This window comes from Citrobacter sp. RHBSTW-00881, from assembly GCF_013728515.1.
GTDB classification, from domain to species: domain Bacteria; phylum Pseudomonadota; class Gammaproteobacteria; order Enterobacterales; family Enterobacteriaceae; genus Citrobacter; species Citrobacter braakii.
Map to the genome: position 1 here is coordinate 1,959,724 of NZ_CP056269.1, position 922,746 is coordinate 2,882,469.

Sequence of the window (922,746 nt, forward strand, 5' to 3'; positions counted from 1 at the left end):
CTCAGACGGTGAGGCGGAGAGTCAGATTCAGGCAATTGCCCCACATTATGAGCCGTGGTTCCAGCCGTTGTATGAACCGGCAAGCGGTGAGATTGAAAGCCTGCTGTTTACGCTCCAGGGATCGCTGGGCGCAGCCGTGATTTTCTACATTCTGGGTTACACCAAGGGCAGGCAACGTCGTGATGACCGGGCTTGACAGGCTTAGCTATCAAAGCCGCTGGTTTCATGTCTCACCCGTGCGGAAATTTCTGCTCTGGCTGATGATGATGATTCTGGCGTTTACTCTGCCCCCGTTGGGGCAGGGTATTGAGCTGTTACTGATTGCCGCGCTGAGCTGCTGGCTGCTGCGCATTTCCTTCTGGCGCTGGTGTCGCTGGATGGCATTACCGTTTGGTTTTCTGACGGTCGGCGTCGTGACCATTCTGTTTAGTTTTAGCCGCGATCCGCAGACGCTGCTGGCCAGCATCCCCGTTGGAAGCTATTGGTTAGGCGTTAGCGCGCCAGGGCTTGTCACAGCCAATGAAACCTTCTGGCGCAGCCTGGCTGCGCTGGCGGCGACGTTCTGGCTGGTCCTGAATCTGCCGTTTCCGCAATTAATTATCTTACTCAAACGCGCGCACGTTCCTCGCCTGCTCACTGAGCAGATCCTGCTAACCTGGCGCTTTATTTTTATCCTGTTAGACGAGGCGCTGGCTATTCATCGCGCACAAACGCTACGTTTTGGTTATCGTAGCTTGCCGTTGGGCTATCGCTCGCTGGCGATGCTGGTGGGATTGCTGTTTACCCGCGTGTTGATCCGCTACCAGCAAATGACCACCACACTGGATATCAAACTGTATCAGGGTGATTTTCACCTGTAAGGAAAAGTATGCTTGCCACTTCAGCGCTTTGGTTTCGCTATCAGGATGACCCGATCCTCAAAGGGCTAACGCTGGACTTTTCAACGCATGCCGTCACCGGGCTGGTCGGTGCTAATGGCTGCGGGAAATCCACGCTGTTTATGAACCTGAGTGGTTTACTGCGCCCGCAGGAAGGCGCGGTGATGTGGCAAGGCAAACCGCTGGATTACAGCAAGCGCGGCCTGCTGGCGCTGCGACAGCAGGTGGCAACCGTATTTCAGGATCCCGATCAGCAAATTTTTTATACCGATATCGACAGCGATATTGCCTTCAGCCTGCGCAACCTTGGGGTGGATGAGACTGAAATCTCCCGCCGGGTGGATGATGCGCTCACGCTGGTCGATGCCCAGCATTTTCGCCATCAGCCTATTCAGTGTTTAAGCCACGGGCAAAAAAAACGTGTGGCGATTGCCGGGGCGTTGGTGTTGCAGGCGCAGTATTTGCTACTGGATGAACCTACTGCGGGCCTTGACCCATCAGGCCGCACGCAGATGATTGAGATAATCAAACGCATCGTAGCACAAGGAAACCACGTGGTTATCTCCAGCCATGATATCGATCTTATCTATGAAGTCAGCGATGCAGTGTACGTTTTACGCCGGGGGGAAGTGCTAACGCACGGCTCGCCGGGTGATGTGTTTGCCCGGACGGATCTTATTGAACAAGCGGGATTAACTCAGCCCTGGCTGGTGAAGCTGCATACCGAGCTGGGCTTCCCGCTGTGTAAAACAGAGGCTGAATTTTTTAGCTGTATGCGAGAGAACGCACTGAAGGAGGCGTCATGACGCAGGCAATAATGTTGCAGGGAACGGCATCTGATGTAGGTAAAAGCGTGTTGGTCGCCGGTCTGTGTCGAATTTTTTATCAGGATGGACTGCGTACCGCACCGTTCAAATCGCAGAACATGGCGCTGAACTCTGGCATTACGCCAGAGGGCAAAGAGATGGGCCGCGCGCAAATTTTTCAGGCTGAGGCCGCCGGTATTACGCCAGATGTGCGTATGAATCCGGTGCTGCTTAAGCCGACCAGCGATCGTAAAGCGCAGGTTGTACTGATGGGCAAAGTGGCAACCGATATGGATGCGGTGAGCTACCACGAGTACAAACCTAAACTACGGGATCAAATCCTGTCTGTTTATAACAGTCTGGCGCAGGAGTTCGATGTGCTGGTACTGGAAGGGGCGGGAAGCCCGGCTGAGATTAACCTGCGCGATCGCGATATCGTCAATATGGGTATGGCTGAAATGGCGCAGTGCCCTGTCGTTCTGGTGGCGGATATCGACCGCGGCGGGGTGTTTGCCTCCATTTACGGCACGCTGGCGCTACTGCACGACCATGAACGCGCCAGGGTAAAAGGGGTGATCATCAATAAGTTTCGCGGTGATGTGGCGTTGCTGTATTCCGGGATTGAGCAAATTGAAGCGCTGACCGGCGTTCCGGTCCTGGGCGTCATGCCATGGCTGGACGTTGACCTGGAAGATGAAGATGGCGTTGCGCTGCAAAAGGGCAAATATTTGCGCACAGACAAACGCGACATCGATATCGCCGTTGTTCAGATACCACACATTTCTAACTTTACTGATTTCAATGCGCTTGCCGCACAGCCGGATGTGCGCGTGCGCTATGTTCGCCAGCCTGAAGAGTTGGCGGGGGCCGATCTGGTGATTCTGCCCGGCAGCAAAAACACCCTGGGCGATCTGGTGTGGCTGCGTGAAAGCGGGATGGCGCATGGCGTGGTGCAATTACATCGTAATAACGTACCCGTGGTGGGGATTTGCGGTGGCTATCAAATGCTCGGCGAAACCATCATTGATGAAGTTGAGTCAGGACTCGGTACGTTGCCGGGTCTGGGCTTGCTCAATACCGTAACGCATTTTGCCCAGCATAAAACCACGACCCTGGTTGAGGGACAAATGTCCTCCTCGCTGCCGGACTGGCTGGCGGGTACCGCGGGATTATCCGTTCGCGGTTATGAAATCCATATGGGCGAAACGGCATTAACCGAGGAATGCCGGTCGGTGATGACGCTGCGTAAAGACGGCGGTAACGTGGCTGATGGCGCGGTCACTGCCGATGGCCTGGCGTTCGGCACCTATCTTCACGGTCTGTTCGACAGCGATGAATTTACCCGTGCGCTGGTTAATGGCCTGCGAGAACGTAAAGGGTTAGCGCCGCTGGATTCCACCTTCCATTACGCGCAATATAAATCGCAGCAGTTTGATCTGCTGGCGGATGCGATGCGGCAACACATCGATATTGAGAAAATTTATACCATCATGCAGCAACACCGGGAGCCAGTATGATGATTCTGGTGACTGGCGGCGCGCGAAGCGGCAAGAGTCGGCATGCGGAAGCGCTGATCGCAGACTCTCCAAACGTTTTGTATATCGCGACTTCGCAGATTTTTGATGAGGAGATGGCTGCGCGAATTCAGCATCATCGTGACGGACGTCCTGCGCACTGGCGTACAGCCGAACGCTGGCAACATCTCGATGAACTGATTACGGCAGCAAACGATCCACAAGAAGCCATTCTGCTGGAGTGCATCACCACGATGGTGACTAACCTGCTGTTTGCGCTGGGCGGTGACAGCGACCCGGATAGCTGGGATTACGCGGCGATGGAGCAATCTATTGAGGATGAAATTCGTTCGCTGATTGCGGCCTGTCAGCGCTGTCCGGCCAGGGTTGTGCTGGTCACTAACGAAGTCGGAATGGGGATTGTTCCGGAGAACCGTCTGGCACGGCATTTTCGCGATATTGCAGGACGTGTGAACCAGCGACTGGCGGCGGCGGCTGATGAGGTCTGGCTGGTGGTATCAGGAATTGGAGTCAAAATTAAATGAGTAAGTTGTTCTGGGCAATGCTCTCTTTTATTAGTCGCTTGCCCGTTCCTGCTCGCTGGTCGCAAGGACTGGATTTCGAGCACTATTCGCGTGGCATTGTGATGTTCCCGCTAATTGGCGTGGTGCTGGGAGGGTTGACGGGGCTGGTCTTTATGGCGCTGCAGCCCTGGTGTGGGGTGCCGTTGGCGGCCCTGTTTGCAGTCCTCACGCTGGCGTTATTGACCGGGGGATTTCATCTCGACGGTCTGGCGGATACCTGTGACGGTATTTTTTCGGCCCGTCGACGCGAGCGGATGCTGGAAATCATGCGTGACAGCCGCCTGGGGACTCACGGTGGACTGGCGTTAATTTTCGTGTTGCTGGCAAAAGTGCTGGTGGTGAGCGAACTGGCTTTGCGGGGCACGCCGATGCTGGCGGCGCTTGCTGCCGCTTGTGTCGCCGGGCGGGGTACCGCTGTTTTGCTGATGTATCGACATCGCTACGCCCGCGAAGAAGGGCTGGGCAACGTCTTTATCGGTAAAGTCACCGGGCGTCAAACCTGCGTCACGTTGGGATTCGCGGCGATCCTGGCTGCCGTGCTTCTTCCTGGCATGCGCGGCGTGGCGGCGCTGGTTGTTACGATGGTGGCGATTTTTATTCTTGGGCAGTTATTAAAACGCACGTTGGGTGGGCAAACCGGCGATACGCTGGGCGCTGCCATTGAACTTGGCGAGTTGATTTTCCTGCTGGCTCTGCTCTGAGTCAGCCAACATACTGGAACCCTTATGCAGACTTTAACCTCTTTACTCCACGCAATCCCTTCACCTGATAGTGCTGCGATGCTGCGTGCACAGCAGCATGTCGATGGCTTGCTTAAACCGCCAGGAAGTCTTGGTCGGCTCGAGTCGCTCGCCGTGCAACTGGCCGGAATGCCGGGTCTGAAGGGCGTACCGCATGTGAATGGCAAAGCGATGCTGGTGATGTGCGCCGATCACGGTGTATGGGATGAAGGGGTTGCCGTTTCGCCTAAAATCGTCACGGCTATTCAGGCTGCTAATATGACGCGTGGGACGACAGGCGTTTGTGTGCTGGCCGCTCAGGCGGGGGCAAAGGTACATGTGATTGATGTCGGCATCGATGCTGAGCTTATCCCTGGCGTGGTGAATATGCGTGTGGCGCGCGGCTGCGGCAATATTGCACAAGGCCCGGCAATGAGTCGTTCGCAGGCCGAGGAGCTGCTGCTGGAGGTTATCCGCTATACCCATGAGCTGGCCAAAGATGGCGTAACGCTGTTTGGCGTCGGTGAACTTGGTATGGCAAATACGACACCAGCGGCGGCAATCGTCAGCGTGCTGACCGGCAGCGATGCCGAGGATGTGGTGGGTATCGGCGCTAACCTGCCGCTTTCAAGAGTAGGCAATAAAGTCGATGTTGTGCGGCGAGCAATTGCCGTCAATCAACCGGATCGTAATGACGGTATCGATGTGCTGGCTAAGGTAGGCGGGTTTGATCTGGTCGGCATGGCGGGTGTGATGTTGGGGGCGGCCTCCTGCGGCCTGCCGGTCGTGCTGGACGGTTTTCTCTCTTATTCCGCTGCGCTGGCGGCCTGCCAGATTGCGCCGCAGATTAAACCTTACCTGATCCCGTCACATTTCTCCGCCGAGAAGGGGGCTCGCACCGCGCTGGCGCATCTTGAACTGGAGCCGTATCTCAATATGGGGATGCGTTTGGGCGAAGGCAGCGGGGCCGCGCTGGCAATGCCGATTGTTGAAGCCGCCTGTGCAATGTACAACAACATGGGGCAGCTTGCCGCCAGTAACATTGTGCTTCCGGATGGTAAGGAAGCATAGTTACGTGAGTTCCTGACCCCGCCTTATGGCGGGTTTTTTTATGCAGATTTTAGTCGTAACCCACTAAAACAGATAATAAAAGCTATAATTAACGGATATCTGCTGCGGCGAAGGAAAGGAAAAAGATGCGTCGTGTAAAACTGCTTTGTTCACTCATTATGCTGCTCGTGAGTCAGAGCGCGCAGGCGGTGAGTTATCCGCTCCCGCCTGAAGGCAGTCGCCTGGTGGGTAGCCCTTTGACCATTACGGTACCTTCAGGAAACACTCAGCCGTTGGAAGCTTTTGCCGCGCAGTACGGACAGGGGTTGAGCAATATGCTGGAGGCCAATCCCGGCGTGGATGTTTTTCTGCCTAAGTCTGGCTCGACGCTGGTTGTGCCACAGCAACTGATATTACCGGATACTGTACGCGAGGGGATCGTAATCAACGTCGCAGAAATGCGCCTTTACTATTATCCCGCTGGCAGCAATACGGTTGAGGTTTTACCCATTGGCATTGGCCAGGCGGGCAGAGAAACGCCGCGTAACTGGGTGACGGCGGTAGAACGTAAGCAGGAAGCACCAAGCTGGACGCCTACGCCGAATACCCGGCGCGAATACGCAGCGCGTGGGGAAAGCCTGCCGGCGTTTGTTCCTGCCGGGCCAGATAACCCGATGGGACTGTATGCGATTTATATCGGCAGGCTTTATGCCATTCATGGCACAAATGCGAATTTCGGTATTGGTTTGCGGGTAAGTCAGGGGTGTATCCGTTTACGTAATGACGACATTAAATATCTGTTTGATACCGTACCGGTAGGGACGCGTGTGCAACTGATAGACCGACCGGTGAAATACAGCGTAGAGCCGGACGGTAGTCGCTGGGTGGAAGTGCATGAACCACTGTCACGAAACCGGTCGGAATACGAGTCTGACAGAAAAGTTCCCTTGCCAGTCACCCCCGCGCTGCGCACCTTCATCAGCGGGAATGACGTGGATATGAGTCGCGGAAATCAGGCACTGGAAAGACGCTCCGGCATGCCGGTGAATATCAGTCTGATTCAGACCCATTACTAATATTCAAGGCGACCCTGTGACCTTTAGTCTGGGTGGGTCGCTTTTTTAATTTGATATTGTCCCTTTTTTACCACGCCAATATGGTCCGCCATTAGCTGCGCCTCGTGTTCGCTGTGTGTAACCAGCAGTGCCGTTTGCCCGGCGGCACGCAAAATATCCCGCACCTCGTTGCCAAGACGCTCACGCGTGCGCTTATCAAGGCTGGAGAAAGGCTCATCGAGCAGCAGGATTTCCGGATGCGGCGCCAGCGCGCGCGCAAGAGCGATACGCTGCTGTTGACCGCCGGACAGTTCATGCGGATAACGGTCGGCATGACTGTGCAACTCCACCATTTTTAACAGCTCCGCCACCCGGACCTGCTGCTGCTCACGCGGCATACGTCGTAACCCAAAGGCCACGTTTTGTTGCGCCGTCAGGTGAGGGAATAACGCATATTCCTGAAAGACCATGCCGACATGCCGTTTTTCCGGCGGCAGATGAACACCGGAACCGGCAACGCGGCGCTGCGACACATAGATCTCTCCGCTTCGCAGCCGTTCAAATCCGGCAACTGCGCGTAACACTGTGGTTTTTCCGCAACCTGAAGCGCCCAGTAAACAAGCGATCTCTCCTTTACGTACCGACATTGAAAACCCGCTCAGCACCGATTGCTGGCTGTTGCCGTAGGCAACGTGCACATCTTGGAGTCGTAATGCAATTTCTGACATTGTTACTCTCTTAACCACGGCGAGTCATCTGGTGACGCACCAACAAAATAACCGGTAGCGTGCCAGCTAAAACAATCATTAGCGCGGCGATAGCACCTTCTTCATAGGTTCCACGGGCGGCTTCTGCATACAGCAACGTTGCCAGCGTTTCGAAGTTTACCGGGCGCAACAGCAACGTTGTTGGCAGTTCTTTCATGGCATCGGCAAAAACCAGCAGGGCGCTACTCACTAACGCCGGGCGCAGCAATGGGAAATGAACCCGTGCAAATGTGCTCGCACCATTCTCACCCAACAGACGAGAAGCCTGCTCCAGCGAAGGCGGAATGCGGCCCAGGCCGGAATCCAGTGCGCCGATAGCAATCGCCTGGAAACGCATGGCACAACAAATTACCAGCAGGATCCCCGCAGACATCAGCGGCAGGCCGCGAACATCCAGTAAATCTGCCAGCCAGCGGTCGACTGCCATGGCGGGGGTTAAAAAACCAATCGCCAGAATTGTACCGGGAACCGCGTAGCCTAAAGAAGCCAGACGCATTACACCACGGCGAAATCCTGGCATCGCGTTGTCTGCGGCGCTATGCCGCGCGCTCCAGGCCACCAACATACTGACGCAAACCACCACCAACGTGGTTCCCGCGGCCAGTGATAGCGTATTTTGTAATGCAGACAGTAACGAGGAGGATATAGGGCTCTCGTCACCTATACGTTTGGCGCTTTCCCAGATTAAAAACAGCACCGGGGCCAGAAAGCCCAGCACAACTGGCAGCGAAATAACGACACCGAGTAGCCAGCCACGCCAGCCTTGCACGCGGGTGGGTTGAATTTCCCGCAGGCTACGGCTGCTGAATCCCTGTTTTCTGCGGCCATAAAATTCCAGCGTCAGAATAAAGAATATAAACATCAGCATCATGCAGGCGATTTGCGCTGCGGCAGATAAATCAGAGCGAGAGATCCATGTGGTGTATACGGTAACGGTTAACGTTTGTACCCCGAGAAATTCCGACGCGCCAATATCGTTAAGCGTCTCCAGCAGCGCCAGACTGATCCCGACGGCCAGTGCCGGGCGTGCCATGGGGAGTGCAACACGAAAAAAGGTCCCGGTTGCGCTGCATCCCAGCGTACGTGCAGCTTCCAACAGATGGGCCGGCTGGCTGATAAACATGGCGCGGGTTGTCAGGTACACGTAAGGATAAAGTACTAATCCGAGCAAGATTATTGCGCCGGAAAGGGAACGTAAATCGGGCAGGCGGAACTGTCGCGGGCTGTCAAAGCCCAGTATGAAACGGATAAAGGTTTGCAGGGGGCCGATCGGATGCAGCAGATCGAGCCATGCGAAGGCAACGATGTAGGTCGGCATTGCCAGCGGCAACAGCAGCGCCCAACTGAGAATTTTTCGCCCAGGGAAATCCCATGCCGTTACCGCCCATGCGCTGCCTACGCCAATAACGCCAACCATTATCGCGACACCCGCTAGCAACAGCACGGTGTTTTTTAGCGCTGAAGGCAGTACAAATGTCATAAGATTATCCCAGTGGGATAAATCAGCCTGGGTGGCCTGCCAGATCAGCGCAACGATGGGGGTCAGGACGCCAAGCGCGACGCACAACGCGCCAAGATGCAACGGCGTTAATAATGACTGCGGCCCGGAAACCAGGCCGCGTAACGTCGGAAACTGCAGCGGTTTATTGATCGAATCCAACTTTATCTACCAGCAAACTAGCTTGTTTACGATACTTCACGATCTCGGTGAGCGGTGTTTTATCGACGTCGATTTCACCGATTGTGGCGCTAATGACCGGGTCAAGCGTTACGCCTTTCAGTACCGGATATTCGAAGTTCGCTTTCGCATACTGCTGCTGGGCAGGCGCGGAAACCAGATATTCCATCAGCTTAACGGCATCGGCTTTATTTGGCGCATAGCGGGCAACGGCAGCGCCGCTGATGTTGACGTGCGTACCGCCATTTTCAAAGGTTGGTTTAACGACTTTAATGGCATCGCCCCACTGACGAGCATCGCTGCCTTCTTTGGCGTTTTTCATATGGCCGACATAATAGGAGTTTGCCAGGCCGATATCACAAATTCCACCGAGGATATCGCGGGCAACATCGCGATCGCCGCCGGTGGCTTTACGCGCCAGGTTAGCCTTCACGCCGCGCAGCCATTCTTCGGTTTTGGCTTCACCATGATGGGCAATCATCGCGGCGATCAGCGCCGTGTTGTAGGGGTGCTGACCGGAACGAATACAAACTTTACCTTTGTATTCTGGGCTGGCGAGCTGTTCGTAATGCCAGTTATCGATTGGCAGCGACTTCTCGGCATACAGTACGCGGGCGCGCATTGAAAGCGCAAACCACTGATTATCCGCACCGCGCAGATTCGCCGGAATGGCGGCTTTCAGCGCTTCTGACTCTACCGGCTGGGTGACGCCGGCTTCAACCAAATCGATGAGATTTCCGGCATCGACGGTCATCAGCAGGTCGGCAGGGGAGTTTTTGCCTTCAGCCTTAACACGCTCAAGCATACCGTCTTTGATATAGACCGTACTTACTTTGATACCGCTGGTTTTAGTCCAGCTATCAAGTAAAGGCTGGATCAGGCCCGGTTCACGGGTGGTGTAAAGCGTTAACGTTTCCTGAGCGAAAGCCGGCAGGCTGACAGAGAAGAGGAGGGCAGAGGCAAGCGTGATACGGCGCAATCCGGTGCGAGTCAGAGCATTCATCGTTTTTATCCCAGAGTAATTGGAACATACAGTGAACCGAGTCGGGGCTCGTTCTTTTGGCTCGCGTACAATAAATGATAATCACTAGCACTTACAATAATTGCAAAGTTTAAACGATTTACATTTACACAACTTTAATCAACGATGTGATGCGGCATGGAATGGGGAGTTATGGCAGACTGAGCGCTTATAGAGGCAGCTTTTACACAGACGTGAAAAGCAAAAAGCCCGCTTAAGTTTCCTTAAGCGGGCTTCTTAAATTTGGCTCCTCTGACTGGGATCGCCTTTGCCAACAAGTGGCTAATAAGTAAGCTAAACCTGAATCCCCTTTCTGTCAAGACCACCAGAATGACCACCAAAAGTTGTTGGTTACATAAATCTGGTTTGAGCGAACCTCGATATGTTTAAGATCATGTCTATAAGGGCATTGTTGATCCTGTCCCGATAGTGGAACTATACCAAGGAAATACTTGGCAGTCTGGTCTGTGCCAGACACGGACATTCCACACCTGGATTTATGTGACTAAATTCGGTATGGCACTACAGGGCGGTAGTAATTTAGCCAGGGCGGCTGATTTACGTTCTGGTGAAATATGCTTCACTGTTTGTTCCCATCTTGTCATTCGTGTTTTCGATAGGGGTGACAACTACCGTAACAGAGGGGGGCTCGCCAAACCATGAGTGCTGTAATTATATCCAGTTTTTATCTGGAAGCCTCTATTGTTGGTTAGATGGATTAACCTGTATTTGTCGCTTAAGCAAATTTAAGCTGTACCTATAAGTTATTGTAAGTTGTGTAAAAATAATGTAATGTTCCATACATTAAACTTACAAAGGTGGAATAGCCAGTATTTAAGTATAGCTCTTCCGCCGAATAAGCGTTGACTGGTGCAGGTTAGACGGAAATTAGTTTTAGGTTGAGCTCTAGAATCTAAGTGAAATTTATATTAATGACAGAAGGGGAATTTGGTGAAGAGCAATTATTCAGCTATTTATTACCCTAATAGCTATATTCAAGATCAAAGGTCATTAATGACATATCTTTTTATTTATGATGAGATACATTTTGTTACTTTTGCTCCGGACTCAAGAAACCCTACGGATTATTTTAAAAATTTACCTGACTGTACGGAAATATCATCAATTACCAAGAATGGTGAGAGAAAATTTTTAGTCACACGTGATGAAGTGAAATCTAATTTAAGTGGGAGTCTGGATGATAAAACAATTCAAGTAATTGAATTTTATCAGTTTATACAGCGATACAAAGGCTTTATTGGAGACTCAATTCATTTTCACCCAAATATGCTAGCAAGTCTTTTCTCCACGCTTACAGATAAAATAACTGGTGAAGGTCTTCCTATTTCTGATTTGATGAAATTATTTCTTAGGCAGGATCCTGCAATTGTAGCATTTGATAAGTTTCAAAAGGAATTTCCTGAGGTAAAAACTGAAACATTGTGGGCTACTGTTCCCACAGCAATGAACCTTGCAAAAGAAAAAGAATTAATACTAGTAAGTGATAACTCAGAGATATCTGTCCCACTATTATCTAACAAGGTAAGAAGTGTCAAGTTCTTAACAAGTATTTTGGCTGAAGAATGCGTGAAGATTGCTATACCTGATTGTAGCTCAGCTAACCCTGAAGAAATTTTTGAGATTAGAGAAAAGTTAAAAGATACGTTAGTTCCATTTAGAATGTCATTGCAAAAGCTATCAGGTGATTTACGAAAGTCCTTAGAAGAAGATATGGCAATAGAGGACATTAAAGGGGAAGCTAAGTTTATTGTCGAAAGTCAAATACAACCGGCAGTGTTTGAGTTACAACGAAGTATAGAAAAAAGTAACTCAAAATTACTAAATAATGTTTTTGGTAGGATTTTAAGTTGGCTCCCTTACGTTGCGAAGGCTTATACTATGCCTACCCCTGACAATTTATTAGCAGTTGCAAAAAAAATGGGTGCTGATTCGAAGTCAGTTTTTGATGCTATAGATGATCTTTCGTATACTAAAGCCCAAGGTCTATCCTTTTTATTACAAGTAGAGAAAGCGACAACGAAAAAGTAAGCGAGCTAACTGCTTAGTTAACAAGCGTTTGATGCTGTGTAAGTATCTCGCTGAAACGGCCTATTCACTTTTGGAGATCTTCTAACATACTGGCTATATCCCTGTGAGGAGATCGCCATGCACACAGCCTCATTTACTGAACACCAGATCATTTGACCTGCTCCCCGTTGATTATCACACGCCAATGTTAGTCCTGCATCACGGTGGTCATGACAAATGCGAACTTCCGCTCCTCGGTCATTTCGACCCTTGAGGGCCGTTAGCAACTCCGCTCCGTACCAGAAATGGACCTATCGTGGTTTCAAAAGCCCCCTCATGAAGTGGCCAACTTTTATTGACCACTTCATATAGCTATACCTCTGCAGAACAACATCACACGAGGGATTTAGTATTAATCTTAACCCACGGCCTGATCGAGCGCCTCGATTGCACCTATCATGGCTTCTACAGTTGCCCTGTCAAATTCTGCCCTGTCGTTTTCATCATGCGTACCTTTATTAAGGTATCGCCATTCACGTGATTCTCCGCTAAAGCCGGTCAAAACATCGATGGGAGAAAACACGGTATTTTTATTTGGGTCATTAAAATCGACTCGACCAATTTGTTTTTTCAATTGATCTGAGAGATTACGTAACTCAATAGGTGCAGTTGCTGACCTAAGTTTAAGACTGAGGTTACCGTCACCGTACTTGTTTACATAACGCCAGACCTTCCCCTTCATCAAAGATTCAAGTGACTGCCTGCATTTAGTCAACGCTTCCCTGATTTCATTACGTCCATAATGGCTGCGCGCCGAAAGAATATAGTTCCTAGGAGCACAGTTAAAATCCACGCGGATATGCAATTCGTCCAGACGCGGTAAGAAGCTGAAAGTTCTGGACTGTGCAGCCACTGGCGCTGGCAATAAATTCTGTATGTCTTTGAAGAACTCTTCTCCGTGGCAGGCTAGGATGATTTGCTTATCTGCAAAGAAGGCGTCTTCAAACAGCGTTCTTCGAATAGATTCTCTGTGATCGTCATCGATAGCATTGACCGGATCATCAAATATCAACAGTGGGCATTGCTCACTGATGTTTTTTGCCAACAAAATAGCCAACCCTAGGCAGCGTACATGTCCCTCACTGAGCACATGCAGGGCATCAAAATATTGCGCTGGATTGTTCTGGAATGCCACCTCCATTCGCTGATTCTGCATCAGAGGGAGTTTGATACCAGCGAGCTTTTCTCCTGGTGGGTCATTACGGTTGAATGCGTTGTACAGAGTAACAATGCCGTCTCCGAGATTCGCAACCAATTGCTGAGGCAAACCCTCTTTATAGGCGTTCAATTGCAATACGAACCGGGAATAGGCTACTGATATTTCACTGTTTTTTCTCACGACGGATTCTTCAAGTGCAACCTCCTCAATAAGCTGCCTGTTTTCCTTATCAAAGTTACCAATCAACAACTGAGCTGCCGCGATGGCCTTTTCTGTCGCACTTCTTCTTGTCTGTAATATTGTTATCTGACGTTCTGACTCACGCAGTCTCACAAGATCACGCTGCCGGGATTCTCGCAATTTAGTAGTTACTTCTGTTTTTTTATCTTCTTCTTCCAACTGCATCACCTGTTTCTCCAGAAGAGACCAGGGAGTAATACCATCGTCTGCTGGTTGATGCAGATCACGCCACAAAGCGATGCCATTGTCTTCCCGGAATCTTTCGAGAACATTTTCATGAGGAAGAAACTGGCAACAGATGCCGACAACTTGCGAGACGTGGTACATCTGCTGGCCGATTGATTGTTCCAACTGAGCTATTTCACCCTGTAAAGCTGACAAAAACTCAAGCTTCAGCAATTCCTCACTAGCATGTCTGTAGGGGTTTTTTGTGACTTGCTGGAGTGGGGTATGGCATGCAGGACACTGTTCTGGGCTGGTGCTCTGTAACTGGACGACTGCTTCGAATAAACTTTTAAACGAAACCTGCAGACTCGCTTCTGCCAGTTGCTTCTGTTTGCCATACAGATCCGCCAATACAGTTTCAACAGAGCCACTTAAGTCCTTCAACATCGCACAGGTCAGGTGACTCTTGTTCGGAAGAGGTGTCTGTAACTCTGTCTCAAGCTGCTGGATGGCTCCGATATTTTGCTCATCCCCTTTTAATTCAATCATCATCTGATGAAAAGAAAGGCCCTCGCGGTAACCAGAAGCCAGCGTCTGTTCCTCAGAAGTCAGTTCTTCAAGATCCGCCTTACCCGCTTCCAGTTGTTGGATGGCCCCATCGAGTGTGCGGCGTTTTTCTGCCAGTTGAGCGGCTTTCACGCCTGTAAGATCGATGTATCTGGCATCAATCTCCGCAGTAAAATTTCGGACAAAATCATTGAATGCATCCAGCCCGAATAACGTTGAGATTAGTTCGGTCTGCCTTGCCGGGGCCAGCGCCGCAATTCTTGAAAAATTGTCTATACGGTTTTTTTCAACAAAGCAAAAGCGGTGCTGTACTTCGTTATCCTCAATCTCCACATCCTGCCCTTGAGCTCCAACACCAGTAATCACAGGCGGAGAAAACTGATTGGCGTATGCGTTCCTAAAATAGTCGGTTTGATTACGAAAGCGTTTACTTTCAGCCTCAGCAACGCTGCCCAGTAATGTATATTCAAGTGCTTCGCAGAAACTGGACTTCCCAGTACCATTGGGCCCATAAATCAGTACCAGACGCGAATCCAGATCAAATTCCTCCTGTCTAGCAAATCCTCTGAACGGTCCAACGGACAGCCTTCTTAGCCGACTGAACGTGGAGGCGCGTTCGGAGTTCTGTTCAGGCAGTGGCTGGACTTCCAAACTGAGGGTATCCCAACCGGTCTGCGCCAGCTCAACGATACGCCTAATCCGCTGACCCTGGGCGGTACCTAAAGGGATAATACTATCCATATTATCCCACACTAGGTTCGCCATTTTTCTGACATCGCCGGGTACATCTGCTGTGTTTAAAGTTTGGAAAAAGCGCAAAAACTCGTTGCTGAGCATCATGAATCCTTTTTGACTTGTCGTTTTCTCTCGTTGTAAGGCAATGATAGAAAATACACTTTCAGATTATGTATTCACGTGATCTGCAAATCAAATATCTTCAGTTCCGCTCTCGTGTTGAACTGATCCCGGATGAATACGGTATGAATCGCCACGATGTCGATAGTCATGCCAACGTCCGCTGCTCGCTGTGAGTTTAGCGGGTCGATGCAACGCTATCTTAATCAAGGGGGACGTTGCCATGAACCGAAGAACTCGGATTAACTACACGCCAGAACAGAAAGCGATTATCTGGGACAGATATAAGCAAGGTGATTCCTTGCATGATATCGCCAGAATGTTCGACAGATACCATTCTTCCATCTCGGCCAGATCCCACACAATGCATCTTAGCGTCAGATTAAAGCGAGGCGGAAACTCACTTCCGCACCCATCTCGTAGATAGTCGTTTTGGCTACAATGCCAATCTCAATCTGCCTCAGCTCTTGGCGACGGATTGTGTTAAGAAATAGCAGAACGCCGTTTTTGATTAATTGAGACAGGTCGTTAAGGACACTCGATCCGGAGATTTGTTTTGTGCGCGAGCTACAGTGCTGCTGTCGCGTCCAGTTTACTAATAAGTTATTCTGCATTTCAAACTCCGTGGGCATTTGGCGAAGCAAGGTTTGCCACTAATATTTGGTGCTTTTCATTGGGTAACGGCGGAAATTCACAGGGACGTAGTAAGGTTTACCGAAGACTAATAGCAGCAGAAAAGGAGCGAGTATGGCGACGATAACCGTTTCTCCGGTTCATTTTGAGGACTACAGTGGTATCCAGTTCGAGCGCCTTGTTTTTGCATATCACCTGCGTGCGGGTTGGCATGATCTGATTTGGCACGGCCAATCAGGAGGTGATCAAGGGCGGGATATCTCGGGTATTGAACCATTTGATGACCAGCCAGCACGTAAGACCATCATCCAATGCGCGAACCGAGACACGTTGACACTGGCAAAAGCCAAGAGCGATATGAGTAAGTCGATTAAAGCAACTGGCAGTGTCCCAGACGTCTTTAAGTTCGTCTCTCGTGGTGCGGTCTCGGATGCTGGCAGAACGCGCATCGAGCAAGCAGCAGCTTCCCTGGGCGTCAGGCATGTAACGATATGGTCGGGCGTAGAGTTCGAAGAAAACTTGCGTCTTCGTGCTGAATATCTGCTGCACCGTTTTGTCCAGGGCGTCGAGTTTCCTGATGTTGAAGCTGATATTCAAAAATTCACGGATGATTTTCCCGAGCTTTCCGACGCCGATGTTCTGCAACTGATGGCTGCCGTATTTGACCGGCCAGCATTTCGCACACCGTTTCAACAAGAAAGTTCTCTCCCTGCTTTTCAGAAGGCAATCGAAGATACCATTGGCGCACTAAATACAGGTTTGTGGAGAACGCGTGAGGGCGTCGAGATCAGGCGCATTCCTTCGATCCACCATCTCAAAAATCAACGCATCCAGACAGTGATGGGAAAAGTGGTTCGTCAGGTCGACCAACTGCGGCGCATCTTCGTAACTCGGCTTAAGGAAGGGGAAATCAGACCTTGTGGATGTGGTCAGCCCGATTGCCCCACGTATATGCTCACGCAACGCGTGGCTGACGAACTAGACGACGTGAGACGGAGAATCCTCACGACGTTTCAATCTGTGTATACTACTTTCGGTGTAAGCCTCAGTTAGGCAATGAAAAAAAGAACCTAAAGTGCACTCACTGTTACCAGAAGAACAATATAATTTCTTAAGTATACGGATGTGATTATGGCACTGACCCCCGATCAAATTCACTACCTCAACCAATTTGCACCAGGCGAAGCTGTGTCACGTGCATTGTCTGAGCTACTGTTCAATGATCATGATCTACTCGGTATCGATGCTAACGAACGGTCCATTACCTTTCGCTTTGCGATGTACCTCCAGCTATGTTTCCCTGGTTGGACTATAGATTGCGAATACAATCGGGATGGCATAGAACCTAAACGGCTAAGACATTTGGAGCTTTATCCAGACATCGAAGACGTTGAGGCAAAGACAGTATTTCCAGATGTGATAGTGCATCGGCGAAGTACACAACAAAATCATCTGGTCTTGGAGTTCAAAAAATCAACGAGTCGCGTCGATAGACAGATCGATCTACTAAAACTTCGAGGTTATAAGCAGCAGCTTGGCTATGAGTACGCTCTGTTTGTGGAGGTCGGCACCGAAGGGCAATCGATTATTACGGCGCTCGAGTGGGTTTGAGAGGCGATAGAAAGATAATTCATGACACGTATTCAATCATTCAACTCTCAGCACCTTGAGGCTGCGTGCCGCGTCCTTGCTGATACCGAACGTGGCTTAAGTGGGGCGCAGATCGAGCGACTGCTACAAGAAATCAAAGTTGCTGACATATCGCCGGGCATGACAAAGTGGAAACGGCTGTTTAATGCGCTCGTGGGTGCGCAGAATCAGTATCAGGTCGGCAACCATCTCATCATGTTCATTAACCGTGCTATGAACCCGGTGAATTACGCCCGTGATACAGCAGTGTTTGCCTGGCGGCGTGATGAACTCAATGTTGTACTGGCTTTTTCCGGCTTTTATGTCCGTGAGGATGGTAAGGTCGCGAGCGCCACTAAAGTAACGACACTGGATTCTGCCCGAGCCCGCGCCGGGCGACTTAAGGCTGCACTCGAAAGCCGTGCTGTGCATACGGAAGTTTTGAACTATTGCCGTGCTGAACTTCTGGACGAAAACTATTTTCATGCCGTATTCGAGGCGACGAAAGGGGTTGCGGAACGTATTCGTCAGTTATCAGGGCTGAGCGGTGATGGTGCTGACTTGGTGAATAAGGCATTTACCGGACAACAACCTGTTCTGACATTGGGGCCTCTTACCACCGACTCAGAAAAGAGCGAACAGAAAGGTTTTGCGAATCTACTGATTGGTCTATTCGGCGCTGTACGCAATCCCCTCGCCCATGCGCCTAAGAAGAATTGGCCCATGTCTGAACTGGATGCGCTGGACATCCTTACGTTGGTTTCGCTTATTCATCGCAAGCTGGATGGCACACAGAAACAACTATAGTCGCACCATAGGGGGGTTGCATGAGCTACGCGGACTGGCGAGTTTATCAGGAGGCCACTGCAGACGTATTTCGACGTCTTGGATGTAATACTCTGGTTGACTATCGAGCCAAAGGTGTTCGAGCGGCTCATGATATCGACGTCTACGCGACCTTTCTTCGATCGGGTATCCTCTGTACTTGGGTGATCGAATGCAAATTGTGGAAAACTCGCGTTCCTAAGGAAAAGGTGCTTGCTCTCAAGAGCCTCATTGATGACCTTGGTGCCGATCGAGGAATCATAGTCAGTGAGGCTGGTTTCCAGCCTGGAGCACAGGATGCGGCACGAGGGTCGAACATTACTCTGGTCACATCCTTGGATAATTTTGCCAGGACTGCACTGGCAGCAACATCAGAAGCCCCTCTTACTCTAGACAGTGGTGGTGATGGAGCCCCGATTTATCAATTTCCAAGCCGATCTGAACCACATGACATTCTCCTGCATAACAATTTCCTGGTTACTGCAAATTGGGCTGGATGCAGCATTTCAATCGTTAATCCAACATCCAAATCAATCATACGCACCATCGACCTGGATAAATATGAGGCGATCTCCCCGCAAAACGGTGAAAGAGAGATTTTGAGCCATCCTCCTGGTAGCTTAGTTATTGCAGATGGCCGTTTGTTTGTCGGCCAGGTTTTTTCGGACTTTGTGCTCGTTATTGATTTGGCTACGCATGCTATCGTTAAAAGAATAGTGTTACCAGGAGGCGGTGACGGACAATTAGCAGTGTCACAAAACGAAAAAGAAATCTATTTCGCAAGCAATCGAGTCAACCAGTTCTACATCATTGACAGTGCCACATACGCTGTAAAGACAGTAGCATATCCCGAAGGTGGCCGAGGCTGCATGTCGCTGCTACGACATCCGACGCTGCCACTAATTTACATTGGCATTCAACGCGGCGGACGCATCCACGGACTGAGTTATCCACATGCTAACTGCTATTTAGCTATCTACAATCTAAGTCATCAGACATATACTGCAGACGTCCAGCTCGCCGAGATAAGCAATGGTCGCGCAGATGATGCAACCCCTGCATGTCTTACATATGACGATCTCTACAATCGCATCTATGTCGGCATGTTCCAGTCCAAGCGTGGCATCTGTGTTATAGAGCCGGAATCAGGGGAGCTAATTCAAGAAATTCGCTTTGCCTCAAATGATGAGAATAGTGTGTTCGCATGGGCAGACCCGCTATCGCAAGCGGTGAGTGGAGACTTGCTGTTATCGGTCAATCGAAACAATCATGAGCTTGTTGCTCTGGATCGTGCTTCGCTTCAATTTAAAAAAAGTATACTCCTTGGTGAAGTGCCTAATGGACCGAGGGCTGTTTTAACGTGGGGAGATTACGCTGTGGTCAGCTACCCAAGTAGAAATGGATTGCTATTTGTTCCACTTGAAACACTGAGATAAAAAAGGTCCTATTCCCAATGATTTAATTTGAACAGGTTTAACAGATGCTCCAGGGTTATTTATGATAATTACTATCAAAGGATAGGGGTTCGATGGCTAGAAATATAATTGTTTGTTGTGATGGCACCGGTAATGAGGTCAACACAGAATTATCTAATGTGCTAAAGTTATATCGGGTATTAAAATGGTCTGATGAGCAAGTGGTATATTACAACCCAGGTATCGGTACATACAGTAAGAACAATACTTGGCAGAAGTATAGACAAAAAATTAAAGGTTTATGTCAATTAGCAACAGGGTATGGACTTGATGGAGATGTCATTGATGCATACAATTTCCTTTGCCGGAATTATGAGCGAGGTGATAAAATTTGGCTCTTTGGTTTTAGCCGTGGAGCTTATACGGTACGTGTTTTGGCTGGGTTTTTAAATGTAATTGGTTTGCTTAGTGCAAACCAAAATAATCTTGCTGACTATGCATTTTCTGCTTACAAAAAATCGATTAATGATGTTAAAAATAAAAGATTAGATGCAAAGGCTGAAAAAGAAGAAATTGTTTCTGCACTTGCAGAAGCATGGCATTTTTCACGCGTATCTAGGACAAAAAAAGTTCAAATAGAATTCATTGGTGTTTGGGATACCGTCTCGTCTGTTATTGCCCCTAGGGTAAAAGGAATATCATTAGATTTGGAAATTCTACGATATACTGATCATAATCTGATTGTCAAAACCTTTCGTCAAGCAATTGCAATTGATGAACGTCGTAGAATGTTTAGATTAAAACATTGGAATGAGCCTCAGAAATTTCGAGTTAAACCGTTTAAACCAGCATCTGATGTCGCACAAGATATAAAGCAAGTTTGGTTTGCTGGAGTGCATTCAGATATAGGAGGAGGATATCCAGAAAGTGAAAGCAGCCTTTCAAAATATCCATTAGATTGGATGCTTGAAGAAGCACGCGCTCATGGGTTGCTAATTAATCAAAGCATGGCAAATCAACTTGTGAAAGGTATTAATCGATTGAATAGTCGTTATAAATACGTTGCACCAGATGAAGCAGGATGTATTCATGATTCTCTGATTTCATATTGGAAATTAATTGAATGGTTACCCAAAAGGCTTAAATGGAAAGAATGGCCCGAAAGGAGAGGGTTTCTGGGCTGGTATCTTCCCTGTGGAGAACCTAGAGTTATACCCGAAAACGCAAAAATACATAGATCGGTTCAATGGCGGATGGAAAATATTGAAACCTATAGGCCTGTTAATTTACCTGAATCATACGAGTTTGTTGACACATTAAGGCGAAAAAAAATGTGAGTTTCTTATAGGAGGGTAGTAAATTCTTGTTCAAGTGGATTAATTTAAACTTTTTCAGGTGCATACGATAAAAAGGTGATATTTTTCGATTCTGATATAGGAATAAAAAGGAGCTACAAAATAATAGAGAACTCTCATCCCGTATATGAGAAGTTACGAGAAAATGTTTACTTGATCTGGTTGGAGAACTCAGCAACATGTAGAAGCCTATAAAATCATGAGAATTATGTGATAAATATTACCGTTAGCGAGGATTTGCGGCAAGTGTCAAGATAATAGGTGCTCAAAATTTAATTCAAAGAGTTTTTCCTATTCTAGACTCAAGCTAACTGTAGCTTAATATTTGCCATTTTATAGTCCAAAGTGGAAAATTTTCATTATAAGCTATACGTGTCTTTTGATTTGAATCTGATTGATTTTACCTCGTCATAATATATTCTAATATAATTTGAATATAAAACAATAATATTAAGAAATAGAAGAATATTAAACATTGTAAACTTATGACTCCTTTTTATAAAAACCCTCGTTATAATTTTCGTTTTTATAAGCCCATGCTCTTATCCCATTTTGGCATGATGACGTTCCGACTATAATAAAAATAGGAGCACTTATAATATGTTTGTTTTTGGCATAAAAACGTTGAATACTGATTTTATCTTGATTCGATAGTGTAGGCACAATTTGAGGGTGGGTGTGCCAATAACCTGCAAAAACCAGCCCATTATCCTCTGCCTGGTTTAGCTCAAATTTACATCTATCAGAATTTAATTCCACCCAGTGTTTTGAAGATTTATCAGATGGATGTGGTAATGTTACATAAGATAGCCAAAGTCCATTGTTATAAGACACATCTATAAATAGCTGTCCACCACATTCACTTTTAGTACCATGCTGTCTAAACATATCAAATAATTCAGAAACATTTTTGCTGACATTTAATTCAAATCCACAATCATCCCATACCCAAGTCCATGCAAGCACAGGGCTATTATTCTTCGAACCATTCATTATTGATTACCATACTTTCAATATTATCATTAATGCACGGACCCACATATTGGCCGCCAGCGACTGTGATTTTTTTAATATCGGTTACATAAGAGTTCCATACTTTATGATTTGAATTGCCTTTTTTTTCAAAAATATTTATGACGGATTTTGATACCATGCTAGCAATCTGTTGAATATTTAGTGCGGATCCTGGTATGAAACCAGCACCGCAAGCAGGTAGTTTATGAAAACCATTATCCTTCCAATAGGTAAATTTGTTTTTAAAATTACCTGATTTATCAAATAAGTGCCGGGCATCAGCAGTGTTTTTATTATCGCTACATATTACATGTCCTACAAACGCATGCGGCTCTGCCCAAGCCTGAATAAAGGCTATATCTTTAGTTTTTGATTTCATTTCCCAAAGATAATATTCAGTTGACCAATCAGCCGCTGTTGAGATAATGCAATCATAATGATAAATATCAATATCATGATCATAATGTGCTTGATATAAGGTTTTTGCAATTGCAGTTAATTTGGCTGTAGGAATGCAGGACATTAAATATTCTTTTAAAGATAGTGCTTTACTTTTACCTAAATCATTGATGGTTAATATATGTCTACCGAGATTTGAATCATCTAGATAATCTGGATCGATAATGGTCAAATCAGTTATACCTGAATGAACTAATTGCGATGCGACGTGACTGCCTAGAGATCCTGCTCCGATGAGAAGAACTTTTCGTTGTGTTTTCTCATCAATTTCATAATCTTTTAATCGAGAGAAAATTACTTCATTATCAATCATGAAAGTTTCAGTTATAAATAACTTGTCTCTTTCGGATATAGGGTTTTTTAAAGCCTTCTTCTTCGCTTTCCTCAATCCAAAATTAAAGTTTTGGTTATCTTTAACACCTTTTCTAGTAACTAAGAACGCTATGGTACTGACAGGTGATGAGTCATGAATTTCAATTATTATCCATCTCAATGGGTAATTGGATTCAATTTCTATCCACGTTTTAAGGCGCTCGATATCACTAATTTCAGTATGACCATTAAGCCAATTAATTAATCCGAAGGCATCTGGTAATTTCACATCAGGGGTAGAGGTTAACTTGATGTAAAAAGTGGCTGTTGCTGCATCAATTTTTTTCTTGGAGGGAGAGACTTGCCACTGATAATGTTCAAGGATTTTGCTTTCATCATCAGAAACCCATATTACATCTTTTCCTGTCGTGTTGTTAGATGATAATGTGTATAATGGTGTAGATTTTGCAGGTTTATTTAATATTATCAATTTATGATTGCTTATTTTTGCCTGCATAGACCAGTAACTAATTACTTCATTATCAAACTCAGCTTTAATAATGTTTATAGACATATTATCACAAACAAGTGATATTAGTTTTCCTAATCTGAAAAATGTACTGTTAACGACCTCTACTGGGTCACCATACACTGCTTTGTTCCCACTTCCAAAAAGGCATACAAAATCATCTAGAATATGTGGCCATTCTAACCAAGGACTAGGTTTTATAGATAAGTTTAAAGCAGTGCTGGGAAAGCTTTTGGTAAATCCTATCCGCAAGTCTCTTTCTACTCCGAGGTAATCAACAGGCAACTTTAATTCAAAACTTATAATTTCATCTTTAGTTGTTTTAACTTCAAGTAAACTACATTCAGAGAATATCTCACGAAACCTATCTACACCTGCCTGAATGGCAGGTGTTAGAATATTAGAATTATCCAAGGCGTTCAACCGTCCCTGCGTTACTTTGACTAATGCCTGATAACATACCAAATGCACCTAATACTGCTTTATTATAAGTCTCACCTGATTTTCTTCCCGGAAGTGTCCATGATGTACCAAATTTTTTTGAAATCTCTTTTAGCATGGATTGAGGAACTCCAAATTTGTCACTTACTTCTTGCTCAAATTGCTGTTGAGTCCCCCAATCACTTAACCCAAGTGCAATATCCGTAATGGCATCAGCATGCCATTGGTAAAATGCCGTTTTATACTTATCGCCTTCACCACTCACTCTATTCCATTTTTCTGCAAAGTTTTCACCTTCATCACATGGATTGAGGACTTGATATTCATTATTGTTATAGTCAACATGACTCGCCATTTCAGATACAATTGAGAACATGACATCAATAGGTCTCATTGGTTTTTCAACAGATCTCAAAGCTATTTGGTAGTAAGCTTTTGTTGCTAGAGTTGTAAGAACTGCAGAAATAGGGCGATATTCCTCGGAAGATGATCTTATGGCCCAACGGTCGCGGTGTCTTTTTAAGAGTTTAATCGTTGCTCCAAGAGGGTGAGAATCTGAGTACTCTTGATATTCAGGGATCGGATCCATCGTAGACTTGGCAAAACGCTCATTGCCTGTAAGGCTATCCATTGTTATTACAGATTCTGAAATCATTACAATCTTCTCATTGCTCACATTTTCAAGCCATCGAGAATATGAGCGGGGAGCACTGGCTTTCCAACCATCCTCTCTGTCAGGCACAAGAAGCTTTCCATAGCCACTTTCTTCCTGGTTTCCATTAACTTTAATAGCTGGAGTTATATCAATATGAAAACCTGGGTTTTCATCTGCATAAATTATTCTTATTCCTCTTCTCAGCTCCACTGGTTCGGCTTTTACCGCTGATTCATCCTTGAATAATTTTTTAATCGCGTTGAGCACATAAATTGCACTGCAATTGCTAGCATTAGGAAGGAGAACTACTGCATCGGCATCAATTGTTGCCATGCTGCCACGAGCCTCAGGTGCTGGTTTTACTGTTGTCTTGAGCCCAATCGACCCTTGAATAAATATATGAGCCCCGGATAAACAGTAGTCTTGTGCGCTATCCAATACTTTTTGAAGTTGACTGTATCTACTCTCAATTAAATCATATTGAGCTTGGCTGAGTGATATTTTTTTTGATGCTTCCAACAACATTTTTTCCCAGCTATTAACTTGACTGGAATCTTGAGCTGTAAATTCTAAAACTGAGGACGTCATCAATAATCTCCCTTGAGATATTATTATCTATCGCTTGATATAATTCTAAAAATCTCTGCTTGGTAAATTGCATCCTGGAGGGCATCATGCTTTGCAGTGTTATAGGTTTTTAACTTGATGTCAATAATGCTGGATTTTGTTTCTTGCCAAAGAGTCCCGAATTTACCCATGTAATAAGACTTAATGTCTAGGGCTGTAAATCCAAACGGGTTGTTACCACAATATTTTATAAAGGCATAATTAATAAATGACCAATCAAAAGCAGCATTAAAGCCAACGAAGACTATCTTTTTATCATCGCTACTTATTCGCGCAAGCCATTCTTTGAAGTCCATGAGTGCTCTGGTTATTTCATGGCCGCCCGTAGTTAGGTCCTCTAATTTTAAGCCTGTTACTGCCAAAGCTTCATTATCTACCTTTCCGCCTTGAGGCTTAATTAGGCGGCTAAAATTTTCACTAGTATTTCCTACTATACAAGCTCCGATGCTAATAAGATCGTAAATACTAGGAATAGGTCCAGTCGTTTCAATGTCAACTGAGATATACAATTCAGATAATGGCATTATCGATTCATTCCAAATGACATGCTAACAAGTAATTATAGCAAAGAATGAAAAAAAGTCAATTGGCTATTTGCAGTGTGGGGTCTATTCATAACTAATTGATAAATAGCATTTTTTAAGTGAATGCGGATGATTGTTTTGTTTAGTTACTCTAAAAAATTTTAATAGACATTCGTACGTAATAGTATGCTCATTCTTGTACACTAGTTATTGAATCCCTAAACTTTAGTTCGGGAATGTAAACGAGAGGGTTAGCAATAATGAAAAGTGAAATCCTTAACCAAGCTGCATATCCTCCTTTTGAGGAACAATCAGCTTTAGATGAATACATAGCATTTATTTCAAAAGAAATCTCGTGGGATAGCATTTCGATAATTAGTGATGAAGGAAGTTCGAATATTTTAATAGTAACTGTAAATGATGACGTTGTTGTTTCTAGTCTAAGGATTAACCTTCCGCCAGCTGATTTTATCAATACCGTAAAGAAATTATCAAAAGATAAGAAAGTTAAGTTGGTCTATTTACAGGGCGATAATATCTCAGAAAGTGATTTATCCAGCCTGGATGCAATTCAAAAAATAGCTTTTCGCGCTAAAGAACAAAGCGCAATTGTTGAGTTGCCAATCATTGAGGAATTTATAACTAGAATAGATGAAGGTAGTAAAAAAAAAGGGCGTGGCGAAAGTTTTGGAAGTGAGACACGTCAAGCTGTAAACTTAGCCAGTCATGGTCGATGTATGTTTACAGGATGTGGAGAAAATTTAAGGATTGATGATTTAACTGGGGATGGAGGTAATTATTCATATCTAGCTCATAATGTGGCTTCTTCAGAAAATGGTGAGCGAGGCATTCCTGTTTTATCTGGTATTCTCTCTAACGATCCAAAAAACATTTTATTATTGTGTGATAAACATCATAGATTAATTGACAGAGTTGCAGCGTGTAATTACCCAGCGGAAAAACTTTCTGTTATTAGAGAGCAATTTATCTCTGATGCAGAGGAACTACTTGATGGGCTAAAATTTCAACCCATTCCAGTTTATTCAGTATTATGGCCTGTAAATACTCACGTTGTATCACCACCTAATAAAAAAGAGATTGCGAATTGCCTTTCAACACTAGAGTTGAGGATGCAAGGTAGCCTTAATAAAGTTTTGAATAGTGATGGAGCAACAAGGAGTGTGCCAGAACTTCAAAAAATAATCATGCCTTCTAGCATAAAAATTGCGGCAGAGAAAATAATTCAGCAAACAAATGATTCAGGCCATAGTGCTGCCTTGTTTGCATTTGGTCCTATGCCTTCACTGGTAGGTCTAGGAGCTATTTTAGGAAATAAAAGTCAGTATATTCCAATGTTAAGATATCGTGATGGAGCAACTTGGATGTGGCCAAAACAACTCCCTGGAGGAGAGTTTTATATAGTCGAAGGGTTAGACTCTATAAAACCCAGTGAAGATATTATCATATGTATTGCTTTAACAGCATTTCCTGAGGTAATGAAAAAAAAAGCATCGGAGCTAAGCGATGAACTTGATTCATCAATTATAATTTATAGCCCTAAATATAATGCATTTGGTAATGGTGCAATTCCACACCCCATTGATGGTATGAAATTTTCGGCAAGGCTACAATATGATTTTCATACTTTTAAGTCACAGTATGGCGTCAAGAGGATGCATGTTCTGATTTGTGCATCAAATGCTGCAGCAGTATTTATAGGACAAGCTTTTGATTTGCATCACCCAGAAATGATAGTGTATGATTTCAGAGGGGAAAGTATGGAAGCAGTAATTTCGATTGCAAATGACTCCTCTGAAACTTCAATAAATTCTATTATTTAGTAAAGTAATTCTCCTAATGGGTCATTACTTTTATTGCTAATCTTAAACCACCTCCTATGGAGGTGGTGCTCATTAAATAGTGGATTCGTGACTAATTGAGTCAATTTTAGGGGATAAGGTCATACCGCCAAAGAAGGTCTGAGTTAATACCGTCATTTAAACCCCAAACCCTTTTCACTGCTGCAGCCTAAGGGGCGCTACGCCTGCCTATGCAGGGTCAGTTTTTTTATCCTGGGTGATTTCCTTTCTCGAATCAGCTTCCGGTTAATCGTTTCCCAACACAACCCGTTCCGCAAGGATAAATGGCACGCATTCTGCGTCCTTGCGTGCCGGAACGATGTCGGGAAAACGAACCGTCAGGCGATACGAAGACGAAAATCACACACTGACGGAGAAAAAACCATGACGATTTCCCTGCATAACCAGACTACCGCCCCTAACACCGCAGTGGCGACCAGCGTATCCCCGCTGGACCCGTCAGGCTCCTCAAAAACGAAATTTTCTAAAACCGGAACGGATATTTATCAGATCGTTACCGACAACATCATTGCAGCGCTCGAAGCCGGTGTAAAACCGTGGTCCTGCCCGTGGCAGCGTGTATCGGGCATGCCTGGTCTGCCATCCAATTACGCCACCGGCGTAGCCTACAGTGGCATGAATATCATGTTGCTGTGGTGCAGTGCGTCAAAACAGGGGTTCAGCGATTCACGCTGGTTGACCTATAAACAGGCACAGGCAGCCGGTGGACAGGTTCGCACGCGTGAACATGGCACAACAGCCATTTTCTACATCACGCTGGAGAAGGAAAACGACGCCGGAGAAATCGACCATATCCCGATGCTGAAAACTTTCACCGTGTTTAACGTTCAGCAAATCGACGGTTTGCCCCTGACAAAGGAAACGGTCAGCCCGGAAGCAACCTTTGACCCGTTACCGCAGGCTGAAAATCTGTTCAGGAAGAGCGGCGCAAACATCATCGAGAAAGGACAAAATGCTTTTTTCCGACCCTCAACTGATGAAGTCTGGCTACCGGAGCGCTATCTGTTTTCAGATGCAGCTAATTTCTACGCTACAGGCCTGCATGAGCTGGTTCACTGGAGTGGTGGCAAAAAACGCCTGAACCGTGAAATGAAAGGGAAGTTTGGCAGTGCAGATTATGCAGAGGAAGAACTGGTGGCGGAGCTGGGAAGTGCTTTTCTGATGGCGGACCTGGGGATTGATGGAGAGGTACAGCATGAAAGCTATATTGCTTCCTGGCTGAAAGCGCTGAAAAACGACAAGCGTTATATTTTCAAAGCGGCCAGCGCCGCCTCTAAAGCACATCGTTACCTGATGGATAAACTCTGAGACCGGAATCAGACAACCGCAAGGGAATGCGGTTACATGGTTTTTAACCGGCAACGCTGCAAGGCGCAAACTGAGGCGGAACGCAGCACAGCGAGTACCGAACAGTCTGCGCCTCGCAGTGGAATAAAAAATTCCGGCCTAGCGATATCGCCGCCAGGCCGGTGAGGCCATCACGATGGCCTGAGTAAAAGCTTACGTATAGCTGCCTAATGACAGGTGTTTCAGTTCATCAAAGGTATAAATGCGAAACACCCGACGGTGGCGTTCTTCCAGCGGGACGTGCTGATGGTTGATGATGACATGCCTGATGCTGTCAAACAGCAGTTCAAGCGCACGCTTCTTCTGCGGATCGGGCACAACATAAAAAACGTAAATCCACTGCTTGCGGGTACGTGCCAGCAAGTGGCTTGCCATGATCGACTGATAACGGGCTCGGGTTTTCAGGCGGCGCTCGGTTTCAATGGCAATAACGTTACCGTCAGGCAGGGTCAGTAACCCGTCCGGGCGATGTTTCACCTGATACTGGCTGATAAAAGTGGTCCGGTCGCCGTTAATCCATCCCGACGCGCCTTTTTTCTCCAGAATAAGCCTGGCGGCCTGATTATCAAGATGGTGCTCCAGCGTCCAGCCGGTGATTTTTGATGGTTCAAACCGCGCAGGAAAGATTTTATCATTCGGGGTTAATACCACCGCCAGCCCGTCGCTGGTGATCCCCCATAATGAAATCCTGATTGTCCGTGATTCAAGCACATGCTTCTGGATTAACCCCATTCGCTCCGTTTTTGCCAGCAACGAATAAAGCGACTTATGATCCCGGAAACCAAATAACTGCATCAGCGTTTTAAAATCACTGTAGGTTTCTTCTTTCAGGAAGTTCAGCAGTTGTTTTATTTTTTTGTTGTTACGCGTCTGGCGCTCGTGAAAGGACGAAATCAGCATAACCGCTCCTTAAAAATCCAGCGGGGACAGGTGTTCTTCATCATCAGGTTTCGGTTTTACCGGTTTTACTTCGCTTTCGTCGAAGAAAAGAGCCGGGTGCGTTGTCATCACATCCGGCATGGCTGGTTTATCATCCTCGCCAAAATCCAGCATTATCTTCACCGTGGCTGCCGCTGCGGCAATATCAGGGGAAACCGAAAAGATTTTTAGCTGACGCTTTCTGACCTTTATCGGTGAAATCAGTGAGGCAGAAGGTAGTGTTTTTGTCGTAAAGATAAAGCTGACAAAATCGGGCAGGTTCAGGATCATATTGCTGTCAATAAAGAAACGTTCGGCCTGGCGGATTGTGCGCTCACTGTCGATGGTTTCCGTCAGCATATTATCCGTCTTAGCCTTACGGAGTTCGTCATCCACCAGAATCGTGCCTGACATTCTCGCCACCCATTCCGCTGTATCCGGGTCCATAACCCGGTAAACCAGTTTGAATTTGGCATTTTCAACGACCGCACCGACAACGGCGTCACCTTTCAAATCTGCCGGGCAGTCTTTTAAATCGGCAATTGACTGGTGATCCATAATAATATGTACGCCTTTATCCCGCGCCGCGCCTAATCCCTCCAGTGCTGACCTGGATAAATGGTATTTCAGTTCCGAAAGATAAACAGCAATGGGGCGCGGTACGTCTGTTACACGGTCGCGCCTTTCTGCTAACTGGTACAGGCGAACCAGTAACATGCGCTGGGCTGTAATAATTTTGCTGTTTCGCATGGAGCCGATAACATAACAACAGCCGCCTTCATCAAACATTTGTTTAAGTGAAAAGCCTTCCGGTGAATTAATGGCATTTAATAATGCCAGCTCTTCAATCTTACCGAAAAACGCTTTGATTTTTTCGGCAATGCTCTGAACGTAGTCACCGTTATAAACATCACGGAGAGTTGCCGATGGGTTATCACTGACAAATTGCGCGGCCATACGTGCGGCTTTTCGGTCATCAATGCGATAAAAATCCGATTCTTGTCCTTTTTCCGCCAGGCTGAACCCTGCAACAAACAGTTCTTCCAGTTCATCTGGCGTGATATCTTCAATCAGGTTTAACTGGTATTGCTGTTTCCGCAGGTCAATCAAAGCAAAAGGCTTGTCTGCATCCTCGCAGGCTTTGCGGTAAAGGTGGGGTGCCCATTCATCATCCTTGGGGTCCATAACAAAGACACCTTCACCGGCCAGAATACTTTGATAAAGTAATATGCCGGTGGCAACCCCTTTACCGGCTCCGGTGGTGCCGATAATATCCGCATGTTGTTTCTGCCAGTCTTTTAACGGGAGATACATCGGTTCGTTCTCCCTGTCCATGCCAGTAAAAATACCTTTATTCAGGTCGATATAATCCTGCGGATCATAATGCAGTGTTTCCGGCAACAAGGACTTTACGGTGCGGACATCGGTGCGCAATTCCCGTTCAAGGGTGGTCTTTTTAACAAGGCGTTTCTTTATTTTGTCCAGTTCCGGCGTGAATATCCGGCGAAGCATAATATGAAAAATAATCCCGGTTACCGTGAAAGCAATCCGTACTGACCACGCCAGTACCGTATTATCACTGGTGAGTCTGGTCTTATACAGCCACTGAAAAAAGCCGATAACGACCGGGGCCAGTGTGCCGGAGAGAAAACACAGCAGGGAAAAAGCAATAATCAGCTTTTTCCAGAGCGGCGCTTTCTGCCGTTCATCACTTTTCATTGATGCAAAAAACGGCATCGTCAGCCCCGCTAATAATGCCAGCATCAGTTGTTGCTGTTGCATAAAAGCGAGCAGCGCCAGCATCCCGTTCACTATCGGCGACAGTGAAGCGGCAAGCTTATTTAAAATCATCGTGTCTCCTTCGTCAGCTATTCGCCCCATGACATCGCCCCATCGATTCGCCCCACGGTGTCGGGCGAAAAGATTGGGCGAGCGTATGGGGTAAAGAGGGTGGCAGCTGTGCGGCCATGTGCCGGAAAGCATGCTTCCCGGTACGAAACGGCGTGCGCCAGTACATGCGGGCTGGACGCCCTTATTGCCCACCGCATGGGGGTAATGTCGTGGCTGAACGCCGCGCCAAAACCCCCAGGGTCAAAGGCGGCACACCGTCGCCCGCTACGCGCGACCACCCCCTTTAAGACGGTCGCTTTCGCCTTTTTCTTCCCTTTGCTCGTTCCTCGCAGCGGGAATAAAAGGGAAGCTGACCTTTAAAGAGGGTGGTCGCGCCACGCTACCGGCTTTGGGCCGGAGACTTAGCGGCGACGGTGTGCGGGGCTGTGCCCCCCGGCCTGCAAAATCCGCGTGGGCGCGGCTGTTTGCAGGTGAGGCGCGGTGCCTGAATTATTTTCGCTCCTTAACCCGCGAAAATAATTCTGTCCGCTGCCTCATTTTTACGGCCCCTGTTTCTTCGCTCCTTAATCCGCGAAAAACAGAAGCCGTAAAAACCTGAAAACCGTCATGCTCTGTGCCCGTCTCGCCAGTGTTAACCACGAACGCGGCCATATTTACTGATGATCTGACTGATAGCCGCAGGGGCTGCCGAATCACATTCAAGTAAAAACGATTTTCTGGCATCAGCCGTATGGTCAGGCAGAAAACCATGCCTGTTCTTCTTTACGATATTAAAGAATGCCCGTTCAGCCGAATGGCATTCACTGCCGCCGCCATTTCCGGTTGCTTTACCGTACATACATAACACCACTTCGCAGGTATCAGCAGCCATTACAGTTGTTGAACATGGCGCCATAACGCAGAACAATAATACAGACAGTATGACTTTCTTCATTTCAGCCACCGTTATGATTAATGAAAGGTTACATATCTTTGGTTATGTTGTTTGCCAGAGTTATTTTCTGAATACCTCTTTCATGCTATTTAAATGAACTGGTTTAAAGTAAACATTATGCATCCGGCGAACATCGCCGTGTATATCAATACTGACGATGACATCAATGCTTTTAAGCACCTTACGTAACAGCACATCATAAGGAATATTCCGGCAGTCGGGGTTTTCATAGCAGCGGTCAATAATCCCGTCAATACATTCCGCCGGGCTGCCCGCATGCAGGGAGGTGATTAAACCCTCATGCCCGGAACCGACAATTTTCAGCGCATCCCACGCTTCCCGTCCGCGAATTTCCGCCAGTAATATCCGGTCAGGGTTCATCCGGTAGCTGGCGCGTATCAGTCTGCCAGGTGTGACAATGGCGTTATCCCCGGCATCCGCAGGGTAAAAAAGATGAACATAATTGCCGTGGTGATAAAAGCGGATTTCGGGGTTATCCTCAATCGTTATTAACCGGAGATGCAGCGGAATATAATGCAGCAGCGTTTTCATATAGGTGGTTTTGCCGGAGCCGGTTTCCCCCACAATAAAAATCGTTTTTCCGTATTCCACCGCCTTTTCCATAAAGCGGGGAATGTCCCCGCTGTGGTATAACCGTATCAGTGCCTCATCATGACTTTCCGTTTTCTCCTGACCGCTCACCCGCTGGTAAAATCCCGCATCAATCCATGACTGATGCGTTTTCTGCTCAAACGATGGTTTGCGCAGCGTAACGGACACCGTATGACGTTCGCTGGCCGGGGGAATAATCACCTGAATACGCTCGCCGGCTCCTGATGTTGCAGAAAGGATCGGCGACGTGTCGTCAATATTATCCTCATGCCAGGAAGCCAGGGCTCTGGCAAAGGCATGGCACTGACGCAGCGTGACCGGGGAGTCATGTTTTTGCCATTTCCCCCGGATTTTCGTATGCAGTTCACCCGGCCGGTTAATGGCAATTTCCGTCAGGCCCTCCTGCGCGAGGAAATCACCAAACAACCGGTTTTTCATAAACTCCAGTGACAGGTTTTCAGTGTTCATACCATTTCTTTTTCAGTCGCAGTTGATAAACAGAGGAAAAATCAATATCCGTGCCGGTCATGATGCCGATCACATCACCCTGGTTCAGGTACATCGTGGGCGGGATACTGATGCTGTTTTCCAGCGTCGTTTTCGCCATTTCCGCCGTGGCGGCGCGGGTGTTTTCGGTGTAGTCGGTATTGCGGTCTTTCCCCGGTGCGGCCTCTGACGCCGCTGCCGCCACGTCCTGCACGGTACTCAGCATCAGGGCGTTGCCGAAACGCTCCCAGAAATGGCTGTCGATCCAGCCCGCAATCCCCGCCTCGCCTAGCGGGCCGGTGGCCTGCGTATCGGTGAGCGGAATTTGCAGGCTGCCGGGCTCCGGCGTGCGCAGCTCCGTCCACAGCACAAACATCCGGCTGCGCCCGTGTTGCAGTGCCCCGGTGCGGTAGACGCCACGGGCGACCGTTCCCGCCGCGATCAGCTTCACATGGTTGCTGGCGCTCCAGACATCCTCCCCAATCAGGCAGGAGATATGGCCGCCGACATCGGACACAAAGCGCCGCATCATCGAACAGGGAATATAACGATCCACCGGGATATAGAGATCAGGATCGAGGCCCAGCCGTCTGACGCCGGTGACACGGGCGACGCCCGGATTGTCGCTGTCAACCGTATCCTGCGCGGTTTCCGGTGCGGCGGGATCCGGGCAGCGCAGGCGGCCATCCGCCCCTCTGACCAGTACCGACCGACAGGACGTGTACGCCGTGGAGACTGGCGGGCTCTCCGACATTCCCGCGCGGTTGCGCGGTTCGCTACGGGACGCGCGGGCATTGCCGCCAGCCGTTGTACTGCCGCTGTTCAGCCCGTCTGCCAGTGCTGCCGCTTTGTTCAGGGCGGGCGGCTCTGCTGGCAGGGCGGGTGCGCTGGTGACGGTCTGACTGGCCGGGTCTGTGCCTTGCTGTTTGCGCTGTCCGAACAGGCCAAACAGGTTACTGTCCATGCCCAGATTTTTACGCTCATGCTGCGTCGCCCCGGTGGAGGGCGGCGGTGCGGTGTCGGCTTCCTTCTCATCGCCCCTTTTCAGGGCGCTGAGAAGACGATCGCCGCCGGATGCGAGGGCGATCACCAGCGCCAGACTCAGCAGGCTGACGATCAGCGTGCGGTGACCGGACGCCTTACGGAAACGGGTCACTTCCGGCTGGCCGGGCGGTGTTTTTTGCTCCGGCGTCTGCGTCGCCATTGCCGAACGGGCGCGTTCACGGGCTTCCGCTTCCCGCTCTGCGGTGGTTTTTTCCGGTTCGTCCGGGAAAGGTCTGTCAGTCATTTTGCCTCCAGCGTAACGGACGGTGAAACGGTGTCACTGCGGGTTACCGGGATACGCCCGGATCCGGCGTTTTCCACGCCCACCACCGAGGTGCCGTAACGCAGTACCAGTTGCGGCGATGCCGGAACCACCATCACGGTGTAGTTGCCCTGTTGAACTGTCTGCGGCGTGACCGCCTGCTCCTGACCATTAACCACCCGGAAAACGGAAGGCAGGGTTTTCGTGGGGGAAAAACCGATATACGCAAAACGACCGTCATCCCAGGTAAAGTCCGGGGCGATGGCGGCGGAACCGGCGGCCACTCGTTTGCTGTAACGCCAGTTCCGCGGCGAGGCCGGTTGCCGGAATGCTGCCGCTATCCGCTGCCGGTCCAGTGCTTCCTGCTGTCGTTGCTGGCGGGTGGCGCTGGCGGCAGCGGATTTATTCCGCTGCTCATCAGGATAGTGGTAGCGGATAACAAAGGCCTGAGCGGGTGAGTCGCGGTCCAGCACGTTCAGTTCCAGGCTGTAATCGCGCTTCGAAGTCACCACGAACAGGTTGGTTTTCCAGTCTTTCTCTGTCGGCAGAAACACCTGACTGATGTTGTTGCCGCTGGCGTCCGTGACCGGCTGGGTAATCGGGTTCGGGCTGACGCCCACCCGGTTGTCGCTTTTCGTCACGGTCCAGCCTCTGGGAAAACCCGCCTGCGCATCGATAACGGTTTCACCATCGTCAAACACCAGCATGGTGACGTAGCCGGGGCGGGTACGGACGACCGTGGCATTCTGGCTGTTGTACGTGACGTTCTGCATCCGGCTGTCATACGTGCTGCCGCGTGGTGTCGCCGCGCTCCATGCCACGCATGACGCCAGTAACCCCGTGAGGAGCAGAATGTGTTTCAGCATCATTCCCCCCTCAGCTCTTTATCGCGCTGGTAGCTGGTGACGATGAAGCCCAGCGGATTCACTTCACGCTGGCTGTCGGTCAGTTGCTGGTGTGGCACATAGCGGTAAGTGAGACGGATATTCCAGACATCCGTTTTCACGGAATTATCGGCAATGCGGCGGATCGTGCGTTTAATTCTCAGGGTCGCCAGATTATCCGGCCCGGTGGCGGGCGCATGCACATTGGAAATAATATCGATATAAACGACATATTCCGCCTTGTTAAAAATTACGTCCGGTGCCTGGTCGCCGTTAAACCAGTCCAGATAGTCCCGGTTCACGCTGTCGCTGTTAAATAACTGTACGTCGTCATAATCACGCTGAAGGAAGAAATAATTGTATCCCTCGCGGAGTCTGACATAGTGTGCTGCCAGTGAGTGCGCCAGTGCCTTTTCAGAAGAAATATCCCGCTCCTTCACGCGGGTCATATATTCATAACGCCCGGTCTGTTTATCCACCGACCATAACTCAATGTCGGTGGTTTTCAGCGGCAGCAGAATAATAATGGCCGCAATCGCCATTGCGGCCAGCATCAGCCCGGCAGCAGCCATCCGCCAGGCGGTTTTTCGGGAACGCTCCTCCTTTTCCAGCAGGATGGATTCAAAAGAGCGGGAAACATTAACAATGTTCTGCATATCAGACATGGTGAGTCAGCTCCTGAATGATTGCGGGGGAATTTACCGGCTCGGGTTCGCCGGATACCGGCGGAAGGTCGCCCTGATGCCGTGCGCAGCCCGTGAGCACGCACAGCATCAGAAGGAAGATTCTGAATTTCATGGAAACTCCTTATTACAGGGATGCAGGAATGCCGCACCGGTGGCGCAGGCCACGGCGTGACGGGGAAAGGAAATTAACGGTCGGAAGGATTAACGGTGACGCTGCCGGTTCAGGCGTTTCATGCTTTCGATGGCGGCGGCGCGTTTCTGCCAGGCGTTCACGGTTTTACCCGCGCCTGCGCCGGTGAGCCTGCCAGCCACCGTGGCGGCGGCCATGCCACCTCTGGCGGCCATCCGGGCACCGCCTTTTATACCGGGTCCGGCGAGATCGGCGGATTTGTTCGCCAGTCCGCCCAGGCCACTCATGGCTGCGCCCTGCAGTACCGCTTGTACGGCGGCTCCGCTGAGTGCGCTGGCGAGTTTTGCGGAGAACCAGACCACCACACCCACCGCTGTCCCGGCCAGCAGGCACTGCGCCGCCAGCGTCACCATATTGGTTTCTGCGGATGTTTTTGCTGCGGTATCCAGTATTTTATTCAGGTAATTAATGGCGATACGGATGGATAAGGCGGAAAACATGATCGTCAGTATTGCCGCGAAAATCGTTTTCAGCCAGTTATCAAACATCGGTTTAAGAAAACCGTACAGCAGGCAGAAAATAAAGAGCGGCGCGGTGGTCGTCATTAACAGGATGGTGATTTCGGCGAGCAGGTTGGCAAAAGTGGCGGCCATCAGCAGGACAATCGCGCCGCCCCATACCAGCACCTCGGCAAGGCCGCCATTCAGTTTGACGTAAGTTGAGGTGTCCATATTAAATAACTTTTGCCCCAGCGCCTGTGCCTTTTCCCAGACGGTATCGAGCAGCGCCCAGATGTTATCATCGCCGCTGATACCGTCTTTGAGTCCCTGGATTGCCGCTACCGCCATATCCAGCCAGCCATCAAGGTTTAACACAAAGGTGGTGATAAGCAGCATTCGCCCCACATCCCAGACGACATCTTCAACCGGGGTCCGGAGTTTGCCAGCCAGCGTCTGATAACCGCGATAGAGTATAAATAAGGTAAAAGAGCTGACAATGATGACGCTGATCATTGTGCCGTAAGTGGAAGACTGGCCTTCCAGTACGGCATTCAGTCCATCCATGATGTTTTTGTCCATACCAACAAAAATACCACCGGACATGGTGCCTCACCTGATATATAAAGAAAGGAAATAAAAAACAGGGAGAATTCCCTGTTTTGCTGGAGGAAAAATTACTGTGTCACAGCATTTCGTTTTTCAGCTTCCTGCTGAAATATCGCCTCAAATTTCTCCTTAACCCCGGGCTGGCCTTCCTGTGCAAACATAAGTGCTGCCCGGTGGGCAAATTCGCAGTTATCGCTTGCCTCGCCATCCTTCAGGCATTGCGTATAAACCGCATAAGTTTCGTCAGGATGCTGTTTATACCAGGCTTCGGATTTGGTTTCCTTGCAGCCGGAGAGCACGATAACGCCTGAGAGTGTGCATAAGGTGAATAAGGATCTGAGCACGGATAACCTCCTTATAAATTATTAAGGTCAGCAACAGGTGCCGTCAGCTGCTGCTGTTCAAAGGCTTTCTGTCTTTGCTGTTCCAGCAATGTCGTTCGCTGTTCAGCCTGTCTGACAGACATCTCCCACTGATTCGTCAGCGCATTTAACTGTACGCTTTTCGCCGCGATGGCGTTAGCCAGATCCTGAGACTCTTTCGAGTCCTGCGCATTCGATATACGGTCAGATAAGTCTGATATATCGCTGAGTGTGCTGTTGATCCTGTTTTCAATGTCAGTGGTATTCTCAATCGCCATTGCCTGATTGAGGATCATCTGTTTGCAACTGTCGGCCAGAGACTGAGATTTTATTCCTTCCTGTTCCGGGCTGCATACGCTGAACGATTTGTATTTACTGTAAAGGTTTTGCAGTTCAGAAGAATATGAACTGTTCTGCGTGGTCAGCAGATCATCCAGTGAAATACCGCTCTTACGGAGATTATCAATATCGGTTTTCAGGCTTCGGGCATCACTGAGAAAACCCTGAATATCCCGTACGCCGGTTGCGGTAGCCAGTTGTTTCTTATATGCATCAAGTTCACTTTTATAATGGGTAACCGTATCTTCCCATTGCTGTAGTTCCTGCATCCACTGGTTAATGGATTCGGTATTCTGCACGGCGTCGAAAACCGGTATTCCGGCGCTGAACGCCTGTGCTGAGAAAAATAACGATAATGCCAGAAGGTGATCCCGGTAACGCATTGATATTACCTCCGGTTGGCTTTCAGATTGCCCGGTCAAGAAACGTATCTTTCCATTCATCAGGTCGCATACCGTCCTGATAAATGGCATCGAATATTTTCAGGTTGTCCTCACTGCCGCTGAGAAGCCGGGTGAATTTACCCAGCCCGGACGGATCCATTTTCGCCATCGCCACAAACGGGCGGGTTTCCCCGGCCCGCAACGGGGTTTTCAGGATGACCATATAATGCTCGCCCGGATCCAGGTTCCTGACCGTGTCATAAACGCTGTCCGGCACTTTCATTTTCTCTACGTAATCCGCATGGCTGGCTTTCGGATTAGCGAGGAAAATCTGGGTACCGCACTGCTCAATAATCGCCGGGGCGATGGGGTGTTTGACGATTTCATCCGGTGACTGTGTTGCCGGAACGAAGATACCGTTCAGCTTGCGGATGACTTTCAGCATATTGAGCGAGAAGCGGGAAAATTCGACATCGGCCAGCCAGCGCCAGAACTCATCCATAAACATCACCAGGCGGCGACCGTCCAGAAGACTGGTCACACGGTACAGCAGGTAAAAGGTGATGGGGCCGCGAATATCGTCATCATCCAGAAATTCGGTGCCGTCGATACCAAAGTTATCGACATCGCTGATGGTGAATGTATCGGCCTCGTTATCAAACACCCAGCCGAACTCGCCCCCCTGCGCCCACTGTTTCAGGCGAATACGCAGCCCGTTGGTGCGGGCGTCTGTGGTCGGCGGCTCCGGCAGCACTTCCAGTAGCCGGGTGATCCCGAACCGGCGGTACTCCGGCGGATAGTCCAGCATGATGGTGTCAATGGCGGCACTGATCCGCTCCTCATCGCGCGGATCGAGCGGCTTACCGTTGCGGCGGCACAGCATCCGTACAAGCCGTTTGATAAAACTGATGTTCCGGCGGGTTGGCTCCAGCGCAAACGGGTTGAAGCCGGTGGGCTCGCCGGTACGGATACGGAAATAACGCCCGCCCGCCTGGCGGATCGCCATCTCCGCCGCCCGGTCCTTATCGAAATACACCGTGGTCAGCCGTTTGAGGGTGGCAGAAGGCGCAAACGTCGCCGGGTTACGGTACTTCTGCATCAGTTGCTGCATGACGGTCATCAGCAGGGTTTTACCGGAGCCGGTTTTCCCGATAATCGCCGTATTCCCCGGCGTTTTCTCTCCGGTGTCATCCCGCCCGGCCTGGCTGTCATGCAGGTTGAGGTAATATCCGCCACCGCCGGGAGATGTAAGGAGGGCGATGGCTTCCCCCCACGGATTACCGCTGCATTTGTGAGGATGGAAGTTATGCAGGCAGGCCATATCGGCAAAATTCTGGCTGCTGACGGCCACCAGTCGGGGACGCAGCGTATAGATGCCCGGCAGTTGTGCCAGATATGCGGCGGGCAGTGACAGGGTGGAGAGCGTCGTCATAATACCCAGATCGGCGAAGGGCTGGGCCAGAACGTTGGTGTCCTTCACCACCTGTCCGGCACTGTCTGAGGAGATCAGCAGGGAAAAGTGGAATTTACCGCACGACACATGTCCGGACTGGAGCAGGTCGCGCAGGACAATCAGCTCTTCGCGCTGGGAAGTCGCGTCGTCGTCCGTGGAGTTAAGCCGTTTTTCCGCCAGCCGGATATGATTCTGCGCCTCATCCCGTGCCATACAGGTAAAGGACTGCGTCAGAACATACTCGCTTTCGGCGTACAACAGTGCGTCCAGCATACCGGTATGGGTTTCCGGGGGATAATCCTTAATCTCCATGCTGCGGAAGAAGCGGGAACCGCTGACCGTCTGGCATTCACCGGTGTCGGTGGTGAAAAACACGTCCGGCGTGCTTAATGTTTCATAAAACGGCGAGCGCGTTACGGCCACTTTCTGCCACTGTCCGGTGATCAGGCGGTGGAAGAACGCCAGTTGCGAGGAATACACCCGCCCGTTTTCTTCATATATCCCCAGCGGCGTTGCCGTATAACGGGATAATGAGGATTCCAGTGCTTCACGGTATTCCAGCATGATTTTGAGTGCGTCATCCAGTGCTGCCTGGTGTTTACCGTGCGACTGCGCTTTCATGGTTTTCTTCTCAATCTGAGAGAACGGCGCGTAGCAGACGGTGAAAAACAGCCGGTGCCGCCAGAACGGTTTTTCTTTTACCGACTCGTAATACCGACGTGTTACCTCATCGGAAAAGGGAATACCCGAACAGGCTTCAAAAGCATCATGGTATTTTTCACGGAGCCGGTGAATATAGAATGTTACCGGCAGACCCTCATACGAACGAATAACGTTATTCAGGTGCGTAGCCATCAGGGTCAGGTGATGTTCGTCTTCACATTCAAAGACGGTACCGCCCAGCTCCCAGGTGGCAACAAAATCACGGTGACGGTTTCTGATGACGTAAGGGTGCATATGGGAGGAATACGGAATATATTTATCCAGCGTAATACGCTCGTTTAATTTCATTTTCTGAATAAACTCCGAGACATCAATATTATCGTACTGATTCGCCAGAAGGGCATTCGCGCCAAAATGGATATTGGTGAAAATTCGTCCACGGGTTTTAAACGCCAGCCAGAGCAGACTGAAATAATGAATGTCCTTTCGGGTTTTATTTTTCATTTCCGCCCAGGCCGGGATCAGCAGAAGCGCCAGGTAATAGCTGACATAGACCGCCAGCAGGACGATGGCCCCGCTGACGAGAACGAACGGCACCAGAGGAATACCCATAATGGCGGCAGGCCGCGTAAGTGCTTTATTCAGCGTAGCCATCGTTGCCTCTCTTATGACGCCCAGTAGGCACCGAAGCCGGATGCGCCGACAATCAGGATCGCGCCGATGATGACGTTACGCATGTCGTGCAGGCTTTTGCCGTCGAACAGCACCTTGTAGCCCACCCACATGGTCGCCAGCGTGATGGTGACGGCGGCCAGTCCCAGCAGGCCGGTCGAAGTATTGCTCAGTGTCTCACTGGCCTTGTTAAAACCACTGTCGGCCGCCAGCGCTGGGGCAGACAGCAGGACGGAAGCAACAGCGGAGTAACGGCGTTTACGCATGATCATTTCTCCTCATCAGGGATAACGGGAACCGCGCCGCGAATGACGGCGTCGGGATAGTGCAGACCAGTCAGAACTGGTGCAGCGGCAGGCTCGCCGCGCAGCACAATGGCGGGATAATGAACCGGCGTCGGCTCGTTCCGGTCAGGGACGCTCTGCCGGTCTTCCCGCGTGGACGGCACGGCATAGCCGATGCGCTGCACGTAGCTGGTCTGGTTAAAGGCGGATTCCGGTCGCTGGCCGGTTTCAAAGTTGCCGGAGTAGTAACAACTGAGTGCGCGTTTCAGGGTGCCACCGCGCCGGTAACAGTCGGCGAGAATGCGCTCAAATACCGACAGATTGATGCAAGGGTTAAGCAGGTCGCTGGCCGTGACGCCGTAATGGCGGAAATTGGTGCTGGTGATTTGCATCAGGCCGACCGAATAGCGTCGCTCCTGTGTCGCCAGCTGTCTGGTGAGGCGGATCGCCTCCGGCAGGCTCGTGGGGAAATGTGAAATCACGCCCCGGCTGTCTGGCAGGATTTCAGCAATGGCGTAAGGATGAAAACCAGATTCGACCCGTGCGACATCAAGCGATGTGGACGAGGGAATACTGGCGGCGCACTGCACCGCCAGTGCCAGAAAGGCAGTGGTGGAAAGCATGCTGGCCTCGTAACAGAGAGACAGGCGGCTTATAGAAAAGTACGCCGCCGGTGGAGAAGAAGAGAAAATGGATTAAGCGGCAGCGGCATCCTGTGAAATGTCACTTTCTTCTCTCGGTTCGAGCAGCACCAGCCTGCCGGAAACCGCAATACCGGGTATCAGCACGATATTCAGACCGGGCTTGCCGTTATGCGCGAAGGCCACGCCAACCTTTGTCCAGTACGTGTTTTTTTCACCCTGTGCATCGGGCTGACTTTCCTGGGTGACAAATACGTGATAAACGGGTTTTCTCATGGAATTTCCTTTGTTCAAAAAACAGTTAATGAAATAAACCAATCACATCCCGGTTCTGCATTCCGGTTTTAACGGGTCAGCGAGAACATTCAGCGGCACCCTGAATTCTGGTTACGTGACAGCCCGAACCATTCTGTTAAAGAGCAATACCCGGCCCGGGCGAATTAACGTCCATCAGGGCAACCATGCGGTAATGGCGCTTTCAGATTCGGATATCTGGCGCGGGATATGAATGAGAAACTCAAAACAAAAAGAAGAGAGAAAAATAAACGGAGCATTTAAGATGCAGCGAGAAAAATGGGGAAGGAAAAACACGCCAGAGCTGTATTAATATTCACCGGGAATAATAAAGACGTGCAGGGATATAATATCTCCACACGTCTTTGTTACCCTGTCAGCGGTTGAGGCGTTCAAGTTTTTCCTGACATTCCGTACAGGTGGTTACACCCGGCAGTGCTTGCCGTCGCTTTTCTGGAATGGGTTTACCACATAAACGACAGTGGAATAATGATGGCGCTGGCCCTGGTTTGAAACGACTCTGTTCAATCATCTCATCCAGTCGCTGTTCATTAAATTCCTGATCGCGGTCGATCTCATCCGGCATGTGACGTCCTCCTGTCAGCGGCAACTCCCTTTTGACAAAGCGTGATACGCCTCCATACCATGGTGAGTGACAGCCCCTGAAATCTTGGTAGTAGGACTTCAGTTACCTGCATCATGGCTATCAGCGCGTTGGGGGATTCAAGGTTTTCCACCCGGCACTTCTGCCATTGCAGCCAGATAGCCGCATCCGTCTCTTCATCCGGTTCAGGCGTTCGGCCATACGGCACGCTTACACCCAGCAACCGTCGGCGAAGGCAGACTTCATTTGATGTCAGGCCAAAATAGTGGTTGAGCAACGAGATAGAGCCACCCAGGCGGATAGCACGGTTAATCTCCTGTTGATGGTGGTATTCCTGGCGGGCCTGCGCCAGTAAATGATGCAAAACATCATGGCGGACACTGACCGAAACAAAGGGAGCTGCCGCCCGGCTGACCGTAAACAGTTCATCGAGTGATAACTGATTAAGAGCATTCATTTCGTCGAAAGTAAATCCGAGGGATTCACAGTGACGAATATTGCCTTCTTTCAGAGCGTGCAATGCATCAGTTAAGATGGTGTAATTAATTAATGGAATCATTCTGTTATCTCCTCAATCTATATGGAAAAGTTGAGCAAATAAACGGACATTTTTAACTGATCTAACGTCCGGCTAACTTAAGGTTGATCCATTCATCAATTTCCGATTCGAGCCAGGCCACACTGGCCGGGCCAATTTTTATTGAACGTGGGAACGAACCATTTTTCATATACAAGTAAATTTGAGAGCGTTTCAAACCGGTTTTTTCTTCGACCTGTTTTAAACGTAATAACTGATGTGATGTCATTGTATTCTCCTATTGTGGAATGACTGGTGCATGTCCAGAGAAAATAAAAGAACACAGCAGTAAGCTTAGGAAAAGCCGATAGCACCTTATTACTGATGGGAAGATCCTTAGTACGGTTTTTTAGTGAATAAATAATACGTTATTAGTTGTATAAGGATGTGGAGAAGGATAGTTGTGCTGCTGTGTAGTTTTCAGCGTTTCGCTGCTGCAATGGTGTCATGGCTTAGCGTGATAATGAGGACAATAAAAAGATGCGGTTAAATACATTCATTGTGAATTTCAGTCAGGGGGGCGTTACCACTCTGGCGGTAATGCGCTATGAAGCATCGCCATAGAAGTATTCTGTGTGGTCGAAACATATATGCTCAACTACTTCCTTAACACAATGCTGAATTGATTGTGCTTCCCGATCATGTATAGACCGATCCAACAGATATAATACCGTCCTTTGATTCTTGTTATCGTTAAGGCGGCTGAGGCAATATAGTCCTGGCTGGAGGTTCCATGCGATAAAGATTCTGTAGTGTGATCCCCCGCACAGGGAGACGGATGTGGCAGCTCTATGACTCACCTCTGGTTTCTTGGAAAACCTGATGTCGCTAAATATCGGTTAAGTGTGCGCTTGTTTTCCGTTCGGCAAAATAGTGTGCGGGTGTACTGCCCATGGTTTTTTTGAACATGGTGATAAACGCATTAACCGATTCATACCCCAGATTAGCTGCAACATTCTGAACCGAAACGCCGCTAGCCAGTTCCCGGAGAGCAATTATCAGTTGCAGTTGCTGACGCCAGCGTCCGAACGTCAACCCGGTTTCGCGCAGCATTAAACGCGCGAGAGAACGCTCGCTAAGCGCCAGTCTTTTTGCCCATGCTTTGAATGTGCTTCGGTCATCAGGTTGACTGACCAGAGCATCGGCCATGGCGCGGATTTTAGGATGCGACGACACAGGGAGGCTCAGTTTCTGCTGAGGCATGGTGGCTAATTCATCGAGTGTTACTCTGGTCAGTCTGGCGGGATGGCTTTCCGGTGGATATTCGACGCCCTCGCGGGTTAAACGGGCAACAAGTTCTTTAATCAGACTGGAAATTGCCAGAGTACAGCATCGCTCCGGCAGCGCGACAGCTCCAGGCTCGATAAAAAGATAGTTGAGATGCGCATTCCAGGTAGCTTTGGCGCTGTGCGGCACTCCCCCAGGGATCCAGACGGCACAATCAGGCGGCACGATCCAGATATCATTTTCGGCGCGACAAATGACCGCCCCATAGAGGGCAATAATCAATTGCCCTTTGCGGTGCGTATGCACAGGCACTTCGGCTGCGTAATCGACAAAATCCAAATGACGCGCGACTGCGGGGCAGGGGGTGGCATCCGGATCAAATAGCGTATTGGCGAGTGGGGGTAACATAGATTGGCAACATTTAGGTATTTTTTGACAGAATAGAGTATTTAAGTGGATATGCAAGCCGGTAATAATTTCCGGCATGAAAAAAATTAACGCGAGTTACTTTCATTTTTTACACACGATATGCCAACGTCTTCGCGGTATGGCTTCTCCTTCACTACTGAATGATGCGAACGCTCTGCTCTATTCCGCGAAGAGTTTTGCCGCAGCGATGCTCGCATACTACATTGCACTGTCAATTGGCCTGGAGCGGCCTTCCTGGGCAATTATCACCGTGTATATTGTTTCCCAAACCTCCGTCGGAGCGTCGCTGAGCAGAAGTCTGTATCGTCTGGTGGGAACGGTAGTCGGAGCGGGCATAACGGTATTAATTGTACCTGCTTTTGTGAATATGCCTTTATTTTTCAGTGTGATACTGACGGGGTGGATCACCTTCTGCCTCTATTTATCCTTGCTGGAACGCACGCCCCGCGCCTATGGTTTTGTCCTGGCTGGTTACACTGCGAGTCTGATTGGCTTCCCTGCGGTATCCGATCCTGGTGCGATTTTTAACATCGCTATTGTTCGGGTACAGGAAATCATGATCGGTATCTTCTGCGCGGCACTTATTCATCGCTATGTATTGCCCGCGCGCATAACGGGCCAGTTCAACAGTAAATTGTCGCAGACGCTGCTCTCGGCGCGACAGCGTGTCGCAGATACTTTAGCAGGCAAACCCGACGCTGTTTCCGGGCCGCTGCATATGGCACTGGCATTACAGTTCCTGCAGGGTATCAGCCATCATATCCCTTATGATTTTGCGTACTCTGTACCGGTCCGGCAAGCGAGAAAAAGGCTTCATGATCGGCTTGCGCGATTAGTCATTGTTAACTGTGAGTTACGCGACCGTTTAGCTCTGATAGCGACGATACCTGTAGATGTGCAAATTCTGCTGGGTGATGTTGAGGTCTGGCTGGCCTGCAAAGATGAAGGAAAATTCAAAAGCGAGGGTGAAGCGCTCAAAAAAAGGAGTGAAAAATTACTACAGCGCTATTCAGTGTATGAGCTGACGTTTGAAGAAGCGCTGCGTGTAAGTTTTATGCGCTACCTGTTAGAGGCCATTGTCCTTGTGCAGCAGTGCTATCGTCTTTCGGATGCCATTCATCACGCGAAACAGACGCCTGCGCACTCGGAAAAGAATACCGTGAAAGGATATGTATTCCACCGCGATCCTCTTACTGCTGCCCGCACCGCACTGGGCGCTTTCGCCATCATTATGAGCGGCTGTCTGGTGTGGATTTTCTCGGCATGGCCTGATGGTGGTACGGCGGTTTCTATCCTTGGCGTTTGTTGCACATTGTTTGGCAGCTTCGATACGCCTGCCCCGCATATTGTTAAGTACATTATCGGCTCCTTCTGGGGCGTTGTGATAAGCCTGATCTACAGCTTCGTTCTACTACCACAAGTCAGTGATTTTATCGTGCTGGTAACGGTTTTAGCTCCGGTATATCTGCTGGCCGGATCGCTCCAGGCCAGACCGCCTACCACGTTTATGGCTATGGGGATCACACTGACGCTGCCTATTTTGTGCGAGCTGGGTGCCCACTACAGCGGGGATTTTGCCGTGGCGGTGAATACCTCTATCGCACTATTTTCTGCTACTGGTTTTGCAGTGCTCGGCATGAGCCTACTGCAAACTGTGCAGGCTGATTCGGCGATAAAACGGCTGCTTCAATTATGCCAGCGAGATATTAACCGCAGCGTGGAAGGTAAGCTGAATACAGACGAAACCCTCTGGACCAACCTTATGATCGATCGGGCAGCGTTGATACTGCCGCGATTGCAGCGCAGTGGACAGTCACCGGAACGGGCACATCATTTGTTGTACGCCATGCGTATAGGGCTGTGTGTTATGCGATTACGCCGATGTGATGCGCATGCGAACAAAGAAATAAAAGAAGTGCTCACTCTTCTTACACACTCGACAGATATTGACACCTTACTTCAACGGATCGCCAGTCTGACTGAGCGCAGCTTGAGCGTAACAGATGAACTATCGCGGCATTATGTTGATCAACTGGTTGATCTTTACTGCGCATTAAGCGTTCAGAAAATGGAGCCTGCTAATGATCAATGATTTCAATATTGAGGGCGTTTTTGTACCCGGTCTGCTGGTAATTGCCCTCGTTGCACTGACCTGTACACTATTTCTCGTACATCTTTTCTCTTTCAGCAAGGGTTACCGCCGCTTGCCCTTTAGACCGATGATCGATTTTTCCGTCTTCATTATTACTTTTTACCTGCTGTTGCAGGGGCTGACCGAACTGGGATTTTTTAAATGAAATCGTTACTTTCTCTACTGGGCCGCTACGTGCTGACATTCAGCGCTGTGGCGGTGGCTACGCTTTTGGCTTTTATTCTCTGGAAACATTATGCGCAAACCCCTTGGACCCGCGATGGTCGGGTTCGTGCGGATGTGGTACAGATTGCGCCGAATGTCTCCGGACCGTTGCTGAATGTGTCCGTCCGCGATAATCAGTGGGTTAATCGGGGCGATGTGCTCTATTCCATCGACCCGCACTGGTTGAGGTTGGCAGTGGACAGCGCACAGGCAGATGTTGAGGCGAAACGTCATGAAATGCTGATGCGCCAGGATGCGGCGAGGCGACGCTCTCAGATTAAAGGGGTGATTTCCAGCGAGGATTTACAACAAACAGCCAGCGCAGCCAGCGTCGCTGCGGCTAATTACCACGGTGCACTGGCTGCGCTGGACCTTGCAGAGCTTAACTTATCGCATGCTATTGTTCGGTCTCCGGTTACGGGCTATGTCACACATTTGCGGCTTCGCCCTGGTGACTATGCCACAGCGGGAGAAACTAAAGTTTCCATCATTGATGCCAATAGTTTTTGGGTGGTTGGCTATTTTGAAGAGACTAAGTTGCAACATATCCGCACGGGAAATACTGCACACATTACGCTGATGGGATTTAAGCCAGTGATCACGGGTCATGTTGAGAGTATCGGACGCGGAATAGATGATAACAATGACGAGACCGGGGGGCTTGGCCTGCCTAATGTCGAGCCAACCTTTAGCTGGGTGCGGCTCGCGCAGCGTATCCCGGTTCGGATTCATATTGACAGATTGCCGGAGGGAGTTGAATTGGTGGCTGGATTGTCTGCGAGTATATCCATCACACCATAATAAAAAGTATGGTTTCTATTGAGGATTTATGCAGAACTTAGGGATTGTCAGCTCTTGATCTATATGCCTGATGAAAATTTATTTCTGGTAGAGTAATTCTAAGGTTTCGGTTATGAAAAACAGAAAAGATTTTGTAAATGACTTAATTATCTGGATATACAAAAATATAGAGATGCCACTAAAAATTGATGATGTGGCTATCAGGTCCGGATATTCAAAATGGCATTTGCAGAGACTGTTTTTTTCTGAAACAGGGCAGAGCCTGGGAGGTTTTATCAGAGAGAAAAAATTATGTCTTATTTTAGAGGCTGTTATCACAACAAATGAACCTTTGATAAACATCGCGATGCGATTTGGCTTTGACTCTCAGCAATCATTAACCAGGGCATTTCGGAAAAGGTATAATGTCCCACCGCACCGGTGTAGAAAAAATGCCGTAAATATTAAAAGTAAGTCTTCTAGGGAGCAAGGTAATTACTCGTATCATAAGGATGAGTTTTTAAATCTTTAGTAATTATCTGGGTTATGGACGGGTTCATCTAATAATCATGGCCTTAGTACCTCAGTTATAGATTTGTTGAACGAAATGAAATCACTCATTTATTTCATTGTAAATGAATCTAAGTCTTTCTGTGCAATGTATGTTTTCGTGTTTTTGCATGTGTAATGTATTGGTGAGTAAATTTTGGATGCATTAATTGGAATATAATTACAAACCCATGTGTGTATTTAATGGCTGGATAAATTAAGGTTAATATATTTTGCGCATTTTGGATTCGATCGAACCTATGCAGGTCGGCTAAATCCTCCTTGAATAAGGAGTGGCTTTTATGTATGTGTGGGGTTGTGAGCATTTAAGTACTGTTTTGTTTTTACATTTCTAATGCTTGGTAATTGATGATATGTATTTATACCCGTAATGCAGAAATATAATATCCCTTGAGGTGACAAGGAAAAAAGAGTCAAAAAAACTAATTATGTCCGTATTACTGATTTTAGAGTCCTTAATACGGACATTTGGGTTTGGTAAAATTCACTTGCGTCAATCCGACATTGATGTGGGGGAACCGCGTACGAGTGCAGTTTTTAACGTATCACCACTGAGTCTGTCGGTAATGCCTTCGTCAGATGCCCATTGTTCGAAAATAGATAGTAGTTTGTACGGTTTACTAATTAATGGACGGATGACTTCATTGTTTTTACAGGCCAGCCAGAAAAAACGAGATAGTGGTGTTGATATTCGCGTTGCAGATAATGGGGGCACTCTGCTATTGGTTATGATGTCAATGACTTTATCAAGTTCAGCATGTCGAATAACAAACCAGGCATCCCGAGGTAAAATATGAGCCGGGAAATACTCTTTCCTCAGGTAGTTATTTATCTTCTTTGAGAATATCTCTTCATGTACATCTGGTGAGATGTTTTTAGGGAGTTGCATAATTTTTTGTATTATTCTTTCTTCCCATGTCATTTTATCGAATAGTTGAAATGGTTCTCCTTGTAAGCTAACTGTTATGCCATGATTAAAATCAATACCTCCTGTTACAGGTAATGGTATTTTAAGAGATTGGGCAAGTAATTTTTGTACTAGAACATATTCATATCCAATCAATAGAGTGTCAATAACTCTCTCTGTGGGAATGATATATTTGCCAGTAGTGCTAACAATAAAATTATGTCCTTCAATAAACGCTTTTTTGTCAAGAAGGCATAAACGATTTATTGATGACATATCAGATGGTCTGAACCTTACTTTGTAGCCCGACCTCTGTATTTTTCGTAATGTAATTGGAGACTGAAAGTAAATAGAGAGATGAATGCTGCCATGTAATGCATGCCTGTAAATGTCACTTTTTTTTTATTTTCAGTCCTTTTTTATTTATCACTTCGACTGCTTCACGGATAGTCAGCCAGTCAGGCGAACTATAGTTTGTATTTGATAGTGTTTGTTTTTTTGACATAGTGGTTTGCCTCTATTTCTATTTTTTAAAAAAAACACCATGAATTTTCCGGTGAAATAAATTTCATGGTGCGGGATCTATTGCGTTATAATATTTGGATTATATTAACGCGGGGGCTTCTTAGCGTTTCAGTCCCCCATGTCCGGCCTCATATTTCGCAGTGATTGAAAAGAAGAACAAATATCAGGTTAAACTAATTCAATCCTCAAACATTATTTAAGTTGAATGGAAGACATTACATAAATCTGTCTGCTCCGCCTGATGCTTCAATTGTCTGTCCAGTAACAAACTGATTCCTCCCAGAAAGTAGGAACGCAGCAATTGCAGCAATATCTTCAGGAAGTCCAAAGCGGCCCACAGGCGTTTTCTCTTTACCCAGTAATGTCATTACCTCTTCGTCTGTTCTGTCAACCAGTTCAGGACGACAATTGCGAACATTCGGTAGCATGTTCTGCGCCCAGTTATCCGTCGCGACAGCACCCACTCCGATCGCATTGACCAGAATGCCATCCGGAGCCACGCTAAGTGCTAAACTACGGGTCAGGTTGTTGATAGCGGCGCTCAGTGCGTGTGAGACGGTAAGTTGCGGATTAGGGTAGATACCGCCAATGGATGAGATATTGACAATACGCCCCCAGTTTCGTCTCTGCATCCCGGGGATGATTACCTTACAAAAACGTCGCATGGCGGATAATTTGGTCTCAGTCATTATCTGCCAGTCTTCTTCCGAAGTGGTTAACAGCGTGCCCGCATGGGCTCTTCCGGCATTGTTAACCAGTAAATCAATACGCTGAAAAACCTTTTCCGCTTGTTCAACCACTAAAGAAGGTAGTTTGGGATCAGTCACATCCCCGGCAACAGGCAGCACCGAAACACCGTATTTCTCTGAAATTTTTTTCGCAGCCAGAATCAGCTCAGGTTCTCGTCTGGCCACCATGACTAAATGCACACCATTCATGGCCAGTTCTTCACAAATGCTGAAACCAATTCCGGTTCGGGCTCCGGTTACCAGAGCCACTTTTCCAGTCAGTTTTAAATCCATTTGCTGCTCCTCAAGTTAAGCACAGTTAATAACATGAGCAGTATTAGTAACAAATCTCTTTTTCAGGAGCTTGTGCATCAGAATTCAGACGTCTGAAAAAAGCGGTCAAAGAGTTGGGATTTCCGTCTGCTTATACTCCAGACGATATTGAGTTTAGAGCCAGGAGTGGTCAATGCGAACGGACAATCATGAGCTTTCTTCTGCCAGGATTCTTATGCTGGCGATTAATTGCTGTATTGTTGTAGCTAATATTTATTTTAATCAATCTGTCCTGAATTTAATTGCCGGATCCTTTCCCAATGAATGGGGGGCTGTTTCTTTGATCCCCATGGGCACCCAGTTAGGCTATGCGGTGGGCTTATTCTTTCTGATCCCACTGGGCGATTATATTGAACGTCAGCGGCGGTAATGACTCCAACTTACTGATAGTGTTTTATGTTCAGATAATGCCCGATGACCTTGTCATGCAGCTCCACCGATTTTGAGAACGACAGTGACTTCCGTCCCAGCCTTGCCAGATGTTGTCTCAGATTCAGGTTATGTCGCTCAATGCGCTGAGTGTAACGCTTGCTGATAACGTGCAGCTTTCCCTTCAGGCGGGATTCATACAGCGGCCAGCCATCCGTCAGCCATCCGTCATCCATACCACGACCTCAAAGGCCGACAGCAGGCTCAGAAGACGCTCCAGTGTGGCCAGAGTGCGTTCACCGAAGACGTGCGCCACAACCGTCCTCCGTATCCTGTCATACGCGTAAAACAGCCAGCGCTGACGTGATTTAGCACCGACGTAGCCCCACTGTTCGTCCATTTCAGCGCAGACAATCACATCACTGCCCGGTTGTATGCGCGAGGTTACCGACTGCGGCCTGAGTTTTTTAAGTGACGTAAAACCGTGTTGAGGCCAACGCCCATAATGCGTGCACTGGCGCGACATCCGACGCCATTCATGGCCATATCAATGATTTTCTGGTGCGTACCGGGCTGAGAGGCGGTGTAAGTGATCTGTAGTTGCCATGTTTTACGGCAATGAGAGCAGAGATAGCGCTGATGTCCGGCAGTGCTTTTGCCGTTACGCACCACGCCTTCAGTAGCGGAGCAGGAAGGACATCTGATGGAAATGGAAGCCACGCAAGCACCTTAAAATCACCATCATACACTAAATCAGTAAGTTGGCAGCATTACCGTTTTTTGTTCAGTTTTTTTGTTATTTCTCATGTATTACCTCATCCGTTCGCTGGCCAGATTGTACACGTCACTACGTTCACGCTTTCCGACAGCCACAACAGCAATAATCAGTTGATCATCTATTACCTGATAGACCAGACGAAAGCCTGACGCGCGAAGTTTAATTTTATAGCAGTCCTTTATCCCTCTCAGCTTTGCTGAGGGGATATGTGGTTCGTCACAGCACTTCTTCAGCTTCTTCGCAAACTGTTGCTGAATGGCCTTATCCAGCTTTTGCCATTCCTTCAGCGCATCTTCCCTGAATTTGACCGTATAAGTCATAGATATGTGTCCAGATCCACGTCAAGCAGTCGCTGGTTACTGCGTTCTGAAACCAGCTTTGCCAGTTCCTGATCATCCAGGGCATCGAGCATCTTCTCGTAAAGCTCTGCCGGGATGCAGTAAAAAGCGGGCTGATTACGGTTCAGAATAGCGACCGGGAAGCCGTCGCCGGCACTGACCGTCGCCATCGGGTTTTTTTTAAGTTCGCTGATGCTCGCGCTTGTGTCACTCAGAATAATGTTGGGCATAGTGCACCTTTAAGACTTGTTAACAGGTCTCAAATATAGCCCTCACATGACCAGTTAACAAGTCTTTTAAACGGTAGGTGTGCAAAATATCCGGAGGGCGAGGGTACTGGTGCTCGTACCCATCCTGGTAGCCATGCAAGCCAGACCCGGGCTGAGCCACTCCGGGTTAAAACCTGGCGACCGGTAACTCTTTCCAGCGGGTTGTATATGCCGGTGACAACATATCCCGCTTCATCTGCCACTCAGGAGCAATACCTCTGCCGGCAAACCAGATCTTCCCAAGTCCTGAGTGATTAATGCCATCGAGGACTTTCATCAGAGCATCACTGTGCGGCCGCGGCTGTATCTCATCGAACAGGTTCAGCTGAGAGACCCCGTTGGGACAGAAATCGTTCAGCATGACTCCCGCTTTTGCGTAGCGGTGACCAGGTACCCAGATCCTGTCCAGTGCGTTAACTGCAGCGGCGATAATATCCCGGGAGTCTCGCGTTGGCGTACTCAGTTTTTCCGTCGAGATATTCCCGTAGTACGGCTCTTTGACGGCGAATGGCGAAGTTTTGATGAAGGCTGAGATATGCCGGCAGTACTGTCGTTCACCACGCAGCTTTTCTGCTGCCCGCTCAGCATACTGACATATGGCCTGGCGGAGCTCATCATAGGTGGTGATCCGCTGCCCGAAGCTGCGACTGCAGACGATCTGCTGTTTGGGCGGCGGTGCTTCCTCCAGCGAAATACAGCTCTCTCCGTTCAGCTCCCGGACAGTTCGCTCGAGCACAACGTTAAAGTTCTTCCGGATAAACGTCGGGTTAGTCAGCGACAGCTGCAGGGCTGTTGTGATCCCCATCGCCTTCAGTTTCTTCGCTATCCGGTTTCCCACCCCCCAGATCTCCTCCACCGGCTGCAGGCTGAGTAATTTTGCTGTCCTGCCAGGATTATCTGGCGACAGCGCCAGCACTCCCCGGAACTGTGGCCATTCTTTCGATGCCCACTGTGCCGATTTCGCCAGTGTCTTTGTGGCGCCGAAACCGACACCGATTGTGAGCCCCGTACCATTCAGGACGTGCCCGCGCAGCTGCCTGCCAAATTCTTCCAGATCCATACAGTGGCCAATGCCCCGGGCATCGAGGAAACACTCATCAATAGAATACTGCTCAACACGGGGAGATAACTCTTCAAGCAGGGCAACCACGCGGTTACTTAGACTCGCATAAAGCTCATAATTACTTGAAAATACGAACAGTTTTTCCGGGAATTGTACGTCTTTCAGCTGGAACCACGGCGTACCCATTTTTATGCCCAATCGCCGTTTGGCCTCTGGGCTTCTGGCGATCACGCAGCCGTCGTTATTACTCAGGCAAATGACGGGTTTTCCTCTTAAATCCGGGCGAAATACTTTCTCGCAGCTGGCATAGAATGAGTTGACATCGGCCAGAGCGAACATCAGTCCGTGCCCCGTGTTTTGTGAATAAACGCGGTGACCACGCCAAAAATCTGGAGCGTCTCCGGGTCCGGATACAGGACAGGGTAAGCCGGATTCATCGCCTGCAGGGCAGGGCGGGGGGTCAGCAGAAGGCGTTTAACCGTGAACTCCCCCTCAATCTCGGCAATGACGATATCGCCATGCCGGGGTTTTTCCGCTTTATCAACGACCATCAGGTCACCGGAGTAAAGACCGATATCCGTCATGGAGTTTCCGATGGCCCGGACAAAATAGGTCGAATGGCGCCGGCGAATGCAGTATTCGTTGAGGTCCAGCTCCGATTCGGTGTAGTCCGCGGCCGGAGAGGGGAAACCGGCCGCACACCGTTCAGTGAAAAGCGGCAGGGTGAGTGTTCCGGGGTTGAGTGCTGCAGGTGTGAATTCCACCGTTTCGCTCCTTATTACTGTATTTATATACAGTAATTATTTTATCTGCAGCGCTTTTTTGCAAGCCTCTTTCACATCGAAATCGCTAAGGCTCTGCTGCCAGAGCGAAAACAGGCCGTGGTTGTAGAAAGAGAGTCCCGGGCCCCTTTGACCCGGATATGCTGTAATATACTGATATCATCTGGTTTTCATCCCTTCAGGAGATACTCATGTCACCAGGCTTCAGAAATGTGCTCCGGTTCGCCGGCGTGCCCGTGGACAGCGCTGAACCTGTCCGCAGAAAATATGGCAGTCGCATGATTGGGATTGTGACGCTCTGCCTGCTCCCGCTCCTGGTGTTCGACGTCCCGCAGTGGGTTTTCATTTTATCGCAGATTATCTGGGGGGCGGGCGTATATATCGGCCTGTCCGTGGCCGGGGATAACTCCCGGAATCGCTGATGCTTTGTTTTTGATTGTACAAAAAAAGAACAGGTTTGGTGGCGCCTGTCTTCCCGTGCCTCTCAGGCTTCTGCCTTCAGGTTATCAAATTACGCGTAAAACCTCGCCCAATGCGGACGGGGATATAAGCGCGGTAATTGCGTAACACTCACTGGCCTTCTTACAAAATTAGCAGTAAAATGTAAGGCATGAAACGCGCATATAAATACAGATTCTATCCAACCCCCGATCAGGTTGAGCTTTTAGCTCAAACGTTCGGGTGTGTGCGTTTTGTCTATAACAGCATCTTGCGCTGGCGCACTGACGCGTACTATGAACGACAAAAGAAGGTCGGCTATACGCAAGCCAATGCAAAACTAACCGCACTGAAAAAAGAGTCGGAATTTACCTGGCTCAATGACGTTTCAAGCGTCCCACTAGGGGGCCGCTTGGAAAACGGAATCTATGGTCACTCCCGTTTTTGCAACACCGATTTTGACGACAAGTTGGCTTGCTTGAATCTATCCGGCGTCTGAATGGGATTTTATTCCCGCGCCTTGATGAGTTCCGCGCCTGATGAACCTCCAGAAAATATACGGCTTCAATGAGCCTTTCCGTTTTACAGGTTCCTCAACAGGCCGGTGGGCCGTTAGTATCATCAATATCAGTATTCGCAAAACCAGATCAGTAATTCTTTAAACCGGTGTATTTCTGCCGTTATGCTACATAAGTTTGCTGTCGTGCCGTTAGGGCCCAGGCTATTCTGGCCAGCTTGTTTGCCAGAGCACAAGTGACGACAAAGTTGCTTTTCCGGCACAGTAAATCCCTGACCCAATCGGCCAATTTGCCAGACTGGTGTTCCAGTTTTTGTATGAATACCCTGGCACATTGAACCAACAAAGTTCGGATCTTTTTATTACCTCGCTTACTAATTCCCAGCAATGTCGTCCTACCTCCCGTGCTGTACTGCCGAGGTACAAGCCCTGTTGCCGCCGCAAAGTCACGGCTGCTGGCGTACTGCTTCCCGTCGCCAATCTCAGTTGAAATAGTACTCGCTGTCAGTGTTCCGACGCAGGGAATGCTCAGCAAGCGCTGTCCAACCTCATCTTCGTCCAACTTTCGTTTCAACTGGGATTCCAAATCTTTAATCTGCTCAACAAGATAGTGATAATGCTGTTGTAATTTCAGCAATAACTGGCTGAGGTAAAGAGGCAAACTATTGTCCTCAAGAAGGGTACTCAGTCGGCTAATAACGGCAGCTCCTCGGGGAACGCTAATGCCAAATTCCAGCAGAAAAGCATGCATTTGATTGGTTGTTTTTACCTTATCCTGAACCAGGGATTCACGGACACGATGCAGAGCCCGCATTGCCTGCTGAGATTCCGTTCTGGGCTGCACAAAACGCATAGACGGACGCGATGCAGCTTCACAAATAGCTTCGGCGTCGACAAAGTCGTTTTTATTGCTTTTAACGAACGGGCGGACAAATTGTGGTGATATCAGCTTTGGGGAATGCCCCAACTCTTCCAACTTGCGTGCCATAAAGTGAGAACCGCCACAGGCTTCCATTGCGATGGTTGTAGCGGGGCATGTCGCCAAAAATTCGATCAACTTTGGCCGGGTAAATTTTTTACGGTAAACAGCCTTCCCGCGACGATCCTGGCAATGAATATGGAAAGAGTTTTTACCCAGATCGATACCAATGAGCGCAATGTTTTCCATGATAGTTCTCCGAATGAAAGCCTGTCCTCAGCATAATACCGGGAAGGAGGGAGTGACCATCTCATTAAATATCCTACTATAAGGGCTTCCCCGAACAGTCAACGCCGGTTTTTAATTTCTGTCTGTTCATCAATGAAAGGCAAGGGATAAGACTGCGCTACTATAAACGGTCATGCTGAATCGCTAGTGATTCGGACCCTGATGAAAGACGCTCGTGAGATCCTCCTTCGTTAATCGGATAGTGATATCCAGTAGGATATGCAGATACTTCTCACGGGGGTCTAACCCTTTACCATCAACAATTTACAGTTCAGTTACTACTCAGTTAAATTTTTCATGTTGTTGAATACAGTCTGAAGTCATCGCCGTAATGTAATGATGCCCAGCACAACCTCGCATTCTTGGCGGCGATTGCAACGACAGCACGCCAGTATCCCCGCCTACCAATCAACGAGCAGACCCAACGGCTAAACGGGTCCGTTCTATTCTCTGCCCCTACCATTACAGAACGGGCTCCCTGGACCAGTAGGGTTCGCAGATAGGCATCACCCGCTTTTGTTATCCTGCCAAGCTTTGATTTTCCGCCACTACTGTATTGTGATGGCGTTAGCCCCAACCAGGCTGCCAGTTGGCGCCCGTTCTTAAAATCATGGGCATTGCCAATACTGGCGACCAGCGCACTCGCTGTGGTGGGCCCAACACCTTTCAGTTCCATTAACTGCTGGCTGCGATGATCTGTTTTGGCCACACGAGATAATACCCTGTCATATTCGGCGATTTTCTCTTCAATATTAGTGACATGTGTCAATAGATCATCAATGCACAGCCTAACCTGTACTGGCAGAGTTTCCTTCTGGTCAGAAACAACATGACGCAGAGCATCAGTGCTTTGTGGGGCAATAACCCCGAATTCAGATATCAGGCCCCGAAGACGGTTATACGTTGCTGTTCTTTCCTGGATAAATCCCTGTCTTGTCCGATGTAAGCATTGCATTGCCTGCTGGCTTTCGTCTTTGACTGGTACAAAGCGCATATGCGGCCGCTGCACTGCCTCACAAATAGCTATTGCATCAGCTGCATCATTTTTCCCGGTCTTACCCGCCATGCGATAGGGTGAGACAAATTTCGGAGCCATCAACCGGACATCATGGCCATACTGCCTGAATAATCTTGCCCAATAGTGGGCACCCGAGCAGGCTTCCATTCCAATGACACAGGGAGGTAAACCTGCGATGAGTTCAGAAAGTGCTGCACGCGACACCTTGGGTTTAACCAGAACAGCTTTACCATTTTGGTCAATGCAGTGAACAGCAAACACATTTTTAGCAAGATCGATACCGACAGTGGTGATGGTCATAACGAATCCCTCTGGGTCAATGTTTATCCTATGATTGCACGAAAGTTAATCAGGCGCATATCTAGGGGAAGTCCCTTCCATTCGTTAAGCCTATTTTTTGAGCTGGCATGACGGGCAGCTATGAGCGAAGTATAGTCATTCGCCCTATCTCTTTTGTCGCACTTTCAACAAGGGGGTCGCTTGGAAAGCGGAACGAGGTCAGTCTCCGCCCGGACTGCTCAGCTCTTTAAACAGCAAAAGAGAGGCATCTTATGAGAAGGGATTGTTCAGTATGTCAGGGCAGACTGCTTTTTCATCCGCAGGTACTGAGGGTAAATGCTCAATTCCGGTACGATTCTTACTCTATAGCCAGACAGAATTCAGCATTGTGCTGAACCCGAATCTTTTTTTACTCTGACAGGCCTGTTCATCAGAACCCTGAAAAAACAATTTTCCCGTTCACATTTTTATTTTCCATGTCCTCATGGGTAATGCTGTCAACCTGTTGATGACTATTTTAATCTGTAGTCATTCAATCCTTGTAACATCAGGATGATCCTGGTGTCAGTGAAAATACGAAATCAACACGTTGGTATCATTACCCACCTGTGAACTGACGTCGGCATTTTGAATCTCACTTCGGCGTGCCCCCTCCGAATGGCGCAAAACATTTCGTGGTATGGCATGATAGCACCCGAAGAGAGTCAATTCAGGGTGGTAAATGTGAAACCAGTAACGCTATACGATGTCGCAGAGTATGCCGGTGTCTCTTATCAGACCGTTTCCCGCGTGGTGAACCAGGCCAGCCACGTCTCTGCGAAAACGCGGGAAAAGGTGGAAGCGGCGATGGCGCAGCTGAACTACATTCCCAACCGCGTGGCACAACAACTGGCGGGCAAACAGTCGTTGCTGATTGGCGTTGCTACCTCCAGTCTGGCCCTGCACGCGCCGTCGCAAATTGTCGCGGCGATTAAATCTCGCGCCGATCAACTGGGTGCCAGCGTGGTGGTGTCGATGGTAGAACGAAGCAGCGTCGAAGCCTGTAAAGCGGCGGTACATAACCTTCTCGCGCAACGCGTCAGTGGTCTGATCATTAACTATCCGCTGGATGACGAGGATGCCATTGCTATGGAAGCTGCCTGCGCTAATGTTCCGGCCCTATTTCTTGATGTCTCTGACCAGACTCCCATCAACAGTATTATTTTTTCCCATGAAGACGGTACGCGACTGGGCGTGGAGCATCTGATCGCATTGGGTCACCAGCAAATCGCGTTGTTAGCCGGTCCATTAAGTTCTGTCTCGGCGCGTCTGCGTCTGGCGGACTGGCATAAATATCTCACACGCAATCAAATTCATCCGATAGCGGAACGGGAAGGCGACTGGAGTGCCATGTCCGGTTTTCAACAAACTATGCAAATGCTGAATGAGGGCATCGTTCCCACTGCGATGCTGGTTGCCAACGATCAGATGGCGCTGGGCGCAATGCGCGCTATTACCGAGTCCGGGCTGCGCGTTGGTGCGGATATCTCGGTAGTGGGATACGACGATACCGAAGACAGCTCGTGTTATATCCCGCCGTTAACCACCATCAAACAGGATTTTCGCCTGCTGGGGAAAACTAGCGTGGACCGCTTGCTGAAACTCTCTCAGGGCCAGGCGGTGAAGAGCAATCAGCTGTTGCCCGTCTCACTGGTGAAAAGAAAAACCACCCTACCGCCCAATACGCAAACCACCTCTCCCCGCACGTTGGCAGATTCCTTAATGCAGCTGGCACGACAAGTTTCCCGACTTGAAAGCGGGCAGTGAGCGCAACGCAATTAATGTGAGTCAGCTCACTCATTAGGCACCCCAGGCTTTACACTCTATGTGTCCGGCTCGTATGTTATGCGAAAATGTGAGCGGATAACAATTCACACAGGATACAACTATGACAATGATTACGGATTCACTGGCCGTCGTATTACAACGTCGTGACTGGGAAAACCCTGGCGTTACCCAACTTAATCGCCTTGCGGCACATCCCCCTTTCGCCAGCTGGCGTAATAGCGAAGAGGCTCGCACCGATCGCCCTTCCCAAGAGTCGCGCAGCCTGAATGGTGAATGGCGCTTTGCCTGGTTTCCGGCACCAGAAGCGGTACCAGAAAGCTGGCTGGAGCGCGATCTTCCTGACGCCGATACTGTCATCGTCCCCTCAAACTGGCAGATGCACGGTTACGATGCGCCTATCTACACCAACGTGACCTATCCCATTGCGGTCAATCCGCCGTATGTTCCCACGGAGAATCCGACGGGTTGTTACTCGCTCACATTTAATATTGATGAAAGCTGGCTACAGGAAGGCCAGACGCGAATTATTTTTGATGGTGTTAACTCGGCGTTTCATTTGTGGTGCAACGGGCGCTGGGTCGGTTACGGACAGGACAGTCGTTTGCCGTCTGAATTTGACCTGAGCGCATTTTTACACGCCGGAGAAAACCGCCTCGCGGTGATGGTGCTGCGCTGGAGTGACGGCAGTTATCTGGAAGATCAGGATATGTGGCGGATGAGCGGCATTTTCCGTGACGTCTCGTTGCTGCATAAACCGAGCACGCAAATCAGCGATTTCCATGTAGCCACTCACTTTAATGATGATTTCAGCCGCGCTGTACTGGAGGCAGACGTTCAGATGTACGGCGAGCTGCGCGATGAGCTGCGGGTGACGGTTTCTTTGTGGCAGGGTGAAACGCAGGTCGCCAGCGGCACCGCGCCTTTCGGCGGTGAAATTATCGATGAGCGTGGTGGTTATGCCGATCACGTCACCCTACGTCTGAACGTCGAAAACCCGAAACTGTGGAGCGCCGAAATCCCGAATCTCTACCGTGCGGTGGTTGAACTGCACACCGCCGACGGCACGCTGATTGAAGCAGAAGCCTGCGATGTCGGTTTCCGCGAGGTGCGGATTGAAAATGGCCTGCTGCTGCTGAACGGCAAGCCGTTGCTGATTCGCGGCGTTAACCGTCACGAGCATCATCCTCTGCATGGTCAGGTCATGGATGAGCAGACGATGGTGCAGGATATCCTGCTGATGAAGCAGAACAACTTTAACGCCGTGCGCTGTTCGCATTATCCGAACCATCCGCTGTGGTACACGCTGTGCGACCACTACGGCCTGTATGTGGTGGATGAAGCCAACATTGAAACCCACGGCATGGTGCCAATGAATCGTCTGACCGATGATCCGCGCTGGCTACCCGCGATGAGCGAACGCGTAACGCGAATGGTGCAGCGCGATCGTAATCACCCGAGTGTGATCATCTGGTCGCTGGGGAATGAATCAGGCCACGGCGCTAATCACGACGCACTCTATCGCTGGATCAAATCTGTCGATCCTTCCCGCCCGGTACAGTATGAAGGCGGCGGAGCCGACACCTTCGCAACCGATATTATTTGCCCGATGTACGCGCGCGTGGATGAAGACCAGCCCTTCCCGGCTGTGCCGAAATGGTCCATCAAAAAATGGCTTTCGTTGCCTGGAGAGACGCGCCCGCTGATCCTTTGCGAATACGCCCACGCGATGGGTAACAGTCTTGGCGGCTTCGCTAAATACTGGCAGGCGTTTCGTCAGTACCCCCGTTTACAGGGCGGCTTCGTCTGGGACTGGGTGGATCAGTCGCTGATTAAATATGATGAAAATGGCAATCCGTGGTCGGCTTACGGCGGTGATTTTGGCGATACGCCGAATGATCGCCAGTTCTGCATGAACGGTCTGGTCTTTGCCGACCGCACGCCGCATCCGGCGCTGACGGAAGCAAAACACCAGCAGCAGTTTTTCCAGTTCAGTTTATCCGGGCAAACCATCGAAGTGACCAGCGAATACCTGTTCCGTCATAGCGATAACGAGCTCCTGCACTGGATGGTGGCGCTGGATGGCAAGCCGCTGGCAAGCGGTGAAGTGCCTCTGGATGTCGCTCCACAAGGTAAACAGTTGATTGAACTGCCTGGACTACCGCAGCCGAAGAGCGCCGGACAACTCTGGCTAACGGTTCACGTAGTGCAACCGAACGCGACCACATGGTCAGCAGCCGGACACATCAGCGCCTGGCAGCAGTGGCGTCTGGCGGAAAACCTCAGCGTGACACTCCCCTCCGCGCCCCACGCCATCCCGCAACTGACCACCAGCGAAACGGATTTTTGCATCGAGCTGGATAATAAGCGTTGGCAATTTAACCGCCAGTCAGGCTTTCTTTCACAGATGTGGATTGGCGATAAAAAACAACTGCTGACGCCGCTGCGCGATCAGTTCACCCGCGCACCGCTGGATAACGACGGCGTAAGTGAAGCGACCCGCATTGACCCTAACGCCTGGGTCGAACGCTGGAAGGCGGCGGGCCATTACCAGGCCGAAGCAGCGTTGTTGCAGTGCACGGCAGATACGCTTGCCGACGCGGTGCTGATTACCACGGTCCACGCGTGGCAGCATCAGGGGAAAACCTTATTTATCAGCCGGAAAACCTACCGGATTGATGGAAGTGGTCAAATGGCGATTACCGTTGATGCTGAAGTGGCGAGCAATACGCCACATCCGGCGCGGATTGGCCTGACCTGCCAGCTGGCGCAGGTAGCAGAGCGGGTAAACTGGCTCGGATTAGGGCCGCAAGAAAACTATCCCGACCGCCTTACTGCGGCCTGTTTTGACCGCTGGGATCTGCCATTGTCAGACATGTATACCCCGTACGTCTTCCCGAGCGAAAACGGTCTGCGCTGCGGGACGCGCGAATTGAATTATGGCCCACACCAGTGGCGCGGCGACTTCCAGTTCAACATCAGCCGCTACAGCCAACAACAACTGATGGAAACCAGCCATCGCCATCTGCTGCACGCGGAAGAAGGCACATGGCTGAATATCGACGGTTTCCATATGGGGATTGGTGGCGACGACTCCTGGAGCCCGTCAGTGTCGGCGGAATTCCAGCTTAGCGCCGGTAGCTACCATTACCAGTTGCTCTGGTGTCAAAAATAATAATAACCGGGCAGGCCATGTCTGCCCGTATTTCGCGTAAGGAAATCCATTATGTACTATTTAAAAAACACAAACTTTTGGATGTTCGGTTTATTCTTTTTCTTTTACTTTTTTATCATGGGAGCCTACTTCCCGTTTTTCCCGATTTGGCTACATGACATCAACCATATCAGCAAAAGTGATACGGGTATTATTTTTGCCTCTATTTCTCTGTTCTCGCTATTATTCCAACCGCTGTTTGGTCTGCTTTCTGACAAACTCGGGCTGCGCAAATACCTGCTGTGGATTATTACCGGCATGTTAGTGATGTTTGCGCCGTTCTTTATTTTTATCTTCGGGCCACTGTTACAATACAACATTTTAGTAGGATCGATTGTTGGTGGTATTTATCTAGGCTTTTGTTTTAACGCCGGTGCGCCAGCAGTAGAGGCATTTATCGAGAAAGTCAGCCGTCGCAGTAATTTCGAATTTGGTCGCGCGCGGATGTTTGGCTGTGTTGGCTGGGCGCTGTGTGCCTCGATTGTCGGCATCATGTTCACCATCAATAATCAGTTTGTTTTCTGGCTGGGTTCTGGCTGTGCACTCATCCTCGCCGTTTTGCTCTTTTTCGCCAAAACGGATGCGCCCTCTTCTGCCACGGTTGCCAATGCGGTAGGTGCCAACCATTCGGCATTTAGCCTTAAGCTGGCGCTGGAACTGTTCAGACAGCCAAAACTGTGGTTTTTGTCACTGTATGTTATTGGCGTTTCCTGCACCTACGATGTTTTTGACCAACAGTTTGCTAATTTCTTTACTTCGTTCTTTGCTACCGGTGAACAGGGTACGCGGGTATTTGGCTACGTAACGACAATGGGCGAATTACTTAACGCCTCGATTATGTTTTTTGCGCCACTGATCATTAATCGCATCGGTGGGAAAAACGCCCTGCTGCTGGCTGGCACTATTATGTCAGTACGTATTATTGGCTCATCGTTCGCTACCTCAGCACTGGAAGTGGTTATTCTGAAAACGCTGCATATGTTTGAAGTACCGTTCCTGCTGGTGGGCAGCTTTAAATATATTACCAGCCAGTTTGAAGTGCGTTTTTCAGCGACGATTTATCTGGTCTGTTTCTGCTTCTTTAAGCAACTGGCGATGATTTTTATGTCTATTCTGGCGGGCAATATGTATGAAAGCATCGGTTTCCAGGGCGCTTACCTGGTGCTGGGTCTGGTGGCGCTGGGCTTCACCTTAATTTCCGTGTTCACGCTTAGCGGCCCCGGCCCACTTTCCCTGCTGCGTCGCCAGGTGAATGAAGACGCTTAAGAAATTAATGTCGGATACGGCGCGAGCGCCTTATCCGACCAACTTATCAGGACGGAATGTTAAAAATGAACATGTCGATGACAGAAAAAATAAAAGCAGGCAAGCTATTTACCGATATGTGCGAAGGCTTACCTGAAAAAAGACTTCGTGGGAAAACATTAATGTATGAGTTCAATCACTCGCATCCATCAGAAGTTGAAAAAAGGGTAATGACTCCAACTTATTGATAGTGTTTTATGTTCAGATAATGCCCGATGACTTTGTCATGCAGCTCCACCGATTTTGAGAGCGACAGCGACTTCCGTCCCAGCCGTGCCAGGTGCTGCCTCAGATTCAGGTTATGACGCTCAATTCGCTGCGTATATCGCTTGCTGATTACGTGCAGCTTTCCCTTCAGGCGGGATTCATACAGCGGCCAGCCATCCGTCATCCATATCACCACGTCAAAGGGTGACAGCAGGCTCATAAGACGCCCCAGCGTCGCCATAGTGCGTTCACCGAATACGTGCGCAACAACCGTCTTCCGGAGCCTGTCATACGCGTAAAACAGCCAGCGCTGGCGCGATTTAGCCCCGACATAGCCCCACTGTTCGTCCATTTCCGCGCAGACGATGACGTCACTGCCCGGCTGTATGCGCGAGGTTACCGACTGCGGCCGGAGTTTTTTAAGTGACGTAAAATCGTGTTGAGGCCAACGCCCATAATGCGGGCAGTTGCCCGGCATCCAACACCATTCATGGCCATATCAATGATTTTCTGGTGCGTACCGGGTTGAGAAGCGGTGTAAGTGAACTGCAGTTGCCATGTTTTACGGCAGTGAGAGCAGAGATAGCGCTGATGTCCGGCAGTGCTTTTGCCGTTACGCACCACCCCGTCAGTAGCTGAACAGGAGGGACAGCTGATAGAAACAGAAGCCACTGGAGCACCTCAAAAACACCATCATACACTAAATCAGTAAGTTGGCAGCATCACCGTCAGCGGCTTATCCTGCGTCAAGCGCAGGTGCTTTTCCTGGCACTGATCGGCATGATGTTATCGCCAACGGCGACAGTGTTGGTGTTCTTCTCCTTCCTTACCGGGATGGCTGCAACAGTAGCCCAACAGATAGTGCCGCTTGCCGCCTCGCTCTCCAGAACTTCTGCACGAGGTAAAACCGTGGGTACGGTGATGAGCGGTGTCCTGGCAGGTATCCTTGCTGGCCGGGCTATCGGAGGCCTTATTGTTCAGTATTTCGGCTGGCGCGGTGTCTTTTTGTCCGGCGCGATCATGACATTGCTGGCTATATTTTTCATCTTGCGCATTTTGCCTGCTCAGTCGTTGCCAACGCCAAAGTTTAACTATCTGGCGGTATTACGTTCATTAGGACAGCTGTGGAAAAGCGAGCCGCAGGTGCGTGGTGCAACTCTTACACAAGCAATGCTGTTTGCCTCCTTCAGCGTGCTGTGGACCGTGCTCCCTTTCTGGTTAGCTCATCGCTACGATTACGGTGCAGGGATAACCGGCACCCTGGCTGCTTTGGGGTTAATCGGTATTCTGTGTGCGCCTCTGGCGGGAAGTTTCAGCGATCGTCAGGGACCATTCCGAATGGTTGTTTTTGGTGTGATACTCATGCTGCTAGCCTGGACTGTTTTTTGGAGATGGAACAGTATTGTGGGTATGGTGGTGGGCATTCTACTACTGGATGCGGGTGAGCAATGTGTACTGATAGCTAATCAGCACACGATTTATTCTTTGCGTCCGGATGCCAGAAACCGTCTTAATACATTATTTATGTGCGTTATGTTTATTGGCGGAGCATGTGGCTCACTGACTGCCACCTGGTTATGGGAGACAACTCATAGCTGGGCGCTGATTTCTTCAGCAGGGGGCGGACTCGTGATCATGGGGATGTTGATAGCCGTAAGACGTAAATATTCAGGCCCCTATTCGGGCACATAACGCAATAGCACTTCTTACATCCGTCGCATTGTCTGAGTCATCAACATCATTTAAAGCGTCCTGTATCAATTGTTTAGCAGCCCATTTTTCCCCGGCTTCAGCCTGCAATGTCGCCAATGAATAAGCAATACGGAGGGCCCAGCCATAAGCCTGTTGCTGGCGCGCTTTGTCCAGGGCCTGCTCCAACAGCAGGCGTTGCTTCTGAGGAGGTAATTTAGTGGCAGAAAGACGCATCAGCTCAGGCGTGCACCAGTTTTCATGATCCTGGCGGGTGGCTCTCAGTGATACCCCGGTATCAATTTCTGACAACAAGGGGGAATATTGCCAGTCTAATCCCATCGCCCGCAACGAGCTAAATAGTGTGGTTTGACTAACATCGGTATGACTGAACTGTTTAGCCCAAACAAGAAACAGCTCGCCGTATGTCTTCCAGAAATATAAATCATGCCTTTTTGCCAGATGAATAAGCCAGTTTGCGGCCTTTATAACCCAACGCGGATTACGATCCAGTGCTGCTGTCATACAAGCGCCTTCAGCCAGTGCACAGCAAAGAGAACAGACATGCTGCAAACGAGCGGCTTTTTTAACACCGCGCCATGCCATCTGTTTCGCGGCCTTATACTCACCCTGTAACCAGAGTAAACGAGACAGAAAGGCCTGACCGGCGCTCTCTTGATCAAGACCAAAACGGAAAGAGTGGCTTAATTCACCATGTTCATACCAATCAAGAGATTGTTGGAGATAATCACGCCCGACATCATGACGGCCCAAAAAATGCAGGGATACACCGAGAATACGCAGCCCGGTTGCCATCGCCTCCTCGTCGGTAATGGACCGTGCTAGCTCGCACATAGATTGCGCATGCTCAAGCGCTTTATCCAACTCGCCAGTACGCAGATAATACAACCATAATCCGTAATGTGCCTGTAAACGTATTTCTTTGTCGTCGAGCTTTTCTGCAATTGTCAGCGCGGTTTTCCAGGCTGAATGTGTTTCAGGCGTAGGGCCTTTTGCCCAGGTTGACGCCTTACCTGCTACAGCGCTGAGATTCATTCTCTGGCGTAGCGTTAATACTACCTGCGAAGTATTTTCATAAAGCAGAGGATAAATATGGCGCTGACATTCATCGTATAGTGAATATTCAATCCAAAAAGGGGTCATAGCTTGTAAGATCTCAAGCCCTTTAGAGGGATCAGCTCTCTCAATCAACGTTTGCTGTAATACACTCCGCAAATCATTAAGTATATGGCTATAACGTTCACGCCATTGTCCTGTTGGCAGCATAAACCAATCATCTTGTGCCTCTTTTACCAGAACTTTATAATAGTTGGCAAAACGGGCCTCAAGAACAGTATATTCACCCTGTTGCCTGAGTTTATCGCATGCGAACTGGCGCAAGGTTTCCAGCAGGCGGAAACGGGTCTCTGGTACCTGAGTACTGACCTGAATCAGGGATAAAGACAGCAATCTTTGCAGATCGTCAACAACCTGCCAGCGATGCTTGTCTTTAATCAGCAGAAGGTCGCTTACTGATTTCACACTGAACATATCGGTATAGATCCCCAGAGAGCAAAATAATCGTTGTTCACGTGTGTTGAGCAACTGATAAGTCCACTCCAGCGCGGTCAGTATTTTCTGATGTCTGGGCTCCAGAGATCTGTGCGTATTGCTCAATAGCTGGAAACGGTCTTCCAGTCGGCTATAGATCTCTTTGACACTCATGACTGGCAGACGGGAGGCCGCAAGTTCAATCGCCAGCGGCAGACCGTCAAGATGACGGCATAACTCGCCAATCAAAGACAGTTCGCTGGCTGATGGATGGTAATTATGTCGATTGGCCTGCCCGCGTTCGATAAAGAGGCGGACACTGGAAAAAGTTAGTAACTCGTGGGTATCAGCCTCTTCGCTCTCAGGAACTTGTAATGGTGGTAGTAGATATTGTTGCTCGCCGGCAACCTGCAACGCTACCTGGCTGGTCAACAACAGTTTGATATGGGGAGCCAGGTGCAGGAGCAACGTAATCACTGGTTCAAGTTCATTAATTACATGTTCACAGTTATCAATCAGCAGTAAACATCGACGCTGTGCAAGCTGTTGCCGTAAATCGGCATCATTATGAATGGCAGCTAATGGAAGATGGAGCGCTTGTGAAATAACGGATAGCAAGCTGGATGCTTCGGTGATATGAGCCAGTTCAGCCACACATATTCCATCAGGAAAATGCGTGTGTGTAAGACTGACGACTTCCCATGCCAGACGAGTCTTACCCACGCCCCCTGAGCCTGTAATCGTCACCAGACGGTATTGATCCAATAAGGCGCATAATTCCTGCACAGCTTTATCACGCCCCAGAATCGACGCTAGAAAAGGGGTAATAGCGGGCTCAGGTATTTTTGATTTAGAGAGCGGTTCAGTTGGCGAATTGTTGATATTAAAGCGATAACCACAACCAAATTCAGTAACCAGTAGATGGCGGTCATGTCCCAGTATGCGGCGTATAGCTGAAATTTGTGCCTGAAGATTATTTTCTTCGACGATTTCATTTCCCCACACTTGCGTAAGTAAAGATTCTTTATTTACCGCTTTACCTCTGGCACTCACCAGAACAACCAGAACATCAAAAGCTCTGGCAGAAATTCTTACTGGCTTACCCCGATGTAACAGAATCCTTAGCTGTGGCCAGATTTGCCAGTCAGCAAAGTGAATCTCATCAATTGATATCATAGTGTTGAGATCTTCTGTTTTGAGCATCACGAACTCTCGCTATGGAGTAAGCCATTTCTAACGAAAGCGGTTATCAGAATCAGGCTACATGTTGAATGTGTTGCACCGGAGTATCACTATTCAATACCACTTTTACCGTTAATGATTATAAAGCCAATAGTGCTATGTGGCATAGCTTTGCGATCAAACTGGTGATGAAAACTGAACTATCTATGCCAGCCATATCCCATCAGGCATGGCTGGAAAAGCACTCACATGGATAATCATTCGACTAGGGATTAACCTTCAAATAACAGCGTGTGTCCGAACATTTAAATAATGGTGGTACGGGATGCCAATACCAGAACTGATGGCGGTTTATACAGTCTTATCTCAATGGCGCTAACAGCCACAGACAGAGGAAGCGGACTTGATACCTGTAACATAAACAGAGTATATCGACGAACGATCCACGCTGACAATGAGACGACGATTGGCATCCAACGAAGCGATCAAAGGCTAATTATTGCGATGCCGGTCAGCACCACCACTGCACCGGCAATCCGGCGTGCCAGATGATTTTCACGAAACAGCCAGTACGAAAGAAGAGAGCCGACAATAATGGATGTTTCCCTGAGAGGAGCGACGAGTGCCAGTGGCATGCTCTGCATGGCTGTCAGTACAAGGATGTAGGCAAGGGGAGAGCATACAGCAATGATAAGGATTGGGATGATATCCACACGTACAGCAGTTGGAATGCGATTTCGTCGCCGCATCGCACCAGGGGTAAGAATCAGACTCTGTAGCAGGAGTGTGCTGGCGTAGTAGCTCACTGGATCCAGGTGCAGAGAGATTACCGAATAACCGTCCCAGAGTGTATAGCCAGCGATGGCGGTGCCTGTCGCTGCCCCCCAAAGCATTCCCTGTAGCGGCCGGCTTCCGCTCCTGAACGGATTGCCGGTGACAACGAAAATACCAGCGATAACGATAAAGGCGCCGAGTAAAGCGCCTGGTGAAAGCCGTTCTCCCATGAGAAGGGTTGCAAACAGTATCGTCAGAACTGGTCCACTTCCTCGGGCAATCGGATAAACAACACCCAGTTCGGCGCGCTCGTAGCCAGCCTGCAAGATTAGAGAATAAGCGATATGAAGTGCAGACGAGATAACTGCGCCGACAGCGAGTCTCCAGTCGAGCTCCTGTTGTCCCTCAACTATCAGAATGAGGCTGAACGGGACCCACAGCAATGCTGAGGCACAGCTGTACGCCCAGACGAACACAAGAGTGTCTTCCCTCTTGTATTTTGAGGCTATATTCCATACTGCATGGGCTACCGCAGCAGTAAGAATCATTGCTACCGTGCTGAACTGCATCAGGACATATCGGGCAAATCAATACCCGCCCGTTCAGCCCGGCGACTTTGTTCTTTATCCCGCAGAGTGAGAGCAGCGACCAGCGTATCAATAACGACGAGCTGGGCCAGTCGACTCCCGGCAGCGGCCATCTGTGCCGGGAGTGGCATTCCGCCAACAACGAGCGAAACGTTGGCGAGTGTCGCCAGTGGGGTATCGTACTGGTTAGTTATTGCAATAAGCGATGCTCCTGCCGAGGATGCTGCATCAGCGATGGAGAGTGTGGATGATGTGCGCCCTGTTGAACTGACGACGATGATGACGTCGCCTGGACCGAGTAGACGAGCAGCAATCATCGCTGATAAATAATCCTGGATACTGACGGTTATCACACCCGCCGTCCGCAAACGAAAGACCGCATCAGCGGCAACCGTCGCAGAGGGACCAGCACCAAATGCAAATACCTGGCGTGCGCTCTGGATTAAATCGACCGCCTCATCAAGGGCGGAGATTTCGATAGCACCGCTGAGCGCAGTCAGTGCGTCTACACCAGCACGAATTGATGTTTCCAGCACTGATGCCAGCGTCGCATCCGCTGTAAGAACTTCAGGCGGGGCAAAGAATTGGGCAGTGCCACGAGCCCGGGCAATCTCTATCTTAAGTTCAGTGAACCCGGTGAACCCGATCGCTCGTGCAGCGCGTATTACTGTCGGCGGTGATACACCAGCACGGGTGGCAACCTGTGCTGCCGTGCTTGTACCGACAAATAAAGGATCGACAAGCAGGAGGTCGACAACTTTAGCCTCACTTGCAGCGAGGTCGCCGCTTCGGGCGTGAATGCTGCCAAGCCATTGCTGTAACCGCTGCTCACCTTCTGAAATTATATTACCAATTTCTTTATTCATATGTAATATATTACATGTCCTTTGGGAAGGGCACAACCACCACGTAATTAGATTCTGTTGCAAGGAGTCCGCATTCATGAACACTGAAATCAATACAGTTGTTGCTGTTTTAGGTCCAGGTGCCATCGGCACAACAGTCGCGGCGGCGTTACACGAAGTCGACCGCACACCATTGCTGTGTGGACGTACTCCCCGCGATCACCTGACCTTGCAAGATGGCGACCGCTTTATCACCGTACCCGGTCCGGTACAGACGAATCCGGCACAAATCACTCGCACGGTTGATCTTATCTTTCTGGCAGTCAAGTCCACACAAATCGACGCGGCAGCAGAATGGCTCAGGGCGTTGACTGGCCCGGAGACGGTTGTATGCGTGCTCCAGAACGGGGTCGAACAGTTGGACAGGCTCGCTACGTACTCTCTGCCCGGACAGAGCGTTCCCGCTGTCGTGTGGTTCCCTGCGCAAGCGCAGTCCGATGGCTCGGTACGCTTGCGTGGTGAGGCGCGCCTCAGCGTGCCAGACGCACCAGCTTCCCGTGTAGTGGCCGCAGCGCTGCAAGGCACGTGGTGCTCCGTAGATCTGGCCGCGAATTTCAGCTCCCTGGCCTGGCGCAAGCTGATGCAGAATGCGGTGGCTGGACTCATGGCACTCACGCACCGCCGCTCAGGCATGTTTGGCCGTGCTGATATCGCCAGGCTTACGCTGGCTTATCTGCAGGAATGCCTGGTCGTGGCACGTGCAGAGGGCGCTGAACTCGGAGACGAAGTGCCGCAGGAGATCCTCGATAAGTTCCGGGCGGCTCCTGCAGACATGAGCACCTCCATCCTCACGGATCGAGAAGCTGGCCGACCGCTTGAATGGGATATCCGCAACGGCGTCATTGCGCGTCGCGGCCGGGTTCACAGCATTCCAACGCCGATCAGCGACATCCTGGTGCCGCTTCTTGCGGCTGCGAGCGATGGCCCTGGTTGATCCTAAAGCCGATGATTGCACTCTTACTTCTCTTCTTCGTCGCTCTCGGTGCCGGAGTACTCAGCGGTGTCGTCGGCACTGGCTCGTCGTTAATCATGCTGCCCGTCCTCGTCGCCACGTACGGGCCACGGATTGCTGTGCCTGTTATGGCGATCGCCTCCCTTTTCGGCAACATCGGACGGGTGATTGTCTGGTGGCATGAGATTCGTTGGCGACCGGTGTTTGCCTATTCGTTGGCGGGAGTTCCTGCGGCTGTTCTCGGGGCGCACACGTTACTTACGATTTCTCCTGGCACAGTGGAGGTATTCCTGGCAGCTTTCTTCCTTGCGATGATCCCGCTGCGCCGTCTCATCAGACGATCGAACCTCCACTTGAATCTCTGGCACATGAGTTTTGCCGGGGCGATTGTCGGGTTTCTGACAGGATTCGTGCTGTCCACCGGGCCGCTCAGCGTGCCGGTATTTACCGGGTACGGAATGAGTGGAGGCGTATTTTTGGGATCAGAGGCGGCAAGCGCAATCCTGCTCTACGCTGGCAAGCTAGCTACGTTCGGTATATCGGGCGCACTCGCGCAGCCTGTCCTCACATATGGACTTGCCATCGGCATCGCATTGTTCGTCGGTTCGATGATTGCGAAACGTCTCGTCCAGAAACTCCAGACGCATACGTTCGAGCTTCTCATTGATGCCGTTCTCGTCGCTGGGGCAGTAGGGATGATCCTTGCTCTCAAATGAAATGGCACGCCAGGGCTGACGGCGCAAGCGTGTTGTTATTGTGTAACAGCTTTCTACAGGCAGCGACGGGTCGGGGTGGAGGGGTTGGCAAGCCATCAGAAATGAATAAAGCCGTACCAGGGTATGCTGGTACAGCTTTTTGTTATTGTTCATGCAGCTTCGTTGTTTTTATTCCGCCCTGTGTTAAAAGGTGGTACGTATGCGACCCGGCATGTATCGATATAATCTGACCACCACTGCATCATCGCCTTGCGGGCTTCCAGATGCTCAGCCTTATGAATGTAAGCCAGACGCACGGTGTTGCGCTCCTGGTGACTCATCTGGCGTTCCACTGCATCCTGCGACCATAAGCCAGACTCCATCAGGGCACTGCATGCCATTGCCCGAAAGCCATGTCCGCAGATGTCCTGTTTCGTGTCGAATCCCATAAGGCGCAGTGCTTTATTAACCGCGTTTTCGCACATCGGCCTGTACGGGTTATGGTCGCCGGGGAAGACCAGTTCGTAAGCCCCGGATATTTCCTTAATCCGTTTCAGAATAGCTATAGCCTGCTGTGAGAGGGGCACGATATGAGCAGTGCGCATTTTGGCACCGCGCCCTGAATAACGCACACCCACAATGGCTTCGCGTGTGGCGGGTATCGTCCAAATTCTGTTTATGAAATCAATTTCTGACCAGCGTGCAAAGCGCAGCTCACTGGAGCGAATGAACAGATGCAGCGTCAGCAGGACAGCAAGCCGGGTCAGTTCACGGCCCTGATGATATGCTTCAATGTGTTCAATCAGTTCAGGCAGCCGCTCCAGCGGCAGGGCGGGATAGTGGTGTCTCATGGGGGGAGCCGTCACGCCATCAAGATTTGCTGCCGGGTTGGTGTCGATAAATCCCTGATGGACCGCATGGCGCATGATGTTACTGAGGTGCTGCCGCGTGCGGGACGCGACTTCCAGCAGGCCCTTTTCCTCAATGCCTTTCAGCAGGTCAATGAAATGATGGGGTTTAAGCTCCGTGACGGACAGATGACCAATTACAGGAAAGATATGGTTGTTCATACTGGCAAGTAGACGGCCAGCGGTGTTCTGCGACCACTTTTTATTGTTTTTATGCCATGCCAGCGCCACTGTTTTAAACACCTTCTCTGGTGTGCAGGCTCTGCGTTCAGCAGCCCTCTGCTGTGCCGGGTTGATGTTCAGCGCCAGCATCTTACGGATACCTTCGCGCTGCTGGCGGGCATCAGACAGGGAGACGGCAGGATAGGCACCCAGTGCAATGCGGGATTCTTTGCCGTTTATACGATATTTTAGATACCAGTGACGTGAGCCGCCTGGTTTGATAAGAAGGTACAGACCGTGAGAATCAGAAACTTTGAAGGGTTTTGCGGATGGTTTTAAGGTGCGGATTTTTGAGTCGTTAAGGGGCATTTGGGGGTCACTCCGTCATCGAACTAACCTGACCCCAGATTTGACCACCAATTTTTCCCGATGCGGAGGGTAAAATCAAAATGCACCGGGAAGAGTTTTCACGCTAACCTCTTGAATCAATATCAGATAAGGATTCGCAAAGATGCATGCAAACAGGAAATTGGCTCCTCTGACTGGACTCGAACCAGTGACATACGGATTAACAGTCCGCCGTTCTACCGACTGAACTACAGAGGAATCGTGTGAACGAGGCGCATATTACTGACCTCATCATGAGGTGTCAACAGTAAAATTAGCGCGTCATTTCAATTGGTTAATTAATCTTCAAATTCAGTGTTAATGCGTGTTTGGTGAGCGATAATCGTCGTCTCCCCGGGTATCGCGTAACCTCTCCATGGGGTTCTGGCGATAAAACTGGATGAAACGCTGCCATAAGGCAGGAAAACGCGGAGCAAATAATTCAGGAGCACTGAAAAAATACTCGGATAGCACGGCAAAGCATTCAGCAGGATCGGTCGCTGCGTAGGCATCTATACTGCACGCAGTTTCTCCAACCAGATCGATCTCATCCTGAATATTGTTCATTGCAGCATGCAGGTCGTGTTCCCAACCGGCGATATCGCGCAGGGGAATCGCCGGAATACCGCTGGCACGATCGCCATTACGCATATCAAGCTTGTGCGCCACTTCATGGATGATCAGATTAAAGCCGGAGGCATCAAAGGAATCCTGAATATCAAGCCAGTTGAGGATTATCGGGCCTTGTTGCCAACTCTGCCCGGACTGTACCACGCGTTGATTATGCACCAGCCCAATATCGTCTTCCCATTCATCGTCTACGACAAATGGGGCAGGGTAGATGAGAACTTCATGAAACCCGTCGAGCCACTCAATCCCCATTTCCAGAACAGGTAAACAGAATAGCAGAGCAATGCGCGCACTTTTTAGCGGGTCCAGCTCAAACCCCTGAAGAGCGACTAATCTTTTTTGTTGTAAAAAGCGCTCGGCCAGGGCAATAAGTCTGGCTTGTTCTTGCTCGGTGAGATTCACCAAAAGGGGAATAGCCAGGGCGTCGTCCCACGGCCAATCGTCACTCCGGGTTGCTTCTTGTTCTTTCCAGGGCCACTTAATCATCGTTTTGCTCGCAAACTCGTCACTTGAACGAAATTGACGGAACTGGGTCTGTTAAAATGCCAAATTACCTGGCATCATGGCAACCGCCAAAACGGAGAGATGCCAGAGCGGCTGAATGGACCGGTCTCGAAAACCGGAGTAGGGGTAACTCTACCGGGGGTTCAAATCCCCCTCTCTCCGCCACTATTCAAGCACTTAGCTCATTCCCTTTCAACGACTCATGTCACACTTGGTATAGTGTTGGTATATTCACTTGGTATAAAACTCGCCATCATCATCTTCTGATTTGCCCAAGACTGGAAGATCCAGTGTGGGAGAAATTTTCACTTTCTGTCATAAACCACAACCTGGCTTTCAGTTTTGTGACCTGAGAATAGTTGCTTGTCCTTACTCGAGCCTTCGTAATCAGATATTCCCTTGGCTTTGAGATCATGAAAAGTACACGGCAGTTTTCTATCTGGTTTTTTTCCTGCTTACATCTGAACGTTTGTTTAAACAAATATTAATACCCCCTCTATGAGGAGGGGGAAACTATAATTCGTGATTTTTTTTCTGTGACGTAGGTGCAGTTAGATGGAATATTAGATTTAATAAATGACATTGCACCAATTTTGACATTGTCACCAATTTTCACAGAAAGACCAATGATGCATGTATTTGCACCTATGTCAACATTATTACCAATTGTTAACCTTAAAGATTTGCAATCCTTGTCTATTTGTCCTATTACGCAGTTTTGTCTGATAATAAAATTATCCCCAATGTCAACAGAGCCGTGAATAACGATGCCTGAATGGTGCGGGATCAATAAGCCTTTGCCTATATTTGCACCCAATCCTATTTCACAGCCAAATCTCTCAATTATCTTGTTATTCAGCTTTATTGCTGCTCTTTTTTGGTATTTTCCACCATTTTTGTACATTTCATTGGCTAGGCGCCACCAAAAAAGGAAGTTTCTGTGTCTTAATTTCTTCTCGCGTAGTAATCTTATGATTGAAAAATACGGTCTCCTTATAATCTCACTCTTCCAATAATAGAATAGTTCTTGTGAACGCCCGAATATTACGAATTTTAAGGCGATAATGTATTTAATCATAAATTTCCTTTAAGTAACATTATGTTTTGTTGAATTATTTTTGTAACTTTAACTTACGCTTAGCTACGATATTTTGATCTGTGTCTATGCCTTAATAAAGGAGTTTAGTTTTTCTTGTGGACCTTCTCTTTCATGACGAAATTCAGATTGTGTTATACCTACCACTTTGTGATGTTTGTTGTACTATTGTTACAAATAATGTATTTGATAAGGGAAGGTTTTGCAACATGCCTGACAGTAAAAATACCGACAAGTCAAAGGCAGGCTTTTTCTTTCATGTCAAGGGGGAGCGAGAAGCTGATGGAGGTTTTGGATCATATGAATGCAAAGGAAGTAAGGGAGCACTTTATTTCGCCGGTCAGGGTATCCAGCAACAGTGGGCAATGAAAAGAGAGAGATGCAGTCACCCCAATATACCACCCGCGATGAAGACCTGCTCCGGGTTAAGTAACAGGCTTAATTAAATCTGCACCCTGATTTTTCACATTTCCGACGGCACGCGTTACGGCGTGCCATATAAATTTATCAGCCGGCACGACACAGTCAGCTGCAATTTCAGCTGCTTCTTTCCCTCCAAGATCCTGCTTCATCCATTCGCGCGCGGCTTCCGGTAGCACTGGTAGCACTACCAACGGTTGTCTGTCGTAAATATCTACCAGTCCTTTGTCGGCCATTGTTTCAGACCGTGCGTTAATTAGCAGCGGTTTATCCCACCACCTCGGGCGTATCCCCAAAGTACAGGGTCAAGGTGCAGTTGTTCATCACGTTCACTCAGCAGCAGAACTTTGATGGCAGGTGCCACGTTGAAACGTCCGATGGGTCTGGATCGTATGGAATGTCGCGTTCAGCTTCTTCAGAGAGCAGGGCGAGATAGTCTTCACGCGTCATTTCAAGCACTTGCACGCCTTGCTTTCAACGACAGTTCTCATGGATGTCTTTTTCTTTGAGTATCCTCACAAGTTTATCGTTGTAATGCCCGTGTGGTAAAAAATACGCTTCGTTGAACAAAAAAAAGCCCGCAGCGCGGGCTTTTGAGTTTGTGGAGATTAGAACTGGTACACAATGCCCATGGCAAACTGATCGTCAACTGCGTTGCCAGTAATTGCGCCGTCTTCTTTATCCAGCAGGTTAAATTTATACGCTGTGTAGACGTTCATATTTTTATTGAAGTAGTACCAGGTGCCAAGCTCGACGTAATTCACGCGGTCAGCGTTAACACCGCCGGCCAGGTCCTTACCCTGCGAGTAAACGTAACCCAGGGATGGACGCAGACCAAAGTCGAACTGATATTGAACGACTGCTTCAACGTTTTGCGTTTTGTTTGCAAAACCCTGATCGGTTCCGGTTCGGGTCATATTACGCGTTTCGCCATACATCGCTGCCGCATAAATGCTGTTGGCGTCATATTTTGCTGCCAGGGACCAGACTTCAGCGTTGCTGCCATAGCCATCGATGGATTGTTTGTCCGCACGGTCGGATTTACCATACACCGCGACGACACCAAAGCCATCCACGTTATAGTCCACCGACATGCTGTAGCCGTCGCCATTTGCTTTAGTGACAGCGTGATCGTCATTTTTGCCCTGGTACTGCAGCGCGAAATTAAGACCCTCAACCATGCCGAAGAAGTCTGTGTTGCGGTAGGTCGCCACGCCGTTGGTACGACCGGTCATGAAATTATCCGTCGCAGACCAGGAATCGCCACCCCATTCAACCAGCATATCGGTGTAGGCTGCCGCATCGTAGGCTACGCCATAGTTACGACCATAATCAAATGAGCCGTAATCTGCATATTTCAGGCCCGCGAAGGCCAGACGGGTTTTTTGCTCCTGAACTCCTTCCGCATTGCTGGCGTCGAGGTTGTGTTCAAACTGACCAAAACCTGTCAACTCGTTGCTGATCTGGGTTTCACCTTTCACCCCAAAACGGGCGTAAGAGGTGTCAGCATTTTCACTGTTACTGCTATCCGTATTCGACCAGATGCGTTCGCCTACCATCTTGCCGTAAAAATCAATTTTATTGCCGTTCTTATTATAAATTTCAGCCGCATTTGCTGCGCTTGCAGCTAATAAGGCAGGGAGAAGCAGTGCCAGTACTTTTCTTTTCATTATGTATTCCCTTTATATAATAATTAAAATGAATATGTGGCGCTATCTGAAAGACTACATTTGAATACTATCTATGAAGTTCATTTAATTTTAAATATAACATGTAACAAATGTATTTAAGGTATTTCAAGATGTTTCATTGTTGCTTTTATATAATTAAAACTGCATGGCATTTGAATTAATATTATCCATGTAAATGTATTTTTATCATATAGTTATGATTTTTGTTATTCCATCTTGTTAAATGTATATTATTGATATTTGTTATTTGTTTTGCATGCGGAATTATAATTGATCTGCTTGTTTTGAATAATGGGTTTATATATCTGTTAAGTTGATAATTATTAAGTGAATAATATGTATTAATGATAAAAAGTGTCGACGGTAGTCTGACATGAGAATTGTTGCTAAGGTGGTTTTCTTTCTGCGAAGAGCGAGAGTATGGAACTACAGTACTGGCAGTCGAAATTTGAAGCCTGGTTACGTGACAATCATTCCGGGCACGACGCTGCCCATGACATCTTTCATTTTCGTCGCGTCTGGATGACATCACAAAAGTTGAGCATGGATGTGACCGTAGACTGGCTGGTGGTGCTGGCGGCGTGCTACTTCCACGATCTCGTCAGTTTGCCGAAGAATCATCCCGATCGTCATCGTTCGTCGGTACTGGCAGCCCAGGAAACGCGTCGCGTTTTGATGCGCGATTTTCCTGATTTCCCACAACAACGATTACCTGCCGTGTGCCATGCTATTGAGGCGCACAGTTTCAGCGCCAAAATCGTACCAGAAACCCTTGAAGCCAAAATCGTGCAGGATGCTGACCGGCTTGAGGCGTTGGGCGCAATTGGTTTAGCACGGGTATTTGCCGTGTCCGGCACGTTAGGCGTGGCGCTGTTTGATGCGGAAGATCCGTTTGCCCGACAGCGTAGCCTTGATGATAAACAGTACGCACTCGATCACTTCCAGACCAAATTGTTGACGCTGCCGCTGACGATGCAAACTGAACACGGTCGGCATTTGGCGCAACATAATGCTGACTTCTTACTGACGTACATGGCGAAGCTGAGTGCGGAGTTAAAAGGAGAATATGAAATGCTGGATCTTGACGCGATTCAACCCTTTAAGTTGCGTTAGTCGCCAGTACAGCCGCAACGTCAACCGCGCTAAATTATGTTAACCTGTCAGCTATCCATTTCGGCCGGTTAAATGTATGCAGGATAATTTTTCAGTAGCAGGTTCCATGAACCCGATGACAGATGATAACGAGGCCGCCGCAGAGGTGATTTTGGCTAAGTTGCTTGAAATATATGACGTGAAAACGCTGGTTGCTCATCTGAATGGTGTTGGCGAGAACCGCTGGAGTCCGGCCATCTTCAAGCGAGTGGTTGCCAATGAAACGTGGCATCGCCTCAGCGACGGTGAGTTGGCTCATCTGAACGACTTGCTGCCGAGGCCGCCTGCGCATCATCCACATTATGCTTTTCGCTTTATCGATCTTTTTGCCGGTATTGGCGGCATTCGTCGCGGCTTTGAGGCGATTGGCGGGCAGTGCGTGTTTACCAGTGAGTGGAACAAGCATGCGGTGCGCACCTACAAAGCGAATCACTACTGCGATCCTCACCAGCACCATTTTAATGAAGATATTCGCGATATCACCCTCAGTCATCATGATGGGGTGAGCGACCAGCAGGCGGCGGAACATATCCGCCAGCATGTTCCGCAGCATGACGTGCTGCTGGCGGGATTTCCTTGTCAGCCATTCTCTCTGGCCGGTGTATCAAAGAAAAACGCGTTAGGGCGGGCTCATGGCTTCGCCTGCGATACGCAAGGCACACTTTTTTTTGACGTGGTGCGCATCATCGATGCGCGTCGGCCGGCAATATTTGTGCTCGAAAACGTCAAAAACCTGAAGAGTCACGATCAGGGGAAAACGTTCCGCATCATTATGCAAACGCTGGATGAGCTGGGTTATGACGTGGCTGATGCACACGATAACGGGCCGGACGATCCGAAAATTATCGATGGGCAACATTTTTTGCCCCAGCATCGCGAACGTATTGTGCTCGTCGGCTTTCGCCGCGATCTGGATCTGAAATCAGACTTCACGCTGCGCGATATTGTCTCCCGCTATCCTCAGCGGCGTACGACGCTGGCGGAGCTACTTGAGCCGACCGTCGACGCAAAATATGTGCTCACGCCGGTGCTGTGGAAATATCTGTATCGTTATGCGAAAAAGCATCAGGCACGGGGCAATGGATTTGGCTATGGCATGGTGTATCCCGGCAATCCCGATTGCGTAACGCGCACATTATCGGCGCGTTACTATAAAGATGGGGCGGAGATCTTGATCGACCGCGGTTGGGATATGGCGCTGGGTGAAAAGGATTTTGATGATCCGCACAATCAGCGATACCGTCCGCGCAGGCTGACGCCCAGAGAGTGCGCGCGCCTGATGGGATTTGAATCACCTCAGGGCTATCAGTTCAGGATCCCGGTGTCAGACACACAGGCTTATCGTCAGTTTGGTAATTCGGTGGTCGTCCCGGCATTTGCGGCGGTAGCCAGACTGCTGGAGCCAAAAATCAAACAGGCGGTTGCTATTCGCGAGAAAGAGAAACTGCATGGCAGACGTTCACGATAAAGCGACGCGCAGTAAAAATATGCGGGCGATAGCAACCCGCGATACCGCAATTGAAAAACGCCTTGCCAGCGTACTGGCAGAGCAGGGGGTAACGTTTCGCGTGCAGGATGCGACGTTACCCGGTCGTCCCGATTTCGTGGTGGATGATTATCGTTGTGTGATTTTTACCCACGGCTGTTTCTGGCATCATCACAACTGCTATCTATTCAAAGTCCCCGCAACACGAACAGCGTTCTGGCTGGAAAAAATAGGCAAAAATGTTCAGCGTGACGCGCGGGATTGTGAAAAATTGCAGGCTCTGGGCTGGCGCGTACTGATTGTCTGGGAGTGCGCCCTGCGTGGGCGCGAAAAGCTGGGGGATGACGCGTTGTCCGAACGCGTCATCGAGTGGATCTGCGGCGGTGGCGATAGCGCGCAGATCGACACCCTCGGTATCCATTTACTGTAACGTCTTTTCCGACGGGGTCACAACGGCGTCCGCTTTAACGGGAAATAGGTATTTACCGAGTGTGACCAGTACCACCGCAAATACAATCACGCCAAGCGCCAGCCATTCGATGGGCGCCAGACTTTCTCCTCCCAGGCCGGTACCTAACAGTACGGCGACAACCGGATTAACGTAGGCATAGCTGGTGGCTAATGCCGGGCTGACGTTGCGGATCAAGTACATGTACGCGTTGATGGCAATAATAGAACCAAACACGGCCAGATAGGCGACCGCCATAAAGCCTGAAAACGTCGGCATAGTGGTCAACTTTTCCCCGGAAATCAGCGAGGCGCACATCAGCACAATACCGGCGGCTAACATTTCAATGGCTCCGGCCATCATGCCAACGGGTAACGTTATGCGCGAGCCGTACACTGAGCCAAAAGCCCAGCTTATCGAACCTATCAGGATTAAAATTGCTCCCCATGGATTACCACTCAAATTACCACCGCTGTTCAGCATGATGATCCCCGCGAGTCCAATTGCAATCCCCATCCATTCAAGTTTGCGCGTTTTGATGCCAAAAAAGTGGCTAAAACACAGCGTAAACAGCGGGACGGTGGCGACCACCACGGCGGCAATACCGGAAGGCACGTTTTGATGTTCTGCGACGGTGACCAGTCCGTTACCGACAGCCAGCAGCAGGATACCAATTAACGCGGCGTTCAGGAGCACGCGCAGAGGCGGCAGCTTATGTCCGCGGATAAGTAAGAATGCTGTTAATAAAATCCCCGCAGAGAGAAAACGAACGCCAGCCATCATCAACGGCGGCCAGCTTTCAACGCCAATGCGAATAACGAAGTACGTGGAACCCCAAATGATGTACAGCGCGAAAAGCGCACTGAAAAGCGGTAGCAATTGCCTGAAACGCATAATCCCTCACGGTGGAAATAAAAAGGTGCAACATAGTAAACGTCAAAACTATCTTGCTGGCGAGATTTATAATTACGTGCTGATGTTAAAAATTTGTTGACCAGAAAGGTCAGTTTCAGCATTGCGTGTTTTACTTCATACTTATGACTGCAAAAAAATAATATTGAGGGTAAAAATTTTGGCAGGAAGTAGCTTATTGACCTTACTCGATGATATCGCCACTTTGCTGGATGATATCTCTGTCATGGGAAAACTGGCCGCGAAAAAAACCGCGGGTGTGCTGGGAGATGATCTGTCGCTTAACGCGCAGCAGGTGTCGGGTGTGCGGGCGAATCGCGAACTCCCGGTGGTCTGGAGCGTCGCGAAAGGATCGTTTGTTAACAAAGTTATCCTTGTGCCGTTGGCGCTATTGATAAGCGCCTTCATTCCCTGGGCGATCACCCCCTTATTAATGGTAGGCGGGGCGTTCCTCTGTTTTGAAGGTGTAGAAAAAGTTCTCCATACCCTGGAAGCGCGTAAGCACAAAGAAACCCCGGAAGAGCGTCAGCAGCGTCTGACATCATTGGCAGCACAGGATCCGCTCACCTTTGAGAAAGATAAAATCAAAGGGGCGATACGTACCGACTTTATTTTATCTGCTGAGATTGTCGCGATTACGCTGGGGATCGTAGCGGATGCGCCATTGTTGAATCAGGTGTTGGTGTTATCTGGCATCGCGTTAGTGGTGACAGTGGGGGTCTACGGCCTGGTCGGGATTATCGTTAAGCTCGATGATATCGGATACTGGTTGGCAGAAAAGCGCAGTACGCTGGCCCAGTCGCTGGGTAAAGGGTTGCTGGTCGTTGCTCCCTGGCTTATGAAAACACTTTCCGTGGTCGGCACGCTGGCGATGTTTTTGGTTGGCGGCGGAATTGTGGTGCACGGAATAACACCGCTGCATCATGCGATTGAACATTTTGCCCAACAGCAAAGTGCATTGATTGCGCTGATGCTTCCGACCCTGCTGAATCTGGTGCTCGGATTTATCATTGGCGCAATAGTGGTGCTGCTGGTGAAAACCGTCGCCAGAGTGCGCGGAGTTTCGCACTAATTGTCGCAGGGTTGATTACGCAAAAGCCTTCTTTGTCGTCTAAGGTGTAAAGGTTTCTCTTGATACAGGAGGCAGGTATGGTCTTTTCTGTCAGTGAGGAAGTCACCTCCAAAGAGGGTGGCCCACGCATGATCGTTACCGGGTATGCCAGCGGAATGGTGGAGTGTCGCTGGTACGACGGCTTTGGCGTCAAACGGGAAGCATTCCGTGAAGATGAACTGGTGCCGGGCGAGCGAAGAACGCTCTGCCAGGACGCCTGAACACCTGGGGTGCGCGTAACCGGGTGATCTTTCAATCATTAGTTATATTTATCATTTTAGTGAGAATTATTTACTTGTCAGGCAAAAAAATTGCAGATAAGGTTTGTTTCACATCAGATTTCCTGGTGTAACGAATTTTCAAGTGCTTCTTGCATAAGCAAGCTTGATCCCGACCCGATAAGGGCCGGGATTTTTTTCGCCCTCAGTCAGCGATTGATCTCCGACACGCTAAAATCATGGATATCAAGCTCGAACGCGTCGGCCAGTTCATGCCACGTGTGGTAATCACGTCCGTCGACGCTGACGCGTTCCGGGTCATCCTGACTGCGATGAATTTCACTCTCGCAGATTTCGTTGATTGCCTTCAGTAGCGCGTCCACATCGACGCTGACTTCACGTTTGGCCGTATCGCTGTACTCTTTCGCGGTTTTCATCCTCATACCTCTCAACCGTTAAGGATACCGGGGGAGCGCATCCAAACATCAGATACGCACAACTTAAGTATAGACCGTCGATAAAACCCGCAATCGCGCGAGGCGGGCGCTGCCAGAAAAAGGAAATTGTTCTACACTGGCACAAAGCCACAGGAGGAAAACTATGAAGGTGAATGATCGGGTCACAGTCAAAACGGACGGCGGTCCTCGTCGACCGGGCGTGGTACTGGCTATCGAAGAGTTTAGTGAAGGCACCATGTACCTGGTTTCGCTGGAAGACTACCCGCTCGGTATCTGGTTCTTTAATGAAACAGGTCATCAGGATGGTATCTTCGTGGAAAAAGTAGAATAAGGTGAGTTTTGCTGCATAATCCTGACTGGTGGATTCGCCACCAGTCAGAACGTGTTAGCGCGTATTCACAAAGATACCATTGGTAACGTTATCGGTGAGTCTCACAACGTGATAGATAACTTGCTTATTATGCGTTTTTATCTTTCGTTTTATATTCCCCTTATGGGATGACACGGTCTTGGCCTTGATATTCATTTGGTCGGATATCTGTATTGTGCCCTGACCCTCCATCCACATGCGTAGCATGCTGGACTCGGTACGGCTCAATGATAATGTCGGTAGATTCACATCAATGACAAAATCTACTTCTTTTTTCAGAATATCGCCAAGGAGTTCATCCAGTGAATCGGGTTTAATCGACTTAGAACTAATCAATAAATTTTTTCTGACTAATAGATACTCATCAAAATGCACGTTGGCAATTGCCATAAACACAATAAATAATGTGCCGGGATGCTGATTAATGATTTGCTTTATTTGCTGGCTATTAGCAGGATCGTGGATAAAGCAGTCCTCATTAATAAACACCACAGCGGGCTGTTGAGAGACACAGGCGAGACTGAGCTCCTCAACGTTAGAAATGTTGTTGATTTCCCTTTTCTTCACCCCCCGACTTACCAGATATCCGGTCAACCCTAGCCGGGTGTAACTGCACAAATCCATAATAATCGTTGACATGGCATACCCTCACTCAATGCGTAACGATAATTCCCCTTACCTGATTATTTTCATCACAACTAAACGGAATAATAACGACCCAAGATGACGCTTTCGCTGTTTTTCAGGCGAAATTACTATCCCGTAAAGTTGCGTATAATTTGCCAGGAAACATCTTAAAGTAAAGTAAATGTTGCGTTATGTGAGTGAGTCAATAATAAATAAACCGCGACAGAGATATCCTGGTGGATGTTGTCGCTTTTTAAATTTAGGACAATCCTTAGTAAAACAGGATAAAAATTAAGGGTTATTATTTTTCGGGCATTTCGCTGACAATATCAGCCAATAAATTAAAAATTTCGCTGAATAATCGCTCGCAGAACGGCGCAATTAATGGCATCAGGGCCGCCATTAAAGAAATACCCACGGCGAGGGTGAGTGGAAAACCGATAACGAAAATCGACAGCTGAGGAGCCATGCGATTCAACAGACCGAGTGCGAGGTTTAGGGTGAGTAGCAGCGTCATTATCGGCAGGGCCAACATTAGCCCGTTGAGGAAAATCAGGCTACCCGCCCGCGCCAGCGCGAGAAACGCATTGCTGTTCACCGGATTGCCGCCGATTGGCAAGGTATGAAATGTATCCACCAACAGCGAAATAAGCCACAAATGGCCGTTAAAAGTCAGGAATAACAGCATGGCGAGCATGTCGATCAGTCTCGCCAGTACCGGCATATTCAGACGGCTGCCGGGATCAAAGAAGGTTGCGAAGGAGAGACCCATTTGCAGACCAATCAATTCCCCGGCGGTACGTACTGCCGCGAAGGCAAACTGCATAGTGAAGCCCAGAGCGATGCCGATCAGGATTTGTTGCATTGCCTGCCATAGCGCCACGATAGAAAAGATAGGGACGTCTACCGGGGGAATCGACGGAGCGATAACGACGGTTATCATTAACCCCAGCCCCAGTTTTACTCGTTTGGGGATCGCGCGCTCGCTGAGAATCGGCGCCGTTGAGATGAGCGCCAGGATGCGCAGCAAAGGCCAGAAGTAAAGATTCAGCCAGTGGAGCCACTCAACGCTGGTCACCTGCAGCATAATGTTATCTACCCGATGATGTAGGGGATATTGCTGAACAGCGTACGCACGTAGTCGAGCAGCAGGTTAAGCATCCACGGGCCGGCAACAATGATGGCAATAAAAACCGCGACAATTTTGGGAATGAAGGACAGCGTCATTTCGTTTATCTGGGTCGCCGCCTGCAAAATACTGATGATAAGACCTGTGACAAGGGCGACCAACAGCAAAGGCGCGGCAAGGGCCAGGGCGACTTTCATCGCCTCTGTGCCCATCATCATGACCGATTCAGGTGTCATTTCGCGCCTCTAACTGTAAAAGCTTTGAGCTAGCGAGCCGACAAGCAACTGCCAACCGTCTACCAACACAAACAGCATCAGCTTGAACGGTAGCGCGATCGTGGCCGGGGGGACCATCATCATCCCGAGCGCCATCAGCACGCTGGCGATGACCAGGTCGATAATCAGAAACGGAATAAAAATGGTAAAGCCTATCTGGAATGCCGTCTTCAGCTCGCTGGTGACATAGGCTGGAAGCAAAATCCGCATCGGTACGGCTTCTGGTCCCTGTAGGGGACCGCTGTTTGCTAAGCGCGCGAAGAGTGCCAGATCGGCTTCACGGGTCTGGCGCAACATAAACTCACGCAGCGGCTGTGCGCCTTTCTCCATGGCTTCCTGCATAGAGATTTTCTCTTCGCTGAACGGCTGATATGCGTCGACGTAGATTTTGTCGATTACCGGCGACATGATGAAAAAGGTCAAAAATAGCGCCAGGCCCAGTAGCACCTGGTTCGGGGGGGCCGAAGGGGTTCCCAGCGCATTTCGTAACAGACCGAAAACGATGATGATGCGGGTGAAGCTGGTCATCATCAATAAAATGGCGGGCAGGAACGTCAGCGAGGTGATAAACACCAGCGTTTGCACGGGTAAAGACCAGCTTTGTCCGCCGCCAGGCAGCGGCTGGCTAACCAGACCCGGGAGCTGAGCGAGGGCTACTGGGCTGAAAAGCCATAAGCCTGCCAGCGTGATGGATAACAAACGGCGCATCAGGATCTCCCGGGACGCTTAAGCAAACTCTTCATCATGGCCTGGAAATCCGCGGGGGAGGCCGGTTTTTCTTCTGCATCAGCAGGCGCCGGGGGCAGGGTGTGCAGCACGTTAATTTGCGAGGCCGTGACGCCCAGTACCAGGCGCGCATCTTCAACCTCAACAATCACCACGCGCTCACGTGGACCCAGTGAGGTACTTGCCGCAACTTTCAGTCCGCGCGTACCGGCGCTTTTGGGGGCAAACCCCATACGCTTAATCACCCAGGCTGCAGCCAGGATCATTACGATGATCCCAAGCAGCGCGCCGCTTACCTGAACCAGCGGTGAGCCGGGTACGGCGGCTGGCTGAGAAACTGTAGCCTGGGTATTCATGATTAACGGCTCAGACGGCGCATGCGTTCAGATGGGGTAATAATGTCGGTGATACGTACGCCGTATTTGTCTGCGACAACCACCACTTCACCCTGGGCAATCAGGTAACCGTTGATCAGGATATCCAGCGGCTCGCCCGCCAGCCCATCCAACGCGACGACCGAACCCTGCGTCAGACGCAGCAGCTCTTTGATGGTCATGCGGGTTCGGCCCAATTCGACGGTCAGTTTGACCGGAATGTCCATGATCAGGTCGATGTCCTGCAAGGCACCGCTGACGTCGCCGCCACCTAACTGCTGGAATACCGCATCGGCCGCACTTTTGGTGGGCGTGGTTTTTTGCTCGTTTAACGCGTCAGCCCACAGATCGTCCAATGCACCAGTGTTCTCATCGGACGGATTATTCATATCACTCATTTGGGCTGTTCCTCATTCAGCGAATTCAAAATCGGGTTTATCAGATGTTCTACGCGTAACGCATACTGACCGTTCATCGTGCCATACTGGCTGGTCAGTACAGGCACGCCGTCCACATGAGCAATAATGCGGTCGGGTTTTTCAATCGGCAGTACATCGCCGGGTTTCAGTTTTAAAATCTGGGATAGCCGCAGCGGAATGTCAGCAAAGTTTGCCACCAACTCCAGCTCAGAATGCTGAACCTGACGCACCAGATTATTGCGCCAGTTCTGATCTTCATTACGCGAGTTTTCCAGCGGCGGGTTCACCAGCAGCTCACGCAACGGTTCAATCATGCTGAATGGCAGACAGATGTTAAATTCACCGGTCAGGTTGCCAATTTCAACGTGGAATGGGGTATTGACCACGATGTCGTTAGGAGACGTGGTGATATTGGTAAATTTCACCTGCATCTCGGAACGAACGTATTCCACTTCCAGCGGATTGATGGCCTTCCACGCGTCGCTGTAGCTTTCCAGCGCCAGCTTCAGCATGCGGTTGATAACGCGCTGTTCGGTATGGGTAAATTCGCGGCCTTCCACTTTCGTCGGGAAGCGGCCATCACCGCCGAACAGGTTATCGACGGCGATAAATACCAGACTCGGTGAGAACACCACCAGACCCGTACCGCGCAGCGGCTTCAGGTGGATTAAGTTCAGGTTGGTCGGAACCGGTAAGTTGCGCGCAAACTCGTGGTATGGCTGGATACGGATCGCACCCACGGTAATATCCGGGCTACGGCGCAACAGGTTAAATAACCCCATACGGAACTGGCGCGCGAAGCGTTCGTTAATGATCTCCAGCGCCTGTAAACGCTCACGTACTACGCGGCGCTGGGTGTTGGGATCGTAAGGACGAATATCGCTTTCTTTTGCGATACCGGAAATGGGTTCGTCTTTAGTTTCGCTATCGCCATTAAGCAATGCGTCGATTTCAGCCTGAGAAAGAATACTGTCGCCCATGTCTTTACCGCAGAATAAAAGCTGTATAAAGAACGTCGGTGACAACCTGTTTGGGTTGCCCAACAACGAGCGGAGTCGCAAGCGTCTCTTTGATGGCGGCAATGAGCTGTTGCTTACCTTCTTCGGTGGCGAGCGTAGCCGCGTTCTGACGAGAGAACAGCAGCAGCAAGCGGCTGCGCACTTCCGGCAGATATTCGTTAAGACGTGAACGCGTTGCCTCGTCTTTCATGCGCAGCGTGATACCGATATACAGTACACGGTCCGCATCACCCAGATTGACGGTAAAGGTATCCAGCGCAAAGAATACCGGGGCTGGCGGTGGAGCCGGTTCCGCTTTGACGCTGGCGGACGGCTGCTGCTGCATGCGCCAGTAGCTATAACCCGCAGTTGCGCAGGCGGCGAGGGTAATCAATACCAGCAGAGGGATCCAAATAGCGCGTTTACTTTTTTTGTTAATCGCGGAGTCAGTCATCAGATACGGGCTTCCTGTTTCGGTACAGCTTATGGGCTGATTATCCCGTGTCCTGTCCACGACAAAGCGTGGAAAAGACGCGGATAATCATGCTACCTCTGGCGTTAGGCGAAGATGTCTACTGCTCCATCACCGCGTGCTGCGGCTTGCAGTGAGGCTGGCGCTGCCAGTACGGCGTCATCTTCAGCGGCAAAAATGTCTTGTCCCTGAGCGCGACCCGCCTGCTGTTGCTGCCCGGAAGACTGCTGATTACCGGCAAAGCTTTCACTACTGATACTGCTTTGCCCAAGCTGGATCCCGCTTTCAGCCAACTGCGTACGCAGCATCGGTAACGCAGCTTCCAGCGCAGCGCGCACGTGACTGTGTGGCGATACCATTTGCAACTGCGCGAGGTTGTCATCCAGCTTGAGGGAAATGTGCACCTGGCCCAGATCCTGTGGATGCAGACGCAGTTCCGCGCTTTGCTGGCCCTGGCGAGTAAACAGAGTGACGTGCTGGCTCAGTGATTGCTGCCATTCCTGGCTACCCAATGGTGCGCTTAGCACAGGTGCGGCGGTCGGTAACGGCTGAGCGTGGGACTGCGGGCCACTTAACGGCGCCGTCGTCATGCCAATGCTGGTCGGCGAAGGGGAGCTTTCAATTTCTGCTCTGGTCGTCGCCGCTGCCGTCAACGGGGTTAATGTCGGATTGTTTGTCTGATCTACGCTGCTGGCAGGCGTTGCAATATCCGCTTTGCCTTTTTTGGCATCACCTGGCAGCAATTCGCCAGCATTATCGGCGATAGCGCTGTGTACCGAACCTCGTGACAACGCCGAAAGCGTCGCATCAACGGGGGCTGGCGCGCTGTCGACGGCAGGCGTGGTCTGCGGTTGTCCTGGCAGCATGGCGAACAACGCGCTCAGGTTGGCGAGATCCTCATCGCTCAGTGCGGTGTTTTTTTCATCCTGCTGAGCGACTTTGCCCAGAGTCGTCAGGGCATTAACTTTCAGTGAGGGCGTGAGGGCAGACAACAGTTGCTGAGCGTCTGTCATGTCGACAAGAGAAGCATCAGTGTGCATCTCTTTTTGCGCCAGTAGTTCGGTCAACTTGAGCGACGGTGCTGAATCGCCATTTTTTTGCAGTAACCCTTTTTGCAGTTTGCTACCGGCCGCCTGTAAGTCGGCAAACGACAGCGGGGCGTCTTTACCCTGCGCGTTGTCCGCACCTAATGCACCCGCCAGCAGCGCTAAAAAATCCTCGGGTGAATCAACCGCTTTGCCTGACTGAAGACCTGCGGCTACGTCGGTGTCGGTGGTAATCAGTTGGGGTAAAGTAATCATTCGGGTTTCCTCATAGCTGCACGCTGAGCAAATTCATCCATTTTTTTCTGATCCAGGCGGTTTTCGGCCAGTAACGCCGCCGAGGTTTGTCTGTCCTGCAGAGTCTGCCACGCCTGTAAACGTTGTTTTTTGTCGCGCCAACTGTTCAATGCCTGGTCTACTTTCTGCGTCCACTGATTGAGCTGTTGGCGGTGTTGCTCAATCGCTTTTTCCAGCGTCTGAATAAATTGTTGGTAATTGATCCAGCGATTACTGGTAATACCCTGACCCATGTCACTGTTCAGATTGTTGCGGTACTCATGCTGATAATCGATCAGCATTTTCAACTGCTCTTCCGCCTGCTGACAGCCACGACGCATCTCTCCCAATAAGACAGCGGCGTCATCTACCTCTTTTTCAGCCAGGTCTTTCAGTGTGGCTAATGCACCATGTTGTGCCATGACCTATGCTCTCCTGCTTACTCACACACCAGGGAAAATCAGTTCTAACGCGTGCAGAGAATCTTCCCAGTCCGCCCGTTCAAAAATGCCTTGCTGTAAGAATGCTTCCAGTTGTGGCCATAGGGCGATGGCTTTATCCAGCATGGGATCGCTGCCTTTGGCATACGCCCCCACGCTGACCAGATCGCGGTTGCGCTGGAAGCTGGATAGCAGCTGTTTAAAGTTACGTACCCGCGCATAGTGTTGTTCACTAATAAGCGCGGTCATGGCGCGGCTGATCGAGGCTTCAATATCGATGGCCGGATAGTGACCCGCTTCGGCCAGATGACGGGACAGCACAATGTGGCCGTCCAGAATCGCGCGCGCGGAATCCGCAATGGGGTCCTGCTGGTCGTCACCTTCGGTCAGTACCGTGTAAAACGCGGTAACGGAACCGCCGCCGTGAATGCCGTTCCCGGCGCGTTCGACCAGCGCCGGTAATTTGGCGAATACTGAGGGGGGATAACCTTTCGTTGCCGGCGGCTCTCCGATCGCCAGGGCGATCTCACGTTGCGCCATCGCGTAGCGGGTGAGGGAATCCATAATCAGCAATACGTGCTGTCCACGATCGCGAAAATCTTCGGCGATACGCGTGGCATAGGCCGCACCTTGCATACGTAACAGCGGCGAGACATCTGCGGGAGCAGCAATCACCACCGAGCGCGCACGACCGTCGGTACCGAGAATATTTTCAATAAAATCTTTAACTTCGCGACCACGTTCGCCAATCAGACCCACGACGATAACATCGGCCTGGGTATAGCGCGCCATCATGCCGAGCAGAACGCTTTTACCGACACCGGAACCCGCGAAAAGTCCCATACGCTGACCGCGACCAACGGTTAACAACGCGTTGATGGGACGTACGCCGGTATCCAGGACGTGTTCAATCGCGGTGCGTTGTAGCGGGTTAAACGGCGGCGTAATCAGCGCCCCGGTTTCGGTGGTATCCGGGGCGGGCAGACCGTCGAGCGGTTTGCCGCTACCGTCCAGCACCCGACCCAGCAATGCAGGACCAAGCGGTAATTGCTTCCCGCTTTGCAGACCTTCTCCGGCAATGTTTTTTGCGTACACGCGTGCGCCGGGCAGAACGCCTTCAACCTCTTCGAGGGGCATCAGAAACAGACGCTGACCGTTAAAGCCCACAACTTCACTTTCGACCTCCTGGGTTTCGTTGCCGTCCTGGCGTTCAATAACGCAGGTGGCGCCCAGCGGCAACTGTAATCCCGTGGCCTCCAGCACCAGCCCAGTGGCGCGGGTCAGGCGACCGTAACGGCGCACCGCAGGCAGCAGCGACATTTTCTCTTCGAAGCTGTCCAGCGTGTTGAGCCAGCGAGTCAGGCGAGTGGTCATTACACGACTCCCGGCGCTGCCAGACGGCAGAGTTCTTGCCAGCGCGTGGCGACGCTGGCATCCAGATCGCCTTCATCGGCAGAGACTTTACAGCCGCCGTGATGCAGCGTCGGATCACCGCGCAGCCGCCAGCCGTGCAGACTGAGGGTCGCACCGAGCATCTCTTCCACACGCTGGAGATCGTCCGGATGTACGCGTAGCTGCGGTTTACCGCTAAACAGCGGTTCTTGCTGTAACAGCTGTTGGATTTGTTTAATCAGCGCAGCGTTATCCACAATAGGCGTCTGGCCAATAACCTGACGCGCAGCTTCCAGCGCCATTTGCATCAGACGCGAGGCAATTACGCTGTCCAGTGCGTCCAGCGTATTCTGAAACTCGCTCACTAGTTGCTGCATGCGGGCATGGATCGGCGCATGCTGAGCGCGCGCCTGGTTCTGGCCTTGCTCCAGCCCCTGACTCAGGCCTTCCTGATAACCTTGTTCGTGACCTTTTTGTCGACCTTCCGCCAGACCCGCGTTATAACCTTGCTCATGGGCCTGCAGTTGCAGCTGTGCGAGCTGCTGTTCAAGCTGTTGCTCTGCGGAAAGCTCTGGTTCTGCTGTTTCTTCTGACAGCGGGTTTTCGCTGTGCTCAGCCAGTACGAACTCCGCCATCGGTGGGGCGAGGTCGTCCGGGGTCCAGACTTTCCACGGCAGTTCGTTAGACATAGGTATCCTCGCCGCTGCCTATCACCATCTCGCCGGTTTCCGCCAGACGACGCACAATAAGCAGAATGGCTTTCTGTTCGTTTTCCACCTGCGACAAACGCACCGGACCGCGGTTGGCGAGGTCGTCGCGCAGAATATCGGCAGCACGTTGCGACATGTTGCGCAGGAACTTCTCGCGCAGTGGCTGTTCGGCACCTTTCAGGGCAATCAGCAACGATTCGGAATCCACTTCCTGCAGCAGGCGCTGGATACTGCGATCGTCGACATCCACCAGGTTCTCGAACAGGAACATCTCGTCGATAATTTTCTGCGCCAGCTCGCCGTCGAATTCGCGTACGGCGGTAATAACCGCTTCTTCCTGCTGGGTTTTCATCAGGTTGATAATTTCTGCCGCCGTTCTCACGCCGCCCATTTTGCTGCGCTTGAGGTTCTGGCCATCGAGCAGGCCGTTGAGTACCTCGGTCAGTTCTGCCAGCGCGGCAGGCTGTACGCCGCCAAAGGTGGCGATACGCAGCATCACGTCGTGACGTAAACGCTCGTCGAAAAGCGCCAGTATATCGGCAGCCTGGCCCCGCTTGAGGTGCACCAGAATGGTGGCGATAATCTGCGGATGCTCGTCGCGGATAAGGTCGGCGGCGCTTTGCGGCTCCATAAAGTTAAGCGTTTCAATGCCGCTGGTGGTATCGCGGGTTTCCAGAATGTCTTCCAGCAGACTGGAGGCACGTTCTTCGCCCAGCGCTTTCACCAGCACGGAACGCAGATATTCGTTGGCGTTGATATTCAGCGCGGCAAACTGTTCGGCTTCTTGTTCAAATTCGGCCAGCACTTCCGTCAACTGCTTGTTGGAAATCTGGCGAACGTTGGCCATCGCCGTACTGAGCGCCTGAACTTCGCGCGTGGAAAGGTGCTTAAACACCTCCGCCGCGCGATCTTCGCCAATGGTCATCAGCAGGATGACGCTTTTATCGGTACCGGTAAGATTACTCATGATCGTTACTCATCCACTGGCGAATGACCAGCGCCACGACGCGCGGATCGTTATCTGACATTTCACGAATACGCTGACTCATGACTTCTGCTCCCAGACGCTGATTAGTACGACGCTGCTGAGTTTGTTCGTCTTTGCTGAGGCGAACTTCTACCGCTTCTTCGGTTTCCTGACGGACACGCGTTTGTTCTTGTACGGCTTTCGCTTCTTCACTGCGACGGACCAACTGCGGACGAACGGCTTTCCGCCACAGGATCCACGCCACCAGCAGAACCAGCAACCAACGACCTGCGGACATTAACTGATCAATAAAGAACGGCTGTTTCCAGAACGGTAGCTCGCCAATGGAATCGTCGGTCGCCGTGAAGGGAGAGTTCACCACGTTCAGGGTATCGCCACGCTTGTCGGAGAATCCCATCGCTTCGCGGGTTAGATCCTCAATCTGTTTCATCTGCTCGGCGGTTAACGGCAACGGTTTGCCGTCTGGTAACGTTTTGTAGTTGACCACGACAGCCACTGAGAGACGCTGCACATCGCCAACGTTCATTTTGGTATGGCGAATGGTGCGGTCAACTTCATAGTTGCTGGTTTCATTGCGCTGAGTATTGCGCGGGCCGGCATTATTACTGTTATTCGCCGTCTGTGCGTTTTGCGTATTTTGCGCGTTTTGCTGATTAGCGGGTGGGTTGGCGATTGGCGCAGTATTTGCCGGAGCGGGCTGATTTGACAACGCGCCCGGTACGCCGCCTGGTGCTCCGCTACCGACCTGCTCACTGACGTTCAACTGACGAGAACGCAGCACGGCCTGGGACTCATCACCGTTTGGACGGTACTGTTCTTCGGTTTGCTCTTTGTTGGCAAAATCCAGCTGCGCGGTAACCTGCGCATGTACGTTACCGTTGCCGACAATCGGCGACAGAATTGATTCGATACGACGCTGAACGCGGCCTTCGACGTCGCTGGCGTATTTCAGCTGCGCATCGTTAAGATCGCGGCTACTGGTATTTGACTGGGTTAAAAGATGACCCGCCTGGTCGACCAGCGTAACGTTGCCCGGCGGCAAGCCTGCAACAGCGCTGGAAACCAGATGCGTGACCGCACTGATCTGACCTTCATCCAGCGCGCGACCCGGTTCGAGATTGACGGTGACGGAGGCTGAAGGCGCTTTTTGCTCACGCACAAACAGCGACGGTTTCGGCATAGCCAGATGCACGCGGGCGCGTTTTACCGGTCCCAACGTTTCAATCGTACGGGCTAATTCACCTTCCAGCGCGCGCTGGTAGTTGACCTGCTCGCTAAACTGGCTGATACCAAACTTTTCCTGATCCAGCAGTTCAAAACCCACCGCGCCGCCTTTGGGCAGACCTTGCTGCGCCAGACGTAAACGCAGTTCGTGGACTTTATCGGCAGGAACTTCAATGGCGCCGCTTCCCTCAGTAAAACGATAGGGAACGTTCATCTGCGTCAGTTGGGTGACGATCGCGCCACCATCCTGATCGGAAAGATTGCTGAACAGCGTGCGGTAGTCAGGTGCTTTGGCCCACAGGACCATCGCCACGATGATCGCGACGGCAGCGGCTCCCGCCACAATCAGAGGAATTCTGGGATTCGCGCGCAGGCGGTTTAACCACTCGAGAGGTTTAAGCTGGGTTGCAGTCGATGCTGTCGCACTCATCTCGCACCTCGTGGCTTATCGTGGACGGCGTTTTTTGCAAAGTGGAACAAGACTCACTCCCGGGTCAGCAAACTCGAAAAATTGACGGTCTCATTATTTGCGGTTTCGAATTTTTCTATGCGTTAAAAACCGTGGTTTTTTATCGTTATTTAACGCCTTTATCTTATTGACTAACTGGTAATCTCAACTACGTAAAAAATTATCCAGGGGATCAGAATGTCGGCAATACAGGGGATTGAAGGGGTCATCAGCCAGCTACAGACCACGGCGATGTCAGCAAAAATGCAGGATATGCAGCCACAACCGACCGTGAGCTTTGCCGGTCAACTGCATGCGGCGTTAGACAGGATCAGCGATGTACAAACCGCGTCCCGTGTGCAGGCTGAGAAATTTACCCTCGGTGAACCGGGTATTGCGCTGAACGATGTGATGACCGATATGCAAAAAGCGTCGGTATCGATGCAGATGGGGATCCAGGTGCGCAACAAACTGGTGTCGGCGTATCAGGAAGTGATGTCGATGCAGGTGTAGCAAGCCGAACATTCTCCCGCTGCGTCGGGCAACGGGAGAATTGCATTACTTCTGAATCAAATAACGAATCGTTGGACCATCCTGCTGAATATCCAGCACCGTATAGCCGTGATTACGCGCATCCAGTGGAATATTGTTGATTGACTGCGGGCAATCGCTCACCACTTCCAGAATCTCACCTTTCTTCAATTGCGGCATCGCTTCCAGTGTGGCGACAGCCGGGTACGGACACGGCTCGCCGACCATATCGAGGCGATAATCAGGCACGATATTTTTCATACAGACTCCTTGGCAGGCGTCAGCCCAGCGCGACGGAAGAAGCGTTTTTCCCAGCCGATGATGAGCATCAGCGCGGTAAATAACAGCAGATAGGTTACCAGCAGGCCCCCGAGCGGGCCGAAGGTGTTGAGCAGATTCACTTTGTCCCAACTGGTGGCAAGCGCAGGAGCAAAATCATCCCAGTAGTAGGCCAGAATGGTCGAGCCAATAACGTTGCCCAGACCCACCCACCAGTAATGCACCTGGCCTTCAACGGCGCGGTACATCCAGCCCGTTTCACACCCGCCCGCCAGAACAATGCCGAAGCCGAACAGCAAGCCGCCGATCACCGCATTCGGACCTGCCCACATGATTTTAGGCTCGACGCCCAGTTGCACGTAGCTAAAGATACCAATGGCGCTGACCGCCATCCCGAAGATGATCGCTTTCGCCATATGGGTGCGACCGGAAATCCACAGGTCGCGGAAGGCGGAGGTGAAGCAGATTTGCGCCCGTTCAATCAGCAGCCCGAACCCGACGCCGAACAGCATGGCCAAACCAAGTTTGGGCTTATCCATTGCAGTGAGTAGCGCCCAGCCGATCATGGCGATAAACACCAGCATGCCGAGGCGGAAACGGCGACGGGCCTGATCTGGCTTTTGCGTTAACGGAGAAGCGGCGGAGACTTTCTGCATTTTGACCGGAATACGAAACATCGGCAGCAGGGTAAAGCGTGCGCCAAACCATGAGCCAATAGCCGTTGCCAGCGCGAAAAACCAGGCGTGTAGCGAGAACTGCGGAATACCGGTGAAGAATGCGGCCAGGTTACAGCCCATTGCCAGCCGGGCGCCGAATCCGGCAATCATTCCGCCGACTATCGCCTGCATAATGCGCACCCGACTGCGCGGCATGCGTAATTTGACGTTGTTTGCCCACAATGCGGCAGCAAAACAGCCCCCGAACATACCGAGGATCATCATGCCGTCAATGCGGGTCAGGGGTGAGCCTTCGAGATGGATCAGCTTGTAGTATCCCCATTCTTCGGCGTGAACGCCGAACAGTTGCAGGATTTGACCACCCCAGCGAGTGAATTCGCCGGTAACGGCCCAGAAGGTTCCCGTAATGCCGAAATAGTAGGTAGAGAGAATACCCGCTGCGATGACCGCAGGGGCGGGGGCCCAAAATTTAATTAACCAGGCCTGTTTGAAGTGTTGCCATGACATGCGTTGTGCCTCTGAACTCAGAAGGTATGTAACAAGAAGTGTGGATACTACACCGATCAGAATTTTTGACTATGAGTAATAAGAGGTAACATCGTCTGGATCAATCTTTCTCGACGCTGCCGAAAGGCTGGCGACATCAGGCCTTTAATGCCACAATCCCATTTTCTTCGCATGCAGGATGAATGATGAAAAAATTAGCAATCGTTGCTGTATTTCTGGCGCTTACCGGATGCGCCGAAGTAGAAAATTATAACGACGTGGTGAAAACGCCAGCGCCAGCCGGTCTGGAAGGATACTGGCAGTCAAAAGGTCCGCAACGCAGTCTGGTGAGCCCGGAAGCGATTGCCAGCCTGGTGGTAACAAAAGAGGGCGACACGCTGGATTGTCGCCAGTGGCAGCGAGTGATCGCGCTGCCGGGGAAACTGACGATGATCTCTGGCGATCTCACCAACGTGACGGTGAAACGCGAGCTGTATGAGATTGAGCGTGAAGGCAATACGCTGGAATATGACGGTATGACGCTGCAGCGGGTCGACCGCCCGACGCAGGAATGTGCTGATGCGCTAAAGAAAACGCCGCTGGCCACGCCACTGCCATAAGCTATACGCCCCGGTAGCCCACGGCCACCGGGGTTGAGTTTTATAACACGTCTTCAATCACCCACACACTGACGCTACCGCCGTTACAATAAAACGTCGCTTCACCGTTTTCATCGGTGACTACGCTTTCTTCGCGATTTCCCAGATAGTCGCGCCAGGTTTTATTCCCGTAATTCGCACCGAGATTGATGGTCTTTTCCCCGTCATCGCCGTTAGACAGAACAACCACACAGCCGGGATCCTCGTCTGTTCCGCTGCGGCTAAAAGCGATACAGTTAGGATGATCGAAAAAGAGCGTCTGTACCCCGTGCGCGAAGCGCTGGCGCGCGAGGATCAGTTCATCAAGCTGCTCGATGATCGGCATGTCGATAGGATAGGTTTCGCCATCGCCGCCGGTGTCTTCGTAATGCGCCCCGTAGAGGTCAGGATAAAACACTGACGGTACGCCGTTTTCGCGCAACAGGATCAGCGCATAGGCCAGCGGCTTAAACCACGGTTCGACAGGGGCTTCCAGCGCCTGCAAGGGCTGAGTGTCGTGATTGGCCACCAGGGTGACGGCATGAAACGGATCGGCTTCCACCAGGGTGTCGGTGAAAATCTGACTCATGTCGTAATCGCGTCCCTGACGAGAGGCTTCGTGGAATTTCATCTGTAAAGGGGCGTCGAATAACATGGTTTTCCCCTCCACCTGATTAATGTAGGTTTGCAGCTTGTCGACTTCATGCGACCAGTATTCCGCGACGATAAACAGCGGCTTGGGGGCGACTTCCTGCACATGCTCAATCCACTCTTTATAAAACCATGCCGGAATATGTTTCACGGCATCTAACCGAAAGCCGTCACACTGGGTTTGCTCCATCACCCAACGCGCCCAGTATTTGATCTCTTCGGTGACCGCGTGATTGCGAAAATCGATGTTTTCGCCCATCAGATAATCAAAATTACCCAACTCATCATCAACCTGATCGTTCCAGCCTTCGCCGGTGTAGTCGTTCACGATTTTAAAAATGCCGTCTTCGGTTGGGTTTTCGATATGGTCAATACCGCTGAAGCATTTAAAGTCCCAAATGAATTGCGAGTACTGGCCTGCGCGGGCAGGGAAGGTGTAGCGCGTCCAGCCTTCGCATTCGACGATCTCATCGTCTATTTGCGTGCGATCCTCGGCGTTAACCCGCTGGACACGAATATGCTCTTTTTCATCTGCACCCATCTTGTGGTTAACCACCACGTCGAGCAGTACGGCAATATCATTGTGTTTTAGCGCGTCTATCGCCGCCAGCAGCTGGTTTTTATCGCCATATTTGGTAGCGATGGTTCCCTTTTGGTCGAATTCGCCCAGATCAAACAGATCGTAGGAGTCGTAGCCAACGGAATAGCCGCCGGATGCGCCTTTATAAGCGGGAGGTAACCACACCATATTGATGCCGATGTCATTGAGTCCACCTGCGCGTTCGGCAAGTTCGGGCCAGAGTTGACCGCCCTCGGGGTAATACCAGTGAAAATACTGCAATAACGTGGGATTTTTCATCTTCCGTGCTCCAGAAGTCGTTTGGCCGACCTCTGGAGTATGGAAGATTATTCAGACGAGACGGGAAATTATTGTGGGGCAGTGGGGGCGTCGGGAACTAACAGCATGCCGGAAAGACGGCCATAAGCGTTATTTAGCGTCTTTTGGCGCGTCGACTGACCGATGAGATTGCTGAGTTCATCCAGACGCTGCTGTAACAATGTTTTGAGCAGTTGTTCGTTATCCAGCGTCTGTTTAATGTACCCGGCCACTAAATCCTGAATACTTCGCGTAATGCCTGGTGGAGTTTGCTCTTCCATGACCACTTCAATACTTTGCAGATAGGTAACTTCCTGTTCCAGTAAAAGGTCCCATTCACCGCGCTGCGCCAGTTCCAGCAGTGAGTGACTGAGCAGCGCGATGCGCTGCCAACGGTTGATAAACTCCACGGCTGAGGTCATTAACGAGACTCCTGGGAAGATGCTTTCGGTGAGATCTGTTTCCAGGCATCTGCAATGTTGCCGAGTAACCCTTCGACTTCTTCAATGGCCTGACAATCATTACGCAAGTTAGCTTGCAGTAAACGGCGAATCATATAGTCATACAGAGAAGACAGATTGGTGGCGATTTCGCCGCCATTCTCTTGATCAAGTCCTGCCTTCAGGCCATTGTCGATAATATTAATGGCTTTACTTAACGCTTCACCTTTGGCGACGATATCACCCTGTTGCATAAACAGGCGAGCGCGCACCAGGGCGCTGTTCGCGCCATCAAACAACATTTCAATCAGTTGATGTGGGCTGGCGCTCATCACGGCGCTTTCCACGCTGACCTGTGCATAGGCTTTGGTACCGCTCGCGGTATACATGCTTACCTCGTGTTATCAGGATTTATTCATCGCTGTAAATTGTTGGCCCAGATAGGTACTGGTGTTATTCAGTTTGCTCATCATGCTATCAAGCTGGGTAAACTGCGCCGTATAACGCGCAACCATGTCGTCAATGCTGGCGCTAACTGACAGATATTGTTTGGTCAGTTTTTTCAGCGTGGCGTTAATGCTGTCTTGCGCATTATCGATAATGCCGTCATCGGCGAGATAGCTTTTTACTTCAGCGGCAATTTTGGTGGTGATGCCGGTTTCTTTACCGTCGCCAGCCAGCAGTTCGCGAACAGAGGCGGTGTTTTCATCCAGCGCTTTTTTCAGCTTGGTATCATCGATGGACATCTTGCCGGTTTTGCCATCTTGTTTGATGCCGATTTCATTCAGTGTCTTAAAGGCACCTTCAGCACCGGAGTTAGCAAACTGTGCACGAATGCCTGTCTGAATCGTACGTACTACGCTGTCACCGACCAGCGCGCCGTTGTCTTTGTCCTGACCTTCCGCACCTGCATCTACGGCTTTATATTTGGTCAGCGTATTAAAGGTATCGATCAGTGAGTTATAGGCATCCACCCAACCTTTAATCGCTTCCGTGGCTTTCTCATTGCTTTTCGTCACCGTCACGCGCGCGTCGGTAACTTTTTTGGTAAGTTCCAGCGTAACACCCTGCGGGGCATCGGTGACTTTGTTGCTTTGACGTTCAATATCGATACCGTTCATCGTGAGCTTGGAGTTCTGGGCCTGAACCAGCTCAGTCATTTTTCCTGTACCGGTCGTGCTGTCGTAAGCCAGCATATCGTTAAGCTTGCTGTCGCCCTCAACAGAGATGGTCATCTTGCTGTCCATACCTTCTGCTGCGGTCAGCACCAGTTTGAACTCGCCGTCTTTCACCTTCACGATACTGGCGGAGATACCGCTATCGGTGTCGTTAATTGCCTTGCTGATATCATCCAGCGTGGTCTTATCTTGGGAGAGTTTAATCTCCAGCGGCTCTTTACGGCCCGGCTGCTCAATTTTAATGGTACGCGTGGCGGAGCCATCACCCAGAGCCTCTTTGTTTGAGGCCACCGATGTGGTGCTCAGCGATTGTGCCTGTGCCAGTTGCGTGACGCTGATGGTATAAATACCCGGTGCCGCGCCTGCTTCGGTGGTGACTTTCAGGTCTTCAGTACTGCTCGTCACATTACTGCTTCTGAACAACTCCGGTTTATTTAACGCGGTATTGGCCGTCTGGAACTTTTCCAGCGCACTCTTCAGCGTACCGTAAGCCGTCAGACGGGCAGTATTGTCGGTCTGTTGCTGAGTAATTGGATTTAGACGTTTTTTCTCAGCAATAGTCAGGTTGTTTAGCAACGTGTCCAGTGGTAAGCCTGAGCCTACGCCTAATGATGTAAATGAAGCCATGCCCGATTCCTTGTGATTGCAAACAATTGTTATGCGGGTTATCGGCAATCTGCGCGCAAAGTTTAATGATAGTTTTGTCAAAATAATGCGCGGAATAGTGGTGCATATAGAGGGTATTTCGCGGGCTAAGAAAAAAAACGACAGAAAGTAAAAATTTTCTAAAGTTCGAAATTAAGGTGCCGATACATGGGTTACGGTGAGAAACCGTGGGCAACAGCCCAATAACATCAAGTTGTAATTGATAAGGAAAAGATCATGGCACAAGTCATCAATACAAACAGCCTGTCGCTGTTGACCCAAAACAACCTGAACAAATCTCAGTCCGCTCTGGGCTCCGCTATCGAGCGTCTGTCCTCTGGTCTGCGTATCAACAGCGCGAAAGACGATGCTGCTGGTCAGGCGATTGCAAACCGTTTCACCGCTAACATCAAAGGTCTGACTCAGGCGTCCCGTAACGCCAACGACGGTATCTCCGTTGCACAGACCACTGAAGGCGCCCTGTCTGAAATCAACAACAACCTGCAGCGTGTTCGTGAACTGTCTGTACAGGCAGCGAACGGCTCCAACTCCGAGTCTGACCTGAGTTCTATCCAGGACGAAATTAATCAGCGCCTGGCAGAAATCAACCGTGTTTCCGAGCAGACCGACTTCAACGGTAAAAAAGTTCTGAACCAGGACGGCCAGTTGACTATTCAGGTTGGTGCAAAAGATAATGAAACTATTACTATCGATCTGAAAAAAATCGATAGCACTACCCTTGGGCTGTCTGATCTTAATATCTCTAAAACGGGTAAAACTGTTAATAATGGTGACACCATTAACATCCGTTCTACTCTGGCAAAAGCTGATTTCAGTGACGTAAATACAGGCGCTGGTAAGGTAGATTTTGCAGCTGCAACTGCTGGTGATGTTAAGTTAGCTCAAGACAAATCAGGCAAATACTACGCAACAGCGGATAATGGTACAACGTATTACGCGGCGACTGTTGACAATAAAACAGGTAAAGTATCCATTGATAGCCGTAACCCAGCTTCCAGCACCACAGGGTTAACATTGACCACTGTTACTGAAGTGGGCAAAGACGTTACTGCGGATACTGCGGCATTAACTGCTGCTAATAAATCCTTGGTTACATACAAAGATCAGTCTGGTAATGCAGCATATGCTGTTAAGACCGTAGATGGCAATGGTGTTGAATCGTATAAAAATGCCACTTTTGCTGGTGGTGTGGCAAGCGAAGGTACCACTGTACTGTCCTTAGGCACAACGGATCCGCTGAAGAAAATTGATAAGGCGCTCTCTGACGTTGATCAGTTCCGCAGCTCCCTGGGTGCTATTCAGAACCGTTTTGAATCTGCAATTACCAACCTGGGTAACACGGTTAACAACCTGTCTTCTGCTCGTAGCCGTATCGAAGACTCCGACTACGCGACCGAAGTGTCTAACATGTCTCGTGCGCAGATCCTGCAGCAGGCGGGTACTTCCGTCCTGGCACAGGCTAACCAGACCACGCAAAACGTACTCTCTTTACTGCGTTAATCCACCGATTGGGTTACTCAGTCGTTAGAGACAATAAAGGCAGCGAAAGCTGCCTTTTTTCTATACTGGAGTCTGAAGAATGCAAGAAATTACCGTTACTGAACCCAATTTTGTGACTACGTTTCAGTGCACCGGCACACAATGTCGCGATCATTGCTGTAAAGGCTGGAATATACATCTGGATAAGGCAACGGTGAATAAATATGTCTCCAGTAAAAATGAGATCATTAAGAACATTGCCAAAGAGAATATTATTCTGCTTAAAAAAGATATTGCGCAATGGGGGGTAATTAAACTTGCCGATGGCACTGGAAACTGTCCTTATCTGACCGAAGAGAGTCTGTGTCAGGTACAAAAAACATTGGGAGCCCAGGCGCTAAGTACGACCTGTCAAACATTCCCGCGTGTTGAGCGTGTTTATAAAAATGATGTGAGAAAATCGCTAAATTTATCGTGCCCTGAGGTTGTTGGTATTGTATTAACAGATCCTAATGCGATGATATTGAATGAAAAAAGTACCGTGAAACCGCAGGCTAATGTTAAACCCGCCCTTACACCACAGCAAAAGCTGTTGAATCTTTTTTGTTTAAGCCTTGTGGATCAGGCTGGACGTGATATCAACGTCGGATTTTATTCTCTGATTAAGTTAACACTGTTTATCGAGAAATTTCAGTCGGTTGATAACGCCGCGTTGTCAGAGATTGAACCCGTTTATCATGCACTGTTAGCTCAGCTTCAATCGGGAGAGTTAAGAAAGGAGCTGTCAGATTTTTCAGCGGATGGAAATATCAAATTATCCTTAGTGCTTTTGCTGCAGGACTATTTTCGCAGTAATTCAGGGAGCAGAGGGAGTGGCGTACTGAATTATTATATTCAGTGCTTGCTGAGGACGCTAACTCAGGACGATACTTATTCCGTAGATGAGGGCATTGCCAGACTTGAGGCGACCTGGGAGAAGGTTTATGAACAGCAGGGTGAGTCTGGGTTCGATCTTAAAAATTTCATTTTATATAAAATTTGGGAAAACAACTTTCCTAATCAAAAGAACGTAGACCCGCTACGTTCTTTATACATGATAAGTGTTGAATACTACTTCATCAAAATGTTGATCGCCGCGAGTGCCTACGAAAGAACGTACCTGGAGAAGGAGGATGCGATCAATATCGTCTATAGCTTTCATTCGCGAAGCCAGCATAATCCTACCGTGCATGAGAACTTCCACAAGCACATCGAGACCGTCAGAACAGGTGATGACCTGTCGATGATTCATCTCTTGACATAATTTTAACGGGATGCGTGAAAACGCATCCCTCGCAGGCTAACTATTTGATTTATTCTTGATTATTTCTTATTCGAAATAACGCCATCAGCTACATAAGTGAAATAACCCTTCTTTTATAGCCTTATTCCTCCGATAGAACCCCCTGCAGAAACGGATAATCATGCCGATAACTCATTTAACGCAGGGCTGTTTATCGTGAATTCACTGTATACCGCTGAAGGTGTAATGGATAAACACTCGCTGTGGCAGCGTTATGTACCGTTGGTGCGTCACGAAGCATTGCGCCTTCAGGTGCGTTTGCCGGCGAGCGTAGAACTGGATGACCTGCTACAAGCGGGCGGCATCGGGTTATTGAATGCAGTCGACCGATATGACGCTTTGCAAGGAACGGCATTTACCACTTACGCAGTGCAGCGTATTCGTGGAGCGATGCTGGACGAACTACGTAGCCGGGATTGGGTGCCGCGTAGCGTTCGGCGCAATGCTCGCGAAGTGGCACAGGCGATGGGGCAACTGGAGCAGGAATTAGGGCGTAACGCGACGGAAACCGAAGTGGCGGAGCGTCTGGCTATTCCTGTGCAAGAGTATCGTCAGATGTTGCTTGATACCAATAATAGCCAACTCTTCTCCTACGACGAGTGGCGGGAAGAGCATGGCGATAGTATTGAGCTGGTGACGGAAGAACATCAGCAGGAAAACCCGTTACAGCAGCTACTTGAGGGTAACCTCCGCCAGCGCGTGATGGACGCGATCGAAGCGTTGCCGGAACGCGAAAAGCTGGTGTTAACGCTGTACTACCAGGAAGAGCTGAATCTGAAAGAGATTGGCGCGGTACTGGAAGTGGGGGAGTCACGGGTTAGCCAGTTGCACAGTCAGGCCATCAAACGTCTACGCACCAAGCTGGGTAAGCTATAGGGGTACATCATTACCCCTGAACAATGCCGCATTACGAATTGACTACCAGGAGTTCTCATGACGGTGCAGCAATCAAAAAGACGGCCTCTAAGCCGCTACCTCAAAGATTTCAAACACAGCCAGACGCATTGCGCCCATTGCTTTAAGTTGCTCGACAGGATCACGCTGGTTCGCCGCGGGCAAATTGTGAATAAAATCGCCATCGCCCGACTGGACACGTTGCTGAATGAAGCAGAGTGGGAACAGGAGAAAAAAGAGTGGGTGGCACTGTGTCGTTTTTGCGGTGATTTGCACTGCAAAGAGCAGAGCGACTTTTTTGACATTATCGGCTTCAAGCAATTTTTATTCGAGCAGACCGAAATGAGTCACGGCACGGTACGCGAATACGTTGTGCGCCTGCGTCGCCTCGGGAATCATCTGACCGAACAAAATATCTCTCACGATCTGCTGCAGGAAGGGTTTCTCGACGAAAACCTTGCCCCGTGGCTACCGGAAACCAGCACCAACAATTACCGCATCGCCTTGCGTAAGTATGAGCAGTTTAAAGCTCATACGCATATGGGACATATGCAGAAATCCTCCTGGACAGCCAGTTCTGATATATATTAAAAACGAATAAGGTGTAACAGAGTCGTGTTTGTGGATCACGGCAAACGCTTTACACTGTAGTCATAAATGATAGTCACTAATGACAATATTCGGGGTAACTATGAAATTAGCACTTCTGGGACGTCAGGCTCTGATGGGTGTAATGGCTGTTGCACTTGTCGCCGGAATGAGCGTGAAGACTTATGCAGATGAAGGTCTGTTAAATAAAGTTAAAGAGCGCGGCACGCTGCTGGTGGGCCTGGAAGGGACCTATCCCCCGTTTAGTTTTCAGGGCGATGACGGCAAGCTGACCGGTTTCGAAGTGGAGTTTGCCGAGGAACTGGCCAAGCATCTCGGAGTGAAAGCCACGCTGAAGCCGACCAAATGGGACGGTATGCTGGCTTCTCTTGATTCCAAACGCATTGACGTGGTCATCAACCAGGTGACTATCTCTGATGATCGTAAGAAAAAATACGATTTCTCTACCCCGTATACGGTCTCTGGTATCCAGGCGCTGGTGAAGAAAGGCAATGAAGGCGTTATTAAGACTGCTGCCGATCTGAAAGGTAAAAAAGTCGGCGTGGGTCTGGGAACCAACTATGAAGAGTGGCTGCGCCAGAACGTGCAGGGCGTGGATATTCGTACCTATGATGATGACCCGACCAAATATCAGGATCTGCGTGTAGGTCGTATCGACGCCATCCTGGTTGACCGTCTGGCCGCGCTGGATCTGGTGAAAAAAACCAAGGATACGCTGGCCGTTACCGGTGAAGCATTCTCCCGCCAGGAGTCCGGCGTGGCGCTGCGTAAAGGCAATGAAGATCTGCTGAAAGCGGTGGATGCAGCCATTGCTGAAATGCAGAAAGACGGTTCACTGAAAGCTCTGTCTGAAAAATGGTTTGGAGCAGATGTGACGAAATAATCGTCATCTGATGAAAAAAGGCGCCTTTAACAGCGCCTTTTTTTATTTCATTGCGCCTGAACGTGCATAATAAAAGAACATCACAACAACGAATACCGGAGGCTGTATGCCGCTGCATAATTTAACGCGCTTTCCACGTCTGGAATTTATTGGCGCGCCAACGCCACTCGAATATCTTCCGCGCCTCTCAGATTATCTCGGGCGTGATATTTTCATTAAACGCGATGACGTCACGCCGATGGCTATGGGCGGCAATAAGCTGCGTAAGCTGGAGTTTCTGGCCGCAGACGCGCTGCGTGAAGGCGTGGATACGCTGATAACCGCTGGTGCGATTCAGTCTAACCATGTTCGCCAGACGGCGGCGGTCGCCGCTAAGCTTGGCCTGCACTGCGTGGCGCTGTTGGAAAATCCGATAGGCACCACTGCCGAAAACTATCTCACCAATGGCAACCGTCTGCTGCTGGACCTGTTTAATACGCAGATTGAAATGTGCGATGCGCTGACCGATCCGAATGCACAGCTGCAGGAGCTGGCGACGCGGATTGAAGCGCAAGGGTTCCGCCCGTATGTGATCCCGGTTGGGGGTTCCAATGCACTGGGTGCGCTGGGCTATGTGGAAAGTGCGCTGGAAATTGCCCAACAGTGTGAAGGGGCCGTTTCGCTCTCTTCCGTAGTGGTGGCCTCGGGCAGTGCGGGAACGCATGCCGGACTGGCCGTGGGTCTGGAGCAATTGATGCCAGACGTCGAACTCATCGGCGTGACCGTCTCACGCAGCGTGGCGGATCAAAAGCCCAAAGTTGTTGCACTGCAGCAGGATATTGCCCGGGAGCTGGAACTGACGGCCTCAGCGAAAATCCTGTTATGGGACGATTATTATGCGCCGGGCTACGGTACGCCAAACGAAGAGGGCATGGAGGCGGTAAAACTGCTGGCGCGTCTGGAAGGCATTTTGTTGGATCCGGTGTATACCGGCAAGGCGATGGCGGGTCTGATTGATGGCATTAGCCAGAAGCGCTTCAAGGATGAAGGGCCAATTCTCTTTATTCATACTGGTGGGGCGCCTGCGCTGTTTGCCTACCATCCTCACGTGTAACGACCAGGTAGAAAAACGCTCATGCATGAAAGTATCCAACTGGTGATTGATTCTCTGCCGTATCTGCTCAAGGGCGCAGTTTTTACGCTGCAACTGAGTATCGGTGGGATGTTCTTTGGCCTCATGCTGGGGTTTATCCTGGCGCTGATGCGTCTGTCGCCGCTGCTGCCTGTGCGCTGGCTGGCGCGCTTTTATATCTCTATCTTTCGCGGAACGCCGTTGATTGCCCAGCTGTTCATGATCTATTACGGTCTGCCGCAGTTTGGTATTGAGCTTGATCCTATTCCGGCTGCGATGATTGGCTTATCGCTTAATACGGCGGCCTACGCTGCGGAAACGCTGCGTGCGGCAATCTCCTCCATCGACAAAGGGCAGTGGGAAGCGGGTGCCAGTATTGGTATGACGCGGTGGCAAACCATGCGCCGGGCAATCCTGCCGCAGGCTGCGCGGGTTGCGCTCCCGCCGCTGAGTAACAGCTTTATCAGCCTGGTGAAGGACACCTCTCTGGCCGCGACTATTCAGGTACCGGAACTGTTCCGTCAGGCGCAGTTGATTACCTCGCGTACGCTGGAGGTATTCACGATGTATCTGGCAGCCTCGTTGATTTATTGGGTGATGGCGACGGTGCTTTCTGCACTGCAAAACTATTTTGAAGAGCAACTGAACCGCCAGGAGAGAGAGCCGAAATGAGTGCTATCGAAGTCAGAAACCTGGTCAAAAAATTCCATGGGCAAACGGTGCTGCATGGGATCGATCTTGACGTCAAACCCGGTGAAGTTGTGGCGATTATCGGGCCGAGCGGCTCGGGCAAAACTACGCTGCTGCGCAGTATTAATTTGCTGGAGCAACCGGAGGCGGGCACCATTAAGGTGGGTGAGATTACCATTGATACCGCGCGTTCGTTAACTCAGCAGAAAGGTCTGATTCGTCAGTTGCGCCAGCACGTGGGCTTTGTGTTCCAGAACTTTAATTTGTTCCCGCATCGCACGGTGCTGGAAAACATTATTGAAGGTCCGGTGATTGTTAAAGGCGAACCGAAAGCCGAAGCGACAGCCCGAGCGCGCGAACTGCTGGCGAAAGTCGGGTTAGCTGGTAAAGAAACCAGCTATCCGCGGCGTTTGTCCGGCGGGCAGCAGCAGCGCGTGGCTATTGCCCGGGCGTTGGCGATGCGACCTGAGGTTATTCTTTTTGATGAACCGACCTCCGCGCTTGATCCTGAACTGGTTGGTGAGGTACTTAATACCATCCGCCAGCTGGCGCAGGAAAAACGCACCATGGTGATTGTGACGCATGAAATGAGCTTTGCACGCGACGTTGCCGATCGGGCGATATTTATGGATCAAGGACGGATAGTGGAGCAGGGGCCAGCTAAATCCTTATTCACGCATCCGCAGCAGCCGCGAACCCGTCAGTTTCTTGAAAAGTTTCTGATGCAATAAATAGTGCATGCAGCACTCGTCGAAATTGTTTTTTGGCGAGTGCTGTTCGCATAACTATTTATAATTATTGCTTTATTATTAACTCCCAATACTGTTACTTCCTGCCGCCGTTGAGTAATGCTCAAGTAATTGTTCATTTGTCCGATAATTTGCATATATAAAATACATTTATGTGTTAGCTTGTTTCATATGTTTGGATGATTATCAATCTCAGGGGTATTACCACTTAGTATGCAGGGTCATGATTTCTTCACCTGGCGACGGAGTATGCTGTTACGCTTTCAGGAAATGGCGACGGCAGAGGATGTCTATAATGAATTACAACAACAGACGCAGCATTTAGAGTTCGATTTTTACGCGCTCTGTGTTCGTCATCCCGTACCTTTTACCCGACCTAAAACGTCGCTTCACACGACCTATCCCAAAGCATGGGTGGCGCATTATCAGTCCGAGAATTATTTCGCTATTGATCCGGTGCTGAAGCCTGAAAACTTCAGTCAGGGGCATTTACCCTGGAACGATACCTTATTTCGCGATGCACAGCCCCTGTGGGATGCCGCGCGCAATCACGGTTTACGTAAAGGGATGACGCAATGCTTAATGTTGCCTAATCGGGCGTTGGGTTTTTTATCGGTATCGCGTGCGAGTGTCCGTAATAGTCGCTTTGCAAACGATGAGGTAGAGCTCAGGATGCAACTGCTGGTGCGGGAAAGCTTGTCGGTACTGACGCGGCTGCAAGATGACATGGTCATGGCGCCAGAGATGCGCTTTAGCAAGCGGGAAAAAGAGATATTGAAATGGACGGCAGAGGGGAAAACCTCTTCAGAGATAGCGATAATTCTGTCGATTTCTGAAAATACCGTTAACTTTCACCAGAAAAATATGCAAAAGAAATTTAATGCACCCAACAAAACGCAGATCGCCTGTTATGCCGCGGCAACCGGGCTGATCTGAGTAAATTATCGTTCTGAGTGTCAGACGCAAACCCGGCTGAGAGCATCGCTGTCAGCCGGGTTCTTATTACTGGCGGTAGGCCTGTTTAATTTGCTTAACAGTGCTGGAAAATACCGCAGCCTGTGATTGATCTTCAATCAGCGCGATCTGTTTTTCCATTTTAAGAATCACGCGCCCTGCATCGGCTTGGCCCATTGCCTGCAGCATCAGCGTTAACATGGCTTTCAGGCAGGTGACTTCATTGGCCAGTTCCTGGTTATTCTCAGCAGTGGAAAAGTCAGGCGTACTCATTTATTTTCCTCGTTATGTTTCAATGAAAAAGTGCGATGTCAAATCTTAAGGCGCCGGAGTATACCATAAGCGAGGCTAAAAATATCAGCGGTTGTTTTCTGCGCAAACATAAGCCGCGGACATTAAAATAAACAACATGTTGCACTGCATATATTTTCTCCATCTGTTGTTTATTTCGAGTATTTTACTCGTTAATTATTGTTACAACTTTAGCTGCCTATTTTGCATTCAACGGACGAATATGAATTTTTTGTCACTATTCTGAAACAGCTATGCAGATATAACCGTGGCAAAAGGTTGCCATAACAGAAAGTTTCCACTCGTCGTACCTTCTAATTTCCAAAAACGAGAGCAAAATCGAAAGACGGCGATTTTTACATTTCAAAGTTGAGATAAAACCCGTTAACATAGGACCGATTAACTATCGGTAGCGTTATCCCTATTCTGGAGATATTCCTTTGATCAACGTTTTTCTTGTTGATGACCACGAACTGGTGCGCGCAGGGATACGACGCATTCTTGAAGATATAAAAGGCATTAAAGTTGTCGGCGAGGCGTGCTGCGGTGAAGATGCGGTAAAATGGTGCCGCTCAAATTCCGTTGACGTTGTGCTGATGGACATGAATATGCCCGGTATTGGTGGCCTTGAGGCAACGCGTAAAATTGCGCGTTCAACGGCTGACATTAAAGTGATCATGCTGACTGTTCATACCGAAAACCCGTTACCTGCAAAAGTCATGCAGGCGGGAGCCGCGGGCTATCTCAGTAAGGGGGCTGCGCCCCAGGAGGTCGTGAGTGCGATTCGTTCGGTTTATTCTGGCCAACGTTATATTGCCTCCGATATCGCTCAGCAGATGGCGCTCAGCCAGATTGAGCCTGAGAAAACGGAAACCCCGTTTGCCAGTTTGTCTGAACGTGAGTTGCAGATTATGCTGATGATCACCAAAGGTCAGAAGGTCAATGAGATCTCAGAGCAACTGAATCTTAGTCCTAAAACGGTGAACAGCTATCGCTATCGAATGTTCAGTAAATTAAACATTCACGGCGATGTTGAGCTGACTCACCTGGCAATTCGCCATGGCCTGTGTAATGCGGAGACATTAACAAGCCAGTGACCGATCAGTTTGATGCCAAAGCGTTCCTGAAAACCGTGACCAGTCAGCCCGGCGTTTATCGTATGTATGATGACGCCGGGACGGTCATCTACGTCGGGAAAGCGAAAGACCTGAAAAAAAGGCTTTCCAGCTACTTCCGTAGCAACCTCGCATCGCGTAAGACCGAAGCACTGGTCGCGCAAATACAGCAGATTGATGTCACGGTTACGCACACCGAAACCGAGGCGTTATTGCTTGAGCACAACTACATCAAGCTGTATCAGCCGCGTTATAATGTTTTGCTGCGCGACGATAAATCCTATCCTTTTATTTTCCTCAGCGGCGATACCCATCCTCGCCTGGCAATGCATCGCGGGGCCAGGCATGCCAAAGGCGAGTACTTTGGACCGTTTCCTAACGGCTACGCCGTACGCGAAACGTTGGCGTTGCTACAGAAAATCTTCCCTATTCGTCAGTGCGAAAATAGTGTTTATCGCAATCGCTCGCGGCCCTGTCTGCAATATCAGATTGGCCGCTGCCTCGGTCCGTGTGTGGTGGGCCTGGTGAGTGAGGAAGAGTATGCGCAGCAGGTTGATTACGTTCGTCTGTTCCTGTCCGGGAAAGACGATCAGGTATTAACGCAGCTGATCGCCCGGATGGAAAAGGCCAGCCAAAATCTCGAGTTTGAAGAGGCTGCCCGCATTCGTGACCAAATTCAGGCCGTACGCCGCGTGACCGAAAAACAGTTTGTCTCTAATACCGGAGACGATCTGGACGTCATCGGCGTGGCGTTTGATGCCGGCATGGCCTGTGTGCACGTGCTGTTTATTCGCCAGGGTAAAGTGTTAGGCAGTCGTAGCTATTTCCCGAAAGTACCTGGTGGAACAGAACTCGGCGAGGTCGTTGAAACCTTTGTCGGACAGTTTTATCTGCAGGGAAGTCAGATGCGCACCTTACCCGGTGAGATCCTGCTCGATTTTAATCTTAGCGATAAAACCCTGCTGGCGGACTCTTTGTCTGAGCTGGCCGGGCGGAAGATCAACGTTCAGACGAAACCGCGAGGCGATCGCGCACGATATCTGAAGCTGGCGCGTACCAACGCGGCGGTGGCGTTAACCACAAAACTTTCCCAGCAGTCGACCATTACCCAACGCCTGACGGCGCTGGCATCAGTACTCAAGTTACCCGCAGTGAAACGCATGGAGTGCTTTGATATCAGCCACACGATGGGCGAGCAGACGGTAGCCTCCTGCGTGGTATTCGATGCCAATGGACCACTGCGCGCCGAGTATCGCCGCTATAACATCACGGGTATTACGCCGGGTGATGATTATGCGGCAATGAATCAGGTTCTCCGCCGGCGCTACGGTAAGGCAATTGAAGAAAGTAAGATTCCGGACGTCATATTGATCGACGGCGGGAAAGGTCAACTGGGGCAGGCGAAAGCCGTGTTTGCTGAACTGGACGTGCCCTGGGACAAACAGCACCCGCTTTTGTTGGGTGTGGCAAAAGGGGCCGATCGTAAAGCTGGTCTGGAAACGCTGTTCTTTGAGCCGGAAGGTGAGGGCTTTAGCCTACCGCCGGATTCGCCTGCATTGCACGTTATCCAGCATATCCGCGATGAATCTCACGATCATGCGATTAGCGGGCACCGTAAAAAACGGGCGAAGGTGAAAAATACCAGCACGCTGGAGACTATTGAAGGTGTCGGGCCGAAGCGTCGGCAGATGTTGTTGAAATATATGGGCGGTTTGCAAGGGCTTCGTAACGCGAGTATTGAAGAAATTGCAAAAGTGCCGGGTATTTCGCAAGCTCTGGCAGAAAAGATCTTCTACTCGTTGAAACATTAGGCCCTCTGTAGCAACATAGGGGTAATTTTACTGACAACAGATAGTTATCCGTCATATGCAATTTAATATCCCTACGTTGCTCACGCTGTTTCGCGTCATCCTGATCCCATTCTTTGTATTGGCTTTTTATCTGCCATTCACTTGGGCTCCCTTCGTTTGTGCGCTGATCTTCTGTATTGCGGCGGTCACCGACTGGTTTGACGGCTATCTGGCGCGTCGCTGGAACCAAAGCACGCGTTTTGGCGCCTTCCTCGATCCGGTCGCTGATAAGGTACTGGTGGCTATCGCGATGGTGCTGGTGACCGAGCACTATCACAGCTGGTGGGTAACGCTTCCTGCCGCCACGATGATCGCGCGTGAAATTATTATCTCTGCGCTGCGTGAGTGGATGGCTGAACTGGGTAAACGTAGCAGTGTGGCGGTGTCCTGGATCGGCAAAGTGAAAACCACTTCGCAAATGGCCGCGCTCGCATGGCTGCTGTGGCGTCCAAATATTTGGGTAGAGTACGCCGGGATCGCACTTTTCTTCGTTGCCGCGATACTGACGTTGTGGTCAATGTTCCAGTATTTGAGCGCTGCGTGGGGAGATTTGCTTGAACAGTGATCGTTTCGGCGCAAATTTCAGCAAACGATCGTCAGTGGTGAAAAATATCGTTGACTCATTGCGTCAGGTAAGTAGAATGCAACGCATCGAACGGCAGCACTGATTGCCAGACGATAACAAAATCAAGTGATTAACAAAGTTACTTGGTGATGCGGGAATAGCTCAGTTGGTAGAGCACGACCTTGCCAAGGTCGGGGTCGCGAGTTCGAGTCTCGTTTCCCGCTCCAAATTAAAGACATCGGCAGTAGCGGATGTCGGCTTAAAAGCCAGAAGATTTCGGCGCGTTAGCAAAGCGGTTATGTAGCGGATTGCAAATCCGTCTAGTCCGGTTCGACTCCGGAACGCGCCTCCAATTTCTTCCCGAGCCCGGATGGTGGAATCGGTAGACACAAGGGATTTAAAATCCCTCGGCGTTCGCGCTGTGTGGGTTCAAGTCCCACTCCGGGTACCATGGGAAAGAAAAGAATAATCAAAGCAATAAGCAGTGTCGTGAAACCACCTACGGGTGGTTTTTTTGTGCCTGAAATTTCTCGCTTCTCGCTCAGCGAACCTTCAAGCTCAGAAATCCCCTGGCTTTCATCCTATGTACATCACAGGCATTTGGGGTGTAACGCAAGCATATCACCCTGACGGGCTCAACATAGATACGCCAACGCTATTGCAACTCTTACCGGTCTTGAACTAACAGGTTAGATGAAAACAAGCAGAGTTACTATCAGCGTGCAGCATGAGCTCTTAAGGCCTGTCAGCCAGTCGTTGAGATAGATTTTCTGATACATATGAAACTCTCCCTGTTTTGAAATTCTCTTTTATGATTCCAGAAGTCAGGAGGGGCGGCTACAGGTCATGAGAGATAAACGTTCGCAGCCGAGGGGCCTCGAAGACCATTTATTCGACAAAACTCAACGCGTAATCCGGGGATGAGTACTTCTGAGTCACGGAGGCTTAAGGCTGAAATGTGAAGCTGTACATCTTTGCGACCATCGGAGGGGGAGATAAGGCCTTTACCGCTCTTGCAGTCAAAGGCTTTGACAATTCCTGTCATTTTACGAGACAAAAAAATTCCTTAAAGCTAATAACGTGTTGCACTATACACATACCCCGGGATAATGCCAGAAATATTTTTCAGCTATCGTGAGATCTGGATAGCTAAAATAAACATTGATTATTATATACGCCCGTGCGTTAATGGTCGCGTCGGTTTGAAGAACAGACAAAATACAAAGTAGTTTACTAAAGCAGTTCTCATTTCAGGTGTTTTATATTTATCCCTTCTTTGAGTCTCCCCACTAAGCACTAAGTAGTTTCTGTAATAAAACCATGTTCGCCGGAAGGCCAAATTAAGGAATACAAAATGTCAAAAAAGATGAATGGTTTAGTAAAATGGTTTAATGCCGATAAGGGATTCGGTTTTATTTCTCCTGTTGACGGTAGTAAAGATTTATTTGTACATTTTTCTGCTATCCAGAGCGATAATTTCCGCACCTTGTTTGAAGGGCAAAAAGTCTCTTACTCCATTGAGAATGGTACTAAAGGTCCGGTTGCTGGCAATGTAGTTATTACAGAGTAAATCCTTTTTTTGTCTGTATGCGATAACGAAGAAGGCTAAAGCCTGAGTAGACATACTGACAGAAGCAATGGATGTATTGTTGGGTCAGTAGAGATGAAATGTTACTGATCCGGCATTCAGGGCAACGGTCAGCATATTTCATCTCTCTTTTGCATGAGAAAGTATGCTGACCATTGTGAGTACGTGTAGGTTCGCTGCACGAAAAGTCTAACCACTTGCTTTGCACGACAACATACGCAAGAAGATAGCTTTTCCCAGATATCACCATCTTTTTTATTTTTAAATATGAAAATACTAAACCCGCAGCCAGCGGGTTTTCTATTATCTGTAGCTTGATAAATCTTAAAATACAGATGTGGTGATTCTGTTCCAGAAATAGAGTCTAAAACGGATTCAGGCTGCTTCTTTTTGGTTTGTCTGGAATACTTTATTGCAATGAGGGCAGATTAAAAGAGAACCTTTTTGTACTCTTGAAAAACTGTGTTCAGATTGTTGGGTACAGTTTGGGCAGGTGCATTTGACAAGATAGTTGCGGCGTGATTTAGAGTCTTTACGTTCTGACATAGGCTTTTCCTTGAGTGGATGAACTTCAACCATACCCTAATTTGTCCAAAAAATCTTAACTTTATGATGTTTTGGATATGTAAATATAAAGAAAAGGTATCGCAAAGAGCCTGATGATAAGGGCGGCTTCCCAAATTTATTTCTGTAATCCTCAATCTCCCTGGCTGCGTGGTTCTAATGAAAATACGAACAGATTGCTCAGACAGTATTTTCCAAAAGGAGCTGGCTTATCGGTTCGCAGCCAGCAAAGAATTAACATTGTTGCATCCAGCGGCTGAACGCCCAGCAAAAAGCGGACGTTTTTGAGCTCAGTAAAAAAGGACGTTATATTTTCGCCTGATTGACGCGGGATGAAAGCTCCTGATGGCTCTCTTTTCGTTCGCTGTAGCGATCGGCAAGGTAATCGGTTTGCCCCTTGAGCAGCAGCGTGATTTTAAACAACTCCTCGGCGACATCGACGATACGATCATACCAGGACGAAGGTTTCATTCGCCCGTTCTCATCGAATTCTTGCCAGGCTTTGGCTACTGAGGACTGGTTAGGGATCGTGAACATCCTCATCCAGCGCCCAAGGATACGCATCTGGTTCACGGCGTTAAAAGACTGCGACCCGCCGCAGACCTGCATCACCGCCAGTGTTTTTCCCTGTGAAGGGCGAACGGCCCCTTCGCTTAAGGGTATCCAGTCGATCTGTGCCTTCATCACCGCACTCATTGCCCCATGCCGCTCCGGGGAACTCCACACCATCCCATCACACCATCTGACCAGCTCGCGCAGCTCGGTGACTTTTGGGTGCGTATCTGGGGCATCATCCGGCAGGGGTAAACCTGAGGGGTTAAACAGTCTTACTTCCGCTCCCATCGCCGTCAGCAGGCGTCCTGCTTCTTCTGCGGCAAAACGACTGTAAGAACGCTCTCTTACCGAGCCATACAGAATCAGTATGCGTGGCGGCTCCTGGAGCTGCAGGCGTTCAGCAATCTGTTGATCGAAGCAATCAGCATTCAGTGCAGGAAAGTGTTCCATTTTTTACTCCTCCGGGAGGTTCTGTGATTTCAAATTCAACACATATGATTTATCATATATGTATTCTAAAGGGAACGGAGTAAAAAATGCTACAGCCAGTTCAGCTTTTTAAAATCCTGTCGGATGAAACCCGTCTCGCCATTGTTATGCTTCTCCGGGAATCCGGCGAACTGTGCGTATGCGATATATGCGCGGCGACCTCTGTATCACAGCCTAAAATCTCTCGCCATATGGCTATTCTGCGAGAAGCGGAGCTGGTGCTTGACCGCCGGGAAGGCAAATGGATTCACTACCGTCTGTCTCCCCACATGCCAGCGTGGGCCGCTGAGACGATCACGACGTCCTGGCAGTGTCTGAGGAAAGATGTGGGTGAATGGCTGAAAAAATCAGCCTGCACATCCTGTTGAGAGAATTTTTTACATACACATAATCATATATAAAGGAATCTAAAATGCTTTTGGCAGGGAGTATTTTTATACTGACGCTGGTCCTGGTCATCTGGCAGCCCAGAGGTCTCAGCATTGGCTGGAGCGCAAGTATCGGAGCCTTACTGGCACTGGGGACGGGGGTCATCCACATTGATGATATTCCCGTAGTCTGGAATATCGTCTGGAACGCAACAGCGGCATTCATCGCGGTGATTATCATCAGCCTGCTGCTCGATGAGTCCGGTTTCTTTGAATGGGCCGCGCTGCATGTCTCCCGCTGGGGTAACGGGCGTGGTCGCCTGCTGTTTACCTGGATAATACTGCTTGGCGCTGCTGTTGCTGCGCTGTTTGCTAACGACGGTGCAGCACTGATACTGACGCCGATTGTGATTGCGATGCTACTCGCCCTGGGGTTCAGCCAGGCGACGACGCTGGCCTTTGTCATGGCTGCAGGATTTATCGCAGATACTGCCAGCCTGCCGCTGATTGTCTCTAACCTGGTCAATATTGTCTCGGCGGATTTCTTCGGCCTGGGCTTTACACAGTATGCCTCCGTAATGGTCCCTGTGAACCTGGCGGCCATTGCTGCCACGCTGGTCATGCTCCATCTCTTCTTCCGCCTCGACATCCCGGCCAGATATGACGTTTCACTGCTCAAGATGCCCGCCAGTGCGATTAAAGATCCGGCGACGTTCAGGGCGGGCTGGATTGTTCTGCTGTTCCTGCTGGTCGGTTTCTTTGTTCTGGAGCCGCTGGGGATCCCAGTAAGCGCGATAGCAGCAGTTGGGGCTGCGGTGCTGTTCGTGGTAGCCAAGCGTGGCCACGCCATTAATACCGGGAAAGTGCTGCGCGGGGCGCCCTGGCAGATCGTGATTTTCTCGCTGGGTATGTATATGGTCGTCTACGGCCTGCGTAATGCAGGACTCACCGAGTATCTTTCTGCTGTACTCAATATGCTGGCAGACAAAGGTTTATGGGCTGCCACGTTCGGTACCGGCTTCCTGACTGCCTTCCTGTCGTCTGTGATGAACAATATGCCGACCGTGCTGATTGGTGCATTGTCCATTGACGGGAGTGCTGCGACCGGCGTCGTCAAAGAGGCGATGATTTATGCCAATGTGATTGGCTGCGATTTAGGTCCTAAAATCACCCCGATAGGCAGTCTGGCAACTCTGCTGTGGCTTCATGTGTTGGCACAGAAAAATATGACCATCACCTGGGGATATTACTTCCGCACCGGCATTATCATGACTCTGCCCGTGCTGTTCGTCACTCTGGCCGCGCTGGCGTGGCGGCTCTCTGTCACTTTTTAATGAGATACTGATATGAGCAACATTACCATCTATCACAACCCGGCCTGTGGCACCTCACGTAACACGCTGGAAATGATCCGTAACAGCGGTAACGAACCAACTATTATTTATTATCTCGATACGCCCCCGACTCGTGATGAACTGACCAAACTGATTTCAGATATGGGCATTTCAGTACGCGCATTGCTGCGTAAGAACGTTGAACCTTATGAGCAACTGGGTCTTGATGAAGATAAGTTTTCTGATGAGCAGTTGATCGATTTTATGATTCAGCATCCGATCCTGATTAATCGGCCGATTGTAGTGACGCCGCTTGGCACGCGTCTTTGTCGTCCCTCAGAAATTGTGCTGGATATTTTACCTGAAGCTCAGAAAGGCTCTTTTACCAAAGAGGATGGCGAAAAGGTCATTGACGAAACAGGGAAACGGGTTAAGTAATCTTTCCGCTTAATATTATCGGGTGCCTGTTGACTTCATACCGGGGCCTGCTCTTCGCTGATAACCCTCGTTCACGACTGGAGAAGCGTATTTGCGGGGGTATCAAAACAGGTTCATTAGCCTGCCCACTTGCCAGAAGAGACATTTGTCTCACTCCGAATGCATTTCGTTTATCAATTATTGAAATAAATATATACATAATAGTTTTTGATTAGCAGAACTTACCGATGCAGGTCAGTTGAAGCAATTTCATTTCCCTTAGGGTAAGAGTCAAAAACTATCATGAAACAAGAGCTTATATTGACAGATGAAGACTTACTTGCACGAGGTAACGATCGTTACGTCTTTCAGCATCCACAGGATAGTAACCTGCTGATCAAAATCGTTATTTCAGATATTGCGAACTATAAAAGCAAGTTACGGGAAGTCTTCCGGGACCTTAAAGAATGCAAGCCAGGCCATCAAACAGACTCTCTTTATATGCAAAAGATCGAAGGTCTTGTTGAAACAAATAAAGGTCTAGGGCAGATCACTGTGAAGGAGTGCGATGAGCATGGCAACATTGCTCAAACTCTTTATCAGCTTGCTCTCAAAAAAGAACTCGATGACAGCAAATTGCAGAAGCTGAATGCTTTTTTAGCATGGTTTGTCAGCACCAAAGTCATTATTAACTCCCTGCATTGTAAAAACATTGTTTATGCCTGGGATAGCGAGCGTCAGGATTATCGCTTCAAAGTCATTGACGGTTTTGGTGACAAAACGTTTTTTCAACTCAGTAAGCTTTCGCAATCAGTTCGCGATAAGAATAAAATCAAATGTCTCAAGCGGATGCTTAACGATTTGAACGGTCTGCAACAAGCTTAACCACGCAGGTTAAAAATAATCGAATCACCAGTTTTCTGTTGCCGGACTTCCGATCCCGCATATCTGAATAACAAAGGTGTTTACGCAGAAGTAAGTTACATATTAACTTCTTGAAAAATATCCTGAACTGTTCGGCGTTCGTGCTGTGTGGGGGCAAATCCCACACCGGGTACCATGGGAAAGAATAGAACAATCAAAGCAATAAGCAGTGTCGCGAAACCACCTACGGGTGGTTTTTTTGTGCCGGCTTTTGACGAACCATAGGTATTTTGCGTCAAGTAAGCCTGCCAGATACGTTAAGCCGCCCGCTACACACTCCCCATTGCCAATCAATCTATCGACGAATCGGTGCATTAAACATAAACCTTCCCCGGGCTGGGTTGTTGATAAAGCCATCCCGGGCGGGATTATAGTTGTGGTCCTGAAAACCATTCATCATGATGGGATCGCCTATGCCATCCTGAATCGCCAAATGTCTGTGGATTCGGTTACGTGTCCTGAATGTGAAAGCGAAATCATCCGTCCCGCCAATGATGATGACGCCATTTCCTGCAAGAAGTGCCGCGCTTAACTCTTGCTCTCTTGCGGCCTGGTTTTGTAACGCGCTGGCTGCGGCAGACGATGACGCCAGCAGCAATACGAGGACGGCGCATGAAAATACCGATGGCAGTTTCATGATTAATACCCATTAAAAGTATGGCTATTAAAGTATAGTCTTATACCTTCATCTCATCTGAATAGAAAATAAACAATTTAAGCCTGTTGCCTGTACGGAGTCTGAGGGGCTGGGAGAAGAGTGGCGCACAATTAAGAACTATAATAAAAACAGTCGACAGCTGATGACTCCAGTTTACAGATAGTACCGATACAGGGGGCGGTTATGCGCGTCTCATTTTCTCCGCGAGTTGCGTTCACCGCTACGACATCTGGCTGGATAATTATCACGGACTCCCTGCCAAAGTGATCAGCTATGCGCCAGATGGGCAGCGATTAGAAACTGTTCTTCTGGATGCTATGGTTATCAACACCCGTTTCCCCGTCAATTTTTTCACGCCTTGAGGGAGCCTGCACTATGGCTGACTATCAGTTTTCCACAGTCTGGCGGGTTGAGTCTTCAATTCAGGAGGTATGGGATGTTTTTTCCCATCCGGATAGGTGGCCTGAATGGTGGGGAAGTCTGGAACGCATCGTTGAGATAAGGAAAGGGGATTTACGGGGTATTGGGGCGTTGCATCGTTATACCTGGAAAGGGGCGCTTCCTTATCGCTTAACCTTTGATATCAATGTGTTGAAAATACGGCCTTGCACATTGCTCGAAGGACAAGCCAGCGGCGCGGTGGAAGGGCGAGGGGTATGGTCTTTTACTGCCAATGGTACAGCGACTATTGTCAGATATGACTGGAATGTGCGTACCACGATCCGCTGGATGAATTATCTTGCCCCGCTGGCAGCACCTGTATTTCGCTGGAATCACAATACGGTCATGCGCGAGGGGGCAAGAGGGTTAGCCTGCAAACTGGCAACGACTGTGTATATAGTCTGAACGTATCTCCGCTGCTGTACTTTTTTGGCTGTAAATGGCTTAATAGCGACCTTGCAGTTTCTCACTTCATTCACAGTTAACAGGTCTGTTATTGATGAATAATCTCCATCGACTCGCCTTTTTATGCCAGCCTCTGTCTGCTGTGATGATCGCGTACGGTTTCCCCTTTAGCCGTAGCTCAACTCTTACAACCTGGACAGACAACAATGCAACGTCGTCAGTTTCTCAAAAATAGCGTTCTCCTTTCCGCCGCCGGATTAGTCGGCCCTGCAGTCATTAGCCAGACGGTACGTGCCGCGGAGCCATCCGTTGCGCCAATAGCTCGTCGACGCTTTGTCTTATCTCAAACGTATAAACTTAATCCTCCTGAGGGATCGAGCGGCGTGGTGAAACTGTGGATCCCGCTACCGGTGGATACCGCGTTTCAACAAATGACGGCGCTTGCCTTTAGCGGAAACTATAAGCAGGCGTACGTCACCACCAATAATACCTACGGCGCGAAAACGCTGTTTGCCACCTGGGCTGACTCGCAGGGTGAATTGTTGGTTAACGTTGATATCGACATTGAAACCGCCGACTGGGAACCGCTGAAGCAGGACGCGCTGAAAAACTGGCAGGCACCTGAGCAGATTATTTATCCGCTGGATGTAAAACCGTATCTGTTGCCGACGGCACATACCCCAGTTGATGGATTGGTCCTGGAAACCGCGCGTAAAATCACCGGTAATGAGCAGGATCCGCTGAAAAAAGCGCGCCTGATTTACGAATGGGTCAGCAGCCATATGGAGCGTGACAACGACGTTATTGGCTGCGGCACGGGGGATGTGGCGGAGATATTAAAAAGCGGTAAGCTCAAAGGAAAATGCACCGACATGAGCTCCGTTTTTGTTGCTCTGGCGCGGGCCAGCGGTATTCCGGCGCGCGAACTGTTTGGCATCCGTCTGGGCAAGGCCAATAAGCTCGAACGTTACTCGAAAAGTGCTTTTGGCACAGCCGACAGTGCAGGCGTTGCCAATGTGAGCGGCGGACAACACTGCCGCGCTGAGTTCTATCTGGCAGGTTACGGTTGGTTACCGTGCGATCCTGCTGACGTGACCAAAATGCGTCTGGCAGAGAAAAAAACGCATCAGGATGCCGATGTCCAGGCGGTTAACGCTTACCTGTTTGGTAACTGGGAAATGAACTGGGTTGGATTCAACTACGGACGTGATTTCGAGTTGTATCCGGCAACGGAGCAGGGGGCCATGAATAACTTTGGTTATCCTTACGCTGAAGTCGATGGCGACCCGATCAATTTCTATGATCCTAAAGCGTTTTCCTACAGCTATGTCGCCACAGAACAACGCTAAAGGTGCGGGGCTTACCCTGTTGACGGCTGCTGCGGCCGCCGTCACCGCTGGCTTATGCTGTGTTGGACCGCTACTTTACCTGCTGTTTGGTATTTCGGCGGCGAGCTTCGCCGTTTTCACCCGGTTTGAGTTTTTGCGAACTCCTCTGATACTGCTGTCCCTGGGATTATTACTGCGTGTCTTCTGGCGGCTCTATTTTTCCAAACGGTTGTGGTGCTCCGGGTGGTTAACTCTGAAGCAAGCGCGCGTTCTCTACTGGTGCGCGCTGGCATTGATTTTGCCGGTGCTATTTTACCCAACGCTTGTTGCCTGGTTTTATGAGGTATTTGAATGAAGATCTTCGCGTTAGTTGCATGCTTGCTGTTGCCGCTGTGGGCTCAGGCGGCCAATCAAAAAGTGGTGCTGGATATACAAAATATGACCTGCTCGTTATGCGTTATTTCGGTCAATCAGGCGCTACGTGAAACCGACGGCGTGATTAAAGCAAAATCCTCTCTCAAAACCCGGCAGGCAGAAGCCATCGTGCCAGAAGGTTTCCCAACCGATATTCTACTTAACGCAGTAGCGAAAACGGGCTATACCGCAACGCTCAACCGTATTGAACAACAGTAAACCACCTGCGGGTGGTTTTATTGTGTTTTCCCGGTATGATGCCCGGCGGCTTAGTGTTCTCTTTTGTGCGTTAACTACCGGAATTCCCCTCTTTTCCTGTTAACCTGAACAGGCGGCTGCTGTAAGCCGCAAATGCCCATTTATATCTGTTATCCCTCCAGCCATGTAGGATGATCACAGGCAAGATTTTTTGACTAAGGAAAAGCGTTATGAAAACGGGACCATTAAACGAGAGCGAACTGGAATGGCTGGATGATGTACTGACTAAGTACAATACAGATAAGGCTATTCTGGATGTGTCAGAACTGGATGGTTTACTGACGGCGGTACTGAGTTCACCGTATGAAATTGAACCGGAGCAGTGGCTGGTCGCTATTTGGGGCGGTGCGCAGTATGTTCCTCGCTGGTCCTCCGAAAAAGAAATGACGCGTTTCATGAACCTGGCGTTTCAACATATGGCGGATACTGCCGATCGCCTGGATGAATATCCTGAGCAGTTTGAGCCGCTGTTTGGTTTGCGTGAAATTGACGAGCATGAACTGACCATCGTTGAAGAGTGGTGTTTTGGTTATATGCGCGGCGTCGCACTGTCGGACTGGTCCGCGTTACCAGACTCGTTAAAACCGGCGCTCGAGGCTATTGCGCTGCACGGTACGGAAGAAAACTTTGCGGTCGTTGAGAAAATGACGCCAGAAGTGTTCGAAGAGAGCGTGGATGCCATCCGCCTGGCGGCGCTGGATCTGCATGCTTACTGGATGGCGCATCCCCAGGAAACGCCGATTAAAGTACCGGTCAAAGTGGATGCCAAGGTAGGGCGCAATGACCCTTGTCCGTGCGGTAGCGGTAAAAAATATAAGCAGTGCTGTTTGCATTAAGAAAAAGGGGCGTTAAGCCCCTTTTGTTTTAACCCACTTCCGGTAGTAATCCTGCTGCAATAGAAAACTGTACGGCTATCACCACAATGCCGCACAAAAATACCAGCGCCAGCGCCGGAGCACCCCCTGCCACGCGATATTTAGCCTGTGGATTCTGTTTTCTGCTCTGCCATGCCAGCATCGAGGGAATGAGCAGCGCCAGCACCGCCAGGGCAACGCCCGCATACCCCAGGGCCATGACGAAACCACGCGGATAGAACAGCGCGAATGCCAGCGGCGGCAGGAAGGTCACCACGCCGGTTTGCATTCTTCCTGCTACGGTATTGCGGCGCTGGAAGAGGTCGGCCAGGTAGTCAAATAATCCCAATGCGACGCCGAGGAAAGAGGTTGCCAGCGCAAGGTCGGCAAACAGATGCACCGCCAGTTCGACGTGCGGCGAAGCCACGACTTCACGTAATGCTTGTAATAAACCGTTTAAACCAGCGTGGTTGGCTAACAGCCCCATGAACGTTGAGGAGTTAATACTGCCAAGCGTGGCCAGTTGCCAGAAGATATAGGCGACTAGCGGAATGGCGCTCCCGGTGATAAACACCCAACGCAGTTTACGGATGTTACCGTTCATATAGCTGACGATACTGGGGACGCTGCCGTGAAAACCGAACGAAGTGAAGATAACCGGGATTGCAGACAGTGCCAGCCCCTGCTGAAGCGGTAACGTAAGCAGGTTTACTTTATGGATATGCGGCATTAACAGGGCCAGCATCACCACCAGGAAGATTATCTTGGCACTGAACAACAGACGGTTGAACAGATCGACCAAAGATGTGCCAACGCAAACCACGCCACCGGCAACAAAGGTGAACAGCAGTACGCCTGTTGTCGGGGAGAGCGTTGTCCCGGTCCAGTCGCTGATGCTGGAAGCCAGCAACTCACCAGCGCCACTGATATACGCCGCCGTCAGCGCGTACATTAAAAACATCATGCTAAAGCCCGTTACCCATTGTCCGTAACGACCAAGATAACGTTTTGCCAGCGTACCCAACCCGGTGTCTGCCGGTACGTGTTGATACACTTCAAGCAGCAACAGCGCGGTGTAGCACATTAGCGCCCAAAGACTCACTAACAATACCAGCGTGACGCTAAACCCCACGCCTGCCGCGGCCAGCGGCATTGCCAACATACCGGCACCAATCGTGGTTCCCGCCACGATAAAAATACTACCCAGGGTTCTGTTTTTCACGCTTTCCTCTGTCCCAGAGATAATCAACGGTTATATCTGCGGCGCAGGGTAAGGCAAAACGCTATTTTCGTCAAATCACCGTTACAATGAATGTACATTAATCTTTACGATGTTTGGCGCGTTAAGATGTATCACAAATGATATTTATCTGCGGGTAAACCTGCGTTAGCGCAAAGCAAGGCCGTGCCGTTCACATTAGGCTACGGACTTTATTGAGGAGGTAGTATGGAATCTATTCACGGTCACGAAGTGCTCAACATGATGATTGAATCTGGCGAGCAGTATTCAAATGCCAGCCTTGAAGCGGCGATTACGGCACGGTTTGGCGAGCAGGCTCGTTTTCACACCTGTTCTGCGGCGGATATGTCGGCAGCCGAGCTGGTGGCGTTTTTAGCGGCGAAGGGAAAATTTATTGCAAAAGAAGACGGCTTCTCTACGCACGAAAGCAAGATCTGCCGTCACTGATTTTAGCGGGTAATGATGGCGGGTTGCCTTCATTACCCCACAACATTAATTCTGTGTATCAAGCGTAGCCAGTTCTTTATCGATGAAATAAAGACCTTCGCCACTTTTCCCTGCCAGCGATAACTTATCAATGACAGATTTAAATAATTTCTCTTCTTCATGCTGCTCGGCAACATACCATTGCAGGAAATTAAACGTCGGATAATCCTGGTGGGTCATTGCCGCGTGTGCCAGCTCATTAATTTTCTGGGTGATCAACTGCTCGTGTTCGTAAGTAACACGGAACAGTTCGTCCAGAGACGCATATTCAGCAAAGGGGGAAGGGACGGTGTTAATACACGGCAAGCTGCCAGTATCGGTCAGGTAGTCAAACAGACGCTGCATATGCGTCATCTCTTCCTGGGCGTGACGGCGTAAAAACGCGGCGGCGCCTTCAAAGCTGTGATAGCTGCACCACGCGCTCATCTGTTGGTAGAGCAGAGATGAATATAATTCAAGGTTCATTTGCTCATTCAGTTGGTCGATCATTTCTGTTTTCAGCATGGTTATGCTCCACAAACGTTATTATATATTAGCGTGGCGTCACTATAATTTGTTATTTAATTATTTGCAAAAGGTAAAATAATAAATTTATTTATTAAAAATGCGAATGGGAATAAAACGCATTAACGCTATTAAGCGGAGAATATAAAAAATGAAAAGGCAGAAGACCAGCAATAATGTGCTGGTCGAAAATATTAATAATTGAAGGCAGGCGACTGGGATACCGCAACGCCGTGACACTGCCAGGCGAGCGTGATTTTGGTATTTAAGCACAGAGAACCGGCATATACGCTACAGGTTGACACCGGCTGACCAAACGCCATGGCGTTGGCATAACCCAGGCGCTGACACTCTTTGGTGGCTGTACCTTGGGTAACGTAGTCATCAGTACGCGCCGTTTGTAGCATGGTCTGGTTGTAGGTCAGGCGAACGACGCCGGTGATGGCACTGGCTTCGCTGACCTGCGCCTGTTTAGTAATAGTGCATCCTGTCAGCACGAGCGGCAAAAGGGCAAGGATAAAGGTCTTCATGTGATCGCTCTGAAAGTTCGGAGATAGGCTATCATGGCATATGTGGTGGCGCATCAATGGCTTGAATAGCCTGAAGATCACCTGCGATTAATCGCAACGACGTCATTTTATTGAGGCTATTCTGAGCTGTCTCAGAAAAAATGTGAGCACCTCATTATTTTATAAAACAAAATTTCATTAAATTTGAAAGTGAGTTTGCAAAATAGTAATGTGGCCTGAATGTTATGACTTTCAGCGGGCCTCCGCAGCGCATTCAGGAGATTACAGAATGAAAATTGCATTGATGATGGAAAACAGCCAGGCAAGCAAAAATGCCATCATTCATAACGAGCTTAAAGCCGTTGCGGATGAGAAAGGTTTTCCAGTGTATAACGTCGGGATGAGCGACGAAAATGACCATCATCTGACCTACATCCATTTAGGGATTATGGCCAGCATCCTGCTCAATTCCAAAGCCGTGGATTTTGTGGTTACGGGTTGCGGTACGGGTCAGGGGGCAATGATGTCACTGAATATTCATCCGGGCGTGGTGTGCGGTTACTGTCTCGATCCGGCAGACGCATTCTTGTTCTCTCAGATCAACAACGGGAATGCGCTTTCTCTGGCATTCGCCAAAGGTTTTGGCTGGGGTGCTGAGCTGAATGTGCGCTATATGTTTGAAAAAGCATTCACTGGTCGTAACGGCGAAGGGTATCCACCAGAGCGTAAAGAGCCGCAGGTGCGTAACGCGGGTATTCTGAACCAGGTGAAAGCAGCGGTGGTAAAAGAAAACTATCTGGACACTCTGCGCGCTATCGATCCTGAACTGGTAAAAACCGCCGTATCTGGTCCGCGCTTCCAGCAGTGCTTCTTTGAAAACTGCCAGGACAAAGCGATCGAAGCGTTTGTACGCGAGATAGTTGGCTAAATCCTGTTGGCCCGGCGGTGTTCGCCTGCCGGGCTATTTGTTCTTGCTAGATACCGCGCTTCCAGCATCATGGGCAAGCCGCAGCGTATCAACCATACCTACCAGACAAATAATCGCAATAGCGACAAAGGCCAGCCGGAAACTGATCCCCGGAATATTGCCTAACGCCAGCCATTCACTCACCTCATCACCGATACGGATCCCGATAGCGGCCAACGAAATGCCCAAGCCTACCGCTAATTGTGTTGCCGTACTGAACAGCGTATTGGCGTAGCTCATTTGTGGTCCGGGGACGTCCGCAAAGGCAAGCGTGCTGATGCCGGTAAACTGAATTGAGCGGAACACGCCGCCCAGATACAACACCAACAAAATAACCCACACCGGGGTCTGCGGCGTAATTAATGCACAGGCCAACAGCGCCAGGACGTTTAGCGCACCGTTGATTAACAGCAGTTTCTTAAAGCCCAGCCAGCGTATCAACGGTGTGGTGGCAGGTTTTATCGTCAGATTGCCCACAAACACCGCCAGAACCAGCGAACCCGCGTGAAAAGCGTTCATGCCAAAACCGACCTGGAACATTAACGGCAGCAGAAATGGTACAGCGCTAATAGATGCACGAAATAGTGACCCGCCGTACAGGGTGACGCGAAAAGTAGGGACGCTCATGGCATCAAGACGAATCATCGGCCAGGTAGTGCGACGAAAATGATGCAGGGCAAACAGAAAGGTCACGGTTCCTAGCGCCAGCAGCCCGGCGGTTAGCCAGCTCTGCGGCTGCTGGGTTCCCAGTAACTCCATGGCATACACCAGGCTAACCATCGCAACTGAGGTCGCGATAAAACCCGCTATATCAAATGGACGGCGCTCGTCGTCATGAATATCCGGGATAAAACGTAGCGCCAGCGCGATCGCCAAAATTCCCAGCGGTACGTTAATAAAGAAGATCCAACGCCAGTTAGCATAGCTGGTAATGAAACCTCCTAGCGGTGGCCCGATGATAGGCGCGACTAATGCGGGCCAGGTCAGGGTCGCAATAGCGGTGATCAACTGATGTTTAGGCGTGGTGCGCAGTACCGCGAGACGGCCAACAGGAACCATTAGCGCGCCACCTACACCCTGTAAAATTCGCATTGCTACAAAGCTCTCAAGGCTTTCGGACAAACCGCATAAAACCGAAGCGAGAGTAAAAATCGCCAGCGCCAGGGTAAACACTTTTCGGGCGCCGAAGCGATCCGCAATCCAGCCGCTGGCGGGGATAAGCACCGCGAGGGTGATCAAGTAGGCGCTGATACCAATGTTCAGGTCTACCGCCTGTACGCCAAAGCTTTTGGCCATGTCGGGTAGGGCTGTGGCAATCACCGTGCCGTCAATAAATTCCATAAAGAAAGCCCCGGCAACAAGTTTTGCTGCCGGGGAAAGACCGCGTTGGTTCTCAACCGCTAACTGTTCACTCATGTTGTGCTTGCCATCTCAAAAGAAACTGACTGGACCTTTTTTATTTTCAGGGCATTTGTAATGTGCGCGCGGCTATCGTTTCGATCGCTGAATAGGTACTATGACGACCTTTCTATAAGGAGCTCACTATGTCCCAAACATTGAATGCCGATCAGGAACTGCTCTCGGACGTTGTTGCCTGTCAGCTGGTTATCAAGCAAATTCTTGATGTTCTTGATGTTATTGCCCCGGTAGAAGTTCGGGAAAAAATGTCCAGCCAACTGAAAAACATCGATTTTTCCAGCCATCCTGCAGGGGCCGATCCGGTCACTATGCGCGCAATACAAAAAGCGGTTGCCTTGATCGAGTTGAAATTCACGCCGCAGAACGAATCCCACTAAAATAAACCGTTGTTTCAGGTTTTAGAAAGGTTTTTTTGCGCCTCGCAGAATGGGAGGCGCGTGCCAGGGAAAATCAGAGGTTGACCGGATAAGGTGCGCAGCATCGTTATCCGGCATAAACGCGATGAAAACTGAAGATTAGTGATGCTGGTAGTTAACGACGTTGAGCAAGTGCTTATCGGTTTGCGCCATGCACAACCCCGCGCGTTTGGCGCTGCGGACTTCATCAAGAATCGTCTGTAACAGCACGCCATCCTGCTGCTGCTCTTTTTCCAGATCGTGAAGAAAATCAATGGTTGGCGCATCGTTTAATGCTTCAGCTTCATTGGTTAAACGCGAGAGTTTACTCGAGCGCTGTTGATATTCATCCAACGTTTTCTGAAACAATTCTTCAAGGGAACTCAGTTCATCACCCGGCACATCCATGGCCTTGACGATGGGATTAGCCCCGGCACTTTTCATAAAATTGAACATACGCATCATTTGAGTCACGTTACCTTGCGCCTGCGTGCGTAGAAACGTGGCTGTACCTGTCAGGCTATGCTCGTAGCACCATTCGCTGAGATGCAGGTAAAGATTCGAGGCGTAGAACTCGAGGTTCATTTGTGTATTGAGTTTATGAACAATTCCAACTGCAGCCATATCAATATCCTTATTTCCAGAAAGGGGGATGTACGTTACTCACGCCAGCACAGCGGGCTGCCGCTGCACTTCACCTCTACGTACAATTAAAACTGTTAGCAGAATAAATCCGTTCCGCCGGTCCTTTAGTGATTACGAATTATATTCGCTCCGATCGAGATTCAGCATAACGCTTGCCCTGGTATAAGAAAATCCTTAAATCTGCGTATTTATGTTTTTTTACATATTGTCATAACAGTATTCATGCTTCTGCTGTTTTGGTATATAGATGACATGAATGTAAGGGATTGAAATTTATGTCATTAAATGATTTTTATGATAATGAAATGGTGTTTCATATCACAAAATTAAATTCCACAATAAGGTATTGTCTGGCATCTGATGATTATCTGCCCAAGTTGAAAGGCAATTTCACGATCGGGATGGATTAGTACAAATTATCTGATGGCTAATTTTTTGCGCCAGATCAGTTTTAATCAAATTGAGAAATTTAACAGTCTGCACTGGTCGTCATTAATTGTTTCGTTTATGTGGATTAAGCAAGGAGTTACATATGAAGAAGGTTGCGGTGCTGCTGGCACCCGGTTTTGAAGAGGCGGAGGCGATTGTTACCCTGGATATTCTGCGTCGCCTGAATATCGAAGTCGAAACCCTGGCCTGCGCAGAGTCACGTGCGGTGGTGAGTTATCATGACGTACCGATGGTGATGGATAGCACGCTGGCCGCGCGCCAGACATATCTCTACGATGCCGTCGTATTGCCTGGCGGGCCGCAGGGCAGCGTTAATCTTGCCGCCAGTGAGGCGGTCATCCAGTTTGTATCTCGTCATGATCAGGCAGGAAAGCTCATTTGCCCGGTATGTTCTGCGGCCGCGCGCGTGTTGGGCGGCAACGGTCTGCTGAAGGGGCGTCGCTATGTTTGCTCAGGAGATCTGTGGCAAAACGTCACGGATGGAGAATATATCGATGCGCCGGTTGTTGAAGATGGCAATCTGATTAGCGGCAAAGGATTAGGGCATATTTTCGATTTTGCGTTGACGCTTGCGGCGCGCCTGCTGGGAGATGACATTCCGGTTCGCGATCACGCTGACCACATTTATTACCGATGGTAATCATGTTCCCGAATGCTTCGGTATTCGGGAACAAGGATTCGTTGGCTGATGTTATGGATTAATCTGCTATCCCTCTTTTTTCCCGTCGACAAAACCGCGTTTTTTTATGTCATTTCCCGCTGAATTTATGTACGCAATTACTGTAATTCTGTGGTGTGATGCCGCTCTCTTATGGAGAATCAATTTCCCGCTAAAACTACTCTCAGCACTGGCATTGATCTTATCACTAAAAGGTAATGCCTTGTTTTACGTCCGAATTACAAAAAATCGTCTGATTTTACCCTACATAAAAGAACGTTAAAGCTGGAGTTAACCATGCACAAATTCACTAAAGCGCTGGCTGCCATCGGTCTGGCTGCCATTATGTCACAATCCGCTATCGCTGAATCCATGAAGCTCGGTTTCCTGGTCAAACAACCGGAAGAACCGTGGTTCCAGACTGAATGGAAATTTGCCGATAAAGCCGGTAAAGACCTTGGCTTTGAGGTGATTAAAATTGCCGTCCCGGATGGTGAGAAGACCCTTAACGCCATCGACAGCCTGGCTGCAAGTGGCGCAAAAGGGTTTGTGATTTGTACGCCGGACCCCAAACTCGGACCTGCCATTATGGCCAAGGCGCGGGGCTACGATATGAAAGTCATTGCCGTCGATGACCAGTTTGCTAACGCCAAAGGTAAGCCGATGGATACCGTGCCGCTGGTGATGATGGCTGCAACCAAAATTGGTGAGCGCCAGGGCCAGGAGCTGTATAAGGAGATGCAAAAGCGTGGTTGGGATGTGAAATCCACAGCCGTAATGGCCATTACCGCGAATGAACTCGATACCGCGCGTCGCCGTACATCGGGTTCAATGGACGCGCTTAAAGCCGCAGGCTTCCCGGAAAAACAGATCTACCAGGTCCCCACAAAATCGAATGACATCCCCGGGGCATTCGATGCCGCTAACTCCATGCTGGTTCAGCACCCTGAAGTCAAACACTGGCTGATTGTTGGCATGAACGACAACACCGTGCTGGGCGGCGTACGTGCGACCGAAGGGCAGGGCTTCAAAGCGCCGAATGTGATTGGTATCGGCATCAACGGCGTTGATGCCGTGAGCGAACTCTCCAAAGGCGAAGCGACCGGGTTCTACGGTTCACTCCTGCCAAGCCCGGACGTTCACGGCTACAAATCAAGTGAGATGCTCTACAACTGGGTAACGAAAGGGGCAGAGCCACCGGCGTTTACTGAAGTGACGGATGTGGTGCTGATTACCCGCGATAACTTTAAAGAAGAACTGGCGAAGAAAGGCTTAGGCGGTAAATAACACAAATGCCGGATGCGACGCCAACGCGTCTTATCCGGCCTACGAATTGCGTACTCAGTAGGCCGGATAAGGCAAAACCGCTATCCGGCATAAAGATCTGACTCACGGAGACGTTATGCAACAGTCTACCTCGTATCTCTCATTTCGCGGCATTGGCAAAACGTTCCCCGGCGTTAAAGCGCTCACGGATATCAGTTTCGACTGCTATGCCGGTCAGGTGCATGCGCTGATGGGCGAAAATGGCGCCGGGAAATCAACACTATTAAAAATTCTCAGCGGCAACTATGCGCCAACGACGGGATCTTTGGCGATCCGTGGACAAGAGGTTTCGTTTGCGGACACCAATGCCGCGCTGAACGCCGGTGTTGCCATTATTTATCAGGAGCTGCATCTCGTCCCGGAAATGACCGTTGCCGAGAATATTTATTTAGGGCAGATGCCGCACAAAGGCGGAATTGTGAACCGCTCGCTGCTGAACTATGAAGCGGGTCTCCAGCTCAAGCATCTGGGCATGGATATCGATCCCGATACGCCGTTGAAATACCTCTCCATTGGTCAATGGCAGATGGTGGAGATCGCGAAAGCGCTGGCGCGCAACGCCAAAATTATCGCGTTTGATGAACCGACCAGCTCCCTTTCAGCGCGCGAGATTGAGAATCTGTTTCGCGTCATCCGTGAGCTACGCAACGAAGGGCGCATCATCCTGTACGTTTCGCACCGTATGGAGGAGATCTTTGCCCTTAGCGATGCCATCACCGTGTTTAAAGATGGTCATTACGTCAAAACGTTCACGGATATGCAGCAGGTCGATCACGACGCGCTGGTGCAGGCGATGGTCGGACGCGACCTCGGTGATATTTATGGCTGGAAATCCAGACCTTATGGTGCAGAGCGCCTGCGTTTGCATGACGTCAAAGCCCCTGGCGTGCGTACCCCGATCAGTTTATCGGTGCACAGTGGTGAAATTGTTGGATTGTTTGGACTGGTGGGCGCCGGACGTAGCGAATTAATGAAAGGTCTGTTTGGCGGCACGCGTATCACGGCAGGCCAGGTGTTTATCGATGAACAGCCTATTGATATCCGTAAACCGAGCCACGCCATTGAAGCGGGGATGATGCTGTGCCCAGAAGATCGCAAGGCTGAAGGGATCATTCCGGTCCATTCGGTGCGTAACAACATCAACATCAGTGCCCGTCGTAAACATGTTCTGGGCGGATGCGTGATCAACAACGGCTGGGAAGAGACCAATGCCGATCACCATATTCGCTCACTCAATATTAAAACGCCGGGCGCGGAGCAACTGATTATGAACCTCTCCGGCGGTAATCAACAGAAGGCTATTCTCGGCCGTTGGTTATCGGAAGAGATGAAAGTGATTTTGCTGGACGAACCTACACGCGGTATTGATGTGGGCGCCAAGCATGAAATTTATAACGTGATTTATGCCCTCGCGGCGCGCGGCGTGGCCGTGCTGTTTGCTTCCAGCGATCTGCCAGAAGTGCTCGGTGTCGCCGACCGTATTGTGGTGATGAGAGAAGGCGAAATTGCCGGTGAGTTACTTCATGAACAGGCGGATGAGCGCCAGGCGTTAAGCCTTGCTATGCCAAAAGTTAGCCAGGCTGTAGCCTGAATAAGGAGAGAATGATGTCTTCCGTTTCAACATCGGGTTCAGGTGCTGCAAAGTCGGCGCTAAATCTTGGTCGCATTTGGGATCAATACGGGATGCTGGTCGTGTTCGCCGCGCTGTTCCTGGTTTGTTCCCTCTTTGTGCCTAACTTTGCCACTTTCATCAACATGAAGGGGCTGGGGCTGGCGGTATCGATGTCGGGTATGGTCGCGTGTGGGATGCTGTTTTGCCTGGCATCCGGTGACTTCGACCTGTCCGTTGCCTCCGTGATTGCCTGCGCCGGGGTCACTACAGCCGTGGTCATTAATATGACCGAAAGCCTGTGGATTGCCTGCGCCGGGGTCACTACAGCCGTGGTCATTAATATGACCGAAAGCCTGTGGATTGGCGTGGCTGCCGGGCTACTGCTCGGTATTCTATGTGGTCTGGTGAATGGGTTCGTGATTGCACGGCTGAAAATTAACGCCCTGATCACGACCCTTGCGACGATGCAGATTGTGCGTGGTCTGGCCTACATTATTTCCGACGGTAAGGCGGTAGGGATTGAAGACGAGCGCTTCTTCACTCTCGGCTACGCCAACTGGTTTGGTCTGCCGGCACCTATCTGGATCACGGTCGTCTGTTTCATCGTTTTTGGCTTACTGCTCAATAAAACCACGTTTGGCCGTAACACGCTGGCCATTGGGGGGAATGAAGAGGCGGCACGTCTGGCTGGGGTTCCGGTCGTTCGTACCAAAATTATTATCTTTATTCTGTCCGGGCTGGTATCCGCCATCGCCGGGATTATCCTCGCATCTCGTATGACCAGCGGCCAGCCAATGACCTCAATCGGCTATGAGCTGATCGTGATTTCCGCGTGCGTGTTAGGGGGCGTTTCGCTTAAAGGCGGCATCGGAAAAATCTCATATGTGGTGGCCGGGGTGTTGATTCTGGGAACGGTTGAGAATGCAATGAACCTGCTGAACATCTCTCCGTTCGCACAGTATGTCGTACGTGGTCTGATCCTGCTGGCGGCGGTGATCTTCGACCGTTACAAGCAAAAAGCGAAGCGTACTGTTTGATGATTTTAACCCCAACTTTTTAGTCTAGCTTTAGCTCATCGCCAGCCGCTACCCGGCTGGCGATTGTTTTTCCAAATGGCGAGCATGGTCACACTGTCTATACTTATATCCGTCATACATCATATATACGGCGCGATCCGCGCGGCGTACAGACCATGATGAGGAGGATAACCGGGTGACAGCATCACTGATCTTACCCCCTGAAAAATCTGCAAGCTGTGCTTATTTTTTTGATCTCGATGGGACACTGGCTGAGATCAAACCTTATCCAGACCAGGTCGTTGTCCCTCAGACAATCCTGCAGTTATTACATCAGTTGGCGACGCATAATGCGGGTGCGCTGGCATTGATTTCAGGGCGCTCGATGGCTGAGCTTGACGCGCTTACCACTCCCTTTCGTTTTCCGCTCGCCGGAGTGCATGGGGCAGAGCGCCGTGACATCAATGGTCAAACTCATATAGTGCGCCTGGATGCGGCAATAGAGCGCGAAGCAGGAGAGCTATTGAGTACCGCCTTGGCGACGATGCCGGGTACAACGCTTGAAGCAAAAGGGATGGCGTTCGCACTGCACTATCGCCAGGCCCCGGAACATGAAGCGGCGCTAATTAATCTGGCTGAGCGCATCACGCACAGATGGCCGCAGTTGGCTTTACAGCACGGAAAATGCGTTGTGGAGATAAAACCAAAGGGTACGAACAAAGGCGACGCAATTGCCGCATTTATGCAGGAAGCACCTTTTGCCGGACGGATCCCCGTTTTTTTTGGTGACGATCTGACGGACGAAACAGGATTTGGCGTGGTTAATCGCGCAGGGGGCATTTCCGTGAAGGTGGGGAATGGAGCGACGCAGGCGACATGGCGTCTGGATGGCGTGAGTGATGTCTGGCACTGGCTGGAACAAATTAACTCTTCGCAGCAAGAATCGAAAGCAACGAATAACAGAAGAGGTGGCTATGAGTCGTTTAGTCGTAGTATCTAATCGTATCGCCTCACCCGATGACAAAGGGAGCGCAGGTGGGCTTGCCGTCGGTGTGCTGGGCGCGTTGAAGGCTGCTGGTGGCCTGTGGTTTGGCTGGAGTGGCGACACGGGTAATGAGGACAAACCATTAAAAAAAGTCACGCGTGGCAATATTACCTGGGCTTCGTTTAATTTGAGTGAACAGGATTACGAAGAGTATTACTGCCAGTTTTCTAATGCGGTTTTATGGCCTGCATTTCATTATCGCCTCGATTTGGTGCAGTTTCAGCGTCCTGCATGGGAGGGCTATCAGCGGGTGAATGCCTTGCTGGTAGATAAACTGCTGCCGCTGCTCAACGATGACGACATAATCTGGGTTCATGATTACCATCTGTTGCCGTTTGCCAGCGAGCTGCGTAAACGCGGCGTGAATAACCGTATCGGTTTTTTCCTGCATATCCCTTTTCCGACGCCGGAAATCTTTAATGCCTTACCCCCACATCAGACGCTACTTGAGCAGATGTGTGATTTTGATTTACTCGGTTTCCAGACCGAAAACGATCGTCAGGCTTTTCTGGATTGTCTGGCAGCCCAGACTCAGGTAACCACTCAGAGCGAGCAGCACCACCGTGCATGGGGAAAAGCGTTTCGTACCCAGGTCTATCCCATCGGTATTGAGCCGGATGAGATCGCCCGCCAGGCTTCCGGACCTTTGCCGCCGAAGCTGGCGCAACTGAAAGCAGAACTCAAAAATGTGCAGAATATCTTCTCCGTTGAGCGTCTGGATTATTCTAAAGGTTTGCCGGAGCGCTTTCAGGCCTATGAGGCTCTGCTGGAACACTATCCGCAGCACCACGGTAAAATTCGCTACACCCAGATAGCGCCAACTTCGCGTGAAGAGGTGCAGGCCTACCAGGATATTCGGCACCAACTGGAGACTGAAGCGGGGAGGATTAACGGTAAATATGGGCAGTTGGGCTGGACGCCGCTCTATTATTTGAACCAGTACTTTGATCGTAAATTGCTGATGAAAATCTTCCGCTACTCTGATGTAGGGCTGGTGACGCCGCTGCGAGATGGTATGAACCTGGTTGCGAAAGAATTCGTGGCCGCGCAGGATCCTGCCAACCCCGGCGTGCTGGTGTTATCGCAATTTGCCGGGGCCGCGAATGAGCTAACTGCCGCGCTTATTGTTAATCCTTATGACCGCGACGAAGTGGCTGGCGCATTAAACCAGGCTCTGACGATGCCGCTTGCTGAGCGTATCTCCCGCCACGCTGAGATGCTCGAAACTATCATTAAAAACGATATCGACAACTGGCAGGCGAGGTTCATTTGCGATCTGGAAAAAGTTATCCAACGTCAGAGTAAACAGCCATTGCCAGACAACGTTTCTCCCTGCACTAAACTGGCGTAACGCTCAGAAAACGCAGGTCAATCTCCAGCCAGTGGAACCAGCAGAACATCCACGTGGCTGGCACCGATTACGCTTTTTGCTGAGCAGGATGCGCGCGAAAAGAAGCTGTGGTTATGGTTGCCATAAATGACCAGATCGACCGCGTGTTTACGGCATACATCCAGAATATGTTCATTCAGTGCCCCATAGGTAATAAAGGTATGCTCAATGGGGTACTGTGCTTCTTTGCTGAGCTTGTCGATAAAATCCTGAGTCTCCTCTTGCATCACTTCACGCAGGTCCTCCAGCATAGGTGCTGCAAACTGATTATACAGTTCAGGATCTGAGACCAGGGTTATCAGGCTAATACGAGCGTTGACAGGGCGAGCGATTGAAACCGCCTTGGCTAACAACTGCTGGCTTTCAGGGGTGGCGGCAACGGCCACAAGAATGTGTGTATAGCTCATAACTCGCTCCTTTTTTCAAGAATTATGAGAGGGTTTCTCAGCATTGCTCGGCTTACTCCATACTGCAACGTTTCCTTCCTGGATAGTGTGAATGTCATCATGGTTATTCATTAATTATTCTTATAAATAGAATAATTGCGTCATATAACTTGTAAATACGTTCAGCTTACTTAAGTAAAACTCACCGCTAATGAAAACAATGTGTTAATTAAAAATTAACATAAGTTAACATTTAACGGGTTATCACTACCCGGTATTAATTAATCACCCTTAATATTTAAGTTATTGTTTATAAAGGATTTAATTAAAATAGTCTTTTGCATTAAATATGTGATCAAGCTCGCTATTTCACAAGGTGATATTAACGTTTGTGAACAAAATACTATTCGCTTTTATTGCAAGAATATTCGTATGTCAGGAATTGAAATGGCGAACTTGAGATTAAAAAATAAGCAAAGTAAAAGCTGTGCTGATGGATTTATGTTAAGTGTTTAGCTGGTTTATGTGATCTATGTCACATATTCTTCAAATTCGCAGCATAGCTACGTTGTATGTGTAACGGGCGGCGGGTAGAGTTGCGTCGAATTAGGAAAAATCTTAGACATTTGTAAGAATTGATGTGAGCTTGTAAGGGGCGCGGCTTTCTGAAAAGGGAATGTTTAGACAACGCGTAAGTGCCGTCACGCTGCTATGTATTTGACCTTTTGCTTTTTTTTACCGGGCCTTCCCGGCGACATCACGGGGTGCGGTTTCACCGCATGAAAACAATGTTGGTTATTATGGATGCAAATAATGCATACATCCGAGTTGCTGAAACACATCTATGACATCAATTTGTCATATTTATTGCTTGCACAGCGTTTGATCGTTCAGGACAAAGCATCTGCGATGTTTCGCCTTGGTATCAGCGAAGAAATGGCGGACACGTTGGCAACATTAACACTTCCACAAATGGTCAAACTGGCTGAAACAAACCAACTGGTCTGTCATTTCCGTTTCGACGATCACCAGACCGTCACTCGCCTGACGCAAGACTCCCGCGTTGACGATCTTCAGCAAATTCATACCGGTATCATGCTTTCAACGCGACTGTTAAGTGACATCGATGAAGCAGCGCGCAAGAAAAGGGCTTGATGATGAGCGAAAAAAGCATTGTTCAGGAAGCGCGTGATATCCAGCTAGCGATGGAATTAATCACATTGGGCGCCCGTTTGCAAATGCTGGAAAGCGAAACGCAATTAAGCCGTGGCCGACTTATCAAGCTGTATAAAGAATTACGCGGCAGCCCTCCGCCAAAAGGGATGCTGCCTTTCTCCACCGACTGGTTTATGACGTGGGAACAAAACATTCATGCTTCGATGTTTTGCAACGCATGGCAATTCCTGCTCAAAACTGGTTTGTGCAGCGGCGTGGATGCCGTGATCAAAGCGTATCGTTTATATCTTGAGCAGTGCCCGCAGCCAGAAGAAGGGCCACTGCTGGCGTTAACTCGCGCATGGACGTTGGTGCGTTTTGTCGACAGCGGATTGCTGGAGTTGTCCCGATGCAATTGCTGCGGTGGGAATTTTATTACCCACGCTCACCAACCCGCAGGCAGCTTTGCCTGCAGTTTATGCCAACCGCCATCACGCGCCGTAAAAAGACGTAAACTTTCCCAGAATGCTGCCGATATTATTCCACAACTGCTGGATGAACAGATCGAACAGGCTGTTTAACTGATACGGTGTGGACAAACACTCCAGCAGCGGTAAGCGATTACCGCTGCTTTTTTTTGTCCTGACCTCGAGTTAACTGCCCGACTGCGCATCCTGTCATAGTCAATTGCGAAAGGATGATGTCGTGCTTATCTTATTAGGTTACCTGGTTGTTATTGGTACAGTTTTCGGCGGTTACATGATGACCGGCGGACACCTTGGGGCACTCTATCAACCGGCTGAGCTGGTGATTATCGGTGGCGCGGGTATTGGGGCATTCATCGTCGGCAATAACGGGAAAGCCATTAAGGGGACGATGAAAGCCATCCCGATGCTTTTTCGTCGATCAAAATACACCAAAGCGATGTATATGGATCTGCTGGCGCTGTTGTATCGCCTGATGGCCAAGTCACGCCAGCAGGGCATGTTCTCGCTCGAACGCGATATCGAAAACCCCAAAGAGAGTGAAATTTTCGCCAGCTATCCGCGCATTCTTGCTGATGCCGTGATGCTTGATTTCATTGTCGATTATCTGCGACTGATCATCAGCGGCAACATGAACACGTTTGAAATTGAAGCGCTGATGGATGAAGAGATTGAGACTCACGAAAGTGAGGCCGAAGTCCCGGCCAACAGTCTGGCGATGGTGGGGGATTCATTACCGGCGTTCGGGATCGTGGCGGCGGTCATGGGGGTTGTCCATGCGCTGGCTTCTGCCGATCGTCCGGCGGCTGAACTGGGTTCGCTGATTGCACATGCCATGGTAGGGACATTCCTCGGTATTTTACTGGCCTATGGATTTATTTCTCCGCTTGCCAGCGTTCTGCGCCAGAAAAGCGCTGAAACCACCAAAATGATGCAGTGTGTGAAGATAACTCTGCTCTCCAATCTGAATGGTTACGCGCCGCCAATTGCCGTCGAATTTGGTCGTAAGACTCTGTATTCCAGCGAACGTCCATCGTTTATCGAACTGGAAGAGCATGTTCGTGCGGTGAGAAATCCAACTGCGCAGCAGACGACCGAGGACGCATGAAAAATCAGGCCCATCCCATTATCGTTGTAAAGCGGCGCAAGCATAAAGGTCACGGTGGTGGGGCGCATGGTTCGTGGAAAATCGCCTACGCCGATTTTATGACCGCGATGATGGCCTTCTTTCTGGTGATGTGGCTCATTTCCATCTCTAGCCCTAAAGAATTGATCCAGATTGCCGAATATTTCCGTACGCCGCTGGCTACTGCGGTAACCGGGGGAAATCGTATTTCGAATAGCCAAAGTCCAATTCCAGGCGGCGGGGATGATTACACCCAGCAGCAGGGAGAGGTGAACAAGCAGCCGAATATCGATGATCTGAGAAAACGCATGGAAAAAAGCCGCTTGAGCAAACTTCGCGGCGATCTCGATCAGTTGATTGAATCTGACCCCAAACTGCGTGCGCTGCGCCCGCATTTGAAAATTGATTTAGTTCAGGAAGGGCTGCGGATACAGATTATCGACAGTCAGAATCGCCCGATGTTTAAAACCGGTAGCGCTGAGGTGGAACCGTATATGCGCGATATCCTGCGAGCCATAGCGCCAGTGCTTAACGGCATTCCTAATCGAATCAGCCTTTCCGGCCATACGGATGATTATCCTTACGCCAATGGTGAAAAAGGGTATAGCAACTGGGAGTTGTCCGCCGATCGCGCTAACGCGTCGCGTCGCGAACTGGTTAGCGGCGGTCTGGATGATGGAAAAGTATTACGTGTGGTAGGTATGGCCGCCACGATGCGTCTGAGCGATCGCGGTCCTGAAGACGCTATCAACCGCCGTATTAGCCTGCTGGTTCTCAATAAGCAGGCGGAAGAGGCCATTTTGCATGAAAACGCTGAAAGCCAGAATGAGCCGGTAAGTGTCTTACAACAGCCAGCGGAACTCCCGCCGGCAAGCGTTCCCACATCGCCACCAGCCAATCCGAGGTGATAGCGTGAGCATGGATATAAGCGATTTTTATCAAACATTTTTTGATGAAGCTGACGAACTGTTGGCTGACATGGAGCAACACCTGCTTGATTTGGTTCCTGAAGCCCCGGATTCCGAACAGCTGAATGCAATTTTTCGTGCTGCGCACTCGATAAAAGGCGGGGCGGGCACCTTCGGCTTTACCATTTTGCAGGAAACGACCCATCTGATGGAAAACCTGCTGGATGAAGCGCGGCGTGGCGAGATGCAGCTCAATGCCGACATTATCAACCTGTTTTTGGAAACGAAAGATATTATGCAGGAACAGCTCGACGCCTATAAAAACTCAGAGGAGCCGGATGCCGCCAGCTTTGAGTACATTTGTAATGCGTTACGACAGTTAGCGCTCGAAGCGAAAGGTGAAACCGCACCGGCAGTCGTCAACACCGCAAAACTGAGCGTTGTTGACAGCGCTGCAATGCAGGAAGAGGCGGTTGCACAGCCTGAGTCTGCAAGTGAAGAGAGCAAGAAACGCATTATTCTCACGCGCCTGAAAGCCAATGAAGTGGATTTACTGGAAGAGGAGCTGGGGAACCTGGCGACCTTAACCGATGTGGTGAAAGGGAGCGACACGTTGTCAGCAACGCTTGATGGCAACCTCGCAGAAGATGACATCATCGCGGTGCTGTGCTTTGTGATTGAAGCTGATCAGATTGAATTCGAAACCGTCAGCGCAGCGCCCGTAGCCGTTGAAACTGAAGCTGAAGCAGAAACGGTAGCCGTTGTCGCGAAGCCGCAGCCGGTTGCCGTTGCGCCAGCGGCGAAAGCCGCCGCCAGCGAAGCGCCGAACGGACGCGCGGAACGCGACAAACCCGCCCGTGCCAGCGAGTCAACCAGCATCCGCGTAGCGGTTGAGAAGGTCGATCAGCTCATTAACCTGGTCGGTGAGTTGGTCATCACCCAGTCTATGTTGGCACAACGTTCTAACGAACTGGATCCCGTCAATCATGGCGATCTCATCACCAGTATGGGTCAGTTACAACGTAACGCCCGCGACTTGCAAGAGTCGGTGATGTCGATTCGTATGATGCCCATGGAGTATGTGTTCAGTCGTTTTCCGCGTCTGGTGCGTGACCTGGCCGGTAAGCTGGGTAAACAGGTCGAACTGACACAGGTGGGAAGCTCAACCGAACTCGACAAGAGCCTGATTGAACGCATCATCGATCCGTTGACGCACCTGGTGCGTAACAGCCTCGATCACGGTATTGAACTGCCAGAAAAACGCCTTGAAGCCGGGAAAAGCCCAATCGGTAATCTGACGCTTTCCGCGGAGCACCAGGGCGGGAATATCTGTATTGAAGTCACCGATGATGGCGCCGGTCTGAACCGTGAACGAATCCTCGCCAAAGCTATCTCCCAGGGGATGCCGATCCACGAAAACATGAGCGATGACGAAGTCGGTATGCTGATCTTCGCCCCGGGCTTCTCGACCGCTGAACAGGTGACGGATGTCTCTGGCCGCGGCGTGGGTATGGATGTGGTGAAGCGAAATATCCAGGAGATGGGGGGCCATGTTGAGATCCAGTCCAAACAGGGGCAGGGGACGACTATCCGAATTCTGCTGCCGCTGACGCTGGCGATCCTCGACGGCATGTCCGTGCGCGTGGCCGACGAAGTCTTTATTCTGCCGCTGAATGCCGTTATGGAATCACTGCAACCGCGCGAAGAAGATCTCCATCCGCTGGCCGGAGGAGAGCGCGTGCTGGAAGTGCGTGGCGAATATTTACCGCTGGTTGAGCTGTGGAAAGTCTTTGAGGTTGAAGGCGCAAAAACCGAAGCGACTCAAGGTATTGTGGTGATTTTGCAAAGTGCAGGGCGTCGCTACGCGCTGCTGGTCGATCAGTTAATTGGTCAACACCAGGTGGTCGTCAAAAACCTGGAAAGCAACTACCGCAAAGTGCCAGGTATTTCTGCAGCAACGATCCTCGGCGACGGCAGCGTCGCGCTGATTGTCGATGTCTCTGCATTGCAGGGATTAAACCGCGAACAACGTGTGGCGATCACAGCCGCCTGATTGAGTGAGAAGGGAATAATATGACCGGTATGAGTAATGTAACTAAACTGGCCGGCGAACCGTCAGGTCAGGAATTCCTCGTGTTTACGCTGGGGGATGAAGAGTACGGTATCGATATACTGAAAGTGCAGGAAATCCGTGGGTACGATCAGGTGACGCGTATTGCTAACACGCCTGCGTTTATCAAAGGTGTCACCAATCTGCGCGGTGTGATTGTGCCGATTGTTGACCTGCGCGTGAAGTTTAGCCAGAGCGATGTGGATTACAACGAAAACACCGTGGTGATTGTGCTGAATCTGGGCCAGCGGGTGGTCGGGATTGTGGTCGATGGCGTCTCGGATGTGCTGTCGCTGACAACGGATCAAATCCGTCCGGCACCGGAATTTGCCGTAACGCTGTCGACGGAATACCTGACGGGACTGGGGGCGCTGGGTGACCGGATGCTGATTCTGGTTAACATTGAGAAGCTGCTCAATAGCGAAGAAATGGCGCTGCTGGATATTGCCGCCAGCCACGTCGCGTAACCGCTATACCATATCCGGCCTACAATCATTGCTGTTGTAGGCCGGATACGCGTAGCGCATCCGGCAGATTTCCCTTTACGCTTCCCGCTCAACCAGCTCCGGTTCTTCTTCCAGTAAACCCTCATCTTGTGCCAGCATCGCCGTTGCAATCCCGTTACCTAATACGTTGATTGCTGAACGTCCCATATCCAAGAAGTGGTCAATACCCATCAGTAACAGAATCCCGGCAACCGGAATATTAAAGCTCGGAATGGTTGCTGCCAGCACCACCAGCGCAGAACGCGGCACGCCGGCAATCCCTTTTGACGCCAGCATCAGCGTCAGCATCAGGACGGTGATTTCTGCAAAGGAGAGGTGAATGTTATAGGCCTGCGCGATAAACATCGAGGCAAATGAACAGTAAACCATCGAGCCGACCAGGTTAAATGAATAACCGATAGGCAATACAAATGACACGATGTTGGGCGAGCAACCAAATTTGGTTAATTGCTCCAGCGTTTTCGGATAGGCGGCTTCCGAGCTGCTGGTAGTAAATGCGACCAGAACCGGATCTTTCAGCATGCTTACCAGACGAAAAACCTCTTTTTTCAGCATGACATAACCGACCGCCAGCAGAACCAGGCTGGTCAGCAAAATAGCCACATAGTAGCCGCCGATGAACGACGCATAGTTAAGCAGGATCCCCAAACCCTGGGTGGAGATAACGGAGGAAATGGCGGCGAAAATGGCCAGCGGCGCAACGTACATCACGTAGCCAGTCACCTTAAGCATAATGTGGGAGACCACATCCAGCGCGGCAACCAGCGGGGCATTGAACTTCTCACCAAGGGATGCGCCACCAATACCGAAGAACATCGAGAACACCACAATTTGCAGGATCTCATTGTTGGCCATCGCCTCGGCTATGCTGGTTGGGATGGTGTGAGTCAGGAAACCTTTCAGGCTCATGCCGCTCACGGCCAGGCCGGTATCAGTGGCTTCCAGCGGGATCGCCAGGTTCAGCCCGCTGCCGGGTTGCTCAAGAGAAACCACAAACAGACCGACCAGAATAGACAGTATGGAAGAGCTGATAAACCAGATCATCGCTTTGCCGCCTACGCGCCCGATGGTGGACGTTTCTCCCAGGCGCATAATACCGACGGTCAGGGTGCTGAATACTAAAGGTGCGATCACCATTTTAATCAGGCGCAAAAAGATGTCGGTGAGAAGCGTAATATTATCGGCCCAGGCGGTCACTACGCCGGGGGCGGCATAAGAGTGGATCACCGCCCCTGACAGGATCCCCGCCAACATGAAGATCACGATAAACAACGTGAGTTTGTTTGCATTTGCCACTAAAAAGCCCTCAGTAAGGATTTAACATTTATTGTTCGGTTACTCATTTTTTATATTTATTAATTGGTAACTAAGTATTCATCATATAAATTGAATTAAAGCGCCAGCTGATACAACTTTTTTTAATTTTTTATCCATTTTGTTGTGGTGCAGAGGATATGTATTTGTGATCCTGGTCACGAAATAATGACTGTTTCATCCAATATGACCGCGCCCACAGATAAATTTGAATGTTATTCACATGATAATTGTGACGTTTTTATGTGAATGATTTGTGGTTGCCGTACACCCGTCTTCCCCTCCTTCCGCGAGGCTTCACGTCCCTTCAGGATTTCCTTTTCGCAAACGTAAAGTTATCTCAGCGACTGCCGATAACGTTGATAACTCGTTTTCAGGAAGGTGCCTTATGTTTAACCGTATCCGCGTTGTCACAATGCTGATGATGGTGCTGGGGGTTTTCGCACTGCTACAGCTTGTTTCCGGTGGTCTGTTGTTTTCTTCATTGCAGCAGAATCAGCAAAGTTTTGTTATTTCTAACGATCTTCGACAGCAGCAAAGTGAACTCACCTCAACATGGGATCTGATGCTGCAAACACGTATCAATTTAAGCCGTTCTTCTGCACGCATGATGATGGACGCGTCCAACCAGCAAAGCAGCGCGAAAAACGATCTGCTGAAGAATGCGAAAGCATCGTTGGCGCAGGCCGAAACACATTACGCAAAATTTAAGAACATCACACCGTTACCCGAGATGGCAGAAGCCAGCGGCAACGTTGAGGAGAAATATCAGCAGTACCATGCGGCCTTAACAGAACTGGTTCAGTTTCTGGAGAACGGCAATATGGATGCCTATTTCGCGCAACCGACTCAGGGAATGCAAAACGCGCTCGGTGAGGCGCTGGGCAAGTACGCCAGCGTTAGCGAAAAGCTTTACGCTCAGGCATTCGATAAAAGTGCGCGGGATTACCATTTCGCCCAATGGCAGCTTGGCGTGCTGGCCGTAGTGCTGGTGCTGATTCTGGTGGTGGTGTGGTACGGCATCCGCCATACCCTGCTTAATCCTCTGTCTCGCGTCATTGCCCATATTCGGGAAATCGCCAGCGGTAACCTGACCGCGACCCTGGCCGTCAGCGGTCGTAATGAAATCGGCGAGCTGGCCAGTACGGTTGATCATATGCAGCGCTCGCTGACGGAAACCGTCACCCTGGTGCGTGAAGGTTCTGATGCGATTTATTCCGGGACCAGCGAAATTGCCAGCGGGAACACCGACCTTTCATCTCGTACTGAACAGCAGGCCTCTGCGCTGGAAGAGACCGCAGCCAGCATGGAACAGTTGACCGCAACGGTGAAGCAAAATGCGGACAACGCGCGTCAGGCTTCGCAACTGGCGAAAAGCGCCTCCGATACCGCACAGCATGGCGGCAAAGTGGTTGATAGCGTGGTGAACACCATGCACGAAATCGCCGATAGCTCGAAGAAAATCGCCGACATCATCAGCGTTATTGATGGTATTGCTTTTCAGACCAACATTCTCGCACTGAACGCGGCGGTTGAAGCGGCGCGTGCCGGTGAACAAGGCCGTGGCTTTGCCGTGGTTGCGGGCGAAGTGCGTAATCTGGCAAGTCGCAGTGCGCAGGCGGCGAAAGAGATCAAAGCGTTGATTGAGGATTCGGTTTCCCGAGTGGATACCGGGTCCGTATTGGTAGAAAGCGCAGGCGAAACGATGAACGACATCGTAAATGCCGTAACGCGGGTGACCGACATTATGGGCGAGATTGCCTCGGCCTCCGACGAGCAAAGCCGGGGGATTGATCAGGTGGCGCTCGCGGTATCCGAGATGGATCGCGTTACACAGCAGAACGCCTCGTTGGTACAGGAATCGGCTGCCGCTGCCGCTGCTCTTGAAGAACAGGCCAGCCGCCTGACGCAGTCGGTGTCGACTTTCCGCCTTGCGTCACGTCCGGCGTCGGCTAAGCCACGCGATACACGATTACCTGCAACGGCGGCCGCATCCTATCCGCGCCAGAACAATGAACAAGATACGAATTGGGAAACATTTTGACTGATAGTTAAACCGCGGCCAGTGCCGCCCAATGGGAGCGTTGATGTTTAATCGTATTCGAATTTCGACCACGCTGTTTTTGATTTTAATCCTCTGCGGTGTTTTGCAGATTGGCAGTAATGGCTTGTCCTTCTGGGCATTTCGGGACGGTTTTCAGAACCTGAATCAGGTCGAACGAAGTAATCAGCAACGCGCTGCGCTGGCCCAAACCCGCGCTGTGTTATTACAGGCCAGTACGGCCCTTAATAAGGCAGGGACGCTGACCGCCCTGAGCTATCCGCCAGAGGATATCAACACGCTGATGACCCTCGCACGTGATAGCCTGGCGCAGTCTGAATTGATGTTTAAACGCTTTATGGCGACATCGGATACGACGGCACAAGGGAAGGCGCTGTTTGGCGCAACGGAGAAAAGTTTCAGCCAGTGGCACAGCGCTCTCGCGCATCAGGCCACCTGGCTTGAAAACAATCAGTTGTCAGATTTTCTGACCGCGCCGGTGCAGGCTGCTCAGGATGCTTTTGATGCAAATGTGAATGCGTGGCAGAGCAACATCGATCGCGTGTTGCAAACGGCAGGAGAGCAGAGCCAGCGAAATTACCATATGTCGGGGGTGATTTTCGCCACCATGGTGGTACTGGCGGCACTGCTCACCAGCGGTGCGCTGTACTGGTCGCGCAAGATGATTGTCCAGCCGCTGGCTATCGTGGGCAGTCATTTCGACAGCATTGCCGCGGGTAATCTGGCCCGGCCGGTAGCGGTTTATGGGCGCAATGAGATCTCAGCCATTTTTGCCAGTCTGAAGAAGATGCAGCAGGCACTGCGTGAAACGGTAAGCGAAGTACGCCAGGGCAGCTCAGCCATGCATAGCGGTATTTCAGAAATCGCGATGGGCAATAACGATTTGTCTTCGCGCACTGAACAGCAGGCGGCCGCGCTGGCGCAAACGGCAGCCAGCATGGAACAACTGACCGCAACCGTAGGACAGAATGCGGATAACGCGCGCCAGGCGTCAGGAATTGCCAAAAGTGCGGCAGATACAGCGCATAAAGGCGGCGAACAGACGTCCCGGGTCGCCAGCACCATGCATGAGATTTCCGCGAGCTCGCAGAAAATTGGCGACATCATCGGCGTGATTGACAGCATTGCCTTTCAGACCAACATCCTTGCGCTGAATGCCGCGGTTGAGGCCGCTCGCGCGGGTGAGCAGGGGCGTGGTTTTGCCGTGGTTGCAGGTGAAGTGCGCAATCTGGCAAGCCGTAGCGCACAGGCGGCGAAAGAAATTAAGGGTCTCATTGAGGAGTCTGTCACCCGAGTGCATCAGGGCTCGCAGTTGGTTGATATGGCAGCGCGCACCATGACGGAAATTGTCAGCTCGGTTACCCGGGTTAACGACATCATGGGCGAGATTGCCTCTGCTTCTGATGAACAGCGCAGAGGCATCGAGCAGGTGGCGCAGGCCGTCAGCCAGATGGACTCCGTGACGCAGCAAAACGCCGGGCTGGTGGAAGAAGCCGCATCCGCCACCGGACAACTTGCCATGCAGGCCGATAATCTTTCTGCCTGTGTCGCATTTTTTAAGCTTGAAGAGCAAACCGTAGCAAAACAAGAATTGGCGCAGCCACAGGTTGTGCCCGTTGTATCCTGAATGTGATTGAGAAGGCGCTATGACATCATCTCTGCCCCCTGGGCAAACGTCATTATTGTTACAGATGACACAGCGCCTCGCGCTGTCTGACGCGCATTTTCGTCGGATATGTCAATTAATCTACCAGCGTGCGGGGATCGTACTGGCCGACCATAAGCGGGACATGGTTTATAACCGCCTGGTCCGCCGTCTGCGAACCCTGGGGCTGGATGACTTTGGTCGCTATCTCAGCATGCTGGAAGCTAACCAGAACAGTGCTGAGTGGCAGGCTTTTATTAACTCCCTGACTACCAATCTGACCGCGTTTTTTCGCGAAGGGCATCATTTTCCAGTGTTGTCAGATCATGCTCGTCGGCGCAGCGGTGAATACCGTGTCTGGAGCGCGGCGGCGTCAACCGGAGAAGAGCCGTACAGCATTGCGATTACGCTCGCCGATACCTTAGGTATGGCTCCGGGCCGCTGGCGTGTTTTTGCCAGCGACATTGATACCGAAGTGCTGGAAAAAGCCAGAAGCGGCATCTACCGCCTTGATGAGCTAAAGACGCTGTCACCGCAGCAGCTGCAGCGTTATTTCATGCGCGGCACCGGACCGCATGAAGGACTGGTACGCGTTCGGCAGGAACTGGCGGGGCATGTTGAATTTTCCAGCGTGAATTTACTGGATAAGCAGTACAACGTGCCAGGCCCCTTCGATGCCATATTTTGCCGTAACGTGATGATCTATTTTGATAAAACGACGCAGCAGGACATTTTGCACCGTTTTGTTCCACTTCTTAAACCAGATGGGCTGCTGTTTGCAGGTCATTCAGAAAACTTTAGCAACCTCGTGCGCGAGTTTAGCTTGCGTGGACAGACGGTGTATGCGCATGCGCCAGGTAAGGATAAAGCATGAGTAAAATCAGGGTCTTATCGGTTGATGATTCTGCACTGATGCGTCAAATCATGACCGAAATTATTAACAGCCACAGTGATATGGAAATGGTGGCGACGGCGCCGGATCCGTTGGTTGCCCGGGATTTAATCAAAAAATTCAATCCCGACGTCCTGACGCTGGATGTGGAAATGCCGCGCATGGACGGCCTCGACTTTCTTGAGAAACTGATGCGTCTGCGTCCGATGCCAGTGGTTATGGTCTCTTCGCTGACCGGTAAAGGTTCTGAGGTCACGCTGCGGGCGCTGGAGTTGGGGGCGATTGATTTTGTCACCAAACCACAGTTGGGGATCCGTGAAGGGATGTTGGCCTACAGCGAAATGATCGCTGAGAAGATCCGCACCGCGTCGCGGGCAAAACTGGCGGCCCACAAACCCATGACGGCACAGGTGACCTTGAAAGCGGGGCCGTTACTCAGTTCTGAAAAACTGCTGGCGATTGGCGCCTCAACCGGAGGAACAGAGGCAATTCGCCATGTACTCCAGCCATTGCCGCTTTCAAGTCCCGGTATTCTTATTACCCAGCATATGCCGCCAGGATTTACCCGCTCATTCGCCGAGCGTCTGAACAAACTGTGTCAGATCACCGTGAAAGAGGCTGAAGACGGGGAGCGCGTGCTCCCAGGGCATGCGTATATCGCCCCTGGTGACAAGCATATGGAACTGGCGCGCAGCGGGGCGAACTACCAGATCAAAATTCATGATGGTCCACCGGTTAACCGGCATCGACCTTCAGTGGATGTGCTGTTCCATTCGGTGGCAAAACATGCGGGGCGTAATGCTGTGGGAGTGATCCTGACGGGTATGGGCAACGATGGCGCCGCCGGAATGTTAGCGATGAACCAGGCGGGTGCCTGGACCATTGCGCAAAACGAAGCAAGTTGTGTGGTGTTCGGCATGCCGCGCGAGGCCATCAATATGGGTGGCGTAAGCGAAGTGGTCGATCTTAGCCAGGTAAGCCAGCAAATGCTGGCGAAAATCAGTGCCGGACAGGCAATACGTATTTGAATCAGGAGTTTATTTTTTATGGCGGATAAAGAGCTTAAGTTTTTGGTTGTGGATGACTTTTCCACCATGCGTCGCATCGTGCGTAACCTGCTCAAAGAACTGGGTTTCAACAATGTTGAAGAGGCCGAAGACGGCGTGGACGCGCTGAATAAGCTGCAGGCTGGGGGATTTGGTTTTGTCATTTCCGACTGGAATATGCCGAACATGGATGGCCTGGAACTGCTGAAAACCATTCGCGCTGATGGCGGAATGTCCGCCCTGCCGGTGCTGATGGTTACGGCGGAAGCGAAGAAAGAGAATATCATTGCGGCGGCACAGGCTGGCGCCAGTGGCTATGTCGTGAAACCGTTCACGGCGGCGACGCTAGAAGAGAAACTCAATAAAATCTTTGAGAAACTGGGCATGTGAGGGTGTGATAATGATGATGCAACCACAAATTAAACCTGCTGACGAACATTCAGCCGGGGACATCATCGCGCGCATCGGCAGTTTGACCCGAATGCTGCGCGACAGCCTGCGTGAACTGGGGCTGGATCAGGCTATTGCCGAAGCGGCAGAAGCGATTCCCGATGCCCGCGATCGTCTCGATTACGTTGTGCAGATGACCGCACAGGCGGCAGAGCGCGCGCTGAACAGTGTGGAAGCTTCGCAGCCGCACCAGGACGCGATGGAAAAAGGGGCCAAAGACCTGACCAAACGCTGGGATGAATGGTTCGAAAATCCGATCGAGCTGTCTGACGCCCGTGAACTGGTCACCGATACCCGCCAGTTCCTGGGTGATGTGCCAGGGCATACCAGCTTTACTAACGCTCAACTGCTGGACATCATGATGGCGCAGGATTTCCAGGACCTCACCGGTCAGGTCATCAAGCGCATGATGGATGTTATCCAGGAGATTGAACGTCAGCTGCTGATGGTTCTGCTGGAAAACATTCCAGAGCAGGGCGCTCGTCCAAAACGTGAAAACGAAAGCTTGCTTAACGGCCCGCAGGTTGACACCTCAAAAGCCGGCGTGGTGGCAAGTCAGGATCAGGTTGACGACCTGCTGGATAGCCTCGGGTTCTGATGACATAAGCCCCCCAGATTTGGGGGCTTATTGTTTGACTGGATTACTGATTAAGCTTCGTGTCTCGTCCATACCTGGCATCAAAGAGAGACTCTTTAAGGCGCTGCAGTTCGCCTTCGCTGAACGAGTGCTTCTGGTAGCTGTGATATTCGTACCGTCTTAGGGAATCACTGCTGTACGTCTGCAAGGCTTGTCGGAGGTATTCGCAAATCTGTGGTCCAAGAATCTCGACGTGCTTGTTATAGATTGTGCGCAGGATCCTGATGACAGAACCTAACTCATTTGGCGTATCTTTCAACACCAGTTCCAGCCGACGGTGTTGTAAATCCTGTAAATAACGCTTAGTACTGATGACCTTTTTTCGCTTTACGTCATAGAGGACGGAGTCCCAGGACATTAGCGTCGTTTTCAGCAGACTGTCAGTATTTTCGTACTTCACTTTTTGGGTCTTGAATGCCCAGGTATCTTGGATGCACCAGATATCAAAATCTAGCCCATTGTAATGAAAGCGTATCCCGCCCATTTTGTTGACGGTGAATTGATGAATCTGCAAAGTATATAACGCGTTCATCAGGTCCTGACGAGACCAGTCAATGACCAAATCTATATCGGACGTGAAGCCATCAGGTCCATAGAGCCCAATATCGCGAACCATACCACCGAAAATCCACGCCTGCGTTTGAACGACCAGAGCATCGATTAATGCTCTGGCTTTTTTGCGCTCGTCACTGGAGTCGAAAAAATCTTCAACTCTAGTCGTTAAGCGTTGGTGAGTGTGTGCGACTTTCGTATTCATAAAGCGATTTTAGCTCATCGTGCAGGCGTATCAAATAGCTGTCTGTCATGCCGGAGATGGCATCTGCAAGAAGTTGGGCTTCTTTATACAGAATGGGAAGACCGTTTTGCTCGTCTTCAAATATTCTGCGGTAGTTTTCTGATATGCGCCCGTAAGCATATCGGCCGAATGGTGAGTTTGAACGGTACTCTTTGCGAGATGTGAAAGCTTCATCTGCTTTTTTCAGATCTTTTTCCTGATCTCGTTCTTTCTGAGTTTTATGACCGTGGATACCTATCCACAACATGTCCATGAGTTTTTGTATGTAGTTTGAACCTTTTAGCTCAAGTTCCAATACGGAGCGGTGACGATAACCATGTTTCTTATCGAATGCTTTTAGAGCTTTACAAAACGCTTTTGAGCGGCTTTGGTCAATTAAATCTTTGTACTCACAGCAATCGCTGAGTAGAGTAGGGAGGTGGGTAACAAAAGCGTCCACAACATCATTTACCAGGGCAATCGTCGCTTTTACTCTGAACATTTGCATGTGCATGTCATTGATTTCAGAAGGCGTCAATTCATGCTGTAGGTGTTTATATTCAGCATTTTTCTCTTCAGTCTGTTTCACAACACCGTTGATAACGGGATCTTTACCCTCTTCCCAACACATCAAGTGGTCAATGAGATCTTTGTATGAAGCCAAACCTTTTTTTACCGTATCCTCTGCATCAAGCACTGAATATGCAATATCATCACAGGCTTCCATTATCCATGTAAAAGGATGGCGAATCTTTTCCTGAAGGCCCGTTGTATTCCAGATCTCGTTGACTATCTCTGATTCAGAATGGAAGAAACCATGTTTTTTCCATTGCCCTGCAGAGGTTGTGTATGAAGAACGCGGGTATTTTAAAAGAGCAGCCAATGTGGCGTAGGTAAGGTTAAGACCATATTGATCATTTAATATTTGTAACTTGGTAACAAGGCGTAGTGTTTGAGAATTACCGTCAAACTGAAAGAAGTCCTCAAAAATTTCAGGTTGATAGATATCATTGTATTCACTAAACAATTTTTTTAAATTTGCATTAAACCAATTGCGCATTGCAGCTTCCCCCTGGTGCCCGAAAGGGGGATTCCCTAAATCGTGTGCGAGGCCAATTGCTGCCAATAATGCAGGGACATCACGTTCAACACAAACGCTCTCAGATAACCCATTAAATACTTTATTTTTCATGTCAAAAGCCAACCGCATACCAATACCGCGGGCAAAGTTAGCGACTTCATGAGAATGGGTTAAGCGTGTCCGTACGCTATCGTTCATATCAAGTGGGAATACCTGAGTTTTATCAGCCAGGCGACGTGTAGGTGCAGCAAAAAGAATTCTGTCAAAATCTCTTTCAATTTCCTGGCGCCATTCCGCTTTTGATGCGTCTGAGGGCGTTGTTGAGGAATCCGAATGCAAATCTTCTTTTTCTTTTTCTTTATCTTTGCGACGCCCGTTATGTAAAAGCTTGTCCCATTGCATAATTAATCCTTTATGTAATTGATTGACTGAGGCTAGCAAAAGTTAAAACGGCAGGGAACAAGCACAGAATACTATTTGTTAGTTTCAGGGGCGTGTACGCAAAAGTGATGCAAACTATGCAAAAGCGTTGTGCGTAAGAATCAAAAGCTGAAAACACTCCTTTTCCCCTCGTTTATCCACGCATTGATGAAAATTATTTCTGAGAAAATGATGTGATTAAGACTCTCAGGAAGGCACTGTGGCAGAAGAAAGCGACGACGACAAAACAGAAGCCCCCACACCCCACCGACTTGAAAAAGCACGGGAAGAAGGGCAGGTCCCCCGATCCAAAGAACTGACCTCACTGCTTATTTTGCTGGTGGGCGTGTGCATTATCTGGATTGGCGGGGAGTCGCTTGCCCGCAGACTGGCCGGTATGCTGTCGGCCGGATTACGTTTTGACCACAGTATGGTCAATGACCCTAACCTGATCCTCAGCCAAATCATCCTGCTGATTAAAGACGCGATGATTGCGCTGTTACCGTTGATTACCGGCGTCGTTCTGGTGGCATTAATCTCCCCGGTGATGCTTGGCGGCTTGATTTTCAGCGGTAAATCTCTGCAGCCCAAGTTCTCTAAGCTGAATCCGTTGCCGGGCATTAAACGCATGTTTTCAGCGCAAACCGGAGCGGAACTGCTCAAAGCGATACTGAAGTCCACGCTGGTGGGGAGCGTGGCCGGATTTTATCTCTGGCATAACTGGCCGGCGATGATGCGTCTGATGGCGGAATCGCCGATTACGGCGATGGGCAACGCCCTGGATTTAGTTGGTATGTGCGCGCTGTTGGTGGTGCTTGGCGTTATTCCAATGGTGGGGTTCGACGTTTTTTTCCAGATTTACAGCCATCTGAAAAAGCTGCGCATGTCGCGTCAGGATATCCGTGACGAATTTAAGCAAAGCGAAGGCGACCCGCACGTTAAGGGCAAAATACGCCAAATGCAGCGCGCGGCCGCGCAGCGTCGCATGATGGCGGATGTGCCGAAAGCGGACGTGATTGTTACCAACCCCACGCACTATTCGGTGGCGTTGAAGTATGACGAGAACAAAATGAGCGCGCCGAAAGTTGTTGCCAAAGGCGCGGGGCTGGTGGCGCTGCGCATTCGTGAGATTGGCGCTGAACATCGAGTCCCTACGTTAGAAGCGCCGCCGCTGGCGCGTGCGCTATACCGTCATGCTGAGATTGGTCAACAAATACCGGGTCAATTATATGCCGCCGTTGCCGAAGTGCTGGCATGGGTATGGCAGCTAAAACGCTGGCGTCTCGCCGGCGGCAAGCGTCCACCACAACCTGAAAACCTTCCGGTGCCTGAAGCACTGGATTTCATGAACGAGAAGAATACTGATGGCTAATCTGGTCGCGATGTTGCGTTTGCCCAGCAACCTGAAATCCACGCAACTGCAAATCCTTGCCGGACCGATCCTTATCCTGCTGATCCTGTCGATGATGGTATTGCCGTTGCCGGCTTTCGTCCTCGATTTGCTGTTCACGTTTAACATTGCGCTGTCGATCATGGTGCTGCTGGTGGCGATGTTCACCCAGCGTACGCTGGAGTTTGCCGCATTCCCGACGATTTTGCTGTTTACCACATTATTACGCCTCGCCCTGAACGTTGCGTCGACGCGTATCATTTTAATGGAAGGGCATACCGGCGCGGCGGCGGCGGGAAAGGTGGTTGAAGCTTTTGGTCACTTCCTGGTGGGCGGTAACTTTGCGATCGGTATCGTGGTCTTCGTTATTCTCGTCATTATCAACTTTATGGTTATCACCAAAGGTGCCGGGCGTATCGCCGAGGTTGGCGCGCGCTTCGTGCTGGATGGTATGCCCGGCAAGCAGATGGCGATTGATGCGGATTTGAATGCGGGTCTGATTGGCGAAGATGAAGCCAAAAAACGACGCTCGGAGGTGACGCAGGAAGCGGATTTCTACGGCTCTATGGACGGTGCGAGTAAATTCGTACGTGGAGATGCCATCGCCGGTATTTTGATCATGGTGATCAACGTGGTCGGCGGTCTGTTAGTCGGGGTGTTGCAGCATGGTATGAGCATGGGTAGCGCAGCGGAAAGTTATACCCTGCTGACCATCGGTGACGGGCTGGTGGCGCAAATTCCTGCGCTGGTAATCTCCACCGCGGCGGGGGTTATCGTGACCCGCGTGAGTACCGACCAGGATGTAGGCGAACAGATGGTGACCCAACTGTTCAGTAATCCTAGTGTCATGCTGCTTAGTGCGGCGGTGCTTGGTCTTTTGGGTCTGGTTCCGGGCATGCCGAACCTGGTGTTTTTGATGTTTACCGCCGCGTTACTGGGTCTGGCCTGGTGGATGCGTGGTCGTGAGCAAAAAGCTCCCGATGAGCCGCTGCCGGTGAAAATGCCGGAAAACAACTCCGTGGTGGAAGCAACATGGAATGACGTACAGCTGGAGGATTCCCTGGGGATGGAGGTAGGCTACCGCCTGATCCCAATGGTGGACTTTCAGCAAGATGGCGAGTTGCTGGGGCGAATTCGCAGTATTCGTAAGAAATTTGCCCAGGATATGGGCTTTCTGCCGCCGGTGGTACATATCCGCGACAATATGGATCTGCAGCCGGCCCGCTATCGTATTTTGATGAAAGGGGTGGAAATTGGCAGCGGTGACGCCTATCCGGGACGCTGGCTGGCCATTAACCCTGGTACCGCCGCCGGGTCGCTGCCGGGCGAGAAAACGGTCGATCCGGCTTTCGGTCTGGACGCTATCTGGATTGAAAGCGCATTGAAGGAACAGGCGCAGATTCAGGGCTTTACGGTTGTTGAAGCCAGTACCGTTGTCGCCACGCACCTTAATCACCTGATTGGGCAGTTCGCTGCGGAGCTGTTTGGCCGTCAGGAGGCGCAACAGCTACTGGACCGCGTCTCGCAGGAGATGCCAAAACTGACAGAAGACCTGGTCCCGGGCGTCGTGACGCTCACTACGCTGCATAAAGTGCTGCAGAACTTACTGGATGAGAAAGTACCGATTCGCGATATGCGCACCATTCTCGAAACGCTGGCTGAACATGCACCGCTGCAAAACGATCCGCATGAGCTTACCGCGGTGGTACGTGTTGCGTTGGGACGCGCCATCACTCAGCAGTGGTTCCCGGGTAATGAAGAGGTTCAGGTTATCGGCCTTGATACTCCGCTCGAACGTTTGCTTCTGCAGGCGCTGCAGGGCGGTGGCGGTCTGGAGCCAGGTCTTGCAGACCGACTGCTGGCCCAGACTCAGGAAGCGCTGTCCCGTCAGGAAATGTTGGGTGCGCCGCCGGTCTTGCTGGTTAACCACGCGTTGCGTCCGTTACTGGCTCGCTTTTTACGTCGCAGCATTCCGCAACTGGTGGTGTTATCGAACATGGAGCTGTCTGACAACCGCCATATCCGTATGACGGCGACTATTGGAGGTAAGTAATGCGTAAATTACTGTGGTTGTTGTTTTTTCCTCTGGTAGCGCAGGCTGCCGGAGAAGGCGCCTGGCAGGCCAGCGGCATGGGGATTACTTTAAATCACCGCGGCCAGTCAGCCTCGTCTTCACCTCTGACGCCCAGCCAGCCGGTCTCGGGGTTGATGACGCTGGTGGCCTGGCGCTATGAGCTCAATGGCCCAACGCCCGCGGGTTTACGGGTGCGTTTATGTTCTCAGTCCCGCTGTGTTGAGCTGGACGGGCAAAGCGGGACCACCAACGGATTCAATAATGTTCCCGCCATCGAACCGATGCATTTTGTCTGGGAAGTACCCGGTGGCGGTCGCCTGATCCCCGCCTTGCAAGTTCAGAGCAATCAGGTGATTGTGAACTATCGTTAACGCCTCCCTTCATTCCGGCCAGCAGCAGAAACTGCTGGCTGCTTCGCAATTCTAGTCCGCCTCTTTGATTAAATAGAAACGCTGTTTTATAAAATAGGTGACATACGTTGCCGGACTCTTTGTGCTGTTGCCATTTCACGAATACCCCTGGCAAAAATAGAAAGGTTTCACTTGCTGTTAGCTTTTACTGTGGCCCTGTAAGGAGGCCCAATGTCAAAGCGAGGATTGCGGGGCCTCCCAATAATGTGCAGGGGTAACGGCAATGAATACACGTAAAATTGGGTTGGTTAACTATTTTGCCTACGGTTCGGGGGATTTTTTAGGCGCAGGCACCACGGCGTTAACCGCGGCCTGGCTACTCTATTTTTACACGACGTTCTGTGGCCTGACGCCAATCGAAGCAACCTTTATCTTCGCTACCGCCAGGGTGTTGGATGCCGTTGTTAGCCCATTAATGGGTTTTTTAACCGATAACTTTGGCTCCACCTGGCTCGGCAAACGCTTTGGGCGACGCAAGTTTTTTATTCTGTTGGGGATACCCTGTGTCTTTAGCTACTCACTAATGTGGGTGGGTGATATGGGGTTCTGGTACTACCTGCTCACCTATCTGATTTTTGACGTGGTCTACACCATGATTCTGGTGCCATACGAAACGCTGGTACCCGAAATGACCGATGACTTTAAACAGAAAACCAAATTCTCCGGCGCGCGCATTTCGATGGCGCAAATGTCTGCCATTCTGGCCTCATTCTTACCCGGCGTTCTGCTGACGTTGTTTGGCAAGGACAACCCCGTCTCTTTTTTCTACGCCAGCCTGGTGTTTTCTGTGCTGTGTGCACTGATGCTGACCTTCGTCTGGTTCTTTACCTGGGAACGCCCACGGGAAGAGTGGACTGAGGCGGCGCTGCGAGCTGAGGAAGAGAAGAAAAGCCTGACCTTTAGTCAGAGTATGAACCGTTTATTTGTGGAACTGAGTTCAACACTGCGCATCCGTATCTTTCGCCAGCATTTAGGAATGTATCTTGGCGGCTATATTGCCCAGGACGTCTTTAACGCCGTCTTTACTTACTATGTGGTGTTTGTGCTGATGCAGGAAGCATCGATGACGTCAAACCTGCTGGGTACGATGGCTATCTTCCAGTTTATTGCCGTTATCGCCATGATCCCATTGTGCATCCGTTTCGGACCTGCGCCGTCTTATCGCATGGTGGTCGTCCTGTTTGGCCTCAGTTCACTCTCCTATGCGGGGCTGTATTACGCCGGATTAAGCGATGTTTATTCTCTGTTGCTATTGGTTTCCGCCGTTGCGGGGTTGGGACTCGGTGGTATCAACTACGTTCCCTGGAATATCTACACCTATATTGCCGACGTTGATGAAGTGATCACCGGTCAGCGTCGGGAAGGGATCTTCGCCGGCATTATGACGTTAACGCGTAAAGCGTCGCAGGCGGGAGCGGTGATGCTGGTGGGGATTGTGATGCAGTTGTCTGGTTTTGTCTCCGGTCAGAGCGCACAACCCGCGGCAGTCAGCCATACCATCCTGTTAATTCTGAGCTGCGGAACGCTGATTGTTCTGGCGCTGGGTTTCCTGGTTTCCTTGCGCTTCAAACTGAACCTGCAAACGCACAGCACCCTGCGCGAAGAGACAGCAAAAATGCGTGAGTCCGGGCAACCCGTGCTGGAAGGACTTTCCGCTAAAGGACGCGCGACCGTAGAGATGCTATCGGGCATGCCTTATGAATCACTTTGGGGTAACAACAATATTGGTTACCTGAATCGTAATAAACCAGCGGCACCAAAACTGGAAAAGGGTGCTGTATTGAATTCGACATTGACAGAGGTTAAGTAAATGATTGTTTATCCGGTTAAACACAGTCCATTGTTGCGCCAGCCAGAACATTTTATTGCCAGGGATGAATTAAAAGCGTTGATCAAAAAGGTGACGCATAACCTGGTCAATATTCATGATGAGACCGGCGAGTTCTTGCTACGTCTGGATGACGGACGCGTTATTGATACCAAAGGCTGGGCGGGATGGGAGTGGACGCACGGCATAGGCTTGTACGGGATGTATCAGTATTATCAGCAAACCGGCGATGCCACGATGCGCGATATTATCGACAACTGGTTTGCCGATCGCTTTGCGGAAGGTGCAACGACCAAAAACGTCAACACCATGGCGCCGTTTTTAACGCTGGCATATCGCTATGAAGAGACGCGTAATCCCGCGTATCTGCCGTGGCTCGACAGCTGGGCTGAGTGGGCAATGCATGATATGCCGCGTACCCAATTTGGCGGTATGCAGCACATTACGCTGGCGGAAGAAAATCACCAGCAGATGTGGGATGACACGTTGATGATGACGGTCTTACCGCTGGCGAAGATTGGCAAGTTGCTCAACCGCCCCGAGTATATTGAAGAGGCAACCTATCAGTTCCTGCTGCACGTGCAAAACCTGATGGATAAAGAAACGGGGCTGTGGTTCCACGGCTGGAGCTATGAAGGACAGCATAACTTCGCCAACGCTCGCTGGGCGCGTGGCAACAGCTGGTTAACTATAGTCATCCCGGATTTCCTCGAATTACTTGATTTGCCGGAAAGCAATGCAGTGCACCGCTATCTGGTGCAAGTTTTGAACGCGCAAATCGCGGCGCTGGCGAAGTGCCAGGATGAAAGCGGACTGTGGCACACCTTGCTGGACGACCCGCAGTCGTATCTTGAAGCCTCGGCAACCGCCGGATTTGCCTATGGGATCCTCAAAGCGGTACGTAAACGCTATGTCGGACAAGACTATGCGGCTGTAGCCGAAAAAGCGATCAGAGGCATTGTGCAACATATTTCGCCGGAAGGTGAATTGCTGCACACCTCGTTTGGTACCGGGATGGGCCACAATCTCGATTTCTACCGCAACATCCCCCGGACCTCCATGCCTTACGGTCAGGCGATGGCGATGCTGTGCCTTACCGAATACTTGCGTAAGTATTTTTGATATCGGTGTCCGATGGCGTTGCGGCTATCGGACCCGCTTGTGCGTCGTCGTCCTGCGCAGCAAACAGATGATCCATGATTTGACGCATGACTGGTGCGGCGGTGACGCCATCGCTGCCGCCGTTTTCCAGAATTAACGCTATGGCGACTTTGGGGTTCTTATATGGCGCAAATGCGGTATAGAACACGTGGTCGCGCAGACGCACGGGGATCATTTTCGCATCGTAGGTCTGATTTTCTTTCAGGCTAAAGACCTGTGATGTGCCACTTTTCGCTGCAATGCCGTAAGGCGCGGTGTGAAAGAACTTATAACCGGTACCGTTTGGCTCATTCGCCATGCCGAACATCGCTTGACGCACCAGTCCCCAGTAGGGGGACGAAGCAGAGGCAATTTGTGACGGTGCTTCGGGAGCCTGATACGGCGTGATGACTTTTCCGCTCTCTTCATCACGTAGCAGGTGAGGGGCGATAACCTTGCCGTTGTTAATCAGCGCGACCATGGCTTTTACCATCTGGATCGGCGTGGCAATCCAGTATCCCTGGCCGATGCCAACCGAAATGGTATCTCCCTGATACCAGGCTTTTTTATGTACTTTCTGCTTCCATTCGCGGCTCGGGAGCAGGCCGTTATACTCCTCACCAAGATCGATGCCGGTCGGCTTGCCATAGCCAAACTGGCTGAGCATGCTGTTAATACGGTCAATCCCCATCATATATGCCACCTGATAAAAGAATGTGTCGGCAGATTCTTCAATTGCTTTGGTGACATCCAGCATACCGTGGCCCGTTTTTTTCCAGTCACGGTAATGTCGCTCAGTGCCGGGGAGCGTCCAGGTGGGGGCGCCGAAGAAACGGGTCTGCGGCGTGATCACGCCGTCTAGTAATGCTGACATCGCCATATACGGTTTGACCGTGGAGGCGGGAGGATACAACCCTTGAGTGACGCGGTTGATTAACGGCAGGTCCTTATCCTGAAGCAGCTTGTTATAGTCCTGATAGCTGATACCTTTGACAAACGGGTTGGGGTCATAGCTGGGGTTCGAAACCATTGCCAGCACGGAACCGTCATGCGGATCCTCAACCAAAACGGCGGCCCGCTGGCCCACCAACAGACTCTCAATATATTGCTGTAAATGGAGGTCCAGCGTCAGGTGGATATCTTTTCCGGCAACGGGCGGCACATCTTTGATCAGGCGTACGAGGCGTCCGTGGTTATCAACTTCGACCTCCTGATAACCGGTTTTCCCATGCAGTTCATTTTCATAGTAGTGCTCGATACCCTGCTTACCGATGTTGTGATCGGCGGCGTAGTTCTCTGTCAGGCCTTTTTGATCCAGCGCTTTCAGATCGTTGTCATTGATTTTTGACACATAGCCAAGGACATGTGCCAGCGCTGCGCCATAAGGGTACTGGCGGTCTTCATAGCTATTGATATTGACGCCGCTGAAATGAAACTGGTTAACCGAGAAGCGGGCGATTTCCACATCGGTCAGCGCATTTTTTAGCACGACCGGGCGATAGCGGCTGCTGGCTTTCAGCGCATGGCGAAACTGGTCAATGTCATCAGGAGTGAGGTCAATGATAGGCGTGAGCTGCCTGATCAGGGCATTCATATCACTGATTTTATAAGGCGTAACGGAAATGTCGTACCAGGTTACGTTGCGCACCAGCGGGATGCCGTTGCGATCGTAAATCATGCCACGCGTCGGGGCCACGGGCAGCATTTTGATGTCGTTTGCATTCGAGCGGGTGGTGTAATACTGGTGCTGACAGATTTGTAAGTTGTAGAGATTGTAAATCAGGCTGCCAAAGCAGATGACCACCAGGCCAAAGGCCACCAATACACGCCGCTGGAAGAGTTTTTCTTCCGCCTCAAAATCTCTGAATGTCATTGACCCGTACCCGATTAATTCGCCGCCTCATGATACGGAGGCTTAAACGGGATGACAGGCAAAAAATGTTCCATATCTCTACGGAAATGTGTCATTCCTTGTGAGTTGTTACAGATGGCCTATTACAGAAATAAAAAAGGCCTGAGTCCGAATTTCGGAGTCAGGCCTGATAGGTGAGCTGATTTACATACGTTCTACGGTTTCGATACCCAGCGTATCCAGACCCAGCTTCAGGGTTTTCGCCGTCAACTGTGCCAGTTTCAGGCGGCTGTTACGAATCTCTTCGTTTTCAGCGCTAAGGATTGGGCAGTGCTCGTAGAAGCCGGAGAACAGACCGGCAACGTCGTACAGGTAAGCACACATCACGTGCGGCGTACCTTCACGTGCAACAACGGTCAGCGTTTCTTCAAACTGTAACAGACGGGCCGCCAGCTGGACTTCGCGATCTTCGCTAAGGATAACCGGGGCGGCAGCCAGGGCGCTCTCTTCAATATCGGCTTTACGGAACACGGACAGTACGCGGGTATAGGCATACTGCATATAGGGTGCCGTGTTACCTTCAAACGCCAGCATGTTGTCCCAGTCGAAGATGTAGTCAGTGGTACGGTTTTTAGACAGATCCGCATATTTCACTGCGCCGATACCTACGGCATTGGCCAGTTTTTCCAGCTCATCCGCCGGCATATCCGGGTTCTTTTCCGCCACCAGACGACGCGCGCGCTCCAGCGCTTCGTCCAGCAGGTCGGCCAGTTTCACCGTACCGCCCGCACGGGTTTTAAACGGCTTGCCGTCTTTACCCAGCATCATGCCAAACATGTGGTGCTCCAGCGGTACGGAATCCGGGACGTAACCGGCTTTACGTACGATGGTCCAGGCCTGCATCAGGTGCTGGTGCTGGCGGGAATCAATGTAATAAAGCACGCGGTCCGCATTCAGCGTCTCATAGCGGTATTTCGCACAGGCGATGTCAGTGGTGGTATAGAGATAGCCGCCATCTTTTTTCTGAATGATGACGCCCATCGGTTCGCCTTCCTTGTTTTTATATTCATCAAGGAACACCACGGTTGCGCCTTCGCTCTCAACGGCGAGGCCTTTTGCTTTCAGGTCGGCAACAATGCCCGGCAGCATCGGATTGTACAGGCTTTCACCCATCACATCATCGCGGGTTAGCGTGACGTTCAGACGATCGTAAGTGATCTGGTTTTGCGTCATGGTGATGTCGACCAGCTTACGCCACATATCGAGGAAGTACGGGTCGCCGCCCTGCAGTTTCACCACGTAGTTACGCGCCCGCTCGGCGAACGCTTCGTCGGCGTCGTAATGCTTTTTGGCATCACGGTAGAAGCCTTCGAGGTCAGCCAGCGCCATTTCACCGGCGTTTTCCTGCTGTTGTTTTTCCAGCCACGCAATCAGCATACCGAACTGGGTGCCCCAGTCGCCGACGTGGTTAGCGCGGATCACGTGGTGACCAAGAAACTCCAGCGTACGCACCGCAGCGTCGCCGATGATGGTCGAGCGCAGGTGGCCGACGTGCATCTCTTTTGCCACGTTAGGGGCAGAGTAGTCGATGACCACGGTCTGTTTCGCCGGTTTTGCCACGCCCAGACGGTCAGAGGCCAGCGCCTGCTCAACGTGCTGGGCCAGAAATGCCGGTTCCAGGAAAATATTGATAAAGCCAGGCCCGGCGATTTCCACTTTACTGGCAATGCCGTTGAGATCCAGATGAGTCAGCACCTGCTCTGCAAGTTGTCGGGGGGCCATACCCAGTTTTTTGGCAACTGCCATCATGCCGTTGGCCTGATAGTTGCCGAACTGTACTTTTGCTGACTGGCGAACCTGTGGTTCGCAATCTGCAGGCGCGCCTGCAGCAATCATGGCCTGACTGACTTTTTCTGAGAGAAGAGCCTGAATATTCACCGGAATACCTTACGTTTATGAAGCGGGTCGTCGTTCACCGCACCAGTTTAAGAATTTAGGGCGGGAGTATACTGCAAATGCCCGTTGCCGTCAGCATTGCGAGTATCGCCAGCAGCCTGAAATATAAACATTGTCATTACGTATAATTATTCATATTGCGCTTAAGAAAATCAGCAGTTGGTTGGGGCTGCGCAACAGGGTAAATTAGCGGCTTTGAATATGGATATGAGCTTTCATTATGGCGAACTGGCAAACAGTTGCAGAACTGCATGATATTTCCGCAGATTTACCACATTTCATTCAGGCGTTAACGGATCTTTCCACTCGCCTTGGGCTGGATATCTCATCGCTTGAAGCCGATCACATTTCTCTGCGTTGTCATCAAAATACCACCGCAGAGCGCTGGCGTCGTGGGTTTGAACAGTGCGGCGAATTGTTGTCAGAAAATATCATCAATGGCCGACCGATTTGCTTGTTCAAGCTCGATGAGCCAGTTTGTGTGCAACACTGGCAATTTACTATCGTAGAACTGCCGTGGCCGGGCGAAAAGCGTTATCCGCATGAAGGCTGGGAGCATGTTGAAATTGTTCTGCCGGGTGAGGTGGAGACGCTGAATGCACGAGCGCTGGCGCTGCTTTCAGATCACGGGCTGAGCCAGCCGGGTATATTTGTAAAAACCAGTTCGCCAAAAGGCGAGCGCGAGCGTTTACCGAATCCAACGCTGGCGGTCAGCGATGGCAGCGTGACGATAAAATTCCATCCGTGGTCGATTGAAGCCATTGTGGCAAGCGAACGTCAGGAGTGAGTATGGCATTACTGGAAATCTGCTGTTACAGCATGGAGTGCGCGCGCACGGCGCAGCAAAACGGCGCGGATCGCATTGAGCTTTGCTCGGCGCCCAAAGAGGGGGGCTTAACGCCGTCCCTGGGCGTCTTGCGTTCGGTTCGCCAGCATATCTCGATTCCGGTCAATCCCATTATTCGCCCGCGCGGGGGCGACTTTTGTTACACCGACGGTGAATTCGCTGCAATGCTGGATGATATTGCGATGGTAAGAGATCTGGGGTTCTCTGGGGTGGTAACCGGCATTTTAGATGCAGATGGTAATGTCGATATGCCGCGCATGGAGAAAATAATGATCGCGGCGGGACCGCTGCACGTCACTTTTCATCGGGCCTTTGACATGTGCGCTAACCCACTCAATGCGCTAAAAAAATTAGCTGATTTGGGCGTCGCCAGAGTACTGACTTCCGGGCAAAAATCAGATGCGGCGCAAGGTTTAACAAAAATTATGGAACTTATTGCGCAGGTGGATGCTCCAATCATTATGGCCGGAGCGGGGGTTCGCGCCTCGAATTTGTCCCTGTTCCTTGATGCTGGAGTGCAGGAAGTCCACAGTTCTGCCGGAGTATGGTTGGCTTCCCCCATGCGTTATCGCAATTCGGGGTTGTCGATGTCTTCGGATGCACAGGCGGATGAGTATTCACGCTATGCGGTAGACGGGGCGGCGGTTGCGGAAATGAAAGCAATCATTGCACACCACCAGGCCAGCTGATTTTTACCGTTGCATCATGTCGCCCAATATGATGCTTGCTCGTACCAGGCCCCTGCAATTTCAACAGGGGCCTTTTTTTATCCTGCATATTTCAAGCCGCAGCGGAGTTGTCTGCCTTGCTGCAAGTTGAACTATTTTGCAGAAAGAGTGCTATCTGGCAAAATAACTACGGCTTACGTGCAATCAATACCGCGCGTAATGGGGCCGGGTAGCCTTCCACCGTTTTGCTGTGATCGTTCGGGTCGAGGAAGTCGGCCAGTGATTCGGTTATCATCCACTCGGTGCGGCGCTGCTCTTCGGTGGTGGTGACGCAGACATCAGCAATGCGCACATCAACAAACCCACATTTTTCCAGCCAGTTTTTTAACGCCAGCGCAGAAGGAATAAAGTAAACGTTACGCATCTGCGCGTAGCGATCGCCCGGCACCAGTACGGTATTTTCATCACCTTCGACGACCAGCGTTTCCAGTACCAGTTCGCCATCTTTCACCAACTGATCCTTCAACTGCCACAGGTGTTCCAGCGGTGAACGGCGGTGATAAAGCACTCCCATGGAGAATACGGTATCAAAGGCGTTGAGCGCCGGAAGCTGCTCAATACCCAGCGGCAGCAGGTGAGCGCGCTGGTCATTGCCCAGCAGTTTACGCACTGCCTCAAACTGGCACAGAAACAGCTGGGTAGGATCGATGCCAACCGCCAGATGCGCCCCCGCGCCAATCATGCGCCACATGTGATATCCACTCCCGCAGCCGACATCAAGAATGGTGCGCCCGGTGAGGTCAGACAAGTGCGGCAGAACGCGATCCCATTTCCAGTCCGAGCGCCACTCGGTATCTATATTGACGCCGTACAACGAGTACGGCCCTTTACGCCATGGCATCAGGTTACGCATCAGGGTGTCAATACGTTTGAGCTGGCCGTCGCTGAGCGGCTCATCGCTTTCGGCGGTAACGCTATGCAGTAAGTCCAGGCGATGCGGCGTCAGCTCGGGCAGAAACTCGACCGCATTTGACCACTGCTTAAACAAGCCGTGCTGATCGCGCTGCCAGGTCGCGATTTGCGCCGGGAGCGTTTCCAGCCAATGGGAAAGGTGATTTTTGGCAATCAGTTGATAAAAGTTACCAAAGTCGATCATGCGCTAACCTCAGCTTTCAGTGCCACCAGAGAACCAAAGTTAAAGCACTGGAACCACAATTCGCTGTGTTCAAAGCCCGCCTGATGCAGTCTCGCTTTGTGCGTTTCGACCGAGTCGGTCAGCATCACGTTCTCCAGCATGCTGCGCTTTTGGCTGATTTCCAGCTCGCTATAGCCATTTGCTCGTTTGAAATCGTGGTGCATGTTGAACAGCAGCTCGCCAACGTTAGCGTCTTCGAAACTGAATTTTTCAGACAGTACCAGCGCGCCGCCGGGGTTCAGCCCGTGATAAATCTTATCCAACAATGCCTGGCGCTCAGGTGGCTCAAGGAATTGCAGGGTAAAATTCAGCACCACCATCGAGGCGTTTTCGATAGTAATGTTGCGAATATCGCCTTCGACAACGTCAACCGGTGTCGGCGCTTTATAGGCGTCAATATGACGGCGGCAGCGCTCAACCATGGCCGGGGAGTTATCAACGGCAATAATTTTGCAATTCTCGTGATGAATATTGCGACGCACCGAGAGCGTCGCCGCGCCCAGAGAACAGCCCAGATCGTAGACCTGTGTGTTGGGCTGTACGAAACGTTCGGCCAACATCCCAATCATAGAAATGATATTGGAATAGCCAGGAACGGATCGCTGGATCATATCCGGGAAGACTTCAGCTACCCGTTCATCAAAGGTCCAGTCACCCAGACTGGCGATAGGCGCAGAAAAAAGCGTGTCGCGGTGAGACATAACGTAAAAATCCGGGAAAAATAAAGTGGCGTATTGTGCGCTAATGCAGGGAGAAAACCAACTCCCAGGGCATATACCAAAGATTCGCCAGCACCATTAGCAACAGCGAACACCAGGTCGCGCTCATGCCTGAACGTCGCCAGCGGAAAAGCCGGTGGTGGAATCCGTAATAATGCATCAGTCGTCCGGCAATCAAAATCAGCCCGCAAATATGCACCATCCACGTTTCAGCGCCGTTCATTTCCATAAATAACAGCAGCACCAATGCGACGGGAATATATTCCACCGCATTACCGTGAATGCGGATAGCGCTTTGTAGTTCGCTAAAACCTCCGTCACCATATGCAACGCGGTATTGCATGCGCAGGCGAACGACGTCAAAGGAGAACTTAATTAACAATAACGCACCCAATACGGCATAAAGCGCGCTTACCATACAAACTCCCTTTTAAAATGGCTGATGGCATTGACTATGATAGGTGGCATTTTCAGAAAAGAGAAGATTGCTGTGGAATAGACGGCGCTGATCCGATCTCTGGCAGGGCGCTGCGTAAATTTGCCCATAGGGTATCGACAAGCTCCGGGGCCTGCGCGATATCCGGGGTATGTAAAAACAGATACGGCGTTGTGGTTTGTTGCCATTGCGACAGCTTGGTCAGCCAGACGGCAAAAAGCGTGCTGTTTTGTGCCATATTATCGCTGCCGATAAAGCGTACCATCGGATGGTTTGCCGTCACCACTGCATGCACCGGAACCTTTGGCTTCTTGCGCTGGGCGTCACGTATCGCTTCAGTATGTGGTATTGCGGCATGTACCGGTCGACTGTCCAGAATCACCCGATTTACCCTGCGCTCATGTAGGCCTCGATTGAATCGTTGCTCTGTTTCGCCTTTGGCAAAGAAGTCCGGATGGCGAACTTCCACACCGTAGGTAAAGGATTTGGGGAGCGCATCGAGAAACTGCCACAAGGCTGGCAGGTCGTGCGGGCCAAAAGTTGCGGGTAATTGCAGCCAGTATTGCCCAATGCGTGATTCAAGTGGCGACATGCGCGTGAAAAACTCTTGTACCAGGTCATCGCAATTACGCAGCGCGGCCTGATGCGAAATGGTGGCCGGAAACTTAAAACAAAATCGAAACGCATCGGTAGTCTGCGCATGCCAGCGGGCCACAATGTCGGCTTTTGGCAGCGCGTACAGCGTGGTATTGCCCTCCACACAGTTAAAATGGCGGGCATACTCTTCAAGGCTGGTGATCCCCAGACGCACCCATTTGGGATGCGCCCACTGGGGTAAACCGATATAAATCATAGCGCTTGCAGGATCTCGTCCACGCTGCGTACGCGTGCGATACGCGGGAAAATATGCGTCATGCTGCCCTGATGTTGCTCAGCGCTGGCGGCACTACAGGCGTTTTCTGCAACAATCAGATTAAAACCCAGCTCCCACGCATTTCGCGCCGTTGACTCCACGCCAATATTTGTGGAGATGCCGCACAGGACGATGGTCTCGATGCCCCGACGACGCAGTTGTAATTCCAGATCGGTGCCGTAGAAAGCTCCCCACTGGCGTTTGGTCACTTCAAGGTCGCTGGCGCATTTACCCAGAGCGCTCGGGTAATTCCACCAGTTTTCGGGTAACGCTTTGGCCGGAGCGTGAGCATCAACTGGCTGTTTCAGCGCTTCGGCATAATCGTCAGACCAGCCGACGCGCACCATTACCACCGGGGAACCGTGGGCACGGAATTTTTCCGCCAACTGCGCGGCGCGGGCAACCACGTCGTTTGCCGAGTATGGGCCGCCAGCGAAAGGCAGGATACCTTCCTGTAGATCAATAACAACAAGAGCGGTTGTTTTTGCGTTCAGTTCCAGCATGATCACTCCAGTAAAAAAAGAATTCCGTTACACCTTAATCGCGAATCAGTGTGAAAGGGACGACAATTTTTGTTATTTTTTGTGAGATTACGCAATGCCCGTCCAGGAAACAGGCGTACAGTCAGTACCGGACTTATCGTGCGGCAGAATTTCCAGTATAATAGCCGCCTTTTTTCATTCAGTTGTGACATTCAGCTAAAGCTGCGACTTCGTCACCTGCGAGACAGGTGACAATCCGCCTGCGGCAAAGTTAAGGGATATCTCATGCGTACAGAATATTGCGGACAGCTACGTCTGTCCCACGAGGGGCAGCAGGTGACTCTGTGTGGTTGGGTCAACCGTCGTCGTGATCTTGGTAGCCTGATCTTTATCGATATGCGCGACCGCGAAGGTATCGTGCAGGTATTTTTCGATCCGGACCGTGCGGATGCGTTAAAGCTGGCCTCCGAACTGCGTAATGAGTTCTGTATCCAGGTTACGGGCACCGTGCGTGCGCGTGACGCGAAAAACGTCAACGCCGATATGGCGACTGGCGAAATTGAAGTGCTGGCCTCCGATCTGACCATCATCAACCGTTCAGACTCGCTGCCGCTGGACTCTAACCACGTAAACACCGAAGAAGCGCGACTGAAGTATCGCTACCTGGATCTGCGTCGCCCTGAAATGGCGCAGCGCCTGAAAACGCGTGCCAAAATTACCAGCCTGGTGCGTCGTTTTATGGACGATCACGGCTTCCTCGACATCGAAACTCCGATGCTGACCAAAGCTACGCCGGAAGGCGCGCGCGATTACCTGGTTCCTTCTCGTGTTCATAAAGGTAAGTTCTACGCGCTGCCGCAGTCTCCTCAGCTGTTTAAACAGCTGCTGATGATGTCCGGTTTTGACCGCTACTATCAGATCGTAAAATGCTTCCGTGATGAAGACTTACGTGCTGACCGTCAGCCTGAATTTACTCAGATCGACGTTGAGACTTCCTTCATGACCGCGCCGCAGGTGCGTGAAGTGATGGAAGCGCTGGTGCGTAACCTGTGGCTGGAAGTTAAAGGTGTGGATCTGGGTGATTTCCCGATCATGACCTTTGCCGAAGCCGAGCGTCGTTACGGTTCTGATAAACCAGACCTGCGTAACCCGATGGAACTGGTTGACGTTGCCGATCTGGTGAAAGGCGTTGAGTTTGCTGTGTTCTCTGGTCCGGCGAACGACGCGAAAGGCCGTGTGGCTGCCCTGCGTGTACCGGGCGGTGCGAGCTTAAGCCGTAAGCAGATCGACGATTACGGTAACTTTATTAAGATTTACGGCGCGAAAGGTCTGGCTTACATCAAAGTCACCGAGCGTGCGAAAGGCCTGGAAGGCATCACCAGCCCGGTTGCTAAGTTCCTGAATGCAGAAATCGTAGACGCGATTCTGGAGCGTACTGGTGCGCAAGACGGCGACATGATTTTCTTCGGTGCCGACAACAAGAAAGTGGTTGCCGACGCGATGGGCGCGCTGCGTCTGAAACTGGGCAAAGACCTGAACATTACCGACGAAGCCAAATGGGCGCCGCTGTGGGTTATCGACTTCCCGATGTTTGAAGACGATGGTGAAGGCGGTCTGACCGCGATGCACCACCCGTTCACCGCGCCAAAAGACATGACTGCCGCTGAGCTGAAAGCTGCGCCGGAAGACGCTGTTGCCAACGCTTACGATATGGTCATCAACGGCTATGAAGTGGGCGGTGGTTCCGTGCGTATTCACAACGGTGATATGCAGCAGACTGTATTCGGCATTCTGGGCATTAACGAGCAAGAACAGCGCGAGAAGTTCGGCTTCCTGCTGGATGCGCTAAAATACGGTACACCGCCGCATGCGGGCCTGGCGTTTGGTCTGGATCGTTTGACGATGCTGCTGACCGGTACTGACAACATTCGTGACGTTATTGCCTTCCCGAAAACCACGGCTGCAGCGTGTCTGATGACTGAAGCGCCAAGCTTTGCCAACGAAGCTGCGCTGGCGGAACTGAGCATTCAGGTTGTTAAGAAGGCCGAGAATAACTGATATGAGATACAAACAGCCTGTCTCGGTGTTAGTCGTGATTTATGCAAAGGACACCGGGAGAGTGCTGATGTTACAGCGACGCGACGATCCTGATTTCTGGCAGTCGGTCACCGGCAGCCTTGAAGAGGGTGAAACCGCGTCGCAAGCCGCGATGCGCGAAGTAAAGGAAGAGGTCGCCATTGATGTTGCGACTGAGCAACTGACCTTAATTGACTGTCAGCGCACGGTGGAATTTGAGATTTTTAGCCATTTACGTCATCGCTATGCGCCGGGAATTGAGCGTAATACTGAATCCTGGTTTTGCCTGGCACTTCCCTCTGAACGAGAGATCGTGTTCACCGAACATCTGACCTACCGTTGGGTTAATGCGCACGAAGCCGCGCAGTTAACCAAGTCGTGGAGTAACCGGCAGGCGATTGAAGAGTTTGTAATTAACGTCGCCTGAGAAGGCGCGCTTTTTGGAGAGATTATTTATGGCAGGTCATAGTAAATGGGCCAACACCAGACATCGTAAAGCAGCGCAGGATGCTAAACGCGGTAAAATTTTCACCAAAATCATTCGTGAGCTGGTGACGGCAGCCAAACTGGGCGGCGGCGATCCGGATGCTAACCCACGTCTGCGCGCCGCAGTTGATAAAGCGCTGGCAAATAACATGACCCGTGACACCCTGAACCGTGCAATCGCGCGTGGTGTTGGTGGCGACGATGATGCGAACATGGAAACCATCATCTATGAAGGTTACGGTCCTGGCGGAACAGCCGTTATGATTGAGTGTCTGTCTGACAACCGTAACCGTACCGTTGCGGAAGTGCGTCACGCATTCACTAAAACGGGCGGCAACCTCGGTACCGACGGTTCCGTAGCTTACCTGTTCAGTAAAAAAGGCGTGATCTCTTTTGAACAAGGCGACGAAGACGCCATTATGGAAGCGGCACTGGAAGCGGGCGCTGAAGACGTTGTGACCTTCGACGACGGCGCGATTGACGTTTACACCGCGTGGGAAGAGATGGGCAAAGTGCGTGATGCGCTGGAAGCGGCTGGTCTGAAAGCGGACGCGGCTGAAGTGTCTATGATCCCCTCCACCAAAGCGGATATGGATGCAGAAACAGCGCCGAAGCTGATGCGCCTGATCGATATGCTGGAAGACTGCGACGACGTGCAGGAAGTTTACCACAACGGCGAAATCTCCGATGAGGTTGCTGCAACGCTCGAATGATGTGGTTAAGCCATAAACTAACAGGAGATGCGTGATGTCTATCATTCTCGGCATTGACCCGGGGTCGCGCATCACCGGTTATGGCGTAATCCGTCAGGTCGGCAGACAGCTGACCTACCTCGGTAGCGGCTGCATTCGCACCAAAGTCGACGATCTTCCATCACGTCTGAAGTTGATTTATGCGGGCGTGACGGAAATCATCACCCAGTTCCAGCCCGACTATTTTGCCATTGAGCAGGTCTTTATGGCGAAGAATGCCGACTCGGCGCTAAAGCTGGGGCAGGCGCGCGGCGTGGCAATCGTTGCGGCTACCAATCAGGATCTTCCGGTCTTTGAATACGCGGCCCGCCAGGTAAAACAGACCGTGGTGGGTATCGGCAGCGCGGAAAAAAGCCAGGTTCAGCATATGGTACGCACGCTGCTAAAACTCCCGGCAAATCCGCAGGCGGATGCCGCGGATGCGCTGGCGATTGCTATTACCCATTGCCACGTCAGCCAGAACGCCATGCAAATGAGCGAGTCTCGGCTGAATCTGGCGCGAGGTCGGTTACGTTAGTGACAAATGAGGCTGGATATCTATCCAGCCTTTTTTTATGATAGCGCATTACCTTTTAGCCCTTAACGCAGGAGCGTCACGTGATAGGCAGACTCAGAGGCATCATTCTTGAAAAACAACCCCCGCTGGTCCTTCTGGAAACCGGCGGAGTAGGCTATGAAGTCCATATGCCGATGACCTGTTTCTACGAGTTGCCGGAAGCCGGGCAGGAAGCGATTATCTTCACCCATTTTGTGGTGCGTGAAGACGCTCAACTGCTATATGGTTTTAACAACAAACAAGAACGCACGCTGTTTAAAGAGTTAATTAAAACCAATGGCGTCGGGCCGAAGCTGGCGCTGGCGATCCTCTCCGGTATGTCTGCACAGCAGTTCGTTAATGCCGTTGAGCGCGAAGAGCTTGGCGCGCTGGTGAAATTACCGGGCATAGGTAAGAAAACCGCAGAGCGTTTGATTGTGGAAATGAAAGACCGCTTTAAAGGCCTGCATGGCGATCTCTTCACGCCGGCGGCGGATCTGGTCCTGACCTCTCCGGCCAGTCCTGCAACGGATGACGCCGAGCAGGAAGCGGTTGCTGCGCTGGTGGCGTTAGGCTATAAACCACAGGAAGCCAGCCGCATGGTGAGCAAAATTGCTCGCCCTGATGCCAGCAGTGAAACCCTGATTCGTGAAGCGCTTCGCGCGGCATTGTGAGGTAAAGGATGATTGAAGCAGATCGCCTGATTTCGGCTGTTAGCACGACCCCTGAAGATCTGGTGGATCGCGCGATCCGCCCCAAATTGCTGGAGGAGTATATTGGCCAGCCTCAGGTGCGTTCGCAAATGGAGATTTTTATCCAGGCGGCGAAGCTACGCGGTGAAGCCCTCGATCACCTGCTGATTTTCGGTCCTCCAGGTCTCGGTAAAACCACGCTTGCCAATATTGTTGCCAATGAAATGGGCGTTAATTTGCGCACCACTTCCGGTCCGGTACTGGAAAAAGCGGGCGATCTGGCGGCAATGCTCACCAACCTTGAACCGCACGATGTGCTGTTTATCGATGAAATCCATCGCCTGTCACCGGTGGTGGAAGAGGTGCTGTATCCGGCGATGGAAGATTATCAGCTGGATATCATGATTGGCGAAGGACCAGCCGCACGTTCGATTAAGATCGATCTGCCGCCGTTTACCCTGATCGGGGCGACGACGCGCGCCGGTTCGTTAACGTCTCCGCTGCGTGACCGCTTCGGTATTGTACAGCGCCTGGAATTCTATCAGGTGGCAGACCTGCAGCACATTGTTGGACGCAGCGCCCGCTTTATGGGACTGGAAATGAGCGATGAAGGCGCATTGGAAGTGGCACGCCGCGCCCGTGGTACGCCGCGTATCGCCAACCGTTTATTACGCCGGGTACGCGACTTCTCCGAAGTGAAGCATGACGGCACAATTTCAGCAGATATCGCCGCTCAGGCACTGGATATGCTCAATGTGGATGCGGAAGGATTCGATTATATGGACCGTAAGCTGCTGCTGGCGGTTATCGATAAGTTCTTCGGTGGACCGGTAGGACTGGATAACCTGGCGGCGGCGATTGGGGAAGAGCGTGAAACCATTGAGGACGTGCTGGAGCCGTATCTGATTCAGCAAGGTTTTCTGCAGCGAACTCCGCGCGGACGTATGGCAACGGTGCGGGCGTGGAACCACTTTGGCATTACACCGCCGGAAATGCCATAAGATCCAATAATCCCTGATGGCGCTACGCCTGGCAGGCCTACGATATGATGCAGGCCTGACAGGCGTAAAACAGATTACTTCAGTTCATCAACCATGGTGACGGCGCGACCAATGTAATTGGCCGGCGTCATTGCTTTCAGGCGCGTTTTCTCGTCTTCAGGCAGCGCCAGACCGTCGATAAACTGCTTCATACCTTCGGCGTCAACGCGTTTGCCGCGGGTCAGCTCCTTCAGCTTCTCGTATGGTTTTTCAATGCCATAGCGACGCATCACGGTCTGGATCGGCTCTGCCAGCACTTCCCAGTTATGATCCAGTTCATCCAGCAGATGATCGCGGTTCACTTCCAGTTTGCTCACACCTTTCAGCGTGGACTGATAAGCGATCAGCGCATAGCCAATCCCCACGCCCAGGTTACGCAGAACGGTAGAGTCCGTCAGATCGCGCTGCCAGCGGGAGACCGGCAGTTTGCTCGCCAGATGCTGCAGAACCGCGTTAGACATGCCCAGGTTACCCTCGGAGTTTTCGAAATCGATTGGGTTCACCTTGTGCGGCATGGTGGAGGAACCAATTTCACCCGCGATGGTTTTCTGTTTGAAATGGTTCAGCGCCACGTAACCCCAGACATCGCGGTCGAAGTCGATCAGGATAGTGTTGAAACGGGCGATGCAATCAAACAGTTCGGCAATGTAGTCGTGCGGCTCAATCTGCGTGGTGTACGGGTTCCACTGGATGCCCAGCGAGGTGACAAATTCTTCGCTGAACTGATGCCAGTCCACTTCCGGATAAGCGGCGATGTGGGCGTTATAGTTACCGACTGCACCGTTGATTTTGCCGAGAATTTCGACCTGATTGAGCTGGCGGTACTGACGCTCCATACGGTAAGCCACGTTAGCCATTTCTTTGCCCAGCGTAGACGGGGTGGCTGGCTGACCGTGGGTACGGGAGAGCAGAGGAATATCGCGATACTGTACGGACAAATCTTTCACCGCGTCGATAAGCTTGCGCCAGTACGGCAGAACCACTTCGTCACGGGCGGTTTTCAGCATCAGCGCGTGAGACAGGTTGTTGATGTCTTCTGAGGTACACGCGAAGTGGATGAACTCGGAAACAGCGTGCAGTTCCGGGATATCCGCCACTTTCTCTTTCAGGAAATACTCAACTGCCTTCACGTCATGGTTGGTCGTACGCTCAATGGTTTTGATACGCGCAGCATCTTCTTCATTGAAGTTAGCGACAATCGCATCAAGGAAACCGATTGCGTCGGCAGCAAAAGCAGGAACTTCCTTGATCGCTGCGTGCGCGGCCAGTTTTTGCAGCCAGCGTACTTCAACTTGTACACGGAATTTCAGCAAACCGTATTCGCTGAAAATCCCGCGCAGCGCGCTGACTTTATCGCCGTAGCGTCCATCGACAGGGGAAACGGCGGTCAGTGAGGATAATTCCATAGATCACAACTCCGGGGTTAAATGAGCAAGAATTTGTTTAGCCTGAGTCGTCAGGCGATTACGAGAAAACATGAGTTGCAGACGGCCTCCACCAACCTGATGCCAGAGCACGGCAGCGCGAATGCCAGCCAGCAGGGAAGCGCGTACTTTAGCCTGAACCTGTGGGCTCTGAAGGATGGCCGGGGAGCCCGTAACCTGAATACGTGGGCCGAGTGGGCTGATGACGTCAACATAAATGCCTGCCATCGCACTCATCAACGTTTCTGACTGCAAATCAAAATGGTCCAGTTGGCGCTGCAAGCCGTTGATGCGGTCTCCCAGCGTGTCCATAGCGCCTTTAGCGGCTGACAGCTTACGCTCCAGCACCATCAGACTTAACGTGTAGCGGGTGAGTTCCGCGTTCAGCCCCTGACGACTGCTGGCGTTGAGCACGCCGAGCATCGTTTCCAGACCTAAACGCAGGTTGGCCTCGCTGCCGCCAAACACGCCCAGCGTAGAGCTGGGATTCATGTCGATGACACTGTTCAGTGAAACGTGCAATGCATCGGCATCACAATGCCCCTGGTGCGCCAGTTCCTGCACCAGGCGTGCCGACTGACAAATGCCTGCCAGAGCGAGGGTGATGTCATAATAATTCTTTGCCACGTTCACTGCTTCCTTGTATTAGATGTGTAAGTAATTATACCGGCAGAGGCAATCGTTGTTCGATAATGCCGCCGCCGAGGCACACTTCGCCATTGTAAAAGACAGCCGACTGACCCGGCGTTACCGCCGCGACTGGCTCGTCGAAAATGACTTCAATACGTTCAGCATCCAGCGCCTTAACGGTGCACGGAATGTCGGTCTGACGATAGCGGGTTTTCACCGTGCAGCGCATTGTGCCGGTGAACGGTTCGCGATCGACCCAGTGCAGCTGTTGCGCCACCAGGCCAACGGACATCAGACGCGGGTGTTCATGACCCTGAGCAACAACCAGAATGTTGTTCTCGACATCTTTATCCACCACGTACCACGGATCTTCCGTGCCTTCTTTCGTCCCGCCAATGCCCAGACCTTTACGCTGACCCAGCGTGTGGTACATCAGCCCCTGATGCTGGCCAATCTCTTCGCCATCAACGGTGATGATTTTGCCAGGCTGAGCGGGCAGGTAACGACCGAGAAACTCGCGGAACTTACGTTCGCCGATGAAGCAGATACCGGTTGAATCTTTTTTCTTGGCCGTAATCAGACCGAGATCTTCGGCAATTTTACGCACCTGCGGTTTTTCCAGTTCGCCGACCGGGAACAGGCTTTGCGCGATTTGTTCGTGACCGAGCGTGTAGAGGAAATAGCTCTGGTCTTTATTGCCATCAAGTCCACGCAGCAGGCGGCTTTTGCCGTCGACGTCGGCGCGGCGCACGTAGTGACCGGTGGCGATATAATCGGCACCTAAATCTTCGGCGGCAAACTCGAGGAAGGCTTTAAACTTGATTTCTTTATTGCACAGAATATCGGGGTTTGGCGTACGGCCCGCTTTGTACTCTTCAAGGAACAGTTCAAAGACGTTGTCCCAGTATTCTGCAGCAAAGTTGACGGTATGCAGTTCAATGCCGAGTTTGTCACAGACAGCCTGCGCATCTGCAAGATCGGCGGCCGCTGTGCAATATTCCTCGCCATCGTCCTCTTCCCAGTTCTTCATGAACAGGCCTTCTACCTGATAACCCTGTTGTTGCAACAGCCAGGCAGAAACGGAGGAATCGACACCGCCGGACATGCCGACGATCACTTTTTTTGGGCTTTCAGACATAGGAATACTCACGACATTGAACTTCAAGGCGGCATATTCTAGCACGCAGCCCCTTACTTGACACCCTCTGTAAACGGCCAGTTAAATTCGCCGATCATCGCCAGCGGGTAGCGCTGTCCGCTCTGATAGCAACGAATACTCTCCGCAACCAACGGTGAACGCAGATTTGGCGCTGAGAGAACCTCTTCTGCGCTGACCCAGCGACAGCAATCTATATCGCTGTCATGAGGTTCAGTAGCGCACATATTGGCAAGCTCGATAGAAAACAGAAAACGTAAAAAGGCCGTTTTGTCCGGCGCAATCCATTGATGCATCCGGATGAAGTGTTGCGGCTGCGCTTTGATGCCCGTCTCTTCCCACAGTTCGCGAGCGGCGGCTTGCACCAGGGTTTCATCCGCTTCCAGATGTCCTGCAGGTTGATTCCACAGGGCTTTGCCATTGATTGTTTCCTCAACGACTAAGAACTTATCTTCTGCATGCACAATGCAGGCGACCGTGACGTGCGGTTTGAACATACCTGTTCCTTATTCAGTTAGTTGCATCCCGCCATTGACCGTTGGCGAGATTTTCCAGCGTGTAATCTCCCATGGCATAGCGGATGAGGCGCAGCGTCGGGAATCCTACATGCGCTGTCATACGACGAACCTGGCGGTTACGGCCTTCATATAAAGTAACTTTCAGCCAACTGGTGGGGATATTTTTCCGTTCCCGAATAGGCGGGTTTCTCGGCCACAGCCAGGTGGGTTCCTCTACTATTTCAATACCTGCGGGCAGCGTGGGACCATCATTGAGCGTCACCCCGGTACGCAGCGCATCCAGCGCTTCTGCTGTCGGCTCGCCTTCGATCTGGACGTAATAGATTTTCCCCGTGCGCTTGCCAGGTTGCGTTAACCGCGCCTGCAGCGCGCCGTCATTGGTCAGCACCAAAAGTCCTTCGCTGTCCCGGTCGAGTCGGCCCGCAGCATAGATTCCCGGCACGGGAATAAAATCTTTTAACGTGCTTCTGCCCGCCTCGTCAGTAAATTGTGGCAAAACATCGTAGGGTTTATTGAACAAAACCACGCGTTTTGGCTGGTTTTCTTTACGCTGTTTGGTGACTTGTCGTGAGCTGAATCGCTCAACCCGGTGATTTCTAAAAGAAGTTTTTTGCATGGTATTTTCAGATTATATCAATTGCCGCATTATAGCCTAAGAACGAGTGTCTTTCATGGCGACGAACATTAGGGTAGTATTGACATGCTCATTACAAAACATTAACAAAAAATTGCTCTAACGCATTCGTGCAGCAGGACGCAAACGCACATGCAGCGCGATGACAGACGAGCAGAACCAGAAGCGCTCGAAGGAGAGGTGAATGGAAAGCAAAGTAGTTGTTCCGGCGGAAGGTAAGAAGATCACCCTGCAAAACGGCAAACTCAACGTTCCTGAAAATCCGATTATCCCGTTCATTGAAGGCGACGGTATCGGCGTTGATGTAACCCCACCGATGATCAAAGTTGTCGATGCTGCTGTCGAGAAAGCCTATAAAGGCGAGCGTAAAATCTCCTGGATGGAAATCTACACCGGCGAGAAATCCACTCAGGTTTATGGCCAGGACGTCTGGCTGCCTGCTGAAACCCTTGATCTGATTCGTGAATATCGTGTTGCCATCAAAGGCCCACTGACCACCCCAGTTGGCGGCGGTATTCGCTCTCTGAACGTTGCCCTGCGTCAGGAACTTGACCTGTATGTCTGCCTGCGCCCGGTGCGTTATTACCAGGGCACGCCTAGCCCGGTTAAGCACCCTGAACTGACCGACATGGTCATCTTCCGTGAAAACTCCGAAGATATCTACGCAGGTATCGAATGGAAAGCGGACTCTGCAGATGCCGAGAAAGTGATTAAATTCCTGCGCGAAGAGATGGGTGTGAAGAAAATCCGCTTCCCGGAGCATTGCGGTATTGGTATCAAACCGTGTTCTGAAGAAGGGACTAAACGTCTGGTTCGTGCGGCGATCGAATACGCCATCGCTAACGATCGTGATTCTGTTACCCTGGTACACAAAGGTAACATCATGAAATTCACCGAAGGCGCGTTCAAAGACTGGGGTTACCAGTTAGCGCGTGAAGAATTCGGTGGTGAACTGATCGACGGCGGTCCATGGGTGAAAATCAAGAACCCGAAAACCGGTAAAGAGATCGTGGTTAAGGATGTTATCGCCGATGCGTTCCTGCAACAGATCCTGCTGCGTCCGGCTGAATATGATGTGATTGCCTGTATGAACCTTAACGGCGACTACATCTCCGATGCGCTGGCCGCACAGGTTGGTGGTATTGGTATCGCGCCGGGCGCGAACATCGGTGACGAATGTGCGCTGTTCGAAGCAACCCACGGTACTGCACCGAAGTATGCAGGTCAGGATAAAGTGAACCCAGGTTCCATTATTCTGTCCGCTGAAATGATGCTGCGCCACATGGGGTGGGTTGAAGCGGCTGACCTGATTGTTAAAGGTATGGAAGGCGCAATTAACGCCAAGACCGTAACCTATGACTTCGAACGTCTGATGGAAGGCGCTAAGCTGCTGAAATGTTCAGAGTTTGGCGACGCAATCATCGAAAACATGTAATCCAGATACTGGGTTGTGTGAAAACGGGAACCGAGAGGTTCCCGTTTTTTTTATGCCTGAACTCGTGGTTGCGTAATGCGTAAACCACTCACAATTGCTGCCAGCGAGGCCAGAATGCCTGCGGCTATCAGCGAGACGTGCGTTCCACTGTCGCCAAACTGGTTTAGCATCAGCGCGACCAGTGCGGCCCCGGTACTCTGACCCAGCAAGCGCGCCGTCCCCAGCATACCGCTCGCCCCACCGCTGCGTTCACGCGGTGCGGAGGTGATGATGGTGTGATTATTTGGGGACTGGAACAAGCCAAAGCCTGCGCCGCACAGAATCATCGGCCAGATGATATTAAAATCGGAGGGGGAAACGGGCAGCAGCACCAGCGAAAACAACCCGCTGGCCATCAACGCCATGCCCAGTGCGCCCAACAGCCCGGCGTGAACGCGTTCAATCAGATATCCCGCCAGCGGCGCCATCACCATGGTTGCCAGCGGCCATGGCGTCAACAGCAGGCCTGTTTCGACCTCGCTGCGTCCGAGCACCGTTTGCATAAAGAAGGGCAGGGAAACCAATGCCAGCATTTGTGCGCAGAATGAACATATCGAGGTACAAATCGAGAGTGAAAACAGTGGAATGCGTAACAGGTCAACCGGCAGTAACGGCACCTCCAGCGCGAGCTGGCGTCGGATAAAGAAAAAACCCACCACCATAAGCGCCACAAGCTCGGCACCAATCAGTTTTAGCGACTGTCCTTGTGCAAAGCCGCTGAGCGCCGTAATTAACAAGCCAAACGTTAAGGCATTCATTACCGCACTGGGCAGGTCAAAGCGTGGTTTAGTGCCGCGGGACGCATTGGGTGGCAGAAAACGCATCGCCAGCAACAGGGCGACTATTCCCAGCGGGACGTTAATCAGAAACAGCCATTTCCAGGAGGCAATAGAAAGAATTGCTGCGGCAATGGTCGGACCCGCAGCCGAGGAAACTGCGACGATAAAAGAGTTAATCCCCATCCCCCGCCCAAGCTGACGCTGGGGATAAATAAGTCGGATCAATGCCGTATTCACGCTCATTAGCGCCGCACCGCCAAAACCCTGGGCGACGCGAGCCAGCGTCAGCATGTGCAACGAATCTGACAAGGCACAAAATAGCGATGCAAGCAGGAACACGACCAGGCCACACTTATAAATGCGCCGGTAACCGAACATATCGCCTAAAAAAGAGAGGGACAGGAGCGAAACGACGATCGCGATTTGATAGGCGTTCACAATCCAGATTGAGCTGGCAGGTGAGGCCTGAAGATCGGCGGCGATAGTTGGCAGGGCCACGTTCGCTATTGCACCGTCGAGTACTGCCATAGAAATGCCAATAACAATGGTTAAAATTGCGCCATATCGCTGGGGCAATGGCAGACCATCGGCCTGAATTTTTTCCATAGAAAGTCGATATTTGTGGAATTTATGATGAGAGTATTAATTTTAGCATTGATATTCAGGTGTTAGGTCGCAGATTTGTAACTAAGTGAGCAAAGAGCGATTGCGAGGGTTGGTACGTGAAATTATAATAAAAACCGGTTCTGATTTTTATAAAACACTCGAAAGGGGTGATAAATGGCAATCGCAGATCTGGATAAGCAACCCGATTCTGTATCTTCCGTGCTGAAAGTTTTTGGCATTCTGCAGGCGCTGGGTGAAGAGCGCGAAATTGGTATTACCGAGTTGTCGCAACGCGTCATGATGTCGAAAAGCACCGTTTATCGCTTTTTGCAGACCATGAAAACGCTGGGTTATGTGGCACAGGAAGGGGAGTCTGAGAAATACTCACTGACCCTGAAATTATTCGAGCTGGGCGCGCGCGCGTTGCAAAACGTCGATCTTATCCGTAGCGCTGACATTCAGATGCGCGAACTTTCGCGCCTGACCAAAGAGACTGTACACCTCGGTGCGTTGGATGAAGACAGCATTGTCTACATTCACAAAATCGACTCTATGTACAATCTGCGCATGTATTCCCGCGTTGGTCGTCGTAATCCGCTGTACAGTACAGCTATCGGTAAAGTTCTACTGGCATGGCGTGACCGCGATGAAGTGAAGCAGATTCTGGATGGCATTGAGTACAAACGCAGCACCGATCGTACCATTACGAATACTGATGAATTACTGCTACTGCTGGATAAAGTACGTGAGCAGGGTTACGGCGAAGATAACGAAGAACAGGAAGAAGGCCTGCGCTGCATCGGCGTACCGGTGTTTGACCGTTTCGGCGTGGTTATTGCGGGGTTGAGTATTTCATTCCCAACGCTGCGTTTCTCAGAAGAGCGTTTACACGAGTATGTGGCAATGCTGCATACGGCAGCGCGCAAGATTTCAGAACAAATGGGCTATAACGACTATCCGTTCTAATCTGACGTAATCGCGAATGTAAAAAACCCCAGGTATTTTGTACCTGGGGTTTTTTATGAACAGTCATAACGTTACCTGGCGTAAATAACGTATCGAATGTAATGTTGCATTATTAGCCGTTATCGATAATGACCGTGCTTTTCCTTAACAGGGGACAATCCGACAGGCCAATGATACCGCTACTGGTGTGGACGTACTGTGCCGTGCTGGTTCCACGGGCAGTCAGATATTGGCATTGCAGACCCAGACCGGCAGCATTCTCCTTACTTCCAATCAAAATTCCATAGCCGCTCAATAATAAACCGATCCAAACCAGAGCTAACAACACAATAGCGCGGATAATCAGACGCATTACAACTTCTTATCTTTTCTCATTGTTATTAGATTAGCCTGTACACGGTATGAAACAAGTCAATCATTCCTAAAAAGATTGAATGCCTATACAGTTAACGCTGGGTTTAGGTAACGCATGATAATTTATAGACATAAGATGTGGAGTTGAAGAGTGGAGCTGGAGTGAAAAAAATTCGCTGGGTAGTGCTGATTGTTGTTGTACTGGTATGCATACTGATGTGGGCGCAGGTGTTCAACATCATGTGCGATCAGGACGTACAATTTTTCAGCGGTATTTGTGCCTTCAATAAATTTATTCCCTGGTAAGCGCATTTTCGCAACAGTTGATTACCTTCTTGTGCGGCAGTGGTAAACTACACTGTCTACATTGAGGTGGTAAAATGAACGAAGTTTTGAATTCTGGCGCGTTGAGTTTTGCGTCTTTAGCGGTATCGGTGGTGGTTCTGATTGTTGGGCTTGTTCTTTGGTTTTTTATCAATCGGGCAAGTTCGCGTACTAACGAGCAGATTGAGTTGCTTGAAGCATTGTTAGATCAGCAAAAAAGACAGAACGCTTTGTTACGTCGCCTTTGCGAAGCTAACGAACCCGAGAAAGCGGCAGAGCCTACTGCACTGCCCATTAAGGATGAAGACGATGACATCATCCGCCTGGTAGCTGAGCGGTAAAAAAGGTATGGCAGGATGAGGAACGGTTGTTGTTGTTCTCAGTTGCTTCATCCTGTCGTCAGCGCGTCAGATTATTTTCTTCTGTCCCCGTCGTGTAATTGGCGGCCGGGCAGTCATCTATTCTCAGTGTTTTCAGATGCTCCGACTAATTAATATCTTATCCCCAGTCTGATATAAATATAATCTTCCATACGTAAAAAATATGATTATGTCATTTTTGTGATAACGATCGTTTTATTAACAGCGAAACGTTTCTCTTACTTTTTTTGTGCCTTGTCATCATTCTTTCATTATTTTGGTGCAAAACCAGAAGGCGGATCTCATTTTTACGCTTGTGACATTTTATGCATTACTAAGCATAAAAAATGATATCTGGCAGAACCCGTAACAGATAACCTGGAACAACTGAAGCTATTGAGCTATGGTAGAAATATCCCGGCTATGGCGCAAGTCAGGCGGGATAGGGGAGAGAGGCGAGAATATAATTCTACTCGACCTGGCGCATAACTGTGCAGTTGCTGTTTGATGGACGACGGGATTTGTGCGACCGATCGAGACACGTTTAAAAATGGCTTGCCATTATTAACGTTGTATGTGATAACACGTTTTGGGTTAAACGAGGTACAGTTCTGTTTATGTGTGGCATTTTCAGTAAAGAAGTCCTGAGTAAACACGTTGACGTTGAATACCGCTTCTCTGCCGAACCTTATATTAGTGCCTCAAGCAGTAATGTCTCAGTTTTATCTATGTTATGCCCGCGGGCGAAGAAAATACTCTAAGGAATTTTGCAAATGGCAAAGATTAAAGGTCAAGTTAAGTGGTTCAACGAGTCTAAAGGTTTTGGTTTCATTACTCCGGCTGATGGCAGCAAAGACGTGTTCGTACACTTCTCCGCTATCCAGGGTAACGGCTTCAAAACTCTGGCTGAAGGCCAGAACGTTGAGTTCGAAATTCAGGACGGCCAGAAAGGTCCGGCTGCTGTTAACGTAACAGCTATCTGATCGACACCACTGATTTGAAGCGCTTTTGCGCATCCATCTCAGATATAAAGCCTCGCTTATGCGGGGCTTTTTAATTCTAATTACGTCAAAATATTACTGAATGCCCATCCATTAGCGCTTTGTTGCAAAGGCGTGATGTTCGTAGCATAGTTTTCCCCGCTTTCTTGCGGCATTTCCCGTTAAATCAGACACCTGAAAAACTATCTTGTTGGAGTTCGGGTGAAAAAGAAAAACGACGGCGATGCGCGCAATTTTACTCCCGTACGTTTTGCCCTGCTTTGTGTGGCAATATTATTGAGCCTTGGATTGCTGCTGGGACGGGTTGCGTGGTTGCAAATTGTCACGCCGACGAATCTGGTAAAACAGGAAGACATGCGTTCCTTACGCGAGGTGTCCATCGCTTCGCCACGCGGAATGATAACCGACAGAGAAGGGCGACCGCTGGCGGTAAGCGTTCCGGTTAACGCCGTCTGGGCCGATCCGAAGACGATTATCAGCAAGGGTGGCGTTGGCTATAACGAACGTTGGCAGGCGTTAGCGAAGACGCTGCATATTTCTCTCAGCACGCTGGCTGAACGCGTTAACAGCAATCCAGCCGGGCGGTTTATCTATCTGGCGCGCCAGATCTCTCCTCAGCAGGCAGAATGGGTCGATAAACTGGATCTGCCGGGAATCAACCTGCGTGAAGAGTCCCGCCGCTTTTATCCCGCCGGACATGTTGCGGCCAATCTGATTGGTTTCACCAACATTGACGGTCAGGGGATTGAAGGGCTGGAGAAAAGCTTCAATAGCCAGTTGATGGGCAAACCTGGCTCCCGCCTGGTACGTAAAGACAAATTTGGCCATGTCATCGAAAATATCACGGAAGTGATGCCGGTGCCTGCGCATGAATTACAGCTCAGCATTGATGAGCGCTTGCAGACGGTTACTGAAGACGCGCTGGACAATGCCGTGACATGGAATAAAGCGGAATCAGGGGCCGCAGTGCTGGTCAACATTGCCACCGGCGAAATACTCTCCATGGCAAGCTTTCCCGATTTCAATCCCAATAACCGTGATGGCGCGGTACTGGATGATTTTCGTAATCGTGCAATTAGCGATACCTTTGAACCCGGTTCAACCGTAAAACCACTGGTGATTATGACCGCTCTGCAGCAGGGGATAGTACAGCCTGACAGTGTGATTGATACTCATCCTTTTATTGTTGATGGGCATCGCATCCGCGACGTCGGATTTTACCCGGAGCTATCGCTGACCGGGATTTTGCAGAAATCGAGCGATACCGGCGTGTCACACCTTTCTCTGGCGATGCCGGTACAGAAATTACTGAATACCTATAAAAGCTTTGGCTTTGGCGATCCAACCGGACTGGGTTTAACCGGGGAAAGTCGCGGATTAATGCCTCAACGCCGCTACTGGAGCGATCTGGACCGGGCAACCTTCGCATTTGGTTATGGATTAATGGTGACGCCGCTCCAGCTGGCGCATGTCTATGCCACCATCGGCAGTTTTGGTATCTATCGACCCCTTTCTATTACACGTATCGATCCGCCGGTAATCGGTACGCGAGTGATGCCGGAGGCGTTGGTTCACCAGGTTGAACATATGATGGAAAGCGTCGCGCTACCCGGCGGCGGGGGAACCAAGGCCGCGGTCAGAGATTATCGCGTCGCGGTTAAGACCGGAACGGCAAAGAAAATTGGCGATGACGGCAAATATGTCGATAAATATGTGGCCTATACGGCGGGCGTTGCGCCAGCAAGCGACCCAAAGTTCGCGCTGGTTGTGGTTATAAATAACCCGCAAAACGGTGCTTATTATGGGGGGGCAGTCTCCGCGCCGGTATTCAGCCAGATAATGGGCGATGTCCTGCGTCTGGAAAACGTAAAGCCGGACGGAATGCCTCCCGGCTCCGATCATCTGCTGGTAATGCACGGCAGCAACGTATCCTCGCCGTCGCTGTAAGTTATTTTCCCAGGGCGCAATTCGCGTTACACTTGCGCCCTTAAGTCACCTGCCGGAGTTGTCATGTCGTTTTCCTGTCCTCTTTGCCACCAGGCTCTTACTCAAGCGAATAACAGTTTTGTCTGCCCTGGGCGGCACCAGTTTGACGTGGCGAAAGAAGGGTATGTCAACTTACTGCCGGTTCAGCACAAACGGTCGCGCGATCCGGGTGATAGCGCGGAGATGATGCAGGCGCGCCGGGCATTTCTCGATGCCGGACACTATCAGCCGCTGCGCGATGCAATTGTGGATGCGCTCACCCAGAGGTTGAGTTCAGAAGATGCGGCGATCCTGGATATTGGCTGTGGGGAAGGGTATTACACCCATGCGTTTGCCGATGCGCTGACGGGCTGTACAACCTTTGGTCTTGACGTTTCTAAAGTGGCGATTAAGGCCGCAGCCCGTCGTTATTCGCAGGTGACCTTTTGCGTTGCCTCCAGCCATCGCCTGCCGTTTGCCGACGAGTCAATGGATGCCATCATCCGGATCTACGCGCCCTGTAAAGCGCCGGAGCTGGCTCGCGTGGTCAAACCGGGTGGCTGGGTTATTACCGCCACGCCGGGTCCGCGTCATTTAATGGAGCTGAAAGGGCTGATTTATGATGAGGTGCGTTTGCATGCGCCACACACTGAGCAACTGGACGGTTTTGTTCTGCAAGAGAGTCTTGCGCTGGGGTATCAGATGCAGCTCAAAGGCAGCGAGGCCGTTGCGTTACTGCAAATGACGCCGTTCGCCTGGCGGGCAAAGCCGGAAGTGTGGGAAACGTTAGCCGGAAAAACGACGTTTGACTGCCAGACAGACTTTAGTATTCATATCTGGCAGCGCCTGAATTAACCGTGGAAGTGTGCCCAGAGGATCTGGGCGCCAATACCTATCAGTACCAGCCCGCCCAAAATTTCAGCTCGCTTGCCCAGCATCGGGCCAATGAAACGACCGATCATCATGCCGAGCGTAGACATAATCAACGTGGCGCAGCCGATGGCCAGCGCTGTGGCAATAATGTTGACCTGCAGGAAAGCCAGACCCACCCCGACGGCCATTGCGTCGAGACTGGTTGCAATGGCGGTGGTGACCAGCAGCCAGAAGCCATGGCGGCGCTGTGGCTCTTCATCTTCATCCCCGTCGTCACGAAAGCCTTCTATTATCATTCGTCCGCCTAAAAAGATCAGCAGAATGAAGGCGATCCAATGGTTCCACTCCAGTACAAATTTGCTGGCGAGCATACCCATGCCCCAGCCAATGAGCGGCGTAAGCGTTTCAACGGCGCCGAAAATAAGGCCGGTGCGCAGTGCTTCAGAAAATTTGGGCTTATGCAGGGTGGCGCCTTTGCCAATTGATGCAGCGAAAGCATCCATCGACATGCCGAAAGCAAGAAGAACAGTAGCGGTGAGATTCATAACAGCGTCCTGACCGGGGTATCCATAACACACATCACTGCCCCCAGTAACCATGCATACAGGCTGGAATCACTGTAAATACAGCGCCATTCAGGTATGCATTGCAGTTGATGTGCCTATGGTCTCGCCTGACTGAACCTGTAAGATCAGTCCGTACGCGCCACGTTTTTCAACGAGTATGTTGACACGTACATTTCCGGAGTCTGGAAATCGGCTACTCCCCAACGACGGGCGCAACCTTAACATATTTTGAGAATATAAAACAAGAAACGCAGAAATAATATTTGGCCTCTAATTGAAAACGATTTTCATTTAGGTTTATTTATAAATAAAACGTTAAAATAAATAACATTATGAGCAGTGGGATATAGCCTTAGCTATGTTTATTCTTGAATGGATATATAAAAAACATAGTTCAGGCTATATTTGTAACTTACTGATTTGAAATTAAAAGTTTATATATGTTTTCGAGATCGTCTATATTACGTACGCGAATCAGTAATCTTCGATGTTCTAATTGCATCACCAGGACACCGTCTTCAGATAAATTCATCTCTTTAATCCGGTTATATTCAATCCAGACATTGGCGAAAAAAAAGCCTTTCTGTTTGAAGATGATTTTTGGCGTACGGCTCCAAAACAGATACAGTCCCATCAATACCAGTGCACATAATAACCATGTAGTAAATTGCGCGCCGTGGCTGGTGATGTTGTTGTAGATAAGAATAGCAATCAAGCCAAGGAAGATAACGCTGTCGACTCTGCTACGAGGAAGCAGGGCGACAGACAACAGAGTAGGGCCATTACGGCGGGGCATGATGAACTGATCGTAAATGGCATACGCCAGCAGCGAAAAGATAAAAAGAACCAGCACCAGGTCCGTGATAGTCATGAATCCTCAACCCTCTAAATAGAAAAACCGGGGGCAAGCCCCCGGCGGTGTACAACAGTCTTACAGGCCGAGCAGTCCGACAGCGTAGCCCGCGATACCGATGACGAAGAAGCCAACGATGATCCACAGCGGGTTCACTTTTTTACGCAGCAGCCACATACAGGCGAAAGTCAACAGCAGAGGAACCAGACCCGGCATCAGCTGGTCAAGGATAGTCTGCACAGTGGTGACACGAGTCTGACCATCCTGACCGGTGATAGTGGAAACCACCAGCGGGATGTTTACGTGCGTCCACTTGTTAACCAATGCCCCCATGACAAACAGGCCGAGGATTGACGCCCCCTCAGTCAGTTTCTGCAGGAAGCCGCCCCCCATATCTTTAACGATATCGATACCTTTACGGTAGCCGTATGCAACACCGTAGTAACGGGTTGCCAGACGAACCAGGTTAAACAGGATGAAGAACAGCAGTGGTCCAAGCAGACTGCCGCTCATCGCGATACCTGCGCCAAGTGCGGCGAATACCGGACGTACGGTACCCCAGAAGATCGGGTCACCCACGCCTGCGAGCGGTCCCATCAGACCAACTTTGATACCGTTGATGGCACCATCGTCAATCTCTGCGCCGTTTGCACGCTGCTCTTCCATCGCCAGCGTAACGCCCAATACGGGGGCCGCTACGTACGGATGGGTATTAAAGAATTCCAGGTGACGCTTAATAGCCTGCTTACGAGCGTCGTTGTTTTCCGGGTACAAGCGGCGGATAGCCGGCACCATGGAGAAACAGAAACCCAGCGCCTGCATACGTTCGAAGTTCCAGGAACCCTGAAACAGGTTAGAACGAAGGAACACGCCACGAATGTCACTCGGAGTGAGTTTTTTCTCGGTGGTAGTTTTAGTCATATCAACCATTTCGCTCACCTGCTAGTCCAGTTCGTTATCGAGATCGTTATTGCCAGCCGCAGCAGCAGGTGCGCCGGCTACGCGGTTATATTTCGGGCTCAGCTGAATGTAGAGGATAGCCATTACTGCGCCAATCACACCCAGAGCAACCAGGTTGAAGTTAGTAAATGCCGCGGTGACGAAGCCGAGGTAGAAGAATGGCATCAGGTAGCCTGCGCGCATCATGTTGATGACCATCGCATAACCAACCACTACGATCATACCCCCTGCGATGTTCAGACCACCGGTCACAACTTCCGGAATGGCATTAAGCATGCTCTGAACTTCACTGGTACCAACAGAAATCGCCACGATTACCGCCGGGATAGCGATACGCATAGCCTGCAGGAACAGGGAGGATACGTGCAGCCAGGAGATCGCCGTCAGGTTACCGTTTTCTGCCGCCTTATCCGCTGCGTGCTGGAATGCTACGGTGATAGTACGAACGATGATGGTCAGTACCTGGCCTGCTGCTGCCAGTGGGATAGCCAGCGCGATACCTGCACCAATGCTTTGGTGACCCGCGATAACCAGAACGGTAGAGATAATTGAGGCCAGTGCGGCATCAGGTGCAACCGCAGCACCGATGTTCATCCAGCCCAGGGCGATCATTTCCAGGGTACCACCGATGATGATACCGGTTTTCATATCACCGAGAACGGCACCAATCAGCGTACAGGCCACCAACGGACGGTGGAACTGAAATTCATCGAGTACCGACTCCATACCCGCGATACATGCGACGATGAACACCAGCACAATCTGAAGAGTGGTAATCTCCATTGTACTTCTCCTATTGCTATACAGACTTAAGTGTGAAAACTAAGTAAATGCCAGGGCGTTATTTCACCTTGGCAATCAAATCCATCATTTTCAGTTTCTGATCGGTAGAAACCTTACGAGCCTCGAGCTCAATACCGCGTTCGTTGAGTTTCTTGAAGGCTTCGATGTCTTTTTCATCGACAGAAATTGCGTTGTTTACCTGCGTTTTACCCTGACGGAAAGCCATACCACCAATGTTTACAGAGGTAATTTTCACACCACCTTCAACGATACGTTCTACGTCGGTCGGGTTGGTAAACAACAGCATCACACGCTCACCTGCATATTTAGGGTTGTTGTAGACGCGGATCATTTTCGCGACATCAACCACATGCGCCGTCACACCCGGAGGTGCAACCTGGGTCAGCAGCGTTTTACGCACGGTATCGGCGGCGACTTCATCACTGACGACGATAATGCGTGTTACGTTGGTTTCTTTGGTCCAGCGAGTTGCCACCTGACCATGGATTAAGCGGTCATCAATACGCGCCAGGCCGATCTGCATATAATCGTTCGGCCCCATCGGTTTGGCGGGAGCTGCTGCTTTTGGCGCCGCGACTGGGGCTGGAGCGGCTTTCTCCACCGGTTTTGCTTTCAGCGCTTTCACGCCTTCGCTACCGGTTTCAACGGCCAGTGCTACTAATTCATCGAAGCTGGGGTTGTCATCACGCGCCATGAAGGTTTCAACCAGCATGGGAATGTTCACACCGGCGATGACTTCGTAATGCTCTTTATCGACGACAATGCGGCTCGCAGCGTTAAACGGGCTGCCTCCCCATGTGTCAACGAGAAACAGCACGCCTTTACTGGTATCGAGTTTTGCCAACTGAGCGTTGTACTTTTCAATCAGCGTTTCGGCATTTTCGCCTGGAACGAAATCGATCCAGCCGACGTTTTCCTGCTCGCCTAACAGCATTTCTGCTGTCTTAAGTAACTGCTCTGCAGCCCAACCATGTGTGCCTATTACAATAGCAATGGTCACTTGCTACCTCCTTTATTATCGTTAACACATCAACGTGAAGATGTATTTGAATCGTCGTCCGCAATCGAATCGATTCAGATAAGGGTTACAAAGAAAAACCTATGATTTTCGTGAATTATTTTAGATATCGAAAAAAATATTTTATGTGATGAAGATCCGTAATTTAACTTCCGATAAAAAGAAATTTCGAAGGGTAAAATATCTCCGAAACAACTTATTGCAAAGGAAGGTAAATCTTTGCTAAAAAACGGTTGTCTCTGTTATGTTTAGCATCGGTTTAATTACTCAGGAGTATAGGGCAGTAGCTCACCATATGGATCGTCACCGACGTCATTTCACTATCAGGCCGTATCAAGCCTGTCAGATTGGCACTTTTTGCCACAAATTTTCTCTGCATATCGCTTCAACGCCTGAGATCCTCAGCGCGCAGTTTGGTCATTCCTTAAGCAGGAGCTTGTCATGGAATTATTAATGGACCCGCAGATTTGGGTGGGTTTGCTCACGCTTGTCGTTCTCGAAATTGTTCTGGGTATTGATAACCTAGTCTTCATTGCGATCCTGGCTGATAAGCTGCCGCCAAAACAGCGAGATAAAGCGCGTTTAATCGGTTTGTCACTGGCACTGGTTATGCGCCTGGGCTTGTTGTCCGTGATTTCGTGGATGGTGACGCTAACTAAGCCGCTATTTACGGTAATGGACTACTCGTTCTCGGGGCGCGATCTGATCATGCTGCTGGGGGGGATTTTCCTCTTGTTCAAGGCCACGACAGAGCTGCATGAGCGGCTGGAAAACCGTGAACATGATACCGGCCAGGCAAAAGGGTATGCGAGTTTTTGGGTTGTTGTGACGCAGATTGTCATCCTCGATGCGGTGTTCTCGCTGGATGCCGTTATTACGGCGGTCGGTATGGTCAACCATCTGCCGGTGATGATGGCGGCGGTCGTGATTGCTATGGCCGTGATGCTGCTGGCTTCTAAGCCGCTGACACGATTTGTGAACCAACATCCGACGGTGGTGGTGCTGTGTCTGAGCTTCCTGTTAATGATCGGTCTGAGCCTGGTTGCCGAAGGGTTTGGCTTCCATATTCCGAAAGGCTATCTGTATGCGGCGATTGGCTTCTCAATCATCATTGAGTTGTTTAACCAGATTGCCCGTCGGAACTTTATTCGCCACCAGTCGACGCTGCCGCTGCGTGCGCGCACTGCCGATGCAATCCTGCGTCTGATGGGGGGTAAAAGTCAGGCCAGCGCGCAGATGGAATCCGACAACCCGGTGCCGGTTCCCGTCCCGGAAGGCGCATTTGTGGAAGAAGAACGCTATATGATCAACGGCGTCCTTTCTCTGGCGTCGCGTTCATTACGTGGCATTATGACGCCTCGTGGCGAAATTAGCTGGGTTGATGCAGACCTGAGCGTGGAGGAAATTCGCGAGCAATTGCTCTCGTCACCACACAGCCTGTTCCCGGTGTGTCGTGGCGAACTGGATGAAATCATCGGTATTGTGCGTGCTAAAGAGCTGCTGGTCGCGCTGGAAGACGGTGTGGATGTGGCTGCCATTGCCTCCGCGTCTCCGGCTATTATTGTCCCGGAAACGCTGGATCCTATCAATCTGTTAGGTGTTCTGCGACGCGCCCGCGGCAGCTTTGTTATCGTCACTAACGAGTTTGGTGTAGTCCAGGGTCTGGTCACGCCGTTGGACGTATTAGAAGCTATTGCCGGTGAATTCCCGGATGCCGATGAAACGCCTGAAATTATTGCTGATGCAGGCGGTTGGTTGGTGAAAGGTGGTACCGATCTGCATGCGTTGCAACAGGCGCTGGACGTGGATACGTTAGTGAATGAAGATGAAGACATCGCCACGGTGGCAGGTTTAGTCATTGCCGCTAACGGCCATATTCCACGCGTAGGTGATGTTATCGATGTTGCACCGTTGAGCATTACGATTGTCGAAGCCAATGACTATCGTGTGGATTTAGTTCGCATTGTTAAAGAACAACCCGCTCACGACGAAGACGAGTAAGCGGGGTTAGCGAAACGGCATAACGTGCATACTGTGTCGCCCGTTATGCCGGGCGGGCGGCGGCGTGCTGCCCGCCAGCCATTTGGGAAAATCGCGCAGCGGCATCGGCTTTGCATACAAAAAGCCTTGCAATAAATGTACGCCGTGTCGGCGCAAATGCTGTGCCTGCGCCTGTGTTTCAACGCCTTCCGCCACCAGTTCGATATTCAGTTTTTTCCCCAGAGCGATAATGATGTCTGTGACGGTTGAGTTCACGGCGTCTGTCCCGATTGCCGAGGTAAATGATTTATCAATCTTCAGCACATCCGGGCGAAGCTTTTCCAGCCAGGAGAGCGAGCTGTTGCCGGTGCCGAAATCGTCAATTGCCAGCTTTACGCCAAGCCTATTTAACTCGCGCACGACCCGATAATCCACATCCAGCAACGCATCGCGCTCGGTGAGTTCGATAACCAACTGCTGAATAGGGTGCTGGCTGAACCAGTACTGGTTGAGATCTTTTAGCAGCGTACCGTTACGAAAATGGCTGGCGGCAACATTAATCCCAATATGAAACTGGCTGCTCATCGGGAATACGTGCCGTTGCTGAATGGTTTCTGCGATGACATGACGGGTAAGCGGCACAATCAGGTTGTGCTCCTCTGCGATGGGAATAAACACTTCGGGAGAGATCCAACCCTGGCGCGGGTTATTCCAGCGTAAAAGGATTTCCACTCCCATACATTGCTGGGTTTGCGCATTAAGTAGCGGCTGGCAAAACAGCTCGAATTCCCGTGCAGCAAGGGCCAGATTTATCTCCCAGGAGAAGCTCATTCTGCTGGCGGTCGCCAGCCATGCCAGGTAGCCCACTAAAAAACTTAGGATCACCGCCAGCGGCAGTTGTGTTGGTAGATGTTTTATAGCCAGTTCGCTGGCACCCGGACCGGTGACGCTGATAGTAAAGGGGAAATGTTGCGATGAGAGCTGGTAGCGTTTTTCATTATCCAGTTCAGGTAGCGTATCGACAACACCTTGTCCATATAGCAAATGGCGATTACCGACGGTTAAGCTGGCATGGGTAATTTGCGGTGGCTGGGGTTCAAGCAACATGGACGATAATAAATCAATGTTAACTATTTCCAGCACGCCATCTGAGCCATCGGCAGATGCTGGATACCATTGCGTCAGAATCGGACTGCCCTTAATCAACGAATGGTCGGTAGACAGCAGCAATTGCGGCTCCCGACTGGGTAATTCAGGCTCCAGTTGGCGAATAGGCACATTGCGATAGCCAAAAATGCTGGAACAATAAAGGATCCCGCTCTGAATCAGGCTGATAGAACGTACCGTTTGCAGTCTGGCTGCATGCTTACTCAGAGGTAAACGCGCGACTGAGCAGGGAAGCCCAATCAGCGGTAGCAGTACATCGCGTCCGGTCTGTAGGGGCAAAAGCACGTCATCCAACTCTTCAACGGCGTGGTTGGCAAAGGTAACGGTATTGCGATGATTTAAATTACGCTCCGAAATAAATCGGACAGTTAATGTGAGAATGAGCGTCAGTAGTGCACATAATGTGCAGACGATTAAGCGATTCCGGCGATAGTTCTTGATGATCCTTTGCGCTGTTTGCATGCGGGCCGCCCGATAAGCCGTTGGTCACAGTAGCCAACAGCAACAGAGCAAGTGTAGTGGGGAAAATTACGCCAGACGAGGGAGAGGGGGCAAATTCGCCCATCCGTCGCAGATGGGCGAAAAATAAGTATTAGTCACATTGAACTTTGATTGCCAGACCACCGCGTGACGTTTCACGGTATTTGGCGTTCATGTCTTTACCTGTTTCGTACATGGTCTCAATGACTTTATCCAGCGAGACGCGCGGAGCGCTGGTACGGCGCATTGCCATACGCGCGGCGTTGATCGCCTTCACTGACGCAATGGCATTACGTTCGATGCACGGAACCTGTACCTGTCCCGCCACCGGATCGCAGGTTAAGCCGAGGTTATGTTCCATGCCGATTTCAGCAGCAACACACACCTGCTCAGGGCTCGCGCCTAACAGTTCAGCCAGACCCGCGGCAGCCATGGAACAGGCTACGCCCACTTCACCCTGACAACCCACTTCCGCACCAGAGATAGACGCGTTCATTTTATACAACGCGCCAATCGCGCCGGCCGCCAGGAAATAACGGGTATAGATATCTGGGCTGACGGACTCGATGAAATGATCGTAATAGGCCAGTACCGCAGGCACGATACCGCAGGCACCGTTGGTTGGCGCAGTAACTACGCGACCACCCGCGGCGTTTTCTTCGTTAACGGCCAGCGCGAACATGTTCACCCAGTCGATCACGTTCATCGGATCGTTGGACAGCTTGTCGCTGGAAACCAGCATACGACGCAGGGCTGAAGCACGACGAGGAACGCGCAGCGGACCCGGCAGCACGCCTTCGGTGTTCATACCACGATCGATACAAGCCTGCATGGTTTGCCAGACGTTACCAAAGTACTCTTCAATCTCTTTTTTACTGTGCAGAGCAAGTTCGTTCTGCATCGCCATGCCAGAGAGAGACAGGCCGGTGCTGTTGCAGTATTCCAGCATTTCGGTGGCGGATTTGAACGGATAAGGCACACTGACCTCGCCCGCGGCATCCTGACCAAAATGTTCTTCATCAACGATGAATCCACCGCCGATAGAGTAGTAGGTTTTGCTGTAAATGACGGTTTCGCCACTGTACGCGTGGATCTGCATTCCGTTTTCATGCAGCGGCAGGTTGCCGTTGTGAAAACGCATTCCGTCATTATGCGGGAAATCCACTTCGTGCTGACCCTGCGCAAGCAGCAGGCGTCCACGCGTTTCTACGTCGCGGATAAATCCGGGGATGCTGTCAATATCTACGGTAGCAGGCTCATTGCCCGCCAGACCCATAATAATGGCGATATCGGTATGGTGACCTTTACCCGTGAGCGACAGTGAACCATACACGTCGACGGCGACACGAGTAACGCTGTCCAGTAATCCTTTTTCGACCAGGTCATCGACGAACTGTTTACCCGCCTTCATAGGCCCTACGGTATGGGAAGATGAGGGACCAATCCCCACCTTAAACATGTCGAATAGACTAATCACGATAATACTCCTACAGGGCGACTGGGGTTTCCAGTAACGATGTTATAACTGCGCATAGTGTAAGAGGGAACGCGGCGATCGGCTTAACTATTCACATGAATTAAACTAATAGATAACCGCGGTTTTACTAATGTTGTGACCTGAGTTTCAAGTTGTCTATGGTGTGCGTAAAGATAAGTATAGTCAGGGCTTGACGCCAATTTGCAGCGCCAGCTCACGAATTATTCCGGCGGTCATTCCCCAGACGAAATATTGCTCATACCAGGAAAGCCATACACGATGTGAATCGCCGCGACGGTAGATATCCAGCGGATGATAACGACCTAAATGCAGGGCTTGTGCCAGCGGCATTTCGAACACGGCGGAAACTTCATCAACACTTGCGCGATACGGCAAATTTGGCGGGATAATGCCTACCACCGGCGTGACCTGGAAACCGGTCACACTGTCGACCGGCGGCAGAACGCCAATCACCTCCACGCAGGATGGTGGGATCGCCACTTCTTCCTGCGCTTCGCGAAGGGCGGCGGCAATTAACGAGGCATCGCTGCTATCCACCGCGCCGCCGGGAAAGGCGACTTGTCCGGCGTGCTTGCGCAGATGAACGGATCGCTGAGTTAACAGTAACCCCGGCTGTGCACGACGCACGACGGGGATCAGTACGGCGGCCTGACGCTGGTTTAACGCAGTATGATTAACCTGCGGGCGCAGGAGTTGAAAGCGCGATAAAAAATCATCAAGCGTCAGGCTGCTGTATTCCACGTGTCAGTTCTCCAGTTGGTGCAAAATACGATTCACTTTATCAAACGTTTCCTGATACTCCGCATCTTCCTGGCTGTCCGCCACAATGCCACCGCCAGCGGAACAATAAATGCGTCCGTTGGTGGCTGTCAGCGTGCGAATGGTGATGCTGGTATCCATATTGCCGCAAAAGCTCAGATAGCCAATGCTACCGCACCAGGCGTTGCGTCTTTGCGGTTCCAGTTCGTCAATAATTTCCATTGCCCGCACTTTTGGCGCACCGGTAATAGAGCCGCCGGGGAAGGCGGCGCGCAGCAGGTCAGTGGCGTGCAATGACTCTGGCAGACGCGCGGTAATGGTGCTGACCAAATGATGAACGGCAGGGAACGGTTCGACAACGAACAGTTCCGGAACCTGTACCGAACCGGGTTCGGCAACGCGGCCGATATCATTACGCATTAAATCGACGATCATCAGGTTTTCCGCCTGATCCTTTGGGGAGTTCGCCAGTGATTGAGCCTGCAGACGATCGGCATCGGCATCTTCAAGTCTGGGCAGCGTGCCTTTAATCGGACGCGTCTGGATGTGCTGGTTTTCCAGCAGAATAAAACGCTCAGGTGAAAGGCTGAGAATCGCCCCCTCCTCAAGACGTATAAACGCACTGAACGGGGCGCGGTTCGCATGGTTGAGACGTACAAACGCCAACCACTCATCTCCTTGATAATGCGCCTGAAAACGCTGGGCAAGATTGACCTGATAGCAATCGCCGCTGTGCAGATAACGCTGCACCTGACGGAACTTTTCACCATACTGCGCGCGGGTCATGTTGGACTGCCACGAGGATGTTAACGAAAACGGTTCGCGCACGGGAATCTGTTGACTTTCCAGCCAACGGCGTCGTGCCTGTACATCGGAGTGGCTAAGTAGCGACACCCTTTGCAACTGATGATCGACAATCAGCGCCCAATCGTAAATGCCAACCGCCATGTCCGGTAGCGTGATATCCTGTTCGGCTTCCGTTGGCAGAGATTCAAAACGACGGCCTAAGTCATAACCGAACAGACCCAATGCGCCTCCCTGGAAGGGAAAATCGGGATTATAATCGGGCTGAATAGTCAGCGATGTCAGCGCCGAACGTAAAACTGTCATCGGATCATCAACCGTTTGCATAGTGCCGTGATGGTCATGCACAACGGTCTCTTCTGCATGTGTGACCAGCGTGGTAATGGGGTCGGCGACCAGAATATCAAAGCGATTATGCGGATGGTCGGCATGGCCTGAATGCAAAAGCATTGCCCAGGGCTGGTGGCTTAATGTGGCAAAATAGTGCTCAGCGGCGTCCAGACGCCAGGGGAGTGTGATTACAGCGGGAGATAACGTCTTCATCAGTCCTGACTCGTTGCTACTTCACTGGCTATGTGCCGGGTAGCATGAAATAATTAGCGCTAATAATTTAGCAGGAGTTCACCATGATTGCAGGTTTACCTTCACTCACGCACGATCAGCAGCAACAGGCGGTTGAACGCATTCATGAACTGATATCCCAGGGGATGAGCAGTGGCGAGGCGATTACGAAAGTGGCTGCTGAATTACGCGCCAGCCATACCGGCGAGCGGATCGTGGCGCGTTTTGAAGATGAAGACGAATAACGCCGCTTATACCGCAGCGATAATCTTAATTTCAACTTTGTATTTCGGGTTCATTAACCCGGCCTGAACGGTACAACGTACCGGCGCGTGACCAGCAACAACCCATGCGTCCCAGGCTTTGTTCATGGCGGCAAAATCATTTTTGTCCGCCAGGAACAGGGTGGCATCAAGAATACGTGACTTGCTGCTGCCCTGTTTTTCCAGCACCGCATCAATTTGCGCCAGCGTATTTGCCGTTTGCTCAAAGGCGTCGGCATCCAGATTTTCCGGTACGCCGGTGTAATACAACGTGTTGTTGTGGATAACCACGTCGGACCAACGCGCTTCGGCATCAATGCGCACAATCGTCATAAATCATTCCTCATTTACGTTTTTTCATAATGGCTTCGGGTTGCGCCAAGACTGCCATAATGTTGTGTCCACGTCACCTCTTCAACTGGCGAAAGAGCCGCTGGCCTGACATAATCCCTGTTCAAATGAACAGGGGGCAGTGTGACGGACGATTTTGCAGCAGACGGTCAGTTGGCTAAAGCGATACCCGGTTTTAAACCGCGTGAACCACAGCGGCAGATGGCCTTCGCCGTCAGTCATGCTATCGAAAAATCACAGCCGCTTGTTGTCGAAGCCGGAACAGGAACAGGTAAAACCTACGCTTATCTTGCCCCTGCGCTGCGTGCCGGAAAGAAAGTAATTGTCTCCACGGGCTCGAAGGCGTTGCAGGATCAGCTATACAGCCGCGATTTACCCACAGTAGCGAAGGCTCTGGAATTCACGGGTAAACTGGCGCTGCTGAAAGGGCGTTCAAACTATCTGTGTCTTGAGCGTCTCGAACAACAGGCGCTGGCGGGCGGTGACCTGCCGGTACAGACTTTAAGTGACGTCATTCTGCTACGCTCCTGGTCAAATCAAACCCTTGATGGTGACATCAGCACCTGCGTCAGCGTGGCGGAAGACTCTCAGGCCTGGCCGCTGGTGACGAGCACAAACGATAATTGCCTTGGGAGCGACTGCCCGCTGTACAAAGAGTGCTTTGTCGTTAAAGCGCGCAAAAAGGCGATGGATGCAGATGTCGTCGTGGTAAACCACCATCTGTTTCTCGCTGATATGGTGGTGAAAGAGAGTGGGTTTGGCGAGCTGATCCCGGAAGCTGAAGTGATGATCTTCGATGAAGCGCATCAGTTACCGGATATCGCCAGCCAGTATTTTGGTCAATCGCTCTCCAGTCGCCAACTGCTGGATCTGGCGAAAGACATCACCATTGCCTATCGCACCGAGCTGAAAGACACTCAGCAGCTTCAAAAATGCGCCGACCGGCTGGCGCAAAGCGCGCAGGACTTCCGCCTGCAGTTGGGTGAGCCGGGCTATCGAGGAAACTTGCGGGAACTGCTGGCCGACCCGCGCGTACAGCGCGCGTTTTTGTTGCTCGATGACACGCTGGAGCTGTGTTACGACGTGGCAAAACTGTCTCTCGGACGTTCCGCTTTGCTGGATGCCGCGTTTGAACGTGCCACGCTTTACCGTACTCGTCTGAAGCGCCTGAAAGAGATCAACCAGCCAGGTTTCAGCTACTGGTATGAATGCACCTCGCGCCATTTCACCCTTGCGCTGACGCCGCTCACGGTGGCGGATAAATTCAAAGAAGTGATGGAACAGAAGCCGGGCTGCTGGATTTTTACCTCCGCGACGCTGTCGGTAAACGATGACCTTCATCATTTCACCGCGCGGCTGGGTATTGAAGATGCCGAGTCGATGCTGCTGCCAAGTCCATTTGATTACACCCGCCAGGCGCTGCTGTGCGTGCCGCGTAATCTCCCGCAAACCAACCAACCGGGAGCGGCGCGTCAGCTGGCATCCATGCTGCGTCCTATTATCGAAGCGAACAACGGTCGCTGCTTTATGCTGTGTACCTCGCACGCGATGATGCGCGATCTGGCGGAACAATTCCGCGCCACCATGACCCTTCCCGTGCTGCTGCAGGGCGAAACCAGTAAAGGGCAACTGTTACAGCAGTTTGTCAGCGCAGGTAATGCGTTACTGGTTGCCACCAGCAGCTTCTGGGAAGGGGTGGACGTGCGTGGCGATACGTTGTCGCTGGTGATTATTGATAAACTGCCGTTCACCTCGCCGGACGATCCGCTGTTAAAAGCGAGGATGGAGGACTGCCGTTTGCGCGGCGGCGATCCGTTTGAAGACGTTCAGTTGCCGGATGCGGTAATCACCCTGAAACAGGGCGTGGGGCGTCTGATTCGTGACGCTGACGACCGCGGGGTGCTGGTGATTTGCGACAACCGTCTGGTGATGCGACCTTACGGTGCCACTTTCCTGGCAAGCCTTCCGCCTGCGCCGCGGACACGTGATATTGCTCGCGCTGTTCGTTTTCTTGCCATACCAACGACTGAGTAATTTGTTACGGAGTGTGGTAAGATGCGCGCCAAATTTATTGACCTGATCACAAACACCCATGCGAATTCTGGCTATCGATACCGCCACAGAGGCGTGCTCTGTTGCCCTGTGGAATGACGGTACTACCAAGGCTCATTTCGAGCTTTGCCCACGAGAACACACCCAACGAATTTTACCAATGGTTGAGGAAATCCTGGCCGCTGGCGATCTCACGTTAACCGATATCGACGCTCTGGCGTTTGGTCGCGGTCCTGGCAGTTTCACCGGTGTACGTATTGGTATTGGCATTGCTCAGGGGCTGGCGTTAGGCGCGAATTTACCGATGATCGGCGTCTCCACCCTGGCAACAATGGCGCAGGGAGCCTGGCGTAAGTCGGGCGCGACCCGCGTACTGGCCGCGATCGACGCGCGAATGGGCGAAGTCTATTGGGCCGAATACCTGCGTGATGAGAACGGCAACTGGCACGGTGAAGAAACCGAAGCGGTGCTAACCCCCGAGCAGGTGCATGCGCGTTTACTGCAACTGTCTGGCGAGTGGGTAACGGTCGGAACGGGCTGGCCTGCCTGGCCTGAGCTCGGTAAAGACAGCGGTCTGACGCTGAGCGATGGCGACGTTTTGCTTCCGGCGGCTGAAGATATGCTGCTTGTTGCCACGCAAATGCTAGCTGCCGGTAAGACCGTGGCGGTTGAACATGCGGAACCGGTTTATTTACGTAACACCGTGGCATGGAAGAAACTTCCCGGTAAAGAATGAATCTTAGTAGTACATCCCTGGTTAATTCGCATAGCCGTCAGTGCGCAGCATGGTGAATTGGTCGGGGCAGAAGCTAAGAAAAGGGAGTCGCAATATGGCGGTGCAAAAGCAGTTATTGAAAGGTGTGTTGGCGGGCGCATTCGCGTTAATGCTTAGCGGTTGTGTCACCATCCCGGACGCGATTAAAGGTTCGAGCCCTACGCCGCAGCAGGATCTGGTGCGGGTGATGAATGCGCCACAGCTGTATGTCGGACAGGAAGCGCGTTTCGGCGGTAAAGTGGTGGATATTCAGAACCAGCAGGGGAAATCCCGTCTGGAAATTGCCACTGTTCCTCTTGATAGCGGGGCGAGACCGGTGCTGGGCGAAGCCTCCCGCGGGCGAATTTATGCTGATGTAAATGGCTTCCTCGACCCGGTGGACTTCCGCGGTCAACTGGTTACCGTCGTCGGTCCGATTAGCGGTACTGTGGATGGAAAAATCGGTAATACGCCGTATAAATTCATGCTGATGCAGGTAACTGGCTATAAACGCTGGCATATTACTCAGCAAATTGTTATGCCGCCTCAGCCGATCGACCCCTGGTTCTACGGTGCGCGTGGCTGGCCTTACGGTGGCTACGGTGGATGGGGATGGTACAATCCCGGCCCGGCACAGGTTCAGACCATAGTAACTGAGTAACTCTTTGTTTTATGAGTAAAAGAAACAGCGGCTCGTCCGCTGTTTCTGCATTAACGTGGATATAAGAAAAATAAATAGTGACGTGCTTCGCAACCTTGTCGTTGTGTAATAAACAAACTGGTACGCTGAGTTAATATTATGTTAACAGTTTGTTTATTGCCTGGGGTTGTGATGACGACGAATACGCATTTTAGAGGTGATGTATTGAAAAAGGTTTGGCTTAACCGTTATCCCGCTGGTGTTCCTGCGGAGATCAATCCTGACCGTTATCAATCCCTGGTGGAACTCTTTGAACACTCAGTAAGACGGTATGCCGATCAGCCCGCGTTTGTAAACATGGGGGAGGTGATGACCTTCCGCAAGCTTGAAGAGCGTAGCCGGGCATTTGCGGCCTATTTGCAACAGGGACTCGGGCTGAAGAAGGGCGATCGCGTCGCGCTGATGATGCCGAACCTGCTGCAATATCCGGTCGCACTGTTTGGGATTTTACGTGCCGGCATGATCGTCGTGAACGTGAACCCGCTGTACACGCCTCGCGAGCTGGAACATCAGCTCAACGACAGCGGCGCGTCGGCGATTGTCATCGTGTCTAACTTTGCACACACGCTGGAAAAAGTCGTCGACAAAACGTCGGTGCAACACGTGATCCTGACGCGTATGGGCGATCAGCTGTCGACCGCCAAAGGGACGTTGGTTAACTTTGTCGTCAAGTATATCAAGCGTCTGGTGCCGAAATATCACCTGCCGGATGCCATCTCATTTCGTAGTGCGCTGCAAAACGGTTATCGCATGCAGTATGTGAAACCCGAAGTGGTGTCGGAAGATCTGGCGTTCCTGCAATATACCGGGGGGACTACCGGTGTCGCGAAGGGCGCGATGCTTACGCACCGTAACATGCTGGCTAACCTTGAGCAGGTTAACGCCACGTATGGTCCGTTGCTGCATCCGGGTAAAGAACTGGTGGTGACGGCCCTACCGCTGTATCACATTTTTGCGCTGACGATGAACTGCCTGCTGTTTATTGAGCTGGGCGGTCAAAACCTGCTGATTACCAACCCGCGTGATATTCCGGGACTGGTAAAAGAGCTGGCGAAGTATCCGTTCACCGCTATGACCGGCGTCAACACGCTGTTTAACGCGCTGCTGAATAACAAAGAGTTCCAACAACTGGACTTCTCGTCACTGCACCTTTCGGCAGGCGGCGGGATGCCGGTTCAACAGGCGGTAGCTGAACGATGGGTGAAGCTGACGGGTCAGTATCTGCTGGAAGGCTATGGCCTGACGGAGTGTGCCCCTCTGGTGAGCGTCAACCCTCATGATATCGACTACCACAGCGGCAGTATCGGGTTACCGGTTCCTTCCACCGAGGTCAAACTGGTGGATGACGACGATAACGAAGTGCCGCCGGGAGAACCGGGCGAACTGTGCGTGAAAGGTCCGCAAGTGATGCTGGGCTACTGGCAGCGACCAGACGCCACCGACGAAATCGTCAAAGACGGCTGGCTGCACACCGGCGATATTGCGGTGATGGATAATGAAGGCTTCCTACGTATTGTCGATCGTAAGAAAGATATGATCCTGGTGTCCGGCTTTAACGTCTATCCAAATGAAATTGAAGACGTGGTTATGCAACATCCTGGCGTACAGGAAGTGGCTGCGGTCGGCGTTCCGTCGGGCAGCAGCGGTGAAGCGGTGAAAATTTTCGTGGTGAAGAAAGATGCCTCGTTAACTGATGAGGCGCTTATCACTTTCTGCCGTCGTCACCTGACGGGCTATAAAGTACCGAAGCTAGTGGAGTTTCGCGACGAGTTGCCGAAATCTAACGTCGGTAAAATTTTGCGACGAGAATTACGTGACGAAGCGCGCGCCAAAGTGGACAATAAAGGCTGAGCGTTAAGTCAGCCAGTAGAAAACGCCGGGTAATCCGGCGTTTTTTTTGGCGCAAACCTAAGAGAGCACGATTTGAATTATCAAATGATCACCACGGACGACGCGTTAGCCACGCTGTGCGAAGCCGTCCGTGAATTTCCGGCGATAGCCCTGGATACCGAATTTGTTCGCACACGTACCTATTATCCGCAGTTGGGGCTGATCCAGCTGTTTGATGGCAAACACGTTGCTCTGATTGATCCGCTAGGGATCACCGACTGGTCGCCCCTGCGCGATATTCTGCGTGATACCACCATCACCAAATTCCTGCATGCGGGAAGTGAAGACCTGGAAGTGTTTCTCAACGCTTTTGGCGAACTTCCGCAGCCGTTAATTGACACACAAATCCTGGCCGCATTTTGCGGTCGTCCGCTGTCGTGGGGCTTCGCCTCGATGGTGGAAGAGTTTACGGGTGTGGCGCTCGACAAAAGCGAATCGCGTACCGACTGGCTGGCCAGACCGCTGACCGAGCGTCAGTGCGAATACGCGGCGGCTGACGTCTGGTATCTGTTACCGATCACCACAAAACTGATGGCTGAAACCGAAACCAGCGGCTGGCTGCCAGCTGCGCTGGACGAATGCCGCTTAATGCAGCAGCGTCGCCAGGAGATTCTGGCGCCAGAAGACGCCTGGCGTGACATCACCAACGCATGGCAACTGCGCACCCGTCAGCTAGCCTGCCTGCAACTGCTTGCCGACTGGCGACTGCGTAAAGCACGCGAGCGCGATCTGGCGGTAAACTTCGTGGTGCGTGAAGAGCACCTGTGGGCGGTGGCGCGTTATATGCCGGGCAGCCTGGGTGAACTGGATAGCCTGGGTCTTTCCGGGAGTGAAATTCGTTTCCACGGTAAAACGCTGATCGCCCTGGTAGAAAAGGCCCAGGCTTTACCGGAAGAGTCGCTACCGCAGCCGCTGCTGAATTTGATGGATATGCCAGGGTATCGCAAGGCGTTCAAAGCCATCAAAGCGCTGGTTGCCGAGGTGAGTGCGGAACATAATCTCAGCGTCGAACTTCTTGCTTCGCGTCGCCAGATCAACCAGTTGCTCAACTGGCACTGGAAATTAAAGCCGCAGCAATCCCTGCCAGAGCTGGTTTCCGGCTGGCGTGGCGAATTGATGTCCGATCGCCTCAACGCGCTGCTGCAGGAATACCCGCAGTAAGTCACCAGGCTCGCCGGGTCGCGCGTTTGCTGACCCGGCCTGCGCAACGCTACAGATCGAGCACCAGGCGCTTACCTTTGGCGCGCGAGCAGCAGATGAGCATGCTTTGCTGGCTGGCTTTTTCGTCGTCGCTGAAATACTGATCGCGGTGATCCGCTTCCCCTTCGAGAATCGTCATTTCGCAGGTGCCGCAAACACCTTCCCGGCACAGGCACTCAACCCGAGCGGCTTTGTTATTTTCGATAACCTGCAAAATGGTCATATCTTCCGGGACCACAAACTCGCGCCCGGAACGCGCCAGCACCAGGGTGAAGGCGTCGCCGCCTTTCTCTTCCACGGCAAATTGTTCGAAATGTAGCGTATTGCTGTCCAGTCCAAGGCGGGAAGCCGCTTCTCTGACAGCATCGTTGAGCACCGCAGGGCCACAGGTGTAGATATGCGTGCCGGGTTCAACATCTGCCAGCAGACGGGCTAAATCGAGGCGGGTGCCTGCGTTCGACAGGTGCAGATGAATGCGATCGGCGCTGGGGTGTTGCATGAGTTCGTCATGAAACGCGCAGGTCTCCTGGCTGGGAGAGCAATAGTGCAGTTGCCATTGCGTCTGAGATTGTTCCAGCTCCGGGAGTTGCGATAAAAACGGTGTGATGCCGATGCCTCCGGCAATCAACAGATGTTTTTGTGCCTGAGGGGCGAGGGCGAAGAGATTGTTTGGTGTGGAGATCGTGAGCGTGTCGCCGGGCTTCACGTTTTGATGCAGGTATCGTGAGCCGCCTTTGGACTCTTCCTCCAGGCGTACGGCGATTTTATAGGCGCGCGTATCGCGTGGTGAACTCATCAGCGAGTACGCATTGCTGTACAGGGTCTCGCCATCGCGCATCTGCACGATAATATGGCTGCCACCCTGAAACGCAGGTAACGGCTGGCCTGAGGTCGCCGTTAAAGTGAAGCATTTTACCTGCGCGGTAATCGTCTCAATCCGGCTGACCCGGACTTCTTGCATTTGATAATCAGACATTGCGGCCTCCCTAAAAAATCTGTCCGACGCGCCTCAGCGACGCGCCGGAACCTGTCGTAACAGCCCCGGGTTATTCCTGAAAAACCTGGGCGACCAGATTATGAAAATGGGCAATGCCATGCTCGGAGATGCCACTGCCGCTGGTGTCTGCCATAATGCGTCCCTGGCCGCGATACCCGCGCGATTTCAGCCCTTTTTGTACGCTTTCAACCAGACGTAAATCTTCAGGACGAAAGACGTTGCGATACCATTCGATCAGTTGTTTCTGCTCTTCGGTCAGCTCTTCGTTGGTGAAGTAGATGTCATAGTTTTGCAGCGTGGTTTCCGCATCTACCGGGAATTCGTAGATAACGGTCATCATGCCTTTGATTGGCGTCACGTTGAGCATGGTGCACGGCCACAGCCAGAAACCGTGGAAGGCGGCATCAACCCCTTCTTCGAACTTAAATGACTGCTCTGAAGGTTTGGCGAAACCGTATTGCAGCGTCCAGTTGCCGTGCATGGTATGCCAGTAACGGTCAACCTGGACCGAGTCGGAAAAACCTGGATGGGCCGGACCGCAGTGGTAGCACTCCAGATAGTTATCGACAATATTCTTCCAGTTGGCTGGGGTACGGGTCGTAAAGCGCGCAGCAAGTTTCAGGTCATGCACGTCTGGGCAGGCTTCGATAACTTTGTCTGCAAGACCTGGGAGTTGTTCTTCCACGTTGCCCGCGTTCGGATCCATGTTTATAAACACGAATCCGGCATATTCTTCCAGGCGCACCGGTGTAAGGTGCGCTTTTTCGCTGTCGAAGTTGGCGACGTTTTCGCAGTTACGCGCATGCGCCAGATTGCCGTCAAGTTTGAACGCCCATGCGTGGTAAGGGCAGGTAATCACATTTTTCGCTTTCCCCTCGCCGCTCAACAACTGATGACCGCGATGCGGGCAGACGTTGTAGAAGGCCCGCAGCACGTTATCGCGACCACGTACCAGCACGATATTCTCGCCAATCACTTCTCGGGTAACATAATCATTGGGTTTCGCCAGTTCGCTACTGTGAGCGACGCAAATCCAGCTTTTAGCGAACACCTTTTCTTGTTCGTGTTCGAAAGCCTGATGGTCGGTATAAAACCGGGCCGGGATAGTCCAGGCATCCTGCGGGTTGGCACAGAAATTTTGCGGCAGAATAAACTCAGGGCTCAGATTGCTCATTGGAATACCTTTAATTTGTGAGTAAGAGGATTTTTGTACTGGCGCTTAATTGTCGCCTTTGAGTAGTGTCCCGGCCGGTGGCGCGACCGGGACGTCAACTGGCGCTTCGGGAATATGACTTTCAATTTGATGCGCAGGAACGTGGGCATAGTCCTGCCGTACCCAGCGCAGAAAACCGCCAACCTTCACCAACAGGATGGCGAGGAATGGAAGAGCGGTCAGAACCACTGTGGTCTTCATGGTTTCCAGTGACGCGCCGGTGAACAAAATCGATAATGGGATCAGGGTGATAACCACGCACCAGAACAGACGAAGACTGCGCTGCGGATCTTCCCCTTCCTGCAGGTTGCGCGTGCTGGTGGCCGCCATGGTGTAGGCCACAGCATCCATGTGTGAGGCGAGGAATATAATCATGATCGCCAGATACGCCACCAGAAACAGTTTCCCGGCAGGCAACGACATCAACACTTGCTGTACGGCCGTCTCACCACCCAGCGTCGCCATAACCTGCGGTACGTCGATCACGCCGTTCACAAACTGGTGAATGGAGTAGCTTTCCATCACGCCAAAGAAGAACCAGCAGCCAACAGTGCTACCGAGGATTAATGCCCAGATAACCTCTTTGATTTTGCGACCACGGGATACGCGAGTGACAAACATTGCCACGCCCGGCGTGTAGGAGATCCACCACAGCCAGTAGAACACTGTCCAGTTACGGGTGAACTCACCGTTGCCAAGCGGGTCGGTGAAGAGGCTCATTTGCAAAAAGTTTTGTGTCGTCAGGCCGATGGCGTTGATGATGTTATTGGTGATGAACTCGGTCGGGCCGACGATCAGCACCAGCAGCGGCAGTAAAAACGCCCCCCAGCCGACCATTTTGCTCAGACGTTGCAAACCGTTATTGATGCCAATCCAGGAACTCAGGCAGAAAATGCCGCCAGAGAACAGGATCACAAACGCCTGCACCGTGAAGTTATCCGGTAACCCCGTCAGGGCAGACAAACCGCGGGTAAAGGTGGCGGCGGTGACGACCAGAGAGATAGTTAACGCGCCAACTGTCGCGATCAGGAACATCAGGTCAACCAGGCGACCCCAGACACCCTGCGGATGCACGCCGGTAATGGCGGCGATAATCCCGGACAGGCTCAGTCCTTTGTTTTTACGCACATGGAAGTGGTAGGCCATGGTTAATGAGGCCAACGTGTAGGTCGCCCATGCGCTGATCCCCCAATGGAAAAAGGAGTAAGGCAGGCTGTATTCCAGCGCTTTTTGCGAGTGCGGCGTGATATTCAGACCCGGGGTCTGGTAATAATAGGCCCACTCAGCAACGCCCCAGTAGAGCGTGGAGGAGCCTAATCCGGCGCATATAAACATAAACAGCCAGGAGAGCGTGCTGTATTCCGCTTTACCTTCTCCCAGACGGATGTTGCCGTATTTACTGGTAGCCAGCCAGACGACCAGACCCATAGCCATCAGAACGAGGATCTGCACGGCGGAACCCAGCATCCGGGTAACGCCGTTAAAAAGGGTATTTGCGACTTGTGCAGACTGCTGAGGGAAGAGACTAAGTGTGGCGGCGATGAAAAGAATAGCCACCAGGCTGATGGCTATCAGCGGCATGTCTTTTTTCTTGACGTTGCTCAACATGGGATCTCCTGGGCACAGTTGCCCGCGTATGGCATTAGCCTGTCGTTGTTATCATGCTGTAGGGGTAGAATGAGTTACTTTGTATTTAACAATTTTATTATTTGTTCTTTACATGAATTAAACAATTGCCCGATGCGTGAAGCAATAAAACACGGAACGGAAATAATAAAAGGTGAATTAGCGCAGGTTATTGGCTCCACAAAACGCATAAAAAAGCCGCGTCAGTGACGCGGCTCATATTTCGTGGTTTGACCTCTAACGTAGTGCCTGACAGATGGCTTCTCCCACCTGTTGCGTGGTGGCGCTGCCTTTCATATCCGGCGTTTTCGGGCCGCTGGCAATAACGTGCTCAATTGCCGCCAGAATACCGTCGTGGGCAGCCTTATAGTTGGCATCACCCTTGCCAAGGAAGTCCAGCATCATGGCGCCAGCCCAGATAGTGGCAATCGGGTTGGCGATGTTTTTTCCGTAAATATCGGGGGCCGAACCATGCACCGGCTCGAACAGGGACGGGAAGGTGCGTTCCGGGTTTAAGTTGGCAGAAGGCGCGATGCCAATCGTCCCGGTACAGGCCGGACCCAGATCGGAGAGGATGTCGCCGAACAGGTTGGAAGCAACCACAACGTCAAAGCGCTCCGGCTGCATCACAAAGCGGGCGCACAATATATCGATATGCTGTTTATCCCAACGGATCTCAGGATAGTTAGCCGCCATTGCTTCAACACGCTCGTCCCAGTAAGGCATGCTGATGGCCAGACCATTGGATTTGGTCGCCGAGGTCAGGGTTTTGCGCGGGCGGTTTTGCGCCAGCTCGAAAGCGTAACGCAATATACGATCCACGCCGCGACGGGTGAAGACCGACTCCTGGATAACCACCTCGTGTTCCGTCCCTTCACTCACGCGTCCGCCGAGAGAAGAGTATTCTCCCTCGGTGTTCTCGCGTACGACGTAGAAATCAATGTCGCCTGGCTGCTTGCCCGCCAGTGGGCAAGGGACTCCCGGGAACAGGCGTACCGGACGCAGGTTGACGTACTGGTCGAATTCGCGGCGAAACTTAAGCAGCGAGCCCCATAAAGAGATGTGGTCCGGTACGGTGTCCGGCCAGCCAACGGCGCCAAAATAGATAGCATCAAAGGATTGCAACTGCTCATGCCAGTCATCCGGCATCATTTTGCCGTGATGGGTGTAGTACTCGCAGCTGGCCCATTCCATTTGCTCAAAGCTGAGCGACAACCCCCAACGCTCGGCGGCTGCCTGTAACACATGAATGCCTTCAGGCAGCACTTCTTTACCAATGCCATCTCCGGGGATAGCGGCAATACGACAGGTTTTCTTCATAGCAGCTCTCACTTGTACGCCATCAAAATTGACTTTCCCCTTATCCTATAATTGACTGATTAAGAGTTAATCCCCCTAACTGGTGAAACATAAAACACAGATCATGAATAATCTGCCGCTGCTAAATGATTTACGCGTCTTTATGCTGGTTGCCCGTCGGGCAGGATTTGCCGCCGTTGCCGAGGAACTGGGTGTATCACCGGCTTTTATCAGTAAGCGAGTAGCCCTGCTGGAGCAGACACTGAACGTGGTGCTGCTGCACCGGACAACGCGGCGTGTAACCATCACGGAAGAGGGGGAGCGGATCTACGAATGGGCGCAGCGGATCCTGCAGGATGTCGATCAGATGATGGACGAGTTGTCTGATGCCAGGCAGATCCCGCAGGGGATGCTACGCATTATTAGTAGCTTTGGTTTTGGCCGTCGGGTGGTGGCTCCGGCGCTGTCTGCGCTGGCAAAAGCGTACCCGCAGTTAGAACTGAGGTTCGATGTTGAAGACCGCCTGGTGGATATGGTGAATGAGGGCGTCGATCTTGATATTCGTATCGGGGATGATATCGCGCCGAACCTGATTGCCCGTAAGCTGGCGACTAACTACCGTATTCTGTGCGCCTCGCCGGAATTTGTGGCGCAGCACGGGACGCCGAAGCAACTCAACGATCTCTCCACTTTTCCTTGTCTGGTTATCAAAGAGCGCGACCATCCGTTTGGCATCTGGCAAATGCGTAATAAAGAGGGCGCTCACTCAATTAAAGTTACGGGGCCTCTGTCGTCTAATCATGGTGAAGTGGTACATCAGTGGTGTCTTGATGGGCAGGGAATTGCCCTGCGTTCGTGGTGGGACGTTTGCGACAACATTGCCGGTGGACATCTGGTACACGTATTACCCGAGTATTATCAACCAGCAAATATATGGGCGGTTTATGTTTCTCGGCTGGCGACGTCGGCAAAAATCCGTATTACGGTTGAGTATTTGCGCCGCTATTTTGCCGAAAACTATCCAAAGTTTACTTTGGAATAAATCCGCAACAGCTGGCAAGAAACTGAAAATAAAAAAGGCAGAATAATCTGCCTTTTTTGCAACTATAACTCACTGAGCAAAGCCGTTATTTAGACTCTTCAGCTTCAGGTAATGTCACGTTAAGTTCGAGGATAGAAATATCGCCGTCTTTTTGTTCAAGCTGTACGGTGACCATTTCGGGATCAATTTGTACATACTTGCAGATAACCTCGAGAATATCTTTCCTCAGTTGCGGTAAATAATGTGGCTCGGCGTCACTACGACGACGTTCCGCAACAATAATCTGCAGTCGCTCTTTAGCGATGTTCGCTGTGCTCTTTTTCCGCGAGAGAAAAAAATCCAGTAATGCCATAACTTATCCTCCGAACAGGCGTTTGAGGAAACCTTTCTTCTCTTCTTCAATGAAGCGGAAAGGACGTTCTTCTCCCAACAGACGGTCTACGGTATCAGCATAGGCTTTACCGGCATCAGCATTGATGTCGAGAATAACCGGCTCACCCTGGTTAGACGCGCGCAGGACTGACTGATCTTCAGGAATCACGCCAACCAGCTTGATTCGCAGAATTTCCAGTACGTCTTCCATGCTCAGCATGTCACCTTTATTTACGCGGCCAGGGTTGTAGCGCGTCAGCAACAAATGCTCTTTAATCGGATCTTCACCGTTTTCCGCACGACGAGATTTCGACGCCAGAATACCCAGAATACGGTCAGAGTCACGTACAGAGGAGACTTCCGGGTTAGTGGTGATAATCGCTTCATCGGCAAAATACAGGGCCATCAGCGCGCCGGTTTCAATACCCGCTGGGGAGTCGCAGACGATGAAATCGAATTCCATCGTTTTCAGGTCGTCCAGAACTTTCGCGACGCCTTCACGCGTCAGCGCGTCTTTATCGCGAGTCTGTGAGGCCGGAAGAATAAAGAGATTTTCGGTACGCTTATCTTTGATTAACGCCTGATTTAACGACGCATCGCCCTGAATAACGTTGACGAAGTCGTAAACGACGCGGCGTTCACAACCCATAATCAGATCGAGGTTACGCAGGCCGATATCAAAATCAATAACGACAGTTTTCTTTCCCTTCTGGGCCAAACCTGTAGCGATGGCCGCGCTGGAGGTGGTTTTGCCAACGCCCCCTTTACCCGAAGTAACAACAATAATGCGTGCCATAGAAATTCCTTGTTAAAAAGGGATCAATTCAACGGTTGAACTGTCAAAGCGTTCTCTGCTAATTGCAGACGGGCCGCTTTGCCATAAAATTCTGCTGGGATTTTATCACTCAGCCAATAAACACCTGCGATAGACACCAGTTCTGCCGTCAGATGGGTACAAAAAATTTGCGCTTCACGATCGCCGCTTGCACCTGCCAGCGCACGGCCTCTCATCATTCCATAAACATGAATATTGCCATCAGCGATAAGCTCTGCGCCCGCACTGACGTGGCTTGTAACAATCAGATCACATTGTGGAGCATAAATGCGCTGACCGGAACGAACCGGCACATTTATTAATCGTGTTTTTGTGATGGGAGTAACGTTTTGCGGCGGAGCGACGGGAGCCGGGACCTCGACAGGCGCAGGACGAATAGCTTTTTCTTTACCTTCAGTCAGTAAAGGAAGACCCATTTCGTCGATTTCTGCCTTTAGTCTGGCGTCTTTGCATCCGCTAACGCCAATAATGCGCAATCCGGTAGACGCGACAACTTTCTGCAGCGCTAACCAGTTTACCGGGCTTTCAAGACCACTCACGTTAACCACCACGGGAGCATGTTTTAAAAAAGCTGGTGCCTGCGCGATTTTGTCTTCCAACGCCTGACGAATAACCTCGGGTTCTGCTTCATGTAAATGAACCACTGATAAGGTGAAGCTACTGCCTTTAAGCTCGATTGGCGTGTTTGACATCCTGGCCTTACTCAATTTGCTATTTATCATCCCCAGCGCGGGGTGATATTCCGAAGACTATAAGGCATGTTATAGTCAGTATTATATTGAGGCAAGCCACCATTCCGTGAATTCAGAGTAAAAGATATGTTTTGTGTGATCTACCGAAGCAGCAAACGTGACCAGACCTATTTATATGTCGAAAAAAAAGACGATTTCTCGCGCGTTCCTGAAGAACTGATGAGAGGATTTGGTCAGCCGACGCTGGCAATGATGTTACCGCTTGATGGGCGAAAAAAATTAGTTAATGCCGATCTTGAAAAAGTAAAACAGGCCCTGACCGAGCAGGGCTATTATTTACAAATACCCCCGCCGCCAGAAGATTTACTTAAACAGCATCTGGCAGCGGCAAAACAAAATACACCAGACGCTAAACGTTAAACTGCATCCGGCAGCAGCACGTTCCATCGATGCAGTACCTGAAATCTATGACTACGTTAGGGGAAAGTAATGTATCAACATCACAACTGGCATGGTGCTCTGCTGGATTATCCGGTGAGTAAGGTGGTTTGCGTAGGGAGTAACTATGCCAACCATATTAAAGAGATGGGCGGAACCACCCCGGAAGAACCGGTTCTGTTTATTAAACCGGAAACCGCGCTGTGCGATTTGCGCCAGCCGCTGGTGATCCCATCTGATATGGGGTCTGTCCACCATGAAGTTGAGCTGGCTGTGCTGATTGGCGCGACTCTGCGGCAAGCGACAGAAGATCATGTGCGCAAAGCCATTGCCGGTTATGGTGTCGCGCTGGATCTGACTCTGCGCGATATTCAGGGCAAAATGAAGAAGGCGGGGCAGCCATGGGAAAAAGCGAAGGGTTTTGATAACTCTTGCCCGCTGTCTGGATTTATTCCGGTGGCGGAGTTTAACGGCGACCCGCAGGATACGATGCTTGGATTAACGGTCAACGGTGAAACTCGCCAGCACGGCTCCACGGCGGACATGATCCATCACATCGTTCCCTTGATTGCTTATATGAGCCGTTTCTTTACCCTCAAAGCGGGCGATGTGGTGCTAACGGGAACGCCAGCAGGCGTGGGACCTTTAAGCAGCGGCGACGAACTGGCCATCAGTTTTCACGGTCAAACGCTAACAACCCGCGTGCTGTAATCTCTGCTTGCCGCCTTTTCGGGCGGCAAAACTTGCATCAGCGTGCCAGACTGGTTATAAGGTGCAGCTTTATTGCAATAGCGGAAACCCTGATGAGCGACATACCTTTCTGGCAAAGTAAAACCCTTGATGAAATGACCGATGCCGAGTGGGAGTCATTATGTGACGGGTGCGGTCAATGCTGCCTGCATAAGCTGATGGATGAAGACACTGACGAAATCTACTTTACCAACGTCGCCTGTCGTCAGCTCAACATTAAAACCTGCCAGTGTCGTAATTACGAACGTCGATTCGAGTACGAGCCTGACTGCATCAAACTGACGCGTGATAATCTGCCGACTTTTGAATGGTTGCCGATGACCTGCGCCTATCGTCTGCTCGCAGAAGGAAAAGGGCTGCCGGAGTGGCACCCGTTGCTGACAGGATCAAAAGCGGCGATGCACGGTGAACGTATCTCAGTTCGTCATATTGCGGTGAAAGAATCGGAAGTGCGTGACTGGCAGGATCATATCCTGAACAAACCTTCATGGGCTGATTAACGTCATGAGGTTAAAGGGTTTTGTTTCTACTCATTTTGAGCATGGGGCATCTGTGGGGCACTGACTCCAAAATTAGCGTTCAATATTGCCAGTTGGTTGTCATTGTTGTCGGACATCCATTTACCGTAAACGCTGTAAACCATCTGTGCGGACGTATGCCCCCATTTGAGCCGCAATGAAGTTGGGGTTGGCTCCGGCGCTTAATGCCCAGCAAGCATATGTGTGTCGAGATTCATATGACTTGCGGTGCGGAATACCGCTCCTTCTTAATATGTTGTTCCACGTTCCTGAGAATGACCCGGGCGAGTACCATTCACCTCCTTTACCATTCCTTGCCGTTACCCAGCGGCGCAATTTTCTGGTGATGCTTCTTAATGATCGGCGGCACTACTGCATTCCATTTCGGCTTAGGCCTGCATTTCATCGTCTGCTGAATCTCTGCCACACATTTACGTCCCTGTGCGCGTACTGCGTTGTCTTACTCTGGTGTCATGCGGCCTCCGTTTTCATCACGTCAATCGCGCAGCCTGGTAGTAGTTCGACAGCGGGCCCGTCACACTGATTTCCCCACACATCGAAGCCATGCGACGACTGGCGCGCGAATATCTCAATGCGTGGAACTTCTCCTAGCAGTTGCACCAGTTTCTCGCGAACGATATCCGGCTTACGGGAGTTCTCCAGCCGCGGTGCGGTGACGTGCTGGCAGATGGAAGCGTCCATGCGTTTTGGCAATTTGCCACGTACCGCAAACAGGCAATCTTCACTATTAGCCCGGGTCATGTGCCCCATGCCGATCGCGCTGTTGCCTTGTGCTTATTCGTCTTGTGCCAGGTGAATCCCTTCATGGTCATCAGGCGGAATCCCCACGCCTCGACAACTTTAAGCGCTTCAATCGGCTGCGTCGGCACCCACCACATCGCTAGAAGGCAGCTATCGGCAGCCAGATCCCATACCGGAAGACGGCAGATATCATGAACATTTATCACCGGATATTTGAATCCTGCCCCGCGGTCGCCATCTGCTGCTTTGTCGCGATAGCTCCACGGCGGATCTGCATAAATCAGAGTGTATTTTCCGGCTATCAGTCGCTCCTTATCTCCCCATAACGACCGCGATACTTACGCATACGGTCATCAACGTAATCAGGCTCAACGGGACCAACTACCATCCACCCCGGTCTGAATGAAGCTTCTAAGTTGGCGCACCAGACTTCCTTTTCGTGCAACTCCTGAAGCCTGTCTTCCATGGTTGGCTTCTGGAAATCGTTATTAGCGATAGCTGCAAAGCAACGAGCCAGCACCTCTTCTTTAGTGCCGGATCGCTTTGGTGGGCGCAGATACCCAGCCCCGTGAAGAGGTGATGACATTTGATGCTCCTGATTATTAGTAGATGTCGTCCAAGTGTCCGATCAGGTCTGATTTCCAATCATCTAGTTCGGTAACTTGCTTATCGCTGAAGAGAGGGTTTCCAGTAGGTGAGCGAAAAATTGATTTCTCGCCTTTCTTTACGGCGTATCCATCTTCCAACCATGAATCGAAAGTTGCCCACTTTTCTATTTTCCGCTCTTTCATCTGTAGTCCTTAAAATGGGATCTCATCGTCGAAGTTCATCGGGGGCTCATTGTTCTTATTTGCCGGTTGTTGTTGCACTCGTTGCTGATTTTGGCTATTTCCTGCCGGTTTTCCTTCTGCCTGTTTCCCGCCAAGCATCTGCATGGTTCCGCCGACGTTAACCAGAACTTCCGTGGTGTACTTTTCAACGCCGGACTGATCAGTCCATTTACGTGTACGTAGCTGGCCTTCGATGTAAACCTGCGAACCTTTCCGAAGATACTCGCTTGCTACTTCAGCCAACTTGCCAAACAGAACCACCCGGTGCCATTCGGTCTGCTCTTTCATCTCGCCGGTTGCTTTGTCCCGCCATGATTCCGAAGTTGCCAGTGTGATATTGGCTACCGCGCCACCATTTGGTAGATAGCGAACCTCAGGATCTTGCCCAAGGTTGCCAACGAGGATTACTTTGTTTACTCCGCGAGAACTCATTTAGCCCACCTTTTACCTGTTTTTATGTTGCTAATTAATGTCTTTGAAACTCCCATGCTTGCAGCGATCGACAACTGGCTCTCTGAGCGCTTCAGGCGTTGCCTTATTTCCTCAACCTGCCATTCAGTCAGCCTGGCCCGATGATGAGCTTCGCCTTTTCTTGCGCCGACATGTCGTCCCTTCAAAACTTTGTCATCCATGTTGTCTTGCGCTGTTCCAAGGAAAAGGTGCTGAGGATTAACACAACATGGATTATCACAACGATGGCAGACCATAAGCCCGGTAGGGATTGGTCCATTGAAAAGCTCGAAAGAGACGCGGTGGGAAAGTAGCGTTATCCCGAATGCTACGAATTTCGTGTACCCACCTTTGTTTTTCGCATAAGTGGATTCCCAGCAGCCGCTTTCAGCGTCAATCTGATAACTGCTGTTGAATCGCTCTATGATCCCGCTAAGGTGAGACATTTACGCCGCCTGTTTGAGTTCTCTGATTCGAATTCCGGTTACGTCTTTGCATTTAGCCTGGTGATCAGGCCATCCGTTAAGGCGTTGCCATGTTGATGCGTACTGTTCCTGAAGTTTCTTGCTGTCGTTCTCTGCTCCGGCGTACTGCGTAAACTCTGCAAGAATCTGGTCTGCATCAGCCGGTTTGATGTGATGTACCTCAGCATCGGCATCGATAGCAGTTTGCTCTGTTGGTATGCAGAAGGTCTGGAATGCCGCGTATTTGTAGGCGATCGACATAGCCTTGTTGGTGGCCTTGTCTCCGCTATCCATTGCTTCGCCAAAGAAGATGCGTTCATGCAGATCGTACCGGCTCCGGTAGCGACTGACATCATGCGCCTATTCCCTGAGAAATCCGCCGCGATCATGTACCACCTGGGAGCCAACCCAGAGAAAGCTCGCCAATTGCTGGCGATGGACGGACAGCTTGCGCTGATTGAATTGGCCCGACTATCAGACCGTTTAACTCTCAAGCCTCGTGGGCAACAGGTTTCTTCCGCACCACCTGCAGATCAGTCAATCGCTGGCGATGTAACATCCGCTAACCGTGACGCATTGCAGCGTCAGATGGATGCAGCATCAGCTAAAGGTGATGTAGATACCTATCGAAAGCTCAAGGCACAATTGAATAAAGGATCTCGTAAATGAGCTTAAAAGAAGGCCAACTGGTCACCTACGCTATCGATGAAATCATCGAAACCGTTCAAAACCTGACGCCTATGGCGTCTAAAACCACCAAGAACACCCCGGCAGCGGCATCTATGCAGCGTTCAAGTAACACTGTCTGGATGCCAGTAGAGCAGGAAGCGCCAACGCAAACCGGTTGGGATCTGACTGGTAAGCAGACCAACGTTCTCGAATTGTCAGTAAAATGCAACATGGGCGATCCGGATAACGATTTCTTCCAGTTGCGTGCTGATGATCTGCGTGATGAACGTTCTTATCGTCGTCGTATTCAGGCGTCTGCTAAGAAGTTGGCGAACAACATTGAAACCGCGATTGCTAAACAAGCAACTGACATGGGCTCTCTGGTTGTTCATGACTCTCGCACCATTGGTCCTGCTACCGGTTTGAGTGGTTGGGATTTCCTGTCATCTGCAGAAGAACTGATGTTTGCTCGCGAACTCAATCGCGACATGGGGATCAGCTATTTCCTGAACCCATCTGACTATCGAAAAGCAGGTCGCGATCTGACCGCCGGCGACATCTTCGGTCGCGTTCCTGAAGAGGCATATCACAACGGCACTATCCAGCGTCAGGTTGCTGGTTTTGACGATGTGATGCGTTCTCCGAAGTTGCCGACCGTGGTTGGTTCTACTGTTACCGGAGTGACCGTTACTGGTGCTCAGAAGTTCAAGCCTCAGGCGTTCACCACTGATACCGACGGTAACAACGAGAACGTTGATATCGACAGCGCCATAGGGCAGAATCTTGGCAATGACACTCTTCGTCGTTATAAACAAGCTAACGCCATTTACGCTGATGAAGCCAACAAGCTCCAAAACACCCGACTCAAGAACGTTATCATGAAAGGTGACTTAACTCCTGAAGTGGTTAACAACATGCTTTTCAGCAAGAACAAATCAGAGGTGCAGAACCTATACCGGTCAGTCGGACAGGTAGGTCGTGCTCAGATGCGTAACGGAATCATCGGAAAGGCCATGGAGAAATCTGGCGGATCTCCTGATCAGTTTCTGAGACAGGTTAACTTGATGTCTAACCAGACGGGAATTGCGTTTAAAGGACGTGATGCTGCCTATCTAAAAGGATTGAAGAGCTACCTTGAGGCAACCAAGCGTGCAGGACAGGCCGGGGTTACGACTCCAACTGGTCAGCAGGCTGTTCCTTTCGTTGCTGCAGCAGCGGCAATAGCTAGCCCTAAGTTTGCAGCAATTGGAGGTGGCTATGGAGTATTGGCTAGACTTTATGAAAGCGAGATAGGAAGAAACGCCGTATTAAGATTAGCGAATACGCCAAGAGGATCTACTACATTTGAAAAAGCACTATCTGATGTTGAACGCGTCCTAAATTCTGTGGCTCAGGGTGCAAAATCTGAATCATTAAGAGAATAATTTCTTAATCAATAAGGCGAATGCCAGCCCTAAGAATACGAAAGCTATGTTCATCAAGTTCTTGCTATGAATGCCAAAATTTGCATGATCATTTTCGTGTTTTCTAAACTCCTCTTCATGAATTCTGGATGTTAAATTATTCAACTCTGATTCTGCGCTAATCAGTTCATCTTTGATCATATCTCTTTCTTTGCATGCTGCGTCGTAATGTGAGACGTCCGCTTTACCAGAAGCGAGATATGATTCGTGGGCCGAAAAAGCCTTCTCTTTAGCCGCTTCAAGATTTTCTTTCAGATCAAAGACTTCGTTATGAAGTTCCTTTAGTTTGAGATTATATCGTTCATTGCCGTTCATAAATCCTCCTCAAATTTTAAGCAATTATAACCGACCTTAACGCAAGGCTGCGCAAGTTTTAGCTTGTGCGGTTTTGCTGCGCCTGGAGCACTGTAAATGTCAGACATCACTGCAAATCTTGTTATAGGAATGCCTTCTCAGTTGTTCACTATGCCAAGGTCATTTAAGGCTGTGGCGAATGGTAAAATTTATATCGGACAACCTGATACTGATCCTACTAGTCCTGCTAATCAGATTCAGGTTTATGTAGAAAATGAAAGCGGTGATCTTGTTCCAGTATCTCAGCCAATAATTATCAATATGGGCGGCTTCCCGGTTCTGAATGGACAGATAAAGAAGTTCGTCACAGTTCAGAATTATAGTATGGCGATTTACGATTCCTACAATGCACAGCAATTCTATTTTGAAGATGTAGCCAAGTATGATCCTGACCAGCTCCAGCAGCGCCTTGCAAGCACCGATGCTGGATTGGGCGATTCATTAATTGGTGTTAAATATCCTGAAATTGGAGGATATCCAAGGACGCAGCATGAGAAAAATCAGGACTATATAACTCCTGAAGATTTTGGGGCTATCGGAGATGGCACAAATCATCCGCTTAGTGAGCGATTTTTAACCTTAAGTTCTGCGCAAACTGTTTATCCTTTTGTTTCCTCACTCACACAGACAATCGATTATGCCGCCCTACAATCGGCATTAAATACTGGAATGCCAATCAATATCATCTCACAATTGATAGTTTCAGATAAGATAACCAGCACAAATAAAAATGTTGTGTTGACAGCTGCAGGAGTTGGTCACGCCAGCGTTAAATTTACAACGGTTAATGGTGGTTTTGACTTCACACTTAAACCTCAGGACTCTACGCCGCCACAAGTTCTAACGATGGCTGGGTTTGATATCTACTCGGATATTGCGGTTTCCGCGCCCGCAATAAAAGCCTCATGGGGGTATCGTCAGCCAAGCGCTAGCGGTCAGTGCAATATTGAGAACTTACGAATACACAGCGGGAACGCAACCACAGGCAGCTTTGAGGCCGGGATAGACTTAATCTATTGCTTCCGTCGATTTATCAATAAAGCCCAGATCTTGGGTGATAATAATCGCAGTGGAAATGATGCTTATCGCCTGCAAGGATGCGTGGAAATCAACCTTACAGACTACATGGCTAATCGTTATAAGTGTCCGGCGAGGATCAAGAAATTCACACCTTCTGACCCTCAAACTGAAGGTATCTGGTTTAATGGATGCTGGTTGTATGACTGCAATATGGGTATTTATTCCCATGACCAGGCAATTCATATCAGTATCATGAGCACATTCATCAACCCAAATGGAACTTCCTCATCACCTATAAGCAACATTGCTGCTATCGATGTTGCTAACTGCTCACAATACAATATTGTTGGCAATGTTCTTTATATTGGTGGTCTTAGTACTGATGGGGATAATCAAGACTGTATCCGCATAGATGGCGGAGGAGGAGGAGTAATTGATAGCAATCAACTTATTTCAGTAATGAAAGCTAACACGCGATACGGAATTTTAATTAGTGGCGAAGCTATCTATGGTAAATTTACAAACAATAAAATTTCTTCGTTCACAAGTGAGGGGATAAGGATTTCGTCAGGATCTGCAAAAGGAAATCAGATTTCGGATAACTACCTGTATGACTGCGGGCTGCAAATTGGAGACGCGGGAGTTGGGAATATCAAGTTTGGCAACATTCAGTGTGCTGCTCTTGACTCCCCTAAGCCATTAAATCCTCTATTAATCAATACCACGGGCCAGGCTGGCGTAGGAAAAATTTCTGGTGATGCTAACTGGGGGACTCTTATCTGGCCGAACTCTGGAAGCATGGCTGATCTTGGCTTTTGCGGAGTTGATGGCGTTGTTGTATCCAGCGTTGCTGTTGGCCGGGCTGGTTTTAAGATATACACAAAAACAGCACTCCCATCTCCTTCGCTATGGGCTGCAGGCACGATGGGAGGGTTTATTTTTGTTACAGATGATGTCGGAGGATTCACCCCTGCATTTAGCGACGGCACCAACTGGAGGCGTGTAACAGATAGAAATGTTATATCGTAGTAAAATGGAGGGGAGAGCCCCCCTGAGGGATCCCCCTCCATTTTACGCTACAAAAGTATGTATGCTAGAACACCAAACGGAAGGATAAATATCACTGGGACAGCAAAATATTTTGATAATTGAGAAACCACAGAACCATGCTCACCGGTAAGCTCTTCATGTCTGAATTTGTCAATTTTCTTTTCCATAGTCATATATAATGCCAACCCCAGCAGGCAGCTACATATAGAAACAACAGTACCAATGGATATGTGATTGAATAATCCATTTAAATACTCTTTATGCTTTTCGAAAAAGGCTAAAATTGGAAAGTGTAAGATATATGCAGGGAACGACATTTCACCTATCATTCTGTCAATTTTGTTTTTTCTGGTCATCGAAAAAAGCACAGGAATAGCGAGACCAATTGCTGCCATTTGCCACAATGGCATTATTGTTACTGTATATGATGCTGCCGCGAATGAAATTATAGCCAATATATAGTAATTATTTACCATCCCCTTACTGAACTGATAGCCAAAAGCTCCCATAGCAAAAAATACAAATGAAGATGGGTACCAGTAATAAAAGAATGAAGCACTTTGTGCGATACTGAAATGGCTTGCTGACGTGATTGGGTAAGTGAGCTTATTAAGAATTAATAAGTAAATAACGCCAACAGCGAAGTATATGAATGTTCTTTTTGGTGATTTAACTATAAATGGAGCTACGATGTAAAAAATTAGTTCAACACTCAAGGACCATGCAGGAGGGTTTATTGTCATTGACACGGGATTTTGGCACGCCCCAGATACCATTGGCGCACAAATAAGATAAGCTGCATCTTGACCAAAGATAAATAAGTTTTGAAGCAAGAAATATATCTTTGATTTATCCGTCAGAGACATAAAAACATCATAATAAAAGCCGCCTGAAATAATAAGAGATAACAATATCCCAACAAAATATGTCGGGTATAGTCTTAACGCACGGCTTTTGTAGAATGTTACTACTGGAGTATCTTTGTATTTCTCATTCAGTACCATTGCCATGTAAAAACCTGAGATGATAAAAAACAGGTTTACTGCGTACCATGCACCTATCCCCATAAATCCAAAAACAGTAGATTTTGCATGCCCTGAAATTACTGACAATGCTAGGGAAGGTGCGAACAAGTCCCTGATATGAGATCATGTTTGTCATCTGGAGCCATGGAACAGGGTTCATCATGAGTCATCAACTTACCTTCGCCGACAGTGAATTCAGCAGTAAGCGCCGTCAGACCAGAAAAGAGATTTTCTTGTCCCGTATGGAGCAGATTCTGCCATGGCAAAACATGGTGGAAGTCATCGAGCCGTTTTACCCCAAGGCTGGTAATGGCCGGCGACCTTATCCGCTGGAAACCATGCTACGCATTCACTGCATGCAGCATTGGTACAACCTGAGCGATGGCGCGATGGAAGATGCTCTGTACGAAATCGCCTCCATGCGTCGGTTTGCCCGGTTATCCCTGGATAGCGCCTTGCCTGACCGCACCACCATCATGAATTTCCGCCACCTGCTGGAGCAGCATCAACTGGCCCGCCAATTGTTCAAGACCATCAATCGCTGGCTGGCCGAAGCAGGCGTCATGATGACTCAAGGCACCTTGGTCGATGCCACCATCATTGAGGCACCCAGCTCGACCAAGAACAAAGAGCAGCAACGCGATCCGGAGATGCATCAGACCAAGAAAGGCAATCAGTGGCACTTTGGCATGAAGGCCCACATTGGTGTCGATGCCAAGAGTGGCCTGACCCACAGCCTAGTCACCACCGCGGCCAACGAGCATGACCTCAATCAGCTGGGTAATCTGCTGCATGGAGAGGAGCAATTTGTCTCAGCCGATGCCGGCTACCAAGGGGCGCCACAGCGCGAGGAGCTGGCCGAGGTGGATGTGGACTGGCTGATCGCCGAGCGCCCCGGCAAGGTAAGAACCTTGAAACAGCATCCACGCAAGAACAAAACGGCCATCAACATCGAATACATGAAAGCCAGCATCCGTGCCAGGGTGGAGCACCCATTTCGCATCATCAAGCGACAGTTCGGCTTCGTGAAAGCCAGATACAAGGGGTTGCTGAAAAACGATAACCAACTGGCGATGTTATTCACGCTGGCCAACCTGTTTCGGGCGGACCAAATGATACGTCAGTGGGAGAGATCTCACTAAAAACTGGGGATAACGCCTTAAATGGCGAAGAAACGGTCTAAATAGGCTGATTCAAGGCATTTACGGGAGAAAAAATCGGCTCAAACATGAAGAAATGAAATGACTGAGTCAGCCGAGAAGAATTTCCCCGCTTATTCGCACCTTCCCTAGAAATAACCTCAAAAATCCCATTACTTATCATTCCGTTAATTGTGTAAAAAATGCTCAAATTTGTGATGATTGCAAACCATTGTGAGAAATCAATATTAGCACTGTGGATGGGGTTGATTAAGAAAATGAAGTTTAGATTATCATAAATTATGATCTTGATCAGAGTAATGTGATATGTATCACCAACCATAAGCGATCTGGTGAGTGCGACGGATGATCTGTGATGTGAGACAAAAGTGGGACACACAAAACTTTGCATCGGTTTGCAAGGCTTTGCATGTTTTCGAAAATGGGGCATGGGTGGGGCAAAAAATTAGCGCAAAACAACTCAAAACCTCTGAAGGTGGTGATTCGTCTTGCGCTAACACTCTGCTTTATGACTGCTTTCGGTTCACTTCGACGCACAATAATTTAATAGTGCCGCCTATCCTGAACAAACCTTCATGGGCGGACTGAGCCGCCCATCGATTAGCAGGCGTTAAGGGTTAAGACTTTTTCGCCTGATACATCTCATCGGAGTGGTTGTCATCTTCCACCCAGAAGTTAATGTTGAATTGCGCATCGTCGCTTAATTCAACGCGATGCCAGTACTGCGGTGGGCTGGTCGCGAACTGACCGGCATTAATAACCACTTTCACTTCAGGTTCTTTTGCGTCTTCATTGGCAAAGCCATAATACGTTACCGTACCTTCCATCACGCAGAGCTGTCCAAACACGCCTGCTGCGGTGTTATGGTGAGAAAGAAGTGCTGCCGGGACGTTGTCTTTGGTAAAGAAGGGAGTAGAGCGTTTTACTTTCCAGTTTGCCGGGATGCGTAAATGGGACATCAGACATCTCCTTGGTGTGGCATCTATAAGATGCATTTAATATACATCTTATAGATGCCAGCAGGCAATGAATTTAAGGCAAAAAAAACGCTCCCGAAGGAGCGTCTCTGTTAGCGACCGAAGAGGTCACGTTTTTTCGGTTTAAACGGCTGTGCTATGACTACCAGCACGGCGACCACCAGGTAAGCGGCGAAGATCCCCAACAGCCACTGTGGCATTTCCAGGGTTAAAAAAGACCACTGGCGTTCAGCACAGTCACCGGATGCTAAAAACACCTGCGGCAGCCATTTGTCCAGCGGCAGCCAGCTCGGGAAGCGTGCGGCAAAATCACAGGTCATAAACGGTGATGGGTGCAACTGAATCATGGTGTGCTCATACGCTAACTGCAGCCCGCGCCAGGCACTGTAAATCCAGATAATCATCGCCACATAGCGCAGCGGCGTTTTTGGTGCGATAGCCCCCACCAGCCCCGCGCCCATCACGCCAAATAATGCGCTACGTTCGTAAATACACAACACGCAAGGTTTTAGCAGCATGACGTGCTGGAACCACAGCGCGACAAGCTCCAGCGCAAAGGCGGTTAACGCCAACAATAACCATGCACCACGACCTCGGGAGCACTGGTTTAAAAATCGCAACATAATAATTTCCCTGCAACATGCGTAGAGAGCGCAGTTTAAACCAATTCAATTTATGCGCCACTAGCAGGAATTGAAAATTTGAGTAATCGGATAATTATCATGCAAAAAGTCAAACCGGGCAGTGATTTGCCCGGTAAATTGTTATGAAAGTGTAGCTAACCAGCCCGCTTGGGTCATCCACTCAGTCACCGGAACAAGCGTGAACTCGACGCATATCAGACCAACCAGCGTCAGGACGAGAGTATAAGGCAGAGCCATCCACACCATGCGGCCATAAGAGAGTCGAATCAAGGGTGCCAGCGCTGAGGTCAGCAGGAACAGGAATGCCGCCTGGCCGTTTGGCGTAGCAACGGAAGGCAGGTTAGTCCCGGTATTGATCGCCACCGCTAACAGCTCAAATTGGTTAAGGCTGATGGTCCCATGTTCCAACGCGGCTTTGGCTTCGTTAATGTAAATGGTGCCGACAAACACATTATCAGAGATAGAAGACAGCAGACCGTTAAAGAGATAGAACAGCGTCAGTTGAGCATGTTCAGAGGACTGCAAAACAAACTGAATAATCGGTGAAAAGAGCTGTTGATCGATAATCACCGCAACGATAGAGAAGAACACGGTCAGCAGGGCGGTGAAAGGCAGCGACTCGGTAAACGCTTTACCAATCGCGTGTTCGTCAGTAACGCCGGTCAACGACGTGGCCAGGATAATGACGGACAGACCTATTAATCCGACTTCCGCCAGATGCAGGGCCAGGGCAACCACCAGCCAGATACCGATAATCGCCTGGACAATCAGTTTGATTTTTTCCTGACGAGTACGCTGCTGACGGCTTTGATCGTCAAACTGTTGCAGGACATCGCGGACGGTCTCCGGCAGCGTTTCGCCATAGCCAAACCAGCGCAATTTCTCAACCAGCATGCAGGTTAACAGGCCGCAAATCAGCACCGGGACGGTGACCGGCGACATGCGCAGGAAAAAGTCACCAAAATGCCAACCAGCCGCTTTGGCGATAATCAGGTTTTGTGGTTCGCCGACCATAGTCATTACGCCGCCTAACGCCGTACCGACACCCGCATGCATCATCAGGCTGCGCAGAAAACCACGGAACTGCTCCAGTACGACCTTATTGTGCTGATCGATATGGCTATCATCGAGCATATTGTTGTCTTCCGTGCGGGAAGAGGCGAAACGATGGTAGATACCATAAAAACCAACCGCTACGCTGATTACCACGGCAACGACGGTCAGCGCATCCAGGAATGCGGAAAGGAAGGCGGCGGCAACGCAAAATGCCAGCGACAGCAGCATCTTGGAGCGAATCGTAAGCAGTAGGCGGGTGAAAATAAACAGCAGCAACTGCTTCATAAAGTAGATGCCAGCCACCATAAACATCAGCAGCAATAGCACCTCAAGGTTAGCGGCAACCTCTTCACGCACATGTGTGGCACTGGTCATGCCGATGATGACCGCCTCGATGGCTAGCAGCCCGCCTGGTAGCAGCGGGTAACATTTTAACGCCATCGCCAGCGTAAAAATGAACTCGGCCACCAACAACCAGCCCGCAATAAAGGGATTGATGAAAAATATAACCGGGTTAACGACTAAGAAAACGAGTAGTGCAAGTTTGTACCAGTCAGGTGATTGACCTAAAAAATTGCGCCACATAGCGCGGCCCCATGATAGCTCCATGGTGATTTCCCTACCTTTAAAAATGAAATCATGTTTTTATGTTTGACCGCAAAGCTTAGCGGGAGGAGGGAGTACAGGCAAGCTATTCACGCGACGGACAAGGCTGGCTGTGCTTCAGCGTAATCTGGAAAATGAAGCCTTGATCCACTTTTTCTTCATTGCGTCAGCTATCAGCCATGTAGCCCGTCTGGTATGATAACTGTAACTATGTTTTGCTGTGTAATGGAATTATCACTATGGTCATTAAGGCGCAAAGCCCGGCTGGGTTCGCGGAAGAGTACATCATTGAAAGTATCTGGAATAACCGCTTCCCACCTGGCACTATTTTGCCTGCTGAACGTGAACTCTCTGAACTGATTGGAGTGACACGTACCACGTTACGCGAGGTATTACAGCGTCTGGCGCGGGACGGCTGGTTGACCATTCAACACGGCAAGCCGACGAAGGTGAATAACTTCTGGGAAACCTCCGGGCTAAATATCCTTGAAACGCTGGCGCGTCTCGATCACGAGAGCGTGCCGCAGCTTATTGATAATCTGCTGTCCGTGCGTACCAACATCTCGACGATCTTTGTTCGTACCGCGTTTCGCCAGCATCCTGATAAAGCGCAGGAGGTTCTGGCAACGGCAAATCAGGTGGCCGACCATGCTGATGCGTTCGCCGATCTGGACTATAACATTTTCCGCGGTCTGGCATTTGCCTCTGGCAATCCGATTTACGGTTTGATCCTCAATGGAATGAAGGGATTATATACCCGCATTGGCCGCCATTATTTCGCCAATCCGGAAGCCCGCGCGCTGGCGCTGAGCTTTTACCGTAAGCTGTCAGAACTTTGTGATCAGGGTGCTCATGAGCAGGTATATGAAACGGTGCGTCGCTATGGTCACGACAGCGGCGAGATTTGGCATCGTATGCAGAAAAACCTGCCGGGCGATTTAGCTATTCAGGGGCGCTAATCGCAGCTTATCCGGCCTACGAAATGCATTGTAGGCCGGATAAGACGTTTTCGCGTCGCCATCCGGCAATAAGATTTACAGACCGTTCATCCTCGGCGGACAACGCTCCAGCAGTTCCACACTGCCGTCTTCATTCTGCTGCTCCAGCATCACGTCAAAACCCCAGAGCCGGTGCACATGCTTGAGCACCTCTTTGCGTCCTTTATCCAGCGGAGCGCGGTTATGCGGAATATAGCGCAAGGTGAGCGAGCGGTCGCCGCGCAGATCGACATTCCAGATTTGAATATTCGGCTCAAGGTTGCTCAGGTTATATTGCGACGACAGCCTGTTGCGGATCTCACGATATCCTTCCTCGTTGTGAATCGCGGAAATCTCCAGATAATTATGACGATCGTCATCCAGCACGGTGAACAGACGGAAATCACGCATAACCTTCGGTGACAGGAACTGGCTGATAAAGCTCTCATCTTTGAAATCGCGCATCGCGAAATGCAGGGTTTCCAGCCAGTCAGAACCCGCTATATCCGGGAACCAGTATTTGTCCTCTTCGGTAGGCGACTGACAAATTCGTTTAATATCCTGGAACATGGCAAAACCCAGGGCATAGGGGTTTATGCCGCTATACCACGGGCTGTTGTACGGCGGCTGGAATACCACGTTGGTATGGCTATGTAAAAACTCCAGCATAAACCGTTCGGTGACTTTACCTTCGTCATAAAGGTGATTAAGGATGGTGTAATGCCAGAAAGTGGCCCACCCTTCGTTCATCACCTGGGTCTGCTTCTGCGGATAAAAATACTGGCTGACCTTGCGCACAATGCGCAGCACTTCACGTTGCCAGGATTCCAGCAGCGGGGCGTTCTTCTCCATGAAATACAGCAGATTCTCCTGCGGTTCAGAAGGATAACGTCGGGCTTCCGCAACGGTTTTCTCTTCCTCTTTCTTCGGCAGCGTACGCCACAACATATTTACCTGGCTTTGCAGATACTCTTCACGGCTTTTCTGTCGGGCTTTCTCTTCCTGTAGGGAGATTTTTTGCGGGCGTTTGTAACGATCCACGCCGTAGTTCATCAGCGCGTGACAGGAGTCGAGGAGTTTTTCGACTTCATCCACGCCGTAACGCTCTTCACATTGGGTAATATAGTTTCGCGCGAAGATCAGGTAATCGACGATGGAGCTGGTATCCGTCCAGCTACGGAACAGATAGTTGTTTTTAAAGAAGGAGTTATGTCCGTAGCAGGCATGCGCCATCACCAACGCCTGCATGGTGATGGTGTTCTCCTCCATCAAATACGCGATACACGGATTGGAGTTGATAACAATCTCATAGGCCAGCCCCTGCTGACCATGCTTATACAAACGCTCGGTTTCAATAAATTTTTTACCAAACGACCAGTGCGGATAGTTGATTGGCATCCCGACGCTGGAGTAAGCGTCCATCATTTGTTCGGAGGTGATCACCTCGATTTGGTGCGGGTAGGTATCCAGTCTGTAGAGTTTCGCCACGCGGTCTATTTCCGCCAGATAGATATCCAGCAGATCAAACGTCCAGTCGGGTCCATCGCTTAACCGTGTGCTGTCCTTGTTCATGGAATCAATCGTAGCCATTCGCGCACCCTCATTGTTGGCGGCACTCTCTGTCTGGAGTACCTCATTTCAAGCATAGATCATGGTGTTAAAAAACGTGCTGCGGCTGAAATTTTTTCTTTGCGATTTCTTGTTAGCGAGGCGTCGAAAAACGGTATGGCCACAAAATTTTATGCTGGATAAAAATAACGCACAGCAGGAGATACCAAAGCAGGGAGTTCCCCGCCATCACCGCCATATGTGAGATAAGTCACCATAAAAAAGCCATATGTTGAATAATATTTTCAACTGAGTTATCAAGATGTAATTAGATGATTGTTCTTTTACTGTTAACGGAGTGGCTATGCGAGTTGTCATACTGGGAAGTGGTGTCGTTGGCGTGACCAGCGCCTGGTACTTAAGTCAGGCTGGACACGATGTCACCGTCATTGATCGTGAGCCCGGTCCGGCACTGGAAACCAGTGCGGCGAACGCGGGGCAAATCTCTCCAGGTTATGCAGCACCCTGGGCGGCGCCAGGCGTCCCGCTTAAAGCAATTAAATGGATGTTTCAGCGCCATGCGCCGCTGGCCGTTCGCCTCGACGGGACGCAGTTCCAGTTGAAATGGATGTGGCAGATGCTACGCAACTGCGACACCAGCCATTACATGGAAAACAAGGGCCGGATGGTGCGACTGGCGGAATACAGCCGTGATTGCCTGAAAGCGCTACGCGCCTCTACCGGTATCGAGTACGAAGGACGCCAGGGCGGAACGTTGCAACTGTTCCGTACCGCTCAACAGTATGAGAACGCGACCCGCGACATCGCCGTCCTCGAAGACGCCGGCGTGCCGTATCAGCTCCTGGAAGCAAGCCGTCTGGCGGAAGTTGAACCGGCGCTGGCGGAAGTGGCACACAAGCTGACCGGCGGTCTGCGTTTACCGAATGACGAAACGGGTGACTGCCAGCTGTTTACCCAGCGTCTGGCGCTGATGGCGGAGCAGGCGGGTGTGAAATTTCGCTTTAATACTCCGGTCGATAAGCTGCTGAGCGATGGTGAGCAGATTTATGGCGTTCAGTGTGGCGAGGAGATAGTCAAAGCCGATGCCTATGTGATGGCATTCGGCTCGTACTCTACGGCGATGCTGAAGGGGATCGTTGATATTCCGGTCTATCCGCTCAAAGGCTATTCATTGACCATTCCGGTGGCGCAAGATGACGGCGCGCCGGTTTCAACGATCCTTGATGAAACCTACAAAATCGCCATTACCCGCTTTGATAACCGTATTCGCGTTGGCGGCATGGCGGAGATTGTCGGCTTCAATACGGAATTGCTGCAACCCCGTCGTGAGACGCTGGAGATGGTCGTCCGCGATCTCTTCCCACGCGGTGGGCATGTGGAGCAGGCAACCTTCTGGACCGGGCTGCGTCCGATGACGCCGGACGGTACGCCAGTGATCGGGCGAACGCGCTTTAAGAATCTACTGCTTAATACCGGCCACGGCACGCTGGGCTGGACCATGGCCTGCGGTTCGGGTCAGTTGCTGAGCGACATTCTGTCTGGCCGCACACCAGCCATTCCTTACGATGATCTGAGCGTGGCGCGTTACAGCCCGGGGTTTACCCCATCTCGTCCACGGCATTTACATGGCGCACATAACTGATAAGGACGTGAGATGACTCGCCCGATACTGGCCAGCATTGACCTGCAGGCGTTGAAACAAAACCTGACTATTACCCGCCAGGCCGCGCCGGACGCCCGCGTCTGGTCGGTGGTGAAAGCCAATGCCTACGGACACGGCATTGAACGTGTCTGGAATGCGCTGGGCACAACCGACGGTTTTGCCATGCTCAATCTTGAAGAAGCGATAACCCTGCGTGAGCGCGGGTGGAAAGGCCCGATACTCATGCTGGAGGGATTTTTCCACGCCGAAGACCTGATGGTGTATGACAAATATCGTCTAACCACCTGTGTACACAGTAACTGGCAATTAAAAGCGCTGCAGAATGCACGCCTCAACGCGCCGCTGGATGTTTACCTGAAGGTGAACAGCGGCATGAACCGACTGGGTTTCTTACCGGAAAGAGTATCAACGGTCTGGCAACAGCTGCGGGCAATGCCCAACGTCGGTGAAATGACGCTGATGTCCCATTTTGCAGATGCGGAGCACCCGAAAGGTATTCAGGAAGCTATGGCGCGGATTGCACAGGCGACAGAAGGGCTGGAGTGCAGACGGTCGCTGTCCAATTCGGCCGCCACACTGTGGCACCCTGAAGCACATTATGACTGGGTGCGCCCGGGCATTATTTTGTATGGCGCATCACCTTCGGGACAGTGGCGGGATATCGCCAATACCGGCCTGAAACCGGTCATGACCCTGAGCAGCGAGATAATCGGCATACAGACGCTGAAAGCTGGAGATCGGGTGGGCTACGGGGGTCGCTATACCGCCAGCGGCGAGCAGCGTATTGGCATTGTGGCGACCGGGTATGCAGACGGTTATCCGCGCCATGCGCCAAGCGGAACGCCGGTGCTGGTGGACGGCGTACGCACTACAACGGTGGGGACGGTCTCAATGGATATGCTGGCGGTAGATCTGACACCGTGTCCGCAGGCGGGGATCGGGACGCCGGTAGAGCTGTGGGGCAAAGAGATTAAAATTGACGATGTGGCCAGCGCAGCGGGTACGGTGGGCTACGAGTTGATGTGTTCTCTGGCGCTGCGCGTGCCGGTTGTGACGGTGTAACGTATCTAAAGCCGGATGTCGACGCTGATGCGTTTCATCCGGCTACACCGTTTCTGCGACGCAGAACGCAGACCGGGCAAGGCGCTGCCGCCGCCCGGCAAAAAGCATCAACGCGCCTCATCCTCATCTTCAGCAACGCGAACACCGACCTTCAGCACCGCATTATCTTCTTTCTCAGCAACCGTCCAGATCATGCCAGCAAATTCGACCTGGTCACCGACGACCGGCGCGGCGCCAAGCAGATGCTGGACAATTTCACCCAGCGTTTGCTGTTTATCACGATACTCTGTGCCATCTTCCAGGCCATAAATCAGTGCCACATCGGCGTATTTTGCGCTGGCCTCGAGAATAAAATCACCGAAGAAGCGCTGGTCTAACGACACCGGCGGCGACTGGCTGAACAGCTTGCCGAGAGCCGGGAGATCGCGCTCGCGGCCAATGACGCACAGAACATCGCCTTCACGCAGCCGCGTACTGCCGGATGGGTGAAACAGCACGTTGTCACGAAACAGGGCGGCAATTCGCGTCTCTTCCGGCATATGCAGGTCGCGCAGTGCGGCTCCTACACACCACTTATCCGCGCTGAGCTGATAAACAAACTGCTCCCAGGGGTTTTCCGGATGAATATCCAGACCAATGCGCGAAACGGGCCAGCCGACGGGAGGAACCACCACTTTGGCTTTTTTGGCGGCCCAGGAAAGCGACGTTCCCTGAAACAGCAGCGAGATCAGAACCACGAAGAACGCGACGTTAAAGAACAGACGCGCATTCTCCAGACCCGCCATCATTGGGAACACGGCGAGGATGATGGGGACTGCACCGCGCAGGCCCACCCAACTGATGAAAATGCGCTCGCGCAGATTGAAGCCACGAAACGGCAGCAGTCCGGCGAAGACCGACAGCGGACGGGCAATGAATATCATCCATGCAGACAAAATCAGCGCAGGGATCGCGATAGGCAGCAGGTCGGACGGCGTAACCAGCAGTCCCAGCACCAGGAACATGGCGATTTGCGCCAGCCATGCCAGACCGTCGAAGTTTTGCAGAATGCCAAATCGGTTGCGGATGGGGCGATTACCCAGCAGGAAACCACACAGATAGACCGCCAGAATACCGCTGCCTTCCAGTGCAGTGGTCAGGGCAAAAATCAGGATCCCACCGCTTAAGGCCAGTAGCGGATAAAGCCCGGCAGGCAGTGAAATGCGGTTAATCATTTGCTGAAGCAGGTAGCCACCACCGAGCCCCAGAATGATCCCTAAGCCGAATTGCTGGATAATATGCACTGCAAACATCCAGCTTAAACCGGTCTCGTGATTTTGAATCATGGCGATAAGCGTGATGGTCAAAAACACCGCCATCGGGTCATTACTTCCGGATTCAATTTCCAGCGTTGAGCCAACACGCTCGTTAAGCCCCTTGCCGCCGAGCAGGGAAAAAACCGCCGCGGCATCGGTTGAACCGACAATCGCGCCAATCAGGAGTCCTTCGATAAGATCCAGATGAAACAGCCACGCGGCCATCATGCCGGTGAGTCCGGAGGTTATCAGCACCCCGACGGTCGCCAGCGACAGCGCCGGGCCTAACGCGACACGAAATGAGCTGGCCTGGGTGCGCATCCCGCCGTCGAGCAGGATAACCGCCAGCGCCAGGTTACTCACCATATAGGCGAAAGGGTAGTTATCGAAAGGAATACCGCCCACGCCGTCGACTCCCGCTAACATACCGATAGCGAGAAATATCACCAGAATAGGGATACCAAGACGTGATGAGAATGAACTGAGTAAGATACTGCAGGTGACGAGTACGGAACCCAAAATAAAAAGGCTAATTATTGCTGCGGCATCCAACGTTCGGTTACTCCTGAATTACGCTGTTTCGTATTTATAAACCCTAACATAATAACGACAGAAACAGCGTTTTACTTAGCCCTGTTAACCGCTTTTTTTACGATTTAAGTACCGGATGCCCACTTAAGGTGAGCTGAGCGCCGTTTTTATCATTTTTCAGTACCGCTCTTGCCCCCAACGGCAAGGTGACGGTGCGTTGTTCATGACCAAAATCGAGGCCGTCGATCACCGGAACCGATAACCTGGCGCGTAGAAAATCACAAACTGAGCCAAGACTGTAACCCGCGTCGTAATCATTAGGTGCGCTGCCGCTAAAACTGCCGAGGATAATGGCGTTTTGTCGGGCCAGTATTCCTGCGTGATACAGTTGCAGCAGCATGCGTTCAATGCGAAAAGGATGCTCGTTAATGTCTTCCAGCACCAAAATGCCGTTTTCGATAGCGGGCATCCACGGCGTGCCCATCAGAGAAATGAGCATCGCCAGATTTCCGCCCCATAGCGTACCTTCGGTCGCACATGCCGGACCGTTACCTTGCCACTCGAGGGTAAATTGGGCATTGCGAACAGCCTGCCAGAAATGGTGCTCGGTAAATGCGTTCATCTCCTCGGCGCCAAAGTTAGCCGCCAGCATCGGGCCGCTGAAGCTAATCACATTCCCCTGCGCCAGCAGACCACACTGGATTGCGGTAAAATCGCTGTGTCCGCACAGCAGCAGCGGGTTGTGTTGCTGACGGACCGCCAGCGCCTGCCAGTCAATATCTGCCAGTAAACGGCTCGCGCCATAGCCGCCGCGTACTGCCATCACAATGGTATCGGGCGTGTTCAGATTTACGAGCGAGTTCACATCAGCAAGCCGTTCTGCTTCTGTACCCGCAAAACGCTGGCAGCGGCGTGCAATGACCGCTGAATTGTCGACCTGATGACCGGCCTCAGTAAGACGCGCCAGCCCGCGTAAGGCAGCCTGCTGGTTGATACAGTAGCCCGACGGGGCAATTAAGTGAAACCGGGACATGGCATTTCCTTGCTACAACTAAAACCAAATGTATATCATGCCGCGTAGGTATGTCGTTGTCACCTCAGCGACAGGTTCCGGCTATAAGGATAGATGACGTGAAATTGAGATGGTTTGCTTTTTTGGTTGTATTACTTGCGGGCTGTAGTTCAAAACAGGATTACAAAAATCCGCCGTGGAATGCTGAAGTTCCGGTTAAACGCGCAATGCAATGGATGCCGATCAGCGAAAAAGCCGGTGCGGCCTGGGGTGTCAGTCCACAATTGATTACCGCTATCATCGCTATTGAATCAGGTGGAAACCCGAATGCGGTCAGTAAGTCTAATGCGATTGGCCTGATGCAGTTAAAAGCCTCTACGTCAGGGCGTGATGTTTATCGTCGCATGGGGTGGAGTGGCGAGCCGTCAACCAGCGAGCTGAAAAATCCTGAGCGCAATATCTCGATGGGGGCCGCATACCTGAGCATTCTTGAGACCGGGCCGCTGGCCGGGATCGAAGATCCGCAGGTGATGCAATATGCGCTGGTGGTATCGTACGCCAACGGTGCGGGCGCGCTGCTGCGAACGTTCTCCTCCGACAGGAAAAAAGCCATTAATAAGATAAACGATCTCAGCCCGGATGAATTTATTGAACATGTTGCGGATAATCATCCGGCGCCGCAGGCTCCGCGCTATATCTGGAAGCTTCAACAAGCGCTGGATGTGATGTAATTCAGGTGATGCTAATCGCGCACCTTATTCGACTTTTCCCGGGCCTCGCGCTCGAGGGAAAAAATAATCCGCTGTAGGTTACGCTCCACCGCCGGGCCGACGTTGAGAAAACGAAAGCTCAGGCGGGGAGTGGTAATTGTTTCGTTTTTCCCGTCGATAACTTTGCGTTCGCTAATGGAAATTAGCTGGGCGTCCACCTGATACACTCCCCATTGCTCCATGTTCAGTTCAACCTGTGAAAAGCGCATGCCTTCTACCAGTCCCTCTGGTTTTGCCGTTTCTAACAGCCCGCCCATACCGCCAAGAGACAAATCGAATAAGCGAAAACACAGCGTGCTGTTATCCGGCATTTTTACCGTGCAGCGATAGGGGGGATGCAGTGGAGCACCGATACGGAAATATTCCCGACGCTGGACGAACCACAGAGATGGCGGCAATGATGAGATAAATGCGGGTAACCGCTGGTATTCGCCTTTTTTCAGCTGTGGCAGGGTGAACTCCACTTTGGCTCCCTGCGTTTCGGCGATAATCGTTATCTGACTGGCCCGCTGCACGGCCTGGTTTTCATATTCCTGACTACCAAAATCCATGATCAGTTCGTCCGGGCTGACCGCCAGTATTTTGCTGATGAACTGGCCACCTGACCAGGAGATACGCAGCGGAACCTGCTGCGAATTTAAGTCCCGGAGTACGCCTAACACCGCTAACGGATTTTGCTTCAGGAACTGCTCATTGTAGTTACTCACACCTAATGACTCCTGGATGCCTGGTTTATCGTTGGATTATCGGCATCAATCAACGGAACTTAATACAAATGGATGAAATTTTTTACCAAACCCAATGAATTAAGTCTGAGGGAAAAAGCACGTAGCGATGGCTTGCCTATACTTAACGTGCTGGCGCAAGAATGTCTTGCGCGTGCGTTCACTGGAAAGAGGGCCTGGAAATGGGAATTATTACCTGGATTATTTTTGGTCTGATTGCGGGGGTTATCGCCAAACTGATTATGCCGGGGCGCGATGGCGGTGGATTTATCCTGACCTGCATTCTCGGTATTATCGGTGCTGTGGTCGGTGGATGGCTGGCTACGATGTTCGGTATCGGCGGCGATATCAGCGGGTTTAATCTCCACAGCTTCCTGGTGGCCGTGGTCGGCGCGATTGTTGTGCTGGGTGTGTTTCGGCTTGTACGACGAGATTAATCGAACGGCCCCTGACGGGGCCGTTTTTCTGCATTGTTAAGTCAGAACTGATACTCAATGCCCGCCCAGTAATTACGCCCCTCTTCAAAAAATCCTTCACTGTAAACGTACTGCGTATCGAACAGGTTATTGACCGAAGCGTTAACGCTAAACCCGTGACCAATGGCGTAATCAGCGCGCAAATGGGTAATGGCGAAACCAGCGGCTTTCTGCGAGCCGTCGGTATTGCTATAGCTCGACGAACGGGCCTCTTCGGACAGCGTAATGCTGAGTGGCTCCCACGGTTTCAGCGTCATCCAGGCGGTCAGGGTTTGCGTCGGCAGATCGGTAATCTTACCGATATCGCTGCGTTTGGCGTCCGCATGAATAAGGCCGTAGCTCAGCCCGACGTCCAGCATATCAAAAATTTTACCTTTAACGCCTGCATCCAGGCCGGTGTAATCCACCCGACCACTGTTTTGGTTCTGGATGGTGTCGGCATCAATATTGTGCGAAAGAATCGCATCGCTGATGCGGTTGTAATACACGCTGGCTTCGAATCCCCAGTTCTGGCTAAGTGAACCATTCCATGTCAGGTCGACGCTGCGGGCGCGCTCCGGTTTAAGCTGTGGATTGACCAGGGCCACCTGGTTATAGGCCGGTTTCGAGGTCGTGTAGCGTTCTTTTAACGTTGGGAAACGCGTTCTGTCAGAGTAAGACAGCGCTAATGTGTCTGAATTTTCAAAGTGGTATTTGGTCATCACCTGCCAGTTAAAGGCCGACTGATTGTTGTCATCGTAGTGCGTGACGCTGCCGTTTTTCTCGTGCTTCATACCTTCCAGACTGTCTCGCCAGTCATAGCTTATTCCCGCCACCACATCGACATTATCCGCCGCAGCCCACTGGTATTCACTGGCTACGGACCAGGTGCGGTCTTCGTAGCGGTCGTAAGCCGCATTCGGTGCGCCTTTCTCGCGATGAACATCGTCCTTCCAGTTCACGGCGAAAGAGAGCAGATCGTTTTCTCGCATATCCGCAGCGAGCTGCAGGCCAGCCCCATCGCTATAGTCCGAATAATGGCTGTAGCTGCCTTTCTTATTTTTCAGAACGGCCAGCGAGTTGTACATCATCAACGTATTTTCAAAGGTGTCGCGATACAGACGGCTTTTCAGGGTAAAACGGTCGCCCAGATGCGTGGTTCCCTGATAGTAATAGCTCTCTTTATCGTATTGTGGCCATTGCCAATAGCGTGATTTCTGGCTGCTGGTTCCGGCGTACGGTGGATTATCTTTTTCACCGTCCTGATTTATATAGGTCAGCACATATTCATCATCTCCACGAGGGGTAAAGCCCAGCTTCACGATGCCACGCTTGTCATCAGCGGAAGAGTTGATCATCTTGCCGTGACTGCCCGCAACCGGGTTGTCCACGCCATGCGGTAACCCAAGAAAATCCTGCTTCAGCTGACTGCCGCTGAGCTGGATATAGCCGAGATCGTTACTGGCGCCAAATGAAGCGTGCATATCGTGGGCGTTGTCTTTGCTGCGGCTCCAGCCCTGGCGATAGCCAATGCTGCCTTCAAGCGGTTTGGTCGGTTTTTTTGTAGTGATATTGATGGCGCCGCCCATCTGGTTTGGCCCCTGCAACAGAGACGAGTAGCCTTTGGAGACTTCAACCGAAGCGATATCGGATGTCAGAAAACGGCCTAAATCGAGGTTGCCGTCATAGGGGATGTACACCGGCACGCCGTCAAAAAAGACGGGAACCTGACGGCTGTCAAACCCGCGCACTTTTACCTGTTGCTCGTTGCGGTTGCCTGACTTTTGCAGCACGACGCCGGGGACGACGCTCAGCGCCTGCGCCACGTTCTGTTTATCCAGCTGTTGTATCGTTTCCTGGCCGAGAACCGTGGTGGTGGCCGCGGAGACCGGACTAGACCAGACGGTCATGGTTTCGCTTTCCTGCCCAGCAAAAGCACTGTGCGCGAAAGCAAACGACAGGGCTGTGTAAAGACAACTTTTGTTGAAATTCATTATTTTTAGTCCATTTTTGATGTTATAGGCCACGTGCGTCCGGGCTCAGGCTCACTTTGATATCCGCAGGTGGAGCGTAGTAAGGCGCGGAAGTGATAAAGAGTCTGATACCGCAGTCGAGATAACCCGCCAGCGAGGCGAGGGTAATGCCGCCGGTCAGCGCCAGCGTGCAATGGGGGGCCAGAGCAGGGGCCTGACGGGCAATTTCTGCCGCCTGCTCGGGGGTAAATTTGTCGAGTTGTAGGACATCAGGGGCGGCGCGTAGGGCGGCCAATGCCTCATCTGGCGTATCCGCTTCGACCACGATCTTTTTTTCTGGCGCATGGCTGCGTAAGCGCGTAATCGCGCCTGTCCAGTCGTTTGGGTTGGTAAGAAAACGGCGGTGATTAGCAAACAGTAGTACCGTTTCGGCGCATCCTCCCCGATGGATAATGCCCCCGGCGGCAAGTATTGCCTGAGTCGCCAGTAAACGCGTACCGGGAATGGCTTTGCGGGTGCAGGCAATCTGCCCATCGGGATAGCGTTGATGCAGCATGCTCAGCATCTCGACGAGATAGCCTGACACGCCGCAGCTCCACTCCAGTACATTTTGTACCGCTTTCCAGCCCTGGTGCAGCGCCGCCGCTGGTCCGTGTGCGCGAATCAGTCGCTGTCCGGCGTTCGCCCGTTCGCCATCAGACATAATATCGGTGACGGTTAATCCCAATGAAGTCAGCATTTGTCTGGCAACAGCGGTACCGCTAACGCATCCGCCCTGGCGATGGTTAAACTCGATGACGCCTGGTTGGGCGCCGATATCCAGCGCACGGGTGGTCAGATCGCCGCCCTGAATATCTTCCAGCAGCAGCGCGTCAGTTTGCGCCTGCGAAAAGTAGATCATCGCAGCGCCTCCCGCGGGATGCTATCCCACCAGATAAGCGCCCAGTCACGGCTTGCGGGGGCAATAGCGCGTGGATCCTGCTGTTGATACCAGTTTTCCAGACGTTGGACCTCGTCGGCGCTCAGTTCACCCATACTCCAGCGCACGTTTTCCAGAAAACGCGTCCAGGTGCTGTTGTCCTGCTGACAGTTGGGACCGCGGATAAAATCAACGTGCGCGTGGATCCCCATCTGATACAGAACATTAAGCGCATAGATATAGTTGGGCAGTTCAATCACTTCGCGGCCCAGTGCGCGCTGAATGGTGGGAGAAACGAAAGATGAACTGACGAGGTGGGTGGTATAAACCCGTAGCCGGGCCTGATTATTCAGCTTGCTCATTGCCTGGCGCATATCGGCAACAAGCGTGGAACGCGAGGCGACGGCGATATCGCACTGGGGTAAATCATCCCAGTGCTCTTCCCAGGCTCGTTGCACCCATTGAACGTGACGGGCGTTCATTTGTGCGGCGCGGCGGGCAGCTACGCTCAGCATTCCCTGGCTGTAATCTACGCCGTAAATTATTGGCATTTTTTTAGCCAGCGCCAGCGAGACTGTACCGGGGCCGCAACCCATATCAAACAGCGACTCTGCACCTTGCAGGTCGATTTTCCCCAGCAGTTGCAGCAGATAGCTGTCGGTTAATGAGGCGCAATTCTCCGCCATTTTTTCCGCACGTTTGTCCCAGTGCTCCGGCTTTTTCTCGGTTCTGTTCGCCAGCTGTAATTGCTTACGGTAAAGATCGGCAAAATCAATGTCGTCAATGAGCATAAATATTCCTTAATTGAGTGAACCATAAAGATGGTGGGTAATTTGTGACGGTGTAACGCGATACAGCGCGGCCAGGCGGTCGGCGGCGAGCTGATGTTCAGGCAGACCCTGCGACACCTCGCCGTTTGGTTCAACCCGTACCACGCTGTCGGCGATTGCCCGGGCGTGCAACGGGTGATGGGTCGACATCAGCAGGGCCATACCGGAATTTTTCAGCGTCACCAGCGTGTCGAGCAGACGGATTTGATGCCCAAAATCAAGGCTGGATGCGGGTTCATCCAGCAATAAAAGACGCGGACGTTGCGCCAGCGCGCGAGCGATCAACACCAGTTGCCGTTCGCCGCCGCTCAGGGTGTTCCAGCGTCGAAGTGCCAGGTGAGAAATCTCCAGCATCGCCAGTTGCTGATGCGCAATTTCACGCTCTTTAGCGCCGGGAACCGCAAATGCCGCCAGTTGCGGGGCCAGTCCCATCATCACCATGTCCAGCGCAGTGAAGGCAAACGCGCCGTCGTGCGCCTGAGGAACCCAGGCGATGGCTGCGGCGCGTTCCCGATCGCAGAGATGATTCACTGCGACGCCATCAAGCAGAATGTCACCGCGAAGCGGCGGAAGAACGCCGAGAATGGTGCGCATCAGGGTGGTTTTACCGCAGCCGTTAGCACCAATCAGACAACAGACAGAACCGGGCGAAACCTGAAAGGAGATATCGCGTAACACGGGTTGTTTACTGTGGTATCCCAGCGACGCGTGGCGCACGAGTAATAGCGTCATGGGCGGTTTCCCCGCAGCAAAAGCAGCAAAAAGAATGGTGCGCCAATAAATGCAGTCAGGATCCCCAGCGGGATTTCCGTGCGGCTCAGCGTGCGGGCGAGGGTGTCGGTGAGCAGGAGTAAAATGGCGCCGATCCCCATGGACACCGGCAGTAACTGCTGGTGGTTATTCCCGCTGAGGAGTCTGCCGATGTGCGGCACCACCAGTCCAATCCAGCCGATAATGCCGGCAATGGCGACGGTACAGGCGGTGACTAACGTTGCGCAGACGATCAGTCCCAGCCGCAGTCGGGAGACGTTGATCCCAAGCGATCGGGCTTCATCATCCGACAGAGTGAGCAGGTTCATGCGCCAGCGCAGCAGCAATAACGGGACCAGTCCAGCAAGGATCAGCGGTGCTGAGAACCACAGATCGTGCAGAGTAATTGTCGATAAACCGCCGAGCAGCCAGAAGGTGATCGACGGGAGTTGGGTATACGGGTCGGCCAGCGTTTTGATGAGCGAAATTCCCGCGCCGCAGACCGTACCCAGCGCAATCCCGACCAGCACCAGTGTTAACACCGGATCGTGACGCTTGACTCGCCGGGTAATCAGCCAGACACCGGCGACCACTAACAAACCGCCAGTGAACGCATACAGCTGAATAAACAGGATTGGTAGCCCCAGCAGGATTGCCGTACAGGCGCCCAAACCGGCACCGGCCGCCACGCCGAGGATATCCGGCGAAACCAGTGGGTTACGGAACATTCCCTGATAGGTGGTTCCTGCACCAGCCAGCGCTGCGCCGAGTAACAATGCAGCCAGAATGCGTGGCAGTCGGATTTGCCAGAAGACGATTTTGTCCTGCATCGGGACGCTATCCCTGCCTGCAATAAGATCCACGACCTGTTGTGCATCGAGGCGATAAGCACCCGACACCGCGGCGATGCTCGCGCAAAGCACCACCGTCGTAATCATCAGAAAACCGAGGGTAGACGTTTTCATCAGACGCTCACCAGTTGTTGATACTGTGCGTCGCTTAACGTGGTGTGCCAGAACAGTTCACTGTAGCGCTGCATATCGGTTTTAAAGCCCGCTTCAACCTGTGGATCAAGCCAGGCATGCAGACGGCGTAACCCCAGCAAACGATTGATGCCGGGAGGCGCGTCCAGCCAGCCAAACGGCAGGCCGCTGAGAAACAGAATGCGCCGGGCGGCAACCGCTTTGACTCCTTGCCAGACGGGATCTTCCCGCAGGTACTGTGCCGTAATGGCATCCTGTACCAGAATAATATCGGGCTGCCAGCTCAACAGGTTTTCCATTGAAACCTGCGCCAGCCCGTGCCGCCCTGGAATTTGCGCCACATTGTGTAATCCCAGTAGTTCTGCCGCTTCGGTATGCAATGAACCTTGTAATCCTGTTTCAAGTCCGCGGGCGCCGCGCGCGGCATAAAAACGCAGCTTTGCTGCGGGAGAGTGTGAAAATGCGAGGGCTTCATCAATAAAACGCTGGGCCAGTTTGGCCTGAGTCCTGGCCCGTGTTGCGACTCCCAGCGCTTCACCTGCCGCGAGTAGCTGTTGTGGGCTGAGCCGGAGTTCGCCATTAATCAGCAGCCAGGGAATTTGCGTTTGCGCATACACTTGTCTGGCCTGAGAAAGCCAGGTTTCATCGGCATTGCCGCAGTCAATCACCAGATCGGGTTTAAGCGCCAGTAGCGCTTCAAGCGAGAGTGTGCTGGCGCGTCCCGCCAGCTTGCCCAGTTTCGGTAAAGCCCGAATGTCTTCATGAAACGGGATGGCGGTCTGACGAGAAAAATCAAAGGATGAAAAACCAACCAGTTTTTCCGGCGCGACGGCCAGCAGCAGCATGTCGGCGGGTGCGCCTGCGCTGACCACGCGTTGGGTCGCCTCTGGCGCTGGGTGGCCTCCAACGGCAACGGTTAGCGGCGTTTGAGCCAAGGCGGGAAGATGGCGTAGCAGCAGTGCAGATGCCACAAGCTGGGCAAACATCCGTCTTGTCAGTGGCATAATTGTTATCCTGAAGGTGATAAAATCGCTATATATTTACATATATAGCGAATAAAAACATGTTCAGAATCAATTTCTCACGGATGAAAACCCGGAATACCCCATAAGGGCTAGATGGCGTAGAGACAACAGGAATGGCGGAATAGAAGCCAGAAAAAAATCCGCGACGCAGCGCGGATTCGGGGAGTAAAACGCTTCAGGTAACGGAATTAAGACGTCGGCTGAGCCTGTTTTTTAGGCTCGGCTGGCGTGGTACTTGCCGGGGCCGGGCGTGATGCGGGCACGCTGTCACAGGGCTTTTCTTTGGCGCAGATCAGGTCGAGCATTTTTAGCGTTACGCCGTTGGTCCAGCCAAAACCATCCTGCAACGGATATTCGCCGCCGCCTCCGCCAGTGCCTGTGCTGCTCACGTCATACTTTTCAACCAGCTTTTTCTCACGATCGTAGGTGTGCTGCACGTTGGTGAGGAATCGCCAGGTCACGTCCATGGCGACGTTATCCTGACCGTAATTCTGTAATCCCGATGCGGCGACCCACTGGAGCGGTGCCCAGCCGTTGGGAGCATCCCACTGCTGGCCGCTTTTCACCGACGTGGTGGCCAGGCCGCCGGGTTGCAGCAAATGCGCCTGGGTTGCCGCGGCCACTTTACTGGCGCGATCTTTTGCCGCTGCATTGACATACAACGGGAACAGGGCAGCGGCCGTGAGTTGGTTACGTACTTTGTGGCTCTTCAGATCGTAATCGGCATACCAGCCTTCTTTGTCGTTCCACAGGTGCTTTTCGATCCCTTTTTGTCGGGCATTAGCGAAGCCTTCATATTGTGCAGCTTTGGCATTATCCCCGGCGGCCTTGCTGGCGAGGGCGATCATCTTTTCCATTTTGTACATCAACGCATTGAGATCGACTGGAACAATGCTGGTGGTGCGTAGGGTGCCTAGTTGATTGGGGTTATCCATCCAGCGGGAACTAAAGTCCCAACCCGACGCGGCGGCAGAACGCAGGTCGCGGTAGATTTCTGTGGCCGGTCGGTTCGGATTGCTTTTCGCTGTGGCGATATCCTCCACCCAGGACTCTGGCCGCGGCGTATCGCGGTCATCCCAGTAGCGATTCAAAATGGTGCCGTCATCCAGTTTAACCACGCGCTTATTCTGCTGACCGGGCTGGAGCGTTTCGACGCCTTCCATCCAGTAGGTGTATTCTTTGAGCATCTGCGGGAGGTATTTTTTCAGCGCGTTATCCCCGTCATGCTGCGCCAGCAGTTCCACCATAAAGGCAAAGAATGGCGGTTGAGAACGGCTCAGATAGTAGGTGCGGTTGCCGTTAGGAATGTGTCCCCAGGAATCAATCTCGTAAGCGAAGTTTGCCACCATGTCGGAGACCTTATCCCAGTGATTGCTCTCGGCAAGCCCCAGCATGGTGAAATAGCTGTCCCAATAATATATTTCGCGAAAACGCCCGCCAGGCACGACATACGGCTCCGGGAGCGGCAGCAGAGAGTCCCATTTTTCAGCGTCGGTTGTCGAACGGGTGAGTACCGGCCACAGTCCGTCAATATGCTCGCGCAGCGATTGCCCGGCTGGGGGGACGTATTTCTCGCCAGCTTTCGGCAAGGTGAAATTCACTTCCACAAAATGACGTAAGTCGAATCCGGACTGATTTTTCTGCATCCGGTAATCGGCAAGGATCATTAATGGATCGCTGTTAGGAACGGCGTCAGCAAAGGTTTTCTGGTCAGGAAACAGTTTGGCCGTTTGTACATCATTAAACAGAGGGCCAAGCAAAATATCAGGCGGCTGAGGCGTAGCGGTTGGTGCGTCCTCGGCGTTGACGGCAAAAGAGGAAAGGGCAAAAAAGGTGCTTGCGAGCGTCAGTTTTATTGCAACAGAGAGCAGGCCTGGATGGCGAGTTGCAGGCGTTATCATCGGTTAATCTCCTTAGGGTGTGCCGAAGCAGCGGCATTTACCATGAGAAAACCTTAGTTCAGGATCGACCGTTGCGCGTGATCGACGCCCCATTTTGCGAATAAACAGACATTTCCCGACGCGAATCGAAAAGATGCACACCCTTTGTCGGGAAAGGGCGTGCAACCGACATCAGCCCGCGCGGGTTATCCGCTGGGCCACGCAGTCAAGGGTCAGGGTATCACCCATCGTGATACTCTCGATGGCCTCGCCTTGCTGACATAACCAACATAACCCCATTGCACGGGCGATAATCGCCGGGTGGGACGCTTCGCTCCCGTCCCGCAGGCAGATGCCTTTGATGGTCTTCGGATCGAGTTGCAGCACCGTAGATGGATAGATGACCTCCGCGACCAAAATAGTGGGGCGGATGAACGCGGGAATTTGTGCAGTCTCTCCCGTTAAATACTGCAGTGAACGAGACAACAAATCTTCAATATCGATGTATCGCGCCTGCAGGTAAGGATCTTCGAGCTGTAAATACTGCTGGCTGAGATCGCTCAGCACCTGATGCCAGGCCCAGGCCGCGCTGCACTGCGTTTCACGCATTAGATCACAGGCCATATCGAACAGATCCGGATCGTCCAACAGCGTGTGGTGACCGGAGAAAATAGCGGCGATATCTGCGGAATATCTCTCTTCTGCAAGCGCGGTTAGCTCGCTTAAGTCGTTCAGTGTGCTTTGGATAGCGACCCGTAACCGTTGCTGCTCAATCTGGAGTGAGGCTACAGGCTGTTGGCTTACCTGTGGGGAGAACGGTGTGTAACAGAATGCCGTCCCCGTGACCTGTGAGGGAACCTTCGTCACTACGGTATCAGCATGCGCGGGCTCGAGTGATTCACCAAAATTCTCAGCCGCCAGCTGTTTGAATACGGCCAGCGCATCCTCTGCCTGTTCGCCCTTGGCAATCAGGCGCAGCGTGTCGTTACAGCGTACCTGCAGCAGGGCAATCTGATTCAGGCTATCAGGGACGACGCACTTGCCATTTTTCTCCAGCCACATATCGGCGTTAAAGCCAGACAGCGCGGAAACCAGCCGTGAAGCCGGACGCACATGAATGCCGTTTGGGTTTTTCACCACAATGGCCACTGAATGAGCATCTGCATCGGGCGCGAATTCGGCGGATGTCGGCTTTGCTGCAGATGGCGAAGGTAAACCCAGTTGCTCACATTTGGCGTCGAGGGCGTTCATGGCATCACAGATGACCCGCTCAATGTCAGCACCTGCGGCAGCGCTAACCGTTGCGGCGAGCGTGCCTTCGACCAGCGGCGCGGCGCACAAACGTACTTTGGCGGCAATGGCCGGATCGAGCAGTTCCAGCGCGGTTTCCGCACTCAGTAGCGCACTACCGATATCCATCATCACCAGCACGTGATCCGTATCGGCCACGGACTCAATGGCTTCCATCACCTTGATAGGATCGGTGCCAATCGGATTCTCAGGATCGTCAATGCCTGCGGCAATAGCGATTTTGCAACCATCACCCATTAACATCTGCCGGGCTAGCGCGCCGACGCCTTCGCCCAACTGGGCGCTGTGAGAAACAATAACCAGGTTTACCATCGCTTTATCCTTACTCTCTGGACGCCTGAGCCAGCATTTGCATCATAAACATTACGGACGTTGCGCCGGGATCCTGATGCCCAATGCTGCGCTCACCGAGATAGCTGGCGCGGCCTTTGCGGGCTTGCATGGTGATGGTGCTTTGCGCTGCTGCTTCCGCTTGTTGGCTTGCCGCTTCCAGCGCCGCCTGTACGCTCAGCTTTTGCTCGCAGGATTGGCGTAAAGATTCCACTACCGGCAGCCAGACATCGCACATGGTTTTGTCGCCAGGTTCAGCTTTACCGCGGCTAATCACACCTTCTGCGCCATCACGAATCATTTGATACAACTCCTCAAGCGTCAGGCTTTGATGAGCCTGGGTCACCTGGGCGGCGCGGATAAAAAAGGTACCAAACAGTGGACCGCTGGCCCCCCCGACGCTTGAGAGCAGCACCATGCCGGTGTTTTTCAAAATAAAACCAATGTCTTTATCGGCGATGGACGGCAGCTTTTCGACGACTTTGCTAAAGCCGCGGTGCATGTTCAGACCGTGGTCGGCATCACCAATTTCCCGATCAAGACCGGTGAGAAAATCACTTTCGGTGGTGAAGATCTCACCGCAGCGATAGAGCCAGTTAACAATTTGTGTTCTGTTGAGGGACATCATGTATCTCCTTATTTACCCCAGTTGAGAGCAGGGGTGTGAACCGGTGCATCCCATAAGTTCAGCGTGTCGTCATCCACCTGTAACAGGGTGATTGAGAAGCCGGTCATATCCAGAGAGGTACAGTAAGAACCGATCAGGTTGCGCTCAATGACGATGCCGGCGTTCTGGCAACGGCTTTCGAGGCGGTTATACACGCCGAAGAGTTCTGACAGCGGCGTCGCACCGAGATTATTGACCAGCGCAATGATGCGATCGCCGCTTTGCAACGCGCGTTTGCTTTCTTTGCCTTCCTGCCAGGCGCCCTGAACGTTGTCCCAGTGGCGGAGCGTACGGCTGTAGTTGCCGTTTTCCAGCAGGGTATCGAACATTTCATCAACGGTCTGATCGAGGGAAGTGAAGGTGCGGCGGTCAATGCCGGGTTCCCCGTGGATACCCACGCCAAACTCCATTTCGTTATCCTGCAACGTGAACGACGGTTGTCCGGCGGCCGGAACGGTACAGGCGCCAATGGCTATCCCAATGGAGTGGCCCTGATTATTCAGTTTACGACCCAGCGCCGCACAAACTTCCAGTGAGTCACCGCGTTCGGCGGCCGCGCCGACCAGTTTTTCGATCAATACGGTATTCGCCACACCACGACGACCGGCGGTATACAGACTGTCTTTCACCGCCACGTCGTCATCCACTACCATGGTGGTGACTTTGACGCCGCTTTCATGCAACAGCTCGGTGGCGGTTTCGAAATTAAGAATATCGCCGGTGTAATTTTTGATGATCAGCAGTACGCCTTCGCCGCCATCAATTTGCATGGCGCATTCGAACATTTTATCCGGCGTGGGTGAGGTAAAAATTTCACCCGGGCAGGCACCAGAGAGCATGCCCTGACCAATATAGCCGCAGTGCATAGGCTCGTGTCCGCTGCCGCCGCCGGAAAGCAGCGCCACTTTGCCCATTACCGGCGCATCTGCGCGGGTGACATATACCGGATCCTGATGCAGTGCCAGGGAAGGATACGCTTTCGCCAGTCCGGTGAGTTGTTCAGTCAGTACGTCTTCAACACGGTTAATCAATTTTTTCATTATTTATGCTCCGCAGACAGTCTTGGATGGCTGCCAGATTCGGGCAGGCATCTGATGTAGGGTATCGGGTTATACAACGCCACGGCGACTGCTCGCTGCCGATAAGGTAATTTTGCACACGGGTTGGCAAAAGAAAATTGCTGTAATGGGCGTTTCAATACGAAACGTAGCAACATAATAATGTTCCGTATTGGAACGTCATGGTGCATAAAACAGCGAAAATGAGAGGTTGGGCCGTATTTGGCCGGGAAGCTGATTCACGGGTGTTTATGGAAAACAAACCACCTGCAGAGCAGGTGGTTTGTAGGCATGGTCGATTTCGGCGTTAGCCCGGATAAATTCCGCGATCTTTACGTGCCAGCAGAATGCGTTCGCAGGCAACAATGTAGGCTGCCGTACGCAGTGAGCAGGATTTCTCTGCCGCTTTTTCCCACACGTGTACCATCGCATCGGTCATGATTTTGTCCATGCGATTGTTAATCTCTTCTTCGCTCCAGAAGAAGCTAGCCATGTCCTGAACCCATTCGAAGTAGCTGACGGTTACGCCGCCGGCGTTACAAACAACGTCTGGGACAACCACGATACCGCGGCTTGCCAGAACGTCGTCGGCGTCCGGATAGGTTGGGCCGTTAGCGCCTTCGAGTACCAGTTTACAGGTCAGCGTTTCCGCGCGGTGACGGGTGATCTGGCCTTCGAGCGCGGCCGGGATCAGAATATCCATCTCCAGGCTCCAGAAGGCTTCGCTGGCAATGGTTTCAGCGCCCGGGAAACCGGCAATCTGTTTGTGCTCCAGTTGCCAGGCAGACAACGCGGCCATGTCGATACCCGTTGAGTTAAACAGCGTTGCGGTGTGATCCTGAATCGCAACCACGCGTGCTCCTGCTGCCGCGAACAGGCGGGCGGCTTCGCTGCCGACGTTACCAAAACCTTGCACCGCTACGCGAGCGCCTTCAACGTCGATGTTGGCACGACGCGCCACTTCCAGACCGCTGACGAAAACACCACGACCGGTGGCTTTATCACGGCCTAACGAGCCGCCGAGGTGAATAGGTTTACCGGTGACCACGCTGGTCACGGTGGTGCCGTGGTTCATGGAGTAGGTATCCATCATCCAGGCCATTACCTTTCCGTTAGTCCCTACATCCGGCGCAGGAATGTCTTTCTGCGGCCCGATGATAATGCCGATTTCGCTGGTATAACGGCGGGTTAAACGCTCCAGTTCACCTTCGGAAAGCGAGAACGGATCGACGCGCACGCCACCTTTCGCACCGCCGTACGGCAGGTTCAACGCTGCGCATTTGATGGTCATCCATGCGGACAGGGCCATCACTTCATTAAGATCAACATCAGGATGATAACGCACACCGCCTTTGCCCGGCCCGCGGGAGAGGTTATGTTGCACGCGATACCCTTCAAAATGACGGATAGTACCGTCATCCATCTGCACCGGGATATCGACAATCAGCGCGCGTTTTGGGTGGCGCAGGGTATCCACCCAATGGGAAAGTTCGCCCAGGTAAGGGGCCACACGCTCGATTTGTTGCAGGTAGGTATTCCAGGCAGATGTGCTGCTATCTGAAGCGTAAGATAACTTATCCATGATAAACCTTAGTTATAAAAGTAATATGTTCTTAATTTGGCCGTGGTATACAGTGAATCACACCATATGAACCTAAATTTAACATTTATTTCATAGAATGGCCTGTCCGGCTAACACGGTTTATCGGCATGAAGTGTGTGGGCTTTAGCTGAGAAGTGAATAGTTATTCTTTGATTGTGCTGATATTTCGGTTATTTTGCTGGCTGGGTAATTTAATATGCATGATTTATAAAAATCGCAATTTGTCAGATTTATGACGCACCTCTAAAAGTAAATAATATGATAATAAAATGTATTTGCTTTATTGCGATTAAGCTGGGGTCAGTAGGTCACGGCGATGGTAACGGTATCAGCATAGTTGTCAGGCGTGTAGTTCGCGCTGGGAACGGTGGCGTAAACCGGGTAGGTGGTGGTGGTTCCCGTACCGTTGCCCGCGACGGTATTGAGCGATGAATTGCCCCAAACCGTTCCGGACGGCCCCGGCGTCGAGCTAAGCTGGTAGGGGACCTTGTCCGTATTTGACCCCGTGCCGGCCATCACGCCGCTGCCTGCCGTATTGCCGTTAGAGGGCTGAAGTCCGATGGTGTAAGGCGTGTTATTGGAACATGCTACGCCCACGGTATTTGAAGCCGTTAGGTTACGCCCGGTCGCCCCGGCGGGCGCAAAGCTAATATTGGTTGCAGAGGTGATATTGCACTGTTTGCTGACCGTCGCCGATACGGTGAAGGGAAGCCTGGCGGCAACGGTATCGCCACAGGTGGTCGGCGGGAAAAGTAATCCAGGATTGAGGGTGACAAGGGCTGTCGCCGCCGTATAACTATCCTGATAGCTTCCGGGGACCGCTGAGGTTTGTGGCGTGACAATCTGCGCTGATACCGTGAGTGAGCCCGTCACTGGCGTCAGATTCAGCAGGTTAAGCTGTACCATTGGAAAAGTTGTTCCCGACTGATACTGACTCCCCCAGACTTTGGTGTGTCCGGCATCCTGGTAAAGCTGGTATGCCAGCGTTCTGGCAGGTGTTCCGTTTAATGACATATTTCGGGGTGTCACCTGGCCACTGACGGCTGAGGCGCCAATATTAAAACAGAGGTTGATCCCTGCCAGCACGTCGCCAAGCTCTTTGGTGCAGGTGTAGTTGAACGTCATTGATGACGTTGCGCCTGTCGCAGACAGCGGATTGACTGAGCCCAAATTTATGGGTTGTACATTGCTCACCGAACAGGTTACGGCATGGCTAATCGCCGGACAAAAGAGTACGGCTGCGATGAGTAACAGATGCCTTAACCTCATGAGCGCACTCCTGTTAGTGTGGCCGGCAAACCAGTGGACCTATTTGCACAATCCCCTTTGCGGAAGCGGGATAGTCAAATTGCACGCGACAACTGCCGGTGTCTGTCTCAACGCGTAGCGCGTTGTGCTGTTCCAGCGTGTCGAACCAGGTCATCCCATCAAAACCAACGACAGACGATTGTCCTGCTCCGCTGATGGCGTATGCCATGCTGCCTTCGGGAATGGGTTTACCCTGATTGTCGACGAGGATGACCTGCGCAGCGCGTACCGGGGTAATGCCAAAGCTAACCAATGTACCGGAACGATCGGCAGGCGTTGCATTCGTCTCAACGCGCGCGATCCGCATATTGGCGGGGAGATCCATTGGGTCAATACTGATCAGGTTTTTTTGATAACTGTTCAGCGGCGTGACCAGCAATAGCCCCTGGTCGTCGCTGCGACCAATCAGGTTATTTTGTAATTTAATCGGGACGTCAGGAATGCCGTCAGTTGATACGACGGCAAAGCCATTGTTGATTTCACGTGCTGCAAACAGGCCGCCGCCCATGGTAACAAGCGATCCGGTGGCGCCTGCGTAGCCGTAATGGTTATCCGGTAAACGGCTGAATCCCGCGTACGCTTTACCATAACGACCCAGATATCCCACTTCTCCCTGACCGCTTTGCCGGGAAGCCTGCTGACTGGCGGCCAGATTCCAGCCCCAACCGCCGTCGGCAGGAGGCGTCAGGCTGGCGTTGAGCTGGTAGCCGGTCTCATCATTGGTGCGTTGTAGGGTGCTGCTGGCACTGAGATTGTTATCAGTGGTCATTGTCACCATCAGATAGAGACTGCGATCGCGGTTATCGTCGATGTTTTGGTTGAATCCGGCATTCAGTGAAATGTTGTCGGTAATCGATTTGAACCAGCTGGCGTTGGCGTAGCGCACCGCATTTTCGTGCGGATAACGAAACTGCAGGTAACTCAGGCTGACATTACCGGCAGCTTCCAGCGAATAGCCAATGACCGTATTGCTGTTAAGCGTCGGTGGCGGCTCGCCATAATGGGTGGCGACATCACGATAATCGCCGGAAGTGGCCGTCGTACTGGTACTGAAATTAAACCGTTCGCCGGACCAACGGTAACCAAAACTGTACAGAAAACCGTTCTTTCCTGCGTCGGTACTTGCGGCAACTGAGGTCGAAAAGGTGCCGCTGCGGGTGCCTGGGATCCAGTCGTTACTAAAGCCCGCGTTAATCAGTCCATCGCTGGTTTCAGCGTGAGTCCCGGCAGTGAACGTATTGCTAAACCCACGACGCCATGTACCGCTCAGTACCGGTGCGCTGGCATAATCAAAAGAGGAGTAACCATAGTTTTCGCGTACCGTACCCAGTTCTGCAGACCAGGCAGTTAATCCTTCCCGCAGGAGTTGCTGATCGTTGTAGAACGAGAAATTTTGTACGCTCGTTCTGCCCAGCGCATCCGTCATCATCACCTGACCCGTTCCCGCGCCGCTGATGTTCGGCATTGTGTTGATCTGAAAGCTACCCGCGGGGACTTCTCCGTTGTAGTACCTGACGCCGTCGACGTACAGCTCAACGTTTGACGGCAACGTCGCGGAGCCAAGATATGCAGGGAGCGGGGTGGTTGGCATATAGGGCCGCAAACCAAAATCGGTTCCTATCTGAATGCCGCCGATACGCGTCGGCCGGGACCAGATAAGTGAACTGGTCAGGGTATCGCCAACGGTTACCGCCAGCATCGTTTCGGGAAATGACGTACGCCAGCTGGTATCGAGTCGCTCAACGCTGTTATCCGCATTTTCCTCGGTGGAATACTGCGTCAACTGGGTGGTGCTGAGCACGCCTGCAGCATTGAAAGCGCGGAGTTCGCTGAAGGTATTTATTGCGCTTTCATCCCCCTGTTGGGTATAGATATCGTAATTGAGCAGCGCGCCGCGTGATGTTGTCGCCGTCGGCGCGGTCTCTACGGGGGAGTTAAGCTGCGTGGTCGCAAGATCGAGTGAACTGAGTGGCGCAGTAAGCGAAAGCGTTTGCAACTGAACGTTATAGTCAATGGTTAGCTCGGGGATATCGTTCAGGCAGGCGGCGTGAGTGGCGTCAGGCGCAAAGCGAAAGCCCATTTTTCGCAGGGTATCTGCCCCTGCATAGAGCTTTCCATTATCGTAACCCAAATGCACCAGCCCAACTGGATTCCCATTTAAGGTGACGTCGAGATACAAATTGACCCCCACGAGCTGCGCTGCGCCATTAATAACACCATCTTCGTTCAGGTTATTATTCAGCGTTTGTGCGCAAACCATTCCCGATATTAATACTCCATTGAGAAAGCAATATTTCACCAGAAGCCAGGATCTGTTACAGATCTTGTACTGTTTTTTGGCCATTGATTGTGACTTCAACTTTCCCGCCATCATGAGTATTACTGGCCGACGGGGAGACTATCCAGCGCATTGTTGAGCCGGGTAAAACGTAGCCTAACAGTCCGGGCGTAATAACTTTTTTAGCACCGTCAGGGCTTATAAATGTTGCAGCAGATAATTGTGCATGCCCATTTCCCTGGTTACTCACTTCAATAAATTTTTTGCCATCAAGCTGTTGTAATTTCCATTGCAATTTAGCCTGCGTTTGCGCCGCTGATGTTGGTTGAATGAAAACGGGGACGGAATAATGCAGCACAAACTGAAGCTTATTTTTTTCTACTTTTGCAGGCGGTAACTCATCTATCGATAACCGATAAGCGTCTTCAGCATGTGCCGAAGGTGGGCCGGTCCGAATAACGCGAATCAACTGACGTTCTCCGGGGGCTAATGCCAGCATCGGCGGGCTAATGACCAGCCCCTGAGAGGGGGAAAGTTTGTCGCCGTAAGCGCTCTGGCTCCAGCGAAAAACCCGAACCTGGGCATTGAGCACATTTTCACCCGCATTACTAAGCCAGATACCATCGGCATTTTGCGTCGCGAGCAAAGTTAATGTGACCGGGGCGATTTGCAGCCCGCTGGCGGCGGCAGGGTTGAGGCTCGCAACCATCCCTAACAGGCATGCGCAGGCACACTGCTGAACAGGCAGTTTTACTCTCATGTGGCTTCCTGAAGTTAGTAGTTAACGTTAACCGTTACCGTGTCGGCATAGTCGTCAGGAGTGAAGTTGGCGCTCGGTGCGGTGGCATAAACAGTAAACGTTTGCACCAGCCCGGTCCCCGTCGCCGCTACGCCGTTTCCAGGCGCGGTGTCGGTGGCGGTGTTCCCCCACACCGGGCCTGTTGCTGATGTTCGATTTAGCTGGTAGGGCACTTTATCGGTATTGGTGGCTGCGTTAGCCACGGAGGACATGGCGCCTGAGCCCGTCGTCGTCCCCCCATTGGCGGCCGACGGCGCCAGACCGATAAAATAGGGCGTGGTTTTAGAACAATTAATCGAAATCGTGTTGCTTGCATTGGTATTTGTTGCCGTGGTATTCACCGGCCCAAGCGTGATATTTGAAGCCGAACCGGCAGTCACGGTACAGGCCTTTTGAATCGTCATCAGTACCTGAAATGTTCCGTTAACGGTTGCTGCATTTGCCACGGGAATAATGGAAAAGGCGCAGCAACAAAGAATTAAGCGTTTGTCTAAGACTAGAGCCATATCCTTTACCTTTTTCAAATAACCACATTTATTACTTTAGAAAAACAATAATGTGGTACAAGAAGACATGGTTTAACCCTAGAATAAGTATTAGGCGTGCGCCAGTTGATCTAATAAATTTTACTTAGGAAAAAGGTGATGTCGTTTGCAAAAAAATAATACCCACGGGTGAGTATATTGTTTTGTTTTATGCTACTGCGGGTATTAAGTCAGGCGGGTAGGGAACACAGATTCATTGGATGGCATTCAAAATAACCACCCAAAAAATGAGAATTAGTAAGATTTATCTTACTCAGCTCATTACTGCGATACATGTTGGTTACGGGCTGTGAAAAATGACTTTATAACCTTGTTCGTTCCAGTGTTGTAGAAGTTCATTTTGTCTGCGGGTTGGCGTAATACCAGTCCAGACAAAAAGCGTTTGCCCGGGGAAAAGTTCAGGTCTTGGCGATTCAATAGGTTCAGCAAGCACGGCAATATGCCAGCCCGATTGCGATAAACGCCAGGCTTCGAGCCATAAACGGGTTCGGTCTTCAACATCCCAGGCCATCAGGATGGCATCTTTCCCTGATTTGCGCCGCGTTTCAGACAGCAGGGTGGCTACATATTCAATCAATGCGCCATCAAGCATACTGTTCATGATACGGGATGTATTATGGTCAAGTATCAACCGCTGACGCACAGGAAGATAAACGCGATCAATCAACGCATCTACGGGGTAGGCGCGACCGAGTGCGATAATTTTGGCTCGCAGCTTCGGGGGATACGCCATACGAAGAATGCCCATCATCTCTTCTTGCAATTGATTCCAGTCGTCGTCAGTTTCACGGGTACTGGTTTCCAGCAATGCTTTAACTTTGCCAACGGGTGTGCCACTGCTAATCCAACGTTTTATTTCTTCAATACGTTGAATATCCTCTTCATCAAAGAGTCGGTGGCCACCTTCGCTGCGTTGAGGTTTGAGTAAACCGTAACGTCGTTGCCATGCCCGAAGGGTGACAGGATTTATCCCGCAACGTTCTGCGACATCCCCAATGCTGTAATAAGCCATAATTCCCCCAGACACTCCTGATTCTCCGTCACCGATATGCGGTTCCTGCTACTTTGTACAACATGCATCAAATTGTACAAAACATACATAGGATTCTAGCAAAATTAAGATTTACTTTACTATCACGTAGGGAGTAAATGCTGAATTTTTATGTTCAGCATAAAAGAGGTGGCGGGATTATTGTGTAATAACAATACGTTAATTATTATAACGCTGAGAAATCATTTTTTCTCTGGCCACGCGACAGACGGAGTACCATTCAGGCAGGCTCTTGCAAACAGGTTACCCTGGAAGATCTCAATACCCGCGGATTCAAGCCACATCCACTCTTCAGGTTTTTCGACGCCGACCGCAGAAATCATAATCTCCAGTGAAGCGCAGCATTTGATTATGGCCTGAATGATGGCCTGCCGTGGTCCACTTTTATGCACATCAGTGATGAGTTCGCGGCTTATCTTAATTCGGTCCGGTTGAAAGCGAGACAAAAGCTGAAGCCCGGCAAAACCTGCCCCGAAATGATCTATCGCCACACATATTCCCGCTGCCTTGAGTGACTTCACGGCCTGCGCGAACGTATCAAAACGCGAAATAACTTCACTTTCGGTAAACTCAACAATGATTTGTTCAGGCACCAGTCCATGCGCCGCGATTTCGTTTATAAGAAAGCTGACTGCATCGGGTCTGTTTACCAGGGTCATGGGTAACAGATTAACCGACAGCATTTTGTGATTAAGTCCCAGTGCGCTTGCCATTGCAAATGCAGTCTTTTTGCTCTGCAGATCAGCGGTATACACATCTTCAGGTTTGAATTTGTCAAAATACGTTGCGGGCGTTTCACCGTCTTTACCGCGAATAAGGGCTTCCAGCGCAATGACGCGCTGTGACATAGGATCGATAATTGGTTGAAAAGCAAAGCTGAAATCTGTATCTGACGGGAGTGTGCTTTCATCCAGGATGGTACAGGTATTGTCGGTTATAAAACTCCAGTAATCAGGCGCAGGTATTTCAAAATAGCTCGATTTTTCCGTGGCGAGGACAAATGTGCGGAAAAACTGTAATGCTCTGTCATCATACGTGAGCTGAAATTTGGACGTACCCTTATTGAGTACAGCTTGCAGGACGTCATTCCGTTCATGTTTTTGTAAATCAAATAACTCCATCCCTACATTCCCGAATCTTCTCGCAGGCGCGTAATCACACATCAGTTCAACGATATTGTGGTGCCGAGGGTCGTTACAAATACAACGATAGATCTCTTTTACCTGCTCCTCTGGGCCTTCAAGCAGTTGGAAAAAGTGATGGCCGTTAAAGAGTAAGATCCCCGTAACATCTGATCGCCTGTTTTTGATATTTGCGGCTGTCACCATATCCTCAAGCGCTTTGAGAGGGGCGTCTTCACGTAGATGGCTACGGTAAATAATGGTCGTGAGCATGGACAGTCCGGGATCAAGGAAGGAGAAGAGGTCTGGTCAGTATCAGACAAACCAGGTTACGCCCTGATTTTAATACATAATTCTAACTTTGTCTTTACAAGTAAGCGGGCTAATACAGATCAATTTCATTGATAACACAAAGTGATTTGTACAAAGAAATTGGATTTCATATAGATCTGAACTATCGTAACTACATGATTTAATTAATTTAGCATTTTTTGCTAAAAATTAGCGTGCTATGTTGTACACATTTTCGGTACAGCTTTGCTACTGTTATAAAACTTAATATTCACCAGCATTTTGTTACAGGAGCACTCCATGCAGCAGCATACCGTTCGCACTGATTCTGCAAGCGCGATTTCTCGTTACTTTGCTAAAGCGCATCTGCCAACCCAACAGGAAACGTTGGGCGAAATCGTGACTGAGATACTAAAAGATGGGCGCAATCTCAGTCGCAAATCACTGTGTACCAAACTTCTGCACCGTCTTGAAAATGCATCAGGTGAGAATGAACAGAAACATTACAATGCGTTAATCGGCCTGCTTTTCGAATAAAATAAAGCCCTACTATGATAATGGGTAAGTAGTGAAGGAGTTATGAAGAAACCTGACAGTGAACGCTTGAAACATGAAATTACAGGTTTGGCTGTGCTAGAAATTTTGCGAATGCATAAAGACGTTTCGTTAGCTGCACTGATTAAGCAATTGCGGCTTATGCATGCCAGTGAAATGGATGGTACACGTAAACAATTAATTGACAGCGTTATCAATGATTTCACAAATGTTAATCCGGGGAAGATAAGCAGAAAACCGGAAAAAACGAGAGATGAGAGTGCTTTCAGTGCCAGCAAAAACCCTAAATTACATTAAAGATAATTCTCCAGACTATACAAGCGAGGTTACCATGCTTCATGAAATTAATGTCCACAGTGTAATGACGGATAAAGCTTTATCAAGTTACTTCCATAATGCAGGTGAACTATTAGCAGATGAGTCAGTGGTATTGGGGCAGGCGGTAACAAATGTAATTCTGGCAGGTGATAATGTTAATAATAAAAACATCATTTTAAGCCTGATTAGTTCGCTGGAGTCAACAACTGATGTTGTCAAGGCAGACATTATCAGAAAAACCCTGGAAATAGTGTTACGTTATACGGCTGATGACGTCTAATGAGATAGCACATTAATATAAATACACAGCACAATTATTGTATGATGTAAGTTCTGTCGCTTCGCTGTTTGGATTAAGACTATACATAGCATCCTCTTATTTTTATGACTGCATATTATGGAGTTGATATGGCTAATTCAATTCCGGAAGATTTTATTTTCCGCTGCGCTTTGTATAAGGATATAGAGCGTAATGTCATGTTAAAACAGGGTTGTATCAGTAATGATGTTCTTATTCAGGCATTCAGCACGCAGTTGAAGAATGAGAAGAATGTGATACTGACCGATCTCTATTCACAGATTCTGGCACATCTTCAACTCGATAAAACTTCGCAGCCCGGTGAGGTCAATGGTGATTTTTCGTTGAGGTCATAATGATGAACATCGTGCAGGAACATGCTGGAAACGCAGTTTTATGGATTGATGATATCTATATCAGGCAAGGGTTAAAGAATATCCTTGCAGATATCGTTTTTGAAGATGACAAGGCGCGATTTGTTTTCTTCACCGCTAATCACTTTGACGCGGTAAAAAAGCAAAATTACGATCTGAATACATATCGTCTGGTGCTGCTGATTGATGGTCATCTGTATCAGTATCTCAATGATATCTCACTTTACAGACTGCCAGTAGATAGCGATGTTGCCTCAATCAAGCAATTTATTATTGATATTACTTGTGCTGGTGGTAAGCACGAGCATCAATCGGAACTCAATATCTCCTTGACTGCGCGAGATAAATATATTTTAACGCAGCTAGGGGAGGGGCGAACTGTTTTTGAGATATCTGCCATGTTAAATCTACACTTAAAAACCATTTACCAGGCCAGGCAGAATCTGATCAAGAAACTTGGTTGCTCAGGGCTGATTGATTTTCAGGGAATACTGCAAGCGCAAATATTCCGGAACTGGCTGAAGCATGCCTGATCATCGATACGCTGAACTTACCTTCAGCGATTTGTGTAAGTTTAAATCAATCGCTCGGGTTATCTCATCGATGATGTCTTCTGTTGTGAACATAAATTAACGCTCATTATAAGAGGACTATGATATAGCCTTGTCGAGATGCTTATGATTTATTTATAGATTTCAGCAACCCCGTGCGGTTCAGCTCGTTAATAATGCACTCAGGTTCTTCACACAGAGGCATATTGTCTATATCTAAAACGCCATCATTTTTTTGTGGATCATCAGCCTGCAGGTCTGCAAACAGTGGAGTAAGATCCGGCGGTGCTTCGCCTCGTTCGGCCACCAGCTCAAACGTTTTATTTTTTGCCGCCTCGTTGGTCAGGGCACTGACCAGAACCTGGGCGATTTGCTGCCTTGATATCACACCATCTTCTGGTGTTCCTGCATGGCGACGATCCCCCTGGAGCAAAACGATTCTGTGTTCATCATCATTGTTGTAATCAAACCAGCCGGGTCTGACTATGGTATAGGGGTGACCACTCGCTCTGACCAGACGTTCGGCACGTCTTTTCCAGTCATGAACCTCAGTGCGTTGATTCCAGGTACTGAGCCGTTCAGTCACGCCAATCGTGGTCATTAAACCGATGCGTACAGGTGTATCCCTGAAGAGTCGTAAAATGTTACGCACACCGCCGTAATCTATCGCTCTGGCGCCAATACGCCCCTGGCCATCGGAACCGAGAGTGAAGATGATGGCATCAATATCTTTCGGCAAATTGGTAAGTGTTTCAGGCATTGAAACATCGCCGTAAAAAACATCCGTTCCACGCGGAAGTAATTTTACTTTCCGTTTATTTCTGACCAGCGCCACGGGCTGATGGCCCATTTCGATAGCGGTATTCACGACATGAAGACCAATACTTCCGGTCGCGCCTGCAATGAGTATTTTCATGATAAACCTTCTGATAATTCAGACTTATTTTCTCTACAGCCAGAATATCAATTATCATTATTGTCAGTAATAGGGCTAAAATGATTGTGTCTATGAACACCCTTCATGAGTGCGCGATGAAGGGAATGCCACCATAAGGAAATCGCCGATGCTCAAAGAAAACTTCAACGAACTGCAAATCTTTCTGGTGGTGGCAAGGGAGCGAAGTTTTACCAAAGCAGCGGGCAAACTGGGTGTTTCTCAGTCTGCACTCAGCCATGCGATGAAGGCGCTGGAGGAAAGGCTCAATATCCGCCTTCTGACCCGTACGACCCGAAGCGTTGCCCCTACGGAAGCCGGTGAGCGAATTATTGCCTGCCTTGAACCGCGTATTGCCGATCTTGAACAGGAGCTGGAATCGCTGGTTCAACTGAACGGCACTGCCTCCGGCAATATCCGCTTATCTGCTGGGGAGCATGCCGCGCGAAGTCTGGTATGGCCAAAGTTAAAACCTTTCCTCAGGGAATATCCGGAAATTAATCTCGAACTGGTGGTTGATAACGGCTTTGTAGATATTGTTGAGGGCCGTTTTGATGCCGGGATCCGCCTGGGCGAAAGCGTGGATAAGGATATGGTTGCTGTAAGAATTGGCCCGGACATGCGCATGGCCGTGGTGGGAGCACCGTCTTACTTCGCGGCAAACCCTGCACCTGAAACGCCGCACGAGCTACAAAATCATCGGTGCATCAATATGCGCCTGCCGACTGCCGGTGGGCTTTATCACTGGGAGTTTGAGAAGGAAGGGAAACCGTTACGGGTCAGAGTGGAAGGGCAGGTAACGTTTAACCAGCAGGCAGAAAGGATTGATGCTGCTTTATCCGGTTTTGGCATTGCCTGTATGCCTGAAGACAGGGTGCAGGATTATATAAAGTCAGGAGAGCTTATTCAGGTTCTGCAGGACTGGTGTCCGTCTTTCCCTGGATATTATCTTTACTACCCGAGCCGTAAGCAGCACCCGCCCGCATTTGCGCTGATGATCGATGCACTTCGCTACGCCCAATAACGGGTCCGTAGACCCGTTCGGGTATTAACGGCCTACGCGGGCCAGGTGCTCAGGAGAGTAACGTTCACCGACGATGTTAATCGTTTCCAGCGCCTGGGTTATCTGCTGCGTATCCTTCTGCGAAAGAATGATGTCGGCAGCCCCCAGGTTTTCCTCCAGCCGGTGTAGTTTGGTGGTACCAGGGATAGGAACAATCCACGGCTTTTGTGCCAGCAGCCATGCCAGCGCGATTTGCGCAGACGTCACGCCTTTCTCTGCCGCCAGTTCACCCAGCAAGGTGACCAGCTTTTCATTGGCTTCAATCGCCTGCTCGGCGAAACGCGGCACTTGGCTTCTGTAATCATCCTTGCCAAAAGTGGTTCCTGGCTTAATCGATCCCGTCAGGAAGCCTTTGCCTAATGGGCTGAAGGGAACGAAACCAATACCCAGTTCCTCCAGTAACGGCAGGATTTCCTGCTCAGGCTCGCGCCACCACAGAGAGTATTCGCTTTGCAGCGCAGTAACCGGTTGAACAGCATGTGCACGACGAATGGTTTGTGCGCCCGCTTCGGACAGACCGAAATGTTTGACTTTGCCTTCCGCTATCAGGTCTTTCACAGTTCCCGCGACATCTTCAATGGGGACATCCGGGTCGACACGGTGTTGATACAGCAGATCAATGACATCAGTCTTAAGGCGGCGTAATGATCCTTCCACAGCTTCACGGATATGCTCCGGACGGCTGTTTAAAATCTGCTGCTTGTTGTCCGCACCGAAGGTAAAACCAAACTTGGTGGCAATAACCAAACGGTCACGAAACGGTTTTAAGGCTTCGCCTACAACCTCTTCATTAAGAAAGGGGCCATACACTTCAGCGGTATCGAAGAAGGTGACGCCACGTTCAACCGCAGCGCGAATGAGCTCGATAGCCTGACGGGTATCGGTCGCCGGACCGTAGCCATGGCTTAAGCCCATGCAGCCGAGCCCAAGCGCGGATACTTCGAGTCGGGATTTACCCAGATAACGTTTTTGCATTGAATGAATACCTCTTTTATCGCGACTTAAACATCAAGTTTGCGGCCGGTCAGCCATTCCACCATCGCCGGATCGCGGTGAGAGAAGAAGGCGCTGGTTGCAGTGTCGAGGGCAGCAATCTGCAGCATATCTTCAGAACTGAGTTCAAAATCGAGAATGTTAATGTTCTCTGCCATGCGTTCTTTGCGCACCGATTTCGCCAGTGAAATGATGCCTCGCTGGAAGATCCAACGCAGAACAACCTGGCCCACGCTTTTGCCGTACTTCTGACCAATTGCCGTTAACACGGGATGCTGGAACAGACCATTTTTCCCTTCAGCAAACGGAGCCCAGGCTTCCGGCTGAATGCCACGGCTTTGATTCCAGGGAACGGCATGCAGCTGCTGGTTGAAGGGGTTAACTTCAATCTGGTTTACCGCAGGGGCAACGTTGTTGAAGGCGATAAGGTCGGCCAGTCTGTCAGGATGGAAGTTGCTGACGCCAATGGCGCGAATTTTTCCTGCCTGTTGTAATTCTTCCATGGCACGCCATGCCCCATGAACATCACCGTAAGGCTGGTGAATCAGATACAGGTCAACATAATCAAGTTGCAGACGATTCAGGGAGCGTTCGAACTGGGCTTTAGCGCCTTCGTAATGAGTATCCTGCAGCCACAGCTTGGTCGTTACAAAGAGTTCGTTACGGTCGATACCGCTTTGTTTCAGAGCGTTCCCGACCTGGGTTTCATTCTGGTAAGACGCGGCGGTATCGATCAGGCGGTATCCCGTATCGATGGCATCAATCACGGCTCTTTCGCATTCAGCGGCATCAGACATTTGAAACACACCAAAGCCCAGCAGGGGCATTTCAATACCGTTGTTCAGTTTTACAGTTTGCATGACGTTATCCTTTGGCTGTTGTCGAGGAAAAGCATAACGCAAAGTTATTTATTCGATTAGATGGGGTAATTAGCTAGGGTTTATTAGATGTGTTCATTAATTTGTGGCGTGCTGACGGCCGGCGTTGTGCAAGAAGCGGAAGTTGGATGTTCATTAAAATACGGCAGATTCAGGTATGATGATTAACCATCACGCGTAAAAACTAAAGCTGTGGTGCGTGGCAATTCATAAGAAAATCTGTCTGCGCATCACCGCTGTTTTTTTTCATGAAAATTATTTGACTGATCGTTCCATAATCAATACTATGCCGCCTCAACTCATTTCAAGTCCCACATCCCTATGAGTGCTGAAAAACCAACCTTTCCAGGTCGTCCACGAAAGTTCGAAGATCAGGATGTCATTGATGCTGCCGTCGCTGTTTTCAGCGCCAATGGTTATGCAGGCACCTCTGCGCAAGATTTATGCAATGGTACGGGATTAGGGCGGGGGAGCTTATACAATGCCTTTGGAAGCAAGCAAGCCCTGTACGAGCAAGCTTTGTTGCGCAGCCATGAACAAACTATGTCAGCACAGTTGACAATACTCACGCAACCAGGTCTGGTAAAAGAGCGATTGCATACCCTTCTGCTTTGGGGTATCGCCGAAGATCTTTCTCAGCCAGAGCAGCATGATGCGATGGTCTTATTTTCAGCCCTGGAGATGGGCAGTAAAGATGAAGCCGTTGCTAGCCTGAATAATGAATATCGTCAGCATTTAGAACAAACACTGGTGACGGTATTTATCGAAGGTCAACGAAGTGGTGAATTAAGCAATAAGGCATCAGCCGTCGAAATGGCGAGAGGCTTTATGGCTGGCTATTACGGCTTACGTGTACTAAATAAAAACATTTCAGATAGAAAAATCCTCGAAGATGTCGTCGCTGGTCTGTTAATCAATTTATAAATTTAAGCGAAAAACTTCATTAATTTCTTGCATTCATTTTTGTAATGATCGTTCCAATACAAGGGAGAAAATAAAAAACCATGCCATTAGTCATATATATTTTAGGGTTGGCCATTTTTTCATTAGGTACAGCAGAGTTAATGGTGGCGGGTATGATGACCACGCTATCTGAAGCATTTGGTGTTACAGTCGGTGAAGTGGGGCATTTGATTTCATATTATGCATTCGGTGTAATGCTAGGGAAGGTGCGAATAAGCAGGTCATTTCTTCCCAAGCTGACTCGCTGATTAAAATTTCGCGGATCTGGGCCGATTTTTTTCCCGCAAACACATCGAATCAGCCTATTTAGGCTATTTTTTCCACCATTTCTGGCGTTATTTCCGGTTTTTACTGAGATCTCTCCCACTGACGTATCATTTGGTCCACCCGAAACAGGTTGGCCAGGGTGAATAACATCGCCAGTTGGTTATCGTTTTTCAGCAGCCCCTTGTATCTGGCTTTCACGAAGCCGAACTGCCGCTTGATGATGCGAAACGGGTGCTCCACCCTGGCACGGATGCTGGCTTTCATGTATTCGATGTTGATGGCCGTTTTGTTCTTGCGCGGATGCTGCTTCAAGGTTTTTACCCTGCCGGGACGCTCGGCGATCAGCCAGTCCACATCCACCTCGGCCAGCTCCTCGCGCTGTGGCGCTCCTTGGTAGCCGGCATCGGCTGAGACAAATTGCTCCTCTCCATGAAGCAGATTACCCAGCTGATTGAGGTCATGCTCGTTGGCCGCGGTGGTGACTAGGCTGTGGGTCAGGCCACTCTTGGCATCGACACCAATGTGGGCCTTCATGCCAAAGTGCCACTGATTGCCTTTCTTGGTCTGATGCATCTCCGGATCGCGTTGCTGCTCTTTGTTCTTGGTAGAGCTGGGTGCCTCAATGATGGTGGCATCCACCAAAGTGCCTTGGGTCATCATGACGCCTGCTTCGGCCAGCCAGCGATTGATGGTCTTGAACAATTGACGGGCCAGTTGATGCTGCTCCAGCAGGTGGCGGAAATTCATGATGGTGGTGCGATCCGGCAGGGCGCTATCCAGGGATAATCGGGCAAACAGGCGCATGGAGGCGATTTCGTACAGGGCATCTTCCATGGCACCGTCGCTCAGGTTGTACCAATGCTGCATGCAGTGAATACGCAGCATGGTCTCCAGCGGATAGGGCCGTCGGCCATTGCCCGCCTTGGGATAAAACGGCTCGATGACAGCGGTCATATTCTGCCATGGCGGAATCTGCTCCATGCGGGAGAGGAAAATCTCTTTTCGGGTCTGACGGCGCTTAGTGCTGAATTCACTATCGGCGAAGGTGAGTTGATGGCTCATGATGTCCCTCTGGGATGCGCTCCGGATGAATATGATGATCTCATATCAGGAACTTGTTCGCACCTTCCCTAGGTGGCCCGGTATTAACCTACGCTTTTCTTAAGTTTAAAGCACCCTATCGCTCAACGTTATTATGGTTGTTAGGGTTATATGTTATCGTACAAGGATTAAGCGTCTTTGTCTCTGATTACAATGTGTTAGTTGCAATTCGAATCGTGACCGGTATTTTGTGTGCAGGGTGTTTAAGTCTTTCACTTGCTACAAGTATGGCTCTTGTATCTGTAGAAAATCGCCCTCGTGCCGCATCAATAGTAATAGCCGGTTTTATGGTATCTAATGTCTTTGGTGTACCTATCGCAACAATTATTGACCAGCACTGGGGCTGGAAAATGAGTTTTGGGCTGGTCGCGGTCCTGGTTTTCATGTGTCTGTTAGCATTAGTTCGCTTATTGCCACATATGAGCGGCGGCTGTGCTATCAAAATGGCTGAAGAGATTAAGGCATTTAAAAACAAAGCCTATTGGAAAGCCTGTGCAACCAGCTGTTTGATTTTGGGCGCAAGTTTTGCGGCATTCAGTTATTTTGTTCCCGTGCTGACTGATGTCAGTGAATTTACAATGCAGACCGTCCCCTTCATTCTGATGCTTTATGGACTAGCTAATATCATCGGAAATATGATAACGGGACGTCTTGCATATCGCCATAGTTTAGCTGTTATGGTTGTCGGCTTAACAATATTGAGTATTTCTTTGCTCGGCATGGCACTATTTGTTCAATATCAGGTTATTGCTATTCTGGCTGTTATACTCATCGGTTTATCTGGCGTGCCAATGAATCCGGCAATGATGGCAAGAATTGTCAGCGTGGCACATCCAGGCCCAATGGTCAATGCCGTTCATACTTCAGTTATCAATATTGGATTAGGTGGCGGTTCTTATTTAGGTGGAATGGCAATTTCATCAGGTTTCGGTTTGCGTTCAGCTTTATGGATTGGAATGGTATTAGCGGTTCTGGCTTTATTATCCGTATTACCTTATATTCGTCGTAGTCAACAAGGCTGGAGTTAATAGGTTCTGAAGATAAAAACGCCCCGATTATAAAAAATCACAGGGTGTCGATTTAGCCATTAAATTTTATTTAAAATTAACAGGCCTTTATCGTCGAGTTGGATCTGCGAGCCGGGGTCTTTATCCATCCGGATTTTGCCCTGCTGATCGCCGTTTTTGATGCTTACAATGCTGGGGTTTGGTCGAATCCTGCCTGGGAAGATCATCGCAAAATATTTTATACGCTTCGCTCGATGGACGCTGAGAAAGTGGCAAAATTACTTGCAGCTCATCTCATTGAAAGCCGCCTTCGCCTACTGAAATCCATCATTTCAGGCAAACATAGCCTGAGGGCAAGAGGTATTCTAATATCCTGACTTTGAGGAAAATTTCATCACCTCGTAACAAAGGTCCACCTTTCGCTGTGAGTTCAACCGATGGACGCAACCCATTTTTTGATAAAGCTGATGATTGTATTGAGCCCTCAATAATGAAGGCTCAATATTATCTCTTTCTATTGCAGGTCTTTCTCCTTCAGGAACTGACTCACCATATCAGCAATCTGCACGTTATTCAGATCCGAGAACGGGAAGTGGGTATTACCTTTGATTCCTTCCTCAGGCAGATGCGTCACAGTGACATCCCCGCCATGCTTGTTCACCACGTCACGCCACTCGCGAGCCATTGCCAGACGTACGCGCCAGCTGTCCTGCGCGGGCATGGCGACAGGTTTATCAGGGATGTTATCGCCGTAAATAATCAGAATCGGAATTTTAGTCAGTGCCATAAACTGCTCCATCGGCACCGGTTCACCCTTCAGCGTGTCGAACGCGCTTGGCATTGGGGCAGGGAGCTCTTTCTCCGGGAAGACAAAGCTGCTACCAGGCTCGAAGGCGACAATGGCTTTGACCTTGTCATTTTTCATCGCCGTGTACCAGCCTGGTCCGCCACCCTGGGAGTGGGTGAAAAGGATAGCCGGGCCAGATTTATCCACGACGGCGGACATTGCATCAGAGATAACATTGATATCAAACGGCCCGGTATTCGGGGTCATCTGACGGAAATACTGATTCAGGGCTTCTTTGTCGTGAGAAAACTGAACGCCCTTAAAATACTCCGGCCACACGCCAACGCGGAACTGGTTAAACCACATCTGTTCATCCGGTTTAGGCGTAACAGTACCTTCTACCGTAGTGCGCCCGGCGCTGCCCCGACGCGGCTGATCGACCAGATAAGTTGAGAATCCACGACGCAGGAATATGTTCTGGAACCCTTCGCGACCATCCGGCGTGGTTTCCCAGGTGCGGGAGAACTGACCTGCGCCGTGCAGCATGACGATAGGGTATTTATGCGGATTTTCCGGAATTTGGTAGAACACAGATGCATGATCGCCATGCCAGGTTTGACCCGCAGAGTCCAGCGGTGTTTTCGCGTCAAATTTCCCTGGTGCGGTGATGATAGTGCCACCAGCAGAAAAGCTTCCCTGTTCCTGAATGACCAGCGGCTCGGCGTATACCGACTGAGCCACCATGCCACCCGCCATCGCGCAGATGGCCAGCGTTTTTAAGACAGTTTTCAAGATTACATCCTCTGTTATGTTTGCCGTTCAATCATATCTGAGTTGTCAGCGTGAATTATTTAGCACCTTTGATTGCCCTTATTTGGCAGACTCATGAATGCGGAGGATTAGCACCGTATCGTCTCAAACCAACGCCTAACTGTTTGCTAACGCCCGTTGCAGCGCCTGTTCCGCCCGCGTAGCTGCATCTTCTTCGCCATGTTCACGCAGAACCTGTGCCAGTTGGCGCAGTTGCGCTGCCGTCAGGCCGACTCGCATGCTGGCTCGCGTATGCGATAACAGCTGAGCTTCAACGCCCGGCGTGGCGGCTAATGCGCCAACCGTTGCCAACTCGCGGCTTTGCCAGTCGAGGTTATCGCGGGCGAAAATGTCACCGAACAGATGCGTTTGTAGGAATTGATTAATGACCGGGGCAAAATCAAACAGAGGTCCCTGGACGGGGGCGCCGGAGATTTTAGTCTGGTTTGCGGTACCGACGCGGCGAAGCTCATCTCCGACAGGGATGGCGGCGACCGGCTCTTTACCTTCAACGTCTTCAACGCCACGTTGTTTACGTGCTTCGACGACTTTCATCAGTTCATTCAGCGCGTTCAGGCTACGGGGAAATCCCGTATAGGCATAGAGCTGGACGAGAATCTCTTTGGTCTCGTTTATCGTGAGTCCTGCATCAAGCCCCTGATTCAGTGCGGCATTCAGCTTATCCATCTGACTGCTGGCCATTGATGCCGCAATCAACGGGATGGCTTGCTGGCGAGCTGACAGCGTATCTGAAACCGTTTGTTCGTGGTTCATTTCTGAGGCTCCTTTATTGACGGGCGCAGCATGTGCCGTGAGACCTAAACCAAAGGTCAGCAGTACCGCTGCCGTTAATGCCTTAATGGGCGTGGTATTGTTCATCTGTCACTTTCTCCATCCAGTTAACGCTTTTGCCATCCACAATCCCGGTTATCGCCAGGTGCGTCATTGCGCTGCCGGGGGCCGCCCCGTGCCAGTGTTTGACGCCCGCAGGGCAAGAGACAACGTCGCCAGCGCGGATGACCTGCAACGGCTGGCCTTCTTGTTGGGTAAGCCCAACTCCCGAGGTCACAATCAGCCGCTGGCCTGCCGGATGCGTATGCCAGGCGGAACGAGCACTTGGCTCAAAGGTGACATAAGCCCCGGAAACGCTAATTTCGTTATCTGGTTTGAAGAGAGGATCAACCCGGACGCGACCGGTAAAGTTCTCTGCTGGCCCGTACACCGCATTCTCGCTTCCGGCGGTGGCGATATGGACAGCGGGATTTTGCTCCGCCGCCCAGGATGAAAACGTAAAGAGGGGCAGTAACAGCCCGAGGTAACGTAAATGTCTGATCATGCAAAGCGTCCTTATCTACAATGATGGAGAGGGTCTGCAATGATTCTAATCAGGGGGAGATGTCGTCAGACTGACGCCAGCCTGACAATTTTGTCAGTTAACCCTTATTATGGTGACGCTGCTTTGTCTTTTCTAAAAATAAGGCACCAAAGCGAAAACCGTGTCATTAATGAAAATAAAACAATGATGGCCAGGTAGCGTAGATAAAAAAGAAGGGCAGATTGATCGTAATCGAAAAAGGAGAAATCGACCTTTATCAACAAATAATCGAGATAGTCCTGGTTCAGTAATTCGTACAATCCCAGTAGTGCGATTAGCGAAAAAACTCCTGGCATCATGACATTTGCAAAGAATGAATTGCTGGAGATGTTCAGGACCCGGCAGAAAAAGGTTGCCAGCATTTTCCAGTGCAACCCGATATGCAGCGCCAGAATGAGCATTCCCCAGTGGACCGACGTCATGTGTACTTTCCTGACCCAGCTCGCCGGGTTGTGGAACGCCTGGTCCAGAAGGATATGTCGGGACAGCATCATGCCAGAGACAATCGCGGTCAGAATGACAACGAATGTCACTGCATTAATGATTCTGTTAACTACCAGCATGGTTAACGGAATATTGGGCGACAGTGACCACAAGCGATGCCGGTTAAGATATAAATGCAGCATGATGAGCAGCGTAAAAATAATACCCGCCCATTCATGCACGATTTCACCGTGAAGGTGAAATCCCATCAATACCAACAGAAGTAACGTCATCAGCGCATCCTGCATGACCTGGAAAATATAAATTTTCTTCATGTCGATGGATTAACGCTGTGGCTGGACTTGTTTTACCCATTGCTCAACCTGCGCGGGTACGTCAGGAGCTGAAATATCGTTGCGCGAGATCGCGAGCGCACGAGTGACTAATTTGGCCTGTGGCTGCATGCGAGCAATTTCTCGCAGGGAGTCGGCTAACCTGCTGCCACCATGGGTGGTAAAGGGAACGACCGTTTTGCCTGCAAAGTCATTTTGCTCAAAGAGGCTGTATATCACCATTGGCATGGTATACCACCAGATGGGGTAGCCGACGTAAATGGTGTCGTAACTGCTCAGGTCAGGGAGCGGCGTTTTTAGCGAGGGTCTGGCTTTCGTTTGCTGTTCCTTTTCGGCAACGCGCAAAAGTGCATCATGCTGGCGAGGGTAGGGAGTGGCGGTTTCAATGCGAAACAGGTCGCCGTGAGTCTGCTTCTGAATCAGTTGCGCAATAAACTGCGTGCTGCCAGTCTCTGGCGTATTTTTTTGTAATACGCTGGCCCCGGAAAAACCATCCACGGCACCAGGTTTCATCTCCTCTGGTTGTGAAAAGTAGATAATCAGCGTACGGGCGTGTGCGGATGAATCCTCTGATGCGAACGCGGGCTGCCCCAGAAGCCCCATGACCATCATCGCCAGAAACCCGCTAAATACCTTTTTCATTCTCACTGTTTCATTCCTTCAATCAGCCGTGGTGAGTATCAGCAGTGATTCTGGCGCAGATAGCCTGACATCAGACTGACGACTCTCTGACAATTTTGTCAGAAGTCTTTGCGCGCGGAGATCCCGATTTTGTCTCTGAAATCAGTCTCCCGATTCGGATAGCGTCAGGCTGTTTAGCAAACGTCAGGCCAAAGGTATTGATACCGTTCTCGCTACGGGCAAAGACATCTCCCCGGTGCATAATGGCGACGGCACGGACAATCGACAGGCCCAGCCCATGATGGGTATCACTCCTGGCTCGGGAGGTGTCAACACGATAGAACCGTTCGAAAAGCCGGTGTAAGTGCTCTGGCGCTATCGGATCGCCAGGGTTAGAAACGTCTACACAAACTTGATTGCCTTTTTCGCTTAAGCGCACCGTAACCGTGCTATTGGAGGGGGAATGCCTGGCGCTATTTTCCAGCAAATTAGCCAGTGAACGGTGAAACAGCCGCCTGTCGATATGCGCCGTGACGTCGCCCTCAACCTCCAGCGAAAGCTGTTTTTCAGCAAAAGAGGGTTCAACATATTCCGCTGTTTTCAGGGTTTCTTCTCGCAGGGAGACTTGCGTAAGCTGGGAAGCATGTTCACCCGCGTGCGCATGAGACAGGAACAGCATGTCGTTAACTATCGACGTCATGCGTTCAAGCTCCTCCAGGTTTGAACCCAATAACTCTTCCAGTTCATCTTGTGAACGTCGGCGTGATAGCCCGAGTTGCGTCTGGCCGATCAGGTTAGTCAGCGGGGTACGAAGTTCATGCGCAACATCGGCATTAAAGCTCTCGAGCTGTCGCCAGGCGATTTCCTGACGCTCTAACACGCCGTTAAATGATGATGCCAGTTGCTGCAGTTCTTCGGGCAACGCGCAGGTATTCAGGCGCTGGCCATGGTCACCTGGTGCAAGGTGTTGTGCCTGCTGACTGAGCATGCCCACCGGACGCAGGCCAATCCGTGAAACAACGTATCCCAGTAAGGCGACAATCAATACGCCCAGCGCGACAATAATCAGCAGCGTTCGTGTGAACGCATCGAGTGTGCCCATATACGGCGTAGAGTCGATGGCAACCACATAGCGCAGCTCAGGCCTTTCACCGTTGGCGGGGATGGTTTTCACTAACAGGAACAGTGAGCATGCACCTTCCGATGCGCCGGGCACTTTATTAAATCCCTCCTGCAAAGAAGACCACTGAACGCCCACCGGTGGTATTCCCCCCATGCTAAAGCGCGGGTTATCGCTCACTATCCAGTAACGAACGCGCTCACCTTCAGAATTGGTTAGCAGAGTAAATTTATTAGCCAACGTCGACCAGCCGTCAGCCGAGGTTCGTGCGGTGATCCACGGGCTCATTAATGATTCCCGGAACAGCAGCTCGTTGTGCATCTGCTTTTGCAAAGAGTCATGTAAGGAGCTTCTGAGCAAGATACCGATAATGGACACAATCAGCAGCGCGGATAAGGCAAACATCAGCGCCAGGTGAACGGAGATGGAACGTTTAGGCATGCTGAGCCTCTTCATTTATTCCGACCGGACTTCGAGGACATACCCCATGCCACGAACGGTATGTAACAGTTTGACGTCGAATGGGGCATCCACTTTGGCTCGCAGACGTTTAATGGCGACTTCAACCACATTGGCATCGCTGTCAAAATTCATGTCCCATATCTGCTCAGCAATCATCATTTTTGACAGAATCTCCCCCTGATGCCGGGCGAGAAGACTCAACAGGGAAAACTCTTTTGCGGTCAACTCCAGTCGCGTTCCGGCGCGAAATACGCGGCGTGCCAGCAGGTCGAGATGCAGATCGTGAATTTGCAGCTGGGTGATGTCTGCGCCATCCGTGGAGCGGCGACGCACCAGAGCCTGAATGCGCGCCACCAGTTCAATCAGCGAAAAGGGCTTAGGGAGATAATCATCCGCGCCAAGTCGAAGCCCTTTGACGCGCTCGTCGACCGAACCGCGGGCCGAGAGCATCAGTACCGGCGTTTGTTTGACGGCTCGCAGCCCCTCGAGTACCCGGTAGCCATCCATCCCCGGCAGCATCACATCAAGGATTATCGCGTCGTAGTCAAGCTCCAGCGCGTAATGAAGACCTTCTGCGCCATCTGCAGAGACATCTACCGTAAATCCGGATTCACTCAACGCACGGTTGAGATAGGTTGACGTTTTTTCTTCATCTTCGACTAGCAACAGGCGCATAACGGGATTTCCTCTTAACTTTTCAATCGGGCTTATTCTGCCTCTTGATTGCCAACATAAAGCTGACGCTTACCTGACAGCATTGTCAGAAACATGAAGCCATCTCAGTCTGCTTGCTGACAAAAATGTTATTTACCTGTCACGATGCTGACAGGCCTCTCTCTCTAACCTGAGTCTGCACATTTAAATCCGCAAGCCTGAAACTCATCGGGAGAGACCATGAAATTCAATCTGTTAACTGCAATACTGCTCACGGCAATAACCGGGGCCACCTCAGTCAATGCGGCTGATTACAAAAAAAATCCATTCACCCTGGCCTATGACGGTGCCATTACTGAGAACGTCAAAGGCAAGGTCAACATTCATCCGGTGAAGTACGATCTGCATGGCATTCAGATAGCTGCGAATGTCTATACCCCTGCTAACTACGATCCCGCCAAAAAATACCCTGCCGTGGTGGTTGCACATCCGAATGGCGGCGTAAAAGAGCAGGTCGCAGGCTTGTATGCCCAGCGTCTCGCCGAACAGGGCTACATCACGATTACTGCCGACGCGGCTTATCAGGGCGCGAGCGGTGGGATGCCTCGCAGCGTGGATAAACCCGCTAATCGCATCGAGGATATCCACGGCATGGCTGACTACATCAGCCAGTATCCGGGAGTGGATACTTCCCGCCTCGGTCTGCTGGGTATTTGCGGAGGTGGCGGTTATTCACTTGTTGCGGCCGAAACGGATCAACGGTTTAAATCGATCGCAACCATCAGCATGTTTAATTCAGGCCTGGTGCGCCGCAACGGTTTTCAGGACTCACAGCTGGATACTATTCAGCAGCGTCTTCAGCAGGCTTCTGACGCACGTGCTCAGGAAGCTTCCGGAGGCGAAGTCCTGTACTCCGGTGATGCCAATCTGACTGATGAACAGATCGCTAAGTTACCCTTTGCCTTATATCGACAGGGCTATGAGTACTACTGGAAAACTCACGCGCACCCGAACTCTACGTTTAAATACACGACAAGCAGCCTGTTAGATTTGATGAGTTTTGACGTTACGGACCATATCAATCTCATCAATAAACCGCTGCTGATGATTGCTGGTACAAAAGCCGACACGCTCTATATGACGGAAGATGCGTTTGCGAAAGCCACCGGAACAAAAGACAAAGAACTCTTCCTGATCGATGGCGCTACCCATATCGAGACGTATTGGGTTCCTGAGTACGTCGACAAGGCTTTGCAAAAGCTGGACGTCTTCTTCGATAAGAGTATTTAGCCCCTATCAGACGATACCTTTGGCCAGTCGCTCAGGCTGGTCATATCAGGACATAATGAGTGTGTCCGCATGTGACCAAGACTAACGAAGTCGGGAGGAAAGATAATTACGCACATTAAATAGCCGCTATGAATGAAATTCATAAAACGGCAGCGACATCTGAGGATTATTTTTTGCCTGTAAGGTTTTACTTCGTGGTACAGGCCAATTTTAGGTTTAGCATTACGGCATTGAGTGCCTCCTTATCCAGCATGGCTTCGGCATGCAGCTTCTTGAGGCGGGCGTTCTCCTCTTCAAGCGACTTGTTCGTCGGAAAAAACTTTAAAATAATACTTAAGGCGTTAAGTGCTAATACCCGACGCCTTTCAGGTTACTTGCAGGACGGTCACAGCGGGAAAATGCAAACACGGTTGTGCTATTAGTCAGATACACACCTTTTAACTTGCTAAGAAAAGCTATAATCTGATGTCGTCAACGCAAACAATAAGCTCAATGAGAGAATATACAGGAACAGAACTGGAATAATCGCACTTTCAGGAATACAAAGGAGCACCAGGATGATATATCTGAATTTTGACAGAGCTTATCTCTGATAAGCCAAATTAATAGTCACGCTCAGATGCTCAAACTTGCATTTTGTGGTTTATGTAATATATAAGGGAAAATATATGAAATTCAACAATGTAAGACTGTTAGTCAAAGATTACCGCAAATGTTTCAATTTCTACACCCAGAAGCTTGGTTTGGAAGCTGTCTGGGATATTGAAGATTGCTATGCCAGCTTCAAAGTCGCTGAAGGTATAGAAGGCCTTGCTATCTTTACTTCTGATCTGATGGCCCCAATTATTGGAAATGCTGACAGAGGAAAATCGATAATATATCGCGAAAAATCAATGGTTTGTTTCGAGGTTGATAATGTAGATGAAAGCTTTGAGGCCTATTCGTTAAAAGGGATTAAATTCATTAACGAGCCAATGGATATGCCAGAATGGGGTGTGAGAGTGGTTCATCTGTACGATCCGGAGGAAAACTTGATTGAGTTATTTACGCCGCTTGGAGGCTAACAGGGGTGTTATTACTTGAGGCATAACACCCGACTGTTGATACACGGTTATCCGGACTAACACTAAACTCGTTGGGGACTGGAGACGTTTTGGCTATCGCCATATATGACACCTCTGTATAGCTGAGGTCAGCATGTCTGCAACTGTTCCGTCATGCGCCCCCTAATTTCTCGTTCGTGCTTCCTATTTCAAGCAGATTCCCCTCTGGATCGGAAATATAAAAATTTCGGATGCCAAAAGAAAGCGTCATTGGTCTACCTGCAGAAAATTGCAATTTCGACTTTAACTCTTTACTTGCAAATAATGGTTATTATCACCTGGTAATATAACTGAGCTAATTCACTTATTACTTAACCACCTTTAGTTAAATTCGCAAAATCCCTTTTATTTCTACTGTAGTGGTTTATTGAATTTGGCCACCTGAGCAGAGGTGATATGCTCATCTCAGAACAATACAGGTGTCCCAATGAAAAAAAGAAATTTCAGCGCAGAGTTTAAACGCGAATCCGCTCAACTGGTCCTTGGCCAGAACTACACCGTTGCAGCTGCGGGATGAACGACAGTGTAAAATGCCAAAAGCCTCCCCTATAACCCCGGAACAGGTACGTATAACAATGGTAACGCCCTGTTTGCGTGGATGCGCTTCGGCTTTTAGAGACAGCGAGGCATTATCACCTTTTCTCATGCGGTTTCCGGAATACGTCATCCAGGAAAACGAACGGATGCTCCCCTGCTTTTTCTGTGCTAATTCGGTATATTCATATACAGAATCGTTAAACGCACCTCTAACCGCTGGTACCTAAATATGGATATTGACCATTTTAAGACGTTCAACCAGGTTGTTATCAGCGGCAGTTTTACTAAGGCCGCACAGGCACTCTTTTTATCTCAGCCCGCCATCAGCATGCAGATCCAGGCACTGGAAAGCTATCTGAAGGTGTCATTATTCGATCGTTCCCGTCGGCAAATTAGTTTAACCAAAGAAGGCGAAGTCCTGTTTGAATACACACAGCGTATTTTTCATCTTTTTGATGAAGTACAGAGCGTGTTTCAGGACATCAGTAAACTACAGGTAGGCCGTCTGACCATCGGGGCGACGGGCGTGATGGGCACTTACTATCTCACGCGTTTTATTCAGCGTTTCCACGAACGCTTTCCGGGAATTGAACTGGAAATTCTGACCGGTAACTCGCACCACATTGCGGAACTGGTCGCCAGCGGCGAGGTTGAGATCGGTTTTGCCGGACGTTCCGTAATTCGCTCTCCGTTACAACAGGTATTTCTGCATCGGGAAAACTACAAAGTAGTGGTGGGCAAGCACTCCCCCCTGGCGACATGTGCCGGGCAGGATATGAGTCCGGATGAATTACTACAATCACCTTTCATTATGCGTGAGAAAGGAACACGGATAAGAGCCAAAATAAATTCGTGGTTTAAACGTCACTCAGCGAACACCGCTCCGCAAAACCGTGTGACGCTCTCTAATCTGGAGGCGACTAAACGGCTTATCGGCAGCGGTTATGGCGTAACCGTGATTCCTCATCTGGCGATATCCGATGAGCTGAACAGCGGTGAGCTGGTCGAACTTCATGTCAAAGGTTTTAATCTCGCGGTAGATTACTACCTTGTTTACCAGGGGGAGCACTCACTGTCCCGCGCCGCCCTCGGCTTTATTTCACTGCTTTATGATGACACTCCAGATAATGAGTGGGGGAGTTTTCCTGAGCTGCTGGAAAATATATTCCATAATCATCGCTAAGTGACATTGTTCATTATCCTTGATAAAACAAGGACTCATACGCTTATGTTTGAAAAAAAAACAGCCTATAAGCCGAACACATTGCTTACGCCTCTATCAAATTTAACTCTCTAAAATTAATGAGAAAATAATAAATGTGATCGACATCAATCTATAAACTGAGCTTATAGGTCTGATACTGATTTACAATTTTTAATCCTGCCAGAAGCCTGCCTAATATGGAGTCAATTAAGAGAGATAGTGAATAACTATCGACAGATGTTCCGACAATGAGAGGCTTAAGATGGCTAAAGAAATTGAAAGGAAATTCCTGGTGTGCTCAGAGCAGTGGCGCGCACTTGCAGAGGGAACCGTTTATCGTCAGGGATATCTCAGCAGTATAAAAGAGAGAACCGTTCGTATCCGGACGATAAACGATAAGGCGTTCCTGACCATCAAGGGAGTTACCGTTTCTGCAACGCGAACTGAATATGAATACGAAATTCCGTATGCCGATTGCTGTGCCATGCTGGATGAGCTGGCAGAGCGCCCCATTATCGAAAAGAAACGCTACAAAATCCCGGTGGGTGATGTGGTGTGGGAAATCGACGAATTCATGGGGGTTAACGCCGGACTGATCGTCGCAGAAGTGGAATTGAAAAGTGAAGAGCAGCAGTTCGATAAACCCGAGTGGATTGGTGAAGAGGTGAGCGGCGATCCGCGCTACTTCAACTCCAATCTGGTCGCCCATCCTTTTACCGAATGGGATAAATAGCGGCATTCACCATTCTTAATGGAACAGGAGAATCACAATGGCTACGCATATGGATAAGAATACCGCCACGTCGTCGAGCGACGCTGAAAAAATCATTCCCCGCGCGGAGTTCCGCGTATTCGGCCACGGCATTATCGAACGGGTAAAAGAAAAAATGTGGGATGCCAAAGCCACATTATTTAAGGCTCGTAAGATGCCGGAAGAGACCTACTTTCTGTCGCTACATACCGATACGGTTAACGTTAAAGTCCGCGACGGTCTGCTGGATATCAAAACGAAAACCGGCGAAACCCCGGAAGGCTATGAGATCTTCCAGCCGCGCGGCAAGTTTCAATTCCCGGTGCAGCGTGAGGAGTTAGCCACCATTTTGCAGCACCTCCAGGTCAACATGGCGCTGGATAAAGAGAGCTATACCCTGGAAGAATTTACCAATATGGCGCGGGCCAGTAGCGATTTAGTACCGGTTAAGGTAGAGAAAATGCGCTACGGTTTTTCCGTTAACGGCATCATCAGCGAATACGCGCAGGTATGGTTTAACGGTGCGATGGTCGAAACCGCCTGTTGCGAAAGTGAAGATTATGCCGGAATTAAGGCAGCGGTTGCGGCGCTGGGGCTCGACGAACTGCCTAACACGAATTATCTGAAAGCCGCCAGACAGGTTGTTGGCATGTGAAATTCACGCCTCCATGGGTAGCTTGCTGCCCATGGAGGCGCATAAGGAGACATGGCCATGTCAGACAAAGGCGCTAAGAAAGTTTTCGATCCGCTGGATATGAGCAATTACTCTCTGGAGAAATTCAAGGAGATTAAAGCCGGTATCTGGATGGAACGGATCAAATTCATCGGTATGCCGCTGGCTATCCTGCTGTTCCTGTTCTTTCATTTACAGTGGGTCGGGCCTATCGAAATGTTCGATACCCAAACCAAAGTTCCTCCGGCCAACTGTTACAGCGCAACGGGAATTTTTCTTGCCTCGCTGGTGCTGTGGTTGACGGAGGCGATTCCGAACTATCTCACCTCGCTTATCGTGGTCGTCACGGTGATCCTGACCGGCACAATGAAGATGCGTCCTGCGTTTGCCATGCTGGGTGAACCAGTAATGATCCTGAACATTGCCAGCTTCATCATGGCCAGTGCCCTGGTGGTGACAGGGTTGGCGAAGCGTATGTCGCTCTGGCTGTTGGTACGTATGGGGAATAATATCTCGCTGTTGTTCTGGTGCTTTATATTACTCAACCTGATTCTCGGGGCGTTCATCAGTGCGACCTCTGCGAAAACGGCGCTGCTGTTACCGCTGTTTATGGTTATCGCCGCCATCTACGGTGCGACCGGCGGGGAAAAACGCAATAACGTCGGGCGCAACATGGTGCTGCTGAACCTGCTGGCGAATAACGTGTCGGCCAGCGCCTTTATTACCGGTTCCGCAGCTAACCTGCTGGCGGTCGCGATGATGGAGCAGGCGGGATTCAAAGTCTATTACGGCGACTGGTTCATTGCCCTGTGTCCACTGGCGCTGATTCAGTGTGCCATTGCCTGGTACACCGGAACTCGCTGGATTTTCCCCATTAAGAAAGAAGATGCTAAGCCGAAAATTGAAGGCGGCATGGATCGCCTGAAAGGGGAATTGGCGCAGCTAGGTAAGATTAGCGCGGGTGAAGTTCGCGCGGCGCTGACCTTTATTATCGTCTTGTTGCTGTGGGCGACCGACCGGGTGCACGGTATGCGTGCCGAAGTTATCGCCGTGGCGGGTGCCTGCGTTGTTCTGATGCCTTCGGTGTGCAAACTTCCGGCGCTGGGCGTGATGAAGTGGAACGACGCGGACATTCCCTGGCATATGCTGATGTTCAGCTTTGGTGCTTACGTCCTTGGCGGAATGGTCGATCAGACGGATATCGTCGGCCTCTATATTCACAGCCTGTTTGATAAATGGCAGATCGACCCTTCAGGTGGCGGCAAACTGTTGGTCTTTGCCGTACTGAGCGGCGTGTTCGCCATCACCACGCTGGTGAGCGAAAGTAAAACGGCACGTACCATCATTATGTTCCCGATCATTATCAGTATCGCTAAAAAGTTCGGCTGGGACGTGGTGGGATTCTGTCTGCCGATGGCATTCCTGATTAACCAGGTTTACGTGCTCTACTTTAACTCTAAACCCGCAAACATCAGTTACCTGCTCGATCACTACTCGACCGGCGAGTCTTTCAAATATGGTATTATCCAGATGGCTATTATTTGGGTGTTACTGATTTTATGGACTCAATATGTCATGCCGCTGATGGGGTTCAATAGCGCCCTCTGGTAGCATTGATGTGAAGGCGGTAATTCAAATTACCGCCTGATTTGCAGGAGGCAAAGATGCCAGGCGATACGATAAAAGCATCAGGAAAACGCTGTATCGAAATTAAGCAGCGGATTTTTTTCCCGCAGAAAGTCGGCACCAAACCTCTACGAAGCGAAAACTACCATATTGAAACCTGGCTATTCTTTCCTTCCAGTTTGCAGATCAATCGTTGGACATTTCCGCCGCAGGCCTTTCAGCAAAACCTGAAGAACTATATTCGCCTGCGTCCTCCCACCCTGTCGCTGCGTAAATTGTCCGTCAGCGTGCCGAAGACGCTGGGGACAATTGAACGGTTAATTACCGAACAGAGCAAAGATACCTCTGCTCAGGGTTTTGAATACCGACTCAAAATGTTTTGCCTGACCTTCAAACGGGCGCTTCACGTAGAGGTACGTTATATCGGCAAGTTGAGCGAAGACAAACAGGAGCAGGCGCTGCTGAGCTTCGCCGCCACCGCAGAGGATATTCTCAATAACTATCGTCGGATGCGGATAAAAATGTCAAAGGTGGCTGAGGTCAATGCGTTACGCATCATTGACTATGGTGACGAATTCCTCTCACTGATGCTGACGCACTATGGTCGTAAATTGCTCAATGATCTTTCGCCTTCACCGGGATACGATACTCTGCGTATTTTCTGGCGCGAGCAGATGCTGTATCGCAAAGCCAATCATCCGGGGACTTTCCCGTCACCTAATTCGGATAACGAACTGGTGATTTATCACGTTAATACCCTGAAAAAATATATCAGCAGTCCAATGTATCTGGATATCCGGCGTAAAAAAGGCGAGACCTTTCTGGCGCATACCATTGCCGGAATCGCCGCGGCAATTGCGATGATTTTCGCGACGGCGGTGGCGTTTATTTGGCAGGGGAAATATGGAGCGCTGAGCTTTCAACTATTTCTCGCAATGGTGATTGGCTATATCTTTAAAGACAGAATGAAAGAGGGATTTCGGGCGCGATTGTTTTCGACATTTCGCCGTTGGCTACCTGACCGACAGCAGATAATTTATAAGAACCTGCGCTCTCCGGTCGGTAAGTGCAACGAATCTTTCGTCTTTGTGGGGGAGCGTCAGCTACCCGATGACGTCAGGACGATGCGCCGTAAGGTGCACATTCTGGATATTCAAAACTATTATCTGAGCGAAGACATTTTGCACTACTCCAAACACGTTCATCTGCGCGGCGGGGACCAGATGTTTTCCGCCGTGAATCGTTCTGTGATGGATATTACGCGCCTGGATATCACCCCTTTTTTGAAATACACCGATGAGTTGCTGAATGAATTACCGACTCTGGATGATGAGCAGGTGCTGTACGGGGAAAAGGTCTATCACATCAACCTTATTCATCGGGTGACGGATGGCAAAGAGAGTTTTCTGGAGCGGGCACGCATCATTATTAACAGCGCGGGTATCAAGCGCATTGAACCAGTTTTTACTGCCGGGGAATCAGAAAGCGAAGAGGGCTGACGACAGAGATAAAATGCCTGATGGCGCAGCGCTATCAGGCCTGCGGGTTCCACATCTGTAGGCCTGATAAGGTGTTTACGCCGACATCCGGCAATAAAAGCTGAGCAACCGTTCAGCCTGTTTTACGCACAAGGCGATAGTGGGTGGATTCGTCAAGAAAACGGCGGATGTGGATTTCTTTTTCCAGCCGCTGTTGAAGCTGACGTTCGAGCGCTTCAGGAGAGTGCAGATCGGCCAGCCGCTCGTTGATTCTGTTCACGGCTTCGCTGCGCAGCTGTATATGTTCCTGGATATTCTTCTGTGCCCGTGCTGTCCGGGTATCGCCGAAGAGCATAAAGGTCATTAATTCACGCTGCTGCTCAGAGTTAAGGGCGTTCAGATATTTGGTGCACAATGTTTGATAGGTGATGATGCGACGATCGAGTTCGTCAACCCAGGCGGTCAGCTCGTCACGCTGCGCGGGTGAAAGCTCAGCCATTTCCTGCTGACCGAAAAGTGTTGTTCTCAGCGCCTGAAGCCCGGCGAGATACTGCTGCTCCAGAGGAATCACACGCTGAGCAAAGCATTCATCCAGGGAGGTTTTCGTTTCCAGCGCGATATTCTGATAAACAGGTTGACTCATTTTTTCCTCCCGCACGCGTGGTGCTATCAGATAAGACCAGAATTGCAGCCAGGATGAGTGCGATCCCGCGTCTTAATTTAAGCTAACATAATAAATTATAAACAAAAAATCTATTCTGCTTATCTGAATGATAACCTGCTCTTATAGTTCACCTTAGTTTCTTTGCGTCAAAAATAGATTGACCGCCAGGCCTTGCAGGCTGCTACACACACCGTTTTCCACGTCCGACGATAAAGCATTTGCTTGTTCATAATCGATTCTGTCGATCGTGCCGATCGGTATTATTCATTATTCCTGTCCGCTATTGGCGTTTACCCCGATGTTTCTCTGGCTGAAGCCAGAAGTCAGCGTCAGGAGGCTAAAAGGACATTCGCGGCTGGCAACGATCCTTCTCCTGCACGAAAAAGAGTGTGTTTTCGAACCTGCATGTTGGAGAACCCGGCAGTGGAGCACTCTACTCGCGGGACAGCAACAGACGACATAGCTGCAATCGATATGTCGCCCGTTAACACTCAAGGATGTTGACATTAAGCGGTGGGATTACGGGGTAAAAGAAGGGGCGCGCCAGCCCAGTTCCAGCGAGATTTTTTTAGCGCACTCTTTGACGTGAGGGACGAGTTCTTGCATGCGTGCGTCCGGCATATAGATGACCGTGCTGGCGATGGAGATGGCCGCGACCACATGGTTTCCGGCATCGTAAACCGGAGCCGCCACGCAGCGAATCGTCGGCTCATTTTCTTCAAGATCGAACGCGAAGCCTGCGTCGGCGTAGCCGCGCATCCGGGCGAGGAAGTCCGGGAGATGACATAATTCGCCATGGGCTAAAAAAAGCTGACGCCATTCGGATTCATCCGCGTCGAGTAACAGTGCTTTGCCAATGCCGGTCAGCACCAGCGGCATGCGATGCCCAATACGCGAGCGCATTTCCAGTCCCTGTTGGCCAGGAATTTTATCGATATACAGGACTTCCGCGCCTTCCCGTTGCCCCAGATGAACCGTGTCGCGGGTAAAATCCGCCAGCTGTTGCAGGAAGGGGCGCGCCAGAGGATAAAGCGGCGTATTTTCCAGTGAACGGGTGCCGAGCTCAATTAAGCGTGGGCCGAGCGCATAGCCATCGTGGTGAGTGAAGCGAAGAAAACGCTGTTGTACCAGCGCGCTGAGCAGCCGATGGGTTGTGCTTTTACTGGTTCCGGTAAACTCGCCGACGCTGCGTAAATCCCGACATCCTGACGCGACGGCATCAATAACAGCAAGACCGCGCAGTAGGGTTTGTACTCCCGTAATTTCGGTAGGTTGAGCATCCATAATTCACCCTGATACAGTGGTCATATTCATGTTTAAGATCAGTACGATAACAATAACCGATTCTGTGCGATAAAAATGTAACCGCGCCGTGATTTCGCCACCGCGGGCAGAAATTCCGTGTAACAGTGACGGATTTTCTGCCCGTTTCTGCTCATTCAGGAGAGCAACTGATTTTTACGTGCGCGTCTTGCGGCTATGGCCTTGCGTACCATTGGGCCAAACAGAGTCAGCATCGCCAATAGCAGGAGCGTGGCGGTGATGGGACGGGTATAAATGAAATCAAAACTCCCGTTGGACAGCGACATCGCGCGACGGAAGTTACTTTCCGCCATCGGCCCCATGATGAGTGCCAGCACGACAGGAGAAGCCGGGAAACCGCCTTTTTGCATGAAATAGCCGATCACGCCCGCGACCAGCATAATGCCGACGTCAAACATGCTGTTGTTCAGAGCATAGGTGCCGACGATACACAGTGCGAGGATCAGCGGAGTCAGGACGCTCTTGGGAATGTTGATCATTTTGGCGATGAAACGAACGGAAACCAGGCCAAGAATAAGCAGCATCAGATAGCAAAACAGCATTCCGACAAACAGCATATAGACCGTGTCGCTGTGTTCGGTAAATAGTCGAGGCCCAGGCTGCATTCCCTGTAGCGTCAGCGCGCCCAGCATTACCGCCGTCGTGGCGTCACCAGGAATCCCCAGCGTCAGCATAGGCAACAGCGCGCCGCCCGTGCAGCCATTAGCGCCTGCTTCACAGGCCGAAACCGCTTTGAGTTCACCCTTGCCAAACTGATCTTCCGGCCTGGCAAAGCGCTTCGCTTCATTGTAAGAAACGAAAGCGGCAATATCCGCCCCCGCGCCGGGAATCATGCCAATAAACACCCCCAGACCGGAGGAGCGCAGCAGCGTGACAATCAGACGTTTGAACGTAGACCACGGCGGAATGATTCGACCAATAGCGTACTGCACCGTCTTGCTCACTACCTCGTCTTTTTCCAGCGACTTAAGCACTTCTGCAGTGGCGAACAGGCCAATCATCACCGGGATAAAAGGCACGTTCATCAGCTCGACAAAACCGCCGGTGAAACGCGGAAATCCGCCCATCGGATCGAGGCCAATGGTCGCGACCAGTAAACCACCAACGCCAGCGATCAGCCCCTTAATCAGCGATTCACCGGAAATACTGGCAATAATACTTAAGCCGAAAACGGCCAGCGCAAACGTCTCTGCGGCGCTGAATTTTAGCGCTACCTCGGCCAGAATCGGCGAGAGGAACATCAGCACGATTATGCTGAGGGTGCCGCCGAAAAAAGAGGAGAAAGTCGCCGTACCCAGCGCCACACCGGCCTGACCTTTTTTCGTCAGTTCATAGCCGTCAATCGCCGTTGCCGCGGCGGCTGGCGTGCCGGGGATCCGGAGCAGAATGGCAATAATCGAACCACCATAAACGCCACCAAAAAAGACGCCGGAGATAATCAGTAAGCCAGAAATCGGATCCATGCCGTAGGTAAAAGGCAGCATTACGGCAACGCTCATGGTGACAGTCAGGCCCGGTAACGCGCCCACCAGGATGCCAAGCCAGACGCCAATCATTGAAAATAAAATGGCTTCCGGGTGGGCCAGCAAGCTATTTACGCCGCCGAGAATAAGATCAAATTGGGACATAATTACTCCAGAGTCAGCGATTCCAGGAGGCTGCTTTCCGGCAGCGGAACGTTCAGCGCCAGCGAAAAGAGGATATACAGCGTAATGGAGAGCACGATGGCCAGCAGCCCATTAACCCACCAGCGTTGGATACCGGAGATTTTCATAATCAGCATCATAAAAAGTACCGTTGCGACCAGGTAGCCAAAAAGCTCCATGGCGTAGAGGTATGCCACGCAGGTGACGACGGTACAAAACGGCCCCGTCCAGCGTCCAAACCCCTGAGTGGGGCGAGTGGGTAGAACCATCATCTGGCGTAGCGTGGTACCAGAGAACTGACCAGCAATTAAGATCAACGAGAGAATAATCAGCAACCAGCTATAAACCGAAGGAAATGCGCCCGCCCCGATATCCGTAGAAATGGACGTTGCAGGAAAGCTTTTGGCAATCACCAGCACCACTACGGCGATCAGACAGAGCAGCAGAGCGACCAAAATGTAGCATTGTCGTTCTGCCGTAGACGCTGGTGGCGGCGTTGTCGGAGTTAACGGATTTTCAACCATAAACGACTCCCATAAGGACTATCCGGCCAGAGGGGGCTGGCCGGACGTCACCGTTATTTTTGACCGAGGCCCAGTTTTTCGATGGTGACGGAGAAATCGCGCTGCTGCTCTTCAAGCAATGCCTGGAATTCAGCACGATCGAGCCAGACATAGTTGAGGCGCATTTTGGCTAACGCTTCCTTGAAAGAGGGTTCATCGGCAGTGGCGGCGATAGCGGTGGTCAGAAAATCGATCACGTTTTGCGGGGTTTTGCTGGAGATAACCAGCCCACGCCATGCGCCGATCGACAGATCGATGTTTTTTTCCTGAAGCGTGGGGACGTCAGGCATGTTGGCGTCACGTTGAGTGCTCATTACGGCCAGTGTTTTCAGCTTGCCATCCTCAACCTGATTGAGGACTTCCGCAGTGCTCACCGTGACGGCTTCAATGTGCCCGCCTAAAAGCGCGGTGACGGCTGGCGTCGCGCCATCGAAAGGAACGTGGTTGAAGGTCACACCGGTTTTATCTTCCAGCGACGCGGCTGCCAGATGCCAGATTGCGCCCGTTCCTGAGTTGCCTACCCTGACCTGGCCCGGATTCTCTTTCGCCCAGGCGAGGAACTCTTCCAGCGTATTCCATGGTGCGTCGATTTTAACGGTCACGGCGCTGGGTTCCATATTGAACAGGCCCAGTGGAGTAAAGTCCTCCGTTTTAAACTTCACCATTCCCAGAGAGGGCAGGATAGTCAGTTCGGCGGTGCCCATCGCCAGCTTGTAGCCGTTAGGGCGCGACGCAGCAAGCTCGCTAAAACCAATTGCGCCGCCTCCGCCAGGCTTATTAATGACGCCAACGCCGACCGGAAAGTGCGGTTTAGAGGCTTCAGCAAATGCGCGCGCCACCAGATCGGTGCCGCCGCCAGCGGCGAAGGGGACGATCAGCTCTATCTGGCGCGTAGGATAATCCGCCGCCTGAGTCGGGCTTGCCAGCAGTAATGAACTGGCGGCTAACAGCGAGGTTAATAATCCAGAGGTAAATTTTTGAATTTTCATAGTCAACTCCGTTTGGTTCTTTTTATGTATTAAGGGGCGAGGACGTTCTCCAGGCGGTCACGAAGTCAGCGGCGCGACTGGCCACTTGCTCTGCTGTCATACCTGGTTGGTAAAGCGCGCCGCCAAGGCCGAATCCACTGGCTCCGGCGGCGCGATAGTCGGATATTGCCTGCGGCGTGATTCCACCAACGGGCAGCAGCGGGATCGTCGCGGGGATCACGGCGCGCCACGCTTTCACCACGACGGGAGGGATCGCTTCAGCGGGAAACTGTTTCACCGCATCCGCTCCCTTCGCCAGCGCGCTGAAAGCCTCGCCTGGCGTCGCCGCCCCGGGGAGGCTTATCAATCCCGCGCGCTTTGTCTCTTCAATTAATACCGGATCGGTATGGGGAGAGATAATCAGCTGGCCGCCACTTTGCGCCACGTCATGCAGCTGAGTCACGGTCATCACCGTTCCAGCGCCCACCCAACAGTCCGAAGGTAAAATACGACGCAGACGTGAAATACTCAGCAAGGGTTCAGGCGAATTAAGCGGGACTTCGATGATGCGGAATCCCTGTTCATACAGGGCGGCTCCGACGGCTTCAACCTGTTCGGGCGGTATACCGCGCAGAATGGCAATCAGACCGGTTTGACGTAGCGTGGTGATAAAATCCATAGTCAGTTCCTGGTGTTGGTCGAGAAAAAGGTCAACGGGAAATCAGGCCACAAGACTGGCGTAACGCGCTACCTGCCACATTCCCTGTTCCGCCGCACCGGGAGCGATATACACCGGATTGCGGCATTCAAAAATCGCCATGGCGCGCTGGTAGCGCTGACACAACGGCTGCGAACCAATTAAGGTGATGTCGGTATCGGCGGAGATCCCATCCAGCGCGATGGCAAGCTCATTGCCCAGCAGGAGACCCGAGAGATAGTCCGGCTGTTGTTGCGGCGATAGCTGCTGACAAAGGAGCCGGGTACGCACCGAAAAGAGAGAGCCGAGCAAATTGCCTGGCTGCTGACGGGCGACGCGGATGCCTTCAGCAAAAGCCTGCCAGTCAGGAGCTTCAGGGGTCCGCATCGTCAGCCCCAGTATCGAATGGTGGCGCAGCACATCGTAAAGTTCCCCCGACATAAACGTACGCAGGCGGTCAATTTTCTCCTGCGTGACGCTCACCCATTTTGAATGTGTACCGGGCAGGGCAATCAGCGATTCTCTGCCGCTGGCCTGAACATCACGCAGGCGTTCATCACCCGCGATTGCGCCGAACACCTGGGTTTCTTCTCCACGCATCACTTCCGGCAAAAGGTTCGTTTGCTGAACGCCTGGAATGATATAGAAGCAGCGCTGGTCATCGACATCGACGCGGGTTAACTGCTCCGCCAACTGACGAGCATCGCAGGGCGCAGGCAAATAGGGCGCGGGCTGCCAGCCCTGGGCGCTGCCAATCATGCCGCTGGCAATAACCGGACAGGCGGGATCGGTTGCCAGCCAGTCTGCGCAGGCCAGGTCGAAGGCCAGACGAAAGCTCATCAGCCGATTGGGCGCGTCGGGTAATTTCATGATGCCGTGGGGAAGTTCCCGCCGTGCAGTCACGGTACCGTTTGCGGCTAAGCGGTAGGCGCGTAGCGCGCTGGTTCCCCAATCCAGGGCGATCAATGCAGTCATATCAGGATCCTTTTGCATGCGTAGAGACGAAGGGATAAATCAGAGAGGTTCGATGTGCCACCCAGCCCAGCTCTGCGGAAATGTCCTCAGCGTAACGTTTTACGATGCCGCTGAGCTCCTGCATGCGTTCATCCGGCATGTAGGGGGCGATGCTGGCGACGGAAATAGCGGCGACAACATGATTTCCGGCATCCCGAATCGGTGCCGCCACGCAGCGGATGGCGAGCTCGTTCTCTTCCAGATCCAGGGTGTAACCGCGCTCAGCGTAATGGTGCATGCTGCGAATAAAGGAACCGGCGTCCGCGCCGGGATTATGCAGTCGATAAAAGTGCTGCCATTCCGCCATCGTCGCGCCGAGCATCAGCGCTTTGCCAATGCCAGTCGAAAACAGCGGCATACGGTGCCCAACGCGCGAGCGCATCTCCAGCCCGCGGGTACCGGGAATTTTATCGATATACAACACGTCGCCTTGCTCGCGAATACCGAGATGGACGGTGTCCTGAGTGAGCTGAGCCAGCGCTTCGAGCAGCGGGCGGGCAGCGATGCGTAGCGGATAACCAGCAAGCGATGCGCCGCCCAGCTCAATCAGTCTTGGCCCGAGAAAATAGCCCCGGCTGGAAATTTGTCGCAAATATCGTTGAGCGACCAGGGCGCTGATCAGACGATGCGTTGTACTGCGCGGTGCGGAAATGTGCTGACTGATTGCGCGTAAATCATGATGTCCTGCGGCAACCGCTTCGATGGCAGCCAGTCCGCGCAGTAACGTTTGTACACCGTTCACAGTCGAAGGAGAGGAGATCATGATAATTTCCGCCAGGTCGCTTATTTGATGGCGGTATATTTCCATAGTCAATTAACTGGAAATATGAATTCGCTCACACAATACCACATTATAAACTCGTGTTTCATATATAGGGATTATTAGGGTGAATAAAGCGATAGTAATCACAATTGAGGTTCAGGGTGAAATATATATTTTGGACTGTCGGTGATGCGTATTGAGTAGCTTCTCGTTCAGGCGAATGGCTGATTATTAATGGGCATCGCGCGCCGCATTAACTTCATCGTGAATTCACACCATAAGGGAAAAATTATGTCAGGATTTAATTTCGTTAATCCGGTTAATTTCTATTTTGGCCAGGGGAAACTGGCACAGGCGGGAACAATTACCGCGCAATACGGCAAAAAGGCGCTGATCATTGCTTCAGATAGTGCGAAGCCTACGGGGCAGCTGGCGGCGTTGGTTGATGTATTGACGCAGGCGGGCGTGACGTCCGTCTGTTTTGACCGTTTCATGCAGAACCCGCTTTCTACTCTTGTCGATGAAGGGGCTGCGTTCGCCCGTGAACAGCAATGCGATGTGATTGTCGGCATTGGCGGGGGAAGCGCGATGGATATGGCAAAAGGCATTGCCTTTATGGCCTGTAATAGCGGAGGAATTTGGGACTATGTATTTGGACAAACTCCGGCTGATTCGGCGCTACCGGTAGTGTTAATTCCGACTACCGCAGGCACGGGCAGTGAAGCGAATAAAACGGCGGTATTTACGAATCCACAAACCAATGACAAAAAAGGGCTGGTGAACCCGCTGATTTATCCGAAGGCGGCAATTATTGATCCTTTATTAATGCTGACGTTACCCCGGCGCGTTATTGCCGGTCCGGGAGCAGATGTCCTGTTTCATTCGTTGGAGTCATTTATTTCGAAAAATGCCCATCCGATGAGTGAAATGCTTTCATTACAGGCGCTTGAGCTGATTGGCAAATATTTACCGCAGGTTTATGACGATGCCACCAATATTGAGGCGTGGGAAAAAGTCACTTTTGCCAGTTCGCTGGCGGGTATGGCGATTGATTGTGCCGGGACGACATTGCCCCATGCGTTGCAGCACCCGATGGGCGGGTTGCTTGATGTCGTACATGCTGAAGGCATTGCCGCCATTTACATGGCCTTTATGGAATTCACCTGGCAAAGCGCGCCGCAAAAATTCGCCGCTATCGCCAAAGCGCTTGGCGTGAATACCCTCAATATGACCGAAGAAGAAGCGGCGAGAAGCAGTATTGATGCGGTGCGTTCGCTGCTGGGCTACGTCAATATGCTGCCGTCGCTCAGCTCTCTGGGCGTTAAAGAGGAACATTTCGACTGGTTTATTGGCAATGCCACTACCACGATGCGCGTCGTGCTTGCGAATAATCCCCGCGTGCCTGATGCCGATGAGATTCGCGCCATTTATCAGCAAAGCCTCTAAACCCACGCCACCGCCTCAGGAGCAAGCTTATGATTATTATCATCGACAGCGGTTCAACCCAGACCCGGCTCTATTTGTTACGCGATGAGGAGATCGTTGCTGAACATCTCCTCGCTGTTGGCGTTAACTCCGGGAAGGCCCGTTCTCAGGGGAATTTCAGAGACGCCATTGCCGCAGGGATAAGTGAACTGCTGCACGCTAACCAATTGACGACTGGTGATGTGCGTTTTGCGATTGCCTCGGGAATGATCACCTCTAACCTCGGGCTGCTGGAGATACCGCATATCACCGCTCCGGTGAGCCTTGAGCAGCTTGTCTCCCGGGTGGTGAAGGTAAAAGATCCCGCAATACTGCCTCTGGATTTGGAGATCCGTTTTGTCCCTGGTATCAAAAATTCGCAGGCGGATCGTAGCTGGTCCAGCCTGCGGGATATCGACCTGATGCGCGGGGAAGAGACTCAGGCCGTGGGGCTGATGACGTCGCTTTACAGGAACCTGCCGCTGACGATGATCGAACTGGGTTCAACAACCAAGCTTATCCACATTGACGCGCAGGGAAGAATCGCCGGCAGTATTACCAGTCTGAGCGGGCAGGTTTATGCGGCGGTGAAAAAAGAGACGTTTATTGGCGCCAGTATGATGGAAGAAGAGGATGACGATTTTTTCTCGGCGGACATCCTGCAATATGCCTGTGATAGCGTGCATCATGCGGGCCTTCTGCGCACGCTGCTGTTTACGCGTTTTATCGAGTTCTCGTTGCCGTGCACCGCAGTCGAAAGAACATTTTTTTGTCAGGCGGCGCTGGCGGCGGATGACATGAAACTTTTTGATGAGGCCGAGCGTTTAGGCTTTTCTCTGCAAGGCGACATTGTGCTGACAGGCAAGCGGCAGCGCTGCGAAATGTATCGTTCTTTATGGCGCAGCCGATATGGACTTGAGAACCCGGTCCATTTTATCTGTGATAAAGACGAGATCGCCCAACTGGCGATCAAAGGGGCAGGGTATATTGCCCGTCAGATGACGTAACGCACCAGATAACAAAGCCTCGCAGGCTACGCGGGGCTTTGTGGTTTTTCACTGTTTCGCATACAGCACATAAGGACCGGATGTGTAAGAGATAACAATGATTTTATTGGGCAATTTCCTCAAGCCTGCAGGCACATCCAGGTCATCCTCAGGCCGCAGGCCATTCAGGCGCTTCGCGAAGTATGTCGCGGCCTTCTGGAGGATGGTCAGTTCATCAGCCTGCTCAGCGAGTTGAAGTCATTGAGACAATGGAGTTTTTCTTTCGGCTTGGCAGTGCGGCATTGCGTATCGGTGAGCATAACGGGGCCTTGTTTATTTATTATACCGTTATTGTACTCACTTAAAATGAAGATGGAAGAATGTTGTACTCATCCATGTACTCATTTTTGACAGCGTTGTTACGAGATGGGGCGAGACATTATGAAATGAAAAATCCACGCAATTGCGTGGATTTTATAGGGTTTTGCGATTCTTATGAGATTCAGTGAAACCTCACGAGACAACAAATTTTATTTAGACGTTGAAGAGGAAGTTCATCACATCGCCATCTTTAACGATGTAATCTTTACCTTCTGCACGCATCTTACCGGCTTCTTTCGCGCCTTGTTCACCTTTATAGGTGATGAAATCTTCAAACGCGATGGTTTGTGCGCGGATAAAGCCTTTCTCGAAGTCAGTATGAATTTTACCCGCCGCCTGCGGAGCCGTTGCGCCAACAGGAATGGTCCATGCACGAACTTCTTTCACGCCAGCGGTGAAGTAGGTCTGCAGGTTCAGCAGTTCGTAACCAGCGCGGATTACGCGGTTCAGACCTGGCTCTTCCAGACCCATTTCAGCCATGAATTCTTCACGGTCAGCATCATCGAGTTCTGCGATGTCAGCTTCAACGGCAGCGCAAACTGCAACAACCACGGAGCCTTCAGCTGCGGCGATTTCACGCACTTTATCGAGGTATGGGTTGTTTTCAAAACCGTCTTCGTTGACGTTGGCGATATACATCGTTGGCTTCAACGTCAGGAAGCTCAGGTATTTGATAGCCGCTTTGTCTTCATCGGTCAGCGTTTTCAACGCACGCAGCATGCCAGCGTTTTCCAGCTGTGGCAGGCATTTTTCCAGTGCAGCCAGTTCCGCTTTAGCGTCTTTATCGCCGCCTTTGGCCTTCTTCTGTACGCGATGGATAGCGCGCTCACAGGTATCCAGGTCAGACAGCGCCAGTTCGGTATTGATAACCTCAATGTCGTCAGCCGGATCCACTTTGTTATTAACGTGGATGATGTTGTCGTTTTCAAAGCAGCGAACCACGTGGCCGATAGCTTCGGTTTCACGGATGTTCGTCAGGAACTGGTTACCCAGACCTTCGCCTTTGGACGCGCCTTTTACCAGACCGGCAATGTCGACGAATTCCATCGTTGTTGGCAGGATACGCTGCGGTTTGACGATTTCGGCCAACTGATCCAGACGCGGATCGGGCATCGGGACAACACCTGTGTTCGGCTCGATAGTACAGAACGGGAAGTTTGCCGCTTCAATACCCGCTTTTGTGAGCGCGTTGAACAGGGTGGATTTGCCTACGTTTGGCAAACCGACGATACCGCATTTGAATCCCATGTTTAAATCACCTTAATCTTTTGATATTCAACCTGTTATGGAAAACAGATTGTAGAAAAGTAAATAACTCTGCCTATTATACACAGCACGCGAGAAAAATGCCGCACATCGCTGCTTATTGCGCTTTAAAGGTGTGTAACCGGCTCGTTGCCTTGGTCAGGCCATCTTTGAATAAAATCTCGGTACAACGTGTCGCTTCGTCAATTGCTTCATCAATTAACTTCTGTTCTGAAACAGGCGGTTTGCCTAAAACAAATCCGACAACTTTGTTTTTATCACCCGGATGACCAATTCCCACGCGTAAACGATGAAAGTTGGGGTTATTGCCCAACTTGCTGATGATGTCTTTCAGGCCATTATGTCCGCCATGACCGCCACCGAGCTTAAATTTTGCCACGCCAGGCGGCAGGTCTAATTCGTCGTGCGCGACCAAAATTTCATCGGGGTTGATACGATAAAAACTGGCCATCGCACCCACGGCCTTGCCGCTGAGATTCATAAATGTGGTCGGTACCAGCAAACGGACATCTTCCCCTTCGAGCGTTACTCTGGAGGTGTAGCCGAAGAATTTCGGCTCATCACGCAGGGGCGCGCGTAATCTCTCTGCCAGTAAATCGACATACCATGCGCCTGCGTTGTGTCGCGTTGCCGCATACTCTGCGCCGGGGTTCGCCAGGCCGACAATCAATTTAATCGTCACGTGTTTTGTCCTGAGTGTTTCCATAAACGACGTGTAGTTTACTGTCTGACGCTGCTCTTGACAAAAAACTGCGTACTAATCGCCAAAAGCTGAATAATTGCACAAATGGACTATTAGAAATTGAGTATGTTCAGTAGCTTATTTGTAAAGTTTTGTTGCGCGAGTGTTTGTAATTGTGATCGCTCCCGCACTTGCGAACGGCAGTGTTGTCTATACTTTACACATAAGGATTAGGGGTATTCCCTGTAGCAACCCAAAGTTCCGGAGGTGACACATGAAACGCAAAAACGCTTCGTTACTCGGTAACGTGCTCATGGCTTTAGGGTTGGTGGTGATGGTGGGGGGTGTTGGTTACTCTATTTTAAACCAATTGCCGCAATTTAATCTGCCACAGTTTTTCGCACATGGTGCCGTGCTCAGTATTTTTGTAGGTGGTGTTCTGTGGTTGGCGGGAGCCAGAGTGGGCGGGCACGAGCAAATCAGTGACCGTTACTGGTGGGTACGCCATTATGACAAACGCTGTCGTCGCGGTGATACCACTCATCGTCATAACTAAATCGTTTCCCGGTAGAGAGGGCTGCGGTTTGAATACAAAGTCCTGGTTGTAAAACCAGGACTCTGCTTGTTCATTATCCTTGCATAGAAAGCACTTTTATATTCGCTACGGAATATAAGAAACGTTATTCGAATAACCGATAATGTAACGTTTTAACCGCGCTATCCGCGTCTTCAGCGGGCAACAGGAAACACAGGTTGTCATTTGACGCGCCGTGGCAAATCATTCGCACCGTATGCCCTTCAAGCCAGGCAAAAACGTCTTTGCAAACACCCGCCGCCTGAGTCAGTCGATTCCCCACCAAAGTGACCAATGCCAGTCCGGTTTCCACTTCCACACGACAGTGGGAGGATAATGCGGTAAACAATGCGCTGGTCAGTATATGATCTTCACCTGAGGTTGCGTGAGTCGCGTCCAGCGCCAGCGCAATACTGTTCTCTGAGGTTGTAACCAAATCCACCGTGACCGCGTGGCGAGCTAAAATGGCGAAGGACTGCGCCAGGAAAGAACCGGACGGTTGTGTCTCCAGACTATGTAATCGCAACAGCGTCTGTTTACGGCGCACGGCAAGCGCACGATAGCGAGGTGGGTTGTCGGTGGTGTTATGCACCAGCGTACCACCGGCAGCCGTATCCTTACTTGAGCCAACAAAAACCGGAATGCTTTTACGCATTGCCGGAAGCAGCGTAGCCGGGTGGAGGACCTTCGCACCGAAGGCGGCCATATCGCTGGCCTCGGAAAATGAGATGTGGTCAATCCGTTTGGCCCGCGGCGCAATGCGCGGATCGGTGGTGTAGATCCCTGCGACATCGGTCCAGATGTCCACGCGTGCGGCGTGAAGCGCCTCACCGAGAAGCGTCGCCGTGTAATCACTACCACCGCGTCCCAGCGTAGTGGTATGCCCTGCGGCATCCCGGCCGATAAACCCCTGGGTCACCATAATCGCTTGCTCAAGACGAGGGCGCAGGTGAGTCTCCACCAGGTGGTGCAGGGTACTGAGTTCGGGTTCGGCGCAGCCGAAACTCGAGTTGGTACGCATCACGCTGCGGGCGTCAAACCACCCGGCCTCGGCATGCCGTTCACGTAAGACTTCAGTAAACAGTAAAGAGGACATCAGCTCGCCGTGACTGACCAATTCATCGCTTAGCGCATCAGACGGTGAAACGGTCGCCGTTTGTGCAAGATGGCGGATGTTGTTGAGAAGATTATCGATTTCCGTGCTGATAACGGACGGCTGCTTCAGGCGGGAAATAATGTTGTATTGGATGGCGCGTAAGGTCTCAAGCTTATCTAATTGTTGATGCGTTTCCAGACCTTCAGAAAGCTCGACCAGTAAGTTTGTAACGCCTGCTGAAGCAGACAGTACGACTAAACGGACATCTTGATCAGCAAGGACAATGCTGGCGCTTCGGTTCATCGCATCAAAATCAGCGACGCTGGTGCCGCCAAATTTGGCAACGACGGATGGTGGATAAATGCGAGTCATAACAATCTCATATCAGGGCGCCATAAAAGTATGGCTAGAAAATTTTCATTCTCGGCATAAGGGGAAACGGTGTTCGCCTTACGAAATGTCCGCCCGCGAACATTTCTGCTGACAACCCAGGGAATTCCTGTTGTCGAAAACGCGTGTCGCCTGTACGCGTTACCGGGTGCTGCGCATTAATTTTATTTACATAGCCTGCAAATAAGCGCGCCATACTAAGTGATTTATATTTAGGGATCGACTTTTTTATTCGATTTATCGACAAATAAGTGAAAAATCATGTCGTAACAAGAAAACGCGTACATTATTAATGGTAAAAACGTGTAAAAAAATAATAAAAACATGAAAATTACATGGTTTTTATAACATCGTATGCGTTGCAATTGGCTACGGTAATTGTTAATTAAATAGATATATTTCTTTAGGATTTCGTAATGAAGGGTGGCTGTTACACTTTGAATTATAAAGAAAAAACACCCGCTAAATGTGTTGAAAAATAAATGATTGAGTCCAGGGCTAAAACAACATATATTAGCCGCGCTTTTTTACAGGTAACCCTTATAACCATTTATTCAATCAGGCGTTAATCTACACCTGGTTGTAGGAGTGATATGATGACGGATAAAGTCCGTATTGATACTTTAAGTGCTAATTCATTACCACAGAGCAATGATACCTTTTTAGCAAGACAGGCTGAGTTTGAATCTAATGTCCGCAGCTATCCACGTAAACTGCCATTAGCGATTGCTAAAGCGCAGGGCGTCTGGATTACTGACGTAGAAAATAATCAATATCTTGATTGCCTGGCAGGTGCCGGAACCCTGGCGCTTGGTCATAATCATCCTGAAGTGCTGCAGAGCATTCAAAGTGTCATCACAAGCGGCTTACCGTTACATACGCTTGACCTTACCACACCGTTAAAAGATGAATTCTCATCGTATTTACTTTCTTTATTACCGGGCCAGGGCAAAGAGTATTGCCTGCAGTTCACCGGGCCGTCCGGTGCCGATGCCGTTGAAGCGGCGCTGAAGCTGGCGAAGAAAGTTACCGGCCGTTCCAGCATCATCAGCTTCTCCGGTGGCTACCACGGGATGACCCACGGCGCGCTGTCCGTGACCGGCAACTTGTCGCCGAAAGAAGCCGTCAGCAACATGATGGCGGAAGTGCAGTTTATGCCGTATCCGCATCAGTACCGTTGCCCGCTGGGTATCGGCGGCGACGCTGGCGTCAAAGCATTGACCTACTACTTCGAAAACCTGATCAACGACGTTGAGAGCGGCGTGCGTAAACCGGCTGCCGTGATCCTCGAAGCGGTGCAGGGCGAAGGCGGGGTAAACCCGGCTCCGATCGAGTGGCTGCAGCGTATTCGTAAAGTGACCCAGGAACATGGCATTCTGCTGATTATCGATGAAGTTCAGGCTGGCTTCGCGCGCACGGGTAAACTGTTCGCCTTCGAACACGCCGGTATTGAGCCGGATATCATCGTGATGTCCAAAGCGGTTGGCGGCGGTCTGCCACTGGCGGTACTGGGCATTAAAAAGCAGTTCGATGCGTGGGCTCCGGGCCATCACACTGGCACCTTCCGCGGCAACCAACTGGCGATGGCGACCGGTCTGACAACGCTGAAAATCCTCAAAGACGACAAGATTGCCGATAAAGTTGCTGCCCAGGGCGAGTGGCTGAAAGGCAAACTGACTGACCTGCAGAAACGTTACCCGGTTATCGGCCAGGTACGTGGTCTGGGCCTGATGATTGGTCTGGAAATCGTTAAGCCGAACGAAGCGCAGGATCACATGGGCTGCTACCCGGCCGATGGCGAGCTTTCCGCGCTGCTGCAGAAAAAATGTTTCGAAAACGGCCTGATTCTTGAGCGTGGCGGCCGTAACGGTTGCGTACTGCGTCTGCTGCCGTCTCTGTTGATCACCAACGCAGAACTGGAGATTTTCCTCGATAAATTCGAAAATGCCCTGCTGGGCGCTGGCGTGAAGCCGGTTTAAACGGAGTTGGATCGAATGTCAGACGTAAATCCGATTCTGTCCGGCTCGGCACAAAGCATCGCTGCCTACCAGGACGCTATCGAGCAGAGTACGCAAGCGGTCGTTGAATGGTTGAAGCAACCTGAGATGTATCAGGGCAAAACCGTTGAACAACTGCGCGAACGTATCAACCTGAATTTTACGTCTCAGGGCCTGGGCAACCAGGCCGCTATTGAGCGTGCGGTTGAATACTTTCTGAAAGACAGCTTGTTGGTTCACCATGCGCAGTGCGTGGCGCACCTGCACTGCCCGAGCCTGGTGATTAGCCAGGCGGCAGAAGTGCTGATCAACGCCACCAACCAGAGTATGGACTCCTGGGATCAGAGCCCGTCGGCGACCATCATTGAGATCAAACTGATCGAATGGTTGCGTGAGCAGGTGGGCTATGCGGCAGGCGACGCGGGGGTGTTCACCAGCGGCGGCACCCAGAGCAACCTGATGGGCCTGATGCTGGCTCGCGACGCCTTTTTTGCCCTCCAGGGGCATTCCATTCAGCAGAATGGTCTGACCGGCGACCTGAGCAAAATCAAAGTATTTTGCTCTGAAAGCGCGCACTTCTCTGTGCAGAAGAACATGGCGCTGATGGGGTTGGGTTACCGTTCCGTCACCCAGGTGAAGACCGATGCGTTCTCACGCATGGATCTGGCTGACCTGAAAGACAAGCTGGCCCAGGCGAAAGCCAACGGCGAACAGGTGATGGCGATTGTCGCCACTGCTGGTACTACCGATGCGGGTGCAATCGACCCGTTAGCGGACATTGCGGCGCTGGCGGCAGAACACCAGATCTGGATGCATGTGGATGCGGCATGGGGCGGGGCGTTACTGCTTTCTGAGCAGTATCGTCACTTCCTGAACGGCCTTGAACTGGCGGATTCCGTGACGCTGGACTTCCACAAACAGTTCTTCCAGACCATCAGCTGCGGCGCGTTCCTGCTGAAAGACGCGCGTCATTACGAGCTGATGCGTTACCAGGCGGCGTACCTGAACTCTGATTTTGATGAAGAGGCGGGCGTACCGAATCTGGTGTCGAAATCGCTGCAGACCACGCGCCGTTTTGACGCGCTGAAGCTCTGGATGGGGCTCGAAGCGCTGGGCAAAAAGCAGTATGCCGAAATCATTGATAACGGCGTAACGCTGGCGCGTGATGTGGCTGCGTTTGTGAAAACTCAGCCGCATCTGGAACTGGTGATGGAGCCGCAGCTGGCAAGCGTGCTGTTCCGTTTCCGTCCGCACAGTGAGGACATGGCGTTCGTTGCGCTGTTGAACCAGCGTATTGGCGACGTTCTGCTGGCTTCTGGTAGCGCCAATGTGGGCGTGACCGAAGCAGATGGCGTAACCTGCCTGAAGCTGACGCTGCTGAACCCAACGGTGTGTCTGGAGGATGTCAAAGTCCTGCTGGCAAGCGTGAAAGCGACAGCTGAGCAACTGCTAAACGCGTAAGCAATAAGCTGATTATAAAAATGGCTCCCACACACGGGAGCCATTTTTTTGCCTGTCATTTGTAGTCCGGCAGCGCTTCGCCTGGCTGGGCTACACGTCAGCTGATATCTGCCAGCGCGGCGTCTTTATTCGGGAAGAACGTCAGGCGTCCGGCAATCGGCTGAATGCCCGCGCGCGCCATGGTACGTAACGGCTGGAATTCCAGATTACTGATCCGCAGTTCGCACCCTTCCGGGAGGCGTTTTACAAAACGCTGGAAAGCGTCCAGACCACCGGCATCCAGTACCGGGACCGCGTCCCACTTCAAGACTACAATACGTTTACCTGCAATACGCGATTCGAGATCGGTAAATAATCCCTCCGCAGCGGCAAAGAAAAGTGGGCCAATAACGCGCAGCACCAGCACATCGTCAGGTACGTCTACGTTGACCGGCGCCAGACGCGTCATGCGCGCGATACGACGCATAAACAGCAGGGAGGCGAGAACGATACCGACGCTGATGGCGATCACCATGTCGAATAGCACCGTCAGCGACATACACATAAGCATGACAATGATGTCGTCTTTTGGCGCATGACGCAGCAGATCCACCACTTTATGCGCTTCACTCATGTTCCATGCCACCATCAGCAGCAGGGCGGCCATGGCGGAAAGCGGTAACCAGGAAAGCAGCGGCGCAAGCACCAGCAGGGCAAGGATCACCAGAATCGCGTGGATGACCGCTGAAATTGGTGAGGTCGCCCCGGCGCGGACGTTTGCCGCAGAACGGGCAATTGCCGCCGTGGCGGTGATACCACCGAAGAACGGTGCCACGATGTTACCCAGGCCCTGGCCAATCAGCTCACTGTTGGCTTTATGCTTGGTGCCGGTCATCCCATCGAGCACGACGGCGCACAGTAGAGATTCAATCGCCCCGAGCATCGCCATGGAGAAGGCGGCCGGTAACAGCGCCTGTAACGAACTCCAGCTCAGGGTAAAGTTTGACTCCGGCATGTCCCACGGTAATACCAGTTGCGGCAGCAACTGCGGGATACCGTTACCCTGCGAGCCATCAGCCAGAATGTAGTGGAACTGAGAACCGATGGTGGCGACATGGCCGCCGGTCAGGTTCACAATCCCCATTACCGCACAGCCTGCCAGCAGCGCAGGAAGGTGGCCCGGCAGTCGGATCCCCAGACGCGGCCAGAAAATCAGGATCCCCAGCGTCACCACGCCAATTGCGGCATCGCCAACGTTGAGGGTTGGCAGGGCCATAAACAGCGCGCCGACCTTTTGCAGGTAGTGCTCCGGGACATGGGCCATTTGCAGACCGAGAAAATCTTTAATCTGCATGGTACCGATGGTGATACCAATACCCGATGTAAAACCTAACGTAACGGATACCGGGATATATTCGATCAGGCGACCAAAACGGGCGAGGCCGAAAAGGATCAGGAATATCCCGGACATTAGCGTTGCGACCAGCAGGCCTGCCAGCCCAAACTGTTGCGACACCGGATACAGAATCACCACGAAGGCGGCAGTTGGTCCAGATACGCTAAAACGTGAACCCCCGGTAAGGGCGATAACAATCCCAGCCACGGCTGAGGTATACAAGCCGTACTGCGGCGCCACGCCACTGCCTATTGCCAGGGCCATCGCCAGCGGAATGGCAATGATCCCAACGGTTATCCCGGCGATCAGGTCGCGGGTAAAGCGAGAAGCGGTATATTTTTCTTTCCAACAAGCGTCGATGAGGGCGCGGAAAGGCATCACATGTGAGGAAAATAATCTGTTCACAATAATGTTTCATCCATGAGCGCATCATCTGTCAACTAAATGGCAGGTGAAGGAGGCATAAGTCATACAAATAGATGTTGCAGATAAAAAAACCCGCCGCAGCGGGTTTTTGAGCCGGGCTCGATTAATGCTCGAACATAGCAGAGATGGATTCTTCGTTGCTGATACGACGAATCGCTTCGGCCAGCATACCCGACAGGGTCAATGTACGCACGTTTGGCAGTGCTTTGATTTCGTCAGTCAGTGGAATAGTGTCACAGACAACGACTTCATCAATCACTGAATTGCGCAGGTTGTTTGTCGCATTACCTGAGAAGATCGGGTGGGTAGCGTAAGCAAATACGCGTTTTGCACCACGTTCTTTCAGTGCTTCTGCTGCTTTACACAGCGTACCGCCGGTATCGATCATATCATCAACCAGCACGCAGTCACGACCTGCAACGTCACCAATAATGTGCATCACCTGAGAAACGTTCGCGCGCGGGCGTCGTTTGTCGATGATAGCCATGTCGGTATCGTTCAGCAGTTTAGCGATAGCGCGGGCACGCACGACGCCACCGATGTCCGGAGAAACCACAATCGGGTTGTCCAGATTCAGCTGCAGCATGTCTTCTAACAGGATCGGGCTACCGAATACGTTATCAACCGGTACGTCAAAGAAGCCCTGGATCTGTTCAGCATGCAGGTCAACGGTGAGGACGCGGTCAACGCCAACGCTGGACAGGAAATCAGCGACGACTTTAGCAGTAATCGGTACACGAGCGGAACGTACGCGACGATCCTGACGTGCATAGCCGAAGTAAGGAATAACGGCGGTGATACGGCCTGCGGAAGCACGGCGCAGCGCATCAACCATAACGACCAATTCCATCAGGTTGTCGTTAGTAGGGGCACAAGTGGACTGGATGATGAAAATATCACCACCGCGTACATTTTCATTAATTTGTACGCTGACTTCGCCGTCGCTAAAGCGACCTACAGCGGCGTCGCCGAGTGAAGTGTACAGGCGGTTGGCAATACGTTGTGCTAGTTCCGGGGTGGCGTTACCAGCAAAAAGCTTCATATCAGGCACGAGAAGAACCTCAGGCATGCGTCCATTGGTGGAAAGAATCTGCCGAAAACTGTGCGGGCCAGGCAGTATCCTCTCCATGCGGTGTATTAAAGAGCGCGATGCAACGTCTGGAACAGGGTGACGTTGTCACCGCAACTCAGCTTGCCCGGCTTACTCGTCATCTTTCACGTTTCATGTGTGCTGGCATATTTCGCCATCTTCCTGAAACCCGAATGATTTAGAGTAACGCTCTGTGCAATGGGGAGAGGTTGACACCTTTCGCCACAAAGCCTTTGAGCCATTCCGGGGCTTGCTCAAGCACCTGGCGAGCACGAGACTCAGTGTCAAATTCAGCAAAGACACAAGCCCCTGTACCAGTCAGGCGCGACGGCGCGTATTCTAACAGCCAGGAAAGCGCCGCATCAACCTCGCGAAAACGTTTTCTTGCGATAACCTCGCAATCATTGCTGAATTCACATTTTAGTAACGTTTTTATTGACCTTTTTGGCGTGTTGCGCGGGAGGTCGGGATCTTTAAAAATCACCGGCGTCGGAATACTGACTCCCGGGTGGGCGACCAGATACCATTTTTCCGCTGGCTCGACCGGGGTCAGAATTTCACCTACGCCTTCAGCAAAGGCCGCATGGCCGCGCACGAATACGGGAACGTCCGCCCCCAGCGTTAAGCCGAGTCCTGCCAGTTCATCAACCGAAAGTCCGCACTGCCAAAGGTGATTCAGCGCCACCAGGACGGTAGCTGCATTAGACGAACCTCCGCCAAGACCGCCGCCCATCGGCAGGCGTTTTTCGATACTGATGTCGGCGCCGCTCCCTTTGGGAAGGCGATCGCTTTCAGACGCCGCCTTCATCAGCAAGCGCGCCGCACGGACAATGAGATTGTCTTCATGTGCAACGCCTTCCACCGGCGTTAACAGGCGGATTTCGCCGTCGCCACGCAGCGCAATACCTATCGTGTCGCCATAATCAAGAAACTGGAATAGCGTCTGCAAGGTGTGATAACCGTCCGCACGCTGCCCGGTGATGTATAAAAACAGATTCAGTTTTGCCGGAGAGGGCCAGTGGGTCATCATTTCACAATCCAGTTATCCATTTTCAGCTTAATACGCTGATCGCCGTCGGACAGTTCCATGTTTGCCGGCATCGCAGGCTTAATTTTGCTGTCGTAGGCGCTATAGACCACTTTCCAGTTTTTACCGTCTTTGCTGTAGTTCACTTCACTCAGACGATACTGGTCGTCGAGTTTGTAATCGCTGGCGTCTCCCGGCAGGCCAAGGATCCACTGGCGCAGGCTGTTCAATGGAATAGGCATGCCGGTCAGCTTACCAATCATCTCTTCGGCGTCGTCAGCGGTGTAGTGCTTGCCTTTGTTATCGACAAGTTCGACGTTGCCCGGCTTGGCATTGAGTTCCAGTTCAGTGCTGCCCAGGGGATTGGTCAGCAGGAGACGATAGCGATCCTGTCCGGTTTGTTGCCAGAAAAAGCGGGCATAGACTTTCTGTTGATCGGAAATATACGCAAACGCACCGCGCGTCTGATATTGGTTCAGGGCGCGTACTTCCTGCTGGTGCTGGCGCCACTGTGGAGAGTCAGGGCTTTTGCCGGGACCTTTCGGCGCGTTGAGCGTACAGGCGGTAAGAGCCAGGGCCGCGAGCGGCAGCAGGCGAATCAGGCGAAAATCAGGCAGGGTCATAATGATGACAAATCCTTGAGATACGTTGCAGTTATAACTCTTAATGCTAGCGCCGCCATCATACATCGTCTACGTTCAAGTTATCTTAAATCGCTCAAATTTGTGCACTAAGCTATTACTCCAAAAGGGGGCAGTCTCTTTTATTGACCGCACGCATCCTGTATGATGCACCCAGTCTAACCTTATCAACGCTGGTACTATTCCCGCACACATGACCCTTTTAGCGCTTGGTATTAACCATAAAACGGCACCTGTATCGCTGCGAGAACGCGTAACGTTTTCGCCGGATACGCTCGATCAGGCGCTGGACAGCCTGCTTGCGCAGCCAATGGTGCAGGGCGGGGTGGTGCTGTCGACGTGTAACCGTACGGAACTGTATCTCAGCGTTGAAGAGCAGGATAACCTGCAAGAAGCGCTGGTTCGCTGGCTGTGCGATTACCATAATCTTAATGAAGAAGACTTGCGCAATAGCCTGTACTGGCACCAGGACAACGACGCCGTCAGTCATTTGATGCGTGTTGCCAGCGGTCTGGATTCGCTGGTGCTTGGTGAACCGCAGATTCTGGGGCAGGTGAAAAAAGCTTTTGCGGATTCGCAAAAAGGTCACCTGAACGCCAGTGCGCTGGAACGCATGTTCCAGAAATCATTCTCTGTCGCTAAACGTGTACGTACAGAAACAGACATCGGTGCCAGCGCCGTGTCCGTGGCTTTTGCCGCCTGTACGCTGGCGCGGCAGATATTTGAATCGCTCTCCACGGTGACCGTGCTGTTAGTGGGCGCAGGCGAAACCATTGAGCTGGTGGCGCGACACCTGCGTGAGCATCAAGTGAAGAAGATGATCATTGCCAACCGTACCCGCGAGCGGGCGCAAGTGCTGGCGGATGAAGTCGGCGCCGAAGTGATTTCGCTGAGTGATATCGACGCGCGTTTACAGGATGCCGATATTATTATCAGTTCTACCGCTAGCCCGCTGCCAATTATCGGCAAAGGAATGGTGGAGCGCGCGCTTAAAAATCGCCGTAATCAACCTATGCTGCTGGTGGATATCGCCGTACCGCGCGATGTCGAGCCGGAAGTGGGTAAGTTGTCCAACGCCTATCTGTACAGCGTTGACGACCTGCAAAGCATCATTTCGCATAACCTGGCCCAGCGCAAAGCGGCGGCCGTGGAAGCCGAAACCATTGTGGCGCAGGAAACCAGCGAATTTATGGCCTGGCTACGCGCTCAGGGCGCAAGTGAAACTATCCGCGAGTATCGCAGTCAGTCAGAACAGATCCGTGATGAACTGACTGCCAAAGCGTTGGCCGCTCTTCAACAGGGTGGTGATGCGCAAGCCATTATGCAGGATCTGGCCTGGAAACTGACCAACCGCTTGATCCATGCACCAACCAAATCACTTCAACAGGCCGCCCGTGACGGGGATAGTGAACGCCTGAATATTCTGCGCGACAGCCTCGGGCTGGAGTAGCAGCACACCAATCTTATTTTTTACAGGGTGCATTTACGCCTATGAAGCCTTCTATCGTTGCCAAACTGGAAGCCCTGCATGAACGCCATGAAGAAGTTCAGGCGCTGCTCGGGGATGCGGGTACTATCGCAGACCAGGAACGCTTTCGTGCACTGTCGCGCGAATATGCGCAATTAAGCGATGTATCTCGCTGTTTTACGGACTGGCAACAGGTTCAGGAAGATATCGAGACGGCTCAGATGATGCTCGACGATCCTGAAATGCGTGAAATGGCGCAGGATGAACTGCGTGAAGCAAAAGATAAATGCGAACAGCTGGAGCAACATCTGCAGGTTCTGCTGTTGCCTAAAGATCCTGATGACGAACGTAACGCCTTCCTCGAAGTGCGTGCGGGAACCGGTGGTGATGAGGCCGCGCTGTTTGCCGGCGATCTGTTCCGCATGTACAGCCGTTACGCTGAATCGCGTCGCTGGCGGGTAGAGATCATGAGCGCCAGCGAAGGCGAACATGGTGGGTTTAAAGAAGTCATTGCCAAAATTAGCGGCGAAGGCGTGTACGGTCGACTGAAATTTGAGTCCGGTGGGCATCGCGTGCAGCGCGTACCTGCGACGGAGTCACAGGGCCGTATTCACACCTCGGCCTGTACGGTCGCGGTCATGCCGGAACTGCCGGATGCCGAACTGCCGGACATCAACCCGGCCGATCTGCGTATTGATACCTTCCGCTCATCAGGCGCAGGGGGGCAGCACGTTAACACCACCGACTCCGCAATCCGTATTACCCACTTGCCGACCGGTATCGTAGTGGAATGCCAGGACGAACGTTCGCAGCATAAAAACAAAGCGAAAGCGATGTCGGTGCTGGGGGCGCGAATTCGTGCCGCCGAAGTGGCAAGACGTCAACAGGCAGAAGCCTCTGAGCGTCGCAATCTGTTGGGCAGTGGCGATCGCAGCGATCGCAACCGTACCTATAACTTCCCGCAGGGTCGCGTGACCGATCACCGCATTAACCTGACGCTCTACCGTCTGGATGAAGCGATGGAAGGCAAACTGGATATGCTCATTGAGCCAATTGTCCAGGAATACCAGGCCGACCAACTGGCGGCGTTGTCCGAGCAGGATTAATGGATTATCAGCACTGGCTGCGTGAAGCGATAAGCCAATTACAGGCAAGTGAAAGCCCGCGCCGTGACGCCGAGATTTTGCTCGAGTTTGTTACCAGTAAGGGGCGCACCTTTATTTTGGCTTTCGGTGAAACGGTATTAACCGAGGCGCAGCGTCAACAGCTCGACACATTACTGGAGCGCCGTCAGCGGGGTGAGCCGGTGGCGCATTTAACCGGCGTGCGGGAGTTCTGGTCGCTGCCGCTGTTTGTGTCTCCGGCTACGCTTATCCCTCGTCCGGATACTGAATGTCTGGTGGAACAGGCGCTGGCTCGCTTGCCGGCCTCAGCGTGCCGCATTCTCGATTTGGGAACCGGCACGGGCGCCATTGCGCTGGCACTGGCAACCGAGCGTCCGGATTGCGCGGTAACGGCGGTTGACCGCATGCCGGATGCCGTTGCGCTGGCCACTCGCAACAAACAGCATTTGGGCATCGACAATGTTTGCGTGCTGCAAAGCAACTGGTTCAGCGCTTTGCAGGGACAGCAGTTTGACATGATTGTCAGTAATCCGCCGTATATCGACGAACAGGATCCGCACCTGGCACAAGGCGATGTACGCTTTGAACCTCTGTCGGCACTGGTGGCGGGCGATCGGGGACTGGCGGATATCGTGCATATCATTGACCAGTCTCAGCGCGTCTTAACGCCCGGCGGCTATCTGTTGCTGGAACATGGCTGGCAGCAGGGGCAGGCCGTCCGGGACGTCTTTACTCGTGCGGGTTACCAGGCGGTTGAAACCTGCCGTGATTATGGCGGCAATGAGCGAATTACGCTTGGACGCATCCCATCATGAGTACCTTCAGTGTGTTACTCAACATTCATCTCATCAGTATTGCGCTTTCCGTTGGCTTGCTGACGCTGCGTTTTTGGTGGCGTTACACCGACTCGCGTCTTGCCTGCGCACGCTGGACGCGCATTGTGCCACCGGTTGTGGATACCGTTTTATTACTCAGCGGCGTGGCGCTAATGGTTAAAGCGCACATCCTGCCATTCACTGAGCACGGGACATGGCTGACTGAAAAGCTGTTTGGGGTTATCATTTACATCGTTTTGGGTTTTATTGCGCTCGATTATCGTCGGGCGCGCAGTCAGCAGGCGCGATTAGTCGCATTTCCGCTGGCGCTGGTGGTGCTGTACATCATCATTAAACTCGCCACCACAAAAATACCGTTACTGGGGTAAGCATGAGGTCGTTAGCTGATTTCGAATTTAATAAAGCGCCATTGTGTGATGGGATGATCCTGGCGTCGGAGTCTATCCGTCTGGATTTTCCAACACAATCTGTCTACGACGAACTGGAACGTCTGGTCAGTCTGGCGCAAGAAGAAATTAGCCAGCTCCTGTCTCAGGATGAGCAACTGGAAAAACTGCTGGCACTTTTTTACGGCGAATGGGGATTTACGGATACCCACGGCGTCTATCGTCTTTCTGATGCACTCTGGCTTGACCAGGTACTGAAAAATCGGCAGGGCAGCGCCGTGTCTCTGGGGGCGATCTTATTGTGGATTGCCAACAGACTGGAGCTGCCGCTGGTACCGGTGATTTTCCCGACGCAACTGATCCTTCGTATTGAGTCTCTCGATGGTGAAATGTGGCTAATCAATCCATTCAATGGCGAAACGTTAAATGAGCACACGCTGGAAGTGTGGTTGAAGGGGAATATCAGCCCGGTTGCGGAGCTGTTTAACGAAGACCTGGATGAAGCGGATAACGCGGAAGTGATCCGCAAACTGCTCGACACGCTGAAATCATCACTGATGGAAGAGCGGCAAATGGAGCTGGCGCTGCGTGCCAGTGAAGCACTATTGCAGTTTAATCCTGAAGATCCGTATGAAATTCGCGATCGTGGTTTAATATACGCGCAACTCGAGTGCGAACATGTTGCGCTGACAGATTTAAGTTATTTCGTAGAACAGTGTCCGGAAGACCCGATCAGCGAAATGATTCGTGCGCAAATTAATACTATTTCGCACAAACAAATTGTATTGCATTGATTAATCACACTTTACCTACCGTTTAAGGCGATCCTATGAAACAAAAAGTGGTTAGCATTGGCGACATCAACGTGGCAAATGACCTGCCGTTCGTGCTGTTTGGCGGAATGAACGTGCTGGAATCCCGCGATCTGGCGATGCGCATTTGTGAGCACTACGTAACCGTTACTCAAAAGCTGGGTATCCCTTACGTGTTTAAAGCCTCCTTTGATAAAGCCAACCGTTCTTCCATCCACTCTTACCGTGGACCGGGCCTTGAAGAAGGGATGAAAATCTTCCAGGAACTGAAACAGACTTTTGGCGTAAAAGTGATCACCGACGTTCACGAAGCCAGCCAGGCACAGCCTGTTGCTGATGTGGTGGATGTGATTCAGCTTCCGGCATTCCTTGCTCGTCAGACCGATCTGGTGGAAGCGATGGCGAAAACCGGTGCCGTAATCAACGTGAAGAAACCGCAGTTCATCAGCCCGGCTCAGATGGGCAACATCGTGGATAAATTCCATGAAGGCGGCAACGATAAGGTTATTCTGTGCGACCGTGGTGCGAACTTTGGTTATGACAACCTGGTTGTGGACATGCTGGGCTTCAGCGTGATGAAGAAAGTCTCCGGCAACTCACCGGTGATTTTTGACGTTACCCATGCGCTGCAGTGCCGCGATCCATTTGGCGCAGCAAGCGGCGGTCGTCGTGCGCAGGTTACCGAACTGGCGCGTGCCGGTATGGCGGTTGGTCTGGCAGGTCTGTTTATTGAAGCGCATCCGGATCCAGCCAATGCGAAATGCGATGGCCCATCCGCGCTGCCGCTGGCGAAGCTGGAACAGTTCCTGACGCAGATTAAAGCGATTGATGACCTGGTGAAAAGCTTCGACGAGCTGGATACCGAGAACTAAGTGAGTGTGACAGGCCGGAGTTTCCCTCCGGCCTGCTGTTTGAAAAGGGTGTAAAGGTCGCCGTCAGGCACCAGACGCGCCATCAATTGTGTTATATCGGCAGAAAAGAAAACGGCCCTGAAGAGGACCGTGGGGTACGTCTAAAATAATACTCAGGCAAATATTGTCATCAGATAGGCGATAAACAGTGCCAGATGCGCTGCACCGTTAAGCACATTGGTGCGTCCGGTGGAGAAAGAGATCTGACACAGAACCAGTGATGAAACCATCACAATCATCTCTGGCGCACCCAGTGCAAACATCAAATCATTCCCGGTTGCCCATGCAATCAGCGTCACCACCGGTACGGTCAGCGAAATTGTGGCTAATACCGAACCGAAGAATAAATTCATTGCCCGCTGTACCTGATTGCTCAGAACCGCTTTCAGTGCGCCCAGTCCTTCAGGCGAGAGGATCAGTAACGCGACCAGGAAACCCGTAAATGCGACTGGCGCATTCAGTTCAGTCAGCAAGGTCTCAAGCGGGCTGGCGTTCATCTTGGTCACGGCGATAACAGCGATCAGATGAATGATAAGCCAGGCGGCGTGCCACAGATTGCTGTGCGCTGACGGCTTACCGTGATGCGGGTCATCGTCGTCACCCTCGTCTTCATGCTCGTAAATGAACAGACTTTGGTGCGTTTTAGTTTGAATCAGCAAAAATACGCCGTACATCGCCGCAGAAATTAACGCCACCAACAGCGCCTGCGCGGTAGTGAAATTTGCCCCCGGCAACGCCATCGGGAATACCAGTACAATAATGGCCAGTGGGAACAGGGCGATTAAATACTGCTTAATACCAAATAGGTTCATATACTGAGTGGCAAATTTACGGCCACCTAACAGTAATGAAAAACCGACCAGACCCCCGGTTACGATCATAATGATTGAATACAGCGTATCGCGCATGAGCGTAGGTGCGGCATCGCCGGTTGCCATTAATGCGGAGATTAAGCTGACTTCAAGAATAACAACGGACAAACTGAGGATCAGCGACCCGTAGGGTTCGCCAAGTCGATGCGCTAATACGTCCGCATGACGGACAACGCTGAATGCGCTGCTTAATATACCAATAAGGGCCAGCGCATTAATACCGATGACCACTGGTAGTGACTGACTGCTCCCCCAGAAGAACAGTACTACCAGCGCCAAAATCGGGAAGACGAGAGAGGTCTCCTTGTGGCGGGTTTTTACCGCCTCATGTGCTTGTGTCATTGCATTAATTCTCCATCTCTGCAGGTATTTATAATTATAAAAAGTATTAAAGAATGTAAAAAATAACAGAAAACGTGGTTTTGTAGGTGACATTTTACGAAATTTTACTACATCACCTGTTTTCCCTCTCAAAGCGGCCAAAAACCAATTTCTTGTTTATAGACTGTTTAATTAACAGAAGGTTAGGTAAAGAAAATTTCTAAAAATGTCCATTATTGGCGTCTCGCCGCATTGTTAACCACACTTAAGGTTTAGCCTAAAAAGAGGAGTTCACAATGCCCTATAAATCTAAAAGCGATCTGCCTGACAGCGTGCAGCACGTTCTGCCAGCCCATGCTCAGGACATTTATAAAGAAGCTTTCAACAGCGCCTGGGAACAGTATAAAGACAAATCTGACCGACGTGACGATGCCACCCGAGAAGAGACTGCACATAAGGTGGCGTGGGCCGCGGTTAAAAATGATTACCAAAAAGGTGATGATGGTAAATGGCATAAAAAGACGTAACAGTATCAATTATAATGCCTTTATAAACTCGCTTGCATCAGGCGTTAGCGAATCGTGCTACGCCGCGCGGTTACTGGCTTGCAAGCGAGCGGTGAATTGCCTATTGTCCAGCTATTGGTTTCAAAATGAGCAGTAAAAAAGCCCGGAAGGCGTCAAAAAAGTTGTCGCAGGGAAGCAGCAGTGGCGGAGGTGTAAGGTGTTAACGCGTGATTTTTTATTGAATGCCGACTGTAAGACGGCATTTGGTGCTATTGAAGAATCACTACTCTGGTCAGCGGAACAACGTGCAGCCTCACTGGCCGCCACGCTCGCTTGTCGACCAGATGATGGACCGGTGTGGATCTTCGGTTATGGATCGTTGATGTGGAACCCGGCCTTAGAGTTTGAAGAGTCCTGTACCGGGACATTAGTCGGCTGGCACCGTGCATTTTGTCTGCGCCTGACGGCGGGGCGAGGAACGGCGTGTCAGCCAGGCCGCATGCTGGCCCTGAAAGAGGGCGGACGTACCACCGGTGTGGCCTACCGCTTGCCGGACGCGTCGCTGGAACAAGAGCTTTCTCTGTTGTGGAAGCGAGAAATGATCACCGGATGCTATCTGCCGACCTGGTGCCAGCTGGCGCTTGATGACGGCCGTACGGTGAACGCGCTGGTGTTTATTATGGATCCGCGCCATCCGCTGTTTGAGTCAGACACGCGCGCGCAGGTGATCGCGCCGCTTATCGCCGCGGCCAGCGGACCTTTAGGCACCAATGCCCAGTATCTGTTCTCGCTGGAACAAGAGCTGGTCAAGCTGGGGATGCAGGATGATTGTCTTAATGATCTGGTGATCACGGTCAAACGATTGTTGGGAGAGAACCTGCCAGAAGGCGTTATACGGCCAGGGTTTGCCTGAACCCGGCGTGGAATTGTATGCCCGAAAGCCAGGCGCTTTTCGGGCATGTCACGCTTAGGCTGCAATATAACTTATCGAATGCTCAAGCGACTGACTGTGGCTGTCGATCAGCACGTTCCAGACGCCGGTATAGGGCACGGTCAACCATGCGTTATCACGATCCTGCACGCTTAAGATGTCGGACTGCGTGTCTTTGACGTGATTTTTTTCGCTCATCAGATGGATGTGACAGCGCTCGGAACAGCGCACTACCACCGTATCGCCACCAAATAACTTTAAACTTGTCTTCACTAATGCCATTTTTCACCCCGTTCTTGAAAACAACGTACTTTCTGTCGAAAGTGCTGCGTGATGTTGTTCACATTTCACTCATTGCATAACACCAAAGGGGGAGCAACAGGATGCTGATTTTGATCAAAAAATGGCATAACGATTAAACAAAAGTGACAAAACACCTCAAAAGGGTTGAACGGGCGTGCTAACGTTCAACGAAACCGCGCCCATCAAATATTAAATCCGGAAATTATCGACACTTTCAGTGCGCTTGCCTGAAAACGGTATATCAGAAGGTCAACACTTTATCTGCAGCCAGCGTCCATTGAGCCAGTTCTACCAGCGTGCCGACGGCCACTCCGTCAATTAACGGCAGCGCCGTGATCCCACGACCATCGGTGCAGGTTTTGCATAGTTTTACCGGAACATTTTGCGCTGTCAGGATCTCCAGCATTTGCTGAATATTGTAGCCCTCCGCGGGTTTCTGACCACGTAATCCTGCAGTTACGGCATCAGACATTAAAAACAGACGCAGGTCGAGAGCGGCTTCCTGTTCGCGCAGGGCGATAGCCAGACGCAGGCTGTTAAATAACGATTCGCTTCCATAAGCCGCTCCGTTCGCGACGATCACTAGCTTTTGCATTTTTACTCCTGTTACTGCATGTGAGCGTTAATAACCGACACGTATGTTACACCTATTTCTCAATGCCAGGATAATGCCGAAAAAAGGGGGAGGGGCTGAAAATCAACGCTGAAAACGTTATGGTTTAAGATAAGTATGCCACTGTGGCTAATTGATGTAAGAAACCACTAACGATTTGAGCCGTATTATCTGTTCTTCTCTTGCTGTATTCGCACTCTTGCCGCTGGCAGGCGGTACTGCTAACGCGCAGTCGTCCTTTTTGCACCAGGCTGAAAACCCTTTCGATAACAATAGTGATGGCTTGCCCGATCTTGGTATGGCCCCGGAGTCGCGGGCAGGCGAAAAGCATTTTGCCGAAATGGTCAAAGCGTTTGGTGAAGCCAGCATGACTGATAACGGGCTTGATACCGGTGAACAGGCGAAGCAGTTCGCGTTTGGCCAGGTGCGTGATACGGTCAGCGAACAGGTGAATCAGCAACTGGAATCCTGGCTTTCTCCCTGGGGAAACGCCAGCATCGGGTTGCAAGTTGATAACGAAGGCAGTTTTACCGGGAGTCGGGGAAGCTGGTTTGTGCCGTGGCAGGACAACCAACGTTATCTTACCTGGAGCCAGCTAGGAGTGACGCAACAGGACGACGGCTTAGTCAGTAATGCGGGGATTGGGCAACGTTGGGTACGCGACGGTTGGTTACTGGGTTACAACACCTTTTATGACAACTTACTGGATGAAAATCTGCCCCGGGGAGGCCTCGGCGCGGAGGCATGGGGCGAATATTTGCGCTTATCCGCTAACTATTATCAACCGTTGTCTTCCTGGCAGGATCGTTTTGCAACCCAGCAACAACGGATGGCCCGCGGCTACGATCTGACCGCGCAAATGCGGATGCCGTTCTATCAACACCTCAATACCAGCGTCAGCGTGGAACAGTATTTTGGCGACCGGGTGGATCTATTTCATTCGGGAACCGGGTATCACAATCCGGTGGCGGTGAACCTCGGGCTGAGCTATACACCGGTGCCGCTGATCACGGTGACAGCGCAGCATAAGCAGGGTGAAAGCGGCATTAGCCAGAATAACCTCGGCTTAACGCTTAGTTACCGTTTTGGCGTGCCGTTAAAAAAACAGTTGATGGTCAGTGAGGTGGCGAACAGCCGTTCACTGCGCGGCAGTCGTTATGACGATCCGCAGCGTAACAATTTGCCGACGCTGGAGTATCGCCAGCGTAAAACGCTGTCGGTATTTTTGGCCACGCCGCCCTGGGATCTCAAACCGGGAGAGACGGTGGCGCTGAAGCTGCAGGTGCGTAGTTTGCATGGGATCCGCCACCTGACGTGGCAGGGCGATACTCAGGCGTTGAGCTTAACGGCTGGCAGCAATAACCGAAGCGCGCAGGGCTGGACGATTATTATGCCGAAGTGGGGCAGCAGAGAAGGTGCGACGAACCGCTGGCGGTTGTCTGTGGTGGTAGAAGATGAGCAGGGCCAGCGTGTCTCTTCCAATGAGATCACGCTATCACTGACCGAACCGTTTACTACCGTTTCGGAAAATGATCCTCGTTAACAATGACGCATGCGCGCGTTATCAGAAAATACGTTCCTGGTGCACCCATACCGCGGCTTCAACACGTGATTTGAGCTTCATTTTCTTCAGCATATGCTTCACGTGAACTTTTACCGTGCTTTCGGTGATGTCCAGGCGGCGGGCGATCATCTTGTTAGGCAGGCCCTGGGCGATGAGCTTAAGAATATCGCGTTCGCGCGGCGTCAGTTGGGTAACATCACGGTCGGACGTTGCACGATTGGCGCGTAGGCTGGCGGCCAGAACCGGCGTTAAGGCTTCGCTCAGCACCATTTCACCGGCAGCCGCTTGCTGCAATGCTTTCAGCAAATCTTCCGGCTCCATATCTTTCAGCAGATAACCGTCGGCACCGCGCTTCAGTGCAGTAACCACGTCTTCTTCATGATTGGATACGCTAAACACGACGATACGGCCTGACAGTGATTTCTCACGCAGCTTGTCGAGTGTTTCCAGACCGTTCATGCCGGGCATATTGAGATCAAGAAGGATCAGATCGGGATCAAGGGATTCTGCCAGCTCGATACCCTGCTCACCATTGCTGGCTTCGCCGACAACGGTGATATCGGGCGCCATGCTGACAAGCTGTTTTACACCGGTTCGCAGCATCGGATGATCGTCGATCAACAGGATGGTTGCCGGTTCCAGATTACTCATGGGTATCTCCTTGGACTTCTGTGAAGTTTGTTTCGGGAATAAAAGTGACAGCAACTTCAGTACCGCCTGTCTCGCGACGGCGTACACGGCAATCGCCGCGCAAGCTCTGCGCACGGTCGCGCATGATTATCATGCCGTAGTGGTTACTGCGTTCGGCGTTTTCCGGTACGCCGCAGCCGTTATCTTGCACTGTTAGTTTGACCTGCTTACCATTTTGCACCACCGTCACGACTACTTCATCGGCCTGAGAGTGTTTGAGGGCGTTGCTCAGGGCTTCGCGCGCAATTTGTAGCAGGTGAATCGCCTGATGCGAAGGGACCAGACGCGGTGGCAGCTGATAATCCAGCTTAACCGTAAAGCCAAAACGCGCGCTGTATTCCTGGCAGCTGGCTTCCAGCGCCGGTCTCAATCCAGGTTCCGTCAGCTGTAAACGGAAGGTCGTTAACAGCTCGCGCAGTTGCGCCCAGGAGGCGTTTAGCTCGTTACGAATCTGACTGAGCAGCTCGCGGCAGTTATCTGAAAGCGCATCGCCCTGCATCTGCAAACAGCTCACCTGCATCTTCATACAGGAGAGCGATTGTGCAATAGAATCATGAAGTTCGCGCGCAATGGTGGCACGCTCTTCCATCACGATCAACTGCTGCTGACGCTCCTGATGCCTGTCGAGTGCAAGCGTTGCGGTCAGTTGCTCAACCAGGGTATCAACCAGTTGCTGCTGATCGTGGCTGAGATGGCGTCCGTACGGCAAAGTCGCGAGCAGGATACCATACTGGGTATGGGCATCGGTTAGCCGCCATTTCAGCGTGATACCGCCGTCAATGGCGGGTAGCGTACCGCGCGGACACAAATGGCAGCCTTTCTCATCACAGCTGACATTGGACTGGCAGGTAAATTCCTGATGATTATCTTCATCTTCCAGGTCATAGACCCGCAGTTCAATATCATGCAGCAGGGTCAAATTTTGCAGACCGTTCAGTACCGGAGAGAGGCGTTCGCACAACGGCACCTGAGAGTGCAGACGGCGGTTGGCTTGCCACAGGAAAGAGAGGATCTGATTTTTGTGCTCCAGACCCGCCGTTTTCTCCTGTACCCGCTGTTCCAGCACCGCGTAACTTTCGGCCAGTTCTTCCGACATATTATTCAGCGCCGAGCCCAGCGCTGCCATCTCATTACGCCCACTGATATGTGCGCGTTGGGTAAAATCACGTTGACTGACGGCTCGCGCCATCGCCAGCAGTTGTTTCCACGGCTGTAACAGGCGCACGCGCAGCCAGATAATGGTGAAGACCAGCAGCAACGCCATAAATACGGCCATCAGGCGATGCAGCAGAACGACGCGTTCAATGCGTAACTCGGTGGTATGGTCAAAGGCGGTGACCAGCTTATCCAGTCCGCCCACAAAGCGCCTGACATCCTGCGCTACCGCATCAGGCGTTTGCGCATGCGCAAGCCCCGGTGCCAGTTTGGTGTGCCAGTAATCCTGTAAGGCTTTTAACTGCGCCTGTTGTCCGTCACGCTGCGCGGCACGCGTCAATTCCGGGCTAAACGCCGTTTGCTCCATTTCATCCAGCAGTGGTTGATCGTTGGCGTCCAGCGGTATGGCTGCCAGCAGGCGATAGCTTTGCATGCGTAGCGATCCCGCTTTGTTGATTGCATGCGCGCTACCCTGAACGCCCTGAACCAGCCAGCCAGAGACTGCCATACCCGCCACGCCGATGGCAGTAGACAATAAAACAATCAGCGCCACCTGGTTGACCAGCGTAAGCGGGGAAAGACAACGTTTAAACATGGTGACTTGTTCCTTCGGGTTTTCGTAAAACCGAAAACCTTATTGAATGACGATTCTGCTGCAGGCAGTGGCGTTATTCTCGGCGATACACTGGAGTATACCCATACCTCAAACGGGCTACCCCTTAATTGCCGCCAGAGGGAGAGATCCTAAACGAGGGGGAGTAGGGGACGACAGAAGCGTGAAAAACCACATCTTTTTTACCGAAGTTATGTACTCATTTAGGATGATGATAAATTTCAGGCATCAATAATGACACCTTTTCCTTTGATTTATATCAACTTACCTCCAGCTGTAAACCCTAATGTGGCAGGCATCGAAACAAGTATCAGAGGTGTCTATGAGTCACTCATCTGCCCCGGAAAGGGCATCTGGAGCTGTAATTACTGAATGGCGGCCGGAAGATCCCGCCTTCTGGCAGCAGCGTGGTCATCGAATCGCCAGCCGTAACCTGTGGATTTCCGTCCCTTGCTTGCTGCTGGCGTTTTGCGTGTGGATGTTATTTAGCGCCGTGGCGGTGAACTTACCGAAAGTCGGATTTGATTTCACCACTGAACAACTGTTCATGCTGACGGCATTACCTTCGGTGTCCGGTGCGCTGTTGCGTGTACCGTACTCCTTTATGGTCCCCCTGTTTGGTGGACGTCGCTGGACGGCGTTCAGCACCGGTATCCTGATCATTCCTTGCGTATGGTTAGGTTTTGCGGTGCAGGATACCTCCACGCCATTTAGTACGTTTATCATTATCTCGCTGTTGTGCGGTTTTGCCGGCGCGAACTTTGCCTCCAGCATGGCAAACATTAGCTTCTTCTTTCCAAAACAGAAACAGGGCGGCGCGCTGGGTCTGAACGGTGGTCTGGGTAACATGGGCGTCAGCGTGATGCAGTTGGTCGCTCCGCTGGTGGTTTCACTGTCAATCTTTGCCGCATTTGGCAGCCAGGGTGTTGAACAACCGGATGGTACGCAGCTGTATCTGGCAAACGCCGCATGGATTTGGGTCCCGTTCCTGGCTGTATTAACGCTGGCCGCATGGTTTGGTATGAATGAACTGGCAACCTCAAAAGCTTCGCTGAAAGAGCAACTGCCGGTGCTGAAACGCGGGCACCTGTGGATTATGAGCCTGCTGTATCTGGCAACCTTCGGTTCATTTATCGGTTTCTCTGCCGGTTTCGCGATGCTGTCAAAAACGCAGTTTCCTGAGGTACAGATCCTGCATTACGCCTTCTTTGGACCGTTGATTGGCGCTCTGGCTCGTTCAGCAGGCGGCGCAATCTCTGACCGACTGGGGGGGACCCGCGTAACGCTGGTGAACTTCGTGCTGATGGCTATTTTCAGTGCCTTACTGTTCCTGACGCTGCCATCAAACGGTGTCGGTGGCAACTTTATCGCCTTCTTTGCGGTGTTCCTGGCGCTGTTCCTGACGGCTGGTCTGGGGAGTGGTTCAACCTTCCAGATGATCTCTGTTATCTTTCGCAAGCTGACGATGGACAGAGTGAAAGCTGAAGGCGGTTCAGAAGAGAAAGCGATGCGCGAGGCGGCGACCGACACCGCGGCGGCGCTGGGCTTTATCTCAGCTATTGGTGCGATCGGCGGCTTCTTTATCCCGAAAGCATTCGGTACGTCCCTGGCATTAACTGGCTCTCCGGTCGATGCGATGAAAGTATTCCTGATCTTCTATGTCGCCTGTGTGGTTATCACCTGGGCGGTGTACGGACGTCATTCTAAAAAATAAAAAAGTAGTAACTGTTGATTATCCATTGCGCGGTGTTAGACCGCGCTTTTTTTTGCCTGCAATTAGTTACAACATACTTTTATATTATGACGCGACAACAGCCTGTTAGAACGGCGCTCGCAATATGCTAAACAGGGGGAATACCCCTTAATACCCACTTATAAAGAATTTAACATTTGTATGATAAGTGAGTTTAAAAAACTCAATAAAATTCAATATGTTGATTGATTTATCGATATCCCACTAAGGGGGTATGTGAAAATCGACCCTTAATTTTCATCCCTGCCTGCCTTGATCGTTATCAATTCTCACGCCCTTTCAGAGCGTTACCTTCGCTCTCAATCAAGCAATGTCGATTTATCAGAGAGCCGTCAGGCTCCTACAGGAGAAAACCGATGAGTAAATTCCTGGACCGGTTTCGCTACTTCAAGCAGAAGGGCGAAACCTTTGCCGATGGGCACGGCCAGCTTCTCAATACCAACAGGGACTGGGAGGATGGATACCGCCAGCGTTGGCAGCATGACAAAATCGTGCGTTCAACCCACGGTGTAAACTGCACCGGCTCATGCAGCTGGAAAATCTATGTGAAAAATGGTCTGGTGACCTGGGAAACCCAGCAAACTGACTACCCACGCACTCGTCCAGATATGCCCAACCACGAGCCTCGCGGCTGCCCGCGTGGTGCAAGCTATTCATGGTATCTCTACAGCGCTAACCGTCTGAAATACCCGCTGATGCGCAAACGTCTGATGAAGATGTGGCGTGAAGCAAAAAGACTGCACAGCGATCCGGTAGATGCATGGGCATCCATTATCGAAGACGCCGATAAAGCAAAAAGCTTCAAACAAGCGCGTGGTCGTGGTGGATTCGTTCGTTCTTCCTGGCAGGAAGTGAATGAGCTGATTGCCGCATCTAACGTTTACACCATCAAAACCTATGGTCCTGACCGCGTCGCAGGCTTCTCGCCGATCCCGGCGATGTCGATGGTTTCTTATGCGTCCGGCGCACGTTATATGTCGCTGATTGGCGGGACCTGCCTGAGCTTCTATGACTGGTACTGTGACCTGCCGCCAGCTTCCCCGCAGACCTGGGGCGAGCAGACCGACGTACCGGAATCTGCCGACTGGTATAACTCCAGCTACATTCTGGCATGGGGCTCTAACGTACCGCAGACCCGTACCCCGGATGCGCACTTCTTTACTGAAGTTCGTTACAAAGGCACCAAAACAGTAGCAATTACCCCGGACTACGCAGAAATCGCCAAACTGTGCGACCTGTGGCTGGCTCCGAAGCAGGGAACCGATGCGGCGATGGCAATGGCGATGGGTCATGTCATGCTGCGCGAGTTCCACCTCGATAACCCGAGCCAATATTTCACCGACTACGTTCGTCGTTATACCGACATGCCAATGCTGGTGATGCTCGAAGAGCGCGACGGCTACTATGCTGCTGGTCGTATGCTGCGTGCTGCGGATCTGGTTGACTCTCTGGGCCAGGAAAATAACCCGGAATGGAAAACTGTCGCTATCAACAGCAACGGCGAAATGGTTGCGCCGAACGGTTCAATTGGTTTCCGTTGGGGCGAAAAAGGCAAATGGAACCTTGAGCAGCGCGACGGCACGTCCGGTGATGAAACTGAACTGCAGCTCAGCCTGCTGGGTAGCCAGGATGATATCGCTGAAGTTGGCTTCCCGTACTTTGGTGGCGAAGGCACCGAGCACTTCAGTAAAGTCGAGCTGGAAAACATTCTGCTGCATAAATTGCCCGTTAAACGCCTGCAACTGGCCGATGGCTCTACGGCGCTGGTGACCACCGTTTACGATCTGACTCTGGCTAACTACGGCCTGGAACGTGGTCTGAACGATGAAAACTGCGCGACCAGCTACGATGACGTGAAAGCGTACACGCCAGCGTGGGCAGAAAAAATTACAGGCGTATCACGTTCTCAGATTGTGCGCATCGCCCGTGAATTTGCGGATAACGCAGATAAAACGCACGGTCGTTCGATGATTATCGTCGGCGCCGGTTTGAACCACTGGTACCACCTCGATATGAACTATCGTGGCCTGATCAATATGCTGGTGTTCTGTGGCTGTATCGGCCAGAGCGGCGGCGGCTGGGCCCACTACGTAGGGCAGGAAAAACTGCGTCCGCAAACTGGCTGGCAACCGCTGGCGTTTGCTCTTGACTGGCAGCGTCCGCCTCGTCATATGAACAGTACCTCCTACTTCTATAACCACTCCAGCCAATGGCGCTATGAGACGGTGACTGCGCAGGAACTGCTGTCTCCGATGGCAGACAAATCCCGCTATAGCGGTCATTTGATTGACTTTAACGTTCGCGCTGAACGTATGGGCTGGTTACCGTCTGCGCCGCAGTTAGGGACTAACCCGCTGTATATCGCGAAAGAAGCGCAGAAAGCAGGTATGACGCCGGTGGACTACACCGTTAAATCCCTGAAAGAAGGTTCTATTCGCTTTGCGGCAGAGCAGCCGGAAAACGGTAAAAACCATCCGCGTAACCTGTTTATCTGGCGTTCAAACCTGCTCGGTTCTTCCGGTAAAGGCCACGAGTACATGCTCAAGTATCTGCTGGGTACTGAACATGGTATTCAGGGCAAAGATCTCGGCCAGCAGAGCGGCGTGAAGCCAGAAGAAGTGGAATGGCAGGATAACGGACTGGACGGCAAACTGGATCTGGTCGTTACGCTGGACTTCCGCCTGTCGAGTACCTGTCTGTATTCCGATATCGTGCTGCCGACCGCTACCTGGTATGAAAAAGACGACATGAATACCTCGGATATGCATCCGTTTATTCATCCTCTGTCTGCGGCCGTTGACCCGGCCTGGGAATCGAAGAGCGACTGGGAAATCTATAAAGCCATCGCCAAGAAATTCTCTGAAGTTTGTGTGGGGCACCTCGGTAAAGAAACCGACGTCGTTACGCTGCCGATACAGCACGACTCCGCCGCTGAACTGGCGCAGCCGCTGGACGTGAAGGACTGGAAAAAAGGGGAATGCGACCTGATTCCAGGTGTTACGGCACCGCACATCATGACCGTTGAGCGTGATTATCCGGCAACGTACGAGCGTTTCACTTCCATCGGTCCGCTGATGGAAAAAATTGGTAACGGCGGTAAAGGGATTGCCTGGAACACCCAAAGCGAAATGGATCTGCTGCGTAAGCTCAACTACACCAAGGCTGACGGTCCGGCGAAAGGCCAACCGATGCTGGATACCGCAATTGATGCTGCTGAGATGATCCTGACGCTGGCTCCGGAAACTAACGGTCAGGTTGCCGTTAAAGCCTGGGCGGCGCTGAGTGAATTTACCGGTCGTGACCATACGCATCTGGCGCTGAATAAAGAAGACGAAAAAATTCGTTTCCGCGACATCCAGGCGCAGCCGCGCAAAATTATCTCCAGTCCGACCTGGTCAGGTCTGGAAGATGAACATGTGTCTTATAACGCCGGTTATACCAACGTTCATGAGCTGATCCCATGGCGTACGCTGTCTGGTCGCCAGCAGTTGTATCAGGATCACCAGTGGATGCGTGACTTCGGTGAGAGCCTGCTGGTGTATCGTCCGCCAATCGACACCCGTTCGGTGAAAGCGGTGATCGGCGAGAAGTCTAACGGTAACCCGGAAAAAGCGCTCAACTTCCTGACGCCGCACCAGAAATGGGGGATCCACTCCACCTACAGCGACAACCTGCTGATGCTGACGCTGTCTCGCGGTGGTCCGATTGTGTGGATGAGTGAAGTTGATGCGAAGGATCTGGGTATCGAAGATAACGACTGGATCGAAGTCTTCAACAGCAACGGTGCGCTGACGGCGCGTGCAGTTGTCAGCCAGCGTGTGCCGGCCGGGATGACCATGATGTACCACGCGCAGGAACGTATTGTTAACCTGCCGGGTTCTGAAATCACCCAGCAACGCGGCGGGATCCACAACTCGGTAACCCGTATTACGCCGAAACCAACTCACATGATCGGTGGTTATGCGCAACTGGCATACGGCTTTAACTACTACGGTACCGTCGGTTCAAACCGCGATGAGTTCGTAGTTGTACGTAAGATGAAGAACATTAACTGGTTGGATGGCGAAGGCAATGACCAGGTACAGGAGAGCGTAAAATGAAAATTCGTTCACAAGTCGGCATGGTGCTGAATCTCGATAAGTGCATCGGCTGCCACACCTGTTCAGTGACCTGCAAAAACGTCTGGACCAGCCGTGAAGGTATGGAGTACGCCTGGTTCAACAACGTCGAAAGTAAGCCTGGCGTTGGCTTCCCGAACGACTGGGAAAACCAGGAAAAATGGAAGGGCGGTTGGATCCGTAAAATCAATGGCAAGCTGCAGCCGCGCATGGGTAACAAAGCACTGCTGCTGGGTAAAATCTTTGCTAACCCGCATCTGCCGGGCATGGATGATTACTATGAGCCGTTTGATTTTGACTACCAAACGTTGCACAACGCCCCAGCAGATAGTAAGGCGCAGCCGATTGCCCGTCCGCGTTCGCTGATCACCGGTCAGCGGATGGATAAAATCACCAGCGGTCCGAACTGGGAAGAAATTCTGGGGGGCGAGTTCGAAAAACGCGCCAAAGACCAGAACTTCGAAAACATGCAGAAGGCGATGTACGGTCAGTTCGAAAATACCTTCATGATGTATCTGCCGCGTTTGTGTGAGCATTGCCTTAACCCGGCGTGCGTGGCGACCTGCCCAAGCGGCGCTATCTACAAGCGTGAAGAAGATGGCATCGTGCTGATCGACCAGGACAAATGCCGCGGCTGGCGTATGTGTATCACTGGCTGCCCGTATAAGAAGATCTACTTCAACTGGAAGAGCGGGAAATCTGAGAAGTGCATTTTCTGCTACCCGCGTATCGAAGCCGGTCAGCCGACCGTTTGTTCCGAAACCTGCGTAGGCCGTATTCGTTACCTCGGCGTACTGCTGTATGACGCAGATGCGATTGAAAGTGCGGCAAGCACGGAGCACGAGAAAGATCTGTATCAGCGTCAACTGGACGTGTTCCTCGATCCGAACGATCCGGCTGTTATTGAACAAGCGCTGAAAGATGGTATTCCGCTGAGCGTCATTGATGCCGCACAGCAGTCGCCGGTTTACAAAATGGCGATGGACTGGAAGCTGGCGCTGCCGCTGCATCCGGAATACCGCACGCTACCGATGGTCTGGTACGTGCCGCCTTTGTCACCGATCCAGTCTGCCGCCGATGCGGGCGAGCTGGGCAGCAACGGTATTCTGCCGGACGTTGACAGTCTGCGTATCCCGGTTCAGTACCTGGCGAACCTGCTGACCGCAGGCGACACTCAGCCGGTACTGTTGGCGCTGAAACGTATGCTGGCGATGCGTCACTACAAACGTGCGGAAACCGTTGACGGTAAAGTTGATACCCGTGCGCTGGAAGAGGTGGGCTTAAGCGAAGCGCAGGCACAGGAAATGTATCGTTATCTGGCGATTGCTAACTACGAAGATCGTTTCGTGGTACCGAGCAGCCATCGTGAACTGGCACGTGACGCGTTCCCGGAGAAAAGCGGTTGTGGCTTTACCTTCGGTGACGGTTGCCACGGTTCTGATACTAAATTCAATCTGTTCAACAGCCGCCGCATCGACGCTGTCGATGTGACCAGCAAAACGGAGCCGCACCAATGATTGAACTTGTCATTGTTTCGCGTCTGCTCGAGTACCCGGATGCTGCCTTGTGGCAGCATCAGCAGGAACTTTTCGATGCACTCGCGTCATCTGAGAACCTGGATAAAGAGGATGCCCAGACTCTGGGCATTTTCCTGCGCGATCTCACCGCGCAGGACATGCTGGATGTGCAGGCAAGCTATAGCGAACTGTTTGACCGTGGCCGCGCCACCTCGTTGTTGCTGTTTGAACATGTACACGGCGAGTCCCGCGATCGTGGTCAGGCTATGGTTGACCTGATGGCGCAGTATGAACAGCACGGTCTGCAGCTCGACAGCCGCGAACTTCCCGATCATCTGCCGCTGTATCTGGAATACCTTGCGCAGTTGCCGAAAAGCGAAGCATTAGGGGGGTTACAGGATATCGCGCCGATTCTGGCGCTGCTCAGCGCTCGCTTGCAACAGCGTGAAAGCCGTTATGCGGTGCTGTTCGATCTGCTGTTAAAACTGGCGAATACCGTTATCGACAGCGATAAAGTGGCTGAAAAAATTGCAGATGAAGCGCGTGACGATACCCCACAAGCGCTGGATGCGGTCTGGGAAGAAGAGCAGGTGAAATTCTTCGCCGATCAGGGGTGTGGTGAGTCGGAAATTTCCGCTCACCAGCGTCGTTTTGCCGGGGCCGTTGCGCCGCAGTATCTGAATATCACCACCGGAGGACAGCAATAATGCACTTCCTGAATACGTTCTTATTTGACATCTATCCGTACATCGCGGGTTCTGTCTTTCTGATTGGCAGTTGGCTGCGTTATGACTATGGGCAGTATACCTGGCGCGCGGCTTCCAGTCAGATGCTGGATCGCAAAGGGATGAACCTGGCGTCAAACCTGTTCCACATCGGGATCCTGGGGATTTTTGCCGGGCACTTCCTTGGCATGCTGACACCACACTGGATGTATGAAGCGTGGCTGCCGCTTGAAGTGAAACAAAAGATGGCGATGTTCGCGGGTGGTGCCAGTGGTGTGATGTGTTTGATTGGCGGCGTCTTGCTGCTGAAACGCCGCCTGTTCAGCCCACGTGTGCGGGCGACCACTACCGGAGCGGACATTCTGATCCTCTCCCTGCTGGTGATCCAGTGCGCGCTGGGCCTGCTGACCATTCCGTTCTCCGCCCAGCATATGGACGGCAGCGAGATGATGAAGCTGGTGAACTGGGCGCAGACAGTGGTGACCTTCCAGGGTGGTGCGTCTCAATATCTGGATGGCGTCGCGTTCATTTTCCGTATGCACCTGGTGCTGGGTATGACGCTGTTCCTGTTGTTCCCGTTCTCGCGTCTGGTGCACATCTGGAGCGTTCCGGTCGAATATCTGACGCGCAAATACCAGATTGTTCGTGCGCGTCATTAATCGGTTATCTGTGTAAGACAAAACCCTGCTCCGGCGGGGTTTTTTTACGACTAATTGCCGGATAAGCATAGCGCATCAGGCAAATTGCCGACCCGAATTGAGGCTTGATCGAGGGTAGGGTATAGGGCATTACAGATGGATGGGATGCTGGTGCTTTATGGGGTGATGGTGGTGGGGGAAGGATTACTCAGCGCGGTGCGCTTCGCCCTTCGGGTCGTTGCCTGCGGCAACGCTTTCTCGCTAACGCTCGAATCGAACCTTAGTCGAAGCTTCTCATCCTTCCCGTCTGGGCAGAAAATGAGGCATAACAGATGGATTTGATACAGGTGCTTTATGAAGTGATGGTGGTGGGGGAAGGATTACTCAGCGCGGAGCGCTTCGCCCTTCGGGTCGTTGCCTGCGGCAACGCTTTTTCGCTAACGCTCGAATCGAACCTTAGTCGAAGCTTCTCATCCTTCCCGTCTGGGCAGAATATGAGGCATAACAGATGGATTGGATGCTGGTGCTTTATGAGGTGATGGTGGTGGGGGAAGGATTCGAACCTTCGAAGTCGATGACGGCAGATTTACAGTCTGCTCCCTTTGGCCGCTCGGGAACCCCACCAGGGGTATACTAATTTTATGAATCTATCGGAATGAATGGTGGTGGGGGAAGGATTCGAACCTTCGAAGTCGATGACGGCAGATTTACAGTCTGCTCCCTTTGGCCGCTCGGGAACCCCACCACGGGGTAATGCTAGTTACTGGCCTGCTTCCGTTGGAAGCGGGGCGCATCATATCAAATGATGCGCCCCTGTAAAGTATTCCGTTGATAAAAAAGAACTGGTTGCCTGATTTTTACGCGTAAAGATGTAAAGGTAACCAATTCAATTATCAATCGATTACAGAATAATCGTTCGGTTACCGTAAACAAAGACGCGTTGAGCCAGAACCTGATACAGCGCGCGGCTTAATACATTTTTCTCAACGTCGCGGCCCGCACGCATCATGTCTTCCGCGGTGTAGGTGTGATCCACATGAATTACGTCCTGCATAATGATTGGGCCTTCATCGAGGTTATCATTCACGTAGTGGGCTGTTGCACCGATGATCTTCACGCCGCGCTCATAAGCCTGATGGTAAGGGCGAGCGCCAATAAACGCTGGCAGGAATGAATGGTGAATATTGATAATCTTATTCGGGAAGCGTGAAACAAATGTTGGCGTCAGAACGCGCATGTATTTTGCCAGCACGACATAGTCAGGTTGGTGCGCGTCGATAGCGTCGGCCATTTTCAGATCATGTTCGTCACGCGTTAAACCTTCGTGGCTGACCAGCTCAAACGGGATATCAAACCGCTCAACCAAAGGTCGCAGCGTCTCGTGGTTGCCGATCACAGCGGCGATTTCAACATCCAGCCCGCCATAATTGGCCTTCATTAACAGGTCACCCAGACAATGTGCTTCTTTGGTGACCAAAATGACGATACGGCGGCGTCCTGCTGGCGTTAATTCACGAATGGAGCCATCTGGAAGGGCACTATCCAGATCGGCAAGCAGCGTGACGTCGTTAAAAATACCCTCCAGTTCGGTACGCATAAAAAAGCGCCCGGTACGGTGGTCCACGAACTCATTGTTCTGCACGATGTTCAGTTCATGCTTGTAACAGATATTCGTAATGCGCGCGATCAGACCTTTTTGGTCCGGGCAAATAGTACGCAGCACTTTTCGTTGTAATGAATGCATTTGCAGCGGTGATCCTGTTGAGAATGTTTGCAAAATTGATACTGTCGGGCGTTGATTAGCCGCAGCACTTTTTAAATTTTTTACCGGAGCCACAAGGGCAGGTATCGTTTCGTCCAATTTGAGGGCGTGTACCGTCTATATAGTACCACTGACCGTTTTCTTTTAAAAAACGAGAGCGCTCGATAAGTGCACCTGTTTTACCTTGTTCAGAAAATCGCGCAACAAAGCTGACATAGCCGATATTTTCTGTGTCTGCCGTTTGTTGTTCAAAAACGGTCAGCCCGAGCCATTCGGTGTGGCTAAATCCTGCGATAATGTCGTCGCGAAACTCGGCTGCATGACAGTCCGGATGCCAGGTCTTGATAAGGTAATCTGCGTCTTTCATCACAAAAGCACAGTAACGAGAACGCATGAGATGTGACGGCGTAGGTGCTACTTGCGCGCCGGACACATAACGGTAGCAACATAGGCTATACTCGACAGCGCTACCACAGGGACAAAGCTGAGACACAAAGTACTCCCTGGAATAAAAAAACGGCGTAAAAACGCCAGGGTAGCACTATGTTAACTGAGCGGTAGCGATGTTGCTACGTCTGCAAGCCAGGGGAAGTTTGTACGTACAATGAGAAAAATAAAAATTGGGCTGGCGCTAGGTTCCGGCGCGGCGCGAGGTTGGTCGCATATTGGCGTTATTAAAGCCCTAAAGCATATGGGCATTGATGTTGATATTGTGGCAGGGTGCTCCATTGGTTCGCTGGTTGGTGCAGCCTACGCATGCAATAAGTTACCTGCTCTCGAACAATGGGTTTGTTCTTTCAGCTATTGGGATGTCTTACGTCTGATGGATCTCTCGTGGCGCAGGGGCGGTTTACTGCGTGGTGAACGGGTATTCAATCAGTACCGTAATGTCATGCCGGTAGAAGCAATTGAGCAATGCACTCGCCGTTTCGCAACTGTGGCTACTAATCTGAGTACGGGTCGGGAGCTCTGGTTCACGGAAGGTGATTTGCACCTGGCTGTTCGGGCCTCCTGCAGTATTCCTGGTCTGATGTCCCCTGTAGCGCATAATGGTTACTGGCTGGTCGATGGCGCGGTGGTGAATCCCGTTCCTGTATCCTTAACTCGCGCGCTGGGCGCTGACATCGTTATTGCCGTCGATCTGCAACACGATGCGCATCTTATGCAGCAAGATTTACTCTCCTTTAACGTCAGCAGTGATGCCGAAACGGGTGATGATGTCGACGCGCTTTCATGGCGTGCCCGACTGAAAGAGCGCTTGAGCAACATAACGGCCAGGCGTGCGGTAACCGCGCCGACGGCGATGGAGATCATGACGACTTCTATTCAGGTTCTGGAAAATCGTCTGAAACGTAACCGCATGGCCGGTGACCCGCCAGATATCCTGATTCAGCCGTTTTGTCCGCAAATATCCACGCTGGATTTTCACCGCGCCAGCGCAGCAATTGCTGCTGGACAACTGGCGGTCGAGAAGAAAATGGATGAGCTTCTACCCCTGGTGAAAACCAACATCTAACGCATTTTTTATCAACACTTAAGCAAATTCTGACAGGCGTGAGTAGCAATAGCATGCCACTATTTACTAAAGCCAGTCAGGGGGGAGAATATGACGCAGCCATTGGTCGGAAAACAGATTCTTATCGTTGAGGATGAGCCGGTATTTCGCTCACTCATGGACTCATGGTTTTCCTCTTTGGGAGCGACAACGGCGGTAGCTGGCGATGGACTTGAAGCACTTGAATTACTCGGGCACTTTAACCCCGACCTGATTATCTGCGACCTGGCTATGCCACGAATGAACGGCCTTAAGCTAGTAGAGTATCTGCGTAATCGTGGCGATCAGACCCCCATCCTGGTGATATCAGCGACGGAAAACATGTCTGATATAGCCAAAGCACTGCGATTGGGTGTGGATGATGTGCTGCTAAAGCCGGTAAAGGACCTGAACCGCCTGCGCGAAACCGTCTTTGCGTGTCTGTATCCGAATATGTTTAATTCACGCGTGGAAGAAGAAGAGCGGCTGTTTCGTGACTGGGATGCGATGGTTGGTGATCCCGCCGCTGCAGCAAAGCTGTTGCAAGAATTACAGCCTCCTGTGTCGCAAGTTATTTCACGATGTCGGATCAACTATCGTCAATTGGTAGCCGCCGATCAGCCGGGGCTGGTACTGGATATTGCACCGCTATCGGACCATGACCTTGCGTTTTATTGTCTGGATGTGACGCGGGCAGGGGATAATGGTGTTCTGGCTGCATTGTTACTGCGGGCGCTATTTAACGGTTTGCTGCAGGAACAGCTCGCGCATCAAAATCAACGATTGCCGGAGCTCGGTGCGTTATTGAAACAGGTTAACCATTTATTGCGCCAGGCTAATTTGCCCGGACAATTCCCTTTGCTGGTGGGTTATTACCACAGCGGATTAAAAAACCTGATTCTGGTATCAGCAGGGCTGAATGCGACATTAAATACAGGTTCCCACAATGTACAAATCAGCAATGGCGTTCCGTTGGGAACCTTAGGGAATGCGTATCTTAATCAACTGAGCCAACGTTGCGAATCCTGGCAATGCCAAATTTGGGGGGCCGGTGGTCGGCTGCGCCTGATGTTGTCTGCAGAATGAACAACCGAGTGGAGTGAGAATGAAATTGGCTCACTCCCCTCATGCTGTGAGTGCTACTATCAGCGCCAGATTTATTCGTATTTATCTTAATTATACCGACGCGCGTCCTTTTCAGACCAGAAGCTTGTCGCGGTACTGATATACTTGGATGCGATACAGATTGATGAACACGTTCAATACATGAACAGTCCAGGAGAGTTTTAAATGGCTGCCCTTAATTCAAAAGTCAAAAAGGCCGTTATCCCGGTTGCGGGATTAGGAACCAGGATGTTACCGGCTACGAAAGCAATCCCGAAAGAGATGCTACCGTTGGTTGATAAGCCATTAATTCAGTACGTCGTAAACGAATGTATTGCTGCGGGCATCACTGAAATTGTACTTGTAACTCACTCGTCTAAAAATTCGATTGAAAACCACTTCGATACCAGCTTTGAACTTGAAGCTATGCTGGAAAAACGTGTAAAACGCCAGCTTCTGGAAGAAGTGCAATCTATTTGTCCGCCACATGTCACTATTATGCAGGTGCGTCAGGGACTGGCCAAAGGTCTGGGCCACGCGGTATTGTGCGCGCACCCGGTGGTTGGCGATGAGCCCGTTGCGGTTATCTTGCCGGACGTCATTCTTGACGAATACGAATCTGATTTATCACGCGACAACCTTGCCGAAATGATTCATCGTTTCGATGAAACAGGCAGCAGCCAGATTATGGTTGAGCCGGTAGAAGATGTTACCGCTTATGGTGTTGTTGATTGTAAAGGCGTTGAATTAGCGCCGGGCGAAAGCGTACCGATGGTTGGCGTTGTTGAAAAGCCGAAAGCGAATGTGGCGCCATCTAATCTGGCCGTCGTGGGGCGTTACGTCCTTAGCGCGGATATCTGGCCTCTGCTGGCAAAAACGCCTCCGGGAGCCGGTGACGAAATTCAGCTGACTGATGCTATCGATATGCTGATTGAAAAAGAAACGGTTGAAGCTTATCACATGAAGGGCAAAAGCCATGACTGTGGTAATAAGCTGGGCTATATGCAGGCGTTCGTTGAATATGGTATTCGCCATAATACTCTCGGCGCTGAATTTAAAGCCTGGCTGGAAGATGAGATGGGTATTAAGAAGTAACCTCCTGGTATTATCAGGTCTGAACGGTGCTGTTAATCCAGCACCGTTTTTTTATACCTGAACTGGGTAGGGACTGTGCGAAGTACAGGTAAAAAAAATCCCGCCACTGGCGGGATTTTAAGCAAACTATTTCTGAATTATTCCTTGATTAAGAAATCGTCCAGTTGTTTACCTTGTTCTTCCATCGCTTTTTTGATCACTGCCGGTGTACGACCCTGACCAGTCCAGGTTTTAGTTTCACCGTTTTCGTCAACATAGCTATATTTAGCCGGACGTGCAGCGCGTTTAGCTTTGGTGCCAGATTTAACAGCAGCCATGCTATTCAGCAGTTCGTTCGGGTCAATGCCATCAGCGATCAGCATTTCACGATATTGTTGCAGTTTACGAGTACGTTCTTCAACTTCAGCAGCTGCAGCGCTTTCTTCTTCACGGCGCTCGCTAACAACAACTTCTAATTTTTCCAGCATTTCTTCAAGCGTTTCCAGAGTACATTCTCTTGCCTGCGCACGAAGAGTACGGATGTTGTTCAGAATTTTAAGTGCTTCGCTCATTGTAGTAATCTCAAACTTATATTGGGGGTGGTTTGTTGAGCTAATAATAGAGCGATAAATTCAGTTGTGCAATAGCCAGGAATGTAAGGAATTCAAAATTGCGCTTTATTTAGTATCAGAATTAATTCATCTGTCTTAAATTCTCCGCGACGTTGGGCATAAAAAAGGCTTATTGGTGAGGGGGCTTCTCAGCGGCTGAGAGTAAAAATTCAAGATTCAGGTCACATTTTATGGTGTACAAATAGTATCTCTTTGCAGTGATTTCAACCTTTTGTATTAGTTTTGCTTACATGAATTCGCTAATACATGGCGACAGTGGGTAGATTCAATAACAATAAGGGAAGGGTTTCTTTATTGCCGTAAGAAGATAAGAGGTATGGATAAATTTCATGAGCACTATTTGTGAAAGAGTGTGTATATACCCATCGAGTTTCAGGCTACCTGGGCCATGGCTGGAGTGTACTCACGCTCCCGTGTCACTTAAAGGATCGGTTATTTAGGCGACACTGAGCGAGTCTGTACGCCTATTTATACGCCTATGCAGGCAACGCTACACCGACACGTTCGTGAAATATGGTACAATCCTGCCCATATTTATTTCCCCGGGTGAGGGCCTACGGTCAATGGCACAGCTATATTTTTACTATTCTGCAATGAATGCCGGTAAGTCGACTGCATTGCTGCAATCTTCGTACAATTATCAGGAACGTGGGATGCGTGCCGTGGTATATACAGCGGAAATTGATGACCGCTTTGGTGCTGGAAAAGTAAGTTCACGTATAGGTCTGTCGTCACCTGCAAAATTGTTTAACCAAAATTCATCATTGTTCGAAGAGATTCGGGCTGAGAATGAGCAGCAAAGAATTCACTGTGTACTGGTTGATGAGTCGTAGTTTCTGACTCGACAGCAGGTTTATGAATTATCTGAAGTTGTCGATCAGCTGGATATTCCCGTGTTGTGCTACGGCTTGCGTACCGATTTTCGTGGTGAGTTATTTGGCGGCAGCGAATACCTGTTGGCATGGTCAGATAAACTGGTTGAATTAAAAACCATTTGTTTCTGTGGGCGTAAGGCCAGCATGGTGTTACGTCTTGATCAGGCAGGACGACCTTATAACGAGGGCGAACAGGTGGTGATTGGCGGGAACGAACGCTATGTATCGGTGTGCCGTAAGCATTATAAGCAAGCACAGTCTGAGGGCTCTCTGACGGCGATACAAGAACGACACAACCACGATTAACTCTACGCGCTTCTGGGCGCTTATTAGCACAGGGTAGGCTGCGACATTCGCTAATGTTCGCTACCCTGTCAGACACTCTCCTGACGCTATTCTCGCATCCTCCTAAGCATCCTTTTGCAGGGCCATCCTTTATACGTCGCTGAATTGGTCATGTATCGATTCTGATAACGTAAGATGTAAAAAAAAACGGCCCCAATTCGGGACCGTTTATGGTGAGACTAAAACTTATCTGGTTGAATTAAGCGGATTTCTTCGCTTTCTTCTCAGCTTTCGGAGCTGCTACGGCTTCAGTCTTAACGGCGGTTTGATCTTCACTGTATTCACGACCGTAGTAGGTATCCATCAGGATCTGTTTCAGTTCAGAAATCAGCGGGTAACGCGGGTTAGCACCAGTACACTGGTCATCAAACGCATCTTCAGACAGTTTGTCCACGTGTGCCAGGAAGTCAGCTTCCTGAACGCCAGCTTCACGGATAGACTTAGGAATACCCAGTTCAGCTTTGATTTCGTCCAACCAGCCCAGCAGTTTCTGGATTTTTGCAGCAGTACGGTCGCCCGGTGCGCTCAGACCCAGATGGTCTGCGATTTCAGCGTAGCGACGACGAGCCTGCGGACGGTCGTACTGGCTGAATGCAGTCTGTTTAGTCGGGTTGTCGTTCGCGTTATAACGAATAACGTTGCTGATCAGCAGGGCGTTCGCCAGACCGTGAGGAATGTGGAACTGAGAACCCAGCTTGTGCGCCATTGAGTGACATACACCCAGGAAGGCGTTAGCAAACGCAATACCGGCGATGGTTGCTGCACTGTGTACACGCTCACGCGCTACCGGGTTCTTAGAACCTTCGTGGTAGGACGCTGGCAGGTTTTCTTTCAGCAGTTTCAGCGCTTGCAGAGCCTGACCGTCGGAGAACTCAGAAGCCAGCACGGATACGTAAGCTTCCAGGGCGTGAGTGACGGCATCCAGACCACCGAACGCACACAGGGACTTAGGCATATCCATCACCAAGTTGGCGTCAACAATCGCCATATCCGGAGTCAGCGCATAGTCTGCCAGCGGGTATTTCTGACCAGTTGCATCGTCAGTAACAACCGCAAACGGAGTAACTTCAGAACCAGTACCGGAAGTGGTGGTGACGGCAACCATCTTCGCTTTTACGCCCATTTTCGGGAACTTGTAGATACGTTTACGGATGTCCATAAAGCGCAGTGCCAGTTCTTCGAAGTGGGTTTCTGGGTGTTCGTACATAACCCACATGATTTTCGCGGCGTCCATCGGGGAACCGCCACCCAGCGCGATGATCACGTCTGGTTTAAAGGAGTTAGCCAGCTCAGCACCTTTGCGTACAACGGTCAGAGTTGGGTCAGCTTCAACTTCAAAGAACACTTCGGTTTCAACGCCAGCAGCTTTCAGCACGGAGGTGATCTGGTCAGCATAGCCATTGTTAAACAGGAAGCGGTCGGTCACGATCAGCGCACGTTTGTGACCATCGGTAATCACTTCATCCAGTGCGATTGGCAGAGAGCCACGACGGAAGTAGATAGATTTCGGAAGTTTGTGCCACAACATGTTTTCAGCTCGCTTAGCAACGGTTTTCTTGTTGATCAGGTGCTTAGGACCAACGTTTTCAGAGATGGAGTTACCACCCCAGGAACCACAACCCAGAGTCAGGGAAGGCGCGAGTTTAAAGTTGTACAGGTCACCGATACCACCCTGAGAAGCTGGGGTGTTAATCAGGATACGTGCGGTTTTCATCATCTGACCGAAGTAAGCAACACGTTCTGGCTGGTTGTCCTGGTCGGTGTACAGGCAAGAGGTATGACCGATACCGCCCATCGCAACCAGTTTTTCAGCTTTAATAACGGCGTCTTCGAAGTCTTTCGCACGGTACATTGCCAGCGTCGGAGACAATTTTTCGTGAGCGAATGGTTCGCTTTCGTCAACAACTGTCACTTCACCGATCAGAATCTTAGTGGTTTCTGGTACGGAGAAGCCTGCCAGTTCTGCAATTTTGTATGCCGGTTGACCAACGATAGCCGCGTTCAGCGCGCCATTTTTCAGGATGACGTCCTGAACGGCTTTCAGCTCTTTGCCTTGCAGCATGTAGCCGCCGTGAGTCGCGAAACGCTCACGTACTGCGTCGTATACAGAGTCAACGACAACAACGGACTGTTCAGAAGCACAAATTACGCCGTTATCGAAGGTTTTAGACATCAGAACAGATGCAACAGCACGCTTGATATCAGCGGTTTCATCGATAACCACAGGGGTGTTACCTGCGCCTACACCGATTGCCGGTTTACCGGAGCTGTATGCTGCTTTAACCATGCCTGGACCACCGGTCGCAAGGATCAGGTTGATGTCCGGGTGGTGCATCAGTGCGTTTGACAGTTCTACGGAAGGTTGATCGATCCAGCCGATCAGATCTTTCGGTGCGCCAGCAGCAATTGCTGCCTGCAGAACGATATCAGCCGCTTTGTTAGTGGCATCTTTAGCACGCGGATGCGGAGAGAAGATGATGGCGTTACGCGTCTTCAGGCTGATCAGTGATTTGAAGATTGCAGTAGAAGTCGGGTTAGTGGTTGGAACGATACCGCAGATGATACCAATCGGTTCAGCGATGGTAATGGTACCGAAGGTGTGGTCTTCAGCCAGCACACCACAGGTTTTTTCGTCTTTATATGCGTTATAAATGTATTCGGAAGCAAAGTGGTTTTTAATCACTTTATCTTCGACGATGCCCATGCCAGATTCGGCAACGGCCATTTTCGCGAGAGGGATTCGAGCGTCTGCGGCAGCCAGAGCGGCGGCACGGAAGATTTTGTCAACCTGTTCTTGAGTGAAACTGGCATATTCACGCTGGGCTTTTTTTACGCGCTCTACAAGTGCGTTAAGTTCAGCGACATTAGTAACAGCCATAATGCTCTCCTGATAATGTTAAACTTTTTTAGTAAATCATCTGCTCGATACGAGAGTATAGACAGATCGACGAAAATTTGTGTAACGTTTTGAAAATCAAACGGTTAATTAACGTCCACTTTACCTTGATTTACTAAAAGAGCTTATACGCTAGCGCCACTTAATTCTAACGCGCTACCTCCAGGTGGCGTAAGCAAGATTACTCACTTCTGAGTAGTAATTGCGTGATCTGGATCAAAATTTCGCAAAGCTGACACCTTTCAGCAGGCCCTTTTAGCGTTTATCGGTAAGTGTTAATAAATTGATGGGGTGAATGCCATTAACATTAGCATATTTAATACATATTAATAACACTAAGTATTGGAAGTGTATTTACGTAGATATACACAGATAGAAGGTGAAGTATGCTGACAAAAGGCGTATCTTCAGCGCGGATTTTATCAATTTTTATGACTCATTTTATCCGGCTAACGCTTCGGAGCTAACCGTGATCCAAACGCTATTTGATTTTCCTGTCTATTTTAAGTTTTTCATTGGGTTATTCGCATTGGTTAACCCGGTCGGGATCATCCCAGTCTTTATCAGTATGACCAGCTATCAAACGGCTGCTGCGCGAAATAAAACCAACCTTACGGCAAACCTGTCGGTTGCCATCATCCTGTGGACTTCGCTGTTCCTTGGTGACGGTATTCTGCAGCTCTTCGGTATCTCGATAGATTCGTTCAGGATTGCCGGCGGCATTCTGGTGGTGACTATCGCAATGTCCATGATTAGCGGAAAACTGGGCGAAGATAAGCAAAACAAACAGGAAAAATCAGAAACAGCAATCCGCGAAAGTATCGGCGTAGTGCCGCTGGCATTGCCGTTAATGGCGGGGCCGGGGGCGATAAGCTCAACTATTGTTTGGGGTACGCGCTATCACAGTGCGATTAACCTGTTTGGTTTTTTTGTGGCGATTGCGTTGTTTGCCCTGTGCTGTTGGGGACTGTTCCGCATGGCACCGTGGCTGGTACGGCTGCTGGGCCAAACCGGTATCAACGTCATTACGCGTATTATGGGGTTGTTGTTAATGGCCTTAGGGATCGAATTCATTGTGACTGGAATCAAGTCCATTTTCCCCGGTTTGCTTGCCTGATATTCCTCCTAGTATCAACGGAGCCTCTTTCGGCTCCGTTTCCTTTCATTATTAGTAAAACTTCTCACTAAAGTTGAAAATCAGCATAGAAATATAAAAATATCTGATGGTGATTCATTAATTTATTCATTGATTTTATGGATATAACACTCAATGGTCCACCAGAGGGATCCCGATGTCACTGTTATTTTATTAACATCATACTCTGGGGCTTGCTGAAGGATTATCGAAATGTTATTAGTTATTTCAGCGTTTTTTTTAGATGAATGTGCTAATTAATAACCAATTGTTAAATTTATGTGCATTTTGGCGTGGTGTTGACAAAGGTCCGGGGGTTTAACACTGCGCTGGATGCAACATAATGATTTTTATCGTTTTATTGTCACAATCTTTCATTCGTAAGACTTTTTTAGTGAGATTTATTTCCAATAAAAGAGAATTGGTTAACAAATTTGTAAAATGTATTGGCGGTTAAGAAACGCATTTGATACTTTCCGGCCAGGTATTATGCAGAAGAATTCACGTTGATGAGAATCATTTTCAATTAGTTTCTCTCAACAGGGTAATAACGTGTTTCCGGCAGGGGAGGCACGTAGGCAATCGACGCAAGGCGGTCATACGAATCGCCAGAAATAAATAAAGTCGGTGATAGCAAGCAGTAAAACAAGAAACTACCTGACGGCAGAAAATCTCCGGTGCCGTACAGGGATCCTGACAGGATTAACAGTCTGGTTAAAAAACCAGCCATAATAATGAGGGAGTACAAACACAATGACTAACATCACTAAAAAAAGTTTAGTAGCTGCGGGGATCCTAACTGCGCTAATCGCTGGGAATGTTGCTACGGCGGCAGTTGTACCAGCCGGTGTGCAGCTTGCTGAAAAGCAGACTCTGGTGCGTAATAACGGTTCGGAAGTTCAGTCACTCGATCCACATAAAATCGAAGGTGTACCTGAATCCAATATCAACCGTGACCTGTTTGAAGGTTTATTAATCAGCGATGTCGATGGCAAACCATCGCCTGGCGTGGCTGAAAAGTGGGAAAATAAAGACTTTAAGGTGTGGACATTCCATCTGCGTAAAGACGCTAAATGGTCTGACGGCACGCCTGTTACCGCGCAAGATTTCGTGTATAGCTGGCAACGCCTGGCTAATCCAAATACCGCGTCACCGTACGCCAGTTATTTACAGTACGGTCACATTGTCAATATTGACGATATTATCGCCGGCAAAAAGCCGATCACCGATCTCGGTGTCAAAGCTCTCGACGATCATACATTTGAAGTCACCCTGAGCGAGCCTGTTCCTTATTTCTACAAATTGCTTGTGCACTCATCCGTTTCTCCGGTTCCTAAAGCAGCGGTTGAAAAATACGGTGAGAAATGGACCCAGCCCGCTAACATCGTTACCAACGGCGCCTATAAGCTGAAAGACTGGGTGGTCAACGAGCGCATTGTACTTGAGCGTAACACCAACTACTGGGACAACGCCAAAACGGTTATTAACCAGGTTACCTACCTGCCAATTTCTTCTGAAGTGACTGACGTTAACCGCTATCGCAGCGGCGAAATCGACATGACCTATAACAACATGCCGATCGAGTTATTCCAGAAACTGAAAAAAGAGATCCCGAACGAAGTTCACGTTGACCCGTATCTGTGCACCTATTATTACGAAATCAACAACCAGAAAGCACCGTTCAACGATGTTCGTGTTCGTACCGCCCTGAAACTGGCGTTGGATCGTGACATTATCGTCAACAAAGTTAAAAACCAGGGGGACCTGCCGGCGTATAGCTTTACCCCTCCTTACACCGATGGCGCGAAACTGGTTGAACCAGAGTGGTTCAAATGGTCTCAGGAAAAACGTAATGAAGAAGCGAAAAAACTGCTGGCTGAAGCCGGGTATACCGCTGAAAAACCGTTGACCTTTGACCTGCTGTATAACACCTCAGATCTACATAAAAAGCTGGCCATCGCTGCGGCATCTATCTGGAAGAAAAATCTGGGCGCCAACGTGAAGCTGGAAAACCAGGAATGGAAAACGTTCCTCGATACGCGCCATCAGGGTAACTATGATGTTTCGCGTGCGGGCTGGTGTGCGGATTACAACGAACCAACATCCTTCCTGAATATGGTGCTGTCTGACAGCTCCAACAACACCGTCCACTATAAGAGCCCGGCGTTTGATAAGCTGATTGCGGATACGCTGAAAGTGACTGATGAAGCGCAGCGCAGCGAACTGTATTCGAAAGCGGAACAGCAGCTGGATAAAGATTCTGCGATTGTACCGGTTTATTACTATGTTAACGCCCGCCTGGTGAAACCATGGGTTGGCGGATACTCCGGTAAAGACCCGATGGATAATATCCACGTTAAAGACTTGTATATTATCAAGCATTAATGGCAAGACGTGGGGCAATCATTTTGCCCCACAGTGTCTTTTTTCTTCGAACTATTAACACCGCTTTACCTGAACGTCGGGGTAGAAGAGGTGTAAAGGCACACGCCAGAAGGTACGGGCAATGTTAAAATTTATATTACGTCGCTGTCTGGAAGCGATTCCGACGCTGTTTATACTTATTACGATTTCATTCTTTATGATGCGCCTTGCGCCGGGAAGTCCATTCACCGGGGAACGCGCGTTACCGCCAGAGGTACTGGCTAATATCGAAGCGAAATATCATCTTAACGATCCTATCTCGACGCAGTACTTCAGCTACCTCAAGCAGCTGGCGCATGGCGATTTTGGGCCATCTTTTAAATATAAAGACTATACGGTAAACGACCTTGTGGCATCGAGCTTTCCGGTTTCTGCGAAGCTGGGAGCTGCGGCCTTTATTCTGGCGGTCCTCGTTGGCGTTAGCGCTGGGGTGATAGCCGCGCTGAAACAAAATACGCGTTGGGACTACACGGTGATGGGGGTGGCAATGACCGGGGTGGTTATCCCCAGTTTCGTGGTCGCTCCCTTATTAGTCATGATATTTGCCATAACCTTGAAATGGCTGCCCGGAGGCGGCTGGAATGGCGGGGCGTTGAAATTTATGATCCTGCCGATGGTGGCCTTGTCACTGGCTTATATCGCCAGTATCGCCCGTATTACCCGCGGTTCGATGATTGAAGTGCTGCACTCTAACTTTATTCGTACCGCACGCGCTAAAGGGTTGCCGATGCGGCGGATTATTTTCCGCCATGCGTTAAAACCTGCGCTGTTGCCTGTGCTGTCCTATATGGGACCAGCATTTGTCGGCATTATTACCGGTTCGATGGTTATTGAAACCATCTATGGTTTGCCGGGCATTGGCCAGCTGTTCGTCAATGGCGCGTTAAACCGCGACTATTCGCTGGTCCTGAGCCTCACCATACTGGTAGGGACGCTGACCATCGTGTTTAACGCGATTGTTGACGTGCTGTATGCCGTTATCGACCCGAAAATTCGTTACTGATACTGGAGCTCGCTATGATGTTAAGTAAGAAAAACAGCGAAGCGCTGGAGAATTTCAGTGAAAAGCTGGAGGTCGAGGGCCGCAGTCTGTGGCAGGACGCACGTCGACGCTTTATGCATAACCGCGCGGCGGTAGCAAGCCTGGTCGTGCTGGTGATTATTGCGCTGTTTGTGACGCTGGCGCCGATGCTGTCGCAGTTTACCTACTTCGATACCGACTGGGGCATGATGTCCAGCGCGCCGGATACAGAATCTGGACACTATTTCGGCACCGACTCGTCAGGTCGAGACCTGCTGGTTCGTGTGGCGATTGGCGGTCGCATCTCGTTGATGGTCGGCATTGCCGCGGCGTTGGTCGCGGTAGTTGTCGGCACGCTATACGGTTCTCTGTCGGGCTACCTCGGCGGTAAAATCGACTCCGTGATGATGCGTCTGCTGGAAATCCTCAACTCCTTCCCGTTCATGTTCTTCGTGATTCTGCTGGTCACCTTCTTTGGGCAAAATATCCTGCTGATTTTTGTCGCTATCGGGATGGTATCCTGGCTGGATATGGCGCGTATCGTGCGTGGACAAACGCTGAGTCTCAAGCGCAAAGAGTTTATTGAAGCAGCGCAAGTGGGTGGGGTATCTACCGTGCGCATCGTTATCCGTCATATTGTGCCGAACGTGCTGGGCGTGGTGGTGGTGTACGCTTCGTTGCTGGTGCCCAGCATGATCCTGTTTGAATCCTTCCTGAGCTTTTTGGGATTAGGGACGCAGGAGCCATTAAGTAGCTGGGGGGCGTTGCTGAGTGATGGTGCCAACTCGATGGAAGTCTCACCATGGCTGCTGCTGTTCCCGGCAGGATTCCTGGTGGTCACTTTGTTCTGTTTTAACTTTATTGGCGATGGCCTGCGTGATGCCCTCGACCCGAAAGACCGTTAAGGAGTGCAGCCATGAGCGTAATTGAAACCTCAACCGCGCCGCTCGCGCAACAACAGGCTAACGCACTGCTGAACGTTAAAGATCTGCGCGTGACGTTTGCCACCCCCGACGGCGATGTGACTGCGGTAAACGATTTAAACTTTTCTCTGCGAGCTGGAGAAACGCTGGGTATTGTTGGGGAATCCGGTTCAGGGAAATCGCAAACGGCCTTTGCCCTGATGGGCCTGCTGGCGGCAAATGGCCGTATCGGAGGTTCTGCAACTTTCAACGGACGTGAAATTCTGAATTTACCGGAACGTGAGTTGAACAAACTGCGCGCCGAGCAAATCTCGATGATTTTCCAGGACCCGATGACCTCTCTCAATCCGTACATGCGAGTCGGCGAGCAGTTGATGGAAGTTCTCATGCTGCATAAAGGCATGAGCAAAGCGGAAGCCTTTGAAGAATCGGTCAGAATGCTGGATGCGGTGAAAATGCCGGAAGCGCGTAAGCGTATGAAAATGTATCCGCATGAATTCTCCGGCGGGATGCGTCAGCGCGTGATGATCGCCATGGCGCTGTTGTGCAGGCCTAAATTACTGATAGCCGATGAGCCGACTACTGCGCTTGATGTTACGGTACAGGCACAAATCATGACCCTGCTGAATGAACTGAAAAGCGAATTCAACACTGCGATTATCATGATCACCCACGATCTGGGAGTAGTGGCCGGTATTTGCGATAAAGTTTTGGTGATGTACGCCGGACGCACCATGGAATATGGCAGCGCGCGGGATGTCTTTTATAAGCCCGTTCATCCGTATTCGATTGGTTTGCTGAATGCCGTACCTCGTCTGGATGCCGAAGGGGAAGAGATGCTGACTATTCCGGGCAACCCGCCGAACCTGTTGCGTTTACCAAAAGGTTGCCCATTCCAACCGCGTTGCCCGCATGCGATGGAAATCTGTAGCAGTGCTCCGCCACTGGAAGAGTTTAGTCCGGGCCGCCTGCGCGCCTGCTTTAAACCGGTGGAGGAACTGGTATGAATGCGGTCACCGAACAACGAAAAGTGCTCCTTGAAATTGCCGATCTTAAAGTCCATTTCGACATTAAAGACGGCAAGCAGTGGTTCTGGCAGCCGTCTAAAACCCTGAAAGCGGTTGATGGCGTGACTCTGCGACTGTATGAAGGTGAAACCCTGGGCGTGGTCGGCGAATCAGGCTGTGGAAAATCGACTTTTGCCCGTGCGATTATTGGCCTGGTGAAAGCCACCGATGGAAAAGTCGCCTGGCTGGGTAAAGATTTGCTGGGCATGAAACCCGATGAGTGGCGGGAAGTGCGTAGCGATATTCAGATGATTTTCCAGGATCCGCTGGCATCATTGAATCCGCGCATGACCATCGGTGAAATCATTGCCGAACCGCTGCGGACTTATCATCCGAACCTGTCTGGTCAGGAAGTCCGCGACCGTGTGAAGGCGATGATGATGAAGGTGGGGTTGCTGCCAAATCTGATTAACCGCTACCCGCATGAGTTTTCCGGCGGTCAGTGTCAGCGTATTGGTATTGCCCGTGCGCTGATCCTCGAGCCGAAGCTGATTATTTGCGATGAACCGGTTTCGGCGCTGGACGTATCCATTCAGGCCCAGGTGGTGAACCTGTTACAACAGCTCCAGCGTGAAATGGGATTATCGTTAATCTTCATTGCTCACGACCTGGCGGTGGTGAAACATATCTCCGATCGCGTGCTGGTCATGTATCTCGGACACGCGGTGGAATTAGGGACTTATGATGAGGTGTACCATAATCCGCTGCACCCTTATACCAAAGCGTTGATGTCTGCAGTGCCAATTCCCGACCCGGATCAGGAAAGGAACAAGGTTATCCAGTTGCTGGAAGGCGAATTGCCGTCGCCGATTAATCCTCCTTCCGGCTGCGTGTTCCGTACGCGCTGCCCGATTGCCGGACCGGAATGCGCAAAAACCCGCCCGGTTCTCGAAGGAAGTTTCCGTCACGCAGTTTCCTGCCTGAAAGTAGACCCGCTATAATCCAGAGGGCTGACAAAGGTCAGCCCTTCTTTTGGTGAGGTATATGTGTCAGGTTTAGTCTCTTCTGTCCGCCGCGCGCTCTATCGCAAATTATTCGATTTAAACACCCGTTCAGGGCGTCGCTTTGAAGGTATGTGCGCGCTGTTCGCCTTGCTCAGCGTTATTGTTATCTTCATTGAGTCCGGCGTCGGGACGCAATACCATTTAACCTTCGAGGAATGGCGCATTTTTGTCTGGCTGGAGGTCTTTATTACTCTGGTCTTTACCCTCGAATATTTTCTTCGCTTATGCAGCTGGGCCAATCCCGCAAAATATGTGTTTAGCTTCTGGGGGATTATCGATCTGGCCACCATTCTACCGCTGTACGTGATGTGGCTATGGCCTGAAATCAGTCTGAGCTATGTCTTCGCCTGGCGAGCGATGCGTGTCCTGCGCGTCTTGCGTATTCTCAAGCTGCTGCGTTTTATGCCTTCTCTGCGAGTGTTCTGGAATGCGTTAAAAAGCGCCCGTCATCAACTGATGTTGTTCTATTCCTTTATTGCCATTCTGATGGTTGTTTTCGGCGCGATGATGTATCTGATAGAAGGGCCCAAATATGGCTTTACTACGCTGAATGCGTCTGTGTATTGGGCAATTGTTACGGTCACCACCGTCGGCTACGGTGACATTACACCGCACACGCCGTTGGGACGCATGGTGGCGTCAGTGCTTATCCTGATTGGATACTCTGTGATTGCGATACCGACCGGATTGATAACCACACACATGAGCAGTGCGTTCCAACAGCGAGGATATCAGCGTAGATGTCCACAGTGTCAGCAGGCGCAGCATGAACATAGTGCGCAGTTTTGTAACCGCTGCGGAAGTAAACTGCCGGGATAAAAATGAAAAAAGCTGCGAGAGCAGCTTTTTTGTTTGTTACTCGCGCCAGAGAATATGGCAGAGTTTGTGATCTTTTTCGCGACATAATAAAACGCGCGCAAAAATATCGTTAATCTCGCCGTCTTCTGTATCTGCCAGACCAATCACCACTTCGGCAAAGAAGTCAGGGTTCAGGTCAAAATCAACATGCTCCTGCCAGTCTTCTGCCGGGTCGAATAACTCGGCACCACCGCGCTCTTCAAACTGTAAATTGAACAGAATGATGTCGGCTGGATCCAGGTTGTCCGCAGCCAGTTCGAGAAAAATATCGTAAGCCTGCTCAAGCGTTTCGTCTTCAGTCAGGCGATTGTTCAAATCCATATCCATAATGACTACCTGTTTACTGTCTGATGGGCACGTTTTACAGCAACGGACTAAAGAAGTAAAACAGTCGCTCAGCGATCCGCTGCCAGAGTGGTCGTTTTACCCACAAACGGGCATCAAGCAGACGGGAACGCGAAATATAATCATCCTGTACTGCCGCGAGATCGCCACCGAATCCGGCATCATCAATGACCAGCGTGATTTCAAAATTGAGCCACAGACTGCGCATATCCAGGTTAACGGTACCGACCAGGCTCAGCTCGCCATCGACCAGTACGCTCTTGGTGTGCAGTAAGCCACCTTCGAACTGATAGATTTTAACGCCAGCCGCCAGCAGCTCAGTGAAAAAGGCCCGGCTTGCCCAGCCAACCAGCAGGGAATCATTCTTGCGTGGAAGAATAATACTGACGTCGACCCCGCGCTGCGCCGCTGTACAGATCGCGTGCAGCAGATCGTCGCTGGGAACGAAGTAGGGCGTGGTCATAATTAAATATTCACGCGCCGAATAAGCCGCGGTTAACAGCGCCTGATGAATCAAATCTTCAGGGAAACCAGGTCCCGAAGCGATTGTGTGAATGGTGTGGCCGCTGGCCTGCTCAAACGGCATGATATTGACGTCTGGCGGCGGGGGCAGAATGCGCTTGCCGGTCTCAATTTCCCAGTCGCAGGAATAGACAATGCCCATAGCGGTGGCTACCGGGCCTTCCATTCTCGCCATCAAATCCACCCATTGCCCGACGCCGGCATCTTGTTTAAAGAAACGGGGATCGACCATGTTCATGCTGCCGGTATAAGCAATATAGTTATCGATCATGATCATTTTGCGGTGCTGACGCAGGTCCATACGGCGTAAAAATACACGCATCAGGTTTACTTTCAGCGCTTCAACAACCTCGATACCCGCGTTACGCATCATCGCCGCCCATGGGCTGCGAAAGAACGCCACGCTACCCGCGGAGTCCAGCATCAGGCGGCAGTGAATTCCACGCCTTGCGGCAGCCATTAATGACTCGGCGACCTGATCGGCCATACCGCCCGGTTGCCAGATGTAGAACACCATCTCGATGTTGTGACGCGCCAGTTGAATATCACGAATCAATGCCTGCATCACGTCCTCTGAACTGGTGAGCAACTGCAGTTGATTCCCTTTAACGCCAGCGATTCCCTGACGACGCTCGCACAGCTTAAATAAGGATGACGCGACGCTGCTGTTTTCCTGCGCAAAAATATGCTTACAGGCTTTTAGATCGTTCAGCCACTTGGCCGTTGACGGCCACATTGCCCGGGCGCGTTCGGCGCGACGTTTACCAAGGTGGAGCTCACCGAAGGACAGATAAGCAATGATCCCTACCAATGGCAGAATATAGATGATCAAAAGCCAGGCCATTGCGGAGGGCACTGCGCGTCGTTTCATTAGAATGCGTAATGTTACGCCAGCAATGAGTACCCAGTAACCCAGAATGACCAGCCAACTCACCACGGTGTAGAAGGTTGTCATAAATTTAAAAATCCTTTTGAAAGCGTATTGTTAAGAGTTTACGCATCAGGATTAATCTGGCAAATAAAAACACGGGAAAACCACTGGTCTGCATTCGGTGTGGCGTTATAATGGCCGCTCAGTGACTGAAAGAGTAGTAAACATGAAGCGTAGTAGAACGGAAGTGGGACGCTGGCGGATGCTGCGTCAGGCTAGCCGCCGTAAAGCACGTTGGCTTGAAGGACAATCGCGCCGTAATATGCGTATCCATACCATCAGAAAGTGTATTCTCAACCATCAACGTAACTCGTTGCTGTTTGCGATCCACAACATCTGATCTCAAAAGGGCACCGCTGGCGGTGCCCAATGTCTGCTTTTCGTTTTGTTTTTAAAATACTTTTTTGTACGGTTTTACTGAAACCTGCGCGTAAACACCTGCCGCCACGTAGGGATCGGCTTCCGCCCACGCCTGCGCGGCTTCTAAAGATTCAAATTCTGCAATCACCGTTGAGCCGGTAAAGCCTGCGGCGCCCGGATCGTTACTGTCAACCGCTGGCATAGGACCCGCCGTGAGCAAACGGCCTTCGTCATGAAGGAGTTGCAGACGAGCCAGATGAGCAGGGCGTACGGAAAGACGTTTTTCGAGAGAGTCTGCGATATCTTGAGCGTAAATAACGTACAGCACGGGTAGAGCTCCTTGAACGGTAAAAGGTCATATTTACGTTATTGGAAAGGCCTGGTAACTGCAACGGAAAGATAACTAATATGTTAAGGCCATACTTTGAAAATGGTTTTTTATCATAAAATCGCGTTTTAAATGCCAGTTAGCTTCACGGTCTTATTGAATATGATTGCTATTTGCATTTAAAATCAGGGCCTGGTTTTTTTACTGAAACGATTATGACTTCAATGACCCTTGATTTACCTCGTCGCTTTCCCTGGCCTACGTTACTTTCTGTCGGCATTCATGGTGCTGTAGTGGCAGGTTTGCTGTATACCTCGGTACATCAGGTTATTGAACTGCCTGCGCCAGCGCAGCCGATCTCCGTTACGATGGTTGCGCCTGCCGATCTTGAACCGCCTCAGGCCGTTCAGCCGCCGCCGGAACCCGTCGTCGAGCCTGAACCGGAGCCAGAACCGATCCCCGAACCGCCAAAAGAAGCGCCGGTAGTGATTGAGAAACCGAAGCCCAAGCCTAAACCGAAGCCAAAACCGGTGAAAAAGGTGGAAGAGCAGCCGAAGCGTGATGTTAAACCAGCAGAGCCGCGTCCGACGTCCCCGTTTGAAAATACGGCGCCTGCGCGTCCAACAACCAGTACCGCTCCGGCAACCACTAAACCGGCGGTGAGTGCTCCATCGGGTCCGCGAGCCTTAAGTCGTAATCAGCCTCAATATCCGGCACGTGCACAGGCGTTGCGCATTGAAGGCCGTGTGAAGGTCAAATTTGACGTGACCTCGGATGGCCGGGTTGAAAATGTGGAAGTTCTGTCCGCACAGCCTGCGAATATGTTTGAGCGTGAAGTGAAAAATGCGATGCGCAGATGGCGTTATGAAGCCGGTAAGCCAGGTTCCGGGCTGGTGGTGAATATTGTTTTCCGCCTGAACGGCACAACACAGATCGAGTAAGCATCAGGCCGGATTTGGCGTTACGCCGCCAAATCCGGCAGAATGATTGCCGGATGGCGATGCTTGCGCGTGCTATCAGGCCAGGGAGGGAATCGGCCGCGGTTTACCGTCTTTATCAACGGCAACGTAGATAAACAGGGCTTCGGTAGCTTTATAGCGCTGGCCGATAGGTTCTGAAGCGACTTTCTTCACCCAGACTTCAATATTAATGCTGATCGAGGTCGTCCCGCGTTTCACGCAGCGTGCATAGCAACAAACCACATCGCCCACGGCAACCGGGCGCAAAAAGCTCATTCCTTCAACCCGCACCGTTACCACGCGACCATGTGCGATCTCTTTGGCCTGAATAGCGCCACCTATATCCATTTGTGACATCAGCCAGCCGCCAAAAATATCACCGTTTGCGTTGGTATCGGCAGGCATAGCCAGAGTGCGTAAAACCAGTTCGCCCTGGGGAGTGTTATTCGTTGTTGTCATTGTAGAACCGACTATAGAGAAAGATTACAGGCGCGATGCTACTAGAATTTACGCGCTGAGAACAGAGGGGATGCGGCCTGCGCGGCGGAAGTAAGCCAGGTTGATGGCAACAAGGAACGCGAAGGGATAAAAATTCGCCAGATCCGGAGATCTGGCGAGCATTTATTACGATTTATCTTCCTGCGGAAGGTGGCGGTAAATATAGACTCCGCTCAGTAACGTAAATAGTAAAGTCAGGGCGGTCAGGCCGAATACTTTAAAGTTCACCCAAATATTCTGCGGTAGCCAAAACGCGATATAGATATTCGCCAGACCGCACAGGATAAAGAAGACGGCCCAGGCGAAGTTAAGTTTTGTCCAAACCGGCTGTGGCAAGCTCAGCTCTTTACCTAACATGCGCTGAATCAGCGGCTTTTTCATCACCCATTGGCTAACCAGCAGCGCACCGGCAAACAGCCCGTAAATCACCGTTACTTTCCACTTAATGAATTCATCATTGTGGAAGAAAATGGTCAGGCCACCGAACACGGCTACCAGAACAAAAGTGATTAATGCCATCTTCTCGACCTTGCGATAGCGGACCCAGCTGTAAATCAAAACCACAGCCGTCGCAACAATCAGCGCCGAGGTCGCCGCGTAGATGTCATAGAGCTTATAAAAAGCAAAAAAGACAACCAGCGGTAAAAAATCAAGAAACTGCTTCATTCTTCGATTCCGTCATCAAAAGCACCGGGTACAAGCCCGGAATGCGTTCAGGGTTTATTGGCGAATTAGCATGTACAGGCGGAACAAATAGATCAGCAATACGGCGGAGATCATATTGCTCAGCGTATTCGCCAATACCGCGCCTACATTTGGCGTAAGTACCGCAAAACTTGGCGCAAAAAGCAACAACAACGTTTTTGCCAACAGCCAACCGATCACTGCTGGTGCAACCAGGCGCATATTCGACCACGCCAGACGCATACTGTTGCGCATCGCGGCAAAGACACCCATTTTGTCCTGTACTAACATCACCGGCGCAAGTGCCAGCAGGATAGCCAGCAGAATACCGGGTACCACAACCAGCATAATACCGATTTGCACCAGCAGAGTAGTCAGAAAAATCAGAATAAACAGCTTCGGCAAAACCGGCGCGCTGGCACCGATGGCGCGTAACGCGCTGACCCGATGACCGGCTGAAATCAGCTGAATCATCAGGATAATACCCCCGGCGAGGATGGCATTACCAATCAGACCGGAAAACGTCGACGCCGCGGAAGCGCGTAGCAAAATTTGCTGTTGCTCCGGGGTCATGTTTTGCACCAGATCGAACAATCCCACGCTGCTGGTTAACTGATCGCCTTCACTGAGTTGCGCAATTTGTGCGTCGGTGGGAGAAAAGGCATGCCCTAACACCACTGTGATAAACGCGCACAACAACGATACCAGCAAGATGGTAATGAATTGATTACGGAAAAAGTTTCCCGTGTCACGGTAAACGGATTTCGCCGTGATAGACATGCACTCTCCTTGAGTTTTGCAGGTGTTCATTTGTGGGCAATTGTACCCTGGATAACTCTACAGTGGCAGCATCGCGCGGTGTATGGAAAAGCATATCTTTGTAAAGCCCCGGTAATTTTTGACTATGACTTCAGCGTCATGCAAGAACGTTGGTTGTTCTCTGCGCATCACGAACAAATAACCATCGCTATTCTGCAACGGAGGCCAGGTACTTGCGTGGCGAAAATATATCAAAATTGATCTGAATTAGGTTAACCAGGATTTTGAATGCAAGTTCTAACTTAATCTGGATCAATAAATGTTAAATTATCAAAGTCAATGTGATCCAGGTTAGATCACTTATTACTCCAATGTGGGTATATTCGTTCCGCTTTTATAACCATAACGATGGAGCGGACATGAAAAAATTAACAGTTGCAGCAGTGGCTTTAACAACTCTTCTCTCTGGTAACGTATTTGCGCATGAGGCCGGAGAATTCTTTATTCGTGCAGGTTCTGCCACCGTCAGACCGACGGAAGGCGCGGGTGGTACGCTGGGAAGCCTGGGTGGCTTTGATGTCAGCAATAACACGCAGTTGGGTCTGACATTTACCTACATGGCAACCGACAATATCGGTGTTGAATTACTGGCAGCCACGCCGTTCCGCCATAAAATTGGCACTGCCACAACAGGTGATATTGCGACCGTTCACCATTTACCACCAACCTTAATGGCACAGTGGTATTTCGGCGATTCCAGCAGCAAACTGCGTCCGTACGTTGGTGTCGGTGTGAACTACACCACTTTCTTTGACGAAGGCTTTAACAATAACGGCAAAGAAACCGGTTTATCTGACCTGAGCCTGAAAGACTCCTGGGGTGCAGCAGGGCAAGTGGGTATGGACTATCTGATTAACCGCGACTGGCTGATTAACATGTCGGTCTGGTACATGGATATCGACACCACCGCGAGCTACAAACTGGCTGGCGCGCAGCAGCATGACAGCGTACGCCTCGATCCGTGGGTGTTTATGTTCTCCGCGGGTTATCGCTTCTAAGTCCATGATTAAAATACTGAAAAGCTGATCGTTCCACGGTCAGCTTTTTTATTACCAGTTTATTTCTTCCTGCCTTTCTCCCCGTCGATGTAATGCTACTCTTTAAGCAAACTGGCTTTGAGGGCATTGACGATGATGTTGACTCGCCACCTGCTACAACAAAAAATCACACTTTTGGAACCTTTCACCGGAGATGAAACGGCAGAGTTCGCCGTGAGTGCCGCGCGTGATTTATTGAATTTTATGGATAAAATTGAAGTGCTGGAGAAACGCATTGCGACTCCGGTTAAACTACCTTATTGCAGCGCCAGTCCTGTTTGTGAGATTGAAGCGGGCTATGCCGCAGGCGTGAGCGATTGTCGTGAGGCCATTCGTCGGGCAGGGTATCCGATTGAGGGTGATGATTAGTTTGCATTTATGTTAACAAAAATGTGCTTTTATTGTATAAGTCTGTAACTTTAGCGCACACAATGGCGGGCTTCTAAGGCATCAGCTTAGGGACGGTTAACATTCTCAATCAACATACAGCGCAGTTATGCAACGACAGAAACGGGTAACCGGTTTGGCAATATGTTAACTATCAGGGTGAACTCGTGAAGATTGTGCAGGACAAGCTCAGAAACAGGCAGGCACTGCTGGTATCAGGGCTCATTACGTTGATATTTACGTCGTTGTTTCTGTTTATAATTTATGAGCAGCGGATGGCTGCAGTCAGTGACGGTGTTAACCGCATGCAAGCGCGCATGATGGACATTTTTAACGATAATGAGCTGATCGCCGATGCGATTGGTGAGCGCTATCACCATATTAAATCGGGTGAGCAATGTGGCGATATTTCACAATTTGTTCCCCGCAATGAGATTGAATGGGGAATTAACGCCGACCCAAAGCGTCTGCATTCGGTAACAGGGACAATTATTGCCCAGCAAGCCAGCCACAACGCGCTGTGTATGTATACGGCGGCGGAGTTTATTCGCGGTATGGTTAATGAGCTAAATCCGGGCAGCTTCGATGCACATCGTTATATTATCGCCAAAAATTCAGATTATTTTTACTGGTTTATGGCTTCCGATTCGCGCAACTTCAGTTTCTCAAATTCTGAAATGGCGCGGGATCTCACCAACTTTTTCTATCCGCCGGTCGATTTCTATACCCGACTGTTGCAAAAAAACGTCAAAAACAAAGCCCTTAGTTCAACGAACTTCTATACCGATAAAATTACCGGTGAAAAAGCTTACAGCGTGGTGAGCTATATCTACGATCTGTCTGGCAAAGAGATATCAGACCAAATCGTGGCCTATCTGGTTTATGACCATTCAAAGCCCGAATTGCAGGAAGCGTTGGCTCAAGCATTTGACTACCAGCTCCCACCAGAGCTGAATGTGGAATTGGTAAATTTGACCAACAATGAAAGTCTCTGTTTATCCGGTAAATGTACAGGTCAATCCCGTTTTTTAGTGCGCAATTTTTCGGAGAAATATGCGCTGCACTATTCGCTTTCATTAGGCCGTTTTATGACGCGCGATACCCATGCCGGGATCGTGATCCTGCTGGCGCCGTTCTTTTTCATCATGATTAGTTTTTCGCTAAAATCATGGCTAAACGAAAGCGACCTGAAGGTTTATATAGACACCCTGACCGGTTGCTTTAATCGCCGAATACTCGACATCATCAAGCGCCGTGATTTATCCCACTGTTCGGTGGTGCTACTGGACTGCAATAAGTTCAAGGCCGTCAATGATACCTGGGGTCACGCGGCAGGCGATCGTGCGTTGCAAATTATCGCCAACAGGATGTTATCAAACACCCGCACCAGTCACGATATTGTGATTCGTACCGGCGGGGATGAATTTATGATCCTGCTGTTTCGCTCGCAGGCAACTGATGCCATCGCAATCGCTCAACGTATCAGCGGGCAGGTGACCAGCCATGTGTTTGTAGTGGACGGTCATACCGTGCCATTGTCAGTATCGTGGGGGATTGCAGAGGTGAACGGTGAACTGGATGTGGCTATTCAGAATGCAGATAGCGCCATGTATAAAATGAAGCACACGAAAGAAGCGTAAAACCGCCAGAAGTCTCTGGCGGTTGATTTAGCTTACTGCCGGGTGGCGGCTTTCATCGCGCTGACAAAAGCTTTCAGCTCAGCCAGCATCTGTTCCGGTATCGCAACATTTTTCTCAATGATTTTCACTATTGCCGAGCCGGAAATAGCGCCAGCAGCGCCAGCGTCAATCGCGCCGGTTACCTGTTCAGGCGCAGAGATACCAAATCCCTGTAAAGAAGGCGGAGCATCATATGCTTTCAACTTTTCGACCAGGTGATGCAGCGGTAGTGCCGCTCGATTTTCTGCACCGGTCACGCCCGCACGCGAAAGCAAATAGGTATAGCCGCGGCCATGAGAGGCTATCTGGCGCAGCAGTTCTTCGTCAGCGTTCGGTGGGCAGATAAAAATTGGCGCAATGTTGTGGCGGAGCGCCGCAGCTCTGAATGGCGCGGACTCTTCAATGGGAACATCGGCTACTAACACGGAATCCACGCCAACTTTTTCACACTGGGCGTAAAACTCGTCAATGCCCTTGCTAAACACCAGGTTGGCATACATCAGCAAGCCAATGGGAATCGTAGGGTGCTTCTGACGAATCAGCGCCAGCATTTCAAAGCATTGCGACGGCGTGACGCCGGCGGCAAACGCACGCAAGGTGGCTTCCTGAATGGTTGGACCGTCAGCCAGCGGATCGGAGAACGGAATACCGAGCTCAAGGGCATCGGCACCGGCTTCAATCAGCGTATCAATGATTTTCAGTGACTGCTCAACAGACGGATCGCCCAGGGTTACGAAGGGGACAAAAGCACCTTCTTTGCGGTCCTTCAGCTGTGCAAACAGGTTTTCGTAACGTTCCATCAGATTTCCCCTCGCGCTTTCAGAATATCGTGTACGGTGAAAATGTCTTTGTCGCCGCGACCGGAGAGATTAACCACCAGTAACTGCTCTTTTTCCGGGTTTTCACGCATCATTTTCAATGCGTGTGCCAGGGCATGGGAGGACTCCAGCGCCGGAATAATCCCCTCGTGCAGACACAGCGTTTTGAAGGCCTCGAGCGCTTCGTCGTCGGTGATCGAAACATAATCGGCGCGACCAATGCTGTTCAGATACGCATGCTGCGGCCCGACAGACGGGAAATCCAGCCCCGCGGAAATAGAGTAAGACTCTTCAATCTGTCCTTCTTCGGTCTGCATCATCGGGGACTTCATGCCGAAGTAAATCCCGACACGACCATGCTTCAACGGTGCGCCATGTTCCCCTGATTCAATCCCATGGCCGCCAGGCTCGACGCCAATCAGACCGACGCTGGTTTCATTAATAAAGTCCGCGAACATACCGATGGCGTTAGAACCGCCGCCCACGCAGGCGATAACCGCGTCCGGCAGGCGACCTTCTTTTTCAAGGATCTGCGCTTTAGTTTCCTCGCCGATCATGCGCTGAAATTCACGAACAATGGTCGGGAAGGGATGTGGACCCGCCGCCGTACCGAGCATATAGTGCGCGGTATCGTAGCTGCCAGACCAGTCGCGCAGCGCTTCGTTACAGGCATCTTTCAGCGTTGCAGAACCGCTGTGAACCGGGATAACTTCAGCCCCCATCAGACGCATACGGAAAACGTTTGGCGACTGGCGTTCAACGTCTTTTGCACCCATATAAATACGGCATTTCAGCCCCAGCAGTGCGCTGGCGAGAGCTGATGCAACACCGTGCTGGCCCGCGCCGGTTTCGGCGATGATCTCCGTTTTCCCCATACGCTTCGCCAACAACGCCTGGCCCAGCACCTGGTTGGTTTTGTGCGCGCCGCCGTGCAGCAAATCTTCACGTTTGAGATACAGCGTAGTGTTGGTGCCTTGAGTAATGTTCTGGCATTTGGTCAGTGCAGTTGGGCGACCAGCATAGTTTTTTAGCAGGTCTGTAAACTGCGCCTGAAATTCAGGATCCTTTTGCGCGCTGACAAAAGCTTCCTCCAACTGGCGCAGGGCAGGCATCAGAATCTGTGGCACATACATACCGCCAAATTCACCAAAATACGGATTGAGTAATGTTGTCATGTCCTTTTCCTTAATATGCGCGCAGCGTCTGAAAGACCGAAGCCAAAAGACGTGCATCCTTGATGCCCGGCTGTGACTCTACGCCAGAATTGAAATCGAGACCGGCACAGCCGGTTTTTGCCGCGTCAACGCAGTTATCAGCGCCGAGTCCGCCAGCCAGTAAAACGTTATCCAGCGATTGTCCGCCTAAAAGTGACCAGTCGAAGCGTTGACCGCTGCCGCCCTGACCATTGTCGAATACGTATTTATCGACGTGCTGATAATCACGAGCTGGCAACGTTTCACTGACGCTTAACGCCTTCCAGATTTGCACCTGTTCGGGGAGCGCGTCGCGCAGGGCGTCAACATAGGCCTGGTCTTCGCTACCATGCAATTGCACGGCTGTTAGCCCCAGAGCCGCCGCTGTTTCGCGCACGTCGGTGATCTCTGCGTTGCGAAACACCCCGACATATTGCAGCGGTGCGCCGGTCATGACCTCGCGCGCGCGTTCAACGCTGACCGTGCGTGGCGATGTGGACACAAAAATCAACCCGCCGTATATGGCACCCGCTTCGTATGCCGCGTTTGCATCCTGAGCCCGGGTTAAACCGCAGACTTTATTTTCGCCGAGCAGAACGCGACGCACGGCAGCATGCAGATCATCATGCGACATCAACGCAGAGCCAATCAGAAAACCGTTGGCGAAGTGGCTGAGTTCTCGCACTTGACCATAGGTATTGATACCGGACTCGCTGATGACGGTTACGCCATGACCCAGTCGCGGCGCAAGTTGGCGGGTGCGATTCAGATCAATCGACAGGTCGCGTAAATCACGGTTGTTGATACCGACGACTTTGGCGCCCAGTGCGATAGCACGCTCCAGCTCTTCATCGTTACTGACTTCGGTCAGTACGCCCATTTTCAAACTGTGGGCGACGGCGGCGAGTTGACGATATTGCTCATCATCAAGCACCGACAGCATCAGCAGACAGGCGTCCGCCTGATAGAAGCGCGCCAGGTAAATCTGGTAAGGATCGATAATAAAGTCCTTACACAGAATCGGTTGCGGTGCGATGCGGCTGACGATGGGCAGGAAATCAAAGCTCCCCTGGAAATATTTCTCATCGGTCAGTACGGAAATCGCGGAAGCATATTGTTTATATACGCCCGCAATCTGTGCCGGGTCGAAGTCATCACGGATCACGCCTTTTGACGGAGACGCTTTTTTGCACTCCAGAATAAAGGCGGCGCGTGCACCTTGCAGCGCATCGTAGAAATCACGAGAGCTGGGTTGAACATCATTCTGAAAGCTGGCCAGCGGTTGTTGCTGTTTGCGGGCTTCTACCCAAATCGCCTTGTCTGCGACAATTTTCGCTAAAACGGTTTGCATCATTTACCCTCTTGCTGCCAGTGCAGTGACACGGTCATAGGCCGCGCCGCTGCGCAGTACATTAATCACGGTTTGCGCATTGGCTTTTAAATCTTCTTCACCGTGCAGGCGCATTAACATGGCGACATTCGCGGCAACAGCAGCTTCATGAGCGGCTTCACCTTTACCTTGTAACAAGCGACTAAGAATGTCACGGTTTTCTTCCGGCGTGCCGCCAGCCAGCTGTTCCTGGTGGTAGGGCGTCAGGCCAAAGTCTTCTGCCGTCAGTTGATAGCTCTTGATTTCGCCATCATGTAGCTCTGCCACAATGGTCGGTGCATGCAGGGAAACTTCATCCATGCCGCCGCTGTGCACCACGGCTGCCCGCTGATACCCCAACACGCGCAGCGTTTCGGCAATCGGCAGCACCAGTTCCGGACTGTAAACGCCGATCAGCGCCAGCGGCGGATGTGCCGGGTTAATCAACGGGCCGAGGACGTTAAACAGCGTACGGGTTTTCAACTGTTGGCGTACCGGCATAGCATGGCGAAAACCGGTGTGGTATTTCGGCGCAAACAAGAAACACACTCCGAGGTCGTCAAGTGCCTGACGGGATTTATCGGCGTTCATATCCAGATTGATGCCAAAAGCCGCTAACAGATCCGAAGAGCCCGACTTGCTGGAGACGCTGCGGTTGCCGTGTTTGGCGACTTTCAGTCCGCAAGCGGCCGCCACAAAGGCGCTGGCGGTGGAAATATTGATACTGTTGCTGCCGTCACCACCGGTACCAACAATATCGGCAAACAGATAATCAGGTCGCGGGAACGGGGCGGCGTTTTCCAGCAGCGCGGTTGCCGCACCGGCGATTTCATTCGGGTGCTCGCCGCGAATTTTCATGCTCACCAGCGCCGCAGCCAGTTGTTCCGGCTTCAGTTCACCGCGTACCACGGCGGAGAACAGCTGGTGGCTTTCCTGCTGAGACAGCGTCTGGGCCTGATACAGTTTCTCCAGAATAGGTTGCAGGGTATTGGTCTGTTCGAGTTTCTGTTGCGCCCAGGCCAGCGTTTGCTCCAGCAGACGTGCGCCCTGGGTGGTCAGAATGGATTCTGGATGGAACTGGAAGCCACATACGCGATCGGTATCGTGACGTACCGCCATCACCATGCCGTTAAAGTGGGCGTTGATGGTCAATCCGGCCGGAACGTTGCTGCCAACCAGCGAGTGATAACGCGCCACCGGCAGCGGATTTGCCAGACCGGCGAACATTGCCTGACCGTCGTGTTCAATGCTGGACGCTTTGCCGTGCAGGATTTCCCCCGCCTGTCCCACGTATCCACCATAGGCCTCGACAATGGCCTGATGCCCCAGACAAATGCCGATGATCGGCAGCTTGCCGCGCAGGCGGGTTAACAGCTCCGGCATGCAGCCCGCTTCGCTTGGCGCACCTGGACCTGGAGAGAGCATCAGCACCGGATTTTTCATGGTCGCTAAGCGGTCTATTAATGTCTGGGCCGGAATATGGTTGCGGTAAATCACCACGTTATGACCGTTAGTACGCAGCTGATCTGCCAGGTTATAGGTAAAAGAGTCGATATTATCGAGCAGCAGAATGTCAGCCATTAGAAGGTCTCCTGTGCGTGGTGTGCGGTGGCGATAGCACGCAGAACCGCACGCGCTTTATTACGGGTTTCATCGGCTTCTGACTGCCCAACGGAATCCAGAACAATTCCGGCGCCAGCCTGTACGGTGGCAATACCGTCTTCCACGAGGGCGGAACGAATCACAATACAGGTATCCAGATCGCCATGGGCCGTGAAGTAACCTACTGCGCCGCCATAGCTGCCGCGACGACGGCCCTCGGCCTCGGCGATAAGCTGCATGGCGCGAACTTTCGGCGCTCCGCTTAGCGTACCCATGTTCATACAGGCTCGGTAAGCATGCAGCACATCCAGATCGCTACGCAGCTCGCCGACTACGCGGGAAACCAGGTGCATAACGAAGGAATAACGATCCACTTTAGTGAGGTCAGCAACGTAGCGGCTGCCGGGTGTACAGATGCGTGCCAGGTCGTTACGCGCCAGGTCTACCAGCATCAGGTGCTCGGAAAGCTCTTTATGATCGGTACGCATCTCCAGCTCAATACGGCTGTCGAGATCTCGGTCCAGCGAACCGTCCGCACGACGACCGCGTGGGCGGGTCCCGGCAATCGGATAGATTTCAATCTGCCGGCTGGTGGCATCGTATTTCAGCGAGCTTTCCGGAGAGGCGCCGAACAGTGTGAAATCGTTGTCCTGCATAAAAAACATGTACGGGCTGGGGTTACTTTTCTTCAGCACATAGTAGGCCGCCAGCGGTGACGGGCAGGGCAGCGAGAAACGACGGGATGGAACCACCTGGAAAATTTCGCCAGCGCGAATGGCTTTTTGCATACCACGAACTACGGCGGCAAACTCTTCATCGCTCTGATTGCATTCGCAGCGCATGTGCGGAACTTCAGTAACGGGCAGCGGCGGCGCAGGTTCGGTAAGCTGCTGGCTCAGTTGCGCCAGACGGGCATTAAGACGCTGTTTTTCTGCATCGCTGGGGGTAAATATGCTGGCCTGAATGCGGGTGCTTTTCTTCTGATGGTCGATGACCATGAGCGTTTCTGCCAGATAGAAGCAGTAGTCAGGGCAACGGTTGCCCGCTTCAAGCTGAGGTAAATCTTCAAAACCGGCAACCAGGTCGTAGGAAAACAGACCGCCGAAGAACATTGCTTCACGTTCTTGCGCAGGAACATTAACCAGCTCCTGCAATAAACGGAAGGCATCAAATACGGACAGGGAACATAAGCGGGCGTCTTCATCCAGCAGCGGGCTAACGGCAGGGAATCGCAGATGGCGACCATTCGGTTGTTGTTTGTTCTCAACACCCGCAGGCAGGGCAGCATCCAGCAGCGGCAGCAGCGATGCGCCGTTAGCGGATAATGCCTGAATGGTGACAGTGTCACCGATGGCGGTAATGCGTAATGCACTGTCGACCAGCAGCAAGCTCTTCAGATCGTCTTTGCTGTCGATATCGGCAGATTCCAGCAGCAGCGTTGCCGGACGTGCGCCACACACCTGATGAAACAGCGCCGTCGGATTTTCACGGTAGGCGGCATCGCAAGCAAGCAGTTCGAGTGTCGGTTTTTGTGTTTGCATCGTTATTCTCATTAATTTTGTTCAAAAAAAAGCCCGCTCATTTGGCGGGCCGGGTATCTGGTTGCATATTGCAGACGTAAGACACTGCCCGAAATCAGGAAGTGCGCCACCAACCGTGCAGAACAAATGTTGCTTTCATCTCAGATACCTTCTTCATGTGAACTTGTGTACTAGTTAACTAGTTCAATGGAATAAAGTCAACACCTGATTTCAGTATATTTGTCTAAACCGCTATGATGGGCGGGTTAAGACATTTAGTGAAACGGGAGCCGCATTGAGCGACACGAATTACGCAGTGATTTATGACCTGCACAGTCATACTACAGCCTCCGATGGGCGATTAACGCCAGAAGCCTTAGTACACCGTGCGGTAGAGATGCGAGTCGGTACACTGGCGATCACCGATCATGACACCACGGCGGGTATTGCGGCGGCAAGAGAAGAAATTTCACGTGCGGGTTTAGCGTTAAATTTGATCCCTGGCGTCGAGATATCAACAGTCTGGGAAAACCATGAGATCCATATCGTGGGTCTGAACATTGATATCGCCCATCCAATGATGTGCGAATTTCTGGCGCAGCAAACGGAACGTCGTCAGCAGCGCGCGCGCCTGATTGCTGAACGACTCGACAAAGCGCATATTCCCGGCGCGTGGGAAGGGGCATTACGCCTGGCTGATGGCGGGGCGATCACTCGGGGGCATTTTGCGCGTTTCCTGGTGGAATGCGGAAAAGCCACAACCATGGCGGATGTCTTTAAAAAATATCTTGCCCGTGGGAAAACCGGTTACGTTCCGCCACAGTGGTGTACAATAGAACAAGCTATTGATGTCATTCATCATTCTGGCGGTAAGGCAGTTCTGGCTCATCCTGGGCGGTACGATCTTAGCGCTAAGTGGCTGAAAAGACTGGTTGCGCATTTTGCTGAACATCACGGCGACGCGATGGAAGTGGCACAGTGCCAGCAGTCTCCCAATGAACGCACCCATCTGGCGACGCTTGCGCGTCAGCATCAACTGTGGGCATCGCAAGGGTCTGATTTTCATCTACCCTGCCCATGGATTGAGCTGGGTCGTAAACTCTGGTTGCCCGCAGGCGTAGAAGGCGTCTGGCAACTTTGGGAACAGCCCGAGACCACAGAGAGGAAAGTATGAGCCAGTTTTTTTATATTCATCCCGAAAACCCACAGCAGCGACTGATCAATCAGGCCGTTGAAATCGTGCGTAAAGGAGGGGTGATCGTCTATCCAACTGATTCCGGCTATGCGTTGGGTTGCAAAATTGAAGATAAAGGCGCAATGGAGCGCATTTGTCGCATCCGTCACCTGCCGGACGGGCACAACTTTACGCTGATGTGTCGTGACCTGTCCGAACTGTCGACCTATTCGTTTGTCGACAACGTGGCCTTCCGTTTAATTAAAAACAACACGCCGGGCAACTACACGTTCATCCTGAAGGGGACGAAAGAAGTACCACGTCGACTGTTGCAGGAAAAACGTAAGACCATCGGCTTGCGTGTACCCTCGAATCCGATTGCGCTGGCGCTGCTGGAAGCGCTGGGCGAGCCTATGCTCTCTACATCACTGATGCTGCCGGGCAGCGAATTTACCGAGTCAGATCCGGAAGAAATCAAAGATCGTCTGGAGAAAGTGGTGGATTTGATTATCCACGGTGGATATCTCGGCCAGCAGCCAACCACGGTCATTGATTTAACCGATGATTCCCCGGTGGTATTGCGCGAAGGCGTTGGCGACGTTAAACCTTTCTTATAAGGGCGCGAACCGCTATACTACGCGGCCTTAAAATGGCGCTGACTGGCGCCGTTGATTCTCCTGTTCGACGCCTGTGAAGGCGACATCTAAAGGAAGCTCTATGAGCGAAAAGTTACAAAAAGTGCTGGCGCGCGCTGGCCACGGTTCTCGCCGTGAAATTGAATCCATAATTGCCGCGGGTCGCGTGAGCGTTGATGGCAAAATTGCCACGCTCGGCGATCGCGTTGAAGTTACGCCGGGTCTGAAAATCCGTATCGACGGTCATCTGATTTCGGTGAAAGAATCTGCGGAGCAAATCTGCCGTGTTCTGGCTTATTACAAGCCAGAAGGTGAACTGTGTACCCGTAACGACCCGGAAGGTCGTCCGACCGTGTTTGATCGTCTGCCAAAACTGCGCGATGCGCGCTGGATTGCCGTGGGACGTCTGGACGTGAATACCTGTGGTTTACTGCTGTTTACCACCGATGGCGAACTGGCGAACCGTCTGATGCACCCAAGCCGCGAAGTTGAACGTGAATATGCGGTGCGTGTGTTTGGTCAGGTTGATGACGCGAAACTGCGCGATCTGAGTCGTGGCGTGCAGCTGGAAGATGGTCCGGCCGCATTTAAAACGATCAAGTTCAGCGGCGGTGAAGGGATCAACCAGTGGTATAACGTCACGTTGACCGAAGGGCGTAACCGTGAAGTCCGTCGCCTGTGGGAAGCCGTGGGCGTGCAGGTAAGTCGTCTTATCCGTGTACGTTACGGTGATATCCCACTGCCGAAGGGCCTGCCGCGTGGCGGCTGGACGGAACTTGACCTCGCGCAGACCAACTATTTGCGTGAACTGGTGGAACTGAAGCCGGAAACCACCTCTAAAGTTGCCGTCGAGAAAGATCGTCGCCGTATGAAGGCAAACCAGATCCGGCGTGCGGTGAAGCGCCACTCTCAGGTCGGCAGCAGCCGTCGACCGGGCGGTCGCAGCAACAACGGTTAATCATGAGTAGGCCTGATAAGCAACGCGCCATCAGGCGCGAGCGTGGAGCCGGATGCGGCGTAAGCGCCTTATCCGGCCTACTATCAGTAATCGATCCCCATCTGGGCTTTCACACCCGCTTCAAAGGCGTGCTTAACCGGCCGCAGTTCGCTGACCGTATCCGCTAACTCCAGAATATCGCGATGACATCCACGACCGGTGATAATGACCGTTTGATGGGCAGGGCGCGCGTTTAGGGCATTAATGACCTCGTCGAGCGGCAGATAGTCGTATGCAACCATGTAGGTCAGCTCGTCCAGTATCACCATATCCAGCTCAGCGTCAGCCAGCATCCGCTTGCCGTGTTCCCATACGGCCATGCAGGCTGCGGTGTCCGACTCTCGGTTCTGCGTTTCCCAGGTAAATCCTGTCGCCATGACCTGAAACTCAACGCCGTGGGGTTCGAGTAAGTTACGTTCACCGTTTGGCCACGTCCCCTTAATAAATTGCACTACGCCGACTTTTTTACCGTGGCCTACTGCGCGCGTGGCGGTACCGAACGCGGCGGTGGTTTTACCCTTACCATTTCCGGTGAACACAATAATAATCCCGCGCTCGTCTCTGGCGGCGGCAACACGGGCGTCAACCCGGTCTTTTACGCGCTGCTGGCGCTGCTGATAGCGTTCTTCACTCATTGGGCGATTCCTGGTTTACGGCCCGGCTGGGCATCGAAAGTCATACCGGTTTTACGGCGGCTGTCATCGCCCATCAGCCACAGGTAGAGCGGCATAATATCGGCGGGAGTTTTCAATTTTTGCGGATCTTCCGTCGGGAACGCGTTGGCTCGCATGCCGGTACGCGTTCCACCAGGATTGATACAGTTTACGCGCAGGTGGCGGTTCTGATATTCATCAGCCAGAACCTGCATCATTCCTTCGGTAGCAAATTTGGAGGTGGCGTATGCCCCCCAGTTGGCGCGCCCCTGGCGACCGACGCTGGAGGAGGTAAAGACCAGCGATCCGGCATCGGATTTGAGCAACAACGGCAGCAATGCCTGAGTCAGCATAAAGGTGGCGTTCACGTTTACCTGCATCACGTCCTGCCATACCTGCGGGTTTTGCTCGCTCATCGGGCAAATGTCACCGAGCAATCCGGCATTATGCAATACGCCATCCAGACGCGGGAAATGCGCGGCAATGCGCTGTGCGAGCTGGTTGCATTCGTCAGACGTACAGGTGAGCAGATCCAGCGTGAACCAGTGTGGTTGCGTACCTTTTTCTTCGGCGATGGAGCGGGCAACCTGACGCAACTTTTCTTCGTTACGCCCTAACAGAATCACGGTCGCGCCGTAACGCGCGTAGGTCTGTGCGGCTTCACGCCCGATACCATCGCTGGCACCGGTGACCAGAATAATGCGGTCCTGTAGAAGATCTTGTTTCGGTTGATAATGCACGGCTACTCCTCGGCGACGTCCTGGCCATCTCGTTCGCGATAACTTTTGGGCTTTATGCCTTAAACCCTGTTCTTTTTCAATCAGCCAAAGGCAATAACACCGCAAAATGAACGCGTTGTCATGCTTTTTACTGAATGGATGAAGCAAGACGGGTTAACAAGGCTGTTGTACACTGAGCGAAAGTAGCGTTGTTTAACCAAGGTGGGTCACGTGGAATTGTTGTCTGAATATGGGTTGTTTTTGGCAAAAATTGTCACTGTCGTGGTGGCTATTGCGGTGGTAGTTATGCTGATCGTAAACGCGACACAACGCAAACGTCAGCGTGGGGAATTGCGGGTTATTAATCTCAGCGATCAATATAAAGAGATGAAAGAAGACCTGTCGCTGGCCTTATTGGATGGGCATCAGCAAAAATTCTGGCATAAGGCGCAGAAAAAGAAACACAAGCTTGAGGCGAAGGCCGCTAAGGCAAAAGCGAAACTGGGAGACAGTACGTCATCTGATAAACCACGGGTATGGGTACTTGATTTTAAAGGCAGTATGGATGCCCATGAGGTCAGCGCATTACGCGAAGAGGTGACGGCAGTGCTGGCGGTCGTTAAACCCCAGGATCAGGTCGTGGTTCGTCTGGAAAGTCCGGGCGGCGTAGTACACGGCTATGGCCTGGCCGCGTCCCAGTTACAACGTCTGCGCGATAAGCAGATCCCGCTGACCGTTACGGTAGATAAAGTCGCTGCGAGCGGCGGATATATGATGGCTTGCGTGGCGGATAAAATTGTCTCGGCGCCGTTTGCTATTGTCGGCTCTATTGGCGTTGTGGCACAGATCCCGAACTTTCACCGCTTCCTGAAAGGGAAAGATATTGATATCGAACTGCACACCGCCGGACAGTACAAGCGTACGCTGACCTTACTTGGTGAAAACACGGAAGAAGGGCGGCAGAAATTCCGCGAAGACCTGAACGAAACCCATCATCTGTTTAAAGATTTTGTACAGCGCATGCGTCCGGCTCTGGACATTGAACAGGTTGCCACGGGTGAACACTGGTTTGGTCAACAGGCGCTGGCCAACGGGCTGGTGGATGAGATCAATACCAGCGATGAGGTGATCCTCGGGCTGATGGACGGTCGTGACGTATTAAACGTACGTTATCTGCAGCGTAAAAAACTGATGGACCGTTTAACCGGCAGTGCCGCCGAGAGCGCCGATCGTTTACTGATGCGCTGGTGGCAGCGGGGGCAAAAACCGTTGATGTAAAATTGTAATTGCCGGATGAGGCGCAGCCGTCATCCGGCAAATCATTTCTCGTGTTAATCGATCAAGTGATACTTTTCAGAAAGTACGTGCGCCAGATGTTTAAACATATTAAACACCGCCGTACTTTTGGGCGTCGGTAGCCCTTGTTCGTCTAAAAAGTAATCTCCGCTGAAAACCAGCACGCCATTTCGCTGCGTTACGCCGGTGGCGACAATCCCCGCCAGCGTGTCCTCATGCTCACGAATGATTTTGTTGGCTTCAATCAGCAGTGTTTCGCGATCGATGGGTTGAGTGTCTTTATGCATTATTTACTCCTTAAACAAGGACATTAGTCTACGCCGAGCCCGGCTTATGGGCAAATATTCCCTGACTTAAATGAAGGTCTTACGACAGTGTTGCAAGTGGCGAGATTTGTTTTTGCATGCTAATAAAGTTGCGTAACGCATTTTATCAGGTACAGTGTGACGCTTTCGTCAATCTGGCAACAGATTTGCTTGACATTCGACCAATACTCCGTCGTGCTATAGCGTTTGTGAGCGAAAAAGCCTGTTAACTCAGTTACATGAGAGTTACATTACAAGCGCGAATCAGTTTAAGGGTTGATATCCGCCGACGCAGAGACCATATCGATGTCTCGTCGCCAGTGGAAGGTGAATCAACGTGCGACGCATTCTGGAAGAATCAAATTAGGTAAAGGTGAATATGGGTAAAGCTCTTGTCATCGTTGAGTCCCCGGCAAAAGCCAAAACGATCAACAAGTATCTGGGTAATGACTACGTGGTGAAATCCAGCGTCGGTCATATCCGTGATTTGCCGACCAGTGGCTCAGCAACTAAAAAGAGCGCCGACTCAACCTCCACCAAAACGGCTAAAAAGCCCAAAAAGGATGAACGTGGCGCTCTCGTCAATCGTATGGGTGTTGACCCGTGGCACAACTGGGATGCGCGCTATGAAGTGCTGCCCGGGAAAGAAAAAGTTGTTTCTGAACTGAAGCAACTGGCTGAAAAAGCCGACCACATCTATCTCGCAACCGACCTTGACCGCGAAGGGGAAGCCATTGCGTGGCACCTGCGGGAAGTGATCGGTGGCGACGACACCCGCTACAGTCGCGTGGTGTTTAACGAAATTACCAAAAACGCTATTCGTCAGGCGTTTGAAAAACCGGGCGAACTGAACATCGACCGTGTTAATGCGCAACAGGCGCGCCGCTTTATGGACCGTGTTGTGGGCTATATGGTGTCGCCGCTGCTGTGGAAAAAAATTGCGCGAGGCCTGTCAGCAGGCCGCGTACAGTCGGTTGCCGTGCGTCTGGTGGTTGAGCGTGAACGCGAAATCAAAGCATTCGTTCCTGAAGAGTTCTGGGAAATTGATGCTAACACGACCACGCCAGGTGGTGACGCGTTACCGCTTGAGGTGACGCATCAGAATGATAAACCGTTCCGTCCGGTCAACCGGGAACAAACGCTTGCCGCCGTTAGCCTGTTGGAAAAAGCGCGCTACAGCGTTCTGGAACGCGAAGATAAGCCGACCAGCAGCAAGCCGGGTGCGCCGTTCATCACCTCCACGCTACAGCAGGCCGCCAGCACGCGTCTGGGCTTCGGCGTGAAGAAAACCATGATGATGGCGCAGCGCTTGTATGAAGCGGGCTACATCACTTATATGCGTACTGACTCAACCAACCTGAGCCAGGATGCGGTGAACATGGTTCGCGATTACATCAGCGATAATTTCGGCAAAAAGTATCTGCCGGAGAGCGCGAACCAGTACGCCAGCAAAGAGAACTCGCAGGAAGCGCACGAAGCTATCCGTCCTTCCGATGTCGCCGTTCAGGCGGAATCGCTGAAAGATATGGAAGCCGATGCGCAAAAACTGTATCAGCTGATCTGGCGCCAGTTTGTTGCCTGCCAGATGACGCCTGCTAAATATGATTCCACCACGCTGACGGTGGGCGCGGGTGATTTCCGTCTGAAGGCGCGTGGTCGTATTCTGCGCTTCGATGGCTGGACGAAAGTGATGCCTGCGCTGCGTAAGGGCGATGAAGACCGCATTTTACCTGCGGTGGATAAAGGCGATACGTTGACGCTCATCGAACTGACACCTGCGCAACACTTTACCAAACCGCCTGCGCGCTTCAGTGAAGCTTCGCTGGTTAAAGAGCTTGAAAAACGTGGGATTGGTCGCCCATCCACGTATGCGTCGATCATTTCTACGATTCAGGATCGCGGTTATGTTCGCGTTGAGAACCGTCGCTTCTACGCTGAAAAAATGGGTGAAATCGTCACCGATCGTCTGGAAGAAAACTTCCGCGAACTGATGAACTACGACTTTACCGCGCAGATGGAAGACAGTCTCGACCAGGTGGCAAATCACGAAGCCGAATGGAAGGGCGTACTCGACAACTTCTTCACTGATTTTACTCAGCAACTGGATAAAGCCGAGAAAGATCCTGAAGAGGGCGGTATGCGTCCGAACCAGATGGTGCTGACCAGCATTGATTGCCCAACCTGCGGTCGCAAGATGGGTATTCGTACCGCCAGCACCGGCGTTTTCCTGGGGTGTTCTGGCTATGCGCTTTCCCCGAAAGAGCGTTGCAAAACCACCATTAACCTGGTGCCGGAAAACGAAGTGCTGAACGTGCTGGAAGGCGACGATGCGGAAACCAACGCTTTGCGCGCCAAACGTCGCTGCCAGAAGTGCGGCACGGCGATGGACAGCTACCTTATCGATCCTAAGCGCAAGCTGCATGTATGTGGTAATAACCCTACCTGCGACGGCTATGAGATCGAAGAAGGCGAATTCCGCATCAAGGGTTATGACGGTCCTATTGTTGAGTGCGAGAAATGTGGCTCTGAAATGCACCTGAAAATGGGACGTTTCGGCAAGTACATGGCGTGTACCAACGACGAGTGCAAAAATACCCGTAAGATCCTGCGTAACGGTGAAGTTGCTCCACCGAAAGAGGATCCGGTTCCGTTGCCGGAACTGCCGTGTGAAAAATCTGATGCGTATTTCGTGTTACGTGATGGCGCTGCAGGGATCTTCCTGGCGGCAAATACGTTCCCGAAATCACGTGAGACACGTGCGCCGCTGGTTGAGGAGTTGTACCGCTTCCGCGATCGTCTGCCGGAAAAACTGCGCTATCTGGCAGATGCGCCGCAGACTGACCCAGACGGCAACAAGTCGATGGTTCGTTTCAGCCGTAAAACCAAGCAGCAATACGTTGCTGCGGAGAAAGACGGTAAGGCGACCGGCTGGTCCGCGTTCTTCGTTGACGGTAAATGGGTCGAAGGGAAGAAATAACAGCATTCCGGCTGAATTTCTCCTCAAAGGGTCGCGTAAGCGGCCCTTTTTGTTTCTGGCGTATTATTTTTTGTCATCCCTATACAGCTCACATAGAAATGATATAGTGGTTATAGTTAACACACTTTTTATTATTAAATCGTATTAGCAGCGCCAACGAGCCTGCTCTGAAACGATGATTTGATGGCGCAAATCGGGATGGCTTAACATGAAATTACAGCAGCTTCGCTACATTGTTGAGGTGGTGAACCACAACCTTAATGTCTCCTCAACGGCGGAAGGGCTTTATACCTCGCAGCCAGGTATCAGTAAGCAAGTTCGTATGCTGGAAGATGAACTTGGCATCCAGATTTTTGCCCGTAGCGGTAAGCACCTGACCCAGGTTACGCCAGCGGGGCAGGAAGTCATTCGAATCGCGCGAGAAGTTTTGTCGAAGGTGGACGCCATTAAGTCCGTTGCTGGCGAACATACCTGGCCGGACAAAGGCTCACTGTATATCGCCACCACGCACACTCAGGCGCGTTACGCTTTGCCGAACGTCATTAAAGGCTTTATTGAGCGTTATCCTCGCGTCTCATTGCATATGCACCAGGGGTCGCCGACGCAAATCGCCGAAGCCGTCTCGAAAGGGAATGCAGATTTTGCTATCGCGACGGAAGCCCTGCACCTGTATGACGATCTGGTGATGCTGCCTTGCTACCACTGGAACCGTTCGATTGTCGTTACGCCGGACCATCCGTTGGCGGGCAAATCCGCCGTATCCATTGAAGAACTGGCGCAGTACCCGCTGGTGACCTACACGTTTGGATTTACCGGACGTTCGGAACTGGACACCGCGTTCAACCGTGCGGGGCTTGAGCCGCGTATAGTTTTTACCGCGACCGATGCCGATGTCATTAAGACCTATGTACGCCTGGGCCTTGGCGTGGGGGTAATTGCCAGTATGGCGGTTGATCCTGTCTCCGACCCTGACCTGGTGCGCGTTGATGCCCATGATATCTTCAGCCATAGCACCACCAAGATTGGTTTTCGTCGCAGCACTTTTTTACGCAGTTACATGTATGATTTTATTCAACGTTTCGCGCCGCATCTGACGCGTGATGTGGTGGATACGGCGGTGGCGCTACGTTCCAACGACGATATTGAAGCCATGTTTAAAGATATTAAATTGCCTGAGAAATAATAACGGCTGTTACCTCGTCGGTATCCTCAAACATAAAGCGATACCGACGGCAGAGTCTGAATCTATTCAATATTTTTCCTCTATGTATTAACCATATATTGTTTATGGTAAACACTTGCTAAAGTAGTTTCAAATTAGTAAGGTCGCCAAAAACCCCTCTCAAATATTTATAACCGATCAAATAATTAATTTATTTATCAGGTCGAGTATGAAAATTAACTGGCTTTTTTTGACCTTTTTTATTAGGATTCCTCCTATCTGATGATTAATTGTACCGATTGTTTGGTGCTTAAATGATAAGTGATTTCGATAGTATGAGGTTAGCGATGCCTTCAGGAAACCAGCCAGCACGCCGGGATCCCGTCATGAAACGTAAAGCCTGGTTCGCTGTGTTTCTTGGCTCTGCCGTGTTCTGGATTATTGTCGCGCTCGTGGCCTGGAATGTGTGGGGGTAGGTCATGTCCACACTGGAACAACGCTCCACCGTGATGCCATCTCCGGATGATCATGAACAAGAGAGTCAACGCAGCGCAGAGAATAAGCCGAATATTCCAGCGACCTGGAAACTCTCTCCTGAACAACGGGCGTTTATCGATCTGTTTGCGGATGATGATGAACAGAAACAATAATTGATACGAATTTTATAATTATTATTAGTCTGTTGTCTTGTACTGCAAATATTTTATTCCGGGCAATCGTGATGAGCCATGCTTATCACCGTATTAACCTTGACCGCTTAAACCTTTCTCCTCGCCAGATACTTCAGTTGTCCCTTTTGTAGCCCTCCACTTTTATCAATTTGAGTTGTTATCAAAGCGTTACATTTTGTTTGTGTTATCTTTAATACTAACCCTGAGGAAAATCAGGGGATCCAACCCTGTCATTAAGGAGGAGCTATGTCGTCGACCCTACGAGAAGCCAGTAAGGACACATTGCAGGTTAAAGATAAAACCTACCGTTACTACAGTCTGCCGCTGGCCGCTAAATCACTGGGTGATATCACCCGTTTACCGAAATCGCTAAAAGTTTTGCTGGAAAACCTGCTTCGCTGGCAGGACGGTAATTCCGTTACCGAAGATGATATTCATGTGCTTGCGCATTGGCTGAAGACCGCCCATGCCGATCGAGAAATTGCCTATCGACCTGCTCGTGTTCTGATGCAGGATTTTACCGGCGTGCCGGCGGTGGTCGATCTCGCCGCCATGCGCGAAGCGGTGAAACGTCTGGGTGGGGATACGGCAAAAGTGAATCCGCTTTCGCCAGTGGATCTTGTCATTGACCACTCGGTAACGGTGGATCGTTTCGGTGATGATGATGCTTTCGAAGAAAACGTGCGCCTGGAAATGGAACGTAACCATGAACGTTATGTGTTCCTGAAATGGGGACAGCAGGCATTTAGTCGCTTCAGCGTTGTACCGCCGGGTACGGGGATTTGCCACCAGGTTAACCTTGAATATCTTGGCAAAGCTGTCTGGAGCGAGTTACAGGACGGTGAGTGGGTGGCTTATCCCGATACACTGGTCGGTACCGATTCCCATACCACGATGATTAATGGTCTCGGTGTGCTGGGCTGGGGCGTTGGAGGCATTGAAGCTGAAGCGGCAATGCTAGGTCAACCGGTCTCAATGCTGATCCCGGATGTTGTGGGCTTTAAACTGGTGGGTAAACTGCGGGAAGGCATCACTGCCACCGACCTGGTTCTGACCGTCACCCAGATGCTGCGTAAGCACGGTGTAGTCGGTAAATTCGTTGAATTCTACGGTGATGGGCTGGACACCTTACCTCTGGCCGATCGAGCAACCATTGCGAACATGGCACCGGAATACGGCGCAACCTGCGGTTTCTTCCCGATCGATGACATTACCCTTGAGTATATGCGTCTGAGCGGGCGCAGTGAGGAACAGGTTGAGTTGGTCAATGCCTATGCCAAAGCGCAGGGAATGTGGCGTAACCCAGGGGATGAACCTGTGTTTACCAGTTCGTTGGAGCTGGATATGGGCAGTGTAGAGGCAAGCCTTGCTGGACCGAAGCGTCCGCAGGATCGGGTGGCGCTGGCTGATGTGCCGAAAGCCTTTTCGGCGAGTAATGAACTCGAGGTGAATAGCTCGCTTAAAGACCGCCAGCCAGTGGACTATACCATGAGCGGTCAGCAGTATAAGTTGCCGGACGGCGCGGTGGTGATAGCCGCTATCACCTCTTGTACCAACACCTCAAACCCAAGTGTATTGATGGCGGCTGGGCTGCTGGCGAAAAAAGCCGTAACGCTTGGTTTGAAACGTCAGCCATGGGTGAAAGCCTCGTTGGCGCCAGGATCGAAGGTGGTTTCCGATTATCTGGCAAAGGCTGGGTTTACTCCGTACCTTGATGAGCTGGGATTTAATCTTGTGGGTTATGGCTGTACCACCTGTATTGGCAACTCTGGACCCTTACCCGATCCTATCGAAACAGCCATCAAAAAAGGCGATCTTACGGTTGGGGCAGTGCTTTCTGGAAACCGTAACTTTGAAGGTCGTATCCATCCGCTCGTGAAGACCAACTGGCTGGCGTCTCCGCCGCTGGTGGTAGCCTACGCGCTGGCGGGGAATATGAATATCAACCTGACGAAAGATCCGTTAGGCCATGACAGAAAAGGCGATCCCGTTTATCTGAAAGATATTTGGCCGACAGCCAAGGAAATTGCCCGCGCCGTTGAGCAGGTCTCTACCGCCATGTTCCACAAAGAGTATGCTGAAGTCTTTGAAGGCACGCCAGAATGGAAAGCAATCCAGGTTGATCGCGCTGATACCTATGGCTGGCAGTCTGACTCGACCTATATCCGTTTGTCACCGTTCTTCGATGGTATGCAGGCTACGCCGGATCCGGTTCAGGACATTCACGGTGCGCGTATTCTGGCGATGCTCGGAGATTCTGTTACCACCGACCATATTTCTCCTGCCGGCAGTATTAAACCAGACAGCCCGGCGGGGCGCTATCTGCAAAGCCATGGCGTTGAGCGTAAAGATTTTAACTCTTACGGTTCACGACGCGGGAATCATGAAGTGATGATGCGTGGTACCTTTGCCAATATTCGTATTCGCAATGAGATGGTACCCGGCGTGGAAGGTGGTATGACGCGTCATTTGCCGGGAACCGAAGTGGTAGCTATTTATGATGCGGCCATGCAATACCAGCAGGAGAACGTGCCTCTGGCGGTGATTGCCGGGAAAGAGTATGGATCCGGCTCCAGCCGCGACTGGGCGGCGAAAGGCCCACGTTTGCTGGGAGTTCGCGTGGTTATCGCAGAGTCTTTTGAGCGAATTCACCGTTCTAACCTGATTGGCATGGGCATTTTACCGCTGGAATTCCCGCAGGGCGTCACGCGTAAAACGCTGGGATTAACCGGTGAGGAGGCGATCGATATTACGGACCTACAAAACATTAAACCGGGGGCGACAGTTCCGGTGAGTATGGTACGCGCAGATGGGCGTAAAGAGGTGATTCTATGCCGCTGTCGCATTGATACCGCGACGGAGCTAACGTATTACCAAAACGACGGCATTCTGCACTACGTGATTCGTAATATGTTGAATTAAAATGCAAAAAAGCCTGCGAGAGCAGGCTTTTTGATAGGCGGTGACAACGATTATTTGCCCAGCAAATGTCCCATCTTGGCGGCTTTGGTGTCCAGATAATGTTCATTTTTTGGATTACGGCCCACGATCAGCGGTACGCGTTCAACAATATTGATTCCCGCTTCGGTCAGGATTTCTACTTTCTTCGGGTTATTGGTCAGCAAACGTACCGCATCCACGCCCAGCAGCTTGAACATATCGGCACACAGCGTGAAATCGCGCTCGTCTGCCGCAAATCCCAACTGATGATTCGCTTCAACGGTATCATAACCCTGGTCCTGCAACGCGTAAGCGCGGATTTTGTTGAGCAGGCCAATGTTGCGTCCTTCCTGACGGTGATAAAGCAGAATACCACGCCCTTCTTCTGCAATGTGGGTGAGGGCCGCTTCGAGCTGGAAACCGCAATCGCAACGCAGGCTAAACAGCGCATCACCAGTCAAACATTCGGAGTGGACGCGCGCCAGGACAGGTGTTTGGCCTGTTATATCACCAAAAACCAGTGCGACATGATCGTGTCCGGTTGCCAGTTCTTCAAATCCCACCATCAGGAAATCACCCCAGGGGGTTGGCAGTTTGGCTTCTGCCACACGTTTAAGCTGCATGTAATTCTCCAGATTATGCTGGCACTCGTCGTGCCTTCGCCTGTCGGCTTCTGTTCTGTATTACACTATTTTGCCATAAGGCAACGACGTTCACCTAATCGCGACCACGGATTCGCTTTTGGAATGGCACAAAATTGTCAATTTTCCCGACGTGTGAATTTTTCAGTTATGATTGTGATACTTATCGACGAAAGGAGAGGCAATGCTGTCTATTGCAAAGCGCACCGCAGTGGGGACCGGACTGCTACTTATCATGCCGGTTGCCGTATGGGTATCAGGCTGGAGCTGGCAGCCGGGGCACAATGTCTGGTGGTTAAAATCCTTGTACTGGGTAACGGAAACGGTGACGCAGCCGTGGGGAATTATCACTCACGTTGCGCTTTGTGCATGGTTTCTGTGGTGCCTGCGTTTTCGTCTTAAAGCCGCGATAATGTTGTTTGCTATTCTGGCAGCGGCGATTTTAGTGGGACAGGGCGTGAAGTCCTGGGTAAAAGACAGGGTGCAAGAACCGCGACCTTTTGTCGTGTGGCTGGAAAAAACGCACCATATTCCGGTTGATGAGTTCTACACTTTAAAACGTAAAGATCGTGGGCATTTAGTCAAAGAACAATTGGCCGAACAGCAGGATATTCCAACGTTTTTACGCAAGCACTGGCAAAAAGAAACGGGGTTTGCCTTTCCGTCCGGACATACGATGTTTGCCGCCAGTTGGGCTTTACTGGGCGTAGGGCTGTTATGGCCGCGCAGACGTACGCTGACGATTGTGTTTTTGCTGATCTGGGCGACCGGCGTGATGGGCAGCCGCTTGCTGTTAGGCATGCACTGGCCCCGTGATTTGGTGGTGGCAACGCTGATTTCGTGGCTGCTGGTGACGCTGGCAACCTGGTTTGCACAGCGGGTATGCGGACCATTAACCCCACCAGTGCAGGAGAAAAAAGAAATCGCGCAGCGAGAACAAGAAAGCTAGCGATGATTGATTTTTCAAATTTTGCCCTTAAATCATAAAGTGGAAAGCGCTTTTCCGTTTCGCACTCGTTGTGAAAATGGTAATTTAAAGGGCTCAACGCGGTAAGTTGGACACGATTTATTCGCTCAAACCACATAACGGGAAGTAATGTGAAATATTTACTCATTTTCTTACTGGTGTTGGCGATTTTTGTTATTTCGGTGACATTGGGTGCGCAAAACGATCAACAGGTTACGTTTAATTACCTGCTGGCTCAGGGTGAGTATCGTATCTCTACGCTGCTTGCTGTATTGTTTGCCGCAGGGTTTGCGATTGGTTGGCTAATTTGCGGCCTTTTCTGGCTGAAGGTTCGTGTGTCTCTTGCGCGCGCCGAACGTAAAATCAAACGACTGGAAAACCAGCTTGCGCCTGCGACCGACGTTGCGGTATCTGCCGATTCGTCGGTTGTGAAGGAATAATTATTTATGTTGGAGTTGTTGTTTCTGCTTTTACCTGTAGCCGCTGCCTATGGGTGGTATATGGGTCGCAGAAGTGCGCAACAAACCAAGCAGGATGAAGCTAACCGTCTTTCTCGTGACTATGTCGCCGGGGTTAACTTCCTCCTGAGCAATCAACAAGATAAAGCGGTGGATCTGTTCCTTGATATGCTAAAAGAGGACACAGGCACCGTTGAGGCTCATCTCACCCTCGGAAACCTGTTCCGCTCTCGCGGTGAAGTCGATCGCGCAATCCGCATCCATCAAACGTTAATGGAAAGTGCCTCGCTGACCTACGAGCAACGTTTGCTGGCCGTGCAACAGCTGGGGCGCGACTACATGGCCGCGGGACTGTACGACCGCGCGGAAGACATGTTCAATCAGCTTACCGATGAAACTGATTTTCGGGTTGGCGCATTACAGCAACTGTTGCAAATTTATCAGGCCACCAGCGAATGGCAAAAAGCCATTGATGTAGCAGAGCGTCTGGTAAAACTCGGCAAAGACAAACAGCGTAATGAGATAGCCCACTTCTACTGCGAACTGGCCTTACAGCAAATGGGTAGCGACGATATGGATCGCGCCATGACGCTGTTGAAAAAAGGCGCGGCGGCAGACAAAAACAGTGCACGGGTATCCATCATGATGGGTCGCGTGTACATGGAAAAAGGTGATTACGCGAAGGCGGTTGAAAGCCTGCAACGGGTCATTTCCCAGGATAAAGAGCTGGTCAGCGAAACGTTGGAAATGCTGCAAAGCTGCTACCAGCATCTGGGGAAAAACGATGAGTGGGCGGAGTTTTTACGTCGGGCCGTTGAGGAAAATACTGGTGCCGCCGCCGAACTGATGCTGGCTGATATTCTTGAGGCGCGTGAGGGGGCTGATACCGCTCAGGTCTATATCACTCGTCAGCTGCAACGTCATCCTACGATGCGCGTGTTCCACAAGCTGATGGATTATCATCTCCACGAAGCCGAAGAAGGGCGTGCCAAAGAGAGCCTGATGGTTCTGCGCGATATGGTCGGAGAGCAGGTACGTAGTAAACCGCGTTACAGCTGCCAGAAGTGCGGTTTTACGGCGTATACGCTGTACTGGCACTGTCCATCCTGCCGTTCATGGTCAACCATTAAGCCCATTCGCGGACTTGATGGGCTGTAATTTTTTAAAAAATCTCATTTTAGTTACAACATACTGTTGGGGTGTAATAGATCCATCCTCAACCTCCGTTGCCGGTTCGCCTGGCAGAAATGTAATCGCGCCTGTTAATTTTCTATTACCGCAGGTAGAATGCACGCCGTTTACCCATTTCGCGCCGCCGTGGGCGCCCATCCTCAAGAAGGTCTGGTCATGACGTTTACTGCTTCATCTTCTTCTCGTGCTGTTACCGATTCTCCTGTCGTTGTCGCTCTCGATTATTCTAATCGTGATAAAGCATTAGCTTTTGTCGACAGAATTGATCCTCGTGATTGCCGTTTGAAAGTGGGCAAAGAGATGTTCACGCTTTTTGGGCCTCAGTTGGTTCGCGATCTACAACAGCGTGGTTTTGACATCTTTCTTGATTTGAAATTTCATGATATTCCCAATACCACCGCGCATGCAGTTGCCGCTGCTGCCGAACTTGGCGTCTGGATGGTTAACGTTCACGCTTCTGGCGGGGTGCGTATGATGACTGCAGCCCGTGAAGCCTTAGTGCCTTTTGGCCAGGACGCGCCGCTGCTGATTGCCGTGACGGTTCTGACCAGTATGGAAGCCAGCGACCTCGCCGATCTCGGCGTGACGTTGTCACCTGCAGATTATGCTGAAAGACTGGCGCGCTTAACCCAGAATTGTGGTCTGGACGGTGTCGTATGCTCAGCTCAGGAAGCGGTGCGATTCAAGCAGGCGTTGGGCCAGGCATTTAAGCTGGTGACGCCGGGGATTCGTCCAGAAGGCAGCGAGGCGGGCGATCAGCGTCGTATTATGACACCGGAACAGGCGCAGTTAGCAGGTGTGGATTACATGGTGATTGGTCGTCCGGTCACCCAGTCGGCCGATCCCGCGCAGACGCTGAAGATGATCAATGCTTCCCTGAAACGAGGTGCGTAAATGAACGACTCAAACTCTCGTCTGGTCTACTCTACCGACTCCGGGCGTATTGATGAACCGAAAACAGCGCCTGAGCGCCCAAAAGGCGATGGCATTGTTCGTATCCAGCGCCAGACCAGTGGTCGCAAAGGGAAGGGCGTGTGCCTGATTACCGGTATTGATCAAGACGATGCCGAACTGACCAAATTAGCCGCAAAACTGAAGAAAAAGTGTGGTTGCGGTGGAGCAGTGAAAGATGGCGTGATTGAAATTCAGGGGGATAAGCGCGACCTGATTAAATCGCTGCTGGAAGCTAAAGGAATGAAAGTTAAACTGGCTGGCGGTTAATAAAAAAGCCACGGAAACTTTCCGTGGCTTTTTAATAATACAGACCTGAAAAAGTAAACGTATTATTATATCGAGCCGTTTAACCGTAGATTATTTACCCACCTGGTGGCCAATAATACCACCTACTGCAGCACCACCCAGCGTACCCAGCGTGCTGCCGTCAGTCAGGACTGCACCACCTATTGCACCTGCACCAGCACCGATTGCGGTGTTACGATCTCGTTTGGACCAGTTAGAGCAGGCACTCAGCGACATTGCCAGAGTAATCGCCAGAATGGCAGCGGTCATTTTTTTGCTCGTTACTAACATAATACTTTCTCCTGAATTATTGATTCACGGAATCCAGTGTTCTTTAAGGATAGCGTCAAATTAAGACTATCGAAGATATTTCCGTGAAACCGTTTAGCGAAGGCATTACAAACACTATCCTGAAGTTGGAGGTTCGTTCCTGTTATATCGCTAACATTAATTTTACGACTTTATCCTGTTAACGACAGGTAAAAAGTCTTAATTGGATTGTCAGATAACTCTCAGAGAGCAGATGATTTGTCTGCTGACAAACCATCTACTGAAGATTTTATGCGTGGGCATCAATGATATTGACGATTAATCCTGAATGTTCGAGCTGCATTTGTACGCTGGCGCTGAGTCTGGAGTCCGTTACTACGCGGCTGAATCGCTCTAATGGACCCAGCGTGTAAGGGTGAATGGCGTCGAATTTTGAGCTGTCGGTCAACACAATAACTTCTGCGCCTTTTTCCAGCACCGCGTTAACCACGTCAGAACGCATCATATCGCGTCCGGTAAAACCGGTATCAGCTTGCCAGCCGTCAATGCCGATAAAGGCCTTACTGAAGTGTACCTGCTGGATAAACTGGCGAGTTAAGGGGCCGACCATGCTCTCACTTTTTTTCTGGTAAATTCCACCGAGAAGTATCACTTCACAGGGCGTTTCTTTGAGCAGATGAGCAATGTAGCTGCTCACGGTGATGATGGTGACATCTTTTTGCTCTGCCAGCGTTCTGGCCAGAAGTGCATTGCTGCTGCCATTCTCAATGAATACGGATTCGCCTGGACTGACCAGAGATGCAGCGAATTCAGCCAGTTCACGTTTCAGAGTGAAATTGGTCATCATGCGCGTTTCAACATCATCGCTGTTCAATGAAACAGCAAAACCGTGGGCTCGGCGTAAGTAACTCTGTTTTTCCAGCGTGTTCAGATCCTGTCGAATCGTCACTTCGGAGACACCGGTGACTTTTGCCAGATCGGCGACGCTCATCTGACCTTTATCGGTCACCATCTGCAAAATAGATTGTTGTCGGGAATTCATAGTATTAATTTTATTGCGATATCGTATCGGAAATTAAACGGAAACTGCATTCTCTGCAGTTTGCTGATAGCAGCGACATCAAAAGATCACTGTCATCAGATCTCCCATGGTGCCTTCTGCTTTTTCGCCAAAGATTCGGCATCTTCTTTGACCGTGTTTAACAGTTCAGCTTTCAAAATTTCAAGATTGTGGATGGCTGAGTGGTAATCACCTGCAACGAGGATATCCAGCACGGTATCAATACGTTCGGCCAGACGCTGAGCGTCGATATCAGACATGGTCGTCATCCTAATGGCAATAGAGTTTGAATTTCATGATGCAGAATTTCATGGCAAAAGAGAAGGGAAAAATAGTATTAACCTGAACGATTGAAGAATATTATATATTCTGTGATTACATGCGGATAGCGTCGTCATGTAATGTCCATTTATGGCTATTTATCGCCTTCATTCTCTCTGCATTAGCGCAGTTTTTTACTCAGGTGGCGGCGATACCAACGTTCAAATGCGGCGGCTGGCATTGGTTTGGCGAATAAAAACCCCTGACGCTCATTGACGCCATTTTTGGTCAGAAACGCATCCTCTTTCGCGCTTTCCACGCCTTCGGCGATGACCTGCAGGTTGAGCGCCTGTGCTACCGCAACTATGGCCCGTACCAGCGATTGTGAAATAGGTTGTTTGTGGATCTCTCTGACAAAGGTCTGATCCAGTTTAATGGCATCTAGCGGGAAGCGGGCCAGTTGAGACAGCGACGAATAACCGGTACCAAAATCATCCAAATGGATTTGCGCTCCTAACTGGCTAAACTGCTGAATGACTGACAACGCCAGTTGCTCATTTTCTATCAAACTGCTTTCCGTTAATTCAACATCGATGGGGCAATACTCAAAGTTGAGCTCGTGAAGCACCTGCTTAAGTGCGGTAAACAGCGTCTGGTCGGCGAGCTGGCGGGCAGAAACGTTTACCGCCACGCGCAGGTTTATTCCCTTGTCGCGCCATTTCGCGACCTGGCGCACAACGTCGAGAATAACCCAACGCCCCAGCGGGACGATGAGCCCCGATTCTTCGGCGTAGGAGATAAACTCCAGCGGTGGAATGAGGCCGCGTTCCGGAGATTGCCAGCGAACCAGCGCCTCCAGGCTGCGCACTTCACCGCGCCAAGTTATCTTTGGCTGATAATGGATAACCAGTTGATCGTTATCCAGCGCCTTACGCAGATTAGTATCCAGCCACAGATATTCAAATACTCGCTGATTCATTTCCGGAGAAAAAACACAAAACTGCCCACGGCCACCTTCTTTCGCGGTGTACATGGCTGTATCCGCGTTACGAATGACGCTCTCGCAGTCCTGACCATGCTGAGGCGCGAGGGATATACCAATAGAGCATCCGGTATAGACTTCAATCAGACCGATGCGGAAGGGCTGGCGCAGGCGCGTCAGAATGCGTGATGCGGTGGCTTCCAGTGTGCCCTGGGATGTTTCGGTGGCAAGAACAATGAATTCATCGCCGCCAAATCGCGCCAGGATCTGGTTGTCTTCGAGGCAACTGAGGATTGCCAGCGACACGCTTTGTAGTAGCTGATCGCCAAACATATGCCCGTAGGCATCGTTTACCTTTTTGAAGTTATCCAGATCGAGGTACGCAATACCGACCTGCGTATCGCCCGCGTTCTCAATCGCATTGCTGATCAGTTCATGAATTGCGTTGCGGTTTGGTAATCCTGTGATGGAGTCGGTATTCGCCAACACCCGCAGTCGTTCCTGCGCGCGGCGTTCTTCAGTGATATCGGTCCCGGAACAGATCAGAAAAATTTCGTTTTTGCCGCTACCGTTATGCACAAATTTATTGCGAAACAGAAACAGACGCTGGCCTTTGCAGGTCTTGACCCAGCGTTCAACCTCATACGAGTTACCTTCGCGAAAAAAGACCTCAATATTGCGCCGTGAAGCCGCTGCTTCACGACGGCTCATAAATAATGTGAATACACTTTGACCAATGACTTCACGTTCTTTGAGGCCGGTGTACTCTTCGCACAGGCGATTAAACCGCTGAATGTTGCCCATGCGGTCAAGAATGACAATAACGGAATTGGCTTCGGAAACGACTTGTTCGGCAAAAGAGAGGCCGTGGGCCAGATCGCGGGCGACGGAGGGGGTGTCATCCCAGGCGGATGCGCTACCAGCCCATTCGCGCTTATTGATTTTTCGACCGACCAGATGCACGGGAATGTCGTCATCTTCAATGGGCAACGTCATTAACAGACTTGACGTGATCACCGTCATCTCGCGAATGCGATCGGCTTGTTCAGGTAATAATTCGATGGTCTGATCAGCTTCTGACGCTTCGTCGATAGAGAAATGCAGGATGTTGCAATCCTCTGACAAACGCCAGTAGGGGTTATGAGTGCCCACATAGCTATACAACGTAACCAGCTCCCGGACGTCTTTCATCATGTGTACTATCCCGTTTAAAGCGCATAGAGCCTCAAAAGTATGGGTAGCCATGATTCATTCGTGGTGATTATGGCTGAACGTATTGTTTTTTTTATATATTTATGTTTAATCCAGAATCCGTAAAAAGCAAAGCCAGCGGAACTGAAAAAAGTAAAAAAATAAAATTGACCGAATGAAAGAAGTGTAGTGCGGTGGTGGGAATTTGGGCGGGAAAAAGAAACGACCTTTCACAAAATGAGAAAGGTCGCTGGATTGATACGTGTTACGCGGCTGGACGCGCGATAACGCTGCGGGTTTCCATGCGAACTTCGGCGATGGTTACGTCAATCACATCCGTGACTTTGTAAACCACTTCACCTTTGATTTGCACCGTGCCGCTTTCCTGGCTGCATACCAGCTCGTCCCGAACGGCGTGCAGGAATGGGGCAGGAATAAATGCGACTGCGCCATTATCAACTAAACGTACGCGCATACCGCCGCGGCTGACGTCAATTATCTCGGCCGCAAAGCGGGTATCGGTCCCGGCTTTGTCACTCAGGAAACGGGCGTATAACCAGTCGCCCACATCACGCTCAGCCATCCGGTTCAGGCGACGACGTTCCGCCATTTGCACCGTGGTATCATCCCCAGGGCGGGTAATGGTTTCACCTTTGATGACGGCCTTAAGCAGGCGGTGGTTAATCATATCGCCATATTTACGAATAGGAGAGGTCCAGGTGGCATAAGCCTCCAGACCCAGCCCAAAGTGCGGCCCTGGCTCGATACTGATTTCAGCGTAAGACTGGAAGCGGCGAATTCGGCTGTCGAGGAAACCAGAAGGCTGCGCATCCAGCTCGCGGCGCAGTTTGCAGAAACCTTCCAGCGTCAGGACTTCCTCGGCATCAACGTGCATACCATGGGTTTTTAGCAGCGCGGCCAGAGCGTCGGCGTTGGCCGGGTCGAATCCCATATGGACGTTATAAATACCGAAGCCGAGCTTGTCGCGAAGCACGCGGGCGGCGCAAATGTTTGCCGCAATCATGGATTCTTCCACGATTCGGTTTGCGATGCGGCGTGGCTCAGCGACGATGTCCAGGACTTCACCTTTTTCACCAAGAACAAAACGGTAATCCGGGCGATCTTTAAATACCAGAGCATGGTTATGACGCCATTCACCGCGGCTCAGGCAAATACGGTGTAGCAGACGGATTTGTTCAGCAATCGCGTCATTTGCAGGCTGCCAGTCACCGGCACCTTCCAGCCAGTCGGAGACGTTGTCGTAGACCAGCTTCGCTTTCGACTCAATCGTCGCTGCGAAGAAGGTGATGTTGTCTTCAATCGCGCCATCCGCGGCGATGGTCATACGACAAGCCAGAACCGGACGCACTTCGTTCGCGCGTAAAGAGCACAGATCGTCAGACAGTTCGCGTGGTAGCATCGGGATATTGAACCCCGGCAGATAGTTAGTAAACGCGCGAATTTTTGCCGTTTTATCCAGCTTGCTGCCTTCTGCAATCCAGGCCGTAGGGTCAGCAATGGCGACAGTTAATTGCAGTTTGCCGTCGGCCAGCTCTTCAGCATACAGCGCATCGTCCATATCTTCGGTGCTGGCGCTGTCGATGGTGACAAAGTTGAGGGCGGTTAAGTCCTGACGAACCAGACCTTCATCCAGCATCTCAGTTGCCACACCGTCCGGCGCTTCTTTTTCGAGATTATGGCGTGCCAGCGTGACCCACCACGGGACAAAGTGGTCATCAGCAAAAGTGATAAATTGGGTTAACTCGGCATAGAAGGTGCGATCGCCTTTCAGCGGGTGGCGGCGCATTTCAGCGACGGCCCAGTCACCTTCTTTAAAGTCGTGCTCAACGCCGCGGGCGGCACGGCAAGGGATCGCTTCTTTCAGTAACGGATGATCCGGCACAATGGACAGACGATCATTTTTGCCCTGAACTTTACCCACGAAGCGCGTCAGGAAGGGTTCGATCAGTTCTTCCGGCTCGGCAGATTCACGATCTTTTTCTGTATGGATAACCGCAACAATGCGGTCGCCATGCATCACTTTTTTCATCTGCGGCGGTGGAATGAAATAGCTTTTTTGTGCATCGACTTCCAGGAAGCCAAAGCCTTTTTCCGTGGCTTTTACCACCCCTTCAGCACGTGGCGTCTGGGAATGCAGTTGCTGTTTAAGCTGCGCTAGCAGCGGGTTGTCCTGAAGCATAATTGTCTATTTTCGTGGCTAAAAGAGCGGCTGACAGTTTTACGCGATTCTCTCAGTTGCGGCAAGCGCTCTTTCAGTAAGTGGATCGGTTAATAAGTCTCGCCCAGCGCGATTTTCAAGCGATTCAACCATCCGCACAATCCGCTCCAGGCCAGCAGGTTAATCGCTTGTTCAGAAGAGATGCCCTGATCGAACAAAGGGGTTAACAGCGCGGCGCTAAAACGGTCGGGCGCTCGGGTTAACCATTGTACCGCCTGCAGGGTGACGCGCTCAACCGGATGTCGCTGTTCCCAACGCTGTAATTCACGTTCCTCCTGGCGAAGCAGGGCGATAACGTTGGCTAATTCATTGGCTGTATGTGCCTGTTCATTAAAGCAGGCCACGCTGCCGTTAATCCGTGACGTCATTAGCGCCGCCAGTGAAAATGCCCGCACCGGCACAGCGCTGCGCCGGGTACTGGAAATCAGTGTCGTGAATAAATCCAAAATGACTGGTGAATGAATCAGTAATGGCACCAACGCTTGCAGTTCATCGGGAAAATGTCTGGCCGTCGTCTCGTCCTGATCAGGATATTTTTCGATTGGGAATGGCGCAGCGTGCCAGGTAGCGTTTGTTGCACTAAATGACGAAGCGTGAGCGAATTGCTGTATATCCAGCACCGGTATTCGGCGTACCGGATGTCCAAACCAGGCCTGAAACAGGGCCACGGTCCGGGCCTGAAAACCGACGAAGCCGATAATTTGATTCATCAAAATACTATCGCTGGTGGTCAGCCCGACCGCATCCAGATGCTGGCGATCGCGTGCGCCTATCACGTCAGGAGAGCTGGCAAGTTGGCGAGCATATTGGGTAATTTGCGCCAGCCGATGGTTACTTTCCCGTGACGAGTCAGGACCAGGAAGCGGTGTTAACCGCGCGGCATAGTGATTGCACAATCGCTGGACGCCATACACCTGAGCGACGGTAAGCGCCGTACTCATCCGTTCATAGGCGCTGAATGTGTGCATCTGATTCAGGTTTACGTGAACCGGGAAGAGAACCTGGGCAAGTTTACGGGCAGGGATTAACCAGGATTGAAAAGGCAAAAGGGCGTCATCAGGTATCGCCAGATCCAGTAAAAAGCAGTCGTCGACATGAGCGGCTTCCGGCACCAGCGGCAGAATATCTTGCGGATGCTTGCTGGATTGCGTCTCATGATACCAGTGGCTTTTGCCTTCAATTCGGCGTTGTTCCATGGGCGGTCCTTGGTCTAAAAAGTGGCGACCCGGACACGTCGTCTACTACTACGCCGGATCGTTTGCGCTGCAATATCCTGACGTAAGCAGAAGAGGGGATGAAAGATTGTTCCGTGATAATAAATATCAGAAAAGCATATATGGCGACGGGCAGAGGAGAGTCATGGGCGGGGCAAGACCGCCCATAGAAGACTTACGATTATTTCAGTTCCAGCTCGTTCATTGCCGCGATACTGAAGCCACCATCGACGTGAACGACTTCACCCGAGATGCCGGCAGCGAGATCGGAACACAAAAATGCTGCGGAGTTACCCACATCTTCAATGGTTACAGTGCGGCGAATCGGCGTAACCGCTTCACAATGCGCCAGCATTTTACGGAAATCTTTAATGCCGGAAGCGGCGAGTGTACGGATAGGACCGGCGGAAATAGCGTTCACACGCACGCCTTCAGGACCCATCGCATTAGCCATATAGCGGACGTTCGCTTCCAGTGAGGCTTTTGCCAGGCCCATCACGTTGTAGTTAGGGATGGCGCGCTCTGCGCCCAGATAGGATAGCGTCAGCAGCGCTGAGCCTGGGTTCAGCATGGAACGGCAGGCTTTTGCCATCGCCACAAAGCTGTAAGCACTGATGTCATGAGCAATTTTGAAGCCTTCGCGGGTGACTGCATTCACATAGTCGCCATCCAGTTGGTCTGCGGGCGCAAAACCAATGGAGTGCACGAAACCGTCGAATTTCGGCCAGGCTTTGCCCAGTTCGGTAAACAGTGCATCAATGCTGGCGTCTTCCGCCACATCACACTGCAGTACGATGCTGGAACCCAGTTGAGCTGCAAATTCTTCGACGCGGCCTTTTAGTTTGTCATTCTGGTAGGTGAACGCCAGTTCAGCCCCTTCGCGATGCATGGCCTGAGCGATACCCCAGGCGATGGACAGTTTGCTGGCAAGACCCGTTACCAGAATGCGCTTACCGGAAAGAAAACCCATAGCTTTAATCCTTATGGTCATTGCTTATTTTTAGCAATCAATGAGTTATGATCACAATTTGAAGGTGGTTCGAAATGGGGCAGCAATTATATCCCACTCTTTGTGCCTTGTAGAATAGTTATCATCCCTTACTGATAATCACTTTTCATTACACATGAGGGTTATAACACTTCGCTGGTTAAGTCTCATTCATTCTGCGAAGCGCGGGGGGATGGAGAAAATACAAGGCTTTAAAGGCATCTCAATGGTATTATTAACTGCTAGCTTATGTTTTAAAACATAGCAATGTAGGAACTTTCTTAAAACAAAAAATATGACCGTATTCAGTTCGTTATGATATATTGTTTTTATCGATCGATATTGATTCATTGATCGATATTATTGATTGATTGTGATTAAAAGTGCATTATCAGGAAGTTATGATCAATTGGAGTGGTCTTATGCACTATCATTTCATCGCGGAACCGATGAGAGACACAACTGATACGTTACTGGGTGTTGAGATGAGCGTCCGGTTTGCTTCAGATACGGTTTCGCCGATACATCCAGAGTTCATCATTTCAGCGTGGAATAGCGAACAAAAACGTAATTTCATGCTCGAGCAAATTCGATTAATTGCCGAAAAGCGTAATTGGTTTGAGAGCCACAACCTTTTCTGTACTCTGAACCTCATTGATGAAATGGCGCTGCTGGCAATTGGCGACCCGAGCGTCAAATCGGCGCTACATGCCATGCCTTTTGTCGCACTAGAACTTTCAGAGCGTTTTCTGACGAATACCGTATGTCTGAATAATCTGCTGATTAATTCACTTTGCGACGGTCCAAACGCATTATGGCTGGGCGATCTGGGCTCCGGCAGCATTGGGGCCAGTCCGCTGGTTTGCGGTCGTTTTGATGTTGTGAAGTTGGATCGTGGTTTTTTCCTGGATCAGGCTGAAAAACCGATGTTCCCGGTGCTAATTAAAAACATCCGCGAATATTGCGACCGCATTGCGGTGGAGGGCGTGGAAACCAAACAGCTTATCGACGAAGTAGGCGCGGCTGGTGTTTGGGTGATGCAGGGATCCCTTTTCCCTTCGGTCGCGTTTAGCGAGGTTGATACACTGCTCTTACCAAATGTTTGTCACTGATTGCAAAATTGCCCTCCGGTTGAGGAGGGCTGCATCTGCTAGCGATCTTTACGCCACGCGTCAGCGGTTAGCGCTTCGCCGAAATGGCCGGCAATCAGGCGACGGGTCAGCTCATGCAACGGCGAGGCCAGAACATCTGCTGTACTGCCGCGTTCAACCACTTCACCCTGGTGCATGACTAATACCTGATCGCTGATGTGCTTCATCATGCCGATGTGCTGAGTCACATAGATATATGAAATCCCCTGTTTTTCCTGTAATTCCAGCATCAGATTGATGAGCTGCGAACGCATCGACATGTCCAGAGAGGCCAGGGCTTCGTCGGCGATAATGACTTTGGGTCGCAAAATGAGCGCTCGGGCAAGGCCCAGACGCTGTTTTTGTCCCGGAGCCAGCATATGCGGGTAATAACTCACATGGTCAGGCAACAGACCGACCATGCGCATGGTCTCGATGATCTGTTTGCGGCGCTGTTCAGGCTCGAGGTCGGTGTTCAGACGTAGCGGAAAATCGAGGATCTGCGAAATACGTTGCCGTGGGTTAAGCGACGTTGACGGATCCTGGAAAATCATACGGATACGCTGACTACGGAATGAATAATCACCATATTTTAACGGGTGATCGTCAATCAGCAGCTCACCGCTGGTAGGCTCAATCATACCGGCCAGCATCTTCGCCAGCGTAGATTTACCGGAACCATTTTCACCTATAACGGCGAGCGTCTGACGCTCGCGCAGGGTAAAGCTCAGGGGTTTAACGGCCTCAACGGTCTGACGGCGGAATAAGCCCGTCCGGTAGCGAAAGGTTTTGCTCAGATTACGAACTTCGAGCAGGGTTTCTACCATCTCACTCTCTCTCCATGTTCAGCGGGAAATGACAGGCGTAGAGATGATTCTTTGCTCCGGTCAGTCTTGGGGTTTCGATACATTCGCGCTGAGCATAAGGGCAGCGCGGCCCCAGACGACAGCCGATAGGTAATTGTTCCAGCAATGGAATGGCTCCTGGCATGGTATTCAGGCGGCTTTTGTGCGGCATTGCGCTACCAAAATCAGGAATGGCGCGAATCAACGCTTGGGTATAAGGATGATGCGGAATAGTCACCAGCTCTTTACTAGGCGCAGTTTCCACCGTTTGCCCACAGTACATCACGTTAATTTTGTCAGCCCACTGGCTGAGCATTTGCAGGTCATGGCTGATCAACAAAATGGTGGTATTGCTGTTTTGGTTCAGCCGGGTCAGCAGGCGGAAAATTTGCGCCTGAGTGGTTGGCTCCATCGCGTTCGTTGGTTCGTCGGCAATCAGTAAACGCGGCTGATTAGCCAGGGCGATTGCGATCATCACCTTCTGGCATTCGCCGTCGGTCAGCTCATACGGGAAGCTGCGCATCGCATCTTTATGATCTTTTATCCCGACGCGGTGCAGGAGTTCAATCGCGCGGCGTTTACGCCAGCCGATACGCTGCCACCAGCGGCCTTTATAAGTCCATGCCGGAATATTTTGCATCAGTTGTCGTCCAATGCGCTCAGACGGATCGAGACACGATTGCGGTTCCTGAAAGATCATGGAAACGTTATGGCCGACCAGCTTGCGTCGTTCACGCGCGGAAAGGCGCAACAGATCGATATCATCAAAGCGCATGCGGTCTGCGGTTACGCGCCAGTTATCTTTAGCGACGCCGCAAATGGCCTTGGCGATCAGGCTCTTGCCCGATCCAGACTCGCCAACCAGTCCGCGGATTTCACCTTCATTGAGGGTCATGCTGACGCGGTCAACCGCCTTCACCCAGTCGTCGCCGGTTCTGAATTCAATGGTCAGGTTGCGGATATCCAGTAATGGCATTATTCCACCCCCGCAATAATTGCCCGGCGCACGCCATCACCCAGCAGGTTAACCAGCAGCACGCTTATCATAATCGCCGCACCTGGCAGCATAACCGTCCACGGTGCGACATAAATCAGCTCCAGCGCGTCGCCAAGCATGGCTCCCCATTCTGGTGACGGCAACTGTGCGCCAAGGTCGAGAAAACCCAGCGCGGCGATGTCCAGAATCGCCATCGACAGCGCACGGGTGATTTCAGTGATAAGTCCGGCGGTAATATTGGGCAGAACGGCAAACCACAGGATATTGAGCGTGGTTGCGCCGTCCAGGCGAGCGGCGATAACGTACTCTTTTTCCAGCTCGTCATGCACCATGCTGTAGACGGAGCGTACCATGCGCGGCAGCAGCGCCAGCCAGACGGCAAACATCGCGTGTGTCAGATGCGGTCCGGCAAAGGCCACCACAATAATCGCCAACAGCAGCGAAGGGATCGAGAGCAGGGTGTCCAGAATGTGGTTCAGCACCGCGGAGCGTAAACCGTGCGTCGCGCCGGCAACCACGCCCAGGAACAGGCCACATAGTGTGGCGGCGAGGGTGACGACAAACGCGCCGCCAACGGTTGGGGCCGCGCCGCTGAGCAGGCGACTTAGCACGTCACGCCCGAGATCGTCAGTTCCGAGGAAAAATGAGACTTCGCCATAGCGCGACCATGACGGCGGTAAAAGCTGATAGCCGAGAAATTGCTGGTCGATGCCATAAGGGGCAAACCAACCACCAAAAATACACAGAATCGCCAATCCTGCGCAGCCATACAGGCCGATCATCGCAGTCGCATCGCCGTAAAAATTGCGCCATGCGGTGCGCAGCGTACCCGGCGGACGCTTTTCGCTGTAGACGCTATCGTAAGGCATACCATTCCTTATGTTTCAGAGGGTTAGCCATAGCACCCAAAATATCAGAGATGACGTTAACGATGATAACCAGTGAGCCAATCACCATGACGCCCGCCGAAATTGCCGCGTAATCCTGTTGGCGAATTGCGTTAATCAACCAACGGCCAAGACCTGGCCAGCTAAAGACCATCTCGGTGATCATCGCCAGCGTCAGCATGGTGGAAAACTGTAAACCCAGACGCGGGATCACCGGCGGAAGGGCGTTGTGCAGAACGTGACGGCGCAGAATGGTTAAGCGTGACAGACCGCGCGTGGCGGCCGCTTTAACATAGTTTTGATCAAAGACCTCAATGGTGCTGATTCGCATCAGGCGAATAACTTCCGTGGTAGGGGCGACGGAAAGCGTCAACACCGGAAGCACCATGTGACGGATTGCGCTGACCAGCATTTCATCGCGCCAGGGCGAGTCGGAGATCCACGCATCAATAATGGCAAATCCGGTAACGGGCTTCACTTCATAGAGAAGATCAAAGCGTCCCGAAACGGGAAGCCAGCCGAGAGTCAGTGAGAAGAGCAACGTCAGCAACAGCGCCAGCCAAAAAACCGGAATGGAAAAGCCCATCAACGCTAAGGCGCTGATGCAGCAGTCCTGCCATTTGTTCCGCGTGATCCCTGCCAGCATACCAACGGGGATCCCAACCATCAGCGCAAAACCAAAGGCCAGAATGCACAGTTCCATCGTCGCCGGGAACACCTCCTTCAACTGTTCTGAAATCAACTGGCCGTTAATACTGGATACACCAAAATCCCAGTGAATGAGGCCATTGAACCAGAATACCCAGGCGTTCCACAGCGATGCACCCTGTAACGGCGCATGAGGCGTGAAGTAGCTCAGGCTGAATCCAATAAAGGTCAGGAAGAAGAGGGTGACCAGCAGCAATAAAAAACGACGCAGGGTGAAGATAATCATGGCTTTTTCACCTCATCTTTCTTTTCCCTGAAAACCCCGGCAAAAGATGCATTGCCGAACGGACTCAGCACCAGTCCTTTGATATCGTAACGATAAGCCTGCAGACGCAGTGAAGAGGCCAGCGGCAGGATCGGTAACTCTTTCGCGAGAATATTTTGCGCTTCGTCATAGGCATCAATTCGCGATGAGAGTTGCTGCGAAGAGAGGGCCTTGCGCAGAACGCTGTCAAATTCCGGATTACACCAGTGGGCGAAGTTAGTCTGCGAGTTGATGGCGGCGCAGCTTAGCAACGGTCGGAAAAAACTGTCAGGATCGTTACTGTCCGTCGCCCAACCGGATAACGTTAGATCATGGTTCATATCCATTAATCGCGCCTCCTGAAAACGACCTTCTACCGGAATGATTTTAACTTTCACACCCACCTGAGCCATGTCAGCCTGAATCAGCTCGGCGGTTTTCAGTGGACTGGGGTTCCAGGCCTGAGAACTGGTGGGTACCCAAAGCTGTAATGTCAGGTTCTCCAGCCCCAGTGCTTTTAACTGCTCGCGCGATTTTGCCGGATTGTACTCTGTAATTTTAGCTTCGTTGTCATAAGCCCACGAGGCGCGAGGCAAAATAGATGCTGCGGTTTCCGCCGTCCCGTAGTAGATGGACTGCATCAGCCGTTGGTTATTAATGGCCAGCGCCAGCGCATGCCGCACGGCGGGATTATCCATCGGTGGTTTATTGGTGTTGAATGCCAGATAGGCGATGTTCATCCCCGGGCGCAGGGTCAGACGCAGGCGCGGGTCATCACGCAAAATGCTGAGCTGACTGGCGGCAGGCCAGGCCAGAACATCACACTCACCGGTCAGGAGTTTCGATAGACGTCCGGTGCCGCCAGAGCCGAGGTCCACAACCACCTGCGGCATCAGAGGAGTACCACGCCAGAATTTTTCATGGCGCTGCAGTCGAACATATTGCCCTGCGCGATTCTCCGAAAGCTGGTACGGTCCGGTGCCGACGGGTTGTCTGTCGAGCAGTTCCTGGCGATCCTGTTTTGCCAATTTAGCCGCATATTCTGCTGACATCACGGAGGCATAATGCGTGGCGAGGTGCCACATGAAGGAGGCGTCGGGCTGAGTTAAGCGGAACTCAACGGTGTTGTTGTCCAGCTTGCGTACGCTTTGGACGTTATCGGCGAACTGTAGGCTGTCGAAGTAGGGGAAACTGCTACCGTTTACATTGTGCCACGGATGCTGGCGATCAAAGATGCGCTCGAAGGTAAACACCACGTCGTCCGCATTCAGTTTGCGGGTGGGGGTGAACCAGGCCGTCTTCTGAAACTGGACGTCACGACGCAGATGGAAGCGGTAGGTTGCGCCGTTATCCAGCACCTCCCAGCTTTCAGCCAGCTCAGGCACCAGTCGATAGGTGTACGGATCGACATCGAGCAGTCGGTCATACAGCTGGGCTGCCAGGGTGTCGACGATAAGACCGCTGCTCGCTTTTTGCGGGTTGAACGTATTGACCTGCCCGCTAACGCAATAGACAAAGCCGCTGTCACGAATATCAGCATGCGAAGCCTGTTCAGGCGCGGCAGCAGCCTGACCACTCAGAAATCCAGCCATCACGATCAGAGATGATAAAACCAGGCGCATAATTTTAAAGGATTATAAATAAAGAGGCTATCTTACTAATATTTAATGACATTTGCCATTACCGTTTGTGTTTGGGGGCCGCACAGGTGATAACCGCGAATTCAACATCGCGACAGGGTCACCCTTCATACCCGCTATCCACTTTGAATTTACTCTGTTAACTATCTTAGCATTTTCATGACCCATCTGACTCGTTATAAACGCGGTGCAGGATGTGGACAGTTGGCGTAATTTGTTACGGTTTCCTCGCTGTGACAAAATGCATAAGCGATTACAATGCGTTAGTGTACGAATCAAAGGGAATATTTAATAAATGAGCAACTTAGCGGATTACGTCAATGCTATAAAAATAGGCAAAAATGTTATTTGTATTGAGGATGTCAGTAAACGGGATGACATGGCTGAAGTTGAGATTATAAATAAGACATGGCTTCATGATTCGGGAGTGGTTATTCGTTGTTCTCGCGAAAATGAATTGGTTATATATCCATCAAATTCCTGTCCAGAATGCAGCATTAGATGGCATGTCGTTGATGCGGCAGGTCAGGATATTCGTCCACTGGAGAAAACATTTCACAATGCTTGCCAGGAGTCGTACTGGTTAAAAGTAAATCGTCAAACGCATCTCCCGGTGTAAACGCTGAGCTAACCAATCACAGCGATGCCAAGCCGCTCCATGAGCAACGATGCCTGGTAGTTGTCTAACTTAACGCCTTGTAAATCAACACCCCGAATATCTAAGTCACCTAACTCCGAATTGGTCAGATCGCAATGTGTGAAGTTTGCTGCTCGCCAGTCGAAAGTCGAAAACTCGCCACCGGAGAGATCTGAACCACTAAACGTCGCACCCAGTACCTGAGTCCCCATCCAGCGGTTTTCCCATAGCTCACACTTTTCCAACACGACTTTCGAAAAATTGGCGTAGCTTAGATTGGTATTAGTGATATATGCGCTGCAAAACCAGGTGCGCATGGTGATCATATTCATAAAGCTTGCACCGCGGAAATCTGCGCCTTGTGCGCGGCAGTGGCGAATTTCAATGCCCAATGCGCTGACGTTGCGGAAATCTGCCATTGATAAATCACAGCTTTTGAAAATGGCATCTCTCAGCATTGCGCGACTAAAATTGCATCCTTTCTGACTTTCGCGATCATAAAACTGGCAGCCGATAAATTCAGTGCCGCTCAGGTCGGCACCTGAAAAATCGCAGTTAAAAAATGTACTATTTTCAACTTTCTCACCAGTGAAGCGATTTCTGTCAATTTTTTCGCCAACTAATCCCAGAGTCATATCTATGCCTGTGTTTTTATACAGTAGTGACGCCATGGTAAACCTTATGACGTTATGCGTCAAACCCGCCAGTATGACACCTGCAAATGCGTATTAGATCTGGTGTTTCTTAAGCAACGCGCGTAGCTGATGGTAAGTCAGACCCAGTAATTCAGCGGCTTTTTTCTGATTAAATTTTGCCTGCTGCAAACTGGTTTGTAGAAAGTCTTTCTCTTGTTGCTGCTGGAATTCACGCAGATCCAGCGGTAATGCTACAGATGTCTGCTTTGGTGGTGCTGCCTGTAGCTGCGCAACATGGCGGCGGAAGGGGTCAATGATGATCTCATCCAGCGGGTAATCGCTGGTACCGTGCCGGTAAACGGAGCGCTCCACGACGTTTTTCAGTTCACGAATATTACCCGGCCAACGGTAATGGAGGAGGGTTTCTCTGGCCTCGGCGCTAAATCCCGGAAAAAGCGGTAACCCGATCTCGCGGCACATCTGAATGGCAAAGTGTTCGGCCATTAACATGATGTCGCTTTGCCGCTCGCGTAGTGGGGGAAGTTGCACCACGTCAAAGGCCAGACGATCCAGCAGGTCTGCGCGGAAAGTGCCTTCGCTGACCATACGTGGCAGGTCGGCATTGGTCGCGCAGACCAGTCGCACGTTAACCTGCAATGGCTGGCTGCCGCCGACGCGTTCCAGCTCGCCATACTCAATTACGCGCAGCAGTTTTTCCTGTACCAACATTGGCGCGGTCGCCAGTTCATCAAGAAACAGCGTGCCGCCGTCGGCGCGTTCGAAACGTCCTGGATGGCGTTTTTGTGCACCGGTAAATGCACCGGCTTCGTGACCAAACAGTTCGGAATCAAGTAAGTTCTCGTTGAGGGCCGCGCAGTTAAGCGAAATAAATGGGCCCTGCCAACGGCTGGAGAGGTAGTGCAGGCGGTTGGCAATAAGCTCTTTCCCCGTACCTCGCTCACCGATAACCAGTACAGGTTTATCCAGCGGCGCCAGATGAGAAACCTGTTCCAGCACTTCAATAAAGCTGTTCGCTTCGCCCAGAATATTGTCTTTGTATCCTGCCATGATGAAATTCACCACTTGTTAGTGTTATTCACCAATTTACCCTAATTCTCCCGTCAGGTAAAATTAGACATTTACATTAAAATCAATTGGTTAAAAAATTGGCACGCCAAGTGCATTACGAAAACAGCAGGGCATAGCCCGATATCAGAACAGTAAGTGAGGATTACATTATGGGTATTTTTTCTCGTTTTGCCGACATCGTGAACGCCAACATTAATGCGTTGCTGGAAAAGGCTGAAGATCCGCAAAAACTGGTGCGGTTAATGATCCAGGAAATGGAAGACACGCTGGTTGAGGTGCGCTCAAACTCCGCACGCGCTCTGGCAGAAAAGAAACAATTATCTCGCCGTATCGAACTGGCCAGCGCACAACAGGCAGAGTGGCAAGAAAAAGCCGAGCTGGCGCTGCGTAAAGAGAAAGAAGATTTGGCGCGTTCTGCTTTAATCGAAAAACAGAAACTGACTGATCTGATTGCTTCTCTGGAGCATGAGGTGACGCTGGTTGACGATACGCTGGCGCGAATGAAAAAAGAGATCGGTGAGCTGGAAAATAAACTCAGTGAAACCCGTGCTCGTCAGCAGGCATTGATGCTGCGCCATCAGGCTGCGAGCTCTTCGCGTGATGTTCGTCGTCAACTGGACAGCGGTAAGCTGGATGAAGCGATGGCACGCTTTGAATCTTTCGAGCGTCGTATCGATCAGATGGAAGCTGAGGCTGAAAGCCATAACTTCGGTAAACAGCAGTCTCTGGATCAGCAATTTGCTGACCTGAAAGCAGATGATGAAATCAGCGAGCAGCTGGCGCAACTTAAAGCCAAAATGCAGCAAGATAAGCAATAATAACATCTGGCGGCGCCCGAACGCGCCGCCGCTCATCACCTGTAAGGAGTACTCATGAGCGCGCTATTTCTGGCTATCCCATTAACCATCTTTGTGCTGTTCGTTTTACCGATTTGGCTCTGGCTGCATTACAGCAACCGTTCCAGTCGTGGCGAACTGGCGCAAAGTGAACAGCAACGTCTGGTAGAACTCAACGATGACGCACAGCGGATGCGCGAGCGCATTCAGGCGCTGGAAGACATCCTTGATGCTGAACATCCAAACTGGAGGGACCGCTAATGGGAGGCGTTAATCTGAACAAAAAACTGTGGCGTATTCCGCAACAGGGCATGGTGAAGGGGGTTTGCGCAGGTATTGCGCATTACCTCGATGTGCCTGTGAAGCTGGTACGGATCCTGGTGGTGTTGTCCGTCTTTTTTGGTCTGGCCTTTTTCACCTTCGTCGCTTACATCGTGCTGACGTTTGTGTTGGACCCGATGCCGGACAATGTGGTTTCCGGTGAGCAGCAGCCATCAAGCGGCGAGCTGTTGGATGCCGTCGATCACGAGCTGGCGGCAAGTGAAAAGCGTTTGCGTGAAATGGAGCGTTATGTCACCTCTGATACCTTTTCATTGCGCAGCCGTTTCCGCCAATTGTGAGGATAGAAATGAACAATCGCTGGCAACGTGCCGGGCAAAGGGTTAAGCCGGGCTTTAAAATAGTAGGTAAGCTGGTGCTTTTAACTGCGCTTCGTTACGGCCCGGCGGGGGTAGCAGGGTGGGCGGTGAAGTCCGTCGCCCGACGCCCGCTTAAAATGCTGCTGGCGTTGGTCCTGGAGCCGGTTTTGAGTCGGGCAGCGGCAAAATTATCGAAACGCTATTCAGGTAATCAACGCTGATATCCGAATCAGCAAAAGCAAGCAACAATTAATCAACATTCCCTCTGTTAATTTGCGGCAGCTCACAAATACGATTTTTTGGCTGCCAAAATTCTTTTATTATCCCCCTCCTGGCCACCTCAGCCGATTGACAGCTTATTTCCCGCAGAGTAGTCTCTTGATTCATGGGACCGCTACCACGAGAATTGAAGGTGAACCAAAAAATCCAAAAATGCCTGGCAGAAGTTTATGGTGATACGTTTACTTCATGCCACTATGAAGCGCTGATTGCACGTTTAGAGAAATCACAGGGATTAATTAAAAAAATCCGTAAAGCGCATTGGGACGAGGGCGATGTAGTTCTTATTACCTACGCCGATCAATTCCACGGGGCAGGCAAAAAAACACTGCCGATGTTTAATCAATTTTATAATGAATGGCTTAAGTCGACATTTTCTCATGTGCATCTGTTGCCGTTTTATCCGTGGTCATCGGATGATGGTTTTTCCGTAATTAATTACCATCAGGTTGCTGAAGAAACCGGTGACTGGAATGATATTAAGCAATTGGGTAAATCCAGTCGACTGATGTTTGATTTTGTTTGTAACCATATGTCAGCGAAAAGCGAATGGTTTAATAACTATTTGCAACAGCTTGACGGTTATGAAGATTTCTTTATTGCGATGGATCCTGATACGGACCTGAGCAACGTAACGCGTCCACGCGCATTACCGTTACTGACGCCTTTTACGCTGAAAGATAACACCGTACGCTATTTATGGACGACGTTCAGCGACGACCAGATCGATCTCAACTATGCCAACCCGATAGTGTTACTTGCGATGGTCGATGTGCTATTGAGTTATCTTGAGCAGGGCGCCGATTATGTCCGCCTGGATGCGGTTGGCTTTATGTGGAAAGAGCCAGGAACGACCTGTATTCACCTGGAAAAAACGCATCAGCTTATCAAACTATTTCGCGCTATTGCTGACTGCGCGGCGCCTGGTACGGCGATTATTACTGAAACAAACGTTCCGCATAAGGATAATGTGTCCTACTACGGAAATGGCCGTGATGAAGCGCATATGGTGTACCAGTTCTCGTTACCGCCGCTGGTGCTGCATGCGGTACAACGCCAGGATACCTCAACCTTGTGCCAGTGGGCGCAATCACTGGAACTGCCGTCCAGTGAGACCACCTGGTTTAATTTCCTCGCATCGCATGACGGTATTGGTCTCAACCCATTACGTGGTTTGTTACCTGAAGACGAGATTGTGCGCCTGGTGACGGAATTACAACAGGAAGGCGCGCTGGTTAACTGGAAAAATAATCCTGATGGTAGTCGCAGTCCGTATGAAATTAACGTCACATATATGGACGCACTAACGCCAGGCAATTGTAGTGATGCCGAACGTTTTTCCCGTTTTATTCTCGCACATGCCATTTTGCTGAGTTTTCCGGGTGTACCTGCGGTTTACATTCAAAGCATTCTTGGGTCACGCAATGATTATAAAGGTGTCGAGGCGCTAGGTTATAACCGTGCGATCAACCGCAAAAAATATCAAATAAGCCAAATCGAAACGGAGCTGGCAGATGAAACCAGTTTGCGCCACGCTATTTATCATGAATTATCCCGATTAATTGTAATACGTCGTAGTAATAAAGCATTTCACCCTGATAGTGATTTTCAGATTAGCAGTGTTACACCGGCTGTAATGCAAATTAAACGTACGGCGGAAACAGGCGAAAAAATTACCGGATTATTTAATGTCAGCGGTCATACGCAAACCATTAGTATTGATGTTGAAAATGGATTTGATTTGATTAGCGGTAAAACTATTTCAGGTAAAGAATTAACGTTGAACGCCTGGCAGGTCATGTGGGTTAAGTAATAAAAAGGAACATTTCATGCTTAAAACTAAAATTGTGCTGATTTCAGCACTGGTTTCCTGCGCCCTGGTTTCCGGGTGTAAGGATGATAAAACGTCCTCTGTTGCGATTGAATTTATGCACTCTTCTGTTGAACAGGAGCGGCAGGCGGTTATTGCAAAACTGATTGAGCGTTTTGAAAAAGAGAACCCGGGGATCAGTGTCAAACAGGTTCCTGTAGAAGAAGATGCGTACAACACCAAGGTCATTACCCTGGCGCGGAGCGGTTCACTGCCTGAAGTCATTGAAACCAGCCATGACTACGCGAAAGTTATGGATAAAGAATCACTTATCGATCGTAAAGCCGTTGCGCAGGTCATCAACGCTGTAGGTGAAGGTACTTTTTATGATGGCGTGCTGCGTATTGTGCGCACTGAAGACGGTACCGCCTGGACCGGGGTTCCGGTTAGCGCCTGGATTGGCGGGATCTGGTATCGCAAAGATGTGCTGGCAAAAGCTGGGCTGGAAGAGCCAAAAGACTGGCAACAACTGCTGAGCGTGGCGCAGAAGCTAAACAATCCTGGTAGTAAGAAATATGGTATTGCGCTGCCCACGGCGGAAAGCGTTTTGACCGAACAGTCATTTTCCCAGTTCGCGCTCTCAAACCAGGCCAACGTTTTTGATGCGCAAGGAAAGATAACGCTCAACACACCTGAAATGGCGCAGGCGCTGCAGTATTACCGCCAATTGGCAATGAACACCATGCCGGGCTCAAACGACATCATGGAAGTCAAAGACGCGTTCATGAACGGCACGGCGCCGATGGCGATTTATTCCACCTATATCCTCCCGGCGGTGATTAAAGAGGGCGATCCTAAAAATGTGGGCTTTATGGTGCCGACGGAAAAAAACTCTGCTGTTTACGGCATGCTGACGTCGTTAACCATTACCGCGGGTCAAAAGTCTGAAGAGACAGAAGCGGCAGAGAAATTTGTCACCTTTATGGAGCAGGCTGACAACATCGCGGACTGGGTCATGATGTCGCCAGGGGCGGCGCTGCCGGTCAACAAAGCGGTGGTGAATACCCCGACGTGGAAAGATAACACGGTCATCAAAGCGCTGGGTGAATTACCCGATCAACTGATTGCCGAACTGCCGAATATCCAGGTGTTTGGCGCCGTCGGCGATAAGAACTTCACCCGCATGGGCGACGTCACAGGCTCCGGTGTTGTGAGCTCAATGGTGCACAACGTGACGGTAGGCAAAGCCGACCTCGTCACCACGATTGAAGCGAGCCAGAAAAAACTGGATGACCTCGTTGAACAGCGCTAATGGGGAAATGGAAAGCCGTGATGAATAAGTTCTTTTCAGGTCGATCTGATATGCCATTCGCCATGCTGCTGCTGGCGCCCAGCTTGCTGTTGCTGGGCGGTTTAGTGGCGTGGCCGATGATATCTAACATCGAAATCAGCTTTATGCGACTGCCGCTGAATCCGCAAATTGAGTCTACGTTTGTCGGGCTGAGCAACTATATCCGTATCTTATCCGATCCCGGATTCTGGCATTCGCTGTGGATGACGGTCTGGTATACCGCGCTGGTTGTGGCAGGAAGCACGGTACTGGGGCTGGGCGTAGCGATGTTTTTTAACCGTGAGTTTCGTCTGCGGAAAACGGCGCGCTCACTGGTCATCCTCTCTTACGTGACGCCATCAATTTCGCTGGTGTTTGCCTGGAAATACATGTTCAACAACGGCTACGGCATTGTGAACTACCTCGGCGTGGATCTGTTGCATCTCTACGATCAGGCGCCGCTGTGGTTCGACAATCCCGGCAGTAGCTTCGCGCTGGTCGTGCTGTTCGCCATCTGGCGCTACTTCCCGTATGCCTTTATCTCGTTTCTGGCGATTTTACAGACGATTGATAAATCGTTGTATGAGGCGGCAGAAATGGACGGCGCGAATGCCTGGCAACGGTTTCGTATCGTCACGCTGCCAGCGATTATGCCGGTGCTGGCAACCGTGGTCACGCTGCGCACGATCTGGATGTTTTACATGTTCGCCGATGTTTATCTGCTGACCACTAAAGTCGATATTCTCGGGGTCTATCTCTATAAAACAGCGTTTGCATTTAACGACTTAGGCAAAGCGGCCGCTATTTCTGTCGTCCTCTTCGTCATTATTTTCGCTGTTATCCTGCTGACCAGAAAACGGGTGAACCTCAATGGCAACAAATAAGCGCACACTTGGCCGCATCGGCTTTTACTGTGGATTAATTGTCTTCCTGGGCATCACGCTATTCCCATTTTTTGTGATGCTGATGACCTCATTTAAAAGCGCCAAAGAGGCGATCTCGCTACATCCGACGCTGTTACCGCAGCAATGGACGCTGGAACATTACATCGACATCTTCAACCCGATGATTTTCCCGTTTGTTGACTACTTCCGTAATAGCCTGGTGGTATCGGTCACTTCTTCGGTGGTGGCGGTGTTTCTCGGCGTGCTCGGAGCGTATGCGCTTTCCCGCCTGCGTTTTAAGGGGCGAATGACCATCAATGCCAGCTTTTACACGGTGTACATGTTTTCGGGGATCCTGCTGGTGGTGCCGCTATTCAAAATCATTACGGCACTTGGCATCTATGACACCGAAATGGCGTTGATTATCACCATGGTCACCCAGACGCTGCCGACCGCGGTGTTCATGTTGAAAAGCTACTTCGACACCATTCCGGATGAAATAGAAGAAGCCGCGATGATGGATGGATTGAACCGTCTGCAGATCATCTTTCGCATTACCGTGCCGTTGGCGATGTCCGGTCTGGTTTCGGTCTTTGTGTACTGCTTTATGGTGGCGTGGAATGACTATCTGTTTGCCTCGATTTTCCTCTCCAGCGCCAGCAATTTTACCTTACCGGTCGGTCTGAACGCGCTGTTCAGTACGCCTGACTATATCTGGGGACGCATGATGGCGGCATCGTTAGTCACCGCATTGCCGGTTGTCATTATGTATGCGCTTTCCGAACGTTTTATTAAAAGTGGTTTGACCGCAGGCGGCGTGAAAGGCTAAGCGGCCAGTTTAATTAAGGAGTTGTAAATGAAGAAGTTAGTTGCCACAGAACCGCGTGTTGCGGCGCTGGTGGAATATGAAGACAGAGCTGTATCCGCCAATGAAGTGAAAGTTCGCGTTCGCTTTGGTGCGCCAAAACATGGCACGGAAGTGGTCGATTTTCGCGCTGCCAGTCCGTTTATTGACGAAGATTTCAACGGCGAATGGCAAATGTTCATGCCGCGTCCGGAAGGGGCGCCGCGCGGGATTGAATTCGGCAAGTTCCAGCTTGGCAACATGGTGGTGGGCGATGTTATTGAGTGTGGCAGCGATGTGACCGAATACGCCGTTGGCGATTCAGTTTGCGGCTACGGCCCACTGGCAGAAACGGTTTTCTTTAATGCGGTAAACAACTACAAACTGCGCAAAATGCCGGAAGGTAGTTCGTGGAAAAATGCCGTGTGTTATGACCCGGCACAGTTCGCCATGAGTGGCGTGCGCGACGCCAATGTGCGTGTCGGCGACTTTGTTGTCATCGTCGGTTTAGGGGCGATTGGCCAGATTGCCGTCCAACTGGCTAAGAAAGCGGGAGCCTCGGTGGTCATTGGCGTGGATCCGATTGCTCATCGTTGCGATATCGCGCGTCGTCATGGCGCGGATTTCTGTCTGAATCCTATTGGCACCGATGTCGGCATGGAAATTAAGAAGCTGACCGGCAAGCAGGGCGCGGATGTGATTATCGAAACCAGCGGCTATGCGGATGCGTTGCAATCGGCGTTACGCGGTCTGGCCTATGGTGGAACCATCTCCTATGTCGCTTTCGCGAAACCTTTTGCTGAAGGCTTCAACCTGGGGCGTGAAGCGCACTTCAACAACGCCAAAATTGTCTTCTCGCGTGCCTGCAGTGAGCCAAATCCGGATTATCCGCGCTGGAGCCGCAAGCGTATTGAGGAGACCTGTTGGGAACTGTTGATGAACGGTTACCTGAACTGTGAAGAACTTATTGACCCGGTAGTGACATTTGCCAGCAGCCCGGAAAGCTATATGCAGTATGTCGATCGCCATCCGGAAAAGAGCATCAAAATGGGCGTGACGTTTTAATTAAGGAATGCAGAAGATGAAAATTGGAACACAGAACCAGGCTTTTTTTCCGGAAAATATTCTCGAGAAATTCCGTTACATCAAAGAGATGGGGTTTGACGGTTTTGAAATTGACGGCAAGCTGCTGGTTAACAACCTGGCAGAAGTGAAAGCAGCAATCAAAGAAACAGGCCTGCCCGTCACCACCGCCTGTGGAGGATATGACGGTTGGATCGGTGATTTTATCGAAGAGCGTCGTTTGAATGGCTTACAGCAGATTACCCGCATTCTCGAAGCGCTGGTCGAAGTCGGTGGGCAGGGCATTATTGTACCCGCTGCATGGGGCATGTTTACCTTCCGCTTACCGCCGATGACCTCTCCGCGCAGCCTGGCGGGCGATCGTAAAGCAGTAAGTGATTCATTGATTTATCTCGATAAAGTTGCCGAGCGTACGGGGACGGTAGTGTATCTGGAGCCGCTCAATCGCTATCAGGATCATATGATCAACACCCTGGCGGATGCCCGTCGCTATATCGTGGAAAACAACCTGAAGCATGTGCAAATCATTGGTGATTTTTACCATATGAATATCGAAGAAGACGATATGGCTCAGGCGCTGCATGACAATCGCGATCTGCTGGGACACGTCCATATTGCGGATAACCACCGTTATCAGCCGGGGAGCGGTACGCTGGATTTCACTGCGCTGTTTGACCAGTTGCGTGAAGATAATTATCAGGGTTACGTCGTGTACGAAGGGCGTGTACGGGCAGAGAACCTGCCGGAAGCGTACCGTCAGTCACTGGCCTGGCTGCGTACCTGCTAAGAGGATTTCTGTGAAAAGTGCACTGACAAGCTCTCCGCTACGCATCGCCATTATCGGCGCCGGGCAGGTGGCGGATAAAGTTCATGCTTCGTACTACTGCACCCGCAACGATCTGGAACTGGTGGCTGTCTGTGACAGCCGCCTGTCACAGGCGCAGGCGTTGGCAGAGAAATACGGCAATCCGCAGGTTTGGGACGATCCTCAGACGATGCTACGCGAGGCTAAGCCAGATATCGTCAGCATCTGTTCACCCAATCGTTTTCATTATGAACACACTATGTTGGCGCTGAACGCCGGATGCCATGTGATGTGTGAGAAACCTCCGGCGATGACGCCAGCCGAGGCGCTGGAAATGTGTAACACGGCGCGTCGAAGGGGGAAAGTTCTGGCTTATGATTTTCATCATCGTTTCGCACTGGATACGCAGCTGCTTCGTGAGCAGGTGATGGCCGGCGTGCTGGGTGAAATCTATGTCACCAATGTCCGCGCTTTGCGCCGCTGCGGCGTGCCCGGCTGGGGGGTATTTACCAACAAAGAACTGCAGGGCGGCGGGCCGCTGATTGATCTCGGCATCCATATGCTTGATGCCGCCATGTATGTGCTGGGGTTTCCGGCAGTAAAGCGCGTTAACGCACACAGTTATCAACGCATTGGCACGCGTAAAAACAGCGGCCAGTTTGGGAAATGGGATCCCGAGACGTATACCGTGGAGGATTCTCTGTTCGGGACGATTGAATTTCATAACGGCGGTATCCTGCGACTGGAAACCTCTTTCGCGCTGAATATCCCGGAACAATCGATTATGAACGTTAATTTCTGCGGCGATCTGGCAGGGGCGACGTTATTCCCGGCCCAGGTTTATACCGATCGTGAGGGTACGCTTGACGTACTGCTTCAGCGTGAAATGGCCGATGACAATCGACATTATCGCAGCATGGAAGCTTTTGTGAATCATGTCCAGGGCGAGCCTGTCACTATTGCTGACGCAGAGCAAGGCGTCGTTATTCAACAACTGGTTGCCGCACTGTATCAATCGGCTGAAACAGGGACCTACGTAGACTTATGACGAGGCCAGTAATGCTAACTGAACCGGCTTTTTGCCCACACAACCTGAATAAATATGCGTCACTCATGACGACCGGTAACGGTTATATGGGGATTCGCGCCAGCCACGAGGAAGCCTACACCTTACAAACTCGCGGCATGTACATTGCTGGACTGTATCACCGGGCAGGGAAAGGCGAGATTAATGAACTGGTTAATCTGCCTGATGTGGTGGGGGTGGAGATTTCACTCAATGGTGAGATTTTCTCGCTCACCAGCGGCGTTATCGAAAGCTGGCAACGTGAACTGGATTTTGCCAGTGGGGAATTACGCCGTGCGCTTACCTGGCGTGCGTCTGGCGGAGCGCGTTTTGCCATTGAGAGCCGGCGATTTGTCTCGGCACAAAAACTGCCGCTGTTTGCGATGGAAGTTGTCGTCACGCCACTGGATGGCGATGCCAGCATTGGTATCTCGACCGGAATTGACGCCACGATGACCAATCATGGTCGTCAGCATTTGGATGAAACGCAGGTCCGGGTCTTTGGCCAGCATCTTATGCAAGGGATTTACACCACCCAGGACAACCGCAATGATATCGCTATCACCACGTATTGCGATGTAGACGGTGCAGCGCAGCGCTGCTTCACCGCGAAAGAACGTCGGCTGTTACAACACAACAGCGTGCAGGCGAAAGCCGGACAGCGCGTCACGCTGACAAAAATTAGCTGGGTAGACTGGGCGAGTGAACGCAGCCTGTCGCTTGAGACCTGGGGACGCCAGTCGCTGCGCAACCTGGAAGTATGCGCGCAGCAAGGCTATGACGTTCTGCTTGCTGAGTCGGCTGCTAACTGGCATGCCTGGTGGCAAAATCGTCGCGTTCAGGTCACCAGCACTGATGCCAGCGATCAGCGAGCGCTGGACTATGCGCTCTATCATCTGCGTGTGATGACTCCTGACCACGATGAGCGCAGCAGTATTGCGGCCAAAGGTCTGACGGGGGAAGGGTATAAAGGCCACATATTCTGGGATACCGAGGTCTTTCTGTTACCGTTTCATCTCTTTACCGAGCCGAAAACCGCGAGAAGTTTGTTGCGTTACCGCTGGCATAATCTGTCGGGGGCGCGTGAGAAAGCCCGCCGTAACGGTTGGCAGGGAGCGCTTTTCCCTTGGGAAAGCGCTCGCAGCGGTGATGAGGAAACGCCTGAATTTGCGGCGATCAACATCCGTACCGGACTGCGTCAGAAAGTGGCCTCCGCGCAGGCTGAACATCACCTCGTGGCGGATATTGCCTGGGCGGTAATCAATTACTGGCATGCTTCAGGGGATCTAAACTTCATGTCCCGTGAGGGAATGACGTTGCTGCTGGAAACGGCGAAGTTCTGGATCAGCAGGGCGGTCATGGTTAATGATCGTTTAGAGATCCACGATGTGATTGGCCCGGATGAATACACTGAGCATGTGAACAACAACGCGTTCACCAACTACATGGCCTGGTACAACGTGGAACAGGCGCTGGGTTTTGCCCGTCGGTTGGGCTGCGGTGATGAGACGTTTATTCACCGCGCAGAGTATTTTTTACAGCATCTCTGGCGACCGGAAGTTCAGCCCGATGGCGTGCTACCTCAGGACGATACCTTCCTGAGCAAACCGGCTATCGATCTGTCACAGTACAAAGCCAAAGCGGGCAAGCAGACGATTTTGCTCGATTACTCCCGTGCAGAAGTCAATGAGATGCAAATTCTCAAACAGGCCGATGTGGTGATGCTGACCTACATGCTACCGGAGCAATTTTGCCCGCAAACCTGTCTGGCAAACCTGCGCTTTTACGAGCCGCGCACAATTCATGACTCCTCGTTGAGTAAAGCGATCCACGGGATTGTGGCAGCGCGTTGCGGTGATCCGGCACAGGGCTATCGGTTCTGGCGTGAAGGATCGCTTATCGATCTCGGGGAGGACCCACATAGCTGCGATGACGGCATTCATGCTGCGGCAACGGGCGCCATCTGGCTGGGTGCAATCCAGGGTTTTGCCGGCGTGAATATTCGCCACGGGGAGTTACACCTTGCTCCTGCCTTACCGACTCATTGGCAAACGCTGTCTTTCCCGCTGCGCTGGCAGGGCATCGATATGCAGGTAATCATTAATGCGGCTGAAATCCGTATTAACAGCACTGAGCAGATTGTCCTTTGGGTCAATGGTGAAAAGGTCTCCGTGCAGGGGGAAACCGTAATCCGCAATGACGCCATTATTTCGCCCACTTATGGGACCGCTACCACAGAAAGGGGCGATGAATGATACTCAAACCACAGGCCATCATTTTTGATTTGGATGGCGTGATTACCGATACCGCGCATCTGCATTTTCTGGCCTGGCGGCAGGTAGCCGATGAAATAGGGATTGTGATCGACGAAGTATTTAATGACAGCCTGAAAGGGATTAGTCGCGGCGAATCACTACAGCGTATTTTGCACCATGGTGGGAAGGCGGGGGCGTTTTCTCCCGAGGCCTGCGCACAATTGGCCGAGAGAAAAAACAGACTGTATGTCCATTCTTTGCGCCAGCTGACGGTTAACTCGGTATTACCGGGAATACGTGAGCTGTTGATGACGTTGCGGGAAGAACGGATTCCGGTGGGGTTGGCCTCTGTGTCCCGCAATGCCCCGGCTATTTTACAAGCGCTTAATCTTAGCTCTTGCTTTGATTTTTGTGCGGATGCGGCATTGCTCACCCGCTCGAAACCGGATCCGGAAATTTTCCTGGCAGCCTGCGCGGGTCTTGGCGTTGACCCGCAACAATGTATTGGCATAGAAGATGCACAAGCGGGAATTGATGCAATCAACGCCTGCGGCATGCTTTCTGTCGGCATCGGTAAAGGGCTGAATGGGGCAGACTTGCTGCTTCCGGCAACCGAATTTCTGACGTGGCCGTGCTTATCGGCTTTCTGGCAACACGACAAGTAAAGGATTCAACATGGCACAGCTTTCGTTGCAACACATTCAAAAAATTTACGACAACCAGGTACACGTCGTTAAAGACTTCAATCTGGAAATTGAAGATAAAGAGTTTATTGTTTTTGTTGGACCTTCCGGCTGCGGGAAGTCAACTACGTTACGCATGATCGCCGGTCTGGAGGAGATCAGCGGCGGCGATCTGCTGATTGACGGTAAACGGATGAACGATGTGCCGGCGAAATCACGCAACATTGCGATGGTTTTTCAGAACTACGCGTTGTACCCACACATGACAGTCTATGACAACATGGCGTTTGGTCTGAAAATGCAGAAAATAGCGCCTGCTGTGATTGAGGAGCGCGTCAACTGGGCGGCGCAGATCCTTGGCCTGCGCGATTATCTGCAGCGTAAACCCGGCGCGTTATCCGGTGGTCAGCGTCAGCGTGTGGCGCTGGGGCGTGCGATTGTACGTGAAGCGGGGGTCTTCCTGATGGATGAACCCTTATCGAATCTTGATGCCAAACTTCGCGTTCAGATGCGGGCTGAAATTAGCAAACTGCATCAGAAACTCAATACCACCATGATCTATGTTACCCACGACCAAACCGAAGCCATGACTATGGCGACGCGTATTGTGATTATGAAGGATGGCATTGTTCAGCAGGTTGGTGCGCCGAAAACGGTTTATAACCACCCGGCTAATATGTTTGTCGCCGGATTTATTGGCTCACCGGCCATGAACTTTATTCGTGGCGCGATTGATGGTGATAAGTTTGTTACTGAAACACTGAAATTAACGATTCCACAAAATAAATTAGCACAATTAAAAGCGCAGGGTTATGAACATCAGGCGGTCACTCTGGGAATTCGTCCTGAAGATATACACCCGCAGCTTAATAATGAAAATAGTATATCGGCAAAAATTAGCGTTGCAGAATTAACCGGCGCTGAATTTATGCTTTATACCATTGTTGGGGGGCATGAGTTGGTGGTCCGTGCTGGGGCAGTGAATGATTATCATGCAGGAGAAAATATCACTATTCATTTTGATATGGCGAAATGCCATTTCTTTGATGCTGAAACTGAAGTGGCTATTCAATAAAATTCCGGGGGGATAAATCCCCCCCAAGCCTTGGGGCATTTTTGCGAGTATTTTAACAAGGAATAATAATGAAAACCCTACTGTCCGCTACTGCGCTGATTATGAGCGCAGGAATGGCCTGCGCGCAGGCTGCTGAAAATAATGACTGGCACTTTAATATTGGTGCTATGTACGAAATAGAAAACGTTGAAGGTCAGGGCGAAGATATGGATGGACTGGCTGAGCCGTCCGTCTATTTCAACGCCTCTAATGGGCCGTGGAAAATATCGCTGGCTTATTATCAGGAAGGACCGGTTGATTACAGCGAAGGTAAGCGTGGTACCTGGTTTGATCGTCCGGAACTGGAAATTCGCTATCAATTTCTGGAAAGTGAGGATGTTAATTTCGGTTTGACCGGTGGCTTCCGTAATTACGGTTATCACTATGTCAATGAACCAGGAAACGACACCGCTAATATGCAGCGTTGGAAAGTTCAGCCGGACTGGGATGTTAAACTGACCGACGACCTGCGCTTTAGCGGTTGGCTGTCGATGTATCAATTCGTTAATGATTTGAATACTACTGGCTACTCCGATAGTCGTGTCGAAAGCGAGACCGGTCTGAATTACAGGTTTAACGAAACGGTGGGCTTAACGGTCAACTATTACCTTGAGCGCGGCTTTAATCTGGCTGATTCGCGCAATAATGGTGAGTTCTCAACCCAGGAAATTCGTGCATATTTACCGTTGTCTTTAGGCAATACCACCCTGACGCCGTATACCCGTCTGGGGCTTGATCGCTGGTCAAACTGGGACTGGCGAGATGATCCGGAACGTGAAGGCCATAATTTCAATCGTCTCGGTTTACTGTATGCATATGATTTCCAGAATGGTTTATCAATGTCACTGGAGTATGCCTATGAGTGGGAAGATCACGACGAAGGCGAAAGCGACAGATTCCATTATGCTGGTATAGGCGTGAACTACGCCTTCTAAAATATACTGGGGCATTTATGCCCCAGTTTTTACACCAGTGAGTCGGCCAGCGATATTTGTGTGCTCACCGTGATATTTTGTAATCCTTTCTCGCCCGCAATCAGGTTAAATAATAAATTACAGCTTTGTTCACCCAACTGCTGGGTAGGCACATCAATTCCCCCAGGAACGGGCGTGAGCATAAAAGACAACAGCTCATTACTGTAGCCCACAACGGCAAGTTGTTGTGGGATGATTATATTTTTCTCAGCCGCCACGCGATATAAGCTCATTAATTTCAAGCTGTCGGTGGCAAATACGGCGTCGGGTAACGGCTGCTGACTCAGTAATTTTCGTGAAGCAAGCAGGGCTGTTTCATGAGTATAGCCCCCGTCAACAATCCATTCATCGCGCATTTTAATATTATGCGCCTGAAGGCTGGCTTTATATCCGTTAACGCGATCGATAGAAACATGAACATCAAGCGGCGCGTGCAAACAGGCTATATTACGGTGTCCACTCTCAATCAGCGCATCAGTTAGCGTAATGCTGTCGCGATAATTATCGGTGTCTACAGAATAGACATTGGCGTAGTCGCCTTCAACCTTTCCAATAACCACGACCGGTACGTTGTATTTATCCAGCCTTGCAAAAAAAGATTCATCGGCGGGAGAGCTCAGCATAATGATACCTTTGATCAATTTCTGCTTAATTTTGCTCTCACATTTTTGTAAATCATCTTCAGTGCTTCGCGAAGTCTGTAATATGACATCAAAACCGACCTCTTCAGCCTTGGCAGTAATAGCATGCAGCACTTCAGAGAAAAACGGATTACCGGCGGTTGTTTTTGCTGAACGGGTAGATATCACCATTATTGCATCAAACCCGGAAGAGGTGAGTGCGCGAGCAAGTTTATTGGGCTGATACTGTAACTCATCAATAGCACGCAGCACTTTTTCAAGCGCTTCCGGCGAGATATTGGTTTGCTTATTAAGCACGCGCGACACCGTGGATTTTGATACGCCAGCGGCTCGTGCAATATCATAAATGGTAGGAGACATAGATCCCAAGCTCCGTCCGAGAGTCAATGGCGAACATATTATGGAGTTAATTGGCGAATGACAACAATATCGGAATGCGGGCAGAAAAATCAAAAAACTAACCGCAGTATGCGCAACCAGAGGAAGTCTCGTCCACGGGTGCAGAGGGTGATAATGCGATCGCAATATTTTCTTAAGAACTGGCGTATAGTGTGTTGGTTAAATCCAACTATCAGTCAGGAAGATATTATGTTGAAAAAAGGCGTATTAGCGTTGGCACTGGTCATCGGCATGCCGGTTTTTGCAGCCGAGCACTGGATTGATGTTCGCGTTCCTGAACAGTATCAACAGCAGCATATTCAGGGAGCGGTCAACATTCCATTAAAAGAGATGAAGGCGCGGATCGCTGCTGAAGTTCCTGATAAGACCGACACTGTGAAGCTGTACTGCAACTCCGGGCGTCAATCGGGGCAGGCGAAGGATATGTTGACGGAAATGGGCTACACGCAGGTGACCAACGAAGGTGGCATCAATCAGATAGCGCTTCCTAAAGTAGAGAATCAATAAACCGCCCGCATTCCTTCTGCTCCAGGCGGTAAGAATAATGCCGCCTGTTACAGCTCAGGTAGTTGATAAGTAAGAATTGACCCCTATCTTTACTTCCTGTTTGTTATAATTTCTTCGGTTCCTTCAGCAAAACGGGATGGCGATGAAGCGACTTAAAAATGAACTCAATTCGCTGGTTAATCGCGGCGTAGACCGGCATTTGCGCCTGGCTGTCACCGGACTTAGCCGTAGCGGTAAGACGGCGTTTATCACCGCGATGGTAAACCAGTTACTCAATATTCATGGCGGTGCGCGTCTGCCGTTGCTCAGTTGCGTGCGCGAAGAGCGTCTGCTCGGCGTTAAACGGGTTCCACAACGCGATTTTGGTATTCCGCGCTTTACCTATGATGAGGGACTGGCGCAGCTGTATGGCTCACCGCCGACCTGGCCGACACCTACGCGCGGTGTGAGTGAAATACGCCTCGCGCTGCGCTACAAATCCAATGATTCTTTACTGCGCCACTTTAAAGACACCTCCACGCTGTACCTGGAAATCGTCGATTATCCGGGGGAGTGGCTGCTCGATTTACCGATGCTGGCCCAGGATTATCTCAGCTGGTCGCGGCAAATGACCGGATTATTACAGGGACAGCGGGGCGAATGGTCGGCAAGATGGCGGCAGTTATGCCAGGGGTTGGATCCGCTGGCGCCTGCTGATGAAAACCGTCTGGCGGAAATCGCTGCCGCCTGGACGGAGTATCTGCACCAGTGCAAGCAGCAGGGACTGCATTTTATTCAGCCGGGCCGTTTTGTTCTGCCTGGAGATATGGCGGGCGCGCCTGCGCTGCAGTTCTTCCCGTGGCCGGACGTTGATGCCTGGGGGGAATCGAAGCTGGCGCAGGCAGACAAACACACCAATGCGGGCATGCTACGCGACAGGTTTAATTATTACTGTGAAAAAGTCGTGAAGGGATTTTATAAGAATCACTTCCTGCGCTTTGACCGTCAGATTGTGCTGGTCGATTGTCTGCAACCGCTCAACAGCGGGCCACAGGCGTTTAACGACATGCGTCTGGCACTCACCCAACTGATGCAAAGCTTCCATTACGGACAGCGCACGCTGTTTCGTCGGCTGTTTTCCCCGGTGATCGACAAACTGCTGTTTGCCGCCACCAAAGCCGACCACGTCACGGTCGATCAGCACGCCAATATGGTGTCGTTATTGCAGCAGTTGATCCAGGACGCCTGGCAAAACGCTGCGTTCGAAGGTATCAGCATGGATTGTCTGGGACTGGCATCAGTACAGGCAACCACCAGCGGCCTGATCGATGTGAAAGGCGAAAAGATCCCGGCGCTGCGTGGTCATCGTCTGAGCGATGGTGAACCGCTAACCGTTTATCCGGGGGAAGTGCCCGCGCGTTTACCTGGACAAGCATTCTGGGACAGTCAGGGCTTTCAGTTTGAGGCGTTTCGCCCGCAGGTTATGGATGTCGATAAACCCTTACCGCATATTCGTCTTGATGCCGCGATGGAGTTTTTAATAGGAGATAAATTGCGATGAGCGAGCCGTTAAAACCGCGTATCGATTTCTCAGGTCCGCTGGACGTGGAACAAAACGCGGCGTTTAAAGCGCAGCAGATGTTCAACGAAACAGAGGCGCAGACTTTTTCTCCGGCGACAGTGGATGAACCTCTGCAAGACGAGGGTCAGGCAGAAGCCGTCATTGATGCGGCCCTACGCCCCAAACGCAGTTTGTGGCGCAAAATGGTAATGGGTGGGTTGGCGCTGTTTGGCGCGAGCGTTGTCGCTCAGGGCGTACAATGGACCATGAACGCCTGGCAGACTCAGGACTGGGTTGCGCTGGGAGGATGTGCCGCTGGCGCATTGATTATCGGCGCAGGTGTCGGATCGGTTGCGACCGAGTGGCGTCGGCTATGGCGTTTGCGCCAGCGTGCGCACGAGCGCGATGAAGCGCGTGATCTGCTCCACAGCCATGGAACCGGAAAAGGTCGTGCATTTTGTGAAAAGCTGGCGCAGCAGGCGGGTATCGATCAGTCCCATCCGGCGCTACAGCGCTGGTATGCCTCAATTCATGAAACGCAGAACGATCGCGAAGTCGTCAGCCTGTATGCCCATCTTGTGCAGCCGGTGCTGGACGCGCAGGCCCGACGTGAGATTAGCCGTTCAGCGGCGGAGTCCACGCTGATGATTGCCGTCAGTCCGCTGGCATTGGTGGATATGGCGTTTATTGCCTGGCGAAACCTGCGGCTGATTAATCGCATCGCATCGCTGTATGGCATTGAACTCGGTTATTACAGCCGCCTGCGTTTGTTCCGCCTGGTGCTGCTAAATATCGCTTTTGCCGGGGCCAGTGAGCTGGTGCGGGAAGTGGGAATGGACTGGATGTCGCAGGATTTAGCCGCTCGCTTATCGACGCGTGCCGCGCAGGGTATTGGCGCGGGATTATTAACGGCGCGTCTGGGTATTAAAGCCATGGAACTTTGCCGACCGCTGCCGTGGATCGATGATGATAAGCCACGACTGGGCGATTTTCGCCGTCAACTGATTGGTCAGGTGAAAGAAACCTTACAAAAGAACAAATCTCCGCGCGAAAGTTAGCTAAAAATTGGGCGCCAGTCGTTTAACTTTACGTCCCGGCGCCTGATTTTCCAGCGAGCTGTCAATATTTGTTGACAGAGTTCTTCCTGCAAACCCAATACTGTCTTATCATTTAATACATAATCCCTTGTCCAGGTGAAGGTTCTTATGCGTTTGGAAGTCTTTTGTGAAGACCGACTTGGTCTGACCCGCGAATTGCTCGATTTACTGGTGCTGAGAAGCATTGATTTACGCGGTATCGAGATTGACCCCATCGGGCGGATTTACCTCAATTTTGCGGAACTGGAGTTCACCAACTTCAGTAGTCTGATGGCTGAAATCCGCCGTATTTCAGGGGTTACGGATGTGCGTACCGTGCCCTGGATGCCTTCCGAACGAGAACATCTTGCGTTGAGTGCGCTGCTTGAGGCGTTACCAGAACCGGTCCTTTCTCTGGATATGAAAAGCAAAATCGAGATGGCGAACCCTGCGAGCTGTCAGCTTTTCGCGCACACTCAGGATCGGATGCGCAATCATACCGCCGCCCAGTTAATCAATGGGTTTAACTTCCAGCGCTGGCTCGAAAGCAATCCGCAGGATTCTCATAGCGAGCATGTCGTAATTAACGGACAGAACTTCCTGATGGAGATTACGCCTGTCCATTTGCAGGGTGAAAATCAGGAGCAGATGCTGACCGGTGCTGTTGTCATGCTGCGCTCCACCATCCGGATGGGGCGTCAGCTGCAAAATATGACTACGCAGGATCTGAGCGCGTTTAGCCAGATTATTGCCGTCAGCGCCAAAATGAAACACGTAGTGGAACAGGCGCGTAAGTTGGCGACACTGAGTGCGCCGCTGCTGATTACCGGTAATACCGGCACCGGCAAAGATCTCTTTGCCCATGCCTGCCACCTGGCAAGCCCGCGTGCGTCGAAGCCGTATCTGGCGCTGAACTGCGCGTCAATTCCTGAAGATGCGGTCGAAAGCGAGTTGTTTGGCCATGCCCCCGAAGGCAAAAAAGGCTTCTTTGAGCAGGCGAATGGCGGCTCGGTTCTGTTAGATGAAATTGGTGAAATGTCGCCGCGTATGCAGACCAAATTGCTGCGTTTTCTCAATGACGGCACGTTCCGCCGCGTGGGAGAAGATCACGAAGTTCATGTTGATGTCCGCGTGATTTGCGCGACGCAAAAGAACCTTGTGGAAATGGTGCAGAAAGGGCTTTTCCGTGAAGATCTCTATTATCGTCTGAATGTACTGACGCTAAATCTGCCGCCGCTACGCGATTGCCCGCAGGATATTATGCCGCTTACCGAACTGTTTGTGGCGCGCTTCGCCGACGAGCAGGGCGTGCCGCGTCCGAAGTTGTCTGCCGATCTCAGCACGGTGTTAACCCGCTATGGTTGGCCGGGCAACGTGCGTCAGCTTAAAAATGCCATCTACCGGGCGCTGACCCAGCTTGAAGGCTATGAGCTGCGGCCGCAGGATATTTTACTGCCGGATTACGATGCGGCAACGGTTGCGGTCGGAGAAGAGGTGATGGAAGGATCGCTGGATGAAATTACCAGCCGCTTTGAACGCTCTGTGCTGACGCAGCTTTATATGAATTATCCCAGCACGCGCAAACTGGCCAAACGCCTTGGCGTTTCGCACACCGCGATTGCCAACAAATTGCGTGAATACGGCCTGAGCCAGCAGAAAAAAAGCGAAGAGTAACACGGTAAATGAAAATGCCTCCCTGCGGAGGCATTTTTGTATGCAGACGTGGCTTAAGCTTTCAGTACGTCCAGCGCAGCAGTGTAGTCTGGCTCGTTGGTGATTTCATTGACCAGTTGGCTGAAAACGACGTTGTCATTTTCATCAATAACGACCACGGCACGTGCGGCCAGACCTTTCAGTGGGCCTTCAGCGATTTCTACGCCGTAGTTTTTCAGAAATTCTGCGTTGCGCAGGGTGGACAGCGTGATAACGTTGCTCAGACCTTCCGCGCCGCAAAAACGTGAATGGGCGAATGGCAGGTCGGCCGAAATGCACAGTACGACGGTATTGTCGATTTCTGTCGCCAGTTGGTTAAACTTACGTACCGATGCCGCACAAACGCCGGTATCGATGCTTGGGAAAATATTCAGCACTTTGCGCTTGCCTGCGAACTGGCCCAGCGTAACGTCAGACAGATCTTTAGCCACAAGGGTAAAAGCCTGAGCTTTGCTTCCAGCCTGAGGAATTGAGCCGGCAACTGTAACCGGGTTGCCCTGGAAATGAACGGTTTGTGACATGGTTATCTTCCTGTTTACATATAGTTAACGTCGAGGCTAGTTTATGCCATCAGCAGTTAACACGGCAAACGCTATTTGCGGATATCCGCTTCAGGGACTGCATTAAGGAAAGCAAATGAGAACAGTTAAGGTATATGAGGAAGCCTGGCCGCTGCACACTCCCTTTGTTATTGCCCGTGGGAGCAGAACCGAAGCTCATGTGGTGGTGGTTGAAGTGGCAGAAAACGGCGTCACGGGTATCGGCGAGTGCACACCGTATCCGCGCTATGGTGAAAGCGATGCCTCAGTGCTGGCGCAAATTATGAGCATTGCCCCACAACTGGAAAATGGACTGACGCGTGAAGAGCTGCAAAAGCTGCTGCCAGCGGGAGCCGCACGTAATGCTGTGGACTGCGCGTTGTGGGATCTGAGTGCGCGTCAACAGCAACTGTCACTGGCAGAGTTGGTGGGAAGTGAACTGGCGGAAGTGGTGACGACGGCGCAAACAGTGGTAATTGGCACGCCGGAACAAATGGCGGTGAGTGCGGCTGCACTGTGGGAAAATGGCGCGAAACTGCTAAAAGTTAAACTGGATGCGCGCTTGATTAGCGAGCGGATGGTTGCTATTCGTGCAGCAGTCCCTGATGCCACGATTATTGTCGACGCCAATGAATCCTGGCGGGCAGAAGGTCTGGCGGCACGCTGCCAGCTTCTGGCTGATTTAGGGGTGGCGATGCTGGAGCAGCCGCTGCCAGCGCAGGACGATGCCGCGTTGGAAAATTTTGTGCATCCGCTGCCGATCTGCGCAGATGAAAGCTGCCACACCCGCAGCAGCCTGAAAGCGCTGCACGGGCGCTATGAAATGGTCAATATCAAACTGGATAAAACAGGCGGCCTGACGGAGGCGCTGGCGCTGGCAACCGAAGCCCGCGAGCAGGGATTTGCGCTAATGCTGGGCTGCATGTTGTGTACTTCCCGGGCGATTGGCGCGGCGTTACCCCTTACGCCGCAGGTTAACTTTGCCGATCTTGATGGCCCTACCTGGCTTGCCAGCGACGCGGAGCCGGCCCTGCATTTTACGACCGGACAACTTCATCTCTAGGGTGCCAGCGCAGGAGATTGGACATGGCCAGCAGGTATTTCTCGCTCGCTTCATCTGAAGAGATGGGCGGAAATTCGGCGGTTATACAGTGTAAGTTCAGGTCTGCGCACCAGCTTCCAAATGAGCCGGGCGTTTCATAACCTACGCTGGTGACGAGAGGTAATTCAAACGACTGCGCCAGCCACGCGCCTAATTCGCTGCGCCTGGGATCTTCAATACAGGCCAGCGGATCGTGAAAAGAGACCACCCACGCAGGATGAATTCGGTGAATAAGCTGGCACAGCGCCTGGGTTTCTGGTTCTGAGCCCGGATTTTCGCCGGTCAACAACACCACATCGCGTTCTTCTGCGCTGCTGTTCCAGCGATACACCGTTTCACCCGCTTTCCAGTTGGCAGCGGGAAAGTTACGGTTTAGATCCACTCCGTTCGCATTTGCGCGCAGCCCGAGCTGGCAACCGTCAGGGTTAACCGCCAGCACCACATGGTGACGACGTAGGGAAGGATTAAGCGTACGCAATGCGCAGGAAAGGGTGACAACCGATGCGTTTTCGTCGCCGTGCGTTCCTGCCAGTATCAGACCGCTTTCACGATCGGCCGCCATTGCGGGAAACCAGATTAGCGGCGCGCCTAATAATGAACGTCCGTAATGTTCGGTTCCAGGTGGGAATGCGCCGCGCTCGGCACGGGGTCGGGTAACGGTCATAGTCATCTCTGAATGCGTGGATTGTTACTCGCAGTGTTGTGCAAAATGTATGGATAATCAAATCGTTTTCACACACTTATCTTTTCAGATGTAATATTATTTCCTTGTCGAAAGTTAATTGCATTTCCTGCTGGCGATACAAATAATTACACATTCACTTAGTAGCCGGAATTGAGGGTATTTTATGCAGCATTCTGTTTCAGTAACCTGTTGTGCGCTATTGGTAAGCAGCATTTCATTATCCTGGGCTGCTGATGTTCCCAGCGGAACGGTACTGGCAGAAAAACAAGAACTGGTGCGTCATATCAAAGACGAACCGGCGTCATTGGATCCGGCAAAGGCCGTCGGGCTTCCTGAAATTCAGGTTATTCGTGATTTATTTGAAGGGCTGGTCAACCAGAATGAGAAGGGCGAGATTGTGCCCGGTGTTGCCACTCAGTGGAAAAGCAACGATAACCGTATCTGGACGTTTACGCTGCGCGACAATGCGCAATGGGCAGATGGTACGCCGGTAACGGCGCAGGATTTTGTCTATAGCTGGCAGCGTCTGGTTGACCCGAAAACGCTGTCGCCGTTTGCCTGGTTTGCTGCGCTGGCGGGTATTAACAACGCACAGGCGATCATCGATGGAAAAGCCTCGCCAGATAAGCTCGGCGTTAGCGCGATCGATGCGCGTACATTGAAGGTCCAACTTGATAAACCGCTGCCATGGTTTGCCAATCTGACGGCGAGTTTTGCTTTCTATCCGGTACAAAAAGCTAATGTTGAGAGCGGTAAAGATTGGACCAAACCGGGTAATCTAATTGGTAACGGCGCTTATGTGCTCAAAGATCGCGTGGTGAACGAAAAACTGGACGTTGTGCCGAACACGCATTATTGGGACAACGCCAAAACGGTGCTGCAAAAAGTCACCTTCCTGCCTATTAACCAGGAATCAGCAGCGACCAAGCGCTATCTTGCTGGTGATATCGATATTACCGAGTCGTTCCCGAAAAACATGTATCAGAAACTGTTGAAGGACATCCCGGGCCAGGTTTATACCCCGCCGCAGCTTGGCACTTACTACTATGCCTTTAATACCCAGAAGGGACCGACTGCCGACTCACGCGTGCGCCTGGCGCTCAGCATGACTATCGATCGTCGCCTGATGGCGGAGAAAGTTCTGGGTACCGGCGAAAAGCCCGCATGGCATTTTACGCCGGATGTAACGGCAGGGTTTGTGCCGGAACCTTCACCGTTTGAGCAAATGAGTCAGGAAGAGCTGAACGCGCAGGCGAAAACGCTGCTGCGTGCGGCGGGCTATGGTCCACAGAAACCACTTAAACTGACGCTGCTGTATAACACCTCTGAAAATCATCAGAAGATTGCTATTGCTGTCGCGTCTATGTGGAAGAAAAATCTCGGCGTTGACGTGAAACTGCAAAACCAGGAGTGGAAAACTTATATCGATAGCCGCAATACCGGTAATTTTGATGTGATCCGCGCCTCGTGGGTGGGCGATTACAATGAGCCATCTACGTTCCTGTCGCTATTAACATCAACCCATACGGGCAATATCTCCCGCTTTAATAATCCGGCGTACGATAAAGTGTTGACCCAGGCAACCCTGGAGAATACGCAGAAAGCACGCAATGCTGATTATAACGCTGCGGAGAACATTCTGATGGAACAGGCTCCCATTGCGCCGATTTATCAGTACACCAACGGGCGTTTAATTAAACCGTGGCTGAAAGGGTATCCGATTACTAACCCTGAAGATGTGGCTTATAGCCGCACAATGTATATTGTGAAGCACTGATATCGCTGGCCTGTTCGGGACGTTGCATTGGCGATTTCCCGAACAGACAAGGCTGTAGGGGAGGTGGGTCATGAAAGCAATGGAAAAGTATCACCCAATAGAATGGGTTACACTGTATAAATACGAATGTCGTGCGCCTGAAACGCCGTGGCATACTCTTTGCTGATATTTTCCTCGACGACAATTACATTGATATTGCTGCTTTCGGTAACGACATAACGGGCGACGGCCGGGATCTTTTCAGCCGTCAGCGCGACAATAGTTTCATTACACTGTTTGATCACCGCTTTTTTGAACTCACAATCCGCGTAATCAAATCCGGTTAAGCCGGATTCTGGCGACATCGCGCAGCCGCCAATAAATCCCTGATCGAATAAAATGCCCTGCACCTGCGAGATAGCGGTGGCACCCACGCACCCTCCAGAAGATCGTTGCACCGCGCCGCCCAGCATAATGACGTCAAACAGTGGTTTTTTTAGTAAAACGGCGGCAATCTCCGGGGAATTTGTTACCACGGTTAACGCCAGCTCGGCGGGTAGGGCTTCAGCCATCGCCAGATTAGTGCTGCCTGTGTCGATAAAAATGCAGCTTCCGGATTTGACCATCCGGGCGCATCTCTGCGCGATATTGCTCTTTTTCGCCACATTAATACTCTTGCGCACGGTGATGTCTTCGGATTCAGGGAGTGCAATGACCGCGCCGCCATAGACTTTTTTACACACGCCATCTTTACTCAGTTCATGCAGGTCGCGGCGGATTGTATGTTCCGAAACGCCTAACCTGCTGGCGAGTTCGGAACAGATGACTCTGCCGTTTTCCTGCAGGATCTGATAGATAAGCGCCTGGCGCTGTTCAGGGAATGCTGCGTAATCGAGCATCAATACTCCAGTGAAATAAACATCGAGCAATAACAAGCATAATTGTGCATTATGGTTCTCGATGTCAACATCCCTTTAGGGAACCTATTGTTTGGATACAACAAGAAGAGGTTAGCTATGAAGTTAGCTATGAAGGTTGCGCATGTGGCGTTATGGACACGGGATCTTGAGCAACAAGCTCAATTCTGGGGCACGTTTTTTGACGCAAAGATCAACGAAAAATACTGCAGTAAAACCAATCCTGGATTTGAATCCTATTTTGTCAAAATTGGTGAGGATATCGCGATTGAGTTAATGACTAAGCCTGGACTGACAAAACATGCTCCCGACAATAACACCTCAGGCTGGGTGCATCTCGCCATTTCAGTTGGCGGCAGTGAAAACGTTGATGCCATGGCGATGCATGCAAAAGAACAGGGGATATTAGTTTCTGACCCGCGCACCACCGGTGATGGCTATTACGAAGCGGTGATACGCGATCCTGACGGCAATTTGATTGAAATTGTGGCCTAAGGCTTCACGCCATCTCCAGTAAAAATGTTGTACCTGTTACCGACTATTGATGAGCATGATTCATAAGGTTGTCCTTCTTTTCACCTCTAATCACCCGCCTGTCGAGTCTCTATAATTTTTATAGTTTTCAGCATCGGTGGCGCGTGCTGCCACCGTTTTGGAGAGTCTAAATGCAAAATCAACGGAATACCGTCTCCAGCGCCGGCGCGGAGATTATGAATCAACAATTTGATGGTAACAGCGTCTTTCCTCGCGGAGAGAAAAATGAAGCGTATGCGAAATATTTCACTGGCGACAGCTATCTGACCATGCTCTCCATGGAAGGCGTGGTCATTGGTAACGTAGCATTTGAGCCGGGCTGTCGTAACTTCTGGCATATCCATCATCAAGGGGGACAAATCTTGCTGGTGACCGGCGGCAGAGGCTGGTATCAGGCGTGGAATCAACCGGCGCGCGAACTGAAAACTGGTGATGTCGTACACATCCCGGCGGGAATGAAACACTGGCACGGTGCTGCGCGTGATAGCTGGTTTGCCCATATCGCTGTGGAAATCCCGGCAGCTGGCGCATCGAACGAGTGGCTTGAACCGGTAAGCGACACTGAGTACAACCTGCTCCCCTGAGCTGTGCGGGGCACGCGTTCTGCAGGTAAAGAATCCGATGCCCGAAGTGAATCAGTTTGAGCTGATTATTGATACAGTCCTGTATCTACATGACCTGAATCCGTATATTCCAACGCTGGCGCTGGTACTGCTTTGTCATTGATATTGCCTCATTGAAATAAGTGCAGAAAAAAGACGCGGATTTCCGCGCCTTTTCTTTTGTTAGTGTGTCGATGGCGATACTTCAGGATTATCCATATACAGCGTCTGGCTGGGGAACGCAAAGTCGGCGTCGTGTGCCTTGACTATCGAAATAATCTTTAAATAAACGTCCTGCTGTACCGCAAGCCATTCCTGCCACACGGTGGTTTTCGTGAAGCAATACACCATGATATTCAGCGATGAGTCGGCGAATTCATTAAAATAAACCAACAGGGTTTGTTTCTGGTCTATTCCCGGATGGTTTTGCAGCATTTCTCTGACCGACTCGACAACGGCACTGACTTTATCAGCATCTTCATATCGTAACCCGATCACCGTTTTGATGCGGCGATTCGTCATCCTTCCTGGGTTTTCTACGCTGATAGAGGAGAAAATCGAGTTCGGGACATATAACGGACGATGATCGAAGGTGTTTATTTTGGTCATTCGCCAGCCGATTTCCGTAACTGTACCTTCAATATTGCGGTCCGGGGAGCGGATCCAGTCGCCGATGCTAAAGGGTCTGTCGAAGTAGAGCATAATCCCTGAGAAAAAGTTGCTCAGAATGTCTTTGCCTGCCATACCTACAGCGATACCGCCGATGCCGCCGAAGGTTAACAGGCCGGATAAGCTCATACCGAAATGTTCGCCATACAGCAAAATGATGGCAACCACGATGGTAATTTTGATGATGCGCGACAGGATCCTCGCGCTGGTGATATCTCTGCCTTTATTAATCTGCGTCTTTTCAAACTGATTAATTACCAGAAAAAGTTTGATGGTAAGGATCAGCGCAATCAACGAGGTGCAGATAAAGTCGACCACGCTGGAGGAGATAAATTTCAGGCTGTAATTTTCGATAACGTTATTAGCAATACTGCCTAACGTCCCGATGATAATGGCATAGACAAAAAATTGCGCGGCATGAAATATGAATCCTTTGCAGCGACGCTCTCCACGATGATACCAGACGCTCATCAGAACCAGCGCGGCACAGCAGCTGAGAATTACGGTCAAATTAAACGCATTATTTATAAACAGTTCAGCGATCATGATTCTTCCAACAGCTCCGTGGTAGTGAAATATCTTCTGATATCCTAATCCTCGAATATTTTACTCAGTTCTGGCGGTCAGATCATTAATCCATAGGGGAGATATATAATGCAATTAGCGCTATTTTTGGCGAAATAGCGCTGGTATCCACCCTGAAAGCGGTTTATGTAGCAGACAGTCAGTTGATGTCATGGTATTGTTAGCGCAAAGTAACAAGGTTTTCATCTGCAAAAGGACAGTACTATGATCATGGCTAAGCTGAAGACAGCGAAGGGACGGAAGTTTCTGTTGTGCCTGCTTGGGGTGTTTATTATCGCAGCGTCGGTCGTGACGCGAGCGACGATCGGTGGTGTGATTGAACAGTATGACATTCCGCTATCCGACTGGACCGCTTCAATGTACGCCATTCAATCGGCAATGATTTGTGTCTACAGCATGGTGTTTACGATTCTGTTGGCTATCCCGCTGGGAATCTATTTCCTCGGCGGCGAAGAGCAACACTAAGCGTTTGTTATGCCGGATGAGATCGCCATCCGGCATTGAGTTGTGTGGTTAATCGTCTTCTTCATCATCCAGTTCAACTGGCGTCTGATATTCATCCGGCTTGATGACCAGCAGGTCGCAGCGTAGGTGATCGATAACCTGTTCAGCGGTGTTACCAAGGAACGCGGCAGAAATACCGGTACGGCCGACGGTACCCAGTACTACAATACCCGCCTGCAAGTGCTCGGCTAAATCAGGAATGACCTCTTCAGGCAATCCTTTTTCAACGTGCGTCACTTTCTCATCGATACTGAATTTCTGGCGCAACGCCTTCATGGCCAGCAGATGCTGTCCACGGATCGCGTCGTTATAAACGCTGGGGTCAAACTCAGGTAGTTCAATTGCTATATTGATTGGCGTAACAGGGTAGGCGCCAACCAGATGCACTTCAGTATGGTTAACCTGTTCTGCTAGTTGCAGCGTCTCTTTGACCAGTTTTTCATTGAGCGCGTTGTGATAAGGCTCTTCACTGGCGAGGTTCACCGCAACCAGAGCTTTACCCTCTTCAGGCCATGGCTGGTCTTTAACCATCCATACCGGGCTTGGACATTTGCGCAATAAATGCCAGTCGGTAGGCGTGAAAATTACGGCTTCGAGGCGGTCGTGTTGGTGTGCCATTTTGAGGACCAGGTCATGCTGAGCGCTAATGACTTCCTGGATGATGGCTTCAAAGGGACGGTTGTGCCATACCACTTTAATTTCAAGAGGGATCCCTGCTTCGATGTAGTATTTTGCTTGTTCACGGATCCATGCTGTTCGCTGGCTGATGACCCCCTGACGCATTGCCGTACGCTCATCGGGCGACAGCAGGGTAGTCATCTCGTAGGAAAAGTCATAGATTGGCAAAAAGGCTTTAATTTTGCCACCAATCCGTTGATGCAAATAAACAGCTCGCCGTAATGCTGGTTGATCGTCCTGGTTTGGATCGATGACGACCAGCATATTTTTATACATAGCCATACAGGGTCTCCTTACAACTGTCATCGCAGTTTGTAATTAAAAGAGTAACCCAATAATGTGGATTGAAACAGGGGAGAACCTCCTGCCAGATCAATAAATCGGGAAAATTTAGCGATTTGACAGAAGGATAACAGAAATGCTTGCGGAAAGATTACGCTACGTTACGCGTGTGGCCAGCAAGAACTGCCAGCGCGTCGCTATTCTCAATAGTTATGTATTTGCCTTTCACTGCCAGCATACCGCTTTTCTGGAAACGACCCAACAGGCGGCTGATGGTTTCAACCGTCAGACCCAGGTAGTTACCGATGTCGCCGCGGGTCATGGTCAGGCGGAACTCACGAGGCGAGAACCCGCGCTGGGCAAAGCGGCGAGACAAGTTGTAGATAAAGGCCGCCAGGCGCTCTTCTGCATTTTTCTTCGACAACAGCAGGATCATATCCTGGTCGCCTTTGATTTCGCCACTCATCAGACGCATCATCTGCTGACGCAGATTCGGCATTTTTCCGGACAGGTCATCAAGGGTTTCGAAAGGAATTTCGCAAACCATTGAGGTTTCCAGCGCCTGGGCAAAGCTCGGGTGATGTCCGCTGCCAATCGCGTCAAAACCGACCAGATCACCCGCCAGATGGAAGCCGGTAATTTGCTCATCGCCTTGTTCGGTAATGGTATAGCTTTTAATCGTTCCGGAGCGGATAGCGTAGAGTGATTTAAGTTCATCACCTGCTTTAAAGAGCGTTTGCCCCTTTTGGATAGGCTTTTTGCGCTCGATGATGTTATCGAGCTGGTCAAGCTCATGCTCGTTAAGTGTGAACGGGATGCAAAGCTGGCTGATGCTGCAATCCTGGCAATGGATAGCACAACCGCCAGACTGAATGCGCCGTATAATTCGCTTTTCCGGGATCATAGGTCTGCTCAAGCCGTAATTGATATTTGTCAATTTTAACATCTTTTTGGTGAGCACGTAAGCCTGAGCTACTCCCAATAGAGAATAATTCAGGTATAACCGGAATGAATGTTTGTATCTCCTTGATTAACCGCATTTAATTTGTGGTCACATTATGCGAAAGTGTGACGAATAAGGCATTAATTGCCTGGAATCTAGAGTAGCAAATAGCCTTCGTGACGCAATAACCACTCTTTTCGCTGTACACCGCCAGCATATCCAGTCATGGTGCCGTTACGCCCAATGACGCGATGGCAGGGGACCACAATGCTTACCGGGTTGGCGCCATTGGCCGCACCGACGGCTCTTGCAGCACCGGCGCGCCCTAACTGTTCGGCCAGTTGACCATAGTGCATGACCTGCCCACACGGGATAGTGCGTAATGCTTGCCAGACCTCACGCTGGAAAGGCGTGCCAGCCGTTGCCGTTTCCAGCGTGTCAATAATGCTGAGATTCCCGGCAAAATACTCCGACAGTTTATCGCTTAATCCGCCAGGGTTTTTGGCTGTAATACGCTGATAACCTTCTGTGCGGTAATGAATATCCAGCAATTGTTCCATGCGATCGCGGTGCTGATCCCATTCCACCGCGCGCAGGCGAAATTGCTCATCACAAATAACCCACAGCGGGCCCAGCGGCGTGTCGATGGTATCTTCCAGTAAGTTCAGCATCCGTTTCTCTCATTACAGCGTTCAGGCGAGGTTACACATTATCACGCCAGCGACAGTCACAGCTATACCCCTAAAAACGGATATCTGTATGTCGTGAGTAGATCTTTTCAGCGGAGCGAGCCGGGTGAATTATTGGAAATAATCGTAAACCGTTGTCGGTATAATAGTGCGCGGTTATGATAATGCTCGTCGTAATTCGCTGGAGGAAGAAACATGAATCTTGATGATGCTTCGCTGTTTCTGGATGCTATGGGGGATGTCCAACCGCTGAAGGGCTGCGCCGATGTACACTGGCAGCCAACGCGTAATATCCGCACTCCGGCGCGTATCGATACGCTTCAACTGGATAACTTTCTCACGACGGGGTTTCTCGATATTATCCCGTTGAACGAGCCGCTGGAGTTTCGTCGCGAAGGTTTACAGCACGGCGTGACTGACAAACTGCGAACCGGAAAATATCCGCAGCAGGCGAGCCTTAATCTCATCCGCCAGCCCGTAGAAACATGCCGCCAGATGCTATTCAGTTTTATTCTACAGGCACAGCAAGATGGATTACGTAACGTGCTGATGATACACGGTAAGGGGCGTGACGATAATGCTCATGCCAATATTGTTCGCAGCTATGTGGCGCGCTGGCTGACAGAATTTGATGACGTCCAGGCCTACTGCGCCGCTTTGCCGCATCACGGCGGCAGCGGGGCATGCTATGTGGCATTACGTAAAACCGCGCAGGCAAAACAGGAAAACTGGGAGCGTCACGCTAAGCGCAGCCGCTGATCAACGTATTCATCAGGCGGCCAGTACTCTGTTCCTGCCTTCGTGCTTGGCTTTGTACAACGCGTCGTCCACGCGTTTGAATAATTCATCAATACTTTCGTTCGTTTCGTGCCGCGCAACGCCAATGCTGACGGTAAAGCGGGGAAGACCAGGAAGAGTAACCTTGGCTACCGTCGCGCGGATCACTTCTGCAAGATTGAGGGCGGCATCCAGCGAGGTTCGCGGCAGCAGCAGCACAAATTCTTCACCACCCCAGCGAAAAATAAGATCGTCTTTTCGTGCACAGGATTCCAGTGTGCGGGCCAGAGCACAAAGCACTTCATCGCCTTTTAAATGACCGAAGAGATCGTTAATGCTTTTAAAACGATCGGTGTCGATCAACAACAGACTGTAGTCCTGCGTCAATGATACCGCATGCGTCTGCTCCGGCTCGGTTACCTGATAAAAATGTCGGCGATTAAGTAATCCCGTTAAGGGGTCACGCAGAGCGGCATGCTCAAGCTCCTTTTCCAGCCGTTTTTGTTCGGTAATATCATGAATAATGCACAACATGAGTTTATTACCGTAAATTTCAATCGGTCCGGCGTAGGTTTGCACATGACGTGAGGTGCCGTCTGCCAGTTTATGGACAAAGTGCAAAGGCTTATGGCCGCCGGGCAGATGGGCGATTTCATGCATCACCGGCAATATATGGCGGCCCAGCATGTTGATCTCCCAGGTATGTTTCTGGCACATCACATCAAGGTTGTAACCATAAAAATTCAGGGCACTGAGGTTTGCATCAACGATCAGGCCATCGCGGGACGGATCAATCAGTAACATTGGCGCGGAGTTTGTCTGGAAAAAACGCGCATAAAAGCCCTGTTTTTTTCGTTGATAAGTTGCTGAACGGCTGGCTTTCAGACCTTGCGCAGTAGGCGTTTCAATGCCTTCGAAAAGGATAACATCCCCCACGCCCGGCAGAGATTTAATGGACAGGCGGCTGGCCAACGCGATTTCCTCACCATCGCGGTAAACCGTGAGGATCTCAACAACGTGATGATGATTGCTCAAGTCACTGAGATACATGGTTAAATCATTTTGAGAATGCGTTGAGAATATGCCCTTGCGCAGTGGGGAAAAACAGAGATCCCGCATTAACTCACGTGCAACGATATTAGCGAACACCAGTTCTTCGGTTTGTGGCGAAACAATCCACACCGGAAAGGTTAACAAATCCAGTGAATGCAGCTCGGTTGTGCTCATCGATAATCCCGTTATCTTTATCTGCTGTGTTGCCCGTTTAATGGCGAATATTTTAGATATTACAGTCTCACAAAGTTATTGATTGTCGGTGAGACAAGGGTTGTACGACTGGCTTTTGTTTGATGCTGTTTTCTGATTGGATCAGTTCATGAATCTTATGCGCTGGCAGCGGTTTTGCAAACAGGAAACCTTGCAGCATGCTACACCCCATCTGGGTAAGAAGTATTTCCTGCTCCTGAGTTTCTATTCCTTCAGCCACCACGCGCATATTCATGGAGTGAGCTATGTCAATAATGGTAGACACAATTTTTGTATTTTTACTGTTCTCGCTAATATCTTTGACAAATATCCTGTCGATTTTTAATTCCCGTGCCGGCAGTGACTTCAACATCAATATATTTGAATAACCAGTGCCGAAATCATCAATAGAAACGGTGATCCCCAAAGCAGAGAAAGCATTCAGGATTTCAATACTGCGTTTTAAATTTTTAAGTGCGGTGCTCTCCGTGAGCTCCAGCGTGAGACAGGCAGGTGAAAGTTGGTATTGCGCCAGGGCGTTGCAAACAACATCAATAATATCATGCTGTTCAAACTGGGCGGGAGAGAGGTTAACGGCGAGTGTCCATTCTGTATTCCCTTGTAATGTCCACTGATGCAACTGCAAACATGCCTGTTGGATAACCCATTTGCCGACGGGAATAATCAGGCCCGTTTCTTCCAGCGCAGGCAGAAATTCAGCCGGTAGCAGCATGCCGCGCTCCGGATGATGCCAGCGTAATAACGCTTCAAAACCAGTCAGGGAATGATCTCCGGCGGTATATTTAGGCTGATACCATAGCTCAAACTGGTTGCGTTCAAGCGCTTGTGAAAGTTCCTGTAGAAATGTCGGTGGCGTATCAGCGATAGCTTCCATCTGGGGACTATAAATAGCCCAGCCGTTTCTGCCCGCCTGTTTGACATGATACATCGCCATATCAGCCTTCACTTTTAGCTCATGCAGAGTCGAGCCATGTTCGGGATAAATACTGCTTCCCGCACTTAACGAAACCCGAATGGTATGACCGAATAAAGTAAAGGGGTCACCGATCGCATCTGAAATTCGCGCAAGCAAGGCGGAGATAGCCTGCTGGTTGCAGTCTGGAACCAGCAAGATAAATTCATCTCCCCCCAGTCTTGCCAGCGTCATTGAATCATCAAGGCAACTGTAGATACGCTGTGTACTGGCAATCAGCAGTTGATCGCCGATGTGATGCCCCCAGGTATCGTTAACGACTTTAAAACGATCGAGGTCGATAAATACCAACGCGAAATGCTGTTGATGCAATTTGGAATGCCGCAGGCAGGCCTGTAAGCGGGTATCTATTTGCGTTCGATTAGCTAGTCCGGTCAGTGCGTCGAAGTGGACCTGATGTTCAAGCTGGCAGTTCAACTGATGCAGGTTGTCAGCCAGCCGGGAAGTGCGCAGTTGTGAATCCACCATCGAGACGACCAGCATGATACCCAAAATAATCAGCGTGACGGCACAGACCCAGACAGAGAGTTCCAGCGTACTGAGCCCATCGTGCGCAGTGTGTCCAAAATGGGTGAACGTTGCCGCTCCCATACCGGTGTAATGCATAGAAGCAATTGCCAGCGCCATAATGAGGGCAGCAATAAGTCGGTTAATCAGCACGCGACGGGTGTTTTGGCGTAAATGGAAGGCGAGCCATAAACCTACGCCGGATGCAACGACGGCAATAATTACAGAGAGCAAAATCAGCGAGCGATCCCATGAGATGGCCACATGTTCGATAATGGCATACATGCCAACGTAGTGCATCGTGACAACGCCGGCACTCAATATGCTGGTGGCAATGACCAGTCGTTTTGTTGATAGCGTATTACCGGAAATAGCGATATTGATGGCGAGGGTTGCAGAAATGAGCGCAATAAAGAACGAAAACGCGGTGAGTGATAGGTGATAATTGATCGGCATAGTCATTTTCATGGCCAGCATACCGATAAAATGCATCGACCAGATCCCCATACCCAGCGTAGCGCCGCCAGATAGCCGCCAGAAGGTAGATTCACGTTTGCTGGAGATTGCTACCTTACCCGCACTGTCGAGGGCAATAAAGGAGGCAATAAACGCGACAACAAAGGAAATCCCAATCAATACAGGGTCCCACGACACGTGCAACATCTTACTACCTATCGAAAAAAAGCCGTGATGATAAATCTAGCAGGTTTTGTCCAGTTAACCTGATAAAACCAGGAATGTTCTTGTGTTTTTACAATGAGTATTAGAGCGAAGGGCAAGATATTGAAAATGACAAGCCTTTACTTATATAAACATTCATAAAAACTATGTTTCTGTGTGTTTTATGCTCGTCACGTGCTCGCCATCACAATAATCTGATGGTGGGGAACATTACCGCCATTGGCGGGATAAAGTGCTGAACTATTATGAATGGCCAGTGTAATTTATTGACTTAAGTAAAAGGTCTGTTGGCTATCATTGAAAGTTCAGCTTTCGTCACAGAGCAATGGAAATCTGTATTGCAGATGCTATAAAAATAACATCCACGTTATTTCTTGGTGCACAGGGTTAAAATGTTAAATGATATTAGCGTCAGAACCTTTATTATTTTATTTCTGCTCATTACGGCGGTTGCGCTCAATGTTGTTGAAATGATTTTTTCGGCTACCCCAGAAATTATTATTGGCACTAATGCGGTAAGCATTATTTCTATATTATGTTTGTGGTGGTACATGACGAAATATCTGGTCATGCCGATTAATACGGTTAAAAGAAGCATTGAAGAAGTAACATCCGGGAATCTGGCAATCAGTATTCCCGAATTTGGTAATAACTGTGCGGGTAGACTAATTCCTGGCATCAATAGTTTATCAAGTAATATTTCAGCACTCGTTAATGAGATCAGAACATCCTCGCAAACGGCGATGGCGCTTTCTGAACAGCTGGCGGAACGCAGCGCCGAGCTTTCAGTGAAAACAGAACAGCAATCCGGAGCATTAATGCAGACGGCTGCCAACATGGATGAAATAGCGGTTAATACGCGAAATAATGCTGATAACACGCAAATAGCCAGCGCCCAAGCAACAATTGCCACGCAATGCGCCCGTCAGGGTGGCGAATTAATGGTGCAGGTTGCGACAAATATGCGTTCAATCACCGAATGCGCACAGCAAATGACAGAAATTATTACGCTGATAGATGGTATTGCATTCCAGACCAATATTCTGGCATTGAATGCTGCTGTGGAAGCTGCAAGAGCCGGTGAACATGGCAAAGGGTTTTCCGTGGTGGCCGGTGAGGTAAGAATGCTTGCACACCGCAGTGCAGATGCAGCTAAGAATATTAAGCAACTGATTGCCCAAACCCATCAAAATGTTCAGCAAGGCGCTGCTATTGTGCGTGAAGCTGAGAAAAACATGCATGATATTGTCGGGGGAGCCGGGCAATTAAACCAACTGATGGGCGAGATATTAACCACTACGCAGGAGCAGGAGAAAGGAATTATCAGAATTACCCATGCTCTGGCCGAACTGGAGAACGTCACCCAAAGTAATGCCATTATGGTTGATGAGCTTTCTGACTCCTCAGGTATCCTGAAAAACCAGGTGATTGACCTTCAATCGCGAACGCATAAATTTCGTTTAAGTCATGCGCTTGAATCAGAGAGACGCCAGCGGGCCTGAGACGGTCATCTCGTAACCAGCGCCGCATTCGTCGGCGCTTTTCTTATTATCAGATACTTTTTATGAATCATTTCAGCACAATGGGACAATGAGATATTGCTTAACATATTCTGACAGCTAGACTAACGAAAAAAGCTGAATGTTTGTGGAGGCGCTGTGGAAGCCATTAAGGGAACGGATGTTAATGTGCCGGATGCCGTGTTTGCCTGGCTGTTGGATGGCCGTGGTGGGGTGAAACCACTGGAAGATAACGATGTTATCGACAGTCAACATCCCTGCTGGCTGCATCTTAATTATACCCATCCTGAAAGCGCGCAATGGCTGGCGACAACGCCTTTACTTCCCAATAACGTGCGTGATGCGCTGGCGGGTGAAAGCACGCGCCCACGCGTAAGCCGGGTAGGGGAAGGTACGTTGATTACGCTGCGCTGTATTAACGGCAGCACCGACGAGCGACCTGACCAACTGGTTGCGATGCGCTTATATATGGATGAACGTCTGATTGTCTCAACGCGTCAGCGTAAAGTCTTGGCGCTGGATGATGTGGTCAGCGATCTCCAGGAAGGCACGGGAGCGGCTGATTGTGGTAGTTGGCTGGTGGATGTTTGCGATGCACTAACCGATCATGCCAGTGAGTTTATCGAACAATTGCACGATAAGATTATCGATCTGGAAGATAACCTGCTCGATCAGCAGATTCCGCCGCGTGGTTTCCTGGCATTGCTGCGTAAGCAGCTAATTGTGATGCGCCGCTATATGGCGCCTCAACGCGATGTCTATTCCCGGCTGGCTAGCGAACGTTTTTCCTGGATGACCGACGACCATCGGCGGCGGATGCAGGATATCGCTGACAGGCTAGGGAGAGGGCTGGATGAAATAGATGCCTGTATTGCCAGGACCGGTATTATGGCGGATGAAATTGCGCAGGTTATGCAGGAGTCTCTGGCTCGCCGAACGTATACAATGTCATTGATGGCAATGGTTTTTCTTCCCAGCACATTTTTAACCGGGCTGTTTGGCGTTAACCTCGGCGGTATCCCTGGCGGTGGCTGGCAGTTTGGCTTCTCACTTTTTTGTATTCTGTTAGTGGTCCTGATTGGTGGTGTTACTTTATGGTTGCATCGTAGTAAATGGTTGTAACAACAACGTTTTTTAGTGACTTTTGCGCATGAAAACGTCCTGGTTTTTGAGCGAAGTCAATAAACCATCTACCTATTCGGGGCAATATCTCTCTCGCAGGTGAATGCAACGTCAAGCGATGGGCGTTGCGCTCCATATTGTCTTACTTCCTTTTTTGAATTACTGCATAGCACAATTGATTCGTACGACGCCGACTTAGATTAGTCGGCTTTTTTTTGCCTGCAGGAAATCAGCGTCTACCCTAAAAGAGCCAACCTGAATAACTGGAGGGGTATATGAACTGTCTGATTGCAACGCCGCACACTGATTCGCTACCGACCGACCCGGTTCCCATTCCCGATCCCATACCTCGTCCGCAGCCAATGCCGGATCCGCCACCGGATGAAGAGCCGATTAAATTGTCGCATCGCGGGCGCAGATCTGCGAGGATACGCGCCTGCTGATTGTGAGTTTTTACCGCGAGATTAAATTGTGACCGCTTTTTCAACCCTGAATGTTTTACCTGCTGCCCAACTCGAGAATCTTAACGAGCTGGGTTATCTTGAAATGACGCCTGTTCAGGCTGCTGCGTTACCGGCGATTCTGGCGGGGAAAGATGTTCGCGTGCAGGCTAAAACCGGCAGTGGCAAAACGGCGGCTTTTGGTCTTGGATTATTACAGCATGTTGATGTCGCGCTGTTTCAGACGCAGTCCCTGGTGCTGTGCCCAACGCGCGAGCTTGCTGACCAGGTGGCGGGTGAGCTGCGTCGCTTAGCGCGCTTTCTGCCTAACACCAAGATCTTAACGTTGTGCGGTGGGCAGCCCTTTGGCGCACAACGTGACTCCCTGCAGCATGCGCCACATATTATTGTCGCCACGCCGGGGCGTTTACTCGACCATCTGCAAAAAGGCACTGTTTCTCTGGATGCCCTGAATACGCTGGTGATGGATGAAGCCGATCGCATGCTGGATATGGGCTTTAGCGATGCGATTGATGATGTCATTCGCTTTGCGCCAGCTTCGCGTCAGACCTTACTGTTTTCTGCGACCTGGCCGGAAGCCATTGCCGCCATTAGTGGTCGGGTGCAGCAAAATCCATTAACGATCGAAATTGATACCGTTGACGCGCTGCCGGCGATTGAGCAGCAGTTTTTCGAAACTTCCAGCCACGGCAAAATTCCGCTGCTGCAAAAATTGCTCAGTCAGCATCAACCTGCATCATGCGTAGTTTTTTGTAATACCAAAAAAGATTGTCAGGCCGTGTGTGACGCACTGAATGCGGCGGGGCAAAGCGCGCTCTCATTGCATGGCGATCTTGAGCAGCGCGATCGCGATCAGACGCTGGTACGTTTTGCCAACGGCAGCGCGCGCATTCTGGTTGCTACCGATGTGGCCGCACGTGGTCTGGATATTAAATCACTTGAGCTGGTGGTTAACTTCGAACTGGCGTGGGATCCGGAAGTCCACGTCCATCGTATCGGGCGTACCGCACGTGCCGGCAACAGTGGTCTGGCGATTAGCTTCTGTGCACCGGAAGAAGCGCAGCGGGCCAATATTCTTTCTGAAATGCTGCAACTGAAGCTGAACTGGCTGCCAGCCCCAGCGAACAGCCCAATCCTGCCGCTGGAAGCTGAGATGGCGACGTTATGCATTGATGGCGGTAAAAAGGCTAAAATGCGTCCCGGCGATGTTCTTGGCGCGCTGACCGGTGATATTGGTCTGGAAGGCGCCGATATCGGCAAAATTGCCGTTCATCCGGCGCATGTCTATGTCGCTGTTCGCCAGACTGTAGCGCATAAGGCATGGAAGCAGTTGCAAAACGGTAAGATAAAAGGCAAGACTTGCCGGGTTCGGTTATTGAAATAACCACTCGCCGGAGCGCCTGATGGCGCTCCGCTTATCCGGTACAATCGACTTACTTCACTTCCACGACGTTCAGGCGCAGCTCATCCAGTTGAGCATCGTCTTCTTCTGGCTGCCAGCCCGCAGGCTGCAGCGGGATCTCTTCACGATCGAACGCTAAATCACCGCCGTCCACAACCTCTGAACCGTGCCTGATACCTTTAAAATCGAACAGATTGATATCGCTAAGATGTGAAGGTACAACGTTCTGCATTGCGCTGAACATGGTTTCAATACGCCCTGGATAGCGTTTGTCCCAGTCGCGCAGCATATCGGCAATGACCTGACGCTGCAGGTTAGGCTGTGAGCCGCACAGATTACATGGAATAATCGGGAAACCTTTCGCTTCGGAGAAACGCTCAATATCTTTCTCACGGCAGTAAGCCAGCGGACGGATAACGATATGTTTACCGTCATCGCTCATCAGTTTTGGCGGCATACCTTTCATCTTCCCGCCGTAGAACATGTTTAAAAACAGTGTTTGCAGGATGTCGTCGCGATGGTGGCCGAGCGCAATCTTGGTGGCGCCTAACTCAGTTGCCGTGCGGTACAGAATGCCGCGACGCAGGCGAGAACAGAGCGAGCAGGTCGTTTTGCCTTCAGGGATTTTATCTTTGACGATCCCGTAGGTGTTTTCTTCGACAATCTTATACTCAACGCCCAGTTGTTCCAGATATTCCGGCAGAATATGCTCCGGGAAGCCAGGTTGTTTCTGATCGAGGTTAACCGCAACTAAGGAAAAACTGATCGGGGCGCTTTGCTGCAAATTACGCAGGATCTCCAGCATGGTATAGCTGTCTTTCCCCCCGGAAAGGCACACCATAATGCGATCGCCGTCTTCGATCATATTGAAGTCGGCAATGGCTTCGCCCACGTTACGGCGCAGACGTTTTTGCAATTTGTTCAGGTTGTATTGTTCTTTCTTTTTAAATTGTTGATTTTCTTGCATTATTTACTGTCTCTGACTCCAAAAGGGGCATGTAAGGGGCAAGATTTTTACAGGGCAAGTTTGGCATTGAGCATTTTCACCTGTTCGCCGTTCAGTTCTTCAACCCATGCACTGTAAATTTCGTATACCATCTGCGCGTTTTCATGCCCCATCTGATTAGCTATAAATGATGGGTTCGCTCCAGCCGATAACAGCCAGCAAGCAAAAGTATGCCGCGTATGGTACGGATTACGGCGACGAATACCAGCACGTTTTACAGCAGCGTTCCATCTGGCACCTATGCTACTCATAGAGTAGTAGGGTTTTTGTTCTCCCTTGCGCATCCTGGGCATGAAAACAAAGTGCACTTTCTGGATCCCGGTAGCGCCATATTTACGATGGTGAAAGATTATTTTTGTCTTAGGGTGCGCAAAAGCGCTAGTTAGTATTCTCAACGAGGCGTTAGCGGACGATGATGCAGATTTTATGGAGCAGTGCGTGCTGGAGGCGTTCGAACAGAATGATCCGGTTTATATTATTGGTGCGAGCTACTACACGACGAGAAAAAAAATTTCGGACCTGACCCGGAATATTCAGCAGATTGCGCCCTGGCTGACAGCAGACGAGGCCCGCAAGCGCGTGCGCTGGTGCGTTGAGATATTCGGAGCGCGGGTGTATCTGGAGGCCCGTCGTCAGTTGCGTACTGATAAACGCTAACCAGGAGCCGGGTAAACGTAATCCTAAAACACCGAGTAGCAGTATGTTTCCCTAAACTCATGGCTCATCATGAAAAAACCTAAAATGAATAGGGTTTATCATGAAAAAAATATCATTGTGTTGTTTGTGTGTTTTAGCGCTATCCGGCTGTACCGTTCAAAAACAGATGACGCCTGTCGGTGGGAGCAAAGCCGACGGGACAATTAGAATGGGCTATCACGTTGGTGATAGCTACGGAGCATTTGAAAAGGCGAATGTTGATATGACGCAGGGGCAATCCCTGGCGGCACAAAAGTGCAGGATTTGGGGGTACGAGGGGGCCGAGGCATTCGGTGGCCAAACGTCACAATGCACAGATCCTGGCCCTATGGGGTGCAGGCAGGCGGATGTCTATATTGAGTATCAGTGCACGGGAGGCAAGGCATCGCAGAACTAAAAAATTAGTAATAAGTGTTTATTCTAGAAAAAACGTTGAAAACGGGCCAGTAAAGTGGATGATTTATATATGCTTGGCAGAGCTGCGCCACGATGGCAGCGACGCTAAGCGAACAATTTAAACACAACGAGAACCCCGCCAGCGCGGGGTTTTTGCTTTCCGGCGATACGACAGGGGTATTCGCGAGGTGCATTGCACCAGTACCCCTGTCACATCGTCGGTTTACAGGGGGCGCAAAAAACTCCTGGCTTCAGTTTTTTTCAGAGAGTTATTCTTCATGTATACCATGTTAAATATAATGTGGCTTGACTTGATATAGTTATTCACAATATTAATTGAATCTATTGTTATATTTTTGAAATCAATAAATGTGGTTGTTTTATGTTCCAAATTTACAGGTTGCTTTTTGTCAATATATGTATAAATTGCTGGTAGATATTTTTGGTTAAGTCTGGAATTGAGTGATTTGTCACAAATTTAACACCATCTAAATGGTACTAATTATTCGTCGATACAGTCGAGTAACGATAAATTATTTTATATTCCAATGAAAATTAAGGATGAATTATGGCTTACGCTCAATGGGCAGAAATTAAAATAGTTGTCGCTGAAGGACAATCCGTATCCATTAGAAACGCATCACACGATAGTGGAAAATTTTATAAACTAGGAAATAAAGATCAGGAGTTATCACCAGATAGAATAAATGCAATGGTGATTACCAGCTCTTCGACTGCCGATGAGGCCACGATCTGCGCATGTGGGCGTTCAGATGCTGCTGTTGGCACTGAGGGCAGTTTCGTTATGTATAATGGCCCTGAAAAAATTGGCCGCTTTTATTGGGATTGCCCTTGGGGGAAAAAGACCAATAAGAAAGAATATACAAGTGCCTCTAATAAATATGTTGTACAAGTTGAAGGCGGTAACGTTGACTCTGGTGCGTTAGGTAATATAACGCTTACTGTTGTGAAAATCAGATAATACTATCTTTAACTTGATTAAATTAATATAGGCCCTGGTATTCGCCGGGGCTTTTTCATATCTGCTTTCCGTAAACCCCATAGTTAACCATCAACTTTCTAGTCTGGTCGTTAAATCCAATCTGTGGGATTTGCAGAAAAACAAAGTAGCAATCCACTCCCCGCGCTGACGGGGTTTTTATTCAAATACGCGTCTGCCTGTAAGTCTCCCGCATAATCGTGCCATTCACATTTAGAGATCCTCCGGCATAATCAATCTGCCAACAAAGGAGATCGCTATGCGTAAAGCCCGTTTTACTGAGCATCTGATCATCGCCGTGATTAAGTCGGTTGAAGCCGGACGAACTGTTAAGGATGTCTGCCGGGAGACCGGTATCTCTGAAGCCACCTACTACAACTGAAAGTCCAGATACGGCGGTATGGAGGCTTCTGATATTAAAAAATCAAGGATCTTGAGGATGAGAACCGGGCGCTGAAAGACGTTATCGAAAAAAAGCTTTAAAACCAGCCTTTAAGCGTGAGCTGGTCACTCATCTGATAACGACGTTTGGACTCAGTATCCGTCAGGCCTGCCGGAGTCTGAACCTGAGCAGAACGGTTTACCATTACCGCCCAGATACCACGCGTGACGAACCCGTTATTGTCGCGTTGCAGGAAGTGGCAGAGCGATACCCACGATACGGTTTTCCGAAACTTTTCCAGGTTCTGCGGCGGCAGGGATACCCGTGGAATCACATATTTACTTTCTGCTGGAGCTGAATTTTCGCCGTAAGAGCAAACAACGGTTGCCGGTGCGTAATCCCTCGCCACTGGCCACGCCTGAAGCGCTGAACCAGAGCTGGTCTGTCGATTCTATGCATGATGCTCTGGTCTGTGGCCATCGTTTTCGCACATTCAATGTTGTTGATGACTTTAACCGTGAGGCATTGTCGATTGAAATCGATCTGAATCTGCCAGCTCTGCAAGTGGTCCGCGAGCTCGACTGGATAGCCGCAAATCGCGGCTATCCGGTCATGCTGCGCATGGATAATGGTCTGGAATTTATCTCTCTGGCACTGGCTGAATGAGCAGAGAAACATGCCGTAAAACTGGAGTTTATTCAGCCGGGTAAGCCGACGCAGAACGCTTTTATTGAGCGCTTTAACCGGACATACCGTACAGAAATACTCGATTTTTATCTGTTCAGAACGCTGAATGAAGTGCGGGAAATCACGGAGAAATGGTAATCAGAATATAACTGTGAACGCCCGCATGAATCACTGAACAATATGACACCGGAGGAATATCGACAACACCATTATTTGGCCGGGATCTCAAAAAAAGCATGGAACTAAAACGGGTCTATTTACACGCTTATCTTTTTGATTATTCGATAAAAAATAGTCTTATCAATTAGCTACGTTTTTTAATCCTTCATGTTCAGGTTGTATTGCTCTTTCTTGCTAATATCTTGATTTTGCGACATTTAATAGAGGCTCAATTCATAGTGTGGCATCAGAAGAGTATGCATCACGCCGGATAGTCCGGCAAAAGAAGTCTGATATAAAAACTGTGGCGTGTATGGTACGGATAAGCGGGAAAAATGTCAGCACATTTAGGACAGGAATCGTGGGGTGGGGTATAAGAGGTAGAAACAAAAAGCCCGCAGCGATGTGCGGGCCAGACAGCTTAGCGGACTACCAGTACCGAACACTCCGCATGACGCACCACGGCTGCGGCGTTAGACCCCAGCAGGTAGGTGGTGATGTCAGGTCGATGTGAGGCAATAATGACCATATCAGCCGGTAATTTTTTGGCCATCTCCAGAATCTTATCTTTTGGCGCACCTTCTGTGACATGAATGTGCACTCTGTCCGTTGGGATATTGAACTTCTTGATAATCTCTTCCAGTTGAGATTTTGCTTCGGCTTTCAGATCTTCCATGGCCGGTAACTCTGCCGAGTAGGCCAATCCCAGGGAAGCATAATAGGGCAGTGACGGAATTACGGTCAAAAAATGAACCTGTGCATCGTCAATTTTTGCCTCTGCTTCAACATGGGCAATAACACGTTGAGTTAATTCTGAGTCTGAAATATCGATGGGTACAAGAATCGTTCTGTTCATAAAACCTCCTGTTTAAGTATCCACCCAAAGCTTACCGCGTAATGGCACTTTATGTACAATGACAAAGATCACATTTTGGCATCACTTTATTTTTATTTCGGGAAACTTTCCTTTTATTACTCCATCGTAAAATCGACCTTTAGAAACGACGCTCAGGAAATCACGAAAAATACGAGCAGGGACATGCTGATATTGCAGAGTAGCCAACTGGTGAAAGCGAATTTCTAGCGTGCGGGAGGATTCGTCATAGCCGACGGATGCAATACGGGATGATTTTACAGGATGATGATTCATTGCAGGTATCCTCTACTACAGGTCTTAATGCAAGATATCTGTATTTGACCCTATATTTCCAGACACCTGTTATCACTTAACCCATTACTGGTACGCCGCCGCAGATATTCCCGTGGCGAGCGATAACCCAGCGCACTATGCGGATGCCATTCGTTATAATGCTCGAACGCTTCCGCAAGGTTCTTTACTGCCGTTAACCCGTCGGGTTTAGGCATGATACTGATGTAGTCACGCTTTATCGTTTTTACGAAGCTCTCTGCTATTCCGTTACTCTCCGGGCTCCGCACAGCCGTGTTTTTCGGTTCAAGACCCACGATCCGGGCGAACTGCCGTGTTTCATACGCCCGGTAGCAGGAACCGTTATCCGTCAGCCACTCCACCGGCGACGCCGGAAGGCCGCTGCCGAAGCGACGCTCCACCGCTCCCAGCATGACGTCCTGTACAGTTTCACTGTCGAAGCCGCCCGTGCTGGCCGCCCAGTGCAGTGCTTCACGATCGCAGCAGTCCAGCGCGAACGTGACACGCAGTTTTTCACCGTTATCACAGCGGAACTCGAACCCGTCAGAGCACCACCGCTGGTTGCTTTCCTTCACGGCCACTCTGCCGGTATGTGCCCGTTTCGATGGGGGGACGGCGGGTTTACGCTCAAGCAGCAGTGCATTCAGGCGCATGATCCGGTAAACACGTTTGGCGTTGATCACTGCCGCACCATCAAGTTCGGTCTGTCTGCGGAGCAGAGCCCACACCCGGCGATAACCATACGTGGGCAGCTCTCCGATAACATGGTGTATACGGGCAAGCGCATCCGTATCATCAGTGCCACGGCTGCGGCGCCCATCCTTCCAGTCATCGGTTCGTCTGAGAATGACGTGTAACTGCGCACGCGACACCCGGAGGCAACGGCTGACAAGGCTTATTCGCCATCCTCCGGCAACAAGGGCACGTGCGCTATCCACTTTTTTTGTCGACCATATTCAACGGCTTCTTTCAGCAGCTCGTTTTCCATGGTTTTCTTGCCCAGCAGGCGCTGCAGCTCTTTGATTTGCTTCATCGCAGATGCCAGTTCCGACGCGGGCACAACCTGTTCTCCTGCGGCAACGGCTATGAGGCTGCCTTCTTGGTACTGCTTGCGCCACAGGAACAACTGACTGGCAGCGACACCATGCTGACGGGCGACCAGCGACACCGTCATGCCGGGTTCAAAGCTCTTCTGAACAATGGCAATTTTTTCCTGAATGCTGCGACGTCTGCGCTTCTCTGGACCTAAAACATCAATCATCCGGACTCCAACGACTAGTCTAAAAACTAGTATTAAGACTATCACTAACTTAAGTGATACCAACTGTCTGGAGATTCAGGGGGCCAGTCTAATATCATCTATCAGAGATGTGTTTTAGCGCAACAGATATAATGTTTTGATCTGGATAAAACAGAATTGTTAGAACATAAAGAGAGCCCGCTGTTGCCAGCGGGCTGACGGATTAGAACTGGTAAACCATACCCAGTGCTACTACGTCATCGGTAGAGATGTCGTTTTGGCTGTAGAAGTTTTTATCTTCATCCAGCAGGTTGATTTTGTAATCAACATAGGTGGAGAAGTTTTTGTTGAAGTAGTAAGTAGCGCCTACGGATGCATATTTCACCAGATCCTGGTCGCCATCAGATCCGTTTACACCCAGATCCTTACCTTTAGACATCAGGAAAGAAACTTCCGGACGCAGACCGAAGTCGAACTGGTATTGTGCAGTCACTTCAAAGTTCTGAGTTTTGTTGGCAATCGTATTATCACTACCGTTTGAGCCACCATAAGGGGTCATGTTGCGGGTTTCGGAGTACATGGTTGCCAGATAGATGTTGTTCGCGTCGTATTTCAGACCGACTGTCCACGCGTCAGCTTTATCACCGCCCGCGGTAGAATCGTTAACCTGCTCGTTAGTACGGTCAGAAGAGGTATATGCTGCACCGAAGCTTACACCCATACCCAAATCGTAGGTCGAGGAGATACCGAAGCCGTCACCGTTGGAGTTCTTCATGTTACGATCGTCGCCACCGTTATTGGTACCTTCCTGCTCTGGTGACTGATTTTCGTTCGCGCCCTGATACTGCAACGCCACATTCAGACCGTCAACCAGACCAAAGAAGTCGGTATTACGGTAGGTCGCCACGCCGTTCGCACGACCGGTCATGAAGTTGTCTGCTTTGGTGTAAGAGTCGCCACCGAATTCCGGCAGCATATCGGTCCAGCCTTCAACGTCGTACATTACGCCGTAGTTACGGCCGTAGTCGAATGAGCCGTAGTCGCCGACTTTAATACCTGCGAATGCCAGACGAGTCCAGGAGTCGCCTTTATCACCTTCGGTGCCGTTAGCCTGAACCTGATATTCCCACTGGCCGTAACCGGTGATCATATCGTTAACCTGAGTTTCGCCTTTGAAGCCCATACGCATATAAGTCTGATCGCCATCACTGTTAGCGTCATCAGAGAAATAATGCAGGCCGTCTACTTTGCCATAGAGATCTAATTTGTTGCCGTCTTTATTATAAACTTCAGCAGCGTGAGCAGCGCCTGCAGCCAGCAGGGCAGGAATTACGAGAGCCAGTACTTTTCTGTTCATTGAAATAATCCTTTAGTTTTTTTATTAACCTGTGACTACCCATGTAGGGAGTAAAAGCATGCTAAAGGAGAAGTTCCGTAAAGGGATAAATATGAATTGTTACGCCTTAAGTAAAACCTTAAAGAAATAATTCTACGGAAATGATGATAATTGTGGTGAATGTATTGTTGGTAAATATATAAAATAAAAATTATACAATTTAAGTGTGTTGGGCTATTCTGCGCGTGTTATATGCCTTTATTGTCACGTTTTATTTTTCGTTGACGTATTGATAGCTATTATTAATTAGCCAGCGAATAAATTGACAAGCCCGAACAACTGTTCGGGCTTTTTTTTTGGGGTTCCAGGTTAATACTGAGATAAACGCATTACTCGGTACCGCTCTTTTCCGCTTTTCCTGCCAACTGCGCAAGGAAGTCGTAGCGTTTTTGCAGATCGGCTGCGGCGTCTTTCCAGAGCTGTTCTGCGACTTCTGGCTGTTGGGCATTCAGGCGACGGAAGCGCTGCTCGTTAAGCAATGTTTCGGCCAGGGCGTCTGACGGTGGGCGAGAGTCCAGCGCCAGCGGCAGCTTACCTTCATCTGCTCGACGTGGATCAAAGCGGTACAGCGGCCAGAACCCGGTTGCCGTGAGCTGACGCATCTGATCATGGCTTAGTGCGAGATCGTAACCATGCTCTTCACATGGGCTATAGGCGATAATCAGCGACGGACCTGGATAGGCCTCCGCTTCCTGGATAGCTTTCACCGTCTGGTTCAACTGCGCGCCCAGAGAGATTTGTGCAACATACACGTGCCCGTACATCATCATACTGACGCCAAGATCTTTGCGAGCTTTGCGCTTGCCATGCTCACCAAATTTAGTGACGGCCCCGAGCGGCGTAGCTTTCGACGCTTGTCCACCTGTATTGGAGTAACACTGAGTATCCAGTACCAGAATATTGACGTTCTCGGTCAGGCTCAGGACGTGATCCAGTCCCCCAAAACCAATATCGTAAGCCCAGCCATCACCGCCAATCAGCCAGATAGATTTCTCGACCAGCGCATCGGCATCGGTTAACAACTGCTGTGCGCCGTCGACATCTTTCAGGTGCTGGCGCAGTGCTGCAACTTGCTCACGGCGCACCTCTGGCGTTGCTTCAGCGTGCAGGGCGTCATTCAGTTCAGCCGGAATGTTATCAGCAAACTGTTCCACTAAACGCATGACGCGTACACGGTGCTGATCCACCGTCAGGCGGAAGCCCAGCCCAAACTCGGCGTTATCCTCAAACAGGGAGTTTGCCCACGCAGGCCCGCGACCATTGGCGTCGGTGGTATAAGGCGTTGAGGGCAGGTTACCGCCATAAATTGATGAACAGCCGGTCGCATTGGCGATCAGCATGCGGTCGCCGTACAACTGCGTAAGCAATTTAATATACGGCGTTTCACCACAGCCAGAACAGGCACCAGAGTACTCAAACAGCGGCGTTATCAACTGCGAGGTACGAATATCAATGCGTTCCAGTTTAGTGCGATCGATTTCCGGCAGATTGAGGAAGTAGTCATAGTTAACTTTTTCTTCTTCCACGTGCTCAAGGCGCGACATCATATTGATGGCCTTGATCTCCGGGTTCTGGCGATCTTTCGCCGGGCATACTTCGACGCACAGATTACACCCGGTGCAATCCTCTGGCGCAACCTGCAGGACATATTTCTGACCGCGCATATCGCGTGATTTCACGTCCAGAGAATGCAGGCTGGCAGGGGCATTTTCCATCGCTTCTGGTGAAACCACTTTGGCGCGGATAGCCGAGTGCGGGCAAGCGGCTACGCAGTGGTTACACTGGGTACACAGCTCTTCTTTCCAGATGGGGATCTCTTCGGCGATATTGCGTTTTTCCCAACGCGTGGTGCCCATCGGCCAGGTGCCGTCTGGCGGCAGCGCTGAAACGGGGAGGGCATCGCCCAGACCGGCGAGCATCGCCGCGGTGACGGTTTTCACGAAATCAGGTGCAGCATCAGAAACCACCGGTGGGCGATTAGCGCTATGTAAGTCAACCGGCTGAAGTGCCACTTCGGCGACGGATTCACGCGCCAGGGCCAGCGCCTGCCAGTTACGTTCAACCAGATCCTGCCCTTTACTGCTATAGCTTTTCGCAATCGCACCCTGCAATTCAGCCAGAGCGCTGTCGCCTGGTAAGATTTGCGTCAGATGGAAGAACGCCATCTGCATAACGGTGTTAATACGTGCAGCCAGACCGCACTCGCGGGCGATTTTGGCCGCATTAATCACGTAGAAACGCGCTTTCTTCTGATTCAGAACAGCCTGAACTTCCTGCGGCAGACGTGTCCAGACTTCATCCACACTGTACGGGGTATTAAGCAGGAATATACCGCCAGGTTTCAGGCGCTCAGCCATCTGATACTTATCGATAAATTGCAACTGGTGACAACCAACAAAATCGGCTTGCGACACCAGATACGCTGAGCGAATAGGTTGTTCACTAACGCGCAGGTGAGAAACCGTCAGACCGCCTGCTTTTTTCGAGTCATAGACGAAATAACCCTGCGCATACCACGGCGTAGAGTTACCGATAATCTTGATGTTGTTTTTGGTGGCCGACACGCTACCGTCACTGCCCAGCCCGTAAAACAGTGCCTCGAGCTTCGCGGTACCGGGAAGGGTGTTTTCCGGTAACGGTAGCGACAGGTTGGTGACATCATCATAGATACCGACCGTAAAGCGAGATTTCGGCTTCGCGCTACTCAGTTCATTAAAGACCGCCATGACGCAGTCCGGGCCAAACTCTTTAGAAGAAAGTCCATAACGCCCGCCAATCACGCGCGGCAGCGTTTCTCGTTCGCCGCAGTTAAAGGCTTCCGCCAGCGCGGTCATTACATCCAGATACAACGGTTCAGCTTGCGCGCCGGGCTCTTTGGTGCGATCCAGGACGGCGATGCTCCGTACCGTTTCCGGCAGAGCGCGCAGTAAATGTCTGGCAGAGAATGGGCGGAACAGACGCACTTTCAGAACGCCAACTTTCTCGCCGCGTGCCAGCAGCTCTTCGACGACTTCTTCACTGGTTCCAATCGCCGAGCCCATCAAAATAATGACGCGTTCTGCCTGCGGATGACCGTAGTATTCAAATGGCTGGTACTGACGGCCTGTCGCAGCAGCGAAATCGTTCATCGCCTGTTCTACGTGATCGTAAACCGCGTTGTACCACGGGTTTGTTGCTTCGCGTGACTGGAAGTAGGTGTCCGGGTTCGCAGACGTACCGCGAATAACCGGATGCTCCGGGTTGAGCGCGCGCGCGCGATGAGCATCGATTTCTGCCTGCGGCATCAGCCCGAGGATTGTGTCATCGGCCAGCGGCACTATTTTATTAATTTCATGCGATGTGCGAAAACCATCAAAGAAATGAATAAACGGGACCCGGCTTTTCAGGGTGGCCATTTGCGAAATTAGCGCAAAGTCTTGTGCTTCCTGAACGCTGCTGGCGCACAGCATTGCGCATCCCGTCTGGCGCACCGCCATCACGTCGGAATGATCGCCAAAGATGGATAATGCGTGAGTGGCAATCGTACGCGCCGCAACGTGCAGCACAAACGGAGTCAACTGACCAGCCAGTTTGTACAGCGTCGGGATCATCAGCAACAGGCCCTGCGATGAAGTAAACGACGTAGAGAGCGCACCGGTCTGCAACGCGCCGTGAACGGTCGCTATCGCACCGCCTTCCGACTGCATTTCTACGACACGAGGGGTATCCCCCCACACGTTTTTAAGCCCGTTCCCGGCCCAGGCATCCGCCTGTTCAGCCATCGTCGAACTGGGCGTAATCGGGTAGATGGCGATAACCTCGCTGGTACGAAATGCGACCGAAGCAACCGCACCATTACCGTCAATTGTGATCATACTGACACCCTTACATTGCGCAAAAAAAGGGACACGCGTAACAGCGGCGAATCCTGTAGTTATCCTTTTAGTTTAGCAAAAGCGCTAAAGACAGATTTTCGCTTTTGTGTCCCCCGAATAAACAGAATGAATGGTTTGATCAAAGGAGCAGCCAAAAAATTGCCAGAAAATGTAAACAGTGCGCATAAATGCGCATATTGCCTCTCGACGGCGGTGTTTCCGCTGCCTATTATTTATGGCTGTGTCGTTTGGTTAATATTCAGAGGGGAGTAAGATGCGCGCAGCGTTTTGGGTAGGGTGTGCCGCGTTATTATTATCGGCTTGTAGTAGTGAACCTGTTCAGCAGGCAACCGCCGCGCATGTCGCACCGGGGATGAAGGCCGCAATGTCCAGTTCTGGAGAAGCTAATTGCTCCATGATTGGTGGTTCGCTCTCCGTTGCCCGTCAGCTTGATGGTTCAGCTATCGGAATGTGTGCGTTACCCAACGGCAAACGCTGTAGTGAGCAGTCGCTTGCCGCCGGAAGCTGTGGCAACTATTAAGCCACCGCGTTTCCTACATTAAATCCGCGAGTTTATACGTCAGCGTTTGTTCTGCTGTTGCCAGTGTTAACTGGTCAGCAGTCAGATCGACCTGTGCGCCTTGCTTAAACATGTCGCTGACGATCCCGTCGAGCGCGTTAAGCTGCGGATCGGCGCACATCATGCGGGTCATCGCCATATCTTTAACCTTCAACTCGCCGTCGGACAGTTTGCCCTGACCGTGGAATTGATTACACATCTTTCCCGATACCGTCATGTTTTCGCCAAAACTCAATTCGGGTTGGTTATTAGCGACGGTGACGGCTTTACCATTCACGCTCTGCAAAACGAAGCGGTGATGCTGCAACTGTTCGCGATTGACGGAAACTTTTCCATTGCTCACACAGCCAGCCATCAGCATGCTGAGCGCAATCAACGTGACAACTTTTTTCATTCAATTTCTCTACGTTTGTGACGGGAATACATTCAATATAATAATGATACTGAAGATTTTAGCATCGGTGATTATCTGAAAATGCCCCCCTGAATCCAGGGGAGCACAGGGATTAGAAGAGGGCGTTTGGACAGGTTTCGCCTTTGGAGATCTGTGCCAGATTTTGCAGCGTGGTCTCAGAAATGCTGGTCAATGCTTCGGCAGTCAGGAACGCCTGGTGACCGGTGAACAGCACGTTATGACAGGCCGACAGGCGGCGGAACACATCATCCTGAATCACGTCATTGGATTTATCTTCAAAGAACAGGTCGCGTTCGTTTTCATACACGTCCATACCCAGAGAACCAATTTTCTGGTTTTTCAGCGCATCGATAGCGGCTTGTGAATCGATCAATGCCCCGCGGCTGGTGTTAATAACCATCACGCCATTTTTCATTTGCTCAAAGGCTTCGTGATTGAGCAGGTGATAATTCTCCGGCGTTAACGGACAGTGCAGGGAGATGACATCGGACTCCGCGAACAGCGTTTTAAGATCGACATATTCAACGCCTAACTCCAGTGCGGCAGCGCTTGGGTAGGGATCAAACGCCAGCAGGCGCATCCCAAAACCTTTCAGGATCCGCAGTGCCGCAATTCCAATCTTACCGGTACCGATCACCCCAGCCGTTTTGCCATACATGGTAAAGCCGGTCAGCCCCTCAAGGGAGAAGTTGGCATCACGAGTACGCTGATAGGCGCGGTGAATACGGCGATTCAACGTCATCATCATGCCAATCGCATGTTCAGCGACGGCTTCCGGTGAATAGGCTGGCACACGGACGACCTGCAGGCCGAGCTCTTTTGCCGCGTCGAGATCGACGTTATTGAAGCCGGCGCAACGCAGCGCAATATATTTCACGCCATGCTTTTTCAGCTCTTCCAGAACCGGGCGGCTGCCATCGTCGTTGACGAAGATACAGACGGCTTCACAGCCATGGGCTGTTTTGGCTGTTTTCTCCGTCAGCAGAAAGTCAAAGAATTCAAGTTCAAAACCAAAAGCCTCGTTAACCTGCTGCAGATACTTCTTGTCGTACTGTTTTGTACTATAGATGGCGAGTTTCATAAGACTTTCTCCAGTGATTTTGACGTCACATTAATCCAATTCAAATTATTTTACAAAATCTAAAAAGTTATTGATAGTCATAGGCGTAATGAATAATTTCAGCGCATCTGTTGTTAGTGTGGGCAGGTTACTCAATTTCAACAACTGGATATTTTTCCGTCCAACTTAATACCCGTAATCGATGCAGGTAAAAAGCCAGCCGAATCACATCCAGACAGCTACGCTTATACAGGTAGCAAATATCGGGAGGGGTCATGTTAACTCACTCTGAAGCAAAGCGATGGGCCACCTTAATGCTTAAGGCGGCATTATGTGATGGTATGAAACCTGAGGAGATTTCCCGGCAGGTACATCTGGTCTGCGATCATCATGGTAGGGAGTGCCTCGAAGAGCTCATTGAGGAAATTCTGATAGAAGCTGGTCGTTTAGGACCTAAACATAGCGATGGAGAACTGAGGCCTCATTGAGTCTGAGTTCTTTATATTCCCGACGGCACGTGTAACAGCGTGCCATATAAAATAATGCACTATCTTATTGAATTGATTATTATTTTATTGATTCTCGTTGATTGATAAATAGTGCATATACTTCATGGGAATTTATTCTTAATGTGGGCATATCCTGTTAAACATGCCACAATACTGGCCTAAATCGGCTTAAATTTTCGCTAAATCAGGATATTAACTACCCATGAAGGGTAAATATAAAGCCGCTCTGGCACTTCTCTTGTTATTGATTCTCGTGCCGCTGACGTTGGTCATGACGCTTGGCCTGTGGGTTCCTACGCTGGTGGGCGTCTGGTTACCTGTTGGCACGCGCATCGCGCTGGATGAGAGCCCACGGCTGACACGGCATGGGCTGCATATCCCGGAACTCCGCTATCTGGTCGATGATTGCCCGCTAGCGCGCATTACTCAGGCCGATCTTTCCCATCCCAGCCGCTGGTTGCTCAATGTCGGGACTATTGAGCTGGATTCCGCTTGCCTGGCTAAATTACCGCAGACAGAAGCGTCTCCGGCAGCGCCCAAAACGCTGGCTGAATGGCAATCGATGCTGCCCAATACCTGGATTAACATCGACAAAGTTATTCTCTCCCCCTGGCAGGAGTGGCAGGGAAAACTGTCTCTCTCGCTAACGCCATCGACCCAGCAACTGCGCTACCAGGGTGAAAAAGTGAAATTCCAGGGGCGTCTGCACGGGCAAAATCTCACGGTAAATGAGCTGGATATAGCCGCGTTTGAAGGGCAACCGCCGGTAAAACTGGTCGGTGAATTTACCATGCCGCTGGTTCCTGATGGACTACCGGTGAGCGGTCATGCGGTTGCTACTCTGAGCTTGCCGCAGGAGCCCTCACTGGTGGACGCCGAACTGGAGTGGCAAGAAAACAGCGGACAACTGATCGTCGTGGCGCGGGACAATGCCGATCCGTTGCTCGATCTTCCGTGGGAAATAACCCGCCAGCAATTAACCATCAGCGACGGTCGCTGGAACTGGCCTTATCAGGGATTCCCGCTCAGCGGGCGGTTGGGCATGAAAGTTGAAAACTGGCAGGCCGGGCTGGAAAATGCGGTGGTGAGCGGGCGTCTGAACATACTGACCCAAGGCGATGCAGGTAAAGGAAACGCCGTATTAACGCTGGGGCCGGGTAAGCTGGGTGTGGATAGTAGCGATATGCCGTTACAGTTGATAGGCGAGGCGAAACAGGGTGACCTGATCTTCTACGCCAAATTACCCGCCAGACTCACCGGAAGCCTGAACGACCCGCAGCTGGCTTTCGAGCCAGGAGCGCTGCTGCGTTCGCGTGGACGGGTGATTGACTCGCTGGATATTGACGAAATTCGCTGGCCGCTGGCGGGCGTAAAAGTAACGCAGCGCGGCGTAGATGGCCGTCTGCAGGCTATATTGCGCGCGCATGAAAACCAGATGGGCGGTTTTGAATTGCATCTGGATGGTCTGGCAAATGATTTTCTCCCTGACGCGGGTCGCTGGCAGTGGCGGTACTGGGGCAAAGGCAGCTTTACGCCAATGCATGCGCGTTGGGACGTGGCGGGTAAGGGCGAATGGCATGACAACACCCTGAAGCTTTTTGATCTTTCCACCGGATTTGACCACCTGCAATACGGCACTATGAAGGTGGAAACCCCACGCCTGGTGATGGACGAGCCGATCGTCTGGGTACGGGATGCCAACAAACCGACTTTTAGCGGCGCGCTGTCGCTGGACGCAGGGAACACCACTTTTACCGGGGGGAGCGTGTTACCGCCGTCAACCCTGAAGTTTAGCGTGGAAGGCACCGACCCGACGATTTTCCAGTTTAAAGGACAGCTTCACGCGGGCGCGATAGGTTCAGTACAGGTAAATGGTCGTTGGGACGGGATCCGCCTGCGCGGACAGGCCTGGTGGCCAAAACAATCGCTCACCGTATTCCAACCTCTCATCCCACCAGACTGGAAAATGAAGCTACGTGAAGGTGAACTGTATGCGCAGGTTGCGTTTTCGGCTGCCCCGGAACAGGGCTTTGAAGCGGGCGGCCATGGGGTATTAAAAGGCGGTAGCGCCTGGATGCCCGATAACCAAATTAATGGCGTCGATTTTGTGTTGCCTTTCCGGTTTAGTGAAGGCGCATGGCAACTGGGTACGCGTGGACCTATTTCACTGCGTATTGCGGAAGTGGTGAATCAGGTGACGGTGAAAAATATCGCCGCCGATCTACAGGGGGCGTATCCCTGGAGTGAAGACAATCCGTTACTGTTAAGCGATGTCAGCGCCGAACTGCTGGGGGGCAAAGTCATCATGCAACAACTGCGGATGCCGCAGCACGATCCGGCATTATTACGGGTGCAGAATATCTCTTCCAGCGAGCTTATCAGCGCGGTTAATCCCAAGCAATTCGCCATGTCTGGCCCGGTCAGCGGTGCGTTGCCGTTGTGGCTGGATAACGAAAAGTGGATCATTAAAGACGGCTGGCTGACCAACCCGGGACCTATGACGCTGCGTATTGATAAAGACACGGCGGATGCCGTCGTCAAAGATAATATGGCAGCCGGTGCGGCCATTAACTGGCTGCGTTATATGGAAATAAGCCATTCCTGGACGAAAATAAATTTGGATAATCTCGGTGTCTTAACCATGCAGGCAACCGTAACTGGCAATAGCCGGGTGGATGGCAAAGTGGGGACGGTTAATTTGAATTACACCCATGAGGAAAACGTCTTTACGCTATGGCGTAGTTTGCGTTTTGGCGACAATTTACAGGCATGGCTTGAACAAAATGCAGCGCTGCCGGAATCCCATTGCCCGGAAGGCAAGGAATGTGAGGAACAACAATGAAAACGATAGCTGCCATGCTGGGTCTGCTGGCTTCATCTCTGCTGATCGGGTGCACACCCAGAATCGAAGTGGCTGCGCCTAAAGAGCCGATCACTATTAATATGAACGTCAAAATCGAGCATGAGATCCATATCAAAGTCGATAAAGACGTTGAGAGCTTATTAAAATCGCGCAGCGATTTGTTCTGAGGTCACGATGAAAAAACAGCTTGCAGTGATCCTGGTGGCATTGAGTTTATTCAGTGGCAATGTGTGGGCATTGACCTTGAATGAAGCCAGATCCCAGGGGCGGGTGGGCGAAACGCTTAATGGTTATCTGGTGGCATTGCAAACCGACGCCGAAACGCAGGCGCTGGTGAGTGAGATTAATAAAGCACGCAGCGCCAGCTATCAGCAACTGGCTGAGAGCAATAACATTCCTCCAGATGAAGTGGCGAAAATGGCCGGACAAAAGCTGGTCGCTCGGGCTAAACCAGGGGAGTACGTCCAGGGCATCAATGGTAAGTGGTTGAGAAAATAATAAATCTTCTCTGCACACAACCGGAGAGGCACGACGCTGACTTATTCATCGACATCGCAATAGTTGCCACACGGCATCAAACTGAGGCTGATATAGTTCAACACCGGTCGCGTTGCGGAGTGAAATCATGTGGCTTTTCAAGTGGTATGTCTGGAATCGTTGGATATTCAAGCTGTTAAGCCGGGATGTTGCCGAGCCAGAACAATTTTTGCTGCATTGCTGGGAAGAGAATCTGGCGAAGTGCAGAGATTATGCAACCATCTGGCGTGATATTAACCGCATTCACGGCAAACAGGTGCAGGTAAAGAAGTAAATGCTGGAGAAACCCTCCCACCGGATGGTGAGAGGGTGAATTATCAGGCAGCGACGACGCTGTCGATAGCGGCTTTCGCATCGGACTGCGCTTTGGACGCCACTTCCGGGCCGTACGCAATGCCTTCAGCAAAGACGACGTTCACGTCGGTGATGCCAATAAAGCCCAGGAATACGTTCAGATACGGCGTGATCAGGTCGGTCGGCGTATCTTTATGGATACCACCACGGCTGGTCAATACGACTGCGCGTTTACCCGTCACCAGACCTTCCGGACCTTTCTCGGTATAACGGAAAGTCACACCTGCGCGGGCAATCAGATCGAAATAGTTTTTCAGCTGGGTTGGGATGTTGAAGTTATACATCGGCGCGGCGATAACAATCACATCATGCGCTTTCAGCTCAGCAATCAGCTCATCGGACAACGCCAGCGCTTCCTGCTGACGCGGTGTCAGCGGTGCATCGCTCGGGCGCAGCGCACCCACCAGTTCGCCATCCAGTACCGGAACAGGATTTGCAGCCAGGTCACGGACGGTGATTTCATCAGCGGAGTGCTTTTCACGCCACTGTTCAACAAAATAATCAGACAACTGACCAGACTGAGAGTACCCTGCCAGAATACTGGATTTAAGAACTAATACCTTGCTCATGGGTGTTTCCTTTTATGTGTTTGAAGGGGGAGTGCCCCGTTGCTTGTTGACACTTTATTCACAATCCTGTCGCAGTGATAGCGCAATATATCGAATCCTATGTTCGAAATTATTGAACAACACATGAAAAGCGCTGATGTGGTACTCTATACCTATCATCTAAAAGAGATTTAACCCGGCAGAGCACTGCCTTTTAACGCTATGACAGAACAACAAAAATTAACCTTCAACATGTTGCAGCAACAGCTGGATTCACTGATGCTGCGTGACAGACAGCGTTTTGCCCGCCGCCTGCAGGGCGTGAAGAAGGTTAAAAATCCTGATGCACAACAGGCCATTTACCAGGAGATGGCAAAAGAGATTGATCATGCTGCAGGTAAAGTTGTGCTGCGTGAAGCCGCGCGTCCGGTCATCAGCTACCCGGAAAACCTGCCCGTCAGTCAGAAAAAACAGGATATTCTGGAAGCGATCCGCGATAACCAGGTGGTGATTGTCGCCGGGGAAACGGGGTCAGGGAAAACCACTCAGTTACCCAAAATCTGTATGGAGCTCGGGCGCGGGGTAAAAGGGCTGATCGGCCATACCCAGCCGCGTCGTCTGGCGGCGCGTACCGTGGCGAACCGTATTGCAGAAGAGCTGCAAACCGAGCCGGGCGGTTGTATCGGTTATAAAGTCCGTTTTAGCGATCATGTCAGCGACAACACCATGGTTAAGCTGATGACGGACGGTATCCTGCTGGCGGAAATCCAGCAGGATCGGCTGCTGATGCAGTACGACACCATCATCATCGATGAAGCGCATGAGCGCAGCCTGAATATCGATTTTCTGCTCGGCTATCTGAAAGAGCTTCTGCCGCGCCGTCCGGATCTAAAAATTATCATCACTTCGGCGACCATCGATCCGGAGCGTTTTTCAAAGCATTTCAATAATGCACCGATTATCGAAGTCTCTGGTCGAACCTATCCGGTGGAAGTTCGCTATCGTCCAATTGTTGAAGACGCAGATGACACCGAGCGTGACCAATTGCAGGCAATTTTTGATGCCGTAGATGAGTTAGGCCGTGAAAGTCAGGGAGACATTTTGATCTTCATGAGCGGCGAGCGCGAAATCCGCGATACCGCCGATGCGCTGAATAAGCTGGATTTGCGCCATACCGAAGTGCTACCGCTATATGCGCGTCTTTCCAACAGCGAGCAGAACCGTGTGTTCCAGTCGCACAGCGGTCGCCGTATCGTGCTGGCGACCAACGTGGCGGAAACCTCGCTGACCGTTCCGGGGATCAAGTATGTGATTGATCCGGGTACTGCGCGTATCAGCCGTTACAGTTACCGCACCAAAGTTCAGCGCTTGCCGATTGAACCGGTGTCGCAGGCCTCTGCCAACCAGCGTAAAGGCCGTTGCGGTCGTGTTTCGGAGGGGATCTGTATTCGTCTGTATTCCGAAGACGATTTCCTGTCGCGCCCGGAGTTTACCGACCCGGAGATCCTGCGTACCAACCTGGCGTCCGTTATTTTGCAGATGACCGCCTTGGGGCTGGGCGATATCGCGGCGTTTCCGTTTGTTGAAGCACCGGATAAACGTAACATTCAGGACGGTGTACGCCTGCTCGAAGAACTGGGGGCGATAACCACCGACGAACAGGCAACCGCTTACAAACTGACGCCATTGGGCCGTCAGCTCTCGCAACTGCCGGTGGATCCACGCCTGGCGCGCATGGTGCTGGAAGCGCAAAAACATGGCTGCGTACGTGAGGCGATGATTATCACCTCGGCGCTGTCTATTCAGGATCCGCGCGAGCGCCCGATGGATAAGCAGCAGGCCTCCGACGAGAAGCATCGCCGTTTCCACGACAAAGAGTCTGATTTCCTCGCATTTGTGAATCTGTGGAACTATCTCGGCGAGCAGCAGAAAGCGCTGTCGTCAAACCAGTTCCGTCGTCAGTGCAAACTTGATTTTCTGAACTACCTGCGCGTGCGTGAATGGCAGGATATCTACACGCAACTGCGCCAGGTGGTGAAAGAGTTGGGGATTCCTGTTAACAGCGAACCCGCTGAATACAGAGAGATCCACGTCGCGTTGCTGACCGGTTTACTGTCACATATCGGGATGAAAGATGCCGATAAACAGGAATTTACCGGGGCGCGTAACGCTCGCTTCTCGATCTTCCCGGGCTCTGGTCTATTTAAAAAACCGCCGAAGTGGACGATGGTAGCGGAGCTGGTGGAAACCAGCCGCCTGTGGGGACGTATTGCTGCACGTATCGATCCTGAATGGGTCGAACCGGTTGCCCAGCATCTGATCAAACGTTCATACAGTGAACCGCACTGGGAACGTGCGCAGGGCGCAGTGATGGCAACAGAAAAGGTTACCGTCTACGGTTTACCGATTGTTGCAGCCCGTAAGGTGAACTACAGCCAGATCGATCCCGCGTTGTCGCGTGAACTGTTCATCCGCCATGCTCTGGTGGAAGGCGACTGGCAAACGCGCCATGCGTTTTTCCGTGACAATTTGAAGTTACGCGCTGAGGTGGAAGAGTTAGAGCACAAATCGCGCCGTCGCGACATTCTGGTTGATGATGAGACGCTATTTGAGTTTTACGACCAACGCATCAGCCATGATGTAGTCTCCGCGCGTCACTTTGACAGCTGGTGGAAAAAGATCAGCCGTGAAACGCCGGATCTGCTCAACTTTGAAAAGAGCATGCTCATCAAAGAGGGCGCGGAAAAAATCAGTAAGCTGGATTACCCGAACTTCTGGCATCAGGGCAATCTCAAACTACGGTTAAGTTACCAGTTCGAACCCGGAGCCGATGCGGACGGTGTGACCGTACATATTCCGCTCCCGCTGCTCAATCAGATCGAAGAGAGCGGTTTCGAATGGCAAATTCCGGGGCTGCGCCGTGAACTGGTGATCGCCCTGATTAAGTCTCTGCCGAAACCGGTACGACGCAACTTTGTGCCCGCGCCGAACTATGCGGAAGCGTTTTTAGGCCGCGTCACGCCGCTGGAACTGCCGCTGCTCGACTCGCTGGAGCGTGAACTGCGCCGCATGACCGGCGTGACCGTTGACCGTGAAGACTGGCATTGGGATCAGGTGCCCGATCACCTAAAAATCACCTTCCGGGTAGTGGATGATAAGAACAAAAAGCTGCAGGAAGGACGTTCGCTGCAGGATCTGAAAGACGCACTGAAGGGTAAAGTTCAGGAAACATTGTCTGCGGTGGCGGATGACGGTATCGAACAGAGCGGGTTGCACATCTGGAGCTTCGGTCAGCTTCCGGAGAGTTACGAGCAAAAACGCGGTAACTATAAGGTAAAAGCCTGGCCAGCGCTGGTGGATGAGCGTGACAGCGTTGCCATCAAACTGTTTGATAACCCGCTGGAGCAACAGCAGGCGATGTGGTGCGGTTTACGCCGTCTGTTGTTGCTGAATATTCCTTCACCAATCAAATATTTGCATGAGAAACTGCCCAACAAAGCCAAGCTGGGGCTGTATTTTAACCCGTACGGTAAAGTGCTGGATTTGATTGACGACTGTATATCCTGTGGTGTGGATCAATTGATCGACGCCAACGGTGGTCCGGTGTGGACCGAAGAAGGCTTTGCGGCGCTGCATGAGAAAGTGCGGGCTGAACTGAACGATACGGTGGTGGATATTGCTAAGCAGGTCGAACAGATCCTGACCGCGGTGTTTAATATCAACAAACGTCTGAAAGGGCGCGTGGATATGACCATGGCGCTGGGGCTTGCGGATATCAAATCGCAGATGGGCGGGCTGGTGTACCGTGGATTTGTTACCGGCAATGGTTTCAAGCGTCTGGGCGATACGCTGCGTTATTTGCAGGCTATCGAAAAGCGTCTGGAAAAACTGGCTATCGATCCGCATCGTGACCGTGCGCAGATGCTGAAAGTGGATAGCGTGCAGCAGGCCTGGCAGCAGTGGTTCAATAAACTGCCTCCCGCGCGCCGTGAAGATGACGATGTCAAAGAGATCCGCTGGATGATAGAAGAGCTGCGCGTCAGCTATTTTGCCCAGCAGCTTGGTACGCCGTATCCGATTTCCGATAAACGTATTTTGCAGGCGATGGAGCAGATTTCGGGATAAATCGGTACCAGACAGCATACCGGGTAAGGTGACGTCACCGCCCGGTATGCAACCCGATAAAGTATTAAGATCAGGAGTCATGAGTATGAGCCAGTTTCCGACACTTTCCGCAACCACGCTTGCGGCGATCAATACCGTAGGGCGATGGTTGGCGCAGAATGATTTTACGGGGAATATCACCGTTCAGTCAGATTGCGTGATTCTGGCAGGGAACGCGGTTATTCCGACCATCGACGCCGCCTGCCGGATCGCGAAAGAGCAACAGGTTCCCTTGTTGATTAGCGGTGGCATCGGTCACTCCACACGATTTCTGTATGACGCGATTGCAGAGCATCCTCGTTACAACATCATTCGTACCACCGGGCGCGCGGAAGCGGCGATCCTTGCCGATATCGCACATCAGTTCTGGCAAATCCCGGGGGAGAAGATTTGGGTGGAAGACCAGTCAACAAACTGCGGTGAGAATGCCCGTTTTAGCTGTGCATTATTGAATCAGGCGACGGAAAGTATTCATACCGTCATTGTGGTACAGGATCCCACTATGCAACGTCGCACGATGGCAACCTTTCAGCGCGTAACCCGCGATGAGCCGCATGCGCCGCGCTGGTTGAGTTTCCCTGGATTCATCCCTGAGCTGGCCCAACAGCAAGACGGCGTGGATTTTGTGCCAGCAGCAGAAGGTTTGTGGTCAGTGGATCGCTATCTGTCTCTCATAACCGGTGAACTTCCTCGCCTGCGTGATGATGCCACCGGTTATGGGCCGTGCGGCCGCGATTTTATCGCCCATGTTGATATTCCTCAGAACGTTGAGCAAGCCTGGCAGCAGTTGCAAAATGACATCGTGCTGACTGACTTACTGGAGAGCCGCTCTCTGTAATTCCTGTTGCCCGTTTGTCGGCGTTTTGCGGCAAACGGGCAAAAATCACACCTGTTTTTTCCCTTCATCATCACTTTGCCAGACGCTTTTATGAAGCCGCTCACAGAACAGCCACTCCAGCCATAATACGACCTGCATGATTGATATTAATTAACAATAGTTTTACTTGTTAAAAACAAATCAATCACAGGAGAGCCGCATGTCAGTACCCGTACAACATCCTATGTATATCGATGGGCAGTTTGTGACCTGGCACGATGATGCCTGGATTGATGTCGTCAATCCTGCCACGGAAGAGGTGATCTCACGTATTCCCGATGGACGTGCCGAGGATGCGTGTAAAGCGATCGATGCTGCACAGCGCGCTCAGCCGCAATGGGAAGCGCTGCCTGCCATTGAACGGGCGAACTGGTTACGCAAAATTTCTGCGGGTATCCGTCAGCGAGCCAGTGAAATCAGCGCCCTGATTGTGGCGGAGGGGGGGAAAATACAGCAACTGGCTGAGGTCGAAGTCTCGTTTACCGCCGACTATATCGATTATATGGCGGAGTGGGCGCGTCGCTATGAAGGCGAGATCCTGCAAAGCGATCGTCCGGGCGAGAATATTCTGCTGTTTAAGCGCGCTTTGGGCGTGACTACGGGCATTCTGCCGTGGAACTTTCCATTTTTCCTGATTGCCCGCAAACTGGCTCCCGCACTGTTGACGGGTAATACCATTGTCATTAAGCCGAGTGAATTTACACCGAATAACGCCATCGCCTTTGCCAAAATTGTTGATGATATTGGCTTGCCGCGCGGCGTATTTAATCTGGTGCTGGGACGTGGTGAAACGGTCGGTCAGGCGCTGGCCGCAAACCCGAAGGTGGCCATGGTGAGCATGACCGGTAGCGTCGGGGCGGGTGAGAAAATTATGGCTGCGGCGGCTAAAAATATCACCAAAGTTTGTCTGGAGTTGGGCGGCAAGGCCCCGGCTATCGTGATGGATGATGCCGATCTTGAACTGGCCGTAAAGGCAATTGTTGACTCGCGGGTGATCAACACCGGACAGGTATGCAACTGTGCCGAGCGCGTGTACGTTCAGAAAGGTATTTATGACCAATTCGTCAATCGTCTGGGTGAGGCGATGAAAGCCGTGCAGTTTGGCAATCCGGCTGAGCGCAATGATATTGCAATGGGGCCGCTGATTAACGCCGCTGCGCTGGAGCGTGTAGAACAGAAAGTTGCACGAGCGGTGCAGGAAGGCGCCAGAGTGGTGCTGGGCGGTAAGGCTGTTTCCGGCAAAGGGTATTACTATCCACCGACGTTACTGTTAGACGTGCGCCAGGAGATGGCGATTATGCACGAGGAGACGTTTGGTCCGGTGCTACCGGTGGTAGCGTTTGATACGCTGGAACAGGCGCTGACGATGGCCAATGACAGCGATTACGGTCTGACCTCATCGATCTATACGCAGAATCTGAATACGGCGATGAAGGCGATCAAAGGGCTGAAGTTTGGCGAAACCTATATTAATCGTGAAAACTTCGAGGCGATGCAGGGCTTTCATGCTGGCTGGCGCAAGTCCGGGATTGGCGGAGCTGACGGTAAACACGGTCTGAACGAATATCTGCAAACGCAGGTGGTGTATCTGCAGTCCTAAGTTTTCGCCGGGTGAGCCTGTACGCCACCCGGCGCAATTCTCACACTTTGCTGGCGATCCATAAGAATAAGCCGGGTGAGCAAAAGTTAATGAATTTTTAACAAAAGCCCGTTATGGTGACGCATTATTGTTTTTATTCAGGAAGTGTTATGGGGAATAAGTATTCTGGCCTGCAAATTGGCATTCACTGGCTGGTCTTTTTGTTGGTCATTGTGGCCTACAGCGCTATGGAGTTTCGCGGATTTTTCCCGCGCAGCTATCGTCCCTTATTTAACATGGTGCACGTATCCTGTGGCATCACTATTTTAACGCTGATGGTGGCGCGTCTGCTGGTCAGGCTAAAATATCCGGCACCGCCGATTGTGCCAAAACCGAAGCCGATGATGACCGGAATGGCGCATCTGGGGCATCTGGTTATCTATCTGCTGTTTATTGTTCTGCCGATTATTGGACTGGTGATGATGTACAACCGGGGTAACCCGTGGATTGCATTCGGCATCGTTATGCCGCATGCGGCAGAGGCCAATTTTGATGTAGTGGATATGCTGAAGTCCTGGCACGTGACGCTGGCAAATCTGGGCTATTTTGTTATTGCTCTGCATGCCGCTGCGGCCCTGATGCACCACTATTTCTGGAAGGACAATACGCTGCTGCGCATGATGCCGCGAAAACGCTCCTGATGTAATGCCCCGCAAATGCGGGGCATTTTTTTAGCCGATTATTTTTCCAGACATCATAAAAACTTACCGGCAAGATGGTTAAACAACGTCCAGTTCATCACACTCGCTACTTGATTGCTGCTCTTATTAAAACTACTGTATATAAATACAGTAAATGAGAGGCAGATTATTATGTTGTTTTTCCAGCCTGCGGAACGCCGCGAAATTAAACACTTTCCGTTATTTAGCGATCTTGTGCCCTGCGGTTTTCCATCTCCTGCGCAGGACTACGTTGAGAAACGTATCGACCTCAATGACCTGCTGGTACGGCATCCCAGCGCAACCTATTTTGTTAAATCATCTGGCGACTCTATGAGGGGAGCAGGGATCGGCGAGGGTGATTTACTGATTGTCGACAGCGCCAGAAAACCTGCCCATGGAGACATCGTTATTGCCGCCGTTGAGGGCGAATTCACCGTTAAACGCCTGCAATTACATCCGGTTGTGATGCTGAAGCCAGAGAACAGCGCCTACGCGCCGATCATGATTAGCAGCGAGGACACGCTGGATATATTTGGCGTGGTGACATTTATCATTAAAGCTGCGGGCTGATGATGTTTGCACTGGTGGATGTTAACGCGTTTTATGCCAGTTGTGAGTCGGCATTCCGGCCTGATCTGAAAGGGAAGCCCGTTGTCGTTCTTTCAAATAACGATGGTTGCGTTATTGCCAGTAGCGTAGAGGCAAAGGCGCTTGGCGTTAATATGGGCGCTCCGTACTTCAAACAGAAAGATCTGTTCAGGCGCTATGGCGTGTTCTGTTTTAGTTCGAACTACGAACTGTATGCGGATATGAGCAGCAGGGTGATGTCGATTCTGGAGGAGTTGTCGCCACGCGTGGAGATATACAGTATTGATGAAGCCTTTTGTGATTTAACGGGCGTGCGAAACTGCAGGGATCTTACGGATTTTGGTCAGGAAATCAGAGCAACCATTTTGCAGAAAACACGTCTCACGGTTGGGGTCGGCATTGCTCAGACCAAAACCCTGGCCAAACTGGCGAACCATGCGGCCAAAAAGTGGCAGGAACAGACGGGCGGAGTCGTGGATCTCTCAAATATTGAACGCCAGCGTAAGCTGATGGCAGCACTCCCGGTTGATGAAGTCTGGGGCATCGGACGCCGTATCGGCAAAAAACTGGACGTCATGGGCATTAAAACGGTTCTCGACCTGGCGGATACCGATATTCGCTTCATTCGTAAACATTTCAGCGTCGTGCTTGAGCGAACCGTCCGGGAATTGCGTGGTGAACCTTGTCTGGCGCTGGAAGAGTTTGCGCCGGATAAGCAGGAAATTATCTGCTCAAGATCGTTTGGTGAAAAACTCACGGATTACAACGCCATGAGAGAGGCCATTTGCACCTATGCTTCACGTGCTGCGGAAAAGCTGCGCAGAGAACACCAGTACTGCCGGTTTATCTCTACGTTTATCAAAACCAGTCCGTTTGCCCTGAATGAACCTTATTACGGTAACAGCGCATCGATAAAACTGCTGACGCCAACTCAGGATAGCCGGGACATTATTACAGCAGCCACGCGCAGCCTGGACGCCGTTTGGCGAGAGGGGCTACGTTATCAAAAAGCGGGCGTTATGCTGGGGGATTTTTTTAGCTCTGGCGTTGCACAGCTGAATCTTTTTGATAATAACGCCCCGCGGCGTAACAGCGATAAATTGATGGACCTACTGGATACTCTTAATGCTGAAAAGGGGAAAGGAACGCTCTACTTTGCCGGGCAAGGGATACAGCAGCCGTGGGCGATGAAGCGAGACATGCTTTCACCACGTTATACAACAAGATACAGTGATTTGCTGCGGGTAAATTGATAGCCAAACAAGGCTTCCGCCCACCTTATTTATACCGGATCAATTATCCTTTCAATGACAGGTCGTTGTAAATTGCCAACGATTCCATAACCTTGGATACCTTTCCAGCGCGGCTAAATTAGCGCTCCTTTAATACTTCGATAAGATACAAAGTTGATATTCAAAAAGTTGGATTGTTGTGAACTCAGGAGTAGGATTATTTCTATCTGATAGAACCAGGTATCGAACTGGCTTATACGAGTTGATTGTTTTTCACTTACGAAAAGGTGGTGCTGGTAATGAGTACATTCATCATTCGTTTATTATTTTTTTCTCTCTTATGCGGTTCTTTCTCAATACATGCTGAAGAGCAGAACGGTATGAAACTTGAGCGGGTTGTGATAGTGAGCCGTCATGGAGTAAGAGCACCTACGAAGTTCACTCCAATAATGAAAGATGTCACACCCGATCAATGGCCACAATGGGATGTACCGTTAGGATGGCTAACGCCTCGTGGGGGAGAACTTGTTTCTGAATTAGGTCAGTATCAACGTTTATGGCTCACGAGCAAAGGTCTGTTGAATAATCAAACGTGCCCATCTCCAGGGCAGGTTGCTGTTATTGCAGACACGGATCAACGCACCCGTAAAACGGGTGAGGCGTTTCTGACTGGGTTAGCACCAAAATGTCAAATTCAAGTGCATTATCAGAAGGATGAAGAAAAAACTGATCCTCTTTTTAATCCGGTAAAAATGGGGAAATGTTCGTTTAACACATTGAAGGTTAAAAACGCTATTCTGGAACGGGCCGGAGGAAATATTGAACTGTATACCCAACGCTATCAATCTTCATTTCGGACCCTGGAAAATGTTTTAAATTTCTCACAATCGGAGACATGTAAGACTACAGAAAAGTCTACGAAATGCACATTACCAGAGGCTTTACCGTCTGAACTTAAGGTAACTCCTGACAATGTATCATTACCTGGTGCCTGGAGTCTTTCTTCCACGCTGACTGAGATATTTCTGTTGCAAGAGGCCCAGGGAATGCCACAGGTAGCCTGGGGGCGTATTACGGGAGAAAAAGAATGGAGAGATTTGTTAAGTCTGCATAACGCTCAGTTTGATCTTTTGCAAAGAACTCCAGAAGTTGCCCGTAGTAGAGCCACACCATTACTCGATATGATAGACACTGCATTATTGACAAATGGTACAACAGAAAACAGGTATGGCATAAAATTACCCGTATCTCTGTTGTTTATTGCTGGTCATGATACCAATCTTGCAAATTTAAGCGGGGCTTTAGATCTTAACTGGTCGCTACCCGGTCAACCCGATAATACCCCTCCTGGTGGGGAGCTTGTATTCGAAAAGTGGAAAAGAACCAGTGATAATACGGATTGGGTTCAGGTTTCATTTGTTTATCAGACGCTGAGAGATATGAGGGATATACAACCGTTGTCGTTAGAAAAACCTGCCGGCAAAGTTGATTTAAAATTAATTGCATGTGAAGAGAAAAATAGTCAGGGAATGTGTTCGTTAAAAAGTTTTTCCAGGCTCATTAAGGAAATTCGCGTGCCAGAGTGTGCAGTTACGGAATAAGTAGCTAATTATTATATATATAGCGTATTAAAAAATAGAAACCCCCGGTTTGTAGTCGGGGGTATTCGTATTGTTCATAATTACATGAGTCTTTCAATTGCCTGTTCTTTGCGAGTGACAATCCAGTTACGCTGCTCCAGAAAAAATCCGAACTGTTCAGCGATGCAGAATACATCGACAAAGCGCTCGGTGTTGCGGCTCTAAAACCGCTTTACACGGTGATTCGTTAGTTAGAAGTCTGGGACACCAATCCTGGTGCCCGATTTTGTGGCCACATGGGAACTATCAAAAAATAAATACTGGATACCAACAGGCGGGGCAATTACGCCGCAGGAACAAAAAATGGTCTCAGGTTTTGTCGATTTTCTTTGCGAGTTAGTCGGGCGCGAGCATACGCCCGCACTGAGCGATGCAGCAGAACAATATCTGCACGAAATCGCCACCACGAGAACCGGGGACATTGCGCAGCTCAATTCTTTCGATGCTTTCCGTGAATGGGTAACCATTCAGCTGTTTTTTTTACCCGGATGGCTGCTGCGGGCGCCGGGCTAAATCCATCGCCTTTTCGAATAGCAACACTTAACCCGCCATCATCCGGTTTTTTTTCTGAATATGAACTAAATAAACCGTTAGAAATTAACCATGCAGATGATATCTATGTTTTTTGAATTTTAAAAACATGTGAAATTGTTAAATAAAAACACAATAATAACTTTACAAAAGCTGACATTGCTTGTTGTTGAAAATAGTGATTTTATCCGTATTATTTACGGCGGTTCTGAGGGGATGACTTTTATTGCTCGGTCATGTTGGCTCCCGAAGAACCAATTAATGCCGACTTAGCTCAGTAGGTAGAGCAACTGACTTGTAATCAGTAGGTCACCAGTTCGATTCCGGTAGTCGGCACCATATGCGGGCATCGTATAATGGCTATTACCTCAGCCTTCCAAGCTGATGATGCGGGTTCGATTCCCGCTGCCCGCTCCAGTTTTCTTTCATATTATGTAGCGTCTATGAAAGAGAATGAGAGCCACCTCTGCATCCATCCTTGTGCAGTTGACGACGCCAGAGATGGCTCTCGAATTTAAGCTGACAAATTTGGTTTGCGAACCGACCTTTTTATGGCACAGATTAACGTAAGTTAGTCGAAGCGGGTCAGGAAATTGTGGGTGAATTTTGCTTCTCAGCTCCATAGGGGGCCGTGTGCCATGTTTTTTTGCATTCAAATATCGTCTTGTCGTTTACCAGTATGCGCGGTACTTTGGGTTAAAAAATTGATAAGACGTCATCTGAATGCAGTGATATCCATGTACAGTGGGGCAAAACAGCCCCCTTGTCTGCGTTTGATCAAATCGTTGCGAGTCCCAGTGGCTGACTGAGAACTCTCCGGGTAAAACCGGCACTGCATTAATGATTGAGGTGTTCCCAAGTGCGGGAATGGCCTGGAGAGCTTCAGTCGAAGGCTGTTGGCATATTATTTATTAAGACTGGTGATATGTCTCGGGAGGCACCCGACACCTCAACCATGTAACGCTTATCACATGTAGTAGGCGATACGACCAATAATAAAATTATATTTCATGCGTTGACCTCCACCTCCTGTGAGGTGGTTTTTTCAAATGTATATTGTGCTGTATGTTTGACGCGAACGATTTCCCGAGCCCTCAGCAACGGTATAAAGACGACCGTGGTACATTGGTAACAATAGTCAGTGTTGAGGAGAGGTGTGTTATTTTTATGCGGGAGGGATATCCCCATCCCTGCATGAGACCAATGTATAACTTCCTGGCAAAATTCAAAAAAATTGCAGAGGAAGAAGAGCAACCTGGCAAGGTAGATGATGTATGTTTGTAGTTCATGGATTACCACACGACCCTACAGATCATGATAGAGTAATTGGTTGGGCCGTTTTTCGTCCTGCCCCATGGCATCTGGTGGGGGTTTTTGCGACTGAGTATATGGCAAGAAAAGAACTACAAACACGAGGTGATGATTATCACGTGCAGTTAGGCTCCTATAAGCTTGGTTCCCAGGATTTTAAGGCATTTACTTTTGAACTGTAAAAATAGACAGAAAATCTCGGGTAAATAAAACATTGTTCGAGTATTGTAATGATTGCTAACTACTGGCCGATCAGGAATCGTCTGTATATAAAGAGGATATCAATGGGGGTATGGTTTGTGTTAAGCGGGATGCTTTGCTTCTTTATTGCACATCTGGCAGATAAGTACTCTAAAAAAATGGTAGCAAACATAACAATTTTTGGAGGGATATTCATGATAGCCCTCGCAGCCTTATTCTAATTAAGGTTCACCTCAATTTTAGGGGATGGTTCATCCAAATTTGTCATTAAATAGTAATTAGGTATCTGTTTGTTGAAACCCGCCATTGAGCGGGTTTTGTCGTTTCTGAGACTCGTTACGGCGGGCCATTTTCATATCCGCGCCATCGCACCAACAAACCAAAAGTCATCTGCGGGTGGCTTTGATCGGGCTTTGTTTTTATGGGGCGCTGGTGGTCTTTTTTATTTACAGGAGAAGTTATGGTTACCCGAACCAGACATTGATGCAATTACCTGGGGAATGTTAAATGCTTTTGCAGTCATTTCTCGATCCCGTCGTTATGTAGGAATGACTGAGCAACCGTTACAATTATCTATAAGGGATATTAATGACCATTTTTCAATCTATACTTTGCTAATTGAGCGTAAGGAGTTTGATACAGCAATATTCGCTCTTGATGAAGAATGGTTAATGATAAATAGTAACTAGTGAAAACATTACAAATGCATAATTGTGTATGTCAAAAATTTCTTCTGTTATTAATTGTTGGCTAAAAATATTTATTTTCATAAACTAAGGTTGCGCCATTGAGAATCTGGCGCATTAATAAATTTTGTTAAACTAAAAAGGATTTGTTATGAAAAGAGCAGTTTTGGCAACATTTATTATTGGTGCTTTTTTTGCATCTAGGACAGCAAGTGCAGAACAATTGAAGCATACTGTTTTAGGTGGTTATGCACAAAGCAATGTTAAAGCTGGTGGTGAGAGCTTAAAAGATGACCCAACTGGTTTTAACGTAAAATACCGCTATGAGTTAAATGAAAATTTAGGGGTTGTATCTTCATTTACGTATACAGGGGAAAGCTATAATTACTATTTCGGCGGATACAAGTTTGGTAATGTAGACTTAGATTATTATTCTATTTCCGCTGGCCCATCTTATCGCTTTAACGACTATGTTAGTGCATATGGTTTATTAGGAATTGCCCATGGACGAGTAGAATCTAATGTACTGGGTTTCTCTGATTCTGAAAGCAAAACCTCTGCAACCTATGGTGTTGGTTTACAATTTAACCCTGTACCCAACTGGGCGATCGATACGTCTTATGAATATTCCAAACTGGGGGATGTGAAAGTCGGTACTTGGATGGTTGGCATCGGTTACCGCTTCTAAGAATCCACACTTCTCTGGTGTCTGGCCCTGCGCATTGCGCGGGGCTTTCTATTTTTCCGGAGTCATTAAATGACAGAGCAAACCTCGCGCCTTGCAATAATTATCGATAGCACTAGAGCTAAAAATAATGCTGACAGTTTGACCTCTGCATTGGTCAAGATGACGCGGGCAGGTGAGAATGCAGCGGCAGGGGCTAAAAAGCTAACTAAAGCAACAGATGAAGAAAAATCTGCACTTTCGGAACTTTTGGATCAAATCGATCCGCTAAATGCGGCATTAAATAAGTTGGATAAACAGCAACAGCAACAGCAACTGGCAAAATTCAAATCTAAAGGAATGCTGGATGATGAAACGTTTGCTAACTATTCCCTGAAAATTGACGAAGCTCGTACCAAACAGGAGGCTCAGCCGCACACGTTTGAATGGAACCGGTGGGGCCGATTCCATGGCCCGGCTCGCACCGGTAGCGATGGCGGCGAAAGTGTCTGGTGCGAGGGCAATGCTGGGCTGGAGTGACGTGTCGAATAACTCAGTTTCGCTGACAATGAAACAGCTAAAGGAACTGGCCGGGGCAATGGCGCAGGCGATGGTGACGGAGGGGGGACGGATCCACGAACGCCAGCGCCAGATGAAGGACGAGGTTGCTGCGCTGCAGACGCTGGAGGATATTCGTGCATAACGGGTGGGATGGCCGGAGGTGGGAAGTGAGTAAATTTACGCCCCCAGCCGCGCTGGAAATGTTCGATGATTATCGCTGGCGTCTGGTTGAGCCGTTTGAATTCTGGCTGACGGATAACTCGGATGCTGTGATACATGTCCCCGCAGAGTACGTTACCGACCTGGCCAGTATACCGCGCCTTCTCTGGTCAGTATTCCCGCCACATGGTCGTTACGCGAAAGCCGCCATCATTCATGACTGGATGTATGAGAACGGACTCCGGACGAAAAGGGCGGCTGACAGGATTTTCCTGGATGGAATGGTCGTACTGGGTGTACCGCGCTGGCGGCGTCTGATGATGTACTGCGCTGTACGTTTCTTCGGACGGGGTAACTACGAACTGGCACATCAAAAGACAATGTGATTTCAGGAACCCACAAATCCGGGATATATGTGTGCCAGTAAATATCGGCCAGCGTTTTATGGAAGGGGCCACTCAACTTTAAAAGTGAACGACCGTTCATTGCACCATGCTTCATTCTTCTGGAAAAAAGAGCGGCACCTGACCGGCACCGCTCATTGCGTGAATGTTCAGCTGAAAGGGAGACAGCCACAGATGTGGCTGCCGTTTCTATCCCTGGTTAGAAGTTGATGCGAAAACCGACGCTACCGGTCACCGGAGACTCGATATTCACTCCTTTCTGGTAGTTTGCCTCAGCCCACACCTCTGCATTTGGTGTCAACTGGGCACTGACCCCGGCACCGTATTTACCTGTCGTCCCTGAGATATCGTTGGTAAAGTCATAGCGGTCGTTAATCCGGACTTTGTTGTTGTCCGAAAACTCATGGCTGATCGCCGCCTTAAGGTACGGTTTGACTGTCTTACCGGCAATGTCAAGGTTCATGCCCAAATTAACACCGGCCTCGGCCTGCAGAGATTTGGTCGTCCCGATGCTGGCTTTCATGCCGTTATTCAGGCTGATATCCTTCGCATCTGTGCGGAACGCCGTTGTCCGCACATATGGCTGAGCCCATGTATTGTCATTCAAACTGAAGGTCTTGCCCGCTTCGAGACTGCCGCCGAAACCGTTCTGGCTGTAATCGCCTTTAACTGCCGTACCGTCACTCATCCGGGTGCGCAGCTCATTGCTGAAGCGATTGTATTTCAACACACCGTCCACGTAGTAGCCGTCATTATCAAACCATGTTGCATACAGGCCGCCGCCGGTACTGCCGATCGTGCTGTCTCCGCCCCGATTATGGCTAATGCTGTTGTCGGTGTAAGAGACGAATGCTCCCACAGCTAAATGGCTTTCACCCAGGTCAAAGACTTTGTCACCGCCGGTTTCGAAACCGTTCTGGGTCAGGGAGTAACCCGAGCTTGCTCCGCCACTGATGCGATTATCAGACCCGGTATAACGGCCCCATACCCCTCCTGGCGAACGGGTGTTCTGCATGAAATCGCCGTGACGGAAGCGTAGATTCTGCAGCTCGCTGTTAAAGACGTATGCCGGTGCGGTTGCCATGCCCAGTACCGCGTCGGCTGATTTTGTTGTGCGATACACTGGAGACGGCACACCTACATCCGGGTTACCTGCGTCCGGGTTAGTCGGCGGAGTAACCGGAGGCGGCGTGTCAGCCTTCAGATACCAGTTGGTATTTTCCTTGCTCAGGCCGTATTCCCAGGTACCGGCATCGACTTTCCCGCCGTTCAGTGTAAACGTGGCATCACCGCCACCGGTCTGTACCACCTGAAGCGGCGCGCCAGCAGATACTGGCTCCCGGCCGGTGTTTTTGATATCCAGCACAAAGTTACCGCTGGCATTACCGGCAACTTTCAGCATATCTCCGGTATGCGATGCGATATCGGTGTTCATCCGGAACATACCGCTACCCGACAGACTCCCGAGCGTCAGCGACACTGCCTGGAAGGCTGGCGTCAGACGCGTGGTTGTTGACGGACGGAAATCAACGGTCCCGTTATCCAGCGTTAATGCGCCGACAGTGGAGTCACCATCGAGATGCCAGACAGACGCACCTTTAATCGCCATGTCACCTGCGCCGGTACTGTCTCCCGCCACGTTCCCCGTCAGGATGGTCCCGTTATCCAGAGTCAGGGTGGTGCCTGACTGTGTCGTCACATTAGCCTTAGCCTGAAGGGCATCCATCGTCATGGCACCGCCACTCTGAAGGGCAATCCCGCCGTCCTGAGACAACAGGCCGCTGAAGCGGGTGCTTCCGCCTTCCTGTGTCAGGATACCGCTACCCGTCAGGGTGCCTGTGAAGGTCGCAGCACTGTTGTTGAGGAAATACAAGTTCCCTTCGTTTTTGACCACGTCACCGACGAGCGTCCCTTTATCAGTCAGGGTGGTGGTACCGTAGAGCACACCGCCGCTGTGGACTTCAAGCGTCCCGTTGCTGCCAACAGTTGTATCGCTGGCCTGGTGACCGCTAAATACTGTCAGATAGCCTTCGTTCTCCAGCAGCATATTGGCTGCACTGCCGCCCGCGATACTGAAATTGCCATTATGGTTGGTACCACTCAGGACTGCACTGGTATTGGTGACGACAGCACCGCCACTGTTCTGGGTAACCTTAGAGGCTGAACCACCGGCCTCTACCTGCAGCATGCCGCCGCTGGTAATGGTCGTTTCTGTGACATTTCCATCGATGTAAACATGCTGACGTCCACCGCTGTAAACGGTTGTGTTAGTGGCGCTGCCACCACTGGAGACATACTGGCGTCCGCCGTTGTAAATAGAGGTGCCCGTGGCACTTCCGCCGTAGAGATACACCCCCCCACCGGAATTAATTGTAGTGTTAGTGGCACTGCCGCCGCTGGAGACAAACTGGCGCCCAGTATTGTTAAGCACGGTGTCCGTGGCACTGCCGCCGTCACGGACATACTGGCGACCACCGCTATTAACAGAAGTCGCCTTGACGATGCCGCCACTGGAGACAAACTGTCGCGCTCCGCCGTTAACTGATGCGCTTGTGGCACTGCCACCACTGATTACATACTGGTCTCCTCCGCTGTTAATTATGGTGCCCATGGCACTGCCGCCGCTGAATACCGTCTGTCTCCCACCATTGTTAACAGTTGCATTCGTGGCACTACCACCACTGGAGACATGCTGGTGCCCTCCGCTGTTGATGGTGGAACTAGTGGCACTACCGCCGCTAGAAACATGCTGAACCCCGCCGTTGTTAATGGTGGTACTCGTGGCACTGCCACCACTGGAGACATACTGCTTCCCACCGCTGTTAATGGTCGTGTTTGTTGCCGTGTCGCCTGCAGACAGGTGCATGGACTTGCTTGTTTCACCACTTCCAATTGTCTGATTGTCATAGGCTGCCGCCAGAGCGGGCATCGACGGCATAAGCAAACCAGCAATCAGCCCTGCCAGCACGGTACGTTTGATTTGTCGGGGGCTTCGGCCCCCTTTACGGGTCAGTTCTGAAGTTACGACCCACGTTCCTGTGGATTCATTCCAGACAGTGTTATAGACCTTATTCATTGCTTACTCCTTTTTTCAGGGTGGCCTCAACACCCTGTACAGTTAAAGAACGGTGAAGTTTATTGATGACGCCATTGACCTGGGCGCCGGTTATCAGTCGGGTGCATTCAAATTGTCGGTCGGTGTTTTTATGTCTCGGGCACCACAGAAAATCGTGGTGGTCAAAATTCAGCGAGGTATCGTCCCAGCATCCATAGCAGCCATGGGGGTTAAATACCCTCCACGGGGTATAAAACTCGCTGTTGGGCAGGCTGAAGCCACTTATCAGCACCACCGGAATACCGGTAGCCCAGGCCAGCCATGACAGGCCGCTTGCCAGTCCAATAAAGAAACTGGCATGGCGTAGCAGGTTCACCCGCTCCTGCAACGGGAGTTTTCCGGTGAAGTCTTCGGCTCCCCAGGGGATGTGGTTCCAGACAAAGCCCTGGCCATAATGGGCATCCCGGTCAATGCACAGCACCCGGTAGCCCAGCGATTTCAGGTGTGCCACGACCTCACTCCAGCCGGTGCCGTTGTTCCAGTATTTCGCCTGACAGGTGGACTGGGTGGCGATACATACATAAGGCTCCTGGATAACCCGGGGCGCAGAAAGGTCAAGCCGGACGGGGGCTTCGCGCGGGTCAACGCCCAGGATGTAGCCTGCAGAACGGTGAAAACCGACCTTGCGAAAATCCACCGGCTGGTTGTCGGTATCGCCGCCAAAATAGAGCCCCACACGATAGGTGGCATAAGGCGCCTCCGTGCGCGGCTTATCCGGCGTGGAAAACTGTATCTGCGGATACTGAGGTGCCAGCAGGTCGATAATGTCCTGTGCCATCGTGCATTCCAGCTGGCACTTGTGCAGAGACTGGAATCGTTCGGCATAAGGGAACCAGCCGAGCAAATCGCCCAGCGTACCGGTCGGGAATGAAATCAGCACCGGCCGGTCTTTTAATTTCAGGGTTTCATCCAGCAGGGGCGTATCTTCCCCCTGACGGAATACCTGAATGCGGAAACGCACGAAATATTTCTTACTGCTGGTCACCCAGCCTTTTTCCACATCGCAGCAGAAAAGAATATTGTCTGAATCCGCATCCAGCAGACGCACGTGCCATTTCCCTTCAGGAAGCAAGACACGGGCGCCATCATTAAAGTCATAAAAGATGTTTTCAGGTCCGGCCTGCGTTGGCGTTTCAGGCGGAGGGATAAAAAATGTATTCTTCAGCGTTGACATATTCTCACCTTCAAAAATATATAAGCGTTGAAAAGCACATGAACTATTAAATATTAGTTACAAAGAACTGACAAAAGCATCCGAATATCTTCTGCTCCCAAGAGGTATAATTGTTTTTTTATTGCGTCAGTTGGTTACAAATTCGAGATGCTGTTAAAATTCACTATATTATATTGAAATATCGAGCAATTTTTCTGGAGATCTATTTACTGTCTGACATCTTGTAATAATTAAGAAGCGTATTAACAACCTGGATGACATGTTCAAACCTGCTGATGCATGCCCCAAAGTAGCCATTACTAACACCATGTTTATCGCAACAATGAGTTCTGGAGCGATTCAATACGAAATAATCGTGTAATGCCCTGATGATTTTATCGCTGCGGATGGGTGTCAGCTCGATCAGGCACCAGAACTCATCGTCAGACATGCTTCCTGATGGAAGGATATGATTCTTTTTTTCCAGGAAAGAGCTTTGCTGAGGTTGCTGGTCATGTTCTTTTATGCATTCCATCTTCGTCTCCATTAAGCATTATCTAATTCATAACAAGGACTGTCATCATTAAAAACAATACCATCCGGGAGCGAGTTTAAGTATATCAAAGTGAAATTCAGGAAAAAAGAAAATCATTTAGCGTATAGTCTTGTGTAAATCTTTAAATTTATTTTAATAAGCCAAAAAATAATCAATGTTTAGAGTTTTATCTTGTAATGATTTGTTTTTATAGGATATAACTCTTTTTTTTAACATTGTTGTATTTGTTGGCTTTTTGAGATTGGCAGTATTTCAAATATAGCTTGCTTATAAATGTGGTAAGCAATGTGATTATTTATTGGGGTATTATCAAATGCTTAATTTTCTCAAAGACCAATGTTGCGCCAAATGATGTAACGTTGAGTTAGCATTTTTCACAATCCGACAAAGAAATTTTCATAGGTTTTCTTAGAAACAGTGCTGGGTGATTGTAAGCATCCCGGCAAAACGGCCCATTCACTTTTAGAGATCTTCCGACATACTGACTATGTCCCCCTGAGGAGATCGCTATGCGCAAGATCCGATTCACTGAGCACCAGATTATCGCCGTTCTGAAGTCTGTCGAAGCCGGACGAACCGTTAAGGATGTCTGCCGTGAGGCCGCTATATCTGAAGCCAGTTATTACAACTGGAAAGCAAAATATGGCGGGATGGAAGCGGCTGATATTAAAAAGCTCAAAGATCTGGAAGATGAGAACCGACGGCTCAAACAGATGTTTGCCGATCTCAGCCTTGAATGTCGGGCACTAAAAGACGTTATCGAAAAAAAGCTTTAAAACCAGCGATAAAGCGGGAGCTCGTCAGCTATCTGACGGCACAATTTGCCATGAGCATCCGCCAGGCATGCAGGACATTATCGCTGAGCAGGACGGTGTATTTTTATCAGCCGGATACCCGGCGTGATGAACCGGTGATCCATGCGCTGACTGAGCTGGCAGAGCGCTATCCGCGCTACGGTTTTAAGAAGCTGTTTCATTTGCTGCGCAGACAGGGCAATACCTGGAACCATAAACGTGTTCACCGGATTTACTGCCTGCTGAAACTGAATTTTCGTCGCAAGGGAAAACAGCGCCTGCCAGTGCGTAATCCAGCACCACTGGCGACGCCGCAAGGGCTAAACCAGAGCTGGTCCATCGATTTTATGCACGACGCGCTGGTCTGCGGCAGGCGCTTCCGGACCTTCAATGTGGTGGATGATTTTAACCGTGAAGCGCTGGCGATAGAAATCGACCTGAATATCCCGGCCCAGCGAGTTATCCGGGTGCTGGACAGGATCGTGGCAAACCGCGGCTACCCGCTGAAAATGCGGATGGACAACGGGCCAGAACTGGTCTCGCTGGCACTGGCACAATGGGCCGAAGAACATAGCTTACAGCTCGAATTTATCAAGCCGGGTAAGCCTACACAAAATGCTTTTATCGAACGATTCAACCGGACATACCGGACAGAAATCCTGGATTTTTACCTGTTCAGAACACTGAATGAAGCACGGGAAATTACCGGGCGCTGGCTGATGGAATATAACAACGAGCGGCCTCATGAATCCCTGAATAACCTGACGCCGGAAGAGTACCGGCTGATGGCTGAAAAACCGGAAATCTCAAAAAGTGCGTGGAACTAAAACGGGTCTGCTTACATGATAAGTACTCCAATTCCAACCACGTGACTGTTTTGACTAAGAGTGTCCAATTGCTGATATGAATATATGCTGGCCTTCAGCGATGAAGATAGCTCGCGGGTCCTGCCAGAGTGACGTTATCATCCTGCTGGCATCTGCGGTTCGACACAGGCATTAATAAGTGGAGGCTTATCCACCAACCGTGAGCATAATTCCAGAACACGTGATCAAGCTGCAACAACTCATCCCGTTCGCTCAGCAGCAGAGTTTTGGTGCCTGGCTCCACGTTAAAACGTCCGATAGCTAAAGGAGGTAAAATTTGGGGGCATATTGGGGGCGAAATTGCTTTGGGGGTAGATTTGGGGGACATGAAAAAGGCTGTATATGTCCACATATGTCTAAATGTGCTGTTTGTGCAACTCATTAAAAAATAACAAGTTATTTATTTTACAATTAGTTAAAAAGATTGATAGTATACCCCCCTATAGTATTTGGAGGGCGTATGCCGCATTCACCCGAAGATAAAAAACGCATTCTCACCCGTGTACGCCGTATTCGCGGTCAGGTTGATGCGCTTGAGCGCGCGCTGGAGTCCGGCGAGCCGTGTTTGGCTATCCTGCAACAAATTGCCGCCGTGCGCGGCGCATCCAATGGCCTGATGGGCGAAATGGTTGAGATCCACCTGAAAGACGAACTGGTCAGCGGGGAAACAACCCCAGACCAGCGGGCCGTGCGCATGGCTGAAATCGGCCATCTTCTGCGTGCTTATCTAAAATAACACCATCACCTCGCAATAATGGGAAGAGACAAATGAAATCACGTGCAGCAGTTGCATTCGGCCCCGGCCAACCGTTAAAAATTGTCGAAATCGATGTCGCACCGCCAAAGAAAGGTGAAGTGCTGGTTAAAATTACCCACACAGGCGTGTGCCATACTGATGCTTTTACGCTCTCAGGTGACGATCCGGAAGGGGTTTTCCCGGCGGTGCTCGGCCATGAAGGTGGCGGCATTGTGGTTGAAGTGGGTGAAGGCGTTACCAGCCTGAAACCGGGCGATCATGTGATTCCGCTATACACCGCAGAATGTGGCGAGTGTAAGTTCTGTAAATCGGGTAAAACTAACCTGTGTCAGGCCGTACGTGCGACCCAGGGCAAAGGTCTGATGCCGGATGGCACAACCCGTTTCTCGTATAACGGCGAGCCGATTTATCACTATATGGGCACAAGCACCTTCAGCGAATACACCGTATGTGCGGAGATCTCTCTGGCGAAGGTTAACCCGCAGGCTCCGCTGGACAAAGTGTGTCTGCTGGGCTGTGGCGTGACCACCGGTATCGGAGCGGTCCATAACACCGCAAAAGTGAAAGAAGGCGATACCGTCGCCGTATTTGGTCTGGGCGGTATTGGCCTGGCGGTGATTCAGGGCGCGGCGCAGGCGAAAGCCGGGCGTATTCTGGCCGTTGATACCAATCCGGAAAAATTTACGCTGGCAGGTGAAATGGGCGCGACCGATTTCATCAATCCGAAGGATTACGACAAACCGATTCAGGATGTGATTGTCGAGCTTACCGATGGCGGCGTGGACTTTAGTTTCGAATGTATCGGTAACGTTAACGTGATGCGCGCGGCGCTGGAATGCTGCCATAAAGGATGGGGCGAAAGCATCATTATTGGCGTGGCAGGAGCCGGACAAGAGATCAAAACACGTCCGTTCCAGTTAGTTACCGGGCGTGTCTGGCGCGGTTCCGCGTTTGGCGGCGTGAAGGGGCGTACTCAGCTTCCTGGTATGGTTGAAGATGCGATGAGCGGGAAAATTCAGTTGGATCCGTTTATTACCCACCGTTTACCGCTGGAGCAGATTAACGACGCGTTCGATTTAATGCATCAGGGTAAATCCATCCGTACCGTTATCCACTTTGGCGATAACTGATTCATTGGCCAGCGGATTTCACCGCTGGCACTTTCCTGAATTTTTTAGAATTATGTTGTGAAAGTGTGACGAATCCGGCGCTTTTCACGGTAAGTAAACTTCCCGGATTGCCGATGACTATCTAACGGGCGTGTTTTCACGCATAAACCCTACAAGAGAGTCGACGGTCATGGACAACACTACATCGATGCAAGCCCAGCATAAACTGGGCTTTCTGCATCAAATCCGGCTGGTTCCGCTGTTTTCCTCCATTCTCGGTGGCATCCTTCTGCTGTTCGCCTTAAGTTCCGGGCTGGCAAGCTATTTTCTTATGCAGGCCGATCGCGATCAGCGCGACGTGACCGATGAGATTCAGGTCAGGATGGGGTTATCTAACAGCTCTAACCACTTGCGTACCGCGCGTATCAACATGATCCACGCCGGCGCGGCGAGCCGTATTGCCGAAATGGATGACATGAAGGCCAATATCGCCGAGGCAGAAAAACGGATTAAGCAATCGCAGGACGGTTTCAATGCTTATATGTCACGCGCGGTAAAAACGCCTGCCGATGAAGCGTTAGACGCTGAACTGAGCGCCAGCTTCAAAGCCTATACCGATGGCTTACAGCCGATGCTGAAGTACGCTAAAAACGGCATGTTTGAAGCGATCATCAACCATGAAAATGAACAGGCCAGACCGCTGGACTCTGCTTACAACAAGGTGCTGTTAAAGGCGATCGACATTCGTACCACCAGGGCGAATCAGTTAAGCGAGCAGGCGCATCAGCGTACACAGCTTGGTATGGCTTTTATGCTGGGCGCATTTGTTCTTGCGCTGGCGCTGACCGTGATGACGTTCATTGTTCTGCGCCGTACCGTCATTCATCCTCTGTTGCGTGCCGCCCAGCGTATTGAGCAAATTTCAGCGGGGGATCTCACCATGCCGGAGGAACCGACCGGGCGCAGCGAAATTGGTCGCCTGAGCCGCCATCTGCAAACAATGCAACGTTCGCTGGGGACAACGGTAGGCACGGTGCGTCAGGGCGCGGAAGAGATTTATCGCGGTACCAGTGAGATTTCGGCGGGGAACACCGATCTGTCTTCACGTACCGAACAACAGGCTGCGGCGATTGAACAAACGGCGGCCAGCATGGAAGAGTTGACTGCGACGGTGAAGCAAAACGCCGACAACGCGCATCATGCGAGCAAGCTGGCAGAAGATGCCTCCGGTAAGGCCAGTCGGGGCGGTCAGATGGTTTCTGGCGTGGTCAAAACTATGGGCAATATCTCAACGAGTTCGAAGAAAATCTCCGAAATCACAGCCGTTATTAACAGCATTGCTTTCCAGACCAATATTCTGGCGCTGAACGCAGCGGTTGAAGCGGCGCGGGCTGGAGAGCAGGGCCGTGGATTTGCCGTGGTTGCCAGTGAGGTGCGCACGCTGGCAAGCCGCAGCGCTCAGGCGGCAAAAGAGATTGAAGGATTGATCAGCGAATCAGTCCGACTGATTGACCAGGGCTCCGGAGAAGTGGTCGCTGCGGGCAATACGATGACGGATATTGTCGATGCGGTAAAACGCGTCACCGACATTATGCTGGAAATTGCAGCGGCCTCTGATGAGCAGAGCCGGGGTATCGTCCAGGTGAGTCAGGCAATTTCAGAAATGGATAAGGTAACGCAGCAAAATGCCTCGCTGGTTGAAGAAGCCTCTGCCGCAGCGGCATCGCTGGAAGAGCAGGCGGCGCGCTTAACGGAAGCTGTTGGCACATTCCGTTTAACAGGGACAAGTGCTATTAAACGCGCGCCTGTGACGACAAAGCCTGACCATTCACGCCCGCAGGCGGCAACTGCCAGTGGCGATAACTGGGAAACGTTTTAACAATAAAATCAATTAAGGGACCTGATGGTCCCTTAATTTTTGGCATCAAAACGGTACGGTTTTGCGTATTGCGGCGATCAGGATCTGCGCGGCCTGAGAGAGCTGCACATCGACACGGGTAAGAATGCCGATGGGTTCACCCGCACCGTGGGTGGGTATCGGCAACGACACCAGCGTCGCCTGGCGTAAATCTTCTCTAACCGCGCCTGAAGGGACAAACCACACATAGTCGTAATCGACCGTCAGTTGGCGGGAGAGCGATGCTGACAGCGTTTCAATACAGCCCGGCGGCATTTTGCAGCCCTGACTTTGCAACAACGCCTCTGCGTGCTGGCGAGGGGCGGTTCCTTTTGGTGAAACCACCACCGGCCACTCCATCACCCGACTCAGCGTGATGGTTTCCTGCAACAACGGATGGTTAGGGCGCACGACCAGTTTGAGCGATTCCAGAAATAACAGCTCGTAGTTCAGACCAACCATCAATTCCGGATCGGCCATACGGCCAATGCCGAGATCAATTTCCCCTGACTTTAAACCCGCCAGGATCATGGGATTACTCATGGTGGCAACCTGCAGCGTGGTCTCCATTTGCTGCTTATGGAACGGGCCAATGACCGCCGGCAGAATGCCCAGGGCCGCGGTGGGTAAGGCGCCAATCCGTACAACATCCGTCTGTGACTCTTCGCGCTGGTTTAAGGCTTGTCCGGCGGTGTTGAGCGCATCCAGCACTCTGACTGCGTGGGTAAGAAACTGTTCTCCGGGCAGCGTTAATTGTGCGCCAAGGCGACCACGCTCAAAGAGCCGGGTACCGGTCAGTTGCTCCAGTTCATTCAGCGTTTTGGAGAGGGCTGGTTGGCTCAGGTTAAGGGTCTCAGCCGCGCGGCCCAACGTTCCCTGCTGTGCAACGGCGACAAAAGTATGAAGGTGGCGCAAGCGAATGCGCTGATTGAACAGAACATTTTTTTCCATAAGCGATGTTAAAAACAGAGTCGTATCGGTGACAAGTGAAGTTGTTCGATTTTGATAACTTGATAGCAAAATATTATTAACATTTATCCCATTTTACTTACAACTGATTTATTTTGCTTATGTTTTGTACAGCGCCACCGGGTGGTGGGATCATGGAAGAGAATCCGTCCAGTCGATATACTTTCGTTATTGTTTGCTTTTGAACCATTCTCTTCACAAGGTACTGATTAATGATAGATGTAATAGGGCACCTTAACCCCGATAGCGATGCCATTTGTACCGCCGCCATGACGGCGCGTTGGCTTACTTTACGTGGCCAGCAGGCGACGGCATGGCGTCTGGGCGAACCTAACCGCGAAACGCAATTTATCTTTGAGCATGCGGGACTGACGATGCCCGAACGGCTGACGTTTGAACTGACCGATCGTGATGTGTGGCTGGTCGATTTCACCGAGCCTGCCCAGGGGCCGGCATCGCTGGCAGAAAGTAACGTCGTGGGAATTATCGATCATCACCGACTCGGTGGATTAGTCACTCGTCTGCCACCAGAAGTGTGGGTGAAGCCAGTCGGCAGCAGCGCGACGCTGTTATGGCAACTGATGACGGAAGAGGAGCGCAACCAGTTGTCTGCCGCTGAGGCCGTTTTATTGCTGGGTGCCGCATTGAGTGACACTGTCACGCTTCGCTCACCAACGACCACCTCTGACGATCGCCTGGCGGTAGAGGCCCTGGCCCAAAAAACCGGTGTGGATCTCGAGGCGTTTAGTCGCGACCTGCTGTCTGCTAAAACAAGCGTGGAAGGCATGAGCGCTCGCGAGCTTCTGCAGAAAGACATTAAAACCTTCACCATTCATGGACATTCGGTCTGTGTGGCGCAGCTTGAACTGTATGCGCTGCAACAGGTGGATGCGGTGCTGGACGATCTCCGTCTGGAAATGGCGCGCTATGCTGAGGAAAAGAATGCCGCGCTGGTTGTACTGATGCTCACCGATATTAATCTGGGCGACACCAGCCTGTGGTTTGCCGGCCCAGAGCTGTCAGACATCCCGCAACCCTGTAAGGTGGAGGGGATGCTCAGCCGTAAAAAACAGATGTTGCCCTGGCTGGAAAGTCATTTAAAACCACGCCAGTAGGTTCTGTTCAGCGTCTGTAGGGGTGGGAAATTTACGCGGGGTCACACTTTGTAAATTCTTCCCACCGGAGTCAGCGGCGTTTTCTACACTCCAGGTAATATTCACTGGAGGCATGACATTATGGCGAACACCATCACGGCAGATGAGATTCGGGAACAATTTTCGCAGGCAATGTCAGCAATGTACCAGCAGGAAGTCCCGCAATATGGCACGTTGCTGGAACTTGTCGCTGATGTGAATCTGGCGGTACTGGAAAATAATCCTACGCTGCATGAAAAACTGGCGAATGCAGATGAGCTGGCCCGGCTAAACGTTGAGCGCCACGGCGCCATTCGGGTGGGCACTGCGCAGGAGCTTTCTACGCTACGCCGGATGTTTGCCATTATGGGCATGTATCCGGTGAGTTATTACGATCTCTCCCAGGCCGGTGTTCCCGTGCATTCCACCGCGTTTCGTCCCATTGACGATGCGTCGCTTTCGCGCAACCCGTTTCGGGTATTCACCTCGTTATTGCGGCTCGAATTAATCGAAAATGCCGCGCTACGGCAAAAAGCCGCGGAGATCCTCGCGAAACGCGATATTTTCACCCGTCGTTGTCACGAACTGCTGGATGAGTTTGATGTGCAGGGCAGTTTTACGCCTGAGCAGGCGCAGGAGTTTGTGCAAGAAGCGCTGGAAACTTTCCGCTGGCATCAGCATGCCACGGTCGATGAGGCGACCTATCACGCATTGCACAATGAGCACCGGCTGATTGCTGATGTGGTGTGTTTCCCTGGGTGTCATATCAACCATCTGACGCCGCGTACGCTGGATATCGACCGGGTTCAGTCGATGATGCCGGAGTGTGGTATTGAACCCAAAATACTGATTGAAGGGCCACCGCGCCGCGAGGTGCCCATTTTATTGCGTCAGACCAGTTTTAAAGCGCTGGAAGAGCCGGTGTTATTTGCCGGTGAAATGCGTGGCACTCACACGGCGCGTTTTGGTGAAATCGAACAGCGCGGCGTGGCCCTGACGCCGAAAGGCAGAGCATTGTACGACGAATTGCTGAATAAAGCGGGAACGGGAAAAGACAACCTGACGCATCAGCTGCATTTGCAGGAGGTGTTCAAAGCATTCCCGGACAGCGAATTTCTGCTGCGCCAGCAGGGGCTTGCCTGGTTCCGCTACCGGCTGACGCCGTCGGGCGAGGCGCATCGACAGGCGATTCGCCCGGATGACGACCCGCAACCGCTCATTGAGCGGGGTTGGCTGGTTGCTCAACCCATTACCTACGAAGATTTTTTACCGGTGAGCGCCGCAGGGATTTTCCAGTCTAATTTGGGGAATGAAACTCAGGCCCGTAGCCACGGTAATTCCAGCCGCGACGCGTTTGAACAGGCGCTGGGGTGTGCGGTTTATGATGAGTTTGCGCTGTATCAGGAGGCGCAAGATCGAAGTAAACGGCGGTGTGGTTTACTTTAATTGAATTTACATGGGATTCGGTCTGTTCCCATCGACATAAAATATTTTCGATTTTGTACAGATAATCGGCGACCAACAATTGGATTATTAATGAATTTTGTCTAGAGTGAGCGGTCAGAAATGTGCACTCTCTTGCCGCTGATTATGGCCGGCGCGGGACCATTTACACGACCAGAAGGACTTACTTTCAGGCATGAATCGCAGACGATTTATTAAAGGTTCAATGGCAATGGCCGCCGTGTGCGGAACCAGTGGTATTGCATCACTCTTTTCCAGCGCCGCCTTTGCGGCAGAGTCTGACATTGCAGACGGAAAAACCGTACGTTTTGATTTTTCCGTTCTGCAATCGATGGCCCATGACTTAGCACAGAAGCCCTGGGGCGGCGCACCGCGCGCGTTACCTGACACGCTGGCGAAACTGACGCCGCAGGCCTACAACAGCATTCAATATGACGCAGAGCAGTCTCTGTGGAACAATGTTGAAAATCGTCAGCTTGATGCGCAGTTCTTCCACGTGGGAATGGGCTTCCGTCGCCGCGTACGCATGTTCTCGGTTGATGGCAGCACGCATATGGCGCGCGAAATCCACTTCCGTCCGGAACTGTTTAAATACAATGATGCGGGTGTGGATACCAAACAGCTGGAAGGGCAGACTGACCTCGGGTTCGCCGGGTTCCGCGTGTTTAAAGCGCCAGAATTAGCCCGTCGCGATATCGTTTCTTTCCTGGGCGCAAGCTATTTCCGCGCCGTGGATGACACCTATCAGTACGGTTTATCGGCCCGCGGTCTGGCGGTAGATACCTACACCGACAGCAAAGAAGAGTTTCCTGATTTCACCTCTTTCTGGTTCGAAACGGTCAAACCGGGCGCAACCTCCTTTACCGTGTATGCGCTTCTCGACAGCCCCAGCGTAACCGGTGCATTTAAGTTCGTGATCCACTGCGAGAAAACGCAGGTGATCATGGATGTACAAAACCACATCTATGCGCGCAAAGACATCAAGCAGCTCGGTATTGCACCGATGACCAGCATGTTTAGCTGCGGCAACAACGAACGTCGGATGTGTGACACCATTCACCCGCAAATTCATGATTCCGACCGTCTGGCGATGTGGCGGGGCAATGGCGAGTGGATCTGCCGCCCGCTGAATAACCCGCAAAAACTGCAGTTCAACGCCTATACCGATAACAACCCGAAAGGGTTTGGCTTGCTGCAGCTCGATCGCGACTTCTCCCATTACCAGGATATCATGGGCTGGTACAACAAGCGTCCGAGCCTGTGGGTCGAACCGCGTAACCAGTGGGGCAAGGGGACTATCGGCCTGATGGAGATCCCGACGACCGGCGAAACGCTGGATAACGTCGTCTGCTTCTGGCAGCCTGAAAGGTCGATCAAAGCGGGCGATGATCTGGAATTCAAATATCGCCTGTACTGGAGTGCTCAGCCACCGGTGCGTTCACCGCTGGCTCGCGTGATGGCGACCCGAACAGGCATGGGCGGCTTCCCGGAAGGATGGGCGCCGGGCGAGCACTACCCGGAAAAATGGGCGCGACGTTTTGCTGTTGATTTCGTTGGTGGCGATCTAAAAGCCGCAGCGCCGAAGGGTATTGAACCGGTGATTACGCTCTCCAGCGGTGAAGCGAAACAGATTGAGATCCTTTACGTGGAACCTATCGACGGTTATCGCATTCAGTTTGACTGGTATCCGACCTCTGACTCAACCGATCCGGTAGATATGCGTATGTTCCTGCGTTGTCAGGGCGACGCCATCAGTGAAACCTGGCTGTATCAGTACTTCCCGCCAGCGCCGGATAAACGTCAGTACGTTGACGACCGCGAGATGCGTTAATCACTCCCTTTACGGCTCTCCGAATGGGGAGCCGTATCTGTAATCCTCTTCACAACCATTCTGTACACTATTTACTCGATCCCGTTCGCATTTTTCTGTAAGTCAAGTGGGTACTCTGGAGATGTGTATTTCTTATACACGTCCTTTTCCACTAACAGGGAGAAAGTATGTTTCCAGAATACAGAGACCTTATTTCCCGACTGAAATCCGAGAACCCTCGCTTTCTGTCCTTATTCGAAAAACACAACAGCCTTGATCATGAGATCTCCAGACTGGAAGGTTCGGATGGTCGGGGGTATAGTTTGGACATTGTTCGCCTTAAGAAACAGAAACTCCACCTGAAGGAAGATCTGCTCAAAATATTGCAAAAAGAGAGTGTCAGTGAGAGCTAAGTAAAACGGCGCTTGCTGTGTAAAAGGGCTTCCAAAAGGGAGCCCTTCCTGTTTTTATTTGATTGAGCAGGGTGGCCTGCTTAACCATCATAACGGAATGAAAATGTCAGAAGTGATTACCATCAATGACACGCTGGAACTGCGTGCCGTAGAAGAGCAACACGTCACGCCTCTGCATCAGTTGGTGCTTAAAAATAAAAGCTGGCTCCAGCAGTCGCTGAACTGGCCGCAGTTTGTTGCCTCTGAGGAGGACACCCGCAAGAATGTGCAGGGCAATATGATGTTGCACCAGCGCGGTTACGCCAAAATGTTCCTGATTTTTGCGCAAGAAAATGTGGTCGGGGTTATCTCGTTTAACCAGATAGAACCGCTGAACAAAGCGGCTTATATCGGCTACTGGCTGGATGAGGAGCATCAGGGTAAAGGCATCATGTCCCAGGCGCTACAGGCCTTAATTCATCATTATGCGCAGCGTCAGGAGATTCGCCGCTTCGTGATTAAATGTCGCGTAGAAAACGTTGAGAGCAATCAGGTGGCGCTGCGTAATGGCTTCCAACTGGAAGGATGTATGCAACAGGCGGAATTCCTTAATGGTGATTACTATGATGTGAATCTCTACGCCCGCATCATTGATGGCTCTTCAGAATAAACCTGCGATAGGCGTGCGCGTAATGCGCTGTTCACCGTTAATCACTTTCGGTCCGCGTAGGTGAATGGTATCGCCATCAAACGCCTGGATATGCGCCTGACCGGCTATCTCAATGTGATGCTCGATCAGCACTTCGCCCAGCACGCAGACGTGGCCTTCAATCAGGATGTGGTCGTCTAACTGGAGCGGTCCACCGCGTAATTGCGCATGACCGCCGACCAACACGTGGTGTTTCAGCACGCAGTTACCTTCAACTACCGCGTGCTCCGCCACCTGCGAGCTGTAGCGTAGGGTAGGTATGGCATCTTCTTCGGTCCCGGCGATGACGCGCGCATATCCATAGACTTTGGCGCAATCGCAAATCCAGACATTGTTCTCTTCATTACCTTCCACCTGTGCGAAATCAAAAACTTCCGCCCGATGTTCAATAAAGGCATAGTTGATTTTCGCATCGCCATAGATCTGCGCCTGATGCACCACTCGTGAGTGGCTGACAAAAGCCCGATCATAAATTTGCAAGAACTGGTCGCTTTCACGGGTTAGCCCCCTGGCGGCGATGATTTCAGAGTCACGCACCACGCGCGCATCACCAAAGAGAAGGCACTCGCCGCGAACCACAGAATCCTGAATAGTGACGTTGTCACGTATTTGCGCGTTATGACTGATTTCAGCCCGGTCAATCCGCACGTCATCGCTAATTTGCGCGCCATCTCTGACCACGCTTGCCTGAGTAATGCGGGCGTTTCCTGTAATCGTCGCGCCGGAAAATGCGAGCGCGTTTTCATCGTAAATCCAGCAATCACCGCTTTGTGACAGCACGCTTTCATTATCGATCCAGCCTCCGGGCGTACCGGCCTGGACATCATTAAAATCAGTGAGCGCAATGATTTGGCGTAGTAATACGCTTTTTTTATTGCCATTATCCTGGTAACTAAAGGATCGAGACTCATCGCTGAGACGATATTTGGTCATAGCTCATTTCCATGTTGCGCACCTTAGTTAAACGTAGCAAAGTTTTCCGCACTGGCTAAATCAGCGGAAATTCCATAAAATGCATTTCAAATATACTTTAAAAAATAAACAAAATGAGTAAGAACAAACAGAGTGAGCGGGTCCTCAATCTTCCGGCCGGTTATTTTGGCATGGTACTGGGCATCATTGGGATGGGGTTTGCGTGGCGCTATGCCAGTCAGGTGTGGCCTGTGAGTCACTTGATTGGCGACGGTTTAGTGATCCTCGCAATGGTCATTTGGGGGCTGCTGACGCTGGCTTTTCTGAGCCGTTTACTGCGTTTTCCGCATAGCGTATTGGCGGAAATTCGTCACCCGGTGATGAGCAGCTTTGTCAGTCTGTTTCCGGCCACAACGATGCTGGTCGCAATTGGTTTTGTCCCGTGGTATCGAGCGCTGGCGATTGGGTTGTTCAGCATTGGCGTGGTGATACAGCTGGCCTACGCCGCCTGGCAAACGGCAGGGTTGTGGCGTGGATCGCATCCAGAGGAAGCCACCACGCCGGGTCTGTATCTGCCGACCGTCGCAAATAACTTTATCAGTGCAATGGCCTGTGGCGCACTGGGTTTCAACGACGCAGGATTGGTGTTTTTGGGCGCCGGGGTTTTTTCCTGGCTCAGTCTGGAGCCGGTGATTCTGCAACGTTTACGTAGCTGCGGCGAGTTACCTGCGGTGTTACGTACTTCACTTGGCATTCAACTGGCGCCTGCGCTGGTCGCCTGCAGCGCCTGGCTTAGCGTCAACGGCGGCGAGGGCGATACGTTAGCCAAAATGTTGTTCGGCTATGGTCTGTTGCAACTGCTGTTCATGCTACGGCTCATGCCGTGGTATTTGTCACAGCCATTTAATGCGTCTTTCTGGAGCTTCTCGTTTGGCGTGTCGGCTCTGGCAACAACAGGGCTGCATCTGGGCCACGGTAGCGAGTCAGGATTTTTTCATACGCTGGCGATCCCACTGTTTATTTTTACCAATTTTATCATTGCATTATTACTGGTACGTACGTTTGCATTGCTGATGCAGGGGAAACTGCTCATCCGCACGGAGCGTGCTGCATTACTGAAATCTGAGGATAAATAATGACCCTTTGCGACGAAAACTACTTTACTGAGAAATACGATTTAACTCGTACGCATTCCGATGTTGTTGAAGCGGCAAAAATTGTTAAGCCAGGTAAAACGTTAGACTTGGGCTGCGGTAACGGTCGTAACAGCCTGTACCTTGCGGCAAACGGTTATGACGTGACAGCATTGGATAAAAATCCCATGAGCATCGCTAACCTTGAGCGTATCAAAGCGGCGGAAGGGCTGACCAATCTGCACGCTAACGTCGCGGATCTCAACGCATTACGCTTTGATGGTGAATATGATTTTATTCTTTCTACCGTTGTGCTGATGTTCCTTGAAGCCAAAACTATCCCTGGCCTTATTGAAAATATGCAGCGTTGCACTAAACCGGGCGGATATAACTTAATCGTCGCGGCGATGGATACCGATGATTTTCCGTGTACCGTGGGTTTCCCGTTCGCGTTTAAAACCGGAGAATTGCGCAACTATTACAGCGGATGGGATCTGCTGAAATATAACGAAGACGTGGGTGAACTTCATCGTACGGATGAAAACGGTAATCGAATTAAACTGCGCTTTGCCACAATGCTGGCACGCAAAACTGCCTGAACCTCCCGCCTGGGTTAACTCTTTCTGCGCTCAGCATTTTTTGTGCCGGGTGCAGAGAGAAAATTGTGCGGTGTTTACCATTTTTAGTACATCCAAAATGAAACGGTTTTGCTATCCTTTTTAAGCATCATTGCGAAAACTAAAGGGATCGTTTCATGCGTACTCAAACTTTATTTAAAGTTGCAGTGCTTACTGGCTTGTTGGCATTATCCGGCTGTGCGTCAAAAGTGACCGCGCCGGATAAATATTCTGGGTTTTTAAAAAATTACTCTGATTTGAAGGAAACACAATCAGCATCGGGACAAACCGTACTCCGTTGGGTTGATCCAAGCTACAACGAATCCAAATATGACAACATTGTATATAACCCGGTAACGTATTATCCGGTTCCTAAACCTACCACGCAGGTAGGGCAGCAGGTTCTTGATCAACTGCTGACCTACACCAATACCCAGTTGAAATCCGCCATCAGCAAGCGTAAGCCCCTGGTTACTACCCCTGGGCCACGTAGCCTGATTTTCCGCGGAGCGATTACCGGTGTTGCAACGAGCAAAGAAGGACTGCAGTTCTATGAAGTGATCCCGGTTGCGCTACTCGTTGCGGGAACACAAATGGCAACGGGTCACCGTACCATGGATACCAACCTCTATTTCGAGGGTGAGTTGATTGATGCGGCGACCAATAAACCGGTAGTTAAAGTTGTACGTAAGGGTGAAGGTAAAGATCTGAGCAACGAAAATACGCCGATGACATTCGAAACGTTGAAGAAAGTTGTTGATGACATGGCGACGGATGCCACCATGTTTGACGTGAACAAAAAACCACAATAATAATCAACGCACCATCTCAGGATGGTGCGTTTTTTTATGCCACCCGGCGTCGATAGAATAGTTTACCCATCAGCACTTCTGGTCGGGCAAACATCACCATATTCCCCAGTAAAATCAACACCAATCCGGCAATAGCGTTAACCTGCCAGACGTATCCTTCATACAATGTTGACAGCGTTAGCGCAACCAGCGGGAAAAGCAGGGTACTGTATGCCGCCCTACTGGGACCAATGCGACCTACCAGTGTGAAATAAGCGCCGAAAGCAATCACTGAGCCAAAAATAGCCAGATATAACAGCGCGCTGAGATAGCTGAATGTCCACTGTGGCGTAAAATTGTCCCCGCGCATCAGCGCAATGGCAGCGATCAACAGCGTGCCGTACAGCATGGCCCAACTGTTGGTCGTTAACACTTCCAGCCCTTTTTTCTGGTGACGCATGCTGATCATATTACCCAATGAGAAACCGAAGGTTCCAAGGGCGCTTAAGCCGATACCCAGCAGCAAGGAATGATTGAATCCGCTGTTGAGCAAATCCTGCCAGAACAGAGTCACAATGCCCGTCAGTCCAAGACCGGCTGCTATATAGAAACGCAGCGGTGGTTTTTGCCCAAAAAAGATGAAGCTATTGACCGCATTGAACAGGACGGCCATTGAGAAAATCACCGACTCCAGGCCGGTATTAATCCAGGCCGCAGCCGTATAAAAACACCAGAAGTTGAAGCAAAAAACGCATCCACCCTGTAACAGACAAAACAGATGATCGCGACCAGACAGTTTGCGTAATTTACCGCTAACCAGCAGGATCACTATCATCAGCGAACTGGCAACGGCGAAGCGCCAAAAGATAGAAACCGGCGCAGAAACCGGGCCCTGCTGCAAATAAATCGCAATCCATGTCGTTCCCCAAATTACCACCACCAGGCAGTACAACAGTGCGTTCATACAACTCTCTCTTTTTTGGATTCAGGTTCACACTGTGTCATGTCTGGCGGCAGGAGGCTTTCATCGGTTTGCGGCGGACTTGCAAAATCTTGCGCTTTTTTAGCGTAAAAGCGAAAAGGAAGCTGTTAACAATATGTGGCTGTTATAGACTGAAAGCCTGCTAACTTATTTTGAATGTGATGGTATGCCTCAGCCCTACGATGCCTTTGAAAACTTACGCAAACATAATGCCGTGCTGCATGAATCGGTTGCGTTACATTCAGGGATCCAACTGGCGGCCTGGTCAAACAAGCGCGATACCATCACCCAGTATTGCGATCACCATACGCTCAGTTTATATATCGCGGATGGCTACGAGAGTTACCACAAAACGGCGGGGGGCTGGAAGAATGGCGGCGGACCGGACCGTTTTTGCCTGATGCCGAAAGAGAGCGAATCAAGTTGGGATATCCGCGACGATCTCTCCTTTGTTCATCTCTATTGTACCGACGAACATCTGCGCGAAGTGGGTGAAAAAGTCTGGGATAAAAGCCCCTATAGCTTCACGCTGGACGAGCACACGTTTGGCAGTGACCCGGGGATCACGGCGGTTTACCGTCAGTTTCTGCTTGATAACGACTGGCAGCAACCGGCCAATCACCTCACGCTCAGCGCGGCATCTTCGCTACTGTTAACGCATCTGATCCAGCATTACAGCAACGTTCAATGGCGACTGCCCACCGTCACCGGGGGACTCGCGCCAGTCACCTTGCGTAACGTGCTGGCCTATATTGACGCGCATCTGGCGTACCCAATCACCCTGAACGATCTGGCTAGTGAGGCGGCGCTCAGCGAATTCCATTTTGCCAGAATGTTTCGCCAGTCGATGAATATGGCACCGCATCAGTACGTGATGCAACGTCGTATGGCGCTGGCACAGCATCTGGTCTGTTACACTTCACGCAGTTTGTCAGATATTGCGATGACCTGCGGATTCAGTTCGGCAAGCCATTTTAGTAACCGGTTTAAACAGGTAACCGGTAAAACGCCAACGCAGCTACGTGCGGCGAAATAACGTCAACACGGCGTAGCAGATACCGCCTACGACCAGCCCCCAGAATGCAGATCCAACCCCCAATAACGTCAGGCCGCTGGCCGTGACCAAAAACGTAACGATGGCTGCATCGCGTTCCGCTTCATTATGCAACGCCTGATACAAACTACCGCTAATTGTCCCGAGCAAGGCCAGACCGGCCAGCATCTGGATCCAGCTTACGGGCAGTGCCGCCATTAGTCCTGTGACTGAACCGCCAAACACCCCAGCCAGAAGATAGAAGACGCCAGCCGCGGCGGCGGCGAGCCAGCGTCGTTTGGCATCAGGATGCGCTTCGGGACTTTGGCAAATTGCGGCTGTTATGGCGGCAATGCAGATGGAGTAGACGCCAAACGGCGAAAAAATCAGCGCCAGCAGGCCGGTAAAGATAATGAGCGGTGAAACGGGTAATGAATAGCCCGACGCATTCATAGTGGCAATACCAGGGGCATTTTGTGAAGCCATGGTAACCAGAAACAGCGGTAGCGCAATGCTGATACTGTAGGCAAATGAAAAGTGTGGGGCTATAAACGCAGGCATGACCGGCGATAAATTCACTCCGCTTGTGACAATGTCACCTTTTATTAGCGCGATAGCGATACCCGCCAGCATCGCGGCGATCGTCGCGTACCGTGGGGCTGTGACTTTAAATACCAGCCATGCCACCAGCATACTACCGCACAAAATAAGCTCACTGTTGAGGCTATTAAAGGCCTGCAGACCAAAGCGCAGCAGGATCCCGGCCAGCATGGCTGATGCCAGTGAGTGGGGGATTATTTTCATCAGACGGGCAAACAATCCGGTTATGCCGCACAGCACAATCAACGCGTTAGCTACGATAAAAACGCCGATAGCATCCTGAATCGATACCCCGTGCAGACCCGTAACCAGCAGCGCGGCGCCAGGTGTTGACCAGGCCGTGAGCACAGGAGCGCGATACCATAACGTCAGCGCCAGCGTACTGACGCCCATTGCAATCCCCAGCGCGGTCATCCAGCCCGCGATTTGATCTGTGGTCGCACCTGCGGCCAGGGCCGCTTGCCAGATAATGGCAGCCGAGCTGGCGTAACCGACCAGGACAGCCACAAAACCCGATAATACGGTGGGCAGTGGGATGGAAAATGCGCGCATAGTCACTCCGTGTGCGTTATAACGGTCAATCAATGTAGCACTGTGCGTTATAGCGTACAAGTGCTAAGCTGTAGCCTTGAGAAAGGAGAGTCAGGAAGGCGAAAAATGGAAAACTTAACCCACTATCTGGCCACAACGCTTCGCACGCTACGTCACCAGCGGGAATGGAGCCTGTCACGTTTGGCGGAGGAAACCGGCGTGTCAAAAGCCATGTTGGGGCAGATTGAGCGCAATGAATCCAGCCCAACGGTGGCGACATTGTGGAAAATTGCCACCGGACTGAACGTGCCATTCTCGACGTTTATTTCACCGCCAGAGTCAGACGGCGCGCCAACATTCGATCCCCAGCAGCAGGCGATGGTCGTCACGCCATTGTTTCCGTGGGACCCACAGCTGTGCTTCGATCATTTTTCGATACAGCTGGCACCTGGCGCACTCAGTGAATCGACTCCGCATGAAACCGGCGTTATAGAGCACGTGGTGGTGATAAATGGGCTGCTGGATATGTGTATTGAGGGGCAGTGGCGCACCATGAAATCCGGCGAGGGGGTGCGTTTTGCGGGAGACAGGGCGCATAGCTACCGTAACAGTAGCGAACAAACGGTTCACTTTCATTCCCTGATCCATTACCCGCGCGGTTAATCGGGAAAACTATTCCGAAAAGCCGCGCTTGTGACTACAATAGCCGCCATTTTTACCACTTGTGGATGGTAACAACTGTATGCGCCAGCAGCCTCATCACCTTGAATTGTTAAGCCCGGCCCGGGATACCGCCATTGCACGTGAAGCCATTTTGCACGGCGCTGACGCCGTTTACATTGGCGGACCGGGTTTTGGCGCGCGTCATAACGCCAGTAACAGCCTGAAAGATATCGCCGAACTGGTGCCGTTTGCGCATCGTTACGGGGCGAAAATCTTTGTGACGCTAAATACAATCTTGCATGATGATGAGCTGGAGCCCGCACAGCGATTAATTACCGATCTGTATCAGACCGGCGTTGATGCCCTGATTGTGCAGGATATGGGGATTCTGGAGCTGGATATTCCTCCCATTGAGCTGCACGCCAGCACCCAATGTGATATTCGCAGCGTCGAGAAGGCGAAGTTTCTTTCTGACGTCGGATTCACCCAAATTGTCCTCGCGCGCGAACTAAGCCTTGAGCAGATAAACGCCATCCATCAGGCTACGGATGCGACTATTGAATTTTTCATTCACGGTGCGCTGTGCGTCGCCTATTCAGGCCAGTGTTATATTTCACATGCGCAAACCGGACGTAGCGCTAACCGCGGTGACTGTTCTCAGGCTTGTCGCCTGCCGTATACCCTGAAAGACGATCAGGGGCGCGTGGTGTCCTATGAAAAACATCTGCTGTCGATGAAAGATAACGATCAGACCGCCAACCTCGGCGCGTTGATTGACGCAGGCGTGCGCTCATTCAAAATTGAAGGGCGCTATAAAGACATGAGCTATGTGAAGAATATTACCGCGCATTATCGTCAGATGCTGGACGCCATTATTGAAGAGCGCGGCGATCTTGCCCGTTCTTCAGCCGGGCGTACCGAACATTTCTTTACTCCATCCACGGAAAAGACCTTCCATCGCGGCAGCACCGATTATTTTGTGAATGCCCGTAAGGGGGATATCGGCGCATTCGACTCACCAAAGTTCATCGGTCTGCCGGTTGGCGAAGTCCTGAAGGTGGCAAAAGATCATCTCGATGTTGAGGTAACAGAACCGCTGGCCAACGGGGATGGTCTGAACGTGTTAATCAAGCGTGAGGTCGTCGGATTTCGCGCCAACACCGTTGAAAAAACGGGGCACAATCGTTATCGGGTGTGGCCGAATGAAATGCCCGCCGACCTGCACAAAGTGCGCGCCAACCATCCGCTGAACCGCAATCTCGATCATAACTGGCAGCAAGCGTTGACCAAAACCTCCAGCGAACGCCGCGTCGCGGTCGATATTGAGCTGGGCGGCTGGCAGGAACAGTTGATCCTGACGCTCACCAGTGAGGAGGGGGTGAGTATCACCCATACGCTGGACGGCCAGTTTGAGGAAGCGAACAATGCAGAAAAAGCGTTGAGCAACCTGCAGGATGGCCTGGCAAAACTGGGACAAACGCTGTATTACGCCCGTAATATTCAGGTGAATCTGCCGGGAGCATTGTTCGTGCCGAACGGTCAACTGAATCAGCTGCGACGTGAAGCGGTCGACATGCTGGATGCAACTCGTTTGCAAAACTATCAGCGCGGTCGCCGTAAACCGGTTGCCCAGCCGGCACCGGTTTACCCGCAAACGCATCTGAGCTTTCTGGCTAACGTCTACAACCATAAAGCGCGAGAGTTTTATCACCGTTATGGCGTGCAGTTGATTGATGCCGCCTATGAGGCGCATGAAGAGAAGGGCGATGTGCCGGTGATGATCACCAAACATTGCCTGCGTTTTGCGTTTAACCTGTGTCCGAAACAGGCGAAAGGAAATATCAAAAGCTGGAAAGCCACGCCGATGCAGCTGGTTAACGGCGATGAGGTCCTGACGCTGAAATTTGATTGCCGACCGTGCGAAATGCACGTGATCGGCAAGATGAAACATCACATTCTGAAGATGCCGTTGCCGGGCAGCGTGGTGGCTTCCGTCAGTCCTGAAGAACTGCTGAAAACGTTGCCAAAGCGTAAAAGCTAACGGTTAGCTCTGATGTGTATCGGGTTTGCGTGATTTTTGCCAATAATGGTGTTCGCGAAGATCGGCGGCGGATTCTTCCGCCGTCATTCGTAGTTCATCGCTGTCGGCCGTGTGTCGTAATAAGTGATCGGCATCCTGCACCTGAATATATTCATGTCCCTGATTAGTAGCGAGAAGCTGACCGGAAAAAAGCGCGCTGGCCAGCAATAACACCGTTAACCCTTTCTTAAACATCATGCACCCTCTGGTACGTTAGCTGCGGAATTGACGATAATTTCGCCAGGTGACTATTCAATATTTTAATCGGGTTAATGACAATCTCTGTTTTGTCATTTCGATGTTTTTTACATTTTTGTTTAGATAACGTTGGGATTTGTCACAACCGGGCAGTGCAGCGCTGCCCGGTTGTTATCAGAGAGAGAATCAGGATTTAAATCCGGCGGCCGTCATCAGGAGACGAAAGAACATACCAACGGCGGCCAGGGCCAGCACGCTGCCGCCCCAGAGGATCACCAGCCACATCAGGCGTTTCCAGATTGTTTGTTGCATCAATGATACCCCTCACCATGTTGAACTTTGCCGCGGAAAACGTAGTAGCTCCAGAAGGTGTACACCAGGATTATCGGGATAATCAGCAGCGCGCCAACCAACATAAAGCCCTGACTCTGCGCCGGAGCTGCCGCCTGCCACAGCGTAATGGAAGGTGGAATGATGTGGGGCCAGATACTGATCCCCAGCCCGCTGAACCCGAGAAAAATTAGCCCCAGCGTCAATACAAAAGGCAGCGTATGGCTGTTTTGCTGACCCAGCGAGCGCCACAGCCAGAGGCTAATCAGCGCAACCAGGAGCGGAACCGGCATCAGGAACCACAGATTGGGCAGGCTAAACCAACGCTCGGCAATGGCGCTGTGCGCCAGCGGCGTCCACAGACTGATAATGGCAATGACAACCAGCATCGCCAGCAGCAGTTTTCTTGCCACGCAGCGCATTTTATCCTGCAACGGATTTTCGCTTTTCATCACCAGCCATGTTGCCCCCAACAGGGCGTAGGCTACAACCAGGCCCATGCCGCAGAACAGGGTAAAGGGGGTCAGCCAGTCGAAAGGACCACCGCTGTAGCTGCGTCCGGTGACGGAAAATCCATTGAGTACGGCACCGACCACAATACCCTGAGTGAATGTCGCGAGGATTGAACCGCCGAGAAAAGCTTTATCCCAGAATGGTCGATGCGCCGGCGTGGCTTTGAAGCGAAACTCAAACGCGACGCCGCGAAATATCAGGCCGATGAGCATCAGGGTCAACGGGATCGTTAGCGCATCGACAATCACCGCATAGGCCAGGGGAAAAGCGCCGAATAATCCGGCGCCACCCAACACCAGCCAGGTTTCATTACCGTCCCATACCGGGGCGACGCTGTTGACCATCACATCGCGGTCATCCGCATCCGAAATCGCAGGGAATAAAATACCGATCCCGAGATCAAAACCGTCCATCACGATATACATCAGCGTGGCGAACACGATAATTACAAACCAGATAACTGATAAATCGATACCCATTAGCGGTGTGCCTCCGGTTGAGAATCGAGAACGACAGCAGAAAGCGGCCGTGCCGGCGTGCCTGTTGGTGGAATGGTCGGCTCATCTTCCTGTGGTCCTTTACGGATCAGGCGGATCATGTAGCTGTAACCCACGCCAAACACCGAGCTATACACCACAAAGAAAGACAGTAGGCTGATGCTCATATGTAAATCACCATGTGCGGAAACCGCATCCGCCGTACGTTGCAAACCGTAAACCACCCACGGCTGACGGCCAACTTCGGTGGTCACCCAGCCGGCAAGGATGGCAATCAGACCGGAGGGCCCCATCCACAATGCAAAGCGCAGGAAAGGACGTGAGGTGTATAGCCGCTGCTTATAACGCAGCCACAGGGCAAACGCGCCCAGCAGGATCATCAGCATGCCTAACCCTGCCATAATGCGAAACGACCAGAACACGATGGTGGAATTGGGCCTGTCCTCCTTCGGAAATTCTTTTAACGCCGGGACCTGTTTATCCAGACTATGAGTCAGGATCAGGCTGCCCAGCGCCGGGATTTCCAGCCCATAGCGGGTGCGCTCCTGCTCCATATCCGGCCAGCCGAACAACAGCAGCGGGGTCGGTTCACCGGGCGGATTTTCCCAGTGTCCTTCAATCGCCGCAATTTTTGCAGGCTGGTGCTTCAGCGTATTCAACCCGCGCATATCGCCAATTAAGGCCTGCAGCGGGGCGACGATTAACGTCATCCACAGCGCCATTGAAAACATCGCGCGAATTGCTGGCGTGCTATTACCGCGCAATAAATGCCATGCGGCTGATGCCGCGACAAACAGCGCGCTGCTCAGGAAGGCGGCAACGGACATATGCAGCAAACGATAAGGGAAGGAAGGATTGAAAATCACGGCGAACCAGTCGACGGGAACGACTTGCCCGTTAACAATTTCATAGCCCTGTGGCGTTTGCATCCAGCTGTTGGAGGCGAGGATCCAGAAGGTAGAAATAATAGTACCCAGCGCAACCATACAGGTCGCGAAGAAGTGAAGCCCTGGGCCAACCCGATTCCAGCCAAACAGCATTACCCCAAGGAAGCCCGCTTCGAGGAAGAAGGCGGTTAATACTTCATAGGTCAGCAGCGGCCCGGTGATGCTACCGGCGAACTCGGAAAAACCACTCCAGTTCGTGCCGAACTGATAAGCCATCACCAGCCCGGAAACCACGCCCATACCAAAGTTTACGGCGAATATTTTCGACCAGAAATGGTATAGCGAGCGCCAGGTCGGATTTTTCGTTTTTAACCATAACCCTTCGAGCACCGCCAGATAACTGGCGAGGCCAATGGTAATCGCCGGAAAGATGATGTGAAAGGATACCGTAAACGCGAACTGGATCCTCGCCAGGTGAAACGCGTCAAGACCGAACATGCTTAGCTCCGCAGGCAAAATTGATTTGGCGCAATTCTAAGGCTGCGAAGCAATGGAAGGCAGAAACAGAACAGTTCTTTTTAACCATAACAGTTGTCGTGCTGTTATAGGTTGGCCTGGCTGATATGAAATCTGGAACCTGGATTCCTGTTATTGAATCGCGTCCTCCCCACGCGAGTGATTTTACGCTATCACTAGCGAGGTAATGAAAAGGTAATCATAAATGTTTACTTTGTGCGTATAATAGACGACAGGGAGGCGCAGTGAAGCAAAGTGAGTTCAGACGCTGGCTTGAATCTCAGGGAGTGGCTGTTACAAACGGCTCAAATCATCTGAAGTTGAGGTATCAGGGAAGGCGTAGCGTTATGCCCAGGCATCCTGGTGATGAAATAAAAGAAGCCTTGCGAAAATCGATCCTGAAGCAGCTTGGCTTACAGTCATCATCAATATGAGGTTAATTATATGAGAGATTTTGAAAAAATCATGCGTTATCCCGTTAATCTAATCCCCGCCGTGGAAGGTGGATTCGTGGTTTCTTTCCCGGATATTCCTGAAGCATTAACTCAGGGCGAAACCCGTCATGGGGCTTTGCAGGCTGCGCAGTCTGCATTGGTGACCGCTTTTGAATTCTATTTCGACGATAACGAACCGATTCCTTTACCTTCGGCGGTTGGCGCTGAAGGTGACTATGTGGAAATCCCCCTGAGCATTGCGTCGAAGGTTCTTTTGTTAAATGCCTTTCTTGAATCAAAAATCACCCAGCAGGAGCTGGCAAACAGAATCGGCAGGCCTAAGCAGGAAATTACCCGTTTGTTCGATTTAAAGCACGCAACAAAAATTGATGCTGTGCAAATAGCTGCACGCGCCTTAGGCAAGGAGCTGTCAGTAACGATGTTGTAAAACTGTTAACTATAACAGTTATAAAAAATGCCCTGATTATGTAAACTGATATACACAGTGCTTGTCACCGACACCGATTATCAGGACGAAAAATGAAAAAATACCAGCGACTGGCTGAGCAAATTCGCGATCAAATCGCGTCTGGCGTATGGCAGCCCGGCGATCGCTTGCCATCCTTGCGCGAGCAGGTGGTCAGCAGCGGCATGAGTTTTATGACCGTCGGACATGCATATCAGTTGCTGGAAAGTCAGGGCCGGATTATCGCCCGGCCGCAGTCGGGTTACTATGTTGCCGCGCGCCCTGAACGTGAGCTGGCAGCGCCGCAGGCGCAGGTGATGCGCGATGAAGCGGTGGATATCAACACCTATATTTTTGATATGCTGCAGGCCAGCCGGGATGCGTCAGTGATGCCATTTGCCTCTGCATTCCCCGATCCGCGTCTGTTTCCCCTCCAGCAGTTGAACCGCTCGCTGGCGCAGGTCAGTAAAACCGCGACCGCCATGAGCGTGATAGAAAACCTGCCGCCGGGAAATGATGAGCTGCGCCATGCCATTGCCCGCCGCTATGCTCAACAGGGGATGACCATTTCACCTGATGAGATTGTCATCACTACCGGTGCGCTGGATGCCCTCAACCTGAGCCTGCAGGCGGTTACCGAACCGGGAGACTGGGTGATTGTCGAAAACCCCTGTTTCTACGGGGCGTTGCAGGCCCTGGAGCGATTACGGCTGAAGGCGCTTTCGATTGCCACCGACGTGAAAGAGGGGATCGATCTTACCGCGCTGGAGCAAGCGTTACAGGAGTATCCGGTAAAAGCCTGCTGGCTGATGACCAACAGCCAAAATCCGCTGGGTTTTACGCTCAGCCCAGAGAAAAAGGCGCACCTGGTCGCATTGCTGGAAAAATATCATGTAATGCTGATAGAAGATGATGTCTACAGCGAGCTGTACTTTGGTCGCGAAAAACCACTGCCTGCCAAAGCCTGGGATCGCGCCGACAGCGTTTTGCATTGTTCATCCTTCTCGAAGTGCCTGGTGCCCGGATTTCGCGTGGGCTGGGTGGCGGCCGGGAAGCATGCTCGACGTATTCAGCGACTCCAGCTCATGAGCACGTTATCCACCAGTTCCCCCATGCAGCTTGCGCTCGTGGATTATCTGTCAACCCGGCGCTATGACGCGCATCTGCGCCGCTTACGCCGTCAACTGGCGGAACGCAAACAGCAGGCCTGGCAAACGTTGCTGCGTCATCTTCCGGCGGAAGTCAAAATTCACCATAACGACAGCGGCTATTTTCTGTGGCTGGAACTGCCTGAACCGCTTGATGCAGGCGTGCTCAGCACCCAGGCACTGGCGCACCATATCAGCATTGCACCGGGAAAAATGTTTTCGACCTCGGGGAGCTGGACTCGTTTTTTTCGCTTTAATACCGCATGGCACTGGGGAGAGCGTGAGGAACAGGCTGTGAAACAGCTGGGAAAATTAATTCGCGAGATGATGAAATAAAACGTAACGCGCTATTCAATATAAAAGAATAGCGCGTTCTTATTTTCGAAATAGAGAATACCTAACCCCGATGTTATTTATATCGGGTGCTACCATACAAAAAATCAATAGTTCTTACTATTGCCACCGTTGCACCTAACTCCTTGTCTATACTCCAGAAGATTAAAGCTCCCGATCAGCGTCAGTAGCGTAATGAGCGTTAGCTCACAACCTGATTAAATTTCCTTGCGCCAGCAGGAACGCTTACAACACCCCGACTATTTTTAGGAAAGGACATATATTTACGGCAAGGCTGCCGCTCAATATTTTTTAGACAGGAGTAAGACGTTATGAGCAAGCAGTTTGCCCTCAGTAGCCTGTGCGCACTCAGTATGACGCTGATGACTGCACAGGCAGCCGAACCCCCGACATCCTTAGATAAACCGGAAGGCCGTCTGGATATTATTGCCTGGCCGGGCTACATCGAACGTGGACAGACCGATAAACAATATGATTGGGTCTCGCAGTTTGAGAAAGAGACCGGCTGCGCGGTCAATGTTAAAACAGCGGCCACTTCTGATGAAATGGTCAGCCTGATGGCAAAAGGCGGCTACGACCTGGTTACCGCTTCCGGTGATGCCTCATTGCGTCTGATTATGGGAAAACGCGTTCAGCCGATTAATACCGCGCTGATCCCTAACTGGAAAAGCATCGATCCGCGCGTGGTAAAAGGCGAGTGGTTCAACGTTGGCGGAAAAGTTTACGGCACACCGTACCAGTGGGGGCCAAACCTGCTGATGTACAACACCAAAATTTTCCCAACACCGCCGGATAGCTGGAACGTGGTATTTGTTGAGCAAAAACTTGGGGACGGAAAAAGCAATAAAGGGCGCGTTCAAGCCTACGATGGCCCGATCTATATTGCTGATGCTGCATTATTCGTTAAGGCGACTCAGCCGCAACTGGGCATTACCGATCCCTATCAGCTCACCGAACAACAGTATCAGGCGGTGATCAAAGTCCTGAGCGATCAACACGCGCTGATCCATCGCTATTGGCACGATACTACCGTGCAAATGAGCGACTTCAAAAACGAAGGTGTGGTGGCGTCCAGCGCCTGGCCTTATCAGGCGAACGCCCTGAAAGGAGAAGGTCAGCCTATTGCCACGGTCTTCCCAAAAGAAGGGGTTACCGGATGGGCTGATACCACCATGCTGCACAGCGAAGCCAAACACCCGGTGTGCGCTTACAAATGGATGAACTGGTCATTAACCCCGAAAGTTCAGGGCGACGTCGCAGCCTGGTTTGGTTCTCTGCCAGTCGTGCCTGAAGGTTGTAAAGCCAGCCCGCTGCTGGGTGAAAAGGGCTGTGAAACCAACGGCTATAGCTACTTTGACAAAATTGCCTTCTGGAAAACGCCGATCGCAGAAGGTGGCAAATTCGTTCCTTACAGTCGCTGGACGCAGGATTACATCGCCATTATGGGCGGTCGTTAATTCCGCTGGGGGTTTTATGACGTACGCAGTGGAGTTTCATAACGTCTCGCGTCTGTACGGGGATGTTCGTGCAGTTGATGGGGTGAGTATTGCGATTAACGACGGTGAGTTTTTCTCTATGCTGGGGCCATCCGGCTCCGGCAAGACCACTTGTCTGCGCCTTATTGCAGGGTTTGAGCAACTGTCAGGCGGCGCAATCACCATTTTTGGTAAGCAGGCCAGCGAATTGCCGCCCTGGGAACGGGACGTCAATACGGTATTTCAGGATTATGCGCTATTCCCGCATATGTCGATTCTCGACAATGTCGCCTACGGGCTGATGGTCAAAGGTATTGATAAAAAACAGCGTCACGCTAAAGCACGTGAAGCACTGGATAAGGTTGCGCTCGGTTTTGTTTATGAACGCAAACCATCGCAACTTTCCGGTGGCCAGCGGCAACGCGTGGCGATTGCCCGCGCGCTGGTCAATGAACCGCGCGTCCTGCTGTTGGATGAACCGCTCGGGGCATTGGATCTTAAGCTGCGTGAGCAGATGCAGCTGGAACTGAAAAAGTTACAGCAATCCCTGGGTATCACCTTCATTTTTGTCACCCACGATCAGGGTGAAGCCCTGTCGATGTCCGATCGTGTGGCGGTGTTTAATAATGGTCGCATCGAACAGGTGGATTCTCCGCGTGAACTGTACATGCGTCCGCGCACACCGTTTGTGGCAAGTTTCGTCGGGACGTCAAATGTTTTTGATGAAACGATGTCAGCGAACGTTTGCGGGCTACAGGGTATGTTTTCCCTGCGTCCGGAACACATTCGCTTGAATGATAGCAGTGGCGAAGTCCAGGCCCGGGGGGTTATCCAGGCTGTGCAGTACCAGGGTGCGGCGACACGTTTTGAGCTGAAACTTGTCGGCGGTGAAAAATTGCTGGTTAGCCAGGCGAACCTGACGGGAGAAATGCTGCCGACAACGCTGTCGCCGGGTCAACAGGTGATGGCATCGTGGTCACGCGACGTGATGGTACCGCTGGTTGAGGAGAGGTGAATGGCTATGAATGTCTTACATTCGCCTCCACAGTCGACAAGTCTGAACCGGATCTCAGGGTTCTTCTGGCGTAATCCAGGTCTGGGGCTGTTTTTGCTGCTCCTCGGACCGCTGATGTGGTTTGGGATCGTCTACTTCGGCTCATTACTGACGCTGTTGTGGCAAGGTTTTTATACCTTCGATGATTTCACCATGTCGGTCACGCCCGACCTGACGCTGGCGAATTTGCAGGCGCTGTTTAATCCCGCCAACTACGACATCATTTTGCGTACCCTGACGATGGCGGTGGCAGTCACCATTGCCAGCGCGATTCTGGCGTTTCCGATGGCGTGGTATATGGCGCGATATACCAGTGGCAAAATGAAAGCCTTTTTTTACATTGCTGTGATGTTGCCGATGTGGGCCAGCTACATTGTTAAAGCCTACGCATGGACGTTACTGTTGGCTAAAGACGGGGTGGCGCAGTGGTTTTTAACTCATCTGGGACTGGAGCCTCTGCTGCTTTCGTTCCTGACGCTGCCTGCGGTCGGCGGCAATACGTTGTCGACTTCAGGGTTAGGGCGTTTTCTGGTGTTCGTCTACATCTGGCTGCCGTTTATGATCCTGCCGGTACAGGCCGCGCTGGAGAGACTTCCGCCTTCGCTCTTACAGGCCTCCGCTGATTTGGGCGCTCGTCCGCATCAGACTTTCCGCTATGTGGTCCTGCCACTGGCGATACCCGGTATCGCGGCAGGATCGATCTTTACTTTTTCTCTGACGTTGGGCGATTTTATCGTGCCGCAACTGGTGGGGCCGCCAGGCTATTTCATCGGCAATATGGTGTATTCGCAACAAGGGGCGATCGGCAATATGCCGATGGCGGCGGCATTTACTTTGGTGCCGATTGTGTTAATCGCACTGTATCTGGCGTTCGTGAAGCGTCTGGGAGCTTTCGATGCACTCTGAACGCGCGCCCTGGTTACTCAAACTGGCGGCATGGGGCGGGGTTATTTTCCTGCACTTTCCCATCCTCATCATCGCCACCTATGCTTTTAATACTGAGGAGGCTGCTTTTAGTTTTCCACCACAGGGGTTAACGCTGAAGTGGTTTAGCGTTGCGGCGCAACGTAGCGATATTCTGGAATCGGTGACGTTGTCACTTAAAATCGCTGCATTGTCGACGGCCATTGCTCTCGTTCTGGGGACGCTGGCCGCTGCCGCACTGTGGCGCAGGGACTTTTTTGGTAAAAGCGCAATATCGCTGTTGCTGCTGTTGCCGATCGCGCTGCCGGGGATTATTACCGGTCTGGCGCTACTGACGGCGTTTAAAACTATCAATCTGGAACCCGGTTTTCTCACCATCGTGGTCGGCCATGCGACGTTTTGCGTGGTGGTGGTATTTAACAACGTCGTGGCGCGTTTTCGCCGTACCTCATGGAGTCTGGTTGAAGCGTCTATGGATCTTGGCGCCAACGGCTGGCAAACCTTTCGTTATGTCGTGCTGCCAAACCTGGCATCGGCACTGCTGGCGGGAGGGATGCTGGCGTTTGCTTTGTCGTTTGATGAAATCATCGTGACAACGTTCACCGCCGGACATGAAAGAACACTTCCTTTGTGGCTGCTCAATCAACTGGGTCGACCACGAGATGTGCCTGTCACCAACGTTGTGGCATTGCTGGTAATGCTGGTGACAACACTGCCAATTTTAGGGGCCTGGTGGCTAACGCGTGAAGGCGACACTCTCGCCGGAAACGGTAAATAAACGACGATATGGGAAATTGCTATGCAACATCAATTACTGATTAATGGCGAGCTGGTCAACGGTGAAGGTGAAAAGCAGCCAGTCTATAACCCTGCCACTGGAGAACGCATTCTGGAGATTGCCGAGGCGTCAGCCGGGCAGGTTGATGCGGCGGTACGTGCAGCAGACAGCGCATTTGCCACCTGGGGACAAACCACACCGAAAGTCCGTTCCGAACTGCTGCTGAAACTGGCGGATGCTATCGCCGATAACGCGCAAACCTTCGCTGAGCTGGAATCGCTTAACTGTGGTAAGCCGCTGCACTGTGTCCTTAACGATGAAATTCCGGCAATCGTCGACGTTTTCCGCTTCTTCGCCGGGGCAGCTCGTACCCTGCAAGGACAGGCGGCTGGAGAGTATCTGGAAGGGCATACGTCGATGATTCGTCGGGATCCGCTGGGCGTGGTGGCCTCTATCGCGCCGTGGAACTACCCGCTGATGATGGCGGCGTGGAAGCTGGCACCGGCGCTGGCGGCGGGTAACTGTGTGGTGATTAAACCGTCAGAAATTACCCCGCTAACGGCACTTAAACTGGCAGAATTTGCCAAAGATATTTATCCGCCTGGCGTTATCAACGTGTTGTTTGGCCGTGGCAAAACGGTGGGTGACCCGCTGACCGGTCATGAAAAAGTCCGGATGGTTTCCCTGACCGGCTCCATTGCGACCGGTGAACACATTATCCAGCACACCGCGCCTTCGATTAAGCGCACACATATGGAGCTGGGCGGCAAAGCCCCGGTCATCATTTTTGATGATGCCGATCTGGATGCAGTGGTGAGCGGCGTGCGAACATTTGGGTATTACAACGCCGGACAAGACTGTACCGCCGCTTGTCGAATCTATGCCCAGAAAGGCATTTATGACGCGTTGGTTGAGAAACTGGGGGCCGCGGTTGCCAGCCTGAAAATCGGTGCACCGAATGACGAATCGACGGAGCTGGGGCCGGTAAGCTCGCAGGCGCATCTCGATCGCGTGACTAAAGCGGTCGATGAAGCCAAAGCACTGGGGCATATCAAAGTCATCACCGGTGGTAAAAAAGTGGACGGCGCAGGCTACTACTTTGCTCCGACGCTGCTGGCCGGGGCGAAACAGGAAGATGCTATCGTGCAGCGGGAAGTTTTCGGTCCGGTGGTCAGCGTCACCGTATTTGAGGATGAAGATCAGGTACTGGCGTGGGCTAACGATTCGAAATACGGCCTGGCATCCTCCGTCTGGACTCGGGATGTGGGGCGCGCGCATCGATTTAGCGCTCGCCTGCAGTATGGTTGCACCTGGGTCAATACCCACTTCACGCTGGTCAGCGAGATGCCGCACGGCGGACAAAAACAGTCTGGTTATGGCAAGGATATGTCGGTTTACGGGCTGGAAGATTACACGATTGTTCGCCATGTCATGATCAAGCATGAGTAATATCTTAAGCGCGAGCGATAAATGCGGCACGGATAGCTAAATACTGGCAAACGTGTGTCTATATTATTCGCGCCACTGGCCTCGTCGCCATCGGACGGCGGTAAGTTGGAAATATCCGCGAGGTCAGGCTAATTTATACAACAAAGCCCCGGCTTAATGTCGTAATGCTTGTCAATTAAGCATTACGGCGAACATGTGATTTCGGCTCAGGGTTCCGTTCACCTCAGTGGTATCACTTTTCTGAAGCTCAGACACCCGTGAACGTGCAAGAGAGGCTTACCGCCGCATCCCTGCGGGCAGACCCGGTCAGCCGTCAACGGCTCATCGATTTTCAGCCGGAACGGGGTCATCGCTGCAACGCACTGACTTCCAGTTAAATCTGTTTTGCTGTTCAGATATATTCCAATAAAAACGCAGGTGGTCAGGTGTGGGCTGGTCCGGCTGAAAATTGCCGACGTGTTTCCGGAAGGCCGGGAGAACCCGCAGGGATGCGGGTTCAGGGCGCGTTTTACAGGGAAGTTTCCTCGCGCCCGGCCCGGTAGCCTGGAGGAATAAACGGAGGGGACCACGAAGTGGCAATTTTCCCGCCGGGAGCCGGGATTGTTAAGGGTACGGCGATAGTACCCTTAACACGTTCACAGGTCGTATTGCCTCAGAGATGTGACAAACATAAGGTGAACGTAGCAATACGCCGGAGGCAACAGATTCATTACCTGCGTATGTGCCACTCATCCTCGTTAACTGGCAAGCATTACAGCTTAATGTCAGGAGGAACGTCATCCGGTTATCCGCGGCGCAAGCTGCAAATCCAGGCGAGTAGCGCACAGACGCTCAGAACCAGCCCCAGTTGTTGCACCATGCCTGCCACCCCCAGCATCATTCCCAGCAACAGGTAATAGCTTAATCCGAATAATGCACTGGCGGCCCCGGCCTGTTCACGATAGTGGCGTAGGGCCTGACTCAGCACATTAGGGATCGCGATGCCATAGGCAATCACCGCGCCGAAAACCGGTATCAGAATCCACGCGGAGTGCTGTAACCACCACGCGGCGAGGCCTGACAATGCTGCCAGCGCACAGGCATAACGTACCCTCTGTTCCGATGTCAGGTCTGTCGTCAATAATCTCCGGTTCAGCAGGCTGCCCGACAGCGAAGCAAACGCAAGTAGTCCCCCCGTCCAGCCAAAGGCTCTGGAACTCCATCCCAATTGCCCGAAAAGGAACGGAGCCAGGCTGTAATAGCTAAAGAGCATGGTATTCAGCAGCGCGACCAGCATGGTATTTTTCCACAGCTCGCGGTCACGCATCATGCGGGAGAGCAGTGCAGCAAGGCTGGAGCTGAGCGTATTTTCGGGACGGGTTTCTGGCAGCATGGTCGCAGTCAGTAGTAGCAGTAGCAGCGCCAGCAGCACAAGGGCAATAAATACACCGGTATGACCATACAGGCTAACCAACCAACCTCCGCTTAGCAGGCCGAAAACGGGACTCAATGCCAGCGCAGCGCCCATCACGGAAAAGACGCGGGATAGCGCAGTTGATTCATAAGTGTCCCGTAACATGGTCTGTACCACCACTGACCCGGCAGCCGCGCCGATGGCTGAGATCATCCGCGCCAGCAGCAAAACGCTGAAGTCAGTGGCAACCACGGCCAGGGCACAACCTGACCCATAGCAGATAAGTCCTGCCAGCATCGCCCAACGTCGACCGATGCAGTCGCTCAGCCAACCCCACATCGCCACGCCGATGGCGAAGGCAATAAAATAAACGGAGAGTGTTTGGGCCGCGCGCTCACTGCTTACGTGATAAGACGTGGCAATCCCTGGCAATGCCGGGCTATAAATGGTTTCCACCAGTTGCGGAAACATAATCAGCAAAGTAAGAAGCCACAGCGGCGGGCGGCGAAGAGTGTTCATAGCAATATCCAGAAAGACAGAAAACTGGCGGGCATTATTGCTGAAAAGGAGGTGTCGCATTACCATTATCAAGACTTTAAATATCAAATATCGGACAGATAATGGAAATTGCCCCGGATGATGATTTCGATGCGGATAGCTTTGATAAACCGGTAATCGGGATTGCCTCCGAGATGGGCGTACACGATTCCGGCCGGCATAGCCATCTTCGTCATCAGCTACTTTTTTCGGCAGCGGGAAGCATTACGATTGAGCTGGAGCATGCCCTGTGTCTGCTACCGCCACGGCGCGCGGTCTGGATCCCGGCTGGTACGGTACATCGCGCCATAATGCGCGGGGTGATGGCTTATCGTTCGTTGTATTTTTCAACTACATTGCCGTTATCTAAATTACCGCTGCAGATAGTCGACGTTAATCCTCTCTTTTTTGAAGTAATAGAACGTATGGCTTTCTGGCGGTGGGAAATGCCTGCCGCGCAGCAGGCCAGTCTTATCACCGTTTTCTGTGAGGAAATGCGGGCCGCCCACAGTGAAAACTGGACGTTGCAGTTTCCCTCAGATCCACGGCTGAACGTGTGGCTTGAAGGAGTACGTATGGGCGAATTGCCACCACGACTAAATCAATTATCCCAACGGGTTGGGGCATGCGAGAGGACGATCAGTCGAATATTTACCAGGGATACCGGGATGAATTATCAGAGCTGGCGGCAGCAATTTAGACTATTAAAAGCCATGGAGATGCTGGCTGACGGGGGGCAGATCAGCCAGGTGGCGCAATATCTGGAATTTGTCAGTGACAGTGCTTTTATCGCTTTTTTCCATCAGCATACCGGCACAACACCGAGCCGTTATGCGGGCAATATAATGCCGCAGAAGGATTAGGGGGATTACATACTAAGGATAATTTACCGGGTGGCAGGAGAGTGGGAAAATCGTGTACTAATGGCAGAGAGAAGAGCCTCTCTGCCAGCGGACGCTGCAATTAATCAAGAAGAACGACATCAAGCAAACCAGCCAAACCTTGCGGAAATCAGACTGAAAAGTCCTACAGCAGCAAATATATTTATCAGCACCACAGTTTTACTGGAAACATTCATTTGTGCCACCTTTCGTTTTAACCCTTATGGGTATAGTACGGGTTATAACTATCCGCAATAGTACGAATTCTGAACATAATGAAAACGGCTTGTTTTACCGGCGTTTCTCTTAAAATAATTAATAAAACTTGATGTGGGTCATGAAAAAGAGCATATTGCGCGCGATTTTACCTTTCGGCCCGGATGCCTGACATGTCTCTGTACCAAAAAATGCTGGTTTTTTATGCGGTGATGGCCGCTATCACGGCAATCATCACCTGGTTTCTTTCCCGCGATAAAAAGCGGATTCGTTTTCTCAGCGCGGTATTAGTCGGGGCGACCTGGCCGATGAGTTTTCCCGTCGCGTTAATGTTTTCTCTCTTCTGATGACGGCGTAAACGCCGTTTCAGGAGGAAAGCAGGGCATCTAATCGTTTTTTGTCGGCTGCGCAAACATCCTGCGGATGCTGATATCCCACGTTTTCATTGGCGCGGGTATACAAAGCGACCAGCCAGTCGTAAACGTAACGGCTTGCGCCATGCGAAGGTTGTTCATCCAGTTTCGTCAACCGTAACATCGGCTGTTGCGCCGGGGCACTAAAAATAGCCGATCCTTTTTGGATCCTGCTGGCTGGACGCTGTTCCTCTGCCACGCTGGCAAATCCAAGCCAGGTAATAAAATCCCCAATATCGGCGTGAAGCTGCGCGGCGCAGACGTTTTCTCGCTGCATAATGCGCTGTAAGCGTTGCGGCATCTCCAGCCGATAGCTGGTGGTAACGAGGATATCAGCAACCTGCCTTAGCGTACGCGGCTCGAGACGTAATCGGCGCGCATTATTTTCATCGCGACACCACTGGCGCACGTGGTTAACCCACATTTTGTGCGCCTGATACCCGGTCTCTTTGCTTTCCGGCGAGTGCGGTGTGTCACGCACCTCGGCAAACAGGTCAATCTCTTCATTAAATAATCCGCTCACCTGTTCCTCGCGCGGCTGCTGAACACGCAGCAGCGACTCAAAGAGGCGCATCGGTGGGAGCAAACCGTCCAGGAGTTCGCCATGCTTTGCCGCCTGGGCCTGGAGCTGGCGGATCACCGACTCATTGCTACCCGATTCGGTTTCAACGGGATTAATCCAGCCGATCAGGGTTTCGCGTACACGCTGCTGGTGCTGCTCACGCAGGGAGGTCAATCTCGCCTGGCGTTGCTGGGGCGAGGTTGCCTGAGTCAGCCATTCGACGAGGCGTTGTAAGCTGTGTTTATCCAGCGCCTGCAGCGTGCCCCAGTGCAGTCCGGGCTTGCCCATTAATTGCTGCACAGATTCATCAAGATTTTGCTGAGTGCTAAACCGCGCATCCTGCGGAGTAATGGCCCAGACCACTCCCGGCAATGCGGCGTCATGTACGGGCTGAGTGTCGTTAACCCAGCCCAGCAGCTTGCGGGTGATGGCGGGCGTCTGGGAGCGGGTAGATACCGCATTACAGATTAAAAGTACATCCGGTTGCAGATGCTGGCGATAATGTTCCAGCATCCAGCCTAATTTGGCCTGCCACAATGGATGGGGATGAACATCCGGGGCGAGGGGAATATCCAGCAGATCGACATTCTCCAGTACCGCGTCTTCAACCGTCAGGACCAGCTCGCGCGTGAGCAGCGCCAGCGAAGCCTGAGAAAGGCTGACCGCATTGAGCAACTGATCATTTTCTATTGGATGAACCACCACATCGCTTTGCGCCTCATTTCCGTTTAATGCTACCTGAGTCAGGAAACTCTCGGCAGGTAAACCAAAATGGTCAACCAGCAGGCTCAGCGGAGCCGCGAGTTCTTGCGCGCTCCCGGTTTGTTGCAGCGTATGCGCCAGCGCCAACCACTGTTGCGTCAACTCTGGTTGTTCTCCCCACAGTAACGCCCAGGCGTTTGCCCGGGTAGTCAGATCCAGAGCGGGTAGCAGCGTGGCAAACTGATGCCATAGCGCGTCGTCAAATTGCTGCTGTCTGGCCGGTACGCAGGCGCGCCAGAAACGACCAATTGCCGCGACATCATGCGCGGTAATGCCCGGCACCGGATGACGCTGGCGCAACGTTTGCCATTTTTCCAGGCGCGCCTCAATAATCGATTTCTCGACCTGGCGGTTGTCCGCAAGCGCACAGAACTGGGTAATAAATAGCTGTACCAGTTCGGCTTCACTGAGTAGCCGCAGGCGCAACGGCCATTCACCATCGAGCGGATTTTCATCACGCGTAAAGCGGATCGCCATATTGGTTGGCGCATGACCAGGATTAATATGTGAAAAGTAATCAAAGCTGCGATCCGGGGTAACGATATTCACTTTGCCATTGGCGTTGCTGCACAATGCTGTGAGCAGGTGCGCTTTTGCCGATTGCGAATGTCCGTAAAGCCCAACGCATCCTCGCGATGAAAAGGTCGTCTTCAACGCAGATTCATTAACGGCGGCCAGGGTGAGCTGCGCCAACAGGGCATCCGCTTCATCATCAAGACGCGCCGCACGCTGACGGGTATCAGTTACCCACTCGATGGCGGCCTGCGCGGTGTTTAACATCTTACTCATTTCAGGTACACGCTCCCGCTATCAATCCAGTAATGGCTCCCGCTATGGCGACGGTCTGCCAGCGTATTCAGTTTTAACGTTAAGGCATTGGCGGCAACGGGAGTGCCATCCTGTAACCACGCATCGCTCAGTACGAAGAATTCCGGGCCGCTTTCTTTGCTACCACCGCGTAGCTGCAGCCGTACATTCAACACGCCATCTCCGGCGATGGTTTTTGCCAGTTCGGCAGAATTTATGCTGAGCGTATACAGCGGTGTGGCAGGCCAACGGCTGTTGGCCAGTTGGCGGAAACCTAACGTAACGTTGCCGCGCAATGGGAAGTGCAGGCGGGCATCCAGTTTCGCGCCGGGCTTATCCAGATCGATATCGTGATACCAGATGTTCTCATCACGCAGCGTATTGACCGTATTATCCAACACGCCGAGATAACGTACGGTCGAGTAAGCGCCGATATCGGCAGCTTTAAAGTTGAAACGCGGCAAGCGTAGATCCAGCGCCAGGCTACACAACATGGCACCAACTGCTGCGGTGGATTTGGGGTTACCAATCCGCCCTTGTTGGCTGAACGGATACCACTCATGTACGCGGTAGTTATCCATCCAGATCATACGATTAACCGGAACGGGCTGCAGATGGCGGATCAACGCCTGTACGCCCGGTAAACAGGCGGGTCTGCCGGTCACTAATAAAATATCGCAGCGATAGTGTGAAATGGCCTCACAGACCGCGTGCAGTGGGGAGGTCAGGGTAAACTGGCCCGCCAGTAACGCTTCTTGTAACTGCCTGAACTGCACCTGTAACGGCACGCTCAGCACATCAAACGCTGGCGATCCCGCAGGTAACGCATGATCGATAGCCTGCTGGATGTAATTCAGTACGTTGCGCGTTGGTTGCTGGCTCAGGAGTTCGCCAAAGGTGGCATGCAGACCCGCTACCGGATCGTTAATATCACTTTGTTCCCAGGCTGAAAGTACCGCATGACCGAGCGGCATAAAGAGTTGTAACGCCGTTTGTTGACGCAAAATCGCCTGGGTGTCGATGCGCCCGGAATCGCCAAATAGCGTAGCCAGCAATGCGGCGGCGTCGGTCACGCCAGCCTGTTGCAGGCGGGTTTGCAGCGCAGGCAACACGCAACGCTGAATAACGTCCAGCAGCATATCATCGCCCGCAACCTTAAAGCCTTCACGGAACAGCAGATGCGGGGTAATTTTGACGTTTGTACCCACGCCGTCATCAAGCTGGTAATGGACGACGGCCATATCCGTTGTCCCGCCGCCAATGTCGATCGATGCCACGCGCAGCGCACGACCTTTAGTCTCACCAGGCTCCGGCAGACGGTCCGGGCGGGCAAGGGCGTTAAAGAACGATTCGGTGTGACCATCGTAGTGAGAGATAGCTTCGTTATACAGCCACACCAGTTGCCCGCAGCTGGCCTCATCCCATTCCATCTGGATCTCAGGTACGGGAACCACGCTCTTTTCCTGCTGTTTACGGGTGGTGAAGTCTTCATCCTGCGGGTGCCAGCCCATTGCTTTCCAGACCAACGCAATAGCTTCAAACATGCGCAGGCGGAAAATCTCGCGCTCCTGTTTGGGCATCGCCGACGGCAGGGTCAGGATCAGCGTACGCAACTGACGAGGAGATGCCGGGAATCCGAGGCGCAAACGCGTCGCCACGCTGTTAATTTGCCCCAGCGCCTGGGCCAGTATTTCGCACAGCATATGCGTCATCAGCGTACTGCGGCTGTATTGCGGTGAGAATACCGGCAGACGATCATCCTGCGGCAGGCTGAACAGCGGTTGCCCGTCATCGTTCATCAGGTTCATCAGCGGGAAGGCGGTAGCCAGTGGTTCGCGCTGGGTTTTGCCATTCATCTGGCTAAAGCGCCAGTCATGCAACACCGGCGTTTCGTCCCACAGATAACGGCGCGGGCTGGAGATCCCACTGCTGCCTTCAGTGCCCATGCGCTGCATCGCCAGCTTTCGGGCTTCATCGCCAACGCGGACAATCGACGGCCAGATAAAGGCATCATCACGACCGCTCTCCACGGAAAAGTGCTGCTTACCAAAACGTGCTTCGGAAAACTCCAGTCGGCTGGTGAACAACGGATCGTTGAGAAACTGTGGCTCGCTTAACGAACGCACCTGCAATTCGGCTGTCTGGCGCAGTCCGTCATTGGCATCCCCGTGATCTTCAATCAGGACGCCACAGGTATGGGTGTTACCGATATCCAGGATAAGATCAACGGGAATGGCGGGCGTGCTGAGGGTATGCGTGACCAGTTTCACTTCCGGGACGGAAAGCTGCTCGCCTAACAGGGTCAGCACATTCAGCCAGTGCGCCTGATATTCAAAGTTACGCAGCGCCTGCTGGATCTCTTGTTCTGAGCGGTTCTCATGCTGTGTGACATGATGCATAAAGGATTCGCGCAACCAGCCGTCAATCCAGGTCTGGTCGAGGAAATCGGCAATTTCGTTGTCATGCCAGGCCAGCGCAAATCGCGTACCGTTCAGCAGGTCATTTTCGTTGGGGGTTAACGCCGCAGGGGCATTTTCAGTGAGCTGGCTGTCCAGCGCCACGGTGACGCGGTGGGTGTTGCCCGCGCTGTCAGGTTGCCCCAGCTTTCGCACCTGTACGCGCGCCCAGTTGTCCGGGCCTTCAACGAACGTACGCGGCGGATTAAAGCGCAGGAACGGCAGCGGCAGCCAGACACCGTCGAGCACGTCCAGCGAATAATGCAGCTTCTGGGTGCTTTCCGGCTTCACCACTTCGGGCTGACCGCCGGTGCTGCCTGGTAAGGTATAACGTCCGGTTGTCAGATCGAAATCCAGCCGCAGCAGGGGACCGTTTGCCGTTTTGCGCACAAAGCGGCCATGATGCGCAGATTCCTGCGGCGTCAGGCCAAAATCCAGAAATTGCACACCGCTATTGGCGATGAGCGTCACGCTCTGTTTGTAGTCACACAGATTCACCAACATAAAATCAGGCACCTATCTTTTTGATCGTCAGAGGGATTTCCGCGTGATCGTCATAACGTGCGGTACAGGCGGCGACGTCATTGGTTCCCGCTTTGCAGGTAATTTCCGGCATCGGATAACGTGACCCGTCCGTACAACGGGCATTTCCGCGACTCTTAATCATTAATTCACCTGACTGATGCAAACCGGAGAAAATCTCGGCACGACAAACAATATTGTCGCCATGAACCACGCGCGCAGTACCTTTATTGGCCTGTATCTGATAGCGCAGCGACGGCGCTTTACCGCTAACCGGATCTTTAACATCAACCATTACGCGCCAGTTACCGTTGAGAAAACGCGTCGTTCCTGCCTTCATCTGGTTGGCATCCATCACCAGCGCATCTTTCGGAATCGCGGCGATCACGACCGGTCCCTCGACAGGTTTTTCTTTTTTGGCGACCGGAACCACTTCAGCCCGATGCAGCGGCAGTGCAGATGTCAGTTCTGGCAGCGGTGCTATATCTGCCTTAGCGACGTCTGCAGGGGGAACAGCGGGTACGGGCGGGGTGGGCTGTTGCTTCCACAGCAGCGGCCCAACCATGGCTGCAATGATCACCGCGGCAACGGGCAGGCTCCACAACGGCAGGCGGCGTGCGGGTTTCTTCTGTGCGAGCGGCGGCGAGACTTCCGGTTCGTTAACAACGACCGGGGGTTGTGGTTCAGGTTCAGCTGGTTTAGGTAGCTCAACGACTGGAGTCAACAAAGGCGCCTCGGCCTCGGCGAAGGTGATTTGGGCAGTGATTTCTTCTTCCGGCTCAGGCTCCGCTACGGTGACGACCGGAGGAATATCGGCAAGGCGCAGGCAATCGAGCACATCGTCGCGAGGATTTTCATTCAGATTGACGAAACCCCAGAACGTAATAACGGGTTTACCTTCAACCAGAAACACGTGATTCTCACCAGGAAACTGGATGGCTTTTTCCAGCAGTGAGCCAAACAGTTGCAGGGAGGTTTTACCCGATTGCAGACTTTTACGGCTCAGCGCCGCCGCATTTTCCAGCGTGCTCCCCAGATAGCGCAGCGCACGAAAACGGGCCTCTTCATCAGCGGCTTTCCATGCAACGGCTTTCCCTTCAATCGGCGAATACCAGTCAACGCGATCGCCGTTGTCGTTAATTTGTGGGATCGCCAGACAATCCACCATCGCCTGCTGTTTACGCAGGCGAAGCGTTTCACGAATTTGCAATGCTGAATCAAACACGGCCTGACCACCGCCGCCCACGGCCTGATAGTCATCCAAATTGCCGCTGCGCAAGAGAGTTTTTGCCACGTTGTTACCCCTTAGACTTCTTCACGTATCTACTTTACGTTTTATAAAAACGAGCAAACGGTGGAAGAGAGGCAAAAAGGGGCGAATTTTCATGGCATAGAGTGCCGGGAAAAATCTTGACGTTTTGAAAAAGACTTAAGGGAAATTAATTCGCTTAGGGTGATGAATTATTCAGCAAAATACACCGGATTAGAATAACCTGATAGTGATTTGTTATTGGTCAGTTTTTGTCAGCTATGCTCTGATATCCCGGTTAATAATAAAATAAGAAGGCTTATAACCATGATTGCAAGGAAAACGTTACTCGCGCTGGCGCTCAGCGCCGTCTTACCATCAGGCGCGGCGTTCGCGGCCAATACCGACACTCTCATTTACTGCTCAGAAGCGTCGCCAGAGTCATTTAACCCGCAAATCGCCAGTTCCGGTCCATCGTTTGTGGCCAGCTCACAGGTGCTCTACAACCGACTCATCAATTTTGATCCGGTAAAAAATACGCCAGTTCCGTCTCTGGCAACGGACTGGACGATTTCGCCGGACGGTAAGACCTACACTTTTACCCTGCGTCAGGGCGTGAAATTCAACAGTAATAAATTCTTCAAACCAACCCGTGACTTCAACGCTGATGACGTGGTTTTCTCGGTATTACGACAGAAAGATGCCGATCATCCATACCACAAAATTTCTCAGGGAAGCTACGAATACTTCAACGATGTCGGTCTGGATAAACTGATTAAAGAAGTGAAGAAGGTCGATGATTATCACGTTCAGTTTATCCTTAATGAACCTAACGCCGCGTTTCTTGCCGACTGGGGAATGGATTTTGCCTCCATCCTCTCTGCGGAATATGCCGACGTGATGCTGAAAAAAGGCACCCCGGAAAACGTCGATAACTGGCCAATTGGCACCGGGCCATACGTGTTGCAGCAGTACAAGCAGGATTCCCAAATCCGCTATCTCGCCAACCCCAACTACTGGGACGGCGCCGTCCCCACGAAGCACCTAATCTTCTCAATCACGCCAAACGTTCAGACCCGATTGGCGAAACTGCAAACCAATGAATGCCAGATAATTCCGGCACCTGCGCCCGTACAGTTTGATGAGATTAAGAAGAATAAAGATTTGACGCTGCATTCGGTTGAAGCGCTGAACGTCGGGTATCTGGCGTTTAATACCGAGAAAAAACCGTTTGATAACGTGCTGGTGCGTCAGGCGCTTAACTACGCGACAGACAAAAAGGCCATTATTAACGCCGTCTTTTTAGGTTCCGGTACGGTGGCAAAATCGCCAATTCCGCCGAATATGTTGGGGTTCAATAAAGATCTGCAGGATTACGCTTACGACCCGCAAAAAGCGAAAGATCTGCTGAAACAGGCGGGACTTGAAAACGGCTTTGAAGCGACGCTGTGGTCAATGCCGGTTCAGCGCCCATACAACCCGAACTCCCGACGGATTGCCGAGATGATCCAAAGCGACTGGGCGAAGGTTGGCGTGAAGGCGAAAATTGTGTCGTACGAGTGGGGCGAATATCTCTCCGGAATGCGTAAAGGTGAGCATGACACCGCGTTGTTCGGTTGGATGTCAGACAACGGCGATCCGGACAACTTCGCCGATGTACTGCTGGGCTGTGACAGCATTAAAACCGGATCTAACGCCGCGCGCTGGTGCGATAAAGAGTATAATTCGCTGGTTCAAAAGGCGAAACTGGTGAGTAAACCGGAAGAACGCGCCGCGCTTTACCAGCAGTCGCAAGAAATTTTCTACCAGCAGGCTCCGTGGATTGCGTTGGCAAACGGGAAAACGTTTTACGCGACGCGCAGCAACGTCAGCGGATACAGCGTTAGCCTGATGGGCAGCGATTTTTCAAAAGCAAAATTAAATTAATGAGTTAAGGAGAGGTTATGTCGCATCTGGATGAGGTCAGCGCACGTGTTGATGCCGCCATTGAAGAGAGCGTCATTACGCATATGAATGAATTGCTGATTGAACTCAGCGATGATGTCGTGCTGAGCCGGGAAGAACGTTACACCCAGCAACAGCGTTTGCGTACGGCTATCGCACATCATGGCCGTCAGCATAAAGAGGATATGGAAACCCGTCGCGAACAGTTGACCAAAGGCGGCACAATCCTTTAATTCGTTGTGGTCAGATGGCGAAGTAACACCTTATCCGGCCTGCATGTTCAGGCCGGATAAGCGCAATTAAAACGAACGTCTCGCCACCAGCCAGGCCCCAACAACCAGCAGCACCGCGCCGCAGACCGGCCCCACCAACGCCCGCAGCGGTACGCCATGACTGCGCAGAATATCCAGCACCAGTCCGCCGATTAACTGGCTGGCCACCAGCACCGCGATAGTGGTTGCAGCGCCCACATTTTGGTATCCACTGATGCTGGCAAAAACAAAGAACGATCCCAGCAAGCCAGGGATTAGCGTCCACCAGCGCACGCTGGAAACCAGTTCCCCAAACCCCGCCATACCTTGCTTAAACCACAGTATGCTGACAAACAGCACGATCCCGACCAGCGAGTTAAGTAACATGGCGATGAGGATCGTCGAGGACGTCTGCGTGATGCGTACCATCAAGGTATTTTGCACCACCAGACCAATACCTGCGGCAATCAGAAAGGAGAGGGTTAGCGTCTGGTTCATCTGCTGGCATCCGGTTCGCGGCGATCGTCTAACTGCAACTGCATAAAAGTCAGATCCAGCCAGCGCCCAAATTTAGTGCCAACCTGTGGCATTTGCGCGGTGGTTTTAAAACCCAGCGTGCTGTGCAGATGCAGCGACGCCTGATTCTGAGACTCAATGCCCGCAACCATCACATGCTTGCCGCACGCGCGGGCTTCTTCTATCAGTCTGCTGAGCAGCGCTCGTCCCAGGCCTTTACCCTGATGAGCAGGATGGACATATACCGAATGTTCAACGGTATGACGGAATCCATCAAAGTTACGCCAGTCGCCAAAGGAGGCGTACCCTGTAATCACGCCATTCTCTTCACTCACCAGCACCGGATAGCCCATCAACTGGCGGGCTTGATACCATGAGATACGGTTTTCGGCATCGACCGTTTGATCGTTCCAGATAGCCGCCGTATGCAGTACCGCGTGGTTGTAGATTTCTGCAATGGCGGCACAGTCTTCTTTGCTGGCAAATCGAATGGACATGTTGAACCTCAGGGATTGTTCACTATAGTATTACAATATGAATACTATTGAAGACAGCATAAATCAACGGATCGGTGCAAGAATTCGCATTGAGCGGGAGTCTCGCGGGTGGTCTCTCACGGAACTCGCTGAACGCGCAGGCGTGTCGCGGGCGATGATCCATAAAATAGAGCGCGGTGAGAGCAGCCCTACGGCCACGCTGCTGGGCAGGCTCTCCGGTGCCTTTGGTATCAGCATGTCTATGCTGATGGCGCGGGCCGAAATGCAGGAGGGCAAGCTGCTGCGCTTCGCTGATCAGCCTGTCTGGCACGACCCGCAAAGCCACTATCTGCGCCGCCACGTTTCACCGCGCAGCGATCTGCCTATTGATCTGGTGCAGATAGAATTGCCTGCCGGAAGCGATATCCCGATGCCAGCCTCTTCCTACGTGCAGGCAAGACAACTTATCTGGCTACAGCAGGGGGAATTGGTCTTTGTGGAAGGGGACGTGCGTCATGAAATGCGGGCTGGCGATTGCCTGGAGCTTGGCCCACCGAATGATTGTCGGTTTATCAATGAAACCGCACACCCCTGCGTTTACCTGGTTGTGCGGTTAAATCATGTCGTCAGCTAACTGGCGGACACAGGCTGCTACTATTGATGGAATCATGCCAAAAGCAGAGGAGCACATCATGGGTCAACAGACTAATCGCAATCGCCGCTGGGTACTGGCTTCCCGCCCGCATGGCGCGCCGGTCCCGGAAAACTTCCGTCTTGAAGACGATGAGGTGGCAACGCCGGGTGAAGGCCAGGTTTTGCTGCGCACCATTTTTCTTTCCCTCGATCCCTACATGCGTGGACGCATGAGCGATGAGCCGTCTTACTCCCCGCCGGTAGAGATTGGCGGCGTGATGGTTGGCGGGACCGTGAGTCGCGTGGTGTCCTCCAACCATCCTGATTACCAGCCTGGCGAGTGGGTGCTGAGCTACAGCGGCTGGCAGGACTATGACATCTCCGACGGTAACGGGCTGGTGAAGCTTGGCGATAATCCCGAACATCCCTCCTGGGCGCTGGGAGTGATGGGGATGCCAGGATTTACTGCTTATATGGGGCTGCTGGATATCGGTCAGCCAAAAGCGGGGGAAACGCTGGTTGTGGCCGCCGCCACCGGCCCGGTTGGCGCAACGGTAGGGCAGATTGGTAAGCTCAAAGGCTGCCGGGTGATCGGGGTTGCAGGCGGGGCAGAGAAATGCCGACATGCCACCGAGGTCTTGGGCTTTGATGTCTGCCTCGATCACCACGCACAAGATTTTGCGCAACAGCTGGCAAAAGCCTGTCCGCAGGGGATCGATATTTACTACGAAAACGTCGGCGGCAAGGTATTTGACGCCGTTCTGCCATTACTCAATACCTCTGCGCGCATTCCGCTGTGCGGACTGGTCAGCGGTTACAACGCCACATCGCTTCCAGGCGGACCCGATAGATTACCTTTGCTGATGGCAACGCTACTGAAAAAGCGTATCCGGATGCAGGGCTTTATCATTGGTCAGGATTATGGTCACCGCATTCAGGAGTTTCAGCGGGAGATGGGGCGCTGGGTTAAAGAGGGCAAAATCCATTACCGCGAGCAAATCACCGACGGTCTGGAAAATGCGCCGCAGACCTTTATCGGCCTGCTGACCGGCAAAAACTTCGGTAAAGTGGTGATTCGTCTTGCAGACGATGCGTAAAACGGATGGCGGGAGTCATTCCCGCCAGTGTTACTCAAAACGCCAGGCCAGATTAATTCCTACGCCATAGTTTCGTCCTGGCGCCGGTTCGTAATATCGACCATTTGCCTCATTCACTATCACCGAACCGACGTAGGACTTATCAAACAGATTATCCACCCGACCGAACAGGTCGAACATCAGACTGCGGTAATAAAATTTATAGCCGGTATTTAAACCCACTACGGTATAGGACGGGGCTTGCGCCGTATTTTCATCATTGGCCATAATGTTGCTCATATAACGAACATCAGTTCCCGCATACCAACCTTCATCAGGCACGTAGCCCAGCGAAGCAAATCCCATGTTTTGCGCAATGCCAGGCAGGCGGTTGCCGTTGCAGTTTTGATCGCCACAGACGTTGCTGCGGTAGGTCGCATCCAGCCAGGTCCATGCAGCTTTTACGCGCCAGCTTGCGGCAAAGCGTTGGTCCCAGGATAACTCACCTCCCTGACGGCGGGTTTTTCCAGCGTTTTTGTAGGTTGTCCGCCCGCCGCTACTGCTGTCAACCACGATCTCGTCATCGGTATCGGTCTGGAATAGCGCTGCGGTAAACAGCCCATCGCCGATACGCGTTTTACTGCCGATTTCCACGGTATCGTTTGTGGAAGGCTGTAGGTCAAAATTCATCCCACTTTGGCCGTCGGAGCGGTAAGACAACTCGTTGATGGTGGGCGTTTCGAACCCACGTCCCGCGGCCAGGTAGACGTTCCAGGCATCGGTGATGGCGTATTTTAACGATCCGGCAGGTAACCACTGGTGATAGCTGGCGTCACCGCTGTCATCTCCGTTACCAGACGCAATATAGCGATCGTTAGAATCAAACCACACCGAACTGTAGCGAACCCCGGCATCCAGCGAGAGTTTCTGCGTTAATTGCCACTGGGTTTGCAGATAGGGATCGATATTCCACATCAGGTTACGTTCGTTACGTCGTAAGTCGCCTTTCTGACCATATTCTGGCACGCCATCATCAAGGCGAAAGTTGTTGTAGCCTTTACGGTTCTCGCTCATGTTTTCGTAATTCAGACCGGTGGTGAAGGTCACGGGTACGCCCAGCTCGCCACGGTGAGTCCAGCGGTTATCTATCCCCTGATAATGACGTTGCAGGGTAATAACGCCTCCGGCATGAGACGGTTTTAACTGTGGGGCCATCGGGATTGACTGATACTGAGTGGTTTCACGCTCGCCTGCATAAGTCATGATGCTGATATCATCCTTCGCGCTAAGCTGGCGTTCATAGCGCAACCCCGCCTGGGTCTGCTTGATGGTTTTTCGCGTGTTGTATTGCTCAGCGCGGGGAGATTGCTGCGGATTGGCCTGCCACTCCGACTCGGTAAGACCACCAGGATCGTCAGCTTTACTCTCTACGCTATTGAAAATCAGGGTTAGTTTGCTCGTATCGTCCATGCGCACGCCCAGTTTGGCATTGGCCAGATTTTTTTGTGCGCTGCTGCGATCGCGATAACCATGGGTGGTAAACCGGGTTGTTGAAATGGTGTAATCCACATCCCCTCGCTGTGTGCCATCGCCCAGTGCGCCCGTTGCTTTTAACCCGTAGCGCCAACTGCCAAAACTGCCGTAATAACTGCTGGCTTCAATGGTTGGCGGCTCATGTCCCGTTTCAGTGCTGACATTCATCACTCCACCAGACGCATTGCCATACAGAGCAGAGAAGGGGCCGCGTAAAACCTCAATATTTTGTACGCTGCTGATATCAATATTGGATGTTTGACCCTGCCCATCCGGCATGGTTGCCGGGATCCCGTCGACATACAAACGAATGCCGCGGATGCCATAAGTGGTTCGCGAACCAAATCCGCGAATCGACAACTGGAGATCCTGGGCGTAGTTCTGCCGATTTTGCACCTGTAGCCCAGGGACGCTGGTCAGGGATTCAGACAGGTTAATTCGCGGCGTTGCCAGACGCATATCTTCTCCGTCAACGACGCTGACGGCGGCAGGGGTGTCCAGTTCAGAAACGGACTGTGGTGTCGCGCTAACGATCAGCGTTTGATCGTTTATCTCACTTTCTGCCACGGCATAAGGCGAGAGGAAGACAGGCAGTAAAGAAACAGGAAGTGCAGTGTAGCGGGATGCAAAAATCGTCATGAACAAGGCCAGTTAATGATGCTTACGCCGTAAAACCGGCGATAAGCGCGTGAATTTTTTTATAAAAGATGAATTTTAGCGCTGCTGAATTGCGCTAATTTTTCGGGCAATGACAACGATTGTAGTCAATATGTGAAGAAGTGCTCCACTTTGAGATGAATAATGATTACTATTCTCATTCTTAAAAAGGGCAAAACCATGATTTTGCTCATTGAAGCTATGTGAAGCAGTAACAAACGAATTTATCAAAGGGAGTCGTCATGTCTTTACGTCATCTGTTTTCGCCGCGTCTGCGTGGTTCTTTACTGTTAGGTTCACTGCTCGTTGCATCATCTTTTACTACGCAGGCTGCAGAAGAACTGCTGCGCAAAGCCGTGGGCAAAGGCGCCTATGAAATGGCGTACAGCCAGCAAGAGAACGCGCTGTGGCTGGCGACCTCGCAGAGCCGCAAACTGGATACCGGCGGGGTGGTTTACCGTCTTGACCCGGTCACCCTCGAAGTGACTCAGGTTATTCATAACGATCTCAAACCGTTTGGCGCCGCCATCAACAACGCCACGCAAACGCTGTGGTTCGGCAACACAGTAAACAGCGCGGTGACGGCAATGGATGCTAAAACGGGCGCGGTGAAAGGACGTCTGGTGCTGGATGCGCGTAAGCGTTCTGAAGACGTTCGCCCGCTGCAGCCGCGTGAGCTGGTCGCCGATGACGCCACCAACACGGTATACATTAGCGGTATTGGTAAAGAGAGCGTGATTTGGGTGGTGGACGGTGATGCCATTAAATTGAAGGACACCATTCAAAATACCGGCAAAATGAGCACCGCTCTGGCTGTCGACAGCAAGGCTAAACGCCTGTACACCGCCAATGCGGACGGTGAATTCATCACTATCGATACCACCACCAACAAAATTCTCAGCCGTAAAAAGCTGCTGGATGATGGAAAAGAGCATTTCTTCATCAACCTGAGTCTGGACACGGCGGGCAACCGCGCCTTTGTCACCGACTCTAAAGCGGCGGAAGTGCTGGTAATCGACACCCGTAATGGCAACGTCCTGGCAAAAGTCGCCGCGCCGGAATCCCTGGCCGTGCTGTTTAACCCGGCGCGTAACGAGGCCTACGTGACCCATCGTCAGGCCGGCAAAGTGAGCGTGATCGACGCGAAAAGCTATAAAGTCGTTAAAACGTTCGAGACCCCAACATTCCCGAATAGCCTGGCGCTCTCCGCCGACGGTAAAACCCTGTACGTGAGCGTGAAACAGAAGTCCACCCGCGAGCAGGAAGCCACCCAGCCGGACGATGTTATTCGTATTGCGCTGTAATTAACCGGAGGGGGAAACCCCTCCTGTCACTTCTCTAAATCCCCCGATACGCCTCGTTACACCCGGCCAGTAGCCTGACCTACTTCAGGGACTTACACTACGCCCTCAACGGCTAACTGAATAACACGGGAATACTATGAAAAAGCCATTTATCTGTCTTTGTGCAGGCGTAATGCTGTTTACATTGGCAGGATGCACCACCGATTACGTCATGACGACCAAAAGCGGACAAACCATCACCACCCAGGGTAAGCCAAAACTGGATAAAGACACGGGAATGACCAGTTATACCGATCAGGATGGGAATGCGCGGGAAATTAACAGCAACGACGTAGCGCAGTTGATTGAAGCGAACTAAAAAAGAAGGCCTGAAGGATTAACCTGTCAGGCCTTCTGCCGTTATGGCGCGGTGCGGTGGATCTCTGCAACACGTTTACGCACGCCGAACCAGCCCGCGACCAGTAGGATGGCAATCAGCGGTAATGACGCGATGGTATAGGTGCCGTTTGGATAGTCAAACGCCATCAATACCAGTACGCTCACCAGGAACAGCAGCGTTAACCACGAGGTAAACGGTGCGCCCGGCAGTTTAAAGCTGACGTCTGCCGTTTTACCTTCTTTTATGGCCCGGCGCAGACGCATCTGACAGACCATGATAAATCCCCACGACGCAATAATACCCAGTGACGCGAAGTTCAACACGATCTCAAACACCTGTGACGGCACCAGATAGTTCAGGAATACCCCGACAACATACACGACCAGCGTGGCGAGGATCCCGGCCCACGGCACCTGTTGACGGCTCATTTTAGCCATGAATTTCGGTGCCGAACCGCCCATCGACATGGAGCGTAAAATACGCCCGGTACAGTACAACCCTGAGTTAAGGCTGGAAAGCGCCGCGGTGAGCACCACAATATTCATGATACTGCCAATGTACGGCACGCCCAGTTTGGAAAAGAAGGTCACAAACGGGCTTTGCCCCGCCTGATAGGCGTTCCAGGGCAGTAGCAGAACCAGCAGCACGACAGAACCCACATAGAACAGACCAATACGCCAGATAACGCTATTGATTGCTTTCGGCACCATCGTTTGCGGATCTTTGCACTCACCGGCGGCGGTACCCACCAGTTCAATAGAGGCAAAGGCGAAAACAACACCCTGTACCAGTACCAGCGCAGGCAGCAGGCCATGCGGGAAGAAGCCGCCGTTGTCGGTAATCAGGTGAAAACCCGTGGCGTTACCATCCAGCGGCTTTCCGGTACCTAAAAAAACGGTACCTACCACCAGGAAAATCACAATTGCCAGTACCTTAACCAGCGCAAACCAAAACTCCATCTCCGCGAACCACTTCACGCCGATCATGTTCATGGTGCCGACAATAGCCAGCGCGCCGAGGGCGAACACCCACTGCGGCACGTCGCCAAATGCGCCCCAGTAGTGCATATACAACGCCACCGCGGTGATATCGACAATGCCGGTCATCGCCCAGTTGATGAAGTACATCCAGCCAGCCACATAGGCGGCTTTCTCACCTAAAAATTCACGGGCGTAGGAAACGAAGCTACCGCTGGAAGGGCGATGTAAAACCAGTTCGCCGAGCGCGCGCAGTATAAAGAACGAAAAAATACCGCATACCAGATAGACCAGCGCCAAAGCCGGGCCGGCCATCTGCAGGCGTGCGCCTGCCCCTAAAAACAACCCGGTACCAATTGCGCCGCCAATGGCGATCATTTGTACCTGTCGATTGCCCATCGCTTTGTGATACCCCTCTTCGTGAGCATTCAACCAGCGTCGTTTCGCCGCATGTTGTTCCGCGGCTTGCGTGTTGTTTGTGTTCATTACGATTCCTGTTGACCTGACAAAAATACAACATCCTTTTTGCCGCACCTGCTGCGGCGAAAACAGCCTTACCCTTCATTGTGTTACGGGGGAAAACTGCCGGCCGAGCATCCTACATTCAATTGATTGGTTCCGCAAAGCCCCGGTAACAAGAATTCAGCATTTTTATGCAGCCGGTACTGGCGCGGTGTGGCCTCGATTCAGCCAATAAAAGAGGAGTGCGCTTATCGAGGCATTCACCCAATAAGCGCCGTAACGTTATGCCGATACGCCAAAGACCTGAACGGCCTGCTGTAAGCGTGATGAACGCTGGGTCAGATCGGCGGTGGCGTCGGTGACGCGCTCCACCATCTCGGCATTATTGTGTGTCATGGTGCCAACGCGTGAAATTGAATCGTTAATCAGATCCAAAGCCTGGGTTTGCTCACGCGTGGCCAGACTAATGTCTTTGATCATCATCGACATCTGCAGTACATCCCCAATCATCCCGGTGAGATGCGTTTCCGTTTGTTCCACCATTTTGACGCCGCTATTAACATTGGCGACGTTCTTCTCAATAAGCTGTTTGATCTCTTTTGCCGCAGACGCCGAGTGTTGGGCCAGATTGCGGACTTCTGCCGCAACAACGGCGAAGCCACGCCCGGATTCCCCGGCTCGCGCGGCCTCAACCGCGGCATTAAGCGCCAGAATATTGGTCTGAAAGGCGATGCTGTCGATCACGCCAATGATGTCAACGATCTGCCCGTTGTCACGCGATATCGCCTGCATCATGGCGATAGTTTGTTTCATGATATCGCCGCCTTCTGCAGCGTTGGCGCTGGTTTTATCGGCCATGGTCATGGTATGTGCCGCCGTCTCAGCGGTTTGTTGTACCGCGCTACCAATTTCTTCAATGGCCGCAGCGGTTTGTTGCAGGTCGGCAGAGGTTTCTTCTGAACGCTGGTGCAGCGCCGTACCTTCTTTTGACACCCGCTGACTGATAGCGCGAATACCGGAAATTTGCGTACTGACGTCATCGACCAGAGAATTCAGATTAAGCCCGGACTGATTAACCAGTCGCATTAGCATTCCGATCTCATCCACCCGATTTAAATGACAGTTATCAGGTTTACGTCCGGACACCACTTTCTTCATTTGCGTCAGAAGCGTATTAACTGGCTGACAAATTTGATACTTAAGGTAAATAGCCAGCGCCAGAAATAACACCAGCAAGCCACCCGACTGAATAAATGGATTAAACGGGGCGAAGATAAATAGCAAAGCGAGCAGGGCCGTCACCCCTAAAGAATAATTGACGCGCTGGCTGATATTCAGCCATTTAAACATGGAAGTCCATGCCAATAAGCCGCGACGAATGATAATCCCTTTAAAAAGTCGAAAGCCTTTAAACTGCTGACTATTCATTTTTTGGTATAAACTTTCGCTGTGAGTTATTTCATCACGCGAAGGAACGGTACGCACAGAGATGTAACCGGTGAGTTTTTCATTGTGCCAGACCGGCGTAACGTTGGCGCGAACCCAGTAATGGTCACCATTTTGGCGGCGGTTTTTCACCATACCCGTCCAGCTGTCTCCCTGCTGTAGCGTGTACCACATATCGGCGAATGCAGCGGGAGGCATGTCAGGATGGCGAATAATATTATGCGCTTCGCCCATTAATTGATCTTCGTTAAATCCGCTGGCATCGATAAAAGCAGAGTTAGCGTAGGTAATATGACTTTCTTTATCCGTCGTTGAAAGCAGCGTCGCTTTGTCGTTAAGTGCGTGCTCAATTTGTGTAACGGGCATGTTACTTTTCATAGAGGCCCCATAATGATATGTATAATCCATACAAAAATCCCCGCAATAAAATCGGGAGGAATATTAAAAAGCCGTTTTAAACCGTTTTAATAAGAAACGCTGCATTCTCTACTAATAATCATTTCTGTGGAAGTGTTTAAATTAAAAAATCTCTGTGGAATATTCATTCAGGGTCATAAAACTGAAACATTTTATACAACCGCATAACGTTTTAAGTCATTTAACCTGACTTAACGTAAATCGCGTTAAAAAACGTTTTCGCAAAAAGAAAACTGGCATGAAATGATTTGGATGTTATTCCCGTGAGACCAACGACCCTATTATATTTTGTAGGCCATACATTCCGCGTGTTTTCAGTTTCGTGTTCCGACCAGTACAAGGCAATCCGAATTTTAACCCTGACAGCGTCAGGGCTGGTTATCTACTTTTTAGCTGAGCAAATGTGAATTAAATGTTTCTGCATGGTTATCTGATAATTTAATAATAATGACATGTTAACAAGCATAGGCCCGTAACATGTCATATCGCCTGAGTATTCTGGATAAAAGCCCCCTCGGGGAAGGTGAAACCGCCGCGATGGCGCTTGCCCGGACGTTGCGTCTGGCGCAGCAGGCAGAAGAGTGGGGATACCATCGTTTCTGGATCGCGGAACACCATAATACGCCACAGCTGGCCAGCCCATCACCGGAGCTGGTGATTGCCTGGATCCTCGGGCAAACCCAGCGTATTCGCGTTGGCTCCGGTGGCGTGATGCTGCAACATTACAGCCCGTACAAAGTGGCGGAAAACTTCAATCTTCTGGCCTCGCTGGCACCCGGGCGTGTCGATCTCGGCGTAGGGAAAGCCCCTGGCGGCTTACCACTGTCGACTCGGGCACTACAGCAAGGAGTGCATCAGGATGAAAAAGGCAGTTTTGCCGACCAACTTTCCCAGCTTAACGACTGGCTGACGCTGAGCGGCACGGAAAGTGGGGAAACGGTATTTCCGACGCCAATCCCACCGATACCGCCGGAAGGATTTGTCCTGGGAGCCAGTGTGCAAAGCGCACAGTTAGCAGCGCAATTTAATTGGCATTTTATCTTCGCGGCACACCTCAACGGTGACCGCGCGTTATTGCGTGACGTTTTGTCCTTCTGGCAGACCCACAGCGCACGTCCGACGATAGTTGCCGTCCAGGTGATTGTGGCTGACAGTAGCGATACCGCCGCGCAGCTTGCGGAAAACGTGCAAATCTGGGGCGTGGAGCTGGAGAATGGTCAACGTGTCACGGTAGCCAGCGAAGAGCAGGCGCTGGCATTCGCCGCGCAGGCCGGCAGTCCGCCACGCAAAATCGCGCGTCGTGAGCAGGCGTTGTTACACGGCACGGCTCAGGAGGTGATGGCAAAGCTGAATGCCCTGCATACGCAATTTGGCATTGAGGAGTTCATTATCGACACGCCAGTGGCGGAAGGTCACGCGCGTCTGACATCGCTGCGGTTGTTGGCGCAAGCCCATAACGCCGTGGAGGTGCTCTGATGACTCTGGCCTCAACGCTTATCAACTGGCGTCGTGAATTACACCAGCACCCGGAACTTTCCCTGCAAGAGGCGGCAACGACGGCGCGCATTCACGCCTGGCTGCACGCAGCGGACGTCGAGATTTTGCCGTTCGACCTGAAAACCGGTCTGGTCGTGGAAATCGGGCAGGGAGAAGATGTCATCGCGCTGCGAGCGGATATCGATGCTCTACCGATAGAAGAAAGCGCCGATGTGCCGTTTCGCTCCCTCACACCGGGAGTGATGCATGCCTGCGGACATGACGTTCACACCAGCGTCATGCTGGGCGCCGCGCTGCTGCTTAAACAACAGGAAACACACTTACCGGGGCGCGTACGTATTTTGTTTCAGCCCGCTGAAGAGAGTTTCGGTGGCGCAAAAACGCTGATCCGCGCCGGTGCGCTGCACAACGTTGCGGCTATTTTTGGCATGCACAATGAGCCAGGTTTACCGGTGGGGGAATTTGCCACACGCGGCGGCGCGTTCTACGCCAACGTCGATCGCTTCGTGCTGCGTATTAATGGCAAGGGCGCACATGCGGCGCGTCCGCATGAAGGCAGAGATGCCATCCTGCTCGCCAGCCAACTGGTCACGGTGTTGCAAAGCGTTGCCAGTCGCGACGTTAACACACTGGATTCAGTGGTGCTTAGCGTGACCCGTATTCAGGGAGGAAATACATGGAATGTGTTGCCAGAATCCGTTGAGCTGGAAGGGACGCTCAGAACGCACCGGACTTCGGTGCAGCAGCAGGTTAAAGCACGGGTTAATGACATCGCCGCCGGTTTTGCCCACGCCTTTGGCGCACAAATCGACGTTATCTGGCATGCAGGGCCGACCGCGTTGGTAAACGATGCACGTTGGGCCGATATCGCCACCGCCGTGGCGAAACAATCAGGCTACACCACCCATCATGCCGACCTGCATATGGGCGGCGAGGATTTTGCTGTCTATCTGCAAAATACGCCTGGGGCATTTGTCAGTATTGGCAGCGCCAGTGAATACGGATTACATCACCCGGGCTTCAATCCGGACGAACGTTTAATTGAACCTGCCGCGCATTACTTTGCACAGTTAGCAAAAACGGCATTCGCACATCTTTAAGTTTACCTGTTGGGTAGGGGTTATTATGGCTGAAAATCGGCAACTACGGCTCGGCACTATTCTGCATGGCGCAGCGGGAAATATGTCCGCATGGCGTCATCCGGCGGCACAGGCCGATGCCAGTATTAATTTTGATTTTGTCAAAGAGACGGCGCTTATTGCGGAAAAAGGGAAGCTGGATTTTATTTTTGTCGCCGATGGTCTGTATATTAATGAAAAATCAATTCCACACTTTTTAAATCGCTTTGAGCCGCTGACGGTATTATCTGCTTTGGCCAGCATTACCCAAAATCTGGGATTGGTTGGCACGGTATCCACGTCATACAGCGAGCCGTTTACTACCGCACGGCAGTTCGCCAGCCTTGATCATCTCAGCCAGGGGCGAGCCGGATGGAACGTGGTCACGTCACCTCTGGAGGGTTCGGCAAAGAACTATTCCCGTGCCCAGCATCCAGAACATGCCTTGCGTTATCGTATCGCCGATGAATATTTACAGGTGGTGAAAGGACTGTGGGATTCCTGGGAAGATGATGCTTTTACCCGTAATAAGGCAAGCGGAGAGTTTTTTAATCCGCAAAAACTGCACACGCTTAACCATCATGGAGATTATTTTCAGGTCGCAGGGCCGTTAAATATTGGGCGCACGCCACAAGGCCGTCCGATTATATTCCAGGCGGGCGCTTCACAGGATGGTAAGAAATTAGCGGCGCAGCATGCCGATGCTATTTTTACCCATCAGGAGTCGCTGGCGGAGGCCAAAGAGTTCTATCAGGATGTAAAAAGCCAGTTGGCCTACGCCGGGCGACATCCCGAACAACTGCATATATTCCAGGGCGTCAGCGTGATTGTTGGCGACAGCGCTGAGGATGTTGAGCAGCAGTATCAGACTACCGCTGCGCTGGTCTCTATTACCGACGCGCTGAACTACCTGGGCCGCTACTTTGAACATCATGATTTCGCCCAATATCCACTGGACGCACCGTTCCCGGATCTGGGTTCCCTTGGACAAAACAGCTTTCGCAGTACGACTGATGAGATCAAACGCAACGCGCGTGAGCGTGGCTTAACGCTACGCCAGGTTGCTCTGGAAGCGGCCAGTCCACGCCCACGTTTCAGCGGTACGCCGCAACAGGTTGCCGATGGTCTTCAGCAGTGGTTCGACGAAAAAGCCGCAGACGGTTTTATCATCCAGGGTGGAACGCCAGATACCTTCCCGCGTTTTGTCGAACAGGTTGTCCCCGTGCTTCAGGCGCGTGGCCTGTTCCGCCATGAATATCCCGGTACGACCCTGCGCGCAAGCCTGGGACTCGCGACACCTGCAAACCAATTCACACAATAAGAGAAAAACGCTATGCAGAAAAAATCAGTCTTCCTCGCGCTGTCACTGGCTTTCAGCGCTAACGTCTGGGCAAATGATGTGACTATTAACGGTACGGGCGTAAGCCTGGAAGCCAATAAAACGCCAATCAATACGGCAAAAAATCCGCAGGCGATTGCGCAGTTGCCCGCGAACCTGCACCTGGCCGTACCGGGTAAATTCACCGTGGCGATTGCCGGGTTAAGCCAGCCGCCGCTGACCGTCTTTGCCGATGACAATAAGACACTGATCGGCAGCGAGGCGGACATCGCTCGTCTGGTGGCTGATAGTCTGGGGCTGGAACTCAACGTCGTGCCCACGTCATGGGAAGACTGGCCGCTGGGCGTCACGTCCGGCAAATATGATGCCGCGATCAGCAATATTACCGTCACCAAAGCCCGCAAAGAGAAATTCGATTTCGCGACGTATCGTAAGGACTCCCTTGGCTTCTATGTCAAAACCGGCAGTAAGCTGAAGAAAATCGAGCAGGCAGAAGATATCGCCGGTCTGCGCATCATCGTCGGTTCGGGGACAAATCAGGAAGCCATCCTGCTCGCCTGGAACGATGAGAACGTGAAGAAAGGGTTGCAGCCGTTTACGCCGGTGTATACCAAAGATGATGCCGCGCAAACCCTGGCTCTGCAGTCAGGCCGCGCCGATGCTTACTTCGGTCCTAACGTTATCGGCGCGTGGAAAGCTGCACTCAACGGTAAAACGCAACGGGTGGGCAGCGTTGATGGCGGTTGGCCAAAAGCGGCACACATCGCTGTGACGCTGAAAAAGGACAGCGGTCTGGTTCTGCCGGTACAAACCGCCCTCAACGGCGTAATTGGCAACGGCGACTATGACAAGGTGCTGAACCGCTGGGGAGAAGGGGTGGAACGTATTCCGCAATCTGAAATCAACCCGGCCGGTTTAGGCGACTAAGGAGGTCATCGTGAGCGATCAATTTCGCGTGGTCTCACCTGAAGCCAGCGAGCTGCAGCCAATTTTGAACGGTCTGTTCGGTGAATATGCCGCCCGCTATGGCGATTATTTTTCTCGCGACGCTGAAGTGGAGCTGACCGAATGGTATCTGGCACCGCAGGGACTTTTCGTGGTACTGGAGCGCAGCGGCGAGATTATCGCCACCGGGGCCTACAAACCTTACGACAAAGACACCGCCGAGATTAAGCGCATCTGGACGAAAAGCAGCCTGCGTCAGCAGGGACTGGCGGCGCGCGTGGTGCAGGAGCTGGAACGCAGGGCGCTGCTGGCGGGCTACAGCCGGATTTATCTGACCACGGGATTTCGCCAGCCAGAGGCCGTGCGACTTTATTTAAGCCAGGGCTACGATCCGCAATTTGATACAGCGCGCGATCCCGAAGAGTACAGCCTGCCACCGTTTGATGGCCGGCTGCGCTTTACCAAACTGTTGACCATCGCCGGTCAGGCCAGAATAGCCTGAGGAGAGAAAATGAAAACGACGGAGAGTATTAAAGTCGTACCGGCGCGCTATCCGATGCGCACCGCAGGAGCAGTCATTGCCTTGTTTGTCCTTGCGGTGATTATCCAGTCCGTGGCGTTTAATCCGCGCTGGGAATGGGGCGTGTTTGCCCGTTGGTTCTTTGATCCGGTTATCTTGTCCGGCCTTGGGCAAACTCTGCTACTGACGCTTATCGGTACGCTGTTGAGTATTATCATCGGTGGTCTGCTGGCGCTGGCACGGCTTTCATCTTCCTGGCTACTGAACGGTCTGGCATGGGGATACATCTGGCTGTTTCGTTCGTTACCGCTGATTGTGGTGCTCATCGTTTTGTACAACTTCTCCTATTTGTACGACACGCTGGCGATTGGTATTCCGTTTACTCCCATTCAATGGGGCAGTTTTGAGACCATCAATGTGCTCGGCCAGTTTTCCACCGCGGTGGTTGGCCTGACGCTGGTGCAAAGCGCCTATACCGCTGAAATTATTCGTGGTGGATTTTTAGGGGTTGACCATGGCCAGTACGAGGCAGCGGCAGCGCTGGGCTTACCCGCATGGCGACGTACGCTGCGGATTATTCTGCCGCAGGCGCTGCGTACTATTTTGCCTGCTGGCTTCAATGAAATCATCAGTCTGGCGAAAGGGACGGCGATGGTATACGTGCTGGCAATGCCTGAGCTGTTCTACACCATCCAGATGATCTACAACCGCACGCAGGAAGTGATCCCGCTGTTGATGGTGGGTGCGGTGTGGTATCTGGTGATCACCAGCGTCCTGTCGTTAATTCAGCACCTGGTCGAACGCGCGCTGGCCCGCAGCGAGCGACGTTCAGCAATCAATACCGCCCGGGTGAGCCGTGCAGAAAAACGCAACCGTCAACGTCCGCAGCAGGAGGCCGTCCATGTCCCACTCGCCTGAAGGCCATATTTCCATTACCGGCGTCAGCAAATACTTCGGTCGCCACAAAGCGCTGGATAATGTGTCGCTGGAGATCCCTCCCGGAACGGTAACGGTTATTCTTGGCCCGTCCGGTTCAGGGAAATCCACACTCTTGCGGACGATCAACCATCTGGAGCGCGTCGATGAAGGGTTTATTCAAATCGATGGCGATTACATTGGTTATCGTCGGCAGGGAGACAAGCTGTATGAGCTGAAAGAGGCGGAAATTTTGCGCCAGCGCGTTAACGTCGGCTATGTGTTCCAGAATTTTAATCTGTTTCCGCACTTAACAGTGCTGGAGAATTTGATTGAAGCGCCCATTGCGCACGGTCTGGCATCGCGTAAAGCCGCCACCGAGCGGGCATTAACTCTGCTTGATGCCGTTGGCCTGCGTAATAAAGCCGATGCCTGGTCGCGTCATCTCTCCGGCGGTCAGCAGCAGCGTATCGCTATAGCCCGTGCGCTGGCGCTAAATCCACGCGTTATGCTGTTTGATGAACCCACTTCAGCGCTGGATCCTGAACTGGTAGGCGAAGTTCTGGATGTCATCAAAGCACTGGCGCAGTCGGGAACCACGCTGGTTGTGGTGACGCATGAGATTGGGTTCGCCCGGGAAGTGGCGGATCAGGTGGTGTTTATGGTCGATGGCAAAATTGTCGAGCAGGGCAGCAGCGAGCAGGTGCTGAATCATCCACGCCACACGCGCACCCAGCAGTTCTTGTCGAAAGTGCTGTGAACTTGCAGGGAAAGATAGGCTGGTCTGCATAGACTGACGAATGCTGCTCTACACTTAGGGTTTTAACTTTGGGGGGTTGCAGCATGATTAAGGTCTATGGGGTGCCGGGCTGGGGATCGGCCATCAGTGAAGTGATGCTCACACTGGCGGAGATCCCTTACAGCTTTATTGATGTAGATGGTTTTGACCGCGACGGGCCTTCGCGGGAGTTGCTTAAAAAAATGAATCCGTTGTGCCAGGTGCCCACACTGATACTGGAAAATGGTAACGTGATGACGGAAACGGCGGCGATCGCCCTGATGATCCTCGATCGTTGTCCTGAACTTGCGCCACCCGTTGGGCACGCTGAGCGCCAGCAGTTTCAGCGTCTGTTGATATGGCTGGTGGCAAATGTCTATCCAACGTTTACCTATGCCGATTATCCACAACGCTGGGTACCAGACGCCGCGGCGCAGTTGAAAAAGAACTGTATTGAGTACCGCAAATCGCTTTATATGTGGCTGAACGACCAGCTAAGCGCTGAGCCGTACGCGTTTGGCGATCAGCTAACACTGCTGGACGTTTATATTGCCGTTATGCGTACGTGGGGGCCGGGGCATGACTGGTTTCAGGACAACACGCCCAATATCAGCGCTATCGCCGACGCGGTTTGCCAGCACCCGCGACTGCGTACTGTACTGAAAAATAATAAGATTATTTAAACAAAAAAACGCTGTTCCGCAGGAGTGCAAATCCCGGAACAGCGGGCGAACTATCGCCATAAGCTTACATTACGCGACGGACGGGCTCAGCGTAATACGATCCAGTGGCCCCACGATAAACAGATAAGAAATCAGGCCAATCAGCCCCATCGAACCGACGTACAGAATGGCGTAATCGAATGACTGGGTATTCGCCAGAATGACGCCAATCACCAGCGGCGTGATAATACTCGCCATATTGCCGCACATATTGAATACGCCGCCAGCAATGCCGAGCACTTCTTTTGGTGAAGTATCGCTAAGTACGCACCATCCCAGATTGCCAAAGCCTTTGGCGAAAAATGCCAGACTCATCGCCGCGATAACCACAAATTCTGACGAGGTGTAGTTAGCGATAACGATGACACAGGAAAGTAACATTCCGCAGATAACGGGTAGCTTACGAGCAACCGTCAGGCTGTAGCCGCGTTTTAATAGCCAGTCTGAAAAAACGCCCCCTAACAATCCACCGATAAAACCGGCAATAGCAGGAATACTGGCGACAAAACCCACTTTAAGGATCGACATTCCTTTAGCCTGATACAGATAGGTAGGAAACCAGGTCAGGAAGAACCAGGTGATTGACGTCACGCAGAACTGCCCGATGTAAACGCCAATCATCATGCGGTTGACGCAGACGCTTTTTATTTGCGCAAAGGTAATCTTCTGTGGCTCTTTTTTATTTCCCAGCGACGGTTCGCCACCGCCTTCCCGGATATAGTCAATTTCCTGCTGGTTTACCTTCGGATGATGCATAGGATCTCTGACTTTTACCAGCCAGAAGATGCCAAGAATAACGCCAATCGCCCCAATGTAATAAAAAACAAAGTGCCAGCTGAGATTATGCAAAATAATCGTCATTAACGGTGTAATTACCCCTAACGAGATATATTGCGCGGCCTGGTAAACTGAGGTGACAAATCCTCGTTCGTTATTAGGAAACCACTGCACGCTTAATCGGCTGTTGGCAGGAAAGGCCGGAGCCTCAATGGCACCCATCAGTAAACGTAAGATAATCAATACCACAAGTGGACTGGCATACAGATAAATGGTGCCCTGAAACATGGTCACCAGCGACCAGCCAATCAGGGCGCAGCCGTATACCAGACGAGAACCGTAGCGATCAAGTAGCCAGCCGCCAGGCAATTGCATAATGACATAAGAAATACCGAAGGCAGAAAAGGCCAGTCCCATTGCTTCAGGATCAAAACCTAATTCTTTGCTCATAATCGGAGCCACGACGGATAACGTCGCGCGATCGGCGTAATTAAATACGGTGGCAAGAAACAGAAATATCAAAATACCGTAACGCACTTTTGTGCGCTTTATTATTGTGTTCATCACCCACTCCTTTCATAAGGTTGAGAGCGTTTCTGTAGGGAAGAGTGCGGGTATTACTTACCCGCCAAATAAATTAAGGACGTTTACCAAACTCGCAGGTTAATTGCGTCCAGCGACGTGTCTGCTCGCTGATGCTGAACCCCAGGCCGTGACGGTCGGAAACCCACATACGCCCATCGCGCAGCTCAAGCTGTTCATTAAATAACGGGTTCAGCCATTCGAAATGTTCCAGCCATGGCTCAAGCGGGTAAGCGGCGGACAGATGCAGGTGAACTTCCATGGCAAAGTGCGGAGCCAGTTTGCGACCGTGTTTCGCCGCCAGGTCCATAATTTTCAGAAACGGTGAAATTCCCCCCACACGCGGTGCATCGGGCTGCACAAAATCACTGGCATTACCGAGGATCAGCTGTTCATGTTCGCGGAAACTGGTCAGCATTTCACCGGTAGCAATCGGGGTATCAAGCGCGGCGGCCAGTTGGGCGTGACCTTCCACATCGTAGGCATCCAGCGGCTCTTCAATCCAGATCAGATTGAACTGCTCCATTTTTCGTCCCATACGAATGGCGGTTTCTCGGTCCCACTGCTGATTGGCATCGACCATCAGCGGGAAGTCATCGCCCAGCGCTTCACGCACCGCGGTTAAGCGGCGAATATCCTCGGCGCAGTTTGGCTGACCAACCTTGAGTTTGATGCCGCCAATGCCGTTTTCACGGGAAATAACGACGTTTTTGAGCACCTGATCCAGCGGCGTATGCAGGAATCCGCCGGAGGTGTTGTAACACTGCACGGAGTCCCGGTGTGCACCCAATAGTTTTGCCAGCGGCAACCCTGCACGCTTGGCCTTCATATCCCACAAGGCGATATCGATAGGGGAGATAGCCTGAACCGCCATGCCGCTGCGCCCTACGGAAGCGCCAGCCCACAGCAGCTTGGTGTAGATCTTGTCGATATCGTTTGGATCTTCGCCTAACAGGTTATCGGCAATTTCTTTGGCATGGGCATAGATTCCCTGGCCGCCAGCCCGTTTGGAGTAACTAAATCCAACGCCTTCAAACCCGTCGCGACTGCGGATCTCCGCGATAATAATGGCAACTTCGGTTAGGGGTTTCTGGCGACCGGTCAGCACTTTGGCATCGCTCACGGGTGTTGCCAGAGGAAGGAAAGCCAGGGACAGCTTAACCCACTCGATACGGTCGCCGGTTTCAGCCGCGGTTTTTGCATTGGCTGATTTGGCATACGTTACGGCATCGGAATTCGCACTTAATGACATTTTAATCTCTCCTGGTGATAATAAATGATTGCGCTAACATTTTTAGTATTAGCGCAATCATTGCGCCAGCGAATTGAATGCGTTTTGAACAATCGCTCACAAATACTGAGACAAAAGGGCAGTAACTTGTAAACAGCATCACATTCCAATACTTTATGGGTAAATGCACAAGTCATTATGATGGCGCTATCATTTCAGATGGCGCTAATTAACTAAGCTGCTGTTTTCTCAGCGTTATCGTAGAGGGGCGCTGGCAATAGCCGAAATCATGATGAATAATGCCAGGATAAATCAGCTATTTTTGACAAGGGCATCGACAGTGAAAAATCCCAGACCTCCGCGCGCACCCACGCTGGAAGATGTTGCCCGTACCGCGGGATTGTCGCCCATGACGGTGAGCAGGGCGTTGAATACCCCGCAACTGGTGCGCCCGAGAACAGTAGAGAAAGTGATGCAGGCGGTACGCGCCACTGGCTATATTCCCAACGCGCTGGCCGGGGGGCTGGCGTCGCGTCGCAGTAAGCTTATCGCTGTGGTTGTCCCACAAATTAACAACAATATGTTTGTCGATACCATCCAGTCATTAAGCGATGAACTGGCTGAACGCGGATACCACATCTTGCTCTGCGTGTCGGGTTATACGCCGCAAACAGAGGCTGAGCTGGTGGCGACGCTGCTTTCTCGTCGCCCGGATGGTGTAGTGCTCACCGGTATCCATCATACCGCCGAGCTGAAAAAGGTGATTCTTAATGCGGCCATCCCGGTCGTGGAAATATGGGATTTAACGCCAACGCCCATCGATATGCTGGTGGGGTTTTCGCATGAAAAAGTCGGGCAGGCGGTAGCAGACTATTTGCTGGACAAAGGGTATCGCCGTCCTGGTTTGCTATGGACCGCCGATCGCCGGGCAGGCCAGCGTAAACAAGGACTGTGCGATGCGCTGAGTCGTCATGGTATTGCGGCTGGTGCACAGGTGGATGTCCCGCTTCCTGCCTCTCTGGCATTGGGGCGTAGCGGGTTGGCACAGCTATTGGCTGAACGCGCGTTTGATGTCATCGTCTGTAGCTCAGATACGTTAGCCCAAGGGGCGATCATGGAAGCCGAAAGCCGTGGTCTACGCGTGCCGCAGGAATTAGCGGTAATCGGTTTTGGCGATCTCGACTTTGCCGCCAGTAACCGACCTGCCATCACCACCGTCAGCGTCGACAGACGGGCTATTGGACAACGCGCCGCCTCTTTGCTTGCCGATCGTATCGAACAAATTCCGCGTGAAGACGATATTATTGATGTTGGATTTCACCTGGTGGAACGAGAATCCGCATAAGTTAACTGCATCCCAAAACAATAAGGAATCTGCTATGCCGCACGTCGATATCAAATGTTTTCCTCGCGATATTAACGACGAACAAAAATCCGCGCTGGCGGCGGATATTACCGACGTCATTATTCGTCATTTGCAAAGCAAAGACAGTTCAGTGAGCGTGGCGCTTAATGAAATTGAGCCCGAGGCGTGGCAGGGCGTGTGGGATGTGGAGATTGCGCCGCAGATGGCCAGGTTGATTAAAAAACCCGGCTACAGCATGTAAGACAAAACGGGCGGATTTTCCGCCCGTTTTGTCGTGCCATTATTCAGCTGCTGTTATGAGTTTTCCACTGGTGACAAACGTTCCGGCCCCAAGATGATGCAGGGTATTGAGCTTGCCATCATCAAACTGCCAGCGTCCTTCCACGAAGGCTCGCTCATCAGCGGCAGCCGAGACCACTTCACCAAACAGCGTGTCATATTTTTCCTGTGCCGCAGTGGCAGGCAACAGGCGACACTCCATCCAGGCCAGACATTTTGCTTCAATCAGCGGTAAACCCAGTACCGGTCCTTGCACCACGGGAATGCCGTAGCAGTTGAATTTATCTTCCACACGACCGGAAACGCTGCCTACGGCCCAGGTCCAGTTGGTGGCGGCAACGCCCGGAATAACGATGCCGAATTTGCCGCTACGTTCAATGAGCTCACGTGACCAGGCGGTCTTGTCGACAACAATCGCGATCCGCGGTGGTTCAAACTCCACGGGCATTGACCACGCGGCAGCCATCACATTTCGCCGCTCGGTATGCTCATCCCGGCTGGTGATTAATATCGTTGGGCCGTGATTTAGCAACCGACTGGCATGTTTTAATTCGATCGGACGAAAATGGCTCATGGATGCTCCTTGGCTGAGAGATAACACACCACAATAAACATAGATATTAACGGTATTAGCGATTTTGTCGCCTCGTCTGGAGGAACAACGCACAAAATCGACGGCGCAAAATTAAAAATGCGCTATAAGTACTGCATTAATCGAACAGGAACTCCGTATGACGCCTTTTTTAACCGCTTATTTTGCCCGTATTGGCTGGTCAGATTTGGCCAGGGTCAACATTGAAACCTTACGGGCGCTGCATTTACTGCACAACGCCGCCATACCTTTTGAAAACCTGGATGTATTGCTTCCAAGAGAGATGCAGCTTGACGATTTGTCTTTGGAAGAGAAGCTGGTGACGGCGCGTCGCGGCGGCTATTGTTTTGAACAGAACGGAGTATTTGAGCGAGCGCTACGCGAAATCGGTTTTACCGTACGCAGTCTGCTCGGACGTGTGGTACTGGCGAACCCGTCAAGCCTGCCACCGCGCACGCATCGTCTGTTGCTGGTTGAGTTGCAGGGAGAGCAGTGGATCGCCGACGTTGGCTTCGGCGGGCAAACGCTGACGGCACCGATTCGTCTGCAGGCGAACATTGAGCAGAAGACACCACACGGCGAATATCGGCTGATTCAGGAAGGTGAAGACTGGATCCTGCAGTTCCGTCATCACGAACACTGGCAATCAATGTACCGTTTCGACCTGGTCGTACAGCATCAGAGCGATTATCTGATAGGCAACTTCTGGTCCGCTCACTGGCCGCAATCGCATTTTCGCCATCATCTGTTGATGTGTCGTCATCTGCCCGACGGCGGGAAATTAACGTTAACCAATTTTCATTTCACCCATTATCAGGATGGACACGCGGTAGAACAGATTAATCTACCTGACGTTCCCAGTCTGTATGCCTTGTTGCAGGAGCGGTTTGGCCTGGGCGTGGATGACGTGAAGCATGGGTTTACCCAGGATGAGCTGGCGACGGTAATGGCGGCGTTTGATACGCATCCGGACGCGGGGAAATAGGGGCATCGGGATTAGTGCCGGATTGGCGTAATCGCCTTATCCGGCCTACGGGAACAATTAAAAATCTATCGCCCATTCTGCGTGAAACAGGATCACCGCCGAACCGGTAATGGTGACTTTTTCTGGCTGGTTATCACGGATAGTCACCGTCACATCAACAATACCGTCGCGCCCGAGCGCACGGCCCTGATGTCCCTGAACACGTAACGTTTTCCCATCATGTGCCATCAGCCCATGGTGAACCAACCACGCGCCCATTGGACCGTTGGCATTACCGGTAACCGGGTCTTCCACAATCCCAATCGCAGGCGAAAACATGCGGCCATCGGTGGCGTTTTCGCCCGGGCGGATTTGAAAAGGAAAGAAGCCGTTACAGCCAATTTGTTGGCTGATGGCTGTCAGAGCCTGCAAATCAGGGGAAAGGGCGTCGAGGTCCACCTCGGGCTTGAGCGGAATCATCACTTTCGAATGCCCGGTGGTAGCAACCTGAATCGGCAAGCCTGCCAGCATATCGTCTTCGCTCAGGTGTAGGGCCTCGATAATCGCACTACGAATAACCCCTTCCAGCGGAGGTTCAAATCCGGGTACGCCTTGTTCAAGGCTAATACGATAGTCATTCCCGGTAGCTTCGATATCCACCCGATGACGACCAGCCAGCGAGGTTTGCCAGACTGTACTGTTGCCCAAGCCAAGCACGTTTGCCCGCACATAATGTGCAGCGACGGTAGCATGCCCACAGATAGGAACTTCTACCGTCGGCGTGAAATAGCGGATGCGAACATCGCTGTCGTCGCTGGTCAGCAGGAAAGCGGTTTCCGAATGACGCAGCTCGCGAGCAATGAGTTGCATCTGCGCTTCGCTCAGTCCGTCAGCATGCAAAACCACGCCTGCTGAATTGCCGCGAAAGGGTACCGAGGTAAAGGCATCGACGTGGTAAACCTGTGGTTTCATTAACGTTCTCCCTGGAATGGAGAAGCATCATAACGTGCAAAATGCCGGATGGCGATGATCGCTATCTTATCCGGCCTACGGTGCCTGGTTGTAGGCCGGATAAGGCGTGTCGTCACCCGACATTTCAATGCGGATTTATCGGCGTGAACGCACTATTTGATAGCGGCGGGTAAAGTACTCAAACGGCGCGCTCCACACGTGAACCAGGCGCGTGAACGGGAACAGCAGGAAGATAGTCATCCCCAGAACCAGATGCACACGGAAAATCAACGCCACGCCATCCAGATGCGCAGACGCGCCGCCCTGGAAGGTCACCACCGACTGCGCCCAACCTACCAGTTTCAGCATTTCACTGCCGTCGGGATGCTGCGCAGAGAATGGGATGGTGGTTAAGCCGAGGATACACTGAATCAGCAGAACGCAGAGGATCAGGATATCGGCAGTGGAGGAGGTTGCACGAATGCGCGGATTGGTCAAACGACGTACCAGCAAGCCAGCGCCACCGACCAGCGTCAGCACGCCACAGAGCCCACCGGCGATCATCGCCATCTGCTGCTTCACCGCAATCGGCAGGAACCAGGCATACATCCAGTGCGGGGTTAACATGCCAAACAGGTGCCCGAAAAAGATCCCCAGAATGCCGATGTGGAACAGGTTTGACCATAACACCATGCCGCGTTTGTCCAGCATCTGGCTGGAAGAGGCCCGCCAGGTGTATTGCCCGTAGTCATAGCGTAGCCAACTGCCGAGGATAAACACCGTGCCGCACAGGTACGGGTAGATATCGTAAAAAAAGACGTTCAGGTACTGTATCATTTCGGGCCTCCCGCGCTGACGTCGACATACTGAGGTGCCACGTCCTGGCTAAAGCGTCGTTGATAGTTTTGTAACGGTGAACTGTCACAGGCGGTGGCGTTATCCTCGATAAACTTCACCTGTTCCTCTTCCCAGACGGCATCCAGCGCCTGTCGGGTATCGTCGCGGGTTTCCGTGCCGACCTGTTTAGTGACACTGTCACTTGAAAGAGGGCTTCCGGCAAGCAGTAGCAGGGCGTCAAACAGTTGATACCACGGCGTATCACGCTGTTTCAAACGCCCACCCAGCAGCGCCAGAATCGGTGCGACGTTCTGCAATCCTTCTTTGGCCTCCGCTTCCGGCAACACGCTTAAGTACTCCAGATACAGCGGCAGATGATCCGGCAGTTCGCGGCAGTCGAGCTGCAGTCCGACCTTTTCGTACTGAGACAACAGATCAACCATCGCCTGGCCCCGATCGCGAGACTCGGCGTGCACGTGCTCAAACAGCAGCAGAGAGGTGGCCCGGCCCCGGTCAAATATCTCACACCATTCGGCTTGTTTATCCAGTAATGGCGCATTGAGCAGCCCCTGGCTAAATTCGGTAAGCATTGGGGCATCGCTGGCCACAAGCGCCAGCGCCTCGTCTTTACACTCCCACAGCAACTCGTCGGGATATTCCATCAGCAGGCCGATAACCTTCAGGATTTGCATTATTCACCCTCCGCTTTATCGCGCACTTCGGTGATGTCGATGGCGTCAATGCGACTGCTGTTAAACAGGTTGAATTTGGTATCTGAGCCATGGCAGCCGTCGCCAAAGGTAAATCCGCAACCGTTTTTCTCCGGGAACGCATCACGCGCCATTTCACGGTGGCTGGTCGGGATCACGAAGCGGTCTTCATAGTTGGCGATGGCCAGATAGCGATACATCTCTTCAACCTGCTCAACGGTCAGACCCACTTCCTCAATCGCGCGGGTGTCCGTAACGCCTTCTACGGTTTGCGAACGCATATAATGGCGCATAGCCATCATTCGTTTTAGCGCCCGCAGCACCGGACCGGTATCGCCCGCGCTAAGCATGTTGGCAAGGTACTGAACCGGAATTCGCAGTGATTCAACCGCTGGCAGAATGTTGCCATTGTGCGGCAGTCCCCCCGCGTCAGCGACCGACTGAATCGGCGACAACGGCGGTACATACCAGACCATCGGCAGGGTGCGGTATTCCGGGTGCAGCGGCAGCGCCAGCTTCCAGTCCATCGCCATCTTGTAAACGGGCGAACGTTGGGCCGCTTCGATGACGTTGTGCGGAATACCTTGTTTTAACGCCTCTTCAATGACCGCCGGGTCGTGTGGATTGAGGAACACATCGCACTGACGCTCGTAGAGATCGGTCTCATGCTCGGTGCTGGCTGCTTCTTCGATGCGGTCGGCGTCATACAGCAATACGCCAAGATAGCGGATGCGTCCCACGCAGGTTTCCGAACATACCGTCGGCTGGCCGGACTCAATACGCGGGTAGCAGAAAATGCACTTCTCTGATTTACCGCTCTTCCAGTTAAAGTAGATTTTTTTGTACGGACAACCGCTGATGCACAAGCGCCAGCCGCGACATTTATCCTGGTCGATCAATACGATGCCGTCTTCTTCACGCTTATAGATGGCACCGCTCGGGCAGGTGGCGACACAGCTTGGGTTCAGGCAGTGTTCGCACAAGCGCGGTAAATACATCATGAAGGTGTTTTCGAATTGCCCGTACATCTCCTTTTGCATTTTCTCAAAGTTACGGTCGCGGGCACGTTTTGAGAACTCACCGCCGAGCAACTCTTCCCAGTTAGGGCCCCAGATAATCTTGTCCATCCGTTTGCCATCTATCAGCGAACGCGGACGTGCGGTGGGCTGATTCTTGCTTTCCGGCGCGCTATGCAGATGCTGATAATCGTAGGTAAAGGGTTCGTAATAATCATCGATTTGCGGGATCACCGGGTTAGCAAAAATTTTGGTGATAACGCCCATCTTGCCGCCCAGGCGCGGCCTTATCTTCCCGTTAACATCGCGAACCCAGCCGCCTTGCCACTCTTCCTGATCTTCCCAGTTTTTCGGATAGCCAATGCCTGGCTTGGTCTCAACGTTGTTAAACCACGCATATTCCATCCCTTCGCGCCCGGTCCAGACGTTTTTACAGGTGACGGAGCAGGTGTGGCAGCCGATGCACTTATCCAGATTAAGAACCATGCCTACCTGTGAGCGTATTTTCATTTTTTCGCCTCCTGTACCTGATCGCGACCTTCATCATCCAGCCAGTTAATATTTTTCATTTTTCTAATCATGATGAACTCATCGCGGTTAGAGCCGACCGTGCCGTAATAGTTGAAGCTGTATGCCAGTTGCGCATAGCCGCCGATCATGTGCGTGGGTTTCGGGCAGACGCGGGTGACTGAGTTATGGATCCCGCCGCGCATACCGGTGACTTCCGAGCCAGGGATATTCATGATTCGCTCCTGAGCGTGATACATCATGGTCATACCCGGCGGCACGCGCTGACTCACCACAGCCCGCGCGGTGAGCGCGCCGTTGGCGTTAAAGGCTTCAATCCAGTCGTTATCCTCAATGCCCAGCTCTTTAGCATCGGTCTCACTGATCCAGACAATGGGGCCGCCGCGCGACAGCGTCAGCATCAGCAGGTTTTCGCTGTAGGTAGAGTGGATCCCCCATTTCTGATGCGGAGTCAGGAAGTTGAGCGCTTTTTCCGGGAAGCCGTTAGGCGGAACTTCGCGCATATTGCTGACGCTACGGGTATCGATAGGCGGACGATATGCCACCAGACTTTCACCAAACGCTCGCATCCACGCGTGATCCTGGTACAACTGTTGGCGACCGGACAGGGTGCGCCACGGGATCAGCTCGTGGACGTTGGTATAGCCTGCGTTATAGGAGACATGTTCACTTTCCAGCCCGGACCAGGTGGGGCTGGAGATGATTTTGCGCGGCTGCGCCTGAATATCGCGAAAACGGATTTTCTCGTCTTCTTTGTTCAACGCCAGATGCGTATGGTCGCGTCCGGTCATCGCTCCCAGCGCTTCCCAGGCTTTCACCGCCACCTGACCGTTCGTTTCCGGTGCCAGGGCGAGGATCACCTCAGACGCGTCCAGCGCGGTGTCTATCAGTGGTCGGCCTTTCGCCGGACCTTCGCGTTTGGTGTAGTTCAGCTTGCCGAGGAAATCGACCTCCGTCTGGGTATTCCACGTAATACCTTTCCCGCCGTTACCGAGCTTGTCCATTAGCGGACCGAGCGAAGTGAAGCGTTCGTAGGTGGCGGGATAGTCACGTTCCACGACGGCAATATTGGGCGCCGTTTTCCCCGGGAGGAGATCGCATTCGCCTTTACGCCAGTCCTGAATGTCAAACGGCTGCGCCAGCTCTGCCGGGGAGTCGTGTTGCAGCGGCTGCAATACCACATCCGTTTCTTGCCCAAGGTGCCCGACGCAAACCTCAGAGAAGACTTTGGCGATGCCTTTATAAATTTCCCAGTCGCTCTTCGATTCCCACGCAGGATCGACCGCCGCCGACAGCGGGTGAATAAACGGATGCATATCCGAGGTGTTCATATCGTCTTTTTCATACCAGGTGGCGGTCGGCAAAACGACATCGGAGAACAGGCAGGTACTCGACATACGGAAATCGAGCGTTACCAGCAGATCAAGCTTGCCCTCTATCGCCGCGGACTGCCATTCCACCTCTTCAGGTTTAATACCTTCGCTTGAACCGAGCGCTTCCCCCTGGATCCCGCTTTCGGTACCCAGCAGATACTTGAGCATGTATTCATGCCCTTTACCGGAGGAGCCGAGCAGGTTAGAGCGCCAGACGAAGAGATTACGCGGATGGTTGTTACCACTATCCGGCTGCTCGCAGGCAAAACGAATTTCACCCGATTTCAGCGCCTGTGCAGTGTATTGTGCAGGCGACACTCCCGCTTGTTCTGCCTTTGCTTTGACGGTCAGAGGGTTGAGGTTGAGCTGCGGCGCGGACGGCAGCCAGCCCATTCTTTCTGCCCGCACGTTAAAGTCGATCAAATGTCCGCTAAACTTCGACGCGTCGGCTAGCGGAGAGAGGAGTTCCTGAGCGGTGAGTTTTTCATAACGCCACTGGCTGGAGTGATTGTAGAAAAACGAGGTGCTGTTCATCTGACGCGGTGGGCGGTTCCAGTCCAGCGCAAAGGCCAGCGGCAACCAGCCAGTTTGCGGACGCAGTTTCTCCTGACCCACATAGTGCGCCCAGCCGCCGCCGCTTTGTCCCACACAACCGCAGAACACGAGGATGTTAATCATTCCACGGTAGTTCATATCCATGTGATACCAGTGGTTGACGCCAGCCCCGAGGATAATCATCGAACGGCCATGGGTTTTGTGCGCCGTATCGGCAAACTCACGGGCGATTTGTTCGATATGACGGCGAGGGACTCCAGTAATTTGCTCTCCCCAGGCCGGGGTGTAGGCTTTCACTTCGCTGTAATCTTGCGCGCTATGAGCGTCATCCAGACCACGGTCGAGGCCGTAATTCGCCAGCACCAGATCATAAACGCTTACCACCGGGCAACGGCTGCCATCGGCGAGGGTAAGATGTTTTACCGGCAGTTGACGAATCAGCACGGGTTCCTGTTTCACGCTGCGAAAATGTGGGTTTTCGTTGCCGCCAAAGTAGGGGAATGCCACGCCGGTCACTTCATCATGCTGACCGAGCAACGAGAGGGAAAGTTCTGTTTCAGCGCCAGCCGCCAGTGGCTCCAGGTTCCATTTACCTTTCTCGCCCCAGCGAAAACCGATAGACCCGTTCGGGACCACCAGTTCGCCAGCAGTGTTAAAGGCCACGGTTTTCCACTCCGGATTGTTACTTTCGCCCAGACCATCGACAAGGTCTGAGGCGCGCATCATGCGCCCTGGCACGTAGCTGCCATCTTCCCGGGCATCCAGCAAAACCAGCATCGGCATATCGGTATAGCGACGACAGTAATTGATGAAGTAATCGCTTGGATTGTCGAGGTGGAATTCTTTCAGAATCACGTGGCCCATCGCCATCGCCAACGCGCTGTCTGTCCCTTGCTTGGGGGCCAGCCACTGGTCGCACAGTTTGGCGACTTCCGAGTAATCCGGCGTAATGGCAATCGTCTTGGTGCCTTTGTAGCGTACTTCAGTAAAAAAGTGCGCATCCGGGGTACGGGTCTGCGGCACGTTTGACCCCCAGGCGATGATGTAGCTGGAGTTATACCAGTCGGCGGATTCTGGAACATCGGTCTGTTCGCCCCAGGTCATCGGTGATGCAGGCGGTAAATCGCAGTACCAGTCATAGAAGCTCAGGCAGGTTCCGCCCAGTAGCGAAAGATAACGTGTGCCTGCGGCATAGGAGACCATCGACATAGCAGGGATCGGGGAGAACCCGGCCACGCGATCCGGGCCATAGGTTTTCACCGTCCAGACGTTGGCGGCAGCAATGAGCTGATTAAGCTCTTTCCAGTTGGAACGGATAAAACCACCGCGCCCGCGTACCTGTTTGTAGCTCTGGCATTTTTGCGGGTCGTTCATAATGGATTCCCAGGCCAGCACCGGATCGGGCTGGCGGGACAGGGCGTCGCGCCACAGTTCGATCAGACGTTTACGCACCAGGGGATATTTCAGACGGTTGGCGCTGTAAAGATACCAGGAGTAGCTGGCACCGCGCGGGCAGCCACGGGGTTCATGATTTGGCAGGTCAGGGCGGGTACGCGGGTAGTCGGTTTGCTGCGTTTCCCAGGTCACCAGTCCGTTTTTGACGTAGATTTTCCAACTGCATGAGCCGGTACAGTTAACGCCGTGGGTAGAACGCACAATTTTGTCGAACTGCCAGCGCTGACGATAGCTGTCTTCCCAGTCCCGGTTGGTGTGCATCACTTGCCCGTGCCCATCGGCAAACGTATCGCCCTTTTGTTTAAAGTAGCGAAAGCGATCGAACAGTTTACTCATGACATAACTCCTGCTTTGAGAATATTGCCGACGGTGAATCGAACGGTAGGCCGGATGGCGGTTAACGCCTTATCCGGCCTATCGAACTGTCCGATCCTGCGGTATCCATTTTGTTATTTTTTTTGTGATTTACGGCCATAGACCAGCCAGGTCACCAGCACGCAGACGATGTAAAACACGAGGAATATTTTCATTGCGCCCACCGGAGAGCCAGTCAGCGCCAGCGATGAACCAAACGCTTTGGGGATGAAAAAGCCCCCCACAGCGCCAATAGCAGAGATGAATCCCAGCGCGGCAGCGGTATCGGTTACCGCCTCACGTTGGGCCTGTTCTTCAGTACCACCGTGCAGCTTGACCCGGTATATGGTGATTTTGCGAAAGATCACCGCGATCATCTGGAAGGTTGAGCCGCTTCCCAGACCCGCAGTCAGGAACAAGCCCATAAACACCAGGTAGAAGGCGACAAAGTTTCCTTCGCCTGACCCTGGCAGGGTGAGAAACAGCAGGGCGCTAAACAGCGCCATAAAGATGAAGTTAATTAACGTGACGCGCACACCACCGAATTTGTCAGAGATCACCCCACCTGCCGATCGCGCAAGAGCGCCGATGAAGGGGCCGAAGAACGCCAGTTGCAGGATATTCACGTCCGGGAACTGAGTTTTCGCCAGCATGGCAAAGCCTGCCGAAAAGCCGATAAATGAGCCGAAGGTGGCGAGATACAGCAGGCTTAATAGCCACAGATGAAAACGCTTGAGGACCGGCAACTGGGAAGCAATTGAGGCCTTCGAACTGGCAATATCGTTCATTCCCATGCCTGCTGCTAAGGTGGCTATCAGCAGTAACGGAACCCAAATCCATGCGGCATTGGCCAGCGACAATAACGAGCCGTCGGCTTGCGGTACGCCCTGTACGCCCAAAAAGGTAAAGATAGGCAGAAAGATCACCAGCGGCGCGATCAACTGCATCACGCTGACGCCAAGGTTGCCGAGACCACCGTTAACGCCTAATGCGCTGCCTTGTTTCGCTTTGGGGAAGAAAAAGCTGATATTACCCATGCTGGAGGCAAAGTTTGCGCCAGCAAAACCACACATCAGCGCAATGATAATAAATACGCCAAACGGAGTAGCGTTATTTTGCACGGCAAAACCGAGCCAGACGCAGGGAATAACCAGAATAATCGTGCTAAAAATGGTCCACCGGCGCCCACCAAATATAGGTACCATAAAGGAGTAGGGAACGCGCAATATTGCGCCAGAAAGAGAAGGCAATGCCGTTAATAAAAACAGTTGGTCAGTGGTGAAATTAAAACCAATTTTATTCAGATTGACGGCCACGGCGCTAAACAACATCCAGACGCAGAACGCCAGCAACAGACAACTTACTGATATCCAGAGGTTTCTACGTGCAATATGCTTACCTTTGTTTTCCCAAAAGGCGGGGTTCTCCGGTTTCCAGTCAGTTAAAAGATAACGATTATTTTTCTCATTTGATGCTGACATATTATTCTCCATGCCCATGCCGTTCATGAAAAAGAAATAAACGCACACAGCGCCGCGCGAGTTCTTTTTAGAAACTATTGAAAAGTTTTGGGAATATTGACTGAAAGAATAGATAAAAAAGCGCAATAACGCGGCGTGATGAGGGAATTACATGTTGCTTAAGTGTTACCAATTGTAAAATTAAAAGATGTATTATTAATTCATCTATAACATCAATTAACTAACTCTAACGTAATCATACGATCCAAATGGCGTTCGAATGCAGGGTCGGCCATTTCCTCAATGCCTAAGACATAGATGCCATCCAGGCCGCAAACCAATGCGATTAAGCGCCAGGCCACCTCGGCCGCATCCGGTATTGCTGAGAATTCACCTGCACTCTGTCCTTGAGTGATGATAGCGGCGGTTTCTTCATGCCACATCCGCATGGTTAGCAGGTAGGCGCTTTTGATTTCCGGATCTTTATCCGCCAGGACCTGCGCTTCGCGCCACAGTTTAATGTAGGGTTCGAACCCGCCATCTTCGCTGCCCAACATAGCATGCAGTCGTTCGCGGAAGCTGGCGTTATCACTGACCTGTTCGGCATCCAGAAGGGTCCGTATCAGTTGCACAAACGCGAGGGATTTTAACTCACCCGCAGAGGTAAAGTGATGGTGTACCTGCCCGGTGGACACCTGAGCTTCCGTGGCAATACGCCGCACCGTCATAGCAGTAAATCCTTCCTCAAGCGCGACACGCATGGCCGCTTGCAGAATAACTTCCCGACGTTCGTCCCGATTCAGATAGCTCATCTTTCCTCCTGTACCCGTATAGCACGCAGTCTAACAAAAAGTTGGACATACGTTCAAATTTCCGTAGGATCGCTAAAGCTGGACACGTGTCCAGTTTCAGTTTCGTTAGGGAGTTTTATGTTTCGTCAGTGGTTAACGTTAGTCATTATTGTACTGGTCTACATCCCTGTTGCGATTGATGCAACGGTGCTGCACGTTGCCGCGCCCACGCTGAGTATGACGCTGGGTGCCAGTGGTAACGAGCTGCTGTGGATCATTGATATTTATTCTCTGGTAATGGCCGGAATGGTATTGCCAATGGGCGCGCTGGGCGATCGTATTGGCTTTAAACGTCTGCTGCTGTTAGGGGGCGGAGTATTTGGTCTCGCATCGCTGGCCGCTGCCTTTGCCCACAGCGCGGGTTGGCTGATTGCCACTCGGGCCGTATTGGCGATTGGGGCGGCGATGATTGTTCCGGCAACGCTTGCGGGTATTCGCGCCACATTCGCTGAGCAACGGCATCGCAATATGGCGCTCGGTGTCTGGGCTGCCGTGGGTTCCGGCGGTGCGGCATTTGGCCCACTGGTTGGTGGAATGCTGCTGGAGCACTTCTACTGGGGATCCGTGTTCTTAATTAATGTGCCGATTGTCCTGGTGGTAATGGCCTTAACCGCACGTTTAGTGCCGCGCCAGGCCGGACGTCGCGATCAGTCGTTAAATTTCGGTCATGCGGTAATGTTGATTGTCGCCATTCTGCTGCTGGTTTACAGCGCTAAAACCGCGCTGAAAGGGCATACGGCGACCGCTGCCATTGCGTTGACGCTGTTAACCGGCGCGTTACTGTTGTGGCAGTTTGTCCGCATTCAGCTCGCTGCTTCCCGCCCGATGATTGATATGCGGCTGTTCACGCATCGTATCATCTTAAGCGGCGTTGTGATGGCGATGACCGCGATGATAACTCTGGTGGGTTTCGAGTTACTGATGGCTCAGGAGCTACAGTTTGTTCATGGTTTAACACCGTATCAGGCGGGACTGTTTATGCTGCCGGTGATGCTGGCAAGCGGCTTCAGCGGACCCATTGCCGGTATGCTGGTGTCACGCCTGGGATTACGTTGTGTGGCAACGGCGGGTATGGCGCTTAGCGCCGTCAGTTTTTACGGCCTGGCGATGACAGATTTCAGTACTCAGCAGATTCAAGCCTGGATATTAATGGCTTTGCTCGGTTTCAGCGCCGCCAGTGCGCTGCTGGCCTCAACGGCGGCTATCATGGCGGCAGCCCCGGCAGAAAAAGCCGCAGCTGCGGGCGCCATTGAGACAATGGCTTATGAACTGGGGGCCGGGCTTGGGATCGCTATCTTTGGTTTGTTGTTGAGCCGCAGCTTTTCAGCCTCGATTCTGCCGCCTGTCGGACTTAACCCACAGGAGATAGAACGAGCCTCATCGTCAATGGGTGAGGCGGTGCAGCTGGCACATTCGCTCCCGTCGTCGCTGAGTGAGGCGTTGCTGTCGGCTGCTAAAGAAGCTTTTACCTGGTCGCACAGCGTGACCTTAAGCAGCGCCGGCAGCATGCTTATCGTATTAGCGGTAGGAATGTGGTTCAGTCTGGCAAAGGTACAGCGTCAATAACTAATGGGCTAAATGACAGGGGTAATCCATCTCTTCGACTTCTTTCCCACTCAGTCGAGCGTATTGCCCCGTCAGCCTCCAGAACGCAGGCTGTGTTTCCGTATAGATCTCTGCCGCTAAAACCAGGCGGCGGCGATCCACCTCATTCAGCTCCAGCAGCGTCCACGGCACAAAATAACGATCGCTGCCCGTTAGGGTAAACCACAGCGGGCACCCGCAACCGGAACAGAAAAAACGTTCACCACGATTTGAAGATGGGAAGTGCGAAGGTTCTGCTGAATCTGGCGACATCAGCGGCTGAGCGCTGGCTTCCAGATACATAGCGATGCCACCTGACCACTTCTGGCACAGCGTACAATGACAGGCATAGACATCCAGCATTTCGACGTCGACGGTAAAATGACTCTGCCCGCAAAGACAACGACCAGTGAATGTCTGCACGGCATACTCCTTATGACCGAGTCTACATTAAGAGAAAAAGCCAGCCCTGGAAGGACTGGCTTTGTATTCAGACTACAACAAAATTAGAACTGGTAGTTCAGACCAACAGCAACGATGTTGTCGGTGCTTACACCGGCAGCTTTTGTGAAGTTGTTGTCATCCAGCAGGTTGATTTTGTAATCAACGAAGGTGGACATGTTTTTGTTGAAGTAGTAGGTAGCACCCAGGTCTACGTATTCAACCAGATCCTGGTCGCCGTAACCGTTGATGTCTTTACCTTTAGACTTCAGGTAAGCAACGGACGGACGCAGACCGAAGTCGAACTGGTACTGAGCAACAGCTTCAAAGTTCTGTGCTTTATTTGCAATACCGATGATCTCAGTACCGTTAACAGTACCACCAAAGGTAGTCATGTTACGGGTTTCGGAGTAGGTGGTTGCCAGGTAGATGTTGTTCGCATCGTATTTCAGGCCAGCAGCCCAAACTTCAGCGTTCTTACCGTCAGCTTTGAACTGACCGCTGTGGTTGTTCTGGGAGTCAGTACGGTCAGATTTCGCATAGGCTGCACCTACGCCGAAGCCTTCGTACTCATAGGTAGTAGACAGACCGAAGCCGTCGCCGTTAGCTTCTTTGTCGTCGCTACGATCGTTTTTACCCTGGTACTGCAGGGCAAAGTTCAGACCTTCGACCAGACCGAAGAAGTCGGTGTTACGGTAGGTTGCAACGCCAGTAGTACGGCCAGTCATGAAGACATCACTCTGGGTCCAGGTATCGCCACCGAACTCTGGCAGGACGTCGGTCCATGCGCCGATGTCGTAAGCTACGCCGTAGTTACGACCGTAGTCGAAAGAACCGTATTCAGCGAATTTCAGACCAGCGAATGCCAGACGGGTTTTATCTTTGTCGGAACCCTGATTTTCAGAACGGTTGCCTTTAAATTCATATTCCCACTGACCGAAACCAACCAGTTGGTCGTTGATCTGAGTTTCGCCTTTGAAGCCCAGACGCGCGTAAGTTTTGTCGCCATCGCTGCCGGTATCGTCAGAGAAGTAGTGCTGAGCGTGAACTTTACCGTACAGGTCCAGTTTGTTTGCGTCTTTGTTATATACCTCAGCTGCGTTTACCGCACCTGCCGCCAACAGGCTAGTCACTGCCACTGCAACTAATTTAAGTTTCATTCTAAATAATCCTTATAATTATTTCTTGGTGTGTTTCCTAAACCATTGCTAAGGAAGGTGCGAATAAGCGGGGAAATTCTTCTCGGCTGACTCAGTCATTTCATTTCTTCATGTTTGAGCCGATTTTTTCTCCCGTAAATGCCTTGAATCAGCCTATTTAGACCGTTTCTTCGCCATTTAAGGCGTTATCCCCAGTTTTTAGTGAGATCTCTCCCACTGACGTATCATTTGGTCCGCCCGAAACAGGTTGGCCAGCGTGAATAACATCGCCAGTTGGTTATCGTTTTTCAGCAACCCCTTGTATCTGGCTTTCACGAAGCCGAACTGTCGCTTGATGATGCGAAATGGGTGCTCCACCCTGGCACGGATGCTGGCTTTCATGTATTCGATGTTGATGGCCGTTTTGTTCTTGCGTGGATGCTGTTTCAAGGTTCTTACCTTGCCGGGGCGCTCGGCGATCAGCCAGTCCACATCCACCTCGGCCAGCTCCTCGCGCTGTGGCGCCCCTTGGTAGCCGGCATCGGCTGAGACAAATTGCTCCTCTCCATGCAGCAGATTACCCAGCTGATTGAGGTCATGCTCGTTGGCCGCGGTGGTGACTAGGCTGTGGGTCAGGCCACTCTTGGCATCGACACCAATGTGGGCCTTCATGCCAAAGTGCCACTGATTGCCTTTCTTGGTCTGATGCATCTCCGGATCGCGTTGCTGCTCTTTGTTCTTGGTCGAGCTGGGTGCCTCAATGATGGTGGCATCGACCAAGGTGCCTTGAGTCATCATGACGCCTGCTTCGGCCAGCCAGCGATTGATGGTCTTGAACAATTGGCGGGCCAGTTGATGCTGCTCCAGCAGGTGGCGGAAATTCATGATGGTGGTGCGGTCAGGCAAGGCGCTATCCAGGGATAACCGGGCAAACCGACGCATGGAGGCGATTTCGTACAGAGCATCTTCCATCGCGCCATCGCTCAGGTTGTACCAATGCTGCATGCAGTGAATGCGTAGCATGGTTTCCAGCGGATAAGGTCGCCGGCCATTACCAGCCTTGGGGTAAAACGGCTCGATGACTTCCACCATGTTTTGCCATGGCAGAATCTGCTCCATACGGGACAAGAAAATCTCTTTTCTGGTCTGACGGCGCTTACTGCTGAATTCACTGTCGGCGAAGGTAAGTTGATGACTCATGATGAACCCTGTTCCATGGCTCCAGATGACAAACATGATCTCATATCAGGGACTTGTTCGCACCTTCCCTAAACGAAGGGGTTCGTCAATGGCAAACCATTTTTAAATGACGCAGTGGTATAAGTTCAATAATAAGTTTCATAATATTGCGAAATATTTGAAGTTGTGTGATCCAGATCTACATAATATAGCTGATTGTATTAATCTTAATATGTGACAGATCGGAATGGGTATATTTACATGGGGAACTATTGTGCAGGCTATGATTTAAATGGCGTTAGTTTCTCAGGTGTAATATATACATGTGAAGAGATATAGATGACCGAGTAATACTTTCGGGTGTTAATTAATTTCCATATATTTAACATTTAATTAAACAAATATAAACATAAACCGCAGTGGAATGAACAATTATTATTCATTAAATTGTCTAAAGTATAGCCGGATTTTATTTGTTTGTGATAAAACCCGACTTTTTTTCAGGCACGGCGCGTTGCCAGCCAGCAAAGCAGAGACCCCGCGCAGACCATCAGCGCTCCTTGCCAGAAGGATAGTGACAGCGGGGCGCTGAGCAACACTGCGGCCAGCGCAGAGGAGAGCACCGGAGTAAAATAAGACCCGACGGCCATAACGGTCACGTTGCCATGCAAAATGCCAATATTCCACGCGGCATAGGCAAATCCTAACGTTAATGCTGCAGTGAACATTTTAATCGTCACCGAAGTGCTGAAAACCATTTCCGGTTGAGGCGTAATAAAATAGTAAACCCACAAACTTGCCGCCGTTAGTAAAACGAACACGGTGATGCCGTTAAAACCTTTTGCATATTTATTGGTCACCGTGCAATACGTTGCCCAGATAAAAGCGCCGAGAAAGGCGAGGAAATAGCTAAGCGGACTGCTGGCAACATTACTGATAATTTCTCCAGGATTGAGGCCGTTTTCGCCCCCCAACACCCAACAAACCCCGGTCAATGCGATGATTAATCCGGGAATCACCAACCAGGTTGTTTTTTGGCCATTAAATAAGATGGCGAATAATATTGTCAGACTTGGCCAGAGATAATTGACCATACCCACTTCAATAGCCTGGTGACGAGTGGCGGCATAGCCGAGGGCCAGCGCTAAGCATATTTCATAGCTAACAAAAAGCACGCTACCGGCGATTAAATATCGCACAGGAATTTTTCTGATATTTGGGAATCCGACGGTAAATATCAGTAACAGGCCGCTTAATGTAAAAATCATCGCCGCGCCGCCTGCCGGCCCCAGTCCTTCGCTTACCCCACGAATAAGCCCGACCATCGTGCTCCAGAGCACGATGGCAATAAGCCCAATTAACGTTGCTTTTTGTTTTGTCATGCTGATTGTCTGTCCATGGTACTGGCAAAAATTAAGCTGAAATGTATAGCATCTTTACACCGTAGCGCGCTAATTAATTCCCTTTTGTCTACTTCCTTATGGGTACAAAGGTTAAGCGAAGTGCACTATTTAGTAGCGGAACCGTTTCGTTATTGATTTGACGCAAAAAAAATATGGATATAGCTGATAGTTTCGTCGCGAAGTTGTACATGTCATCTTTCAATCATGCCGTGCTGGCGCAATTTGAGAGATTTCCTGTACGAATCCCTGCAAAAAAGAGGAAAGCAATGGACGTCAGCCGCAGACAATTTTTTAAAATCTGCGCGGGCGGTATGGCGGGAACAACAGTAGCCGCTCTGGGTTTTGCACCCAAAATGGCACTGGCTCAGGCGCGAAACTATAAGCTGTTGCGCGCCAAAGAGATCCGAAACACCTGCACATACTGTTCCGTAGGTTGCGGGCTATTAATGTATAGCCTGGGAGATGGAGCAAAAAACGCCAAAGAGTCGATTTACCATATTGAAGGGGATCCGGATCATCCGGTGAGCCGTGGGGCATTATGCCCTAAGGGCGCAGGATTACTGGATTACGTGCACAGTGAAAACCGTCTGCGTTACCCGGAATATCGCGCTCCAGGCTCCGACAAATGGCAGCGTATCAGCTGGGATGAGGCTTTCACCCGTATCGCGAAGCTGATGAAAACTGACCGCGACGCCAACTTTATTGAGAAGAATGAGCAGGGCGTAACGGTAAACCGCTGGCTTTCTACCGGGATGCTCTGCGCATCTGCGGCAAGTAATGAAACCGGCATGCTGACGCAAAAATTTGTGCGCTCACTCGGCATGCTGGCAGTAGACAACCAGGCACGCGTCTGACACGGACCAACGGTAGCAAGTCTTGCTCCAACATTTGGTCGCGGTGCGATGACCAACCACTGGGTTGATATTAAAAACGCCAACGTCGTGATGGTGATGGGCGGTAACGCCGCTGAAGCACATCCGGTGGGATTCCGCTGGGCGATGGAAGCTAAAAACAACAATGATGCTACGCTAATTGTTGTTGACCCCCGTTTTACACGTACAGCCTCGGTAGCGGATATTTACGCGCCAATTCGTTCCGGCACGGACATTACGTTCCTGTCCGGCGTCTTGCTGTATCTGATTGAAAACAACAAAATCAACGCTGAATACGTTAAGCATTACACCAACGCCAGCCTGCTGGTGCGTGATGATTTTGCTTTCGAAGACGGCCTGTTCAGCGGTTACGACGCGAAAAAACGCCAATACGATAAATCGTCCTGGAACTACCAGTTCGATGAAAACGGCTACGCGAAACGCGATGAAACGTTAAGCCATCCTCGCTGTGTCTGGAATCTGCTAAAACAGCACGTTTCCCGCTACACGCCGGATGTGGTGGAAAACATCTGCGGTACGCCAAAAGAAGACTTCCTGAAAGTTTGCGAAGTGCTGGCTTCCACCAGCGCAGCGGATCGCACCACCACGTTCCTGTATGCGCTGGGCTGGACACAGCATACCGTCGGGGCGCAGAACATCCGTACCATGGCCATGATCCAGTTGCTGCTCGGCAACATGGGGATGGCAGGTGGCGGGGTCAACGCTTTACGCGGTCACTCCAACATTCAGGGTTTAACCGACTTAGGGCTGCTCTCTACCAGTCTGCCAGGCTACCTGACGCTGCCGTCAGAGAAACAGGCCGATCTGCAAACCTATCTGGCTGCTAACACGCCAAAAGCGACGTTGGCCGATCAGGTGAACTACTGGGGCAACTACCCGAAATTCTTCGTCAGCCTGATGAAATCTTTCTACGGCAATGCGGCGCAGAAAGAAAACGACTGGGGCTTTGAGTGGCTGCCGAAGTGGGATCAGTCCTACGACGTCATCAAATACTTCAACATGATGGATAGCGGGAAAGTCACCGGCTACATCTGTCAGGGCTTTAACCCGGTCGCGTCCTTCCCGGACAAAAACAAAGTGGTGCAGTGCCTGAGCAAACTGAAGTATCTGGTGATTATCGATCCGCTGGTGACCGAAACCTCTACGTTCTGGCAGAACCACGGCGAATCAAACGACGTTGATCCGGCTTCTATTCAGACCGAAGTCTTCCGTTTGCCATCCACCTGCTTTGCGGAAGAGGACGGCTCCATCGCCAACTCCGGTCGCTGGCTGCAGTGGCACTGGAAAGGTCAGGATGCCCCGGGTGAAGCCCGCAACGACGGCGAAATTCTGGCCGGTATTTATCACCGTCTGCGCGACATGTATCGCACTGAAGGCGGTAAAGCCGTAGAACCCGTGCTGAAAATGAGCTGGAACTATAAGCAGCCGGACGAACCGCACTCCGAGGAAGTGGCAAAAGAGAACAACGGCTATGCGCTGGAAGATCTCTATGATGCCAACGGTGTGCTGGTTGCGAAGAAAGGCCAGTTACTCAGCAGCTTTGCGCTTCTGCGCGATGATGGGTCTACGTCATCGTCCTGCTGGATTTATACCGGTAGCTGGACCGAGCAGGGCAACCAGATGGCCAATCGCGATAACGCCGACCCGTCAGGTCTCGGTAATACGCTGGGCTGGGCCTGGGCATGGCCGTTAAACCGTCGCGTGCTGTATAACCGCGCTTCGGCGGACCCGCAAGGTAAGCCATGGGATCCAAAACGCATGCTGATCCAGTGGAACGGCACGAAATGGACGGGGAACGATATCCCGGACTTCAACACCGCAGCACCGGGCAGTGGCACCAATCCGTTTATTATGCAGCCGGAAGGGCTGGGTCGTCTGTTCGCTATCGATAAGATGGCGGAAGGTCCGTTCCCGGAACACTACGAGCCGATGGAAACGCCGCTGGGTACGAACCCGCTGCATCCGAACGTGATCTCCAACCCGGCAGCGCGTCTGTACGAAGCGGATAAGTTACGCATGGGCACGAAACAGGACTTCCCGTACGTCGGGACGACCTATCGTCTGACCGAACATTTCCATACCTGGACCAAGCACGCATTGCTGAATGCGATTGCCCAGCCAGAGCAGTTTGTGGAAATCAGCGAAACGCTGGCGGCAGCGAAGGGGATCTCCAACGGCGATCACGTCAAAGTTAGCAGCAAGCGTGGATTTATTCGCGCAGTTGCCGTGGTTACCCGTCGTCTGCGTACTCTGCACGTCAACGGTCAGCAGGTTGAAACGGTTGGGATCCCGATCCACTGGGGCTTTGAAGGAGTCGCGCGTAAAGGCTATATCGCCAACACCCTGACGCCGAATGTCGGTGATGCAAACTCGCAAACGCCGGAATACAAAGCGTTTTTAGTTAACATCGAGAAGGCGTAAGGGAGGCGAACATATGTCTATGGAAACGCAGGACATCATCAAACGGTCCGCAACAAACGCCATCACGCCGCCGCCTCAGGCCCGTGATTACAAAGCTGAGGTCGCGAAGCTGATCGACGTTTCCACCTGCATAGGCTGTAAGGCCTGTCAGGTGGCATGCTCAGAGTGGAATGATATCCGCGATGAAGTCGGCCACTGCGTCGGGGTGTATGACAACCCTGCCGATCTTAGCGCCAAGTCCTGGACGGTGATGCGGTTTACCGAAACCGAACAGAACGGCAAGCTCGAGTGGTTGATTCGTAAAGACGGCTGTATGCACTGTGAAGATCCGGGCTGCCTGAAGGCATGCCCGTCTGCCGGGGCTATCATCCAGTACGCCAACGGGATTGTTGATTTTCAGTCAGAGCACTGCATTGGCTGCGGCTACTGTATTGCCGGGTGTCCATTTAATATTCCGCGCCTCAATAAAGAGGATAACCGCGTGTATAAATGTACGCTGTGTGTGGACCGCGTCAGCGTCGGGCAGGAACCTGCCTGCGTGAAGACCTGTCCGACCGGGGCAATCCATTTCGGCACCAAGCAGGAAATGCTGGAAATGGGCGAACAGCGTGTGGCAAAACTGAAAGCACGTGGTTATGAACATGCCGGTGTCTACAACCCGGAAGGTGTGGGTGGCACGCACGTGATGTACGTTCTGCATCATGCCAACCAGCCGGAGCTGTATCACGGCCTGCCGAAAGAACCGCAGATCGATACCTCTATCAATCTGTGGAAAGGGGCGCTGAAACCGCTGGCCGCTGCCGGATTTATCGCCACCTTCGCCGGACTGATTTACCACTACATTGGTATCGGTCCGAATAAGGAAGTGGACGACGACGAGGAGGATCATCATGAGTAAGTCGAAAATGATTGTGCGCACGAAGTTTATCGACCGCGCCTGTCACTGGACGGTGGTGATCTGCTTCTTCCTGGTGGCGTTGTCGGGGATTTCGTTTTTCTTCCCGACTCTGCAATGGCTGACGCAGACCTTCGGTACGCCGCAGATGGGGCGCATTTTGCACCCGTTCTTCGGACTGCTGATCTTCGTGGCGCTGATGTTCATGTTTGTACGCTTCGTTCACCACAACATCCCGGATAAAAAAGATATCCCGTGGCTGAAAAACATTGTGGAAGTGCTGAAAGGCAATGAACACAAAGTGGCGGACGTGGGTAAGTACAATGCCGGACAGAAAATGATGTTCTGGTCGATCATGAGCATGATTTTCGTGCTGCTGATCACCGGCATCATTATCTGGCGTCCGTACTTTGCGCAGTTCTTCCCGATGCAGGTCGTGCGCTATAGCCTGCTTATCCATGCGGCTGCGGGGATTATCCTGATGCACGCCATCCTCATCCACATGTATATGGCATTCTGGGTGAAAGGATCGATTAAAGGCATGGTCGAAGGGAAAGTGAGCCGTCGCTGGGCGAAGAAACATCACCCACGCTGGTATCGCGAAGTTGAACGACAAGAAGCGAAAAAAGAGAGCGAGGAAGGGGTTAACTAACTCCTGACGTGCCCTGATAGTAATGGCGCTACACCTGTAGCGCCATTTTTTTGCCAAAAAAACGTCATGTTTCGATAAGCCGAATGACGGCCCTACACGCGCATTTTGCTGATGTAGGCCTGCCATCCGGCAATACGGTTTACTCCAGTTGTGAGTTCAGGCGCTCAATCTCCTCACGCCATTGCGCCTGTAACAGCGGCTTTTGATGTTTCGGCTTGCGGGCAAGATCGTCAGCCAGACGCTGCTCCAGCTCAAGAAGTTGTTCCAGCAATCCATCGCTGTCACCGCTTATTTCGACTCTCGCAACGACCACCGTTTTGGGAACGGTTATCTCCGAGGATGTTTCCCGAATACGCGCATTGACCGCGTCCAGATCGTGCCATTCACTGAGTTCGCCCTTGTCGATCAACCAAAACCGGTTACAGCTTTGGCTAATAAGCTGACGGTCGTGACTGACCAACAACACGCCGCCGTTATAGCTTTGCAGCGTTTCTGCTAACGCCTCTTTACCTTCCAGATCCAGATGGTTGGTCGGTTCATCGAGCATCAGCAGGCTGTAGCGCGCAAGCGTTAGCCCAACAAACAGCAGCCGGGAGCGCTCACCGCCACTTAGGGAACTGATCCGCTGCGCGTGACGAACCCACGGAAAACCCGCGCTAATCAGCGCCATTTTGCGGATATCAGGCTGCGGAGCAAACGGCTCCAGCGCGTCAAATAACGAATCGTTATCTGCGAGTTGGTGCAGCGTCTGGTCGTAATACCCCAACGTAACGCGCGGGTGCAACACCAGTGAAGGTGATGCCAGTTGTGAGTGAAACTGTTGCCAGATAAGCCTTAACAACGATGATTTCCCGCAACCGTTGCGCCCGACAATCGCCACGCGATCGCCGCTTTTTAACCGGAGACCGGCAATGGAAAACAGCGTATCAGCGTCGGGAGCAGGGGCCACGGACAGATTAGTCATCTCCAGCAAACGATCCGCACGCAGGGCATCTCCCTGCAATGTTAGTGTCCACTGACTTCCTGACGTCACTTCAGTCTGTACCTCTTTCAGGCGCTGTACCTGTTTTTCCATCTGCTTGGCCTTGCGGGAAAGATCTTCGTTGTCGTAGACCCGCCCCCAGGTAGCCAGCCGTTTGGCGCTGGCGGTCACCCGGTCTATCTCCTTTTGCTCAGCCTTATGGCGCAGAGCATCGCTGATGTCTCTTTCTGCCAGAGCTTGACGCGCTGCGCTACAGGGCAGATCGAAGGCATGAAGAGTTCGATCGCGCAGGATCCAGGTTCCGTGAGTCACCGCGTCTAACAGCTGCGGGTCGTGGGAAACCACCACAAAACTGCCAGACCAGTTTTGTAAGAACTGTTCCAGCCACAGTAATGTTGGCAGATCCAGGTGGTTACCCGGCTCATCCAGCAGCAGCAGGTCAGGGTTTCGCATCAGCGCCCGCGCCAATAACAGACGCGTGTGTTGGCCGCCGCTCAGCGTGTGTGCTGTCAGAGATAAATTCTCCGGCGTGAACCCCATTTCGGCGAGCAGTGCTTCAACTCGCCACTGCTGACCTGCGCGTTCATGCTCGGGCAATTGAGCCAGAACGGCTTCCTGCAGCGTGAGCGGCAGTATTTCGTCAGGGAGATGTTGTTCTACACGGGCGAGATGGCAGTGATTTGCCTGCGCGATAACCCCACTGGTCGGCGAAATTGTGCCATCGAGCAGTTTTAACAGCGTGCTTTTGCCGCAGCCGTTGTAACCGATAAGCCCGATGCGGTCGCCTTTTTTCAGGGTAAAGGAAAGATCGTCGAATAGCGTGCCGAATGCCGTATCAACGTGTAAGGATTGTGCGGTTAGTAATGTGCTCATTGTTGCTTACTCAAGAGTTACAGGCGTAAAAACGCCTCGTCAAACATCGCTGACGATAACCCGGTAAGCCCGAGAGAAGAGGATTTAGAAGTTAGCTTCGCTCAAGCAGAAGTTATCGCAGCACGATACCGATAACGCTTGAGCACTGGCGATCGCCAAAAGCATGTGAAACGATAAAACGTTCACAGTACAGCATAAGTATCCTCCTTATTATTTTCCAAATGTTAATCGATGGTGAAAGTGTAATCGTAAGTCACGCAGTCGCGCAAGTTCTGAGCGCCCGGCAGCAACGTGCCGCCGGGCAAACCGTCAGATAGAGGTACGACGGTAGTCGCGGTATTCTGCCTGCCAGAAATTATCGTCAATCGCCTGTTGCAATGCTTCGGCGGAGGTTTTCACCGCCACGCCTTGCTGCTGGGCCATTTTACCGACGGCAAACGCGATGGCGCGGGAAACGGTCTGAATATCTTTCAGCTCAGGTAACACCAGTCCTTCGCCGTTGAGCACCAGCGGTGAATACTGCGCCAGCGTTTCACTGGCCGACATCAGCATTTCATCGGTGATACGCGATGCGCCAGAAGCAATTACCCCCAGACCAATTCCCGGGAAGATATAGGCATTGTTACATTGGGCAATGGGATAGATTTTCTCTTTCCACAGTACCGGTGTGAACGGGCTACCGGTCGCAACCAGCGCGTTACCCTCGGTCCAGGCGATAATATCCTGTGGCGTGGCTTCTACGCGGGAAGTCGGGTTAGACAGCGGCATGACGATCGGACGCGGGCAATGCTTATGCATTTCGCGAATGATCTCTTCGGTAAACAGGCCGGTCTGTCCGGAAACACCAATCAGGATGTCCGGCTTAACGTTGCGTACCACATCGAGTAACGACAGCACATCTTCTTGCGTATCCCAGTGCTGCAGATTTTCGCGTTTTTGCACCAGTTTGGTCTGGAAAGAGAGTAGGTTCGGCATCTTATCGGTTAACAGGCCGAAGCGATCGACCATAAACACGCGTTGACGCGCCGCTTCTTCGCTTAAACCTTCACGCTGGATTTGCGCGATGATCTGCTCGGCAATTCCGCAACCGGCGGAACCTGCCCCGAGGAAGACAATGTTCTGTTCGCTTAACTGGCTACCGGCCGCACGGCTGGCCGCAATCAGCGTGCCAACGGTTACCGCAGCGGTACCCTGAATATCGTCGTTAAACGAGCAAATTTCATCGCGATAGCGGGTCAACAGCGGCATGGCGTTTTTCTGTGCGAAGTCTTCAAACTGCAACAGCACATCCGGCCAGCGATGCTTCACGGCCTGGATGAATTCATCGACAAATTCGTAGTATTCATCATCGGTGATACGCGGATTACGCCAGCCCATATACAGCGGATCGTTGAGCAGTTGCTGGTTGTTGGTTCCGACGTCCAGTACCACCGGCAGGGTGTAGGCCGGACTGATCCCACCACACGCGGTATACAGCGACAGTTTACCGATTGGAATACCCATCCCGCCGATCCCCTGATCGCCAAGACCCAAAATACGTTCCCCATCGGTGACAACGATGACCTTGATATTGTGGTTAGGAACGTTTTGCAGGATATCGTCCATATTGTGGCGGTTCTGATAAGAGATAAACACGCCGCGCGCGCGACGATAAATCTCGGAGAAACGCTCACAGGCCGCGCCGACCGTTGGGGTATAGATAACTGGCATCATCTCATCAAGGTGATTATGCACCAGCCGGTAAAACAGGGTTTCGTTGGTGTCCTGGATGTTGCGCAGGTAAATATGTTTATCGATTTCGGTTTTGAATCCCTGATATTGGATCCAGGCGCGTTCAGCCTGTTCTTCAATCGTCTCGACCACTTCCGGCAGTAACCCCAGCAGGTTGAAGTTACGGCGTTCTTCCGCACTGAAAGCACTCCCTTTATTCAGTAAAGGGAATTCCAGCAGAACCGGGCCAGCGTAGGGGATGTAAAGGGAACGCAGTTTTTTAGTTTCGTTTTCCATGTCACTCACTCTTTTTTGAATAACCGTCCCTGGCACTCTTTATGATCGTATGTGGCCTGTCCGCCAGGGAAACGGCCGAAGTATAAAGCATTGTGAATGGGTTAAGGGGTTTTATAAGCAAAAACACCACTGCGGTTGCAATGGTGTTTATCTCGTTATTCAGTCAGACGTGCGAAAGGCTATTTGCCGTCAGCGCGGCGCTTTCTTCCGGTAGGATTATTGACCACGTTGGTTTTGTCACCTTCGGTCACGACTTTGCGTTGATTTGAGATTTTGTGGTCCAGTCCGAGAATATGACGGGCCTGACGGTTCGATTTCATTCTAACTCCTTAATCCTGTTACTGGTTTCAAGGGCGAGTCCGTATGAGAACGGACGAAATACAACCTGATAGAAAGCCGATGTTAAAAATAGCGGCTTTCTGGATGGTCGGTCATTTCAGCTGAAAGGTCAATGCTTAAGCGGCAAATGAGAACTATCCCGTATGTGCCATGCTTTTTCTCAGCCGTCCTATACTTGTAACTCCAACGACAACACAGGAGAGCGGTAATGACTATCCATAAGAAAGGTCAGGCACACTGGGAAGGCGACATTAAGCGCGGTAAAGGTACCGTGTCGACCGAAAGTGGGGTGTTGAATCAGCAACCGTATGGGTTTAATACCCGATTTGAAGGGGCGAAAGGCACCAATCCTGAAGAGTTGATTGGCGCGGCGCATGCAGCCTGCTTCTCAATGGCGCTTTCGCTCATGCTGGGCGAAGCGGGTTTTACCCCAGATGCCATTGATACCACTGCCGATGTTTCTCTGGATAAAGTGGATGCCGGATTTGCTATCACCAAAGTCGCGCTACACAGTCAGGTGAGCGTCCCGGGGATAGATGCCGCCACGTTTGACGGCATCATCCAGAAAGCAAAAGCCGGCTGCCCGGTATCACAGGTACTGAACGCGGAAATTACGCTGGATTATCAGTTAAAATCGTAAAGAAGGTGTGCCGGATGCGACGGGGTCTTATCCGGCACCAGATATCTTTATTGCGCCACCCAGCCGCCATCCATATTCCACGCCACACCACGCACCTGCGACGCCCCGTCTGAGCACAAAAATAGCGCAAGCTCACCCAACTGTTGCGGCGTGACAAATTCGCGCGACGGCTGTTTTTCCGCCAGCAGGGCGTCACGCGCAGCGTCAGGCTCAGCGCCTTCGGCAATACGTTTATCGATTTGCTGCTGGACCAACGGCGTAAGCACCCAACCGGGGCACAGCGCATTGCAGGTGATACCCGTCTGCGCGGTCTCCAGCGCAATGGTTTTGGTTAATCCCACCACGCCGTGCTTCGCCGCCACATAGGCGGATTTCTCTTTTGAGGCCACCAGACCATGAACTGAAGCGATATTGATGATGCGTCCCCAGTTACGCGTACGCATGCCGGGAAGCGCCAGGCGCGTGGTGTGAAAGACAGAAGAGAGGTTAATGGCGATAATCGCGTTCCATTTATCAACCGGGAAGGTCTCCACCGGTGAAACATGCTGGATCCCGGCATTGTTGACCAGAATATCCACACCGCCAAATTCACTATCGGCATAGCGCATCATATCGGCAATTTGCGCTTCATCGCTCAGGTCCGCGCCATGATAGCCTGGCGTTTTGCCATACTGCGCAATGGCATCTTTGGCGGCTTCCACATCACCAAATCCGTTAAGGATCAGGGTTGCGCCCGCTTGCGCCAGCACCTGTGCGATGCCTAATCCAATACCGCTGGTAGAGCCGGTAACCAGAGCGGTTTTTCCCGTTAAGTTCATGATGATTCTCCTTAAACAATTCCGGTGGTGTAGAAGACGCCGATAACAAACAGCACGGCCAGACTTTTAATTACGGTAATGGCGAATATCCCGCCGTACGCCTGACGATGGCTAAGACCGGTTATGGCCAGCAGGGTAATGACCGCACCGTTATGTGGCAGGGTATCCATACCACCACTGGCCATTGACGCCACACGGTGGAAGACCTCGAGGGGAATATTGGCGGCATGGGCGGCGGCAATAAAAGTGTCAGACATGGCGGCGAGGGCAATACTCATCCCGCCAGACGCCGAGCCGGTGATCCCGGCAAGCGTGGTGATGCTGATAGCCTCATTGAGCAGCGGGTCGGGAATGGCCGCCAGCGCTTTTGACAGCACGAGGAAACCTGGCAGGGCGGCGATCACTGCGCCAAAACCGTATTCTGATGCGGTGTTCATGGCCGCGAGGATCGCACCGCCAACCGCCGTTCGGCTCCCTTCCGCCAGGCGACCTTTAATGTTGCGATAGCCGAAGAGCACCACCAGCAGGATCCCAGAAATCAGCGCCGCTTCTACCGCCCAGATAGCGGTGATTTTACCAACTTCGGTGGTAATCGGTTTGGCAAGGCCCGGAAGTTCCAGTTGATGCGTAGCGCCATACCATTGCGGGATCCAGTGGGTAAATAGTAGGTTAAAAACGCCAACCAGGATCAGCGGAGAGATAGCAATTATCGGGTTCGGCAGGTTAATGTTATCCGGCGTTTCCGGCTCGTTTAACAGTTCAGTGCCATACCCTTCATTCTTTGCCTGCGCTTTACGACGCTGGCGCTCGAGATAAACCAGACCGACAACGATGATAAACAGAGAGCCGATCAAACCCAGCCAGGGCGCGGCCCAGGCGTTAGTTCCAAAGAAGCTCGTCGGAATAATGTTCTGGATCTGCGGCGTGCCTGGCAGAGCGTCCATGGTGAAGGAAAACGCGCCCAGCGCAACGGTGGCTGGGATCAGGCGCTTCGGAATATTACTCTGACGGAACAGCTCCGCCGCAAATGGATACACCGCAAATGCCACCACGAACAGCGATACGCCGCCGTAGGTCAACAGCGCACACACCAGCACAATCACAGGGATGGCGTGACGACGCCCGAGAATGTTGATGGCGGCGGCAACGATGGAGCGAGAAAAACCCGATAACTCGATTAACTTGCCAAACACAGCGCCCAGTAAGAACACCGGGAAGTAAAGCTTCACAAAACCGACCATTTTTTCCATAAATAGGCCGGTGAAGGCAGGGCCGACGGCGCTGGGTTCGGTGAGCAATACAGCACCTAATGCCGCGATGGGGGCAAACAGGATGACGCTATATCCGCGATAGGCTGCCAGCATCAGCAGGCCCAACGCTGCCAGGGCGATTAATACACTCATCATGACTCCTCAATATCATTGTTATAGTGGGGTACAGAAAGAGAAGTTACGGTTTCAGGGCAAAGCGCAGCTGATGCTCTCTGCGTTGCTGGATATATTCTTTGCGCGAATCATCCCAGCGATAAAATCCCTGGCCGCTGCGCAAACCGGTATCACCGTTAGCCACCTTGTCAGCGACCAGAGACATCATGTCGCTCCCGGTTGCCAGCTCCGGTAGCAGATGCCGACAAATGTCCTGTACCGTAGAAAGTCCGGTCATATCCGCCGCCTCCAGCGGACCGACCATCGCATAGCGACGACCGAGCGAGGCGCGCATTACCTGATCCACCACCTCTGCGCTGGCGATCCCGCTTTTTACGATATGCAACGCTTCACGCAGCAGAGCGAACTGCAGGCGATTACCGACAAACCCCGGCGCAGCGCGGTCGAGCACGACGGCTTCCAGCTGCATCGAAAGCAGCAGCTGTTGCAGTTCCTGCAGATATTCCGGCTTCGTGGCCGTGCCGGGTACAATCTCAACCAGTGGAATAAAATGCGGCGGGTGCCAGAAATGGGCGATTAACAACCGCTCAGGATGGGCGAGCTTCTCTGCCAGCGCATCCGGCGGCAGGCCGCTGGTGTTACTGGCAATGACGGCCTCAGGCGCGATCAGTGCTTCCAGTTGAGCATACAACGCGTGCTTGAGTTCGAGTCGCTCCGGGATGGCTTCGATCAGTAACCCGCACGCGGCAATATCGTGCAGCGAGGTAGTACCATGCAGACGACTCACAGCCTGTTCTTTGTCGTTTTTAGGAAACTGTTCGGTGGCAATCAGTTCATCCAGAATACCGCTGGCAACTGCGCCAATGTCTGCAATACGGTTGCTATCGGTGTCGTACAGCCAGACATCGTGACCATAACGGACGAAGTGGGTGGCAATACCGACACCCATTAAACCCGCGCCCAGTACGCAGATATGCTTACTTTTCATGAGATACCTCCTGCGGGCGCTCAACCGCCAGCGCCACACCCTGACCGCCGCCTACGCACAGCGTAGCCAGCCCTTTGGCTGCGTTACGGCGGGCCATTTCGTGCAGCAAAGTCACCAGAATTCGGCAACCTGACGCGCCAATGGGATGGCCCAGCGCAATCGCGCCGCCGTTTACGTTCACCCGATTGCTGTCCCAGTTCAGGGATTCGCCAACCGCCAGCGCTTGCGCGGCAAAGGCTTCGTTGGCTTCAATGAGATCGACATCATTCAACGTCCAGCCAGCTCGCTTCAGGCACTGAAGTGATGCCTCTACCGGCCCAATACCCATAATCGCAGGGTCGACGCCGGAGACAGCGTAGCCCGCCACTCTGGCAAGAACCGGCAGATTGAGTTCTGCTGCTTTGGCGGCGCTCATCAACATCACTGCGGCGGCGCCATCGTTGATTGAAGAGGCATTCCCGGCGGTCACCGTGCCGTTACCTGGGCGAAACGCTGGTTTGAGCTGCGCCAGCTTTTCAGCCTGCGTATCCGGACGAGGCTGTTCGTCACGATCCACGACACGCGGCGGTTTTTTGCCCTGCGGGACGCTGACTGGCGTGATTTCCGCGCTAAAACGACCGGCTTCAATGGCGGCGGCCGCTTTTTGCTGTGAGCGCAGGGCAAAGGCGTCCTGCTGCTCGCGACCGATCACGAACTTATCCGCCAGATTTTCCGCGGTAATCCCCATGTGATAGTCGTTAAACGCATCCCACAGACCGTCATGCACCACGCTGTCTTTCATGCTGGCATGACCGAGCCGCAGTCCCGCCCGGGCGCCGTCGAGGAAATAGGGCGCATTGCTCATGCTCTCCTGCCCACCGGCAATCACAATTTGCGCATCGCCGCAGCGAATCGCCTGGACCGCCTGATGCACCGCCTTCATGCCCGAGCCGCACACCAGATTCAGGGTTAACGCGGGCGTGGTGAACGGCAGTCCTGCGCGTAACGCCGTTTGCCTGGCAGGGTTCTGGCCGCAGCCAGCCGTCAGAACCTGGCCGAAGATCACTTCATCAATTTGCTCAGGTGCCACGGCGGTTTTTTCCAGCAGCGAACGGATCACCACTGAACCTAGTTCAACCGCGGAAAGCGGCGCCAGCGCGCCATGAAAACTGCCAATTGGGGTGCGCGTCGCCGCGACAATAACAACATCCTGCATGGTCAGCTCCTCAGCTAAAGTGCATTTCGGGGACATTTTCGGGAACGATCAGCTTGCCGGCGGTTCTGGCGACTATCTCATCCACGCTGATACCCGGCGCTCGCTCGCGCAGAATGAACGCCCCATCGGCAATCTCCAGCAGCGCCAGATCGGTAAGCACGCGTTTAATACAGGCCACGCCGGTCAGCGGCAGGGTGCAGGCGGGAAGCAGTTTCGACTCGCCGCTTTTAGAGGCATGCGTCATCACCACGATGATGTTGTCGGCTCCGGCAACCAAATCCATCGCGCCGCCCATGCCTTTCACCATTTTTCCGGGGATCATCCATGAGGCGATATTGCCGTTAACATCCACTTCAAACGCGCCGAGCACCGTCAGGTCGACGTGACCGCCGCGGATCATGGCGAAGGATTGCGCCGAGTCGAAGATTGCCGCGCCTTTGCGCGCCGTCACGGTCTGTTTCCCGGCGTTGATCATGTCAGCATCAATTTCATCTTCCGTGGGAAACGGGCCCATACCCAGCAAGCCGTTTTCCGATTGCAGCATTACGTCCATGCCTTCAGGAATGTAGTTCGCCACCAGAGTAGGAATACCTATCCCAAGGTTGACGTAATAACCGTCTCGCAGTTCGCGGGCGACACGCATCGCCATTTGTTCACGCGTTAACATGGTCAGGCTCCTTTCTGGCGCAGGGTGCGTTGTTCAATACGTTTTTCAAACTGCCCCTGGATAATGCGGTTAACGTAAATTCCGGGGGTGTGAATTGCGGCGGGGTCCAGCTCTCCGGGAGGGACAATTTCTTCAACTTCCACGACGGTAATACGCCCAGCGGCAGCCATCAGCGGATTAAAATTTTGTGCGGTGTGGCGATAAATAACGTTGCCGTACCAGTCGGCTTTCCAGCCTTTAACCAACGCAAAATCACCGGTTATCGCCTGCTCTAAGATGTAAGGGCGTCCGGCAAACTCGCGAACTTCTTTCCCTTGCGCGACCGGGGTTCCGTATCCGGTCGCGGTAAAGAATGCCGGGATCCCCGCGCCGCCCGCGCGCAACTGCTCTGCCAGCGTGCCTTGCGGCGTCAGGATAGCTTCCAGTTCACCGCTGAGAACCTGCTGCTCAAACAGGGCGTTTTCACCTACATAAGATGCGACCACTTTGCGTACCTGGCGCGTTTCCAGCAGAACGCCAAGGCCAAAACCATCCACGCCGCAGTTGTTTGACACAACCGTAAGCCCCTGAACCTCCCGACGGCGTACTTCGGCAATCAGGTTCTCGGGGATCCCACATAAGCCAAAACCGCCCGCCAGCAGCGTCATGTTATCGGTCAGTCCTGCCAGCGCCTCTTGATAGGTGGCAACCCGTTTATCCAGTCCAGCCATACACTTGCCCCTCATGTTGTCCTTGCCGACATCATTGGGGGTGAAAAATGATTTGTTAATTTTAAATTTGTGACTCACTCATTGGGTTTTTTTATCAATTTAATGTTAATTAAAGGTATTCAACAAGTTAAAGGAATGCGAAATGGGAATGAGCATCAAACAGTTACGCGCGTTTTTAGCGGTAGCTCACACTCTGAATTTTGCTCATGCCAGTGAAAGACTGAATATGTCGCAACCCGCTTTAAGCCTGGCGATTAAAGGACTGGAGGATTCACTGGGCGGGGCGTTACTGTTGAGAACCACCCGCAAAGTGACCCTGACGCAGGAGGGAGAAACGCTGCTCAACATGGGGCGACAGCTGCTGGCGGACTGGGAGAATACGGAAGAGGCAATGCGCCAGCGCTTTACGCTGCAGCGCGGGAAAATCTCTATTGCCGCCATGCCCTCATTCGCCGCTAACGTCCTGCCATCGGTACTGAAAACGTTTCGTGATTCCTACTCCGGGATCAACGTAACGGTACATGACGTGATTAACGAACACGTGATTGAGATGGTCAGTGAAGGGCGGGTGGAGATGGGCATTGCCTTTGAGCCGGACTCTTCAGGGCATCTGCATTTCACCCCGCTCGGCGTGGATCGTTTTATCGCGATTGTTCCGCCGACATGCAAACTGGCGGGCCGGGATCGTATTGCGTGGCGCGAATTGCTGACGCTGGATTTTATCACCCTGCAACGTCCTTCCGCCGTGCGCCTGATGCTGGAAGAACAGCTGGTGCAAAGTGGGCATACGCTGGAGGTGGCGCTGGAGAGCCATCAACTGGTGACGGTTGGTCGCCTGGTGGCGAGCGGACTGGGCGGCAGCGCCGTGCCTGCATTGTGCCGTACGCAAATGACAGAGCTGGGCGCAACCTGTATCGATCTGGATACGCCGGTGATCCAGCGTCGGATCGGCGTTTTGCGTTCGGCGCATCATAAGTTATCTACCGCTTCTGAAGTGCTGGTGGATTCACTGAAAAAGGCGTATTGCACCTGACCCTCACGCAATACGCCAACCGTTCAGCTCATGCAACCGCCCGCCAGCAGCGAACTTCACCACCGCTATCACTTTTCAGCAATGCCTGTTTCTTCTCACAGCCGCTGGTCGCCAGTGGGCATCTGTCACGGAAAAAACAACCCTGGGGCAGCGTTCGGTTCCCCGGTAGTTCGGTTTTCCGTAACACCAAATCCTCCGCCAGCGGTGATCCCGTTTTAGGGACCGAATCCAGCAATAATCGCGTGTAGGGATGGGCGGGCTGCGTGAGTACCTGCTGCGCATCGCCCAGCTCAACAATTTGCCCGAGGTACATCACCGCCACGCGGTCGCTCATATGGCGAACCACCGACACGTTGTGCGAGATCAGCACGTAAGTCAGGTTTCTGCGCGCCTGCAATGACACCAGCAGATTGAGAATTTGCGCCTGCACGGAGATATCCAGCGCCGAAGTAGGTTCATCAAGCACAATCACGTCCGGCTCTGATGACAACGCCCGGGCGATGGCAATACGCTGGCGCTGTCCACCGGAAAACGCATGCGGCAGGCGGTCGAGATATTCAGGACGAATTCCCACTTGTCGCGCCAAATCTTCAGCAAGCATACGGCGCTCACGTTCTGCAGGACGTTTTTGGATCCACACCGGTTCGGTGATAATCCGCCATACCGGTAAGCGCGGATCCAGCGATGAAAGGGGATCCTGAAAGACCATTTGCATACCGGTATGCTGCTTGTCACCACGGCGCGCATAGTTGCCCTGACTGGGTTTCAGCATCCCCATCAGCAGTTGCGCCAGCGTACTCTTTCCACAACCGGACTCGCCAACAATCCCCAGCGTTTCCCCCTGACGGATCTGTAAATCCAGACCATTGAGGGCATGCACCCGTTCCGTTACCTTGCCAAGCCAGTTTTTACGCGCAGGGAAGTTGACATGAACATTCTGCAGCGCCAGTAAAAAATCAGACATGTGTTGTCTCCAGTTGCGGATACCAGCAGGCAGATTGTTGATCCCCGCCTCCCTGACTGCGTAACGCAGGTGTTTCTTCACAACGGGGGCCAGCGGCAAAGCAGCGCTCGCGAAACGCGCATCCCGTCGGTAAGCAGGTTAAGTTCGGCACGGTGCCGGGAATGGCGGGCAGCAATGCGCGCGGCTCGCCGTGTTCCGGCGCGCATTTCAGCAGACCAATGGAATAGGGATGCGTCGGGCGTTGAATAACGGTTTGCGTTGGGCCACTCTCAATCACGCTTCCGGCATACATGACGTACAACCGGTCGCATAACTGTGAAACCACCGCCATATCATGGCTGATAAATAACACGGCTGTCCCGCTGGCTCGCGCTTTTAACTTCAGCAAACGCAGCACCTGCAGTTGCACCGTGACGTCCAGAGCGGTGGTCGGTTCATCGGCAATGATAAGCTCCGGTTCACACGAAAAGGCCAGCGCTATCATTACGCGCTGGCGCATCCCGCCGGAAAGCTCAAACGGGAAACGCTTCATGACTTCCGCCGCATCCGGGATTTGCATCTCCTGGAGTAAAGCGATGGCTTTCTGACGGGCATCCGTGCGGCTTAACGCCTGATGATGGCGGATAACCTCCACCATTTGCTGACCGATGCGTCGGGTCGGATTCAGCGCCGTCATGGGTTCCTGAAAGATCATCGCTACGCGTGCGCCGCGCCATTGGCGCATTTGCTTCTCGCTGGCATTGAGCACATCTTCCCCCAGCAGCGAAACGCGTCCCTGGTGGATATGATAACTGCCTTCCGGCAGCAGACGCATGGTGAGCATGGCCGTCACGGACTTACCGGAACCGGACTCACCAACCACGCCAACGATTTCTCCGCGGTTGATATGCAGCGATACATGGTTAAGCGCATGCACGTCAGCTTTATAGCCGGGAAAACTCAAATGCAAATCTTCGATTTCCAGCACGGGTTGTGTCATGACTGTTTTCCTCCGGCTTTCGGGTCAAGCAGATCGCGAATACCATCGCCAAAGAGATTAAAGCCCACGGCGGTAATCAGAATGGCGGCGCCTGGGAAAGCGCAATACCACCACTGATCAAGCACATAGTTACGGCCTATTGCGACCATCGCTCCCCATTCAGCGCTGGGTTGCTGTGCGCCCAGACCGATAAATCCGAGCGTGGCGGCCATCAGGATCGCACTGCCGATATCCAGCGACGCTTGCACAATTAGCGGGGGCAGAGAGTTACGTAAAATGTGCCAGCTAATCAGATGCCAGCGTGATGCGCCGTAGGTCCGCGCCGCCTGCACATAGGTAAACTGGCGCACTACTAACGTTTGACCGCGTGCGAGGCGCACATAAAACGGAATACGTACGATAGCAATCGCCAGCATGGCGTTAAACAGGCTTGGACCCAACGCGGCGGCCAGCGCCATCGTCAGCACCAGCGAGGGAATGGACAGCATAATGTCCATTATTCGCATAATAATTGCATCGGCGCGTCCGCCCATGACGCCAGACAAACAGCCCAGCAGCGAACCCAATCCCCCGGCGATACCCACCACGACCAGCCCCGCAACGACCGATTGTTGGCTACCCACCAGAACGCGGCTGAACAGATCGCGGCCGACTTCATCGGTACCAAACCAGTGAGCGGCTGACGGGGGCAGCAGGCGTGCACTCAAATTGATGGCATTAGGGTCGTGAGGGGTTATCCACGGCGACAGCACCATCAGCAGCAGTATCATCACAATGATGACCCCGCCAACCAGCGTCAACGGGCTGCTTTTCATCATCCAGAACAGTTTAGCCCAGTCTGTGCGACGGCGTGTTGTCTGAGGCGCGGCTGGCGTTTCTTGTGTGAGCATCATTGTGCATCTCCGCGTCCAATTCGTGGATCGATCCACAAGTAGAGTAAATCCACCACCAGGTTAACCAGCACATAGGCGAAAGAGACCACCACGGCAAATCCCATTACCGCCGGGAAGTCGAGCGCCTGAATCGACGTCACCACCCAGGCGCCCATTCCCGGCCAGGCGAAGACCGTTTCAGTCAGCACCGCACCGTAGAGCAGATCGCCCAATGCCAGGCCGAGAACGGTTATCGAGGGGATAAGCGCATTTGGCAACGCGTAACACAACACGATGTACCAGCCCGGCAACCCACTGGCGCGAGCGGTGCGAATGTAATCTTCACTCAGTTGCTCCAGCATGGCGGAGCGAATCTGACGGGCAACGATCCCCAGGTGCACAAAGGCCAGCGTCAGCGATGGCAGGATCAGGTGCTGAAGCGCATTGAAAAAGACTTCGCCATTGCCTTCCAGCAGTGCATCAATCAGATAGAACCCGGTGACGTGAGTTGGCGGATCCAGCCAGTCATCTAAACGTCCACCGCCGGGTAAAATTTGCAGATGACCATAAAACAGCACAATCACCCCCAGCCCCAGCCAGAATGCTGGTGTGGAGATACCGGTGATCGCCATCAGGCGAACGAGGTGATCAAGCCAGCGGTTGCGCCAGACCGCAGATAAAATGCCTAAAGGAATACCGATAACCAGCGCCAGCAACAAGGAGCAGAAAGCCAGCTCAAGGGTGGCGGGGAAGAAGATGCGCAGCTCATCCAGCACCGGACGTCCGGTGCGAATAGAGGTGCCTAAATCGCCGTGAAAAATGTCGCTGACATAGCGAAAAAACTGGACATACAGCGGCTGGTTCAGCCCCAACTGTTGGCGAATATTTTCGACAATTTCATCACTGGCGCGATCGCCCGCCAATAGCCGCGCGGGGTCGCCAGGTATCAGGTGCGAAATAATAAAAGTGATTACGCAAACACCGATAACCACCAGAATAAGTCCCCAGCATCGCTGGCGTAAAATGCTCCAGAACGTCATTAGCTTCCCCTTGCGGAGCCAGAGCGGCTCCGCATTAACGTGGCTTATTTACTCATGGTGGAGATATTGAAGACCTGTTCCAGCATGGGGTTGAATACAAATCCTTTGACGTCTTTGTTCATCGCCAACTGATAGTTTTTCTGGAATAAATAGACGTAGGCGGCTTCATCAATCACGATAGTTTGCGCCTGCTGGTAGTCATTGGTTCTGGCAACCTGATCGGTCGTGGCCAGCGCGCTACGCAGCAGCTTATCGACCTCACCGTTTTCATAGAACGAACGGTTACCCGGCAAGCCTTTCTTATCTGACTCAAACCAGTAGTTCATAAACATGTACGGATCGGCGAAATCTGGGCTCCAGTTGCCAATGGCAATGTCGTAATCTCCTTTGCCCACGCGGTCACGCATGGTGGCGTTCGCCAGTTTTTCCAGCTTCACCTTAATGCCCAGTTTGCCAAGGCTTGCCTGGGTCGCGAGCGCGATAGGTTCCCAGTTGGGGTCATTATCCGAGTACAGGAAGCTCAGGCTGTCAGGTTTGGTGGCAACTTTCTCCCACGCCGCTTTCGCTTTGGCTTCATCGAAACTGTACTGCATGGCCTTGTCGTCAAAACCCCACATGCCTTCAGGGATCGGACCCCGCATTTGCTTACCGTTGCCGCTCAGGATCCCGTTTACCATGCCTTTATAATCGGTGGCCCACGAGATGGCGCGGCGTAAATCCACCTGATTGAGCGGCGCTTTACTGTTATTCAGATACAGATAGGTCACGCGCAACGAGGGATAATCCGCCACGTTAACTTTGCCTTCCTGTTTTAAGGCGGCAAGCTGGTCAACCGGAAGCGCATCAGCAATGTCGATATCACCCCGCGACAATTGCAGACGGCGAGAGGCGCTTTCACCGATGATTTTTACCGAAACCCGCTTAAACGCCGGTTTTGCACCGGCATAATATGGGTTAGGAACCAGCACCAACTGCTGTCCCTTTTGCCAGCTTTTGAGCATGAAGGGACCGGAGCCTGCCGTGTTCTGCGCCAGGAATCCGCGGGCATCGTCTGCGGCATGCTCTTTTAAGACGGCCGGGTTAATAATTGAGGCCCCGTCATTGGCCAGCGTATACAGGAACGGCGCAAATGGCTGGCTGAGGGTAAACTTCACCGTATTTTTATCGATAGCCTCAACCTTCAGATCTTTCGGGAACGCTTCTGCAGGCCCCTGGCCGATTTTGAGCAGGCGTTCAAAAGATTGCTTTACCGCATCAGCCGTCACCGGCGTTCCATCGGCGAATTTGGCATCGTTTTTCAGGATAAACGTCCACTCTTTCTGGTCGTCAGAGGCCTTCCAGCCGCTGGCCAAATCGCCTTCAACTTCCGTGGAGCCTTTACCGCCATCCGTTTTGTACTGAACCAGCCGCTGATAAGAGGGATAGGTGACCGTCCAGTCGTTGTTATCGATGGTCACGGCGGGATCGAGCGTCTGCGGATCGGCAGCTTTGCCGATTACCAGCATATCTTTGGGAACGGCGGCCTGCGCAGCGGGCAGGGCAAACGCCAGCGCAACGGCTATCAGAGCGGGGCGAAAAAACGCGTTTAACGCAAGTGTAGTCTTCATAACCAGGCTCCAGAATTAAAGGGAATGTTGTGTTGTTATGGGTGTGACAGTGTAACAATCTATCTGATCGTCAAGCAGCGGATAGCGGGCGGCATCAGGTAATTCAAAATGCCACCACTCGCTGGTGATACCGACAAAACCGCCGCCGAACATAATGGCATTGAGCAGCAGGCGGTTGCGCTGCGCAGCCGGAGGAACAGAAGGGTGCCAGGCATGGGAACGGTCGTGCATCTCATCAAAGCCCGCGCCCATATCGAGAAGATTGCCACGATCGTCCATTAGCGTAACGTCAATGGCCGTCCCGCGGCTGTGATTGGATCCTATCGCCACATCAACAACATACTGAGGATCTGGACACGCATTCCACAGCACCGCCTGCGCCTGCTGCGGGCGATACGCGTCGTATACCACAAGTTTCAGGCCCGCCAGTTGCGCAATACTGATGCTTTTCGCCAGCGCAGTGACCGCCTCGGTGTGCAACAGGCAACGAGCTTCCCGGTAGATAGGGGCGCCGGTAATGTTGTCTGCCGTAGCGTATTTAAGATCGATATGCAGCGACGGGAATATCACCGACAGATCGACCAGTTCTGGGGTTTCTGACATAGCACGTTTCCTGTTTATTGTTCGAATTGACCAAATTGTTGTTGTAACTGGCGATTGGTTTGCAGGCGTTCTGCGAGGGAATCACCCAGTTGGGCCACCACCGCAGAGAGTAATAAGTTGAACAGACAGCTCACCGGAGCCAGTGAGTCCCAGAAATGTCCGGTGTCAGTTTTCACCTGAAGTAAGTCAATGGAATAGTCTCGGGCCCACGGGCACCACACATCGGTGATTAACGCCAGCGGAATGCAGCGTTCTGTGGCAACGCGGCAATATTGTCGCGAGATAGCGGAATAGGCGCGCATATCGGTGATCACCACGTAAGGCTGGGTGAATCCTGAATTCAGCGACTCGACCCAACTGCCGGAAAGCCCTTCGGAGTAGCTGACTTTAGGCCGCAGGTATTCCAGGTGACTGAAAAAGGCGTTAGCGATCCCGCGGGTGGACTGGATCCCAAGGATATACACGGCTTCCGCATGCGCCAGCCGCTGCGCTATGCGTAAAAACGTTTCGCCTTGCGCGAGTTGATAGACATAGGTAATGGCGTCGATTTCCAGTAATAGCGACTGCTGCGCGCGATCTGGCAGGCTTTGTTGCTGGTGCCAGGAGTCCAGCCGCTCGTTCATCCCCCAGGGTTGATAGGTGACGACGGGTAGCTCCCGCAGGCTGGCTTTTGCATCTTCCAGATTGCGAAAGCCCAGTTTACGCAGATAGCGTCCAACGGTAATGCCGCTGGTTCCGGTCGCTTTAGCAATACCATCCGCGGTTTCAAAAGGGATCTGCACAGCATGGGCTAACAGCCACCCGGCCACGCGCTTTTCGCTGGGCGTCAGTTGGCTAAAGGTCTGCTCTATGCGGGTAAATAACTCCGGTTTCGCTGTCATTACCTTCTCGCTGTTAATTGTTTGTCAGAGTACGGTTCACTGTTAGCAAATTAACAATGCAGGACGCGTGCCATGTTGGTAACAGCGGCACGCTGACCATTTTTGTTAAAAATCAGCCCATATCCGTTAACTAATGATCAACATTTGTGCAGCGTAGTTCAGTTTTGGTGCAGCGACAGGGGAAGAGGGGTATGAATCTGCTGATTTCGTCGGAACGATCACATTGTGGCCACGTTTTACGCCCAGACATCAGAATCAGTAATGTGAAATATAAATTTCAGCCATATCAATGGTGGCAATCTTTATTCTTATGACGTTAGGGGTATTATTTTTTGCGAACTACATTAACGGTTTGAAGCGCAAGTGTAGATATTATTTATATTATAAATGGAGTACTACAATGAATAAATTCTCCCTTTCTACAGCAGGTATTCTGGTCGCAGCGCTGTTAACCAGTGTCAGCGTCAATGCAGCAACTGATAACGCTAAAACTGAAGTGACTCCAAAAGGCATGAATTGCCAGGAGTTTATTGATTTGAACCCGCAAACTATGGCCCCAGTGGCTTTCTGGGTGCTCAATGAAGACGAAGATTTCAAGGGTGGCGATTACGTAGACTATAACGAAACCGTGACTACTGCAGTTCCTCTGACCGTTGAACTTTGTAAAAAACATCCGCAGAGCGAATTAAGTAAAATAAAAGACGAAATCAAAAAAGAATTATCCAAATAAGATTAAGTCATTATTAAAACCCAGCCAAAGTGCTGGGTTTTGCTATTTGTGACAATGTCACCTATTTATTTTGTGATACTTAAGAAAACTTTATAAAGATATAAACGCCTGTGCCGATACTGGATAAAAGTTAGCCTTTTGCAGAAGGAGTTTGTATGGCCTGGTATCCTACTCGTATTTCAACGCGTTTAACCATCGGCGGCATTCTGCTGCTTGCAGTCACGACCCTTGTTATTGTGGTGATTATGCTCTGGCGTGGTCAACCGCGCGTCGTTGAAATCAACACCGCCCTGATCGAAGAAACAGGGCAAGGTTTAACCCGCCAGTTGAGTACCGTATTGTCACGAATTGAAGGTGAGACCGTTAGCTTGTCACGACTGGCTGAGGTGCTGCCAAATGATGAATCTCTTTATCAAAGCGTCGTTCCGCATCTGATTGGTGAAGATAAAGATTCGATTATTACCGGCGGCGGTATCTGGCCAGAACCAGACGCTTTCACCGCAGGTGTGGAGAAAAGAAGCTTTTTCTGGGCGCGTAATGCTGAAGGTAAACTGGTGTATTCCAACGACTATAACGTCGAAGGGTCAAGCGGATACCACAATGAAAACTGGTATCAGCATGCTAAAGGGCATTCACAAAACAGTTGCTTATGGTCTGATGTCTACCAGGACGCCAGTTCAGGCGTCAACATGGTAACGTGCAGCGTACCTTATCAACTGGCGGGCAAGTTTGCCGGTGTCGCCACCACCGATATTCGCCTGGATAACGTCGCCACTTTCATGCAGCAGCAGGGAAACAGCACCGGTGGTTACGCGTTTGTGGTGGACAAGCAGGGACAAATCCTCTATTTCCCGCAGGCCGATCTGGCGAAATATAAAACCATTAACGATCTGGCGCAAAGCGCGCAATGGCTTATCCCGGTGGAAAACGGTCTGAAATCTCTGCGCCCAGCGGACGGGGTGAAAACGATTACGCTTGCAAATGATAACGTCCTGAATTCGGCTTCACGAGTGATGCTGTTCCCGATGGCGGATACCGGTTGGGTTGTTGGTCTTGCGACGCCTGAATCGCGTATCGTCGGCCTTGCCAAAGTGATGATGCAGGACGTGCTGGAAGTGTTGATCCCGATCATGACCCTGTTGCTGGTGGGATCCTGGCTGGTGGTTCGCCGACTGATTTCACGTCTCGATGATACCCGTCAGGCTCTCGATGACATTGCGCAGGGAGAAGGCGATCTTACCCGTCGCCTGGATGTGCGTGGCAAAGATGAGATTTCCGCTATCGCCGAAGCGTTTAACCTGTTCGTCGATAAAATCTCAGCCATTCTGATCACTGTCAGAAGCAGTAGCGTAGTGGTGGCGAATAACGCTGTCAGCCTGGCAGACAGTAATATGGAACTTTCATCTCGCGTGACGCAACAGGCCGCTGCGCTGGAAGAGAGTTCAGCGGCGATGGAACAGTTAAATGCGACCGTTCATCAAAATGCCAGTAATACACAACTGGCGGATGAACTCTCTGATAGCACCGCGCAAACGGCCAACCGCTGCGGCGATGTTATGCAGGGTGTTATCTCTACAATGGATAACGTCAGTGCCTCATCCGGCAGAATGGTGGAAATTGTCGCGGTTATCGACAGCATTGCGTTCCAGACCAATATTCTCGCCCTGAATGCCGCGGTTGAAGCCGCCAGAGCAGGTGATGCCGGGAGAGGGTTTGCCGTTGTGGCCTCCGAAGTGCGCACGCTGGCCCAGCGCAGCGCCACCGCCGCGCAGGAAATAAAGGCGTTGATTGATGAATCCGTTTCTCATGTAGGTAGCGGAAGTCAGCAAATTCACAATGCGGGCGAACGTCTGGGAGAGCTGGTCAGTAATGTACGTCAGGTACGTCAGTTGATGGGGGAAATACGCGTTGCGGGTGAAGAACAACGCAAGGGCGTTTCCGAAGTTACGCTGGCCGTTACCGAAATGGACAGCACCGTTCAGCAAAACGCCTCGTTAATAGATGATGCTGCCGCGCGAACGCAGGCGCTGAAAGAGGAGGCGGAACAGCTGGCGATGCTGGTCTCATCATTCAGATTGCCTGAGCCTTCAGTTGCCTGATGAATCGGTTAAGAGCGTCCGTATAACCGGACGCTCTTGCGTTATAAATCCAATACGGACGACCATTAACGCCCCCAACGACTGCGAATATAGGTCACGGCTTCCTGCGTTTGCGGCTGATTAAGGTAATCTTCGCGAAACAAAATTGTGCCGTTAATGTGCGGTTCAGACTCGTTCAGATCGAGCTGTTTTTTCAGCTCCGGCACACCGCCTTTGACCGTCCAGTCAGGTTCTTTTCGCGACGGCTCACCGACTTTGTACAACGCCACCCCAATATACAGGCGGGTGTTGGTTGATTTGACGACATCTGCCCACCATTTTGCCAACACATCGTAACGCGCCGCGTCGCGGGCAAAAGGCCAATACAACTGCGGGGCGATGTAGTCCAGCAAGCCTTGTTGCACCCAGCGGCGGGTGTCCGCATACGATTCATCATAGGCTGCCGCGCCGCGCGTGTCGGAGCCCGCCGGATCGTGCGAACGGTTGCGCCACACGCCCGCAGGGCTGACGCCAAATTCAACTTCAGGTTTGAGTTTCTTAATGGTTCGTGAAACCTGAGCGATCAGGCGTTGCGTGTTATCGCGCCGCCAGTCAGCTTTGGAGACGAATCCCTGGCCGTATCTTCTGAAGGTCTGGCTGTCGTTGAGCGCAGAGCCGGGAGACTCGGTATAGAAGTAATCATCGAATTGCACGCCGTCAACCGGGTAATTCTCAACCACTTCAGCCACGATGCTGGTTATCCAGTCACGCACTTCGGGAATACCGGGATCTAACACAAAACGCTCGCCCGAGGTACGGATCCAGTCCCGATGCAGGACAAAAACGCTGGAAGGCGTCTGTGACAGCGTGTTGTTTAATTCGGTAACCGTCGCAGGTTTTGTGTTAACGGACACGCGGTAGGGGTTAAACCAGGCATGGACTTTCATTCCGCGTTTATGCGCTTCATCGAGCATAAACCGTAACGGATCGTAACCCGGATCCTGACCAATCTTACCGGTCAGGGTATCTGACCACGGCAAGATTGTAGAATGCCACAACGCAGTGGCATCGGGCTTCACCTGGAAAAAAACGGTGTTAATACCAAGACGTTTCAGGTTATCCAGCTTGTCAGTCAGCGCCTTTTGCTGCTGGCTGATACGAACGGCAGGCGAGCTGATGTTGACGGATGAAATCGGCGGCCAGTCAAGACGCGAAACCGTTGCCAGCCAGATACCACGCACCGGCTCCTTGCTCTGCTGTGGATTGCCCACCGGGGGCAGAGGGGTGATTTTTGAACCGGGCGGCTGTGAAGAACAACTGCCAAGTAGCAACATACTGCCTACGAGCAGCGCAAACCATTTCATGTTGGTTCGCGGCAGCCTGGCTCGGGAACGGGCGAGAATATTCGCCAGTTTTTTCTGATAATTTGCTGAAATAAAACCGGATGCTGACATCAGATTTTGCTCTTAATTCTTCTTGTTGCGGCTGTTAGCCCAGGGATCGAACGCCGGTTCGGTGGTGTTATTTGAGGCCAGGTCATGCAGTGAATCCAGGTACAGCGCTTCAACTTCTGCCCGCGCCCACGGCGTGCGGCGCAGAAACTTCAGACTGGATTTAACGCTCGGCTCATTTTTAAAGCAGTTGATATTAATGCGTTGCGCCAACTCAGCCCAACCATAACGATCAACCAGTGCATTGACCTGCATTTCAAGCGTTACGCCATGTAAAGGGTCTTTAGAAATATGAGCATTCATATGAAGTCCAGTTCAGTGGTTCCAGATTTTGTCAGTAGTGCAACGGGAAGAAGGTTACAAGAAAGCGGGGCGACCAGCAATGGCATCTGTTCCTCAGGCTTTCATGATTAAGAAGTAAACATCAGCCAGACATTGCTGAAGAAAAGATCTGGATTAGATGCGTTCATTAATCTTAAGTGGGTATTTATACCTGGATTGTTACTTCAGCTTCTCTTTATTTATGTATTATTGCTACCATTCAACTATTAAAATTAAAAAACTAAAGATCTAAAAAAAAACGAAAATAACATATCCATAATGTTAACTATTGATAAAATTAAAGTAACATTTAGTAAAACATGGATATTTTGTTTTTCATGGACGAGAGTTTACATATCATGATATAATATTGCGGAAAAATTTGCAGGCTATTAATCTGCATGTAATGTAAATGAATTTCTGAGGAGACTATTCCAGTGGGACGTAAATGGGCAAATATTGTTGCTAAAAAAACTGCTAAAGACGGTGCAACGTCTAATATATATGCAAAATTCGGTGTAGAAATCTATGCTGCTGCCAAACAAGGTGAACCAGACCCAGAATCAAACTCAGCTTTAAAATTCGTTATTGAACGTGCGAAACAAGCACAGGTTCCTAAACACGTTATTGATAAAGCAATTGATAAAGCCAAAGGCGGCAGCGATGAAACGTTCGTGCAAGGGCGTTATGAAGGCTTTGGTCCAAGTGGTTCACTGATTATCGCTGAAACGTTGACGTCAAATGTTAACCGTACGATTGCTAATGTCCGCTCAATTTTCAATAAAAAAGGCGGGAATATCGGAGCGGCAGGTGCTGTCAGCTATATGTTTGACAATACCGGGGTGATTGTATTTGCAGGAACAGATCCTGACCATATTTTTGAAATTTTGCTTAATGCTGATGTAGATGTTCGCGATGTAACCGAAGAAGAGGGAAACATCGTTATTTATACTGAATCTACAGACCTTCATAAAGGAATTGCAGCCCTGAAAGCCGCTGGGATTACTGAATTCTCAACAACAGAATTAGAAATGATTGCTCAATCAGAAGTTGAACTTTCACCAGAAGATTTAGAAATCTTTGCAGGACTCGTTGATGCCCTTGAAGATGACGATGATGTTCAAAAAGTCTATCACAACGTTGCAAACCTCTAATTATAAATAAAGGAATCTGTTATTGCGGCAGATCTTTAACTTATAAAGTTGTTACAAAAATATCTAGCCCGATACATTGATTATAAAAAAAGAAAAATTTACGGTAGAAAATCAAAGTGACTGTCTGCTTTTGCTCAAGGCAGACAGTCATGTCCAGCAGTTTTCAGTCAGGATTAGCAGGGGGAGCTTTTCCAGGAATGAAAAAACCGCTTCCTGGCTTCCTGACTCGAAGGCGACAACAGCTCTGACCTTATCGTTTTTCATCACTGTGTACCAACCGGAACCGCCAAACTGAGAATGGCTAAAGAGGGATCTGCATTCGGGGTCATCTGACGAAAACTTTTTACCGTAGCAGATAAGGGAAGGGTAAGGATTTGATGGAACGGCGTCAGCTAAGGGGTATGAACTAAGCATTCATCAAATACTAAATTGCATTTAACATAATATACATTCGGTAGAGCGATAACACGTAGTCCATAGATATTATGGGTGAATGTTATGGCTATATTGAGTGTGAAGTTAACCAAAACCAGCAACACACAGCATGTTGTTAATGCTTTACTCTTGATTTGTTGCCGAATGGGTGAGGGACGTAACACCGTTCATCTTTTCGGTGATGAAGTATCTGATATATCACCACGTCAAAATGTTCAGTCTTTACCTGAGCGCACAGCAAAAATCCTCTCCGAAATATCACGTCGCGGCTTGTTTTTTCACGTAGCGCCGCACGGAAAAATTCACGGCATTTTCATTGCCACACATCCTAAGAATCTCAGCCGAAACGCATAGGGGGGCGCATCATGCGTGATTTTGCTCTGATTTTCCGGCATGCGTGGGAACTGGCAAGAAAGGGGGCTGAGACGTTTGGCGGCTCTGCCCGTGATTACTTTCGCGAGTCCCTTCTGTTGGCTTACAACCAGTTAAAACGCAATGTAACAGCAAAAGACCTCGTTAAAATTATGGCAGGTCGTTACATGTCAATGAGCCAAATCCGAGAAGAAGTTAACGCCAAATTTAAAAAACAAACAGCAAAGAACATCGCCCGTAGAATTTGGAACATGTTTCGCTCTCCCTATGTAGAAATAGAGAAGATCAAATGTGAATCTACTGGAAAATATCTTTATCACCTGAAACATGCACAAAAAAACTTCTTTGTAAGCGGGGCAATTACTCGCGCCCTGAAATCAGCACGGCAAGAAAAGAAGAAGGCTATAAAACCGCGTCCAGCAATGTCAAAGGATGAAATTAACTCTTGTCGTATGGCTAATGCTTTTCATAAAGCGCTTTCAACCGGGATTTACATCCCACCTAACTTAATTTGAGATAAACATGAGCAAAAGAACACAAATTATTCAGTTTAGGGCAGACGAAGAAACCTATCGTCGCGCCCAAGAGCGCGTAAAAGATGGCAGTTTGCAATTGCCAGATGTGATGCGTGCGGCGCTTAGGTCGGTTGCTGATGCTGATGTTTCTTGCCTCGCTGATTTAATCAACGGTTCAACATCAGGGAGTGAGGATATTAATCAGGCATGGCTTTTCCAAAAATGTCATGAACTTTTTGATTACCGTGACGGGAAGTTGTTCCGCAAGTCACGTAAAGGGATGGGGGAACAAGGAGACCCTGTTTTTATCAGGGTTCGTGAAGGTGAGGAACATGTATTAATTCAGGGGAGTCATTACCCATTGAAAGATATTGTCTGGTTAATGGCAAACGGGAGTATTGCCGGGGAGGTGGAATATAAAAATCCACACAGGGTAAACATGAAGCACTCAATTGAAAACCTCATGATTAACCCTGTTAAGGAAAAAGAGATAACTCTTGTCAAATATTTAACTGGATCTGAGAGGATCAATGTTATCAAAGTAAAACAACGTGCGCTTATGTTTGACACTGGTAATGATGAAAACACTAAAAATGTAATAGAAAAATTAATTAACAGTGAAAAAACAATTCCATTACTTCTACGCGGTGAGGATGGCTGGGTTGCATCCAGAACAGCTATCCACGCCTTTAAATTAAGCGATAACCAGTACGTGGTAAGCATTTCTTAAGGGGGTTTTATGTCAAATGAAACAGTAAAAAAGGTCATGGCAGAAAAACGCCGAATGACCATCGGTCAATTAACCGACCTGCTTGTTAGCGGTGCTTTACGCCGCGAATTAGGTATGGATAAAACGGAATTCGCAGGGTTGGTTAGCGTCATGCGCTCGACGATACGCCGCATTGAAGGGCTGGAAGCTACACCACGCATCGGATTGATTTTTAATACCGCTGCCGCTCTGCGCATTGGCATTGATTTTCCAATTATCGAAGAAAAGGCAAAGAGGTAACAATGCGCCGTTACATCATTACAGATAAGGATATTTTTGATGTTTTTCAGCGCTGGACAAGCCCAACACTGAAGAACCAGAAGATGCATACCAGCTTCATTCGTGAGGCTGTGTGCCGCGCACACCCTGACAAAGTAATTCTCCAGTATGACATTCGCCAGAAGCTAAAAAATATGGCTTCGCGTGGATTGGTAACTGAGGTTCGTTTAAGTCCGAATGCAACAGCCTGGATGATTAATAAAGGTGATTTGAATGGACAAAATTAAGACCAAAAGAAGCGAACGAAGATTATCGCGTGACCTTATAGAAGAAGCGTTAAAGCTGGTGGCTGACCGTAGTGAGCGTGAAGGGGTGAGCAAAGATACAGCTAAGCGTCATGCGTCAGCCATTCGCGGAGTAATTCCGGCGCTGGGTGTTGTTAAGAGCAAGGTTATCAAGCCGGGGGTATGGGTGGCTCTGTATGCCCGTAGCGATTCAACATCAACAGTCATTAGCAATATGAAATTTACTGCCGTGATTTTTGAATGGGCGGGGCAACAAAATTATGAGGATGCCGCATTTTACGCTGCTATCGCGAATGCGATTCGTACAGCGCTAGCGGTTAAAGGGTAATTACAAAAAATGAAACCATACGGGCAATTTTATTCAGTCGATGGATGTACCTGTGCTTTGTGCCGCTCTCGTGGTTATCGAAAGGGAAACGGCTATGAGTCGGAAAGTCGCACTAATAAACATAGAGCGCGTCAAGAGGCTAAGCGCGGCATCAATAAACAACTTACGGAGGTCGCCCCATAAGGGGCGATAACAGAATGGAAAAATTCACTAAAGAGCAGGTCAGAGCACACGTTATTGCAAAGCTGGACCGCTATTCTAAATCAACATTTCCTGTGTCGATGGCATCACTGGCGCAAATGGAAAAGCAGATTTTAGAAATCGCACTGGCAGCACTAACGGCAAAGCCTTTCATGTATGGCATAGAAGACTGCGACGGTATGGCATATTTTGCAGAGCACTGTGTAAGCAGTAACCCGGCGCACCTTAGCGATGAATTACAGACCGCTGACGATGAAAGCGGTGAGGGTGCAAAGGTTATCCCGCTTTACCGTTTGCCGGAGATTGATTAAATGACCAATAAACCAGAACAGCTAACAGACTTACGCGCACTGATTCTTTGTGAAATCGGGGATTTCTTTGCCGGGTTCGGCTGCCCGGGAGAACCGGAAACGCCGGAGTATATGCAGCGAGAGTTAACTATGCGCGTAGGTCGCATTCTCAATGACCACATTGTTAATTACCCGCGCTGTGAGGCATTGGTTGAAATCCTGCGTGAATGCCGCATCGCTCGTGACGAAGCACAGGCAGAGCTACAGGAACGCCGCAAAGCTGATTACGCTGAGCCTGTAGCATGGCTTCATACTGATAATGGCATCGGTATTCCGGCAATAACAAGAAGCCGAAATGTGGCGAATGGTTGGTTATCAAAAGGTTGGAAGATCCAACCTCTATATACTGTTGCCACTCAGTCAACGCCATTAGTAAAAGGCGGTGATGATGCTCTCTGATTTGCTGATTATGGTTGACCGTCGAGCTCAGGCGGTCAGTTTACGCGAGAAAACAATCATAAATGAACGTCATGCTGTGCGTATGCTAGAGCCGGTTCTTGCTCTGGGGGTTAGAGCCGCTAGTGTACCGGATACATGGGTTAGATATGCCGACAGATGCATCGACAATGGTCTTGCGGCATCCACTATCCGTCAGCGCATTGATTGTGTTGCTGCTGTCGTTGCCTGGGTGATTCATGCTGACATCAAATTTAAGCCAGCCGCGCCCGGTTCGCTAGGGAGAATGCTGGAGGCTATGCGAACCGCAGCAAGGGCAATTGGAAAGAGAATTAAGCGCCATCGGGCATTAAGTAAACCAGCACGAGTAAGTATTGATGAATACACCGCCGTCGTTCAAGAAATAGAATCTCTACGCGAACCATACAGAACAGCCGCTCGAATGATGTTATGTTTCGGGCTAAGGGCATCTGAAACACTCTCATTATCCAGCAACTCTCTTATATCGGGTGGCAGGCTGTTTATTCCAGACCGTTGCACAAAGACGCATGCTGACCTGCTTTTACCTATTCCAGTTAAATACATTCCACTGATAGATGAGTGGTTATCAGTAATCGGGGAGTCAGAAATAAAATATAACACACTGGTAACGACTATATCCCGCGCTGGTATAAAGTGGCGTTGTCATGATTTGCGTAAGTTGTTCCGTACTTCTGCCGCTGTTCGTGGCGAGGATTTTCTTGCAACAGAATTAATACTTAACCACGCTGTCAAAGATGTACCATCTATTTATTTACAGTCGCCACCATTCGCAGCAATGAGAAAAATATTAACTAACTCGATAGAAGAATATTTACAGGTAAGGGGGTAGGAAATGTCAACGCCAGCAATAAAAGATAATGATGTAATGTATCAAAAGAAATACCCGAGACATTGCCTGTTTAAATTACTCCAATTGCGTACAAACCTAAAAGCGAAACCTGATATTTATCGAGTGGAAATGATTAGTCGTGAAGGTGAAAAGATATTGATGGGAGGTCGCAAAACGACTCAGGAAGCAATAGCACTTTATCGGGACATAGCAACGTTGAGCGCAGCAGAAGTAGAAACGGCTTTCAGTAGCATGGTCTAAATAACGTCAGCAGAACACACCCGGCATTTGCCGGGTTTTTTTATGCCTGCAAAAAACACATCAAATAAAGTTTGTGTGAATAAATCGTTAAGCCCCACTTAACAAAATATAAACACAAGCAAGGTTAAAAATGTTAACAACAAAGTTAAATATGTGTAGTGTGGATAAGTTTATCCAAACCATAACACATAACAAAGTAATGTGATTAAAGTCAGTTTTTAGACAAAAACAACGAAAAATTATTTAACTCAATAAAAACAATTAATTGCGAAAACTGGTTGTTTCTGATGCAGTTTATGTACGTTTTTTGTCGTCAATACATTGTATTTTGCCAGCGACATAAAACAAAAAAATTAAACCATAAAATACACCATATAAATCATAAGCATACACAGGTGAAGCAAACGGATATATAAGGTTGGACATTCTGAAAAATATGTTGAAATTGAGCAGGGAATAGACAAAAACCACATAATCATTAATAAATGTTTCTGCCGGAAACAAAGCCGAAAAAGAGGACGCTGCTTAAGTATTATATAAATCAAAAGGATAGCCCCATCTAAAGGAAAGCCGCCATAAAAAAATTCGGGAATGTTTCTACGACCTCATCCGACCAGATGTTTTAACATATTGACATAGAGATATTGAGTTAGTCACAAAAGCAGAAAGCTGGCATGAGGCAGGGGGGCGAAAACATATTAAACCGCGCTCAGGCTTGTTTCCACCAGCGCCGGGCGTTCTCTATCACTTTCTGTCTTACAACTAGAACGGGTAAATAATTGACCGTTAAAGGATGGCGAGGCTGTTACAAATTAAATGTTCATAAATCAGCCACAACATTTAAAACAAAGCAGCAACATGAAAGCTGGCACGATAAATGTTATCCACAATAAAAATCAGCATTTCCGCCACTTCAAAGCGATATTGACCACTAACATAAATCGTGCAGGTAGCGGTTTTGTTCGTGTTTATCCACAGATTCAACCTTGCACCAAATATTGACGCATTACCGCTGGCGGCGTTTCTGTAATTAGCCTGGGCGTTGCCTTTAAATCACTCCTATATAAGGAGGTGATTTTTATGGCTTACGGGCGTCAGTTCGAGATAACCGTTAATTGCACAGATGGCGAGACGATCCACATTACGGATGTAGATGTGGATTTTTCGTCTGTGCGTGACGATGAAAAAGAGCCAAACGAAGCTGACTTGACCGTGTGGGGGCTTACGCCTCAGACGCAAAATGCAATCGCTCAGGCAGGTTCAACCGTCAGCGTTGCCGCTGGCTATATAGATGAAGGTATGTTCACCCTGTTTCAGGGGGAGCTAATCAGCGCCGTAACCATTAAGCCTAACGAGGTTTATGGTCTGAAAATGAAAATTTATGAGGCGCTTATTCCATTTCGCGCCAGCGTCACATCTCGCACTTTTAAAAAGGGGCAAAACCTCAAAGAGGCGGTGTCGCTGGTTGCGTCAGATATGGGGCTGGGGTGTCAGGTTTCGAAAGCTGCAGCAACATTAGTGTTGCCTAAGAATGTTAGCGGCGTCGCATTATCCCGCGATGTACTGACCAGCTTATGTAAGCCAGTTAATGCCACTTGGTCACTTCAATATCAGTCGATAGTTGTTACAGCCGGTGATTCTGTTCTCACTGGTGCTGCCATTTTCTCACCTGAAACGGGCTTACTTGGCGCTCCATTTTTGAAGATCCATTCACCTAAGCGCACCAAGAAAAAGAACCCATCAGAAAAAGACAAAATCCAGAAGAAACACGACAAAAGCATAACTACATACCAGTGGCCTCCTAAAGGCTCTCAGGTTGACTACTCAAAAGGCGCTCGCCGTCAGATGGGCGTTATTGAGGCTATTACTTGGGAGTCGCTTTTACGTGGCGGTGTTGAGATTGGCGAGCAGATAGAGCTTTCGTCGCCTTCTATGGGGGAAGGCTGGAACATCATTGTTAAAAAGATTTCCCACAGATTCAGTACGCGTGACCGTCAGGCATGGTCATCCTCATGGGAGGGCATCATTGCATGAGGACGGGAAGTCAGGTTAACGCAATCGTAGAGCAGGCGCTTAACTCAGCAATTTTTGCTCTGGAAGCTGTGATTGTTTCTGTAGGTGAAGGCCGCGCAACCGTCAGGCCAACGCCAAAACGTTCATTTGGCGACAATCCAGAGCCTGTTGCTTATCCAGTGGTTGAAAATGTGCGTCTTATCTCTCTGGTTTGGGATGGCGGCAAGTCTGGCATCAGCGGGCGAGTTTTGCCGGGTGATGAATGCTTATTGATAGCGCTATCCCACGGCGACAGTGACGAACCAGACCATAAAACCTTCTCAAATGCCGTTGCCCTGTGCGGCTTTTCCGACAAATCAATTCATCAGATGCCAGATAGCCCCGGCATACGCGTTTTCAGTGGTAGCGCCTTCATCGAATGGGATGACGGGAGCATTAAAGGTGATACCGGACAGGGCGCAACCTTTGCCTTTACGGGCAACAAAATGACCGTTGACGCACCGGGCGGCATCGATATGACTGCCCCCATGACCACCATAAACGGGAATTTAACGATTTCCGGCGCTATCAGTCAGGGCGCTAAAGGCGGTGGCAACGCTGAATTCGGCGGCAACGTCAAAGTAACCGGGAAAAGCGAAGCGGCTGACCATATCAGCGGCGGTAAATCCGGTAAATCCCATAAACACAGAGAAAACGGACAGGGCAACCTTTCCGATGAACCGACATAAGGAATCGCCATGAAACTGAATGATGATGCGGCGCAAATTGCGCTTTCAAACAAAGGCTTTCTGATGGCTGGTGACTACAGCACAACCATCAGCAAGGGCGAGATTATCAACATTACTGAACGTACCGGGCTAGTTGTGGATCGCGTCGAGTGTATCCCCCTGATTAATGCGCCCCTTTATATGGTCATGGCGACCTGCCGCGAATGCAAAGACCAGTTCATGCCTTTTTACAGCGATTTGCCGTTTGAATTACCACATCAGGCAGCAATGGCGCAGATGCTGAACGATGCCGGGGAAGGTTTCGACCTTGATGACCTTTTGGATATTGAATCACTGGATGCGGCAGTAACGGTGGTTCACGTTGAAAAGTGGATGCACACAGAATGAACATCACAACAACACAATATCGACACGGTATGAAAGGTTGCTTTCTTTCCACTCACAGGCCGCAGCCAGGCGAATCATTAACGCTGGTTATGCCTACGTGCAGGGGAAAAAGAATCATTCCCGTTGGTCAGGTGCAAAGGGTTGAATCAGTAGGTACAAGCCGATGCCTTGTATGGGTTTCGAAACTGGCATTCGTTGAAGGGATGAATTACTGATGCTGGACATTATGCAGGACGAAAACGGGGTGATTCTTCGTAACGGTGATTTTGTGCTGGATGGTGGCATTGACGGTGTAGCACAGCAGGCAGAAATAAGAGTCGGGACAAATCGCGGTGAATGGTGGCTCGATGAAACTCAGGGTTTGCCGTGGGTGCCTGGCATTATGGCGTCACGCCTTCCAGCGTCAATTGTCTCCAATATGATTAATGCTGAGGCTAAACGCACCCCGGAAGTTAACGACGCCAAAACAACAGCAATTAGTGATGCGAAGGGTAATTACACAATCCGCTTTGCGGTCTACATTGGCTCAGAAAGCACAGAGGTAACAAGTGGAATTAGTGAATGATGGTGGCTGGCATGGCGCCAGATTGCCGGAGCTAAGAGGCGATAAATACGAAAAGCTAAAGGGCGCATTGGGTGATGTTAACCCCGATGGCGACTCACTGGTCGGGCAAACAATAGCGATAGTTTCGGAAGATGACTTAAACATCATTGAGGCGATTGGCTGGGTATTTTCCGGCTTTTTCATTTCAATGGCAGAGGGAGCACAGTTAGATGGTCTTGGCGAGCGCTTCAACCTTCCTCGTTATGGCCTTACTCGCTCGCTGGCTTATGTTCTTTACCTTTTACAGCCGGGTCAGGTCATAAGCGCTGGTGATGCGTTTACTATCTCTGGTAGCGCTGGCGAGTGGGCGATAAACCACGAAGTAAAAGAAGATGGAAAATCAGCTACTGGTTTTGTGTTAAAAGTCCGTCAGGATGCCATCACCAGCGGAAACACATTTACCATTAATATCTCTGGTAAACCGCACTCAACACAATTTCAGACTGGTGACACGTCAGAATCGATACTCAACCGCCTGTACACGCAAATCACAGCGGCTGAAACATCCCTTACAACATATCAATCATCATACGGGACTCTGCTTTATGCCGCTGATGGCAGAACAATTATTCCGTTTTCCTTTGCTGATGATGTATTTGAAATTGTCCGGGCTGGTATACCTGCAACCGCTTACTACCAAAGCAATATCGAGTTTCCAGCGGTATTGTTTGGCTACGTTGCAAACAATGACATTCTGGTACTGGCAAACGGTGTTAAGGGTTATCTCATTGAAGACGATGAGTCCTATCGCGAGCGAATACAGATAGCAGCGGCAGCAGCCAGAGTGAACATCAGCGCATCGCGTCCCGGCGTTAAAAATGCCGTATTAGCCGTCAGCGGTGTCTCTTACGCTTCTGTTGAGGTTAACCGGGGAATTAACACTAATGCGGAGGGAATACCAGGTAAATCAATTCAGGTTTTTGTCGCTGGTGGTGACGATAATGAAATAGCACAGGCTATTTACGATGCCGCCGCCGCTGAGTGTGGGTTTCATGGTGATGTATCCGCAACGGCGACCGATGGAGAGATAACGGAAACTGTTTATTTCAGCCGCCAGAGCTTTCAACTTGTTTATGTCAGTGTGTCAGGCGATATATGGGATAAAGAAACAACGGGCAGGCCAGCGGATTATATCAGCGTGGCTAAAAACACTGTAACGGCCTATTTTTCACAGCTTACACCGGGGAAAGATGTATTTTCTGGTCAAATATATGCCCGTTTGTTAACAGCATTTTCAACACTGACGGACGTAACAGTAAAAATCGGCATTATATCCCCGCCAACAGATAATCATGTTTCTGTAGGCAGCGGCATTATTGCGGTCACTGACTCAACATCGGTAACGGTGGTTTGATGGAACCTGTAATCAAAAGCCCTGAGCAGTTAGCAAAAGAGCGCCTGACGTCAAAAGTACGCCATCAACGAAATATAGACCTAATCGCAGGGCTAAAATCCGGCAACAGCAGCATGGTTGCAGCCATTGAATACATGAAAAAAGGTTTTTCTCTGGCAGATTCAACGGGAACGCTTTTAGACGCATGGGGGGAACAATACAGCATTCAGCGAGAAGGGCGCGACGATGATGATTATCGTAATGCGCTGCAACAAGCCAGAGCCGAACAAAGCGTTTCAACGCAATCAAGGCCATCAGTGGGCACATACATGCAGCAGGTATACAAACTTGTCTGGCTACCACTAAATCGGGTTGGGCTAAGCACTGGCGCAATAGGCGCGGCCTTTAATCGTGTGCCTCTGCGTACAGTGTTTGTGCAGTGTGGTGGTATGGCTCCTGATATTGAGCTCTCCGATTCTCTTGTATCTGCCACGTTCGGCGGGGATATCTACAGCGCTGCAACACCGCCAAATGTGAATCTCACCCATCATGCGCCAATGTTCCCCGGAAATGCTTTCCCTTGCGTATGGGCTGGCATCCGATACGAGAAAGCCCAAAAAACGATCCGGGCAACTGCAACGCAAGGCGTCAGAGTCAGAGCGCTTAAATCTCTGTTAACCCGTATTGATGGCACTGCGACGGTAAACGGCGGCGAACTAATTACGCCATTCAGTACGCTGGTAACAGTCAAACAAATGAAGGTGAAAAATGGATAGCTGGGCGGAAACAGATAAAACCTATAAAGGGCAAGGGGGAACCGAAATCCCCAATAAGCAGGAACCATCACAAGAATTGCAGGCTACCGGCTTTGCTCCAACGTATTTTGATGAAAACGGTAATCTGGTGTTTGGGGATGGTGTATCGGCACAAACAATGAATTTCATTCTCAATGACCTATACAAAAAATATCGTGATTTATTAGCCAGGGTAAATGCGTGATGAATAGCTTTGCGACTATAAGCCGCATCTATCCTTTTCGCGGTTCGAAATATGCCAGCGTCAAACAACCATCACCTACAAAGCAGGCTGATGGTTTCAGACCGTGTTACATCAGCCTGACAGGGGAACCGATTCAGGGTGATACCGTTGATTTTGCAGAATTAAATTACATCTTTAATGACCTGTACGCCAAAGCCGCACACATTGACCAGCTTCTTACAGCTAAGGGGAAATAATGGCATTAACACCGGAAGAACTGGTAGCAATATCTGACCTTGAACGGGCGGCAATTGACGATTCCAGCGTTGTACCTGAATGGCTTATGCCAGCAGAGATACGCGGCAGCAGTGCGCCAATAAGCTGTATACCATACCCACAGCACACCATAGATGTGTTTGGTGGGCTTCTTGCTGGTTCGTGGTCGCTAAAGTTTCAAAATCCATTACAGCGCGTTGTGTGCGATCTGGAGATATTCCACGGCGATAACGCACCAGTTAACACGCCGCCTGATTTATCGGCGCTTCAGCTAACTGTTGCCGGATTCGATAAAGCCGTTATTTTCTGTCCTGCAAAGACGGCGACAGACACCGCACCAACCAATTACTTTGGCCTTACTGTTTCCGGCGTCACACCTGTCTATAAGCTGGGCGGGCGGCGCCGTTTTCTGGAGCAGTCCGGGCTGGTGGTAATTCCTCTGACAATGATTTTACTGTCAACTCAGCCATTAACCAGTCAGGAAACTAGCCGCGCTCTGTCGATAACCCTAAAGCGAAAAAACGAAACGCAGATGACCACCGCGCCGATTATCAGCGGCATGGTGTACAGCAACCCGTTGCCCTCAGCGAGGGATATCGCGCAGGCATCGTGACCGCTGATAAATAAAAAAGTCATTCTTAATATTTGTGCCAACATATCCCCGGTTTGTTATTAACAATTCGGGGGTATGTCATTTATGAAGGTTACGACACGTAAAAAACCAGCGTTCAGAGACTTTTACGAGATGGGTATGTTTGCTCGCGTGGTGGCAACCAGAACAGAGGCTGGGAAATGGCGATTGTTCGGGATCCACCGTACAGCCGATGTGGCGGTTTTCATAGAGGCGGCGCGGGGTGGTGTACGGGAATGGTCTGATTTAGGGTATGTGGGCGCATTCTGTGAATCGCTGGGTGTTTCGCTGTGGGAGGTGCATCATAAAGCTGCGGAGAAAAGAAAGGCCGCGTCTGCGGCCTGATGTTATTCGGGTTGTGGGGGCCAGTCTGGTGATTCTGCTTTTACCCGGTAAACCAAAACGCGAAACTGTTTCCATGCGAGTAGATCGGCGGTTTCCTTGTCGTTCGCCACGCCTAAATCAACCGCATCCTGAAGTGGCGCGATTTTTTCCGTAGCTATCCTCAATAGCCGTAATTTTTCCACTTCAGCCTGGGCAACAAGTTGCTCGGGTGTTGGTGCTGGGCGTTCCGTTAAAATGGGGTGCCCGTCATCATCAGGAACAATGATTTTGCCCGACGCCACACCATCAATAAGGTACTGGTAAACACCTTCTCCGACAGCTATCGCATCGGCAGGCCAACCAGTAGTGGAGTTGTGATAATCATCCCGAAAACTTTCCGGATAAAAGGCATTTCTTTCAGCACTGTAATAAATAGTCACGATTATTTCCCCCAGGCAAACCACGTAAAGCCGGTACGCGCAGCCGATGTTTTATAAGTAAAGCCTTGATTGTTGGTTGGCGCGGTGTAAACAGTGACGCCTGAGTTTATTTCTGTGCCGACTGATGCAACCACGCCGAGGCACTGAACAGGGAATGCGATGTTATATCCGGAGGTTTCCGGGCCGGATGTGGTGCTTTCAAGCCGCCCAAACTGAACCAAAAAACCCGTTGTGACGTCTTTAAAATACCCATTCTGCCCCCCAGAAAGCACTAACTGGTTGGCAATGGCGGAAAAACGCCTGTTGATATAATTCGATAGCCAGTCACTTGCACCATTAATGCCCCATTGATTACCACGAATATTACCCGAACCATTATCAACGGGGATTGCAGAGAACTGCGCCTGTATACCTATCCATTTTGCCGCCAGATGAGCCGACAATAATCCGCCCCATGCGGTGCCTGTGATGTCACCAGTAACGTTGTTAACGGGTATTGCATTAAACTGGGTTTGTATTCCAGAAAATTTACTGGCCAGAAAATTCGACAACCAGTCAGAACCTCCATTTACTCCCCATGTCGTGCCATAGACGTTGCCGTCTTTGGCGTATTTCGCGTTTCCGGCATTAATATCGCCGAGCTCGGTAAATGATACACGTCCGATCTCCGATTTATTCGTTGCATCAATAGTTCGGAATGCGAATCCGCCCGCACCCGGGCCACGGTTATTGGTGAACACCGTCAACCCGCTGACGGGGTTCCAGTCGGTAGTCATGCCTGGCTTATCTGCTGACTGAACGCTGGTAACACGTGACGCCCTGGACTCAATAATGCCGCTGACCGTGATGTCTTTTTCAACAGCAACAGGGGCGTTAACGGTAAGCATTCGCCCGGCTGATGCGAGATAATGCAGACCGTCATCCATCGCCAGCAGGCGATCGGTATAATCACCGCTATCACTGCCGTAATGAAAGTCGATAAATGGCGTGCTGGACGTCAACTCAATGCTGGTAAAGTAAGGAATCTGCCCCACATCAACAACAAGGAGCTGGCGAGCCCATGCGGAGTTGATGAAAGAATAAAGCACACCGTCAGAGCTCTTGAAATCTCTGCTCATCCCTGATGCGCCGTTGGGGGTAACAATCATTACGCCTGCCTTAGCATCTGGCGCAGTACCGTTGCCTGCCACAATCGGGTAAATACCAGGCGAGTTTATGGTACCCAATGCAACGTTTGCGGCGATGGGGCTTTTAAGTATTAAAGCACCGTAGTTATTTTCAGACATAAGCACCTCACTAATAAATGTCAGGTGCGATTAAAAGCGATGCACAGAGGGGGATACAGCAAAGGGGCGAGCGGTAACGCCGCCAGACGATGCTGGCGGCTATGTGGAGGATTCAGGCTATCATTTCAAGGCAAAGACTATATAAATGCTCCTGAGAACCATTGAGAGCCTCAAATGCACTTTTTCCGCCACAATTACCATCTGCATGAACGGGAACCAGCCAGGAATAAATAGCGCGTACTACTGGTGGTGCTGCATATTGATGATGGTGATTGCACAGCGGTAACACAAAAGCATGAGCGCCGGTAATCGTTCGTCCGTTGATATGGTGCAAACTGACAACTTCATTAATCACGCCATGCACATAACACGCAATGCAGGGTAACGCCCCGATTTTGTCCATCAATGACCGTTCAGCGGCGCGGGGTGTTCGTCCCTTTAATCCGCGATTACACGGTTTATTTTTTGCCCGTTCAATATAGCGGGATTGTCGTTCCCGCTGTTTTTCATACTGAGCCTGACGCCATTCAGGATTAGCCTGTTTTTCGCGCTGGCGCTCAATGGCGCGTTGTTGGTACGTGCGCTGACGCTCAAAGTTACGCTGTAACTTTTCTTCTATAGTTTTCATGTTGAACACCCCGCAAATCAGTACGGTAAATCTGATTCGGGGATGTATACGGGCAAATCTGTGTTTAGTCCGTCGCATTCAACATGCAGGATGAGAGTATCAATATAGCTGGCTGTGTGCGTGTCGCATCGTTTCGCTATTTCATGTAGTTGTTGCAGTTTGATATCTGTTTCACTGTTACCCGATGCAATTTCACGCGCTATATCGGCTTTTTGTTGCATTTCGTCGGGTGCTTCAATTTGCGGCTCAGGTTGTGCCAGCAGGGAGGGAAGCGCATCAAAATTTACATTCCCGGCAAGCAACGCATTGGAGTAAAACACCTTGCAGGCATTGAGCCAGTTGCGGCGAGCGTAGCGCGTGTCATTGCGTTCGGCTTTGATATCCAGCCCCATAGCGATATCAGCGCCTAAAAGACGCTCTGCGATTTCCGCTATCTCATCATCATGACCAACACCAACAGCAGAAATAAAGGCTTCTTCTTCCGGGGTGGTTGGTCGTCTGTCAGGTACAAAAGAAGGTGAAGTAGCAGCGCTGACCATATCGCGGGTATCAACAACACTGTTAGCATCAGCGGCAGAAACAGCCCATGATGTGATTGATTCAGCAATCGCCATTGCCACATCAGCAGTTACATGGTTCCCGGTTTTATTATCTACCAGTTCATCACCATCAACACGATAACCGCTGTAGAAATCTTGCCAGAATGTATCGGTCAGGCCAAAACGGGCGACGGTATCACGCGCTATGCCTTCATCGTCCATAATGCGGTCTGCGCCGCTGATAAAATCCTCTGCCAGTTCAGACGGTGTACGCAGAAACGGGTTACGGGCTTTAGCCTGTGCTATGGCAGCACTACCGGAAAACTCACCAGATGCAACGAGCACATTGAGGATGGATTCTGGTTTTGTCCGGGCGCTGGTGGTCGGCTTCCACTTGCGGCTACTGTTCAGTGCGCGAGCCTTCCGGCGTTCACGTTTAGAATCAGCCTGGTCGATATCGTCATCACCGTCAGTAATATCCAGCGCCTGACGCAGACCATAACGGCGAAAATAGCTAAACGACGCGCCCACGCGCTGGCATTCGTCCAGGCGTTTATCTTCTTTGATGTAGGCGGGGAGACGGAAAGAAACTTCCGTACCGGTTGGGATATGGATAAACGTTGTCACCATATCTAAAGGCAGTTCATCGCCTTTCTCAAACTCCTGTTTGAGCATCAGGCCATGCTGGTAAATAGGCTCGCGTAATAAGTCCAGCAGTTGCGCCAGCGAAGCAAACGTAAAATCAAGCGTTTCGTTGTAGTTGTCGCGCTGCGGGTTTTTCAGTTCGCGCACCATATGTGCTAGCGCTTCTTGCGCGTTGGCGTACTGTTTGCCGGGTGCTACATAGACTTCTGGCGCGGTAGGGGCTGGCGTTTCCGTTTTTTCGACTTCGCTTGAGTCGTTACGATGAACGGGCATCATAGCGGCACTGGCATAACCAGCAGCTTTAAGGGCGGCGAGGGTGTGCGCCAGCAGTTCGGCGGCATCGGGGATAGTGAGTAATGTGCTCATAGTTGTTGCTCCTTTGGATGAGACTGAATCCCCACTTTTGAGATGGGGCGGGGTGGAGCTCAAAACCGTCCAAAGTCGGCGGACTTATTACGCAAGTTCACGCCTGCGCTATTCGTCGCACTCCACCCCATAATTCAGCACTCACGTAGAACAAGCTACCAGAGCATAAATTCCGGGTACAAAAAAATCACACTGACGGGGTGATTTACCGCTTTGGATGGGTGTTTTGAGCACCTGATATAGATCTTATTCCAACTACAAATCAGAAACAAGGGTTAAATGTTGAGAATCCCTCGCAAAGCTGTACGTTTAGCCTTTGTAACCGAGGAGCTAAATTCCTTTCTGTTATCGACGAATACGGGAGTGTTGTATTGCTGCTCTGCGCCACTAGATATGTGTCGAAGTATTGTTATTACCTCATATTTTTCTTGACCTAAATCATGTAATGATTGCGTCATCATTAGTCCATGCTGGTTGAATGGTATCCGGGTTAATTCAAGTAAGCGGGTTAATGGGGCGGTAGAAACATCAATTCGATGGTTGCTTAGTTCTGATGAAACATAACGTTGAAGGTTACTTATAGCCTGGTATATATCTGGCTGATTTTCGGCGAAGCTATGAAAAAATGGTGCATACGTTTTATGTAATGAATCGGTAATGGATTTGTATAAGAAATCTTGTTCGCTTTCAGAGAGGGATTGGCACGATGCCAAAATGTTAATTAATCGTGTTTGAAACATAAAATGTAGTCTTTCTTCTGGAGCGATAACCCCTTTCATAGGATGCCTTAACTTGAGTATAGATGATGAAATTTACGCAAGTTTAAATTTATAACGTATTGATTTAGATCTTAAAAGGCATACAAACAAGAAATTTGCATGGGATGAGGGGAAATAAAAACCCCGAAGGCCAGTAATGACCAACGGGGCTCCTAATCTTGACTTCGCCAGGTGATTGTATATCCACGTAGAACCATAAACAACATTTTTCAGCCCGTAAAATTGGCGTAACGCCTTATAACAACTACAAATAAGTCGAAAGGGGAAGGGATAGAAATTTTGCAGTGAGCTATGGGATGTGGGTATAATCCCGCCCGGTGCTTGAGGCTATCTGTCTCATGTTACCGTGCGGCAGATAGAGAAAAGCCCCGAAGGTCAATTTTCATTAACCAACGAGGCTCTTATCGTGACATCGCAATCCGATTATAGCCTCCCCAACGCTAAGGAGGCAACTTTGTTTTACAAAGGAGTTTTTTTGTTCATCGCGATTTATATCGCGGCGTTACTGGCATATACCGCTCTAAACCGGACGCTTTGCGAAGCGTCAATAGGACAGGGAGGTGTGCAAGTGGCGGCAAAGTTTGCCTACGAAGCTAAGGAGAGTCGCTAAATCAGGGCGGGGGTAACACCCCGCCTTTCTGACTGCGATCCACAGCCTGAGCACCTTTAAACGCCGCTCCTTCGGGGGCGGCTTTTCTATATCTGCTGTTACCTCTCGCACTATCTTTTGTCTTATCTCATCAAAAAACCATAATGGCATCTGCCACGGACAGGTAGCGAACTGCCTGTTTAACTGACTTTTAGCCATTGCATTACTCTTTGTGATGTTGAGCCATTCCGCCCCCGGAGTGGCTTTTTTTTATTTGTACTACACGCCAGCGGTAACGCTGTTTTTGATCCTCTATTTTCCTCGCTACGCTGCAAGCCTCACAAAGGGGGCGTTGTGACCATAAAAATAAGTAAACGAGATGATGTGTTTGCAAAGCTGGTAGCCAGTGAGCGGGAAGCGCCTGGATTCAGCTATGCAAAATCTCGCAACAGAGAATACAAAGGTTTCAATGATGACTATCAGGCTGAAAAGTTGCTTAAAGACAACGAGATACAACAGGCCGTTAGCGTTTATCGAAAACACATCATTGCTAAAGATATTGTTGGTAGACAGGAGGCATTGATTGACCTTTCAGCCCGTTTTCGGGCGCCGGATGCAGCAGATGTAATGCTACAGCTACGGGAAATTGACCAGATAAAGGGGCTTGATCCACAGGTATACAAAAGCATGGTAAGAGCGATTGATACCCGCGCTGTGAAAAATATTAAACGCACAAAGCATGGCTGGCAGGTTGAAGGGCTTGATAAATCACACCTTGCGGCGCGGATACTTTCGCTGGCGGGTGTTGATGTAAGTAAACCAATAACGGACGAGGGCAAACGGATTGCGCGTGACACGCTGACTGAAATCTACAGGGATATTGGCGGCGATGACAGCGATTGAAATAACGGCAGAGAACGACCTAGAGCGCCGTAATTACTGGCTTTCTGACAAAAAGAAAATGTCAGAGTGGCGGCGAACAATGCGAGAGCTTACCACTAAGCCGCACCGCGTAAAGTGTCTGCGTGGTGGTCGTGGTTCCAGTAAATCATGGCGCATTGCTGAGGCGTTAATCGAGTTGACTGTACGTTATGACCTTCGAATTCTCTGTTTGCGTAGGGTACAGAAATCTATAGACGCGTCATCGCATAAGCTACTTAGCGACACGATACGCCGTCTGGGTTATGAGTCTGAATTCACGATAACGCAGAACAGCATAAAGGCTAAATCTGGCGCGGAATTCAGGTTTTTGGGCTTTCAGTCAAATCTCGACAGCATTAAATCCATTGAAGGCGTGGATATTTGCTGGGTGGAAGAAGCACACGCGATATCGGCTGAGGCGTGGGAAACGCTCGCACCGACACTACGCCGTGAAGGTGCTGAATTGTGGATTACCTTTAACCCGGCTTTTGCTTGGGATGAAACATACGTTCGTTTCGTGCTCAACGCGGAGGATGACTGGTTTGTAGAGGAGGTGAACTGGTATCACAACCCGTACTTTAATTCGACTCTGGATAAAGAACGTCGCTACACCCTGAAATATTACCCGGATAAGTACGACAACATCTGGAATGGTGTTCCTGTCAGTGATTTACCGGGCGCAGTCGTCAACCGTGGTCATCTGGAAAAGCTGGTGGTGCCGCCTGATTCAAAACTGGCGAAAGCCTGTCGAACAGGCGTTAAAACAGCGGTGCTCGATGTTGCCGATGAAGGTGATGATGATTCGGTGTTGTCATTCTTTGACGGGCGTTTTTTGTACCGTATGGAGCGATTACAGGCACGTGACACTGTTCAGCTAGCGCAGCAGGCGTTAAAGCTGGCAACAGAAGAAGGTTGTTCCGTACTGATTTATGACTCTGTAGGCGTTGGTTCAGGTGTTAAAGGCGAACTTAACAAATACGAAGATTCAGACATTGAATTTCGTAAGTTTGTGGCTCAGGGCGAAGTGTTGCGCAAGCAATCACGCTATCGCGGTGGAAGGCCGAACGGCGATACGTTTGAAAACCTACGTGCTCAGGCGTGGTGGGCGTATCGTGACGCGGTTAATGACTCTGTGCGGTGGATGGAAACGGGAATTATGCCGCCAGATGGCTTATTTGCTATCTCAAACCAGATACCACGCCGATATCTCGATCGCATCCTTTCTGATTCTACTGGTGTCATGTGGGAAACCACGCCAGAAGACAAGATAAAAATTGAAGCAAAACCGAAAGTTAAAAAACGGCTGGGTGTGTCCACGGACTATGCCGACGCCATATTCCCCCATCTGGTACGCATGAAATCAGGAATTATAGAATGACGAACAAAACCAGCTTAATTCCCACTGAGGGAATTCTAACAAAAGAGGGCTTACAGCCTGCCAGCTATAACATTGACAGCTACGTAACCATGATGGAAAGCGTGTCACATGGTGTTAAAGGTGCTGCCGGGATGGGCTCACCAACGGCAAACCGAATGAAGGCCAGAGCCGCAGAGGGAAAAATTCCGCTGGTGGCGGCACTGGCTGGCGAAACATCCGGGATAGGCTGGCGCATTATCAGCGAACCGGTTGCTGCAGCGATGCTTAACGGATTCGATATCATCACCGATAAACCGGAGGATGATAAAAAAATCAAACAACTGTTTGATGATATGCGTATCTGGCAAAGCGTTGAACGCGCCACAGTGCTTAAACGTCATCAGGGCTGGTCTGTGCTGGTCATGGGTGATGATTGGGTTAGAAGCCACGGCGCAAACTGGATTACACCGTCAAATGACTGGTTTTCTGATTATAACGATCCGCTTTTCGGTCTGCCGGAAGGCTGGCGTATTCAGCTTAAAAGCCCGATTGGTGGCGAAGTCTTTATTGAGCAAGATGATTCACTCCTTTTTGGCGATCCAGAATACCAGCCGATTTACGGTAGTGCTGGCGTCGAATTTGGTGAGCCGGTTCTCTGTAAACCTTATGCATCGTTACAACGTCTTGGCCTGTCTCATGAGTTAATCATCAGTATTTTGTCACTGTCAGTACAGGATATTTATAAAAAAGAAGAACTTGCAGAAGATTTAAAGTCAGCGAAGGGCGAAGCTATGGCGGCGCGTCGTCTGGCTGGTATCGCGGCTACCAGGCATTTGAATGACATGGTGGCAATAGATAAAGATGAAGATATTACGCGCTTACAGTCCAGTATGACGGGAACCGCTGACCTTGTTGATATGGCTATCAAGCTGGTGTGCGCTGAAACAGGTTTTCCGGTATCAATGCTGGCTGAACGGCGGTCAGGACTATCTAACAGCGATACCAGCGCCGATGCGCAATGGCAAAACCTTGTTTCTCACATCACCACCAATGACATTATCCCCGCACTTAAAAAGCTGACGTTGCGCTATTTGGGCGTAAAAGCTGACTTTATTCCTAACAAATCTCAGGGGCAGATTGACCGCGAGGTAGACAGGGACAAGAAGGTTGCGGAAACGGCGCAGATTTATTACGGCATGAGAGCCATCACCAGCGAAGAAGCCAGGGCAACAGCGAAGGAAACCGCCGCCGTAACACTCCTGACTGAGGCAGCGCCAGCAACAGGCACTATTGATGACCAGAATGACAAGGATTTGAACCAGAACGATACCGAAACCAGCAATAGTGAGGCCAATAATGCCGAAAAGTAAACCACGTTATGACGCTGGTTATCCACTGGCTATAGAACTGGTTTACGCGCAAAAGCTGGGTGATAACACCCGGCTTTTTTGTAAATGGGTTCGCGAAGCCTGTTTAAAGACTTACCGGGCAATCGGTAAATCCGGCGCACTTCTTAATACTGATGCGGCTGATGGTAAAGATGTATCCGTTGATGGTGTGCTGGGAGATTTTATCGCCGCCGCAACGGTTAAAAAAGTGCGCGTTTACATCAAGCAACGAGCGGGTAAAAACTATTCCCGCATGACGCGAGAGCAACAAGAAAGGCTTATACGGTCTGTAACTCAGGAGCTATTGCCTGATGCGTCCATTTTCCTAAAAGCAATACCAGCGTTATTAAAAGACGGGGAGTTTGGCGCGGTTCCGGCGTATATCGTCAGTGAAGTCAGAAGGCAGGCAGGTATAAATCTGGCTAAAGACTTCGCAAGAATAACAAACACTAAGCCTGATACCTATATTCGCATCATTAACCGCACCGCCGATGAAATACAGAGCGCTATCGTAAACGGGAATTTTGGTTTTACCGATGAATACTGGCAAAGCTATTACCAGCGCTTCCGCGTTGATGGCGTAAGCCTGGTTGACCTGAAAAAAGGATTGCCAGCCACGCCAGACACAGCGGGGGCAGTCTCCGAACAGGTAGCAAAGTTATCTGAATCGCTACGCACAACCAGTGTTATCCCGTCACTGCCAGCGATGAATACCACCACCACGCAACTTGCCGATTCTGCTCTGGATGATTTCAGACTCATCATTAAAGCCGCCGCAAATGTTGACCTTGCGCCGGGTATAACAATTCCGCATGAAAACATGGCAGAGCTGATAGCGGTCGATATTTATGACGGTGATAAAAAGCTATTGCAGCAAACCGCCGACTGGTTAACCGAAAGTATGGGACGCATGGAGAATGTTTCTGATGAAGCACTTCAACGCGGGATTAACACAGTACAGCAGGGATTACGCGAGGGGCGCGGCGTCGATTACATCGCTAATAAACTGGCTGATGAGATGGAGATACCTTTCCGGCGAGCCCGTAACGTTGCCCGTAATGAGATTGGCAATCAGGCATGGAACCTTGAGGAAGCCAATGCACGTATTGCCGGGATGAGCATATACCGCTGGCGGGGCATGTTAGACGAACGCGAACGAAAAGAGCATGTTGAGCGCGAAGGTAAGGCATACACGCCGACCAGACCGCCACGAGACGGGAATCCGGGTCAACCTAATGGTTGCCGTTGTTTTCCTGAATGGTTGTTCTCTGCGTCGGATGTGGAAGAAGCGGAGAAAGAAATTGCAGCAAGAAACACAGGTTAACGTTGATGCAATAAAACAATGGGAGATAACCCCGGAAGGTTATCTCCAGATTGATATCCCTATAGCCCGTCCGGGCGTACTGGTTTATGACCGCAATCGCGGTGATGCATTCACGGCAAAAGAGTACCGCTCAGCCGATGAATTGTTTAACCAGGACTCAATGAATACCTTAATCGGCAAGCCTGTTACGGTGTCACATCCTCGTAATGGTCTGGTGACGTCAAAAAATTACCGGGCTGTCAGTGCTGGTGTGGTTACTGCCGTAATGCGTCAGGGCGATGAATTGGTAGCCCGCGCTCTGGTTCAGGATGAGAGATCCATTCGCCTGATTCAGCAGGACAAAAGATTACGCGGGGCGTCGGCTGGCTACCAGTGTGACGAAAAGCCCAAACAAACGGGACGAACCCCTGACGGGCAAGAGTTTGACACGGTGCAGAAGGGTATTAACTACAACCACCTGAGCATAGTGCGCAACCCACGGGTAAAGACAGCAACATTCAATCTGGACGGTGAACCGATGGAATTAGAAGAAGCGTTAGCCAAAATCGAACAACTGGAAGCGGATAAAAAAACGCTCACCAGCGACCTTAGCACGGCGCGTGGCGACTTGCTCAAAGCAAACAACCGCCTGGTAAATATGGATTCAGCCAGCAACGAAGCCTACGAGCGCGGCGTTGCTGACGGTCGTCAAGAGCATCAGCTTAAAGACACGGCTAAACGACTGAACATCAATACCGACAACCTGGGCGATATCAGTCTCGTTAAGCAGGCCATCATCCGTAAGGCAAATCCAGAAGTGAACATGGATAGCTGGAGCGATGAACAGGTTGATGTTGCGTTATCAATGGCGCTGGTGGCTTGCGGTAAAAAGTTTGAGCAAAAGCCGCGTAATCCACGCATCAACAACGATGAATCAGGTGCAGGCAAAAGCAATGATGCGCACAGTGATTATCAGTCCCGCATGTTTGGCAAAAAAGAGGCCGCAAAATAATGCAGACCACAATTAAAGGTGATTTTGACGCGGGATTGCCCGGTGATTTAGCTGTCCTGCCGTCTTTTCGTTCCTCTGCTCGCGTATCTTCCCGCCGTGCTGGTGGTGAGGTCGCGCCCGGTGATGCCGTAAAACTCACGTCAGGTAACGATTCGACCTGTGTTGCATTACCTGATGGTGGTGATGTTACTGATGCCATCGGCATTGCGGTTACTGCACATTCCAACATGCCAGCCATGCCGGGATTTGGCAGTAACACCCGTATCGGCGTTGTCACTATCAATTGCCCGATTGGTATTGTTGAAAATGGTCCGATCCGCGTAGCAGTAAAATCGGGTGAATCCCCAAAAGTGGGTGATTTGGCAATCCCGAAAGGCCGAAACGTCACTACTGGCTATATGGAATGGGGTGTTGCCAATTCTGGCGATAAAAGTCGTTTTCGCTTCGAATCAAACACTCAGCGCGGCGGTACAGCAATTGTGATGGTTGTCGATGGTGAATTGCTGAGTGTGGGTTTTCCACATGAAACGCCTGTAACGGGTGTATCAGTTTCACCTAAAACCGCATCAAAGGCGGCTGGTGGTACTCAACAGCTAACCCCAACCGTTACGCCATCGGGCGCAACAAATAAAGCGGTCACTTATCAGACCAGTAATGCAAATATCGCAACTGTAGACGCAAATGGCCTTGTCACTGTTAAAGCAGGGGCTACAACCGGGCAGACCGCGACAATTACAGTACGAACTGAAGACGGTGGTTTCACTGATACCGCTGTAATTACTGTTAGCTAACAGGGAACCTCCGAAATATGAATGAGAACTATTTAGCAGCGTTAATGGCGCAGCTTTTTACCGAAGCTCAGGTAACTGGCGCAATGCCGGGAGTTAATACCGACGAGCAAGGGCTAATTTTTGCCCGTGACCTGATTTCCATGTCAAAAGATGTGTACATGGAAGAAATGCCAGCCCCCGTAGCGTTAACCATGTTCCAGCAGGAGCCAGGGATTAACGAAGGGGCGAAGTGGGCGGGGTATCGCATGTACTCGGCACAAGGTATGGCAAAAATCATGGCGGCATTCGGTACTGATATGCCGATGATGAGCGCTAAAGGCCGGGAATACTTCGCGTTGATGTACGATATTGGCCTCGGCTATGGCTATACCTATAGCGACGTTATGGCAGCGGCAATGTCAGGTACGCCGCTTGATAACATGCTGGCGCTGAATACCCGCGAAGCGCATGAACGCACAGTTTCTAATCTGTTGTGGCGTGGCAATAAGGAATATCAGATTATCGGCTTTATCGAACATCCGAATATTCCTCTGGTAGCAGTAGCCGGTGCATGGGCGACGGCTGACGGTGATAAAATTTGCGATGATGTTTCAGCGATTATCGCCGCAGTGAACACCACCAAAATCTACGAAGTGAATGAGTTTCACATGCCGTCTAAGGCATGGGCGCGAATTCAGGGGCTACGCCTTAGCGGTACGCTCGGCACAGTCCTGTCATTCCTGCGAACTTCTTACCCGGAAGTGACTTTCCGCAAAAACTCCGATCTGGATGATGACGGTATTTGTATTGCGCTGGCGAATAACCGCCGCCACTTCGCACAGGCTACCCCTGTATTGTTCCGACAGTTGCCAGTGCAACGTAGTGGGCTTGACCTGTCTATTCCGTGCCTGTCGCGCTCCGCTGGCGTAATCGTCCGTGCACCGCTGGCTGCTGCTAAATCCTCTAAGGTAATTTAAGTCATGGCTGATAAAGAAAAAGCGTTTCTGACCAACACCAAACAAGCGCCGATTCATATCGGTGCAAAGAACAGTGAAGGGACTGTTATCACCATTTCGATTGCTCCGCTTGCCGCTGTAGAAGTTGATGTGGCAACGCTGCAAATCGGCGGTGTTAAGCAGTTTTTAGATGAAGGCTGGTTAAAAGTGGTTTCAGCCGCAGAAGCCAAAAAGCTCAATAAAGAGCACGATGGCGTAGTTGAATCCGACGACGAGTAGGGGCACAGCATGACGGTAAACGATTGGCTTGCCATTCTGCTACCGGGGTTATCACTTGATGAGGGCGCTATTAGCGCCCTTTCTTCTCAATGTGAGCGGCTATACGACCTTCGAGCCGCAGCGGATTACGGTTATGACGTAGAGCGCCTCAAAGCACTGTATGTTGCCGCTAATCTCGCCCCGATAGCTGTTGAGGGAATAAGCGCCAGTGTTCGCGGGGTAGCAAGCCGCCGTGAAGGGAAAGTGGCAATGACCTTTACTGAGTCAGCACAAAAGGCGGGCTGGCAGGGTACAACGTGGGGTGAGGAATTCTCAGACGCTATAGGCTCATTGTCTGGTGGTTGTATTCTCATCGGTCATGCCGATTAGCAGAATATTATCCTGATAAATGCGATTGGCCAGCCTTGGCGCCCACGGTAAAAAAATGGTTAAAGTGCACTTTAGCAGATGAATATTCCAGATTTTAAAAAATGAATTCGGAGTTTGATCTATGCGTGGTGGTGCAACGTTAGATACAAAGGGTTTTGACCGGGTTTTAAGCCAGCGAATCAAGGGATTGGCAGGCGTAAAACTGACTGTTGGTATTCACCGGGGAAAAACCAATAACGGCGTTGATGTGGCGCTTTATGGGGCATGGAATAACTTTGGTACTAAAAACGCGATGGGCTGGGAATTAATACCCGAACGTCCGTTTATGAGATTTGCATCAGACCGCATTGCCGACTGGATGAGGTCAAACGAGTACAGAGATATTTTACGTGACGTAGCGCTTGGAAGAATAACACCTCAGCAAGCTATAGCCAGAATCGGCGCTAAAGCCGTGTCGATTACCCGCAAGACTATAGCTGACTCCGCACTATACAAACCTAACTCAGATATCACCATCGCCCGGAAAGGGAGCACTAAACCGCTGATACATAGCGGGGTACTCATTCAGACCGTAAATTACAGGGCTTTTTCATGAGACGATTAATCAAATTCTGGCAACCACTCCCTATTGAAATTGTGGGTGGCATGGTTCGCCAGGCATATTCAGAACAGAAAACAGCATTTCTCAGCATGCAGCCTGTCGATGGTGGCGGCTCCTTCCGTGCGTATCTTGCAGCACGTAAGCCTCAAGACTACATGGAGGCTATCGGGGAAGCTGATTTAGCAGTAACCGAGGAAGGCGAACATAACGGCGCTATCGTGCGTTGTGCTGGCAAATATTATGAGGTGGTACAACGTCAGGAATGGCAGAACGGCGTCATTAGCCACTACGAGTATTTGTTATTTGGCATGAAAGAAAAAGACGCATTAGCGCTGGTGGAATAATGAGTATCTATACGGTTAAATTAATGACCGTTTTGGGGGAAGTCGATTATTCAGATTACCATGCTGAGAAAGCGACTTTCACCGACAACGGAAACAGCAAGGATATCTTATTCACGCCATATAACGGGCGAGATCCATCTTTCATTACTTCGCTCATTCTGGATGATGGTAACGGCAACAGCATTACCATTCCGGCAAATTTCCGTCTTGATGTGGGAAATGTCGTTAAGTTTCCCAAAGGGACGTTAAAAGAGACTGACGCTCAGGCTACACCATTGATATTAAGTGGCGCACCTTATCTTGCTATGGTTAGGCTTCGTCAGGCATTTCTTGAGCTAACAGGCGATAAACCACTATACGCCCAGCAAAAGCTACCAGAGCCTAAAGACCCGTTTACCGCCATTCATTTGCTTTCGTCAGCGCGTGAGCCGCAACCATTCGCCAAAACGTGGGACGGTGAATACAGGGTATATCACTATAACTGTGCCGCTCAAATTATTGCGATTCGCTCATCTGACGACGCTCAGGCATATCTCGAAAACTTTCTTTATGAAGTCGATTCAACTGAGGGGGAATTCTGGCAGTTTGATAACAACTGTTCTATTGACCGCTCAGGCGATTTCGAGAATAGCTCACCTCTAATTGATAACCTCATTTATCAGCAAATGGCACAGGTGACATTAACCCTGCAATTTGTTTTCCAGCACTACAAAACAGAGCGCTGGATTGATAGCGCAACAGTGAAAGCGAACGAGGTTACGTTACATATCAAGGGTGCATAAATGGCGAATTTAAGCAGGCTTTTTAGTGTGAAAATTGGACGGCAAACAACAGCCGCCCAATATGGCGTTTTCGGTGTGGGGATTATCCTTGCACCGGGCGCAGCGTTTTTTGGTTTGAAGTATTCGACCTATGAAAGCGCAAAAGTAGAAAATTTCAAAGACCTGTACCGGGTTTACACCAGTGCTGATGATGCGATTTCTGACGGCGTGAGTGGTGATAACCTGCTGGCGGTTCAGGCTTATTTCTCGCAGAGTCCATCACCAGACACACTCGTTGTAGGCGATTTTTCCGCAGCCTACAGCAAGGCCATGATTAAATTGACTAATGTTCCGGTTGTTGGTGCTCCAGCGGGCATAAAAGCGACCATTGGCTATGTAAAGGGCGATGAATATCGTTATGCGAAATTTAACGGCACAGCATGGTCAGGAAGCACAGGGGTAGCGACTGATATCGTTGATGATTCTGGCGCGGCAGGTCAGTTTCTTGTTGATGGGCGCATCGTTTATCTGGAAGGTGCGGAAGTCGTTCACAAATCATCTGTTGTACTGTCGGCAGCCGTCAGCCAGGCAATTGCAGCCATAAAGAACCAGTATAACAAGTTCTTTATGTCCATGACCCCATCCCGCGACCTTTCAATTCAGAAAGCAATTGCTGACTGGACTGAATCACAAGTAGATAAAATGGCGGTGTTTATTGATGATTATTCATCGCCAACATGGGCGACGGACAACATCACCAAATATATCTGCGAAAAAAATATTGCAGGTTCGTTTGCCGTATCTACCAAACGTGAAAAAAACTTCCTTGATGCTGCTCTGGCTGGTCGCTGTCTTGTTATGCAACCGGGCTCAGAAACATGGGCGCTTAAGACGCTTAACGCCGTGCAAGCCGATGACTTTACCGAAACCGATTACCAGAAAATTAAGGCATTCAACGGTAACACGTTTGAGGATTACGGTTCCGGCATCACGGTAACTTATCCGGGTACATGTGGTGACGGTGAGTCTATTGAGGTTGTGCGCTTTGCTTACTGGCAGGCTGACCGCATGCAAAAAGACCTCGCAACGCTCTTTGTGAACCGTAACAAAGTTGGTCACGACATGCCGGGGTATGAAGTCGTTTGTAACAAGATGGAAAGCTCGCTAAAAGCAGGTCAGACTGCTGGCGGTATTCTGGAAAACTTTACCGATGAAAACGGTGATTATGTCCGTGGATATGAGGTAATCCGTCCAACAATGGCAGAAGTCAGCGCAACCCAGCGCATCAAAGGCGACCTGACCGTTAAATTCAGATTCTATCTTCGCTACGCCATCAAGCATGTAGATGCTGTTGGTTCCGCACTGACCTACGGGATTTAATTATGTATTTAGGCAATATGTCCTCAAAAGACTGGCTGATTACTGTAGGCGTTGTCCCGGTAATTGGCCTGGCGAAAGACAGCAATATCATTGTTGAAGTACCGGACGACCAGATTACTGTTTCATCCGGCATCGGCGGTGACTGGTCATTTATTGAGAATCCTGGCGAGGAAGGCTCAGTAACATTCACCACGCAACGTAATTCCCCGGTAAATACCGCGCTGGCGTTGATGCAAAAAACAAAGGCCGTCATCCCTGTAACCGTAACCAATACACGCAATCTTTCCGTGCACCGGCTGGGCTATGCGATGTTTGCCCGTCAACCGTCTGATGGTGCAAATAACGGCGTCGGAGCGCAAACGCTGGAATGGAAACTCCTGACGGGCGAGCTTGATTCAACGATTCTTGGGGTGAATTTAACCAATGGATGATTCAATCAAACACGTAGAAATTAACGGGCAAAAATACTGCATCATCCGTATGAGCGCCTTTGATGCAGTTCACTTCAACTTGCGTGTAGCTGAAATTCTGGCGAAACATGGTATCAGCCAGGTAGAAAGCATTCTTTCTATGTCGTCGAAAATCTTCGGTATGCTCAACCGCGAAGACCACGACGAATTGCTGTTTACGCTGCTTTCAAAGTCACGCGCCCAACTGGTGGATAACGGCGAATTTCTGGATTCTTGGGACGCCGTTAACACCAATTTCACCGCAGCAAATATTGCTGATGTGTATCTGGTGGCGCTTGAATGCCTTAAATTGTCAATTCTCCCGGTAACAGCAGGGTTAAAAAAAAATATTGGACTGGACACGGCGGCAACAATGCAGGGAGCCATGCGGCAACTGTTCAACTCCTTGCTGAAAACCTTGACCGAACCATCCGCACAGAGCTCGTCATCTGGCGAGTGATTGAAAGCGGCCTGATTAGCTACGACGCCGTAGCGTCAGGCCGCGCCTCCTTCGATTCCATTATGAGAGCCTCCGCAGTTATCCAGTTCGATAACGCGGTTCAACACGCGCTTAGTAAGGTGAAAAAATGACAGACCAGTCAGCCGATCTCGTAACGAAAATTGACGTTATCCCCGAACTGGAGGGATTAAACAGTTTTGACGCAGCAATAGAGCGCGCAATTGCCAAAGTAAACCAGCTTGACGCAGCCATTAAGCGCGTTAACAACCTGAAACCCGCCAGCCCATATGCGCCAGCCAGTACCGCCAGCGCGCCATCTATAGCAACAACGGCAGCAGTAGCGACAATAGCCGCCACAGGCGCAAATCTGGTTAGCCGGACGCCTTTAGCCGATACAGTTAGAAAAGAGGCTCAGAAGGTCGCACGTGCAGCCGTAGAGGGTACAACCAGCGGCCTGACGGATAAAATCAGTATCCCCGCCAATAATCTGTATCGGCTACCTCATAATAATGAGTTTGGCGGTTATCTCCCGCCGCCTCGCGCTGGTCGGTCTACTTTACCGCCACTAGCAGACTCTGGATTTTCTTCTGGTCGGTCTGGTGGTGGAGGCATAAATATACCTACGGCGGGTAGCTCTGGCTGGACAGCAGGTCGCGCTGGTGGTCTGGCAGATCCAAATGCCGGTAATCCATTCTTAAAATACGATACCTCAACTAAAAGTTTTTCCGGCGAACCGCTGGAGGCGAAAAAGAAACCTGTTGCAGAGGGTGTAGAGAAAGCGACACGCAATCCATTTGGTGTTGATAGCATGCTGGCTGGCGCGGGGCTGACGGCTGGTATTGTTGCCGCTGGTAATGCTCTGGCTGATAGCCTTGATTCTATCCAGCGCCAACAGGCACAAATTGCACGACTGGCGCAGACTACAGGGGATGCAAAAGAGGCATTTTTTGCCCTTAACGCGGCGGCAAGCGACGTTAGAAGCGACAGCGGGGCGTTTATCTCCACCTATACCAATATGGCAACAGCGACACAAAAATTAGGGTTGTCGCAAGAAAGAACAATAACAGCAACACAGGGGCTTGTAGGGGCGTTGCAATTAGGCGGGGGCAGTGCTGAGGCAGTCAATGCAGCGCTTTATCAGATGGGGCAGGCATTTTCATCAGACCGCTTCGGCGGCGATGAATTCCGCTCATTCATGGAAGCGATAGGGACGATGGCACCGAAAGTAGCTGAGGCGTTTGGTACAGACGTTAAAGGACTCCGTGAAATGTCAGAAAAAGGGAAGCTGACCTCAGAAACCATGATTAAAGCCTTTGAAAAGCTGGCGGCGAGCAACATAGATTTGTTGAAAAAACAGGGCTGGACGTGGGGACAGACAATGACAGTCATGAAAAATGACTGGCAAGCCTTCTTAGCTCAGGCAACCATCGGCGGCGAGTGGCAAAAATTTACCGATTGGGCGGCAAATACCTTAATTCCACTGGCGAGGAAAGCCGAGAAAGAAGTTGCAGAGTTTTGGTCTACCCTGGCTGATGAAAGTAAAACAGCTATTCTCATTGGGATTCTTGGCGCTGTTGGTGCGGCATTTACCGCGCTGGCAATTCCGGTTATGGCGGCGCTTTGGCCTTTCCTCGCTATTGGCGCGGCTGTGTGGCTGGTTTATGAGGCTTTTGTTGAATGGAAAGCCTGGTTGAATGGTGAAGGTGGAACCATCTTTGATAGCTTATTCGGTAGTTTTGATGAATTTGAAAAACGTTATCCAAATTTAATATCGGCTCTCCGAACCATTGTTAGCTTGGCAAGCAAAGCAGCGATAAGCGTTAATTCTGCGACAAAAAACGATAAAAGTGACGGTGTTTTCACTGATGCGATTGAAAGTCCGTTGTCAGCAGTAGTGAATGGCTTGTATAACTTAACACCATTAGCCCCCACATTTAGAGCGCTAGGTGGGTTAAATGATATGTTTGACCTGAATCCTCTACCGGGCATAGAAAACACACTTGGTTTAATGCCTTCTCCATCTACAGCAGGGAATCAGACCATTAGCAACAGTGGTAATAAGACCACGCACATTCATGTTAACAGTGGCAAGGAAGCCGCTGAAACTTTGAATAATATCAATGATACAGGAAACACCTACGGGAATATTGATGGTAATATTGCAGAATCGACGGGCGCGAGATAAGGAAGATGCGATGCCAAAAAATGAATTTAAAAACTTTGCAACATTTGAAACATTGATTACGCCAAAAATCATTACGATTGTATATTGGCTCGCTACGATACTGCTTATCGCAGGTACTATTCTAAGCTGGTTACAGCAGAGAGAAGGGGTAAGTATTAGCTTTGCTGTATCACTTATCGCGACAAGAGTTATTTTTGAGTTGATTATGGTTTCATTCAAAAATAATGAATACCTTCGTAGAATCTGTGAGGCAGCAGAGGAAAAGAAAGCGGAGTAATCGCCAGCGGTCACGCAATGTTACCCACGCCAATAAGGTGTGAAAATCCCCTCCACGTAGGGGATTTTTTTATGGGGTTTTCATGGCTGACGGTATGGAGGGTGCAATTTCAGCACCACGTGACCAACGCGCAGTTATGGTGTTTGAATCTGGCGTTACAGTGTCACTAAGACTAAAAACCAGAGAAGGGTTTGAAGCGAAACGCACCATAGCTCAGGGGAAAGTTGAAACAGGTTATAAAATCTCTGACGGCACGGTAGACGATCCAAAGGTTGTATCTTTTGAAGGCATCATTACTGGTGCTGATTTCCCTTATACATACGGACTACTTTATACAACGCAAAACATGATTTGGGCGATGAATCAGGCTCAGCAAATCATTGCGGCTTATGAGTTAAAAGAGTTTGTATCAGTTTACACATCGTTTATGGCGATGCCTCAAAGCGTTATCCAATCGCTAAACATCGAAGCCGTACCTAAGAAAAATTGCTACACCATCAAACTGACCGCGCAAAAAGTCGAAACGGTAACATTCCAGCGCTCGCGCAATAAATCAGCACAATCAAAAACTTCCAATCCGGCAGGGAAGGGGACAGTTGCCGCAGGTAAGAAAAGCGCCGCGCCTGTTGATGCTAAAAAGGAACCTCAAAAAGTTTTCGCGCTTGAGAAGATGCGCCGCATGCTGGGAGGCTCTTAAATGCTGCCAGCTTACTACGAAATAAACGTAATCCCATCCATAGCAGACCAGGAATTTACATCGTCTCTGAATGGCACAGTTTTGAACATGCGATTGTTCTATGCGACCACAACAAAACTATGGTGGCTGGAAATATCTGATGCTGACAGGTCGGTTACACTGTCACAAATTTGCTTGCGTCCGGGTGTCTGGCACAGGCTTAGCGGGAAAATACCAGGTTATGCCGGGGCTGGCGCGGTCGGTGTTGCGCGTTTACGTCCTAATGAGCCTTTTGGCGATGTGCATGCTTTTGCTGGCAGTTTTGGCCTTTTCTTTTATGACGAAACGGAGAGTGATTAAGTGAGGATTCTTAGACAAATAAAGGCGGCATTGCCATCTGGAAAACTAGCCGTTGTAGCTGTTTTGTTTATGGCTCTGGTATTTGGTGCATTTAAGTTTTGGGACTGGATTAAATACCGCGTAGGAGTGATTACAGTCGCAATGGCAATGTTATCTCTAAATGAATGGGCGGTATTAACGGGTATTTTCTGCACGATAGGGACTTTTTTTGTCAACTGGTATTACGAGCATAAAAAGTTTTTACGTTCAACAGCCAGAGATATTAATTGTGAATAAAAGCAAACTAAGCGCGGTAATGCTGGCACTTATTGCAGCCGGGGCAAGCACTCCTGTGATGATGGCGCAATTTCAGCATGAAAAAGAAGGTACAAGCCTGACAGCGTATCAGGATAAAAGCCGGGGAATCTGGACTATTTGCGGCGGTGTGACTTACGTTAATGGAAAGCCGGTAATCAAAGGCATGAAATTAACGCGTGAACAGTGCGACAAGATAGATAAAGCTGAACAGGCTAAAGCGCTGGCATGGGTTGATAAAAATGTCCATGTGCCACTAACCGAACCTCAGAAAGTTGGCATTGCATCATTTTGTCCGTGGAATATTGGTCCTGGTAAATGTTTCTCATCAACGTTTTACAGAAAGCTAAATGCCGGGGACAGATTCGGGGCATGTGCAGAAATAAAACGCTGGGTGCATGACGCTGGGCGTGATTGCCGCATCCGTGAGAATAATTGTTACGGTCAGGTTATCCGGCGAGACCAGGAATCTGAATTAACGTGCTGGGGTTTGGACAAATGAAAACCAGATATGCGCTTTTAACTGGTTTATTGGTTGCGTCAGTTTTATACGGGACAGGCTATGTAATTCATCAGCAGGCTTATGACGCTGGAAAACAAGCAGAGCGTAAAGACTGGAAACTTGAATGGTCAAAACGCGATGAAGCTGACAGAACCGCGCAACTGAAACAGGAAAAGGAACAACGTAATGAAGAATTGCGCCGTCAAAAAGAAACACAGGAAATCGTCAATAACGCTGAAAAGGAAAAACAAAAAGCCCTGGCTGATGCCGTTGCTGCTAACCATGCTGCTGACAAGTTGCGCGGAGCAATTGCCAATATCAGGCGTGAACTCGCAGCCAGTGAAACAGGCCGAATTTCCGCAGATGCCGCCAGAAGGCAGACAGCCGCCGAAACCGCAAGTTTGCTTGCCGACCTGTACGAAGAATCTGACCGCCGCGCGGGAGAAATCGCTAAGTATGCTGATGCAGCCGCAAGCGCCGGGAGTGTCTGCGAGCGCACCTATGAAGCAGTAACGCGATCTGTTGAGTGATCGAAACGGATCAATTAATGCCCGTATGTGATTGATAAAAGGGGTGATGAAATGAAAAGGGCGGGGCTGTGATGTTGGTCGCTTGTTTGTAGTTGCATTAGAAGTGAACTACATATACGATGAAAGGCATGGGAGAGAAGGCTTTCTCTGTTTTAACGTAGATTACAAGCGACTTACGCGTTACGCCACGCCATTTAACATAATATACATTATGCGCACTAGCGTTGTAATGGCTCAATAGTAATGTCCGCCTGTGGCTCAATTCAGATGTCCGCGCTATGGTAAGCTTCACTGGTCCGTTTAAACTACCGGGAGGCATATCATGAGCGCAGAAAGCTCAGGAGTGTTTACTTTGAAAGAGATCAACCGGATCAAGATTATACAGGACGTCATTGAACGTCGCATCACAACGCGCCGTGCGGCCGAGCACCTCGGTATCAGCGACAGGCAATGCCGCAGACTTCTTGCCCGTTACCGTGAAGGCGGACCGCTTGGTATGGCCAGCAGACGATGTGGCATGCGTGGTAACCGCCAGTTGCCACCCGGGCTCGCAGATCAGGCTCTGGAACTGATCAAGACGCGTTATGCTGATTTCGGTCCGACTCTGGCGCGTGAAAAGCTCGAAGAACTCCACGGACTGTTTCTTGGCAAAGAAACTGTCCGGCGCATCATGGTGCGGGCTGGCTTATGGGTTCCCCGTAAACAACGTGCCGCAAGGATCCCTCAACCACGGTACCGGCGTCCGTGTACTGGTGAGCTGATACAAATAGATGGCTGTGATCACGACTGGTTTGAAGGCCGTGGCCCGGCCTGCACCGCGCTGGTCTATGTTGATGATGCAACCAGCAAACTGATGGAACTGTTGTTTGTTAAATCGGAGTCCACGTTTTCTTACTTCGAAGCCACGCGGCGCTATATCGATAAGCATGGTAAACCGCTGGCACTGTACAGCGATAAAGCCGGTGTTTTTCGTGTTAACAATAAACACGCCACAGGCGGAGACGGGCATACTCAGTTTGGGCGAGCCATGCATGAACTGAACATCCAGACTATCTGTGCAGAAACCAGTCCCGCCAAAGGGCGTGTAGAACGAGCTCACCTCACTTTACAGGATCGTCTGGTCAAAGAGCTGCGGTTACAGGGCATTTGTTCAATGGAGGCTGCAAATGACTTCGCTGAGGCCTATATGGCTGACTATAACCGCCGTTTTGGCAAAGTACCGCGACATGATTTTGACGTACACCGTGCTGTAGAACATGATGAGGACCTGGGGCTTATTTTCACTGTTCGTGAAAAACGTAAAGTCTCAAAATCGTTGACGATACAATATGATAAAATGTTGTACCTGATTGAAGACAGCGAACTGAGTCGCCGTGCAATAGGTAAATATATCGATGTGTATCACTATCCTGATGGCAGAAAAGAGCTGCGCCTGAACGGTACGCTACTTCCCTACTCTACCTACGACCGACTGTCAGAAATCGACCAGGGCGCGATTGTCGATAACAAGCGTCTTGGCCGAACCCTGGAGTTTATCAGTCTGGTGCAGAGCAAGCGGGATAACACGCGCTCTCAGTCAATTCCCGCTGGAGATGGCCCTTCCCGACGACGGCCAAAGCAGGAAGGGAAGAAATCCCAGCGCTCACTGGATAATGATGACATGCTCGAAGCACTCAAACAGCTTCAGTCACGTTCAGAGGACATTTTTGGTAAAAGAGCCCGCTGATGGTACTCACTGGCCGGACAGTGGTTGCTCACCAGTTGATATTGTCCGGCCAGACCCATGATGTATTATTCATTTCGTTCAGCATCTTTATGTCCTGCTTTTCACGGGCATACTTACCCCATAATGAATGAAAAGAACGAACAATACTGATTAACTGCTTTTTTCTTTGCTCCGGAGATAGGCTGATAAAATAGCAGCACCTGCTGTCAATATTATCCTCAATGAAATTAAAATCAGAGTCTGATGCATATTTTACTGTTAGCATAATATCATTCGACGTTGTTCTCTCAGACTCTGTTAATGCTGATTCTATCAGGTATTCAAAGGCATACATGACAGACAGCTGGTTTTTGTCTGTCTGAATATAACCCATTGAGTTTCTGAGTATTGAGGACTGTACCAGGACCAGAGGCCATAAAAGCTCAACACCATAAAGCTTATATGTATCATGTTGATCATACTGATGTTGCTCAACACGACGATTACCTTCCCGTGCTTTACGAATATCATAGGCAAGGGATAACATAAATCCGTCTTTAACTTTAATCAGTGGGCTTTCATCCACGATGTAATGAATGAGTTCATGTAATTCATTCAGGGCTTCTGAATCTCCCCACAGTATAAAACCTGCATTGTTCGGCGTTAACTCGTATCGAAGCATGGGCTCAATCATCCTGTTGTTTCAGTCGGAGGAAAGTCTATCAGTAAAGAGAATGAGAGATCAAAGTGGTCATTTTAATTGAGCTGGATAACGGACATTTCAATTGAGCCTTGACAAGCGTTGAGTAAGGTAGAATCTGATGCTTTATGGTAATCCTTGTGCTGCTCGATAATGATGGCCAAACCTCTTTTCAAATGCCGTTACCAGCGCTAACCATTTTCGACCTGCGCCACATCACTCACTGAACATCAAAATTGATAACTGTAGTTCACGCAGGCAAACCACAGACATGCCAATCTGTCTTCCTGGCATATTTCTGCCCTTATCCTTCATTATCATATAATCTTCTAAATGAAATGGCTCACCGGCAAGGACTTATGCGGTCCTTTCTGCCTTTTTCTCTCATACTGGAGATTCATTCATGGCTGACTGGAACCCTTCGCTTTATCTGCAATATGAAACTGAACGTTCAAGACCCGCAGCGGAATTACTCAACAGAGTGGCGTTAGAGAGTGTTCGTTCAGTTGTTGATCTTGGCTGTGGTCCGGGAAACAGCACGGCATTACTGCTTCAGCGCTGGCCTTCGGCTGTAATAACCGGGGTTGATTCCTCACCCGCCATGCTGAATGAAGCGCGCAACGCATTACCGCAATGCCATTTTATTGAAGCGGATATCAGTCAGTTCCAGCCCGAGCATCCTGTGGATCTGCTTTACGCAAATGCGTCTTTACAATGGGTACCCGATCACTATGAACTATTGCCGAACCTGGTATCGCTGCTGGGTCGCAACGGCGTTCTGGCCGTGCAAATGCCGGATAACTGGCTGGAACCCACGCATGTTCTGATGCGCGAAGTGGCTTATGAACAGGGTTTCCCGGACCGGGGCCGTGCGCCACTTCCTGGCGTACATGCCTACTATGATATTTTGACCGAAACTGGCTGTGAGGTGGATATCTGGCGCACCACGTATTATCACATTATGGATTCTCATCAAGCAATTATCGACTGGGTAAGTTCTACAGGCCTGCGCCCCTGGTTGCAGGATTTGAGAGAAAGCCAGCAACGTCAGTATCTGGCGCGCTACCACGAACTACTTCAGGAGCAATATCCACTGCAGGAAAATGGCAAAATTTTACTGGCATTTCCCCGATTGTTTATTGTTGCGCAACGCAATAATTAAGCATTTATCATCAGATAGATCACAGGAATAGAGGATCGCCTATGAGCGCCCTCGCCTTTTTAACATAAGGATCTAGTGACAATGCGAGGCATCTGCTAGTGTCTTGCCACGTGTTTCCGACGGGAGTTGTTATGTCTAAAGTCTACATTGGTGGGTGTCTTTGTGGTTCGATCCGCTTCACGGCCAGCAGTCCTAATAATTCCCATACCTGCTCCTGCGATATATGCCGGAAACATACGGGCGCACCGACCGTCGTCTGGATTGAGTTTGATGCAGAAAATGTAGAATGGACGGGAAAAGCCGGAAAACCGACAACCTGGCGCTCATCAGAAACGAGTTGTCGAGCCTTTTGCCCTCAGTGCGGCAGTTCCGTGGGCGCTATTGATGATGCCCCGGTAATTGCACTTTTAGCCGGGGCTTTTGATGACCCTAACGATGAAGACCTGGCGCCAGAGTTTCATTCGTTTTCCGATATGCAGCCAGCCTGGTGGCAAAACGAACGTAACTAAGTTAGTTGGTAATGCCTATCAGGCATGTGTTTTGCTGGCACATTTGTTTCATCGTTCATCTGCAGCAAATCGATTTCGATCGCATTGCAAATCGCATCCAGCGGCAGATCATTGTTCTCTGTGCCAAACGGATCTTCAAGCTCTTCTGCAAGCGTGTCGAGCGAGATAAATGTATAGGAAATAAGCACCGAGATAAACGGTGTCATGTAGTGCAGATCCACCACTAACGCGAATGGCAGCATGATACAAAACAGGTATACCGTGCGATGAAGGATCAAAGTATAAGCAAACGGGACCGGTGTATTCGCAATCCGCTCACAACCAGCCAGTACCGCAGACATATCGTTTAACCTATTGTTTAAACTATGAAATAATATGTCTGACAGTTGCTCATCACGCCTGCGCACGGCCAACCACTCTCCCATTAACAACAAAATGCGGTTTGCTGGAGATTGTGAGGCAAATACCGTCTGCAGATCTTTCTCGCTGAGGTACTTCGCCAACGGCTCTGCCTGTGGCTTTCGACGTAAAGTCATGCGTAAACAGTGGGCAAACGCGATTTGCAGACGAACAAACTGCCCTAATTCGGCGTCGTCCGGTAAGGTGGTTTTTACCTCACGCAGTAGCGATCGGGAAGCAATCATCAACTGCCCCCACAGGTGTCGGGCCTCAACGTAACGTGAATAACAGGCGTTATTGCGAAAACCTAAAAAGATTGCAATCGCCACGCCGAGAATGCTGAATGGCGCCAGGGTGAATTTGATTCCCAGCATCGTATACCACGGAAGCATGATAATAACGGCGATGGAGAGCAGGAAGTTCAGCAACAGTCGTGAAAAGATTTTGGATAATACTGACCCATGCCAGACGAATATCAGGCGTAGCCAGTGTTGTTGGGGGCGAACGATCATGGTTTTCTTCGGGAAAATGTGAAATCCATCACATTAGACGCGATCATGATCAATGTTGCAAGTTAATCGCAACATTAACTAAACAACTGTTGCTCTGCCAGAACCACCGCGCACCGGAGTTACAGAACGGTGAAGTCATTAATAAATAATAGTATGTTGTAACTAAAGAATGTTCTATAAAAAACCCGGCCTGAGCCGGGTTGTCTTCTTAGCACAATGGCTTAACGGCTTCACGCATGCCTTTGGCCAGAATGGTATCCAGATCGGCTGAAACCTGCTCCACGAGTCCGGAAACCTGAGTCAGATCCTGTTCCCAGTGTTCTTTAACGCCCAGTACCGATTTGACTAACTCTTCGGTGCTTATCTGGCGGTCATGATGCTGGGACCACAGCTGTTGAAAACGTGCCACCCAGTGCGCATCATCCTGGACCGGATAAGCCTCACCGTTACGCTCTCCACGATAGAAAGCAATCAGCGCGGCAAACGCAAACGTCAGGCGCGCTGGCAGTTTACCGCTGGCCTGTTGCCCTGCCAGCAGCTGCGGCAAAATACGGGTACGGAATTTAGTCATGCCATTCAGGGCAATCGACAGCAACTGATGCTTGATGTACGGATTGCAGAATCGACCGGTCACCGCACTGGCGAAAGACGCCAGCTCATCGCGGGGTAAATCCAGTACCGGAATGATCTCTTCATAAATTGCTTTTTCAACGAAGGCGCAAATCTCTGCGTCATTCATCGCCTCCCCCACGGTGTCCAGCCCTGCCTGCCAGGCAACGGGAACCAGTGCGGTGTGTGCGCCATTGAGAATCGCCACTTTCCGTTCTTTGTACGGTTTGATGTCATCAACAATCAGGACATTGAGCGGATATTTATCCAGACGCAGTTCTGCAGCTAATGACTTCGGTCCCTGAATAACGAACAGATAGAAGTGTTCTGCAGTGTCGAGGAAGGCATCGTGATAGCCCAACTCAGCTTCCAGTTTCTCCACTTCGTCACGCGGATAACCGGTAACAATGCGGTCCACCAGCGTGGAGCAAAATGCGTTGGCCTGATCCAGCCACTGAATAAATGCCTCCGGCAGCGCCCACTCCTGAGCGTAGCGCAGGACCAGTTCACGCAGCGCATCACCATTGTAATCAATCAGTTCGCAAGGAATGATAATCCAGCCTTTATCGGACGCGCCATTAAAATGGCTGAAGCGTTCGAACAACAGTCGGGTCAGTTTAGCCGGATAACTCACCGCCGGTGCATCCTCAAACTTATCGCCCGCGTGGTAGCTGATGCCCGCTTCAGTCGTGTTGGAGAACACAAAACGCATATCTGGATTATGCGCCAACTTCAGGAACTCATCGTATTCGCTATAGACGCTGATTTCGCGGTTAACCGAACGGATCAAACGGGCATCGCTTACGGCCTCGCCCTTCTCATTCAAACCACGAATGATGGTGGTATAGAGACCATCCTGCGTACTCAGCGATGGCGGGAAGGTACTTTCGATGGGACGAACAATGACTACACCAGCGTTCAGATCGGTATGTTCGTTCAGCAAATCGACTTGCCAGTCAACAAAGGCGCGCAGGAAGTTTCCTTCACCAAACTGAATAATGCGTTCAGGATACTGAGCACCGGGGAAATCGCGACGATTTAGTGTTTGCACAATGGGTTCCCTTTTTAATTAGTCATACAACCTGATTGAATTGGTCCAATAGGTTAGCAAACTTTAATACATTGAAACCCTGTTTTGATCAATCCCCGGCGACAAATTAGAGAGTTTTGTAGAAAAGTGTGGTCCCGGTCAGCTTCCCGTCAGGCATTTTTGCATAGTCCGGTATCACCCCTACTTTTTGCCATCCACAATTGTGGTAGAACAACTCAGCGCCACTGCCCGTCGCTGTATCAAGCACCAGCAGCGTTTTCCCTCCCTGACGCGCGCAGTTTTCGGGTTCGTTCATCAACGTCCGGGCAACACCACCGCGCCGCGCTGAGGGGTGAACCAGCAGCTTGGCGACATCAGCACGATGAGGTTGGTTTTCGGGTTGATCGATAATGAGCTGGACGGTACCGACAAGCATCCCCTGTGCGTTCTGCGTACCCAGAACAATCCTTTCTCCACGGTCAACGCTTTGCGCGACACTTATCCAGAAAGGCCGTGATTTATCACCACTAAAAGGGAGCATAAAGCTGACAGAGGCGCCATCATTGACGCATGTTTCAAGGATGTCGCTGAATTCATCGATTCTCGACAGAATCTGGGCCGCGCTCAGCACAAAGCAGGATTTACAGGAAGCCATTTTTTTCTCCTTAGAATGACCCCTTCATACTGCTTTTAACAATTGCACAACACAAGGAGTCATATCATAGGATTATGTTATCTATGGCTTGTTCATCTGGATCACTAGCCAGTGGTAGATAACCGTGACAACGTAACGCTGCTGTTCATCGTTTAACGCCACACCCTGAGGGATATCATGCCATTTCGCCAGACATCCCCGACAACAGGTCGCCGTGGCATGTTGAGCGATAAATACCGGATGCCCGCGCATGGGTGTCTGCTTACCGTCATTGGCAGGAAACGCGGGCGCCAGCCGTTTGGCAATAAAATCCGTGGCGTGTTGTTCGATAACCGGCGCGCCTTTATCCAGACAATACTGCCTTTCTTTCTGGCCAAGGCGAAATCGCGAGCGAAACGTTGATTTCGCCAGCCGGGCAAAAAGAGGATCGAGCGTGTTCATCAGTAAACCGAGCGCCCCAGTTGTTGCGTTAATTGCTCCAGCACGGCGATACCCGCCAGCGAATTTCCCGCCGCATCCAGTTCCGGACTCCAGACGGCAATCGCCATCTCGTGAGGCACGATAGCCACGATACCGCCCCCCACACCAGATTTCGCCGGTAAGCCCACTCGCCAGGCAAATTCCCCTGCGTTCTGATACATGCCACTGGTCGCCATCAGCGCGTTGATCTGCCGGGCTTGCATAGGCGTAACCACCGGCTCTGCAAGATGAAAAGCATGTCCCTGATTCGCCAGAAAGACGAACGTGCGCGCCAGCTCCACACAGCTCATTTTCAGTGCGCAGTAGTGAAAGTAATTTTGCAAAACGGTGGTCACGTCATGGTGAAAATTGCCAAAGGACTTCATTAACCAGGCAATAGCCGCGTTACGCGCCGAGTGCTCAAACTCAGAACGCGCCACCGTCGCATCATAGGCGATATCCGAAACGCCGCTTAGCGCCCGTACCACTTCCAGCATCCGTTGACGCGGTGCGCTCAGACGTCCTTGCAGCATATCGCAAACCACCAGCGCCCCGGCGTTGATAAAGGGATTGCGTGGGATCCCTTGCTCCATTTCCAGCTGCACCAGGGAATTAAAAGGATGCCCGGAAGGATCCTTGCCGACGCGTTGCCAGATCTCATCTTCCTGATAGTGACGCATCGCCACGACCAGACTGAGCACCTTTGAAATTGACTGAATAGAAAAGCGCTCTTGCGCATCCCCCGCCTGATAGTGCTGTCCATCGACGGTGCAAATAGCAATACCCAGTTTTGAACCGTCGACAGAAGCTAAGGCAGGAATGTAATCAGCGACTTTACCCTGACCAATCAGCGGACGAACCTGCTGCACAATGGTCTCTAAAATTGAATTGTCCATGGCCCTGGCCACAACATGCTCCTTGCTCGCAGGTATGAAAGGCCTGCGAGTATAACAGAGCTGAATACGCAGCGTCAGGCCGGAAGGCGGAATCTGCCCACGGTCTGCATGAGCGGGTGAGATTCATGCCGTAGACAGAAACATTGCAGAATTTAAGGCCGGTGCCCCCGTTGGAGGCACCCACACCATCAGAGGCGGTTTTTCCAGACGGTCTGTACATTACAAAACTCATGCAGACCAAAGTGTGAAAGCTCGCGGCCAAAACCACTTTTCTTCACGCCGCCAAATGCAACGCGGGCATCGCTGGCGCTGTAACCATTGATAAATACGCCCCCACACTCCAGGCGTGACGCCATCTTCTGCGCCAGAGCTTCATCCGCGGTGAACACCGTGGCTGATAAGCCGAAATCACTGTCATTAGCCAGCGCTAAGGCATGTTCCGCATTCTTTGCAACGGTAATCGCTGCAACCGGGCCAAACAGCTCCTGACGAAAAGCCGTCATCTCCGGGGTGACATCACCCAGAACCGTCACGGCATAGTAATTGCCCTGACCCGCGATTTTTTCCCCGCCGAGAAGTAGCCTCGCGCCTTCGGCAAGGGAGGCTTCGACCTGCTGATGCAGCTCATCGCGCAGATCAAATCTTGCCATCGGACCCAGATCGTTTTCTTCGTTCAGCGGGTCGCCCATTTTGAGCGCGCTCGCGGCCGCCACAAAACGAGCCGTAAATTCTGCCGCAATTCCTTCTTCGATAATAAAGCGCTTTGCTGCCGCACAAACCTGTCCGGTGTTCTGATAACGACCGGCGACCGCCGCCTTAACGGCCAGATCGAGGTCAGCATCATTAAGGACAATAAACGGATCGGAACCCCCCAGTTCAAGCACGCATTTTTTCAGCGCCGCCCCCGCCTGAGCACCAATCGCCGCACCAGCTCGAACGCTGCCCGTCACCGTTACCGCCGCGATACGCGGGTCATTGATCATCTGACTTACCCCGGCGTTATCGGCATTCACCCAACCGTAAACACCCGCGGGAACGCCCGCATCAGCAAAAACCTGCGCGATAATCGCAGCACAGCCGGTTACGTTTGGTGCATGCTTTAACAGATAGCCATTTCCGGCCAGCAGAATTGGAATGGCGCCGCGAAGTACCTGCCAGAGCGGGAAGTTCCACGGCATGATCGCCAGAATAGTTCCAACGGGGCGATACTCAATCACCGCCTGGTTGTTCTCCACCAGCGTAGGTTCCGGGTTGAGCATCGCCGGTCCATGTTCGGCGTACCAGTCACACAATGCGGCTGATTTGGCAACTTCACCACGCGCCTGCTTGATGGGTTTCCCCATTTCACGTGAGATACACTGCGCCATCTCTTCGGCGCGATGACGCAGAGCCTGCCCGATATGGCGCAGCGTTTGCGCACGGTGCTCAACGGCAGTGTGTTTCCATTCGCGGTAGCCATTCGCGGCAAGGCTCAGCGCATGTGCAATCTCTTCAGTACTGGCCCACGGCATTGCCGCCAACCTTTCACCGTTGGTAGGGTTAACGGAAATCGCATGTGTTGCTGCTGTGATAGTCATAAGTGCCTCTCTTTATCGCAGGGTATGGTCATATCATGCGCATATTTACTCTTTCTGAAAAATGAATAATATTAACCACACCATTCACGAACAGAGAATATTATGGATCTGACGCAACTGGAAATGTTCAACGCCGTCGCGGAGACAGGCAGTATTACGCAGGCCGCCGCGAAGGTGCATCGCGTGCCATCCAATCTCACCACCCGTATTCGCCAGCTTGAAGCCGACCTTGGCGTCGATCTGTTTATTCGTGAAAATCAGCGTTTGCGGCTTTCCCCGTCCGGGCACAATTTTTTACGCTACAGCCAGCGGATCCTCGCCCTGGTTGACGAGGCGAGAATGGTCGTCGCCGGCGATGAACCGCAGGGGTTGTTCTCTCTTGGCTCGCTCGAGAGTACTGCCGCTGTGCGGATCCCTGCCACGCTGGCTGAATACAATCAGCGTTACCCCAAAATTCAGTTTGCGCTGGCGACAGGTCCTTCAGGCACGATGCTGGACGGCGTGCTCGACGGGACGCTGAACGCCGCCTTTGTCGACGGCCCAATTACTCATCCAGGTCTTGACGGAATGCCGGTCTACCGTGAAGAGATGATGATAGTCACTCCGCACGGTCATCCCCCTATCCAGCGGGCCAGCGACGTTAACGGTTGCAGCATTTACGCCTTTCGCGCCAACTGTTCCTATCGTCGCCATTTTGAAAGCTGGTTTCATGCCGATCGCGCAATGCCCGGCACCATTCATGAAATGGAGTCGTATCACGGCATGCTGGCTTGCGTCATTGCCGGTGCGGGTATCGCGCTGATCCCGCGTTCGATGCTGGAGAGCATGCCAGGACACCATCAGGTCCACGCCTGGCCGCTAAGCGAAAACTGGCGCTGGCTGAATACGTGGCTGGTCTGGCGCAGAGGCGCAATGACAAGGCAACTGGAAGCGTTTATTGAGGTATTGAACCCTCAGTTGTCGAAAAGCACGGAATAATTCGCGATTCTCAAACAACGCCATAAATAGCGTTCCGGGTGAATTCTCACGCCCGGAATTTCATTAATAATGAAACAGTTAAAATTACGCGAAATGTTCGGCAGTCAATTTTGCCACCCAGTCAATGAAATGAGATCTGTATCACGAAATGATTGTATTTTAGCCAGCAAAAGTTTTAAGATCGTGGCCTTACCTTTTCGCAGCTAATCCACCTAATTGATATGACAACAGACACTGTTTCCCGCAAGGTCGCGTGGCTTCGGGTAGTTACGCTTGCCATTGCCGGTTTTATTTTCAATACCACTGAGTTTGTCCCTGTCGGTTTGTTATCCGACATCGCACAAAGTTTTAATATGCAGACCGCTCAGGTCGGGATCATGCTGACGATCTACGCCTGGGTTGTCGCCCTGATGTCGCTGCCTTTCATGCTGCTTACCAGCCAGGTAGAACGCCGCAAACTTCTGATCTGCCTGTTTGTCGTTTTTATCGCCAGCCACGTTCTCTCTTTCCTGGCATGGAATTTTACCGTGCTGGTGATCAGTCGTATCGGTATTGCTTTTGCCCACGCTATTTTCTGGTCGATCACCGCATCGCTGGCGATTCGCCTGGCTCCTGCCGGGAAACGCGCGCAGGCTCTCAGCCTGATTGCGACCGGCACCGCGCTGGCGATGGTGCTAGGCCTGCCTATCGGGCGCATCGTTGGCCAGTATTTTGGCTGGCGTACTACCTTCTTCGCCATCGGTATGGGGGCGTTAGTCACCCTACTTTGCTTGATTAAGCTCCTGCCAAAATTACCCAGTGAGCATTCCGGTTCATTAAAAAGCCTGCCGGTTTTATTCCGCCGTCCGGCATTGATGAGCCTGTATCTGCTGACGGTGATTGTGGTCACCGCGCATTACACGGCCTACAGCTATATCGAACCGTTTGTACAGACCGTCGCCGGGCTGAGCGCAAACTTTGCCACCGTGCTGCTGCTGGTTCTGGGTGGCGCGGGTATTGTCGGTAGCGTCATTTTTGGCAAGCTGGGTAACCAACATGCTTCCGTATTGATTAGTAGCGCCATTGCCCTGCTGACGGTGTGCCTGGTGCTGTTACTGCCCGCAGCGGACAGCGAAATGCATCTGGCCGTCCTGAGTATATTCTGGGGCATCGCCATTATGTTGATAGGCCTGGGTATGCAGGTGAAAGTGCTGGCGCTGGCCCCGGATGCCACCGACGTCGCAATGGCCCTTTTCTCTGGTATCTTTAATATCGGGATAGGCGCTGGCGCGCTGGTGGGAAATCAGGTGAGTCTGCACTGGTCAATGTCTACGATTGGTTACGTAGGTGCAGTGCCTGCGGTTGTGGCGTTCATATGGTCGGTGATTATCTTCCGTAAATGGCCAGTATCACTGGAAGAGCAGCCTCAGCATTCATAAAAGCGTGCCCGGTAGACAATACCGGGCACGTTGTTTTAAGCGTAAGTTTTAATGATTTCCAGCACGCCGTTAATAATAAACTGCACGCCCATACATACCAGCAGGAAGCCCATCAGTCGGGAGATCGCCTCAATACCGCCTTTACCGACCAGGCGCATAATTCCGCCAGAACTGCGCAAACAGCCCCACAGGATAACCCCGACCACCGCAAAAATAATCGGCGGTGCGACCATTATCACCCAGTCCGGAAACTCAGCCCCATGACGCACGGTGGACGCCGAACTGATGATCATTGCAATCGTACCCGGACCCGCGGTGCTTGGCATGGCCAGCGGAACAAATGCAATATTCGCCGTCGGTTCATCTTCCAGTTCTTCTGATTTGCTTCTCGCTTCCGGAGAGTCATGTGCCTTCTGCTGTGGAAACAACATTCGAAAGCCGATAAACGCAACGATTAACCCACCCGCGATACGTAACCCGGGAATCGAAATCCCGAAGGTATTCATCACCAGCTGTCCGGCATAATACGCCACCATCATGATGGCAAACACGTAAACGGACGCCATGAGTGACTGACGGTTACGCTCTGCGCTGTTCATGTTGCCGGCAAGGCCGAGGAACAACGCCACGGTGGTTAACGGGTTTGCCAACGGTAACAGGACTACCAGCCCCAGTCCTATTGCTTTAAACAAGTCCATCATAATGTCATCTTTCCTGTGCGTTAATCGTCAACGGCAAGTATACGGTGAAATCCGGGAGATAAGCCATTTTCGCGGTGTAAGGATTCATTTTTCATCCGCACGTATAAGCCATAATTTTCAAACCGTTAAAATTCCACTCGCCAGAAATTGAGTCTGATGATTTAGCAAAACGTGGCATTTGCTGACCCATTCATTTGACTTATATTTGCCTAAGCAATAATATCAGCCGTGACTAACTACTTGCCAGGGCAACCATTGTGAAAAGCACCAGTGATCTGTTTAACGAAATCATCCCACTGGGTCGTTTGATCTACATGGTTAATCAGAAAAAAGATCGTTTGCTAAACGACTATCTGTCACCGCTGGATATCACGGCATCACAGTTCAAGGTGCTCTGCTCCATCCGTTGCGCGGTGTGTATTACCCCTGTCGAATTGAAAAAAGTGCTGTCTGTCGATCTCGGCGCCCTGACGCGGATGCTGGACAGGCTGGCCTGTAAGGGCTGGATAGAAAGGCTTCCGAATCCACATGACAAGCGAGGCGTGCTGGTGAAACTCACCGAGCATGGCGCGGCAATTTGCGAGCAGTGTCATCAATTAGTAGGGCAAGACCTGCACCAGGAACTAACAAAAAACTTAACGGCGGATGAAGTGACCACGCTTGAGCATTTGCTGAAGAAAATCCTGCCGTAAACAGAAAGAGGTATGACGATGTCCAGACGCAATACTGACACAATCACTATTCATAGCATTTTGGACTGGATCGAAAATAACCTTGAATCGCCGCTCTCGCTGGAAAAGGTGTCAGAGCGTTCAGGTTACTCCAAATGGCACCTGCAACGGATGTTTAAAAAAGAAACCGGTCATTCACTGGGTCAATACATCCGTAGCCGTAAAATGACTGAAATAGCGCAAAAATTAAAAGAGAGTAACGAGCCGATCCTTTATCTGGCGGAGCGTTACGGCTTTGAGTCCCAGCAAACGCTGACCCGGACATTCAAAAACTATTTTGATGTTCCGCCGCATAAATACCGTATGACGAATATGCACGGCGAATCACGCTATTTGCTGCCACTCAATCAATGTAATTGCTAATCGCCAGTTAACGACGTAACCGAGGAAATCATGAAACTTCTGTCTTATGCGATGCTGGCCCTGCTGTATGTTGTTTCGGGCCAGAGCATGGCGGAACAGACCGCGCAACCTGCCACACAAAACAGTCGTGACGCGATGATTATGCCGCCTGCGCACGATCGGTCCCCGTTCGATTTTAATCATATGGGTGCAGGCAGCGACAAATCCGACGAATTAGGTGTGCCTTATTACAATATGCGCAACCTGTAATTTTTTTGCCCCGTCACTGCGGGGCTTTTTTTACCCTCTCGCCTGCGCAGTCTTACGCAACCGAAAGCCAAACACATTAATGTACAATCCTGCCATGATCAGCAGCGCACCGAGCAGTTGTAATCCGGTAAGCGTTTCATCCAGCAGCACGGCCGCGCTCGCCAGTCCAACAACCGGCACCAACAGCGACAACGGCGCGACACGCCAGGTTTCATAACGCCCGAGTAAAGATCCCCAGATGCCATAACCCACAATGGTCGCCACAAACGCCAGATAAACCAGTGACAGAATGGTAGTCATATCTATCGTCACCAGACTTTGGATAATTTGCGTTGGGCCATCGAGAAGTATTGAGGCGAGGAAGAATGGGACAACAGGAATCAACGCACTCCATACCACCAACGACATCACCGCCGGGCGTGACGTATGCTGCATGATTTTTTTATTAAAGATATTACCGCTGGCCCAGCTTAGTGCCGCCGCCAGCGTCAGCATAAAACCGAGCATGCCGACATGCTGTCCGTTCAGACTGGCCTCAATCAGCACCAGCACGCCAAATATGGCCAGCGCAATCCCTACCCGTTGTTTACCTTGCAAACGTTCACCAAAGGCGAATGCCCCCAGAATGATGGTGAAAAACGCCTGAGCCTGTAATACCAGAGAAGCTAACCCGGCAGGCATACCGAATTTGATGGCGCTAAAGAGAAACGCGAACTGCCCAAAACTGATGGTCAGCCCATAGCCGAGCAGCAGTGAAAGCGGAATTTTCGGCCGGGCAACAAAGAAAATCGCCGGAAATGCCACCAGTAAAAAACGCAACCCAGCCAGCATTAAGGGTGGCATATTGTGTAGCCCCACTTTGATGACGACAAAGTTCAGCCCCCAAACCACAACGACCAGTAACGCTAATAACCCGTCTTTACGCGACATACCACCGCCCCTGCGAATATTAAATTTTTGTAAACAAATTAAAGTAACGGAAATCGTTGTGCCGTAACAGATCATTAATTCAGGTAGGCCACACAGGGCATTTTCGGACAACTTATTGAGTGTACATCACACTTTTAGCATGCTATTTGTTTCTGATATCTAAAAAAAACATAACAACATGCATTGTCGGGCAGGAAAATGAATATCTCTCTGAGAAGGTCCACTCTCGCGTTACTCGCGTCATCATTGTTATTAACGATTGGGCGTGGCGCCACGCTGCCCTTTATGACGATCTACCTCAGCCGACAGTACAATCTGAGCGTCGACCTGATCGGTTATGCGATGACGGTCGCACTGACCATTGGCGTCGTGTTCAGCCTTGGCTTTGGTATTCTGGCCGACAAGTTTGATAAAAAACGCTATATGCTGCTGGCTATCTGCGGCTTTGCCTCTGGCTTTATTGCTATTCCACTGGTGCATAACGTAGTGGTAGTGGTTTTGCTCTTTGCCCTGATCAACTGCGCCTACTCCGTCTTCGCCACGGTGCTGAAAGCCTGGTTTGCCGATAATCTCTCGGCGACCAACAAGACTAAAATTTTCTCGCTTAACTATACCGTGCTGAACATCGGCTGGACTGTAGGCCCACCGCTGGGCACGCTACTGGTGATGCAAAGCATTAACCTGCCGTTCTGGCTCGCTGCTGCATGTTCAGCACTCCCTCTGGTGTTTATCCAGACCTGGGTAAAACGTTCACCGGCAGCATCAGAAGGTTTGAACGCCGCAGTTTGGTCCCCCTCGGTACTGCTGCGCGACAGAGCATTATTCTGGTTTACGCTGTCAGCATTTTTGGCGTCATTCGTTGGTGGTGCCTTTGCGTCCTGTATTTCGCAATACGTTATGGTGGTTGCAGACGGCGATTTTGCCGAGAAAGTGGTGGCAGTCGTCCTGCCTGTTAACGCCGCCATTGTGGTATCACTGCAATATGCCCTCGGGCGCAGGCTCACCGCCACCAATATCCGCCCGCTAATGACTGTAGGCACGCTGTTCTTTGTGGTCGGTCTGGTTGGCTTCACCTTCTCCGGCAACAACCTGGTGTTATGGGGCATTTCTGCGGCCTTTTTCACTATCGGCGAAGTCATTTACGCACCGGGTGAATACATGCTCATCGACAACATCGCGCCTGCAGGAATGAAAGCCAGCTATTTTTCCGCCCAGTCGTTAGGCTGGTTGGGCGCAGCGGTAAACCCATTAGTCAGCGGCGTCATTTTAACCACATTGCCGCCGTGGTCGCTGTTTGTGGCGCTGATGGTGGCGATCGTTCTTGCCTGGGCGCTAATGATAAAAGGCATGCGCGCCAAACCCTGGGGCCAGACGGCGGCCTGCTAATTCTGCTAATGATGATCGCGACAGAGCCAAAGCCCCTCTGTCGCGAATCTCAAATGGCGACCAGCCCTCGAACGCCGTCGGACTCCATATTTTTACCGTCACCGCTTTGAATAATGCTGCCTCGCGACATGAGTAAGTATTTGTCGGCCAGTTGCTGCGCAAAATCATAGAACTGTTCCACCAGCAAAATGGCCATGTCACCCCGGTGCGCCAGTTGAGAAATCACCTGCCCAATTTCTTTAATCACCGACGGCTGGATCCCCTCCGTGGGCTCATCGAGGATCAACAACTGCGGGCGACTGGCCAGCGCTCGTCCAATCGCCAGTTGCTGCTGTTGCCCGCCGGACAAATCTCCGCCCCGCCGATGTTTCATCTCCTGTAGCACTGGAAAGAGCGCATAGATATCATCCGGCACACGTCTGGCCTCCTGTGCTGAAAAACGGGAAAGGCCGAGCAGCAGGTTCTCTTCTACCGTCAGACGCGGGAAAATATCGCGACCCTGTGGTACATACGCCACACCGGCCCTGACCCGCTGATGCGGCTTCCAGTGAGTGACATTTTTCTCCTGCCAGAACACACTCCCGCTGCGGGCAGGAATAAGCCCCATCAGACACTTCAGAAGCGTCGTTTTCCCCACGCCGTTACGCCCCAGCAGACATGTCACCTCGCCGATACGCGCCTCAAAGTTCACACCTCGCAGAATATGGCTGCCACCATAATATTGATTCAGTTCTTTCACCTGCAGCATCTGTGCTCCTTAACGCCCGAGATAAACTTCAATAACCTGCTCGTTGGCCTGCACTTCGCGCAGACTTCCCTGAGCCAGAACGCGTCCCTGGTGTAAGACCGTGACGCGATCGGCAATGGTTTCGACAAATCCCATATCGTGCTCAACAACCATCAGCGAATGCTTCCCGGCAAGCTTACGAAACAGCTCCGCAGTGTATTCCGTCTCCGCATCCGTCATGCCCGCCGCGGGTTCATCCAGCAGCAGTAAATGCGGCTCCTGTACCAACAGCATGCCAATTTCGAGAAACTGTTTTTGCCCGTGAGAAAGCAGCCCGGCGCGGCGGGCCCGCTCGTTGCCCAGCCGCAACAGCGCCAGTATTTCATCTATACGATCCCGTTGTTCGCCGGTGAGGTGCGCCCGTAAAGAGCCCCAGACAGATTTATCGCTTTTCAGCGCCAGCTCCAGATTCTCCTCCACCGTTAACGCTTTAAATACCGTGGGTTTCTGAAACTTCCGTCCAATTCCCTGACGTGCAATAGCGATGGGATCCAGCGTTGTTAAATCGGTCGACTGATCGTATATCGCCCGACCACTTTGCGGCCTGGTTTTGCCGGTAATAACATCCATTAGCGTCGTTTTTCCGGCACCGTTGGGACCAATGATGCAACGCAGCTCCCCAACGCCAATATTGAGCGTGAGATCCGTTAACGCCTGGAAGCCATCGAAGTTAACGTTAATTTTTTCCAACTGGAGCACCGGGTCCGTTTGGTTGCGAAACCGATCGCCTGGCATCTGGCGAGTAAAAAGCCCTTCATCTGGCTCCATTATTTGTCTCCCTTGCGAAACAGACCCATCACACCACGAGGTAAAAACAACGTAACGCCAATAAAGATCAGGCCAAGAAACAGTTGCCAGTATTCCGGCATAATGACGGTAAACAGGCTTTTAGCGCCGTTCACCAGTACGGCGCCAAATACCGGGCCAATCAGGGTTCCACGCCCGCCGAGGGCAACCCAAATCGCCGCTTCTATCGAGTTGGTCGGCGACATTTCGCTGGGGTTAATGATTCCCACCTGCGGAACATACAACGCCCCCGCCAGGCCACACAGCACGGCGGAAAGCGTCCACACCAGCAGCTTGAAACCTTTCGGATCGTAACCACAGAACATCAGTCGGTTCTCGGCGTCGCGCACGGCAGTGAGAATTCGACCAAACTTACTGCGGGCCAGCGCCAGTCCCAGCCATATTGCCAGCACCAGCAGCATGACCGTCGCCAGAAACAGTGCGATACGGGTTGAGGTCGCGGTTACCGGAAATCCCAGAATGGTGGTAAAACCGGTAAAACCGTTATTTCCCCCAAAGCCGGTTTCGTTGCGGAAAAACAGTAACATTCCGGCGAAAGTCAGGGCCTGAGTCATGATGGAGAAATAGACCCCTTTGATTTTTGAACGGAAGGCAAACCAGCCAAATACCAGCGCCAGCAGGCCCGGCACCAACACAACCAACAACATCGCCCAGATAAAATGTTGCGTTCCCCACCAAAACCAGGGCAGCTCGGTCCACGACAGAAACGACATAAAGGCCGGTAATCCTTCGCCGGAAGCCTGGCGCATCAGGTACATTCCCATCGCATATCCCCCCAGCGCAAAGAAAATACCGTGGCCCAGCGAGAGCATTCCCGCATAGCCCCACACCAGATCCAGCGCCACAGCCACAATGGCATAGCAGAGAATTTTCCCGGCCAGAGTCAATGTCCACACCGATATGGCCAGCGGATGATCCGCAGGTAACAGCGCCAGAAACGGCAGAATAATCAGCGCCAGCAGTAAACCCAGCCCCAGGATGCGTGTCGCGCGCGGCGCTTTACGCGCCAGCGTTAATGTCATTGGCATCGTCATCAGTCAATAACCCTCCCTTTCAACGCGAACAGCCCCTGAGGACGTTTCTGAATAAACAAAATAATCAGCACCAGAATCATAATCTTACCGAGAACCGCTCCCACCTGTGGCTCAAGAATTTTGTTGAAGATCCCAAGCCCAAACGCAGCGGCTACACTCCCCGCGAGTTGTCCCACGCCGCCCAGCACCACCACCAGAAACGAATCGATAATGTAGCTTTGCCCCAGCTCCGGTCCTACGTTGCCTAACTGCGAGAGCGCGACGCCCCCCAGTCCGGCAATCCCTGAACCAAGACCAAAGGCCAGCATATCCACACGTCCGGTAGGTACGCCGCAGCAAGCCGCCATATTGCGATTTTGCGTCACCGCACGTACGCGCAGCCCGAGACGGGTTTTATTCAACAACAGCCAGGTGAAGAACAGCACCAGAATGGCAAAGCCAAGCACCACAATTCGGTTCCACGGCAAAATCAGATTGGCATAAACCTGAATGCCCCCGGAAAGCCAATCCGGATTAGCGACTTCAAGGTTTTGCGCGCCGAAGGACATACGCACCAACTGGATAAGCATCAGACTGATCCCCCACGTTGCCAGCAGGGTTTCGAGCGGACGCCCGTATAAATGGCGGATCACTCCGCGCTCGAGTAGCATTCCAACCCCAGCGGTAAGCAAAAAGGCGACCGGAAGCGCAATAACAGGATACCAGGCCAACCATTGCGGGAAAAACTGGCCCATCAGCTGTTGCACCATCCAGGTACCGTAAGCGCCGAGCATTAACATCTCACCATGCGCCATATTAATGACGCCAAGTAAGCCGTAGGTTATCGCCAGACCCAATGCCGCCAGCAGCAAAATGGAACCCAGCGACAATCCCATAAATGCCTGTCCAAGAAGATCGCCAACCTTCATGCGATGCGCGATGGAATTCAGGCTTTCGTCAGCGGCAGCACGAACGCGGGCATCAGGTTCATGTTCAGCATGGGTGAATGGCTGCAGGCGCGCCTGGGTTTCAGGATCGTTCGACGCCCCTAGCAGTTCGATTGCCTGACGTCTGATCTCAGGCGAAGTACTGGTCAGTTGCAGGTTTGCCAGTGCAATAGCCAGTAAAGATTTCACGCCAGCATCGGGCTCCTGGGCCAGTCGTTGCTGCAAAAACGGCAGCATCCCCGGCTGGGCCTCACGCTGTAATGTACGCGCTGCCCCGCTCCTTTGCGTGACACTGTCACTTAAGAGCTGGTGGACGGCCAAGGTTCCGGCAACCAGATTACGCAGGCGGTTAGTCAGGCGGATTTTTTTTAGCTCGCCGTTCGGACCTGCCGCCGTTCCTAGCGGTTGTACGTGCGACCCGTTCATGATGAACGCGTTTTTCGCGTTATCTGTCAGCAGGTTCTCGTCACTCAGCGCTTTGAGCACCGGCAAGCGTTGAACATCGGGTTTTACCGACCATTGTTCTAGCAAGGCGGCCTGCTGAGTCCGGTTGGCGGCGGTAAAGGTATCGGCATCTGCGGCCTGCGCTATCCACGGCAAAAGCCACGTCAGCAACAACACACCACGAATAAAGCGCATGGCTTTCATGAGCATTCTCCAAAGCGTTGCCCTCCCGCAGGAGGGCGTAAGATCAGTTGCTGGCGGTTTTAACGGGCTGTTCAGATTTTTTATCATTACCGGCGATATACGGACTCCACGGCTGGGCGCGAACCGGCGCTTCGGTTTGCCACACCACGTTAAACTGGCCGTTGCCTTCAATCTCGCCAATCATGACGGGTTTATGCAGGTGATGGTTGGTCGCATCCATGGTCAGGGTAAATCCTGATGGTGCTGCGAATGATTGTCCTGCCATAGCCGCCCGGACTTTATCCACATCGGTAGTTCCGGCTTTTTCTACTGCCTGCGCCCACATATGCAGGCCAACATAAGTGGCTTCCATAGGGTCGTTGGTCACCACCGAATCAGCATTCGGCAGCTTATGCGCTTTGGCATACGCCCGGTAATCCGCGACGAACTTCTTATTGGCCGCATTATCTACGGACTCAAAGTAGTTCCACGCAGCCAGGTTGCCCACCAGCGGTTTAGTATCGATACCGCGCAACTCCTCCTCACCCACAGAGAATGCCACCACCGGTACATCCGTGGCTTTCAGGCCCTGGTTCGCTAACTCTTTATAGAATGGAACGTTAGAATCCCCGTTGATGGTCGATACCACCGCCGTTTTTCCCCCTGCGGCGAATTTTTTAATACTGGCAACAATGGTCTGGTAATCGCTGTGTCCGAATGGGGTATACACCTCTTCGATGTCTTTATCGGCCACGCCTTTCGAATGCAAAAAGGCGCGTAAAATTTTGTTAGTCGTACGCGGATAGACATAGTCCGTACCCAGCAGGTAGAAGCGCTTAGCGCTGCCGCCGTCCTCACTCATCAGATACTCAACCGCCGGGATCGCCTGCTGATTAGGCGCAGCGCCGGTATAGAAGACGTTAGGCGACATCTCCTCACCTTCATATTGCACCGGGTAAAACAGCAGACCGTTCAATTCTTCAAATACCGGTAAAACCGATTTACGCGAAACCGATGTCCAGCAGCCGAAAACCGCCGCTACCTTGTCCTGGCTCAGTAACTGACGTGCTTTTTCAGCAAATAACGGCCAGTTCGAAGCCGGGTCAACCACCACCGGTTCCAGCTTTTTGCCCAATACACCGCCCTGCGCATTGATTTCATTAATAGTCATCAACGCCACATCTTTCAGCGGCGTTTCGGAAATAGCCATGGTGCCGGATAACGAATGCATGATGCCAACCTTAATAGTGTCGGCCGCCTGAACGCTAAAACTCATTCCCATTGCGACAACAGAGGCGGAAAGCGCAAAAGCTTTTAAAAATGTACGACGCTGCATAGTTTCACTCCTGAAATTAGTCTTGTTGAAAGCTCCGGTGCAGCCGGGCAGACAAAACGGTGCAAATTAAGGGTATTCAGAAGTGATAAGGCAAAAACGATGCCAGATATTTAAACATCATATAAAATCAATGAGTTAGAATTTTAGGCACAAAAATCAGTATTAAATTTTGCCGCCAGAAGGATTAATCGCGTGAAAGATTGAACCACAATGAGACAACTCTGCATTATAAACGTGCAACAATCTGTGTCTGTCACACACGGTCATAACCGCGTGCCCCGGTATAAAAACATGGTTATTTGTTCGCAGATAACCGTGCCTTGTCACTATTATTTATTTTTCCCGACGTAATCACGTCAAAATTTTACTTTTCCGCCGAAATAATCACACAGTTCAGCCTTTGTTTAAGATTGAATTGCTACTATAGTCATAAGCGAGGTGAACTTAAGGTAAGAGAGGAAACTCACAAATAAAGGAGCATTTACTATGCTGGGTAATATGAATATTTTTATGGCTGTTCTGGGAATTATTTTATTTTCCGGTTTCCTGGCCGCGTATTTTAGCCACAGATGGGATGATTGATGAACGGAGATAGTCCTGAACCGACCCGGCCCCTTGCTGCGTAGCTGCACAAGGGGCCATTTTTTTACCTGAATTCCCCCTCCCGGCACCTTTTCCCTGATGTACAGATAAAAAAAACCGCCGGATAAACCAGCGGTAAATGCTTGCATGGATAGATTTGTGTTTTGCTTTTATACGCTACCTGGCAATTCCCTGCGAAGATAACGGATAGTTGGCTAATCTATCATCGACAACCCCAATGAACGTTAAACGAAACGTAACTACCTTCTATAAGTGATGTTGGCCGCTAATGAGATTCTTGCAAACCGTACAGTAATCCATGTCATCGCAATGGTTATAAAATGAGCTATTTATTGCTTCATAGTGTATGGTAAGCACCCCATCACAAGGACAATCAATATGTCGATACTCAAAGATATTAAGATGCGTACTTTACGACCAGTGAAAAGTACCTGTCCTCACTGCTGCCGCCAGTCAATGCACAGCCTGTCGAGAATAAAAAACAACATAACGTTAGTCTGCCCCAACTGCGGCAATACCTACCTTCCTTCCCAAAGCAAACCAGTCAAGTAACGTAAGAACAGGAAAACAATGCCGACTTTTCACCAGCAGCACTCCCTACCCGAGCGTCTCTATGAGATGCAAGGCATCAATACCCAACAACGATTCATTTTGCTGAAGAAAAAATCCAGCTAACAACCGGGCACCACGCCCGGTTCAATTTTCTGGCTGACCTGTCTTAAGCGCTCAAGCCACGATGTTCCAGCATGGGTTCCATGCGCGGTTCACGCCCGCTCCACTGGCGATAAAGTTCAGTTAAATCAGTGCTGTTTCCGCGGGACAAAATTGCTTCGCGGAATTTCTGTCCGTTTTCACGGGTTAATCCTCCCTGCTCTACGAACCACTGATAGCCGTCATCGGCCAACATTTGCGTCCACAGATAGGCATAATAACCTGCGGCATAACCGCCACCGAAGATATGGGCAAAATAACTGCTGCGATAACGCGGCGGCACGGCCTTGAGATCCAAACCTTCCGCCGCCAGCGCCTGCTGTTCAAATTGATCGACCGGATGAGATGACTCGCTCAACTCCAGAGAGTGCCAGCGCATATCCAGCAATGCAGCGCTGAGCAGTTCGGTCATGTCGTAACCTTTGTTAAACAGACTGGCTCGCTGCATTTTATCCCGCAATGCCTGCGGCATTTGCTCCCCGGTATCAACATGTCGGACAAAACGGGCAAAGACCTGAGGATGGCTCGCCCAGTGTTCGTTGATCTGTGAAGGAAACTCGACAAAATCACGCGGAGTGTTGGTTCCAGAAAGCGTGGCATAACGCTGAGTGGCGAACAGACCGTGCAATGTATGGCCAAATTCATGAAATAGCGTAATAACATCATCCCACAGTAGCAATGCAGGCTGATCCTGCGCAGGTTTTTGATAATTACAGACGTTGTAAATAACCGGTCTGGTTTCGTTAAGCAGCGATTGCTCGACAAAATTGCCCATCCAGGCTCCGCCGCTTTTTGATTCCCGGGCAAAGAAATCACCGTAAAATAGCGCCAACCCTACGCCATCATGATCGAATATTTCCCATACCCGAACATCCGGGTGATAAACCGGAATGTCGAATCGTTCAACGAATTTGATGCCAAAGAGTTGATTGGCCGTCCAGAAAACGCCCTCGTTCAGCACCGAATCCAGGGCAAAGTAAGGTTTGAGCTGTGCCTCATCAAGGTCATATTTCTCACGACGGACCTGCTCGGCATAAAACGACCAGTCCCAGGCCTCGGCGCTAAACGACTCGTGTTCTTGAAAGATAACGTTCTGGATTTCAGCCTGCTCATCCAACGCCCGCGCCCGCGCGGCTGGAACAATAGATCGCATAAATGTCAGTGCCGCTTCCGGCGTTTTTGCCATCTGGTCGGCAATTTTCCAGGCTGCGTAATTGGCAAAACCAAGCAGTTGCGCCTGCTGCATCCGGATTGCTACCAGTCGCTGAATAATAGCTCGCGTGTCGTTGCCATCATCATTTTCAGCCCGCGTCCATGCGCGGGTGAACAGTTTTTCGCGGGTCTGACGATCGCGTAAAACCGCAAGCGCCGGTTGCTGTGTTGTGTTTAATAGCGGGATAACCCAACGCGCTTCAAGCCCTTTCGCCCTTGCAGCTTCGGCAGCAACGGCAATTTCTTCTGTGCTCAGCCCCTCCAGCTGCCGGATATCATCCACCACCATAGCACCTGACGTGTTTGCTGCCAGCAACCGTTGATTGAACTGGCTGGTCAGCGTGGCTGACTCCGTATTGAGCGCTTTAAGTTTAGCTTTATCGGTCTCGTTCAGACGGGCGCCGGCCAGTACAAAACGCTGATACACGACCTCCAGCAGACGTATTGATTCGCTATCCAGACTTAACGTACCACGCCGTTGCCAGACAGCTTCGACACGGGCGAAAAGCGCGCCATTGAGATAAATATCATTGGCAAGGTTCGCCAGCTCTGCGGAAAACTCTTCGTCAAGGCGCTGTAGTTCATCGTTGGTGTGCGCCGCCGTCATCGCGAAGAAAACGCTGGTCACGCGCGTGAGCAGCACCCCGCTTTGTTCAAGCGCCAGCAACGTATTAGCAAAATCAGGAACCTGTGAGTTTTGCACAATAGCGTCGATCTCGGCGCGTTTTTGCCGCACGCCTTCATTAAACGCTGGACGATAATGCTGCACGTCGATCTGATCAAACTGCGGTGCCTGATACGGCAATGTGCTGTGGTGTAAAAATGGATTCGTTAACGACATCTTTCACTCCTGAAAACGATTTGTTTACCAGAGTAGACTTCCCGGGAATCGACCGCAATCGCGTTAAGCAGGAATAGCTCTGAACGGAAATGACGTGCTATGGTAGTACTACATAAAAAGCGTTGAGGAACAGTGAGATGATCGTTTTAGTAACCGGAGCAACCGCAGGTTTTGGTGAGTGCATTACGCGTCGTTTTATTGAGAATGGGCATAAAGTTATTGCCACCGGACGCCGCCAGGAGCGCCTGCAGGAACTCAAAGATGAGCTGGGTGACCGCCTCTATACCGCGCAACTGGACGTACGTAATCGTGCATCAATTGAAGAGATGCTGAACGCCTTACCCGCTGAATGGCGCGATATTGATGTTCTGGTCAACAATGCGGGTCTGGCGCTGGGCCTTGAGCCAGCCCACAAGGCCAGCGTTGAAGACTGGGAAAATATGATCGACACCAACAACAAAGGCCTGGTTTATATGACCCGTGCCGTTCTGCCAGGCATGGTTGAGCGCAACCGCGGTCATATTATCAATATCGGTTCCACCGCGGGCAGTTGGCCATACGCTGGTGGGAACGTCTACGGTGCGACCAAAGCGTTTGTTCGCCAGTTTAGCCTGAATTTACGTACTGACTTACACGGCACTGCGATTCGCGTTACCGACATTGAACCGGGTCTGGTTGGCGGTACGGAATTCTCTAACGTACGTTTTAAAGGCGATGACGCTAAAGCTGAAAAAGCCTACGAAAATACCACTGCGCTGACCCCGCAAGATGTTACAGAAGCGGTATGGTGGGTGGCGTCCTTACCCGCTCATGTCAACATTAACACCCTTGAAATGATGCCTGTCACACAGTCTTTTGCCGGACTGAGTATTCATCGGAGCTAATTTCTCTGCCCGGCCTTGCGCCGGGTATAGATAGCCTGAAATAAGTGATAAGATCTCCGGGTTAACTCTCTAAAAAGTAAGAATGAATGACCGTAGAAACGCAGCTCAACCCTACACAACCGGTAAATCAACAGATTTACCGTATTCTTCGTCGTGATATCGTGCACTGTCTGATTGCACCCGGTACGCCGCTGTCGGAGAAAGAGGTTTCCGTACGCTTTAATGTGTCACGCCAGCCGGTACGAGAAGCATTCATCAAACTGGCAGAGAACGGTCTGATTCAGATCCGCCCGCAGCGTGGCAGCTACGTAAACAAAATTTCGCTGTCGCAGGTGCAGAACGGCTGTTTTGTTCGCCAGGCAATTGAATGTGCCGTGGTCCGCCGCGCCGCATCACTGATCACCGATAAACAGTGCTATCAGCTCGAACAAAATCTGCATCAGCAGCGCATTGCTATTGATCGAAAACAAATCAATGATTTCTTCCAGCTAGATGACGAATTTCATCAGAAACTGGCTTTAATCGCTGAGTGCCAGCTCGCCTGGGACACCGTTGAGAATATTAAGGCCACGATTGACCGCGTTCGCTATATGAGCCTGGATCATATCTCTCCGCCTGAAATGCTGCTGCGTCAGCATCACGATATTTTTACCGCACTTGAGAAACATGATGGCGATGCCGTTGAGCGCGCAATGATGCTGCATCTCCAGGAAATTGGTGAGTCCGTTCAGCTAATCCGTCAGGAAAATAGCGACTGGTTCAGCGAAGATTAATATTACGCTCACCTCACACCGAGGTGAGTTTCTCCTGCCTTCCCCTCTCCCGCACATCTGCATAAAAAAAGCTGTGATTTTGATCGAAAACAAAAAAAATCATTAACGAGAAGCGTATTTATATTGCGCCCGTTACGTGGGACTAGAGCCCACGGGCTTTGACGGTAAGTTGGAAAGGAGAAAACACCATGAAAACATACGATCGTAACCGTAACGCAATCACCACTGGCAGCCGCGTCATGATTAGCGACACCGGACTTACAGGCCGCATTACAGCGATAGATACCGATGGCCTGACCGCTGAGCAAATTCGCCGCGGGAAAACAGTGGAAATCGAAGGGTGTGAAGGTAAATATGCCCCCCTCGAATTGATTCGTTTGGGCATGAACTAATTGGTGTGAATGCCAAAAAACAATGCGCCATCTGGCCCGTTTATAGCCAGATGGCGACTTAAATGATGCTCTCGTTACTTCAGTTTTGCAGCATACTTCGCAACGGTTGCCTTTGCCCCTTCAGCCAGTAAAGCAAGATAGGCTTGTGTGACCTGATTCTTGAACAATTCTACCTGCGGCAGTTCACGACCAAAAATAGCATCGATCGCCAGCAGCGCCTGGACACGATCTTCGCCCTCGTTACTGCTATGCACCGCTTTCTGGATCACCGGTAACAGCGGATCGCTGATTTCAATCGCCTGGCCCTGATCATCCACACCGCCGACGTAACGCATCCAGCCAGCCACGCCCAGCGCCAGCAGTTCAAAGTGGCTACCGTGCACAATGTGCCAGCGAGCGGAGTCCAGCATACGCTGCGGCAGTTTTTGACTGCCGTCCATCGCGATCTGCCAGGTACGATGACGCAGTGCCGGGTTGCTGTAGCGCTCAATTAACAGATCGGCATAGTGCGGAAGATCCACACCTTTCACTTTTAACGTGGGCGCTTGTTCCTGCAACATCAGCGCGCGCGCGGCGAGGCGATAGTTTTCATCGCCCATGCAATCGTTAATGTGCTGATATCCCGCCAGATACCCCAGATAAGCAAGGAAAGAGTGGCTGCCGTTGAGCATACGCAGTTTCATCTCTTCAAACGGAATGACATCAGCAACCAGCTCTGCTCCCGCCTTCTCCCATTCAGGGCGACCAGCGACAAAGTTATCTTCTATAACCCACTGACGGAACGGTTCACATGCCACGCCTGCCGGGTCGCGTACGCCGGTAATGTGTTCAATTTTGTCCAGCGTATCCTGGGTTACTGCAGGGACAATGCGGTCAACCATTGTCGACGGGAATGTGACATGTTGTTCGATCCACGCAGCCAGTTCCGCATCCACCGCCCGGGCATACGCGGTGACAACATTGCGCATCACATGACCGTTTTCCGGCATGTTGTCGCAGGACATCACGGTAAAGGCGGCCAAACCCGCAGCTTTGCGGCGTGCAAGCGCCTCAACCACAACGCCTGGCGCAGTTTTTGGCTGTTTTGGGTTTTGTAGATCGGCGGCAATCATCGGGTTGTCTAACATCAATTGACCGGTCGCCGGAGAATGGCAATACCCTTTCTCGGTAATGGTCAGGGAAACAATCGCAACCTGCGGTTCACTCATCGCAGCCAGTACGCTTTCCAGACCATCAACCTGCGCATGCAGCGCATTTTTCACCACGCCCACGACTCTTGCAGTCCAAGCATCCGCAGACATTTCTGCAACGGTATACAGGTTATCTTGCTGTTTCAGATCGGCAATCTGCTGCTCGCCGCCAATCAGGTTCACTTCGCAATAGCCCCAGTCACTGCCGTGATCTGCAGCGAGAATGTCAGCGTAAACCCCCTGATGTGCGCGGTGAAATGCGCCAAACCCCAGATGAACAATACGCGGGACCAGTTTTGTACGATCGTAGTCGGGAACTGCAGCCTTTGCCGTTAAGAGCTTGTTTTGCATGGTATGACCTACTTATCAATGAAATCAGGATTGATTCAGAGTAACGCCTGTATGGTTGTATGTTTTGATTTGCATTAAGCTTTTAATGATTGGTATGACATCACTTAAAGCTGTGTACCAGCATAAACGGAGAACGAGCGCCTCCGTTCATGCTGCGGCTGTGGATTAGCTTGTCTGGGTCGCTGAACAACGCATCTTATCGGCTTTACTCACCTCAGCAGCATCCTCAAGCGCACTCAGATCGCGGTCTTTCACCTCTGGCATCAGCAGCGCGGAAACCAAACCGATCAGTGAGTAGGCAATGACCATCACCAGAATTGGCCACCAGGAGTTAGTCATGTTACAGAAGATACCAGCCAGAACCGGACCAAAACCAACGGCAACCAGCCCACCCGCCTCTTTTGAAATCGCCATGCGTGTGAATCGGTTACGGGCACCGAACATTTCAGCCATGGTAATATTTTCGAGAGCAAATAATCCCAATACGGCAAAGTTATGAATAACAATCAGTGCCGTCATAATAACGCCCGGACTATACGTTTTATCCACGACGATTGAGAGCATTGGGTAAGCCAGAATAATTGCCGAAATATTCAGAATAATATAAGGCAACCGGCGACCAAACTTATCAGACAACCAACCGAGCAGCGGTATCGTAATAAATCCTAGTACCGAACTAATCATTAAAGCATCGGTGGGTATTGATTTATCAAATAACAACGTCTGCACTAAATACCCAGCAAGGAAGGTTTGGATTAACCCAGAGTTACCCGCCTGTCCAAACCGTAAACCGGTTGCCAGCCAGAAGGATTTACTGGTAAACATCGCCCCTAGTGTATTTTCCGACGAATTATTTAATGCAGGAGAATTTTCCTCATCATTAACTTTCTCAAATACCGGACTTTCTTTGAGGTTCATACGTAACCAGATGGCAAAAATCATTACCACGACACTTGCCAGGAACGGAATTCGCCAGCCCCAGGCTAACAGTTCTTCCCGGTCAAGAGCAAAGAACATCACCGCCCAGATAGCAGTTGCACTAAGGGTTCCACAGTTTGTCCCCATGGCGACAAGCGAGGAAATGATGCCGCGTTTGCCTTTTGGCGCATACTCAGCAAGCATAGTCCCTGCGCCCGAGATTTCAGCCCCCGCGCCAAGCCCTTGTACGATACGCAGCGTCACCAGCAATACGGGAGCAAAGATACCGATTTGCGCATACGTTGGCAGTACGCCGATTAATGTTGTGCAGATCCCCATCATGGTGATGGTAATAAACAGCACCTTTTTACGCCCAATGCTATCTCCCATTTTGCCAAATATAAATGCTCCGACGATACGAGCAATATATCCTGCACCATAGGTACCCATTGCTAAAATGAGCGCCATCGCTGCAGACTGTTCCGGGAAAAATATCTCATGGAATACCAGCGCGGCCCCCAGAGAATATAATTGGAAATCCATAAATTCGAGCGCAGTACCTAACCATCCGGATACGGCGGCTCTGACCAGATCCTTCGTTGATCTTTCGTGTTTTTCTTGATTCATATTGGCTATCTCTAAGAGGTAAGATGCGTACCACTTACTCGCAGTTATTTATATTATTCAGTGAATGTGAGTAAAACTTTGCAGCAGTGCTGCTGATCTTTCTCAAACAATTCAATTGCGTCGGTAACGTGGTGATAGTCAAAAGTATGGGTAATAAGTTGGTTAGGCTCGATAAGTCCGTTGACTAACCAATCAATAACAACCGGGAATTTGTTCGCATTTAATCTTGAGGAATAAATTGAAAGTTCTTTCCCGGTAATGCCTTGTTGAACAATCTGACAAGGATCGCTGGAGAAGCCCATCAGAACAATCCGCGCGGCTGGCGATGCCAGCGTGATAGCCTCCTGTAAAATAGATGGATGACAAGCTGCATCCACGATGATGGTCGGTTTTAGCCCTTTTTCCGTCAGGAAATCTTGCAACGATTGCTGACTATTATTGACTGCCCAGTCTGCACCGCACTGCTTCGCCATGCTAAGGCGTTCATCGATTCTGTCAGCAATCACCACTGTTTTTACTTTATAGACACGTTTAAGCGCCTGTACGGTGGTCAGCCCCATAGGACCCGCGCCATAAATCAGCGCAATATCGTTTTCTGTTGGATTTATTTGCCCAGTTACGTTTGCGGCGATGGTAAAAGGCTCAACCATAACGGCATGCTCATCAGGCACGGCATCGGGGATCGTCCAGGCATTTTTCTCTGGCACGACAGCGTACTCGCTAAAACCGCCATCGCGATGCACGCCCAGCACCACCAGCGATGTGCAAACGTTAGGTTTACCAATTGAACAGGGATAACAATGTCCGCAACTGATAACCGGATCAACGGATACTCGCTCGCCCATTCGCGAACGGTCAACACCTTCACCTACCGCATCAATCACGCCAAAAAACTCGTGGCCAATCACACGTGGGTATTTTGCAAATGGATTGTGTCCGCGATAAATATGGCTGTCAGAACCACAAATTCCCGCCAGTTTCACCCTAACCCTGACTTCGCCTGCAGAGGGTTCTGGTACCGGTAGCTCGGCAATATTCAGCGTATTCGGTTTTTCAATCACAATACTTTTCATAGCAAATCACTCCTTACCAGTTCCACAACGTGCCATCTTCCAGACGAGCAACAGGCAGATATGCAGGGTCATACGGATATTTCGCCGCCAGCTTTTCATCAAACTCGATCCCAAGACCTGGTTTGTCTCCTGGATGCATATAGCCGTTATCAAAGGTCCAGTTGTGCGGGAACACTTCCAACATTTGCTCGGAATACCCCATATATTCCTGTACGCCGAAGTTCGGCACCCACAGATCAAAGTGCAACGCAGCGGCCATGCATACTGGGGACAGATCGGAAGGTCCATGCGAACCGGTACGTACCTGATACAGCGACGCGAAATCGGCAATTCGACGCATGCCAGTGATACCGCCCGCATGGGTGATGGTGGTGCGGATATAGTCGATCAATTGCTCTTCGATAAGCTGTTTGCAGTCCCAGATGCTGTTGAAAACTTCCCCTACCGCAATCGGCGTGACCGTATGCTGGCGGATCAGGCGGAAGCATTCCTGGTTTTCAGCCGGGGTTGGGTCTTCCATCCAGAACAGACGGTATTGCTCGATGCTTTTGCCGAAACGGGCCGCTTCAATTGGCGTCAGACGGTGGTGCATATCGTGCAGAAGATGTTCGTTGAAACCAAACTTATCGCGCACGGCTTCAAACAGTGTTGGTGTGAAATCGAGATATTTCTCCGTTGACCATAACTGCTCCTCTGGCCACTGCCCTTTGGTGGCGGGTTCGTAGGCCAGTCCTTTGCCTTTAGACATACCGTAAGTGGTTTTCATACCCGGCACGCCGCACTGCACGCGAATTGCTTTAAAGCCCATCTCTTTATGGCGCGCATAATCTTCGAGTACGTCATCAACGGTATGGCCTGTGGTGTGACAGTAAACCATAACGCCTTCACGAGATGCACCGCCGAGCAGCTGGTACAACGGCATATTCGCCGCTTTCGCTTTGATGTCCCACAATGCCATATCCACCGCGGAAATCGCCGACATGGTGACCGGACCACGACGCCAGTACGCGCCTTTGTAGAAAAACTGCCAGATGTCCTCAATTCGGTGCGCATCGCGACCAATCAGTTGCGGACAAACATGATCTTTCAGATAGGACGCTACGGATAACTCGCGTCCGTTTAAAGTGGCATCTCCCAGCCCAGTGATCCCATCGTCTGTCGTAATTTTCAACGTGACAAAATTACGCCCCGGACAGGTGACAAACACTTCAGCCCCAACAATCTTCATCTCTTATTCCTTGCATTTGTTCTTGTGATGCAGGAAATTTACCCAACTGAGCTACTACCATACAAGTATGAAGATCAAAAAAACGCTGATTGATCACAAAAAAGGCGCTATGCGCGCCCCCACCCAGCCACAATAATCAGCATGCCGCACAATGCCACCAGCGCGCCTGACCAGTCGTACAGGCTAAGTTTTACACCGTCAACAATGCGTAGCCATAGCAGCGCAGTCACCACGTAAACTCCACCATAGGCCGCGTACACACGCCCGCTTGCTGCCGGATGCAGCGTCAGTAACCAGACGAATAAGGCCAGTGACATCCCGGCGGGTATCAGCAGCCAGGCCGTAGCCCCTCGCTTAAGCCAGAGCCAAGGTAAAAAGCAGCCAATGATTTCGCATAACGCAGTGATGAAAAAAAGGAATGTGGTCTTAAGCATTGATGTTATTCAGTTACCTTCGGTTTAACCATGATACGACAGAATGTCGTTAGCGTATCCATCACCGCAGAGTGGGTATGCCCGCAAGCCACAATAGTGTAGAATTTAACCCTGTTTTATTGTTTTTCCCCTTTCCCATAAAAGGAATTCGCCATGAATATGACACTGACCAAACGCCTGTGCCTGACGGCTATGCTGACGCTGGCTGCGGCTGTGTACACCTCTTCCGCATTTGCTGAAACCAGTAAACTGATCATTGAATCCGGGGACAGTGCGCAAAGTCGTCAACAGGCAGCAATGGAAAAGGAACAATGGAACGATACGCGTCAGCTACGCCAGAAGGTCAACAAGCGTGCAGAGAAAGAGTGGGACAAAACCGACGCAGCTTTCGATAGCCGTGATAAGTGCGAACAGAGCGCAAATATTAATGCGTACTGGGAGCCCAACACCCTGCGCTGCCTCGACCGCCGCACTGGCCGCACCGTTGCCCCATAATGATTGCACTTTGAAAGATATTGAAAGGATACGATATGACTAGCGCCCTCAGTGTTAAGCTGCGCCCGCTGGAGCGTGAAGATTTACGATTTGTCCATCAGCTTGATAACAACGCCAGCGTAATGCGTTACTGGTTTGAAGAACCTTACGAAGCATTTGTTGAGCTGTCAGATCTGTATGACAAGCATATCCACGACCAAAGTGAACGTCGCTTTGTTGTGGAATGCGACGGTGAAAAAGCCGGACTGGTGGAGCTGGTTGAAATTAACCATGTGCACCGCCGGGCAGAATTCCAGATCATTATTTCGCCGGAGTATCAGGGCAAAGGTTTGGCTTCCCGGGCTGCTAAGCTGGCGATGGATTACGGCTTTACCGTACTTAACTTATATAAGCTGTATCTGATCGTTGATAAAGAGAACGAAAAAGCCATCCACATCTACCGTAAACTCGGGTTTATGGTCGAAGGCGAGCTGATTCATGAATTCTTTATCAACGGTCAATACCGCAACACTATCCGCATGTGTATCTTCCAGCAGCAGTATCTGGCAGAACATAAAACGTCAGGTCCCAACCTGCTGCAACCTACCGCTCAATAAAGACTGACTAATAGTAATCGATGGTGTTTTCAATCGAGTAATGGTGTTCAACTGCCGGCTTCACGCTCTCGTCAACGATAACAAGCTGGCAGTTGACCGGATTAGCATAGTCATCATACTTGCACGTTTGTTTTACATTACCTAACGGATGGTTATTAAGCAGGCTTACCGCGGTGTAATCCAGCTTCTTTAACGGGTCAACCGACGGTTTGGCATCAACCTGCAAGGTATTGTCCTTATTGACGGTGGTTTTACCCAGCGGGTAGCCTTCCGCATCATAGCGATATTGCACCTTCATCTCTTTTCCCGTGGCGGAAACGACAAAACCGTTATCGTCGGTATCCCATACCACGCCCGCCGCAGGCAGTTCTGCTAACTGACATTTACCCTGTAAGCGGATCCGTTTTTCCAGGGTTTTGGCGTCCCGGTAATAGTTAGCATCGAGGACCAGCGCCATGCCGGTATTGCTTTCAATATCATGCAATTCAAGCGTATCGAAGCACCCTTCCTGTGAGAGCGTACCGACAACGCGCTTGGTGACTTCACCTTTGTCATTAAGCAGCGTCTGGCTGAAATCTTTTACTGGCCCGCGCAGCGGATCGAAATCAAATTCATTGGAAAAACTGGCCATTTCCGGCGTAAAGGAATCCAGGCCTTTGGCGTTATCACACCCGACCAGCATGACGCACAGGAAACCTAACAAGATCTTTTTCTTCACATTTTTCACCGGGATAAGAAGATAATTCTCAATCATATTAGCAAATACAGTTATTTACACCAGAAATGCTAATCTTAGTCCAGGTCGATCATAAAGGAGCTGATGATGAAATACATAACAGGAATTGCCGCGCTCTTACTGGCCGTCGCGTCCCCGCAGGTTTTGGCGGCACCGGCGTCATGTGAACGCGTGAAAAGCGATATCGAACAGCGCATCATTAATAATGGCGTTGCTGAATCCAGCTTTACGCTGAACATTGTCCCCAACGATCAGGCCGATCAGCCTGATTCACTGGTCGTGGGACATTGTGCAAACGATACGCACAAAATTCTCTATACCCGAACCAACAGTGGCAACGCCCCTGCCAATAGCACCCCTGCCCAGGACGGGCACGTCGCCGAACCGCAATAAATCACGCCCTCCGTGCGCGGAGGGTCACTCCTGTTTGATATGCATTAAGATGACATACCCATAAGTGGGTAAACTCAAACCATTATTAGCATGCTATTAATTTCGTTATAGAAATTAATATATAGCGATAACTATAATGGGGTGAGTAATGTCAAAAACTGAGCAATATGGAGGCATTAGCCGCAGGACGTTAGTGAAATCCTCGGCAATCGGTTCGCTGGCGCTTGCCGCGGGTGGGCTGTCGTTACCTTTCGGAATGCGCACTGCCGCCGCAGCGGTACAGCAGGCGATACAACCCGTTGAAGAGAAGGTTGTCTGGAGTTCTTGTACCGTTAACTGTGGTAGTCGTTGTCTTTTACGTCTGCACGTTAAGGATGACTCCGTCTATTGGGTAGAGTCGGACACAACGGGCGATGATACCTACGGTAATCATCAGGTACGTGCCTGCTTGCGTGGCCGATCGATCCGTCGCCGTATGAATCACCCTGACCGCCTAAAATATCCAATGAAACGTGTAGGCAAGCGTGGAGAAGGAAAATTTGAAAGGATCACCTGGGATGAAGCACTGGACACCATTAGTGGTAATTTGAAGCGGATCCTGCAGGATTACGGTAACGAAGCGGTTCACGTGCTGTACGGTACAGGTGTAGATGGTGGGAATATTACTAACTCCAACGTCCCCTACCGCCTGATGAATTCTTGCGGCGGCTATTTGAGCCGCTACGGTAGTTATAGTACCGCGCAAATCAGCGCCGCAATGGGTTATATGTTTGGTGCTAACGACGGCAACAGTCCTGACGACATCGCCAATACAAAACTGGTCGTCATGTTTGGCAATAACCCTGCCGAAACCCGTATGAGCGGCGGCGGTGTAACCTGGTATGTTGAGCAAGCCCGCGAACGTTCGAACGCACGAATGATCGTTATCGATCCTCGATATAACGATACTGCCGCTGGTCGTGAAGATGAATGGCTGCCTATCCGCCCAGGAACTGACGCTGCATTGGCTGCGGCGATCGCCTGGGTGCTGATCACCGAAGATCTGATTGATAAACCTTTTCTTGATAAATACTGTGTCGGCTTCGATGAAACCACTCTTCCCGCCAGTGCACCGCGGAATGCACACTATAAAGCCTATATTTTAGGCGATGGACCAGACGGGATAGCCAAAACACCGGACTGGGCTTCCCACATTACCAGCATTCCGGCTGAGAAAATTATCCAGTTAGCGCGTGAAATCGGCGCAGCGAAACCCGCTTATATCTGCCAGGGTTGGGGACCGCAGCGTCACTCCAACGGTGAACAAACCGCTCGCGCGATTGCGATGCTCTCCGTTTTAACCGGCAATGTGGGGATAAACGGTGGTAACTCAGGGATGCGCGAAGGGACCTGGGATCTGGGCGTGGAATGGTTCTCCATGCTAGAAAACCCGGTTAAAACGCAGATATCAGTCTTTACCTGGACGGATGCTATTGATCATGGTGCAGAGATGACCGCGACCAAGGACGGTGTTCGCGGTAAAGATAAGCTGGACGTGCCTATCAAGTTTATCTGGTGTTATGCCAGCAATACGCTCATCAACCAGCATGGCAATATCGCGCATACCCATGATGTCTTACAGGATGACAGCAAGTGCGAAATGATCGTCGGTATTGAGCATTTTATGACTGCCTCCGCAAAATACTGCGACATTCTGCTACCTGACCTGATGCCAACTGAACAAGAAGATCTCATCTCACACGAGTCTGCCGGGAACATGGGCTATGTCATCCTTGGTCAACCTGCGACATCGCCAAAATTTGAACGTAAACCCATTTACTGGATGTTAAGTGAAGTCGCCAAACGTCTAGGTCCGGATGTATATCAAAAATTCACCGAGGGTCGTACGCAGCATGAATGGGTGAAATACCTGCATGCCAAGACCAAAGAGCGTAACCCGGAAATGCCGGATTACGACGAAATGAAAACGACAGGTATTTTCAAGAAAAAATGCCCCGAAGAACACTATGTTGCTTTCCGTTCTTTCAGAGAAGATCCTGGGGCTAACCCATTGAAAACGCCATCAGGGAAAATTGAGATTTACTCTGAACGGCTAGCAACCATTGCAGAAACATGGGAACTCAAAGACGATGAGATTGTTCATCCTATTCCAGCTTATGCACCAGGCTTTGACGGTTGGGACGATCCTAAGCGCAAAACGTATCCACTGCAGCTCACGGGTTTCCACTATAAGGCGAGAACCCACTCCAGCTACGGCAATATCGATGTTTTACAGCAGGCTTGCCCGCAGGAGATCTGGATAAACCCCGTCGATGCCAGGACGCGCGGCATCCGTAATGGCGACACAGTTAGGGTGTTTAATAATATCGGCCAGATGCTGATCAGCGCGAAAGTCACACCGCGTATTTTGCCCGGCGTAACTGCCATCGGACAAGGAGCCTGGCTCAATGCCGATATGTTCGGCGACCAGATCGATCATGGTGGTTCCATTAATATTCTCACGTCGCATCGACCTTCTCCATTAGCGAAGGGGAATCCATCCCACAGTAATCTCGTTCAGGTTGAAAAGGCATAAGGACTAACCCATGACAACTCAGTATGGATTTTTTATTGATTCCAGCCGTTGCACGGGGTGTAAAACCTGCGAGCTGGCCTGCAAAGATTACAAGGATCTCACTCCCGACGTCAGTTTCCGGCGTATTTACGAATACGCTGGAGGCGACTGGCTGGAAGATAACGGCGTCTGGCAACAGAATGTCTTCGCCTATTACCTCTCCATTGCCTGTAATCACTGCGAAGATCCGGCCTGCACCAAGGTTTGCCCCAGCGGCGCTATGCATAAGCGTGAAGATGGTTTTGTGGTGGTGGATGAAGACATATGCATAGGCTGTCGCTACTGCCACATGGCCTGCCCGTACGGCGCACCGCAGTACAATGCCGCCAAAGGTCATATGACCAAGTGCGATGGCTGTCATGACCGCGTGGCCGACGGCAAAAAGCCCATCTGCGTCGAGTCCTGTCCGCTGCGCGCGCTGGACTTTGGCCCAATTGATGAGCTGCGCAAAAAGCACGGTGAACTGGCGGCGGTCGCTCCGCTGCCAGGTGCGCACTTCACCAAACCGAGTATTGTGATCAAACCCAACGCCAATAGCCGCCCGACCGGGGATACCACGGGTTATCTGGCGAATCCGCAGGAGGTGTAACATGGGCAATGGATGGCATGAATGGCCGCTGGTCCTGTTTACGGTGCTGGGCCAGTGCGTGGCCGGAGCGCTGATAGTGAGTGGCTATGGCTGGCTGACCGCTAAAGACGAGGTGGCAAAACAACGTATCGTGCGCAGCATGTTTTTTCTGTGGCTGGTAATGGGCATCGCCTTTCTCGCCTCGGTAATGCACCTGGGTTCGCCACTGCGCGCCTTTAACTCGTTGAACAGAGTTGGCGCATCTGCGCTGAGTAACGAAATCGCCAGTGGTTCACTGTTTTTCGCCGTCGGTGGCCTGTGGTGGCTGGTGGCGTTTCTCGGTAAAATGCCCGCAGCGTTAGGTAAAATCTGGCTGCTGGTGGGCATGCTGCTGGGTCTGGTATTTGTGCTGGCGATGACCAGCGTCTACCAGATAGACACTGTCCCGACCTGGTATAACGGCTACACTACGGTGGCATTTTTTATGACGATGTTGCTAAGCGGACCGCTGTTTGCCGCCCTGCTGCTGCGTGCTGCGGGTGTTTCCTTTGGCACCGCCAGATTCGCCTACGTAAGCGTTTTGGCCCTACTGGTGATCGTGGCGGTTATTGTTCTGCAGGGGCTGTCTCTCGGCGGGATCCACAGTTCGGTGCAATCCGCCAGCGCGCTGGTTCCCGACTACGGAAGCTTGCAGGTCTGGCGCATCATTCTGCTGGTCGCCGGTCTGGGCTGCTGGATATGCCCGCTGATACGTCGTAAAGCACCGTCCGTCGGCGGCCTGGCGCTGGGCTTAGTGTTAGTCCTCGCCGGTGAAATCATTGGCCGCGGATTGTTTTACGGTTTACATATGACAGTCGGAATGGCTGTTGCAGGTTAACTTTCGGGTGCGGGGCACCCCGCACTGTTCAGGATTGTTTGCATGACCCATTTTTCGCAAGGTAACAACTTTTCTACCGCGGCGCGCGTACTCGGCGCACTGTTTTACTATGCGCCAGATAGCGCGGAAGCCTCTGCCTTAGTCAGCGCGTTAAGAGCCGATGGCTGGCAGGCGCAGTGGCCGCTCGATCAGGCAATGCTTTTCCCGCTGGCTGCACGGCTACAAGCCGAGGTCGATGAGCCTCTCCCGCAGGCCTGGCAACGCCTGTTTGTCGGTCCATATGCGCTACCCTCTCCGCCCTGGGGATCTGTCTGGCTGGATCGCGAAAACGTGTTGTTTGGCGACTCTACACTGGCACTCCGTCAGTGGATGCGGGACAACGGCATCCAGTTTGCCATGCAGCAAAATGAGCCAGAAGATCACTTTGGTTCACTGCTGTTGCTGACGGCCTGGCTTGCTGAAAATGAACGCCACACCGAGTGCGAACAGCTGCTGGCCTGGCATCTGTTCCCGTGGTCATCCCGCTTCCTTGATGTGTTTATCGAAAAAGCTGATCACCCGTTTTACCAGGCGCTGGGGGAGCTGGCCCGTCTGACGCTGGCGCAATGGCAGTCGCAGTTACTGATCCCGATAGCCGATAAGCCACTTTTTCGTTAGTTTCACCACAGGCAGGATGTGTCCTGCCTGTGTAGCATCCTGTTGCGCACGCTGAGCTTTTGCTTCTGTTGCCAAATAGCCGCAAAATAAAGCGTCTGAAATTTCCTGTCTGGCCACTCATGCATCATTTACATGCTTATCCTGACCTGCGCGCCATGTTCCGCCGCCTGCTGATTGCTGCGCTGATTGGTATCCTTGCTGCGTTGGCCGTCGCAGGATTTCGCCACGCCATGCTCCTTCTTGAATGGTTGTTCCTGAGCAATGACACAGGGAGTCTGGTCAACGCGGCAACAAACCTTTCCCCTGTAAGACGCATGCTGACTCCTGCGTTAGGAGGGCTGGCGGCGGGTTTGCTGCTTTGGGGATGGCAAACGTTCAACCGGTTACGCCCGCAGGCTCCCACTGATTACATGGAAGCCTTGCAAACTAACGGACAATTTGACGTCAGTGCAAGCCTGGTGAAATCGCTGGCCTCGTTACTGGTCGTCTCCAGCGGGAGTGCCATCGGGCGCGAAGGTGCCATGATTTTACTGGCAGCGCTGGCAGCCTCCAGCTTTGCTCAACGCTTCACCCCGCGCACAGAATGGAAGTTATGGATTGCCTGCGGAGCCGCTGCGGGTATGGCCGGAGCGTATCATGCCCCACTGGCGGGCAGTCTATTTATTGCTGAAGTGTTGTTTGGCACGTTGATCCTCGCGTCACTGGGACCGGTGGTGGTATCCGCCGTCGTCGCCTTGCTCACCACCAATATGCTGAGCGACAGCAATGCGCTGCTGTATGCCGTGCACTTCACACGGGAACTGCATGCGCTGGAATACGTCATGATCATCAGTACCGGTCTGGCTGCCGGCGTTTGCGGACCGCTATTCATGTGGTTGATGACCACCAGCCATAATGGTTTTTTGCGCTTAAAACTCTCGCCCCCGTGGCAACTGGCGCTCGGCGGGCTGATCGTTGGCCTGCTGTCATTGCTCACGCCTGCGGTCTGGGGTAACGGCTACAGCGTGGTGCAGTCATATTTACTCTCCCCACCGCTGCTGGCCGTGGTGAGCGGGATCTTCATCTGCAAATTACTGGCGGTGCTTGCCAGCAGTGGTTCCGGTGCGCCTGGCGGTGTGTTTACACCAACGCTGTTTGTCGGTCTTTCGGTGGGTATGCTGCTGGGACGAGTGTGGGGATTATGGCTTCCGGGTCCGGATGAGATTGCCATTCTGCTGGGATTAACGGGGATGGCCACGCTGCTGGCAGCGACCACGCATGCGCCAATAATGTCGACACTGATGGTTTGTGAAATGACCGGGGAGTATCGTCTGCTCCCCGGATTGCTGATTGCCTGTGTGGTGGCGTCTGTGCTGTCGCGAACGTTACGCCAGGACTCTATCTACCGACAACACGCTGCCGAGCATTGACAGACGGATGTACTGAGACAGCTCGCGTTGCTCTGCGCGAGGCAGATAAGGCAGTTCACCGATCAGCGGTGCGGGTAATTTTTTGCCCAGCACATCAATGATTTCCGCATAATGCGCTAGCCCCGGGTTGATTCGGTTCGCGACCCAGCCAATCAAAGGCAGTCCGTCGCTGGCAATCGCCTGCGCGGTGAGAATGGCATGATTAATACAGCCTTCCTGGATACCCACCACCATCAGCACCGGCAGTTGTTCCTGCACCACCCATTCAGATAACGGACGCAGATCGTTCATCAGGCTCCGCCAGCCTCCGGTGCCTTCCACAACTACGTGATCCACTTTTTCGCTGAGGCTTGCGAGGCCGTTGGATAACAGGGTGTAATTGACCGGACCACTATGCGCTACGCTGCTTTCATCCTCACTCAACGCAATCGGGTTGACCGCCTCGTAGGGCAGTTCGATAGTGGAGACGCTTTGCAGCACCAGCGCATCTTTGTTGCGCAGACCTTCAGGTGTCTCTTTGCTTCCTTTGGCCACGGGTTTGTAGCCCGCAACGCTTTTACCCCCTGACGCTAACGCTTGTAGTAATGCGCGGGAAACCACGGTCTTCCCAACAGAAGTGTCTGTACCTGTAATAAAGAAACGCTTCAGCATCACTAACTCCACCGTTATGCTTTGAAAATATAAGTCAGGAAAATAATACAGTGGAGAAAGTCTAAGGTATGACGACGAGAATCGGCTTGAGATAGCGCAATTTTTCGTACAACAGTTAAAAAATGTTAACCCTGTAATAGACGAATCAACAAAGAACCGTTATACATCGCGTCCTTCACGAGCGCCGCCCCTGCCATCGTCCCTTGATTGGTGAACTGCGTACTTTCGACGACAATATGCTGACTGTAGGCCGGGAGCGCTTGCTGACGAATGCTGTCAGCAATAGTGGGAAACAAAATATCCGCCGCTTTACTGAGCGGAGAACCAATCAATATCTTTTGCGGGTTGAACAAATTCACCATGATGGCCAGAATGCGTCCGACATGGGTCCCGACGCCGCTAATGATATCTTTCGCCAATAAATCCCCCTGCATCGCCGCCAGACACAGCGCGTCTACCGTTAACGGTTGCCCGTGTAGAGAAGAACTCATTGATTGCTTCAAGCGTACCTGTGCCAGTTCGAGAACGCTGTCGACGCTGGCGATCGTTTCCAGGCAACCATGGTTGCCGCAATAACAGCGTTTGCCGTAGGGGTCCACCTGGGTATGACCAATTTCCACCAGGCTACTGCTGCCGGCATGCAGTAGATGACCGTCGGTGATTACTCCGGCCCCCACGTTATGATCGATCACCACCTGAATGACGTCGCGCGCGCCGCGCGATGCGCCAAAAAGCGCCTCGGCCATAGTCCAGGCGCTGATATCGTGCTGAATATAGACCGGCACGCCGGTATGATTTTCAAGCGCTTCACCCAGCGGCATCTCTTTGACATCGTCGTAGAATGGCATGCGATGAACGATACCGTTTTCAGTATCAATAATGCCGGGTAAGGTAATGGCGATGGAGGTTAAGCGCTCCAGCTTTTGCTGGTGGCGGATGAAAAACTGATCGACCTGGGTAATAACGCGTTCCAGCAATGGTGTTTCACTGACCAGCGCCATTTCAAGACAATCTTCAACCACCAGTTTGCTGCTCAGATCGCGCAGCGCCAGAAAGATCTCGCCGCGACTGATACGAATGGATAAATAGTGCCAGGCTTCCGTTTCCACAACCAACCCAACGGCCGGACGTCCACGGCTGCCCGCTTCCTTGATTTCCAACTCTTGCACCAGGTGCGCTTCGAGCATTTCGCGGACAATTTTAGTAATACTGGCAGGCGCCAATTGTGCCAGGCGAGAGAGATCAATACGCGATACCGGACCCAGCTGATCAATCAGGCGATAAACCGCGCCCGCATTGGTCTGCTTAATTTGATCGATATGCCCAAGCTGACTATCAGCAACCACCGCTTACTCCCTTTATTTTCGCGCTCCGAAATAATCTGCGGGCTATGGTGAAGCACTTCAATGGCTTCCGTCAACTTTTTACTTAGCCTTGTGATTTACTGCACATTTTCGCCCATTTTTAAACTAAATTAATCGCCTGAACGGCCGCCAGCAGTTGCTCGCGAAAGCGTTGCGCGGCGTGACTTTGCTCATGATGTTTTGGCCACACTAGCCACATTTCCGAAACGGCATCTTCTTCCGCTATCGGGATCCAACACATTTCATACAATTGCACCCGTTTAAAGGAAGCGGGAAGAATGGAAACGCCTAATCCTGCGGCCACCAGCCCGATGATAGTCATCGCCTCACCAACCTCCTGAGTGATAGTCGGCTTCAGTCCATAGCGACGCATGAGGCCAAGAATATCGTCATACAACCCCGTCCCCACATGCGGATCAAAAAAGACAAATGGCTCATTGGCCAACTCCGCCAATGTGACCACCGGCTTTTGCGCCAGCGGATGCGCGCGCGGGATCATCGCCATCAGCGGCTCATGCAGAATGATTTCACGCTCCAGCGTTTCCGGAAGCTGCGTGTTGCGCAGAAGTCCCAAATCCAGCGTTCCTTCATTGAGCGGGGCAATTTGCTCGCGCGTGTTCATTTCACGGGTTTGCATATGTACAGCGGGGTAGCTCTGGCGAAAGAGGGATAACGTATCTGAAACCGCTTTGATAAACGGTGCCGATGACGTAAAGCCGATACGCAATTCCCCCGCCTCACCCAGATGCAGACGCTCAGCCCTGGCAGCGGCCTCATTAACCAGCCCCAGGATCTGCCGACTGTCTGCCAGAAACTGCTTTCCGGCTGAGGTCAGCGCCACGCTGCGGTTAGTGCGCGCCAGAAGTCGGGCGCCGACCTGCTGCTCGAGGATCTGGATTTGCTGGCTCAGCGGCGGTTGCGAAATATTCAGCCGTGCCGCCGCCCGGCCAAAATGCAATTCTTCGGCAACCGCTACAAAGTAACGTAAATGACGCAGCTCGATATTCATATTTTTAAGATATCATTTGAGATTATTAATATATTAGACAGAATAATGTGATTTTCATACTCTTAATGCTAGTCATGTAGAGGTAATTGATTGAGCAAGGATTTCAAGTGAGCCGTACAACCACTGTCGATACCGCGCCGACAAGCGATGTTGATGAACAGAGAGTTACCCCGCCGGATAGTTTTATCAAACGCGGAACATCCCCATTTATGCGCGTCACGCTGGCGCTGTTTTCTGCCGGACTGGCGACATTTGCTCTCCTCTATTGCGTGCAACCCATACTGCCAGTGCTCTCTCACGAGTTTGGGGTCTCTCCCGCCAGCAGCAGTATTTCGCTTTCCATCTCAACGGCGATGCTCGCGATCGGTTTACTGTTTACCGGTCCACTTTCCGATGCGATAGGCCGCAAGCCGGTGATGGTTACCGCCCTGCTGCTCGCGTCCTGCTGTACGTTGCTTTCGACGATGATGACCAGCTGGCACGGTATTTTAATCATGCGTGCGCTGATAGGTCTTTCGCTCAGCGGCGTGGCGGCAGTGGGAATGACCTATCTGAGCGAGGAAATACATCCCAGCTTCGTCGCCTTCTCAATGGGCTTATATATCAGCGGTAACTCGATTGGTGGTATGAGTGGCCGTTTGATAAGCGGCGTGTTTACCGACTTTTTTAACTGGCGTATCGCGCTGGCGGCGATCGGTTGTTTTGCCCTCGCCTCCGCGCTGATGTTCTGGAAAATCTTGCCGGAATCTCGTCATTTCAGACCCACATCGCTGCGACCGAAAACGTTGTTTATCAACTTTCGTTTGCACTGGCGCGACAGAGGATTGCCGCTGCTGTTTGCGGAAGGTTTTTTACTGATGGGGTCGTTTGTCACGCTGTTTAATTACATCGGCTACCGTCTGATGCTCTCGCCGTGGGAACTCAGCCAGGCGGTTGTCGGTCTGTTGTCCGTGGCCTATCTGACCGGGACCTGGAGCTCACCGAAAGCGGGGTCGATGACCACCCGTTATGGACGTGGTCCGGTAATGCTCTTTTCAACCGGCGTGATGCTGGTTGGACTGTTGATGACCCTGTTCACGTCGTTGTGGCTGATCTTCGCCGGGATGCTGCTCTTTTCAGCTGGGTTCTTTGCCGCGCACTCCGTGGCAAGCAGTTGGATTGGACCACGGGCGAAACGCGCTAAAGGCCAGGCATCTTCCCTGTATCTGTTCAGCTATTATCTGGGTTCCAGTATTGCCGGTACGCTGGGTGGCGTATTCTGGCACAGCTACGGCTGGAACGGCGTGGGCGGATTTATCGCCCTGATGCTGGTGCTGGCGTTGCTGGTCGGTGCACGTCTGCACCATCGTCTGCACGTATAATCCACGATGCCCGGGTTCCGGGCATCGCCTTCATCAGCCATGCTGTAACGTCTGAGCCCCCATTTGCAGGGCAATAACCGTCCCGTTCATCGCTATATGCAGCATAACCGGCATCAGCAGGCCGTTGCTTTTCAGTCTGGCGATGATCAAAACCTGCGACACAAGAAACAGCATCAGCAACGTGCGCAGATCCACATATTGGGTATGCATGATGGCAAAAATGACCGATACCACCACCGACGACAGCCAGGTTTTATTATTGAACCAATACTGGAATGCGTTGAATAAACAGCCCCTGAAAACAATCTCTTCATATACTGGCGCAATAAATATCAGGGTCAGAGTGGATAACCACAGCGCGTAGCTGTTTAGGGATATCTGGCTGGTTACCCACGCTTCGGTTTGTCTGAGGCCCAGAAACCATGGCAGGATAAGCTGAATAAACAGCAGCGCCACGAACAAAATGACAAACCATCTGGCGTTGAAAATTCCCTTTCCCAGCCCCTCTCTTTTTCTAAAGAAGAAGTAATACAGCGGGACCAGCACAACAAATTCCAGCGCAAACAGCAGCGGAAAAAGTAGCCCTTTGGCAAGCAGAACCTGGCTGGCGGGGAAAAACAACGGAAGAAACGTGAGGCCAAACATCAGCAAAAACATGGTAAAACAGCCAGCAACCGCTTTGGTCCTGACGATATACAGGTTGTCGGCATCCAGTGACATACGATCTCCTTGCGCTTATCAAAGATAACTTGATGAATTATCAATACATGATAAAAATTCTCATTATCACTGACAACCTACCAACTTTTACGCAATGCCCACGATTTACAACGCGTATAGCGTTACAGACTCTTTTCAGCGGAACATTCTCATCAGCTACTCAGTGGGGAATCCGCCAGCGGCAACGAAAAACGGAAACAGGCCCCTGCCGTTGAATTAATCAGGCGGATATCTCCCCCATGCAGTTCGAGCATTCTGCGCACGATCAGTAAGCCCAGACCACCACGCTCAGCCCGCTGCTCACGGGGTAGTAACGCCGTCGGGCGCTGAAATAATACTTCGCGAACAGCCTCTTCGACGCCAGGCCCGCTGTCCTGCACTTCTGCTAACAAGCGGTCTTCATCACGCCAGACTTTTAGCCACACTTCGCCCCCGTCAGGCGTATGACGGATAGCGTTATCCAGCAAATTCGTGACGATTCTTTCCATCATCGATAAATCGGCATTCACCAGCGGTAACGGACCAATTACGTCAAGGTGCAACTGCAAATGACGCGTGGCAACGGGTAGATCAAATTTCTGTGCCACATCCTGGATCAGCTCGCCAATAGCAAAACGTTCACGCTGTGGTTTTATGCCGCCATGCTCAAGTCTCGCCAGCTCAAAAAGCTGTTGTGACAGATGGCGAACCTTATGCCCCTGGCGCAGTGCAATACTAAGATAATGCCGGTTTTCCTCCGGCGTCATCGTATCGGCTTTCAGCGACAGCATTTCCAGATACCCCAGCAGTGAAGTGAGCGGCGTACGTAAATCGTGCGAAATATTGGCGATAAACTCTCTGCGCTGACGATCGCTGTCAGCTAATAAATCCCATTGGTGGGCAATTTTCTGTGCTAACTCAATAAATGCATTGTTCAGCAACGCAATTTCATTCGCCGGAGCTAAATCGGGCTTTTTCTGCGCTAGCTGTTTGATGACGCTAATGCTGTCCTGCTCCAGATTAACCACCTGACCGGTCAGCCTTTTCACCGGATTCGTCACCCATCTCCACACCAGGTACCCCGCGATTGCACCGGCTAATAAAACCAGTATTAACGTCCCGGTCACGGTGTTCCAAAGCGTTTTTTGCCAGGCGGTATTCGCCAGCATATTGAGATCTTCGCCCTGGAGAATAATGTACAAATAGCCATGCAGCTTGCCATTAAATAAAACTGGCGCGGCGCTGAATACCTTTTGCTGGCTGCTGCGCGGATCATTGCCATAGACGGGCAGCTCGTCCGAATTAAGGAAAACCTGGATCGGCTGTACGCTAATGTTCTGGCGCTGAATATGCCCAGGCGGAGCGGCATCAGCAAGTATCTCGCCTGACGGTGAAACCAGATACAGCTCCACGCTAGGGTTTAGCGTCATCAGGTGATTGAACAGTCCTTTTAAGGTCTGCCGATTAACCTGCCCGCTGGCATCAATAAGCGACTCACTTTTGACAATTTTGCTTGCCAATTCCAGCGAGAGCCTTTGCACCATGGCGTCGCCATACTGTTTACTGCTGCGGATCTGGACAACGCTGACCGCAACCGCGCAAATCAACATAATAGCGGTAAAGACCAGGGTCAGACGCTGGCTCAGCGACAATCGATAAATCATGGTTGATGCTCCGCGTTAACCGCAGCAAGCTTATAGCCCCGTCCCCACACGGTAAGAATAATTTCCGGCTCCGCAGCATCTTTTTCAATTTTGGTGCGCAGGCGATTAATATGACTGTTCACCGTATGCTCATATCCTTCGTGCTGGTAGCCCCACACCTGGTCTAACAACGCCTGACGCGAAAAGACCTCCCCGGGATGGCGGGCGAAAAAATAGAGCAGATCGAATTCACGCGGCGTTAAATCGAGGGATTTACCCTGCAGGCGGACTTCCCGGGCTAATGGATCAATCTCCACACCATGGACGGTGATAATCCCCGCCTCCATACGCAGGTTCTGACTCATCGCCTCCTGACGGCGAAACAACGCCTTCACCCGGGCCATCAATTCCAGCACCGAGAAAGGTTTGGCTAAATAATCATCGGCGCCCATTTCCAGCCCCAGTACGCGGTGAGTTTCACTGGTGCGAGCGCTGATAATAATGACAGGTAGATAGAAACTCATTTGCCGAATGCGACGACAAATTTCCAGACCGTCCACCCCCGGCAGCATTAAATCGAGGATAACGGCATCCCAGACGTGCTTCTCCAGTAGCTCGACCGCTCGTGCCCCATCAGCCTCATGAATAATTTCGTACCCCTCATCCTTCAGGCTAAGTTGCAAAAGTGAGGCAATATCGCTGTCATCTTCCACCAAAAATATCTTTTTCGCGCCAGCCATCAGTGTCATCCCCCTCTCGTCATGCTGAAAGCTTACCTTAGGCAAGGGGCGGAAGTTATCACAAAATTTTTAACTTTTCGTGAGGAATCAGGGATACGCATGCGTCCAGTATGTCGTTATAGATAGGTCAGGCATCAACAGGGAAACGTCGATTTGTTTTCCTTAACATGAAAATAAAAAGGAAAAGTTATGCAGAAAAAACATCCACTTCGGGAAGCTGATGTTACCGCCGAGTCCGTTTTTTTTATGCAACGACGACAGATCCTCAAAGCTCTTGGGATAGGTGCGGCGGCGGCTTCGTTCTCTTCCCCGACACAGGCCGGTCTGCTGAATTGGTTTAAAGGCAACGATCGCCCGTCTGCACCGGCGGGCAAACCGCTCGAGTTCACAAAACCCGAGATCTGGCAAAACAATCTGCCCTTGACGCCGGAAGACAAGGTCACGGGCTACAACAATTTCTACGAATTTGGTCTGGATAAAGCCGATCCTGCCGCGAATGCCGGTAGCCTGAAAACCGATCCCTGGACGTTAACCATCAGCGGTGAAGTGAACAAACCTTTAACGTTGGATCATGATGCGCTGACGACTCGTTTTCCATTAGAAGAGCGTATTTACCGGATGCGTTGCGTTGAGGCGTGGTCGATGGTTGTACCGTGGGTCGGCTTTCCTTTGCATAAATTATTGGCGCTGGTTGAACCCACCAGCCACGCCAAATATGTCGCCTTTGAAACACGCTACGCGCCTGATGAAATGCCCGGCCAGAAAGATCGCTTCATTGGTGGCGGGTTGAAGTATCCCTATGTTGAAGGTTTACGTCTGGACGAGGCCATGCACCCGCTTACCCTTCTGACCGTGGGCGTGTATGGCAAAGCGTTGCCGCCGCAAAACGGGGCGCCAATACGCCTGACCGTACCCTGGAAGTACGGCTTCAAGGGCATTAAATCGATAGTCAGTATTAAGCTGACGCGTGAACAGCCGCCGACGACCTGGAATATGTCGGCACCTAACGAATACGGTTTTTACGCCAACGTAAATCCGCAAGTCGATCACCCCCGCTGGTCTCAGGCCACAGAGCGTTTTATCGGTTCGGGTGGCATTCTCGATGTGCAGCGACAGCCCACGTTGCCTTTTAATGGTTATGCCGATGAAGTGGCTTCTTTATATCAGGGCATGGATCTACGGGAGTATTTTTAAGTGAGGTTAACCGCAAAACAGATAACCGGTCTGAAAGTACTGCTGCATCTCGCCGGTTTATTACCCCTGCTATGGCTCTTCTGGGCCGCACAGCGTGGTGAGTTGGGGGCCGACCCGGGTAAAGATATCCAACACTTTACGGGCATCACCGCGCTGAAGTTTCTGCTTGCTACCCTGCTGGTGTCACCGCTTGCGCGCTACGCAAAGCAGCCGTTGTTGTATCGCACCCGTCGATTATTAGGGTTATGGTGTTTTGCATGGGCCACGCTGCATATGACCAGCTATGCGCTGCTGGAGTTGGGTATACAAAATCTGGGATTATTGGGACGTGAACTGGTTTCACGCCCATGGCTAACGTTGGGCATGACTGGTTGGATAATCTTATTCCTGCTGACGCTGACCTCCACGCAAGCCGCGCAACGTAAAATGGGCAAACGCTGGCAAACATTGCACAACTACGTCTACCTGGCGGCCGTTTTACTTCCGCTGCATTATCTGTGGTCGGTAAAAGTATTATCACCGCTCCCCATTATTTATGCCCTCTGTTTTCTCGTGCTACTGGCTTTTCGCTATAAAAAGCTGTTACGCAAAGTCGGGTACAAAGGTGTGTTTATGAAAAGTGAATGAATCACGGTAAACTTCTCATCACACCTAAACAGAACGAGAACAAAAAATGAGTAACAATGATAATTACCATCAGCTCACCCGCACGTTCCAGCGGCTCTCTCGCTTCTCCCACCTCTCGGCAATCGCCAGTTGGGACATGTTTACCATGATGCCATCTGGCGGCAGCAAAGCTCGCGGCGAAGCACTGGCCGAGCTGAGCGTGCTTGAGCACCAGTTGTTAACCGACCCGAAGGTGGCAACGTGGATCGCCGCAGCCCAACAGGAAGACCTTAACGATGTTGAGCAAGCCAACCTGCGCGAAATGTCGCGACTGCATCATCAGGCATCCTTACTACCTGAATCGTTGGTAGAAGCGAAATCACTCGCGGGTAGCCGCTGCGAGCATGCCTGGCGCAGCCAGCGACCAGCGAATGACTGGGAGGGATTTTCCGAAAACCTGAAAGAGGTCGTGAAGCACAGTCGTGAAGAAGCCCGGCTGCGTGCCGAAGCCACAGGCTGTTCGCCGTATGACGCGCTACTGAACATATTCGAACCAGGGATGACCAGTGCCCAATTGGATGTCCTGTTTGCAGACGTTAAAAGCTGGCTACCGGATCTGCTCAACAAGGTGGTGGCAAAGCAGTCTCAGCAGTCGCTCATCGCCCCGGTTGGTCCTTTCCCAACCGCAATCCAGCGAGAGTTGGGCCTTGAAACGATGGCGCAGTTGGGATTCGATTTTACGGCTGGTCGACTGGATATCAGTGCGCACCCCTTCTGTGGTGGCGTACCTGAAGATGTGCGTATCACCACCCGCTATGATGAAAACGAATTACTTAGCGCGCTGTTTGGCGTGATCCATGAAACCGGTCACGCCCGCTACGAGCAAAATCTGCCGCACAGTTGGTCAGGGCAACCTATCGCCCTGGCACGCTCAACCGCTATTCATGAGTCCCAGAGTCTGTTCTTTGAGATGCAACTGGGGCGCAGTAAAGCATTTCTGACGCGGTTAATTCCTGCTGTGACGCGCCACTTTGGCGATCAGGCTGCGTTTGAAGAAAGCAATTTCATCGCCTGGAACCAGCAGGTTAAACCCGGTTTTATCCGTGTTGATGCCGACGAGGTGAGCTATCCTGCTCATGTTATCCTGCGTTATGAAATCGAACGCGCGCTCATTAATGGCGATATTGAAGTAGATGATATCCCGGCATTGTGGAATGAGAAAATGCAGTCCTGGCTTGGGCTGTCAACCATCGGTAACTATCGTAACGGTTGTATGCAGGATATTCACTGGACCGATGGCGGCTTTGGCTACTTCCCTTCCTATACTTTAGGCGCCATGTATGCGGCGCAGTTATTCAGTGCCGCTAACCGCGCATTGCCTGATTTAGAGCAGTCTATTGCGCAAGGTGAGTTTGGTGCCCTGTTTGACTGGTTACGTCAGAATATCTGGCAGCATGGCAGCCGTTTTACCACTGAACAGCTTATTACCCAGGCTACCGGAGAGCCGCTCAGCAGCCGTTATTTCCGCGCTCATCTGGAAGCCCGCTATTTGTAATCTCATACCGTGAGTCATTGTACATATCGTTACACGCCGAAACCAATGACTCACGGAAGCCCTGTGATTACAGCGATATAGTTATTTCAACGGCCCCGCAGTGGGGTTGAATGAAAAACCAAATCGAGGGTATGAGAATGAAAAAAGTATTAGCTCTGGTTGTTGCCGCTGCTATGGGTCTGTCTTCTGCTGCATTTGCTGCTGAAACAACTGCTACCACCGCTCCGGCTGCTGCTGCAACCACCAAAGCAGCTCCGGCAAAAACCACTCATCATAAAAAACAGCACAAAGCAGCGCCGCAGAAAGCGCAGGCTGCCAAGAAACACGCTAAAAAATCCACCACAAAACCGGCTGTAGAACAGAAAGCGCCAGAGCAGAAAGCGCAGGCAGCTAAAAAACACACCAAAAAAGCAGCGACCAAACCCGCTGCAGAACAAAAAGCACCAGAGCAGAAAGCTCAGGCAGCAAAAAAACACACCAAAAAAGCCGTAAAACACGACACCGCTAAACCCGCTGCTCAACCTGCTGCATAACACATTTGTAGTTACTATGGCGTCCCCCACTCTATAGCATACGGCGCTAAATCGACCTGATTTAGCGCCGCCTTTTGGAGGGTAAAATGGTGTCACATTACCGCTTTGAGTTCATTCTTATTACCCTGATAATTTGCGCCCTCATTGCCATGCATTTTTATCTATCCTGAGTGTAGTTATCTGATTTTACTCCCACTTTCCCGCCGTCCCGTCTATAGTATTAACTGAGGGTTTGCTGTTAAAAATCATAATTCCCCACCAGAGTGTGATATGCATAAAACCATTGCTGTGTTACTGGGTTCAATTTGTTTACTTCCTGTCGTTGCGCATGCGGACCAGCCTGCAACGGCCAGCGCTGAAGCAGAAAACGTAAAAACGCTGTTTTTTGGTCATGACGATCGCATAAAAGTGACTGACCCAACGCAATCTCCTTGGGACGCTATCGGGCAACTGGAAACCGCCAGCGGTAACCTGTGTACTGCCACGCTCATTTCACCACGACTGGCACTGACTGCCGGACACTGCTTACTCACCCCCCCGAAAGGCAAGCCGGATAAAGCCGTGGCATTACGCTTCGTGTCGAAAAAGGGTGTCTGGCGCTACGAGATCCACGGCATTGAAGGACGGGTAGATCCCTCGCTCGGAAAACGTTTAAAAGCCGATGGCGATGGCTGGATTGTGCCGCCTTCCGCGGCCCCGTGGGATTTCGGTCTGGTGGTGCTGCGTTACCCACCTTCCGGCATCACACCGCTGCCATTATTTGAAGGTGATAAAGCGGCATTAACCGCGGCGCTGAAAACCGCAGATCGTAAAGTTACGCAGTCGGGTTACCCGGAAGATCATCTCGATGACTTGTACACGCATCAGGATTGCGTGGTGACCGGTTGGGCACAGAATACCGTTTTGTCGCACCAGTGCGACACACTCCCGGGCGACAGCGGTTCACCATTGATGTTGAAGACAGATACTGGCTGGCAGTTGATTGGCGTACAAAGCTCCGCTCCGGCGGCGAAAGATCGCTGGCGGGCCGATAATCGCGCCATATCCGTGACCGGTTTTCGCGATAAGCTGGATGAGTTGGCTAAGGAATAACCTATGCTGCCCGTAGTAACGGGCAGCACTGAGATCAGGCAAGTTTAATCATCACCATTCCGGCAAGCAGCAGCGCCACACCGATCCAACCTTTATGATTCAGGCGCTGACCAAACAATACCCAACCTGCCGCTAACGTCGCGGCAATCCCAAAGCCGCCCCACAAGGCGTAGGCAACAGAAAGGTCGATACCTTTTACCGCCTGGGACAGCGCGCTAAAGGCCGCTAACACGGCTGCCAGCGACAGCACGCCATAAGTCTTGCGGCGAAACCCATCTGAAAATTTCAAAAAGACGTTAGCGACGATTTCGAGCACAATGGCTATGCCAAGCCATGCGCCGTGAACCCACTCAAACTGCTGCATGGCTCACCTCTCTGCCCGCCTTTGTCGGTTTTCGTGTACCGGATTTAATCAGCACAATACCTAACACCAGCGAGACCAGTCCAGCCACCTTCATCGTGGACAAGGTTTCGTCAAATAACAGCACGCTGAACAGCGTAATAAATAAAATACCGATACCTTCCCATAAGGCATAGGCCACACCAAGGGCAATTTTTTTAACGGCAAAACTGAGAAAAATATACGATAAGGCAATCATTACCAGCATTAAAATAAAGCCCGAATTACCATGGCCGACGCTTGCCCATTTCATTGACAGCGTACCAGTAATTTCAGCCGCGATGGCCAGACCTAATAATATCCAGTAAAACATAATGCTTCTCCTGCTTGAGAATATAGTCCTTTGGGCCTACTGCATGCAGTAAACCAAAAAATAAAATTAGTTAGCTCAGCGCGCAGCGCCAGCTCAGGCAGAAGAAGGGACTAAAGCGCGTTGCGCCAGTGTTGCTCACCCGCAAGCAAGAAAGTGGAGGAGGTACGAAGAAGTGAAGGTAAACGCAAAAACATCCTGAACATATTGTCCATAATATTACAATTATCCGCAGTGTTGCTTCTCATCATCGCGGATGATAATTGTCCTCGGTAGTTAAACACAGATGATTTGTACCATAGCTTCAATGCGAACTCAAAGTCTTTTCACTTCTTTACCTGCCCCATTTGATTTTTGTTATAACGGCTCGACGCAAATCACATTATTATTCAGATTCAAAAATGAAAAATGCAGGAATACACATGGCGAAACCGATCATCACGCTTAACGGCCTAAAAATAGTCATTATGCTGGGCATGCTGGTTATCATCCTGAGCGGCATCCGCGTTGCAGCAGATATCATCGTCCCATTTATTCTGGCGTTATTTATTGCCGTCGTGCTTAACCCCGTGGTGCAGCGGATGGTCAAACTTCGCATACCACGCGTAATAGCGGTATCATTACTCATTGTTATTATTGTGATGCTAATGGTGTTGCTATTAGCGTATTTAGGTACATCCTTAAATGAGCTTGCGCGAACGCTGCCGCAGTATCGCTCTTCACTGGTTATCCCACTCAAAAACCTTGAGCCGTGGTTACAGCGCGCAGGGATCGGCGTTTCCGTGGATGAACTCGTCAAATATATCGACCCGAACTCAGCAATGACGCTGGTGACCAATTTACTGGCACAGTTGTCTAATGCCATGTCATCGATATTTTTACTGCTGTTGACGGTGGTTTTTATGCTGCTGGAAGTACCGCAGTTACCCAACAAACTCAAACAAATGATGAGTCGTCCCATTGAGGGAATGGCAGCGATTCAACGCGCCATCGACAGCGTTTCCCACTATCTGGTGCTCAAAACGGCGATCAGCATTGTGACCGGGCTGGTGGCCTGGGGCATGCTCGCCGCACTCGACGTGCGTTTCGCCTTTGTCTGGGGACTGCTGGCCTTTGCGCTCAACTATATTCCTAATATCGGTTCGGTGCTGGCCGCCATTCCCCCTATTGCTCAGGTGCTGGTATTTAGCGGCCTTTATGACGCCCTGGTGGTTTTCGCAGGTTATCTGGTCATTAATCTGGTGTTCGGGAATATCCTCGAACCGCGGATCATGGGGCGTGGACTTGGGTTGTCTACGCTGGTGGTGTTTCTGTCGTTAATCTTCTGGGGCTGGTTACTGGGGCCTGTCGGGATGCTGCTTTCTGTACCGCTGACCATCATCGTGAAAATCGCGCTTGAACAAACCAACGGCGGTCAAAGCATTGCCGTGTTGCTGAGCGATCTCAATAAAGAGTGAATATATACGGCGTTTTACGGTGATTAGACGGTTAAAACCGTATGGGTTTATGAGCAGTAATCATGAATAGCGGAGTATTAAAAAAAAACGGCCTCCGCAGAGGTTATGCCCGTCAGTTAATCATTATGGAGAACATGTGATTTTGGCTCAGGGTTCCGTTCACCTCAGTGGTATCACTTTTCTGAAGCGCAGATACCCGTGAACGTGCAAGGGAGGCTCACCGTGCACCGCCGCCTCCCTTGCAACCCAGGATCCCGGCGGGAAAATCGTCGCTGTGCGATTCATTCGTCTTATGCCGTCTGCCTGTCGGGTCGGGGCCGGTCAGCCGTCAACGCCTCATCGATTTTCAGCCTGAACGGGGTCATCGCTGCAACGCACTGACTTCCAGTTAAATCTGTTTTGCTGTTCAGATAAAAAACGCAGGGGGTCAGGTGTGGGCTGGTCCGGCTGAAAATTGCCGACGTGTTTCCGTAAGGCAGGGAGAACCCGCAGGGATGCGGGTTCAGGGCGCGTTTTGCAGGGACGCTACCTCGCGCCCGGCCCGTTAGCCTGAAGGAATAAGCGGAGGGTATTGCGCAGCAACAATTTTCCCGCCGGGAGCCGGGATTGTTAAGGGTACGGCGATAGTACCCTTAACACGTTCACAGGTCGTATTGCCTCAGAGAAGTGACAAACATAAGGTGAACGTAGCAATATACCGGAGGCAACAGATTCATTACCTCCGTATGTGCCACTCATCCTCGTTAACTGACAAGCATTACCTCCGCAGAGGCCGTCTTGGTTTGCGCTGACGATTACAGCGCTTTCAGGATCGCATCCACGCTGGCTTTGGCATCGCCAAACAGCATATGGGTGTTTTCTTTAAAGAACAGCGGGTTCTGCACGCCAGCATAGCCGGTGTTCATAGAACGTTTGAACACGATAACGTTCTGCGCTTTCCATACTTCCAGCACCGGCATACCGGCGATTGGGCTACGCGGATCGTCCTGCGCCGCCGGGTTTACCGTATCGTTGGCGCCAATCACCAGCACGGTATCGGTATCGGCGAAATCATCATTAATTTCATCCATTTCCAGCACGATGTCATAGGGTACTTTGGCTTCCGCCAGCAGCACGTTCATATGACCTGGTAAGCGCCCTGCTACCGGGTGAATACCAAAGCGTACCTTGATGCCGCGCGCGCGCAGTTTCTCGGTGATTTCAGCGACCGGATATTGCGCCTGTGCCACAGCCATGCCATAGCCCGGGGTGATTATCACGGAGTGCGAGTTCTTCAGCATTTCTGCCGTGTCTTCCGCATTAATCTCACGATGCTCACCGACTTCTTCATCAGACCCCGTAGAAGAACCGTCAGAACCAAAGCCACCGGCAATCACGCTGATAAACGAACGGTTCATCGCCTTACACATGATGTAAGACAGGATCGCACCGGAAGAACCGACCAGCGCACCGGTGACGATCAGCAGATCGTTGCTGAGCATAAAGCCCGCCGCCGCCGCCGCCCAACCTGAATAGGAGTTAAGCATTGAAACGACGACCGGCATATCCGCACCGCCGATGGACGCCACCAGATGCCAGCCAAAGGCTAACGCAATAATGGTCATCACCAGCAGCGCCAGAACCTGCAGGCCCACGCTTTCGGTACGAACAAACACCACCAGCAACAGGAAAGAAACAACCAGCGCCGCCAGGTTCATTTTGTGACGATTCGGCAACATCAGCGGTTTAGAGGAGATCTTACCGCGCAGTTTGCCAAACGCCACCACGGAACCGGTAAAGGTCACCGCACCGATGAAGATACCAAGGAACACTTCCGTCAGGTGAATGTTCACCAGAATCGGTTCCAGGCCCGTGTCGTGATACAGGTAGCTGTTGAAACCCACCAGTACCGCCGCCAGACCGACGAAGCTGTGCAGAATCGCCACCAGCTCCGGCATCTCGGTCATCTCGACTTTCTTCGCCAGACGAATACCAATCGCGCCGCCGATGATCATCGCCACCAGGATCCACGCAACGTTGCCGGTCTCCGGGCCAAAAATCGTGGCAATCAGCGCAATCGCCATCCCGGCGATACCGTAGTTGTTACCCTGTTGAGAGGTTTCGTGTTTCGAAAGCCCCGCCAGGCTGAAAATAAACAGGATCGCGGCAACAATGTATGCAGCTGTAACTAATCCTCCAGACATATGTTACCCCTTAGTTTTTCCGGAACATTTTCAGCATGCGCTGAGTCACGGTGAAGCCACCGAAAATATTAATGCTGGCAATAAGCACCGCGATAAAGCTCAGGAAACTCACCCAGCCACCCTGGCCAATTTGCAATAACGCCCCGACAACGATGATCCCGGAGATAGCGTTTGTCACGGACATCAGCGGAGTGTGTAGCGCGTGCGACACATTCCAGACCACGTAGTAACCCACTACACAGGAAAGCGCGAACACCGTAAAGTGACCCAGGAACTCTTTCGGCGCGACATCAGCAAGCCAGCCAAACAGTATGACGACCAGTGCCATCAACGCATATTTGCGCCACGGTGAGGCCGGTTTTTTCTCTTCTTTCGGCGCGGGCGCGGCTTTTGGCGCAGCCTGCGGCTGAGCAGAAACCTGGATAGGCGGCGCAGGCCAGGTGATTTCACCCTCGCGAACTACCGTAACGCCACGTACGACTACGTCGTCAAAATCGACGGTGATATTGCCGTCTTTCTCTTTGCACAACAGCTTGAGCAGGTTAACGAGGTTCGTGCCATAAAGCTGGGAAGACTGCGTCGGCAGTCGGCCTGGCAGATCGGTATAACCGATAACCTTCACCCCGTTCTCGGTGGTGGTCACCTGGTTAGGCACGGTGTATTCGCAGTTACCGCCGTTTTGCGCGGCGAGATCGACAATCACGCTGCCCGCCTTCATCGAATCGACCATTTCACGGGTGATCAGTTTCGGTGCCGGTTTGCCCGGAATCAACGCGGTGGTAACGATAATATCAACGTCTTTCGCCTGCGCGGCGAAGAGCGCCATTTCGGCTTTGATGAACGCTTCGGACATCACCTTGGCGTAACCGTCGCCGCTGCCGGCCTCTTCTTTAAAGTCCAGCTCGAGGAATTCAGCGCCCATACTCTGAACTTGCTCTTTCACTTCCGGACGGGTGTCAAAAGCACGAACGATAGCGCCCAGGCTGTTTGCCGCACCGATAGCTGCCAGACCTGCCACACCCGCACCAATCACCATGACCTTGGCAGGTGGGACCTTGCCCGCGGCGGTGATCTGCCCGGTGAAGAAGCGGCCAAATTCATGAGCGGCTTCAACAATGGCACGATACCCGGCGATATTCGCCATCGAGCTTAAGGCATCAAGCGACTGCGCGCGCGAAATACGCGGCACGGAGTCCATCGCCATAACCGTCACGTTGCGCTCTGCCAGCTTTTGCAACAGCTCAGGGTTTTGCGCGGGCCAAAGAAAACTCACCAGCGTCGTGCCCGGGTTGAGCAACGGGATTTCCGCCTCTTCCGGCGCGTTGACCTTCAGGATGATCTCTGACTGCCAGACGGCATTTCCGTCAACAATTTCTGCGCCTGCTTGTACAAACGCCTTATCGTCAAAACTTGCCAGTTGACCTGCACCGCTTTCAACCGCGACGCTGAAACCCAACTTAAGCAGCTGCTCAACCGTCTTCGGCGTAGCTGCGACGCGGGTTTCATTGGTTAACCGTTCTCTTGGTATGCCAATTCGCATAATGTTCCCTTCCATCTGTATTTGTGATGATGGTTTATCAATGTTCGCACGAGGCATGCGCGCACTCTCGAAAGAGGTCAGTGTTACCCCAATAAAATAAAACAGTAACAAACTCTGTATAACCTACTGAAAATGACGCCTGTGATCTAGCGCCAAAAAACAGTATTTATTATGAAATTCGCGAAATAGAGAGGAATCGGACCGCTGGCAGATAAAATACCCTAAAAATAGCCCACAAAGGCCGATAATTCGCTCAAGCGAAGCGGCAAAACATGATTACGTGCCTGCCAAAAACAATTGATTAACATTAAATTAACTTATGAAATTCAACCGCTTTATCAGTTTTGGTCGCCAAATGCCGAAATTTTCGACATATCACAAAATGTTATCTGTGTTGTTACGTCACGTGGCACGATGAGTGAAAATTGACGCAGACACTGACACAATTTAAATGCAATAATCAGCGACGTTTCTAGTCAATAACAATACCAGTACCTGGTTTGCGCAAGGCGAAGGATTATTTTTATGAAGCTTAAGAACACTCTCCTGGCGTCCGCACTTATTTCTGCGACTGCTTTTTCTGTAAATGCAGCGACAGAATTGACGCCGGAGCAAGCGGCTGCCCTGAAACCCTATGACCGCATTGTGGTTACCGGTCGTTTTAATGCTATCGGTGACGCGGTGACCGCCGTATCACGCCGTGCAGATAAAGACGGTGCAGCCTCCTTTTATGTTGTTGATACCTCAGATTTTGGCAGCGGCGGTAACTGGCGCGTTGTAGCCGACATCTATAAAGCCGATGCTGAAAAAGCGGAAGCGTCCAAAAACCGTGTCATTAACGGCGTGATGGAATTACCGAAAGATCAGGCCGTTCTGATAGAACCATTCGATACCGTTACGGTGCAGGGTTTCTACCGCAGCCAGCCTGAAGTGAACGATGCCATCACCAAAGCAGCGAAAGAGAAAGGCGCTTACTCCTTCTACATCGTGCGCCAGGTCGATGCCAACCAGGGCGGCAACCAGCGTATTACCGCATTCATCTATAAAGCTGATGCGAAAAAACGCGTAGTACAAAGCCCTGATGCGATCCCAGCAGATTCAGATGCCGGACGTGCCGCATTAGCCGCCGGTGGCGAAGCCGCGAAGAAAGTTGAGATCCCAGGCGTTGCGACTACCGCGTCTCCGAGCGCTGAAGTCGGTCGTTTCTTCGAAACGCAATCCACCAAAGGTGGGCGTTACACTGTCACGCTGCCGGATGGAACCAAAGTTGAAGAACTGAACAAAGCAACCGCCGCTATGATGGTGCCGTTCGACAGCATCAAGTTCACCGGTAACTATGGCAACATGACTGAAATCTCTTACCAGGTTGCCAAACGCGCAGCGAAGAAAGGCGCTAAGTATTATCACATCACCCGCCAGTGGTCTGAACGTGGTAATAACATGACCATCAGCGCTGACCTGTATAAGTAATACTCAGTACCTTATCAGGTCTACAGCCTTGTAGACCTGATAATTTCCCGCCATCCTCCCCTCTGACCAAACAAAAACAGCAGTATTAAGACTACTTTTCACACTATTAGTCACAAATCTCTCTATCCCCATTGCATGCGTTCTCTTCTCTCCGTAAAATCCCGCGCCTTAGTGGCTTTCACCATTTTTATGCGGTTTGCCAAAATAATTATTCTCTCACTCTCGTTTTTGTCACTGGATACAAATGGAAAAGAAATTGGGTCTGAGCGCACTCACCGCGCTGGTTTTAAGCTCAATGCTCGGCGCTGGTGTTTTCAGCCTGCCACAAAATATGGCGGCGGTAGCAAGCCCGGCTGCATTACTGATTGGTTGGGCGATTACCGGTGCGGGTATCCTTTTGCTCGCCTTTGCCATGCTGATTCTGACGCGTATCCGTCCTGAACTGGATGGCGGCATATTTACCTATGCACGTGAAGGTTTCGGTGAGCTGATTGGCTTTTGCTCCGCGTGGGGATACTGGCTGTGTGCTGTTATCGCTAACGTTTCGTATCTGGTGATTGTTTTCTCTGCGCTCAGCTTCTTTACCGACACGCCGGAGTTACGTCTGTTTGGCGACGGTAATACCTGGCAGTCGATTGTTGGCGCATCGGTGCTGTTGTGGGTGGTCCATTTTTTGGTGCTGCGTGGTGTGCAAACGGCAGCCAGTATTAACCTGGTGGCGACGCTGGCGAAATTACTGCCGCTTGGTCTGTTTATCGTGCTGGCGTTTATGCTGTTTAAGCTCGACACCTTTACCCTCGATTTTACCGGCGTAGCGTTGGGCGTTCCCGTCTGGGAGCAGGTAAAAAACACCATGCTCATCACCCTGTGGGTTTTCATCGGTGTGGAAGGCGCGGTGGTGGTTTCAGCTCGTGCCAGAAACAAACGCGATGTCGGACGCGCTACGCTGCTGGCGGTACTCGCCGCGCTGGGCGTTTATCTGCTTGTCACCCTGCTGTCTCTGGGCGTTGTCGCGCGTCCCGAACTGGCGGAGATCCGCAACCCGTCAATGGCCGGTCTGATGGTGAAAATGATGGGGCCATGGGGTGAAATTATTATTGCCGCAGGCCTGATTGTCTCCGTGTGCGGTGCTTATTTAAGCTGGACGATTATGGCGGCGGAAGTGCCGTTCCTCGCCTCCACGCACAAAGCGTTTCCACGCATTTTTGCGCGGCAGAACGCGCAAGGCGCGCCATCGGCGTCGCTGTGGCTGACCAACATCTGCGTACAGATTTGCCTGGTGCTGATCTGGCTCACAGGTTCCGACTACAATACGTTATTAACCATCGCCTCAGAAATGATTCTGGTGCCCTATTTACTGGTCGGCGCATTTCTGCTGAAAATTGCCACTCGTCCAATTCATAAGGCTGTCGGTATCGGAGCGAGTATTTATGGCATATGGTTATTGTATGCGTCAGGTCCGATGCACCTGCTGCTGTCTGTGGTGCTGTATGCGCCAGGGCTGCTGGTCTTCCTTTATGCCCGTAAAACACACGCGCATGAAAACGTATTAAAACGCCAGGAAATGGCGCTGATCGGCCTGCTGCTTGTTGCTGCTGTTCCGGCGACCTGGATGTTGATGGGGTAACATTGTCCCCATCGTTCGCGACACATGGAGATTACGATGGGTAAAAAACCCCCTTTGCCAATTCTTATCACCGGAGGAGGTCGACGTATCGGCCTCGCCGTCGCATGGCACTTTATTAATCAAAAACAGCCAGTTATCGTTAGCTACCGCACGCATTATCCGGCTATTGATGGCCTGCGAGATGCGGGCGTGCTGTGTATCCAGGCTGATTTTTCCACCGATGAAGGCGTACTGGCCTTTGCGGATGAGGTCAAAGCACAGACGGATGGCCTGCGAGGTATTGTGCATAATGCCAGTGCCTGGCTTGCAGAAAAGCCCGGTGCGCCGTTAACCGAAGTGCTGTCAGCCATGATGCAGATTCACGTCAATACCCCCTACCTGCTCAACCACGCGCTGGAAGGATTGCTGCGCGGGCATGGACACGCGGCCAGCGATATTATCCATTTTACGGATTATGTTGTAGAGCGTGGCAGCGATAAGCACATTGCTTATGCAGCCAGCAAAGCGGCGCTGGACAACATGACCCGCTCGTTCGCGCGCAAACTGGCACCAGAAGTAAAAGTGAACGCCATCGCCCCCTCGCTAATCCTGTTTAACGAGGGTGACGATGCAGAGTATCGTCAGCAGGCATTGAACAAATCACTGATGAAAACAGCGCCGGGTGAAAAAGAGGTCATTGATTTAATTGACTATCTGTTGACCAGCTGTTTTGTCACCGGGCGTAGTTTTGCCCTTGATGGCGGGCGTCATCTGCGTTAGTGCAATTTAATCCAACAAAAAATAAGCAACCATGCGCTCAGGCCCCAGCTCACCACTGAACCGCCGAGCGCAACGGGTAAGCGCATAAATCCGGTGAAATACCACAGCGAAACGAGGTAGACAAAATAGGGAATAATCGACCACATGCTGAAGACAATGGTTGTACGCAACGCTTCGATCCCACGTTCACTGGCCACTATATAGTGGGCAATCAACGCAAAGGTCGGGAACAACGGAATTAATCCGGCAATATAGTAGTTCTTTGTTTTCGCCAGCACACCAATTAACACCACCACCAGCGCACCGAGCGCCGCTTTTATAACGAGTCCCATCACCCTGCCTTAACACATCAATAACATCAGCCCCTAGCATAACGGAAGCGTTCTTGTTTAGAAAAGATTAATGGAAGGAAAAACCAGGGCGGTGTATGTTGGCGTTTTATATTCAAAATGAATGATATGAACACCATCGTATTTGTTGAAGATGATCCCGAAGTTGGCTCGCTGATTGCAGCCTATCTGGCCCGGCATGATATTGAGGTTATCGTTGAGCCTCGAGGTGATTTGGCCGAGGAGAAAATCCTGCAAGTTCAACCCGATTTGGTGTTATTAGATATCATGCTACCGGGCAAAGATGGGATGACTATCTGCCGCGATTTGCGTGGACGCTGGCAGGGTCCTATTGTCCTGCTCACCTCGCTGGACAGCGATATGAACCATATTCTAGCGCTGGAAATGGGTGCCTGTGACTATATTCTGAAGACAACGCCGCCAGCTGTGCTACTTGCTCGCCTGCGTCTGCATCTGCGCCAGAATGAACACTCAGTCCAGTCTAAAGGCATTCAGGCGGCAACCATCACGCCGCACACGACGCTGCGCTTTGGCACACTCACTATCGACCCAACCAATCGTTCCGTGCTGCTCGGCGGCGAGCAAGTCTCTCTTTCCACCGCAGATTTTGAATTACTGTGGGAGCTGGCAACCCATGCCGGGCAAATTATGGACCGCGATGCGCTGCTGAAGAACCTGCGCGGCGTAAGTTATGACGGCATGGATCGCAGCGTTGATGTCGCGATTTCCCGGTTACGCAAAAAACTGCTCGATAACGCGACTGAACCCTATCGAATCAAAACGGTGCGCAACAAAGGTTATCTGTTCGCACCGCACGCCTGGGACGATGAACCTCAAATGTAATCCCTCCGGGCCGACCATTATACGTTACACCGTCACTTTTAATATCATCCAGATTTGGGTGATGAAGATGGTGAGTATCATCACCGCGAATTAGTCAGCCCTCAAGTAAGATCCAAGCCTTCCCTTTCACGGAAGGCTTTCTTTTGTGTCAACTAAACGTCAGCCCGTCGTATTTTTTCCAACGGTAATTTATTGCAGAAATAATCCAGCAGCCGATAAAGACGCCAATAATCGCAAACCCGACATTCCCCATATGGTCACTCAACTCGCTGACGGTATCCCACAAACCTCCCTGGAGCGAAAATGCGTCAGAGAGAAGCCCCAGCGCCTCCAGCCCGCCAATAAAAAGCGCAACAATTACCGAGGTCCCGGTGATGGTCATATTGTAATAGAGCTTACGCTGCGGCTTATTGAATGCCCATCCGTAGGCCTCAACCATCAGGATACTGTCAAGGCAGTCAATCAGCGCCATGCCGCAGGTAAACAGCGTCGGGAACACGAGAATTGACCACACCGACATGCCACTGGACGCGCTTGAAGCAGAAATTCCGAGCAGAGAAATTTCAGTAGCGGTATCAAAACCCAGGCCAAACAAAAAGCCGACAAAATACATATGCCAGTCTTTGCCTACCAGCCGAAACGCCGAGCGGAAAAGCCAGTTCAGCGGGCCTGAAACTGTCATTTCCTCTGTGGTGCCATCGTAAGTACCGGTGCGTTTTAGATGACGAAAAGCCTTCCAGACATGACAGAAAATAACGAGATTAATGGTAGCCAGAATCAGCAGAAATACGGCAGAGACCGTGGTACCTATCAGACCGCCGACATTCTGAAACCATGCCATGTGTTGCTTAAACACGCTGGTGGTCAACGCAATGCCAATGCTTGCCAGTACCACAATGGTGGAATGCCCCAGGGAAAACCAGGCTCCCGTCGTCAGGGCGCGTTTTTTCTGCTGCATAAGTTTGCGCGTAGCGCTATCTATCGCGGCGATATGATCGGCATCAACAGCATGGCGCAAACCATAGCACCATGCGATCAGACTAAGCGCCAGTAACGACGTGTTGTTGCTAAACGCGGTGAAAGCCCACAGCCACGCCACGATGTTTGCCCCGATGAGTAAGACCATCAACAAAATAATGTTCGGGCGTTTTTTTAATAATAAAAACAATGCGTTCATTGCTCACAGCCTGTCAAATTTGCGCTAAAAAACACACTACACCGCCGTTTACTGATTGATTAATAAAACATTTACCAGGCTAATGATAACTCTAAAGAATTACCAGCCCAGTGTCGTAGATCAAAATTGATTACCCCCAAAAGCGAGTTCCGCGCTCGCTAACTCTGCGATGCGCAGGGGTATCGTGGCGCAGTCTCCTTCTTGCAGAAACCAGGCAGACGACAACCCACACCAGGCAATAATCCACATCAGCAAACGCTGCCGTTCAATCCTCGCGATTTCAGACACAATATTTACCCGTTGTGCGAATATTTCTGGCTCAATGGCGACAGGTTTGGTGGGGTCGGCAAGATCGGGATTAGTAAAAATATTGGCGTAATCAAAGCCACGCTCGCCCACCAGCCCTTTAGGATCGATAGCCAGCCATCCTTTCGTTCCGAAATCAAGAATATTGCCGTGGTGTAAGTCACCGTGCAATACGACTTCATTCTGGGGAGAGGAGAGCAATACGTTTGCCACCTCTGCACAATGCGTCAGGATGCCGCCATGCTTTTTCGCGGCAGGAGCCAGACAGCGAAACCAATAAAGTAGCGGTGTTAACACAGGCGTTGACGCATTCCGGGGGAGATGGAGTCGACTGGCTGCATGGCAAATAATGCGACAGGCCTGCGCATCATTGCCGGACCAGGACATGTCCGCTAAAGACCCCGCCCCTATTGCACGTTCTAACAGAATCGCCCCTGCTGCATGAGCAAGCACTTTCGCAGCACCATTCCCGTTCCACCAGACCATTAGTTCGCAGCCATTTCGTTCACTGTCATCGTCGGTGAGTTTGAGTATGGCTTTCTGACCATCTTTGGTCACCACGGGCAAAAGCTGTGATGTGTGCGTCTCAAGCGGTTGGCCATCAGGAGTAAGTCCCCAACGGCTGAGCCAGGAGTTGAACAGACTATTTTCCAAACATTATCCTCATTTTTTTCGCCAGAAATGACCCTCGACAGGGACGGTGTAGACATTATTCCTGCTTTCTGCTGGTTGGGCCACAACGACCCACGTCCACCATCACTGGCTTATCGTGTAGAGCACTAAAGGGCACACCCTTGCGTATCGGTGAGCCATGCTGACTGTGTTTTTTCAATAGAGGAAGACTCGATGATCACGTTATGCAAAGCCTGTGGTACATCCTATGAGGTGGCCGACGCCCTTCCTGAACATTGCGATATCTGCCAGGACGAACGTCAGTATGTCCCCGCAACCGGGCAGGAATGGGTCGATTTTGCCGCACTTTGTGCTTCGCACACAAATAAGTGGCGGCAGCATGACAGCGACCTCCTCAGCATCCGCACCGTTCCTGGTTTTGCAATTGATCAACGGGCGTTTATTCTGCGTACTCCGGAAGGCAATATTTTATGGGACTGCATTGCCACACTCGACGACGCCACAAAAATGCTAATAACGTCCCTGGGCGGGCTTAAGGCCATCGCGATTTCGCATCCTCATTACTACACCACCATGCAAGACTGGGCTGACGAATTTAACGCTCCCATTTATCTCCATGTCAACGACCGCAAGTGGGTAATGCGCGACAGCCCATGGATTAAATTTTGGGATGGCGACACCCTGGAACTGACACGCGACGTCAGTGTGATACGCCTCGGCGGACACTTTGCTGGCGGCTGCGTTCTGCACTGGGCGCGAGATGAAGGCGTGGTACTTTCCGGCGATATCGTTCAGGTCACCCCTGGGGCGCATGCCGTCTCCTTTATGTGGAGCTACCCCAATATGTTGCCACTGCCAGCCGCAACGGTCAGCGACATTACCCACCGCCTGAGTACGGTGAAATTTAAGCAACTCTATGGCGCGTTTGAAGGGAAAGACATAACGAAAAATGCCGATGACATCGTGCAGCGCTCAGGTGAAAAGTACGTTTCCTGTCTCAAGTAAGCAGGCTGCCTGTCACTGACGTTCACCAGGATGAAATGGGATAGAAATGATAGGCCGCTCCGATGACAGACACATTCACTATCACACTGATAATAAAGTAGGTTTTGAATGGCTGTTTTTGTGTTTTATGGCGAAAGAGTTGTTGAGCGGCTATCGCGCCCCCCCACCCGCCAACAACGCCAAACAGCAGCAAAGTGGACTCCGGCACTCGGCGCCAGGCCCTGCGCGCTGCCATTTTATCCGCACCGTACATTGCCAACGTCAGTATGTTGGCGAGCAAAAACCATATAACAAAGGGATGCGAGGTGAAAATGCAGCCTAACGCTGCGAAAATGAGTAGTAAATAACAACAGCGATTGAAATTCATATTTTTATATCACAGCAATTTTGAGAGTATCGGTGAGCATTATATTATGTATTCGGTGATTTTTTATGAAGAAGCTGTTTGTACAGTTTTATCTCCTGCTGTTTGTCTGCTTTCTGGTGATGACCCTGCTGGTCGGCCTGGTCTATAAATTCACCGCAGAGCGCGCAGGCAGACAATCCCTCGACGATTTAATGAAAAGCTCGTTATACCTGATGCGCAGCGAGCTTCGCGAGATCCCGCCACGTGACTGGGGTAAAACGCTGAAGGAGATGGATTTGAACCTCTCCTTTGACCTGCGCGTTGAACCGCTAAATAAGTACACGCTGGACGTTCAAACAATGCAACGTTTGCGCGAAGGCGATATCGTGGCGCTTGACGATCAGTACACATTTATTCAGCGGATCCCACGCAGCCATTACGTGCTGGCCGTCGGCCCGCTTCCCTATCTCTATTTTCTTCATCAAATGCGCTTGCTGGACATCGCGTTGATGGCGTTTATTGCTATCTCACTGGCCTTTCCGGTACTTATCTGGATGCGTCCGCACTGGCAGGAAATGCTGCGACTGGAAGCTGCTGCACAGCGTTTTGGGGAAGGACATCTGGGCGAACGCCTCCATTTTGACAGCGGTTCCAGCTTTGAGCGATTGGGTATCGCGTTTAACCAGATGGCAGACAATATCAATGCGCTAATCGCCAGTAAGAAACAACTTATCGATGGCATTGCCCATGAGCTTCGTACCCCACTGGTACGCCTACGTTATCGTCTGGAAATGAGTGATAACCTCACCGCGCAGGAATCCCAGGCACTAAATCGCGATATTGGCCAACTGGAAGGGTTAATCGAAGAATTACTGACCTATGCCCGGCTGGACCGCCCGCAAAATGAACTGAAGCTCAGCGTCCCGGACCTGGCCGTTTGGCTGACAACCCATCTGGAGGATGTGCAAAGCGTAAATCCTGAGCGTGCGGTGCGCTTACGCCATCTTAATATTGGTGACTACGGCGCGCTGGATATGCGCCTGATGGAGCGCGTACTGGATAATCTACTGAATAACGCCCTGCGCTATTGCCAGTCTACGGTGCAAGCGAGCCTGTTATTGAATGGCAATCAGGCGACGCTGGTTGTGGAAGATGACGGTCCCGGTATTGCTCCAGACGCCCGCGAACAGGTTTTTGAACCGTTTGTACGCCTTGACCCCAGCCGTGACCGGGCGACCGGTGGTTGCGGGCTTGGGCTAGCCATTGTTCACTCGATCGCATTGGCTATGGGCGGTACGGTCGTTTGTGATGAAAGTGAACTCGGCGGCGCCCGCTTTTGTTTCAGTTGGCCCGTCTGGCATAACATTCCTGAAATTTCAGCTGCCTGACCCATTCGGCTCGGTGGTCAAATGGTGGAGGTTGTGCTATAAAAAAGTATGTTGTAACTAAAATGGTAAATCTATGGCCCGTTACGATCTCGTCGACCGCCTGAACGGCACCTTCCGCCAGATGGAGCAAGAGCTGGCGCTTCTGAACGACAATCTGTTGCAGCAGACGCTGCTGATTGCGCGCGTCTTCTCGTTACCGGAAGTGGTCAAAGAGGCAGAGCATGCTCCACTGCAGAACATTGATGTTAAGCAGCATTTAGGTAAAGAGGCTGAAACGCTGGCGCTACGCCACTATCGTCATCTGTTTATCCAGCAACAGTCCGAGAATCGTAGCAGCAAAGCGGCCGTCCGCCTGCCAGGCGTACTGTGTTATCAGGTAGATAACGCAGCTCAGCGCGCTCTGGAAGAGCAAATACAGCGTATTAACCAGCTAAAAACCACCTTCGAGCGCATTGTCACGGTGGAATCAGGGCTGGCACCGGCAGCGCGTTTTGAATGGGTGCATCGCCACCTGCCGGGACTGATTACACTGAATGCCTATCGTACGCTCACCCTTGTCAGAGAGCCTGCCACCCTGCGATTTGGCTGGGCCAACAAGCACATTATTAAAAATCTGAAACGCGATGAAGTACTACAACAACTGGAAAAAAGCCTGACGTCGCCGCGCAGCGTACATCCCTGGACGCGGGAAGAGTGGCAGGCGAAGCTTGAACGGGAATATCAGGATGTCGCCGCCCTGGGCCAGCAGGCGCGCCTGAAGATTAAACGGCCTGTAAAAGTGCAGCCCATCGCCCGCGTCTGGTACAAAGGAGAACAAAAGCAGGTGCAATATGCCTGCCCGACGCCCTTGATCGCGTTGCTCAACAATGAAAACGGCATGACCGTACCAGATATCGGCGAGTTACTGAATTATGATGCCGACAATGTTCAGCATCGTTTTAAACCTCAGGCGCAGCCGTTGAGATTGATTATTCCCCGGCTGCACCTGTACGTTGCGGATTAACTGCCTGGCCGCATACTGCCAACCATCAGTTCCGGGCGTACCCAGCTGTCAAACTCCGCTTCGGTTAGATACCCCAGCGCCAGGGCGGAGGCTTTTAACGTCAGCCCCTCTTTGTGCGCCTTTTTGGCAATTTCAGCGGCTTTATCATAACCGATATGGGTATTGAGCGCGGTCACCAGCATTAGCGACTCGTTGAGCAGTTGATCGATTCGTTCACGATTAGGCTCGATTCCTGTCGCGCAGTGCTCGTTAAAGCTTTCCATACCGTCAGCCAGCAGACGCACCGACTGCAGGAAATTGTGGATGACCATCGGACGGTAAACGTTGAGCTCAAAATTACCTGACGCTCCGCCCATGTTGATGGCGACATCGTTGCCCATTACCTGACAGCAAAGCATGGTCAGCGCTTCACACTGGGTAGGATTGACCTTACCCGGCATAATGGAGCTGCCCGGTTCATTTTCAGGAATCGAAATTTCGCCAATCCCGCAACGCGGACCGGATGCCAGCCAGCGCACATCGTTGGCGATTTTCATCAGCGATGCCGCCAACCCTTTTAGCGCGCCGTGGGCGTGAACCAGTGCATCGCAGGTAGCTAGCGCTTCAAATTTATTCGGTGCGGTAACGAACGGCGCACAGGTAATGTCCCGCAATTCATCCGCGACCCGACGGGCATATTCCGGGTGCGTGTTCAGTCCGGTCCCTACCGCGGTTCCCCCCAGCGCCAGTTCCGCCACGTGGGGTAAGCTGTTTTCAATGTGTCTGAGGTTATGTTCGAGCATTGCCACCCAGCCGGAAATCTCCTGGCCGAGCGTAAGCGGGGTTGCATCTTGCAGATGTGTACGACCAATTTTGACGATATCCGCGAAAGCGTGTGATTTATCACTGAGCGTTTTAGTTAACACATTTAACTGTGGGATCAGTGAGTTACGTAGCGCCAGCAGCGCGGCAACGTGCATTGCGGTCGGGAACACATCATTCGAGCTTTGGCTTTTATTGACATCATCGTTGGGGTGAACTTTCCGTTCCATCCCCCGCACGCCGCCCAGCAACTCGCTGGCCCGGTTTGCCAGCACCTCGTTCATGTTCATATTGCTTTGTGTTCCTGACCCGGTTTGCCAGATGGCCAGCGGAAACTCATCGCGGTGTTTATCCGCCAACACCTCATCTGCGGCCTGCATAATAGCCCTGGCTTTATCCTCCGCCAGCAGCCCGAGATCCTGGTTAACCTTTGCTGCGGCGCGTTTCGTCAGCGCCAGCGCATGGATCAGCGAGACCGGCATTTTCTCCGTAGAGATACGAAAATGCTCCAGCGAACGTTGGGTTTGCGCGCCCCAAAGCTTATCGGCTGGAACATCAATCGCCCCCATTGAATCATTCTCGCGGCGTACCGTTACCATTACCTGCTCCTTACATTAACAATTGATTAGGTTATGTTTCGACATTGCCCATTTGCATTGGTCTTATGAGTATTAACGAGGATTAATCTGTCGTTTGGTGGTTCGTGCGGTAAAAAAAAACCGCCCCGAAGGGCGGCTGACGTTACTTAACGCAGCGTGCGCACTGCGACGTCTGAATCTGTTTGAAGAAATCGTTGCCTTTGTCATCCACCAGGATAAACGCCGGGAAATCTTCCACTTCAATTTTCCAGATGGCTTCCATCCCCAGTTCAGGGTATTCCACACACTCCAGGCTCTTGATACTGCCCTGGGCCAGCACCGCTGCCGGGCCGCCGATACTGCCTAAGTAGAAGCCGCCATGCTTATGACAGGCATCGGTCACCTGCTGGCTGCGGTTGCCTTTCGCCAGCATGATCATGCTGCCACCTGCGGACTGAAGCTGGTCAACATAGGAATCCATACGCCCTGCCGTGGTTGGTCCAAGCGAACCAGAGGCATAGCCTTCCGGCGTTTTTGCCGGGCCAGCGTAATAGATCGGATGATCTTTAACATACTGCGGCAAACTTTCGCCGTTATCCAGCCGTTCTTTCAGTTTCGCATGCGCAATATCACGGCCAACAATGATGGTACCGTTAAGCGACAGACGTGTAGAAACCGGGTACTGCGACAGCTGAGCCAGGATCTCTTTCATCGGACGATTGAGGTCAACGCGTACCGCTTCGCCTTCTCCCGCCTGGCGCAACTCTTCTGGTATATATTTGCCAGGATTATGCTCCAGTTTTTCGATCCAGATACCTTCACGGTTGATCTTAGCTTTTATATTTCGATCGGCTGAGCAAGAAACGCCCATACCAACCGGACACGACGCACCGTGACGCGGCAGGCGGATCACGCGGATATCATGAGCGAAGTACTTCCCGCCGAACTGCGCGCCCAGCCCCAGATTCTGTGCCTCAATCAGCAGCTCTTTTTCCAGCTCCACATCGCGGAATGCCTGACCATGTTCGTTACCTTCGGTCGGCAGCTCATCGTAATATTTAGCCGACGCCAGTTTCACCGTTTTCAGCGTGGCTTCCGCTGACGTTCCACCGATCACAAACGCAATGTGATACGGCGGACAGGCCGCTGTTCCCAGCGTTCGCATTTTCTCAACCAGGTAATTTTTTAATTTGCCCGGCGTGAGCAGCGCTTTGGTCTCCTGGTACAGATAGGTTTTGTTCGCCGAACCACCGCCTTTGGCAATACACAGGAATTTGTATTCATCGCCATCGACGGTATACAAATCTATCTGTGCCGGCAGGTTGGTACCGGTGTTCACCTCTTTATACATATCCAGCGCGGCGTTTTGTGAATAGCGCAGGTTGTCTTCGATGTAGGTGTTATACACACCGCGCGCCAGCGCAGCTTCATCCCCGCCGCCAGTCCAGACGTGCTGACCTTTTTTACCCACGATAATCGCGGTGCCGGTGTCCTGACAGGTTGGCAAAATACCTTTTGCCGCAATATCAGAGTTACGCAGGAATTGCAGGGCCACATATTTGTCGTTTTCGCTGGCCTCCGGGTCACGCAGAATGTCGGCCACCTGCTGCTGATGCGCAGGACGCAGCATAAACGATGCATCATGGAAGGCCTGCCGAGCCAGCAGCGTTAAGGCTTGCGGCGCGACTTTAACGATCTCCTGCCCTTCAAATTCGGCAACGGAGACATGGTCGCTGGTCAGCAGATAGTATTCGGTATCATCCTTTTTGAGGGGGAAAGGATGCTGATAATGAAAGGGTTTGTTTGACATTGTGCTCTCACTTACTGCTCGGTCTGGTTATTCTCTGGGCAGATGTTCCATTGCCCTGCTTCCCTGCCGCAGGTCGGGTTGTAGAAGGAAAGGCTTTCTGCAACCGGAATTACTCAGGGTATTAAAAGCGAGTCACCATATCCTACACAATTTTTTAACAAAAACTGAGACAAGTACGACTTTTTACATGTGCAGGTTACTTCGCTCAGGGTTTCTTGGTTTAATAGCCGTAGAAAATTCCACATTGAAACAGGGCTTGAGAATGCAAAAACTCATCAACTCAGTGCAGAACTACGCCTGGGGAAGTAAAACTGCGTTAACGGAACTTTATGGGATTGCCAACCCCACTCAGCAACCGATGGCTGAGCTGTGGATGGGCGCGCATCCGAAAAGCAGTTCGCAGGTTCTGGACGCTAACGGCCAGACGGTCGCTCTGCGTGATGTCATCGAACACGATAAATCCGCACTGTTAGGCGATGCCGTTGCGAAACGCTTTGGTGAACTGCCTTTCCTGTTTAAAGTGCTGTGCGCCGCGCAACCTCTTTCGATTCAGGTTCATCCTAACAAGCACAACTCTGAAATCGGATTTGCCAAAGAAAACGCGGCGGGGATCCCGATGGATGCCGCCGAGCGCAATTACAAAGATCCTAACCACAAACCGGAACTGGTTTTTGCTTTGACACCGTTCCTGGCGATGAACGCATTCCGCGAGTTCTCTGACATTGTCGCATTGTTACAACCGGTGTCCGCCGCGCATCCGGCTATTGCGCATTTCCTGCAGGAACCGAGCGCGGAACGTCTGAGCTATCTTTTCGCCAGCTTGCTGAATATGCAGGATGAGGAGAAATCCCATGCGCTGGCGATCCTGAAATCGGCGCTGAACAGCCAGCAGGGTGAACCGTGGCAAACCATTCGCCTGATCGCCGATTTCTATCCGAATGACAGCGGGCTCTTCTCCCCGCTGCTGCTCAATGTGGTGAAACTCAATCCTGGCGAAGCGATGTTCTTATTTGCCGAAACCCCACACGCCTACTTGCAAGGTGTGGCGCTGGAGGTAATGGCTAACTCGGACAACGTGCTGCGCGCCGGACTGACGCCAAAATACATTGATATCCCGGAGCTGGTCGCCAACGTTAAGTTTGTCGCCAAGCCAGCCAATCAGCTGCTGACCACGCCAGTTAAGACTGACAGCGAACTGGACTTCCCCATTCCGGTCGACGATTTCGCGTTCTCCTTGCATGAACTGACCGCCAATGGCGCAGATATCAGCCAGCAAAGTGCGGCCATTTTGTTCTGCATCGAAGGTGAAGCTGTGCTGAGCAAGGGCGAGCAGCGTCTGGTGCTGCAGCCGGGTGAGTCGGCCTTTATTAGCGCGAATGAATCGCCGGTAAACGTCAGCGGCACGGGCCGTTTAGCTCGGGTTTATAACAAGCTATAGCAAGATACTGATATTTTTAACAACTCTTGCTAAGCTGTAGTGAGTTAAAGACATGTCACTCCTCCAGGCGTCTTCAAACGCCTGGTTTTATTTTATGGATATCAAAATGAAAAAATCGCTGGTAGCTGCGGGTGTGGTGGTTGCACTGGGTATCGTCTGGACGGGCGGCGCCTGGTACACAGGAAAGAAACTCGAAACGCATCTCGCCGAGATGGTGACACAGGCAAACGATCAGTTAAAACGCTACTCCCCAGAGGCGGGCATTGAACTGAGTTATCAAAACTACCAGCGCGGCGTGTTCAATAGCCAACTGCAGTTGGTGGTGAAACCTGTCGCCGGTCAGGCAGATTCCTGGCTGAAACCGGGACAAAGCATCGTCCTGAATGAAACCGTTGATCACGGTCCTTTCCCGCTGGCTCAGCTGAAATCACTGAATCTTGTTCCGGCAATGGCCTCCGTGAAAACGACGCTGGTCAATAACGACGTGACGAAACCGCTGTTTGATATTGCCAAAGGTGAGACGCCATTCATCATTAATTCCCGTATTGGCTACAGTGGGGATACCCGTTCCGATCTCTCCCTCAAACCGCTGAACTACGAGAAAGGCGACGAAAAAGTGGCCTTTAGCGGCGGGGAATTCCAGTTTGCGGCAGATAAGGATGGTAATGCGGTGTCGCTGACTGGCGAGGCACAAAGTGGCCTGGTTAATGCCGTCAATGAGTATGATCAGAAAGTACAAGTTACATTCAATAACCTGAAAACTGAAGGTTCCAGCAGTATTGCAAGCTTTGGTGAGCGCATCGGCGATCAGAAATTGTCCCTCGAAAAACTGTCGATTTCAGTCGAGGGCAAAGAGCTGGCGGTGCTGGAAGGCATGGGTATCGATGGCAAATCCGATCTGATTAACGATGGCAAAACCGTCAACAGCCAGTTGGATTACACCCTGAACAGCCTTAAATTGCAGGGCCAGGATATGGGGAGCGGTAAGCTGACGTTGAAAGTTGGCCAGATTGACGGTGAAGCGCTGCACCAGTTCAGCCAGCAGTACAGCGCCCAAACCAAAGCGCTGATGGCGCAGATTGATGTGGTCCAAAATCCTGAGCTTTATCAGCAGAAAGTCACCGAAGCCTTCTTTAATGCGCTACCGATTCTGATGAAAGGCGAACCGGTTGTCACCATTGCTCCACTGAGCTGGAAGAATGCAAAAGGTGAAACCACATTTAATCTGTCACTGCTGCTAAAAGATCCGACCGCAAACACGGTGGAGCCGCAAACGCTGGCCCAGGAAGTGGATCGTTCCGTCAAATCGCTGGATGCGAAACTGACCATCCCTGTCGATATGGCGACTGAGTTCATGACGCAAATTGCCAAACTGGAAGGATATCAGCAGGAAGAAGCGGCTGGTCTGGCGAAGCAACAGGTTAATGGCCTGGCGGCGATGGGGCAGATGTTCCGCATTACGACTTTGCAGGACAACGTTATCGGCACCAGCCTGCAATACGCAAACGGCCAGGTGACGCTGAACGGACAAAAAATGCCGCTGGATGAGTTTGTGGGTATGTTCGGTATGCCTTCTCTTACACAGCCGGATGCCCCTGCCATCCCGCAACAATAATCACTCGTCAGTGACAGGCCCGATAACAGTGTTTATCGGGCTTTTTTATTTCGCCGCCACCAGACGAGCGGAAAGCGTCAGATTGCGTGAATGACCTTCATCGTGGGCAATGCGTTGTAGCATACGTTCAGCAAGGGTGTATCCCATTTCACGCGCGGGCGAACAGGCCCAGGTAATCGGGATATCGTCCAACGCGTTTTCCGCCACATCAGCGAATCCGGCCAACGATATTTGCTGTTCGAAATAGCGATCGACACCAATTTCACCACTCTGACGTCCTGCTCTCATCAGGCCAAACCAGGCGCCTATGGCGATTATTTCGTTGTAGCACACCACCGCGCTGATCGTGGGATTGCGGCGTAACAGCGCCGTTACCTCTTCTGCGGCCTGCTTCTGGCTGGATGAACACTCCAGCACCCAGTCGCTATGAAACGGTAAACCATATTTTAGTAAGGTTGCACAATAACCGCCGACGCGCTCTGCGCGAGTCAATGAAGAACTCTGCCCGCCCAGCCAGGCAATACGCTGGTGTCCGTGGCGGATAAGATGTTCAACCAGTAACTGTGCAGCCTGCATGTTATCGGGCCTGACGGTGTCTGCGTCATCCATGTAGCTGGCGCGTGATGCAAATACCACCGGGATCCCTTTATCAGCGGCCAACTGTTGCAGTGCATCACTGCTACCGGCGGCCCCGGCAATGACCACGCCATCCACCCCCTGGTTGAGTAACATCGCGAAACGCTGCGCCAGCTGCTCCCCATCTTTACCGCCGTGCAGTAAGAAGACCATGCGCCCCTGCGCTTCTAACGCCTCCGTCAGACCCGCCGTCAGCTCGGCGTAAAACGACGTTGAAAGATCGCGTACAATCAAACCAACTACTCCGCTCTGCCCGCCGCGCAGCGCTGATGCCTGGCGGTTACGCACAAACCCCAGTTTCTCAATAGCAGCATTCACCCGCTCCCCGGTCGCTGATGAAATTCGCCCTTTTCCACTGAGCACCAATGAGACGGTGCTGACCGAAACCCCCGCAGCCAGCGCAACATCATGGATGGTTATTTTTTTGGCTATAGCCATAAAAACAGAAAACTCCCTGATAACGTGACGGATAAAACGTTTTATCAATCACTTATATTTATACCCCCTATTATCGTTCGATAATGTGATTTATACCGCACTAAAATTAGGTAAAACGTTTTATCTTCTCGCCATCATTAGTCAGCTAGCCTTTACAAGGAGTCGTTTGATGACGGCGAGAACCACACCAAAAATAACGTTATGGGAATTTTTCCAGCAGTTGGGCAAAACCTTTATGCTGCCTGTAGCGCTGCTTTCATTTTGCGGGATCATGTTGGGGATCGGCAGCTCGTTGAGCAGCCATGATGTCTTAACGCTGATCCCGGCGTTGGGGAATCCGGTGCTTCAGGCCATCTTTACCTGGATGAGTAAAGTTGGCTCATTTGCGTTTAGCTTCCTGCCAGTCATGTTCTGTATTGCCATTCCTCTGGGCCTGGCGCGCGAGAACAAAGGCGTTGCGGCGTTTGCCGGTTTTGTCGGTTATGCGGTCATGAACCTCGCCGTCAATTTCTGGTTAACCGCCAAAGGTATCTTACCCACCACAGATGCGGCGATCCTGAAAGCCAACAACGTGCAAAACATTCTGGGGATCCAGTCGATCGACACCGGGATCCTCGGTGCCGTTATTGCCGGGATCATTGTCTGGATGCTGCATGAACGCTTCCACAACATTCGTCTGCCGGATGCGCTGGCGTTTTTCGGTGGTACGCGCTTTGTGCCTATCATCTCCTCGGTGGTGATGGGATTGGTCGGGCTGGTCATTCCCTTGATTTGGCCGGTTTTCGCCATGGGCATTACCGGACTCGGTCACATCATCAATAGCGCGGGGGAATTTGGTCCTATGCTGTTTGGTACCGGTGAACGTCTGTTGCTGCCTTTTGGCCTGCACCATATTCTGGTGGCACTCATTCGCTTCACCGAAGCTGGCGGCACACAGGAAGTCTGCGGCCATAGCGTGAGCGGCGCACTGACTATTTTCCAGGCTCAACTGAGCTGCCCGACAACGCAAGGTTTCTCTGAAAGCGCAACACGCTTCCTGTCCCAGGGTAAAATGCCGGCGTTCCTCGGCGGTTTACCGGGTGCGGCATTAGCCATGTACCACTGCGCACGCCCTGAAAATCGTCATAAAATTAAAGGGTTATTAATTTCTGGCCTGATTGCCTGTGTCATCGGCGGTACTACTGAACCACTCGAGTTCTTATTCCTGTTCGTCGCTCCGGTTCTGTATGTAATCCACGCCCTGCTAACCGGTCTTGGCTTCACCGTGATGGCGGTACTTGGCGTCACTATCGGTAACACTGACGGTAACCTGATTGACTTCGTGGTGTTCGGCATCCTGCACGGATTGTCCACCAAGTGGTACCTGGTCCCTGTTGTCGCGGCTATCTGGTTTGCGGTGTACTACGTGATCTTCCGCTTCGCCATCACGCGCTTCAATTTGAAGACACCGGGCCGTGAAGTCGAAATTGCCAGCAATATCGAAAAAGTAATGGCCGGAGCGCCTGGTAAATCAGGTTACAACGTCCCTGCTATTCTGGCGGCGCTGGGCGGCGCGGAAAACATTGTCAGCCTGGATAATTGCATCACCCGTCTGCGCTTGTCAGTGAAAGATATGTCGCTTGTTAACGTACAGGCTCTGAAGGACAATCGTGCCATTGGCGTAGTACAACTCAATCAGCATAACCTTCAGGTCGTTATCGGTCCGCAAGTCCAGTCAGTGAAAGACGAGATCGCGGTTCTGATGAACACCGTACAGGCTTAAGGACAACAATATGTTTGATTTTTCAAAGGTTGTGGACAGGCACGGTACCTGGTGTACTCAGTGGGATTACATTGCCGACCGTTTTGGTTCAGCCGACCTGCTGCCATTCACCATCTCCGATATGGATTTTGCCACCGCACCTTGCATTCTGGAGGCGCTGACTCAGCGCCTGTCACATGGCGTGTTGGGTTACAGCCGCTGGAAAAACGATGAGTTTCTGGCGGCGATAAGCCATTGGTTTCTTTCGCGACATAACACCCAAATAGATCCTCAGTCGCTGGTATACGGCCCCTCGGTCATCTATATGGTGTCGGAGTTGATCCGCCAGTGGTCATCCGTGGGCGATGCGGTGGTTATCCATACTCCGGCGTACGATGCGTTTTACAAAGCGATTGAAGGTAATCAGCGCCAGGTGTGCGCAGTCGGACTAGAAAAACGCGCCGACGGCTGGTTTTGCGACATGGTTGCGCTGGAGAAAGCCCTGTCTCGACCTGAAAGCAAAATTCTTCTGCTTTGCAGCCCACAAAACCCAACGGGTAAAGTGTGGACGCGCGACGAGCTGGAAACCATGGCGGAACTGTGTCAGCGCCATGGTGTAAAAGTCATCTCTGATGAGATTCATATGGATATGGTATGGTCAGACCGGCCGCACATCCCGTGGAGTAACGTCGCGCGTGGCAGTTGGGCACTGCTCACTTCCGGCTCAAAGAGTTTTAATATTCCGGCACTAACCGGGGCTTACGGACTCATTGAAGATGCTCAAAGCCGCAACGATTACCTCAGCGCGTTAAAAGGCCGCGATGGTCTTTCCTCGCCTGCGGTGCTGGCGCTTAGCGCACATATTGCCGCTTATCAACAGGGTGCAAGCTGGCTTGATGCGCTGCGCGATTATCTTGCCAGCAATCTGCATTACGTTGCGCGTGAGCTTAATGCCGCATTCCCCGAACTCAACTGGCAGATTCCGCAATCCACCTATCTGGCATGGATTGACCTGCGTCCGCTCAATATTGATGACCATGCCTTGCAGGATGTTCTCATCCACCAGCAGAAAGTCGCTATCATGCCGGGATATACCTACGGAGAAGAAGGTCGCGGTTTTGTACGTCTCAATGCCGGATGCCCGAGATCCAAGCTTGAAAAAGGCGTTCAGGGGCTGATTAACGCCATCCGTTCTGTACGCTAATTAAGTTTGCGCAATGAAATTATTCATTGCGCAACATAGCTTTTTATCCCGATTTTTTCATATAATACGACGCACTTTACCTAAATACACGAGTGCGACCATGATTGATACTTCCCTCCCCCTGACCGACGTCCATCGCCACCTTGATGGTAACATCCGTGCCCAAACGATCCTGGAACTGGGTCGTCAGTTCAATTTAACGCTTCCGGCACAAACGCTGGAAACGCTGCTCCCTCATGTGCAAGTCACATCAACTGAGCCGGATTTAGTGAGCTTTTTATCCAAGCTCGACTGGGGCGTGAAGGTACTGGCCTCGCTGGATGCGTGTCGCCGCGTGGCATTTGAGAATATTGAGGATGCAGCACGTAACGGCCTGCACTATGTAGAATTACGTTTTTCACCCGGATATATGGCGATGGCGCATCAGCTCCCGGTTGCGGGCGTGGTTGAAGCCGTCATTGCCGGCGTACGCGAGGGCTGCAAGACCTTTGGCGTCGAAGCTCGCTTAATTGGCATTATGAGCCGTACCTTCGGCGAAGCCGCCTGCCTGCAGGAACTGGATGCGCTGTTAGCCCACCGTGACCATATTACGGCGCTGGATCTGGCGGGTGACGAACTGGGTTTCCCGGGCAGTCTGTTCCTGTCGCATTTCAATCAGGCGCGCGACGCCGGCTGGCGTATTACCGTGCATGCGGGCGAAGCCGCGGGACCAGAAAGTATCTGGCAGGCTATTAAAGAGCTGGGCGCAGAACGTATTGGTCACGGCGTAAAAGCCGTTGAAGATCGTGCATTGATGGATTACCTCGCCGAACACCGTATCGGCATCGAATCCTGCCTGACATCGAACATTCAGACCAGCACCGTCGCCTCTCTGGCAACCCACCCGCTGAAAACATTCCTTGAGCATGGCGTTTTAGCCAGCTTGAATACGGACGATCCGGCGGTACAGGGTGTGGATATTATTCACGAGTACACCATTGCCGCGCCAGCAGCAGGACTCACGCGCGAACAGATCCGTCAAGCGCAAATCAACGGCCTGGAAATGGCATTTCTGAGTAACGAAGAAAAACGTGCCCTGCGCGAGAAAGTCGCGGCAGCGTGACGGTTAAAGTGCCGGATGCGATGCTGAGCATCGCCATCCGGCATTTGCCTAATCAGGCAAGGCACAACGTCGAGCGATGTTTCGCCGATTCAAGACCCAGCTCAATCAGCTCCATGATTTGAATAGCTTGTCTCGCCGGTACCGGGTTTTCACCATGACCATTTAGCGCATCACGAATGCCAGCATAGTACGCCGGGTAATTACCCGGTACAGTCAGCCAGGTCTCTTCAACCTGCTCTTCGCCTTCTATTCGCGTCAACACGCCATCGCGCATGTCGTAACCCCAGTCTTCCTGAGGCAGTCGCTCGCCATTTTTCAGGCGCTCTTCCTGCGGGTCAAGACCATACTTCACATAGCTGCCACGCGATCCGTGCACGATATAACGGGCCGACTCAGCGGCAGCGAGCATGGTGCCGTGCAGAATCACACGACGCTGCGGGTAAGTCAGGATGGCATGGAAGTAATCCGTCGCTTGCGCACCTGGGCGGAGCTGAGCCAGGTCTACCGTCATGCTGACGGGCAAACCAAACAGGTTAATCGCCTGATCCAGAAGATGCGGTGCTAAATCATACCAGATACCGCTTCCTGGACCACCCTGTTCACGCCAGCGATCACGAACCTGGGGGCGGAATCGATCGAAATGGGATTCGAAATACGCCACCTCCCCCAAAACGCCATCCGCCAGCAGGGCTTTCAACGTCAGAAAATCACTATCCCAGCGGCGGTTATGGAAAACGGACAGCACGCGGCCAAGGCTGCGCGCCAACGCATCCAGTTCGCGTGCTTGTGACAGTGTCACGGTAAAAGGCTTATCAACAACCACATGTTTGCCCGCTTCCAGTGCAGCCTTCGCTAACGGGAAGTGAGTGTCATTAGGCGTGGGGATCACAATCAGGTCGATATTCGGATCGTTAAAAAGGTGTTTAGGCTCAGCAACAACCGCCACCGTTGGCCAGTCTGCCTTCACTTTTGCTTCATCACTACTGGAAACCGCAGCCAGTTCGAGGCCCGGTGTGCCCACAATCAGGGGGGCATGGAAGGTTTTACTGGCGTAACCATAGCCAATTAGCCCAACGCGGATGTTGTCACTCATGTTATAGCCTCTCAATTCAGGACTGACCTATTTCACACCATACCCTGCAACGTCTCAATAGTTTAATAACCATTGCGCTACAAAGGTTGTTTATTAACTTAAGTCAAACATATGCCACTTATGCTTAACTTGCAGCGAAAAAGAGGGAGAAATCGTTCCCAATTATCTTGCTGTATTATTGAGAGATTAGTAACATTTGCAGCCTGTGTTTATGGATAAATCAAAGCAAATGTCATCAGTAATGAATCGTCTTATTGAATTAGCAGGTTGGATTGTTCTCACCGTCTCTGTGATCCTGCTGGGTGTTGCCAATCATATTGACAATTACCAGCCACCGGAGCCCGTTGCTGCTGTGCAGAAGAAATAAGCATCTGCAGTCCCTTATAACCCGGCAATTAACATCGAGTAACGGCAGGGGTTGGCTGCAAAAGATCGAATTTTGTCAAAAAAAGAGAATAATGCCGCATCCCACTCCGGTGCATATTGCCTGCTGTAGCGAAGCGCGTTACCCTTACCGCAGGTGCGCATAGCGCCTGCTTTTCCACAGGTATGAACACTCTTCTCACATTTGCGCGTCAATCCGCTTTTACCTGTGCATGTTGTTTATTATTTATATTTACTACTCCGTTGGTATTATTTTATTAATATGGATTTCCATTTATGACTGTTCAGGATTACTTATTAAAATTCCGCAAAATCAGTTCACTCGAAAGTCTGGAAAAACTGTTCGACCATCTTAACTACACGCTCACCGACGATAGCGACATTATCAATATGTATCGCGCTGCAGACCATCGCCGTGCGGAGCTTATCTCAGGAGGTCGTCTGTTTGATGTTGGTCAGGTACCCAAATCAGTCTGGCATTACGTGCAATAAAGAAGAAAGTAGCGCTCAACGTTAAAAGCTTTATAATAATTGCCCCAAAATGAATGGCATGTTTGATTGCGCGCGTAAACCTGGAGAAGAGATGACTACCACACCGGCACAACGTATCGGGGGCTGGCTACTTGGGCCACTGGCCTGGCTGTTAGTCGCATTGTTGAGCGCTTCGCTGGCGTTATTACTTTATGTCACTGCGCTGGCTACACCGCAAACCTTCCAAACGCTGGGTGCGCAAAGTACGGCAAATTTGCTGTTATGGGGCGTCTCTTTTATTACCGCGATTGCCATGTGGTATTACACGCTGTGGCTGACGATTGCGTTTTTCAAACGCAGAGCCTGTGTGCCTAAGCATTATATTCTATGGCTGCTGATCTCCGTGTTACTGGCGGTTAAAGCGTTTGCGTTTTCACCGGTTCCGGACGCCTTTGCCGTGCGCCAACTACTGTTCCCATTGCTGGCTGCGGCACTGCTGGTGCCCTATTTCAAACGCTCGCAACGCGTTAAATCGACGTTTGTGAATCCGTAATAACCCTACAGTTAACCTGTTGTCGCCTGTTGTAGATTGTCAGATAATAGGCGGCTTTTTTATTTCAGGCCGAAAAATGACTGATTACCTGCTGCTGTTTGTCGGAACTGTACTGGTCAATAACTTTGTACTGGTCAAGTTTCTGGGGCTCTGCCCGTTTATGGGCGTTTCCAAAAAACTGGAAACCGCAATGGGTATGGGCCTTGCCACGACGTTTGTCATGACACTGGCATCCATCTGCGCATGGCTGATTGACACCTGGATCCTCATTCCACTCAATCTCATCTATCTGCGCACGTTGGCTTTTATTCTGGTCATCGCCGTCGTCGTGCAATTTACCGAGATGGTTGTACGCAAAACCAGCCCTGCACTTTACCGCCTGCTGGGGATCTTCCTACCACTGATCACCACTAACTGCGCGGTATTAGGCGTGGCGTTACTGAACATCAACCTCGGCCATAACTTTTTACAGTCGGCGCTATACGGTTTTTCCGCCGCCGTCGGCTTCTCACTGGTAATGGTACTGTTCGCCGCGATCCGCGAACGCCTCGCCGTGGCGGACGTGCCTGCTCCGTTTCGCGGTAATGCGATTGCGCTGATTACCGCTGGTTTAATGTCATTGGCCTTTATGGGCTTTAGTGGTTTGGTGAAGTTGTAATGAATGCTATCTGGATTGCCGTTGCCGCAGTGAGTCTACTGGGTCTGGCGTTCGGCGCTATTTTGGGTTACGCCTCACGACGTTTTGCCGTGGAAGATGATCCTGTCGTGGAGAAAATTGATGAAATTCTCCCGCAAAGCCAGTGTGGACAATGCGGCTATCCGGGCTGTCATCCTTACGCTGAAGCGATCGGCTCCCAGGGCGAAAAAATCAACCGTTGCGCACCCGGTGGCGAAGCGGTGATGTTAAAAATTGCCGCCCTGCTGAACGTCGACCCGCAGCCGATTGATGGTGATGAACACGATGTTACCCCCGTGCGTATGCTGGCGGTCATTGATGAAAATAACTGTATCGGTTGTACAAAGTGCATTCAGGCCTGCCCGGTTGATGCGATCGTGGGCGCGACCCGCGCCATGCACACGGTGATGAGCGATCTCTGCACCGGGTGCAACCTGTGCGTTGACCCGTGCCCGACGCAATGTATCGAATTACGCCCGGTGGCCGAGACACCTGATAGCTGGAAATGGGATTTAAACACCATCCCTGTGCGCATCATTCCCGTGGAACAACATGTTTAAGTTATTCTCTGCATTCAGAAAAAACAAAATCTGGGACTTTGATGGCGGCATTCATCCACCAGAAATGAAGACCCAGTCGAACGGTACGCCGCTGCGACAGGTTCCGCTGGCGCCACGCTTTGTTATTCCGCTGAAACAACATATTGGCGCGGAGGGTGAGCTGTGCGTAAACGTAGGCGACACCGTGCTGCGTGGTCAGGCGTTAACCCTTGGGCGTGGTAAAATGCTTCCGGTACATGCGCCAACGTCAGGCACCGTTGTTGCTATTGCGCCGCATTCTACTGCACATCCATCGGCATTAGCTGAGCTGAGCGTTATTATTGATGCCGATGGCGAAGATCGCTGGATTGAGCGAGACGGCTGGGCCGATTACCGTTCCCGCAGCCGGGAAGAGCTGATCGCACGTATTCACCAGTTCGGCGTCGCCGGACTGGGTGGCGCGGGTTTTCCCACCGGCGTTAAGCTGCAGGGCGGCGGAGATAAAATTGAAACGCTGATCATTAACGCTGCTGAATGCGAGCCGTACATTACGGCTGATGACCGCCTGATGCAGGACTGCGCGGCGCAGGTCGTCGAAGGTATCCGTATCCTGGCGCATATTCTTCAGCCACGCGAAATTCTACTGGGCATTGAAGATAACAAGCCACAGGCAATTTCCATGCTGCGCGCGGTGCTGGCTGATTCACACGATATCAGCTTACGCGTGATCCCCACCAAGTACCCGTCAGGCGGGGCCAAGCAGTTAACGCAAATCCTGACCGGCAAGCAGGTTCCCCACGGGGGACGCTCCTCAGATATCGGCGTGCTGATGCAAAACGTTGGAACCGCCTACGCGATTAAACGTGCGGTGATTGACGGAGAACCGATTACCGAGCGAGTCGTGACGCTGACCGGCGAAGCCGTCAGCCGTCCGGGCAACGTCTGGGCGCGTTTAGGCACGCCGGTTCGTCATCTGCTCAACGACGCAGGCTTCTGCCCTTCCGCCGACCAGATGGTGATTATGGGCGGGCCGCTGATGGGCTTTACGCTGCCGTGGCTGGATGTACCGGTGGTGAAGATAACCAACTGTCTTCTGGCGCCCTCTGCCAGTGAAATGGGAGAAACGCCGGAAGAGAAAGGCTGCATTCGCTGTAGCGCATGCGCCGATGCCTGTCCGGCCGATCTCCTGCCGCAACAGCTTTATTGGTTCAGTAAAGGGCAGCAGCACGACAAAGCAACGGCGCACAATATCGCGGACTGCATTGAATGCGGTGCCTGCGCCTGGGTATGCCCAAGCAATATTCCACTGGTGCAGTATTTCCGTCAGGAAAAAGCCGAGATTTATGCCATTAGTCAGGAAGAAAAACGTGCCGCTGAAGCGAAAGCGCGATTTGAAGCCCGACAGGCGCGACTCGAACGTGAAAAAGCAGCCCGTCTTGAACGTCACAAAAGCGCTGCCGTTCAGCCTGCGGCTAAAGATCATGATGCCATTGCCGCCGCGCTGGCTCGCGTAAAAGAAAAGCAGGCTCAGGCAATGCAGCCGGTAGTCATTCAGGCTGGCGAAAAACCTGACAATAGTGCCGTGATTGCCGCACGCGAGGCGCGTAAGGCGCAAGCTCGCGCAACCCGGATGGAAAACCCTCCCCAAGCTGGAGGCAGCAGCACAGAGGTCGACCCGCGTAAAGCTGCAGTTGAAGCGGCAATCGCTCGCGCCAAAGCCCGCAAACTCGAGCAGGAAACCGTAACGGAAACAGCCGAACCGGTGGATCCGCGTAAAGCTGCAGTGGAAGCGGCAATCGCTCGCGCCAAAGCCCGCAAGCTTGAGCAGGAAACCGTAACGGAAACAGCCGAACCGGTGGATCCGCGTAAAGCCGCCGTGGAAGCGGCTATCGCCCGCGCCAAAGCCCGCAAGCTTGAACAGGAAACCGTAACGGAAACAGCCGAACCGGTGGATCCGCGTAAAGCCGCCGTGGAAGCGGCTATCGCCCGCGCCAAAGCTCGCAAGCTCGAGCAGCAGACGGTTACGGAAACAGCCGAACCGGTGGATCCGCGTAAAGCCGCCGTCGCGGCCGCTATTGCACGCGCTCAGGCAAAGAAAGCCGCCCAGCAGCAGGTTGTAAACGAGGAATAAATGGTATTCAGAATAGCAAGCTCCCCTTATACCCATAACCAGCGCCAGACATCGCGTATCATGATGCTGGTGTTACTGGCTGCATTGCCGGGGATCGCCGCTCAGCTGTGGTTCTTTGGCTGGGGTACATTGTTCCAGATAGTTCTGGCCGCCATCAGCGCTATCGCCGCCGAAGCTGGCGTGCTTAAACTGCGCAAACAACCCATTGTCGCGATTTTACAAGACAACTCCGCGTTGCTCACCGGGTTACTGCTGGCCGTGAGTATTCCCCCGCTCGCCCCCTGGTGGATGGTAGTTTTAGGCACGGTATTCGCCGTTATCATTGCTAAACAGCTGTATGGCGGCCTCGGTCAGAACCCGTTTAACCCCGCCATGATTGGTTACGTGGTGCTGCTTATCTCATTCCCGGTACAGATGACAAGCTGGCTGCCGCCGCATGAAATTGCGGCGACTGTGCCTGGTTTTTTTGACGCCCTGAACGTTATCTTTAGCGGACATACCGCCAGTGGCGGGGATATGAACACGCTGCGTATGGGTATTGATGGTATCAGTCAGGCAACGCCTCTCGATACCTTTAAGACTTCGCTGCATGCGGGACGTACTGTTGAGCAGGTGATGCAATACCCAATCTACAGCGGCATGCTTGCAGGCGCTGGCTGGCAGTGGGTTAACCTTGCCTGGCTGGTGGGCGGCGTCGTGTTGCTATGGCAGAAAGCGATTCGCTGGCATATCCCGGTTAGCTTCCTGCTGTCGCTCGCCGTTTGTGCCACTTTAGGCTGGATTTTCTCGCCAGATTCGCTGGCCTCGCCCCAGTTGCACCTACTTTCCGGCGCGACCATGCTGGGTGCATTCTTTATTCTTACCGATCCCGTTACAGCATCAACTACCAACCGTGGTCGCCTGATTTTTGGCGCACTTGCGGGCCTGTTAGTGTGGTTGATTCGCAGTTTTGGCGGTTATCCTGATGGCGTGGCTTTTGCCGTATTGCTGGCAAATATCACGGTTCCCCTGATTGATTATTACACCCGCCCTCGCGTGTACGGACATCGCTAAGGACTCCCTATGCTGAAAACGATTCGTAAACACGGTATTACTCTGGCGCTGTTTGCAGCGGGCTCGACGGGGTTAACCGCGGCAATCAATCAATTAACCAAGTCCACCATTGATGAACAAGCCGCGCTGCAGCAAAAAACGCTGTTCGATCAGGTTCTGCCAGGCGATCGCTACAATAATAACTTGTCCGAAAGTTGTTATCTGGTCGATGCGCAGGCGTTGGGCAAAGGCACTCACCGAGTGTATATTGCCCGCCAGGACGATCGTCCCGTTGCAGCAATTCTTGAAGCTACGGCGCCAGATGGTTATTCCGGGGCTATTCAACTGCTGGTTGGTGTCGATTTTTCGGGTACCGTGTTGGGTACGCGGGTGACCGAACATCATGAAACGCCAGGGCTGGGTGATAAAATCGAACTGCGACTGTCCGACTGGATCACCCACTTTAGCGGCAAAACGATCGCTGCGGGTAACGACGCTCACTGGGCGGTGAAAAAAGACGGCGGCGACTTTGACCAGTTTACTGGCGCAACCATTACGCCACGTGCGGTAGTTAATGCAGTAAAACGCGCCGGTTTGTATGCGCAGACGCTGCCCGCGCAACTTCCTCAACTTAGCGCCTGTGGAGAATAAACCATGAGCGAAATTAAAGACGTTATTGTCCAAGGGTTATGGAAAAATAACTCCGCGCTTGTGCAGTTACTCGGGATGTGTCCGCTGTTGGCCGTCACCTCGACCGCCACTAACGCGCTGGGCCTGGGACTCGCGACTACGCTCGTCCTGACGCTGACGAACCTGACGATTTCTGCCCTTCGTCGCTGGACACCGCCTGAAATACGTATTCCGATTTATGTCATGATCATCGCCTCCGTGGTGAGCGCGGTGCAAATGTTGATCAATGCATACGCTTTTGGCCTGTATCAGTCTCTGGGCATTTTTATCCCGCTGATTGTGACCAACTGTATTGTTGTTGGCCGCGCTGAAGCCTTCGCAGCCAAAAAGGGCCCTGCGCTATCCGCACTCGATGGCTTTTCCATCGGCATGGGCGCAACTGGCGCCATGTTTGTTCTGGGCTCGCTACGTGAAATAATTGGTAACGGTACACTCTTTGATGGCGCAGACGGTTTGTTGGGTAGCTGGGCCAAAGTATTGCGCGTTGAGATCTTCCATACCGATACGCCGTTTCTGCTGGCCATGCTGCCACCAGGCGCGTTTATTGGCCTGGGTCTAATGCTGGCAGTTAAGTATCTGATTGATGAGAAAATGAAGAAACGTCGTGCCGAGGCGGCTGTCACGGACAGTCCGGCTGGTGAAACAGGGAATGTGTAATGAACAAAGCAAAACGGCTGGAAATCCTGACGCGCCTGCGTGAGAACAATCCGCATCCGACAACCGAGCTAAATTTTACATCGCCGTTCGAACTGCTGATTTCAGTCTTGCTCTCCGCGCAGGCCACCGATGTCAGCGTCAATAAAGCGACGGCTAAGCTCTACCCCATCGCCAATACGCCAGCCGCGATGCTGGAGCTAGGCGTTGAAGGGGTTAAGTCCTACATCAAGACAATCGGTTTGTTTAACAGCAAAGCGGAGAACGTGATTAAAACCTGCCGCATTCTGCTGGAGCAACATAATGGTGAAGTGCCTGAAGACCGGGCCGCATTAGAAGCCCTGCCTGGGGTTGGGCGAAAGACGGCTAATGTGGTGTTAAATACCGCCTTTGGCTGGCCCACGATTGCCGTAGATACCCATATTTTTCGCGTTTGTAATCGTACCCAGTTCGCCCCGGGTAAAAACGTTGAGCAGGTTGAAGAGAAGCTGCTGAAAGTCGTACCCAGTGAATTTAAAGTCGATTGCCATCACTGGTTAATTCTTCATGGCCGCTATACCTGCATAGCCAGAAAGCCGCGCTGCGGTTCCTGCATTATCGAAGATCTTTGCGAATTCAAAGAGAAAGTCGATATCTGATGCTGCCGGGGCATACTGCTTGCCCCTCGCAAACATAACGATTAGTTATGCACTCCCCTGACTTTATTTTCCCGACAATGATGCCGTTCAACCGCGCATATCTAATGCAATATTCTTGTTAATTAACACCTGAGCAGGTTAATCGTTTTTTTAGTAAAAGAAATTTCTATCTATACGTGATCCAGATCATCCAGATAACACAATGTTAAAAAATATTTATTTTTTAGTTAAAGTGACAATCAGATGACCTAACTGAACAGTTTCTAAACAAAACATTACACTGGCTATTTTTCAGATAATGGCCTATATCACTGGATTCAAGCGCAAATAGCAGAACATATCGCCACATTGCGGTTTTTACCCTGATTAAACAGTGTAAAAATCTGCCATTTTTCAAATGAAGAAATTTAACGCTAGATAACATTTCACAGTCCCGACGATTTCACCAGTCATGATATATGTAACAGATTATTACAAACCACTTGTCTGAATGGTCAAGATAGTGAACATTACTTGCCGTTTCCCCTCCCACTATAACAATCGGACGGATGAACTTGACTCATCACGTGCCTGAACACCCCCGTTGATATGGGATGTAAAAAAAGAGGTAAAAGTGTCTACTGCAAACAATAAACCAACAGAAAGCGTGAGTTTAAACGCCTTCAAACAACCAAAAGCGTTCTATCTCATTTTCTCTATTGAGCTGTGGGAGCGTTTTGGTTATTACGGCCTGCAAGGAATTATGGCCGTCTACCTGGTTAAACAACTGGGTATGTCAGAAGCGGATTCCATCACCCTTTTCTCGTCCTTTAGCGCCCTGGTGTACGGTCTGGTTGCCATTGGCGGCTGGTTAGGTGATAAAGTTCTGGGTACAAAACGTGTCATTATGCTGGGTGCCGTTGTCCTGGCCATCGGTTATGCGTTGGTAGCATGGTCTGGTCACGATGCGGGTATCGTTTATATGGGCATGGCGGCCATCGCGGTCGGTAACGGCCTGTTTAAAGCAAACCCATCATCCCTGCTCTCTACCTGCTATGCCAAAGATGACCCGCGTCTTGATGGTGCATTTACCATGTACTACATGTCCGTCAACATCGGTTCATTCTTCTCTATGCTGGCAACACCGTGGTTGGCTGCGCATTACGGCTGGAGCACCGCGTTCGCTCTGAGCGTCGTGGGTATGCTGATTACCGTTGTTAACTTCGCATTCTGTCAGCGCTGGGTTAAACAGTACGGTTCTAAACCTGACTTTGAGCCGATCAACTTCCGTAACCTGTTGCTGACTATTGTTGGCGTCGTGGTGCTGATCGCGATTGCAACCTGGTTGCTGCACAACCAGCAGATCGCACGTATGGTTCTGGGCGTCATTGCTCTGGGTATCGTGTTTATCTTCGGTAAAGAAGCATTCACCATGCACGGTGCTGCGCGTCGTAAAATGATCGTCGCCTTCATTCTGATGCTGGAAGCGATTATCTTCTTCGTGCTGTACAGCCAGATGCCGACCTCACTGAACTTCTTCGCGATTCGTAACGTTGAGCACTCTATTCTTGGCATTGCTTTCGAACCTGAGCAGTACCAGGCACTGAACCCGTTCTGGATCATCATTGGTAGCCCAATCCTCGCCGCTATCTATAACAAGATGGGCGATACCCTGCCGATGCCAACCAAGTTTGCGATTGGTATGGTGCTGTGTTCCGGTGCGTTCCTGATCCTGCCTCTGGGTGCTAAATTCGCTACTGATGCGGGCATCGTTTCCGTTAACTGGCTGATCATCTGCTACGGTCTGCAAAGTATCGGTGAACTGATGATCTCCGGTCTGGGTCTGGCAATGGTGGCTCAGTTGGTTCCGCAACGCCTGATGGGCTTCATCATGGGTAGCTGGTTCCTGACCACTGCCGGTGCAAACATCATCGGTGGTTACGTAGCCAACATGATGGCTGTACCAGAGAACGTCACTGACCCGCTGATGTCCCTTGAAGTCTACGGTCGTGTGTTCCTGCAGATTGGTGTTGCTACGGCTGTTATCGCTGTTCTGATGCTACTGACGGCACCGAAACTGAATCGTATGACTCAGGACGATGACGTCAATGAGAAAGCCTCTAAGGCCGCGACAGCGTAATTCTCAGGGAAACTCTTTTTCAGGCCGCTAACTGGTGTTAGCGGCTTTTTTTTTGCCTGAGCTAGCACTACCATACGATATACCTCAGCCAAAAGGAGTTACCGATGAAACTGTTCTACAAACCGGGCGCTTGTTCTCTTGCTTCCCACATCACACTTCGTGAGAGCGGTAAAGATTTCACGCTGGATGGTGTTGATCTGATGAAGAAGCGCCTGGAAAACGGCGATGATTTTTTCGCGGTAAACCCAAAAGGGCAAGTTCCCGCGCTGCTGCTGGATGACGGTACGCTACTGACCGAAGGCGTCGCCATCATGCAATACCTGGCGGACACCGTTCCAGACCGTCAACTCCTTGCCCCGACCAGCAGCCTCTCCCGTTACAAAACCATTGAATGGCTTAACTACATTGCGACAGAACTGCATAAAGGCTTTACCCCACTGTTCCGTCCCGATACGCCGGAAGACTTCAAGCCAACCGTTCGCGCGCTGCTGGAGAAAAAAATGCAGTATGTGAACGACGCGCTGCAAGATAACCAATGGATCTGCGGTTCGCGCTTCAGCATTGCGGACGCCTATCTGTTCACCGTGCTGCGTTGGGCGTATGCGGTTAAGCTGAATATGGCAGGGTTAAGTAATATCGATGCGTATATGGCGCGTATGGCTGAACGTCCGGCGGTTGCCGCGGCGTTGAAAGCAGAAGGGTTAAATTAATTGTTGTTGCCGGGTAGCGCTTGCGCTTACCCGGCCTTCAGCCAAACGCAGGCCCGATAAGCGTGAGCGCCATCGGGCATTGGTTACAGCTGCGTCGCGCTGAAGTAGTGTTCAGGCTTCGCGATACAATCCTGCGCAGCCACGACCTGCAGCTCATACTCGTGCATTTTTTTGGTGGCAATCATCACTTCGTACACCGCCGCCGTCACGTGCTCCAGCGCCTGCTGTAAAGACGCGCCCTGCAGCAGTTTAACCAACAATAAGCCGCTGGTGACATCACCTACGCCAACCGGTTGACGTGCGCCAAAATCGACTAACGGTCGGCTGATATGCCACGCCTGTTCAGCAGTAACTAACAGCATCTCGAAACGATCTGCGCTGATACCCGCGCGAGCCAGATGCTTCACCAGCACAATTTCTGGTCCCTGAGCGATGAGCTCACGCGCTGCCGCCACGGCCTCATTGACATTGTTCACCGCATGCTCGCACAGAATTTCGAGCTCAACTAAATTCGGGGCGATAATATCGCTGGCCGGAAGCGCATGGCGTACATGAAACTCCGCTACGCCCGGCGCGACGATACACCCTTTTTCCGGATGGCCCATCACCGGGTCACAAAAATATTTCGCCTGCGGATTGGCCGCTTTTACTTTGCGTACAATACCCAGAATATGCTCGCCCTGTTCAGCCGAGCCAAGATAGCCGCTCAGTACTGCGTCACAAGTCTGGAGTTTATCGATATCGGCAATGCCCTGGACAATGTCAGTCAGATGACTCGGCGGCATAACGCAACCGGTCCATTTGCCGTACTGTGTGTGGTTAGAAAACTGAACGGTATTCAGCGGCCAGACATTTGCGCCAAGACGACGCATTGGAAATTCTGCTGCACTGTTGCCCGCATGACCAAAAACAACGTGGGACTGGATGGCGAGGATATTCTTCATTTTACTTACCACAACCCTGAAAAAATAAAGGGGCGTAGTTTCCCACGCCCCTGCTAACTAAATCTTACTTCCAGCAAATCAGACAATAGTTCTTCTTGCCACGGCGCAGTAAGGTGTAGCGCCCGAACAGGATATCACTCTCCTGGAAGAAATATTCCGGATCGGATTGCTTCTCACCGTTGATGGTCACCGCATTAGACGCGATAGTCTTACGTGCTTGGCCGCGAGAAGGTTGCAGCTCGGAGTCCACCAGCGCCTGCATCAGATCGGCACCTTTGTCCATCTCGATCATCGGCACGCCATCCTGCGCCAGCTGTTCGAAATCCGCTTCGCTCAAATCGCTCAGATTACCGTTGAACAAGCTTTCGGTAATACGTTTTGCCGCTACCAGACCTTCTTCGCCGTGAACCAGACGCGTTACTTGCTCAGCCAGAACATACTGGGCGCGCGGCGCTTTACCGCTATTTTTATCTTCTTCTTCCAGCGCATTGATCTCTTCAATGTCCATGAAGGTGAAGAATTTCAGGAAGCGATAAACATCCGCATCGGCGGTATTGATCCAGAACTGGTAGAATTTGTACGGACTGGTTTTCTTCGGATCCAGCCACACAGCGCCGCCTTCCGTCTTACCGAATTTCGTGCCGTCAGCTTTAGTGATCAACGGAACGGTCAGACCAAACACCTGGTTCTGGTGCAGACGACGGGTCAAATCGATACCCGAAGTAATATTGCCCCACTGGTCAGAACCGCCAATCTGCAGCGCAACACCGTGCAGTTTGTTCAGGCAGGCAAAGTCATAACCCTGCAGCAGGTTGTAAGAAAACTCGGTAAAAGAGATCCCCTGATCGTCACGGTTCAGACGCTGCTTCACCGCTTCTTTGTTGATCATCTGGTTAACGGAGAAGTGTTTGCCGATATCACGCAGGAAAGTCAGTACATTCATACTGCCAAACCAGTCATAGTTGTTCGCAGCAATCGCCGAGTTGTCGCCACAGTCGAAATCGAGGAACGGCGCAACCTGTTTGCGGATTTTATCCACCCACTCCTGCACGGTGTCTTCGGTATTCAGTTTACGCTCGGCAGCTTTAAAGCTCGGGTCACCAATCAGACCGGTTGCGCCACCCACCAGTGCGACAGGCTTATGGCCTGCCTGCTGGAAGCGTTTCAGGCATAACAATGGAACCAGATGCCCCAAATGCAAGCTGTCAGCGGTAGGATCGAAGCCGCAATAGAGCGCGATCGGGCCTTGCGCCAGTCGCTCTGCTAACGCTTCCTCGTCCGTCACCTGGGCCACCAGCCCCCGCTCTTGCAATTGTTTAATCAAGTTACTGCTTGCCATCAAAATCTCCATGTATAAAACGACTGCACCTTAGCCGGTACACGACTTTTCGCCTGATGCGAAAGAAACATAGAATAAAGCGCCGGATTGTTCAGCACCAGCGCTTAAAACAAGAATTTTGCATCTTTAGGGGGCCAGGCGATCAATTTTCCACGCGTTATCTTCGCGTTGGTATAAAAAACGATCGTGCAGACGGTTTTCGCCACCCTGCCAGAACTCCATCTGCTCAATACTTACGCGAAAGCCTCCCCAGAAACTGGGCAGTGGAACTTCTCCTTGCTGAAACTTCTGCTTCAGTTCGAGGAATTTGCTTTCCAGAATACCGCGCGCGGAGATCCGACTGGATTGCTTAGAGACCCAGGCACCAATCTGGCTATCACGTGGGCGACTGTGGAAGTATTTCACCACTTCCAGCGTGGAAAGGCGCTCAGCCTTGCCGATCACCATCACCTGCCGTTCCAGCGTATGCCAGGGAAACAGGAGGCTGATGCGTGGGTTTTTCTCAATCTGATGGGCCTTACGGCTACCGAGGTTGGTATAGAACACCAGCCCTTTGTCATCATAATGTTTGAGCAACACGATACGCTGATAAGGCTGACCGTTTTCATCGACGGTAGCAACGACCATCGCTGTGGGATCGGCCAGTTTGGCGTCACAGGCTTGCCCCAGCCAGCGCTCGAACAGCGCAAGGGGCTCGGCGGGAAGATCTCGGCGGCGGAGACCGCCTTTCGTGTATTCACGGCGCAAATGCGCGATTTGCTGCAATTCGTCGTTATCAGACATGATGTTGGCTACGGATTGTCAGTGGGTGACGCTATTGTGCGCCGCCCAGGTGAAAATCTCAACGCTTCGGGTTCTGTAACTGACAGTTATTTAGCACAATTCTGTCTCGTTTATAGACCGTTGCCTCGTCGCCTTTAGACCAGAAAACGTAAATACCATCGGTATAGCGAGCACCTGATGCCGACACGCCCTGTTTGAGGTTCAATAGCTGATTATCATAAACAAAACTCGCCATCTGACGGGTATTGTTCAGCTTCACGGTAAGCGGTTTTTCGTCACAGCGGTATTCAAGCGTATCCGTTTGCATACGCTCGACAAATTGTTTGTACACGCTGCACCCGCTAAGTAGTACCGGCAGACACACTAACAACAGTTTTTTCATAGCCATATCCTGAAGACTTTCCTGGTCCTGGAGGGTAATGGCACCCTCCCTAATATCCCTAGTTTATCGACATATGGCGCTGAATAATTTCAGTTAACTCTGAGTTCGTGGGTTAGCAGGATAAATCGCCCCTAAAACGCTCGATTCTGATGCGCCGGTCACGGAAGGCAGATTTCCCGGTAATCCCGCCAGCGTTCGCCACGCCAGCCAGGCAAAAGCCAGGGCCTCCATATCATCGCCGCTGATCCCAGCCTCATCGGTTGAGGTGACCTCTGTCCCTGGCAATAATGCCGCCAGACGCATCATCAGCAGCGGATTACGGCTGCCGCCGCCGCATACCATTAGCCGTTCACAGCCTCCGCTTAGCAAGACCTGCTCAGAAATGGTCACGGCCGTCAGTTCGGCAAGCGTCGCCTGCACATCCCGCGGGCTTATTCCCGGGAACTGCGCCATATGACGTTCTATCCAGCCATAATTGAAATACTCGCGGCCAGTGCTTTTCGGCGCAGGCGCAGAAAAATAAGGATCGTTAAGCATATTTTGCAGTAAAGGCAGGATCACCGTTCCCGATGTGGCCCACTGCGCATCTTTGTCGTAGGGTTGGCCGCATTGCCGCCAGATCCAGGCATCCATCAGCATATTGCCCGGCCCGGTGTCGTAACCGCGAACGGGTTGCTGTGGGATAAGCAGAGACAGATTGGCAATTCCGCCGATGTTTAGCACCATCCGCCGCTCCGTTGGATGAGCCAACAGCGCCTGATGAAAAGCGGGAACCAACGGCGCGCCCTGCCCACCGAGAGCGATATCGCGGCGACGAAAATCGCCGATCACCGTTATCCCGGTACGCGCGACGATTTGATTGTTGTCGCCAATTTGCAGCGTGTGCGGCGCAATTCCCGTCGGTTCATGCCACACGGTTTGCCCATGACAGCCAATCGCAACGATCTCATGCGGTTTCAATTTTTCCTGTGCCAACAGCGCATTCACCGCCTCGGCAAACAGATAACCGAGCTGTGCGTCAAGTTGGCCAAACTGCGATAACGTAAGCTGCTGCCCCTGGCAGATATCCAGGATCGCCTGCTTTATATGGAGAGGAATAGGCCAGGTCAGACTCGCCTGTTGCGCAACCATCGTTTCATCTATCGTCGCCAGCACAACATCGACACCATCAAGGCTGGTTCCAGACATTACACCGATAAAACGGCCCGATTTCATATGTCATCCTTTTAAGCAAATTAGCCTTGACACTCAACCATAAAGTGCCGACTAATGCCATGCTTCCTTAATGATTTTTGAGGGCTAATCATTACAATGGACGCTTTATTACATCAATTATATGAATGATTCGTTTATACTCGGTATATCCGATTTCGGTTAAGATTTTCATATTGTTCCAGTAGAACATGTGACCTTAGGCTCACAAGTGCCATATAATTTAGCCATGAAGGGTGCTTTATTAGCGTTTCGTGGTGTTAAAGGAGATTTGTAAATGATTAAACGTGTGCTGACTGTTGCATTAATGGGTGTATCTCTGGCGGGCTGCGTTAACAATGATAGCCTTTCAGGCGACGTATACACCGCATCCGAAGCGAAACAAGTTCAGAACGTTACCTACGGTACAATTGTTCATGTTCGTCCGGTGCAAATCCAGGGTGGCGATGACGCAAACGTGATTGGCGCCATTGGTGGTGCGGTACTCGGCGGGTTCCTGGGTAACACCGTCGGCGGCGGTACGGGTCGTTCATTAGCCACGGCGGCTGGCGCAGTTGCCGGTGGCGTAGCGGGTCAAGGCGTACAAGGTGCGATGAATAAAACCCAGGGTGTAGAACTGGAAATCCGTAAGGACGACGGTAATACCATCATGGTGGTTCAGAAACAGGGTGCAACCAAGTTCTCAGCTGGCCAGCGCGTTGTTATGGCTAACAACGGCAGCCAGGTTACCGTGTCTCCACGCTAATCGAATTCACGTGTGGTCAGGCTCTGGCCACACGTCATCTTATCGTTTCAGCCCTGTGACTGCAGTTCAATAATATTGTGTTCCAGTCTGGCGACCAGTTTAATCAGCAGATCAATTTCCTCAGCTGAAATCCCTTCCAAAATTTCTCCACGCGTCTTGTTGATAACCGCTTCCATATCTGCAATCAGCGGCTCTGCTTTTTCTGTCAGTTTAATTCTCTTTGCCCGACGATCGCTGGCGCAAGTCTGTCGTGAAATGAGTCCCTTTTCTTCCAGCTGGTCAAGCGTGCGTACCAACGAAGGCTGCTCGATGCCAATCGCTTTAGCCAACTGAATCTGCGATTGATCAGGCGGCAATTGATGAATGTTGTGCAGCGTAACCCAATGCGTCTGCGTCAACTCCAGAGGTTTCAGGCGATGGTCAATCAGAGCACGCCAAATGCGCACCAACCGTGCCAGATCAGAACCTAATGGCGATTCCAATTTCATCTCCTTATAATTAGCTTGCTAAGTTATTATGCTGATTTTAGAATAGTGTGCAGCATTTGTATTCCCAAAACAAATGTATTGCCAAATTTGCTTACCGGCTGACATTTTTTCAGACATTATGCGTTACAGAGACTCATTGTCTCTTTTTTGCTAAACCTATAGCAATGCTCTCTTCCGCCAAGGATTTTGCCCGTGAAGTTTATGTTTAATGCAACAGGATTGCCCCTACAAGATTTAATGATCGGAGCATCTGTCTACTTCCCTCCTGTTTTCAAGGCGTTTGTAGCAGGATTTATTCTCTGGCTGATTTTTCATCGCCTGCTACGCGACTGGATTTACTCCGGCGAAATCTGGCATCCCCTGTTAATGGATCTGTCACTCTTTACGCTTTGCGTATGTCTGGCCTTTGTAATGCTGATTGTGTGGTGATTATGTCGCTTAAAACCATTAAATACTTCTCCACCATTATAGTCGCTGCAATCGCAGTTTTCGCCGGATGGTGGATGTGGAATTACTATATGCAATCGCCCTGGACACGTGATGGCAAAGTGCGTGCTGAGCAGGTCAGCATCACGCCGCAGGTCTCAGGCAGCATTAGCGAACTCAATATAAAAGATAACCAGTTTGTGAACAAAGGCGATGTCCTTTTTATCATCGACAAGACGCCGTTTCACATTGCTGAACTGAATGCGCAAGCGCAGCTGGCGAAGGCACAGTCCGATCTGGCGAAAGCCAATAACGAAGCCAACCGCCGCCGTCATTTATCGCAAAATTATATCTCAGCCGAAGATCTGGATACTGCTAACCTCAACGTGAAAGCCATGCAGGCCAGCGTTGAAGCAGCCGAGGCCAGTCTGCGCCAGGCACAGTGGCAACTGACGCAGACGGTGGTCAAAGCGCCCGTAGCGGGCTGGGTCACCAACCTTTCAACTCGTACTGGAGACTACGCCTCAACCGGTAAGCCCCTGTTTGCCCTTGTCGACAGCCACTCTTTCTATGTGATGGGGTATTTTGAAGAAACCAAGTTGCGCCACATTCGTGAAGGTGCTCCTGTGGTTATCACGCTCTACAGCGGCAACATAAAGTTACAGGGTCACGTATCCAGTATTGGTCGCGCCATCTACGACCAAAGTGTGGAAAGCGATTCCGGCCTGATTCCCGACATCAAACCCAATGTGCCGTGGGTGCGTCTGGCCCAACGCGTTCCGGTCCGCATCGAATTCGACTCTCTGCCGCAGGATGTCACCCTGGTTTCTGGTACGACCTGCAGCGTGTCTATCGGCCAGCGTAAATGAAACTGTCCCGCCTGATGCCAGGCCATTGGCCGTGGTTTAAAGCCACGGTAGCGCAGTGGCGTTATGCGTTGCGAAATACCATTGCGATGTGTCTGGCGTTAACGTTCGCCTATTACCTGAATCTGGATGAGCCCTACTGGGCGATGACCTCGGCGGCAGTGGTCAGCTTTCCCACCGTCGGCGGGGTTATCAGCAAAAGTCTGGGTCGTGTTGCGGGTAGCTTGCTGGGTGCCACCGCCGCGTTGATTATTGCCGGTCATACCCTCAATGAGCCGTGGTTGTTTTTGCTGAGCATGTCAGTGTGGATCGGTTTTTGTACCTGGGCCTGCGCGCACTTCACCAATAACGTCGCCTACGCCTTTCAACTGGCCGGTTATACGGCGGCGATCATTGCTTTCCCCATGGTCAATACCATAGAGATTACGCAGTTGTGGGATATCGCTCAGGCCCGCGTATGCGAGGTCATCGTCGGTATCCTGTGCGGCGGCATGATGATGATGATCCTCCCCAGCACCTCCGATGGCACCACATTGCTTACCGCGCTGAAAAACATGCATTCGCGTTTACTGGAGCATGCCAGCTTACTCTGGCAACCGGAGACAACGGATGCGATTCGCACAGCTCATGAAGGTGTTATCGGTCAGATTCTGACCATGAACCTGCTGCGTATTCAGGCGTTCTGGAGTCACTACCGTTTTCGCCGTCAAAATGCGTTGCTCAATTCGCTGTTGCATCAGCAGTTACGTATGACCAGCGTGATCTCCAGTCTGCGCAGGATGCTCCTGAACTGGCCCACTCCCCCGGCTAATACCCGGGAAATCATCGAACAACTGCTCAGCGAGCTGGTCAAATCCAATACCGACACCTACACCGTCGCGCGTATTATCGCCCCCCTGCGTCCTCTCGATGCACGCGACTATCGGCACGTCGCCTTCTGGCAACGACTGCGTTATTTTTGTCGGCTGTACTTACGCAGCAGTCATTATCTGCATTTACTGGAAAATGGCGTTACCGCCGAGCGTATTACTATCGCCCGTACGCCAGGACTTGCCCGTCATACCGATAATGCTGAAGCCCTCTGGAGCGGATTGCGTACGTTCTGTACCCTGATGCTTATCGGCGCATGGAGCATTGGCGCGCAATGGGAATCAGGCTCTGGCGCACTAACGCTCGCGGCCATCAGCAGCGTGCTCTATTCCGCCGTAGCCACGCCGTTCAAGTCACTTTCTTTGCTGATGCGCACGCTGGTTCTGCTGTCGCTGTTTAGCTTTGTGGTTAAGTTTGGCCTGATGGTGCAAATCTCTGACCTCTGGCAATTCATTCTGTTTCTCTTCCCGCTACTCGCTACCATGCAACTCCTGAAGCTGCAAATGCCTGCGCTGGCGGGTCTTTGGGGACAGCTAATCGTGTTTATGGGATCGTTTATCGCGGTGACTAATCCGCCGGTTTATGATTTTGCTGATTTCCTGAATGACAATATGGCGAAAATAACCGGCGTGGCGCTATCGTGGCTGGCATTCGCCATTCTACGGCCCGGATCGGATGCGCGGAAAGGTCGCCGCCATATTCGCGCCCTGCGCCGGGATTTTGTCGATCAGCTCAGCCGACATCCCTCGCTCAGTGAAAACGAATTTGAGTCGCTGACCTATCACCACGTCAGCCAGCTCAGCAACAGTCAGGATGCACTGGCGCGACGCTGGCTATTGCGTTGGGGGGTTGTCTTGCTGAACTGCTCGCACGTGGTGTGGCAACTGCGCACCTGGGAGGTGCGTTCAGATCCTCTGGCTCGTGTCAGAGACGTGTGTATTTCGTTGCTTCGCGACGTAATGAGTGAGCGCGGCGTTCAGCAACGACCGCTGAATGCCACGCTGAGTGAGCTACAGCGTATTTGCGACACGCTCGCCCACCATCATCAACCTGCGGCGCAAGAACTGTCGGCGCTTATCTGGCGACTACACTGCTCGCTTTCTCAGCTCGAACAGGCGCCTCCGCCGGGTACGCTAGGCAATTGATTATTTGATAACGCCACAGGCGTAGCGCGCTCCACCACCGCCAAGCGGTTTTGGTTGATCGGACATATTATCGCCACCGACATGGATCATCAGCGCTTTGCCTTTAACCTCATCGAGCGTTTTCAGCCGCGGCGCAATGACCGGTGTTGTGGCGTTACCGTCGTTATTCACCACCAGCAGCGGCAGGTCGCCCATGTGGCCTGCGCCTTCCGGACCTTCGTGCTTGCCGGTTTGGTGCGGATCATAATGGCCTCCAGCCGATTCCGCGGCTGAGGCTTTTCCTTCTTTAATCGCCGGTTGGCAACTGCCATTCGCATGGACATGGAAGCCATGTTCACCCGGCGGCAGCGCTTTCAGATCGGGCGTAAACTCCAGCCCTTTCCCGGTTTCAACAATAGTGACCGTACCAATCGCCTGGCCGACGCCTTGCGACGTTACCAGATTCATCGTCACTTTTTCTTCACTGGCAGCCTGCGCACCTGCACAGGCAAGTAGAGTAATAATGGCCAAACTCAAACGCTTCATAAGACCTCCGTCCAAAAGGTGTCTGATTGATAAGTGTAAACCAGTGACACAAATTTGAACGGAGAAGCGTCAAAAACGCGATTACGGTACGTCGTAACCCAGCGCGGCTTTGCGAATACGGAACCACTGCTGGCGAGACATGTTCAATGACTCAGACTCAACGGCAGCGCGTACGCGCTCTATCTTCCCTGAGCCAATAATCGGCAGCGGCTGAGACGGCAGACGTAAAATCCAGGCGTACACCACCTGCTCAATGGACTGCGCGTTTAACTCTTCTGCGATTGTGGTAAGTTCATTACGTAATGGCTGGAACGCATCGTCATTAAACAGACGACCACCGCCGAGGCAGGACCAGGCCATCGGACGAATGCGCAGTTGTTGCAGTTGATCTAAAGTACCATCCAGCAGGAGCGGCTGATGTACCGGTGAGATCTCAACCTGGTTAGTCGCCAGCGTGAACGGCAGACGCGATTGCAGCAGTGAGAACTGTGCCGGGGTGAAGTTAGATACGCCAAAGTGACGCACTTTTCCGCTATGGTGCAATTTTTTGAACGCGTCGGCGACGTCGTCCGCATCCATGAGCGGATCGGGACGATGGATGAGCAGCAAATCAATATGATCGGTCGCCAGTAACTTCAACGATGCTTCCGCACTGGCAATGATATGCGCGCTGTCGGTAATGTAATGACCCAGCGCATTTTCCGTGCGCGCCGTCGTGGCGATCCCGCACTTGGTAACAATCTGCATTTTTTCACGCAGATGCGGGGCCAGCTTCAGTGCCTCGCCAAACGCCGCTTCACACTGGTATCCGCCGTAAATATCGGCGTGATCGACGGTGGTAACGCCCAGATCCAGATGTTCTTCAATAAAGCTGACTAGCTGGCGCGCGGACATATTCCAGTCCATCAGGCGCCAATACCCCATTACAAAGCGAGAAAACTCCGGACCTTGCGGCGCAATAGTAATACGCTGAACCATAGCAGCTTCCTTATAAGTGAATGTGCATCGAGTATACGCAATTACGCTTTTAAAAGAGTGAAGGTTGTTGCGGTTCTTCCGAAGGGTTGGCTTTGTTTGCTCGTAATTTACGCATCAGGCGCTGACGACAAAGTCGTAGCACTTCCTGCTTTTCGGCATCGCTCATCTTTTGCCAGTTAAAACGCTCATCCCGACTGCGAAAACAGCCGCGGCAAAAACCGCGCTCGTCAGACTGACATATTCCACGGCATGGGCTCTGGACGGGGAAAAACTCCAGCTGTTCGGCCACATCCCCTCCTTTCGTAAGATTGATATACCTATTGAAGACGTTAACTGAATTTCTCGCAAGCGCTATTGCATTAGACCGACTGGTCTATTACACTCCTTCCCATGAACAAAATCACTGAACACGATACACGCGAACATCTGCTGGCGACTGGCGAACTGCTGTGTATGCAGCGCGGTTTCACCGGTATGGGCTTAAGCGAACTACTGAAAACCGCTGAAGTCCCCAAAGGTTCGTTTTATCACTATTTTCGCTCTAAAGAAGCGTTCGGTGTTGCGATGCTGGAACGCCACTATGCGGCCTATCATCAGCGACTGGCTACGCACTTTGATACGGGGGCAGGAAACTATCGCGACCGTATTCTGGCCTACTATCAGGAAACTCTGAGCCAGTTTAGCCAGCACGGCATTATCAGCGGTTGTTTAACCGTAAAACTGTCTGCCGAAGTGTGCGATCTGTCAGAAGATATGCGCACGGCGATGGATAAAGGCGCGCGGCACATTATTGCGCTGTTAGCGCAGGCGCTGGAGAAAGGTCAGGCAAATCATTGTCTGTCCTTTGTTGGCGAGCCGTTACAACAGGCGCAGGTATTGTATGCGCTGTGGCTGGGCGCTAACCTGCAGGCCAAGATTTCTCGTAGCGCCACCCCGCTGGAAAATGCGCTGGCGCACGTTAAAACCATCATTACTACGCCTGCCGTTTAACAGGCGTTTTTATTTCTTTTATTACTAGACGACCGGTCTATTCAGGAGTGCCATATGTCATCTGAACAACTTTTTTCCCCACTGAAAGTGGGTGCTATTACGGCAGCAAACCGCGTATTCATGGCGCCACTGACGCGTCTGCGCAGCATTGAGCCTGGCGACATCCCTACTCCGCTGATGGCCGAGTATTACCGTCAACGCGCCAGCGCGGGTCTTATCATCAGTGAAGCTACACAGATTTCCGCGCAGGCGAAAGGCTATGCGGGGGCACCCGGCTTACACAGCGAAGCGCAAATTGCCGCATGGAAAAAAATCACCGCTGCCGTACATGCGGAGCAAGGTCATATTGCGGTCCAGTTGTGGCATACCGGGCGCATCTCTCACGCCAGTCTGCAGCCCAACGGTCAGGCACCGGTCGCACCTTCCGCAATTAGCGCCGGTACCCGGACCTCGCTGCGTGATGAAAATGGTCTGGCAACGCGTGCGGATACCTCAATGCCGCGTGCGCTGGAAACTGAAGAAATTCCCGGCATCGTTAATGACTTCCGTCAGGCGATTGCCAACGCGCGCGAAGCGGGTTTCGACATGGTTGAACTGCACTCCGCTCACGGCTATCTGCTGCACCAGTTCCTGTCGCCAACGTCTAATCAGCGTACCGATCAATACGGCGGTAGCGTCGAAAATCGTGCGCGTCTGGTGCTGGAAGTTGTCGATGCCGGTATTAAAGAATGGGGTGCCGATCGCATTGGTATTCGCGTATCTCCGATTGGCTCATTCCAGAACGTTGACAACGGCCCGAACGAAGAAGCCGATGCGCTGTATCTGATTGAACAACTGGGCAAGCGCGGAATCGCTTACCTGCATATGTCTGAGCCGGACTGGGCTGGCGGCGAGCCGTATTCCGATGCGTTTCGCGAAAAAGTTCGTGCACGTTTCCACGGTCCGATCATTGGTGCGGGTGCCTACACACCTGAAAAAGCAGAAGCACTGATCGAGAAGGGCCTGATCGACGCCGTTGCTTTTGGTCGCGCCTATATCGCAAACCCAGATCTGGTTGCGCGCCTGCAGCGTAAAGCGGAGCTGAATCCGCAACGTGCCGAAAGCTTCTACGGCGGCGGCGCGGAAGGTTACACCGATTATCCTACCCTCTAACGTCACAAACTCCGTTCTGCCATTGATAGCGGCGTAACAACGCCGCTATACTAAAACAACATTTTGAATGTATTAGCCATTTTCGAAGGGGAAAAAGATGCGTTTACTTCATACCATGCTGCGCGTGGGTGACCTGCAGCGTTCCATCGAGTTTTATACCAACGTGCTGGGCATGAAGCTGCTGCGTACCAGCGAAAACCCTGAATACAAATACTCCCTGGCCTTTGTCGGCTACGGCCCTGAAACCAGCGAAGCCGTGATCGAACTGACCTATAACTGGGGTGTCGACAAGTATGAGCTGGGCACTGCCTACGGCCATATCGCCCTGAGCGTAGACAACGCAGCCGAAGCCTGTGAACGTATTCGTCAGAATGGCGGTAACGTCACGCGTGAAGCCGGTCCGGTAAAAGGCGGCACCACCGTAATTGCGTTCGTTGAAGATCCAGACGGTTACAAAATTGAACTGATCGAAGAGAAAGACGCCGGGCGCGGCCTGGGCGACTAACCTCCCCACGGGCGCAGATCGTCTGTGCCCGTAGTTTTATACTCATCATTTTGTCATAATACGCGCTGCAATTTTCCCGTATTAAGAGACCCAGATGTCCGATAACGCTCAACTTTCCGGTCTGTGTGACCGTTTTCGTGGTTTTTATCCTGTCGTCATTGATGTCGAAACCGCAGGGTTCAATGCCAAAACCGATGCGCTGCTTGAGATCGCAGCCATCACACTGAAAATGGATGAACAAGGCTGGCTGATGCCGGACACGACGTTACATTTCCACGTAGAGCCATTTGAAGGCGCGAATTTGCAGCCGGAAGCCCTCGCCTTTAACGGAATTGACCCTAACAATCCGCTACGCGGAGCGGTCAGCGAATATGACGCTCTGCATGCCATCTTTAAAATGGTGCGTAAAGGCATTAAAGACAGCGGCTGCAATCGGGCGATCATGGTGGCGCATAACGCTACATTCGACCACAGTTTTATGATGGCCGCAGCAGAACGCGCCTCGCTCAAACGTAATCCATTTCATCCGTTCGTCACCTTTGATACTGCGGCCTTAAGCGGCCTGTCTCTGGGGCAAACTGTGTTATCGAAAGCGTGCCTGGCGGCGGGAATGGAATTTGACGGGACTCAGGCGCACTCGGCGCTGTATGACACCGAACGGACGGCCGTGCTGTTTTGCGAAATTGTTAACCGCTGGAAACGTCTCGGCGGCTGGCCTCTTCCCGTACCTGAAGAGGCATAACGGACCGATAAAAAAAGCGACCATCACGAGGTCGCTTTTTTATTTACGCTGATATTATTCAGCGTCCGGCTCTTCGGTTTTGTATTTCGCCGCTGTTTCTTTAATCAGCTGCTGCAACTCCCCGCGCTGGTACATTTCGATCAAAATGTCACAGCCGCCAACCAGCTCGCCATCAACCCACAGCTGCGGGAAGGTTGGCCAGTTTGCGTATTTCGGCAGCTCGGCGCGAATATCCGGGTTCTGCAGAATATCAACATAAGCAAAGCGTTCACCACAGGCGGACAGCGCCTGCACAGCCTGAGCGGAGAAACCGCAGCTTGGCAGTTTAGGGGAACCTTTCATGTACAGGAGAATCGGGTTTTCAGCGATCTGGCGCTGGATTTTTTCGATAGTGGTGCTCATTATCTTGCTTCCTTAAACTTCTTTTACGGCAGTAGTCTGACATTGTAGCGGGTCAGACAGGCAACGGAAAATAACATTTTCATTACGCGTTATTATTTTATCCCCTGACGCCAAAAGTTGCATTCACAATCTCACTTATCCCTTTAAAGCCTGTGGATTTGATTATTCGTTCACCAACGCCAACTTTAATTGCTGATTTTTTTTGCGGTCGGTTACGAAACGTAGTTTTAAACAAAAAAGCTATTAACTTTCCCTCTTTCTATAGATTAGAATCATCAAGTTTTGAAAATCACACGCAGGCATGATAGACCTGCCTTACCAGAGGATTGCTCAGTGGCGCGGATAAACCGAATCTCGATCACGCTCTGTGCTTTACTTTTTACTACACTGCCCTTTACGCCCATGGCTCATGCTTCCAAGCAGGCCAGGACGACACCTACCCATTCCCACACCATCAAAACGGTAGATAAAAAGAAAAGCGCAACAACCAGCCAAAAAACAACAAAGACCAGCAAGAAAACGGCGACAAAAACCACCAGCAAAACCAGCACCAAAACCGCTTCCTCTTCTAAACATCGCACTGCCGCTCCGGCAAAGTCGACTAAAACAGCAAACCGTCGTGGTAAAAACACCGCAGCACAAACCGCTGCCGTTACCTGGACTGAAAAATGCACGCCGCGCAAAGGTCATAAGCCGCGCTGTGTAAAAGTGAAAACCACCGCACCAACGACGCTGGCTGACGCGCATAAAGTGAAAGTGCAGAAAGCCACTAAAACCGCCATGTCCACGCTGATGAACCAAATCGGCAAGCCTTATCGCTGGGGCGGCACCTCACCAAGAACCGGGTTTGACTGCAGCGGTCTGGTCTATTACGCCTATAAAGATCTGGTGAAATTCCGCATTCCACGTACTGCGAACGAAATGTATCATCTGCGCGATGCAGCGCCGATTGAACGTGGCGAACTGAAAAATGGCGATCTGGTATTTTTCCGTACCCAGGGGCGTGGAACTGCCGATCACGTTGGCGTTTATGTTGGCAACGGTAAGTTTATTCAGTCACCGCGCAGCGGCCAGGAAATTCAAATCACCTCTCTGAGTGAAGATTACTGGCAGCGCCACTATGTGGGCGCTCGTCGGGTAATGACGCCAAAAACAATTCGTTAAAAACTTACCCTACAGTACATGCTGTAGGGTAAGTTCTTCTTTTGCATAACCTTTCAATTTGCTACCCTATCCTTACACACAATGAGGCTATTGTGTGTACTCAATACAAATAATAAGGAGAGAAGCAATGTCGTTTGAATTACCTGCATTACCGTATGCCAAAGATGCTCTGGCACCGCACATTTCTGCCGAAACGCTGGAATATCACTATGGCAAACACCATCAAACCTACGTGACTAATCTGAACAACCTGATTAAAGGCACGACGTTTGAAGGCAAATCACTGGAAGAGATCGTACGTAGCTCTGAAGGCGGTGTATTCAATAACGCAGCACAGGTATGGAACCACACGTTCTACTGGAACTGCCTGGCACCGAACGCAGGTGGCGAACCTACCGGTAAACTGGCCGAAGCAATTGCCGCCTCCTTTGGCAGCTTTGCGGATTTCAAAGCGCAGTTCACCGATGCCGCTATTAAAAACTTCGGTTCTGGCTGGACCTGGCTGGTAAAAGGAACGGATGGCAAACTGGCTATCGTTTCCACCTCCAATGCAGGTACACCGCTGACCACCGACGCGACGCCGCTGATGACCGTTGACGTATGGGAACACGCCTACTACATCGATTATCGCAATGCCCGTCCTGGCTACCTGGAAAACTTCTGGGCGCTGGTGAACTGGGAATTTGTTGCGAAGAACTTCGCAGCATAAAAAAGATGACGCAGAAGGAGAACCCTTCTGCGTTTTAGCATTAATTCGCGGTAGTGAAAGCCTCTTCAGGCTGTTTGCGCGCCGAGATAAAGACCAGCAGCAGCGCAAGCCCCGCCACAATTGCCCCCATCACCGGAACAAAGCTGTAGCCCAACCCACCGGAAATCACCGCCCCACCGGCTGCGGCACCCAGAGCATTCCCCAGATTAAACGCGCCAATGTTGACTGACGATGATAATCCAGGCGCTTCGCTGGCAACGCGCATCACGCGCATCTGCAACGGCGGAACGACCGCAAACGTCGCTGCCCCCCAGACCACCATACTAACTGCCGCACCCAGCTCATTACGCGCCAGGAAGGGAATGGCCAGCATAATAACCATCAGCAGCAGTAAAAAGCCTTTCAGCGTACCGTTAACGGAACGGTCAGCCAGTTTGCCACCAAGATAGTTACCGATTGAGAAGCCAACGCCAATCAGCACCAGCATACCGGTCACAAACGCCGGTGTGGCATGGGTGATCGTATGTAACACTGGCGAGATATAGGTATAAAGCGTGAACATCGCCCCGGCTCCCAGAACGGTCGTCAGCAGCGCCGACAGCACCTGCGGACGCATAAGTACCGCCAGTTCGCTACGGACATCCGGGCGCTCTCCCGCCCCACCTTTGGGTAATGAGAAGAACAGGCTGACCATGGCGATGACGCCCAGACCCGCCGTTGCCATAAATGACATACGCCAACCGATGGTTTCACCAAGCCAGGTCGCCGCAGGAACGCCGCCAATATTGGCAATGGTCAACCCCATAAACATGGTTGCCACGGCGCTGGCCTGCTTATGTTTGGGTACTACGCTTGCAGCGACAACGGAGCCAAGACCAAAAAATGCCCCATGGTTCAGACTGGTCAAAATACGCGATAACATCAGGGTGGTGTAATCCGGCGAGATAGCCGAAAGCACGTTGCCCAGAGTGAAAATCGCCATCAGGAATATCAACGCATTACGTCGCGCACGATGGGACAGCAGTAATGTCATCAGCGGAGCACCCACCATCACCCCAACCGCATACGCGCTGATTAACATTCCGGCCGCGGGAATCGAGACATCCACACCTTTGGCAATGACGGGCAATAATCCCATTGGCGAAAATTCAGTGGTGCCAATGCCAAACGCGCCGATCGCCAGCGCCAGTAAAGGATAATTGAGTTTCATATTTCGACTCCGTAACGTCGAGCCGGAGCGCGACATAAAATAAGAGTCAAAAGCATGACATTGATCGCAAAATTAATAAAGTTAACAAAATTGCAAAAGACTTTTGCTTATTCGCAAACAATCGACGGGAAAGGCAAGCGTAAAGGATGAGGGAGAGCGAACTCCCTCGGGGGAAATCAATGCAGCGCTGCGGTCAGGCCACCCGCGACGATCAAACCCAGAACAATAATGGTAGTCACTAACGAAAATTTCAGATCGGTGCTCATCAAGTTTTCTCCTTTTTATTCCCACACAAAAAGTGATATTGCGCATTTTTACACACTTGAAAGCAAAAATCTCTCACGATTTATATTGATAACTGCTTTTAACTCTTCCCCTTTTCGTTAAGATCAGACAAAATTCCACGCTTACTTGATTAGCGTACCGGCCATTGACCCCTTCCTGACGTTCCGTGTCGTTTTCCCGGCGTGCCGCAACCCTTACGTTGCGCTAAGGGTGTGTTAAGGCAAACGTTTACCTGGAGTATTCTCAGGAGCTTAGGATATGGTCTGGAGTGAGATGTAATGGCAACAATTAAAGATGTAGCGAAGCGAGCAAACGTTTCCACTACAACCGTATCACACGTAATTAACAAGACGCGCTTTGTCGCGGAAGAAACGCGTAATGCTGTCTGGGCGGCGATCAAAGAGCTGCACTATTCTCCGAGCGCCGTGGCGCGCAGCCTGAAGGTGAATCACACCAAGTCTATTGGCTTGCTGGCCACCAGCAGCGAAGCGGCCTATTTCGCTGAAATTATCGAAGCCGTTGAGAAAAACTGTTTCCAGAAAGGCTATACCCTGATTCTGGGTAACGCATGGAACAGCCTCGAAAAACAGCAGGCTTATCTGTCAATGATGGCGCAAAAGCGCGTTGATGGTCTGCTGGTGATGTGTTCAGAGTATCCGGAGTCGCTGCTTTCGATGCTCGAAGAGTACCGCCATATTCCGATGGTCGTCATGGACTGGGGCGAAGCTAAAGCCGACTTTACCGATACGGTCATTGATAACGCCTTCGAAGGCGGTTACATGGCGGGTCGGTATCTGGTAGAACGCGGTCATCGTGAGATTGGCGTGATCCCAGGACCAATGGAGCGTAATACCGGAGCCGGGCGTCTGGCAGGCTTTATGAAAGCGATGGAAGAAGCGCTGATTAAAGTTCCTGAAAACTGGATTGTGCAGGGCGATTTTGAGCCTGAATCGGGCTATCGCGCCATGCAGCAAATTCTGTCACAGTCGCATCGTCCGACCGCCGTCTTCTGCGGTGGCGATATCATGGCGATGGGTGCGCTGTGCGCCGCTGACGAGATGGGACTGCGCGTACCGCAGGATGTTTCGCTCATCGGTTACGACAACGTGCGCAACGCCCGCTTCTTCACGCCGGCTCTGACGACCATTCACCAGCCTAAAGATTCACTGGGGGAAACGGCCTTCAACATGCTGTTAGACCGTATCGTGAATAAACGTGAAGAGTCGCAGTCTATCGAGGTTCATCCGCGCCTGGTAGAGCGCCGCTCCGTTGCCGACGGCCCGTTCCGCGATTACCGTCGTTAAGACTGTTGTGCGGGAGCCTCATCGGGCTCCCGCAACCATTCCTTATTCAGTGTTTCACTATCCCCTAAATAGTCCAGCAGCCAGCTCAATGCCGGCGACGTATCGTTCTGTTGCCATGTCAGGCAACATGCGGCATCAGGAAATGGATTCTCCAGCTGTAGCGCGACCCATTTGCCGCTATCAATCCACGGTTTGGCAAAATGCGTCGGTACCATGCCCACGCACAGACCTGCAGATAAACAGGTAGCAGAAGATTCCCAGTCAGGCACCACAACGCGCTTTTGGTTATCCAGCAGCCAGGTAATACGCTTAGGAAGCGTACGCGATGTGTCTTCACGCACCAGCGACGGCCAGTTGCGCAACGTGTCGTCGCTTAGCGGTCCGGACATTGACGCCAACGGATGATGGCTTGCCACCACGCAGCTCCAGCTCAGCATTCCCATGTCGCGGAAGGTATAGCGCCCCCCCACCGGAATCGCCTGCGTGGCGCCGATTGCCAGCTCAACGCGCCCATCGGACAGCGCATCCCAGACACCGTTAAACACCTCCTGGAAAACCAGCAGTTCCACATCATCAAAATGACGATAGAAATCCACGATCATCTGTCGGGTACGATCCGGGCGGACAATGTTATCTACCGCGATCGCCAACTGCCCGCGCCAGCCGTTGGCAATTTGCTGACATTGCTGGCGGGTGATCTGCATTTTTTTGATAACAGAGCGGCCTTCTTTGAGAAACCATGCACCAGCAGGCGTCAATTCCACGTCCCGATGACGTCGCTCAAAAAGCGGCACCGCCAGCCACTCTTCCAGTTGACGCACGGTGTAGCTTACCGCCGAGGGTACGCGGTGCAACTCCTGCGCGGCCGAACTAAAGCTACCGTTACGCGCAACCGCATCCACAACTTCAAGTGAATATTCCGACCACATATTCTGCCTACAAAAAATTTGAAATCAGTAAGCAAATATTAGCGTTTCACAGCAAGAATTACACTCACTACACTCAGCGGCATTGTTCTACTGCTAAAAAAAGAGAAATGATGATGCAACCTGGGAAAGGATTTTTAGTCTGGCTGGCGGGTCTTAGCGTACTCGGCTTTCTGGCAACGGATATGTATCTGCCCGCCTTTGCCGCAATTCAGTCCGATCTGCAGACGCCTGCATCTGCCGTCAGCGCCAGCCTTAGCTTATTCTTAGCGGGTTTTGCCGTCGCGCAACTTCTGTGGGGGCCGCTCTCTGACCATTATGGCCGCAAGCCAGTTTTACTGCTGGGTTTATCCATCTTCGCGCTGGGCAGTTTGGGCATGCTGTGGGTTGAAAATGCCACCGGTCTGCTGGTACTGCGCTTTGTTCAGGCCGTTGGCGTTTGTGCGGCATCGGTTATCTGGCAGGCGCTGGTCACCGATTATTATCCTTCACAAAAAGTAAACCGCATCTTTGCCACCATTATGCCGTTGGTCGGGTTATCCCCGGCATTAGCGCCATTATTAGGCAGTTGGATCCTGGTACATTTTTCCTGGCAGGCCATTTTCGCCACCCTGTTTGCCATTACTCTAATCCTGATGCTTCCGGCTCTGCGCTTAAAACCAACAGCTAAAGCACGCGACGACAGCCAGGATAAACTGACTTTCGCTACCCTGTTGCGCTCAAAAGTTTACCGTGGAAACGTGCTGATTTATGCCGCCTGCTCCGCGAGCTTCTTCGCATGGCTGACGGGTTCCCCGTTCATCCTCAGCGAAATGGGCTACAGTCCGGCGGTGATTGGCCTGAGCTATGTTCCGCAAACCATCGCTTTCTTAATTGGTGGTTACGGCTGCCGCGCTGCGCTGCAAAAATGGCAGGGCCGTCAGTTGCTGCCCTGGTTACTCATTCTGTATGCCTTTAGCGTAGTGGCCACCTGGGCAACCGGCTTTATTCACCATGTTGCGCTGGCTGAAATCCTCATTCCATTCTGCGTTATGGCGATTGCCAATGGAGCAATCTACCCAATTGTTGTGGCTCAGGCGTTACGTCCTTTCCCACAAGCTACGGGACGCGCAGCGGCATTGCAGAACACACTGCAACTGGGTTTATGCTTCCTGGCAAGCCTTGTGGTTTCCTGGTTGATCGCCACCCCGCTGCTCACCACCACCAGCGTGATGCTGACAACGGTGCTGCTGGCGGCCGCGGGTTACAAAATGCAGTCGCAGAAGGCTAACGCCCCGCACACAGATGATCGGGCGCAAATTGCCCACGGTGAGTCTCACTAGTAATCACCCTTAACAATTGATTAGCCTGCTAATATTTATTGGTTGAATCATCAAAAATTCAGGCCTATACTGATTTCCGGTTGTTAAAAAAACGATAATTGTTATGTGTTAACGGGGACAAGAATGTTTCCGTTTTCCCATGGATGGTCTTTTCGGCAAGGGTTCCTCCCTTCCTCTGTTCTACGTCGGATTATAGATTCGCGGATTAATTCCGTGAGAGTTCTCACAAAGCCCAAAAAAGCGTCTACGCTATTTTAAGGTTCTGATCACCGACCAGTGATGGAGAAGCTATGAGTTCATCGTGTATAGAAGACGTCAGCGTACCGGATGATGACTGGTACCGCATCACCAATGAATTATTAAGCCGTGCAGGTATTACCATTAATGGTCCGGCACCGGCAGATATTCGCGTAACGAACCCCGATTTTTTCAAACGCGTATTGCAGGAAGGATCGTTAGGGTTGGGCGAAAGTTATATGGATGGCTGGTGGGAATGCGACCGGCTGGACATGTTTTTTTGTAAAGTCCTGCGCGCCGGTCTTGAAAACCAACTCCCCCGCCACTTTAAAGACACGCTACGTATCGCCACTGCTCGCCTGTTCAATTTACAGACCAAAAAACGTGCGTGGGTCGTCGGCAAAGAACACTACGATTTGGGCAACGATCTCTTTACCCGCATGCTGGACCCTTATATGCAGTATTCCTGCGCCTACTGGAAAGATGCCGATACCCTGGAATCTGCCCAACAGGCGAAGCTAAAAATGATTGCCGAAAAACTGCAGTTGAAGCCGGGCATGCGGGTGCTCGATATTGGCTGCGGCTGGGGCGGCTTATCCCAGTTTATGGCGTCACAATATGGCGTTAGCGTGGTGGGCGTAACCGTTTCGGCAGAACAGCAGAAAATGGCGCAGGCGCGTTGTGCGGGGCTGGATGTCACAATTTTGCTGCAGGATTATCGCGACCTTAACGATAAATTTGATCGCATTGTCTCCGTCGGCATGTTTGAGCATGTGGGGCCGAAGAACTACGCGACTTATTTTGAAGTGGTTGATCGTAATTTAAAACCCGATGGCCTCTTTTTGCTGCATAGCATCGGCTCTAAAAAGACCGACAATAACGTTGATCCGTGGATCAATAAATATATCTTCCCGAATGGCTGTTTACCGTCAGTTCGCCAGATTGCCAACGCCAGCGAGCCGCATTTTGTGATGGAAGACTGGCATAATTTTGGCGCGGATTACGATACAACGTTGATGGCATGGCACGAGCGTTTCATGAGATCCTGGCCTGAAATCGCCGATAACTATACCGAACGCTTTAAACGGATGTTCAGCTATTACCTGAACGCCTGCGCCGGTGCGTTTCGTGCTCGCGACATCCAGCTGTGGCAGGTGGTTTTTTCCCGCGGCGTTGAACACGGCCTGCGCGTTCCCCGCTAATCGTTATCACCCCCGTGCCAACGGGGGTTTTACACTCTGGCTTAGGCTCCCGCCTCACCCGTTACGTTACTGATGGCGCTTTCACGCGCCGCCAGTACGCGCTCAACGGTATCAACCACCGCCTGGGTTTGAGGATCGATTTCGATATTGACCCGCGCGCCTAACTTTTTCTTACCCAGCGTCGTACGTTCCAGCGTTTCCGGGATCAAATGCACACAGAAACGCGTCGGTGTCACCTCGCCGACCGTCAGACTGATGCCATCAATTCCGATAAATCCTTTGTACAAGATGTATTTCATCAGCGACGGATCCTGAACTTTAAACCACACCTGGCGGTTGTTCTCCGAGGTCAGAATTTTCGACACTTCGGCGGTCGTCATAATATGGCCCGACATTAAATGTCCGCCAATTTCATCACTGAATTTTGCCGCACGCTCAACGTTGACCAAATCCCCAACCTTCAGGTCACCCAGATTGGTGATACGCAGCGTTTCTTTCATCAGATCAAAGCTTATCTGGTTACCGTTGATTTCGGTTACCGTCAGGCAACACCCATTGTGGGCAACCGATGCGCCGGTCTCCAGCGCATCCAACATATATTCAGGTAACTCCACAACATGCGTACGAAAATTTGGTTTTTCATCAATGGACACCAATTTCGCGGTGCCCTGCACAATACCCGTAAACATACTTCTAACTCCTGAACTGAATTAAGACATCTCTGCACAGCACAATAGCAGGTGGAAATTCAGGTTGCCAGCAATGCGCCGCTACTGCCTGTTTTTTCACTGGAGAATTACGTATTCCTCGCTACAATAGACTGAAATTTCCCCTGCTTTTTCTCCTTGCTGCCATATAAGGCGGCTTTTTTAGTCTCTCAAATAACAACAATATAGTGGTGTACACGTGCAAAAGTATGTAAGTGAAGCGCGTCAGTTATTAGCTCTGGCAATTCCGGTGATTCTTGCGCAAATCGCTCAAACCGCAATGGGATTCGTTGATACCGTCATGGCGGGCGGATACAGCGCCACGGACATGGCGGCCGTCGCTATTGGCACATCTATTTGGTTGCCGGCCATTTTGTTTGGTCACGGACTGCTGCTGGCCTTGACGCCAGTGATTGCGCAACTCAATGGTTCCGGGCGCCGCGATCGTATAGCCCATCAAATACGCCAGGGTTTCTGGCTGGCGGGCAGCGTCTCCATTCTGATTATGATCGTGCTCTGGAACGCGGGATACATTATTCGCTCCATGCATAACATCGACCCGGCACTGGCGGATAAAGCCGTCGGCTACCTGCGCGCGTTGCTGTGGGGCGCGCCGGGGTATTTGTTCTTCCAGGTAGCCCGTAACCAGTGTGAAGGTCTGGCCAAAACCAAACCGGCGATGGTGATGGGATTTCTCGGCCTGCTGGTGAACATTCCTGTTAACTATGTTTTCATTTATGGACATTTTGGCATGCCGGAGCTAGGCGGCGTGGGCTGCGGCGTGGCAACAGCGGCGGTTTACTGGGTGATGTTTATCGCCATGCTGTCATACGTTAAACGCGCACGCTCGATGCGTGATATCCGTAATGAGCGTGGTTTCCAGAAACCGGACACCGCCGTAATGAAGCGCCTGGTACAGCTGGGTTTACCTATCGCGCTGGCGTTATTTTTCGAAGTGACGCTGTTTGCTGTGGTGGCGCTGCTGGTTTCCCCGCTGGGGATTGTCGACGTGGCCGGACACCAGATCGCGCTCAACTTCAGCTCGTTAATGTTCGTCCTGCCGATGTCTCTGGCTGCAGCCGTCACCATTCGAGTCGGTTATCGTCTGGGCCAGGGTTCCACGCTGGATGCGCAAACCGCAGCCAGAACAGGTCTGGGCGTCGGCGTCTGCATGGCGGTTGTGACGGCGATTTTCACCGTAACATTCCGTGAGCACATTGCCCTGCTCTACAACAATAATCCGGAAGTTGTCGCTCTGGCAGCGCAGCTCATGTTACTGGCCGCGGTGTATCAAATATCGGACTCTATCCAGGTTATTGGCAGCGGTATCCTACGTGGTTATAAAGATACGCGTTCCATTTTCTTTATTACCTTTACGGCATACTGGGTACTGGGTCTGCCGAGCGGTTATATTCTGGCGCTGACCGATCTGGTGGTTGACCGGATGGGACCGGCAGGATTCTGGATGGGCTTTATTATCGGCCTGACCTCTGCGGCAGTGTTGATGATGCTGCGGATGCGTTTTCTGCAGCGCCAGCCGTCAGCGGTTATTTTACAACGCGCCGCACGATAATCCCCAAATAGCCGCCATCTGGCGGCTTTTTTATATCCTCAAAACGGGCTGGCGTTTTGGGCCGTCATCCATTCCTGACTGACCGGATGCCTGAAATGCAGTTCACTGGCATGCAGCATCAGTCTCGACGTCCGTTCGGTGCCTGGCAGCAGACGCCCACCATATAAATCGCACCCCAAAATGGGATGCCCCAACTGCTGACAGTGGATCCGCAACTGGTGGGTACGCCCGGTTTCAGGTGTCAGCCGTACCCGCGTCAAAGCGAGTAACTCCCCATCTTGCTGGCGATGATGAAAACGCTCAATAACCTGATAGCGCGAGCGCGCGGGTTTACCGTTAATGGCGCAAATCGACATCAGTGGAAACAGCGCCGGGTCTTTGGCAATCGCTGCGTCTATAACGCCTTCATCGTTTTTCAGATGCCCGCACAACAACGCACTATACACCTTGCTTACCGCGCGCTGACTGAACTGCTGGCAAAGCGCGGCGTTGATAGCCTTGTTACGGGCAATCACCATCAGCCCTGACGTCCCAAAATCAAGCCGATGTACCAGCGTACAGCCGGGGTAAATCTGTACCAGCCGGTGATGTACCGAATCGAGATTCTGCGGATTTTTCCCCGACAAACTAAGCAGGCCGGTGGGTTTATTGATAAGCACCAGATGCTCGTCCTGATAGAGGATCGCTATCTCCTCATGACAAGGCGGGGCAATAAAGGTATCGAGGATCGTAGACATGAGCGGCCAGGATGAAGTGTGGAAACGGATGATAGCGAATTTTTACCACGCAGGCGAATCAGGGCGCTTAACCAATGACAATCATTGCATGATAGAGTGTGGGATATCCTGAGTGCGATGAGAGGGTTACACCGTGCAACAAATCGATTTCTACATGGTAGATGCCTTTACCACTACGACGTTTGGCGGTAATGCCGCAGCAGTATGCCCGCTCGATGACTGGTTGCCCGATGAAATATTATTAAAAATGTCACAGCAGCATAACCAGTCGGAAACCGCTTTTTTTGTCGCCAATGAGAATGGCTTCGAGCTGCGTTGGTTTACCACGCAAGGCGAAATTAATCTGTGTGGGCACGCCACGCTTGCCGCCGCACATGTCATCTTTGAACATCTGGATTACCCGGAAGCGACCATCCATTTTGCCACCCGTTTTGTGGGTCCACTGACGGTCACGCGCAGCGGTGATTGGCTGACGCTTGATTTTCCTGCCTGGCAAAGCGAACCTGCCGAACCGCCCGCCTTACTGCTGGAAACATTGGGCATCACCGAATATAAAGAAGTGCGCGTCGCGCGCGATTACATGGTCGTGATGGAGAATCAACAGCAGGTTGAGGCTGTGCGCCCGAATATCCACGCCATGATTCCCCTCGGGAAAATGGTATGTATCACCGCGCCGGGTGACGGGGAATACGATTTCGTCAGCCGTTTCTTCTGCCCGGGTGAAGCAGTTGCAGAAGACCCGGTTACCGGTTCGACGCATAGCATGCTGATTCCTTACTGGGCTGCAAAACTGAATAAAACGCAGATGCTGGCGCGCCAGGTCTCTGAACGCGGCGGCGATTTACGCTGCCAACTGACAGGAACACGTGTTTATATCGGTGGACAAGCAGTAACTTATCTGACGGGTAAAGTGCTGTTACGCTAGCAGCCTTACCCGAATTAACCAATCCATGGAGGATTTATGGCGAACAAACTCGTGCAGATACACTTTGATTTTCCTGGTCCGTTTGGCGCTGAGATGTCACATCAGCTTGTTGAACTGGCCGAATCCATCAACCAGGAGCCAGGTTTCATCTGGAAAATCTGGACCGAGAACGCAGCAAACCACGAAGCGGGTGGCATCTACCTGTTTCAGGATGAAGACAGCGCTCTGGCCTATATCAAAAAACACACGGCCCGCCTGAAGCACCTGGGTGTGGATGACGTGACGTGCAAAATCTTCGATATCAATGAACCGTTAAGTAAGATTAACCACGGCCATATCGGCTAATTTTTGGCTTTAACGCCCCGCCCCGGGGCGCTTCTTCACTCCCCTGCTTTCCCCTCATCAAAAGCGTTCCCCCTCTTTCACCGCGCCAGGATAGCTATATAACGTGGGTCACGTTTGCCATAGTTCACAAAATCATCACCTGTGAAAACTATCACTAGCCGAACGCGGTATGAAAGCGTATAAAATAATACAAATAGTATTATTTTATACAAAATGAATTATCACTAACTACAGGAGATTCTCTTATGTCCGTGGACATTACATTGAACTCATCTGCAGGAGGTTTTCCGCCTGCAGGTCATTACTCGCACAGCACAACGGCTGGCGGGTTCGTCTTCATTTCTGGTCAGTTGCCGGTCACAAGTGATGGCGAAAAAAAAACGGATGCCTCTTTTGAAGAACAGACACGGCTGGTACTGCAGAATATTGATGCCTGCCTGGCTGGCGCTGGGGTTTCTCGACAGCACCTGGTGTCAGTACGCGTCTATGTGACAGATATCAACCAATGGCCAACGTTTAACAAAATCTATGGGGAGTGGATCGGTGATTTCCGGCCCTCCCGCGCGGTAGCGGGCGTTGCAGAGCTTCATTATGGTTTCGCGCTGGAAGTTGAAGCTATTGCCCTGGCCCCACAAGCATGACGTTTAACGACATACAGGTGAACAACAATGACTGAAATGACACTGCCTGATTATAACGATGTTGCCGCCGCGGCAGAGCGCATCGCCGACTATGCCAACAAAACGCCGGTGATGACCTCCCGAACGGTTAATGACGAATTTGGTGCTGAAGTTTTCTTCAAGTGCGAAAACTTCCAGAGAATGGGCGCGTTTAAATTTCGCGGAGCCATGAATGCGTTACGCCAGTTCACGCCAGAACAACGCGCTGCGGGCGTCGTCACCTTTTCGTCCGGCAACCATGCGCAGGCCATTGCCCTGTCGGCAAAATTGTTGGGGATCCCGGCGACGATTATCATGCCGCATGATGCCCCGGCGGCTAAAGTTGCAGCCACAAAAGGCTATGGTGGAAATGTGGTGATTTACGATCGCTATACCGAAGATCGTGAAAAAATCGGACGGGAGCTGGCAGAGAAACAAGGATTGACGCTGATCCCGCCATACGACCATCCGCACGTGATTGCGGGCCAGGGCACCGCCACAAAAGAGCTGATTGAAGAAGTGGGTCAGCTAGACGTTCTTTTCGTGTGTCTGGGCGGTGGCGGCCTGCTTTCGGGCTCCTCACTGGCAGCCAGACATCTGTCACCTGACTGCATCATCTATGGTGTCGAGCCGGAGGCAGGAAACGATGGTCAACAATCGTTTCGCAGCGGAAAGATTGTTCATATCGATACGCCGAAAACCATTGCTGACGGTGCTCAGACCCAACATCTCGGGAATATTACGTTTCCGATTATCCAGCGAAATGTGCACGATATTCTTACTGTCTCAGACGATGAATTAGTCGCCTCGATGAAATTTATCGCTGAGCGAATGAAAATTGTCGTGGAGCCGACTGGCTGTCTGGGTTTTGCCGCCGCCAGAGCGCACAAAGCTGAACTTCGCGGCAAGAAAATCGGCATTATCATCAGCGGTGGGAACGTGGATATCAGCCGCTACAGTGAATTCCTTGCCGGGTAATCAAGAAGGTATCTGCCATGCGGATACCTTATTACCGTCTGAACACTCGCGTCTGGAAAAGAGAACCCTGCTCACTGTAAACTGCCCGCAATCATGGCAACAGGCATCACCGCAGGAGACTGGCATGCCAAAAACCGATAACAACTCACTTCTCAGCCAAATTGACACTATCGCCAGGGGCTTGAGCGAGACCTTCTCTCCGTTTTGCGAAGTGGTGGTTCATGATCTCAAAAATCCTGAACATGCCATTTTATCCATCCATAATAACCTGTCCGGGCGAGAACCCGGCCAACCGGCAACAGAACTGGGTCTGGCGCGAATCGCATCGCCTGAATTTCCCAGCATTATAGCCAACTACAGCAACCAGTTTGCCGATGGCCGCCCGGTGAAAAGTACCTCCATCGGCATCAAGGATGATGAAGGCAAATACGTAGCAGCACTCTGTCTGAACGTGGATATGACGCTGTTTCGTGGCATGCAGAGTGCCCTTGCGCGTTTTACTGAAACCGCTGCCTCTCCCATTAAGGAACATATCGATCCCGGCAGTAACGAAGTCATCCGCCAGCGTATCGATGACTTTGCCGCTAAATGCGCAACGACGGCCCGCGCCCTGAAACCTGAAGACCGTAAACGACTGATTCAACAATTACGCAAAGACGGTTTGCTGAACGTACGAAAATCTATGGACACAGTGGCGCAGCATCTGGGCGTCTCCAGAGCAACCGCGTATCTGTATGCCCGCCAGTCGGCTCAGGCTGGCGAATAAACCCGGTTATGCGGCGCTCAGCAAGGTATATCCGCCTGGCTCAGGCAGCAAGCCAGCGCGGCATATTCCCCCAATCGCGGTGCATCCAGCCATTGATAAGTTCATTAAGTTGCTGACGATCCCGTAGTTGATTTTGCATATTTTGAATTCCTGATAATTGACTATTTTTGAACGTCTGCTACGCCTGTGTCATCTAATCCCGGGAATAGGCAAAAGTTTGATTTATTCAACAAGGTTACCCGCCGATAAAACAACGATTCCCTGTCGCTGTACAAAAAAATAAACCTTTATGATCGTGTGATTTTTTAACAACCACAGAGTGAGTGTTTTTTGTACAGACACAACAAAAATCACCGTCCGTTAATAACAGACTTCGCCTGATTTAATAAATATCCATAACCATTAAGCATGGCAACCCATTGATTTAAATGAATTAAAATACAAACAACTTCACATCATCAATAATAGACAGGCGGAATATATAAATAACGTGATATCTAAATTATAATTCTTTTACATCCGGCTGATTGGTGAGGTTAGAATGCGGTTAATAGTCATGTTGGTAAGCGTTGTGCTCTCCACCCAGCTTTGGGCGGGTGAACTTTCCAGGCCCACCGGTAAAGTTCTTTTAACGTTATCCGGTAATATTGAAAATACAAATGAAGACGGGAAAGCGATTTTTGATACCGCCAGCCTTGAGAAGCTGGGCATGGTAAGTTTTCAGACCACCTCCCCCTGGTATAATGGACGTACGACCTTTACGGGTATTCCACTACAAAAACTCATGGATTATGTTGGGGCTCGCGGCTCCGTTGTAAAGGTTACTGCGCTTAATGACTACACCACCGTTATCCCTCTCAGTGATTTCAAAAAATACAATGCCATCCTTGCTTTAAAAATCAACGGAAAATATATGCGCATCCGTGATAAAGGTCCATTATTCATTGTGTACCCCTATGACAGCATGCCGGAACTAAATAATCAGATTTATTATTCAAGGTCTGCATGGCAGGTCAGTAGTATGGATATTGAGTAAGCGTTCAGAGGAACATCATGAACAGAATACTGGCTGGCATCATCTTTTTTCTTTTTATATCGACCGGATATATCTCTTTCCTCGTGCATGAAAGGCAACAAGAGCTACAGAAACTGACTCACTACACCGATTCCTGGTCTGCCGCTCAGTTGGTATCTCAATATTACCGATTTGAATCGTTGCTTGGTCTTTACACTATCGATGATACGATGAATCTTGATGATGTACGCATGCGTCTCGATATTATGCTCAGCCAGAGTGATTTGATAAAAGAAGGTGATTTGGGGCGCTACATAGAAAGCAATATAGCCCACCGTGAGCTAGCGGTAACACTTGAAAATATCCTCAGTTATCTGGATGATAATCTCGAGAAAATGAACCGTCCAGCACTCCAGGCATATCTGAAAAAGATGCATACCCTGGATGCACAACTTGGGCGTCTTTCATCCGGCGCATTAAACAAAGATGTTAACTCGATTAATAACGCCAACCAAAAAATTCAAACGCTGTACTATATTTACTCAACGACATCTGTACTGCTAATAATACTGAGTGCGATTCTGGGCGTGCTCATTTTTTATCAAAACAGAAATATTCTGCGGGGGCACCTTCAGGTCAAGAGTCTTGCCGAAGAACTGCAAAAATCGAAGGAAAAGCTACAAATTCAGAATGCCAAGCTGGAATATGACGTCTACCATGACTCGCTCACCGAGATGAATAACCGCCAGCTATTCTGGAGCGATTTAAATAAAACAATCGAAATGGCAGAGAAAAATAACGATGCTGTGACGGTGATGTTGTTTGATTTAGATCGATTCAAAGAGGTCAATGATACGTATGGTCATGATGCCGGTGATATGTTACTGCGCCAGATATCCGATCGTCTGATTTCGACAAGCCTTACGTCGGATACGCTGTATCGCTTAGGCGGGGATGAGTTTGCGTTTCTCTCAAGTGGCCTGACAGAAAGTCGGGCCGTTTCGCGAGCCCAGAAAATATGTGAGTTTATCAGCCAGCCCTACACTATTTACAACACAATTATCAACATAACCACCTGTGTTGGCATTGTTATCTCAGAAAATGAGCGTCGCTCTGACTATCTTTATAAATTTGCCGATCTGGCCCTTTATGAAGCCAAAAATGAAGGCTCTGGCAAAATAAAAGTCTTCCGGCAACGAATGTTAGAAAAATTGCAGGAAAGCAGAACGCTTGAGCATGATATGGCATTAGCAATAGTGAACAAAGAGTTCGTGGTGTATTACCAGCCTATTGTCGATTCTTTCAGTCAGAAAATATACAGCTATGAGGCGCTTATTCGTTGGGTCCATCCTCTCAAGGGCCTCCTGTCGCCGGATAGCTTTATTCCTGTTGCTGAAAAAACAGGGATGATTAATGAGATGGGGAAAGCGGTGCTGGAAATTGCCTGCAGGGAAGCCGCGGGTTGGGCGGTTCCGGCTAAAATTTCAGTCAATGTCTCCCCTGTCCAGCTAAGCAGCAAGGCCTTTGCAGGAATCGTGTTAACCATTCTGAAAGAAACTGGACTTCCACCTGACCGCCTCGAACTGGAAGTGACTGAATCCTCTCTGTTTACCGAGAGTGCTACGCCGATAAATACGCTTAATAAGCTCCGGGCCCTGGGGGTAAAAATCTCCATCGATGATTTTGGTACCGGATACTCTTCTCTTTCGCGCCTCAGCAGACTGGCCTTCGATAAAATCAAAATAGACAAGTCCTTTGTGCATTCGATATCTACGCAGGAAGACGCCCTGACTATCATCAAACTGATCACGGGCATGGCGAAATCTCTCAATATGAAGGCTGTTGCAGAAGGTGTTGAAACGCAGGAGCAACTGACAAGACTTCAGGCTCTGGGCTGCGATTTCGCGCAAGGATATCTGTTTGGCAAACCTCAGCCTTGTATCGATGAAGAAATCAGAAACGGTTAAATCGCGGCCGGCACATTTGCCCGTGGGTGCAGGGCCGCATTTTTATCATCGATTACACACCGTGAAAGTTATCCCTGCTTAAACGCATCAGAAAACAGCAGGGATAACCTTCGCGAACAACGGATATTTCTGCCCCAGATTTACTCGCCATCAGGCTAATTAATCATTAACCGTAGGGCTAAATCCTTCGGATAAGGATCAAAATAGTTCTGGGTAAGTAAATAGCTGTCTGGGTATTCAGCAAGGTAGTGCTTGAGCAGAGTCAGTGGCGCCAATATTGGCAGCAGTCCGCCGCTATAGTTGAGGATAACATCACGCAACTCTCCGCGCTGGCGGGTGTTCAACCGATCGCGGAAGTAGCCCTGAATATGCATCAGTACGTTGGTATGATTTTTCCGTGAGGCGGGCTTTTTGAGGATCGCCATTAGCTTTTCGCGATATACCACGAAAAAAGCGTCCAAATCATCCCACTGATGGAGCGAGGCCACGAAAGGGCCAATATCCCGGTAACCCGCCTGGTGATGAGCCAAAAGCTGGAGCTTATAGCGACTGTGGAAGTTGAGTAAACCGTGGCGAGTAAGACCAGTGGCTCGCAGCGTATTAAGCTCATGTAACGCGAACACTCGCTCGACAAAGTTCTCCCTCAGCACCGGATCGTGCAAGCGGCCATCTTCTTCGACCGGCAACCACGGGTAGGTTTCCATTAAGGTGCCGGTAAACAGACCGGTTCCCTCTTTTCGCCCGCGATTTCCCTTTTCGTCATACAGCCTCACTCTCTCCATTCCGCAGCTCGGTGATTTAGCACAGACGATAAAACCCGACAGACCGCCAAGCCCATTGATATATGAAGCGGTGAAATCGGACATTTTATCGGTGACATCCTCACCTGGCGCATGGCTAAAACACATGCGGATATTCCCCTGGGCGGTTTGAACCAAACGCAACGCGGGGCGTGGTACAGGCAAACCGATGGACATCTCCGGGCAGACAGGTTTAAATGTCACCCACTGAGCCAGCTCGTCCATCACAAACCCCATCCGTTTATGCCCGCCGTCGAATCGCACGGCTGAGCCGGTTAAACATCCACTAATCCCGATGACAGGTTGAGTGTTCATAACGCCCCCTCTTTTTTTGACGCCCTTTTTCGGGAAGAAAAGTATGACTGTTTCACTAATAAATCATAGCGTACGTTATTTATCTGTCGCAGGCTCCCTACGAAAAACAGGTTAACCAATTTAAGTAAATATGCGCAGCGAAAGTTGGTAATTCCCCTGAACGGTTCTATAGTCGGGACTGCTTCTCATTACAGGGTTCACTAATGCGATTTAACGGACTGACTAAAGGTTTCTTCATTTTCATACTTGCCCTTGTGACCTGGGCGTTCTTCGATGTGTTGTCTCCCTATTTCTCTGCCATTTTGTGGGCCGCAATCTTAACCACCATCTTTAACCCGGTGAAAAACAGACTGCGCAGCGCGCTTGGCGAACGTAACGGGCTGGCGTCACTGCTCACCATCGGCATCATCTGTCTGATTGTTTTTATCCCACTGATGGTGATCTTCTCCTCGTTGGCTATTGAGCTGAACGTGGTGTATGCCAAATTACAACAAAACGACACTCAGTTCCCGGAAGTGGTCACCGCCATTATTTCGTATCTTCCTGACTGGGCCAGAGGATTCCTCGCAGAACATAATCTGGATAACGTCGCGCAGATCCAGAAAAAACTGTCCGACGTTGTACTGCAGGGTGGACAGTACCTCGCCGGCAGCGCGTTCCTGATTGGTAAGGGGACATTCGGCTTTGCTATTAGCTTTGGCATCATGCTGTATCTGCTGTTTTTCTTACTGAAGGACGGGCCGTACCTGGTGCGCCAGATTCTGGACTCATTACCGCTTTCTGATTTTGCCAAACAGCACCTGTTTGCCAAATTCGTCGGCGTGACGCGGGCAACGGTCAAGGGCACAGCGGTCGTGGCGTTGGTTCAGGGTATTCTTGGCGGCATCGCGTTTGCAATTGTCGACATCGACGGCAGCGTCCTGTGGGGCGCGCTGATGGCGTTTCTCTCCCTCGTGCCCGCGGTCGGCTCAGCGATCGTCTGGGTACCTGCGGCAATATTCCTCTTCGCCACGCACCAGCTGTGGCAAGGGCTGTTTATCGTTGGCTTCTTCGTGATTATCGTCGGGCTGGTGGACAATATCCTGCGCCCGCTACTGGTGGGTAAAGACACCAAAATGCCGGATTATCTGATTCTGATTTCCACTCTCGGCGGAATGGAGATCTACGGCATTAACGGCTTTGTGATTGGCCCCCTGATTGCCGCACTGTTCATTACCTGCTGGAACCTGTTTTCCGGGCGCGATCATGAAGGTAACGTGGAAGGAATCGACGAAGCCTTTATGGAAGAAGGAAAAAATCCTCCAGATTTATGATGGCAGGACGATAACAGAAGGCGGTCCTGAGACCGCCTTTTTTATTTTCACGCAAAATCATACGTTTCCTATAATTTCAATCATGCTTATTCATTAATCGTCGCAGAAGGAACTAATCAGTGCGAATTGCCACAATCACCAACTGGGCCTACAGCGCGACGGTGTGTCTGACCATTGCCTCCGGCGTTGTCATGTTGATGGCCTCCAGCGCCGATAACACCGAACGCCAGGTGGTGGAGCAACGTTATCAATTCGATCAACTGACCGAAGAAGTCGAGCTCGATGCCTGGTCGCTGTCCAGTCTGGCACGCGAATATGTTATTGCAAAAGACCCGGAAGCGCTTAACGCCTACCGCCAGAAAGAAGCGTCGCTGAAAGCCGTTGAACAGCGGCTGTCGAAACTAAAAGACATTGGGGCGACGGATGAAGAGCTGTCGCTATTGCATGAAGGGCTGCAGATTGTTGATACCCTGCAGGATGAGCAAGCTGCGGCGCTTGCCAGCGTCGCGCGCGGAGAAGAGTCGCAGGCCATCGCCCTGCTGTATGGCAAATCCTATGAACAGGAACTGGAGCGAGCCCAGGACCGGATAGATCATTTCCGTCAGTTACTCGACAGCCGCGTACGCAACACCATTGAAGATGCCACTCAGACATCGCGCACGCTACGTACGGCTTCGGAAGTGATGGTCGGGCTGACGGCGCTGTTATTTTTGTTCGTTCTCGGTTTTATTTTAAAACGCCGCGTACTGCGTCCAGTCGTGCGTTTGAGCGATGTGGTTAACCGTCTGGCGTCGCAGGATTACGCCGTTGAGACACCCAGCTTTAATCAGATCGATGAAATCGGCGATATGGCGCAGGCGATCCGCATTTTTCGCGAGAACGGCCTGGCACGTCAGCGACTGGAGAAAGAACGAGACGCCGACTGGGCAATCCGCGAGCTGCTCGCACGTATGACTCAACGTTTGCAAGGCTGCGAAAATTTTGCCGATGTCATTAATGTGGCAGAGCTGTTTGCGCCGAATGTTGCTCCCGGTATTGCCGGGCGGCTTTACATACTGGATCGAGAGCCCTGGCAGATGCGCTGCGTTGCGCAATGGCTTTCACCACAGGGCAAAGCGGATGCTTTCCACCCGGACGAGTGCTGGGCAGTGCGCCGCGGTCAGAGCCATCCACCGGTGCAAGGCGAACCCGATATCGCCTGCTACCATCTACCGGAATCATGCCAGCAGCATACCCTGTGCGTGCCACTGATTGCCCAGGGTGAAGCCATCGGCCTGCTCTCATTCCAGAACCTCAGCAATGATTCCGCTCCCTCTCGCGCGTATCTGGAACTGATGGCGGAAGCACTCGGTCTGGCGTTAGCCAACCAGCGCCTGCGTGATGCGCTGCTGGAGAAAGCGCTCTACGACCCGCTAACCGGCCTGCGCAACCGTCATCATCTGGAAGATACGCTGCGCACCCAGATGAGCCAGGCAGTGCGTAACAAAGAGCCAATCAGTTGCCTGATGATCGATATCGATCATTTCAAAAATATTAACGACCGCTTTGGCCATGAGGCGGGCGATAGCGTGATAAAAAGTATCGCCACCACTATTCAGCGCGTTGTCCATGACAGCGGCATGGCCTTCCGCTACGGCGGTGAAGAGTTTCTGGTGTTGCTGGCCAATACGGATGAGCAGGCCGCCAACCGCTTTGCGACAGATATTTATAATGGTGTACGCGAACTGTCGCTGCGCTTTGGACTCTCAGAGATTGGTCACGTTGATGTCTCTATCGGCGTTGCCAGCTATCCGCAGCACGCCCAGAGCGACAATCTTCTGCGCGCCGCAGACGTGGCGCTGTATCGCGCGAAAGAGTTAGGCCGTTCGCGCATCGTGAGCTTTGGCATGCTGGAAGCGAGCTAAGATACGTCAGTACGCCGTGCATTGCTTTACCTCTGCGCCAGGCGGTGATATGTTGACTGGATGAACACAAAACACGATATCACCGCGTTTAATCACAACCTGTGGTGGCTGCCTTCTTAAAGGCGGACAGAATGTGTTTTCCCCATTTTAAATAACCGCCGAAAGGCGGTTATTTGCATTTAAAGACCCCTTTCGGTTTTTTGATTAAGGAGTCTTACATGAACAACAAAACTATCATCCTCACTGGCGATCGTCCCACTGGCCCGCTGCATCTCGGCCACTATGTTGGCTCTCTGCGCCAGCGCGCCACGCTGCAACATGATTATCAGCAGTTTATATTGGTTGCTGACCTGCAAGGGCTAACCGATAACGGCAGCACACCACAAAAGATCCGCAACAATATTCCCGAAGTGCTGGCTGATTACCTCGCCGCAGGAATCGACCCGTCACTCACCACCATTTGTCTGCAGTCGGCCCTACCCGCCCTCGCTGAGCTGACCGCGCTTTATATGAACATTGTTACCGTGGCTCGCGTGGAGCGAAATCCTACGGTCAAAAACGAAATTGCGCAGAAAGGATTTGCCCGCTCGTTACCGGTTGGCTTTCTGGTTTATCCCATCAGCCAGGCTGCAGATATTACCGCCTTCAAAGCCGAGGTGGTTCCCGTCGGCGACGATCAGTTGCCCATGATCGAACAGACCAATGAGATCGTGCATAAGATGAATAGTCTGTTACCGACCTCTGTCTTGTCGCATTGTAAAGCGCTACTGAGTGAGACCAGCCGTCTTCCAGGGATCGACGGTAATGCCAAAATGTCAAAATCGCTCGGCAACACACTACTCCTGTCCGCCAGCGAAGAGGCTATTCATCATGCGGTCAGCGCAATGTACACCGATCCCAATCATCTAAAAGTGTCCGATCCGGGGCAGATTGACGGCAATATGGTATTTACTTACCTCGATGCTTTTCATCCGGATAAAGCAAAAGTGGCGGAGATGAAAGCACATTATCAGCGCGGCGGGCTGGGTGACCGGACATGCAAAAACGAGCTGGAGATGTGCTTGCAGGAGCTTATCGCCCCGATGCGCGAGCGGCGGGCAACCTACATCCAGGATAAAGGTATGCTGATGGAGATGCTCAAAAAAGGAAGCGAAGAGGCGCACGAGGTCACGCAGCAGACATTAAAAGAAGTAAAGCAAGGGCTGGGTTTGCCGGTGTTCTGAACTCAAAGCACTACAGGTTCGATAATTAAAGATAGCTCCCGACGAATGACAATCGCCGGGAGTGGCGCAGCCATGCGTTGACGCGTAAAGATAACCTCTGTCACAGAGGCTAATTAATTCGCTGTTTAATAATCCACTCAATACGATATGTCGTTTTTTATGCAGTGTTATTTCTATCCTGCACCTTCAATTATTTCAACTAATCATTATGAATTACCCATTACATGTACGGGTTCGAGATCCTCACCTTGCCTGAGATATGATTATTTGTTAAATTAACCGCATTAGCGTTAAATACATTGAGCATTACACAGACGCTATTTATACAATAATGAATGATGGAGTTAAAATGAAGTATGCGTTTGCATTAATGTTGAGTATGGTATTGTCAGGTTGTACCGCAAATGATTGGGTGGATGCTGCAAGTGGGATAATGCAGGCAAAAGACCAACACGATAAAGACGCAAGAAACAATCGCATCAAAGAAGCCAACAGGGCTGCAGGCTACTGATATCTAAATGATTAGCACATCCCTCTTCTTGTCTTTATAAACAGAAGAGGAATGGTATTCTAAACAAATTTACTGACTAAATAGCACAATTAAAATTGGTGTATAGCGCATGCACATCCTTGCAGAGAATATAATAACCTAACGCTCAGTCCGCTCCGCGCCAGATGCTGGCTTTGCAAGTCCCCTATCCCTGTTCCTCATGTAAAAATGGCACTAATTGAAAGATGCCAATCCACTTCCTCATGTATATCTATATCCACACATAGTCATAAAGAAAGGATGGATGAAGATGCTAAGAGGTAAAAGAGCTGTAATTACGGGTGGAGGTGGAGGATTTGGTCAGGCGCTGTGCGTGTGGCTGGCGCGAGAAGGCGTCGAGGTGGATTTTTGCGCGCGGCGTGCTGATGATATTCAAAAAACTTGCAGTATCATCGCGTCTGAAGGCGGGATTGCAAAAGGATATATCTGTGATTTAACCCAGCCTGAATCCCTTTCGCAGTTTTCTTCACAGTTGTTAACTTCAGACAAGCCCATCGACATTTTAATCCTCAATGCCGCCCAGTGGCTGTCAGGAACGTTAGACGATCAACCAGACGCTGAAATTATCAATACCGTCAGTTCAGGACTGACAGGTGCGATTTTACTGACTCATGCATTGTTGCCTGGGTTAAGACGTTCAGAAAGCGCGGATGTCGTCTCAATAATATCTTCATGTGGAATTCCGAATTTTACGGATTCAATTGCGCATCCCGCTTTTTTTGCCAGCAAACACGGGCTTAGCGGATTCACATCTAAACTGTCACACCAGTTGTCCGAAGAAAATATACGTGTGACCGGGTTGTATCCACCGGATTTCGAACTTACAGGGTTAGATACGTTTGTTGATAGTCAATCCAGAATGGGGGAACGTTTATTAAATGGACGCTCAGTCTGGGAAACAATTCGTTTTGTGCTGGCTCAACCGCGTAGTTGCCATATAGGTAGTATCTACTTTCAAGGTCCGACTCGCGAGAAACTGAGTGCCAGGGGCTGGCGTTGCTAACTCCCCCAAGATAATAATCATTGGAGCTCTTCTCAAGTACAGAGCGTTTAACTGTTTTGTTAAAGCCTGAACAATAGTACTTTTCCCGCTTTCTGGCAGGAAGCTGAAAATGATTAGAATAGTTTGGCTGTGAAATGATGAAATCCAAAAGTAATAAAACACATTAGCCCCTGACTTGAGGGATTTTACGCCTCTATTACCACAAGCGATATGACAAGCGTCGAAAAGTATTACTGCCAATCTTACTCGTGGCAGTCCTTGGGTCTGTCAGCGTAGCCGTTCCATGCCAAAATCGGTCATAGCTGACCTGGTGGGAGCGAACTTGCAAAATGAAACATTTAAAAAAATATAGAAGTCTAACCCGTCAAACAATCAGATTGATGCTCAAAAGGATCTCAAGCAGATCCTTATGATTTTTCTGATCGTTATGTCCTACCACTCACCATACGGATAGGTTTTACCTTTGATGAAATCACGCATAAAGGGATCGTAGCCGTTAGCCTCGATGTAACTGAAATCAATTTTGTTAGGAACATTTTTGCATATCAACATGTTATTCCCCGTCAGGGTAAATTGCCGTGCAGGATGCTGGAGCACAACAGGATCGCCGTTATCTTCCAGCCAGACCCGTACGATTCCCCCCGGAGCCAGTCCGATTATCAAATTATCCCGGTAATACGTTTTTCCCGGCTTATAGGTATCAGGATAGGCATTTAGCATCTGCTGCCACGTCTCTCGGCTGAACCAGATCTCCGTCTCATACGCCTTTTTATCGATAACCGAGTCCCAGCACACCGTCATCCTGACAGGCAGCGCCTTGCCGGTATTAAAATTGGCTGAAAAGCTACCTACGCGCTGGCTCCATTTCTCCACACTGCTCTGACTTGGTCTGGCTGTGTCAAGTTGCCGAAAGATACTTTCCCGGATATCACCGTCTTCCAGATACACCATTGTCACCAGTGCAGGCAGGTTTTTCGGGTGAAAAAAATTAAACTGCCAGTGGTTGTAAGGCAGCTTCTGCCCCCACTGCTCTACGCCGTCTCCCAGCAGCGTCTTCACGCCTGCCCGGCGGTCATGGCAGCCGGCAGTCAGCATAACGCTCAGCACTGCCACCATCAGCGGTAATCGTCTCATCCCTGCCTCCTCAGAACAGTCCGTCCAGCGCGTCCACGTTCACCCGCGCCCGGTCTTCCCACTGCTGCTGGTCGTCCATCCGCCACACCGTGCGCACCCACCCTTTGCCCGGGGCCATAGGCCACACGAACGAGCGCTCGTCCGTCGGCGCATAGTGGTGTCGCAGAAAAACCTCTCCCGAGGATGGACTCACCCACAGGCTCAGGTCCGAGTCAATGTTCCAGTTCGCCGAACAGTGCAGGTAACGCCCGATGGTCCGCATCTCCTCCGCCGTAAATCCCTCCGGCTCCGCGCCCCGCCGGACCGCCCGCCCCTGCGCTATTGCTTTATCACACAGGGGAAGCAGTTCTGACGGTAACTCCAGCTCTTTGTTATTACTGAGTATCGGTGCAAACACCACCCCGGCGTCTTGTGCCGCGTCCAGCATCACCCGCAGGCTAACCTTCCCCCAGTCGTTCGGCACCGCCCTGCGCGTCATAAACACCGCCGCGCCCGCTTTCTTCTCAAAAATAAACGCCCGCGCCTTGTCCCGGTTAACCAGCGGCCACGATATCATTTTCGTCTCCACCTTGCCGTGCGGCATCATGTACTTCAGCGCCGGCAACGAATACAACGCCTGGCGCATCTTCTCCGCCTGACGGAACACAGCCGTCTGCGCCTCGTCCGCGTTCTCCGGTATTACCTCAAAGTCCGGCATCGTCAGCAGGGAGATTTCATCCTCTCCCGCGTTGTAGCCCCCGCCGATATCCGAGTGCGCCCCCGGCAGCGCCAGTTCCGGCCACATCCCCGCGATGCTGTTGAGGCTGAAGTTATACCGGCACTCGTGCATCGCGCTTATCTGAAACACCTTCTGCGCCACGGAGGGACGCAGCTCGAGGTTAACGCCGGGGTTACTGCGTCCGTTAATGCCGTAGAAGTTCAGCAGGCTCCCGATGGCTGCTACCGTGTCAAACAGCCCAAGAAAGCGCACCTCTCCCGCCGGTTTTCCGTGGTGCCCCGCCATATCCAGCCCATTCTCTATCGCTACCGCTATCGCGGCGTCCTGGTTCATCACCCGGTTGGCAAAGTGCCGCGCCGCCGCCGCTCCGCGGCTGAACCCGAACACGTCAAACTGCACCTTCGCGATCGCCACTTTTTCACGGTTAAGTTTGATAAAGCGGGTCATCTCTGCGCTGATCTTGTCCAGCACCTCATCAGTCTTCGTCACCACCCCTTCGAACTGCCGGATAAGACTGCTTCCCAGCGCCTTACCCAGCACAGAGTCGCTTTCCCCGTCCGCCGTCCCGATGCCGCTTACGTAGGCTTTCACCTGCGCCTCTGTCTCGCTGTCGCTAAGTTCATCACTCGACTGATAAAGGTCAAACAGCCGCGATATATTAGTGTGACCGCCCTGCCAGCTGGCGTTACCCAGCCCGACCCCGGCATACTCTTCATACTTTGCGCACGCTTTTGCCCGAGCCTCGTCAACCAGATTGGCGCAGTGGTTATATGCCAGCCGCAAATCGTCTGAGTTCGCCCGGTTGTTCCCCGTACCGTCGAAGAATAGCCCTACCGTCAGCGTGATCCCCCTGACCGGAACCCGCTGGCACTGAACGATTTTTACGCTGTTGTGAATGCTGGTCTTATGGGTGCTATCTCCGATGACTTCATACCGGTAATAGCCGGTATCTTCCGGTACGCCCTTTTCGTCTGTGTTCATGGGAAATCCTTTTAATACCCATGGTTAATTAATTCCCCATCATACCTTAACCAAAATCGACGCCCTATCTTAAATACATGATTCAGTTGCTATGCTCAATTAGTAAGGCCGGATCGTACTGCATATCGTGGGAAGAGCAGTTATATTCCGTCAGGTTGGGGGGTAATCCGCTGAGCTGTCTGCCTGTACCCTGAAAAAAGTCTGACGTGAGATACTGGTTGTCAACTTCCGCCCTTCGCTCATAAGGGACAACCATACTCAAATCTCCAACATTGCAGGAGATTTGAGTATGAAAACGTCACCGTGGAACAAAGACCGTATCATAGGCCAAAAAAGACCACTTCAGATATCTCATATCTGGGGGATCCGAATCCGGCTTGAACTGGAAGTTAAAACGCGTGATTTAGCTCTGTTCAACATGGCCTTAGACAGTAAGCTACGAGGCTGTGATCTGGTGAACCTCAAAGTATCTGATGTTGCATATGGTAGCTCGGTTTCAAGCAGAGCTACGGTGCTGCAACAGAAAACCGGTAGCCCTGTGCAATTTGAGATAACCAAAGGGACAAGAGAAGCTGTTGCTGCATTGATAAAGCTTGGCAATTTGCACAGTAAAGACTTCTTGTTTCGGTCTCGGATCGGAACTAACCGGTACATATCAACCCGGCAATACAGCCGAATTTTTCATGGGTGGGTAGAAAAGCTTGGTCTCGAAGCTTCGCTTTACAGCACACACTCCATGAGAAGAACAAAACCTTACCTGATCTACAAGAAAACCAAGAATCTTCGGGTGATCCAACTTCTGTTGGGCCATAGGAAACTGGAAAGCACAGTCCGTTATCTGGGCATTGAAGTCGATGATGCGTTAGAGATCTCTGAATCGATTGAAGTCTAAGGTTGTCAGGGCTGCAACAGCAGCCCTGTGCCAATGGCAGACTGGCAACGAACGAATCAGAGAGCAGATGCCGTTCTTACTACAAAACAGTGGTCAAATTTCTTGACCAATCCCAGGAAAGAAATCTTCAGCAACTCTATTAAATTGCATTAGTCAATCCTGAAACTGAAAGCCTGCATCGATAATAGATCCATATAGAGTATTTACCAGCCCAAAAGTCCTAACGGCACAATATGGTTGTGGAATACCTCAGTGGGATGAAACAAAGGAAACAAAGCAATTCAATACCCGGCTAACCTCACGATTTTTAAGCCATATCATCATAGTATTGACATTACCAATGTGAGGAGTAATAGAGTGGCACCGTATGGGGAAGCTCGTTTCATACTGTTTGACGACGCTCTCAGGCAATAATGCAATGCCCATTCCGGCACTTACGCAACCAAGTATTGCCTGAAAAGAACCAAACTCCAGCGGGTCGTCATAATCGACATTTTGTAGCCGTAACCATTGCCCAAGCCGGGAACGATAATTACATCCTTTCACAAAGACGAGTGGCCTTGTCACCTCCAGATCGGCTCCCGTCACGACATCACCATGCTCTGCGGCCGTAACCAGAACCAGGGTTTCCTGACACAGCACCTGCGTTTGTAGCCTTGAATTGTCTACGTGCAACGCCTTGTGGTCAGCGACGAAGGCAATTTCAAGTTCACTATTCTGGATCTGACGAACTAACACATCTGTCGGTGACGTTTTTAAGTTTAATTCTACGGAGGGCATTTCACGGTGGAAGTTTGCCAGCAAAGCAGGAAGTCGGACGGCGGCAGTGGTTTCCATTGCGCCAATGCGCAGAGGGCCAGCCGCTTTCGTTCCCTGCATAGACAACTCGGCTTCGTCTAAAAGCGCGAGGATTTTGTTAGCGTAACGCAGAAGCAGTTCACCTTCAGGGGTGATGTGAAGACGATTCTTCTCGCGAACAAACAACGAAACATCCAGGCTGGACTCCAGTTGCTTGAGCCGCGTCGTGACGTTTGAAGAAACGCAGTGCAGATTACGGGCTGCTGCGGTGATAGAGCCGGTTTCCGCGACGGTTTTAAACAAATTTAATGAGGTACTGTTCATCGTGTCTGTCACTCAAAGTGAAGGTTTTCGTCATTTTTATTAACTTTTTATTATCATTTCTTTATGTAACATAACAATCAAATCTGATTGACATATTGAGCCTGAAAAATGGATCTTGATCACAATGTTATTGGCCATCGCCAGTTGAGCACGGCTGTCTTCGGTATGATTGTTTTAACGCTGGGGATGGGAATTGGTCGGTTTTTATATACTCCGATGCTGCCGGTCATGTTGCATGAAGGCATTTTTAATTTTTCGCAATTATCGTTAATCGCAAGCGCGAATTACGCCGGATACCTGGTTGGCAGCCTCCTGTTCTCGTTTGGTATTTTTGGTGGCCTGAAGAATATCAAAACGATGTTAATTTGTGCTGCATTAGTCACCGGCCTGCTTATTTTTGCGATGGCAGTAGTCACGCACCCTGATATAGTAATTGTTATTCGATTTTTCGCCGGTGTTGCCAGCGCAGGCATGATGATATTCGGGTCGATGCTTATGCTACAGCATACCCATAATCCGTTTGTCATTGCTTCTTTGTTTGCCGGCGTCGGGGTGGGTATTTTTATAGGCAATGAATATGTTATAGCCGGTATCGCATATGCATTAAATTCAAAGCTACTATGGATCGGCGCGTCAATCATTTCAGCTGTACTCTTCATCGCGCTGATTATCTTGCTGCCTGCAAATAAACACGTTCTACCTCCTCAGAAAAAAGCTTCGTCATCCGAGCCGAACATCCAGTGGTGGAATTTAGCATTGTTATATGGACTGGCAGGCTTCGGTTATATCATTGTAGCTACTTATCTCCCTTTAATGGCCCAGGGAGTGGGTAATGAATTTCTGGCCAACCATATCTGGTCTATTGTTGGCCTTGCCGTTATCCCAGGATGCTATGGTTGGTTATGGGCTGCACGCAAGTGGAGCATATTGTCCTGCCTGAGTGTTAACTTAATTGTGCAGGCGAGCTGCGTTGTGATGGCCTCGTTTATCCATTCCCCGCTTTTATTGACCTTGAGTTGTATTGGCTTTGGTGCAACTTTCATGGGAACCAGTTCTCTCGTTATGCCACTCGCGAAAAAGATTTCTGCACCACAGAAAATTAATCTTCTGGGTCTGGTGACGTTAACATATGGCATTGGGCAAATTGCCGGACCATTAATCGTGAGTGCGTTTCAGAACAATAAAAACGGGATGACTATTTCAATATTATCTGGCGCTTGTGCGTTATTTATCGCAGCAGGGATTAGCTATGTTCAACACAGCAAAGTTAAATACTCTCAAAGTTGGAGCAAAGAATGAAAAAGACAACCGTTGCTATTATAGGAATGGGGCCTCGGGGGCTTAGTATTCTGGAAAGGATTTGTGCTCAGCATGCACAACGTAAACAGAATGAACAGAATGAACATATTAATATTGTTATCGTTGATAAAAATGCGATGGGTGTAGGTGCGCACAGTTTATCGCAGCCCGACCATTTATTGGTTAACACCGTTGCTTGCCAGATAACATTATTTGGTGATGCGACGGTAAAAAATGCCGGATCTTTCCGTTCAGGGCCATGTTTTCATCAGTGGGCTAATGAGCAGGGCTATAAAAATGTTGATGGCCGTTATTTAAAAGACGTGGCTGGCAAACCAATTGACGCCAACGATTATTTACCTCGTCGATTATTAGGTGAATACTTAAATTGGTTTTATCACGAAATTATCAAAAGTTTGCCTGACAATATCTCGGTTACACAGATAAATCAGCAGGCCAACAACATTCTGATTCAGGACGATGCGAAGTCTATTATTGTCTTGGAAGACAGTCAGCGTGTGGTGGCCGATTACGTCTATTTAACCACTGGTCACAGCGACAACGCCAAAACGTTTGACGATCATCTTGTTGAACGATTTATTGCCAATAATTATAAGAAAAATGAACGCCTGGACTACTATTCGACTCCTTATCCAATAAATAATTTGAATAAAATAACAGCGGAATCAAATGTGATTGTTCAGGGTATTGGTCTGACTGCCTATGATGTCATTTCGCAACTCACTATCGGCAGGGGTGGAAAATTTAGCCGGGAAGAGGGTGAGCTTCGCTATCATCCTTCCGGAAAAGAACCGGGTATTTTTATCTATTCACGTAAGGCTCTACCTTTTAGCAGTCGCGGCGCGAATCAAAAAGGCGTTTCTGGGCAGTACTCCCCACGCTTCTTAACGGCAATGGCTATCAGAGAATTGCGGTTGAAAAATGTGTTTGAGAAAGGATCTTCAAAAATCGATTTTCTTGAACAAGTTTTCCCCTTACTGCATAAAGAAATGTGTTATGCCTATCGTTCAACCCTAAATGGGCAGTGGTTAGATGCTGGCTCTTATGAACCGAGCGCTGAAGACATCGCGGTAATTGACAGTGTGCTTTATCCACATCAATCGCAGGAACATCTGAGTTTAAAGGATTATACTCAATGGTTTATGTATTTCCTGCGTAAAGATCTCCAGGAGTCTGAGGAGGGCAATGTCCATGGCCCGATCAAAGCGGCGACAGACATTATTCGTGATGTCAGGGATATTTTACGAGAAGCGATTGATAATTCAGGGCTTGAATCGCGGTCACATCAGTATTTCCTTGAGCATTTTAATCCTATTTTTAACCGCATTGCCGTTGGCCCGCCGAAGTTAAGAAATGAACAACTATTAGCATTAATGGAAGCGAATGTGGTGAGTCTGGCCGGTGGTAAAGATTCAAGGTTAGTATTGAACGACTGCGAAGGAAAATTCGAAGTTCACTCACCTTTTAAAGAAGAGAGTACTGAGATTCAGGCTGATGTTTTAATCAAGGCGAAAATTGCCAGTTTTTCGCCACTACATGACGCTTCACCGTTAATCAGAAATATGACAGCCAATGGTATTGTTCGTCCATTTATGAATGAGGGGTATCACCCGGGTGGGCTGGATATCGATCAATGCCAGCATCCTATTAATCGCATGGGGGAAGCGCAGACGGCTTTTTGGGTGCTGGGCAATCCAGCGGAAGGCGCGAATTTTTACACCTACGTCCTGCCACGTCCGCTGGTTAATTCAAGATTCCTGGTTGATGCAGGCCGTTGTGTCGCAGATATGTATCATCAAATGATGGTGCGGCAGGCTCAGCCAGAGGTAGCGATAAATGCAGACTGAGCAAATCCAGGCCCGTGGCAAGGCGTGGCAATCATTGCAACCTGCGTTAGCGATAACATCATTGCTGGTATTTCTGTTCGCTTGTGCGTTGACGGATAAACATGCGGCGATGTCGGCTATTGCGGGAGTTACCGCCGTGCTCTACTTCGCATCGACATTTGCTTTCTGGTCAAAAAAATCATCCGCCAGAAGTGGTGTGATTATTTTTCTCTGCTCGATGATGTTTCTTCTTGCTACAAACAACCTGAAAGGCATTGTGCTCCCTGCAATTTTTTCGCGATATTTTGATGTGATTTTACTGCTTGTTGGTATTGCCTTATTACGACAAGTCATGGCCTCTCTTAATTTTACAGCTGTTCTGGGAGGATATTTTTCGCGTAGAAAAACATCGAACATGACTTTTGGGGTTACGTTATTGACGGCGTTCTTAACATGGCCAATGAGTCTGGGGGCAATATCATTGCTGCTCGATGGCCTCAAGTCAGTTATTGGGCCAAGATTCAACCTGGCAAAGATTATTACGCGCACCGTATGCATTACGATGGTACTGATGCCAACCACCATCGGCGCTGCTGCCGTTTGGGCGGCAATGCCTGACGTACCGCATCTTAAGGCGATGCTGGTGGGTATCCCTCTCTTTTTATTCAGTATCTTGTTCAACCAAAGCGCAAAAGTGACGGTAATCGCTGAAAACGAGACGGTGACACCCAGCCGTGATGGGATGCGGTATATCCTGCTATGTGTAGGTCTGTTCTGGGGAGTATTCATTTTTTCATTAACGGTACTGAATCTTAATTCACTGCAAAGTATTGCCTTTACAGCAGTCGTGCTCTTTGTTGTCGATCATCTGGTTAAAAAGGATAAACCCTGGGCTGAGCAATTAACTGAATCAGCACAGAATATATCCGGTGAGGTATTGTTGCTTTTAAGCTGTAGTGTGTTGACCTCAGTTTGTTGGCTGCTTTTTTCCCATGTACCTGAGGGTATCACTGCTTATGTTGGCGGGCTGACAACGTTGCAGATCTACGCGATTATTTTGTTCATCGTACCGCTTTTTGGTTTATTAGGTATCCATCCACTGATTATCTTTAGTATCGCATGGTCGATATTTTCTGATTATCTTACGGCGGGGATGGTTGATTATCAGATATGGATTTGCTTATTTATTGCAACTCAGCTTATTTCTCCCGTATCGATCAATGCTATTTTCGCCGCAAACAGTCTGAATGTATCACCCAGTAACACCAGTTTTAAAATGCACTACGGTTATGTTCTATCGTTTAATCTCTTTGCACTTGTTTATCTTGGTGCAATGTCAAAAATCATCTAATAAAAGGAGTTCATATGCCCTACGTAAATATTAAAATTACTAATGAAGGTGCTACCGATCAGCAAAAGAAAAAATTAATGGAGGGAGTGACACAACTATTGGTTGATGTCCTGAATAAAAACCCCAGCACAACCATCGTGGTCATTGATGAAGTGGAGACTGATAACTGGGGAATTGGTGGCGTGCCAGTGACGGAGTTACGTAAAAAAAGCAAGTAGAGTTATTTAAAAAGTAAGGAGCCTGCCTCCTTACTTTTGCCCATAGATTATCAGTATAAAAGAGTCTGCAATATTATTTATTGTTGGATATGCATTTCATATCTTATAAGTAGACTGCTCAAACTACCGTATTAAGGACGTTATCTATGCACGCCTATCATCATATTCGACTGGGGAAGACTTCAGCGAAAGTCAAAAATAGTTTTGATGAATTACTACCCGATCCATGGCTTAAGGCTGAAGATGGTATTTTTCGGTTCAGAAGTTACATGCAGGCCAGGGCCGGACGTGAAAAGTATTTTGATCTGTGCGCAGTGGGTGAGTTTTTTCAAGCGGAAAAACTGAACAATTACGCTGGCGGTATTGCAAGAAAATACCCAGAAATAAAACAAGACGTTGCTGAAGAAGTGATGAATCTGGTGTTTCGTAAGCTTTTGCCATTGCTTCCAGACACGACTTACAATATTGGCATTCATCAAATAAGAATAACGACAGATGACCGAAGGCCTGGATATCCCGCTCCAGAGGGTATTCATAAAGATGGTTTTAAGTACATTGCAATCTATTGCAGCGAAATTGAGAATGTGACTGGTGGAGAAACCACGCTTATTCCTAATCATGATGGGGGCAATGATGCCTCTACGTTCAAACTGCATGCGGGCGATGCAGTAATATTCAATGATGTGAATTATCAGCATTATACCGCGGCAGTGGTTCCTTTGTTGCCAGGAAAAGGTTATCGGGATGTATTTGTCATTACATTTGATATTGAATGAGAAAAACAATGAATATCTTGCTGTGTCCACCAAAAATTATTTTTCAGCACTCACGTGAAGAGTGGCAGTCATTGCAATCAGTGGCCCCAGTTCTGATTGCAACGTGCGCAAGCCAGATCGATAATATTCTTGATCATATGGGGGCAGGTTTTTCTTTCCTTTTTTATGAAAACTTTAATGATAATCCCTTCGTGGAAATGGATATTTACCACTACGCCCAGGACAATAAAGCAACGGGTATCTTTTACCTCGCCGAAATCGATGTTCTGAGGGCCGCGCGAATCAGCGATCGTCTGGGTTTGACACACGACCGTGAAAAAAAGGCCATGTTCTTCCGTGATAAATTTATGATGAAATCGCTTGTTCAGTCTCATCAGTTACCGGTTCCTGCTATGGCACGCGTCGACAGTGCGACTGCGATGGCGCGATTCATTGCCGAACAGGGATATCCCTGCGTCATCAAACCTAATGATGGGCGTGGATCACAGGGCGTGGTGGTTCTTAAAAATGAAGGCCAGCTTTATAAATATCTGGCGCAGGTTAAGCCGCCAGAGTATCACAATCTGCTCATTGAAAAATTTATCGAAGGCGAAGCTTATCAAATTAATGCGTTGTATTTAAAAGGAAAGGCGATATTTGTTTCTGCATCTCGTGCAACCGTCTCCTGCCTGGATTTTCTATCCGGGAAAACATTAGGTCTGGTTATGGAAGATGACACGCCGCTGCATCGTAAACTGATTGCCTACACCAAATATCTTGCTGAAGAGGTTTTTCCAACGGAAGAAAACGCATTGCTTCACCTTGAAGTTTTTGTTGATAAAGATAACAACATTATTTTTGGCGAGCTTGCTTGCCGATTAGGTGGCTGCTTTGTCAATGAAGAATTAGGGGCCGCTTTTGGTCTTGATCCTCGAATGACCTGGCTTAAAGCCAGTTTATGCGAAATCTATCCGCAGGATTTATCGCAAAGACAACCCGTTTTACGGGTTGGCCAATTAAATGTGCCGCCTGCACAGGGCACGCTCCTCTCTATTGCGGAAAAATGTCCATTGCCTTTTGTGGTTAAATATCGGGTAACAGGTGTCGTCGGCCGCCAATATGACGCGATGAAATTAACAAATGGCGAGATCGTGAGTGCTATTGTTCAAGCGGAGTCCAGCCGGGAAATACACGAACGTCTTGATGCATTGACCCAATGGGTTGCTGAAAATACCCTTTGGGTTAACGAAACCGTTCACTGAGTATTTAACACTCCCGGTAGCCAGGAGAAAGGTGTATGAAATTATTGTTAGGTTTTGCTCTTTGTATCCTGGCTGGGTTGGGTTTTACCTATTGCAACGTTCCGTTAGGTATGATGTTTGGCCCCCTTATTACCGTGCTGGTGTTAAAACGTACCGGTCTTTCTGTGCCAGTACTGCCGGGCAGCCTGACGGTGATTCAACTCTCTCTTGGTACGTCAATTGGTCTTTTATTTCGCGATTTTTCTTTTGGGGCGCAAGGAAATATCGCATTTTTACTGGTGTTGTTATTAGTATGCTTATCCCTGCAATTCACCGCATGCTACTTGTGGTGTATTCACCGATTACGCTGGAGTAAGGAAGAGGCGTTATTGGGCGCCGTTCCGGGGGCAATGGCAGCGGTATTAGCGCTAGCGTCCCATGTTAAAACGCCGCCGCAAAAAATTATCATTTCGCACTCGCTACGGCTCATCACATTGACCTTATTTGCCGGATATATTACCGGCGGTGCGCAAACCCATATGGCCATGCCGCCTGTATTGTTTGCAACGACTAATGTGCTCTGGCTATTGGGTATTGTCTTTGCGGGCTATGTGTTGGGCAAATGCCTTGAACGCTTCCACTTTCCTGCGCCCTTTATGATCACGTCGTTGCTTTGTGCAGCACTCCTGCACCCTTTGTCATCTCAGACTGTGTTTTTTCCCGATATTTTCAATCAGTTCAGTATGATCCTGATGGGCATATTACTGGGGCATCATTTTATTGCGTTTACGTTGACTGCATTTTTGCGTCATCTTTGGTCTTCAATACAGCTCATTGCTATTGGACTGGGTGTGACGGTCATGATGGCATTTACAGCGGCGCATCTTCTGGATTATCCATTTTATGTATTGATGCTCTCCTGGGTTCCCGGGAGCGTGGAATCAATGTCCTTTGCGGCACTGGCGCTTAACGCGAATGCGAGTTTTGTGATGGCAAGCCATATTATACGCATGTTGCTCATCCAAACGATCCCTGCAATAGTTATCTACCGCAAAAGAGAGGTTATAGAAGGTAATAGCGCTAAAACCAGTAAGCCGACGAGGCCGCTGTAGGGGGTTATGACCTCCGTTATGAGCATAACGTTCGTTGCGAATTTTATACAGCTCATCATGAACAGCCCGTAGGTGGACAGGGAGATCATCCGCTGGAGAACGCAAGTGCCATTGCTTTTGGCGAACAAACGTGCGTAGCTGACCACAAAAGCGGTTGTTAACATCTCCTGTTCCATCATCGATTCAGTAGTGATTTCAAACTTGGTCGTACGAAGCCGACGATAAATGTAACTAAGGCTTGTTGTAGTAGGTATTACCTTTATAAGTCTAATCAGACTTTCAATCTCTTTATCGCAACCGCTAATAATCTCCGCCCCTTTCTTCATTATTTGTTCAAAAGGCGCTCTTAGATCAGCTGGTAATTTGCTAAAAAATTCTTCAGAGACGCTGTAATAGTCGTTGCCTTCAAAAATAGGAGGTGGTGACATAGCCATCTGGGTAAACCCTGTGTTGAGAAATTGCACCATTTTCAAACTAACTGGCGGGGTTTATCAAGATAAATTAAAGTCTCCATTTGGCTTAGAAGCGGAAATACTTACTGAAGGTCGAGAGTACAACTGAATTTCAAAACCAGCTCAAAGCGCGGTATTGCCTACGGCACATGAAAATTATTCCTTGATGCATAACTTCTGCAAAATCTGCCAATTCTGTCCATTTATCCCGCCATAACCTTGCAAATTAGATTACCTTGTAAGTTTGGAAGGTCCAATGTCCGCTGTTCGCTCGCTGCGGACCTTCAGCTCATATAACTTGTCCGCTTCGTGCTGTGAGTTCAACGGGTCGATGCAACGCTATCCTTAATCAAGGGGGACGTTGCCATGAAACGAAGAACTCGGATTTACTACACGCCAGAGCAGAAGGCGATTATCTGGGACAGATATAAGCAAGGTGATTCCCTGCATGATATCGCCAGAATGTTCGACAGATATCATTCTTCTATTATGCCCACTATCCACCAGACTGGTGGATACCGTCCTCCTGTGAGAAAGCGGCACCGATTAGCGCTTACGCTTGATGAAAGAGAGGAGATATCCAGAGGATTGGTAGCAAAACTCAGTATCAGGGACATCGCTGCCAAATTATCAAGAGCGCCCTCAACGATTAGCCGCGAGGTCAGGAGGCACGGAGGTGCCAGGCAATACCGTGCAGCAAAAGCCGATACTTCTGCGTGGGAAAATGCTCTGAGACCAAAACCTTGCAAGCTAATTGAAAGCCCCACATTGTGTAAAATCATTGCAGAGAAGATGCATCAGGACTGGTCGCCGGAGCAGATCGCCGGTTGGCTGAAACGCTGTTATCCGGATAATCAGGAAATGCATGTGTCACACGAAACGATTTATAAAACGCTTTTTATACAAACCCGGGGCGCATTAAAAAAAGAGCTGCAACAATGCCTCAGAAGCGGAAGAGCGGTTCGTAGATCCCGAACGTCATCACTTAAAGGGAAAGGATTAGGGAAAATCCCGAATGCGCTATCTATCAGCGAAAGGCCACCGGAAGCCGCAGACAGAGCCATACCTGGTCACTGGGAAGGTGATCTGATCCAGGGCTCGAAAAACTCCTATATCGTCACCCTTGTAGAACGCCATTCCCGCTTTGTTATGTTGGCCAAAATCAGGGACAATAAGACCATAACGGTTATATCTGCACTCATCAGACAAGCCCGGGAATTACCTGTTGAGCTTTATAAAACATTAACCTGGGATCGGGGCGCTGAAATGACCAGCCACACCCGGTTTACTGTAGCAACAGACATCCAGATTTACTTCTGTGATCCTCAATCTCCCTGGCAACGTGGCTCAAATGAAAATACGAACAGATTGCTCAGACAATATTTTCCAAAGGGAACTGACTTATCGGTTCACAGTCAGCAGAGACTAAACAGCGTTGCGAGACAGCTCAACGAAAGACCGAGAAAAACGCTAGACTATGAATCACCCGCAGAACGGTTCAATAAGTGTGTTGCGTCCATCAGTTGAACTCACAGCCAGAAGTGGACATTGCTAACACCGGGATTTACTAATCTGCTGAGGGCTGGTTAACTCATCCTTTCCTAAAAATTAGGCGGGTACATCCAAAGGCACAGTGTAATTACTTAATTTAACAATTAAAGTTTAAACTGTATTTTATCAATATCATTGTTTTCATTGTCTACGACATTTATGAACATCAATGCACTATGTGCATCCATTGATTGAGTGGATGGGTGCTTATATTTTTCATTAGTTCCAGCTGAAAAAAATGCAATTGCCAAAATTGACTTTGATGGACTCAGGATTGATTCACTACTTTCTATGTCACCATGGTGCGGTACAATAACATAAGTATATTCATTGTTTTTAAGCGCTGCTATTTCTGGACATAAATCAGTGTGAATATTTTTGTATGAATAATCTCCGGGAGCTAAGACCTCCTCTTTCTCAGTGCTAATGTGTGTAACTAATGCATTATCGTTTTTTTCTTTTGAAGAAGAAAAAGGCTGAGTACGATACGAATGCAGAAACCCGTTAGCAAATTTTATTTTAATCCTGGAGCAGGCTATAACTTTCTGAAAGGTTAATTTATCCTTAAGGAAAAGATCATCTGTATTGCTAGGGATGTATATATTAGACACCATTTCCAATATATATGGATCCCAAGATAAAAGTCTATGATGATCGCTATCTAAATGAGATAAAATCATATCCACCTGTGATAGAGCATTAAGATCAATTATAAGTTTATTGGTAGACAGTTTTTTATAATTAGGCTTTAAAATAGGTTTGCCTGCACCACAATCAAGCAGAACCCCTTCTTTTCCATTGTGTAACAATGAGCACATTCCCTGACCTACAGAATAACTATTCAAATATATTTGCCCCCTGAACTCCTTATTTATATCGGTATGGCTTTTCTTTTTATTCAGGAAACTTTGAATCAGGTTGTTTTTTGCAACTAATTTATTTGATGGGTAAACAAATGCCAAGCTTATGATTTTAATTTTTTCATATTCTTGTTCTGTTTTACTTCCCTCAGGGGAACGATAATTTCGATAGTAATACCCATCGGCAGTATTTGATTTTTTAAACTTCAATAAAATATAGCAGTGGCCATTTTTAAGATTAGTGATATGCCTTTGAACATACAAGTTTCCATTTTTGGATTCTCTATTGTAGAACTCTGACTCTTTGATGTCGATTGAAAACGTTGAAACCGCAGTTGAATCATCGTTTAACTCATCTCTATTGAAACTATTTAACCTGACACCTTGATGTTCAGACATATAGTCTAGGGTTATATTCGTTTTGTCTAAGCAGCATACAAAAGTCAATGTTTTTTCACTCATGAGTTCTTCTCTCCACATGCAATTTTATGCTTTCTTTAGATATGTTGACCTGCACTCCATTGATTCACTCGTAATGCGGTTAGCAATGTCCGTTCCTCGCTCACTGCGGACCTTTAGCCCCGCCAGCACGTCAGGTCTGTGCCATAAGCGGACGTCACAGTACAGATTTTTAGACATACATAACCCGCTTGGATGCGAAACTTACACCTTCATTGAAGGTAGTGCTATAACCGGATCATTAAGTTGGGAGCATTACCATCAATTGCATCGGATTATTATGAGTGAACACTAAAATCGTTTTGCTCTGCTATTTCCCACACTGAAGAAAACTCAGTTGGCGTTGGTGGAATAATATCAAACCAGTCAAAATTAAATACTTTTTCTCTCTGCTTATGTAAATCACCTGTCATATCAAACCCATCTCCAGGTAATCCTGTCTCAGAATTCACAACCAATACACTTAATGGTGGTAATTTATTCTGAGCACAAAAATGAAGAATATGACCTAATTGACGATCCATCGTACCTGCGCCTTTATACCCAAGAATATCAGCAATCTCTCTATATGTAGTTATCTTACGCGCATAAGCGAATCCGATGAGAATTTGCCATATTTGTAATGCTCTATTCTCAAGGGTGTTTTTTTTGGAAAAATATTGGACCATAGATTCCTCTCCAGAGTTATGTTACATGTAACAGTTCGAACTAAATAAGCGAAACGTTTTGTGTGTCCTTAGACTACTGAGAGAGCACACTACCTGTGATAGTTCTTCCTTGAATAGAATATCATGATCAAGGTTGTCCACCACTCCCCAATTTTTAGTAGCACAGGATTATAGAATGGAAATATCTTCCAAAGACAGCAATTCGGTCACAGCAGACCTTCTGCTCAGTTAGTTCGGCCGCTTAGTGCTAGCCTTAGCTCAGTGATAACCAGATGCAACGTAAGAATTTGAGGGCCCTCATGGTCCTACCCTGAAGTGTAAATTTTAATCCCATTAGAGTTAAAACCTGCGCCACCATTAAAGACAATCGCAACACTTTTAACTGGCCTAGTCAGACCAACATACAACTTGGCTCGTGAATCATTAGTGAGTGCAGCGCTATTATCTTGGAACCACTTCAGCATAGGTTCGGTAGGAAAGATGATCACACGTTCAAATGTCAGGCCTTTAGATGTACCAAAGGTAAAGACAGGATAACGTTCATCAGCGGTACGCCTTTTATCCCAGCGCAACTGCACGGGAGTATACGTTTCTAGGTAGTGACTCAGTAATTTTTCGGGCAGCAGGAAGACTCCGTCATGACCGGATATTTCACGAACGTTGGAGGCTGAAGGAGCAAAGGCAGGATAAAGTTTGTTGGCAAAATCATTGATTTCATGAAAGCACCGAAAGTTCTCATTCAACATTTTATCATCAACTGTGACCCCTACCGCCTTGTCATCAAAGAAATTCACGATGGCAGCTTTTTTGTACTTCGCATTTTTCTCGGTATTGACGGTACTGTAAGTGGCCTGACGCGGGTCGCCGACCAGCGTGATTTTAATGGGTGACCTGAACAGTGTTTGAAGAATTTCAAGATCGTAACCAGCAAGATCCTGAACCTCATCCACATAAATTTCATCAAAGCACGACGCCAATCGAGCGATGACTTTTCCGCTCGACTTCTCATCACAGCGAAGAGAAAGTTTGGCCATTTTATCGGAGTAAAGCTTAAAATCAGAACTGAAATAGTGCTGCCTGAAATCTTTCTCCCCCCAGTAGATGGGTCTCCCTGCTACCTTATAAGGCTTTACACCTGATTTGCTGCTGCAAAGGAGCATTCCTTTGACGTCATAGTCAAATAAACACCCCTGATAGGGTTTTATCCAATGTTTAATAAGAAAGGAAAACCAGGTGATCACATACAAATTAGGCGGAACGCACCCATTCTCTTTAATGATTTTGACATTTATTTCATCCCGGCATGCCTCGGTGAACGTGGTAATCAGAATACGCTTTCCTGAAGTGACGGCCTTTAATGCTTCACTAACTACAAAGGTACTTTTACCTGCTCCAGCAGATGCGATGATGACTTTGTTCATTTGATCGCATCCAGAATGTACTGCGGATACTGTATGCTGAGCGCCGCAGTATTCGTATAGTTAAATATCTTCAATGCGCAATCTGTTTTATTCGCATGCATGTAAATGCGTAAGTCATCATCAGAAGTATGTGCAGTCCCTAAAACGGCATTAAGGCTTGCCCTACTGTTCGCCTTCAGCAATTTGGGCTCAAGAGTATTATAATTGTATTTTTTTGTGCCCACCATCAGCGTACCGGTATCAACAATCGGGTCAACACAGATATCAATGTGTGGTTTTATATTCGCGCCCAGATAGGTGCTATATTTTTTCTGAATTGCGGCAATATCGCCATCATTGTCCGTTACGACGCGGGTAGGTTTGTCGATAATCGCGGCTATTTCCAGAAATCTCAGAAAAGAAATCCCTACTGAAATAACTTCGATCCCGTCCTCAATGGGTAGTCGTCCCTGGTTCGTATCCATGTATGCCTTCTGAACCACAAGCTCGTCTGAATCGCCTTCAACCAGAATCGCTTTCTTACACAAAACCATTCGAAGCGTGTCGTAACCCGCAATCTTTTCGAAAAATTCTTTCGTGCCAGGTGTTAACGAAGCCAGCTTGGTCGTCTTGCGGTTCGAGAGAAAAATCAGATCACCAAGACCGAGTTTATTCGCAACAAAACTACTGTGAGTCGTAATGATGATCTGTTTACCTTCACAGTTGTCTTTGATGGTCTTAATGAGCAGATTAAGCTTGGTGTGCGATAGGTTATTTTCAGGCTCTTCAATGAGAATGACATTCGACTCTTTGGCTTTATTGTGCGAGAGCGCCAAATTTGTCTTCACAATGCTTTGCTCGCCCTTTCCAATGTAGTTAAACGGAACATCATCCAGGCAGGTAATCAGGCTTGATTCCCATGCTTTTTGAGAGGAAAGCTCAACTGAGATAGTGACCTTTTTACTGGTGATCTTGCTTGCACTAATAATTTTCTTATTGATGGTTTCGATAGACTTGTCTGATATGAAGGCTTCTTTCATCTTACGGTGCGACTGAGAAACGCTAATGACCTCATCATCCGTCAGCAAATCCTTGATTATTCTGCTGATGTAAACATCTGACCCATTGTTGCCTCTGGCCGAGGATGAATCGATAAATGCAGACTTGATGGGGATATTACGTGATAAAAGTGCGTCCCTGCTGAAGCTTTTCCACTCAATATCGTAATACTCTATAGGCAACGTTCTGATATCACCCACTTTCAAGAGTGCTTCATAGGCAGCCTTATAGTCCTCGTTAAACTTGATTTTGAATACAACTCCCACTGAGGATGACTTAAGGCAATTACCATCCCCCTCCAGGAAAACAGTGTAAGGCGTTTTTTGGAAGTGGAGCTCAACGAATAGCGCTGGCGGTGGCAATCTAGCTGCGGTTGCGAGACTGGCTAGATATTCCTTCACCAATTGGTCATTAAAGAGATATTGGCTGATGTTATTCTTGACAGGTTTCCCTGCATACAAACCCGTCAAGCCTAAATTGATAGCCTCAAGGATGGTACTTTTTCCCGCTTCATTATCGCCTACGATAATGTTCACTGACTCATTGAACTCGATGCAGAATCGGTCTTTAAACCCCTTAAAACCCTCAATAATTAACTTTGTAATAATCATTAACATCTCCATTACATGTTGTACGCAATCAATTCAGGAAAATATACTTGATGAAAAGTGGATTGGGGTTTATAGCAACAGGTTAAATATCAACCGAGCAATTAACCTGTCCCTTTCAATACAATACGCCAAAGTTAGCAATACCACTATCGATTGTATGGACAATTGAAACCTTCCGTGCCTCGCTCTTAGCAGGCCTCACGACCTTTTTTCTGTCCACTTCGCTCCAGAGGCGGAAAATTATACCTCAAAGAAAGTGCCTTCCGAGTTTCATTGATAATTTTTTAAGAAATCAAAATACTCACCAAATTTTTATCAATTTCTTTCGATGTGTTTCGTCCCTTTATATTAGGGAAGGTGCGAACAAGTTCCTGATATGAGATCATCATATTCATCCGGAGCGCATCCCAGAGGGACATCATGAGCCATCAACTCACCTTCGCCGATAGTGAATTCAGCACTAAGCGCCGTCAGACCCGAAAAGAGATTTTCCTCTCCCGCATGGAGCAGATTCTGCCATGGCAGAATATGACCGCTGTCATCGAGCCGTTTTATCCCAAGGCGGGCAATGGCCGACGGCCCTATCCGCTGGAGACCATGCTGCGTATTCACTGCATGCAGCATTGGTACAACCTGAGCGACGGTGCCATGGAAGATGCCCTGTACGAAATCGCCTCCATGCGCCTGTTTGCCCGATTATCCCTGGATAGCGCCCTGCCGGATCGCACCACCATCATGAATTTCCGCCACCTGCTCGAGCAGCATCAACTGGCCCGTCAATTGTTCAAGACCATCAATCGCTGGCTGGCCGAAGCAGGCGTCATGATGACCCAAGGCACTTTGGTGGATGCCACCATCATTGAGGCACCCAGCTCTACCAAGAACAAAGAGCAGCAACGCGATCCGGAGATGCATCAGACCAAGAAAGGCAATCAGTGGCACTTTGGCATGAAGGCCCACATTGGTGTCGATGCCAAGAGTGGCCTGACCCACAGCCTAGTCACCACCGCGGCCAACGAGCATGACCTCAATCAGCTGGGTAATCTGCTTCATGGAGAGGAGCAATTTGTCTCAGCCGATGCCGGCTACCAAGGAGCGCCACAGCGCGAGGAGCTGGCCGAGGTGGATGTGGACTGGCTGATCGCCGAGCGTCCCGGCAAGGTAAAAACCTTGAAGCAGCATCCGCGCAAGAACAAAACGGCCATCAACATCGAATACATGAAAGCCAGCATCCGTGCCAGGGTGGAGCACCCGTTTCGCATCATCAAGCGGCAGTTCGGCTTCGTGAAAGCCAGATACAAGGGGCTGCTGAAAAACGATAACCAACTGGCGATGTTATTCACCCTGGCCAACCTGTTTCGGGTGGACCAAATGATACGTCAGTGGGAGAGATCTCAGTAAAAACCGGAAATAACGCCAGAAATGGTGGAAAAAATAGCCTAAATAGGCTGATTCGATGTGTTTGCGGGAAAAAAATCGGCCCAGATCCGCGAAATTTTAATCAGCGAGTCAGCTTGGGAAGAAATGACCTGCTTATTCGCACCTTCCTTAGGAGTTAACTTTATAGTTTAGAACGCTCATTACTATTAATCCTTACTTCATTGGGATCAAGGTAGTCAAGCAAATCAATTAGTGCATGTTGCAACTTCTGTAATCGAATGCGATAAGCTTGTAAGTTCTTCGTCATTTTAACAACTTCGCCTTTCAATTCTTTAAATAAAAATTCGTCACAAAACGCATCTTTTCTTATGAATTCACCATAGCCAATACAATTATATCCATTATCTCTTTTGATTAACATCTGCTCGCCAATAGCTCTTTGTTCTCCCGCAAAGAAAATAAAATGAGGACCAAGACTATCTGTTTGTATCAATGAATATATTCTACTCTGCAGTTCGGATAGTTTGCGAGTCTTTAAATCATTTTCAAGATTCAGAAACTGAACATCAATTCGAGCGGCTTCAGTCCATGCAAAAAATTGAGCTACAAGAAAAACAGTATTGTTTATAACATAGTTTTGATTTCTATCACTTCCGTTATGATAATACCGTTCAATGAATCCGCCTTCTAGTATGTTATAAATTCGACTTTGTAAGTCAGCGGCAGATCTAATCAATGGCTCAAGATAATATTGATGCTTCCTCTTTTCCTCTATGGCATTATTTATCTTATTAACCCTGTTCTGATTAAATGTAGTAATTCCAACAGAAATAATAACTGAAGCTATGGCAAAAACTCCACCAATGATACTCGAAATCAATGTCACATTCATCATAACCTCTTATATATTTTTAATCGTTCCGCTAACTTTACTTGATTTAATCTAACCTTCAAATATAAATTTCGTCAATCATGTTATCCTATTAAATCTCTAAAGATAAACTCATTTTTTGCATGAGTTTTGTGACAAAGATAGCTTCAATGAAAAGCCTTATAGAGTTACTAGGCCATAACAGTTTTTACGATAAACTCGAATGCAACGTCCGCTCCTCGCTCACAGCGGACCTGACAACCAACAGATTGGTCCGTTCTGTGCCAGCAGCGGACATTAATCCCATTTTTATGTTAATCACCTTGCCAGTACGCGCATTTAGACGTGAATACTATTGACGGTGGAGGACTACATCGTTATTAATATATTCTTATTTTTCAGTATGATATTTTTGGTGGCCAGATGTGATTTCTTTCCGAACGATGACAAAAGATGAGCACCCGGCTTATCTCGAATATTTTGTTAATGACTATGCATATGAGATCGAATCAAACTACGGGGCATCGCTTCGTGATTCTCTTGTCAGAGCGAAGCTGGAAATTTCGGAAATGCTTCCCGATGGAGTTAATACACATGGGCAAGTATTAATGTGTATTGATGCTCAGTCGGACAAGACTAACAACCATATAGGTTATCTTTGGTATAAACCAGACTCGACTAAGCACACTATTTTTATCTACGATTTTCATATTTTCAACTCCTGTCAGGGGTTGGGGCTTGGCAAACAATCTCTACGTGCTTTTGAAGTGTATCTGAAGGCGAAGGGTTTTAAAGAGATCAGATTGCGTGTTGCAGGTGATAATGCCCGCGCCCGGCATGTCTATGAAGCCAGTGGATTCGGGGTTACAGGTATCAATATGAGTAAAATTATTACGGACTGAGACACTGACACTAAATAAAAGTCAGCGGCATCTTCGAAACCATGTACGCTCCTCGCCCACTACGGACATTCGCTCAGTTAGCTTATCCGATCAGTACCAGAAACAGACGAGCTTGTCCTTACAGAACTTAAACGCGGTTCAGAGCATGTCCCCTCCCGTCAACAAAGTATCTGTCGATGCTCTGTTAGTGGAGAGGCATGAAAGCCACGAAATCAACAAATGTTTAAAATAATAATTTTGTTTAATTTAAAATTAAGTCATGCTACCGTGCTACTACACTTTCTTTAGGGCAAATCTGACACATGTCTATCGTACGCTACCCCACGACCAAGCCTTTTCCCTTTTCAGACGCCGTGCAGGTGAACGGGTTTGTTTTTCTTTCAGGCCATGTCGCCATGAGCCCCGAAGGTGAACCGTTGTATGGATCTGTCACCCAGCAGACCCGGCATATCATGCACGCCATCCGGGAAACTCTGGCGCGGGCGCATACGACGCTGAACCACATTGTGAAAGTCCAGGTTTGGTTAAGCAGCATGGAGCACTTTAGCGAATTCAATGTTGCTTACAGCGCGTTCTTCCCGGAAGGTTTCCCCGCAAGGAGCGTCGTCACCAGCCACCTTGCATTTGATTTAGACGTCGAAATAGAAGTCCAGGCCGTTGTCTGATGGAGAGAGCAAAATGAAAGACGAACGTGAACGTTTAATCACTATTTTGACGGCTTCGCTTGAGGCATTGAGAACCACGCTTCCCTTAAACACAGAAGCAGTTCTGCATGACCTTACCCGCCCCGAATCGTCCGTGATAAGCATCATTAATGGACACGTCAGCGGCAGGAAAGCCGGTGATGCGCTGTTGTCCGGCCCGGAAAATGACACGGGATTTTTAGGTTTACTGGATGCTTCGCAGCGTGTTTCCAGTCAGGTATTCAGTGGATATACCACCACCACTCTCTCTGGCACCACATTGAATAGCGCATCGACGATTTATTACAGCAAGGACGGCGTGCCGTTAGTAGCTTTTTGCATTAACGTCGATATGGATGTGGTATCAAAACTCAAACGCGACCTGGACTATTTACTCCATCCGGCCGCCGCGGCTGAAACGCCGGATAATCCGCTAGCTGATATTCAGGATAAATCTCTGGATGACGTTATTTCGAAATTCAGACCCACGGGTTCAGAAAATAAAATTGATTTCAGAAAACGAGTTATTTCTGAAATACATGCTCAGGGCTTTTTCAAGATTAAAGGCAGCGTTAATCATGTCGCTAAAGCGCTGGGCGTCACCCGATACACCGTTTACAACTATCTGGATAAATTAAATGACAAAGTCTGACACCACAGTAATTCCTTTTTATCAGGTTGATGCTTTCACCTCTCAACCTTTTGGCGGCAACCCGGCGGGCGTTTGTCCGTTAACTGAGTGGCTGCCTGACGCTGTTCTGCAAGCCATCGCCACGGAGAATAATCTTTCTGAAACCGCGTTTTTTGTGCCGTTCGAGGAGGGTTATCAACTGCGCTGGTGTACGCCTGCGGTTGAAGTGGATTTGTGCGGTCATGCCACTCTCGCTGCATCCTGGGTGCTGTTCAACAAGCTTGGCTACCAACAAGAAACTATCAGCTTCCACACCCGCAGCGGCCTGTTGACGGTGAGTAAGAACGGGGACGAACTCTGCATGGACTTCCCGGCTAAATCGGCCATGAAGATTGATACTCCTGATGGACTGCCGGCAGCCCTCGGCATTACCGCCGGTGTTATCGGGGTGTGGAAATCGGACGATCTGATTGTACTGGTCGATGACAAAAATATCATCGACGGGCTTAATCCTGACTTCAACAAGCTGGCGGTATTCGACACCCGCGGCGTGATCGTGACCGCCGCTGATAACCAGTTTGATTTTGTGTCCCGTTGGTTCGGCCCGCAGGTCGGCGTGAACGAAGATCCAGTAACCGGGTCGGCACACACTTTCCTCGCCCCGTTCTGGGCAGCGCGTACGGGTAAAAATGTCCTGACCGCTCAACAAGGCGGGAAGCGTAAAGGGGCGTTGCGCTGCGTGGTTCGGGATGACGGGCGCGTGGAATTGCATGGCTTCGCTCGTATGACCATCGAAGGGATATTCCAGTTGTAATAACGATGTATGACCGGAACGGTGACCAGGCATATAATGACCACGCCTTCCAAAGCATGATGTTTATATAAAATAAGAGTTAATAATGACAGCAAACACCAGACTTTCATTGCCAGAGACAATGGCTCTTGGCGGGATGACCCTTGCGCTTTTTTTGGGTGCAGGCAATATTATATTCCCGCCGCTGGTCGGCATGCAGGCGGGCGCAAACGCCTTTAATGCAGGCTTTGGCTTTATCATCACAGCGGTTCTGTTCCCGGCGCTGGCGATTATTTCCCTTGCCATTAATGGCGGTGATATCGCGGAATTAACGAAACCCTTAGGCAAATGGCCGAGCCTGATTTTTATTGGCATTTGCTTTTTAACGCTGGGGGTTTTATTTGGTACGCCACGCACCGCGACGATTAGCTACGAAGTCATCACCGATGGCGCAGCTAGTTCCCTGATGCAGAAGATTATATTTTCCGCCGCGTTCTTTGGCCTTGCTGGCGCGACGCTGGCTAAACCCGGAAAACTGCTGGAAATCGTCGGTTTCTTCCTTTCGCCCATTAAAATTAGTGCCCTGATTTTTATCGGCATATGTGCCTGGTTACATCCGATTGGTGAGCTCACGACCGCCACAACCGCGTATCAAACTCGCGCGTTCGATACAGGGTTTGTCAACGGTTATCAGACCCTGGATGTGATCAGTGCGCTGTGCTTTGGCGCCATTATCACCCACACGCTTAAGCAGCGCGGGATCCACCATCCGCGGGGCATCTTCACCCATTCCACCGCCGCAGCCTTTATTGCCGCTGCAGGTCTGGCCGTGATTTATATCTGCTATCTGTCGATGGGGTCCCACAGCCCGGTGCGGGGCGCAACGAACGGTATGCAGGTGATGAGCGCCTATGTCGAGACTGTTTTTGGCGTTTATGGCCGGGTGTTGTTGGCGGCGATCATTACCCTCGCCTGTCTGGTCACGGCCATTGGTCTGACGACCGGAACGGCGCGCTATTTCAACCAGACGACCGGTGCGTCTTATGGGCTGCTGGTGACGCTCTCCCTGATGGTGTCAGCAGCACTTGCCGTGCTGGGATTGAATTCCCTCACCGCAATGGCGGTTCCCGTGCTGTGCGCCATTTACCCGGCTGCGCTGGTCGTGGTCGCGCTGGGCATCGTTAGAAAATGGACAGACGTGCCGACGAATCTGTATCAGTTGCTTTTCTATAGCGCCCTGGCAGTGGGAATAATGAGCTTGTTTGTAAAATCCTGAATGAACAGCCGCAAGTTCGGAAGATGTCTTTTCATTTGCGCTCAAAGCAGACCAGGCAATCAGTTGGCCTGTCTGCTTCGAGTCAGAAGCTAACATCGATAAAAAATAACTTAATGGTCGAGCTCCACCAACTTCAGACCTTAGATTGCGTATTCAAAGTTTGAGGGTAAGACAGTCACAACGGACATATAGACTTAACAGGCCGTATATATTACAAATTTAAGATCATTTTTCTCTCATAAAGTAAGGGCCTCTCCCATGTCTTTAATCATACGACAAGCAACATTAGCCGATTCGGGATTACTAAATGAGCTTGGCTACCGCTTCTATACTGCGCACTTTAAGCATATGTGGAAGTCAGAATCAGAATTTGATAATTATTTGGAGGGTGAATATTCACTTCCTGTTATTGAGCAGAGTATTAATGATAAAAACATTAGCTGGTATATAGTTGAAATCGAGCAGCCGATTGGTTTTGTGAAGCTGACATGGCAAGCAACTGTCCCGAATACAGACATCAGCGGTGTTTTACTTAATAAACTCTACCTTGCCCCAACCAAAACGAATCAGCATTACGGTCAACTAATGTTTAATAAAATCATAGATCTTTCCCGAAGTCAGGGGAAAAAATATTTATGGTTGGAGGTTCTTGAACAAAATGAACGTGCTCAAAAATTCTATAAAAAGCAGGGAATGAAACACATCAGCGACATCATTTTCGAAACAAATTCACAGAGGAGCATACTCAAGTTAATGGGGATGTGTATATAAGGCCCGCTCCTCGCTCAGACCCGTTACCCTGACACGTGTGCAGCCTGGCCTTCATTCATAAATTCTCAGTGTATCGATAACTGCTCGCAGAGCGGGAGACACATTGCGGTGCGGATAATAGAGAAATGAGCCTTCCAGGCGTTGACTGTAGCGTTGTAAAACTCTGATGAGCGAACCCTCTTCTAAATCATCGGACACCAATTCTTCCGGAACATAAGCCAGCCCCAGCCCCAGTCTGGCGGCTTTGGCTTCCATATAACTGTCAGCAAAAGCCCATTGTCCCTGCGGCTGATGAGTTATTTTTTTACCATCCTGTTGAAGCTCCCATGTATAGAGGCTTCCGTCGCCAAATTGATAAGCGATGCAGGGATGAACCGCCAAATCTGCCGGGACTTGTGGAAAGCCATAGCGGCGAAAGTGTTCTGGCGTACCAACAATGGCCATCTCCATGTCGGGGGAAATACGGACCGCTATCATGCCACCGCCAACTTCCGGTCCGAGACGTACACCGGCATCGAATCTTTCCGCAATAATATCGACAAACCGACTTTCGCTGATGAGTTCCAGCCGGATGTCAGGATAGCGTTGCTTAAACACCGCAAGCTTTGGCAGGAGCAGTTTATCAATAGCGTGCTGACTGGCATTAATCCGTACCGTACCTGACGGGGACTGGCGATAATGGGCCAGCGTGGCAAGCCCCATATCTAAAGCGTCGAATCCTGACTCAATGGTCCGGTAGAGTTGTTCGCCGGCATGGGTGAGCGATAGCCTACGCGTAGTGCGAGCCAGAAGCTGAACGCCCAGTCTTTCTTCAAGTTCGCGTACAGAACGGCTTATACCTGATTGTGCCAGGCCGAGTCGTTGCGCCGCAGCGGTAAAACTCCCTTCCCGCACCACCTGCATGAACAGGTATAAATCATTATAGTTTTCCCGTTTCGCCATCACGTTTCCCTCGCTATCGCATCACCATTTAGAACAATATGGTATTAATTCTAGCAATTTTATCCCTCTAATAAGCACTATTACTGCTCACTATAATGCTCGCATTGCAACAAAGCACAGCAGAGTTGTCCGTATGAAACCTGTATCTATCACGTTTTATGAGGGGATTTTGATGACTGCCTTCACCAAAAAACTGACAGCCGCGATACCAGCCATGCTGCTCTGCGCATCATTAAGTGGAGTTACAACGATGAGTTATGCCAATACAACCAATCCGAACGCGCCAGTTTCACTGGTCGAGACATGGGATAAAACCTTCGCTAAAAGTACGAAAATTAATCACCGTAAAGTGACCTTTCAGAACCGCTTCGGGATCACCCTGGTCGGTGATCTCTACATTCCAAAGGATCGCGGCGAGCGCAAACTGGCGGCCATTGCCATCAGCGGGCCTTTCGGCGCGGTAAAAGAGCAGTCCAGCGGTCTGTATGCGCAGACGTTGGCTGAGCAGGGATTTGTTACCTTGGCTTTTGACCCTTCATATACGGGGGAAAGCGGTGGCTATCCACGTAACGTTGCCTCTCCGGATATCAACACCGAGGATTTCAGCGCGGCTGTTGATTTCCTTGGCCTGCAAAATGAGGTTGATCGAAATCGTATCGGATTACTGGGTATCTGCGGATGGGGCGGGATGGCCTTAAACGACGCCGCGATGGATACCCGCGTGAAAGCGGTGGCGACCAGCGTGATGTATGACATGAGCCGTGCGATGGGGCATGGCGTAGGTGATGGTAAAGACCGTTATACCACTGCGGATCGTCGCGCCGTATTACAGTATCTGAACGCACAGCGCTGGGAAGATGCGAAGAACGGAGCTTTCGCGCCCGGCGGGCATGACATTTATGTTGATGAAAAGGGGAACGTCAGTACGTCGAAACGTATTCTGCCAGAAACGTTACCCGCAAATCCCAATCCGGTTCTGAAAGAATTCTTTGATTATTATCGCATGCCGCGTGGTTTCCATGCGCGTTCGGTCAACTCAACTGGGGCCTGGAATGCGACGATGCCGCTGTCATTTATGAATATGCCGCTGCTGAGCTACGCCAATGAAGTCACTATCCCCACGCTTATCGTGACCGGCGAAAAAGCCCATTCACGCTATTTTGCTGAAGATGCCTTTAGGGCGATCGGCAGCAATAAGAAAGAGCTGGTGATTGTCCCGGGGGCAAATCATGTTGATCTGTACGACAACGTTGCGGGTAAGATTCCGTTTGCTAAATTTGAGCAGTTTTTCAATACCAACCTAAGATAACCGCCCCAAGCCGCCTGATATTTGCAGGCGGCTGTAAATCGCCTGCAGATCATTTTCATCCATGTTTTGACGTGATTTCCTGAATGACGTCTGTCCGGACTGCGCCTGAACCTGGCCGATTCGATATTAAGAGATCTGATAATGTCCACAGTAAGACTAAAACCGCATTACGAAATAAAGCATGCGCATTGGGGGGGCGTGTTTGCCATGACGCTGTGCGTGTTTGTGCTGATCGCTTCCGAGTTTATGCCGGTCAGCCTGCTTACGCTTATTGCCAGTGATTTACACATTACCGAAGGGCTGGCTGGCCAGGGAATTGCAATCTCTGGCGCGCTGGCGGTCATTACCAGCCTGACTATCTCCCATATTGCCGGAGATCTGAACCGAAAACATCTCCTGCAGGGGCTGACGGTTTTAATGGCCATATCGGGGATAGTCGTCGCCCTGGCACCCAGCTACCCGGTTTATATCCTGGGGAGGGTCCTGCTTGGGGTGGTCATTGGTGGATTCTGGTCCATGTCTGCTGCAACCGCCATTCGGCTCGTTCCGCAGCATCAGGTTCCCCGCGCGCTGGCGATTTTTAACGGTGGGAACGCGCTGGCTACCGTTGTAGCGGCACCGCTTGGCAGCTATCTGGGGACGACCGTGGGCTGGCGAGGGGCTTTTTTATGCCTCGTTCCCCTGGCTATAGCCGCGTTCATCTGGCAGTGGGTCAGCCTGCCATCGATGGAAAACGATAAAAAACAAAAATCCCAGAGATCTATGCATCGTCTGTTCCGCATCACCATTGTCCCTGCGGGACTCCTGGCCTGCGGGCTCTTCTTCATGGGGCAGTTTGCCTTATTTACCTACGTGCGCCCCTTTCTTGAAACCGTAACCCGCGTAGGCCCTTCTGTTCTCTCTCTGATTTTGCTCGCAATAGGCGTGGCGGGTTTTGTCGGCACACTGGCCGTATCAATATTCCTGAACACAAGTTTTTATCAGACTTTAATCATGATCCCCCTGCTTATGGCAGCGACTGCCGGGGCGTTACTACTGGTTGGACACAGCATCTGGGCTGTTGCCGTATTGCTCAGCCTGTGGGGACTACTAGCAACGGCTGCGCCAACGGGATGGTGGACATGGATAGCGCGGGCACTACCCGAAGATGCAGAGGCGGGTGGTGGCTTAATGGTTGCGGTGATCCAGCTATCAATTGCTCTGGGTTCAACGGCAGGTGGGATGGTATTCGACACTCTGGGATGGCGCAGTACTTTTGGCTTGAGTGGTTTCTTACTTCTGGCGGCGGCAGCAATGACGATTGTCACATCCCGTCAAAACAGCAAAGCAAACTAGAACTATCCATTCATTTCTGGCGTGCTCTCTGTCATGGCATACGGCAGAGAGCCGAGTGTCCGCCCTCGCTGATCGCGGGCCTTTAACCCAATTATCTTCTATTTTTTCACCAAATATTTCCGCATCAGTGCATTTTGTAATGCCACTCCGCGACAGGCAGGAAACCCACGTTCCACAACATGAAAACCGTGTCGTAGAAAGAACGCCTCCGCAGCCTTACTGACATTTGAAGTCAGTTCGCCAATTCCACGTTGTCTGGCTTCTTCATGAATGCGATTCATCAGTAGTGTCCCTACTCCCTGTCTCGGGTAGGTTCCCGAGACAAAGAAATGGTCAATGTACCCATTTGGCTGAACATCTGCATATCCAGCTATTTCACCTTCCACTTCAACAACAAAGGGGCGTAATTCCTTCATATGATTGGCCCATTGTTCCGGGTCGATATCCGTTGGGGCCCACGCATCTATTTGTTCCTGTGTGTAGTAATGTGATGCGAGGGTATGTACAGAAGATAAAAAGACGCTGAATAACGAAATTTCATCTCCATTACTAAACCTTCTGATTTTCATAAGACCTCGTCAGGAGAGTGACTTGTAGAACAATACCATTTTTGGTGTAGCAGAGCGTCAGCCCCTCGTGGTGAGTTTAATGGGTCAATGCAACGCTATTCTTAATCAAGGGAGATGCTCAGGCAACGCCGTTGAGTCAACATCAAACCATCGGCCTGTGGCGGTAATGTCGCTACGCCACGGGTAAGGCTTTTTCCAGTTGAGTATGTAATATTGACTTATTGTGTAAAAAGATTACTTTTCAGGACATGAAGAAGATACTCATTATTGTTCCCGATGGCGGTATGCTGTTTGAGTCCGCCGGTATTGCCGACATTCTGATGCAGGCCAACCGCCTGCATCCCAAAGGCGCTACGGAGACGTGTTACCAGGTTCAGTTAGCGACAACGCAACCGCATCAGGTGATCCATGGTCAGTCCGGCCTAAATTTACTGGCAGATCACCGCCTGCATGAGATAGATCCTCGCGAACCTCTCGATACCATCATCATCACTGGCAGAGGTCAAAACCCGCAGGAAGGGATTGCGGTGGTTGACTGGCTACGCCTGGCTGCTCCCCACGCCCGCCGCATTGTATCCATTTGCGGCGGCGCGATGCTGCTGGCAGAAACCGGGCTGCTGGACGGCAGACGAGCCACCACCCACTGGAAGCTACTGGAAACCATGCAGGCAGAATTCCCAAAGGTGCGCGTCGAAAGCGGTCCGCTCTATATCCAGGACGAACATATCTGGACATCAGGTGGCGTCAGTTCCGGCTTTGACCTGACGTTAGCGTTAGTTGAAGAGGATTACGGCTTCAGTCTGGCGCGCGACGTCGCTCAGGATTTCGTCATGTACCTGCGCCGTCCTGGGGGACAACTCCAGTTTAGCCGCTACAACCTTCAGCAGACCAGCACCCTGGGCCCGATTAACGATCTGCTCGCCTGGCTGCTTGAGAACCTCACCGCCGATCTCAGTGTGGATAAACTGGCGGAAAAAGTCGCCATGAGTCCACGTAATTTCACCCGCGTGTTTACCCGGGAAACGGGCGCATCACCGGCACGCTATGTGGCCGAAGCCCGTCTGGCCGCTGCACGACAGCGTCTGGAGCAGACCAACGAGACGCTGGAGCGTATCGCCGAACAAACAGGATTTGGCAGCAGCATTAACCTGCGACGGCTGTTTGAAAAACAGCTTCACCTGACGCCTGGTGAATATCGCCAGCGCTTTCACTGTCGTAAAATGGCGTAAAGTGATCCTTATTTGTCATTTACGCCAATCCGTGACCGGCCTAAATTGACTCCAGAGACAACAGATAAGGAGTTCATCATGGTAAAGGTCGGTATTAACGGTTTTGGCCGTATCGGACGTAACGTACTGCGTGCTGCACTGGGTAACCCGGAGATTCAGATCGTGGCAATCAACGATCTGACAGACAGTAAAACGCTGGCGCATCTGCTGAAATACGACTCGCTGCTCGGTAAACTCGACGCCGACGTCACCGTCGGTGAGGGGCAGTTGGTGGTAAACGGTAAATCCATCACCGTGTTCAGCGAACGCGACCCAGCCAACATCCCATGGCGTCAGCGTGAAGTCGATATTGTCATTGAAGCAACCGGCTTCTTCACTGAACGTGACAAGGCGGCGGTGCATATCCACAGCGGTGGCGCAAAACGAGTGATTATCTCCGCCCCTGGTAAGAACGATGATTTAACCATCGTGATGGGCGTTAACGATCACCTCTACTCTGCGGATAAACACTTTGTCGTCAGCAACGGTAGCTGCACCACTAACGGTCTTGCACCTGCCGCACAGGTTTTGCACCAACATTTCGGCATTAAGCATGGTTTGATGAATACCACCCACGCCTATACCAACAGCCAGGCGCTGCACGACCAGCCGGAAAAAGATCTTCGTGGTGCCCGCGCCGCTGCATTGTCGATTGTGCCCTACTCCAGCGGTGCCGCGAAGGCGCTTGGCAAAGTCATCCCGGAGCTGGATGGTCGCTTAACCGGTTACTCGCTGCGCGTACCGGTTCCGGTGGTGTCCATTGTTGATCTGACCGTAACGCTTGAGCGGGATGTAACAGCAGAGGAGGTCAATAATGCGTTTCGTGACGCCGCTGCGACAGGGCCACTGAAAGGGCTCCTCGGCTATAGCGATGAACCGCTTGTCTCAAGCGACTATCAGGGTGATCCGCGCTCATCCATCATCGACGGCCTGTCAACGCTGGTGATTGGCGGCAATATGGTCAAAATTCTGGCGTGGTACGACAACGAATGGGGATTCTCTAATCGCCTCGTCGACCTGGCACTGCTAATGGCAAGGCACGAACGTTAATCCCCTGCTCTCACACTCTCTCTAAATCCACGCCAGGCGTGGATTTTTTTATATCTGTTACGTGTTTGTCGCAGTGACAATCGCCCACAACGTCACGTCCCCCATTTTTAGTCGTCACCTAACGATGCTGCTGGGGTGACGCGTTTAAAAAAATTAGCGATAACCCGACAAAATAATAAATCGCCAGCACTTTAACGGTCAGTTTATTAATCAGACAGTTGCGACCATAATAAAATGAGTAATGCGATCTTATTTGAGGATTCCGGCATGATCACCTTTTATCAACTTACAGCCACCCGTCTGCATGGTGAGCCCGTCTCTATGGCCGACTACGCTGGCAAACTGGTTCTGGTGGTCAATACTGCCAGCCATTGTGGCTTCACGCCGCAATATGCAGGCCTCGAAGCGCTTTACAAGAAGTACGCCGCGCAGGGTCTGGTGGTGCTTGGTTTCCCCTGCAACCAGTTCGGTAATCAGGAGTCCGGCGGGGCCGACGACATCTCGCAAACCTGTCACATCAACTACGGTGTGAGCTTCCCGATATTTGAGAAAGTGGAAGTCAACGGTGCGGCTACGCATCCGGTGTTTCGTTACCTGAAAAACGAATTACCCGGGGTGCTGGGTGGGCGTATCAAGTGGAATTTCACTAAGTTCCTGATCGGGCGTGACGGCAAACCGCTCAAGCGTTTTGCGCCGTTCACTACCCCTGAGAAAATAGAAACCGCGATCCTTGCTGCGCTTAAAGTCTGAGCGCACCTGTCATTCAAACCATCCCCATTATGCCCCCAGCGCACTGTCTGAATAAAAAACACGCTGCAAAATCAACAAAATATAATCAACTTGCTTAATTACTCTGCAATCGCGTGAGTTCAGGAAGAAAAATGCTATTTCCCTCTTGCCTCATTCGGTCTGTGCCGCTAATATTCGTCCCCGTTGTCACCTACAACGTTGCGTTCATAGCTCAGTTGGTTAGAGCACCACCTTGACATGGTGGGGGTCGTTGGTTCGAGTCCAATTGAACGCACCATCTTGCGTCCGTAGCTCAGTTGGTTAGAGCACCACCTTGACATGGTGGGGGTCGGTGGTTCGAGTCCACTCGGACGCACCAAATTATTTCTATGATTTGGTGCTATTTCCCTTCGCTACACCTCATAATTTCTTTTTATTGCCTCCTGTTCGTAACCTTAAGCTTAATCATTACTCCGTATGATGCTGGCACAAAGCGATAGGCCAAAGTCTTCTAAACTCTATGCTCAGCGCGTATCATTTATCCTCTTCGCAAACATTTTTCGCCAGAGATCGGATACCATGCCCTCTTCCATTCTTCTGTTTGCCGCGGGCAGTTTACGCCTGGCATTTGCCCCTTTGATAAGCCAGTTCTCGCGCCATAGCGGAATAGACGTGAAGGTGGAATATGGTCCGGCCGGTTTATTACGTGAGCGTATTGAAGCCGGTGAACCGTGTGCGCTCTTTGCCTCAGCCAATCGGGAGCACCCGCAACGCCTGCTGGCTTTGCAAAAAGCTGTCCTCACGCAAACCTTTAGCTGGAATCAACTGAGTCTGGTCAGCAACCGAAACGGCGCCTGGCTGGATTTGCTCCGCGACCCAACGCTACGAATAGGTACATCCACGCCCGGCTGCGACCCTTCCGGAGACTATACCTGGGCATTTTTCGACAATATGGATGTACTGGAGCCAGGACTCGGACAACAGCTTAGGGCGCGCGCCATCCCGCTGGTTGGTGGGCGTGATACGGTGAAAATCCCGTCTGGTGAACTGGCGAGCGCCTGGATCCTTCGCCAGGGACTGGCCGATCTGTTTATCGGCTACGCGCATTACGCGAATACGCTGCGCGCCCAAGCCGACGTGCATTATGTAGCTATCCCTGATGAGCACAATATTCGCTGCGAATACCAACTGGCGGTGCTCGACGCATCCAACGAGGTGATGGCGCTGGTTAAATTCATGCTCTCCAACGGCGGTCAGGCGTTTCTTACCGCCGCCGGATTCTTACCTCTTAACGACGAACAGAAAACAGCGGTGCGATAAACGGCGTCGGGTGGTTCTCCAGACTGAGTTTTCGCAGCGGTAAGCCATAGGCCTGGAACAGATTCTCTTCCGTCACAATGCTGTCCGTTGGCCCTGCCCGCCATTTTCCTTCGGGGAGCAGCAGCAAAGTATGGGTGGCTATTTGTAACGCATGCAGCGGATCGTGGGTCGAAAAAAGAATGCTGCATCCCTGTAGATGGGCCAGATCGCTGATGAGCTGAAGCACCACCTGCTGATTGGCGAGATCCAGCGCGGAGCACGGTTCATCAAGCAGCAGCGTTTGACACTCCGTCACCAGCGCCCGGGCTATCATCACCAGTTGCTGTTGCCCCCCGGAAAGTGAGCTAAACGAGTGGGAAGCAAGCTGGGCAATATTTAACTGCTCCAGCGCCTGGGTCGCTCTTTGTTGATCCTGCTGGCTGGGTTGCGCAAAAAGCTTCACGTGCTGTGCCCGCCCCATCAGCACCACGTCGCTCACCGTATAAGGAAATGGCAGGTGGCAATGCTGCGCCACAATCCCTATCCCGCCGTCAATTTCAATGCTGCCGTCCAAAGCTGGCAGCGTGCCGGTTAGCGTATCGAGCAGCGTACTTTTACCCAGGCCGTTACGTCCCAGCACAGCCCAGATCTCACCTTTCTGACAACTGAATGTAAGCGGCTCAAATAGCGGCACGCGATACCCATAGGTAAGCGTATTTACACGCAATGCGGCAGGTTTCATGATGTCCCCCGGCGGCTGGAGCGGATGAGTAAAAAAGCAAACAGCGGCGCGCCGAATAATGCGGTGATGATCCCAAGCGGTATCTCCGCGTGCATCAGGGTACGCGCAATATCATCCACCACAATCATAAAACCGCCTCCCATCCAGAAGGCGCACGGCAGTAGACGCCGATGATCAACCCCCACCAGCAAACGCGCCAGATGCGGAATAACCAACCCAACCCAGGCGATACTGCCGCTGACCGCTACCTGAGCGGCGACTAAAAAAGCGCAGCACAGCAAAACGCTGCGTCGCAGAGGAACCACCGCGACGCCTAGCGAACGGGCATCTTTATCATTGAGTGATAACAGGTTTATCCGCCAGCGTAGCTGGTACAAAACTGTCGCAGCAATACCGACTGGAATCGCCAACAGCAGAACTTTATGCCAGTTAGCCGTCGCAAAGCTGCCGAGCAGCCAGAACACGATATTGGGTAACGTTTCTTCGGTATCAGCCTGATACTGAATCAGACTCACCAGCGCGGCAAAAAAACCACTCAAAATGATACCCGACAGGATCAGCACCAGCGTATTCTCCAGCCCCTGCAGCGCAGCAATGGCATACACCAGGACCAGCGCCGTCAGACCGAAGAAAAACGTTGAACCCATCATCAGCCACGGCGACAGGCCAAGCAGAATAGCCAGCGTTCCGCCAAAAGCGGCCCCGGACGTCACGCCAATAATATGCGGGTCGACCAGCGGATTATGAAATACCCCTTGCAGCGTCGCGCCACATAACCCCAACGCCCCACCCGCCAGCAGCGCCATCAGAATTCGCGGTAGCCTGACCGTCCAGATAACCTGACCGGCAATCCCTTCAGCGTCGCTATAGTGCATCAGGTGATAAAAGACTTCGCTTAACGACAGCGGATATTGTCCGAGGCACAACGAACCAAGGCCCAGCAACAGGACCGTCGCGATTAAGAGTGGTTGCTGGAGTAAAATGCGCTTACTTAACTGCATCAGGCTGCCAGTTCACACGATAAAAACGCTGATAGTAGTCTTGCGCCTGCGCATCAACATCCACGTCTTTATAGGCGTCCGGGTACAATTTTTTGGCCATCCACAGCTCACCAATCGCTAACGCTTCAGGCATCGGATAGCCCCAGGCTTTGGCGTACTCAGGCATCAACCAGACGCGATGATTTTTCACCGCATCAATCCCCTGCCAGTTAGGATCGTTTTGGATCTCCGTTACCACCTGCGGGTAGCGATCCTGAACAAAAATTACCTGCGGGTTCCACGCCAATACCTGTTCCAGCGCAACCTGACGGGCGCCTTTCACACTGGCAGCCGCCACGTTTAGCCCACCCGCGTGCTGCATCATGAGTCCCGTGTACTTCCCGGAGCCGTAAGTCATCAGGTCGGGGTTAGCCATATAAATACGGACTTTTTGCGCATCCGGGATTTTTGCGACCGGCGCATTGAATTTTGCCCGCGCCGCAAAAACGTAGTCGATCAACGTCTCAGCTTGCGGTTTGCGCCCCACGACGTCCGCAATCAGGCGAATCCCCTGCTTTAACCCTTCGTTGTAGACCTGCTCTTCATCGGCCATGGTCGGGTTCATTTTATTCTGTTGCCCGGCTGCATCCTTGCGCAATGAGATTGCCACGACCGGAATACCGGCGTTCTGAATCTGCTGGATCATCTCCGCAGGCGCATAGTTGGCGACAAAAACCACCTGTGGATGAATCGCCAGTAGGCTTTCGATATTCACGCTGGTGAGATCGCCCGGCGTCGGCAATGTGGCAATTGCCGGCATAAAGCGCGCAAACTCAGGCCCGAGCTGTTTTTTCCAGCTCGACATCACGCCAATAATGTCCTGCTGAGCATTAAGCTGGACCAGAATATTCAGCGTCTGGTGTTGCAGCACGACCACTTTGTCGACGTGGTCCGGAATCGTGACCTGACGACCAAGCTGGTCGGTGATCGTACGGTCGGCCTGGGCAGAAAATGCAAACAACATGCTGGCGCATACCAGCACAAAAGAGCGGAAAGTTAACATGGGATACCATCTGGATAGCGGAGTAAAAACGATATGCATTAAATTATATAACGATATAACAGGCAACCCATTCGCGATAAATACCGCACGACACACGAGGAAGATCAATTTATGCCGACAAAAAAGCCGACGGTGATGACCACCGTCGGCTGTGGGTAACACTATGACTAACGGATTATTTGGTTGCCGCTTTAATGATATCGAGCGCTTTGGCGAACTGATCCTGCGGGATCGTCAGCGGATAAAGGAAACGAATAACGTTGCCATACTGACCACAGGTCAGCAGCAGTAATCCTTGCTCAAGGGCTTTCTTCTGCACGCGTTGTGCGGCGGCTGCGTTGGGTTCTCCCGTCGCTGCATCACAGAATTCAGCGGCGATCATAGAGCCTAAGCCGCGCACTTCGGCCAGTTCAGGACACCCGGTTTGCGCGTCAGTCAGAGTGGCGCGCAGTTGTTCGCCAAGAGCTGCCGCACGCTGGCACAGCTGTTCATCACGAATAATATCCAGCACCGCATGAGCTGCCGCAATTGACAGCGGGTTTCCGGCGTAGGTTCCGCCCAGACCACCCGGCGCAGGCGCATCCATAATTTCAGCTTTGCCCACGACGCCAGACAGCGGCATGCCGCCTGCAAGGCTTTTTGCCATAGTCATCAGGTCAGCTTTATCAGCGTAATGGTCCATCGCAAACAACTGGCCCGTACGAGCAAACCCGCTTTGCACCTCATCGGCGATCATCACGATGCCATGCTCGTCGCAAATACGGCGGATGGCAGCCACAAACTCCGGCGGCGCCACCACGAAGCCCCCTTCACCCTGGACGGGTTCGAAAATAATCGCCGCGACCTGGGTGGGATCGATATCGGCTTTAAACAGGCGCTCAATCGCTTTGATGGAGTCCGCCGTAGAAATCCCCTGCAACTCGCAAGGATACGGTGCGTGGTAAACGGAGCCAGGGAACGGGCCGAACCCTTTTTTATACGGTGCCACCTTGCCGGTTAACGCCATCGTCATGTAGGTACGCCCATGAAAACCGCCGCCAAAAGCAATAACGCCAGGACGGCCGGTATGTGCGCGCGCAATTTTCACCGCATTTTCGACCGCTTCAGCCCCGGTGGTGAAGAATGTGGTTTTGCGCTTGCCGTCGATTGGCGCAACGGCGTTGATTTTCTCCGCCAAAGACACATAGCTTTCGTACGGGACAATCTGATAAGCCGTATGGGTAAAAGCCTGCAGTTGCGCTTCGACTGCCTGCACCAGGCGAGGATGACGGTGTCCGGTGTTCAGCACGGCAATCCCGGCGGCAAAATCAATGTACTGATTGCCTTCGATATCGGTAATTGTGCTGTTTTCTGCTGACTGGGCATAAAAATCACACATTACACCCACGCCACGCGGGGTGGCATCCAGACGACGTTGTTGCAGGTTTTTATTGTTCATTCTCTACACCTTGTCCATTAATACATTTAGGTTGAATTACCCTTTAAATTTAGACGCCATCTGGTACTTTAATCGAGAGCCAAATCGTTTTATTTTAAGGATCCAAATGCGTTCACTTGCCGGAGATGTGATCAAGCAGGCATTTAGCCAGCAGACCGATGAAAAGCTGCATCGTCGCCTGTATGCCGCCATCTGCAGTTGCATCCTCGAAGGTAGCCTGAAACCGGCGACCCGAATGCCTCCGTCGCGTGACCTGGCAGGCGAACTGACGCTATCACGCAATACCGTCCTGCGGGTTTACGAGCAATTGCAGGCCGAAGGTTATATTTCCGCGCGCACCAGCAGCGGCACATTTGTCACCGACAGCGTGCAGGACAATCTCTACCTGCGTCCCCACAAAGAGCCCGTTGCCGCCGCACTGGAGGATCACACCCGCTTATCTGCCCGCTGCCTTGAGCTGCTGGGCCATGCCAGCGCCAGCCCCCGTCAATGGGGCGCATTTATTCCAGGCGTACCTGATGTGGAGCATTTCCCTCACCGGGTGCTCAAAAAAATTCAGGATCGGCTGGCGAGACGGTTGCGCCCGGAGTTTCTCACTTACGATGCCGCAGGCGGCGTGACTGAGCTGAAAGAAGCGCTGGCAGACTATCTGCGCACCGCACGCGGGGTGCGGTGTTCACCGGAGCAAATACTGATTACTGAAGGTATTCACCAGGCACTGGATCTGGTGACCCGGACGCTATGCAACCCGGGGGATAACGCCTGGATTGAGGAGCCGGGCTACTGGGGAATCAAAAATATTCTGCGCATCAATGCGGTTAACTTTTCGGCGATCCCGGTTGATGAACAAGGTATGGTGCCGCCGGAGGCTGGCGAATCCGCGCCAAAGCTGATTTTTGTGACACCGTCACATCAATATCCGCTCGGTTCGGTAATGAGCCTCAACCGCCGACGGGCACTTCTCTTTCGCGCACGTGAAACGCGAAGCTGGATAGTGGAAGATGACTACGACAGCGAGTTTCGCTTTTCCGGCCAGCCAATTCCATCATTGCAGGGACTGGAAGAAGAGACGCCGGTCATCTATATCGGGACATTCAGTAAAACACTCTATCCCGCACTGCGGCTCGGTTATGTGGTACTGCCCAAACCGCTCGCCGCGCCGCTGAAGAAGGTTCATAACGACCTCTATCGTGGTGGACATTTGCTGATTCAGGCAGCGCTGGCGGAGTTTATCCGCGAGGGTTACTACGCGGCGCACATTCGTAAAATGCGCCAGTTGTACAGCCGTCGCCGCCAAACCTTGGTGGAGCTTATCAGCCGCCAGTTGGGCGAGCAGTATCTTGGCTCCTTCAGCAGCAACGCCGGGCTGCACATGATTCTACAGTTGCCCGTCGGGAGCGATGACGTTGTCATTGCCCAACAGGCAAATGCGCAAGGGCTGCTGGTGCGCCCGCTGTCTCGCTACTACGTGAATGAAGAGAAACGCAGCGGCCTGCTGCTGGGATTTGCCAGTATCGAAGAGAATGAAATGGCGTCGGCGTTTACCCGACTGGTGGGTATTATCAGAGTAAACGCCGTTTAAGCACTGCCGGATGGCGCTGCAAGCACCTTGTCCATCCGACATGCTGTTTAACGTGACGCTTTTTTAATCCCTGCCAGGTCCTCCTGGCTTACTTCGCCATTCCCTTCTCCCCAACTTTTACGCACGTAATTAATCACGTCGCGCATTTCGTTGTCGCTTAACATGCCACCGTAAGCCGGCATCTTAAAGGAGACGCTGCCACGCGTTGTCGGTGTTTCTGCGCCGTGGGCAATCACTCTGAATAGCGGCGTCGGGTCATCAACCATCACCAGCGAATTGTTGATTAAAGACGGTGCGTTATCATCCGTACCTTTCCCCTCCAGACCGTGACAGGTGGAGCAGTAGCGGTTATAGGTCACTTTGCCCGCCTCGGGTGAATTCGACCAGGACACCGTAGTTGCCGCTGCGCGCACCGTTTCAGGCTTCTCGCTTTTCAGGCTCAGCAGATATTGCGCGATCGCCGTGGCATCGTCATCGGTCAGATACTGTGTACTCTGCGTGACGACTTCTGCCATCGAACCTGAAACCGCGGCATGCTTGCTTTTACCGGTCAGCAACAGCGATTTTAATTCCTGCTCAGACATTCCCGTGCCGCGCAGCGAAGGTGCATACCAGCCGTCGATCATCGCGCCGCTCAGGTACTCGGCATCAGCATTGGTATACGCTTTTTCGTTCATCGCCATGCCTCTCGGGGTATGGCAAGAACCGCAGTGTCCGGGACCTTCCACCAGATAAGCGCCCCGTTTTACTAACGCAGCGTTGTCATCCGTTTTTGCACGCTCTACAGCCGTCGCTGGCGCGTCGGTAAACAGCCAGTTCCAGATATGCAGCGGCCAGCGGGCGGAGAGTAGCCACGGAATGGCATTCTCTTTATTGGGCTGCCCAGAGGGGGTGACATCATGCATAAAATAGCGATACAACGCCTGTACATCGTCATCAGAAAGTTTTGCGTAAGAGGGATAAGGCATGGCCGGATATAACGGATGACCATCTTTAGCAATTCCCTGACGTACGGCCTTGTCAAAATCCTCGTATGAGTAATTACCAATACCCTGGGTCTTGTCTGGGGTAATGTTGGTCGAATAAATATCCCCTACCGGAGTAGGAAACTTTTTGCCACCCGCCATCGCCGCCCCCCCTTCGGTGGTATGACAGGCCACACAGTCAGAGATACGGGCGATATATTCGCCATTAGATTCCGCTGCACTCACAGAGGCGGTAAACAAACAGGCGGCAAGAACGGTTACATTACGCATAGATCACCCCATATCCTTGAGTTCATTAACCGCACGCCATGCCTGGTCGATGGCCGTATGGGCATAAGCCCCCCAGTCAGAATCGGAATTAGCGATGGCAATGCGACCAACTGGCTGACGCGCCCGCTCGATAATTTCTGGCATTTTATCCATATCATCGAACAACGCGTTGGCGTAATACGCATAGCCATGCGCCCAGCGGTTAACCGTAATGGCGGAGATATCGCGTTGATTATCAAAGCCCGTTGAGCCAAACATTTCCTGCAACTGGGAGCGAATCATCTCCTCATGCGTCGCAAATGTGGTCCCCAGTAAATACGCTCGCCCCAGACGGAATTGCTCTCTGGCCGACAGATTACTGCCTGGATAAGTAGGCACATAGACCATGTGAATGACCATAGGATCGTCCGGTGAGGCCGGGTGTTGATACCCGCCGATGCTGACCGGATAGTCGAGCTTAATCCGGCTGTATGGTGCCGCCGGAGAGTAAAATTCATGCACGCCAAGCTGTTTGAACGCCTGCCAGTTTTTGACCACCACATTGGTATACACCAGCGGTGCCTTCACGTTCAGTTTGAGATCCGCCTGCTGCTGTTCCGGCATCTCAGGCACCAGATACGGGATCATCATGTTATAGCCCGCCATGATGGTGTTTTTACCGCGCACGCGATGCATTTTGCCGTCACGCAGATAGGTCACCACCACGCCATCCTCTGTGTTGGCCGCATTAATCACCGTGCTGTTCAGACGCAGGCGCGTGGTGTTTTCCGGCAGATCCAGCTTTTCGTAATGCAGTCTGGCAAGGACAGAGTCTTCCATCGTGTTACCCGGTAGCGCATCCGGCAGCATATACCTGACTAACAGTCGGGCCAGCCCGGCGTTACCGTCAGGGAAATGGTAAACATACGGCTCTTCGAGGTCGGCCAGCGACTCGCCGTCCAACGGCGGTATTCCCAGCGCCTCCATGCCGGGTAATGCGCACGCCCTGGCATCGCTACAGGAAATGCCTTCAATGCCGATGGCAAAGAAGTCATTAGAACGCTGCTGAAAATAAAGCAGCGCCATTTTGCTCAAACCAACTTTTGTGGCCAAAAATTCACTGTAGCTGTGGGTATCCAGCCATTCCATTTTCTCATCGACCGTCATGCCCGGAAGATAGTCGCCAGGATGGACGTGCAGGTCGATCAACGCCTTTCGGTCGTGCTCACTTAGCGGAAAATCATTGATAAAGTCTTCAATTTTACGGCCATTTAGCCTGTTCGGCGGGATATCATCAGATACCGCGCGCCCCGGATCGCCGCTGACGATTTTTGTCTCGCCAAAATTCTTTTTGTCGAAGAAAACGCCACGACTGAGCTGCCAGTCGGGGTAGAAGTTTACGTCAAAACTCTCTTTTAACCGCGTGACGCTGACGCCCACGGTTTCCATCAGTTTTTGCACCTCAGGGCTGAAATTGTGCGCGGGCGACTGGAATGCTTCGCTACCGCCATAGCCGAGTAATTTCTTACCTGAGCTCGTAAATTCGTTACGTTTGGCGTGCCCGCCAAAATCGTCATGGTTATCGAGGATCAGGATCCGGCTATTTTGCCCGGCAAGCTGGCGCCAGAAACAACCGGCAGCCAGCCCGCTAATACCGCCGCCCACAATCACCAGATCGTACTCTTCCTCAACGGGCAGAGCGTTTAAATCAAAATGTTTATGCTCGCGGCCTACTGCATGCGCCATTTCAAACGATCCAGGATGATTACCCCGCAGCCCCGTCAGCCCTGGCGGATAATAATTTCCATCTATAAATGCGTTTCCTTTTCCTGCCGCCCTGACCCATTCCAGCGGGGTAAGCCCCGCCGCAATAGTCACCGCGACGCCGTTGAGAAAATCACGTCTGGTAATTGCCATTAACTTTTTTCCTTATTGCTACACACTGCCCTAAATACGACACAAATAAGAGATGTCCCCCTTCATAGTAATAAAGGGGTACAGCCGACTATTTCCCTGGCTTTAACTCTTCATCCAGTTTTTTAGAATCATAATAATCACCCTGCCAGGTGATTTTACCTGCTTTAACATGAATATAGCTGACACCTTCAAATTTTATCGGATTATTTGTCGGCGGACTCCCTGCCCATTCGCCACTATTTTTGCCTGAAAATTCCCAACGAAACGCCACGGTATCTTCGTCGTAAACGGGTTTGCCGACCATTTTCCAGCTCAGATCTGGCACCGCCTTAATAAAGGCACCGATAACGTCTTTTTCAGCTTTTTCTCTGCCATTTATCGGTTCGCCAGCGGCGGCATCATAATAGACTGCGTCATCAGCAAGATATTGCGCGGCTCGCGAAGCATCGTGTGCATTCCAGGCCGCCATGTACTCTTTAACGGTATTCAGCGATGTGCTTTCTGCCAGGCTATAGCCCGAGAACATCACGAATGAAAGCACCGCTATGTTTAATGTTTTCATCGACATCCTCTCTATTCAGAAATGTCACACATGATATGTTTCACCCGGGTATATTCTTCGAGCGAATAGGATGAGAGATCTTTGCCATAACCCGATTTTTTGAACCCGCCGTGCGGCATTTCGGCGCACAGAGGAATGTGATTGTTAATCCACACGGTGCCAAAATCGAGGTCAATGCTGAAGCGCTGTGCGCGACCATGGTTACTGGTCCAGACGCTGGCGGCCAGACCATATTCCACATCATTCGCTTTGTGTAGACCCTCTTCATCAGTCGAAAACGACTGAATAGTCATTACCGGTCCAAAAACTTCATGCTGAATAGCTTCGTCATGTTGATGCAATCCGGAGACGATCGTCGGCTCAAAATAGAAGCCCGGACCCGGCCCGGCACGCCCACCCGTTTCAATTTTTGCATGTGCCGGTAAACGCGCAATAAAGCCTTTCACCTGCTCCAGTTGGTTTTTACTGTTCAATGCGCCATATAGCGCAGCCTGATCCGCTGGCGGTCCAAATTTAATACTCTTCGTTTTCTGAACCAGCTTTTCCAGGAATTCAGCGTAGATGGATTGTTCGACCAGAATACGCGTAGCCGCCGTGCAATCCTGGCCAGCATTGAAGAAGCCTGCCGTGGTGATCGTCGCGATCGCCTTGTCCATATCTGCATCAGCAAACACCACAGCAGGCGCTTTCCCGCCCAATTCCAGATGCGCCTTGGTCAGGTTCGCCGCTGCCGAAGCCGCAACCTGTAGACCCGCGCGGACCGAACCGGTAATTGAAACCAGTGAGGCCTTCGGGTTTGAAACCACCAGCGAACCGGTGCTGGCTTTACCTAATACGACGTTAAACGCCCCTCTTGGGAACAACGGCGCGGCCAGTTCAGCTAACAGCAGCGTGCTGACCGGCGTGGTGTCGCTGGGTTTTAATACGACCGTATTGCCTGCCGCCAGCGCTGGCGCAATCTTCCATACCGCCATCATGAACGGGTAGTTCCATGGCGTGACTTGGCCAACGATACCCAGCGGTTCACGGCGGATAGTCGAGGTAAACCCGGCGGAATATTCCCCTGCCGCTTTCCCTTCGAGACAGCGCGCCGCACCGGCAAAAAAGCGGATGGCATCGCAGGATGCCGCGATCTCTTCCTTCTCAATAAAATGGCGAAGCTGACCGGTCTCCTGACTCTGCGCGTTCACCAGCCGCTCAACGTTTCGTTCAATCTCATCTGCCAGCTGCAATAACGCCTTTTGCCGCTGTGCCGGCGTCGATTTTCGCCAGATGCTAAACGCCGCCTCCGCCGCCGAGTAGGCCTGCTCCACCTCTTCCGCATTGGCGTTGGGTGATAATGCATACGTTTCGCCGTCGACCGGACTCACCAGTTCGAAGGTATCTTCGCTACGACCTGCTACATATTGCCCATTGATAAAATGCTTCAGGGTTTTCATGTCTGTCTCCTGCCCGTTAATACATAAATAATCTTATTTAATATATATATTGTAAAAGATTTTCAAATGCGCAACATTGACACTATGATAAGCCTCGCATTTTTAACTTAATTTTTACATTTTCGGGATAAGGCTTTTCATCGTGAGCTAACGCGTTTGCTCAGCTCATCATGAGGTTATCGGGACACACATCCGCTTGTGCAGTGACGTTGCGCATAGGCATGTAAAATAACTCGGCCATTCTTACCTTCCTTGCCTGACGGGCATGTGTTAAAAATGGTCGTTGTTTCAGGGAATTGAGTGCAGAAAAGATTATGATTACTCACGCGGTCATATTTGCGCCTATCGGGCAGGTCAGTCGTTCAGACCAGATAGTGCAGCGCCTGTCAAACGCCATTATCACGGGGTTGCTGGAGCCAAAAGAACAGCTCCCCAACGAAACTGATTTGGCAAAGATGATGGGTGTCTCACATATCACTATCAGAGAAGCGCTAAACACGCTTCGGGCTAATAATCTTATCCATACGGTTCGTGGTCGTAATGGCGGGAGCTTCGTTTGCGAAAATATTGATGGCAAAAACAGCGCCCTGCATCCTTTCAAAGCGATCAGTACGGATTATCTTTCTGACCTGGGCGAAATGCATTGCGCCATTATCAGCCATAGCGCAAGGCTGGCTTCCAGACGGATGACCGGCGCGGATATCGCCAAATTTCGCGAGTTTGTTGAGGTGCTCAACAAGGCAAACTCACCAGAGCTTATGACCCAGGCCGACATGCGCTGTCTACTGGCGATAGCTGCCAGTTCACATTCCGCGCGACTGGCCAATCAGGAGCTGCAGGTCCAGGCTGAATGGGCATCGCTGGTGGCGATACTTTATCGCGCAGACAACATTCATGCCGAAATTATTGCGCTTTACTCGGCACTGGCCGATGCGCTGGCAGCTCACAACGAGGCAGAATCCGTGCAGCTTGCCACACGGATCATCGATACGTTTACCTATTACCTTATTGAAAAAAAGCTGAAATATAACTCGAACTGACAATCAGTGAAGGCAGGACAGACAATGAGCTCTTCGACATCCTTAAGCGCATTAATTCGTAAGATTGATGATATTACCGCCTCTACCGTAGATTCTACCGTTGCGCTGGCGAGGAGCATCCATGAGGCGATTTCCGGGGTGCAAAAGGCCTCAGCAGAAGTTGTCCTCGATCCATCGGTGAGATCTACCGTTCAGCAACACATCAAGCGCACCCTCAGTAACAATCATTACTGTTCAGGGGCCGGGTTTGCCAGCCATATTGAGAGCACTGCCACCACAAAAGAGTATTGGCTGCTGGAATGGTGGTATAAGAAAGATAATGGTTTGAGTCAGGCGCACCTCGATTTAGATCAGGCCACCCAGCAACGTCTGGATTTCAGAACCTTCGAGTGGTTTAAGCACTCACCTCCGGCAGGAAAAGCCTATATCCACGGCCCCTACGTCGACTATATCTGCAATATTTCCTACACCCTGACCTCGGCAGTGCCGATCTACTACAACGATCAGTTTCTTGGCGTTGCCGCCGTCGATCTGCTGGTCAGTCAGATTGAGGCCGAACTGCTTTCCTGCGCTCATCCTGACTATGTCATTCTGACCAATCTGGAAAACAGAATTATCTTTTCCAGCTGGCCACGTTTTCGCGTGGGTGAATTACTCTCTCCTGCAAACAGTACCGTTGTTTATCAGAGCGACTACTTTATCCTTTATCACTATCAAAACTAAGGGCCCGAAGGCCCTTAGTTTTTAGTTATCCTGCCCCATATTCAGCTTGTTAGCGTATGCAATGGCGTCGTTTTCCGGCGCCGCAGAGCGACCAAACGGTCGGGTCAGGAACATATAGATAAGCCCGGAGCCAACGACAATCGCCAGGCCGAACAGTACCGTCCAACGGTCGATGAAATCGCTGCTGTCTGCCGGTTGCGCCAACAACCAGATCCCACACAATCCATAGACTAGCGCCAGCACGTTCACAATCACGCCCCAACCGCCAATGGTCCACTCCCCGGCCGGTTTCCAGCCTTTCAGGCGCTGGCGCAGTGCGGCAAGCACAACCATCTGGAACGAGATATAAATACCGATGACGGCAAACGCGGTAATACGCGACAGGTTGTCTGGCTGGAAATAGACCCAAACGCAGATGATGACTGGCAGCAGACAGCTAACAACCATGGCATTATCCGGAACGCCATTTTTAGAGATCTTTGACATCCACTCACTTCCCGGCAGCATTCTGTCACGGGAGAAAGAAAAGATAAGGCGGCTTAGCGCAGCCTGCAGAGACAAAATGCACGACAGCATCGCCACAATCGCGACGATGATAAAGATAGTTGCACCAGTTTCACCAAGAGCTTCATTAAGGATGGCCGGAATCGGGTCAGATGTTTTGCCATTCACGATACTGACCAGATTTGGTGAAGCCAGGAGGTATCCCATGACGGAAATAATCGCCGAAATCGCACCAAATACGATGCTCAAAATCATCGCAACCGGGATCTTTTTACTTGGATTCTGTACCTCTTCCGCAACGTTACCGCAGGCCTCAAAGCCAAAGAACATAAACAGCCCCATCAGCGCGGCAGACATAAATGCGGTGGAATAGCTGCCGTCATGCGCCAGCACGCCCATCGAATCAAAAATTACGGAGAATGGCTGCGAACGGTGGAATATCAGCAGATAAATTCCCAGCGCAATCACGCTAACGATTTCACACCAGAAGCCAATTTTTGCGACCCGAGCCAGATTTTTAGTCCCGGACATATTAACAGCCATCATCAAAAGCAGCAGCAGGACGGAAGTCGCCAACATAGTGGCTGGCGTCTGACCATAGTGGAAGAGCGACTCAACAAATGTTGACGTATATTCCGCGATTGACGTAATGGTGACCACCAGGGCCCACAGGTAAATCCAGGCAGCGATCCACGCATATTTCTTGCCCCATAACCTTCTGGCCCAGGGATAAAGCCCGCCGGTTATCGGATACTGGGAAGCCACCTCACCAAACACCAACGCCACCAAAAGTTGTCCACATGCGACGATTAAAATCCACCAGACTGCGGGCGGCCCCGCCAGCGTTACGGCCAGTGCAAACAGCGAATAGACGGCGGTAAGCGGCGAAAGGTAGGTAAAACCCAACGCAAAGTTAGAAATAAGACCGATCGAGCGATTGAACTGTTCTTTGCCATCTTTTTGAAAATTATCGTTTTTCTTATCAGGTGTCTGTTCCATATAGCTTTCTCTTTTGTGGAATAGTCGCAGGGTTGAACAATTAATGTATAAAAGATATTAAGTTATATGTATAGTGATTTTGTCGCTAATTTGTTAAAAATGATCGCTCATCACGTTAATGAAAAAGTGAAAGTAGAACAGTCGAGGGCACAAGCATTTTTCGGTATTTCCGCTTCACGGTTCTTTAGCAATTGCGAATTGTTGGTCAACTGGCGGGTAAACAGGCACCCCGAATTGAGTTCGACGCTAAGTAGCAAGAATCGCTGCTGTTAAGCAACATTTTTGCAATATAATAATGTGATGTTAAACGCTGAACCTGAGCAGGTGAATGATGGAAATTGATCTCGATAATCTGGTCTTTGATGGACTGGAAGAAGCGCAAGAGCGTAATGCTGAACGTCTGGAAGATGCTGACAAGAAAGCGCAGGACATTATTGCTGATAATGACTGCGGCGACGCCTGTAAAATCTGATTTCCAAACCGGCGCAATGCCGGTTTTTTTACCGCCAGACTATGCCCCTCCTCTTATCTACATTTCCCATTGCGTTTACCCATTGTTAACACCGCTTTTACTAATAACATTTTGTAAATAGATAAGAATTTTTTCTTATTTTGTCCTGAACGTAAGTTATGGGAGCGTAAAAAGCACAAACCAAAAACGACAGGGATTTACATAATGATGGCAACGAAAACTTACCGCGCTAAAAAAACACTGCTGGCACTCGGCGTGCTGCTGGCCACCGGCATTGCCGCCTCGCAGGCTCAGGCTGACCAACTGACCGATATCAAAGCCGCAGGCGTAGTAAAAGTTGCGACATTCGACGCGAATCCACCGTTTGGTTCCGTCGATGCCAAAACGCATAAGATTGTCGGCTATGACGTTGATTTTGCTGAAGCGCTGGCGAAATCCCTCGGCGTAAAACTGGAACTGGTAGCGACTAATCCGGCAAACCGCATTCCGTTATTACAATCCGGTAAAGCCGATTTAATCGTGGCGGATATCACGATTACGCCTGAGCGGGCGCAGGTCATTGACTTCTCCGTCCCCTATTTTGTTACCGGGCAGCAGTTCCTGGTACCGGCCAAATCCCCGGACCAGCTCGATGCATACAGCAAAGCGCGAATCGGCGCGGTAAAAGGTACTACCGGTGAGCAGGCGCTCCATCAGCGCTTCCCGCAGTCGCGTGTGCTGGCCTACGACGATATTCCACTGGCGTTAACCGCGCTACGCAATGGCAATGTTCAGGCCATCACCCAGGACAGTACGATTCTGGCCGGTCTATTAAGCGGTGCGCCGGATAAAGCAGATTTCAAAATTCTGCCTGACCTGTTGAGCAAAGAAGAGATCGGCGTGGGAGTAAAAAAAGGAGAGCCAGCGCTGTTAAAAGCCGTCAATGATGAGCTTTTGAGGCTGGAATCTACCGGGCAGGCGGCAAAAATTTATGATGTCTGGTTTGGCCCTGAAACCAAAAACCCGCAACCCCGCGCCTTTAAAATAGAAGCGAAGTAATATGCTCTCAGCCCTGTTTCATCGTTGTGCAGTTTCCGCGGCGGATTTTAACCATTTGCGCCAGGCAAGCGTCGAACTGCGCAATGTCATCAAACAGTTTGACACTCACACCGTACTTAACGGCGTCAGCTTGTCAGTTGAACCCGGTGAAGTGGTGACTATTCTGGGCCCTTCTGGCTCGGGAAAATCCACGCTTATACGCCTTATCAACCAGCTTGAGTCGCTCAGCGGTGGCGAGATTTTCATTGATGACAAACCAATTAGTCAGTTGCGCGGGGCAGCATTACGCCAGTTACGCAGCCGTATCGGTTTCGTTTTTCAGCAATTCAATCTCTATTCGCATCTGACAGCGCATCAGAACATCTCGCTGGCGCTGGAATATGTTCACGGCTGGAACAAGGCGGCAGCCGCGCGTCGGGCACTCGAATTGCTGGATCAGGTGGGACTGGCAGAAAAAGCGAGCGCGTATGCCGCACAGTTGTCCGGTGGGCAGCAACAGCGCGTGGCCATCGCCCGCGCGCTGGCCTCATCGCCACAAATCCTTCTGTTTGATGAGCCCACCTCCGCGCTGGATCCAGAAATGATCGGCGAGGTATTACAGGTGATGAAAAACCTGGCCCACAGCGGTATCACCATGATCGTCGTGACCCATGAAATGCATTTTGCCCGTGAGATTGCCGATCGCGTGGTATTCATCGATGGCGGAGAAATTCTTGAAGTGGCCGCGCCGGAGGATTTTTTCACCCGGCCACAGCACCCGAGAACCCAGCGTTTCCTGAAAAAAGTGCTCGACCCGTTACACCAGGAGTCATCGCTATAATGCTTGCAATGGACTGGCAGGGAGTGCTGAGCGGGCAACCTCTGCAATGGATAATTTCCGGTTTTCTCACCACGCTCTGGGTGACACTGGCAGGTATCGTACTCGCCACGCTCATTGCCATCTTCCTACTCGGCTTGCGTCTGACGGGCCATCGCTTCAACAAAGCGGTGGTCAGTGTATGGGTTTCGGTGTATCGCAACACGCCTTTACTGGTGCAACTGATGTTCTGGTATTTTGCCGCATGGAACTGGCTACCCCGCAACGTCATTACCTTCATCAATGCAGAGCATCCCTGGTCTATTCTGCCAGGCGATGTCTGGTGGTTAACACCAGAGTTTATCTGTTCAGCATGGGGGCTGGGCGTATTTACCTCGGCATTTTTGGTCGAGGAGATCGCCTCTGGTTTACAGGCGGTTTCTGCCGGACAACGTGAGGCTGCCGTGGCGCAGGGTTTTTCATCCTGGGCGACGTTTCGTCACATTCTGCTTCCTCAGGGACTGGCGAACGCCTGGCAACCCATTGTTGGGCAATACCTTAACCTGATGAAACTTTCCTCGCTTGCCAGCGGTATTGGATTTGCTGAGCTCACCTACCAGGTGCGGCAAATTGAGAGCTACAACGCGCACGCGCTGGAAGCCTTTGCTGTTGGCACTGCGCTCTATCTGTTCACCGGCATCGTTCTGGGTATGCTGCTTACGCGTCTTGGCCCACGACCTGCATCGGGTAAATCGTCCAAGGTTAAAACGCGTATCTTCAGCGTCAGGAGCATACTGCATGATCGCTAATATTTCGGTCATTACCGACAATCTTGATTATCTCCTGTGGGGACGCGTGGCCCAGGGACAACCCGGCGGCGTTCTGCTCACTTTGTTGATGGCTCTCGGCGCGGCGCTGCTGGCCTTGCCTGGTGGGATAGTTCTTGCCTGCTGCGCCTGGCGTTTTCCGGGCACGGTTCGCAACGGGTTGTTTATCTGGGCGGAGTTTATTCGCGGCATTCCGCTAATCTTTGTGATTTTCTGGATGTGGTATTTGCTACCCATGCTGACCGGAAGCGATCTCCCCGGAGCCGTTACCGTGACGCTGGCGCTGGCATGGTTCACCGCTGCCTCGGTCATGCACTCAGTGTATGCAGGAATTAGCGCGCTGCCTGGCGGGCAATATGATGCTGCCGTGGTTCAGGGTTTTCGCCCGTATCAGGCCCTGTGGCTTATCTTATTGCCGCAGGTGCTGCGTAACGTACTGCCATCGCTGACGGGGATTTTTATTGGATTACTGAAGGACACGTCGCTGGCGTTTATCGTTAACGTGCCGGAACTCACAACGGTTGCGGGTCAGGTTAACAGCCGGGTACAAATCTATCCGGCAGCCATTTTTATCTTTACCGGACTGGTCTATTACCTGCTGTGCCTGAGCCTGGAGAAAATCACCCAACGCCGCTTCGCGTTAAAATGAGATCACGGCTCAACATTCCACAAACTGGTGGTCTTCGTTGAGCCGATATTTCACGCCCGCCCGGATGTTATTTTCCCCCTCAACGGCAAGCGCAAAACGCATTCTCTCGCCATCGTGATAGGCCAGCGCCGCGCAGCCGCCGGGACCGAGTATTATCGAATCGACAACACCGGTACTGGCAACAACGGCGTTCTCTCCGCTGGCAATAATGTGGATGTTGTCGGCGCAGTTGGCGATTTTCGATTCTGCGCCAAAACAGGCCAACTGAGTTAAATCACCACCGCAGGCAATCCGGTTTCTGTCGCCGAGCGAACTGATGCGTACGCGCATGCCGGTACTGGCGATACGCGTCCCGTCACCCACGCTACTGATACGTGCCGAATTTCCCGCAACCGCAATTCGCCCGCGATCGCCTGAACTGCCGATATGCGCGTTATAGCCTACGCTACCAATACGTGCGCTGTAACCTGCGCTGGCGATCTGTGCGGCATACCCGGCGCTGGTGATTTTAACGTTATCGCCTGCACAACTGAATCGGGCATTATCTTCCGCACTCGCCAGCGGACGGCTGATTTCCCCCGCCGTTTGCACACGGGAAATATTCCCCATCGCGCGAATATCCTGCTGGGCAAAACTCGCCTCTTCCCGCCATTTTGACCAGCCGTATTCCACCAGACTATTTGCCCAGTCTGTATACCCTTCCCGCTGGAGTGCACGATGGACATCAGCATAGCTTCCGCCAGTTGGAAACGCGCGTAGAAACCAGCGATACATTACGGGCCCAACGCGCCAGGCCCGTAAGTCACTTCGCGTAATCATCATCGCTTAATGCCGGTGATAGCCATCCACCATACACTTGAAGGTTTCGCCCGGCGTACGACCTGTCGTGCAAAGATAAAGATGCCCAAAGATGAAAAACAGACTGATTATTGCCAGCGCGAAGTGCGCCTGGAGCAACCAGTAACGCACGCCGGGGAACAGGTCACCGACAACCGTCGGATAGAGCGATAACAACCCTGAGATCAGCAGCAGTGGCAGTAAGCCATACATCACGCCAACATAGGCCGCCTGCTGTAGCGGGTTGAATTTACAACGCTTTGATGCCGGGAATGGGTGTGACTCGCCCTGCATAATGCCAAACAGGTAAAAACGCGTTTGTCTTTGCGCTCGTCCGATCCAGCCCTGACGTTGAATAATATAGTGATGCCCGTTGCCGCCAATCAGATTGATCAGGACAAAGCCAATCCAGCAGGCGAGCAGCAAAAAGCCGCAGATCTCATGCACGGTAAGCAGGCTTTTCATCACCGACGCACTGACGACGGAAAAGTGATTGACCAGGCCACTGACCAGAAGTAGCAGAAATAGCAGCGCATTCGACCAGTGCCACAAACGAACGGCCTTCGAGTATAAATAGACTTTCTCACCGTGCCCTGCCGACGCTTTATGTGCGGCCCGAAAGCGCAGCATGGCGTGTAGCGCCAGCACCAGCCACATCCCCACCAGCATTAACCCGGCGATGACCAACCACACAGGCCAGTAGTCCGGTGAAAACAGGGGAACATACTGCGCAAGCTGGGCATGAAACTGTTCGGCATTCTGCGACGCGTTCATACATTTTCCTTTTTAATCAAATGTTGACCGAACCGACGATACAGATGGGGTTTCCCGGCGCCTGCAAGTTGATGCTCGTAATACTTATTTTCTCTCAACCAGGTCTGAATTTTCGGGCTATCTTCGCGACCAAAAATCAGCGCATGTTCCGGGCAGGCGTTAACACAGATCGGCGGGAAACCTTTCGCCAGACGAGATTCAGCGCAGAAGTCGCATTTATCCGCCACTTTGGTCTGCGGGTTGAGATAGCGCACCTGATAAGGACACGCGCCAATACAGTAACTGCAGCCGATACAGGAAGACGTGTCTACCCGCACAATGCCGTTGTCATCTCGCCATGAGGCGCCGGTCGGACACACCTCAATACAGGGGGCATCATCACAGTGCTGGCAGGACTGACGGAAGTAGTGATACAGCGTTTCGTTGTCGTTGTCCGAAACCGGAATATGAGCTATCGACAAACGGCTACCCTGCGCAGGAACATGGTTGGTTTTCCTGCATGCGCGGGCGCAGATATTACATCCGTTACACAGTGATTCATCGTGAATCATGACGTAATGTACGTCTTTAGAACTCCTGGTACTCGCTAACAGATTTTGACTTGGGCCAGTGAAAAAAATCACCGTCCCCATGCCAATGACAAATTTTCGTCGGGTGAAGGACATCGGGTTATCCTCTAATACTGTGACAGTGGTCGTCCACACGTTCCATGACATCAACCTGAATAATTCAGGGGTTCTGATACTGCTCAACCTCAAGCCATTCGCACAGGCCGTACGCTTTGCCATAACTCATAAAACGTTCGCTGAACAAATAAGGCTCCGCATTTGACGATTCCACAGTCCGTATATCTGCATAATCGGGATGCGTTTCCATGGCCGTGAGCGCAGCGGCAATCTGTTGAGACTCAAAGCGATACGGCGGTTGCGTCAACATGGCGACCTTATAAGGGCGAGGATACGTTCGACAATCGAAGCGTACCGCCTCGGCAATAGCACGGCAGATGTCGTTTTCCACCACCTGCACACACATGTCGGCGTAATTTGCCGTCATGGTTTGCGTCGAATAGAAATATGCTTCTTCCGCACCCTGCACACAGGTGATATCCGCACCATTCGCGTCCTGGCCCAGCACATCCAGCAGCGCGGAAAGATCGGTTTCAGGAACCGAATAAGGCGGCAGCAAAAAGACACTGCGCGCCACCAGTTGCCCCGATGCTGAATGCTGACGGATAAAATCTGCCACAATCAACTCCGGGCTGGCTGGTTCCTGAACCTGGGGCGCATTCATCTGTTCTACAGGCGGGTGAAACGCCTGCAGCCACTGTCTCTTTCGGCTATCCACTTCGTCAGGAAACGCCTCAACGGGGGTCAGAACGTCGCTCACGTTAGTCATCTCGCATTCCTTACGCCGGCAACAGATCTTGTGCAGCCAAATCAGCGGCTACATCTTCAAGTCCGAGTCGGTTCAGGGTTTCACGCGTTGGGCAACCCAGCTCTGGATCCCAGCCCATTTCCTGATAGAACATCGTCAGCGACTGACGCATATCCTCCCGGTCCATCTTGTCGGTCCCTTCAGTGAAGACCGGGATCTTCGGATCTTTATCAAACACCCAGGAGCAGATGAGATCATGCTCATTGCGCATATCTTTGGTTTGCATCAATTTGACCGTATAGGCACGGTGCAGGGTAAAGATGCGTTCAGCGGCCAGATCCAGACTCTCCTGCGTGGTTTCATCGCCGGTGACCGCCTGGAAGAATTTTGCTTCCAGATCCAAATCGCCGCGATAGTTACGGCTCTTGAGTGGTGAAACCGTCATCGGCCACACCCAGTTGCACAGCGTAACCGCGTTATGCAGACAGACTTTCAGCAGCGTCCATTTGGCATATTTGATCTTGGCGGCATTGATCGGGGTGTAGTTTTTGGTTTCGTCGTATGCATCCTGCGAACCAAATAGCTCGCCCGCCACTTCGCGCTGTAATTTCAGCGGTAAACCGGAACCGATGAAGTTGATATGGGTGTGCGCCATACAGTCACGGTTAAACATACAGTTAGTGATCGCCCCCACCTGTGCAGAGGCCTCGTTTGCATGGTGGACAGGGAAACCAAACGGCGACCACAGTTTATTTTTGGCATAACCCCAGTACTCTTCGCCCAAATTCCAGCGTTCAGCAATGGCATACGATCCGTCCGCAAGATGGCTGAGTTCCCCCACGCGATGCGCCAACCGGTAGTAAAAATCCTTAATAAAATGAGGATCGCCCGCTTCCAGCTGATCCCAGCGGATCTCCGCATACTCTTCAGCTGGCAGTACGCGCTTAAAGACGCCTTTCGAATAGCAGTAAGTAAAATCACGGTGCAACTGCCCGTAGTTACACCAGATGCCATAATCGTCAAACAGGTTCAGACCAATCAGATTTCCCACCACGCGCCCATCGTCTTTATCGTCGAAATCTTTCGGGCCATTGGGGAAAATGGTGGTGTGGACAAAGTTCGCCACGCAGGTGTTACCGCCGGTACTTGGCACGCCAAAATCTTTCACACGCGGGACATTGAGCTGCGACATACAGCGAATGGGGCATGAATGGCAGCCGCTCATTTTGACCGTGTATTTCTCAGCGGCTGGCCCCAAATCGAACACGGATTTATAGGTACGGAAACCCACGGTATTCTGGTTACCCGGCGGGATTTCCCCGGTTTCGATTGGTCCCCCTTCTGCCGCGCCCCAGAACAGTCCCTTACGGGCCGTCCAGCGCGAGTTTGGCGAAGAGTATTCTGCCCAGGCCTGGGGGGTGCTTGGCACAACGTGGTTGTTGTTGGCACCGATGAGCTCGGTCATCATGTAATCATTGAGCCGCTTCATCTCTTTGCGATCGGCAATATTGACCCCTTTGGTCCCTTCTACCGCAATAGCCTTCAGGTTTTTCGACCCCATTACCGCGCCAGTACCGGCGCCTCCGCTGTGGTTGCGACTGTTGATCATGCAGGAGAGCGGCACCAGATTTTCACCCGCCTGACCAATAGCGGCGACGCAGGTTTCCGGGCTGGTAATGCGGCAAATCTCTTCGGTTGTGGCGCGCGTTCCCTTACCCCACAGGAAATCGGCTTTTTCGATGCTGACCTTTTCGTCTTTAATGTTGATCCAGACAGGCGTCGCGGACTTGCCTTCGATAATAATGGCGTCGTAACCGGCGAATTTCATTTGCGCAGCAAAGAAGCCGCCCATATGAGCATCCACCACTAAATTGCCTTTGGTAAAAGTCGATAAGGAGGTGATATTGACGCGGGAGCTACAAGGGGCACCAGAGCCCGTTAATGGCCCGGTGGCGAAAACCAGTTTATTCCCTTCATCAAAAGGCATGGTGCCTGGCGGGACTTCGTCGTACATAATTTTATAACCAAAGCCCATCCCGCCGACAAATTTTTTAAATTTACTGGAATCTTCAAGGGTGATATTCCCCGTGGTGAGATTGACCCGTAAAATATTACCTGTCCAACCATTAGCCATCATGTTTTCCTTTGCAAGAAGGTTTAATAGATATACCCGCCATCCTTCAGGCAGTTTTTTTGCAAAACTGCGATATTTTGGGCAATTAATGACGCGTATCAGGCATACCTGCTATCTATCAAACAGTAATATCTTTCCACTCGATAATTTTTAATGCCCCAGTCGGACAAGCATTGGCGCACTCCCCACATAACACACATTTTGAGGATTTTTTTGTTTCGGTATTCACGGTCGCCATCATCCACGGGCAGGCGGTGGTACAAGCGCTGCAGCCAATACAACGTTTATGATCCACCGCAATACAGCCGTCTTCCTGTTTCCAGGTAATAGCGCCAATGGGGCAGACCTTCATGCATTGCGGATCTTTGCACTGACGGCAGGTATCAGCGGTATAGTTTAAATCGCCATACAGTCCGCCACCGGACCCGATGCCATCATCGCCAAAGAAGTAGTTGCGATGGATTTTTATACGGGAAAAGAAAGTCCCCACGGCACCATCGTTATAGTTGGTACAGGAAATTTCACAGCGGTGGCAGCCAGTACAGCGCGCTCGCTGGGTCACCAGCACCCCTTTCGGCGTATTGATAAGCCCCACGGTACCGCTGTCGATATCTTCCTGCTTACAGCCAAAAAGTGATAACAGTGCAGGGGCGATGGTTAATCCCGCCAAACCTTTTCCTGATATCCGCAGAAATTCAAGCCGCGTTAAACCACAATCTAAAAATGGACGATCAACCTGATTCATTTATTTCGCATCCTCTTCGCAAACGCTGTGTTAGCAACACCTCCAGGCTAAATTAAACCCGTGCAACTCAAGCCATTTCGGGCGGTTAATGTTGCCAACAACACGTAAATTTTTGCCCTAACCTGATCGCGTAAAATGACGGTGGTTAAACTGAATGAATCTAATCCTTTAGGGTTAGGCGTAAAGATAATGTGGTTATTCAGCGCTCATAGTTTTGATCGTCATCAATTAAAAAACGGAAGGGAAATAATAAATGCGGAGTGAGATTTATTATCATTAAGATAAATTGAAATAATATTTCACATGCTTTGCAAATATTTGTGACTCTACTCGCATATATATTTTTATATATCATCCGGGATATAACTTAATATACAACGGAGATTACTCCTCTAATTGCAGCACTAAATTATATATATTGATAGATTAACGTGACGAGAATAAAAGGACGGCGAACGAAACCACCATCCTCTTTTTGTGGATTAACCGGCTAATGCTTTAATGACGGTCTCAATAGCCTGTTTTTCTAACTCGCTGCGCTTCACGCGCTGGTTGGCGAGGGTGGTTCTCAGTACTCCCGCAATGACGATATGCTTAGGCTCTTGTCCCAGATCGCGCATTTCCAGCACTACTTTACCGACTACTCTGCACATTTCACGGTACAACTCATCGTCTTTGGTCTGATTTCCCATTTTTTCCCGCTCGTCATTAACTCAAACCAACAGCATATATCAGTCTGACGGATTAGACAAAATTCAATGAAAATCAAATAAATGTCATAAATTTACTGAATCCTCTGCAGTCGATTAACCAGTTCAGCAAGACTCCCCGCCTGCATTTTTTCCATCACCCGCGCCCGATGAACCTCAACCGTGCGCACGGCAATATTCATAGCATCAGCAATTTCCCGATTCATTAACCCTTTTGCTACCAGTTGCGCCAGTTCTCGCTCCTTTGGCGTAAGCTGCTGATAGCAAACCACGATCTCTTGTCGCGAAAAGGCGGCGTGAGAAATCTGCACTGCATGCTCTAACGCCGCTTGCAGAGGCGCGGCGGAAACCGGCTTTTGCAAAAAATCGACCGCACCGCGTTTCATTTGTTCAACCGCCATCGGCACATCGCCATGCCCGGTGAGAAATACCACCGCCAGCGTACTCTCACGCTGGCGCATGGCTTCATGCACAGCATGCCCATCCATTACAGGCATACGCATATCCAGCAAAAGTACGCCCACCTGGTGCAGATTTGCCTCGGTGAGGAATGTTTCGCCTTGCTCCCAGCAACACACCTCATATCCCAGACTTTCCAGTAAAAACGCGCAAGCCTGGGTGACGGCAATATCGTCATCCAGCAGATGAATGATTGCCACGACGGCCTCCCTCCGGGTTTTGCTTAAAATGTAATGTCACCACCACGCCCGCTTTTTCATCTGGAGCCTGATGATTTTTGATCTCAATGTCTCCGTTTGCGTAGCGCACCAGCCGCTGACAAATGGCTAGCCCCAGCCCCATGCCCTCTTTACGGGTGGTCATAAACGGCTGAAAAGCCTGGTACAGCTGCATCTCATCAATACCTCCGGCGTTATCCTGCACCTGAATACTCACATCACCATCCTCACGCTGAGCGCTAAACCACACGGTGGTTGCCCCCGCCTGGGCGGCGTTGAGAACCACATTGGCCAGTACCTGTTCGAGGAGAACACACGGCAACGTTAATGTTAACGCCTTACCGATCTGCGTTTGCAGCGCTACCGCCGGAAATTGCTGGGGCATGCGTAATAATTGCCAGACGTGATGGATAGCATCGTGAACGTTAACAACTTGCCAGTCATCGGTCATCACCGGATTGCCCTGTGCCTGGCTGACCCACTGGCGAAGATTGTGCAGCGTATCAGCCCCCCGCTGCGCCTGGGTATCAATGTGTTCCAGCGCGGGCAGCAGTGGATGCTGTTGATCCTGATTACGCAGGCGGATCAGACAGCCCTGCGCATAATGACGGATAGCCGATAGCGGCTGATTGAGCTCGTGGGCAAAACCCGACGTCATCTCGCCAAGCACGCTCATTTGGCGAGCGGTTTCCAGCTCCTGTTCCTGTTTGCGCAACAATACGTTGTTTTGCTCCAACTGCCTGCCGCGTCGGCGGACCAGCAACATCACCCAGATGTAATTGAGCGTCAACAACAACAAGACAAGAGCCGCGGCCCCCATCGCCAGCCGATGTTGAATAAACCAGCTTTTGACATCCAGCCACAACTGGCGCTGCTGCGGATGCTGGCGGACATCGCGCAGCAACGCTTCCACTTCGCGGGTCGAGGCGGGCGCCCCCCAGCGAAACGTCGCGTTTTGCGGCGCGTTGAACAGAGCCCGTGTGACGAGATCGGCCAGCTCGTCGCTTACCGCAGGCAGTGCCGCAAATGACCAGTCAGGATAGAGCGGCGTACTGGTTAAACAGGGAATCGACGTCGGATGGTTAAGCACGGCCGTAAAATCTGTTTTACGAATAAGCCCTTCTTCGTCCATTTTTTCCAACAGGCACACCGGCACAATCACCGCCTGCACGGCTTTTTCGCGTAATAAATAGAGTAAGGCATCGGCGGGAAATCCGGTAAACGTCAGGCGCAAATCGCGCTCCGGGCGCAGGCCGGCATCGCTGAGCGCTTTATATCCCAGCAAATAGCCGCCAAATGCCTGAGCATCAATGGCACCCACCGTTTTGCCGATCAGATCGTGTGCGGAGGTTATCCCGCTATCGCGCCTGACGAGGATCGCGCTGCCAATCACATTACTGGTGGCTTTCCCCCCGCGAGTAGAACGGAGTGACGCCAGCCAGCGTAGCGCAGCGCGGCTGTTTAGTTGAACAAATTGCGCCGGATTAGTGACCACAAATTGTACCGTTCCACGATTCACCGCCTCCTGCATCTGCCGCAGGTCCAGTGGTTGAATGTGAAACTGTTCGCCGGGAATTTGTTGATTCAACAGAGTTTCCAGCGGCTGCCAGTGATTACGCGTGGAGACCTCCCCACGCATCGCCAAAACGCCAATGTTCCATGTCTGAGCCCTGACTACACCGCTTAGCATCCATAGCGACACCAGCACCGTCAGACATTTTGCTACGTTGCGTCCCACTCAATTATCCCTGTCAATTATGTTGTTTTAGATCAACAACAAGCCGGGTATGTGGTTAACCACAATAGAGTACCCCCCGTCACGATTTTTACACTGTAAATCATCAAGATTCTTTATTCATCACACGCAAACCAACGGCGTGACCAATGTTTCGTTGTTGCATCGTGACGGGAGAAAATATGGACAGCAGTAAACGGCAGTTTCTCCAGCAACTGGGCGTCCTGACCGCTGGCGCATCACTGGTACCCTTGGCTCAGGCGCAATTTCCCTTCTCGCCTGAACGCCATGAAGGCTCACTTCAGCATCGCTACGCCATGCTGGTTGACCTGCGACGCTGTATCGGCTGCCAGGCCTGTACTGTCAGTTGCGCCATTGAAAACCAGACGCCACAGGGTGAATTTCGCACCCTCGTTAACCAGTACCAGGTGCAGATTGAAGGTCAGCAGAGCGTCACCAACGTCCTGCTGCCGCGGCTGTGCAACCATTGTGATAATCCTCCCTGCGTGCCCGTTTGCCCGGTACAGGCTACCTTCCAACGCGAAGACGGCATTGTGGTGGTCGACAACACGCGCTGCGTGGGCTGCGCCTACTGCGTGCAGGCCTGCCCTTATGATGCGCGGTTCATCAACCATGAAACACAAACCGCCGATAAATGTACCTTTTGCGTTCATCGCCTCGAAGCTGGCCTGCTCCCGGCCTGCGTGGAATCCTGCGTCGGCGGCGCGCGCATCATAGGCGATATCAAAGATCCGCACAGCCGGATTTCTCAAATGCTGCGTGAACACCATGACGCCATCAAAGTCCTGAAACCGGAAAACGGGACATCACCGCACGTGTTCTATCTGGGTCTGGACGAAGCGTTTGTAACCCCGTTGATGGGACGTGCTCAACCCGCTCTCTGGCAGGAGGTTTAAATGAACCATTCACTGGTTATTGAAGAGGTTCTGGCCCATCCCCAGGACGTAAGCTGGTTACCCTGGGCCGTACAATATTTCTTTTTCATCGGCATTGCCGCCTGCGCCGCGCTGTTCGCCTGCGTGCTTCACTGGCGTAAACAAGAGATGCCGGAACTGGAAAACCTGACGCTGTTAATCGCCCTGACCTGCGCGATTACCGCGCCGCTGGCGCTGACCGCTGACTTACACCAAACCGCCCGCGTCTGGCATTTCTACGCCTGGCCGACGCCGTGGTCCTGGATGCCCTGGGGCGCGCTGTTTTTACCGCTCTTTACCGGCTTCTTAGGTCTGTGGTTTCTGGCGCAGCATGTTAAACGGCTAACGCTTAAAAGTTACAGTGTCACTAAATGGCTGGCGATAGGTAGCGCCTTGTCAGCCATCGGGTTGCTGGTATACACCGGCCGCGAAGTGTCGGTAGTGCAGGCGCGTCCCGTCTGGTTCAGCTACGCCTTTCCGGTTGCGATGTTCCTCAGCGCGCTGCAAACGTTTCTCGCCCTGCTCATCGCCGCGACAAAACGCGAGGGAACATTGGCCCGCAAACTGGCGTGGGGGCAGGCAGTCACCCTGATGGTACTGGCTTTGGTCGTGGTGATATGGGTGAGCGGCAATACGCTTTCCGGTTCGGCTATTCGCCAATGGCTGAACGTTGCCCCGTTAGCACGACACTACGCCATCGGTTGGGTTGCGCTATGGCTTGTTTCGCTTGTCCTGTGCGGGCTGGTGCTCCGTAACCCCTTATCACTGCCGCTGCGCATATTACTTGCATTTAGCGCGATGGCGCTGTGCTGGCTGATGCGCTGGACGTTACTTATCCAGGTGCAGACCATACCGAAATTTAACGCGCTGTTTAATCCTTATACCCTGCCCGGTGGTACCGATGGCTGGCTGGCCATTGTGGGCACCTTCGGCCTGTGGATAGCACTGATCATTATTGTTCGTGAAGCCCTGAACGCGATCGCAAGGAGAATGCAACATGGCTAATTTAACCCGTCGTCAGTGGCTTAAAGTAGGCCTTGCCGTAGGTGGTATGGTGACTTTTGGCCTGAGTTATCGGGATGTGGCAAAGCGCGCGATAGACGGTTTGCTGGACGGCTCCTCGGGCAAAATTACCCGAGACCGCATCTTTGGTAACGCCCTCATCCCCGAAGCCAATGCCCAGCCGCGCTGGCAGCAGAACCCGCAGCAGGTTATCTCCATGACACAGTGCTTCGGCTGCTGGACGCAGTGTGGCGTGCGGGTGCGCGTTGACAGCGAACAAGGCAAGGTGTTGCGCATTGCGGGCAACCCCTATCACCCATTGTCTCACGAGCACCATATTGACGCCTCCGTCCCCTTTGCCACCGCAATGGAACAACTGGCGGGCGAAACGGGTCTTGACGCTCGTTCCACGGCCTGCGCCCGTGGCGCAACCTTACTTGAAGGTTTATACAGCCCGTTACGCATTCTCCAGCCCATGAAACGTGTCGGCAAACGCGGTGAGGGAAAATGGCAGAGCATCAGCTTTGAACAGCTGATCAAAGAGGTGGTGGAAGGCGGCGACTTGTTTGGTGAAGGCCACGTTGACGGCTTGCGGGCAATCCATGACACCAACACGCCACTTGATGCCAGGCATCCCGGCTTTGGCCCTAAATCCAATCAACTGCTGGTCACCAATACCAGCGATGAAGGACGTGATTCATTTTTGCGCCGCTTTGCATTAAATAGTTTTGGCAGTAAAAACTTCGGCGCTCATGGCGCTTACTGTGGTCTGGCATACCGGGCCGGTTCCGGTGCGTTAATGGGCGATCTGGATAAAAACACCCACGTGAAGCCCGACTGGGACAACGTCAAATTCGCGCTATTTATGGGAACGTCTCCGGCGCAATCCGGTAACCCGTTTAAGCGCCAGGCTCGCCAACTGGCCAGCGCCCGTTTACGCGACGACTTCCGTTACGTGGTGGTGGCACCGGCCCTGCCATTGACCACAGTGCAGGCTGACAATCGCGGCCACTGGCAGCCTGTACGTCCGGGAAGTGACTCCGCACTGGCGATGGGGATGATCCGTTGGATTATCGAAAAACAGCGTTATAACGCCGATTATCTCACCATTCCCGGCGTACAGGCCATGCAGCAGGCCGGAGAAAAAAGTTGGACTAACGCCACGCATCTGGTGATTACCGATGAGCTTCCAACCCTTGCCGGACAGCATTTAACCCTCGCGCACCTGAGCGCAAACGCCGCCCAGGAGCCGGTGGTCATTAACGAGGCCGGCGAAATTGTCGCCGCCAGCAGTTGCCCACGCGCGCAGCTGTTCGTCACCCGCCAGGTCACGCTGGCAGACGGTCAGACGGTGACGGTAAAAAGCAGCTTCCAGTGTCTGAAAGAGTCCGCCGGGAAACTAACGCTGACGCAGTACAGCCAGCAATGCGGCGTGTCTGAAGCTGACATTGGCGCCCTGGCCGACGCGTTTACCCGCCATGGCCGCCAGGCAGCGGTGATTACGCACGGTGGAATGATGGCAGGCAATGGATTTTATAACGCCTGGTCGGTGATGATGCTCAATGCGCTGATTGGCAATCTCAGTCTTGAAGGCGGCGTATTTGTCGGCGGCGGCAAGTTCAATGGCGCCACCGACGGTCCGCGCTACAACATGGACAGCTTCGCCGGGAAGGTAAAACCAAAAGGATTAAGCATCGCGCGCAGTAAAACTGCTTATGAGTCTTCCGAAGAGTATCGCAATAAGGTGGCGGCCGGACAATCGCCCTTCCCGGCCAAAGCCCCGTGGTATCCGTTTGTCGCAGGCCAGCTTACCGAACTCCTCGTCTCGGCGCTGGAAGGCTACCCTTATCCACTGAAAGCCTGGATCTCCAACATGACCAACCCGTTCTACGGCATCGCAGGGTTGCGCGGCGTGGCGGAAGAAAAGCTCAAGGATCCTGCGCGTCTGCCGCTGTTTATCGCTATTGACGCCTTTATGAACGAAACCACGGCGCTGGCCGATTACATCGTGCCGGATACACACAACTTCGAAAGTTGGGGATTCAGCGCCCCGTGGGCCGGCGTTGCCAGTAAAGCCACCACCGCGCGTTGGCCGGTAGTGACAGCGGCAACCAGCAGTACCGCTGATGGTCAACCCGCCTCGATGGAATCTTTCTGTATCGCAGTGGCAAAACGTATCGGGCTCCCCGGATTTGGTGACAATGCGATTACCGATCCGCAGGGCAATCACTATCCGTTGAATCGTGCGGAAGATTACTACTTGCGACTCGCCGCCAATATTGCGTTTATGGGCAAAGCGCCGGTCGCAGAAGCGCAACCGGAAGACCTGGCGCTGACTGGGGTACAGCGGATCGTGCCGGTGATGACCCAAACGCTGAAAGCCGATGAAATCAGCCGGGTGGCGTTTATCTACTCCCGCGGTGGGCGTTTTGCGCCAGACAACAGCGGGCGGGTTGAGAATCGGATAGGCAATGCGTGGGAAAAACCGCTACAAATCTGGAATGCGGACGTCGCCGCGCACCGCCATGCAATTACCGGCGAGCGCTACAGCGGCTGCCCGGCCTGGTATCCTTCACGCCTGTCAGATGGGCGTGCGGTCGAGGAGTTGTTCCCGGAACAAGAGTGGCCGCTGAAACTGATTTCTTTTAAATCCAATACCATGTCCAGCGCCACGGCGGTGATCCCTCGTTTGCATCATCTGAAGCCGGTTAATCTGGTGGCGCTTAATCCGCAGGATGGTCAACGGTATGGTTTAGCGCATGGCGATATGGTGCGTATCACCACGCCTGGCGGTCAGGCGCAGGCGCAGATAAGCCTGCTTAATGGCGTGATGCCGGGCGTGATCGCCATTGAACACGGTTATGGGCATAAAGAAATGGGCGCGGCGCAGCATACGCTCGACGGCAAGCCGATGGCGTTTGACGCACAAATAAGGTCGGGGATTAATCTCAACGATTTGGGCTTTGCGGATCCTACCCGGCAGGTAGCCAATACCTGGCTTGACTGGGTGTCAGGTGCAGCGGTGCGCCAGGGGTTGCCAGCGAGGATTGAGCGAGTGAAACTCTAGCGCCGGATGGCCACGCCAACGCGTTTTATCCGGCCTACAGAACGTCGTAGGCCGGATAAGGTAACGCCAGCGGATCAGTTATTTACCGGGATCACCGCACCTTTATATTTGGTGCGGATCCAGTCCTGGATCTCTTTTGAGTGCAGGACATCAACCAGCGCCACGATATCTTTTTTCTTCTCGTCGCCACGATGCACGGTAATGATGTTGGCATACGGGTTGTTTTCACCACTTTCGACGGCGATAGGATCTTTTACCGGATCCAGCCCGGCGTCGATGGCGTAGTTGGCGTTAATCACCACTGCATCGCCTTCGTCGTTGTTATACATCTGCGGTAACAGCGCGGCTTCCACGTTAGGCAGGAACTTCAGTTTTTTCGGGTTCTCGACGATATCGCTAATGCGCGCGGTGACTTTATCCACGCCCGGCTTCAGCTTGATTACGCCCTCTTTTTCGAAAATCGACAGAATACGGCCTTCCTCAGATACCGCATCGCGCATGATGACCTTGCCGCCTTCCGGCAGATCTTTAAGCGATTTCACTTTTTTCGAATAGATCCCAATTGGCTCGATGTGAATCGCTCCGGCGCTGACGAAATCATAGGTTTTATCGCCCGCATGATCTTTAATCACGCTGTTCAGGTACGGAATATGCTGGAAGTAGTTAGCGTCAATCTCACGGCCAGCCAGCGCGGTGTTGGGCAGAATGTAATCCTGGAACGGTTTAATCTCTAAATCGATCCCCTGCTTCGCCAGAATAGGCTTAGCCTGCTCAAGGATCTCCGCGTGCGGCACGTTTGAGGCGCCAACGGTCAGAGTATCTGCCCAGGAGGCAAAGCTCAGGGCGCTTAAGGTTGCTGCGGCGAGTAATGTCAGTGATTTTTTCATGATAATGGTTTCCGTATTTTATTAGCGTTTATCTAACAGAGAGGTGATCACATCGCCGCAAAGCTGGATGATGAAGACAATGAGCAAAATCGTCACCGTCGCCACCAGCGTGACGTCGCTGTGGTTGCGCTGGAATCCTTCCAGATAGGCCAAATTCCCTAAACCACCGGCACCAATCACCCCTGCCATCGCGCTGTAGCTGACCAGCGCAATCAGCGTCACGGTGATCCCGGACACCAGAGCAGGAGAGGATTCCGGCAGTAAAACCCGAAAAATAAGCGTGCTTAGCCGTGCGCCCATCGAACGCGTCGCCTCAATAACCCCTTTGTCGACTTCACGCAGGGCAATTTCGACCAGACGCGCATAAAACGGTGCAGCCCCTACAATCAGCGCAGGCAACGCAGCATTAGCGCCGAGAATGGTGCCAACCATCGCTTTGGTAAACGGGATCAGCAGCACGATCAGAATGATGAACGGGATGGAACGAAAGATATTCACCACCAGCGAAATAACGCTATACACCGCGCGATTGTGAAACAGTCCGCCACGTGCGGTCAGGAACAGCGCCAGACCAAGTGCAACGCCCAGGACAAAGGTCGCCGCGCCAGAAAGGACCGTCATGTAGAGCGTTTCCTGGGTTGCTGCCAGCAGTTGCTCCCACTTCAGATGAGGAAACAGTTCTTCAGCCATGGTTGATCACCTCGCCTTCAATGTCGCTCTGGCGCAGATCGGCCAAAATATTGTTCAATTGTTCCTCAGAGGCCACAACGTGCACCCAAAGCTGACCAAACACGCCGTGCGCGGTTTGCGTCATCTTGCCGTGTAAAATGTTAAACGGCAGGCCATAGCGCAGGGTCAATTCGCCAACCACAGGCCGATGCGTACGTTGCCCGGTAAACGTTAGCTTGATCACCACACCGCCCAGCTCACTGGCCAACTGTGGGTTAAACTCGTCTTCCTCGGTGTACTGACTCACCTGACGAACAAACTGTCGGGTGATCGGCTGCTGCGGATGGGTAAAGACGTTGAGCACGTCGCCTTCCTCAACGACTCTGCCGTTTTCCATTACCGCGACGCGATCGCAGATTTTGCGTACCACGTGCATTTCATGCGTGATCAGCACAATGGTTAATTTGAAACGGCGATTAATATCGAGCAGCAAATCGAGGATCTGATCGGTAGTTTGCGGATCCAGCGCCGAAGTGGCTTCATCACACAGCAGAACGTCAGGATTGTTCGCCAGCGCACGGGCAATTCCTACCCGCTGTTTTTGCCCACCGCTAAGCTGGGACGGATACGCATTTTCACGACCGCTCAGCCCCACCAGCGAAATCAGTTCAGCAACTCGCGCTTTAATCGATGCTTTTGGCGCTCCAGCAATTTGCATAGAGAACGCAATATTTTCACTAACCGTTCGTGACCACAGCAAATTGAAGTGTTGAAACACCATGCTGATTTTCAGTCGCGCCTGACGTAACGCTTCCCCACGGGCGGCAGAGATATCGTGGCCGTTAATCGTTACGCTGCCTGAAGTCGGTTTTTCCAGACCATTAAGTAAGCGTATTAAGGTGCTTTTCCCCGCCCCGCTGTAACCAATAATTCCGTAAATCTGTCCCTGTTCAACCGTCAGGTTGACGTTATCGACAGCGGTAATGGCAAGCCTGCCTGGCGTAAACACTTTCGAAATATTTTTCAGGACAATCATGTCGTTTAGGTATCCGCTGCTGCTTATTGTTCTGCTGCTAGCGCTTTTGGCTGTTTAGCAGTATGGATGTCCAAACGAGTGTAATCAGTGAGATTGGCTTTTAAAATGAATTAAAACGCATTTGATATAACTTTTAGAAATATGTCGATTTGGTCGGCGTTATACACAAAAAGTCAGGGATTGGGATGTAATGCTTGTCAGCTAAGCATTATGGAGAACATGTGATTTCGGCTCAGGGTTCCGTTCACCTCAGTGGTATCAATTCTCTGAAGCACAGATACCCGTGAACGTGCAAGGGAGGCTCATCGATTTTCAACCTGACCGGGGTCATCGCTGCAACGCACTGACTTCCAGTTAACTCTGTTTTGCTGTTCAGATAAAAAACGCAGGTGGTCAGGTGTGGGCTGGTCCGGCTGAAAATTGCCGACGTGTTTCCGTAAGGCCGGGAGAACCCGCAGGGATGCGGGTTCAGGGCGCGTTTTGCAGGGACGCTGCCTCGCGCCCGGCCCGGTAGCCTGGAGGAATAAACGGAGGGGACCGCGGAGCGGCAATTTTCCCGCCGGGAGCCGGGATTGTTAAGGGTACGGCGATAGTACCCTTAACACGTTCACAGGAATCGGTGTTTCAGAGAAACGATGAACATGAGGTGAACGGAACCCTTTCTCTGTGATGGGATGCTCATTACCTCCGCCAACACATGTTGATGCTTTCTGAAACTAAGGTGTTAGCTGAACGGGATTGGGATGACAATTACACCTTGTTGCGCAACAAATGCTGCTGCGAATAACCTCTTTATCCATACCTGGAAACAAATTAATGAATATTTTCTGTAAAACTGCACAGAAGTGTTTTGAAACGCTGTTTCCATTTTCCTTTTTGATAATTTTCAGCGTATAATGCGCGCCAATTGTCTCTTGAATGGTTTCAGCACATTGACCTGTAAAACTCAACGACTACAAAACTCACCATCCCGTTGGGCTGAAACACAAGCACACATTCCTCTGCACGCTCTTTCGATGTCACCTATCCTTAGTGCGAGGCATCACAACTTTCGTAACTCAGGTTTAGCTTCCCGTCCGTGCGCGGCGGGAGCCAGATTTCCATATCCTTCTCAACTTAAAGACTAAGACTGTCATGAAAAAGACGAAAATTGTTTGCACCATCGGTCCGAAAACCGAATCCGAAGAGATGTTAACCAAAATGCTGGACGCGGGCATGAACGTCATGCGTCTGAACTTCTCCCACGGGGACTATGAAGAACACGGCCAGCGCATCAAGAATTTGCGCAACGTCATGAGCAAAACCGGCAAGAAAGCCGCAATCCTGCTCGACACCAAAGGTCCGGAAATCCGTACCATCAAACTGGAAGGCGGTAACGACGTTTCCCTGAAAGCGGGCCAAACCTTCACCTTCACCACCGACAAATCTGTCGTCGGCAACAACGAAATCGTTGCTGTTACTTATGAAGGCTTCACTAAAGATCTGTCCGTCGGCAATACCGTTCTGGTTGACGATGGTCTGATCGGCATGGAAGTTACCGCTATCGAAGGTAACAAAGTTATCTGTAAAGTGCTGAACAACGGCGACCTGGGCGAAAACAAAGGTGTTAACCTGCCGGGCGTTTCCATCGCGCTGCCAGCACTGGCTGAAAAAGACAAACAGGACCTGATCTTCGGTTGCGAGCAAGGCGTTGACTTCGTTGCAGCATCCTTTATCCGTAAACGTTCTGACGTCGTTGAAATCCGTGAGCACCTGAAAGCGCACGGCGGCGAAAACATCCAGATCATCTCCAAAATCGAAAACCAGGAAGGCCTGAACAACTTCGACGAAATCCTCGAAGCATCTGACGGCATCATGGTTGCTCGTGGCGACATGGGCGTTGAGATCCCGGTTGAAGAAGTTATCTTCGCGCAGAAGATGATCATCGAAAAATGTATCCGTGCACGTAAAGTCGTTATCACTGCGACCCAGATGCTGGACTCCATGATCAAAAACCCGCGTCCGACCCGCGCTGAAGCCGGTGACGTAGCGAACGCCATCCTCGACGGTACCGATGCAGTCATGCTGTCTGGCGAGTCTGCAAAAGGTAAATACCCGCTGGAAGCCGTCACCATCATGGCAACCATCTGTGAGCGTACCGACCGCGTGATGACCAGCCGTCTGGACTTCAACAACGACAGCCGCAAACTGCGCATCACCGAAGCCGTTTGCCGTGGAGCGGTTGAAACTGCAGAAAAACTGGATGCTCCGCTGATCGTTGTAGCAACCCAGGGCGGTAAATCTGCTCGCGCAGTACGTAAATACTTCCCGGATGCCACCATCCTGGCGCTGACCACCAACGAAACTACCGCGCGTCAGCTGGTGCTGAGCAAAGGCGTTGTTGCACAGGTGGTTAAAGAAATCAGCTCTACCGATGATTTCTATCGTCTGGGTAAAGAAGTCGCTCTGGAAAGCGGTCTGGCTCAGAAAGGTGACGTTGTGGTGATGGTTTCCGGTGCACTGGTTCCGAGCGGCACGACCAACACGGCATCCGTTCACGTGCTGTAATAATTCCAACGCGAATTAATTTGCTTAAAAAAGCGCCCTGGTGGCGCTTTTTTTATTTTATCGATAGCTACAATTAATAAAAAATCAAATCGGATTTCACTATCTAATCCGTGATTATCTAAGATGAATCCGATGGAAGCTTTCTGTTTTCACTCGGGTTTTTAGCCGTTTTTGCACAATTCGATGCTTCTTTGAGCGAACGATCAAAAATAAGTGCATTCCCATCAAAAAAACATTCTCAACATAAAAAACTTTGTGTAATACTTGTAACGCTACATGGAGATTAACTCAATCTAGAGGGTATTAATAATGAATCGTACTAAACTGGTACTGGGCGCGGTAATCCTGGGTTCTACTCTGCTGGCAGGTTGCTCCAGCAACGCTAAAATCGATCAGCTGTCTTCTGACGTTCAGACTCTGAACGCTAAAGTTGACCAGCTGAGCAACGACGTGAACGCAATGCGTTCCGACGTTCAGGCTGCTAAAGATGACGCAGCTCGCGCTAACCAGCGTCTGGACAACGCAGCTACTAAATACCGCAAGTAATAGTATCTGTGTAATAAAAATGGCGCACATTGTGCGCCATTTTTTTTGCTCTGAATTACCCTTCCCTGTTATTGCGTAGCGCGCACCTCTGCATCCTCTCCCGGCACGCCATTCTGTGCAGACTTCACTTCCGCGCCATTGCTTACGACCGACGCTTGCCCGGCCGTTACGGTGACCGGATAGCCCGCACGACGATACAAGGCTCTTTCCACCAAACTATTATCCACGGCTTTATTGTCTTTAAACTGGGTAAAACCGGCTGGCAGCACATACGGCATGGTCTGGACGTTTTGCTCCTCCTCCGGCGACAGCGGTCGATGCACCTCGACATAGCGCATTCCGTTCGGCTCTATCGAATATTTTATCGGCTCATTAATCACCCGAACCGGCGTTCCTGTCCGGACCTGAGCAAACAGTGCTTTGATGTCCGGCGCATTCATGCGAATACACCCAGAACTTACGCGCAGTCCCACGCTGTCAGGCGCACTGGTGCCATGGATCAGATATTCACCGTTTCCATGCGCCAGACGCAGTGCAAAGCGTCCTAACGGGTTATTTGGCCCGGCAGGTACTACCGGCGGTAATGTTATGCCGCGCTCCAAAGAGCGTTTACGGATGCCTGCTGTAGGGGTCCAGGTCGGATTCGGGATTTTCTGCCCAACCCGGGTTTCCATTACCGGCGTTTCCAGCCCCTGCAAACCGATACCAATTGGGAAAACCTGAACAATATTCTCTCCCGGCGGGAAGTAATACAGACGCAGTTCCGCCAAATTCACAATAATGCCTTCTCGGGGTGCATCCGGTAGCAGTAATTGCGAGGGAATAGTAATTAGCGTTCCGGGTTTAGGTACGGGGGCAATCGTATTATTGGCTTCAAGGATCAGCATTGCGGCGGTATCAAACTTACGGGCAATCGCCTGTAGGTTTTTATCGCCTTCCTGCACGGTGTAGGTTTGATTTTGCCCAACAAGACGGCTGTTCGCCTGAGGCAAAGGATAATCGACCGCCCATGCGGCCTGAATAGCGCTGTAAGCGCCGATTAGCATTAACGTAATAACAGACGCGCGTTTCATACTCACCCCCCTGGCGTTCCTGCCGGACGGCGTCGAGCGCCCGATCCGGCCTACGAGTCACTGCGTTGCACTACCTCACTCTTTCACGTCGAGCTGAAAATTGACGTGTTTTATCAGTTTAGCTAAGAGTTGCGGCTTTGGTGCGAATAGCCCGAATCATCGCCTCCAGCCCTTGTGAACGAGACGGTGTGAGATGCTGTGCGAGCGCCATTTTTTCAAACCACGGACGCACATCAAAATTCACAATATCCTGGGCCGTCATGCGGTCATATAAAATGAATACGACAGCGATAAGCCCTTTCACAATTGCCGCATCGCTGTCGCCCTGTAATTCAATAATTCCTTCAGCATTCTGACGCATGACAATCCATACCTGACTTTGACAGCCCTGGATGCTATTTTCCGTATTACGATCGTCGTCGTTTAATTCCGGCAAACGCTGACCCAGTTCAATAATGTACAGGTATTTCTCTTCCCAATTAGCGCAACGCAGAAAATTACGCAACAACTTTTCTTTATCCGGTAGCGCAGCCATAACGCCTCCCTGTTATCCCAGTAAGTGATGAATACGCTTGAGGCCCGTTACCAGGCGATCCACTTCTTCGTGGGTGTTGTACATGGCAATCGACGCCCGGCACATCGCAGGAACGTTATAGTAGGCCATCAACGGCATAGCGCAGTGATGCCCTGTTCGCACGGCGATGCCATAGTTATCAAGAAAACTCCCGACATCATAGGCATGATGTTTGCCGAGGTTAAACGCAATCACCCCCAGACGGTTATCCGGCCCGTAGAGCGTTAAATCCGGCACATCCGCCAGCTGTTCCAGCGCATAGCGCATCAGGAATTGTTCATATTCGCTGATTTCAGTAAGCCCCAGCGCGGAAACATATTCAATAGCCGCGCCGAGTCCAATAATCCCCCCGGTGTTTGGCGTTCCGGCTTCAAACCGCCAGGGGGCTTTGGCCCACGTCGTTCCCTGGCTCAGGCTCACCGTTGCAATCATCGACCCACCGCCTTCCCACGGCGGCATCTCCTGCAGCAACGACTCTCTGGCATACAGAACGCCAATACCGGTTGGCCCGTAGAGCTTGTGCCCAGAGAAAACATAGAAGTCGCAATCCAGCGCCTGCACATCCACCTGATGATGCATAACTGCCTGTGCGCCATCCACCAGCACTTTCGCGCCGTATTGATGCGCCAGCTCAATCATCTCAACCAATGGGTTTTCCGTGCCCAGCACGTTAGACACATGGGTAATCGCCAGCAGTTTCGTGCGATCGTCAAACAGCGTCGGCAGCGTTTCCAGTTGCAACGTACCCTCTGTATTGAGCGGAATAACGCGCAGTTCTGCACCTACGCGGGCGCACAACATCTGCCAGGGCACAATATTGGCGTGGTGCTCCATTTCGCTGATGATAATGTTATCGCCCGCCCGCACATTACTGCCGCCCCAGCTGTTAGCTACCAGGTTGATACCTTCCGTTGTGCCGCGAACAAACACCAGTTCTTCAGCTGAACGGGCGTTGATAAACAGCGAGGCGAGCTTGCGCACATTCTCCATTTTTTCCGTGGCCTGCGCGCTCAGCGTATGGATCCCGCGGTGGACCGCGGCATAGCCATGACGGTAAAACTCGGCTTCGGCATCAATCACCTGGTTGGGCTTTTGCGCGCTGGCGGCGCTATCCAGATACGCCAACGGTAAACCGTTCACTTCACGCGTCAGGACCGGAAAATCAGCCCGCACTTTTTCAATGGGAAATGTCATGCTACGCCTCCCGGCAAGCGTTGAGCGATCCGTGCCAGGACCTGTTGTTTCAGCGTTTCCTCGCCCAGGGCTTCAGTCAGCTCAGCGGCAAACGCATAGAGAATCATTTGTTGGGCATCTTGCTGGCCGATCCCGCGCGAACGCAGATAGAACATCTGCTCGTCGTCGATCCGCCCTACCGTCGCCCCGTGGCTGCATTTCACGTCGTCGGCATAAATTTCAAGCTGCGGCTTGGTATCCACTTCCGCCAGTTTTCCGAGCAGCAAATTATTGTTGGTCATCTGACCGTCGGTTTTAATGGCGTGCTGAGCGACGTTGATCAGGCCATTGAATACCGCCCGCCCCTTATCGCTGACAATCGTTTTATGCAGTTGTCGACTGTTGCAATATCCCTTGTTGTGCGCAAGCCAGGTGCGGGTATCGCAGACTTCATTTTTCACCGGCATCGCCAGGCTGTTAAGCCGAAGCGTGGTGTTTTCGCCGTTAAGCTGGGTGCTGGTGTTATGGCGCAACACCGCATCACCGAGTAAAAAGCTGTGGCTGGCGGCCGTGGCATCAGCGCCCAACTGAATATCATTATGCGCGAAGTGGTGGCTGAGCGGATTCTCAAACGCCAGTTTGATGTGGCGCAAGTGTGCGTTTGCCGCGACGTTCATCGTTAATCGTGCACCGGTAAAATGGCGATATTCGCTGAGGCTGACATAGTGTTCAATGACGGTGGCTTCTGCGCCTTCTGCCAGGTCCAGATGGTGGCGATAGTGCGCCGTGTTCACCTCATCACCCGCCAGCCCCTGGGTAATGTGCAGCAGCAGCAACGGTTTTGCCGGTCGCTGGTTACGCTTCACCTGAATGTGCGTTACGCTGCGGGAGAGGCTTTCGGTCAGGTGCAGAAAGACTTCCGGTTGGATAGCCGCCGGTAGCGACTGGCGCACGTCATCAACGGTAATGTTAAACCCGCTACCTTCTGCGCTGTCGCTGAGCGTTGGACAGAATTGCCCGTCAACAAACACCAGGCGGACAGCAGCAATAGCCGGCGCTAACGCTTCACACTGGGCGGACGTTATCTCAGTGACATGACTGACAAACTGGCTGTTGGTTAATCCTTCCAGCGGTGTGTATTTCCAGTCCTCATGCTTACGCGTTGGCAGTCCCAGACGCAGCATCTGCTGCAGGTGCTGTTGGGCGTGGTGCGAGCGCGTCTCCCCTTGCGTTTCAAACAGATGATGCCACTGTTGCAGCACGTTACTGCTGTTCGCTAAGCCAGCCATAACCTTGCTCCTCCAGTTGTTTGACCAGCGTGAAATCACCGGATTTCACAATTCGCCCCTGGTAGAGAACGTGCACATAATCGGGTTTGATGTAATCCAGGATGCGCTGATAGTGGGTGACGATAATGAATGAACGTTGCCCGTCGCGCAGCGAGTTCACGCCATCCGCAACGACTTTCAGCGCGTCGATATCCAGCCCGGAGTCCGACTCATCAAGAATGCACAGCTGAGGTTCCAGCACCGCCATTTGCAAAATGTCATTACGCTTTTTCTCGCCACCGGAGAAACCAACGTTGACCGAACGCGTTAACAAATCTTCCGGCATCTTCAATAACGCGATTTTCTCTTCCATCAGATCCTGGAAGTCAAACCTGTCCAGCGACTCTTCGCCACGGTAACTGCGCACCGCATTCAGTGCCGTTTGCAGGAAAAACTGATTACTGACGCCGGGGATTTCTACCGGATACTGAAATGCCATAAAGATCCCTTCACCGGCCCGGTCTTCGGGTGACAGTTCCAGTAAATCCTTACCGTTGAATTCTACCGTCCCGCCGGTAACTTCGTAGTCATCGCGCCCGGCGAGCGTTGCGGAAAGCGTACTTTTCCCGGAACCGTTCGGCCCCATAATGGCGTGTACCTCTCCGGGGCCAATATCCAGGCTCAGCCCACGCAGGATCGCCTTATCTTCCACACTGACCTGTAAATTTTTAATGCTTAACATGTGCTTTCCTTAAATTTTAACCGACGCTGTGTTCAAGACTTATGGCGAGAAGTTTTTGCGCTTCAACGGCAAATTCCAGCGGCAGTTCAGAGAACACGTCTTTACAGAAACCATTAACGATCATCGAAATGGCATCTTCTTCGCTGATGCCGCGCTGCAAACAGTAAAACAGCTGGTCTTCACCAATGCGCGAGGTCGTGGCTTCATGCTCAAGCTGGGCGCTGTTGTTACGACACTCCACATACGGGAAGGTGTGCGCTCCACAATCCACGCCAATCAGCATCGAGTCGCATTGGGTATAGTTGCGGGCGTTGGTTGCGGTCGGCATGATCTTCACTAAGCCGCGATAGCTGTTTTGACTGTGTCCCGCAGAGATCCCTTTCGAGATAATGGTCGATTTGGTGTTCTTGCCGATGTGGATCATCTTGGTGCCGGTATCGGCCTGCTGATAACCACTGGTCAACGCGACGGAGTAGAATTCGCCGATAGAGTTGTCGCCGCGCAGAATACAGCTTGGGTATTTCCAGGTAATGGCCGAGCCGGTTTCCGACTGCGTCCACGACATTTTGCTGTTTTCGCCTTCGCACAGAGCGCGCTTGGTGACGAAGTTCAAAATGCCGCCGGTGTTACCATCACCAGGGAACCAGTTTTGTACCGTCGAGTATTTCACTTCGGCATCTTTGTGGATGATGACTTCCACCACCGCGGCATGCAGTTGGTAGCTATCGCGTACCGGGGCTGAACAGCCTTCGATATAGCTGACGTAACTGCCCTCATCCGCCACCAGAATGGTGCGTTCAAACTGACCGGTTTTTTCCGCATTTATACGGAAATAGGTCGACAGTTCCATTGGGCAACGTACACCTTTCGGGACATAAATAAACGTGCCGTCGGAGGCCACCGCCGCATTTAGCGCCGCAAAGAAATTGTCATTACCCGGGACAACCGTACCCAGATATTGTTTTACCAGCTCAGGGTGATCGTGAATCGCCTCACCAAACGAACAGAAAATAATGCCCTGTTCCGCCAGTTTATCGCGATAAGTTGTCGCCACCGACACCGAGTCAAAAATAGCATCAACCGCCACCTCTTTGCCTTCGCGGACCGGCACGCCAAGCTGCTCAAATGCGTCCTCAACTTCTTTACTTAAAAACGCATTCGCCCCCGTTTGCTGCACCGCGCCCGGCTCAGACGCGCAGGTTTCATCGCAATTACCGCAGGACGGCGCGGAGTAATAACTGTACTCCTGGTAGTTCAGCTTATCGTAATGCGCTTTTAGCCAGTGCGGCTCTTCCATGGTTAGCCACGCTTTAAAGGCATTCAGGCGAAATTCCAGCATCCAGTCGGGTTCATTACGTTTTGCCGAAATCGCGCGCACGACATCTTCGTTGATCCCTTTCGCCAGTTCATCGGTTTGTAGATGGGTGAAGAAGCCCTCTTTGTAATTAAGGTGCCCGCCAGCCCAGGTGTTGACATCGTCAGTTGCTTCAGTATTACGAGACATAGTACCGCCTATACCCCAAAACTTTCGCCACAGCCGCATTCGTTCTGGGCTTTCGGGTTATGAAATTTAAATAGCTGATTTAATCCTTCGCGCACGAAATCAACTTCTGTGCCGTCGATGAACGGCATCGCCTGTAACGGTACATAAAGTCTGGCCCCCTCCGTTTCAAACAGCAGATCGTCTTTTTCCGCCTGGCGAACGGTGTCCAGCACGTAGCCAAATCCCGCGCATCCCGTTTGCTTCACGCCTAAACGCACGCCTAACATGTCGGGTTGCTTTGCCACCAGCTCGCGGATGTGCGCCGCAGCCGCTGGCGTTAACGTCAGACCACGCCAGGCAAAATCGTCCGGGTTAAATGTTCCTGAATGCAATTCCATAGGGTTACCTCGAGTCACTAGCTTTCAAGCTATAACAACATGTTAGTGATAATGATTATCACTTCAACCCCTCAACAGCAGGGGCATTCGGGTTAATCGCCCTTTTTGACCCCTTTTACTAAGCATAGACCCTGCTGCGTGGGTTAACAGGGATGGATTTTTTTGTTCAATGCATTGATTAATAATGGATTAAGTAATTTCAATCGGCGAGACAGGTCGATAATCAAAAGATGTATAGAAAATGACTATTTCTGTGATAGAAGGGGTAACTTCCTCTGTCAGGCTATACCTAACCAGGGAGTTATCAGAGATGAGATTCGCAGAGCGGTGAACGGAAAAAAGTTAACGGTTGGCTAACCACCCATTGCCATTTTTCACTCGCCCGTAGGCAGGGGTTATATTATTTTCAAGCTGATACGGTGACCAGAACAGCGCACACAGTAATGATTTACCAAAGGGTCTGTTCTGCATTCTCTGTGCGATATAAAGCGGTTTTGATTCTTTAAACTTAAATGTCACCACGGCTATTTTTTGACAACACCGGTCTGCAGACTCACGGCAAGTAGGTACAATCCCGTTCGGGCACTACGTGAAGACAACAAAAAACCCTTAAGGCTGCTTGCTGGCAGGCTTAAGGGTTCCGGCCCCATCCGGCGCTTATCTCCGGCACTCACGATGGCTTAGCTCTTGAAGGGGCGATAAGAATAATCTCACTTCCGGATATGTTTTGTTTAACACAAATTGCGATTTGACTATTTTATAAGCGTATTCAATCAATTATTAGGCGCTGTTTTTCACTGAGCGCGTCCAGCAACAGGCGCAGTCCTGCAGGCTGATGCTCCCGCGAAAGATATAAACCATAAATTGGCAGGCTTTTTGGTTGAAGCTCGGGCAAGAGTCTAACCAGCTTTCCCTGTGCCAGCCCTTCCCGCGCCTCCAGTTCCGGCACCAGCGCAATGCCCGTTCCCGCCAACGCCGACTCACAAAGCAACGAAGAGATCCCGGCGCTCAAATTGCCTTTAATCGCAACAGCGGCAGCCCGCCCCTGGGCATCCAGAAAGTGCCAGGATTTTCCGGCAAACCCGCTGTAGTAGAGACAATTATGCTGCGTAAGGTCGTCGATAGTCTCAGGAGTGCCATGTTGATGCAGGTACTCTACAGACGCGCACAGTACCGATTTACAGTCGCCAAGGCGACGGGCGATAGTTCCAGGTTCAGGGTTATCCGTTATACGGATCGCCACATCAATGCGTTCTCCAACGAGGCTTACCGGTTGATTATTGATCTCCACCTCGATACGCAGTTGTGGATACTTCGTCAGAAACGCGGGCAGTACCGGCGCTAAAATATGCATAGCTGTAAAATGCGCACAGGCCACACGTAGCGTGCCAGAGGGAGTTTGCGCGGCGCTGGCGGCACCAATATCCAGCGAAAGCTGCGCCAGAGAACGCGTTTTCACTAATGCCTCTTCACCCGCTGGCGTGATCGTCAGACGGCGCGACGAGCGATGGATAAGCCTTGCACCCGCCCATTTTTCCATCTCGTCGAGGTAACGACTGACCATCGGACGGGAAAGCCCCAGCGCACGCGCGGCGGCGCTCAGACTGCCCAAATCACAGATATGGTTGAATACCGTTGCCGCCATCACTCTGTCCATTGCATCCCATCCGATCGTTTTATGAAACTCAGCATGTCCTAATAAGGGAATTCTAACAGATCCGAATTTCCTTAAAATACAGGAACTATCAAAAGACAATTTCCTGCACAAGGATACCTGGCATGAAAGTTAAAACGCTGGCCCTGCTGTTACCTCTGTTCGCCTCTTCATCCTTTGCCGCGACGCTACAGCTGGACGTCTACAATCCACAGGACAAGGCTATTTTCCCGGTCTCTTCAACGCTGGTTTCAGGACCGAAAGAAGCAATATTGTTTGACGCACAGTTCAGTACTAAAGATGGTGAACAGCTGGTGCAGATGATTCGCGCCAGCGGTAAAACGCTGAAGGCCATCGTGATCACCTCCGGCGATCCGGATTTCTATTTCGGACTGCAGCCTATCGTCAAAGCCTTCCCACAGGTAAAAGTCCTGGCAACACCGCACGTAGTAGACCATATCCGTGCCACCAAAGAGGCCAAACTGCAATTCTGGGGTCCGCAAATGAAGGATGGCGCGCCAACATCGCTCACTGTTCCGCAAGCGACAACGCAAACGCATTTCACAGTTGATGGTGAAGCGCTGGAACTGCGCCACCCTAATGATTATGCAGCCTATGTCTGGATCCCGGCGAACCGTGCCATTATTGGCGGTACCGGCGTGGCGTCTGGTATACACGTCTGGACGGCGGATACGCAATCTGCAGAACAGCGTAGCGCGTGGCGTAGCGTACTGAGCGAAATGCAGAAGTTACAACCCACCCAGGTGGTCCCGGGGCATTACATCGGCGAACGCCCTGCGGGCGATAAAGCGATTCGCTTCACACAGGACTATCTGCAATCGTTTGAGCAGGCGTTAGGGGCGAAGAAAGGTTCGGATTATGTGATTAAAACCATCACCGCGGCATGGCCAGGTCTTGCAGACGCAAGTTCTCTGGAGCTAAGTGCGAAGGTTAATACTGGTGAGATGAAGTGGTGATTGAGATTTAACGCAAAAAATAACCCCGAACGCGTGTCGGGGTTTCATTACGATAAGCATACCGGAATCAATGAACGCCCATGCGCCAGGCAAAATAGATCTCTTCTTTTAGTTCAGTCGAAGAAAGCGTCAATAAATCCGCGAACTCCAGCTCTAACTGTTTCAGTCTTTTCAGGTACTGAGCTGGTGAAAGATCGGTTTTATCACGACGTAAAAACTCTATTGCCAGTTGGGCCGGGTCTAATTGGGTAGACATATCATCCTCGCTTGTGTTCAAAACCTGCACAGTATAACACCATTCCCTGTGCAGATAATGACCAAAAGCAATATGCATCACAAAATTGCTGTCGTCAGACGCGACGTGCAGCACAATCGTCCCTGCTCATCGAAGATTTCGATTTGCCATACCTGATGACGGGAGCCGGTATGCACCGCGCGACATACCCCTCTGACGCGCCCTTCCCGCGCCGAGCGAATATGGTTGGCGTTGACCTCCAGGCCCACCACTTTCTGCTCACCCTGAGTACACAGGTAGCCAGCCACCGAACCAATGCTCTCAGCCAGCACTACAGACGCGCCGCCGTGCAGCAAACCAAATGGTTGTTTAGTACGGTGGTCTACCGGCATTGTGGCTTCCAGCGTGTCATCGCCAATGTGCACAAAACGAATATCAAGCAGCCCAACCATATTTCCTTCACCCATGGCGTTGAGCGCTTCGAGTGTGACTTCACGTTTCCAGATCATCCTATAATCTCCAGCAGTGCCTGTAATGGATGGCGAACGCCCGTGCCTTCAACGCGTTTAACCTGACTGCGACAGGAGTATCCGGTAGCCAGACAACGGTTACGCGGCAATCGTTGCATTGCCTGGTGCCATGATAGCTCATAGATCCCCAGTGAGTTCTGATGATTCTTCACTTCGTGGCCATAGGTGCCCGCCATGCCACAGCACCCTACGCTGATGTTCTCCAGCTTTGCGCCAAAGCGGGCAAAAATAGCCGCCCACTGAGCAGGCGCGCCCGGCAGGGCCGTCACTTCGGTACAGTGTCCAAAGAAGTACCACGCTTCACCGCCCACAGCGACTGGCGGCTGTGATTCCACAACTGTCGATAACCATTCGTTGGCGAGTAACACATGGAAATCGCCCCGCTGTTCCCCGAGCGCCAGTTTGTATTCATCGCGATAGCAAAGCACCAGCGCCGGATCGACACCCACCATCGGAATATTCAGCTTCGCCACCCGATTGAGAAACTCAGATGTTTTCTTTGCGGTTTTAGCAAAACGGTTTAAAAAGCCCTTAATATGCTGGGCCTTGCCATTTGGCGAGAACGGCAGCAGTACCGGCTGCAAACCCAGCTTTTCAACCAGACGTATAAAATCAGCCACCACCTGTGCATCGTAATAGCTGGTGAACGGATCCTGCACCACCAGCACCGTACGGGCTTTTTGCTCAAGGCTGAGTAATTCGAGCTGTTCCAGCGTCATATTGGCGGAACGATGGCCAACCAACTGACGTTGAAGCGACGGCGCAGACAGCAGCGGTAAGTCGACCATGCCGATGTGCTTTTTAGCCAGATTACGCACCAGCGGCTGGTTGATGAAGAAGTTAAACGCGTTGGGTGCCCGCGCCATTAACGGCGCATAGCTCTCAACGGTCGCCACCATGTGATCGCGCAACGGCCGCAGATAACGCGTGTGATACAACTGCAGGAAGCGTGAGCGGAACTCCGGCACATCGATTTTAATCGGGCACTGTGTGGAGCAGGCTTTACACGCCAGACAACCCGACATTGCCTCTTTCACTTCGTGCGAGAAATCGTATTCGCCTTTGCGCGCATGCCAGCTATTGCGGGTACGGGCAATCAGCGTACGTAAACTGGCACGTTTTTCCGGTAGCTCTTTTTCCAGCTGTAGCGGGTCAATCCCGCGATCTGCCAACAGACGCAGCCATTCACGCACCAGCGTAGCTCGCCCTTTCGGTGAATGGATACGGTTGAGGCTGATTTTCATCGACGGACACATCGGGCTTTTCGCATCAAAGTTAAAGCATAACCCGTTGCCGTTACACTCCATCGCCCCACGCCACTCCTGGCGTACGGCCAGCGGGATCTGACGGTCATACGTTCCGCGCTTCACCGCGTCCACTTTCATCATCGGCGCATCAACATCCTCCGGTGGACAGATTTTGCCCGGATTGAGCCGGTTTTGCGGATCAAACACCGATTTCACTTTACGCAGTTCGCGATACAATTCCTCACCGAAGAACGCCGGGCTATATTCTGCACGAAAACCTTTCCCGTGCTCGCCCCACAGCAGACCGCCATATTTTGCCGTCAGCGCGACAACATCGTCAGAAATGCGTTTCATCAGCACTTCCTGCTGCGGGTCGCACATATCCAGCGCCGGTCTGACGTGCAGCACGCCTGCATCCACGTGACCAAACATGCCGTAACTCAGGCCGTGGCTATCGAGCAGCGCACGGAACTCGGCAATATAGTCAGCCAGATGTTCCGGCGGAACGCAGGTATCTTCAGCAAACGGAATCGGCTTCGCGGCCCCTTTCGCATTCCCCAGCAGACCGACGGCTTTTTTACGCATCGCGTAAATGCGCTCGACGCCTGCCAGCTCGGTACATAGCTGCCAGCCTATAACACCCGCTTCCTGACGCGCAATTAAGCCATCCAGCCGTTCGCACAGTGCGCTGACCTGCGAATCAATCAATGCTTCATCGTCACCGGCAAACTCCACAATATTCAGACCCAGCATCTCTTTATCCGCCACATCGGTAATCAATTCACTTACCGAGTGCCAGACAATATCTTCCCGTGCCAGGTTAAGCACTTTGGAGTCGACGGTTTCTACCGACAGCGCGCGCGCTTCCACCATCACCGGGGCATTTCGCAATGCCGAGTCGAAAGAGTCGTACTTAACGTTAACCAGTTGTCTGACTTTGGGTAGCGGCGTGATATCCAGACGGGCTTCGGTGATAAACGCCAGCGTACCTTCAGAGCCAGTAAGAATGCGGGTTAAATCAAATTCGGTCATCTCATCGTTAAAGACGTGCCGCAGATCGTAACCGGTCAGGAAGCGATTAAGTTTCGGGAATTTATCAATGATCAGCTGTCGGTTGTCGCGGCAACGCTCATAAACCGTCTTGTAAATGCGGCCAATAGTGGTGTTGCTATTACCCAGCGTTTGGGCAAGTTCGACCGGCATTGGCTGGGTATCAAGAATATCGCCGCCCATCAGCACCGCGCGGATACCCAGCACGTGATCGGAGGTTTTACCGTAAACCAACGAGCCTTGTCCGGATGCGTCGGTATTGATCATCCCACCCAGCGTTGCCCGGTTACTGGTGGATAACTCGGGGGCAAAGAAATAGCCGTAAGGCTTGAGAAACTGGTTGAGCTGGTCTTTTATCACCCCGGCTTCGACCCGCACCCAACCTTCCTGCGCATTGATTTCAATGATGCGGCTCATATAGCGGGACATATCAACAATAATGCCCTGATTCAGCGCCTGACCGTTGGTCCCGGTGCCGCCGCCGCGTGGGGTAAAAATCAACGAAGAGAAAAGAGGTTCCGCCGCCAGACGAGCAATGAGCGCCACATCTGCGGTTGAACGAGGGAATACGACAGCATCAGGAAGCAGCTGATAAATACTGTTATCCGTCGACATTGTCAGACGATCGGCATAGCTCGTTGCCGTATCGCCCGTAAATCCTTGCTGCTCCAGTGCCTGCAAAAAATTGAGCACCAGTTGAACGACACCTGGCGCCTGAGAAATTTGTGGAATCATTATAGTGACCCTTTCCTGCGGTCTGTGTTGTGAATTTAATCGTTTGCGTGTTGCTTTGTTTGTTGTATCACATTTTTTTCTAATACGCTCAGCAGATTTACAGGCAGAATCCGCCTGTTAAAAACCGCTGAAATTGCTCATCATTACAGGGTGTCATTTAAGTGTTCACGTCGCGTCAACGTTCTGGCGCAAAGACAAAGGTGAAAAGTATTTATGGTAAATTTCCGCCAGCCCAAGGATATTGCACAAGTGCTGCTATCGGCGCTGTTTTTAGCCGTCATGATTGTGGCCTGTCTTTGGATTGTTCAGCCCTTTATCCTCGGTTTTGCATGGGCGGGGACGGTGGTCATTGCGACCTGGCCGATCCTGCTACGCTTACAAAAATTGCTCTGGGGCCGTCGCTCGCTGGCCGTGCTGGTGATGACCCTGCTGCTGGTGCTGTTGTTCATCATTCCTATCGCGCTACTGGTCAATAGCATTGTTGATGGCAGCGGGCCATTGATCCATGCCGTAACCGCAGGCGATATGACCCTGCCGGATCTGGCGTGGCTGAACAGTATTCCGTTGGTCGGCGCCAAATTGTATGCCGCTTGGCACAGTCTGCTGGATATGGGCGGCGCGGCCATCATGGCCAAGGTTCGTCCTTATATCGGCACGACGACGACCTGGTTTGTTGGCCAGGCTGCACATCTTGGCCGCTTTATGATGCACTGTGGTCTGATGCTGCTGTTCAGCGCCCTGCTGTACTGGCGCGGTGAACAGGTGGCGTTAGGTATTCGCCACTTCGCTTGTCGCCTGGCATCCAAACGTGGCGATGCCGCCATTCTGCTGGCAGCACAAGCCATTCGCGCCGTCGCATTAGGCGTTGTGGTCACCGCGCTGGTGCAGGCAGTGCTCGGTGGTATTGGTCTGGCGGTAACCGGCGTGCCGTACGCCACGTTGCTGGCGGTATTGATGATCCTGTCTTGTCTGGTGCAACTGGGGCCATTGCCGGTGCTGGTCCCGGCCATTATCTGGCTGTACTGGACGGGCGATTCAACCTGGGGCACGGTGCTGCTGGTGTGGAGCGGCGTGGTCGGAACGCTGGATAACGTTATTCGCCCGATGTTGATTCGCATGGGGGCCGATTTGCCGCTGATCCTGATTCTCTCAGGGGTCATCGGCGGACTGATTGCCTTCGGCATGATTGGTCTGTTTATCGGCCCGGTGGTACTGGCCGTGTCCTGGCGTCTGTTCTCCGCCTGGGTAAACGAAGCCCCTGCGCCAGGTAGCGATCCCGACGAAATCCTCGAAGAAATTGCTGAAATCGAACGCAATAAGTAATCCCACGTCAGGCGGCACCGCCGCCTGATTGTTTAACAATACTAATCAATTCCGCCCGCTTACTGAATAAGACCCAACGTTATCCTTCTTTAAATACTCATTTGCTTCGCAAATTATTTACAGTTTTTAAACTATTGAGATGAATCTGATCGACGTAAAAAATCAGTATGCCTACTATTAGCCCATGGCTTTAGATCAACACATTGATTTATAAGCATGGAAATCCCCTGAGTGAAACAACGAATTGCTGTGTGTAGTCTTTGCCCATCTCCCACGATGGGCTTTTTTTTGTCCTTCGCGCGCCTCGCCACCAACCTTACCGCACAACAGATCCCCTCTTCCCCGTTGATAAACAAATAATATTGCACAAGATACTGTGACTCTCTTCAAGCCGAAATATCCACAGCAATGTTATTACTATTCCACCGTCTTTTATGAGGTGATCAAATAATGAACGCATTAGAACTCCAGGCTATCCGCCATATTTTTGCTATGACGGTAGAAGAAAGCGCTATGTATATCTCGCGGGATCACAATGTTGCCGCCTGGCAACAATGGGAGAATGGCGAAAGGGAAATCCCGGAAGACATCACGCGCATTTGTGCAGAAATGAAAGCCAGACGAAAGTTAAGAATTAACGCCATTATCGAAAAAATAAATAACCGTATCGGTAATAACACCATGCGTTTCTTTCCCGATCTGATCTCTTTTCAGGCGGTTTATCAGCACGATGATTTTCTCGACTGGAAAATCTATCAATCGGCCGCTGTTGAACTGTATGCCCACGACCTTGAGCGTTTGTGTTAAGAGACCGCAGCGCCACACTCATTTAGCCTTTTCGCTGAGTAACATATTATGAAAAACACCTATTTCTCCACTGCGATAGGGCTGTACTTTAATTACCTGGTACACGGCATGGGGGTCATTCTGATGAGCCTCAATATGTCTTCACTGGAACAACAGTGGCACACCGATGCCGCAGGGGTCTCAATTGTTATTTCCTCACTCGGCATTGGCCGTTTAAGCGTCTTATTGGTGGCGGGTATGCTTTCCGATCGCTATGGCCGCAGACCGTTTATTATTTTCGGTATGGTCTGCTACCTGCTGTTCTTTGTAGGCATCATCAATACTCACAGCATTTATATTGCCTATGCTTTTGGATTTTTAGCCGGAATGGCAAACAGTTTTCTTGACGCCGGAACTTACCCCAGCCTGATGGAGGCGTTTCCCCGCTCTCCCGGCACGGCTAATATCTTAATTAAAGCGTTTGTTTCCATCGGTCAGTTTCTGCTGCCGATGATTATCAGTCTGCTGGTGTGGGCAGAACTTTGGTTTGGCTGGTCCTTCTTTGTGGCGGCCGCGGTAATGCTAATCAATGGCGTATTTTTGTTTCGCTGTCGATTCCCGGCCCATCCTGGGCATCAAGCCCCCCTCAAGGCATTACCCGTTGAACAGAAAAGCATACAATCTGAACATCGTTGTTCTCTTCTCGATCTCGCCAGTTACACTCTGTACGGCTACATCGCCATGGCGACATTTTATCTGATAAGCCAGTGGTTGGCACAGTACGGACAGTTTGTCGCCGGGATGTCCTACACCTTATCGATCAAGCTGTTAAGCATTTACACCTGCGGTTCTCTACTGTGTGTGTTGATCACCGCGCCACTGGCACGAAAGACGGGGCGCGCAACCTCTCTGTTAATGCTGTACACCTTTATCTCATTTATCGCATTGCTGATGGTCTGCCTGCATCCGTCGATCTACATGGTGATCGTCTTCGCGTTTGTCATCGGTTTCTCTTCAGCCGGAGGCGTTGTACAAATCGGTTTAACGCTGATGGCCGCACGCTTTCCCGATGCGAAGGGCAAAGCTACCGGGATTTACTACAGCGCGGGCAGCATTGCGACCTTCACCATCCCACTGATAACGGCAAGACTCTCGCAGACCAGCATTGCTCACATCATGTGGTTTGATACCGGCATAGCTGCGGTAGGCTTCCTGTTAGCATTGTTTATTGGCTATCGCAGCCGTATCGCGACAAAGCAGCAACTAAACATGGCGACGGTCGTAAAATAATGCGGATGCAATATTGTTCTCCCCCGCTGCAAAATAATTGGTCGCGGTTTTAAAACTTCAGCAAAATCTTGGTTGAAAGAATTAAGTTTCACAGTTGAGCATGCAACATACCTGGTAACTTAAACGCCATGCTATGTAGGCACAATATCAGCGCCTCGGTATATTAATCACAAGGTCGCCGCAATTTAAACAAAATCGACGAGCACAGAACAATTTTAAAATCCGCAAGGAGTTGTGAACATGTCTCAAAATAAGACCTTTAATACGCCATTCCTTTTGGCGATAATCTGTATTTATTTAAGTTATTTTTTACACGGCATTAGCGTCATTACACTGGCGCAAAATATGAGCTCTCTCGCAGAAAAATTCTCCACTGACAATGCTGGGATAGCCTATTTAATTTCCGGCATTGGTCTTGGTCGCCTGGTGAGTATTTTATTCTTTGGCGTGCTCTCAGATAAATTTGGTAGACGGGCTATCATTCTGTTAGGGGCAATTCTGTACATGCTGTTTTTCTTCGGCATTCCCGCCAGCCCGAATCTGATGATTGCCTTTATTCTCGCTGTTTGTGTCGGCGTCGCTAACTCGGCCCTGGATACAGGTGGCTATCCGGCTTTGATGGAATGCTTCCCTAAGGCGTCTGGGTCAGCGGTTATCCTGGTTAAAGCGATGGTCTCATTTGGGCAGATGATCTACCCCATCGTCGTCAGCACCATGCTGCTCAACCATATCTGGTATGGCTATGCGGTCATTATCCCGGGGGTACTGTTCGTCGTCATAACGTTGATGCTGCTCAAAAGCCGTTTCCCCAGCCAGATGGTGGATGCGGGCATTGCAAAAGAGCTACCACAGATGAACAGTAAACCGCTGGTCTGGCTGGAAGGCGTAGCCTCCGTTATGTTTGGGGTGGCCGCATTTTCGACCTTTTACGTCATCGTAGTCTGGATGCCGAAATACGCGATGGCATTTGCCGGCATGGCAGAAGCCGACGCGCTGAAAACCATCTCTTACTACAGTATGGGATCGCTGGTCTGCGTGTTTATTTTTGCTGCACTGCTCAAGAAAATGGTTCGACCCATTTGGGCGAATGTGTTTAACGCCGGGCTGGCAACCCTCACCGCAGCGGTTATCTATTTATATCCATCCCCATTGGTGTGTAACGCCGGTTCATTTCTTATCGGGTTTTCTGCCGCAGGCGGTATTTTACAGCTCGGCGTTTCGGTGATGTCAGAGTTTTTCCCCAGGAGCAAAGCCAAGGTCACCAGTATTTATATGATGATGGGGGGCGTAGCCAACTTTATTATCCCATTAATCACCGGATACCTTTCAAACATTGGCCTGCAGTACATCATTTTGCTGGACCTCGCATTTGCTTTGCTGGCCTTCATCACCGCCATCATCGTCTTTATTCGTTACTACCGCGTATTTGATATTCCCAAAAATGATGTGCGGTTGGGCGAACGTTATTTTCAATAAATTGCTTAGAAGGAGTATCAAATGGACGTAACTGCAAAATATGAACTGATTGGTCTGATGGCCTACCCTATCAGACACAGCTTGTCGCCTGAAATGCAAAATAAGGCATTAGAAAAAGCGGGATTACCTTTTACCTACATGGCATTTGAAGTCGATAACTCCACGTTTGCTAATGCGATTGCCGGGCTGAAGGCTTTAAAGATGCGCGGTACCGGAGTCTCAATGCCCAACAAACAACTGGCATGTGAATATGTTGATGAATTAACGCCTGCAGCCAAACTGGTCGGCGCGATTAATACTATCGTCAATGATGATGGTTACCTGCGCGGCTACAATACTGATGGTACAGGTCATATTCGTGCCATCAAGGAAAGCGGTTTCGATATCAGGGGTAAAACCATGGTACTGTTGGGCGCAGGCGGCGCGTCAACGGCCATTGGCGCCCAGGCGGCGATTGAAGGCATCAAAGAAATCAAACTCTTTAACCGTCAAGATGAGTTCTTTGCCAAAGCGCAGGAATTCGCCAAACGTGTTAATGAAAATACCGATTGCGTGGTCACCGTTATCGATCTCGACGATCGACAGGCTTTTGCGGACGCACTGGCAAGCGCGGATATTCTGACCAACGGTACGAAAGTGGGAATGAAGCCGCTGGAGAACGAATCTCTGGTGACCGACGTTTCCCTGCTACGCCCGGATCTGCTGGTGACTGAATGCGTCTACAACCCGCATATGACCAAATTATTGCAACAGGCACAACTTGCCGGTTGCAAAACGATTGATGGTTACGGCATGTTGTTATGGCAAGGGGCTGAACAGTTTAAACTCTGGACCGGGAAAGATTTCCCTCTTGAGTATGTGAAACAGGTTATGGGTTTTGCAGCCTGATGGGCAAGCATTTGTAAAATATTTAAAGGGTAATCGATGAAAACCGTAACCGTAAAAAACCTCGTCATTGGCGAGGGTGCGCCGAAGATCATTGTCTCACTGATGGGTAAAGACATCGCAACGGTAAAAAGCGAAGCGCTGGCCTATCGCGAGGCGGATTTCGACATTCTGGAATGGCGCGTTGACCATTTCACCGAGGTGTCCTCCGTTGATGCCGTACTGGAAGCTGCACGCGCCATCCGCGATGTGATGTCTGACAAACCGCTGCTGTTCACCTTCCGTAGTGCCAAAGAAGGTGGTGAACAGGCGCTGGCTGTCGAAAACTATATTGCGCTAAACCGTGCGGCGGTAGATAGCGGTCTGGTCGATATGATTGACCTGGAGCTTTTCACCGGTGACGAACTGATTAAAGGCACCGTCGAATATGCACATGCAAAAAATGTCGCCGTCATTATGTCGAATCATGATTTCCATAAGACGCCAGCGGCACAAGAGATTGTCCTGCGCCTGCGTAAAATGCAGGAGCTTGGCGCTGATATCCCGAAAATCGCCCTGATGCCGCAAAACAAAACGGATGTATTGACCCTGCTTGGCGCAACTCTGGAAATGCAGGAACGCTATGCCGATCGCCCGATCATTACTATGTCGATGGCTAAAACAGGGGTGATTTCACGTCTGTCCGGTGAGGTTTTCGGTTCAGCGGCAACCTTTGGCGCGGTGAAAAAAGCCTCTGCCCCTGGGCAAATTTCGGTCACCGACCTACGTACTGTTTTGACCATATTGCATCAGGCGTAATAGTACCGTTTATCCATATTAATATCAGTAATGCCCTGCCCCAGATATTCGCTTAATCACGAATATCGGGCAGATGGCCGGACATTATTAAATAACTCACATTATTATTGTCGAATATAGCGACAGGTAGTCGCACGCATATAATCTGGAGTTCATATGAAATTATCAAGACCAAAACGCATTGATGGTCGGGTCCCCGTATTATCCGCAGCGGATGCCATTAATTATATTCCTGATGAGGCAACGCTCTGCGTATTAGGCGCAGGCGGCGGTATTCTCGAAGCAACAACATTAATTAATGCGCTGGCTGAAAAATATAAAAATGCACACTCACCCCGAAACTTATCATTGATTAGCCCAACGGGATTAGGTGACCGTGCTGACCGTGGAATTAGCCCGTTAGCACAAGAAGGTTTAGTCAAATGGGCATTATGCGGCCACTGGGGACAATCACCACGAATTTCCGACCTCGCTGAGCAGAATAAAATTGCCGCCTATAACTATCCTCAGGGCGTATTAACCCAGACCCTGCGTGCCTCGGCAGCCCACCAGCCGGGTATTCTGAGTGAGATCGGTATCGGAACATTTGTCGATCCCCGCCAACAGGGCGGAAAGCTGAATGAAGTGACCACCGAAGATCTGATCAAGCTGGTGGAAATTGATAACAAAGAGTACCTCTACTACAAAGCCATTGCGCCAAACATCGCCTTTATTCGCGCCACCACCTGCGACAGCGAAGGTTACGCCACGTTTGAAGATGAAGTTATGTATCTCGACGCGCTGGTGATTGCTCAGGCCGTTCACAACAACGGCGGCATCGTCATGATGCAGGTGCAAAAAATGGTGAAGAAAGCCACACTGCACCCAAAAGCCGTGCGTATTCCGGGCTATCTGGTCGATATTGTGGTCATCGATCCCGATCAAACTCAATTGTACGGCGGCGCGCCGGTTAACCGCTTTATCTCGGGCGATTTTGTCCTTGATGACAGCCAGCAGACTGCCCTGCCGCTCAATCAGCGTAAACTGGTGGCCCGACGCGCCCTGTTCGAAATGCGTAAAGGCGCGGTCGGCAACGTTGGCGTGGGTATCGCCGATGGTATTGGTCTCGTTGCTCGCGAAGAAGGCTGCGCTGACGACTTTATTCTGACGGTCGAGACCGGTCCGATTGGCGGAATTACCTCCCAGGGCATCGCTTTTGGCGCCAACGTCAACACCCGCGCGATTCTGGATATGACCTCCCAGTTTGACTTCTACCACGGCGGTGGGCTGGATGTATGCTATTTAAGCTTCGCCGAAGTGGATCGCCACGGCAACGTCGGCGTACATAAATTCAATGGCAAAATTATGGGGACCGGCGGTTTTATCGATATTAGCGCGACCTCGAAGAAAATAATATTTTGCGGCACCTTAACTGCCGGAAGCCTGAAAACGGAAGTTGCCAATGGCAAATTAAATATCGTGCAGGAAGGCCGGGTGAAAAAATTCGTCAACGAATTACCTGAAGTCACTTTCAGCGGAAAAATTGCACTCGAGCGCGGACTGGATGTGCGTTACATCACCGAGCGTGCTGTATTTACGTTAAAAGAAGATGGTCTTCATTTAGTCGAAATTGCGCCAGGAGTCTCTTTACAGGAAGACATTCTGGACAAAATGGATTTCCCTCCGGTTATTTCTCCGGAACTGAAAATGATGGACGAAAGATTATTTATCGATGCTTCGATGGGTTTTATATTGCCCGATGCCGCCAATTAAAAGGAGTACCCTGATGGATTTTTCATTAACTGAAGAACAAGAGCTGCTGCTTGCCAGCATTCGCGAACTGATTACCAGCAATTTCCCGGAGGAATATTTCCGTACCTGCGATCAGACGGCGACCTATCCGAAAGAGTTTATGCGCGCCCTTGCGGACAACGGTATTTCAATGCTGGGCGTTCCGGAAGAGTTCGGCGGTATCCCGGCAGATTACGTCACGCAGATGTTGGCACTGATGGAAGTTTCCAAATGTGGCGCACCCGCTTTTTTAATCACGAACGGTCAGTGCATTCACAGTATGCGTCGTTTTGGCTCCGCCGAGCAGTTACGTAAAACGGCAGAAAGCACCATGGAAACGGGCGATCCGGCTTATGCGCTGGCATTAACCGAACCGGGAGCAGGTTCAGACAATAACAGCGCCACCACCAGCTACACCCGCAAAAACGGCAAGGTATATCTCAACGGGCAAAAAACCTTTATCACCGGCGCTAAAGAGTACCCTTATATGCTGGTACTGGCTCGCGATCCGGAGCCGAAAGATCCGAAGAAAGCCTTTACACTGTGGTGGGTGGATTCGAAGAAACCCGGCATTAAGGTTAATCCGCTGCATAAAATCGGCTGGCACATGCTCAGCACCTGCGAAGTTTATCTTGATGATGTTGAAGTAGACGAAAGCGATATGGTCGGCGAAGAAGGCATGGGCTTCCTCAACGTCATGTACAACTTTGAGATGGAACGGTTGATCAACGCCGCGCGTAGTACCGGTTTCGCCGAGTGCGCCTTCGAAGATGCCGCCCGTTACGCTAACCAGCGCATCGCATTTGGTAAACCGATTGGCCATAACCAGATGATCCAGGAAAAACTGGCGCTGATGGCGATTAAAATTGAAAACATGCGCAATATGGTGTTGAAAGTGGCCTGGCAGGCCGATCAGGAACAGTCGCTGCGGACCAGCGCGGCGTTGGCAAAACTGTATTGCGCCCGCACGGCAATGGAAGTGATTGATGACGCCATTCAGATCATGGGCGGGCTGGGTTACACCGATGAAGCGCGCGTTTCCCGATTCTGGCGCGATGTTCGCTGCGAGCGCATTGGCGGCGGCACCGACGAAATTATGATTTACGTCGCCGGACGCCAAATCCTGAAAGATTACCAGAATAAGTAAGCGGTAATTCGTGCCGGATAGCGCACAAGCGTTTTCCGGCACGAGCCTGGATAATCAGACCTCTGGCATCAAACATTCCTGCTCAACCAGATTATTTTTAAACTGCTTGCGATAATCACTGGGGGTACAACCCACATGCCGCTGAAAGAGTTTGGCAAAGTGATCGACATTTTCATACCCTACCCGCCAGGAGATTTCCGCTAACGAAGCTTCCGTATTCGTCAGGGCAAATTTCGCCTCGGTCATTCGTCGCTGAATCACATAATTGATCGGCGAAATTCGATACTCCTTAGTAAATTCATGGCAGATATAACTCACGCTGGCCCGGAATTTTTTGGATAACTGATCGAGAGTAATTTTTTCACGGAAGTTATTATTTAAATAAACCAGCACATCTTTAATTAAGACATCTTTTTTAATATAACCTTGCTCAGAACGATAGGCATTTTTAAAGTTTTCGTAAAATAAAACGGTTAGAGCATAAGCAAAAGCGTCGTAGGCTGAAGATGTCAGGTTATTTTTGCTCTGGGGGAGCATAACCCCCAACTCATTAAAGATACTCTTAATAACCTCCTTCCCCTGAGTAACGCTAATCACCGGACACGAGTGCATCTGCAATAGCTGATTATCCTGCCAGCCGTTGAAACGAAAACCGTAGAGCGCGCAGGTGTAAGTCGTTGCAGGCGCGCTACTATCCGAAGCAACCGCATGGAGTCGCCCTTGCTCTATCACCACGATATCCCCGGCATGCGCGACATACAGCGACGAATCGATAATTAATCTTGCGACCCCTTTTTTGACATAAATAAGCTCTGTTTCATTATCGTGAACGTGATGACCCGACTCCCAGTTAGGGTCATCACTGATGACGAATCGCGAGAATCTCGGGGTTTTCCCCTGTTCAAAAAGGGTCTCCACGGCATTATCAAAGCAGCGTTGATACATGACAACCTCCACCTAAAGGCAGCAATTTTGGGATTATTAATATCAGAAAATAAAAATGATAATGACGTTATACAACGTTATTCCTTCCCGGCGAAACAAAATTATTTGCGCCGTCTGCAAGATGACACCTTTTGCTTTGGTACATTGCTGCCATTGATTATTTGCGTTTTATAATAATCAAAAAGAATAAATGTTATTAAGTCTGCATTAATAATTTACATATAAGAAACAAATTCAGCGCAGAGGCGATTAAAAACATGACGCATTTCGCAATTATTTTCACTGTCTTTGTGTTCCCGTTTTTTCCTCTGGTACGCACCGTCTGATTATTGCTGATAAACCAGGCATTCCCGGGACGTTTTTTTTGCAAGATTGTTGGCAATGAAAACAGATTTCCCCGTCGAAAACAGCCCTCCCTCTGTCGCACACTATTTTCAGTCAATTTTCCCTACTGTCGATAATGACGCACCACGTCATCATCCACACGAGAATCACTGGAGATGCCATGAAAATAATAACCTGCTTTAAGTTGGTGCCTGAAGAACAGGACATTGTTGTTACCCCACAGCGCTCGCTTAACTTTGACCGGGCCGATGCCAAAATCAGCCAGTTTGACTTAAATGCGATAGAGGCCGCAGCGCAGCTTAGCGCAGAGGGTGATGAAATCGTCGCCTTAACGGTGGGCGGGTCGCTACTACAAAACTCCAAAGTGCGTAAAGACGTGCTGTCCCGCGGGCCGGACAGTTTGTATATGGTGCAGGATCCACAACTGGAGCATTCATTACCCCGGGATACCGCTCAGGCGCTGGCCTGTGCGGCCAACAATATGGATTTCGACCTGATGCTGTTCGGTGAAGGATCGGGGGATATCTACGCGCAGCAGGTCGGCTTACTGGTTGGGGAACTATTACAGCTCCCGGTGATTAATGCCGTCAGCAGCATCCAACGTAACGGCGATCGCCTTGTGGTTGAGCGCACGCTTGAAGATGAAGTCGAAGTAATTGATCTGCCGCTCCCCGCCGTACTGTGCGTGACGTCGGATATCAACACACCGCGTATTCCCTCGATGAAGGCGATTCTGGGCGCGGGTAAAAAACCGGTCACCCCGTGGCAAGCCAGCGATATTGGTTGGATACCTGCGTCACCGTTAGCGGAACTGGTGAGCCTTACCGTGCCGCCGCAAACAGAACGTCAGCACACCATTCTGGAAAATGACTCAGCAGAAGCCATTGCCAAACTGGCTGAACACCTGAAAAAAGCCCTGAACTAAGCCCAACGGAGAGAAATCATCATGAGTAAATTAGCCAACGTCTGGGTGTTCAGCGATAACGTAGAACGCTATGCAGAATTAATGGCCGGCGCTCGCCTGTGGGGTGAGCAGGTACACCTTATCGTACAAGGCAGCGACCAGGCCAATCAGTTGCAAGCCCTGGGCGCCGATAAGATAGTCGTGCTCGACGCAACCTCCGGTTTACAGCGTGTTGAAAATTACGCTGAGACCATCGCCGCCCTGATGCAGGAACACGCCGGGCTGCTGCTGATGTCCGCGACTAAACGAGCCAAATCCCTTGGCGCACGCTTAAGCATTCAGCTCAACGCAGCGATGGTGAACGACGCCACATCGGTAACGCTGGATGCAGGCATTTTGTTCGCCGAACACCGGATGTATGGTGGTCTGGCATTTGGCAAAGAAAAAATCAAAAGTACGCTGGCGATTATCACACTTGCTCCAGGCCAGCTTGAACCGGTCGCGGAAAACGCCTCACACAACTGCCCGGTTGTCTCAGCAACGTACATCGCGCCGCACCATGAAGTGATGTGCCTGGAGCGTCGCGCCAAATCCGTGAGCAGCGTGGATCTCAGTAAAGCCAGGCGCGTGGTGGGTGTGGGTCGCGGTCTGGTGGCGCAAAACGATCTGGAAATGGTGCGCCACCTGGCATCCGTGCTGGGTGCTGAAGTGGGTTGTTCACGACCGATTGCCGAAGGCGAAAACTGGATGGAACGCGAACGCTACATTGGCGTTTCTGGCGTGTTATTGAAATCAGACCTGTATCTCACGCTGGGCATCTCAGGACAAATTCAGCATATGGTCGGCGGTAACGGCGCGAAAGTCATTGTCGCCATCAACAAAGATAAAAAAGCCCCTATTTTCAATTACGCCGATTACGGTCTGGTGGGCGACATCTACAAAGTGGTTCCGGCCCTTATCGACCATCTCAGCCGCTAACCCCGTTTAACGCACATCTCCCGCTGCCCTCGCGGCGGGAAAGGAGCATAAAGCATGTCAGATGAAAAATTTGATGCCATTGTGGTCGGTGCTGGTGTAGCGGGTACAATGGCAGGTTACGTTATGGCCCGGGCCGGACTGGACGTACTGGTTATCGAGCGCGGCAACAGTGCGGGCAGTAAAAATATGACCGGCGGGAGACTCTACGCGCATAGCCTTGAGCGCATCATGCCCGGATTCGCGCAGGAAGCGCCTCTCGAACGTAAAGTCACCCGCGAAAAAATCTCCTTCCTGACCGAAGAGAGCGCCGTTACCCTCGACTTCCATCGTGAAAAAGACAACGCGCCAGCGCAGGACTCTTATACCGTTTTGCGCAACCGGCTTGACCCATGGCTCATGGAAAAAGCGGAACAGGCTGGCGTGCAGTTCATCCCCGGCGTGCGCGTCGACGCGCTAATTCGCGAAGGCAATAAGGTCACCGGTGTGCAAGCCGGGGACGATATCCTTGAAGCCAATATTGTCATCCTTGCCGATGGCGTTAATTCTATGCTGGGACGGTCGCTGGGAATGGTTCCCCCCTCTTCTGCGCAGCACTATGCCGTTGGCGTAAAAGAGCTGATCGGCTTACCGTCGGCGGTGATTGCGGATCGGTTCAATCTGTCAGGCAACGAAGGTGCAGCCTGGCTGTTCGCAGGCTCACCGTCTAATGGACTGATGGGAGGCGGATTTCTGTATACCAACCAGGATTCCATCTCTCTGGGCCTGGTGTGTGGTCTGGGGGATATTGCCCATGCCACGAAAAGCATTCCGCAAATGCTGGAAGACTTTAAGCGACACCCGACTATTCGTCCGCTGATTGCCGGCGGAGAACTGCTGGAGTATTCCGCACATATGGTACCGGAAGGCGGTCTGGCAATGGTTCCGAAACTGGTTGATGACGGGGTAATGATCGTCGGCGATGCCGCTGGTTTCTGTCTGAATCTGGGTTATACCGTGCGCGGCATGGATTTGGCGATAGCTTCCGCAGAAGCCGCCGCCCAAACAGCCATTGCAGCAAAAGAGCGCCAGGATTACTCGGCCAGTAGCCTGATGGATTACAAACGCGCCCTCGAACAGGGCTGTGTGATGCGTGATTTACAGCATTTTCGCAAGATCCCGGCGCTGATGGAAAACCCGCGCCTGTTCACCCAGTATCCCCGCATGGTGGCCGATATCATGAACGATATGTTTACCGTCGACGGAAGCCCAAATCAGCCCGTTCGCAAGATGATCATGTCCCATGCCAGGCAAATTGGGCTGATGAACTTACTGAAAGACGGCATCAAGGGGGCCACCGCACTATGAATCAGGACACTAACGTTAACGTCGACGTCAAACTGGGCGTCAATAAATTTAATGTTGATGAAGGCCACCCGCACATCATTCTGGCTGAACATCCCGACCTTAATGAATTTCGCAAGTTGCTGAAAGCCTGCCCCGCCGGACTGTATAAACAGGATGAGAGTGGAAATATTCATTTTGATTCCGCAGGCTGCCTGGAGTGCGGCACCTGCCGGGTGCTGTGCGGTGACACGATCCTCACACAATGGGAATACCCGCTCGGAACATTTGGCGTTGATTTCCGCTACGGCTAACGGATTTTGCATGTTGTACGCCGGATTGGCCCCGCCTGGCCATCCGGTCAGATGTATGCCGAAATAATCCTGGGAATAACTTCATGAGTATCACACTTACGTTTAACGCCGAACGTCGCCAGGCCTGGCGACAACTGGGTTTATGGGGAGATGCTTCGCTTGGCGATTACTGGCACCAAACCGCCAGAGCCATGCCGGATAAAATCGCCGTGGTTGATAATCATGGCGCTTCATATACCTACGCTGCACTCGACGATGCTGCCAGCAGTCTGGCAACCTGGTTTGTAGCCTGCGGGATCCAACCCGGCGATCGCATTGCCTTTCAGTTGCCTGGCTGGTGCGAGTTCACCATTATCTATCTGGCCTGCCTGAAAACCGGAGCCGTTTCCGTACCACTGCTGCCTGCCTGGCGCGAAGCGGAACTGGTGTGGGTACTGAACAAATGCAAAGCGAAGATTTTTTTCGCACCGACGTTGTTTAAACAGACCCGACCGGTTGATCTGATCCTCCCCTTGCAAAACCAGTTGCCGCATCTGCAACAGATTGTCGCCGTAGATAAACTGGCACCGGCCACCGCCTCGCTGGCATTCAGCCAACTGCTTCTGGCTCCGCCATTAACCCAGGTTATTAACGTTCACGCCGATGAACTGGCTGCCGTGCTATTTACCTCCGGGACCGAGGGAATGCCGAAAGGCGTAATGTTAACCCACAACAATATCCTTGCCAGCGAACGCGCCTACTGTGCCCGACTCAATCTCACCTGGCAGGATGTGTTTTTGATGCCCGCCCCACTGGGACACGCTACCGGTTTTTTGCATGGCGTTACCGCGCCGTTTTTAATCGGCGCACGCAGCGTATTGTTGGATATATTCACCCCAACCGCCTGTCTTGAACTGCTTGAGCAACAACGCTGTACCTGCGTGCTCGGTGCAACCCCCTTCGTCTACGACATGTTGTGTAGTCTGGAAAAACGGCCCTGTGATCTCACATCACTACGTTTTTTCTTATGCGGTGGCACCACTATTCCGCAAAAGATTGCCCATGACTGCCAACAGCGCGGCATTAAATTGTTAAGCATCTATGGTTCGACGGAGAGCTCGCCGCATGCGCTGGTCAATCTCGACGATTCACTTTCACGCATAATGAACACCGATGGATATGCCGCCGCAGGCGTGGAAATTAAAGTCGTCGATGAAGCGCGCAATGCGTTGCCTGCAGGGGTCGAAGGTGAAGAGGTCTCGCGTGGTCCCAATGTTTTTATGGGCTACCTCGATGAGCCTGAACTAACCGCCCGCGCGCTGGATAAAGATGGCTGGTATTACAGTGGCGACTTATGCCGCATGGACGAAGCGGGATACATCAAAATTACCGGGCGTAAAAAAGATATTATTGTGCGCGGTGGGGAAAACATCAGCAGCCGCGAAGTGGAGGATATTTTATTGCAGCATCCGCACATTCATGATGCCTGCGTTGTCGCGATGCCAGACGATCGGCTAGGTGAACGGTCGTGCGCTTATGTGGTACTGAAACCGCCGCATCATTCGCTGTCGCTGGAATCAGTGGTGGCCTTTTTTAGCCGCAAACGGGTGGCAAAGTATAAATATCCCGAACACATCGTCATTGTCGAAACGTTACCGCGCACGGCGTCCGGCAAGGTACAAAAATACCAGCTGCGTCAGGATATCATTCAGCGTTTAAGCGTGGAGAGTGTGGAAAGCGTTGAAGGGTAAAGTACCGGATGGCGATGCTAACACCTCAAATCCGGCCTACGTTGCATACTAACCGTAGGCCGGGTAAGGCATTTACGCCACCATCCGGCATGATGTTACTTCTTCAGTTCAGCCAGACTCAGCCAGGTCTGCACGACGGTGTCCGGGTTCAGCGACAGACTGTCGATCCCCTCTTCCATCAGCCAGGCGGCGAAGTCTTCGTGATCGGATGGACCCTGACCGCAAATACCCACGTATTTGCCCTGTTTCTTGGCTGCACGAATCGCCATCGACAGCAGCGCTTTCACCGCGTCGTTACGCTCATCAAACAGTTCAGAAACCACACCAGAGTCACGGTCCAGTCCCAACGCCAGCTGCGTCATGTCGTTTGAACCGATGGAGAAGCCGTCAAAGTACTCAAGGAACTGTTCGGCCAGCAAGGCGTTGGACGGGATCTCGCACATCATGATGATCTTCAGTCCGTTCTCACCGCGTTTCAGCCCCTGACGCGCCAGCTCTTCCACTACCGCTTTCGCCTGGGCAACGGTACGGACAAACGGTACCATCACTTCTACGTTAGTCAGGCCCATATCGTTACGGACACGTTTCACTGCGTCACATTCCAGCGCGAAACAGTCGCGGAAGCTATCAGCAATGTAACGGCCCGCCCCGCGGAAGCCCAGCATCGGGTTCTCTTCATGCGGCTCATAACGCTCACCGCCGACGAGGTTGGCATATTCGTTGGACTTAAAGTCTGACATACGCACGATAACGCGTTTTGGATAGAACGCCGCACCCAGCGTGGCGATCCCTTCCGTCAGACGACCAACGTAGAATTCACGCGGGGAATCAAAACCTTTCATCATGCCGCGGATTTCGTTTTGCAGCTCAGGCGTCTGGTCATCGAACTCCAGCAACGCACGCGGGTGTACGCCAATCATGCGGTTGATGATAAATTCCAGACGCGCCAGGCCGACACCTTCGTTTGGCAGACAGGCGAAGTCGAAAGCCCGGTCCGGGTTACCCACGTTCATCATCACCTTCAACGGCAGATCCGGCATGGTCTCCACGCTGGAACTCTTCACGCTGAAGTCGAGCATCTCAGCGTAAACATAACCGGTATCACCCTCGGCACAGGAGACAGTGACTTTCTCACCGTCCTTCATACGCTCGGTGGCATCACCACAGCCAACCACGGCCGGGATCCCCAGTTCACGGGCAATGATCGCCGCGTGACAGGTACGACCGCCACGGTTGGTGACAATCGCCGCCGCTTTCTTCATGATCGGTTCCCAGTCCGGGTCGGTCATGTCGGTAACCAGGACGTCGCCAGGTTCGATACGGTTCATTTCGCTGATGTCCTGAATAACTTTGACCGGACCCGCGCCAATGCGGTGACCGATAGCACGACCTTCAGCAATAATTTTACCCTGAGCATGCAGCGTATAACGCTCCATCACCTGGCCGCGCGAGCGCACGGTTTCCGGACGCGCCTGCACAATGAACAGCTTGCCGGTATGACCGTCTTTCGCCCATTCGATGTCCATCGGACGACCGTAGTGCTTCTCGATCTGTACCGCCTGCTTCGCCAGTTCCTGCACTTCTGCGTTGGTCAGGGAGAAAATGTCGCGCTGCTCCTGCGGTACATCTTCAATCGTCACCTGCTTGCCGTGTTCCTGGGTTGGCGCGTAGACCATACGGATTTTTTTCGAACCCATTGTGCGACGGACGATCGCCGGACGGTTTGCCGCCAGAGTCGGTTTGTGCACGTAGAATTCATCCGGGTTAACGGCACCCTGCACAACCATCTCGCCCAGGCCCCATGCGGAAGTGATGAACACCACCTGATCGAAACCGGATTCAGTATCGATGGAGAACATTACGCCGGAAGACGCGAGGTCTGAGCGCACCATCCGCTGAACGCCAGCAGAGAGCGCCACGCCACGATGGTCATAACCCTGGTGAACGCGATAAGAGATTGCTCGGTCGTTAAACAGCGAGGCAAAGACGTGTTTGATAGCAACCAGTACGGCATCAAATCCCTGGACGTTGAGGAAGGTTTCCTGCTGACCGGCAAATGACGCATCTGGCATATCTTCTGCGGTGGCGGAAGAGCGCACGGCAAAAGAGGCATGGGCATCGTCTGCTGACAGCTGAGCGTAGGCATCGCGGACGGCATTTTCCAGCTCCGGCTGGAAAGGAGTGTCGATAATCCACTGGCGGATCTGTGCGCCGGCTTTCGCAAGCTCGGTGACATCGTCAATATCCGTTTTATCCAGCAGTTCATAAATGCGCTGGTTTACACCGCTCTGGTCCAGAAACTGGTTAAACGCATCGGCGGTCGTTGCAAAACCATTCGGTACGGAAACACCCATACCGGAAAGGTTAGTAATCATTTCACCCAGGGAGGCATTTTTGCCCCCAACTCTGTCTACATCATTCATGCCGAGTTGGTTATACCAAAGCACCAGCGGTGACGAGCCATTGTTGGACATCGAACAATCCTTATATATGAACGAGGTTAGGAAACTCAATTTTGCGTAATTATCTTTGCATATTTACTTCAGCGAAAAAAACGGTGAATCGTTCAAGCAACTTTATTTTTTATTTTTTCAGATTGTTTCCGCATTTGCGCAAACCCGCGAGCCACAGGGGATCACCACAAAAACTACCGGTATAAACATTTGTTCCGAAAAATGAAATGTACTTTTCAGTAAATATAAAAATACCGTTTCATTTTACAAAATAGATGCAGCAATATTCGCTTCTGGCGAATTTTAATTTATGCTTTCAGAGAATTATGTCAGCCCCAGGATGAGCAAAATGGATAATGCTGTTGATCGTCACGTATTTTATATTTCTGATGGTACGGCCATCACCGCCGAGGTATTGGGCCACGCGGTAATGTCGCAATTTCCGGTTACGATCAGCAGCATTACGCTGCCGTTTGTGGAAAATGAGAGTCGTGCGCGAGCGGTTAAAGACCAGATTGACGCGATCTATCAACAAACTGGCGTGCGCCCTCTGGTGTTTTACTCTATCGTTTTGCCGGAAATTCGCTCGATCATTTTGCAAAGCGAAGGATTTTGTCAGGATATCGTGCAGGCGTTGGTGGCCCCACTGCAGCAAGAGATGAAGCTCGACCCTACGCCGATCGCCCATCGTACCCACGGCCTGAACCCCGGCAACCTTAACAAGTACGACGCGCGCATTGCCGCCATTGATTATACCCTCGCCCATGACGACGGCATTTCGTTGCGCAACCTCGATCAGGCGCAGGTGATCCTGCTTGGCGTTTCCCGTTGCGGTAAAACCCCGACCAGTTTGTATCTGGCCATGCAGTTTGGCATTCGCGCGGCCAACTACCCCTTTATTGCCGATGATATGGATAATCTGGTGCTGCCAGCGTCCCTGAAGCCGTTACAGCATAAATTGTTCGGCCTGACCATCGACCCTGAGCGCCTGGCGGCCATCCGCGAAGAGCGCCGGGAAAACAGCCGTTACGCCTCGATGCGCCAGTGCCGGATGGAGGTTGCTGAGGTGGAAGCGCTGTACCGGAAAAACCAGATCCCATGGCTGAACAGTACCAATTATTCGGTAGAAGAGATTGCTACCAAGATCCTCGACATCATGGGGCTGAATCGCCGCATGTACTAGAATGCTAGTGCATTGGTTCGATTTTTTGTTATTATGCTCGCCACCAGGCAGGATGAGTATGATATTGTGATATACATCACTTCCCGGTAGTCCTGCCGTTGAAGCAACAAATTTCTGAGACAAGTAATGAACAGAACCGATGAACTCCGTACTGCGCGTATTGACAACCTGGTCACTCCAGCAGAGCTTGCGCAACGGCATCCTGTTTCGTCCTCCGTCGCCCGTCATGTTACGGACTCCCGACGCCGGATAGAAAAAATATTAAATGGTGAAGACGCTCGTTTACTGGTGATCGTAGGTCCCTGCTCGATTCACGATCTTGATGCCGCCATGGAATACGCGACGCGTTTACAGGCGCTGCGCGAAAAACATCAGGCGCGTCTGGAAATCGTGATGCGCACTTATTTTGAAAAACCGCGCACCGTAGTGGGCTGGAAAGGCTTAATTTCCGACCCAGATTTAAACGGCAGCTACCGCGTGAACCACGGCATTGAACTGGCGCGTAAACTGCTGTTGCAGGTCAATGAACTGGGCGTACCCACGGCAACAGAATTCCTCGACATGGTGACCGGTCAGTTTATTGCCGATTTAATCAGTTGGGGAGCCATTGGCGCACGCACCACCGAAAGCCAGATCCACCGTGAAATGGCCTCTGCGCTTTCCTGCCCGGTCGGCTTTAAAAACGGTACGGATGGCAATACGCGTATTGCCGTCGATGCGATTCGCGCCTCCCGTGCCAGCCACATGTTCCTCTCACCTGATAAAACCGGCCAGATGACCATTTATCAGACCAGCGGTAATCCTTACGGGCATATCATCATGCGCGGCGGTAAAAAGCCGAATTATTATGCTGAAGATATTGCCGCCGCCTGCGATACCCTGCACGAATTTTCCCTGCCTGAACATCTGGTGGTCGATTTTAGCCATGGCAATTGCCAGAAGCAGCATCGTCGTCAGTTAGACGTTTGTGATGATGTGTGCCAGCAAATTCGCAATGGTTCGACGGCGATTGCCGGGATTATGGCGGAGAGTTTCCTGCGTGAAGGTACGCAAAAAATCGTTAGCGGCCAGCCGCTGGTTTACGGCCAGTCCATTACCGACCCGTGCCTGAACTGGGAAGATACTGAACTACTGGTTGAAAAACTCGCCTCTGCGGTTGATAGCCGTTTTTAATGCTGTTCGCCGGGTAACATCACGTTGCCCGGTGCTAATCCTTTGTTTTCCCCCTCCTTATTGTACAAAATCTATTCTCGTCACAATTATTTCACAAAAAGGCTTGCCGCAATTTTGCAGTTTGATGATAATGATTATCATTGTTAAATTGATTGTTATTTTTAAACACTATTCACGTATGGATAACACAACAACGCCCGCAAAAGAAAAAACACCGCCTGCCGTCGCGCCAAACGAGCGCCGAATTGACAGTAAAAGTCTGCTGGGCAAAGAGGGGCGCGTGATCATAGAACACGATGGTCAGCTCTATCTGCTGCGCCAGACACAAGCCGGAAAACTCATTCTGACCAAATAAACACCACTTTTCGCCAGCCACCCAGGTAGTACCCAGGCAGCCAGCGCTTTTCGATTTCCTAATGGAGAGTTGCTATGCCACACCTGCACACTGCATCCCTGCGCCCTTCGCTCTTGGCGCTGGCGATTATCAGTAACCTGCCCGCCGTCGCGTATGCGGCGGTAGAAGATATGACCGTCACCGCTACCGGCAATGCCCGTAGTGCTTTTGAAGCACCGATGATGGTCAGCGTGATTGATGCCACCGCGCCAGAAAACCAGACCGCCAGCTCAGCAGCCGACCTGTTGCGTACGGTTCCGGGCCTGACCCTTGACGGCACCGGTCGCACTAACGGCCAGGACGTGAATCTGCGCGGCTACGATCGACGTGGCGTTCTGGTGCTGGTTGATGGCGTTCGTCAGGGAACCGACACCGGACACCTGAACAGTACCTTCCTCGATCCGGCGCTGATCAAACGCATCGAGGTCGTCCGTGGCCCTTCTGCCCTGCTGTACGGTAGCGGCGCGTTAGGTGGTGTGATCGCCTATGACACTGCGGATGCCAAAGATCTGCTGGAAGCCGGACAAAACAGTGGTTATCGCGTGTTCGGTACCGCGGCAACCGGCGATCACAGCCTCGGTATGGGCGCCAGCGCGTTTGGTCGCACCGATACGCTGGACGGACTGCTTGCCTGGTCCAGTCGCGATCGCGGTGATTTGCGCCAGAGCGACGGAACTACGGCGCCAAACGACGAAGCGATTAACAATATGCTGGCGAAGGGCAGCTGGAAAATTGACAGCGCCCAGACGCTGGCCGGCTCGCTGCGTTACTACAACAATGACGCCCGTGAACCTAAAAACCCGCAAACCAGCGCGGCGGATGCCACCAGCAACCCGATGACCGATCGCTCAACCATCCAGCGCGACGCGCAACTGACCTACTCGATTGCTCCAGCCGACAATGACTGGTTGAACGCGGATGCCCGCGTCTACTGGTCCGAAGCACGCATTAATGCGCAAAACACGGATAACACCGGCGAGTTTCGCAAACAAACCACCAAAGGCGGCAAAATCGACAACCGCAGCCGTCTGTTTACCGACTCTTTTGCATCTCATTTGCTGACCTACGGCGGGGAATACTATCGTCAGGAACAACAGCCAGGCGGCGCAACCACCGGTTTCCCGGAGGCAAAAATCGATTTCAGCTCCGGTTGGTTACAAGATGAAATCACCCTGCGCGACCTGCCGGTTACGCTGCTGGGCGGTACCCGTTATGACTCTTATCGTGGCAGCAGCGACGGCTATGAAGATGTCGATGCCGATAAATGGTCGTCCCGCGCCGGGCTCACCGTTGCGCCAACCGACTGGCTGATGCTGTTCGGATCATACGCTCAGGCCTTCCGTGCGCCGACCATGGGCGAGATGTATAACGATGCGAAACACTTCTCGATTGGCCGTTTTTACACCAACTACTGGGTGCCGAACCCTAACCTACGCCCGGAAACCAACGAAACCCAGGAATACGGATTTGGCCTGCGCTTTGACGATCTGTTGATGGCGAGCGATGCGCTCGAATTTAAAGCCAGCTATTTCGACACCAAAGCGAAAGATTACATCTCCACCAGCGTCGACTTTGCCGCCGCGACAACCATGTCCTATAACGTACCCAACGCCAAAATCTGGGGCTGGGACGTGATGGCGAAATATTCCGCCGATCTGTTCAGCCTCGACATGGCCTATAACCGTACGCGCGGCAAAGATACAGACACCGGCGAATACATTTCCAGCATTAACCCGGATACCGTCACCAGCAAACTGAACGTACCGGTTGCGCACAGCGGTTTCTCCGTTGGCTGGATAGGTACATTTGCTGACCGTTCAACGCATATCAGCAGCAGCTACACGAAACAGCCCGGTTATGCGGTAAATGATTTCTACGTGAGCTATCAGGGCCAACAAGCGCTGAAAGGCATGACCACCACGCTGGTACTGGGCAACGCCTTCGACAAAGAGTACTGGTCGCCGCAGGGCATTCCGCAGGATGGTCGTAATGGCAAAATTTTCGTGAGTTATCAGTGGTAATCACTTTTCCCCGGTTCGCCGGGGCAGCAATCTGGAAGGAAGAGACAATGAATCATTACACACGCTGGCTGGAACTGAAGAAAGAAAATCCTGGCAAATACGCACGTGATATTGCGGGATTGATGAATATTAGCGAAGCCGAACTGACCTTCGCGCGCGTCGGTCATGACGCCTGGCGCTTACGGGGCGAAGTGCGTGAAATCCTCGGCGCACTGGAAGCCGTCGGCGAAACCAAATGTATATGCCGCAACGAATATGCGGTGCATGAGCAGGTTGGTGCGTTTACCAATCAGCACCTGAACGGTCATGCCGGACTGGTACTCAATCCGCGCGCCCTCGACCTGCGCCTGTTCCTCAATCAGTGGGCAAGTGTGTTCCATATCAGCGAAACAACCGCCCACGGCGAACGTCAGAGCATTCAGTTCTTTGACCATCAGGGGGATGCGCTACTGAAGGTCTATGCCACACAGAATACCCTCATTGAGGAATGGGCTGCGTTGCTGACCCGTTTCATCTTCGCTGAAAACCCGCCTCTGGCGCTGCAACCCGCCCCCCCTTCTGCTCCAGCCACCGTCACGGTCGATGCGCAGACCGTTGATCAAGAGTGGCGAGCCATGACCGATGTACACCAGTTCTTCGGTCTGCTGAAACGCCACGATCTCACCCGCCAACAGGCGTTTAACCTGGTGGGCGACGATCTGGCCTGTAAAGTCGCAAATAGCGCATTGGCGCAGTTACTCGACACCGCGCGCCAGGATGGCAATGAAATTATGGTCTTTGTGGGTAATCGTGGCTGCGTACAGATTTTTACCGGTGTGATAGAAAAACTGGTGCCGATGAAAGGCTGGCTGAACATATTCAACCCGACATTTACCTTACACCTGCTGGAAGAGAGCGTGGCAGAAACATGGGTAACGCGCAAACCGACCGCCGATGGCCACGTCACCAGCCTGGAACTGTTTGCTGCCGACGGCACGCAAATCGCCCAGCTGTATGGTCAACGAACGGAAGGCGAACCGGAGCAGACGCAATGGCGCGCGCAAATTGACGCACTGACGCCGAAGGGGCAGGCCGCATGAAAAAACTGCTGGTTCTGATTGCGCTACTGCCCATCGTCGCGATGGCTGCGTCCAGGGAACGGGTTGTTGCTCTCGGTGGCGATGTCACCGAGATTGTATACGCACTGGGAGCACAGTCTTCCCTTGTGGCGCGAGACAGCACCAGCCAGTGGCCTGAAGCAGCAAACGCCCTACCTGATGTCGGTTATTTGCGCCAACTCAACGCCGAAGGGATCCTTGCCACCCGTCCTACGCTGGTCCTTGCCAGCGCGCAGGCGCAGCCCTCTCTGGCGCTAAAACAGCTCGAACAGAGCAACGTCAGGGTTGTGACGATCCCGGCAAGCAACGAGCTTAACGTGATTGATGAAAAAATTCGCGTCATCGCCGAAGCCACCCATAGGGAGGCCGATGGCGAAACGCTGCGCACCCGCTTCCGTCAGGAACTGGCGGCGCTGCCGTCATCTGAACTCAACAAACGCGTGCTGTTTATTCTCAATCATGGCGGGATGACCGCGATGGCAGCGGGCCAGCAAACTGCAGCCGATGCGGCTATTCGTGCCGCCGGTTTGCGCAACGCAATGCAGGGTGTTAACCGCTATCAGCCGCTGTCGCAGGAAGGCGTCATTGCCAGCCAGCCCGATCTGGTGGTGATTTCACAGGACGGCGTTAAGGCGATGGGGGGCGAAGATAACCTGTGGGCGCTGCCGGGCCTGGCGCAGACGCCTGCCGGACGGAATAAACAGGTATTGCAGGTTGACGATATGGCGCTACTCGGCTTTAGCGTACGCACCCCGCAGGCCATTTTGCAGCTTCGCGCTAAAGCTGAGCAATTGCCCTGATGTCGCGACGTATCCGTTGTTCTTTATGGACACTCGCACTCATGTTGGTCGTGATGACTATTATGGCTACCGGTTTTGGCGCGTTGCGCCTGCCGGTAAGTCTGCTGTGGCGTGATGGCGATGAGGCACTGCGTCAAATCTGGCTCACCATTCGCCTGCCCCGCGTCCTGCTGGCGCTGGTGATTGGCGGTTCTCTGGCGCTCGCGGGCTGCGTGATGCAGGGCCTGTTTCGCAACCCGCTTGCCGATCCGGGATTACTGGGGATAAGCAGCGGAGCCGCCTGCGCCGTCGCCCTGTGGGTAGTGCTGCCGGTCTCTTTGCCCACGCTGTTGATGCTGTACGCCCCCATGCTGGCCGCTTTTCTCGGTGCGCTGGCGGCAACGGTGGTTATTTTTATCCTTAGCCAACAGCGCGACGCTTCACTCTCACGTCTGCTGTTGGTCGGTATTGCCATCAACGCGCTGTGCGGGGCGGCGGTTGGCGTTCTGTCGTGGGTCAGTAATGACGCGCAACTGCGCCAGCTGTCGCTATGGGGGATGGGCAGTCTGGGGGCCGCGCAATGGTCCACGCTGCTGGCTGTCACTTCATTGACTGTCCCGACGGTGCTGATCATTTGGCGTCTGGCACCGGCGCTGAACCTGCTGCAGTTAGGTGAGGAAGAGGCGCATTACCTCGGCGTAGATGTGCGTACCGTTCAGCGTGTTTTGCTACTTTGTAGCGCACTGCTGGTTGCCGCAGCCGTGGCGGTAAGCGGCGTAATTGGCTTTATCGGGCTGGTTATCCCGCATCTGATGCGCATGTGGCTCGGCTCAGACCATCGGGCCGTTATCCCAGGTTCCGTGCTGGCGGGCGCATTTTTATTGCTGATAGCCGACACGCTGGCCCGTACGGCGGTTGCGCCTGCGGAAATGCCGGTCGGTTTGCTAACCAGTCTTCTGGGCGCACCGTGGTTTTTATGGCTTATTTTTCGTCAGCGAGGACCGCATGGCTGAACAATTCATCGCTAAAGGGCTTCACTATCGCGTCGCGGGCAGAGCGGTGATTGACGACGTCTCTCTTGCTCTCGAAAAAGGTGAACTGGTGGCGCTCATCGGCCCAAACGGTGCGGGGAAATCCACCCTGCTGCGCCTGCTGACCGGTTTTCTGAAACCGGCTATAGGGCGTTGCGTGCTGGCGGGTAAACCGCTGGATGAATGGCATAGCCAAACACTGTCGCGGCATCGGGCGGTGATGCGCCAGCAAACACAACTGGGATTTGACTGGCCGGTAGAGGCCGTCATCGCGATGGGGCGTGCGCCCTGGACCTCGCGGTCGGAACCTCGACTTATCGCTCAGGTGATGGAAATGACCGGATGTACACCGCTGGCGGGCCGGCAATACGCCGCGCTTTCCGGCGGCGAGCAACAGCGAGTACAGTTAGCCCGTGCACTGGCGCAACTTTGGTGCGACGGCGCGCCTCGCGGCTGGTTATTCCTTGATGAGCCGACCTCTGCGCTGGATCTTTACCACCAGCAGCATCTGTTGCGCTTGCTGAAGACGCTTACCGCTTCACAAGAGCTGCATGTGTGCATTGTGCTTCACGATCTGAATCTCGCCGCACTGTGGGCAGACAGAATAGTGTTGCTGCACAACGGCAGGCTGGTGTCGCAGGGAACGCCTGAGGCCGTGTTACAGGCCGATGACCTGAAACGCTGGTATGGCGCGCAGGTACACGTTGGCCAGCATCCGGCCAACGGATCCCCGCAGGTGTTTCTGGCCCCTTAGCTTGAACAGCTCACTTCCAGCCGTTTGCCCCAGTCAGGTGGACGGCTGACATAGTCATCATCACGATCGACAAATGGGGTACGCAACGCCTCGTGTAACCGATGCAGCTCGGCGTAATCCCCCTGCTCTGCCTGATTAATCGCCCGTTGCGCCAACCAGTTACGCAATACCATCGCCGGATTAGCCGCCTTCATCTGCGTTTGTCTGACTGCGTCGGCAATGTTGTCTTGCTGCAGGCGTGAGCGATACCGTGTGAACCAGTCATCAAACGCTGCGCGGTCGATAAACTCATCGCGCAGCGGGGATTGCGCGCTGTGTTGTTCCGTCTGACTGAGCATGCGAAACGTTCGGGTATAGTCGCTTCTTTCCCGCGCCATCAGGTTAAACAGTTCACTAAGCAGTTCGTTATCGTTTTTTTGCTCGCTAAAGAAGCCAAGCTTTTGTCGCATCCGCTGACCGTAGCGTGTTAACAGCGCCAGTTGATAACTGTCCAGCGCATCATTAAGCGCCTCGACCGGGATAAATGGCGACAGAGTTTGCGCCAGACGTTGCAGGTTCCAAAGCGCCGCAGCCGGTTGATTATCGAAACTGTATCGCCCCTGGTTGTCTGAGTGGTTGCAGATAAAATCGGGCACGTAGTCATCAAGGAAACCGAATGGACCGTAATCCATCGTCAGTCCCAGAATCGACATGTTGTCGGTGTTCATGACACCATGCGCAAATCCCACCGCCTGCCAGTCTGCGATTAACGTCGCAGTACGCGTGACAACATCGTTAAACCACAGCTGATACTTATCGGCTTCTTCCTGCCATTGCGGCCAATAATAGCGAATCGCAAAGTCAGCCAACTGGCGCACTTTTTCCGGCTCGCGGCGATAGTAAAAATGCTCAAAATGGCCAAAGCGCAGATGGCTTTGCGCCACGCGAATGAGCATCGCCCCTGATTCTACCGTTTCGCGATACACCGGCGTGTCGCTGGTAACAATCGACAATGCCCGCGTGGTCGGTATTCCCAGGTAATGCATCGCTTCGCTGGCCAGGCTTTCGCGAATTGTCGAGCGCAGTACGGCGCGACCATCCCCCATACGGGAATAAGGCGTAAGTCCGGCGCCTTTCAGGTGCCAGTCACACGTTGAGCCGTCAGCGAGCTGTTGTTCGCCCAACAGGATCCCGCGTCCATCGCCAAGCTGGCCCGCCCAGACGCCAAACTGACGTCCGCTATAAACTTGCGCTAAAGGCGACATCCCGGGAAGCAACGATTCACCGCCCCAAACACCGGCTCCGGTCGGAATATCAAATAGCGTCTCTGGAATAGCTAATTGCTCCGCCAGCGCATCGTTATGCCAAATCAGGCGTGCGTTTTTCAGGGGAGTGGGTGAAAGTGCTGTATAGGTTGCTGGTAATTCATCACGCCAGCGGGTGGTAAAAGACAGGGTCATAGGGCCTCCTGTCTCTAGTGTAGACTGTTAAAAGCCTGTTAAACACCAGCAAATATGAGGGTTATATCTTCGCGAGCGAAATTATCTGCGCGGGGGGCACAGCAGGCCACAGCGCGCCCTGCATGGCGCTGAATCCCAGAGGCAGTACGCGCGCTAACATCTCGGGTGTATCAATACCGCTAATGATAATTGACTCACTGCTGGGAAATAGCTGTGCCAGGATAGCCCGCATAAACGGCTCAAACGAAATATGTGTAATCCTTTGTTGAACAAAGTTTTTATCGAGCACGACGCGTTTGAACAGCCCATCAAAAATTGCCCGGTTTGATATGCCGCCAGCACCATAGTTTGTCAGTACTAATGGAAATCGCGCCGCCAGTGCTGCCAACGTTGGATTCGCTTTTCCATTATTTAACTCTGGATAGTTTTCATTAATAGCCAGTTCCAGAAATGACAATCGTTCAACTTGTGAAGCAAATTTAGTATCTGATAATAAAGTTTTAGCAATTGCCGGCGTTAAATTAATCCAGGCAGAAACCTTTCGTTGAATAAAAAAATGTTGGCACGTTTCGATTAATTCAAGCTTTTCGGTAAATAACCGACATTGCTCTTCGTCCGACATCCGAGGTAGGACCAGCTCGGTGGGTATACGCACATCCCCCTGCGCACTGGCAAAACTGGTAATGATATCTACGTATTCAAGATCGCCTTTTTCGTTTCTCGCAGGGAGAAAAGAGAACTCTGAATGGTAAAGAGTATCCATTGAAACAATCATCGTGCCAGCCCCTCTGCATAGGTGTTATCCGGCATCCTGTAGCAAAGGATGGAGAAATACGTTATTGCTGATGCAAGTAGAGGCCCTTTCATTTTTCCCTTTATAGCCAGTAAATCGAATCCTTTTTTTTAGCTTATCCTGATTATAAGCGAATATCCAGCTTTGCACTTTTTAATATCTCGGAATAAATCATATTTTTAGCAAGATACGCTCTTAATGTTCAGGGGTATTGTCCGGCTGGCGGCAGAAATAAGAAGTTACTAACAAATGGAAATGTCGAGGCTGCTCAGCCGTAGGCAGCCTCGTGACTGATGAGGATTAAATACGTCGCGCCTGCCAAAAGTTTTTGCGCCAGTAAACGTTGTCTAGTGACGAGCGCATCACACCACGGCTGGTTGAGGCATGAATAAATTGATTATTGGTATCGTAAATTCCGACATGCAGACCGCTTTCCCCAGACCCGGTTTTAAAGAACACCAGATCGCCGGGCAGCAAATCATCTTTATCAATTTCGGTACCAATCTTTGATTGCGTGCGCGTATCACGCGGAAGTTGCAGATCGAATTTATCGCGCATTGTCATCAATACAAATCCAGAACAATCCACTCCGCTACGGCTCATGCCGCCATAACGATAGGGTGTGCCATGCCAGGTTTGTAGCTGGTCATTAAGCCCGGCGATAACGGCGATAGAATCCGACAAGCGGGCATTTGGCGCAGGAGCACGATGGCTGCTGCAGCCCGCCAAAAACAATGCTGTGATGAAAAGAAGCCAAAAGCGCATTCAGGACGAATCCTCTGAATTATATTTTTATGTCAATTTAGCGTGGAAATTATATGATTTTCAAGAACCCATTTAACTTAAGTGGTTGATATGAGCATTCTGTGGCCTTCAATATCCAAACGACGGAAGTTCACGCCATAAGCCGCAGCCAGATTGGCCGGCGTTAGTACCGTATCACGAGCACCACTGGCAAGCAGCTTCCCGCGTTTGAGGAGCCAGGCCTTGTGCGCGTGACGTAAGGTGTGATTAAGGTCATGGCTGCTCATTACAATCGCGATGCCCTGTAAACACAACTGACCCAGCATCCGGTCCAGTGCATTTTGTTGCGCCACGTCCAGACTGTTCATCGGCTCATCCAGCAGCAAAAGCTGGCCGAATGGATTCGCTTGTGGGCAAATCTGCAGGATAACCGCAGCCAGGCGCACGCGCTGCCACTCACCGCCAGAGAGCTGATTCACGCTGCGTCCCAGCTTATCCCCAAGCCCAAGCGCATCGGCGACTTCCTGTAACAGATCGGTGCGTGCTTTATCGGGTTGATGCAGCGTCAGAAAATGCCAGACCGGCATCGCAAACGGCGGGTTTTGCTGTTGCGCAAGATAAGCGCGATATTGCGCCAGCTTTGCTGCCGGCCATTCATCCAATGACACATCACCAAAGGTGATGCTGCCCTTGCCGGTCGTCAGCCCCGCCATTCGCGCCAACAGCGTGCTCTTTCCTGCGCCGTTAGGTCCCACTAAATGCAGGATCTCCCCTGCTTTTATCTCACCAGAAAGCGGGCCGAGTCGGGTCGATTCTGCTACGTCCTGTAGCTGCATCAATCGAGACATTAGTTTGCCAGCGCCGTCTTGATGGATTGCACCAGAACAGGATCCTCAGGCGTCATATCGGGTGAAAATCGTTGCAGTACCTGACCATCCCGACCCACTAAAAACTTCTCGAAATTCCACAGAATATCGTCCGGGTAGAGCGGCGCCCGACCTTTACTCGCCATACGCTCATAGAATCCACTATCCGCAGGCGCAACGGCGGTTGGCGCGGCATCAATCAGTTTCTGATACAGCGGATGGCGTCCCTCGCCGTTGACCTCAATTTTGCTGAACATCGGGAAGGTAACGCCCCAGGTGGTACTGCAGTACGTTTTTATTTCCTCTTCACTGCCCGGCTCCTGGCCCAGAAACTGGTTGCAGGGGAACCCAAGAACGGTAAAGCCCTGCTGATGCCAGGCTTTCTGCAGATTCTCCAGTTGCTCATATTGCGGCGTTAGCCCACATTTTGAAGCAACGTTGACGATTAACAGCACATTTCCGGCATACGGCTGCAGTGAGGTAACCTCGCCGTCGATGGTCGTCACGTCTGTATCGAGGATAGTGTTTTGCATAGCATCTCCAGAACAACAGGTGGATTTTAGTTTTTAATCATAGACCGAATCAACGCGTTCTAGCGCGCGGCTTTTAACAATAGCCAGATAAATACCGGTGCGCCCATGGTGGCCGTCACCACGCCAATTGGCAGCTCAGCCGAGGCCAGCACCAGACGCGCGACAACATCAGCCAACAGTAATACGATAGCGCCAGCCAACGCGCAGCCCGGCAGTAACACGCGATGATCGGTTAAGCCGCACAGCCGCAGAATATGTGGGATCACAAGCCCAATAAAGCCAATCGCTCCCGCCAGAGCCACGCTTACGCCAACCATCCAGCCCGTGGCGACCACCAGCAGGTTGCGCCAGAACCATAACGGCAATCCCAACTGACGTGCAGAAGTCTCCCCCAGCGCCAGCATATTCATCGGCTGCGACTGACAGCAGATCCACACCAGCACCGGAATCAACGCCACCATGAGCCAGGCCTGATGCCAGTCAACGCCGCCAAAGCCCCCCATCATCCAGTACATTAGCTGTCGCAAATCAAAAGAAGTGGAGAAGTAGATGGCCCATGTCATCAGCGCGCTACAGATAATGCCCAGCGCCACCCCCGCCAACAGCAGACGGCTGGTAGACAAATGACGGCGGGCAAAACGGAGCAGAATAAGCGTGATAATCAGCGCCCCAGCGATGGCGCATAAGCCCAACGCCCAGCCGGGGAGCTGCCCCTGCCCCAGCAGCACCGCCGCGATGAGCCCGACGCCCGCGCCATTAGACACGCCCAGTAATCCAGGCTCTGCGAGCGGGTTTTCAAAGAGAGCTTGCATCACTGCGCCAGATAAGGCCAACGCAGCGCCTACCAGCAAAACGGCGAGGGTACGGGGAAATCGGATTTGCCAGACGAACAGATCACCGCGGGCGCTGAACCAGTCGCCGGGGGCGATCCACTGTTCTCCTGCGCATAAACTAATCACGAGCATGGCCAATAGCAACAGCGTTAAAGTGCCTAACCAGTATCGGTCTCGCCGACGTTGTAATTGTGCAAAAGGTTGCATGTTTATACTTTTTTTATGGGTTATCTCATTAATTTTACGATGAAAGCAAAAAACATGGAAGGAAGCTCTACCGCAAATGAGGCAATGGCCCAAAACAGCATGAACCTTAGTCTTTTGCATAATGCAATGCTGGCAGCAATACCAGGTAGTAGCTGTCATTATTAATATCGTTCCTGAGATTAAATAAATAACCACAACCGGACAGGATGTCCGGTTGCAGAAGTTTTGTGTGATTGTCTTCTCATCAATACATAAATATATTGTGTAGTCTTCGTATCATCATAACACCCTCAGGAATTATCTTATGGATATAATTCTTTCGCTTATTGCCGGTGCAATTATTGGTTTCATATTTACATTAATAAAACTTCCCATTCCAGCCCCTACTGTCTGGCCTGGTGTATTTGGTATCATCGGTGTACTTAGTGGTAATCAGATCTTTAATTATTTATTAAACAAATAAATTCATTCACCAAAAAAATTAACGTATAGACAAAATAAACTTATTACATGGACCTCTCATCACATTCATGAAAAGTGAGGATTAGATGCCCTGTCGTTACAAAAAACAGCGTCTTCGCTATATTTTAACACTACTCAAAAAACAAGGAAGTGTAAAAATATCATCTCTTGTTAAGGTACTTGATGTTACGGAAAGAACACTCCGCCGCGACATCAATGACCTTGTAAAAACAGGACATGTCCGCTCATGCTATGGAGGTGCTGTATATAATCACGACAATGCTTTCCCATTATATGAGAACAACTCTCTTTATTTGCACCAAAACATCATCATTAACCAATCAAAGATCGAACGAGAAATATCAATGAACGAAAACAATGGGAAAGTTTACATTCTGGGTTCATTTAATACCGACTTAGTCTATCGGCTTCACCGTTTTCCTATTTCAGGGGAAACCACGCGCGCGCTTTTTTCCTGTTGTTTACCCGGAGGGAAAGGCAGCAACCAGGCGATAGCATCCGCACAAGCCAATGCTCGCACTTATTTTACAGTCAAATTAGGTGAAGATGAGTTTTCAACTAAAGCCCAGCATTTTTTAAATGGCGTAGGATTAGAAAAGCTAACCATCTTTACCAAAAATGATGCACCAACCGGCAGTGCCGTAGTGATGATATCCGAAGAGGCTGGCGATAATGTAATCGTTATTAATCCAGGGGCTAATCAGGAAATAACAAGTGAAGAAATTATATCCTGTTATGACGAGATAGGCACCGCCAATGTTTTTTTGACGCAGATGGAAAACAATCCTGACGCTACAGCTCAAGCTATTAAGTTCGCACATGCCGCAGGAGTGATGACAATCCTGAATCCAGCGCCATGGCGCAAGGAAGTGACAGACCTTCTCCGCTGGACACACATCCTGACCCCAAACCTCACAGAAGCAGAGGCGATAATTGGCAAGGCTATTCGTACGCCAGACGATATTCGTCAGGCCGCCGAAACCATGCACCAAATGGGACCACAATATATTCTAATTACGTTAGGCAAAGATGGGTGCTGGTTATTTGATGGTTCTACTCACCAACAGTTCCCGGCATATCCCGCCGTTAATATTGATACCTCCGGCGCCGGTGATGCATTTAATGGTGCACTCGCTGCTCGACTTGCCTGTGGAGAAAATATTGCCAACGCAATTCATTACGCCTGTGTATTTGCAGCACTGGCCGTAGAGCGTGAAGGTGCAGCCAATATGCCATCCCATGAACTCGTATTAAAACGATTAGCTTGTACTAAATACTGATATTAACCCACCACAAAAATAGGGATATAAAATGAAAAAAATCGCCTTCGGGGCTTTATTATCGTGCGTAGCTTTTTCCTCATTAGCTGAACAACAATACGGCTGGGGAAATATACATTTTGACTATCAATCCTGGGATGCCGGTGTTAAAGACCTCGAATATGAACAAGCCTTAATTGGTATTGAGGGAGGTATTGGTTTTGATTGGGGTGAAATGTACGGTTTTTATGATTTTGAAAATATTCTAGATGACGAGGGAAATCAGGGGCAGACTGCGAATGGTGAAATCCATACCTACCTCTGGAAAACGGGTGCCAGCCTATTTACAAAAGTCTATAATTCGCAAAGCCCCAATTTTAAAGAGACGAATCAATTTATTGGGCTTGGCTATACCGACCTGAAAGGCGATGGATGGTGGTTTAAACCCTGGATTGCTCGTCAGTATATTACCGCGCACAGTAATTTTGGCCCAGCTTATGATATTAATGGACTCAATGGTTTCTCAATTGGATGGAACGCTGGTTATGCTTTCAATCTTCTCAACCAGGACTTCTTACTGTCCAATTGGAATGAAATAGAACTTGACCGTAATGATGACTATACCGCTAACAATCATGGTAGCAATGGTTTAAACGGCGGCCTGAATATTACCTGGAAAATCATGCCTCATATATCCACCACATTAATGTATCGGTACTTTTATAACAAACTTGGTGCGGATGGATATGGCGATATTCTCATTTATCGACTGGCCTACGACTTCTAACTTAAGGAACATTAACGATGTTAAGTATCCACTGGCCTGAATTAACTTCAGCGCAGCGTATTACCTTAATTACGCCACCTAGGTATGGCAAAGTGCCTATCGTTATTGACAGCGATACCTACAATGAAATTGACGATCAGATGGCCATAGCCTGGGCATTCTTACACCCGGAGCGCCTCGATCTGCAAGCTGTTTACGCCGCTCCGTTTACCAACCACTATTTTGGTAAAGAGGGCTCGCACACATATGTTGACGATCCCGCAGTAGGCATGCAACTGAGCGTCGATGAGATCTATCGCGTATTTAACAAACTCCCCCGCCGCGAAAACATACCGCAAATATTCCAGGGTTCAACACGCTATCTGAAAGATAGCAACCAGCCGGAGATGTCAGCAGCAGTACAGGATTTGATTAACCGGGCAAGAACGGCTGAGCAAACATTACATGTACTCGCAATCGCCGCGCCGACCAATATCGCTAACGCACTGCTCCTCGCGCCGGACATCGTCACAAAGATTCATGTCATCTGGCTTGGGGGTAACAGTTATGCCTGGAAAGATAATCATGAATTCAACCTGATGCAGGACATCGCGGCGAGTCGGGTACTTTTTGATAGCGGCGTAGCGCTCACCCAAATCCCCTGCTTTGGCGTGGCTAACACCATGGCCTCATCGGTCCCAGAGATGCAGCACTATTTTGCAGAGACCAGCCGCATTGGTAGCTACTTTGCTGAAATTGCCCCGCGATGCCCCTGGATTGGTTTTGCATCCCGCAAAGTCATTTGGGATATCACTACGGTTGGCTATGTCCTGAATCCTGACTGGTTCACCTGTGAATACCGTACATCCCCTTTGATCAATGACAATCTGAGCTGGAGTTTTGATAACCGCCGTCACGTCATTCAGGTCGCAAAATTTATTGAGCGGGATGCTCTCTTTAAAGATCTTTTCCGAAGCATCATTGATGCCGATGAGGGATAAACCATGCAGATACTCATCGTCATACTTGGCATTGTTGTCCTGTTACTCGTTGCCTGGCTATGTTCAGAAAATCGCAAAGCTATCCGGTTTCGCACTGTTGGCGGCGCCTTTGCAATCCAGGCTCTTTTTGCTGCATTTATCCTGTATGTCCCCTTAGGGGAAAAAATCTTACTCGCCATATCAAACAGTCTGTCAGGCATGCTGAACTATTCGTCGGAAGGGATTAACTTTCTCTTCGGTAATCTCGGACAGTTCAAAATGGGGTTTGTATTTGCCGTGCATGTTCTGCCGATTATCATTTTTATGTCAGCATTGTTCTCCGTGCTGTACTACCTGGGCATCATGCAGTGGATTATCCGTCTCATCGGTACGGGTATCCATAAACTGCTACGCACCAGCCCGGCAGAATCCATGGCTGCAACGGCCAATATTTTTGCGGGCAATACTGACGTCTTCGTCCTGATGAAGCCTTATGCGCCACGCATGACGCGCTCAGAACTGTTTGCCCTCATGACAGGTGGTGTGGCCTCTATCGCAGGCTCAGTGTTGGTTGGCTATGCCAGTATGGGGATCGAAATTCGCTATCTGGTAGCCGCCTCTTTTATGTCAGCACCAGGCGGTCTGTTAATGGCGAAAATGCTGTTTCCAGAAACGGAACCCGAAAACACTGCCGACGTGACGGGCGATATGCTTGGTCAAGATGAAAAGCCCATCAACATCGTTGAAGCGGCGACAAATGGCGCGACTATCGGGCTGAAGCTCGCCGCTAACGTGGGGGCAATGCTTCTGGCACTGATTGCATTAATTGCTATGGTGAACGGCTTGTTGGGCTGGTTTTGTGGCTTTTTCGGCTATGGTAACGTCACGCTACAATTTATCTTTAGTTACCTCTTTGCTCCGGTTGCCTGGCTGTTGGGCATTCCCACTAACGAAGTCTTGCAAATTGGCAGCCTGTTAGGTCAAAAATTGGTGTTGAATGAGTTCGTCGCGTATACCAGCTTTATTCCAATGAAAGACCAACTGTCGGAATATTCGCAGATAATAACGATCATGGCACTGGCTGGGTTTGCCAATTTGTCCTCTCCTGCCGCATTGATTGGCGTACTGGGGGGGATTGTGCCGGGGAAAAAAAGTTTCATTGCTAAAATGGGGCTTAAAGTGATCCTGGCGGGCACGTTGTCTAACCTGCTGAGCGCAGCACTGACCGGGCTGTTTTTCCTTCTGGCCCACTAAGAAAAAAGGCCGCATTCGCGGCCTTTTTAGTTAGTTCAGATTACTCTTCTTTCGGCGTTGCGTTTTCAACCCGGCTTTTTAACTTCTGTCCGGGTCTGAAGGTCACCACGCGCCGTGCTGTAATGGGAATATCTTCGCCCGTTTTCGGATTACGGCCCGGACGTTGATTCTTATCACGCAGATCGAAGTTACCAAAACCAGAGAGTTTTACCTGCTCACCATTTTCCAGAGCACGACGGATCTCTTCGAAAAACAGCTCGACCAGTTCTTTGGCATCCCGCTTGCTAAGCCCAAGCTTATCAAACAGATATTCTGACATTTCAGCTTTTGTAAGCGCCATAGGTTCAATCCCTCAATGATGCCTGGAATCGCTCTTTTAATGCCTCTACACATTTGGCGACGGTAGCGGCAATCTCCTCTTCTTCAAGTGTACGGCTGGTATCCTGAAGGATCAGGCTGATAGCGAGGCTCTTATAACCCTCCGCAACACCCTTACCGCGGTACACGTCAAACAAGTTTACGCCAACTACCTGATTTACGCCAACTTTCTTACATTCGGATAAAATATCCGCAGCGGGAACGTTTTCTGCCACAACGACTGCGATGTCGCGACGGTTCGCCGGGAAGCGAGAAACTTCACGCGCCTGAGGCACCACGCGGTCTGCGAGCTTGTTCCACTCCAGTTCAAACACCAGAGTGCGACCGTTCAGATCCAGTTTACGTTCCAGTTCAGGATGAACAACCCCAATGAAACCAATGCGTTCACCTTTCAGATAAATCGCCGCAGACTGCCCCGGATGCAGTGCTGGATTCGCTTCAGCTTTGAACTGAATATCCGCCAGCTTGCCGGTCAGGTCGAGAACCGCTTCCAGATCGCCTTTCAGATCATAGAAATCAACGGTCTCTTTTGCCAGATTCCAGTGTTCATCATGACGGTTACCGCAGATCGCGCCCGCCAGCATCAGATCCTGACGGATCCCGAGATTAGCCTGCGTGTCCGGTACGAAACGTAAACCCGTTTCGAAAATACGCACGCGGTTTTGCTGACGATTCTGGTTGTACACTACCGTAGACAGCAAGCCGGTCCACAGGGATAAACGCATTGCCGACATATCAATCGAGATTGGGCTTGGCAGCAGCAGCGCTTCTTCACCCGGGTGCAGCAGCGCCTGGACTTTCGGGTCGACAAAGCTGTAGGTAATAACTTCCTGGTAGCCTTTGTCATTCAGCATGGTTTTTACGCGTTTCAGCGACAAATCCGCTTCACGATGCGTACCCATGATAAGACCCGCCTGAATTGGCGTATTCGGGATATTGTCATAACCGTATACGCGGGCGACTTCTTCGACCAGGTCTTCTTCGATCTCCATATCGAAACGCCAGCTCGGTGCTACCGCTTTCCACTCATCTTGCCCTTCCGTGACATCACAACCCAGACGGCGCAGAATATCGCTCACCTGCTCATCTGCAATATGGTGTCCGATCAGACGATCCAGTTTGCTACGGCGAAGCGTAATGGTTGCGCGTTTTGGCAGCGAGGCTTCGTTCGTCACGTCAATGATTGGACCCGCTTCGCCGCCGCAGATATCAATCAGCAGGCGCGTAGCACGCTCCATGGCTTTATGTTGCAGCGCCGGATCGACACCACGCTCATAGCGGTGAGAGGCATCGGTGTGCAGACCGTGACGACGTGCGCGACCGGTAATAGACAGCGGGCTGAAGAACGCGCATTCCAGCAGGACGTTTTGCGTTTCATCATTCACACCGGAGTGCTCGCCACCAAAGATGCCGCCCATTGCCAGCGCTTTGTTATGGTCCGCAATCACCAGCGTATCCGCATTCAGCTTCGCTTCACTGCCGTCCAGCAATACCAGGGTTTCACCTTCTTTTGCCATGCGGACAACAATCCCGCCTTCAATGCGGTCTTTGTCGAATGCGTGCATCGGCTGGCCCAATTCGAGCAGCACATAGTTAGTCACGTCAACCACGGCATCGATCGAGCGGATGCCGCAACGACGCAGTTTTTCTTTCATCCACAGCGGGGTTGGCGCTTTAACGTTAATGCCTTTCACCACGCGGCCCAGATAGCGTGGGCAGGCTTCCACCGCGTCGACCTGAATCGGCAGGACGTCGCTAATGGTTGCGGCTACTGGCGCTATTTCCGGCTCAACCAGAGGGGCTTTGTTCAGTACAGCAACGTCACGTGCCACACCGATAATGCCTAAGCAGTCGGCGCGGTTCGGAGTGACGCTGATTTCGATAGTATTATCGTCAAGCTTCAGGTATTCACGGATATCGGTACCAATTGGTGCATCGACAGGCAGTTCGATAATACCGTTGTGATCGTCGGAAATGCCCAGCTCGGAGAACGAGCACAGCATGCCTTCAGACGGCTCACCGCGCAGTTTTGCGGCTTTGATTTTGAAATCGCCCGGCAGAACGGCACCAACGGTTGCTACAGCCACTTTCAGCCCTTGACGGCAGTTTGGCGCACCGCAGACGATATCCAGCAGGCGGTCGCCGCCGACATTCACCTTGGTGACGCGCAGTTTGTCAGCGTTCGGATGCTGAGCGCACTCAACCACTTCGCCCACCACAACGCCGTTGAACGCGCCAGAAACAGGATCCACACCGTCAACTTCCAGACCCGCCATCGTGATTTGGTTTGACAACGCATCGCTATCAATCGCCGGGTTTACCCATTCGCGTAACCACAGTTCACTGAATTTCATTGTTTTATCCTGCCTTTATTTAAACTGTTTGAGGAAACGCAGATCGTTTTCGAAGAAAGAACGCAGATCGGTTACGCCGTAACGCAGCATGGTCAGACGCTCCATACCCATACCGAATGCAAAGCCAGAGTAGATTTCCGGATCGATACCGACGTTACGCAGCACGTTCGGGTGAACCATTCCGCAACCCAATACTTCCAGCCATTTGCCATTTTTACCCATCACATCGACTTCCGCAGAAGGTTCGGTGAACGGGAAGTAGGAAGGACGGAAACGAACCTGCAGGTCTTCTTCAAAGAAGTTGCGCAGGAAATCGTGCAGCGTGCCTTTCAGGTTGGTGAAGTTGATGTTGGTATCAACAATCAGCCCTTCCATCTGATGGAACATTGGGGTGTGCGTCTGATCGTAGTCGTTACGATATACGCGGCCCGGAGCGATAATACGGATCGGCGGCTGTTTTTCTTTCATGGTGCGGATCTGCACGCCGGAAGTCTGCGTGCGCAGCAGACGAGTCGCATCAAACCAGAAAGTGTCGTGGTCAGCGCGCGCCGGGTGATGGCCAGGAATGTTCAGCGCATCGAAGTTATGATAGTCATCTTCGATTTCCGGACCGGTCGCCACGGTAAAGCCCAGCTCACCAAAGAAACTTTCAATGCGATCGATAGTCCGAGTTACCGGATGCAAACCGCCGTTTTCGATACGACGCCCAGGCAAGGAGATATCGATCGTTTCTTCAGCCAGACGAGCATTCAGCGCGGCATTTTCTAATTCGGCTTTACGCGCGTTCAGCGCTTGCTGAACCTGCTCTTTGGCTTCGTTTATCACCGCACCGGCTGCCGGGCGCTCTTCTACCGGCAGTTCACGCAGGGTAGTCATCTGAAGGGTCAGGTGCCCTTTCTTGCCCAAATATTCGACGCGGACATTGTCTAACGCGGCAACATCTGAAGCCTGGTTAATGGCGGCCGTTGCACTGGCAACCAGCTCTGCGAGATGTGACATGGTTTTCCTCGTTATGTTGCGATATTCACTAGTCGCTCGTATATACACAAAATCATTCTGGCTGAGTCAAGACAGCAGTAGAGCGCTAATCCTCAGACAAATATGTGACTGGGGTAAGCGACTGCAGCCAACGCAGAGGCAGCCTGAAGGATAACGTGTATAAAAAAAGCCTCCACCAGGGAGGCTTTTAGGCGCTGTTTTCCGTTTCTTCTTTCACGCGCAAGCCTCCTGAGTTCAGGTGCTAAAGTAAAAGAAGAAGCGGAAAATAGCAGCATTCATGCTTGCGTTACCTTGTGTGGTAAAAACCGGACAACCTTTATTGAAAAGGCTTACGGATAAATTGTCAACCAATTGATTGCACTACAAATAAAAGAGAGGGAGCCAGGCTCCCTCTTTTCACCGGCTTATGCCAGAGCTGCTTTCGCTTTTTCGACCAGAGCGGTGAACGCTACTTTGTCGAATACTGCGATGTCAGCCAGGATCTTACGGTCGATTTCAACAGAGGCTTTTTTCAGGCCGTTGATGAATTTGCTGTAAGAAATACCGTTCTGACGTGCTGCTGCGTTGATACGCGCAATCCACAGTTGACGGAACTGACGCTTTTTCTGACGACGGTCACGATAAGCGTACTGACCAGCTTTGATAACAGCCTGGAAGGCAACGCGGTATACGCGAGAACGCGCACCGTAGTAGCCTTTAGCTTGTTTCAAAATTTTCTTGTGACGTGCACGGGCAACTACACCACGTTTTACGCGAGCCATATGTGCTCTCCTGTATCTATATTCTTAGTAAAAAAATTAATTAAACGTTAACGGCTTATGCGTACGGCAGGCACGCGATAACCAGACCCAGATCGCCTTTAGAAACGAGGCCTTTTGGACGCAGGTGACGTTTACGCTTAGTAGATTTTTTGGTCAGAATATGACGCAGGTTTGCGTGCTTACGCTTAAATCCACCACCACCGGTTTTTTTGAAGCGCTTAGCAGCACCGCGTACGGTCTTAATTTTTGGCATTTTAATAACTTCCACTTCGCATTGTTAATAAACGAAACGTAGGCGAACAACGGCTGTGGAACCCGCAGGCTCCACAGACATTGCTACTTGAAGGCCTTACTGTTTCTTCTTAGGAGCGAGCACCATGATCATCTGGCGGCCTTCGATCTTCGTAGGGAAGGATTCGACTACTGCCAGTTCACTCAGATCGTCACGGACGCGGTTGAGCACTTCCATACCGATCTGTTGGTGGGCCATCTCACGACCGCGAAAACGCAGCGTGATCTTAGCCTTATCGCCATCTTCCAGAAAGCGTACCAGGCTGCGGAGTTTTACCTGGTAATCGCCATCGTCGGTGCCAGGACGGAATTTAATTTCCTTAACCTGGATAACTTTTTGCTTTTTCTTCTGTTCCTTAGAAGACTTACTCTTTTCATAAAGGAACTTGCCGTAGTCCATAATACGACAAACTGGCGGTTCGGCGTTAGGGCTGATTTCAACTAAATCTACTCCAGCTTCTTCAGCTTTTTCGATCGCTTCTCTCAGACTCACAATACCCAAAGCTTCGCCTTCCAGACCTGTTAAGCGAACTTCCAGGGCGCGAATCTCGCCATTGATACGATTCGGACGTGCCGTTTGAACTCGTTTTCCGCCTTTAATACCTTATTCCTCCAGTTGTTGAATGCGGCTGCGAATCTCTTGTTGCAGCTTCTCAATCACTTCATTTACGTCCTGGCTGCCCAAGTCTTTGCCACGACGGGTGCGCACGGCAACTTTGCCTGCTTCTACCTCTTTGTCGCCACAGACCAACATGTAAGGGACACGACGTAAAGTGTGCTCGCGGATTTTAAAGCCAATCTTCTCATTTCTCAAGTCTGCTTTTACACGAATACCCGCATTTTGTAGTTTCTGCGTTAATTCGTTGACGTATTCAGACTGTGAATCGGTGATGTTCATGACGACAACCTGAACTGGCGCAAGCCAGGTCGGGAAGAAGCCAGCGAACTCTTCGGTCAGGATACCGATGAAACGTTCCATCGACCCAAGAATTGCGCGGTGAATCATAACCGGCACCTGACGCTCGTTGTTTTCGCCAACATAAGAGGCGCTTAAACGGGACGGCAGAGAGAAGTCCAGCTGTACAGTACCGCACTGCCATGCACGATCGAGGCAGTCATACAGGGTAAATTCAATTTTCGGACCGTAGAATGCGCCCTCACCCAGTTGGTACTCAAACGGGATGTTGTTTTCTTCCAGCGCAACGGCCAGGTCAGCTTCAGCACGGTCCCACATTTCATCGCTACCGATACGTTTTTCGGGGCGAGTGGACAGTTTGACGACGATTTTCTCGAAGCCAAAGGTGCTATACATATCGTAGACCATACGAATGCAAGCGTTAACTTCATCACGGATCTGCTCTTCTGTACAGAAGATATGTGCATCATCCTGAGTGAAGCCACGAACACGCATCAGGCCATGCAGCGCGCCTGACGGCTCATTACGGTGGCAGCTACCAAACTCGGCCATACGCAGCGGCAGATCACGATAGGATTTCAGACCCTGATTGAAGATCTGCACGTGGCCCGGGCAGTTCATGGGCTTAATGCAGTATTCACGGTTCTCAGAGGAGGTCGTGAACATCGCATCTTTGTAGTTATCCCAGTGACCTGTTTTTTCCCACAGCACGCGGTCCATCATGAACGGACCTTTAACTTCCTGATACTGGTATTCTTTCAGTTTTGAGCGAACAAAGACTTCCAGTTCACGGAAGATTGTCCAGCCATCATTGTGCCAGAACACCATACCCGGCGCTTCTTCCTGCATATGATACAGGTCAAGCTGCTTACCGATTTTACGGTGGTCGCGTTTGGCCGCTTCTTCCAGACGTTGCAGGTAGGCACTCAGGGCTTTTTTATCGGCCCATGCAGTACCATAAATACGCTGCAGCATCTTGTTATTGCTGTCGCCACGCCAGTATGCCCCTGCGGTCTTCATCAGTTTGAAGTGATGACAGAAACGCATATTCGGCACGTGCGGGCCACGGCACATATCGACATATTCTTCATGATGGTACAAGCCAGGCTTGTCATCATGGGCAATGTTTTCATCAAGAATGGAGACTTTATAGGTCTCGCCACGCTTCACGAAGGTTTCACGCGCTTCGTACCAGCTGACTTTCTTCTTAATGACATCGTAGTTTTTCTCAGCGAGCTCGTGCATCCGCTTCTCGAGCGCGTCGACATCTTCCTGGGTTAGCGTACGGTCAAGATCGATATCGTAGTAAAAACCGTTATCAACAACCGGTCCGATCGCCATTTTGGTGTGCGGCCAGAGTTGTTTGATCGCGTGCCCTAACAGGTGCGCACAGGAGTGACGAATGATCTCCAGACCTTCTTCATCCTTCGCGGTGATGATGGAGAGCTTCGCATCATGCTCAATCAGATCGGAAGCATCTACCAGCTCACCGTCAACACGGCCAGCAATAGTGGCTTTCGCCAGACCTGGACCGATGTCCAGCGCAACATCCATGGGGCTTACAGCGTGGTCGTAATGGCGTTGGCTGCCATCAGGAAGAGTAATAACAGGCATGTTATATCCTTATTTGCAGTGGTGACCCACACGTAAGATCACATACAAAGATTCAATATTTAAAATCATCAAAAAGGTGTGGGCTGATTCCCGCTTCACTCTGCGAAATATGTCACTGGCCGCCTTAATGGCTACACTGGACCTACACCCGCTTTTTGATAACACCGTTTGACAGTGTACACGGCATTACGAGCTGATCAAAGCAACAATCAACGCGCACTCTATGATGTAAATCAATTCACTGACACCCTTACGTTTTTGTTACACTTGTATAAAGTCATCTAACCTGAGCAGGAAAAGGACAATGCCAACAAATCGCTTTGCGAAGAAACACTGGAAGATGGTTGTGATACTGCTCGTTATTTGTGCGGCAATGCTGATGCTACGTTGGGCTGCGATGATCTGGGGTTAAAATACTGGTACACGCAGTTCCGGTTCCGTTGTATTTATCAATTAAATCGAATTCGTCTGAAAATAGCGCGTTATTGATAAGTATTAAAAATAAAACACAGATTTAATATTAAATAAATTTAACGTTAATTGAGAAAAGCCGGGCCAATTATTTGACCCGGCTTGTCATTACATACGATAGCCGAGTGACACAGTAGTACGACGATCGGTATGCTCCGGCGCTGTTGCCGGTGGTTCAGAGTTCCAGGTAACGTTGTAAGCCACCTTTAACCCAAAGTGTTCGTTGATGGCAACGTTCAAGGCCGTTTCAGAATTGAGCGTTGTATCGTCAGCACCAAATACCGACACACCTTGCGTAAACTTAGTATTGTCCGTCATCTGCCACGCATAGGCCCCGGACGCATAGCCCAGCGGCTGTGTTTCGGTGGTGCCATCCGTGTGCTCGTCATAGCGCACACCAGGACCGAATTCAAAACGGAAGCTGTGCACGGGTCCGTTGAGGAACTGACGACCATAACCTGCGGTTAGCACGTCACGCTCGCGATAGCCGTTGTAACGGTCGGTCAGCCAGCTTGCCTGACCAAAGAGATAGTCATAGTCGGTCATGTTGTAACGACTACGGCCACCTACGGCATATTTCTCCGATGAACGCTCATCATTTGAGGAGGTATTGCTGGCATTTCCCCACAAAGACCACGCCGTAGTTTGACCGTACCAGGTCATGGTGGTGTCTGCAGTTAAAGAAGAACTTTTTGTGTTGCCTGACTGGGCGAGATATCCCGCGTTCAGGTTACCTTCAAAGGGTTTTTTCGCGCTGGAAGGGTCATCCATGACAGTAAAAACGGAATCATCGGCGGCAGCCTGCATTGACGCAAGCAGGCCACCCGTCAGCAGTAACGCTGCGGGCACTGTCTTCAAAAGCTTCATTTATTAAGAGTCCGTACAACAAAAAAAGAGACCATAACGGTCTCGGAAACTTTCATATGGATCAATGACAAAAGACCCTTGAAAGGTAACAAATTATAAAAAGACTCGAATAACATAGCAATAAATTCTTATTTCATTTTTTGAATAAGAGCGTTCCTAAACCGTTTTTTTATTTATATATCTTTAACGCGATTATTTTAAATAAAGATATGAAAAATCATGTTGTTAATTACTTCACTTTCGGGGGGTTAAGTGCCAGACTGAGGACAGCCTAACAGGAGGTAAAGATGGTACGTATCTATACGTTAACACTTGCGCCCTCTCTCGATAGCGCAACAATCACGCCGCAAATCTACCCGGAAGGTAAGCTTCGCTGTACCTCGCCGGTTTTTGAACCCGGCGGCGGCGGCATCAACGTCGCTCGCGCAATTGCCCATCTTGGCGGCAACGCTACGGCCATCTTCCCTGCGGGTGGCGCCACCGGAGAGCATCTTGTTGCTTTGCTCGCCGACGAAAATGTTCCCGTATCCACCGTCGAAGCTAAAGACTGGACCCGACAAAATCTCCATGTCCACGTTGAGTCCAGCGGCGAACAGTATCGCTTCGTCATGCCAGGCGCTGCGCTCACCGATGATGAGTTCTACCAACTTCAGGATCAGGTGCTGGAAATTGAGTCTGGCGCACTGCTGGTTATTAGCGGCAGTTTGCCGCCTGGCGTACAGCTTGAGAAGCTGACCCGGCTCATTACCACAGCACAAAAACAAGGGATTCGCTGTATCGTCGATAGTTCTGGCGAAGCGCTGGCAGCAGCATTAACCATCGGCAATATCGAACTGGTCAAACCCAACCTCAAAGAACTGAGCGCGCTGGTGAATCGCGAACTCACGCAGCCCGATGATGTGCGCAACGCCGCGCAGGAAATCGTGCAAAGCGGAAAAGCGCATCGCGTAGTGGTCTCGCTTGGACCACAAGGAGCGCTGGGCGTTGATCGTGAAACTTGTGTGCAGGTGGTTCCGCCACCGGTGAAGAGTCAAAGTACCGTAGGCGCGGGCGACAGTATGGTCGGGGCCATGACGCTTAAACTGGCAGAGAGCGCACCTTTTGCAGATATTGTTCGTTACGGTGTCGCCGCAGGTAGCGCCGCCACCCTGAATCAGGGTACGCGTCTGTGCGCTTTAGACGATACGCAAAAAATATACGCGTATCTGGCTCAGTAATAACGGCTTCCCCTTGTTTAGATACAAGGGGATTTCCCCGTAAAACTGTCGGCATGGGTGTTATACGTCTATGATAAAAAATCACGTGATTACAAAGCAGTGAATCATGTGCAACCGGGCGTCTTCACAACTATGCGAGGTGAAGAAGAACGACACACATTAAGTGCCTTTCCAGCGATGACGCGTCCGTGGTGTGCGTCAGTTCGTGTTTTTTAACCGCATTCTTGCGCTAACCTTATGATCTGGCAGACAACATGGGGAGAGACATCATGTGGCAGGCTATCAGTCGTCTTTTAAGCGAGCAATTAGGTGAAGGCGAAATCGAACTGCGTAACGAACTGCCCGGCGGAGAGATCCACGCCGCATGGCATTTACGCTATGCGGGGCGCGATTTTTTCGTTAAATGCGATGAAAGAGAGCTGTTAACCGGCTTTACGGCGGAAGCCGATCAGCTGGAGCTACTTTCTCGCAGTCAAACCGTATCTGTACCGAAAGTCTGGGCGGTAGGCGCGGACAGAGATTACAGCTTTCTGGTGATGGATTTCCTCCCTCCCCGTCCGCTTGATGCGCACAACGCGTTTATCCTCGGCCAGCAGTTGGCGCATTTGCATGAATGGAGCGATCAGCCGCAGTTTGGGCTCGACTTCGATAATGCGCTCTCTACCACGCCGCAGCCCAACACCTGGCAACGTCGCTGGTCAACCTTTTTTGCCGAGCAGCGTATTGGCTGGCAGCTGGAACTCGCCGCTGAAAAAGGCATTGCGTTTGGCAATATCGACGCCATTGTCGAGCATGTTCAGCAGCGTCTCTCTTCCCATCAGCCGCAGCCATCTCTTCTGCATGGTGATTTGTGGTCCGGGAACTGCGCCCTCGGCCCGAACGGCCCGTACATCTTTGACCCTGCCTGCTACTGGGGGGACAGAGAGTGTGACCTGGCAATGCTGCCGTTACATACCGATCAGCCGCCGCAACTCTATGACGGTTATCAGTCTGTTTCTCCGCTACCATTGGATTTTCTCGACAGACAGCCTGTCTACCAGCTCTATACGCTGCTGAACAGGGCTATTCTGTTTGGGGGACAGCATCTGGTCGTGGCGCAGAAGGCGCTGGACAGGTTACTGGCGGCTTAGCAAAGTCGCACGTTGCTTATCTGGCCTGGCGTTTCGCAACGCGTCAGGCCTGATAGTGCAGCAGTTACAAAAAACCCAGTAATGAAAAGAAGAAGTAGCCAATCACGATAACGATCACCGGCAAAATATAGAGCGGGAAAATTTGTAAAAAGATCGTATGGTGCGGTACCACAATACGCGACTCAAGTTGCTCGCGTGATAACCCTTCACTGCCCTTTGCCTGTTCCAGAATCAACTGATCCTCAACGCCCTCGCGTAAATAACGCGCCTGACGGCTCATTCTGGCGCCTGAATCCTGCAATGCCAGACCGATAAAAATCAGAATGAAAATCAGCCAAAAAACGAGATTCAGTCCACTTTGAAAATCGGGCGTCGGCGAGTTATACCAAAACACGTTAAGAAAAGGTGTGTTCACACGCATCATGTCGATCATCACGTGTGCAAAATCGAGCATGACCGCGTTAATCCCTTCCTGCTTTTCGCTGTGCGCATACATAAACTTCAGTACTGAAACCAGGGTTGAAATCAGCGCGGGAATGAAAATCACCCATCCCACCAGCCTTTTCAAGATGGCAATGCGTCCAGCTTGTTGATACGTCATGAGTTCCCCTTGATTAAGACGTGTCATTTTGGCCTAAGTTTACCCGTTGATTATCGTTTTCGCCTGATCTTTAAAGGCGGTATACTGCTGAATTAGCCATAATGAACGCTCAGAGCCCGTCCAGGCTGGCTCTTAATCCCTTTTATCACCCGTAAAGGAGAGGTTGTGATGTCAACCCCGCGTCAAATTCTTGCTGCAATTTTCGATATGGATGGATTACTGGTCGATTCTGAACCGCTTTGGGATCAGGCCGAACTGGATGTGATAGCAAGTTTAGGCGTTGATATCTCCCGCCGCCATGAACTTCCCGATACACTTGGCTTACGCATCGACATGGTGGTTGATTTGTGGTTTGCGCAGCAACCGTGGAACGGTCCCTCACGTCAGGAAGTAACCGAGCGCATCATTACCCGCGCAATTGCGTTAGTTGAAGAAACAAAACCACTGCTGCCGGGCGTGCGTGAGGCCGTTGCATTGTGTAAATCTCAGGGGTTGAAAGTAGGACTGGCATCCGCCTCGCCGCTGCATATGCTGGAAAAAGTGCTAACCATGTTTGATCTGCGCAGCAGCTTCGACGCACTGGCTTCTGCGGAAAAACTGCCCTACAGCAAACCGCACCCGCAGGTTTATCTCGATTGCGCGGCGAAACTGGGCATTGACCCTATAAACTGCGTAGCACTGGAAGACTCGGTGAACGGCATGATTGCTTCGAAAGCCGCCCGTATGCGTTCCATCGTAGTACCTGCGCATGAAAATCAGGACGATCCTCGCTTCGTTCTGGCCGACGTCAAACTGGCCTCGCTCACCGAACTCACTGCCGCTCACCTGCGCGGCTAATCCTGCGACGGGCAATGATCGCATTGCCCGCCTGCCGGACGCTGGGCACGCCTGATGACCTGAAAGGCCCGGTCGTGTTCCTCGCAAGTGCTGCCTCGGACTATATACATGGTTATACGCTAGCCGTGGATGGCAGTTGGCTGGCGCGGTAAAGGCGCACTTGTGACAAAGGGTTACAACGTCACCTCTTCCGCCTACTGTATAAAACCCCTATACTGTATGAATCGACAGTTTATTGGGTTTTATCATGACGGCGGAAGGTCACCTTCTTTTTTCTATTGCCTGTGCGGTATTTGCCAAGAATGCCGAGCTAACGCCCGTTCTTGCGCAGGGTGACTGGTGGCATATTGTTCCTTCAGCCATTTTAACGTGCTTGCTGCCGGATATCGATCATCCCAAATCCCTGCTGGGGCAGCGTCTGAAGTGGATATCAAAGCCCATTGCCCGGGCATTTGGTCATCGCGGATTTACACATAGCCTGCTGGCGGTTTTTGCCCTGCTGGCCACGTTTTACCTGAAAGTCCCTGATACCTGGATAATTCCAGCGGATGCCTTACAAGGTATGGTTCTCGGTTATCTCAGCCACATTCTGGCCGACATGTTGACCCCGGCGGGCGTCCCCCTGCTTTGGCCCTGCCGCTGGCGTTTTCGTCTGCCTATCCTCGTGCCGCAAAAAGGCAACCAACTGGAGCGGTTTCTGTGCATGGCGCTGTTCGCGTGGGCAATCTGGATGCCGCAGACCGTACAAGAGAACAGTGCGGTGCGCTGGTCATCACAGATGATAAATACGCTGCAAATGCAGTTTAATCGTTTTATAACGCACCAGGTTGACTAATAAATCAGCCATAAAGTTATTTTTGGCATAAACAATTCCATTTGAATATAAGAGGCAAGTCACAGTTCTGCTAATCTTGCGCCAACAGAATCACCGTCACACGGTGATACGCATAATAAGATCAGGAGAACGGGGATGAACTATCCATTAATCGCGAACATTATCGTGTTCGTAGTGCTGCTGTTCGTGCTGGCGCAAGCCCGTCACAAGCAGTGGAGTCTGGCAAAAAAAGTACTGGTCGGTCTGGTCATGGGTGTGGTGTTTGGCCTCGCCCTGCACACCATTTATGGTTCCGACAGCCAGGTTCTTAAAGATTCAGTACAGTGGTTCAACATTGTCGGCAACGGTTACGTCCAACTGCTGCAGATGATTGTCATGCCGCTGGTGTTTGCGTCTATTCTCAGCGCCGTTGCGCGTCTGCACAACGCCTCTCAGTTAGGTAAAATCAGCTTTCTGACCATCGGTACGCTGCTGTTTACTACGCTGATTGCCGCGCTGGTAGGGGTTCTGGTGACCAACCTGTTCGGCCTGACCGCAGAAGGTCTGGTGCAAGGTGGGGCCGAAACCGCTCGTCTGAACGCGATTGAAACCAACTATGTTGGCAAAGTAGCTGACCTCAGCGTTCCACAGCTGGTGTTGTCGTTTATCCCGAAAAACCCGTTTGCCGATCTGACCGGAGCTAACCCGACGTCAATTATCAGCGTGGTTATCTTCGCTGCATTCCTCGGTGTTGCCGCACTGAAGCTGCTGAAAGATGATGCGCCGAAAGGCGAGCGTGTGCTGGTTGCTATCGATACCCTGCAAAGCTGGGTGATGAAGCTGGTTCGTTTGGTGATGCAGTTGACACCGTACGGTGTTCTGGCGCTGATGACCAAAGTGGTTGCAGGCTCCAACCTGCAGGACATCATCAAGCTGGGTAGCTTCGTCGTAGCCTCTTATCTCGGTCTGGGCATTATGTTCGTGGTACACGGGATCCTGTTGGGTGTTAACGGCGTTAGCCCGCTGAAATACTTCCGCAAGGTGTGGCCAGTGCTGACTTTCGCCTTCACCAGCCGTTCCAGCGCAGCCTCAATTCCGCTGAACGTTGAAGCGCAAACCCGTCGTCTGGGCGTGCCTGAATCCATCGCCTCTTTTGCCGCCTCCTTTGGCGCCACCATTGGCCAGAACGGTTGTGCAGGGCTGTACCCGGCAATGCTGGCAGTAATGGTCGCCCCGACCGTCGGGATCAACCCGCTGGACCCGATGTGGATTGCCACGCTGGTTGGTATCGTAACCGTCAGTTCCGCAGGGGTTGCGGGTGTGGGTGGCGGTGCAACGTTTGCCGCGCTGATCGTCCTGCCAGCTATGGGTCTGCCGGTCACGCTGGTTGCGCTGCTGATTTCCGTTGAGCCGCTGATCGATATGGGTCGTACCGCGCTGAACGTGAGCGGTTCTATGACAGCCGGTACGCTGACCAGCCAATGGCTGAAACAGACCGATAAAACAATTCTGGACAGCGACGATAACGCCGAACTGGCGCATCGCTAAGTCTGTTAGACTGAAAAACAAAAAAAACCGCCGGAGTGTCATGCTCCGGCGGTTTTTTTATATCCATTAATCGCTCAGTTCATTTTCCTGGCGAACCTGATTAGCCCAGCGTTGCGCTGATTCCGGGACCGTAAATGCAGGTGAACGCTGAAACGCCTCCCCTATTAAGACAAAAGCGACATATTTTCCGCGCAGTATCCATACGTCACGAAACGCATCCATTTTAACTGCATGCTCTGGTGGGGCTGGCTCCACGCGAGGAACATAGCTAATTACCGGACGATTCTGTTGGCGAAGAGGTTTCATAATCAGTTGCTTCACTAAAGACTAATTCTAAAAATCAGAAAACGGCTATCTTAGCCGATTTTGCCTCCTGACGTCCTGCCTTGCGTGCGCTGTTTGCCTGGTTCATCGCGCTTTACGCCCTCGGTCAGTTCCTGCACCACTGAGCAAGTGGTCTATAGTTAAAGCTTTTGACGGCAACAACGACCTTTAAGCGATGAAAACAGGAGACGAGTTTAATGTCACAGAATGATAAGCACCCACTCCATCACTCAGCGCCGGTTCATGATGCCAGCGAATCCCAGCCAGGACTTGACTCACTGGCGCCAGCAGACGGTTCACATCGGCCAACACCTGAACCCACACCACCTGGCATGCAGCCCACTACGTCCGGCAGCTTAAAAGCGCCTGACACCAAAAGTGACAAACTCAACGCGCTGGAAAGTTTTCGCAAAGGCAGCGAAGATTTTGCTCTGACAACCAATCAGGGAGTGCGCATCGCGGACGATCAAAACTCTCTGCGCGCAGGAAACCGTGGGCCAACTCTGCTGGAAGACTTTATCCTGCGGGAAAAAATCACCCATTTTGATCACGAACGCATCCCGGAGCGGATCGTACATGCCCGAGGTTCGGCCGCTCATGGTTACTTTCAGCCCTATGCCAGTCTCAGCGCGACAACGAAAGCGGACTTTCTGAGTGATGAAAATAAAATCACCCCGGTTTTTGTCCGTTTCTCTACGGTTCAGGGCGGCGCAGGCTCAGCGGATACAGTCAGAGATATTCGAGGATTTGCGACCAAATTTTATACTGAGGAGGGCATTTTCGATCTGGTGGGAAACAACACACCAGTCTTCTTCATTCAGGATGCCCATAAATTCCCGGATTTCGTCCATGCGGTAAAACCGGAGCCGCATTGGGCTATCCCACAGGGTCAAAGCGCCCACGATACCTTTTGGGATTATGTCTCGTTACAGCCAGAAACGTTGCACAACGTTATATGGGCGATGTCCGACCGGGGTATTCCACGCAGCTATCGCACGATGGAAGGCTTTGGCATTCACACGTTCCGGTTGATAAATGCGCAAGGGAAAGCCACCTTTGTCCGTTTTCACTGGAAACCGCTGGCGGGCAAAGCTTCGCTGGTATGGGATGAAGCGCAAAAACTTACCGGTCGTGATCCCGATTTTCATCGCCGCGATCTGTGGGAAGCTATTGAAGCAGGCGATTATCCGGAATACGAACTGGGGCTGCAGCTCATTCCTGAAGAAGACGAATTCAAGTTCGATTTTGACCTGCTCGACCCAACCAAGCTGATCCCGGAAGAGCTGGTTCCGGTACAACGCGTTGGTAAAATGGTGCTGAACCGTAATCCGGATAATTTCTTCGCCGAAAATGAACAAGTCGCTTTTCATCCCGGACACATCGTCCCTGGTATCGATTTTACCAACGATCCCTTGCTGCAAGGCCGCTTGTTTTCTTATACCGATACCCAGATCAGCCGCCTGGGCGGGCCCAACTTCCATGAAATCCCGATTAATCGCCCGACCTGCCCGTACCATAATTTCCAGCGTGACGGCATGCATCGTATGGACATCGATACCAACCCGGCCAACTATGAACCTAATTCCATCAATGATAACTGGCCGCGTGAAACGCCGCCGGGGCCAAAACGCGGTGGATTTGAATCGTATCAGGAACGGATTGAAGGAAACAAAATCCGCGAACGTAGCCCCTCTTTTGGCGAATACTATGCGCACCCTCGCCTGTTCTGGCTAAGTCAGACGCCAATTGAACAGCAGCATATTATCGGCGGATTCAGCTTCGAACTCAGCAAAGTTACGCGCCCCTATATTCGGGAAAGAGTGGTTGAACAGTTAGCCCATATTGATACAGCCCTCGCCGAGGCGGTTGCCGATAATCTCGGTTTTGAGCTAACCGAGGAACAGGCCAAAATCGCCCCACCGGCTAACGTCAATGGTTTGAAAAGTGCGCCGTCACTCAGTTTATATGCGGGTGCGCAAGGTGAGATTAAGGGCCGCGTGGTCGCCATTCTACTTAATGACCAGGTGAAATCAGGCGACCTGCTTGCCATCATGCAAGCCTTACAGGCCAAAGGCGTTCACGCCAAACTGCTCTATTCCCGAATGGGTAATGTGGTTACCGATGATGGTTCCGTCCTGACAATCGCCGGTACCTTTGCGGGTTCACCATCGCTGACCGTCGATGCGGTTATCGTTCCGTGTGGCAATATCGCAGATATCGCTATGAACGGTGATGCCCGATATTACTTACTCGAAGCGTATAAGCACTTAAAACCTATCGCACTGGCTGGCGATGCGCGTCAGTTTAAAGCAACGTTGGATATCAAAACTGAAGGAGAAGAAGGCGTGGTGGAGGCAGACAGTGCAGACGCACAGTTTATGGATACCCTGCTGACGCTAATGACTGCGCACCGCGTCTGGTCACGCGCCGGAAAAATCGACACGATCCCTGCCTAAAAAAATGCGGCGCATTATGCGCCGCAAACTCAGGAGTTAGATGTTCAGAAAACTGCCAAGACGATAACCGCGCTCCGCAATAGCATATTTCAGTGACGGAGACGTCAGTACGTCAAGCTCAGTTAAGCGGGGGTAACAGTAGGCACTTTGACGAATAATGTCATCGATAAAGGCCGGATGACACATCACTTCCAGCGAGGACTCTCCCCGGTCTGCTGACGCGTCAAGCGTTTGCAAAAACAGGGCTTCAGAAATCTCTTCGCCATAAAACTCGCTGCTGAATCCCTGGGAAGTCCGTAACGTCTGCGGAAAGTCAGACGCCTGGAATACCGCCTGACGATCGATCCGTAACGCAATCCCCCGTTGGGCAGCAAACCCGGCCACGATAGGGAAAATCTGCGGGAACATATGCACATGGTGATGGCTATCCAGATGCGTTGGCTCCCGCCCGAACAGGTCAATAAAACGCTGATACTGCGCGGCCAGTTCCTGAGAAATTTCATCCAACGGCAAGGTGGCTTCTTCAGCCATCTGCCAGATCCATTTTCCCAGTAACCCGTCACGAGTAAGGCCTGGCATTGCCGTCAACGGCCTGCCCAGCGTCAGAACAAAATGCATCCCAACGGCAAGTTCAGGAATGTCGCGACTCAGCTGTACCGCATGGTCAATGGCTGCGCCATTAACCAGTGCGGTTGTCGAGGTGACCACGCCATTGCGACAGGCTTCAACAATGCCGTAGTTTTGTCCTTTACTCAGGCCAAAATCATCCGCATTTACAATCAGTACGCGTTCCATAGCCGACCTCAGTTAGTGTTGTTCGCTTTTGAGTTTCTCGATACACCCGGCGAAGTTTGGCAGCCATTTTTCATGCGCCAGAATTAGCTCACGCGCCAGAATCTCGGCATCGCTGTCAGAATGCACCAGCGGGCTTAGGTTCAACGCCAGCAGCACATCATTCAGTTCGCCGCTCAGTGCCGCATTGCTCGCCGCGACTTCAAAGCCTTTTATGGTATAGATAAGGCCCAGCACTTTCTCATCAAAATGGGTAATACGTGGGTGCGGCGTGGCGCCGTTGCGTCCCAGTGTACAGGTCATCTCAACCGCCCAGTCCGCCGGGATATTGTCAACATGCCCATGATGTGGAACGTTGACATAGTGCTCGGTCTGTTTGTCGTTGTAGATGGCGTTGATCACTTCACAGGCCGCATCGGAGTAATAGGCTCCACCGCGCTGTTCCAGCTCTTTCGGTTTCACGTTCAAATCCGGGTTTTTGTAGAGATCAAACAGTTGTTTCTCCACTTTCTGTACCACCTGAGCGCGAGCGCCGCCCTTATAGTATTCACCCATTTCAATCGCCAGCATCTCTTTTGGCTTGAAGTAATAGAGCAAATATGAGCACGGCAGCAGCTTCAGCGAGCGAATCAACCCTTCACTGAACGGCAGATCGAAGATGTTCTTCACGGTGGAGGCTTTCAGTTGACCTGAAGCCACGCCATCCAACAGTTCATCAAAGCGTGATTTACCATTCACCAGTACGTCTTTAATAAAGACCATATGGTTCAGACCGAACAGATCGATGGATAAGTCATCGCTCTCTTTCAGCGCCAGCACATCGCTAATGAACATTTTCATGCCGACAGGAATATTGCATACACCGATGAATTTCTTAAAATTCGTATGGCGATAGACCGCTTCCGTCACCATCCCGGCCGGGTTAGTAAAGTTAATCACCCACGCATTCGGGCACAGTTCTTCCACATCTTTGACAATATCAAAGATAACCGGAATAGTACGCAGACCTTTGAACAGCCCACCAGCGCCGTTGGTTTCCTGCCCCAGATACCCGTGGCTCAGCGGAATGCGTTCATCCTTTTCGCGGGCTTTCAGTTGCCCTACGCGCAGCTGGGTGGTAACGAAATCAGCATCTTTCAGCGCTTCACGGCGGTCCAGCGTTTTAAACAACTTCATCGGCACGCCAGCTTTATCGATCATGCGCTGGCAAAGGTCAAAAATAATGTCCAGCTTCTCTTTTCCATCGTCGACATCAACCAGCCACAATTCAGAAACCGGTAATTCATGATAGCGCTTAATAAAGCCTTCAAGTAACTCAGGGGTGTAGCTGCTCCCGCCACCGATAGTGACGACTTTTAATTTCTGGCTCATACTTTCTCCCTTCAGTGTCAAAACACTGACGTGTATTATGCTCAACCCGTTTGTCAGATATAGCGTGGCTGTCCCGACGCTATTTTGGGCAAGCTATAAAAAATGGGTTATTGGCTAATAATATCTACTGATTAAATTCAGTTAATTTCTTACGATAGCTATTAGGTGTAAATGACGTCAGCTTTTTAAACGTTTTAATAAACAGACTTGGACTACTGTAGCCAGACTCGTAAGCAATATCCGTTACAGAATAGTTAGTCATTTCCAGCTGTTTTTTAGCAAAGTTAATGCGGATTTCATTAATGATCTGCATCGGTGTTTTGCTGTAATAACGCTGGGTTGCGCGGGTCAGATACTCCTGGGATTTCGCGGACAGGTGTACCATGTTTTCCAGCGCATTCTCGCTAAACTGCCGTTTGTCATGCATGGTCTCCACGGTGGTTTTAAGCCACTGCGGAATATCATCCAGCACCTGCTCTTCGCGATGATGGCGCAACCGGTTAATAATATAGAAGGTGACCACTTCTACAAATTCATCCAGTCCGCTCTCGCGAAAGTTTAGTGATGCAATAACCGTTTCAATGTAGGTGAGAAACGAATTATTCGCCCGATAGACCTGCGATGCAACGAAACAAAATGGCAGCAGCGGGTGGTAGTGCTGTTCAAAAAAGCGTTTACTGATACCGACGTTCAGGATCCTTGTCGCCCCAAAATCATAAAAACTCTGGTGGTGCGATCCCAATGGAATAAAAACAAAGTCCCCGCGTTCGAGCAATACGCGTTTACCGTTGATTTCCTGATAATAGCGCCCGGTTAAAACCAGGGTAAATTCGTAGTAGTCATGCTGATGCAGCCCGCTGATGCTCTCAGTTTTGTTATAGATGAACACATGGAAATTTTTGCCATTAAACAGCTGCTGCTCATAGACGGTTTTGATTTCCGGTGCGTTAATCTGTAGCTGCATTATGCACTCCTCGCTATTTCAGCTTTTCGTGAAGCTCAATCAGTTCAGTCACCAGCTCACGCGCCAGCATTGATGTCATCAGGTGGTCCTGAGCATGAACCAGCACCAGGCTAACTTTCATTTTACCTTCGCCCTGATCGCCTTCAATCAGTTTCGTTTGCACGAGGTGCGCTTCGTTCAGCGCCAGGCGAGACTGGTCCATCATAGCCTTAGCTGACTCGAAATCGCCTTGCTTGGCCATTTTGAGCGCGCCGTACGCCAGGCTACGCGCCTGACCGGAGTTGATGATCAGACCCATCACCACTTCTTCAAGTTCTTCTGCTTCTGACTGCGTGTCGACGATGTTCTCGATATCCAACATACTTTTTTCCTCTGGTTCAGTCCGGCATGACCGTGAAGCCATGCCGGATTAAATTTAGAATTTCAATGCGTTAGCGATATCTTCTTCGCTTTCTTCTTGATCAATAACGTTCTGCGCTTTGTTGGCTACCACCACGAACGGCAGATAAACCAGCGTGGCGATACCAAGGTTGAACAGCGCAACCAGCAGAGCTGCGACGCTACCGTTGGTGTTAAAGAACGCGCCCAAACCGGTTGGCATGGTCCACGGTGCGATGTTGGTAATCGGTGGAATAATGCCGGAGTAATAAGCTGCCAGCGTAATCGCCGCCAGAATCGGCTGCACCAGAATGAACGGGATAAACATCACCGGGTTCATGATGATCGGCAGACCGAACAGGATAGGTTCGTTAATCTGAAACAGGCCTGACGGCAGTGCCAGTTTAGCAACCTGACGATAATCCGGACGACGCGATGCCAGGAAGATAGCGATAATCAGACCCAGCGTAGCCCCGCTACCCCCGAGGAAAATATAGGAGTCGAGCATCGGTTTCGCCCAGACGTGGAAGGTCTTTCCAGCTTCCAGCGCGGCGTCTACGGAACCAAACTGTTGGTAAATGGAGATGTTTTCCAGCGCCCATGGCGTCATGATACCGCTGTCCAGCGCGGTCAGCGCCAGTGAACCGTGAATACCGAAGAACCACAGCAGCGGAACAAAAATCACGTAGGCCCAGCCCACCACGCTGCCCAGCGATGCCAGCGGAGTTGAAATGGAATCCATGATGATCTGGTGGAAGTTCGTACCCCAGGTGTTCAATGCCCAGGCGATGATCCCCATAATGGAGAGGATAAGGAAGCCAGGAATCAGCGCAGAGAAAGAGCGCGACACGGATGTCGGTACGCTATCAGGTAATTTAATTACCCAATTGCGACGGACCACAAAGGTGAACATTTCCGCGACCGCGAGGCCGATAATAATACCGGAAATAATATTGGCACCGCCGAGCCAGTTCGCGCCAACGGCATAGGCTTCACCCACGCTATATGGCGTTACGGTCATAAACGCGGCGACGGATAACAGCCCGGCAGCCAGTGAGTCGACTTTGCGTTCTTCTGCCAGCGCCATACCGATAAAGAACGGCGCCATCAATGACATGATACCCAGCGTACCGTTATAGACGTTTCCACCAATGCCTTTCAAACTATTCAGCGTTTCAATAGTTGAAGCATCAAGTCGAATGCCCATTGAATAAAAAAACGACCCCTCCCCAAAGCTCAGGAAAACGTTATTGATTAATACAAACATGGCCCCTGCGAGGGTTAACGGCATTAAACGAATAAAACCGTTTTTGATTGCATTAACGTGTGGCTGCTTTCCAATTTTTACAGCAAAAGGAAGGAGTACCTTTTCAAGTGAAGCAATAGCGTTACTCATAGAAAAATACCCTTAAATACCGCAATTAATAATTGCGGTGAATGTTAATGAAATAACTCTTTGACGGGAAAAATTAAAATAAAATAATTAATTTGCTGCGGCTTTTTTAATTGCTGCAACCGCAGCCTTAAGCACGCCTAAACCATCGACTTTGCCATACAGCAGCGAGTCAATCACTTCCACAGGCTTGTTGGGTAACAAACGCTGAATTTCGGGCAACATATAAGCAATTTGTGGACCTAATAATACAACATCGGCCACTGGACCTTTTTCTCCGGCCAGCGTTTCAGGAAACGCTTCAATAATAACCGGTACTTCGTATTTTTCGGCCTGAGCACGCATCTTCGAAACCAACAATGAAGTCGACATGCCCGCAGAACAAAACAGATAAATGTGTTTCTTTTCCATTAAAACGATCCTCATGTGCGATTATCTGTCACCAGACACTCCGCAAGCCCTAACCTGCATCCATGCTCTGGGTAACTTGCGTCAGCTAAATTACTTTTTTAGGTGGCTGAAATGAGTATACGGGATTGCACCAGCGGATGGTATTTCCTTGACCAACTAAATTGTCTCTCCTTGACCTGGCGTTATGACCACCCTCACACTTCAGGTAAATAATTCGCGTCAATAATTAAGATCGTGTGACATAAAAAAACCGGCGCAGTGGCCGGTTTTCCCGAGTGCTCAGGCAATAAACAGTTGTTACTTCTTCGCTGCCTGCGGGTCGGTGTCGTACTCTGCGCAGGTCTGGTAGCCAGAGTTAATCACGTGTCCGGTGTCATCTAAAGCCACAAAATAGGTCTCAGCTTTACCATCTCGTTGACCCAGGATGTAGGTCTGACACGTCCCACGCGCATGGATCATACTGACTTCGGAAGACGGTTTACCGGCAATCTGCGCTACCTGCGCCCGGCTCATCCCTTTCTTCACATCTTTCACCACGGGCTGAACAAATTGGTCTTTCGTACGATCGTAAGCCGTACACCCTGCCAGCATAGTCAAAACAGCCGCTGCGCTCAGAATTCCTGTTAGATTCTTGTTCATATTCCGTCCTCTTGTATTTCAGCGTGTTATATAAGCCTGGAGCACAACAACGCATTTTTCAAGCAATCAGAGGATACTTAGGTGGTTTCGGAAAATTCTATTAAAACAAAATGATGCTATATCAGGCTCGCATCCCTTGTCGTTTGGGCCTCAACGCGTTAGCTTTAACACATCATTTTTTTGATCATTTTATTTTTCGGAGGGGGTTAAATGACTCTGCAGCAAGAGATAATCCAGGCGCTTGGCGCAAAACCGCACATCGATGCAGAAGAAGAAATTCGCCGCAGCGTGGATTTCCTGAAATCGTATCTGCAGACCTACCCCTTTCTGAAATCGCTGGTGTTGGGAATTAGCGGCGGACAGGACTCAACGCTCGCGGGAAAACTGTGCCAGATGGCGATCACCGAGCTGCGAAAAGAAACGGGTAATGACGCACTGCAGTTTATTGCCGTACGCCTACCATATGGCGTTCAGGCCGATGAGCAGGACTGCCAGGATGCCATCGCCTTTATTCAACCGGACCGCGTACTGACCGTCAATATTAAGGGCGCGGTGCTGGCCAGCGAGCAGGCCCTGCGTGAAGCGGGTATTGAACTGAGCGATTTTGTGCGTGGCAATGAAAAAGCCCGTGAACGTATGAAGGCACAATACAGTATCGCCGGCATGACCAGCGGCGTTGTCGTGGGTACCGATCATGCTGCAGAAGCCATCACCGGATTTTTCACTAAGTACGGCGATGGCGGTACCGACATTAACCCACTATTTCGTCTGAACAAGCGCCAGGGCAAACAACTGCTCGCCGCGCTGGGGTGCCCGGAGCACTTATATAAGAAAGCACCAACTGCCGACCTCGAGGACGATCGCCCTTCTCTGCCGGATGAAGCCGCACTGGGCGTCACTTACGACAACATCGACGACTATCTGGAAGGAAAAACGCTGGATGCCGACGTCGCGAAAAAAATTGAAGGCTGGTACGTGAAAACTGAGCATAAACGTCGCACACCGATCACCGTGTTTGATAATTTCTGGAAAAAAGCGTAATCCTTTTCCCTTCAAAATGCCGGGTAGCGCCAGGATTGGCACTATCTGGCATTAGCCTGCTGAATTTCATGCCGCTTTTTTAATCGCCCTCAAACTGCTACACTGGATGAATAACCAGCATCTGGAGTCAACAGTGGTACAGCGTCAATCAGCCCCTCGTCTGACATTTGAGGCAGCGGCAATCTATGAATATCCCGAGCACCTGCGCCCATTTTTGAGTGCACTTCCCACCGCGCCAGGCGTCTATCTGTTTCACAGTGATAGCGACACCATGCCGCTTTATATTGGTAAAAGTGTCAATATTCGCAGCCGTGTGCTGGCGCATCTGCGTACCGCAGACGAAGCGAGTATGCTGCGTCAGGCCAGGCGCATTAGCTGGATTTGTACGGCCGGAGAAATTGGCGCCCTGCTGCTGGAAGCGCGGCTTATCAAAGAACAGCAGCCCCTGTTTAACAAACGGCTGCGACGCAATCGCCAGCTGTGTGCCTTGCAGCTTACCGACCGGACGGTTCAGGTGGTTTACGCACGAGATATTGATTTCTCCCACGCCCCCAATCTGTTTGGCCTGTTTGCCAACCGCCGCGCAGCGCTACAGACGCTGCAAAGCCTCGCCGATGAACAACAGCTGTGCTACGGCCTGTTGGGGCTGGAACCCCTCAGCCACGGGCGCGCCTGTTTTCGCTCTGCGCTTAAACGCTGCGCCGGAGCCTGCTGCGGGAAAGAAAGCCCTGAAGCACATCATTTGCGTCTGGTAGAGGCCCTGGAAAGAGTGCGCGTAATCTGCTGGCCGTGGAGCAATGCCATTGCGCTGCAGGAAACCCGCGCTGAAATGACGCAGTACCATATCATCAATAACTGGCTGTGGCTGGGAGCCGTTTCAACGCTGGATGAGGCAGCTACACTGGCGCGAATGCCGGCCGGCTTTGATCAAGATGGCTACAAAATTCTCTGCCGGCCTATTCTGTCTGGTCAATATGACATTATTGAACTGAGTCCGGAGAATGCCCCGGCATCCAGTTAATCTCGCTGAACAGCAGTTTCCCCTCGCGCTCCAGCAGTCGTAACGTGTGTTTACCGTCGTGCCAGCTTGCACCCTGATCGACGGTCAACAACTTATCACCCAGTTGCCAGGCTCCGCTGATAACAAACACCACGCCGCCGCGCGAACCAAAGGTCGTAAAGGTGCGATCGGCAACTCTGACTTTTGCCTGGCAGACATCCCGTCGGGTCATGATATTAAAATCCATCGACATCTGCCCTTCCGTCAGCTTCGCTTTTACCACCTTGTCACCGGCAAAGGTAAAAGGCTGATGCTGTTTCAGGGTATGCGTGAAGGTGTTCGGCTCTTCCAGCGTCACTTCTCCGCCTTCCAGCAGGGTAATCACGCGTTCTACGCCGGGAAAAAGAGAAAACTCCCCATTCGCTGCGATGGAGGCGATACTCGCCCGCCAGTGAAAATCTCGTGTTGCTGGCGGAAAACAGCAAATCTCACGCGTTTCTCCCGCACCATTTCGCCAAAGATTGACCGGCATTTTGCGGATATCAAAGTATTCCATCATCCCTCCAGAAAGGCGCAGCACGGCAGCCCACCGTAAACAGGCAGCCATAATTCATCATTGTTATGTTCACCCTGCAGATTATTGTTATCGGCAGCAGAGTTGATTTGCCTTAGCGATGAACCCGGTGTTTTGCAAAAAAGAACAACGCGCCCTCCAGGTGGAATTTTCGCGGGCTTCAGGAGAATAACGTGTCACAAGCGCGGTGCAAGAGGCAGCAAAGAAAAAACCGCCGATCCTGCCCACCTCGTTAAACGTGTTGTGGACAAGAGCGGCGGTCTTGAGTTTGGTTTCACACTGTGCGGCAATCAGCACACACAGCGTGAATGATATAGTGTAGACGCTGAACGATTACTCAGCAGCTTGCGGCATTTTACCCTTCTGCGCGGCACGTTCTGTCAGACGCTTCTCAAAATTGGCATTAAACTGCTTTTTCTGTTCCGGGGTCAGAATGTTGTAAATCTTGTTCTGAGTTTCCATGTGCGCCAGCATGTTGGCTTTGCGCTGTTCTTCCATCTTCGCAATCTGCGCTTCCGCTTTCGCTTTATCGAAGTTATCGCTGGCAATGATGTCGTGCATTGCGCGGCGCTCTTCCAGCGGCGGACGTTTCATCTGATCACGCTGACCTTTCATGATCTCGCGAATCTGCTGTTTCTGCGCATCGGTCAGGTTCAGGTCTTTAAACATCATGTCGTGATGCGGGGCAAACTTACCGTTGTGGTGCATCATTGGTTTGGCATCAGCTGGCGCAGCTGTAGTCGTGTCAGCAGCGTGGGCCAGGTTAGCAGCGCCCAGCGCCAGGGTAGAGGCAACAAACAGAGCAGTCAGTTTACGCATAATTTCTATCCTTTCTTTCAGTTATTTTGACGACACTCATGCGACTCTTATGCAATGTGATGTCGTGTTGACGAGATTAACTTTACCGGCTTAAGCGTCAATTAATCAGAGCAACGGTAAAACAATGAAAGTGTAAAAAACAAACTTTCATCAATTATGGAGAAAAAAAGAATAAATTGCGCAGAGTTGCAATGAAAAATTACAACGGGATGATTTTGAAGGGATTATGAAGAACTATACCTCATCCCTGATTATTAAGAAAGCAATTCACCAGGAATAATCCGTAATAAATAAAAACAGCACGTAAAAATAAGCCCTTAGGGATAAACCAAAAGGGCATATATATTTGTCACAATTTTTCGAGCATCAATCCGGCACGTAAACCACAGGCCACGTTTGGATTTGGAAAAAGAACGTATTCAACATCATGGGTGACGGTAAAACGTTCATCACCGTCCTGCGCCAGCAAGGTGCCCTCTGTAAAAGGGGTAAAGTTGAGCGTCTGGTTATCCATGTGAAGAATGAAATCGTCGCTACGCCGCGTGATTTGCGACACCACGCGGTAACGCAGCGGAGATGTTTCTCCCTGTGACATTCGCTCGCCCTTTAGCAGCTTCGCCAGCGCATCTGCCGTCTGCGCAAACTGAGTCAGATCGTTTTGTCCAAACGGCAGCGCTTTACCCAGCTCCAGCGTGCAGGCCAGTGCGCCAAAATGTTCAGCGCTAAAATGGGTGAACGTGCCGCCAGGTGTCTGATGGAAAACCAGCGCCTCCAGCCCTGCCTCTCCCAGCCATCCCAAAAAATCTTCGTCCCAGGCAACGTTGCGTTGTGGCAACACGCCAAAGCGCAGATGCTGCGAGCCGCGAATCGCGGTGTGCAGATCCAGATGCCAGCGTACTGGCTCTTTCGCCCGCGAATAAAAATCCTCCAGACACAGCTCAAGCTGATGGGCTCGGTGCGTTTCTTCACTCGCGGCAAAAATCTGCCAACGGCCGCCAAACATACGGTTCAGGTCGCTATGACAATAACGTTTTCCCGCCGCCAGCGCCTGCGGGTTCCCCAGAATAACCAGCAGCCGCCATGTCAGCGTCAGTTCACCGCTAAACAGCCTGGAGAGAATTGAATCAAGTATCTCTACCGGGGCCGTTTCATTACCGTGGATCCCCGCAGACAGCACCAGCGAATATTCCGCCGGAGCGACCGGCGTCAGCTCCAGAATTCCGTGACCAATCCACTGCCAGGAAAAGCCGCGAGCTGTACCCTCGATTGTCTCGGGGGTTAGTCCTGCCAGCGTCTGGGCCAGAAAATTATCCATGGCGGGTCCTCTCCTGCTGGAAGGGATACACAGAGCCGAGGTTGAGCAATTGCGTCAACGTATCCAGCGCTTCACGCCCCTCACGCAACAGCTGCGGGTCGGCAAGGTCGGCGGCGGTAAGACGATCGCGATAGTAACGGTCGACCCAATTATTCAGCGTGTTAAACAGCGTATCGTTCATGATAACCGCCGGATTTACGGCCTGCAGCTCCTGTGGCGTAAGCACCACTCTCAGGCGCAGACATGCCGGACCGCCGCCGTTGGACATACTTTCACGCAGATCGAATACCTGCAGGTCATCGATCGGATTGTCTTCCTCGAGCAGACGGTTCAAATACCGCCACACGCCCGCATGCTCCCGACACTCCTGCGGCAGGACCAGCATCATCGAACCGTCATCACGGCTCAGTAACTGGCTGTTAAACAGATAGGTAGTCACCGCATCCTGCACCGACACTTCCGCAGCAGGGACTTCCAGCGGGGTAAAACCTGCCACCTGACTGCGTAACTGATCGAACAACGCCTGCTGTCTGACAAACGCCAACTGATGACAAAACAGTACCTGGCGATTCGACACCGCAATCACATCGTTATGAAACACGCCAAGATCGATAACGTCCGGGTTTTGCTGGGCAAAAATGCGCTGATGCGGGTTAACCTGATTCAGTCGGGCGACCGCCTCGCTGGCCTCACGGGATTGCCTCGCCGGATAGCGCTTCGGATGGGACGCATTCCCTTCTTCACGACCGTAAACAAACAGCTGTACGCCAGGGTCGCCGTAATCCCCGCCGAGGCGGTTATGGTTTGCCGCACCTTCATCACCGAATAGCGCAACCTGGGGTAACGCACCGTGGACCGTAAAACTATTCTCATCACGGAAAATCGCCCGTAGCAACGCTTCGGTGGTCGGCGCTTCCAGCGAACGGTGAAACTTATTATTCAGATTCGCCACCGTCAGATGCACTTTCCCGTCCAGCGCATCGGCTGAAGGGCAGACCGTTGCCGCATTCGCCACCCACATAGACGATGCGGAGCTGGCGCTGGAGAGCCAGTGAGGCGCCTGACGCGCCACGTTCTCCAGTATCTGTTCGTCGCGGCCGGTAAAGCCCAACTGACGCAGCACCGGAATATACGGCCGCTCATGAGGCGGGATCACCGCCTGGGGAAATCCCGCATCCGCCAGCGCTTTCATCTTTAGCAGACCCTGCTTCGCCGCCAGACGCGGGTTCGATACCTGAAAACGATGTTTGGTTGAGGCCTTATTACCAAATGACAGCCCCGCATAGTGGTGGGTCAGCCCCACCAGACCATCAAAATTTACCTCACGGGCTTTCATAGCTTATCCTCGCGAGAAAAATCCAGGCCGGGGCTAAGCGTCGTTGGCAGCGTTAAGGCCGGTGATTCCAGACTTGCCATCGGCCAGGCGCAATAATCTGCGGCATACCACGCGCTGGCGCGATGGTTCCCGGATGCGCCAACGCCGCCAAACGGCGCTGTACTCGCCGCGCCGGTTAACGGCTTATTCCAGTTGACGATCCCGGCCCGCGCCTCGAGCAGCAGTTGATCAAACTGGCTGCGATCGGGGGAAACCAACCCACACGACAATCCAAAGCGGGTGTTGTTCGCCATACGAATTGCGTCATCAAAGCTGTCATAACGCCAGACGCCAAGCAGCGGTCCAAAGACCTCTTCATCGGGTACGTTCGCCGCCCCGGTCAGTTCGATGATCCCTGGGGTGAGCAGTGACGTTCCGGCTTGCACCAGACGTGGCGCTAACAGCGTCCGGCCTCCTAACGACTCCAGACGCTGCCAGGCATCATAGACATGCCGCGCGGCCTGTTCGGAAATCAGCCCGCCAATAAATGGCTGCGGTTCTGCGTCCCAGTTGCCGGGCATTAAACGCTGGCTGACGTCCACCAGACGCGTCAGGAACGCATCCCCCTGCGCGCCTTTTTTAACTAACAGGCGACGGGCGCAGGTACAACGCTGTCCGGCGGTGACAAACGCGGACTGAATGGTCAGATGCACTGCGGCATCAATATCTTCCGGGTTCTCAATGATCAGCGGGTTGTTGCCCCCCATCTCCAGAGCGAGGATTTTTTCCGGCTGGCCGGATAGCTGTCGATGCAGTTGATAACCCGTATTGGCACTGCCGGTAAACAGCAGGCCATCGAGATCGTCCTGCGCGCTCAGCGCCTGTCCCGTATCGCGACCGCCCTGCACCAGGTTCAGCACGCCCGGCGGCAATCCCGCCTGCTCCCAGAGCTTTGTCACGGCTTCACCGGTCCACGGCGTCAGCTCGCTGGGTTTGAAAATCAATGTGTTGCCTGCCAGCAGTGCCGGAACAATATGACCATTGGGTAAATGGCCAGGGAAGTTATACGGGCCAAAAACCGCCAGCACGCCGTGCGGGCGATGGCGCAACGTCGCAGCGCCATCCGGTAATTCGCTGTGATGCTCTCCGGTACGCGCATGCCAGGCTTTCACTGAGATGGCAATTTTATTGATCATCGCCGTCAGTTCTGTAGCGGCTTCCCAACGGGGTTTGCCGGTTTCCCGGGCGATAATCTGTGTGAGTTCGGCTTTATTGCTTTCCAGCAATGAGGCAAATTTTTCAACAATGGCCTGGCGTGCGCCAAAGGGCTGTTTAGCCCAACCGGCAAAGGCTGCGCGCGCGGCCCGGCACGCCTGCGCTACCTGGGCTGCATCGGCATCATTCCCCTGCCACAGCACATCACCGCTTACGGGATTGGTTTTCACCCGACGCTCGCCCAGCCCCGTCACCCAGTCGCCGTTTATCCATAATGTCATGCTGTTTTCTCCTCTGCACAAAGACGCACAAAACGTACATGGTCGCCCGCGTGACATTTCAGGGCGTCAAGTTGCGCCGCCGTCAGCACCAGACGCTGAGTATCCGGGTCGGCACGAACCAACATGACGCGGAAGTTTTGATAATTTTCATTGGCAACCAGACAAGCAGGATAGTCGCCCGGCGCAGGCTGCCCTTCAGCCACCTCCACCAGCCTGCTCTTACGGATAGCCCGTACCCGGTCAATATCGCATTCCAGGGTCGGTCCGCCGTCGAAAATATCGACGTAGTTGCGGTAGCGAAATCCTTCTTTCTCCAGCACCGCCCGCGCAGGAGCCGTTTGCGGATGCACCTGACCAATCACGCTTTGCGCTTCGTCAGACAGGAAATGGGTATAAATCGGATGCTTAGGCATCAGTTCAGCAATAAAGGCTTTTTGCCCGGTTCCGCAGAGAAAATCCGCCCGGCTGAACTCCATTGAGAAAAAACGTTTGCCGAGGCTTTGCCAAAACGGAGAGTAGCCGTGCTCATCGATCACGCCGCGCATCTCGGCCACGACCTTCTCATTGAACCGGTCACGAAAGGCCGCCATAAACATAAAGCGCGACTTCGACAACAAATAGCCGTTGCCTTCTTTACGCCAGTCCGGATCGAGAAACAGAGAACAAAGTTCGCTACTGCCCGTGTGATCGTTACTCAGAAACAGCGTCGGCAGCGCGTTATACACGTTCAGCTCTTTCGAGGCGTGCACCAGAGTACCGACCCGGTAGTTGTACCAGGGATCGTTAAGCCCCACCGCCACCTCAATGGCGCAAATCCCTGCCACGGTTCCGCTGGCGCTGTCTTCAAGCACAAACACATATCCCTGCTCACTTTTGGGCAACTCACCGCGCCAGGTTTGTAGCGAACGTTCGATACGCGCCATCAGCGTAGCTTCATTCGCCGGTAGCGAGGTCAACCCGCCGCCGGTCTTACTGGCAAGCTGCATCAGCGCGGTGATATCAGCGCGTTCAATGGGACGAATCACCATCATGATGAACCTCCTGCTTTAATGCGTTCGCAGGCCAGCGCAAAGCGATCCAGTCCGGTGGCGATTTCTTCTTCGCTGACGTTTAACGCTGGCGCAAACCGCACCACATTAGCGCCAGCAATCAGCACCATCACTCCGGCAACCGCCGCTTCTTGCGAGATGAGTTTTGCTTTCCCGGCAAATTCCGCGTTCAGCACACAGCCAATCAGCAGTCCGAGTCCACGAATTTCACTAAACAGTCCAAAACGTTCGTTAATGGCGTTAATACGCTCCACAAACCAGTCGTGGCGCTGTTTCACTCCGTTAAGCATTTCCGGCGTGTTAACAATTTCCAGCAGTTTTCCCGCCACCGCAGTGGCCAGCGGGTTTCCGCCATAGGTTGTACCGTGCGTACCGACCGTCATCACACTGGTGCAACGCTCTGTCGCCAGCAGTGCGCCGATGGGGAAACCGCCGCCCAGCGCTTTCGCTGTCGTCAGCAGGTCCGGCGTAACGCCGTAGTGCATGTAGGCATACAGTTCGCCGGTACGACCAACTCCGGTCTGAACTTCATCAAAAATCAACAGCGCATTATGGCGATCGCATAATTCACGCAGCCCCTGCAAAAAGGCGTTTGTTGCCGGCACTACGCCGCCTTCCCCCTGCACCGGCTCCACAATAACCGCACAGGTGTTGTCATCAATCAGTTGGCTGGCAGAGTCGAGATCGTTATACACGGCATGGCGGATATCCGGCGGCAGCGGCGCGAAGTCCTGTGAATAGGCGGGCTGTCCTCCGGCGCTGACGGTAAACAGCGTGCGACCATGGAAAGCATTTTTAAACGCCACAATGCCGCTCTTCTGGCTACCAAAACGATCGTGGGCATATTTACGTGCCAGTTTTAATGCCGCTTCGTTAGCTTCTGCGCCAGAGTTACAGAAGAAAATGCGCTCGGCAAAAGTGGCATCAATCAGCTTTTTCGCCAGGCGCAGCACCGGCTCGTTGGTGTAGCCATTTCCCGTATGCCAGAATTTGCTCGCCTGGTCGTTTAATGCCTCGCGCAATGCCGGATGTGCATGACCCAGCGCGTTAACCGCAATGCCTCCCGCGAAATCGATATACTCTTTACCCTGCTGATCCCACAGACGTGAACCTTCGCCACGCACCGGAATAAAAGGGGCCGGAGCGTATACGGGCATCATCCATTCATCAAAATTTTCACGCGTAATTGACAGAGACATAGCGACCTCAACGGTAAATAAAAGGTTATTTATATGTTAATAAATATAGTGTTTGCGGTGTAAATGTAGATTGCAGGCTTCGTGCCAGCCAGCGAAAAAAGTGCATAAACGGAGGGCGGTGAAGGAATATCAACGAGTTACAACCTGACGATATTCACTGTATGTGCATATAAAGTGAATATGTTTGCGTACCAGATGACTAAACAGAGGAAAAAACGCAATTTTATTCAGTCGCCAAATATAATTCTGGAATTGTGATCGTATACGAAATTTATCGGAAATTATTGCTCTATTCCGACGCGCTACGCGCCAAAACGGTGCAGTTTTTGCTCCATCGTTAACACCATTAGCAATCATTGTTGGAATCAGGTGACAAGAAGCAGTCAGCCTGCAGAAATTCTGCTACCATCCTTGCACTATTCATCTTGCAAAGTGGCAGCGACTATGAAATTTGTCTCTTTTAATATCAACGGCCTGCGTGCCCGTCCCCATCAACTGGCAGCCATTGTCGAAAAACACCAACCGGATGTTATTGGCTTACAGGAGACAAAAGTCCACGACGATATGTTCCCTCTCGAAGAGGTAGCAAAGCTGGGTTATAACGTCTTTTATCACGGTCAGAAAGGCCACTACGGCGTAGCACTATTAACGAAAGAAACGCCGATTGCGGTGCGTCGTGGCTTCCCGGGTGATGGCGAAGAAGCGCAGCGTCGTATCATCATGGCGGAAATTCCGTCGCCTCTGGGCAGCATCACGGTGATCAACGGCTATTTCCCGCAGGGCGAAAGCCGAGACCATGAAACCAAGTTCCCGGCCAAAGCCGCGTTTTATCAGAACCTACAAAACTATCTGGAGACTGAACTGAAGCGCGACAATCCGGTATTGATCATGGGCGATATGAATATCAGCCCAACCGACCTCGATATCGGTATTGGCGAAGAGAACCGTAAACGCTGGCTGCGTACCGGCAAATGTTCCTTCCTGCCAGAAGAGCGCGAGTGGATGGAACGTCTGCTGGGCTGGGGCCTGGTAGATACCTACCGTCACGCCTGGCCTGAAAAGAACGACCAGTTCTCGTGGTTTGATTACCGCTCAAAAGGCTTTGACGATAACCGTGGCCTGCGTATCGATCTGCTGCTGGCGAGCAAACCGCTGGCGGAGCGCTGCGAAGAAACCGGCATCGACTATGAAATCCGCAGCATGGAAAAGCCGTCCGACCATGCGCCTGTATGGGCTAAATTCCGCGTCTGATCGTCTGCGTATTTTCACTCTCCGGGCCTGGCCTGGAGAGTCTGTTTATTCTGTGCAAAATCAATAAAGCCACGGTAATACATTGTTGCGGCCGGAAATTTATTATATCTTCGCGCGCACTTTTCGCTGACGAAAACGCTACATTGCATTCGGTTTTACAGGAGAACCCCCATGAAAAAGAAGTTCGCATAACGCAGAATACCGGCTGCTAATTGTTGCGGTATTGTTCTGCGTTCTGGCGGGAGTTTTCCATCATTACGGTCTGACCGATCTGATCACCAATTTCCATCATTTACAAGATGTCATCCGCCAAAGCGGCCTGTTCGGCTATACCCTTTATATCCTGCTGTTTATAGTTGCCGCGCTGTGTCTGATCCCTGGCAGCATTCTGGTGATCGTCGGCGGTGTGCTGTTTGGCCCGGTGACAGGGACGCTTATCTCGTTAGTGGCGGCAACCACGGCTTCGGCGCTGTCGTTTATGCTGGCTCGCTGGCTTGGGCGGGAATTACTGCTGAAATACGTTGGCCACACGGCAACGTTTCAGGCTATCGAAACAGGCATTGCCCATAGTGGAGTAGACTTTCTGATCCTGACCCGGCTCGTGCCACTGTTCCCCTATAACATTCAAAACTATGCCTATGGGCTAACGGCCATTCCGTTCTGGTCATTTACCGTGATATCTGCGCTAACCACCTTGCCCGGCATCTTTATCTATACGCTGATGTCGCACGAACTGGCCAGCGAAGGGATTAGCTTGGCATTTATCGGTAAGCTCAGCGTTGCGGGGCTGGCGCTATTCGTCCTCGTTCAGGCAGCCAAAGCCTGGGCGCGACATAAACATGTCGATCCGGCGCCCGGTCACGAGTACGCGGGTAAATGATCAAGATGAATAAAGCGCGGCGGACACGCTATTACCGTTTAAGCTTGCTTGCCCTGCTGCTGCTCGCACTGATGGCGTGGGCGTGGATACCTGGCGTGAGTGATTTTCTTCACGCCAGCCTGGCGGCATTTACCACGCTCGATCAGCATGCTCTTGAGAACTTCATTCGTTCTTACGGAACCCAGGCGGCGGTCGTGTCGTTCTTCCTGATGATCTTACAGGCCATCGTCGCACCGCTTCCCGCCTTTGTGATCACCTTTGCCAACGCCTCGCTGTTTGGCGCATTTTGGGGCGGCGTTCTGTCCTGGAGCAGCGCGATGGCAGGCGCGGCGCTGTGCTTTTTTATTGCCCGCGTTTTAGGTCGCAGCGCGGTGGAAAAACTGACCGGAAAAACGGTGCTGAACAACATGGACACTTTTTTCGAGCGCTATGGCAAGCACACAATTCTTGTCTGTCGCCTGTTACCTTTTGTGCCGTTCGACCCGGTAAGCTACGCAGCAGGCCTGACCTCGATTCGTTTTCGCCATTTCTTCATCGCCACCGGCATCGGTCAGTTACCGGCCACTATCGTCTATTCATGGGCTGGTAGCCTGTTAACCGGCGGCACATTTTGGTTTGTTACCGGCCTGTTCATCCTGTTCGCTCTGAGCGTGGTGATTGCCGTGGCCAGAAGCCTTTATCTTGAGCATCAACGGAAAAAGACCTGAGTCTTTCCCCCATTTTTAGCAATGGAGATATTATGCGTTACTGCTTATTGTGCCTGAGTTTGCTGCTCTCTCCGCTGGCGGCTTTCGCCGAGGACGCCAGTTGGCAGCAAATCAAAAATGACGCCCGCGGTCAGACGGTGTGGTTCAACGCCTGGGGTGGCGACGACGCAGTTAACCAGTATCTCTACTGGGTTAGCGGCGAGATGAAAACACACTATGCCATTAACCTGAAAATCGTACGCCTGGCGGATGCCGCCGACGCCGTAAAACGTATCCAGACGGAAGCGGCATCCGGGCGAAAAACCGGTGGTTCGGTCGATTTACTGTGGGTGAACGGCGAAAATTTCCGCACGCTGAAAGAAGCCGGGCTGCTACAGACCCAGTGGGCGCAAACGCTGCCTAACTGGCGCTATGTTGATACCCAGAAACCGGTGAATGAAGACTTTTCCATTCCAACGGAGGGGGCTGAATCACCGTGGGGCGGCGCACAGCTCACATTTATTACCAGGCACGATCTCACCGCGCAGCCGCCGCAATCCCCGCAGGCACTGCTTGAGTTTGCCCAGGCGCACCCTGGCACGGTGACCTATCCGCGTCCGCCAGACTTTACCGGAACGGCTTTTCTTGAGCAGTTGTTAATTTCGCTCACCAACAAACCGCAGGCGCTGAAAATAGCGCCAGATGCGTCCACATTTGCCGACGTTACCGCTCCATTGTGGCATTACCTTGATGCTTTGCATCCTGCCCTGTGGCGCGAAGGTAAAGATTTTCCGCCCACGCCCGCGCGAATGGATGCGCTGCTCAACGGTGGCACCCTGCGTTTATCAATGACCTTTAATCCTGCCTACGCGCAGCAAAAAGTGGCCAGCGGTGAATTACCCAAAAGCAGCTATAGTTTTGGTTTCTCACAGGGCATGCTCGGCAACGTGCATTTTGTCACCATTCCAGCGAATGCGCGTGCCAGCGCCGGAGCGAAAGTTGTGGCAAATTTCCTGCTTTCACCCGAAGCGCAGCTGCGTAAAGCCGACCCGTCAGTCTGGGGAGATCCTTCGGTGCTTGATCCACAAAAATTGCCTGTCGACCAGCGTAATGCGCTGCTGGCGCGGATCCCACAAGGGCTCCCTGCCATGCTACCAGAACCGCATGCTGCATGGGTAAACGCTCTGGAACAAGAATGGCTACGCCGCTACGGTACACATTAATTCTGCTACTCTGGGCCATCATGGCGGGCGTTTATCTTCCGCTGGCGCCAGCGGTTTTTTCTCTGATAACGCCGGCGCTGAGCACCAGACACTGGCTGGCGCTATTTAGCGATCCTCAACTCCCGCAGGCGTTACTGGCAACGCTGGTTTCCGTAAGCCTCGCGGCTGGCGGCGCGCTGATCATCGCCCTGCTGGCGATCCTCGCCTTATGGCCCGGCGCAGGCTGGGCGCGTCTGTGCACGCGTCTTCCGTGGCTGCTGGCAATTCCACATGTTGCCTTCGCCACCAGCGTGCTGTTGGTTTTTGCCGAAGGCGGCATGCTCTGGCAATG

General features: G+C 51.1%; 897 protein-coding genes, 11 tRNA genes, 3 other RNA genes, 30 pseudogenes and 2 other annotated features (2 of these 943 cut by a window edge). Of the genes and pseudogenes, 508 read left to right on the top strand and 433 right to left on the bottom strand.

Annotated elements, in window-relative coordinates; genetic code table 11:
• The 8 genes from HV311_RS09210 to ldtA form a co-directional block, all read left to right on the top strand.
• Positions 1-196, top strand: the 3' portion of a protein-coding gene (locus HV311_RS09210; protein WP_006683999.1) for an energy-coupling factor ABC transporter substrate-binding protein. The gene continues 86 nt to the left of window position 1, outside the view; the window shows 196 of its 282 coding nt (coding positions 87-282); its start codon lies beyond the left edge, outside the window; the stop codon is at positions 194-196.
• Complete coding sequence (locus HV311_RS09215; RefSeq protein WP_016156861.1) at positions 183-860, top strand: energy-coupling factor ABC transporter transmembrane protein; 678 nt, start codon at positions 183-185, stop codon at positions 858-860. Before HV311_RS09210 ends, HV311_RS09215 begins: the two co-directional genes overlap by 14 nt.
• An 8-nt stretch (positions 861-868) precedes the next feature.
• On the top strand, positions 869-1,684 hold the full coding sequence (locus HV311_RS09220; protein WP_016153514.1) for an energy-coupling factor ABC transporter ATP-binding protein: 816 nt from the start codon (positions 869-871) through the stop codon (positions 1,682-1,684).
• Entirely contained in the window at positions 1,681-3,201 is a 1,521-nt protein-coding gene (locus HV311_RS09225; protein WP_047357945.1) for a cobyric acid synthase, read from the top strand. Before HV311_RS09220 ends, HV311_RS09225 begins: the two co-directional genes overlap by 4 nt.
• On the top strand, positions 3,198-3,743 hold the full coding sequence (cobU, locus tag HV311_RS09230; RefSeq protein WP_016153512.1) for a bifunctional adenosylcobinamide kinase/adenosylcobinamide-phosphate guanylyltransferase: 546 nt from the start codon (positions 3,198-3,200) through the stop codon (positions 3,741-3,743). Before HV311_RS09225 ends, cobU begins: the two co-directional genes overlap by 4 nt.
• On the top strand, positions 3,740-4,483 hold the full coding sequence (cobS, locus tag HV311_RS09235) for an adenosylcobinamide-GDP ribazoletransferase (protein WP_016153511.1): 744 nt from the start codon (positions 3,740-3,742) through the stop codon (positions 4,481-4,483). The genes cobU and cobS overlap by 4 nt, the downstream gene beginning before the upstream one ends.
• Positions 4,484-4,507: 24 nt before the next feature.
• Positions 4,508-5,572, top strand: a complete 1,065-nt coding sequence (gene cobT / locus HV311_RS09240) for a nicotinate-nucleotide--dimethylbenzimidazole phosphoribosyltransferase (protein WP_016156857.1) — start codon at positions 4,508-4,510, stop codon at positions 5,570-5,572.
• Between the two features lie 125 nt (positions 5,573-5,697).
• Complete coding sequence (ldtA, locus tag HV311_RS09245) at positions 5,698-6,627, top strand: L,D-transpeptidase (RefSeq protein ID WP_016153509.1); 930 nt, start codon at positions 5,698-5,700, stop codon at positions 6,625-6,627.
• 23 nt (positions 6,628-6,650) lie between these two features.
• Here ldtA and HV311_RS09250 read toward each other — a convergent pair whose 3' ends face one another.
• From HV311_RS09250 to HV311_RS09260, 3 genes are read right to left on the bottom strand one after another with little or no spacing between them, the layout of a single operon-like run.
• On the bottom strand, positions 6,651-7,334 hold the full coding sequence (locus HV311_RS09250) for an ABC transporter ATP-binding protein (RefSeq protein ID WP_141875378.1): 684 nt from the start codon (positions 7,332-7,334) through the stop codon (positions 6,651-6,653).
• Positions 7,335-7,344: 10 nt separating this feature from the next.
• Positions 7,345-9,033 (bottom strand): ABC transporter permease, encoded by a 1,689-nt coding sequence (locus tag HV311_RS09255; RefSeq protein ID WP_191221007.1) that lies wholly within the window; start codon positions 9,031-9,033, stop codon positions 7,345-7,347.
• Complete coding sequence (locus tag HV311_RS09260; RefSeq protein WP_047499042.1) at positions 9,017-10,054, bottom strand: extracellular solute-binding protein; 1,038 nt, start codon at positions 10,052-10,054, stop codon at positions 9,017-9,019. The genes HV311_RS09255 and HV311_RS09260 overlap by 17 nt, the downstream gene beginning before the upstream one ends.
• A gap of 969 nt (positions 10,055-11,023) precedes the next feature.
• Between HV311_RS09260 and HV311_RS09265 the strand changes: the two genes are divergently transcribed.
• The gene (locus HV311_RS09265) at positions 11,024-12,121 is read left to right on the top strand and encodes a hypothetical protein (RefSeq protein ID WP_097734766.1); all 1,098 of its coding nucleotides are present in this window, start codon (positions 11,024-11,026) and stop codon (positions 12,119-12,121) included.
• 397 nt (positions 12,122-12,518) lie between these two features.
• Here the strand turns inward: HV311_RS09265 and HV311_RS09270 are convergent, their stop codons facing one another.
• Positions 12,519-15,131 (bottom strand): AAA family ATPase, encoded by a 2,613-nt coding sequence (locus tag HV311_RS09270; RefSeq protein ID WP_326928885.1) that lies wholly within the window; start codon positions 15,129-15,131, stop codon positions 12,519-12,521.
• A gap of 65 nt (positions 15,132-15,196) precedes the next feature.
• Between HV311_RS09270 and HV311_RS27965 the strand changes: the two genes are divergently transcribed.
• The 7 genes and pseudogenes from HV311_RS27965 to HV311_RS09300 all read left to right on the top strand — a co-directional run bounded on the left by HV311_RS27965 (position 15,197) and on the right by HV311_RS09300 (position 20,985).
• Complete coding sequence (locus tag HV311_RS27965) at positions 15,197-15,322, top strand: hypothetical protein (RefSeq protein WP_263448772.1); 126 nt, start codon at positions 15,197-15,199, stop codon at positions 15,320-15,322.
• Between the two features lie 47 nt (positions 15,323-15,369).
• Positions 15,370-15,507 (top strand): annotated as a pseudogene (locus HV311_RS27970) (IS30 family transposase); the annotation flags it as partial.
• A 386-nt stretch (positions 15,508-15,893) separates the two neighbouring features.
• Positions 15,894-16,832: a hypothetical protein gene (locus HV311_RS09280; protein ID WP_097734720.1), complete on the top strand. Its 939-nt coding sequence runs from the start codon at positions 15,894-15,896 to the stop codon at positions 16,830-16,832.
• A gap of 78 nt (positions 16,833-16,910) precedes the next feature.
• Positions 16,911-17,390 carry a hypothetical protein gene (locus HV311_RS09285; RefSeq protein WP_097734719.1) on the top strand — a complete coding sequence of 160 codons (480 nt, stop codon included), beginning with the start codon at positions 16,911-16,913 and terminating at the stop codon, positions 17,388-17,390.
• Between the two features lie 21 nt (positions 17,391-17,411).
• On the top strand, positions 17,412-18,215 hold the full coding sequence (locus HV311_RS09290; RefSeq protein WP_097734718.1) for a TIGR02391 family protein: 804 nt from the start codon (positions 17,412-17,414) through the stop codon (positions 18,213-18,215).
• A 20-nt stretch (positions 18,216-18,235) separates the two neighbouring features.
• A complete protein-coding gene (locus tag HV311_RS09295) occupies positions 18,236-19,669 on the top strand; it encodes a restriction endonuclease (protein ID WP_097734717.1) in 1,434 nt (477 codons plus the stop codon).
• Positions 19,670-19,761: 92 nt separating this feature from the next.
• Positions 19,762-20,985, top strand: coding sequence for a T6SS phospholipase effector Tle1-like catalytic domain-containing protein (locus HV311_RS09300; RefSeq protein ID WP_097734716.1), 1,224 nt, complete (start codon positions 19,762-19,764; stop codon positions 20,983-20,985).
• 501 nt (positions 20,986-21,486) lie between these two features.
• On the opposite strand, the gene HV311_RS09305 is transcribed toward HV311_RS09300, so the two are convergent.
• Genes HV311_RS09305 through HV311_RS09320 form a run of 4 tightly spaced genes read right to left on the bottom strand, consistent with a single transcriptional unit; the run spans position 21,487 to position 25,564 of the window.
• On the bottom strand, positions 21,487-21,996 hold the full coding sequence (locus tag HV311_RS09305; protein ID WP_097734715.1) for a Mov34/MPN/PAD-1 family protein: 510 nt from the start codon (positions 21,994-21,996) through the stop codon (positions 21,487-21,489).
• On the bottom strand, positions 21,977-23,731 hold the full coding sequence (locus HV311_RS09310; protein ID WP_157925849.1) for a HesA/MoeB/ThiF family protein: 1,755 nt from the start codon (positions 23,729-23,731) through the stop codon (positions 21,977-21,979). Before HV311_RS09310 ends, HV311_RS09305 begins: the two co-directional genes overlap by 20 nt.
• Entirely contained in the window at positions 23,724-25,001 is a 1,278-nt protein-coding gene (locus tag HV311_RS09315; protein WP_182320876.1) for a nucleotidyltransferase domain-containing protein, read from the bottom strand. The genes HV311_RS09310 and HV311_RS09315 overlap by 8 nt, the downstream gene beginning before the upstream one ends.
• Positions 25,002-25,024: 23 nt before the next feature.
• On the bottom strand, positions 25,025-25,564 hold the full coding sequence (locus HV311_RS09320) for a 3'-5' exonuclease (RefSeq protein ID WP_097734712.1): 540 nt from the start codon (positions 25,562-25,564) through the stop codon (positions 25,025-25,027).
• Between the two features lie 260 nt (positions 25,565-25,824).
• Between HV311_RS09320 and HV311_RS09325 the strand changes: the two genes are divergently transcribed.
• Together HV311_RS09325 and HV311_RS09330 are read left to right on the top strand one after the other, a co-directional pair.
• Positions 25,825-27,405: an SAVED domain-containing protein gene (locus HV311_RS09325; RefSeq protein WP_097734711.1), complete on the top strand. Its 1,581-nt coding sequence runs from the start codon at positions 25,825-25,827 to the stop codon at positions 27,403-27,405.
• Between the two features lie 402 nt (positions 27,406-27,807).
• Positions 27,808-28,752: an ArdC family protein gene (locus HV311_RS09330; protein ID WP_191221008.1), complete on the top strand. Its 945-nt coding sequence runs from the start codon at positions 27,808-27,810 to the stop codon at positions 28,750-28,752.
• Between the two features lie 192 nt (positions 28,753-28,944).
• Here the strand turns inward: HV311_RS09330 and mobC are convergent, their stop codons facing one another.
• The 19 genes from mobC to HV311_RS09425 all read right to left on the bottom strand — a co-directional run bounded on the left by mobC (position 28,945) and on the right by HV311_RS09425 (position 45,611).
• Positions 28,945-29,691 carry a MobC family replication-relaxation protein gene (mobC, locus tag HV311_RS09335; RefSeq protein ID WP_021551854.1) on the bottom strand — a complete coding sequence of 249 codons (747 nt, stop codon included), beginning with the start codon at positions 29,689-29,691 and terminating at the stop codon, positions 28,945-28,947.
• 9 nt (positions 29,692-29,700) lie between these two features.
• Positions 29,701-31,560 carry a type IV secretory system conjugative DNA transfer family protein gene (locus HV311_RS09340; protein WP_097734709.1) on the bottom strand — a complete coding sequence of 620 codons (1,860 nt, stop codon included), beginning with the start codon at positions 31,558-31,560 and terminating at the stop codon, positions 29,701-29,703.
• Positions 31,561-32,191: 631 nt separating this feature from the next.
• On the bottom strand, positions 32,192-32,494 hold the full coding sequence (locus HV311_RS09345) for a TrbM/KikA/MpfK family conjugal transfer protein (RefSeq protein WP_191221009.1): 303 nt from the start codon (positions 32,492-32,494) through the stop codon (positions 32,192-32,194).
• A gap of 60 nt (positions 32,495-32,554) precedes the next feature.
• Positions 32,555-33,574, bottom strand: coding sequence for a P-type DNA transfer ATPase VirB11 (virB11, locus tag HV311_RS09350; RefSeq protein WP_097734707.1), 1,020 nt, complete (start codon positions 33,572-33,574; stop codon positions 32,555-32,557).
• Positions 33,564-34,880, bottom strand: coding sequence for a VirB10/TraB/TrbI family type IV secretion system protein (gene virB10, locus HV311_RS09355; RefSeq protein WP_097734706.1), 1,317 nt, complete (start codon positions 34,878-34,880; stop codon positions 33,564-33,566). The genes virB11 and virB10 overlap by 11 nt, the downstream gene beginning before the upstream one ends.
• Positions 34,877-35,764, bottom strand: coding sequence for a P-type conjugative transfer protein VirB9 (gene virB9 / locus HV311_RS09360; RefSeq protein WP_061555377.1), 888 nt, complete (start codon positions 35,762-35,764; stop codon positions 34,877-34,879). Before virB9 ends, virB10 begins: the two co-directional genes overlap by 4 nt.
• Positions 35,764-36,447 (bottom strand): virB8 family protein, encoded by a 684-nt coding sequence (locus HV311_RS09365; protein WP_097734705.1) that lies wholly within the window; start codon positions 36,445-36,447, stop codon positions 35,764-35,766. The genes virB9 and HV311_RS09365 overlap by 1 nt, the downstream gene beginning before the upstream one ends.
• Positions 36,440-36,580 (bottom strand): hypothetical protein, encoded by a 141-nt coding sequence (locus HV311_RS09370; protein ID WP_164913536.1) that lies wholly within the window; start codon positions 36,578-36,580, stop codon positions 36,440-36,442. Before HV311_RS09370 ends, HV311_RS09365 begins: the two co-directional genes overlap by 8 nt.
• An 89-nt stretch (positions 36,581-36,669) precedes the next feature.
• Complete coding sequence (locus HV311_RS09375; RefSeq protein WP_097734704.1) at positions 36,670-37,701, bottom strand: type IV secretion system protein; 1,032 nt, start codon at positions 37,699-37,701, stop codon at positions 36,670-36,672.
• A 71-nt stretch (positions 37,702-37,772) separates the two neighbouring features.
• Positions 37,773-38,048 carry an EexN family lipoprotein gene (locus HV311_RS09380; RefSeq protein ID WP_061553916.1) on the bottom strand — a complete coding sequence of 92 codons (276 nt, stop codon included), beginning with the start codon at positions 38,046-38,048 and terminating at the stop codon, positions 37,773-37,775.
• A gap of 11 nt (positions 38,049-38,059) precedes the next feature.
• A complete protein-coding gene (locus tag HV311_RS09385) occupies positions 38,060-38,788 on the bottom strand; it encodes a type IV secretion system protein (protein ID WP_097734733.1) in 729 nt (242 codons plus the stop codon).
• A gap of 22 nt (positions 38,789-38,810) precedes the next feature.
• On the bottom strand, positions 38,811-41,558 hold the full coding sequence (locus HV311_RS09390) for a VirB3 family type IV secretion system protein (protein ID WP_191221010.1): 2,748 nt from the start codon (positions 41,556-41,558) through the stop codon (positions 38,811-38,813).
• An 11-nt stretch (positions 41,559-41,569) separates the two neighbouring features.
• Entirely contained in the window at positions 41,570-41,848 is a 279-nt protein-coding gene (locus HV311_RS09395; protein ID WP_049156896.1) for a TrbC/VirB2 family protein, read from the bottom strand.
• On the bottom strand, positions 41,845-42,483 hold the full coding sequence (locus HV311_RS09400) for a lytic transglycosylase domain-containing protein (protein WP_061553919.1): 639 nt from the start codon (positions 42,481-42,483) through the stop codon (positions 41,845-41,847). The genes HV311_RS09395 and HV311_RS09400 overlap by 4 nt, the downstream gene beginning before the upstream one ends.
• Positions 42,484-42,555: 72 nt before the next feature.
• Positions 42,556-42,777, bottom strand: coding sequence for a hypothetical protein (locus HV311_RS09405; RefSeq protein ID WP_061553920.1), 222 nt, complete (start codon positions 42,775-42,777; stop codon positions 42,556-42,558).
• 394 nt (positions 42,778-43,171) lie between these two features.
• Complete coding sequence (locus HV311_RS09410; protein ID WP_061553921.1) at positions 43,172-43,381, bottom strand: TraR/DksA family transcriptional regulator; 210 nt, start codon at positions 43,379-43,381, stop codon at positions 43,172-43,174.
• Positions 43,371-43,958: a DUF2857 domain-containing protein gene (locus HV311_RS09415; RefSeq protein ID WP_097734731.1), complete on the bottom strand. Its 588-nt coding sequence runs from the start codon at positions 43,956-43,958 to the stop codon at positions 43,371-43,373. Before HV311_RS09415 ends, HV311_RS09410 begins: the two co-directional genes overlap by 11 nt.
• Before the next feature lie 61 nt (positions 43,959-44,019).
• Entirely contained in the window at positions 44,020-44,205 is a 186-nt protein-coding gene (locus tag HV311_RS09420; RefSeq protein ID WP_032936812.1) for an AlpA family transcriptional regulator, read from the bottom strand.
• A 599-nt stretch (positions 44,206-44,804) separates the two neighbouring features.
• Positions 44,805-45,611 (bottom strand): AraC family transcriptional regulator, encoded by an 807-nt coding sequence (locus tag HV311_RS09425; protein ID WP_048211281.1) that lies wholly within the window; start codon positions 45,609-45,611, stop codon positions 44,805-44,807.
• A gap of 76 nt (positions 45,612-45,687) precedes the next feature.
• Between HV311_RS09425 and HV311_RS09430 the strand changes: the two genes are divergently transcribed.
• From HV311_RS09430 to HV311_RS09445, 4 genes are all read left to right on the top strand, one after another.
• Positions 45,688-47,724 carry an FUSC family protein gene (locus HV311_RS09430; protein ID WP_097734730.1) on the top strand — a complete coding sequence of 679 codons (2,037 nt, stop codon included), beginning with the start codon at positions 45,688-45,690 and terminating at the stop codon, positions 47,722-47,724.
• Positions 47,714-47,929 (top strand): DUF1656 domain-containing protein, encoded by a 216-nt coding sequence (locus HV311_RS09435; RefSeq protein WP_048822680.1) that lies wholly within the window; start codon positions 47,714-47,716, stop codon positions 47,927-47,929. Before HV311_RS09430 ends, HV311_RS09435 begins: the two co-directional genes overlap by 11 nt.
• Complete coding sequence (locus HV311_RS09440) at positions 47,926-48,789, top strand: efflux RND transporter periplasmic adaptor subunit (RefSeq protein ID WP_061553925.1); 864 nt, start codon at positions 47,926-47,928, stop codon at positions 48,787-48,789. Before HV311_RS09435 ends, HV311_RS09440 begins: the two co-directional genes overlap by 4 nt.
• A 112-nt stretch (positions 48,790-48,901) precedes the next feature.
• Positions 48,902-49,300 (top strand): helix-turn-helix domain-containing protein, encoded by a 399-nt coding sequence (locus HV311_RS09445; RefSeq protein WP_097734728.1) that lies wholly within the window; start codon positions 48,902-48,904, stop codon positions 49,298-49,300.
• A gap of 531 nt (positions 49,301-49,831) precedes the next feature.
• On the opposite strand, the pseudogene HV311_RS09450 reads toward HV311_RS09445, so the two are convergent.
• Both HV311_RS09450 and HV311_RS09455 read right to left on the bottom strand, forming a co-directional pair.
• Positions 49,832-50,750 (bottom strand): annotated as a pseudogene (locus HV311_RS09450) (hypothetical protein).
• Positions 50,751-50,985: 235 nt separating this feature from the next.
• Entirely contained in the window at positions 50,986-51,792 is an 807-nt protein-coding gene (locus HV311_RS09455) for an SDR family NAD(P)-dependent oxidoreductase (protein WP_097734727.1), read from the bottom strand.
• Between the two features lie 172 nt (positions 51,793-51,964).
• On the opposite strand from HV311_RS09455, the gene HV311_RS09460 reads away from it, so the two are divergent.
• On the top strand, positions 51,965-52,201 hold the full coding sequence (locus HV311_RS09460) for a hypothetical protein (protein ID WP_249819514.1): 237 nt from the start codon (positions 51,965-51,967) through the stop codon (positions 52,199-52,201).
• A gap of 10 nt (positions 52,202-52,211) precedes the next feature.
• On the opposite strand, the pseudogene HV311_RS09465 reads toward HV311_RS09460, so the two are convergent.
• From HV311_RS09465 to umuD, 5 genes and pseudogenes are all read right to left on the bottom strand, one after another.
• Positions 52,212-52,920 (bottom strand): annotated as a pseudogene (locus HV311_RS09465) (IS1 family transposase).
• A 90-nt stretch (positions 52,921-53,010) separates the two neighbouring features.
• On the bottom strand, positions 53,011-53,298 hold the full coding sequence (locus HV311_RS09470) for a type II toxin-antitoxin system RelE family toxin (RefSeq protein ID WP_032693963.1): 288 nt from the start codon (positions 53,296-53,298) through the stop codon (positions 53,011-53,013).
• Positions 53,295-53,546, bottom strand: coding sequence for a type II toxin-antitoxin system Phd/YefM family antitoxin (locus HV311_RS09475; protein WP_032693964.1), 252 nt, complete (start codon positions 53,544-53,546; stop codon positions 53,295-53,297). The genes HV311_RS09470 and HV311_RS09475 overlap by 4 nt, the downstream gene beginning before the upstream one ends.
• Before the next feature lie 166 nt (positions 53,547-53,712).
• Entirely contained in the window at positions 53,713-54,987 is a 1,275-nt protein-coding gene (locus HV311_RS09480; RefSeq protein ID WP_097734726.1) for a Y-family DNA polymerase, read from the bottom strand.
• Positions 54,987-55,412 carry a translesion error-prone DNA polymerase V autoproteolytic subunit gene (umuD, locus tag HV311_RS09485; protein WP_032693966.1) on the bottom strand — a complete coding sequence of 142 codons (426 nt, stop codon included), beginning with the start codon at positions 55,410-55,412 and terminating at the stop codon, positions 54,987-54,989. Before umuD ends, HV311_RS09480 begins: the two co-directional genes overlap by 1 nt.
• Positions 55,413-55,621: 209 nt before the next feature.
• Between umuD and HV311_RS09490 the strand changes: the two genes are divergently transcribed.
• Together HV311_RS09490 and HV311_RS09495 are read left to right on the top strand one after the other, a co-directional pair.
• Positions 55,622-55,852 carry a hypothetical protein gene (locus HV311_RS09490; RefSeq protein WP_032693967.1) on the top strand — a complete coding sequence of 77 codons (231 nt, stop codon included), beginning with the start codon at positions 55,622-55,624 and terminating at the stop codon, positions 55,850-55,852.
• A 188-nt stretch (positions 55,853-56,040) separates the two neighbouring features.
• Positions 56,041-56,271 (top strand): annotated as a pseudogene (locus tag HV311_RS09495) (helix-turn-helix domain-containing protein); the annotation flags it as partial.
• Between the two features lie 277 nt (positions 56,272-56,548).
• Here the strand turns inward: HV311_RS09495 and HV311_RS09500 are convergent.
• Together HV311_RS09500 and HV311_RS09505 are read right to left on the bottom strand one after the other, a co-directional pair.
• On the bottom strand, positions 56,549-57,553 hold the full coding sequence (locus HV311_RS09500; RefSeq protein WP_022542389.1) for an IS110-like element IS4321 family transposase: 1,005 nt from the start codon (positions 57,551-57,553) through the stop codon (positions 56,549-56,551).
• 334 nt (positions 57,554-57,887) lie between these two features.
• Positions 57,888-58,910: an IS110-like element IS5708 family transposase gene (locus HV311_RS09505; RefSeq protein WP_000156884.1), complete on the bottom strand. Its 1,023-nt coding sequence runs from the start codon at positions 58,908-58,910 to the stop codon at positions 57,888-57,890.
• Between the two features lie 702 nt (positions 58,911-59,612).
• Between HV311_RS09505 and lacI the strand changes: the two genes are divergently transcribed.
• The 4 genes and pseudogenes from lacI to HV311_RS09525 all read left to right on the top strand — a co-directional run.
• Entirely contained in the window at positions 59,613-60,695 is a 1,083-nt protein-coding gene (lacI, locus tag HV311_RS09510) for a DNA-binding transcriptional repressor LacI (protein ID WP_047368876.1), read from the top strand.
• 121 nt (positions 60,696-60,816) lie between these two features.
• Positions 60,817-63,888, top strand: coding sequence for a beta-galactosidase (gene lacZ, locus HV311_RS09515; protein WP_191221011.1), 3,072 nt, complete (start codon positions 60,817-60,819; stop codon positions 63,886-63,888).
• Positions 63,889-63,939: 51 nt separating this feature from the next.
• On the top strand, positions 63,940-65,193 hold the full coding sequence (gene lacY / locus HV311_RS09520) for a lactose permease (protein WP_191221012.1): 1,254 nt from the start codon (positions 63,940-63,942) through the stop codon (positions 65,191-65,193).
• Positions 65,194-65,258: 65 nt separating this feature from the next.
• Positions 65,259-65,399, top strand: a pseudogene (locus HV311_RS09525) (maltose acetyltransferase domain-containing protein); the annotation flags it as partial.
• Between the two features lie 14 nt (positions 65,400-65,413).
• Here the strand turns inward: HV311_RS09525 and HV311_RS09530 are convergent.
• A protein-coding gene (locus HV311_RS09530; protein WP_100214959.1) for an IS1-like element IS1A family transposase occupies positions 65,414-66,111 on the bottom strand; the annotation gives its coding sequence in 2 pieces (ribosomal slippage) (positions 65,414-65,862 and positions 65,862-66,111; 699 coding nt in all).
• Positions 66,112-66,219: 108 nt separating this feature from the next.
• Between HV311_RS09530 and HV311_RS09535 the strand changes: the two genes are divergently transcribed.
• Entirely contained in the window at positions 66,220-67,131 is a 912-nt protein-coding gene (locus tag HV311_RS09535) for an MFS transporter (protein WP_326928887.1), read from the top strand.
• On the opposite strand, the gene HV311_RS09540 is transcribed toward HV311_RS09535, so the two are convergent.
• From HV311_RS09540 to HV311_RS09550, 3 genes are all read right to left on the bottom strand, one after another.
• Positions 67,108-69,882 carry a winged helix-turn-helix domain-containing protein gene (locus tag HV311_RS09540; protein WP_097734724.1) on the bottom strand — a complete coding sequence of 925 codons (2,775 nt, stop codon included), beginning with the start codon at positions 69,880-69,882 and terminating at the stop codon, positions 67,108-67,110. The two genes, HV311_RS09535 and HV311_RS09540, sit on opposite strands and share 24 nt — an antisense overlap.
• 464 nt (positions 69,883-70,346) lie before the next feature.
• Positions 70,347-71,204: a DMT family transporter gene (locus tag HV311_RS09545; RefSeq protein ID WP_049133237.1), complete on the bottom strand. Its 858-nt coding sequence runs from the start codon at positions 71,202-71,204 to the stop codon at positions 70,347-70,349.
• Positions 71,204-72,088 carry a MurR/RpiR family transcriptional regulator gene (locus HV311_RS09550; RefSeq protein ID WP_097734723.1) on the bottom strand — a complete coding sequence of 295 codons (885 nt, stop codon included), beginning with the start codon at positions 72,086-72,088 and terminating at the stop codon, positions 71,204-71,206. Before HV311_RS09550 ends, HV311_RS09545 begins: the two co-directional genes overlap by 1 nt.
• Positions 72,089-72,164: 76 nt before the next feature.
• On the opposite strand from HV311_RS09550, the gene HV311_RS09555 reads away from it, so the two are divergent.
• Together HV311_RS09555 and HV311_RS09560 are read left to right on the top strand one after the other, a co-directional pair.
• On the top strand, positions 72,165-73,061 hold the full coding sequence (locus HV311_RS09555; protein ID WP_097734722.1) for an oxidoreductase: 897 nt from the start codon (positions 72,165-72,167) through the stop codon (positions 73,059-73,061).
• A gap of 11 nt (positions 73,062-73,072) precedes the next feature.
• The gene (locus tag HV311_RS09560; protein ID WP_097734725.1) at positions 73,073-73,795 is read left to right on the top strand and encodes a sulfite exporter TauE/SafE family protein; all 723 of its coding nucleotides are present in this window, start codon (positions 73,073-73,075) and stop codon (positions 73,793-73,795) included.
• 149 nt (positions 73,796-73,944) lie between these two features.
• Here HV311_RS09560 and HV311_RS09565 read toward each other — a convergent pair whose 3' ends face one another.
• The 3 genes from HV311_RS09565 to mtfA all read right to left on the bottom strand — a co-directional run bounded on the left by HV311_RS09565 (position 73,945) and on the right by mtfA (position 76,347).
• Entirely contained in the window at positions 73,945-75,213 is a 1,269-nt protein-coding gene (locus HV311_RS09565) for a tyrosine-type recombinase/integrase (RefSeq protein WP_049133227.1), read from the bottom strand.
• A 161-nt stretch (positions 75,214-75,374) separates the two neighbouring features.
• Positions 75,375-75,450: transfer RNA gene (locus HV311_RS09570), tRNA-Asn, on the bottom strand.
• Positions 75,451-75,549: 99 nt separating this feature from the next.
• Positions 75,550-76,347, bottom strand: a complete 798-nt coding sequence (mtfA, locus tag HV311_RS09575; protein ID WP_047357950.1) for a DgsA anti-repressor MtfA — start codon at positions 76,345-76,347, stop codon at positions 75,550-75,552.
• A 93-nt stretch (positions 76,348-76,440) separates the two neighbouring features.
• Between mtfA and HV311_RS09580 the strand changes: the two genes are divergently transcribed.
• Positions 76,441-76,530, top strand: a tRNA-Ser gene (locus tag HV311_RS09580).
• 66 nt (positions 76,531-76,596) lie between these two features.
• Here HV311_RS09580 and HV311_RS27975 read toward each other — a convergent pair.
• Positions 76,597-76,802, bottom strand: a pseudogene (locus tag HV311_RS27975) (hypothetical protein); the annotation flags it as partial.
• Between the two features lie 59 nt (positions 76,803-76,861).
• On the bottom strand, positions 76,862-77,443 hold the full coding sequence (locus HV311_RS09585) for a serine acetyltransferase (protein ID WP_047416060.1): 582 nt from the start codon (positions 77,441-77,443) through the stop codon (positions 76,862-76,864).
• A gap of 285 nt (positions 77,444-77,728) precedes the next feature.
• Here HV311_RS09585 and HV311_RS09590 point away from each other — a divergent pair.
• A pseudogene (locus HV311_RS09590) lies at positions 77,729-77,894 on the top strand (DUF4113 domain-containing protein); the annotation flags it as partial.
• Here HV311_RS09590 and HV311_RS09595 read toward each other — a convergent pair.
• Positions 77,887-78,331, bottom strand: a pseudogene (locus tag HV311_RS09595) (SOS response-associated peptidase family protein). The pseudogenes HV311_RS09590 and HV311_RS09595 overlap by 8 nt on opposite strands.
• A 158-nt stretch (positions 78,332-78,489) precedes the next feature.
• On the bottom strand, positions 78,490-79,551 hold the full coding sequence (locus HV311_RS09600; protein WP_191221013.1) for a porin: 1,062 nt from the start codon (positions 79,549-79,551) through the stop codon (positions 78,490-78,492).
• A gap of 441 nt (positions 79,552-79,992) precedes the next feature.
• Here HV311_RS09600 and HV311_RS09605 point away from each other — a divergent pair, with 441 nt between their 5' ends.
• The 3 genes from HV311_RS09605 (at position 79,993) to HV311_RS09615 (ending at position 82,640) form a co-directional block, all read left to right on the top strand.
• Entirely contained in the window at positions 79,993-80,685 is a 693-nt protein-coding gene (locus tag HV311_RS09605) for a phosphohydrolase (protein ID WP_019077081.1), read from the top strand.
• A gap of 76 nt (positions 80,686-80,761) precedes the next feature.
• Entirely contained in the window at positions 80,762-82,192 is a 1,431-nt protein-coding gene (locus HV311_RS09610) for a DNA cytosine methyltransferase (RefSeq protein WP_191221014.1), read from the top strand.
• On the top strand, positions 82,173-82,640 hold the full coding sequence (locus HV311_RS09615) for a very short patch repair endonuclease (protein WP_016153501.1): 468 nt from the start codon (positions 82,173-82,175) through the stop codon (positions 82,638-82,640). Before HV311_RS09610 ends, HV311_RS09615 begins: the two co-directional genes overlap by 20 nt.
• Here HV311_RS09615 and yedA read toward each other — a convergent pair.
• Complete coding sequence (gene yedA / locus HV311_RS09620; RefSeq protein WP_103847939.1) at positions 82,632-83,552, bottom strand: drug/metabolite exporter YedA; 921 nt, start codon at positions 83,550-83,552, stop codon at positions 82,632-82,634. The two genes, HV311_RS09615 and yedA, sit on opposite strands and share 9 nt — an antisense overlap.
• 178 nt (positions 83,553-83,730) lie before the next feature.
• On the opposite strand from yedA, the gene HV311_RS09625 reads away from it, so the two are divergent.
• Positions 83,731-84,642 (top strand): DUF808 domain-containing protein, encoded by a 912-nt coding sequence (locus HV311_RS09625; protein WP_029139582.1) that lies wholly within the window; start codon positions 83,731-83,733, stop codon positions 84,640-84,642.
• 77 nt (positions 84,643-84,719) lie between these two features.
• Positions 84,720-84,902, top strand: coding sequence for a YodC family protein (locus HV311_RS09630; RefSeq protein ID WP_047357993.1), 183 nt, complete (start codon positions 84,720-84,722; stop codon positions 84,900-84,902).
• A gap of 206 nt (positions 84,903-85,108) precedes the next feature.
• Here the strand turns inward: HV311_RS09630 and yodD are convergent, their stop codons facing one another.
• Complete coding sequence (gene yodD, locus HV311_RS09635) at positions 85,109-85,336, bottom strand: YodD family peroxide/acid resistance protein (protein ID WP_003030417.1); 228 nt, start codon at positions 85,334-85,336, stop codon at positions 85,109-85,111.
• A 163-nt stretch (positions 85,337-85,499) separates the two neighbouring features.
• Between yodD and dsrB the strand changes: the two genes are divergently transcribed.
• Entirely contained in the window at positions 85,500-85,688 is a 189-nt protein-coding gene (gene dsrB, locus HV311_RS09640) for a protein DsrB (protein ID WP_016156846.1), read from the top strand.
• A gap of 54 nt (positions 85,689-85,742) precedes the next feature.
• On the opposite strand, the gene rcsA is transcribed toward dsrB, so the two are convergent.
• The 14 genes from rcsA to fliF form a co-directional block, all read right to left on the bottom strand.
• Positions 85,743-86,366 (bottom strand): transcriptional regulator RcsA, encoded by a 624-nt coding sequence (rcsA, locus tag HV311_RS09645; RefSeq protein WP_016153497.1) that lies wholly within the window; start codon positions 86,364-86,366, stop codon positions 85,743-85,745.
• Positions 86,367-86,655: 289 nt separating this feature from the next.
• On the bottom strand, positions 86,656-87,441 hold the full coding sequence (fliR, locus tag HV311_RS09650) for a flagellar biosynthetic protein FliR (protein ID WP_191221015.1): 786 nt from the start codon (positions 87,439-87,441) through the stop codon (positions 86,656-86,658).
• Between the two features lie 8 nt (positions 87,442-87,449).
• Positions 87,450-87,719, bottom strand: a complete 270-nt coding sequence (fliQ, locus tag HV311_RS09655) for a flagellar biosynthesis protein FliQ (protein WP_003030425.1) — start codon at positions 87,717-87,719, stop codon at positions 87,450-87,452.
• Between the two features lie 9 nt (positions 87,720-87,728).
• Positions 87,729-88,466 (bottom strand): flagellar type III secretion system pore protein FliP, encoded by a 738-nt coding sequence (fliP, locus tag HV311_RS09660; protein WP_006684053.1) that lies wholly within the window; start codon positions 88,464-88,466, stop codon positions 87,729-87,731.
• Complete coding sequence (fliO, locus tag HV311_RS09665; protein WP_191221188.1) at positions 88,466-88,843, bottom strand: flagellar biosynthetic protein FliO; 378 nt, start codon at positions 88,841-88,843, stop codon at positions 88,466-88,468. The genes fliP and fliO overlap by 1 nt, the downstream gene beginning before the upstream one ends.
• The gene (fliN, locus tag HV311_RS09670; protein ID WP_003030433.1) at positions 88,843-89,256 is read right to left on the bottom strand and encodes a flagellar motor switch protein FliN; all 414 of its coding nucleotides are present in this window, start codon (positions 89,254-89,256) and stop codon (positions 88,843-88,845) included. Before fliN ends, fliO begins: the two co-directional genes overlap by 1 nt.
• Entirely contained in the window at positions 89,253-90,257 is a 1,005-nt protein-coding gene (gene fliM / locus HV311_RS09675) for a flagellar motor switch protein FliM (protein WP_191221016.1), read from the bottom strand. The genes fliN and fliM overlap by 4 nt, the downstream gene beginning before the upstream one ends.
• Before the next feature lie 4 nt (positions 90,258-90,261).
• Positions 90,262-90,729, bottom strand: coding sequence for a flagellar basal body-associated protein FliL (gene fliL, locus HV311_RS09680; protein ID WP_016153493.1), 468 nt, complete (start codon positions 90,727-90,729; stop codon positions 90,262-90,264).
• A gap of 104 nt (positions 90,730-90,833) precedes the next feature.
• Positions 90,834-92,048, bottom strand: a complete 1,215-nt coding sequence (gene fliK, locus HV311_RS09685; protein ID WP_016153492.1) for a flagellar hook length control protein FliK — start codon at positions 92,046-92,048, stop codon at positions 90,834-90,836.
• Positions 92,045-92,488: a flagellar export protein FliJ gene (gene fliJ, locus HV311_RS09690; RefSeq protein ID WP_016153491.1), complete on the bottom strand. Its 444-nt coding sequence runs from the start codon at positions 92,486-92,488 to the stop codon at positions 92,045-92,047. Before fliJ ends, fliK begins: the two co-directional genes overlap by 4 nt.
• 21 nt (positions 92,489-92,509) lie before the next feature.
• A complete protein-coding gene (fliI, locus tag HV311_RS09695; RefSeq protein ID WP_016153490.1) occupies positions 92,510-93,880 on the bottom strand; it encodes a flagellar protein export ATPase FliI in 1,371 nt (456 codons plus the stop codon).
• Positions 93,880-94,587 (bottom strand): flagellar assembly protein FliH, encoded by a 708-nt coding sequence (fliH, locus tag HV311_RS09700; RefSeq protein ID WP_094761578.1) that lies wholly within the window; start codon positions 94,585-94,587, stop codon positions 93,880-93,882. The genes fliI and fliH overlap by 1 nt, the downstream gene beginning before the upstream one ends.
• Positions 94,580-95,575, bottom strand: coding sequence for a flagellar motor switch protein FliG (fliG, locus tag HV311_RS09705; protein WP_016153488.1), 996 nt, complete (start codon positions 95,573-95,575; stop codon positions 94,580-94,582). Before fliG ends, fliH begins: the two co-directional genes overlap by 8 nt.
• The gene (gene fliF, locus HV311_RS09710) at positions 95,568-97,250 is read right to left on the bottom strand and encodes a flagellar basal-body MS-ring/collar protein FliF (RefSeq protein ID WP_016156841.1); all 1,683 of its coding nucleotides are present in this window, start codon (positions 97,248-97,250) and stop codon (positions 95,568-95,570) included. The genes fliG and fliF overlap by 8 nt, the downstream gene beginning before the upstream one ends.
• A 216-nt stretch (positions 97,251-97,466) precedes the next feature.
• On the opposite strand from fliF, the gene fliE reads away from it, so the two are divergent.
• Positions 97,467-97,781, top strand: a complete 315-nt coding sequence (gene fliE / locus HV311_RS09715; protein WP_016153486.1) for a flagellar hook-basal body complex protein FliE — start codon at positions 97,467-97,469, stop codon at positions 97,779-97,781.
• Positions 97,782-97,826: 45 nt separating this feature from the next.
• On the opposite strand, the gene yedF is transcribed toward fliE, so the two are convergent.
• The gene (gene yedF, locus HV311_RS09720; RefSeq protein ID WP_000790504.1) at positions 97,827-98,060 is read right to left on the bottom strand and encodes a sulfurtransferase-like selenium metabolism protein YedF; all 234 of its coding nucleotides are present in this window, start codon (positions 98,058-98,060) and stop codon (positions 97,827-97,829) included.
• The gene (gene yedE / locus HV311_RS09725) at positions 98,057-99,262 is read right to left on the bottom strand and encodes a selenium metabolism membrane protein YedE/FdhT (RefSeq protein WP_047416083.1); all 1,206 of its coding nucleotides are present in this window, start codon (positions 99,260-99,262) and stop codon (positions 98,057-98,059) included. Before yedE ends, yedF begins: the two co-directional genes overlap by 4 nt.
• Before the next feature lie 185 nt (positions 99,263-99,447).
• Here yedE and yedD point away from each other — a divergent pair, with 185 nt between their 5' ends.
• Positions 99,448-99,861, top strand: coding sequence for a lipoprotein YedD (gene yedD / locus HV311_RS09730; RefSeq protein WP_016153484.1), 414 nt, complete (start codon positions 99,448-99,450; stop codon positions 99,859-99,861).
• Between the two features lie 40 nt (positions 99,862-99,901).
• Here the strand turns inward: yedD and amyA are convergent, their stop codons facing one another.
• From amyA to fliD, 4 genes are all read right to left on the bottom strand, one after another.
• Positions 99,902-101,389 (bottom strand): alpha-amylase, encoded by a 1,488-nt coding sequence (gene amyA / locus HV311_RS09735; protein ID WP_049269548.1) that lies wholly within the window; start codon positions 101,387-101,389, stop codon positions 99,902-99,904.
• Positions 101,390-101,457: 68 nt separating this feature from the next.
• Positions 101,458-101,829: a flagella biosynthesis regulatory protein FliT gene (gene fliT / locus HV311_RS09740; protein ID WP_003030458.1), complete on the bottom strand. Its 372-nt coding sequence runs from the start codon at positions 101,827-101,829 to the stop codon at positions 101,458-101,460.
• On the bottom strand, positions 101,829-102,236 hold the full coding sequence (gene fliS, locus HV311_RS09745) for a flagellar export chaperone FliS (RefSeq protein WP_046669996.1): 408 nt from the start codon (positions 102,234-102,236) through the stop codon (positions 101,829-101,831). The genes fliT and fliS overlap by 1 nt, the downstream gene beginning before the upstream one ends.
• A gap of 15 nt (positions 102,237-102,251) precedes the next feature.
• Positions 102,252-103,652, bottom strand: coding sequence for a flagellar filament capping protein FliD (fliD, locus tag HV311_RS09750; RefSeq protein ID WP_103928336.1), 1,401 nt, complete (start codon positions 103,650-103,652; stop codon positions 102,252-102,254).
• Positions 103,653-103,907: 255 nt separating this feature from the next.
• On the opposite strand from fliD, the gene HV311_RS09755 reads away from it, so the two are divergent.
• The 9 genes from HV311_RS09755 to sdiA all read left to right on the top strand — a co-directional run bounded on the left by HV311_RS09755 (position 103,908) and on the right by sdiA (position 112,384).
• Complete coding sequence (locus HV311_RS09755) at positions 103,908-105,191, top strand: FliC/FljB family flagellin (RefSeq protein WP_191221017.1); 1,284 nt, start codon at positions 103,908-103,910, stop codon at positions 105,189-105,191.
• Positions 105,192-105,270: 79 nt separating this feature from the next.
• The gene (fliB, locus tag HV311_RS09760; RefSeq protein WP_191221018.1) at positions 105,271-106,473 is read left to right on the top strand and encodes a flagellin lysine-N-methylase; all 1,203 of its coding nucleotides are present in this window, start codon (positions 105,271-105,273) and stop codon (positions 106,471-106,473) included.
• A 195-nt stretch (positions 106,474-106,668) separates the two neighbouring features.
• A complete protein-coding gene (fliA, locus tag HV311_RS09765) occupies positions 106,669-107,388 on the top strand; it encodes an RNA polymerase sigma factor FliA (RefSeq protein ID WP_016153479.1) in 720 nt (239 codons plus the stop codon).
• A 57-nt stretch (positions 107,389-107,445) separates the two neighbouring features.
• A complete protein-coding gene (gene fliZ, locus HV311_RS09770; protein ID WP_016153478.1) occupies positions 107,446-107,997 on the top strand; it encodes a flagella biosynthesis regulatory protein FliZ in 552 nt (183 codons plus the stop codon).
• A gap of 100 nt (positions 107,998-108,097) precedes the next feature.
• Positions 108,098-108,898: a cystine ABC transporter substrate-binding protein gene (gene tcyJ, locus HV311_RS09775; RefSeq protein WP_016156835.1), complete on the top strand. Its 801-nt coding sequence runs from the start codon at positions 108,098-108,100 to the stop codon at positions 108,896-108,898.
• A gap of 106 nt (positions 108,899-109,004) precedes the next feature.
• Positions 109,005-109,991, top strand: coding sequence for a D-cysteine desulfhydrase (gene dcyD, locus HV311_RS09780; protein ID WP_191221019.1), 987 nt, complete (start codon positions 109,005-109,007; stop codon positions 109,989-109,991).
• A gap of 21 nt (positions 109,992-110,012) precedes the next feature.
• Positions 110,013-110,681: a cystine ABC transporter permease gene (gene tcyL / locus HV311_RS09785; protein WP_191221020.1), complete on the top strand. Its 669-nt coding sequence runs from the start codon at positions 110,013-110,015 to the stop codon at positions 110,679-110,681.
• On the top strand, positions 110,678-111,430 hold the full coding sequence (gene tcyN, locus HV311_RS09790) for an L-cystine ABC transporter ATP-binding protein TcyN (RefSeq protein WP_003030477.1): 753 nt from the start codon (positions 110,678-110,680) through the stop codon (positions 111,428-111,430). The genes tcyL and tcyN overlap by 4 nt, the downstream gene beginning before the upstream one ends.
• 231 nt (positions 111,431-111,661) lie before the next feature.
• Positions 111,662-112,384 (top strand): transcriptional regulator SdiA, encoded by a 723-nt coding sequence (sdiA, locus tag HV311_RS09795; RefSeq protein WP_016156833.1) that lies wholly within the window; start codon positions 111,662-111,664, stop codon positions 112,382-112,384.
• 66 nt (positions 112,385-112,450) lie between these two features.
• On the opposite strand, the gene HV311_RS09800 is transcribed toward sdiA, so the two are convergent.
• Positions 112,451-112,675: a DUF2594 family protein gene (locus HV311_RS09800; protein ID WP_016153474.1), complete on the bottom strand. Its 225-nt coding sequence runs from the start codon at positions 112,673-112,675 to the stop codon at positions 112,451-112,453.
• A 19-nt stretch (positions 112,676-112,694) separates the two neighbouring features.
• A complete protein-coding gene (locus HV311_RS28225) occupies positions 112,695-112,838 on the bottom strand; it encodes a hypothetical protein (RefSeq protein WP_418135068.1) in 144 nt (47 codons plus the stop codon).
• Positions 112,839-113,133: 295 nt separating this feature from the next.
• On the opposite strand from HV311_RS28225, the gene uvrY reads away from it, so the two are divergent.
• From uvrY to HV311_RS09830, 6 genes are all read left to right on the top strand, one after another.
• Positions 113,134-113,790: a UvrY/SirA/GacA family response regulator transcription factor gene (gene uvrY, locus HV311_RS09805; RefSeq protein WP_006684079.1), complete on the top strand. Its 657-nt coding sequence runs from the start codon at positions 113,134-113,136 to the stop codon at positions 113,788-113,790.
• Complete coding sequence (gene uvrC / locus HV311_RS09810) at positions 113,787-115,619, top strand: excinuclease ABC subunit UvrC (RefSeq protein WP_191221021.1); 1,833 nt, start codon at positions 113,787-113,789, stop codon at positions 115,617-115,619. Before uvrY ends, uvrC begins: the two co-directional genes overlap by 4 nt.
• 55 nt (positions 115,620-115,674) lie before the next feature.
• Positions 115,675-116,223: a CDP-diacylglycerol--glycerol-3-phosphate 3-phosphatidyltransferase gene (pgsA, locus tag HV311_RS09815; RefSeq protein WP_016153472.1), complete on the top strand. Its 549-nt coding sequence runs from the start codon at positions 115,675-115,677 to the stop codon at positions 116,221-116,223.
• A 151-nt stretch (positions 116,224-116,374) separates the two neighbouring features.
• Positions 116,375-116,450, top strand: a tRNA-Gly gene (locus HV311_RS09820).
• Between the two features lie 51 nt (positions 116,451-116,501).
• Positions 116,502-116,575: transfer RNA gene (locus HV311_RS09825), tRNA-Cys, on the top strand.
• A 12-nt stretch (positions 116,576-116,587) separates the two neighbouring features.
• Positions 116,588-116,674 (top strand) — tRNA-Leu (locus HV311_RS09830).
• Between the two features lie 238 nt (positions 116,675-116,912).
• On the opposite strand, the gene HV311_RS28230 is transcribed toward HV311_RS09830, so the two are convergent.
• Positions 116,913-117,002 (bottom strand): hypothetical protein, encoded by a 90-nt coding sequence (locus tag HV311_RS28230; RefSeq protein WP_016153471.1) that lies wholly within the window; start codon positions 117,000-117,002, stop codon positions 116,913-116,915.
• 65 nt (positions 117,003-117,067) lie between these two features.
• Entirely contained in the window at positions 117,068-117,280 is a 213-nt protein-coding gene (cspH, locus tag HV311_RS09835) for a cold shock-like protein CspH (RefSeq protein WP_049040548.1), read from the bottom strand.
• Between the two features lie 297 nt (positions 117,281-117,577).
• On the opposite strand from cspH, the gene cspA reads away from it, so the two are divergent.
• Positions 117,578-117,793 carry an RNA chaperone/antiterminator CspA gene (gene cspA, locus HV311_RS09840; RefSeq protein WP_016153470.1) on the top strand — a complete coding sequence of 72 codons (216 nt, stop codon included), beginning with the start codon at positions 117,578-117,580 and terminating at the stop codon, positions 117,791-117,793.
• 393 nt (positions 117,794-118,186) lie between these two features.
• Here cspA and HV311_RS09845 read toward each other — a convergent pair whose 3' ends face one another.
• Complete coding sequence (locus HV311_RS09845) at positions 118,187-118,357, bottom strand: YnfU family zinc-binding protein (protein WP_162835200.1); 171 nt, start codon at positions 118,355-118,357, stop codon at positions 118,187-118,189.
• Positions 118,358-118,488: 131 nt separating this feature from the next.
• Here HV311_RS09845 and HV311_RS27845 point away from each other — a divergent pair.
• A pseudogene (locus HV311_RS27845) lies at positions 118,489-118,623 on the top strand (IS30 family transposase); the annotation flags it as partial.
• Positions 118,624-118,681: 58 nt separating this feature from the next.
• Here HV311_RS27845 and arsH read toward each other — a convergent pair.
• The gene (gene arsH, locus HV311_RS09850) at positions 118,682-119,380 is read right to left on the bottom strand and encodes an arsenical resistance protein ArsH (protein ID WP_016153469.1); all 699 of its coding nucleotides are present in this window, start codon (positions 119,378-119,380) and stop codon (positions 118,682-118,684) included.
• Positions 119,381-119,466: 86 nt separating this feature from the next.
• Between arsH and HV311_RS09855 the strand changes: the two genes are divergently transcribed.
• The 4 genes from HV311_RS09855 to HV311_RS09870 all read left to right on the top strand — a co-directional run bounded on the left by HV311_RS09855 (position 119,467) and on the right by HV311_RS09870 (position 122,423).
• A complete protein-coding gene (locus HV311_RS09855; protein WP_049040547.1) occupies positions 119,467-119,787 on the top strand; it encodes a transcriptional regulator in 321 nt (106 codons plus the stop codon).
• A gap of 44 nt (positions 119,788-119,831) precedes the next feature.
• On the top strand, positions 119,832-121,121 hold the full coding sequence (locus HV311_RS09860; protein ID WP_191221022.1) for an arsenic transporter: 1,290 nt from the start codon (positions 119,832-119,834) through the stop codon (positions 121,119-121,121).
• A gap of 12 nt (positions 121,122-121,133) precedes the next feature.
• Entirely contained in the window at positions 121,134-121,559 is a 426-nt protein-coding gene (gene arsC, locus HV311_RS09865; protein WP_016153466.1) for a glutaredoxin-dependent arsenate reductase, read from the top strand.
• A gap of 282 nt (positions 121,560-121,841) precedes the next feature.
• Positions 121,842-122,423, top strand: a complete 582-nt coding sequence (locus HV311_RS09870; RefSeq protein WP_191221023.1) for a YrbL family protein — start codon at positions 121,842-121,844, stop codon at positions 122,421-122,423.
• A 334-nt stretch (positions 122,424-122,757) separates the two neighbouring features.
• On the opposite strand, the gene HV311_RS09875 is transcribed toward HV311_RS09870, so the two are convergent.
• Entirely contained in the window at positions 122,758-123,099 is a 342-nt protein-coding gene (locus tag HV311_RS09875; RefSeq protein ID WP_016153464.1) for a hypothetical protein, read from the bottom strand.
• Positions 123,100-123,495: 396 nt separating this feature from the next.
• Between HV311_RS09875 and HV311_RS09880 the strand changes: the two genes are divergently transcribed.
• The 5 genes from HV311_RS09880 (at position 123,496) to HV311_RS09900 (ending at position 126,802) form a co-directional block, all read left to right on the top strand.
• Positions 123,496-123,966: an SRPBCC family protein gene (locus tag HV311_RS09880; RefSeq protein WP_191221024.1), complete on the top strand. Its 471-nt coding sequence runs from the start codon at positions 123,496-123,498 to the stop codon at positions 123,964-123,966.
• Positions 123,967-124,172: 206 nt separating this feature from the next.
• Entirely contained in the window at positions 124,173-125,315 is a 1,143-nt protein-coding gene (locus HV311_RS09885; protein ID WP_191221025.1) for a transglutaminase-like domain-containing protein, read from the top strand.
• Positions 125,293-125,649 carry a mercuric transporter MerT family protein gene (locus HV311_RS09890; RefSeq protein WP_181633576.1) on the top strand — a complete coding sequence of 119 codons (357 nt, stop codon included), beginning with the start codon at positions 125,293-125,295 and terminating at the stop codon, positions 125,647-125,649. The genes HV311_RS09885 and HV311_RS09890 overlap by 23 nt, the downstream gene beginning before the upstream one ends.
• Complete coding sequence (locus HV311_RS09895; RefSeq protein ID WP_181633577.1) at positions 125,646-125,927, top strand: heavy-metal-associated domain-containing protein; 282 nt, start codon at positions 125,646-125,648, stop codon at positions 125,925-125,927. The genes HV311_RS09890 and HV311_RS09895 overlap by 4 nt, the downstream gene beginning before the upstream one ends.
• A gap of 209 nt (positions 125,928-126,136) precedes the next feature.
• On the top strand, positions 126,137-126,802 hold the full coding sequence (locus HV311_RS09900) for a YecA/YgfB family protein (protein ID WP_191221026.1): 666 nt from the start codon (positions 126,137-126,139) through the stop codon (positions 126,800-126,802).
• Positions 126,803-126,830: 28 nt separating this feature from the next.
• On the opposite strand, the gene tyrP is transcribed toward HV311_RS09900, so the two are convergent.
• Positions 126,831-128,042 (bottom strand): tyrosine transporter TyrP, encoded by a 1,212-nt coding sequence (tyrP, locus tag HV311_RS09905; protein WP_019077056.1) that lies wholly within the window; start codon positions 128,040-128,042, stop codon positions 126,831-126,833.
• A gap of 225 nt (positions 128,043-128,267) precedes the next feature.
• Here tyrP and HV311_RS09910 point away from each other — a divergent pair, with 225 nt between their 5' ends.
• Positions 128,268-128,507, top strand: coding sequence for a YecH family metal-binding protein (locus tag HV311_RS09910; RefSeq protein ID WP_016153457.1), 240 nt, complete (start codon positions 128,268-128,270; stop codon positions 128,505-128,507).
• Between the two features lie 45 nt (positions 128,508-128,552).
• On the opposite strand, the gene ftnA is transcribed toward HV311_RS09910, so the two are convergent.
• Positions 128,553-129,050 (bottom strand): non-heme ferritin, encoded by a 498-nt coding sequence (ftnA, locus tag HV311_RS09915; RefSeq protein ID WP_016153456.1) that lies wholly within the window; start codon positions 129,048-129,050, stop codon positions 128,553-128,555.
• A 194-nt stretch (positions 129,051-129,244) separates the two neighbouring features.
• Positions 129,245-129,580 carry a YecR family lipoprotein gene (gene yecR / locus HV311_RS09920; RefSeq protein WP_191221027.1) on the bottom strand — a complete coding sequence of 112 codons (336 nt, stop codon included), beginning with the start codon at positions 129,578-129,580 and terminating at the stop codon, positions 129,245-129,247.
• Positions 129,581-129,848: 268 nt separating this feature from the next.
• Here yecR (HV311_RS09920) and HV311_RS09925 point away from each other — a divergent pair, with 268 nt between their 5' ends.
• Complete coding sequence (locus tag HV311_RS09925) at positions 129,849-130,487, top strand: RpiB/LacA/LacB family sugar-phosphate isomerase (protein ID WP_016153454.1); 639 nt, start codon at positions 129,849-129,851, stop codon at positions 130,485-130,487.
• 33 nt (positions 130,488-130,520) lie between these two features.
• Here the strand turns inward: HV311_RS09925 and HV311_RS09930 are convergent, their stop codons facing one another.
• The gene (locus tag HV311_RS09930) at positions 130,521-131,942 is read right to left on the bottom strand and encodes an MFS transporter (protein ID WP_191221028.1); all 1,422 of its coding nucleotides are present in this window, start codon (positions 131,940-131,942) and stop codon (positions 130,521-130,523) included.
• A 128-nt stretch (positions 131,943-132,070) separates the two neighbouring features.
• Here HV311_RS09930 and HV311_RS09935 point away from each other — a divergent pair, with 128 nt between their 5' ends.
• Positions 132,071-132,322, top strand: coding sequence for a DUF2766 family protein (locus HV311_RS09935; protein WP_016153452.1), 252 nt, complete (start codon positions 132,071-132,073; stop codon positions 132,320-132,322).
• A gap of 138 nt (positions 132,323-132,460) precedes the next feature.
• On the opposite strand, the gene HV311_RS09940 is transcribed toward HV311_RS09935, so the two are convergent.
• The gene (locus HV311_RS09940) at positions 132,461-132,964 is read right to left on the bottom strand and encodes a non-heme ferritin-like protein (RefSeq protein WP_016153451.1); all 504 of its coding nucleotides are present in this window, start codon (positions 132,962-132,964) and stop codon (positions 132,461-132,463) included.
• Positions 132,965-133,517: 553 nt separating this feature from the next.
• Here HV311_RS09940 and HV311_RS09945 point away from each other — a divergent pair.
• From HV311_RS09945 to otsA, 6 genes are all read left to right on the top strand, one after another.
• Entirely contained in the window at positions 133,518-134,075 is a 558-nt protein-coding gene (locus tag HV311_RS09945) for a DJ-1/PfpI family protein (RefSeq protein ID WP_019077051.1), read from the top strand.
• A 315-nt stretch (positions 134,076-134,390) separates the two neighbouring features.
• Positions 134,391-135,380, top strand: a complete 990-nt coding sequence (locus HV311_RS09950) for an arabinose ABC transporter substrate-binding protein (RefSeq protein ID WP_016156818.1) — start codon at positions 134,391-134,393, stop codon at positions 135,378-135,380.
• Positions 135,381-135,495: 115 nt separating this feature from the next.
• Positions 135,496-137,010: an arabinose ABC transporter ATP-binding protein AraG gene (gene araG, locus HV311_RS09955; protein ID WP_191221029.1), complete on the top strand. Its 1,515-nt coding sequence runs from the start codon at positions 135,496-135,498 to the stop codon at positions 137,008-137,010.
• A gap of 14 nt (positions 137,011-137,024) precedes the next feature.
• Positions 137,025-138,068, top strand: a complete 1,044-nt coding sequence (araH, locus tag HV311_RS09960; RefSeq protein ID WP_191221189.1) for an L-arabinose ABC transporter permease AraH — start codon at positions 137,025-137,027, stop codon at positions 138,066-138,068.
• A gap of 175 nt (positions 138,069-138,243) precedes the next feature.
• Positions 138,244-139,047 (top strand): trehalose-phosphatase, encoded by an 804-nt coding sequence (gene otsB, locus HV311_RS09965; RefSeq protein WP_191221030.1) that lies wholly within the window; start codon positions 138,244-138,246, stop codon positions 139,045-139,047.
• On the top strand, positions 139,022-140,443 hold the full coding sequence (gene otsA, locus HV311_RS09970; RefSeq protein WP_016156814.1) for an alpha,alpha-trehalose-phosphate synthase: 1,422 nt from the start codon (positions 139,022-139,024) through the stop codon (positions 140,441-140,443). The genes otsB and otsA overlap by 26 nt, the downstream gene beginning before the upstream one ends.
• A 17-nt stretch (positions 140,444-140,460) precedes the next feature.
• Here otsA and uspC read toward each other — a convergent pair whose 3' ends face one another.
• The gene (uspC, locus tag HV311_RS09975) at positions 140,461-140,889 is read right to left on the bottom strand and encodes a universal stress protein UspC (RefSeq protein WP_016153445.1); all 429 of its coding nucleotides are present in this window, start codon (positions 140,887-140,889) and stop codon (positions 140,461-140,463) included.
• Between the two features lie 792 nt (positions 140,890-141,681).
• On the opposite strand from uspC, the gene flhD reads away from it, so the two are divergent.
• The 6 genes from flhD (at position 141,682) to cheW (ending at position 147,119) form a co-directional block, all read left to right on the top strand.
• Positions 141,682-142,023 carry a flagellar transcriptional regulator FlhD gene (flhD, locus tag HV311_RS09980; RefSeq protein WP_016153444.1) on the top strand — a complete coding sequence of 114 codons (342 nt, stop codon included), beginning with the start codon at positions 141,682-141,684 and terminating at the stop codon, positions 142,021-142,023.
• On the top strand, positions 142,020-142,604 hold the full coding sequence (flhC, locus tag HV311_RS09985) for a flagellar transcriptional regulator FlhC (RefSeq protein WP_085951062.1): 585 nt from the start codon (positions 142,020-142,022) through the stop codon (positions 142,602-142,604). The genes flhD and flhC overlap by 4 nt, the downstream gene beginning before the upstream one ends.
• Positions 142,605-142,728: 124 nt before the next feature.
• Positions 142,729-143,616, top strand: a complete 888-nt coding sequence (gene motA / locus HV311_RS09990) for a flagellar motor stator protein MotA (RefSeq protein WP_016153442.1) — start codon at positions 142,729-142,731, stop codon at positions 143,614-143,616.
• Positions 143,613-144,542, top strand: a complete 930-nt coding sequence (motB, locus tag HV311_RS09995; protein ID WP_191221031.1) for a flagellar motor protein MotB — start codon at positions 143,613-143,615, stop codon at positions 144,540-144,542. Before motA ends, motB begins: the two co-directional genes overlap by 4 nt.
• 4 nt (positions 144,543-144,546) lie before the next feature.
• On the top strand, positions 144,547-146,595 hold the full coding sequence (cheA, locus tag HV311_RS10000) for a chemotaxis protein CheA (RefSeq protein WP_016153440.1): 2,049 nt from the start codon (positions 144,547-144,549) through the stop codon (positions 146,593-146,595).
• A gap of 20 nt (positions 146,596-146,615) precedes the next feature.
• Positions 146,616-147,119 (top strand): chemotaxis protein CheW, encoded by a 504-nt coding sequence (gene cheW, locus HV311_RS10005; protein WP_003034638.1) that lies wholly within the window; start codon positions 146,616-146,618, stop codon positions 147,117-147,119.
• Between the two features lie 75 nt (positions 147,120-147,194).
• Here cheW and HV311_RS10010 read toward each other — a convergent pair whose 3' ends face one another.
• Positions 147,195-148,454 (bottom strand): dicarboxylate/amino acid:cation symporter, encoded by a 1,260-nt coding sequence (locus tag HV311_RS10010; RefSeq protein ID WP_191221032.1) that lies wholly within the window; start codon positions 148,452-148,454, stop codon positions 147,195-147,197.
• A 406-nt stretch (positions 148,455-148,860) separates the two neighbouring features.
• Here HV311_RS10010 and tar point away from each other — a divergent pair, with 406 nt between their 5' ends.
• From tar to cheZ, 6 genes are read left to right on the top strand one after another with little or no spacing between them, the layout of a single operon-like run.
• Positions 148,861-150,516: a methyl-accepting chemotaxis protein II gene (gene tar, locus HV311_RS10015; protein ID WP_046275660.1), complete on the top strand. Its 1,656-nt coding sequence runs from the start codon at positions 148,861-148,863 to the stop codon at positions 150,514-150,516.
• Between the two features lie 43 nt (positions 150,517-150,559).
• On the top strand, positions 150,560-152,161 hold the full coding sequence (tap, locus tag HV311_RS10020; protein ID WP_046275661.1) for a methyl-accepting chemotaxis protein IV: 1,602 nt from the start codon (positions 150,560-150,562) through the stop codon (positions 152,159-152,161).
• Positions 152,162-152,180: 19 nt separating this feature from the next.
• On the top strand, positions 152,181-153,053 hold the full coding sequence (gene cheR, locus HV311_RS10025; protein ID WP_016153436.1) for a protein-glutamate O-methyltransferase CheR: 873 nt from the start codon (positions 152,181-152,183) through the stop codon (positions 153,051-153,053).
• Positions 153,050-154,099, top strand: a complete 1,050-nt coding sequence (locus HV311_RS10030) for a protein-glutamate methylesterase/protein-glutamine glutaminase (RefSeq protein WP_016153435.1) — start codon at positions 153,050-153,052, stop codon at positions 154,097-154,099. Before cheR ends, HV311_RS10030 begins: the two co-directional genes overlap by 4 nt.
• Before the next feature lie 18 nt (positions 154,100-154,117).
• Complete coding sequence (gene cheY, locus HV311_RS10035) at positions 154,118-154,507, top strand: chemotaxis response regulator CheY (RefSeq protein ID WP_016153434.1); 390 nt, start codon at positions 154,118-154,120, stop codon at positions 154,505-154,507.
• A gap of 13 nt (positions 154,508-154,520) precedes the next feature.
• A complete protein-coding gene (gene cheZ / locus HV311_RS10040) occupies positions 154,521-155,165 on the top strand; it encodes a protein phosphatase CheZ (protein ID WP_029139578.1) in 645 nt (214 codons plus the stop codon).
• Between the two features lie 43 nt (positions 155,166-155,208).
• Here the strand turns inward: cheZ and HV311_RS10045 are convergent, their stop codons facing one another.
• Complete coding sequence (locus HV311_RS10045) at positions 155,209-155,961, bottom strand: hypothetical protein (protein WP_181599171.1); 753 nt, start codon at positions 155,959-155,961, stop codon at positions 155,209-155,211.
• The gene (gene dgt, locus HV311_RS10050; RefSeq protein ID WP_191221033.1) at positions 155,918-157,462 is read right to left on the bottom strand and encodes a dGTP triphosphohydrolase; all 1,545 of its coding nucleotides are present in this window, start codon (positions 157,460-157,462) and stop codon (positions 155,918-155,920) included. Before dgt ends, HV311_RS10045 begins: the two co-directional genes overlap by 44 nt.
• A gap of 238 nt (positions 157,463-157,700) precedes the next feature.
• On the opposite strand from dgt, the gene flhB reads away from it, so the two are divergent.
• The 5 genes from flhB to bglB all read left to right on the top strand — a co-directional run bounded on the left by flhB (position 157,701) and on the right by bglB (position 164,304).
• Positions 157,701-158,852, top strand: a complete 1,152-nt coding sequence (gene flhB, locus HV311_RS10055) for a flagellar biosynthesis protein FlhB (RefSeq protein WP_016153429.1) — start codon at positions 157,701-157,703, stop codon at positions 158,850-158,852.
• Positions 158,845-160,923 carry a flagellar biosynthesis protein FlhA gene (flhA, locus tag HV311_RS10060; RefSeq protein ID WP_191221034.1) on the top strand — a complete coding sequence of 693 codons (2,079 nt, stop codon included), beginning with the start codon at positions 158,845-158,847 and terminating at the stop codon, positions 160,921-160,923. Before flhB ends, flhA begins: the two co-directional genes overlap by 8 nt.
• Positions 160,923-161,315: a flagellar protein FlhE gene (gene flhE, locus HV311_RS10065; RefSeq protein ID WP_016153427.1), complete on the top strand. Its 393-nt coding sequence runs from the start codon at positions 160,923-160,925 to the stop codon at positions 161,313-161,315. The genes flhA and flhE overlap by 1 nt, the downstream gene beginning before the upstream one ends.
• Positions 161,316-161,577: 262 nt before the next feature.
• Complete coding sequence (locus HV311_RS10070) at positions 161,578-163,164, top strand: MFS transporter (RefSeq protein ID WP_191221035.1); 1,587 nt, start codon at positions 161,578-161,580, stop codon at positions 163,162-163,164.
• The gene (gene bglB, locus HV311_RS10075) at positions 163,165-164,304 is read left to right on the top strand and encodes a beta-galactosidase BglB (protein ID WP_047358304.1); all 1,140 of its coding nucleotides are present in this window, start codon (positions 163,165-163,167) and stop codon (positions 164,302-164,304) included.
• Here bglB and mrdA read toward each other — a convergent pair.
• Entirely contained in the window at positions 164,276-166,195 is a 1,920-nt protein-coding gene (gene mrdA / locus HV311_RS10080) for a penicillin-binding protein 2 (protein WP_191221036.1), read from the bottom strand. The two genes, bglB and mrdA, sit on opposite strands and share 29 nt — an antisense overlap.
• A gap of 183 nt (positions 166,196-166,378) precedes the next feature.
• Entirely contained in the window at positions 166,379-168,112 is a 1,734-nt protein-coding gene (gene argS / locus HV311_RS10085) for an arginine--tRNA ligase (protein WP_191221037.1), read from the bottom strand.
• A 238-nt stretch (positions 168,113-168,350) separates the two neighbouring features.
• Between argS and HV311_RS10090 the strand changes: the two genes are divergently transcribed.
• Both HV311_RS10090 and cutC read left to right on the top strand, forming a co-directional pair.
• Positions 168,351-168,917 (top strand): VOC family protein, encoded by a 567-nt coding sequence (locus HV311_RS10090; protein ID WP_016153422.1) that lies wholly within the window; start codon positions 168,351-168,353, stop codon positions 168,915-168,917.
• Positions 168,918-168,919: 2 nt separating this feature from the next.
• Positions 168,920-169,666, top strand: coding sequence for a copper homeostasis protein CutC (cutC, locus tag HV311_RS10095; RefSeq protein WP_191221038.1), 747 nt, complete (start codon positions 168,920-168,922; stop codon positions 169,664-169,666).
• Between the two features lie 166 nt (positions 169,667-169,832).
• Here the strand turns inward: cutC and cmoB are convergent, their stop codons facing one another.
• Genes cmoB through HV311_RS10120 form a run of 5 tightly spaced genes read right to left on the bottom strand, consistent with a single transcriptional unit; the run spans position 169,833 to position 173,411 of the window.
• Positions 169,833-170,801, bottom strand: a complete 969-nt coding sequence (gene cmoB / locus HV311_RS10100; protein ID WP_016153420.1) for a tRNA 5-methoxyuridine(34)/uridine 5-oxyacetic acid(34) synthase CmoB — start codon at positions 170,799-170,801, stop codon at positions 169,833-169,835.
• Complete coding sequence (gene cmoA / locus HV311_RS10105; protein ID WP_191221039.1) at positions 170,798-171,541, bottom strand: carboxy-S-adenosyl-L-methionine synthase CmoA; 744 nt, start codon at positions 171,539-171,541, stop codon at positions 170,798-170,800. Before cmoA ends, cmoB begins: the two co-directional genes overlap by 4 nt.
• 40 nt (positions 171,542-171,581) lie before the next feature.
• The gene (locus HV311_RS10110) at positions 171,582-171,977 is read right to left on the bottom strand and encodes an MAPEG family protein (RefSeq protein WP_016153418.1); all 396 of its coding nucleotides are present in this window, start codon (positions 171,975-171,977) and stop codon (positions 171,582-171,584) included.
• Between the two features lie 52 nt (positions 171,978-172,029).
• Entirely contained in the window at positions 172,030-172,848 is an 819-nt protein-coding gene (locus tag HV311_RS10115; RefSeq protein ID WP_191221040.1) for a DUF72 domain-containing protein, read from the bottom strand.
• Entirely contained in the window at positions 172,845-173,411 is a 567-nt protein-coding gene (locus tag HV311_RS10120; protein ID WP_016156803.1) for a hydrolase, read from the bottom strand. The genes HV311_RS10115 and HV311_RS10120 overlap by 4 nt, the downstream gene beginning before the upstream one ends.
• Before the next feature lie 264 nt (positions 173,412-173,675).
• Between HV311_RS10120 and aspS the strand changes: the two genes are divergently transcribed.
• The 6 genes from aspS (at position 173,676) to ruvB (ending at position 178,932) form a co-directional block, all read left to right on the top strand.
• Complete coding sequence (gene aspS, locus HV311_RS10125; RefSeq protein ID WP_016153415.1) at positions 173,676-175,448, top strand: aspartate--tRNA ligase; 1,773 nt, start codon at positions 173,676-173,678, stop codon at positions 175,446-175,448.
• Position 175,449: 1 nt separating this feature from the next.
• A complete protein-coding gene (nudB, locus tag HV311_RS10130; RefSeq protein ID WP_016153414.1) occupies positions 175,450-175,893 on the top strand; it encodes a dihydroneopterin triphosphate diphosphatase in 444 nt (147 codons plus the stop codon).
• Positions 175,894-175,921: 28 nt separating this feature from the next.
• Entirely contained in the window at positions 175,922-176,665 is a 744-nt protein-coding gene (locus HV311_RS10135) for a YebC/PmpR family DNA-binding transcriptional regulator (protein ID WP_016153413.1), read from the top strand.
• Positions 176,666-176,699: 34 nt separating this feature from the next.
• Positions 176,700-177,221, top strand: coding sequence for a crossover junction endodeoxyribonuclease RuvC (gene ruvC, locus HV311_RS10140; protein ID WP_003034867.1), 522 nt, complete (start codon positions 176,700-176,702; stop codon positions 177,219-177,221).
• An 80-nt stretch (positions 177,222-177,301) separates the two neighbouring features.
• Positions 177,302-177,913 carry a Holliday junction branch migration protein RuvA gene (gene ruvA / locus HV311_RS10145; RefSeq protein ID WP_016153412.1) on the top strand — a complete coding sequence of 204 codons (612 nt, stop codon included), beginning with the start codon at positions 177,302-177,304 and terminating at the stop codon, positions 177,911-177,913.
• A gap of 8 nt (positions 177,914-177,921) precedes the next feature.
• A complete protein-coding gene (ruvB, locus tag HV311_RS10150; RefSeq protein WP_016153411.1) occupies positions 177,922-178,932 on the top strand; it encodes a Holliday junction branch migration DNA helicase RuvB in 1,011 nt (336 codons plus the stop codon).
• Between the two features lie 74 nt (positions 178,933-179,006).
• Here the strand turns inward: ruvB and purB are convergent, their stop codons facing one another.
• The 5 genes from purB to rluE are packed head-to-tail and all read right to left on the bottom strand — an operon-like array spanning position 179,007 to position 183,315.
• A complete protein-coding gene (gene purB / locus HV311_RS10155) occupies positions 179,007-180,377 on the bottom strand; it encodes an adenylosuccinate lyase (protein ID WP_191221041.1) in 1,371 nt (456 codons plus the stop codon).
• A 3-nt stretch (positions 180,378-180,380) separates the two neighbouring features.
• A complete protein-coding gene (gene hflD, locus HV311_RS10160) occupies positions 180,381-181,022 on the bottom strand; it encodes a high frequency lysogenization protein HflD (protein WP_016153409.1) in 642 nt (213 codons plus the stop codon).
• Between the two features lie 34 nt (positions 181,023-181,056).
• Positions 181,057-182,163: a tRNA 2-thiouridine(34) synthase MnmA gene (gene mnmA, locus HV311_RS10165; protein ID WP_003832402.1), complete on the bottom strand. Its 1,107-nt coding sequence runs from the start codon at positions 182,161-182,163 to the stop codon at positions 181,057-181,059.
• 53 nt (positions 182,164-182,216) lie between these two features.
• Positions 182,217-182,678 carry an NUDIX hydrolase gene (locus HV311_RS10170; protein ID WP_191221042.1) on the bottom strand — a complete coding sequence of 154 codons (462 nt, stop codon included), beginning with the start codon at positions 182,676-182,678 and terminating at the stop codon, positions 182,217-182,219.
• A 13-nt stretch (positions 182,679-182,691) separates the two neighbouring features.
• Positions 182,692-183,315 carry a 23S rRNA pseudouridine(2457) synthase RluE gene (gene rluE, locus HV311_RS10175; RefSeq protein WP_047358300.1) on the bottom strand — a complete coding sequence of 208 codons (624 nt, stop codon included), beginning with the start codon at positions 183,313-183,315 and terminating at the stop codon, positions 182,692-182,694.
• A gap of 202 nt (positions 183,316-183,517) precedes the next feature.
• On the opposite strand from rluE, the gene icd reads away from it, so the two are divergent.
• Entirely contained in the window at positions 183,518-184,768 is a 1,251-nt protein-coding gene (gene icd / locus HV311_RS10180; RefSeq protein WP_088902426.1) for an NADP-dependent isocitrate dehydrogenase, read from the top strand.
• A gap of 50 nt (positions 184,769-184,818) precedes the next feature.
• On the opposite strand, the gene HV311_RS10185 is transcribed toward icd, so the two are convergent.
• On the bottom strand, positions 184,819-186,192 hold the full coding sequence (locus HV311_RS10185; RefSeq protein ID WP_047500603.1) for an MFS transporter: 1,374 nt from the start codon (positions 186,190-186,192) through the stop codon (positions 184,819-184,821).
• Between the two features lie 174 nt (positions 186,193-186,366).
• On the opposite strand from HV311_RS10185, the gene kdgR reads away from it, so the two are divergent.
• Complete coding sequence (kdgR, locus tag HV311_RS10190; protein WP_016156798.1) at positions 186,367-187,158, top strand: DNA-binding transcriptional regulator KdgR; 792 nt, start codon at positions 186,367-186,369, stop codon at positions 187,156-187,158.
• Between the two features lie 112 nt (positions 187,159-187,270).
• On the opposite strand, the gene HV311_RS10195 is transcribed toward kdgR, so the two are convergent.
• A complete protein-coding gene (locus tag HV311_RS10195; RefSeq protein ID WP_016153403.1) occupies positions 187,271-187,510 on the bottom strand; it encodes a YobH family protein in 240 nt (79 codons plus the stop codon).
• 164 nt (positions 187,511-187,674) lie between these two features.
• On the opposite strand from HV311_RS10195, the gene mgrB reads away from it, so the two are divergent.
• The 6 genes from mgrB to rlmA all read left to right on the top strand — a co-directional run bounded on the left by mgrB (position 187,675) and on the right by rlmA (position 192,016).
• A complete protein-coding gene (gene mgrB / locus HV311_RS10200; protein ID WP_016153402.1) occupies positions 187,675-187,818 on the top strand; it encodes a PhoP/PhoQ regulator MgrB in 144 nt (47 codons plus the stop codon).
• Positions 187,819-187,892: 74 nt separating this feature from the next.
• On the top strand, positions 187,893-188,177 hold the full coding sequence (locus HV311_RS10205; protein ID WP_016156797.1) for a YebO family protein: 285 nt from the start codon (positions 187,893-187,895) through the stop codon (positions 188,175-188,177).
• 635 nt (positions 188,178-188,812) lie between these two features.
• Positions 188,813-188,956, top strand: a complete 144-nt coding sequence (locus HV311_RS10210; RefSeq protein WP_006684179.1) for a DUF2627 domain-containing protein — start codon at positions 188,813-188,815, stop codon at positions 188,954-188,956.
• 12 nt (positions 188,957-188,968) lie between these two features.
• The gene (gene cspE / locus HV311_RS10215; protein ID WP_001062678.1) at positions 188,969-189,178 is read left to right on the top strand and encodes a transcription antiterminator/RNA stability regulator CspE; all 210 of its coding nucleotides are present in this window, start codon (positions 188,969-188,971) and stop codon (positions 189,176-189,178) included.
• A gap of 219 nt (positions 189,179-189,397) precedes the next feature.
• On the top strand, positions 189,398-191,143 hold the full coding sequence (ftsI, locus tag HV311_RS10220; protein WP_016153400.1) for a peptidoglycan glycosyltransferase FtsI: 1,746 nt from the start codon (positions 189,398-189,400) through the stop codon (positions 191,141-191,143).
• A 63-nt stretch (positions 191,144-191,206) separates the two neighbouring features.
• A complete protein-coding gene (rlmA, locus tag HV311_RS10225; RefSeq protein ID WP_191221043.1) occupies positions 191,207-192,016 on the top strand; it encodes a 23S rRNA (guanine(745)-N(1))-methyltransferase in 810 nt (269 codons plus the stop codon).
• On the opposite strand, the gene mntP is transcribed toward rlmA, so the two are convergent.
• The 5 genes from mntP to manX all read right to left on the bottom strand — a co-directional run bounded on the left by mntP (position 192,013) and on the right by manX (position 196,217).
• On the bottom strand, positions 192,013-192,579 hold the full coding sequence (gene mntP / locus HV311_RS10230; protein WP_145981116.1) for a manganese efflux pump MntP: 567 nt from the start codon (positions 192,577-192,579) through the stop codon (positions 192,013-192,015). The genes rlmA and mntP overlap by 4 nt on opposite strands.
• 433 nt (positions 192,580-193,012) lie before the next feature.
• Entirely contained in the window at positions 193,013-193,471 is a 459-nt protein-coding gene (locus tag HV311_RS10235; RefSeq protein ID WP_191221044.1) for a DUF986 family protein, read from the bottom strand.
• Positions 193,472-193,531: 60 nt separating this feature from the next.
• A complete protein-coding gene (locus HV311_RS10240; protein WP_016153396.1) occupies positions 193,532-194,383 on the bottom strand; it encodes a PTS mannose transporter subunit IID in 852 nt (283 codons plus the stop codon).
• A 12-nt stretch (positions 194,384-194,395) separates the two neighbouring features.
• Positions 194,396-195,196, bottom strand: coding sequence for a PTS mannose transporter subunit IIC (gene manY / locus HV311_RS10245; RefSeq protein ID WP_016153395.1), 801 nt, complete (start codon positions 195,194-195,196; stop codon positions 194,396-194,398).
• A 58-nt stretch (positions 195,197-195,254) separates the two neighbouring features.
• Positions 195,255-196,217, bottom strand: coding sequence for a PTS mannose transporter subunit IIAB (gene manX / locus HV311_RS10250; RefSeq protein ID WP_016153394.1), 963 nt, complete (start codon positions 196,215-196,217; stop codon positions 195,255-195,257).
• Between the two features lie 313 nt (positions 196,218-196,530).
• Here manX and HV311_RS28235 point away from each other — a divergent pair, with 313 nt between their 5' ends.
• On the top strand, positions 196,531-196,689 hold the full coding sequence (locus HV311_RS28235) for a protein YoaL (RefSeq protein ID WP_371745393.1): 159 nt from the start codon (positions 196,531-196,533) through the stop codon (positions 196,687-196,689).
• On the top strand, positions 196,677-198,236 hold the full coding sequence (gene yoaE / locus HV311_RS10255) for a CNNM family cation transport protein YoaE (protein ID WP_016153393.1): 1,560 nt from the start codon (positions 196,677-196,679) through the stop codon (positions 198,234-198,236). The genes HV311_RS28235 and yoaE overlap by 13 nt, the downstream gene beginning before the upstream one ends.
• Positions 198,237-198,242: 6 nt before the next feature.
• Here the strand turns inward: yoaE and HV311_RS10260 are convergent, their stop codons facing one another.
• From HV311_RS10260 to pabB, 4 genes are all read right to left on the bottom strand, one after another.
• Entirely contained in the window at positions 198,243-199,844 is a 1,602-nt protein-coding gene (locus HV311_RS10260; protein WP_016156794.1) for an EAL domain-containing protein, read from the bottom strand.
• Positions 199,845-199,974: 130 nt separating this feature from the next.
• A complete protein-coding gene (gene sdaA / locus HV311_RS10265; protein ID WP_191221045.1) occupies positions 199,975-201,339 on the bottom strand; it encodes an L-serine ammonia-lyase in 1,365 nt (454 codons plus the stop codon).
• Between the two features lie 183 nt (positions 201,340-201,522).
• Positions 201,523-202,101 carry a CoA pyrophosphatase gene (locus HV311_RS10270; RefSeq protein ID WP_016153390.1) on the bottom strand — a complete coding sequence of 193 codons (579 nt, stop codon included), beginning with the start codon at positions 202,099-202,101 and terminating at the stop codon, positions 201,523-201,525.
• A 3-nt stretch (positions 202,102-202,104) separates the two neighbouring features.
• Positions 202,105-203,466 (bottom strand): aminodeoxychorismate synthase component 1, encoded by a 1,362-nt coding sequence (gene pabB, locus HV311_RS10275; protein ID WP_046275024.1) that lies wholly within the window; start codon positions 203,464-203,466, stop codon positions 202,105-202,107.
• A gap of 83 nt (positions 203,467-203,549) precedes the next feature.
• Here pabB and HV311_RS10280 point away from each other — a divergent pair, with 83 nt between their 5' ends.
• Positions 203,550-203,729: a YoaH family protein gene (locus HV311_RS10280; protein ID WP_016153388.1), complete on the top strand. Its 180-nt coding sequence runs from the start codon at positions 203,550-203,552 to the stop codon at positions 203,727-203,729.
• A 6-nt stretch (positions 203,730-203,735) separates the two neighbouring features.
• Here the strand turns inward: HV311_RS10280 and HV311_RS10285 are convergent, their stop codons facing one another.
• A complete protein-coding gene (locus tag HV311_RS10285; RefSeq protein WP_016153387.1) occupies positions 203,736-204,080 on the bottom strand; it encodes a RidA family protein in 345 nt (114 codons plus the stop codon).
• Positions 204,081-204,221: 141 nt separating this feature from the next.
• Here HV311_RS10285 and HV311_RS10290 point away from each other — a divergent pair, with 141 nt between their 5' ends.
• The 5 genes from HV311_RS10290 (at position 204,222) to rnd (ending at position 210,655) form a co-directional block, all read left to right on the top strand.
• The gene (locus HV311_RS10290) at positions 204,222-206,132 is read left to right on the top strand and encodes an ATP-dependent DNA helicase (protein WP_016156792.1); all 1,911 of its coding nucleotides are present in this window, start codon (positions 204,222-204,224) and stop codon (positions 206,130-206,132) included.
• 58 nt (positions 206,133-206,190) lie between these two features.
• Entirely contained in the window at positions 206,191-206,886 is a 696-nt protein-coding gene (tsaB, locus tag HV311_RS10295) for a tRNA (adenosine(37)-N6)-threonylcarbamoyltransferase complex dimerization subunit type 1 TsaB (protein ID WP_191221046.1), read from the top strand.
• Positions 206,887-206,980: 94 nt separating this feature from the next.
• Complete coding sequence (locus HV311_RS10300) at positions 206,981-207,565, top strand: Slp family lipoprotein (RefSeq protein ID WP_016153384.1); 585 nt, start codon at positions 206,981-206,983, stop codon at positions 207,563-207,565.
• Positions 207,566-207,769: 204 nt separating this feature from the next.
• Positions 207,770-209,455, top strand: a complete 1,686-nt coding sequence (fadD, locus tag HV311_RS10305; protein WP_131346197.1) for a long-chain-fatty-acid--CoA ligase FadD — start codon at positions 207,770-207,772, stop codon at positions 209,453-209,455.
• Positions 209,456-209,539: 84 nt separating this feature from the next.
• Positions 209,540-210,655, top strand: coding sequence for a ribonuclease D (gene rnd / locus HV311_RS10310; RefSeq protein ID WP_191221190.1), 1,116 nt, complete (start codon positions 209,540-209,542; stop codon positions 210,653-210,655).
• Positions 210,656-210,704: 49 nt separating this feature from the next.
• Here the strand turns inward: rnd and HV311_RS10315 are convergent, their stop codons facing one another.
• The 4 genes from HV311_RS10315 to HV311_RS10330 all read right to left on the bottom strand — a co-directional run bounded on the left by HV311_RS10315 (position 210,705) and on the right by HV311_RS10330 (position 215,850).
• On the bottom strand, positions 210,705-211,670 hold the full coding sequence (locus HV311_RS10315; protein WP_181636604.1) for a PDR/VanB family oxidoreductase: 966 nt from the start codon (positions 211,668-211,670) through the stop codon (positions 210,705-210,707).
• A gap of 70 nt (positions 211,671-211,740) precedes the next feature.
• On the bottom strand, positions 211,741-212,865 hold the full coding sequence (yeaW, locus tag HV311_RS10320; protein ID WP_181636605.1) for a carnitine monooxygenase, oxygenase subunit YeaW: 1,125 nt from the start codon (positions 212,863-212,865) through the stop codon (positions 211,741-211,743).
• 45 nt (positions 212,866-212,910) lie between these two features.
• Complete coding sequence (locus HV311_RS10325) at positions 212,911-214,512, bottom strand: BCCT family transporter (protein WP_141875276.1); 1,602 nt, start codon at positions 214,510-214,512, stop codon at positions 212,911-212,913.
• Positions 214,513-214,767: 255 nt separating this feature from the next.
• Complete coding sequence (locus HV311_RS10330; RefSeq protein ID WP_016153378.1) at positions 214,768-215,850, bottom strand: tartrate dehydrogenase; 1,083 nt, start codon at positions 215,848-215,850, stop codon at positions 214,768-214,770.
• A 103-nt stretch (positions 215,851-215,953) separates the two neighbouring features.
• Between HV311_RS10330 and HV311_RS10335 the strand changes: the two genes are divergently transcribed.
• On the top strand, positions 215,954-216,871 hold the full coding sequence (locus HV311_RS10335) for a LysR family transcriptional regulator (RefSeq protein ID WP_016153377.1): 918 nt from the start codon (positions 215,954-215,956) through the stop codon (positions 216,869-216,871).
• A gap of 85 nt (positions 216,872-216,956) precedes the next feature.
• On the opposite strand, the gene minE is transcribed toward HV311_RS10335, so the two are convergent.
• The 3 genes from minE to minC are packed head-to-tail and all read right to left on the bottom strand — an operon-like array spanning position 216,957 to position 218,770.
• On the bottom strand, positions 216,957-217,223 hold the full coding sequence (gene minE / locus HV311_RS10340; protein ID WP_001185666.1) for a cell division topological specificity factor MinE: 267 nt from the start codon (positions 217,221-217,223) through the stop codon (positions 216,957-216,959).
• 3 nt (positions 217,224-217,226) lie between these two features.
• The gene (gene minD, locus HV311_RS10345; RefSeq protein ID WP_003020956.1) at positions 217,227-218,039 is read right to left on the bottom strand and encodes a septum site-determining protein MinD; all 813 of its coding nucleotides are present in this window, start codon (positions 218,037-218,039) and stop codon (positions 217,227-217,229) included.
• A 23-nt stretch (positions 218,040-218,062) separates the two neighbouring features.
• Positions 218,063-218,770: a septum site-determining protein MinC gene (gene minC, locus HV311_RS10350; protein WP_191221047.1), complete on the bottom strand. Its 708-nt coding sequence runs from the start codon at positions 218,768-218,770 to the stop codon at positions 218,063-218,065.
• Positions 218,771-218,896: 126 nt separating this feature from the next.
• On the opposite strand from minC, the gene HV311_RS10355 reads away from it, so the two are divergent.
• From HV311_RS10355 to HV311_RS10365, 3 genes are all read left to right on the top strand, one after another.
• Complete coding sequence (locus HV311_RS10355) at positions 218,897-219,190, top strand: YcgL domain-containing protein (RefSeq protein WP_016153375.1); 294 nt, start codon at positions 218,897-218,899, stop codon at positions 219,188-219,190.
• 69 nt (positions 219,191-219,259) lie between these two features.
• Positions 219,260-219,919: a fumarylacetoacetate hydrolase family protein gene (locus tag HV311_RS10360; RefSeq protein ID WP_016156786.1), complete on the top strand. Its 660-nt coding sequence runs from the start codon at positions 219,260-219,262 to the stop codon at positions 219,917-219,919.
• Between the two features lie 92 nt (positions 219,920-220,011).
• Entirely contained in the window at positions 220,012-220,458 is a 447-nt protein-coding gene (locus HV311_RS10365) for a YcgN family cysteine cluster protein (RefSeq protein ID WP_016153373.1), read from the top strand.
• Positions 220,459-220,484: 26 nt separating this feature from the next.
• Here the strand turns inward: HV311_RS10365 and HV311_RS27985 are convergent.
• From HV311_RS27985 to HV311_RS10395, 8 genes and pseudogenes are all read right to left on the bottom strand, one after another.
• Positions 220,485-220,800: pseudogene (locus tag HV311_RS27985) on the bottom strand (tyrosine-type recombinase/integrase); the annotation flags it as partial.
• Positions 220,781-220,903: a hypothetical protein gene (locus HV311_RS27990; RefSeq protein ID WP_326928900.1), complete on the bottom strand. Its 123-nt coding sequence runs from the start codon at positions 220,901-220,903 to the stop codon at positions 220,781-220,783. The gene HV311_RS27990 and the pseudogene HV311_RS27985, both read right to left, overlap by 20 nt.
• 44 nt (positions 220,904-220,947) lie before the next feature.
• Positions 220,948-221,540, bottom strand: a pseudogene (locus tag HV311_RS10370) (MT-A70 family methyltransferase).
• A complete protein-coding gene (locus tag HV311_RS10375; protein WP_191221048.1) occupies positions 221,540-221,824 on the bottom strand; it encodes a hypothetical protein in 285 nt (94 codons plus the stop codon). Before HV311_RS10375 ends, HV311_RS10370 begins: the two are co-directional and overlap by 1 nt.
• A gap of 16 nt (positions 221,825-221,840) precedes the next feature.
• Positions 221,841-222,029 (bottom strand): hypothetical protein, encoded by a 189-nt coding sequence (locus HV311_RS10380; RefSeq protein ID WP_191221049.1) that lies wholly within the window; start codon positions 222,027-222,029, stop codon positions 221,841-221,843.
• Positions 222,030-222,038: 9 nt separating this feature from the next.
• Entirely contained in the window at positions 222,039-222,500 is a 462-nt protein-coding gene (locus HV311_RS10385; protein WP_191221050.1) for a single-stranded DNA-binding protein, read from the bottom strand.
• Entirely contained in the window at positions 222,497-222,964 is a 468-nt protein-coding gene (locus HV311_RS10390; RefSeq protein WP_191221051.1) for an HNH endonuclease signature motif containing protein, read from the bottom strand. Before HV311_RS10390 ends, HV311_RS10385 begins: the two co-directional genes overlap by 4 nt.
• A pseudogene (locus tag HV311_RS10395) lies at positions 222,965-223,288 on the bottom strand (ERF family protein); the annotation flags it as partial.
• Here HV311_RS10395 and HV311_RS10400 point away from each other — a divergent pair.
• The 3 pseudogenes from HV311_RS10400 to HV311_RS10410 all read left to right on the top strand — a co-directional run.
• A pseudogene (locus HV311_RS10400) lies at positions 223,286-223,651 on the top strand (scaffolding protein); the annotation flags it as partial. The pseudogenes HV311_RS10395 and HV311_RS10400 sit on opposite strands and share 3 nt — an antisense overlap.
• A pseudogene (locus HV311_RS10405) lies at positions 223,648-224,409 on the top strand (P22 phage major capsid protein family protein); the annotation flags it as partial. The pseudogenes HV311_RS10400 and HV311_RS10405, both read left to right, overlap by 4 nt.
• Positions 224,407-225,075, top strand: a pseudogene (locus tag HV311_RS10410) (lytic transglycosylase domain-containing protein); the annotation flags it as partial. The pseudogenes HV311_RS10405 and HV311_RS10410, both read left to right, overlap by 3 nt.
• Here HV311_RS10410 and HV311_RS10415 read toward each other — a convergent pair.
• Entirely contained in the window at positions 225,064-225,429 is a 366-nt protein-coding gene (locus HV311_RS10415) for a hypothetical protein (protein ID WP_191221053.1), read from the bottom strand. The pseudogene HV311_RS10410 and the gene HV311_RS10415 sit on opposite strands and share 12 nt — an antisense overlap.
• Positions 225,430-225,525: 96 nt before the next feature.
• On the opposite strand from HV311_RS10415, the gene HV311_RS10420 reads away from it, so the two are divergent.
• Positions 225,526-227,517, top strand: coding sequence for a phage tailspike protein (locus HV311_RS10420; protein WP_191221054.1), 1,992 nt, complete (start codon positions 225,526-225,528; stop codon positions 227,515-227,517).
• 47 nt (positions 227,518-227,564) lie between these two features.
• On the opposite strand, the gene HV311_RS10425 is transcribed toward HV311_RS10420, so the two are convergent.
• Entirely contained in the window at positions 227,565-228,548 is a 984-nt protein-coding gene (locus HV311_RS10425) for an acyltransferase family protein (protein WP_326928889.1), read from the bottom strand.
• A gap of 176 nt (positions 228,549-228,724) precedes the next feature.
• On the opposite strand from HV311_RS10425, the gene HV311_RS10430 reads away from it, so the two are divergent.
• A complete protein-coding gene (locus HV311_RS10430; protein ID WP_064349473.1) occupies positions 228,725-229,705 on the top strand; it encodes an IS5-like element IS5 family transposase in 981 nt (326 codons plus the stop codon).
• 635 nt (positions 229,706-230,340) lie between these two features.
• Here the strand turns inward: HV311_RS10430 and HV311_RS10435 are convergent.
• The 3 genes from HV311_RS10435 to nhaB form a co-directional block, all read right to left on the bottom strand.
• On the bottom strand, positions 230,341-230,682 hold the full coding sequence (locus tag HV311_RS10435; protein ID WP_016153372.1) for a DUF1971 domain-containing protein: 342 nt from the start codon (positions 230,680-230,682) through the stop codon (positions 230,341-230,343).
• A 110-nt stretch (positions 230,683-230,792) separates the two neighbouring features.
• Positions 230,793-231,323, bottom strand: a complete 531-nt coding sequence (dsbB, locus tag HV311_RS10440; protein ID WP_003844060.1) for a disulfide bond formation protein DsbB — start codon at positions 231,321-231,323, stop codon at positions 230,793-230,795.
• A 141-nt stretch (positions 231,324-231,464) separates the two neighbouring features.
• A complete protein-coding gene (gene nhaB / locus HV311_RS10445; RefSeq protein WP_016156785.1) occupies positions 231,465-233,009 on the bottom strand; it encodes a Na(+)/H(+) antiporter NhaB in 1,545 nt (514 codons plus the stop codon).
• Positions 233,010-233,245: 236 nt separating this feature from the next.
• Here nhaB and fadR point away from each other — a divergent pair, with 236 nt between their 5' ends.
• On the top strand, positions 233,246-233,965 hold the full coding sequence (fadR, locus tag HV311_RS10450) for a fatty acid metabolism transcriptional regulator FadR (RefSeq protein WP_016153370.1): 720 nt from the start codon (positions 233,246-233,248) through the stop codon (positions 233,963-233,965).
• A gap of 75 nt (positions 233,966-234,040) precedes the next feature.
• Here the strand turns inward: fadR and HV311_RS10455 are convergent, their stop codons facing one another.
• Positions 234,041-235,573: a SpoVR family protein gene (locus tag HV311_RS10455; RefSeq protein ID WP_191221056.1), complete on the bottom strand. Its 1,533-nt coding sequence runs from the start codon at positions 235,571-235,573 to the stop codon at positions 234,041-234,043.
• Between the two features lie 322 nt (positions 235,574-235,895).
• Between HV311_RS10455 and HV311_RS10460 the strand changes: the two genes are divergently transcribed.
• The 3 genes and pseudogenes from HV311_RS10460 to HV311_RS28240 all read left to right on the top strand — a co-directional run.
• Positions 235,896-237,194, top strand: coding sequence for a D-amino acid dehydrogenase (locus tag HV311_RS10460; RefSeq protein ID WP_046275019.1), 1,299 nt, complete (start codon positions 235,896-235,898; stop codon positions 237,192-237,194).
• A gap of 12 nt (positions 237,195-237,206) precedes the next feature.
• Positions 237,207-238,277, top strand: a complete 1,071-nt coding sequence (dadX, locus tag HV311_RS10465; RefSeq protein ID WP_191221057.1) for a catabolic alanine racemase DadX — start codon at positions 237,207-237,209, stop codon at positions 238,275-238,277.
• Positions 238,238-238,450, top strand: a pseudogene (locus HV311_RS28240) (hypothetical protein); the annotation flags it as partial. The gene dadX and the pseudogene HV311_RS28240, both read left to right, overlap by 40 nt.
• On the opposite strand, the gene HV311_RS10470 reads toward HV311_RS28240, so the two are convergent.
• Positions 238,385-240,124, bottom strand: coding sequence for a potassium/proton antiporter (locus tag HV311_RS10470; protein WP_016153367.1), 1,740 nt, complete (start codon positions 240,122-240,124; stop codon positions 238,385-238,387). The pseudogene HV311_RS28240 and the gene HV311_RS10470 sit on opposite strands and share 66 nt — an antisense overlap.
• A 97-nt stretch (positions 240,125-240,221) precedes the next feature.
• Positions 240,222-241,136 carry a muramoyltetrapeptide carboxypeptidase gene (gene ldcA, locus HV311_RS10475; protein ID WP_191221058.1) on the bottom strand — a complete coding sequence of 305 codons (915 nt, stop codon included), beginning with the start codon at positions 241,134-241,136 and terminating at the stop codon, positions 240,222-240,224.
• A gap of 98 nt (positions 241,137-241,234) precedes the next feature.
• On the opposite strand from ldcA, the gene emtA reads away from it, so the two are divergent.
• The gene (gene emtA / locus HV311_RS10480) at positions 241,235-241,846 is read left to right on the top strand and encodes a membrane-bound lytic murein transglycosylase EmtA (protein WP_016153365.1); all 612 of its coding nucleotides are present in this window, start codon (positions 241,235-241,237) and stop codon (positions 241,844-241,846) included.
• Positions 241,847-241,857: 11 nt separating this feature from the next.
• Here emtA and ycgR read toward each other — a convergent pair whose 3' ends face one another.
• Positions 241,858-242,592 carry a flagellar brake protein YcgR gene (gene ycgR, locus HV311_RS10485; protein ID WP_095715404.1) on the bottom strand — a complete coding sequence of 245 codons (735 nt, stop codon included), beginning with the start codon at positions 242,590-242,592 and terminating at the stop codon, positions 241,858-241,860.
• A 200-nt stretch (positions 242,593-242,792) separates the two neighbouring features.
• On the opposite strand from ycgR, the gene HV311_RS10490 reads away from it, so the two are divergent.
• Positions 242,793-243,047 carry a GlsB/YeaQ/YmgE family stress response membrane protein gene (locus HV311_RS10490; protein WP_016153363.1) on the top strand — a complete coding sequence of 85 codons (255 nt, stop codon included), beginning with the start codon at positions 242,793-242,795 and terminating at the stop codon, positions 243,045-243,047.
• Positions 243,048-243,088: 41 nt separating this feature from the next.
• Here the strand turns inward: HV311_RS10490 and HV311_RS10495 are convergent, their stop codons facing one another.
• The 17 genes from HV311_RS10495 to HV311_RS10575 all read right to left on the bottom strand — a co-directional run bounded on the left by HV311_RS10495 (position 243,089) and on the right by HV311_RS10575 (position 263,769).
• The gene (locus tag HV311_RS10495) at positions 243,089-245,059 is read right to left on the bottom strand and encodes a TonB-dependent receptor plug domain-containing protein (protein ID WP_191221059.1); all 1,971 of its coding nucleotides are present in this window, start codon (positions 245,057-245,059) and stop codon (positions 243,089-243,091) included.
• Between the two features lie 22 nt (positions 245,060-245,081).
• Positions 245,082-245,939 (bottom strand): ModD protein, encoded by an 858-nt coding sequence (gene modD, locus HV311_RS10500; protein WP_191221060.1) that lies wholly within the window; start codon positions 245,937-245,939, stop codon positions 245,082-245,084.
• The gene (locus HV311_RS10505) at positions 245,936-246,748 is read right to left on the bottom strand and encodes a class I SAM-dependent methyltransferase (RefSeq protein WP_095715921.1); all 813 of its coding nucleotides are present in this window, start codon (positions 246,746-246,748) and stop codon (positions 245,936-245,938) included. The genes modD and HV311_RS10505 overlap by 4 nt, the downstream gene beginning before the upstream one ends.
• 9 nt (positions 246,749-246,757) lie before the next feature.
• The gene (locus tag HV311_RS10510) at positions 246,758-247,519 is read right to left on the bottom strand and encodes an ABC transporter ATP-binding protein (RefSeq protein ID WP_191221061.1); all 762 of its coding nucleotides are present in this window, start codon (positions 247,517-247,519) and stop codon (positions 246,758-246,760) included.
• On the bottom strand, positions 247,516-248,475 hold the full coding sequence (locus HV311_RS10515) for a FecCD family ABC transporter permease (RefSeq protein ID WP_284104072.1): 960 nt from the start codon (positions 248,473-248,475) through the stop codon (positions 247,516-247,518). Before HV311_RS10515 ends, HV311_RS10510 begins: the two co-directional genes overlap by 4 nt.
• A gap of 26 nt (positions 248,476-248,501) precedes the next feature.
• Positions 248,502-249,524, bottom strand: a complete 1,023-nt coding sequence (locus HV311_RS10520) for an ABC transporter substrate-binding protein (RefSeq protein ID WP_191221062.1) — start codon at positions 249,522-249,524, stop codon at positions 248,502-248,504.
• A gap of 209 nt (positions 249,525-249,733) precedes the next feature.
• Entirely contained in the window at positions 249,734-251,446 is a 1,713-nt protein-coding gene (locus HV311_RS10525; protein ID WP_191221063.1) for an alpha,alpha-trehalase, read from the bottom strand.
• 171 nt (positions 251,447-251,617) lie between these two features.
• Positions 251,618-253,048: a dihydroxyacetone kinase phosphoryl donor subunit DhaM gene (dhaM, locus tag HV311_RS10530; protein ID WP_191221064.1), complete on the bottom strand. Its 1,431-nt coding sequence runs from the start codon at positions 253,046-253,048 to the stop codon at positions 251,618-251,620.
• 10 nt (positions 253,049-253,058) lie between these two features.
• Positions 253,059-253,691 (bottom strand): dihydroxyacetone kinase subunit DhaL, encoded by a 633-nt coding sequence (dhaL, locus tag HV311_RS10535; protein WP_016153354.1) that lies wholly within the window; start codon positions 253,689-253,691, stop codon positions 253,059-253,061.
• 11 nt (positions 253,692-253,702) lie between these two features.
• A complete protein-coding gene (gene dhaK / locus HV311_RS10540) occupies positions 253,703-254,773 on the bottom strand; it encodes a dihydroxyacetone kinase subunit DhaK (protein WP_191221065.1) in 1,071 nt (356 codons plus the stop codon).
• Between the two features lie 325 nt (positions 254,774-255,098).
• Positions 255,099-256,373: a Glu/Leu/Phe/Val family dehydrogenase gene (locus HV311_RS10545; RefSeq protein WP_016153352.1), complete on the bottom strand. Its 1,275-nt coding sequence runs from the start codon at positions 256,371-256,373 to the stop codon at positions 255,099-255,101.
• 321 nt (positions 256,374-256,694) lie between these two features.
• Entirely contained in the window at positions 256,695-257,663 is a 969-nt protein-coding gene (locus HV311_RS10550) for a Csu type fimbrial protein (protein ID WP_049269127.1), read from the bottom strand.
• 13 nt (positions 257,664-257,676) lie between these two features.
• Entirely contained in the window at positions 257,677-259,962 is a 2,286-nt protein-coding gene (locus tag HV311_RS10555; RefSeq protein ID WP_191221066.1) for a fimbria/pilus outer membrane usher protein, read from the bottom strand.
• 55 nt (positions 259,963-260,017) lie between these two features.
• Complete coding sequence (locus HV311_RS10560) at positions 260,018-260,740, bottom strand: fimbrial biogenesis chaperone (protein ID WP_016153349.1); 723 nt, start codon at positions 260,738-260,740, stop codon at positions 260,018-260,020.
• 14 nt (positions 260,741-260,754) lie between these two features.
• Positions 260,755-261,285: a Csu type fimbrial protein gene (locus HV311_RS10565; RefSeq protein WP_016153348.1), complete on the bottom strand. Its 531-nt coding sequence runs from the start codon at positions 261,283-261,285 to the stop codon at positions 260,755-260,757.
• Between the two features lie 319 nt (positions 261,286-261,604).
• Positions 261,605-262,336: a MerR family transcriptional regulator gene (locus HV311_RS10570; RefSeq protein WP_032931597.1), complete on the bottom strand. Its 732-nt coding sequence runs from the start codon at positions 262,334-262,336 to the stop codon at positions 261,605-261,607.
• 221 nt (positions 262,337-262,557) lie between these two features.
• Complete coding sequence (locus HV311_RS10575) at positions 262,558-263,769, bottom strand: diguanylate phosphodiesterase (protein ID WP_016156768.1); 1,212 nt, start codon at positions 263,767-263,769, stop codon at positions 262,558-262,560.
• A 318-nt stretch (positions 263,770-264,087) separates the two neighbouring features.
• On the opposite strand from HV311_RS10575, the gene ycgZ reads away from it, so the two are divergent.
• The 5 genes from ycgZ to HV311_RS10600 all read left to right on the top strand — a co-directional run bounded on the left by ycgZ (position 264,088) and on the right by HV311_RS10600 (position 265,865).
• The gene (gene ycgZ / locus HV311_RS10580; RefSeq protein WP_016153345.1) at positions 264,088-264,324 is read left to right on the top strand and encodes a regulatory protein YcgZ; all 237 of its coding nucleotides are present in this window, start codon (positions 264,088-264,090) and stop codon (positions 264,322-264,324) included.
• Positions 264,325-264,366: 42 nt separating this feature from the next.
• Entirely contained in the window at positions 264,367-264,639 is a 273-nt protein-coding gene (locus HV311_RS10585) for a hypothetical protein (protein ID WP_016153344.1), read from the top strand.
• Positions 264,640-264,673: 34 nt separating this feature from the next.
• Complete coding sequence (locus tag HV311_RS10590; protein ID WP_016153343.1) at positions 264,674-264,940, top strand: biofilm development regulator YmgB/AriR family protein; 267 nt, start codon at positions 264,674-264,676, stop codon at positions 264,938-264,940.
• A gap of 128 nt (positions 264,941-265,068) precedes the next feature.
• Positions 265,069-265,314 carry a hypothetical protein gene (locus HV311_RS10595; protein ID WP_016156767.1) on the top strand — a complete coding sequence of 82 codons (246 nt, stop codon included), beginning with the start codon at positions 265,069-265,071 and terminating at the stop codon, positions 265,312-265,314.
• A complete protein-coding gene (locus HV311_RS10600; RefSeq protein ID WP_191221067.1) occupies positions 265,314-265,865 on the top strand; it encodes a LuxR C-terminal-related transcriptional regulator in 552 nt (183 codons plus the stop codon). The genes HV311_RS10595 and HV311_RS10600 overlap by 1 nt, the downstream gene beginning before the upstream one ends.
• A gap of 142 nt (positions 265,866-266,007) precedes the next feature.
• Here HV311_RS10600 and HV311_RS10605 read toward each other — a convergent pair whose 3' ends face one another.
• Positions 266,008-266,799 (bottom strand): SDR family oxidoreductase, encoded by a 792-nt coding sequence (locus HV311_RS10605; protein ID WP_191221068.1) that lies wholly within the window; start codon positions 266,797-266,799, stop codon positions 266,008-266,010.
• Positions 266,800-266,947: 148 nt separating this feature from the next.
• Here HV311_RS10605 and HV311_RS10610 point away from each other — a divergent pair, with 148 nt between their 5' ends.
• Positions 266,948-267,841, top strand: a complete 894-nt coding sequence (locus tag HV311_RS10610; protein WP_016156764.1) for a LysR family transcriptional regulator — start codon at positions 266,948-266,950, stop codon at positions 267,839-267,841.
• Between the two features lie 24 nt (positions 267,842-267,865).
• Here HV311_RS10610 and HV311_RS10615 read toward each other — a convergent pair whose 3' ends face one another.
• A complete protein-coding gene (locus HV311_RS10615; protein WP_191221069.1) occupies positions 267,866-268,855 on the bottom strand; it encodes an aldo/keto reductase in 990 nt (329 codons plus the stop codon).
• Between the two features lie 26 nt (positions 268,856-268,881).
• Positions 268,882-269,733 carry an aldo/keto reductase gene (locus tag HV311_RS10620; protein ID WP_131346169.1) on the bottom strand — a complete coding sequence of 284 codons (852 nt, stop codon included), beginning with the start codon at positions 269,731-269,733 and terminating at the stop codon, positions 268,882-268,884.
• 339 nt (positions 269,734-270,072) lie between these two features.
• Here HV311_RS10620 and HV311_RS10625 point away from each other — a divergent pair, with 339 nt between their 5' ends.
• The gene (locus HV311_RS10625) at positions 270,073-270,675 is read left to right on the top strand and encodes a TetR/AcrR family transcriptional regulator (protein WP_094761128.1); all 603 of its coding nucleotides are present in this window, start codon (positions 270,073-270,075) and stop codon (positions 270,673-270,675) included.
• Positions 270,676-270,892: 217 nt separating this feature from the next.
• Here the strand turns inward: HV311_RS10625 and HV311_RS27995 are convergent, their stop codons facing one another.
• A complete protein-coding gene (locus HV311_RS27995; RefSeq protein WP_326928890.1) occupies positions 270,893-271,081 on the bottom strand; it encodes a hypothetical protein in 189 nt (62 codons plus the stop codon).
• Positions 271,063-272,043: an IS5-like element ISKpn26 family transposase gene (locus HV311_RS10630; RefSeq protein WP_016241585.1), complete on the bottom strand. Its 981-nt coding sequence runs from the start codon at positions 272,041-272,043 to the stop codon at positions 271,063-271,065. The genes HV311_RS27995 and HV311_RS10630 overlap by 19 nt, the downstream gene beginning before the upstream one ends.
• A 53-nt stretch (positions 272,044-272,096) precedes the next feature.
• Between HV311_RS10630 and HV311_RS10635 the strand changes: the two genes are divergently transcribed.
• Positions 272,097-273,110: an MFS transporter gene (locus HV311_RS10635; protein ID WP_326928891.1), complete on the top strand. Its 1,014-nt coding sequence runs from the start codon at positions 272,097-272,099 to the stop codon at positions 273,108-273,110.
• Positions 273,111-273,169: 59 nt separating this feature from the next.
• Here HV311_RS10635 and HV311_RS28000 read toward each other — a convergent pair.
• The 8 genes and pseudogenes from HV311_RS28000 to HV311_RS10670 form a co-directional block, all read right to left on the bottom strand.
• Positions 273,170-273,277, bottom strand: a pseudogene (locus HV311_RS28000) (glycine zipper 2TM domain-containing protein); the annotation flags it as partial.
• A gap of 326 nt (positions 273,278-273,603) precedes the next feature.
• Positions 273,604-274,668 (bottom strand): alpha/beta hydrolase, encoded by a 1,065-nt coding sequence (locus HV311_RS10640; RefSeq protein WP_191221070.1) that lies wholly within the window; start codon positions 274,666-274,668, stop codon positions 273,604-273,606.
• Positions 274,669-274,803: 135 nt separating this feature from the next.
• On the bottom strand, positions 274,804-275,565 hold the full coding sequence (locus HV311_RS10645; protein ID WP_137352333.1) for a carboxymuconolactone decarboxylase family protein: 762 nt from the start codon (positions 275,563-275,565) through the stop codon (positions 274,804-274,806).
• Positions 275,543-276,022 (bottom strand): (R)-mandelonitrile lyase, encoded by a 480-nt coding sequence (locus HV311_RS10650; RefSeq protein WP_191221071.1) that lies wholly within the window; start codon positions 276,020-276,022, stop codon positions 275,543-275,545. The genes HV311_RS10645 and HV311_RS10650 overlap by 23 nt, the downstream gene beginning before the upstream one ends.
• Positions 276,023-276,129: 107 nt before the next feature.
• Positions 276,130-276,777: a DUF4405 domain-containing protein gene (locus HV311_RS10655; RefSeq protein ID WP_191221072.1), complete on the bottom strand. Its 648-nt coding sequence runs from the start codon at positions 276,775-276,777 to the stop codon at positions 276,130-276,132.
• Between the two features lie 51 nt (positions 276,778-276,828).
• Complete coding sequence (locus HV311_RS10660; RefSeq protein ID WP_046275297.1) at positions 276,829-277,479, bottom strand: flavodoxin; 651 nt, start codon at positions 277,477-277,479, stop codon at positions 276,829-276,831.
• A gap of 70 nt (positions 277,480-277,549) precedes the next feature.
• A complete protein-coding gene (locus HV311_RS10665) occupies positions 277,550-279,019 on the bottom strand; it encodes a heavy metal sensor histidine kinase (RefSeq protein ID WP_191221073.1) in 1,470 nt (489 codons plus the stop codon).
• Between the two features lie 15 nt (positions 279,020-279,034).
• Positions 279,035-279,715 (bottom strand): heavy metal response regulator transcription factor, encoded by a 681-nt coding sequence (locus HV311_RS10670; RefSeq protein ID WP_191221074.1) that lies wholly within the window; start codon positions 279,713-279,715, stop codon positions 279,035-279,037.
• A gap of 219 nt (positions 279,716-279,934) precedes the next feature.
• On the opposite strand from HV311_RS10670, the gene HV311_RS10675 reads away from it, so the two are divergent.
• From HV311_RS10675 to HV311_RS10710, 8 genes and pseudogenes are all read left to right on the top strand, one after another.
• On the top strand, positions 279,935-280,984 hold the full coding sequence (locus tag HV311_RS10675; RefSeq protein WP_016153322.1) for an alpha/beta hydrolase: 1,050 nt from the start codon (positions 279,935-279,937) through the stop codon (positions 280,982-280,984).
• A gap of 668 nt (positions 280,985-281,652) precedes the next feature.
• Positions 281,653-282,048, top strand: coding sequence for a VOC family protein (locus tag HV311_RS10680; protein WP_191221075.1), 396 nt, complete (start codon positions 281,653-281,655; stop codon positions 282,046-282,048).
• 466 nt (positions 282,049-282,514) lie between these two features.
• Positions 282,515-282,659: pseudogene (locus HV311_RS10685) on the top strand (IS3 family transposase); the annotation flags it as partial.
• Between the two features lie 194 nt (positions 282,660-282,853).
• Positions 282,854-283,807: a LysR family transcriptional regulator gene (locus tag HV311_RS10690; RefSeq protein WP_153646299.1), complete on the top strand. Its 954-nt coding sequence runs from the start codon at positions 282,854-282,856 to the stop codon at positions 283,805-283,807.
• Between the two features lie 283 nt (positions 283,808-284,090).
• Complete coding sequence (locus HV311_RS10695) at positions 284,091-284,561, top strand: CYTH domain-containing protein (protein ID WP_047497931.1); 471 nt, start codon at positions 284,091-284,093, stop codon at positions 284,559-284,561.
• Positions 284,562-284,598: 37 nt separating this feature from the next.
• Positions 284,599-285,234 carry a hypothetical protein gene (locus HV311_RS10700; RefSeq protein ID WP_047389878.1) on the top strand — a complete coding sequence of 212 codons (636 nt, stop codon included), beginning with the start codon at positions 284,599-284,601 and terminating at the stop codon, positions 285,232-285,234.
• Between the two features lie 57 nt (positions 285,235-285,291).
• The gene (locus tag HV311_RS10705; protein ID WP_016153315.1) at positions 285,292-286,863 is read left to right on the top strand and encodes an SLC13 family permease; all 1,572 of its coding nucleotides are present in this window, start codon (positions 285,292-285,294) and stop codon (positions 286,861-286,863) included.
• A gap of 53 nt (positions 286,864-286,916) precedes the next feature.
• Complete coding sequence (locus HV311_RS10710) at positions 286,917-288,377, top strand: hypothetical protein (RefSeq protein ID WP_016153314.1); 1,461 nt, start codon at positions 286,917-286,919, stop codon at positions 288,375-288,377.
• Positions 288,378-288,489: 112 nt separating this feature from the next.
• On the opposite strand, the gene HV311_RS10715 is transcribed toward HV311_RS10710, so the two are convergent.
• Positions 288,490-288,999, bottom strand: a complete 510-nt coding sequence (locus HV311_RS10715) for a hypothetical protein (protein ID WP_191221076.1) — start codon at positions 288,997-288,999, stop codon at positions 288,490-288,492.
• Positions 289,000-289,293: 294 nt separating this feature from the next.
• Here HV311_RS10715 and HV311_RS28005 point away from each other — a divergent pair.
• Positions 289,294-289,404, top strand: a pseudogene (locus tag HV311_RS28005) (Arm DNA-binding domain-containing protein); the annotation flags it as partial.
• Positions 289,405-289,539: 135 nt separating this feature from the next.
• Here HV311_RS28005 and HV311_RS10725 read toward each other — a convergent pair.
• The 7 genes from HV311_RS10725 to HV311_RS10755 form a co-directional block, all read right to left on the bottom strand.
• The gene (locus HV311_RS10725; protein WP_191221077.1) at positions 289,540-290,304 is read right to left on the bottom strand and encodes an IclR family transcriptional regulator; all 765 of its coding nucleotides are present in this window, start codon (positions 290,302-290,304) and stop codon (positions 289,540-289,542) included.
• Between the two features lie 155 nt (positions 290,305-290,459).
• Positions 290,460-291,971, bottom strand: coding sequence for a tripartite tricarboxylate transporter permease (locus tag HV311_RS10730; RefSeq protein WP_016153311.1), 1,512 nt, complete (start codon positions 291,969-291,971; stop codon positions 290,460-290,462).
• A gap of 2 nt (positions 291,972-291,973) precedes the next feature.
• Positions 291,974-292,513: a tripartite tricarboxylate transporter TctB family protein gene (locus HV311_RS10735; protein WP_191221078.1), complete on the bottom strand. Its 540-nt coding sequence runs from the start codon at positions 292,511-292,513 to the stop codon at positions 291,974-291,976.
• 53 nt (positions 292,514-292,566) lie between these two features.
• Positions 292,567-293,541, bottom strand: a complete 975-nt coding sequence (locus HV311_RS10740; protein WP_016153309.1) for a Bug family tripartite tricarboxylate transporter substrate binding protein — start codon at positions 293,539-293,541, stop codon at positions 292,567-292,569.
• A 22-nt stretch (positions 293,542-293,563) separates the two neighbouring features.
• Positions 293,564-294,199, bottom strand: coding sequence for a 2-dehydro-3-deoxy-6-phosphogalactonate aldolase (locus HV311_RS10745; protein WP_047497939.1), 636 nt, complete (start codon positions 294,197-294,199; stop codon positions 293,564-293,566).
• A 42-nt stretch (positions 294,200-294,241) separates the two neighbouring features.
• Positions 294,242-295,192 carry a 2-dehydro-3-deoxygalactonokinase gene (locus tag HV311_RS10750; protein ID WP_047497942.1) on the bottom strand — a complete coding sequence of 317 codons (951 nt, stop codon included), beginning with the start codon at positions 295,190-295,192 and terminating at the stop codon, positions 294,242-294,244.
• A 1-nt stretch (position 295,193) separates the two neighbouring features.
• Positions 295,194-295,994, bottom strand: a complete 801-nt coding sequence (locus tag HV311_RS10755; RefSeq protein WP_153690296.1) for an IclR family transcriptional regulator — start codon at positions 295,992-295,994, stop codon at positions 295,194-295,196.
• 291 nt (positions 295,995-296,285) lie between these two features.
• On the opposite strand from HV311_RS10755, the gene HV311_RS10760 reads away from it, so the two are divergent.
• Both HV311_RS10760 and HV311_RS10765 read left to right on the top strand, forming a co-directional pair.
• Positions 296,286-297,440 (top strand): iron-containing alcohol dehydrogenase, encoded by a 1,155-nt coding sequence (locus HV311_RS10760; protein ID WP_047499097.1) that lies wholly within the window; start codon positions 296,286-296,288, stop codon positions 297,438-297,440.
• A 29-nt stretch (positions 297,441-297,469) separates the two neighbouring features.
• Entirely contained in the window at positions 297,470-298,465 is a 996-nt protein-coding gene (locus tag HV311_RS10765) for a 2-dehydro-3-deoxygalactonokinase (RefSeq protein WP_191221079.1), read from the top strand.
• Positions 298,466-298,978: 513 nt separating this feature from the next.
• Here HV311_RS10765 and ychF read toward each other — a convergent pair.
• Both ychF and pth read right to left on the bottom strand, forming a co-directional pair.
• Positions 298,979-300,073: a redox-regulated ATPase YchF gene (gene ychF, locus HV311_RS10775; RefSeq protein WP_016153303.1), complete on the bottom strand. Its 1,095-nt coding sequence runs from the start codon at positions 300,071-300,073 to the stop codon at positions 298,979-298,981.
• 115 nt (positions 300,074-300,188) lie between these two features.
• Entirely contained in the window at positions 300,189-300,773 is a 585-nt protein-coding gene (gene pth, locus HV311_RS10780; protein WP_191221080.1) for an aminoacyl-tRNA hydrolase, read from the bottom strand.
• Between the two features lie 274 nt (positions 300,774-301,047).
• On the opposite strand from pth, the gene ychH reads away from it, so the two are divergent.
• Positions 301,048-301,329, top strand: coding sequence for a stress-induced protein YchH (gene ychH / locus HV311_RS10785; RefSeq protein ID WP_016153301.1), 282 nt, complete (start codon positions 301,048-301,050; stop codon positions 301,327-301,329).
• A gap of 124 nt (positions 301,330-301,453) precedes the next feature.
• Here ychH and lysC read toward each other — a convergent pair whose 3' ends face one another.
• Positions 301,454-302,815 carry a lysine-sensitive aspartokinase 3 gene (lysC, locus tag HV311_RS10790; RefSeq protein WP_016156744.1) on the bottom strand — a complete coding sequence of 454 codons (1,362 nt, stop codon included), beginning with the start codon at positions 302,813-302,815 and terminating at the stop codon, positions 301,454-301,456.
• Positions 302,816-303,426: 611 nt separating this feature from the next.
• On the opposite strand from lysC, the gene HV311_RS10795 reads away from it, so the two are divergent.
• Both HV311_RS10795 and HV311_RS10800 read left to right on the top strand, forming a co-directional pair.
• Positions 303,427-304,812, top strand: coding sequence for a diaminobutyrate--2-oxoglutarate transaminase (locus HV311_RS10795; protein WP_019076946.1), 1,386 nt, complete (start codon positions 303,427-303,429; stop codon positions 304,810-304,812).
• Between the two features lie 15 nt (positions 304,813-304,827).
• On the top strand, positions 304,828-306,291 hold the full coding sequence (locus HV311_RS10800; protein ID WP_191221081.1) for a pyridoxal phosphate-dependent decarboxylase family protein: 1,464 nt from the start codon (positions 304,828-304,830) through the stop codon (positions 306,289-306,291).
• A 97-nt stretch (positions 306,292-306,388) separates the two neighbouring features.
• On the opposite strand, the gene dauA is transcribed toward HV311_RS10800, so the two are convergent.
• From dauA to lolB, 4 genes are all read right to left on the bottom strand, one after another.
• Entirely contained in the window at positions 306,389-308,044 is a 1,656-nt protein-coding gene (dauA, locus tag HV311_RS10805; protein WP_016153297.1) for a C4-dicarboxylic acid transporter DauA, read from the bottom strand.
• Positions 308,045-308,195: 151 nt separating this feature from the next.
• On the bottom strand, positions 308,196-309,143 hold the full coding sequence (prs, locus tag HV311_RS10810) for a ribose-phosphate diphosphokinase (RefSeq protein ID WP_191221082.1): 948 nt from the start codon (positions 309,141-309,143) through the stop codon (positions 308,196-308,198).
• Positions 309,144-309,360: 217 nt separating this feature from the next.
• Positions 309,361-310,212 (bottom strand): 4-(cytidine 5'-diphospho)-2-C-methyl-D-erythritol kinase, encoded by an 852-nt coding sequence (ispE, locus tag HV311_RS10815; protein WP_101700524.1) that lies wholly within the window; start codon positions 310,210-310,212, stop codon positions 309,361-309,363.
• The gene (gene lolB, locus HV311_RS10820; RefSeq protein WP_191221083.1) at positions 310,209-310,832 is read right to left on the bottom strand and encodes a lipoprotein insertase outer membrane protein LolB; all 624 of its coding nucleotides are present in this window, start codon (positions 310,830-310,832) and stop codon (positions 310,209-310,211) included. Before lolB ends, ispE begins: the two co-directional genes overlap by 4 nt.
• Positions 310,833-311,043: 211 nt before the next feature.
• On the opposite strand from lolB, the gene hemA reads away from it, so the two are divergent.
• The 6 genes from hemA to kdsA are packed head-to-tail and all read left to right on the top strand — an operon-like array spanning position 311,044 to position 316,348.
• Positions 311,044-312,300 carry a glutamyl-tRNA reductase gene (gene hemA, locus HV311_RS10825; RefSeq protein WP_016153294.1) on the top strand — a complete coding sequence of 419 codons (1,257 nt, stop codon included), beginning with the start codon at positions 311,044-311,046 and terminating at the stop codon, positions 312,298-312,300.
• A 41-nt stretch (positions 312,301-312,341) separates the two neighbouring features.
• Complete coding sequence (gene prfA / locus HV311_RS10830; protein WP_016153293.1) at positions 312,342-313,424, top strand: peptide chain release factor 1; 1,083 nt, start codon at positions 312,342-312,344, stop codon at positions 313,422-313,424.
• Positions 313,424-314,257, top strand: coding sequence for a peptide chain release factor N(5)-glutamine methyltransferase (gene prmC, locus HV311_RS10835; RefSeq protein ID WP_191221084.1), 834 nt, complete (start codon positions 313,424-313,426; stop codon positions 314,255-314,257). Before prfA ends, prmC begins: the two co-directional genes overlap by 1 nt.
• Complete coding sequence (sirB2, locus tag HV311_RS10840; RefSeq protein WP_016153291.1) at positions 314,254-314,646, top strand: invasion regulator SirB2; 393 nt, start codon at positions 314,254-314,256, stop codon at positions 314,644-314,646. Before prmC ends, sirB2 begins: the two co-directional genes overlap by 4 nt.
• A gap of 2 nt (positions 314,647-314,648) precedes the next feature.
• On the top strand, positions 314,649-315,458 hold the full coding sequence (sirB1, locus tag HV311_RS10845) for an invasion regulator SirB1 (protein ID WP_181627348.1): 810 nt from the start codon (positions 314,649-314,651) through the stop codon (positions 315,456-315,458).
• A gap of 35 nt (positions 315,459-315,493) precedes the next feature.
• A complete protein-coding gene (gene kdsA, locus HV311_RS10850; protein WP_016156739.1) occupies positions 315,494-316,348 on the top strand; it encodes a 3-deoxy-8-phosphooctulonate synthase in 855 nt (284 codons plus the stop codon).
• Positions 316,349-316,500: 152 nt separating this feature from the next.
• Here the strand turns inward: kdsA and chaA are convergent, their stop codons facing one another.
• On the bottom strand, positions 316,501-317,601 hold the full coding sequence (gene chaA, locus HV311_RS10855; RefSeq protein WP_016153289.1) for a sodium-potassium/proton antiporter ChaA: 1,101 nt from the start codon (positions 317,599-317,601) through the stop codon (positions 316,501-316,503).
• Positions 317,602-317,876: 275 nt separating this feature from the next.
• Between chaA and chaB the strand changes: the two genes are divergently transcribed.
• Together chaB and HV311_RS10865 are read left to right on the top strand one after the other, a co-directional pair.
• Positions 317,877-318,107 (top strand): putative cation transport regulator ChaB, encoded by a 231-nt coding sequence (gene chaB / locus HV311_RS10860; protein ID WP_016153288.1) that lies wholly within the window; start codon positions 317,877-317,879, stop codon positions 318,105-318,107.
• A gap of 196 nt (positions 318,108-318,303) precedes the next feature.
• On the top strand, positions 318,304-318,999 hold the full coding sequence (locus HV311_RS10865; RefSeq protein WP_191221085.1) for a gamma-glutamylcyclotransferase: 696 nt from the start codon (positions 318,304-318,306) through the stop codon (positions 318,997-318,999).
• A 54-nt stretch (positions 319,000-319,053) separates the two neighbouring features.
• Here the strand turns inward: HV311_RS10865 and HV311_RS10870 are convergent, their stop codons facing one another.
• Both HV311_RS10870 and HV311_RS10875 read right to left on the bottom strand, forming a co-directional pair.
• A complete protein-coding gene (locus HV311_RS10870) occupies positions 319,054-319,299 on the bottom strand; it encodes a DUF1883 domain-containing protein (RefSeq protein WP_191221086.1) in 246 nt (81 codons plus the stop codon).
• A gap of 262 nt (positions 319,300-319,561) precedes the next feature.
• Positions 319,562-319,915 carry a DsrE/DsrF/TusD sulfur relay family protein gene (locus HV311_RS10875; RefSeq protein WP_191221087.1) on the bottom strand — a complete coding sequence of 118 codons (354 nt, stop codon included), beginning with the start codon at positions 319,913-319,915 and terminating at the stop codon, positions 319,562-319,564.
• 175 nt (positions 319,916-320,090) lie between these two features.
• On the opposite strand from HV311_RS10875, the gene HV311_RS10880 reads away from it, so the two are divergent.
• Entirely contained in the window at positions 320,091-321,476 is a 1,386-nt protein-coding gene (locus tag HV311_RS10880; protein ID WP_191221088.1) for a YchO/YchP family invasin, read from the top strand.
• A 21-nt stretch (positions 321,477-321,497) separates the two neighbouring features.
• Here HV311_RS10880 and narL read toward each other — a convergent pair whose 3' ends face one another.
• Both narL and narX read right to left on the bottom strand, forming a co-directional pair.
• Positions 321,498-322,148 carry a two-component system response regulator NarL gene (narL, locus tag HV311_RS10885; protein WP_003020756.1) on the bottom strand — a complete coding sequence of 217 codons (651 nt, stop codon included), beginning with the start codon at positions 322,146-322,148 and terminating at the stop codon, positions 321,498-321,500.
• Positions 322,141-323,937 (bottom strand): nitrate/nitrite two-component system sensor histidine kinase NarX, encoded by a 1,797-nt coding sequence (narX, locus tag HV311_RS10890; RefSeq protein ID WP_016156734.1) that lies wholly within the window; start codon positions 323,935-323,937, stop codon positions 322,141-322,143. The genes narL and narX overlap by 8 nt, the downstream gene beginning before the upstream one ends.
• Positions 323,938-324,277: 340 nt before the next feature.
• On the opposite strand from narX, the gene HV311_RS10895 reads away from it, so the two are divergent.
• The 5 genes from HV311_RS10895 (at position 324,278) to narI (HV311_RS10915) (ending at position 332,727) form a co-directional block, all read left to right on the top strand.
• Positions 324,278-325,669 carry a NarK family nitrate/nitrite MFS transporter gene (locus HV311_RS10895; protein WP_016153284.1) on the top strand — a complete coding sequence of 464 codons (1,392 nt, stop codon included), beginning with the start codon at positions 324,278-324,280 and terminating at the stop codon, positions 325,667-325,669.
• Between the two features lie 395 nt (positions 325,670-326,064).
• Positions 326,065-329,808 (top strand): nitrate reductase subunit alpha, encoded by a 3,744-nt coding sequence (locus HV311_RS10900; RefSeq protein WP_191221089.1) that lies wholly within the window; start codon positions 326,065-326,067, stop codon positions 329,806-329,808.
• On the top strand, positions 329,805-331,343 hold the full coding sequence (gene narH, locus HV311_RS10905; protein ID WP_003833388.1) for a nitrate reductase subunit beta: 1,539 nt from the start codon (positions 329,805-329,807) through the stop codon (positions 331,341-331,343). The genes HV311_RS10900 and narH (HV311_RS10905) overlap by 4 nt, the downstream gene beginning before the upstream one ends.
• Positions 331,340-332,050, top strand: a complete 711-nt coding sequence (narJ, locus tag HV311_RS10910; protein WP_016153282.1) for a nitrate reductase molybdenum cofactor assembly chaperone — start codon at positions 331,340-331,342, stop codon at positions 332,048-332,050. The genes narH (HV311_RS10905) and narJ overlap by 4 nt, the downstream gene beginning before the upstream one ends.
• Positions 332,050-332,727: a respiratory nitrate reductase subunit gamma gene (narI, locus tag HV311_RS10915; protein ID WP_131346113.1), complete on the top strand. Its 678-nt coding sequence runs from the start codon at positions 332,050-332,052 to the stop codon at positions 332,725-332,727. Before narJ ends, narI (HV311_RS10915) begins: the two co-directional genes overlap by 1 nt.
• A gap of 166 nt (positions 332,728-332,893) precedes the next feature.
• On the opposite strand, the gene HV311_RS10920 is transcribed toward narI (HV311_RS10915), so the two are convergent.
• From HV311_RS10920 to HV311_RS10945, 6 genes are all read right to left on the bottom strand, one after another.
• A non-coding RNA gene (locus HV311_RS10920) (RtT sRNA) lies at positions 332,894-333,025 on the bottom strand.
• A 44-nt stretch (positions 333,026-333,069) separates the two neighbouring features.
• A non-coding RNA gene (locus tag HV311_RS10925) (RtT sRNA) lies at positions 333,070-333,201 on the bottom strand.
• A gap of 44 nt (positions 333,202-333,245) precedes the next feature.
• Positions 333,246-333,330 (bottom strand) — tRNA-Tyr (locus HV311_RS10930).
• A gap of 36 nt (positions 333,331-333,366) precedes the next feature.
• Positions 333,367-333,451, bottom strand: a tRNA-Tyr gene (locus HV311_RS10935).
• A gap of 156 nt (positions 333,452-333,607) precedes the next feature.
• A complete protein-coding gene (gene purU, locus HV311_RS10940) occupies positions 333,608-334,450 on the bottom strand; it encodes a formyltetrahydrofolate deformylase (protein WP_016153278.1) in 843 nt (280 codons plus the stop codon).
• Positions 334,451-334,505: 55 nt separating this feature from the next.
• Positions 334,506-334,961, bottom strand: a complete 456-nt coding sequence (locus tag HV311_RS10945) for a YchJ family protein (protein WP_191221090.1) — start codon at positions 334,959-334,961, stop codon at positions 334,506-334,508.
• 111 nt (positions 334,962-335,072) lie between these two features.
• Between HV311_RS10945 and rssA the strand changes: the two genes are divergently transcribed.
• From rssA to galU, 3 genes are all read left to right on the top strand, one after another.
• A complete protein-coding gene (rssA, locus tag HV311_RS10950) occupies positions 335,073-335,984 on the top strand; it encodes a patatin-like phospholipase RssA (protein WP_016156731.1) in 912 nt (303 codons plus the stop codon).
• 90 nt (positions 335,985-336,074) lie between these two features.
• Positions 336,075-337,088 (top strand): two-component system response regulator RssB, encoded by a 1,014-nt coding sequence (gene rssB / locus HV311_RS10955; protein WP_016153275.1) that lies wholly within the window; start codon positions 336,075-336,077, stop codon positions 337,086-337,088.
• A 204-nt stretch (positions 337,089-337,292) separates the two neighbouring features.
• Complete coding sequence (galU, locus tag HV311_RS10960) at positions 337,293-338,201, top strand: UTP--glucose-1-phosphate uridylyltransferase GalU (RefSeq protein WP_016153274.1); 909 nt, start codon at positions 337,293-337,295, stop codon at positions 338,199-338,201.
• A gap of 137 nt (positions 338,202-338,338) precedes the next feature.
• Here galU and hns read toward each other — a convergent pair whose 3' ends face one another.
• The gene (gene hns, locus HV311_RS10965) at positions 338,339-338,752 is read right to left on the bottom strand and encodes a histone-like nucleoid-structuring protein H-NS (RefSeq protein WP_003020723.1); all 414 of its coding nucleotides are present in this window, start codon (positions 338,750-338,752) and stop codon (positions 338,339-338,341) included.
• A gap of 623 nt (positions 338,753-339,375) precedes the next feature.
• Between hns and tdk the strand changes: the two are divergent.
• Positions 339,376-339,993: pseudogene (gene tdk / locus HV311_RS10970) on the top strand (thymidine kinase).
• A 238-nt stretch (positions 339,994-340,231) separates the two neighbouring features.
• On the opposite strand, the gene adhE reads toward tdk, so the two are convergent.
• Entirely contained in the window at positions 340,232-342,910 is a 2,679-nt protein-coding gene (gene adhE, locus HV311_RS10975) for a bifunctional acetaldehyde-CoA/alcohol dehydrogenase (protein ID WP_016153272.1), read from the bottom strand.
• A 487-nt stretch (positions 342,911-343,397) separates the two neighbouring features.
• Here adhE and ychE point away from each other — a divergent pair, with 487 nt between their 5' ends.
• The 7 genes from ychE to HV311_RS11010 all read left to right on the top strand — a co-directional run bounded on the left by ychE (position 343,398) and on the right by HV311_RS11010 (position 351,321).
• Positions 343,398-344,045, top strand: a complete 648-nt coding sequence (gene ychE / locus HV311_RS10980) for an NAAT family transporter YchE (RefSeq protein WP_003020714.1) — start codon at positions 343,398-343,400, stop codon at positions 344,043-344,045.
• 771 nt (positions 344,046-344,816) lie between these two features.
• Positions 344,817-346,448 carry an oligopeptide ABC transporter substrate-binding protein OppA gene (gene oppA / locus HV311_RS10985; protein ID WP_016153271.1) on the top strand — a complete coding sequence of 544 codons (1,632 nt, stop codon included), beginning with the start codon at positions 344,817-344,819 and terminating at the stop codon, positions 346,446-346,448.
• Between the two features lie 121 nt (positions 346,449-346,569).
• Complete coding sequence (oppB, locus tag HV311_RS10990) at positions 346,570-347,490, top strand: oligopeptide ABC transporter permease OppB (RefSeq protein ID WP_003020708.1); 921 nt, start codon at positions 346,570-346,572, stop codon at positions 347,488-347,490.
• Positions 347,491-347,504: 14 nt separating this feature from the next.
• Positions 347,505-348,413 (top strand): oligopeptide ABC transporter permease OppC, encoded by a 909-nt coding sequence (gene oppC / locus HV311_RS10995; protein WP_003020701.1) that lies wholly within the window; start codon positions 347,505-347,507, stop codon positions 348,411-348,413.
• An 11-nt stretch (positions 348,414-348,424) separates the two neighbouring features.
• The gene (oppD, locus tag HV311_RS11000) at positions 348,425-349,438 is read left to right on the top strand and encodes a murein tripeptide/oligopeptide ABC transporter ATP-binding protein OppD (protein ID WP_003833364.1); all 1,014 of its coding nucleotides are present in this window, start codon (positions 348,425-348,427) and stop codon (positions 349,436-349,438) included.
• On the top strand, positions 349,435-350,439 hold the full coding sequence (gene oppF / locus HV311_RS11005; protein WP_016156729.1) for a murein tripeptide/oligopeptide ABC transporter ATP-binding protein OppF: 1,005 nt from the start codon (positions 349,435-349,437) through the stop codon (positions 350,437-350,439). Before oppD ends, oppF begins: the two co-directional genes overlap by 4 nt.
• Positions 350,440-350,484: 45 nt before the next feature.
• Complete coding sequence (locus HV311_RS11010) at positions 350,485-351,321, top strand: ion transporter (protein ID WP_016156728.1); 837 nt, start codon at positions 350,485-350,487, stop codon at positions 351,319-351,321.
• A 36-nt stretch (positions 351,322-351,357) separates the two neighbouring features.
• On the opposite strand, the gene HV311_RS11015 is transcribed toward HV311_RS11010, so the two are convergent.
• Positions 351,358-351,687 (bottom strand): HI1450 family dsDNA-mimic protein, encoded by a 330-nt coding sequence (locus HV311_RS11015; RefSeq protein ID WP_003020691.1) that lies wholly within the window; start codon positions 351,685-351,687, stop codon positions 351,358-351,360.
• Positions 351,688-351,721: 34 nt separating this feature from the next.
• Positions 351,722-353,182, bottom strand: coding sequence for a cardiolipin synthase (cls, locus tag HV311_RS11020; protein ID WP_016156727.1), 1,461 nt, complete (start codon positions 353,180-353,182; stop codon positions 351,722-351,724).
• A 142-nt stretch (positions 353,183-353,324) separates the two neighbouring features.
• Here cls and HV311_RS11025 point away from each other — a divergent pair, with 142 nt between their 5' ends.
• Positions 353,325-353,498 (top strand): YciY family protein, encoded by a 174-nt coding sequence (locus HV311_RS11025; RefSeq protein ID WP_016153268.1) that lies wholly within the window; start codon positions 353,325-353,327, stop codon positions 353,496-353,498.
• 51 nt (positions 353,499-353,549) lie between these two features.
• On the opposite strand, the gene HV311_RS11030 is transcribed toward HV311_RS11025, so the two are convergent.
• Complete coding sequence (locus HV311_RS11030) at positions 353,550-353,846, bottom strand: YciI family protein (protein ID WP_003020675.1); 297 nt, start codon at positions 353,844-353,846, stop codon at positions 353,550-353,552.
• A 224-nt stretch (positions 353,847-354,070) separates the two neighbouring features.
• Here HV311_RS11030 and tonB point away from each other — a divergent pair, with 224 nt between their 5' ends.
• Complete coding sequence (tonB, locus tag HV311_RS11035; RefSeq protein WP_016156660.1) at positions 354,071-354,787, top strand: TonB system transport protein TonB; 717 nt, start codon at positions 354,071-354,073, stop codon at positions 354,785-354,787.
• Positions 354,788-354,862: 75 nt separating this feature from the next.
• On the opposite strand, the gene yciA is transcribed toward tonB, so the two are convergent.
• From yciA to HV311_RS28010, 4 genes and pseudogenes are all read right to left on the bottom strand, one after another.
• Positions 354,863-355,264 carry an acyl-CoA thioester hydrolase YciA gene (yciA, locus tag HV311_RS11040; protein WP_016153266.1) on the bottom strand — a complete coding sequence of 134 codons (402 nt, stop codon included), beginning with the start codon at positions 355,262-355,264 and terminating at the stop codon, positions 354,863-354,865.
• A 165-nt stretch (positions 355,265-355,429) separates the two neighbouring features.
• On the bottom strand, positions 355,430-355,969 hold the full coding sequence (locus tag HV311_RS11045; RefSeq protein ID WP_016153265.1) for a septation protein A: 540 nt from the start codon (positions 355,967-355,969) through the stop codon (positions 355,430-355,432).
• Positions 355,970-356,023: 54 nt separating this feature from the next.
• A complete protein-coding gene (locus HV311_RS11050; protein WP_016153264.1) occupies positions 356,024-356,767 on the bottom strand; it encodes a YciC family protein in 744 nt (247 codons plus the stop codon).
• Positions 356,768-356,795: 28 nt separating this feature from the next.
• Positions 356,796-356,882: pseudogene (locus tag HV311_RS28010) on the bottom strand (YkgJ family cysteine cluster protein); the annotation flags it as partial.
• Between the two features lie 283 nt (positions 356,883-357,165).
• Here HV311_RS28010 and ompW point away from each other — a divergent pair.
• The 3 genes from ompW (at position 357,166) to HV311_RS11065 (ending at position 359,870) form a co-directional block, all read left to right on the top strand.
• Entirely contained in the window at positions 357,166-357,804 is a 639-nt protein-coding gene (gene ompW, locus HV311_RS11055) for an outer membrane protein OmpW (protein WP_016153263.1), read from the top strand.
• Between the two features lie 132 nt (positions 357,805-357,936).
• Positions 357,937-358,212 carry a hypothetical protein gene (locus tag HV311_RS11060; protein WP_016153262.1) on the top strand — a complete coding sequence of 92 codons (276 nt, stop codon included), beginning with the start codon at positions 357,937-357,939 and terminating at the stop codon, positions 358,210-358,212.
• Between the two features lie 185 nt (positions 358,213-358,397).
• Positions 358,398-359,870, top strand: a complete 1,473-nt coding sequence (locus HV311_RS11065; protein WP_016153261.1) for a GGDEF domain-containing protein — start codon at positions 358,398-358,400, stop codon at positions 359,868-359,870.
• A gap of 32 nt (positions 359,871-359,902) precedes the next feature.
• Here the strand turns inward: HV311_RS11065 and trpA are convergent, their stop codons facing one another.
• The 6 genes from trpA to trpL all read right to left on the bottom strand — a co-directional run bounded on the left by trpA (position 359,903) and on the right by trpL (position 366,571).
• A complete protein-coding gene (gene trpA / locus HV311_RS11070; RefSeq protein ID WP_191221091.1) occupies positions 359,903-360,709 on the bottom strand; it encodes a tryptophan synthase subunit alpha in 807 nt (268 codons plus the stop codon).
• Complete coding sequence (gene trpB / locus HV311_RS11075) at positions 360,709-361,902, bottom strand: tryptophan synthase subunit beta (RefSeq protein WP_003020645.1); 1,194 nt, start codon at positions 361,900-361,902, stop codon at positions 360,709-360,711. The genes trpA and trpB overlap by 1 nt, the downstream gene beginning before the upstream one ends.
• 10 nt (positions 361,903-361,912) lie before the next feature.
• Positions 361,913-363,271: a bifunctional indole-3-glycerol-phosphate synthase TrpC/phosphoribosylanthranilate isomerase TrpF gene (trpCF, locus tag HV311_RS11080; protein ID WP_191221192.1), complete on the bottom strand. Its 1,359-nt coding sequence runs from the start codon at positions 363,269-363,271 to the stop codon at positions 361,913-361,915.
• A gap of 3 nt (positions 363,272-363,274) precedes the next feature.
• Positions 363,275-364,870, bottom strand: a complete 1,596-nt coding sequence (gene trpD, locus HV311_RS11085) for a bifunctional anthranilate synthase glutamate amidotransferase component TrpG/anthranilate phosphoribosyltransferase TrpD (RefSeq protein WP_003020639.1) — start codon at positions 364,868-364,870, stop codon at positions 363,275-363,277.
• Positions 364,870-366,432 (bottom strand): anthranilate synthase component 1, encoded by a 1,563-nt coding sequence (locus tag HV311_RS11090; protein ID WP_016156654.1) that lies wholly within the window; start codon positions 366,430-366,432, stop codon positions 364,870-364,872. Before HV311_RS11090 ends, trpD begins: the two co-directional genes overlap by 1 nt.
• A gap of 23 nt (positions 366,433-366,455) precedes the next feature.
• Positions 366,456-366,550 (bottom strand) — a sequence feature (Trp leader region).
• Positions 366,527-366,571: a trp operon leader peptide gene (trpL, locus tag HV311_RS11095; RefSeq protein WP_012905981.1), complete on the bottom strand. Its 45-nt coding sequence runs from the start codon at positions 366,569-366,571 to the stop codon at positions 366,527-366,529. Its footprint overlaps the feature before it by 24 nt.
• A 135-nt stretch (positions 366,572-366,706) precedes the next feature.
• Here trpL and rnm point away from each other — a divergent pair, with 135 nt between their 5' ends.
• From rnm to rluB, 3 genes are all read left to right on the top strand, one after another.
• Entirely contained in the window at positions 366,707-367,585 is an 879-nt protein-coding gene (gene rnm, locus HV311_RS11100) for an RNase RNM (protein ID WP_029139558.1), read from the top strand.
• Complete coding sequence (locus HV311_RS11105; RefSeq protein ID WP_016153256.1) at positions 367,582-368,202, top strand: L-threonylcarbamoyladenylate synthase; 621 nt, start codon at positions 367,582-367,584, stop codon at positions 368,200-368,202. The genes rnm and HV311_RS11105 overlap by 4 nt, the downstream gene beginning before the upstream one ends.
• Positions 368,203-368,302: 100 nt before the next feature.
• Entirely contained in the window at positions 368,303-369,178 is an 876-nt protein-coding gene (gene rluB, locus HV311_RS11110) for a 23S rRNA pseudouridine(2605) synthase RluB (RefSeq protein WP_003020625.1), read from the top strand.
• A gap of 83 nt (positions 369,179-369,261) precedes the next feature.
• Here rluB and cobO read toward each other — a convergent pair whose 3' ends face one another.
• Positions 369,262-369,852 carry a cob(I)yrinic acid a,c-diamide adenosyltransferase gene (gene cobO / locus HV311_RS11115; RefSeq protein ID WP_016153255.1) on the bottom strand — a complete coding sequence of 197 codons (591 nt, stop codon included), beginning with the start codon at positions 369,850-369,852 and terminating at the stop codon, positions 369,262-369,264.
• A complete protein-coding gene (locus tag HV311_RS11120; protein WP_191221092.1) occupies positions 369,849-370,610 on the bottom strand; it encodes a YciK family oxidoreductase in 762 nt (253 codons plus the stop codon). The genes cobO and HV311_RS11120 overlap by 4 nt, the downstream gene beginning before the upstream one ends.
• Before the next feature lie 210 nt (positions 370,611-370,820).
• Between HV311_RS11120 and sohB the strand changes: the two genes are divergently transcribed.
• Positions 370,821-371,867 carry a protease SohB gene (gene sohB / locus HV311_RS11125; protein ID WP_191221093.1) on the top strand — a complete coding sequence of 349 codons (1,047 nt, stop codon included), beginning with the start codon at positions 370,821-370,823 and terminating at the stop codon, positions 371,865-371,867.
• Positions 371,868-371,920: 53 nt separating this feature from the next.
• Here the strand turns inward: sohB and HV311_RS11130 are convergent, their stop codons facing one another.
• Positions 371,921-372,172 carry a YciN family protein gene (locus tag HV311_RS11130; protein WP_003020616.1) on the bottom strand — a complete coding sequence of 84 codons (252 nt, stop codon included), beginning with the start codon at positions 372,170-372,172 and terminating at the stop codon, positions 371,921-371,923.
• 397 nt (positions 372,173-372,569) lie between these two features.
• Between HV311_RS11130 and topA the strand changes: the two genes are divergently transcribed.
• The 5 genes from topA to acnA all read left to right on the top strand — a co-directional run bounded on the left by topA (position 372,570) and on the right by acnA (position 379,922).
• Entirely contained in the window at positions 372,570-375,167 is a 2,598-nt protein-coding gene (gene topA, locus HV311_RS11135; protein WP_016153252.1) for a type I DNA topoisomerase, read from the top strand.
• 208 nt (positions 375,168-375,375) lie between these two features.
• Positions 375,376-376,350, top strand: a complete 975-nt coding sequence (gene cysB, locus HV311_RS11140) for an HTH-type transcriptional regulator CysB (RefSeq protein ID WP_016153251.1) — start codon at positions 375,376-375,378, stop codon at positions 376,348-376,350.
• A gap of 314 nt (positions 376,351-376,664) precedes the next feature.
• Positions 376,665-376,805, top strand: a complete 141-nt coding sequence (locus HV311_RS11145; protein WP_213238933.1) for a YmiA family putative membrane protein — start codon at positions 376,665-376,667, stop codon at positions 376,803-376,805.
• A 3-nt stretch (positions 376,806-376,808) separates the two neighbouring features.
• Complete coding sequence (locus HV311_RS11150; protein WP_016153249.1) at positions 376,809-376,979, top strand: hypothetical protein; 171 nt, start codon at positions 376,809-376,811, stop codon at positions 376,977-376,979.
• 267 nt (positions 376,980-377,246) lie between these two features.
• A complete protein-coding gene (acnA, locus tag HV311_RS11155) occupies positions 377,247-379,922 on the top strand; it encodes an aconitate hydratase AcnA (RefSeq protein ID WP_181635411.1) in 2,676 nt (891 codons plus the stop codon).
• 50 nt (positions 379,923-379,972) lie between these two features.
• Here the strand turns inward: acnA and ribA are convergent, their stop codons facing one another.
• Entirely contained in the window at positions 379,973-380,563 is a 591-nt protein-coding gene (gene ribA, locus HV311_RS11160; RefSeq protein ID WP_016153247.1) for a GTP cyclohydrolase II, read from the bottom strand.
• Between the two features lie 202 nt (positions 380,564-380,765).
• Here ribA and pgpB point away from each other — a divergent pair, with 202 nt between their 5' ends.
• The 5 genes from pgpB (at position 380,766) to yciH (ending at position 384,418) form a co-directional block, all read left to right on the top strand.
• Positions 380,766-381,530, top strand: coding sequence for a phosphatidylglycerophosphatase B (gene pgpB / locus HV311_RS11165; protein WP_181635412.1), 765 nt, complete (start codon positions 380,766-380,768; stop codon positions 381,528-381,530).
• A 149-nt stretch (positions 381,531-381,679) separates the two neighbouring features.
• Positions 381,680-381,988, top strand: a complete 309-nt coding sequence (locus HV311_RS11170) for a LapA family protein (protein WP_006684318.1) — start codon at positions 381,680-381,682, stop codon at positions 381,986-381,988.
• Between the two features lie 6 nt (positions 381,989-381,994).
• Positions 381,995-383,164 carry a lipopolysaccharide assembly protein LapB gene (gene lapB / locus HV311_RS11175; RefSeq protein ID WP_047417273.1) on the top strand — a complete coding sequence of 390 codons (1,170 nt, stop codon included), beginning with the start codon at positions 381,995-381,997 and terminating at the stop codon, positions 383,162-383,164.
• Between the two features lie 189 nt (positions 383,165-383,353).
• Positions 383,354-384,091, top strand: coding sequence for an orotidine-5'-phosphate decarboxylase (gene pyrF, locus HV311_RS11180; RefSeq protein WP_181635472.1), 738 nt, complete (start codon positions 383,354-383,356; stop codon positions 384,089-384,091).
• Complete coding sequence (yciH, locus tag HV311_RS11185) at positions 384,092-384,418, top strand: stress response translation initiation inhibitor YciH (RefSeq protein ID WP_191221094.1); 327 nt, start codon at positions 384,092-384,094, stop codon at positions 384,416-384,418.
• Positions 384,419-384,508: 90 nt separating this feature from the next.
• On the opposite strand, the gene osmB is transcribed toward yciH, so the two are convergent.
• From osmB to fabI, 7 genes are all read right to left on the bottom strand, one after another.
• On the bottom strand, positions 384,509-384,727 hold the full coding sequence (osmB, locus tag HV311_RS11190) for an osmotically-inducible lipoprotein OsmB (RefSeq protein ID WP_003020583.1): 219 nt from the start codon (positions 384,725-384,727) through the stop codon (positions 384,509-384,511).
• Between the two features lie 268 nt (positions 384,728-384,995).
• Positions 384,996-385,748, bottom strand: a complete 753-nt coding sequence (gene yciT / locus HV311_RS11195; protein ID WP_016153242.1) for a DNA-binding transcriptional regulator YciT — start codon at positions 385,746-385,748, stop codon at positions 384,996-384,998.
• Between the two features lie 95 nt (positions 385,749-385,843).
• A complete protein-coding gene (locus HV311_RS11200; RefSeq protein WP_016153241.1) occupies positions 385,844-386,026 on the bottom strand; it encodes a YciZ family protein in 183 nt (60 codons plus the stop codon).
• 182 nt (positions 386,027-386,208) lie between these two features.
• On the bottom strand, positions 386,209-388,200 hold the full coding sequence (pdeR, locus tag HV311_RS11205; protein ID WP_049282554.1) for a cyclic di-GMP phosphodiesterase: 1,992 nt from the start codon (positions 388,198-388,200) through the stop codon (positions 386,209-386,211).
• A 265-nt stretch (positions 388,201-388,465) separates the two neighbouring features.
• Positions 388,466-390,400: an exoribonuclease II gene (locus tag HV311_RS11210; protein ID WP_181635413.1), complete on the bottom strand. Its 1,935-nt coding sequence runs from the start codon at positions 390,398-390,400 to the stop codon at positions 388,466-388,468.
• An 89-nt stretch (positions 390,401-390,489) separates the two neighbouring features.
• Positions 390,490-391,635, bottom strand: coding sequence for a carboxymuconolactone decarboxylase family protein (locus HV311_RS11215; protein ID WP_181635414.1), 1,146 nt, complete (start codon positions 391,633-391,635; stop codon positions 390,490-390,492).
• A 199-nt stretch (positions 391,636-391,834) separates the two neighbouring features.
• Positions 391,835-392,623, bottom strand: coding sequence for an enoyl-ACP reductase FabI (fabI, locus tag HV311_RS11220; protein ID WP_016156642.1), 789 nt, complete (start codon positions 392,621-392,623; stop codon positions 391,835-391,837).
• A 440-nt stretch (positions 392,624-393,063) separates the two neighbouring features.
• Here fabI and HV311_RS11225 point away from each other — a divergent pair, with 440 nt between their 5' ends.
• On the top strand, positions 393,064-393,753 hold the full coding sequence (locus tag HV311_RS11225; RefSeq protein ID WP_047500365.1) for an EAL domain-containing protein: 690 nt from the start codon (positions 393,064-393,066) through the stop codon (positions 393,751-393,753).
• Positions 393,754-393,791: 38 nt separating this feature from the next.
• On the opposite strand, the gene sapF is transcribed toward HV311_RS11225, so the two are convergent.
• From sapF to sapA, 5 genes are read right to left on the bottom strand one after another with little or no spacing between them, the layout of a single operon-like run.
• Positions 393,792-394,598: a peptide ABC transporter ATP-binding protein SapF gene (sapF, locus tag HV311_RS11230; RefSeq protein WP_016153235.1), complete on the bottom strand. Its 807-nt coding sequence runs from the start codon at positions 394,596-394,598 to the stop codon at positions 393,792-393,794.
• A gap of 1 nt (position 394,599) precedes the next feature.
• Positions 394,600-395,592 (bottom strand): peptide ABC transporter ATP-binding protein SapD, encoded by a 993-nt coding sequence (gene sapD / locus HV311_RS11235; protein WP_016153234.1) that lies wholly within the window; start codon positions 395,590-395,592, stop codon positions 394,600-394,602.
• Positions 395,592-396,482, bottom strand: a complete 891-nt coding sequence (sapC, locus tag HV311_RS11240; protein ID WP_191221095.1) for a peptide ABC transporter permease SapC — start codon at positions 396,480-396,482, stop codon at positions 395,592-395,594. The genes sapD and sapC overlap by 1 nt, the downstream gene beginning before the upstream one ends.
• Entirely contained in the window at positions 396,469-397,434 is a 966-nt protein-coding gene (sapB, locus tag HV311_RS11245) for a peptide ABC transporter permease SapB (protein ID WP_191221096.1), read from the bottom strand. Before sapB ends, sapC begins: the two co-directional genes overlap by 14 nt.
• Positions 397,431-399,074, bottom strand: coding sequence for an ABC transporter substrate-binding protein SapA (gene sapA, locus HV311_RS11250; RefSeq protein ID WP_191221097.1), 1,644 nt, complete (start codon positions 399,072-399,074; stop codon positions 397,431-397,433). The genes sapB and sapA overlap by 4 nt, the downstream gene beginning before the upstream one ends.
• A 313-nt stretch (positions 399,075-399,387) precedes the next feature.
• Here sapA and HV311_RS11255 point away from each other — a divergent pair, with 313 nt between their 5' ends.
• Positions 399,388-399,711, top strand: a complete 324-nt coding sequence (locus HV311_RS11255; RefSeq protein ID WP_072161006.1) for a hypothetical protein — start codon at positions 399,388-399,390, stop codon at positions 399,709-399,711.
• Positions 399,712-399,719: 8 nt separating this feature from the next.
• Here HV311_RS11255 and HV311_RS11260 read toward each other — a convergent pair whose 3' ends face one another.
• Both HV311_RS11260 and pspF read right to left on the bottom strand, forming a co-directional pair.
• Positions 399,720-400,364, bottom strand: a complete 645-nt coding sequence (locus tag HV311_RS11260; RefSeq protein WP_191221098.1) for a QnrB family quinolone resistance pentapeptide repeat protein — start codon at positions 400,362-400,364, stop codon at positions 399,720-399,722.
• 93 nt (positions 400,365-400,457) lie between these two features.
• Complete coding sequence (gene pspF / locus HV311_RS11265) at positions 400,458-401,447, bottom strand: phage shock protein operon transcriptional activator (protein WP_191221099.1); 990 nt, start codon at positions 401,445-401,447, stop codon at positions 400,458-400,460.
• A 155-nt stretch (positions 401,448-401,602) separates the two neighbouring features.
• Between pspF and pspA the strand changes: the two genes are divergently transcribed.
• The 15 genes from pspA (at position 401,603) to HV311_RS11340 (ending at position 416,015) form a co-directional block, all read left to right on the top strand.
• On the top strand, positions 401,603-402,271 hold the full coding sequence (pspA, locus tag HV311_RS11270) for a phage shock protein PspA (protein WP_016153228.1): 669 nt from the start codon (positions 401,603-401,605) through the stop codon (positions 402,269-402,271).
• Between the two features lie 54 nt (positions 402,272-402,325).
• Positions 402,326-402,550: an envelope stress response membrane protein PspB gene (gene pspB / locus HV311_RS11275; RefSeq protein ID WP_016153227.1), complete on the top strand. Its 225-nt coding sequence runs from the start codon at positions 402,326-402,328 to the stop codon at positions 402,548-402,550.
• Positions 402,550-402,909, top strand: a complete 360-nt coding sequence (gene pspC / locus HV311_RS11280; RefSeq protein WP_181633660.1) for an envelope stress response membrane protein PspC — start codon at positions 402,550-402,552, stop codon at positions 402,907-402,909. The genes pspB and pspC overlap by 1 nt, the downstream gene beginning before the upstream one ends.
• A gap of 8 nt (positions 402,910-402,917) precedes the next feature.
• The gene (pspD, locus tag HV311_RS11285; protein WP_191221100.1) at positions 402,918-403,148 is read left to right on the top strand and encodes a phage shock protein PspD; all 231 of its coding nucleotides are present in this window, start codon (positions 402,918-402,920) and stop codon (positions 403,146-403,148) included.
• Positions 403,149-403,312: 164 nt separating this feature from the next.
• Positions 403,313-405,019 carry a sugar phosphorylase gene (locus HV311_RS11290; RefSeq protein ID WP_326928892.1) on the top strand — a complete coding sequence of 569 codons (1,707 nt, stop codon included), beginning with the start codon at positions 403,313-403,315 and terminating at the stop codon, positions 405,017-405,019.
• Between the two features lie 16 nt (positions 405,020-405,035).
• On the top strand, positions 405,036-406,328 hold the full coding sequence (locus HV311_RS11295; RefSeq protein ID WP_019076863.1) for an ABC transporter substrate-binding protein: 1,293 nt from the start codon (positions 405,036-405,038) through the stop codon (positions 406,326-406,328).
• 20 nt (positions 406,329-406,348) lie between these two features.
• On the top strand, positions 406,349-407,230 hold the full coding sequence (locus HV311_RS11300) for a carbohydrate ABC transporter permease (RefSeq protein WP_003840754.1): 882 nt from the start codon (positions 406,349-406,351) through the stop codon (positions 407,228-407,230).
• Positions 407,217-408,059: a carbohydrate ABC transporter permease gene (locus tag HV311_RS11305; RefSeq protein WP_003020474.1), complete on the top strand. Its 843-nt coding sequence runs from the start codon at positions 407,217-407,219 to the stop codon at positions 408,057-408,059. The genes HV311_RS11300 and HV311_RS11305 overlap by 14 nt, the downstream gene beginning before the upstream one ends.
• A 27-nt stretch (positions 408,060-408,086) precedes the next feature.
• Complete coding sequence (locus HV311_RS11310) at positions 408,087-409,139, top strand: zinc-dependent alcohol dehydrogenase (protein WP_016153224.1); 1,053 nt, start codon at positions 408,087-408,089, stop codon at positions 409,137-409,139.
• A gap of 16 nt (positions 409,140-409,155) precedes the next feature.
• The gene (locus HV311_RS11315; RefSeq protein ID WP_191221102.1) at positions 409,156-409,944 is read left to right on the top strand and encodes a sugar phosphate isomerase/epimerase family protein; all 789 of its coding nucleotides are present in this window, start codon (positions 409,156-409,158) and stop codon (positions 409,942-409,944) included.
• A 10-nt stretch (positions 409,945-409,954) separates the two neighbouring features.
• The gene (locus HV311_RS11320; RefSeq protein ID WP_016153222.1) at positions 409,955-411,010 is read left to right on the top strand and encodes a Gfo/Idh/MocA family protein; all 1,056 of its coding nucleotides are present in this window, start codon (positions 409,955-409,957) and stop codon (positions 411,008-411,010) included.
• The gene (locus HV311_RS11325; RefSeq protein WP_191221103.1) at positions 411,007-413,283 is read left to right on the top strand and encodes a glycoside hydrolase family 65 protein; all 2,277 of its coding nucleotides are present in this window, start codon (positions 411,007-411,009) and stop codon (positions 413,281-413,283) included. The genes HV311_RS11320 and HV311_RS11325 overlap by 4 nt, the downstream gene beginning before the upstream one ends.
• On the top strand, positions 413,280-413,948 hold the full coding sequence (pgmB, locus tag HV311_RS11330) for a beta-phosphoglucomutase (RefSeq protein ID WP_065554828.1): 669 nt from the start codon (positions 413,280-413,282) through the stop codon (positions 413,946-413,948). The genes HV311_RS11325 and pgmB overlap by 4 nt, the downstream gene beginning before the upstream one ends.
• A gap of 10 nt (positions 413,949-413,958) precedes the next feature.
• Positions 413,959-415,041 (top strand): ABC transporter ATP-binding protein, encoded by a 1,083-nt coding sequence (locus HV311_RS11335; protein WP_016153219.1) that lies wholly within the window; start codon positions 413,959-413,961, stop codon positions 415,039-415,041.
• A 68-nt stretch (positions 415,042-415,109) separates the two neighbouring features.
• On the top strand, positions 415,110-416,015 hold the full coding sequence (locus tag HV311_RS11340) for an OmpG family monomeric porin (RefSeq protein WP_016156630.1): 906 nt from the start codon (positions 415,110-415,112) through the stop codon (positions 416,013-416,015).
• Positions 416,016-416,044: 29 nt separating this feature from the next.
• Here HV311_RS11340 and HV311_RS11345 read toward each other — a convergent pair whose 3' ends face one another.
• Positions 416,045-417,055 carry a LacI family DNA-binding transcriptional regulator gene (locus HV311_RS11345; protein WP_046274546.1) on the bottom strand — a complete coding sequence of 337 codons (1,011 nt, stop codon included), beginning with the start codon at positions 417,053-417,055 and terminating at the stop codon, positions 416,045-416,047.
• A gap of 228 nt (positions 417,056-417,283) precedes the next feature.
• On the opposite strand from HV311_RS11345, the gene pspE reads away from it, so the two are divergent.
• The 4 genes from pspE to tyrR all read left to right on the top strand — a co-directional run bounded on the left by pspE (position 417,284) and on the right by tyrR (position 421,891).
• Complete coding sequence (gene pspE, locus HV311_RS11350) at positions 417,284-417,601, top strand: thiosulfate sulfurtransferase PspE (protein WP_016153216.1); 318 nt, start codon at positions 417,284-417,286, stop codon at positions 417,599-417,601.
• A gap of 142 nt (positions 417,602-417,743) precedes the next feature.
• Positions 417,744-419,141, top strand: a complete 1,398-nt coding sequence (locus HV311_RS11355; RefSeq protein ID WP_047418425.1) for a YcjX family protein — start codon at positions 417,744-417,746, stop codon at positions 419,139-419,141.
• On the top strand, positions 419,138-420,199 hold the full coding sequence (locus HV311_RS11360) for a YcjF family protein (RefSeq protein ID WP_016153214.1): 1,062 nt from the start codon (positions 419,138-419,140) through the stop codon (positions 420,197-420,199). The genes HV311_RS11355 and HV311_RS11360 overlap by 4 nt, the downstream gene beginning before the upstream one ends.
• 147 nt (positions 420,200-420,346) lie before the next feature.
• Positions 420,347-421,891, top strand: coding sequence for a transcriptional regulator TyrR (gene tyrR, locus HV311_RS11365; protein ID WP_016153213.1), 1,545 nt, complete (start codon positions 420,347-420,349; stop codon positions 421,889-421,891).
• A gap of 53 nt (positions 421,892-421,944) precedes the next feature.
• Here tyrR and tpx read toward each other — a convergent pair whose 3' ends face one another.
• Positions 421,945-422,451 carry a thiol peroxidase gene (tpx, locus tag HV311_RS11370; protein WP_016153212.1) on the bottom strand — a complete coding sequence of 169 codons (507 nt, stop codon included), beginning with the start codon at positions 422,449-422,451 and terminating at the stop codon, positions 421,945-421,947.
• Positions 422,452-422,566: 115 nt separating this feature from the next.
• On the opposite strand from tpx, the gene ycjG reads away from it, so the two are divergent.
• A complete protein-coding gene (ycjG, locus tag HV311_RS11375) occupies positions 422,567-423,532 on the top strand; it encodes an L-Ala-D/L-Glu epimerase (RefSeq protein ID WP_016153211.1) in 966 nt (321 codons plus the stop codon).
• On the opposite strand, the gene mpaA is transcribed toward ycjG, so the two are convergent.
• A complete protein-coding gene (gene mpaA, locus HV311_RS11380; RefSeq protein WP_016153210.1) occupies positions 423,507-424,235 on the bottom strand; it encodes a murein tripeptide amidase MpaA in 729 nt (242 codons plus the stop codon). The genes ycjG and mpaA overlap by 26 nt on opposite strands.
• Positions 424,236-424,419: 184 nt before the next feature.
• Between mpaA and mppA the strand changes: the two genes are divergently transcribed.
• On the top strand, positions 424,420-426,033 hold the full coding sequence (gene mppA / locus HV311_RS11385; protein ID WP_016153209.1) for a murein tripeptide ABC transporter substrate-binding protein MppA: 1,614 nt from the start codon (positions 424,420-424,422) through the stop codon (positions 426,031-426,033).
• A 107-nt stretch (positions 426,034-426,140) separates the two neighbouring features.
• On the opposite strand, the gene HV311_RS11390 is transcribed toward mppA, so the two are convergent.
• Positions 426,141-426,911, bottom strand: coding sequence for a DeoR/GlpR family DNA-binding transcription regulator (locus tag HV311_RS11390; protein ID WP_115190542.1), 771 nt, complete (start codon positions 426,909-426,911; stop codon positions 426,141-426,143).
• Between the two features lie 129 nt (positions 426,912-427,040).
• Here HV311_RS11390 and HV311_RS11395 point away from each other — a divergent pair, with 129 nt between their 5' ends.
• Positions 427,041-427,424, top strand: coding sequence for a VOC family protein (locus tag HV311_RS11395; protein WP_191221193.1), 384 nt, complete (start codon positions 427,041-427,043; stop codon positions 427,422-427,424).
• 215 nt (positions 427,425-427,639) lie between these two features.
• Entirely contained in the window at positions 427,640-428,047 is a 408-nt protein-coding gene (locus tag HV311_RS11400; protein ID WP_172864449.1) for a cupin domain-containing protein, read from the top strand.
• 201 nt (positions 428,048-428,248) lie between these two features.
• On the opposite strand, the gene HV311_RS11410 is transcribed toward HV311_RS11400, so the two are convergent.
• The gene (locus HV311_RS11410) at positions 428,249-429,280 is read right to left on the bottom strand and encodes a mechanosensitive ion channel family protein (protein WP_094169159.1); all 1,032 of its coding nucleotides are present in this window, start codon (positions 429,278-429,280) and stop codon (positions 428,249-428,251) included.
• Between the two features lie 243 nt (positions 429,281-429,523).
• On the opposite strand from HV311_RS11410, the gene HV311_RS11415 reads away from it, so the two are divergent.
• On the top strand, positions 429,524-429,784 hold the full coding sequence (locus HV311_RS11415; RefSeq protein ID WP_003020403.1) for a DUF2534 family protein: 261 nt from the start codon (positions 429,524-429,526) through the stop codon (positions 429,782-429,784).
• A gap of 48 nt (positions 429,785-429,832) precedes the next feature.
• Here HV311_RS11415 and uspE read toward each other — a convergent pair whose 3' ends face one another.
• From uspE to ogt, 3 genes are all read right to left on the bottom strand, one after another.
• Positions 429,833-430,783 (bottom strand): universal stress protein UspE, encoded by a 951-nt coding sequence (uspE, locus tag HV311_RS11420; RefSeq protein WP_016153204.1) that lies wholly within the window; start codon positions 430,781-430,783, stop codon positions 429,833-429,835.
• 151 nt (positions 430,784-430,934) lie between these two features.
• Complete coding sequence (fnr, locus tag HV311_RS11425) at positions 430,935-431,687, bottom strand: fumarate/nitrate reduction transcriptional regulator Fnr (RefSeq protein WP_003020397.1); 753 nt, start codon at positions 431,685-431,687, stop codon at positions 430,935-430,937.
• 194 nt (positions 431,688-431,881) lie between these two features.
• A complete protein-coding gene (gene ogt, locus HV311_RS11430; RefSeq protein WP_016153203.1) occupies positions 431,882-432,397 on the bottom strand; it encodes a methylated-DNA--[protein]-cysteine S-methyltransferase in 516 nt (171 codons plus the stop codon).
• 213 nt (positions 432,398-432,610) lie between these two features.
• Between ogt and smrA the strand changes: the two genes are divergently transcribed.
• Positions 432,611-433,174: a DNA endonuclease SmrA gene (gene smrA / locus HV311_RS11435; protein ID WP_191221104.1), complete on the top strand. Its 564-nt coding sequence runs from the start codon at positions 432,611-432,613 to the stop codon at positions 433,172-433,174.
• 12 nt (positions 433,175-433,186) lie between these two features.
• Here the strand turns inward: smrA and HV311_RS11440 are convergent, their stop codons facing one another.
• Entirely contained in the window at positions 433,187-434,419 is a 1,233-nt protein-coding gene (locus HV311_RS11440; RefSeq protein WP_191221105.1) for a GGDEF domain-containing protein, read from the bottom strand.
• 67 nt (positions 434,420-434,486) lie between these two features.
• Positions 434,487-436,601, bottom strand: a complete 2,115-nt coding sequence (locus tag HV311_RS11445) for a putative bifunctional diguanylate cyclase/phosphodiesterase (protein ID WP_191221106.1) — start codon at positions 436,599-436,601, stop codon at positions 434,487-434,489.
• 410 nt (positions 436,602-437,011) lie between these two features.
• Between HV311_RS11445 and HV311_RS11450 the strand changes: the two genes are divergently transcribed.
• The 4 genes from HV311_RS11450 to dbpA all read left to right on the top strand — a co-directional run bounded on the left by HV311_RS11450 (position 437,012) and on the right by dbpA (position 441,106).
• Positions 437,012-438,121 carry a methyl-accepting chemotaxis protein gene (locus HV311_RS11450; protein ID WP_019076851.1) on the top strand — a complete coding sequence of 370 codons (1,110 nt, stop codon included), beginning with the start codon at positions 437,012-437,014 and terminating at the stop codon, positions 438,119-438,121.
• Positions 438,122-438,277: 156 nt separating this feature from the next.
• The gene (zntB, locus tag HV311_RS11455; RefSeq protein ID WP_016153198.1) at positions 438,278-439,261 is read left to right on the top strand and encodes a zinc transporter ZntB; all 984 of its coding nucleotides are present in this window, start codon (positions 438,278-438,280) and stop codon (positions 439,259-439,261) included.
• Positions 439,262-439,536: 275 nt separating this feature from the next.
• Positions 439,537-439,704, top strand: a complete 168-nt coding sequence (gene ynaL / locus HV311_RS11460) for a proline-rich small protein YnaL (RefSeq protein WP_016153197.1) — start codon at positions 439,537-439,539, stop codon at positions 439,702-439,704.
• Between the two features lie 28 nt (positions 439,705-439,732).
• Positions 439,733-441,106 carry an ATP-dependent RNA helicase DbpA gene (gene dbpA, locus HV311_RS11465; protein ID WP_191221107.1) on the top strand — a complete coding sequence of 458 codons (1,374 nt, stop codon included), beginning with the start codon at positions 439,733-439,735 and terminating at the stop codon, positions 441,104-441,106.
• Between the two features lie 49 nt (positions 441,107-441,155).
• Here dbpA and ttcA read toward each other — a convergent pair whose 3' ends face one another.
• Positions 441,156-442,091: a tRNA 2-thiocytidine(32) synthetase TtcA gene (gene ttcA, locus HV311_RS11470; protein WP_191221108.1), complete on the bottom strand. Its 936-nt coding sequence runs from the start codon at positions 442,089-442,091 to the stop codon at positions 441,156-441,158.
• A 47-nt stretch (positions 442,092-442,138) separates the two neighbouring features.
• Positions 442,139-442,498, bottom strand: a pseudogene (locus tag HV311_RS11475) (tyrosine-type recombinase/integrase); the annotation flags it as partial.
• A 70-nt stretch (positions 442,499-442,568) separates the two neighbouring features.
• Here HV311_RS11475 and HV311_RS11480 point away from each other — a divergent pair.
• The 4 genes and pseudogenes from HV311_RS11480 to HV311_RS11495 all read left to right on the top strand — a co-directional run bounded on the left by HV311_RS11480 (position 442,569) and on the right by HV311_RS11495 (position 445,537).
• The gene (locus HV311_RS11480) at positions 442,569-442,787 is read left to right on the top strand and encodes a hypothetical protein (protein WP_175392780.1); all 219 of its coding nucleotides are present in this window, start codon (positions 442,569-442,571) and stop codon (positions 442,785-442,787) included.
• Between the two features lie 208 nt (positions 442,788-442,995).
• Positions 442,996-443,223, top strand: coding sequence for a YecR family lipoprotein (yecR, locus tag HV311_RS11485; RefSeq protein WP_233596267.1), 228 nt, complete (start codon positions 442,996-442,998; stop codon positions 443,221-443,223).
• Between the two features lie 567 nt (positions 443,224-443,790).
• Positions 443,791-444,204: an aegerolysin family protein gene (locus tag HV311_RS11490; protein WP_065554835.1), complete on the top strand. Its 414-nt coding sequence runs from the start codon at positions 443,791-443,793 to the stop codon at positions 444,202-444,204.
• A 277-nt stretch (positions 444,205-444,481) separates the two neighbouring features.
• Positions 444,482-445,537, top strand: a pseudogene (locus tag HV311_RS11495) (IS3 family transposase).
• Between the two features lie 334 nt (positions 445,538-445,871).
• On the opposite strand, the gene uspF reads toward HV311_RS11495, so the two are convergent.
• The 5 genes from uspF to nifJ all read right to left on the bottom strand — a co-directional run bounded on the left by uspF (position 445,872) and on the right by nifJ (position 453,108).
• The gene (gene uspF / locus HV311_RS11500; protein WP_075848160.1) at positions 445,872-446,306 is read right to left on the bottom strand and encodes a universal stress protein UspF; all 435 of its coding nucleotides are present in this window, start codon (positions 446,304-446,306) and stop codon (positions 445,872-445,874) included.
• An 81-nt stretch (positions 446,307-446,387) separates the two neighbouring features.
• On the bottom strand, positions 446,388-446,600 hold the full coding sequence (locus HV311_RS11505) for a KTSC domain-containing protein (protein WP_043016208.1): 213 nt from the start codon (positions 446,598-446,600) through the stop codon (positions 446,388-446,390).
• A gap of 50 nt (positions 446,601-446,650) precedes the next feature.
• Positions 446,651-447,879, bottom strand: a protein-coding gene (locus HV311_RS11510; protein WP_163428417.1) for an IS3 family transposase whose coding sequence is annotated in 2 segments (ribosomal slippage) — positions 446,651-447,564 and positions 447,564-447,879 — 1,230 coding nt in all. Because the reading frame shifts where the segments join, the coding sequence is not laid out codon by codon here.
• Between the two features lie 202 nt (positions 447,880-448,081).
• The gene (gene ompC, locus HV311_RS11515) at positions 448,082-449,215 is read right to left on the bottom strand and encodes a porin OmpC (protein WP_016156616.1); all 1,134 of its coding nucleotides are present in this window, start codon (positions 449,213-449,215) and stop codon (positions 448,082-448,084) included.
• A gap of 368 nt (positions 449,216-449,583) precedes the next feature.
• Positions 449,584-453,108: a pyruvate:ferredoxin (flavodoxin) oxidoreductase gene (nifJ, locus tag HV311_RS11520; protein ID WP_191221110.1), complete on the bottom strand. Its 3,525-nt coding sequence runs from the start codon at positions 453,106-453,108 to the stop codon at positions 449,584-449,586.
• A gap of 274 nt (positions 453,109-453,382) precedes the next feature.
• On the opposite strand from nifJ, the gene HV311_RS11525 reads away from it, so the two are divergent.
• Positions 453,383-453,649 carry a putative hemolysin gene (locus HV311_RS11525; protein ID WP_191221111.1) on the top strand — a complete coding sequence of 89 codons (267 nt, stop codon included), beginning with the start codon at positions 453,383-453,385 and terminating at the stop codon, positions 453,647-453,649.
• Between the two features lie 13 nt (positions 453,650-453,662).
• On the opposite strand, the gene hslJ is transcribed toward HV311_RS11525, so the two are convergent.
• Both hslJ and HV311_RS11535 read right to left on the bottom strand, forming a co-directional pair.
• Positions 453,663-454,082: a heat shock protein HslJ gene (hslJ, locus tag HV311_RS11530; RefSeq protein WP_046274558.1), complete on the bottom strand. Its 420-nt coding sequence runs from the start codon at positions 454,080-454,082 to the stop codon at positions 453,663-453,665.
• Positions 454,083-454,194: 112 nt separating this feature from the next.
• Positions 454,195-455,184: a 2-hydroxyacid dehydrogenase gene (locus HV311_RS11535; protein WP_003833196.1), complete on the bottom strand. Its 990-nt coding sequence runs from the start codon at positions 455,182-455,184 to the stop codon at positions 454,195-454,197.
• 690 nt (positions 455,185-455,874) lie between these two features.
• Between HV311_RS11535 and HV311_RS11540 the strand changes: the two genes are divergently transcribed.
• From HV311_RS11540 to HV311_RS11555, 4 genes are all read left to right on the top strand, one after another.
• Positions 455,875-458,514 carry a YdbH family protein gene (locus HV311_RS11540; protein ID WP_191221112.1) on the top strand — a complete coding sequence of 880 codons (2,640 nt, stop codon included), beginning with the start codon at positions 455,875-455,877 and terminating at the stop codon, positions 458,512-458,514.
• Positions 458,511-458,702, top strand: coding sequence for a YnbE family lipoprotein (locus HV311_RS11545; RefSeq protein WP_016156612.1), 192 nt, complete (start codon positions 458,511-458,513; stop codon positions 458,700-458,702). Before HV311_RS11540 ends, HV311_RS11545 begins: the two co-directional genes overlap by 4 nt.
• A 7-nt stretch (positions 458,703-458,709) precedes the next feature.
• Entirely contained in the window at positions 458,710-459,033 is a 324-nt protein-coding gene (locus tag HV311_RS11550) for a YdbL family protein (RefSeq protein WP_049041608.1), read from the top strand.
• Positions 459,034-459,160: 127 nt separating this feature from the next.
• Positions 459,161-459,346, top strand: a complete 186-nt coding sequence (locus tag HV311_RS11555; protein ID WP_016153181.1) for a hypothetical protein — start codon at positions 459,161-459,163, stop codon at positions 459,344-459,346.
• A 43-nt stretch (positions 459,347-459,389) separates the two neighbouring features.
• Here HV311_RS11555 and azoR read toward each other — a convergent pair whose 3' ends face one another.
• Positions 459,390-459,995: an FMN-dependent NADH-azoreductase gene (gene azoR, locus HV311_RS11560; RefSeq protein WP_006684422.1), complete on the bottom strand. Its 606-nt coding sequence runs from the start codon at positions 459,993-459,995 to the stop codon at positions 459,390-459,392.
• A 201-nt stretch (positions 459,996-460,196) separates the two neighbouring features.
• Here azoR and hrpA point away from each other — a divergent pair, with 201 nt between their 5' ends.
• The 17 genes and pseudogenes from hrpA to HV311_RS11640 all read left to right on the top strand — a co-directional run bounded on the left by hrpA (position 460,197) and on the right by HV311_RS11640 (position 475,275).
• Positions 460,197-464,099 carry an ATP-dependent RNA helicase HrpA gene (gene hrpA, locus HV311_RS11565; protein WP_047498566.1) on the top strand — a complete coding sequence of 1,301 codons (3,903 nt, stop codon included), beginning with the start codon at positions 460,197-460,199 and terminating at the stop codon, positions 464,097-464,099.
• Between the two features lie 85 nt (positions 464,100-464,184).
• A complete protein-coding gene (locus HV311_RS11570; protein WP_047417340.1) occupies positions 464,185-464,976 on the top strand; it encodes a YdcF family protein in 792 nt (263 codons plus the stop codon).
• Positions 464,977-465,175: 199 nt separating this feature from the next.
• Positions 465,176-466,615: an aldehyde dehydrogenase gene (gene aldA / locus HV311_RS11575; protein ID WP_016153178.1), complete on the top strand. Its 1,440-nt coding sequence runs from the start codon at positions 465,176-465,178 to the stop codon at positions 466,613-466,615.
• A 149-nt stretch (positions 466,616-466,764) separates the two neighbouring features.
• Positions 466,765-467,295: a cytochrome b561 gene (gene cybB, locus HV311_RS11580; RefSeq protein ID WP_019076843.1), complete on the top strand. Its 531-nt coding sequence runs from the start codon at positions 466,765-466,767 to the stop codon at positions 467,293-467,295.
• A 171-nt stretch (positions 467,296-467,466) separates the two neighbouring features.
• The gene (locus HV311_RS11585) at positions 467,467-467,886 is read left to right on the top strand and encodes a translesion error-prone DNA polymerase V autoproteolytic subunit (protein WP_016153176.1); all 420 of its coding nucleotides are present in this window, start codon (positions 467,467-467,469) and stop codon (positions 467,884-467,886) included.
• Between the two features lie 2 nt (positions 467,887-467,888).
• The gene (locus HV311_RS11590) at positions 467,889-469,157 is read left to right on the top strand and encodes a Y-family DNA polymerase (protein ID WP_029139549.1); all 1,269 of its coding nucleotides are present in this window, start codon (positions 467,889-467,891) and stop codon (positions 469,155-469,157) included.
• Positions 469,158-469,435: 278 nt separating this feature from the next.
• Positions 469,436-470,737, top strand: coding sequence for an AppA family phytase/histidine-type acid phosphatase (locus HV311_RS11595; protein WP_191221113.1), 1,302 nt, complete (start codon positions 469,436-469,438; stop codon positions 470,735-470,737).
• A gap of 297 nt (positions 470,738-471,034) precedes the next feature.
• Positions 471,035-471,308 (top strand): annotated as a pseudogene (locus HV311_RS11600) (DUF1367 family protein); the annotation flags it as partial.
• A 262-nt stretch (positions 471,309-471,570) separates the two neighbouring features.
• A tRNA-Thr gene (locus tag HV311_RS11605) sits at positions 471,571-471,646 on the top strand.
• 3 nt (positions 471,647-471,649) lie between these two features.
• Positions 471,650-471,724: transfer RNA gene (locus HV311_RS11610), tRNA-Gly, on the top strand.
• Positions 471,725-472,372: 648 nt separating this feature from the next.
• Positions 472,373-472,591: a DUF4222 domain-containing protein gene (locus tag HV311_RS11615; RefSeq protein ID WP_185654638.1), complete on the top strand. Its 219-nt coding sequence runs from the start codon at positions 472,373-472,375 to the stop codon at positions 472,589-472,591.
• Complete coding sequence (locus HV311_RS11620; protein WP_185654637.1) at positions 472,582-472,800, top strand: hypothetical protein; 219 nt, start codon at positions 472,582-472,584, stop codon at positions 472,798-472,800. The genes HV311_RS11615 and HV311_RS11620 overlap by 10 nt, the downstream gene beginning before the upstream one ends.
• Before the next feature lie 309 nt (positions 472,801-473,109).
• On the top strand, positions 473,110-473,508 hold the full coding sequence (locus tag HV311_RS28015; RefSeq protein WP_223952696.1) for a hypothetical protein: 399 nt from the start codon (positions 473,110-473,112) through the stop codon (positions 473,506-473,508).
• A gap of 148 nt (positions 473,509-473,656) precedes the next feature.
• Complete coding sequence (locus tag HV311_RS11630; RefSeq protein ID WP_191221114.1) at positions 473,657-474,193, top strand: Ail/Lom family outer membrane beta-barrel protein; 537 nt, start codon at positions 473,657-473,659, stop codon at positions 474,191-474,193.
• A 69-nt stretch (positions 474,194-474,262) separates the two neighbouring features.
• A pseudogene (locus tag HV311_RS28020) lies at positions 474,263-474,589 on the top strand (phage tail length tape measure family protein); the annotation flags it as partial.
• Between the two features lie 73 nt (positions 474,590-474,662).
• Entirely contained in the window at positions 474,663-474,872 is a 210-nt protein-coding gene (locus HV311_RS28025) for a DUF4376 domain-containing protein (RefSeq protein ID WP_231040542.1), read from the top strand.
• Positions 474,873-474,897: 25 nt separating this feature from the next.
• Positions 474,898-475,275, top strand: a complete 378-nt coding sequence (locus tag HV311_RS11640; RefSeq protein ID WP_191221115.1) for a DUF1353 domain-containing protein — start codon at positions 474,898-474,900, stop codon at positions 475,273-475,275.
• A gap of 217 nt (positions 475,276-475,492) precedes the next feature.
• On the opposite strand, the gene tibA is transcribed toward HV311_RS11640, so the two are convergent.
• The 3 genes from tibA to HV311_RS11655 form a co-directional block, all read right to left on the bottom strand.
• Complete coding sequence (gene tibA / locus HV311_RS11645; RefSeq protein ID WP_191221116.1) at positions 475,493-478,369, bottom strand: autotransporter adhesin/invasin glycoprotein TibA; 2,877 nt, start codon at positions 478,367-478,369, stop codon at positions 475,493-475,495.
• On the bottom strand, positions 478,362-479,582 hold the full coding sequence (locus HV311_RS11650; protein WP_191221117.1) for an autotransporter strand-loop-strand O-heptosyltransferase: 1,221 nt from the start codon (positions 479,580-479,582) through the stop codon (positions 478,362-478,364). The genes tibA and HV311_RS11650 overlap by 8 nt, the downstream gene beginning before the upstream one ends.
• Before the next feature lie 202 nt (positions 479,583-479,784).
• On the bottom strand, positions 479,785-480,096 hold the full coding sequence (locus HV311_RS11655) for a PapB/FocB family fimbrial expression transcriptional regulator (RefSeq protein WP_109018357.1): 312 nt from the start codon (positions 480,094-480,096) through the stop codon (positions 479,785-479,787).
• Between the two features lie 530 nt (positions 480,097-480,626).
• Here HV311_RS11655 and HV311_RS11660 point away from each other — a divergent pair.
• A protein-coding gene (locus tag HV311_RS11660) for an IS3 family transposase (protein ID WP_407056946.1) occupies positions 480,627-481,738 on the top strand; the annotation gives its coding sequence in 2 pieces (ribosomal slippage) (positions 480,627-480,888 and positions 480,888-481,738; 1,113 coding nt in all).
• 90 nt (positions 481,739-481,828) lie between these two features.
• On the opposite strand, the pseudogene HV311_RS28030 reads toward HV311_RS11660, so the two are convergent.
• A pseudogene (locus tag HV311_RS28030) lies at positions 481,829-482,045 on the bottom strand (SOS response-associated peptidase); the annotation flags it as partial.
• Positions 482,046-482,237: 192 nt separating this feature from the next.
• On the opposite strand from HV311_RS28030, the gene HV311_RS11665 reads away from it, so the two are divergent.
• The 3 genes from HV311_RS11665 (at position 482,238) to HV311_RS11675 (ending at position 485,522) form a co-directional block, all read left to right on the top strand.
• The gene (locus HV311_RS11665; RefSeq protein WP_003833178.1) at positions 482,238-482,513 is read left to right on the top strand and encodes a metal/formaldehyde-sensitive transcriptional repressor; all 276 of its coding nucleotides are present in this window, start codon (positions 482,238-482,240) and stop codon (positions 482,511-482,513) included.
• A 32-nt stretch (positions 482,514-482,545) separates the two neighbouring features.
• Positions 482,546-483,664 (top strand): S-(hydroxymethyl)glutathione dehydrogenase/class III alcohol dehydrogenase, encoded by a 1,119-nt coding sequence (locus tag HV311_RS11670; protein ID WP_016153173.1) that lies wholly within the window; start codon positions 482,546-482,548, stop codon positions 483,662-483,664.
• 169 nt (positions 483,665-483,833) lie between these two features.
• Positions 483,834-485,522, top strand: coding sequence for a methyl-accepting chemotaxis protein (locus HV311_RS11675; protein WP_065554424.1), 1,689 nt, complete (start codon positions 483,834-483,836; stop codon positions 485,520-485,522).
• Between the two features lie 45 nt (positions 485,523-485,567).
• Here the strand turns inward: HV311_RS11675 and pcaQ are convergent, their stop codons facing one another.
• Positions 485,568-486,491 (bottom strand): pca operon transcription factor PcaQ, encoded by a 924-nt coding sequence (gene pcaQ, locus HV311_RS11680; protein WP_003020288.1) that lies wholly within the window; start codon positions 486,489-486,491, stop codon positions 485,568-485,570.
• A gap of 230 nt (positions 486,492-486,721) precedes the next feature.
• On the opposite strand from pcaQ, the gene HV311_RS11685 reads away from it, so the two are divergent.
• The 5 genes from HV311_RS11685 (at position 486,722) to rimL (ending at position 491,978) form a co-directional block, all read left to right on the top strand.
• A complete protein-coding gene (locus HV311_RS11685) occupies positions 486,722-487,624 on the top strand; it encodes a manganese-dependent inorganic pyrophosphatase (protein WP_046275604.1) in 903 nt (300 codons plus the stop codon).
• A 120-nt stretch (positions 487,625-487,744) separates the two neighbouring features.
• Positions 487,745-489,088: a 2-oxoadipate dioxygenase/decarboxylase HglS gene (gene hglS, locus HV311_RS11690; RefSeq protein WP_016156596.1), complete on the top strand. Its 1,344-nt coding sequence runs from the start codon at positions 487,745-487,747 to the stop codon at positions 489,086-489,088.
• A 193-nt stretch (positions 489,089-489,281) separates the two neighbouring features.
• The gene (locus HV311_RS11695) at positions 489,282-490,937 is read left to right on the top strand and encodes a glucan biosynthesis protein D (RefSeq protein ID WP_029139548.1); all 1,656 of its coding nucleotides are present in this window, start codon (positions 489,282-489,284) and stop codon (positions 490,935-490,937) included.
• 167 nt (positions 490,938-491,104) lie between these two features.
• Complete coding sequence (locus tag HV311_RS11700) at positions 491,105-491,329, top strand: YdcH family protein (protein ID WP_003833168.1); 225 nt, start codon at positions 491,105-491,107, stop codon at positions 491,327-491,329.
• 103 nt (positions 491,330-491,432) lie between these two features.
• The gene (gene rimL / locus HV311_RS11705) at positions 491,433-491,978 is read left to right on the top strand and encodes a 50S ribosomal protein L7/L12-serine acetyltransferase (RefSeq protein WP_016156595.1); all 546 of its coding nucleotides are present in this window, start codon (positions 491,433-491,435) and stop codon (positions 491,976-491,978) included.
• Here rimL and ydcK read toward each other — a convergent pair.
• Positions 491,970-492,950: a YdcK family protein gene (gene ydcK / locus HV311_RS11710; RefSeq protein ID WP_191221119.1), complete on the bottom strand. Its 981-nt coding sequence runs from the start codon at positions 492,948-492,950 to the stop codon at positions 491,970-491,972. The two genes, rimL and ydcK, sit on opposite strands and share 9 nt — an antisense overlap.
• A gap of 113 nt (positions 492,951-493,063) precedes the next feature.
• Here ydcK and tehA point away from each other — a divergent pair, with 113 nt between their 5' ends.
• From tehA to HV311_RS11725, 3 genes are all read left to right on the top strand, one after another.
• Positions 493,064-494,065: a dicarboxylate transporter/tellurite-resistance protein TehA gene (gene tehA / locus HV311_RS11715; RefSeq protein WP_049270261.1), complete on the top strand. Its 1,002-nt coding sequence runs from the start codon at positions 493,064-493,066 to the stop codon at positions 494,063-494,065.
• Complete coding sequence (gene tehB / locus HV311_RS11720; RefSeq protein ID WP_049282403.1) at positions 494,065-494,661, top strand: tellurite resistance methyltransferase TehB; 597 nt, start codon at positions 494,065-494,067, stop codon at positions 494,659-494,661. Before tehA ends, tehB begins: the two co-directional genes overlap by 1 nt.
• A 155-nt stretch (positions 494,662-494,816) precedes the next feature.
• Positions 494,817-495,491 carry a DUF3313 domain-containing protein gene (locus tag HV311_RS11725; protein WP_016153164.1) on the top strand — a complete coding sequence of 225 codons (675 nt, stop codon included), beginning with the start codon at positions 494,817-494,819 and terminating at the stop codon, positions 495,489-495,491.
• Positions 495,492-495,525: 34 nt separating this feature from the next.
• Here HV311_RS11725 and HV311_RS11730 read toward each other — a convergent pair whose 3' ends face one another.
• Positions 495,526-496,434 carry a DMT family transporter gene (locus tag HV311_RS11730; protein ID WP_016153163.1) on the bottom strand — a complete coding sequence of 303 codons (909 nt, stop codon included), beginning with the start codon at positions 496,432-496,434 and terminating at the stop codon, positions 495,526-495,528.
• A gap of 184 nt (positions 496,435-496,618) precedes the next feature.
• Here HV311_RS11730 and HV311_RS11735 point away from each other — a divergent pair, with 184 nt between their 5' ends.
• Positions 496,619-497,488 carry an AraC family transcriptional regulator gene (locus HV311_RS11735; protein ID WP_046275602.1) on the top strand — a complete coding sequence of 290 codons (870 nt, stop codon included), beginning with the start codon at positions 496,619-496,621 and terminating at the stop codon, positions 497,486-497,488.
• Here the strand turns inward: HV311_RS11735 and HV311_RS11740 are convergent.
• Complete coding sequence (locus HV311_RS11740; protein ID WP_191221120.1) at positions 497,471-498,637, bottom strand: benzoate/H(+) symporter BenE family transporter; 1,167 nt, start codon at positions 498,635-498,637, stop codon at positions 497,471-497,473. The two genes, HV311_RS11735 and HV311_RS11740, sit on opposite strands and share 18 nt — an antisense overlap.
• 105 nt (positions 498,638-498,742) lie before the next feature.
• On the opposite strand from HV311_RS11740, the gene HV311_RS11745 reads away from it, so the two are divergent.
• Both HV311_RS11745 and HV311_RS11750 read left to right on the top strand, forming a co-directional pair.
• Positions 498,743-499,279, top strand: coding sequence for a helix-turn-helix domain-containing protein (locus HV311_RS11745; protein ID WP_016153160.1), 537 nt, complete (start codon positions 498,743-498,745; stop codon positions 499,277-499,279).
• 79 nt (positions 499,280-499,358) lie between these two features.
• A complete protein-coding gene (locus tag HV311_RS11750; protein ID WP_191221121.1) occupies positions 499,359-501,320 on the top strand; it encodes a peptidase U32 family protein in 1,962 nt (653 codons plus the stop codon).
• A gap of 3 nt (positions 501,321-501,323) precedes the next feature.
• On the opposite strand, the gene HV311_RS11755 is transcribed toward HV311_RS11750, so the two are convergent.
• The 4 genes from HV311_RS11755 to HV311_RS11770 form a co-directional block, all read right to left on the bottom strand.
• Positions 501,324-501,554: a DUF2554 family protein gene (locus HV311_RS11755; RefSeq protein WP_016156585.1), complete on the bottom strand. Its 231-nt coding sequence runs from the start codon at positions 501,552-501,554 to the stop codon at positions 501,324-501,326.
• Between the two features lie 189 nt (positions 501,555-501,743).
• Positions 501,744-501,869, bottom strand: coding sequence for a DUF2474 domain-containing protein (locus HV311_RS11760; protein ID WP_003020230.1), 126 nt, complete (start codon positions 501,867-501,869; stop codon positions 501,744-501,746).
• Entirely contained in the window at positions 501,869-502,879 is a 1,011-nt protein-coding gene (gene cydB, locus HV311_RS11765) for a cytochrome d ubiquinol oxidase subunit II (protein WP_191221122.1), read from the bottom strand. Before cydB ends, HV311_RS11760 begins: the two co-directional genes overlap by 1 nt.
• Entirely contained in the window at positions 502,879-504,282 is a 1,404-nt protein-coding gene (locus HV311_RS11770; protein WP_191221123.1) for a cytochrome ubiquinol oxidase subunit I, read from the bottom strand. Before HV311_RS11770 ends, cydB begins: the two co-directional genes overlap by 1 nt.
• Before the next feature lie 263 nt (positions 504,283-504,545).
• Between HV311_RS11770 and HV311_RS11775 the strand changes: the two genes are divergently transcribed.
• From HV311_RS11775 to patD, 8 genes are all read left to right on the top strand, one after another.
• Positions 504,546-504,734 carry a type II toxin-antitoxin system HicA family toxin gene (locus HV311_RS11775; RefSeq protein WP_049259794.1) on the top strand — a complete coding sequence of 63 codons (189 nt, stop codon included), beginning with the start codon at positions 504,546-504,548 and terminating at the stop codon, positions 504,732-504,734.
• Between the two features lie 31 nt (positions 504,735-504,765).
• Positions 504,766-505,182 carry a type II toxin-antitoxin system HicB family antitoxin gene (locus HV311_RS11780; RefSeq protein ID WP_131341011.1) on the top strand — a complete coding sequence of 139 codons (417 nt, stop codon included), beginning with the start codon at positions 504,766-504,768 and terminating at the stop codon, positions 505,180-505,182.
• Positions 505,183-505,274: 92 nt separating this feature from the next.
• A complete protein-coding gene (locus tag HV311_RS11785) occupies positions 505,275-506,684 on the top strand; it encodes an aminotransferase-like domain-containing protein (RefSeq protein ID WP_019076828.1) in 1,410 nt (469 codons plus the stop codon).
• 329 nt (positions 506,685-507,013) lie between these two features.
• Positions 507,014-508,159 (top strand): putative ABC transporter substrate-binding protein YdcS, encoded by a 1,146-nt coding sequence (gene ydcS / locus HV311_RS11790; protein WP_016153154.1) that lies wholly within the window; start codon positions 507,014-507,016, stop codon positions 508,157-508,159.
• Between the two features lie 16 nt (positions 508,160-508,175).
• Positions 508,176-509,192 carry an ABC transporter ATP-binding protein gene (locus tag HV311_RS11795; RefSeq protein WP_016153153.1) on the top strand — a complete coding sequence of 339 codons (1,017 nt, stop codon included), beginning with the start codon at positions 508,176-508,178 and terminating at the stop codon, positions 509,190-509,192.
• A complete protein-coding gene (locus HV311_RS11800) occupies positions 509,193-510,137 on the top strand; it encodes an ABC transporter permease (protein ID WP_016153152.1) in 945 nt (314 codons plus the stop codon).
• A complete protein-coding gene (locus HV311_RS11805; protein WP_003020204.1) occupies positions 510,127-510,933 on the top strand; it encodes an ABC transporter permease in 807 nt (268 codons plus the stop codon). Before HV311_RS11800 ends, HV311_RS11805 begins: the two co-directional genes overlap by 11 nt.
• 21 nt (positions 510,934-510,954) lie before the next feature.
• Complete coding sequence (gene patD / locus HV311_RS11810; protein WP_016156580.1) at positions 510,955-512,382, top strand: aminobutyraldehyde dehydrogenase; 1,428 nt, start codon at positions 510,955-510,957, stop codon at positions 512,380-512,382.
• 784 nt (positions 512,383-513,166) lie between these two features.
• On the opposite strand, the gene HV311_RS11815 is transcribed toward patD, so the two are convergent.
• Positions 513,167-514,294, bottom strand: coding sequence for a multidrug effflux MFS transporter (locus tag HV311_RS11815; RefSeq protein WP_191221124.1), 1,128 nt, complete (start codon positions 514,292-514,294; stop codon positions 513,167-513,169).
• Between the two features lie 101 nt (positions 514,295-514,395).
• On the opposite strand from HV311_RS11815, the gene HV311_RS11820 reads away from it, so the two are divergent.
• Positions 514,396-515,175: an AraC family transcriptional regulator gene (locus tag HV311_RS11820; RefSeq protein WP_191221125.1), complete on the top strand. Its 780-nt coding sequence runs from the start codon at positions 514,396-514,398 to the stop codon at positions 515,173-515,175.
• A gap of 119 nt (positions 515,176-515,294) precedes the next feature.
• On the opposite strand, the gene yncL is transcribed toward HV311_RS11820, so the two are convergent.
• Positions 515,295-515,390 (bottom strand): stress response membrane protein YncL, encoded by a 96-nt coding sequence (gene yncL, locus HV311_RS11825; protein ID WP_071524268.1) that lies wholly within the window; start codon positions 515,388-515,390, stop codon positions 515,295-515,297.
• 192 nt (positions 515,391-515,582) lie between these two features.
• Between yncL and HV311_RS11830 the strand changes: the two genes are divergently transcribed.
• Entirely contained in the window at positions 515,583-515,756 is a 174-nt protein-coding gene (locus HV311_RS11830; RefSeq protein ID WP_016153148.1) for a GhoT/OrtT family toxin, read from the top strand.
• Between the two features lie 19 nt (positions 515,757-515,775).
• On the opposite strand, the gene HV311_RS11835 is transcribed toward HV311_RS11830, so the two are convergent.
• The 3 genes from HV311_RS11835 to HV311_RS11845 are packed head-to-tail and all read right to left on the bottom strand — an operon-like array spanning position 515,776 to position 522,225.
• Entirely contained in the window at positions 515,776-517,935 is a 2,160-nt protein-coding gene (locus HV311_RS11835) for a virulence factor SrfC family protein (protein ID WP_151222649.1), read from the bottom strand.
• On the bottom strand, positions 517,932-520,913 hold the full coding sequence (locus tag HV311_RS11840) for a virulence factor SrfB (RefSeq protein WP_181599232.1): 2,982 nt from the start codon (positions 520,911-520,913) through the stop codon (positions 517,932-517,934). The genes HV311_RS11835 and HV311_RS11840 overlap by 4 nt, the downstream gene beginning before the upstream one ends.
• A 4-nt stretch (positions 520,914-520,917) precedes the next feature.
• On the bottom strand, positions 520,918-522,225 hold the full coding sequence (locus tag HV311_RS11845; RefSeq protein ID WP_191221126.1) for an SrfA family protein: 1,308 nt from the start codon (positions 522,223-522,225) through the stop codon (positions 520,918-520,920).
• Positions 522,226-522,507: 282 nt separating this feature from the next.
• Here HV311_RS11845 and HV311_RS11850 point away from each other — a divergent pair, with 282 nt between their 5' ends.
• The gene (locus tag HV311_RS11850) at positions 522,508-524,106 is read left to right on the top strand and encodes an ABC transporter substrate-binding protein (protein ID WP_016156573.1); all 1,599 of its coding nucleotides are present in this window, start codon (positions 522,508-522,510) and stop codon (positions 524,104-524,106) included.
• Positions 524,107-524,123: 17 nt separating this feature from the next.
• Positions 524,124-524,357, top strand: a complete 234-nt coding sequence (locus tag HV311_RS11855; protein ID WP_016153143.1) for a YdcY family protein — start codon at positions 524,124-524,126, stop codon at positions 524,355-524,357.
• Positions 524,358-524,423: 66 nt separating this feature from the next.
• On the opposite strand, the gene HV311_RS11860 is transcribed toward HV311_RS11855, so the two are convergent.
• A complete protein-coding gene (locus HV311_RS11860) occupies positions 524,424-524,873 on the bottom strand; it encodes a DMT family transporter (RefSeq protein WP_016156572.1) in 450 nt (149 codons plus the stop codon).
• Positions 524,870-525,388 carry a GNAT family N-acetyltransferase gene (locus tag HV311_RS11865; RefSeq protein WP_016156571.1) on the bottom strand — a complete coding sequence of 173 codons (519 nt, stop codon included), beginning with the start codon at positions 525,386-525,388 and terminating at the stop codon, positions 524,870-524,872. Before HV311_RS11865 ends, HV311_RS11860 begins: the two co-directional genes overlap by 4 nt.
• A gap of 37 nt (positions 525,389-525,425) precedes the next feature.
• Here HV311_RS11865 and HV311_RS11870 point away from each other — a divergent pair, with 37 nt between their 5' ends.
• Together HV311_RS11870 and HV311_RS11875 are read left to right on the top strand one after the other, a co-directional pair.
• Positions 525,426-526,001, top strand: a complete 576-nt coding sequence (locus HV311_RS11870; protein ID WP_046275593.1) for a helix-turn-helix domain-containing protein — start codon at positions 525,426-525,428, stop codon at positions 525,999-526,001.
• A 58-nt stretch (positions 526,002-526,059) separates the two neighbouring features.
• Positions 526,060-527,097 (top strand): NADP-dependent oxidoreductase, encoded by a 1,038-nt coding sequence (locus HV311_RS11875; RefSeq protein ID WP_016156570.1) that lies wholly within the window; start codon positions 526,060-526,062, stop codon positions 527,095-527,097.
• 30 nt (positions 527,098-527,127) lie between these two features.
• On the opposite strand, the gene pqqU is transcribed toward HV311_RS11875, so the two are convergent.
• Positions 527,128-529,248 (bottom strand): TonB-dependent receptor PqqU, encoded by a 2,121-nt coding sequence (gene pqqU / locus HV311_RS11880; protein ID WP_191221127.1) that lies wholly within the window; start codon positions 529,246-529,248, stop codon positions 527,128-527,130.
• A gap of 260 nt (positions 529,249-529,508) precedes the next feature.
• On the opposite strand from pqqU, the gene yncE reads away from it, so the two are divergent.
• Complete coding sequence (gene yncE / locus HV311_RS11885) at positions 529,509-530,570, top strand: 7-bladed beta-propeller protein YncE (protein ID WP_153690361.1); 1,062 nt, start codon at positions 529,509-529,511, stop codon at positions 530,568-530,570.
• A gap of 136 nt (positions 530,571-530,706) precedes the next feature.
• The gene (locus HV311_RS11890; protein WP_003020157.1) at positions 530,707-530,928 is read left to right on the top strand and encodes a YgdI/YgdR family lipoprotein; all 222 of its coding nucleotides are present in this window, start codon (positions 530,707-530,709) and stop codon (positions 530,926-530,928) included.
• A 41-nt stretch (positions 530,929-530,969) separates the two neighbouring features.
• On the opposite strand, the gene ansP is transcribed toward HV311_RS11890, so the two are convergent.
• Together ansP and HV311_RS11900 are read right to left on the bottom strand one after the other, a co-directional pair.
• Positions 530,970-532,412, bottom strand: a complete 1,443-nt coding sequence (gene ansP / locus HV311_RS11895) for an L-asparagine permease (RefSeq protein ID WP_047358134.1) — start codon at positions 532,410-532,412, stop codon at positions 530,970-530,972.
• A 258-nt stretch (positions 532,413-532,670) separates the two neighbouring features.
• Positions 532,671-534,212: a methyl-accepting chemotaxis protein gene (locus tag HV311_RS11900; RefSeq protein ID WP_053389793.1), complete on the bottom strand. Its 1,542-nt coding sequence runs from the start codon at positions 534,210-534,212 to the stop codon at positions 532,671-532,673.
• 516 nt (positions 534,213-534,728) lie between these two features.
• Between HV311_RS11900 and HV311_RS11905 the strand changes: the two genes are divergently transcribed.
• The 7 genes and pseudogenes from HV311_RS11905 (at position 534,729) to HV311_RS11940 (ending at position 542,046) form a co-directional block, all read left to right on the top strand.
• Positions 534,729-535,727, top strand: coding sequence for an MsnO8 family LLM class oxidoreductase (locus HV311_RS11905; protein ID WP_016156560.1), 999 nt, complete (start codon positions 534,729-534,731; stop codon positions 535,725-535,727).
• Positions 535,727-536,848, top strand: a complete 1,122-nt coding sequence (locus HV311_RS11910; protein ID WP_191221128.1) for an amidohydrolase — start codon at positions 535,727-535,729, stop codon at positions 536,846-536,848. The genes HV311_RS11905 and HV311_RS11910 overlap by 1 nt, the downstream gene beginning before the upstream one ends.
• 25 nt (positions 536,849-536,873) lie before the next feature.
• Positions 536,874-539,132: pseudogene (locus tag HV311_RS28035) on the top strand (NtaA/DmoA family FMN-dependent monooxygenase).
• Between the two features lie 10 nt (positions 539,133-539,142).
• Positions 539,143-539,652 carry a GNAT family N-acetyltransferase gene (locus HV311_RS11925; protein ID WP_016153131.1) on the top strand — a complete coding sequence of 170 codons (510 nt, stop codon included), beginning with the start codon at positions 539,143-539,145 and terminating at the stop codon, positions 539,650-539,652.
• 9 nt (positions 539,653-539,661) lie between these two features.
• Complete coding sequence (locus HV311_RS11930; RefSeq protein WP_016153130.1) at positions 539,662-540,588, top strand: amino acid ABC transporter permease; 927 nt, start codon at positions 539,662-539,664, stop codon at positions 540,586-540,588.
• Entirely contained in the window at positions 540,572-541,345 is a 774-nt protein-coding gene (locus HV311_RS11935) for an amino acid ABC transporter ATP-binding protein (RefSeq protein ID WP_016153129.1), read from the top strand. The genes HV311_RS11930 and HV311_RS11935 overlap by 17 nt, the downstream gene beginning before the upstream one ends.
• Before the next feature lie 83 nt (positions 541,346-541,428).
• On the top strand, positions 541,429-542,046 hold the full coding sequence (locus HV311_RS11940; protein WP_016153128.1) for a glutathione S-transferase family protein: 618 nt from the start codon (positions 541,429-541,431) through the stop codon (positions 542,044-542,046).
• 69 nt (positions 542,047-542,115) lie between these two features.
• Here the strand turns inward: HV311_RS11940 and HV311_RS11945 are convergent, their stop codons facing one another.
• Both HV311_RS11945 and HV311_RS11950 read right to left on the bottom strand, forming a co-directional pair.
• On the bottom strand, positions 542,116-543,426 hold the full coding sequence (locus tag HV311_RS11945) for an MFS transporter (protein ID WP_016156557.1): 1,311 nt from the start codon (positions 543,424-543,426) through the stop codon (positions 542,116-542,118).
• 73 nt (positions 543,427-543,499) lie between these two features.
• On the bottom strand, positions 543,500-544,696 hold the full coding sequence (locus HV311_RS11950; RefSeq protein WP_016153126.1) for an L-talarate/galactarate dehydratase: 1,197 nt from the start codon (positions 544,694-544,696) through the stop codon (positions 543,500-543,502).
• 271 nt (positions 544,697-544,967) lie between these two features.
• Here HV311_RS11950 and HV311_RS11955 point away from each other — a divergent pair, with 271 nt between their 5' ends.
• The gene (locus HV311_RS11955) at positions 544,968-546,020 is read left to right on the top strand and encodes a LacI family DNA-binding transcriptional regulator (RefSeq protein ID WP_442780721.1); all 1,053 of its coding nucleotides are present in this window, start codon (positions 544,968-544,970) and stop codon (positions 546,018-546,020) included.
• Between the two features lie 34 nt (positions 546,021-546,054).
• Complete coding sequence (gene pptA / locus HV311_RS11960) at positions 546,055-546,282, top strand: tautomerase PptA (protein ID WP_191221129.1); 228 nt, start codon at positions 546,055-546,057, stop codon at positions 546,280-546,282.
• A 39-nt stretch (positions 546,283-546,321) separates the two neighbouring features.
• Here the strand turns inward: pptA and HV311_RS11965 are convergent, their stop codons facing one another.
• A complete protein-coding gene (locus tag HV311_RS11965) occupies positions 546,322-546,894 on the bottom strand; it encodes a flavin reductase family protein (protein ID WP_191221130.1) in 573 nt (190 codons plus the stop codon).
• A 157-nt stretch (positions 546,895-547,051) separates the two neighbouring features.
• Here HV311_RS11965 and nhoA point away from each other — a divergent pair, with 157 nt between their 5' ends.
• Entirely contained in the window at positions 547,052-547,897 is an 846-nt protein-coding gene (gene nhoA, locus HV311_RS11970; RefSeq protein ID WP_185654618.1) for an N-hydroxyarylamine O-acetyltransferase, read from the top strand.
• Positions 547,898-547,954: 57 nt separating this feature from the next.
• Here the strand turns inward: nhoA and HV311_RS11975 are convergent, their stop codons facing one another.
• The 7 genes from HV311_RS11975 to HV311_RS12005 all read right to left on the bottom strand — a co-directional run bounded on the left by HV311_RS11975 (position 547,955) and on the right by HV311_RS12005 (position 557,927).
• Entirely contained in the window at positions 547,955-548,848 is an 894-nt protein-coding gene (locus tag HV311_RS11975; protein WP_016153118.1) for a PhzF family isomerase, read from the bottom strand.
• Positions 548,849-548,983: 135 nt separating this feature from the next.
• Positions 548,984-549,664, bottom strand: coding sequence for a respiratory nitrate reductase subunit gamma (narI, locus tag HV311_RS11980; protein ID WP_003833047.1), 681 nt, complete (start codon positions 549,662-549,664; stop codon positions 548,984-548,986).
• A complete protein-coding gene (gene narW, locus HV311_RS11985) occupies positions 549,661-550,356 on the bottom strand; it encodes a nitrate reductase molybdenum cofactor assembly chaperone (protein ID WP_137366990.1) in 696 nt (231 codons plus the stop codon). Before narW ends, narI (HV311_RS11980) begins: the two co-directional genes overlap by 4 nt.
• A complete protein-coding gene (narH, locus tag HV311_RS11990) occupies positions 550,356-551,900 on the bottom strand; it encodes a nitrate reductase subunit beta (protein ID WP_016156550.1) in 1,545 nt (514 codons plus the stop codon). Before narH (HV311_RS11990) ends, narW begins: the two co-directional genes overlap by 1 nt.
• Positions 551,897-555,637, bottom strand: coding sequence for a nitrate reductase subunit alpha (locus tag HV311_RS11995; protein WP_103283814.1), 3,741 nt, complete (start codon positions 555,635-555,637; stop codon positions 551,897-551,899). The genes narH (HV311_RS11990) and HV311_RS11995 overlap by 4 nt, the downstream gene beginning before the upstream one ends.
• 113 nt (positions 555,638-555,750) lie before the next feature.
• Positions 555,751-557,136 (bottom strand): NarK family nitrate/nitrite MFS transporter, encoded by a 1,386-nt coding sequence (locus tag HV311_RS12000; RefSeq protein WP_047358146.1) that lies wholly within the window; start codon positions 557,134-557,136, stop codon positions 555,751-555,753.
• Positions 557,137-557,348: 212 nt separating this feature from the next.
• Positions 557,349-557,927 (bottom strand): TetR family transcriptional regulator, encoded by a 579-nt coding sequence (locus tag HV311_RS12005; protein ID WP_016153113.1) that lies wholly within the window; start codon positions 557,925-557,927, stop codon positions 557,349-557,351.
• Between the two features lie 117 nt (positions 557,928-558,044).
• On the opposite strand from HV311_RS12005, the gene HV311_RS12010 reads away from it, so the two are divergent.
• Positions 558,045-559,532: an MFS transporter gene (locus HV311_RS12010; protein ID WP_191221131.1), complete on the top strand. Its 1,488-nt coding sequence runs from the start codon at positions 558,045-558,047 to the stop codon at positions 559,530-559,532.
• Here HV311_RS12010 and HV311_RS12015 read toward each other — a convergent pair whose 3' ends face one another.
• The 4 genes from HV311_RS12015 to yddG all read right to left on the bottom strand — a co-directional run bounded on the left by HV311_RS12015 (position 559,533) and on the right by yddG (position 563,691).
• Positions 559,533-559,913, bottom strand: a complete 381-nt coding sequence (locus tag HV311_RS12015) for a GFA family protein (RefSeq protein WP_087121860.1) — start codon at positions 559,911-559,913, stop codon at positions 559,533-559,535. It abuts the gene before it with no gap.
• Between the two features lie 143 nt (positions 559,914-560,056).
• Entirely contained in the window at positions 560,057-561,151 is a 1,095-nt protein-coding gene (gene ompD, locus HV311_RS12020; RefSeq protein WP_016156547.1) for a porin OmpD, read from the bottom strand.
• 198 nt (positions 561,152-561,349) lie between these two features.
• On the bottom strand, positions 561,350-562,330 hold the full coding sequence (locus tag HV311_RS12025) for an IS5-like element IS5 family transposase (protein ID WP_064349473.1): 981 nt from the start codon (positions 562,328-562,330) through the stop codon (positions 561,350-561,352).
• A 479-nt stretch (positions 562,331-562,809) separates the two neighbouring features.
• Positions 562,810-563,691, bottom strand: coding sequence for an aromatic amino acid efflux DMT transporter YddG (gene yddG, locus HV311_RS12030; RefSeq protein ID WP_016156546.1), 882 nt, complete (start codon positions 563,689-563,691; stop codon positions 562,810-562,812).
• Positions 563,692-563,978: 287 nt separating this feature from the next.
• On the opposite strand from yddG, the gene fdnG reads away from it, so the two are divergent.
• The 3 genes from fdnG to fdnI are packed head-to-tail and all read left to right on the top strand — an operon-like array spanning position 563,979 to position 568,573.
• Complete coding sequence (gene fdnG / locus HV311_RS12035) at positions 563,979-567,026, top strand: formate dehydrogenase-N subunit alpha (RefSeq protein WP_094169740.1); 3,048 nt, start codon at positions 563,979-563,981, stop codon at positions 567,024-567,026.
• A gap of 13 nt (positions 567,027-567,039) precedes the next feature.
• Positions 567,040-567,924 carry a formate dehydrogenase N subunit beta gene (gene fdnH / locus HV311_RS12040; protein ID WP_016156544.1) on the top strand — a complete coding sequence of 295 codons (885 nt, stop codon included), beginning with the start codon at positions 567,040-567,042 and terminating at the stop codon, positions 567,922-567,924.
• Positions 567,917-568,573 (top strand): formate dehydrogenase-N subunit gamma, encoded by a 657-nt coding sequence (gene fdnI / locus HV311_RS12045; protein ID WP_016153106.1) that lies wholly within the window; start codon positions 567,917-567,919, stop codon positions 568,571-568,573. Before fdnH ends, fdnI begins: the two co-directional genes overlap by 8 nt.
• A gap of 139 nt (positions 568,574-568,712) precedes the next feature.
• On the opposite strand, the gene HV311_RS12050 is transcribed toward fdnI, so the two are convergent.
• The 3 genes from HV311_RS12050 to sra all read right to left on the bottom strand — a co-directional run bounded on the left by HV311_RS12050 (position 568,713) and on the right by sra (position 572,755).
• A complete protein-coding gene (locus HV311_RS12050) occupies positions 568,713-570,428 on the bottom strand; it encodes an ABC-F family ATP-binding cassette domain-containing protein (RefSeq protein ID WP_046276369.1) in 1,716 nt (571 codons plus the stop codon).
• Positions 570,429-570,737: 309 nt separating this feature from the next.
• A complete protein-coding gene (maeA, locus tag HV311_RS12055) occupies positions 570,738-572,435 on the bottom strand; it encodes a malate dehydrogenase (protein ID WP_191221132.1) in 1,698 nt (565 codons plus the stop codon).
• Positions 572,436-572,614: 179 nt separating this feature from the next.
• The gene (gene sra, locus HV311_RS12060) at positions 572,615-572,755 is read right to left on the bottom strand and encodes a stationary-phase-induced ribosome-associated protein (protein ID WP_006684530.1); all 141 of its coding nucleotides are present in this window, start codon (positions 572,753-572,755) and stop codon (positions 572,615-572,617) included.
• A 227-nt stretch (positions 572,756-572,982) separates the two neighbouring features.
• Between sra and HV311_RS12065 the strand changes: the two genes are divergently transcribed.
• Positions 572,983-573,414, top strand: a complete 432-nt coding sequence (locus HV311_RS12065; RefSeq protein ID WP_019076792.1) for an OsmC family protein — start codon at positions 572,983-572,985, stop codon at positions 573,412-573,414.
• 47 nt (positions 573,415-573,461) lie between these two features.
• Here the strand turns inward: HV311_RS12065 and HV311_RS12070 are convergent, their stop codons facing one another.
• The 6 genes from HV311_RS12070 to HV311_RS12095 are packed head-to-tail and all read right to left on the bottom strand — an operon-like array spanning position 573,462 to position 579,177.
• Complete coding sequence (locus HV311_RS12070; protein WP_047359111.1) at positions 573,462-574,232, bottom strand: 3-hydroxybutyrate dehydrogenase; 771 nt, start codon at positions 574,230-574,232, stop codon at positions 573,462-573,464.
• An 11-nt stretch (positions 574,233-574,243) separates the two neighbouring features.
• Positions 574,244-575,638 (bottom strand): GntP family permease, encoded by a 1,395-nt coding sequence (locus HV311_RS12075; protein ID WP_196615732.1) that lies wholly within the window; start codon positions 575,636-575,638, stop codon positions 574,244-574,246.
• Positions 575,639-575,681: 43 nt separating this feature from the next.
• A complete protein-coding gene (locus HV311_RS12080; RefSeq protein WP_016153099.1) occupies positions 575,682-576,605 on the bottom strand; it encodes a 3-hydroxyacyl-CoA dehydrogenase family protein in 924 nt (307 codons plus the stop codon).
• Positions 576,595-577,800 carry an acetyl-CoA C-acetyltransferase gene (locus tag HV311_RS12085; RefSeq protein WP_191221133.1) on the bottom strand — a complete coding sequence of 402 codons (1,206 nt, stop codon included), beginning with the start codon at positions 577,798-577,800 and terminating at the stop codon, positions 576,595-576,597. The genes HV311_RS12080 and HV311_RS12085 overlap by 11 nt, the downstream gene beginning before the upstream one ends.
• A 10-nt stretch (positions 577,801-577,810) precedes the next feature.
• On the bottom strand, positions 577,811-578,467 hold the full coding sequence (locus tag HV311_RS12090) for a CoA transferase subunit B (protein WP_016153097.1): 657 nt from the start codon (positions 578,465-578,467) through the stop codon (positions 577,811-577,813).
• A 2-nt stretch (positions 578,468-578,469) separates the two neighbouring features.
• Positions 578,470-579,177 (bottom strand): CoA transferase subunit A, encoded by a 708-nt coding sequence (locus tag HV311_RS12095; protein ID WP_046276373.1) that lies wholly within the window; start codon positions 579,175-579,177, stop codon positions 578,470-578,472.
• A 142-nt stretch (positions 579,178-579,319) separates the two neighbouring features.
• Between HV311_RS12095 and HV311_RS12100 the strand changes: the two genes are divergently transcribed.
• Positions 579,320-580,210, top strand: coding sequence for a LysR family transcriptional regulator (locus tag HV311_RS12100; RefSeq protein ID WP_181635447.1), 891 nt, complete (start codon positions 579,320-579,322; stop codon positions 580,208-580,210).
• A 28-nt stretch (positions 580,211-580,238) separates the two neighbouring features.
• Here the strand turns inward: HV311_RS12100 and HV311_RS12105 are convergent, their stop codons facing one another.
• Genes HV311_RS12105 through HV311_RS12135 form a run of 7 tightly spaced genes read right to left on the bottom strand, consistent with a single transcriptional unit; the run spans position 580,239 to position 587,156 of the window.
• Positions 580,239-581,174, bottom strand: coding sequence for an ABC transporter ATP-binding protein (locus tag HV311_RS12105; RefSeq protein WP_191221134.1), 936 nt, complete (start codon positions 581,172-581,174; stop codon positions 580,239-580,241).
• A complete protein-coding gene (locus HV311_RS12110; RefSeq protein ID WP_016156537.1) occupies positions 581,167-582,153 on the bottom strand; it encodes an ABC transporter ATP-binding protein in 987 nt (328 codons plus the stop codon). Before HV311_RS12110 ends, HV311_RS12105 begins: the two co-directional genes overlap by 8 nt.
• Positions 582,150-583,046, bottom strand: coding sequence for a D,D-dipeptide ABC transporter permease (ddpC, locus tag HV311_RS12115; RefSeq protein WP_016153092.1), 897 nt, complete (start codon positions 583,044-583,046; stop codon positions 582,150-582,152). The genes HV311_RS12110 and ddpC overlap by 4 nt, the downstream gene beginning before the upstream one ends.
• Positions 583,043-584,065 (bottom strand): ABC transporter permease, encoded by a 1,023-nt coding sequence (locus tag HV311_RS12120; protein WP_016153091.1) that lies wholly within the window; start codon positions 584,063-584,065, stop codon positions 583,043-583,045. Before HV311_RS12120 ends, ddpC begins: the two co-directional genes overlap by 4 nt.
• A 44-nt stretch (positions 584,066-584,109) precedes the next feature.
• Positions 584,110-585,672, bottom strand: coding sequence for an ABC transporter substrate-binding protein (locus tag HV311_RS12125; protein WP_191221135.1), 1,563 nt, complete (start codon positions 585,670-585,672; stop codon positions 584,110-584,112).
• A gap of 15 nt (positions 585,673-585,687) precedes the next feature.
• Complete coding sequence (gene ddpX / locus HV311_RS12130; protein ID WP_016156534.1) at positions 585,688-586,275, bottom strand: D-alanyl-D-alanine dipeptidase; 588 nt, start codon at positions 586,273-586,275, stop codon at positions 585,688-585,690.
• Between the two features lie 14 nt (positions 586,276-586,289).
• Positions 586,290-587,156 carry a MurR/RpiR family transcriptional regulator gene (locus tag HV311_RS12135; protein WP_131345762.1) on the bottom strand — a complete coding sequence of 289 codons (867 nt, stop codon included), beginning with the start codon at positions 587,154-587,156 and terminating at the stop codon, positions 586,290-586,292.
• A 400-nt stretch (positions 587,157-587,556) separates the two neighbouring features.
• On the opposite strand from HV311_RS12135, the gene hdeB reads away from it, so the two are divergent.
• Together hdeB and HV311_RS12145 are read left to right on the top strand one after the other, a co-directional pair.
• On the top strand, positions 587,557-587,886 hold the full coding sequence (hdeB, locus tag HV311_RS12140; RefSeq protein ID WP_003019999.1) for an acid-activated periplasmic chaperone HdeB: 330 nt from the start codon (positions 587,557-587,559) through the stop codon (positions 587,884-587,886).
• Between the two features lie 155 nt (positions 587,887-588,041).
• On the top strand, positions 588,042-589,985 hold the full coding sequence (locus tag HV311_RS12145) for a methyl-accepting chemotaxis protein (RefSeq protein WP_016153087.1): 1,944 nt from the start codon (positions 588,042-588,044) through the stop codon (positions 589,983-589,985).
• A 65-nt stretch (positions 589,986-590,050) separates the two neighbouring features.
• On the opposite strand, the gene HV311_RS12150 is transcribed toward HV311_RS12145, so the two are convergent.
• Positions 590,051-591,418 (bottom strand): glycoside hydrolase family 10 protein, encoded by a 1,368-nt coding sequence (locus tag HV311_RS12150; RefSeq protein ID WP_181635451.1) that lies wholly within the window; start codon positions 591,416-591,418, stop codon positions 590,051-590,053.
• Between the two features lie 12 nt (positions 591,419-591,430).
• The gene (locus HV311_RS12155; RefSeq protein ID WP_016153085.1) at positions 591,431-591,718 is read right to left on the bottom strand and encodes a VF530 family DNA-binding protein; all 288 of its coding nucleotides are present in this window, start codon (positions 591,716-591,718) and stop codon (positions 591,431-591,433) included.
• 455 nt (positions 591,719-592,173) lie between these two features.
• On the opposite strand from HV311_RS12155, the gene HV311_RS12160 reads away from it, so the two are divergent.
• On the top strand, positions 592,174-592,890 hold the full coding sequence (locus tag HV311_RS12160) for a YebC/PmpR family DNA-binding transcriptional regulator (protein ID WP_016153084.1): 717 nt from the start codon (positions 592,174-592,176) through the stop codon (positions 592,888-592,890).
• 186 nt (positions 592,891-593,076) lie between these two features.
• Here HV311_RS12160 and HV311_RS28245 read toward each other — a convergent pair.
• A pseudogene (locus HV311_RS28245) lies at positions 593,077-593,199 on the bottom strand (alpha/beta hydrolase); the annotation flags it as partial.
• Between the two features lie 189 nt (positions 593,200-593,388).
• On the opposite strand from HV311_RS28245, the gene HV311_RS12165 reads away from it, so the two are divergent.
• The 20 genes from HV311_RS12165 to HV311_RS12260 all read left to right on the top strand — a co-directional run bounded on the left by HV311_RS12165 (position 593,389) and on the right by HV311_RS12260 (position 605,207).
• Positions 593,389-593,679: a hypothetical protein gene (locus HV311_RS12165; RefSeq protein WP_191221136.1), complete on the top strand. Its 291-nt coding sequence runs from the start codon at positions 593,389-593,391 to the stop codon at positions 593,677-593,679.
• 11 nt (positions 593,680-593,690) lie between these two features.
• On the top strand, positions 593,691-594,212 hold the full coding sequence (locus HV311_RS12170; RefSeq protein WP_191221137.1) for a hypothetical protein: 522 nt from the start codon (positions 593,691-593,693) through the stop codon (positions 594,210-594,212).
• Positions 594,213-594,219: 7 nt separating this feature from the next.
• Complete coding sequence (locus tag HV311_RS12175; RefSeq protein ID WP_191221138.1) at positions 594,220-594,942, top strand: hypothetical protein; 723 nt, start codon at positions 594,220-594,222, stop codon at positions 594,940-594,942.
• Between the two features lie 9 nt (positions 594,943-594,951).
• A complete protein-coding gene (locus tag HV311_RS12180) occupies positions 594,952-595,221 on the top strand; it encodes a helix-turn-helix domain-containing protein (protein ID WP_062958097.1) in 270 nt (89 codons plus the stop codon).
• Positions 595,222-595,223: 2 nt separating this feature from the next.
• Complete coding sequence (locus tag HV311_RS12185) at positions 595,224-595,487, top strand: hypothetical protein (protein WP_128298822.1); 264 nt, start codon at positions 595,224-595,226, stop codon at positions 595,485-595,487.
• Positions 595,474-595,833, top strand: coding sequence for a hypothetical protein (locus tag HV311_RS12190; protein ID WP_181623893.1), 360 nt, complete (start codon positions 595,474-595,476; stop codon positions 595,831-595,833). The genes HV311_RS12185 and HV311_RS12190 overlap by 14 nt, the downstream gene beginning before the upstream one ends.
• 197 nt (positions 595,834-596,030) lie before the next feature.
• Positions 596,031-596,345 carry a hypothetical protein gene (locus HV311_RS12195; protein WP_191221139.1) on the top strand — a complete coding sequence of 105 codons (315 nt, stop codon included), beginning with the start codon at positions 596,031-596,033 and terminating at the stop codon, positions 596,343-596,345.
• Positions 596,346-596,783 carry a hypothetical protein gene (locus HV311_RS12200; protein ID WP_191221228.1) on the top strand — a complete coding sequence of 146 codons (438 nt, stop codon included), beginning with the start codon at positions 596,346-596,348 and terminating at the stop codon, positions 596,781-596,783. It abuts the gene before it with no gap.
• A complete protein-coding gene (locus HV311_RS12205; protein ID WP_244565119.1) occupies positions 596,770-597,651 on the top strand; it encodes an integrase in 882 nt (293 codons plus the stop codon). Before HV311_RS12200 ends, HV311_RS12205 begins: the two co-directional genes overlap by 14 nt.
• A 3-nt stretch (positions 597,652-597,654) precedes the next feature.
• Positions 597,655-597,912, top strand: coding sequence for a hypothetical protein (locus tag HV311_RS12210; RefSeq protein ID WP_062958103.1), 258 nt, complete (start codon positions 597,655-597,657; stop codon positions 597,910-597,912).
• A 1,080-nt stretch (positions 597,913-598,992) separates the two neighbouring features.
• Positions 598,993-599,946 (top strand): hypothetical protein, encoded by a 954-nt coding sequence (locus tag HV311_RS12215; protein ID WP_174332614.1) that lies wholly within the window; start codon positions 598,993-598,995, stop codon positions 599,944-599,946.
• The gene (locus tag HV311_RS12220) at positions 599,943-600,653 is read left to right on the top strand and encodes a phage baseplate protein (protein WP_191221140.1); all 711 of its coding nucleotides are present in this window, start codon (positions 599,943-599,945) and stop codon (positions 600,651-600,653) included. The genes HV311_RS12215 and HV311_RS12220 overlap by 4 nt, the downstream gene beginning before the upstream one ends.
• Positions 600,654-600,662: 9 nt before the next feature.
• The gene (locus HV311_RS12225) at positions 600,663-601,040 is read left to right on the top strand and encodes a hypothetical protein (RefSeq protein WP_181502513.1); all 378 of its coding nucleotides are present in this window, start codon (positions 600,663-600,665) and stop codon (positions 601,038-601,040) included.
• A gap of 214 nt (positions 601,041-601,254) precedes the next feature.
• A complete protein-coding gene (locus HV311_RS12230; RefSeq protein WP_191221141.1) occupies positions 601,255-601,605 on the top strand; it encodes a hypothetical protein in 351 nt (116 codons plus the stop codon).
• Positions 601,589-602,998 carry a baseplate J/gp47 family protein gene (locus HV311_RS12235; protein WP_191221142.1) on the top strand — a complete coding sequence of 470 codons (1,410 nt, stop codon included), beginning with the start codon at positions 601,589-601,591 and terminating at the stop codon, positions 602,996-602,998. Before HV311_RS12230 ends, HV311_RS12235 begins: the two co-directional genes overlap by 17 nt.
• A complete protein-coding gene (locus HV311_RS12240; protein WP_191221143.1) occupies positions 602,998-603,753 on the top strand; it encodes a hypothetical protein in 756 nt (251 codons plus the stop codon). The genes HV311_RS12235 and HV311_RS12240 overlap by 1 nt, the downstream gene beginning before the upstream one ends.
• Entirely contained in the window at positions 603,746-603,976 is a 231-nt protein-coding gene (locus HV311_RS12245; RefSeq protein ID WP_191221144.1) for a phosphoglycolate phosphatase, read from the top strand. The genes HV311_RS12240 and HV311_RS12245 overlap by 8 nt, the downstream gene beginning before the upstream one ends.
• Complete coding sequence (locus HV311_RS12250) at positions 603,976-604,212, top strand: hypothetical protein (RefSeq protein WP_008324325.1); 237 nt, start codon at positions 603,976-603,978, stop codon at positions 604,210-604,212. The genes HV311_RS12245 and HV311_RS12250 overlap by 1 nt, the downstream gene beginning before the upstream one ends.
• A complete protein-coding gene (locus HV311_RS12255; RefSeq protein WP_191221145.1) occupies positions 604,212-604,844 on the top strand; it encodes a hypothetical protein in 633 nt (210 codons plus the stop codon). Before HV311_RS12250 ends, HV311_RS12255 begins: the two co-directional genes overlap by 1 nt.
• Positions 604,845-604,928: 84 nt before the next feature.
• On the top strand, positions 604,929-605,207 hold the full coding sequence (locus HV311_RS12260) for a hypothetical protein (protein ID WP_191221146.1): 279 nt from the start codon (positions 604,929-604,931) through the stop codon (positions 605,205-605,207).
• Positions 605,208-605,209: 2 nt separating this feature from the next.
• Here HV311_RS12260 and HV311_RS12265 read toward each other — a convergent pair whose 3' ends face one another.
• The 5 genes from HV311_RS12265 to HV311_RS12285 form a co-directional block, all read right to left on the bottom strand.
• Entirely contained in the window at positions 605,210-605,626 is a 417-nt protein-coding gene (locus tag HV311_RS12265) for a tail fiber assembly protein (RefSeq protein ID WP_191221147.1), read from the bottom strand.
• A gap of 2 nt (positions 605,627-605,628) precedes the next feature.
• A complete protein-coding gene (locus tag HV311_RS12270; protein WP_191221148.1) occupies positions 605,629-606,912 on the bottom strand; it encodes a gp53-like domain-containing protein in 1,284 nt (427 codons plus the stop codon).
• 112 nt (positions 606,913-607,024) lie between these two features.
• Positions 607,025-607,540, bottom strand: a complete 516-nt coding sequence (locus HV311_RS12275) for a Ref family recombination enhancement nuclease (protein ID WP_151219210.1) — start codon at positions 607,538-607,540, stop codon at positions 607,025-607,027.
• Between the two features lie 17 nt (positions 607,541-607,557).
• A complete protein-coding gene (locus HV311_RS12280) occupies positions 607,558-609,090 on the bottom strand; it encodes an ERF family protein (protein WP_191221149.1) in 1,533 nt (510 codons plus the stop codon).
• Between the two features lie 275 nt (positions 609,091-609,365).
• Positions 609,366-609,869: a hypothetical protein gene (locus HV311_RS12285; RefSeq protein WP_191221150.1), complete on the bottom strand. Its 504-nt coding sequence runs from the start codon at positions 609,867-609,869 to the stop codon at positions 609,366-609,368.
• Positions 609,870-610,812: 943 nt separating this feature from the next.
• Between HV311_RS12285 and HV311_RS12290 the strand changes: the two genes are divergently transcribed.
• The 23 genes from HV311_RS12290 (at position 610,813) to HV311_RS12400 (ending at position 629,358) form a co-directional block, all read left to right on the top strand.
• On the top strand, positions 610,813-611,361 hold the full coding sequence (locus HV311_RS12290) for a hypothetical protein (protein ID WP_062958115.1): 549 nt from the start codon (positions 610,813-610,815) through the stop codon (positions 611,359-611,361).
• Between the two features lie 79 nt (positions 611,362-611,440).
• Entirely contained in the window at positions 611,441-612,757 is a 1,317-nt protein-coding gene (locus HV311_RS12295; RefSeq protein WP_326928893.1) for a PBSX family phage terminase large subunit, read from the top strand.
• The gene (locus HV311_RS12300; RefSeq protein ID WP_191221152.1) at positions 612,754-614,106 is read left to right on the top strand and encodes an anti-CBASS protein Acb1 family protein; all 1,353 of its coding nucleotides are present in this window, start codon (positions 612,754-612,756) and stop codon (positions 614,104-614,106) included. The genes HV311_RS12295 and HV311_RS12300 overlap by 4 nt, the downstream gene beginning before the upstream one ends.
• A complete protein-coding gene (locus HV311_RS12305) occupies positions 614,093-615,448 on the top strand; it encodes a phage minor head protein (RefSeq protein WP_062958118.1) in 1,356 nt (451 codons plus the stop codon). Before HV311_RS12300 ends, HV311_RS12305 begins: the two co-directional genes overlap by 14 nt.
• Positions 615,426-616,439 carry a DUF2213 domain-containing protein gene (locus tag HV311_RS12310; protein WP_191221153.1) on the top strand — a complete coding sequence of 338 codons (1,014 nt, stop codon included), beginning with the start codon at positions 615,426-615,428 and terminating at the stop codon, positions 616,437-616,439. The genes HV311_RS12305 and HV311_RS12310 overlap by 23 nt, the downstream gene beginning before the upstream one ends.
• Positions 616,439-617,230: an Ig-like domain-containing protein gene (locus HV311_RS12315; protein ID WP_062958120.1), complete on the top strand. Its 792-nt coding sequence runs from the start codon at positions 616,439-616,441 to the stop codon at positions 617,228-617,230. The genes HV311_RS12310 and HV311_RS12315 overlap by 1 nt, the downstream gene beginning before the upstream one ends.
• A gap of 17 nt (positions 617,231-617,247) precedes the next feature.
• A complete protein-coding gene (locus HV311_RS12320) occupies positions 617,248-618,186 on the top strand; it encodes a major capsid family protein (RefSeq protein ID WP_191221154.1) in 939 nt (312 codons plus the stop codon).
• Between the two features lie 3 nt (positions 618,187-618,189).
• A complete protein-coding gene (locus HV311_RS12325; RefSeq protein ID WP_181502495.1) occupies positions 618,190-618,444 on the top strand; it encodes a hypothetical protein in 255 nt (84 codons plus the stop codon).
• Positions 618,445-618,453: 9 nt separating this feature from the next.
• On the top strand, positions 618,454-618,813 hold the full coding sequence (locus HV311_RS12330) for a DUF4054 domain-containing protein (protein ID WP_071687678.1): 360 nt from the start codon (positions 618,454-618,456) through the stop codon (positions 618,811-618,813).
• Positions 618,814-618,934: 121 nt separating this feature from the next.
• The gene (locus HV311_RS12335; protein WP_191221155.1) at positions 618,935-619,408 is read left to right on the top strand and encodes a hypothetical protein; all 474 of its coding nucleotides are present in this window, start codon (positions 618,935-618,937) and stop codon (positions 619,406-619,408) included.
• Positions 619,405-619,758: a hypothetical protein gene (locus HV311_RS12340; RefSeq protein ID WP_326928894.1), complete on the top strand. Its 354-nt coding sequence runs from the start codon at positions 619,405-619,407 to the stop codon at positions 619,756-619,758. Before HV311_RS12335 ends, HV311_RS12340 begins: the two co-directional genes overlap by 4 nt.
• Positions 619,758-620,540 carry a phage neck terminator protein gene (locus HV311_RS12345; protein WP_191221156.1) on the top strand — a complete coding sequence of 261 codons (783 nt, stop codon included), beginning with the start codon at positions 619,758-619,760 and terminating at the stop codon, positions 620,538-620,540. Before HV311_RS12340 ends, HV311_RS12345 begins: the two co-directional genes overlap by 1 nt.
• Positions 620,541-621,899 (top strand): DUF3383 family protein, encoded by a 1,359-nt coding sequence (locus tag HV311_RS12350; RefSeq protein ID WP_191221157.1) that lies wholly within the window; start codon positions 620,541-620,543, stop codon positions 621,897-621,899.
• 2 nt (positions 621,900-621,901) lie between these two features.
• The gene (locus HV311_RS12355; RefSeq protein WP_191221158.1) at positions 621,902-622,330 is read left to right on the top strand and encodes a phage protein; all 429 of its coding nucleotides are present in this window, start codon (positions 621,902-621,904) and stop codon (positions 622,328-622,330) included.
• A gap of 49 nt (positions 622,331-622,379) precedes the next feature.
• Positions 622,380-622,808, top strand: coding sequence for a hypothetical protein (locus HV311_RS12360; RefSeq protein WP_326928895.1), 429 nt, complete (start codon positions 622,380-622,382; stop codon positions 622,806-622,808).
• A gap of 127 nt (positions 622,809-622,935) precedes the next feature.
• Positions 622,936-624,993, top strand: coding sequence for a tape measure protein (locus HV311_RS12365; protein ID WP_191221160.1), 2,058 nt, complete (start codon positions 622,936-622,938; stop codon positions 624,991-624,993).
• Between the two features lie 10 nt (positions 624,994-625,003).
• Positions 625,004-625,270, top strand: a complete 267-nt coding sequence (locus tag HV311_RS12370) for a DUF4282 domain-containing protein (protein ID WP_071446446.1) — start codon at positions 625,004-625,006, stop codon at positions 625,268-625,270.
• A gap of 82 nt (positions 625,271-625,352) precedes the next feature.
• Positions 625,353-625,967, top strand: coding sequence for a phage baseplate protein (locus HV311_RS12375; protein WP_191221161.1), 615 nt, complete (start codon positions 625,353-625,355; stop codon positions 625,965-625,967).
• Positions 625,968-626,306, top strand: coding sequence for a phage baseplate plug family protein (locus tag HV311_RS12380; protein ID WP_191221162.1), 339 nt, complete (start codon positions 625,968-625,970; stop codon positions 626,304-626,306).
• A complete protein-coding gene (locus tag HV311_RS12385) occupies positions 626,307-626,582 on the top strand; it encodes an HP1 family phage holin (RefSeq protein ID WP_077950427.1) in 276 nt (91 codons plus the stop codon).
• A gap of 19 nt (positions 626,583-626,601) precedes the next feature.
• Complete coding sequence (locus HV311_RS12390; protein ID WP_191221196.1) at positions 626,602-627,102, top strand: lysozyme; 501 nt, start codon at positions 626,602-626,604, stop codon at positions 627,100-627,102.
• Positions 627,099-627,632: a DUF2514 family protein gene (locus tag HV311_RS12395; protein WP_191221163.1), complete on the top strand. Its 534-nt coding sequence runs from the start codon at positions 627,099-627,101 to the stop codon at positions 627,630-627,632. Before HV311_RS12390 ends, HV311_RS12395 begins: the two co-directional genes overlap by 4 nt.
• Before the next feature lie 322 nt (positions 627,633-627,954).
• On the top strand, positions 627,955-629,358 hold the full coding sequence (locus HV311_RS12400) for an ISNCY-like element ISKpn21 family transposase (RefSeq protein ID WP_001567368.1): 1,404 nt from the start codon (positions 627,955-627,957) through the stop codon (positions 629,356-629,358).
• Between the two features lie 28 nt (positions 629,359-629,386).
• Here the strand turns inward: HV311_RS12400 and HV311_RS12405 are convergent, their stop codons facing one another.
• The gene (locus HV311_RS12405) at positions 629,387-630,019 is read right to left on the bottom strand and encodes a DUF6904 family protein (RefSeq protein WP_001567369.1); all 633 of its coding nucleotides are present in this window, start codon (positions 630,017-630,019) and stop codon (positions 629,387-629,389) included.
• A gap of 421 nt (positions 630,020-630,440) precedes the next feature.
• Here HV311_RS12405 and tam point away from each other — a divergent pair, with 421 nt between their 5' ends.
• Positions 630,441-631,199 (top strand): trans-aconitate 2-methyltransferase, encoded by a 759-nt coding sequence (gene tam / locus HV311_RS12410; protein ID WP_191221164.1) that lies wholly within the window; start codon positions 630,441-630,443, stop codon positions 631,197-631,199.
• A 131-nt stretch (positions 631,200-631,330) separates the two neighbouring features.
• Positions 631,331-631,708, top strand: coding sequence for a GFA family protein (locus HV311_RS12415; RefSeq protein WP_016153082.1), 378 nt, complete (start codon positions 631,331-631,333; stop codon positions 631,706-631,708).
• Here HV311_RS12415 and HV311_RS12420 read toward each other — a convergent pair.
• The 6 genes from HV311_RS12420 to sad form a co-directional block, all read right to left on the bottom strand.
• The gene (locus HV311_RS12420; RefSeq protein ID WP_191221165.1) at positions 631,705-632,619 is read right to left on the bottom strand and encodes a bestrophin family protein; all 915 of its coding nucleotides are present in this window, start codon (positions 632,617-632,619) and stop codon (positions 631,705-631,707) included. The genes HV311_RS12415 and HV311_RS12420 overlap by 4 nt on opposite strands.
• Positions 632,620-632,827: 208 nt before the next feature.
• Positions 632,828-634,279, bottom strand: coding sequence for a tagaturonate reductase (locus HV311_RS12425; RefSeq protein WP_191221166.1), 1,452 nt, complete (start codon positions 634,277-634,279; stop codon positions 632,828-632,830).
• 106 nt (positions 634,280-634,385) lie between these two features.
• Positions 634,386-634,913 (bottom strand): GNAT family N-acetyltransferase, encoded by a 528-nt coding sequence (locus HV311_RS12430; RefSeq protein ID WP_191221167.1) that lies wholly within the window; start codon positions 634,911-634,913, stop codon positions 634,386-634,388.
• Positions 634,914-634,994: 81 nt separating this feature from the next.
• A complete protein-coding gene (locus tag HV311_RS12435) occupies positions 634,995-635,354 on the bottom strand; it encodes a DUF4186 domain-containing protein (protein ID WP_016153078.1) in 360 nt (119 codons plus the stop codon).
• Entirely contained in the window at positions 635,354-636,280 is a 927-nt protein-coding gene (gene glsB / locus HV311_RS12440) for a glutaminase B (RefSeq protein WP_016153077.1), read from the bottom strand. Before glsB ends, HV311_RS12435 begins: the two co-directional genes overlap by 1 nt.
• A 176-nt stretch (positions 636,281-636,456) precedes the next feature.
• Positions 636,457-637,845 (bottom strand): succinate-semialdehyde dehydrogenase, encoded by a 1,389-nt coding sequence (gene sad / locus HV311_RS12445; RefSeq protein ID WP_029139536.1) that lies wholly within the window; start codon positions 637,843-637,845, stop codon positions 636,457-636,459.
• A gap of 102 nt (positions 637,846-637,947) precedes the next feature.
• Between sad and ptrR the strand changes: the two genes are divergently transcribed.
• The gene (gene ptrR / locus HV311_RS12450) at positions 637,948-638,823 is read left to right on the top strand and encodes a putrescine utilization regulator PtrR (protein ID WP_065554453.1); all 876 of its coding nucleotides are present in this window, start codon (positions 637,948-637,950) and stop codon (positions 638,821-638,823) included.
• 221 nt (positions 638,824-639,044) lie between these two features.
• Positions 639,045-640,241, top strand: coding sequence for a sugar transporter (locus HV311_RS12455; RefSeq protein ID WP_019076778.1), 1,197 nt, complete (start codon positions 639,045-639,047; stop codon positions 640,239-640,241).
• Between the two features lie 35 nt (positions 640,242-640,276).
• On the opposite strand, the gene HV311_RS12460 is transcribed toward HV311_RS12455, so the two are convergent.
• Positions 640,277-640,942, bottom strand: coding sequence for a MarC family NAAT transporter (locus HV311_RS12460; protein WP_016153073.1), 666 nt, complete (start codon positions 640,940-640,942; stop codon positions 640,277-640,279).
• A gap of 257 nt (positions 640,943-641,199) precedes the next feature.
• Here HV311_RS12460 and marR point away from each other — a divergent pair, with 257 nt between their 5' ends.
• From marR to marB, 3 genes are read left to right on the top strand one after another with little or no spacing between them, the layout of a single operon-like run.
• Positions 641,200-641,634 (top strand): multiple antibiotic resistance transcriptional regulator MarR, encoded by a 435-nt coding sequence (gene marR, locus HV311_RS12465; protein WP_016156485.1) that lies wholly within the window; start codon positions 641,200-641,202, stop codon positions 641,632-641,634.
• An 18-nt stretch (positions 641,635-641,652) separates the two neighbouring features.
• Entirely contained in the window at positions 641,653-642,036 is a 384-nt protein-coding gene (marA, locus tag HV311_RS12470; protein ID WP_003032424.1) for an MDR efflux pump AcrAB transcriptional activator MarA, read from the top strand.
• 30 nt (positions 642,037-642,066) lie between these two features.
• On the top strand, positions 642,067-642,285 hold the full coding sequence (gene marB, locus HV311_RS12475; protein ID WP_016153071.1) for a multiple antibiotic resistance protein MarB: 219 nt from the start codon (positions 642,067-642,069) through the stop codon (positions 642,283-642,285).
• Between the two features lie 30 nt (positions 642,286-642,315).
• Here marB and eamA read toward each other — a convergent pair whose 3' ends face one another.
• Complete coding sequence (eamA, locus tag HV311_RS12480; protein WP_019076776.1) at positions 642,316-643,215, bottom strand: O-acetylserine/cysteine exporter; 900 nt, start codon at positions 643,213-643,215, stop codon at positions 642,316-642,318.
• A gap of 198 nt (positions 643,216-643,413) precedes the next feature.
• Between eamA and ydeE the strand changes: the two genes are divergently transcribed.
• A complete protein-coding gene (gene ydeE, locus HV311_RS12485) occupies positions 643,414-644,601 on the top strand; it encodes an efflux MFS transporter YdeE (protein WP_191221168.1) in 1,188 nt (395 codons plus the stop codon).
• Between the two features lie 49 nt (positions 644,602-644,650).
• Here the strand turns inward: ydeE and urtE are convergent, their stop codons facing one another.
• The 5 genes from urtE to urtA are packed head-to-tail and all read right to left on the bottom strand — an operon-like array spanning position 644,651 to position 650,118.
• Positions 644,651-645,349, bottom strand: a complete 699-nt coding sequence (gene urtE, locus HV311_RS12490; RefSeq protein ID WP_191221169.1) for an urea ABC transporter ATP-binding subunit UrtE — start codon at positions 645,347-645,349, stop codon at positions 644,651-644,653.
• A 9-nt stretch (positions 645,350-645,358) separates the two neighbouring features.
• Positions 645,359-646,156, bottom strand: coding sequence for an urea ABC transporter ATP-binding protein UrtD (gene urtD / locus HV311_RS12495; protein ID WP_191221170.1), 798 nt, complete (start codon positions 646,154-646,156; stop codon positions 645,359-645,361).
• Positions 646,156-647,229, bottom strand: coding sequence for an urea ABC transporter permease subunit UrtC (gene urtC, locus HV311_RS12500; protein ID WP_046276388.1), 1,074 nt, complete (start codon positions 647,227-647,229; stop codon positions 646,156-646,158). Before urtC ends, urtD begins: the two co-directional genes overlap by 1 nt.
• Positions 647,229-648,803, bottom strand: a complete 1,575-nt coding sequence (gene urtB, locus HV311_RS12505; RefSeq protein ID WP_181635613.1) for an urea ABC transporter permease subunit UrtB — start codon at positions 648,801-648,803, stop codon at positions 647,229-647,231. The genes urtC and urtB overlap by 1 nt, the downstream gene beginning before the upstream one ends.
• A gap of 43 nt (positions 648,804-648,846) precedes the next feature.
• Positions 648,847-650,118, bottom strand: coding sequence for an urea ABC transporter substrate-binding protein (gene urtA, locus HV311_RS12510; protein WP_016156478.1), 1,272 nt, complete (start codon positions 650,116-650,118; stop codon positions 648,847-648,849).
• A 486-nt stretch (positions 650,119-650,604) separates the two neighbouring features.
• Here urtA and mgtS point away from each other — a divergent pair, with 486 nt between their 5' ends.
• Both mgtS and HV311_RS28250 read left to right on the top strand, forming a co-directional pair.
• Positions 650,605-650,700, top strand: coding sequence for a protein MgtS (gene mgtS / locus HV311_RS12515; RefSeq protein WP_003032406.1), 96 nt, complete (start codon positions 650,605-650,607; stop codon positions 650,698-650,700).
• 423 nt (positions 650,701-651,123) lie between these two features.
• Entirely contained in the window at positions 651,124-651,273 is a 150-nt protein-coding gene (locus HV311_RS28250) for a YnfU family zinc-binding protein (RefSeq protein WP_367397983.1), read from the top strand.
• A gap of 166 nt (positions 651,274-651,439) precedes the next feature.
• Here the strand turns inward: HV311_RS28250 and dcp are convergent, their stop codons facing one another.
• Positions 651,440-653,485, bottom strand: a complete 2,046-nt coding sequence (gene dcp / locus HV311_RS12520) for a peptidyl-dipeptidase Dcp (RefSeq protein WP_191221171.1) — start codon at positions 653,483-653,485, stop codon at positions 651,440-651,442.
• Between the two features lie 137 nt (positions 653,486-653,622).
• Between dcp and ydfG the strand changes: the two genes are divergently transcribed.
• The 3 genes from ydfG (at position 653,623) to ydfZ (ending at position 655,534) form a co-directional block, all read left to right on the top strand.
• The gene (ydfG, locus tag HV311_RS12525) at positions 653,623-654,369 is read left to right on the top strand and encodes a bifunctional NADP-dependent 3-hydroxy acid dehydrogenase/3-hydroxypropionate dehydrogenase YdfG (protein ID WP_016153061.1); all 747 of its coding nucleotides are present in this window, start codon (positions 653,623-653,625) and stop codon (positions 654,367-654,369) included.
• Positions 654,370-654,455: 86 nt separating this feature from the next.
• A complete protein-coding gene (locus HV311_RS12530; protein ID WP_016153060.1) occupies positions 654,456-655,142 on the top strand; it encodes a GntR family transcriptional regulator in 687 nt (228 codons plus the stop codon).
• 188 nt (positions 655,143-655,330) lie between these two features.
• Positions 655,331-655,534, top strand: a complete 204-nt coding sequence (ydfZ, locus tag HV311_RS12535; protein ID WP_003032393.1) for a putative selenium delivery protein YdfZ — start codon at positions 655,331-655,333, stop codon at positions 655,532-655,534.
• A 74-nt stretch (positions 655,535-655,608) separates the two neighbouring features.
• Here the strand turns inward: ydfZ and HV311_RS12540 are convergent, their stop codons facing one another.
• From HV311_RS12540 to HV311_RS12560, 5 genes are all read right to left on the bottom strand, one after another.
• Positions 655,609-657,075, bottom strand: coding sequence for a mannitol dehydrogenase family protein (locus HV311_RS12540; protein ID WP_191219998.1), 1,467 nt, complete (start codon positions 657,073-657,075; stop codon positions 655,609-655,611).
• A gap of 165 nt (positions 657,076-657,240) precedes the next feature.
• The gene (locus HV311_RS12545) at positions 657,241-658,620 is read right to left on the bottom strand and encodes an MFS transporter (RefSeq protein ID WP_016156475.1); all 1,380 of its coding nucleotides are present in this window, start codon (positions 658,618-658,620) and stop codon (positions 657,241-657,243) included.
• Positions 658,621-658,673: 53 nt separating this feature from the next.
• The gene (locus HV311_RS12550; protein ID WP_131350735.1) at positions 658,674-659,693 is read right to left on the bottom strand and encodes a Zn-dependent oxidoreductase; all 1,020 of its coding nucleotides are present in this window, start codon (positions 659,691-659,693) and stop codon (positions 658,674-658,676) included.
• Positions 659,694-659,706: 13 nt separating this feature from the next.
• The gene (gene rspA, locus HV311_RS12555) at positions 659,707-660,921 is read right to left on the bottom strand and encodes a starvation-sensing protein RspA (RefSeq protein WP_016153056.1); all 1,215 of its coding nucleotides are present in this window, start codon (positions 660,919-660,921) and stop codon (positions 659,707-659,709) included.
• 107 nt (positions 660,922-661,028) lie between these two features.
• Complete coding sequence (locus tag HV311_RS12560) at positions 661,029-661,355, bottom strand: YnfA family protein (RefSeq protein WP_016153055.1); 327 nt, start codon at positions 661,353-661,355, stop codon at positions 661,029-661,031.
• Positions 661,356-661,508: 153 nt separating this feature from the next.
• Here HV311_RS12560 and HV311_RS12565 point away from each other — a divergent pair, with 153 nt between their 5' ends.
• Both HV311_RS12565 and speG read left to right on the top strand, forming a co-directional pair.
• The gene (locus HV311_RS12565; RefSeq protein ID WP_046274464.1) at positions 661,509-661,850 is read left to right on the top strand and encodes a DUF1283 family protein; all 342 of its coding nucleotides are present in this window, start codon (positions 661,509-661,511) and stop codon (positions 661,848-661,850) included.
• A gap of 35 nt (positions 661,851-661,885) precedes the next feature.
• A complete protein-coding gene (gene speG, locus HV311_RS12570) occupies positions 661,886-662,446 on the top strand; it encodes a spermidine N1-acetyltransferase (protein WP_006684613.1) in 561 nt (186 codons plus the stop codon).
• 7 nt (positions 662,447-662,453) lie between these two features.
• Here speG and HV311_RS12575 read toward each other — a convergent pair whose 3' ends face one another.
• Positions 662,454-663,164: a YnfC family lipoprotein gene (locus HV311_RS12575; RefSeq protein ID WP_080763004.1), complete on the bottom strand. Its 711-nt coding sequence runs from the start codon at positions 663,162-663,164 to the stop codon at positions 662,454-662,456.
• 102 nt (positions 663,165-663,266) lie between these two features.
• Between HV311_RS12575 and HV311_RS12580 the strand changes: the two genes are divergently transcribed.
• The 6 genes from HV311_RS12580 (at position 663,267) to clcB (ending at position 669,700) form a co-directional block, all read left to right on the top strand.
• Positions 663,267-663,575 (top strand): DUF1161 domain-containing protein, encoded by a 309-nt coding sequence (locus HV311_RS12580; protein ID WP_085951053.1) that lies wholly within the window; start codon positions 663,267-663,269, stop codon positions 663,573-663,575.
• Positions 663,576-663,723: 148 nt separating this feature from the next.
• Complete coding sequence (ynfF, locus tag HV311_RS12585; protein WP_191219999.1) at positions 663,724-666,150, top strand: selenate/tellurate reductase subunit YnfF; 2,427 nt, start codon at positions 663,724-663,726, stop codon at positions 666,148-666,150.
• Between the two features lie 10 nt (positions 666,151-666,160).
• Entirely contained in the window at positions 666,161-666,778 is a 618-nt protein-coding gene (locus tag HV311_RS12590) for a DMSO/selenate family reductase complex B subunit (RefSeq protein ID WP_046276317.1), read from the top strand.
• Position 666,779: 1 nt separating this feature from the next.
• On the top strand, positions 666,780-667,634 hold the full coding sequence (locus HV311_RS12595) for a dimethyl sulfoxide reductase anchor subunit family protein (protein ID WP_191220000.1): 855 nt from the start codon (positions 666,780-666,782) through the stop codon (positions 667,632-667,634).
• Positions 667,635-667,676: 42 nt separating this feature from the next.
• The gene (dmsD, locus tag HV311_RS12600; RefSeq protein WP_191220001.1) at positions 667,677-668,291 is read left to right on the top strand and encodes a Tat proofreading chaperone DmsD; all 615 of its coding nucleotides are present in this window, start codon (positions 667,677-667,679) and stop codon (positions 668,289-668,291) included.
• 119 nt (positions 668,292-668,410) lie between these two features.
• Complete coding sequence (gene clcB, locus HV311_RS12605) at positions 668,411-669,700, top strand: voltage-gated ClC-type chloride channel ClcB (RefSeq protein WP_019076762.1); 1,290 nt, start codon at positions 668,411-668,413, stop codon at positions 669,698-669,700.
• Here clcB and bioD read toward each other — a convergent pair.
• The 3 genes from bioD to HV311_RS12620 all read right to left on the bottom strand — a co-directional run bounded on the left by bioD (position 669,656) and on the right by HV311_RS12620 (position 672,724).
• The gene (bioD, locus tag HV311_RS12610) at positions 669,656-670,351 is read right to left on the bottom strand and encodes a dethiobiotin synthase (protein WP_016153046.1); all 696 of its coding nucleotides are present in this window, start codon (positions 670,349-670,351) and stop codon (positions 669,656-669,658) included. The two genes, clcB and bioD, sit on opposite strands and share 45 nt — an antisense overlap.
• A gap of 125 nt (positions 670,352-670,476) precedes the next feature.
• Positions 670,477-671,697 carry a sugar metabolism global transcriptional regulator Mlc gene (mlc, locus tag HV311_RS12615; RefSeq protein WP_191220002.1) on the bottom strand — a complete coding sequence of 407 codons (1,221 nt, stop codon included), beginning with the start codon at positions 671,695-671,697 and terminating at the stop codon, positions 670,477-670,479.
• A 118-nt stretch (positions 671,698-671,815) separates the two neighbouring features.
• Entirely contained in the window at positions 671,816-672,724 is a 909-nt protein-coding gene (locus HV311_RS12620) for a LysR family transcriptional regulator (RefSeq protein WP_016153044.1), read from the bottom strand.
• 107 nt (positions 672,725-672,831) lie between these two features.
• Here HV311_RS12620 and HV311_RS12625 point away from each other — a divergent pair, with 107 nt between their 5' ends.
• Positions 672,832-674,085, top strand: a complete 1,254-nt coding sequence (locus HV311_RS12625) for an MFS transporter (protein WP_016153043.1) — start codon at positions 672,832-672,834, stop codon at positions 674,083-674,085.
• Positions 674,086-674,118: 33 nt separating this feature from the next.
• Here HV311_RS12625 and HV311_RS12630 read toward each other — a convergent pair whose 3' ends face one another.
• From HV311_RS12630 to HV311_RS12640, 3 genes are all read right to left on the bottom strand, one after another.
• The gene (locus tag HV311_RS12630; protein ID WP_191220003.1) at positions 674,119-674,805 is read right to left on the bottom strand and encodes a CPBP family intramembrane glutamic endopeptidase; all 687 of its coding nucleotides are present in this window, start codon (positions 674,803-674,805) and stop codon (positions 674,119-674,121) included.
• A 152-nt stretch (positions 674,806-674,957) separates the two neighbouring features.
• Positions 674,958-676,448, bottom strand: a complete 1,491-nt coding sequence (locus HV311_RS12635) for a sensor histidine kinase (protein ID WP_016156464.1) — start codon at positions 676,446-676,448, stop codon at positions 674,958-674,960.
• On the bottom strand, positions 676,445-677,167 hold the full coding sequence (locus tag HV311_RS12640; RefSeq protein WP_016153040.1) for a response regulator transcription factor: 723 nt from the start codon (positions 677,165-677,167) through the stop codon (positions 676,445-676,447). The genes HV311_RS12635 and HV311_RS12640 overlap by 4 nt, the downstream gene beginning before the upstream one ends.
• Positions 677,168-677,356: 189 nt before the next feature.
• On the opposite strand from HV311_RS12640, the gene msrP reads away from it, so the two are divergent.
• The 5 genes from msrP (at position 677,357) to HV311_RS12665 (ending at position 682,147) form a co-directional block, all read left to right on the top strand.
• Entirely contained in the window at positions 677,357-678,361 is a 1,005-nt protein-coding gene (msrP, locus tag HV311_RS12645; RefSeq protein ID WP_019076759.1) for a protein-methionine-sulfoxide reductase catalytic subunit MsrP, read from the top strand.
• A complete protein-coding gene (msrQ, locus tag HV311_RS12650) occupies positions 678,362-678,988 on the top strand; it encodes a protein-methionine-sulfoxide reductase heme-binding subunit MsrQ (RefSeq protein ID WP_115190598.1) in 627 nt (208 codons plus the stop codon).
• Positions 678,989-679,034: 46 nt separating this feature from the next.
• On the top strand, positions 679,035-680,522 hold the full coding sequence (locus HV311_RS12655) for a carboxypeptidase M32 (protein ID WP_191220004.1): 1,488 nt from the start codon (positions 679,035-679,037) through the stop codon (positions 680,520-680,522).
• Positions 680,523-680,659: 137 nt separating this feature from the next.
• The gene (gene asr, locus HV311_RS12660; RefSeq protein WP_003028934.1) at positions 680,660-681,055 is read left to right on the top strand and encodes an acid resistance repetitive basic protein Asr; all 396 of its coding nucleotides are present in this window, start codon (positions 680,660-680,662) and stop codon (positions 681,053-681,055) included.
• A 270-nt stretch (positions 681,056-681,325) separates the two neighbouring features.
• On the top strand, positions 681,326-682,147 hold the full coding sequence (locus HV311_RS12665; RefSeq protein WP_016153036.1) for a trypsin-like serine peptidase: 822 nt from the start codon (positions 681,326-681,328) through the stop codon (positions 682,145-682,147).
• 34 nt (positions 682,148-682,181) lie between these two features.
• Here HV311_RS12665 and mdtI read toward each other — a convergent pair whose 3' ends face one another.
• The 3 genes from mdtI to HV311_RS28255 form a co-directional block, all read right to left on the bottom strand.
• The gene (mdtI, locus tag HV311_RS12670) at positions 682,182-682,511 is read right to left on the bottom strand and encodes a multidrug/spermidine efflux SMR transporter subunit MdtI (RefSeq protein ID WP_047500497.1); all 330 of its coding nucleotides are present in this window, start codon (positions 682,509-682,511) and stop codon (positions 682,182-682,184) included.
• A complete protein-coding gene (mdtJ, locus tag HV311_RS12675; protein ID WP_161623250.1) occupies positions 682,498-682,863 on the bottom strand; it encodes a multidrug/spermidine efflux SMR transporter subunit MdtJ in 366 nt (121 codons plus the stop codon). Before mdtJ ends, mdtI begins: the two co-directional genes overlap by 14 nt.
• Before the next feature lie 107 nt (positions 682,864-682,970).
• The gene (locus HV311_RS28255) at positions 682,971-683,141 is read right to left on the bottom strand and encodes a protein YdgV (RefSeq protein WP_085951052.1); all 171 of its coding nucleotides are present in this window, start codon (positions 683,139-683,141) and stop codon (positions 682,971-682,973) included.
• 138 nt (positions 683,142-683,279) lie between these two features.
• Between HV311_RS28255 and HV311_RS12680 the strand changes: the two genes are divergently transcribed.
• Positions 683,280-684,314, top strand: coding sequence for an AI-2E family transporter (locus tag HV311_RS12680; protein WP_191220005.1), 1,035 nt, complete (start codon positions 683,280-683,282; stop codon positions 684,312-684,314).
• A gap of 794 nt (positions 684,315-685,108) precedes the next feature.
• Here HV311_RS12680 and pntB read toward each other — a convergent pair.
• Together pntB and pntA are read right to left on the bottom strand one after the other, a co-directional pair.
• The gene (pntB, locus tag HV311_RS12685; protein ID WP_016153031.1) at positions 685,109-686,497 is read right to left on the bottom strand and encodes a Re/Si-specific NAD(P)(+) transhydrogenase subunit beta; all 1,389 of its coding nucleotides are present in this window, start codon (positions 686,495-686,497) and stop codon (positions 685,109-685,111) included.
• 10 nt (positions 686,498-686,507) lie between these two features.
• A complete protein-coding gene (gene pntA, locus HV311_RS12690; protein WP_029139532.1) occupies positions 686,508-688,037 on the bottom strand; it encodes a Re/Si-specific NAD(P)(+) transhydrogenase subunit alpha in 1,530 nt (509 codons plus the stop codon).
• 525 nt (positions 688,038-688,562) lie between these two features.
• On the opposite strand from pntA, the gene ydgH reads away from it, so the two are divergent.
• The 3 genes from ydgH (at position 688,563) to folM (ending at position 691,893) form a co-directional block, all read left to right on the top strand.
• Positions 688,563-689,507 carry a DUF1471 family protein YdgH gene (gene ydgH, locus HV311_RS12695; RefSeq protein WP_016156455.1) on the top strand — a complete coding sequence of 315 codons (945 nt, stop codon included), beginning with the start codon at positions 688,563-688,565 and terminating at the stop codon, positions 689,505-689,507.
• A 244-nt stretch (positions 689,508-689,751) separates the two neighbouring features.
• Entirely contained in the window at positions 689,752-691,134 is a 1,383-nt protein-coding gene (locus HV311_RS12700; RefSeq protein WP_016153028.1) for an amino acid permease, read from the top strand.
• Positions 691,135-691,170: 36 nt separating this feature from the next.
• Positions 691,171-691,893: a dihydromonapterin reductase gene (gene folM, locus HV311_RS12705; RefSeq protein WP_049041460.1), complete on the top strand. Its 723-nt coding sequence runs from the start codon at positions 691,171-691,173 to the stop codon at positions 691,891-691,893.
• Here the strand turns inward: folM and HV311_RS12710 are convergent.
• Positions 691,890-692,225 (bottom strand): GlpM family protein, encoded by a 336-nt coding sequence (locus HV311_RS12710; protein WP_191220006.1) that lies wholly within the window; start codon positions 692,223-692,225, stop codon positions 691,890-691,892. The two genes, folM and HV311_RS12710, sit on opposite strands and share 4 nt — an antisense overlap.
• A gap of 117 nt (positions 692,226-692,342) precedes the next feature.
• Between HV311_RS12710 and rstA the strand changes: the two genes are divergently transcribed.
• A complete protein-coding gene (gene rstA / locus HV311_RS12715) occupies positions 692,343-693,086 on the top strand; it encodes a two-component system response regulator RstA (protein WP_016153025.1) in 744 nt (247 codons plus the stop codon).
• Between the two features lie 148 nt (positions 693,087-693,234).
• Here rstA and HV311_RS12720 read toward each other — a convergent pair whose 3' ends face one another.
• Both HV311_RS12720 and HV311_RS12725 read right to left on the bottom strand, forming a co-directional pair.
• Entirely contained in the window at positions 693,235-694,263 is a 1,029-nt protein-coding gene (locus HV311_RS12720; RefSeq protein ID WP_191220007.1) for a HoxN/HupN/NixA family nickel/cobalt transporter, read from the bottom strand.
• A gap of 120 nt (positions 694,264-694,383) precedes the next feature.
• A complete protein-coding gene (locus tag HV311_RS12725) occupies positions 694,384-695,223 on the bottom strand; it encodes an aminoglycoside phosphotransferase family protein (RefSeq protein WP_191220008.1) in 840 nt (279 codons plus the stop codon).
• Positions 695,224-695,415: 192 nt separating this feature from the next.
• Between HV311_RS12725 and HV311_RS12730 the strand changes: the two genes are divergently transcribed.
• Positions 695,416-696,207, top strand: a complete 792-nt coding sequence (locus HV311_RS12730; RefSeq protein ID WP_191220009.1) for an MBL fold metallo-hydrolase — start codon at positions 695,416-695,418, stop codon at positions 696,205-696,207.
• A 22-nt stretch (positions 696,208-696,229) separates the two neighbouring features.
• Here the strand turns inward: HV311_RS12730 and HV311_RS12735 are convergent, their stop codons facing one another.
• Positions 696,230-696,574, bottom strand: coding sequence for a DUF1294 domain-containing protein (locus HV311_RS12735; RefSeq protein WP_049041453.1), 345 nt, complete (start codon positions 696,572-696,574; stop codon positions 696,230-696,232).
• Between the two features lie 65 nt (positions 696,575-696,639).
• Here HV311_RS12735 and rstB point away from each other — a divergent pair, with 65 nt between their 5' ends.
• Together rstB and tus are read left to right on the top strand one after the other, a co-directional pair.
• On the top strand, positions 696,640-697,941 hold the full coding sequence (gene rstB / locus HV311_RS12740; RefSeq protein ID WP_016153020.1) for a two-component system sensor histidine kinase RstB: 1,302 nt from the start codon (positions 696,640-696,642) through the stop codon (positions 697,939-697,941).
• Positions 697,942-698,014: 73 nt separating this feature from the next.
• Entirely contained in the window at positions 698,015-698,944 is a 930-nt protein-coding gene (gene tus, locus HV311_RS12745) for a DNA replication terminus site-binding protein (RefSeq protein ID WP_131405896.1), read from the top strand.
• Here tus and fumC read toward each other — a convergent pair.
• Together fumC and fumB are read right to left on the bottom strand one after the other, a co-directional pair.
• Positions 698,941-700,344 (bottom strand): class II fumarate hydratase, encoded by a 1,404-nt coding sequence (gene fumC, locus HV311_RS12750; RefSeq protein WP_016153018.1) that lies wholly within the window; start codon positions 700,342-700,344, stop codon positions 698,941-698,943. The genes tus and fumC overlap by 4 nt on opposite strands.
• Before the next feature lie 142 nt (positions 700,345-700,486).
• Positions 700,487-702,133 carry a class I fumarate hydratase gene (fumB, locus tag HV311_RS12755; RefSeq protein ID WP_137352247.1) on the bottom strand — a complete coding sequence of 549 codons (1,647 nt, stop codon included), beginning with the start codon at positions 702,131-702,133 and terminating at the stop codon, positions 700,487-700,489.
• A 262-nt stretch (positions 702,134-702,395) separates the two neighbouring features.
• On the opposite strand from fumB, the gene manA reads away from it, so the two are divergent.
• Together manA and HV311_RS12765 are read left to right on the top strand one after the other, a co-directional pair.
• The gene (manA, locus tag HV311_RS12760; protein WP_049041450.1) at positions 702,396-703,571 is read left to right on the top strand and encodes a mannose-6-phosphate isomerase; all 1,176 of its coding nucleotides are present in this window, start codon (positions 702,396-702,398) and stop codon (positions 703,569-703,571) included.
• 106 nt (positions 703,572-703,677) lie between these two features.
• Complete coding sequence (locus HV311_RS12765; protein WP_191220010.1) at positions 703,678-705,186, top strand: YdgA family protein; 1,509 nt, start codon at positions 703,678-703,680, stop codon at positions 705,184-705,186.
• A gap of 45 nt (positions 705,187-705,231) precedes the next feature.
• On the opposite strand, the gene HV311_RS12770 is transcribed toward HV311_RS12765, so the two are convergent.
• A complete protein-coding gene (locus tag HV311_RS12770) occupies positions 705,232-706,260 on the bottom strand; it encodes a Mal regulon transcriptional regulator MalI (protein ID WP_191220011.1) in 1,029 nt (342 codons plus the stop codon).
• Between the two features lie 169 nt (positions 706,261-706,429).
• Between HV311_RS12770 and malX the strand changes: the two genes are divergently transcribed.
• The 3 genes from malX (at position 706,430) to add (ending at position 710,307) form a co-directional block, all read left to right on the top strand.
• Entirely contained in the window at positions 706,430-708,022 is a 1,593-nt protein-coding gene (gene malX, locus HV311_RS12775) for a maltose/glucose-specific PTS transporter subunit IIBC (protein ID WP_016153013.1), read from the top strand.
• Between the two features lie 10 nt (positions 708,023-708,032).
• A complete protein-coding gene (locus HV311_RS12780) occupies positions 708,033-709,205 on the top strand; it encodes a MalY/PatB family protein (RefSeq protein ID WP_191220012.1) in 1,173 nt (390 codons plus the stop codon).
• Positions 709,206-709,305: 100 nt separating this feature from the next.
• Positions 709,306-710,307: an adenosine deaminase gene (gene add, locus HV311_RS12785; protein WP_191220013.1), complete on the top strand. Its 1,002-nt coding sequence runs from the start codon at positions 709,306-709,308 to the stop codon at positions 710,305-710,307.
• A gap of 52 nt (positions 710,308-710,359) precedes the next feature.
• Here add and HV311_RS12790 read toward each other — a convergent pair whose 3' ends face one another.
• Positions 710,360-711,400: an oxidoreductase gene (locus tag HV311_RS12790; RefSeq protein WP_016153010.1), complete on the bottom strand. Its 1,041-nt coding sequence runs from the start codon at positions 711,398-711,400 to the stop codon at positions 710,360-710,362.
• Positions 711,401-711,641: 241 nt separating this feature from the next.
• Here HV311_RS12790 and blr point away from each other — a divergent pair, with 241 nt between their 5' ends.
• The 12 genes from blr to gstA all read left to right on the top strand — a co-directional run bounded on the left by blr (position 711,642) and on the right by gstA (position 721,997).
• On the top strand, positions 711,642-711,767 hold the full coding sequence (gene blr / locus HV311_RS12795) for a division septum protein Blr (RefSeq protein WP_019076739.1): 126 nt from the start codon (positions 711,642-711,644) through the stop codon (positions 711,765-711,767).
• Positions 711,768-712,060: 293 nt separating this feature from the next.
• Positions 712,061-712,276, top strand: coding sequence for a transcription modulator YdgT (ydgT, locus tag HV311_RS12800; RefSeq protein ID WP_003832804.1), 216 nt, complete (start codon positions 712,061-712,063; stop codon positions 712,274-712,276).
• Positions 712,277-712,367: 91 nt separating this feature from the next.
• The gene (locus HV311_RS12805; protein ID WP_101700685.1) at positions 712,368-712,808 is read left to right on the top strand and encodes a DUF2569 domain-containing protein; all 441 of its coding nucleotides are present in this window, start codon (positions 712,368-712,370) and stop codon (positions 712,806-712,808) included.
• 76 nt (positions 712,809-712,884) lie between these two features.
• Complete coding sequence (rsxA, locus tag HV311_RS12810) at positions 712,885-713,466, top strand: electron transport complex subunit RsxA (protein WP_003029144.1); 582 nt, start codon at positions 712,885-712,887, stop codon at positions 713,464-713,466.
• Positions 713,466-714,044, top strand: coding sequence for an electron transport complex subunit RsxB (gene rsxB, locus HV311_RS12815; RefSeq protein WP_006684670.1), 579 nt, complete (start codon positions 713,466-713,468; stop codon positions 714,042-714,044). Before rsxA ends, rsxB begins: the two co-directional genes overlap by 1 nt.
• Complete coding sequence (rsxC, locus tag HV311_RS12820; RefSeq protein ID WP_191220014.1) at positions 714,037-716,154, top strand: electron transport complex subunit RsxC; 2,118 nt, start codon at positions 714,037-714,039, stop codon at positions 716,152-716,154. The genes rsxB and rsxC overlap by 8 nt, the downstream gene beginning before the upstream one ends.
• Entirely contained in the window at positions 716,155-717,207 is a 1,053-nt protein-coding gene (rsxD, locus tag HV311_RS12825) for an electron transport complex subunit RsxD (protein ID WP_137397051.1), read from the top strand.
• Positions 717,208-717,216: 9 nt separating this feature from the next.
• Positions 717,217-717,837, top strand: a complete 621-nt coding sequence (gene rsxG / locus HV311_RS12830) for an electron transport complex subunit RsxG (protein ID WP_016153006.1) — start codon at positions 717,217-717,219, stop codon at positions 717,835-717,837.
• A gap of 3 nt (positions 717,838-717,840) precedes the next feature.
• Positions 717,841-718,533: an electron transport complex subunit E gene (locus HV311_RS12835; protein WP_016153005.1), complete on the top strand. Its 693-nt coding sequence runs from the start codon at positions 717,841-717,843 to the stop codon at positions 718,531-718,533.
• Positions 718,533-719,168, top strand: coding sequence for an endonuclease III (nth, locus tag HV311_RS12840; RefSeq protein WP_016153004.1), 636 nt, complete (start codon positions 718,533-718,535; stop codon positions 719,166-719,168). The genes HV311_RS12835 and nth overlap by 1 nt, the downstream gene beginning before the upstream one ends.
• Positions 719,169-719,781: 613 nt before the next feature.
• On the top strand, positions 719,782-721,287 hold the full coding sequence (gene dtpA / locus HV311_RS12845) for a dipeptide/tripeptide permease DtpA (protein WP_016153003.1): 1,506 nt from the start codon (positions 719,782-719,784) through the stop codon (positions 721,285-721,287).
• Between the two features lie 104 nt (positions 721,288-721,391).
• Positions 721,392-721,997, top strand: a complete 606-nt coding sequence (gstA, locus tag HV311_RS12850) for a glutathione transferase GstA (RefSeq protein WP_016153002.1) — start codon at positions 721,392-721,394, stop codon at positions 721,995-721,997.
• An 83-nt stretch (positions 721,998-722,080) separates the two neighbouring features.
• Here gstA and pdxY read toward each other — a convergent pair whose 3' ends face one another.
• The 5 genes from pdxY to anmK all read right to left on the bottom strand — a co-directional run bounded on the left by pdxY (position 722,081) and on the right by anmK (position 726,660).
• Complete coding sequence (gene pdxY / locus HV311_RS12855) at positions 722,081-722,941, bottom strand: pyridoxal kinase PdxY (RefSeq protein ID WP_019076734.1); 861 nt, start codon at positions 722,939-722,941, stop codon at positions 722,081-722,083.
• Positions 722,942-723,005: 64 nt separating this feature from the next.
• Positions 723,006-724,280 (bottom strand): tyrosine--tRNA ligase, encoded by a 1,275-nt coding sequence (tyrS, locus tag HV311_RS12860; RefSeq protein WP_003836431.1) that lies wholly within the window; start codon positions 724,278-724,280, stop codon positions 723,006-723,008.
• A gap of 126 nt (positions 724,281-724,406) precedes the next feature.
• Entirely contained in the window at positions 724,407-725,063 is a 657-nt protein-coding gene (gene pdxH / locus HV311_RS12865) for a pyridoxamine 5'-phosphate oxidase (RefSeq protein WP_003029169.1), read from the bottom strand.
• A gap of 58 nt (positions 725,064-725,121) precedes the next feature.
• Positions 725,122-725,451: a C-type lysozyme inhibitor gene (gene mliC, locus HV311_RS12870; RefSeq protein ID WP_191220015.1), complete on the bottom strand. Its 330-nt coding sequence runs from the start codon at positions 725,449-725,451 to the stop codon at positions 725,122-725,124.
• An 87-nt stretch (positions 725,452-725,538) separates the two neighbouring features.
• On the bottom strand, positions 725,539-726,660 hold the full coding sequence (gene anmK / locus HV311_RS12875; protein WP_191220016.1) for an anhydro-N-acetylmuramic acid kinase: 1,122 nt from the start codon (positions 726,658-726,660) through the stop codon (positions 725,539-725,541).
• Between the two features lie 274 nt (positions 726,661-726,934).
• Here anmK and slyB point away from each other — a divergent pair, with 274 nt between their 5' ends.
• Positions 726,935-727,402 (top strand): outer membrane lipoprotein SlyB, encoded by a 468-nt coding sequence (slyB, locus tag HV311_RS12880; protein ID WP_016152998.1) that lies wholly within the window; start codon positions 726,935-726,937, stop codon positions 727,400-727,402.
• A 47-nt stretch (positions 727,403-727,449) separates the two neighbouring features.
• Here slyB and slyA read toward each other — a convergent pair whose 3' ends face one another.
• Positions 727,450-727,890: a transcriptional regulator SlyA gene (gene slyA, locus HV311_RS12885; RefSeq protein ID WP_019076732.1), complete on the bottom strand. Its 441-nt coding sequence runs from the start codon at positions 727,888-727,890 to the stop codon at positions 727,450-727,452.
• A gap of 192 nt (positions 727,891-728,082) precedes the next feature.
• Between slyA and HV311_RS12890 the strand changes: the two genes are divergently transcribed.
• The 3 genes and pseudogenes from HV311_RS12890 (at position 728,083) to HV311_RS12900 (ending at position 731,222) form a co-directional block, all read left to right on the top strand.
• Positions 728,083-728,319: a DUF1656 domain-containing protein gene (locus HV311_RS12890; protein WP_080858752.1), complete on the top strand. Its 237-nt coding sequence runs from the start codon at positions 728,083-728,085 to the stop codon at positions 728,317-728,319.
• Between the two features lie 2 nt (positions 728,320-728,321).
• On the top strand, positions 728,322-729,185 hold the full coding sequence (locus tag HV311_RS12895) for an efflux RND transporter periplasmic adaptor subunit (protein WP_220131804.1): 864 nt from the start codon (positions 728,322-728,324) through the stop codon (positions 729,183-729,185).
• Positions 729,182-731,222: pseudogene (locus HV311_RS12900) on the top strand (FUSC family protein). Before HV311_RS12895 ends, HV311_RS12900 begins: the two are co-directional and overlap by 4 nt.
• On the opposite strand, the gene sodC reads toward HV311_RS12900, so the two are convergent.
• The 3 genes from sodC to HV311_RS12915 all read right to left on the bottom strand — a co-directional run bounded on the left by sodC (position 731,198) and on the right by HV311_RS12915 (position 732,989).
• Positions 731,198-731,722, bottom strand: a complete 525-nt coding sequence (gene sodC / locus HV311_RS12905) for a superoxide dismutase [Cu-Zn] SodC (protein WP_016152994.1) — start codon at positions 731,720-731,722, stop codon at positions 731,198-731,200. The pseudogene HV311_RS12900 and the gene sodC sit on opposite strands and share 25 nt — an antisense overlap.
• Before the next feature lie 81 nt (positions 731,723-731,803).
• Positions 731,804-732,700, bottom strand: coding sequence for an aldo/keto reductase (locus tag HV311_RS12910; RefSeq protein WP_191220019.1), 897 nt, complete (start codon positions 732,698-732,700; stop codon positions 731,804-731,806).
• A 49-nt stretch (positions 732,701-732,749) separates the two neighbouring features.
• Entirely contained in the window at positions 732,750-732,989 is a 240-nt protein-coding gene (locus HV311_RS12915; protein ID WP_016156428.1) for a DUF1289 domain-containing protein, read from the bottom strand.
• Between the two features lie 101 nt (positions 732,990-733,090).
• Here HV311_RS12915 and HV311_RS12920 point away from each other — a divergent pair, with 101 nt between their 5' ends.
• From HV311_RS12920 to rnt, 4 genes are all read left to right on the top strand, one after another.
• Positions 733,091-733,690 (top strand): TetR/AcrR family transcriptional regulator, encoded by a 600-nt coding sequence (locus HV311_RS12920; RefSeq protein WP_191220020.1) that lies wholly within the window; start codon positions 733,091-733,093, stop codon positions 733,688-733,690.
• A gap of 54 nt (positions 733,691-733,744) precedes the next feature.
• The gene (locus HV311_RS12925) at positions 733,745-734,842 is read left to right on the top strand and encodes an alkene reductase (RefSeq protein WP_191220021.1); all 1,098 of its coding nucleotides are present in this window, start codon (positions 733,745-733,747) and stop codon (positions 734,840-734,842) included.
• 97 nt (positions 734,843-734,939) lie between these two features.
• Positions 734,940-735,347, top strand: coding sequence for a lactoylglutathione lyase (gene gloA / locus HV311_RS12930; RefSeq protein ID WP_003029198.1), 408 nt, complete (start codon positions 734,940-734,942; stop codon positions 735,345-735,347).
• 94 nt (positions 735,348-735,441) lie between these two features.
• Entirely contained in the window at positions 735,442-736,089 is a 648-nt protein-coding gene (gene rnt / locus HV311_RS12935; RefSeq protein WP_016152990.1) for a ribonuclease T, read from the top strand.
• A gap of 54 nt (positions 736,090-736,143) precedes the next feature.
• Here rnt and grxD read toward each other — a convergent pair whose 3' ends face one another.
• Positions 736,144-736,491: a monothiol glutaredoxin 4 gene (gene grxD / locus HV311_RS12940; protein ID WP_003832760.1), complete on the bottom strand. Its 348-nt coding sequence runs from the start codon at positions 736,489-736,491 to the stop codon at positions 736,144-736,146.
• A gap of 333 nt (positions 736,492-736,824) precedes the next feature.
• Here grxD and HV311_RS12945 point away from each other — a divergent pair, with 333 nt between their 5' ends.
• Together HV311_RS12945 and sodB are read left to right on the top strand one after the other, a co-directional pair.
• A complete protein-coding gene (locus tag HV311_RS12945; RefSeq protein WP_019076728.1) occupies positions 736,825-737,655 on the top strand; it encodes a C40 family peptidase in 831 nt (276 codons plus the stop codon).
• 127 nt (positions 737,656-737,782) lie between these two features.
• Entirely contained in the window at positions 737,783-738,364 is a 582-nt protein-coding gene (gene sodB / locus HV311_RS12950; RefSeq protein WP_191220022.1) for a superoxide dismutase [Fe], read from the top strand.
• A 40-nt stretch (positions 738,365-738,404) separates the two neighbouring features.
• Here sodB and HV311_RS12955 read toward each other — a convergent pair whose 3' ends face one another.
• Together HV311_RS12955 and cydH are read right to left on the bottom strand one after the other, a co-directional pair.
• Positions 738,405-739,574 carry an MFS transporter gene (locus HV311_RS12955; RefSeq protein WP_046276347.1) on the bottom strand — a complete coding sequence of 390 codons (1,170 nt, stop codon included), beginning with the start codon at positions 739,572-739,574 and terminating at the stop codon, positions 738,405-738,407.
• A gap of 176 nt (positions 739,575-739,750) precedes the next feature.
• Positions 739,751-739,840, bottom strand: coding sequence for a cytochrome bd-I accessory subunit CydH (gene cydH / locus HV311_RS12960; RefSeq protein WP_003029209.1), 90 nt, complete (start codon positions 739,838-739,840; stop codon positions 739,751-739,753).
• 297 nt (positions 739,841-740,137) lie between these two features.
• Between cydH and purR the strand changes: the two genes are divergently transcribed.
• Positions 740,138-741,163, top strand: coding sequence for an HTH-type transcriptional repressor PurR (gene purR, locus HV311_RS12965; RefSeq protein WP_003832757.1), 1,026 nt, complete (start codon positions 740,138-740,140; stop codon positions 741,161-741,163).
• Here purR and punR read toward each other — a convergent pair.
• Entirely contained in the window at positions 741,160-742,092 is a 933-nt protein-coding gene (gene punR, locus HV311_RS12970) for a DNA-binding transcriptional activator PunR (protein WP_049269567.1), read from the bottom strand. The two genes, purR and punR, sit on opposite strands and share 4 nt — an antisense overlap.
• Positions 742,093-742,205: 113 nt before the next feature.
• Here punR and punC point away from each other — a divergent pair, with 113 nt between their 5' ends.
• Together punC and cfa are read left to right on the top strand one after the other, a co-directional pair.
• Positions 742,206-743,411 carry a purine nucleoside transporter PunC gene (gene punC, locus HV311_RS12975; protein WP_016156423.1) on the top strand — a complete coding sequence of 402 codons (1,206 nt, stop codon included), beginning with the start codon at positions 742,206-742,208 and terminating at the stop codon, positions 743,409-743,411.
• A 290-nt stretch (positions 743,412-743,701) separates the two neighbouring features.
• Positions 743,702-744,850 (top strand): cyclopropane fatty acyl phospholipid synthase, encoded by a 1,149-nt coding sequence (gene cfa, locus HV311_RS12980; protein WP_016152983.1) that lies wholly within the window; start codon positions 743,702-743,704, stop codon positions 744,848-744,850.
• A gap of 41 nt (positions 744,851-744,891) precedes the next feature.
• On the opposite strand, the gene HV311_RS12985 is transcribed toward cfa, so the two are convergent.
• Entirely contained in the window at positions 744,892-745,539 is a 648-nt protein-coding gene (locus HV311_RS12985) for a riboflavin synthase (RefSeq protein WP_016152982.1), read from the bottom strand.
• A 217-nt stretch (positions 745,540-745,756) separates the two neighbouring features.
• Between HV311_RS12985 and mdtK the strand changes: the two genes are divergently transcribed.
• A complete protein-coding gene (gene mdtK / locus HV311_RS12990) occupies positions 745,757-747,130 on the top strand; it encodes a multidrug efflux MATE transporter MdtK (RefSeq protein WP_016152981.1) in 1,374 nt (457 codons plus the stop codon).
• Positions 747,131-747,168: 38 nt separating this feature from the next.
• On the opposite strand, the gene HV311_RS12995 is transcribed toward mdtK, so the two are convergent.
• Positions 747,169-747,867, bottom strand: a complete 699-nt coding sequence (locus HV311_RS12995) for an RluA family pseudouridine synthase (RefSeq protein WP_047417660.1) — start codon at positions 747,865-747,867, stop codon at positions 747,169-747,171.
• 133 nt (positions 747,868-748,000) lie between these two features.
• On the opposite strand from HV311_RS12995, the gene HV311_RS13000 reads away from it, so the two are divergent.
• The 7 genes from HV311_RS13000 (at position 748,001) to HV311_RS13035 (ending at position 754,522) form a co-directional block, all read left to right on the top strand.
• A complete protein-coding gene (locus tag HV311_RS13000) occupies positions 748,001-748,792 on the top strand; it encodes a PhzF family phenazine biosynthesis protein (protein ID WP_115190613.1) in 792 nt (263 codons plus the stop codon).
• A gap of 36 nt (positions 748,793-748,828) precedes the next feature.
• Positions 748,829-749,137 (top strand): monooxygenase, encoded by a 309-nt coding sequence (locus HV311_RS13005; RefSeq protein ID WP_019076722.1) that lies wholly within the window; start codon positions 748,829-748,831, stop codon positions 749,135-749,137.
• Positions 749,138-749,382: 245 nt separating this feature from the next.
• Positions 749,383-749,778 (top strand): RidA family protein, encoded by a 396-nt coding sequence (locus tag HV311_RS13010; protein ID WP_016156419.1) that lies wholly within the window; start codon positions 749,383-749,385, stop codon positions 749,776-749,778.
• Positions 749,779-749,805: 27 nt separating this feature from the next.
• Complete coding sequence (locus HV311_RS13015) at positions 749,806-750,774, top strand: threo-3-hydroxy-L-aspartate ammonia-lyase (protein ID WP_191220023.1); 969 nt, start codon at positions 749,806-749,808, stop codon at positions 750,772-750,774.
• A gap of 124 nt (positions 750,775-750,898) precedes the next feature.
• Entirely contained in the window at positions 750,899-751,540 is a 642-nt protein-coding gene (locus HV311_RS13020; protein ID WP_191220024.1) for a helix-turn-helix transcriptional regulator, read from the top strand.
• Between the two features lie 541 nt (positions 751,541-752,081).
• Positions 752,082-752,576, top strand: a complete 495-nt coding sequence (locus HV311_RS13030; RefSeq protein ID WP_191220025.1) for a molybdopterin-dependent oxidoreductase — start codon at positions 752,082-752,084, stop codon at positions 752,574-752,576.
• A 17-nt stretch (positions 752,577-752,593) separates the two neighbouring features.
• A complete protein-coding gene (locus HV311_RS13035) occupies positions 752,594-754,522 on the top strand; it encodes a putative bifunctional diguanylate cyclase/phosphodiesterase (protein WP_016152973.1) in 1,929 nt (642 codons plus the stop codon).
• Positions 754,523-754,677: 155 nt separating this feature from the next.
• Here the strand turns inward: HV311_RS13035 and HV311_RS13040 are convergent, their stop codons facing one another.
• The gene (locus HV311_RS13040; protein ID WP_191220026.1) at positions 754,678-755,637 is read right to left on the bottom strand and encodes a YbgA family protein; all 960 of its coding nucleotides are present in this window, start codon (positions 755,635-755,637) and stop codon (positions 754,678-754,680) included.
• Positions 755,638-755,840: 203 nt separating this feature from the next.
• On the opposite strand from HV311_RS13040, the gene HV311_RS13045 reads away from it, so the two are divergent.
• From HV311_RS13045 to HV311_RS13065, 5 genes are all read left to right on the top strand, one after another.
• Positions 755,841-756,950 carry an AI-2E family transporter gene (locus tag HV311_RS13045; RefSeq protein WP_016156415.1) on the top strand — a complete coding sequence of 370 codons (1,110 nt, stop codon included), beginning with the start codon at positions 755,841-755,843 and terminating at the stop codon, positions 756,948-756,950.
• A 119-nt stretch (positions 756,951-757,069) separates the two neighbouring features.
• Positions 757,070-758,854, top strand: coding sequence for a sensor domain-containing diguanylate cyclase (locus tag HV311_RS13050; protein WP_191220027.1), 1,785 nt, complete (start codon positions 757,070-757,072; stop codon positions 758,852-758,854).
• Between the two features lie 218 nt (positions 758,855-759,072).
• The gene (gene trpS, locus HV311_RS13055; RefSeq protein ID WP_191220028.1) at positions 759,073-760,077 is read left to right on the top strand and encodes a tryptophan--tRNA ligase; all 1,005 of its coding nucleotides are present in this window, start codon (positions 759,073-759,075) and stop codon (positions 760,075-760,077) included.
• Positions 760,078-760,426: 349 nt separating this feature from the next.
• Positions 760,427-760,588, top strand: a complete 162-nt coding sequence (locus tag HV311_RS13060; RefSeq protein ID WP_016152967.1) for a hypothetical protein — start codon at positions 760,427-760,429, stop codon at positions 760,586-760,588.
• Between the two features lie 289 nt (positions 760,589-760,877).
• Entirely contained in the window at positions 760,878-761,630 is a 753-nt protein-coding gene (locus HV311_RS13065; protein ID WP_191220029.1) for an SDR family oxidoreductase, read from the top strand.
• A gap of 432 nt (positions 761,631-762,062) precedes the next feature.
• On the opposite strand, the gene HV311_RS13070 is transcribed toward HV311_RS13065, so the two are convergent.
• Both HV311_RS13070 and HV311_RS13075 read right to left on the bottom strand, forming a co-directional pair.
• On the bottom strand, positions 762,063-762,764 hold the full coding sequence (locus tag HV311_RS13070; protein ID WP_149380909.1) for a DUF2931 family protein: 702 nt from the start codon (positions 762,762-762,764) through the stop codon (positions 762,063-762,065).
• A gap of 10 nt (positions 762,765-762,774) precedes the next feature.
• Complete coding sequence (locus tag HV311_RS13075) at positions 762,775-764,463, bottom strand: T6SS phospholipase effector Tle1-like catalytic domain-containing protein (protein ID WP_191220030.1); 1,689 nt, start codon at positions 764,461-764,463, stop codon at positions 762,775-762,777.
• 289 nt (positions 764,464-764,752) lie between these two features.
• Between HV311_RS13075 and HV311_RS13080 the strand changes: the two genes are divergently transcribed.
• Positions 764,753-765,355, top strand: coding sequence for a site-specific integrase (locus HV311_RS13080; RefSeq protein ID WP_191220031.1), 603 nt, complete (start codon positions 764,753-764,755; stop codon positions 765,353-765,355).
• Between the two features lie 249 nt (positions 765,356-765,604).
• Here HV311_RS13080 and HV311_RS13085 read toward each other — a convergent pair whose 3' ends face one another.
• Positions 765,605-766,477: a LysR family transcriptional regulator gene (locus HV311_RS13085; RefSeq protein ID WP_016152964.1), complete on the bottom strand. Its 873-nt coding sequence runs from the start codon at positions 766,475-766,477 to the stop codon at positions 765,605-765,607.
• 108 nt (positions 766,478-766,585) lie between these two features.
• Between HV311_RS13085 and HV311_RS13090 the strand changes: the two genes are divergently transcribed.
• The 8 genes from HV311_RS13090 (at position 766,586) to HV311_RS13125 (ending at position 776,279) form a co-directional block, all read left to right on the top strand.
• The gene (locus tag HV311_RS13090; RefSeq protein WP_191220032.1) at positions 766,586-767,776 is read left to right on the top strand and encodes an MFS transporter; all 1,191 of its coding nucleotides are present in this window, start codon (positions 766,586-766,588) and stop codon (positions 767,774-767,776) included.
• Positions 767,773-769,644 carry an FAD/NAD(P)-binding protein gene (locus HV311_RS13095; protein WP_191220033.1) on the top strand — a complete coding sequence of 624 codons (1,872 nt, stop codon included), beginning with the start codon at positions 767,773-767,775 and terminating at the stop codon, positions 769,642-769,644. Before HV311_RS13090 ends, HV311_RS13095 begins: the two co-directional genes overlap by 4 nt.
• Positions 769,634-770,974: a hypothetical protein gene (locus HV311_RS13100; protein ID WP_191220034.1), complete on the top strand. Its 1,341-nt coding sequence runs from the start codon at positions 769,634-769,636 to the stop codon at positions 770,972-770,974. The genes HV311_RS13095 and HV311_RS13100 overlap by 11 nt, the downstream gene beginning before the upstream one ends.
• A gap of 14 nt (positions 770,975-770,988) precedes the next feature.
• A complete protein-coding gene (locus tag HV311_RS13105) occupies positions 770,989-771,192 on the top strand; it encodes a tautomerase family protein (RefSeq protein ID WP_016152960.1) in 204 nt (67 codons plus the stop codon).
• 146 nt (positions 771,193-771,338) lie between these two features.
• Positions 771,339-771,968 (top strand): 2OG-Fe dioxygenase family protein, encoded by a 630-nt coding sequence (locus tag HV311_RS13110; protein ID WP_016156404.1) that lies wholly within the window; start codon positions 771,339-771,341, stop codon positions 771,966-771,968.
• Positions 771,969-771,976: 8 nt separating this feature from the next.
• Positions 771,977-773,209 (top strand): ATP-grasp domain-containing protein, encoded by a 1,233-nt coding sequence (locus tag HV311_RS13115; RefSeq protein WP_191220035.1) that lies wholly within the window; start codon positions 771,977-771,979, stop codon positions 773,207-773,209.
• Positions 773,210-773,244: 35 nt separating this feature from the next.
• Positions 773,245-774,300 (top strand): AbrB family transcriptional regulator, encoded by a 1,056-nt coding sequence (locus HV311_RS13120; RefSeq protein WP_016152957.1) that lies wholly within the window; start codon positions 773,245-773,247, stop codon positions 774,298-774,300.
• A gap of 818 nt (positions 774,301-775,118) precedes the next feature.
• Positions 775,119-776,279: an IS30 family transposase gene (locus tag HV311_RS13125; RefSeq protein WP_049015173.1), complete on the top strand. Its 1,161-nt coding sequence runs from the start codon at positions 775,119-775,121 to the stop codon at positions 776,277-776,279.
• 128 nt (positions 776,280-776,407) lie between these two features.
• Here HV311_RS13125 and HV311_RS13130 read toward each other — a convergent pair whose 3' ends face one another.
• The 4 genes from HV311_RS13130 to HV311_RS13145 all read right to left on the bottom strand — a co-directional run bounded on the left by HV311_RS13130 (position 776,408) and on the right by HV311_RS13145 (position 781,360).
• Complete coding sequence (locus tag HV311_RS13130; protein WP_191220036.1) at positions 776,408-777,625, bottom strand: hypothetical protein; 1,218 nt, start codon at positions 777,623-777,625, stop codon at positions 776,408-776,410.
• A 275-nt stretch (positions 777,626-777,900) separates the two neighbouring features.
• Positions 777,901-778,290 carry a hypothetical protein gene (locus HV311_RS13135; RefSeq protein ID WP_191220037.1) on the bottom strand — a complete coding sequence of 130 codons (390 nt, stop codon included), beginning with the start codon at positions 778,288-778,290 and terminating at the stop codon, positions 777,901-777,903.
• A gap of 305 nt (positions 778,291-778,595) precedes the next feature.
• Entirely contained in the window at positions 778,596-779,711 is a 1,116-nt protein-coding gene (locus HV311_RS13140; protein WP_181598277.1) for a UvrD-helicase domain-containing protein, read from the bottom strand.
• Complete coding sequence (locus tag HV311_RS13145) at positions 779,708-781,360, bottom strand: ATP-dependent nuclease (protein ID WP_191220038.1); 1,653 nt, start codon at positions 781,358-781,360, stop codon at positions 779,708-779,710. The genes HV311_RS13140 and HV311_RS13145 overlap by 4 nt, the downstream gene beginning before the upstream one ends.
• Before the next feature lie 420 nt (positions 781,361-781,780).
• Between HV311_RS13145 and HV311_RS13150 the strand changes: the two genes are divergently transcribed.
• Complete coding sequence (locus HV311_RS13150) at positions 781,781-782,761, top strand: IS5-like element ISKpn26 family transposase (RefSeq protein ID WP_000019445.1); 981 nt, start codon at positions 781,781-781,783, stop codon at positions 782,759-782,761.
• Positions 782,762-782,921: 160 nt separating this feature from the next.
• Here the strand turns inward: HV311_RS13150 and HV311_RS13155 are convergent, their stop codons facing one another.
• Positions 782,922-783,635, bottom strand: a complete 714-nt coding sequence (locus HV311_RS13155) for a lysogenic protein (RefSeq protein WP_223952617.1) — start codon at positions 783,633-783,635, stop codon at positions 782,922-782,924.
• Between the two features lie 401 nt (positions 783,636-784,036).
• Between HV311_RS13155 and HV311_RS13160 the strand changes: the two genes are divergently transcribed.
• From HV311_RS13160 to HV311_RS13185, 6 genes are all read left to right on the top strand, one after another.
• Positions 784,037-784,513, top strand: coding sequence for a GNAT family N-acetyltransferase (locus tag HV311_RS13160; protein WP_191220039.1), 477 nt, complete (start codon positions 784,037-784,039; stop codon positions 784,511-784,513).
• Between the two features lie 302 nt (positions 784,514-784,815).
• Entirely contained in the window at positions 784,816-785,178 is a 363-nt protein-coding gene (locus HV311_RS13165; protein WP_032947028.1) for a RidA family protein, read from the top strand.
• Between the two features lie 13 nt (positions 785,179-785,191).
• The gene (locus tag HV311_RS13170) at positions 785,192-785,848 is read left to right on the top strand and encodes a helix-turn-helix transcriptional regulator (protein WP_016152954.1); all 657 of its coding nucleotides are present in this window, start codon (positions 785,192-785,194) and stop codon (positions 785,846-785,848) included.
• On the top strand, positions 785,835-786,641 hold the full coding sequence (locus HV311_RS13175) for a PhzF family phenazine biosynthesis protein (RefSeq protein ID WP_016152953.1): 807 nt from the start codon (positions 785,835-785,837) through the stop codon (positions 786,639-786,641). The genes HV311_RS13170 and HV311_RS13175 overlap by 14 nt, the downstream gene beginning before the upstream one ends.
• A gap of 85 nt (positions 786,642-786,726) precedes the next feature.
• Entirely contained in the window at positions 786,727-787,896 is a 1,170-nt protein-coding gene (brnQ, locus tag HV311_RS13180) for a branched-chain amino acid transport system II carrier protein (protein WP_191220040.1), read from the top strand.
• 258 nt (positions 787,897-788,154) lie between these two features.
• The gene (locus HV311_RS13185) at positions 788,155-788,667 is read left to right on the top strand and encodes a GNAT family N-acetyltransferase (protein WP_191220041.1); all 513 of its coding nucleotides are present in this window, start codon (positions 788,155-788,157) and stop codon (positions 788,665-788,667) included.
• A 51-nt stretch (positions 788,668-788,718) separates the two neighbouring features.
• Here the strand turns inward: HV311_RS13185 and HV311_RS13190 are convergent, their stop codons facing one another.
• The gene (locus HV311_RS13190) at positions 788,719-789,609 is read right to left on the bottom strand and encodes a LysR family transcriptional regulator (protein ID WP_016152950.1); all 891 of its coding nucleotides are present in this window, start codon (positions 789,607-789,609) and stop codon (positions 788,719-788,721) included.
• A gap of 172 nt (positions 789,610-789,781) precedes the next feature.
• On the opposite strand from HV311_RS13190, the gene HV311_RS13195 reads away from it, so the two are divergent.
• Complete coding sequence (locus HV311_RS13195; RefSeq protein ID WP_053389358.1) at positions 789,782-790,918, top strand: alpha/beta hydrolase; 1,137 nt, start codon at positions 789,782-789,784, stop codon at positions 790,916-790,918.
• 141 nt (positions 790,919-791,059) lie between these two features.
• Entirely contained in the window at positions 791,060-792,253 is a 1,194-nt protein-coding gene (locus tag HV311_RS13200) for an MFS transporter (protein ID WP_191220042.1), read from the top strand.
• A gap of 98 nt (positions 792,254-792,351) precedes the next feature.
• On the opposite strand, the gene HV311_RS13205 is transcribed toward HV311_RS13200, so the two are convergent.
• Positions 792,352-792,822, bottom strand: a complete 471-nt coding sequence (locus HV311_RS13205; protein ID WP_191220043.1) for a GNAT family N-acetyltransferase — start codon at positions 792,820-792,822, stop codon at positions 792,352-792,354.
• A 248-nt stretch (positions 792,823-793,070) separates the two neighbouring features.
• On the opposite strand from HV311_RS13205, the gene HV311_RS13210 reads away from it, so the two are divergent.
• From HV311_RS13210 to HV311_RS13235, 6 genes are all read left to right on the top strand, one after another.
• Positions 793,071-794,051, top strand: coding sequence for a GlxA family transcriptional regulator (locus tag HV311_RS13210; protein WP_016152946.1), 981 nt, complete (start codon positions 793,071-793,073; stop codon positions 794,049-794,051).
• A gap of 78 nt (positions 794,052-794,129) precedes the next feature.
• Complete coding sequence (gene gap, locus HV311_RS13215) at positions 794,130-795,140, top strand: type I glyceraldehyde-3-phosphate dehydrogenase (protein WP_191220044.1); 1,011 nt, start codon at positions 794,130-794,132, stop codon at positions 795,138-795,140.
• A gap of 267 nt (positions 795,141-795,407) precedes the next feature.
• A complete protein-coding gene (locus tag HV311_RS13220) occupies positions 795,408-795,890 on the top strand; it encodes a glutathione peroxidase (protein WP_191220045.1) in 483 nt (160 codons plus the stop codon).
• 200 nt (positions 795,891-796,090) lie between these two features.
• Positions 796,091-796,167 (top strand) — tRNA-Val (locus tag HV311_RS13225).
• Between the two features lie 4 nt (positions 796,168-796,171).
• Positions 796,172-796,248, top strand: a tRNA-Val gene (locus HV311_RS13230).
• Between the two features lie 200 nt (positions 796,249-796,448).
• A complete protein-coding gene (locus HV311_RS13235; protein ID WP_191220046.1) occupies positions 796,449-797,189 on the top strand; it encodes a substrate-binding domain-containing protein in 741 nt (246 codons plus the stop codon).
• Here the strand turns inward: HV311_RS13235 and HV311_RS13240 are convergent.
• The 4 genes from HV311_RS13240 to puuE all read right to left on the bottom strand — a co-directional run bounded on the left by HV311_RS13240 (position 797,158) and on the right by puuE (position 801,391).
• Positions 797,158-797,910 carry an ABC transporter ATP-binding protein gene (locus tag HV311_RS13240; protein WP_191220047.1) on the bottom strand — a complete coding sequence of 251 codons (753 nt, stop codon included), beginning with the start codon at positions 797,908-797,910 and terminating at the stop codon, positions 797,158-797,160. The two genes, HV311_RS13235 and HV311_RS13240, sit on opposite strands and share 32 nt — an antisense overlap.
• Complete coding sequence (locus HV311_RS13245) at positions 797,907-798,911, bottom strand: FecCD family ABC transporter permease (RefSeq protein ID WP_094168916.1); 1,005 nt, start codon at positions 798,909-798,911, stop codon at positions 797,907-797,909. The genes HV311_RS13240 and HV311_RS13245 overlap by 4 nt, the downstream gene beginning before the upstream one ends.
• Positions 798,898-799,953, bottom strand: coding sequence for an ABC transporter substrate-binding protein (locus HV311_RS13250; protein WP_080858733.1), 1,056 nt, complete (start codon positions 799,951-799,953; stop codon positions 798,898-798,900). The genes HV311_RS13245 and HV311_RS13250 overlap by 14 nt, the downstream gene beginning before the upstream one ends.
• 175 nt (positions 799,954-800,128) lie before the next feature.
• Positions 800,129-801,391 (bottom strand): 4-aminobutyrate transaminase, encoded by a 1,263-nt coding sequence (gene puuE, locus HV311_RS13255; protein WP_016152939.1) that lies wholly within the window; start codon positions 801,389-801,391, stop codon positions 800,129-800,131.
• Positions 801,392-801,497: 106 nt separating this feature from the next.
• Here puuE and pdxR point away from each other — a divergent pair, with 106 nt between their 5' ends.
• Entirely contained in the window at positions 801,498-802,973 is a 1,476-nt protein-coding gene (gene pdxR / locus HV311_RS13260; protein ID WP_191220048.1) for a MocR-like pyridoxine biosynthesis transcription factor PdxR, read from the top strand.
• Positions 802,974-803,020: 47 nt separating this feature from the next.
• Here pdxR and HV311_RS13265 read toward each other — a convergent pair whose 3' ends face one another.
• From HV311_RS13265 to HV311_RS13280, 4 genes are all read right to left on the bottom strand, one after another.
• The gene (locus tag HV311_RS13265) at positions 803,021-804,229 is read right to left on the bottom strand and encodes a cytochrome c (protein WP_191220049.1); all 1,209 of its coding nucleotides are present in this window, start codon (positions 804,227-804,229) and stop codon (positions 803,021-803,023) included.
• 3 nt (positions 804,230-804,232) lie between these two features.
• On the bottom strand, positions 804,233-806,125 hold the full coding sequence (locus HV311_RS13270) for an NAD(P)-binding protein (protein WP_019076696.1): 1,893 nt from the start codon (positions 806,123-806,125) through the stop codon (positions 804,233-804,235).
• A gap of 88 nt (positions 806,126-806,213) precedes the next feature.
• Positions 806,214-806,687, bottom strand: coding sequence for an ester cyclase (locus HV311_RS13275; protein WP_052733163.1), 474 nt, complete (start codon positions 806,685-806,687; stop codon positions 806,214-806,216).
• 11 nt (positions 806,688-806,698) lie between these two features.
• Positions 806,699-808,126, bottom strand: a complete 1,428-nt coding sequence (locus HV311_RS13280; protein ID WP_181625963.1) for a gamma-aminobutyraldehyde dehydrogenase — start codon at positions 808,124-808,126, stop codon at positions 806,699-806,701.
• A 314-nt stretch (positions 808,127-808,440) separates the two neighbouring features.
• On the opposite strand from HV311_RS13280, the gene HV311_RS13285 reads away from it, so the two are divergent.
• Entirely contained in the window at positions 808,441-809,166 is a 726-nt protein-coding gene (locus HV311_RS13285) for a FadR/GntR family transcriptional regulator (protein WP_047358859.1), read from the top strand.
• Between the two features lie 24 nt (positions 809,167-809,190).
• Positions 809,191-809,889: a cache domain-containing protein gene (locus HV311_RS13290; protein WP_016152932.1), complete on the top strand. Its 699-nt coding sequence runs from the start codon at positions 809,191-809,193 to the stop codon at positions 809,887-809,889.
• Between the two features lie 21 nt (positions 809,890-809,910).
• Here the strand turns inward: HV311_RS13290 and HV311_RS13295 are convergent, their stop codons facing one another.
• On the bottom strand, positions 809,911-811,392 hold the full coding sequence (locus HV311_RS13295; RefSeq protein ID WP_191220050.1) for an APC family permease: 1,482 nt from the start codon (positions 811,390-811,392) through the stop codon (positions 809,911-809,913).
• A gap of 331 nt (positions 811,393-811,723) precedes the next feature.
• Between HV311_RS13295 and HV311_RS13300 the strand changes: the two genes are divergently transcribed.
• From HV311_RS13300 to HV311_RS13320, 5 genes are all read left to right on the top strand, one after another.
• On the top strand, positions 811,724-811,864 hold the full coding sequence (locus HV311_RS13300; protein WP_016152930.1) for a hypothetical protein: 141 nt from the start codon (positions 811,724-811,726) through the stop codon (positions 811,862-811,864).
• A gap of 204 nt (positions 811,865-812,068) precedes the next feature.
• Positions 812,069-812,902, top strand: a complete 834-nt coding sequence (locus HV311_RS13305) for an ABC transporter substrate-binding protein (protein ID WP_191220051.1) — start codon at positions 812,069-812,071, stop codon at positions 812,900-812,902.
• A 1-nt stretch (position 812,903) separates the two neighbouring features.
• The gene (locus HV311_RS13310) at positions 812,904-813,722 is read left to right on the top strand and encodes an amino acid ABC transporter ATP-binding protein (RefSeq protein ID WP_016156382.1); all 819 of its coding nucleotides are present in this window, start codon (positions 812,904-812,906) and stop codon (positions 813,720-813,722) included.
• Positions 813,722-814,507, top strand: a complete 786-nt coding sequence (locus HV311_RS13315) for an amino acid ABC transporter permease (protein ID WP_131345509.1) — start codon at positions 813,722-813,724, stop codon at positions 814,505-814,507. Before HV311_RS13310 ends, HV311_RS13315 begins: the two co-directional genes overlap by 1 nt.
• Positions 814,497-815,174 carry an amino acid ABC transporter permease gene (locus tag HV311_RS13320; RefSeq protein ID WP_016156380.1) on the top strand — a complete coding sequence of 226 codons (678 nt, stop codon included), beginning with the start codon at positions 814,497-814,499 and terminating at the stop codon, positions 815,172-815,174. The genes HV311_RS13315 and HV311_RS13320 overlap by 11 nt, the downstream gene beginning before the upstream one ends.
• A 9-nt stretch (positions 815,175-815,183) precedes the next feature.
• Here the strand turns inward: HV311_RS13320 and ydhT are convergent, their stop codons facing one another.
• From ydhT to ttrS, 9 genes are all read right to left on the bottom strand, one after another.
• Positions 815,184-815,996, bottom strand: coding sequence for a protein YdhT (gene ydhT, locus HV311_RS13325; protein WP_016152925.1), 813 nt, complete (start codon positions 815,994-815,996; stop codon positions 815,184-815,186).
• A 3-nt stretch (positions 815,997-815,999) separates the two neighbouring features.
• The gene (gene phsC, locus HV311_RS13330) at positions 816,000-816,785 is read right to left on the bottom strand and encodes a thiosulfate reductase cytochrome B subunit (RefSeq protein ID WP_046274688.1); all 786 of its coding nucleotides are present in this window, start codon (positions 816,783-816,785) and stop codon (positions 816,000-816,002) included.
• Entirely contained in the window at positions 816,782-817,450 is a 669-nt protein-coding gene (locus HV311_RS13335; RefSeq protein WP_191220052.1) for a 4Fe-4S dicluster domain-containing protein, read from the bottom strand. Before HV311_RS13335 ends, phsC begins: the two co-directional genes overlap by 4 nt.
• Before the next feature lie 64 nt (positions 817,451-817,514).
• Entirely contained in the window at positions 817,515-818,180 is a 666-nt protein-coding gene (locus HV311_RS13340; RefSeq protein WP_016156378.1) for a YdhW family putative oxidoreductase system protein, read from the bottom strand.
• Between the two features lie 10 nt (positions 818,181-818,190).
• Positions 818,191-820,293 (bottom strand): aldehyde ferredoxin oxidoreductase, encoded by a 2,103-nt coding sequence (locus tag HV311_RS13345; protein ID WP_019076689.1) that lies wholly within the window; start codon positions 820,291-820,293, stop codon positions 818,191-818,193.
• A 118-nt stretch (positions 820,294-820,411) separates the two neighbouring features.
• Positions 820,412-821,038, bottom strand: a complete 627-nt coding sequence (locus HV311_RS13350) for a ferredoxin-like protein (RefSeq protein ID WP_191220053.1) — start codon at positions 821,036-821,038, stop codon at positions 820,412-820,414.
• Between the two features lie 482 nt (positions 821,039-821,520).
• The gene (gene fumD, locus HV311_RS13355) at positions 821,521-821,730 is read right to left on the bottom strand and encodes a fumarate hydratase FumD (protein ID WP_003029345.1); all 210 of its coding nucleotides are present in this window, start codon (positions 821,728-821,730) and stop codon (positions 821,521-821,523) included.
• A 92-nt stretch (positions 821,731-821,822) separates the two neighbouring features.
• Positions 821,823-822,407, bottom strand: a complete 585-nt coding sequence (gene ttrR / locus HV311_RS13360) for a tetrathionate respiration response regulator TtrR (protein WP_019076688.1) — start codon at positions 822,405-822,407, stop codon at positions 821,823-821,825.
• Positions 822,382-824,115, bottom strand: coding sequence for a tetrathionate respiration histidine kinase TtrS (gene ttrS, locus HV311_RS13365; protein ID WP_223952855.1), 1,734 nt, complete (start codon positions 824,113-824,115; stop codon positions 822,382-822,384). The genes ttrR and ttrS overlap by 26 nt, the downstream gene beginning before the upstream one ends.
• Before the next feature lie 227 nt (positions 824,116-824,342).
• On the opposite strand from ttrS, the gene ttrB reads away from it, so the two are divergent.
• From ttrB to ttrA, 3 genes are read left to right on the top strand one after another with little or no spacing between them, the layout of a single operon-like run.
• Positions 824,343-825,077, top strand: a complete 735-nt coding sequence (gene ttrB, locus HV311_RS13370; RefSeq protein ID WP_019076686.1) for a tetrathionate reductase subunit TtrB — start codon at positions 824,343-824,345, stop codon at positions 825,075-825,077.
• Positions 825,078-826,100 (top strand): tetrathionate reductase subunit TtrC, encoded by a 1,023-nt coding sequence (ttrC, locus tag HV311_RS13375; RefSeq protein WP_191220055.1) that lies wholly within the window; start codon positions 825,078-825,080, stop codon positions 826,098-826,100.
• The gene (ttrA, locus tag HV311_RS13380) at positions 826,093-829,164 is read left to right on the top strand and encodes a tetrathionate reductase subunit TtrA (protein ID WP_191220056.1); all 3,072 of its coding nucleotides are present in this window, start codon (positions 826,093-826,095) and stop codon (positions 829,162-829,164) included. Before ttrC ends, ttrA begins: the two co-directional genes overlap by 8 nt.
• 74 nt (positions 829,165-829,238) lie before the next feature.
• On the opposite strand, the gene HV311_RS13385 is transcribed toward ttrA, so the two are convergent.
• The 3 genes from HV311_RS13385 to HV311_RS13395 are packed head-to-tail and all read right to left on the bottom strand — an operon-like array spanning position 829,239 to position 831,756.
• A complete protein-coding gene (locus HV311_RS13385; RefSeq protein ID WP_003029358.1) occupies positions 829,239-830,051 on the bottom strand; it encodes a MetQ/NlpA family ABC transporter substrate-binding protein in 813 nt (270 codons plus the stop codon).
• Between the two features lie 21 nt (positions 830,052-830,072).
• Positions 830,073-830,741 (bottom strand): methionine ABC transporter permease, encoded by a 669-nt coding sequence (locus HV311_RS13390; RefSeq protein WP_016152914.1) that lies wholly within the window; start codon positions 830,739-830,741, stop codon positions 830,073-830,075.
• Positions 830,734-831,756, bottom strand: a complete 1,023-nt coding sequence (locus HV311_RS13395) for a methionine ABC transporter ATP-binding protein (RefSeq protein ID WP_109017532.1) — start codon at positions 831,754-831,756, stop codon at positions 830,734-830,736. Before HV311_RS13395 ends, HV311_RS13390 begins: the two co-directional genes overlap by 8 nt.
• Positions 831,757-832,652: 896 nt before the next feature.
• Between HV311_RS13395 and ynhH the strand changes: the two genes are divergently transcribed.
• The 3 genes from ynhH (at position 832,653) to lpp (ending at position 834,849) form a co-directional block, all read left to right on the top strand.
• Positions 832,653-832,883, top strand: coding sequence for a protein YnhH (gene ynhH / locus HV311_RS28260; protein ID WP_419095934.1), 231 nt, complete (start codon positions 832,653-832,655; stop codon positions 832,881-832,883).
• Positions 832,884-832,890: 7 nt separating this feature from the next.
• Positions 832,891-834,303, top strand: a complete 1,413-nt coding sequence (gene pykF, locus HV311_RS13400; protein WP_016152912.1) for a pyruvate kinase PykF — start codon at positions 832,891-832,893, stop codon at positions 834,301-834,303.
• A gap of 309 nt (positions 834,304-834,612) precedes the next feature.
• Positions 834,613-834,849 carry a murein lipoprotein Lpp gene (gene lpp, locus HV311_RS13405; RefSeq protein WP_003029373.1) on the top strand — a complete coding sequence of 79 codons (237 nt, stop codon included), beginning with the start codon at positions 834,613-834,615 and terminating at the stop codon, positions 834,847-834,849.
• A 68-nt stretch (positions 834,850-834,917) separates the two neighbouring features.
• Here lpp and ldtE read toward each other — a convergent pair whose 3' ends face one another.
• From ldtE to HV311_RS13445, 8 genes are all read right to left on the bottom strand, one after another.
• Entirely contained in the window at positions 834,918-835,922 is a 1,005-nt protein-coding gene (ldtE, locus tag HV311_RS13410; protein ID WP_016152911.1) for a L,D-transpeptidase LdtE, read from the bottom strand.
• A gap of 118 nt (positions 835,923-836,040) precedes the next feature.
• Entirely contained in the window at positions 836,041-836,457 is a 417-nt protein-coding gene (gene sufE, locus HV311_RS13415) for a cysteine desulfuration protein SufE (RefSeq protein ID WP_016152910.1), read from the bottom strand.
• Between the two features lie 12 nt (positions 836,458-836,469).
• Entirely contained in the window at positions 836,470-837,690 is a 1,221-nt protein-coding gene (gene sufS / locus HV311_RS13420) for a cysteine desulfurase SufS (protein ID WP_016156370.1), read from the bottom strand.
• On the bottom strand, positions 837,687-838,958 hold the full coding sequence (gene sufD, locus HV311_RS13425; RefSeq protein WP_191220057.1) for a Fe-S cluster assembly protein SufD: 1,272 nt from the start codon (positions 838,956-838,958) through the stop codon (positions 837,687-837,689). The genes sufS and sufD overlap by 4 nt, the downstream gene beginning before the upstream one ends.
• Complete coding sequence (gene sufC / locus HV311_RS13430) at positions 838,933-839,679, bottom strand: Fe-S cluster assembly ATPase SufC (RefSeq protein ID WP_016152907.1); 747 nt, start codon at positions 839,677-839,679, stop codon at positions 838,933-838,935. The genes sufD and sufC overlap by 26 nt, the downstream gene beginning before the upstream one ends.
• Before the next feature lie 16 nt (positions 839,680-839,695).
• Complete coding sequence (gene sufB / locus HV311_RS13435; RefSeq protein WP_191220058.1) at positions 839,696-841,183, bottom strand: Fe-S cluster assembly protein SufB; 1,488 nt, start codon at positions 841,181-841,183, stop codon at positions 839,696-839,698.
• 8 nt (positions 841,184-841,191) lie between these two features.
• On the bottom strand, positions 841,192-841,560 hold the full coding sequence (sufA, locus tag HV311_RS13440) for a Fe-S cluster assembly scaffold SufA (protein ID WP_016152905.1): 369 nt from the start codon (positions 841,558-841,560) through the stop codon (positions 841,192-841,194).
• 769 nt (positions 841,561-842,329) lie between these two features.
• Positions 842,330-843,217 carry a LysR family transcriptional regulator gene (locus HV311_RS13445; protein ID WP_191220059.1) on the bottom strand — a complete coding sequence of 296 codons (888 nt, stop codon included), beginning with the start codon at positions 843,215-843,217 and terminating at the stop codon, positions 842,330-842,332.
• Between the two features lie 122 nt (positions 843,218-843,339).
• Between HV311_RS13445 and HV311_RS13450 the strand changes: the two genes are divergently transcribed.
• The gene (locus HV311_RS13450; protein ID WP_191220060.1) at positions 843,340-844,191 is read left to right on the top strand and encodes a Vmh family MBL fold metallo-hydrolase; all 852 of its coding nucleotides are present in this window, start codon (positions 843,340-843,342) and stop codon (positions 844,189-844,191) included.
• 67 nt (positions 844,192-844,258) lie between these two features.
• On the opposite strand, the gene HV311_RS13455 is transcribed toward HV311_RS13450, so the two are convergent.
• The 3 genes from HV311_RS13455 to ydiJ all read right to left on the bottom strand — a co-directional run bounded on the left by HV311_RS13455 (position 844,259) and on the right by ydiJ (position 847,988).
• Positions 844,259-844,447, bottom strand: coding sequence for a YdiH family protein (locus HV311_RS13455; protein WP_029139522.1), 189 nt, complete (start codon positions 844,445-844,447; stop codon positions 844,259-844,261).
• Positions 844,448-844,524: 77 nt separating this feature from the next.
• Complete coding sequence (menI, locus tag HV311_RS13460) at positions 844,525-844,935, bottom strand: 1,4-dihydroxy-2-naphthoyl-CoA hydrolase (protein ID WP_016152900.1); 411 nt, start codon at positions 844,933-844,935, stop codon at positions 844,525-844,527.
• Complete coding sequence (gene ydiJ / locus HV311_RS13465; protein WP_191220061.1) at positions 844,932-847,988, bottom strand: D-2-hydroxyglutarate dehydrogenase YdiJ; 3,057 nt, start codon at positions 847,986-847,988, stop codon at positions 844,932-844,934. The genes menI and ydiJ overlap by 4 nt, the downstream gene beginning before the upstream one ends.
• Positions 847,989-848,201: 213 nt before the next feature.
• Here ydiJ and ydiK point away from each other — a divergent pair, with 213 nt between their 5' ends.
• From ydiK to HV311_RS13510, 9 genes are all read left to right on the top strand, one after another.
• Positions 848,202-849,311, top strand: coding sequence for an AI-2E family transporter YdiK (gene ydiK, locus HV311_RS13470; RefSeq protein WP_016156362.1), 1,110 nt, complete (start codon positions 848,202-848,204; stop codon positions 849,309-849,311).
• A gap of 184 nt (positions 849,312-849,495) precedes the next feature.
• Positions 849,496-849,603: antisense sRNA RprA (rprA, locus tag HV311_RS13475), an RNA gene on the top strand.
• Between the two features lie 158 nt (positions 849,604-849,761).
• Positions 849,762-850,118: a YdiL family protein gene (locus HV311_RS13480; RefSeq protein ID WP_016156361.1), complete on the top strand. Its 357-nt coding sequence runs from the start codon at positions 849,762-849,764 to the stop codon at positions 850,116-850,118.
• Between the two features lie 48 nt (positions 850,119-850,166).
• On the top strand, positions 850,167-851,387 hold the full coding sequence (locus tag HV311_RS13485; protein ID WP_191220062.1) for an MFS transporter: 1,221 nt from the start codon (positions 850,167-850,169) through the stop codon (positions 851,385-851,387).
• Positions 851,388-851,627: 240 nt separating this feature from the next.
• A complete protein-coding gene (locus tag HV311_RS13490; RefSeq protein WP_047417810.1) occupies positions 851,628-852,863 on the top strand; it encodes an MFS transporter in 1,236 nt (411 codons plus the stop codon).
• 21 nt (positions 852,864-852,884) lie between these two features.
• Positions 852,885-853,751, top strand: a complete 867-nt coding sequence (gene ydiB / locus HV311_RS13495; RefSeq protein ID WP_016156358.1) for a quinate/shikimate dehydrogenase — start codon at positions 852,885-852,887, stop codon at positions 853,749-853,751.
• A 36-nt stretch (positions 853,752-853,787) separates the two neighbouring features.
• On the top strand, positions 853,788-854,546 hold the full coding sequence (gene aroD, locus HV311_RS13500) for a type I 3-dehydroquinate dehydratase (protein WP_191220063.1): 759 nt from the start codon (positions 853,788-853,790) through the stop codon (positions 854,544-854,546).
• Between the two features lie 156 nt (positions 854,547-854,702).
• Complete coding sequence (locus HV311_RS13505) at positions 854,703-856,298, top strand: acyl CoA:acetate/3-ketoacid CoA transferase (RefSeq protein WP_191220064.1); 1,596 nt, start codon at positions 854,703-854,705, stop codon at positions 856,296-856,298.
• Between the two features lie 13 nt (positions 856,299-856,311).
• Positions 856,312-857,463: an acyl-CoA dehydrogenase gene (locus HV311_RS13510; protein ID WP_003836610.1), complete on the top strand. Its 1,152-nt coding sequence runs from the start codon at positions 856,312-856,314 to the stop codon at positions 857,461-857,463.
• A gap of 54 nt (positions 857,464-857,517) precedes the next feature.
• Here the strand turns inward: HV311_RS13510 and HV311_RS13515 are convergent, their stop codons facing one another.
• Positions 857,518-858,408 carry an AraC family transcriptional regulator gene (locus tag HV311_RS13515; RefSeq protein WP_016152891.1) on the bottom strand — a complete coding sequence of 297 codons (891 nt, stop codon included), beginning with the start codon at positions 858,406-858,408 and terminating at the stop codon, positions 857,518-857,520.
• Between the two features lie 505 nt (positions 858,409-858,913).
• On the opposite strand from HV311_RS13515, the gene HV311_RS13520 reads away from it, so the two are divergent.
• The 5 genes from HV311_RS13520 to fadK all read left to right on the top strand — a co-directional run bounded on the left by HV311_RS13520 (position 858,914) and on the right by fadK (position 863,999).
• Positions 858,914-859,678, top strand: coding sequence for an electron transfer flavoprotein (locus HV311_RS13520; RefSeq protein WP_191220065.1), 765 nt, complete (start codon positions 858,914-858,916; stop codon positions 859,676-859,678).
• Between the two features lie 21 nt (positions 859,679-859,699).
• On the top strand, positions 859,700-860,635 hold the full coding sequence (locus HV311_RS13525) for an electron transfer flavoprotein subunit alpha (RefSeq protein ID WP_191220066.1): 936 nt from the start codon (positions 859,700-859,702) through the stop codon (positions 860,633-860,635).
• A gap of 54 nt (positions 860,636-860,689) precedes the next feature.
• The gene (locus tag HV311_RS13530) at positions 860,690-861,979 is read left to right on the top strand and encodes an FAD-dependent oxidoreductase (RefSeq protein WP_046275857.1); all 1,290 of its coding nucleotides are present in this window, start codon (positions 860,690-860,692) and stop codon (positions 861,977-861,979) included.
• Positions 861,976-862,269 carry a ferredoxin gene (locus tag HV311_RS13535; RefSeq protein WP_016152887.1) on the top strand — a complete coding sequence of 98 codons (294 nt, stop codon included), beginning with the start codon at positions 861,976-861,978 and terminating at the stop codon, positions 862,267-862,269. The genes HV311_RS13530 and HV311_RS13535 overlap by 4 nt, the downstream gene beginning before the upstream one ends.
• 83 nt (positions 862,270-862,352) lie before the next feature.
• Positions 862,353-863,999, top strand: a complete 1,647-nt coding sequence (fadK, locus tag HV311_RS13540; protein WP_191220067.1) for a medium-chain fatty-acid--CoA ligase — start codon at positions 862,353-862,355, stop codon at positions 863,997-863,999.
• 95 nt (positions 864,000-864,094) lie between these two features.
• Here fadK and ppsA read toward each other — a convergent pair whose 3' ends face one another.
• Positions 864,095-866,473 carry a phosphoenolpyruvate synthase gene (gene ppsA / locus HV311_RS13545; RefSeq protein ID WP_016152885.1) on the bottom strand — a complete coding sequence of 793 codons (2,379 nt, stop codon included), beginning with the start codon at positions 866,471-866,473 and terminating at the stop codon, positions 864,095-864,097.
• Positions 866,474-866,801: 328 nt separating this feature from the next.
• On the opposite strand from ppsA, the gene ppsR reads away from it, so the two are divergent.
• The 8 genes from ppsR (at position 866,802) to HV311_RS13585 (ending at position 874,884) form a co-directional block, all read left to right on the top strand.
• Positions 866,802-867,635, top strand: a complete 834-nt coding sequence (ppsR, locus tag HV311_RS13550) for a posphoenolpyruvate synthetase regulatory kinase/phosphorylase PpsR (RefSeq protein WP_016152884.1) — start codon at positions 866,802-866,804, stop codon at positions 867,633-867,635.
• 126 nt (positions 867,636-867,761) lie between these two features.
• The gene (gene aroH / locus HV311_RS13555) at positions 867,762-868,808 is read left to right on the top strand and encodes a 3-deoxy-7-phosphoheptulonate synthase AroH (RefSeq protein ID WP_016152883.1); all 1,047 of its coding nucleotides are present in this window, start codon (positions 867,762-867,764) and stop codon (positions 868,806-868,808) included.
• A gap of 124 nt (positions 868,809-868,932) precedes the next feature.
• On the top strand, positions 868,933-869,163 hold the full coding sequence (gene hemP, locus HV311_RS13560) for a hemin uptake protein HemP (protein ID WP_072034386.1): 231 nt from the start codon (positions 868,933-868,935) through the stop codon (positions 869,161-869,163).
• Positions 869,164-869,237: 74 nt separating this feature from the next.
• On the top strand, positions 869,238-871,223 hold the full coding sequence (locus tag HV311_RS13565; RefSeq protein ID WP_019076664.1) for a TonB-dependent hemoglobin/transferrin/lactoferrin family receptor: 1,986 nt from the start codon (positions 869,238-869,240) through the stop codon (positions 871,221-871,223).
• A 47-nt stretch (positions 871,224-871,270) separates the two neighbouring features.
• Entirely contained in the window at positions 871,271-872,302 is a 1,032-nt protein-coding gene (gene chuS / locus HV311_RS13570; RefSeq protein ID WP_191220068.1) for a hematinate-forming heme oxygenase ChuS, read from the top strand.
• Positions 872,299-873,120: a heme/hemin ABC transporter substrate-binding protein gene (locus HV311_RS13575; RefSeq protein ID WP_115190643.1), complete on the top strand. Its 822-nt coding sequence runs from the start codon at positions 872,299-872,301 to the stop codon at positions 873,118-873,120. The genes chuS and HV311_RS13575 overlap by 4 nt, the downstream gene beginning before the upstream one ends.
• On the top strand, positions 873,120-874,112 hold the full coding sequence (locus HV311_RS13580) for a FecCD family ABC transporter permease (RefSeq protein ID WP_029139520.1): 993 nt from the start codon (positions 873,120-873,122) through the stop codon (positions 874,110-874,112). Before HV311_RS13575 ends, HV311_RS13580 begins: the two co-directional genes overlap by 1 nt.
• On the top strand, positions 874,105-874,884 hold the full coding sequence (locus tag HV311_RS13585) for a heme ABC transporter ATP-binding protein (protein WP_191220069.1): 780 nt from the start codon (positions 874,105-874,107) through the stop codon (positions 874,882-874,884). The genes HV311_RS13580 and HV311_RS13585 overlap by 8 nt, the downstream gene beginning before the upstream one ends.
• On the opposite strand, the gene selO is transcribed toward HV311_RS13585, so the two are convergent.
• The 6 genes from selO to btuC all read right to left on the bottom strand — a co-directional run bounded on the left by selO (position 874,881) and on the right by btuC (position 880,299).
• Positions 874,881-876,323, bottom strand: a complete 1,443-nt coding sequence (gene selO / locus HV311_RS13590; protein ID WP_191220070.1) for a protein adenylyltransferase SelO — start codon at positions 876,321-876,323, stop codon at positions 874,881-874,883. The genes HV311_RS13585 and selO overlap by 4 nt on opposite strands.
• A gap of 61 nt (positions 876,324-876,384) precedes the next feature.
• On the bottom strand, positions 876,385-877,098 hold the full coding sequence (locus HV311_RS13595) for an EAL domain-containing protein (protein ID WP_191220071.1): 714 nt from the start codon (positions 877,096-877,098) through the stop codon (positions 876,385-876,387).
• 318 nt (positions 877,099-877,416) lie between these two features.
• Positions 877,417-877,881 (bottom strand): NlpC/P60 family protein, encoded by a 465-nt coding sequence (locus tag HV311_RS13600; RefSeq protein ID WP_003832591.1) that lies wholly within the window; start codon positions 877,879-877,881, stop codon positions 877,417-877,419.
• Positions 877,882-877,958: 77 nt separating this feature from the next.
• Complete coding sequence (gene btuD, locus HV311_RS13605; RefSeq protein ID WP_103766223.1) at positions 877,959-878,708, bottom strand: vitamin B12 ABC transporter ATP-binding protein BtuD; 750 nt, start codon at positions 878,706-878,708, stop codon at positions 877,959-877,961.
• The gene (locus HV311_RS13610; RefSeq protein ID WP_016156341.1) at positions 878,708-879,259 is read right to left on the bottom strand and encodes a glutathione peroxidase; all 552 of its coding nucleotides are present in this window, start codon (positions 879,257-879,259) and stop codon (positions 878,708-878,710) included. The genes btuD and HV311_RS13610 overlap by 1 nt, the downstream gene beginning before the upstream one ends.
• A 59-nt stretch (positions 879,260-879,318) precedes the next feature.
• Positions 879,319-880,299: a vitamin B12 ABC transporter permease BtuC gene (gene btuC / locus HV311_RS13615; RefSeq protein WP_137380461.1), complete on the bottom strand. Its 981-nt coding sequence runs from the start codon at positions 880,297-880,299 to the stop codon at positions 879,319-879,321.
• A 304-nt stretch (positions 880,300-880,603) separates the two neighbouring features.
• Here btuC and HV311_RS13620 point away from each other — a divergent pair, with 304 nt between their 5' ends.
• The 5 genes from HV311_RS13620 to HV311_RS13640 all read left to right on the top strand — a co-directional run bounded on the left by HV311_RS13620 (position 880,604) and on the right by HV311_RS13640 (position 885,041).
• Positions 880,604-880,762 (top strand): DUF1427 family protein, encoded by a 159-nt coding sequence (locus HV311_RS13620; protein ID WP_191220072.1) that lies wholly within the window; start codon positions 880,604-880,606, stop codon positions 880,760-880,762.
• A gap of 85 nt (positions 880,763-880,847) precedes the next feature.
• Positions 880,848-882,062, top strand: coding sequence for a PfkB family carbohydrate kinase (locus HV311_RS13625; protein ID WP_046275865.1), 1,215 nt, complete (start codon positions 880,848-880,850; stop codon positions 882,060-882,062).
• 31 nt (positions 882,063-882,093) lie between these two features.
• A complete protein-coding gene (locus tag HV311_RS13630; protein ID WP_016152869.1) occupies positions 882,094-882,828 on the top strand; it encodes an outer membrane protein OmpK in 735 nt (244 codons plus the stop codon).
• A gap of 17 nt (positions 882,829-882,845) precedes the next feature.
• The gene (locus HV311_RS13635) at positions 882,846-883,808 is read left to right on the top strand and encodes a nucleoside hydrolase (protein ID WP_191220073.1); all 963 of its coding nucleotides are present in this window, start codon (positions 882,846-882,848) and stop codon (positions 883,806-883,808) included.
• Positions 883,809-883,811: 3 nt separating this feature from the next.
• On the top strand, positions 883,812-885,041 hold the full coding sequence (locus HV311_RS13640; RefSeq protein ID WP_049281905.1) for a NupC/NupG family nucleoside CNT transporter: 1,230 nt from the start codon (positions 883,812-883,814) through the stop codon (positions 885,039-885,041).
• Between the two features lie 40 nt (positions 885,042-885,081).
• On the opposite strand, the gene ihfA is transcribed toward HV311_RS13640, so the two are convergent.
• The 8 genes from ihfA to thrS all read right to left on the bottom strand — a co-directional run bounded on the left by ihfA (position 885,082) and on the right by thrS (position 892,354).
• Positions 885,082-885,381, bottom strand: a complete 300-nt coding sequence (gene ihfA / locus HV311_RS13645) for an integration host factor subunit alpha (RefSeq protein WP_003030571.1) — start codon at positions 885,379-885,381, stop codon at positions 885,082-885,084.
• 4 nt (positions 885,382-885,385) lie between these two features.
• Entirely contained in the window at positions 885,386-887,773 is a 2,388-nt protein-coding gene (gene pheT / locus HV311_RS13650; protein ID WP_016152866.1) for a phenylalanine--tRNA ligase subunit beta, read from the bottom strand.
• A 15-nt stretch (positions 887,774-887,788) separates the two neighbouring features.
• Positions 887,789-888,772, bottom strand: a complete 984-nt coding sequence (gene pheS / locus HV311_RS13655) for a phenylalanine--tRNA ligase subunit alpha (protein WP_191220074.1) — start codon at positions 888,770-888,772, stop codon at positions 887,789-887,791.
• Positions 888,773-888,931: 159 nt separating this feature from the next.
• Positions 888,932-889,056, bottom strand: a sequence feature (Phe leader region).
• Entirely contained in the window at positions 889,007-889,051 is a 45-nt protein-coding gene (gene pheM, locus HV311_RS27855; protein ID WP_001386830.1) for a pheST operon leader peptide PheM, read from the bottom strand. (Overlaps the previous feature by 45 nt.)
• 120 nt (positions 889,057-889,176) lie before the next feature.
• Entirely contained in the window at positions 889,177-889,533 is a 357-nt protein-coding gene (gene rplT / locus HV311_RS13665; RefSeq protein WP_003030578.1) for a 50S ribosomal protein L20, read from the bottom strand.
• Positions 889,534-889,588: 55 nt separating this feature from the next.
• Positions 889,589-889,786, bottom strand: coding sequence for a 50S ribosomal protein L35 (rpmI, locus tag HV311_RS13670; RefSeq protein WP_003030583.1), 198 nt, complete (start codon positions 889,784-889,786; stop codon positions 889,589-889,591).
• A gap of 96 nt (positions 889,787-889,882) precedes the next feature.
• Positions 889,883-890,425 (bottom strand): translation initiation factor IF-3, encoded by a 543-nt coding sequence (gene infC / locus HV311_RS13675; protein WP_048997935.1) that lies wholly within the window; start codon positions 890,423-890,425, stop codon positions 889,883-889,885.
• Positions 890,426-890,428: 3 nt separating this feature from the next.
• Positions 890,429-892,354: a threonine--tRNA ligase gene (gene thrS / locus HV311_RS13680; RefSeq protein ID WP_191220075.1), complete on the bottom strand. Its 1,926-nt coding sequence runs from the start codon at positions 892,352-892,354 to the stop codon at positions 890,429-890,431.
• A 304-nt stretch (positions 892,355-892,658) separates the two neighbouring features.
• Between thrS and yniD the strand changes: the two genes are divergently transcribed.
• Entirely contained in the window at positions 892,659-892,766 is a 108-nt protein-coding gene (gene yniD, locus HV311_RS13685) for a small membrane protein YniD (protein WP_003030590.1), read from the top strand.
• A 167-nt stretch (positions 892,767-892,933) separates the two neighbouring features.
• On the opposite strand, the gene HV311_RS13690 is transcribed toward yniD, so the two are convergent.
• Entirely contained in the window at positions 892,934-893,692 is a 759-nt protein-coding gene (locus tag HV311_RS13690) for a DUF481 domain-containing protein (RefSeq protein ID WP_016152863.1), read from the bottom strand.
• A gap of 287 nt (positions 893,693-893,979) precedes the next feature.
• Here HV311_RS13690 and pfkB point away from each other — a divergent pair, with 287 nt between their 5' ends.
• Both pfkB and HV311_RS13700 read left to right on the top strand, forming a co-directional pair.
• Positions 893,980-894,909: a 6-phosphofructokinase II gene (pfkB, locus tag HV311_RS13695; RefSeq protein WP_191220076.1), complete on the top strand. Its 930-nt coding sequence runs from the start codon at positions 893,980-893,982 to the stop codon at positions 894,907-894,909.
• Between the two features lie 269 nt (positions 894,910-895,178).
• Positions 895,179-896,039, top strand: a complete 861-nt coding sequence (locus HV311_RS13700) for a fructosamine kinase family protein (RefSeq protein WP_016152861.1) — start codon at positions 895,179-895,181, stop codon at positions 896,037-896,039.
• 64 nt (positions 896,040-896,103) lie between these two features.
• Here the strand turns inward: HV311_RS13700 and HV311_RS13705 are convergent, their stop codons facing one another.
• Positions 896,104-896,640: a YniB family protein gene (locus tag HV311_RS13705; RefSeq protein ID WP_019076635.1), complete on the bottom strand. Its 537-nt coding sequence runs from the start codon at positions 896,638-896,640 to the stop codon at positions 896,104-896,106.
• Positions 896,641-896,808: 168 nt separating this feature from the next.
• Between HV311_RS13705 and hxpB the strand changes: the two genes are divergently transcribed.
• The 4 genes and pseudogenes from hxpB (at position 896,809) to tcyP (ending at position 899,839) form a co-directional block, all read left to right on the top strand.
• Positions 896,809-897,477 carry a hexitol phosphatase HxpB gene (gene hxpB / locus HV311_RS13710; RefSeq protein WP_016156335.1) on the top strand — a complete coding sequence of 223 codons (669 nt, stop codon included), beginning with the start codon at positions 896,809-896,811 and terminating at the stop codon, positions 897,475-897,477.
• Positions 897,478-897,507: 30 nt separating this feature from the next.
• A pseudogene (locus tag HV311_RS13715) lies at positions 897,508-897,629 on the top strand (2-deoxy-D-gluconate 3-dehydrogenase); the annotation flags it as partial.
• Between the two features lie 83 nt (positions 897,630-897,712).
• Entirely contained in the window at positions 897,713-898,312 is a 600-nt protein-coding gene (locus HV311_RS13720) for a metal-dependent hydrolase (RefSeq protein WP_087050648.1), read from the top strand.
• Between the two features lie 135 nt (positions 898,313-898,447).
• Complete coding sequence (gene tcyP / locus HV311_RS13725; RefSeq protein ID WP_019078417.1) at positions 898,448-899,839, top strand: cystine/sulfocysteine:cation symporter; 1,392 nt, start codon at positions 898,448-898,450, stop codon at positions 899,837-899,839.
• A gap of 66 nt (positions 899,840-899,905) precedes the next feature.
• On the opposite strand, the gene cedA is transcribed toward tcyP, so the two are convergent.
• The gene (gene cedA, locus HV311_RS13730; protein ID WP_029139771.1) at positions 899,906-900,148 is read right to left on the bottom strand and encodes a cell division activator CedA; all 243 of its coding nucleotides are present in this window, start codon (positions 900,146-900,148) and stop codon (positions 899,906-899,908) included.
• Between the two features lie 212 nt (positions 900,149-900,360).
• On the opposite strand from cedA, the gene katE reads away from it, so the two are divergent.
• On the top strand, positions 900,361-902,619 hold the full coding sequence (gene katE / locus HV311_RS13735) for a catalase HPII (protein WP_191220077.1): 2,259 nt from the start codon (positions 900,361-900,363) through the stop codon (positions 902,617-902,619).
• Positions 902,620-902,655: 36 nt separating this feature from the next.
• Here the strand turns inward: katE and chbG are convergent, their stop codons facing one another.
• The 7 genes from chbG to osmE all read right to left on the bottom strand — a co-directional run bounded on the left by chbG (position 902,656) and on the right by osmE (position 908,567).
• Positions 902,656-903,414, bottom strand: a complete 759-nt coding sequence (gene chbG, locus HV311_RS13740; protein WP_191220078.1) for a chitin disaccharide deacetylase — start codon at positions 903,412-903,414, stop codon at positions 902,656-902,658.
• A 12-nt stretch (positions 903,415-903,426) separates the two neighbouring features.
• Positions 903,427-904,782, bottom strand: a complete 1,356-nt coding sequence (locus tag HV311_RS13745) for a 6-phospho-beta-glucosidase (RefSeq protein ID WP_016152854.1) — start codon at positions 904,780-904,782, stop codon at positions 903,427-903,429.
• Between the two features lie 124 nt (positions 904,783-904,906).
• Positions 904,907-905,749: a transcriptional regulator ChbR gene (gene chbR, locus HV311_RS13750; RefSeq protein WP_085951046.1), complete on the bottom strand. Its 843-nt coding sequence runs from the start codon at positions 905,747-905,749 to the stop codon at positions 904,907-904,909.
• A gap of 10 nt (positions 905,750-905,759) precedes the next feature.
• Positions 905,760-906,107, bottom strand: coding sequence for a PTS N,N'-diacetylchitobiose transporter subunit IIA (chbA, locus tag HV311_RS13755; protein WP_003030618.1), 348 nt, complete (start codon positions 906,105-906,107; stop codon positions 905,760-905,762).
• Positions 906,108-906,161: 54 nt separating this feature from the next.
• The gene (chbC, locus tag HV311_RS13760; RefSeq protein ID WP_003030619.1) at positions 906,162-907,520 is read right to left on the bottom strand and encodes a PTS N,N'-diacetylchitobiose transporter subunit IIC; all 1,359 of its coding nucleotides are present in this window, start codon (positions 907,518-907,520) and stop codon (positions 906,162-906,164) included.
• An 87-nt stretch (positions 907,521-907,607) separates the two neighbouring features.
• On the bottom strand, positions 907,608-907,928 hold the full coding sequence (chbB, locus tag HV311_RS13765) for a PTS N,N'-diacetylchitobiose transporter subunit IIB (protein WP_003832547.1): 321 nt from the start codon (positions 907,926-907,928) through the stop codon (positions 907,608-907,610).
• 297 nt (positions 907,929-908,225) lie between these two features.
• A complete protein-coding gene (osmE, locus tag HV311_RS13770; protein ID WP_003030621.1) occupies positions 908,226-908,567 on the bottom strand; it encodes an osmotically-inducible lipoprotein OsmE in 342 nt (113 codons plus the stop codon).
• A 210-nt stretch (positions 908,568-908,777) separates the two neighbouring features.
• Between osmE and nadE the strand changes: the two genes are divergently transcribed.
• Complete coding sequence (gene nadE / locus HV311_RS13775; RefSeq protein WP_016152852.1) at positions 908,778-909,608, top strand: ammonia-dependent NAD(+) synthetase; 831 nt, start codon at positions 908,778-908,780, stop codon at positions 909,606-909,608.
• Between the two features lie 106 nt (positions 909,609-909,714).
• Positions 909,715-910,629, top strand: coding sequence for an excinuclease Cho (gene cho / locus HV311_RS13780; RefSeq protein WP_131348439.1), 915 nt, complete (start codon positions 909,715-909,717; stop codon positions 910,627-910,629).
• Here cho and ves read toward each other — a convergent pair.
• The 7 genes from ves to astC form a co-directional block, all read right to left on the bottom strand.
• Positions 910,589-911,164: an environmental stress-induced protein Ves gene (ves, locus tag HV311_RS13785; RefSeq protein WP_016152850.1), complete on the bottom strand. Its 576-nt coding sequence runs from the start codon at positions 911,162-911,164 to the stop codon at positions 910,589-910,591. The genes cho and ves overlap by 41 nt on opposite strands.
• A 351-nt stretch (positions 911,165-911,515) precedes the next feature.
• Positions 911,516-912,001: an ATP-independent periplasmic protein-refolding chaperone Spy gene (spy, locus tag HV311_RS13790; RefSeq protein ID WP_191220079.1), complete on the bottom strand. Its 486-nt coding sequence runs from the start codon at positions 911,999-912,001 to the stop codon at positions 911,516-911,518.
• A 349-nt stretch (positions 912,002-912,350) separates the two neighbouring features.
• On the bottom strand, positions 912,351-913,316 hold the full coding sequence (gene astE, locus HV311_RS13795) for a succinylglutamate desuccinylase (RefSeq protein WP_191220080.1): 966 nt from the start codon (positions 913,314-913,316) through the stop codon (positions 912,351-912,353).
• Positions 913,309-914,652: an N-succinylarginine dihydrolase gene (gene astB / locus HV311_RS13800; protein WP_191220081.1), complete on the bottom strand. Its 1,344-nt coding sequence runs from the start codon at positions 914,650-914,652 to the stop codon at positions 913,309-913,311. The genes astE and astB overlap by 8 nt, the downstream gene beginning before the upstream one ends.
• Entirely contained in the window at positions 914,649-916,127 is a 1,479-nt protein-coding gene (astD, locus tag HV311_RS13805) for a succinylglutamate-semialdehyde dehydrogenase (RefSeq protein WP_191220082.1), read from the bottom strand. The genes astB and astD overlap by 4 nt, the downstream gene beginning before the upstream one ends.
• Positions 916,124-917,158 carry an arginine N-succinyltransferase gene (astA, locus tag HV311_RS13810; RefSeq protein ID WP_016152846.1) on the bottom strand — a complete coding sequence of 345 codons (1,035 nt, stop codon included), beginning with the start codon at positions 917,156-917,158 and terminating at the stop codon, positions 916,124-916,126. Before astA ends, astD begins: the two co-directional genes overlap by 4 nt.
• Positions 917,155-918,375, bottom strand: a complete 1,221-nt coding sequence (gene astC / locus HV311_RS13815; RefSeq protein ID WP_191220083.1) for a succinylornithine/acetylornithine transaminase — start codon at positions 918,373-918,375, stop codon at positions 917,155-917,157. Before astC ends, astA begins: the two co-directional genes overlap by 4 nt.
• Before the next feature lie 444 nt (positions 918,376-918,819).
• Between astC and xthA the strand changes: the two genes are divergently transcribed.
• The 5 genes from xthA to HV311_RS13840 all read left to right on the top strand — a co-directional run.
• Positions 918,820-919,626, top strand: a complete 807-nt coding sequence (gene xthA, locus HV311_RS13820; protein WP_016156323.1) for an exodeoxyribonuclease III — start codon at positions 918,820-918,822, stop codon at positions 919,624-919,626.
• 223 nt (positions 919,627-919,849) lie between these two features.
• Positions 919,850-920,506, top strand: a complete 657-nt coding sequence (locus HV311_RS13825; RefSeq protein WP_191220084.1) for a TVP38/TMEM64 family protein — start codon at positions 919,850-919,852, stop codon at positions 920,504-920,506.
• Positions 920,503-921,213, top strand: coding sequence for a TVP38/TMEM64 family protein (locus HV311_RS13830; RefSeq protein ID WP_191220085.1), 711 nt, complete (start codon positions 920,503-920,505; stop codon positions 921,211-921,213). Before HV311_RS13825 ends, HV311_RS13830 begins: the two co-directional genes overlap by 4 nt.
• A gap of 32 nt (positions 921,214-921,245) precedes the next feature.
• Positions 921,246-922,415, top strand: a complete 1,170-nt coding sequence (locus tag HV311_RS13835) for an ABC transporter substrate-binding protein (protein WP_191220086.1) — start codon at positions 921,246-921,248, stop codon at positions 922,413-922,415.
• On the top strand, positions 922,388-922,746 hold the beginning of the coding sequence (locus HV311_RS13840; protein WP_191220087.1) for a thiamine ABC transporter permease. 1,177 nt of this gene lie beyond the right edge of the window; only the first 359 of its 1,536 coding nucleotides appear in the window; its start codon is at positions 922,388-922,390; the stop codon falls past the right edge of the window. Before HV311_RS13835 ends, HV311_RS13840 begins: the two co-directional genes overlap by 28 nt.

What these genes read in the sequence shown, in the direction of transcription:
- HV311_RS09215 (WP_016156861.1), top strand. Translation starts at nt 183, where the DNA reads ATGACCGGGCTTGACAGGCTTAGCTATCAAAGCCGCTGGTTTCATGTC.
- HV311_RS09220 (WP_016153514.1), top strand. Translation starts at nt 869, where the DNA reads ATGCTTGCCACTTCAGCGCTTTGGTTTCGCTATCAGGATGACCCGATC.
- HV311_RS09225 (WP_047357945.1), top strand. Translation starts at nt 1,681, where the DNA reads ATGACGCAGGCAATAATGTTGCAGGGAACGGCATCTGATGTAGGTAAA.
- cobU (WP_016153512.1), top strand. Translation starts at nt 3,198, where the DNA reads ATGATGATTCTGGTGACTGGCGGCGCGCGAAGCGGCAAGAGTCGGCAT.
- cobS (WP_016153511.1), top strand. Translation starts at nt 3,740, where the DNA reads ATGAGTAAGTTGTTCTGGGCAATGCTCTCTTTTATTAGTCGCTTGCCC.
- cobT (WP_016156857.1), top strand. Translation starts at nt 4,508, where the DNA reads ATGCAGACTTTAACCTCTTTACTCCACGCAATCCCTTCACCTGATAGT.
- ldtA (WP_016153509.1), top strand. Translation starts at nt 5,698, where the DNA reads ATGCGTCGTGTAAAACTGCTTTGTTCACTCATTATGCTGCTCGTGAGT.
- HV311_RS09250 (WP_141875378.1), bottom strand. Translation starts at nt 7,334, where the DNA reads ATGTCAGAAATTGCATTACGACTCCAAGATGTGCACGTTGCCTACGGC.
- HV311_RS09260 (WP_047499042.1), bottom strand. Translation starts at nt 10,054, where the DNA reads ATGAATGCTCTGACTCGCACCGGATTGCGCCGTATCACGCTTGCCTCT.
- HV311_RS09270 (WP_326928885.1), bottom strand. Translation starts at nt 15,131, where the DNA reads ATGATGCTCAGCAACGAGTTTTTGCGCTTTTTCCAAACTTTAAACACA.
- HV311_RS27965 (WP_263448772.1), top strand. Translation starts at nt 15,197, where the DNA reads ATGTATTCACGTGATCTGCAAATCAAATATCTTCAGTTCCGCTCTCGT.
- HV311_RS09280 (WP_097734720.1), top strand. Translation starts at nt 15,894, where the DNA reads ATGGCGACGATAACCGTTTCTCCGGTTCATTTTGAGGACTACAGTGGT.
- HV311_RS09285 (WP_097734719.1), top strand. Translation starts at nt 16,911, where the DNA reads ATGGCACTGACCCCCGATCAAATTCACTACCTCAACCAATTTGCACCA.
- HV311_RS09290 (WP_097734718.1), top strand. Translation starts at nt 17,412, where the DNA reads ATGACACGTATTCAATCATTCAACTCTCAGCACCTTGAGGCTGCGTGC.
- HV311_RS09295 (WP_097734717.1), top strand. Translation starts at nt 18,236, where the DNA reads ATGAGCTACGCGGACTGGCGAGTTTATCAGGAGGCCACTGCAGACGTA.
- HV311_RS09300 (WP_097734716.1), top strand. Translation starts at nt 19,762, where the DNA reads ATGGCTAGAAATATAATTGTTTGTTGTGATGGCACCGGTAATGAGGTC.
- HV311_RS09305 (WP_097734715.1), bottom strand. Translation starts at nt 21,996, where the DNA reads ATGAATGGTTCGAAGAATAATAGCCCTGTGCTTGCATGGACTTGGGTA.
- HV311_RS09315 (WP_182320876.1), bottom strand. Translation starts at nt 25,001, where the DNA reads ATGACGTCCTCAGTTTTAGAATTTACAGCTCAAGATTCCAGTCAAGTT.
- HV311_RS09320 (WP_097734712.1), bottom strand. Translation starts at nt 25,564, where the DNA reads ATGCCATTATCTGAATTGTATATCTCAGTTGACATTGAAACGACTGGA.
- HV311_RS09325 (WP_097734711.1), top strand. Translation starts at nt 25,825, where the DNA reads ATGAAAAGTGAAATCCTTAACCAAGCTGCATATCCTCCTTTTGAGGAA.
- HV311_RS09330 (WP_191221008.1), top strand. Translation starts at nt 27,808, where the DNA reads ATGACGATTTCCCTGCATAACCAGACTACCGCCCCTAACACCGCAGTG.
- mobC (WP_021551854.1), bottom strand. Translation starts at nt 29,691, where the DNA reads ATGCTGATTTCGTCCTTTCACGAGCGCCAGACGCGTAACAACAAAAAA.
- HV311_RS09340 (WP_097734709.1), bottom strand. Translation starts at nt 31,560, where the DNA reads ATGATTTTAAATAAGCTTGCCGCTTCACTGTCGCCGATAGTGAACGGG.
- HV311_RS09345 (WP_191221009.1), bottom strand. Translation starts at nt 32,494, where the DNA reads ATGAAGAAAGTCATACTGTCTGTATTATTGTTCTGCGTTATGGCGCCA.
- virB11 (WP_097734707.1), bottom strand. Translation starts at nt 33,574, where the DNA reads ATGAACACTGAAAACCTGTCACTGGAGTTTATGAAAAACCGGTTGTTT.
- virB10 (WP_097734706.1), bottom strand. Translation starts at nt 34,880, where the DNA reads ATGACTGACAGACCTTTCCCGGACGAACCGGAAAAAACCACCGCAGAG.
- virB9 (WP_061555377.1), bottom strand. Translation starts at nt 35,764, where the DNA reads ATGCTGAAACACATTCTGCTCCTCACGGGGTTACTGGCGTCATGCGTG.
- HV311_RS09365 (WP_097734705.1), bottom strand. Translation starts at nt 36,447, where the DNA reads ATGTCTGATATGCAGAACATTGTTAATGTTTCCCGCTCTTTTGAATCC.
- HV311_RS09370 (WP_164913536.1), bottom strand. Translation starts at nt 36,580, where the DNA reads ATGAAATTCAGAATCTTCCTTCTGATGCTGTGCGTGCTCACGGGCTGC.
- HV311_RS09375 (WP_097734704.1), bottom strand. Translation starts at nt 37,701, where the DNA reads ATGTCCGGTGGTATTTTTGTTGGTATGGACAAAAACATCATGGATGGA.
- HV311_RS09385 (WP_097734733.1), bottom strand. Translation starts at nt 38,788, where the DNA reads ATGCGTTACCGGGATCACCTTCTGGCATTATCGTTATTTTTCTCAGCA.
- HV311_RS09390 (WP_191221010.1), bottom strand. Translation starts at nt 41,558, where the DNA reads ATGGCTACGCTGAATAAAGCACTTACGCGGCCTGCCGCCATTATGGGT.
- HV311_RS09395 (WP_049156896.1), bottom strand. Translation starts at nt 41,848, where the DNA reads ATGATCATGCGTAAACGCCGTTACTCCGCTGTTGCTTCCGTCCTGCTG.
- HV311_RS09400 (WP_061553919.1), bottom strand. Translation starts at nt 42,483, where the DNA reads ATGCTTTCCACCACTGCCTTTCTGGCACTGGCGGTGCAGTGCGCCGCC.
- HV311_RS09405 (WP_061553920.1), bottom strand. Translation starts at nt 42,777, where the DNA reads ATGAGAAAACCCGTTTATCACGTATTTGTCACCCAGGAAAGTCAGCCC.
- HV311_RS09410 (WP_061553921.1), bottom strand. Translation starts at nt 43,381, where the DNA reads ATGCCGGATGAGATCGACCGCGATCAGGAATTTAATGAACAGCGACTG.
- HV311_RS09415 (WP_097734731.1), bottom strand. Translation starts at nt 43,958, where the DNA reads ATGATTCCATTAATTAATTACACCATCTTAACTGATGCATTGCACGCT.
- HV311_RS09420 (WP_032936812.1), bottom strand. Translation starts at nt 44,205, where the DNA reads ATGACATCACATCAGTTATTACGTTTAAAACAGGTCGAAGAAAAAACC.
- HV311_RS09425 (WP_048211281.1), bottom strand. Translation starts at nt 45,611, where the DNA reads ATGTTACCCCCACTCGCCAATACGCTATTTGATCCGGATGCCACCCCC.
- HV311_RS09430 (WP_097734730.1), top strand. Translation starts at nt 45,688, where the DNA reads ATGAAAAAAATTAACGCGAGTTACTTTCATTTTTTACACACGATATGC.
- HV311_RS09435 (WP_048822680.1), top strand. Translation starts at nt 47,714, where the DNA reads ATGATCAATGATTTCAATATTGAGGGCGTTTTTGTACCCGGTCTGCTG.
- HV311_RS09440 (WP_061553925.1), top strand. Translation starts at nt 47,926, where the DNA reads ATGAAATCGTTACTTTCTCTACTGGGCCGCTACGTGCTGACATTCAGC.
- HV311_RS09445 (WP_097734728.1), top strand. Translation starts at nt 48,902, where the DNA reads ATGAAAAACAGAAAAGATTTTGTAAATGACTTAATTATCTGGATATAC.
- HV311_RS09455 (WP_097734727.1), bottom strand. Translation starts at nt 51,792, where the DNA reads ATGGATTTAAAACTGACTGGAAAAGTGGCTCTGGTAACCGGAGCCCGA.
- HV311_RS09460 (WP_249819514.1), top strand. Translation starts at nt 51,965, where the DNA reads ATGCGAACGGACAATCATGAGCTTTCTTCTGCCAGGATTCTTATGCTG.
- HV311_RS09470 (WP_032693963.1), bottom strand. Translation starts at nt 53,298, where the DNA reads ATGACTTATACGGTCAAATTCAGGGAAGATGCGCTGAAGGAATGGCAA.
- HV311_RS09475 (WP_032693964.1), bottom strand. Translation starts at nt 53,546, where the DNA reads ATGCCCAACATTATTCTGAGTGACACAAGCGCGAGCATCAGCGAACTT.
- HV311_RS09480 (WP_097734726.1), bottom strand. Translation starts at nt 54,987, where the DNA reads ATGTTCGCTCTGGCCGATGTCAACTCATTCTATGCCAGCTGCGAGAAA.
- HV311_RS09490 (WP_032693967.1), top strand. Translation starts at nt 55,622, where the DNA reads ATGTCACCAGGCTTCAGAAATGTGCTCCGGTTCGCCGGCGTGCCCGTG.
- HV311_RS09500 (WP_022542389.1), bottom strand. Translation starts at nt 57,553, where the DNA reads ATGGAAAACATTGCGCTCATTGGTATCGATCTGGGTAAAAACTCTTTC.
- HV311_RS09505 (WP_000156884.1), bottom strand. Translation starts at nt 58,910, where the DNA reads ATGACCATCACCACTGTCGGTATCGATCTTGCTAAAAATGTGTTTGCT.
- lacZ (WP_191221011.1), top strand. Translation starts at nt 60,817, where the DNA reads ATGACAATGATTACGGATTCACTGGCCGTCGTATTACAACGTCGTGAC.
- lacY (WP_191221012.1), top strand. Translation starts at nt 63,940, where the DNA reads ATGTACTATTTAAAAAACACAAACTTTTGGATGTTCGGTTTATTCTTT.
- HV311_RS09535 (WP_326928887.1), top strand. Translation starts at nt 66,220, where the DNA reads ATGATGTTATCGCCAACGGCGACAGTGTTGGTGTTCTTCTCCTTCCTT.
- HV311_RS09540 (WP_097734724.1), bottom strand. Translation starts at nt 69,882, where the DNA reads ATGCTCAAAACAGAAGATCTCAACACTATGATATCAATTGATGAGATT.
- HV311_RS09545 (WP_049133237.1), bottom strand. Translation starts at nt 71,204, where the DNA reads ATGCAGTTCAGCACGGTAGCAATGATTCTTACTGCTGCGGTAGCCCAT.
- HV311_RS09550 (WP_097734723.1), bottom strand. Translation starts at nt 72,088, where the DNA reads ATGAATAAAGAAATTGGTAATATAATTTCAGAAGGTGAGCAGCGGTTA.
- HV311_RS09555 (WP_097734722.1), top strand. Translation starts at nt 72,165, where the DNA reads ATGAACACTGAAATCAATACAGTTGTTGCTGTTTTAGGTCCAGGTGCC.
- HV311_RS09560 (WP_097734725.1), top strand. Translation starts at nt 73,073, where the DNA reads ATGATTGCACTCTTACTTCTCTTCTTCGTCGCTCTCGGTGCCGGAGTA.
- HV311_RS09565 (WP_049133227.1), bottom strand. Translation starts at nt 75,213, where the DNA reads ATGCCCCTTAACGACTCAAAAATCCGCACCTTAAAACCATCCGCAAAA.
- mtfA (WP_047357950.1), bottom strand. Translation starts at nt 76,347, where the DNA reads ATGATTAAGTGGCCCTGGAAAGAACAAGAAGCAACCCGGAGTGACGAT.
- HV311_RS09585 (WP_047416060.1), bottom strand. Translation starts at nt 77,443, where the DNA reads ATGATTAAATACATTATCGCCTTAAAATTCGTAATATTCGGGCGTTCA.
- HV311_RS09600 (WP_191221013.1), bottom strand. Translation starts at nt 79,551, where the DNA reads ATGAAAAGAAAAGTACTGGCACTGCTTCTCCCTGCCTTATTAGCTGCA.
- HV311_RS09605 (WP_019077081.1), top strand. Translation starts at nt 79,993, where the DNA reads ATGGAACTACAGTACTGGCAGTCGAAATTTGAAGCCTGGTTACGTGAC.
- HV311_RS09610 (WP_191221014.1), top strand. Translation starts at nt 80,762, where the DNA reads ATGCAGGATAATTTTTCAGTAGCAGGTTCCATGAACCCGATGACAGAT.
- HV311_RS09615 (WP_016153501.1), top strand. Translation starts at nt 82,173, where the DNA reads ATGGCAGACGTTCACGATAAAGCGACGCGCAGTAAAAATATGCGGGCG.
- yedA (WP_103847939.1), bottom strand. Translation starts at nt 83,552, where the DNA reads ATGCGTTTCAGGCAATTGCTACCGCTTTTCAGTGCGCTTTTCGCGCTG.
- HV311_RS09630 (WP_047357993.1), top strand. Translation starts at nt 84,720, where the DNA reads ATGGTCTTTTCTGTCAGTGAGGAAGTCACCTCCAAAGAGGGTGGCCCA.
- yodD (WP_003030417.1), bottom strand. Translation starts at nt 85,336, where the DNA reads ATGAAAACCGCGAAAGAGTACAGCGATACGGCCAAACGTGAAGTCAGC.
- dsrB (WP_016156846.1), top strand. Translation starts at nt 85,500, where the DNA reads ATGAAGGTGAATGATCGGGTCACAGTCAAAACGGACGGCGGTCCTCGT.
- rcsA (WP_016153497.1), bottom strand. Translation starts at nt 86,366, where the DNA reads ATGTCAACGATTATTATGGATTTGTGCAGTTACACCCGGCTAGGGTTG.
- fliR (WP_191221015.1), bottom strand. Translation starts at nt 87,441, where the DNA reads ATGCTGCAGGTGACCAGCGTTGAGTGGCTCCACTGGCTGAATCTTTAC.
- fliQ (WP_003030425.1), bottom strand. Translation starts at nt 87,719, where the DNA reads ATGACACCTGAATCGGTCATGATGATGGGCACAGAGGCGATGAAAGTC.
- fliP (WP_006684053.1), bottom strand. Translation starts at nt 88,466, where the DNA reads ATGCGCCGTTTGTTATCCATCACGCTGGCAGGCTTATGGCTTTTCAGC.
- fliN (WP_003030433.1), bottom strand. Translation starts at nt 89,256, where the DNA reads ATGAGTGATATGAATAATCCGTCCGATGAGAACACTGGTGCATTGGAC.
- fliM (WP_191221016.1), bottom strand. Translation starts at nt 90,257, where the DNA reads ATGGGCGACAGTATTCTTTCTCAGGCTGAAATCGACGCATTGCTTAAT.
- fliL (WP_016153493.1), bottom strand. Translation starts at nt 90,729, where the DNA reads ATGACTGACTCCGCGATTAACAAAAAAAGTAAACGCGCTATTTGGATC.
- fliK (WP_016153492.1), bottom strand. Translation starts at nt 92,048, where the DNA reads ATGATTACTTTACCCCAACTGATTACCACCGACACCGACGTAGCCGCA.
- fliJ (WP_016153491.1), bottom strand. Translation starts at nt 92,488, where the DNA reads ATGGCACAACATGGTGCATTAGCCACACTGAAAGACCTGGCTGAAAAA.
- fliI (WP_016153490.1), bottom strand. Translation starts at nt 93,880, where the DNA reads ATGACCACTCGCCTGACTCGCTGGCTCAACACGCTGGACAGCTTCGAA.
- fliH (WP_094761578.1), bottom strand. Translation starts at nt 94,587, where the DNA reads ATGTCTAACGAACTGCCGTGGAAAGTCTGGACCCCGGACGACCTCGCC.
- fliG (WP_016153488.1), bottom strand. Translation starts at nt 95,575, where the DNA reads ATGAGTAATCTTACCGGTACCGATAAAAGCGTCATCCTGCTGATGACC.
- fliF (WP_016156841.1), bottom strand. Translation starts at nt 97,250, where the DNA reads ATGAGTGCGACAGCATCGACTGCAACCCAGCTTAAACCTCTCGAGTGG.
- fliE (WP_016153486.1), top strand. Translation starts at nt 97,467, where the DNA reads ATGTCGGCAATACAGGGGATTGAAGGGGTCATCAGCCAGCTACAGACC.
- yedF (WP_000790504.1), bottom strand. Translation starts at nt 98,060, where the DNA reads ATGAAAAATATCGTGCCTGATTATCGCCTCGATATGGTCGGCGAGCCG.
- yedE (WP_047416083.1), bottom strand. Translation starts at nt 99,262, where the DNA reads ATGTCATGGCAACACTTCAAACAGGCCTGGTTAATTAAATTTTGGGCC.
- yedD (WP_016153484.1), top strand. Translation starts at nt 99,448, where the DNA reads ATGAAAAAATTAGCAATCGTTGCTGTATTTCTGGCGCTTACCGGATGC.
- amyA (WP_049269548.1), bottom strand. Translation starts at nt 101,389, where the DNA reads ATGAAAAATCCCACGTTATTGCAGTATTTTCACTGGTATTACCCCGAG.
- fliT (WP_003030458.1), bottom strand. Translation starts at nt 101,829, where the DNA reads ATGACCTCAGCCGTGGAGTTTATCAACCGTTGGCAGCGCATCGCGCTG.
- fliS (WP_046669996.1), bottom strand. Translation starts at nt 102,236, where the DNA reads ATGTATACCGCGAGCGGTACCAAAGCCTATGCACAGGTCAGCGTGGAA.
- fliD (WP_103928336.1), bottom strand. Translation starts at nt 103,652, where the DNA reads ATGGCTTCATTTACATCATTAGGCGTAGGCTCAGGCTTACCACTGGAC.
- HV311_RS09755 (WP_191221017.1), top strand. Translation starts at nt 103,908, where the DNA reads ATGGCACAAGTCATCAATACAAACAGCCTGTCGCTGTTGACCCAAAAC.
- fliB (WP_191221018.1), top strand. Translation starts at nt 105,271, where the DNA reads ATGCAAGAAATTACCGTTACTGAACCCAATTTTGTGACTACGTTTCAG.
- fliZ (WP_016153478.1), top strand. Translation starts at nt 107,446, where the DNA reads ATGACGGTGCAGCAATCAAAAAGACGGCCTCTAAGCCGCTACCTCAAA.
- tcyJ (WP_016156835.1), top strand. Translation starts at nt 108,098, where the DNA reads ATGAAATTAGCACTTCTGGGACGTCAGGCTCTGATGGGTGTAATGGCT.
- dcyD (WP_191221019.1), top strand. Translation starts at nt 109,005, where the DNA reads ATGCCGCTGCATAATTTAACGCGCTTTCCACGTCTGGAATTTATTGGC.
- tcyL (WP_191221020.1), top strand. Translation starts at nt 110,013, where the DNA reads ATGCATGAAAGTATCCAACTGGTGATTGATTCTCTGCCGTATCTGCTC.
- tcyN (WP_003030477.1), top strand. Translation starts at nt 110,678, where the DNA reads ATGAGTGCTATCGAAGTCAGAAACCTGGTCAAAAAATTCCATGGGCAA.
- sdiA (WP_016156833.1), top strand. Translation starts at nt 111,662, where the DNA reads ATGCAGGGTCATGATTTCTTCACCTGGCGACGGAGTATGCTGTTACGC.
- HV311_RS09800 (WP_016153474.1), bottom strand. Translation starts at nt 112,675, where the DNA reads ATGAGTACGCCTGACTTTTCCACTGCTGAGAATAACCAGGAACTGGCC.
- HV311_RS28225 (WP_418135068.1), bottom strand. Translation starts at nt 112,838, where the DNA reads ATGGAGAAAATATATGCAGTGCAACATGTTGTTTATTTTAATGTCCGC.
- pgsA (WP_016153472.1), top strand. Translation starts at nt 115,675, where the DNA reads ATGCAATTTAATATCCCTACGTTGCTCACGCTGTTTCGCGTCATCCTG.
- HV311_RS28230 (WP_016153471.1), bottom strand. Translation starts at nt 117,002, where the DNA reads ATGTATCAGAAAATCTATCTCAACGACTGGCTGACAGGCCTTAAGAGC.
- cspA (WP_016153470.1), top strand. Translation starts at nt 117,578, where the DNA reads ATGTCAAAAAAGATGAATGGTTTAGTAAAATGGTTTAATGCCGATAAG.
- HV311_RS09845 (WP_162835200.1), bottom strand. Translation starts at nt 118,357, where the DNA reads ATGTCAGAACGTAAAGACTCTAAATCACGCCGCAACTATCTTGTCAAA.
- arsH (WP_016153469.1), bottom strand. Translation starts at nt 119,380, where the DNA reads ATGGAACACTTTCCTGCACTGAATGCTGATTGCTTCGATCAACAGATT.
- HV311_RS09855 (WP_049040547.1), top strand. Translation starts at nt 119,467, where the DNA reads ATGCTACAGCCAGTTCAGCTTTTTAAAATCCTGTCGGATGAAACCCGT.
- HV311_RS09860 (WP_191221022.1), top strand. Translation starts at nt 119,832, where the DNA reads ATGCTTTTGGCAGGGAGTATTTTTATACTGACGCTGGTCCTGGTCATC.
- arsC (WP_016153466.1), top strand. Translation starts at nt 121,134, where the DNA reads ATGAGCAACATTACCATCTATCACAACCCGGCCTGTGGCACCTCACGT.
- HV311_RS09870 (WP_191221023.1), top strand. Translation starts at nt 121,842, where the DNA reads ATGAAACAAGAGCTTATATTGACAGATGAAGACTTACTTGCACGAGGT.
- HV311_RS09875 (WP_016153464.1), bottom strand. Translation starts at nt 123,099, where the DNA reads ATGAAACTGCCATCGGTATTTTCATGCGCCGTCCTCGTATTGCTGCTG.
- HV311_RS09880 (WP_191221024.1), top strand. Translation starts at nt 123,496, where the DNA reads ATGGCTGACTATCAGTTTTCCACAGTCTGGCGGGTTGAGTCTTCAATT.
- HV311_RS09885 (WP_191221025.1), top strand. Translation starts at nt 124,173, where the DNA reads ATGCAACGTCGTCAGTTTCTCAAAAATAGCGTTCTCCTTTCCGCCGCC.
- HV311_RS09890 (WP_181633576.1), top strand. Translation starts at nt 125,293, where the DNA reads ATGTCGCCACAGAACAACGCTAAAGGTGCGGGGCTTACCCTGTTGACG.
- HV311_RS09895 (WP_181633577.1), top strand. Translation starts at nt 125,646, where the DNA reads ATGAAGATCTTCGCGTTAGTTGCATGCTTGCTGTTGCCGCTGTGGGCT.
- HV311_RS09900 (WP_191221026.1), top strand. Translation starts at nt 126,137, where the DNA reads ATGAAAACGGGACCATTAAACGAGAGCGAACTGGAATGGCTGGATGAT.
- HV311_RS09910 (WP_016153457.1), top strand. Translation starts at nt 128,268, where the DNA reads ATGGAATCTATTCACGGTCACGAAGTGCTCAACATGATGATTGAATCT.
- ftnA (WP_016153456.1), bottom strand. Translation starts at nt 129,050, where the DNA reads ATGCTGAAAACAGAAATGATCGACCAACTGAATGAGCAAATGAACCTT.
- yecR (WP_191221027.1), bottom strand. Translation starts at nt 129,580, where the DNA reads ATGAAGACCTTTATCCTTGCCCTTTTGCCGCTCGTGCTGACAGGATGC.
- HV311_RS09925 (WP_016153454.1), top strand. Translation starts at nt 129,849, where the DNA reads ATGAAAATTGCATTGATGATGGAAAACAGCCAGGCAAGCAAAAATGCC.
- HV311_RS09930 (WP_191221028.1), bottom strand. Translation starts at nt 131,942, where the DNA reads ATGAGTGAACAGTTAGCGGTTGAGAACCAACGCGGTCTTTCCCCGGCA.
- HV311_RS09935 (WP_016153452.1), top strand. Translation starts at nt 132,071, where the DNA reads ATGTCCCAAACATTGAATGCCGATCAGGAACTGCTCTCGGACGTTGTT.
- HV311_RS09940 (WP_016153451.1), bottom strand. Translation starts at nt 132,964, where the DNA reads ATGGCTGCAGTTGGAATTGTTCATAAACTCAATACACAAATGAACCTC.
- HV311_RS09945 (WP_019077051.1), top strand. Translation starts at nt 133,518, where the DNA reads ATGAAGAAGGTTGCGGTGCTGCTGGCACCCGGTTTTGAAGAGGCGGAG.
- HV311_RS09950 (WP_016156818.1), top strand. Translation starts at nt 134,391, where the DNA reads ATGCACAAATTCACTAAAGCGCTGGCTGCCATCGGTCTGGCTGCCATT.
- araG (WP_191221029.1), top strand. Translation starts at nt 135,496, where the DNA reads ATGCAACAGTCTACCTCGTATCTCTCATTTCGCGGCATTGGCAAAACG.
- araH (WP_191221189.1), top strand. Translation starts at nt 137,025, where the DNA reads ATGTCTTCCGTTTCAACATCGGGTTCAGGTGCTGCAAAGTCGGCGCTA.
- otsA (WP_016156814.1), top strand. Translation starts at nt 139,022, where the DNA reads ATGAGTCGTTTAGTCGTAGTATCTAATCGTATCGCCTCACCCGATGAC.
- uspC (WP_016153445.1), bottom strand. Translation starts at nt 140,889, where the DNA reads ATGAGCTATACACACATTCTTGTGGCCGTTGCCGCCACCCCTGAAAGC.
- flhD (WP_016153444.1), top strand. Translation starts at nt 141,682, where the DNA reads ATGCATACATCCGAGTTGCTGAAACACATCTATGACATCAATTTGTCA.
- motB (WP_191221031.1), top strand. Translation starts at nt 143,613, where the DNA reads ATGAAAAATCAGGCCCATCCCATTATCGTTGTAAAGCGGCGCAAGCAT.
- cheW (WP_003034638.1), top strand. Translation starts at nt 146,616, where the DNA reads ATGACCGGTATGAGTAATGTAACTAAACTGGCCGGCGAACCGTCAGGT.
- tar (WP_046275660.1), top strand. Translation starts at nt 148,861, where the DNA reads ATGTTTAACCGTATCCGCGTTGTCACAATGCTGATGATGGTGCTGGGG.
- tap (WP_046275661.1), top strand. Translation starts at nt 150,560, where the DNA reads ATGTTTAATCGTATTCGAATTTCGACCACGCTGTTTTTGATTTTAATC.
- cheR (WP_016153436.1), top strand. Translation starts at nt 152,181, where the DNA reads ATGACATCATCTCTGCCCCCTGGGCAAACGTCATTATTGTTACAGATG.
- HV311_RS10030 (WP_016153435.1), top strand. Translation starts at nt 153,050, where the DNA reads ATGAGTAAAATCAGGGTCTTATCGGTTGATGATTCTGCACTGATGCGT.
- cheY (WP_016153434.1), top strand. Translation starts at nt 154,118, where the DNA reads ATGGCGGATAAAGAGCTTAAGTTTTTGGTTGTGGATGACTTTTCCACC.
- cheZ (WP_029139578.1), top strand. Translation starts at nt 154,521, where the DNA reads ATGATGCAACCACAAATTAAACCTGCTGACGAACATTCAGCCGGGGAC.
- HV311_RS10045 (WP_181599171.1), bottom strand. Translation starts at nt 155,961, where the DNA reads ATGAATACGAAAGTCGCACACACTCACCAACGCTTAACGACTAGAGTT.
- dgt (WP_191221033.1), bottom strand. Translation starts at nt 157,462, where the DNA reads ATGCAATGGGACAAGCTTTTACATAACGGGCGTCGCAAAGATAAAGAA.
- flhA (WP_191221034.1), top strand. Translation starts at nt 158,845, where the DNA reads ATGGCTAATCTGGTCGCGATGTTGCGTTTGCCCAGCAACCTGAAATCC.
- flhE (WP_016153427.1), top strand. Translation starts at nt 160,923, where the DNA reads ATGCGTAAATTACTGTGGTTGTTGTTTTTTCCTCTGGTAGCGCAGGCT.
- HV311_RS10070 (WP_191221035.1), top strand. Translation starts at nt 161,578, where the DNA reads ATGAATACACGTAAAATTGGGTTGGTTAACTATTTTGCCTACGGTTCG.
- bglB (WP_047358304.1), top strand. Translation starts at nt 163,165, where the DNA reads ATGATTGTTTATCCGGTTAAACACAGTCCATTGTTGCGCCAGCCAGAA.
- mrdA (WP_191221036.1), bottom strand. Translation starts at nt 166,195, where the DNA reads ATGACATTCAGAGATTTTGAGGCGGAAGAAAAACTCTTCCAGCGGCGT.
- HV311_RS10090 (WP_016153422.1), top strand. Translation starts at nt 168,351, where the DNA reads ATGGCGAACTGGCAAACAGTTGCAGAACTGCATGATATTTCCGCAGAT.
- cutC (WP_191221038.1), top strand. Translation starts at nt 168,920, where the DNA reads ATGGCATTACTGGAAATCTGCTGTTACAGCATGGAGTGCGCGCGCACG.
- cmoB (WP_016153420.1), bottom strand. Translation starts at nt 170,801, where the DNA reads ATGATCGACTTTGGTAACTTTTATCAACTGATTGCCAAAAATCACCTT.
- cmoA (WP_191221039.1), bottom strand. Translation starts at nt 171,541, where the DNA reads ATGTCTCACCGCGACACGCTTTTTTCTGCGCCTATCGCCAGTCTGGGT.
- HV311_RS10110 (WP_016153418.1), bottom strand. Translation starts at nt 171,977, where the DNA reads ATGGTAAGCGCGCTTTATGCCGTATTGGGTGCGTTATTGTTAATTAAG.
- HV311_RS10115 (WP_191221040.1), bottom strand. Translation starts at nt 172,848, where the DNA reads ATGATTTATATCGGTTTACCCCAGTGGGCGCATCCCAAATGGGTGCGT.
- HV311_RS10120 (WP_016156803.1), bottom strand. Translation starts at nt 173,411, where the DNA reads ATGCTGGAACTGAACGCAAAAACAACCGCTCTTGTTGTTATTGATCTA.
- aspS (WP_016153415.1), top strand. Translation starts at nt 173,676, where the DNA reads ATGCGTACAGAATATTGCGGACAGCTACGTCTGTCCCACGAGGGGCAG.
- nudB (WP_016153414.1), top strand. Translation starts at nt 175,450, where the DNA reads ATGAGATACAAACAGCCTGTCTCGGTGTTAGTCGTGATTTATGCAAAG.
- HV311_RS10135 (WP_016153413.1), top strand. Translation starts at nt 175,922, where the DNA reads ATGGCAGGTCATAGTAAATGGGCCAACACCAGACATCGTAAAGCAGCG.
- ruvC (WP_003034867.1), top strand. Translation starts at nt 176,700, where the DNA reads ATGTCTATCATTCTCGGCATTGACCCGGGGTCGCGCATCACCGGTTAT.
- ruvB (WP_016153411.1), top strand. Translation starts at nt 177,922, where the DNA reads ATGATTGAAGCAGATCGCCTGATTTCGGCTGTTAGCACGACCCCTGAA.
- purB (WP_191221041.1), bottom strand. Translation starts at nt 180,377, where the DNA reads ATGGAATTATCCTCACTGACCGCCGTTTCCCCTGTCGATGGACGCTAC.
- mnmA (WP_003832402.1), bottom strand. Translation starts at nt 182,163, where the DNA reads ATGTCTGAAAGCCCAAAAAAAGTGATCGTCGGCATGTCCGGCGGTGTC.
- HV311_RS10170 (WP_191221042.1), bottom strand. Translation starts at nt 182,678, where the DNA reads ATGTTCAAACCGCACGTCACGGTCGCCTGCATTGTGCATGCAGAAGAT.
- rluE (WP_047358300.1), bottom strand. Translation starts at nt 183,315, where the DNA reads ATGCAAAAAACTTCTTTTAGAAATCACCGGGTTGAGCGATTCAGCTCA.
- icd (WP_088902426.1), top strand. Translation starts at nt 183,518, where the DNA reads ATGGAAAGCAAAGTAGTTGTTCCGGCGGAAGGTAAGAAGATCACCCTG.
- HV311_RS10185 (WP_047500603.1), bottom strand. Translation starts at nt 186,192, where the DNA reads ATGGAAAAAATTCAGGCCGATGGTCTGCCATTGCCCCAGCGATATGGC.
- kdgR (WP_016156798.1), top strand. Translation starts at nt 186,367, where the DNA reads ATGGCAATCGCAGATCTGGATAAGCAACCCGATTCTGTATCTTCCGTG.
- HV311_RS10195 (WP_016153403.1), bottom strand. Translation starts at nt 187,510, where the DNA reads ATGCGTCTGATTATCCGCGCTATTGTGTTGTTAGCTCTGGTTTGGATC.
- HV311_RS10205 (WP_016156797.1), top strand. Translation starts at nt 187,893, where the DNA reads ATGAACGAAGTTTTGAATTCTGGCGCGTTGAGTTTTGCGTCTTTAGCG.
- HV311_RS10210 (WP_006684179.1), top strand. Translation starts at nt 188,813, where the DNA reads ATGTGTGGCATTTTCAGTAAAGAAGTCCTGAGTAAACACGTTGACGTT.
- cspE (WP_001062678.1), top strand. Translation starts at nt 188,969, where the DNA reads ATGGCAAAGATTAAAGGTCAAGTTAAGTGGTTCAACGAGTCTAAAGGT.
- rlmA (WP_191221043.1), top strand. Translation starts at nt 191,207, where the DNA reads ATGTCGTTTTCCTGTCCTCTTTGCCACCAGGCTCTTACTCAAGCGAAT.
- mntP (WP_145981116.1), bottom strand. Translation starts at nt 192,579, where the DNA reads ATGAATCTCACCGCTACTGTTCTTCTTGCTTTCGGCATGTCGATGGAT.
- HV311_RS10235 (WP_191221044.1), bottom strand. Translation starts at nt 193,471, where the DNA reads ATGACTATCACGGACCTGGTGCTGGTTCTTTTTATCTTTTCGCTGCTG.
- HV311_RS10240 (WP_016153396.1), bottom strand. Translation starts at nt 194,383, where the DNA reads ATGGTTGATATGACTAAAACTACCACCGAGAAAAAACTCACTCCGAGT.
- manY (WP_016153395.1), bottom strand. Translation starts at nt 195,196, where the DNA reads ATGGAGATTACCACTCTTCAGATTGTGCTGGTGTTCATCGTCGCATGT.
- HV311_RS28235 (WP_371745393.1), top strand. Translation starts at nt 196,531, where the DNA reads ATGGATCGTCACCGACGTCATTTCACTATCAGGCCGTATCAAGCCTGT.
- yoaE (WP_016153393.1), top strand. Translation starts at nt 196,677, where the DNA reads ATGGAATTATTAATGGACCCGCAGATTTGGGTGGGTTTGCTCACGCTT.
- HV311_RS10260 (WP_016156794.1), bottom strand. Translation starts at nt 199,844, where the DNA reads ATGCAAACAGCGCAAAGGATCATCAAGAACTATCGCCGGAATCGCTTA.
- pabB (WP_046275024.1), bottom strand. Translation starts at nt 203,466, where the DNA reads ATGAAGACGTTATCTCCCGCTGTAATCACACTCCCCTGGCGTCTGGAC.
- HV311_RS10280 (WP_016153388.1), top strand. Translation starts at nt 203,550, where the DNA reads ATGATTGCAGGTTTACCTTCACTCACGCACGATCAGCAGCAACAGGCG.
- HV311_RS10285 (WP_016153387.1), bottom strand. Translation starts at nt 204,080, where the DNA reads ATGACGATTGTGCGCATTGATGCCGAAGCGCGTTGGTCCGACGTGGTT.
- tsaB (WP_191221046.1), top strand. Translation starts at nt 206,191, where the DNA reads ATGCGAATTCTGGCTATCGATACCGCCACAGAGGCGTGCTCTGTTGCC.
- HV311_RS10300 (WP_016153384.1), top strand. Translation starts at nt 206,981, where the DNA reads ATGGCGGTGCAAAAGCAGTTATTGAAAGGTGTGTTGGCGGGCGCATTC.
- rnd (WP_191221190.1), top strand. Translation starts at nt 209,540, where the DNA reads ATGATCACCACGGACGACGCGTTAGCCACGCTGTGCGAAGCCGTCCGT.
- HV311_RS10315 (WP_181636604.1), bottom strand. Translation starts at nt 211,670, where the DNA reads ATGTCTGATTATCAAATGCAAGAAGTCCGGGTCAGCCGGATTGAGACG.
- yeaW (WP_181636605.1), bottom strand. Translation starts at nt 212,865, where the DNA reads ATGAGCAATCTGAGCCCTGAGTTTATTCTGCCGCAAAATTTCTGTGCC.
- HV311_RS10325 (WP_141875276.1), bottom strand. Translation starts at nt 214,512, where the DNA reads ATGTTGAGCAACGTCAAGAAAAAAGACATGCCGCTGATAGCCATCAGC.
- HV311_RS10330 (WP_016153378.1), bottom strand. Translation starts at nt 215,850, where the DNA reads ATGAAGAAAACCTGTCGTATTGCCGCTATCCCCGGAGATGGCATTGGT.
- HV311_RS10335 (WP_016153377.1), top strand. Translation starts at nt 215,954, where the DNA reads ATGAATAATCTGCCGCTGCTAAATGATTTACGCGTCTTTATGCTGGTT.
- minE (WP_001185666.1), bottom strand. Translation starts at nt 217,223, where the DNA reads ATGGCATTACTGGATTTTTTTCTCTCGCGGAAAAAGAGCACAGCGAAC.
- minD (WP_003020956.1), bottom strand. Translation starts at nt 218,039, where the DNA reads ATGGCACGCATTATTGTTGTTACTTCGGGTAAAGGGGGCGTTGGCAAA.
- minC (WP_191221047.1), bottom strand. Translation starts at nt 218,770, where the DNA reads ATGTCAAACACGCCAATCGAGCTTAAAGGCAGTAGCTTCACCTTATCA.
- HV311_RS10355 (WP_016153375.1), top strand. Translation starts at nt 218,897, where the DNA reads ATGTTTTGTGTGATCTACCGAAGCAGCAAACGTGACCAGACCTATTTA.
- HV311_RS10360 (WP_016156786.1), top strand. Translation starts at nt 219,260, where the DNA reads ATGTATCAACATCACAACTGGCATGGTGCTCTGCTGGATTATCCGGTG.
- HV311_RS10365 (WP_016153373.1), top strand. Translation starts at nt 220,012, where the DNA reads ATGAGCGACATACCTTTCTGGCAAAGTAAAACCCTTGATGAAATGACC.
- HV311_RS10375 (WP_191221048.1), bottom strand. Translation starts at nt 221,824, where the DNA reads ATGTCATCACCTCTTCACGGGGCTGGGTATCTGCGCCCACCAAAGCGA.
- HV311_RS10380 (WP_191221049.1), bottom strand. Translation starts at nt 222,029, where the DNA reads ATGAAAGAGCGGAAAATAGAAAAGTGGGCAACTTTCGATTCATGGTTG.
- HV311_RS10385 (WP_191221050.1), bottom strand. Translation starts at nt 222,500, where the DNA reads ATGAGTTCTCGCGGAGTAAACAAAGTAATCCTCGTTGGCAACCTTGGG.
- HV311_RS10390 (WP_191221051.1), bottom strand. Translation starts at nt 222,964, where the DNA reads ATGTCTCACCTTAGCGGGATCATAGAGCGATTCAACAGCAGTTATCAG.
- HV311_RS10415 (WP_191221053.1), bottom strand. Translation starts at nt 225,429, where the DNA reads ATGAACGGCAATGAACGATATAATCTCAAACTAAAGGAACTTCATAAC.
- HV311_RS10420 (WP_191221054.1), top strand. Translation starts at nt 225,526, where the DNA reads ATGTCAGACATCACTGCAAATCTTGTTATAGGAATGCCTTCTCAGTTG.
- HV311_RS10425 (WP_326928889.1), bottom strand. Translation starts at nt 228,548, where the DNA reads ATGGCAATGGTACTGAATGAGAAATACAAAGATACTCCAGTAGTAACA.
- HV311_RS10430 (WP_064349473.1), top strand. Translation starts at nt 228,725, where the DNA reads ATGAGTCATCAACTTACCTTCGCCGACAGTGAATTCAGCAGTAAGCGC.
- HV311_RS10435 (WP_016153372.1), bottom strand. Translation starts at nt 230,682, where the DNA reads ATGTCCCATTTACGCATCCCGGCAAACTGGAAAGTAAAACGCTCTACT.
- dsbB (WP_003844060.1), bottom strand. Translation starts at nt 231,323, where the DNA reads ATGTTGCGATTTTTAAACCAGTGCTCCCGAGGTCGTGGTGCATGGTTA.
- nhaB (WP_016156785.1), bottom strand. Translation starts at nt 233,009, where the DNA reads ATGGAGCTATCATGGGGCCGCGCTATGTGGCGCAATTTTTTAGGTCAA.
- fadR (WP_016153370.1), top strand. Translation starts at nt 233,246, where the DNA reads ATGGTCATTAAGGCGCAAAGCCCGGCTGGGTTCGCGGAAGAGTACATC.
- HV311_RS10455 (WP_191221056.1), bottom strand. Translation starts at nt 235,573, where the DNA reads ATGGCTACGATTGATTCCATGAACAAGGACAGCACACGGTTAAGCGAT.
- HV311_RS10460 (WP_046275019.1), top strand. Translation starts at nt 235,896, where the DNA reads ATGCGAGTTGTCATACTGGGAAGTGGTGTCGTTGGCGTGACCAGCGCC.
- dadX (WP_191221057.1), top strand. Translation starts at nt 237,207, where the DNA reads ATGACTCGCCCGATACTGGCCAGCATTGACCTGCAGGCGTTGAAACAA.
- ldcA (WP_191221058.1), bottom strand. Translation starts at nt 241,136, where the DNA reads ATGTCCCGGTTTCACTTAATTGCCCCGTCGGGCTACTGTATCAACCAG.
- HV311_RS10490 (WP_016153363.1), top strand. Translation starts at nt 242,793, where the DNA reads ATGGGAATTATTACCTGGATTATTTTTGGTCTGATTGCGGGGGTTATC.
- HV311_RS10495 (WP_191221059.1), bottom strand. Translation starts at nt 245,059, where the DNA reads ATGAATTTCAACAAAAGTTGTCTTTACACAGCCCTGTCGTTTGCTTTC.
- modD (WP_191221060.1), bottom strand. Translation starts at nt 245,939, where the DNA reads ATGATCTACTTTTCGCAGGCGCAAACTGACGCGCTGCTGCTGGAAGAT.
- HV311_RS10505 (WP_095715921.1), bottom strand. Translation starts at nt 246,748, where the DNA reads ATGCTCATTGACGACATTGATTTTGCCGATCTTTACCGTAAGCAATTA.
- HV311_RS10510 (WP_191221061.1), bottom strand. Translation starts at nt 247,519, where the DNA reads ATGACGCTATTACTCGTGCGCCACGCGTCGCTGGGATACCACAGTAAA.
- HV311_RS10515 (WP_284104072.1), bottom strand. Translation starts at nt 248,475, where the DNA reads ATGATTACGACGGTGGTGCTTTGCGCGAGCATCGCCGCGGTGTCGGGT.
- HV311_RS10520 (WP_191221062.1), bottom strand. Translation starts at nt 249,524, where the DNA reads ATGCCACTGACAAGACGGATGTTTGCCCAGCTTGTGGCATCTGCACTG.
- HV311_RS10525 (WP_191221063.1), bottom strand. Translation starts at nt 251,446, where the DNA reads ATGATAACGCCTGCAACTCGCCATCCAGGCCTGCTCTCTGTTGCAATA.
- dhaM (WP_191221064.1), bottom strand. Translation starts at nt 253,048, where the DNA reads ATGGTAAACCTGGTTATTGTTTCTCACAGCGCCCAGTTGGGCGAAGGC.
- dhaL (WP_016153354.1), bottom strand. Translation starts at nt 253,691, where the DNA reads ATGTCCCTCAACAGAACACAAATTGTTAACTGGCTCTATCGCTGCGGT.
- dhaK (WP_191221065.1), bottom strand. Translation starts at nt 254,773, where the DNA reads ATGAAAAAATTGATTAACCGTGTTGAAGACGTACTGACTGAACAACTC.
- HV311_RS10545 (WP_016153352.1), bottom strand. Translation starts at nt 256,373, where the DNA reads ATGGATAAGTTATCTTACGCTTCAGATAGCAGCACATCTGCCTGGAAT.
- HV311_RS10550 (WP_049269127.1), bottom strand. Translation starts at nt 257,663, where the DNA reads ATGAGGTTAAGGCATCTGTTACTCATCGCAGCCGTACTCTTTTGTCCG.
- HV311_RS10555 (WP_191221066.1), bottom strand. Translation starts at nt 259,962, where the DNA reads ATGGTTTGCGCACAAACGCTGAATAATAACCTGAACGAAGATGGTGTT.
- HV311_RS10560 (WP_016153349.1), bottom strand. Translation starts at nt 260,740, where the DNA reads ATGAGAGTAAAACTGCCTGTTCAGCAGTGTGCCTGCGCATGCCTGTTA.
- HV311_RS10565 (WP_016153348.1), bottom strand. Translation starts at nt 261,285, where the DNA reads ATGGCTCTAGTCTTAGACAAACGCTTAATTCTTTGTTGCTGCGCCTTT.
- HV311_RS10570 (WP_032931597.1), bottom strand. Translation starts at nt 262,336, where the DNA reads ATGGCTTATTACAGCATTGGGGATGTCGCAGAACGTTGCGGGATAAAT.
- HV311_RS10575 (WP_016156768.1), bottom strand. Translation starts at nt 263,769, where the DNA reads ATGCTCACGACCATTATTTACCGTAGCCATCTACGTGAAGACGCCCCT.
- ycgZ (WP_016153345.1), top strand. Translation starts at nt 264,088, where the DNA reads ATGCAGCAGCATACCGTTCGCACTGATTCTGCAAGCGCGATTTCTCGT.
- HV311_RS10585 (WP_016153344.1), top strand. Translation starts at nt 264,367, where the DNA reads ATGAAGAAACCTGACAGTGAACGCTTGAAACATGAAATTACAGGTTTG.
- HV311_RS10590 (WP_016153343.1), top strand. Translation starts at nt 264,674, where the DNA reads ATGCTTCATGAAATTAATGTCCACAGTGTAATGACGGATAAAGCTTTA.
- HV311_RS10595 (WP_016156767.1), top strand. Translation starts at nt 265,069, where the DNA reads ATGGCTAATTCAATTCCGGAAGATTTTATTTTCCGCTGCGCTTTGTAT.
- HV311_RS10600 (WP_191221067.1), top strand. Translation starts at nt 265,314, where the DNA reads ATGATGAACATCGTGCAGGAACATGCTGGAAACGCAGTTTTATGGATT.
- HV311_RS10605 (WP_191221068.1), bottom strand. Translation starts at nt 266,799, where the DNA reads ATGAAAATACTCATTGCAGGCGCGACCGGAAGTATTGGTCTTCATGTC.
- HV311_RS10610 (WP_016156764.1), top strand. Translation starts at nt 266,948, where the DNA reads ATGCTCAAAGAAAACTTCAACGAACTGCAAATCTTTCTGGTGGTGGCA.
- HV311_RS10615 (WP_191221069.1), bottom strand. Translation starts at nt 268,855, where the DNA reads ATGCAAAAACGTTATCTGGGTAAATCCCGACTCGAAGTATCCGCGCTT.
- HV311_RS10620 (WP_131346169.1), bottom strand. Translation starts at nt 269,733, where the DNA reads ATGCAAACTGTAAAACTGAACAACGGTATTGAAATGCCCCTGCTGGGC.
- HV311_RS10625 (WP_094761128.1), top strand. Translation starts at nt 270,073, where the DNA reads ATGAGTGCTGAAAAACCAACCTTTCCAGGTCGTCCACGAAAGTTCGAA.
- HV311_RS10630 (WP_016241585.1), bottom strand. Translation starts at nt 272,043, where the DNA reads ATGAGCCATCAACTCACCTTCGCCGATAGTGAATTCAGCACTAAGCGC.
- HV311_RS10645 (WP_137352333.1), bottom strand. Translation starts at nt 275,565, where the DNA reads ATGAACAATACCACGCCCATTAAGGCATTAACGGCAGCGGTACTGCTG.
- HV311_RS10650 (WP_191221071.1), bottom strand. Translation starts at nt 276,022, where the DNA reads ATGATCAGACATTTACGTTACCTCGGGCTGTTACTGCCCCTCTTTACG.
- HV311_RS10655 (WP_191221072.1), bottom strand. Translation starts at nt 276,777, where the DNA reads ATGACGTTACTTCTGTTGGTATTGATGGGATTTCACCTTCACGGTGAA.
- HV311_RS10660 (WP_046275297.1), bottom strand. Translation starts at nt 277,479, where the DNA reads ATGAAAAAGGTATTTAGCGGGTTTCTGGCGATGATGGTCATGGGGCTT.
- HV311_RS10665 (WP_191221073.1), bottom strand. Translation starts at nt 279,019, where the DNA reads ATGCCTAAACGTTCCATCTCCGTTCACCTGGCGCTGATGTTTGCCTTA.
- HV311_RS10670 (WP_191221074.1), bottom strand. Translation starts at nt 279,715, where the DNA reads ATGCGCCTGTTGCTAGTCGAAGATGAAGAAAAAACGTCAACCTATCTC.
- HV311_RS10675 (WP_016153322.1), top strand. Translation starts at nt 279,935, where the DNA reads ATGAAATTCAATCTGTTAACTGCAATACTGCTCACGGCAATAACCGGG.
- HV311_RS10680 (WP_191221075.1), top strand. Translation starts at nt 281,653, where the DNA reads ATGAAATTCAACAATGTAAGACTGTTAGTCAAAGATTACCGCAAATGT.
- HV311_RS10690 (WP_153646299.1), top strand. Translation starts at nt 282,854, where the DNA reads ATGGATATTGACCATTTTAAGACGTTCAACCAGGTTGTTATCAGCGGC.
- HV311_RS10695 (WP_047497931.1), top strand. Translation starts at nt 284,091, where the DNA reads ATGGCTAAAGAAATTGAAAGGAAATTCCTGGTGTGCTCAGAGCAGTGG.
- HV311_RS10700 (WP_047389878.1), top strand. Translation starts at nt 284,599, where the DNA reads ATGGCTACGCATATGGATAAGAATACCGCCACGTCGTCGAGCGACGCT.
- HV311_RS10705 (WP_016153315.1), top strand. Translation starts at nt 285,292, where the DNA reads ATGTCAGACAAAGGCGCTAAGAAAGTTTTCGATCCGCTGGATATGAGC.
- HV311_RS10710 (WP_016153314.1), top strand. Translation starts at nt 286,917, where the DNA reads ATGCCAGGCGATACGATAAAAGCATCAGGAAAACGCTGTATCGAAATT.
- HV311_RS10715 (WP_191221076.1), bottom strand. Translation starts at nt 288,999, where the DNA reads ATGAGTCAACCTGTTTATCAGAATATCGCGCTGGAAACGAAAACCTCC.
- HV311_RS10725 (WP_191221077.1), bottom strand. Translation starts at nt 290,304, where the DNA reads ATGGATGCTCAACCTACCGAAATTACGGGAGTACAAACCCTACTGCGC.
- HV311_RS10730 (WP_016153311.1), bottom strand. Translation starts at nt 291,971, where the DNA reads ATGTCCCAATTTGATCTTATTCTCGGCGGCGTAAATAGCTTGCTGGCC.
- HV311_RS10735 (WP_191221078.1), bottom strand. Translation starts at nt 292,513, where the DNA reads ATGGTTGAAAATCCGTTAACTCCGACAACGCCGCCACCAGCGTCTACG.
- HV311_RS10740 (WP_016153309.1), bottom strand. Translation starts at nt 293,541, where the DNA reads ATGAAAATTCAAAAATTTACCTCTGGATTATTAACCTCGCTGTTAGCC.
- HV311_RS10745 (WP_047497939.1), bottom strand. Translation starts at nt 294,199, where the DNA reads ATGGATTTTATCACCACGCTACGTCAAACCGGTCTGATTGCCATTCTG.
- HV311_RS10750 (WP_047497942.1), bottom strand. Translation starts at nt 295,192, where the DNA reads ATGACTGCATTGATCGCCCTGGATTGGGGAACCAGCGCGCTACGCGCC.
- HV311_RS10755 (WP_153690296.1), bottom strand. Translation starts at nt 295,994, where the DNA reads ATGATCTCCTCTCCTTCGACTGTGAACGGTGTACAAACGTTACTGCGC.
- HV311_RS10760 (WP_047499097.1), top strand. Translation starts at nt 296,286, where the DNA reads ATGTCAGGATTTAATTTCGTTAATCCGGTTAATTTCTATTTTGGCCAG.
- HV311_RS10765 (WP_191221079.1), top strand. Translation starts at nt 297,470, where the DNA reads ATGATTATTATCATCGACAGCGGTTCAACCCAGACCCGGCTCTATTTG.
- ychF (WP_016153303.1), bottom strand. Translation starts at nt 300,073, where the DNA reads ATGGGATTCAAATGCGGTATCGTCGGTTTGCCAAACGTAGGCAAATCC.
- ychH (WP_016153301.1), top strand. Translation starts at nt 301,048, where the DNA reads ATGAAACGCAAAAACGCTTCGTTACTCGGTAACGTGCTCATGGCTTTA.
- lysC (WP_016156744.1), bottom strand. Translation starts at nt 302,815, where the DNA reads ATGACTCGCATTTATCCACCATCCGTCGTTGCCAAATTTGGCGGCACC.
- HV311_RS10795 (WP_019076946.1), top strand. Translation starts at nt 303,427, where the DNA reads ATGATGACGGATAAAGTCCGTATTGATACTTTAAGTGCTAATTCATTA.
- HV311_RS10800 (WP_191221081.1), top strand. Translation starts at nt 304,828, where the DNA reads ATGTCAGACGTAAATCCGATTCTGTCCGGCTCGGCACAAAGCATCGCT.
- dauA (WP_016153297.1), bottom strand. Translation starts at nt 308,044, where the DNA reads ATGCCTTTCCGCGCCCTCATCGACGCTTGTTGGAAAGAAAAATATACC.
- ispE (WP_101700524.1), bottom strand. Translation starts at nt 310,212, where the DNA reads ATGATGACCCACTGGCCCTCTCCGGCAAAACTGAATCTGTTTTTATAC.
- lolB (WP_191221083.1), bottom strand. Translation starts at nt 310,832, where the DNA reads ATGACCCTGCCTGATTTTCGCCTGATTCGCCTGCTGCCGCTCGCGGCC.
- hemA (WP_016153294.1), top strand. Translation starts at nt 311,044, where the DNA reads ATGACCCTTTTAGCGCTTGGTATTAACCATAAAACGGCACCTGTATCG.
- prfA (WP_016153293.1), top strand. Translation starts at nt 312,342, where the DNA reads ATGAAGCCTTCTATCGTTGCCAAACTGGAAGCCCTGCATGAACGCCAT.
- prmC (WP_191221084.1), top strand. Translation starts at nt 313,424, where the DNA reads ATGGATTATCAGCACTGGCTGCGTGAAGCGATAAGCCAATTACAGGCA.
- sirB2 (WP_016153291.1), top strand. Translation starts at nt 314,254, where the DNA reads ATGAGTACCTTCAGTGTGTTACTCAACATTCATCTCATCAGTATTGCG.
- sirB1 (WP_181627348.1), top strand. Translation starts at nt 314,649, where the DNA reads ATGAGGTCGTTAGCTGATTTCGAATTTAATAAAGCGCCATTGTGTGAT.
- kdsA (WP_016156739.1), top strand. Translation starts at nt 315,494, where the DNA reads ATGAAACAAAAAGTGGTTAGCATTGGCGACATCAACGTGGCAAATGAC.
- chaA (WP_016153289.1), bottom strand. Translation starts at nt 317,601, where the DNA reads ATGACACAAGCACATGAGGCGGTAAAAACCCGCCACAAGGAGACCTCT.
- chaB (WP_016153288.1), top strand. Translation starts at nt 317,877, where the DNA reads ATGCCCTATAAATCTAAAAGCGATCTGCCTGACAGCGTGCAGCACGTT.
- HV311_RS10870 (WP_191221086.1), bottom strand. Translation starts at nt 319,299, where the DNA reads ATGGCATTAGTGAAGACAAGTTTAAAGTTATTTGGTGGCGATACGGTG.
- HV311_RS10875 (WP_191221087.1), bottom strand. Translation starts at nt 319,915, where the DNA reads ATGCAAAAGCTAGTGATCGTCGCGAACGGAGCGGCTTATGGAAGCGAA.
- narL (WP_003020756.1), bottom strand. Translation starts at nt 322,148, where the DNA reads ATGAGTAATCTGGAACCGGCAACCATCCTGTTGATCGACGATCATCCG.
- narX (WP_016156734.1), bottom strand. Translation starts at nt 323,937, where the DNA reads ATGTTTAAACGTTGTCTTTCCCCGCTTACGCTGGTCAACCAGGTGGCG.
- HV311_RS10895 (WP_016153284.1), top strand. Translation starts at nt 324,278, where the DNA reads ATGAGTCACTCATCTGCCCCGGAAAGGGCATCTGGAGCTGTAATTACT.
- HV311_RS10900 (WP_191221089.1), top strand. Translation starts at nt 326,065, where the DNA reads ATGAGTAAATTCCTGGACCGGTTTCGCTACTTCAAGCAGAAGGGCGAA.
- narH (WP_003833388.1), top strand. Translation starts at nt 329,805, where the DNA reads ATGAAAATTCGTTCACAAGTCGGCATGGTGCTGAATCTCGATAAGTGC.
- narJ (WP_016153282.1), top strand. Translation starts at nt 331,340, where the DNA reads ATGATTGAACTTGTCATTGTTTCGCGTCTGCTCGAGTACCCGGATGCT.
- narI (WP_131346113.1), top strand. Translation starts at nt 332,050, where the DNA reads ATGCACTTCCTGAATACGTTCTTATTTGACATCTATCCGTACATCGCG.
- purU (WP_016153278.1), bottom strand. Translation starts at nt 334,450, where the DNA reads ATGCATTCATTACAACGAAAAGTGCTGCGTACTATTTGCCCGGACCAA.
- rssA (WP_016156731.1), top strand. Translation starts at nt 335,073, where the DNA reads ATGAGAAAAATAAAAATTGGGCTGGCGCTAGGTTCCGGCGCGGCGCGA.
- rssB (WP_016153275.1), top strand. Translation starts at nt 336,075, where the DNA reads ATGACGCAGCCATTGGTCGGAAAACAGATTCTTATCGTTGAGGATGAG.
- galU (WP_016153274.1), top strand. Translation starts at nt 337,293, where the DNA reads ATGGCTGCCCTTAATTCAAAAGTCAAAAAGGCCGTTATCCCGGTTGCG.
- hns (WP_003020723.1), bottom strand. Translation starts at nt 338,752, where the DNA reads ATGAGCGAAGCACTTAAAATTCTGAACAACATCCGTACTCTTCGTGCG.
- adhE (WP_016153272.1), bottom strand. Translation starts at nt 342,910, where the DNA reads ATGGCTGTTACTAATGTCGCTGAACTTAACGCACTTGTAGAGCGCGTA.
- oppA (WP_016153271.1), top strand. Translation starts at nt 344,817, where the DNA reads ATGACTAACATCACTAAAAAAAGTTTAGTAGCTGCGGGGATCCTAACT.
- oppB (WP_003020708.1), top strand. Translation starts at nt 346,570, where the DNA reads ATGTTAAAATTTATATTACGTCGCTGTCTGGAAGCGATTCCGACGCTG.
- oppC (WP_003020701.1), top strand. Translation starts at nt 347,505, where the DNA reads ATGATGTTAAGTAAGAAAAACAGCGAAGCGCTGGAGAATTTCAGTGAA.
- oppD (WP_003833364.1), top strand. Translation starts at nt 348,425, where the DNA reads ATGAGCGTAATTGAAACCTCAACCGCGCCGCTCGCGCAACAACAGGCT.
- oppF (WP_016156729.1), top strand. Translation starts at nt 349,435, where the DNA reads ATGAATGCGGTCACCGAACAACGAAAAGTGCTCCTTGAAATTGCCGAT.
- HV311_RS11015 (WP_003020691.1), bottom strand. Translation starts at nt 351,687, where the DNA reads ATGGATATGGATTTGAACAATCGCCTGACTGAAGACGAAACGCTTGAG.
- cls (WP_016156727.1), bottom strand. Translation starts at nt 353,182, where the DNA reads ATGACAACCTTCTACACCGTGGTGAGTTGGCTGGTCATTCTGGGTTAC.
- HV311_RS11025 (WP_016153268.1), top strand. Translation starts at nt 353,325, where the DNA reads ATGAAGCGTAGTAGAACGGAAGTGGGACGCTGGCGGATGCTGCGTCAG.
- tonB (WP_016156660.1), top strand. Translation starts at nt 354,071, where the DNA reads ATGACCCTTGATTTACCTCGTCGCTTTCCCTGGCCTACGTTACTTTCT.
- yciA (WP_016153266.1), bottom strand. Translation starts at nt 355,264, where the DNA reads ATGACAACAACGAATAACACTCCCCAGGGCGAACTGGTTTTACGCACT.
- HV311_RS11045 (WP_016153265.1), bottom strand. Translation starts at nt 355,969, where the DNA reads ATGAAGCAGTTTCTTGATTTTTTACCGCTGGTTGTCTTTTTTGCTTTT.
- HV311_RS11050 (WP_016153264.1), bottom strand. Translation starts at nt 356,767, where the DNA reads ATGTCTATCACGGCGAAATCCGTTTACCGTGACACGGGAAACTTTTTC.
- ompW (WP_016153263.1), top strand. Translation starts at nt 357,166, where the DNA reads ATGAAAAAATTAACAGTTGCAGCAGTGGCTTTAACAACTCTTCTCTCT.
- HV311_RS11060 (WP_016153262.1), top strand. Translation starts at nt 357,937, where the DNA reads ATGATGTTGACTCGCCACCTGCTACAACAAAAAATCACACTTTTGGAA.
- trpA (WP_191221091.1), bottom strand. Translation starts at nt 360,709, where the DNA reads ATGGAACGTTACGAAAACCTGTTTGCACAGCTGAAGGACCGCAAAGAA.
- trpB (WP_003020645.1), bottom strand. Translation starts at nt 361,902, where the DNA reads ATGACAACATTACTCAATCCGTATTTTGGTGAATTTGGCGGTATGTAT.
- trpCF (WP_191221192.1), bottom strand. Translation starts at nt 363,271, where the DNA reads ATGCAAACCGTTTTAGCGAAAATTGTCGCAGACAAGGCGATTTGGGTA.
- trpD (WP_003020639.1), bottom strand. Translation starts at nt 364,870, where the DNA reads ATGGCTGACATTCTGCTGCTCGATAATATCGACTCTTTTACCTATAAC.
- HV311_RS11090 (WP_016156654.1), bottom strand. Translation starts at nt 366,432, where the DNA reads ATGCAAACACAAAAACCGACACTCGAACTGCTTGCTTGCGATGCCGCC.
- HV311_RS11105 (WP_016153256.1), top strand. Translation starts at nt 367,582, where the DNA reads ATGAGCCAGTTTTTTTATATTCATCCCGAAAACCCACAGCAGCGACTG.
- rluB (WP_003020625.1), top strand. Translation starts at nt 368,303, where the DNA reads ATGAGCGAAAAGTTACAAAAAGTGCTGGCGCGCGCTGGCCACGGTTCT.
- cobO (WP_016153255.1), bottom strand. Translation starts at nt 369,852, where the DNA reads ATGAGTGAAGAACGCTATCAGCAGCGCCAGCAGCGCGTAAAAGACCGG.
- HV311_RS11130 (WP_003020616.1), bottom strand. Translation starts at nt 372,172, where the DNA reads ATGCATAAAGACACTCAACCCATCGATCGCGAAACACTGCTGATTGAA.
- topA (WP_016153252.1), top strand. Translation starts at nt 372,570, where the DNA reads ATGGGTAAAGCTCTTGTCATCGTTGAGTCCCCGGCAAAAGCCAAAACG.
- cysB (WP_016153251.1), top strand. Translation starts at nt 375,376, where the DNA reads ATGAAATTACAGCAGCTTCGCTACATTGTTGAGGTGGTGAACCACAAC.
- HV311_RS11145 (WP_213238933.1), top strand. Translation starts at nt 376,665, where the DNA reads ATGAGGTTAGCGATGCCTTCAGGAAACCAGCCAGCACGCCGGGATCCC.
- HV311_RS11150 (WP_016153249.1), top strand. Translation starts at nt 376,809, where the DNA reads ATGTCCACACTGGAACAACGCTCCACCGTGATGCCATCTCCGGATGAT.
- acnA (WP_181635411.1), top strand. Translation starts at nt 377,247, where the DNA reads ATGTCGTCGACCCTACGAGAAGCCAGTAAGGACACATTGCAGGTTAAA.
- ribA (WP_016153247.1), bottom strand. Translation starts at nt 380,563, where the DNA reads ATGCAGCTTAAACGTGTGGCAGAAGCCAAACTGCCAACCCCCTGGGGT.
- pgpB (WP_181635412.1), top strand. Translation starts at nt 380,766, where the DNA reads ATGCTGTCTATTGCAAAGCGCACCGCAGTGGGGACCGGACTGCTACTT.
- lapB (WP_047417273.1), top strand. Translation starts at nt 381,995, where the DNA reads ATGTTGGAGTTGTTGTTTCTGCTTTTACCTGTAGCCGCTGCCTATGGG.
- pyrF (WP_181635472.1), top strand. Translation starts at nt 383,354, where the DNA reads ATGACGTTTACTGCTTCATCTTCTTCTCGTGCTGTTACCGATTCTCCT.
- yciH (WP_191221094.1), top strand. Translation starts at nt 384,092, where the DNA reads ATGAACGACTCAAACTCTCGTCTGGTCTACTCTACCGACTCCGGGCGT.
- osmB (WP_003020583.1), bottom strand. Translation starts at nt 384,727, where the DNA reads ATGTTAGTAACGAGCAAAAAAATGACCGCTGCCATTCTGGCGATTACT.
- yciT (WP_016153242.1), bottom strand. Translation starts at nt 385,748, where the DNA reads ATGAATTCCCGACAACAATCTATTTTGCAGATGGTGACCGATAAAGGT.
- HV311_RS11200 (WP_016153241.1), bottom strand. Translation starts at nt 386,026, where the DNA reads ATGTCTGATATCGACGCTCAGCGTCTGGCCGAACGTATTGATACCGTG.
- pdeR (WP_049282554.1), bottom strand. Translation starts at nt 388,200, where the DNA reads ATGAAAGACGTCCGGGAGCTGGTTACGTTGTATAGCTATGTGGGCACT.
- HV311_RS11210 (WP_181635413.1), bottom strand. Translation starts at nt 390,400, where the DNA reads ATGCTTCAGGACAACCCGCTGCTAGCGCAGCTTAAACAGCAACTGCAT.
- HV311_RS11215 (WP_181635414.1), bottom strand. Translation starts at nt 391,635, where the DNA reads ATGGAACAACGCCGAATTGAAGGCAAAAGCCACTGGTATCATGAGACG.
- fabI (WP_016156642.1), bottom strand. Translation starts at nt 392,623, where the DNA reads ATGGGTTTTCTTTCCGGTAAGCGCATTCTGGTAACGGGTCTTGCCAGC.
- HV311_RS11225 (WP_047500365.1), top strand. Translation starts at nt 393,064, where the DNA reads ATGCACTATCATTTCATCGCGGAACCGATGAGAGACACAACTGATACG.
- sapF (WP_016153235.1), bottom strand. Translation starts at nt 394,598, where the DNA reads ATGGTAGAAACCCTGCTCGAAGTTCGTAATCTGAGCAAAACCTTTCGC.
- sapD (WP_016153234.1), bottom strand. Translation starts at nt 395,592, where the DNA reads ATGCCATTACTGGATATCCGCAACCTGACCATTGAATTCAGAACCGGC.
- sapC (WP_191221095.1), bottom strand. Translation starts at nt 396,482, where the DNA reads ATGCCTTACGATAGCGTCTACAGCGAAAAGCGTCCGCCGGGTACGCTG.
- sapB (WP_191221096.1), bottom strand. Translation starts at nt 397,434, where the DNA reads ATGATTATCTTCACCCTGCGTCGTTTTTTATTGCTGCTGGTCACCCTC.
- sapA (WP_191221097.1), bottom strand. Translation starts at nt 399,074, where the DNA reads ATGCGCCTGGTTTTATCATCTCTGATCGTGATGGCTGGATTTCTGAGT.
- HV311_RS11255 (WP_072161006.1), top strand. Translation starts at nt 399,388, where the DNA reads ATGAGCAACTTAGCGGATTACGTCAATGCTATAAAAATAGGCAAAAAT.
- HV311_RS11260 (WP_191221098.1), bottom strand. Translation starts at nt 400,364, where the DNA reads ATGACTCTGGGATTAGTTGGCGAAAAAATTGACAGAAATCGCTTCACT.
- pspA (WP_016153228.1), top strand. Translation starts at nt 401,603, where the DNA reads ATGGGTATTTTTTCTCGTTTTGCCGACATCGTGAACGCCAACATTAAT.
- pspB (WP_016153227.1), top strand. Translation starts at nt 402,326, where the DNA reads ATGAGCGCGCTATTTCTGGCTATCCCATTAACCATCTTTGTGCTGTTC.
- pspC (WP_181633660.1), top strand. Translation starts at nt 402,550, where the DNA reads ATGGGAGGCGTTAATCTGAACAAAAAACTGTGGCGTATTCCGCAACAG.
- pspD (WP_191221100.1), top strand. Translation starts at nt 402,918, where the DNA reads ATGAACAATCGCTGGCAACGTGCCGGGCAAAGGGTTAAGCCGGGCTTT.
- HV311_RS11290 (WP_326928892.1), top strand. Translation starts at nt 403,313, where the DNA reads ATGGGACCGCTACCACGAGAATTGAAGGTGAACCAAAAAATCCAAAAA.
- HV311_RS11295 (WP_019076863.1), top strand. Translation starts at nt 405,036, where the DNA reads ATGCTTAAAACTAAAATTGTGCTGATTTCAGCACTGGTTTCCTGCGCC.
- HV311_RS11300 (WP_003840754.1), top strand. Translation starts at nt 406,349, where the DNA reads ATGAATAAGTTCTTTTCAGGTCGATCTGATATGCCATTCGCCATGCTG.
- HV311_RS11305 (WP_003020474.1), top strand. Translation starts at nt 407,217, where the DNA reads ATGGCAACAAATAAGCGCACACTTGGCCGCATCGGCTTTTACTGTGGA.
- HV311_RS11310 (WP_016153224.1), top strand. Translation starts at nt 408,087, where the DNA reads ATGAAGAAGTTAGTTGCCACAGAACCGCGTGTTGCGGCGCTGGTGGAA.
- HV311_RS11315 (WP_191221102.1), top strand. Translation starts at nt 409,156, where the DNA reads ATGAAAATTGGAACACAGAACCAGGCTTTTTTTCCGGAAAATATTCTC.
- HV311_RS11325 (WP_191221103.1), top strand. Translation starts at nt 411,007, where the DNA reads ATGACGAGGCCAGTAATGCTAACTGAACCGGCTTTTTGCCCACACAAC.
- pgmB (WP_065554828.1), top strand. Translation starts at nt 413,280, where the DNA reads ATGATACTCAAACCACAGGCCATCATTTTTGATTTGGATGGCGTGATT.
- HV311_RS11335 (WP_016153219.1), top strand. Translation starts at nt 413,959, where the DNA reads ATGGCACAGCTTTCGTTGCAACACATTCAAAAAATTTACGACAACCAG.
- HV311_RS11340 (WP_016156630.1), top strand. Translation starts at nt 415,110, where the DNA reads ATGAAAACCCTACTGTCCGCTACTGCGCTGATTATGAGCGCAGGAATG.
- HV311_RS11345 (WP_046274546.1), bottom strand. Translation starts at nt 417,055, where the DNA reads ATGTCTCCTACCATTTATGATATTGCACGAGCCGCTGGCGTATCAAAA.
- pspE (WP_016153216.1), top strand. Translation starts at nt 417,284, where the DNA reads ATGTTGAAAAAAGGCGTATTAGCGTTGGCACTGGTCATCGGCATGCCG.
- HV311_RS11355 (WP_047418425.1), top strand. Translation starts at nt 417,744, where the DNA reads ATGAAGCGACTTAAAAATGAACTCAATTCGCTGGTTAATCGCGGCGTA.
- HV311_RS11360 (WP_016153214.1), top strand. Translation starts at nt 419,138, where the DNA reads ATGAGCGAGCCGTTAAAACCGCGTATCGATTTCTCAGGTCCGCTGGAC.
- tyrR (WP_016153213.1), top strand. Translation starts at nt 420,347, where the DNA reads ATGCGTTTGGAAGTCTTTTGTGAAGACCGACTTGGTCTGACCCGCGAA.
- tpx (WP_016153212.1), bottom strand. Translation starts at nt 422,451, where the DNA reads ATGTCACAAACCGTTCATTTCCAGGGCAACCCGGTTACAGTTGCCGGC.
- ycjG (WP_016153211.1), top strand. Translation starts at nt 422,567, where the DNA reads ATGAGAACAGTTAAGGTATATGAGGAAGCCTGGCCGCTGCACACTCCC.
- mpaA (WP_016153210.1), bottom strand. Translation starts at nt 424,235, where the DNA reads ATGACCGTTACCCGACCCCGTGCCGAGCGCGGCGCATTCCCACCTGGA.
- mppA (WP_016153209.1), top strand. Translation starts at nt 424,420, where the DNA reads ATGCAGCATTCTGTTTCAGTAACCTGTTGTGCGCTATTGGTAAGCAGC.
- HV311_RS11390 (WP_115190542.1), bottom strand. Translation starts at nt 426,911, where the DNA reads ATGCTCGATTACGCAGCATTCCCTGAACAGCGCCAGGCGCTTATCTAT.
- HV311_RS11395 (WP_191221193.1), top strand. Translation starts at nt 427,041, where the DNA reads ATGAAGGTTGCGCATGTGGCGTTATGGACACGGGATCTTGAGCAACAA.
- HV311_RS11400 (WP_172864449.1), top strand. Translation starts at nt 427,640, where the DNA reads ATGAATCAACAATTTGATGGTAACAGCGTCTTTCCTCGCGGAGAGAAA.
- HV311_RS11410 (WP_094169159.1), bottom strand. Translation starts at nt 429,280, where the DNA reads ATGATCGCTGAACTGTTTATAAATAATGCGTTTAATTTGACCGTAATT.
- HV311_RS11415 (WP_003020403.1), top strand. Translation starts at nt 429,524, where the DNA reads ATGATCATGGCTAAGCTGAAGACAGCGAAGGGACGGAAGTTTCTGTTG.
- uspE (WP_016153204.1), bottom strand. Translation starts at nt 430,783, where the DNA reads ATGGCTATGTATAAAAATATGCTGGTCGTCATCGATCCAAACCAGGAC.
- fnr (WP_003020397.1), bottom strand. Translation starts at nt 431,687, where the DNA reads ATGATCCCGGAAAAGCGAATTATACGGCGCATTCAGTCTGGCGGTTGT.
- ogt (WP_016153203.1), bottom strand. Translation starts at nt 432,397, where the DNA reads ATGCTGAACTTACTGGAAGATACCATCGACACGCCGCTGGGCCCGCTG.
- smrA (WP_191221104.1), top strand. Translation starts at nt 432,611, where the DNA reads ATGAATCTTGATGATGCTTCGCTGTTTCTGGATGCTATGGGGGATGTC.
- HV311_RS11440 (WP_191221105.1), bottom strand. Translation starts at nt 434,419, where the DNA reads ATGAGCACAACCGAGCTGCATTCACTGGATTTGTTAACCTTTCCGGTG.
- HV311_RS11445 (WP_191221106.1), bottom strand. Translation starts at nt 436,601, where the DNA reads ATGTTGCACGTGTCGTGGGACCCTGTATTGATTGGGATTTCCTTTGTT.
- HV311_RS11450 (WP_019076851.1), top strand. Translation starts at nt 437,012, where the DNA reads ATGTTAAATGATATTAGCGTCAGAACCTTTATTATTTTATTTCTGCTC.
- ynaL (WP_016153197.1), top strand. Translation starts at nt 439,537, where the DNA reads ATGAACTGTCTGATTGCAACGCCGCACACTGATTCGCTACCGACCGAC.
- ttcA (WP_191221108.1), bottom strand. Translation starts at nt 442,091, where the DNA reads ATGCAAGAAAATCAACAATTTAAAAAGAAAGAACAATACAACCTGAAC.
- yecR (WP_233596267.1), top strand. Translation starts at nt 442,996, where the DNA reads ATGGGCTATCACGTTGGTGATAGCTACGGAGCATTTGAAAAGGCGAAT.
- HV311_RS11490 (WP_065554835.1), top strand. Translation starts at nt 443,791, where the DNA reads ATGGCTTACGCTCAATGGGCAGAAATTAAAATAGTTGTCGCTGAAGGA.
- uspF (WP_075848160.1), bottom strand. Translation starts at nt 446,306, where the DNA reads ATGAACAGAACGATTCTTGTACCCATCGATATTTCAGACTCAGAATTA.
- HV311_RS11505 (WP_043016208.1), bottom strand. Translation starts at nt 446,600, where the DNA reads ATGAATCATCATCCTGTAAAATCATCCCGTATTGCATCCGTCGGCTAT.
- ompC (WP_016156616.1), bottom strand. Translation starts at nt 449,215, where the DNA reads ATGAACAGAAAAGTACTGGCTCTCGTAATTCCTGCCCTGCTGGCTGCA.
- nifJ (WP_191221110.1), bottom strand. Translation starts at nt 453,108, where the DNA reads ATGATCACAATTGACGGTAATGGTGCGGTTGCTTCGGTCGCATTTCGT.
- HV311_RS11525 (WP_191221111.1), top strand. Translation starts at nt 453,383, where the DNA reads ATGCGCGCAGCGTTTTGGGTAGGGTGTGCCGCGTTATTATTATCGGCT.
- hslJ (WP_046274558.1), bottom strand. Translation starts at nt 454,082, where the DNA reads ATGAAAAAAGTTGTCACGTTGATTGCGCTCAGCATGCTGATGGCTGGC.
- HV311_RS11535 (WP_003833196.1), bottom strand. Translation starts at nt 455,184, where the DNA reads ATGAAACTCGCCATCTATAGTACAAAACAGTACGACAAGAAGTATCTG.
- HV311_RS11540 (WP_191221112.1), top strand. Translation starts at nt 455,875, where the DNA reads ATGAAGGGTAAATATAAAGCCGCTCTGGCACTTCTCTTGTTATTGATT.
- HV311_RS11545 (WP_016156612.1), top strand. Translation starts at nt 458,511, where the DNA reads ATGAAAACGATAGCTGCCATGCTGGGTCTGCTGGCTTCATCTCTGCTG.
- HV311_RS11550 (WP_049041608.1), top strand. Translation starts at nt 458,710, where the DNA reads ATGAAAAAACAGCTTGCAGTGATCCTGGTGGCATTGAGTTTATTCAGT.
- HV311_RS11555 (WP_016153181.1), top strand. Translation starts at nt 459,161, where the DNA reads ATGTGGCTTTTCAAGTGGTATGTCTGGAATCGTTGGATATTCAAGCTG.
- azoR (WP_006684422.1), bottom strand. Translation starts at nt 459,995, where the DNA reads ATGAGCAAGGTATTAGTTCTTAAATCCAGTATTCTGGCAGGGTACTCT.
- hrpA (WP_047498566.1), top strand. Translation starts at nt 460,197, where the DNA reads ATGACAGAACAACAAAAATTAACCTTCAACATGTTGCAGCAACAGCTG.
- HV311_RS11570 (WP_047417340.1), top strand. Translation starts at nt 464,185, where the DNA reads ATGAGCCAGTTTCCGACACTTTCCGCAACCACGCTTGCGGCGATCAAT.
- aldA (WP_016153178.1), top strand. Translation starts at nt 465,176, where the DNA reads ATGTCAGTACCCGTACAACATCCTATGTATATCGATGGGCAGTTTGTG.
- cybB (WP_019076843.1), top strand. Translation starts at nt 466,765, where the DNA reads ATGGGGAATAAGTATTCTGGCCTGCAAATTGGCATTCACTGGCTGGTC.
- HV311_RS11585 (WP_016153176.1), top strand. Translation starts at nt 467,467, where the DNA reads ATGTTGTTTTTCCAGCCTGCGGAACGCCGCGAAATTAAACACTTTCCG.
- HV311_RS11590 (WP_029139549.1), top strand. Translation starts at nt 467,889, where the DNA reads ATGTTTGCACTGGTGGATGTTAACGCGTTTTATGCCAGTTGTGAGTCG.
- HV311_RS11595 (WP_191221113.1), top strand. Translation starts at nt 469,436, where the DNA reads ATGAGTACATTCATCATTCGTTTATTATTTTTTTCTCTCTTATGCGGT.
- HV311_RS11615 (WP_185654638.1), top strand. Translation starts at nt 472,373, where the DNA reads ATGTTTGACGCGAACGATTTCCCGAGCCCTCAGCAACGGTATAAAGAC.
- HV311_RS11620 (WP_185654637.1), top strand. Translation starts at nt 472,582, where the DNA reads ATGTTTGTAGTTCATGGATTACCACACGACCCTACAGATCATGATAGA.
- HV311_RS11630 (WP_191221114.1), top strand. Translation starts at nt 473,657, where the DNA reads ATGAAAAGAGCAGTTTTGGCAACATTTATTATTGGTGCTTTTTTTGCA.
- HV311_RS28025 (WP_231040542.1), top strand. Translation starts at nt 474,663, where the DNA reads ATGGCGGCGAAAGTGTCTGGTGCGAGGGCAATGCTGGGCTGGAGTGAC.
- tibA (WP_191221116.1), bottom strand. Translation starts at nt 478,369, where the DNA reads ATGAATAAGGTCTATAACACTGTCTGGAATGAATCCACAGGAACGTGG.
- HV311_RS11650 (WP_191221117.1), bottom strand. Translation starts at nt 479,582, where the DNA reads ATGTCAACGCTGAAGAATACATTTTTTATCCCTCCGCCTGAAACGCCA.
- HV311_RS11655 (WP_109018357.1), bottom strand. Translation starts at nt 480,096, where the DNA reads ATGGAATGCATAAAAGAACATGACCAGCAACCTCAGCAAAGCTCTTTC.
- HV311_RS11665 (WP_003833178.1), top strand. Translation starts at nt 482,238, where the DNA reads ATGCCGCATTCACCCGAAGATAAAAAACGCATTCTCACCCGTGTACGC.
- HV311_RS11670 (WP_016153173.1), top strand. Translation starts at nt 482,546, where the DNA reads ATGAAATCACGTGCAGCAGTTGCATTCGGCCCCGGCCAACCGTTAAAA.
- HV311_RS11675 (WP_065554424.1), top strand. Translation starts at nt 483,834, where the DNA reads ATGGACAACACTACATCGATGCAAGCCCAGCATAAACTGGGCTTTCTG.
- pcaQ (WP_003020288.1), bottom strand. Translation starts at nt 486,491, where the DNA reads ATGGAAAAAAATGTTCTGTTCAATCAGCGCATTCGCTTGCGCCACCTT.
- HV311_RS11685 (WP_046275604.1), top strand. Translation starts at nt 486,722, where the DNA reads ATGATAGATGTAATAGGGCACCTTAACCCCGATAGCGATGCCATTTGT.
- hglS (WP_016156596.1), top strand. Translation starts at nt 487,745, where the DNA reads ATGGCGAACACCATCACGGCAGATGAGATTCGGGAACAATTTTCGCAG.
- HV311_RS11695 (WP_029139548.1), top strand. Translation starts at nt 489,282, where the DNA reads ATGAATCGCAGACGATTTATTAAAGGTTCAATGGCAATGGCCGCCGTG.
- HV311_RS11700 (WP_003833168.1), top strand. Translation starts at nt 491,105, where the DNA reads ATGTTTCCAGAATACAGAGACCTTATTTCCCGACTGAAATCCGAGAAC.
- rimL (WP_016156595.1), top strand. Translation starts at nt 491,433, where the DNA reads ATGTCAGAAGTGATTACCATCAATGACACGCTGGAACTGCGTGCCGTA.
- ydcK (WP_191221119.1), bottom strand. Translation starts at nt 492,950, where the DNA reads ATGACCAAATATCGTCTCAGCGATGAGTCTCGATCCTTTAGTTACCAG.
- tehA (WP_049270261.1), top strand. Translation starts at nt 493,064, where the DNA reads ATGAGTAAGAACAAACAGAGTGAGCGGGTCCTCAATCTTCCGGCCGGT.
- tehB (WP_049282403.1), top strand. Translation starts at nt 494,065, where the DNA reads ATGACCCTTTGCGACGAAAACTACTTTACTGAGAAATACGATTTAACT.
- HV311_RS11725 (WP_016153164.1), top strand. Translation starts at nt 494,817, where the DNA reads ATGCGTACTCAAACTTTATTTAAAGTTGCAGTGCTTACTGGCTTGTTG.
- HV311_RS11730 (WP_016153163.1), bottom strand. Translation starts at nt 496,434, where the DNA reads ATGAACGCACTGTTGTACTGCCTGGTGGTGGTAATTTGGGGAACGACA.
- HV311_RS11735 (WP_046275602.1), top strand. Translation starts at nt 496,619, where the DNA reads ATGCCTCAGCCCTACGATGCCTTTGAAAACTTACGCAAACATAATGCC.
- HV311_RS11740 (WP_191221120.1), bottom strand. Translation starts at nt 498,637, where the DNA reads ATGCGCGCATTTTCCATCCCACTGCCCACCGTATTATCGGGTTTTGTG.
- HV311_RS11745 (WP_016153160.1), top strand. Translation starts at nt 498,743, where the DNA reads ATGGAAAACTTAACCCACTATCTGGCCACAACGCTTCGCACGCTACGT.
- HV311_RS11750 (WP_191221121.1), top strand. Translation starts at nt 499,359, where the DNA reads ATGCGCCAGCAGCCTCATCACCTTGAATTGTTAAGCCCGGCCCGGGAT.
- HV311_RS11755 (WP_016156585.1), bottom strand. Translation starts at nt 501,554, where the DNA reads ATGTTTAAGAAAGGGTTAACGGTGTTATTGCTGGCCAGCGCGCTTTTT.
- HV311_RS11760 (WP_003020230.1), bottom strand. Translation starts at nt 501,869, where the DNA reads ATGCAACAAACAATCTGGAAACGCCTGATGTGGCTGGTGATCCTCTGG.
- cydB (WP_191221122.1), bottom strand. Translation starts at nt 502,879, where the DNA reads ATGGGTATCGATTTATCAGTTATCTGGTTTGTAATTATCGTGTTCGCC.
- HV311_RS11770 (WP_191221123.1), bottom strand. Translation starts at nt 504,282, where the DNA reads ATGTTCGGTCTTGACGCGTTTCACCTGGCGAGGATCCAGTTCGCGTTT.
- HV311_RS11780 (WP_131341011.1), top strand. Translation starts at nt 504,766, where the DNA reads ATGCGTTATCCCGTTAATCTAATCCCCGCCGTGGAAGGTGGATTCGTG.
- HV311_RS11785 (WP_019076828.1), top strand. Translation starts at nt 505,275, where the DNA reads ATGAAAAAATACCAGCGACTGGCTGAGCAAATTCGCGATCAAATCGCG.
- ydcS (WP_016153154.1), top strand. Translation starts at nt 507,014, where the DNA reads ATGAGCAAGCAGTTTGCCCTCAGTAGCCTGTGCGCACTCAGTATGACG.
- HV311_RS11795 (WP_016153153.1), top strand. Translation starts at nt 508,176, where the DNA reads ATGACGTACGCAGTGGAGTTTCATAACGTCTCGCGTCTGTACGGGGAT.
- HV311_RS11800 (WP_016153152.1), top strand. Translation starts at nt 509,193, where the DNA reads ATGGCTATGAATGTCTTACATTCGCCTCCACAGTCGACAAGTCTGAAC.
- HV311_RS11805 (WP_003020204.1), top strand. Translation starts at nt 510,127, where the DNA reads ATGCACTCTGAACGCGCGCCCTGGTTACTCAAACTGGCGGCATGGGGC.
- patD (WP_016156580.1), top strand. Translation starts at nt 510,955, where the DNA reads ATGCAACATCAATTACTGATTAATGGCGAGCTGGTCAACGGTGAAGGT.
- HV311_RS11815 (WP_191221124.1), bottom strand. Translation starts at nt 514,294, where the DNA reads ATGAACACTCTTCGCCGCCCGCCGCTGTGGCTTCTTACTTTGCTGATT.
- HV311_RS11820 (WP_191221125.1), top strand. Translation starts at nt 514,396, where the DNA reads ATGGAAATTGCCCCGGATGATGATTTCGATGCGGATAGCTTTGATAAA.
- yncL (WP_071524268.1), bottom strand. Translation starts at nt 515,390, where the DNA reads ATGAATGTTTCCAGTAAAACTGTGGTGCTGATAAATATATTTGCTGCT.
- HV311_RS11830 (WP_016153148.1), top strand. Translation starts at nt 515,583, where the DNA reads ATGTCTCTGTACCAAAAAATGCTGGTTTTTTATGCGGTGATGGCCGCT.
- HV311_RS11835 (WP_151222649.1), bottom strand. Translation starts at nt 517,935, where the DNA reads ATGAGTAAGATGTTAAACACCGCGCAGGCCGCCATCGAGTGGGTAACT.
- HV311_RS11840 (WP_181599232.1), bottom strand. Translation starts at nt 520,913, where the DNA reads ATGTTGGTGAATCTGTGTGACTACAAACAGAGCGTGACGCTCATCGCC.
- HV311_RS11850 (WP_016156573.1), top strand. Translation starts at nt 522,508, where the DNA reads ATGATTGCAAGGAAAACGTTACTCGCGCTGGCGCTCAGCGCCGTCTTA.
- HV311_RS11855 (WP_016153143.1), top strand. Translation starts at nt 524,124, where the DNA reads ATGTCGCATCTGGATGAGGTCAGCGCACGTGTTGATGCCGCCATTGAA.
- HV311_RS11860 (WP_016156572.1), bottom strand. Translation starts at nt 524,873, where the DNA reads ATGAACCAGACGCTAACCCTCTCCTTTCTGATTGCCGCAGGTATTGGT.
- HV311_RS11865 (WP_016156571.1), bottom strand. Translation starts at nt 525,388, where the DNA reads ATGTCCATTCGATTTGCCAGCAAAGAAGACTGTGCCGCCATTGCAGAA.
- HV311_RS11870 (WP_046275593.1), top strand. Translation starts at nt 525,426, where the DNA reads ATGAATACTATTGAAGACAGCATAAATCAACGGATCGGTGCAAGAATT.
- HV311_RS11875 (WP_016156570.1), top strand. Translation starts at nt 526,060, where the DNA reads ATGGGTCAACAGACTAATCGCAATCGCCGCTGGGTACTGGCTTCCCGC.
- pqqU (WP_191221127.1), bottom strand. Translation starts at nt 529,248, where the DNA reads ATGACGATTTTTGCATCCCGCTACACTGCACTTCCTGTTTCTTTACTG.
- yncE (WP_153690361.1), top strand. Translation starts at nt 529,509, where the DNA reads ATGTCTTTACGTCATCTGTTTTCGCCGCGTCTGCGTGGTTCTTTACTG.
- HV311_RS11890 (WP_003020157.1), top strand. Translation starts at nt 530,707, where the DNA reads ATGAAAAAGCCATTTATCTGTCTTTGTGCAGGCGTAATGCTGTTTACA.
- ansP (WP_047358134.1), bottom strand. Translation starts at nt 532,412, where the DNA reads ATGAACACAAACAACACGCAAGCCGCGGAACAACATGCGGCGAAACGA.
- HV311_RS11900 (WP_053389793.1), bottom strand. Translation starts at nt 534,212, where the DNA reads ATGAAAAGTAACATGCCCGTTACACAAATTGAGCACGCACTTAACGAC.
- HV311_RS11905 (WP_016156560.1), top strand. Translation starts at nt 534,729, where the DNA reads ATGTCATATCGCCTGAGTATTCTGGATAAAAGCCCCCTCGGGGAAGGT.
- HV311_RS11910 (WP_191221128.1), top strand. Translation starts at nt 535,727, where the DNA reads ATGACTCTGGCCTCAACGCTTATCAACTGGCGTCGTGAATTACACCAG.
- HV311_RS11930 (WP_016153130.1), top strand. Translation starts at nt 539,662, where the DNA reads ATGAAAACGACGGAGAGTATTAAAGTCGTACCGGCGCGCTATCCGATG.
- HV311_RS11935 (WP_016153129.1), top strand. Translation starts at nt 540,572, where the DNA reads ATGTCCCACTCGCCTGAAGGCCATATTTCCATTACCGGCGTCAGCAAA.
- HV311_RS11940 (WP_016153128.1), top strand. Translation starts at nt 541,429, where the DNA reads ATGATTAAGGTCTATGGGGTGCCGGGCTGGGGATCGGCCATCAGTGAA.
- HV311_RS11945 (WP_016156557.1), bottom strand. Translation starts at nt 543,426, where the DNA reads ATGAACACAATAATAAAGCGCACAAAAGTGCGTTACGGTATTTTGATA.
- HV311_RS11950 (WP_016153126.1), bottom strand. Translation starts at nt 544,696, where the DNA reads ATGTCATTAAGTGCGAATTCCGATGCCGTAACGTATGCCAAATCAGCC.
- HV311_RS11955 (WP_442780721.1), top strand. Translation starts at nt 544,968, where the DNA reads ATGAATAATGCCAGGATAAATCAGCTATTTTTGACAAGGGCATCGACA.
- pptA (WP_191221129.1), top strand. Translation starts at nt 546,055, where the DNA reads ATGCCGCACGTCGATATCAAATGTTTTCCTCGCGATATTAACGACGAA.
- HV311_RS11965 (WP_191221130.1), bottom strand. Translation starts at nt 546,894, where the DNA reads ATGAGCCATTTTCGTCCGATCGAATTAAAACATGCCAGTCGGTTGCTA.
- nhoA (WP_185654618.1), top strand. Translation starts at nt 547,052, where the DNA reads ATGACGCCTTTTTTAACCGCTTATTTTGCCCGTATTGGCTGGTCAGAT.
- HV311_RS11975 (WP_016153118.1), bottom strand. Translation starts at nt 548,848, where the DNA reads ATGAAACCACAGGTTTACCACGTCGATGCCTTTACCTCGGTACCCTTT.
- narI (WP_003833047.1), bottom strand. Translation starts at nt 549,664, where the DNA reads ATGATACAGTACCTGAACGTCTTTTTTTACGATATCTACCCGTACCTG.
- narW (WP_137366990.1), bottom strand. Translation starts at nt 550,356, where the DNA reads ATGCAAATCCTGAAGGTTATCGGCCTGCTGATGGAATATCCCGACGAG.
- narH (WP_016156550.1), bottom strand. Translation starts at nt 551,900, where the DNA reads ATGAAAATACGCTCACAGGTAGGCATGGTTCTTAATCTGGATAAGTGC.
- HV311_RS11995 (WP_103283814.1), bottom strand. Translation starts at nt 555,637, where the DNA reads ATGAGTAAACTGTTCGATCGCTTTCGCTACTTTAAACAAAAGGGCGAT.
- HV311_RS12000 (WP_047358146.1), bottom strand. Translation starts at nt 557,136, where the DNA reads ATGTCAGCATCAAATGAGAAAAATAATCGTTATCTTTTAACTGACTGG.
- HV311_RS12005 (WP_016153113.1), bottom strand. Translation starts at nt 557,927, where the DNA reads ATGAGCTATCTGAATCGGGACGAACGTCGGGAAGTTATTCTGCAAGCG.
- HV311_RS12010 (WP_191221131.1), top strand. Translation starts at nt 558,045, where the DNA reads ATGTTTCGTCAGTGGTTAACGTTAGTCATTATTGTACTGGTCTACATC.
- HV311_RS12015 (WP_087121860.1), bottom strand. Translation starts at nt 559,913, where the DNA reads ATGCTGGATGTCTATGCCTGTCATTGTACGCTGTGCCAGAAGTGGTCA.
- ompD (WP_016156547.1), bottom strand. Translation starts at nt 561,151, where the DNA reads ATGAAACTTAAATTAGTTGCAGTGGCAGTGACTAGCCTGTTGGCGGCA.
- HV311_RS12025 (WP_064349473.1), bottom strand. Translation starts at nt 562,330, where the DNA reads ATGAGTCATCAACTTACCTTCGCCGACAGTGAATTCAGCAGTAAGCGC.
- yddG (WP_016156546.1), bottom strand. Translation starts at nt 563,691, where the DNA reads ATGACAAAACAAAAAGCAACGTTAATTGGGCTTATTGCCATCGTGCTC.
- fdnH (WP_016156544.1), top strand. Translation starts at nt 567,040, where the DNA reads ATGTCTATGGAAACGCAGGACATCATCAAACGGTCCGCAACAAACGCC.
- fdnI (WP_016153106.1), top strand. Translation starts at nt 567,917, where the DNA reads ATGAGTAAGTCGAAAATGATTGTGCGCACGAAGTTTATCGACCGCGCC.
- HV311_RS12050 (WP_046276369.1), bottom strand. Translation starts at nt 570,428, where the DNA reads ATGAGCACATTACTAACCGCACAATCCTTACACGTTGATACGGCATTC.
- maeA (WP_191221132.1), bottom strand. Translation starts at nt 572,435, where the DNA reads ATGGAAAACGAAACTAAAAAACTGCGTTCCCTTTACATCCCCTACGCT.
- sra (WP_006684530.1), bottom strand. Translation starts at nt 572,755, where the DNA reads ATGAAATCGAACCGTCAGGCCCGTCATATTCTCGGACTGGACCACAAA.
- HV311_RS12065 (WP_019076792.1), top strand. Translation starts at nt 572,983, where the DNA reads ATGACTATCCATAAGAAAGGTCAGGCACACTGGGAAGGCGACATTAAG.
- HV311_RS12070 (WP_047359111.1), bottom strand. Translation starts at nt 574,232, where the DNA reads ATGAACTTAACGGGAAAAACCGCTCTGGTTACCGGCTCTACCAGCGGT.
- HV311_RS12075 (WP_196615732.1), bottom strand. Translation starts at nt 575,638, where the DNA reads ATGATGAGTGTATTAATCGCCCTGGCAGCGTTGGGCCTGCTGATGCTG.
- HV311_RS12080 (WP_016153099.1), bottom strand. Translation starts at nt 576,605, where the DNA reads ATGAAAAGTAAGCATATCTGCGTACTGGGCGCGGGTTTAATGGGTGTC.
- HV311_RS12085 (WP_191221133.1), bottom strand. Translation starts at nt 577,800, where the DNA reads ATGCAGGATGTTGTTATTGTCGCGGCGACGCGCACCCCAATTGGCAGT.
- HV311_RS12090 (WP_016153097.1), bottom strand. Translation starts at nt 578,467, where the DNA reads ATGTTAACGCGTGAACAAATGGCGATGCGTGTCGCCCGCGAACTGCGA.
- HV311_RS12095 (WP_046276373.1), bottom strand. Translation starts at nt 579,177, where the DNA reads ATGGCTGGACTGGATAAACGGGTTGCCACCTATCAAGAGGCGCTGGCA.
- HV311_RS12100 (WP_181635447.1), top strand. Translation starts at nt 579,320, where the DNA reads ATGGGAATGAGCATCAAACAGTTACGCGCGTTTTTAGCGGTAGCTCAC.
- HV311_RS12105 (WP_191221134.1), bottom strand. Translation starts at nt 581,174, where the DNA reads ATGTCTGATTTTTTACTGGCGCTGCAGAATGTTCATGTCAACTTCCCT.
- HV311_RS12110 (WP_016156537.1), bottom strand. Translation starts at nt 582,153, where the DNA reads ATGACACAACCCGTGCTGGAAATCGAAGATTTGCATTTGAGTTTTCCC.
- ddpC (WP_016153092.1), bottom strand. Translation starts at nt 583,046, where the DNA reads ATGATGCTCACACAAGAAACGCCAGCCGCGCCTCAGACAACACGCCGT.
- HV311_RS12120 (WP_016153091.1), bottom strand. Translation starts at nt 584,065, where the DNA reads ATGACGTTCTGGAGCATTTTACGCCAGCGATGCTGGGGACTTATTCTG.
- HV311_RS12125 (WP_191221135.1), bottom strand. Translation starts at nt 585,672, where the DNA reads ATGAAGACTACACTTGCGTTAAACGCGTTTTTTCGCCCCGCTCTGATA.
- ddpX (WP_016156534.1), bottom strand. Translation starts at nt 586,275, where the DNA reads ATGTCAGAAACCCCAGAACTGGTCGATCTGTCGGTGATATTCCCGTCG.
- HV311_RS12135 (WP_131345762.1), bottom strand. Translation starts at nt 587,156, where the DNA reads ATGACAGCGAAACCGGAGTTATTTACCCGCATAGAGCAGACCTTTAGC.
- hdeB (WP_003019999.1), top strand. Translation starts at nt 587,557, where the DNA reads ATGAATAAATTCTCCCTTTCTACAGCAGGTATTCTGGTCGCAGCGCTG.
- HV311_RS12145 (WP_016153087.1), top strand. Translation starts at nt 588,042, where the DNA reads ATGGCCTGGTATCCTACTCGTATTTCAACGCGTTTAACCATCGGCGGC.
- HV311_RS12150 (WP_181635451.1), bottom strand. Translation starts at nt 591,418, where the DNA reads ATGTCAGCATCCGGTTTTATTTCAGCAAATTATCAGAAAAAACTGGCG.
- HV311_RS12155 (WP_016153085.1), bottom strand. Translation starts at nt 591,718, where the DNA reads ATGAATGCTCATATTTCTAAAGACCCTTTACATGGCGTAACGCTTGAA.
- HV311_RS12165 (WP_191221136.1), top strand. Translation starts at nt 593,389, where the DNA reads ATGGCTATATTGAGTGTGAAGTTAACCAAAACCAGCAACACACAGCAT.
- HV311_RS12170 (WP_191221137.1), top strand. Translation starts at nt 593,691, where the DNA reads ATGCGTGATTTTGCTCTGATTTTCCGGCATGCGTGGGAACTGGCAAGA.
- HV311_RS12175 (WP_191221138.1), top strand. Translation starts at nt 594,220, where the DNA reads ATGAGCAAAAGAACACAAATTATTCAGTTTAGGGCAGACGAAGAAACC.
- HV311_RS12180 (WP_062958097.1), top strand. Translation starts at nt 594,952, where the DNA reads ATGTCAAATGAAACAGTAAAAAAGGTCATGGCAGAAAAACGCCGAATG.
- HV311_RS12185 (WP_128298822.1), top strand. Translation starts at nt 595,224, where the DNA reads ATGCGCCGTTACATCATTACAGATAAGGATATTTTTGATGTTTTTCAG.
- HV311_RS12190 (WP_181623893.1), top strand. Translation starts at nt 595,474, where the DNA reads ATGGACAAAATTAAGACCAAAAGAAGCGAACGAAGATTATCGCGTGAC.
- HV311_RS12195 (WP_191221139.1), top strand. Translation starts at nt 596,031, where the DNA reads ATGGAAAAATTCACTAAAGAGCAGGTCAGAGCACACGTTATTGCAAAG.
- HV311_RS12200 (WP_191221228.1), top strand. Translation starts at nt 596,346, where the DNA reads ATGACCAATAAACCAGAACAGCTAACAGACTTACGCGCACTGATTCTT.
- HV311_RS12205 (WP_244565119.1), top strand. Translation starts at nt 596,770, where the DNA reads ATGATGCTCTCTGATTTGCTGATTATGGTTGACCGTCGAGCTCAGGCG.
- HV311_RS12210 (WP_062958103.1), top strand. Translation starts at nt 597,655, where the DNA reads ATGTCAACGCCAGCAATAAAAGATAATGATGTAATGTATCAAAAGAAA.
- HV311_RS12215 (WP_174332614.1), top strand. Translation starts at nt 598,993, where the DNA reads ATGGCTTACGGGCGTCAGTTCGAGATAACCGTTAATTGCACAGATGGC.
- HV311_RS12220 (WP_191221140.1), top strand. Translation starts at nt 599,943, where the DNA reads ATGAGGACGGGAAGTCAGGTTAACGCAATCGTAGAGCAGGCGCTTAAC.
- HV311_RS12225 (WP_181502513.1), top strand. Translation starts at nt 600,663, where the DNA reads ATGAAACTGAATGATGATGCGGCGCAAATTGCGCTTTCAAACAAAGGC.
- HV311_RS12230 (WP_191221141.1), top strand. Translation starts at nt 601,255, where the DNA reads ATGCTGGACATTATGCAGGACGAAAACGGGGTGATTCTTCGTAACGGT.
- HV311_RS12240 (WP_191221143.1), top strand. Translation starts at nt 602,998, where the DNA reads ATGGAACCTGTAATCAAAAGCCCTGAGCAGTTAGCAAAAGAGCGCCTG.
- HV311_RS12245 (WP_191221144.1), top strand. Translation starts at nt 603,746, where the DNA reads ATGGATAGCTGGGCGGAAACAGATAAAACCTATAAAGGGCAAGGGGGA.
- HV311_RS12250 (WP_008324325.1), top strand. Translation starts at nt 603,976, where the DNA reads ATGAATAGCTTTGCGACTATAAGCCGCATCTATCCTTTTCGCGGTTCG.
- HV311_RS12255 (WP_191221145.1), top strand. Translation starts at nt 604,212, where the DNA reads ATGGCATTAACACCGGAAGAACTGGTAGCAATATCTGACCTTGAACGG.
- HV311_RS12260 (WP_191221146.1), top strand. Translation starts at nt 604,929, where the DNA reads ATGAAGGTTACGACACGTAAAAAACCAGCGTTCAGAGACTTTTACGAG.
- HV311_RS12270 (WP_191221148.1), bottom strand. Translation starts at nt 606,912, where the DNA reads ATGTCTGAAAATAACTACGGTGCTTTAATACTTAAAAGCCCCATCGCC.
- HV311_RS12275 (WP_151219210.1), bottom strand. Translation starts at nt 607,540, where the DNA reads ATGAAAACTATAGAAGAAAAGTTACAGCGTAACTTTGAGCGTCAGCGC.
- HV311_RS12280 (WP_191221149.1), bottom strand. Translation starts at nt 609,090, where the DNA reads ATGAGCACATTACTCACTATCCCCGATGCCGCCGAACTGCTGGCGCAC.
- HV311_RS12285 (WP_191221150.1), bottom strand. Translation starts at nt 609,869, where the DNA reads ATGAAAGGGGTTATCGCTCCAGAAGAAAGACTACATTTTATGTTTCAA.
- HV311_RS12295 (WP_326928893.1), top strand. Translation starts at nt 611,441, where the DNA reads ATGCGAGAGCTTACCACTAAGCCGCACCGCGTAAAGTGTCTGCGTGGT.
- HV311_RS12300 (WP_191221152.1), top strand. Translation starts at nt 612,754, where the DNA reads ATGACGAACAAAACCAGCTTAATTCCCACTGAGGGAATTCTAACAAAA.
- HV311_RS12305 (WP_062958118.1), top strand. Translation starts at nt 614,093, where the DNA reads ATGCCGAAAAGTAAACCACGTTATGACGCTGGTTATCCACTGGCTATA.
- HV311_RS12315 (WP_062958120.1), top strand. Translation starts at nt 616,439, where the DNA reads ATGCAGACCACAATTAAAGGTGATTTTGACGCGGGATTGCCCGGTGAT.
- HV311_RS12320 (WP_191221154.1), top strand. Translation starts at nt 617,248, where the DNA reads ATGAATGAGAACTATTTAGCAGCGTTAATGGCGCAGCTTTTTACCGAA.
- HV311_RS12325 (WP_181502495.1), top strand. Translation starts at nt 618,190, where the DNA reads ATGGCTGATAAAGAAAAAGCGTTTCTGACCAACACCAAACAAGCGCCG.
- HV311_RS12330 (WP_071687678.1), top strand. Translation starts at nt 618,454, where the DNA reads ATGACGGTAAACGATTGGCTTGCCATTCTGCTACCGGGGTTATCACTT.
- HV311_RS12335 (WP_191221155.1), top strand. Translation starts at nt 618,935, where the DNA reads ATGCGTGGTGGTGCAACGTTAGATACAAAGGGTTTTGACCGGGTTTTA.
- HV311_RS12340 (WP_326928894.1), top strand. Translation starts at nt 619,405, where the DNA reads ATGAGACGATTAATCAAATTCTGGCAACCACTCCCTATTGAAATTGTG.
- HV311_RS12345 (WP_191221156.1), top strand. Translation starts at nt 619,758, where the DNA reads ATGAGTATCTATACGGTTAAATTAATGACCGTTTTGGGGGAAGTCGAT.
- HV311_RS12350 (WP_191221157.1), top strand. Translation starts at nt 620,541, where the DNA reads ATGGCGAATTTAAGCAGGCTTTTTAGTGTGAAAATTGGACGGCAAACA.
- HV311_RS12355 (WP_191221158.1), top strand. Translation starts at nt 621,902, where the DNA reads ATGTATTTAGGCAATATGTCCTCAAAAGACTGGCTGATTACTGTAGGC.
- HV311_RS12360 (WP_326928895.1), top strand. Translation starts at nt 622,380, where the DNA reads ATGAGCGCCTTTGATGCAGTTCACTTCAACTTGCGTGTAGCTGAAATT.
- HV311_RS12365 (WP_191221160.1), top strand. Translation starts at nt 622,936, where the DNA reads ATGACAGACCAGTCAGCCGATCTCGTAACGAAAATTGACGTTATCCCC.
- HV311_RS12370 (WP_071446446.1), top strand. Translation starts at nt 625,004, where the DNA reads ATGCCAAAAAATGAATTTAAAAACTTTGCAACATTTGAAACATTGATT.
- HV311_RS12375 (WP_191221161.1), top strand. Translation starts at nt 625,353, where the DNA reads ATGGCTGACGGTATGGAGGGTGCAATTTCAGCACCACGTGACCAACGC.
- HV311_RS12380 (WP_191221162.1), top strand. Translation starts at nt 625,968, where the DNA reads ATGCTGCCAGCTTACTACGAAATAAACGTAATCCCATCCATAGCAGAC.
- HV311_RS12390 (WP_191221196.1), top strand. Translation starts at nt 626,602, where the DNA reads ATGCTGGCACTTATTGCAGCCGGGGCAAGCACTCCTGTGATGATGGCG.
- HV311_RS12395 (WP_191221163.1), top strand. Translation starts at nt 627,099, where the DNA reads ATGAAAACCAGATATGCGCTTTTAACTGGTTTATTGGTTGCGTCAGTT.
- HV311_RS12400 (WP_001567368.1), top strand. Translation starts at nt 627,955, where the DNA reads ATGAGCGCAGAAAGCTCAGGAGTGTTTACTTTGAAAGAGATCAACCGG.
- HV311_RS12405 (WP_001567369.1), bottom strand. Translation starts at nt 630,019, where the DNA reads ATGCTTCGATACGAGTTAACGCCGAACAATGCAGGTTTTATACTGTGG.
- tam (WP_191221164.1), top strand. Translation starts at nt 630,441, where the DNA reads ATGGCTGACTGGAACCCTTCGCTTTATCTGCAATATGAAACTGAACGT.
- HV311_RS12415 (WP_016153082.1), top strand. Translation starts at nt 631,331, where the DNA reads ATGTCTAAAGTCTACATTGGTGGGTGTCTTTGTGGTTCGATCCGCTTC.
- HV311_RS12420 (WP_191221165.1), bottom strand. Translation starts at nt 632,619, where the DNA reads ATGATCGTTCGCCCCCAACAACACTGGCTACGCCTGATATTCGTCTGG.
- HV311_RS12430 (WP_191221167.1), bottom strand. Translation starts at nt 634,913, where the DNA reads ATGGCTTCCTGTAAATCCTGCTTTGTGCTGAGCGCGGCCCAGATTCTG.
- HV311_RS12435 (WP_016153078.1), bottom strand. Translation starts at nt 635,354, where the DNA reads ATGAACACGCTCGATCCTCTTTTTGCCCGGCTGGCGAAATCAACGTTT.
- sad (WP_029139536.1), bottom strand. Translation starts at nt 637,845, where the DNA reads ATGACTATCACAGCAGCAACACATGCGATTTCCGTTAACCCTACCAAC.
- ptrR (WP_065554453.1), top strand. Translation starts at nt 637,948, where the DNA reads ATGGATCTGACGCAACTGGAAATGTTCAACGCCGTCGCGGAGACAGGC.
- HV311_RS12455 (WP_019076778.1), top strand. Translation starts at nt 639,045, where the DNA reads ATGACAACAGACACTGTTTCCCGCAAGGTCGCGTGGCTTCGGGTAGTT.
- HV311_RS12460 (WP_016153073.1), bottom strand. Translation starts at nt 640,942, where the DNA reads ATGATGGACTTGTTTAAAGCAATAGGACTGGGGCTGGTAGTCCTGTTA.
- marA (WP_003032424.1), top strand. Translation starts at nt 641,653, where the DNA reads ATGTCCAGACGCAATACTGACACAATCACTATTCATAGCATTTTGGAC.
- marB (WP_016153071.1), top strand. Translation starts at nt 642,067, where the DNA reads ATGAAACTTCTGTCTTATGCGATGCTGGCCCTGCTGTATGTTGTTTCG.
- eamA (WP_019076776.1), bottom strand. Translation starts at nt 643,215, where the DNA reads ATGTCGCGTAAAGACGGGTTATTAGCGTTACTGGTCGTTGTGGTTTGG.
- ydeE (WP_191221168.1), top strand. Translation starts at nt 643,414, where the DNA reads ATGAATATCTCTCTGAGAAGGTCCACTCTCGCGTTACTCGCGTCATCA.
- urtE (WP_191221169.1), bottom strand. Translation starts at nt 645,349, where the DNA reads ATGCTGCAGGTGAAAGAACTGAATCAATATTATGGTGGCAGCCATATT.
- urtD (WP_191221170.1), bottom strand. Translation starts at nt 646,156, where the DNA reads ATGGAGCCAGATGAAGGGCTTTTTACTCGCCAGATGCCAGGCGATCGG.
- urtC (WP_046276388.1), bottom strand. Translation starts at nt 647,229, where the DNA reads ATGACGATGCCAATGACATTAACGCTGGCGCGTAAAGCGCCGCGCGCG.
- urtB (WP_181635613.1), bottom strand. Translation starts at nt 648,803, where the DNA reads ATGAAAGCCATGCGCTTTATTCGTGGTGTGTTGTTGCTGACGTGGCTT.
- urtA (WP_016156478.1), bottom strand. Translation starts at nt 650,118, where the DNA reads ATGCAGCGTCGTACATTTTTAAAAGCTTTTGCGCTTTCCGCCTCTGTT.
- mgtS (WP_003032406.1), top strand. Translation starts at nt 650,605, where the DNA reads ATGCTGGGTAATATGAATATTTTTATGGCTGTTCTGGGAATTATTTTA.
- HV311_RS28250 (WP_367397983.1), top strand. Translation starts at nt 651,124, where the DNA reads ATGCGTACTTTACGACCAGTGAAAAGTACCTGTCCTCACTGCTGCCGC.
- dcp (WP_191221171.1), bottom strand. Translation starts at nt 653,485, where the DNA reads ATGTCGTTAACGAATCCATTTTTACACCACAGCACATTGCCGTATCAG.
- ydfG (WP_016153061.1), top strand. Translation starts at nt 653,623, where the DNA reads ATGATCGTTTTAGTAACCGGAGCAACCGCAGGTTTTGGTGAGTGCATT.
- HV311_RS12530 (WP_016153060.1), top strand. Translation starts at nt 654,456, where the DNA reads ATGACCGTAGAAACGCAGCTCAACCCTACACAACCGGTAAATCAACAG.
- ydfZ (WP_003032393.1), top strand. Translation starts at nt 655,331, where the DNA reads ATGAAAACATACGATCGTAACCGTAACGCAATCACCACTGGCAGCCGC.
- HV311_RS12540 (WP_191219998.1), bottom strand. Translation starts at nt 657,075, where the DNA reads ATGCAAAACAAGCTCTTAACGGCAAAGGCTGCAGTTCCCGACTACGAT.
- HV311_RS12545 (WP_016156475.1), bottom strand. Translation starts at nt 658,620, where the DNA reads ATGAATCAAGAAAAACACGAAAGATCAACGAAGGATCTGGTCAGAGCC.
- HV311_RS12550 (WP_131350735.1), bottom strand. Translation starts at nt 659,693, where the DNA reads ATGAAAAGTATTGTGATTGAAAAACCGAATACGCTGAATATTGCCGAG.
- rspA (WP_016153056.1), bottom strand. Translation starts at nt 660,921, where the DNA reads ATGAAGATTGTTGGGGCTGAAGTGTTTGTCACCTGTCCGGGGCGTAAT.
- HV311_RS12560 (WP_016153055.1), bottom strand. Translation starts at nt 661,355, where the DNA reads ATGCTTAAGACCACATTCCTTTTTTTCATCACTGCGTTATGCGAAATC.
- HV311_RS12565 (WP_046274464.1), top strand. Translation starts at nt 661,509, where the DNA reads ATGAATATGACACTGACCAAACGCCTGTGCCTGACGGCTATGCTGACG.
- speG (WP_006684613.1), top strand. Translation starts at nt 661,886, where the DNA reads ATGACTAGCGCCCTCAGTGTTAAGCTGCGCCCGCTGGAGCGTGAAGAT.
- HV311_RS12580 (WP_085951053.1), top strand. Translation starts at nt 663,267, where the DNA reads ATGATGAAATACATAACAGGAATTGCCGCGCTCTTACTGGCCGTCGCG.
- ynfF (WP_191219999.1), top strand. Translation starts at nt 663,724, where the DNA reads ATGTCAAAAACTGAGCAATATGGAGGCATTAGCCGCAGGACGTTAGTG.
- HV311_RS12590 (WP_046276317.1), top strand. Translation starts at nt 666,161, where the DNA reads ATGACAACTCAGTATGGATTTTTTATTGATTCCAGCCGTTGCACGGGG.
- HV311_RS12595 (WP_191220000.1), top strand. Translation starts at nt 666,780, where the DNA reads ATGGGCAATGGATGGCATGAATGGCCGCTGGTCCTGTTTACGGTGCTG.
- dmsD (WP_191220001.1), top strand. Translation starts at nt 667,677, where the DNA reads ATGACCCATTTTTCGCAAGGTAACAACTTTTCTACCGCGGCGCGCGTA.
- clcB (WP_019076762.1), top strand. Translation starts at nt 668,411, where the DNA reads ATGCATCATTTACATGCTTATCCTGACCTGCGCGCCATGTTCCGCCGC.
- bioD (WP_016153046.1), bottom strand. Translation starts at nt 670,351, where the DNA reads ATGCTGAAGCGTTTCTTTATTACAGGTACAGACACTTCTGTTGGGAAG.
- HV311_RS12620 (WP_016153044.1), bottom strand. Translation starts at nt 672,724, where the DNA reads ATGAATATCGAGCTGCGTCATTTACGTTACTTTGTAGCGGTTGCCGAA.
- HV311_RS12630 (WP_191220003.1), bottom strand. Translation starts at nt 674,805, where the DNA reads ATGTCACTGGATGCCGACAACCTGTATATCGTCAGGACCAAAGCGGTT.
- HV311_RS12635 (WP_016156464.1), bottom strand. Translation starts at nt 676,448, where the DNA reads ATGATTTATCGATTGTCGCTGAGCCAGCGTCTGACCCTGGTCTTTACC.
- HV311_RS12640 (WP_016153040.1), bottom strand. Translation starts at nt 677,167, where the DNA reads ATGGCTGGCGCGAAAAAGATATTTTTGGTGGAAGATGACAGCGATATT.
- msrP (WP_019076759.1), top strand. Translation starts at nt 677,357, where the DNA reads ATGCAGAAAAAACATCCACTTCGGGAAGCTGATGTTACCGCCGAGTCC.
- HV311_RS12655 (WP_191220004.1), top strand. Translation starts at nt 679,035, where the DNA reads ATGAGTAACAATGATAATTACCATCAGCTCACCCGCACGTTCCAGCGG.
- asr (WP_003028934.1), top strand. Translation starts at nt 680,660, where the DNA reads ATGAAAAAAGTATTAGCTCTGGTTGTTGCCGCTGCTATGGGTCTGTCT.
- HV311_RS12665 (WP_016153036.1), top strand. Translation starts at nt 681,326, where the DNA reads ATGCATAAAACCATTGCTGTGTTACTGGGTTCAATTTGTTTACTTCCT.
- mdtI (WP_047500497.1), bottom strand. Translation starts at nt 682,511, where the DNA reads ATGCAGCAGTTTGAGTGGGTTCACGGCGCATGGCTTGGCATAGCCATT.
- HV311_RS12680 (WP_191220005.1), top strand. Translation starts at nt 683,280, where the DNA reads ATGGCGAAACCGATCATCACGCTTAACGGCCTAAAAATAGTCATTATG.
- pntB (WP_016153031.1), bottom strand. Translation starts at nt 686,497, where the DNA reads ATGTCTGGAGGATTAGTTACAGCTGCATACATTGTTGCCGCGATCCTG.
- pntA (WP_029139532.1), bottom strand. Translation starts at nt 688,037, where the DNA reads ATGCGAATTGGCATACCAAGAGAACGGTTAACCAATGAAACCCGCGTC.
- ydgH (WP_016156455.1), top strand. Translation starts at nt 688,563, where the DNA reads ATGAAGCTTAAGAACACTCTCCTGGCGTCCGCACTTATTTCTGCGACT.
- HV311_RS12700 (WP_016153028.1), top strand. Translation starts at nt 689,752, where the DNA reads ATGGAAAAGAAATTGGGTCTGAGCGCACTCACCGCGCTGGTTTTAAGC.
- folM (WP_049041460.1), top strand. Translation starts at nt 691,171, where the DNA reads ATGGGTAAAAAACCCCCTTTGCCAATTCTTATCACCGGAGGAGGTCGA.
- HV311_RS12710 (WP_191220006.1), bottom strand. Translation starts at nt 692,225, where the DNA reads ATGGGACTCGTTATAAAAGCGGCGCTCGGTGCGCTGGTGGTGGTGTTA.
- rstA (WP_016153025.1), top strand. Translation starts at nt 692,343, where the DNA reads ATGAATGATATGAACACCATCGTATTTGTTGAAGATGATCCCGAAGTT.
- HV311_RS12720 (WP_191220007.1), bottom strand. Translation starts at nt 694,263, where the DNA reads ATGAACGCATTGTTTTTATTATTAAAAAAACGCCCGAACATTATTTTG.
- HV311_RS12730 (WP_191220009.1), top strand. Translation starts at nt 695,416, where the DNA reads ATGATCACGTTATGCAAAGCCTGTGGTACATCCTATGAGGTGGCCGAC.
- HV311_RS12735 (WP_049041453.1), bottom strand. Translation starts at nt 696,574, where the DNA reads ATGAATTTCAATCGCTGTTGTTATTTACTACTCATTTTCGCAGCGTTA.
- rstB (WP_016153020.1), top strand. Translation starts at nt 696,640, where the DNA reads ATGAAGAAGCTGTTTGTACAGTTTTATCTCCTGCTGTTTGTCTGCTTT.
- tus (WP_131405896.1), top strand. Translation starts at nt 698,015, where the DNA reads ATGGCCCGTTACGATCTCGTCGACCGCCTGAACGGCACCTTCCGCCAG.
- fumC (WP_016153018.1), bottom strand. Translation starts at nt 700,344, where the DNA reads ATGGTAACGGTACGCCGCGAGAATGATTCAATGGGGGCGATTGATGTT.
- fumB (WP_137352247.1), bottom strand. Translation starts at nt 702,133, where the DNA reads ATGTCAAACAAACCCTTTCATTATCAGCATCCTTTCCCCCTCAAAAAG.
- manA (WP_049041450.1), top strand. Translation starts at nt 702,396, where the DNA reads ATGCAAAAACTCATCAACTCAGTGCAGAACTACGCCTGGGGAAGTAAA.
- HV311_RS12765 (WP_191220010.1), top strand. Translation starts at nt 703,678, where the DNA reads ATGAAAAAATCGCTGGTAGCTGCGGGTGTGGTGGTTGCACTGGGTATC.
- HV311_RS12770 (WP_191220011.1), bottom strand. Translation starts at nt 706,260, where the DNA reads ATGGCTATAGCCAAAAAAATAACCATCCATGATGTTGCGCTGGCTGCG.
- malX (WP_016153013.1), top strand. Translation starts at nt 706,430, where the DNA reads ATGACGGCGAGAACCACACCAAAAATAACGTTATGGGAATTTTTCCAG.
- HV311_RS12780 (WP_191220012.1), top strand. Translation starts at nt 708,033, where the DNA reads ATGTTTGATTTTTCAAAGGTTGTGGACAGGCACGGTACCTGGTGTACT.
- add (WP_191220013.1), top strand. Translation starts at nt 709,306, where the DNA reads ATGATTGATACTTCCCTCCCCCTGACCGACGTCCATCGCCACCTTGAT.
- HV311_RS12790 (WP_016153010.1), bottom strand. Translation starts at nt 711,400, where the DNA reads ATGAGTGACAACATCCGCGTTGGGCTAATTGGCTATGGTTACGCCAGT.
- blr (WP_019076739.1), top strand. Translation starts at nt 711,642, where the DNA reads ATGAATCGTCTTATTGAATTAGCAGGTTGGATTGTTCTCACCGTCTCT.
- ydgT (WP_003832804.1), top strand. Translation starts at nt 712,061, where the DNA reads ATGACTGTTCAGGATTACTTATTAAAATTCCGCAAAATCAGTTCACTC.
- HV311_RS12805 (WP_101700685.1), top strand. Translation starts at nt 712,368, where the DNA reads ATGACTACCACACCGGCACAACGTATCGGGGGCTGGCTACTTGGGCCA.
- rsxA (WP_003029144.1), top strand. Translation starts at nt 712,885, where the DNA reads ATGACTGATTACCTGCTGCTGTTTGTCGGAACTGTACTGGTCAATAAC.
- rsxB (WP_006684670.1), top strand. Translation starts at nt 713,466, where the DNA reads ATGAATGCTATCTGGATTGCCGTTGCCGCAGTGAGTCTACTGGGTCTG.
- rsxC (WP_191220014.1), top strand. Translation starts at nt 714,037, where the DNA reads ATGTTTAAGTTATTCTCTGCATTCAGAAAAAACAAAATCTGGGACTTT.
- rsxD (WP_137397051.1), top strand. Translation starts at nt 716,155, where the DNA reads ATGGTATTCAGAATAGCAAGCTCCCCTTATACCCATAACCAGCGCCAG.
- rsxG (WP_016153006.1), top strand. Translation starts at nt 717,217, where the DNA reads ATGCTGAAAACGATTCGTAAACACGGTATTACTCTGGCGCTGTTTGCA.
- HV311_RS12835 (WP_016153005.1), top strand. Translation starts at nt 717,841, where the DNA reads ATGAGCGAAATTAAAGACGTTATTGTCCAAGGGTTATGGAAAAATAAC.
- nth (WP_016153004.1), top strand. Translation starts at nt 718,533, where the DNA reads ATGAACAAAGCAAAACGGCTGGAAATCCTGACGCGCCTGCGTGAGAAC.
- gstA (WP_016153002.1), top strand. Translation starts at nt 721,392, where the DNA reads ATGAAACTGTTCTACAAACCGGGCGCTTGTTCTCTTGCTTCCCACATC.
- pdxY (WP_019076734.1), bottom strand. Translation starts at nt 722,941, where the DNA reads ATGAAGAATATCCTCGCCATCCAGTCCCACGTTGTTTTTGGTCATGCG.
- tyrS (WP_003836431.1), bottom strand. Translation starts at nt 724,280, where the DNA reads ATGGCAAGCAGTAACTTGATTAAACAATTGCAAGAGCGGGGGCTGGTG.
- pdxH (WP_003029169.1), bottom strand. Translation starts at nt 725,063, where the DNA reads ATGTCTGATAACGACGAATTGCAGCAAATCGCGCATTTGCGCCGTGAA.
- mliC (WP_191220015.1), bottom strand. Translation starts at nt 725,451, where the DNA reads ATGGCTATGAAAAAACTGTTGTTAGTGTGTCTGCCGGTACTACTTAGC.
- anmK (WP_191220016.1), bottom strand. Translation starts at nt 726,660, where the DNA reads ATGAAATCGGGCCGTTTTATCGGTGTAATGTCTGGAACCAGCCTTGAT.
- slyB (WP_016152998.1), top strand. Translation starts at nt 726,935, where the DNA reads ATGATTAAACGTGTGCTGACTGTTGCATTAATGGGTGTATCTCTGGCG.
- slyA (WP_019076732.1), bottom strand. Translation starts at nt 727,890, where the DNA reads ATGAAATTGGAATCGCCATTAGGTTCTGATCTGGCACGGTTGGTGCGC.
- HV311_RS12895 (WP_220131804.1), top strand. Translation starts at nt 728,322, where the DNA reads ATGTCGCTTAAAACCATTAAATACTTCTCCACCATTATAGTCGCTGCA.
- sodC (WP_016152994.1), bottom strand. Translation starts at nt 731,722, where the DNA reads ATGAAGCGTTTGAGTTTGGCCATTATTACTCTACTTGCCTGTGCAGGT.
- HV311_RS12910 (WP_191220019.1), bottom strand. Translation starts at nt 732,700, where the DNA reads ATGGTTCAGCGTATTACTATTGCGCCGCAAGGTCCGGAGTTTTCTCGC.
- HV311_RS12920 (WP_191220020.1), top strand. Translation starts at nt 733,091, where the DNA reads ATGAACAAAATCACTGAACACGATACACGCGAACATCTGCTGGCGACT.
- HV311_RS12925 (WP_191220021.1), top strand. Translation starts at nt 733,745, where the DNA reads ATGTCATCTGAACAACTTTTTTCCCCACTGAAAGTGGGTGCTATTACG.
- gloA (WP_003029198.1), top strand. Translation starts at nt 734,940, where the DNA reads ATGCGTTTACTTCATACCATGCTGCGCGTGGGTGACCTGCAGCGTTCC.
- rnt (WP_016152990.1), top strand. Translation starts at nt 735,442, where the DNA reads ATGTCCGATAACGCTCAACTTTCCGGTCTGTGTGACCGTTTTCGTGGT.
- grxD (WP_003832760.1), bottom strand. Translation starts at nt 736,491, where the DNA reads ATGAGCACCACTATCGAAAAAATCCAGCGCCAGATCGCTGAAAACCCG.
- sodB (WP_191220022.1), top strand. Translation starts at nt 737,783, where the DNA reads ATGTCGTTTGAATTACCTGCATTACCGTATGCCAAAGATGCTCTGGCA.
- HV311_RS12955 (WP_046276347.1), bottom strand. Translation starts at nt 739,574, where the DNA reads ATGAAACTCAATTATCCTTTACTGGCGCTGGCGATCGGCGCGTTTGGC.
- cydH (WP_003029209.1), bottom strand. Translation starts at nt 739,840, where the DNA reads ATGAGCACCGATCTGAAATTTTCGTTAGTGACTACCATTATTGTTCTG.
- purR (WP_003832757.1), top strand. Translation starts at nt 740,138, where the DNA reads ATGGCAACAATTAAAGATGTAGCGAAGCGAGCAAACGTTTCCACTACA.
- punR (WP_049269567.1), bottom strand. Translation starts at nt 742,092, where the DNA reads ATGTGGTCGGAATATTCACTTGAAGTTGTGGATGCGGTTGCGCGTAAC.
- punC (WP_016156423.1), top strand. Translation starts at nt 742,206, where the DNA reads ATGCAACCTGGGAAAGGATTTTTAGTCTGGCTGGCGGGTCTTAGCGTA.
- cfa (WP_016152983.1), top strand. Translation starts at nt 743,702, where the DNA reads ATGAGTTCATCGTGTATAGAAGACGTCAGCGTACCGGATGATGACTGG.
- HV311_RS12985 (WP_016152982.1), bottom strand. Translation starts at nt 745,539, where the DNA reads ATGTTTACGGGTATTGTGCAGGGCACCGCGAAATTGGTGTCCATTGAT.
- HV311_RS12995 (WP_047417660.1), bottom strand. Translation starts at nt 747,867, where the DNA reads ATGTCTACGATCCTCGATACCTTTATTGCCCCGCCTTGTCATGAGGAG.
- HV311_RS13005 (WP_019076722.1), top strand. Translation starts at nt 748,829, where the DNA reads ATGGCGAACAAACTCGTGCAGATACACTTTGATTTTCCTGGTCCGTTT.
- HV311_RS13010 (WP_016156419.1), top strand. Translation starts at nt 749,383, where the DNA reads ATGTCCGTGGACATTACATTGAACTCATCTGCAGGAGGTTTTCCGCCT.
- HV311_RS13015 (WP_191220023.1), top strand. Translation starts at nt 749,806, where the DNA reads ATGACTGAAATGACACTGCCTGATTATAACGATGTTGCCGCCGCGGCA.
- HV311_RS13020 (WP_191220024.1), top strand. Translation starts at nt 750,899, where the DNA reads ATGCCAAAAACCGATAACAACTCACTTCTCAGCCAAATTGACACTATC.
- HV311_RS13030 (WP_191220025.1), top strand. Translation starts at nt 752,082, where the DNA reads ATGCGGTTAATAGTCATGTTGGTAAGCGTTGTGCTCTCCACCCAGCTT.
- HV311_RS13035 (WP_016152973.1), top strand. Translation starts at nt 752,594, where the DNA reads ATGAACAGAATACTGGCTGGCATCATCTTTTTTCTTTTTATATCGACC.
- HV311_RS13040 (WP_191220026.1), bottom strand. Translation starts at nt 755,637, where the DNA reads ATGAACACTCAACCTGTCATCGGGATTAGTGGATGTTTAACCGGCTCA.
- HV311_RS13045 (WP_016156415.1), top strand. Translation starts at nt 755,841, where the DNA reads ATGCGATTTAACGGACTGACTAAAGGTTTCTTCATTTTCATACTTGCC.
- trpS (WP_191220028.1), top strand. Translation starts at nt 759,073, where the DNA reads ATGAACAACAAAACTATCATCCTCACTGGCGATCGTCCCACTGGCCCG.
- HV311_RS13060 (WP_016152967.1), top strand. Translation starts at nt 760,427, where the DNA reads ATGAAGTATGCGTTTGCATTAATGTTGAGTATGGTATTGTCAGGTTGT.
- HV311_RS13065 (WP_191220029.1), top strand. Translation starts at nt 760,878, where the DNA reads ATGCTAAGAGGTAAAAGAGCTGTAATTACGGGTGGAGGTGGAGGATTT.
- HV311_RS13070 (WP_149380909.1), bottom strand. Translation starts at nt 762,764, where the DNA reads ATGAGACGATTACCGCTGATGGTGGCAGTGCTGAGCGTTATGCTGACT.
- HV311_RS13075 (WP_191220030.1), bottom strand. Translation starts at nt 764,463, where the DNA reads ATGAACACAGACGAAAAGGGCGTACCGGAAGATACCGGCTATTACCGG.
- HV311_RS13080 (WP_191220031.1), top strand. Translation starts at nt 764,753, where the DNA reads ATGAAAACGTCACCGTGGAACAAAGACCGTATCATAGGCCAAAAAAGA.
- HV311_RS13085 (WP_016152964.1), bottom strand. Translation starts at nt 766,477, where the DNA reads ATGAACAGTACCTCATTAAATTTGTTTAAAACCGTCGCGGAAACCGGC.
- HV311_RS13090 (WP_191220032.1), top strand. Translation starts at nt 766,586, where the DNA reads ATGGATCTTGATCACAATGTTATTGGCCATCGCCAGTTGAGCACGGCT.
- HV311_RS13095 (WP_191220033.1), top strand. Translation starts at nt 767,773, where the DNA reads ATGAAAAAGACAACCGTTGCTATTATAGGAATGGGGCCTCGGGGGCTT.
- HV311_RS13100 (WP_191220034.1), top strand. Translation starts at nt 769,634, where the DNA reads ATGCAGACTGAGCAAATCCAGGCCCGTGGCAAGGCGTGGCAATCATTG.
- HV311_RS13105 (WP_016152960.1), top strand. Translation starts at nt 770,989, where the DNA reads ATGCCCTACGTAAATATTAAAATTACTAATGAAGGTGCTACCGATCAG.
- HV311_RS13110 (WP_016156404.1), top strand. Translation starts at nt 771,339, where the DNA reads ATGCACGCCTATCATCATATTCGACTGGGGAAGACTTCAGCGAAAGTC.
- HV311_RS13115 (WP_191220035.1), top strand. Translation starts at nt 771,977, where the DNA reads ATGAATATCTTGCTGTGTCCACCAAAAATTATTTTTCAGCACTCACGT.
- HV311_RS13120 (WP_016152957.1), top strand. Translation starts at nt 773,245, where the DNA reads ATGAAATTATTGTTAGGTTTTGCTCTTTGTATCCTGGCTGGGTTGGGT.
- HV311_RS13125 (WP_049015173.1), top strand. Translation starts at nt 775,119, where the DNA reads ATGAAACGAAGAACTCGGATTTACTACACGCCAGAGCAGAAGGCGATT.
- HV311_RS13130 (WP_191220036.1), bottom strand. Translation starts at nt 777,625, where the DNA reads ATGAGTGAAAAAACATTGACTTTTGTATGCTGCTTAGACAAAACGAAT.
- HV311_RS13135 (WP_191220037.1), bottom strand. Translation starts at nt 778,290, where the DNA reads ATGGTCCAATATTTTTCCAAAAAAAACACCCTTGAGAATAGAGCATTA.
- HV311_RS13140 (WP_181598277.1), bottom strand. Translation starts at nt 779,711, where the DNA reads ATGAACAAAGTCATCATCGCATCTGCTGGAGCAGGTAAAAGTACCTTT.
- HV311_RS13145 (WP_191220038.1), bottom strand. Translation starts at nt 781,360, where the DNA reads ATGATTATTACAAAGTTAATTATTGAGGGTTTTAAGGGGTTTAAAGAC.
- HV311_RS13150 (WP_000019445.1), top strand. Translation starts at nt 781,781, where the DNA reads ATGAGCCATCAACTCACCTTCGCCGATAGTGAATTCAGCACTAAGCGC.
- HV311_RS13155 (WP_223952617.1), bottom strand. Translation starts at nt 783,635, where the DNA reads ATGATGAATGTGACATTGATTTCGAGTATCATTGGTGGAGTTTTTGCC.
- HV311_RS13165 (WP_032947028.1), top strand. Translation starts at nt 784,816, where the DNA reads ATGTCTATCGTACGCTACCCCACGACCAAGCCTTTTCCCTTTTCAGAC.
- HV311_RS13170 (WP_016152954.1), top strand. Translation starts at nt 785,192, where the DNA reads ATGAAAGACGAACGTGAACGTTTAATCACTATTTTGACGGCTTCGCTT.
- HV311_RS13175 (WP_016152953.1), top strand. Translation starts at nt 785,835, where the DNA reads ATGACAAAGTCTGACACCACAGTAATTCCTTTTTATCAGGTTGATGCT.
- brnQ (WP_191220040.1), top strand. Translation starts at nt 786,727, where the DNA reads ATGACAGCAAACACCAGACTTTCATTGCCAGAGACAATGGCTCTTGGC.
- HV311_RS13185 (WP_191220041.1), top strand. Translation starts at nt 788,155, where the DNA reads ATGTCTTTAATCATACGACAAGCAACATTAGCCGATTCGGGATTACTA.
- HV311_RS13190 (WP_016152950.1), bottom strand. Translation starts at nt 789,609, where the DNA reads ATGGCGAAACGGGAAAACTATAATGATTTATACCTGTTCATGCAGGTG.
- HV311_RS13195 (WP_053389358.1), top strand. Translation starts at nt 789,782, where the DNA reads ATGACTGCCTTCACCAAAAAACTGACAGCCGCGATACCAGCCATGCTG.
- HV311_RS13200 (WP_191220042.1), top strand. Translation starts at nt 791,060, where the DNA reads ATGTCCACAGTAAGACTAAAACCGCATTACGAAATAAAGCATGCGCAT.
- HV311_RS13205 (WP_191220043.1), bottom strand. Translation starts at nt 792,822, where the DNA reads ATGAAAATCAGAAGGTTTAGTAATGGAGATGAAATTTCGTTATTCAGC.
- HV311_RS13210 (WP_016152946.1), top strand. Translation starts at nt 793,071, where the DNA reads ATGAAGAAGATACTCATTATTGTTCCCGATGGCGGTATGCTGTTTGAG.
- gap (WP_191220044.1), top strand. Translation starts at nt 794,130, where the DNA reads ATGGTAAAGGTCGGTATTAACGGTTTTGGCCGTATCGGACGTAACGTA.
- HV311_RS13220 (WP_191220045.1), top strand. Translation starts at nt 795,408, where the DNA reads ATGATCACCTTTTATCAACTTACAGCCACCCGTCTGCATGGTGAGCCC.
- HV311_RS13235 (WP_191220046.1), top strand. Translation starts at nt 796,449, where the DNA reads ATGCCCTCTTCCATTCTTCTGTTTGCCGCGGGCAGTTTACGCCTGGCA.
- HV311_RS13240 (WP_191220047.1), bottom strand. Translation starts at nt 797,910, where the DNA reads ATGAAACCTGCCGCATTGCGTGTAAATACGCTTACCTATGGGTATCGC.
- HV311_RS13245 (WP_094168916.1), bottom strand. Translation starts at nt 798,911, where the DNA reads ATGCAGTTAAGTAAGCGCATTTTACTCCAGCAACCACTCTTAATCGCG.
- HV311_RS13250 (WP_080858733.1), bottom strand. Translation starts at nt 799,953, where the DNA reads ATGTTAACTTTCCGCTCTTTTGTGCTGGTATGCGCCAGCATGTTGTTT.
- puuE (WP_016152939.1), bottom strand. Translation starts at nt 801,391, where the DNA reads ATGAACAATAAAAACCTGCAACAACGTCGTCTGGATGCCACCCCGCGT.
- pdxR (WP_191220048.1), top strand. Translation starts at nt 801,498, where the DNA reads ATGCGTTCACTTGCCGGAGATGTGATCAAGCAGGCATTTAGCCAGCAG.
- HV311_RS13265 (WP_191220049.1), bottom strand. Translation starts at nt 804,229, where the DNA reads ATGCGTAATGTAACCGTTCTTGCCGCCTGTTTGTTTACCGCCTCTGTG.
- HV311_RS13270 (WP_019076696.1), bottom strand. Translation starts at nt 806,125, where the DNA reads ATGGCAATTACCAGACGTGATTTTCTCAACGGCGTCGCGGTGACTATT.
- HV311_RS13275 (WP_052733163.1), bottom strand. Translation starts at nt 806,687, where the DNA reads ATGAAAACATTAAACATAGCGGTGCTTTCATTCGTGATGTTCTCGGGC.
- HV311_RS13280 (WP_181625963.1), bottom strand. Translation starts at nt 808,126, where the DNA reads ATGAAAACCCTGAAGCATTTTATCAATGGGCAATATGTAGCAGGTCGT.
- HV311_RS13285 (WP_047358859.1), top strand. Translation starts at nt 808,441, where the DNA reads ATGATTACTCACGCGGTCATATTTGCGCCTATCGGGCAGGTCAGTCGT.
- HV311_RS13290 (WP_016152932.1), top strand. Translation starts at nt 809,191, where the DNA reads ATGAGCTCTTCGACATCCTTAAGCGCATTAATTCGTAAGATTGATGAT.
- HV311_RS13295 (WP_191220050.1), bottom strand. Translation starts at nt 811,392, where the DNA reads ATGGAACAGACACCTGATAAGAAAAACGATAATTTTCAAAAAGATGGC.
- HV311_RS13300 (WP_016152930.1), top strand. Translation starts at nt 811,724, where the DNA reads ATGGAAATTGATCTCGATAATCTGGTCTTTGATGGACTGGAAGAAGCG.
- HV311_RS13305 (WP_191220051.1), top strand. Translation starts at nt 812,069, where the DNA reads ATGATGGCAACGAAAACTTACCGCGCTAAAAAAACACTGCTGGCACTC.
- HV311_RS13310 (WP_016156382.1), top strand. Translation starts at nt 812,904, where the DNA reads ATGCTCTCAGCCCTGTTTCATCGTTGTGCAGTTTCCGCGGCGGATTTT.
- HV311_RS13315 (WP_131345509.1), top strand. Translation starts at nt 813,722, where the DNA reads ATGCTTGCAATGGACTGGCAGGGAGTGCTGAGCGGGCAACCTCTGCAA.
- HV311_RS13320 (WP_016156380.1), top strand. Translation starts at nt 814,497, where the DNA reads ATGATCGCTAATATTTCGGTCATTACCGACAATCTTGATTATCTCCTG.
- ydhT (WP_016152925.1), bottom strand. Translation starts at nt 815,996, where the DNA reads ATGATGATTACGCGAAGTGACTTACGGGCCTGGCGCGTTGGGCCCGTA.
- phsC (WP_046274688.1), bottom strand. Translation starts at nt 816,785, where the DNA reads ATGAACGCGTCGCAGAATGCCGAACAGTTTCATGCCCAGCTTGCGCAG.
- HV311_RS13335 (WP_191220052.1), bottom strand. Translation starts at nt 817,450, where the DNA reads ATGTCCTTCACCCGACGAAAATTTGTCATTGGCATGGGGACGGTGATT.
- HV311_RS13340 (WP_016156378.1), bottom strand. Translation starts at nt 818,180, where the DNA reads ATGACTAACGTGAGCGACGTTCTGACCCCCGTTGAGGCGTTTCCTGAC.
- HV311_RS13345 (WP_019076689.1), bottom strand. Translation starts at nt 820,293, where the DNA reads ATGGCTAATGGTTGGACAGGTAATATTTTACGGGTCAATCTCACCACG.
- HV311_RS13350 (WP_191220053.1), bottom strand. Translation starts at nt 821,038, where the DNA reads ATGAATCAGGTTGATCGTCCATTTTTAGATTGTGGTTTAACGCGGCTT.
- fumD (WP_003029345.1), bottom strand. Translation starts at nt 821,730, where the DNA reads ATGGGAAATCAGACCAAAGACGATGAGTTGTACCGTGAAATGTGCAGA.
- ttrS (WP_223952855.1), bottom strand. Translation starts at nt 824,115, where the DNA reads ATGCTAAGCGGTGTAGTCAGGGCTCAGACATGGAACATTGGCGTTTTG.
- ttrB (WP_019076686.1), top strand. Translation starts at nt 824,343, where the DNA reads ATGGACAGCAGTAAACGGCAGTTTCTCCAGCAACTGGGCGTCCTGACC.
- ttrC (WP_191220055.1), top strand. Translation starts at nt 825,078, where the DNA reads ATGAACCATTCACTGGTTATTGAAGAGGTTCTGGCCCATCCCCAGGAC.
- ttrA (WP_191220056.1), top strand. Translation starts at nt 826,093, where the DNA reads ATGGCTAATTTAACCCGTCGTCAGTGGCTTAAAGTAGGCCTTGCCGTA.
- HV311_RS13385 (WP_003029358.1), bottom strand. Translation starts at nt 830,051, where the DNA reads ATGAAAAAATCACTGACATTACTCGCCGCAGCAACCTTAAGCGCCCTG.
- HV311_RS13390 (WP_016152914.1), bottom strand. Translation starts at nt 830,741, where the DNA reads ATGGCTGAAGAACTGTTTCCTCATCTGAAGTGGGAGCAACTGCTGGCA.
- HV311_RS13395 (WP_109017532.1), bottom strand. Translation starts at nt 831,756, where the DNA reads ATGATTGTCCTGAAAAATATTTCGAAAGTGTTTACGCCAGGCAGGCTT.
- ynhH (WP_419095934.1), top strand. Translation starts at nt 832,653, where the DNA reads ATGCGCGCCAATTGTCTCTTGAATGGTTTCAGCACATTGACCTGTAAA.
- pykF (WP_016152912.1), top strand. Translation starts at nt 832,891, where the DNA reads ATGAAAAAGACGAAAATTGTTTGCACCATCGGTCCGAAAACCGAATCC.
- lpp (WP_003029373.1), top strand. Translation starts at nt 834,613, where the DNA reads ATGAATCGTACTAAACTGGTACTGGGCGCGGTAATCCTGGGTTCTACT.
- ldtE (WP_016152911.1), bottom strand. Translation starts at nt 835,922, where the DNA reads ATGAAACGCGCGTCTGTTATTACGTTAATGCTAATCGGCGCTTACAGC.
- sufE (WP_016152910.1), bottom strand. Translation starts at nt 836,457, where the DNA reads ATGGCTGCGCTACCGGATAAAGAAAAGTTGTTGCGTAATTTTCTGCGT.
- sufS (WP_016156370.1), bottom strand. Translation starts at nt 837,690, where the DNA reads ATGACATTTCCCATTGAAAAAGTGCGGGCTGATTTTCCGGTCCTGACG.
- sufD (WP_191220057.1), bottom strand. Translation starts at nt 838,958, where the DNA reads ATGGCTGGCTTAGCGAACAGCAGTAACGTGCTGCAACAGTGGCATCAT.
- sufC (WP_016152907.1), bottom strand. Translation starts at nt 839,679, where the DNA reads ATGTTAAGCATTAAAAATTTACAGGTCAGTGTGGAAGATAAGGCGATC.
- sufB (WP_191220058.1), bottom strand. Translation starts at nt 841,183, where the DNA reads ATGTCTCGTAATACTGAAGCAACTGACGATGTCAACACCTGGGCTGGC.
- sufA (WP_016152905.1), bottom strand. Translation starts at nt 841,560, where the DNA reads ATGGAATTGCATTCAGGAACATTTAACCCGGACGATTTTGCCTGGCGT.
- HV311_RS13445 (WP_191220059.1), bottom strand. Translation starts at nt 843,217, where the DNA reads ATGGACAGAGTGATGGCGGCAACGGTATTCAACCATATCTGTGATTTG.
- HV311_RS13450 (WP_191220060.1), top strand. Translation starts at nt 843,340, where the DNA reads ATGAAAGTTAAAACGCTGGCCCTGCTGTTACCTCTGTTCGCCTCTTCA.
- HV311_RS13455 (WP_029139522.1), bottom strand. Translation starts at nt 844,447, where the DNA reads ATGTCTACCCAATTAGACCCGGCCCAACTGGCAATAGAGTTTTTACGT.
- menI (WP_016152900.1), bottom strand. Translation starts at nt 844,935, where the DNA reads ATGATCTGGAAACGTGAAGTCACACTCGAAGCGCTCAACGCCATGGGT.
- ydiJ (WP_191220061.1), bottom strand. Translation starts at nt 847,988, where the DNA reads ATGATTCCACAAATTTCTCAGGCGCCAGGTGTCGTTCAACTGGTGCTC.
- ydiK (WP_016156362.1), top strand. Translation starts at nt 848,202, where the DNA reads ATGGTAAATTTCCGCCAGCCCAAGGATATTGCACAAGTGCTGCTATCG.
- HV311_RS13480 (WP_016156361.1), top strand. Translation starts at nt 849,762, where the DNA reads ATGAACGCATTAGAACTCCAGGCTATCCGCCATATTTTTGCTATGACG.
- HV311_RS13485 (WP_191220062.1), top strand. Translation starts at nt 850,167, where the DNA reads ATGAAAAACACCTATTTCTCCACTGCGATAGGGCTGTACTTTAATTAC.
- HV311_RS13490 (WP_047417810.1), top strand. Translation starts at nt 851,628, where the DNA reads ATGTCTCAAAATAAGACCTTTAATACGCCATTCCTTTTGGCGATAATC.
- ydiB (WP_016156358.1), top strand. Translation starts at nt 852,885, where the DNA reads ATGGACGTAACTGCAAAATATGAACTGATTGGTCTGATGGCCTACCCT.
- aroD (WP_191220063.1), top strand. Translation starts at nt 853,788, where the DNA reads ATGAAAACCGTAACCGTAAAAAACCTCGTCATTGGCGAGGGTGCGCCG.
- HV311_RS13505 (WP_191220064.1), top strand. Translation starts at nt 854,703, where the DNA reads ATGAAATTATCAAGACCAAAACGCATTGATGGTCGGGTCCCCGTATTA.
- HV311_RS13510 (WP_003836610.1), top strand. Translation starts at nt 856,312, where the DNA reads ATGGATTTTTCATTAACTGAAGAACAAGAGCTGCTGCTTGCCAGCATT.
- HV311_RS13515 (WP_016152891.1), bottom strand. Translation starts at nt 858,408, where the DNA reads ATGTATCAACGCTGCTTTGATAATGCCGTGGAGACCCTTTTTGAACAG.
- HV311_RS13520 (WP_191220065.1), top strand. Translation starts at nt 858,914, where the DNA reads ATGAAAATAATAACCTGCTTTAAGTTGGTGCCTGAAGAACAGGACATT.
- HV311_RS13525 (WP_191220066.1), top strand. Translation starts at nt 859,700, where the DNA reads ATGAGTAAATTAGCCAACGTCTGGGTGTTCAGCGATAACGTAGAACGC.
- HV311_RS13530 (WP_046275857.1), top strand. Translation starts at nt 860,690, where the DNA reads ATGTCAGATGAAAAATTTGATGCCATTGTGGTCGGTGCTGGTGTAGCG.
- HV311_RS13535 (WP_016152887.1), top strand. Translation starts at nt 861,976, where the DNA reads ATGAATCAGGACACTAACGTTAACGTCGACGTCAAACTGGGCGTCAAT.
- fadK (WP_191220067.1), top strand. Translation starts at nt 862,353, where the DNA reads ATGAGTATCACACTTACGTTTAACGCCGAACGTCGCCAGGCCTGGCGA.
- ppsA (WP_016152885.1), bottom strand. Translation starts at nt 866,473, where the DNA reads ATGTCCAACAATGGCTCGTCACCGCTGGTGCTTTGGTATAACCAACTC.
- ppsR (WP_016152884.1), top strand. Translation starts at nt 866,802, where the DNA reads ATGGATAATGCTGTTGATCGTCACGTATTTTATATTTCTGATGGTACG.
- aroH (WP_016152883.1), top strand. Translation starts at nt 867,762, where the DNA reads ATGAACAGAACCGATGAACTCCGTACTGCGCGTATTGACAACCTGGTC.
- hemP (WP_072034386.1), top strand. Translation starts at nt 868,933, where the DNA reads ATGATAATGATTATCATTGTTAAATTGATTGTTATTTTTAAACACTAT.
- HV311_RS13565 (WP_019076664.1), top strand. Translation starts at nt 869,238, where the DNA reads ATGCCACACCTGCACACTGCATCCCTGCGCCCTTCGCTCTTGGCGCTG.
- chuS (WP_191220068.1), top strand. Translation starts at nt 871,271, where the DNA reads ATGAATCATTACACACGCTGGCTGGAACTGAAGAAAGAAAATCCTGGC.
- HV311_RS13575 (WP_115190643.1), top strand. Translation starts at nt 872,299, where the DNA reads ATGAAAAAACTGCTGGTTCTGATTGCGCTACTGCCCATCGTCGCGATG.
- HV311_RS13580 (WP_029139520.1), top strand. Translation starts at nt 873,120, where the DNA reads ATGTCGCGACGTATCCGTTGTTCTTTATGGACACTCGCACTCATGTTG.
- HV311_RS13585 (WP_191220069.1), top strand. Translation starts at nt 874,105, where the DNA reads ATGGCTGAACAATTCATCGCTAAAGGGCTTCACTATCGCGTCGCGGGC.
- selO (WP_191220070.1), bottom strand. Translation starts at nt 876,323, where the DNA reads ATGACCCTGTCTTTTACCACCCGCTGGCGTGATGAATTACCAGCAACC.
- HV311_RS13595 (WP_191220071.1), bottom strand. Translation starts at nt 877,098, where the DNA reads ATGATTGTTTCAATGGATACTCTTTACCATTCAGAGTTCTCTTTTCTC.
- HV311_RS13600 (WP_003832591.1), bottom strand. Translation starts at nt 877,881, where the DNA reads ATGCGCTTTTGGCTTCTTTTCATCACAGCATTGTTTTTGGCGGGCTGC.
- btuD (WP_103766223.1), bottom strand. Translation starts at nt 878,708, where the DNA reads ATGTCTCGATTGATGCAGCTACAGGACGTAGCAGAATCGACCCGACTC.
- HV311_RS13610 (WP_016156341.1), bottom strand. Translation starts at nt 879,259, where the DNA reads ATGCAAAACACTATCCTCGATACAGACGTGACGACCATCGACGGCGAG.
- btuC (WP_137380461.1), bottom strand. Translation starts at nt 880,299, where the DNA reads ATGCAACCTTTTGCACAATTACAACGTCGGCGAGACCGATACTGGTTA.
- HV311_RS13620 (WP_191220072.1), top strand. Translation starts at nt 880,604, where the DNA reads ATGGATATAATTCTTTCGCTTATTGCCGGTGCAATTATTGGTTTCATA.
- HV311_RS13625 (WP_046275865.1), top strand. Translation starts at nt 880,848, where the DNA reads ATGCCCTGTCGTTACAAAAAACAGCGTCTTCGCTATATTTTAACACTA.
- HV311_RS13630 (WP_016152869.1), top strand. Translation starts at nt 882,094, where the DNA reads ATGAAAAAAATCGCCTTCGGGGCTTTATTATCGTGCGTAGCTTTTTCC.
- HV311_RS13635 (WP_191220073.1), top strand. Translation starts at nt 882,846, where the DNA reads ATGTTAAGTATCCACTGGCCTGAATTAACTTCAGCGCAGCGTATTACC.
- HV311_RS13640 (WP_049281905.1), top strand. Translation starts at nt 883,812, where the DNA reads ATGCAGATACTCATCGTCATACTTGGCATTGTTGTCCTGTTACTCGTT.
- ihfA (WP_003030571.1), bottom strand. Translation starts at nt 885,381, where the DNA reads ATGGCGCTTACAAAAGCTGAAATGTCAGAATATCTGTTTGATAAGCTT.
- pheT (WP_016152866.1), bottom strand. Translation starts at nt 887,773, where the DNA reads ATGAAATTCAGTGAACTGTGGTTACGCGAATGGGTAAACCCGGCGATT.
- pheS (WP_191220074.1), bottom strand. Translation starts at nt 888,772, where the DNA reads ATGTCACATCTCGCAGAGCTGGTTGCCAGTGCAACGGCCGCCATTAAC.
- rplT (WP_003030578.1), bottom strand. Translation starts at nt 889,533, where the DNA reads ATGGCTCGCGTAAAACGTGGTGTAGTTGCCCGTGCACGTCACAAGAAA.
- rpmI (WP_003030583.1), bottom strand. Translation starts at nt 889,786, where the DNA reads ATGCCAAAAATTAAGACCGTACGCGGTGCTGCTAAGCGCTTCAAAAAA.
- thrS (WP_191220075.1), bottom strand. Translation starts at nt 892,354, where the DNA reads ATGCCTGTTATTACTCTTCCTGATGGCAGCCAACGCCATTACGACCAC.
- yniD (WP_003030590.1), top strand. Translation starts at nt 892,659, where the DNA reads ATGCCAACAAATCGCTTTGCGAAGAAACACTGGAAGATGGTTGTGATA.
- HV311_RS13690 (WP_016152863.1), bottom strand. Translation starts at nt 893,692, where the DNA reads ATGAAGCTTTTGAAGACAGTGCCCGCAGCGTTACTGCTGACGGGTGGC.
- pfkB (WP_191220076.1), top strand. Translation starts at nt 893,980, where the DNA reads ATGGTACGTATCTATACGTTAACACTTGCGCCCTCTCTCGATAGCGCA.
- HV311_RS13700 (WP_016152861.1), top strand. Translation starts at nt 895,179, where the DNA reads ATGTGGCAGGCTATCAGTCGTCTTTTAAGCGAGCAATTAGGTGAAGGC.
- HV311_RS13705 (WP_019076635.1), bottom strand. Translation starts at nt 896,640, where the DNA reads ATGACGTATCAACAAGCTGGACGCATTGCCATCTTGAAAAGGCTGGTG.
- hxpB (WP_016156335.1), top strand. Translation starts at nt 896,809, where the DNA reads ATGTCAACCCCGCGTCAAATTCTTGCTGCAATTTTCGATATGGATGGA.
- tcyP (WP_019078417.1), top strand. Translation starts at nt 898,448, where the DNA reads ATGAACTATCCATTAATCGCGAACATTATCGTGTTCGTAGTGCTGCTG.
- katE (WP_191220077.1), top strand. Translation starts at nt 900,361, where the DNA reads ATGTCACAGAATGATAAGCACCCACTCCATCACTCAGCGCCGGTTCAT.
- chbG (WP_191220078.1), bottom strand. Translation starts at nt 903,414, where the DNA reads ATGGAACGCGTACTGATTGTAAATGCGGATGATTTTGGCCTGAGTAAA.
- HV311_RS13745 (WP_016152854.1), bottom strand. Translation starts at nt 904,782, where the DNA reads ATGAGCCAGAAATTAAAAGTCGTCACTATCGGTGGCGGGAGCAGCTAC.
- chbA (WP_003030618.1), bottom strand. Translation starts at nt 906,107, where the DNA reads ATGTTGGATATCGAGAACATCGTCGACACGCAGTCAGAAGCAGAAGAA.
- chbC (WP_003030619.1), bottom strand. Translation starts at nt 907,520, where the DNA reads ATGAGTAACGCTATTGCTTCACTTGAAAAGGTACTCCTTCCTTTTGCT.
- chbB (WP_003832547.1), bottom strand. Translation starts at nt 907,928, where the DNA reads ATGGAAAAGAAACACATTTATCTGTTTTGTTCTGCGGGCATGTCGACT.
- osmE (WP_003030621.1), bottom strand. Translation starts at nt 908,567, where the DNA reads ATGAACAAGAATCTAACAGGAATTCTGAGCGCAGCGGCTGTTTTGACT.
- nadE (WP_016152852.1), top strand. Translation starts at nt 908,778, where the DNA reads ATGACTCTGCAGCAAGAGATAATCCAGGCGCTTGGCGCAAAACCGCAC.
- cho (WP_131348439.1), top strand. Translation starts at nt 909,715, where the DNA reads ATGAATAACCAGCATCTGGAGTCAACAGTGGTACAGCGTCAATCAGCC.
- ves (WP_016152850.1), bottom strand. Translation starts at nt 911,164, where the DNA reads ATGGAATACTTTGATATCCGCAAAATGCCGGTCAATCTTTGGCGAAAT.
- spy (WP_191220079.1), bottom strand. Translation starts at nt 912,001, where the DNA reads ATGCGTAAACTGACTGCTCTGTTTGTTGCCTCTACCCTGGCGCTGGGC.
- astE (WP_191220080.1), bottom strand. Translation starts at nt 913,316, where the DNA reads ATGGATAATTTTCTGGCCCAGACGCTGGCAGGACTAACCCCCGAGACA.
- astB (WP_191220081.1), bottom strand. Translation starts at nt 914,652, where the DNA reads ATGAAAGCCCGTGAGGTAAATTTTGATGGTCTGGTGGGGCTGACCCAC.
- astD (WP_191220082.1), bottom strand. Translation starts at nt 916,127, where the DNA reads ATGACATTATGGATAAACGGCGACTGGGTGACGGGGCTGGGCGAGCGT.
- astA (WP_016152846.1), bottom strand. Translation starts at nt 917,158, where the DNA reads ATGATGGTGATTCGTCCCATTGAACGCGCTGATATCACCGCGCTGATG.
- astC (WP_191220083.1), bottom strand. Translation starts at nt 918,375, where the DNA reads ATGTCTCTGTCAATTACGCGTGAAAATTTTGATGAATGGATGATGCCC.
- xthA (WP_016156323.1), top strand. Translation starts at nt 918,820, where the DNA reads ATGAAATTTGTCTCTTTTAATATCAACGGCCTGCGTGCCCGTCCCCAT.
- HV311_RS13830 (WP_191220085.1), top strand. Translation starts at nt 920,503, where the DNA reads ATGATCAAGATGAATAAAGCGCGGCGGACACGCTATTACCGTTTAAGC.
- HV311_RS13835 (WP_191220086.1), top strand. Translation starts at nt 921,246, where the DNA reads ATGCGTTACTGCTTATTGTGCCTGAGTTTGCTGCTCTCTCCGCTGGCG.